The sequence below is a fragment of the Pseudomonas sp. 10(2024) genome (assembly GCF_045164175.1).
GTDB lineage: Bacteria > Pseudomonadota > Gammaproteobacteria > Pseudomonadales > Pseudomonadaceae > Aquipseudomonas > Aquipseudomonas alloputida.
Genome location: NZ_CP174006.1, coordinates 3171934 through 4084835 on the forward strand (window position 1 = coordinate 3171934; position 912902 = coordinate 4084835).

Sequence of the window (912902 nt, forward strand, 5' to 3'; positions counted from 1 at the left end):
AGCTCGCGCGCCTTCGCTTCGCTCATCTTGTGCTCGCGGGCGATCCGCAGTGCCGGCCACTTAGCACCGAAGTACAGCCAGACGAAGCCGCCCATCTGCGGGTTGCGCTTGTTCAGTCTGGCTACGGCTCCGTCCACCGCAAGTGCCAGATCGTCCGTGATCACGTACTGCTTGAGCCCGCCTTCCGCTGGGGCGTGTTCCTTCATAAGCGCATACAGCGGGCAGACATACTGAGGCACGCCCATGCCATCCATGCGCCACCAGCCCCATTGCTCCAGCATGTATGCGGTGTCACCAAGGGCCTTGTCTACATAGGTTCGTTTTTTCATGTCCTTCCCCCTCAATCCCCGGTGTAGTTGGTGCCGCCGGCGCCGCGCCGGTTGCTTCCCTGATATGTAGCCTCAGGCCCGGATGCCTGAGGGTTCTTCAATTGCTCGATCTGCCGTGTCGCGGCCTGCAGCTTCAGGCTGAGCTGGGTCACCAGCTCATCCAGAGGCAAGGCCTCGCCAGTTGCAGCCTCTACCCAGCCCGAGGCATTGCAGTGGATGCATGGCTTATCGAAGAACAAATCCCTAGTGACCGCTCTCCCACGGCATAAAGGGCACTTGTCCAGCTCAATCACCGCCTTCTTGAAAGCCGGGCCGTGGCTATTTCTCATTGGCGGGAACGCCCCTTCTTGGCTCGAAGCCAAGGCTTGGTCGCACGGCTGCGTGGCACGACAACACTGCCAGCCACAATCGGCTTGTCGAACTGCTCCAGGCCAAACAAGCCTGCTTCCCGCGGCGACACGGCCACTTCCTCGCCCAGATCCACGCCGAACCACTCATCAATGATGACCTGCCCAATGGCGCGACCTCCCAAGCCGTAGAGGAAGGCGACGGCACCGTGCTCGGAAATATTCATTTCGAATCCTCGCTAATTACAAATGCGGTAAGGTCGTTCGGCGCCCCGGCTGCTGTGGCCTCTGGCGAATTCTGCGAAATTTCAAATAAGGCCTTGGTAAGGCCGTGAATGGCTGCAAAACCGATCCGATCAAGCCAGGCGTGCCACTTCTCCAACGCGGCGCAGCGCTGCTGCATGGCCTGGGTGTGGATGTAGGTGCTGGCGATCTTGCCCAGCTTGTGGTTCAGCAGCATCTCGCCGATGTGACTGTCGATGCCGAGGTCGGTCCAGGTACTGCGGGATACCTTGCGCAGGTCGTGACTGGTCCACTCGCCCTGCCCCAGACGCTTGAACACGTTGCTGGCTTGCGTCTCGCTCAGGCACAGGCCCCGACGATTCGGGAACAGGTACACACCCTCGTAGCCCTCGGCCTGCTGGATAGCCCGGTACCGAGTCAGCAGCGCCTGCACCTGGGCGGTCAGCGGCAGGCGGTGCTCGGTACGGGTCTTGGCGTTGGCGGCGGGAATGAACCACTCGGCCGCCGCCAGGGAGATCTCGTTCCAGCGCGCCATGCGGGTCTCACCGATCCGGGTGCCGTGGGCCAGCATCATCAGGGCTAGCATGGCGTCACCCGGCTCCCGCTCGAATGCCTGGGCCAGCTGCCACATCAGCTCCGGCAACTGCACGTCACGCAGGCGGGCTGCCTTGGGCAGGATCTTGGCCTTGGTGAAATCGTTGAAACGCATCCCGGCCATGGGGTTACTGTCGATCAGGCCCAGTAGCAGGGCTTGGCGGAAGGCGGTCAGCAGCAGCGCGAACATCTGCCGCAGGTAGGACAGCGACACCTCGGCCTGGCACGGCCACATCAGGTGCTTGTCCAGCGCATCGGCAGACACGTCAGCCAGGGCCAGGTCAGCAAGGCGCGGCTTGAGGTGCTGGGCAATCGCGGACTTGGCGCCGGCCTTGCGCTTAGCCGACAGCGAGCGGTCACGGGCCATGCGGTCACCGTACCAGTCCAGCAGCTGACCCACGGTAGCCATGCCAGAGACCACCGGGGCAGTGGCCGGGTCGCGCAGCAGGCGCTGACGCAGCGCAGGCAGCTCGGCAATCACCGCCGCCACGTTCAGGTCAGGCCAACGGGCGACCGGCACCCACTTCTTGCCGCGCACCAGGTGCCAGGTGCCGCGCTTACGGTTGCTCCAGAAACGCAGGTACAGGCCAGGGTGACGCGGGTCGCGCAGGTCGCGCACCGACTTGTCGGCGGCCTGCCGGCGCACTTCGGCCTCGCTCAGTTTCACTTCCCGGGTCGCGCTCATGCAGCCACCGTGGCAGGCAGCAGCAGATAGGCGCGGATGGCCTCGACGGCGTCGATATTGCCCCGACATACGATGGCCAGGTAGCCCTGATCGGCAAGCGCCTGCAGGTAGGCGTCCTGGCTCGGGGATACCGGCGCGTCATAGGGCGGCATGGCCTTGAACTCGATGTACAGGCCGAAATACCCACCGCGCGCCATGGGCAGCACCAAGTCAGGCACACCGGCCTTCACGCCCTGCCCCTTCAGCTTGGCGGCCACAGCCTTGACCCGGTGCCCGCCGTTCGGGACGTGGTAGATCAGCTTGTAGGCCTGCGGGTAGCGCAGTTGGAGCTCCTGCATCAGCGCGGCCTGCTCCTGCCCCTCCCGGTCAACGGGCTTGGCGCGGGCCGGCTTGGCCCTGAACAGACGGATGTCGGGGGAATTCATGCGACAAAGCCTCCCTCGTTGAGCAGCAGCGCTTGGGTGCGCATGACGCCCTCGGCGTGGTACTGCCGTGCGGTGTCGCGGTCCACTGCCCGACTGCGCCCGTCGCACGCGTCGTGACAAGAGCTGCAGCACCAGGCGCCTTGCAGGTCGTGTGGCTTCTTGCCGACGCCGCAGGTACCCGCCAGGCGATAGTGCGCAAGGACAGTGGTCTCGGGGTTGCCGTTGCATACGCCCGGAATGCGCACCTGGCACTCACGCCCGCGCGCGGCTTTGGTCAGTTTGGTTTGGCGCATGTGACGCCTCCTTGCAGGTTGATTGATCAGCGCCCCGCCAAGCGGGCGCGCATGGCTGCCAGGGCAGAGTTTCCGACTTGCGGAGTGCGGCGCGCGGCAACCTCTGCAGGAAGTGCCAGCGGCATCTTCTGCAGCGGCTCACCGGCCATAAGCCGACGAACAGCGATGGTGTAATTGCGCTCGAAGAGCTTCGAGCTCGCGTCAGATGGCAGCTTGTTGAGGTTCTCGAAGCCGCACTCCTTGGCCGCGTGCCACACCGCGTCGTGACTCCACTTGCCCCGGCCAGCCATCGCAGGATGGGCATTCCGGGTTGCTTCGCGGAAAGCGGCCGCCAAGGCTGGAAGACCAAGCATCTCTGGTGACGGCTGGCACCACTGAATGAACTCACCGGGAGGCGGGATGAAAGGCGCCCCCGACTGGCGGCAGCGCATCAGCCCAAACTGCAACTGCTCGGGCTTGCAGATTCCAGCCTCCAGAAACGCGGTCAGCCATTGCTGCTTCGACGCGTTGTAGGTGGCCCGGTCTGGCCAAGCCTGCTTCCAGGCGGTGCAGATCGAGCGCAGGTCACGGAACAGATCGTTGATAACCTCTGCCGTCTTCCGATTGAGTTCGGCCTTCACGTCATCGGGCAGCTCGTATCCAGCAGGGACGTGCTGACCGGACTGGACCTTGGCCCACAGGCCGTGCGTGGCAACTGCGACTGGGTTCATTGGGCACTTCCTTGCTCGATCCACGATGTATCACTGTCATCGAACTGCTGGCCACCAGGCCCTGCCCGCAGAGGAACGACCTTCGCTGCATTCGCAAGGTCGCGCTTTCTCCAGCCGACTAGGTCGGCGATCCACTGGCTCTCGGTCTTGGCCAGCCCCTTTGCATCGTGATGGACGACAAAGCCCGAAATGGCCTTTTCCGAGAATTCCTCGATGGCCACCCCAGAACGCTTGGCATAGGCCTCAAGCTGAGCCTGGTCAGGAATCCAATCGAGGAACATCGCGAACGGCTCGCGCGGAGAGTGTGTATTACTTCCCTTCCCTTCCATTCCGGGGGTGAGGCCTCGTTCACCGCTAGACGAGCCTTCGCCGACTTCTCGGCGAGCAGTCGGCGAAGGCTCAACGAATTCAGGGTGTTTTACCGTTGGTCTGTCGATTTTCTGGTGGTGCCATCCGTTGACGTGCAGGTACTGCTTCGATGACGCCTCGTAGAGGGTAATCAGTCGGTTCGTTACCAGCTCAGTAAGCAGCCCTTCCACTGCAAGCGCAGTGATGTCGTCGCCAGGGAAAACGAGAGCTTTGATGGTCTTGGGGGACATCGGGTGATTACCTGCGTCGTCGCAGAAGTTCCAAATCCCGATGAAGAGGAGTCGAGCCATCGCCGAGCACTCCATGACCTGTTCGCTGGTCCAGAACTCCGGCTTGATGGTGCGGATACGAGCCATTACGAACGCCCTCCATGACTAACTGCCTGACGCGTCAGATTTGGCGAGACACCGAAACCTGACGTGGAATGCGTGGTATTGCCTGCATCGTCCATGCGGTGCATAATCGACCTCGATGTTGTTTCAAGAAGACCGCCCTGCCAGGCGGTTTTTTTTCGCCTGCGATTCCGGTACTGGATGGATTCGCAGGTGTTTCGGTCATCTACGGGCGCAACCCTAGGTCACGCATAATCCTTCTCGTCAGGGTTCAGCGCGCAGAGAGTCTGGCGGCTCGGAAACGGACGTAGCTCCTCCCCGCTCATCGTTCCGTCTTCGTTCTCGATGACGAAAATCACCCGGCCGGCCTTCATCGCCTTGGCGATGGCAGGGGCGCTCACATCAAGCCCCTTGGCGACAGCGGTCTGGCCGATTCGCTCAACAAGCTCAGGCAGCAGTGTTCGGTTCATGGCATTGCCTCAGTGGTGAATGCACATGATATTAACCGCCGGTTATCACTTCTTCAATACCGGCGGTTGAGGCAGATAAATTAACCTCCGGTTAAATTCCGCGCATGACGAAAAAGAAAGATCTCTCCCCCGAACTGAAGGCCGAGTGCGACGCAGCCAAAAGGCTGTTCACTCAGAAGAAAAATGCGCTTGGCCTGACGCAGGCAAAGATCGCTGAGGCTGCGGATATCTCGCCGGCCGGCGTTGCCATGTACCTGAACGGCACCAACCCCCTTAATGCGAAGTTTGCAGTGGTGCTGTCCAGGCTCCTGCAAGAGCCGGTGGACCGGTTTAGCCCACGGCTGGCCGCTGAGCTCGCACAAATGCAACGCGCACAGGTAAAAACCGGAGACAGCTCCAGCAGTAGTGCAGCGGAAAAGGTATTGGAAATGCTGCGCAAGCATGGGGGCAAGTCATTAGACGCCACTGCCCAGGACAAAATCGCCAAGGCAGTTGCTGATAGTCTAGCGGAAGCGCCACCTTTAGCGGCTCAGCCCGTCCATGCCCCTACCATGGTCACCCCAGACCATGGCGATATTTCCATACCTCAGTACGACGTCCGCGCCGCGATGGGTCATGGCCAAGTTCCAGCCGAATACAGCGAAGTCATCCGGAATGTGGTCATCCGTGAAGAGGTGCTGCGCGAGAAAGGTGTGACGTACACCTCAGCTCAGGCTCTGTCGATGATCACAGGATGGGGGCAGAGCATGGAGGGAACGATCAACGACAAAGATCCAGTTATCGTCGACCGCGGCATTAACGATTACCAGGGTGAAGGCGTATATGTACTCACGTGGCACGGCGACTTATTAATCAAACGAATTCAGCGAAAGGATGAAGATTACGTTTGGCTGATTTCAGACAACAAAAACTATGAAAAACAGTCTGCACGTATTGATGATATAACAATCCATGCAAAAGTGCTTCTTGTGTGGAATTCCAAAAAATTATAAAACACTAATCAGCCAACATTATCGCTCCAAAGGGTCTACAAAGTGCATCGGAACGCAACCTTTTATGATCTCAAAATCAGCGCATTCGGAGTATCGCGTGCAGAAGGAAATGAAGCTCATTTTGTAACAACTCCAAAATCATTGCTTGCTATTGCCTTACAAGCAAAGCAACTTTTTGACACCGGCGACAGATTATTACAAAAAGGCCGCATCGCAACGTCTCCTAAATATTTTCTCTCAGACATTAAAATCACCGAGACGCGCTTAATTCTATTAGTAAACATTAGTGACCCTTCAGCCCCTGATGCTGTCTCATCTGATCCAGAAAGCAAAAGCCGAGTAGTGCACTCCAAACCTCCTGGGCATGGCGGAGAACACTCAGCCCATGTTGTAATCAATCTGACCCCGGAAAAAGGCGACAACTACTACCTTTGCGTAGTAGAGGCGGTCTTTGGGTCCGGCCTGCATTTAACCAGCATCTTGAAGTTTTTGAAGCATCTTGTCCGAAAGTGTAAAGCTGAGTTCCCTTCGGAGTACCTTATCCCGAACAACAATGGCGCCCGGGACAAAAAAGGCAATCCGCTGATGGTCCACCTGCTTCACGAACTGGAACTGCAGGGACATCCTTCTGAAGATTTTCAGAAAGACTTGGAGGGCGGAACGCTATCAGCTATCCAGCTTTTAAACTTTTCAAAGGAGGGCGCCGTCTGGGACGAGCAAGGAGGGATCATTGAAAGGCAACGCACTGTCGACCTCCGACCTAAACCAGACATGATCGGATCATTGGGCTCAGCAATTCGTAAATTGCGGGCGAACGTAACTCGAGCCGATCAAGAGTATAAGCATATTAGAATCAAGTTCAAGACCGAGGCAGGCATTGACAAGGATGCGACGATCTCGACAAGTACGGGAAACCTTGTCGCTAGCGAAAAATATGTAAAGCGCCACCCAATTGAAGCACCGCTGGTCAATACAAGTAGCTTTGACACAATAAACTCATTTATAATCAAGGAAGTCTTCAAGCTTATGGAGTAAGCAATGTTGCTAGGACAACTGCTAAGACCATTTGGCTACCTTGCCATTCAACACCCCTACAAATGGGTTGTGGACTGGCTGTATCCTGCAATTTTGGCATTCGCTCTGACTACCACCCTATGCCTTGTGGACCATAAGGCTACCTATTACGAATCCGGCAATCTCATATCGCTGGTGCTCTCATTCGTCCAGTCTCTCCCTGGCTTTTATATTGCAGCCTTAGCTGCTATAGCCACCTTTGGGCGCTCAGATATTGACAACATCATTCCTGAACCGACTCCCAAAGTAGTTGTAAAATTCAGAGGATCGACAAACATTGTCGACCTAACCCGACGTAAATTTTTGGCGATGCTTTTTGCCTTCCTCACTGCACAAAGCATTTTGGTGGTTATTTTTTCACTAAGCTTATTGTCTTTTGGGAAGCTTATTTTCCTAACCACAATTGCTGGCCCGGATTCAGGATTCGTATTCAGCTATGTAACACTTACGATTTACTTCCTCCTGTTCTTTCAGATGATTATCGCTACCTTCTGGGGTCTTTACTATCTTGGCTACAAACTGATGGAGTAAACCGTAGAGGGCCTTCTTCAGGCCCTTCTTTAAAACGGTGCCTCCGCTTCTCCGTGCCACACTAACTCAACATCCTTTCCCGAATCGATTACCCGATCATAATCCGTCGGCGCATCCCATTGCAGGATCACCGATCCGTCATCACAGAACGTCATGTCCAGGCCGTCTGTCTCTGACAGCAGCTCCATGATCGCCCCCCAATCCTGATCGCTGTCCGTGTCCAACTGATGGATCAGAACCTTCCTGCCGAACTGGGCAAGCGGGGAATTGATCATCGCAGAAACCCTCAACCCCAGTTTCTCCAAGCCTGTCAGCTCCTCGCGAGGCGCCGACATAGCGAATCCTTGTGCAGCTCTCATTCCCTACGCCTCCAATACTGTATGTACGTACAGCACGTGACGATCTTAGCGCGCATCTTCAAAAAAATAATTAACCGGCGGTATTGACGTAATATTTACCGCCGGTTAACTTTATTTTCATCGCCGGATTCACACCGGCCTGGCAGCTTCGGCAGCCATCGCTCTTTACACAACGAGACGTGACCACCTCGACGCACCCAGGCCATCACCTGGGTCGGGACAAGCTAAGTCGTCGACCACGCAGCCTCTGGATAGCTGCCGGACTCCCTCATGGGAGGACGCCAATCCATGCGAGCCACCTGATGCGTAGCCAGTAGCTGCAGCAGGCAGTGGTGGGGAAACCCGGCGACGAGCATGGCGCGGACCAAACAACCATAGGAGGAACGCCATCATGAAGTAGTAAGCGAAACGCCTAACCCAGCCATGGGAAATGGCAGCCTAACCGGACGCTAAAGAGCCGGTCGCTGGCAGGCCGAGAGAATAGCCGCCCGGAGCGCGCTGGTTGCCACCAGCCCCGATAGCCAGCCATGAGTGCTGCACAGCGACGGTCGATGGCAACGACGCCGGACACGTAACCGGCCCGATCTACCTGGTTCCCCATCACCAGGCTGCTTCGGTGTGTGATCTGAATGCGCAGGCTGATGCGCAGGGAAAGACCCAACGGGCTTTGCACGACTTTCCTTACCCGACTCTCGTGCACCGACGCTCCGTAGGGCTACTCATCTAACCACCGCCCTTTGATGCGGCAAGCCGGAAAGAACGCAGCCCCGGCCAGATCACACACCAATGCAGCCCACCGAGGACACTTCATGGAAACGATCACTTGCGGCTCATGGATTGGCCAGCTCGGCAAGGCGCTGGCTCCCCGTGAGCTCGAAGCTCTGCTGTGGGTGGCTCAAGGCCTCACCACCAAAGAAATCGCCCGCCAGATGGCGGTCAGCCCGGGCACCGTTGCCAACCGCATCGAAGCCGCTCTGTTCAAGCTCGAAGCCGGTCGCCGCATTGAGGCGGTCACCAAGGCCATGCGCCAACAGATCATCAGCCCGCTCTGCATCATGCTCGCCAGCCTCATCGCCATGCATGCGGTGATTGACGACAGCGACCCGATGCGCCGTGACCGCCGCGCCCCTGAGCGCCGCACCGCCCAAGTTCGAATCGTTCGCAAGGCCGAGGCCTTCGAGCTCCACGCCTGACCCATCCGAGGATCACCCATGCAGACAGCAATGCACCCTGCTTTCGAGCAGAAGCTTGCCGTACTCGCGGCCCTGCTCGAGCGCAGCAAGTCAGTCAGGGCTGAGGCCCATGCCAAGGTCAGCCAGACCGCACCTCGCTACCAAGCGTGCGGTAAAGGCGCGACGTGGGATGTCGTTGAAATCGCCACCGGCGCTGTGCAGGGCTTCGCCTTCAGCTACCGCACAGCAATGCGATTTGTAGATGTGATGGAAGCAGGCGCAGCGAGCAAAAGAGGTGGCCTGCAATGATCGGGCACTCGAACAGCCGGGACCAGATTCTGGCCCAGCTCAACGCCAGCATCGACAACTTCTTTAGTAGCGGTGGCTCCGTCGAAACCCTGCCTGGGTTCGAGTACGTGCCACACCGGCCTCATCGCGACCTCGAGCCAAAGCGTTCATCCATAGCCACCCCACCCAACAAACGGTTGGCTGCGCGCCTAAAACAACTAGATGAGATCCGCGAGCTGGCAAAGACCATGACCTACAAGGAGGCCATGGCTCACACCGGGCTCGCCCAGGCAACTCTCGTTCGCGCAGCCTCGCAAGGCAACTTCAAGTTCCAGCGCGACCCGAACTACGGGAAAAGCAACCTGGGCAAGAAGCTCAGCGATCCCGTTGAAGACAGGTCGAAAGCAGAAAAGATCATCGCCTATCGAAACGTCGGGATGTCCAGAGCCGATGTGGTTCGCGAGCTGCAAATTTCCTTCAAGCAGCTTGGCCGGCTGTGCCGGGAGTTCGACATCGAGTTCCCGACCATCGTCGAGAAGCGAGCAAAGAGAAAAGCATGAAACGCATCACCGCGCGCGTCCGGCATGGCCGGCGCCAGCAGCACATAACTCTGCCGCCCAGCGGCATCGCCCATCAGGAGACGCAGCAATGTCCAAGCCCACTGACACCACAGAGTTCCTGCAGGAGCTCAACGGCGGCGCCTTCGCTAGCCAAATCGGTCATGCCCTTTCGGAAGTAGCCGCAGGCGTTGTCGATCACGGTAAGGCAGGAAAGATCACCATCACCCTGGACTTCAGCCAGATCGGCGACTCCCATCAGGTAAAGATCAAGCACAAGCTTGACTACAAGGTGCCGACCAAGCGCGGAACGCGCAGCGAGAACACAAGCCTCGATACGCCTATGTACGTCGGCACCGGCGGCAACATATCCCTCTTCCCCGAAAAGCATGACCAGCTCTTCACCCGTGACGAAGCACCAGTACACCCACGCTCCTAACTCACAGAATCTACAAGGAATAGCGCATGTCCCTCAGTAAAGAAGCTCTCGAACTGATCCAGGAAAACACCATTGCCGCAGTTGGCCGCGATCTGCCGGCCTTGGGCCCGGTGGTCGTAGTTCCGCAAAACTTCAACGTTGTTGATCTGGAGCGTTACCAGGAAGGCCGCAACCGCTTCCGTGGCACCTACTCCACCCACTCGCTGGCTGACTACAGCGCCTACGTTGTCGAGCGCGCCGCACCAGCAGCCCGCGGCTTCATCGACCAGGACAACATGAGCTGCATCGTGCTGTTCAACATCGGTACCGCCGAAGAGCCGGGCCACGCTGATGATCGCGCCGTGCTGCGCCTGAAGGCGTCCGCCGCATTTGCAGCCGTCCAGGCGGTGTGCGGCCAGAGTCTGGTTCAGAAGGCCATGAGCGACTGGATCGAAGACTGGAACCAGCACTTGTCGGCCACCGATGAGAATGGCCAGACCATGACCATCGCCAAAGCAATCGCCGCGGTTCGCACCATCACCGTAAAGGCCTCGTCGGAGAGCGATCACGCCGTCGGTGAAACCCGCGCCAGCCGCAGCACCATGGACCAGATCGAAGCCAGCAGCAAAGAAACCCTGCCGGCCTGGCTGGACTTCAAGGTCATTCCGTTCGAGGGCTTGGCCGAGCAAGTGATTCGCCTGCGCGTGTCCGTCATCACCGGCGGCGCGCAACCGGTGCTGAAGCTGCGCTGGATCGGCGAAGAAGCCCAGCGCGAGGCCATCGCTCAGGAATTCAAGGCCGTTCTCGACGACAAGGTCGGTACCGCCGCGAAGCTGTCCCTGGGAACCTTCGACGCCAAGTAACTCACCAAGCGGCCCCGACTCAGGGGCCGTACCTCTGGCATGGAGAAAGCCATGATCGAAGCCACCCAGAAGCAACTCGAACTGCTCTGGCACACGCTGGGCCTAAATCCAGGCTGCCGAACTGGCGGCAGAAACCACTTCCTCACCAGCCCAGGCTATGACGACGCCAACAACCTTGATGTTCTGGTAGAGGCAGGCCTGATGACGCGAGGCAAGGCGCCAGCGTTCTGTGATGCTAATGACGTGGTGTACCGGGCAACGCCTGAAGGGAAGCAGTTTGCGCTGGCCAAGCTTCCCCCGCCGCCGCCTCCGCGAAAGTACACCAAGTTCGATGCCTATCTCGACGAGTGCGAATGCTATGACGGCTTCGCCCACTTCCTCGGGATCAACCAGCCGCAGATACAGCAGCGCGGCTCCTGGGGCAACTACGAATACCGGATGGTCCGCTACCCACGCGGAAGTGCCTACTGCGAGCATCGCCGGCCTACCCGCTTCGCGCACTGGTCGCCCTACGAGACTGTTGAGGTCGCAGGCGATTGGGCTCGTACCATGAAAGCGGCCAAGGCCAGCTACAAGGAAGCGCTTCGACTCAAGCTGGCTGAGCGCCGCGCCGAAAAGATTCGACGCGCGGCCTGACCCTCCGGCGCTGCCCGTCAGCGACTAATCTGCTCCGGCATTGGCCTATCTGATCTCAGTTCCGTTTATCGTCATCCGTTGGAGGGCTGTACATCCCTCTATCCTGGCTGAGTCGGTGAAAAGGCGACCGCTTCAGCCGAGGGATTGCGAAATGGTAAACAATCAACAGCGTTGCCCATCCAGCAAGGCAGAAAATCGAACGCTCGCTTGTGCTCAATGACAGGGCGAAAGAGATTGCCACTATCGCAAACATGATGCTGACAAAGAAGAATCCAGTCGCCAGGGCATTGACGAGGAAATTAAGCCTGTGCCAACGATCTGGGATCAGTTCGAGGGGGCCTGTGGCGATCAGAGCAATTCCAAACGGCACAGAATAGCTGATCAACGACGCAGATGGCTTTCCCAGCCAAAGAAACGCTATCCAAATCGCGAGCCCTATGAATGATGCCGTTCGGGTCTTCATCGCGGCAGCTCCTGATCTTGGCGATCTTCCTCGATCTCGCAACCCCATTACCACCATCCTTGTTTGGTGAGCGGCGAAGCATATCACTCGGCGCTGCCCGCCAGCGCCTTCCCCTACTCAAAGATAACGCTTCCCCGGAGGTGGCACGCTAGCAGATCAATCGCGACATCCTGAGCCTGCACGCTCACCTCAGCATTCCAGCCTTTGGTCGCGTTCCAGTAGGTACATGATCCCTCCAAACCATCAGACCAGCACATCACGTCGCCCTGTTCAATGTGCGCAGGTGACCGCAGTCTGATGATCTTGTAGCTGCCCTGCTCCTCCACCCAGATTGCAACGCGATCGACATTGATCTTTTCCACTACCCCGACGATCAGCACCTTGGTTCTCCCTTAGAACGCCGGTGCAGATCAAACACGATATGACATCAAATTGCCACCTCTTGTAACGATTACAGAAGGCGGCGCACGCATGGAGAAAGCCATGAGCCACTTCTTCTACAAAACCGAATCACCCAAGGTCCTGGCCGCGGTTCGCGCCTGGGACGAAAAGCGGGCGGCATGGAATGCGCAGCGCGACGAACTCGGCAAAGTGTTCGGCGGCCACGCATCACCGATGTACAGCGGCACACGCAACTTCGTTGGCGGTATCAAGCTCAGCGCCAGCGCCGACCTGGATGTGCATTGGCGGAGACCTGATGAACATGGCTACCGCGCGCTGCGTAGCTCGGCCAAGCATGCCAAGGGCATCACCAAAGAAGCGCGTGCACTCGAAAAGGCCAATCACGAGCGGCTGCTGGAGCAGTGGAAGGAACACTGCCCGGCCGATATCGACAGCGACGAAATGTGGGCAGGCGTAGGTGTCGAGCGAGGGAACGTGTGGTTCTTCGGCGGGGTGTGCTTCGAGCACGACGGCGCCGTGTACCTGCAACTCGGCTCAGCTTCTTCCGCAGATCATGTCGAAGGCCTGGTCGAGGTGCTTGGTAGCGAATACCAGGCTGCTCGCCAAGGCGTCATGAGCGCGCGCAAAGCCGCCTGATCCTCCAGCGCTGCCCGCCAGCGCCTTCCCCTATTCAACGATAACGATCACGCCCCACCGGCGAGGACCGCCCATGTCTGCATTCCAGAAAAAGAACCCGCTCGACTTCAAAACCCAGTACGGCCTTGGCTTCGACCCGCAGGACGATGAGATCGTGGTGGACTTCTTCTGCGGCGGCGGCGGTGCCGGTACCGGGCTTGAGATGGGCCTGGGCCGGCCAGTCACCGTGGCCAAGAACCACAGCCCTGCAGCCATCAGCATGCACACCGCCAACCATCCGGCGGCGCGGCACTTCACCACCGACGTCTTCGACGGTGACCCGGATGAGGAATGCCAGGGCCGGCCAGTTGGCTGGTTCCACATGAGCCCGGACTGCACCCACCACAGCCAGGCCGCCGGCGGGCAGCCGCGCAAGCGCGAGATCCGCAACCTGTCTTGGATTGGACTGAAGTGGGCCGGCAAGAAGCGACCGCGGGTCATAAGCCTGGAGAACGTGAAGCAGATCCTGCAGTGGGGCCCGCTGATCGCCAAACGAGACAAGGCCACCGGCAGGGTGATGAAGCTTGATGGCACCGTGGCCGCCGTTGGCGAGCGCGTACCGGTGCAACAGCAATTCCTAGTGCCCGACCCGAAACGTCGCGGCATCACCTGGCGCCGGTTCGTGCACTTGCTCGAAGGCATGGAGTACAAGGTGGAATGGCGCGTTATCAAGGCCTGCGACTTCGGCGCGCCGACCAGCCGCGAGCGCCTGTTCATGATCGCCCGCTGCGATGGCCAGCCAATCGTGTGGCCGGAGCCTACACACGCCAAGAACCCAGCCAAGGGCCAGAAGAAATGGCGCACCGCCGCCGACTGCATTGACTGGACCGTGCAGAGCAAGAGCATCTTCGGCCGGAAGAAGCCGCTGGCCGACGCAACGTTGCGCCGGGTCGCCAAGGGCATGAAGAAGTTCGTGCTGGACAACCCGCAGCCTTTCATCGTGCCGATTGCGAACTGGTCGGGTGAATTGGCCCAGTCGGCGCATGAGCCACTTCGCACGGTGACCTCTTGGCCGCGCGGTGGATCCTTCGCCATGGCAAGCCCGGTGATTCTTCCAGCAACACACCAGGGCGCCGACCGAGTGAACAACCCGGGCGATCCACTACCAACAGTTACTGCGGCCAACCGTGGCGAGCTGATGATGGCCAGCCCCGTGATGGTCGGGGCCGGCGGCCCGATGTATGCCGGTAAGCCAGTAGCAGCTGACCAGCCCATGGGAACGCTGATGACCCAAAGCCACCGGGCGCTGGCATCGGCGCATCTGGTCAAATTCAGGTTCAACAGTGAAGGAGCAGCCATCACCGACCCGGTGCCGACCATCACGAGCGGCGGCAACTACAAGAGGCCTGCGGGTGCTGCCCATGCCATGGGCGTGTGCACAGCCTTCATCGAGCAGGCCAACGGCGGATTCAACAACACGCCAGCGAAAGGTGCGGACGAGCCGCTGACCACGGTCACCAACACCGGCAGCCAGCAGCGCCTGGTAACGGCCAGCCTGGCCACGCTCCGGCGCAACTGCGTAGGCCGTCCCGTAGATGACCTGGTGCCGACAATGACCGCCGGCGCCGAGCATCATGCCTTGGTCGAGTACAAGCTATCGCCGGAGCACGAAGAAGGCGCCCTACGCGTCGCCGCATTCCTCATCAGCTACTACGGCACAGAGAACATAAGCGCCTGCGACGCTCCAGCGCCAACGGTGACCACCAAGGACCGCCTGGGCTTGGTCACCGTCTTCGTTAAGGGCACGCCCTATGTGATCGTCGACATCTGCCTGCGCATGCTGCAGCCCCACGAGCTGTACCGCGCTCAGGGCTTCCCGGCCAGCTACATAATCGACAAGGGTGCCGACGGCAAGCCGTTCACCAAAACGGAGCAGGTGCACATGTGCGGCAATAGCGTCAGCCCGCCGCCTATGGCTGCCCTCGCAAGAGCAAACGACCCATGGAAATCCAGCCAGCACCAGGCAGCCGCTGCGTGAGTTAGAAAAAGCTCAATCGCCTCGATGAGCCTGACCGCAAGTTCAACTCTTTCAATAAATCTCAGCATGAGGCCTCCAGTTAAGGTTTCGCCTCATGCTATCCACACTGACCAGCTTGTCTTGCAGCTTCGGCAGGATCACTGGCCTACGAGGTATCCCCATGCCCACAGAAAACCGATCCAGCAACACAGAGATGGTCAGCGTGCCCGAAGGGTTCATGCTGGTAGAACGCAGCATCTGGACAGAGCAGCAGGTCGAGGCCGCCACAGCGTGCATCACTCGACTGAAGGGTGTGCCAGGCATGCGCGACTGCGACCTGGCGATGGCTGCCATAGATGCCGCCCAATGCAAAGCGCCCGATATCACTCTGGCCGATCTGCTTCCTGCCCCGTACCCCCACCCCGACCCTATCGCCTGGATGGTTGGTACTGCCATCTGGTGGACCAAAGAAGAGGCAGAGCGGGATGCGGCGGAGACGGGGCTGCCGATTGTTGGCCTGGGCCCGATGATCGATGCCGCAGAGGTCGAGCGGCTGCGAGAGGCCCTGAAGTTCTACGCTGACCGGGACCACTTCGCGGAGGACATTGGCAGCGACTGGGACAGCGTGAGCGGAGAACCCGCCAATGTCCTGTGGCACGAGAATGAGGCCTGGTTCGTCGAAGACGGCTCTATCGCTCGCGCCGCCCTGGAGCGCAGGCCTGAAACAAAGTCGTTTTAACCCGCCTCCTCTGGCTCTCGCTCCAGCAGCCAGAGAGCACTTTCGATCTCCGCAATTGCGCCAGGCACCCGCTCGGCATTTACCCATTGCCAGGACGTGTTGCCTATGAGCCCGCCAATGGCCTGGCGGCGCAGTTCACCGATGTCGATGCCCTGCTGCTCCGCTGCTGCAAAGACCGCCGCCAGCGCGTGCTCCAAATGCATAACCCTTTCTGTGGTCATGGCTGCTCTCCAGTTGGGGAGCTGAGTTTAGCCCTCTACCGATGACCCGTATGTGAAAAACGCACAAGAGCACACTTGTACTCTATTGATGTAGCCCATCACTCCTCTACTTCGAGCAGGCGGAGAGCTTTTCCGTTACAGCTCCCCCCTCAGTGGCGATCTGACGAGCACGCCCAACGCCCCAGGCCAAAGCTCTGGTCATCGACTCACCTGGTCTTGAGTCAAACGCCTCTTCATGAAGAGCACTTCCAGCCGGCGCGTAGACGCCGATGAACATCTGGGTAGTGCCTGTGCGGGACAATCTGACCTGAACATCAACCATGGTGCCGTCGTCGAGAATTTCGTCATGGGTACGATGGTGAAGCGTTGGGTCGGCCCAGTCCCAATATGCCGGTCCTCGAATTCTCATAATTCCTCCGTTCCAGCTGTTCTGCTTTAGGTCGTGAAAAACAACATAGCGAACCTAACCATAGAGACAACTAAAACGACCGAAACTGAGAACTCGTTCCGACAATTGGCCAAAAACTATACATATTTACGATTTTGTATAATTTTTCGCCGAAGTTCTTACACGTCATCCCGGATAGTCACGGCAAAAACGATCCACTCTTGAAACGCCTTACGCTGAGCTTCGAGATCCTCCTCCCAGCAAATTTTACCCCCGTGGCTGTAGGCCACTCGATTCATCAATGCAGCAGTCGATTTATCGAGCTCCTTCAGCAATTGATAAGCACGATATCTCTGGTCGGCGTTCAGCATCTTGTTTTCTCTCGCGGCGCTCGCAGCCCACTCTCTGTTGAGCAGGGCTTGCTGGCCGTCTGCTATCTAGACCCCTCAGTAACCAATTTTATTCCCAGCACACGCTGAAATCAGCAGCGTAAGGAGAAGTCATGCCTGAAGAAATCAAGCTAATCCAACGTGTGGCCGTCGACCGAGGCAAAGACAGCCAGGCGGCGCAGCCATGACCCGCCTCGCCCTCTGCCTCCTGCTGCTGGCCACCGGCGCCAGCGCAGCGCCTTTACCGTATGGGGTTCGCGTCTTCCATGACGATGAGCGCGGTGCCACCTGCTGGATCTATCAGGCCGGAAGTGGCGCAGGCATAAGCTGCATCCCCGACAGCCAGCTGCAGGCCGGCAACCAGCGCCAGCTCTCCCCGCACGAAACACAACCCGAACCTACACCCGCACTGGCGCCTGGGCGCTGGATTGATGAGAGGTATCAGCTGTGAGTCAGCTATCGAAAACAGTCGAGCTCCAGATCAGTTGTGAGGTTGGCGGCCGTACCTGGAAGCTATTCACCTTCGACTATGAAACCCCTGACGGTACGTTCAGCGGCTATTTGCACGCCATCTCGGCAGAACATGCCGCCGCGATGCTGCTGGACATGAAGGCCACAGCAACCCTGAAAGGGGAAATGATTGGGGTGATGCCATGAGCCTGTTCCAGTGTTACGCCTGTGGCTGCCGAGAGAACACGGCCACCAGCAATTTCTGGGTCCGCATGGAAGGGCAGTGGCGCGGTCTGCCAAGCCAGCCTTGGATGCTGTGCTCCGCATGCGATCCAAGCATCCAGGAATGGCACGGCGAGTTCGATCGCCTGTACCTGCCGAAAGGCGAGTTCTGCACCAACGGCCAGGGAAACCTTGAGCACATCGCAACCGGCAAACTTTGCCATGAATATCTGGCTGAGGTGAAGCCATGACCGATCTGATCGCGGTGAGGGTATCCAACCTGGTCGGCGCTCCGCTGGACTGGGCCGTGGCAAGGGCCGAGGGTTTCGAGGCAGATCCTGTGTGCCGAACGACGGTATGGCGCACCCGAACTGACCCCATCAGCATCAGCATCCGCGGCGCAACCGAAGGTTTCGGCTATCGCCCTTCTTCTCACTGGGACCACGGAGGCCGGCTGATCGACAAGCACAAAGGCACCGCTCAACACATACCCGGCCTTCCCGAAGACACCTGCTATGCAGGCGGCCCCGCCGGCGCAGGAGTTTGGTGCTACGGCCCCACTGCGCTGGTTGCGTTCTGCCGGGGCCTGGTCCACTACAAGCTCGGCGATACCATTCAAGTGCCGAAGGAGCTGATACCGTGAATCGAGAAGCATTGAAAGCGCTGGCTGAGCGGGTGATGAACGACCGACGGTTCTGCTGCGACGAACAACACAGGTACTTGGCCGAAGGTGCCCTTGAGCTTTTCGCCGAGAACGAAGCGCTGCGCAAGGACGCCGAGCGCAGCAAGCGCATGCTGTTGGATGCCTGTGTCTCCATCGGCAGCATTGGTGAAGCCCTCGGCCTGAATATGGACGCCGACGCCGACATGATGATCGGCACGGCCCGCGACCTGGTCGATGGACTAAACCGCATCATCAAGGAATGCCCGCTCGGTAGCCCCGGCTTTGCCATTGCCACCGAGGTACTTGGAGAGCTTGGCGTGCAACAGGAGGGCCAGCCATGATCCTGCCCCTGATTTACATGGCCTACCTGATCTACAGGGGGCCGCGATGAGCAAGCCGCACGCACGAACCAGCACCGGCGCAAAAGTCACTATCACCAGCGAGATGACGAATCTCGGCTCATGGGGCCCGGACTGCACCCTGGACCAGGTCTACCGCCAAGCACGCGAAGCGGCAATTGGGCGATTGAATAACGTCTTCAAGGATCACGTCGCTACAACCCGCATCCTGGGCCCGGTGATCGTCGAAGCCGTCACCACCGACCTCGAGAAGCGTTAACCCCTTCCCCTACCACTCAAGCCCGCCGACGGGTCGTCCAGAAGTGCGTCGCGGCTAGCAACACCCCAGGTATAGCCATGCCCAGGCCGCTGTAGAGGAATGCCGGCTGGTCAGACAGCAGCCCGCCCATAACGAACCCGATGCCCGTGGGTATGAGCGTGACCGCTACATAGCCAAACGGCTTCCTGACTTCCTTTGCCATTTCAATGCTCCTTGTTTTGGGGGCACTATTTAAACATGCGTGCCCGCCGCTGTGCGCGGGCGAGGAACCTCTATGTCTGAACGCAAAACGATGTGCATCTACCATGGCAACTGCGCTGACGGCTTCGGCGGCGCCTGGGTCGTCCGCAAGGCCTTAGGCGAGCAGGTTGAGTTCGTTGCCGGCGTGCATGGTCAGGAGCCTCCTGATGTAACCGACAAAGACGTGATCATCGTCGACTTCAGTTACAAGTACGAAGTCATGGCCAGGCTGAGCTGGAAGGCCAACAGCATCATCATCCTGGACCACCACAAATCGGCGGCCGAGGACCTTGGCAAGTTCCCGCCCTTCCACGCCGGCGTTCGGGTGGATGGTCGGCACCCCGACGGGTCGGTCGCACTGGGCTGGGAAAGCGCCCACATCTCCATGAATTCGCAGAACTCCCCCGCTATCGCCTGCTGCTTCGACATGAACCGCAGCGGCGCCATGCTCGCCTGGGACCACTTCTTCCCCGGGCAGGAGCCGCCAATGCTACTGCGCCATATCGAGGACCGGGACCTGTGGCTGTTCCAGCTGGATGGCACCCGCGAGATTCAGGCCAACCTCTTCAGCTACCCCTACGACTTCGAAGTCTGGGACATGCTCATGGCGACTGATGTGCAGTCCCTCCGCTCGGACGGCGCCGCGATTGAGCGAAAGCACCAGAAGGACGTTGCCGAGCTGGTGGCCGTGACCAAGCGCCGCCTGGTCATCGGCGGTCACAATGTGCCGGTGGCCAGCCTGCCATACACGCTCACCAGCGATGCGGGTCACCTCATGGCCCAGGGTGAACCTTTCGCCGCCTGCTACTGGGATACCCCTGATGGCCGCGTATTCAGCCTGCGCAGCACAGACGATGGCATGGATGTGTCGGAGATCGCCAAGCAATACGGCGGTGGTGGCCACCGCAACGCTTCCGGCTTCCGCGTGCCGTTCGGCCACGAACTGACCAAGTAACTCCCCTCTTCCACTCAAGGCCGGCGGCAATGGCTGTCGGTCGAGGATCACCTATGTCCGCAATAAACCGTTTCCACGAAGTAGCCAACGATGCCCTGGTGCAGATCAGCGACCATCTGGTGCCAGGAGCCAAGCTCACCTTAGTGATCTACGTACCAGGCGAACCTGAGCAAGACATCGTCCTGATGGGCCGCGGTGTCGCTACTGATGAGGTCGTGAATACCCTACGCCGGCGTGCTGCGCTGAGCCTTGATGGCGACAACGCCTACAAGTCCGGGGTATGCGATGTAGCCGTAGGGGCAATGGCGGCCGGGAAACAGAACAATAACCAGCCGCCCGAGGGGCACTGGGGCCAGCGGTTTTGGGATATCGGCCGGGCCGAGGGAGAGCTGCAGGAAGAACTGGTTCAAGCACTCCGCCTGGCTCGCAAAGAGCTGGACGCCTGCCAGCGGGTGATCCACTACGCCGGAGGCTTCGATCCAGCTTACGTCGATGATGCCCAGGCCGCGATCAAGATCACCGACGCAGTGTTGGCCAAGACCCCAGCCTGACCACCAACCTGCCGCCACCGGCGGCGTGGAGACCATCCCATGGAAACCGAAAGTACCGGTGACGTCGACAAGGTCACAGAACAGAAAATGGCTGACCTGCTCGGCTGCACCAAGCGCGCCCTGGAAGGCCGGCGCCTCCGCGGAGCGATACCTGAAGGCGTCTGGATGAAGCACGGCGGACGCATCATCTACAGCAAAAAGAGGTATGACGAATGGCTGGAAAGCCAATGGATTTACCCCCTGGAATCGACGTCCACTATGGCTCGCTCCGGCTCAGGTTCATGTGGGAAGGTACTCGCCGAAGTGAGACCCTTCCCTACCCCCCGACACAAAAAGGCATCAAGGCTGCATCCCAGCTTCGCGATAAAGTAAACAGCCTGATCAAGCTTAACCTCCTCGACCACGACAAGTACGCGGAGTTGTTCCCCAGTTCCGCCGCGGTTGTGGGCGGCGTTCCAACATTCGGTGAGTACGCCCAGTTGTGGCTGGACAGTCGTGAGATCGCCGCTGGCACCAGACTGAACTACAAAGGCACCCTGAATCTGTACTGGGTGCCACACCTTGCTCTGGTGCGCATTGACCTGATCACTTCGACCTTACTGAGGCGGATTGTCGCCGCAATCACCTGGACATCACCGTCGGTCAAGCGCAACGCAATGGTGAAGCTCTCGACCATCCTGCGCTCAGCTGTGATGGACGGGCTGATCACGAGAAATCCCGCAGAAGCAATTCAGTTGCCTGCACGCTCCAGAAAGGAGGTCGATCCCTTTACGCTAGACGAGGCAAATACGATCATCGCTGAGCTGTACAAGCACCCTCATTGGCCTAGCCAGATCTATGCGGCTTTCTTCGAATTCATGTTTTTCACTGGCCTACGTTTGTCCGAAGGCCTGGCATTGAGATGGGATGCGGTCGATACGACCAAGAAGACAGTCCACGTGCGGCGAACGATCGCGCTCGGGGTAGTTGAGGAAAGGACGAAGACAGGGAAGGATAGGTTTGTGCTGCTCAACGACAGGGCCTTGCACGCCCTGGAGTTCGCCAAGCAGTACGCAGAACGCCGCAGGCTGGGCAAAGGCCAATTCACCGAATCGCCGTTCGTCTTCCCGCCTGGGAAGAATGGGGAGCACGTCAAGCAGACGTCGGACCTGCACCACCAGTGGCGCCCGATCCTCAAGGGTTTGGGGATCAGATACCGCCCCCCGTATAACTGCCGCCACACCTATGCGACAATATGCTTAATGTCTGGTCTTAACCCCGCATTTATCGCCCAACAGCTCGGGCATAGCGTGCAGATGCTCTTATCGACTTATGCGCGCTGGATTAACTCGTCCAACGACTGGCAGGAGCTGGAAAAGCTCCAAATTGGTCCGAAATTGGTCCGTAGCTGCGAAGAAGCCACGTAAGTTATTGATAGGTAAGCTCCTTGATCTCCACCGCTAACATCACCATGCAGTTCGGCTCCAAGCCGCTGTTCGAAAACGTTTCCGTCAAATTCAACAACGGCAACCGCTACGGCCTGATCGGCGCCAACGGTTGCGGCAAGTCGACCTTCATGAAAATCCTCGGCGGTGACCTGGAGCCGTCCGCAGGCCAGGTCATGCTCGAGCCGAATACCCGCCTGGGCAAGCTGCGCCAGGACCAGTTCGCCTACGAGGAATTCACCGTGATCGACACGGTGATCATGGGCCACGGCCAGCTGTGGAAAGTCAAAGCCGAGCGTGACCGTATCTACTCGCTGCCGGAAATGACCGAAGAAGACGGCATGGCCGTCGCCGAGCTGGAAACCGAATTCGCCGAAATGGACGGCTACACCGCCGAGTCCCGCGCCGGTGAACTGCTGCTGGGCCTGGGTATTCCGCTGGACCAGCACTTCGGTCCGATGAGCGAAGTGGCTCCGGGCTGGAAGCTGCGTGTCCTGCTGGCCCAGGCGCTGTTCTCGGACCCGGACGTGCTGCTGCTCGACGAACCGACCAACCACCTGGACATCAACACCATCCGCTGGCTGGAAACGATCCTCACGGCGCGTAACAGCACCATGATCATCATTTCCCACGACCGGCACTTCCTCAACAGCGTCTGCACCCACATGGCTGACCTGGATTACGGTGAGCTGCGCCTGTTCCCGGGCAACTATGACGAGTACATGACCGCGGCCACCCAGTCGCGTGAGCAGCTGCTGTCGGACAACGCCAAGAAGAAAGCCCAGATCGCCGAGCTGCAGACCTTCGTCAGCCGCTTCTCGGCCAACGCCTCCAAAGCCAAGCAGGCCACTTCTCGTGCCAAGCAGATCGACAAGATCCAGCTGGCCGAGGTCAAGCCGTCCAGCCGCGTCAGCCCGTTCATTCGTTTCGAACAGGCGAAGAAACTGCACCGCCAGGCGGTGGTCGTCGAGAAAATGGCCAAAGCCTTCGACGACAAGGTGCTGTTCAAGAACTTCGACATCACCGTCGAAGCGGGCGAGCGCGTTGCGATCATCGGCCCCAACGGTATTGGCAAGACCACCCTGCTGCGCACCCTGGTCGGCGAGATGACCCCGGATGCGGGCTCGGTGAAGTGGACCGACAGCGCCGAAGTGGGCTACTACGCCCAGGACCACGCCCACGACTTCGAAGACGACATGAGCCTGTTCGACTGGATGGGCCAGTGGACCTCTGGTGAGCAGGTTATCCGCGGCACCCTGGGGCGCATGCTGTTCTCCAACGACGAAATCCTCAAGTCGGTGAAGGTGATTTCCGGTGGTGAACAAGGTCGCATGCTGTTCGGCAAGCTGATTTTGCAGAAACCGAACGTGCTGGTGATGGACGAGCCGACCAACCACCTGGACATGGAATCGATCGAAGCGCTGAACCTGGCGCTGGAAAACTACCCGGGCACCCTGCTGTTCGTCAGCCACGACCGCGAGTTCGTGTCGTCGCTGGCCACGCGCATCATCGAGCTGTCGGCCGATGGTGTGGTGGACTTCAGCGGTACCTACGACGACTACCTGCGTAGCCAGGGTGTGCTGGTCTGATTGATGGTACGGCCTGGCCATCTCGGATGGCCGGGCCTCTTCGCGGGCTTGCCCGCTCTCCCAAGGCCCCACAAGCGTCCAATACCTGTGCGGTCCCTGTGGGAGCGGGCTAGCCCGCGAAGAGGCCACCATCCATCCCACCGACCGGCACGGCCCGACGAATAATTCGTTAGCCTGCTGTCTTTTCCTTCGCGCAACGGCCATGATGGGACCACGCCCAACCGCCCGCCCGCGAAAGAGCCCATGACCGCGCAACAACCTGCCCCCGCCAGTAACACGCTGCACATCACCCTGCAGATCCTGTCGATCGTTTTCTATACCTTCATTGCGTTCCTCTGCATCGGCCTGCCGATCGCGGTGCTGCCCAGCTATGTGCACGACCAACTCGGCTTTGGCGCAGTGATCGCCGGTGTAACGATTGGCCTGCAGTACCTGGCCACGCTGCTGAGCCGCCCGTTTGCAGGGAGGGTGGCGGACACCTTGGGAGGGAAACAGGCCATCCGCTTTGGCCTGCTGGGGATTGCCGGTTGCGGGGTGTTGACGTTGCTGTCAGCCTGGACCCTCACCTTACCGCTGCTGAGCCTGACACTGCTACTCGGTGGCCGTTTGCTGCTGGGCATCGCCCAAGGGCTGATCGGCGTGGCCACCTTGAGCTGGGGTATCAGCCAGGTCGGCCCCGAACACACTGCCAGGGTGATCTCGTGGAACGGTATCGCCTCCTATGGCGCGATCGCCATCGGTGCGCCAATGGGCGTGCTGGCCGTGGACGGGCTGGACTTCAGCGTGCTGGGGCCGGCTTTGCTGGTGCTGGCAACCCTTGCCCTGCTGGTGCTTCGCAAGCGCCCCGACGTGGTCGTGGTACGCGGCGAGCGCCTGCCCTTCTGGTCGGCGTTCGGCCGGGTTGCCCCGTGCGGCCTGGGTTTGACCCTGGCCTCGATCGGTTACGGCACCCTGACCACCTTCGTCACCTTGTATTACCTCGAGCGCGGCTGGGCCGGCGCGGCCTGGTGCCTGAGTGCATTTGGCGTGTGCTTCATCATCTCGCGGCTGCTGTTCGTCAACGCGGTCAACCGCTTTGGCGGCTACAACGTGGCGGTCGCCTGCATGGCCACCGAAGTGCTGGGCCTGAGCCTTCTGTGGCTGGCGCCCTCGCCGCCCTGGGCGCTGGTTGGCGCCGGGCTGACCGGTTTCGGGCTGTCGCTGGTTTACCCGGCATTGGGCGTGGAAGCGATCAAGCAAGTCCCCAGCAGCAGCCGCGGCGCAGGGCTGGGCGCCTATGCTGTGTTCTTCGACATGGCCTTGGCCATTGCCGGCCCGGTGATGGGCGCCGTGGCGGTACACCTGGGGTATGCCTCGATCTTCTGCGTGGCTGCCCTGCTCGCCCTAGCCGGGGTCGGCCTAACGTTGTGGCTGGCGCGGCGCGCCCGTCGCAGCTGAACGCTGAGCCGGCGCTGGCGCCCCCAGCGCCTGGCTGAAGAACGCTGCCGTTTCTCGCTGCAGCGAATGATGGATATGCCGGCGGTCGACGCCGTCGGCGTCCTTGCACAGCGCCGGCATTCGCGCGTACTGCTCGGCATCGCAGTGGGCCATGAACACGAAATGCCCGGCACCCGCCAACAGGCGGTAGTCCGGTGTGACCGGCAGTTTGCGGGCCAGGGCCTCGGCATTACGGTCTACCGCGACAAGCTGATCGCTGTCGCCACTGTAGATCAGTGCGGGAACCTGTACCCCGGCCAGCGCATGGCGCCCGAACAACAGGCTCAGCGGCGCCATCAACATGACCGCCCCCACTCGCGGGTCGGTCTCGGGCGCCAGTTCGCTGCGGTCGGCAATCAGTATGCCGTGGGTCTTGCAGGCGTCTGCGTCATGCGGGCGCTCCAGGCAGTACTGACGCAGACGCTCCAGGTCGGGGCGTGCGCCAGACAGGATCAACGCGGTTTCTCCGCCGGCCGAGTAGCCGATCACACCCACCTTGCCGTCATTCAGATAAGGCCCGACCACTGCATCACCGCGCGCTGCGGTGATCGCCGCGCTGACTTGCAGCGGCCGCCCATAAAGATTGCTCAGGGTGCCAAGGCGACTGTGGTCGCGCACGTTGTCCCCCGGGTGCACCACCGCCACCACCACGAACCCTTGGCGCGCCAACGACGTTGCCAGGTAATGCAAGGCCAGTGGGCTGCCCGTATTGCCGTGAGACAGCACCAGCAACGGGAATCGGCCCATGGCCACGGGCGCCTCTTCGGCCACGTCGACGGGATACCCGTCTATACGGCTGATACGGGTTTTGCCAAAGGCCGGGTAGAACACCAGTGCTTGCATCGGGCGGCTATCGACCGGGTCGGTCAAGGTCATAAGGTGCAGGCCGGCAACCCACGGCGCGGCCTCGGCGCGGGCCAACAGGCCGCCGAGCAGGACCAGCGCCAACACGCAGCGTGCAAGGGTCATCGGCCAGCGGTTCCTTGCAAGACGAAGTGATAACCCAGCATAAAACCGGCCGGCGTTGTGCCGGATGAAAACTGGATGAAACCGCCGTCATGCAAGCTGCGCCTGCACCCTGCGCATTTGCGCATTGTGTCGAACCCATGGCATAGATGCAGGTCAACGTTTTCACGTGACCGTTTTCGCGCCTTTGAAGGAGATTCATGCATGAGCAAGCCTGCCTACGTGCCACCCAAAGTCTGGCGCAACGACGCAGCCTCCGGCGGCCAGTTCGCCAGCATCAACCGCCCGGTAGCCGGCCCGACTCACGACAAGGACCTGCCGCTGGGCAAGCACCCGCTGCAGCTGTATTCCCTGGCCACGCCCAATGGCGTCAAGGTCACCATTGCCCTTGAAGAGCTGCTTGCCCTGGGCCACGCCGGTGCCGAATACGATGCCTGGCTGATCCGCATCGGCGAGGGTGATCAGTTTTCCAGTGGCTTCGTCCAGGTCAACCCCAACTCGAAGATCCCTGCCCTGCTCGACCGCAGCGTGGAGCCGCCGGTGCGGGTGTTCGAATCAGGCTCGATCCTGCTGTACCTGGCAGAGAAGTTCGGTGCTTTGCTGCCAAAATCGCCGGCTGCGCGCACCGAATGCCTGAACTGGTTGTTCTGGCAGATGGGTGCGGCGCCTTACCTGGGCGGTGGTTTTGGCCACTTCTACGTGTATGCACCGGAAAAGTTCGAGTACGCCATCAACCGCTTCACCATGGAGGCCAAGCGTCAACTGGACGTACTTGATCGCCGCTTGGCCGAAAGCCGTTATCTGGGCGGCGAGGCATACAGTATCGCTGATATTGCCGTGTGGCCGTGGTATGGCCAGCTGGTGCGCGGCAACCTGTATGACGCCGCGCAGTTCTTGGCGGTTGACGAGTACCCGAACGTACAGCGCTGGGCCGAGGACATCGCCCTGCGCCCTGCTGTGCAGCGCGGTACACGCGTGAACCGTACCTGGGGAGATGAACACAGCCAGGTGCCGGAGCGCCATAGCGCCGCAGACCTGGAAGGTTGACGCAAACCGTGTGGGAGCGGCCCTTTGGTGACTGAAAGGCCGCCCCCACAATGGGCCGGGCAATACCTGTGAATGCCCCCGACAATGCCCCCTTGCATAAAACCATTTGCCCCTGCGCAAACCTGCGTCGGCCAAGCCCTTCTTGTACACTCCTCGCATTAGCCCCCACCTGCACATTTTTTGGTGAACGCATGATCGAGGTAACCGAGGTTTCCATTGCCGAGCTGCGCGACGCGCTCGAGTCGGGCCGCACGACAGCGGTCGAGCTGGTCAAGGCCTACCTGGCGCGCATCGACGCCTACGATGGCGCCGACACAGCCACAGCCCTTAACGCCGTAGTGGTGCGCAACCCGGAGGCGCTGAAAGAAGCCGAGGCCTCCGACGCCCGCCGCGCCAAGGGCCAGGTGCTTAGCCCGCTGGACGGCATCCCCTACACCGCCAAGGACAGCTACCTGGTCAAAGGCTTGACTGCCGCCTCCGGCAGCCCTGCCTTCAAGGACCTGGTCGCCCAGCGCGACGCCTTCACCATCGAGCGCCTGCGCGCCGCCGGTGCCGTGTGCCTGGGCAAGACCAACATGCCGCCCATGGCTAACGGTGGCATGCAGCGTGGCGTCTATGGCCGCGCCGAAAGCCCGTACAACGCCGACTACCTGACCGCGCCCTTCGCCTCGGGCTCGTCCAACGGTGCCGGTACCGCCACCGCCGCCAGCTTCAGCGCCTTTGGCCTGGCCGAAGAAACCTGGTCCAGCGGCCGTGGCCCGGCGTCCAACAACGGCCTGTGCGCCTACACCCCGTCGCGCGGGGTGATTTCGGTGCGTGGCAACTGGCCGCTGACGCCGACCATGGACGTGGTGGTGCCCTATGCCCGCACCATGGCCGACCTGCTGGAAATCCTCGACGTGGTGGTAGCCGATGACGCCGACAAGCGCGGCGACCTCTGGCGCCTGCAGCCATGGGTGCCGATCCCCGCTGCCTCGACGGTACGTCCGGCGTCGTACCTTGAACTGGCGGTAGATGCCAGCGCGCTCAAGGGCAAGCGCTTTGGCGTACCACGCATGTATATAAATGCCGATCCCGAAGCAGGCACCTCCGAGAAGCCAGGCATCGGCGGGCCGACCGGCCAACGCATCAACACCCGCGCCACTGTGATCGACCTGTGGCAACAAGCACGCCAGGCCCTGGAAGCGGCAGGTGCCGAAGTACTGGAAGTGGACTTCCCGCTGGTGTCCAACTGCGAAGGCGACCGCCCAGGTGCGCCGACCGTGTACAACCGCGGCATCGTCAGCAAGGCATTCCTGCATGACGAACTGTGGGAACTGTCGGGCTGGGCCTTTGACGACTTCCTGCGCGCCAACGATGACCCCAAGCTTAACCGCCTGGCCGATGTCGACGGGCTGAAGATCTTCCCCCACGACCCGGGCACCTTGCCCAACCGTGAAGATGACCTGGCTGCCGGCATGGACGAGTACGTCAACATGGCCAAACGTGGCCTGAAGACCTGGGACCAGATCGAGACCCTGCCCGACGGCCTGCGCGGCCTGGAGCAGACCCGCAAGCTGGACCTGGAAGACTGGATGGACAAGCTGGGCCTGGACGCGGTGCTGTTCCCCACCGTAGCCGACGTTGGCCCGGCCGATGCCGATATCAACCCGGTATCGGCGGACATCGCCTGGAGCAACGGTATCTGGGTAGCCAACGGCAACCTGGCAATCCGTCATCTGGGCGTGCCGACCGTCACCGTGCCGATGGGCGTGATGGCCGATATCGGTATGCCGGTGGGGCTGACCTTTGCCGGGAAGGCCTATAGCGACAACGCGCTGCTGAGTTTTGCTGCCGCGTTCGAAGCCACCGGCTCGCGCCGGATGATTCCGCCGCGCACGCCGGCGCTCGGCTGAGTCTTACAGGGCCCCTAAAAGCAGATCGCGAATTTCAACCATATGTGTAAAAATACACAAACAGTTGATTTTGCGATCTGCCATGCCTATCACCCCCAGCGAAGAACGCCAACTCACCCTCACCGTGCTCAAGGCCGCCATCCAGGCCCTGGGCAGCGTTGCCGCGCGCAACATGGAAATACTCCTGCACGACCTTGACCACCCCGAACACTCGGTGGTGGCGATCGTCAACGGTCATCTGTCCGGCCGCAGCGTAGGCAGCCCGATCCTCGCCGCACCGGAGCAGGACCAGGGCTTCAAGGCACTGATGCAGGCCTCGGCCGACCAGCACGGCCGTGAGCCGGTGGTGCTGCCCGATTACCCCACTACGCTCAAAGGCCGCACGCTACGAAGTGCCACGGCTATCTTCCGTGACAGCAGCGGCCACCCGTTCGCCAGCCTGTGCGTCAACACCGACGTCACCGGCCTGGATGCAGCCATGAGCTTTCTCCAGCAGTTGCAGCCGCTGGGGGCCATACCTGCGGTCAACGAACCTGCCGACATGGAGCTGCTGATGAGCGAGATCATCCAGGCCGCCCTGCAGCGCAGCGGCCAGGGGCGGATGAACAAACAGGCCAAGGTCGAGGCCGTGCGCGTCATGCAGGAGCGCGGCCTGTTCATCGTCAAGGGCGGCGTCGAGAAGGCTGCCAGCGCCCTCGGCGTGACGCGCTACACCATTTACAACTACCTCGAGCAACTACGCGGAGCCAGCCAATGACCTTGCACATTCATACCCCCCTGATCGAGTCGCGCCCGCTGTCGTTGGCGGCCGGTCGTAATATCTGGCTCAAGCTCGACGCCCTGCAACCCTGCGGTTCGTTCAAACTGCGCGGTGTAGGCTACGCCTGCGAGGTTCACCACGCGCGTGGCGCCCGGCACTTTGTGTCCTCGTCAGGTGGCAATGCCGGTTTGGCAGTTGCCTATGCCGGACGCAAGCTGGGGGTACCGGTGACCGTGGTGGTACCCGAAACCACCACCGAACGGGCCAAGCAGCTGCTGCACCTGGAAGACGCCAAGGTGGTGGTGCACGGCAGTTCCTGGCAAGAGGCCAACGCCCTGGCACAGACACTGGTAGGCCCGAACGATGCCTTCATCCACCCGTTCGACGACCCACTGCTGTGGGCCGGGCATGCCAGCCTGGTGGATGAAGTGGCCGAGGCCGGCCTGAAGCCGGACGCGGTGGTGTTGTCAGTCGGCGGGGGCGGCTTGCTCAGTGGCGTGGTGGAGGGGCTCAAGCGCAATGGCTGGGGCGATGTGCCGGTGCTGGCAGTAGAAACCGAGGGCGCGGCGTCGCTGCATGCGGCCATGCAGGCCGGGCATTCGGTGGAGCTGGAGCGCATCGCCTCGGTGGCGACGTCGCTGGGGGCCAAGCGTGTGGCTGATCAGGCGCTGATGTGCGTGCAGCAGCATCCGGTGCACAGCCATCTGGTCAGCGATCGCGCAGCGCTGGAGGCCTGTGAGCGGTTCTTGCTGGACCACCGTGTGCTGGTCGAGCCCGCGTGCGGGGCGGCGTTGGCAGTGGCCTATGATGCCAAGGCACTGGGCGCCTTGCGCAATGTCCTGGTGGTGGTCTGTGGCGGCGCTACCGCAACACTGGAGCAGATTCAGGCCTGGCTGCAGCAGGCAGACTGAAGCTGCCATCTGTCGGGGGTGATTACGACAGTCACATCCACCTGATCTACTAGGCTCGCCGCAACCGAAAAGCCCACGCAATGGCGTCAACCCTGACGAAATGCGTATCCCGCCCTTTCGGTCTGCGGCAAGTGAAGGCACAATGCGTGTCCTTTTTTTGGCCGGCCTGGCCGGGGGCCTTTAAATGATCAAGACGCCGTATTACCTCATCGATAAAACCAAGCTGCTCAGCAACATGGAGAAGATCGCCTACGTGCGCGAACACTCCGGTGCCAAGGCGCTGCTCGCCCTCAAGTGCTTCGCCACCTGGTCGGTGTTCGACCTGATGCAGCAGTACATGGACGGTACCACCTCGTCCTCCCTGTTCGAGCTCAAGCTCGGCCGCCAGAAGTTCGCCGGCGAAACCCATGCCTATAGCGTGGCCTGGGCCGACGACGAGGTCGAGGAGATGCTTGAGAACTGCGACAAGATCATCTTCAACTCGATCGGCCAGCTGCAACGCTTTGCCGAACAATCCGAAGGCAAGGTGCGTGGTCTGCGCGTCAACCCGCAGGTCAGCAGCTCCGACTACCTGCTGGCCGACCCGGCCCGCCCGTTCAGCCGGCTGGGCGAATGGGACCCGGCGAAGATCGAGCAGGTGATCGAACAGATCTCCGGCTTCATGTTCCACAACAACTGCGAGAACGGTGACTTCGGCCTGTTCGACAAGATGCTCACGCACATCGAAGAGCGTTTCGGCCACCTGCTGCACAAGGTCGAGTGGGTCAGCCTTGGTGGCGGCATTCACTTCACCGGTGAAGACTATGCAGTAGACGCCTTCTGCGCGCGCCTGAAGGCGTTCTCGGAAAAATACGGCGTGCAGGTTTACCTGGAGCCCGGCGAAGCCGCCATCACCAACAGCGCCTCGCTGGAAGTGACCGTGCTCGATACCCTGTACAACGGCAAGCACCTGGCCGTGGTCGACAGCTCGATCGAAGCGCACCTGCTCGACCTGCTGATCTACCGCCTCAACGCCAAGATGGCCCCCAATGACGGCGAGCATACCTACATGGTCTGCGGCAAGTCATGCCTGGCCGGTGACATCTTCGGCGAGTACCAATTCGACCGTCCGCTGGCCATTGGCGATCGCCTGTCGTTCATCGACACGGCGGGTTACACCATGGTCAAGAAAAACTGGTTCAACGGGCTGAAGATGCCTTCCATCGTGGTCAAGCAGCTCGACGGCAGCGTCGAAGTCGTCCGCGAGTTCGGTTTCGAAGACTACGTTTCCAGCCTGTCGTAAGACCGGCTTTCAAGTAAGGAGCAAAGGGTAAATTGAAGAAGAACGTTCTTATCATTGGTGCAGGAGGTGTCGCCAAGGTGGTGGCCCACAAGTGCGCGCAGCATAACGACGAACTGGGTCGTATCGCCATCGCGTCACGGAACATCTCCAAATGCCAGGCCATCATCGACAGCGTCAAGGCCAAGGGTAGCCTCAAGGTACCCGCCGACATCCAGGCCTTCTCGCTCAATGCCCTCGATGTCGAGGCAACCAAGGCGCTGATCCGCGAAACCGAATCGCAGATCGTGATCAATGTGGGTTCCGCCTTCCTCAACATGTCGGTGCTGCGTGCTTGCATCGATACGGGTGTCGCCTATCTGGACACCGCCATCCACGAAGAGCCGGGCAAGATCTGCGAGACCCCACCGTGGTACGGCAACTACGAGTGGAAACACCTCGAAGAGTGCCAGGCAAAGAACATTACCGCCATTCTCGGCGTCGGTTTCGACCCGGGTGTGGTGAACAGCTACGCCAAGCTGGCGCAGCAGCAGTATTTCGACAGCATTGATTCGATCGATATTCTCGACGTCAATGCCGGTTCGCATGGCAAGTACTTTGCCACCAACTTCGACCCGGAAATCAACTTCCGCGAGTTCACCGGACAAGTGTGGAGCTGGCAGAACAGCCAGTGGACCAGCAACACCATGTTCGAGGTCAAGCGTACCGACGACCTGCCAGTGGTAGGCTCGCAAAACCTGTACCTGACCGGCCACGATGAAGTTCACTCGATTTCGAAGAACCTCAACGTCCCGAACGTGCGCTTCTGGATGAGCTTCGGCGAGCACTACATCAACGTGTTCACTGTTCTGAAAAACCTGGGCCTGCTCAGCGAGCAACCGGTGAAAACCGCCGAAGGCCTGGAAGTGGTACCGCTGAAAGTGGTCAAGGCCGTACTGCCAGACCCGGCCTCGCTGGCCCCTGGCTACACCGGCAAGACCTGCATCGGCGACCTGGTCAAAGGCACCAAGGATGGCCAGCCGCGCGAAGTGTTCATCTACAACGTGGCCGACCACGAAGAAGCCTATGCCGAGACCGACAGCCAGGGCATTTCCTACACCGCCGGTGTACCGCCAGTGGCCGCTGCCCTGCTGGTCGCTCGTGGCGAGTGGGATGCCAAGCGCATGGTCAACGTCGAGGAGCTGCCAGCCGAGCCGTTCCTCAAGGCGCTGGACGTGATGGGCCTGCCGACCCGCGTCAAAGATGAAAAAGGCGATCGTCCTTGGGACGCTGAAGCCTAAGCAACAAACAGAAGGGGCGCCACATGGCGCCCCTTCTGCTTTCCAGGTCCAGTCTCTTCGCGGGCAGTCCAGGATAGCCACAGGCCTGAAATAAGCACGTAACCTGTGGGAGCGGGCAAGCCCGCGAAGAGGCCGGTGCAGGATCACGCTCTACTTGCGGGCCTCCGGAATCAGGTTGAACGGCGTCTGCGTCGCCCGCCGGAACCTGCTGAACCCTGCCTCCTCGAAGACCGCCCGCAATCGCGCCTCCCCGGCCTGCGCCCCCAACCCCAGCCCCACTTCCTGCGACAACGAATTGGGCGTGCAGATAAACGTCGACGCCGCATAGAACAAGCGCCCGACCGGTGTCAGGTTACCCTCCAGCGAGTCCTCGGCATACGGCTCAACCAGCATGACCGTGCCATCAGCCTTCAAAGCACGGTAGGCATGCCGGGCTGCCCCGACCGGGTCACCCATGTCGTGCAGGCAATCGAAGAAGCACACCAGGTCATGGTCATGCCCCGGGTACTCCTTGGCGCTGGCCTGCTGGAAGCTCACCCGCCCCTCCAACCCCGCTTCCCGCGCACGCGCGGTGGCGGTGACGATCGAAGGCTGATGATAGTCGTACCCCACGAAGGTCGACGCCGGAAACGCCTGCGCCATCACCAGCGTCGAGGCACCATGACCGCAGCCCACGTCCGCCACCTTGGCGCCCGCCTGCAGCTTGGCCACCACACCCTCCAGTGCCGGCAGCCAATCCGCTACCAGGAAGGTGCGATACCCCGGCCGGAAAAACCGCTCGGTACCGCTGAACATGCACGGGTGGTGATCGCCCCAGGCCAACCCGCCATCGCCGCGCATGGCGGCTACCAGCTTGTCCTTGTCATGGAACAGCGCCGCCACCACCGCCGCGCCGCCGGCCATGTAGGCCGGGGAGTCCTCCAGCGCCAGGGCCATGGCCTGTTCTTCAGGCAGCACAAAACTACCCTTGTCATGGACCATGTAGCCCGATGCCGCCTGGGCATTCAACCATTCGCGCACCAGCCGCGGGTGGCAGCCGGTCTTTTCCGCCAGTTGCTCAGGGGTGACCGCCTGGCTGTCGGCCATGGCCCGGTACAGCCCCAGTTCATCGCCGAGAATGACATTGGCCAGCGTCGCCGCTGCGCCCATGTCGCCCACCAGCTTGCCCATGAAATCGTGAAGCCTTGCCTCGTCCATGACCTGCCCTCCTCTGCAAGAAGGCCATCGCCAACGAGGGACGTCCGCTCCGGGAAGGCGGTGGTCGGTTCAAGGGTTTTCGTTCGCGGTACAACACGCTACCGCGAGCTGTCAGTAAGTTTAGATGCTCTGCCTGGGCGACGTGGAATAACGGCCATATGGCCCACGAGCATTTCCCTCAGGTCACAATTCCTAAACAACGATGTGACATTTTTTTTCAGCTTTCCTATCAAGGAGCTGTCAAATGAAGGTCACGGTTTTCGGAACCGGCTATGTCGGCCTGACCCAGGCGGTGTGCCTGGCCCAGGTAGGCCATTCGGTGTTGTGCATGGATGTCGATGCCGATCGGGTGGCCAGCCTGAGTGAAGGCCATTGCCCGATCTTCGAGCCCGGCCTTGCGCCGCTGCTGGAGAAGAACCTCGCCTGCGGTCGGCTACGCTTCACCACGGATGCCGCAGCCGCTGCCAACTATGCCCGGTTGCAGTTCATTGCCGTCGGTACCCCACCGCAAGCCGACGGCAGCGCCGACCTGAAGCACGTTTTCGCCGTGGTCGACAGCATCCTCGAACACGCTGACGGGCCCAAAGTAATCGTCAACAAGTCCACCGTGCCGGTGGGTACGGTACACCGCATCAAGGCACGCATCGCCCAGGCCGTGGCCGATACCAGCCGCTTCCAGGTGATCAGCAACCCGGAGTTTCTCAAGGAAGGGTCTGCGGTGGACGACTGCATGCGCCCCCAGCGCATCATCATCGGTGGCGCAGAAGCGGCCGAAGTGGAGTTGCTACGCGAGCTTTACCTGCCGTTCAACCGCAACCGCGAAAAGTTCATGGTCATGGACGCGCGCAGTGCCGAGCTGACCAAGTACGCAGCCAATTGCATGCTGGCCACCAAGATTTCCTTCATCAACGAAATCGCCAACCTGGCCGAGCACCTGGGGGCCGACATCGAAATGGTGCGCCGTGGCATCGGCTCGGACCCGCGCATCGGTTACGACTTCATCTACGCCGGCTGCGGTTTTGGCGGCTCGTGCTTCCCCAAAGACCTGCAAGCCCTGCGCCACAGTGCCGAGGCGGAAGGCTTCGAGACACAGTTGCTGCGCGCAGTAGAGTCGGTCAACGAGCAGCAGAAGGGCCGGCTGTTCAGCAAGATCCAGCGCCACTACCCCGGCGGCCTGCGGGGCAAGGTGTTTGCCCTGTGGGGGTTGTCGTTCAAGCCCAATACCAATGATATCCGCGAAGCCTCCAGCCGGGTCCTGCTGGAAGCGTTGTGGGCCGCGGGCGCGCGGGTGCAGGCTCACGACCCTCAGGCCATGGAAGAAATCCGGCGCCACTACGGCCCGCGTGCCGACCTGCAGCTGGTGCCCTGCAAGGACGATGCGTTGCGGGGCGCCGATGCCCTGGTGATCGTCACCGAATGGCAGGACTACCGTGTGCTCAACCTGGACGAGGTGCCGCAGCAGCTGGCCGACCGGGTGGTGTTCGATGGCCGCAACCTGTACGAACCCGAGCACATGGCCTCGGCAGGGCTGACTTACTACGGCATCGGACGTGGCAAGATTGCGCCAGCTTGACTGCAATGATTACCGGCTGGCCACTCCCTGGCTGTCAGCCGGTCTTATCGACTCAGGGCGCTGCGGACTGACAGGCGGCTCAAGCTGCAGCACCTCGTTGGTATATGCCCACTCCTTCTCTAGCTGATCCGGGTGGTCGTTCAGGCGGATGCCATAGGACGGGATGATCTGTTTGATCTTGGCCTGCCACTCGGGCGACGCCACCTTGTTCTTGAACACCTTGTTCAACACATCGAGCATGATAGGCGCAGCGGTCGACGCACCGGGAGAGGCCCCCAGCAAGCCGGCGATACTGCCGTCCCTGGACGTCACCACCTCGGTACCGAGCTTGAGCACGCCGCCCAACGCTTCGTCTTTCTTGATGATTTGCACCCGCTGGCCCGCCTGCCACAGCCGCCAGTCTTCTTTCTTCGCCTCGGGGAAATAGGTGCGCAGCGCTTCGAAGCGGTCATCGTCCGATTGCAGCACCTGCCCGATCAGGTACTGCACCAGGTCGAACTCGCGTACCCCTACCCGCACCATCGGCCAGGCATTGTGCACGCTGGTACTGGCGAGCAGGTCAAGCAATGAGCCCTGCTTGAGGAACTTGGTCGAGAAGGTGGCGAACGGCCCAAACAGGATCAGGCGCTTGCCATCAAGTACCCGGGTGTCCAGGTGCGGCACCGACATGGGCGGCGCACCGGTTGCGGCAATGCCATAGGCCTTGGCCATGTGGCGCTGGGCGATAGCCGGGTTGTCAGTGACCAGGAACGAGCCACCGACCGGGAAGCCGCCATAGTCCTTGGCCTCGTCGATACCCGACTTCTGCAGCAGCGGCAGTGCCGCCCCGCCAGCGCCGATGAACAGGAACCGGGCATCGGTGGCTGCCTTGCTGCCATTCTTCAGATTCTTGTACTCGACGTGCCAGGAGCCGTCGTCGTTACGGGTGATGTCCTGCACTTCGCTCGACAGCTTGAGATCGAAGTTCGGCCGCGTCTGCAGGTAACCCACATACTGCCGGGTGATCTCGCCAAAGTTGACGTCGGTGCCGATCGGCGTCCAGGTCACGGCCAGCTTCTGGTTGGGATCGCGGCCTTCCATCATCAGCGGGACCCATTTGCGGATCTGCTCGTGGTCTTCGGAGTACTGCATGGGTTTGAACAACGGGCTGGCTTGCAGGGCCTCGTAGCGTTTTTTAAGGAAACGAATGTTGTCATCGCCCCAGACAAAGCTCATGTGCGGGGTGGTGTTGATGAACGAATGCGGGTTTTTCAGCACGCCCTGTTTCACTTGCCAGGCAAGAAACTGCCGGGTCACCTGGAAGGATTCGTTGATTTCCACCGCTTTGCTGATGTCGATCTTGCCGTCTTTTTCCGGCGTGTAGTTCAGCTCAGCCAGGGCTGAGTGGCCGGTACCTGCATTGTTCCAGCCGTTGGAGCTTTCTTCGGCCACCTTGTCCAGGCGCTCGACCATTTCCATCGACCAGCCGGGTTCCAGTTCGTTGAGCCACACAGCCAAGGTGGAACTCATGATGCCGCCGCCTACCAGCAGCACATCGACCTTTCGGGTTTCTGCAGCCTGGGCATTGAGCATAGCGATTGCCCACGCCAGACCGGCCAGCGCCAATGTTGGCTTGATGGTGATCTTCATAACCTCTCCCATGCCTCGTTGCCCTGCAAGACTCAGCCAAAGCTTAGCTGACGGTTAGGGTCGGGCATGGCTGGCGCAAACTGCTTGCAATCCATCAAATCTCAAAATACTGTATGAATATTCAGTATAGCCAGACAGCGCCATGCAACTCATCGCCAAACTCGGCATCCTGGCCGACGCCGCCAAGTACGACGCGTCCTGCGCCAGCAGCGGCGCGCCCAAGCGTAACTCGCGGGGCGCTGACGGCCTGGGTGCCACCAACGGCATGGGTATCTGTCACAGCTACACCCCCGACGGCCGCTGCGTATCACTGCTCAAGGTACTGCTGACCAACTTCTGCCTGTACGACTGCCAGTACTGCGTCAACCGCCGCTCCAGCAACGTGCCGCGCGCACGCTTCAGCCCCGAGGAAGTGGTGCGCCTGACCCTGGACTTCTACCGGCGCAACTGCATCAGCGGCCTGTTCCTCAGCTCTGGCATCATCCGCTCGGCGGACTACACCATGGAGCAGCTGATCCGTGTGGCCCGGCTGTTGCGCGAAGAACACAGCTTCCGCGGCTACATCCACCTCAAGGCCATCCCCGATGCCGACCCGCTGCTGATCGAAGAAGCCGGGCGCCTGGCCGACCGCCTCAGCGTCAACATCGAACTGCCCACCGACGCCAGCCTCAAGCGCCTGGCGCCGGAAAAGCAAGGGCGCACCATTCGCCAGGCCATGGGCGTGATTCATCAGGGCCAGCAGGCCGTGGCCAACGAGCCCAGGGCGCCGCGCTTTACCCCGGCCGGGCAGAGCACCCAAGTCATCGTCGGCGCCGACAGCACCGACGACAGTACCTTGCTGCGCAATGCCGAGTCGCTGTACCAGGGCTACGGCCTCAAGCGCGTGTACTACTCTGCCTTCAGCCCGATCCCCGACAGCCCCGGCAGCGTGCCCCTCGCCGCACCACCGCTGCTGCGCGAACACCGCCTGTATCAAGCCGACTTCCTGCTGCGTGGCTATGGCTACAAGGCTGGCGAGCTGCTGGGCCACAGCGGTAACCTGGCACTGGACATCGACCCCAAGCTGGCCTGGGCGCTGGCCAACCGCGACGTGTTCCCGCTGGACGTGAACCGCGCGGAACCTGCGCTACTGGCGCGTATCCCCGGCATCGGCCTGCGCAGCGTACAGCGCCTGGTCGCCCTGCGCCGGGAGCGGCGCATCCGTTATGACGACCTGATCCAGCTGCGCTGCGTGCTGGACAAGGCACGGCCGTTCATCGTTACCAGCGACTACCGACCCGCCCAGGCCGAGCTGCGCAGCGGCTTGCTGCGAGCGCGCTTGAGTGAGCCGCCAGCGCCCGTGCAGATGGGGTTATGGGGGTGATCGCACTCGACTGCGACGACCTGTTCGCCACCTGGCGCGAGCAGGCCCGCGTATTGTTGAGCCATGGCATCGACCCGTCAGAAGTCACCTGGTCGCAAGGCCCGATGGCTGACCTGCTGGCCGTGCCGGCTGCGCCGCCTGAAGGGCCTGGCCCTTTCCGGGCCAAAGTCCCGGCCGCACTGCTGAGCCAGTTGGAGCAGGCCTCTCGCTACCGTGGCGAGCAGCGCTGGAACCTGCTGTATGAAGTGCTGTGGCGCGTCGCCCATGGCGACCGCACGGCAATGCTGGCCGGTGACCGGCTGGGCAGTGAGCTGCAACGGCGCATCAAGCAGGTAACCCGCGAGGCGCATCACTTGCACGCGTTTGTACGCTTCGTGCCGTTGCCTGAGGAACTGGCTGAGCACTTGCAGCTGGATCTGGTGGCCTATCACGAGCCGGCACACGACATTCTGCACAGTGCCAGCGCGCATTTTGCCGACCGCCTGGGGCGTTTGCGCTGGTTGATTGCCACGCCACAGGATGGCATTCGCTTCGACGGCCAGTCGTTCGACTACCAGCGACAGTGCCCCGAGCCCTGGCGCCAGTGGGCCCGCAACGCCGAAGACCCCGGCGCCGAACTCTGGCGTACCTACTACCGCCACACCTTCAACCCGGCCCGCCTCAACCCGGACGCCTTGCGCCTGCACATGCCAGGGCGGTTCTGGCGGCATTTGCCGGAAGGCATGCTGATACCGCAGCTTGAAGGCCTGGCGCGCCAAGGCAAACAGCGAGACGGCCAAGCCCTTGAGGTGGCCTCGCAAACCGGCAAGACCATCAGCAAGCCTGCTCGCTCGGTGTAGCCGCGGAGCCTGTTGCGGCCCCGTCGAGACACAAGGCCGCAGCTACAGCGAAAACATCATGCTCAGCTGAAGAGCCTGGCCAGGCAGGCCAGTTTCTTCTTGTACGAACGGCGCGCCTCCAGTGCCTGCTCCAGGCTCACCGGCAGAAACCGCGCCTGCTGGTTGGGCTGCATCTGCCCGATCAGATCAAGGTCGGCGCTAATCACCGTGCCGATCATGGCGTAGCCGCCCCCCGACACTGCATCGCGATGCAGGATGATCGGTTCCAACCCTGCCGGCACCTGGATCGATCCGATTGGGTAGCAGCTGTCGACGATATTGGAGGGGTCCGACCCCGCACCGAACGGCTGCTCGCGCGGTTGGAAACTCAAGGCGCTGCCGCCTTTGTAGCGATAGCCGATACGGTCCGCTTCGGAGCCAACCGTCCAGGCGTCGGTGAAGAAACGTTGCGCTGCAGCTTCGGTCAGGCGGTGGAAGTACAGCCCAGGCACCACCCGCAGCACCACCTCGCCCCCCAGGGCCTGACGCAGGGCCATGGGCAAGCTTGCACCGGCACGGGTCTTGCCGCTGGGCACGCCGACCGGCAGCAGGTCGCCCGCCATCAGTTTGCGCCCATGAAAGCCACCCAACGCGCCCAGCGCGTAGGTGGACCGGCTACCCAGTACCTCGGGCACATCGATGCCTCCGGCCACTGCCAGGTAGGCCCGGGCGCCCGCTGTTGGAAAGCCGAAACGCAACACTTGCCCCGCCCGCACGGCAAACGCAGTGTCCGGGCGCTGCTCGCGGCCATCGAGCAACGCTGGCATCTGCGCACCGCACACAGCGACCAGTGCGTCCTGCTGGAACTCCAGCTCCGGCCCCACCAGCGCACACTCCAGGCCCGCAGCGCCGGCCGGGTTGCCCACCAGGTGATTGGCTGCGCTCAAGGAGTACTGGTCGAGTGCGCCGGACGGTGGGATACCCAGGTGGTAGTAACCTTCGCGGCCCAGGTCCTGTACAGAAGTGGCCAGCCCCGGTTTGAGTACCTTGATCATGCCAGCACCTCCTGCAACGATTTGGGGTAGCCGACCGGGTCGGCGAGGAAGGCGTCCAGGGAAAACGCCACCGGGCGAATGCGCAGGTCGAAGCAGCCATCCTCCACTTCCGCCACCGCCTGGTCGTAGGTGCGGCGGTCGATAGGCTTGAACTGCACGATGTCACCTGGGCGGAAGAACACCATGTGCTCTTTCAGGTAATTCAAGGTCTGCTGCGGGTCGTAGATCGGTGCCGGGGTGACGCCGAACATCTGGTAGCCCCCGGCCCCGCGCACCGAGTAGATGCAACCAAAGCAGCCGCCATGGCCCAGGGTGAGCTTGGGCGTGTCGGTACGGGGTCGCAGGTACTTGGGCACCTGCAGCTGCCGCTCGCGCTCGACCATCTGGAACATGAACGGCAGGCCGGCGACAAAGCCGACCATCGACACGAACCATGGCGCGCCACTGTGGGCGGCGATGAATGCCTCGACATCGGCCAGGCCGTTGATGCGCGCGGCGTACTCCAGGTCAGTGCTGGTCGGGTCCTGGTGGCGATCCCGAAAACGCATCAGGGTTTCATGGGTCCAGGGGTCGTTGTACAGCACCGGGATCTCGATGATCCGCGTCTGCAACGAACGCTCGGCCACCGCCTGCGCTTCGGCGCCGCGCACGGCTTCGAGCAGTGCCTCGGGGGCGATACGGTCCGGGTCGAAGCGGACCTGGAACGACGCATTGGCCAGGCACACATCAAGTACGCCATCCAGGGCCATGCGCTCCACTGCACGGGTGACGGCCATACCCTTGAAAAAGGCCTCCAGCGACATGCTTTCGCTGACTTCGGCAAACAGGTGCTCGTCGGCGCCGAAGCTGTAACGGATCGGGGTTGTAGCAAGCGGTTCGGCCATGACAGTTCCTTTTCTTGAAATCTTTATAGAAAGGCAGGCGAAAACAAGATGCACGGGCTCCGGCGTGTCGGTTTGCCGGATGCCTGACGGGTTCAGCGCGGTGCACGCACCACGATGCCGGCCGCATCCAGTGCCTTGCGCGTGGCCTCGACCAGGTCCAGCGCGCCCGGGGTGTCACTGTGCAGGCAAATGGAATCGAATTCGATCGCCAGGTCCTGGCCTTCGACCGTGCGCACCACGCCTTGGCGGCAAGCACGCAGCACCCGCTCGGCGACGGCTTGGGGCTCGTAGCCACGCACATTGCGGGTAAACACGATCGACCCGCTCAGGTCGTACTCGCGGTCGGCATAGAACTCGCGAATCACCGGCTGCCCCAGTTCCTGGGCAATGCGACAGATCACCGAACCTGGCATGCAGAACAGCAGCAGTTCCGGCTCGATCACCCGCAGGTTTTCCACCAGCAAACGCGCGGCTTTTTCGTCACGCGCCAGGTGCATGTACAACGCCCCGTGCGGTTTGATGTGCTGCAGACGCACGCCCTGGGCACGGGCGATTTCACGCAGCGCGCCCAATTGATAGAGCATGTCGTCCACCAGTTCCTGCGCCGAGGCATTGATATGCCGGCGGCCAAAGCCGACCAGGTCACGGAACCCCGGGTGTGCCCCCACAGCAACGCCCAGTGCCTTGGCGCGCTCGACGGTGCGGCGCATGGTGCCGGGGTCACCGGCATGGAAACCGGTGGCGATGTTGGCGCTGCTGATGTAGCCCATCAGTTCGTGATCGACGCCGTCGCCAATAGTCCACGGGCCAAAGCCCTCACCCATGTCCGAGTTGAAATCCACTGCTTGCATGACCGCGTCTCCTGGCACTTGTGACTGCATGCAAGCCACGTTAGATTCTCCGCACCCCCTTGGGAAGATCTATAAACAGATGGGGTACCTTCTGAAAAACAGATACCCCGGGAGCCTACCGTGTCACTCACCCTGCGCCAGGTCCGCTACTTCGTTGCCACCGCTGAAATCGGCCAGATCTCGCAAGCGGCGATCCACCTGAACATCTCCCAGTCGGCAGTCACCACGGCCATCAAGGAGCTGGAAGCGATGCTCGGCGTGCTGTTGTTCCAGCGCTCGGCCCAAGGCATGAGCCTGACCGAAGCCGGCCGCCACTTCTTGAACCGTGCCTACGTCATCCTGCGCAGTGTCGACGATGCGTTGAACAGCCCACTACCGGACGTGCGTGCCAGTGGCCTGTTGCGCCTGGCGGCGAGTTACACGGTGATCGGCTACTTCCTGCCGCACCACTTGCAGCGCCTGGAGCACTGGCATCCGGGCGTGACCCTGGAGCTTTACGAGCAGGAGCGCAGCGCCATCGAGCAAGGCCTGCTGGAGGGGCGTTTCGACATGGCGGTGGTGCTCACCGCCAACCTCACTCATCCCGACATCGTCTCGGAAACCCTGTTCAACTCCGAGCGCCGGCTGTGGTTGACCGGGCATCATCCGCTGTGCGAGCGCTCGGCCGTGAGCCTGGCCGAGGTGGCCTGTGAGCCGTTCATTCTGTTGACCGTCGACGAGGCCGAGCAAAGTGCCATGCGCTACTGGGAGCAGGCCGGGCAACGGCCAAGCGTAAGGGTGCGGACCAGCTCGGTGGAGGCGGTGCGCAGCATGGTCGCCAATGGCAGCGGAGTGGCGATCCTGTCGGACCTGGTGCACCGGCCGTGGTCGCTGGAGGGCAAGCGCATCGAGACGGTGACCATCAGCGACCCGGTCACGCCGATGAGCGTGGGGTTGGCCTGGCACCGGGAACGGGCATTCAGCCCGGCGATGCAGGCGGTGCGCAATTACTTCCATGATGCGTTTCTGGCGCCGCAGCAGTTGTCGGCAAGGCGCTGATCCTGCCTTTGCAGGCCCGGCCTCTTCGCGGGCGCGCCCGCTCCCACAGGTGCAGCGCAAATCTTCAGCGGTATGGCAGCCTGTGGGAGCGGGCAAGCCCGCGAAGAAACCAACACCCATCTCGAGCCGAACGTTCACGCCGCAATGCCGTCATAATCTGAGCCGGTGCCGACACGCAAAGAGGACGCGAAATGACCCAGCCCGACCCGTCATACGTCAAATGGCTCGAAGACCGCGCCATGCTCAAGGCCTCCCAGGCGCGTGCCAGCCTGTACTCAGGCCAGTCGCGACTGTGGCAACACCCCTATGCCGAGGCCCAGCCCCGCCGCGCCACCGAAATCGCCTCGGTGTGGCTGACCGTCTACCCCGACGCCATCATCGCGCCCGAGGGTTGCTCGGTGCTCGGTGCCCTGGCCCACGAAGCGTTGTGGAAGCGCCTGTCGGAGATCGGCGTACAGGGCCTGCACACCGGCCCGATCAAACTGTCCGGTGGCATCCGCGGCCGCGAACTCACCCCCAGCGTGGACGGCAACTTCGACCGCATCAGCTTCGACATCGACCCACTGTACGGCAGCGAGCAGGAACTGATCCAGATGAGCCGCATGGCCGCTGCGCACAATGCCGTGACCATCGACGACCTGATCCCCTCGCACACCGGCAAGGGCGCCGACTTCCGCCTGGCCGAGATCGCCCATGGCCCCTACCCGGGGCTGTACCACATGGTCGAGATCCGTGAAGAAGACTGGACGCTGCTGCCCGAGGTGCCCGCCGGGCGCGATGCGGTCAATCTGCTGCCAGCTCAGTGTGACGAGCTGAAGGCGCGCCATTACATCGTTGGCCAGCTGCAACGGGTAATCTTCTTCGAGCCGGGCGTGAAGGAAACCGACTGGAGCGCCACGCCGCCGATCACAGGCGTCGACGGCAAGACCCGCCGCTGGGTGTACCTGCATTACTTCAAGGAAGGCCAGCCCTCATTGAACTGGCTGGACCCTACCTTCGCCGCCCAACAAATGATCATTGGTGACGCGCTGCACGCGCTGGACTGCCTGGGTGCACGCGGCCTGCGCCTGGACGCCAACGGCTTTCTCGGCGTGGAAACCCGCGCCAGCGGCACCGCCTGGTCAGAAAGCCACCCGCTGTCGCTCGTCGGCAACCAGCTGATCGGTGGCATGATCCGCAAGGCCGGCGGTTTCAGCTTCCAGGAGCTGAACCTGACCCTCGATGACATTGCGCAGATGTCCAAGGGTGGTGCCGACCTGTCCTACGATTTCATTACCCGGCCGGCCTACCAGCATGCGCTGCTGACGGGCGACACCGAGTTCCTGCGCCTGATGCTCAAGGAGATGCACGCCTTCGGCATCGACCCGGCCTCGCTGATCCATGCCCTGCAAAACCATGACGAGCTGACCGTGGAGCTGGTGCACTTCTGGACACTGCACGCGCACGACATGTACCTGTACAAGGGCCAGACCCTGCCTGGCAGCATCCTGCGTGAGCATATCCGCGAAGAGATCTACGAACGGCTGTCGGGGGAACATGCGCCGTACAACCTGCGCTTCGTGACCAACGGCATTGCCTGCACCACCGCCAGCCTGATCGCTGCTGCACTGGGTATTCGCGACCTCGAACAGATTGGCGTAGCGGATATCGAACTGATCAAGAAGGTGCACCTGCTGCTGGTCATGTACAACGCCATGCAGCCGGGGGTGGTCGCCTTGTCCGGCTGGGACCTGGTCGGTGCCCTGCCCTTGCCCGCCGAAGCGGTTGCCGAACGCATGCTCGATGGCGATACCCGCTGGATTCACCGGGGCGGCTATGACCTGGCCGGGCTTGACCCACAGGCAGAGGCTTCTGTGCGGGGCATGCCGCGTGCCCGGGCGCTGTACGGCAGCCTGGACAGGCAGCTGGACGAGAGTGATTCATTTGCCTGCAAGGTGAAGAAACTGCTGGCTGTGCGCCAGGCCTACGGCATCGCCACCAGCCGTCAGGTGCTGGTACCTGAGGTGAGCAGCCCGGGGCTGCTGGTGATGGTGCACGAGCTGCCAGCCGGGCGCGGTATCCAGATCACTGCGCTGAACTTCGGCCAGGACGCGATTGCCGAGGAACTGCTGTTGACCGGGTTCACACCTGGGCCGGTGGTCGACATGATCAACGAGACGGTCGAAGGCGATTTGACCGAGGACGGGCGCCTGATGGTGAACCTGGATCCGTACGAGGCGCTGTGCCTGCGGATCGTCAACAGCAGCGGGCATGTTTGAATCTGCAGTGGCCCTGCCGTCGGCAAACCGGTTTCGCCCACAAGCACGCCGCCTGCCCCGCGCAGGCGCCAGACTCGCAAGCCGGCTTGCCAGCCAGGAAGCCGGTCTTGCATTTACTGCGCTACGGGCATAGCGTTCGGAAGTTTTCTTTTCCGTGCCCAGGAGCAACTCCATGTACACCGGCATCGTCCAGGCCGTCCGCCCTCTGCTTGATGTGACCACCTACCCGGGCCACAACCAGTTCACCATCGACCTCACCCCGGAACTGCTCGACGAGCTGAAAATCGGTGCCAGCGTCAGTGTCGAAGGTACCTGCCTGTCCGTGACCGAAATCAACGGCAGCCAAGTCAGGTTCGACGCCATGACCGCTACCCTCGAACGCACCAATCTGAGCAGCTTCAAGCCTGGCCGGAGCGTGAACATCGAACGTTCGGCGAAGATGAACGCCGAAGTCGGCGGCCACCTGATGGCTGGCCACATCGCCACCACCGCCGAGATCGTCGAGCTGTCGATCAAGGAAACCGGCGCCTTCATCAAGTTCCGCATGCCGCCGCAATGGGGCAAGTACGTGTTCCCGCGTGGTTTCATCGGGGTCAATGGCTGCAGCCTGACGGTCGCTGACGTGGAGGACAACGTGATCACCATCAACCTGATCCCGGAAACCCTGCGGCAGACCACCTTCGCCAGCTACCACCCAGGTGAGCTGCTCAACATCGAGGTCGACCATCAGACCATGGTGCTGGTCGATGTGGTAGAGCGCACCATCAAAGGTACCCTGGCCCGCGAAAACCTGCTGCCCTGAGGCCTGCACATGCTCCCTAACGCCCTCCCCGCGCGCACAGCCAGGCGTTTGCGCCTGCAGGTAATGCGTGGTCGCGTCGGCCTCGGCCTGGTCGCCGCCCTGTCGGTGCTGGCCGGCATGACCGATGCCATCGGCTTGCTGGCACTGGGCGATTTCGTGTCGTTCATGAGTGGCAACACCACACGCCTGGCGGTGGCCATCAGTGAAGCTGACCTGGCCCTTGTGCTACGCCTCAGTGGCGCCGTACTGGGTTTCGTCGCGGGCAATGCGCTGGGTGTGCTCCTGGCTCACGGATTGCGCCGTCGAGCCTGGCCGGTGTTGTTGGTGGTTGCCGCACTGCTGGCTTTCGCGGCAGCGTGGCCGCTGCCGGCCACCTTCCCTGCGCTGTTGGCGGCCACGCTGGCCATGGGCATGATCAATGCGGTAGTCGAGCAGGTGAATGGCCTGCCCATCGGCCTGACTTACGTAACGGGCGCCCTGTCGCGTTTCGGCCGCGGCCTGGGGCGTTGGCTGCTGGGCGAGCGGCGCAACGGCTGGCGGGTGCAATTGGTACCTTGGGCCGGCATGTTGCTGGGCGCCGCGCTCGGCGCCTGGTTGCAGCAACACCTGGGCCTGCAGGCGCTGGCCGGCAGCTGTGCGCTGGCCTGCGTGCTGGCGCTGATATCGCGGTTCATTCCGCGGTCCTGGCAGCGTGGCTACATGCCGCGCTGATCATTCGATGCGCGGGTGCTGCAGTGCCAGTTTCTCGCGCTTGGCTTCCAGCTCGGCGATCTGCGCATCGATGTCCTCGATCTTCTGCTCGATGTTGTCGTGGTGCTCCTGCAGCAGTTCACGCGCCTCTTCGATGTCCGATGCCGCGGGTGCTGCGCCGCGCAGGGGCTTGTTGGCGGTTTCCTTCATGGTCAGGCCGGTGACCAGGCCGACAGCGGCGATCACCATCAGGTAATAGGCCGGCATGTACAGGTCGTTTGTGGTCTCCACCAGCCACGCAGCGAGGGTTGGGGTAAGGCCGGCGATCAGCACCGAGATGTTGAAGGCGCTGGCCAGGGCGCTGTAACGGATGTGCGTGGGGAACATGGCCGGCAGCGTCGAGGCCATCACGCCGATGAAGAAGTTCAGCAGCACGGCAATGATCAGCAGGCCGGCGAAAATAAGCCCAAGCACCCCACTGTTGATCAGCATGAATGCCGGAATGGCCAAGGCCAGCAGGCCGACACTGCCGACAATGATGAACGGCCGTCGGCCAAACTTGTCGCTGAGCAGGCCGATGATCGGCTGCACGAACAGCATGCCGACCATGATCGCGATGATGATCAGCACGCCATGGTCTTCGCTGTAGTGCAGGTTGTGCGACAGGTAGCTGGGCATGTAGGTAAGCAGCATGTAGTAGGTGACGTTGGTGGCAATTACCACGCCGATGCAGGTCACCAGGCTGCGCCAGTGCTGGGTGGCCACCTCCTTGAACGACACCTTGGGCCCGGACGCCAGGCCTTCACGATCGCCCTGCTCCAGCTTGTCGACGTGCTGCTGGAACGCAGGTGTTTCTTCCAGCGCATGGCGCAGGTAAAGGCCGATGATGCCCAGCGGCAGGGCCAGGAAGAACGGCAGGCGCCAGCCCCAGTCGAGGAATTTTTCTTCACCCAGCACCGTGGAAATGAGCACCACCACCCCTGCGCCCAGGACAAAGCCGGCAATCGAACCGAAATCCAGCCAGCTGCCGAGAAAGCCGCGCTTGCGGTCAGGCGCGTACTCGGCAACGAAGATCGAGGCACCGGTGTATTCGCCACCCACCGAAAAGCCCTGGGCCATCTTGGCCAGCAGCAACAGGATCGGCGCCCAGATACCAATGCTTGCATAGGACGGTATCAGGCCGATGGCGAAGGTGCTCAGGGACATGATCACGATGGTTGCGGCAAGGATCTTCTGCCGCCCGAACCTGTCGCCCAAGGCGCCGAAGAACAACCCGCCAAGAGGCCGGATCAGGAACGGTACCGAGAAGGTGGCCAAGGCCGCGATCATTTGCACGCTGGGGTCGGCGTTGGGGAAAAACACCTTGCCCAAGGCATAAGCGACGAAGCCATATACCCCAAAGTCGAACCACTCCATGGCGTTGCCCAGCGCGGCGGCTGTGATCGCCTTCTTCATCTTGGCGTCGTCGACGATGGTGATGTCCTTCAGGCCGATTGGCTGGACGCTTTTCTTGCGAGGTTTCATACCCGTATCCCTGTCGATGAATGCTCTAAGGGATCAGATACAACAGGACACTAAATAATTCAGCGCTTACTGTTTTTTTGTGCGTTTGCGGCACCACCCAACGGCGCACAAAGAAAAGCCGCTGCAATGGCAGCGGCTTTCATGACCAAGGCCTGGCTTCAGATACCTTCGCGCGCCAGGTCCATGGCGAAGTAGGTCAGGATCAGGTCGGCACCGGCACGCTTGATTGCGCCAATGCTTTCGCGCACCACCCGGCCTTCGTCGATGGCACCGGCCAGCCCGCCGAACTTGATCATCGCATACTCGCCACTCACCTGGTACGCCGCCAGTGGCAGGCGCGAAGCGGCGCGGATGTCGGCGATCACATCAAGGTAGGCACCGGCCGGCTTGACCATCAGCACGTCCGCCCCTTCCTGCTCGTCGAGCAGCGACTCGCGCACCGCTTCGCGGCGGTTCATCGGGTTCATCTGGTAGCTTTTGCGGTCGCCCTTCAGTGCGGTGCCGCCGGCCTCACGGAACGGGCCATACAACGACGAGGCGAACTTGGTCGAGTAGGCCATGATCGCGGTGTCGTGGAAGCCGGCACCGTCCAAGGCACTGCGGATAGCCTGCACCTGGCCGTCCATCGCCGCCGAGGGGGCAATGAAGTCGGCACCGGCAGCAGCGGCGATGACTGCCTGCCTGCCCAGGTTGGCCAGGGTGGCATCGTTGTCCACGCCATGGTCATGCAGCACGCCGCAGTGGCCGTGGCTGGTGTATTCGCAGAAGCAGGTGTCGGACATCACCACCATTTCCGGCACGGTGTCCTTGCAGATACGCGACATGCGCGCAACCAGGCCGTTTTCGTTCCAGGTGTCGCTGCCATCGGCATCCAGGTGGTGCGATACGCCAAAGGTCATCACCGACTTGATGCCGGCGCGGGCATAGCGCTCGATTTCCTGGGCCAACAGCTTCTCGGGGATACGGTTGACACCGGGCATGCTGGTGATCGGCACGAAATCATCGATGCCCTCTTCGACGAAGATCGGCAGGATCAGGTCTTCAAGGCGGAACTCGGTTTCCTGGAAGATCGTGCGCAGGGACTCGTTCTGCCGCAGGCGGCGGGGACGAACGGACGGGAATTGGTTGGACATGACAGCTCCAGGGAATTTGAACGGCGTATACCTTATGCCTGTCGCGCGCCAGTGAAAAGGCTAAATGACGAGATTGTGTCTTGCGTCAATGGCAACGGCCGGGGTTTGCCTGTGTTGGCCTCTTCGCGGGTAAACCCGCGAAGAGGCGGTACAGGAATAAACTACTGCAGCCAGGGCGGCGTTACCTCCTCTGCCTTGGCCGGCCCATGCTCGGCCTCGGCGCGTGCTGCACGGCGGCGAGCGTCGTCCATCCGGGCGGCGTCGATCTCACGCATCACCCCGGTTACATCAGCTTCATGTTCGTCATCCTCGAACACCCCGGTCAACGGGCTGTCGGGCAGCAACTCGCCGGCCTCGTACAACGCCCACATCTCCTGCGCATAGCGGGTGCTTTTCAGCTCCGGGGCAAAGCGCCCGAAATAATGGGCCATGTTGTCCACATCGCGCTGCAGCATGCTGAAGGCGTGGTTGTTGGCGGCTGCATCCACTGCCTGCGGCAGGTCGATGATCACCGGCCCGTCCGGGCCGAGCAGCACGTTGAACTCGGACAGGTCGCCATGCACCATTCCGGCGCACAGCATCAGCACGACCTGGCGAATGACGAAGGCGTGGAACGCGCGGGCATCCTCCGCTTCGAGGTGTACGTCGTTCAGCCGTGGGGCCGCATCGCCATCGGCATCGGTGACCAGCTCCATCAGGAGCACGCCGTCCTGGAAGTCGTAAGGCTTGGGCACCCTCACACCTGCGGCGGCCAAACGGAACAGCGCTGCCACTTCGGCGTTCTGCCAGGCATCTTCGGCTTCTTTGCGGCCGTACTTGCTGCCCTTGGCCATGGCCCGGGCCTGACGGCTGTTGCGTACCTTGCGGCCCTCCTGGTATTCGGCGGCCTGGCGGAAACTGCGCTTGTTGGCTTCTTTATAGACCTTGGCGCAGCGTACCTCGCTGCCACAGCGCACCACGTACACAGCGGCTTCCTTGCCACTCATCAACGGCCGTAGTACTTCGTCGACAAGGCCGTCTTCGATCAACGGTTCGATTCTTTTAGGTGTCTTCATCAGGCTGCGTTCAGGGTCCTGGCTTTGTTGGCGGACATCCTCTCACAGCCTGATGCGACTTGCTCGTCTGTCTTCAGGCCGGACGAATCAGGCGCCCTGCCCTACGCCAGCCACGGCCCCGCCGCGCGCCCGGCGCCGGGTCACCAGCACCCCCGAGCACACCACCAACACCGCCAGCACCATCGTCGAGACCACTTCCAGGCGATGATCCGGGCGGAACAGCATCAATACCAGTACGCCGCTGATGAACAGGATCACGCCCCAGGTCAGCCACGGGAACAGCCACATGCGGTAACCCAGTGTCTTGCCCTGTGCCGTCAGGCGCTGGCGCAGGCGCAGCTGGGAAATGGCAATGACCAGATACACCAGCAAGGCAATGGCGCCGGAGCTTGCCATGAGGAAGCCAAACACCTTGGCCGGCACCAGGTAGTTGGCGATCACCGCCAGGAATGCAGCCCCCGTCGACAACAAGACTGCCACCACGGGTGTACCACTGCGGCTGGTTATCTGGGCACAGGCCGGGGCATCACCCCGGCGGCTAAGCGAATAGACCATGCGCGAGGCGGTGTACAGCGACGAGTTGAGGCAGCTGGTCACCGACGTCAGCACCACGAAGTCGATGATGGCCTTGGCATTTGGCACGCCGAGGGTGTCCAGCACCGTGACATAAGAGCCTTCGGTCGCCAGGCGTGGGTCGGTCCACGGTACCAGTGCGATGACGATGAAGATCGACAGGATGTAGAACAGCGTTATCCGCCAGATCACCGAATTGGTGGCCTTGGAAATATGCTTGCCCGCCTCGTCGGATTCAGCCGCAGCAATGGTCACCACCTCGGCCCCGAGGAACGAGAACATGGTGATCAGCATCGCGCTCAGCACCGCACCAAAGCCGTTGGGCATGAAGCCCCCCGTATCCCACAAACGCGAGACGCCGCTGACGCCGGACCCCGGCAACAGGCCGAAAATGGCGCAAACACCCAGGGCGATGAAGCTGACGATGGCCACCACCTTGACCAGTGCCAGCCAAAACTCGAACTCACCGTAATTCTTCACGCTGAACAGGTTGGTGGCCGTCAGCAGCAACGTGATCACCAACGACAACACCCAGATCTCCAGCTGCGGGACCCAGGAGTTGATGATGGTAGCGGCGATATTGGCCTCGATCGGAATGATCAGCACCCAGAACCACCAGTACAGCCAACCGATGGTGTAACCGGCCCATTTGCCGATGGCGAGGTCAGCGTAGGTTGAGAACGAGCCGGTGTCCGGGGAGGCAACCGCCATTTCGGCCAGCATGCGCATCACCAGCACCACCAGGCCGCCCGCCAGGATATAGGCCAGGATGGTGGCAGGCCCCGCTTCGGCGATGGCGCGGCCAGAGCCGACAAACAGCCCGGCGCCGATCACGCCGGCAATGGACAGCATGGTGACATGCCGTGATTTCAATCCATGACTCAAATTGTTCTTGTGGGTTTGCATGGCGCTACCTTGTTGTTTTTGTCATGCCCACGCAGGGGCCGCCGGCTGCACGTCACCGACGCAGGCGCGAAAAAGCCCGCCCTGCCCTGAATGGTGAGCAGGGCAGTACGGGTTGAGTAAAACGAAACCGCAGAAGGTGTTACCGGGCTGTCAGCTGGCAGCCCTCTGGCTGGCCGACAGGTCGGCCTTGGGGAAGTTGCCGCCCTGCAGGCCGACCTGCTCGCACACTTTCTCGACGATGTAGGCACCGATCGGTATGGCCGAGGTCGCGGCTGGCGACGGTGCGTTGCACACGTTGACGCTGCGCGCGGTGTTGACGAACAGGAAATCGTCGATCAGCTTGCCGTCGCGCGACACCGCCTGGGCACGCACGCCGGCCGGGTAAGGCGTGAGGTCGGCTTTGGTTATGCTCGGGCAGTACTTCTGCACCTGCTTGAGGTACCCACCCTTGAACAGCGAGTTCTTCATCTCGATCAGGCCCGGGCGGAAGTTCTTCGCCAGCACCTTGAGGATGCCGGGCGTGGTCAGGGTCTGGAACAGGTCGCTGGGGCTGACATCGGTCTTGCGGTAGCCCTCGCGCTTCATCGCCAGCACAGCGTTGGGGCCTACGGTGACGGTGCCATCGATCATGCGGGTCAGGTGCACCCCCAGGAAGGGCATCGACGGGTCGGGAATCGGGTAGATCAGGTGGTTGACGATCTGATTGTGCTGCTTGGGCAGCAAGTAGTATTCGCCACGGAACGGGCAGATCACGAACTCGGTACGCAGCCCGAGCATGCCCACCACGCGGTCAGCCATCAGCCCCGAGCAGGTCACCAGGAAACGGCTGTGCAGTTCATCACGCTGGGTGCGCACGATCACTTCATTTGCCTGCTCCTGCAGGCCGACCACTTCTGCGCCATAGCGGATTTCGCCACCGGCACGCTGGAACTCTGCGGCCATCGCAGCCGTCACCTGCGCGTAATTGACGATACCGCTGGACGGCACGAAGATGCCCCCCATACCGACGATGTTGGGCTCACGCTCGCGCAACTCATCAGCCGACAGCCAGTAGCGTTCCAGGCCATTGGCCGCCGTCCGCTCCCACAGCGCCTTCATGCGCTGCATTTCCAGATCGTTGGTGGCTACCAGCAGCTTGCCGCACTCATCGAAGCGAATGCCGTGCTGGGTGCAGAAGGCTTTGGTCGCCTTGTTGCCTTCCAGGCAGAAGCGCGCCTTGAGGCTGCCGGGGGTGTAATACACACCGGCGTGGATCACGCCGCTGTTATGGCCGGTCTGATGGCGGGCCGGGCCAGACTCTTTCTCCAGCAGGAGCATCTTCGCGTCCGGATAGACCTTGATCAGGTGCATGGCCGTGGACATGCCCACAATCCCGCCGCCAATAATGATGAAATCGTACACAGCCTTACCTCACACGCAGGCATTGCCTGGCAGGCTCACCAAAGCCCGCACGGGGCCTGGTGGCATAGTTTTGTGCAAAAACGCGCGGGCGGGCGCCCGCCCCGCGCCCTGTCATTATTGCCCGCGCTGGTACAGCGGCTTGGGGAAGGCGACGTAACCACGCTGGCGCATCAGTTCGCGGCGCAGGCCCTCGTGCGGGGTGAAGCGATCGCGGCCATGCAGCCAGAACAGGTTGTTGATCAGCAGGAAACTGCCTACGCCTACCGGTACCGAGACCTTCTTGCCGCTGCCTTCCAGCGACTCGGACAAGGCGTTCAGCCAGATACCTTCCTCGTAGTTTTCCGGCTGCACGAACTGGTCAATGTAGCGCATGGTCGGCCGGCCTTCGGCATCAGTGTCGAATACCGAATGGAACACATCTTCGGCAACCTTTTTGCTCGGCGGCGCGGTCCAGCGCATTTCGCGGCGGGCCAGAGGGTGACGGAAGAACGCCTCGCACTGCTCCCAGTCGTCCAGGTGCAGCAGCAGCGAGTTGCCGCCTTCCATGTTCTTTTCGTCGATCTTCAACATCAGCACGTAGTCAGTGATCTGGTTCACGAACGTGCCGTCGTTGTGCAGCTCCATGACCCGGTGCGGCTGGCGCAGGTAGCTGTCGGAGTTGTCGCTGTTGACCACCACGAAGCGCGCATAGAACTGGCCACTCATGGCGTCATAGTTGGAACGGCCGATCAGGTGAGCACAGGCGGTGGTGAACTTGACCATGTCTTCGGCCTGGCTCACGTCATCCAGGCCGATCGGGGTGATCAGCATGCCGCCTGTGGCGCGGTCGAGGATGGTGTTGAGCAGCACCGGGCGCAGCGTGCCCTGGCACAGCTCGTCAAGGATTTCGCCTACACGAAAACGCAGGAACGACTTGTACTCCAATGCCTGCACCGGCCATTGGGCAACGGCCTGCACGAACGCTTCGACGGTTTCCCGGGCAAAGGTCAGTTCCAGCAGGCGCGGCGACTGTTTCGAGGGGGCGATGGTATAGCCCTGCGGTTCGAGTGGCAGCGGCATGACAAGTTCGTCGATCTGCGTAAAGGCGTTCATGGCAATGTCCTGGCTAAAAAAGTAGGTGGCGCCGTCCGGTCATGACCTGGATCAGTGCGGGCGAGGTAAAAATATCGCCACTAGATCAAAATGTCTACATTTTTATGTTTCAGCGACACTGCTTGAGTTTGTCCATTGTTTTTCGTCGACAGTGGGTTTCGGTATGATCGGCAAAACGTTTTGAGGAACAGGATCTTGGAAGCGCTCGCCCCCCGACAAAACTCAGCATTCAGCGGGTATGAGAGGCTCAAGAAGGACATCATCCGCGGGGTGTTCAAGCCCGGTGAAAAGCTGTTGATGAGCACCCTCAAGGAACGCTACGACCTGGGTGTGGGCCCGCTGCGCGAAGCACTGTCGCAACTGGTGGCCGAGCACCTGGTCAACGCGATCAGCCAGAAAGGCTACCGGGTAGCGCCCATGTCGCTGGATGAGATGAACGACATCTACGACGCCCGCGCCAACCTGGAAGCGATGATCATTGCCTTGGCCATCGAGCGCGGCGATGACGCCTGGGAGGCATCGGTGCTAGCCCACTCGCATACCTTGGCCAAGGTGGTGGAAGTAAAAACCCGCGAGCAGCGGCTGGATGTGTGGGACGAGCGGCACAAGGCGTTCCATACTGCCATTGCCTCGGGCTGCGGCTCCAAGCACCTGCTGCAGGCACGCACCTACCTGTTCGACCAGGCCGAGCGCTACCGCCACCTGTGGCTGACGCAGACGGTGTTTTCCGAAGAGGCGCTGGCGCTCAAGCGCCAGGAGCATGCGGCACTGGTCGAGGTGATCCTCGCCCGGGATGCCAAAACCGCCAGCGCCATGATGCGCTCGCACCTGATGACACCGGTACCGATCATTGCGCAGATCATGCACGCCGAAGGCATCGGTGCCCGCTAGATGAATTTTTCTTAAATCGCCGGTTGTCTATTCTTTGGCACAATCAGATCTCCATTAGATGCCCAGGAACCAGCATGCCTCGCGTACTGACCATCGAAGACGACGCCGTCACCGGCCAGGAAATCGTCGCCGAACTGACCAGCCACGGTCTGGAAGTGGATTGGGCCGACAATGGCCGGGAAGGCCTGGCCAAAGCCATTGCGGGCGGCTACGACCTGATCACCCTGGACCGCATGCTGCCCGAGGTCGACGGCCTGACCATCGTCACCACCCTGCGCAACCTCAAGATCGCTACGCCGATCCTGATGATCAGCGCCCTCTCCGACGTCGATGAGCGGGTGCGCGGCCTGCGTGCCGGCGGAGACGACTACCTGACCAAGCCGTTCGCCTCCGACGAAATGGCCGCGCGAGTCGAGGTATTGCTGCGCCGTAACAGCGTACCCACGACCCAGACCCGCTTGCAGGTTGCCGATCTGCAGCTGGACCTGATCAGCCACGAGGCGCGCCGCGGTGACAACACCCTCAACCTGTTGCCCACCGAGTACAAGCTGCTGGAGTACCTGATGCGCCACAGCGGCCAGGTGATCACGCGGATGATGATTTTCGAGGAAGTCTGGGGCTATCACTTCGACCCGGGCACCAACCTGATCGACGTGCACATCGGCCGCCTGCGCAAGAAGATCGACTCACCCGGCCAGTCGCCGCTGATCCGTACGGTACGGGGCTCCGGCTATGCCATTGCTGAACCCGTCTAAAGGCTGGAGTTCTTCTACCAGCCGCCTGCTGGCGCTGTACAGCTTTCTGTTTGTGGCCTGGAGCAGCATCCTCATGGGGGTGCTGTACTTCGAGGTCTCCAGCTACCTGAACAAACTCACCCGTCATTCCATGCTGCAGCGCCAGCACCTGTTCGCCCACATGAGCGGCAAGCAACTGGACGACGCCCTGATCGCCAGCCAGGCCTTCGAGGAGCGCAGCTTTGACGCCTACGGCCTGTTCGATAACCAGCTCAACCCGATTGGCGGCACCGTGCGAGCCCTGCCCCCAGAGCTCAAACTGGATGGCAAGATCCATGAGCTGGAACGCTGCCTGGATGCCGACGACCCACGTATGCCCCGCGACAGCTGCGACGCGGTGGCAATCAAGGTACAGGATGGCCGGTGGCTGGTGCTGGTGCGTGACAATGGCTCGCTGTTCGTGGTTACCCGTATCATCCTGCACGCCCTGCTCTGGGGCATCTCGCTGACCCTGATCCCGGGTTTTGCCGGTTGGTACCTGCTACGGCGCAGGCCGCTCAAGCGGATACGGGCGATCCAGGCCCAGGCCGAACTGATTGTCGCCGGCGACCTGACCCACCGCCTGCCACTGTCGGCCCGCCGCGACGAGCTGGACATGCTTGCGGCGATCGTCAATGCCATGCTCGACCGTATCGAACGGCTGATGCACGAGGTCAAGGGTGTGTGCGACAACATTGCCCATGACCTGCGCACACCGCTGACCCGCCTGCGCGCCCAGCTGTACCGTATTCGCCAGCAAAGCGACGTGGACTCTGCGCAAGCCGAAGCGCTGGACCAGGCCATTGGCGAAACCGACACCCTGATGGCGCGCTTTCGCGGGTTGTTGCGCATCAGTGAGCTGGAAGACCGCCAGCGCCGCGCCGGCTTCATCCAGCTTGACCCGCATGAGCTGCTGGTAGAACTGCATGATTTTTACCTGCCATTGGCCGAGGATGGCGGCATTCAACTGCAATTGCACCAACCTGCGCAGCTACCGGCGTTGCACGGCGACCGCGAACTGCTGTTCGAGGCCTTGGCGAATCTGGTGGGCAACGCGATCAAGTTCACGCCCGAGGGTGGTCGGGTGCGCATCACCGCCACGCAGGATGACAGCGGCGTGCACATGGCGATCGAGGATAGCGGGCCTGGTATTCCCGAAGCCGAGCGCACGGCTGTACTGAAACGGTTCTATCGCAGCGATGAGGGCCACCGCCATGCCGGCTTCGGGCTGGGGTTGTCGATCGTGGCAGCGATCGTCGACCTGCATGGCTTCGGGCTGGAGATCGGCGAAAGCGAATTGGGTGGGGCCAGGCTGGTATTGCACTGCCCGCTTGCGGGTCTAGGCAAATAAAAGCTGGGGCCGCGTTGCGGCCCTTCGCGGGCACGCCCGCTCCCACAGGTTGGCGCGACATTTCAAGTGTGCGCTATCCCTGTGGGCCAGGCTGGTATTGCACTGCCCGCTTGCGGGTCTAGGCAAATAAAAGCTGGGGCCGCTTTGCGGCCCTTCGCGGGCACGCCCGCTCCCACAGGATTGGCGCGACATTTCAAGTGTGCGCTATCCCTGTGGGCCAGGCTGGTATTGCACTGCCCGCTTGCGGGTCTAGGTAAACAAAAGCTGGGGCCGCTTTGCGGCCCCAGTTACTTCAGTCAGCCAGACGCCAGGTAGTCGTGCCCTTGCTGTCTTCCAGCACTACACCCATGGCGGTCAGCTGATCGCGAATGCGGTCAGACTCAGCCCAGTTCTTGTCCGCACGCGCCTTCAGGCGCGCCTGGATCAAGCCCTCGACTTCAGCCGCATCGACCTTGCCTTCGGCACCAGCACGCAGGAAGTCATCGGCCTCCAGTTGCAGCACACCCAGCACATCACCCAGCTCGCGCAGTCGACCGGCCAGGCCAGCAGCAGCCTCCACGTCGCTGTCGCGCAGGCGGTTGATCTCGCGCACCAGGTCGAACAGGACCGCACAGGCTTCGGGGGTGCCGAAGTCGTCGTTCATCGCCACGCTGAAGCGCTCGACAAACGCTTCGCCACCCTTGGCCGCCACCCGTGGCAGGCCGCGCAGGGCGTGGTAGAAGCGCTCCAGCGCGCCCTTGGCGTCACGCAGGCTGTCTTCCGAGTAGTTGATCGCGCTGCGGTAGTGGCTGGCCACCAGCAGGTAGCGCACCACCTCCGGGTGGTACTTCTCGAGCACGTCGCGGATAGTAAAGAAGTTGTTCAACGACTTGGACATCTTCTCGCCGTTGATACGGATCATGCCGCAATGCATCCAGGCGTTGGCGTACTGCTTGCCAGTAGCCGCCTCGCTCTGGGCAATCTCGTTCTCGTGGTGCGGGAACTCCAGGTCGCTGCCGCCACCGTGAATGTCGAAGCTCTCGCCCAGGCAGCAGGTGGACATGACCGAGCACTCGATGTGCCAGCCCGGGCGACCCGGGCCCCATGGCGATTCCCAGCTTGGCTCGCCCGGCTTGACGCCCTTCCACAGGACGAAGTCGAGCGGGTCCTGCTTGGCTTCGTCGACCTCGATGCGTGCACCGATACGCAGGTCTTCGATCTTCTTGCGCGACAGCTTGCCGTAGCCGACAAACTTGCCGACCCGGTAGTACACGTCGCCATTGCCTGGCGCGTAGGCGTACCCCTTGTCGATCAACGTCTGGATCATCGCGTGCATGCCGGCGATATGGTCGGTGGCACGCGGCTCCTGGTCTGGCGGCAGAATGTTCAGGCGGCGCTCGTCTTCGTGCATCGCGTCGATCATGCGGGCAGTCAGGGCGTCGAAACTTTCGCCGTTCTCGTTGGCCCGGTTGATGATCTTGTCATCGATGTCGGTAATGTTGCGCACGTAGGTCAGCTCATAGCCACTCTTGCGCAGCCAGCGGGTGACCAGGTCGAAGGCCACCATGCTGCGGCCATGGCCCAGGTGGCAGTAGTCGTACACGGTCATGCCGCACACGTACATGCGCACCTTGTTGCCATCCAGCGGCTTGAAGGTTTCCTTCGCTTTGCTCAGGGTGTTGTAGATGGTAAGCACGGCGGTTCCTCAGCTGCCCCAGGAGTCACGCAGGGTGACAGTGCGGTTGAACACCGGGCGGCCCGGCTGGCTGTCTTTCAGGTCGGCGCAGAAGTAGCCTTCGCGCTCGAACTGGAAGCGGTCCTCGGGCTGCGCCTGGGCCAGCGACGGCTCGGCACGGCAACCGCTGAGCACTTGCAGCGAAGCAGGGTTGATGTTGTCCAGGAAGCTGCCGCCCTCCTCGGTCTTTTCCGGGTTCGGCGAGCGGAACAGGCGGTCGTACAGGCGCACTTCGCACTCGACGCTGCCCTCGGCCGGCACCCAGTGGATCACGCCCTTGACCTTGCGGCCTTCAGGGTTCTTGCCCAGGGTGTCGGGGTCGTACGAGCAACGCAGTTCGACGATGTTGCCGTCGGCGTCCTTGATCGCTTCGTCAGCACGAATCACGTAGCTGCCGCGCAGGCGCACTTCACCGGCCGGTTCCAGGCGCTTGTAGCCCTTCGGCGGTTCTTCCATGAAGTCGTCGCGGTCGATGTACAGCTCGCGGGAGAACGGCAGCACACGCACGCCCATGTCTTCCTTCGGGTGACGTGGCAGCTCAAGCTGCTCGACCTGGCCTTCCGGGTAGTTGGTGATGACCACTTTCAGCGGGCGCAGCACGCACATCGCGCGTGGCGCGGTGCGGTCCAGGTCGTCACGGATGCTGAACTCGAGCATCGACATGTCGACCACACCGTCGGAACGGTTGGTGCCGATCATTTCGCAGAAGTTGCGGATCGAAGCCGGCGTGTAGCCACGGCGACGGAAGCCGGACAGGGTCGACATGCGTGGGTCGTCCCAGGCGTCGACGTGCTTCTCGTCCACAAGCTGCTTGAGCTTGCGCTTGGAGGTAATGGTGTAGTTCAGGTTCAGGCGGCTGAACTCGTACTGGCGCGGGTGTGCCGGCACCGGCAGGTTGTCGAGGAACCAGTCGTACAGCGGACGATGCCCTTCGAACTCAAGGGTGCAGATCGAGTGGGTAATGCCCTCGATGGCGTCCGACTGGCCGTGGGTGAAGTCGTAGTTGGGGTAGATGCACCACTTGTCGCCGGTCTGGTGGTGGTGAGCATGGCGAATGCGGTACAGGATAGGGTCGCGCAGGTTCATGTTTGGCGAGGCCATGTCGATCTTGGCCCGCAGCACACGCTCGCCGTCCTTGAACTCGCCGGCCTTCATGCGGGCGAACAGGTCGAGGTTTTCTTCCACGCTGCGCTCGCGGAACGGGCTGTTCTTGCCCGGCTCCTTGAGGTTGCCGCGGTATTCCTTGGCTTGCTCGGGAGTAAGGTCGCAGACGTAGGCCTTGCCGCGCTTGATCAGCTCGACCGCCCAGTCGTGCAGCTGGTCGAAGTAGTCGGAGGCGTAACGCACGTCGCCGCCCCACTCGAAGCCCAGCCATTTGACATCGCTCTGGATGGCGTCGATGTACTCCTGGTCTTCCTTGGCCGGGTTGGTATCGTCGAAACGCAGGTGGCAGACGCCGCCGAATTCCTTGGCCAGGCCGAAGTTGACGCAGATCGACTTGGCGTGGCCGATGTGCAGGTAACCATTGGGCTCCGGCGGGAAACGGGTGACGATGCTGCTGTGCTTGCCCGAGTCCAGGTCGGCCTGGATGATCGGCCGCAGGAAGTTCGCAGGGACAGCGGGGGCGCCTTTGGCAGCGGCGTTGGGCGCGTTGTCGGCAGTGGGCTTGCTCATAGGATCCTTGAATGCGTGTGTCCAGCCTGGGTAGGCCGATTGAATCAAAGGGCCTATCATAGCCGAAGCAGTCAAGCTGCTGACAGCCGCGCCCGGACAAACTGATGTGATTTATCACGGCTTTTTGCCGCAGCCTGGCAAAATGGCCAGTGCGCGCCATGTGTCGCGATCGCCTGATCCTGCGTCTGGTGATAACCCGCGCCCTGCGCACCCTAATTTCTGATTGCCTTGAAAGAGCGAGTTTCAGCATGTCCAAAGTCAAACTGAGCACCAACCACGGCGACATCGTCCTGCAACTGGACGCCGAGAAAGCGCCGCTGACTACCGAAAACTTCGTTCAGTACGTCAAGGACGGCCACTACAATGGCACCGTATTCCACCGTGTGATCAAAGGCTTCATGATCCAGGGCGGCGGCTTCGAGGCCGGCATGAGCCAGAAGAAAACCCGCGCCAGCATCCAGAACGAAGCCGACAACGGCCTGAAGAACAAGAAGTACAGCATTGCCATGGCCCGTACCATGGAGCCGCACTCCGCCTCGGCGCAGTTCTTCATCAACGCCTCCGACAACGACTTCCTCAACCACAGCGGCAAGAACGTGCAAGGCTGGGGTTATGCCGTATTCGGTGAAGTGATCGAAGGCCGTGAAGTGGTCGACGCCATCGAAAAAGTGGCCACCGGTTCCAAAGCTGGCCACCAGGACGTACCAAAGGACGACGTGATCATCGAGAAAGCCGAGATCATTGAGTGATTCTGCTGATCTCTGATCTGCACCTGCAAGAAGAACGCCCGGATATTTCCCGGGCGTTTCTTGATCTGCTAGACGGCCGCGCCCGCCATGCCAAGGCCCTGTACATCCTTGGTGACTTCTTCGAAGCGTGGATTGGCGACGATGCCATGACGCCCTTCCAGCAGTCGATCTGCCAGGCCATGCGCCGGCTGAGCGACAGTGGCACGGCCATCTACCTGATGCATGGCAACCGTGACTTCCTGATTGGCCAGGCCTTCTGCGATGCTGCAGGCTGCACCTTGCTGAGCGACCCCAGCGTGATCGAGCTGGGCGGTGAACAGGTGCTGCTGATGCACGGCGACACCCTGTGCACCCGCGACCTGGGCTACATGAAGATGCGCCGCCTGCTGCGCAATCCGCTGAGCTTGTGGATCCTGCGCCACCTGCCGCTGTCGGCCCGCTACAGGCTGGCGCGCAAGCTGCGCAATGAAAGCCGTACACAAACGCGGATGAAGTCCACCGAGATTGTCGACGTCACGCCGGAAGAAGTACCCAAGGTGATGGCGGCGCATGGCGTGCGCACTCTGGTGCATGGCCATACCCATCGGCCGGCGATTCACAAGCTGGTGGTCGACGGCCAACCGGCACGGCGTATCGTGCTGGGCGACTGGGATCGCCGCGGTTGGGCCTTGCAGGTTGACGAGCAGGGCTTTCAGCTGGCGCCGTTCGAGTTTTCCTGACATTACAGGGTCTCGCGGGCAAGCCCGCAGCCCCCTGTAGGAGCGGGTTTACCCGCGAATGGGCCGGCGCAGGCTGACGCCTCAGGGCTGGCTGACTACCGCCCCCTTGTCCCGCTCACTGATCACCACTTCCCGGTACTCAGGGTCTGCCTTGATCTGCGCCTCGGTAAACGGGATCAGCGCCAGCTGTTTGGCCGCAAAGGCCTTGGTCTGGTCACTGGCATGCGCCGAAGCCTTCTCACTCGACTGGGAAAACGCAAGCAGGCCACGGGCTTCTGGCCCCTTGTCGGTGAAGCTGACCAGTTGCAGGTAGCTGGTCCCGCTCACCACCAGCCGCTTGCCCTGCCCGTGCGGCACGCTGTAGATCGCGTTGTACACCCCTAGCGCCTGCGGGCCGCCCGGTACCGGCGTGCCATCAAGGGCCTGTTGCACCTGCCCCCAGCGCGCCGCCCCGGCAACGCCGCTTTCACTGACCTGCTTGAGCGACGCCAGTGCTGCCTGATGTACCAGCCTGCTCACCGCCGCCTGCTCGACAGCCAGGCCGCGCGGGGTGTGCTGCGGGTCGGCCGGGTTGAATGCCACTCGCCAGCTTTCCGGGTGCTCGGCCAGCGCATTGAACAGGTTCTGGAAGTGCACCAGGCCCATACCACTGTCGAGGTCGGCCTTGCCGTTCCAGGCGGCCAGGCTGCTGCACACGGCCTGCACATCTGCGCTGGCGCCCTTGCACCATTGCAGCAGGTCTGGCAACACCAGGCTGGCCAGGTACACCTCGTCATCGGTGACCATGCGCTGCAATTCATCTACACCTAACCGGGCTTTGCCCTGTAGGCGTTGCAAGGCAAAGCGGCCACGCATGCCCAGTGGTTGGTCATTGCGGCTGACCAGTGGAGAGTATCCGGTCAGCGGCTGCGCCGGGTTGGCCATCCAGGCCGGGTCGTTGGAGTTCTGTACGAAGTCTTCGCGCTCCAGGCTTGGCAGCAGCCGCGCCGGGAAGATGCCCGGTTGCGCCGCCTGCGCGTCAACCTTCCACTGGCATGCGCTACGCGAGCCATCCAGCACCACCAGGCGCCCTTGCGCCTGCGGGTTGCTGCAGGTATCCAACAGTTGCTGGTCGACATAGGGCACTACCGACTGATTCAGGTACAAGGCCCGCCCTCCCTGATCCACGGCCAGCGTGTTGACCCAAGGGATACCTTGCAACTGCTCGACCGATCCCTTCAATGCCGCCAGGCTGTCCGCTCGGTTGATCTGGTACCACTGCTGCAATACCCGCGAGTTCTCGAGGTTGGCGTCTCGCACGCTGTAGGCTGCCTGCGCGTCCCAGTCCAAGCGGCCTGGCCATTGCACCACCGGGCCGAACTGCGAACTGTAAACCTGCCGCTCAATCTGGCTCAGGCTGCCATCCGTGCCTTTGACCGCGACACGGATGGTTTGCCGGGCCATCGGCAGCGACTTGCCATCGAGCACATAGCGGGTCGGGTCTTTGGGGTCGAGTTGCAGGCGGTAGAGCGTGAAGTGCTTGGAGGTGTCGACGGTGTGCGTCCAGGCCAGGTGCTGGTTGAAACCAATGTTGACCACCGGCAGGCCTGGTAACGCCGCGCCCATCACATCGAGCTGACCGGGAATGGTCAGTTGCATCTGGTAGAAGCGCATGCCGCCCATCCACGGGAAGTGCGGGTTGGCCAGCAACAGGCCGCGGCCATTGGCTGAGCGCTGCGCGCCTACTGCCACTGCATTGCTGCCACGCTCCGCGGCGAACCGCTCCTGCCGGACCAGCGCGGTGGCAAAGCCCGCTGACGATTGCTGACGGGCCAGCGTTGGCGGTTGCGCCCCTGCCAACGCCTCGACGAACTGCCCGACACCGCCCTCGGCCAGTAAACGGCGGGTCAGTTTGACCAGATCCTGGCTGCTGATGGGGCGCACCCACTCACCATCGCCACACTCGGCGGGCAGCCCTTGACGACGGCGTTCGACCAACGCCCGGTTGTAGCCGCTGGCGTAACCCGCCAGCAATGCCTGCACCGGCGCGGGTTGCGCCTGCAGGAAGGCATCGACCGCCGCTGGGCTATTGAGCCAGGTGAAGAACAGGTCGCTGGTCAGGTTGTCACGCTGCTCCAGGGTCTGGCCCTTGGCGCCGAAATAACGTGAGCGCTCACCGCTCACGGTCAGCACTTCATTGGCGAGCAGGCATAGGTTGTCCTGGGCGTAGGCATAGCCGACGCCATAGCCCAGGCCACGCTCATCCTTGGCCACGATATGCGGTACGCCGTAACGGGTGTAACGGATCTGGGCACTGGCATCGGCTGGCGCGGGCTGCGCCTGCACACCGACGCTGAAGGCCACCAGGGCAGCGGCCAGGCCGGCGCAGGTCATGGGACGGCAAAGTGGAAACACGGGCACTCCTCGGGTTCGGGGGTCATCCCGATCAGACGAATGGCCAGATGAATATTTTACGTATTACAAGGCGATGGAACGTCTTGATGAGAAACAGGCATTTTTTTCACGAATGGGTTGCAGTTTTTGCGTGCTCATTCGTCCTAGTAAGTGAGCCACCCACATTTCGGGTTCGTCCACGAAAAGGAGCATTCGCATGTACAACCCGCAAACCTCGGTCCAGGCCGGGCGCGTCCCAGGCAAAACGTCCAAGGGACAGGACGTGTTTGCTGAAGAACGAATCGGCAACGAACAGATCCGCGAGCTGTTGCGCACCTTCGGCCTGCGCACCAGCCTGATCCGCCTCAAGGTTATCGACGCCTTGCACGCCGCCGACCGCAATGGCCGCAGTATTGGCGTGCGCGGGGTGCACGCACAACTGGAACAACTGGATATCCCGCTGTCGTTCCTCAGTGTGCGTGAAGTGCTCAAGCGCCTGTGCACCGAAGGCGTCATACAACTGGGTAGTGACAAGTGCTACAGGCTCAACCCCCAGGCGCGCGCCGTACTGGAGCAAACACCCTCGCGTTGAGCGCATGGCCGGCCATACCTGGCCGGCCCGCGCAGATCAGGGCTTGACCTTGCGCCGCAGAATGCCGTTGATCACCACGACCACCACGGCAATGGCGATGGCCAGCATCTGGAAGGTCTGCTCACTGATCGTGCCCTGCTTCTGCAGGTGGGACAGGCCCAGCATCAGGCCCAGTACCACCAGGATGATCAGAAGTGAATATTTGAGGCGCTGCACGTGTGTCATCGAATGTTCCTTGCAACATCAGGGGCAAATGGCTCGCAACGAGCCGCGGCAATGATACAACGGTCACCGCCCCCGGCGCTGGATTTCCTGCTGGGTGGGGTGACGTCAGCCTGAAAGCATGGGGCTTCCTAGCACCCACGCCGGAGGCACCATGTACAAACCCCTGCTGTTCGCATCGCTGTTACTGACCCCGCTCTCCCTTCATGCACTGGACACCCAGCAGACGCCGACCGAACACCTGCTCGAACTGGGCCGCGAGTTGGCCACCCATGCCGGTGCCAGCCAATGGCAACAACTGTGGCAACGCGTACGCCAGGCCGGCTACCTGCAGACCGACGCCGCACCGGTACATTTCAGCGTGCCCACAGCCCGCTTGCCCGACCTGGCCCGACAAACGCTGGCGCAGGCCGACCAGGCACAGCCACTGAATCAGACCCAGGTACTGTACCGCCGCCATTTTGCCGACCAGGTCATCGGCCAGCGCAACGGCCAGCCGTTGCACGCGCTGTGCCTGCTGGTCGATTGGCGCACGTTGCCGCCGGGCATGCGCGCCACCCCTCAAGCCTATCTGGGTAGCGCCAGCTTGCTGAGCAGTTACCCGTGCGATTGAGGGGTGCTGTACCCACTGCGCATCATCGCCAGCGCCCCGACAGGAAACCAAGAGGCGCAGCCAGATGTCCACGCCATTTCCTACAGCGCCAGATATCGCTGCCTGCAAATCCTGTTCACCGAAGCTACAACCCCCAACCCATATGCCGCCTAGCGACGCGCCTCGGCTGTCGCACAGAATTTGCTCACACCTTCGACACAACGCCGCGGGTGATCGGGTCGCACATCCCATCCACCCCGAAGGAGCGCCATATGCAAATGCCAGATTTGAGCCAGATCGATATCAGCCAACTGCCCCACTCGCTGCAGGCCCTGATCGACTGTATCGGCATCGAAAACGCCTACCAGCTGACCTGCGCCTACGGCGGCAGGCCCTGATCGACTGTATCGGCATCGAAAACGCCTACCAGCTGACCTGCGCCTACGGCGGCAGGCCCAAGTACATCCCCAAGCACCGCGAGCGCACCAAGCTCGCTGACGTGCTGCCGGCCGAAGCGCTTGACGCACTGATCAAGCGCTTTGCCGGGGTCGCCCTGGAGATCCCCAAGGCTGACCACTTTCTGCGTCAGCTGCGCAACCAGCAGATCCAGAAGGAAAGCGCCAACGGTTTGTCCCGCAGCCTGCTGGCCAACAAGTACGGCCTGAGCCTGCGGCAGATCGGCAACATCCGGCGCCAGGAGCTTTGCGAGCGCTGACGCCCGAACACCTTGGCAGCTATTCGCGGCTGCCTTAACTCACTACACAGAGCGAGCTTCCCGATATGTCGATAGATAACAGCCTTATAGGCTCCGTGATCAATGCCCTGCCGATGGACCGCATGATCGCCGGTCCCTTGCAGGCCATGGTCCAGGCGCAGGTCACCGCCAGCAAATCGTACGCCGACTTCCTGATGCAGGTATGCGTCCAGGATGGCAAGGCAGTGGCCATCCAGTTCGACTACGACGAAACCATCGTCGACGAACAGGGCGAATACAAAGGCGTGGTCAGCAAGACCATGAAAGTGCCGCTGATGGCGGCCATTACCCACCCGAACATTTCCATCGAAGAGGGCACTGTAGAGTTCGAGCTGGTTATCAACCAGATGTCGGAAGATGTTTCCAGTAAGGACATGAATGCAGAAGTTACCGGCTCACTCGGATGGGGGCCGTTCAGGCTGAACGTGAAAGGCAGCGTGAGCCACAAATCCACGCAAACCCGCAAAACAGATACCCGCGCCCGCTATGCCTTCAACACGACCCTGAAGCGTCAGGAACCGCCCGAAGCGATGATGAGGGTAATCGAGTTCCTCACTGATGCCGCGACCAAGCCAACCGTTGTCCGAACCGCCGAACTGGAAAGCCCGGACGAAATATCCCAGGCGGATACCTTGAAACGGCCCGCGCCTGCGAACCTGGCGACCCCGTAAGACACTGGCACTTGACCCGACAGCCCCTCCTGCCGGTAGTGGGAGGGGCACACCCTGGCCTGAGGAGTCGAATCATTGCAAAAGCCCCCCGCCCCCATGACCTCCATTGACCTGCGTGAAATTACCCGTGGCCTGCAAGAAGCCGCCAGTGCCACCAACAGCCTGATTGCCCAGCAGTACATCAACCTGTTCGACCAGTTTTTCGAGTGCGACACCGAGGCGCTGGGCGCCCCCATGAAAGCCAAGATGGTCGAGGTGGCCATGGATGGGCAGCACATCATGCGCGTCCCCCTGTTTGCGCTGGTGTCACCGAAAGGCCTGGCCCTTGAGCGCATGCAGGTCGACCTGTCGGTAAGGGTCAAAGGCACCGAGGCGCAGCAGGCACTGCTGACCGCAAGCGAGAGCAAGGCCGCGAGCTTCAAGGTCACCATTGGTGGCCAAGGCCGCCAGGGCGAAAACCGCGACCCCGACGAAGTGCAGATCCGCATGCAGTTCCAGGCGAGCGAACCGCCAGAGGCCCTGAACCGGTTGATCGAGGAATACACCAACCTGATCGTCCCGGTACGCGCCACCCCCCCACCGCCCTCACCCGACACCAACGAGTTCATCGAGGCGGCCACCGTCCGTTGATGGCCGCCACGCTGCGGGCCTAGAAGTCGCGCTTGTAGAAGATGTCCAGTGAGCTTGCCAGCCCACTGGCGGCCTCGAGGTAGACCTTCTTGCTCAGCTTGTAACGCAACGCGATCGTGTTGGCCGGTTCGAACACGCCCACCCCGTAACGAAGGCTGAGCTTCTCGGTGATGTTACCGCTGGCGACCACGCTGGTGCTGTTGCCAGAACCTTCGGTATCCAGTTGAAAGTCATCGATCCCCAGGCTCGACGCCAGGCTGCCGGTAATGCCGGCGCTCCCGGCAAGGCCCAGGCCCAGCGCCGCCTCGGCGAGCATGTTGTTATCTTCGCCGGTATTGCCCAATGGCCGGCCCAAGACCAGGTACGAAAGCGCCTGCTCCTGGCTCATGGCCGGCTCCGAGAACACTTTGGTCGTCGGCTGCTCGGCGCTGCCGCTCAGGCGGATACCGGCTATTACATCGTCAACCTTGCGGATCGCTTCGATGTCCAGATACGGCTGGTCGATCGGGCCGGCGAACAGCAGACGCGCCCGGCGGATGGTGAGGCGCTGGCCGTAGGCACGGTAGCGGCCGTCTGCCAGGCTCAGTTCGCCACGGGTATCGAGGTTATCACCGATGTGCACATGACCCAGCAGGTTGGCAGTCAGCCCGAAGCCGCTGAACGACAGCTTGTCGCGGCCGACTTCAACATCGATGTCCATGGCCATGGCCATGGGGGGTTTGCCTTCCTCGGTCTGATGACCGACGATTACCGTGTCATCCGACACCTTGACCGTGGACGGCGGCAGCTCACGTACAGTGATCTTGCCCTTGGGTACCTGCACCTTGCCGGTCACCGCCAGCTTGTCATCGATCAGGCGCAAGGTCAGGTCCGGGGCAACTTCCAGTGTGGCGTAGGGCTCGATCGCGACCGGCAGTTGCTGGCCTTGCAGACGCACGTCCATGCCCAGTGCCTGCCCCCAGGTGAGGTTACCGCTCAACTGGCCACGTCCCGCCTCGCCACTGCGCCAATTGCCGTTGAGCTGCACCTGCTCGCCGGCAATCAGCGCCTGCAATGACAGGTCCTGAAGGCTGGCCGGCAGCTCGGCGCCACTGACTTCGCCACCGCTGAGCATCAGGTTGCCGTTGACCTGAGGTGCCAGCAAGGTGCCTGAAAGCCGACCACTGCCATTGAGCTGCCCGGCCAGGCGTTCGACCATGGGCACGAATGGGCGGGCCACCGACAGGTCCAACCCGGCCAGCCGGAAGTCACCCGACAACGGTTTGTTCTTGCCCAGCGGATCGAGCCGGGCGTTGACGTTCAGCTCACCCAGGCGCTCACCGCGAAACGCCAGGCGCGTATCGATACGCCGCGGTGCCAGCGTGCTGTCCAGCCGCAGGGTCTGATAAGGGAAATCGATCCAGCGGCCTTTGTCGCGCACGCGCAGGGTGCCGCCACTGGCATCGACAACGACAGTGCCCTTGGGGCCGCTGGCCGGGATGTCCAGGTTGATGTCGGCATTGAGCAGGCCTTGCCAGGCAAAGTCCTTCGGCAGCCACTGGGCCAGGCTGCCCAGCGGGAACTGCTTGAGGTGGTAGCGCAGGCGCGGTTCGGGGACCAGTCGCTGGTCGTCGCCACACAGGCTTGCCTGGCCGGAGCGCCAGCAGTGGGCCCCGAAGTCGAGCTGGCCGCTGGCCAGCCGCTGCAGGCGTGCAGGCGCCTGCAACTGCCAGTCCTGGCCACCGGCCTGGATTCGGCCCGTGGCCAGGCGCCCGCGCCAGTCACCTTTGTTCAACTGGCCATCCAGGCCAAGGTCGAGCTTGAGCTGCGGGCCGCCCAGCGCCAGGGTCAAGGCCTGTTGGCGAATGTCGCCCTTGCCGTTGGCCTGCAACGTGCCCAAGGCTGTGTCACCCAGGTGGATACCGGTTGCCTTGAGCTCGACTACACCGCGTTGGGTGTTGTCCAGGCGGGCATCCAGGTCCAACTGCTGCAGGCGGTTTTCGGCCTGGGCCAAGCGCTGGCCCTGCAGGGTGAGCGTACCTTGCGGGGCCTGCAAGGTGCCGGCGACATCCAGCCGGCCCTTGACCCGGCCTTGTAGCCTCGGCCACAGCTGGCCCAGGCGCGGCAAGTCAAGGTCGATTCGCCCAGCCAGGCGCTGTTGCAAGCTGCCACTGCCGTTGATGCGGTTGTCACCCAGCTGGATGGCCAGTGTGCCCAGGGTCCAGTTTTGCCCCGCCCCCTGGGCCTCGGCCTTGAGCATGGCTGGCTGGCCACGCAGGCGGCCCTTGAGGTCAAGCTGGGCATCCAGGGTAAGCGTATCGCCTTTCAGTTCGCCTTTGCTGCGCAGTGGCCCCGCCAGGGTACCCGGCAGTTCGGCCAGCCAATAGGCCGGGTCGAGCGCGGAGAGCTGCAGGTCGACATCCCAGGCCAGGGTGTCGGCAAAACGTACGGCGACACTGCCGGCTGCCTTGCCTTGGCCGGCGGTCAGCGCCAACTGCGGCAGTTTCACCTGGGTGAGGTCACCTTCGAACGGGCTGGCGATGCTGAACGCTCCCGCCGGGCCGTCCAGGTCCCCCGTGAAAGTCCCCTGGTAATTGCCATCGCGATAATGCACCTGGGTATTGAAGCGCTTGAGGGTGACTTCGGGCGGGGTCTCCAGTGGGTACAGGCGCAACCACGGGAAGTCCTGCCAGTCCAGCTGCGCATCGGCGCTCAGGCCTTGCTGCCAGTCAGCCGTGGCTTGCAGCTTGACCCGTTGGCTGTCGCTGGCGGTCAGGTCCAGGGCATCGAGCCTGGCGCCTTTGCTGTCGACCAGACCGGACAGGAGCAAGGCGATCGGTGACTGCTCGGCCGGCAGGCTGGCCTTGCCGAACAGTTTATAGCCATCGAGCAGATCGCCCTTGGCATCGAGCTCGAGCGCGTTCAATTGCAGGGTGTCAGGCAACGCACCAGCCGGCTTGAATGCCTCGGAGCGGATGTGCAAGGTCGCCGGCAGGTGCTCGGACAGTGCCTGCAACTGCCCGCTCAATGTGGCATCGAGGTAACCACTGCTGGTGCCGGCGAGTTCCAACGTCTTCTGCAATTGGCCATTGGCCGTCAGTGCCAGTTGCCAGGGTTTTTCGTCTACCGCAGGCAACTGCAATTGCGCCTGTAGTGTTACCGGCCAGTCGCCTTCGGGTTGCAGGTCGCCCTGTAGGCTCAGTTGCAGGTCGTCGCGCAGCAGCCGCAGGCTGTCGATGCGTATCCCGCTGTTGGTCCAGTGCGCAGCCAGTTGCAAATCGCCAAGCAGATCGCTGCCATCCAGGCGCAGCTGCCCGACCTTGACCTCGCCCAGTTCGATGGCCAGCGGCAAGCGCAGGGTCGGCAATTGCAGCGGGGCGCTCTCAGTGGGTTCGGTGCTTGGCGCAAAGGCCATGTCAATGCGGTCTGCCTGCAACCGGTCAATGCACAAGGTCGCGCGCAGCAAGCAAGCAGGTGACCAGGCCAGCAACGGCGCCTGCATCTCTACCGTGCTGCCGCCGTCGGCCCAAGTCAGCCGGCTGGCCTGCCAACTGCCCGCCAGGCGACCCTGGAAGTCGGCCACTTCAAGCCCGGGCACCTTGCCCAGTACCCAGCGGCTGCCGGCCTGGGTACCCAGCAGCAAGCCGAGCACCAGGCCCACGCTCGCGACGCCCCCCAACAGGCCCAGTGAAGTAAATTTGATTACGCGTTTCACAGCTCGGGCCCCATGGAAAAGTGCAGGCGAATGCCCCCTTCGTCATCCAGCGCCTTGGCCAGGTCCAGGCGCAGCGGCCCGACCGGCGATACCCAGCGCACACCAAAGCCGACACCGGTCTTGAGGCTGGGCAGCTCCAGGTCGTTGAACGAGTTGCCTTGGTCGACGAACGTCGCGACCCGCCATTTTTCGGTCAGCGAATACTGGTACTCGACACTGCCTGCCACCAGGTAGCGCCCGCCAATACGGTCACCGTCGCTGTTCTTCGGCGACAGGGTCTGGTAGTCGTAACCGCGCACACTCTGGTCGCCACCCGCGAAGAAACGCAGCGACGGCGGAATGTTGTTCTTGAAGCCATTGGTCGCACTGCCACCAAACTGTACGCGCCCGAGAAAGCGGTGGTTGTGGCCGAGCGTGGTAAGGCCTTTGAGCAATACGTTGCCGTGCAGCAGGTTGGTGTCGGACACCAGCCCTTCCTTGGCACCTTGAACATCGAACTGCAGGCGATAGCCGTTGTGCGGATCGATACGGTTGTCACTGCGCAGGAAGGAATAGCTGACGCCTGGCATCAGCAGGTTGCTCAAACCGGAGTCGTCACCCAGGCGATATTCTTCGCGTTGGTACTTGAGCGAAATCACCCGCTGCCAGCCACTGGGCAGCTTGCTGTGCCACTCGGGGCCGACCGTCAACAGCTTGCTGAGCGTGTCGGTGCCGGCAAGCTCCTCGTTCTGGTAGCCACCGGCAAAGCGCAGCTTGTCGGTCAGCGGCGGATCAAGCGGAATGTCATACCACAGGCCGACGTTCTGGCGCGGGGCCGACAGTTCGGTTTCCCAGCCATAGCTGTGGCCTTGTGGGTTGACCCAGTGGCGGGTCCAGTTGGCCTTGCCGCGCGGCCCGACGTCGGTCGAGAAGCCCAGGCCAAGGCCCATGGTGCGTGGTTTACGGGTTTCCAGGTGAACATCCACCGGGACTTCTTCGCCCACAGCAGCAGTGGGCGCCGCATCCACGCGCACGCCTTCGAAATAGCCGCTCGATTGCAGGTCGTTGTTCAGCTCTGCGACCAGTTCCGAGTCGTAAGGGGTACCCGGCTTGAACGACACCATGCGCTGCAGCAGGTCCTCGTCCAGCGGTGTGTCGCCCCCGAAGGTGACGGCGCCCAGGCGATAACGCGGGCCACTCTGGTAGACCAGTTCGATATCCGCCACACCGGCTTGCGGGTCGACGGCCAGGCGCTGGCTACTGAAGCGCCCACTGAAGAAGCCATAGCGCGACGCCTGGTTCTGGATCAACCGCTTGGCATCCTCGTAATGGCCGTGATTGAGTTGTTCACCCGCCCGCAGCGCCTTGCTGTCAGGCACGCGGAAGGCCTTCATCTCGCTGGCTGGGCCCTCGATGCGCACGGTCACGTTGCGCAGGCGAATCGGTTCGCCCGGGTTGATGCTGATGATCAGTTGTGGGGGATGGTCTGCGTCGCTGGCGGGCTTGACCTCAGTATCGATCTGCGCCTGATAGTAGCCAAGTGCCTGCGCCGCTTTGCGCGCCTGCTCCTCTGCCCCGCGACTGAAGCGCAAAAGTGCTTCTTCGTCGCGGTCACCCAATGTGCCTATATAGCCTTCGACATTGGCCTTGAGCGCCTTGTTGGCCGGCTTCACCTTCACCAACAACTCGCTCTGGCCCCATGCTGCGAAACTGGCGACCCAGAAAACCAGGCCCCAGGTCAATCTTCCTGAATACGTCATGCGGCGCATGCTACCAGAGCCGGGCGCTCAAGGGAGCCGCCTGGCGGCCTGTTCAGGCAAAAGCGGGTTTTGAAGAGACTGGATTAGGATGAAAGAACACCCTCTCTCGGATCGGTCCTACAGCTACTTCGCCAATTTCCTCATAACCCTGACGCTGGTAAAAAGCCAGGTAGTGCTCGTTACCGGTGTCCAGCACCACCCCTTGGGTGCCTGGGTCTTCCGCGCACCAGTCGTGCACGGCTTGTAACAATTGCTCGCCGTAGTGCTTGCCCTGAAATTGCGGATGCACCCCCAGCAAAGGCAGCACATGCACCTGGTCAGTGGGCAGACAGCTGGCCAACGCAGCCTGGTAGTCCATGTAGCGCCGCGTACAGCGCAGGCCGGTACCCAGCATCATGCGCAGGCGCCAGGCCCAGCTGTCGGCCACGCCCAGCCGGCGCTGCGGCGGCACGATCAGGGCCAGGGCAATCAGGCGGTCCTCGACCAGCAGGCCAATGGCGGGCAGTTGCAGGTAGAAGTGCTGGCGCACCCATTCGCGCACCATCACCCGCAGGCGCCGCTCATACCCCGGGCGCTGAGCTTCGAAGATATAGGCGAAGGTGGGCTCGTGGCGGTAGGCGTTGTACAGCAGCGAACGTGCCTCGCGGCTGTAACCATCGTCGAGCAGGCAGACACGGGCCGGGGCGGCTGTGGTTTCGGGCATTGCGGAAAGACCTCCTGGAATGGGCGTTCAGTGCCTTGGAGGTGCCCCAGCGCGCTTCGTTCACCCCCAACAGCACGTTAGCAGCAGGCTCGCCTGGCCGCCATGCTGGTGATGCAGGTCGATGTCGGCTAGCATCGCGCCTTTTACCGGGATTGTCTTTCCATGAAGATCGTCTGTTTCAACATCAACGGCCTGCGGGCCCGCCCGCATCAGCTGGCGGCGCTGATCGAAAAGCACCAGCCGGACGTGATCGGCCTGCAGGAAACCAAGGTCAGCGACGATCAGTTCCCGCTGGCCGACGTGCAGGCACTGGGTTACCACGTGCACTACCATGGCCAGAAAGGCCACTACGGCGTGGCCCTGCTGTCGCGCCAGGCGCCGCTGAGCCTGCACAAGGGCTTTGCCACCGACGAAGAAGATGCCCAGCGCCGCTTCATCTGGGGTACCTTCGCCGATGCTGACGGCAGCCCGATCACCATCATGAACGGCTATTTCCCCCAGGGTGAAAGCCGCGACCACCCCACCAAGTTCCCAGCCAAGCAGCGCTTCTACAGTGACCTGCAGGCACTGCTGGAAAGCCAGTTCCGCAACGACCAGCCAGTGCTGGTGATGGGCGACATGAACATCTCGCCGCAAGACTGTGATATCGGCATTGGCCCGGACAACGCCAAACGCTGGCTGAAGACCGGCAAGTGCAGCTTCCTGCCGGAAGAGCATGAGTGGATGGAACGTTTGAAAGGCTGGGGGTTGGTAGACAGCTTCCGCCACCTGTACCCGGACGTGACAGACCGTTTCAGCTGGTTCGACTACCGAAGCCGCGGCTTCGAGGACGAGCCCAAGCGCGGCCTGCGCATCGACCTGATCATGGCCTCACAGCCGCTGGTGCCGCGCATCAAGGCAGCGGGCGTGGACTATGAGCTGCGCGGGATGGAAAAACCGTCGGACCATGCGCCGATCTGGCTGGAGTTGAGCTGACTCTGGTGACGGGCCCAAGGTGCACGCCTTGGGCCCACACTCACAACCCCAGCCTCAACGCCTCCCCCACCCCTGCCCCACGCACATCGTCCGCCGCGCTGACCAGGGCAAAGTTATAAGCCCCATGCGACCAGTACCGCGCCTCCAGCTGGCCATCGACCCGCTGCCCGTCCGGCATGCGCCGATAAAGGTTGCCCGGCGAGCGCAGGAACAGGCTGATGCGCTGGCCCTTGCCATCTTCGAACACCAGTAATGCAGCCGGCCCCTGCTCGTTGCTGAGCAAGCGCGCGCCCACCGGTTTGAAGCCATATCCTGCCAGGTCCGGTAACTGGCCCACCCGGCTGAAATGGCGGCCCAGCCAGTCACGTAACTGCCCAGGATCACTGGCCTGGATATCCAGTGCTTCACTGCCGGCGAACAGACGGTGCGCCTGAACAGCATCAGCCATGGGCAGGTCGACCCGCGCCAGGGTTGCATCGCGCACTTGCCAGCCGCCCAAGCCCCCCACACCCAACGCCAGCATCACTACCGCCGCCGCAGCCCAGCGCCGCTGCCGACGCTGGCGCAATTGCCGACGCAACTGGCCAAGGTCCAGCTGCGCCGCACCGGGCAGCTCGCCCAACCCGGCCAGCGCTGTGCGCAGCCTTCGGGCATCGGCGCGCCAGCCTTCCACACGTGCCGCAGCTTGCGGGTTGGCCGCCAGCCAGGCCTGCACCTCGGCCCGGCGCACAGGTTCCAGGCGCTCATCGACGTAAGCGTGCAATTCATCATCGCTGGGGATCAGGCGCGTCATTTCAGTCTCCGCAAGGCCGGGGGTTGGGGGTTGCCCTCGGTCAGTTCGCGCAAGGCATTGCGCGCGCGCGACAGGCGCGACATCACAGTGCCGATGGGGATGCCCAAGGCCTGGGCGGCCTCCTTGTAACTCAAGCCTTCGATGCTGACCAGCAACAACAAGGCACGCTGCTCCGCCGTCAGCCGGGCAAACGCCTGCAGGTCGGCCTGTGCCAGGACGATGGTTTCGAGGTTGTCACCAGCCGGCTCATCGTCGTGCTCGTTACGGCCGAACCAGGACAACCAGCGCGCATGCAGTCGCTCGCGGCGCTTACCGTCGAGGAATTGTCGATAAAGTATGGTGAACAGCCAGGCACGCAGGGCATCGGCGTCCCGTTGCTGGTCGCGACGGCTCAGGGCCCGCTCGACCGTAGCCTGCACCAGGTCGTCGGCGCTGCCCGGCTCGCGGGTCAGCCACACGGCAAAGCGGCGCAGGCGGGCCAGCAGCTCGCGCCACTGGTGGTCGTCCAAATCATGCATGGCTAGGTCCCGGCCTCTGGGGTTGTCAGTGTAAAGGGCAGACGCCTGTGAACAAATTCTATTCCCGATGAGGGAATAACTTTTTCTCTGACACGTCGTACTGGCACCTTCACTGAACCGGACGATGACCATGAACACACCCTTGCACGGCCCGGCCAAAGCCTTGCGCCTGGCCGCCATTGGCGGCGTGCTGCTGGCCGCAGGTGCCGGCTTTGCCTATGCCGCTGGCTGGCTCGGCGCCCCCCGACTTACGCCACAGCGCATCATCGACACCTTCGAAGCCCAGGCCGGGCATTACCCAGGCTACCGCAAGAACCACGCCAAGGGCTTGTGCGTGAGCGGCTACTTCCAGGCCAGCGGGCAGGCCGCCAACCTGTCCACGGCGCGCGCCTTCAGCCAGCAACGGGTGCCGGTGGTTGGCCGCTTTGCCATTGGCGGTGCCAACCCGTTCGCCCCGGATACGGGTATACCGGTACGCAGCCTGGCGATTGAGCTGAGCACCGACGACGGCCAGATCTGGCGGACGGGCATGAACAACCCTCCGGTGCTGGCAGTCAGCACGCCGCAAGCGTTCTACCAGCAAGTACTGGCGAGTGCACCAGACCCGGCGACCGGCAAACCGGACCCTGGCAAGCTGCAGGCGTTCTTCGCCGCCCACCCGGAAAGCGCGGCGTTTCGCCAATGGGCGGCAGGTTACAAACCCAGCGACAGCTTCGCCAACACGCAATACCACAGTATCAATGCCTTCCGCCTGATCGACGCAGCTGGCGCGGCCCACCCGGTGCGTTGGCAGCTCGAGCCACAAACTGCATTTGCAGCATTACCCGCGCAAGTTGATGACAAGCAATTCCTGCAACACGACTTGCAGCAGCGCCTTGCCCAAGGCCCGTTGCGCTGGACGCTGCGCCTGGTACTGGCCGAACCAGGCGATGCCGTGGACGACCCTGCCCGGCCGTGGCCCGCCGAGCGGCGCAGCGTGGACGCCGGCACCCTGGTGCTGGAACAGGTCGACGCCCCCGAGCAAGGGGCCTGCCGCGACCTCAACTTCGACCCGCTGATCCTGCCGCGCGGTATAGAGGCGTCGGCCGACCCGATCCTCGCCGCCCGCTCGGCCGCCTATTCGGAATCGTTCAACCGCCGTAGCCGCGAATCGCTCAGCACCGGAGCCAAGCCATGAAACCTCAAGCCTTCCACCCTTTCGCCCGCTTGTTGCACTGGCTGATGGCCGTGCTGATTCTGGCCATGCTGTTCATCGGCGTGAGCATGGTCGCCGACCTGTCGCTACGCCACCCGGTGCTGATCAGCCTGCACAAGGCCACCGGGCTGGCCCTGCTGGTGCTGGTGGTACTGCGTATCGCTGTGCGCCTGACCCTACCTCACCCGCCCCTGCCGAACGACCTGCCAAAACTGCAGCGCTGGGCCGCCGGAGCCTCGCATCTGCTGCTCTATGGCCTGATGCTGGCCATGCCGCTGCTGGGCTGGGCCATGCTGTCGGCAGGCGATTACCCGCGCCCGCTCGGCTTGCCCGCCATCGCCCCCCACAACCTGCAGCTATATGCCGTGCTGCGCCAGGCCCATGGCTGGGCCGGCTACCTGCTGTTCGCCACGGTGCTGGTGCATGTGGGGGCCGCCTTGATGCATGCGTGGGTGCGCCGTGACGGTGTGTTGCGTAGCATGTGGCCTGGCCCCTTGCGCCGCAGCGAATGAACGGCAGCGGCCCAGGGGTTCGACAATCGATAATGATTCCTAATAATATCGGTTTGTTTACCACTCTGCCTTGGACTGCCCATGAACGTCGCAAAGGATCCTGCAACCCTGCTGCCTGCCAGCACCCTGAACTTGCGCCCGCTGTTGCTGGCCAACATGGCCTGCACCATGTCGATGATGGCCTTCGTCGCCCTGATCGGCCCGATAGCCCGCCAGCTTGGCATGGCCACCTGGCAAGCCGGCGCCGCCGTGACCGTGGCTGGCGTGGTCTGGGTGCTGCTGGCCCGGCCCTGGGGCCGCGCGGCAGACCGCCTGGGCCGCCGGCGCATCCTGCTGCTGGGCAGCGCCGGCTTCACCCTGGCCTACTGGCTGCTGTGCCTGTTCGTCGAAGGCGCACTGCGCTGGATGCCGGGGGCAACCTTGGCGTTCATCGGCCTGATGATCGCGCGTGGTTGCATCGGCGCCTTTTATGCCGCCATCCCGGTAGGCTGCAATGCGCTGATCGCCGACCATGTGGAGCCGCAACGCCGGGCGCGGGCCATGGCCTCACTGGGGGCAGCCAACGCCGTCGGTCTGGTGGTCGGGCCGGCGCTGGCCGCACTGCTGGCGCGGCACAGCCTGAGCCTGCCGTTCCATATCATGTCGCTGCTGCCGGCCACTGCCTTCCTCGTGCTGTTTTTCACCCTCAAACCACAGGCGCTGCCGCACAGCCACGCCCCCAGCCCGGTGCGGCTGAACGACCCGCGCCTGCGCCGGCCGCTGCTGGTGGCATTCAGCGCCATGCTCAGCGTGACCGTGTCGCAGATCATCGTCGGTTTCTTTGCCCTTGACCGCTTGCATCTGGGCCCTGCCGAAGCGGCCCAGGCGGCTGGCATCGCCCTGACCACCGTGGGTGTGGCACTGATGCTGGCCCAGGTGATACTGCGCCAACTGGAGTGGCCACCGCTGAAGATGATCCGGGTGGGTGCCACGGTATCGGCACTGGGCTTTGCCTGTGGCTCGCTGGCCACCACGGCGCCGTGGCTGTGGGCTTGCTATTTTGTTGCGGCGGCCGGCATGGGCTTCGTCTTCCCGGCGTTTTCGGCACTGGCGGCCAATGCCATGCAGGCCTCCGAACAAGGCGCCACGGCCGGTTCCATTGGCGCCGCCCAAGGCATGGGCGCGGTGATCGGGCCGCTCGCCGGTACCTTGGTGTATGCCCTTGATCCGCGCTTGCCATTCCTGGCCGTGGCCGTGCTGTTGCTGCTGGTCGGGCTGTGGCCAATGCCGCGTGAGCAGCGGGTTTGAGAAGCACAGCGCGCAAGGGCGCAGAGTGTGTTTTAATGCGCATCGCTCATTATTATTGACACCTCTGATTACAAGGCGGCTATGGACACGGGGACGCGACTCAAACTGGTGCGTGAACGCAACAACCTCTCCCAACGGGAACTGGCCCGTCGCAGCGGGCTGACCAACTCGACGATCTCGCAGATCGAGCAGAATCGCGTCAGCCCTTCGGTCAGCTCCCTGAAAAAACTGCTCGAAGGCATTCCCATGAGCCTGGCGGAGTTTTTCAGCTTCGACGAGCCGGTGCGTGAGGAACGCTACGTATTCCGTGGTGGCGAACAACCCGACCTGGGCCGCAATGGCCTGCGCATGCTGCTGGTCGGCGCCAGCGTCGAAGGCCGCCAAATGCGCATGCTGCGTGAGCTGTACGCACCCGGCGCCGACTCTGGCGAGCCGATCGTGCACGCTGAAGGCGAAGAATGCGGGTTGGTCACCCGTGGCACCGTCGAGCTGTGGGTCGACGGCCAGGTCAGCGTGCTCAATTCGGGCGACGGCTACTACATCCCCACGACCCTGCCGCACAGTTTCAAGAACATCGGCCCGGATGAGGCCGAGATCATCAGCGCCAACACGCCGGCGAATTTCTGATCTTGACCCACAGACGTTCACCGAGCGCCCGGGATGTCTACCAGTGCCTGCGCAATGTGGCCCTTGGCGTGCATCACCTTGAGGTGGCTGCACGCCGCGATGGCGGCCTGGTCGATGTCGGCATCCAGGGCTGGCAACTGACGTTGGCCCTGGATACCGAAGGCCTGGCGCATTGCGTTCATTGCCAAGCCCCCGACGGCGAACAGGCCGGCCTCGAACACTGGCAGCGCTATGGCACCAACCCCACCGACCTGCTCAGCCTGTGGGAGCGCACTCAGCTGGAGAGGCTGCTGGCCCACTGACGTAGCGCCTCCTCGACAAAGTCCAGGCGGTCCTGGCCGAAGAACATCCCATCACCGACAAAACAGGTGGGCGCGCCAAACACCCCGCGCGCCACAGCGGCCTCGGTCGCGTGCTTTAGCGCTGCTTTTACTTCGCTGTCAGCGGCCAGGGCATGAAAAACCTGTGGGTCGAAGCCTGCCTGCGCGAGTGTTTCATTCAGCACAGCGCTGTCGCTCAGGTTGCGCCGCTGTACCCACAGCCCAGTGAACAGCACCGATAGCAATGCCTCGAACCGATCCGGTGAACGCAACTGGGTCCCTGTCACGCCGCGCATCAACGTCAGGGTATTGACCGGGAAGCCCGGCGGCATCCCGAACGGCACACCGTAGCGTTCGGCAAAGCGGGCCAGGTCGGTGAACATGTAGCGCCCTTTGGCCGGGATCATGGCCGGCGAAGCATTGCCGGTAGCCTGGAAAACCCCGCCAAGAAGCATTGGCCGGTAGCGCAGCGTAGCGCCGTGGCGGGCACACAGGTTCGGCAGTTGGGTCCAGGCCAGGTAGCTGGCCGGGCTACCCAGGTCAAAAAAGAAATCGACAGACGTTTGCATGGTGACGGTCCTTGCATGTTAACGGGGGTTACCAGCGTTCCATCCAGGGGCGCAGGTCCAGCTCGAAGGTCCAGGCGTCGCGGGGCTGGGCGTGCAGGAACCAGTAACTGTCGGCAATGTGCGCCGGGTCAAGGATGCCATCCTGGTCCTTGAGGGCATAGCGCTCGGGGAAGCTGTCGCGGATGAAGGCCGTGTCGATGGCACCGTCCACCACCACATGGGCGACATGGATGTTGCGTGGCCCCAACTCGCGCGCCATGCTCTGTGCCAAGGCACGCAAGCCATGCTTGGCCCCGGCGAAGGCGGCAAAACCGGCTGCGCCGCGGGTACCGGCTGTAGCGCCGGTAAACAGGAGGGTGCCGCGCTCACGCTGAACCATGCGCCGGGCCACCGCCTGCGCGGTGAGGAAACCGGCAAAGCAGGCCATTTCCCAGATCTTGAAGTACTTGCGTGGGGTTTCCTCGAGAATGCTGCACGGCACATTCGCACCGATATTGAAGACAAATGCCTCAATCGGACCTATATCACGCTCGATAGTCTCCACCAGCTCGGCCACCTCCTCTTCCTTGCGCGCATCAGAGCCAAAACCGTAGGCCTGGCCGCCAGCGGCGTGTATTTCCTCCAGCAGCGGCTGCAGTTTGTCGGCCTGGCGACGGGTTACGCAGGCAATATAGCCCTCACGCGCAAAACGCTTGGCGATCTCGCCGCCAGTGGCGTCGCCCGCCCCGATCACCAGCACGACTTTTTGTTGTTCTGACATGCCTGCCTCCATTGGTAAATGATCGTTTAGTAAACGAACGCTATGTTATGATCGCGGTCATCGTCAAGCCTGTTTGCCGAGGCATGTGAATGCGCTATTCCAACGAACACAAACAGCAAACCCGCGAACGGTTGCTGGCCAGCAGCGGCGCGCTGGCCAAGCGCGGGGGGTTTGCCAGCACCGGCGTGGCCGGGTTGATGAAAGCGATCGGCCTGACCGGCGGTGCCTTCTACAACCACTTCCCGTCCAAGGACGACCTGTTTACCGAGGTGGTACGCCAGGAGCTGAGCAACAGCCCCCTGGCACGCCTGGCCAGCAAGGGAGCCAACCGTGAACGCCTGGGCCGCTGCCTGCAGCAGTACCTGAGCCTGGTCCACCTGCGCAATGCCGAAGGTGGATGCCCGTTGCCGCCGCTGGGAGTGGAAATCGCCCGGGCCGACACGCCAGTGCGTGAAGTGGCTGAGCACTGGCTGGTAGAACTGCACCGGGCCTGGAGCACAACCCTGGAGGATGAGCAGCTGGCCTGGGTGCTGATCAGCCAGTGCGTAGGGGCATTGCTGGTCGGGCGCATGCTGGCCAGTGAAAGCGTGCAAGTGCAGGTACTGGACGCCAGCCGCCAGTTTGTCGAACAGGCCCTGCATGAGGCGGATTAGTGCCCTGCTGGGTTTGCTATTGGCCCTCCCTGCGCTTGCCGAACAGGCCTGCCCGCCTGGGCAGTATCAAGTGTGCCTGATGGGCTGCTTTTGCGCCCCGATCGACCCAGGCCAGGCCGGGCAGATCCTCAAGGATGTGGAGGTCATGGCCTCGTCCAGCCTGGCATACGCCTTGCGCCAGGCCCGCGACGAGGCCACGGCCAGCGGTGTGCAGCCGATTCCGTTGCATATTCGGGCGCAGCTGGAACCCTGGTATGACTTTGCCGTGCTCGACGCGGCGCGCTTCCGGGTGGGGGATGAGCAACAGATCAGCGCAGCCAATGCGCTATTGCAGAACCCCGATGTGAACGCCGTTACACTGATCGACACGATCATCTTCCGCCGGGCCGCCGATGCCGAGGACAACGTGGCCTTGTGGGCGCACGAGCTCAAGCATGTGCAGCAGTATCAGGAGCTGGGCGTGGAGGAGTTTGCCCGACGCTATACGCGCAACTTCGACGACCTGGAGGGGCCGGCCTACAAGATCGAGGCCGAAGTCGACAAGGCGCTGCGCGAGCGTCGTTCAGGCCTGGCCCGCTGATCGCTGCCATTGCGCTCCACATCGACAGTGCAGGTCTTGCCCAGCGCAAAATTCAGCCGTTCGCGCGAACCGTGGTAGGAGCGGGTTTACCCGCGAATACGGTAGCGGCGGCAACAGAGTACGACTGGTGGAGATTGGCCAGCAGGCCCGGCCCTTTCGCGGGTAAACCCGCTCCTACACGACGGCATGCGCCCAACCCCCGATGTGTGTCCACCCCGATCTGTGTAGGAGCGGGTTTACCCGCGAATACGGTGGCGGCGGCAACGATGAACGACGGGTGGAGATTGGCCAGAAGGCCCGGCCTCTTCGCGGCTATCAACCCTTTGATACGACCAAGCTTTTCAGCTCTCAGCACCGCAGAAAAGCTTGACCGCCAACAAAGCATCTACATGGGAACGTAAAGGCGCTCAAGACACCGCCGAAGCCTCCACCGCCTGCTCACGGCTGGCATAACGCTGCGCCAGCACAGCACACACCATCAGCTGTATCTGGTGGAACAGCATCAGCGGCAGGATCATCGCGCCAATGCCACTGCCCACGAACAACACCTGGGCCATGGGCACACCCGTAGCCAGGCTTTTCTTGGAGCCGGCAAACAGGATGGTGATGCGATCCTCAAGGTCAAAGCCCAGCGCCTTGCCAAGCAAGCGGGTGCCAAACAGCACCACTGCCAGCAGAATTGCGCACACCACGAACAACCCCGCCAAGTGCTGCGGCGATACGGTGTGCCACAAACCGGTAACCACGGCCTCACTGAAGGCGGTGTACACCACCAGCAGGATCGACCCCTGGTCCACCACCTTGAGCCAGCGCGCATTGCGCTTGACCCAGGCGCCGATCCAGCGCCGCGCGACCTGCCCGGCAACGAACGGCACCAGCAGCTGCAAAGTGATCTTCAACACCGCATCCAGGCCGGAACCTGTATCACCACCGGCGCCCAGCAGCAGCATCACCAGCAACGGGGTGAGGAAGATACCCAGCAGGCTGGAGGCCGCCGCGCTGCAGATAGCCGCTGGCACGTTACCGCGGGCCAGCGAGGTAAAGGCAATGGCCGACTGCACGGTTGCAGGCAAGGCACACAGGTACAGGATGCCAAGGTAAAGCTCGTTACCCACCAGCGGTACGAACAGAGGTTTGAACGCCAGGCCCAGCAGCGGGAACAATACGAAAGTACAGGAGAACACCAGTAGGTGCAGGCGCCAGTGCCCGGCACCGGCAATGATGGCTTCACGGGACAGTTTGGCGCCATGCAAGAAGAACAACAGGCCAATGGCCAGGTTGGTCAGCCAGCCGAAATACACCGCGCCATCGCCCGAGCAAGGCAGCACGGTGGCGATGAGTACCACACCGAGCAAGGCCAGGGTGAAATTGTCAAATAACATGCGCAAATACTTCATCACTGTATCCATCTTGTCATGGTGGGTGGGCAGACGATAAGGTCTTTGGCTACCCGTCGCTAACGCCGGAACCCCGAGTGGTATCGCTCAACGGACACGCTCCACAAAAGGACTCACCATGCTCCGCCCACGCCTGGCTGCACTTGCAGCCGCCATTACCCTTGCCTTAGGCCCTGCCAGCGCCCAGGCCGACGACCAGTTACAGGCCAAGGTCGACCAGATCATCCGCCCGCTCATGCAGGAACAAGGCATCACCGGCATGGCTGTGGCCATCTATGCACGCGACCACGCGCATTACTTCAGCTACGGTGTGGCCAGCAAGGCCGACAACGTACCGGTCAGCCGCGATACGCTGTTCGAGATCGGTTCGCTGAGCAAGACCTACACGGCCACCCTGGCCGCGCTTGCCAGCGCCGAGGGCAAGCTTGACCTCGAGGCCCCGGCCAAGCGCTATCACCCGGCATTGGCCGGCGTCCCCATCGGCGACGCGACGGTGCTGGAACTGGGCGCCTATAGCGCCGACTGCCTGCCACTGCAGTTCCCCGACACCGTACAAACACCGCAACAGGTAGTCGATTTCTTCCGCCACTGGCAACCTCGTGCCAAACCTGGCACCCAGCGCTGCTACTCCAACCCCAGCCTGGGTTTGTTCGGTGACCTGGCCGCCCGTGCGCAGCACCAACCGTTCTCCACGCTGATGAGTGAGGGCCTGCTGGCGAAGATGGGCCTGAAAAACACCTACCTTCAGGTTCCGGCCAGCGCCCAGGGGCTTTATGCCCAAGGGTATGACGCCGACGACAAGCCGGTGCGTGTAGGGCCCGGCCCTTACGCCGATGAGGCCTACGGCATCAAAACCAGCGCCAGCGACCTGCTGCGCTATGTGCGGTTGCACATGCAACCGCAGGGCCTGCCACCGGCCCTGGCGAAAGCCACCGCCCTTACCCAGCAGGGCTACTTCCAGGTTGGCGCCATGACGCAAGGCCTGGGCTGGGAACGCTACCCCTACCCGGTCACGCTGAGCACACTGATCGATGGCAACAGCCCACGGCTGATCCGCGAACCGCAGGCCACCACTCGCTTGCAGCCGGCCCTGCCCGCGCTACCGGCAGCCTGGTACAACAAGACCGGCGCCACCAACGGCTTCGGCGCGTACGCCGCGTTCGTGCCGGCAGAACAGCTGGCAGTCGTGCTGCTGGCCAATCGGAATTACCCCAACCAGGCGCGGGTGCAAGCCGCCTTCGACATCCTTTCCGGCTTATAACGCTCGCGTTGATTGTCGGACAAAACGACAGAATGTAGTGAGCAAAAATATTCACTACAAAATGGTTGACGCCGTTCATCGCGCTTGGGCATGATGAAGCCGTCTCCCCGATCGGGAGCGGTGGCAAGGGTGTTCCAGACGGCCTGCGCGGTAACGCAGGCCGTCCGTGGAGAGGGAAACTGTCCAAAAGGCAGCGTGAGAAAGCCCCTGTTGCGATGCTGCTGTAGCAGCCTTGGTAGTGCGCTACACCGTGATAGCGCCAACTGTGAAAATCACCTATGAATGGGTAATGGGGGCTTTATGATGAACTTGAACAACAATCCGACTATCGACCAATTGGCCCAGCTGTTCGCCGTGCGCAAGGACAGCCTTGACGACCATTTGCTGTGGGTTAGCCAAACCGGTGAAGTGCGCCTCGACCGCCTGCCACCGAACACCGTCGAAGATGAATTTGAAGAGCACCTGCCCAGCATGCGTGCCCGCTTCAAGGTCTACCGCCGTGGCCAAGGCTACGTCGGCAAGAAAGCCGCCGCCGACACTGAATTCGTTGGCCGCGTGCTGCAGACCCTGCAACAAGAATGGCCCGCTGCCCGTGAGCAGCAGGCAGTCAAGGTGATCGAACCGCTGAATTGAGGGTTCGCACCCTTACCAGAGCCCGGCCTGGATAGGCCGGGCTTTTTCATGCCTGGCGCCGCTGCAGACGGGTTTCCGGCAGAGGCAAGGCGCCTGTTGCCATCGCCCGGGCGCGGTCGACACCCCACACCAGCGCACGGGTCATGGTCTCGCCCGGCAGCGCGGGGTAATACTCTTCCAGCAACGCCCGCCCATCCCCGGCGTACAACCCCAGAAACAGCTGCGTCGCCCCCAGGCGCGACAAGCGCACCTGCACGTCCAGTGTGGTGCCGTCGCTGAGTGCTTCGTCGTGGCAGCGGCTGTGGAGCTGTGCGTCGGCCCACTGCCAATAGGTTTCTTCCCTGACTCGCATGAGCATTCAATCCTCCGTTGCTGGAATGCCGCGTCAGAAAACCACAGGCCGGGCCATCCGGCGAGCGCTACCGGGCAATACCATGAGGCGGATCAACGAATGGCAATAAAAACCCCGCCGTTGGGCGGGGGGCGTGTGCAGGCGCGGGATCACTTCTTGAGCGGTACCCGCGGCATGAAGCGGCCTTTTTTGCTGCGCTGCAAATGTGCAGGCTGGAGCTGTTCGGAATCATCCAGCGTCATGTGGGCGAAACCCAGGCGAAATGCCGCCTGGCCGCAACGCACCTGGCTGTTGATCGGGAACGCATCGTTCAGGTCTTCGAAAAAGGATTCGCTCATGCCCAGTCTCCCTCCAGTGGCGGTCGCGTCGGCAACCAGACAAGTTGCCCAGGAAACGCGGCCTGTGAAAGTGAGACTAGCTGGTCATTTGCGGACCGACCGGACAAGAACCTTGCAGCCGACCAATGGCAAAAGGCTTTACTTCAGTCGTACTGCCGTACCGGTGGCAAATACCACGACCATGCCGCCCTGTACCGACGGCATGCTGATCTCAAAATCCACCCCCACTACCGCATCGGCTTGCAACTGTCGTGCCCGGGCCTTGAGTTCTTCAGTGGCCTGCTCCCGGGCCTCGCGCAGCGCGCTTTCCAAGGTTTGCGAACGGCCACCGAAGAAGTCGCGAAACCGTGCAAAGAAATCGCGCACGAAGTTGATACCTTGCACCGATTCGGAACTGACCACGCCCAGGTATTCGGCAATCGGGCGGCCTTCGAGCTGGCTGGTGGTGGAAATGATCATGGATGCGCTCCGTTGGCCTGGCAGAAAGAGGCCGATTCTAACAGAGCGAAGGTCAGCAGATTTAAGCGCTTTACGCGTTGGCAGCCCGCAAACGCTGACCGATGCGTGCACCGAATACATTCACCAGCAGGCCGGCCATCACCAGCAATGCGCCCCAGCCCTGCGTAGCGGTCAGGCGCTCTCCCAGCAGCAACGCCGACGAACTCAGGCCAATCACCGGTACCAGCAGCGAGAATGGCGCCACTTTGCCTGCCGGGTGACGCGACAGCAACTTGCTCCACAGGCTGTAGCCGAGCATGGTGGCCACAAAGGCCAAATACGCCAGGGCCAGCACCGAACTCCAACTGATATTGGCCAAGGCATGGCCAATGCGCTCGGGGCCTTCCAGCCACCAGGACAGTGCCAGGAATGGAAGTGGTGGTATCAGCCCCCCCCAGATCACCAACGCGACCAGGTCGACCGAGCCGAACCGCCGGGTAATGATGTTGCCCAGGCCCCACATCGCACCACCACACAGGGTCAGCACCAACGCCAGCATGGGCACATGGCCGCCGTCTTCGCTGCCGATCAGTGCCAGGCCGCTGGCCGCCACCAGCAGCCCCAGCACGCTGGCCAGGCGCAGCCGCTCACCGAGAAACAACGCAGCAAAACCGAGGGTGAAGAAGGCTTGCGACTGCAGGATCAACGAAGCCAACCCTGGCGGCATGCCGCTGTACATGGCCTGAAACAGGAACGCGAACTGGCCCAGTGAAATGGTCGCACCGTAAGCGATCAGCCAGCGCCACGGCAGTTTGGGCCGCCTGACCAGCAAGATCGCCGGGAACGCCACCAGCAAGAAACGCAATGCCCCCAGCAACATCGGTGGCAGCCCGTCGAGACCAACCTTGATGACCACAAAGTTGACGCCCCAGGCGACAATCACCACCAGGGCGATAAGCAGATCCTTGAGTGGCATTGCGACTTCCTTCTGCAGGCTTTTTAGACATATTTCGTTACAGCATAACGGTATTCCTTGAGAAGGGACCAGCACAGTTGAAACCAATGGTTGCACTACAGTGACTGTTCCGTCTGCCCGCTATCGGCTGGACGACTAACTGCCAAATCAGCAAGCACAGGTTCAATCCTGATAACCAGGCGCCACCTTTTCCAACATTCGCAACAACGCCGCCCACGCCAATTGCAGCGCATCCGGGTCGGTCAGTTCCCCCTGCTTCAACCCTCTCCCCGGCGCGTTGAACTGCCGTTCGGTACGCACGCACACGTCGGTCGACGGCAATATCAGTTGCCCAGCACTTTGCGCCGCCAACTGGATCTCGCAAGCCTTCTCCAGGTAGTACATGCGCAAGAAGGCTTCAGCCACACTGCGCCCCGTGGTCAACAGCCCATGGTTGCGCAGCATCATCACCGGCTTGTTGCCCAGGTCGGCCACCAGCCGTTGCTGTTCATCCATGTCCAGCGCGACGCCCTCGTAGGCGTGGTAAGCCACATTGCCGTAAAACTCCATGGACATCTGGTTGACCGGCAGCAGGCCACATTCCAGTGCGGCCACCGCGCAGCCTGCGCGGGTGTGGGTGTGTAGCACGCACCGGGCATCCTCGCGGGCAGCGTGAATGGCACTGTGAATGACGAACCCCGCCGGGTTGACCGGGTGACGGGCAGCCCCCACCGGCCGCCCCTGCAGGTCGATCTTCACCAGGCTGGACGCTGTGATCTCCTCGAAGAGCAGGCCATACGGGTTGATCAGGAAATGGTGCTCCGGCCCAGGCAGGCGCAGGGAGATATGCGTGAAGATGAGATCGCTCATGCGAAAGTGCGCGATCAGCCGGTAGCAGGCAGCCAGCTCCCGACGCAGGCTTAGTTCCGTTTCAGTCATCTTGTTGCCCCTTTACTGAACGCTATTTGCTGGCCCAGGCGTTGAAGCGTTGCTCCAGCTCTTCACCATGATCGACCCAGAATTCCACGTTCATGGCCAGCGCCCCTTGCAGGTTCTGTGGCGAGGTGGGTACCCAGTTGGCCAGCGCCGGGTCAAGCCTGGCCGCGGCTTGGGTATTGGTGGGCCCATAGGGGATCTGTTGTACATACCGCACCTGGGTATCCGGCTGATTGGCATAGGCAATCAGCCGCTTGGCCTGGTCGACATGCCGCGAGCCTTTGATGATCGCCCAATAGTCCATACCGTACAGGCTGCCAGGCCATACCACGGCCAACGGGCTGCCCTGCTGCGCCGCCACCGCAATTCGTCCGCTGTAGGTGGAGGTCATGACCACGTCACCGGCTGCCAGCCATTGCGCGGGTTGAGCGCCGGCGTCCCACCACTGGATATGGGGTTTGAGTTCGCTGAGTTTGGCGAAGGCCCGTTCGACACCTGCCGGGGTGGACAATACCCGGTAAACGTCCTCGACCTTGACCCCGTCAGCCAACAGCGCGAATTCCAGGTTGTACACCGCACGCTTGCGCAGGCCGCGCTTGCCAGGGTACTTGCCGATGTCCCAGAAGTCGGCCCACGACGCCGGCGCCTGGGCCAGTTTGCTGCGGTCGTAGGCAATAGCCACGCTCCAGACCAGCGCGGCCGACCCACAATCCTGTGCGGCTGCCGGGATCAGTTCGGCTGCATGGCCCAGGCGCTGCCAATCCAGGCGCTCGTAAATCCCCTCGTCGCAGCCGCGCATCAAGTCAGGGCCTTCGATCTGCACCACATCCCAATCGACATTGCCGGTGTCGGCCATGACCTGGATCCGTGCCATTTCGCCGTTGTATTCACTCTGGATCAGCTGGCTGCCGTCCTGGGCAATGAAGGGCTTGAAGATCGCCTCATCCTGGGCCTTCTGGCCTGCACCGCCATAACCGACCACGACCATCTGCTGCGCAGCTTGCGCATTGCTCAGGCCAAGGGCCAACAAGGCTACACAAAGGCCGGTCACACGTGGATATAGCTGCATCGTAGTTTCCTCCTGGCGGTGCCCGACGGGCCCGTTTTCTTGTTGTTCTGAGGTCACACCCTCGCCATGCGAGTGAGGAAAACCTAGACAGACGCAAGTAAAAAAACAAGTTGATTTTTTACTATCGCTACACTTTTATAAGTAAAAATAACAACACCGCACCGGAGCCGCCTGATGCAGACCGCCTTCCCACACCTGTTCGAGCCCTTGCAGATCCGCGGCAAACGCTTGAAAAACCGCATCATGTCCACCGGTCACGACACCTGCCTGCCCACCGACAACCTGGTCAACGACAAGCTGATCGCCTACCAGCGCGACCGCGCTGCCGGCGGCGTCGGCCTGATCGTGCTGCAGGTCGCCGGGGTGCACGACAGTGCCCGCTACACCTCGCATGTGCTAATGGCCACTGACGATGCCTGCATCGATGGCTACCGACAGCTTGCCGAGGCCTGCCATGCGCACGGCACCGTGGTGCTGTCGCAACTGTTTCACCCCGGGCGGGAGATCATGGAGTCGGCAGACGGCCTGTTGGCGGTAGCCTACTCGGCGTCTGCGGTGCCCAATGAGCGCTTCCGGGTGATGCCACGGGCGCTGGACCAGGCAATGATCGACGAAATCGTCCAGGGCTACGCCAGCGCCGCCCGCCGCCTGCACCAGGCCGGCCTGGATGGCGTCGAGGTGGTGGCCAGCCATGGCTACCTGCCCGCGCAGTTTCTCAACCCGCGGGTGAACGTACGCAGTGATGGCTACAACGGTGACCTGGATCAGCGCCTGAGGTTCTTGCGCGAAGTACTGGCCGCAGTGCGCGCTGCCACCGATGAGCAGTTCATCATCGGCCTGCGCATCAGCGCTGACGAGCGCGACAGCCAGGGCCTGAGTGAGGACGAGTCACTGGCTGCTGCCGTGGCCTTGCAGGGCCAGCTCGACTACCTGCATATCGTCGCCGGTACCTCGGCCTCGCTGGGTGGTGCGGTCCATATCGTGCCACCGATGGCCATCGAACCGGCGTACCTGGCCCGCGAGGCTGGCACCTTCAAGCAACAGCTGGCTATACCCCTGTTCGTCACCGGGCGCATCAACCAGCCCCAGGAAGCCGAACTGATCCTGGCCCGCGGCCAGGCTGATGTGTGCGGCATGACCCGGGCGCTGATCTGCGATCCGTCGATGCCAGACAAGACCGAACGCGGCCAGGTCGAAGACGTGCGCGCCTGCATCGCCTGCAACCAGGCATGCATCGGCCATTTCCATCGTGGCTTGCCCATTTCCTGCATCCAGCGCCCGGAAACCGGGCGTGAGTTGCAGTACGGGCACCTCACGCCCACTTCCTCGCCCAAACGCATAATGATCGCCGGCGGCGGGCCGGCTGGCATGAAGGCCGCCGCCGTGGCCGCCGCGCGCGGGCACCAGGTCACGCTGTACGAGGCGGGCCCGCAACTCGGTGGGCAGGTGCTGCTGGCCCAGCTGCTGCCACGGCGTAGCGAGTTCGGAGGTGCCAGCACCAATCTGCAACGGGAAATGGCCCTGGCAGGTGTAGAAGTGGTGCGCAACACCCGGGTCGACCGCGCACTGGTCGAACGTGAGCGCCCTGATCTGGTCATTGCTGCTACCGGCGCCATCCCCTACTGGCCGGCGTTCGAGCGTACCGGCGAGCTTCAGGTAGTGGACGCCTGGCAAGTGCTGCGCAATGAGGTGAAACCGGGGCGTTCGGTGCTGGTGATCGACTGGCGCTGTGACTGGATCGGCCCCGGTATCGCCGAACGCCTGGTGCGCGAAGGCCATCAGGTCCAGTTGGCGGTCAACGGTACTCATTGCGGCGAGAGCCTGCCGCTTTACGTACGTGACCAACTGGCCGGCGAGCTGCATCGCCTGGGTATCCCTGTCACCCCATACGCACGCCTGTATGGCAGCGACGACAACACGGTGTACCTGCAGCACACCGCCAGCGGCGATCCGATGATCTTCGAGGGCATCGACACCTTGGTGCTGTGCATGGGGCATCAACCGCAAGACCGCCTGGCCACTGAACTGGCAGGTGTGGTGGACGTACGGCGGATTGGCGACTGCCTGGCGCCGCGCACGGCCGAAGAAGCAATTCACGATGGCCTGACGGTTGCCTGGGCACTCTGAGGCTGTACATACTGCGGCTTTTGCGATGGACCGACGCGCATGAGCCAACCCCCCCAGCCCCCTGCCAGCGAACCCGGGGGTGCCGCGCCGCAGTTCCTCGGCACCCGCATCCGCGGCCTGCGCAAGCGCCGCGGCATGACCCTGGCGGAGCTGGCCGCACACAGTGAACTGACTGCAGGCTACATCAGCCAGCTGGAGCGCAACCTCTCCTACCCGTCGATCCCGGCGCTGTTCAACATCGCCCGCAGCCTGGGCGTGACCATCCAGTGGTTCTTCGCCAGCGAGGCCACCACCGCGCCCGAAGACCAAGGCTATGTGGTGCGGCGCAACAGCCGCCTGAGCGTGCATTACGAAGATGGCATCGTCGATCAACTGCTCACCCCCCAGCCCAACCGCCAGCTGGAGATGCTGCACTCACGTTTCCCGCCAGGTACCTACAGCCAGCAAAGCTACAGCCACGACGGCGAAGAAGCCGGTTACCTGCTCAGCGGCACGTTTGAGCTGTGGGTAGGCGAGCGGCATTTCCAGCTGAGTGAAGGCGACAGCTTCAGCTTCTCGAGCCAGGAACCTCACCGCTACGGCAACCCCGGTGAAGTGGATGCCGTGGTGATCTGGGTGATCACGCCGCCAACATTCTGAAGCACTCCAGCAAGCACTGGTAACACCGTTGACCGGCAATACGGTCTACCTTGTCCACCGAACTTCAAAGGAGCACAACCATGAAGCAGATCCTGATCATTGGTGCGGGCTTTGCCGGCCTGTGGAGCGCACTCAGCGCCATCCGCCAGCTTGACCTGAACGGCAGCAAAGGCGTCGAGGTCACCTTGCTCGCGCCCCAGGCTGAACTGCATGTGCGTCCGCGCTTCTACGAGCCAGACGTGCATACCATGGCCGCACCACTGCAGGCGCTGTTCGACGCTGTCAATGTCCGTTTCGTGCAGGGTACGGCCTACCACATCGATGAAGCGGCCCGCCGCGTTGGTTATCGCACTCGCAGCGGCACTCGCTGCACCCTGCCCTACGACCGTCTGATCATGGCCTGCGGCAGTGAGCTCGAGCGCCCTGACATGGTCGGCATCGAGCATGCCTTCGACGTCGACAAGCTCGACAGCGCCGCACGCCTGGAAACCCACCTGAAGTCACTGGCCAGCCTGCCGAACACGCCGGCACGCAATACCGTAGTGGTAGCCGGGGGCGGCTTTACCGGCATCGAGACGGCCACCGAATTGCCGGCCCGCTTGCGCGCGATACTGGGTGAAGACGCCGCGTTGCGCGTAGTGGTAATCGACCGCGGCGCCAGGATTGGCGCAGCCCTGGGTGACGGCATTCGCCCAGCCATCGAGCAGGCATGCGAGGCCCTGGGCGTGGAGTGGGTTTGCGGTGCCACAGTAGTTTCGGTAGACCCTGCCGGTGTGCAGCTGGACAACGGCCAGCGTATCGACGCCAGCACGGTGGTCTGGACGGTTGGCTTCAAGGCCAACCCGCTCACCGAACAGATCAGCGGCGAGCGCGACAACCGCGGCCGCTTGCATGTCGATGGCAACCTGAAGGTCAAGGGCAATGATGCCGTGTATGCAGCTGGAGACGTGGCCTACGCCACCTGTGACGAGCTTGGCAATCATGCCGTGATGTCGTGCCAACATGCGATTGCGCTGGGGCGCCATGCGGGCAACAATGCCGCTGCCGAGTTGCTTGGCGTAGCACCAATGGCTTACAGCCAGCCCAAGTACGTGACGTGCCTGGACCTGGGGGCCTGGGGCGCGGTGTACACCGAAGGATGGGACCGTGAGGTTTCCCCACCGGAGGACAAGGCCGAAGCCAAGGCGCTGAAGCGCCAGATCAATTCAGTGTGGATTTATCCGCCAGCGGCTGACCGGGCATCGGCCCTGGCGGCAGCTGATCCGCTTATCCCCGTGGCCTGAGAGCTTCTACAGGTTGGAGTGGCCTTGTGCTTCGACAGGGCCACGCTTGCAACCAACCGCTCCCTTGATCAGGCAGCAGCAAACAGCTCGTTGGCAATCTGCGCCTGTGCAGCATCGATCGCCTGGCTGCGCTGCTCCGGGCCATAGGCCAAGCCGTGGGCCCGGACGATTTCCAGGTCGGTAATCCCGATGAAGCCCAGGAACACTTTCAAGAAGTCTTCATGCCCGGCGCCAGTCGGCTGGCCAGCGTGCAGGCCACCCGCGGTGGAAACCAGCACCACTTTCTTGTTGCCGCACAGGCCTTGCGGGCCGGCTTCGGTGTAGCGGAAGGTCTTGCCGGCGACGGCCACACGGTCAATCCAGGCTTTTAGCTGGGTCGGCACGGTGAAGTTGTACATTGGCGCGCCAATCACCACGGCATCGGCAGCCAGGAACTCTTCGAGCGTCTCGGCGCTCAGCTTGGCTTCGAAAGCCTGGGCCGCGTCGCGTACGTCTTCAGGGGTGCCTGCAGCGACCAGGGTGGCAGCGGAGAAGTGGGCGATGGCATCGGCAGCCAGGTCGCGATAAACCACTTCAACGCTTGGGTCTGCAGCCTTCCAGGCTTCGACCACTTCACGGCTCAGCTGACGCGAGGCGGAATTGTCGCCCAGGATGCTCGAATCGATGTGCAACAGTTTCATGGGACTCTCCTGTGAGTGAAGACCGCAGCTGTGGGCGATCACGATGGGGAGAATCCTATCGAAGTGATCAATAGCTGAAAAGTAAGCAAAAATGCGTTAGTTTGTCCCACAGATGGAACAGTGAGACTGGGCCTGCCCCGTGACAACGGACGCCAAGAAGCGATACTTACATCGCTATCTTGGAGGTTGTCATGTACCCAACCACTCGCCGCAATTACACCGATGAGTTCAAGATTCAGGCCGTTGCGCTGGCTGAAACGCTTGGCAGGACGGAAGCTGCTCGCCAGCTGGAGATGTCTGTGAAGACGTTGGACAACTGGGTCAACGCTTCCCGCAACGGCCAGCCGTTGAGCTCTCCTGACCGTCGCGCATTCACCAGAGAGGACAGCGAGTTAGCACGATTGCGAGCCGAGAACGCCGAGCTGAAACTGGAGCGTGAAATCCTAAAAAAGGCGGCGGTATTCTTTGCCAAAGAGTCCAGGTGAGATACGCCTTCGTCGCTGAAGAACGGGCTCAGTTCCCGGTGCGTCTGTTGTGCCGGGTAATGGGTGTCTCGGTTTCAGGGTTTTACGACTATCAGCATCGCCAAGGCCGTCCAGATCCGGATGCACAGATTCGCATCGATCTCCACAAGGTTTACGCGGCTAGCCGCAAGACCTATGGCCGACCACGGCTAGTCGAGGCACTACGGCAGCAAGCCTATGCGGTAAGTCACAAGCGCATTGACCGGCTAATGCATGAAGAACACATACAGGGCCGATCCAAGGGCGGTTTCAGACCGTGCACCACCGACAGTCACCATGCGCTGCCAGTGGCGAGCAATTTATTGGGTCGTCAGTTCTCCGTTCAAAGCTCCACCCCAGCCTGGGTCAGTGATATCACTTACATCGCTACGAAAGAGGGCTGGCTTTATCTGGCAGTGGTACTGAGCATCCAAACCCGCCAGGTGCTGGGGTATAGTCTGGCGGACAGGATGCCTGACGACTTGGTTGAGCGCGCTTTCATGAACGCCTGGAACGCATGTTTGGGCGTCTACGGAGTGATTTTCCATTCCGACCAAGGGCGCCAGTACGCGAGCAGCAGGTTTCGTCTCGCTTTGGCCAAGAAGGGCTTCGCGCAAAGCATGAGTCGGAGAGGAAACTGCTGGGATAACGCCGTAGCTGAAAGTTTCTTCGCTACATTGAAGAGAGAGGAAGCTTGCGCGGTCTACCCCACAAAGAAACAGGCTCACCTGGCAATTGCCAGCTACATCCATGGGTTTTACAACAGCTGTCGACTGCATTCAGCGCTGGGTTACCGTTCACCGAACGAGTACGCAAAAGGCTTAAGGCAGTTGGCTCAGTAACCAGCTTCTTGGCGTCCGCTGCCACAGGACAGGCCCAGTTTCATCCGTGAGCCACCTTCTCAGCGATACATTCACCTTGTCGGGACAAATCTGTACTCTCTTGCCCTCTCCCATTCGAACTTCATTCGACGGGATAAGGTGCAACGGACGGTAACGTGGACACGCAACGATCGGAGTACTTACAGGGAAATGGATCGTGAAGCAAAAATCCCCTGCTCAAAACTGACAGGGCTCCCCCCTTTTTCTGAAGGTTTCGACGGGACGTTTTCTTTCGGATCCCGGTTTGGCTGTGGCCTTATCTTAGGCTGAAGCGCCGGCTCTCGCTGCGGGGTAATTTCGGGCTGAGAGGCAGGGGCTGGCTGAGACTTGATTTGAGGCTTAGTCGCCGGGTCGCTGGTTGACGGCTGCGGAGCTGCTGGAGCTGCTGGAGCTTGGGACGGGGGAACTAAAGACGTCGACGATAAGGGTGCAAGGGCGCTGTAGTTAAAGGCATAAATGGATATACCCATGGCAGCGACCCCAAGCATCGCAATACCCCGGCAACTCACCTTGTAGAAGAGCCCTTCGGCTTGCTCAATCGGATCCCCTACCATCTTCTTGAATTCGGCTTCAGACAGAAAGCGATACAGCTTTGGCTGCCAGTCCTTACGAAGCTTTCGCTGGATATTGATGAACTTACGGCCCGACATCACGTTCAGTACCGTGTAGCCAACTGCGACCGCCATGACGATCGAGATCAGGTACGGGTTGATCTGCAACGTGAGCCTCGCGGCGATGAGGCCCAAGCCAACGGTCAGCGCCGTGGAGATCGCTGCGATTGCTTGCCGGGTCGCGTCTGTGGCCTTCGACGTTTCCTCCGTCACAGCCTTACGAAGATCTGTCAGGGATTTCAGGGTGTCCTTGGTGATTTCCGAGACCGCCATCTGATAAGCGATTCTCGCGCAATCCAAGGCAGCGGCCAGGTTCTCCCTGAAGTACTCCTGTACCTCCCCGTCCGCCCGACCGGAACGCGCGATTTCGGCGGACAACAGGATGTGCTTCACCTCTGCTTCCCGCGCGTTATCGAACACCCATGCCGCTGCTTCCTGGACAACCTCGAAGTCTTTAAGCGAGATGAGAGCATGACCCTCTACCGCCTCTGGGATCGCAAGGTTGAGCTTGGGCGGCCCCTTGAAGGTGAGCTTGCTACCACTGGTGTCGATTTCATTCGCAAAACAACGGCTCAGGGCACCGAATGCCTGACCTGCCCAGAGCATGTGTAAAGGATCAGCCTCATCGAGATGATGTCCTTCTGCGAGCAACCAAAGGCGCACATCCTCCGGTACTTTGCGGAGAGTCGCTGATTCTTTCACCAGGAGGCGGGGTGACTTGGTCGCCTGTGATTCGGTGTAGTCGCCCTCTTCACCCCAACCACAATATGCCCTCGCTCTGGTAACGAAAGGCTGAGTGAGGCCAAGCAGGTGCCAACGTGCAGCAGCGTGTCCATTGACCAGGAACGCCTTGAAGCCTACTTCCGTCGCCACATAGAGGGCCTGTTCCTGGACATGGTCTTCCGGAAGTGGCTTCTCCAGCTCAACGCGAAACGGCCCAAAATCTTCATCCTCATCATCGACGTCAGTTTCGCTGCTCGCGCAGTCGTAGATCGTGAATGACCAGGCAGCAGTGACAGCGGCTTTCTTTATCGACCGAGCAGTTTCCGCAGATAGGTCGGAAACGATGAGCGTCAGGTTGCCCTCTGTGATTAGCGCCTGACGCTTGCGCGATAGCTCGTTAAGCAGGCTGGCCAGGCTTTGGTGTGACAACGCTGTCCTCCTTGACTCGGTCTGTGTCGACGATGATTTGTTTCTTATCTCCGTCGAGCTGTATCACCTGGACGTTGGGGTTTTCCTTCCGATCGGGGAAGAGAATCGTGACGCCCTCAGCCGTGACGATCTTGCGCATGTAGGGCTGTCGGAGGATCCGGCGATCAGGCTTGAAGCTCAGCTCGTGCAGCTTGCTTTTCCTGACACGACTACGCGTCTCACGCTCCAGGCGGTTGGCGATTTTCTCATCCTCAGGATGCCCCGCTGCCAGCATCACTGCCTCAACGATCGCCTCTTCATCAATGCGCCGGCGAGTGCCCAGGTTGGCTTGGGCCCGCTGCAGCGCCTTGGCTATATCCTGACCGGGCAGGTGCTCAATGCAGGTCTGCAGTGCCGCCTTGAGGACTTTGCGGGTGATCTCGCTCAGCTCGGTGTCCGAAACTGCCCTGCTCACAGCCAAGAAATCGGCGAAGTAGTCGGCAAGATCAACCCCTTGCTTGGTGCGGTCGGTGGCCGAAATGTTCTGGTCGGCAACCCCGCTGATCACCCGAATCAGCGCCGTTTTTTGAATGGCCTTCTTCTCGTCCACCAAGGCATTCACGATACGCCGCAGCTTCTTTCCTGGAGCACCATCATTCTGCTCCAACGCAAGCTTGTAGTCGTACTTGATCAGGCTATAGATCTTCACATCCGGGTCTGCGACCGACAGCTCGAACATCAACAGAACGCCATCAGCACTGCCACCCACGTGCGCACGGTTGAAACTGGCGGCTAGGGCCTGAGCGCCGGCCACGAAGGACGTGTCCTCACTTGCGATCGCCTCGACCTCGTTACGGGTCACCGATACCGCTTTGAACATGAACACCGGCGCGGTGGCCATGTCCACGATCTTGCCGATGAAGAACGCTTCCTCCTCCAGAGCCCGCTCTGGCATGGCCGCGAAGTCTTTGGTACCCACGACATGCAAGATCATACGTGTGATCTTGAGTGAATCAATCTCTTCGTCCGAAAAAAAGCTCATGCCATCTCCATGGAATCTGCCCCCTCCTGACCAGGAAGAGGAACCACCCGCCTCGACATGCGCCCAGGCGACAATTACGCATCAATTGCAGCCTGCAGGGCCGATGGCCACCTCCGCGTAGGGCTGGATGTGATGCTGTGGCCGGAGCATATCCGGAAAGGATGGCCAGCAGCCAGCACGCCACGCTGCATGACGCATTTGCCGGATTAGGAGTACCTGAGCATCCCGTAGAAGCGACGCCGGCCTGCATTTCAGTTTGACACCCTCTCTAGGCGTCAGACCTTACACAGAAGAGTACATTTGTACTCTAGCTGGTTTTCAGCGGCTGAATCTGAGTCCGTGCCCTTCATCCGGCATTTCACAAAATGCTTAGCCCTTTAGGTGGAACCAGTTCCACCCGTGATACTGGCACGGTAGAATCACTCGCGGAGGGGTGGGCTCTTCCTCTCGCGCAAGCGAGGGCGGTTCTGATAATAAACAGTTTCGGCTGTTGGGCTTCGGCCCGCTGATCCCATTAGGGATGTTCAACGGTACTCAAATCCTCCCACCCCTTCTCCCCTTTTCTATGGAGAGATGTGCGTGAAAAAGGACAACGTCTGGTTCACTTACAAGGCGCGAATTCAGGCTCATAAACGCCTAGAGTGGCTGGACTTTCACTCACAGCTCTTGCTGGTTTGGTATGCGATTCTAAGCACGGCCCTGGGGGTGCTAACCATACGACACAGCACAGTGCTGGGCCCCGACACTGATGTCATGGCGACCATTCTATCCGTCGCGCTGCTGGGCATCTCACTCGCGGTAGCGAATCGGGATTTCCGAGGTCGTGCGATGCTGATGCGTACGAATTATCTGGAGCTGCAGAAGCTTCATCGTGATTTGCCCAACGACTCATCTGAACCTGACGCCCCGAAGCCCACACCTGCGCAGGTAAACCGCTACGACGAATTGCTCGCTGAGTCCGAAAATCATCGAGAGATCGACGATCGCATAGCGCGGGTGTTCGCAACTGGGCTTACCAGTCGAGTTCCAACGGGTTTCGAGTACTTCAATGCAGTGTTCTGGCTGACGATGCGCTTTTTGATCACGACGATGCTTTATGCACTGCCTGTGGTAGTCGGGCTTTACTCGTTTTGGAACAAGCCATGAGCGCGGCCCTGAGTTTCAAAAAGCGCTTCAGCCGTGAGCACCTTTTGGAAATCTACACCGAGAAAATCAAGCAATCTGGTGCAATCGGGCTCGACCGTATGCGCCCGGCTAACCTCAACAAGATTCTGAGTGCGGAAATCGACCACATTCACGAAAAGGTTCACCAGGGTGAGTACCGCTTCACCGCCTACAAGGAAAAACTGATACTCAAAGGGGCATCATCTCTTCCCAGGCAGATATCCATCCCCACAGCCCGAGACCGTATCGTCCTGCGCGCGCTCTGCAATTGCCTCTCTGACGTGTTCCCCCTTGCGAAACTCACACTCCCTCAGACCGTCATCGACTCGCTGAAAAAAGCCCTCGACTCAGGCGCTTACGCTGAATACGCCAAAATCGATCTGAAAACGTTCTATCCATCCATTCCCCATGACCTTGTAGCCTCGGCAACAAAGAAAAAGATCAGAAAACCAGAGCTTCGCAAGCTGATCAGCAGCGCCCTCACCACGCCCACTGTGCCTGAATCCAGGGGAGGTAAAGGTGCTGATCGACCTACTATTGGCGTACCGCAGGGCCTGGCAATCTCCAACGTACTTGCAGAGATTGCCTTGCAAAGCATTGATGCCACCTTTGGATCAAGGCCGGGCATTTGGTACAAGCGCTACGTGGATGACATCCTGATCCTCGCGCCCGCAGGCTTGGCACGCTCAACAGCGAATGAGCTGATTACCCAGCTAAAGGGGTTGAAGCTCAACCCTCATGACTTTGGGCCTGAGTCGAAATCCAAAGTCGCGCCACTGACTGAGCCCTTCAGTTTCTTGGGTTATCAGATTGAGAGCGGCAACGTACTGATACGTCACGAGAGCATCCTGAGATTCGAAGCATCGGTGGCCAAGATCTTCACTGCTTACCGTCACAAGTTGCTGACCGCCCGTAGCATGGCAGATAAAGAGCGTGCGCTTGCCTATTGCCAATGGAAGCTCAACCTCAGGATCACCGGTTGCATTTTCAAGGGCAAGCGGCTCGGCTGGGCAGCCTACTTCTCGCAGATCACCACGACTGCACAACTACGCTCCGTGAATCACACCATCAGGAAGCTTACCGATCGATTCTGTCCTGGCGGCGAGATTCACCCAAAGTCGCTGATCAAGACCTATTACGAGCTTCAACGAGGCATGAAGGCAGGCGATGGGTACATTCCAAACCTTGACGCTCTCACGGTGCCCCAGAAGCGCGAGAAGCTCGCTATGTGGCTTGGCGCAGAAGCGGCAAAATTGAGCGATTCAGAGGTCGAACGCCGCTTTGAGATCAAAGCCAGTAAAGCGGTGCGGGAGCTGGAGGAAGATATCGCACAAACCTCCTGAAGCTGGCGTTTGGGCCCAGATCAATTCCTACTCTGAATTTGCCGTGGCTAGCAGTCACCCGCGCAGTGGCTTGATGCTCCACGGCAAATAATTCAGGTTACGGGCTTAGTGAACAAACTGGTGCAAGGCGGTCAAACTATCGACTGCATAATTTGATATATGGATATCATCGATGACAGTATTTAAAGCAGCGAACGTAGAAGACGCAGTTGCGCTTGCTGAGAGTTTCAAAGCCGAAGGACGCTACGATTGGTTTCGAGGACAGCTCCGCGAGTGGATGCCAAGTTCGTCGCTGGAGCGCAAAGTACTTCACGACCCGGTCGCTAAATCTCAGCTTGATGAGAAGCTGCTGAGGTTCACGAACTGGGTGATCGAGCAGCCAGCTCTCGCTTATCTTGCAGAGGAAGAGCACGTCGATTCTCTATTCGCTGTGCTTCAGCATTATGGATTCCCTACGAACTATATTGACTTTAGCACCGAACCTACAATTGCAGGCTTCTTTGCATCTGACACTCAATCTCCACCCGAGGAGCCTGGCAATTGCGTTATCTACTGCCTAGATACTTCAGACCTTAAAGAATTTTATAGTCATCTGCCCCCTTCGGTTGAAGGAATAGCATTTATTGCAGAGCCAGTGACGGTTAACGTCCCTAATCTTTGGAGGCTGGAATCACAGCACGGTCACTTCTTGTTCGCGAATCATCCATGGTATCAGATTTACGACATGGATAGAATCGTATTCCCTTGGAGTGGTGCTCCAGCCTTCCCATCGCGCGAACAGATATACCCTTCACACAAGAGCGCCTTGGAGCAAACACTCGACACGTATTTCTTCAATGAGCGACGCATAGAGAACCATGCCATGCTCCGTGCCATAGCAGAAGAGCAAGGAAAGCAAAGCCTGTTCCGCAATATCTATGTCGAGACGCCCGAAACCTACGACTCAGATTCATTCGTCGCTCCGCTGAGCCCCACCGCGCAATGGAGCGACGAGGCACTCGAACCATGGCGAGTAAATCCAAACGAACAATTTTATTCGACCGTTGGCCGCCATATGCCTTTGCCCCTTCGTAACGGGGCCACAGCCCCCAGTCTTGCCGATCAGGTGAAACATTCGATAAGAGGGGCACTGAACACTCAACGAGGGCTTCGAGCCCAAGCAGTAGAGTGGATCTTTACCGGGCTTCCCGAGGAAGTCGACGAGGCGTTGCTGAGATCTACGGCTCGTCAAGCATGGAACGGTATGCGAAATCTCCCCTATACGAATGAAGACATCGCCTGTGCCATTTCTGCTTTGATTAACTTTTGCTCAATTCCAGATTGTTATTCGCCTGAAGGCTATAAGGTTGACAGGGCATTCCAGGAGTGGATCCCGGACGCCATATACATCGAATTTGGTTACCAGGGCGATTCGTACTCCAAAGCATACTGCTCAGCTAGCCAAATGTTTAACGCATTAGATCCGGCATGGATTTCAAGTCTTAAAGACCCGGGATCGGTGCTCTCGATAGTAGGAGCGTTTCGTAAAACTCACGACCCTCGCCTAATGTTCGACTTCAGTCAGCTATCGAGCATTTTTGCTCGCGAGATCATTCCATCGCAGTTAGCCATGAAACGGTCTTTGGTGCCGTATAACCCAGCTGACCTAGTTGTCCTTAATATTTCATAGCACATTCACTAACGACAGTCGACAGTCGACAGTCATCGGCTTCGGCTTCGGCAGTTGGTGAGATGCTGGCTCTCGATTAAGCAACAGTCAGAGAGACGGCGTTTTGAGCGTTCAAAATGGGAGGCGAGGATGGCGCTTGCAATGAGTCAGCAAGCGCCTTCCGAGCGGCAAGTTGGCACAAAATATTTTCACCGCCGCAACTCCTGCCAACATAATCTCTCCTTTGGAATTCGACCCGCCTGCTGGAAAACTTGAGTTACGCCCCAAAGCTGTTAACGGCAATTTTATAGCCTACTAAGCTCGCCAAACTTACTGGCACCTTGCCATTCTCCACGCAGGCATCTACCCCCACAAATAACCTTGCTTATACAGCTATATCTTTGCTCAACACCACACAGAAATATCCAACGAGCAAAAGTTACGATCGACGATTTACTGATATATTGAAAACCGCACCTCCCACCTTAACTTTCGCGCAGGAAGCACAATCAAAAACCCATGCTACCCTGAGTTCATCCACGGACATCTAGCCCGCCTCACCGTGAACACGAGGTATCAGTCAGAATGATCACTCTCACGCAAATCAAGCTTCATGACAGGAGCACTCTTCGTCGCTTAGGCGTGCTGAATGAAGAGACCGTCAAGCATAAGGTCGATGCCACCTGTGCCCAGGTGGGTATATGGGGAAGCCTGTATGCCTTCAATGCCTTCCTCTCGATCACCAAAGAGCCCATCACAGCCTTCACGAGCTGGAAAGATCTGAAGGCTTTCCGGGGGTTCTTGAGCGTCGAGATGAATGTGGATGACAACGAGGCCTGGCATATCATGCGACCGATCACTGCGGCTCTTTTCCCATCCGTTGACGAGGCGAGTAAGGGCGCCGATCAGCTCTGTGATGAGCCGGTAGCACATTGCAAAGAATCATACGTTGCGCTGTCACCCTGCAAGCGGACGATTGAAGAATACCAGTCAATGTTTGAGTGCCAAGATCCAAACATTGGCATCCACGTTGATTTTGGTCAGCTTCGCGCCTTGCTTGGTGAGGATGACATTAGCTACTTTAGCGAACTGCTAGCGAAGCATCTGAGAACCACATCCCACGTTTACGCCCAAGGATTTGGCAGTTGCATTTGCGGCATTATGCAAGGACTCGTGTACGAGAATCCTGGGAAACCACTACCGGAGCTGCGTCTTGACAAGGAAAGAACTAAGGCCTTCGTAAGGCAGGTGGAAAATCAGGCAGTAAATCAGGTACTGAAGGCGGGGTACTCGATCGAGCAGGCGTTTGAGAATCGCGAGGTCATCAGGGATTTGATTTCAAAATTCTTTATAACTAATGGATTTCTTTCCGCCTCGAAGTGAGGGAGGCTGGTTGGGCCTCATATTGATGAGCTCCAACCAGTGGATTGCAATGCACATGCAAGACTGGACAATGATTCACTTCCACTACATGTAACACCAAGAAGGAGCCTCCAGATACTATGGCGCTATGGCTTTTCGATGAGCTTGAGCATGTCGTCATACGCCTCGTCTTGTGCATCTTCCTCACTGTCCATGTTATAAATTTCACTTAGAGAAGGTCGAGGGTCTTCTTGACCCTCTTCATCGGCCTCTGCATCGCAATTTTCAAAATCGTAATCGTCGGTGTCCATCTCTTCGCTGGAAATCTGAGACTGATTACCCGCTGACGCATCTACAGCCGCCAGCTCAGAACTGAAAAGGCCTTGCACCACGGCATCAGCCTTAGCGCTACCCTGAGCAACCTCCTGGGCGAGGTCTACCGGCTTAGTAACGATCGCATTGTTGATGGCCGCCCACGCTTTAACCCCCTCCCCGCTCTGCTGCAGCCCCTGACGCTCCAAAGCCTTCTTCATCAGGCCTGCTGCGACATCAGGGTCATACTCTTTCTCAAGATCGCTGTACTGGGTGTAATGGGTCACCAGATTAGCCGTACCGCTAGGTTTGTTTGAGCTGGAATCATCTGCCATGGCTTATCCTCTCGTATGGAGTGTTGGGGGGAGGTGGGTTGCTGCTTGCTGATTGCTGGTAATGCCCTCTGGCCTACAAGCAGAAGCGGGTGACTCCACGTGGGCTAAACATCCTGAAAGATGGCCTCGGACGTATCCCTAAGCTAAGGGTAGTTGACACCCGGCTGGGTGATGCCATATCACGTCGAACGGTACGAGAATCTCCGGGCTTGCGGGAAATCCCTGCGCAGGCCAGCAGCCCGACAGCGGCGATAACTGATACTTGAAGCTCTTGAATCGGGATTGGCGACATCAGCCCCCTAGACCGGCGCTAATCTGCACCGGGGGACGTATTAGCTTAGAAAGGCTCAGCCGCAGGGGGTATGGCGCCTTACTTCTCACAACTGCTCATAGGCTCTTTCGAGGCTTCATGGGCCTCTACTGGCACTCCTCGGAAACAGGGCGCTCCGGGCATTAGCGTCACGCAAATGCCCTGTGGACGTTATTAGTGCTACACGTTGATGTGTTGGTACTCTCGAGAGATTTTCTTTCCACTCCCCGTCAGAATCGCACCTTTAGGTTTTTCTTATGGGAACAGCCCAAAGGCCATAGGGTCAGCTCTTCAGATCAAGGGACGGAGGAAGTCAAAGGTCATCTGATCTAGACATCAGAGGTGGACTGTCCGGAAAACTTTGCCGCAGCCTTGCAATTGCTTCGTACCCGCCGCGAGTAATCGCAGCAGGATTTGGCAGAGGCCATCGACCCTAGCTACATTAGTCGTCTCGAAGCGGGTGCTCGATCTGTGACGCTAGACGTTAGCCAAGAGCTGGCGAAAGCACTGGGAGTGGATCCTTTGACCTTGCTGACGGTCGCTTACGCTGCAGAGCGCGGACAGACGCCGCAACAGGTTTTGGATCACCTTGTAAAAGACCCTGAGTCCACGGGTTTGCTCTGCAGCGAGATACCGGCGCTGCCGTCGAAGACGCCACACCCAAATGTCGCGGCATCCCGGGAGTTGAGAGAGCAAATCAAAGAGCTCGTCGATCAAGGCTATAGCCAGGCCGAGGTGGCTAGGAGGCTGGGGATTTCACGGCAAACCGTCAGCAATCGCCTGAAGAAGTCGTGAAGCTCAGCGTACAAGTGTCATGACTCAGAGCCCAGCGGCGTGGCTGACCTTCATACCCCGATTGTGAACGGATACAGGCCTAGGACGACTCAGGCATAATGCATGCCCTGCATGCCTAGCTCCCTATGTCCTAAGGTCGTCCGAAAGTGGCTATTGGTGAACCCCGAAATTTGAATGACCTCTTCTATTTCGCGAAGGTCGTGGAGGCTGGTGGTTTCGCTGCGGCAGGCCGCCTGCTTGGCATCCCAAAGTCAAGGTTATCCCGCCGTATCGCGGAATTGGAGGAGCGGCTCAACGCTCGCCTCCTTCAACGCACAACACGCAAGTTGCAGCTCACTGCTTTAGGTGAACGGTACCTGCGCCACTGCCAGGCAATGCTCTTGGAAGCTGAGCAAGCCGATGAAGTGGTTGCCAGCGCAACCAGTGAGCCACGGGGTCCACTACGGGTGAGTAGCCCGGTCGGTTTGGCGAATCAATTCTTAAATCCACTGGTTCGTGATTTCCTCACCCGGTACCCACAAGTCCAGCTCGATCTGCTATTGGTCAATCGCCGAGTCGACTTGATCAATGAAGGTATCGATGTCGCGCTGCGCGTTCGCGAAGCCGAAGATGAAGAGCCAAATCTCGTCACCAAGCGCTTGCGTGAGGCTCGTACGGAGGTTGTGGCTTCTCCAGATTTCCTTGCCGCCCACCCTGTTTGTCACCCCAAAGAACTCATGGCTCTGCCCTTCCTGGGGGCTTTAGACTCTGACCGGCTGGCCAGAATGCGCTTGTTCAACCAGGCCGGCGAGCGGTACGAGATCGCTATGCCTGCCCGTTTGGGTGTCGAAGACTTCATCATGCGTAAGGAAGCGGCGCTGGGTGGTCTGGGCTTCACGGTTTTGCCGTTAATGCACTGTGAGAGCGAACTGGCCAGCGGAGAGCTTGTTCGCATGCTTCCTGATTGGCATTGCGCCCCTGCGTGGCTCCAGGCGGTCTACCCGCACAGGCGTGGAGTGTTGCCGGCTGTCAGGGCTTGGTTGGATCACCTGGCACATGCGTTCGATCGCTGTGGTGACCGGCCTCTGTAAAAGGTGATGTTGCGTCCTTAGCCAATGCGTTGCTTTCAGCATTTGGAGAGCTCCACCAGCCTCTCCTCCTCGGCTATCCTAATCTCAATCAATGAGCCTGCTCAAAGTCCTGATTTTGATCATTCGTCAAAAGCAAAATCCTTCTATCCCGTTGATCTATAAAGGAAATATCAGTTTTGATCAATGGTTTCTCTAGGAAAACAGGTCACCTCTTCTACTTCGCGCGCGTCGTCGAAGCCAGCGGATTCGCCGCCGCCGGGCGCCAGCTGGGCATCCCCAAGTCGCGCCTGTCGCGGCGTATCGCCGAGCTTGAAGAGCGCCTGGGCACACGCCTGTTGCAGCGCACCACCCGGCAACTCAAGCTCACCGCAGTAGGTGAACGTTATTTGCATCATTGCCAGGCCATGTTGCTGGAGGCCGAAGCCGCCGACGAAACCGTGGCCAGCATGAGCAGTGAGCCGCGCGGGCGTTTACGGGTATCGTGCCCAGTGGCACTGGCACACGCCTTCCTGCCGGATGTGATCAGCCGCTTTCTCGAGCAGTACCCGCTGGTGCAACTGGACATGGTATTGCTCAACCGCCGGGTCGACCTGATTTCCGAAGGCATTGATGTGGCGTTGCGCGTACGCGACCTGGGCGACGAAGACCCGGCCCTGGTGACCCGCCGCCTGCGCCAGGCGCAAATGCAACTGGTGGCCGCACCCGGTTTTGCCGACCACATTCGCGAACCAGGCGAGTTGGCATCATTGCCCGTACTGGGCGCAGCCGAAGCAGACCGGTTGGTACACTTCCGCCTGTTCGGCCCCCATGGCAAACAGCAGGAAATAGCGCTGGAGCCACGCTTGGCGATCGATGATTTCGTAGTACGTAACGCTGCTGTACGTGCCGGCCTGGGGTTCACTGCGCTGCCCAGCATGTTCTGTGAAGAGGAACTGGAACGCGGCGAACTGGTGCGCCTGCTGCCAGACTGGTCGCTGCCGGGTGGCTACCTGCAGGCGGTTTACCCACACCGGCGTGGCCTGCTGCCTGCGGTCCGGGTGTGGATCGATCACCTGGCGGCGTCATTCGAGGCTTGTGGAGAGCGGTATGTCTGAACGGAAGATGAGCGAAGCCCAGGTAGCGGCATTTTGCCTAAGCCTGCCGGGTGCGCGGGAAGACTACAAATGGGGCGGCATCCGAGTGTTTTCGGTGGCAGAAAACAAGATGTTCGCGGTGCTCGACCTGGCGGGTGCCGGGTTGTCGTTCAAGGTAGCCGACGAGCTGTTTCTGGGTTATTGCGATCGACCCGGGATACGGCCGGCGCCGTACCTGGCGCGGGCGCGGTGGGTCAGCATGGCGCCGCCCTACCCCATGGGGCGTGATGAACTGTGTGAGGTGTTGCAGCGGTCGCACCAGTTGGTAGTGCGTCGGTTGCCAAAGCGGTTGCAGGTGGGGTTGGTCATGTGATCCAGCTGAGCCGGCCCTTTCACGGCACTAGCCGTGAAGAGGCCGGTACAACTGCACATCAGCCAAGGGGCAGATAACGCCCGTCAAGAAACAGCCAGTCTGCCCAGAACACCTGGTGCAGCAGCACAATCCCCCAGCACACCACCTGGAACGACACCTTGCGGGTCTTGTGCCGAAACAGCTGCTGCGCCAACAGCGCCCCCGGCCAACCACCGAGCAGCTCACTGGCATGCAGCACTTTCTCGGGGGTACGCCAGGCCTGGTTACGTGCCTGCTGCTTGTCCTGCCAATACAGCAACAGGCTGATCAGGCTCATGGCCGGGTACAACGCCAACGGCCACCAGGCCTGATCGTTCCAGGCCATGCGCGCCGCCCCCAGGCCGGGCAACAGGCAAAGCACGCCCAACAGCAGCAGCTTCAGGCGCACGTTGCGCACGCCTTCAGCCCGTTGCCCACGCAGCGCCTCAGCCATGTGCCGTGGACCAGTCGACCCAACCGAACTGCCAGGTCGCCAGAATGAACAGGCCGAACACAATGCGATACCAGGCAAATGCCGCGTAGCTATGGTTGGCAATGAACTTGAGCAACGCCCGTACGGCAATCATGGCGAAGATGAACGAGGTCACGAAGCCGAGCGCGAACACCGGCAGATCGCCGGGCTGGAACAAGTCACGGTATTTGTAGCCCGAATATACCGCCGCACCGACCATGGTCGGCATTGCCAGGAAGAACGAGAACTCGGTCGCTGCCTTGCGCGACAGGCCGAACAGCAGGCCACCGATAATGGTCGAACCGGAGCGCGACGTGCCCGGGATCATCGCCAGGCACTGGATGAAGCCTATTTTCAGCGCATGGCTCCAGCGCATGTCGTCCACATGGTCCACCTCCACGCGGTGCTCACGGCGCTCGGCCCAGAGCATGATGACGCCACCCACCACCAAAGCCGCCGCCACGGTGACGGGGTTGAACAGGTATTCGTGAATAAGGTCGGCGAACAGCACACCCAGGACCACCGCCGGCATGAACGCCAGCAGCAGGTTGCCCGTGAAGCGGCGCGCCTTGGGCTGGTGGGTCAGGCCGAAGACCACTTCGAAAATCTTGCTGCGAAACTCCCACACCACCGCCAGGATCGCCGCCAGCTGAATGATGATGTTGAAAGCCATGGCCCGTTCGCCGCCAAAACCGATCAGGTCGGCGACGATAATCTGGTGACCGGTACTGGAGATCGGCAAAAACTCCGTCAGCCCTTCGACCACGCCTAAGATGATTGCCTGGAAGGCAGTCCAAAAATCCATCATTCCCCCGGATGGAGCGCTGCTTGTCGCAGGCCCCTTGTTCTTGATTTGCTTGAAATTGCCTTACACGGCCCGGCTGTTTTACAGCGACTGTTGGGCGCAACGCCAGTAGAAAAGTTCACGCCTGTTAAAGGTTTCATCTTGCGCGGCCGAAATCCTGACAGAGCCCCTTGGCAATCGCTTTACCTGACCCGTTGCAGACTATCACCAACATAGCACTTAGCCATTAGTCGAGTGGGGGCTCGCTGCAAAGCATGCTTCGATGCACCTCAATAAAAAGAACAATGCGGGAGCTGATGGATGAACACTCTTAGATCGATGTCAATCAGTCGGCGCCTGTGGCTGATCCTTGTGGTGGCGGTGGCCATGCTGGTGGTACTGGGCCTGCTGATGCTGCGGCAGATCCATGGTGACCTGTACCAGGCCAAGGCGGAGAAAACCCGCCACGTGGTGCAGACCGCCGCGGGTGTGTTGGCCTATTACCAAGGCCTGGAAGCTGCCGGCACGCTCAGCCGCGAAGCCGCCCAGCAACAGGCGCTGAAGGTAGTGCGCGCGCTGCGCTACGACCATGACGACTATTTCTGGATCAACGACCTGGGGCCAAAGATGATCATGCATCCGGCCAACCCCAAGCTCGACGGCCAGGACCTTTCCGCCATCCGCGACCCCGATGGTTTCGCCGTGTTCAACGAAATGGTCGCCCTCGCCCGCCAGCAGGACGCCGGCCCGGTCAACTATCGCTGGCCCAAGCCCGGCGCCAGTGAGCCGGTAGCCAAGACCTCGTATATTCAGCTGTTCAAGCCGTGGGGCTGGATCATCGGTTCGGGCGTGTACGTCGATGACGTGCAGGCCGAATTCGCTCGCCAGTTACGCGACGCTTCGCTGGTTGGCGTGGGCATTGCCCTGCTGATGGCGCTGGTGGTCATGCTGATTGCCCGCAGCATCGCCCGCCCGCTGCAGGAAGCGGTGCAGGCAATGGGTAACATCGCCAGCGGCGAAAGCGACCTGACCCGGCGCCTGGACACCCATGGCCGCGACGAGATCACCCACCTTGGCGAGCACTTCAACCGTTTCAACGGCAAACTGCAAGGTGTCGTCGGCCAACTGCAAGGCGCGGCCCACGCATTGGCCCAGTCCGCCGGGCACGTCGGTGACAATGCAGGTGCCGCACAACAGCGTAGTGCCCAGCAATCGTTACAGATGGACCAGGTGGCCACTGCAGTCAATGAGGTGACCTACGCCGTGCAGGACGTGGCCAAGACCGCTGAACAGGCCGCGGGAGAAATGCGTACGGCACAACAACAGGTGACGCACGGCCAGCAGGCCATCCACGGCAGCCTGGCGCAGATCGATCGCCTGTCGCTGACCATCGATGAGGCCGTACAGGTAATCCGCGACCTGGCCGGCCACAGCACGCGCATCGGCGGCGTGCTGGACGTGATTCGTTCCATTGCCGAACAGACCAACCTGCTGGCGCTGAATGCCGCCATCGAGGCGGCACGGGCTGGCGAGCAAGGCCGGGGCTTTGCCGTGGTCGCCGACGAGGTGCGACTGTTGGCCCAGCGTACAGCACAATCGACGGCCGAGATTCATACCATGATCGAGCACCTGCAGAGTCAGTCGGACGCTGCGGTCAAGGCCATAGACACCAGCAGCGAGGCATCGCGCCAGACTGTCGAACAAGCCCGCGAGGCCGGCGCCAGCCTGGACGCCATCAACCAGGTGCTGAACAACCTCACCGCATTGAACGCCTCCATTGCCAGCGCCACCTTGCAGCAGTCGCATGTGGTCGAAGAGATCAACCGCAATGTGCTGGATACTGCCGGGTTGTCGCAGCAGACCGCCGATGCGGCGCGTCAGTCCAGCGATGCCGGGGTGGCATTGGGGCGGTTGAGCGAAGAGTTGGAGCAGTTGTTGCGGCAGTTCCGGGTCTGAGAACAAGCCCTTGGTGGGAGCGGGCAGGCCTGCTCCAGCAGGTATCGAGTGACCTTGAAGCTTGCGCTGCACCTGTGGGAGCGGGCATGCCCGCGAAGGAAGCAACGCGGTGGATGGCACCGGCGCTGCCGGTGTTCGCGGGTAAACCCGCTCCTACAACCGGGTATCCCACCGCTGCGCCCTACACCTTCACCGGCCGACCCGCTACAATCTCGCCCCTTCCCCGTAGCCTCCAAGGATCGCCGATGTCCGGCCTTGAACTCATTGCCGCCCTCCTCGGCGTTACCGCTGTCTGGCTCACGGTCAAGCAGAACGCCTGGTGCTGGCCGATCGGCCTGGTCATGGTGCTGATCTATGGCTGGCTGTTCTACGAAGTAAAGCTGTACTCGGGCATGTTGCTGCAAGTGGCCTACGCCATCCTGCAACTGTACGGCTGGTGGCAATGGAAGCGCCCCGACCACGCTGAAGACGCCCGTCAGGTCTCCCGTCTGCCACGCCCGGCACTGCTCACCGGCCTGGCCGCCGGCGTGCTGCTGAGCGCCGCCCTGGGCGCGGCCATGGCCAACTGGACCGATGCCGCCCTGCCCTGGCTGGACGCCACCCTGACCGGATTCAGCCTGGTCGCGCAACTGTGGATGGCGCAGAAACGCCTGCAGTGCTGGCCACTGTGGGTCGTGGTCGACATCATCTATGTGGGCCAATACCTGCATCAGCAGTTGTATTTCACCGCCGGCTTCTTCGCCGTGCTCACCCTGATTGCTGTACGCGGCTGGCTGGAATGGCGGCGCGACCCGGCGTTGGTACAGCCATGAGTGCGCCGCAAGCAATGAAAGTACTGGTACTGTGCGGCCCAGAATCCAGTGGCAAAAGCTGGCTCAGCGGGGTGATCCAGGCACATTTTGGTGGCGTGGTGGTGGGCGAATACGTGCGCCATTTCATCGACCAGCAATGCCGTGACACCTGCTACGCCGATATTCCCGCCATCGCCCGCGGACAACTGGCATGGGAGGACCGTGCACGTGAGCAGGCGCCCCCGCTGCTAATTCTGGACACCCACCTGCTAAGCAACATGCTCTGGAGCCACGCACTGTTCGACGACTGCCCAACCTGGCTGGAAGAGGCACTGCTGGCACGGCGTTACGACCTGCACCTGTTGCTCAGCCCGCAAGGGGTGGACTGGATTGCCGATGGGCAGCGTTGCCAACCCGACCTCAGTGATCGTCAGCGCTTTTTCGACGACAGCCAGGCGTGGCTGAGGCGACACAACCAACCGCACCAAATACTTGATGGCAATTGGCCGCAACGCCAATTGCTGGCCCTGCAATCGGTTGCTATGCTGCTTGGTAGCGATGCGCCATCATGCCCAACCGAGTGTTAAACCACTGACACACCCCGGTGGGGCAAAGCCCCCGAAATTGCGGGGCTTCCCCCTGTCCTGGGGGCAGTGTCAAGCCCGTGAAACACACTTGCAAAAACCCTTCCCATCAAGGCCACAGCTGACTTTGCCGGCAACGCGCAGGGCAAGCTGTTTCAAGCCTGAGACAGCATGCGCCGCATTTTGTCAGCCTCTTGCCCTAACTATCTGATCTGAAACGTATTCTAAAAAGCGGCACACCTTCTGCTCTGTCGTTCGCATCGCTGAACAGGCCCAGCGCTCAAAGAAGGAGTTGCCGTCGTGAGGAAACGTGACAAACGCCTCTATCACCTATTACTGGTGGGTTGTGTACTGGGGTCACTCAGCCTGACGGCTCAGGCGGACAAGGGGATCATCATCATCAAGCGCGATGTGCAGGTGCGCAACGCGACCATCCCGCCGCTGATTCCAGACCCGAGCCCTACCACCGTCAATGCCAACCCTTCTGCCCACGTGCTCAAGCAAACCAACGAGCTGAGCGATGGCGATTTCGCCAGCATCAGCAGTGGCGCAGGCATCAGCAACCTGGTCACCCAGCAGACCAACAACCTGGGTGGCAACCTCGGCAACCAGAACCAACTTCCCAACTTGGCGGGCGGACGCGGCACGGGGTCGGGTAACGGTATCTCGAACATGGTCAACTCAAGCGTGCAGCGAGGCCTCGCGCCACTGCAGATTCTGACCGGCGGGGGCAAGTGAGATGAAGCGCACACTGCTGATGCTGGCCGCCCTTTGCACTGCACCGGCCTTTGCGCAATCCCTGGTTCCGGTCATCAACAACGCCGATATCGACAGCTCCGGCAGCCGCTATCAGGGCAACCTCTCTGTCAACCAGGCCGCTGGTGACAAACAGCAGCAGGTCAATGCGCGCGCCATCGCCGTCGGCCCCGAAGCCAATGCAAGCACCCAGATCCGACAACGGCTCGACACGCCCGCCGACCCCGCGATGGACGCCCGCTCGACCATCCAGGGCAACGCTTTCAGCAACGGCAGCGGCGCCCTGGGCGTCAACCAGAGCGCAGGTGCCAACACCCAGCAAGCCAACGCACTGAGCATCAGCATTGGTGCACAACCGCAAAGCATCGACGACAGCGTCCTCATGCAACAGAACGTGGCGCTGATCAACAACTCAGGAGCAACTGACATTCCAGCAGGCTATCGCCAGGTCACTACCAGTGACCAGGCCTTCACCGGTAGCCGAGGGGTGATCCAGTTGAACCAGAGTGCCGGGGTGGGAAACCGAATGGCCAACACCTTGAGCATCCGGGTCGCGGATTGACCCTGCAGTTAAGAACGACACTTAACCTAATAGCGTACGGAGAATCACCATGAAACCCTCGATGGCAATCAAGCCTCTGGTTTTCGCAATTGCTGCGGTCATGGCTGTTGCTGTACAAGCTGGGCAAAATGATCGGCGTAATGACCACCATAACGGCCACCATAACAATGGTCATCACAAGCCTCCACCCACCAAGATCCCTGTGTATGCAACGGCCAATGCCTGGGATACCCAAACCAGCACTCGCAATCGCATCTCCAATCAAGGCACCATCAACGAAGCCGAGATGAGTGACTCTGGCACCGGCTCCAGCGGCAACGTTGGGATAAACGTGGCGGCCGGTAACGGCAACCAGCAAGACAACGCCGCTGCCATTGCCAACGCAGGCTCCGACTCGAGCCTGGACAACAGCTTCGTGTTCGGCATGGCGAGTGCCACGGCTGACGTCGTGCAAACCAGCAGAAACAACCGGGTCGACAACTATTCGACCCAGTCTTCGGCGGTGATGAGCGGCTCAGCCAGCGGGGCTGAGGGCAACATCGGCATCAACGTTGCCGGTGGCGACCTCAACCAGCAGAAAAACACCATGGCCATCGCCAACACCGGTGCGCCGCTGGGCAACGCCACTGCCACGGCTTCGGCCAATCAGGACGGCCCAGGCCTGGTTGTAAACAACAGCGCCGACCGCACCTACCGGGTGGATACGATTACCATCACCAAGTCGGCCAGCGGTTCAAGCTCGAAGGAAGGCAGCTTCAACTCGACCGACGACCGCAGCTCGTCTTCGAGCTTCAGCCTCGCCGGTGCGCATAGCGCCAGCTCCAGCGGCTCCAGTGGCTGGGACTCCAGCGGCTCGCAATCCAGCAGTGCCAGCGGCTCCCACAACTCGAGCGCAAGTGGCTCGTTCGGCTGGGGTGCCAGTGGCTCTGCCAGCGGCAGCCACAGCGCGTCGAGCAGCGCCAGCCTGGCAGCTTCGCTGGACGCTGACGTTAGCGCCTCGCGTACCCGTACCACCGACTATGGCCGTTACGAGCGTACCGACTCCAGCTCCTTCGATGGCTCGCTGAGTGCGTCGCTGGATGCGTCGATCGACAAGTCGCACGAAAGTGCATACGACTCGTCGTTCGAGAAAGCATTCGACTCCAACTACGACAAGTCGCATCAGTCGTCGTACGACAAGTCCAAAGAGTCTTCGTACAACAAGTCTCACGACTCTTCGTACGAGAATGCTTCGGCGTCTGAGTTCTCGAAGTCTGGCGAGCATTCGAAAGAATCCTCGAACGACATTTCGAAGAGCTACAGCGAAAGCAGCGCTTACGACTTGAGCAATACTGTGTCCTTCCAAGTGCTGACCCCGACCGGCTGGGCCAACCCAGTCACCAACACTGCAACCCTTAGCGGTTCGGTGAACGGTGGCAGCGGCAACCTGGGCGTGAACGTAGCAGCCGGTGTGGGCAACCAGCAAAGCAACTCGCTGGCCATCTCCAACACCTCGTTCTGACCGCTGTGCTTGAGGCCCCCTTCGGGGGGCCTTTCTTCAACACACCGTAAGGCACCCGATCATGCGTATTTTCGCCTTGGCGTTTTTGCTGTGCCTGGCCAGCGTGAGCGAAGCTGCACAAATGCCGCTGTCCGTCCTGCCGGGCGGCGCCGTGGTGTTCAAACCGATCCAGAGCTTGCGCGAACGCAAGTTCGCCGACCTGGTGCAACAAAAGACCGACTTCAGCTGCGGCGCCGCCGCGCTGGCGACCATCCTGCGCCAGGCCTACTGGCTGGATGTGGACGAACATCAGATCATCGAAGGCATGCTGGCCCACGCCGACCAGGACCTTGTGCGCACGCAAGGCTTCTCGATGCTCGACATGAAGCGCTACGTCGAAAGCCTCGGGATGCGTGCCCGCGGTTACCGGGTGGCGCCCGAAACCCTGAACAGCGTACGCATTCCTGTCGTGGTGCTGATGGATGTGCGCGGCTACAAGCACTTCGTGGTCATGCAGAAAGTCGACAAAGGTTGGGTGTACATCGGTGATCCGGTGCTGGGCCACAAACGATACAAGGTCGACGATTTCCTCAAGGGCTGGAACGGCATCATCTTCGCGGTGATCGGCCAGGGTTACGACAAGAACAACATCCTGCTCGACCCGCCCCTGCCACTGACCGCCAAGGGCCGGGTGAACAACTTCACCCCCGTGCAGGACGCAGAGCTGCTGGACTTCGGCTTCATCAGAAGCGACTTCTTCTAACGACTGTTCTAATGACAAGGAGCATGAGGCTCCAGGGAGCATTTCATGAAGACTTCATTGTGGTTGGCCATGGCCTGTCTGGCAGCCAGCTTGCCCAGTCACGCAGAGGCATTCAAACCCATCGAACTGAAGGATCAGGAGCTGGCCAACCTGCGGGGCCGCTATGTGATGCCCGGACGAATCGTGAGCTTCGGCATTGTCATGTCCAGCACCTGGCAAAATGCAAAAGGGGATGTGATCGGGGCAACGTCCACGCTGCAAGTTCAGCAATCGACCATCAAACCCCAGTTCTATGTCTCGATGATTGACAAAAAAGGCGCAGGTACGGCACCGAGCAGCGCGTCTGCTGCCGGGACTGGCGTGGTAACGGGCGGCAACGGCCTGACCACCACCGAAGGTGTGACCCAGGTGGTCCGTGCAGCCGGTGATAACAACGCCGCTTACAACAACGTCGATATCAACGTGACCAAAGCCAACCAGGCCCCCGCTGCACAACAGCAAGGCCAGGTACTGGCCGCCGGCCAGACCCTGGTCGGGGAAAATGGCGCCGGCGCGCTCAGTGTGTCCTCAAGCGGTGTGGGCGTGCAGCTCAACATCAATGCCAGCAACAACCAGGGCAGCAGTGTGCAACGCCTGGCCCAGGGTGGCCTGCTGCAGAACTCGACGCTGCTCGGCAACGGTAACCTGGTCAACAACGTCACCACCTTGAACGTTGTCATGCGCGAGAGCGTGCCGACAGCGGCTTCCCTCAACGGTAGCCTCGACCAGCTCAAAGGTCTTCGCACCTTCGGATACTGATCTACGCTCAGTCTCATCAAAAGTAGTTGGAAGGGACGGCAACTCCATGTACCGATCTTTTACGCTCAGAGCTTTTGTGTGCTTGACTGCCTTGGCCCCAGCCACAGCACTTTACGCAGCCGCCGACCCACAGGTCGAAGCGCTGAAACAGGAACTGATTGAACTCAAACGCCGCTATGAGGCACAGCAACAGGCACTGATGGTGCTGGAGCAACGTGTGCGCCAGGTCGAGGAGGCCCCTGCTGCCGCGCAACCCAGACGCTTGGTCAAGTCTCCGGCCGAGGGGGTGAAAGGTGCTCAGACCGTCGCCTCTGGCGCACCGGGCACTACAGGGAGCTCCTACGGCCAGGCGCTGACAGCCGATTCCGAGCCGGCGCAAAGCGTTTCCAACCTGTATGACGAAGCCAGCGGATTCTTTGGCGGGGGCAAGTTCAGCTTCGAAACCGGCCTCACCTATACCCATTACGATACCCGTGCGCTGACCCTCAATGGCTTTCTGGCACTGGACTCGATCTTCCTCGGCAGCATCAACCTCGACCGGATCAAGGCTGACAACTGGACCTTGGACATGACTGCCCGCTATAACCTGGCGCAGCGCTGGCAGTTCGATATCAACGTCCCCGTGGTTTACCGCGAGTCCACCTACTCGTCCGGTGGTGCGGGGGGGGCCGGGGCAACCACTTCCGATGCCAGCGTGACCCGCGACCCGGAAATCGGCGATATCAACGTCGGGGTGGCCTACAAATTCCTCGACGAGGACGAAACCTGGCCTGACGCAGTGGCCACCCTGCGCATCAAGGCACCGACCGGCAAAGACCCCTACGGCATCAAGCTGCGCGAGGTGGACGGCAACAACAACCTCGCGGTACCGGAAAGCCTACCGACCGGCAACGGTGTATGGTCGATCACACCGGGCATCTCGCTGGTCAAGACCTTCGACCCGGCCGTGCTGTTCGGCAGCCTGTCCTACACCTACAACATGCAAGACTCGTTCAGCGACATCAGTCCGCAGGTGAACAGCAAGGTGCCGGGTGACGTCAAGCTTGGCGACTCGTGGCAGATCGGCGGGGGCATCGCCTTTGCCCTTAACGAAAAGATGAGTATGTCGTTCTCGGTATCCGACCAGTTCGCCCGCAAGAGCAAGATCAAACCTGATGGCGGCGACTGGCAATCGATCTCCAACAGTGACTACAACGCCGCCAACTTCAATATTGGCCTGACCTTCGCCGCCACCGACAACCTGACCATCGTGCCCAACCTGTCCATTGGTCTGACCGATGACGCACCTGACTTTTCTTTCAGCCTGAAATTCCCTTATTACTTCTGATAGTTGCCATCGGCCGGGCCTGTGCGAACGGGCCCGGCTTTGGTTACAAGCCTTGTAACCGGCCGCCTTCCCTGCCCTGGCCTGATATCATCAAGCACAGATGCATGACGATTTAATGGCAAAAGGGAAGTTTTTGTGAAGAACCTGTCCGACCACCCAAGCACCCGGCTTGCCACTTTGGCTGCCCTGGTACTGGTGATCCCACTGGGTACACGCGCCATGCTGGGTTGGTCCAACCCGTTCGGCTACCTGTCCGACCTCGCCCTTGGCAGCCTGTTGATCGTGCTGCTACACCGCAGGCCGTGGTGGCTGGCGCTGCCGGTGCTGCTAGCCTGGGCGGCGCTTTGGGTGGCCTCGGCCGAACTGGTGAGCGCGGTGGGTCGACTGCCCACCAGCGCCGACCTTAACTACCTGACCGACCCGCAATTCATGGAGAATTCAACCGGTGGCGGCCTGGCCCATGCCTGGCTGCCCTGGGCCCTGGGTGGCGGCCTGCTGGCCTGGCTGGCCTGTGCGTGGCGCAGCCGTGCACGGTGTAGCCAGCCACTGCCGCGCAAAGCCTGGGCCATACCCGTACTGCTGTTCGGCGCGCATTGGGGCAGCCAGCAGTTGCTACCATCCGATGCCGACCAGTGGCGGCAATACAACCTCCCCCACCAGTTGATGTCTGCCGGGGTCGGTAACCTGCAACGCCAGGTCGAAGGCTGGATGGGCCGCACACAAACCTTCACACCGCTCGCCAGCAGCGGCCTGACTCAATCCGACCTGCATGGGCAAAGGCTGCTTGCCGGCCCGGGAAGCGCCCGCAACTTGCTGGTGATCACAATGGAAGGCATCCCGGGCGCCTACCTGCGACCTAACCGCCAGGCGCTAAACAGCCGCTTCAATGAGGACTTGATGCCCAAGCTCAGCAAGTGGGCCGAGCGCGGCATGAACACCCCAGACTACGTGCTGCACACCCACCAGACCATCCGTGGCCTGTATGCGATGCTGTGCGGCGATTACGACAAACTGGCCAACGGCACGCCCAAGGGCGTGGAACTGCTGACCCAGAACCAACGCAACCAGGCCTGTCTGCCGGCACAATTGCGCCAGGCCGGTTTCACCACCCACTACCTGCAAGGCGCAGGCCTGCGCTTCATGGCCAAGGACCGCATCATGCCGCACATCGGTTTCGATGCGGTGCATGGCCAGGAGTGGTTCAGCAACAAGAACTACCTGCACTTCCCATGGGGCAAGGATGACCGCGCTTTCTTCGAAGGCGCCCTGGGCTATGTGGGCCAGTTGCAGAAGCAGGACAAGCCATGGATGCTGACGCTGCTCACCGTGGGTACCCACCAGCCCTATTCGGCGCCAGCCGAGTACCTCGAGCGCTACGCCACACCGAAACAGGCAGCGGTCGCCTACCTGGATGACGCAGTCGGGGCATTTCTTGACAATCTTGAGCGCCAGGGCGTCCTCAAGGACACACTGGTGGTGCTGACTTCCGACGAGTCCCACGGCATCGATGGCGTGCGCCTGGCCTCCTCCTGGGGCTTCAACCTTACCCTGGCGCCGGAGCAGGCCCAGCTGCCAACCATCAAGCGCGGCACTTACGGCCATATCGACCTGGCCACCTCGCTGCTCGACTACTTCGCACTGCCCATTCCCGTCGCGCTTGGCGGTCGCTCGCTGTACCGCGACTACGACAGCGGCCGCGAGATGATCTCCTACACCAACGGCATGCTGCGCTACCACAACGGCCAGGGCCTGTTCACCGAATGTGACTTCCAGCAGCGCTGCCGGCGTTATGCCAGTGAAGGCTTCATCGCCGACCAGGCCCGCTACCTCGGTCCGGCCGACAGCCTGCTGGGCCAACAGATCGGCGCCTTGGCCGTAGTGCTCGACCAGTCCTTGCTGCAAACCCCGCTCAACCTGCGTTACCAGTTCGGCGGCCCTTCGCCGATCAAGTTGCGCAAGCGCATTGACGATGACTGGGCCGACAACCTCATTGGCGCCCAGTATCTGGAAATGCCCGGAGGCTCGCACACCCGCGTGCGGGTCAAGGTCCGCTCGCTGGACCCCAAACGCGCGGCCTACATCCGGCTCAAGGCCAAGCAGTTGGAACAGGACGTGCCGCTGGGCCTGCCCGAAGAGGTAAAGGTCACCGCCGACGCGCCACTGGAGATGGAGTTCAGCTTCGACAACCCGACCGAGCGCAAGGCGTTTTCCTTCCACTTGCTGGGCTATGGCGGCGGCAAGGTAGAAGTCAGCGACTTCAGCGTGATCACCGCCCTGCCTGGTGAGGATGACGGCGCCGATGAACGGGCCGAGGGGCATATTGCCCAATCGGGCTGAGCAGATACCGCTCATCGCCCGGCCACCGGTGCTTGTCGAATCGACCTGGTCGTACTCGACCAAGGTGTGAATCCCCCAGCGAGGAGACAGCACCATGAGCACACGCGAAAGCAGGCACCCGGTGGTTTCCCGCAGCCAGTGGCTGGCGGCTCGCCAGCAACTGTGGCTGCACGAAAAAGCATTTACCCACCACCGCGACGCGCTAGCTGCAGCCCGTCGCGCCCTGCCTTGGGTAAAGGTCGAGCAGGATTACCGCTTCTTCGGGCCAAACGGCGCGTTGAACCTGGCCGACCTGTTCGCAGGCCGCAGCCAGTTGTTGCTTTACCACTTCATGTTCGCCGAAGGCTGGAGCGAGGGCTGCCCCGGCTGCTCTTTTCTGGCCGACCACTTTGACGGCGCCAATCTGCACCTGGCCCACCACGATGTGTCGCTGGTGGCGGTGTCACGGGCGCCGTATGCCGAATTCCAGGCATTTCGCCGGCGCATGGGCTGGCAGTTCCCGTGGTATTCGTCGCATGGCAGCGACTTCAACGAGGACTTTGGCGTCAGTGTCGGCAGCGAAGGCCAGCGGCAGTACAACTATGAGCCGTATGAGGGCAATGAAAGCGAGCTGCCCGGCTTGAGTGCGTTTTTCCGCGAAGGCGACGGCAGCGTGTACCACACCTACTCAACCTACGCCCGCGGGCTGGACATTCTGGTCAACACCTACAACTTCCTCGACATTGCGCCACTGGGGCGCAACGAAGGTGGGACCATGGACTGGGTGCGGCACCATGACCGCTATGAAGGTCAACCGGACAAGCCTCACTGCTGTCACAGATGATGCTGGCAACACGCACACCTGTGGGGGGGGCAACTGTCCTGCTCAACATTGACGGCCTGCGCGGTCGCCCCGTAGGAGCGGGTTTACCCGCGAAGAGGCCGGCCCTGCTGGCCAATTTCCACCCGCCGTTCACTGTTGCGGCCGCTACCGTATTCGCGGGTAAACCCGCTCCTACACCGGTGTGGACCCACACGGGGGGGTGGACACAGCCCGTCGTAGGAGCGGGTTCACCCGCGAAAGGGCCGGCCCTGCTGGCCAATTTCCACCCGCCGTTCACTGTTGCGGCCGCTACCGTATTCGCGGGTAAACCCGCTCCTACACCGATCGGTGGTGGACACAAACGGGGGGGTGGACACAGCCCGTCGTAGGAGCGGGTTCACCCGCGAACACCGGCAGAGCCGGTGCCATCCACCGCGTTGGTTTCTTCACGGACATGCCCGCACAGAGACCTCGATCCGTCAGCCTCGCACCCCCAGCATCCCGCGCTCGACGATAAAGTCGATCACCGCCTGCAACCCCTCGCCCTTCTTCAGGTTGCTGAAGGTCCAGGGCCGCTGCGGCCGCATGCGCTGGGTGTCGCGCTCCATCACCTCCAGTGACGCCCCTACATAAGGCGCCAGGTCGGTCTTGTTGATCACCAGGAAGTCGGACTTGGTAATGCCTGGGCCGCCCTTGCGCGGGATCTTCTCGCCCTCAGCCACGTCGATCACGTAAATGGTCAAGTCAGCCAGCTCCGGGCTGAAGGTGGCGCTGAGGTTGTCACCGCCGCTTTCCACGAAAATGACTTCAAGATTACCGAACTTGCGCGCCAGCGCTTCGACCGCCGCCAGGTTCATCGAGGCGTCTTCACGAATGGCCGTGTGCGGGCAGCCGCCGGTCTCCACGCCAACGATGCGCTCCGGCTCGAGGGCGCCGGCCTCGGTGAGGATGCGCTGGTCTTCCTTGGTGTAGATGTCGTTGGTAACCACGGCGATCTGGTAGTGATCGCGCATGGCCTTGCACAGCGCTTCCAGCAGTGCGGTCTTGCCAGAGCCGACCGGGCCGCCGACACCGACGCGCAGGGGTTGTTGATAGCTTTGCATGCAGGCAGTCCTCAGGAACGGAACAAACGGGTGTATTGGGTTTCGTGACGCGATGAAGCGATGGCCAGCAGCGGCAGGCCGCCGCCGAGCTGGTCATCGCCCAGGACCAGCGCCTGGTCCAATGCAGCGGGCAAGTCGGCGCCAAGGTCGCGCAGCAAGGTCTGGGCAGCCTGCTGGCCGAACGGCACCAGTTTGACCCCGGCCATGACCGCGCCCTCCAGCCAGGCAAAGCCATGGCCCAATGCCAGCTGGCGCAGCGGGATGGCCCAGTGTGCAGCCAGCCAGGCCATACCGCCCAACTGGGTCAGCTCAAGGCTGGAGCGCCAGGCCGGTGCCTGGCCCAGTTGCCAGCCGTCGAGCAACCGCGCCAGCGCTGCGCCGCGCTGCTGTTCTTCCAGGCGCAGCTCGGCGGTTTCGCGGTTGGCCAGCAAGAACCGGCTCCAGTGACCGAACGCTTCGGCGTCCTCAGCCTGGCAGGCGTGGTACAGACGCGCCAGCACCGGCCAGTCGAGGCAGGCCAGGGTGTCGTGAACCTGCTCACGCTGCCAGCCGGCAAAACTGTCCACGCCCCGAACCCAGCCGGCCTCGACCGCCCACTCCAGGCCTTGCGAATAGGTAAAACCACCCACCGGCAAGCCGGGGCTGGCCAACTGCAGCAGGCGCAGCAGCGCCAGGTCGCTGTTCATCAACCGGCCAGTACCAGCGCGGCGCCGGCCAACAGGCCACCGCCAAAGGCCTTCTGCAGGCCGCTGTGACGGCGCAGCAGGCAACCGACTGCAAAGCCCGCCGCCAGCAGCAAGCCGCTGACCGCGACAAACCCTGCGCTGAATTGCCAGAAAGCGCTCGGGGTGGCTTCTACGCCATGGGCCCAGCCATGGAACAGGGCGAACACCGGCATGGCCATGGCCAGCAGCAACTGGCGGCTCGGCAGCAGCACCGCCCCGGCAGCCACCAGCAGCGACACGGCAATCAGGGTCTCCATGCCCAGCACATCGCCGAACAGGTGACCGCACACGGCCCCTCCGAACATGGCCGCCAGGGTCGCCAGAGGCAACGTCAGGTTGCGCCGGGTCAACGCGGCGAGCACGCCGGTGCCCAGCAGCATCAGCAGGTGATCGAGCCCGGTCAGCGGGTGCAGCAGGCCGTCCTGCAGCGGGTTGCTGTCATGGCCTGGATGGGCGAAGGCTGGCAGTGCCAGCATCAACAGAAACAGGGCGAAAGTCTTTTTCATCGGTTGCTCCAGGGCAGTTCAGGAATGGGCAGGCAGGCGTACGAACGGGTGATCGTGGCCATGGGCATGACTGTGGCTGTGGCCATGCGGTGCACTTTGGTAAGCGCCCGCTTCAGGCTCGAACGGGGCCTGTTCGGCCTCTACCGTCAGGCCCAGCCCCCGCAGCATGTCGTCCAGCACATGGTCGTGCTGGAAGCGCAACAGCCCGGGTTCGATCTGCAGCGGCACATGGCGGTTACCCAGGTGGTAGGCGGCGCGGGCCAACAGGTGTGGATCGGCACAGCGCACCGTCGACACCGCCTCGGGCGCCGCCAGCACGCGGATCAGCTGGGTGCCCTCGGCATCGGCCAGCAGTTCACCTCCGCGCAGCAGGTGGCCGCGCTCCAGCATCAGCCCGGCTTCGCGGCCATCATCCAGGGTTACTCGCAGGCGGCTCTTGATACGGCTGTCCACGTCAAGGGTGACAGTGCCACTGACAACCCGCGTACCGGGTTCGGAGATACGGCGGCTCAAGACAATCATTTGTGCTCCTCAGAACAGGAAATAGCGCTGGGCCAGCGGCAATTCGCTGGCCGGTTCGCAGACCAGCAGTTCGCCATCGGCACGCACCTGATAGGTCTGCGCATCGACTTCGATCAGCGGCTGCAGGGTGTTGTGGACCATGTCCGGCTTGCGTACCCGCCGGCAACCGTTGACCACGCCAATCAGGCTGCGCAGGTTCAGCTCCTCGGCCAGCCCGCGGTCCATTGCCGCCTGGGGCAGGAATGTCATGCGTGTGGCATGCCGCGCCGCGCCCAGCGCGCCAAACATCGGCCGATAGTGCACCGGCTGGGGGGTGGGTATGGAGCCGTTGATGTCGCCCATGGGCGCGGTGACGATCATCCCGCCCTTGAGCACCAGGGCCGGCTTGACCGCAAAGAACGCTGGCGACCACAGCACCAGGTCGGCCAGCTTGCCGACCTCCACCGAGCCCACTTCGTGACCGATGCCATGGGTGAGTGCCGGGTTGATGGTGTACTTGGCGATGTAGCGCTTGACCCGAAAGTTATCGCTGTACGGGGTGTCCGGTGCCAGCGGCCCGCGACGCAGCTTCATCTGGTGCGCCACCTGCCAGGTGCGCAACACCACCTCGCCAACCCGGCCCATGGCCTGGGAGTCGGACGAGGTCATGGCAAAGGCGCCCATGTCGTGGAGGATGTCCTCGGCAGCGATGGTTTCGCGGCGAATGCGCGACTCGGCGAAGGCCACGTCCTCGGCGATGCTCGGGTCCAGGTGGTGGCAGACCATGAGCATGTCCAGGTGCTCGTCCACGGTGTTGATCGTGTAAGGCAGGGTCGGGTTGGTCGAGGATGGCAGCACGTTGGCCTGCCCCGCCGCACGGATGATGTCCGGGGCATGGCCGCCACCGGCACCTTCGGTATGGAAGGTGTGGATGGTGCGGTCGCCGATGGCCGCCAACGTGTCTTCGATACAGCCCGACTCGTTGAGGGTGTCGGTGTGAATCGCCACCTGGATATCCATTTCCTCGGCCACGTCCAGGCAACAATCGATGGCTGCTGGCGTAGAGCCCCAGTCTTCATGCAGCTTGAGCCCGACAGCACCTGCGGCAATCTGCTCGCGCAGCGCGTCCGGCCGCGAGGCATTGCCCTTGCCCAGCAGCCCGATGTTGATCGGCAAGCTGTCGGCAGCCTGCAACATGCGCGCAAGGTACCAGGGGCCGGGCGTGCAGGTGGTGGCATTGGTGCCAGTGGCCGGCCCGGTTCCACCGCCGATGAACGTGGTGACACCGCTGTTCAATGCCTCGTCCACCTGCTGTGGGCAAATGAAGTGGATATGCGAATCGACACCACCGGCGGTGACGATCTTGCCCTCGGCCGCGATCACCTCGGTCCCTGGCCCGACCGGCACGTTCACGCCCGGCTGCACATCGGGGTTGCCGGCCTTGCCGATCACCGCGATGCGTCCATGCTTGATGCCGATGTCGGCCTTGACGATGCCCCAGTGGTCGATGATCAGCGCATTGGTCAACACCAGGTCCATGGCCTCGGCCGCCAGCATCTGGCCCTGCCCCATGCCATCGCGAATGACCTTGCCGCCGCCGAACTTCACCTCTTCGCCGTAGATCGTGAAGTCTTTCTCGACCTCCACCCACAGCGCAGTGTCGGCCAGGCGCACGCGGTCGCCAACAGTGGGCCCGAACATGTCGGCATAGGCCTGACGGGAAATACGGCTCATGCCCTGCCCTCCAGCGCGCCCATCACCTTGCCCTGAAAACCATAGACCTCACGCTTGCCGGCGTAAGCCACCAGTTGCACGGTACGCGCCTGACCCGGCTCGAAGCGCACGGCAGTGCCGGCCGGGATGTCCAGGCGAAAGCCCAGGGTGGGCGCCCGGTCGAACACCAGCGCGTCGTTGACTTCATAGAAGTGGTAGTGCGAGCCGACCTGCACCGGCCGGTCGCCATGGTTGGCCACACTGACGCTGACCGTTTCTCGGCCACTGTTCAACTCGATGTCGCCCGCGGCGACCTGGATTTCACCTGGGATCATGCGACGCTCCTTGGCGGTTTCAGACGATGGGGTCATGCACGGTCACCAACTTGGTGCCATCCGGGAAGGTCGCCTCGACCTGCACGTCGTGAAGCATTTCAGCGATACCGGGCATCACCTGCTCACGGGTCAGCACTTCACGCCCCAGGCTCATCAGTTCGGCGACTGTGCGGCCATCGCGGGCGCCTTCGAGCACCGCGGCACTGATCAGCGCCACGGCCTCCGGGTAGTTGAGCTTCAGGCCACGGGCCAGCCGCCGCTCCGCCAGCAGCGCGGCAGTGAACAGCAGCAGTTTGTCTTTCTCTCTCGGGGTAAGCTCCATGGTGCTCTCTCAGGTAGCCCAGATACGCGGTGGGCAGGCTGGCAGGCCGAGGATGGCCGGGCGCAGCACATGCCATAGGCGTTGCAGGGTGCGTTGCAGGTGTTGGTTGTCATGGTCGAGCACCCGGATCACCAGCAACGACCCGAGCAGGGTCGCACCGGCCGGGTTGCCCAATTCATCGAGTAGCGGGCGAACCTGCTCCAGCACGGCCTGATCGGCAGGTGCGGCGCAGAAGGTGGCGAGTAGCGGGTGCCCACCCAGCTTGTCCAGATGCCCGCCTTCGAGACGCAGGCGCTCATGCAGGCCAACCTCGTCAGACACTTCGATGTGCAAAAGGCTGTCGAGGGCGCCGTGGTCGAAACGCTCGTGCATGACCGGACGGCCCAGGCACAGGGTTTCCCAGGCCAGCAGGCGGGCGCCCGGTTCAAGGGTAAAACGGCTGGCGAGGCTGGCCCGGGCGCCGGAGAAGAAGATGCTGTCCTGCGGCAGCCACTCCAGGGTGCTGCCCGCGGCCAGATGGAAGCGTTGGGCCAACCGCGCGGTCGGGCCGATGCTGCGGTAGAACTTGCTGGCGCCGGGCATGGTCAGCAGCGCGTGGCTACCCGGTTCCAGGTGTATGTCCAGTTCCAGGCGGTCGCCGGCGACGATGCCGCCTGGCGGGTGCAGGACATAGACATGGCACGGCGCACCTTCAGGATAGAAAGGCCGCTGCACCAAAAGAGGTCCGAAATGCTTCCACGCACCAAGGCGGGTCACGCCGTCACGCTGGACAAAGCGCAACTGCAGGTGAGCACTCCAGCCCGCATCGTCTTGCTGTTGTTCGATCTGCTCCGCGAGCGACATCCTGCGGCCCCTGAAATCCGTGGCCTGCTGGCCGTTTAGAGGGTCCGGCGCGGGCGCCTGCTAGCGCGCACGGCCTGACCACTCGATCAAATTCGCAGGCTGGATATAGCAGGTTGCGGGCCAACTTCGCAGGTGAACGATGATGAAACCTGTGCAGTGCCCGCTCTGGCATCGGGCATGCGGGGCAATGGCGCACAAAGCAGGGGCGTGTGTCGGCCCTGTTTCGGTGCCGGCATACGTGAAAATGGGGCTGCGTTGAGCCCTACAATATCAAGCCTCAGTAATCGAAGCGGTCCACGGCACGCCGACGCTCGTTGTCATCACGCCGGTCATAGATGGCCGTGGTCTGGATATTGGCATGGTGCGCCAGCTTCTGCGCAATCGACAGGTCGTGCTCTTCGATCACCCGGGTAATGAATGCCCGGCGAAAATCGTGCGGCATGATCTTCACCCCCACCTGCGCGCCGCGCTGGCGGGCAATGTAGTAGATCGCATGCTTGGTAATGCGTGCCCGGGTAATGTGGTTGCCGCGACGGATGCGGTTGAACAGGAACGGATCATCTTCCGCCCCGGCAGGCAGGTCCTGGCGGCGCAGCTCAAGCCAGGCCTGCAGCTTCTCGAACGCCCACGGCGGTGCGTACTTGACCAGCTGATGATTGCCCTTGCCCACCACCTGCAGGCTGCGCGCCTCGAAGTCGACCTGGTCGAGGTCGATGTCGACCGACTCCGACTTGCGCATGCCGGTGCCGTACAGCAAGGCAATGATCGCCGCATCACGTACCCCCTGTGGCCGCGGGTCGGCAGCGCACACATCCATCAGTTCGCGGATCAGGCTGCGGCGCAGGTTGCGCCCTGGCGGCAGGCGGGAGCCTGTGGCTGGCTTGACCTCGCGAATACGCAACAGCTGCTCGTGGTCGATCAGGCCCTGACGCCAGGCCTCGTTCATCACCCCGCGAATCGCGTTGACGTACAGCGACGAGCTGTTGGGCGCGTAGCCATCGGCACGCAGGGCAGCCACCAGTGCAATCACATGGCCCGGCTCGAGCCGATGCCAAGGCACATCGACAATGTTGCAGTCGACAAAACCTAGCCGGTCGGCGGCGTCCTGAAGAATGTAGCGCATGGTTTGCTGGCTGGATGGGGCCAGACGGGCCATGTACTGCAGCAGCGGATTTTTCGAGAGGTCGGACAAAACGTGAATCCTGTAGCGAAGCGTCAGCCGGCACTGAACCAGGCAAACCCTGAAGCAAGTCAAAACGACATACAAGCCAGTCTGAATGACCGCAATACGCGCGTGTCATTCGGACCCTGAGAAGTGCCATCACCTTGATATTCAAGGGCTTTGCAACTGGCACGGATCGTGATCTTACCCCAATTGAAGCCTACTGAACGAACCAAGGACTGCCCATGCTCTTGCAACCCACTGCTTCACGCCCACGCCAAGCCGTCTGGGGCCTGGGTTTTCGCCCGTTCTTCCTGGGTGGCAGTTTGTTTGCGCTGATCGCCCTGCTGTTGTGGGCCGGCGTACTGGCTGGGGCACTGGCCCCTGCACCGCCCGGGGGTATGCTCGCCTGGCACCGCCACGAGATGCTTTACGGCTTCGCCGCCGCCATTATCGCGGGTTTTCTGCTGACCGCCGTGCAGAACTGGAGCGGCATCCCAGGCTTGAGCGGGCGGGCGCTGCAGGGTGTGTTCCTGCTTTGGTTGCTGGGGCGGGTAAGCTGGTTTATGCCACTACCGGGTAGCTTGCTGGTACTGGTCGAGGGCAGCTTCCTGCCATTGGTGGCATTGAACCTGGCACGACCGGTCCTGCAACGGCGCCTGCGCAACAACTACCCGATCGTCGTACTGGTGCTGTTGATTGCCGCCTGCCAGTGGCTGACCTTGGCCGGCTGGTTGCACCAGGACGAACTGTGGCAGCGTCGTGGAATATTTGCCGGGCTGTGGCTGGTGACGGCGATGATGACCGTACTCGGCGGCCGGGTCATACCATTCTTTACCCGCCGTGGCCTGGGTTACCTTGACGCGGCCCCTGCCCGCCCATGGCTGGACCGAGCCTGCCTGTTGCTCGGCGTCGCAGTACCGCTGGCGTTTGCCACCGGCCTGGCCGATACGCCGCAAGCAAGCCTGGCGGTGCTGTTTTTTGCCTTGTTCGCGCTGCATGCGACCCGACTGGTGCTGTGGCACGACCGTGGCCTGTGGCGCGTACCGTTGCTGTGGTCGCTACACCTGGCCTACGCCTGGCTCGCCCTGGCCTGCCTGGGCATGGCGCTGTGGCATAGCGGGGTGGCCCTGAGCCCGAGCCTGGTGACCCACGCGCTGACCGTTGGCGCCATGACCGGGCTGATCCTGGCCATGATGGCGCGGGTCAGCCTGGGCCACACCGGCAGGCCATTGCAGGTGCCGACCAGCATTGCCTGGGCCTTTGCCCTGATGCAACTGGCGACCTTGGCCCGGGTGATTCTGCCGCTGTTCACATCGCTGGGGGTAAGCGTTTCGGCACTGTGCTGGAGCCTGGCGCTGTTGCTGTTCCTGCGCCATTACCTGCCCATCCTGCTCCGGCCCCGGGCAGACGGAATGCCCGGTTGACGTGCTTGGGCCGCCTTGCGGCGGTGTGCCATGAGGGGAACTTGGTGGATGGTTTGATCCCCCCTGATTGCGACTGATCGTCAAAGGCGAAAGACCGCTAGACAATAGCCGCCGCCCACCACCCTGGAAACATCTGCTGCACCCGGGGCTCGGCGAAGCGTTCGTCAATCAGCACCAGTACGCCACGGTCCTGGTCACCCCGAATAACCCGGCCCGCCGCCTGGATCACCTTGCGCACGCCCGGGTAGAGGTACGCGTAATCGAAACCCGCTCCAAATTGCCGCCCCAGGCGCTGTTTGAACTGCTCGTTGACCGGGTTGACCTGAGGCAGCCCCAGGGTGGCGACAAACGCGCCAATCAGCCGCGTGCCGGGCAAATCCACCCCTTCGCCGAAAGCACCGCCCAATACAGCAAAGCCCACACCTCGGCCATCGGCGACAAAGCGATCGAGAAATGCCTGGCGAGCCGCCTCGTCCATGCCCGGCTCCTGTGACCACAGCGGAATCTGCCCATGCTGCTCAGCCAACAGCCCTGCCACCTGTTGCAGGTATTCGAAGCTGCTGAAGAACGCCAGGTAGTTACCCGGCATGCGCTCATACTGCCGGGCAATCAGGTCAACGATCGGCGCCAGGGAGGCTTGGCGCTGCTGGTAACGGGTGGACACCTGGCTGGCAATGCGCACTTCCAGCTGTTCGGCACGGAACGGCGCGGCCACGTCCAGCCAGGCGGTATCGGCTGGCATGCCCAGCAGGTCGCTGTAGAAATGCCGTGGGCTCAACGTGGCGGAAAACAGCGTCACACTGCGCGCCGCCTGCATGCGCGGTGCCAGCAGCCGTGCCGGGGTGACATTGCGCAGGCACAGCGTGGCCAGCCGCCGCTTGCGCGGGCCCTGGCGCTGGCTGATGTCGAACAGAAAGTGCTCGTCAAACAGCTCGGCAACCCGGCAGAACTGCAAGGCCTGATAGTAGAACTGCAACACCTGGGGGTCGATGTGCGTGGGCACCTGGTTCATCTGCTCCTGAATCAGCCCGACGCACTGCTGCAGGGCGCGCAGTAGCCCTTCAGGCAGCGCCTCGCTGGCCTGGTACGGCGCACGCTGCTCTTTATACAGCGCGTTCCACTGCCTGTTCAGGCGGTCCAGCGCACTGACCAGCCCAGGCGGTTTGCTCTGGCGCAACGCCAGCAGCTGGCCCTGGTCAAGGCTGGCGCTGTACATGCCGCGCCCACGCTCGACCAGGTTATGCGCTTCGTCCACCAGTACTGCCACTCGCCACTGGTTGAGCTGGGTCAGGCCGAACAGCAAAGCATGCGCATCGAAGTAGTAGTTGTAGTCGGCGACCAGCACGTCGGCCCAGCGCGCCATCTCCTGGCCCAGGTAGTACGGGCACACCTGGTGCGCCAAAGCCACTTCACGCAGGTTGGCGCGGTCGAGCAACGGCAGTGCTGCCGCAGCCTCGCGCGCAGCCGGCAAACGGTCGTAGAAGCCTGCGGCCAATGGGCAGGACTCACCATGACAGGCCTTGTCCGGGTATTCACAGGCTTTGTCGCGAGCGATCAGCTCCAGTGTGCGCAGGGCAGGTTGCGGCGTGGCATCGGTGATCTGGCGCATGGCATCCAGGGCGAGTGCCCGGCCTGGTGTCTTGGCGGTGAGAAAAAACAGCTTGTCCAGCTGCTGCGGCACCATGGCCTTGAGCAGCGGGAACAAGGTACCAAGGGTTTTGCCAATGCCGGTGCTGGCCTGGGCCATCAGGCAACGGCCGGTGCTCACCGCCTTGTACAAGGTTTCAGCCAACTGCCGCTGGCCTTTTCGGAACTGTGGGTAGGGGAAACTCAGCGCCAGCAGGCCTTGGTCACGTTCGGCCAAGCGTCGTTGCTGCCATCGAGCCCAGCCCAGAAAGCGCTGGCACTGGGTTTCGAAGAAGGCCTGCAACTCGGCAGCCGAACAGTGCTCAGTGAACAGCGTCTGGCCGTCGCTGTCCACGTCGAGGTACACCAGCGCCACCTCGATGGCCGGCAGTTGTCGTGCCTGGCACATCAACCAGCCATAGACCTTGGCCTGTGCCCAGTGCAGCTGACGGTGATTGGCCGGTTGACGCGCCAGATCGCCACGGTGCGTCTTGATCTCTTCCAGACGATTGCTGGCAGGGTCATATCCGTCGGCACGGCCCCGCACCCTGAGGGTTTCGAACTGGCCTTCAAGGGCGATTTCCGACTCGTAGCCAGCAGCCCGCCGTGCCACCACCCGCTGATGCCCTTCGATACCCTCCTGGGCGGTGGGCGATGGCGTGAAGCGCAGGTCCAGGTCGCCGACCTTGGCGCTGAACTCACACAAGGCGCGCACCGCTACGCTGTAGCTCAAGGTGTTTCGCTCCAGCGCACGTGGCACACCGCGACCGGCAGGCCGTGTTGCCTGCAGAACTCCAGCCAGCGCAGCTGATTGTCCTGCAGGCGGTCACCGGGCCCCTTGACCTCGACCATGCGATAACGGCCCTGCTCGGGCCAGAACTGAATCAGGTCGGGCATGCCGGCACGATTGCTGCGAATGTCCTGCAACAGGCGCAGGAAACATTGCTTGAGCGCTGCGGCCGGCAGGCACGCCAAGGCCTGCTCCAGCAGTTCCTCGCTGAGCATGGACCAGGACACGAACGGCGACTGCAATCCCTGTTTGGCCACGTAGCAGTCGAGAATCGCCTGGCGATGGCTACCCTCGTCGAGCCGCCCGAGGCAGCGTTCGAACAGCGCACTGCGCCGCTGCTGGAAGTCGCTGTCGTGCAGGTCCTGTGGCGCGGCCTGGAACGGGTTGAAGAATGCGCCGGGCACTGGAGCGAAGATGGCCTCCCAGCACAACAGGCCAAACAGGCTGTTGAACAGCGTGTTCTCCACGTAATGCGCCTGCCCCCCCTCTTGCATCAGGTGCTGACGCACGGCTTCTTCAACACCCAGCGCAGCGTGCCCACGGGGCAGTTTGAGCTCGATCAGTTCCAGCGGCGTGGTGCGCTGGCGCCGCTGTGGCGGGCCGCCGAGTTTGCGCGCCAGGCGTGGCAGCATGCGTTGCAGCGCCTGCTCCTCCAGCGCATTGGCAGGTGCCGCTGCCAGTTGCAACGCCCGTGCATGGGCCTGGTGCCACTGTTCGCTGCGCTCCAGCACCCTCACCTGGCGAATGCGCGCCTGGGGATGGTTGCACTGCGCATACACAGCCGTGGCCAGGTCCCATTCACCCAGGCGTTCGCATTGTTGGCCCACGGCGAATTGCAGCCGCGCATGGCGCCGGGCCAGCCAGGGGTTGTCGCTGTGCAGGCCCTGCAAGGTGGCAAGGATCGGCAGGGGGTCGCCGCCCTGCTCCAGGCGCTCGGCGCACTGGTGCAGCGCCATGGCCAGGTCGACATCGACACGTTGCTGCAAGGCACGAGAATCCGGGCTGAACGGCACCTGCTCGTAACGCAGCACGCCCAGGTCGGCGAGGACGAAGTCTGACCAGTCCTGGTACAGGTTGCCGAAGAACAGCAGGCGCATGCGGTCGCACAGAGGTTGCAGGCACCACTGCAGGATGCGCACCTCGCTTTCGGGAAACCATTCGACCAGTGACCGGGCCGCCAGCGCCAGGGGTTGCAGCTGTGCCAACAACTCATGCTTGGCCGCGCGCGGGCGGCTCAGTTGCCGGGCGAAGCAGCGGGCCAGTTCTTCCTTGCGCAGCAAGGCGAACAGCTGTTCAAGGTCCAGTTGCTCGGGCTCCCGTACCCAGCCGAGGGCCAGCAACGGCTGCAGCGCCAGCGCAGTATCGCCAATTTCGGCGTAGTCGAGCCGATCACTGCGAAACAACTCGCCTTTGCGCATCACCATGCGCACCATCAAGGCCTGGGCTGGCGCTTGCAGTTGACTGAAGGTACGGATGAAGGCCAGTTCCTGGTCATCGAGCAGGTCCTGGTAGCGCTGTTCGACCCACAGCACGACCTGCCGGAAGTTATGCAGATAGTAGAACGGGTCGTCGACGGAATGGGCGATCACGGGCGGAAGTCAGATGGCGGCAACAGGCACTGTTTATACATACAGATACCCCTCCATGACAAGCGCCGCGGGTCGCCTCACGATCAACCAAGGGTTCAGGGGCTGCACTGCAGCCCCCGTAGCGTTCACGCCTGTTCAGTTGCGCCAGCCATCCCGCCCGCCTCGACCCTGGCACTGCCAATGGGTGCCTGTAGCAGCAGGAAGTACGCCACCGCCGAGCACAGCGCCACCACCGCGCTGATCATGAACGCTGTGGTGAACGAGCCCGAGTACTGGATGCTGAAGCCCGTCACGATCGGTGCCACCGAGCCTGCGATGTAACCGCCGAAGTTCTGGATCGAGCCAAACGAGGCCACGCGCTGGCTGTCGACAATGGTGTTGACGATCATCCAGGCGGTGGCACTGGCCATATTGATGCTGAACAGCGCCAGGCAAAGCAGCATGATGCACCCCGTCAGGCCGGTGACGAACGACAGTGGCAAGGTGAACAGCGCTGCCAGCACCAGGCCAGTGATGACACTGAACTTGCGGCTGCCCAGCACGCTCATGCCACGCCTTACCAGCCAGTCACAGAAGCGCCCGGCAACGATGGTCCCCGCCGCACCGAAGCCATACGCCAGCGACACCACCCAGGCGGTCTTGTACAGGTCCAGGCCATGCTCGCGCTCGAAGTAGCCCGGCAGCCAGGTCAGGTGCAGCCAGAGCATGTAGATCACCCCCATGAAACCCAACACCGCGCCCCAGGTACTGCGGTGCTTGAACAGATCAAGCCAGCCGGCAAAGTACGAAGCCTTCGGCGCGGTTGCAGCGGCGGCCGCAGCCGGGCGCTCACTCGGCAGCGGTTTGCCCTCGGCGGCAAGCTCTGCCAGAAAACGGGCCTTGCTCTTGTAGAAGGTCAGCCAGCACAGCGCCAGTACCACGCCGATCACGCCGGTAATGATGAACATGCCGCGCCAGCCAAAGTTGACCATGAACAGCGTCAGCAACGGCGGCGCCAGGCAGGGGCCAAGACAGGTCGACGACCAGACCACACCGGTCGGGGTGCCGCGCTCGTTGGCGTCGAACCACTCCGACAATGCCTTGGCCGCCGATGGGAACATCGGCGCCTCGCCAATCCCCAGCAACACCCGCAGGCCCATGAAACCGGCAAAACTGTTGACCATGCCAAACGCCGCCTGGGCAACCGACCAGCCCAGCAACGAGGCGCCGAGGGCGATCTTGCTGCCCAGGCGGTCAATGATCATGCCCATTGGCAACTGGGCAAAGGCATAGGCAATGGAAAACGCCGACAACAGGATGCCCATCTGCGACGGGCTGATCATCATGTCTTTCTGGATGGAGGTGTTGGCGATCGACAGCGCACTACGGTCCAGGTAGTTGACGATGCCGATCAGCAGCAGGAACACGACGGTAATGCGCTGGTACTTCTTCATTGGGTTCATGTGATGACCTTTATTATTATTGTTGCCGCGCTGTCAGCGCCTTGACGATCCCTCGATGATGCTGCGCCCCTCCCTGACGCAGCGAGCCGTTCAAAGCGGGCGGGCGGTGGCCGCGACCTCCAGCAGGCCACGCCGGCCGAGGTTGTCGATCAACGCGCGCAGGCCGAAGTCCCACTGCGGTGCCAGATCGCTGGTGGTCACGCGGTTGCACAGGGTACCCAGTTGCGGGTTGCTGATGCTCACCACGTCACCCGGTTTGTGGGTAAAGCCGTTACCCGGCTGATCGCGGTCCTGCTTGGGGGCGAACAGGGTACCGAGGAACAGCACCAGGCCGTCAGGGTACTGGTGGTTTTCGTTGAGGGTTTGCTGCACCAGGTCTTGCGGGTCACGGCTGATCTGGCGCATGGAACTGCGCCCGGAGAGGATAAAGCCGTCCTCGCCTTCCACCCGCAGGTCCACCTCGGCAGCACGCACATCGTCCAGGCCGAAGCTTTCGTCGAACAACCGCAGCAGCGGGCCCAGTGCAGTGGAAGCGTTGTTGTCCTTGGCCTTGGACAGCAGCAACGCACTACGCCCTTCGAAGTCGCGCAGGTTGACGTCGTTGCCGAGCATGGCGCCCTTGATGCTGCCATTGCTCGACACGGCCAGCACCACTTCCGGCTCTGGGTTGTTCCAGCTGGACTTGGGGTGGATGCCGATGTCGGCACCGTGGCCAACCGCAGACAGCGGTTGGGCCTTGGTGAACACTTCGGCATCCGGGCCAATACCCACCTCCAGGTACTGCGACCACAGGCCCTGCTCTACCAGCACCTTGCGCAGCGCTTCGGCCTGAGCCGAGCCGGGCACAATCTGCGACAGGTCGGCGCCAATGCGGCTGGCCAGGGTGTCACGGATGGCGTCGGCCTTGGCCGGGTCGCCCTTGGCTTGTTCTTCTACCACACGCTCCAGCAGGCTGGTGGCGAAGGTCACACCTGCGGCCTTCACCGCTTGCAGGTCGATCGGCGCCAGCAGCCACGGCTGGTGCGGGGTGCGCCGTGCAGGATCGCTGTTGTCCAGCAATGCCGGCAGCGCAATCAAGGGTTCGGCCAGCGGCAAGGCACGCAGGTAGGCCACCGGATCGTCCACTTCCAGCAGCGCCGAGACGGTCGCCACGTGGGTGCTGATGTCGTAGACGGCGCCGGCTTTCACCAGCACCACCGCCGGCCCCTGCTCCGGCAACCAGACGCGCCCTACCCAGCTGCCGCTGTCGAAAACGCTGGCATCATGGTTCACTGGCAGCGGTTGATTGGCGTTCGTTCGATCAGTCATCTGTGTTCCCTTGCTGTGCATCATTGGAAAAGTCCCGGCAGTTGCAACTGCCCAGCCACGCGCTCAAGGTCGGCTATCAGCTGCGGCGAAAGGTTCACGCCCTGCTCCAAGGCCTGTCGACGCAGGGCAAGGCCTGCTTGCCCCGGCAGGCGTACCGGGCGTTCGGGGTCGAGCGGGCGGCTTGCCAGAACCAATCCCCCCAGGAAGCTGGTTTCGTCGAGGAACGCCTCCAGGCCGCCGAACATGCGCGGGTCAATCACCAGCGCAGTGGCCGAGGCGCCCCACTGATCCGGTGCATCCTTGCGCCCATGGCCGGCCAGCCCCGAGGTGAGGGCTTCGACCAACAGCGCAAGGGCAAACCCTTTGTGGCCAAAGGCCTGGCCGCCGAGCGGCAGGATGCTGCCTTGCGGGCGGGTAAAGAAATCGCCCGGGTCATCGCTGAGCTGCCCGTCATTGCTCACCAGCACAGGGTGCGGCAGACGCCGGCCGGCATCGCGGCATTGGCCGACCAGGCCGAGGGTGACGGTGGACATGCTGACATCCAGCAGGATCGGCTCACCCTGGGTCGGGATACCGGCAGCAATCGGGTTGGGGGTGTACACCGGGTCGATGCCACCATGAGCACAGACCAACCCCACCGACGGATCCGACGAGTAGACCATGGCCAGCAACCCTTGGTCGGTGTATGGCTTGAGGTAGGCGGCCAGGCAGCCGATATGGGCAGCGCGGCGTACTACCGCAATACCGATGCCCTGCTTGGTCGCGCCCGCGGCCGCGCAATCCAGTGCCCGGCTGACGCAATAGGGCCCCAACACGTAGTGGCCGTCGAACAGGCTGGAAACACCACTGTCGGCGACCTGTTCCAGCGCTTGCGCGCGGGCCTTTACCTGCCCGCTGAGCATGCCGTCGATGTAGCGGCTGACCAGGTTGAGGCCATGGGTACGGTGGCCGAGCAGTTCGCCTTCGAGCAGCACCCGGGTCACCACCTGGGCGACGTCCACGTCGGCTCCGGCTTTCATGAACAGTTGCTCGACAAACGTGGTAAGCGCTTGCACGTTGTACAGCGTGGTTTGAATCATTGCAGTTGCCTCGCAAATGGGACGGGAGCGGTCGATCAGGTCACGGCGCCGATCTGCCACGGGACGAACTCGTTTTGCCCGTAGCCGTGCTGTTCGCTCTTGCTGCGTTCCCCGGAGGCAATGCGCAGCATCTGCTCGAAGATGAATGCGCCGCGCTCCTCGATGCTGGTGGAGCCATCGGCGATGCCGCCGCAATTGACGTCCATGTCCTCTTGCTGGTGCTCGAACACCCGGTTGTTGGTTGCCAGCTTGATCGATGGCGCCGGGGCACAGCCGTAGGCCGAGCCGCGGCCGGTGGTGAAGGCGATCAGGTTGGCCCCGCCGGCCACCTGACCGGTGGCCGAGACCGGGTCGTAGCCGGGGGTGTCCATGAACACCAGGCCCTGGGCTCGCACGGCTTGCGCGTACTGATACACATCGACCAGGTTGCTGGAGCCTGCCTTGGCCACTGCGCCCAGGGATTTCTCGAGGATAGTGGTCAGCCCCCCTGCCTTGTTGCCGGCCGAGGGGTTGTTGTTCAATTCGGCGTTCATACGCTGGCAGTAGTCTTCCCACCAGCGAATGCGCGCCACCAGCTTCTCCCCCACCTCACGGCTTACCGCGCGCCGCGTGAGCAAGTGCTCGGCACCATAGATTTCCGGGGTTTCGGAGAGAATGGCGGTACCACCGGCGGCCACCAGGCGGTCAACGGCATTGCCCAGTGCCGGGTTGGCGGTGATCCCCGAATAGCCATCTGAGCCGCCGCACTGCAGGCCGACCACCAGGTGGCGGGCACTGACCGGCTGGCGCCGTACCTGATTGGCCTCGGCCAACAGCGCCTTGACCTGGGCGATACCGGCAGCGATGGTTTTCGAAGTGCCCCCGATCCCTTGGATGGTAAAGGCGCGCAGTTGCGCACTCGCCTGCAGGCCCTGGGTTTCCAGCAGGGTTTCGATCTGGTTGGTTTCGCAGCCCAGGCCGATGATCAGCACGGCAGCGAAGTTGGGGTGGACGGCGTAACCGGCCAGGGTGCGGCGCAACAGGCCCAGGGCTTCACCGCTCGGGTCCACTGCGCAGCCGGCACCGTGGGTCAGGGCGACCACTCCGTCGACATTCGGGTAGTCGGCCAGCACCTCGGGGTGAATGTCACGGCGGAAATGGTCGGCCACGGCCCGGGCCACGGTCGCCGAACAATTCACTGAGGTGAGAATGCCGATGTAGTTGCGGGTGGCGACACGGCCATCGGCGCGCACGATGCCCTGGAACTGCGCGGCGCTGCCTGGCAGGCTGCGGGTATCGACACCAAACGCATAGTCGCGGGCAAAATCGCCCATCTGCACGTTGTGCACATGCACATGGTCGCCAGCGTCGATCGCCTGGGACGCAAACCCGATGATCTGCCCGTAACGGCGCAACGGCTGGCCCTGCGCCACAGGCTCGGTGGCGAGCTTGTGGCCTGAAGGGATGGGTTGGCGCACGGTAATCGCCTCGGCATCCAGGCGCACGCCTGGCAGCAGGGCCTGGCGGGCGATGACGACGTTGTCCAAAGGGTTGAGGCGGATGACGGCGGGGTCACCGGATTTGGCAATCAGTTGCATGGGACCTCTCAGGGCGGAGCGGCTGACTTCTTGTTATGGCTGTAGCCACTGTAAGAAGCCTGGTGCCGCATTCCCAATGAGATGATCCGATCGAGCGATAACCTGAAGTTATCGCAAGGGTATTCCGGTGCGTTATCTTCAATCGGCTAGGGGCAGAACGCAGTATCTTCCGGAGATTGCCGCCGGCGTTGCGCGCCCTCCAGCAGAATCTCGACAAACGCCCTGGCGGAGGCGCTCAGCGGTTCATCCTTGCGGGTGACCACTCCATACTCCAGCGCGGGCACCTGCAAAGGGCTGCGCAGCTCCTTGAACTGCCCGCTGGCCAACTGCGCGGCCACCATCGAGCGCGGTAGCATGGCAATCATCGGTGCCGATTGCAGCAACTGCAGGAACATGGGCATGGAGATGGTCTCCACGCAGTCGGCAGGCGTGGCGATTCCGGCCACCCGGAACGCCTGCTCCAGGCGGTTGCGGATCGGCGTACCCACCGGGTACAGCACCCACGGCCAATCGCCTAGCGCCTCAAGCGGTGTGTTGTCGAGCTGATTGAGCGGGTGCTCGCTGTTCACCACCAGGCTGAAGGGTTCAGGCTCCAGCGGCTGGAAGTCGAACAGCTGACCGAAGCGTTCCTCGGTGAAGCGGCCAATCATGATGTCCAGCTTGTTCTGCTCGAGCATGGTCAGCAGGTGATCGCTGGAATGCTCCACCACTTCAATCGACAGTAACGGGCTTCGCGCCTTGATGGCGGCGATGGCCTGCGGCAATACCAATGCGGTCGCGGCAAAGATCCCGCCAACGCGGATGAAACCGTGCCCGCCGTTGCGCAGGCGGTTGACCTGGTCGACGAACTGTTGCGACTCGGCCAGGGCACCCTGGGCGTACCGCACCACGTATTCACCCAGTTCGGTGGGCGGCATGCTGCGAGGCAGGCGCTCGAACAGGGCAAAGCCGAACTGCTCCTCAAGGTCACGCAGCATTTTGCTGAGCGCCGGCTGGCTGAGGTTCATGCGCGTGGCCGTGGCGTGCATGTTGCGCGTGCGCGCCAGGGTGTCGATCAACACCAGGTGCTTGTAGCGGATCCAGTTGCAAAAACTGGAATGGGTCATGTCCGGCGGCATAGACGCAGGGCCTCATGCAGGTGAAAGTTATTGTGCCCGCAGGTAGCGCAGCAAGGTATCAAGGGCAACCGAGTTGGGCCGCGAACGCAGGGTGAGCACACCAAGGTTTGCCATCGCCAGTGGCAACTCCACCGGCAGGATGGCGACCATGCCATAGCGGGCATAATGCTGGGCCACGTCATTGGGCACCACCGCAATCATTTCGGACGCTTCGAGCATGGCAGTGGTCGCCAGAATCGAGGCGGTTTCGACGATATCCAGCGACTGCACCATGCCGCCGGCCTGCAATGCGCTTTCGACGCGACGGCGCATCGGGCTGCCGATGGGGTGCAAGATCCACGTCAAGCTCACCAGGTCGGCCAGTTGCAGCCCTGTGGCTGTCGCCAAGGGATGACCTGCGCGAGCAATCACGCGCATCTGCTCACCGCCGTCGAACAGCTCGATATTCAGTTCCTGGCTGTCACTCTGGTCCGGCAGGCGCCCCACCACCATATCGAAATCACCGCGTAGCAAGGCCGGCAGCAAGGTATCGCTGGTGCCCACCTCCAGCGAGATACGCACCTTGGGCTGGTCGCGCTTGTAGGCCAGCACCGCCCTGGTCAGCACGCCCGGTACCGGGCCCATGACGCTGCCCACCCGCACCAGGCCCAACGCTCCGCGCGCCAGTTCGGCGATTTGCGCCTGGGCATGATCGAACTCATGCAATGCGTTTTGCGCATAGCGAATCATCACCTCGCCATACAGCGTCGCTTGCATCCCCCGGGGCAGGCGCTCGAACAGACGTACCCCCAGGCGCTCCTCGAGCTGCTGTAGCAACAGGCTGGCGGCCGGTTGCGTGGTGTGCATCGCGGCGGCGGCGCGGCGCAGGCTGCCGAATTCACCCAGGGCATTGAGCAACGTGATCTGACGGCTGGAAATCTTCAAGGCACCGAGGCTGGCAGGCGCCTGAGCCTTGTCAGGTGGCAAGCGAGACATATCGAATCCGGTATCACTGATTAAGATTTGGCGATTATGCCTGTATCGCTCGACAACCTACAGTCAGGTCTCCCTGTGCCTGAACAGAACAAGAGTCGACCATGAGCATACGCATTACCCACCTGAGCGTTCGCGATATCCGTTTCCCCACTTCGCTGTCGCTGGATGGCTCCGACGCAATGAACAGTGCCCCCGACTATTCGGCGGCCTACGTGGTGCTGCACACCGACGCTGCCGCCCTCGAGGGCCACGGCCTGACCTTCACCATCGGCCGTGGCAACGAAATATGCGCAGCAGCGGTGCAGTCGCTGGCCCCCTTGATCGTCGGCCTTACGCTCGAAGAAATAAGCGCCGACATGGGCGCTTTCTGGCATCGCTTTACCGTCAGCGACAGCCAGTTGCGCTGGCTGGGCCCGGAAAAGGGCGTGATCCACCTGGCCACCGCCGCCATCATCAACGCGGTGTGGGACCTGTGGGCCAAGCACGAGGGCAAGCCCGTGTGGAAACTGCTGGCCGACATGACGCCAGAGCAGCTGGTGCGCTGCCTGGACTTCAGCTACGTCACTGACGTGCTCACCCCCGAAGAGGCCATCGCCCTGCTGCGCCGCCAGGCGCCGGGCAAAGCCGAGCGCGAGGCACACATGCTGCGTGAAGGCTACCCCGGGTACACCACTGCCCCGGGCTGGCTGGGCTACAGCGAAGAGAAAATGCGCAAACTGGCCCGCGAGGCCGTGGCAGACGGCTGGACCCACATCAAACAGAAGATCGGGGCCGACCTGGAAGAAGACATCCGCCGCGCCAGCATCCTGCGCGACGAAATCGGCTGGGAACGCACCCTGATGATGGATGCCAACCAAGTGTGGGGCGTCGAAGAGTCGGTGGCCAACATGCGCCGCCTGGCCGCATTCGAACCGCTTTGGATCGAAGAACCGACCAGCCCCGATGACATTCTCGGCCACGCCACCATTCGCCAGCGCATTGCGCCAATCGGTGTCGCCACCGGTGAGCATTGCCACAACCGGGTGATGTTCAAGCAGATGTTCCAGGCCGGTGCACTGGACTTCTGCCAGCTGGACGCAGCCCGCCTGGGTGGCCTTAACGAGGTCCTGATCGTGCTGCTGATGGCCGCCAAGTACGACGTGCCGGTCTGCCCGCACGGCGGTGGCGTCGGGCTGTGCGAATATGTGCAGAACATCGCGCTTTTCGACTACATCGCGGTTTCTGCCTCGCTGCACAACCGGGTGCTGGAGTACGTCGACCACCTGCACGAGCACTTCATCGACCCGGTGGTGATCCATCGCGGGCGCTACATGCCGCCACAACGCCCTGGCTACAGCATCGAGATGCACGCTGAGACCCTGGAACGTTACCAGTACCCCAACGGCGCCGTGTGGCTCGACATCAACCGTTCCTGACCCACAGACCTGAGTGTGCCGCTGCTGCGCGGCACACCACCAGCACTTTTCACGGGGAAAAAAACAATGACAACCCTCACCCGCGCAGCGGCTTGCGCCCCTGCCACCCCCCATGAGCAGCGCTTGAACGGCCTGCTGCTACGCAAATTGATGCCACTGCTCATCGTCGTCTATGTGATGAGCTTTCTTGACCGCACCAACATCGCCCTGGCGAAAGCCAGCATGGGCATCGACCTGGGCCTTTCGGCAGCAGCCTATGGCCTGGGCGCGGGCTTGTTCTTCCTCACCTACGCCTTGGCCGAAGTGCCCAGCAACCTGATCATGCACCGGGTGGGCGCGCGCTTCTGGATCACCCGTATCATGATTACCTGGGGTTTGCTCTCGGCGGGCATGGCCTTCGTTCAGGGTGAAACCTCGTTCTACATCATGCGCCTGTTGCTGGGGGTAGCCGAAGCTGGCCTGTTCCCCGGGGTAATGCTGTACCTGACCTACTGGTTCGACCGCGAACAACGCGCCCGTGCCACGGGGTACTTCCTGCTGGGTGTGTGCCTGGCCAACATCCTTAGCGGCCCGCTGGGCGGTGCCCTGCTGGAGCTGGACGGTGTACTGGGCTGGCATGGCTGGCAATGGTTGTTCGTGCTCGAAGGCCTGCCCGCCGTAGCCTTGGCCTATGTCGTGTGGAAGAAGCTGCCGGACGGTCCGGCCTCGGCGCCTTGGCTGACGGCTGCCGACGCCCAGGACATCGAGCGCCGCCTGGCCGCAGAGCAGGCGGCCGCACCGCAGCAGAGCAAGCTGGGGCAGATGTTCCGCGACCGGCAGATCTGGCTGGCAATCGCGGTCTACTTCGTGCACCAGATCACCATCTACACGGTGATTTTCTTCCTGCCGGGCATTATCGGCACCTACGCTGCGCTTTCGCCCTTCCAGGTCGGCCTGCTGACAGCGGTGCCGTGGATTGCAGCAGCCATTGGCGCAGCTACCTTCCCACGCCTGGCCACCTCGCCGCGCCGCTGCCGCACGCTGCTGTTCTTTGGCCTGCTGACCATGGCGGCCGGATTGCTGCTGGCATCGCTGGCCAACTCGTTCATCGGCCTGATCGGGTTTTCCCTGACCGCGCTGATGCTGTTCGTGGTGCAGTCGATCATCTTCGTCTTCCCCTCCAGCCGACTGAGCGGCAGTGCGTTGGCGGCGGGCCTGGCCTTCGTCACCACTTGCGGTCTGTTTGGCGGTTTCGTCGGGCCGTCGGTGATGGGCTTGATCGAGCAGACCACCGGCAGCACCCGCAACGGGTTGTGGATCATTGCCGCGTTGCTGGTATGTGCGGCGCTGATCAGTACCCGTTTGCGTCAGGGGCAAGAGCAACCCTGAGGAGAACTCAATTTACGCCCCCTGCAGGTGGCTCTTTGTGCTGCGAATGAACCTTGAGGTTTTCAGGCCGTCATTTCACTTGTCGGCCCTCTCGCAGTACTTGGCAGCACCTGCAAGCGTCTTGATTTCAACTTGTGAAGCGGGTGTTTCGCCCGCAGCGCACCTCAAGCGCCTGCGCCAGTCGCCTTACCGCCAGTTGCAGTTCATCCGGGCGCCCACCCAGCCAGATCAGCGCAAGGTGTTGAGGGTAATGCCCCGGCAGGCCGAACTGCTCACCCGGTAGTGCGTGCAGTGCAGAACCTGCCAACGCTGCGGCAATACCGTCCCACGCCAGCGGCTGGCAAAAGCTCACCCACAGCATTTGCCCACCTTGCGGCATGTCGAAGACCACCCGTTGGCCGAATTGCGATTGCAGTACATGCGCCAGGTATTGCGTACGCCTTTGCAAGTCTGTGCGTTGCTGTACCAGCTGTGTTTCGATTTCCCCCTTGCCGAGCATGTGAGCAAGCGCCTGCAAACGTAGCGGCGCAAGCCGAAACGCCCGTTCGGCGAATGCCTTGGCCAGCACGGTGTCACGGCTCAGTAAATAGGCATACGGCGCCTCTGCCCCCACTGCGGCCTCGAACGTGCCCATCACCAGAAGCCAGCGCGGGTCGATCCAGTCACGCAGGCGTGTGCTCGGCGGCCCGTCGTAACAGAGCTCGCTGTCCAGGTCGTTTTCCAGCAGCCATACAGGGTGCTGGCCAAGCAAAAGACCAAGCTGCTGCTGGTAATACGGGGAAACCAGCCGCCCTTGTGGCATGCCCAGGCAAGACGGCATGACCAGCAGGCTTACCGGCTCGCTACCCAGCAGCTTGGCCAACGCGTGCAGCTCGGGGTTGCCACGGGCATCCAGTGGTGCCTCCAGCACGCGCATGCCGGCACGCGCCAGGGCGCGCAACACTTGCCAGCAACAGGGCGAATGCACCAATGCGGTACCACCTTGAAGGGCCAGCGCCGCAAGCAGCGTCTCCAGCAACGCGAGCACATCGGGGGCCAGATGGACGTCATCGGCATGCCAGTACTGGTTGGAGCAGCGGGTGTATCGCTCAGCCACGGCACTGCGCAAACGGGCGCTACCCAGCGCTTCCCAGGACGCAACGCTGCGATCACGCTGACGGGCCAAACGCCGTTCGTGACCAAGCAGCATGCGCTCCAACAGTGGCTGCGTCGGCAAGGGAGGCTGCCGGGCCACGGCCACAGCCTGATCTTTGCCATCGTTCTGTACGTAATAGCCCGACCTCGGCAGGCAGTGTACACGGCCCTCCTCTTCCAGCAGGCTGTAGGCACTTTGTACCGTCGCCAACGACACCCGCAGCCGCCGGGACAACTCACGCAATGACGGCAACCGGCATGTGCCAACGCCTGCAGCTTGTTCGATCAACGCTTCCAGGTAGCGATACACCTTGCGATACGCGAACTCGCCTGGGGCCGCTCGCCCCATCAAGGCAGCCCCGCAACACCACGCCGCCGCCCCAACGCCAGCTGTGGCAGCAGCCTCAGGTGTACATCGCGGCGGGCCAGGTTGTTAAGCAGGCGCCATCCCGCCAACGGCAACTGCCCATCATAAATTTGCCGCAGTTGCCCCAACGGCAAGCCACTGGTATTCACCAGCCAGGCTTTGACTGCATCGGGGCAGGGTTTGCCTTGCAAGGCCCTGTGCAGGTACGGCAACGCCACCACCATGTCGGCGTGCCGACACTGCAAGAACCGCTCGAGGTTTTTCCCCTGCCTGGCAAACGGGCTGAACAGCAGGCACACCAGTTGGGCCTGGTTGATGCCGTAGGCTTTGCCAAATAGCAACGGCACGGCGTCACGCTGCTTGCTGCCACCCGCCTGCCCTGCCAGCCTCAGCGCTGGGCGCCCGGCCAGCGGCTCCAGACTGCGGGCGCGCAGTTCATGCAGCTGTGCCGTGGCTAGCGAGTCGACGAACTCGGACAGCGGCAAAGCATCCGCAGCCGTCTCGAAGTGACAACCCAGCATCGCGTCAAGCTGCTGCTCTTCAAGCAAGTGCGGCAACAGGTCATCAATAGCGATCAGCCGCACCGGCGCACGCTCCGGTACGGCGCCTGGAACCGGCTCGTGCTGACCACCCGGTGCGCCCCCAACAGCACCGTGCAATCGGCTCAGCCCTTGGGCCAGCGCCGCCAGGCACTGGTGCACTGCATGCGGGGCATGCACGCCGGCCAGGCGCAGGCTACGCCGGGCCCACGCCAGGTATCGGCGCCGCTGGAGCCCGGGCATGGCGGTGACCAACGCATCGGGAGGCACCGCTGCCTGCAGCGCCTGAACCACGGCGCCCGCCAGCTCCAGGTACAGGCGGCAACCCAGCAGGGCTTCCGGCCTGGCATCGATCATGTGGCCGAACATCAACATCGCGTCCCTCGCCAGCAGCCAGCGCTCAGGCATTACCGAGAGCCGACAACTGAACGGCACCACTGCTCGCCCCTCGATCATCTGCAATTGCACGCGCGGGTCATCCTGCATGAACAACGCGCTAAAACTGCGCTCGTGAGCTTCCAGCGTGGCGCTATCGGCAACCGGCAGGCTGACCACCAATACCCGCAGCTGGAAGGTTACCGGCGAACGCAGGGCAATGCTCAGCTGCGCGGCACGCAACATGGCCAGCAGCCGGCTGCTGCGGCGGTCGCTCCCTTGCAATACCTGCAAGCTGAAAGTACCGATGTACTCCGGCCCGCCTGCAGCGACCAACAGGCGTTGTATCAGCAACTGCAAGGAAGCGCGCTGCGCCTGGGACATGTGATTCAACAAGCGCTCGAGTACTTGCTGGTAGATATAATGCATCGCCTGGTCGTGAATAGCAGTCACGCAATCACCTCATCAACTTCATGCAGCCAGCGCATGCACCCAACATTTGAGCGTGAACATGCACCAAACTTACCTAGAAGAAATTTCCTACAACAAAATGAAAGTAATGACGTAACCCTTCACTGTCGCCAAGCCATCGAGAAAAAACCGCCCCTGCGATGGCCTGTCGCTGTCACATACTGCTCCATATCAGGCATAGCCATGCTCATCCCACGTTCCTTGCACAAACTATCATTGGGCCATTATCGAGAGGGAGGCAGCGCGAATTGAAGATACAGTTCAGGGTAAAAAAACCATTCAGCATCCGTGTCAGTTCACAGTGACTCGCAAGGCAAAAGCGTTCAAGGCTGATTATTTGCCGGGATATTTCTGACATCCCGAAAGCTACTGACTTATATGTAGTCCATATCGTGATTTATTGTAGGAACAGTCCTACTTTAAGTGTTGAATCACTTTATCCCGCGCACAAAAAACCCGGGACCTTGCCCGGGTTCGTCGCTTGCGCCATCCACCGTCAGTGATGCGCCATGTCCAGCACGACGCGCCCGCCGCACGGGCATTGGTCCATGTAGCGATGCGCCTCGACCACCTGCTCGAACGGGTACACCTTGATGATCTGCGGTGTCAGCAGCTGGTCGGCCGTGAACTGGTTGATATCGCGCAAGGCACGCTGCAGCGCCACCTGGTCCTGGCTGATGCCAAGCTCTGGCTTGCCGGTGAAATTACCGATGCAGTGCACATAGAACTGAATGTTCTTCTGGAATGCCGCGCAGGCCGGGAACGGCGTCTGGTTGCCGCCTTGCAGACCGTACAGCACCAGGCTGCCACGCGGCGCCAGCACATCACCCAACAGCGACATCTGCGGGCCGCCCATGCCGTCGAGCACCATGTCCACACCACGGCCATCGGTGTACTTGCCAATCTGCAGCAGCAGGTCTTGCTCTTCGGTGACGATCACTTTGTCTGCGCCCAAGCCCAGCAGGTAGTCACGCTGCGCCGCTTCCTTGGTGGCGGCGAACACTTTCAGCCCCAGGGCCCTGCCCAGTTGCACGAAGGCAGGCCCGGCGCAATGGCTGGCATCGGTGACCAGTGCTGTCTGCCCGGCCTTGGCCCGTGCCAGGTCGACGTAGGCGAAATAGGCGATCAGCAGCGGGGTGTAGTGCACGCTGGCCTCGATCGGAGTGAGCACATTCGGGTAGCGCGTGATGGCTGTACGGGGCAGTACGATGACATCGCCGTACACCGGGTGGTCGTTGGCACTGGTGGCCGGGAAGCTGGCGACCCGGTCACCGACGGCAATGTCATCGACCCCTTCACCAACCGCAGTCACCACCCCGGCCATTTCGTGACCGATCCCCGCTGGCAGACGCGCCTGGGACGGTGCCAGATTCTGGCGCCAAAGCACGTCATACCAGCTGACGCCAACCGCCTCGACGCGGATCTGCACCTCGTCGGCAGCGGGTGACGGTTCGGCCTGCTCTTCGCAACGGAGCACGTCGGCAGCACCGAACTTGTGGAAACGGATCATGCGGGACATCGCATACCTCGCCTTTGTGAACCTCTAATTACCACTGACTCTATCCGGGCTTTGCCCGTTAGACCATCAGTGGCCATTAATAGTCGACATGCTTGTCATCGATTGGGCACCTGACTTTCCCTGCGATTGGTCCCCCTAAACCCGTGCAGGGTAACAGCCTTTGGCCTTAAGATTCACCTCTGCCCCACATTAGGCGAAGCGCACCGATGAATCGAAACGACCTGCGTCGTGTAGACCTCAACCTGCTGATCGTGTTCGAAACGCTGATGCACGAGCGCAGCGTGACCCGTGCCGCAGAAAAACTGTTTCTCGGCCAACCGGCCATCAGCGCGGCGCTGTCGCGCCTGCGCAACCTGTTCGATGACCCGCTGTTCGTGCGCACAGGGCGCAGCATGGAGCCGTCGGCACGGGCCCACGAGATCTTCGCCCTGCTGTCACCGGCACTGGATTCGATTTCCACGGCAGTCAGCCGCGCCGCCGAATTCGACCCGGCCACCAGCAATGCGGTGTTCCGCATCGGCCTGTCGGACGACGCCGAGTTCGCCTTGCTGCCGCAACTGCTCAAGCGCATTCGCGCCGAGGCGCCCGGTATCGTGCTGGTGGTGCGACGGGTCAACTACTTGCTGATGCCAACCCTGCTGGCCTCGGGCGAGATTTCGGTGGGGGTCAGCTACACCAGCGAACTGCCGGCCAACGCCAAGCGCAAGGTGTTGCGCCGCAGCATGCCGAAACTGCTGCGCGCCGACAGCGTACCCGGCAGCATCACCCTGGATGACTTCTGCGCCCGGCCCCATGCGCTGGTGTCGTTTGCCGGGGACTTGTCCGGGTTCATCGACGAAGCCCTGGAAGAAATCGGCCGCAAGCGCCACGTGGTGCTGGCGGTACCGCAGTTCAACGGGCTGGGGAGCTTGCTGGCAGGCACCGATATCGTGGCTACGGTACCGGACTACACGGCGGATGCACTGACGGCCGCCGGCGGCTTGCGGGCCGAGGACCTGCCGATACCCGTGCGCAGTTTCGAACTGCACATGGCCTGGCGCGGGGCACAGGACAATGACCCGGCGGAGCGGTGGCTGCGGTCGCGGATACAGATGTTCTTCGGGGATCCGGATAGCCTTTGAATTCCCGCCCTTTAGGCGAATATCTGGATCGGGCCCGATTGCTACCCTCAACCAAGGGCAGCGACCGTCCATACGCCGGCGCTACAGCATGAGTCGCATCAGCTTGACCCACTCCTGCACGGTCGGGCGTTGCCATTGTCGCTGAGCATAATCCTCCAGTTGGGCTGGAAGCCTGTCACCATTATGTATCAATCGATTGAGCATCAATGCCAGATCAACATCGACGATTGACCATCGACCAAACAGGTAATCGGGATTATCAGCAAGCAACAGTTGCGCGGCATTCACCAACTTTTGTTTTGCAGACTCCGCCAGTGCTGACAAGGGGCCGGACTTGAGGCCATAGAATACAACGAGCGTAGAGCGCTCTTGACGAATGGGGAGCAAGTCGCTGCGTAGCCACGCCTGAACTTGCCGCGCCCTGGCACGTTGCAGTGAGTGTTCTGGGTAAATCGGCGTGTGCGGGTACAGCTTCTCCAGATACTCAGTGATTGCCGATGACTCGGACAGCGCGAAATCGCCATGCACCAGAGTGGGCACTCGCTGCGTCAGCGAGAGATGGGAATAACCATCCGCCTGATGCTACAGACTGTCCAGGTCAAGAGGGCTCCATTCGAACTCGATTCCCTTTTCGCGAAGAGCCGTAAAGCACGACATTGCATAAGGACTTGTGAATTGAGCGTCAACATGCAAGCACAGCCCTGAATTGTTCATAGCGTCATCTCCATATGCGGGAGCAATTACGCTAAGAGATCCGGCTCTAGAAATAAGCTGTGGAGCACCTATCGTCTGCCAGGCGAGCTGAATCGCCTGACCCTCGGGGGCGGTATGAACTGGCAGAGCGGCCAGGGACACTGGCCAGCAGGCCCGGCCCTTTCGCGGGTAAACCCGCTCCTACGACGGTCTGCGCATCGGTGTAGGAGCGGGTTTACCCGCGAATACGGTGGCGGCGACAACGGTGAACGGCCAGGGATATCGGCCAGCAGGCCCGCCCCTTTCGCGGGTGAACCCGTTCCACGACGGCCTGCGCCTCGGTGTAATCGATGGACTCGCCCCCGCCGAGGCATCACAGTGCCACGGTGGTGTTCGAAGAAGCCAACGGCAGCGAGGGCGAGACCATGAAAAAGCATAGTTCGAAACACGATTCCCTGTCTTCCACTGATGTGGAGCTTTGCACAACCATCTGCGTAGACCTGGCCAAACAGGTCTTCCAATTAGCAGGCGAGGACGCTACTGGGCGGGTGATCTACGAAGATCGCATCAAATCCCGCCAAGCGTTCCATGATTTCCTGCTCAGGCTGCCAACGACCGTGGCCGTCTTGATGGAGTGCGGTCCAGGTGCGCAAGCCTGGGCCAGGCTGCTGCAGGCCAAAGGTAATCCGGTTCGCATCCTGCCGGCGCAACGTGTCGCCGAACATCGCAGCGGTGCAAAGAACGATCGTAACGACTGCTATGCCATTTTGCGTGCCGGTCGCGATACGAGCATCGCTTCGATACCGATCAAGAGCACCACAGCACTGGCTATTCAAGCGCTGCACCGTATCCGGCGCGGTAACATCAAGCGACATACCGCGCTGGGCAATCAGATCCGTGGTTTGCTACTTGAGCATGGCGTATCCATGCCCCAGGGCGATGCCGCGATCAATAAGCATGTGCCTCAGGCGCTTGAGGATGCTTCCTTGCCTCTACCCGACCTGTTGCGCGAGTTGCTCGATGAGTTGCTGATGGACTGGTTGTCTCTAGGTGAACGCATAGCGGCGCTGAGCCGCCGGCTCGAAGCGACTGCCCAAGAGGATAAAGTCGCTCAGCGACTGATCACCATTCGCGGCGTCGGCCCTATCATTGCCACGGCGATCGTGGCGAAACAGACCGACCCCAGCCGCTTCGCCAGTGGCCGAATGTATTCCGCCTTCTTCGGTATCGTGCCCGATCAGCACAGCAGCGGAAACAAAATCAGATTGGGCAAGATGAGCAAGCGCGGTGACGGCTACATACGCAGCCTGATGATCCAGGGCGCGCATTCCGTCTTGAGCCAGCTAAGGCCTGATTCCGATCAGCCAGATGATCGCCGCCTCTTGCGTTGGCTATCCCGCCTTGGGCGCAAGGAGGCGGCGATCAGGCTGGCTAATCGAAATCTGCGGATTATCTGGGCCCTGTTACAGAGCGATCAGGTTTACCAACGCAAACCGAACGAAAAACCGGAGGCGGCTATGAGCCTCTGACCCACCGGGTAATGCCACCGGGGCGCTAGGCGCTCCAACCCCTGCTAGTGAACATTGACCCTAGGTAAGACCGTCGCAGACCGATGCCTCCGCTCCTACAGGCCTGATAGTGGCCTCAATGTAAACGGCACACTGCGAGCTCACCACGATGTTGGCCAGAAGCAAAAAGCTTCCTCGAACAGGCCTGATACATAGATGCAACCGGGTTCCTATGTTCAAAAAAGCAGCTAGACAGTGTGGGCGAGTCCATACATAGGAGCGGGTTTACCCGCGAATACGGTGGCGACGACAACGGTGAGCGGCCAGGGATATCGGCCAGCAGGCCCGCCCCTTTCGCGGGTGAACCCGTTCCACGACGGTTTGCGCCTCGGTGTAGGAGCGGGTTTACCCGCGAATACGGTGGCGACGGCAACGGTGAGCGGCCAGGGACATTGGCCAGCAGGCCCAGCCCTTTCGCGGGTGAACCCGTTCCACGACGGCCTGCGCATCGGTGTAGGAGCGGCCTTCCGCCCACCGCATGAGTCTAGCGGCATTTGAAACAGCGACAGTTTCTTGCAGCCGCAAAAGTGCAGCGACTTCCAACCTTCCTTGATACTCCAACCGGATCGGGTGAGATGGCGTTTGACAAGTAACGACGGGATGCCTAGACACACTTAATGGTCACCCACTTCTTTGGCCAACGACCTCAAGATTCTTGGGTGGTTGGGTGAAGCCGCTGATGTCTTTACCAGGTTCAATCCCTTCAACAAATAGGAACAGCCGTGAACGACCTAGCGCTTTCTCCCCCCTTCGGTGCATCACACTTGCTCGTGCAAACCGAGGTTTCATCACGAGACGATTGGGCGGACACCAAGGTCATCCTGGAGCAGGGCACGCGATATTTCTTCAGGGCAACTGGTAAGTGGTGGGATGCCTACATCCGTTGTGATGCTAATGGCTACAGTCGCTGGTACACGAATTTTGCCAAGGACCACCTGCGTTGCCGGAAGGACGGAGCCACCTGGTTCACCCTGATCGGGGCCATCGAAGAGTCGAACGACTCATTGTTTGTCATTGGCGATGGCTCGCGTTGGCGCGATGGATGGGTTGCCACCATGAAAGGAAGGCTCACTGTCTTCGCCAACGACATGCCTGGCATGTACTGGAACAACATCTCATCCATCTCGTTGGAGGTGTGGCGATGACCGAGCCCCTGACCCAAACGGGTTGTGCCTGCACCAATAGAACCTTCCCGCAGATGAACAGGCAAAAGCTCCTTGGGTTTGCTGGGTTGATGCTTGTCAGTATCTTCGCCCACGGCTCGGACACTGAGAACCTTGATATCTCCCGTGGCCACGATTTACTCGAGCCAAAAATTCAGTATCTGGGCGTAGGCGGTTGGCTGGTGCACTGGCGTGGAGAAGGCCTGCTATTAGCGCCATCCTTCAGCAACCCTGAAAGTTTCATGGGCCTTCCACCGTTGCGGGTTGTAGCCAACAAGGGGCGGATCGACAAGTACATGCCTGAAGCTAAGGACGTCACGATGCTTCTTGTTGGACACGGCCACTATGACCACCTGTTAGACGTGCCCTGGGTGATGAAAATGCACACCCCGAAAGCTACGCTCTACGGCTCAGACACGGTTGTAAACATTTTGCGTTCGATGCGCTTCGAAAACAAAACGGTGGATGACACTTGGACACACGTGGACCCCAATCGACTCCGGACAGTTAACACGAAAATTGTGGTGAACGGAGAAACCTGGACATCCGGGTATATGGCAACCGTTCAGAGCTGCGAAGGCAGACAGGATGCGTCAACACCTGGACATTGGATTCGCTCAACCGGTGGCCACATCCGAGCAATGCCCATCCAAAGCATGCACGCAAGCCACTTTCTGGGTATTACCATCGCTGACGGATCCTACCCGACGGAACTGAACGAGGTGCCGACAAGCGTGTTCAAATGGAAGCAAGGCCAGTCGATGGCCTGGTTGATTGATTTGCTGGATGACACTCAACCAGATGACAGCAAGGCAAAGGTCAAACACCGCATCCACTTCCAGGACAGTGCTGCCAACCCTCCTTGCGGATTCCCCTCACCGTTGCCCGAGAATCATCCCGTTGACGTGGAGATCCTCGGCGTAGGGTCATGGGATAACGTGAAAAACTATCCGGATGAGATACTGAAGCTGACAAGGCCCAAGCTTGTGCTGCTCGGCCACTGGGAAAATTTCTTCGGGAATGACCCCGGTGACGAAAATCCAAAACCACTACCTCACCAAGACGTCATTGGTATGCGCAAGGCAGTGGATAGGGTCGTCAAGGAAGCCGGAATCAATGCAACCGTAAGCATGCCAGCCCCCCTAAAGGAAGTTAAGCTGCCATAACCTAAGTGCCGGCGAGCACTCCTGACCGATGGGCTGAAAATCTGGCGCCAAATTGCTTCATCTCGAAGGAAGGTGGTCTGAGCCACCCCTTGTCACATAAAGCTGACCGGCCTGAAATGACACCCTCAGAAGAATCTTCTAGTCAGCCCGTCGACCTCTATGAGTAGGGTTAGCTTTATAGTGGCCGAGTACCACGGCATGCTGGGAAGTTGAGGCAGCTCAGGAAAACATTCTGGGCGATCCCGTTATTCATGGCCCGAGCATACCGAGCGGTCATTGCACCACCACACCGCGGACATTCCTGCCCATCATTAGTACTGGGTGACAGAACGCGCTCGTTGAACTCGAGGTCCCCCTCTGGCGCTTCTACGATCCTAACCGAATCAGCAGCCGGTACTGAACTCATCACTGGCTGATGCAGCATTCTCCTGTTGGGGGCCTTGAACCACTCAATGAGACGGCTCCAGTCGACCAGCTGCACGCTGGGCAACTCGTCGTGGTGAGCCTCAAAGCCATCAGTCTCTTCAAGATCCCAGCACGGATCTGCAAACCATCCGCGCTTGATCTAGGCTCTTTGGTGCCGTTTGGACAGTGGCGATGCCTTCATCCTGGACCCGGGTGGTAGTAAGCCGAGGCCGGCTTTGCAGTCAGATGGACATGCCATGACCAATGGACCCCACGTCAGGCATTTCCATGGAGCAACAGACATGCCCAAGGCACCCAGCGCGTCCGCCAAAGCGCCACGAAAAACTGCAGCACCCCAAAGCAATGCTATCGCCACCCAGGCACTGAAGCCGCCGGTCCATCGCACCCCCATCGCCGGCCGGGTGTTTGACGCCCGCCCCGACCGCCTTGATTTTCGCGACCTGCCCTACACGCCCCCGCTACGTTCCCTGTCACCCTGCTGGCCATTGCAAACGGACCTGGCACGATACCTCAAGAGCTATGTGGCCGCAGGCCTGGTCCTCGATCAGGGCAGTGATGGCGCGTGTACCGGCTTCGGGCTGGCCTGCGTGGTCAATTACCTGTTGTGGTTGCAGCATCTGTCCCTCGGTGACGGGCACGTCTTCACCGCGGTCAGCCCACGCATGCTCTACGAACTGGCCCGGCGCTACGATGAGTGGCCGGGGGATGACTACGAGGGCTCAAGCTGCCGGGGTGCGCTCAAAGGCTGGCACAAGCACGGAGTCTGCAGCGAAACACTCTGGCCCTTTTCGCAGAAGGGCTTTGTCCGGCCGCTACCCGGATGGGACAGCGACGCTCCGTCGCGGCCACTGGGTGTCTACTACCGCATCGATCGCACCTCGGTGGTCGACCTGCAGGCGGCGATTCTCAACATTGGTGCCATCTATGTTTCGGCAAAGGTCCATGACGGTTGGGACACACTGATGCGCAGCCGCGCAACCGCCGTACCGAAGAACCATGCCAGCCTTTCGGTGATCCCCGCGGCGAAAGACCCAGGCACCCTGGGCGGTCATGCCTTTGCACTGGTTGGCTACAACCAGCGCGGCTTTATCGTGCAGAACTCCTGGGGCACCCGCTGGGGCAACGCAGGGTTTGCCATTCTGCCTTACGAGGAATGGGTACTGTACGGCACCGACGCCTGGGCCTGTGCCTTGGGCGTTCCACAGCTGCTGCCGGCGGCGCAGCAGAAAGCCGGGGCTGTGGCCATGCGTACGCAGATAGCCTCGGCCTTTCGCCTGGGCTCGGGCCGTTCACTGACCAGCCTCGGCCGTAGCGCACGGCAGCCGGCCAACCCGGTGGATGATCCCTGGCCCTTCGATCACCCCTTCCTACAACCTCTGTATCATCCCTTGACCACTCCCCGTGCCTACGAGCTGACCCTGGTTACCGGCAACGACGGCGAAATCGTCCCCACTGATTTTACCCACGATCCGCTGAACCGAGTCGGCCTGGTCCAGGAAACCGTGCACGAGCGGCCACTCGCCTGGCTTGCTACCCAGAACCCGAAGACGACACTACGCTTGGCGATCTATGCCCACGGAGGGCTGAACGCCGAGGATGAGTCGATCCAGCGCAACCGCGTGCTGGCGCCCTACTTCCTGGCCAACGGCATCTACCCGCTGTTCCTGACCTGGAAAACCGGCCCCGGCGAAACCTTGGCGAATATGGCCGCTGACTGGTTCCATTCGTTATTCGGTGACCGCGATGCCCTGGCCACCGGAGTCTTCGAGGATCTCAAGGATGCCAAGGACCGCATGGTCGAGGCATTGGGCAATGTGCTGGGCACCGGCATCTGGTCGCAAATGCGCAACAATGCCCGTGATAGCAGCAAGCCGGGGCACGGCATTGACCTGCTGGCCGAGGCGCTGCGCGACCTGTCCAACACCCTGCAGCAACAAGGGGCGACACTTGAACTGCACCTGATCGGGCACTCCGCCGGTTCCATTCTCCTAGGCCACCTGCTTGACCGCCTCGGCCCTGCGGGTGGCAGTGTGGTGAAGGTGCGCAGCTGCGAGCTGTTCGCAGCAGCCTGCTCGTCGCGCTTTGCCCTGGATCACTACCTCAAGGCCCACGCCAACGGCGTATTGCCGCTGGATCAACTGTGGCTGGATGTGCTGCGCGATGAAGATGAGAAAGCCGATGGTCTGCCCACGCCGGGCTTCGCTGCCTATGGCAAATCTCTGCTGTACCTGGTATCCCGGGCCCTAGAGGATGTGCGCAAGCAACCCCTGCTGGGCATGGCCCGCGCCCTGGACGAGAAGTTTGCCACCAACCAGGATCAATGGGATGCCGGTTCCCTGGCCGATGTGCAGCAATGGCTGGCGAACTGGCCGAGCAAACCGGATCGCTTGCGAGTCTGGCCATCACCCTGGGTCCAGCACACCCGTGATGGCCAGCAAATCCAGGCGACCCATGGTTCTTTTGATAACAATATCGAGGTTATGACCTTCGTGCTCCGGCGCATCCTCGCCGGCAAGAAACTTGTAGGCGATCTGGAGTGGCTTGACTACTGAACCACTCTACACCCGGTGAAAGATGCAAGCCCGCCGTGAGCTGGCGGGCTTGTCCCTATAGGTCTGGATGACCTTTGCCTGCCTTGAGCAGTCCGCGCTCGACGATAAAGTCGATCAGCGCCTGCAATCCTTGCCCGGTCTTTAGATTGGTAAAGCCCCACGGCCGCTGTGGTCGCATGTGCTGGGTATCTTTTTCCATGACCTCCAGCGAAGCACCGACATAAGGTGCCAGGTTGATCTTGCTGATCACCAGGAAGTCCGACTTGGTAATGCCCGGCCCGCCCTTGCGCGGAATCTTCTCGCCCTCGGCGACATCGATCACATTGACCGTCAGGTCGGCCAGTTCCGGGCTGAAGGTGGCGCTGAGGTTGTCAATGGTGAAGCGAGCGTAGGTCTCATGAGCGTGCGCATACTCATCCATCAGCTTCAGGACGTAATCGCTGACCAGAGCATTGCTGCCTAGGCCGACCTTTCTGTCGGCTTTTTCCAGCTATTGGCGCGCGCCTTCAACTTGGACCATCACCATTCTGAGCGGTGCAGCCTCAATCATCAGCGACATAGCGACGGGCTCAATCATCAGTAGATGGGCCTTCAGTTTAGCGCGCCCGTGCTGCCTGGAAACTGGATGCGCGAACGTCACGGAACATCAGATGCGCCCACAGGCCCGCGTGTGCGGTTTTTTTGTCGTCTTTGTAGTCGCAGCTATTTCCAAAATTTCGCATTTATTTCGGAATCCGACACACGCGGCCCCGTATGCGGCCAGCAGGCGGCGATTTTGGGGAGTATCCGGCCACTGCTGATCCCGCTCGAAGTCTGATCTGTTGACTGCATGGGTGCATCGTGCCAAGGATAAGGTCGACATCGCTTTACTCCTTCCATCATGGAGTGTGTATTGGGACGGCTCTCAATGCCGCCCCGCATAGCCAAGTACACTATCCCAGGATGTCTAGCGTCAGCCGTCTCTGATTTAGTCGGTTGGGTAGTCATTTGCCTGCCTGGCTACGAGGAGTACTGAGGGAGCCGCGCAAAGAGAAAGCCGGCAGGGCCTATGTAAAAAACCATTGGGGCAAACAGAAGCTTTCTACGGAGGCGCCTAGAAAACGCTACGTGGAGGCTGCCGGAGAGGCAATCCGCTAGGGCGAGGAACAAGAGGTTGAATGTTTGAATCCAAAACCGCTGGGGTGGAGAGGCTGCTTACGACCCAAAGCGGCCTCTCGCGAATGCCCAGGCTGTGTGAAAACCCCAATAGCTCTTTAGAGAGCGCGGTCCTACGTGAAATCTGAAAAGGCTTGGCTACTCAGCTGACCCAGAATTCACGTAGAAGCGCGAATTCTGAGTTGTTTTGACCAATAAAATCGCGCCGAAGGTTTTTCACACAGCCTGGGCCAGAAGCAGCCGCTCGGATGTGTCTACGAAACTAGGGCCGATTCAAGCTAACCGGTCGCGGAGAGTAGCGCGGCTGTTGGGCTGTCCTTGTTGAGCATGGGGTTAGGCACCTTTCGGCTTCTTCACGAACTCAGGCGGATTCCCATTTTTCATGCGTTCAAGCCTTCTTCTAGGCGCTTGGTCGTACTCCCCACCTACATGTGCGATAGAAAAGGCTTCAATCGACTGCTCATAATAGCTCTTGGCTTCATTCTCTTTCCCTTGAACCCACATGATGTCACCAAGGTTGAAGTACGCTGCGCCGAGACCGAGATGATTTTGCACTATCAAGAAGATTGATACTGCCTCGACCAAGTAGGGTTTTGCTTCTTCATATCTTTTCTCTTTGAGCAGGAGATCGGCCATATTTACCAGTGTGTCCGCCAGACTTCGGTTTGCGTTGACTCTCCGCTTAATAGAAATTGCATCTTCCATGGCGCGTTTTGCATCAGCGAAGCGGTTTGTATCTTTGTAGCAGTTAGCGAGATTTGCCAAAGTAGATGCGACCAAATTTTGGTTCTTGATGGCACCGCGATATTCAAGTGCAGGGAGAAAATATTCATTGATGGCTTTCTCACACTGCTTCGACCTATCGCCGGGGATATTTGTCTTTCTTCCGATTTCATAAAGTACGTTACCTGCATTTGCCGTCGCCATAAACCAAGTATCGTCCCCAGGGGTTGACAAGCTGCGTGCCTTTTCTAAATGAGTGAGCGCAAGCTCATATCGGCCGGCGTCTTTGTAAAGATACCCAAGTGCGTTGTGGATATCGCTGACTGACGGATTCATCTCGTTAGCTTTTTTGTAAGCGACTATCGCTGCATCTGTATTTGATAGCTCATCGTAGATATATCCGAGGCTAATATAGCCAACAGCTGTGGGATATGCTTGCAATGCCGCCTCTAAGTTCCCTGCTGCTACAGCGTACTGATTATTGTCAGCAGATATTTTGCCAAGCTTCGTTACCTCCAGTGCAATAGACATTGAGCGAAGTGCAGATGATAGTTTTTCCCCTTCTATAGCTCTATAGGTAGCCAGGCAGGAGATGAGTACAGCTGCAAGCACAAATGCGAGAACGATGGCAAGTTTGTACTGTTGTGCTCTCATGGCTAAGAACGACTTTGAGTCTAATCCTTCCTTGGGAATCAGCTTGTATTCGAGCTGAAGCGCCTTTAGACGGTCTTTTTCTGGTAAATCCTTAAGACGCTCACCAATTATTTGTAGCTTTCGTGTGTTCCATAGCGATATACCCCAGACAATCACGACAAGGGCGTAACCAACCAAAGCATAAGGACTCGACGCAATTACAGAAAGTGCATCTAAGAATGTTTTTATGTCCATATGCACTCCGCGTGGTGAAGAAATACCTAACGTCCGCTCGATGGAGGGGTTAAGGGCAAATGCCTTTTATTTCTTTCTAGGCTTTCCTGCATCGTCACGCTTCTCGCGGATCTGGCCATTTTTATTTCTGGAACGAGGCAGCTCGCCATCGCCAAGCTTGGGAACGTTAACGTTTGGATTTATGGGGCTACGGCCAGTCATTTTTTCTTCCTTAAGAATTTGACAATATTCAAATTCCAGCCGCCACCATGTCTAGAAAGTGAGGTAGCAGCTGGCGGACGCCAGTCTTGAGCATAGCCCCTGGTCACCACCTTAACCATCGACTGCATCTAGCCGATAGCTACCCTTCGCAAAGGACAGCTATGGGTCGGACAGCGTGATGCTGGTGGATGACCAGCAGGACGCAGAGCGGGCCTACCTGGACGAACTGGCCAGCGCACTGCAAAACGATCCGACGTTGCAGGTGCACCTGGAGCAGCAAGCCAAGGGCGGTGCCTCACCGGGCTCAGATGCCTGCGCTCTTCGTCAAGCTGAAGCCAGCGCAGGCAAGGCACGACAAGTCGTCGGGGGTGTACCGCCTTTAGGTGGTAGATACATTAGGTGGCTACCCACAATATTAAGATTGTATTTCTGAAATCAAGCTTTTCGCCGGCGGAATCAAAATTGTGATATTTCCAGTGGATGCCGCCAGATAAATCGCTCCGCCAAATGCAATCGCTTTTGTTGCTACGGCAATGGCTTTCTTGATGCTCTGGATATTTTGAGTGACTGTCTGCATTTCTTGCGTGCAGGTTTTAATTGTTTGTAGCTCTTCATCAAGCATCTGTATTTTAAGTAAAGCGGATTTTGCATTCAGGTCGCTGGAGGTATTGAATAATGTCCATTCCATTGCTTCTAGGTCATTTCGTTGTGCTGAGGTTAGTGAGTTCCAGTTGGAGAATCTATAATTGCCAATTTCATTTGAGAGGCTGTGAAATGCTTTTGCAAGCTCAAACAGATCTTGCTCCGGTAGTTTGGTTGTCATTTACTCACCTCCTCATTGTTTGGAGAAAGCGGATTGAACATCTTTTATTGCGGGCCTTGCTTCATTGATGAAGGATCTCACGGCCGCATGGACCTCTGCTCCAGTTAAATTTTCCGCATCTGTTTTCAGCTTGTGATGAGTTGCGCCAATCGATCTTATGCTATTGGATAGAACTTTGGATGAAGAGAGCTTGGATTGTAAGTTTGATCTATATTGCCACTGTGACTCAGAGTAGGTTTCCCAGGTCAAAGGGTTCTTGTCTCTTTCGCTTTTTTCGATGCGTTTGAAAGATTTTTCCCAAGCATCAAGTTCAAGGGTTATCGCTTCTTGGTAGTTTTGCTCTATAAGGTCGGCCAGTGCATCGGCTACCTCACCAACAGAGCTGTCACTCATCTTTATTAACTCTGCGGTGTTTTTTTGACGGTAGGCGTCCGTCGCTGCTTTCGCAATGACTGCTGATAATTTTCCAGTGCTGTCAATTTTATTTGGGTCGACTTTGTTTAAAGATTTCAATTCGCGCGTAAGCTTTTGAGTATCGGCATTGTAGTCGACAAGCTCATCAGATGATATTGCGCCCAAGGCTGTGCTGTACGCATCTAAAACGGCAGAGACTTTTATTATTGACTCGGAGGCTTTTCTTTCTTCATCACAATGGCTTCGACTCATAAAAGGTTTGTAGCTGTTCGAGCGAGTGCAAGAGTTGTAAAAGTCTTTTGCTAGTAAATTTGTGCTTGCGAGGGTGTCTTTTGAGTTGGTTGTGTATTCATGCACTGCATCCATGGAAACGCAGCCAGTAGCCATGCAAGTCATGCTGAAGAGAATGTAAGGAAGCTTCATGATTGCTACCTGTTTAAAAAATAGATGCACTCGTTATTCTATTTTTCCGGGATGTCGAGCATATGGGTGTGTAACCATTAGCGCGCCAGGTTCAGCTCCCCGGTTTGGATGGCTGTACGGGTGAAGAGCCAAATGCGGGCCATTCGGACTCCAACTTCTCACTTTCTTCGCTGAAGCGCATACTTAACTCACTAACGCCTTGGCCAGTGTCTCGCACCTGCCTGTAGTAACGTTCGGCGAGGCGTACCTTTCTCCACTGCCACTTTGCTCGTTCTTCGAAGCGAAGTGTGTTGTTTAAGAGGAGCATTAGGCCGGGCAGCGCAGCGAGGAACGCGGTTGTCACCTGGTTCCACTGTTCCCCGAGAAACTCTTTTCCCAGTTCACCGGACGCCAAAATAGATGCGGTGAAACTGCCAAACACGGAGATGATAAAAATTGAGTGGGCCAGGAAGTAGTTTCTGCGCGCCCACCTCTGGCCGTCCTTGATGATGCGCTTGAGATCCTTTTCAAATGAGCCAATCATGGTGTCCTCCTCGCTGTCCGATGAACGCAGTTAGCAGCCGTTGCGCATGAAGTTTTGCTAGCTCATTTTTCTTGCTTGCTTGACTGAGCCAAGGCGCCTTTGCGGTAACCTTCGATCGGGGACCCGCTTTACTACCCGCTTAGCGCCGAACTCAACTAACTATAGTGCACCTTGCTGGCACTTCCAGTGTGCGCTATTAAACGTGATCGTATTAGGACGCTGTTTTTGTAATAAGGTAGGCGCCCACCCCACTCATCACTAAGGCGCCTTACGCACCCGAGTAACCGTCACACGCAAGCTCCCGGAATTGTTGCCATACAAGCCCCACACATCGTTCGGAAAGCAGTAGAGATAGCCCGGATGCTTCAACACTAGCGGTTTCCTTCGATGCTGGTACAACTCGACATACTGGTGCGGAAGGGGACTCCCATCGTTGTTGACAGCTGCAACGCTTCCGTTGTCGTTGGTGATCGCTCCGATCAAGGTGAACCAGTTCTTGTCTTCGATGCGTTTGGTGAACATAAAGTCCGCACCATTGTTGCCGGTAACTTTGCTGTAGATCGGCTCCGCGGCGCCCATGAATCCGGAGAAGCTGCGGATTATGTCGCCCATGGTCAATTTAGTGTCTTCAGTGCCTTTCCAGTCGCAAGCGTCCTCGCTGTCTCGCCATTCACCGGTTGCGTTGAAGGTATATTCGATCCCTGCCTCCAGATACAGGCCGGAGCGATTCCAGTGCTGATTCGCATAGACGTTGAACGAGGCGCTGTCACCGTCATCGCCGAGGATGGTTGTCGGGTGGTACGCAGAATACTCAAGGGGCGAGTTCTTCTGCCGCGCCAGTGCGCTCTCATGAAATTCCTGGGATGTAGGGTGCATCGCCGGCAGGTTTCTCGGTCTTGAACGGAGCTTGGCGAAAGCACCTTTGTATGAATTATGCAAAACACCCAAAGGGTTGGGAGAAATGGCCGTTTGAACGAAGGAATGGAAGGGCAGTTCGGCCCGCTCGCTTTCCTTGATCATCCACAACAAGGCGCCATCGGAAAGGCCACTGCTGGCATAACCGCCGCCTACATCCGAGTGCACACCTGGGAACCACAGTTCCGACACGTCGTTATGGGTATGGCGATTGGTCCAACGGGTGACACAGAAGCTTGAACGCATTTCATCGATCGCCATGGCGTGTCGGCCGGTCTGTACATGATCGCCCAGGTCGGTATTGTGAAAACGCCAGGCAGCGGGGTTATCGAAAAAATTGAGCAATTCGAAGTCATCCGGCACGCCAAGCGCACCCACGGTGTCCCACACCCCGATAAAGCGCACTGGCGTAGAGCCGCCGGCATGGAACGCCTTCCAGTTTTTATTGACCTGTTTCACCGAGCGCTCGGTTCGATAACCTTCCTCGTAGGCCCTGTAAACGCGCAGCCAGGCTTCAGCTGGTTTGACACCCGCCAGGTTCAACAAACCACGACCGAGAAAGGCGCCAAGGCTGCGAGCGGTGAATGCGCCGCGACTGAAACCGTAAAGGTAAATGTCGGCCCCCTCTTCATAGTTGTTCGCCAGCCAATAGTAAGCACTGCAAATATGCCTGGAGATGCCGGCGCCGACGGCGCCACCGGCGATAGACCGGATGATACCTCCCTCGCCGCCGACACCAGGGTGGTAGTATTTGTCGTTATCGGGGAGGGCAATTGCGTTGTGAATCTTGAAGACGTTTGAAGGGGCGGGCAGCCCGTTGTCTTCTTGTTGTGGATTGTTCCAGGTCCCATCGCAGCAAACGACAAGGCGTTTGGTCATGGCTAACTCCATGTTGCTGGTGGTGTCAGTTGGCCGGAATGGGTCAGTTCATGGGCCGGGTAACAACCAACCTGGAACCGAGAACATTCCAAGTCGATGGCGAAGTCTCATCTACTCAAGTTGTAGACGATAATGGTGATTTCCGCAGCCGATTTCTGCCTGCCACGTCGACCCGTGGATACCTGCTTGATGTCGCAATCTTGGATAATCCAAAGTTGACCCGGTTGCCGATATCACGTATCGGGTCAATCCTACGCTGGCGACAACAGGCGGATTTCAGCCAGAAGCCGATCGGCAGCTTCGGGTCGATAGCTGCCGGTCGCGAATGACCGTTTTCGACCCATTGCGGCCGGTCGAGGCGTTTAAGAAACTAGGGGCGATTCAGGTCGCAAGCTGCCAGTTAAGGGGCGCTCAATTAGTCTAAGAAAAATAAAAATGCAACATGGAGCCAGAATATTTAATTCGGCACCATGTTGCATATTTTGCTACTCGCGCTCTTGATGGCCAAGAACTTTCGCCACGATCCAGGCAGTATATGCCAATACAAAAATAGCAATGGTCGAAAACGCGAAAATTACAACAGGCTGTGCATCAGTGATCTGAGACATGAAGTAGAACATACTCAGAGGCATCAGCACCGCCGCCAGAACAATCAAATAGCGCGGGTTGTGTTTGAAAGCACTCAATACGTATTCCACAATGGAAGCGATCGCTTTCATTGAGATACCTTTCGACCTACTCAGCGCTCATAATTCACCGCATGACGTGTACGGTTACGAGCTAACTGACCCGTCATCTATTGACTTTCGTCATAAGCTTTTCCTCAGCTGGAATGATTAACGGAGACTAGCGTAGCAATTCATCTCCCGCCAATCCGTTTGTCGGGAAGAACGTCCGCTTTGCCGCCAGTGATTATGCGGATCCACGCTGCGGGCCTCCGCTCGTTCTTCCAACTAGACATCAGTAGTACGAATAAGCCTACGGTTCCGAGTTCGGAGGGGCCGGGTGTAAGAGCTGCTTTTGCGATCATCGCCTGAATTGTAGTAGGGGCGCTCAGACCAAGAGAAAATGCCAACAATGGCTGTAGTGAATTGCCCTTGGTTTCGTAGACGCCTCGAACGGCTGCAATGGGTCGAAAGCTGCCATTCGTGACATACGACCCATGTAGATACAGCCCCGCCCTGCTTACGTCGATCCGGCCATGGAGATACAGTCCAGAGTGCGCCACCCCGACAGCTATCAGAAATCGCCATTCGCGATCGCGCATCCTGCTGGGGGTATCAGAGGGTATTTCTGGGAGGTGGAAGAAGCACAGCTTTGATTAATTCCCCATCTTGAAGCCGTTTTCAGTATCGATGCCTCGGCTGAAACCGAAGAGGATCTGATCGATTGGCGTGACGAATTTCCTCACCTCGATGTAGAAGGCCATGCCGTCAATGCGATCCTGCTGATCAACTCCGTCCAGCTCACTCTCCCTGCCAAGCTGGTGTGATAGCGGGAGCGTGGAGGTGTGGCATGAAGCGGACCCTAGCCCAGCCACTCAACTGAAATACTGCACATCCAAACGCTCAATCAAAAAATCGATGAACACCCTCACCCGCTGCGGCAACTGTCGACCAGGCCCAATGAATACCGCATGCAAGATGTCTTGCTCACCACTGTCAAAATCCTCCAGCAGTGGCACCAGCCGCTGTGCGCTAGCAGCTCGGCAATCTGACTTGCCCGCTGTATCGGCAAGCGTGTCAGTGCATCCTTGAGATACGCATTCGGACCATGCCCATTCATGCGCGCCGACTGGATCAGGCTCACGATCGCCGAAGCTCATGTGCCATTGCTCTTAGCCCCAGCGAAGAGCCAGTTCGAAAATTTCGCCGGAGCAATCCGCAGCTGCGCTTACACACTGCTGTGCACGTCTACACAGGCTGGCATCCAGAGGTTCAGTACATTGGCGTTTACGGTGGACCGCACAAGATCTGGCGGCCTGTCGTAGCACATTTCGCTCAACACGCCAGCCATCCCCTGCTCGAGAGCTGTCAGGAAGCGCTATTCGCGATCGCGCATCCTGCTGGGGGTATCGAGGGTATTTTTGGGGGACATTTCTGCTTTTGCACGCCAGAAATGCCGCGCTAGAGGCCCTTCCAAATGTTCTTCGGCGACCTGACAGTCTTGACTGAGTTCCACTAAGCGCCACAAAACCTTTAAATACATAGCGTTATAAAGACTTTCCGTCCATTGCGTCCGTAGGAATCCACTAAATTCCAGCTTGACTGGGGGTATCTTGGGGGTACATCGAGCCCAGATCAAAAAAGCTACCCCCACACCATGTCCCCCGAAAAACCACCTCCATTCCGCTCAAAGCTCAGCGATGCCTTCATACGTTCGCTGACCCCATCAGGTAAGTACGCCGATAGCGACGTGCCGGGTCTGTATCTACAGGTACGTGCCTCGCTCAAGCCTGGCAAATCACCCTCCCGGCACTGGCGACTGAAGTACCGTCTTCGCGGCAAGGAAAACGTGTTCGTGATTGGCAGGTATCCGGATGTAGACTTGAAAGAAGCCCGTGAGCTCGCTCGGACAGCGCGCAATAGCGTGACCAATCACATCGACCCACTCAAAGCCAAAAAAGCCAAGATCAAAGCACAATGGCGCAACGAAGCTGGCGAAGTCATCACCCTGCATGGTGTGCACGATCCGGCGCAGAAACCCACTGACGCACCGCTGGGCGCCCCCCTACCTGAGATAGTTCGCAGCTAGCCGAAATGCCCCCGTTTGGCCAGAGTTTGCGGGCGAACGGCGTGAGTCTGCCCTGTATGAGATGGGCTGAGTATGCACCGTTCGTTTACTTCCATCAGCGAACGACTCCCGGGAACACACATGAAAGTACACATCGTCCATGCCCACCCTGAAGCCAAGAGCTTCAACGCTGCACTCACAGCCCAAGCCCGCAGTCACCTCACTCAGCAAGGTCATGAAGTCACGGTTTCAGACCTCTACGCGATGAACTGGCAGGCACTGTCCGGGCGTGGCAACTTCACAACCTGTGCCGACCCTGACTATTTCAAGCAACAGGTCGAGGAGGCGCACGCTACCGAAAACTCAGGCTTTGCCCCGGACATTCAAGCAGAGATCGACAAGCTCTTTGCTTGCGACGCGCTGATTCTGCAGTTCCCACTTTGGTGGTTCTCGATGCCTGCGATTCTGAAGGGCTGGGTAGATCGAGTGCTGGCTTACGGTGCGGTCTATGGCGCCGGGGCCTGGTATGACAACGGCAAGTTCGCCGGCAAGAAAGCCATGGTTTCGCTTACCACCGGGGGTGGCGCCTCGATGTACGGCCATGACGGCATCAACGGCAACATCAATACGCTGCTGTTTCCCATTCAGCACGGTGTACTGCGTCTGACCGGCTTCGATGTGCTCGAACCCTTCATCTGCTGGCAACCAGCAAGTGTCTCCGCCGAGGTTCGTGCGGACTACCTACAAGCCTACCGTGATCGCCTGGACCATTTGTTCACAGCCGAAGCGCTGCCTTTCGCCAGCCTCCACGACTATGACCCCAGCACGTTCCGCCTTCGCCAAGCCGCGACGCAAAACACCTAATCCCCCGCGTTGAGAAGCAGCCCGCGCTGCTTCTCGTCGGCTATGCGCCCATTTGAGATGGAATCCAGAATGAACAAGCTCGAAAAAATTCGCCATTTCGCGATAGACACCAATGGTGTATTGCTGAGCGATGTCTATAGCACTCCAATTCGTACCTTCGTCGAACGCCATGGCGGCCACTACACGGCCGATCTAGAACGCCAGATACTAGGCTCGCCGCATATGGCCGGGGGGCACATCATGGCGCTGGCCTGCAACCTGCCCTGGACAGCCATGGAAACCATAGATGCCTTCCTCGCAGAGCAAGCCCAGTACGCCGCACGCCACCCTGTACAGCTGGCACCGGGAGCCGTTGCCTTGCTCGCCCGGCTCAAAGAAACAGGCGCTCGTATCACCGCATATGGGGGAAGCCCCAAGGCAGCGATCTTCGACCGCTACCTGGCGCCGGTAAGTGAGTACTTCGATGCCGACCTGCCTTACATCGACATGGGCCACGCACGCCCGGGCATGGCTGAAATCCACCGTCAAACAGCTACCGGTGCCGGCGAGCTGGTGTTCATCGATGACCTGAACCGGGTCGCCCAAGTGAGCAAAACGCTCGGTTGTGGCTTTATCGGCAAACCCGCAACCCTGTACCAGAAACAGCAGATGCAGGCATCGGGTGTGCGGTTCATCTGCAAGGATCTGGACGAGATCGACCAGACACTCTTGCAAGCGCTGGACCAATCCATGCGACTAGAGCACCACTAGCCCGCATCGCACTCACGCTCAATTCACTGCCAAGCCAAGCACCGCCTGCATGGAATATACCCCGGCAGGCTGATGCCAAGCCCAGCGTGCCGCCCGCAGCGCCCCTCGGGTGAATACCTGCCGATCTAGTGCCTGGTGGCTAAGGGTAAATACTTCTCCTTCGCCCGCAAAGATGAGTGAGTGATCCCCCACCACTGAGCCCCCCCGAAGGGTGGCGAAACCAATGGTGCCCACTTCACGCGGGCCGGTCAGCCCATCCCGCACGCGCACCGCCTGGCTGCCTAGGTCCACCTGCCGGCCCTTGGCGACCGCTTCCCCCATCATCAACGCCGTGCCGGACGGTGCGTCTACCTTATGGCGGTGATGCATTTCCAGCACCTCAGCATCCCAATCCTCCGCAGGTAGCACTCGACCGGCAATTTCAGCGAGGACACTGAGCAACTGCACCCCTACGCTCATGTTGCCAGACTTGACAATGCGCGCCCCTTGGCTGCCAGCAATCGCCGCTTCCTGCTCGGGGTTGAAACCAGTCGTACCAATAATGTGAACCAACCCTCGGGCCGTGGTGTACTCCAAGCATTGCAACGTGACTTCGGGCTGGGTGAAATCAAGCACGCCATCAGCCCCGTCGAGCGATCGCAACATATCGTCAGTGAAATGCACCCCAGTCGGGCCACTCCCCACCACTTCAGCGCAGTCCTTGCCAACCAAGCTGGAACCAGGCCGTACCACCGCAGCATGCAGGCACGCACCCTGGGCATGAACCAAGCTTCGCACCAGTCTCTGACCCATGCGCCCCGACGCGCCCAATACCACCAGTCTTATTGGTCTATCCATAGGTATCAAAACGTCTCCTTTAAAAAAAGCGGCCGCCGTCATGCTTATGGCAACCGCGATAACTCGCTCAACGACTGCAAACGTATCAAGCCTGGAACGGAGCGCCTTTGAACAGAGGGTTGAATGCGCTCACCTTGTATTCAACGATACCTTCGCTGACATAGGAGTCCTCCTTCAAGATGGCCTGCAAGCGCTCGTCGTTCACGGCATGGGCAACGATGACGCCACCGCCAGCTTCCAGCTTGGGGCCGGCCAGGATGAATAACCCCTCAGCGATATACTTGCGGACCCACTCGACATGTGACTGCTTGTGGGGTTCGGCTAGTGCAGGATCAACGATATAACGCGTTTCGATTATGAGCATCTGTAATTCCCTTTTTGGATGTTCAACAGCAAGAAATATGACCCGTTCAGGCAGCCACATACCCACGCTTGATCAGCTTGCCCATGGCTGTTTCCTGATCCTCGGACAACGCTTCAAAATACCAGCGGACCTGGCCGTCCAGTGCAATGAACGAACGAACATGGGCCTCGAAGCGCAAACCCTCGGCATTGGCAATGCTGATGCCTGTCACCCGTTTGGGATCGGCTAGAGCCAGCGCGGTGACGCAGTGGCCGCGTTCGAGGAACGCCAGTTGCGTTGTCTCTTGACTGCCCTCGTCCAGTGTCAGCCAACATTCATGGCGCACGCCCGCAAGCGGGCGGAAGCGATCATTACTTAAGGCAAATACGTTGCGCAAGCGTTCGAAACGTCCTAACTCGATCACGCTCGCCACTGTATCAATGGTGCCCAGCAGATAGCCACGCTGATAGAACGCCACTCGGTAGTGGATCTTGCGCGGCTTTGGTGACGGCTCTGCCTGCAGGTCGTCGACCACCAGCTCGATGGGATACATCAGCTCGGCATGAGAGAAAAAGCTCGCATTGACTTGATTCCAGCTGACGGTCACTTCCCCACGTACGTGCGCGGTCGTGTGATAAAGGTGGTGATAAACCGCCTGGCGCTGCGCCTCTATCAGCATGACACCGGGTACATGCTCGTGGGATTTTCGATAGAAGTAGTAGTGATCGGCGTAATTGATAAGCTCGTAACTGCTGGAGGGTTGCCTTGGACTGGTTGCTGGCATCTCCGAGGCCTCCAGCAACGGTGCGGCCAGTTGATAGGGAACGCCCCGCCGAGCTTGCCAGGCATCGTCACGAGCAATGGGCTGCGGCAGGCTGCCATTGGCCAGGTACTCATCCAGCGAAGTCGTTGGGAGGGAGAAGCGCCTGCGGCCATCCGCCTCCTGCCGATACGGCAGGTGCGCCTCATCAGCGGTGGTTGCCGGCTGGTACAACGGCCATGCCGGCCTGTAGTGGCGGATCAAGACATCTTCGCCGTTATCCTTATGCAGCCATCTTGGCTGAATTGACGCCTGTTCCATTGCATCGGTCCTTTTGCTGATATCCCTGAGCCAGGCCAGCCCCTTTGCAGGCCTGCCACCCTTTGGGTCGACTCAGGTTATCAAGCGTGGCCTCACAGACAACCTGCGAACTTTCACAGAATGCCAACCCTCGCAGCCTTAACCACAGCATGCAGTTTGTTGGACGCGGACAACTTCAAGACGCAGTTGTCGACATGAAAATTAACCGTCCGAACCTTGATATCCATGATCTGGGCGATTTCGGCAGAGGTCTTGCCTTCGGCGCTCCATTTCAACACTTCAAGCTCCCGGGATGTCAATGACGCCACATCCGGGCATTGGCTCTGGCGCACCAACTGGGCGTGGGTCAACTGGCCGAACATCGCCAGCATACCTTGCAGCTCCAGCAGCTCCATGGCCCTGCACGGCTCCTCCTGGCGTGCAAACGTGACCAGGCTTTGGTAACCCCGACCGTCCCTGATACACAGCGACACCCCATACCGGATGCCATGCGCCTGAGCCTGCTCGGCGAACGGACGCTCAGCGAACTCGCTGCAATTCCAGATCTGCGGTGAAACAGCATCGGTGCAGCGGCGTACCACGGGGTCGATGCCCACATAGTCATTGTTCTGATAGGCCATTTGCCACTCAATCGGATAATTGCTGAAAATACCGATGGACGGATTGAAAATGGGCAAGGGGTTGCGGGTGCCGCACGCAAAAAAGTCGAATCCCAGTTGTGTTACCCAACGCTGACAGACCGAGAACACCTCTGCATCGCCCGCCATTTTGATGATGTCTTCCATGAACATGCGTCCGGATAGCATGCCTAAATACTCCCAAATGAATACGGGGTGCCGAGGCTACCGAGCCATGAGCGCCTGACGGGTGATTTCATTGAGCTCAATTTTCAGGGCCACAGCCTTTTCGACACCGATCTGCTGAGCTGGCCCCAAACGCGACAGGTCGACGCCAAGGCGCCGCAGCAAACGCTCGACACCCGTGGTCGTCACGGTCACATAGCGGCTGAGGTTGCGTGCGAGGCCAAAAGCCACGACTGCTCGGATAGCATGGGTCGTACCGTGGGAAAAGCGGCCTGCTGATCGCGCCGGGCTATCGATGGCGAACCGGCTCAGTTCCCAAACGTCAGTGCAACACGGTGCAGGTTGACCATCCAGCAATTGCGGAAAACTGTGGGCAAGCATGTTAGGGCCTGTGGTTGGCATCAGGCGCCAGCAACCGATCGGCACCTGCGGATCGGTCGGATCGCGAACCACCATGTAGTACGGGTTCAACGCATCGTAACCATCGATTTCCATGTCATCGATAATGCTCACATCCCATTGCTTTCGGTCCTTGAAAACCCTCGCGCGCAAGGCATGCATTGCCTTCAGGTGCGCGCTGTCCATTTCACTGCGTTGCTTTATCGAGATGAGCATTGCCACATTCCATTGCATCAAATATCGCGTTGAAATTTATAGTTACAAACACGATTGTGTCACCTCTCAGATATGAGAGGTGACACAAACGTATTTGTGCTTATGGGTTGATCAATTTGGTCTGCAGGGCCTTGACGACAGCTAGCTGGCGAGAGCTGACGTTGAACTTGCGACGGATGTTCTTGAAGTGGAACTCGATGGTCGAGGACGAGCAGGAGAGGATCATGGATATTTCCCACGTGGTCTTGCCTGCCGCGCTCCAAAGCAGCACCTCGAGCTCCCGCTTGGTTAGAGGGTCATGCGACCATTGACTGCGCGACAGCAGAGAGATTGCGCTTTCCAAGGCAAAATCACGTAGCAGGGTAGCGCGGCCCAGTGTGTTATCCAGATGTCGCTGGTACGCCTTGGCGCAACCCCCCTGCCACACTAGGCTGAGCATGCCACTGTGCCCCATTCCTCCGTGCAGGGGCAACGCTACACCGTGCTGCAGGCCATAGGCGGCGGCTTCTTCGAAGAATGTTTGGGCCGACGCGGAATGGCAGCTGTAACCGCTCCACGAAAACGGCAATGGCGAGCGCAGGCAATGTGATACCACCGGGTCCACCAGGGCGAACTGCTCCTCGTCATAGCGCTGCCGCCAGGCCTGGGGATAATTGCTTCTGATGAAAGCGCTTCGGTGATCCACCTGTGACCTGGACTTCAGGCCCAGCAGAATCTGACCATACCCCATGTTGCCTGCGAGCCCTCTCAAGGTGTCGAACCATTCGTCCAGAGTTGCTGTTACAGTCAATGCTCTAAATCGTTCGATGTCAGTCAAGATTTCCCCTCATTCCATGCATCTGATCATGCGTCAGACCTGTAGGGACTCCTCCGCAGGCCTGTAAAGTGCCAATGCAGGCAAGACGTTGCTCAGGTACGCCAAGAACACGTTCGGGTCATCAACCATCGCTTGGAGTGCAACCACGCCATCAGGCCTGACCAGCAAGGCTTCCCCTTTACGCAGCGCCATGGCTTGGTTACGTCCAGCCGACACCTCAATGACAGACACGACATCAACCTGCCCACTGGCCTGCAGTTGCTGACTCAACTGGGTAGGGCACGCCCCGCGAACCAGCAACACGAATCGCCCTGCTCGCATCAGTGCATGGCTGCTCTGCACACCCACGTCGGTGTGCATCTGGACAGAGGGCAACAAGCGGCCCACCCACCGCCCACCGCCGGCGACAAGGGCCTGCTCCCCGTACCGTTGACCCAGGCCCGAAAATGTCATTGGGAAGCCAACAGCGATGTGATGGCGGTTGTCCATTGTCGGCAGCCACCGGCGCAATGCGCCTGCCGGATCGCAATCCTGGCGCAGGATCAAACGGGTGTTGGCGTCGGTGGTCGCAATCATCTGAGCCGCCACCGGCTGGCGCTCATGCTCATAGCTCTCCAACACCGACGGGTACAGGTTACCGTTCAGTACACCTGCCAGTTTCCAGGCGAGGTTGAAAGCATCCTGAAACCCCGTGTTCATGCCCAAGCCTCCTACCGGACTGAACAGGTGGCAGGCGTCTCCGCACAGGAACACCCGGCCTTGCGAGTAGCGACGCGCCAGCCGGTTGTAGAAGCGAGAATTGGACTCCCAGATGATGCGCTCCAGCTTGACCCCACAACGACCGTAGCGGTCGGTGAGTTCCTGGTAGAACGCCAGAGGATCGCCCTGCACCTGGGCAACCTTGCCGTCGCTGGCCTTGATGATGACCCGGTGGGTACCGCCGGCCTGGGGGATGATCAGGAAAAAACTGTCCTCACGGACGTAGTAGTGGACCTTGCCAACCTCCCCTGCCCAACTGACCTGCGCATCGAACATGAAGAACTCAACACCGAAATCGCTACCTTCGAATTCGATGCCCATTAATGTTCTGACGGTACTTAGACTACCATCGCACCCCACGACGTAATCAGAGCTAAGAATACGGCCATCGTCCAGCTCCACCTCGACCCCCTGCTCGGTGGGCGTCAATGCCGTCACACTGCTGCCTCGTTGCAGGCTCCCCCCCAGGTCTCGATAGGCATGCTCAAGCACAGCTTCGGTCTCGGGCTGGGAAATGCCGAGAATGTAGTCATGAACCGATGGCAAGTGGCGATAGTTCACATGCATCGTGCGCCGATTGTTCCAGTAGACCAACAGGTCGTGAATCGGCATTCCCTGTTCGATGAAGGCGTCCGCCAACCCGACCATGTCCATGATTGCCAGCGAGTAAGCGTTCATCGAGGACGCCTTGGACTGTGTGGAGCGCGAGTGACGCCGTTCTAACAGCGTCACATCGACCTGCATACGCCGTAACAAGTAGGCGGTCAGTAACCCGACTGGCCCGGCGCCGACCACTACCACGTGATGCTTGCCTTGTTCAGTTTTCATATGAAGCTCCTTTGCCCGTTAAGCCATGGGCGGGAAATTTCGGCGCCCACGACAAGCCCTGCCGTAGGTTCAGCGCGACGCCCCTGACAACGCCATCCCGTCCTTGCCAGCCTTACCCGAGGTACACAGCAGACACCCGCCCTGAGCCTGGAAGACCCCAGCCAGCGCCAGCGCACCACGACCACTCAGGTGATTGGTGTCGGCATAGGCAGGCAGGCCGTCATGCAGGAAACTGCTGTCCTGAAGCACTTGGTAAGCCGCAGCCAAGTCGACCCAGTGAGCGTTCGCTATCCGAGCCACCATCGCCTTTACCTGGAGGTTGCCTTGCGCGCCATGCTCCACAGGGGCAGCGCCCAAGCGCAGACCGAGACGACTGAGCAGAGGCGAATGTTGCATCGAGCGGTCGAGCACTGGCGCATCGTGGAAGAAGTACAACGGTGTCTTCGCCGCAAACCTATGCAGGCGCTCCTCATTCAAGTCCACCGGTACGCCATCGACCTTTTTAAGTACATCGTATGCACCGGCAAACAGGTTGAAAGCGTTAACCACGAAAATGGCTTTGTAGCGGGCATGATTCTGCTCAATGAAATCAAGCATCGCTGCACATTTGGCGCGGCGTTCATCCGTCAACACGATAGCCGGTACGCGCTTGGCCATACCCCACTCGGCCACTTGGCAGCCACCCACTTCATATGCCGTAACGGAAAAGCCTTCCGCTTTCGCGAGAGTGTCGATGAAACCGCCCAATGCCGCACCGTGGGAGTCACCTACCATCAAGACCTGCTCGGAGGAATGCGCGCCGATGTGGCAGCGTTCATCCACGGCGGCCTTGCTGGGATTCAGGTCATTCACTTCCCAGCAGGGCGCTACCCAGCCTTCAGTCATATGGATGTTCTGGCCATTGACCGTCAGGTTGGCATACCGCTCACCCATTATCGGGGGCAAGTTCAATGCCTCCAGGCCGGTCATAGCCACGATCAGTGCAAAAGACCCCATGGAAAGCCCGGCAAAACCCGTGAAGGCGGCCTTGAACCCAAGCCTGGAACGAATCAAAGGGCGCTCTACACCCAAGTAGGTCAGTACTGAAAGCGCCACGATCAGCACCAGCAAGCAGGCCATCATGCCCATCGACAAGTCGTTGTCGCCCTCAACAAAGCGTGCGATTGCCAGCACAGGCCAATGCCACAGGTACAATGAGTATGAGATCAGGCCGATGCCCACCAGCGGGCGCCAGGCCAAGACCTGGGCAATCGTCGAAAGCTCGCCGTCGGTGGTTCGCCCATATCGGATCAGCAGCAGCGTACCTAAGCACGGAGCCAGTGCGTGCAAGCCGGGGTATGGCTGCTCTGCCAACCACAGGAAACTGCAAGCCAGCAACAGCCCGCCGAGCAAGGACAAAACCTCAAGGCGTGAACGCGCCTGGACCTTAGATGTCGGCGCCAAGGCGATGAATGCGCCCAACGCCATTTCACCGAAGCGTGGGATCGAGAAAAAGTACACGCCCGCTTGCTGCCCAGCGTCACGCACCCAGTATTCACCCAGGGCAAAACACAGTACGCCGATCATCATGCACCCGACCATCAACGCCCGCTTGCGCTGAGCCGGCGCCAGCCAGCGGCCGGCCACCCAGCTGCCAGCCACCAGCAAAGCTGGCCAAATGAAGTAGAACTGCTCCTCAATCGACAGCGACCAATAGTGCAAGAAGAAATTCTGCTGAGTATCCTGGGTGAAATAATCACTCGTGAAATGGTTGAACAGCGACAAGAGCACGAACTTCGCCGCAGGCAGCAACATGCTGTTCAATTGGCTGGCAGCCAGTACGCTGACCAGAAATACCAGAAAAGCCGCCGGGAAAATCCGCTTGACGCGGCGGGCATAGAAACCTGTGAATGTGAAGGTGCCGTCGTTGATCGCCGATGTGATGATGCGGGTGATCAGATAGGCAGATATGACGAAAAACACATCCACTCCAGCAAAACCGCCCGGCAACCAGGCCGCGTTGAAGTGAAATGCCATGACCGAGAGAATTGCCAGCGCGCGCAGCCCATCGATGTCTGCGCGCCGTTGAAATCCATTCATTACCCTGATTCCCAGCCCCCTCTCCGGGGGCATAAGGTCTGTGAAATACCGCTGTCAGATGCGACTCAGGCAGCGACCTGAGGCACCTCGACCGGTTCGTAGAAGTGTGTACTGCTGAGGTCGACCCGAGCGGCGCCCAGCGACAAGCCGACGCCAAAGCCACATAACACTACGTGCTCGCGCTGCGGCCAGTCAGCCGCTGGTAAGGATGCGAGCAACAGCGGGATCGACGACGGGCCGGTGTTACCTACCTCGCGCATATTGATCGGCACTTTGGCGCGTTCGACGCCCAGCAACTTGCGCAGATAATTGAGCATGAAGCCGTTGGCCTGATGCAGCGCCAGTATGGGCACGTCTTCCAACGTCAGGCCGCAGTGAAGCAAGAGCTCCTCGATTGCCGGCGGGACACCGTTCAATGCAAAGTTCATGATTGCCGTGCCGTTCATGTGCAGGTAACCAGCTTGTCGACTGCCCCCTTCTGGCGGTGGAGAGCGCCAAGGCGTATAGAGATGCTCCCTGCCCCCTTGGGAACGTATCAGCAGGTCGATCCCGCCCTCACCCGCCTCCAGTAAGGTCGCACTTGCCGCATCACCGAACACCATCCTGACTTGCCGATCCGCCGGGTCAAGTAATGTACTGGTGACATCACCGGTACAGAGCAAGACCTGTCGACACCCCCCTGCACGAATCAGCATGGCTGCCTGATAGAGACCATAGATGTAGCCCGAGCAGCCATAGTTGATATCGAACGCCACACAGTGCTCACTCAACCCCAAGCGCTGCTGCAACTGCACAGCCACGCCTGGCATGAGGTCATCCGGTGTTTGCGTCACGACCACGACGGCATCGATATCAGCTGCAGCCTTGCCGCTGCACGCCAGCAAGTGCCGTGCTGCCGCCTCGCAAAGCGCGCCGGTAGTCAGGCTGCCTGCAATCCTGACTGTTTCGATACCCGTGCTATGGATGATGCGTTTGACTTCCTGGGCGCCGAACTCACCCGCCAGCTCCGTCAACGCCAATCGTTGCTCCGGTAGAGCCGCGGTCAACGCGGCGATGCGCACCCCCGCCAATCCCACCTTCATTTTCGCTTACCCTCACTGCCAGCCTCATTGATGGAGGCCAGCAACTCACCGTACGTGGCAATTTTGTCGAAGACATCATTGCTCAGCGTGCGCTGATACTGATCACGCACGAGTGCCAACACGGAAATCTGCGTCAGTGAGTCCCAGTTATCGAAGTGTCCAAGCGCTGCGTCGACGTGAAGTTGATCGACAGTGACCTCCAGCAGCTTGGCCAGCTCATTGGCGAAAGCTTGTTCGTTCATCTCATATCCTTGAGTGGGTTGCGATTCTTCTTGAAACGCGCGGTATGCAAGCTGTCCTGGGTGAGGATCACTTTGCGGGGTAGTTGGAAAGCCGGGAGTCGATCTTTGCAAAATGCGTAGAGCCGGGCCTTGAAGTCGGCAAGAGACTCATCTTCAGGAAGCGAAAAGGTCGCCGTGATCAAGCTGCCTGCAATGGCATGCCGCTCATGGCTAACCATCACATCCAAGATCCTGGGCAAGCCCTTGAGCACGTTCTCAATTTCACTGGGGAACACCTTCTCACCGCCCACGTTGATCATCTCTGTGGCACGGCCCAGCACTTTCATCCAGTCGCCCCGCTGCACCACCGCGTCGCCAGTACGGTAGAAGCCATCTTCGGTAAAGGGACTTGGCGCATTCAGGTAGCCCAGCATCGTGCTGTTGTTGCGAATTTCCAGCAGCCCGTCGACGACCCGTACTTGGCATGCCTCATCGCCCAGTTTCATCCAACCTGAACGGGATGATTCAGAGCGCGCCGGTACCACACCGGTCTCGGTCAACCCATAGCTTTGCGACAGGCGCGCATGCGGCAGAAGCTTGTGCAATCGGTGCAAGACCTGCTCAGGCATCGGCTCGGCACTGTAATTGATGACTTCCAGCGAACCGAGATCGTGATCTTCGAAAGCACCACTGAGCAGCAATAGGTTGAGGAAGGTTGGCGATGTGGTCAGTGCCTGTACCCGATGCTGCTCGATGGCCTTTGCCACCGGCGCAGGCTGGCGAGACGCCGGGATAACCAAGCAGCCACCGTTGAACAGCGTATAGAAAAGCGCATTAAGCCCACCGATGTGATCGAACAACAAGAACGCAATACTGGTGAGCCGCCGCTTGCGCTGCTGATGCCGCTCAAGCAACGCCAGTGCCTTGTGTACGCTGGCCTTGGGCGTACCTGAGGAGCCCGAGGTAAAAATGATCACACCTGGGGAATCTTGATCGCGCAGTTGCCTGATCAAGGCCGGCTCGATGCTGCGGGTATGTGGCGTCACGCACAACTGCCCCCGCTCATCGAAGTTAGCGACCCACTGCGCCTGGCAGATGTCATGCAGGACCTGCAGCTGCGCGCTGGGACGAGGCGTGATCAGGGCGACGGTACAACGGTTGAGCCAAAGCGCAATGAGAACGGCGATGGCATCGGGACAAAAATCTGTCACCAGGGATACCGTACTCCCCGGTTCAACCCGATCAAGCAACACTGACTTGGCGTGGTGCACGCTCTCAAGCAACTGGTCATAGCAGGTTGGACGGTTATGATAGATTACCGCTGGGGCATGTGGATGCTCGGCAAACCGCTTCAACAGCGTCTGGAGTGCGTTCATACGCCACCCAGGTAAATGTTCTGCCCCGTGACGAACCCACTGTGCTCGCTGATGAAGAAGTCGACCACATTGGCCACATCAGCCATTTCACCGAAACGGGCAATGGCCTGGCGCGCCAGCAGACGCTGCATCTTGTCCTGCGGAACTGATCGAATCAAATCAGTCTCGATCGGTGTCGGGCCAACAGCATTGACGGTGATACCAAAAGCAGCCAACTCCCGGGCCATCACTTCGGTCAGTGACTTCACGGCAGCCTTTGACGCGGCATAGATCGCTTCACCCTCCAGCTTTAGTGGCGTGGCCACCGTGGTGAAATTGACGATGCGACCATATTTGCGGGTAGACATCAGCTTGGCCGCTTCACGCGCGAATAGAAAGCTGCCGACCACGTTGGTATCGAGAATCTGTTCCACGGTTGCCAGCGGTGTCAGCATCGTGTGGTTCATACTGGCGATACCGGCATTGTTGATCAGGTTATCTAGCCGTCCATAGTCCCGACGTATATGCGAAAAGATCGTTTTGGCCGTCGCCTCGTCAATGACGTCAGCGACGAAGTGCCGGTAGCCAGGCAGTTCCCAGTCGATGTCACTTCGACTGCAGCCAACTACCTGATGGCCGCGGGCGACATAATGCTCGACCAAAAACTTGCCGATGCCTTTGCGTGTACCCGTGATCAAGGTCACTGGAGCTTCATGCATGAGCGTGCTCTCCAATCAGAGTCACGACATGTTCAGTCAGTGATGCCACGCTGGCAAACGGGCTGCGCCGGGCTGACATCGCTTTCTCGCTGGCAAGCACGATCGCCACTCCAAACGCCTCTTCGACCGCTTCCTCCACCGAAACGATCAGTGACACCAACGACATGGAGTCCAATTGCCCTTCTGCGCCGAACAGCGCAGTTTCAGACCCTGCAGTACAGTCGACCGGTTGCGCCAGTACATGGCTCAGCCCATCTACCGCAGCAAAAATGATGCCCTCGACTTTATCCTTCACACGCAAATCCCTCTTGGTTATATCCAGGTCCGTTGAGCCAGAGATCAAGACTGCTGGCTGCACGTGGCCTGGGTATACTCTCCAAGCGGTACTGACTTTCCTAGCTGGGAAGATTCACACTGCGAGTTTTGACAGGTGCCGGCTATAACTTTGAAAACACTGTTCACGCGGCAAGATCGAGCGGTGACAACGTAGAGGGTTGTGCGCAAACACCTGGCAAATGCCAGAGTTTTGCGCCCTGGGCAGTGACGTGCAGAGTCAGCCCTTCATTGTCGGCGGGCGGGTAGTCCTGACCGGTGATTCGAGTATGCCCATCGCCATTTCCGAAAGAGCCATGGTGACCTCCTGAACCTGCCAGAAGCCAAATGCTCATCTCGTCCACGATCCCGCTCCATCGAAAAAACCGAACTGGGGTCTATCCCATTCTGGCCTCAAATCTGGCCTTGAATGACTTTCCCGGCAATCCGTGAAGAACCAATAAAAACGGTCTGCACGACCGGTATGAGGTACGAGACCTCTAAAAGCACACCCTCACCGAAACCTGTGCGGCCGGCTCATCTCGCGCCGGTAAGGCTTCATAGACGCTTTGGCTGTAGGTCGGCATGCCCCCTGGGCGATCGCGACCCGTTAATGTTGGTGATGCCGGTCGATAATGCCTTGACAGGGCTCGCCCCCCCTGACGTTCAACGACACCCTCAGCCACGCCTATGTCGCCCTCAACGCCAACAGTGCCCTCGCCGTCTATCTGGAGGCGCAAGCCCTTAAAGCCAGTTGGCGCTTGCAGGTGCGAGTGCGGGCTCAACGCACATTGCGTTTCTGCGCCCGCTCATTAGACGGTTTACCGGGCTCCACCCGAGCGCTGCTGGACTGTTTGTCTCTACCGCTAACCGGCAAGGCTTGACTCTACCGTAAGGGGCAGACTTTACCCTTGGCACTTCATTACCTGGAGTTTGTCATGAAGCGCAAACGCATGCTCGTAATCCTCGGCCACCCTTCGAACGACAGCTTTTGCGGCGCTGTGTCCGAACGTTATGTCGAGGCTGCCACGCAAGCAGGCCATGAGGTGCGCCTGCTGCGCCTGGATACCCTGGATTTCGATCCGGTCTTGCACGATGGCTATAACCAGATCCAGTTGCTTGAGCCCGATTTGATCAACGCACAGAACGACATTACCTGGGCCGAACACCTGACATTGGTGTACCCGATCTGGTGGGGCGGCATTCCGGCGTTGCTCAAGGGGTTCTTCGACCGCGTGTTTCTGCCCGGTTTTGCCTTCAAGTACCGCAAGGGCTCGCCTTTCCCGGATAAGCTGCTCAAGGGCCGCACGGCTCACCTTCTGGTGACCATGGACACGCCGCCGTGGTACTACCGATGGGTGTATCGCATGCCGGGCCTGCACCAAATGCGCAAGACCACCCTGGAGTTCTGCGGCATAAAACCTCTGAAAACCCTGACCTTCGGTCCGGTATTGGGCTCCAAGCCGGAACAGCGTGAAGCCTGGCTCAAACAAGTCCAGGCCGTCGCCAGCCGCTGATCGGCCCCGGTCGGGCCGTGCCCCTGCGCTGCCCAGCCGAGCCACCCTGCTGTGACGCCTTGTTCAGCTTGGCTTCCCACCCCCTGACGCTTGTGCAAAAATGTCGCGCGCCTGTACGAGGACGCGACATCTTTTCGCTTCTGATGCGTCAAAAAGGGATTTTCATGTACATCGGCAAAGCCGCCCAGCTGTCGGGCACCACCGTCAAAAGCATCCGCCATTACGAAGAAATCGGCCTGTTGCCACCCCCGCAACGCGAAGGCAAGTACCGCATCTACAGCCAGCAAAGCGTAGAGCTGCTGACCTTCATCAAATGCGCTCAGCAACTCGGTTTCAAGCTCAAGGAAATGCAGGCCATTCTGCAGGATCATCGCGGCCAGGAGCTGCCCTGGGATCTGGCCATGCAGGCCATCGATAACAAAAAGCAGGAATTGATGGGGCAGATCCAGGCCTTGCAGCAAGTGCATGACGGCTTGGTTGAGTTTGAGCTGAGCCTCAAGGATGCTCAGATGCAATGCCAGTTCGAACACCTGGAAAAAGCCCGCTGAATCCGCTCCGCCGCCCCTGAACGGCCATGGCGCCCGGTGCCGTTTTCAGCACGCAGGCGCCCCGGCGATTTAGCCTGGCACAGCCCCACCCCCCGGCTGCTCGCCCTCTTGCACTGCTGGCTGCGGCACAATCGAGGCAAAGAACCACGGCGAAATCAGCGTGACCAACAAAATGGTCATGAAGCCGCTGGATGACAGCGCCAGTATCACCAATACCCCCAGGTCAATGACGGGTTTGTAGGCGGAGAACAGCAGCGCGACAAAGCCCATCGAGAAGATCACGACGTTGACCACCGTCGAGCGCCCGACGCCCTGCATGGCCATCAGGATGGCCTCGTCGATCTCGATGCCCTTCTGCACCAGCATCTTGATCCGTGACAGCAGGTGAACGGCGTAATCCACCACGCCCACCACCAGGAACGTCACCAGTGTGGTACCGATGTTCAACTCGATATCCAACAGGTACATGCTGCCGTACACCGTCACCGACGTGGTCAGCAACGTCAGCATGCCGAGGATGCCCAGGCGTACTGACTTGAGCCAGAACATCATCATCAAGGTCACGGCCAGCAACGCCAGCGAGAAGCTCAGCACCTGACCCTGGGTGATTTCCTGCAACACCCCGGTCCATATGTACGGCGTACCGGCATGGGTGACTTGCAGGTTGGCCGGTTTGTTGATGGCCAGCCAGGCGTCCAGTTTATCGAGCATCGCCTGGTAATCGCCCGCCACAGAGGAGGTCATGGTGAACAGCGTCACCGCCTTCGAGTAATCGGCATTGAGCACGTTCTGCAAGTCAGTGCCGCCACCGTTCTCGAACATCATGATGTGTTGTTCGATGAGCGAGTTGCCATCGACATCGAAGGTCTCCGGTTTGCCGTCATCATCGACCACCGTCACCTGCTCCACCGCCTGCGGTACCCGCAGGAAAGCAGGGTTCATGTCGTTGAGCACGAGGTTCATGCGCTTGATGTAGGTCGCCACCGAATAGGTGTAACTCACGTTCGGCTGGGCCTTGATGAACTGGTCCAGACGGTCGAGGAACTGCACGGTTTCAGTGGTCAGCGCGCCACGCGGAGTCTTGGTGTCGAAAGCGATCCAGCCCGGCGATGTACCCGCGACTCCGGCCCGGTTGATGAATTCGTCGGACATCCGCACCGGGCTGTCCTTCTTGAAGTAGGCAATGCCCGAGTCTTCGATATCCACCTTGAACGTGAACACCGTCATCATCGCCAACAACGGCAGGGTCACCAGCAATACCGGCTTGCGCCAGCGAATCAGCCAGGCACAGAACACCACCAGATAGTGGGAGATCAGCGACGCTTTGAGTTGCACTTTGCGCGGGACGGCATCTTTGCCCCAGATCGAAATCCACGCCGGAATCAGTAGCAACGAGATGATCAGCGCCGCCGTCAGGCCGATGGACATGAACACGCCAAAGTTGCGGATGCTGACAATGTTGTTGGTGGTGGAAATCAGGAACGTCGCAATCGTCGTGACCGTTGTCAACACTACCGGCGTGACCATCAGGCGCTGGGTTTCACGGTTGGCTTCGCGGAAAGACTTACCCGAATTGAGCTGTTCGTAATACTCGGCCATGACGTGAATCGCGTCGGCACAACAGATGGTGAACAGGAACACCGGCAAGACACTGGTGAGCAAGTCCATCGGCACCCGCAGCAGCGCCATCAGGCCAAGGGTCCAGATGGTGCAGAACAGGATATTGAACAGCGGCAGCACCACGCCAAGTGGTTTGCGAAAGAAGAAAACCAGCAGAGAGGTCACCAACAGGAACACGATCGGGAACAGCATCGCCAGGTCGTGATCGATGATTTCCTGCTGGGCCGCAATGAAGATCGGCATGCCGGCGATGAACACCTCATCGGTGAACTCCGGGTGGGCGGCCTGGTACTTCGCGATGATCTCGCGGACCTGGTGATAAGCACGCAACTGGGCCTGAGCGTCGTCCTGTTTGGTGCCCAGTTCGGCGACGACCATGGCGACTTTCTTGTCCGCCGAGACGACGCCACCGACCATCTGCTCGTTGCCCATGATCTGCGCTTCGACCTTGATCGGGTCCATATCCAGGGCGTGCAGGGTCTTGTGGATCCACAACTCGCCATCGGCACTCAGGCTGATGTTTTCCAGGTCAGCCATCGAGGCCATTTCCTGGATCGGGTTGAGCCGCTCGGCAAGAAAGCTCAAAAACTGCAGGTCATGGCTGTCCCAGTGCCGGGCAATCCCATGGTCACGCAGCGCTTTGGCGGCAGCGTAATCGTTCTGCGAAAAACCCTCGGCGAGGATCTGCACCAGCAAAGCCTGAGCATCAGGGTCGCCACTGTGGAGGCCGACGATGCGCTGCAGTTCGACACGGTCCTCATCGTTCGCCAGCATCAACCGGCGTATGGCCTGGGACAGCTCGAACTGGGCGTTCAACGACGTAGTGTTGAAGACACTCTCGGGGTTGTTCAGCGCCACCATGACCGAGTCATAGGTGCCGGTGAACTCGCGCTGCAAATCAATGATCGTCTTGCGCGCCGGGTGAGTGTCCTTGAGCAGATACGGATTGGTGTCCGACATCAGCGAGCCGAGGGTGTAGGTGAAGTAGGCGGTGATCGCCACCAGCACGAACACAATTGCCCGCGCATAGCGCTCGACGAAGTTCAGGTATCTTTCCATGAATGAGGGTTCCAGATGAATCGGGAGCGGCGCTTAGCGGGCAGACACGGCGTATTCCGGCAAGTCGCCGGCTTTCAGCCCGCGCTTGATCGCGGTCTGCGTGAACAGGCGGTCGTCCAGCGCGACGTTGTACTGCAACTGGTTGAAGCGCAGCTGAGAGCGCGTACCGGCGATGAAGTCCTCGGTTTCGCTGAGGGTAATGCTGTCGATCTGGTCGATGGTTTCAGTCTTCAGGGTGCGCATCTGCTTGAACATCACACCTTTTACATCGAAGAAGTCCTGGCGCAGTACCAGTGAGTTCTTCTTGTCAACCCAGACCTTGAGCTTGTTGTAGCCGGTCTTGGCCAGCACGGCAGGCGTGGCCGGCTCACGCTCGATCACGTAGCAATCGCGGCCCTGCAACTGCTCTTCGCCAACCAGCGTTTGGCGATAGTCTTCGGCGCGAATCTTGTCGAGGTCGGCATAGGAGTAGTCGCTCCCCATGAACGCCCCGCGTTTGTCGGTGGTGGAAATCCTTCGGGTCTGTCGGCTGACCGGCAAATACATCCATTGGCTGTCTTCGAGGCCCAGGACCTCGCGCGGGTTTTCGATGTGGAAGGCGACGTCACGCACATCACTCGGCGCGGAGAAATACATGGTGAACTTGTCGCTGTCCGGGTAATCCTTTTGCAGGTAGCTGAACTCGCGGATGCGGCTGTTACCTTGCTTGTCGATCAGGATCAGGGACACCTGGGACATGAAGCTCTTGCCGTCATCGCGGTCCCGGGCCTGGCGAATGATGTCGTCGGCCGTGCGTGTTTCAGCTGCCATGGCGGCAGCGGCGCTCAGCAGCAGTGCGCTTACAGTCAGGGTCTTGAAGATGGGCAACATGGCGATTTCCTTTTCATTGTTTGAGTGGTTCGCACACCGCACCGGTGTGGTCAGAACAGATAACCGGCGGACAAGCGCACCTGGTCGCGGTTGTCGTACGCACCGAACTGGCGGTCGGGCTTGCCGAAGAACACATCGACTTCGAGCCCCAACTTGAGCCAGTCCACCGGTTTGTAGGTGAAGATCCCCTGAACGAAACTGTCGTCCTGCGCTGGCGGCGACATGCCGAAAACCAGACGGGTCTTGAGGCGATCCTGGAACTGCGAGCCTTCGGCAGACACGGTGAACAGGTCGTCGCGCTTGTCCTGAACCATGCCGGGCTGCCAGTCGAGCAGCCGCTGATGTTGCCACTGCGTCGAGATCAGCCAGTCCCGCAATAGGTAATCGACGCCCAGCAGCGACTTGGTCATCGCCGTCTGGTCGCTGCCGTAAGCGCGGTAAGGATTGGTGACGCGCCAATTGTCGAAGTAGGCGACTTCACTGCGCACCACGATGCTGTGGCCGGCATCGATGGCCACACTGGCGCCGCCCATGGAATAGCGCGGGAATTGCCGTTCGAGGCGAATCAGGCCCTCTTCGGTCTGGCCTTCGACGGCGTAAACCGGGTCCTGTTGGCGGGCGTTGAGGGCAACGAAGCTGACATCCACCGTGCCGACCCGGCCGTTGGCACTGGCGCCGTAACCGAAGCCACTGTGACCGTCATAACCGGGCCGCGAATCGACCACGAACATCTGCGGATCGGGGGTGGCAAAGATCGGTGCATCGAACTCGCTGCCGACGGCCGGCGCCTGGTTTTTCACAAAATCAGTGATCACCAGCGCTTCCAGCTCCCACTCGGCGACCGGCTGCACCAGGCGAATCATCGGCACGGCGATGCGGCTGTCTTCCAACAGACCGATCACACCCTCGCGATAATCCAGCGGGTTGATCTGATCGAGCACCCGTAATTCATCTGCACGCCCCCACACCACCTGCTGCCAGCCCACCGTCAGCTCGCCGTCACCGACGTAGAGCCCCCAGTAAAGGTGCCGCCAATCGGCAGTGGCCCGGTAATCATCCCGGGCTTGCGCGCTGTATGGGTTGTTGCCGTCATAACGGAAGTCGTAACGGGCTCGGCCCTTGGCCTTGTAGTAGCCGCTGTCCCAGGCATCCTCCAGGCTGAACTTGAGGTACACGGCCTTTTGCGTGACCCGGTCGTCACCGTGCAGACGCACGGCCGTGGCAACGCCGATCTCCGCTTCATGATGCTCCGGCAACCACTCGGCGATCGCCACTGGCGGGCCGAGGCTGACCAGCGCGGCCAAAAGGCCGCGGTTCAATCCCAGTCGAGCCATGGCTACATTCCCAACCCGGCACCGCCGTCGATCATCAGGCTTTGCGCCGTGACACCACCAGCCTGCGGGCTCGCCAGATAACGAACCATGGCCGCCACTTCGTCGCCCTGAATGAAGCGCCGCAGGGGCAACTTCTTCTTTGCATTGCGCAGGATCTGCTCGTGGGTGATCCCGGCGATGCGCGCTTGAGCCGCCAATTCGCCTTGCAGCATCGGTGTGTCGATCCAGGCGGGCAGGATGGCATTGACGGTGATTCGCCGTGGCGCCAGGTCCAGCGCCAAGGCTTTGGTCATGCCGATGATGCCGTGCTTGGAGGCGCAGTAAGCGGTGTTGCGGACCTTGCCCGCTCGGCCGAGGATCGACGACATGTTGACGATCCGCCCACCATCGGCCATCAGTGGCAGGCACAACGAGGTGACGTAAAAGGTGCCGTTGAGGTTGATCGAAATGACCTTGTGCCAGTTGTCGAGGTCTTCGGGTTCGTTCTCGTCGCAGACCCCGGCGCTGTTGACCAGCACATCGACAAAGCCGACCCGGTTGGCCAGGCCCTTGAACAGAAGTTGCAGGCTGGCGAGATCGGCGATGTCCGCTTGATGGGTTTCGATGCGAGCGGCAAATTCGCCCTCGGTGACCCAGCTCTGCAAGGTTGCCAGATCCCGATCAAGCAAGATCAAAAGGTGCTCGGCCTGGGCTGCAAAATTTTCCGCGACGGCGCGGCCAATACCATTGGCCGCGCCGGTAATCACAATCGTGCGTACCTGGCTCATGGCATTTTCAATCCGCCGTTGACGGACAAGACTTCGCCCGTGACGTACAGGCCGCGCTCGGCCAGATACAGCACCGCGTCGGCAATTTCTTCAGGCCGGGCGAAGCGTTTGATCAACAGCCGCGACTGGATTTCCTGCTCATGGGCGCCGACCAGGGCTTGGCTCATGTCGGTGCTGACGATGCCGGGCGCCACCGCGTTGACCCGGATGTTGCGGGGCGCCAACTCCACCGCCAGTGCGCGTGTCAATGCTTCTACACCGCCTTTGGCGGCGGCGTAGTTGCTCTGGCCCTTGCCGGGCTTTTGCGCGGCCACCGAACTGAGGTTGACGATGCACCCGCTGCGTTGGCGCATCATGCAGGGCAGCACCTGCTGACAGCACAACAACGTGCCGACCAGGTTGGTCTGGATGACCTCGGTGATGTCGCTCAACGATTGCGTGGCGAGCAAACCGTCACGGGTAATACCGGCGTTGTTGACCAACAAGTCGATACGCTCGAAACGTTGCTCGACCCGTTCAAAAAACGCCTGAATGCTCGGCGCTTCCTTGACATCACACTGCACGGCCAGGCACTCCCGGCCGAGCCCTTCGACCTGCGCCTGCAAGGCAGCGGCTGACGCCTCGTCACGGACATAACTGAAGGCAACCTGATAACCCGCGCCGGCCAGGGCCAGCACGATGGACTTGCCAATGCCGCGACTGCCGCCGGTCACAACAGCTATTTTCTGAGTCATGACCGCTCCTTAAAGTGAGTTTTGAGTTTTGAATTGCGCGAGGGTGAAGCCGTGGGTCGCGGCCAGTGCGCGGACCTGCTGAACTTGCTCACGGCTGATATCGCCGTAGGAGCCGTGCTGGCTCATGCCAGACAAGCCCATCAACACCGACTCGGCCATGCACGCATACAGCTGACCTTTTTTCAGATAGGCCCGCACGTTGGGCGCCAGGCCGTCGTCGAACGGCGTCTGGACGATGCCGCCGTGCATGTAGAGCACGTCTTCGCGTTGGCTCGGCAGGTCTTGATGGACGTTCAGCGGCACGGCGATATCGCAAATCACGCTGCGCTCGGCAAAATGTTCGGCACCGAGGAACGGCTGAGGCGCATTGGCAGCGCACAGGACAATCCGTGCGCCCTTGATGGCGTCGAGATCGTTGGTGACCGTGATGAAGGCGTTCGCGCCAAGGCGCTCATCCACCAGGCGGGCGATGTGCAGACCGAGGTCGGCTTTTTGGCCATGTGAGTGCAACAAGCCACGAAAACCATCAAGGGTCAGCAGTCGCTGGGCCAACCGGTCGTGTTCGGCCGTGCCTTTGAGGATCGAACGGGCCGCGTCGGCGTAAATCTGTTGCGCGGTTTTCTCCAGGCGCCGAACCGAGCCGTCACGACCGCTGCCAATCAGAATCAGGTGATCGACGGTGGCGGACAGCACCGAGGCATAGGTCGACGCAACGTTACCGGCGGCACCGACAACGGCAGCGGTTTGCTCGCAAAGTGCCAAACCTTGCTGTACACAGCCTTGCTCGATGGCTTCGAGCCCCATGCCGATGGTCAGGGCGTTGCCGGACGTCAGCGCCATGTCGGCAATCTTCAGCGCCTGACAATTGTTGGTGACGATCGAGGTGTACATCCCGAGGCCGGCGATGCTGCAGCCATCGGCGCGGGCATCGGTGACACGCCTGCCGACTTCTTCGCGAATGCTGTCCAGGTCACCGCTGCGGATGTACTCGGCCATGGCATCCGAGTCCATGCACAGCGGGTATAACGTGAACTCCACCGCCATGCCGAGGCGCGACCGAATGATCACCGGGCCGACTGGCACAGCGCGGCGTTCAGGCTTGGTGCGATTGATGAACGTGCGTTTTTGTTCCGGGCTCAGGGCTGCCAGCGAGGGATCGACGTCACCGAGGATATCGGCATCGATCAGGTGGTTGATGAACGCTACCCGAGCGACGACTTCGACCTTGGCATCCCTGTTCTCAACGGGCTCGGTCACCCGAAAATCGTCCTGACGGGCTGGCACGGCGGGCATCGAGTCCGCGCAGATACCCGCCGCCAACGGCAAGGCATCGCCACGGCGCAGCATGTCGCAGACCCGTTGCAGGGCAGCGATCAGCTTGTCGATTTCGCCCAGGGTGATACAGGCTGGCGGCTCCAGGCGAATCACGTTGGAGTTGCTGCCCGACGGTGCCACCCGCAACGCTTCGAATTGCAACAGGTAACCGGCGATCAAGTAACCCAAGGCATCGTTGTACTGGGCCGACGCCTGTACCAGCGAGCTGCTGACACTCAAATCGTGCAATTCCAGCCCCACCAGCAAGCCACGCCCGCGCACATCGGCGATCACATCCGGATAGGCCATCTTCAGTTCATTGAGCGAGGCTTTGAGGTAGGCGCCCTTGGTGCGTATGTCTTTGAGCATCGCGTCGTCATCGGCGAACAACCGGCGCAATGCCGACAGCGCGATATGGCAGGACGGATCGTCCTCGGCGAAGGTCGAGCTGTGGATGTAGCTGAACTCGCCTTCGTAGTGGCTGCTGCGGATCACCGTCGCGGCGATTTTCATCAAGCCGCCGCCGAGGGCCTTGGACAGGCAGTAGTAGTCGCCTTGCAGGTTGAACTGGCTGCTGGCAAGAAACGTCCCGGCGCGACCAAAACCCGACTGCACTTCATCGACCACCAGCGGGCATTGTTGCTCGTTACACAGCTTGCGCAGCCCCAGATAGAACTCGGCCGCGAACTCGTTGATACCGCCTTCGCCCTGAATCGGTTCCATCAACACGGCGGTAATCGCACTGAACGGCAGTTGCAGGACGTGCAGGTGTTCGCCGTCCCATTGCAGGCTCAACCAATGGTGCGTGTGCCGGGCCGGCAATTCCTGCAACTGATGGGGCTGCTGTGGGTCGATGAACTCGACGTTCAGCCCAAAACGGGCAAACGGCGCGCGGTACTGACGGCCATAGGTCAGTTGCACGGTATTGACCAATTTGCCGTGGAAGCTGCCGCGCAGGGCGACGAATACTGGTTCGATGTGCAACTGCGCCAGGTTGTGTTGGCGAACGGCTTCAACCACCTGACGCAAGGTCACGCTGTTCAGGTTGGCCGGCAGGACACCTGCAGGCAGGTCGAGGTCGGCCACATCCAGTTCGCGGTAAGCGTGTTCGCTGGCGGTCAGGCTGGCCAGGGTGAAATCGATGTCGTCGAACTGCTTTTGCAGGCTCTTCTGGCGACGGAACTCCGCGTGCTTGACGGCGATCTCCACCGCCTCCGCGCCGCTGTTGGAGAAAGTCGAAATATAACGTTCGGTGTTCTTCAGTTCGCGATTGAAGGCGTCGCTGAGCGCTCGCCCCAATTGCCCGGCCGCACCGCGGATCGACATTTGTGCGTTGAACGGCACGTCGCTGCGCAGCAGCGCACATAGCTGATCGACAAACTGTGGGTCGTTGTGGCCGAACAGTGCCGCACCGTAACCGCCGAGAAAGTCGGTGACCGTGACCATATCGCCCTTGGGGTTGCGGTAGAACAACTGGCTACCGAGGGCGCGCTCAAATTCACACTCCAGGCCCAGTGCCTGGAGCAGGCCGACGAATTTGGGCCGAACGAAATCGCGATAATCCATGACAGTCATATCCCTTGAAAGTAAAAAAGAGGCGGTAGTCAGCGGCAGTCCTGAGTGACCTTTGCGCTGTAGAGCACTTGATAGGCGGCGCTGAATCCGTTGTCGTCGCGGTTCAGCACCAGGCAATGCGCAAGGCTCGCGGCGTGGGGCGCGCCCTGAATGAACGGCAGGTTCGCCACTGGCTGCTGCAAACCGGCAATCGGCGGCACGCTTTGGGCCTGCAATGCGCAACGGGCAAGTATCAGATCCACCAGGCTCGGCGCCGCGCTGAGAATGCCGTTGATCGCCAACCCGCTGGTGATGTGCGAGGCGCGCGCAAGGGCCAGTGTCTGGCACAACACGCGGTCTTTGTGCGCATCGCCGGTGCCGCTGCACACCAACACATCGGTTGGGCTGTCGGGCAGGCTCAAGCGACCGAGGGAGGCATGGGCCGTCATGTCGGCGAGGCACGCCTGAGGACCGGCCGGCAGGTCTTCGCGCCGGCGCAGCACCAGCGCTGCCGCGCCCTCCCCGGCAATGCCGCCAGTGCCCCGAAGGTCAAACGGCAGCAGCGTGTTCGAGCCGTTGGCGCTGATGACACCCGCCTGGACCAACCCGGACAGCGCCAGGGCATCCAGCTCGCTGCCCGCGCCGACAACGATTGCCGCGTCAATTCGGCCATCCTGCAAAGCGGCCGTAGCCTCTCGCAAGGCTGCCAGGTTGCCGGCGACACCTTGCATATAGGCGTTGCACTCGCCCACCAGTTTCAGCGCCAGGCTGGTGACACCCAGCAAGCAGTTGCTCAAGCCTTTGAGCACCAGAAAAGGGTCCTGGGCACGGTCTTGCAGGATGCGTTTGGCGAACGCCGCCATGTCGGCGACGCCGTCCTGCCGACAGCCGTGCAACAACTCGGCATAGGATTCCAGAGACGGATGGGTGTAGCCGCCCTGACAGCAATACAAACCGAAACGGACATCCGGCTGCTCACCAGCCAGGCCGGCTTCATCCAACGCCTGACGTACCGCGCTGACACCCCAGATCACTGCCGGCGTGCAGTAACGCTGAAGGTTTTGCGCAAGGTCTTGTCGGCTGCGTTGGTGGTCCTGATCCTGAATTTGCCCGAACGCCACCACGCGTTCGCTGCTGAACCGTCGGGCGTTCAGCGCCGTAATTGCACTGCGCCCTTCGGTTGCGGCCGCCCAGAAAGACTCGACACCCCAGCCGCTGGGCAACACGCAACCCGCACCGGCAATCGCGACCGCCTGTTTCATCGCGGCGCCTCCCGGTACTTGCCCAGCGCCAGCGAAGTGTTGAGGCCGCCGAAACCGAAGGAGTTGCTCAGGGCAACGTCGACCTTGCGCTTGACCGCTTGGTGGGCGCAGTAGTCGAGGTCGCATTGTTCGTCGGCATCCTGCAGGTTCAGGGTCGGCGTGACCCGATCATCCCGGCAGGCCAGGGCCGTGAGCATGAACTCCGGTGCTCCGGCGGCCGCAATCAGGTGGCCGAACTGGGATTTGTTGGCCGTCACCAGCAACCGCCGATAATGTTCGCGCTCGGCGAACAGGGTTTTGATCGCCAGGGTTTCGGCGGCATCGTTGAGGGGTGTCGACGTACCGTGGGCATTGATCAGATCGACCTGTTGCGGCGCCAGCCCGGCATCCGTCAGGGCCGCCTGCATCGCCAGCACCGCGCCCCGGCCCTGCGGGTCGGGTGCGGTGATTTTGTAGGCATCCAGGCTGCTGCCGAAACCCAGCACTTCGGCGTACGGCGTTGCCCCTCGGGCGAGCGCCCGTTCAAGGGTTTCGAGCACTACAAAACCGCCGCCTTCACCCGCAATCAAGCCACTGCGATGGCGGTCGAACGGCCGACACAGTTCGGTGCCCCAACGCTGTTCGCTGCTGGCGGCACCGAGCAGATACAGCGCGGTCATGGTGTCCAGGCTCAGCACCGAATCGGCGCCCCCGGCAATGGCCAGCTCGACCTCGCCGCGACGGATCATCTGGAATGCATTGCCGATGGCCTGGGACGCTCCCGCGCAGGCGCTGCTGACATTGATCACCGGGCCTTCACTGCCGATGCCATCGGCAATCACCCGCGCAAGGCGGTCGTTGCTCTGACACAGTGAACTGTCAGGATCGACCTGCGCCTGTCGCGCCATCAATTGAGCCCAGGACGGCGCCTGCGCCGGGTTATCCGCCAGGCTGAGCAGCATGTCCTGCAAACGATGAGCAGGTGCGCCGGACGCTGACAATACCGCCGCGCCACGCAACTGTTCGGGGCTCAGACCACTATCGGCAATGGCTTGGGTGGCCGCGACCCAGCCAAAGCGGGTGCGTTTTTCCAGCGACAATCCCCAGGCCGGATGGTCTTTCAAGTGCGCCGGCATCAAGCCCATATCCACGGGCGCTGCGTAACGCACGGGGAACGCACCCGCCTCGACGCCTTCCGGTTGCCATGGCCGAATGCAATGCTCGCCGGCCAACATTCTTTGCCACATGGACTGCCACTCGAAACCGAAGCCGGTGACGGCGCCCATGCCCGTGATCACGATCCGTGTGGGGCTCATGGGTAACTCTCCATTGTCTCTGTGTCCGACGACGTTCTGGCCAGCAGTACCGCGCCCCAATGCCCGCCTCGGCTATGTTCGAGCAACAGCGTGTAACGGCTGCAATCCAGTGCCCAGGTCACAGCGATTTCGCTGAGCAAGGCGCTGGCGCCCAAGTCACCTAGCAACGCCTTGGAGTGTTCGAGGGTGTGCCCCGATAGGCTAAACAACGCGGCAATCTGCGGATCCTGTGCATCGGCGACGACTTGCCCGACATCGCTGAGGCACAGTTTTTCGTTGCTCAAAGCACGCTCAATGACGTCGCGACCAACCGCCAGTCCACGCTCGGGTTGCGCGCTGTAACCACGGGCAAACCCGGCAATACGCAACGCAGATTGAGCACCGCTGCCTGGGTTGGTCGTCAGCAACAGTGCCGCAGCACCTTCGCCGAAAACCCACGGGCCGGGGTTTACAGGTGGGTGAGTAGCGTCACGCAGGTACAACGCCGGGGTGATGTTCGGACTGCTGCTGACGACCACGGCAGCATCGGCACGGCCTTCGCTCAGATGGGCAGCGGCCTCCATCAAAGCATCCAGCCCCGCATTGCCCTGGGAGCAAAAACCGCCCATGGGCCCCTTGCAACGCAAGGCCTCAGCCGCGTGGGCCATGACGCTGCTGTTGAGCATCATCAGCGCATGCAGCGGCGGTGTGTGGGCAAAGAATTGCGCCAACAGATCTGCCGGTTGTGCGCCAATGGCCTGCACTGCATCCCAGCACGAACTGGGGCCATCCACTTCCGGAATGGCAGCGATCAATGCGATCCGCTCGTCGGGCAGTTCCAGCCCACGCAAGGTCTCGGCGAGACGGCCGGCGCAATACAGCAGGCGCGCGCCCTGAGGCTCGAGGCTGCGGGACAGTCTGCGGTCGTACACACCCGCCGGCAAGGCGGGTGCTGCGACACAATGGGCCAGACGTGCCGGGTCGAAATCCAGGGGTTGCGCGGCCTGAGGTTGACTGTCACGAGGCGCACATTCAGTACCGGCGGCGTTGAGTACCGACGCCGCAGTGATATAAACAGCGGTTGAATTGGATCTGGTCATGTCATGCCCTGCCCAGCACTAACGAACTGTTCACGCCACCAAACCCAAAGGAGTTGGAGAGCACGACATTGATCGGTTGCTGCAACGGTTCGCAAAGGAATTTCAACGCCGGAAACTCGGATTTTTCCGGCTGAAAATTGAGGGTCGGCAAGGCCACGCCCGACTGAATGCTCATCAACGACAGCACCGCCTCAATGGCACCACTGCCGGCCAACGAATGCCCTACGGCAGATTTGTTGGCGGTGAACGTCATCTGCTCCAGGGTTTCGCCGAAGACCTGCACCAGGCCCAGGGCCTCGCAACGGTCATTGGCCTGTGTCGACGTACCGTGAACATTCACATGGTCCACAGCCGCACTGGTCAGTTCGGCATCGGCCAGGGCCGCCGTCATGCAGGCGGCATACTTGCTGCCGTCGCGGCTGCTGGAGGTGATTTTCTCTGCCTCGCACAGATTCGCGTACCCCAGCACCCGGCCCAGCGAACAGGCCTGACGACGCTCGGCATGCTCGCGGGATTCCAGCACCAACAGCGCCGCCCCTTCACTCAGCACAAAACCGCAGCGGTCCGGCATGAACGGCCGGCTCTGTTCTTGTGGGGAAAAGTCCACGCGCTGGCAGAGTGCGCCCAGCCCATCAAAGCTGTAGTAGGACAATTCATGGGCCATCAACTCCACAGCGCCACACAACGCCAGGTCGATCTCGCCACGGGCGATCGCTCGATAGGCGCTGCCGATGGCCATGGTGCCGGCGGCACAGGCATCGGAATGCGTGGAGATATGGTCACGGACACCCAGCCATTCGGCGAGATGGCGGGTTTGCTGATCAACCCGCCGGGCGAACGCCCCACCGCTGAGGGTGTGGTTATCCAGGAACTGGTCGAGATCGACCCGCCCCTGATCGTCCATGTAACGGCTGGCGTCCCGCAAATCACCGCTCACGCAATATTTGTTGGCCCCGACGAAAATACCGCTGGCGACTCGGGCAAATGCGCCGTCGGCCAACCCGGCATGGGCCAGCGCCTGACGGGCCACGTAATGCGCCAGCCATTCCTGGCGGGAGGTGGTCTGCAAATCGCCCGGAAAGGCCGCCGCGATGACCTGCCATTGTTGATCATCGATAAATCCGGCCGCCGGGTTCGCAAACCCCAGTTCGACAAACGCCGGGTGCTGGCCAATGCAGGAACGGTTTTCGCTGATCGTCGTGAACAGCGAGGCCGCATCCAGTGCCGTGGGAGCCACCAGTCCATAGCCGGTGACCAGAACCTCTCGGGCCTGCATCAAGGCACCCCCTACGCCGAAGCCTTCAACTGGGCGGCCGCGTACTGCTCAACCAACAGACGCGAGATCGAGTCACCGTCCAGAGGGGTCAGGCGAGCACTGCAACCGCCACACACCACTTGTTGGCGTTCATTGAGTTGGGCATGAACCGCGCCACACTCAGGGCAGGTCTCGGGGAGGTAGTTGAAAACGTTATGGCATTGCTGCGCCCAGTTACGCACGGTGGTGGCCGAGAAGACATCGCCCGGCTGCATGCCCACGTGCAACTGGCCCGGCGCATAAGCACTGAGGCTCTGCTCCAGCAAGGCCACGCCGTCCTGCGTGATTCGGCCATTTTCGACAAACCGGGTGGCGTCGCCGAACACCGCTACCGCGTGATCCAGCACGCTGGTTTTCGGCAAGGTGCAACCGTACTGACGGCCCAGCTGGAAGCTTAGGTCGACGATGTCCAGCGAGTCGGCGCTGAGGTCGTCAACAATACTGCTGTGCTCTGTCACGTCGCCCCTATCCAGCACCAGCAACTGCGCAAGAATATCCTGTGTACTGCTGATAACGCTGTCCAATTCCAACGGATTATTCATTGAGTGTTTCCCTACAAAAGCCGCATTGAATGAATAAAGTCATCGGGCCAAAAAAAGCTGTTTTGAGGCCAGATCTATCGGGGGCCGGGAGTCTAAAGTCTCCCCCTAAGGGGAGAGTCAACGTGCCATCAGTGCTTTTTGCGAGAAATCCCGACGCGCCCTGAAACCTTTGATTTATGCAGCTCAATGGGGCTTGGAGAGGGGTCGTAAAATGACAAAATCGATTGCTTGAAACAGCACGATAGTTCCAGAAGTGGGTTATCACCGTACCCGCAAGCGGCGCCCTGAGTGCTTCAAACCATGAAGGACAAGGCGCCGGTCAGCAGTGCCAGCGCAGTGATCACCAGAGAGGTGAGCACGGCCCATTTCACGGTGGCTTTCTGGAAGTCACCGATATCGCGGTCGACCATGCCCACCAGCAGCAGGGTCGAGGCCACCAGCGGGCTCATGAGGTGAACCGGCTGGCCAAGCACCGAGGCGCGGGCGATTTCCACCGGGTCGATGCCGTACGCGGCCGCGGCATTGGCCAGGATCGGCACAACGCCGAAGTAGTACGCGTCGTTGGACAGCACGAAGGTCAGCGGCATGCTGGTCAGCGCCACCACCAGCGGGAACCAGTGGCTCCACGCTTCCGGAATCCAGTCCACCAGCGTCTGGGCCAATGCATCGACCATCTTGGTACCCGAGAAAATACCGGCAAAGATGCCCGCGGCGAACACCAGCAGCACCACGGTCATGGCGTTGCCCGAATGGGCGAGAATGCGCTCTTTCTGCAGGTCCAGCTGCGGGTAGTTGATCATCAGTGCGGCGACGAAACCGATCATGAACAGGATGGCCGCATGCATCAGCCCCAGCACCAGCGCGGTCATCACCGCGATCACCAGCACCAGGTTCACATAGGCAAGGCGCGGGCGCTTGTGCGGGTTGTCGCCGAGGATTTCCTTGATGTAGCAGTTGCCGCCACCGGACTCCAGGGCAATATTGCCGATACGCCGGCGCTCGGCACGGCCCAGCAGGTAGGCGGTGAACACGACCCAGGCCGCCCCACCGATGACGGTGGGCAACATCGGAATGAAGTATTCGGTCGCATCCAGGCCGAGCGCGGCAATGGCACGGGTGGCGGGACCACCCCACGGGCTCATGCCGCTCATGATGCTCAATGACAGCATCGATACGGTCGCCAGGATCATCGGGTTCATGCCGATGCGCTTGTACAGCGGCAGCATGGCGGCGCAGGTAATCATGTAGGTCGTGGTGCCGTCACCGTCCAGCGCCACCAGCAGCGACAGCAAGGCCGTGCCGATGGCGATCTTGATCGGGTCGCCATTCACCCGCTTGAGAATCTTGCGGATCAGCGGGTCGAACAGGCCGGCGTCGATCATCAGGCCGAAGAACAGGATGGCGAACAGCAGCAGCGCGGCAGACGGTGCGACCATCTTCAGCCCATCGAGCATCATCTTGCCCAGGTCTGGCGCGAAACCGCCAACAAGGGCGAAAACAATCGGCACGATGGTCAGCGCGACGATCGGGGACAGGCGTTTACTCATGATCAGGTAGGTGAAGGTCACCACCATGATCAGGCCCAGAAGTGCGAGCATGGTTTGTTCTCTTGTTCTTATTGTCTATGCGGCCGCCCGACGGGTAGACGGCCCCCTTCCCCACCCGGCATCGCTTGATGCCAGGTAGGCGTTTGTGTCAATGCGGGGTGTACGGTTCGGTCGGCCGTGGCGATGAGGTTAGGCGGACCCTTCAGGCGGCGCAGCCGGGTTTCGCGTTCTCAGGCACCCTCGGACAGCGAGATCAGCACGGTGGCCACTGCGTTGCTCGCCAGGCCGAACACACGGTGTCGCATCGCATCCCCGGCAGGGTTCAGTCCCCGCCCAAGCTGTGAGGGTCGGGCCGGCGCTTTTCGATCGCAAACTTCAGCAGCGCGGCACTGCGGAACAGGCCATGGGCGAACTTGCCATAGGGCAAGGTCACGAACAGTGCCATGACGGTGCCCAGGTGCACGGCCAGCAGGATCGCCATCACCTCGGTGTCACGCAGGGCCAGCAACGCCATACCGGTCGTGCTGACCAACAGCAGAAGCAGGATGAACGCACGGTCCATGGGGCGCTGCGCGGCGTCGCCATGCTCTGGCGCGCGGCGCAGGTTCAACGCCAGCAGGCCCGCTGGCCCGACGATCAGGCCGATACCGCCGAGGGTGCCGAGGACTACCGGCAGGCTCAGCAGCGGGTATGGCGCATGCAGGCCCAGCAGGTAGTGATATCCGGTGGCGACCACGGTGGCGGCAAAGCACAGCATGAAGCCGTAGAAGGTCAAGTGATGGTAGCGTCGACGCCACAGCGTGTAGCGATCGTCGGCGTTGTTGCAGCCTTGGCCATGGCCGCCATCCAGATACTTGAGCGTCAGCACTGCGCTCGCCGCCTCCGGCAGCGCACCGTTGGCCGGTTGCCGCGCTTGGGCGGGCGACACCGTGCGCCAGAAGCGCCTCAACGCCACGGCCAGCGCCACCCCGGCAGCGCTGAACACGCCACCGAACAAGAGCGCCAAGGTGTTGTGCGGGAACACAGCGTAGAAATCTCCGGCGAGCCGCCCAGGCAGCAAAGTGCCGTTGACCTGCAAGGCCAGCAGCAAGAACAGCGACAGCGCCAGTGCCAACGCCACGGCGACGAAGGTGCCATTGCGCCGGTAGAGCTGCCCGAAACGGGCCGGCCAGGCGTACTCAGCGTAGGTCTGCCCGCGCACCTTGGCCATGGCCTGCGGCACGTTCACCGCGAACGCATGCGGTGCAGCGTACTGACAAGCGTGCAAGCAGGCGCCACAGTTGTGGCAGAGGTTGGCCAGGTAGTGGATGTCGGCCTTGCCGAAGTCGAGTCGACGGGTCATCGCCGGGAACACGGCACAGAACCCCTCGCAATAACGGCAGGCGTTGCAGATGCGCATCTGCCGGTCCACCTCCTGCTCGTCCAGGTTCAGCAGCGGGATCAGCTCGGCCTGTGGCGGGGCGGGTTCGAACACGTGGGGATCAGGCATTTGCACAGTCATGCTGGGCCTCCAGGGGGGAAATACAATGGCCGGCGGCAGCCGCCGCCTGCGTGCCGGCGATGCGGCCAAACGCGGTACCGATGGACATGCCGACACCGGCGGTGTAGCCCTTGCCCAGCACGTTGCCGGCCATCATCTCGCCGGCGACGAACAGGTTGGGACTGGGCCGCCCAGCGAAATGCACGGCGGCCGTGGCATCGGTGCGCAGGCCGAGGTAGGTGAACGTCACCCCCGGACGTAGCGGGTAACCGAAGAACGGCGGCTTATCGATCGGCAAGGCCCAATGGCTCTTGACCGGTTGCACGCCGTCGGTACGGCAATCGTCCAGCCGGGTGTGGTCGAACGTGCCGGGGCGGCATGCCTGGTTGTAGGCGCGCAGGGTCTCGAGAAACGCAGGCACCGGCAGTCCGAGGGCTACAGCCAAGGCCTCGAGGCTGTCGGCGCGGCTGCCAGGGAAGACCGGTGGCATGAAGCGGCCCAGGGCCTTCTGGTCGATGATCGAGAACCCCACCTGGCCAGGCTGCTGGGCCACCAGGCGCCCCCAGATGGCATAGCGCTTGGGCCAGAAATCCTCGCCTTCGTCGTAGAATCGCTGGCCGTCGCGGTTCACCACCACGCCAAGCGACACGCAGTCGATGCGCGTGCAGATACCGCCGTCGTACAGCGGTGCGCGGGCATCGATGGCGACCATGTGGGCCTGGGTCGGGTCGCCAATGGTGTCGGCACCTAGGTCGATCATGCGCCGCAGCAGCGCGCCGTCGTTGAAGCGCGTGCCCCGCACAAGGAAGTTGTCCGCCGGCCACTCGCCGCGATCATTCTGCCCCCAGGCCTCGCGCAGCCATTGGCGATTGGACTCGAAGCCGCCGGCCGCCAGCACGCAACTGCGCGCCTCGATGCGCTCGGCGGGCAGGCGCCGCCCGTCGACGTCGCGGGCCGCCAGGTGGGCAGCGATGAAGCGTCCATCGCGCAACTCCAGATCGCACACCGGGCTGTCGTAGCGCACCTGCACACCAAGCCGCTGGGCGCTGCGGTAATAAGCATTGACCAGGGCCTTGCCCCCGCCCATGAAGAACGCGTTGGTCCGCGCAGTGTGCAGCGCACCCGACAACGAGGGCTGGAAGTGCACGCCGTGGCGGCGCATCCAGCCGCGGCAGTCGGACGAGGCACGAATCACCAGACGCGCCAGGGCCTCGTTGGTCTGGCCATCAGTAACCTTCAGCAGATCCTGCCAGAACTCTTCTTCGGGGTAAGCCTCCACCAGCACGTCCTGCGGGGCATCGTGCATGCATCGAAGGTTACGGGCGTGTTGGGAATTGCCGCCTCGCCAGGCGCGGGGCGCGGCTTCCACCAGCATCACGCTGGCGCCGGCCTCGCGCGCCATCAGCGCGGCGCAGAGGGCAGCATTGCCGCCGCCAATGACAAGTACATCGATCATGTCGCCTCCAGGGAGCGAGAAGCCAGGGTTGGGCAGCTCCTCGCGGACCCCGGACTCTAGAGGGTCGCGTACCTTGGGCGAAACACGATTGCAGGGGGGAGGTCTTCAGTTTTTCTAAAGGGACGGTCGTTCGCAGGCGCTCACAGCAAACGCGCCCCTGGCCAGCGATCCTGCTGCACCAATTCGCGGGACACTTCATGCAGCACGATTCGCGTGGCAAGTGCAGCAGGCGAGAGTTCATCATCGACCAGGCTCACCACCAAGTTGCGACGCTGAGCTTGCGGATCGTCGATTGAAAACACCCGCAGGCCTGCCTGCATGGCCCGGGCCACAGTGGCGCCGGGTTGAATCGTCGCGGCGTGACCTGCGCGGACGCAATCCATGAGAAGCGACAGGCCATCAACCTCCATGACGATATTCGCGTCCAATCCGACGCGCTCAAGGATGACGCGTAACGTGGCGCGAAGACCATGCTGGGCGCTGGGCATCACCAAGGGCAGCGAGGCGATCTGCTGCAACGTCAGCGACGTCCCCCAGTCAGCCTTGACCAAGGCTACCGGAACCAATGCGAACAGCCGCTCCTCCAGCAGCGGCCGCGCATCCAGCCGCATGCCAGCCTCCAGCTGGAACAACACCGCCAAGTCCAGGTGCCGAGTATTGAGCTGGTTCACCAGGTAGCCCGACAGCATTTCCACCAAATGAAGACGTATATCAGGGTAGCGCTCGCGCATCCTGGCGATCAGCGCCAGCCCCAACACCGAAGCCGTGGTGGGTGCCATACCGACGCTGGCGTACCCACTCATACGCCCACTGCGTGCAGCCAGCATGGCGTAATCGGCCTGGCGCAGCGTCAGGCGCGCATGGTATTCAAATGCCAAACCTGCCGCGGTAGGCGTGACGCCAACGCTAGAGCGTGTCAGCAGGCGGGTACTCAACTCACTTTCGAGCTTCGTGAGTTGCTGGCTCAACGCAGATACCCCAACGCCCGTTTCGAGCGCGGCTCTGCCGAGGCTGCCACACTCCAGCACACTCAGAAAGTAACGAAGCTGGCGTAACTCCATCAAAGGCATCTCCCATTCAGCAAGGTCGGCGGCTCATTGAGTATCAAGCTTTGGCGCAGATAAATGTTAGCGACCGGTGAACACACCTTTAGAATTTCAGAATCAAGGGCGATGGTGTCTGCCTGATTTGTCACCTGCGCGGAACGCGGCGATAAACGCCGCACCGCAACCATTATTGAAGCTGACATTCAGCCAATCTTGATAAATATCAAGGTCATCGAGCCCCACTGCGTCACGCTTGGCCTGAACCGGTGGGCCTTCATCGAGGCTGCCACCGCGGTGGAGGCCATCATGAATACTTACTCAAGACTGCTGCTGATCTGCCATCCAGACCTGCACCCTTCGCCTGCCCTGACGCGTGCTCAAGCGCTGAGCAGTGCGACAGGTGCTACCTTGCACCTGGTGGCGCTTAGTCAATTGCCCTCGCGCCTGGCAACCCTGGACCAGGTGCTACGCAAAAACGCCCGCAAGCAGGACGCCGAGCATCGTAAGGCTTGGCTCGCTGACCAGGTGAAGGCGATGGGCGAACTGGGCATTACCGCCTACGCCGAGACACTGGACGATCAAGACCCGCTCAAGGACTTGATCCGGCTGGCCCAACTGCACCGGATAGGGATGGTGATCAAGGACATCCAGCACGAAACCGCCTTGAGCCGTGCCCTGCTCACGCCATTGGACTGGCAATTGCTACGCCGCTGCCCGATCCCGCTGCACCTGGTAGCCCAGGCTGAAACGACGCTGCCAGCGCGCGTACTTGTCGCCGTGGACCTGGTCGAGCACGACCCGCTGATCGAGAAGCTCAACGACCACATCCTGCAATCGGCACAGGCACTGGCACAACGCTGCAAGGCGCAACTGCATCTGCTGCAGGCCTACGAACCCAGCGCCAGCTTCGTTGCCTATGCCGCCGCACCCGTGGCCTGGACAGACAAACTGGCCGAGGAAATGTCCGGTCGTGCGCGCGAGCGCATGGCGACGTTCGGCGGCCGTTATGGCATCAAGCCAGATCACCTGCACCTGGTGCGGGGTGCTGCCCGTAACGTGGTCAGCGAATACGCGAACCAGCAAGGCTTCGATGTGGTGGTGATGGGCACGCTCTACCACGAGGGGGTGAGCAAGGTCGTCGGCAGTACTACCGAGCAAACCCTGTACAAGATTCACTCCAGTATTCTGGCGATTCACGGTTGAACGATCGCCCGCTGGCTATGCTCGACTAGATACTCATCAAACCGCACAGTGCCATGCAGCTCATGTTGCTGTGAACGACCTCTGGAGCGCAGGGCATGAATGACACACCGCCGTTACTGTTCGCCTTGCAAGGCAGCCAGGACTATGGGAATGCCGTGGCGCAACGCTTGGGCAGGGAACTGTCTGCACATGAAGAGCGCGACTACGAGGACGGTGAGCACAAGTGCTGGCCTGGCGAATCGGTGGACGGTCGATCGGTCATCGTCTTCCACTCGCTGTATGGTGACGCGCACCACAGCGCGCATGACAAGCTATGCCGGTTGTTGTTCTTCTGTGGTGCGCTCAAGGACGCTGCTGCCCGCCAGGTGACGGCAGTCACGCCTTACCTCTGTTATGGTCGCAAGGACCGCAAGGTGGAGTTTCAGGACGCTATCATCACCCGCCATGTGGCTCGGCTGATGGAAAGCTGCGGCGTGGACCGCATTGTGGCGCTGGACGTGCACAACCCCAGCGCCTTCGACAACGCCTACCGAATCCCGAGCTGGAACCTGCAATGCACCCAGTTATTCGCCCAACGCCTGGCCCCACTACTCGGTGAGCAGGCGGTCACGGTGGTGTCACCGGATATCGGTGGCATCAAACGCGCGGAGCAGTTTCGCCAGGTCCTGGCGCACCTGCTGGCGCGCCCGGTCTCGGTGGCGATGATGGAAAAACACCGCCAGCAGGCAGGCCTGAGCGGCGAACACCTGGTCGGTAACGTGGCAGGCAGCACCGTCATCGTATTCGACGACCTGATCAGCACGGGGCAGACGCTGCTACGCGCTGCCCAGGCCTGCCGGCAGGCCGGAGCCAGCCGCATGCTGGCCGCGGCCACCCACGGCCTGTTCACCACCGGTGGCGAGCTGTTCGACAGCGGCGCGTTCGAACGGGTATTGGTGGCCGACAGCATTGCCCCCTTTCGCCTGCCTGTGCGATGCCTGGAGCAACTGGATATCGTCGATACCAGCGCCCTGGTCGCCGAGTTGCTTGCCAACCGCCCGGGCCCTGGCGCATGACTCCGGCGCAGGCGGCGCCGACGGAGTATCCCTGCTCCTGAAATCGGTCGGGCCATGTGGCCATGAGGAGTGTCGCACGCCATGCCGATGGTGTTCGCGCAGAGCATCATGGGAACCGCTACAACCGTCTACCCTGCCCCCAGCCAAAGGCGTAACCCTTGAAAACTGACCCCGGCACCATGGGAGCACTGTACATGCCTATCGACTTCAGACCCGCTCGAGTCTCGGACGCGCATGATATTGCGCGCTTCTTTCAACTGACATCGGAGGGCATGGCCGATTACATATGGAGCAAGCTCGCCGCACCTGGAGAAGCATTGCTGAGTGTCGGTGCGTCTCGCTATGCCAGAGAACAGGGCGACTTTTCATACAAGAACTGCCTGATGGCCACTTTCGAAGAGCGCGTCATCGGCATGATGCATAGCTATGCCTTGCGCGCGACCCCTGACAGGCCAGTCGAGACCGACCCCGTCCTCGCGCCTTATTCCGACATGGAAATACCCGATACCTTGTACATATCCAGCCTGGCACTGGATGAGGCCTGGCGGAGCCAGGGGCTGGGTGCCGAGTTTCTTCGCCACGCCCAGCAGCGCGCTGACGACGCAGGCCTCGATGGACTGTGCCTGATCGATTACGCAGAAAACCACGGTGCACGCCGCTTCTACGAACGTCATGGTTTTCAAATTGTTAAAACCTGCCAGATCGTTCCGCACCCGATGCTGGGCGTCACCGGTGAAGCCTATTTAATGTATCGCCCTACTCACAACGTGCTCGAGAAACAGCCATGAACCAGAAACTGACCGTGTTCCGCGAACTGGATATCCAACCGCTGCGCGACCTGCCCTTCTTTGAAGAAGTATTGGAAGGCACCCCTCACACGCTGACGTCCAAGTACTATCACGATGAACAGCAAGGTCGCATTTCCGGAGAATGGGAAGCCAGCACCGGGGCGTGGCGCATTGACTACAAAGTCTGGGAGTTCTGCCATGTCCTGAGTGGGTGCTGCGTCATCGAGCTTGAGGGTTGCGCCCCGGTCACACTGGCCGCTGGCGACACGTTCATTATCGAACCGGGCGCCAAGGGCAAATGGACCGTAGTGGAAGACATGAAGAAGAATTTCGTGATCCTCGTGCCCGCGAACTAAGCCACTGAATGCTTGCTGAAGCCGACTATGCTGGTAGCAATCCACTCGTCGGCACAGGGGCTGTTAAATGGGCATGAAGCGCAGGTTGGGACGGGCTGCTTGGCTGATGCTACTGATCCACCTGCTGTTCTCGCCCCTGCTACACGCAGACACCCCTCAGGCCGGGCCAGAGATAGAGGGTGTGATTGCCGAACCCGCCCCGCTGACCGTCATCAACCGCACGGTGCTGGTCTTTCGTGCGACGCTGCTGGGCGAAACACCCAAGGTGCGCGCCCAGCGCGCCAAGAAGGTCATCGAGGAAACGCTCCAGGAAACGAACGACCTGGAGGTTCGCGTCGACCCTATCCTGCGCAGCTACCTGGTGCTGCTGGGCGGGCGCCGTGCATTCATCGTGACGCCACTGGATGCTGCGGCCGACAACATTACAACAGGCGAAGCCGCCGAGCAGGCCGCCGAGAACCTGCGCCTTGTCGTCGAGGAAACCCGTCAGGCGCGTAGCCTGCGGTTCTTGCTCACCGCGATAGGCTACAGCGCTGCGGCAACCGTGGTTTTTTTCATGCTGGTAAAGGCCGCAGGCTACTGTCGACGCAAGCTCCTGGGGCTGCTGCCCAAACTGATGGGCAAACACTCCGAGCGCCTCAAGGTCGGCCACACGCAACTGTTCGACCTGCAAAACCTGTACTACCTGATCGACCGCTCACTCTGGCTGCTGTACTGGTTGGTCGTGCTGTTGTTCTGCTACCAGTGGCTGGGCTTCGTGCTGTCTCAGTTCCCCTACACGAGGTCTTGGGGGGAAAGCCTCAATATCCACCTGATGGAGCTGCTCAACTACCTGATCAGCGGTATTTTGCGTGCCATGCCCGGCCTGGCCGTTGCACTGTCGATCTTCTTCATCGCCCGTGGCATCAGCGCCTTCTCCAAGCGTGTGCTAAGGCGCATGGCACGCCCGGGCACGTTGAAATGGCTGACCGCCGAAACCTTGCAACCGACCATGCGCCTGACGTCGCTGGCGATCTGGCTCTTCGCCCTGGTGATGGCCTACCCCTATCTACCCGGCTCGGGTACCGATGCCTTCAAGGGGTTGTCAGTGTTGCTCGGTCTGATGATTTCACTGGGGGCGACCAGTGTCATCGGCCAAGGCGCCGCCGGACTGATCCTCACCTACACGCGCACGCTGCGCGCCGGTGAATTTGTACGTGTGGGTGATTACGAGGGCACGGTGACCGAGGTGGGCATGTTCACCACGACCATTCGCACCGGGCTTGGCGAAGTGCTGACACTCCCCAACTCAATGATTACCGGCTCGGTGACCAAGAACTACTCACGTATCGTGCAAGGGCCAGGCTATGTGGTCGATACCGTGGTGACCATCGGCTATGACACCCCGTGGCGTCAGGTCGAGGCGATGTTGCTGGAAGCGGCTCGGCGCACCGACGGCGTGCTGCAAACGCCCACGCCCCAGGTATTCCAGACGGCGCTGTCGGACTTCTACCCCGAGTACCGATTAGTGGCCCAGGCCATCCCGTCAGAGCCCAGGCCACGCGCGCAGCTATTGAGCCTGTTGCACGCCAATATCCAGGACGTGTTCAACGAGTATGGGGTGCAAATCATGTCGCCTCACTACCTGGGCGACCCCGAGCAACCCAAATGGGTGCCCAAGGAGCAGTGGCACGCGGCCCCGTCCAAACCTGAAAACACCGCGTGAGCGATGAGGCCTCCGGTGCTGGTCAGGCTCTAGCCAAGGCCCCGTGCAGGCGCAACATGTAGTAATAGCCGGGCCTGACGCAGTTTCTAACCGTGGGTTCAGTTCAGCGCTTGCCGCCGGTAAACCAGCGCATGTAAGGATTCTCTGCGCTGATCGGCGCCAAGGCCCGTGCCTCACGCATCCAGGCCTCGCGATTGCCGTTGTAAGCCAGTAGCGACAGCCCATAAAAACGACGCAGCAACGCCCACTCATCATTCACCGCGGCGAGCACCGAGGGGTTGGCGTTTTCCAATGGTGGCGCTACACGCAGCGCCAGCAAGGCCGGCAGCACTCGGGTGATTTCGCGCGGCCGTACCCACGGCGCGTACTCGATACGGGGCCGATCGTCGGTAACCGGCTGTGCATCGCCGGCATAACGCTCAAGCCCTTGCCGGTCGGTCACCCAGGTGGCCAGTAATGCCTCGACTGAACTCACGCCGACCTGGTCCAGGGCAGCCGAAACCTGGGGTTGCTCGAAGCGTTGGCGAATGCGCGGTACATCCAGCACCATCGGCGTTGCCGAGCCGATCAATAGCATCTCGTGAAACTCGGTGGTCCACAGCGAGGCATGCGGGAACACGTCAAGAAAGCTGCGTACCAGCGAGCGGCTGTCCTCGTCGTTCTGGGTGGGGAGCGGTAGCCATTGAGCGACCAGTCCATGCTCCTGCAGGCGAGAGGCTGCCAACTGATAGAAGTCGCGCGAGTAAAGGTTGACCACACCTGCTGCCGAGGGCGGTGGCGGCTCCAGGGTGATCACGTCGTATCGTTGCTCATTACGCAAAAGCTCCCGGCGCCCATCACGCAGGCGGATGTCAAGGCGCGGATCGTTCACAGCGTCGTAGTTACCGGAGAACAGCGGTGCCGCTGCCAGTACCTGCGGCAGCAGCTCGGCAACCACCGGATGCTCCAGCCCTGAATAGCGCAGCATTGCCCCGGCGGTGATCCCGGTGCCGAAGCCGATCACCAAGGCCGAGCGCGGCTCGCCGCGATGTATCAGCAAAGGCAGCAACGCCTGTAGGCGCATGTAGCGCAGTGACGGCATGGCATCCCCAGTGTTGGACACACCCTGGATGTACAGGCGGTTGAACGCTTGTCCCTGACGCTGCTGGTTGACCACCGCTACCGTGCCGCCGCGGCCTTCCTGGTAGAACACCAGTTCGCCGCTTCGCGCGCCTGGTAACAACTGTGCCAAGCGTTCTGGTGGGGTTAGCGCGCCGGTAACCAGGGTCGCGCCGCCAACCAGCAGGACCGCTGCCCGCATGCCCTTGTGCACGGCCTGGCCGCGCCATGTCGCTACTGCCCCAATGGCCGCTGCCACGCAAGCGAGCACCACCAAGGTTCGCACCAGCCCTATTCCAGGCACCAGGACAAACCCCGTGAGCATGACACCGACGATGCCACCCAAGGTATTGAGGGCAATCACCGCCCCCACGTCCCGCCCCACCTGGCCACTGTCCACGGCCAGGCGCAGGGCCAGCGGAAATGCCGCCCCAAGCAACGTGGTCGGGATGAATACCACGCACACTGCAGCAGCCGCAAAGCGCGCGCACATCCCTGCCAACTGGCTGCCGGTCAGTTGCAGGACATGGCTTTCCAGCAGGGTCTGCCAGGTCACCAGCCACCGCCCGAGCCCGGCAATCTGCAACAACGCCAGCAGCCCGGCCGACGCGATCAACAGGCCGAACAGCCCCCAAGGGTCGCGGATGCGGTCTGCGCGCCTCGCGTACAGTGCACTGCCCAGGACCAGCCCCATCAGATAGGTGGCCAACACCACGGAAAAGGCAAACGCGCGCGTACTCATGAACTGCACGATCGATTGCGTCCACACCACTTCATAACCGAGCGCCACGCCACCTGCCAGGCAATACAGGGCGATGGCCAAGCGAGCCTGCGGCGTGCGCGGCAGCGAGGCAGTGGCAGAGGTAGGCAAGGCCCGCTCATGCCTACCGCGCCCGCACCAGGCACCCAGCGCGGCCAGCAGATTCAACGCCCCCGCTACGCAGGCGGCCCCGGTGACGCCAAGCAGGGGCAGCAAGACAAATGCCGCCAGCAAGGTGCCGCAGATTGCTCCAGCGGTATTGGCGGCGTATAGCCGACCACCCGCCTCCCCCGTCTGCGCGTCACTGGGGGTCAGCGCTCGAACCAGTACAGGCAAGGTTCCGCCCATCAAAAAGGCGGGTAGCCCGACCAGGCTCAATGGCAGCAGCCAGGCCAGCAAGCCGACACTCGCCTCCAGGCGGGCAAACAGTGCCGCACTCTGCGCCAGCCCCAAGGTCGCCGCCACCGCCAGTAAAGCGACCGCCAACTCCAGCCCCGCATAGAGCTTGATCGGGTGGCGCAACCGGTCAGCCCAGCGACCGAACAGCAGGCCCCCCATGGCCAGCCCTGCAAAAAACGCGCTGATGCCAGCGGTGATGGCATACACCTCCACCCCGACCACCAGAGACAGCTGCTTGACCCAAAGCACCTGATAGATCAGCGCTGCACCGCCGGAGATGAACAGCAGCGCCGCAGGCATCAGCCATTGCAACGGTGCTTGCGTTTCGGTGGAGGCGGAACTGTCGGCGCGGGGAAGGTTCACGACTGCTGGCATCATCAAGCCTTAGCGGACCCACACGTCTGTCCGCACTGGGTATGAAAGAATGCGCCCGCCGAGGGCGGGCGCGGGGCATTGCCGTTATTGCTTCATCTTCTCTTCGATTTTCTTGTCCACGTCAGCACGGATCTGGTCGATGCTGAAACTTGCCGGACGCTGGCTCGGCGGATATTCCACGAACGTCTGCAGGAATGCGGCAGCCTTGCGGGTTCCCTGGAAGATCAGATAGTCGTTCTTGGTCACCCAATCGTAGTACTGGTTGGAGACGACATCGGCGCGTTCATACGGGTCCATACGCAAATTGAAGACCTTGGGTACCCGCAGGCAAGTGAACGGCTCGCTCCAAACCGCGAACCCCCCAGGGGCGCGCTGTTCGCAGAACACCAGCTTCCAGTTGCCGAAGCGCATCGACACCAGTTCACCGTCGTCGTTGAAGTAATAGAACTCGTCACGTGCGCTCTTGTCCGTTTTGCCGGTCAGGTAATCCAGTTGGTTGTAACCGTCCAGATGCACCTTGAAGTTCTTGCCACCCACATCGGCGCCCTTGAGCAAGCGGTCCTTGATGCCAGTGTCACCGGCTGCGGCCAACAGTGTCGGGAACCAGTCCAGCCCCGAGAACATCTGGGTGGACACCGTGCCCGGCTTGACCTTGCCCGGCCAACGGATCATCGCCGGCACGCGGTAGGCGCCTTCCCAGTTGGAGTTCTTCTCGTTGCGGAACGGCGTCGTCGCGGCATCAGGCCAGGAGAACTGGTTAGGGCCGTTGTCCGTGGTGTAGACCACGATGGTGTTGTCGGCAATCTTCAGGTCATCGAGTGTCTTGAGCAGCTTGCCCACATCACCGTCGTGTTCGACCATGCCATCTGCATACTCATTGCCTGGCATGCCGCTCTGCCCACGCATCGACTCACGCACATGGGTATAAAGGTGCATACGGGTGGTGTTCATCCAGACGAAGAACGGCTTGTCAGCCTTGACTTGCTTGTCGATGAAGTTGATTGCCGCCTGGGTGGTCTCGTCGTCGATGGTCTCCATGCGCGACTTGGTCAACGCACCGGTATCCTCGATCTTGCCATCGGCGCTCGACTTGATCACACCGCGCGGCGAGGTAGCCTTGACGAATGCCTCGTCATCCTTGGGCCACAGTTCACGCTCCGGCTCTTCTTCGGCGTTGAGGTGATACAGGTTGCCGAAGAATTCGTCGAACCCATGATTGGTCGGCAGGTATTCATCCCGGTCGCCCAAATGGTTCTTGCCGAACTGGCCAGTGGCATAGCCCTGCGCCTTGAGGGCCTGGGCAATGGTGACATCGCGCGCCTGCAAGCCCACGGGCACGCCAGGCATGCCGACCTTGGACAAGCCGGTTCGCAGCGGTGTCTGCCCGGTGATGAAGGAGGAACGACCGGCGGTACAGCTGTTCTCGGCGTAATAATCGGTGAACAGCATCCCTTCCTGGCCGATGCGGTCGATGTTCGGCGTCTGATAGCCGACCACGCCCTTGCCGTAGGCGCTGATATTGGTCTGGCCAATGTCATCGCCGAATATCACCAGGATATTGGGTTTTTCCGCGGCACTTGCCGTGCACACACTCACCGCCGCAGTAGCGGCTAGCGCGAATGTGGTTATCCATCTTCTACTGGACTTCATAAGGCGGTTTCTCCGTATCACGTTTACTGGCATTTGCCACGACTACGTGCACGATCGACCTACTGCTTGGCTGGTTCCCTGTGCCCTGCGGTTCTCTTTCATTGAGCCTGGTTGCTTTCGAATGGGTAGATGCGCTGCCACTCACGGGCCATATCGACCACGGTCCAGTTCGCACCCATGGCGGCATCCAGCGCCTTGTCCAGGCGCCCGACCTTGCTGTTGCGGTCATAGGCCCATTCGCGTGTCGCGTCGGTGTGGTGGACCAGCCCGGCGAAGCGCTTGCCGTCGCCAGCCATGGTCCACTGAAGCATTTGCAGGTCGCCGTCGGAGTTGCCGAAGGCGAAGATAGGGCGACGGCCAATATGGGCATCGATGCTCACCGGCTTGCCTGGGCCATCATCGTTGTGCAGCAATTTGGGCAGCCGTTCGATCGACAGTTTGCCGTTGTCATCGATGAAGCGCGCATCCAGTGTGGTGCCGATCACCTGCTCTGGCGGCACGCCGTAGACTTCCTCTGCGAATGCACGCATGAAGGCCACCTCGCCGCCTGAAACGATGTAAGTCCTGAAACCGTTGGCCCGCAGGTACTGCAAGAGCTCGAGCATGGGCTGGAAGACCATCTCGGTGTACGGTTTGTGGCTGCGAGGGTGCACGGCCTTCGCCAGCCAGCGCTGGGTATTGGCGATAAAAGCCTCGGTGCTGACCCCGGCATGGGTGGCGGCCACGATCTTCAGCATGCCGTCCATGCCGCTGTCACTGAGTGCTTGCTGGTCGCCCTCAAGGACGGCCTTGAACGGCTGTTGGGTGACCCATTCCGGGTGTTGGGGTGCGAGCCTTTTGACCTCATCGAGGGCAAACAGCACTTCGAAATACAACGGCTGTTCGCTCCATAGTGTGCCGTCATTGTCGAAGACGGCAATGCGCTCGGCCTCGGGCACATAATCTTTGCTGCCCTCGGTGGTCACGGCGCCCACGAAAGCTTCGATGGCTTGCCGTGAGGGGCCATCGCGCCAGGACGGCAGCGGGTTCGCGGCCTGCACCGCCAAGGGCAATACAATCAACAAGGTCAACCACCAGCGCGTGCGGTGCAGGTCGAGCATGAAGTATCCCTCCTCTGTGCTGCCCATCCACTTCAGGCAAAAGGCTCACGGGTTGAGCGGTTTCAAGCCTTCAGGGTGGCTGACCTGCCGCCCAGTCACTGCCGCTCGCCGCAGCGCGGGTAGCATCGGTCTCAATGACGGCGGGGCGTGGTGCATTTTGTTGACGTTGCCGTAGCGACTCTGGAGCCAGTCTAGTAGACGTATTCGCAATGGGGACGGTAAAGCTGAGGAAAATTCCGACACCGTGCGCTTTCCGGTAGCCCGCCGGATCCACAGGTACAACCCATCGAGCCGAGGTGGGTCTTGCGCAAGTTGTGCACGCGCCTGCCGCCAGGCATGCTCGGCAGACTGCAAGCGTACCCTACGCCGCGCTGCATGCCAGCCTTTCAAATGCCGCCACACCGCGTGCATCCACGGCCGTGCAAAGTAAATCAGCCCTCCGCCAAGCACCAGCAAGCCCGCTGCCCACAGCCAATGACCGGGCAGGCGCAACTGTGCCTGACGGCCGAGCGCGCGCAGGTCCTGGTCGATGGCAAAGGGTGCCTTGTAACCACCCTCGATGGCGTTGACGTCGATGGGGGGCAACGTTGCTTGCCTGGCCTCACCGGTAGCCGCGTCCCACCACTGCAGTTCAATCGCGGGTAATTGGTAACGTCCGGCAGCCGATACCACATAGCTCACACTGTCCTCGCGCTGGCCGCCGATCGAGCCACCGCGGCCATCACTAAGCGGCGCAATACGAGGGGTTTGTACATAGCGTTTAAGGCCTTTGATGTCGACCAGCGGTGGCGGCGGTATCAGCATCGCCTGCGCACCTTCGGCTTGCGTCATCACACGGCGGGTAATGCTGTCCCCTGCACGCAACGGCGAATGCGACAGTTGTGTTTGTTGCTCAAGGCTGACGTTTCGCGCCACCAGGCGGTGCACAGTCGCGTCGCCGGCCAGGGCCTTGGCTGTGAACGACAGCGGTTCGCTGGTGAGCGTGACCGGCGCATCCGCCTGGCCGGGGAACACCTGAAAGGTTTGCGCAGGGAGCGTGAAAGCCTGGGCCGTCTGCGGGGTGATCTGATAGGTGTAACGCAGGCCGAAGAAGGGTTTGCCGTCGAGTCGTTCGTTCAGATGCTGCGCTTCACCGCTCGGCGCGCTCACCGTAGCACCCGGAAGTTCGATCACCGGCAGCACGGCCGGCTGGGTGAACCAGGTGTCCACCAGCAAGTCGACCTGCAGCTCGAGCGTCGCGCCTACCACCGTGTCACCGGCCGGCAGCAGGCGCGCCTGCACGCGTGCCTCGGGTGCCGCGACCGCGAGCAATGGCAGGTAGAGCCCTAGCAGCAACAGCAAGCGTTTCATCGGGTGCCCTCCGGGGTTTTCCGTGAGGCGTCCTGAAGCAGGAACTTGCGCCTGAGGAACTGCGCCGGCGACGTCGTCAGGTTATTCAGCCAGACCTGGTCCGAAGCGGCCTGCGGAGTTTGCTGCTTCTGCCGGGCGCCTTTGGAGGGCGTCTGGTCTTCGACCACCTTGTCGGCCTTCTCGTCTGGTGTGCCGGCCTGTTGCTGGTCTTCGTAGTCTTTGAGCAGCGCCTGTGCCAGTGCCAGGTTGGCGCTGGCCTCGGGAAACACCGGCTGCCGCTTCAAAGCCTGTTGGTAGGCCTGGACCGCCTGGGGAAACTTGAACTGGCGCACGTAGATATTGCCCCGGTAGAAAAAAGCCTGGGCGGTATCGAGCTTGCCCAGGCTGGCCAAGGCAACGTCATAGTCGGCGGCGGTGTAGGCAGCCAGGCCTTTCCAGTAAGGGTCGTTGAAATGCGCTGCGGCCTGCGGGTAATGGCCATGCTCAAAGGCCCAGCGGCCCTGCTGGTCAGGCGTGAAGAAGGCATCTGCGACGGGCCCGGCCCGCGCCGTTTGCGGCTGCGTGCCCAACAATACCGCCACCAGCACACTGGCCATCCAGTGCACCTTCCAGCCACGGCGCAGACACAACAGGGCAATCAGCGCCAGCGGCCAGCACAGCCAGTAGCCGGCGTCCTTCCAGTGCACCTGCTGCGGGTCGCCTTGGGCTGCCTGAAAATGCTGTTGCGCATGCAGTTCGATCCAGTCCAGGTCGTCGTCACTCAGGGTCAGGCTGCCCAGCGGGCCGTTGACGGCTTTGGCCAACTGCCTCAAGCCCTGCTGATCGAAGTCCGCCTGCAGCGGGCGCCCTTCGGCATCGATACGGGTACGGCCCTGGGCGTCATGCAAAACACCGCTGTCGTGGCTGCCAACGGCCAGTACCATCACCTGCAGGTCGCTGCCTTTTAGCGCGCCCGCGAGTGCCGACAGTTGCCCGGCATCGGCGCCATCGGTCAGCAGCACCAACGTGCCGGGTACCTGTTCGGCAGCAAGCAAGCGTTTAGCCACTTCGATCACGCCCACCACGTCCTTGCCGGGTTTGGCGATCAAATCGGTGGTCAGCGCTTGCAAAAACGTATCAAGCAACTGCGGGTCTTCCGTGGCGGGCAGCACCAGGTGCGCGCTGCCGGCATACACGATGAGCGCCGTGCGCGCCCCCGCGCGGTGCATCACCAAGTCGTGCAGGGTATGTTTGGCGGCTTGCAGGCGGGACGGGGGGACGTCGTCGGCATCCATCGAGGGCGACAGGTCCAGTGCCAGGATCAACGGCGCACGGTTGTCGACGAACGCCGGGATGTCGCGCTGCCAGGTCGGCCCGGCGGCGGCCAGGGCACCCAGGCCGAGCAGTACTGCCAGCAGGTGAACGGGCCGTACCCGCTGTTGCTCCTCGGGAGTGATGAGCAAATGCTCGACCAAGTGTGGAGCGATCACGCCTTGTAACTGCCGCTTCAGATCATGGCGCCGCTGCCAGGCCCACGGCAGCAGTGCAGCGGGTAGCCACAGCCACAACCAGTAAGGGCGTAGCAGGTGCAAGGCGCTGAGGTCGATGTCCATTCACGGCCTCCCCTGCGCAGGCCGTGCCCGCAATGGGCCAGCCATGGCTGCCAGGCTATGCCCCAAGGCGAGCAACAGCAGAGCCGCCCCCAGTGGCCACCAGAACAGGTCACGCTTGGGCTGGTGGCTGAAGGTCTTGACGCGGTGCGGGGTAATCCGGTCGAGCGTGGCATACACCTGCGCCAGCGCGCCCCGGTCATCGGCGCGGAAGAACCGGCCACCGGTGGTACGCGCGATGCCCTCCAGCGCCTGCAAGTCCACCTTGTCTTCACCGCTGGCCTGGGGGTCGCCGATACCAATGGTATGTACCACGATATTCCGATCGCTGGCCAAGGCTGCCGCGTGTTCAGGCGTTATGGCGCTGCCGGTGTCGTTGCCGTCGCTCAGCAGCACCATCACCTTTTCCTGCTCATTGGCCTGGTCCAGCAGCTTGATGGCAAGGCCAATGGCATCGCCTATGGCGGTATTCGGCCCGGCCATCCCCACACCGACTTCATCGAGCAGCAGCGAGAGGCTGGCATGATCGAGGGTCAGGGGCGCCTGTGGATAGGCACCCGTGCCGAATACGATCAAGCCAATACGGTCTTGCTTGCGCTGCGCGATGAAGTCGCGGACCACCCCTTTCACCGCGCTCAACCGATCCACTTGCCGGCCATTGGCGTCAGTAAAGTCCTTGGCCTGCATGGACTGCGAAATATCGATCGCCAGCAGCATGTCGCGGATCGGTTGCTCACGCTCGATGGCCTTTTCCACCAGCACGGGCCGCGCGCAGGCCGCCACCAGAAGGCCCCATACCAGCAGGTTCACGAGCACTTGCCAGCGCCCGCCCGAGGGTGGCGAGGTGCCCGGCAACTGGTTCACTGCACGGCTCATGGCAAAGAAAAACGGCACCCGCAATGCGCTGCGCGCCTCGTGATAAGGGCGCATGAAACGGTAGACGACCCAGGGCAAGGGCAGCAACAAGAACACCCACAGGTAATCAAACTGCCACATGATGAGCCTCGATCCAGCGCCTGCAGGTGTTCACCAGGCTCCGCAGCTCAGGTTCGCCGATCGCCTGCACCTGCAGGTCTGGCGCATAAGCCAGCGTGTGCAGTTGCGCGGCGAACTGCCCAGGCAAGGCAAAGCGTGCCCGCTGCTGCAGAAAAACCTGCCATTGCGCGCCCGACAAGCTATGCACCGCGGGTGCATCGGGCATGGAAAGCGCTACCCGCTTGAGCAGCTCCGGCACTTCACGCAGGGCCGCCAGACGCTGCTCGGGCTTGGCCAGCGCCCCCGCCAGCGCGTCGAGCCGCAACAGCGCCTCACGCCGATAGCGATTGCGCTGCCAGCGCCGCCAGGCAAACACGGCATAAGCGAGCCCTGCCAGCACCACTAAGGCCAGCAATACCGCCCAGCCCCAGGTGTGCGGGGCGTAACTGAACGGCGGTACCGGCAACGGCAGCTCCTTGAGCTGGTCGATGGCGGCAGGCGACGGCCGGGCACTCATCGGGCACTCCCCCCAAGCCGCCCCAGTTCACGCTGGACCTGGCCCAGCACCTCGTCGCCGGTGCTGATCATCATCAGGGGTATCTGGCTGCGGCGCAGCAACTGGGCCACTTCCTGCAGGCGCCCGGAGAGAAAATCGCCCAACGGCCGGTGCACCTGGCGCCGCCCGACCTCAAGGTCGACCTGCACCTCACCCTGCGTCACGCTCAAACGCCCCTTGTCAGGCACCTCCAGCGCGATAGGGTCATACACCTGCATGGCGATCACATCATTGTGCGCACTCAGTTGGCGCAACAGCTTCAAGGTCTGCTCCGACACACCGGCAAAGTCACTGATGATGCAAACCAGCGCATCATGCCCGGCCAGGCCGATGACAGTACGCAGCGCACTGTCGAGTTGCCCCGCTTGTTCGCTGTCCGGCCCTGACGCACTGAGGCGGTTGTTGCTGCGCACCACTGCCGCGCAAAGTGCCTGTACCCGTGCGCGGCTGCGCAGCGGCTTGATGTGCACCACCTGCTGATCGTCGAACACCAACCCGCCCACCCGATCACCGGCCTGCAGGGCGATCCATGCCGACAACGCGGCAAGCTCGGCAGCGGTGACCGACTTGAAACTGCGCCTGGAGCCGAAGTACATGTTCATGCGCTGATCGACCAGCAGTAGCGTCGGCCGGTCGCGCTCTTCGGTGAAGGTGCGCACGAACGGCTTGCCATAGCGTAACGAGGCGCGCCAGTCGAGGTGTCGCAGGTCATCGCCTGGTATGTAACGGCGTAGCTCGTCGAAGCTCAACCCCCGGCCACGCAGGCGTGAGGCATGGTTGCCCGCCAGAATGCTCGCCAAGGGCTGACGCGCCAGAAAGCTCAAACCGCGCACGCGGTATTCGAACGCCATCAGCTGGCTCAGCGAAGCGTAGACGAAACCATCCTGGGTCGGTTGCATGGGCTCGCTCCGTTCAGGCCGGGATGGCGACCTTGTCCAGCAGCCGGTCGATCACCTGGTCGGCCCCAATGCCATCGGCGACGGCGTCGTAAGAGAGCTGCAAGCGGTGGCGCAACACCGGATGGATGACCGCACGCACATCGTCCGGGGTGACGTACTCCTGCCCGGCCAGCCACGCGTGGGCGCGCGCCACCCTATCCAGGCTGATACCGCCACGCGGGCTGGCGCCGATCTTGACCCAGCGCCCAAGGTCCGGGTCATGCTCTGCCGGGTGGCGGGTGGCGTTGATCAGATCGATCAGGTAGCGGTCGATCGCAGGCGATACTTCGATGCCGGCGATCGCGCTGCGGGCGGCGAACACCACCTCCTGGGGCAGACGCCCAGGCGCCTGGTGCGGGTGGCCTGCCTGCTGTTCCTCGTTGCGCACCAGGCGCAGCACCAGGGTTTCATCCTCCACCTTGGGATAGTCCAGTTGCAGCTTCATCAGGAACCGGTCCATCTGCGCCTCGGGCAATGGGTAGGTACCTTCTTGCTCGATGGGGTTCTGGGTCGCCAGCACCATGAACAGGCCCGACATCGGGTAGCTCTGACCGGCCACGGTAATCTGGCGTTCTTCCATGGCTTCAAGCAGCGCCGCCTGAACCTTGGCCGGGGCGCGGTTGATCTCATCGGCGAGAATCACGTTGCCGAACAGCGGCCCGGGTTGAAACTTGATCTCGTTGCCCTGCGCGGTCTGCTGGAGGATTTCGCCACCGGTGATGTCCGACGGTAACAAGTCGGGGGTGAACTGGATGCGCCGCATGCTGGCTTCCAGATGCGTGGCCAACGCCTTGACCGTACGCGTTTTTGCCAGCCCCGGCAGGCTTTCCAGCAAGACGTGACCATTGGCCAGCAAGCCAAGGATCACATGACGAATGGTGTCGGCCTGGCCCAGCACGCTCTGCGCCACATGGGCTTCGAGTTCAGCAATCTGCTCGCGTATATCCACTGTCCGGTCCTAGTCAGTCGGGGCATCGACAGGATGCCCCACGGATGTTCGCAACGGCTTGAAGGCGACGAGGTAAATCTAGCCGCTCACAGCACCCTCGCCAGCTCAATTTGTGCTTTCGTACTTTTGCCAATAAGGCTCGATGCCTTGCAGGCGTGAATCGTCAGGGGCCGCTTTGCGCATCCTTTGTACATAGGCATAGGCTTCACGGCGTTCACCGGCCAAGGCATGCAGGTAGATCAACGAGTAAAGCAGGTCGGCGTTGTCAGGCGCCTGCTCAAGGCCGCGCCGCAGCGCCACCAAGGCCTCATCCCGACGGTTCATGCGCGACAACAGCAAGCCCTGGTTGTAACGAATGCGCGCATTGCCTGGCAGCGCGACCGCTGCCGTTTCCATCAAGCCCACGGCCTCTTCGGGCTGGCGTCGTTCCACCAGCAGCAGGGCCAGCATGTACGCCAGGTTGCCGTGGTCGGGGGCCGACATCTTGTCCAGCGCCAGGCCTGCGCGCAGTACCTTTTCCGCTTCATCGAGCTGGTGTTCGGCCGTTGCAAGATTGGCCAGGTTGACCCGCGCCGGCACAAAGTAAGGGTCAAGGTGCAATGCCTGACGGTACTGTTCCATGGCTTCTTGCTGACGCCCCTGGCGGCTCAACAGGACGGCCAGGTTCAAACGCCCGCCAGGCAGGTCGGCATTGCCACGCAGCCGCGCCTCATAGTCCGCCAGCGCGGTGCTGAACGCCTCCATCGACTGGGCTGGCAATTGCGCCGTGGGCACATCCGCGAGCGCCCGCACTGCCTCATCGCGCACCGCCAGGGACGGGTCTTCGAGCAGGGGCAACAGCGGCTTGAGACGCTGCTCTGGTGGCACGCTCGAGAAACCAGAGGTGGCGTAGGCTCGCACCAAGGGGCTCGGATCTTTCAACGCCCAGCCCAGACTGATGAGGGCCTGGGGGCCCAGGTCGGCCATCTGTTCGGCAGCCGTGGCACGGACGATGGTCGGCTTGGTCTTGTCTGCCAGCACCGTATTCAAAAGGCTCAACGGGATACCTTGGCCATCGCGCACCGCCTGGAACGCCTCGCCAAACAACACCGGCCGCTGCGGTTTGCCAAACCACTGCTCGATTGCCTTGGCCGCCCAGGCCGGTTGCTGATCCTTGTGACAGGCGGTGCAGGCATCGGGGCTGTCGACCTTGCTGGCGAGGTCCGGACGTGGGATCCGCAAGCTGTGGTCACGACGAGGGTCGACGACCATGTAGGTCTTGGTCGGCATGTGGCAACTGACACACTGGGCGCCAGGGCTGCCAGCGACATGGTGATGGTGGGCGGGCGTATCGTAGTCCTTGGCCTGCAGGGTAGCGAAGCGGGCTACCGGTGGATTGCCGTTGTGGCATTGCAGGCACAGCCCGTTGCCTTCGATCTTGACCTTGGTGGTGTGGGGGTTGTGGCAGTCGGTGCAGCCTACCCCTGCGTTGTACATTTTGCTTTGCGTGAACGAGCCATACTCGTACACCTCACCGTCGATCTGGCCATCGGCGTGGTAAAGGCCGCGGCGCAACGTTGCCGGGAGGCTCTGGTCAAGCTGCGGATGACCAGGTAACTGACCCACGCCAAGGGTCTGCCGCCGGCTGTGGCAGAACGCACACTGTTCGACCATGCCCTGGCTGCCCAACGCCTTGTAATCGACTGCCAACCCTATGTCCTTGACCGACGCATAGGTTTGCTCGGCGGGTTTGGCTTTGTTCGCCCAATCGACATGCGCCTTGCCAGGCCCGTGACAGCTCTGGCAGCCAACGTTCTGCTCTTTCCAGGTGGAGGCAAAGCTGTCCTGGCGATCGTCGTAATGCTTCATCAAGCGAGTGGAATGGCAATCGGCGCACATGCCGTTCCAGTTCTGGTAGCGACCGGTCCAGTGCAAGGGGTCATCGGGCGCGAAGCGTTGGCCTGGGTAGAGCGAGAACCAGCGTTGCCCGCCCTCATCCTTGGCTCTGCTGTCCCAGGCGATGGTCAAAGCCTGCAGGCGTCCCCTGGGCAGGGCAACCAGGTACTGCTGCAGCGGATAGTGGCCAAAGGTGTAGAGAATTTGAAAGTCTGCCGGCTGGCCATCCTCACCTTCGGTATTGATGAAGAAGCCACCCTGCCTACGGAAGAAACGCGCCGTTACCCCGGCCTCATCGAAGCGAGCATTCTTGAAGTTGCCGAGCACGTTGGCCTCGGTAGCATCACGCATGGCCCAACCGTGATCAGAGTCCTTCCAGGCTTTGGCCTGGGTAACGTGACAGCCAAGGCAAGTAGCGGTTGCCACATAGCCCTCGGACGCGATCGAGGGGGTGGGTACAGCTCCCGCCTCCTCAGCGGAGAACGCGATGCCCATTGGACCAAACAGCCAAATGATCAAAACAGCCAAACAGCACAAGGCCTTCAACGACAAACCCAGCATATTGCCTTCGTTGCGACGCGCCATCCTTTAGCTCCGTGGTCAAACGAATCAGCGCCCCTTGGAAGAGGCTTCTGGCATGCCGAGTAGCGACGCCTGCGTAATTAGGCTGTTGCCTAAGGTCTGGATGAAAAGCCTTGAGAAGAGGGTCAGGCTGTTTTCACCGCAGCATCACCGAGTATCAAGGCTCTTCATACAGAGCCTAAACCCACTGCTCGCAAATGACCGCTCGGACAGACCTGCAGGCCACTGGTTACTGATCATAGCCGCAAACTGAAAATCCGCTTTGTTATTATTGGCTTAACTTCCCGGCTCAGCGTGGGAACAACAGCGTCACAGCAAAGCGAAAGCCCCAGCCGTCCGGGCCATTATCCGGTGAGTCGAGCCAGTAACGCGGGCCGGCCTGGACGGTAATGGGGTGGCCGCCAACCTTCAGTAATTGGGTAATGGTCAGGTTGAGTGGAATCGTCCACTCTTGGGATTGCCAGTCGTATGTGGACTCACTGTTGATACCAAAGGTGGTCAACGTACTGTTGGTGTAAGAAAGAAACGGCTGCAAGAAGGTCTGGTTGACCTTCTCCTTTCCATCCGCAGGGCTGCCCTCCAGCCCCCAGATATGATTGGCCAATATGCCGTGCGTCCAACCGTTGGATTGCTTCAAAGCTACCGCGGTCGGCCCGAGCCCCCATTGTTCACTGCTCAGTACGTCGTTGCTGCCTGTTGGTATCAGCAGCGCCGGCCCTGCGCCAAGTATCCAGCCACTGGCAGTGGGTTGTTTCGGTGAGAAGAAAAAGCTCTGGGTCACATCGCCCACACCGGAGGTGTCCGCTGCACCACCCAGGCCGTGTTGGTCGATGACCGGGAGAATTGTGCGGGAAATCAGGTTCCACTCTTCATTCAGGCTGAAAGGCAGAACGGGCTGGATGTTTGTCAGGCTGCGCTTGCCATTGCCGCCCGGGCCTATTTTCTGGTCCCAGTTATATTGCACCGGCAAGCTGTACATGGCCGCAACCGGGTTAAGCGCTTTCTTGGCAAGCTCTGCGGAGTCTTCCGCTTGCCCTTGTCCGGTATGTGCCAGCAAGGCAAGTAGATAAAGCGGGTAGTCATTTCTTTTCGACATAGTAATACCCGTCAACTGTAAAGCCACTGCGTTGCGATCGGCCGAGCTATTCGGCTATCCGGTGTGATTCGACATCTCGGACTGCTTTGACGGTAGCGGGCCGATGAACATGCGTTTAAGGCGTTCGCGGCCAATGACGCGCGCCAACTCTGCGATGACGCAATACATGAATATCAATGTCATCAGCAAGATCTGAACAGCCCAGAAGCGAGGCCAGTTTATGGATGCCCACAACATCGCGTTTGCATCGAGCAAGCCCTCAGCCTCTTTCCAGTACTCATACAGACGTTCCAGGTAATGAACGATCAGCGCGACCATTGCATACATGAGTGTTTTCCAGACAACGTTCCAGATTAGCGGCTTGTCGGGAAACCGGTTGATGAAAGGCAGCATATCGGCAACCAGCACAGACTTGCCCAATATCAGAGCGGCGATCAGCACCGAGGCAGAGACAGGCAGCTCCACCCCCGAGCCCTTGATCATAAGTGCGCGAATCAGCGCAACGATGTGCAGAATCACGAAAAAAAACACGGTGGGCGGAAGCACTTTCAGGAATTCATGTTTGATTTTGAGCATGACCGTTTTCATCGGGGCATCCTTGAAACAGTACATTCATGCATCACATTTCGCTCCCCTGGCACACATGCGCGACAGGGGAACATGCGGACTATTTTTTCAGGGCCTGGAATGAACTGACCATGTCCTTTGCCCAGCCATCGAGCACGGCACGAGCGTCCTTGGCCTGCATGATCTGCGACGAGTTGTCCAGTTCAGCGCCTGCACCTTTACGTACCACTTCGGCCACCAACTCATTGGTACTTCCATCAATGAATGCGGCCTCCGTGGCCACGCTGGTGTCCTGGTCGCGAATACCTGTAGCCGTACTGATGCCGGCGGCCACCAACGCGATCGGAATAACCTCATAGGGGCGCAGCCCTTTGGTTTTTGCGCTCACCCCAGTGATCGCCGGGCGCACCACCAATACACCAGGCCCAGGGCTCGTCGCCAGCGGCAGGACTGTGGAAAATCGGTTCTTCAACGCCTGATCGTAATATTGGGTTATGCCTTGCAAGGTTTGCTGCGGAATTTTCGCAGTGGGTTGCGGTTTAGGGTAAAACTGGCTGGGTTCGACATAGACGCTGGAAAATTGATTGGCATTGATGCCAGGCTTGATCCAGCGCATAACCTCGGCACCCGAAGGTGATTTGTCTTCCTTGAGCTTGCTGTAGTCCTTCAGAAATCCGGAATATTCATCAGGCTCCACGTATTTGCTCGCACAACCATGCAGTAACAGCGATGCGAGACAAACGGTTGCAATAAGCGACTTACTTTTCATGCAACTTCTCCTTCCGCGTTGGAGCGGTTATCCAAGGATGAGCGTCTTCAGAATCGCCACGTTGCGCCGCCGCCGATGATGTGCAAGGCGGCGTTATCGAAACGGCCTGACAGCGTGTCACCGGAGCGCGCCTTGGTCTGCTGCACGTCCATGTCGCCCAGCCAGACCAGCGTGTACGCCAGATGCAGGTCCAATCCTTCTTCAATCTGATAGTTCACCCCGGTTGCTAAGCGCCATACCTCGCCCATAGGGTTGTCCACGGTCCGGTCCTTGTCATCCACGGCCGAACTGTCATAGCCCACCCCAAAGCTCCAGCGCAATTGGCGGGTCGACTGGTACTGGGCGCCCACCGAGGCGTGCCAGGTGTCCTTGTACTTGCGATCGACCGTGCGGCTGACCCCGGCAGCATTGGCGTCCACCTCGACTCCGATGTCACCGAACTCGCTCCAGTCCTGCCAACCCAGGCTGCCCAGCAATGTCCACTGCTCGTCCAACTGGTGCACCACGCTGAGCGTCGCGGTCTGCGGCACGTTCATCTCCAGTTCCAGCGTGTCTACCGCCAGGCGGCTCAGGGCGGCATTGATGAGCGGATTGTTGATGTTGCTGACGTGCGGATTGTCTTCAAACTCCAGTTTCACCTTGCTGGTGTAGGCCAGGCCAATTCGCGTGCGAGGGGCGAGTTGGTAGAGCAGGCCCAGGTTCACCCCAATGCCGAAATCGGTGTCCTTGTATTCGAGTTGGCCATCGGGGCGCTCGACCAATCCCAGCAGGCTGTTATTGATGGCCACCTCGGTGCGGTAATAGCCGAGCATCATGCGCGGGCCGACGCCGACGGTGAGGTCATCGGTGAACTTGTAAGCAAAGGTGGGTTGGAAAGACACACCAATCACTGCTGCTTCCTGGGTGAAGTATCGCCCTGCCCAGTCATCGTCGTAGTTCAGTGCCAGGCCGAAATTACCGTACATGCCGAACCCGATGGCCGAGCGGTCATCGAGCTGGTGGCTGATGAACAGGCTGGCGCCCGGCAGGTATTGCAGGGCATTGCCGCCCTCGTTGCCGTCGAACTGGTTGTTGCTGTCGCGTGAGTAACGCAGGTCGCCAAGGATTACCTGCGCGTTGGCGCTGATCTGCGTGCCAGGCAGCAGGGCGATACCTGCGGGGTTGCTCATCAGCACGCTGGGGTCGGTGGCCAGCGCCGCCGAGCCAGCATTGGCCAAGCCGTTGCTTTCCTGGCCGGCCTCATAGATGAAGATGCCTCCGGCTAACAGGTCGCTACTATGGAGAGCCAACAGGATAACCGGTGCAAGCATCCACCCTTTCGCATGTTCCGCACGATGCGTACTGAAGCTTTTTACGAACACAGTCATTGCCAGCTCCTTTGAACAATGCGCCGTATCGATTCAGCATAGGTTTAATGACGCTCAGAGAGCGTAGACGCCGTTACGGAACTGTGCACCTCACTACCTGGACAGGGGGAAGGGCCAGGTTCAGAGGTCCAGCGCCCCCCTGAGCAAGGCGTCAAGCACGTGCGCGACGTCAGCACCCTGCTCGTCCAGCAGGCATACCGGCAGCCCGTGCAAGGCCGCTTGCACACCGGCCAGCCCCTCGCCCGTCAAGGCCAGCGGACAATCAATTTCCATCTGCAGCGAGCGCAGGCGCTTGGCCAAGGCAGGGCTAACCGGTGGCTGCAGCGCGATCACCAGTGCCGCAGGCTGCACCGCTGCACACAGCAGCGGGAGCTCTTCCAGCGGCTGCCCGCAGCCGAGCACTTCGATGCGTTGTCGCTCGCTGCTCAACAGCAGCCCGGCGCACAACACCTGGCATTCGGCTTGGCTCTCGGTACCCGCCAGCAGCACCCGCGGCGCATCGACCTGGTTCATCTGCAAGCGCAGCAGCAGCCGGGCGCGCAAGAACGTATCGAGAAACAGCCATTGGCTACGCTGGCCTGGCGCAGTGCCTGAAGCCAGCTCATGCCAAACCGGCATCAGCACGTCTCGCAGCACCGTGGCCTTTGGCAAAAGTGTGAACAGCTGTCCATGGATCGCTTCCAGCGCCTGCGCATCGAATGCCCTGGAAGCGCGCGCAACGGCGGCGCGCCAGTCGTCAAAGGCCGAGGGCTGCTGCACAGGCGCCTCAGGCTGGCCGGCGAGCCTGTCGCCAACCTTGCTGATGGGCAGGCCATTGGCGGTCCAGCGCAAGATGTCACGTATGCGCTGCACATCCTGGGCTGTGTACAAGCGATGGCCGCCCTCGGTGCGCTGCGGGCGAATCAACCCATGACGCCGCTCCCAGGCACGCAAGGTCACCGGATTTATGCCGGTCAGGCTGACCACATCGCGCATGGGTAGCAATTCGGGTGGGGTGGCGTCGGTCATAACGAGGTGTCATCCAGGGGGTGATACATTCTAAACCCAGATGCACCTTCTGCGGCGAGCCTCCTTGGTTCATCATGCAACAAACGGCGCCAAAAGCTTCTGCACCGGAAGCCTTTGGCGCATATCGCATACGAAATATCTGTAGGTGAGCCCCATGATCAACGCAAAACTCCTGCAACTGATGGTCGAACATTCCAACGATGGCATCGTTGTCGCCGAGCAGGAAGGCAATGAGAGCATCCTTATCTACGTCAACCCGGCCTTCGAGCGCCTGACCGGCTACTGCGCCGACGATATTCTCTATCAGGACTGCCGTTTTCTTCAGGGCGAGGATCACGACCAGCCGGGCATCGCAATTATCCGCGAGGCGATCCGCGAAGGCCGCCCCTGCTGCCAGGTGCTGCGCAACTACCGCAAAGACGGCAGCCTGTTCTGGAACGAGTTGTCCATCACACCGGTGCACAACGAGGCGGACCAGCTGACCTACTACATCGGCATCCAGCGCGATGTCACAGCGCAAGTATTCGCCGAGGAAAGGGTTCGCGAGCTGGAGGCTGAAGTGGCGGAACTGCGCCGGCAGCAGGGCCAGGCCAAGCACTGACAAAAAACCTATACAAGACCGTTGACTTGTATAGATAAAGGCTTAGGCTTCAGTTATACCTGTACAACAATTCAATTTTGTACAGGATTGCCTGGAGCCCAGTATGTCAGCGTACCTACAGCAATTCGCCGAGCGCTTCGCCCGCCTTGATGGGGCTAGCCTCGACACGCTGGATAAACTGTACAGCGACGATGTCACCTTTCGTGATCCCCTGCACCAGATACAGGGGCTGCAGGCCCTGCATGCCTACTTCGAGCAGTTGTACGCCAACGCCACCGATATCCGCTACGCCTTCACCAGCGCCGACGAGGTAAAGCCCGGGCAGGGCTACCTGCGTTGGACACTGCAGTTTTGCCACCCGCGCCTGGCCGGCGGCCAGCCGATCACGTTGCAAGGCTGCAGCTGCCTGCATTGGCGCGACCGTGTGCATTTTCACCAGGACTATTTCGACGCCGGCGCCCTGCTTTATGAGCACCTTCCCGTCATGGGCACAGCAATCCGCTGGCTCAAAGGCAGGCTGGCATGAGCCGCTGTTGGCTGACCGGCGCCAGCAGCGGTATCGGTGCCGCGCTCGCGCAAGTCCTCCTGGAGCAAGGCCACCAAGTCGCCTTGGGCGGGCGCAACGCCGACCGTCTTGCCCCGCTGGCCGAACGGTTTCCCGGGCAAGCACTGCTGGCCATTGGCGATCTTGACAACCCGGAGCAGGTCGCCGGCATCGCTGCGCAAATCGAGCAGGCCTGGGGAGGCCTGGACATGGCCATTCTCAATGCCGGCACCTGCGAATACCTGGAGCCTGGGCATTTCGATCCGGCGTTGGTCGAGCGCGTCATGCGCACCAACCTGCTGGGCGTCAGCTACTGCCTGGCGGCAGCATTGCCCTTGCTTCGCGCCGGCCAGCGCCCCCACCTGGTGGTGATGGGCAGTTCGGTAACCTGGCTGGCCTTGCCCCGCGCCGGCGCCTATGGCGCGTCCAAGGCCGCGGTGCGCTATCTGGTGGAGTCACAGCGAATCGACCTGGCCCGCGAAGGCATCGCGGTCACCCTGGTGAGCCCAGGCTTCGTGGACACGCCACTGACCCGTCGCAACGATTTCCCCATGCCACAGCTGTGGTCTGCGCAGCGTGCCGCCCGGCATATCGCCAGACGCCTGCCCGGCCGCCCCCTGGAAATCAACTTCCCCGGTCTTTTCACCTTGGTGTTGCGCCTGCTCGGGGCGCTGCCCGCGCGCCTGCGCCTGGCGCTGGGCCAACGCCTCGCCCGTCATGAACAGGAATGATGATCCATGCGTATAGCAATCATCGGCAGTGGCATCGCGGGGCTGACCTGCGCCCATTTGCTGTCACGCAAACACGAAGTCACGGTTTTCGAGGCCGAGCAATGGGTCGGGGGCCACACGCACACCCTTGATGTGGTCTGGAAAGGCCAGCGCCATGCAATAGATACCGGTTTCATCGTCTTCAACGACTGGACGTACCCGAACTTCATCCGCTTGCTCGACCAGCTTCAGGTGCCATCGCAGCCGACCGAGATGAGCTTTTCCGTGCATGACCCGATGACGGGCCTGGAATATAACGGCCACGACCTGAACACCCTGTTCGCCCAACGCAGCAACCTGGTGTCCCCAGGGTTCTGGGGGATGATCCGGGACATTCTGCGTTTCAACCGTCAGGCACTGGCCGACCTGGACAACCGGCGTATCGATGCCAGCACCACGCTGGGCGACTACCTTCAAGCGAACCGCTATGGGCAACGCTTCATCGATCATTACATCGTGCCGATGGGGTCGGCGATCTGGTCGATGTCTCGCGCAGACATGCTCCACTTCCCGCTTGAGTTCTTTGTGCGCTTCTGCCGCAACCACGGCTTGCTGTCGGTCAACCAACGTCCACAGTGGCGGGTGATCAAAGGCGGCTCGCGCAGCTATGTCGCACCGCTGTGCCGACCGTTCGCTGAGCGCATCCGCCTCAACTGCAAGGTTTACCGCGTCAGCCGCGACGAAGGTGGCGTGACCCTCGTGAGCGCGGCCGGCACCGAACGCTTCGACAATGTGGTGTTCGCTTGTCACAGTGATCAGGCCCTGGCACTGCTGGAAAGCCCCAGCAATCAGGAGCGCGCCGTACTCAGCGCCATCGATTACGCCAGCAACGACGTGGTGCTGCACACCGATACCCGTCTGCTGCCACGCCGCCAGCGCGCCTGGGCCAGCTGGAACTACCGCCTGGGCGGCCCCGAGCAGGCTCCCGCCGCGCTGACCTACAACATGAACATTCTGCAAGGTATCCAGGCACCGACAACCTTCTGCGTGAGCCTCAACCAGACCGCACTGATAGACCCGGCGCAGGTGATCGCCCGCTTCCAGTACGCCCATCCCCAGTACAGCGTTGCAGCGTCCGCCGCGCAAGCGTGCCAGGAGCAACTGCAAGGGCAACAGCACAGTTACTTCTGCGGCGCCTACTGGGGCAATGGCTTTCATGAAGACGGGGTGGTCAGCGCACTTAAGGTGGCCGCGCACTTCGGAGAGCAACTGTGAACAGCAGCCTCTGCGTGGGCTGGATCAGCCACCGTCGGCTGACGCCGCGGGTCCACGCGTTCCGCTACCGGATCGGCATGTTCTACCTGGACCTGGACGAACAATCCTGGCTGATGGGCCTGTCACGCTGGCTGGGACGCTGGCGCCTGGCGCCGTTGTGCTGGCGCGAGACCGACTACCTGCCCGCCCTGACCCGCCAAGGCGAATCGCTGGCCCAGGCTGCACGCTTGCTGGTCGGGCAGGCGACGGGGCACCTGCCCGAAGGCCGGGTACAGCTGCTCACGCAACTGCGGTGCTGGGGGCTGTCGTTCAACCCGGTGAGTTTCTATTTCTGCCATGACCGCGACGGGTGCCTGACCGCGATCCTGATGGAAGTGCGCAACACGCCCTGGCGTGAACGCTTTCATTACGTGCTCCCGGTGCAAGGCAACCTTGCCAGGCCCTTCAGCGTCGGCAAGGCCTTCCATGTGTCGCCGTTCATGCCGTTGGACATGGACTATCGCCTGCGCTTTTTCCTGGACACGGACCATGTACGCATTCAGATGCAGAACTGGCAAGGCGGCACAAAGGTGTTCGAGGCCGACCTCGCCCTGCGCCGCAAGCCACTGGATGGAGCAGCGCTACGTCGGTATGTCCTGAACTTCCCATGGATGAGCCTGCGCACTGTCTCGGCCATCTACTGGCAAGCGCTGCGCCTGTTACTCAAACGCACCCCCGTGCATGACCACACCACCTGCCAGGGTGACCTGGCACTCGGCCAACCTTGCGAGGACCTTGATGATGTCAAATCCCACCCTGAGCGTTAGCAAGTTCGCAGGCCTTGCGCCCCTGCTCGGCGGGCTGGCACGAAGCACCGTGCTCGCCCAGTTGGGCAAGCTGCGTCACGGCCACCTGCGCCTGCTCAGCCACGGGCAGCAGTGGAGTTTCGGTGATGCCGACAGCCCGTTGCAGGCCGAGGTGGAGATCCTCGATGACGCCACCTGGAGCCTGATCGCCGGCAATGGCTCGATCGGTGCTGGCGAAGCCTACATTCACGGCTATTGGCGCAGCCCCGACCTGGCGCTGGTGACCCGCCTGTTCGTCGCCAACCTTGAAGTGCTCGACGCGCTCGAGGGTGGCCTGGCCCGCTTGGGCCGCCCTGCCCTGCGCCTGCTGCACCGGCTCAACCGCAACGACAAGCGCGGTGCCCGGCGCAACATTCTGGCCCACTACGACCTGGGCAATGCCCTGTTCGAGCGGCTGCTGGACCCCACCATGATGTATTCGGCTGCGCAATTCGAATACCCTGGGCAAACATTGGAGCAGGCCCAGCTGCACAAGCTGGAGCGCATCTGCCAGAAGCTCGAGCTGAGCCCTGACGATCACCTGCTGGAAATTGGCAGCGGCTGGGGCAGCCTCGCTATCCACGCAGCCACCCGCTATGGCTGCAGGGTCACCACCACAACGCTCTCCGAGGCCCAGTACAGCCATACCCTGCAGCGCGTCAAGGCCTTGGGGCTGGGGCAGCGCGTGCAAGTGCTCCGCGAAGACTACCGCGACCTTCAAGGCACGTTCGATAAACTGGTATCGATCGAGATGATCGAAGCGGTCGGCCATCGCTACCTGCCGGTGTATTTCCGCCAATGTGCTTCGCTGCTCAAGCCTGAAGGCCTGATGCTATTGCAGGCGATCACCATCCGCGACCAGCGCTATGCCCAGGCGCAGCGCTCGGTCGACTTTATCCAGCGCTACATCTTCCCCGGTGGCGCCCTGCCTTCGCTGAGCGTGTTGCTCGACACCGCCAGCCGGCACACTGGCCTGAACCTTGTGCACATGGAAGATTTTGGCCTGGATTACGCCCACACCCTGCGACACTGGCGCGAAAACCTGCGTCAGGCACGCACTGCGCTGACGGACCTTGGCTACGACGACATGTTCCAGCGCCTGTGGGAGTTTTACCTCTGCTACTGCCAGGGCGGTTTCGAGGAACGCGCGATCGGTGTTGCGCACCTGCTCTGGGCAGCCCCCCAGGCACGCCGCGCGCCCTTGCCTGGCGGTGCCTGATGCACAACCGCTGGCTGATCGGCAATGCCCTCTGGCTGCAAGCCGGCTGGTGGGTCTGCGTGCTGGGCGCCGAGCGGCCCTTGCTGTTGCTGCTGGTGATTCCGGGCGTGGCAGTGCACCTGCGCCTGTGCCCGGACATCAATGCCGAGCTCAAGGCGCTTTTGCGCGTCACCTTTGTCGGCTGCGTGCTCGACAGCGTGCTGGGAGCACTGGGGGTGTTCGGTTTTGACGCCTGGCCCCTGCCGCTGTGGCTAGCGCTGCTGTGGTTGGTGCTGGCCAGCGGGATGCGTCACAGCCTGGCATGGGCCGGCAGGCACTGGCGAATCGGCGCACTGCTGGGGGCGATTGGCGGCCCTCTGGCCTATGTAGGCGGCGCCAGGCTGGCAGGTGTCGCCTTGCCATTGGGCGCGCTGGAAACCGGCCTGCTACTGATGCCGATATGGGCTTTGGCCCTGCCCCTGCTGGCGCGCATCGCGGCGCGGCGCTGACCGGCGACATCGCTCGGAGCAGTAGCGCACCTGCTCCCAACAGCGTGCCCAGCGCTTGCGCCAGGTGAACGGCCGGCCACACACCACGCAAACCTTGCTGGGCAGAAGGCTCTTTTTCATAACGCCTGCCCCGCATCGAGCCGCGCCAGCAATGACTGGCCACGTTGCCACACCGCATCGCGACGGCCAGCGGGCATGCCATCAAGGCTGCGATAGACCAGGGCCAGGCGCGGGTTAGCCGAGAGCTGGGGGCGATGGCGAATAAGAAAATGCCAATACAAGGCATTGAACGGGCAGGCATCGTCTTCGGTCACCTGGTCGACCCTGTAACTGCAAGCCTTGCAATGGTCTGACATGCGCTGGATATAACGACCACTGGCGCAGTACGGCTTGGACCCCAGGTAGCCGCCGTCGGCGTGCATCACCATGCCAAGCGTGTTGGGCAGTTCGACCCACTCGAAGGCATCCATGTAGACCGCCAGGTACCACTCACAAATCTCGGTTGGCACGATACCGGCCAACAAGGCGAAGTTGCCGGTAACCATCAACCGCTGAATATGGTGAGCGTAGCCCAACCGCAGGGTCTGCCCGATGGCTTGCGCCATGCAGCGCATGCGGGTGCGCCCGGTCCAGTAGAATTCTGGCAGCGCCCGGTGGTTGTTCAGGTGATTGAGCCCGGCATACGCCGGCATGCGCTGCCAATAGATGCCACGCACATACTCACGCCAGCCGATCAGCTGGCGAATGAAACCTTCGGCTGCATTGAGCGGCACCCGCCCCTCACGCCAGGCTGTGTCGACGTCGTCGCACAGACGACGCACATCCAGAAGGCCGATGTTGAGCGCCGCACTGATGCGCGCATGAAACAGGTACGGCTCGCCTTCGGCCATCGCATCCTGGTAGTCACCGAAAGCCGCCAGGCCGAAATCCAGGAAATGCTGCCACAGCTGTTGTGCCTCGGCATGGGTCACGGGGTAGTCGAAACCGTCGACGCCCCCGTAGTGATCGCTGAAGCGCTGACGCACCAAGGCCACCACCGCTGCCGTGATGTCGTCTTGCGCAAAATGCGCAGCGAATGGGCCACGCAGCTGCCGTGGCAATGGCTTGCGATTGTCGCCATCGAAATTCCAGGCTCCCCCTGCCGGGCTGCCGTCAGGCTCCATGAGCAGGCCGGTTCGCTTGCGCATGCCACGGTAGAAGTGCTCCATACGCAGCTGGCGACGTTCCGTGGCCCAGCGCCCGAAGGCTTCACGGGAGCACAGAAAACGCGTGTCGCGAAACCACACAAGCGGCAGTGCGGCATCACGCAAGGCCTGCTCCAGGCGCCACTCACCGCACTCGGTCAAGTGAATGTGGGTGGCGCCCAAGGCTTGTTGCCATCGACGCAACTCACCCACGATGCTGCCGCTGTTACCCTCGACGTCCAGCTCGACATAGTGCACCTGCCAACCCCGTTCACGCAGGGCCTGGGCAAAATGCCGCATGGCGCTGAAGATGAGAACGATCTTCAGCGGATGATGAGGTACGTATCGGGCCTCCCCCTCCACTTCCGCCATCAGGACCGCATCGCGAGCAGGGTCAAGGGACGTCAGACTTGCCAGGTCGAACGACAGTTGGTCACCCAGCACCAGGCCCAGGCGCATCGTCCGGGCTACCACTGGCTGGTGAGCGTTACCGGTACGCGCAACGGCGCGATGGGGCCGTCACGTTGCCCGCACATCTCATCATGCACCACCTGCTGCACCAGCATGCACGGCACCGGCGGCAGGTCGGCCAGCAACTGCCGCAGTTCGGTCGTGGAGCGCACGCGCACGGGCTGCCCCTGGGCATCGCTCAATGTCACAGGGCCGGCGTCGGTCAGGGCGCGCAGGAGGTAGAAGCCACCCTCCAGCGACAGCAGTTCAAGTTCCTTGGCTTCGCCGGTCGAAACCAGCTGGGTCAGCGCGATCAGGTTCATGGTGTGCCCTCTGGCAGGCGGCGGAAGAACAAGGTGATCTGGCCAATCTCCACGCCCAGCTTGCTCATGCTCGAGCGGTTGATCAGGGTGTCGTCATCCATGAGGTACATCCAGTCGTCCAGGTCTACCTGCCAGTGCCGCCCGTCGACCGGCAGATCCAGTTGGTAACGCCATCGCAGCGCGTTGCCCGCCACTTCGCCACGCGCCTCGCCGATCACGTCCCCCGCTGTTCCCCGCCAGCGCCCGGGGCCGTCCGGCACCAGCGTCCAGGTACGCTGCTGGCGTGTGCCATCGCTATAGAGAAAATGCTCGTCGAGGATCAGCCGTTCACCTTCGCGGCGGCTGTCGATGCGCACATGGAAGCGCTTGACCACCTCCCCGGAACGCTTCTGGAACATCCCCCACGCCTGAACCGGGCGCGAGAAGAACGCCGCCAGGTCCAGCTTCGGCTGCTCCTGGGCATAGTGCTCGATACCGACATTGCCACAACTGCCCAGAAGCAGGCAGGCAGCCAGCAACAGCGCTTTGTACATGTTCAGGCTCCTCGGTCATCGCCAGCCAGCCCAAGCAGCCGCTGACGCAATTGGGGGTCTCTGGCCCGCGGGTCAAGCCAGATGGCGAAGAAGGCCCGGGCGAACACCGGATCGTCGATCGCGTGGCTCAATTTGCCGTCGACGTAAAAGCGGCAACCCTGCCCCGGCAGGTACAAGCCCGTGATGCGCATGCCAGGGCTCACGTCCACGAATGCCTGCTCAATCGCCCTGGTCCATGCCGCGCGTTGCTGTGCCGTCATGCTGCCGCCACCCAGGCGTTGCATTTCCTCGAGGCTGGCCTTGACCAGCGTGTCCCGGGACAATGAACGGTGATACAGCAGCTCAAGGGCGAACGGCTGGTTCCAGTCCTGAACCGGGCCAACTGCCCATAACCGGGCGGTATACAGCCGCAGGCCAAACCAGGTGAAATCACCGGCGCCCAGCCGTTGCGCCGCAGGCAGCTCCGCTCGCCAGTCTGCCGCCGACGACATGGCGGCTAGCAGCAGGCACAGACAGGTCCAACGTGCAGGGTGCGCCATTCTGACCTCGAGCACTTCGGAAAATATTATACAATAGTAGACGCTTGTACACATATTCGCCGGGACATGTACAGATTTCAATGCCAAGCATGCACATTTCTGCAAGCCTCGCGCCCCCGTTATCGAACACCCATGAAAGTCGAGATAGAAGGAATTGCTCATGCTGTACGTCGTCATGCTCGGTGGACGCCACCCACGGGCCAATATCGAGGTCCACGACGTGTTGTTCGCGCAGGCGGACTCACTTGAACAGGCCTACCCCCATCTGCGCCAAGCCTGGTTCGGGAGCCGAACGGGCCTGCACATCGACGCATGGATGGAAGTCGACGGTATTGACCGCTACCGCGTCGCGTTCAGTCAGGTAGCGCCTGGCCCACACGATCCCAGGTTGTTCTTCATCAACCTTGGCGGCTACGAGCCCGGGGTGTTTGGCGAGGCACACCGCTACCTGCTGGTGGTGGCCAGGGACAAGGCCGAGGCCAGGCAACTGGGCAAACAGCGCCTGCAGGCAGACTGGCTCAAGCCGCATACCGACGCGGTACTGGACGTCGACGATTGCCTGCCGATCGACTGGGTGAACGACCGTTACGTGCACTTGATCGAAGGGCCACATGACGGCTTACGGCAGTACAGCGACTATATCCTGCTGTGAGCTCACCCCTGCCAACTGCACGAACGTTGGCAGGCATCACAGGACGAGGCGCCAGCGCCCAGCCAAGAGGACACTCCGATGAGCCTGATCAACGACCTTCAGACACCCGCCAACGTGCTGGTCTGCGGGGCCAGCCAAGGGATTGGCCTGGCATTGTGCACGCAGTTGCTGGCGCGCGATGACATCGGGCTGGTGTTCGCCGTTTCGCGACGAGCCACCACCAGCCCTGCGCTGGATACCTTGTTCACAGAGCACGGGCGACGGTTGGTTCGCCTCGACTGCGACGCCCGGTCCGAGCAGGCACTGCACACTCTGGCAGCACAGGTGGGCGCCTGCTGCGACCAGCTGAACCTGGTCTTCAGCACGCTTGGCGTCCTGCAAGAAGGCCCGGCACGGGCTGAAAAGGCGCTGACCCAGCTTGATATGGCCGGGTTGCTGAGCAGTTTCACAACCAACTGTTTCGCCCCTGTTCTGCTGCTCAAGCATTTGCTGCCGCTGCTGCGTCGGCAACCGATGGCCTTCGTCGCCTTGTCGGCGCGGGTCGGGTCGATCGGCGACAATCACCTGGGGGGCTGGTACAGCTACCGTGCCAGCAAAGCCGCGCTCAACCAGCTTCTGCGCACTGCAAGCATCGAGCTGAAGCGACTGAACCCCGCGTCAACGGTACTTGCATTGCATCCCGGCACCACCGACACCCAGCTTTCCCGCCCCTTTCAGGGCAATGTGCCGCCGGGCAAACTGTTCTCGCCCGCGTTTGCCGCCACCTGCATCCTGGCACTTGTGAGCCGTCACGGCCCGGCGCAGAGCGGAACGTTCTGGGCGTGGGATGGCACGCCGATTCCCTGGTGACGCGCGCGGAGAGTTGCAGGCCAAGTCGATGAACCAGCCTTGAGCGAGAACGGTCAACCCTTTATCTGACAACGGCAGAAGGAAGGGTGGAACGAATGGTTTCGTTTGATCTGCAACGGATGCTGATAGGCGACTTCCCTTTTACCTTTCTGCTGGAAGTTGCTGTGCGTGTTTCAGCGGCCTTCCTGGCCGTGTTCTTCTTTCTGAAGTTCAGTGGCCGGCGCGGGATCAGACAGCTGTCCCGGTTCGAACTCGTGGTCATTCTTACCCTGGGCTCAGCTGCCGGCGATGTGACCTTTTACGAGGACGTACCGCTGCTTCCGGTGGCCTTGGTTTTCCTCACGCTGTTCATGCTTTACCGAGGAACGGTCTACCTCATGAGGCGAAACAGAACCTGCGAGGCCTGGATCGACGGGCTGCCGGTCACGGTAGTGAAAGATGGCATGTACGAAATCCATTCGCTGCGGCACATGAACATTTCACCGAATGAGCTGTTCATGGAGCTACGCCAGCAAGGTGTCGAGCACCTGGGCCAGGTTCGACTGGGCCTTCTGGAAACCGATGGCGATCTCAGTTTGTACTTCTACGATCAGCAAGACACACGCCCAGGCCTGTCAGTGCTGCCGGTCGAGCATCGCCCGGAGTACACATCGCCGCCCGGCGCCGGGTTGCATTGCTGCGTGAGCTGTGGCTTCCCGGCCTACCATGAGCCTCATGACACCCTGGCGTGTTCACGTTGCGGTCATACGGTGTGGTCGCCTGCATTGGAGACTGTACGCAACCGTTAGCCTGTTCTCCCTCTACCGCCAAGCATCGAGCAGGAACTCTGCTTGCTGTTTGCAGGCCCTTATGAGAGGCCTGTCAGTACGAGGAGCACAATGATGAGTGCACAATTGAACGGCAATCGCGTGCCTTTCTGGTCACCAATGGCTTTGAACAGGTGGAACTGACCGGCCCGCGTGATGCCTTGGAAAACAGCGGCGCGGTGGTCGATATCCTGAGCGAGGCACTGGCAGGCTGAGCCTGCTTCTTTTCAACGCGTGCTGGTCGCCCTTGGTGCCGACCGGCACGCGCTGATCACGCCAGCTGGATGAAAACCGAATAGCTGCCCAGCAACACCCAGAAGCACAGGAAAATCCAGGGTGTGCGCAAGGAAAACAGCAGCGATTTGCGGTGCCCCGCCTGAGAGGTTTCGGCCTCGCAGAACAGCGGCGACTCGTCATAGGCCAGCCCCATCAGCGGCTCGCTGCGCAGCAAGTGGCTCTGCTTCATCTGCCAGTGCTCGATAATCCGGAAGGCCGCGCGGATGCCAGGCCAGGCATTCAGTGTACTGAGCACGCCGAGCAGTGCGAGAAAAGCCGGGACCATCAGGGTGAACATTTCGCCCCAGCTTTGGTTCAGGTTACCCATCGATGACACGTAGGCGATCACCAGGAACGACTGGGCCGCAAGATAAGCGTCGGTACGGTTGGCCAGGATGGTGGTCTCATACTGAATTTCGCGTCGATAGAAATCCAGCCGCTCCTTGGGCGTACCGAACATCCTCTCGTTCGTCTGATCGATCTCATGTTCCGGCGTGGAAGGCGTGATGATTCGAGGCACTGCAGACTCCTTGATGACGTGGGCCTCACCCATGCCAGCAAGCCCCGTCAGCGGTAGAGCTAGGCGGAGGGTAAAAATTCACTGGAAATGGGTGCATCAACCGCTCGTCGCTCAGCACGAAGATCCACTTCAACACTGGCCTGGCGCGCCTTTCGAACGGGAATGAGCGTTCCAACCCTGCAGGAGCTTCCAGCATGAGCAACTACCCTACCCCTCCATTCCCATCCCAACCGCAAAGCGTTCCCGGTTCCCAGCGCAAGATGGATCCGTATCCGGACTGCGGTGAGCAGAGCTACACCGGCAACAATCGCCTCGCAGGCAAGATCGCCTTGATAACCGGTGCTGACAGCGGCATCGGGCGTGCGGTGGCGATTGCCTATGCCCGAGAAGGCGCTGACGTTGCCATTGCCTATCTGAATGAACACGACGATGCGCAGGAAACCGCGCGCTGGGTCAAAGCGGCTGGCCGTCAGTGCCTGCTGCTGCCGGGCGACCTGGCACAGAAACAGCACTGCCATGACATCGTCGACAAGACCGTGGCGCAGTTTGGTCGCATCGATATCCTGGTCAACAACGCCGCGTTCCAGATGGCCCATGAAAGCCTGAACGACATTGACGACGATGAATGGGTAAAGACCTTCGATACCAACATCACCGCCATTTTCCGCATTTGCCAGCGCGCTTTGCCCTCGATGCCAAAGGGCGGTTCGATCATCAACACCAGTTCGGTCAACTCTGACGACCCGTCACCCAGCCTGTTGGCCTATGCCGCGACCAAAGGGGCTATTGCCAATTTCACTGCAGGCCTCGCGCAACTGCTGGGCAAGCAGGGCATTCGCGTCAACAGCGTCGCACCCGGCCCGATCTGGACCCCGCTGATCCCGGCCACCATGCCTGATGAGGCGGTGAGAAACTTCGGTTCCGGTTACCCGATGGGACGGCCGGGTCAACCTGTGGAGGTGGCGCCAATCTATGTCTTGCTGGGGTCCGATGAAGCCAGCTACATCTCGGGTTCGCGTTACGCCGTGACAGGGGGCAAACCTATTCTGTGATCGTGCTGCCGGCGCCTGCTGACGCGGGCCTCGGCGCCTCTGGCAGAGCGGTATCGAGCCTGAGCTTGACGCGTGCCCTACCAGACGTCATCAGCGTTGAACCCTGCCGCCCACTGCCACTCAACTTCATGCAAGCCATTTTTCATTCGCCCGCAACGAGGTGACACCATGAATGCTATCGACCTGCTGGTTCAAGACCATAAATTAGTCAAGAAGCTGCTGGAAGAGCTCTGTGCGACCACAGAGCGTGCCGTGAAGAAACGCGCCGAACTGCTGCAACGCATTGAGCAGGAACTGCAAATCCACACCGCTCTGGAGGAGGACATCCTCTACCCGGCGATCAAGCAAGCCGGTGGTAAAGAGGAAGCCAAGATGTATTACGAAGCCAAGGAAGAACACCGGACGGTCGACGCCCTGGTGCTGCCTGATCTGCTTCATACGCAACCAGGCACCCTTGAGTTCGCCGGTCGGGTGAAGGTGATGAAGGAGCTGCTTGAGCATCACATCGAGGAAGAGGAGGAAGAACTCTTCCCCACCGCGAAAAAGCTCCTCGGCAAAGACCAACTGGACGAGCTGGGGCTCGCCATGCAAGCCCAGAAAAAACTGCTCAAGGGTGAGCAACGGGCCGCTTGAATCAAAGGCGCCAGGCCGGGTCGGGCACGACCGGCCCGGCCTGACGCCAGGGATTAATGTTTGGGACACGCTTCGATGGAGAGCTGGATCGAATTGCTGGAGTGGCCGGCCATGGTGGTCACAGTTGTGGCAGCCTGGTGCATCGGGTCGCACCGCCCAGGACGGCGCATGGTCGGCTTCTGCTGTTTCATCGCCAGCAACATACTGTGGTCAGTCTGGGGGTGGCATGCCCAGGCCTGGGCTTTGATTGTGCTGCAGCTTGTGTTGTGCCTGATGAACCTGAGGGGGTGGCGCAAGAATAAACGCGCTTCAAGGAAAGCGCCTTCAGAGAAGGTTCAGGGTGGCGCTGATGCTACGCCTTATCACCTGCTGACGAGCACTTCCCGAGGTCAACCCGAGAACCCCTCCTGAGCGTTATCCATGATGGAACCACCGAATACACGGGTGAACTGCCGCGGGCTCAGGTGCGCCACCTTGGCCAGCTCTTCGATGATGGGGTGCTCAAGACCACCCCGGCCTCCGCTTCGCGAATGCACAAGCCATGAACCACCACCTGAAAGGAACGTTTCCCGGCGGCGGCTGGCCTCCTCAAGGCTTTGCAGTGCGCCCTTTTTTCCACTGCGCCCTGGAGACACCTTCAGCGTAGCCGGTGACACCGATCGCTACCTGCTGAATGCGGCCGCCATGCTGAAGGAAGGCCTCGACCTGCTCGCAGATGCGCACATGGGCTTTTTGGGCCGCGCTGGGGTACGTCTGGGACATGTTGGCATCTCGGTTATGAGCCACTGAACGACAGTCACCCGAGCAAGCACTATACACCCTGCATTGCCATCAGCGTCTGAAGCCTGCCAAAACCCTGCTTTTGTCGACCGAAGGGCGTGGCGATGGTGAGCTGCCAAGCGCACAAGCCCAGGAAGGCTTGCTAGCACATATGGAAATACGTATATTCGGTTTTCCGCATGTACAGGCCCCCCCCATGATCACACCGCCCGATGTCTTCAAGAGCCTCTCTGACGAAACCCGCGCTCGCGCCACTCTGCTTATCGCCAGCCTGGGCGAACTGTGCGTCTGCGAGCTGATGTGCGCGCTCAACGACAGCCAGCCCAAGATCAGTCGCCATCTGGCACAACTGCGCAGCAATGGCATGCTGCTGGACCGCCGTCAGGGCCAGTGGGTGTATTACCGCCTGAATCCGGAGCTGCCTTCCTGGGTTCACGAAATGCTTCAGGTCACCTTGCAAGCCAATTCGCAATGGCTGGCTGACAATGCCCTTCGGCTGAAGAACATGGACGGTCGCCCCGTGCGTGATTCCGTCTGCTGCTGATCATCACCAAGCGAGATTTTCATGCTGCCCGCCATTGCTGTCTTCGTGTTCACCCTCATACTGGTCATCTGGCAGCCCAAGGGGCTCGGTGTTGGCTGGAGCGCCGCGCTAGGCGCCATCATCGCCCTGGCTACAGGCGTAGTTTCCCTGCATGACATCCCTGCCGTATGGGCCATTGTCTGGAACGCCACCGCCACGTTCATCGCGGTCATCATCATCAGCTTGCTGCTGGATGAGGCGGGTTTCTTCGAATGGGCCGCTTTGCATGTGGCGCGCTGGGCTAACGGCGGCGGCTACCGCCTGTTCGCCTTCTGCGTACTGCTCGGCGCCGCTGTATCGGCGCTGTTCGCCAACGACGGTGCGGCGCTGATCCTCACCCCCATCGTCATGTCGATGCTGCTCGCGCTGCGCTTTTCGCCCGCTGCGACACTGGCCTTTGTCATGGCCGCGGGCTTCATTGCCGACACGGCAAGCCTGCCGCTGGTGGTCTCCAACCTGGTCAACATCGTCTCGGCCGACTACTTCGGCCTTGGCTTCGCCGAATACGCATCGGTGATGGTGCCAGTGAATATCGCCAGCGTGGCGGCCACCCTGCTGGTGTTATTCCTGTACTTCCGTCGTGATATCCCCAAGCAGTACGCGCTCGATGCGCTGAAGGTGCCGAGCGAGGCAATTCATGACCACGCCACCTTCAAAGTCGGTGGGTGGGTGCTGCTGGTGCTGCTTGCAGGCCTGTTCGCACTGGAACCTCTGGGCATCCCGATCAGTGCGGTGGCCGCCGTCTGTGCCGCAATCCTCTTTGCCGTGGCCGCTCGCGGTCACCGCATCTCAACCCGTCGCGTGCTGCGGGAAGCGCCGTGGCAGGTGGTGATATTTTCGCTGGGCATGTATCTGGTGGTGTACGGCCTGAAGAACGCCGGCCTTACCGACATGCTCACCCACCTGCTGGACACGCTTGCCGAGCAGGGCCTGTGGAGCGCGGCCATTGGCACCGGGTTGATTTCCGCCCTGCTGTCCTCAGTCATGAACAACATGCCCAGCGTGCTGATCGGCGCATTGTCGATCCAGGCCAGCGGTGCAGAGGGCCTGGTACGTGAGGCGATGATCTACGCCAACGTCATCGGTTGCGACCTCGGCCCGAAGATCACCCCGATCGGCAGCCTCGCCACGCTGCTTTGGCTGCATGTGCTGGCGCGTAAAGGCGTGCGCATCACCTGGGGTTACTACTTCAAGGTCGGCCTGCTGCTCACGGTACCGGTTTTGCTGATCACCCTTTCTGCTCTGGCACTGCGCCTGAGCCTCTGACGTTCGCCCCCAGCGGAGGAGCCCTCCATGCGAGTCCTGTTCATGTGCACGGCCAACAGTTGCCGCAGCATCCTTTCCGAAGCAATGTTCAACCACCTGGCACCGCCCGGTTTCGAGGCAGTCAGCGCTGGCAGTTTCCCCAAGGGCCAGGTGTTGCCACGCAGCCTGAGCACGTTGCAGCAGGCCAATATCTCGACCGAGGGCTTGAGCAGCAAAGGCAACGATGCGTTCGAGGGCAACCCACCCGACATCGTCATCACCGTCTGCGACAAGGCAGCGGGCGAAGCCTGCCCGGTGTATTTCGGCCCTGCGCTGAAGTCGCATTGGGGGCTGGAAGACCCCTCCGATGTCGTGGGTGACGAAGCATCGGTCGATGCGGCTTTCCGGGCCACACTGGCCCGCATCGAGTCTCGCTGCCAGGCCTTCTTCGCGCTGCCGTTCGATCACCTCGACCGCGAGCAGCTCAAGCACGCGCTGGATCGCATCGGCTCGCTTTGAACAGGAAGAAAACATGTCCGAGCAACTGCCTAACCTCGACCTCACGCTGTTCGACCTGCCGCCTTCGGCAACCCCGACCTGCGAACACAAACCTCGCATCCTGCTGCTGTACGGGTCTACCCGAGAACGCTCCTTCAGTCGCTTGCTGGTAGAAGAAGCCGCGCGTCTGCTGGAGCACTTCGGTGCCGAAACCCGCACCTTCGACCCGTCGGGCCTGCCGCTGCCTGACGATGTACCCGTAGAGCATCCCAAGGTGCAGGAGCTGCGTGAACTGGTGCAATGGTCAGAAGGCCAGGTGTGGTGCTCGCCAGAGCGCCATGGGGCGATGTCGGCGGTGTTCAAGGCACAGATCGACTGGATTCCCTTGGCGCTGGGGGCATTGCGCCCCACCCAAGGCAAGACCCTGGCCGTGATGCAGGTGTGCGGCGGCTCGCAGTCGTTCAACGTGGTCAACCAGTTGCGCGTGCTGGGCCGCTGGATGCGGATGTTCACCATCCCGAACCAGTCTTCGGTACCCAAGGCTTATCTGGAGTTCGACGACGCCGGGCGGATGAAGCCATCGCCGTACTACGATCGCGTGGTTGATGTCATGGAGGAGCTGGTGAAGTTTACCGTGCTGCTGCGCGACCGCCAGGCATTCCTGGTCGATCGCTATTCGGAGCGCAAGGAAAGCGCCGAGCAGCTATCTGAGCGGGTCAATCAGCGATCCATCTGAAGCAAAGGTGATTCAAGACAGTGGAAACGACAAGGTAGCGGCCAGCCCGCTACCCGCTCTGTTTTCAAGGCGTACCTGCCCCCCCATACGGTCGATGATGGTCGCGACGATGGACAGCCCAAGGCCAGCACCATTTGGGCTATTTCGGCTGTAAAAGCGCTCGAATACACGGGACAGGCTCTCCTCATCGATACCCGTCCCTTCATCCTCGACGACCAGTTCGACGCTGCTGTCCAGGCGCCGCAGTAACACGGCGATGCGCCCACCAGGCGGTGAGTGTTCTACCGCGTTGGACACCAGGTTCTGTAGCGCAATGCCCAGCGCGCCGGCGTCGATCTGCAGGTGGTGGTCCCCTTCGTCGATGTCCAGCGAGGGTTCCAGGCCTCGGTCCAGTATCCATGGGGTCAGTTCAGCCAGGGTTTCGGTGACGACCTCGGCCAGGTCGATCCGGGTGCTGGCTCGCTGCCCCAGTCTTGGCTCGACGCGGGCCAAGGTCAGCAACTGGTTGACCACCCGTGTCAGCCGATCGACCCCGCCCACAAGAAAGCCCAGGGCTTTCTGGCGCTCGGCATCATTGCTGGCGGCCAGCGCGTTCTGCGCGTGCAGGCGCAATACGGCCAGAGGCGTACGCATTTCGTGGGCAGCATCGGCAATGAAGCGATGTTCACGCCGCAGCAGATCGTCGATCTGCGCCAGCAAGCGATTGATCGCGGCCTGCATGGGCTCCAGTTCAGTGGGAAGCGGTACCAGTTGCAGCGGCTCCAGCGAATCGGCATGGCGTCTTCGGATGACATTGGCCATGTTCTGCAGTGGCCGCAGCCCCCAGCCGATCGCAGCCCAGACCAGCAGTGCCAACGCCAGGCTGCCAAGCAGGAACGGGAACAGCGTGTGGCGAACGATGCGGTCAATCAGGTCGTAGCGCACATCATCACGCTCACCCACCCAGATAAGCCAGTGTTTTTCCGGCACCGGCAAAACGAAACCGCGCCATTGTTCACCGCCACTGGAAAAGTCGTAGAACCCTGGAGCAGTGGGTGGTGGGTCGATGGGTGGCGCACTGGGTGTATGCACCAGCAACGCCATGCCTTCACCCCAGACCTGGAATGCCAGCTTGCTTTCGTAAGGGTGCCCCACCTGATGTCGCCCCGCTTTGCCCAAGGCATCGTTGAAGGCCTGATACAGCGCCTCACGCGAGCCCTCTTGTACCGGCATGCTCATGACGCCTTGCAGCAAACGCGCGTTCTGGGCCAGGTGCGCGTCATACACCTCGTTAATTTCGTGGCTGCTGTCGTGGTAGTTATAGAGCGCGAGCAAGCCGGTACCGAGTAGCAGCAAGAGCATCACGCGCCACAGCGTGCGCTGGCGAAGCGAGGTCATGCCTTGACCTCGACCAGATAGCCAATGCCGCGCACCGTGCGAATCAGGCCGTTGAACAGCTTCTTGCGCAAATGGTAGATGTTCACCTCCAGCGTGTTGCTCTCCGGCTCTTCATCCCAGCCATACAGCAGTTGAGTCAGGCGCTCACGTGTGAATACCTTGCCGGGCTGTGCCAGCAACTCATGCAACAGCACATACTCTTTGGGGGTGAGCACAACCTCGACGCCGTTGTATTGCACTTGCTGGGTGGTCGGGTCCAGGCTGACCCCGGCATGCTCGATCAGCACCTTGGCGCGCCCGACGCTGCGCCGCAGCAAGGCGCGCAGGCGTGCCTTGAGCTCATTGAGGTCGAAAGGCTTGACCAGGTAATCATCGGCGCCGGCATCCAGGCCGGCAATGCGATCATCGAGGGCATCCCGGGCGGTGAGGATCAGCACCGGCAAGCTGTCGCCGCCGGCGCGTAATCGCCTGAGTAGCTCGAGGCCATCCATGCGGGGCAATCCAAGATCCAGGATCACCAGGTCGAAGGTCTCGTGCTGCAACGCATGCAAGCCACTGACACCGTCGCGCAACCAGTCGAGGGTGTAACCCTCCTGGCGCAAGCCGTCGCAGATCCCTTCCCCCAGTGCGATGTCATCCTCAACCAGCAACAGCCGCATGTTCAGTCCTGTTTGTCCTTGATGGCCTTGAGTAAAGCATCGATATCGGCACGCCGGCCCTGGTCAGCCAACTCACGCCCCGGCCGGGGCGGTGCCTGCAAGGCTTTCTGCAGGGCGGCGGTAGCTTCAGGGTAGCGCTTCTGCCGATACAGATGATCGGCCCAGAAATAGTTGCTGTCGATACCGTTGGGGTTGATCTGCAAGGCTTTGCGCAGCATCTTGTCGGCCATCTCGGCATCACCGAAACCGATAGGCCAGCCGGGCACCTGGTCATACAGCGTGCCCAGGCTGGTGTAGGCCGAACCTTGCAGGGCGTTTGGGTCCAGCGTCATGGCCTGCTCCAGGCTGGCTTTCGCCGCCTTGACCTTGCCCAGTGCACCGAGGCCGCCCGTCGCCCCCGCCCAACTGCTGTTGATGATGCCCTCCCAGATCAACGGTTCAGGTGTGCCCGGATACTGATGAACAAACGTTGCTGCATCGCCTGCCAGCTTTTCGAAGGCGTCGGCACGCTTATCCTTGGGCATTTGGTACTGAATCTGCGCCCAGCGCTGCTGCAGATCACTCAGGCGCTGGCTACCTGCCTGGTCCAATGCCCAGGTGAAGGGTGCAAATGCCAGCAAGCTGGCAATGAACAGACGCTTCATTTGTTCGACTCCTTGGAGTGGCTGCCGATATAGCGGCGAATGACTGGCAGTTGCTTGCGCAGAGCGCGATCGACCATGCCCGGCAACATGCCGTTGATACGCACGAAGAGCTTTTCCGGCCACCCCAGGTAAAGCTCGGTGCGCTCGGATTGCACCGCCTGGAGCACAGCACGGGCGACGTCCGCCGGGTCGTCCATACCAACTTTCAGCGCTTGATTGAGCGCAGTCGCAGCGCTGCTGTTCATCGTTGTGCGGGTCGCCCGGGGGGCGGCATACAGCACGTTCACCGTGGTGTCGGCCAACTCGCGGCGCAGCGCTTCCGAAAAACCACGCAACGCAAACTTGCTGGCGCAGTAGGTGGCGTAGCCGGGGTAGCCGATCGAGCCATAGGTCGACCCGACATTGACCACCAACGCCTTGGGCTGAGCGCGCAGCAACGGCAGGCAGGCCCGGGTCAGTTGCAGGGGAGCCTTCAGGTTGATGTCCAATAGCTCGTCCAGCGCATACTCATCCAGCTGGTCGAGCAGAGCGAAGCGATTCACGCCAGCAGCGTTGATCAGCACATTCACAGCCCCCATCTCGCGTGCCCGCTCGATGACATGTTCGCGCCCTGACGGGCTGCGCAGGTCGGCTTCCTGCCAGCGCAGACGATCAGGGTACCGATTCATCAGGCCAGCCAGCTTGCCCATATGCCGACTGACGGCCAACACCTGGGCACCGGCAGCGCAGAGCTGTTCAGCCAATTCCAGGCCTATGCCCCCACTGGCGCCGGTGAGGATCACCACGGACTCAGCCAAACGCATGGTGCACCTCTTGCTGCCCGGCACGCGGGAGGCCCTGGAACATCTCGGTGTACAAGCGGTAGACGACCTTGGCCGCGTGGAGAACGGCCTGCTGGTCACCGGCATCGTCGAGGCGATCCATCAACTGTTTGTAGGTCACCATGTGCTCCTGGTCGAGCGCACCGTGCGAGCTGAGGTAGCTGAACGCCTGATCAGGCAGTGCCAATGTGTTCTGGATAACGCCTGCCGCCTGGGTGGCCAGGGCGATGCTGGTGCCTTCGAGCACGTTGACCATGCCGAACAACCCGACCGGGTTGCCACGGGCGATCAGGTCGTACAGGTAGGCGACCATCAGCTCGATGGATTGCACCGGCTGGCCATCGCGCACGGCCTCCCAGTCACCGCCGCACGCTCTGATGTCGTTGAGGATCCACTGCTCGTGGCCATATTCCTCTTCAATGTATTCGCAGACCGCGCCGCGCAGCCACTCCAGCCGCAGCGGCAATCGAGCCCCACAGGCCATCATCAGCGGCACGGTATGGCGCACGTGGTAATAGGCCTGGGTCAGGAAGGCGACGTAGCTGTCCAGGCTGACCTGGCCGGCCAGCGCTTCGCGGATCACCGGTACGGCGAACAGCGCCTGACGCTCTTGGGCGGTTTGTACTTGCAGGGTGTCGAAAAAGGACATTGTGAACCTCACAACGAGATGTCGGACAACAGGGTGTGGTAACGCTGCAAGATCGCCTCACGTCGCGGGCGGCCATTGGCAGTCAGGGTTTCGTCAAGCGTGCTAAGAGGCACTGGTAAGCGGCGCCAGGTGTGCACCCTGGCGTAATCGGGCAATCGCGCGTTGCATTGCTGTACGGCCTGTTCGATGGCCTCGTCGCTGATGCCGGGATCCAGCGGCCAGAGCAAGGCAAGGTTGCGTGGCAAGGCTTCGCCATGCACGAAAGCCTGGGCGATCACACCACTTTGGCTCAGCTCGGCCTCCACCCACTCCGGGTTGACGTTGCGCCCGAAACTGGTGATGAACTGATGCTTCTTGCGGCCATCCAGGTAGAGGTAGCCGTCCTCATCGAGGTGGCCTACATCGCCTGTTGCCCACCACTGCCCGGTTACAGGCGGCTCTCCCAGATAGCCCAGCAATGTCGAGCCGGCCACCAGGACTTCGCCATCCTCGGCGATGCGCACCTGCACATGCGGCAATGGCTTGCCGACGCTCCCAGGGCGCACAGCCCCTGTGCGGTTGAGCGCCACTACCGAGGCGCACTCGGACAAGCCGTAACCCTCGAACACCGGCAAACCGACCGCCTCGGCCCGCGCAAGCAGGCTTGGCGATACCCGAGCCCCGCCTACCGCCACCAAACGCAGAGGGCCGACCCGCATCAGCCCGCGTTCGATCGCTGTCACCAGCCCCATCAGCAGTTGCGGCACAAGGATCAGGCTCTGCGCCCCACTGAGGGCGATTGCGCCCAGCAGGCGCTTGAAATCGACCTGGCTTGCCCCTCCCATCCCCAACTGCTGCTGCGGATAGAGCTGCACACAAGCGCCAGCCATGAGCGCGGCGTAGACGCCCAGGTTTTCCAGCAAAACGCCCAGTGGCAGTACCGCCAGGTATCGCTGCGGCGCGGTTGGGCGGCTGGCGGCCTCCAGCTCATGCGCCACACGCAGCAGGGTTTCAGCGCTCAGGCACACGCCTTTGGGCGTGCCGGTGCTACCGGAGGTGTAAGTGATCTTGGCAGTGCCCTCAGGCAGCGCCGGGGCGACAAAACTGTCACGCAGCCAGACGCCAGCTGGCGCCTGCCGGGCAAAGCCAAGCGCAACAAGCTGATCAGCCCACTGCGCCTCGCACACGACCGCCGTCACTCCGCTTTGCTGCAAGCAGTGCTGGAACTGGGTCGCGCTGAAAAACGGCGGCACTGTCACACTGGCGCGTTCGGCGAACAGCGCCGCCAAATCCCAGAATAGCGCTTCGGGCCCGTTATCCAGCACCACGGCGAAGGTTCCCGGTGGTTGGCTGCGCAGGCAGCCCGCACGGGATTCGACTTCGTCGAGCAGTTGCCGGTAGGTGTAACGCTGCGCATCGCCCTGAACGGCCACGGCGTCAGGATGCTCCACGGCGTGCTGGCGCAACAGTGCCTGAAAGGCTGTCAGTTCATGCCGCATGGCCGGTCTCCAGGGCTAACATGGGAAACCCAAGCCGCTCGAACATCCCCGCCTGCTTCAGGGCATCGAAGCCAACGCCTATGTTGCCGGCAAATACCTGGGGTCGCTGGTCGTAATAGGTCCCCCACTGGTCCACTTGGCCCTGCAAGCGCGCAGGATCCGCTGAGGCCAGAACAGTGGGCACCAGCCCCAGTCGCCGGAAACTGTTGAACAGTGTCGCGGCGCCCGTGAATGCGACCCACTCCAGACCGCGCATGGCCAGCAACCACGTCACGGCGATGATCATTATTCGAGCGCTACCGGCGCTGAGCGAGGCCAGGTTGCCTACTTCTACCATGCAGTTGCGATCCGGTGAGGCACCGGTTACCCGTGAAACAGCGGATTCCAGAGGCTCGTCCAGGTACCGCTCAAGAAAGAGCGGCCCTTCGCTGGCCGGTCGCATGCCCGCCGCCGCAATCAGCCGACCGTGGCTACCCTGCAAGGCAAGTAGCTCCGGCAGGTAATGCTGCACATCCGCCTGGTGCACACTGGCAAAGCGCTCGTGTATGAAGTGCTCCAGCTCGCCTCGCCCATGATCGTCGCTGAGGTGAAGAGAAAGATGCGCCTGATGATCGGCATGGCTACCGATGGGTAACGGAAGCAAACTGTGCCATTGATGAGACTGAGTCATGAAGTTTCCCCCGCCTAGGTGCGACTGAGGGAATTATCGGGGCCGAATCTGAATGCAATCTGAAGTCGGTTACTGTCGCAACGCCTCAGCCCGGCGCTCATTCATGTGCTGAACTGACTATGACCGAGCACGACGCGCACCCAGCTCGATCCAGACGGGCGCATGGTCGCTGGCCTTGGCCTCGTTGCGCACCCATGCATCGACACCCGCCCGTTTCAGATAAGGCGCAAGCTCGCGATTGAGCAACAGGTGATCGATTCGCAACCCGGCATTGCGGGCCCAGTGGTTACGGAAATAGTCCCAGAAGGTGTAGACACGCTCGTCCGGGTACAGATGGCGTATGGCATCGAGCCAGCCCTGGTCAAGCAGTCGTTGGTAACACGCTCGCGACTCAGGCTGCAGCAGTGCGTCCTTCAGCCAGGAACGCGGGTTATAGATGTCCATGTCGGTGGGCACGACATTGAAATCCCCTGCCAGCAGCGTGGGGTGGCCACTTTCATAGAGGCTGCGCGCATGCTGGATCAGGCATTCGAACCAGTGCAGCTTGTAATCGAACTTTGGCCCGGGCTGCGGGTTGCCGTTCGGCAGGTAGAGACAAGCGACCAACACCCCGTGTGCCGCAGCTTCCAGATAGCGGCTCTGGCTGTCCTCTTCCAGGCCGGGCAAGCCGCGGCGAACTTCGAGCGGATCGCTGCCCCGCACCAGAATGGCCACGCCGTTCCATGACGGTTGCCCATGATGAAGGCTGCCATAGCCTGCTGCCTCCAGCTCCGCGCGAGGGAATTGCTGATCGGCCGCCTTCAGCTCCTGCAGGCAGGCAATGTCGGGCTGCTCCCGCTCCAGCCAGGCCAGCAGCGCCGGCAAACGGCTGCGGATGCCATTGATGTTGAAGGTGGCAATCTTCAGCGCTTTCATGCGTCCGGGTCGCTCACATGGGCCTGCACGGCATCTTCCAGCGCGCGGATATGCGCCTCATCGGCCAGCGCCTTGAGCGCCAACCAGTCGTCCCAGTCGATGGCACCGTCGTCGCGCAGGGCCTCGGCTGTGCGAAGCAGTTCATGGTGGTAGGCATCCGGTGACGCGCGCCGGTAACTGATGTCGTCGTACTGGGCGTACCAGGCTTCAAGCTCGGCAATGGTGCGTTCGATGCTCATGAAAGCGTCCTCGCTGTCCCCTTTGCTTGTCAGAACCCGGGCACAGCGCGACGTTCAATCAGGCGTCACTGAAAGTAATGGGGATACCGTGCCATGTCGCTCTCCAGCTTGTCCGCATCCGCTGCCCTCTTGCGCACTTCGGCATAAAACAGCTGGCACTGGTTCTGAAACCTGGTGAAATCGCGGTTGGCGGTTTCAATGGCACTGCTCCGGTCGCTGCCCGCGAGGCCTTCGACAAGCCGCTGTGACGAGGTATACGCCTGCCAGCAGGCTTCAACCTGCTGCAGCCCCTTTGCAAGGTTCTCGGTGTCGATAGTCGCCATTGCAGCACCCTCTTTGGACCGAGCCTGGTCCGTCGGTGTGAATCGCCAGAGCGACGATAACGGGATGAAGCCTGTCACGACGCGCTTCGGCTGAGAGCGTAGACTATTTCGGCGCAGATGACGCAGGGTCAACGCAGATAGTCCTGAACCCACTTCACCCAACAATCAGCGCCAATTTTCACCAACGCATCATTGAAATCGTAGTGGGGGTTATGCACCGAGCACCCATGGAACTCGCCCGTGCCATTGCCCAGCATGAAGTAACAGCCAGGCCGCGCCTGCAACATGTAGGCAAAGTCTTCGGTGCCCATGACCTTCTTCGGCATCTTGTCCAGCAGCGCGCCGTCGGCGAACAACGGCCTCAGGCTGTCACGCAGCAACGTGCTTTCGTGATCGCTGTTGCACAAGGCGGGCGCCAGTTGGGTGAATTGCACATCAATCTCCACGCCATAGCTTTCTGCGTGCCCCTTGGCCAGGGCGTCAATGCGGCTGTTGATCTTCTGCTGGGTCTGGGCCGTGTCAGTGCGCACGCTCAGCAACATGCAGGCCTCGTCAGGGATGATGTTGTATACGGTGCCGGCCTGGATCATGCCGATGCTGATCACGGCGTAGTCCTCGACGCTCAGGTTGCGCGACTTGATGGTCTGGATGCCACTGATCAGGCTGTTCAACGCCATCACCGGGTCTACCGACAGTTCCGGCATCGCACCATGCCCGCCTTTACCGGTAATCCGAATGCTGACACGTTCGGAAGACGCCATGGTGGGCCCCGCCTGCACCACGCACGTGCCCACCGGCAGGCCGGGCATGTTATGCAGCGCATACACCGAGTCGCACGGAAAGCGCTCGAACAGGCCGTCGTCGATCATCGCCTTGGCCCCCGCCAGGCCTTCCTCGTCGGGCTGGAATATCACGTTCAACGTCCCGTTGAACTGGCGTGTAGCCGCCAGTTGCGCAGCGGCTGCCAGCAGGATCGCGGTATGCCCGTCATGGCCACAGGCATGCATGCGGCCAGGGATCTTGCTGGCATGCGCAAACGCATTCTTTTCGCCCATGGGCAGTGCGTCCATGTCTGCACGCAACCCGATGCTGCGCGAGCTGTCCCCCACTTTCAGCACGCCGACCACACCATGCCCGCCCACATTGCGATGCACTTCATAGCCCAAAGCTTGCAGCTTGTCGGCTACCAGGGCCGCCGTATCAGGGGTGTCGCCGCCAATTTCCGGCGCAGCGTGGATCTGCCGGCGCAGCATGACGAACTCATCCAGCTCGGCGGCTGAGCCCGGTGTTTGATTGCTCTGCAAAATACCCATATCACTCGCATCCTTTGTTTTCAGGGAAGTATCTGAGGCAGGCCAGGCTGACGACGCCGCCGGCCAGCAGGAAGTAGGCTGGCGCCAACGGCGTGCCCAGCGCTGCAATCAGCCAGGTGGCCACCAATGGCGAGAAACCACCGAACAGGGTCACCCCCAGGCTGTAGCTGACCGAGGTGCCGAACGAGCGCCTGGCCTTCGGGAAGCCCTCCATGATCAGCGCGAAGAACGCACCGGCACCGATACAGGTCGGCAAGATCAGGATCGCCACGCCCATCATGGCCAGGCCCATGTGCTGCACTTGCCCGAGCAGATAGAACACGGGCAGGGTCAACACCACCGGCGCGGCGACGGTCCACACCAGCAGGCGTTTTCTGAGCTGATACTTGTCGGCGAATTTGCCGGCCAACGGGCAGATGACGGCCATGCAACCGCTACTGATGCAGGCAATCGCCATCGCGCTGCCGGGTGGATAATGCAAGGCGGTGGTCAGGTAGGTCGGCATGTAGAACACGAACAGGTACATGCCAATGGTCGAGCTGGCCATCAGGCCGATGCCTTGGGCGATGCGTTTGAGCAGTTCGGCATCCAGCCCCCGCTCTGCCTTCTGCGCCGGTGCGGCCTCATGGGTTTCCGGCAACCGCGTGCGTATGTACCAACCGACTGGCCCGATCAGCAGGCCGAAGATGAACGGTATGCGCCATCCCCAGCTTTCCAGCGCGGAAGGGTCGAGCAACTGGCTGAGGGCCAGGCCAAAGCCGGCCCCCACCAAGGCGGCATAGCCCTGGCTGGCGGCCTGCCAGCTGACGCTCTGGCAGCGATTGCCGACCGCACTGGATTCCATCAGGAATACCGACGCGGTACCGACCTCCCCGCCTGCCGACATGCCCTGGATGAGCCGGCCGGTCACCAGCAGCAACGTGGCGAAAATCCCGATCTGTGAATACGTGGGCGCAAAGGCAATCATTGCGGTGCCCAGGGTCATCAGCCCGATGGTCAGGCTCAAAGCGGCCTTGCGTCCATGCCGGTCAGCATAGCGACCGATGACCATCGCCCCGACCGGGCGCATCAGGAAACCGACGCCAAAGGTGGCCAGCGACATCAACAACGACGCCATGGCCGAGTCGGAGGGGAAGAAGTGCTTGCCGATCAGTACAGCGAAGAAGCTGTAGATCGTGAAGTCGTACATTTCCAGCGCATTGCCCAACGAGCAGGCGACCAAGGTTTTACGGGAGGACGATACCTGCGCGGCTGAATGCCCACCTTTTTGCAGGCTCGGCGATGTGGGTAGCGGTCTGATCATTGTTGTCTCCGTTGGCAAATCGCGGCGTGCAGCGAATATCAGCCAATCGGGCACCCAATACACTTGCAGTTTCGGCATAGGGATAACCAATGAGCAATTTGCCGGCGCGATCGTTGGCCAAATTGCCCTGAGCTGGCGCACAGTCCGCCCTCGCTTCGCGCGCGGCCCCAATAACGCCCACAGATCAGCATCCGTAGCGCAGCGTTGGCGCGGGTACGAAGCCTGTCTAACGCGGATGCGCTCGCCAATCCACACGCCGCGCCAGCCCCTGATTAACCAAACGGCATGACCTGACCGAATAAGCAATCACGCTGCAACGTTCTGTTCACCGACGCTAAAGCCACCACATCACCGTGCTGGCCTGGAGTCGTGAATGAACACTCGCATTACGTCGTTGCTGTTGATGATCCAAGGGGCTTGCCTTGCTGCGCAGGCAGAGGCAGAGGGTTTTCCGACGCTCGCGCGGATTGCGCCGGGTTTTGGTTATTACGGGCTGGATTACGGCTTCGATGACACGCTCAAGGTGTACGGCACCGTGGATGCATTCGCCAGCTATCACGACTCACAGCACCACTCGGGTTTCAGGCTGGCCGGTGGCGGCGCCTGGACCAACAAGCTCGGGCTGTACGCACGCAAGGCGCTTGACCCCGATACCGTCGTGGAGCTTGACGTCGAGGAGGGTTTCAACCTCAATGGCGAGGCCCTGGAGGGCACCTGGGACACTGTCGGTACCCTGCGCCTGGCGACAGTCGCCCTGCGCTCGCGCACCCTGGGCAAGCTCGAGTTCGGCAAGACCTACGGCATGGCCACGCCCACCTACGCCGACCCGTTCCTGGCCACCTATGGCTCGCCCTACACCTACCTGGCCCTGCCTGCCGCCGGCAAGGGCGCCTTTTACCTTGACCTGCGCCCCAAGCACACCCTGGCTTACACCAGCCCGACCTTCAGCGGCTTCAGCCTCGGTACCGCGCTGAGCTTCGGCTTCGACGATGCCGCCAGCGCTGGGCGCACCGTGCGTGGCGGTGGCGCCCGGCTGCAATACCGCAACAGCCGGGTGATGTTGCTGGCCTCCTACAACCGTTACTACAGCGACCCATGGGACGACGGCGGCGTTTCACGCCAGACCGCCAACGATTTCAAGAGCCTGTCGGCGTTCTACGATTTCGGCCCGCTGGCCACCAGCCTCACCTGGCAACGTCAGGACGTGGACCAGGCCGGCACGCCCAGCACCACGCTCTACACCTTCGGCATGATGGCGCCGGTGGGCGAGCTGGACGTGCTGCGCCTGGCAGTGATGCAACGCCAGGTCAGCGCCCGCGACAAGGACGCGTGGGGAGTGATGATCGGCTATGACCACTTCATCAACCCCCGCTGGGCCCTTTATGGACGCCTTGGCATGATCGCCAACCAGCGCGCCTCGTCGGTCACCTACGCCGGCACCCCGGTGGATCAGGCGGGCGATAACCCAAGCAACGTCTCGCTAGGCATGTACTACCACTTCTGACCCCACGGGGCGGGTCTGCTTGAGCACCTGCCCGCGCAAGCTGTGGAACAGCTCCTGGGCAGGCGCCGTGAGGCTGTGGCGGTCAATGCAGACCAGGTTGATGGGGTAATCCGGAATCAACTCCTGCACCGCCATGGCGACGAACTCGCAATCGATACCGTAGGTAAATCCTTGGTCCACTGCCAGTTCGCTGATGGTCATCAACGATTCCGTGTTCTTCAACAGCTTCAGCGCCATCATCACTGAAGTGCATTCAACGGTGTTCTGTGGCACCCGAAGGCCGTTGGCCTCGAACAGTTGGTGAAACTGCGAAGCCTGGTCGGACAACTCGTCCAGGCTGATCCAGGGGGCGTATTGCAAGGTGCGCAGTGACTGGCTGAACTTCTGCCGATTCGAGGCGTGGCAAATCACCCTGCCCTTGATACTGCCCAGTGCCTCCCAGTCCAGGCTCAGCCGACTCAGCGGTTGCTGCGAAGTAATGGCAAAGTCCAGGCTGCCATCGCGCAAGCGCTGCAGGATCTGGCTGGGGCGCAAGTCGGTGATGGTGATCTTCACCCGCGGGTACTTGCGCCGAAAGGCCAGGATACTTTCATCGACGCCATCGAGCATCGCCGTCAACGACGTCACCCCGATCGACACGGCGCCCAGCGCCGCATCCTGAATGCTCGCCGCTTCGATCTGCAGGCGGCGTATGCTCTCTACCACGAGGTTGGCATGGCGGATGACACGCTTGCCTTCCTCGGTAAGGGCCATGCCTTTGTGCGACCGCTGCAACAGGGTAAACCCCACCTCCCGCTCCAGCTCCTTGATCGAACGGCTCAGCGCGGGCTGAGTAATGTGCATGAGCTTGGAGGCTTCGAGGATGCTGCCTGCGTTATGAATGGCGACCAGCGCCCTGAGTTGGTGAAGTTTCAACCGTCTGTACCTTGTTGTTAGCGGCCGGTTCGAAAGGTGTTCTGGCAGCCCTGACAGCCGTTGTCGGCAAGGCCTGAAAGGTATGGCTAGCGCAACACAGCCAGCAGGCTGGCCGCATCGCTGACCTCGAACTTGCCGGGGCTTTCAACCGCAATGTACTGGACTACCTGGTCGTCGACCAACATCGCATACCGCTGCGAGCGCCGCCCCAAACCGCGTGCCGAAAGGTCCTGGGTCAGGCCCAGCGCCTCGCTGAATTCGCCATTGCCATCGCCGATCATCTTGACCGCATCCCCGACCTGCAAGCTGTTGCCCCAGGCGTTCATGACAAAGGCATCGTTCACCGAGACGCACAGGATCTCGTCAATGCCAGCTGCGAACAACGCAGGGGCCGCCGCGACATAACCGGGAACATGACGTTCAGAGCAAGTCGGGGTGAACGCGCCCGGCAACGCGAAGATCAGCACCTTCTTGTGCTTGCAACGCTCGCGAATGGAAAAGGCCTTGGGGCCGATCGCGCAGGCGCCTGCGTCGTTGTTGTATTGATAAAGGGTAACGTCGGGCAATTGATCGCCGGTTTTGATCATCGCTGTCTCCTGGGTGAAGTGAAGGCCAGGCAGCCATGATGCCGCAGTCAACCAGGCAACGCATCATGAGCAGAGCTAAAAAACCTGTGAAATAACTTCAATATCATTCATGCAGCGCCCCACCTAGGATACGCCTCAATCAAGCACATCAAGATTACGCTGTGAACGACTCAGCTACGCAACTGACCAGCACTGGATCGCTCACACTCAGGCACCTGGAAGCCGTTACCATGGATAAAGCGCCAACATTCACCGTCAAGCGCATTGCGTTCGACGAACATTATCACCCTGCCGAAAACACCCGCATCACGACCAACTTCGCCAATTTGGCACGGGGTGCAAACCGCCAGCAAAACCTGCGCAATACCTTGGCGATGATCAACAACCGTTTCAATGCGCTGGCGCACTGGGACAACCCCGAACATGATCGCTACCGCGTAGAGCTGGACATCATATCGGTGGAAATGAACATTGAAAACGCGCAGCACGGCAATGCCCTGCCGCTGATCGAAATATTGAAAACCTATATTGTCGACCGCAAGAACAATACTCGCCTCGAAGGCATGGTAGGCAACAACTTCTCCTCGTACGTGCGCGATTACGACTTCAGCGTACTGTTACTGGAGCATAACAAGCATCGGTCGACCTTCAGCATTCCCGATCATTTCGGCGAGCTGCACGGCAACCTGTTCAAGTGTTTCGTCAACTCGCCAACCTACCAGGAGCACTTCAGCAAACCCCCGGTTATCTGCCTGAGCGTATCGAGCAGCAGGACTTACCTGCGCACCGAAAATCAGCACCCTGTGCTAGGTGTTGAGTACCTGCAGGATGCGTACTCGCTGACGGATGAATACTTCAAGAAGATGGGCTTGAAGGTGCGCTATTTCATGCCGCCGAACAGCGTCGCCCCGTTGGCATTTTATTTTGCCGGCGACTTGCTGGCTGACTACACCGACCTTGAACTGATCAGCACCATCAGCACCATGGACACCTTTCAGAAAATCTACCGACCCGAGATCTACAACGCCAATTCTCCCGCAGGCAAGGCCTACCAGCCCAGCCTGAACAACCAGGATTACTCGCTCACGCGCATTGTCTATGACCGGGAAGAGCGCAGCCGCCTGGCGATCGAGCAGGGCAAATTTGCCGAGGAGCAATTTGTCAAACCCTACCAGGCCACGCTGGCGCAATGGTCCGCTCAATACGCACGTTGAACATTCAAAGCACAAGGTCACTGTTCATGAACAAATTGCTACCCACCTCCACTGCCGGCAGCCTGCCGAAACCCGCCTGGCTTGCTCAACCCGAAACACTCTGGTCACCGTGGAAGTTGCAAGACGAGCAACTGGTCGAAGGCAAACAGGATGCCTTGCGCCTGGCCTTGCAAGAACAACAACACGCCGGTATCGACATCGTCAGTGACGGCGAACAAACCCGCCAGCACTTTGTCACCACGTTTATCGAGCACCTCAGCGGCGTTGATTTCGAACAACGGAAAACCGTCAGAATCCGTGATCGCTACGATGCGAGCGTACCGACGGTTGTGGGTGCTGTCGCTCGACAAAAACCGGTGTTTGTCGAAGATGCCAAATTCTTGCGCCAGCACACCACACAGCCGATAAAGTGGGCGCTGCCCGGTCCCATGACCATGATCGACACACTGTATGACAACCACTACAAAAGCCGCGAAAAACTGGCCTGGGAATTCGCCAAGATTCTCAACCAGGAAGCCAGAGAACTGGAAGCCGCGGGCGTGGACATCATTCAGTTCGACGAACCGGCATTCAATGTTTTCTTTGACGACGTGAATGACTGGGGCGTGGCTACCCTGGAAAGGGCCATCGAGGGCCTCAAGTGCGAAACGGCCGTCCATATTTGCTATGGCTATGGCATCAAGGCCAATACCGACTGGAAAAAGACCCTCGGTTCAGAATGGCGGCAATATGAACAGGCCTTCCCCAAACTGCAGCAGTCCAGCATCGATATCATTTCGCTGGAATGCCATAACTCCCATGTTCCGATGGACCTGCTCGAGCTGATTCGCGGCAAGAAAGTCATGGTCGGCGCCATCGATGTGGCCACCCATGTCATTGAAACACCCGAACAGGTCGCCGCCACCCTGCGCAAGGCTCTGCAATTCGTCGATGCCGACAAGCTCTACCCTTGCACCAACTGCGGCATGGCGCCCCTGCCCCGCCAGGTAGCCAGCGGCAAGCTCAAGGCCTTGAGTGCAGGCGCAGCCATCGTCCGTCAGGAACTCGCTAACGCACGCTGAAATGAATGCAGCCACAGGATCTACCATGTTGCTTTCCGGTACGGCGATCGAGCCGTCGACTTTTCGCCAGGCACTCGGGCACTACGCATCCGGCATCACGGTGATTACATCGCACCATGAAGGTGAGCCGATCGGCTTCACCTGCCAGTCGTTCTACAGCGTATCGATGAACCCGCCGCTGGTGTCATTCAGTGTGATGTCCAGTTCGGCCAGCTACCCGAAAATCCGCCAGGCTGGCCGCTTCACGGTCAACATCCTGTCAGGTGAGCAGGTCGGCATTTCCAACCAGTTTGCCCGGCGCGGCGCCAACAAGTGGCACGGCGTCGAATGGCAAGCGTCGCCGTTGGGCAACCCGATCATTGCCGGCAGCCTGCACTGGCTTGATTGCGAAATTCACGCCGAACATGCCGCCGGGGACCACCTGATCGTGATTGGCGAAGTCAAAGCGTTGAACCTGCAGGCAACTGCTGCCACGCAGCCACTGCTGTATTTCAAGGGGCAGTACTGCAACCTCGCCGCGCCTCACGCGGCTTGAGCCTCACCCTACTCACGGAAAACCCATCAAAGGAATTGTCAGGATCACGCAGCAGTGAAGAAAACCCGCCATTACTGCGTTGATCCGCCATTTTACTCATGATCGATTTACGCCACCTGCGAACCCTCCACGCGCTGCGTGAAACCGACAGCCTGCACGAGGCCGCCGAGCGCCTGCACCTGACACAATCAGCCCTGTCGCACCAGTTCCGCGATATGGAAGAGCGCATCGGCATGCCACTGTTCGTGCGCAAATCCAGGCCGGTGCGCTTCACCAGCGCCGGGCTGAAGCTGCTGCAGCTGGCCGATCAGGTGCTGCCTCAGATCCGCAATACCGAACGGGACCTGGGCAAACTGGCCGGCGGCTGCGCCGGACGGTTGCACATCGCCATCGAGTGCCACAGCTGCTACCAGTGGCTGATGCCTTCAGTGGATGAGTTCCGCGGCGCCTGGCCTGAGGTGGAACTGGACCTCGCCTCCGGTTTTTCCTTCGCGCCACTGCCAGCCCTGGAGCGCGGCGACCTGGACCTGGTGGTGACCTCCGACCCGGTGACACTGCCGGGTATCAGCTACGTGCCGTTGTTCAGTTACGAGGCGCTGCTGGCCATCGACAACCACCACGCCATGCGCCACAAGCCGTACCTGGAGCCCGCCGATATCGCCAGCCAGACACTGATCACCTACCCGATCGAACGCACCCGTCTGGACATCTTCACCCGCTTCCTCGACCCCGCCAACGTCGAGCCCGCACAGATACGTACTTCGGAACTTACCGTGATGATGATGCAACTGGTTGCGTCCGGGCGCGGCGTCTGCTGCCTGCCCAACTGGGCCGTGCACGAATACAGTTCGCGCGGCTATGTAACCGCCAAGCGCCTTGGCGAGCACGGCCTGCAGGCAAACCTCTATGCTGCGCTGCGCAGTGACATGCTGGAGGTGCCGTACGTGCGTGATTTTCTGCTCACGGCCAAGGACATCTCGTTCACCACGCTGGCAGGTGTCAGCGTGGCGTCAGGCCCGGTTCTCTGAAAGCCGGGCGTGCGTTTGCGAACCTCAGTGCCGGCGATGGCGCGCCATGCCCCTACCGCCAACGAATCAGCCAGCCTTCGCCAACTGCACTTGCAGAAACGCCATCAGTGCCCCCGCCACAGGTGACAAGCTGCGCCCTTTGCGGGTGAGCATGCCGATATGCCGTTCTACCCTGGGCTCCTCAAGAGGTACGAACGCCAGTTTGTCGTTCTCCTGCGGAAAAGCGAGGTACGGCAAGGTACTGATCCCTACCCCCTCCTCCAGCATGGCGATCAACGAAATCATGTTGGAAATGAACAGCCGGCTATCGGCCAGCAAACCCTCGGCCTCGGTACCCGCCAGCAATTGCGAGGTACCGTTGCGGATCATCGGCACGCCCAGCAACTGCGCCCAATGCAGCCGCCCCCCCGCCTGCGCCAGCGGGTGGTCGCTGCGGCACACCACGCCAACCTGATCATTCACGATGGGGGCGAATTCGAGCTGGTCATCGTCCACCCACAGGCTGCTGATGCCGAAATCCACCTGCCCTTGAGCGAGCAACTGCTGCACACGTTCGGCCGTGCCGTCCTGAATGCTGACCTGCACGTTGGGGTGCGCAGCCACAAAGCGGGCCAGCGGCCCTGGCAGCATTCGGCTGGCCACAGAAGGCACGGTGGCGATGCTGACCTGGCCGATTTCATGCCGGGCAAACAGCATGGCTTCACGCGCAATACGGTCATGGTGCTCGATCAAGCCACGAAACAACGGGAGGCAATGCTCGCCATATGGCGTCAGCTCTACCCGGCCACCGCCCTTTTCGACCAGTGCCTGCCCCAGCTTCTGCTCCAGTTCACGCAGGGCCAGGGATATCGCAGGCTGGGTGCGAAAGGCCTGGCGGGCGGCCGCGTGGAAACTCTTGTGTTCGGCGACCAGTACGAAGTAACGCAACTGGGCGATTTTCAGCTCGGGCAACATGGTTAGCATTCCTTATCAAAGCATTTTTTTTATTAATTTTTATTTGCTGCATATTGCTCGCATGATGAATGCCATGCAAACGGAGGCGTTCATCCATGTCACACAAGACCTACAACAACTACATCGATGGCCAGTGGTGTGAAGGCCACGCCACTTTGGGCAACTACAGCCCCTCGGACACTGGCGACCTGATCGGCCAGTACCATCAGGCCAGCGCCGAACAGGCCCGCCAGGCCATCCAGGCCGCCCGCGCCGCTCAACCCCTGTGGGCCGCCAGTGGTCTGGAAAGCCGCCAGCAAGTGCTGATGGCCATCGGCGACGAGCTGATCGCCCGCAAGGAAGAGCTCGGCGAACTGCTGTCGCGAGAAGAAGGCAAACCCTTGGCCGAAGGCATCGGCGAGGTCAATCGCAGCGGCCAGTTCTTCCATTACTACGCCGCCGAAGTGCTGCGCCAGATGGGCGAGACTGCCGCCTCGGTGCGCCCTGGGGTCGACATCGAAGTGCATCGCGAACCGGTGGGTGTAGTGGGCATCATTACCCCATGGAACTTCCCCATGGCCACCGCCGCCTGGAAAATCGCCCCGGCCCTGGCCTTCGGCAACGCCGTGGTGTTCAAGCCGGCCAACCTGGTGCCGGCCAGTGCCTGGGCGCTCACCGAGATCATCAGCCGTCAGGGCCTGCCCAGCGGCACCTTCAACCTGGTGATGGGCAGCGGTGCCGACGTCGGCGAGGCCCTGATCCAGTCCGCCGAGATCGATGCCCTGACGTTCACCGGTTCTCTGCAGACGGGCCGACGCGTAGCGGTGGCCACCGCCGGTAACCTGGTGCGCTGCCAGCTGGAAATGGGTAGCAAGAATGCCCTGGTGGTCATGGACGACGCCGACCTCGAACTGGCCGTGGAATGCGCGCTCAACGGGGCCTTCTTCGGCACCGGGCAGAAATGCACCGCTTCGTCACGGCTGATCGTCTGCGACGGCATCCACGACCGCTTCGTCGAGGCGCTGCGCCTGCGCATGCGCCAGCTCAAGGTCGGCCATGCACTGGAGGCTGGCGTCCAGATCGGCCCGGTCGCTGACGCGCGCCAGCTGGAACAGAACCTGGCCTACCTGCAATTGGCCCAGGCCGAAGGCGCCACCCTGATCGAAGGTGGCGAGCGCCTGCAACTGGCCTGCGATGGCTACTACATGCGCCCTGCCTTGTTCATCAACAGCCGCAACGACATGCGCATCAACCGCGAGGAAGTGTTCGGCCCCATCGCCTGCGTGATCCGCGTGCGCGATTTTGAAGAGGCGCTGGCCACGCTCAATGATACCGAGTACGGCCTCACCGCCGGGATCATCACCCAGTCGCTACGCCACGCCAGCCACTTCAAACGCCGCGCCCAGACCGGCTGCGTGATGGTCAACCTGCCCACCGCCGGCACCGACTACCACGTGCCATTCGGGGGCCGTAAAGCCTCGAGTTTCGGCCCTCGGGAACAGGGGCAATACGCTCGCGACTTCTACACCGTGGTCAAGACCACCTACCTGCGGCCCTGAAGGAATACATGCCATGCACGACCTCTTGATGATCGACGGCCTGCAGTACTCCAACTGGAGCCAGGAAATATTCCAGCAGATGCAGGCCGGTGGCCTGAGCGCGGTGCACGCCACCATCGCCTACCACGAAAACGCCCGCGAAACCCTGTCGCGCCTGGGCGAGTGGAACCGCCGCTTCGAGACATGGCCCGAGCTGATCCGCCCGGTACGCACGGCCAGCGACATCCGCCTGGCCCACGAGGAGGGCCGGGTGGGCATCTTCTTCGGCTTCCAGAACTGCTCGCCGATCGAGGACGACATTGCCCTGGTGGAGGTTTTCCGCCAGCTCGGGGTGTTCGTCATGCAGCTGACCTACAACAACCAAAGCCTGCTGGCCAGCGGCTGCTATGAGCGCGAGGACAACGGCATCAGCCGCTTCGGCCGCCAGGTGATCGCCGAAATGAACCGCGTCGGCATGCTCATCGACATGTCTCACAGCGCCGAGCGAAGCACGCTTGAGGCCATCGAACTGTCGAGCCGACCGGTGATCATCTCCCACGCCAACCCTGCCAGCTTCCACGCCGCCAAGCGCAACAAGTCCGATGCGGTGCTACGCGGGATCGCAGAGTCCGGCGGGCTGCTGGGGTTCAGCACCTACCCGTTCCATCTCAAGGGTGCCTCGGACTGTAGCCTGGAAAGTTTCTGCGACATGGTCGCGCGCACCGCCGACCTGATGGGTGTGGAGCACATCGGCATCGGCACCGACCTGTGCCAGGCGCAACCCTTGTCTGTGCTGGAATGGATGCGCAACGGCCGCTGGAGCAAGGACAAGGACTACGGCGAAGGCTCCAGGGACAACGCCAACTGGCCGGCGCCCTTGCAGTGGTTCCGCGACAGCCGCGACTTCCGCAACATTGCCCAGGGCCTGCGCGCCCGCGGCTTTGCCGAGCACGACGTGGGCAACATCATGGGGCTGAACTGGTTGCGCTTGCTGGAGACCGCCACCACGGCACAGGCCTGAACCCCTTGCACGGACAGCATCAACAATAAAAAAAATCGCAGGTTCCGGAGGTTTCATGAAAAACCCAACCACCTTGCAGGCCGACGGCCAGGCCATGGGCCTGCCTATGGCACGCGATATCGACTGGCCGTTGTTCCTGATCAGCGGCGGATTCCTCGGCGCCTTCCTGCTGGCGGCGCTGATCGACATCGACACCGTGTCGGCGCTGGTCAATACCCTGTTCGCCTGGTCGACAAAGGCCTTTGGCCTCTATTGGCAAGTGCTGATGCTGGTAACCTTCGCCGTCAGCCTGTTCATCGGGTTTTCCAGATGCGGGCGTGTACGCCTGGGCGGGGTCACCCAGCGCCCGGACGTCAGCACCTTCAACTGGATCGCAGTGATCATGTGCGCCTTGCTGGCAGGTGGTGGCGCCTTCTGGGCCGCTGCCGAACCCTTGATGCACTTTGCCAGCCCACCGCCCTTCTTCGCCGGCATGCAACCGCACAGCGAAGCAGCGGCCACCGCGGCACTGGCGCAATCGTTCGTGCACTGGGGCTTCCTGGCCTGGGCCGTTCTGGGTAGCCTGCTGGCGATCGTGCTGATGCACCTGCATTACGATAAAGGCCTTCCGCTGGCGCCGCGTACCCTGCTCTACCCCCTGTTCGGCAAGCGAGCGCTCAAGGGCCCGATCGGCACCTTGGCCGACGCTGCCTCGATCATCGCGGTAGTGGCCGGCACCATCGGTCCGATCGGTTTCCTTGGCCTGCAGATCAGCAGCGCCATGCACGCCGTGTGGGGGTTGCCCAACACTATCGTCACCCAGTCGCTGACCATTGTCCTGGTCACCGCGATGTACACTGTCTCGTGCCTGGTGGGCCTCAAAGGCATCCGCTTTGTCAGCGAGATCAACGTCTGGTTGATGATCGGCCTGGCACTGTTCATGGTGGTATTCGGACCGACGCTGTTCATCCTCGGCGGTTTCCCGGCGGCCTTTGCCCTGCACGTGGAGCACTTCATCCCCCTGACGATGTTCCGCGCCGACCCCAAATGGCTGGACTGGTGGACGGTGTTCTACTGGGGTTGGTTCATCGGCTACGCGCCCATGGTGGCACTGTACGTCGCGCGGATCTCGCGGGGCCGCACCATCCGCGAGATCATCATGACGCTGTCGATCATCGCACCGCTGGTGACCATGTTCTGGTTCACCGTGGTAGGCGGTACCGGGATCGGCCTGGAGCTGCAAACGCCAGGCAGCGTCACCGCCCATGGCGCCAAGCCTGAAGACCTGTTGCTGGGAGTGACGCAGAACCTGCCACTGGGTGGCCTTGTCAGCGCGCTGTTCCTGTTCCTGAGTTTCATCTCGGTGGCCACCAATGGCGACGCCATGGCCTTCACCGTGGCGCTGGCGATGTCCAGCGACGATAAACCGAAGAAGTGGTTGCGCGGTTTCTGGGCAATCGGCATGGGCCTGGCGGCGGTGGTGCTGATCACCATTGGCGCAGGCGGTGTGACGGCCCTGCAATCCTTCATTGTCATCACCGCGGTGCCGGTGTCGCTGGTGATCCTGCCAGCCCTGTGGGATGCCGTGCGCATCGCTCGACACATGGCCCGTGAACAAGGCGTCTGAACATGATCCATCCAGGTACAACAACAATGCCCAACAGCGTGCCTGCAATACCCGCGTTGCGCCCTGCCAGCCAAGTCATGGACCTGGCCCGGCTGGGTAGCCACTTCCAGAGCCCGCTAAGCTTCGTGCGCAGCAGCATGCGGCGGATGATGCAACAGCGCTGGCAAATCCGGCGCAGCTGTTTCGACCTCGATGGCCAAGGCTTCGGCACTGCGATCTACCGCATCGAAACGCCGAACGGCCATTACCACTGCGTGATCTTCTCGGCCTACCTGCCGCCGGAAAAGCGCAGCGATCGGGTCATCGCCGACCAGTGGGACGTCAGCTTCGTGCTGGTGGCCGGCGATGTCGACTCGGCACAGCTGGCCGACCTGCAACGCAACGTGCCGCTGCAGGAAGCAGGCCGCTTCGATGCACGCGTGCTGGTGTTGTCGCGGGCCAACCGTAGCTTGCGCAATTTCGACCGGTTTCTGGCGGCGCTGGCAGAAGGTCGCCAGCCCGATCCACAGCAACTGGCTGAAGTCGGCTACCTGTATCGCACTACAGCTGTTTACGGTAACGGCAAGTTCGGCATCGCCGATTTTGGTTGCCTGCAAGATAACCCGGACTTCAACCAGCCGTTCAGCGCGCAGATGTTCACCGTCTACCTGCTGCGTCACTTCAGCATCGAGCAGATCAACCACATGGCCCAGGCACTCGCCCCGCAGCGGGCAGTGCAACTGGCCCCGGCCCTTCAACGCTACCTGGGGGTCGGCAACGCGACCGGGCTGGGAATGGCCCCTTTTCTGATCAACCACCCTCAACTGGTGGAGCACTGGATCAGTACGCGGGAAGCGGCCCTGGCCCTGGTGCTGGCGCAGTCGGCGGAGCCCGCCCCGTTGGCGCGCCTGCAGCAATTGCTGGCGCGCGCCCAGTTGCACCTGAGCCAGTCCCGGACCGAAGACCAGCGCCAGCATGAGCAGAACCTGCAAACCTTGGCCGAGCTTGCTTTACTGGCCACCTGGCTTGGCACGCAAGCCGACGGCGCGGGCCTTTGGCCGCGCCTGCTGGCCTGGGCGCAATTACACACGGGGGTGGGCTGCCAGGAGCTTCTGGTCAGCCTGCTGCTGGAGCTGTACCCCGAGCAGGTCACGCCCCTGGCCGAGCACATGGGGGTCAACGAAAGCTGGCAGCTGGACGCCCAGATGCCCCTTGGGCAACTGCGCCAGCTCATCGAGCAGCAGTATGGCTGGGCGTTGCGCTACGACTTCAGTGCTGCCGATGCGGAGCACTTCTTCTGGTACCGCTCAGCTGAAAAAGAAGAGCCGCGCCTGGGCATTCGCGCAGAGGAGCCAGGGGCCGAAAAAGAAATGCAGCTGGGTATCGCCCGCAATATCCAGCAGTGCCATAGCGCGCTGCTGGAGCACCTGCAACTGCAGCCTCAGGCGCTGACCGCTCACTTCCTGATCGCCCAACCGATGTTCAAGGGCGCGGTACGCCGCCTGCAAGGCATGGCAAAAACGAACTACGGTGAAATCCGTGCCAATCTGCTGGCCCGGGACATGCTGCCGATTCACCTGCTGCGCTGCAAACTGGCATTTTTCGGCGCGGGGAAATTCGACCCCAAGTCAAGCCGCTGGGTGCGTATCACGCTGTTCCAGGGCGCGCCGCTGGTCAGCGACATCGGTCAGCCGTTCGCAGACGACTGGAATTTCGCAGTCATGCCGCAAAGGGAGTTTTGACCATGCGCGTATCGCTTAACGAAATACAGGTGATGTGCCGCAAGGCATTCGAAGGCATGGGCTTCGCCCCGGGCGACTGCGAGGATGCCGCCGAACTCGTGGGCTGGTTGCAACTGCAGGGGCTCGATGGCGTCGGTGCACTGGAAAAGGCGTTGCGTTATCTGCAAGCCGAAGCTGCACGGCCATACGCCTTGTGCCATGAGGATAACGCCCTGCTGGTGATCGACGCCAAGGGCCAGAGCGTGTTGCGCTGCGCCGCCACGGTGGTGGAACTGGCGGCAGCCAAGGCCATGCGCTGTGGTCAGGCCGAACTGCGCATACGCCACTGCCACAACCGTTTGCTGTTGCTGGGCTACCTGAGCCGGGCAGCGGTGCAGGGGCTGCACGTGCAAGCCCGCTGGGAGGACGCCCGCCAATGCCACTGGGCCGACTTCACCGCTGGCATGCCGCGCCCGGAACTGAGCAGTGAAGCCCGGCCCCGGGGCATTGAAGCGGCCGCGCAAGACGTAACGGTGCTGTTCACCCGAGCAGGCCAGACCGCCCAGGCAATAAGCGACCCGCAGCGCACACTGCAGCAAGGTTTTACAGTCAACGAACATACCTGGCAAAGGCTCAGGCAGCTGGCCGAACACATCCTTGTCGAGAGCACCGATGCCTCACGCCGCCACGGTGCAGGCGGCGGCAGCGACGCCGACTGAACACCCTTGCCACTGAGGAAACAACCCATGAAGCATGCGATAAAGACCGAGCTGTTCGCCTCCAGGGCGCCACTGGAATGGGCGGTCGTCGGCAACGGTACGTTGTACACGGCTCAGATCCCAATCGATACGCAGGGCCAGGTGGTTGCCGGCGGCATCGAGGCCCAGGCCCGCCAGACACTGGACAACCTGCGCCACACCCTGGAAGCCGCTGGCAGCTCGCTGGATGCCGTGACCCAGGTGCTGATCTACGTGACCGACCGCCGTTATCTGGCGACTGTGAATGCCGTGTACGCCGAGTATTTCCAGGCACCCTACCCCAACCGCGCGGCCGTAGTGGTGGCGGGCCTCGCCCGGGAAGAAATGCTGGTGGAGCTGGTGGTCTACGCCTGCCTCTGACGCCCTGAAGGCGCCCGTCTCACGATATTCAGCGTTCGCGCAATCGAGTGCCGCCCGCGCGGCGCTCGATACATGCCCCCTCCGCCCCACGTCATGCACCCGGAATATTCCCTTTTTCGCCCGCCAGGCACCGGCCTGCGCCCCATTTCGGTTCAAAAGCCGCGCCCGGATCAATAGCGCCCTTTTTTGATGCGCCGGCCCTTGCGGCCAGACAGCTCACATCGGTTGTGCCCCTCACATTTCCCGCCCCCCAGAGCCGCCAGGCGTGTTCGGCACTTTTATTGCACAGACTGATTGTGCTCAACGCACAGGCAATCTACCGAGACCGAGGTTAACGCGAGACACAGCTCCCACTTACCCCAGCAAGGCAGCACCCTGAAAGACGCAGATGAACCGCAATGAAGCTGCCGGCAACGGCGGCAAGGAGTGGGTATGTCCCGGGCTTTTTTCAATGAAATGTACGAAGCGGACGGCAACTGCCGCCCGCATTACCAGGAGTTCGCCCGCTGGCTGGCCAACACCCCGCTGGAGTTGCTGGAACAGCGCCGGCGCGAGGCCGACCTGCTGTTTCACCGCGCAGGCATCACCTTCACCTTGTATGGCGACAAGCAGGATACCGAGCGCCTGATCCCCTTCGATATCATCCCGCGCAGCATCCGCGCCAGCGAGTGGCGCACGGTCGAGCGTGGCTGCATTCAACGGGTACAGGCGCTGAACCTGTTCCTGCAGGACATCTACCACGACCAGCGCATTCTCAAGGCCGGCATCATCCCGCCAGAGCAAGTGCTGGCCAACGAGGGCTACCAGATCGCCATGCAGGGCCTGGACCTTCACCGTGGGCTGTATGCGCATATTGCCGGTGTCGACCTGGTACGTGACGGCGATGGCAGCTATTTCGTGCTGGAAGACAACCTGCGCACCCCCAGCGGCGTCAGCTACATGCTCGAAGACCGCAAGATGATGATGCGCCTGTTCCCCGAACTGTTTGCCGCCCAGCGTATCGCGCCCATCGACCACTACCCCAACCTGCTGCTGGACACGCTCAAGAGCGCCAGCCCATTGGACAACCCCACCGCGGTGCTGCTCACGCCCGGCCGTTTCAACAGCGCCTATTTCGAGCATGCCTTCCTGGCCCGGGAAATGGGCATCGAGCTGGTCGAAGGCGCCGACCTGTTCGTGCGTGATGAGCATGTGTACATGCGCACCACGGCCGGCCCCCAGCAGGTGGACGTGATCTATCGCCGCCTGGACGACGACTACCTCGACCCGCTGTCCTTCAACCCTGATTCGATGCTGGGCGTGCCGGGGCTGATCTCCGTTTACCGCGCCGGCAATGTGGTACTGGCCAACGCCGTCGGCACTGGCGTGGCCGATGACAAATCCATCTACCCCTTCGTCGACGACATGATCCGCTTTTACCTGAGCGAAGAACCGATCCTGAACAACGTGCCGACCTGGCAGTGCCGCAAGCCGGCGGACCTGTCCCATGTACTGGCCCACCTGCCCGAACTGGTGGTCAAGGAAACCCAGGGCTCCGGCGGCTATGGCATGTTGGTCGGGCCCGCCTCGACCAAAGCCCAGATCGAGGACTTCCGCGCGCGCATCAAAGCCCGCCCGCACGCCTATATCGCTCAACCGACGCTGTGCCTGTCAACCTGCCCGACCTTCGTCGACAGCGGCATCGCACCGCGTCACATCGACCTGCGCCCGTTCGTGTTGTCGGGCAGTGAAACCCGCCTGGTGCCCGGTGGCCTGACGCGCGTGGCGCTCAAGGAAGGCTCGCTGGTGGTCAACTCGTCGCAAGGCGGCGGTACCAAGGACACCTGGGTGGTGGAGGACTGAGCCATGCTTTCGCGAACTGCTTCCGACCTGTACTGGATGTCCCGCTACCTGGAGCGTGCAGAAAACCTCGCACGCATGCTCGAGGTCAGCTACTCGCTATCGCTGATGCCCCAGGCCGGGCGCAGCGACGGCCATGCCGAACTGGCAATGTCGCTGATGGCCTCGGGCATGCTGGATGACTACCTGCGTCGGCACAAGGAACTCGACACCGAGCGCATGCTGCACTTCTTCGCCCTCGACGCCACCACCCCCAGCAGCATCTACTGCTGCCTGCAGGCCGCCAGGACCAATGCCCATGCAGTGCGCGGCCGTATCACCGCCGACATGTGGGAGAACATCAACGCCACCTGGATCGAAATGCGCAACATTGCCAGCAACGGCCTGGGTCGCTATGGCATCAGCCAGTTCTGCGACTGGGTCAAGGAACGATCGCACCTGTTCCGCGGTGCGACCTCCGGCACCATCATGCGCAACGATGCCTACAGCTTCATTCGCCTTGGGACCTTCCTGGAGCGGGCGGACAATACCCTGCGCCTGCTCGATTCGCGCTATGAAATGTTCGGCGAGGCCTCCGAAGAGGTCAGCGACGACTCCGCCCGAGGTTATTACCAATGGAGCGCCCTGCTGCGCGCGCTGACCTCGTACGAGGCCTTCAACGAGCTCTATCGCGCCGCGCCCAGCGCCCGGCCGGTGTCCGAGCTGTTGCTGTTGCGGGTGGACGTGCCGCGCTCGCTGCATGCCTGCATCGAGGAACTCGACCTGATCCTGGCGGGCCTGCCCGGCAGTACCGGGCGTGCCGCCCAGCGCATGGCCGCCGAACTGAACGCGCGCCTGCGCTACACCGCAATCGACGAAATCCTCGATGCCGGGTTGCACCCCTGGCTGAGCGACTTCATCGGCCGCATCAACCAACTGGGCCAGGCCGTCCATCACTCCTACCTGGAGGTTGTATGAAACTGTCCATTCGCCACGACACGACCTATAGCTATGCCAGCGACGTGTGCAACAGTATCCAGTTCCTGCGCCTGACGCCGCGCAGCAGCGAACGCCAGCGTATCAATCAATGGCAACTGGACCTGCCCTGCAAGGTAAAGGGCCAGATCGACCCTTATGGCAACATCCTGCACGTGCTGACACTGGACAAACCCCATGGCCACCTGGCGCTTACCGCACACGGCCAGGTCGAGATCGACCCGGATTGCGAACACGAAACCGAGAGCCAGTCGCCCCTGCCGTTCCTGCGCGGCAGCCACCTGACGCAGGCCGACGACACCCTGATTGCTTTCGCCGCCCGGCAATGTGGCAGTCACCGCGACCGGGCAGCACTGATCGGGCTGATGCAAGGCCTGGCCGAGCACATGCCCTACAGCCCTGGCGCCACGTCGGTGGGTACCACGGCCATCGAAGCCTTCAGCGGTGGCGCGGGCGTGTGTCAGGACCACACCCACGCCTTCCTGGCCTGCGCACGCAGCCTGGGGGTGCCGGCACGCTATGTGTCCGGCTACCTGTGCACCGAGGATGAACAACACCTGGCCAGCCACGCCTGGGCCGAAGCCTGGGTCGACGATGCCTGGTACAGCTTCGACATTACCAACCGCCTGACCCGGCCAGAGCGTCACCTGAAGCTGGCGGTGGGCCTGGACTACCTTGATGCCTGCCCGGTCAGGGGCGTACGCCGCGGCGGCGGCGCCGAATCGATGCAGGCCAGCGTTCACGTGCATCGCCAGTGACAGACTGGCTTCAGACCGGTCTTGCCGCGCGAGTGCGGCAAGACCCTTCCACACGCAACACAAGGGAAACCGCATGACTTACTGTGTCGCCATGCACCTGGAGGACGGGCTTGTCTTCATCAGCGACTCACGCACCAATGCCGGCATCGACCAGATCTCCACGTTCACCAAGTTGTTCGTCTTCAGCGTCCCGGGCGAGCGGCTGATCGTGCTGCAGACCGCCGGCAATCTGGCGACCTCGCAGTCGGTGGTAAACCTGCTGCAGCAACGCACCCAGGGCAACGGCCCCCACCTGCTGAACGTTGCCACGCTCTACGATGCAACGGTGCTGGTCGCCGACACCCTGCGCGAGGTGGTCAAAAGAGACCGCAGCAAGCTCACGGCCGATATCGACCTTAGCAGTTCATTCATCGTCGGCGGCCAGATAGCCGGCGGCCCCATGGCCATCTACAACGTGTATGCACAAGGCAATTTCTTCCAGGCCACACCGGACACCCCGTTTCTGCAGCTGGGTGAAAGCAAGTACGGCAGGCCAATACTCGACCGCAACCTGGATTACCGCACGCCGCTCGATGAAGCGCTGCGCTGCGGCCTGATTTCGTTCGACTCCACCATCCGCAGCAACCTGTCGGTGGGCATGCCGCTGGACTTGCTGGTGTACCGCAATAACAGCCTGGAAAGCATGACGCGCAAGCGCATTACCAGCGACGATGCCTATTACCAGCAGATTCGCAGGCAGTGGAGCGACGGTTTGAAAACCCTGCTGGCCGAACTGCCAGCGCCGCCTTATGGCTGAGTAAGCAAACGGATCAGATCCTTTGCCTGTACCGGCCCCTTCTCGGGCTTGCCCGCTCCCACAGGTACTGTGCAAGCCTTGAAGGCTGTGATGTCCTGTGGGAACGGGCGAGCCCGCGAAGGGGCCGGTACAGGCAACACCTCAGTAAAGCCAATGTGTAATGTTCGAGACTCCGTGGGTTATCCTGCCCCTTCCCCCTGTCACGAGACTGCTGCTGGCGGCCCACAGACTGCACTGCAGGTGAAATCATGATTCACGGAAAAACCCTGGAAGCCTGGCAACAAAGCCACCCGATCATCGCCGAGCTGGTTGCCCTGAAGCAGACCAGCTGGTTCAACCCTGGTATCGCCAAGGCTGCAGAAGCCCTGCACGATGTGGGCCTGACGGCTGCCGACGTGCAAGCGGCCAGCGCGCGGCTGCAGCGGTTCGCGCCTTACCTGGCCACCGTGTTCCCCGAAACAGCCGCTGCCGGCGGGGTCATCGAGTCGCCTGTCATCCCGCTGCCACTGCTGCGCCGGGTGCTTGTCGAAGAAGGATCACTGCAGAACGCAGGCAGCCTGTGGCTCAAGGCGGACAGTGACCTGCCCATCTCCGGTTCGATCAAGGCCCGGGGCGGTATCCATGAAGTGCTCAAGCACGCCGAAGACCTGGCCCTGGCGGCCGGATTGATCACGCCAACGGATGACTACACCAAACTGGCGAGCGACCAGGCCCGCGCATTCTTCAGCCAGTACACGATCGCCGTGGGTTCGACCGGCAACCTGGGGCTGTCGATTGGCATCATGAGCGCCAAGCTGGGTTTTAAGGTGAGCGTGCACATGTCGTCAGACGCCCGGCAATGGAAGAAGGACAAGCTGCGGGCCAACGGCGTGACCGTGGTAGAACACGCGTGCGACTACAGCGTAGCGGTCGAGCAGGGTCGCCAGCAGGCAGCCTCAGACCCCAGTTGTTATTTTGTCGACGACGAAAACTCCCCACAGCTGTTTCTCGGCTATGCCGTCGCCGCCGAACGGTTGGCACGGCAATTCGACCAGGCTGGCATCCAGGTGAACGCAGATCACCCGTTGTTCGTGTACCTGCCGTGCGGCGTAGGGGGCGGCCCGGGCGGTGTCGCATTCGGGCTGAAGCTGGTGTTCGGCGATGCGGTGCACTGCATCTTTGCCGAGCCCACCCACTCCCCCTGCATGCTGCTGGGTGTCTACACCGGCCTGCATGATGAAACCTGCGTGCAGGACTTCGGCATCGACAACGTCACCGCCGCAGACGGCCTGGCGGTCGGGCGCCCATCAGGGTTTGTCGGCAAAGCCATGCAGCGGCTGATCGATGGTTACTACACCGTGACCGACGAAGAACTGTACCGTTTGATGGTCATCGCCCATGAGCAGGACAAGGTCAAACTGGAACCTTCTGCCCTGGCCGGCGTACCCGGTATGCTACGGGTGCTGCAAGCCGGCGAGTACCTGGCTCGCCAAGGCTTCACCCCAGCCCGGCTGCAGCAGGCCACCCATCTTGTCTGGGGAACGGGGGGCAGCATGGTGCCGGAAGATGAGTTCAATGCCTATCTGGCGAAAGGGCGCAGCGTGCAGGCAAACGCGTGACCGCGAGCGCCGCTTTGCGGCGCCGTTGCAGTGCCTCAGGCCATCAGCAAGGAATGCCCGCCCGCGGCCACACAGGTGCTGGCGTCGCTTTGGCCATATTGCGTTTTCGCGCCCACTGGGTCAGTGCGGCCATCAGGGCAAAGCCAAGCAGGATCAGCACCGGATAGGCCAACAGCAACTCGGTCAGCGAATACTTCCAGGCCAGTGGCCGACCGACGCCCAGCATCGCTGCATATAACCAGGAAACACCTGACAGTGCGCCAGAAAACAGGGCAAACATCCGCACGCCTATATTCAGGTCAAGCAAAGAACCGGCCTTGAGCAAGGCAGGTAATACATAACGATGCAACAACATGCCATTGAAGGTCAGGAGCAAGACAATAATGACCTTGGCGTGAAGTTTGGGATTGGCAAAATAACTCATGCCTTTTTCAAGGTAATCGATACCAATGACCGCGGCACCGGTAAGCCACAAGAATATCAAGGCATTGGCAACGGACGCTTGCAATCGCGCCATGTGCTTACCGTCATGGCTGGCCTGTTGATACCCCTTCAACAAGTCCCTGACCATCTCGGCATCACTGGTAAATACCAGGCCGATGGCGATACAACAGGCCAGTAAATGAACATAAATGACCGACAACCGCACCAGCTCCATGGATTCTTTCTGCCCGAACAGGCTAATAATTGTATTAAACTCCACGTCGAATTCTCCACGTAATGCATCAGCGCTAGATGGCCTTGCAACAAGCATGCGTACGACTTGATCGCACCGGGAAGACCAAATTCATATCGTTAATTGAAACAGCGAATGGTTACTCAATTGCACACAGTGGCTCAACCGTTGAGCCTCGGTTGGGCATGGCGTTACTCCATCGTCAGAGGTAAAAAAGCCCCGTGTGCATCCCTGCGATTCAGATCAAGTTGAACGTCCATTACGTTCTGGGGAGAGGTGCGAAGTGCGCTGCTTTAAGAACACACTTGCTGGCAAATATGAGCGACCCACTGGCAAATCGTTCATTTCTTGAGCAAAAGCACCGACCAGCGGTATTTAAAGCCGTATTAGTTAGTTTACTAACTTCTTGCAAGCTGACCGAATGGTAAGTTTTAAAGACCCGTGGATCCAAACTCCACGACAGGCCATTTAAGTGCTCTATTTCGCTGAATGGTGAACGACTACCCAGTCAATGCACCAGGAGCAACTGGCTCAATACCGCCCGCAGTTTTCCGGGTTTCACAGGTTTGTTCAGTAGCGGCGCCCCTAGCTTCTGCAATCCACGCCGGCACTGATCGCTGCGGTCTGCGGTAATGATCACTGCCGGTATGGCAGTCGCAAAATGCTCACGCAGGTACCTCACCACCTCGCACCCCACTACGCCATGGTCCAGGTGGTAGTCGGCCAGGATCAGTTCCGGGGCCTGCCCCTGCAAGGCCAGCAAGGCACCTGCCTGGTCGGTCGCGGTCACCACCTCGCAGCCCCACTGCCCAAGCAGCGCGCCCATGCTCTCGAGGATGCTCACTTCGTTGTCCAGTACCAGCAGGCGGCGGCCCGGCAGCGGATCACCGACGCTGGGCAGCGGCACAGCCTGGTGAACAGCCAGCGGCATTTCTTTGCCAAGAGGTACCTCGATGCTGAACATCGAGCCACGCCCCAGCCACGACCGCACTTCGATCCGGTAACCGAGTATCTTGGCGATCCGCTCGACGATGGCCAGCCCGAGGCCAACGCCCTTGCGATCCGCTGCACGCCCCACATCCAGCTGATTGAACTCGAGGAATATGTCCTGCAGCCGGTCCTGCGCAATGCCCCGTCCGGTATCCCACACCTCCAGCCGCAAATGGCCGCCGCGGCGCCTTGCCCCGAGCAGGATCCGCCCCTCCTCGGTATACCGGCACGCGTTGCTGAGGAAGTTACGCAGGATGCGTGTGAGCAACCGCAGGTCAGTGCTGATGGCGTAGTCGGCTATGCGTGCGTGCAGCTTCAGGCCCGCCGCCTCGGCCACCGGGCTGAACTCCGAGACCAGCGGCGCGAACAGCTCGTCCAGGCGGTACACGGCCACATCCGGCTTTACCGCCGCCTGGTCGAGCCGGGAAATGTCCAGCAGGTCGGTCAGCAGGTCTTCCGCGCCCTCCAGGGCCTGGTGGGTACGCTCCACCAGCACATGCTCGGCCTCTGGCAACGGCCGCTCGCGCAAGGTCGAAATCAGCAAGCGGGCAGCGTTCAACGGTTGCAGCAGGTCATGGCTTGCGGCGGCGAGGTATTTGTCCTTGCTGCGGTTGGCGGCTTCGGCGGCATCACGCGCCTCCAGCAATTCATCGGTACGCGCAGCAACCCGTTGCTCCAGTTCGTCATTGAGTTGTTGCAGGCGCTGCTGGGCCAGCTTGCGTTCGGTAATGTCGGCGACGAACCCCTCCACCAGCCCTTCATGGCCGGGTTTGAGCAGCAGGTTCATCAGTACATCGAGATGGCTGCCGTCCTTGCGCCGCAGACGGGTTTCGTAGCCGTGCAGGCTGTGCTCACGGGCGAGCACCGCGGTAATGGCCTGCAACTCCTCGGCACCGCCATCAAACAGGTTGGCGGCCAGGTCAGTCAGGGAAAAAAGCACCGCTTGCGGGTCGTCATAGCCGAGCATGCGCGCCAGCGCCGGGTTTGCGGCGCGCATGCCGTCCTGAAGGCTGGCCTGGAAAATACCGTGCACGGCGTTTTCGAACAGCCATTTGTAACGGTTGCGTTCGGCTTCCAGCTCGTCCAGGCGGGCGGACAGCTCCGGGTAATGGCTTTTGCGCGCCGAGTGGTCACCCAGCCCCAGCAGCCCGGCCAACGCCCGCTGCTGCTCGTCAGAGGGCCTCGCCATAGACCACCTCGACATCACGCTGGCTGGACGCACGGGGGTTGGTGAGGATGCACGGGTCGTCCATCGCGTGTTGCGACAGGAACGGGATATCGGACGTGCGCACCCCGTGCAGGCCCAGGGTTTCATGGAAGCCGATGGCACGCTTCAGGGCAATCAGGTGCTCCACCAGCCGCCCGCAGATCTGCCGGTGATTGAGACCGCGGCAGTCGATACCGAACACCTCGGCGATCACCTTGAAACGCTCCGGCGCCGAGCTGTAGTTGAACGCCACCACGTGCTCCACCAGCACCGCATTGCACAAGCCATGGGGCAAGTCGAGGAAGCCGCCCAGGCTGTGCGACATGGCGTGCACTGCGCCCAGGATCGCATTGGAGAACGCCAGGCCCGCCTGCATGCTGCCGAGCATGATCTTCTCGCGCAGCGCAATATCAGTAGGGTTGGCGATCATCTCCACCAGGTTGCCATTGATCAGGCGCATGGCTTCCAGCGCATGGGGATCGGTCAGCGGTCCGTGGCCGGTAGACACGAAGGCCTCGATGGCATGCACCAACGCATCGATGCCGGTGCAGGCCGACAGGAACGGGTCCATGCTCAGGGTGGTCTGCGGGTCGATCAGCGACACGTCCGGCACCACCGCCTTGCTGACGATGGAGAACTTCATGCGTTCCTGCTGGTTGGAGATGATCACGAACTGCGACACGTCCGCCGAGGTGCCGGCGGTGGTCGGGATCAGGATCAGCGGCGGGCTGGGCACGCGGATCATGTCCACGCCTTCGAATTCGAGGATGCTGCGCCCATGGGCCACCACGATACCGATGGCCTTGCCGCAATCCATCGGGCTGCCGCCACCGACGGCGACGATCACGTCACAGTGGTTCTGCCGATAGATCTCGGCGCCGAGCATCACCTCCTCGACCCGCGGGTTGGGTGACACCGCTGTGTACAGGCAGTAGTCGATACCCTGGGCCTGCAGGCTGGCCTCCACATCCGCCACCCAGCCGGCGGCGATCACGCCAGGGTCGCTGACCACCAGTACCTTGCGCGCACCGAAGGTTTTGGCGTAATTGGCCACATTGTGCCGGCAGCCGGCACCAAAGATGATTTCAGGCGATACGAACTTGCGAAGGGGGCTGAAACTCTGGCTCATCGGTAAGCCTGTTCTTATTGTTCTGGAAGATAACCGCCAGCGTAAAGCATCCCACCACGAAAGCAACCAGACCAAAGCGGGGCTACCGGTCATTCTATCCAGGATTTGGCGCGGGCCACCTCCAGAAACGCCAGTACGTCCTCTTCGAGCCCTGGTACATCGGGGAAGCGTTGTGCCAGGCGGTCGATGACCGTTGCCACGGTACTGTGGCCGTCCAGCAGCTCCAGGACCCAGCCGGCACTGGCATTGAGCTCGATGATGCCCCCGGCGTACAACAGCACGTGGCAAGCCTTCTGCGGCTCCCAGCCCAGGCGCAAGCCTCGCCCCAAGGCAAGGGCCTGCTGGCGATCAATCAGGTTCACAGGCACATGCTCCAGGAGGATCCGGCCACCGTGGCGATGGCCGGGCCGTCATCAACGGTTGGCGAAATACATCGTCACTTCGAAGCCAATGCGCAGGTCGGTATAGGCGGGTTTAGTCCACATAGGGCAAGTCCTCTTCTTGTGCCGGAGGATTCCGGTAGAAGCATTAATGCACGGGGGCGGACTGGACCGAATGCTACTTTGGAACGAGCTTGCGGGGTGCGTTGGTACGGGTAGGCCATGCATGTGCCGGCCCTTTTGCGGGCTCGCCCGCACCCACAGGTTCTTCACCGGTTCTGGAACCAACGGTGAACCTGTGGGAGATTCTATGGTTTTCAGCAAGCCAATTTTCGGCTTTTGGTGACGTATTCGCCCTGATCTCGCATCAGGGCGAATGCGACGCGAGCGAGCTTGCGAGCCAAGATCACTAATGCCTGAGTCGTTGCTTTACCGTTGCTCCGATACTGCTCATACACGTCTTTCCAGGTAGCTGACCTACTGGCCGACATCGCTGCGTTATGCAACAAACGACGGATCTCCGAACAGCCTCGCTTTGTAAGGCGGCGGCGTCCATTCTTTTGCCCGGAGTCATTCACTCGCAGATCCATCCCCAAGAAGGCGATGTAAGCGTCACTGCTTTTGAATTCGCCTCTGATAAATGCCATTACCAGTGCTGACGCTGTGAGAAAACCAATACCTTCCACGGCTTGGCAGCGAATAACCTGTTCAAGCAGCCCTGCCTCTCGCAATACTTCTTTGATCTTCTTTTGTATCAGCAAGTCCAGCCGTTCTATCGACTTGACGAAGGTTTCGAAGGCCGCTTTCAACAGGCCCTCGTTAGCCCAGCTCTGCGTCATTGCAGTACGTGCCGATACCAGCGCAGCCCTGCGCCGCAGAAGGCTCTGCAGCTTGCCGTAGACGGCGGGAGGCGGGGTCCAAGGGCGAAGATCCTCACCCTCGTTTTTCAGAAAACGGGACAGTAACCGCGCATCGGACGGGTCAGTTTTGACTCGGCCGCCAACACTCTTGCGATAGTTACTCAGTTGAAATCCATCAATGACATAAACATCGAAGCCCATGCCATGGGCTAGCTCGACCAGATCCAAGTGATAGATGTTGGTCGCTTCAACGGCGATAGCCGTGTTCAGTGGCTGCTGCCTGAGCCACTTATTGATTTCAGATTTAGAGTTTTTCAGCTTGATGATCTCATCACGCTCCTCGTGATGGATCACCAATTCAGCTTTTGCAACGTCCGCTCCGATGATCGACTTCACTACCTGCATTGCCATCGGCGGCTCTCCACGTTATGGTTTTTCGGCTTGAGGGGCTTTCACCAAGAGGCGCTGGCTTGCTTCTATCGTCGCTTGCAAACGATGCATTCTTTATCGGCGCTTTGGTGGAAGGGGTGGGGCGATGTCTCCCACGGTCTGTACTGCTCGTAACAGTCAGAATCGGGCATTTAGTCCCACCACCCCTTCAAGTCTAACCATACAAGCGGGCGAGCCCGCGAAGGCCGCGACGCGGTCTAGAAGAAACCCAGCGGATTGATGTCGTAGCTCACCAGCAGGTTCTTGGTCTGCTGATAATGGTCAAGCATCATCTTGTGGGTCTCACGGCCAACACCGGACTTCTTGTACCCCCCGAACGCCGCATGCGCCGGGTACAGGTGGTAGCAGTTGGTCCACACTCGCCCGGCCTTGATCCCGCGGCCCATGCGGTAGGCACGGTTGATGTCGCGGGTCCACAGGCCGGCGCCCAGGCCGAATTCACTGTCGTTGGCGATCGCCAGCGCTTCGGCTTCGTCCTTGAAGGTGGTCACGCCCACCACCGGCCCGAAGATTTCTTCCTGGAACACGCGCATCTTGTTGTTGCCCTTGAGCAGGGTTGGCTGAATGTAGTAACCGCTGGCCAGGTCACCCTGCAGCCGCTCGGCACCACCGCCGGTGAGCAGCTGCGCGCCCTCCTCTCGGGCAATTTCCAGGTACGAAAGGATCTTGTCGTACTGTTGCTCGGACGCCTGGGCACCCACCATGGTTTCGGTATCCAGCGGGTTGCCGCGGGTGATCTTGGCGATCTTCTTCATCACCTCGGCCATGAACGGTTCGTAGATCGACTCCTGGATCAGCGCCCGTGACGGGCAGGTGCACACCTCGCCCTGGTTGAAGAACGCCAGCACCAGGCCTTCGGCAGCCTTCTCGATGAACGCCGGCTCGGCCTGCATGATGTCTTCGAAGAAAATGTTCGGCGACTTGCCACCCAGTTCGACGGTGGACGGGATGATGTTCTCGGCCGCGCACTTCATGATGTGCGAGCCCACCGGGGTGGACCCGGTGAAAGCGATCTTGGCAATGCGCTTGCTGGTGGCCAGCGCCTCGCCGGCCTCACGGCCAAAGCCCTGGACGATGTTCAGTACGCCTGCCGGCAACAGGTCGGCGATCAGTTCGGCAAAGACGGTAATCGACAGCGGCGTCTGTTCCGCGGGCTTGAGCACCACGCAGTTGCCAGCGGCCAAGGCCGGGGCGAGCTTCCAGGCGGCCATCAGCAGCGGGAAGTTCCATGGGATGATCTGCCCCACCACACCCAGCGGCTCGTGGATGTGATAAGCCACGGTGCCTTCGTTGATCTCGCCTACGCCACCCTCCTGGGCGCGGATGCAACCGGCAAAATAGCGGAAGTGGTCCGCTGCCAGCGGCACGTCGGCATTCAAGGTTTCGCGTATGGCCTTGCCGTTGTCCCAGCTTTCGGTAACCGCCAGCACTTCCAGGTTCTGTTCGATGCGGTCGGCAATTTTCAGCAGTACCCGCGCACGGTCTTGCACCGAGGTCTTGCCCCAGGCTTCGGCGGCGGCATGCGCGGCGTCCAGGGCGCGCTCGACGTCCTGGGCCGTGGAGCGCGGGAATTCGGCAATCGGCTGGCCATTGACCGGCGAGCTGTTGGTGAAGTACTGGCCAGCCAACGGCTGCACGAACTCGCCACCGATGAAGTTGCCATAACGGGGTTTGAAGGATACGACGGCGCCTGGAGTTCCGGGTTGTGCGTAGATCATGCTGAGCCTCTGCGGGTCGGTGCCTGTCCCACGACAGGCGATGCACCGATGGTAAGAAGCCCCGCGTGCCGGGCGAATGCATCGTTGGCAGCGGGGCTCTCGTCATTTGGTAGTAGGGCCGCTTGCCAGCAGATCAGCGGCAGCAAGCGGCAGTAGGCAGGCGTTATGGCTTGGCGCTTGCCGTTTGCTGCAACTGCTTGGGCAACTTGAAGGTCCAGAGCATGCCGCCCTGGTTGAAGTCCTTGACCCGTTTGGCCACTTCGCCGCCCCACAGCGGCACCGCGCCGCCCCAGCCGGAGACCACCGAAACGTATTGCTCGCCGTCCATTTCCCAGGTGACGGGCGAGCCAAGCACGCCTGAGCCGGTCTGGAATTCCCAGACCTTGTCGCCGGTCTTGGCGTTGAATGCCTGCAGGAAGCCCTCTGGCGTGCCCGTGAACACCAGGTTGCCCTTGGTGGTCAGCACACCGCCCCACAGCGGCGCGTAGTTCTTGTGGCGCCACACTTCCTTGCCGCTGACCGGGTCGATGGCGCGCAGCACGCCGATGTAGTCTTCATTGAGCGGCTTGATGGTGAAGCCGGCACCGAGGAACGCCGCACCTTTCTTGTAGGCGATGCCTTCGTTCCAGATGTCCATGCCCCACTCGTTGGACGGCACGTAGAACAGCCCTGTGTCCTTGTTGTAGGCCATCGGCATCCAGTTCTTGGCGCCGAGGAAGGCCGGCGCGACGAACACCGAGCTGCCCTTGGCCTCGCTGCCGGGTGCGCCCGGGCGGCTGGCGTCGTTGTAGATCGGCCGGCCGTCCTTGTCCAGGCCAGTGGCCCAGGTGATCTTGTCCACGAAGGGGAAGCCGCGGATGAACTTGCCGTTGGTGCGGTCGAGCACGTAGAAGAAACCGTTGCGGTCGGCCGTAGCGGCAGCCTTGACCTCCTTGCCGCCGTCCTTGTAGTTGAACGAGATCAGCTCGTTGACGCCGTCGAAGTCCCAGCCGTCATGCGGCGTGCTCTGGAAGTGCCACTTGATGGTGCCGTCGTCCGGGTTCAGTGCCAGGCGTGAGGAGGAGTACAGGTTGTCACCGGGGCGCAGGTGCGAGTTCCACGGCGCCGGGTTACCGGTACCAAACAGGATCAGGTTGGTTTCCGGGTCGTAGTAACCGCCCAGCCACGGCGCGGCGCCGCCGGTCTTCCACAGGTCGCCAGGCCAGGTCTTGCCCGCCTCACCGCCGGAAATACCGTTCTCGATCGCCTTGCCATCCTTGTACACATAGCCCATGTGCCCTTCCACGGTGGGGCGCATCCACAGCAGCTCGCCGTTTTCCGGGTTGTAGGCCTGGATCTTGCCCACCACACCGAACTCGCCGCCGGCAACGCCTGTGATCAGCTTGCCATTGACGATCATCGGCGCGGCGCTGATGGAGTAGCCTTCTTTGTGGTCGGCGACCTTCTTGCTCCAGACCACCTTGCCGGTGTCCTTGTTCAGGGCCACCAGCTTGGCGTCCAGCGTGCCGAAGAACACCAGGTTGCCGTACAGCGCGACGCCGCGGTTGATCACGTCGCAGCAGGGGCGGATGTCATCCGGCAGACGTGCATCGTATTGCCACAGTTTCTTGCCGGTGCGGGCATCCACGGCGAACACCCGCGAGTAGGAGCCGGTCAGGTACATCACCCCGTCCTTGATCAGCGGCTGGGCCTGCTGGCCGCGCTGCTTCTCTCCGCCAAAGGAGAATGCCCAGACCGGGCGCAGTTCCTTGACGTTATTGACGTTGAGCAGGTCCAGCGGGCTGTAGCGCTGGCCCTGCACGCCCAGGCCATTGGTCACGATCTGCTGCGGGTTCTTCGGGTCCTGGAGGATTTCTTCATTGCTGACAGCGGCGTGAGCCGCGCCGGCAAGCAGCATGGCGCTGAGCACCAGGCTCACGGCGAACAAGGGGCGACGTGGGGATCGGGTCATGACGGCTACCTTTGGTTTTTTTGTTGTGCCCGGGAAAATTTCCCGGTGTGTCGGGAATTCTTGGTCCCGACCCGATTGCCAACAATTGCTCGCAGTGCGGAGTTTTCTAGTTCCTTGGTAGGGGCCTGAGCGATGGGTGGGTGCAGACATAGAGCGCTGCGTGGGCGGCGCGGGGGCTCACAGGCACCGTAAATGTCAGGGCAAGCGCTGTAACTGCTGGCGCTCGTAACGCGGGTACAGGTGGCTGACACTGCGGATCAGCTCATAGCGCGTCAGGCTGATCCCGGCAAACCGTTCGGGAATGGGGCTGCGGATCATCTCGGCCATGTCGTCACCGCGCGCCGCGCCATCACGCATCAGGCCATCGAGCCAGCCCAGGTAGTCACGCATTTGCACGAACGGCTGCGCATCACTGGCCAAGGGGCCATGCCCGGGTACAAGCTGTTTCCAGGGCAGTGCCTGCAGGGTATCCAGGTCCTTGAGCCACACGTCCAGCCCCGGGCTGTTGGGCGTGGTCAGGGCGCGGTCGTAGAACACCAGGTCGCCGGCAAACAGCACGCCGGTCTTTTCATCGAAAATCGCCAGGTCGGCCCCCGTATGCCCGCCCAGCCCCAGCAACCTCAGGCGGTGCCCGCCCACCTCATGCACCCCCGGCTGCAGCACCCGGGTCGGCAGCACCACCTCGGTACCGCGCATCCAGTCGCCGACCAGGCGATACATGTTCTCGGCCATGGCATCGCCTTGCTGGCGCAGCAGGTCGCGGGTGCCGGCCAGGGCACCGATCGGCACATCGGCAAAGGCCTGGTTGCCCAGCACATGGTCCGGATGATGATGGGTCAGCAGCACCTCCACTACCGGCTTGTCGGTGAGGGTGGCAATTGCCTTGCGCAATGCCTCGCCATAGCCTTTCGACGGCCCGCTGTCGATCACCACCACACCGCTGTCGGTGACGATGAACGCGGTGTTGACCACATTGCCGCCATTGGCCTTGGCGAAATTGTCGGTGCTGCCTTCCAGCAACCAGGTGCCCTCGGCGATCTGCCGGGGTGTGAGCCAGTACGCCAGATCAGCCTGGGCCGGCAGCCCCAGGCACAGCAGCAACAACAGGATCCAACGCATGATGGTGCCTCGGGTCAGGGTGAAATCAGACAACGCGCTCAGGGCAGCGCCGCCTCGAACTGGTTGCCGCTGTTGTCCCGCAACAGCAGCCGTGTTGGCCCGGGGCCCTGAATGTCAAAGCCCAGGTTGGGGTTTTCGCTGACCGCCGGGTACAGCTCCAGGCTGGCCAGGCGCTGGCCATCTGCACCTTGCAACTCGGCATGGTTGAGAAAGAACTCAGGAATGCCGCTGACCAGGCCGTTATCCATGGGGTGGGCCACCTGCAGGCGCAGGCGGCTGCTGTCGCCACGCGGGTAGCGCCCGCCCAGCACCTCCCCGAGGTGCTCCTCCCAGCCGGGCTGGGTGCGCACCACGCTGGGTGCAGTACAACCGCCGCCGGCAGCATCGATCAGGGTCGAACCAACGTGCCACAGGCCATCGCGTGTCAGTACGGCGGCGCGCAACGGTGTGGCCTGTTCGATGCGGATGCGGATCGACAACCAGGGCAACACGCGCTCGCCGGGCTGAAAGTCGACGATGCGCGGCAGAGGGTTCAGTTCTGCCCAGGCGATAATCCGCACCACATCGCCCGTGAACGCCCGGGCGTCGATCTCCAGCGGTACCTGCCGTGCATCCTCGGCAAAGGGCGGCGCCAGAAGCTTCACACGGTCATCGAACACGAACGCCGCCTGCCCCAGCAACTGCTTGTGGTAGAAGTCCCACATCACGGAAGGCACCGGGTCTGTGTGGGTGCCTTGTGTCGCAGCCTGGGCGGCCCAGGGCATCCAGCAGGCCAGCAGGAAAGTTGCTCGCCAGTTCATGGCCACTCCTATTGATACATCTCCGGGACCTCGTAACGCAGGCCGTATGCGGCATACATCGCCTTGAGCCGGCCATCGCGAATCATCGCTTCCATGGCCTCCTCCACGGCATAGGCCAGCTGCCGGTTGCTTTCATGTACGGCCATGCCGATTTCCCAGGCCTGTTTGCCAAGGTTCGGGTAGGCGTTTTCTGCCAAGGCCAGTTGCGGGTCGGCGGCCTGGTGCAGCTGCCAGTCAACTTCGCCGCGCATCGCCATCACTGCGTCTACCTGGCCGGCCTGCATCGCAGCAAAAGCCTGCTGCACGCTGGGGTAATGATGGGTCCTGGCGCTGAGCATGCCGTTGAACACCGACGTCAGGTAAAACGACGGCACGCTGTCCACCTCGACCCCGATAGGATGCTGCTGGAATACCGCGACACTGGCCACTGAGGCCAGGCGACGGCGATCGTAGGCCACCTGCCAACGCTCCTGCTGATAGGGGCCGAACATCACCACCTGGGCGTTTTCCAGCTCCCCCAGCTCGTTGCGCCGCTGCGCGTAGGCGCGATCGTAAGGCACCCGCATCATCAGGTCGGCCAATTGCTGATGACGCAGCGGGCTGCCACGCCAGATGTAGTCGCGCAGGTCATCGTCGAGCTTTTCTCCGGGTGGCGCCCAGATCAGTTGCAGGCGTACCCCCAAGGCCGTGGCCAGGGCCTGCGCCAGCTCCACATCGACACCACGCGGCTGGCCGTGGTCCTGAAAACTGTAGGGGGCGAAATCCTTGTACACCGCCACCTTGAGCTCGCCGGCGGCGATGATCGCGTCATAGTTGCGCACCTGCGCCTGGGCCGCCGCGCAACACAGCAGCAGGCCACTCAACAGCACCGCCCACAGACGCATGGCCGTCACTCCTCGACGTGCACGCTGTCCAGGTAGGTGCGCACCGCCCACAGGGCTTCCTGGCTGAGGTAATCGGCCATCTTCGGCATGTACACGCGGCCGTCGCGAACCGCGCCGTGGCGTACCCGCTCGACGAACCATTCATCGCCGGCATCACCCGCGTCGAGCATGCGCAAGTCAGGCGCGATACCACCAGACTTGGCCTCCAGGCCATGACAGGCAGCGCAGTTCTGGTTGTAGGCCGAGGCGCCGATTTCCACGGCCTTGTCGTGCTCGGGCGAGCTGCGGTACGGGTTGACCGCGGCCCAGCCGTCGCCGTCCAGGCTCACGCCAGTGTCCTTGATCGGGGTCAGGCCCTTGGTCTCCACTGCCTGGGGCACCACGTTGCCATGGGCCCAGGCTGTACCGGTCAGCACGGCTGCGGCCAGCAACCCAGCAGCAAGCAACACATTGCATTTTGTTGTCATTGTTATGCCCTCACCATTGCACACAAAGCCTCAACCACAGAGGCCGTGCCGCCATCTTAGAAACAGCCCGCGGGCGGCCGAATGCTGCTTTGGTGGCCGGGCCTTAATCCCTTGGTAGTAGGGCTTGTGGCGAAGGGCCAATTGAGGTGCCGCGCGGGAACTATTCCCGGCAAGGGCGGGACTTTTTCCGTATCCCGCGATAGCCGCTGCGCCCCACCCTGTGCAGGCCAAAACCTCCACTGGGAACTGCAACCATGACAATAAGATCGCTACCCGCCCTTTCCCCGCTGGCCCTGAGCGTGCGCGTCCTGCTAATGGCCGGTAGCCTGGCCCTGGGCAATGTGGCAACAGCGGCCAGCACACCCGCTGCACCTGCCGGCAAGAACGTCACCTGGGAAGACATCGCCAATGACCACCTGACCACCCAGGACGTGCTGCAGTACGGCATGGGCACCAATGCCCAGCGCTGGAGCCCGCTGGCCCAGGTCAATGACAAGAACGTGTTCAAGCTGACCCCGGCCTGGTCCTACTCCTTCGGCGACGAGAAGCAGCGCGGCCAGGAATCCCAGGCCATCGTCAGCGATGGCGTGGTCTACGTCACCGGCTCGTACTCACGGGTATTCGCCCTCGATGCCAAGACCGGCAAACGCCTGTGGACCTACAACCACCGCCTGCCCGACAACATTCGTCCCTGCTGTGACGTGGTCAACCGCGGGGCGGCGATCTACGGCGACAAGATCTACTTTGGCACCCTCGATGCGCGTGTCATCGCCCTCGACAAGCGCACCGGCAAAGTGGTGTGGAACAAGAAGTTCGGCGACCACGGCGCCGGCTACACCATGACCGGTGCGCCAGTGCTGATCAAGGACAAGACCAGCGGCAAGGTGCTGCTGATCCACGGCAGCTCCGGCGATGAATTCGGCGTGGTCGGCCAGCTGTTCGCACGCGACCCGGACACCGGCGAAGAAGTGTGGATGCGGCCCTTCGTCGAGGGCCACATGGGCCGCCTGAACGGCAAGGACAGCACCCCGACCGGTGACGTCAAGGCGCCGTCCTGGCCAGACGACCCTACCACCGAAACCGGCAAGGTCGAAGCCTGGAGCCACGGCGGCGGAGCCCCTTGGCAAAGCGCGAGCTTCGACCCCGAAACCAACACCATCATTGTCGGCGCTGGCAACCCCGGCCCTTGGAATACCTGGGCGCGCACGTCGAAAGACGGCAACCCGCATGACTTCGACAGCCTGTACACCTCCGGCCAGGTCGGCGTCGACCCGAGTACCGGCGAGGTCAAGTGGTTCTACCAGCACACCCCCAACGATGCCTGGGACTTCTCCGGCAACAACGAGCTGGTGCTGTTCGACTACAAGGACAAGAACGGCAACGTGGTCAAGGCCACCGCCCACGCCGACCGCAACGGCTTCTTCTATGTGGTCGACCGCAACAACGGCAAGCTGCAGAACGCCTTCCCCTTCGTCGACAACATCACCTGGGCCAGCCATATCGACCTGAAGACCGGGCGCCCGGTGGAAAACCCTGGCCAACGCCCGGCCAAGCCGCTGCCGGGTGAAACCAAGGGCAAGCCGGTGGAAGTCTCGCCACCGTTCCTGGGCGGCAAGAACTGGAACCCCATGGCCTACAGCCAGGACACCGGGCTGTTCTACATCCCCGGCAACCAGTGGAAAGAGGAATACTGGACCGAGGAAGTGAACTACAAGAAGGGCTCGGCTTATCTGGGCATGGGCTTCCGTATCAAGCGCATGTACGACGACCATGTCGGCACGTTGCGCGCCATGGACCCGACCACCGGCAAGCTGGTGTGGGAACACAAGGAACACCTGCCGCTGTGGGCCGGGGTGTTGGCGACCAAGGGCAACCTGGTGTTCACCGGCACGGGCGACGGCTTCTTCAAGGCCTTCGACGCCAAGACGGGCAAAGAGCTGTGGAAGTTCCAGACCGGCAGCGGCATCGTCTCGCCGCCCATCACCTGGGAACAGGACGGCGAGCAGTACATCGGCGTAACCGTGGGCTACGGCGGTGCGGTACCGCTGTGGGGTGGCGACATGGCCGAGCTGACCAAACCGGTGGCTCAGGGTGGCTCGTTCTGGGTGTTCAAGATCCCGAGCTGGGACAACAAGACTGCACAGCGTTGACCTGCAGCGGGGAGCGGCCTGCGCCCCTCCCCGTTTCTGCCCTTCTCCTGACCGGAGGCTTTTGCCATGAATTACCTGCCCTTGACCTTGCTGCTGGCGCTATCCCCTGCCCTGGCAGTGAACGCCGACGACGCCGGCAACGATACCCCCTTGACCATCAACGGCTGCGTGATTGCCGAAGCCAGCCAGTGCCCGGGCGCCAACCTGCGCGGCGCCAACCTGGCCAACCAGGACCTGCGCAAGATGAACCTGGCCGGTGCCGACCTGCGCGATGCCGACCTGCGTCACGCCCAGCTGGACCTGGCAAATCTGGAAAAAGCCCGCCTGCAAGGTGCCAACCTGACCCGCGCCAGCCTGCAACAAAGCAATCTGCGCCTGGCCGACCTGAGCAACAGCAAGCTGGTGGCCATTCAAGGCTGGGGCTTGTTCGCCCAGGGCGCACAGTTTGAAAAGGCGGACCTGCGCGCAGCCTACCTGCAATTCGCCAGGCTGTCCGGGGCAAAGCTGCAGCAGGCCAACTTGCAGGCGGCGGACCTGGAGATGGCCTGGTTGAGCAAGGCCGACCTGCAAGAGGCCAACCTGGGCGATGCCAACCTACAGGAAGCCAAGTTTGGCCAGAGCAACCTGGCACGCGCCGATTTGCGCGGGGCGCGGCAGCATTACGGGAATTTTCAGGAGGCCAACATGGAGGGGTGCAAGGGGTGCCCTGAAACCTGGGACAAATGAGGCCTGTAGGAGCGGGTTTACCCGCGAAAGGGCCGGGCCTGCTGGCCAATTTCCACCAGCCATTCACCGTTGCCGCCGCTACCGTATTCGCGGGTAAACCCGCTCCTACACACACAGATCGGTGGTAGACACATGTCGGGGGGGACACATTCCGTGGTGCGCGGTGGGCTGTGACGCTGCCCCAACAGGTGCAGTGAAATACCTCACCCCGCCACCCGCACCACCCCCAGGTCAATCCCCAGATGCACCAGTTCGGCATGCGAGCTGACCTGCAACTTGCTCTTGAGCAAGGTCAGGTGGTTGGACACAGTCTTGGCACTGATACACAACTGCTCGGCAATCACCCGCGCCGGGGTACCCTTTGCCAGCATCGTGAATATCTCCAGTTCGCGCTGGGTCATGCGCTGCAACCGGGGGTCACTGGTGCTTTGCTGTGACAGGCAAGCCAGCTGGGTGGCCAGGGGCTGCTCGATGTAGGCATGCCCGGCCAATACCCGCTGCACCGCCTCGATCAGCACCTCGGGCGCAGAGTTCTTGGTCAGGTAGCCCGAAGCCCCCGCATCCAGCGCCTGGCGCACCAGCGGCAGCTCGTCGTGCATGCTGAAAAACAGCACCCGCAACTGCGGCAGGCGCTGGCGCAGACGGCGGGTGGTTTCCAGGCCACTGATACCGGGCAGGCCAAAGTCCATGATCACCAGGTTGGGCACCTGCTCCTGTACCCTGGCCAGCGCCTCTTCACCACTGGCGGCCTCACGCACCTGCACCAATGGCAGCACCGCCCGCAGCAAGCTGGCGTAGCCCTGGCGGACCACGGCGTGGTCATCGACCAACACGATATTCATCACACCTCCTGGGGAATGTTAAGGGCCAGCGCCCAGCCACCGCCCGGGCGGCTGAAAATGCGTAACTCCCCCCCAAGGCTGCGGGCGCGCTCGGCCATCGAGTGCAGGCCTACCCCTGGGCGCTGGGGCTGGTGGGCGCCGCAGCCGTTGTCGCGAATGAACAGGCGCAAGCCCTTGCGACTGCGCTGCAGGCGTACCCGCACCTGGCTGGCACCGGCATGCCGGGCGACGTTGGTCAACGCCTCCTGCAGCAAGCGGTACAAATGCGTTCTGCTCGGCCCAGTCAGCGTCGGCAAGTGCTCGCCAACCCGCAGCCGGCATTCGATACCCTGGCTGGCCTGCCACTGGCCCACCAACAGCCCGAAGGCCTCGGCCAGCGGCATGTAGTGCAGCGCCACCGGATACAAGTTGTGCACCAGCGCGCGAAAACCTTGCTGCAGGCGCTCGCAATTGAATTCAAGGGCCTGCGCCGTCTGCGTCACCACTTCAGGCTGTTCGGCCACCATACGCAGCAGGCATAGCTGGGCACGCATGCCTGCCAGGTATTGCCCCAGATCATCGTGCAGGGTCTGCGCCAGCTGGGTACGCTCCTGCTCCTGCACCGCCAGCAGGGCCTGGGTCAGCTGGGCATTGTCGGCCTGGGCCTGCTCCAAGGCTGCGGCCATGCGGTTGAAATGTTTGGCCAACTGGCGCGCTTCCGGCAGGCCGGCTTCGCGCAGGCGTGCCGTCAATTGCCCGCCCGAGACCTGGTGCAAGGCACCCAGCAGTTCATCCAGCAGGCCCATGGCCCGCCGCACCGCCCAGCGGATGGTCAACAAGCTCAGCAACAACGCCAGGCCACAAACGCCAAGCAGTTGTTGCAGGGAGTCCCAGACTTCATCGATTTCATCCCGCGCATCCACGGCAATCAACACGCGGCGGCCATCACTCAAGTCCAGCAGCCGGCTGCTGTGGTAGCGCTCGCCGAACAACTGGCGGCCGAGCCAGGCATCCATACCGGCCTCTTGCGGCAGCCTTGGCACCTCACCCGCTGCCAGCCAGTGCACCCGCACATGGCGCAGGCTCTTGGTCAAGCCGGGCTGCAGGTTTGCCGGGTCGCGTTCGGCGGTGTCGCCCAGGTACGCCACCACGGCTTCGGCTGACTGCAACTCACGCTCGACGTCGGCCACCGCCTGGTGCAACAGCACCCCGGCACAAGCCAGCGTCACCAAGGCGAAGCACAACGTGACCCAGAGGTTGACTCGCCACAGGGCCGACAAGTTGACAAGGCGCACAAGCGGTTCTCCTCAGGCTGTTGTGGACCATCGTAAAACTGCAGCCTGCGCACTGAATTACTACCTTGGTACCGGCCGAGCGCTACTTTCTGCATATTCCCCCCTCCCGGCGGGCTTCCTATGCTGGCGCCATCTGCCGTGGAGTGTGTTATGCGCCAGCCTGCCCACCTTGCCTTGACCTGCCTGCTGGCCTTGGCCGCAACGCTGGCTACGCCCCTGGCGCCCGCTGCTCAGGGCCAGGCCGCAGCCCCGTTGCAGATACGCATCGGCTACCTGGGCTATCGCCCCGCCGCTGGCCCGCTGCTGTCCAACGTCATCCCCGAACCCGGCGATGCCGGGCTCCAAGGTGCCGAACTGGCCATTGTCGACAGCAACAGCACCGGGCGCTTCCTGAAGCAGCAATTTCAGCTGACCAGCGCCAATGTCGACAGCCCCGAGGCCCTGCTGCAAGCCGCCAGGGCCCAGCATGAACAAGGCCTGCGCCTGTTCGTGGTGAATGCCCCGGCCGCCAGCCTGCGCGCGCTGTCTGCCGCCCTGCCCGACAGCCTGTTGTTCAACGCCGGCAGCCCCGACGACAGCCTGCGCAGCAGCCAGTGCCTGGGCAATGTCCTGCACAGCCTGCCGAGCCGGGCCATGCTGGCCGATGCCTTGGCGCAGTTTCTGGTGCTGCGCAAATGGCAACGGGCATTGCTGGTGGTCGGCCAGACCCCGGACGACCAGGCTTACGCCGCTGCCCTGCGGCGGTCGGTGAAGCGCTTTGGCGTGCAACTGGTCGCGGAGAAAACCTGGACCTTCGACAACGACCAGCGCCGCAGCGCCCAGGCCGACATGCCGCTGTTCACCCAGACTGCCGAATACGACGTGGTACTGGTGGCAGACGAGCGCGGTGACTTCGGCGAGTACCTGCCCTACCAGACGTGGTATCCACGCCCGGTGGCCGGTACCCAGGGCCTGACCCCCACGGGCTGGCACAAGACGGTGGAAACCTTCGGGGCGGCACAGTTGCAAAAACGCTTCGAGGCCCAAGCCGGGCGCTGGATGAATGACCGTGACTTCGCCGCCTGGATGGCTGTACGCAGTGTCGCCAGTGCGGCCAGCAAGCTGCGCCTGGCCGAACCTCGCGCGGTTCAGCAACTGCTGCTCAGCGAGCAGTTGCCGCTGGACGGCTTCAAGGGGCGCAAGCTCAGTTACCGCCCGTGGAACGGCGAACTGCGCCAGCCGATCCCGTTGGTTCAGCCCCGCGCCCTGGTCAGCACCTCGCCGCAGGAGGGCTTCCTGCATCCCTTCAACGAAATGGACAGCCTGGGCTATGACAAGCCCGAAGTGACGTGTAGCTACCCCTGACCCGACAACCACAACAATAAGGAATCCGCCATGCGCCGCCCCCTCTTCCACCGGGCCCTGATTTACCCCAGCCTGCTGTCGGGCGCCCTGGCGCTGGCCAGCAGTCACGCCATGGCTGCCACCGCCTGGGTCTCCAACGAGAAGGACAACAGCCTCAGCCTGATCGACCTGCAAACGCTGGAAGTCACCGAAACCCTGCCGGTGGGCCAGCGCCCGCGTGGCTTGCTGCTGTCACACGACAGCAAGCTGCTGTACATCTGCGCCAGCGACTCGGACCGGGTGCAGGTGATGGACGTGGCCACCCGCAAGATCATCAAGGAGCTGCCTTCCGGCAAGGACCCCGAGCAGTTCGCCCTGCACCCCAACGACCGCTGGCTGTATGTATCAAACGAGGACGATGCGCTGGTGACGGTGATCGACACCGTCACCGACAAGGTGCTCGGGCAGATCGAAGTCGGCATCGAACCCGAAGGCATGGCGGTCAGCCCCGACGGCAAGTGGGCGGTCAACACCAGCGAAACCACCAACATGCTGCACTGGATCGACACCAGCACCCAGACCCTGGCCGACAGCACGCTGGTCGACCAGCGCCCGCGCTTCGTCGAGTTCAGCAAAGACGGTTCGCGCCTGTGGGCCTCGGCAGAAATCGGCGGCACGGTGACCATACTCGACGTGGCCACGCGCCAGGTGCTGAAAACCCTGAACTTCCAGATCAAGGGCGTGCACCCGGACAAAGTCCAGCCAGTGGGCATCAAGCTCAGCGCCGATGGCAAGTACGCCTTCGTCGCCTTGGGCCCGGCCAATCACGTGGCGGTGATCGATGCCAAGACCTTTGATGTGCTCGACTACCTGCTGGTCGGGCGGCGGGTCTGGCAGCTGGCATTCACCCCGGATCAGCGCCAGTTGCTGGCCACCAACGGTGTCAGCGGTGACGTTTCGGTCATCGATGCGAAGCAGCTCAAAGTGCTCAAGTCGGTGAAGGTCGGGCGCTACCCCTGGGGCGTGGTGGTGACACCATGAACGCCCTCGACGTCAGTGACGTGAGCTTTGCCTATGGCCAGCGCGAGGCACTCCGGCAGGTCGGTTTCAGCCTGGCACCCGGGCGCTTCGCCGCATTGCTGGGCCCCAATGGTGCCGGCAAGTCGACCTTGATCGCCCTGCTCACGCGCCTGTACGACCTGCAGCATGGCGACATCCGCGTGTGCGGCTGCTCGCTACGCAACGCTGCACGCCCGGCCTTGCGCCAGCTGGGTGTGGTGTTTCAGCAAAGCACCCTGGACCTGGACCTGAGCGTTGAGCAGAACCTGCGCTACCACGCCGCCTTGCATGGCCTGTCGCGGCGCCAGAGCAACCTGCGGGTCGAGGCCGAACTGGCCCGCCAAGGCCTTGGTGAACGCCGGCGCGATCGTGTGCGTGAGCTGAACATCGGCCATCGGCGGCGGGTGGAAATTGCCCGCGCGCTGCTGCATGAACCGCGCCTGCTGCTACTGGACGAAGCCAGCGTCGGCCTCGACCCGGCCAGCCGCCTGGCGCTTAACCAGCACCTGCGCCGGTTGTGCCGCGAGCAGCAGCTCAGTGTGTTGTGGGCCACTCACCTGCTGGACGAAGTGCAGCCCAGCGATGACCTGTTGATTCTGCATCAGGGGCGCCTGGTGGCCAGTGGCACCGCCGATGCGCTGAGCCTTGAGCACGGCGGTGACCTCGATCACGCCTTTGCCCGCCTGACCAACGCCCCCTCAGGAGCCAACGCCCGATGAACGCTTACTGGCAATGTTTCAACGGCATCATGCTGCGCGAATGGCTGCGCTTCGTGCTGCAGCGTACACGCCTGCTCAGCGCGCTGGTGCGCCCGCTGCTGTGGTTGCTGGTATTCGCTGCCGGGTTTCGCGCAGCGCTGGGCATTGCCATCATCGAACCCTACGACACCTACATCCCCTACGAGGTGTACATCATCCCCGGCCTGGCCTGCATGATTCTGCTGTTCAACGGCATGCAGGGCTCATTGTCGATGGTCTACGACCGCGAGATGGGCAGTATGCGCGTGTTGCTGACCAGCCCGCTGCCGCGCCCGTTCCTGCTGGGCAGCAAACTGCTGGCAACTTCATTGATTTCCCTGCTGCAAGTCTATGCCTTCCTCGCCATCGCCTGGTTATACGGGGTACAGCCACCGGATGCGGGCTTGCTGATGGCCCTGCCGGCATTGCTACTGGTGGCCTTCATGCTCAGCGCCTTGGGCTTGTTGCTGTCGAACGCAATCCGCCAGCTGGAGAACTTTGCCGGGGTGATGAACTTCGTGATCTTCCCGCTGTTCTTCCTGTCGTCGGCGCTGTACCCGTTGTGGAAAATGCGCGAGGCCAGCCAGTGGTTGTACTGGCTGTGTGCTGTGAACCCGTTCACCCATGCCGTAGAGCTGGTGCGGTTTGCACTTTATGAGCGGTTGAACCTGCTGGCGCTGGCAGTGTGCCTGGGCTTGACCGGGCTGTTCACCCTGCTGGCGATCCTCACCTTCAACCCCCAGCATGCAGCGCTGCGCAAGCCGCGCTGAAACCTGGCGTGTAACGCGGATAGTGTGTGGGAGCGGCCTTGTGTCGCGATTGGGCTGCGCAGCAGCCCCGGCCATGTGTGCGGTGCAGCTGAAATCGGGGGCCGCTTTGCGGCCCTTTCGCGACGCAAGGCCGCTCCCACACGGATCGCGCCAGCTTTCAGAAATTGAGCAAGACAGTTGCCCCCGCACCTTGGGCGTCTCCATGCCTTCAGGCGCCCGGCCATCTACTACTTTAGTACTGCATTTACTGTCTATCGTCGCATTCACAAAGCACCGCCACTGGCATGTAATGAGTCCATAACAAAAAGGAAAAACCGCCATGCCACGTGCCCTGCCCCGGCTGCCACGCCCTTTGCTGGCGGTACTTTCGCTGAGCCTGACGCTAGGTATCGCCCAGGCTGACACGGCGCCGCTGTTCTCCGCCGACGGCTATCGCACCACGCACTATCGCAGCCCGACCCCGCAACAGGTCGAAGGCGGCCAGGTCGTCGACACCGCCACATTGCAAGGCCTGCTGGGCCAGACGCCCCGGCCGGTGCTGATCGACGTCTATCGCCGTCAATGGCTGCAAGGTCGCTTCATCGAAGACGAACCGCACAGCAACCTCCCCGGCAGCCTGTGGCTGGCCAACACCGGCGACGGCGAACTGAACCCGGCCTGGCAGGACTACTTCGTGCGCAACCTGCAAAAAGCCACGGCCGGGCACCCGGACCAACCTTTGGTCTTTTACTGCCGCTCCGATTGCTGGTTAAGCTGGAACGCGGTAAAACGCGCGAAAGCCTTGGGCTATAACAACCTGTATTGGTACCGCGACGGCCTGGATGCCTGGCAGCAAGCCAACCTGCCATTGCAGCCGGCACAACCGGTGCCGTTCCCCTGAAATGCCTGCGTATGCGTGCCCCGCTCCATCCAATAAAAACAAGGTGAAAAGGCCATGTACAAAATTCTGATTGCCGACGATCACCCCCTGTTTCGCGAAGCCATCCACAATGTCATCAGCGATGGTTTCCAGGGCAGCGAGGTCATGGAGACCGCCGACCTTGAAAGCGCCCTGGCCCTGACCCAGGCGCATGACGACCTCGACCTGATCCTGCTCGACCTGAACATGCCCGGCATGCACGGCCTCAACGGCCTGATCACCCTGCGCAACGAGGCGCCGACCACGCCGGTGGTCATCGTTTCGGCCGAGCAGGAAAAGCAGATCGTGCTGCAGGCCATTACCTACGGTGCCGTGGGCTTCATCACCAAGTCGTCGCCACGCTCACAGATGATCGAAGCGATCGAGCAGATCCTCAATGGCAACGTCTACCTGCCGCCAGACATCATCCGCGCGCAAAAAAGCAGTACCAGCCGGCGCCATAACGATGCCCCGAGCTTCCCGCCGGAAATGCTCCAGGCCCTGACCCGCAAGCAACTGCTGGTGCTCGAGCGCATGACCAAAGGCGAATCGAACAAGCAGATCGCCTACACGCTGGACATCGCCGAAACCACAGTCAAGGCCCACGTTTCGGCGATCTTGCGCAAGCTCAATGTGCACAATCGGGTACAAGCTATCCTCAGTGCTGGCGATATCGATTTTGCTGATTATCTGCGCCGTTGACCTGTTCCGGGCGCTTCGCGGGTAAACCCGCGAAGCGGCCAACCGCTATGCCACGCCACTCGCCAGTAGATGGCTCATCGCCGTCTTGAGCTTCATCGGCCGTACGGGCTTGTGCATCAGTGTGTGACCCAGCTCGCGGATCTGCTGCTTGAGATCGTTGCTGTAGTTGGCAGTGATCATCAGCGCCGGTAGCGGCTGGGCGCGGCGGGCATTGATCCGGGCTACGGCGTCGACACCATTGCAGTCATTGTCCAGGTGGTAGTCGGCAATCAGCAGGTCGGCCTCGGCGTGGTAGTTGTCCACCTGGCGCGCCAGGTCTTCCTCCGACAGCGCAGTGACCACCCGGCAGCCCCAACCTTCCAGCAAGGTGCGCATGCCCGCGCAAATCGCCGCATCGTTATCCAGCACCCACACCCGCGCCCCGCGCAGGCGTTCGAGCATCGGCTCGCAGATCGCCTGGCTCGGCTGGGCCTTGGGTGCAGTGGCGCTCAGCGGCACCTCGACAGCGAACACCGAGCCCTTGCCCAGCCATGAACGCACACGGATCCGGTGGCCGAGGATGCCGGCGATCTTCTCCACGATTGCCAGGCCCAGGCCCAGGCCACGGTCCTGGTCCGGGCGCTGCACATCACCCCGCTTGAACTCCAGGAACATGTCTTCCAGGTGTTCTTCGGCAATGCCGATGCCGCTGTCCCAAACTTCAATCCGCACGCCACCGCGCAGGCGCCGACACCCCAGCACCACGCGCCCGCTGCGGGTGTAGCGGATGGCATTGCTGAGCAGGTTGCGCAAGATGCGCGCCAGCAGCTGGATGTCACTGCGCACGACGGCAGAACACCCCACAAAATGCAGCTCTAACCCTTCGCTACGCGCCACCTGGGCGTATTCGGCAGCCAGGTTGTCCATCAGTTCGTGGAGGGCGAACGGGGCGACATCGGCCTTGATCACGCCAGCATCGAGCTTGGAAATATCCACCAGCGTGCCTAACAGGTTTTCTACATCCTCCAGCGAATTGCTGACATTACGCACCAGGTGGGCAGCGTTTTGCGGCTCGTCGCGCTCGAGCAACGCACTGGTGAACAGCCGCGCCGCGTTCAGCGGTTGCAGCAGGTCATGGCTGACCGCAGCAAGGAACTTGGTTTTCGACAGGTTGGCCTGCTCGGCCTCGCGCTTGGCCTCGCGCAGACGCGACTCGGCCTGGCTGCGCTCTTCGATTTCGCGCAACAACTGGTCGTTGAGGCTGGTCAGTTCGGCAGTGCGCTCGCGCACCCGTTGCTCCAGGTGCTGATACGCCTGGTGCAACGCCTGTGCGGTATTGCGGCGCTCGGTGATGTCGCGGATCAGCACGAAGATGCCCACCACTTCGCCACTGGCCAGGCGGTTCGGTACGTAAGAACGCAGCATGTAGCGTTCCTGCCCGTTGATATTGGTCTCGGCGAACTCGAACGTCACGCTCTCCCCCGCCAGCGCCCGCGCCACATAGCCTTCCAGGCGCTGGTAGTGCTGCTCGCTGTGGGCCTCGCGCAGGCTCTGGCCCAGCATCACGCCATGCGGCCAGCAATACCACTCTTCGTAAACCTTGTTGGTGAATTCGTAGACCAGATCGGCGTTCAGGTAGGCGATCAGTGCCGGTACGTTGTCGGTAATCAGGCGAATCTGGTGCTGGTGGGCCGTCTCGGCCCGCTGCCGGGCCTCGCTGAGCAGGCGGTTGACGGCCTTGAGCTCGGCCATGGCCTGGTTCAACGCATCGGTGCGTTCGCGCACCTGCTCGGCCAGCACCACCGAATGCTGGAACGCGGCGTATGGGTCGTTGCCCCGGGTCACGCCCGACTCGATGCGCTCGATCAGTGCGTCATTGATGCGCTGCAGCTTGTGGTTCTGATGCTGCAGCCGGGTCAGCTCGGCCTGCAGTTCAGCGACCGACAGGAGGCCGGTTGCGGGCAATGGCGACCCCGGTGAAGGTCTGGTTGATGTGCATGCCATTGAACTGTTCTCCGTAGGTGTTGAAGCCAATCACCCGTTGCTCGCGCAGGAACGCGCCGACCGGCTCCAGGCCGTGGTGGGCCTCCAGTTCCAGCCGCCGCAGGAAACAATCACAACCGATGGTCAGCAACAATGGTCCGAGACGCTGGTGCAGGCCATCGAACAGCTGGTGCAGGTTCGGCAACAGCGGGCCCGGGGTCATGGCCGTGAGCACGATGCCGTTCTCCACCGCGCAGTAGAAGCTCAAGCTGAGGTCAGGGTGCATTTGCTGAATCGCCCGCACGTAGTACTGATCATGAATGCGCACGGCCAGCGGGTGGGCGGCGAACACCCGGTGATCGAGCGCAGCCACGGGCACACCGATGTGGCGGGCATATTCCTCGGCCGCCGGCTCGGCATTCAGTTCGAAAACCCGGCGCTGGGCGCTGTCGGCACCGGTTACCACCAGCTTTTCCTGGCGCGGCAGGATGTGATGCGTGGTGAACACTTCGAAGTCGAGCCAGGTGTTGACCAGCACCACCACGGCTGCGCCGTTGTGGAATGCACCGCCGTAATACACATGGGTGCGGTTCAGGTAGTTGTCGTCACCGGCCGAGCCGCCGAAGTGCGGGATATCCCCCAGTGCTGCGCTGAGTGCGGCAAGCACCATCTCCTCGCGGCTGGACAAGCCATCGAGCAGCGTGAGTGCAAAGCTGTGGCCCTTGATTGGCGCCAGGGTATTGCTGCGGCAGGTGCCGACCAGCCGCTCGACCATCTGCTGCGCGTCGATCAAGCTGAAGCGCTCCATTTCATCGATCAACGCGGTGGCGATCGAAAAGTGCCGGTGATCGAAGCCCACCGCCGTCACGCAATTGCGGCCGTAGCCCAGCGGGGTGATTTCACCGGCGCTGGTGCAGCCGACCAGGCGTATGCCGCCAAAGTCCTGTTCCAATGCTTCGCCCAAAGCCTGCAAGTCGTATTCGGCGGAGCAGAAGAACAACACGAAACCCAGGTGCGGGTGCAGCAACTGCCGCGCCAGGTCCTGAGCGGCCAGCCGTGCGTCGGTAGCCTGAGACATGGCACTGACCACACCGTCGTTATGAGCCTGCTGCATCGTGGTCTCCGGCACGGGGTGGCTGAGTGATCAGTTTAAGGAGCGGGTGGTGGGTGACGAATGCTACTTGGGTAGCGGGTGGGCGGTTCCATGGGCGTAAAAGACCGTGTCATTCGGGGCCGCCTTGCGGCCCCGGCCGCTTACCAGGTCAACACCGCGCCCACCGCAAAGGTATCGGTGTCTTCGTTCTGCGCACTGGTGTCATGCCCGTCGATGGAAAACTGGTTGTACTCGGCAACCAGTTTCAGGTTGTCGTTGATGTCATGGAACAGCGCCACACCCCGTGTCTCGTAGTCCGCGCCGCTGCCAACCGCACCGTTGCCATCGTCCTTGGTCTTGCCATAGGACAGCGCCACGCGGTTCTTGCCGAACTTGTACGAGCCCTGCAGCAGGTAGCCATCACTGTCGACGTTGCGCAAAACCGGTTCGCCGGCATTGTTGGTGAAGAACGGGTTGATGCCTTTGGCCTGGAACCCCGAGCCGGTCAGCGACCAGCCGCCCATCTTTGCCTGCACCCCGTAACCCACCCCCTTGGAAGTGATCGTTTCTACCGTGGAGTCAGTATTGTCCGAGGTCTGGTAACTGCCGTTGACCCAGCTGTAGATCTGCGCCCCACCCAGGTCGAACTGGTAGGTGATCTCGCTCTCGGTGCGTGGGTTTTCCTGGTAGGCCTTTCCGGTCGGGCTGCTGTCGTTGGTGTCCACCGGGTCCATGATGCCCACCGCCACCCGCAAGCCCTCCATCACTGGCGTACGGTAGGTGATCTGCGAGGTAGGGAACGGGTATGGGTAACCACTGCCAATGTTGCCGAACGACACCCCGCCGCCGTCCACCAGCCCCAGGGTGTCGCTGACCTGGCCATAGCCGGCCAGCAGTTCGTCGAGCAGGATGTTGGAACGGGCGAACAGCCCGAAGTCCTTGCCGATCAGCACCTCGCCCCACTCGGGGTTGGCCACCGTGCCATAGAACTGGCGCACGTCGATGGCGGTGTCGGTGCCGTTGGTTTCACTGTCGTTGATGGTTACCCAGAACGAGGCACGGGCGCCGAGCTTCAGGTCATCCACCTGCTTGCCCATGTTGAAGCCGAGGTAGTTGGGCAAGAAGCCCATCTTCACCCGCGACTGGCGGCGGTCAAACTGCTCGCCCTCACGGTCGACCTCGCTGTTGACGTAGAAGGCGTTGATATAGCCATCGGTGGAAAACGTCGTCTGGTCCTTGTCGTACAGCATGATCTCGGCTTCGGCGACGCTGCTCAGGCCAAGCGCAGAAAAGCTGGCGATGGCGGCTGCGAGAAAACGAGGCGGCAGGTGCTTATTGTTGTTGTGCATGGCGCGCTCCAAACGGGGACGGGATGTCGGAGGCGATTATCAGAAGGCGGCAAATTGCCAGGAACGCTGCTTTGGCGTGGGGTGGCGAGTGCTTTGGGGCGGGAGGGTGCGGCCCGGTGATTTGGTCCCGGTACCTGCTTGGGTCCTGGTTCGAGACTTATGGCTCAGGTAGGGGTGGTAGGCGGGTATCAATACGATTGAATGAACCGGGGCCGCCTTGCGGCCCTTCGCGGGCTCGCCCGCTCCCAATTTCAGGATATCCACGACCCCTGTGGGAGCGGGCGAGCCCGCGAAGGGCTGCAAAGCAGCCCCCATTACATTGTCTGAGCGGAATCTCCTGGCTTCAGGAAGCCAGTGCCTGCGGACGCTGGCAAGCGGGCATCTCATAGCGGTGCGGTTGCTGCCAGGCCAGCCGTGCCTGCACATCCACCACCGCATCCTTCACCTTCTGCGCCCAGTGCTCATCCTTCGGGCACACCACCACCACGCGGAAACCGTGGTCGACACCTTCCAGGCGCACACCTTCGGAATCATCCACGTGCAGGTCGATATCAAAAGCCGAAGGCAGCTTGGAGGGTGAGTTTTCCAGCCCGCGCTGGGCCAGGATGTGCTGGTGCCGACCGCTGTTGACCACGCCATCGACATGAATGCCGTAAAGCATCAGCCACCGGCGGATGTAAGCCGGGGTACGCCCCGAGGAGGTGTAGATCCAGATGCTGCAGCCCTGGCGGCGCAGGTCGCGGATCAGTTCGCGGGTGCCGCTGCGCAGGGGCTCACCCAGCCAGCGATGGACGAAACCCGGCAGCTTGCTGTCCTCGACGGCGGCGTGTTCGGGCAGGCAGGCCAGCGTGTCGTCGATATCGAACGAAATGCGTACCTGGCCACGCTTGAGCTTGCGTTCGATGGCTTGCCGCCCTCGTGCGAACAGGGATGAACCTTGCATCAGCGGCTCCCCTCGCAGGCAGGCACGGGCGCGCCGTTCAGGAAGAACTTGCCGGGCTCAGGTGCTTTCGCTTCCAGGAAAGCGGCGTACTTTTTCTTGATCTTGGGGAGTTCGTACAAAGCCTTGACACCGTGTTTGGCGGAGTTGCGTATGACCGAGGACGGGTTGAAGTAACCCTCGGCGTTGTCCAGCGACAGCACGAATGGCGGCAGCCCGGCACGCATCAGCAAATAGCTGACAATAAGCGAACCCGTGCGGTTGTTGCCTTCGATGAACAGCTGCGGCTTGCTGAGGATCCGTACATACACACCCGCTGCCCGCTTCCAGATGGAATCGCTGCGGTACGCGCAGTACCAGTTGTACAAATCCTTGATGCCACCTTCCACGTTGTTGAAAAAGTGCGCTTCGGTTGCCGCAAGGTGCGGGGCGAATTCCAGGCGACGGGCCGGATCGCTGCCGCATAGCACGGTGGCATTGATTTCCAGCATCAGGTTCAGCTGTTGCAGGTCGAACAGGTCGATACCGCGAGCGACATAGTCGTCAATCAGCGCATAGCCTTCAACCACATTCAGCAGCACCTCGTCGGTAAACGGGTCCCGCGGTTCGGTGAAATGCTGGCTGAGTTCGGCAAAACGGCCCTGCACCTCGCGCAGTGCGCGCTCTACCGCTGACAGATCAAGACGACGCGTCGCTCGCATTGGTAATCCCGGGTAACACTTTAACGGAAGGTAACGCGGCCGGGTGTTGCAACCTTCCTGGCTGCAACACCCGCCCACCTTGAGCTTGCAGGGTTTAGCTGAACTTGCCGCTGATGTAGTCGCTGGTCAGCTGCTCGCGCGGGTTCTGGAAAATCTGCGCGGTCGGGCCCATCTCGACCAGGTAGCCGGTGCGGGTGCCCTGGGAAATATCCACCGAGAAGAAAGCGGTGGTGTCGGCCACACGAATCGCCTGCTGCATGTTATGGGTCACCAGGGCGATGGTGTAGTCCTTTTTCAGCTCGACCATCAGCTCCTCCACGCGGCGGGTGGCAATCGGGTCGAGTGCCGAGCAGGGCTCGTCCAGCAACAGCACTTCCGGCTCGGTGGCGATGGCACGGGCGATACACAGGCGCTGCTGCTGGCCACCGGACAGCGACAGCCCGCTGACCTTGAGCTTGTCCTTCACTTCGTCCCACAGCGCGGCGCCTTGCAAGGCGTGCTTCACGCGATCGCCCAAGTCGCCTTTGTAGCGGTTCAGGCGCAGGCCGAAGGCCACATTGTCGAAGATGCTCATCGAGAACGGGTTGGGCTGCTGGAACACCATGCCGATATAGCGGCGCACTACAACAGGGTCGACGCCCTTGCCGTAGACATCCTGCCCAAGAAAGTGCACATGGCCTTCGAAACGGAAGCCCTTCACCAGGTCATTCATACGGTTCAAGCTACGCAGCACGGTACTCTTGCCGCAGCCCGAAGGGCCGATGAAACCGGTGATCTCGTTTTTCCTGATCGGTACATGGCTGTCACGCACGGCCATGAAGTTACCGTAGAAAATCTTGTCGAGCTTGCAGTCCATGACGATGGGGGCTTCGCTGACCATGGGAGCGGCTCTTTGCGCAGTGGATACGTTCAAGTTGGATGCTCCCTTTCTCAATACTTGGGCTTGCCGAAGACTCGGCTCAAAATGTTGATGACCAGCACGATCATTACCAGCACCAGCGAGGCCGCCCAGGCGAGCTCCAGCTGGTTGTCGAACGGCATGCCGGAGAAGTTGTAGATCAGTACCGCAAGCGAGGCTGTGGGGTTCATCACCGCCAGGTCGCCGTCGTGGTAGATCCAGTAGTTGCTGAACAATGCGGTGAACAGCAGTGGCGCGGTTTCGCCAGCGGCGCGGGCCACGGCCAGCATGACGCCGGTGAGGATGGCCGGCAGGCCGGTAGGCAGCACGATCTTCCAGACGACCTGGGCGCGGGTGCAACCCATGCCGTAGGCGGCGTCCTTCATGATCTTGGGCACCATCTTCATCGACTCTTCGGCGGTCAGCACCACGATCGGCAGCATCAGCACCGCCAGCGCCACGCCGCCTGCCGGTGCCGAGTAGGTACCGGTGGTCATCACCACCAGGGCGTAGGCAAACACCCCGGCCAGGATCGATGGCAGGCCAGTGAGCATCTTGGCGGCAAAGCGCGCGGCATTGGCCAGCTTGCTGTCCGGGCCGAGCTCGGCGAGGAACACGGCGGCCAAAATACCGACCGGAACGGCGATGGCGGCGGCAATGCCGACCATGACGAAGGTACCGGCCATGGCGTTGCCGAAGCCGCCGCCCATTTCGAAACCGGTAGGTGGCAGTTCGGTGAACACTTCCAGGTTGAGCCGTGCGCCACCGCGGGTGATCAGCATGTACAGCACGGAAATCAGCGGCACGCTGGCCACCAGTGCCGCGAACCATGCCAGGGTGGTCAATACCAGGCTGCGCAGGGCGCGGCCTTCCAGCTTGCGCTGCAGGCTGGGCAACGCGGCTACAGGGGTCGTCAGGTCAGTCATTGTTTGTTACCACGCTGGGCGTAGAGCATGATCATCGAGCCGAGGACGTTCACCAGCAGGGTGATGAACATCAGTACCAGTGCCGCGTACATCAGCACTTCGACCTCGTTCGGCCCGGCTTCCGGGAAGTTCAGCGCCAGCAGCGCCGCCAGGGTGTTGGCCGGTGCGAACAAGGACAGGGAAATGGTGTTGGCGTTGCCGACCAGCATGGCCAGCGCCATGGTTTCACCGAGTGCACGGCCCAGGCCCAGTACCAGCGAGCCGAAGATGCCGGTAGCCGCCGAGGGCACCATCACCTTGAGGATGGCTTCCCAGTGGGTGGTACCCATGCCGTAGGCAGCCTGCTTGGTTTTCATCGGTACGCTGGTCAGCGCATCCTGGGAAACCGCCGCGATGGTCGGCAGGATCATGATCGCCAGTACCAGCGCCGCAGGCAGCAGGCCTGGGCCACTGAGGGAGGTGCCGAAAAACGGGATCCAGCCCAGCTCGCTGTTCAGCCAGGCGGTCAGCGGGCGAATCGCCGGGATGACCACATAGATGCCCCACAGGCCGTACACCACGCTGGGGATGGCGGCGAGCAACTCGACGATGGTGCGAAACACCGCGGCAAGCTTGGCCGGAAGGAAATCCTGGGTCAGGAAAATGGCCATGCTGACGCCGAAGAAACCGGCGATCAACAGGGCGATCAAGGCGCTGTAAAGCGTACCCCAGATCGCTGGCAGAATACCGTACTTGCCTTGGTTAACGTCCCAGACGCTGCCGAACAACACGTCAAAACCGTGCTTTTCAATCCCAGGCAGTGCCTTGCGGCCGACTTCGTAGACCAGCGCGAAGACCAGCGCCAGCACCAGCACCACGCCAATGCGCGCAAGCGCACGGAAGGTGCGATCGACCAGAAAGTCTTTCGCAGACGGTGGCTGGCACGCGGAGTCGGGGTTATCCGGTATGGCAAAAGGAGTGTTCATTGGCGAGTTCCGGGACAAGGGACAAACACCCCCGGCATGGCTTCATGCCAATACCGGGAGCGCCTGGGTATTACTGGATGTTGGCGGACGCTTTACGCACCTGGTCGACTACCGACGGCGGCAGCGGGATGTAACCCATCGAGTCGGCGATGGTCTGGCCTTTGGTCAGGCTGTACTCGACCATTTCACGCATGGCCTTGGCTTTTTCCGGGTTGCCGTTGTCCTTGCGGAAAATCATCCAGGTATAGGAAGTGATCGGGTAGGACTTGGCACCGTCCGGGTCAGGCAGCCAGGCCACCAGGTTTTCCGGCATGTTCACCGCAGCCAGTGCTTCGGCACCGCTCTCGGCATTCGGCACGACGTATTGGCCAGCCTTGTTCTGCAACATGGCGAAGTCGACCTTGGCCAGCTTGGCGAAGCCGTATTCGATGTAGCCGATGGCGCCCGGGGTCTGGCGGACGGTGGCGGTTACGCCGTCGTTCTTCGGCGACTTGATGAACTTGTCGGTGGCCGGCCAGTTGACGGTGTTGCCTTCGCCCAGCCCTTGCTTGAAGTCAGCGTTGATGGCCGACAGGTGCTTGGTGAAGACGGCAGTGGTGCCGCTGGAGTCGGCACGCACGACCACGGTGATCGGGGTGGCAGGCAGCTTCAGGTCAGGGTTGGCCGCCGCGATTTGCGGGTCGTTCCACTGGGTGATCTTGCCGAGGAAGATATTGGAGTAGACGTCGCGCGGCAGCTTCAGACCTTTAGGGTTGCCCGGCAGGTTGTAAGCCAGGACGATTTCACCGGCGGTCATTGGCAGCAACTGCACGCCTTCGCCAACCTTGGCAATGTCTGCTTCGCTCATGGCCGAGTCGCTGGCGGCGAAGTCGACGGTCTTGTTCAGGAAGTCCTGAACGCCCGCGCCGCTGCCCTTGGACTGGTAATCGACGGTGACGCCAGCCGTGTTCTTGCTGAAGTCCTTGAACCAGGTCAGGTAGATCGGTGCAGGGAAGCTGGCGCCCGAACCGGTCAACCGAACGTTTTCTGCAGCAAAGGCTGCCGAGGTGGCGCAAAGGGAAACGGCAACGGCGAGTGCAGCAGACTTCATCAGGCGTTTCATCAAAATGTGCTCCATGTGATGGCCGGCACACTTTGCATCAGCTGCGTTACAACTTTGTGACTATTGAATGGCAGGCCGCGCGGTAGAGCTTATTGACTGTGCCATCACGCGCCCAGCCGGAACCCTGAAACGGCTCCAGCCTCGACGCAAACGCTTGAAGGTGTCGATAGACCATGCAACGCAGCATCAGGAACCTGGCCACTGCAGGCGATCAACCGATACCGGCGAGACCTGTATCACCGCCATCCCCACAGCGGTTGCGGCATGCACATTCGAACTCAGCCTGGGCACGGGTGGAAAAGTTCAGGCTCAGACGCATCTTGTCCTGGGTGTCGTAGAGGTCGTAACCCTCCCCCAGTGCGGCAGGAAAGCCAAGCCGCCGAGGATAAGCCTCTTTCTTGAGTGGCACTGCGGGAACCACAACGAAGCGTGTCTGCATGATCATCCCCTTCGGCAGTGCTTAAGTATTAGTACTGCTATGTGAAAGCATCAAGATGACTCATGCAATATTTTGGTTCAGCCGCCTATTCTCGCGGTGATGAGTAAGCAGAATCCCATCAGGCAAATGACCCCGATGCCATAGAACAACGTTCTCCAGGGCTGCAAACCCCGCAGGTAGGCCAGCGTGTGCAGGACCCTGGCAACCGTGAACACCACACTCAGCCACAGCACCGGTAGCGTGGCGGCTTCCAGCGCAACAGCCAGCCCGCCGAGGGCAAAGAACATGGGAATGTTCTCCAGGTCGTTGGCCCAAACCTTGGCAGCACGTATCACCTGCGGGCGTTCTGCGGCCAGGGCGATGCGCCTGAACACGGCAGCGTCCTCCGGGTTGGTGAACGCGACGAAGCGCAAGCGGTGATAGCCCTGATAGCAGGAAACCAGGAACATCTTGAGGAACAGCACCACCACACACAGCGCATAAACCTGCAAGGCACTGCTCATGGCTGGCGCCCCTCGGCAACGCCTCTGATCACCAGGTACAGCAACGGCCCCAGCGAAACGAACACGACGGTCAGCAGCAGGTAAGGCAGCACCGCGATGCCGGCTCTGCCGCGCATGCGGTTGTCTCTCACCATCCAGCAACCGGCCAGCCCGGCCATCAGGTACAGGTCGATGACCACCTGGGCCGTGTCCGCCTGCGCCAGCAGTGCCAGCCCGAATGCCAGCAGCGATTGCTCGGCAATCAGCATCGTCCAGCCGGTATACAGCGAAAACAGCACCAGTATTGCCAGCGCGCAGATACGCAAGCCCATATAGCTCTCCTTGATAGGGTTTGCCGGCACAGTAGTGATAGGGTTGCTTGCACTCAATGACCCGTGAGGTCATGGACATTGCACTCAAGGACGATCAGGGCAACGCATGAATCAGCATCTGTTCCATCGCAGCACCCCTGCCCCGCATATCTCAGCGGGCCAGCATCTTCGCGAACTGCGCCGTCAGGCCAACCTCAGCCAGCTGGAACTGGCGCTGCTGACGGGGCTGTCGCAGCGTCATCTGAGCTGCGTGGAAACAGGACGCGCCAAAGCCAGCCCAGGCACGTTGCATGCCCTCCTCTCGGCCCTGGATGCGCCGCTGGAGCGGTGCAACGAAGTGTTCGTTGCTGCAGGATACGCACCCCGCTACGCCGCCACGCCGCTCGATGCGCCTGAACTGGCCTTGGTGAATACTGCCATCGAGCATATTCTGCAGGTGAACAACCCCGCTCCGGCGATCGTCATCGACAGCCACTGGGACGTCATCGCCGCCAACGCCAGTACCGGGCTGCTGCTGGCGATGGCCGGTGTCAGCGCACAGCCGGCAACCGGCCTCAACCTGCTGCAGACACTGCTGTGCCCCGGTGGTCTGGGTGATCACCTGGCCAACGCGCCGGAAATCCGCGCTGCTGCCTGGCAACGTGCCTCCAGGGAGGCCGCAGGCAATCCGGCACTGGCAGCGCGCTTGCGCGACTTGCCGGCCCCGGCAAGCCCGTGCCAGATGACGACAGCCACCCCTCTGCTGCTGACCCGCGTGAACACCCCGTATGGTGAGCTGCGGTTCCTGTCCACGTTCACCACCTTTGGCATGCCGCAGGATGTCACCGTGCAGTCACTGCGCATCGAACACCTGATCCCCGCCGACCCACAGACCCGGCAAAGAATGCAGGCAGCGTTCGAGCAATGGTCGGCCGTTACAGCGTGAACGTCAGGGCCTGGCCAAGGAACCTGGCGCTGACCTGGTGGCCTGTTTCATGCAAGTCGAACGGCTGGCACATGGCCCCGGTGGTCACGACATCCCCGGCCTTCAGGGTCTGGCCACGCTCGGCAGCGTGCGCGTACAGGTGAGCCAGCGACACCAGCGGGTCGGTGGCCGCATCGCCAGACAAGCCACCGGCGCGCCATTGACCATCCACATGCACCTCGGTGGTTTCGGCCAGGTCGGCGAGCAACGGCACATTGATACCGGCGCCCAGGCTATTGCCGACCACCAATGCTTCAAACCCCACGTTGTCAGCCACAAAACTTGGCCAGCCGACAGCCTTGCGGTCGACAAAGCGCGAACGCACCACTTCAAAGGTGATGCACGTGGCGCGAATATCCTCACTCACCGGTACGCGCCCGGCTTGCGGAGGAATATCCCGGTCCAGCACGAAGGCAATTTCGCATTCGATGGTCACCGGCGTAACCGCTGGCAGCTGGATATGTGCGCCATCGGCATGGCAACGCCCCGCTTCCAGTTGGCCAATCAAGGGCCGCGACAACTTACCGGCACGCATGCCTGCCGGGCTGCCGACGCCCAGCTTCCACCCGGCGCGCTGGCCTGCGGCAGCGGCAAACAACTGGTCCTGGCTGTCATAGCCTTGTTTCAATGTCTCGGGCTTGAGGCTGGCGGGCAGTTCCGTCAGCAGGTCACCGCTGCGCCAGTGTTGCAGTAGCAAGGCTGCAGTGCGTTGGTGTACGAAAAGCGAACGGTTCATCAAGACCTCATTGAGATAGGCGATGGCAGGCAACAGATGCTATGACCTGAAATTGATAATGATAAATATATTGTCATGATGCCAATCATCACAAATTGTTATTGAACTGCCTGATGAAACCCGCCTGCAGGTGCATGCTCAGCGATCAGTGGAAACCGGCTGCTTCAACAACAACACATAAGCCATCGCAGCAACCGCGGCCACGGCGGCACTGATCAGGAATGCCGAAGCAAAGGACCCGGTCTGCTGAATGCTGAACCCGGTCACGATGGGCGCCACAGAGCCTGCCAGGTAGCCGCCGAAGTTCTGGATCGAGCCAAACGAGGCCACGCGCTGGCTATCGACCACGGTGTTGGCGATCATCCATGCGGTAGAGCTGGCCATGTTCACGCTGAACAGTGCGCAACACAGCAGCGCCACGCTGAGCAGGAAGCCGCTACCGAACGACAGGGGAACGGTGAATGCAGCTGCCGCGAGCAACGCAGTCACGACAACCCGCTTGCGGCTACCCAGCACACTGGCACCGTTCTTCACCAGGCGGTCACAGATGCGGCCCGCGACAATGGTGCCCAACGCGCCGAACACATAGGCCAGCGAAACCACCCAGGCTGTCTGGTACAGGCTCAAGCCATGCTCGCGCTCGAAGTAGCCCGGCAGCCAGGTCAGGTGCAGCCACAGCATGTAGATCACCCCCATGAAGCCCAACACTGCGCCCCAGGTGCTCTTGTGGCGGAACAGCTCGGCCCACGCCGCCAGTTGTGCCTGCACACTGGGCCTGGCGTTTGGCACCGCCTGTTTATGCGCCTGGGCCGCCAGCAGTTGCTCACGCTCCTCGGCAGGCAGTTCGGCCAGGTACCGCGCCTTGCTTTTGTAGAAGGCGAACCAGCAGGCGGCAAGCAGACTGCCGAACACTCCGGTGACGATGAACATGCCGCGCCAGCCCCAGGTGACCATCAGCAGCGTCAGCAACGGCGGCGCCAGACACGGCCCGATGCAGGTCGATGACAGCACGATGCCGGTCGGCGTCCCCCGCTTCTCGGCCTCGAACCACTCTGCCAGCGCCTTGGCCGCCGACGGGAACATCGGCGCCTCGCCAATTCCCAGCACCACCCTGAGCCCGATGAATGCAGAAAAACTGTTGATCAGGCCAGAAGCCGTCTGTGCCACCGACCAGCCCAACAGGGCCGCCCCCAGCGAAATCTTGCTGCCCAGGCGGTCGATGATCATGCCCAAGGGCAGTTGCGAAAAGGCATACGCCAGGGAAAACGCCGACAGCAGAATGCCCATCTGTGACGGCGTGATGCCCATGTCGCGCTGGATGGAGGTATTGGCAATCGACAGCGCACTGCGGTCGACGTAGTTGATGATGCCGATCACCAGCAACAGGCTGACGGTGATGACCTGGTACTTTCTGAACGGGTTCGAGCTGGCGACCGCTTCAGGTTCGCGGGCAAGCCCGGGTTGCGCATATTTGGTATTCATGGGCGTTCACTTTTGTTGTTATTGGTTGAACAGCAGGTAACGGCTTACATGGACGCTTCAAGCAGCCACTGGTAGTCCTCGGCAGATGCCTCACGTGGGTTGGTGCGGTGGCTGTGATCGGCCAACGCGCCCTGGACGATGCGCGGGAACAGGTCCGGGTTGACATCCAGTTCGCCAAGGCCGGTCGGCAGGCCCAGCGTACGGGTCATGTGGCGAATGGCATCTTCGATCTGGCTGTCATCGGCCAGCCCCATCGCCTGAGCGATGCGTTGCATCTTGTGTTCATTCACCACCGTTTCGGCCGTGCGGTTGAAGCGGATGACGGCAGGCAGGAAGATCGCATTGAGGGTGCCGTGGTGCAGGCGCGGGTTGATCCCGCCCAACGCATGGCTAAGGCTGTGCACGCAGCCCAGGCCTTTCTGGAAGGCCAGCGCACCTTGCAGCGATGCGCTCATCATGTTGATGCGCCCGTCCAGGTTGCCCGGCTCGCGGGTGGCTCGTTCGATGAAGCGCCAGGCCCGCCACAGGCCGTCCAGGGCAATGCCGTCGGCAGGCGGGTTGAACGCAGGTGCCATGAAGGTTTCCAGGCAGTGGGCAATCGCATCCATGCCGGTGGCAGCCGTGAGTTGTGCTGGCAGCCCGAGCGTCAGTGCCGGGTCACAGATGGCCACCTTGGGCACCACATGGGGCGAGATCACCCCCACCTTGCGCCCGTCCTCGAGTATCAGGATGGCTCCGCGCCCGACCTCGCTTCCCGTGCCGGCCGTGGTCGGCACCGCAATCACCGGCGCGGTTGCCGGGGTGATCCGGGCCAGGCCGCCCTCGATCACCGCAAAGCCCTTCAACGGGCCGTCGTGCCGGGCACACACGGCCACCCCCTTGGCCAGGTCGATCGCCGAGCCACCGCCAATGGCGATGATGCCATCACAGCCATATGCCTTGAACATAGCCACGGCCTCACGCACGGCATGCTCGTTGGGGTTGGGTGGCGTACCGTCGTAGATCGGCAGTTGTGCGGTGTCGCTGGCGAAGGTGTTCAACGCCGTATCGACGATACCGGCGGCACGCACGCCACGGTCGGTCACGATCAAAGGCCTGGTTATACCAATGCGCTCACATTCGGCAGGCAGGCAGGCAATGGCACCGATATCGAATTGGATCTGGGTGATGTAGTTGATCAGGGACATAAGGCTTGGCAGGCTCCTGGCTTTATTGTTCTGGGCGTTTCAGCCGCACTGGATGCGACACTGTGCAGCGCCAGTATAGGAATGCGCGGCTGGCCATGGTATTGAGAACAATCCATATCGGTATAACCAGGACGAATACCAGATGACCCCATCGCTCAATTCGATCATGTCCCGCCTGCACGCCCGCCACCTGCGCTTGTTGATCGAGCTGGACGAGCACCGCTCGCTGCTCGGTGCAGCAAGCAGCGTCGGGCTTACCCAGCCTGGTGCCAGCAAGGCCTTGCAGGAAATCGAAACCACCTTCGGCACTGTGCTGTTCAACCGCACCAACCGAGGCCTGGAGCCCACGGCCGCCGGGCACTGCGCCATCCGCTACGCACGCCTGTTGCAGACCGATATCGCCAACCTGCGGCACGATCTGGATGCAATCCTGCGTGGTGTCGGCGGCCGGCTGGCTGTGGGGGCGATCATGGGGGCGGTGCCGTTGCTGATGAAGGCGGTGTCACAGCTGGCCAGCATCCAGCCGCAGATGTCGTTCGAAATCATCGAAGACACCAGCCAGTCGCTGCTGACGCAGATCGAGAGCGGCCGCCTGGACATCGCCCTGTGCCGCACCAGTGTCAGCAATACGCCGCAGCTGTTCGCCAGCACCTTTGTCCAGGATGAGACACTGGCGGTCATCGCCAACATCGACCACCCGCTGAAGCATGCGCCAAGCCTGAGCCTTGCCGACCTGGCCGAGAGCCGCTGGATCGTCTACCGGGCCAACATGCCCATGCGCGTGCAACTGGAGCGCGAATTTCACGATGCCGGGCTGCGCTTCCCGCTGCACCTGGTTGAAACCACTTCGATCCTGGCGACCTTGTCGCTGTTGCAAAACCGTCCTGACTTCGTTGCGCTGGTGTCGATCGACGTGGCCCGGCAATGTGCGATGAATCAGCAGGTCAGCATACTGCCCTTGAGCATGGGCTCGGTCAGCGACCCCTACGAGCTGGTGACCCGAAAAGGCAGCCAGGCAACACCGGCCATGGACACGCTCACCGAACTGCTGCTGTTGCAGGGCCGACAGCGCTGCGACAGTTGATGCGGTTTCATGGCAGGCCACTGGGAAATCCGGGCTGAAAGGCTGAGGGTCAAGACGGTAATGAGGCAGCCCGCCAGCCCTGGGTAAGCAGCGTTGCAGCTGCACCGGCAGTGCTGTTGGCAGCATGAACCGCCGCTACACCTGCACGCCATTGACCCAAATCAAGCCCTCGCGCCGGGTTCGCGCGACGATGGCTGCACGCAAGGAATGACTCAAGTACCGCCAGGTGCACAGTGCGCAAGGTTTACCGCTTGATCGCTGTGCGCGCCTTGACCAAGGAGCCCCACATGAACCCGCTGAAACACATACTGGTTGCCACCGACCTTTCCCCACATGCTCGCAACGCCGCTGAGCGCGCGGCCTACCTGAGCGATGCGCAACAGGCCTCGCTGGACCTGCTCTACGTTGCCAACCCGGCACCCTTCGAGCGCCTCAAACAGTTGGTGACGCCTGATGACGATCTGTTGAAACGCGTACTGGATAGCGCAGGCGAGAAAACCCACGCACTGGCAGCACTGCTGTTCCAGCGTTACGGTATCTCCGCTGGCGTGCAGGTCGCCAGCGGCTCGGTGATCACGGAGATCAACCGGGTGGTGCAGGACAAGCACAGCGACCTGCTGGTGTGTGGGGCCAGGGGCCAGAACGTAGCGCGGCGCCTGCTGCTGGGTTCAACTGTGCAGAAACTGCTCAACCGCATGCCCTGCCCTTTGCTGGTGGTCAAGCCGGCACCTCGTGATGCCTACCGCACCGTGCTGGTGCCAGTCGATTTTTCGTCCGTTTCACTGCGCACGATCGAATTGGCCAAGGCCATTGCCCCGCAAGCAGAGATCATTCTGCTGCATGCGTACGAAGCCCCGTTCGAAGCCAGCGTGCGCTTCGCCCATCTCGACCACGACACCCTCACCCACTACCGCAATGTCATCCGCAAGGATGCACAAGTACAGCTCGCGGCGCTGAGTGAGGCTGCCGGCCTGGCCGATGCACGGCAGATCCTGGTGCACGGTGACCCTGGCTGGCGCATTGCCGAGCAGGAACAGGAGCTGGAGTGCGACCTGATCGTGGTCGGCAAGCAGGGGGCAAGCGCGCTGGAGGAACTGCTGGTGGGCAGCGTCACCAAGCATGTACTGAACGAATCGCAGTGTGATGTGCTGGTCTCGCCATAGCGTACCGTGCCTGCCGAGCACGCTGATAAGCGCCCTCGGCAGGCGCCGCTGTGCAAGCGTCAGCCCTGCCCTTGCACGTTCTGCGCTTGCCTGCGGTAGCTGGAAAGCGAAAAACCGGTCTGACGCTTGAAATAGCGGCACAGGTAAGACGCGTCGGCAAAATTGAGCGCATCGGCAATTTGCCCGACAGCGTGATTACTGTAAGAAAGCAGTGCCTTGATTTCCAGGGTCACCTGCCGATCGATCAAACCTTTCGGGCTGGAATTGAAATACACCTTTGTCAGTTGCGACAGATAGAACGGGGTGATGTTAAGCGCGTCGGCATAGAACTTAACCTCGCGCTGCCGGGTGCTGTGTTTGCCTACCAGCTCCCAGAATCGCCAACTCAGCGCTTCCTTGCGGCTGAACGCCCTGCCTGCTGTCGGTAACACGGGAAGCTGCTCGGCAATCTTCAGGAAAAGGTTCTGTAACTGGTTGCGCAGCATGATGTGCTGATAAGTGGCACAGCACCGCACAATATCGCGCATCTGCATCAGCCACCCTTCCAGCAGCGGCCTCTCGCTTTCGGCAAGTACACAGTGCGGATGGTCGTGCAGAAAGACGAATAATGAATTGGGCAGTGGGTAGGCGACCTCGGCAGCAAGTGCTTGTGGTATCAGGCAGAAAAACACCTTGAAGCATCGTGAGCGACATTTGAGCAAGGCTATGGTGTCTTCGGCCAGCACCAGCACATCTGCGCGCCTGACAGCATGTTCTTTGAAGTTCAGCGTGAAACGGGCAGCCCCGGACAGGCACACAAGCAGTGTCAGATAGGCATGACCGAACGACAGTGGCGCCCCCTGCCCATCGGCAAGCGTGCTTTCACCTGTCTGGATCGGATCACCAGCCGCGTAAAGTTTCGGAATGTGATGCATCGCACTCGGTACCACCGCCAGATAGAGCCAACAGCCTAGCATCAAGCACCCGCCCAGTTTCGAAAAGTACCGATAATGCCAAGGTAGTGACGTTTACCGCGTGGCCAGTCGGCCATACGCTGGCCCAACGGACCAGACACGAGTACAGGACATGAAATTGGAAACCGAACGTTTGCTGCTTCGCCCTTGGCTGGAGAGCGACGCTGCTGATTTGTACGAATATGCCAAGGACGAGCGCGTCGGCCCCGTTGCGGGCTGGCCTGTGCACACCAGTGTGGAGCACAGCCGCGAGGTCATTCGCGAAGTGTTCAACCACCCCGAAGTGTACGCCCTTGAGCTCAAGCAGAATCAACGTGCCGTAGGCTGTGTCGGCCTGCTGACTGGCAGTAACAGCAACTTCGAGATCAGTGAACAGGAAGGTGAAATTTCCTACTGGATCGGGGTTCCCTACTGGGGCAAAGGCCTGGTTCCGGAGGCTGTGCGGGAAGTCATGCGCCACGCCTTCGAAACCCTGAAACTGCAGGCACTGTGGTGTGGCTACTACACTGACAACAGCCAGTCACAGGCTGCCCAGGCGAAGTGTGGCTTCCGTCATCATCACACCGAAGAAAACAAGCACAACCGCTTCCTCGACGACTATCGTACTGAGCACATCAGCCGCATCACCTACCAGCAGTGGGTGGAGGGTGAGCAACAGCATACCTAGCCGACGGCGAAGCCCGTACGGTGCGTTCGATCACTCGCTGGCCCCCCGGTATACGACGCAGGAAAGAGAAGCTGACGCTGCAGGCTGCAAATCGCCATGGCCTGCACCGGTGCGGCACCGGTAGGGCGTAATCGCTGCCAGGGCGCTCTACACAAGGCGTTTCATCGATTGCGCTGATGATTACTATCGAGCGGCCTGCCTGTCGGTCGGGCACGGCCGCCCCTACAATCCCCTGCAAATCCCCCCGCTCCTGCGCCTGCTACAGGCGAGATCCCTCATGGAACCTAACCCATGCCAAGCAACAGCCAGGCCCCTCGCGGCCTTCCCGAACACAGCCAACAAAGCGTGACCCAGCAATGGCTGGCAATCCTCTCGGTAGCCGTGGGCGCTTTCGCCCTGGTCACCAGTGAATTCCTCCCGGTGGGGGTGCTCAACGATGTGGCCAGCGACCTGGGCATCAGTGCAGGCCTTGCCGGCCTGATGGTGACCCTGCCCGGCATCATGGCTGCGTTAGCCGCCCCGTTGATTTCCGTAGGCGTCGGCGCGCTGGACCGGCGCTACCTGCTGATCGGCCTGACGCTGATCATGATCATCGCCAACGCCATCGTGGCCTATGCCGGTGACTTCAACCTGCTGTTGGTCGGCCGTGTGCTACTGGGTATCAGTATTGGCGGCTTCTGGGCGACAGCCATCGCACTCAGCGGCCGCCTGGCACCTGACGGAATGGGCGTAGCCAAAGCCAACTCCATCATCATGGCTGGCGTAACCCTGGCGACGGTAGTGGGCGTGCCTGTCGGCACCTGGCTGAGTGGCCTGATGGGCTGGCGCATGACGTTCCTGGTCACTGCACTGGTAGGCGTACCGGTGCTGCTGGCACAGGTGTTCCTGCTGCCGCGGCTGATGCCGGAAAAGGCCATCCGCATCCGCGACCTGCCGGCGTTGTTCATCAACCCGCAAGCACGGGTCGGTTTGATCGCCGTGTTGCTGATCGGCCTGGCGCACTTTGCTGCGTACACCTATGTCGCACCGTTCTTCAAACAGAATGCCGGCTTTGACGGGCCTACGATCGGTTCATTGTTGCTGCTGTATGGCGTGGCCGGCTTCATGGGCAACATCTTCGCCGGCTTTGCTGCCAACCGCAGCGTGCGGCATACCCTGATGCTGGTCGCGCTCATGATCGCAGTCAGCACCGCCCTGTTCCCGCACTTCGCCACCGGCATGACGGGTGCCGCGATTCTGACCGCACTGTGGGGCTTTGCCTTCGGTGCGTTCCCGGCCTGTGCCAATATCTGGATGTTTGTCGTGGCGCCCAAGGATGTCGAACGTGGCATGCCGCTGTTCGTGGCCATGTTCCAGGTGATCATTGCCGTGGGCTCGTTCTTCGGCGGGCAAGTCGTGGACCATATGGGCACGGCGGTACTGCTGAGCCTGGCCACGGCGCTGGTGGGCTGTGGCTTTGTCACCGTGCTGGTGCTGGGGCGCAACGTCAGCAACGATCTGGCGGCGCAGCCAGGCTGAGCAGCCGCCCAGGACGGCTGCACAAAGCTTGAGGCCTTGAAACCGAGGCGCCTACTTCGCGGGCAAGCCCGCTCCTACAGGTACCGTACGGCTCCAGGCGCTTGTATTAGCTGCAATCGTCCCGCTCGGGCTGGCGTGGTTGCCTGGCGTACACCACCTGAAGTTCGGCGCCACGGGCCCTGGCCAGCAGCTCCTCGGTGTCATCGCCACCGGGCAAGGCAAGCAACAGGTCAGGGCGGCTGTCATTGAGCATGAACAGGTTGCGCAAGCGTTCGGCCTGCTTGCCGTGCAGCTGCCAGTTTGGCGGGTAACGCACCAGATCGGCGCCATGCTCGCGCGCCCAGCTTTCGATTTCCCCACCAAGAAACTGGCTGCCACCGTGGATCAATACCCGGATCGGCCGCTGGCGCTGGACGTCGTCCAGGGCCTGGCGGCAGCGTCGGGTGTCGGCGTAGTTGCGCCCTGCACAAATCAGTACTCGCATGGTCTGCTCTCCTTGCATCGCTCAGAACCACTGGCCGAAACGGCGGATATAGAGGGTCTTCATAGCCTGGGCGACCACGCAGTAGCCCAGCAGGGTGGCGGCCAGCCAAGGGAAGTACTCCCACGGCAGCGGCACCAGGCCGACCATCGCGCCCACCGGGGAGAACGGGATGTAGATACCCAATGCCATGACCAGCCCCGTTGCCAATACCACCGGCAATGCAGCGGTGCTCTGGAAGAACGGTACCTTGCGAGTGCGCAGCATGTGCACTACCAGCGTCTGTGACAGCAAGCCCTCGATGAACCAGCCAGACTGGAACAGCGCCTGCATTTCGACGCTGTTGGCGGCGAACACGTACCACATCAGGGCGAACGTGGTGATGTCGAAGATCGACGACGTAGGACCTATCCACAACATGAAGCGGCCGATGTTGCGGGCATCCCATTTGCGTGGCTTGCTGAGGAACGCCTTGTCCATGCGGTCCCAGGGCAGCGACAGCTGGGAAAAGTCATACATCAGGTTTTGCAGCAACAAGTGGATCGCCAGCATCGGCAGGAACGGGATAAACGCACTGGCCACCAGGACCGAGAACACGTTGCCGAAATTGGAACTGGCAGTCATGCACAGGTACTTCATGATGTTGCCGAAGGTTTCGCGGCCTTTGAGCACGCCCTCCTCGAGCACCATCAGGCTCTTTTCCAGCAAAATGATGTCGGCCGATTCCTTGGCGATGTCGGTGCCGCTGTCCACCGAGATACCGACGTCAGCATCGCGCAGGGCGGCGGCATCGTTGATGCCGTCGCCAAGAAAGCCCACGGTGTGACCATTGGCTTGCAGGGCCTTGAGCACGCGCGATTTCTGCAACGGGGTGAGCTTGGCGAAGACGGTGCGCTTTTCCACCTGAAGCTTCAGGGTGGTGTCGTCCATGCCCTCGATGTCCTGGCCGAGCAACGGCTGGCCTGGCGCCAGGCCTACTTCCCGGCACACCTTGGACGTGACCACCGGGTTGTCGCCGGTCAGTACCTTTACCTGCACGCCCATGTCGCGCAAGGCGGCGATGGCCGGGCCGGCCGTTTCCTTGGGCGGGTCGAGGAAGGTCAGCAAGCCCTGGATGACCAGATCGCGCTCATCTTCGGTGTGATACTGCGCCTTGCCTTCGGCCGCCGGGATCTGCCGGGTGGCAACCACCAGCACGCGGAAGCCGTCCTGGTTGAAGGCATCGACCCTGGCCATCAGCTGCTGGCGACGGCACGGATCAAGGGCAACGACCTTGTCGCCTTCCTGCACATGGGTGGCGATGGCGAGCATCTCCTCGACCGCCCCTTTGCTTACCAGCAGGTGATCGCCCAAGGCATTCTTCACCACCACTGACAGGCGGCGGCGGATGAAGTCGAACGGCAGTTCGTCGACCTTTGCGTAGGCGTAAGGCGCCTGGAACTGGTGGTCCTGGCCGGCGAAATGCAGCACGGCCTGGTCCATCAGGTTGCGGATGCCGCTTTGGTGATGGCTGTTGAGCCAGGCCAGCTCAAGGATGTGCTTGTCGGTTTGGCCGTCGAAGCGCACATGGTGCTCGAGGATGATCCGATCCTGGGTGAGCGTACCGGTCTTGTCGGTGCACAGCACGTCCATGGAGCCCAGGTTCTGGATAGCGTTCAGGCGTTTGACCACCACCTTGCGCCGGGCCATGGCCACCGCGCCCTTGGCCAGGTTGGCGCTGACGATCATCGGCAGCATTTCCGGGGTCAGGCCCACTGCCACGGCAAGCGCGAAGAGGAAGGCATCACCCCAGTCGCCTTTCACCACACCGTTGATCATGAACACCACCGGCACCATCACCAGCATGAAGCGGATCAGCAGGCTGCTGACGCTGTTCACGCCGCGGTCAAAAGCGGTCTGGCTGCGCGAACCGGCAATGGCCTTGGCCAGCGAGCCAAAATAGGTGCGTCGGCCGGTGGCGACCACCACGGCGCGGGCGCGGCCACTGACCACATTGGTCCCCATGAAGCAGATGTTCGGCAACTCGAGCAGGTTGTCCTGATGTGCGCCATGCTCGGCGGCGGACTTCTGCGCGACATTACCCAAGGTGTCGTACTTTTCGACCGGCAACGCTTCGCCGGTGAGCACGGCCTGGCTGATGAACAGGTCTCGCGCTTCGAGCAGGCGGATATCGGCGGGAATCATGTCACCTGCAGAAAGCTGCACGATGTCGCCGGCCACCAGTTCGTCCATGGGCACTTCGCGCAGGCGCGGGGCTTGCCCGGTCTGCTCACGGCGCAACACGGTGGCCGTAGTGCGCACCATTGCCTTGAGCGCGTCGGCAGCCTTGTTCGAGCGGTACTCCTGCCAGAAGCGCAGCAGGCTGCTGAGGCTGACCATGGTCATGATGATGATGACCTTGGTCAGGTCGGCGTCGTCTGCTTCGCCTGCACTGACCGGCAGCCAGTAGTCGGTGACGAAGCTGATCCCGGCCAGGGTCAGCAGTACATAGATGAACGGGTTGTGCAGGGCCTTGAACAGCTGCACCAGGGCGTGGGGTTGCGGGTCGTGGGCAACCTGGTTGGCCCCATCGCGCACCAGGCGCTTGGCGGCTTCGTGCTCGGTCAAGCCCTGTTCGCTGGCATCGAGGTTGGCGAGGGTGACCGCCAGGCCATTGCGCGCTTCACGGGCGGCGCGGGTGGACAGGCGGGTTTCGCGCTCGGCCTTGGCCGATGAGGTGTTACGGTGTTTGACAGTCATGTTGCTGTGCTCCTGCCGCTGCGGCGGCACGACACACAGACGTTTCACTCACGCGGTGAACGAAGGCATGTCGGGTCGCTGAATAATGCTGGTTCTTTCCGACAGTTGTCTGTCCGCTGCCGAGAGTCGGAAGTTGTTTCGGCAGCGAACTTTCTACTCGCGCAATCCATGGTTTGATTCCTTTTAATAAACACAGGGCAATAGTTACCCCGCGAACTTTTAACGTGAAAAGTTCGAGCACAAAGATACCGTTCAATATCTTTTATTCAGTGAGAAGTGCGGGGCTCAAGCGTGCATGAAGACGCGCCAGCACCCCGCATCTACTTGGGGGTTCCTGGTGGTGGTCAAGGTAGCCGTGCAGACGCCGCGGCCAGGCGCCGGCCTGCTGCGGCGCAGGGCACGCAGGCTGGCGAGGTGAAACGAATGAAGTGAGGTTCATGAGCTTGCCTCCAACCGGCCAACACCGGCGGCGGCAAGTCACGGCGGAGCATCAGGCTCTGGCGCGGCTTGCCCGACCAGGGTGTCGGGACCGGTGTTCCGGTTCAAGTGCCTGACCCGGCCATTCGGCAAGGGTCAGACAGCGACGAGATACTGTGTCCATTGAATTCTTCAGTGAAGGGAAAAAAGGCCCCGCGCTCGGGGCGGTCGAACTTTATTCAAGCGTAGTTTCGAAGTCAACCCGCAAGGGGAACTTTAAATAAGTTTAACCTTATCTTAATGTTCCACGCAGGCGCAGCGCCTCAAACCTTGAACCGCCCCACCAACGCCGTCATCTCCCCCACCAGCCCCGACAACGCCTTGCTCGCCTCGCTGGTCTGCTGCGCACCCGCCGCGGAATGGTTGGACAGTTCGCGGATGTTCAGCAAGTTGCGGTCTACTTCCCGCGCCACCTGAGCCTGCTCTTCGGCCGCACTGGCAATGACCAGATTGCGCTCGTTGATTTCGCCGATCGCACTGTAGATGCCCTCCAGCACTTGCCCCGAGGCCAGGGTCACGTCCAGTGTCGACTGGGCGCGGTTGGTGCTGGCCTGCATGGAAGCCACCGCAGCTTCGGTCCCCGCCTGCACGCTGCCGATCATCTGCTCGATTTCCTGGGTCGATTGTTGCGTGCGGTAAGCCAGTGTGCGCACCTCATCCGCCACCACCGCAAAGCCGCGCCCGGCCTCACCGGCACGGGCCGCCTCGATGGCAGCATTGAGCGCCAGCAGGTTGGTCTGCTCGGACACCGAGCGGATCACCTCCAGCACCTTGCCGATGTCCCGCACCTGCCCCACCAACTGCTGCAGGTGCGCACTGCTGGTCTGGATTTCGCGGGTCATGGCTTCGGTGCCGTCGATATTTTCGCTGACTTGCCGGCGGCTTTGCGCGGCCAGCTGGTTGGATTCACTGGTGGTTTGCGAGGTGGTGATCGCGTTGCGCGCAACCTCCTCCACTGCCGTGGTCATTTCGGTCACGGCAGTCGCGGCCTGCTCCAGCTCCTGCCCCTGCTGACGCAGGTTATTGGCGCTTTCCTCGGTGACCGCGTTCAACGCCGTGGCGGCGGCGTCCAGCTGCCGGGCACAGTTGTTGATCTGCCCAAGGGTGTCGCGCTGGCTCTGCTGCATGCGCTGCAGCTCATGGAACAGTTGGCCGATCTCGTTGTTGCCCTGCCCTTGCACCGGCACACTCAGGTCGCCACTGGCAATGCGCTGGAAATGCCCACCGGCTTCACGCAGGGGGTGCAACACACGCTGGGCAATGAACGCCCAGCACAGCACCGCCAGCACCACGGTCACGCCCAGCAGGCACAGGCTCAGCAATTGTGCCCGGGCCAGACGCCGGTCGGACTCGAGCATGATTTGCTGGCCACGTTCGCTCAGTGTGGTCACCAGCTGCTGGCGCAGGGTTTGCAACCGCCCCATGGCATTACCGGCATCGCTGTTGACCTTGAAATACTGCTCCAGCGAACGCTGGCGGGTCGCTTCACGCTGCCCAGCCACCGCCTTGGCGTATTCGGCAAAGGTAGCCTGCAGCTCGGATGCCAGCACGCGAAGGGCGGGTTCGCGGGCGTTTTCGACAAATTCTTCGACCAGCGCCTGGCTCTTGTTGTTCAGCTCCACCGACAGCGCCATGCGCTTGCCTGCACTCTCGTCATGGCCACCCAACTGCTCGATAAAGCCCGAAGACACGTTGGCGCTGGAGCGAATCGCCATCAGCAACGCATTGTTCAACCGGTCCGACTGGTGCGCAGTCTGGTCCAGTTCAGTGATCTGCTGGTCGCTACCCACGGCAGCCCACCAGGCACTGGCAGTCGAAAACAGCAGGGTCAGGCTGAACAGCGACAACACCCAGAACATTCCGGTGCGAATTTTCAGGTTGGCAAGCATGCGGGCAGTACTCCTTGTTGGCACCACTTCTGATGGATGATTCGAGGGTGGGTGTGCTGCTATCGGAGGTACTGGCGCAGGCTTGAGGCGCCGCGATGCGATTATGTGCGGTAACCGAACGGAATGCGTTGAGACCCAGAGGCCTCGAAACCCTTGAGGGCATAACCCTTTTGCATAAATCCTGAGGCCAGCGCGATCACTGTGGGAGCGGGCTTGCCCGCGAACACGGGCGAAGCCCGTGCCATCCGCTACCGCGCCTTGCCAATCGCTTTCGCTGCGTCTGCCAGGCGTTGGGTCGCCTGCCGGATCTCATCCGCATCCAGCGAAGCAAACCCCAGGCGCAAGGCGTTCTCGGCATGGCCAAACGGTGAAAACTGTCGCCCACTGCGCACCACCAGGCCCAGCTCCAGTGCTTTGTCGACCAACTGATCCACGTTGATCCCATCGGCAAACCTCACCCACAGCGCCAGACCACCTTCTGGCGCCTGCACGCTGATCTGCTCACCGAACGCATCGCGCAAACACCCCAACAAGGTCTCACGCCGGCGCCGGTACTCGCGGTTGACCCGGCGCAGGTGCTTCTTCAGTTCGCCATCATTGATCAGGTCCGCCAACATCTGCTGCATGACTGCATCGCCCTGCCCCAGGGTCAGCATCGCCCTGCGTTCCAGCACGGTTGTCACTTCCACCGGTGCCACGATATAGCTGCAACGGAACGTGCTGCCCAAAGGCTTGGACAGTGAGCCAATGTAAATCACGTGCCGCTGCTGGCGGTCGCTGGCCAACGGCAGATAGGGCCGCCCGGCAAAGTGGTATTCGTAGTCGTAATCTTCTTCGACCACGCAAAAGGCATGCTGGCGCGCCAGCTCCAGCAGCTGTTGCCTGCGCCCGGCTGGCAGGCTGACCGTGGTCGGGAACTGGTGATGGGGCGTTATGTACATCATCCGCACCTTGTGCTGCCGGCACAGGGCATCGAGCTGGTCGACCCGGCAACCCTCATGGTCCAGCTCCACGGTCACCAAGCGGGCACCCAGCTGACGGAAGATCTCCCAGGCAGGGGGGTAACTCAGGCGCTCGACCAGCACAACGTCACCCGGCTTGAGCAACACACTGGCCACCAGGGATAGTGACATCTGCACCCCCTGGGTCAGGCAGATATGCTCGGCACCAACGTTCAGGCTGCGGTTGTGTCGCACCATGTCGGCCAGGGCGCTGCGCAGATTGCGGCTGCTGCACTCACTGCCGTGGCGCACGCTGTTGCTGGTGAAGCTGCTGCGCAAGGCATTGCGGTAATAGCGATGCAGTACAGCCTGTGGCAGCAGGCGGTGGTCACAGGCGCCGTTGTCGAAGAACAAGGCCCCCGGCCGCCCTTGCTGCGCTACAGCCTGTTCGTTCGCCTTGAAGTAGGCAACGGCAGGTTCCTCTGGCAGCGCCAGGGCAAAAGGCCGCACGGCACCGGAAACGGCCGCGGTGCCAGGCGCCAGCTGCTGGCTGACAAAGGTGCCCCGGCGTTGCACGCTTTGCAGCCAGCCTTTGGTTTCGGCTTCCTCATAAGCAAGGATCACGGTCTTGCGATTGACGTTCAGCAATTGCGCCATCTCCCGCGTGCCCGGCAACGGCGTGCCAGGGCGCAGGCGACCCTCGCTGATTGCGGCCACCAGCCCTTCGACGATCTGCCGGTACGAAGCCTGTGCCCCATCGAGTTTGAGCAGTGGCTGCCATTTACGAAGCTGGACCATATGAAATATCCAAAACTGGAGGTTCTGCTGGTCCTGGACTATAGCAACAATCGAACCTCCATTTGCCCCGAGGTGCTCATGCAAAGCCGCCACATCATTGAATTGTCGCCCTCGGGCAAAACGTTCGAAGCCAGCCAGGAGCTGCTGCTCGATGCCATGCTCGCCAGCGGCCTGCCGGTACCCTTCTCCTGCCGCCGCGGCGCCTGCGGCTCGTGCAAGGTCAAGGTGGTGTCGGGGCAGCATCAGGACAAGCAGCGGGATGTGGACACACCGCCGCCTTCCTACCCCTTGGCCGCCGACGAGATGTTGCTGTGCCAGAGCCACGCCTGCAGCGACATGCGCCTGGAAATACCCGGCTGGTCACTGGACGCCCCGGCACTGGAAACCCAGGCACAGGTGGTTGGCAAGCGCGCGCTGAGCGCAGATATCGTCGAGCTGGTGTTGCAGCCTGCTCAGCCGCTGGAGGTGCGGGCGGGCCAGTACATGCGGTTCCAGCTGGACAACGGCGACAGCCGCTGTTTCTCCATTGCCAACCTGCCTGCCCAGGCACAAGGGCAACTGGTGTTTCACATCCGCAAGGTCAGCGGTGGGCTGTTCACCGAAGGTTTGCTGCCCACCCTGCAAGCAGGTGCAACGGTAAAGCTCGAAGGACCGCTGGGCGCCTGTACCTGGCAGCACGATGACCAACGCCCGCTGATCCTTTTCGCCACCGGCACAGGTTACGCCGGCATCAAGCCGCTGCTGCTGACGGCCTTGGCCGGCGATGCCGACGTCACGCTGTACTGGGGCGGCTCTTCGCCGGCGGATTTTTATGATCGCGAATTTCTCGATGTGTCCAGCAGCGTGCACCCGCACTTCCGCTGGCAACCGGTACTCTCGGCCCAGGCCCGTATACAGCAGGTGGCGCTCAGCCAGACGCATCGCTGGGGCGAAGCCCAGGTCTACGCCTGTGGCAATGCCAATATGATCAGCCAGACTCGCGAGCAATGCCTTGCGGCAGGGGTACAGCCCCATCGTTTTGTGGCCGAGGCCTTTGTCGCCAGTGGTGCACTGACAACGCAGGCTTCAGCAGCCAGCACACTGCACCCTGAGCTGGAAAAGGTCGGCCCACGTTATTCGCTGGACGGCATGCTCGCGGCCCGCGAACAGTCGGTGCGGGCCGTGGCTGCCATTGCCAGCCAACTGCAGGTCGGCATGACCACTGCCCAGGCCCTGGAGATGGCCGCGCATACCCTGCAGGCGATGGGCGCCTCACACACTTGGCACCCCACCTACATCCGATTTGGCGACGATACCGTGCGTACGCCACGGCAAGGCATTGACCTTCAACGTGCGCTACGCGCCACGGACATCGTCGTGGTCGACGTTGGCCCGGTATGGGATGGCTATGAAGGTGACTATGGCGATACGTTCGTGTTTGGCCAGCACGCCCTGCACCACGCCTGCGTGAAGGCACTGCATGAAGTGTTCGACGAGACCCGTCAGGCCTGGGGCCGCGGGTTGACCGGGCGTGAACTGTACGACTTCGCCGAGCGCAGTGCCCAGGCCAAAGGTTGGCAGCTGGAGCGCAACCTGGCCGGGCATCGCATCGCCGACTTCCCGCATGTGTTGTATGGCCAGGACAAGCTGGCCGAGGTGGAGATTGTCCCGAGCGAGGTGGTGTGGGTGCTGGAGATACAGCTGTGCCACCCTACCGAACCTGTCGGGGCATTCTTCGAAGACATCCTGATTGGCGAGCGCAAGCCGGGCGCTGCCAGGGCTGCTTGATACCGCATCGGCCCTTGAACCCGTAACAGGTTAAAGTGGGCAACAGAAGGACACCCGACAAGGACGATTACCATGCAAGTACGCACGCTCACCCCTGACGACCTCCCCCAAGCCTGCGCCTTGTGCATGGATGCCTTCATGCAGGCAGTCGCGCCCACGCTATCGGCGCAAGGTATCGAGACCTTTACCCAGGTGTCAGCACCCCAGGCGTTTGCCGAGCGCATGCAGGGTGACAACCTCATGCTGGCCTGTTTTTTCGAAGGCGCTATCGCGGGGCTGATCGAGCTCAAGGAAGGCCGTCACGTTGCGATGTTGTTCATTGCACCAAGCCTGCAACGCCGGGGTATAGGCAAGCGCCTGATGAACGCAGCACTGGAGCATGCCAGAACTGAGGTGGTGACGGTAAAGGCATCATTGTCTTCTGTACCCGCCTACCAACGCTACGGCTTCACCCCGGCAGGCGACGTGGGTGAGTTTGCCGGGCTGGTGTATCAGCCGATGGAAAAGCGCCTGCCGACCCAGCCAGCGTAGGAGCAACCTGGGGTCGCGACAGGGCCGCAAAGCGGCCCTGGCAATACTCTGTCTCAGCGCGTTGCTGGCAGAAATCCGCTCGCGAGGCACCCGCCGACCCCGAACCGACCAAGGGTGTGGCGGCTTGTCAACCCGCCATCAACCATTGCCGCTTCAGGCGCCGAGTGAACACAGCACGCTTTGCAGCTTGTCTCGGGTGGTATTCGTGCACGCCTGCATGGGCTCGCGCAGCTCGTCTGCAATCAGGCTTTGCAGCTGCAATGCCGCCTTGACCACGGCCGGGTTGGGCTCGGCAAAGGCCACCTTGATCCAGGGCAGCAACTGGTAGAACGTACCACGCGCGGCGGCCCAGTCGCCGCTGTCGACCTGCTGCACCATGCGTACGTACAGGTCGGCGCGCACATGCGCGGAGGCCGAAATGGCGCCAGCCCCACCCAGGCACAGGTTATTGAAGATCTGCAGGTCTTCACCGGCCAGCACCTGAGCGTGGCCGTCCTCGATCAGGGCCATGGTCGTCTCGTTGTCACCGCCACAGTCTTTCACCGCCGCAATACGTGGATGGCGCACGATACGGCGCAGGGTTTCACGTTCGATGCGTACGCCAGTGCGGTAGGGAATATCGTAGACGATCACTGGCACGCGGGCCGCATCGGCCACGGTAGCGAAGAAGGCTTCGATGCCAGCCTGCGAAGGGCGGATATAGCAAGGTGCGGGAACCAGCAGCCCGCCAATGTCACGCTGCTGGATTTCAGCCTGGAAGGCCAGCAACTCACGCAGGTTGTAACCTGACAGGCCCATCACCACCCTGCCCGGCTCCACCCAGGCCAGCACGGCATCCAGCAGCGCCAGTTGCTCGGCCTTGGACAACGCCGCCGCCTCACCCGTGGTACCGCACACCACAAAACCGGCCACACCGTCTTCGAGCAGCTTGTTCACCAGCTTTTCCAGGCCTGGGAAGTCGATTTCATTGGCGCGCATTGGCGTGACGAGGGCGATCCAGATACCACGGAAATTTGACATGCAAAAACTCCTGATGTTGACCGAAAGTCAGCGTCAGCAGGGCGAAGAGTGGAAGTGGTGGCAGGGATACCTGGCGCCTTCTGTCTCGTCAGCCCACCTGACGAGACAGCGCGCCTCGGTCAGATGAGCGGCTGTTTCTTGGATTTCTTGGCAACGGCAACGCACGCGCCTGCCTGGGCAATGAAGCCCGAAGCGGAAATGGCGTGGTTGGATGTGGACATGCTGGCAAGCCCGTTGCGTAGGTATGGCTGGATAATGGTGGGGCGCCGTGCCTGGTGTCAACCCTTGGCCCGCATCGCCCCGTGCAGGCGCGCCCCTTGCAACGCAGCAATTGCCGTCACCGCCACTCGCTGTAAGGCTCCAGCGGTGTCACCGGCAGGGCCAGGTTGCCTCGCCACGGTTCGAACAGGTAGCGCAGGTAGAGCATGCCATGGCTAGGTGCATAGTCATCGCTGTGCTGCCAGTCGAAGCCGCCGCCCAGTACCCACTGGTCACTCAGGCGCCGTTCGAACAGACCGCGCAGGCGGTAGCCCAACCCACTGCTGTCGCTGGCTTCAGTCATCGCATCGATGTTGGAATCGACGCCATAGTGCGCCAGTACCTTGCGGTTGATGTGTGCGTCCGGGTACAAGCGGCTACTGCCACTATGAGCCTGAGACCAACTGACGGAACCTTCCAGCAGCAGCGACCAGTCGTAGTTGCGCCAGGCATAACTGACCGGCACGCCCACCGAACTGTAGCGCTGCGGGCTGTAGTAACCGCCCTGCCCCAGGCTGTAGCCGCCCAGGTCCTTGTCATGGCGCCAGTGCATCAGCGTCACGCCAACACGTACACGCTCGTCGGCCTTTTCCACCACGCGGTGGTAAAAGCCGGCCATGGCCCGGGTCCGCTGGTTGTCGGCCACGTTTTCGCCGTACAGCCAATGGTGCCCCAGGCTGGCCCACACCCCGTTGTCGCCACCTTGGTCCCAACTCAGGCCGAGCGTGGCGCCATTGGCAGTGACCCCGCCCCAGCGCACGCCCGTCGGGCGGTCGCGTGCGCCGGCGAACGACAGCAATGAATTGCTCATCGGCCGGCGCGAGGCGGTCAGCGACCAGCCAACTTGCCCGAGGTCACCGTTGACCGTTGCGCCGCCCAGCCAGTTGTTGATTGCATAGCCCTGGGTGGTGCCCAGGTCGAACGCCCAGCGGCTGCCCTGCCAACCCAACGCCAACAGGCTGCCGTTTGCAGACTGCGATCCCCCCGTGCACGCGGGCAGTGTTTTGCCATCAGCGGTCTGGCCAACAAACTGGCAGCTGCCGAAGTCGGGGGTGTAGCGTCCCTGATCGTTCGGCTCGAACGACCCTGCATCCATGCCAATGCGCTCTACTCGCGCAAACGCGGTGCCCTCCTGCCAAGGGGTGTCGACATGCAACAAGGTCGACTGGGTACTCAGTTCCGAAGTACCGGGCGTACCGTCATCCTCGCGCCAGCCGTAGTCATGCATCAGCGTCACATGGGTATTGCGCTGGCGATACAGGGCATCCACATCACTGCGCAGGCTGCGGGCCAGCCAGTCGTCGCCATCCTGCTCGCGGCTGGCCAGGGTCAATGCACGGTCATCCCGTGGCGCTACGGCAGCACGGTCCAGCAACTGCGCATCGGCCATCGCTGCCGCGTAAAGGTCCAGTGCTCGTTGAGGATCATCCTGCGCTACCAGGCGGGCTGCGTCGCGCCGCAACAACGGATCGGGTCGCGTCTGCTGCGCGGCAATCCGGTCAAGCAGCCTGGCCGCCTGATCGTGTTCACCCAGCGCGGTCCACACCGCCGCCAGGCGCCGCTGGGCGTTGCCGTCATCAGCGGCAAATTGTGGCACCTTCACGCCCAGCATGTGCCGGGCCTGCTGCAGGTTGCCTTCGGCCACGGCGCTTTCCATCACCCCAAGGCGTGCATCAGGGCGCCCAGGCTGCACGACCAGTACACGCTGGTAATAGCTGCGCGCCTTGCCATGTTCACCACGCGCTGCTGCCCAGTCAGCCAACAGCATCAAGTCGTCCGGGCTACCTTCACCACGCGCCAGGCCGGCTTCAAGCAAGGCTGTCGCCTCGGCACTGCGGCCTTGTGCCTGCAACTGCTGCGCAGAGGCCAGGGTCATACGCCGTTGAACACGTTGCTCCAGCGCGTGCATATCCGCGCTCCAGGTCGCCTGAGGTACCGCCCTCAGACTGTCCAGAGCCAAGGCATCACGGTCGCTGGACTCCAGGAACAGGCCGTGGGCATAGCGCGTTGCCGGATCACGTGGCTGGTGCTGCACCAGCCTGGCAAATGCCGCGTCGGCCTCGCCAGTGCGCCCTTGGTGACGCAGACTGTTGGCCAGCTGATACACCAGCCAAGGCTCATCCGGGGCCAGGGCCGAAGCCTGGCCCAGCATGTGGCTGGCCGTCGACCAGTCCTCGCGCTGCAGGGCTTCGTCCCCTTGCTGGCGCAGCCGCGCAAGTTCCAGGCTGCGTCGCAGGCTGGCGAACTGCGCCTGCTGCCGTGGTGGCAGGCTGTCCAGGTATGCCTGCGCCTTGTCTGGCGATTGCGCCTGGTAAACGCGCATCAAGCCACGCACGGCACTTTCGTTATCCGGCGCCATACGCCGTACCTGCAGGTACTGCCGCTCGGCAGCCGCCACATCGCCCTCGGCCAGCGAGACATCTGCCAGGCCCAGCAACGCGTATTCATCCTTTGGCCGTTGCTGGCGAGCCTGCTGGTAAAGTGCGCGCGCACCGCGCACGTCTTTCACCTCCAGGGCCCGCTCGGCTTTTTTCAGCAGGGCCCAATACTGGCTGGACGACTCCAGGTCCTTCCATTGGCTGATCCAGTAGGTGTCCTGCTCCTTGGCGCTCGCCGCGCGGAACGCCGCATGGGCGTCTTCATGGCGGCCCTGGCGCATCAAGGCATAACCCAGGGCCCCATGCAGGCTGGCATCGCCCGGGTACTGGCGCAGGGCGCGGCGCAGCTGCGTTTCGGCCTCGACATTACGGCCCTTGTCGAGCAATGCCTTACCCCGTTGACCGGCCTGCCATGCCGGGTCGGCCAGCAGCTTGCGCTGCTGTTGCAAGGTCTCGCTGGCCTGTGCCAACAACGGTGAAGCCGGGTAACGCTGAAGAAAGGCTTGCCAGGCTGCCGCGGTGGTGGCACTCACGGCTTGCCCGGACAGGTAGTCGAACTCGCGCTGGGCAGCGGCATCCCGTGCACCGGGATCTCGCGCCAGCTGATCGAGCAGGGCCAAGGCCTCACGGTCACGCTTTTCGGCGAACAACCAACCAGCCAGGGTCTGGCGCAGCCCGGCGCTGCCTGGGTACTGCTGATCCAACCGCTGCAACTGGCGGATCGCCTCAGGGCGTTGGCCTGGCAGATTGCCGCGCACGCGCCAGTAGTCCAGGGCCAATTCAAGGCTGGGTGGTTCGCCGGCAAACAACTGTTCGTACACCGCCAGCGCCTCTTCGTTACGGCCGGTAACTGCCAGCAGACGCGCCTGCTGCAAGCGCCGTGCAGGCGCCGGTTGTTGAAGCTCAAGCAGGCGTGCGGCCTGACGTGCTTGCAGGCTGCCAGGCGCAACAGCACTGATCCGCGCACTCAACTGCTCGGCTTCACTGCTGTTCTTCTCGCGCAATGCCAGGCTCAAGGCCGCCAGCAACACGTCCGGGTTGCGCGGTTCAAGCAACTGCAAACGGCCCAGCGCATCGCGCACCAGGTCGTCACGGTGCAGCGCTTCGCCGCGGCGTACCTGGTCCAGCAGCCATTGGCGCTGTTCATCGATATCCTTGGGTTGCGCATCTGCCTGGCAGGTTATTGCCGCCAGCATCAACACGCCGATCATTCGCTGCATGGCGCGCTCCAGGCCGGCAACAGCCGGCCGTGCGGGTCAAAACGGTAACGGGCCTCGTCGAAGCCCTGGCCGAACAGCGCCAGCACCTGGCTGTAATACGCCTTGGCCTCGACCGGCTGTTCGCGCAAGCGCTGGCGCTGGGTCGCCAAGCCGGCCACGTGCTCTGGCGAGGCAGCAAGCAATGGCAGCAAGGCCGCAGAGAAACCCGCCGGGCCATGGCCGCGGGCTTCACCGCTGCGTGCATCCAGGTGCTCAGGAGGTAGCCCCTGGCGCTGGGTCAATGCCGCCATCGGCGCATAATGGGCCACCAGTTCGCGGCGTTGCGCCGCCCCCTCGGCCAACATGCCGACCCACAGGTACACACGAATGGCGTCATAATCACCGGCATTGCCATGTTTCGTGTCTGCCGCTGGCTTTCCGGCCGGCGTCCACAGCAACCAGTCCGGGGCAAAACCCTTTGGCGACGATGCCAACCACAAACGCCGCGTGTTGGCCGCCAGCTCACCCCACAAGGGGTCCACATCGCTGAAGCGGTCGAGCAGCTGCAGCGGCAGGTAGCTGGGGTTCAGGCGGGTACCCTGGGCGTCTTCGAAGCCGTAGTCACCTGGCAGCAACATCACGCCAAGGCCTGGAAGCTTGCGCACGGTCTGCGCGGCGATACGCCACAGCAGGTGCTGGCCCAGTTGCGTGTAGGCCGGCTGGTCCCACAACCGCCCTGCTTCCAGCAGGCTGTAGGCGATCCACAGATCGGCATCGCTGGCGTTGTTGGCGTCCAGCACCTGCCACTGCTGATGCCCGTCACGGCCCCACAGCCAGGCAGGCAGATGCCGGGCCAGGTCACCCTCGGCGAGATTGTTGCTGGTCCAACGCAGCAACTGCGCGAAGGTTTGCCGGTCGTTGCCTACCAGGGCGAAGAACAGCGCGTAACTCTGCCCTTCCGAGGTGGTGATCAGGCGCTCGTCACCCGGGTCGATGACCCGGCCATCCACACTCACCAGCTCGGCCTTGAACCGCTCCCAGGCAGGCCATGGGCAAACCGACCCGGCATTGGCGAAAACGGGCAGGCCTAAGGCGACCAGCCCTACCAGCATCTGGCGCATCATCACCCCGCCTCACCCAAGCGGCGCTTGCCTGCCCAGCGCAGTGCCCGCCACAACAAGAAGGCGAACAGCACCACACAAACAGCCGCAATCACCGCCAGCAACACAGGGTGCTCGGACAAGTGGAACCACAGCAGCAGCCACCACGGCAGCGCGCCCACGAAGTAGTGCTCGCCGACGAACTGGCTGCTCACGCCACTGCTGCGTACCAGCGTTACCGAACCCGCCACCGCATCGAGCTTGCCCACATCGCCAAGCACGTCGCGCAGCAATGCGTAATCGCTGTCGCTGTTGGCCAGCAAGGCCACAACACTGCGCTGCTCGTGGAACGGCGACTTCAGCCCGGTGATGGCCGCAATCGGCGCCTGGGCGCTGACCTCCACGCGGCTGCTTGCAGCCACCGGCTCAGTATCGAAACGCTGGCCACCGGGCAACGATGCGCTGCGGCCCTGCAGTAACCAGTCACGCTGGGCGCTGAGCAACAGACCAAGGTTGGGCGCATCGCGCAGGGCCTCGGGCAGGCTGCCGATCAGCAGCAAGTCGGCGTCTGCCGCTGCGACCTGTTGCCAGTCGTCGATCAATTGCAGGCCAAGCGCCGGGTAACCGATCTGTCCGGCCAACCCGCCAACTGTGTCGAGCAAAGTGCCGACCTGCATCGCCGTAGGTTTGGCCGGCATGATGACCAGCGTCTCGGACAGGTCGGCCATGCGGCTGAACGGGAAGCCACTGCGGGCGAATGCACGCAGGTCGGGCATGGCGATGTAATGGTGGTAACCGGAAAGGTCGATGGTGGAGTTGTCGTCGATCGCTGCACGCACGTCCACCGGCAGCGAGGTCTGGCAGCGATCGCGCTGGGCGCTGCCCAAGGTGCTGGCAAAGCTGAAGTCGAAGCGCAGGCGGTTGCGGTCGCCAATCTTCAGCGCCGGCACCAGCGAGTTCTCGCTCAATGCAGTGTTGTCACCGGACAGCACTGCCAGGCGCATTTCCTCAAGGGTACCGCCGCGCCGGTCATTGCCCACCAGCGGCATGCTGGTGATGTACTGATCGTTGACGCTGATGCTCAGGCGCGATTCGTCGGTCACCGCTGGCGCCGTATAACGGTACAGGGTGCGCAGCGGAATACCCTGGTTGCGCCAGACGAACAAGTCGGGCGGCAGGTTCAGTTCCAGTGTCACCGGCCGCGGTTGCAGGCCGCTGACTTGCAGTTGCTCGGGGTAATCCAGCAGTTCGGCAAATCGTACCGGCCGGTCGGTGCGCGTCCAGTTCGGCGCATCGTAGGGCTGACGCGGTTGCAGCGCAGTCATCTGCTCCACTTTGACGCGCGCGCCACGGAACAGATTGTTGCCGACCGCCAGCGCCGAGGCGGCCTTGATCAGGTCGTCGTCGTTACGGCCCAGCACCAGCAGCACTTTGCTGAAGCGGTCGTGCGGATGATCGATCACCTGCAGCACGGGCCCGTCGACTGGCGGGAACTGCTGCAGATCGGCGAGGAACTGCGGGCGACGGTCGTTGCTGGCAAACACGATGCTCGGTGCAGGTTTTTCGCCACGGGCCGGCAGGTTGTTGTACAACACAGGGAAGCTGGCCTTGCGCCAACCGGCCTGGCTGCCGAAGTAGGATGCCAGGATTGCCGCCGCACGCTGCTCGCCCAGGCTCGGCACGCCGCTGAACACCACCGGCAGCACTACCTTGCCGGTGTCGCGGGTATCGAAGAACGGCAACGGGAAATACGCCAGGTCGTTTTCCAGCACCAGCGCCTGCTCGTGCAACTGTACCTGGCTCTTGCGGTTGAGGTTAAGCCACAGGCCGCTGTGGGCCGGGTCTTCGCAGACATCGGTATAGTGCCCGACAAACTCCAGACGTACCCGGTTGAAGTCGCCAAGCAGTTTCGGGTCCAACGGCAGCTGGCGACGTACACGCTGGCCCAACTGCTCCTTTTCCACCGGAACTACGCCCATCAGCTCGTCGTTGAGGTAGACGCGCAAGTGCGACAGGTTCGGCAGCAAGGCTGGCGAAGGCGTGTAGTCCAGTTGCAAGCTGGCATCGGTGGCCAGGCGATCGCGACGCAGGCCAAACTCGATATGCTCACTGTTGCGTACCCCCAGCAGCAGGCTGTCGGACGCATGCCCAAGCTGCTCGAAGGTTTTCGCAACCTGCCAGTTTGGTACCGAGGGTGTGGGTACCGCAGGCTCGGCAAGCGGAGCTACGGAAGCAGCAGCGGCGCTCTGCGACAAGGCGGTAAACAGCGCCATCGCCAGGCCCCAGGTACGCGCGGGATAACCAGTCATCATGCGTCTCGATCAACAGGGTTCATGGAAGGGATTGCCCGCGGTGTGCGGGGCCAGTAGCTGGCCAGCCACAGCGCCAGCGAACGCAACGGGCGCAACCACGCCCGCAGCCATGGCGGCATGTGCTCGACCAGGCGCACGTAACCGACGCCACCCAGCTTCAACACATCGATCAGGCTGCGCAGCGGGCGCTCGACCTCGTGCTGCTCGTTCCAGCCAAGCCAGGCATCGGCGCGGGCAAAGGTGCAGTGGACCAGGTCGATACGCTGCTGCAGGGCGAGGTCGCGGAAAACCAGGCCGACGTGTTGCCCGACGGTACGGGTGACGCACGCCTGGAAGGCGAACTCGCGCTGGCCGCGGTTGAGCAGCAGGCGTACCTGCTCCCCCGGTTTCAGCTCCAGACCGGGCTGTACCTGCAGGCCGATACCGCCGTCGGAGTAGTCGACCAGGGTGCAGGGGTAGGCATGACCGCTGGCCAGCATCAGCCCCGCCGGCAAGCGCATCTGCACCCGATGGGCGCGGCGCACCTGGCGCACTTCGGCGGCCACCGCAACTGCGGCACCGATAATCAGCAGGTTGTAGATCACCCACAGCGAGCTGACGATCACCGTGCCGATTTCTGCCGTCGGGCCGGTGACCAGGCGCCACACCGCAAAGCCCAGACCCACCACGTTGAGCGCCGCCAGCCACAGGTAAGGTTGGGCGATGCGCCAGTCGAACTGTTCCTGCTCCATCAAGCCGCCCTTGGCGGTGACATTGAACGTGCCTTTTTTTGGCGCGAACAGCGCCACCGTGGTCGGGCGGGCGATGTACCAGGCCAGTACGGTCTCGTAGACCTCACCCCAGAAGGTTTGTCGGTACTTGCCCTGCATCCGCGAGTTGGTCAGGCTGGCGTGGATCATGTGTGGCAGCACGTACAGCAGAATCATCAATGCCGGTGCGTAAATGATGTAGGCATGCAGCAACAGGAACGCCAGTGGCGCCGTCAGGAACACCAGCCGCGGCAGGCCGGCCAGGAAGTGCAGCATCGCGTTGGCGTAGCACACCCGCTGGAACAGGCTAAGGCCACGCCCGAACAGCGGGTTGTCGGTGCGGAAGATCTGCACCATGCCACGGGCCCAGCGAATGCGCTGGCCGATGTGCGCCGACAGGCTTTCGGTGGCGAGGCCCGCGGCCTGCGGAATGCTCAGGTAGGCTGATGTCCACCCTTGGCGATGCAGGCGCAGGGCGGTGTGGGCATCCTCGGTCACGGTCTCGACGGCAAAACCACCGATGCTCTCCAGCGCGGTGCGGCGCAGCACGGCACACGAGCCGCAGAAAAACGCCGCGTTCCACATATCGTTGCCGTCCTGGATCAGGCCGTAGAACAGCTCCCCTTCGTTGGGGCGGCGGCGGAACGAACCGAGGTTGCGCTCGAACGGGTCAGGCGAGAAGAAATGGTGCGGTGTCTGCACCAGCGCCAGTTTAGCGTCCTTGAGGAACCAGCCCACGGTCAGTTGCAGGAAGGAGCGCACCGGCACATGGTCGCAGTCGAAGATGGCGATCAACTCGCTGTCGGTGACGCCCAGCGCATGATTGAGGTTGCCGGCCTTGGCATGCTTGCTGTCGGGCCGCACGATATACCCTACCCCGACTTCGTCGGCAAAGGCACGAAACGCGTCGCGGCGGCCATCATCGAGAATGTAGATGCGCAGGCACTCGCGTGGCCAGTCCAGGCCCAGCGCGGCCATTAACGTGGTGCGCACCACTGAAAGGTCTTCGTTGTAGGTGGGGATCAGCAAATCGACGGTTGGCCAGTGCCTGGTGTTGGCCGGGAGGTTTGCCGGCTTGCGCTGCAATGGCCAGCTGGTCTGGATGTAACCCAGGATCAGCACGAACCACGAATAGGTTTCTGCCGCCAACAGGATCACCCCGAATACCAAGTCGGTGGTGTCGTTCCAGTTCAGGGTCGAGGTGTAGCGCCACCACAGATAGCGGCACGAGATGATGGTCGACAGCACGATCAGCATCAAAGTCGGGAAACGCCCCGGCATGTGTCGCACCAGCAAGGCGATGACCAGCAGCAGGCAGATGAACATCAGCTGCGCCAGGTAGCCGAACGGTTCGGTCACGCACAGCAGGGCGAGGCTGAGGGCGAACACCGTCAGCACGCTGTAGAACGCCCGCCGGGCAAACACGCTCAGGCCGCGCAGGCGTGCCGAGGCCTGGTGCCTGAAAGCACTGGCGCGGTAGCGCGCGGGTAGCTGTTGCAGTGCATCGATCAGCAGGCCGCGGTAGTGGCGCGCCACCCTGCCTGCCCCCCGCAGGTGCATGCGCACCGCGCCCAACGCGCGGCGGCCAGGCCCTGCTGTACGCACCTGCGGTTGGCGCCGCAGCAACAACCACAGGCTCTGGATCAACAGACGCAGCGGGTCACCCAGGGTCGGGGGCTTGCCCGCCAGCTGCGGGTACAGGCGTTGGCGCTCGGCCAGCAGCGCCTGCCAGGCGGGTGATTCCAGGCGCAGGAACAGGAAGGCCAGCCACACGCCGAGGGTGAACAGCCACGCGACCGGCAGACGCGCACCACGGACAGTGAACCAGGTATAGGCCGACAGAGGGTTCAGGGTCACGGCTGGCGCCTCGTCAGACAGCGCACCGCCAGGCTTTGCACATCCCGGCAGGCCAGGCTCTGCGGTGCGTAAAGACCCAGGGGAGCCTTGTACGCCAGCGCTTCGAGGAAGGCTTCGTCGCGATGGACCACCTGGATCGGCAAGCGATCACGAAACAGGTCACGCCACACCATCAACAGGTCGCTCTGCAAGCGGCTGGCCGGGTCATAGCGGTTGACCAGCAGCATGTCGAAGTGCTCGAGCGGACGTCGCCCGAGCAGCAGGTGGCTGGCCATTTCCGCTTCTGCCACCAGTACCCGTACATCAGTCTCGATGCCATTGCCGGTGGTTTCGCCCGGCAATTGCGGCAGGTCGTACAACAGCCAGTCGAAATGCTCGGCCAGCTCGACCTGGCGAGCGCGCCATGACTGCGCATCGGGCACACGGTGCTGCGCACCGCCAGGCAGGTTGCCGTACGGCAGCAGGCACAGGCCATCGAGCACCTCGTACACGGCATCGCTGAACGGCCGCCCTTCCCGCTCGGCCAGCGCCCAGCCCTCGGACGTATCCAGCGGCAGGTTGAAGTGCAGCCCGAGCAAGTTGCTGGGGCACAGGTCAATCAGCAGCACCCGTTCGCCCACGCCCTGCAGCGCGTAGCCCAATGCAGCCAGCAAGGCGCTGCGCCCCAGGCCTCCGCGTACCCCATGCAATGCCAGGCTGGTCATGGCGCGACCCTCTCGCGCCGGGTGACAGCCGCGTACAGCGCATCGTCGCTGCTGGCCCTGCAGCTTTCACCCAGCAATGGCCAGCGCTGCAGGGCCTGCTGAACGCCCACCAGCATCGAGATGTCCTGATAGTTCAGCTCTGGCATGTCCAGGTGCTGGCGCAACTGGGCAATATCGTCGCTACGGTCGGACGGGTCTGACTTGCCAGTGATCATGGGCGCTCCTTGGGGATCGGCTGCCAGTCAGGCTGGCCTTGCAGGCGCATGTAGGCACGCCCCTGGTAATTCAGCACCTGTGCGCCAGAGGTTTCGGCAACCTGCTCGGTGGTTGGCAGGTCGGTCAGCAGGCCGGGCACATCCAGCACCTGCTGCTGGCCGAGGCCCGCATACACACGCGAGATCAGCTCGGACAGCGCCAGGTAGCTGGTGGCAGCTGTGACCCGCAGCGGCTCGTTGCGGGCAGGCTGGCCCATGCCGATGAACTTCAGGCCGACCGGCACATGGGTAATCGACGGCGTGGGAATTTCGCGCATGCCAGACAACTGCATGCGGTCACCATGCAACGCGGCCCCATGCTCAGGGACAATGGCCACCACTACCCGGCGGCCACTGCCCTCCAGTTCGTCAAGGAAGGTGCCAAGTTCGCCAAACAGGCGATTGGCGCGGGTGGCATAGTCGGCCACGCGGGTACCGCCGTCGGCAGTGACGATACGGTTGCCGTCATGCAGGCTGATGCTGTTGTAGAACAGTGACACATGTTCGTCCGGGGTGCCTTTGCGTTGCCCCCACCAACGGCGCAAGACATCCAGGTCACTGGCAATCGGCGAGCCGTCGAAGCCCACCAGTGCCCGTGGGAAGTCGGTATTGCGCATGCCCGGTTGCGGCATGCGCTGCTGGGTAATGTCGCCGATGAAGTTGTCGAACCGGCCGCTGTGGTTGAGCAAGGTGTTGCTCTGGAAACCCAGCCGGGCCAGGTTCTGGAACAACAGGCACTGCTCCGGGGCCGGTTGGTACAGCCCAGCGTGCGACGACTGCCCACAGCTGGCACGCAGCACACGGATGGCGGCCGGGCCGCTGTAGGAGGTCGCCGAGTTGAACTGGTCGAAGATCACGTCCATGCGCGACAACAGTGGGTTGTCCCGCAGCCCCACGGCGGACAGGTCATCCCAGGCCAGCGAGCAGATGTTGATTACCAGCAGGTCGAACGGTTGCTCATCGGCATTCACGGCAGGGAACGCCGTCACCCGCTCGCGCTCACTGGCGAAGAAGCGCTCAAGCCAGCTGTCGAGCGTGGCATTGTCGGCTGCTGCAGTGGCAGGCGCGGGTTCGGCTGCGGTACGCGCCGCCACGCCGGGCGCCTGGCCTGCAACCAGCGACGGCAAGCCGCCGACCGACAGCCATGCCAACCCCAGCAGGCTCAGGGTGCTCAGGCGCAGCCAATGGCGTAGGTACAGGTAACCCACCAGCAACATTGCCAGCGCCCCCAGCAGGTTCCAGTTGATGAAGCGGCCCAGCAGCTCGAGCAGATAGTCCCACGAGAAGTCCAGCACCCCCGGTTGCGCCAGCAGGCGGCTGAAGGGTGGCAGCCAGGTGTCCTGGTAGAAAAGCGCGATACCGATTGGCACCGCCAGCAGTTGCCGGGCAATACGCAGCCACTTGCCCGGCAAAGGGACAAGCAGAAACGCAGCGAACAACAGGTTCGGCAGCGCCTGGAAGTCGAGCATGCCCAGCGCGACCAGCAGAAACTTTGCAAAAAAATAGAGGTTCCACCCTCCCAGTCCAGGCCAGCGGGCCAGTACCGGGAGGGTGATGGTGGTATTAGTCATTCTGGGGTTCCTGGCGTGCAGCGCGGCGGCGTACGCCCAGCGGTTTCAGGTAACGGGGGGGAAGGCGACGGCGCAACACGCCACGTAATGCCGAACACAGGCGCACTAGCAACAAGGCCAGGCCCAGCGTGACGAGTGCGGTAATGCCGACCACCTGCAGCAGTTGCACGAAGTTCATGCGCCACCCCGCTTGGCCAGGCCGACCTTGCGCGGTGCCAGCGCCGACCATGCCTGTGCAGGCAGTTGCGTCGCCGTGTCGCTTCGGGGTGGCTGCGGTAGGTTGCTGTCGAGGAAGGCCGGAGTGGCCAGGCTGTCGACGCCGGCAAGTACCTCCTGGCTGATGAACAGCTCTTTCCATGACAGCTGGAAGATGTGGTCAAGCGCTTGCTCGACCCCTTCGGAGCGGCAGGCGAACAGGAACAGGAACAGCACCTCGCCAACCACGCAGGCGATGTCGCCATCACGGCGGAATACCGTACGCGAGCAAGCCTGCAGCGGGGTCAGGCCAGGCGCCGGACGCAACACCAGCAACTGGTGGACGATTTCGCCGTTGCGCACCCCGTGCCACATGCTTTGCACGGCATCGGCGAACGCCCGTGGTGCTACCAACCCGCAGATGGCCAGCGGCCGCAGGCGTGCCAGCAAGGCATCGAAGTCGGTTGGCAGGTGTCGACGCCAGACGTAACCCTGGATGCTCTCTACCATGGTCAGGAAGCGTGACAAGCTGGCACCGAACGGCACGATCTGGCTGGCACCACAAGCCAGCAGCAACTGTTCGTCTTGATAACGCAGGGTCGGCGCCATTTCGCGCACGACCAGCTTCAAGGCGTTGCCACGCGACTGCCGCAGGTGGTGCAGCTGGCGCGCCAGGCTATCCAGACGCTGCCCACCGTCCATGGCAAAGATCACCGTGGCAGACACCGCCCGGCTGGCTTTGCCCCCCAGTTCCTCAAAGCTTTCGCAGACCTGCCAGTGTTCGGAGAAGGCTGGCGCGCCTTCCAGTACCGGGCGCTGGGCCAGACACAGCAACTCGTCACCACCGGTGTCGCTGGGTGCCTGAGGCGCGGCAGCAACGACAAAGCCCGCGCTCAGCCGAGTCAGCTCCATGTCCCGGGTGGCGGCTTTGCCAAGCGGGTTGCTCCAGAAATGCTGCAGGTAGCGTACCCCACCTTTGCCGCGGTACACCTGTCCCAGGCCGTCGAGGCACTGGTTGAAAACGCGCAGGCGCTCGACCAAGGCAGTGCTCTGCCCTCCACTGACGACCAGCAGCAACGCCGCTTCAGCCAACAATGCCTGGCGCAGCGCATTGCACCAGTGCTCGACTTCGGTATCCACCCAGGCGTGTGCCGGTGCCAGCAGCACCAGCACACGCCCACGGGCATCAAGACGAGGCAGGTCTTCAACCAGATAACGGGTGGCTTGCGAGTTGGCCTCATACAGTGCCAGCTCGGCCGGACCGCGCGTCGCGTCGAGCGCACCCAGCACGTCATCCATGGCTTGCGCATCGGCGATCAGGGCTGCCCTGGCATTATCGGGCATGCCTTCGACTACCTGGCGGCATAGCAAGGAGGCGTCTTCGGCGGCGTCACAGGCTAACCAGTACAGTCCTTGTTGATGAAGCTGGCTGCTCTCGACGCTCAGGCCGGAAATCGCCAACAACTGCATTCCATTAGTCAAAACACTGGCTCTGCAAAAGGTAAATTGAAACGGTTTGAAGGCGGAATGTGTCACATCCTCTGCTGACGCTTTATGACTCATGTCAAAAAAACGACAAAAATGATGCTGAACACGAAGTTGCGTCAATTATACAGCATCAAGGCAGAATGAAATCAATCTGAAATGTAATGAGTTGCAAAGGTTTGTTAACAAACACCCCAAGGCCGACCTTTTCCGGGTTAAAAACAACAGTCGCCAAAGGCAAGCCGGCAGGGCATTGGCCAAGCAAGAACCGTTTTCCGGAGACAAGCATGCTGCGTATTTTTGAACGTCGGCTCGACCCCTTCCCACCCGACGAGGTACCACCGCCGCCCGTTGGCCTGTTGCGCTTCATGTGGGCTTGTACCCGCGGCGCCCGTGGCTACATCCTGGCGCTGGCGCTGCTCAGTGCCGGGGTGTCGATATACGAAGCCTGGCTATTCGCGTTCCTGGGCCAGGTGGTCGACCTGCTCGCGTCCTGGCAGGCAGGCGGTACTGTTGGCCCCGAGGAAAGCCGTGTGCTGTGGGGGATCGGCATCGTCCTGGTGGTCAGCATCGGGCTGGTGGCGCTGCGCACCATGGTTCAGCACCAGGTGCTGGCGATCAACCTGCCGCTGCGGCTGCGTTGGGATTTTCACCGCCTGATGTTGCGCCAGAGCTTATCGTTCTTTTCTGACGAGTTTTCTGGCCGGGTCACTACCAAGGTGATGCAGACGGCGCTGGCAGTACGCGATGTGCTGTTTACACTCATTGAAATCCTGCCTGGGATTGGCGTGTATTTCATCGCGATCATTGCCCTGGCCGGCGGCTTTGCCCTGAAACTGATGCTGCCCTTCATTGCTTGGGTCGTGCTGTTCGGCTTGGCCATGCTGTATTTCGTCCCCCGGCTGGGCAAGGTCGGGCAGGAGCAGGCCAATGCCCGGTCGTCGATGACCGGGCGGGTTTCTGACGCTTACACCAACATCACCACGGTAAAACTGTTTTCGCACTCCAACCGCGAAGCGCACTTTGCGCGCGCAGCCATGGAAGATTTCAAGCAGACCGGTTTTCGCCAGATGCGCCTGGTGAGCCAGTTCGAAATCGTCAACCAGGCGTTGGTGGTGGGCTTGATCTTTGGTGCCGGTGGCTACGCACTGTGGCTGTGGCACCAGGGCCAGGTTGGCACCGGGGCCGTGGCGGCAATCACCGCCATGGCCTTGCGCGTCAACGGTATGTCGCACTGGATCATGTGGGAAATTACCTCGCTGTTCGAAAACATCGGCACCGTGCAGGACGGTATGGCCACCCTCACCCGCGGCCCCAAGGTGCAGGATGTGCCGGGTGCTGCAGAGCTGGTAACCACGGGTGGCGCGGTGAGTTTCGACAAGGTCAGCTTCAACTACAACGGCGAGCGCCAGGTGCTCAATGAGCTGACGCTGCACATCCGTCCGGGCGAAAAAGTCGGCCTGGTCGGCCGCTCCGGCGCCGGCAAGTCCACCTTGATCAACCTGCTGCTGCGCTTCTACGACGTGGACAAGGGGGAAATACGCATCGACGGCCAGAACGTCGCCAAGGTCACGCAGGATAGCCTGCGCAGCGCCATCGGCATGGTCACTCAGGACACCTCGCTGTTGCACCGTTCGATTCGCGACAACATTGCCTATGGCCGCCCCGATGCTACCGAAGCACAGATCCGTGCCGCTGCGGCCAGTGCCCAGGCCGATGGTTTCATCAGCCAGCTCAGCGACCGCCAGGGCAACAGCGGTTACGACACCCTGGTGGGTGAACGCGGCATCAAGCTGTCTGGCGGCCAACGCCAGCGCATTGCAATTGCCCGGGTGATGCTGAAGAACGCACCGATCCTCCTGCTTGACGAAGCCACCAGCGCGCTGGACTCGGAGGTGGAGGTGGCCATTCAGGAGAGCCTGGATGAAATGATGCAAGGCAAGACCGTTATTGCCATCGCCCACCGGTTGTCGACGATCGCCGCCATGGACCGGCTGATCGTGATGGATGAAGGGCGCATCATCGAGCAAGGCACCCATGCCGAACTGTTGGCGAAAAAGGGTACCTATGCACGGTTGTGGCAGCATCAGAGTGGCGGGTTCCTGGGTGAGGATCAGGGCGTGGCCGAAGCTGTGGAGTAAGCAGAGGCCGGGGCAGCCAGCGCATACCCAGGCTTCGAAAGCCTGCCCAGTCAATGAACTGCGCCCCTGACGATGCTCATGGTCGCTGCCCATCCGGTAGCACCGCCTGCACCACACTGGCTGGCTGTTGCAACAAGCCTCGGGGCAAGCGGAAACCTTTGAAAGGTTGCTGGGTAATGGGATTGAAGGCTTTTTCAGCGTTAAGCCGATAGCGCATCACGCCATCTCCGGTCCTGAAGCTCAGGTCCACGCTGGTCGCCGTCCGGCCATTGAGCGCGCCGCGGCTGAGCAAGCGAAACATCGACCACGGGCCACGGTACTCCAGGCTGCTGCTGTTGCCATTTTGCCTTAGCAAGGTGAGATTGCTGCGGACCTGCTGCCCCAAGGTATTGGGCCAGACAATACCCGTGATATGGCTTGGCCCATGGGTGTAGGCAATCAACTGGCCATCCAGGTCCAGCAGGCTGGTACGCTGGTTCGCACTGAGCCCCAAGGGCTCGATGCTGAACTGCACACTCAGCTTGCCACGCTGATCGAAGAAGGTTTCGCGGATGCGCTCCGCCAGCTCGAGCTGCTCGATCACGTCGGCACGAATCAGGGATTGCCCGTGCTGAGCGGACTGCAAGGCCTCAAGGTTGTCCTTCAGGAAAACCTTGAGATACCGATCATTAAACTGCTGCAGGCGCCCTTTCGGCCCGAAGAACGCCTCGAAGTCATCCAAAGAAGCATCGGGTGCCTTCACCACAAAGGGGTAGCGGCCTGCCAGGCGTTGCTGGAAAAAACTGTACACGTCAGCATCCCAACGTCGCTCCAGTTCGCGCAGTGCTTCAACGTTCAGCACCTGGGCAGTCTGGTCGGCGAGCTTTCTGACCTGGTGGCTGATAGGCTCCGGTAAACCTGTGGCAATACGTTGCAGGGTGCCGATCGGGTCCTGCCCTGTCATCGCAAAGCGCTGATGCACGGCTTGCAACGCGGCCTTGCCGCGGTCCGGGCTGTCTTGTACGGCCTTGGCATAGTCCAGCACGGCCGCAACAGCGCCAAGGGTTTCATCGTAGTAGCTCGGCTTTTCTCCTGTCGCCTGCAGCATGGCGCCCAAGCCTGCAAACGCCCGCTGGATGGCCAACGCTTGCTGTTGCTCGGGTTTTCCGGTTGCTACGCGCAGCGTACTCAGCTCACCCGATGCTTCAACAGCTGCTGGAGGCGCAAGCGAGGTGTTATCTCTGACCGTATCCAGCAGCCGTTGCAACGGTGCTGCGGGGCCGGTCAACTGCTCCAGGATCGCGACACCATGGTCCAGATCACGGAAGTCAGCCACCGTAAAAGCGTTCAGGGCGCGCCGCCAGCTGTCAATGTAATCGGCGCTGTAGAGGTTATACAGCCGCTCGGTCAGCGCATCGCGGTCGACGTCCGAATAGTCGAGTTGACTGCGCTCCCCCAATGCCCATTGATCAACCATCGCCATTTCAGCGAAGCGTTGGCTGTGCGGCTCGAAGTATTCCCTGAAGCCTTTGGCGGTGAGCATGGCGGCCAGCCGTACATCCTCATCCCCTTGCCTGGCCCCGGAAGACGGCTGGTACACCACATCGAACGCAGGCCCTACCTGGTGGCGCAGGTCCAGCCCGGCGTGCAACTGCTGGTACGATTGTTGTTTCAGCCCTGCATAGACCCGCTGTGGCAACGGCAATTTGCGCAGCGCCTGCTGCACTTCGCTGACCCGCTGGCGGTACTGCGGCAAATCGGTATCGGCATAGGCCAAGGCGTATTTCAGGTGCTGCATGAGGTCACGCTGCAACTGCCCCTGGCCAGGAAAGGCCCGCTGCCACTGACGGGCCATCCAGTCCTCGACCCATTCGGGCCGGCGGCTGTTACGGTCCTCGATCATCCGGTAAACCCTGAGCGCGGCCATTTGTTGCTCGCTGCCAGGTGGTGCTGCGTTCATGGCATCGATCACACCACTGGCCAAGGCCGGCAAGAAACGTTTAGACAACAAGCTGAGGTACGCCTCATCAACCAAGGGACCAATGTTGCGCCCTTGATACAAGCCAAAATCGGCAACCACCGGCCAGGCCGCACGATAGTCGCCAAACACCGCCACCGCATCGCGAATCTGGTCCAGTGGCGCCAGCAGGTTGCGCCCGGTCGGATCAAGACGCATATCGACTTCGTGACCGCTGTACTCCTGGCTTTTGGCGAGCACACTGGCAGCCTTGGCGCCATTGATGTCGGCGTAACGCTGCCAGCTGGCAACGGCGATACTGAACGCCAGGATGCCTACACCAGAGCCCACCCACAGCAAGTGGCGCTTGCTGCGCGCAACCCGAACATTGTCACCCGCCAGCCCGGCTTCCTGATAGATAACCCGCCTGAATGCTTGCTGGATGAAATAGACCAACGCCTTCCCCTGTGCCTTACCTTCACGCAGGGGCAGCTTCGTCGTGTAGGGCTGAGCCGCTTCTCGGACAAAGGCATTGCGCATGTCGCCTTGCTGTACCACTGACGACCAGTACACACCACGTACCAAGGGTGGCGTGGTGAACCGGTCACTCGCCAAGGTTTCGCGCAGGAATGCCTGCAGTATGGGGCGCAACCCGATCAACTGTGCATGCAGTGAGAACAGGCGCCCGCACGGCGCTGTCTTGCCCAGTACATCCAGCCGGTCGATGACCTGCTCCTGCAATTGGGTGAGAAGCCGCCCGTAGTGCTCGTCATACTCATCCAGCCAGGCGTCGAACGCGTCAACCGCATCCAGCTTGAAGGTGAACCCCAACAGGCTTTCACGCTTGGCGGCCGGAAGCTGGCTGTAGAACTGGTCGAAGCCGTCCAGCAGATCGAATTTGGTCAGTACCACGTACAGCGGCAGGCGCGCCCCCAACTGACTGCTCACTTCGTAAAGGCGTGTGCGCAACCCATGGGCCAGCGCGACGCGCTGCTCGGGCTTGCCATGCAGCAGCGCCGGCAGGTCGACCACCAGCAACACACCATTGAGCGCCCGCTGGCTTCGCTTACGCTGCAGCCAGCCCAACAGGTGCTCCCACAACCGGGCCTGGATGCCGGGCGGCGCGAAGGCTTCGGAGGGGGCGTTGGCCGCCGAGCCCGCCGGCGGTTTTTGACTGATGAAAACACCGGGCGGGTCGATGATCACGGCATCGTCGCTGACCCACCAGCCTACCGGGTAGGCCAGTGCTTCAGCCTGTCGGCCCCGTGCCTGGGCCTGGTCGATACGCGTCAGGGTAAAGCGCTGATCGGTGCGGTCGATGAAGCTGCTTTTACCGGACTGTTCGTCGCCCAACACCAGGTACCAGGGCAGCCGGTACAACGCGCGTCGCCCACCGGCATTGTCGAGGTACCGCTCAAGCCCCTGGCTCAAGGCCCGCTCTTGCGCCTGCACGAACGGTAGCGCGACATCCTGTTCGGCGGCCAGTGCCTGGCGGCGCTCCGCTTGCAGGCGGCGAAAGCGCGTGCGCAGCACCCCAAGCCAGCACAGAAGCGGCACCAGCACCAGCACCAGGCTTGCCACGCTGCGATGAGCCACATTTGCCAGCGGCTGCTGCTCCCGCCACGTCCATTGCGGGCCAAGCCACCAGATAGCGACCAACATCAGCATGGCGCCAAGCCCGAGCAGCAGCGGCAGTGCCAGGCCAATGCGCGTTACCCACGGCAAGCCCCAACGTTTGAGTTGCGTCCATATTTGATTCATCGAGGCTCCTGATCCTTGTCTTGAACTGCCAGCGCTGGGGATGCGGCGTACTGCTGAAGCCGCTGAAATACCTCGGGCTCCCACGCACTGGCGGTGGTTTGCTGCATGGTTCGGGCAACGCTGGCGCACAGGTCCTGGGCCAGCCAGGACACGCCCCGCGCGGCCAGCAGATCGGCTGCAATCACCGTGGTGTGGCAACGCTCACGGGGAGCACGAAAGCCCGCTTGCAGCCCTTGCAGCCGAAGGAGCAGCGGTTCTACGCCACCCGTTTCCAGCTGGCTGACCAGCTCCTCGCGCAGGCCGCTGAACTCCTGGGGGGTTGCACCTTGGCCTGACGGCCCTTGCGTGCCCTTGAGCCAGGCCAGACACTGGTCGTCGACAAAAACCAGTCCGTCGCTGAAGCACAACTGCTGCAGCGAAGGCATACGCTGTACAAACCGGGCGGTGGCACAACGGATGGCCTCGGCCACCTCGCACATCGCCAGCTGTGTGGCGACGGTCGCAGCCAGAAAGCTGCCGCGAATCCAGAAGGGGCAAGCCGTCAGGCTCTTTTCAATGCGCTGCAGCAAGGCGGGGTCAACCACCTGACTGGCTATGGCCTCTTCATAGACCCGCGTGATATCCAGCGGAACCGCCATCAATTCCGTACGGTTGCCCTGCCTGACTTGGGGAGCAACCTGAATGTGCGCCCACAAACCGAAACGCCGTAACTGGTAGCCGGTAGCGTCGTAAGGGTCCTGCTGGTTGATGAGCTCGGCCATGAACAGCACGGCCCGGCGTGTCTCACGCTCATTGCCCATCGACATGCGTGACACGGGTGTGGCGATGACATCGGCCAACGGTGCAGGCTTCTCGGTTGCAGCCGGCGCTTTGGGCACAGCAGCCTCGCCGCCACCGCTGGCAAGTTCCGAGTATTTGCCTAGCAGGCGCTCAAGTTCGCCCAGTGCTGCCGTGTCCAGCTGCACCGTTTCCTGTTGTTGCAAGCGTTTCAAGGCAGCCTGCGCTGCCGCTGCGTGGGTCGGGGTGTAGGTAAAACGATCAAGACGCGGGAGCGCCTCGGCCAAGCGATCGATCACCAGGGCAACCAGCTTGCGCTTGCCCAGGAAGCCTTTCGGTCCCGGCTTGGGATGAGCGGCCTCCCAATAGCACTCGAGCATGCCGGCCAGCAACGCCAAGGTGCATCCCCACTGCTCCCAGCAGCCGCTACGCAACCATGCGGCACTCAGGTGCGCAACGATTCGCAAGTGCTTGCATTGCTGGCTCAGGTACTGACGGGACGCGTCTTCGATGTAGACCCAGTCGATCGAGGCTTCCTGCAGCCCACCCAGCTTGACCATCTCCTGATCAATGGCCTGATAGGTTTCGTCCTCGACATCGAACAGGCCAGCCGGAACTGCCGGATCAATCGGCGCAAGCAACCGAGCGACCTCTTCCCCGGATACCTGCGCTACCACCGACATGTGCTTCGCGCCCGGCTGATCAAGGGGTCCAGGCCTTGCGCATCGAAGGTCAGCCCGTCGACCTCGCCGTGATCACTCACAACCTCGATACGCTGGGCACCGATCAGCTTCCTGATCTGCTCGATGGCGGGCAGGCCCCGCCCGGCATCGAGCACTTGGCCGTTCTCCATCACTTGCCAGGACGTCTCACGGGTAGACCAGCCCTCCCCGCTCAGCCGTACCTTGACCCAGCTTGCTTCGATCGGGCGCCTGGCAATCAGCTGTAGCCGGGAGATGGCCTGGATGCAACTGATTGCCATGTAAGCACGTTCATCACCCGATGCGATGGCGGGCGCCGAAATCACAAGCGCTGGTGCGCCTGCCCCGTCCTGGGGCTGGCTCCCGATGCGAAACGTCAGGTCATCCAGTGCCCGTTCAACTTCATTTGCCATCACCCGTAACACAGTGGGGGCCTGCTGCTCCGGTGCAGACCACTGCCGTTTTGGCGTGTACGCCGGGGTACCAGCAGCCTGATCGAAACAGGCCAGTCGCTCGACGTTGGACACGATCCGGGGACAGTCCCGCGTGGAGCCTGCCAGCACCGGCTGCAGACAAAACAGCAACGAGAGACCGGCGCCATATGCACAGCGGTTAATCATCCTGAATTTACTCTCCGAAAAGTACAAATGGCCTATATGGAGCAAAGAACTTTCCTACAAATAGAAAGCAATGCCCACGCACCCGCGCGACCAATTAAAACAACTCCAGCAGAAGCCTATTACACAGTACCGAACGCACACAAACAAATATTTCCTTACATCTTAATGCTCGACCGAAGATCATTCTTGCGTGCATGGTTTTTATAGAAATTGGACAAACAACCCAACCCACTAAACATATGTGGGAATCTTCCTACAAGACCGAGACAACAATAAACACAACTAGCACCTGAACATCCCACAACCCAACAGGGAGTTGCGTACCGATGTCTAAAAATACGGGATCCGTTGCGCCGAAAGAGCGCGTCAATATCAAGTATGTCCCCGCTACCAGCGATGAGCAGGCTGAGGTGGAGCTGCCGCACAAGATGCTGGTGCTGGGCGACTTCGGCCTGGATGACAGCCGTGCGCTTGAGGACCGTCAGGTCATGCGCATCGATAAACATACATTCAACAGCGTGCTGAACGACGCCAACGTGAGCCTGGACGTGACGGTACCGTCCAGGCTCGGCACCGCCCCGGATACCGAGCTGGCCGTCCACCTGCAGTTCAGGTCCATCAACGATTTCGGGCCGGACCGGATCGCGCGCCAGGTGCCTGAGCTGAACAAGCTGCTGGCGCTGCGCGAAGCACTGGTCGCCCTGAAAGGCCCGCTGGGCAACGTCCCGGCCTTCCGCAAGCAATTGCAGCACCTGCTTAACAACGAGCAGGCGCGTAAGCAGCTCGCCCAAGAACTGGACCTGGTGCTCGAGGCGCCAGAAAAAAAATGAGACAACGGAGCGTCCCCATGCCCAAGCCAAGCAGCACCGCCATCACCACAGACGCAACGGCCGACACATTGAGCAATGCCACCTTGCTCGACCAGATCATGGCAGAAACCAAGCTGGTGCCTGCTCAGGAGGGCTACCAGATTGCCAGGCAGGGCGTATCTGCCTTCATCGCCGAAATCCTCAAGAGCAATGACCCGGATCAACTGATCAACAAACACCGAGCCGACCAGATGATTGCCGAGATCGACCGAATGCTCGGCAAACAGATGGATGCCATTCTGCATCAGCCTGAGTTCCAGCAGCTTGAATCATCATGGCGCAGCCTGAAACTTCTGGTCGACCGCACGGACTTCAGGGAGAACATCAAGCTTGAAGTCTTGCATGTCACTAAAGAGGACCTGCTCGACGACTTCGAAAATGCTGCTGACATTACCTGCAGCGGCATCTACAAGCATGTTTACACCGCGGGTTATGGCCAATTCGGGGGAGAGCCGGTTGCGGCCATGGTAGGCAACTACAACTTCGGCCCCTCTTCCCCTGACATCAAGTTGCTAAGTTACATGGCCTCCGTTGGCGCCATGTCCCATGCCCCTTTTCTTGCTGCACCTGCCCCCGAATTCTTCAATTTGAACAGCTTCGAGGAGCTGCCTAACCTCAAGGAAATAAAAGACCTCTTCGCCGGCCCTCGGCATGCCAAGTGGCGCGCTTTTCGTGAAAGCGAAGACGCCCGCCACGTCGCCCTGACCGGGCCGCGCTTCATGCTTCGCTCCGCTTACCACCCGCAGGAACAACCGATCGAGAGCTTCAACTACAACGAAGACATCGCCGGGCAGCACGACAACTACCTGTGGGGCAATTCTGCTTTTCTGTTAGCCAGTTGCATCAACGACAGCTTCGCCCGCTACCGCTGGTGCCCGAACATCATCGGCCCCCAATCGGGTGGTGCCGTCGAAGACTTGCCGGTCCACCTGTACGAATCCCTGGGCCAGTTGCAGGCCAAGATTCCTACCGAGGTGCTGATATCCGACCGCAAGGAATTCGAACTGGCCGAAGAGGGCTTCATCGCCCTGACCATGCGCAAAGACAGCGACAACGCCGCGTTCTTCTCCGCCAACTCGGTACAAAAGCCCAAGCACTTCCCGAAAACCCCTGAGGGGCTTCAGGCACAGACCAACTACAAGCTGGGTACACAGTTGCCCTACCTGTTCATCGTCAACCGGCTCGCCCACTACATCAAGGTGCTGCAGCGCGAGCAGATCGGCAGTTGGAAAGAGCGCCGTGACCTTGAGTCCGAGCTGAACAAATGGATCAAGCAGTACGTCGCCGACCAGGAGAACCCGTCTGCCGACGTTCGCAGCCGCCGGCCGCTGCGTGCCGCCCGTATTGAGGTCTCGGATGTTGCGGGTGACCCGGGCTGGTACCAGGTTTCGCTCGCCGTACGCCCGCACTTCAAGTACATGGGCGCGAACTTCGAGATTTCCCTTGTCGGGCGGCTCGATACGCAATGAGTGGTCTTTTTGATCGCCTGATGGTGGACCAGTGCACCCGCCGGGAGGCCTCCCGACGCGAGAGCGCTTCCCACAAGTTCGCCGCCATCAAGCGCCACCTCGAAACGCTGCTGAATGCCCGCCAGGGGTGCTCCCAGAGCAGCCCTGAGCTGGGCCTGCGCGACTTCAATGGGCATGACGTGAGCAACGGCGACTTGCTTGTGCAGGTGAGCGCGGATATCCGCCGCACCCTCCAGCGCTTCGAGCCGCGCATACAGGTACGCACGCTCAACGCAGTGCCCGATACCCATGCCCCGCTGGAGCTGCATTTCAGGCTGGATTGCCTGGTACAGGTCAACAACCACGCAGAGCAGCTGCAACTCGAGCTGCTGGTCGATGGCCACAACCGCTACACGCGCGTGAGGTGACCGATGTCACTGAGAGACAGTTTCAGCGAAGAACTGCGTTACCTGCACGAACTGGGGAACGACTTTGCCAAGGACAACCCACAACTCGCGCGGTTGCTTGGCAAAGGTGCCAGCGACCCCGATGTCGAACGCCTGATGGAAGCCTTTGCGTTCCTGACCGCCAAGCTACGGCTGAAGCTGGAAGACGACTTGCCAGAGTTGACCCATCCCATGCTGCAGTTGCTGTGGCCGAACTACCTGCGGCCGCTGCCCAGCGCGACGATCATCAAGTTCAGCCCGGTGAGGCAATCCCTCAGCCAGTCACAGCGCATCCCAAAGGGGTCGCGGCTGTTCTCGAAACCGGTAGACGGCGTGGCCTGCGAGTTCCGCACCTGTACAGCGGTCAACATTCATCCGTTCGAGATCGACACGGTGGCAGCCACCCTGATATCCGACAGTTCTGTGATCTGCATCGGCCTGCAATCACTGGTCGAGCGGCCGTTGAACAGCCTGGGCTGTACCAGCCTCGACTTTTACCTCAGCGGCGATGCCCGAACCGCTCGCACGCTTTACCTGTGGGTTTCTCAATACCTCAAGCATGTCAGCGTGACCATCAACGGTGAGGTTCGTCGGCTGCCGGCAAACAGCATCGCATTCCCAGGGTTCAGCCCCAACGACGCCTTGCTGCCTTACCCACAGAACGTCTTTGATGGCTATCGCATCCTGCAGGAGTACTTCGCGTTCCCTCAACGCTTCCACTTTTTCAGCGTTACCGGCCTGGAAAAGATCTGGCCAGCTCATGACAGCCAGCAGGTAAACCTCGAATTTCACTTCACGCGCCAGCTACCCGACTCGCTGCGTGTCGGCAAAGCAGATTTCAACCTGTTCTGCGCACCTGCGGTCAACCTGTTCCAGCACAGCGCCGAGCCCATCGACCTGTCCGGCAAGGACGCCATGGTTCCACTGAAGCCCAAGGGCACAGCGCCGCACGGCTACGAAATCTTCAGTGTCGACCAGGTGATCAGCACCCGAACGACGACTGACGGTAACACCGGTGAGCACCTTCGGACCTTCCGTCCCTTCGAGTCCTTCGCCCATGAAATCGAGCACGTCCAGGGGCGCACGGCGCTGTATTACCGCTGCCAGCTGGAAGAGTGCCTGCACGGCAATGGCGTCATGCATCGAATCGCCTTCGTCCGCGCCGACGCCAACAGCTACATAGGCGAGCTGGAAACTGCGTCCATCGACCTCACCTGCACCAATCGGGACCTACCGCTGGCGCTAGGCGTGGATGACATCAACGTCCTGAGCGAACTTACGCCGCCGCTGGCCACCTACACCAATCTCTGTACCCCCACCCGCCCCTGTCGCCCGGTGCTGGACGGCCAGTTGCAGTGGGCGTTGATCTCCAACATGTCGCTCAACTACCTGTCCATGCTCTCGGTAGAGCCGCTGAAAGCGGTGATCCGCGCCTATGACTTCATGGCCCTGCACGACATCCAGCAGGCCCGCACCACCCGTAAACGCCTGGAGGGTATGCGCGACATTCATACCCAGCCCATGGATTGGCTGATCAAGGGGCAACCCATTCGCGGCCTGCACACCCTGCTGAAACTGGACCAGACCGCCTTCCTCTGCGAAGGCGACTTGTACCTGTTCAGCTGTGTGCTCGCTCATTTCTTCGCCCTGTACGCCAGCATCAATTCCTTCCACCAGCTGGAAGTGATCAACACCACCAATAACGAGCACTACACATGGCCAATACAGACCGGCAAGCAACCGCTGATCTAGCCGACAAGCTGCTCTGCGAAGCGCACCAGTACAACTTCTTCCAGTTGCTGGAGTGGTTGCACGGGCTGCATGGCGATGACCTGGAACCGCGTTGGCCGGACAAGGCCACCCGGCTGCGCGTGCGCCTGGCCTGCGACACACGGCTGACCTTCCCTGTATCGGACGTGTACAAAGCCCAGCGAATGCCCGCTGAGGAAGAGCGCTACCGCATCGTTGCCACGTTCCTGGGGTTGCACGGCACCGATTCGCCATTGCCCACCTATTACCTGGAACAGGTGGCGTACGAACATGCGCATGGCATCGGTGTACGACCGGCCTTCTTCGACTTCTTCAACCACTACCTGCTCAGCCTGTTGCACCGTATCTGGCGCAAGTACCGCTATTACATCCGCTTCCAGCCAGGTGCCAGGGACGGGTTCTCGCAGTACGTGTTTGCCCTGCTGGGGCTTAACGACAAGCAGTTGCGAGGGGACACGGCGCTGCCCTGGAGCCGCCTGCTCAGTTTTGCCGGCGTAATCGCCAGCCGCAGCCGTGCGCCGGGCACTGTGGCCGGCATCATTGCGCACTGCTTCGACCTCAAGCAGGTGCACATCCGCGAGTTCGAGACGCGATCAGTCGTCACGCCGTCCAGGCAGCTTGCAAGCCTGGGGCGGACCAACGGCCAGCTGGGCAGCACGTTCATGATTGGCAGCCGCACGCGCACCCGCAGCAGCAAGTTCACCATCGTGATCAGCGAACTCGACCAGACGCAGCTGCGGGACTTGCTGCCCAGCGGCATAAACTTCGGCCGTTTGCGTGCACTGATCGACTTTCTGCTGCGTGACGGGCTGGCCTATGACCTGGAGCTGCGCCTCAAGCAGAGCGCGTTGTCACCCTTCTGCTTGTACCGCAGCCAGGGCGCATACCTGGGCTGGACCAGCTTCGTCGACGACCGGCATGGCCAGATCAGCCCGGTTGTACGCTTCCGGGGGCGCTCATGAGCACAGTCACCTTGAGCATCACCAACCTCGACCAACTGCAGCACGGCGTTACTGCTCGGCACCTGTTCGATTGCAAGGGCGGCACCATCGGCAGCGGGCGAGCAAACTGGCGGATCAATGACCGCGATCAGGCCGTTGCGCCCATCCACTGCGAAATCCGCTGGATCGAAGGCAGCTTCTGTGTGATCGACCACTGCCACCGCACCTACGTCAATGGCAGTGCCAACAGCCTGGGGCCGCTTCCACCCAGGCGCCTGGTTGAGGGTGACCAGCTTCTCATTGGTGCCTATCGCCTACAGGTTCAGTACTCCCAGGATCAGGCCTGCACACGCTCGCTGGAGGACCTGTTCAACCCGGACCCGAGGGTGCTCGACCGCCTGATAGCCGAAGCGCCTGCACCCGCTTGGCCGGCACAGCCTTCTGCCCCCCAACCAGCCGTCGAGATCTGCTCGGTCTTCAAAGCAGCCATGGGGAACGACCCTCTGGCAGCGCTGGACGCAGCAGACGGTGAAGGGGCACTCCGAGAAAGCCCGCTGCAGCGCCTGATTGCCGGAGCATACCCATGAAGCCTCATCCACTTCTCCTCGCCCCCCTGCTGCTTGCGCTGGTCGGCCCCGCCGGCTGCACCTCTTTGAGCAGAATGAGCCAGGTGGCCATGGACCACTCGTTGCCCATCGGGCCGCCCAAGGATCACCCGACCGAGGTCGCATTCAGCATCAATGCCAGCCCTACCCTCAACGGCAATCCGGACAGCCTTGACGTCGCAGCCGATCAGGATCGCGCCCTGGAGCCCAGCCCCTACGCTGTGACCCTGAGTGCTGGCGACCCCTATGCGTTGACCGAAAAAATCGGGGTTCTGTTCGAATACCTGCAAGCGCAATTCCCGGCCATGTCCCCCGTCGAGCTGGACGAAGGAGACGAAAGCGACCCGGCTCGCTCGCCCCTGGAAGAAAGCGGCCCCGGCAGCTACGACGACCCTCAGGTGGCGTTGACCTTGCCGCGCACCACAAGCGTTGCCTCAGCGCTGGTCGCCACGCCCATTGCCATCACGATCCTGCAACTGCGCGACGACTCACTGCTGCGCAACACCGTGTACCAGCTACTGGAGCAGGACCCGGCCAAGGCGCTGCGCAGTACCTATATCCGTAGTGACGACTACCTGCTGCGCCCTGGCCAGTTCAAGTACATCCCGTTCGAACCCATCCACGCCGAAACCCGCTTCGTCGCGGTGATTGCCGACTACCGAGGCCATGAAAACGCCAGTTGGCGGCAAGTACTGCGCATTCCGCCGCGTGGCCGCCAGATCATGCTGTCGGTGTTGGTCAACGACACGCACATCGTGCTCAAGGAAGAAGACTGATGGCGCCTCAACACCCTTTGCCCTTCCTGCTTACTCACGCTGACACGGAGCGCCCATGAGTTCACGCAATCCCGTTCTCTGGCCCGAAGGCCTGTTCGTCAAACCACAGCATTTCCAGCAGGCGACAAGGGCCAGCGAAGCAGCCCTGCACCAGCGCCTCGCCAGCCTCAATGCAGCCTTCTACGGCTTCAGCGAACTTCAGTTGAACGACGAATACCTGAGCCTGGGCAAAGTCGCCATCACCCGGGCGCGAGGTGTGATGCCGGACGGCACGGTGTTCGACATTCCCGCCGACCTGCCGCCACCGCCGCCGCTGGAAATCGGCGACGACGCGTGCCAAGACAGTGAGGTGTATCTGTGCCTGCCGCTGCGTACCGATGGCGGCCGCGAAGTGAGCTGGCCCGACAATGCAGCCAATTTCCGCTATACCGCCCAGGCACAGGAAATCAAGGATACCCACACCGCTGACGGTGACCTGGTGCAGGTAGACCTTGCGGTGCCCAACCTGCAGCTCAAACGCAAGACCGAAGACAGCAGCGCCTACACCCGCCTGGCCCTGGCACGTATTCTGGAACGGCGCCCCGACGGCAGCCTGCAACTGGACGAAGCGTTCTACCCCACCAGCGTTTCGGTGCGTGCGGTGCCAGCGCTGCAGCGGTTTCTTGAAGAAATCACCCATACCTTGCGCGAGCGGGCGCGCGGCCTTGCCACGCGGATTGGTGCCTCGGGCCAGTCCGGGATCGCCGACATTCGCGACTTCAACCTGCTGCAGGCCATGAACCGTTGGTGGCCATGCTTCCAGCATCTGGCCAGGCAAGCGCAAACGCACCCCGAGCAGCTGTACCTGTGCATGAGCCAGGCCTGCGGCGAATTCGTCACCTTCACCGACCAGAACCGGCTGCCGCAGGAGTACCCCGCCTATCACCACACCGCACTGCGCACCTCCTTCAAACCGCTGGAAGACACCTTGCGCCGGTCTCTGAGCACCGTCTTGCGGCCGCGCGCTGTTTCACTGGCGCTGGAGAGCGAACAATTCGGCGTGATGACGACCACGCTGGAAGACCGCCGGCTGATCGACGAAGCCGACTTCATCCTCGCCGTGCGCGCCAGCATGCCACCACAGGCGTTGCGCCAGATGTTCATCCAGAAAGCCAAGATCACCTCACTTGAGTCACTGAATGACCTGGTGCCGCTGCAATTGCCGGGCATCCCTTTGTTGCCATTACCCGTGGCGCCCCGCGACCTGCCCTTCCATGCGGGCTTCAGCTACTTCGAGCTGGACCGACGTGACCCGGCCTGGGCGTGCATGAGCAAGGCGAATGGCTTCGGCATCCACATTGCGGGCGACTTCCCAGGGCTTGAACTGCAGTTCTGGGCGATCAGGAGTGAGTGACATGGGAAAAGACAACAATACGCCCACCGATGAAAACAACGCTGCAGTCAACGCGCTTGATTCAACCCTTGAACAGCCAGTACCCGCCCCCCGGGCTGCGGCAACCAATGCGCAAATATCCACGGACAAACCTGAGCCAGAGCCCGTTTCCGAAGGCTACCCCGCTGACCCGGAATTTCAGCTGCGGGGCGGCTTCGCCAACCTGATGCTGGATGCCGCATCACCGTTGTTCGGCTTGGTTATACGCCTGCGTACGCTGGACGAGCTGCCGAACATCCAGGACGTGCACCAGCAAGTACGCAGCCAGATCGACAACATTCAGGAAGAAATGCGCCAGCACGGTTACGAGCCGGCTCAGTTGCTGGCGTACTCCTACGGTCTGTGCCTGTTCATAGACGAGGCCGTTATGGAGCGGCCCTGGGGCAAGAGCAGTTGCTGGAGCCAGGAGCCGCTGCTCAGCATCTTCCACGACGAGACCTGGGGTGGGGAAAAAATCTTCACGGTGATCACCCGCCTGATGCAGGAGCCCAAGCGTTATCAGGACGTACTTGAGTTCATGTACTACGCCCTGTGCCTTGGGCTGAAGGGCAAGTACGCGCTCGCGCCGAAAGGCGAAGAAACACTCAACGCACTGATTCACCAACTGCACGGGATCATCCGCGAACTGCGCGGCCCCACCCCCGAAGAAGTCTGCGACCCCTACACCAATGTGGCCCCACGCAACTTCCGCATGAGCCGGCAATGGCCCTGGTGGAGCCCCTTGGTGATTTCCGCCATCGCCATGGCGGTGGCTTACAGCATTTACAGCTATCGCCTGCACCTGATTACCACCGAGGTGCTGGAGTCGCTCAACGGCATTTTGCAGCAGTAGCGCGTCGATCCACGGCGCAGCTGATTCATTGAATTGACGAGGTACCTGCCTCGTTGACAAGCCCATCGTTCCTGATGGCCACGCCGCCCGTGGTGGCGTGATTTATCCATATGGATGTAGGAGAAACTGCCATGCCAACACCTGCTTATATCAAGATCATAGGCCAGACCCAAGGCAACATCACCGCTGGCGCCTTCACCGCTGACTCCGTCGGCAACGTGTTCCAACAAGGCCATGAAGATCAGATTCTGGTTCAGGAAATCAAGCATGAGGTGACTACGCCCACTGACCCCCAGAGCGGTCAGCCGAGTGGCCAGCGCGTGCATAAGCCTTTCATATTCACCAGTTCACTGAACAAAGCTACCCCCCTGATGTATCAGGCACTTGCCACCGGCGAAATGCTGCCAACGGTCGAGGTCAGCTGGTATCGCACCTCGTCGGAAGGCAAACAAGAGCATTTTTTCACCACCACGCTCGAAGACGCCACCATCGTCAGCATCAATACCGTGCTTCCCCACGCACTCGACAAAGACAATGAAAACTACACCCAACTGGTTGAAGTATCGCTGGCTTATCGAAAGATCACGTGGGCTCACGATGTAGCCAATACCGAAGGCTCTGACGACTGGCGCGCACCTGCCGCCTGACCTGTGCAAATGCCCCGGGCAGGCCATGCCCGCCCGGGCTTTGTGTTGATTCAGACGGCGGACAAGGATCTTTTATGCCTAGCCAATCTGATTTGCGCTACAGCTTTGAGGCACTCGTTGGCAAAGCTGAATTCGAGGTGGTGTCGTTCGAACTCCGAGAGGGCATCAGCGCCCCCTTTGAACTGGAGCTGAAACTGATCAGCTTCGAAAACGACATCGACTTCGGCCATTTGCTCGACAAGCCCGTGCTCTTCACCATCCTGGAGGGCGAACGCCCGGTACGGTACGTGCACGGCCTTGTCAGCCGTTTCAGCCAGGCTGAAAGCGGCTTCTACCGCACCTACTACCACGCGCTGGTCGAGCCCCAACTGGCACGGGCCAACCTGCGCTCGAACTGGCGCATCTTCCAGCACAAGACCGTTCCGCAAATTCTCGAGCTGATGCTCAAGCGCCAGGGCATTGACCAGTACGAACTACGCGCCAGCCTGGACCACCAGGTGCGCGAATTCTGCGTACAAGCCGGCGAAACCGACCTCGACTTCATCGCCCGCCTCGCGGCCGAAGAAGGCTTTGTCTACCGCTTCGAGCACAACGAAAAACGCCATAAGCTGATCATCACCGACAGACTGCAGTCACTCGGTCTGATAAGTCACGGTGTCATCAAACACGAGGACGACGCCGAAGGCTTCTACCGTGAGCGTGAACCGTCAGCCCCGGACACCGTGCTGTACCATTCCAACCACGGCGGCGACCAGCCTCAAGCGTGCCTACGGCGCTTGCGCTACAGCGAACAAGTGCGTACTGCACGGCAGGTTCAACGCGACTACACCTTCACCCACCCGGCCTATCGTCAGGAACACAGGGCCTCGGGCCCCTATCTTGAGCACCAGTCCACGGACTATGAGTGCTTCGACTACCCCGGCCGTTACAAACGCGATGCCGTTGGCAAGCCGTTCACCGAAAACCGCATCACCGGCTTGCGCCATGACGTGCGTATTGCCCAAGTGCAAGGCGACGATGTGCGCCTGCAACCAGGCCTGAGCTTCACCCTGACCGGCCACCCGCGCAACGACCTGAATGTGCATTGGCGGGTCAGCACGGTTCGCCACGAAGGCAGCCAGTTCACCAGCCTGCAGGAAGAAGCTGCCGGGGCCGACCAGGGCACACGTTACGAGCAAAAGGCGGTACTGGTGCCAGGCAGAACCGAATGGCGCCCAGCTCCGTTGCCCAAACCACGCGTTGACGGCCCGCATATGGCCACCGTGGTGGGGCCGCCCGGTGAAGAGATCTACTGCGACGAATGGGGCCGGGTCAAGGTCAGCTTCCCCTGGGACAGAGAAAGCCAGGACAACGCGTTCAGCTCCTGCTGGGTACGCGTATCCCAAGGCTGGGCCGGCGGCAGCTGGGGCTCGATGGCCATCCCACGGATTGGCCAGGACGTGATCATCCACTACGTCAACGGCGACCCCGATCAGCCGATGATCACCGGCCGTACTTACTGCGGTAACCAGTTGCCACCCTACGACCTTCCCCGCCACAAGACCCGCATGACCATCAAGAGCCAGACCCACAAGGGCGATGGCTTCAACGAGCTGCGCTTCGAGGACGAACTGGGCCAGGAGGAAGTGTTCATTCATGCCCAGAGGGACCAGAACAATGTGGTCAAGCACGATGAGACTACGCAGGTCGGCAATGACCGCAAAGAGCAGGTCGATCACGACGAATCGATCCTGATCGGCCACGACCGTACTGAAACGGTTGGCAATGACGAGCGCATCACCATTGGGCAGGACGCCGCGCTCGACATCGGTAGAAACCACACGATCAGGATCGCCAAGGACCGTGTCGAAAACATCGGCAATCACCGTCACGACCAGATCGCCGCCAATCACCACACCCGTATCGGTGGCAACTTCGAGCAACGGGTCGAAGGGCATGCCGAGCTGGAAGCCCGTGGGGATATCCGCAGACGTACTCGCCGTTATGAACTTCGAGCATCGGAAGCCGTGGTCATCCAAGGCCCTGGGGGCTCCATTCGAATCGACGAAACAGGCATCACCCTGGACAGCCCGACGATTCGCATCACCGGCCAGATGCTCAAGTCGGCAAATGGGACGACAAGCCCCTTTTCCATCAGCAGTGCCCCGAACACCGGCAAGCCTCTGGAGCGCTTGTGTGGGCGCCGCCCTGATGGTACCTGCCCCCTGCCCGATTGCCGCTGTATCCGAGGGCCAGTCCAATGACTACACCGTCATCAGCTGCTCCGCGCAGCGAAGACTTCGCTCACAGCTGCCGCTTTCTGCTGCTCATGACCAGGGCAATCGAGTACTGGGCCTATCGGCCCATCCCGCAGGAAGGTGAACTGGTTCCTGCTTATGCCCCATCGGTACTCGACCTTATAAACGCTGTCAGCCGAAATACTCAAAAGGCATGGTTATGGAAGAACAGCGCCCTGGATGACCGTCATGAGTTTGGGCCTTTGCTGGTGGACGTTGCAGACGCTCACGAGCTGCTTGCCCATGCAATCACGACCTGGATGCCTATCGGTGGAGCCATCGCGCTGGATGCCGAGGTTGGCCTGGCAGCGCTGGCAGACCACTTCACCAGCCTGGTGCAGGTCGTGCTCCCTGACCACAGCGTTGCCACTCACCATGTCACACCGGACCATCTTGCAGCCTGGCTGAATGCGCTGGACGACGATCATCGCAAGGCCTGGCTTGGCCCGGTGTCTCGGTTGGCATGGCGAGTCAACTGGGGGCCGGCTCATGAGTGGAAAACACACGAAAACAAGCCGATTGCTGCCCGCTCAAAATCAGAACTGCCTTTGACCCTCCAGCAGCTTGAACTTGATCGGCTGCAAGCAGGCATGCACGAGCACTTTGTCCTCTCATTGGCGCATGAGGTCTTGGCCATGCCGCCCCATGCCAACCATACCTTGGCGGACATACGCCTATGGATAGAAACACTCCTGCCGCAACTGACAGCCCTCAATTTCCGGAGCGAGGAAGTTGCGGGCCAATTCATTCGGCTGATAGCCGGGCACATGTGGCTGATGAGCAATGACAAGGCGGGAAAAATCTACACCAACCTCGAAGAGTCGCCCCAGGCCCGCCTTCGCGAGCTCCAGGCACTGGTCGAAAGCAAGGAGCCTGCCCATGACTAACGCCTCCGTCAGTAGCGCCACCTCCGGCCCTGCCTGCAGCGCACGCGTACCCATCCTGCCAGTGCGCTACGCCATCGTGCCCCGCACCGCCGACGCCCCCGCCTGCCGCTATGCCGATGCAGGCTTCAACCTGGAACAAGGCTTCCCCACGCTGCAGCACTCGGCCTACACCCTCCGCGCTTTGCGCCCGGGCTATGTCTACGTGTTCATGAAAGGCCTTCAGGGCGAAAAGCTGGTCATTCACGAGTACGTCGGCGCGGGCCTCTACAAGGAGCTGCGCTACCAAGGGCTGGAGGACTACCACCGCCGTGAGCGCTACCTGTCCGGCCAGAGCACCGGCTGGGTGTGGGCCGATACCTGCCAGGACACCGCCAAGGAAGTGTGGATCGGCTACAGCCCGCACCTGTGGACCAACGCCATCACCGCCCGTATCACCGGTTCGGCAGCCCTGCGCAAACGGCACATGCGCCAGCTGGACATGGCCGAGCTGGTGAGCGGCAACCCGGCGCCGTCCACCCAGCCCCATGTGTTGCCAGTCAGTGCCCTGCAAACCTGGGTCGAAGACTTCAAGCCAACCGAGCGGCGCATGCCGCTGACCTGGAGCAGCGACCCGATCACCGAAACCTTGCCCATCGGCAACCTCACTGCCATCGCCCGGCACTACCCCTGGACCCAACCGAAAGTGCCGGTGGTGGTGGCGCTCGCCGATGCCGAAGGCATGGCCCTGGACCTGAGCCTGTCGGTCTCGGCCTACCAGCATCAACTGCGTGACCTGATGCCGGCCGAGCAACTGGAGCACACGAAACCCGCCCAACCTCCCGAGCAGGAGCGCGTGCCGGCATGCTACCGGCTGGATGCCGAACAGCTCAGCCCGCAGAGCCGCGACTTTCACCATCGCAACCTGGTCGCCATGCTGCTGAACAAGACGCTGGAAAGCCTGTACCCGGCGGATGCCCCTTCACCGGAACTGGCCGCGTTCAGGCTGGGCACGTCACGCCGGGGGCCTGCCCTGTCGCCGGCCGAGTCCCATTTCCAGGCCCTCACCCATGAAGACTACTCCCCCAATGGCGCACGCCTGGCACAGCGCCTCGATGTCGACAAATACCGGCGCTTCCTCGCCGAACGCGACGCGCTGGAACGGCGCATTGCCGCCCTGCGCAACCTGGCCTTGCAAGCCAGCAACGATCATGACGCGTGGCTGGCGACGGCCGAATCCCAACACATCGATAACCCCTACAGCCTGGCAGCCGCCTTGGCCTGTTACGACCGCAACGAACGCACCTCCGCCCGCGGTCTGGAAATCTCACTGGCGTTGCTGATTCACCCAATGGGCCAACCGACACCCGGCACCGAAGATCATGACCGGCGTTTCAAACGCCTGGAGCAATGGCTGGACCAGCACGACAGCCCGCTTTACACCGCCTTGGCGCCGTTCAACCCGTTCAAGGACAAAGCCGATTCGATCGGCACCTTGTTCGGCGCCAGCGACAACGTGATCGAGGGGCTGGCCGGTCGCTTCCCGGCCATGGCGGACATCACCGACCTCACCGCCCAGTCGGTCAATACCGTGGTGCTCAAGCGCCTGCGTGGCCAGACCCGTTGGGATGCCAGCCATGGCCTGCGCCAGCAAGTGTTGCTGGCAGCGCGTGAGGCCAATGCCGAGAAAGCACTGGGGTTGTTGGCGGCGCGCTATCGAATCACCGAGCAGGCCATTACGGAAAATCCATTTAGCCAGGAGGTGCAGCGGTATTTGAAGAGCGGCATGGCGCAGGTTGAAGAGATGAAAGCGTTGCGCATCTCGGGTAGCCGCACGGTGTCGATCGAGCTGACCACCACTGCACGGGTGAAACCTAACTTTCTCGGGCTGCTCACCTCCGGCGGTGGTGGTGGTTTAAACGCGGGGATGCTGTGGTTCAACATCTTATCGCTCAAGACGGCTTACAACAGCCTGCAAAAGAGCGACGCACCGGAATACACCCTGGGGTTCGCTTCATCTGTTTTCGGGGTGATCGGTGCAGCGGCAGCGACATTGGTCAGCGTGCGGGCAACGCAAAAGGCCGTCATGCTGAGATTAAGTGCCACAGCGCCGGGTATGGCCTTTGGCAATGGGGTTATCAAGTTTGTGAGTAGCAATCTGTTTGCGCGTTTAGCCGGATATCCGGCAATTGCATTTTCTCTGATCTCAGATTGGTCAAAGGGATTACGCCAATTCGATAACGGTAACTCTACGGCTGGCAGATACACAATTGCTGGTGGATTAACCATGGCCATTGGCTCTGCTGTCACTCTTGAAGCAGGACTTGCCATTGCGGGAGCTACAACGCTAGTACCTTTTGCCGGATGGGCCGCCGCTGCCCTTGTCCTAGTAGGCGTAGCCATCATCGCAGGAGGCCTCTACCTACACGCCAAGGCACATGAACGCCTTCACAGCCCAATAGAACTGTGGGCAGCACGTAGCATATTCGGCAATCGCATCAATGATGGAGAGTCGCACGCCGACATCAACTTGGACTTTGACAAGAAACTTCCTGCTTTCACCTCACTGCAAACAGAAATTAAGGCTTGGCACAATGAACATTACGGGCCCAAGTTACTATCAGCCGAGCAGGCCCTATCCCTCGGCATAACTAAAGCCGACACCCGATGGCATCAGAATAACCACTGGTCGCCGCCAAATTGGACAGCTATCACACATAACGAAGTAGCCACGCCCCAACCAACCGTAGAGTTCACAGTGCTGCTGCCTGCATTCAGGCTAGGCGTAAGTAAATGGTCAGGAAGTTTGAGTTCCCTCCGTGACGACCAAGGAATTGACGTATTCCCAATCACTCCAACCGGACACATCGTAGACGCTGGCTTAATCCTGCATTTCGAGAACACGGTTGCCAACCAAAATCATGTCTCACTGCATCTAGCTTACAGCGCTAATCAAGGCCTGGACGAAGACAATGAGATCCTGTCAATTTTTCGTCTGGAGCGCTGATCATGGCAACCATCTGGATATTCAACTCAATGTCAGACTCTGGACACAAGCCCTCTATCACAGGGCAACTATTAAGCTTATCTGACACCATTTTATGCTTAAGGAATCCATGGGTCACAGACTCTGTCTTCATGGGAAAGCTGTATTGCGCGATAACTGTTCTGTCAATTGCCAGCTTTTACCCATATTTACTATCCAGGGATATATGGCGCATGTACGAAACCGCTCCATTATTAGCGACTGGATTCTTGCTTATGCCTTTCACTTTCCTACCTTTCCTCATTTATCGAATATATTTCATAAAACGCTTATCAAGCTTCTGCTTCAATCGGGCGACCCAAAAAATCTACTATCAACGTTTAAGCAAGGTACTGGTCTTTGAGTGGAGCAATACCGGCGGTGGTATTTTTAAGCGTACGGAATACGGCGGCTCATCATTCAGCACCAGCTATGCCCTCGCCTTCGCCCCCCGCCGGGAAGACGGCAGCCTGCATCAAAAAGACTGCCTCTGGGTCGACAGTAACGAACCCACCGAACCCGGCGTCAAGCATGTCGCCGAGGTATGGGAATACCTCCGCCACTTCATGGACCACGGCCCGGACAAACTCCCCCCGCCCGGTGAACCCAACTGGTGGCACAAGCCACTGCACGCCATCTGCCTGACCCCGGCAGAAGCCTGGCGCCACTATGCCCCCTGGCGAACCGGCGAGCCCGGTGAAATGCAGGGCAAAAAGAACTGGCAATTGCCGTTCTGGGCCGTGCTGTTTCCCTACAACCTCTCCGTCGCCCTCTGCTGGTATGGCATCTGCCGCCTGTTCAACGTCCGAGCAGCGCCACCGCCACCCGAAGCATTTGAGGAGGCCCCAGCGCATTCAACCAAAAAAGGGAAGCGTACATGAGCGACACCTCCGTCAGCAGCGCTACCTCCAGGCCCTGTCTGCAGTTCACGCGTCCCCATCCTGACGGTGCACTACACCAACGTGCCAGGCACCCGCGACTTCCCGGCCATGGCTGAGACCCTGTCATTTTTTCGTCTGGAGCACTGATCATGGCAACCATCTGGATATTCAATTCAACGTCATACTCCGGACACGCCCCTGCAATTGGAGGGCAGTTGGCAAACGTATCCAAGAATACCTTGTGCCTGAGAAACCCATGGATAACAGATTCCGTGTTTATGGGGAAACTATACTGCGCAATGACGATCACACTGCTGATAGGCACTTACCCTTATCTACCCCCTAACATCTCGAAACTTTACAACGAAGACATTTTATTGATGCTTTTATTATTAATAACCCCCTTCGTTTTCACACCTTTCCTAGCTTATCGAATTTTCTTTATAAAGGGCTTATCAACCATTTGCCTCAACCGATCAACCCAGAAAATCTACTACCAACGTTTGAGCAAGGTATTTGTGTTTGAATGGGCTAACACCGGAGGTGGCATCTTCAAACGCACCGAATACGGCGGCTCATCATTCAGCACCAGCTATGCCCTCGCCTTCGCCCCCCGCCGGGAAGACGGCAGCCTGCATCAAAAAGACTGCCTCTGGGTCGACAGCAACGAACCCACCGAGCCCGGCGTCAAGCATGTGGCCGAAGTGTGGGAATACCTGCGCCACTTCATGGACCACGGCCCGGACAAACTCCCCCCGCCCGGTGAACCCAACTGGTGGCACAAGCCACTGCACGCCATCTGCCTGACCCCGGCCGAAGCCTGGCGCCACTATGCCCCCTGGCGAACCGGCGAGCCCGGTGAAATGCAGGGCAAAAAGAACTGGCAATTGCCGTTCTGGGCCGTGCTGTTTCCCTACAACCTCTCCGTCGCCCTCTGCTGGTATGGCATCTGCCGCCTGTTCAACGTCCGAGCAGCGCCACCGCCTCCCGAAGCTTTTGAGGAAGCCCCCATTCAACCCGGCAAAAGGAAGCGCAAATGAAACCTATCGTACTGGTAGGCCATCGTCACAGCTGCCCGCTCCATGGCGAAGGCACTGTGGAAACCGGCGCAAATGCAACATTCGTGGATGGCAAGGCCGTCGCTCGTGTGGGCGATCGCATTAGTTGTGGCGCCGTTATCGAAACCGGCGCTGCCTGCACGATCATCGAGGGCCACCCCGCAGCAAGGGAGGGTGACACTACCAGTCATGGAGGGACGTTGATCGAGGGGGACCAGGGTTGGCTCATTGATTGAAAGCCACTACCGGCCACCAAGCCGGATGCTGAGGTTTGGGCCGTCCAGCGGCCCAAAAGGCGAGCGAAGCCACCTTTCCGGGTGACCCGTTCTCACATCCATGGCGCCAGCCCGCAAACTGCGCCATGTCTGCGTCAATCCAGCACTGGCCGAAGCAACGCCTGTGCCTCATACAGGGTCGGTAAATACCGCAACCGTATCTCATCAATACTCAACCGCGATGCATGAGTAGTGATGGTCAGCGTGGCTTTCAACTGACCGGCCCGCCCCAGCAATGGCACCCCCAGCACCCGCATACCGATTTCATATTCCTGATCAACGATACAGAACCCCTGCCCCTTCACGCGCTGTAGCTCAGCGTCCAGCTGCGTCCGGTCTGTCAGTGTGTAGGGCGTCAACGCCCGCAGCGGGTGACGGGCAAAGTATTCGTCCCGCTCCCCCTCATCCAGCCAGGCCAGCCAGACCCGCCCGCTGGCCGTGCAATACATGGGTACCCGCGAGCCCGGCCTGATCGACAAAGACGCCACATGGCTATACCGGCTACGCACCAGATGGATGATCTCATCGCCATCGCGGGTACCCACCGATACGTGCTCCTGGGTCTGGCGCGCCACCTGTTCAACAATCGGCCGCAGCATGCGCGGCAGTTGCGCCGAGTCCACGTATGCCTGGCCGATACGCAAGGCCTTGGGGGTCAGCCAGTACTCACGGCTGTCAGTTTCGGCAAAGCCCTCATGCACCAAGGTCAGTAGAAACCGGCGCGCGGCACTGGGCGTAAGGCCAGATAACCTGGCCGCCTGCGGCACACTCAGACGCGGCTGCTCGGCGCTGAACAGTTGCATCAGCGCCAGGCCTTTCTGCAAGCCCGCGATCAGGTCACGGGGATGGATGACGGGTGTGTTCATGCATTCGACTCGCTACCAGAGGCACAAAAACAGCCGATTACTGCGATAACCGGATCATGACTGCGATTATCGCATTAAGTGGCCGCTTGGCGCATTGTTGCCCACGCCCCTCTGCCTCACCCTTGCCTCCATAACAACGCCAATAAGGAGGTCAGCATGATTCGAGGTTCCACTGAACTGGTCGCCATCGTCGGTTCGCCCATCGCCCAGGTGAAGTCCCCGCAAAACTTCAATACCTGGTTCAACCACAACAACTGCAACCTCGCCATGCTGCCCATCGACCTGCACGAGGCGGCGCTGGACAGCTTTGCGGATACCCTGCGTGGCTGGCAGAACCTGCGCGGTTGCGTGGTCACCGTGCCTTACAAGCAGGCGCTGGCCAACCGCGTGGACGGCCTGAGCGTGCGCGCAGCTGCCCTGGGTTCGGTCAATGTGATACGCCGCGAGCGCGACGGACGCCTGCTGGGCGACAATGTGGACGGCGCCGGCTTCCTCGGCGCTGCGCACAAGCATGGCTTCAAGCCGGCGGGCAAACGGGCACTGGTGATCGGTTGCGGCGGTGTTGGCAGTGCCATTGCCTATGCACTGGCTGAGGCAGGGACCGCCAGCATTACCCTCAGCGACCCCAGCACAGCACGCATGGGTGCTGTATGCGAACTGCTCGGCAACGCCTTCCCCGGGCTTACGGTCAGCACACAGTTCAGTGGGCTGGAAGACTTCGACCTGGTGGCCAACGCGTCCCCAGTCGGCATGGGCACCCGCGCAGAGCTGCCGTTGTCCGCCGCCCTGCTGGCTACCCTGCTGCCAGACACCCTGGTCGCCGACGTGGTCACCTCACCCGAGATAACCCCGCTGCTGAACCGCGCGCGGCAAGTAGGTTGCAGGATCCAGACTGGCCCGGAAATGGCCTTCGCCCAACTGGGCCACCTTGGCGCCTTCATGGGCGTCACACCGTTGGAGATCTGAAGCCATGACGACTCTGGAGCACACACACAACAGCTTCGACCTGGTTGTGCTGGGCAGCGGTGCCGGTGGTTTTGCCGCTGCCGCCACCGCGGCCCGCCGTGGGCTGAAGGTGCTGGTGGTGGAAAAGGCCGAACGCTTTGGCGGCACCTCGGCGATTTCTGGCGGCGCGGTGTGGCTGTACGGCACCGACCAAGCCCGTGACGCCGGGGCCAAGGACTCCCCCGAGGCAATGCGCACCTACCTCAAGCAGGTCATCGGCGACGGCTACGACCCCGCCTTGGGCGACGCCTTCATCGAGCATGGCCACCAGGCGCTGCGCTGGCTGGAGCAGAACACCGAACTGCGTTATGCCCTGCGCCCACTCTCGCCCGACTATTACCCGGATGCACCCGGCGCCACTCAGTTCGGCCGGGCGCTGGAAATGGTCGAGTACGACGGCAAGCGCCTGGGCACACGCTTCAAGGACCTGCAGATGCCACCGCCCGGCATGCTGCTGTTCGGCGGCATGATGGTCAACCGGGTGGATATCCAGCATTTCCTCAGCATTCGCCGCTCACCCAGGTCGCTGTGGCATTGCCTGAAGCTGATGGCGCGTTACGCGCGCGACCGCCTGCAGCACCCACGCGGCACCCGGCTTACCACCGGCAACGCATTGATCGCCCGCTTGGCCACCAGCGCCTTCGCCCACGGCACGCAGTTGTGGTTGCGCAGCGAAGCCGTGGAGCTGATCGCCGAGCGCGGCGTGATCACGGGCGTGGTCATACAGCGCGAAGGCCGACGTGAGCGGGTAATGGCCCGTGGTGGCGTGGTGTGCGCCATGGGCGGATTCGCAGCAGGCGCAATGGCCGCCGACTACCGCCCGGCTCAAAAGGCGCCGCACCTGACCCTGTCACCACCGGCCAACGACGGAGCCGCCCTGCGCCTTGCCCAGGCCGTGGCAGCAGCCGAGGGCGAGGGCCTGGCGGCCAACTTCTTCTGGGCACCGGTTTCCGAACTACGTCATGCCGATGGTGAACGTGAGCGCTTCCCGCACCTGGTCACCGACCGCGCCAAGCCGGGCGTGATTGCGGTAGACCAAGCCGGGCGGCGCTTCGTCAACGAGTCCGACTCCTACCACCACTTCGTGCACACCATGTTCGCCAAAGGCATTGCCAGCTGCTGGCTGGTCTGCGATGCCGAGGCAATGAACCGCTACGGGCTTGGCCTGGCGCGGCCCAAGCCCGTCAACAACCAGGCGTTGATCGACGCAGGCTACCTGTATCGGGGCACCACATCGCAGGCACTGGCCCTGGCCATCGGCGTCGATCCACAGGTGTTTGCGCGAACACTTGCACAGTTCAACAGCGATGCCAGCAATGGCATCGACCGCGCATTTGGCAAAGGCGGCAACAGTTACAACCGCTACATGGGTGACCCGCAACATTCGCCCAACCCATGCTTGGCACCCCTGACCAAGGGGCCGTTCTACGCCATCCGCATTCACACCGGCGACCTCGGTTCAGCCCGTGGCCTGGTGACCAACGCCGATGCCAACGTGCTGAACCTCAGCGGTTTGCCGATTCCCGGGCTGTATGCGGTCGGCAACGACATGAACTCACTGATGAAGGGCACCTACCCCGGCCCTGGCATCACCCTGGGCCCTGCCCTCACCTTCGGCTGGCTTGCTGCCAACCACGTCACCGCGCGCCTGCAGGCGCCGGCTACCCCTACGGAGAACCCGGCATGTACTACGAACTGAGAACCTACACCCTCGACCCATTGAAAATGGCCGACTGGCTGGCCCTGTACCAAAGCCAAGCACTCGAGGTGCAGAGCGAACACCTGGGCAACCTGGTGGGCTTTTTCACCAGCGAGTTCGGCGACGTCAACCAAGTGGTGCACATCTGGGGCTATGCCAGCCTCGACGACCGCATGGCACGCCGCGCAGCCATGGCGGCAGACTCGCGCTGGGCGGAATTCTCGCGACGCAACCGCGAGCTGGGCGCGGTACTGCGCCTGCAATCGCGGCTGCTGCGCCCGACCGGTTTCTCGCCGCTGCAGTAAGCCACACGCCACTTCTTCCAACATCCGAGCGGACCCCTTCCATGCCCCCCCTTGAATGTGACGTACTCGTCATCGGCTCCGGCGCCTCTGGCCTGGCTGCCGCCGTAACCGCCGCGCATCATGGCCTGACAGTGGTCGTCGCGGAAAAAGCCAGCCAGCTGGGCGGCACCAGCGCCTGGTCGGGGGGGTGGTTGTGGATACCGCGCAACCCTCTGGCCATCGCCGAAGGCATCGTCGAAGCCGACGATGCCCCGGAGCGCTATCTGCGTGCGCAAACCCACACCCGCGAGCTGGACCCGCGTCAACGCGCCTTCCTGCGCCATGGTCCGGAAATGGTGGCGTTCTTCGAGCAGCACACAGCCGTGCAGTTCCAGTGCGGTAGCCGTATGCCCGACATGCGTGAAGGCGATGGCAGTGCACGCGGCGGTCGCTCGCTGTGTGCATTACCTTACGACGGGCGACGGCTAGGACCTTGGCTGCACAAGTTACGCCCACCGCTGGACATCGTCAGCCTGGCCGGCATGGGCATTGCCGGGGGCGCCGACATGGCTGCCTTCTTCAACGCCACACGCTCGCCCAAGGCAGCGCTGCATGTTGGCAAGCGCCTGTTGCGCCATGGCCGAGACTTGCTGCTGCACCGTCGCGGCTTGCATCTGGTCAATGGCAACGCGCTGGTGGCGCGCCTGCTGCGCAGCGCCCTTGATCGTGGCGTGACATTGCTGACCGAGAAAGCGGCCAGCCGTCTGTTGTTGTGCGAAGAACGGGTCAACGGCGCGCTGTTTGCCGATGGCCAAGCGATCTACGCACGGCGTGGTGTGGTGCTGGCCTGCGGTGGCTTCCCACATGATCGCCAGCGTATCTCGCAGCTGATGCCGCACGCGCCGGACGGTGACCAGCATTACTCCGCTGCGCCCAGGGAGAATAGCGGTGATGGTTTGCGCCTGGGCGAACAGGCGGGTGGCCGGGTGTCTGCGGCAGGCGCCCACGGGGGCGCCTGGGCGCCGGTATCGCAGGTACCGCGCCGCAATGGCCATTTCGGCCATTTCCCACACCTGCTCGACCGCGCCAAGCCCGGTTTCATCGCCGTGCGCCGCGATGGTCGGCGCTTCGTCAACGAAGCCGATTGCTACCACGACTTCATGAACGCGCTGTTCGCCGCCACGCCGCAGGCTGAGCAGCCGGAGGCCTGGCTGATCTGCGACCATGCTGCGCAACGGCGCTATGGCATCGGTTGGGCCAAGCCCTTTCCCTTCCCTACCCGCTTCTATCAGCGCAGTGGCTATTTGCACAGCGGCGCTACCCTGGCGCAACTGGCGCAGCGCTGCGGGATCGACGCCGAGCAGTTGCAGCGCACGGTGGAGGGCTTCAACCATCATGCGGCACAAGGTGAAGACCCTACCTTTCTGCGTGGTGCGTCGGCCTACAACCGGGCCCAAGGCGACCCGCAGCAGGCACCTAACCCGTCGCTTCGGCCGTTGCTGAAGGGGCCGTTCCATGCGGTGAAACTGCTGCCAGGCAGCCTTGGCACCTTCGCCGGCCTGGACACAGACGCCTCGGCCCGCGTACTGGACCACGCAGGGCAGCCGATACCCGGGTTGTTTGCAGTGGGTAACGATATGCACAGCGTGATGGGTGGGTACTACCCGAGCGGCGGCATTACCCTTGGCCCAGGGATGACCTTCGGGTATCTGGCCGGTAGAGCGTTGAGCGGGGGCTGTGCAGATCATTGATGTCGGTTTTGCGCCCATCAGGCAACCAGGGCCAAAGCCTTCTACCCTTCAGTGAGGTGAATACCTGCCGCGCCCGCCGGCCAACGCAACCGTTCGATAACCGAACAGTAGCCCGTCTCTTGAATTGACGCTGCCGTCTTCACTGCTCACCATGCACCGGCCTTGCGTGCCCCCCTGCCTGGGAAACGGTCACGCACCCGTAGCACCGCAGCTGAATACAATTTCAAGAAACGAGCAGTCTATGAACCACTCCAAGATCCCCCCCGCCGCGCCCCGGATGTCCCAGGGCTCGATCGGCGACAAGCTCCGCGGCGCCTTCGGCGTCGGCAAGACCCGTTGGGGCATGCTGGCCCTGGTGTTCTTCGCCACCACCCTGAACTACATCGACCGCGCCGCCCTTGGCATCATGCAGCCCGTGCTGGCCAAGGAAATGAGCTGGACGGCGATGGACTACGCCAACATCAATTTCTGGTTCCAGGTCGGCTACGCCATCGGTTTTCTGCTGCAAGGCCGGCTGATCGACAAGGTCGGGGTCAAACGGGCGTTCTTCTTCGCGGTACTGCTGTGGAGCCTGGCCACGGGTGCCCACGGCCTGGCCACCTCGGCGGCAGGTTTCATGGTCTGCCGCTTCATCCTCGGCCTGACCGAGGCCGCCAACTACCCGGCCTGCGTCAAGACCGTGCGCCTGTGGTTCCCGGCGGGTGAGCGGGCGATTGCAACGGGGCTGTTCAACGCCGGCACCAACGTTGGCGCCATGGTCACCCCCGCGCTGTTGCCGCTGATCCTGGCTGTGTGGGGCTGGCAGGCTGCGTTCATCGCCATGGGCAGCCTGGGCCTGGTGTGGGTCGTGTTTTGGATGCTGAAATACTACAACCCTGAAGACCACCCCCGCGTGCGTCAGAGCGAGGTGCAGTACATCCAGCAGGATGATGAGCCAGAGCCGACCCGCGTTCCGTTCAGCCGTATCCTGCGCCTGCGTGGCACCTGGGCTTTTGCAGTGGCCTATGCGATTACCGCGCCGGTGTTCTGGTTCTACCTGTACTGGCTGCCGCCGTTCCTGAACCAGCAATACAGCCTGGGCATCAACGTGACCCAGATGGGCATCCCGCTGATCATCATCTGGCTGACGGCAGACTTCGGCAGTATCGGGGGAGGCATCCTGTCGTCGTGGCTGATCGGCCGTGGCGTGCGTGCCACGACAGCGCGCTTGGTGTCCATGCTGATCTTTGCCTGCACCATGCTCAGCGTCATCTTTGCCGCCAACGCCAGTGGACTGTGGGTCGCGGTGGCGGCCATCTCGATCGCGGTAGGCGCGCACCAGGCGTGGACGGCGAATATCTGGAGCCTGGTGATGGACTACACACCCAAGCATCTGGTGAGCACCGTATTCGGCTTCGGCAGCATGTGTGCGGCAATTGGCGGGATGTTTATGACGCAGATTGTCGGCAGCGTGCTGACCGCTACCAACAACAACTATGCCGTGCTGTTTACCATGATCCCCGCCATGTACTTCCTGGCGCTGGTGTGGATGTATTTCATGGCACCGCGCAAGGTCGAGAGCGCCTGAGAGCGCTAGCCACTTACCTCTACGGGGCCCTTGCGGGCCCTTTTTTTGGCTTGGAGTTTCTTGAGAAGCGGACAACGACAATGCAGCGTTCGGTGTGGGTTCACTCGCGAACGTGGCGTAGCCGGTGCCATGCGCCACGTTCGCTCGATCAGACCGCGGCCAACACCGCCTGGGCTTTCTCCAGCGCCATGCGCGCGCGCTGTTCGCCGCTGATGCCCTGCTCCAGCAATTGCCGCGTGGGGATTTCCAGGCTCAGCGGCACGCTCGGCGGCAAGGCGCGTAACAGGCCAACCAGGTCGGCATCGCCATCACCCGGGAAGCGTCGCTCGTTACGCGCCTGGCGCAGGATCTCGTCCATGTCGGCCGGTACCGGGCCAGCAACGTCACACAGTTGGGCATAGCGCATGCGCTGCGGCTTCAGTTGCGCCAGGTCGTCCAGCGAAGAGCCAGAGCGGTTGAAGTGGAAGGCATCCACCAGTACGCAGCCATTGGCGCGGTCGGCGTTGGCCACCACCCGCATGGCCTGGCGCAGGTCACGTACGTCGGTCCAGGGCATGAACTCCAGGTGAGGGTGAATGCCGTATTGCGCCGCCAGCTCGCACAATGCGGCAAAGCGTTCGGTCAGGCGCGCTTCGTCGGGGTCGTTGCCCGCTACCAGCAATTCAGTGCCACCCAACTCGGCGCCCACCGCCAGGATCGCTTCGAAATCGGCCACACAGGTTGCCGGCTCAAGACGCAGGATCTCCAAGTCGAGCACCTTGATGCCCGTGTCGCGCAAGCGCACCTGGGTTTGCCGGCGCAGTTCGGCATCGGCAACCAACGGGAAATGCCGCTCCTGTTCGGTGGCTGGCACCAGCCGTAGGCCGACATGGCTGTAACCCGCTCGGGCGGCGGCCTCGACCATGTCCGGTGGAGACAGCTCGAGCACCGTCAGGGCCGCGAGGGAAAAAATTCGATCAGTCATTAATCATCACCAGCAATAGTAAGGTTGCATCAGCCAATGTGCGCGGGCGCGCAAGCCCGACCGCTCTGGGCTGCCTGCCTTATCGCTTCGATCAGCGCCAGTGTGCGCCCCCCGTCGGCAGCGTCGATCAGCGGCGCCTGTTCACCCCGGGCAACCCGCACAAAATGCTGCAATTGCAGGGTCAATGCCTCGCCGGCAGGGATGCTTTCCGAACTTTGCAACAGGGGCGTATGCCAGCCCGAGCCTGCCTCGGCGTAATGCCAGCGCTTGAGCTGGGGAATGCTCAGTGCACCTTGGGTACCGGCCAGCAGATAGCACGGCTGGCCATCCTGGCGCGGGTACACGGGGCTTTCGCCAGCGTCCAGCTCCCAGCTCCACGGTGCAGCCACCGCGTCGGACCCGGTCAGGCTGCCCAGGGCACCGTTGGCAAACTGCAGCAGCACCGCGGCGCTGTCTTCGTTGGCAAAACCGCGGACATCGTTGCGGGTGAAGGCCTGCACCTGCACCACCTCGCCGCACAGGTAACGCAACAGGTCAAGGTCGTGGATCAGGTTGGTCAGCAAGAAACCGGCCCCTGGCTCGCGGCGCCAGGGCGTTTCGAAATAGCTGTCGGGCTTTTGCAGTTGCCACAGCGCGGTGACGTTGATCAGACGGCCAAGCTTGCCTTCGTTGATCACCTGGTGCGCCTTGGCGATCAGCGGATTGTGTCGGCGATGGTGCCCTACAAGCACCGGCACACATCGGCGGCGTGAGGCTTCCACCAGTGCACGCACTTCATCCAGGTTCACGCCCACCGGTTTTTCCAGCAGCACCGGCACCCCGGCCTCGACACAATCCAGGGCGGTGGCGACATGCAGGTTGTTGGGGTTGGCGACGATCACTGCCTCGGGGCGCACCTGCCCCAGCATTTGCCGGTGGTCGGCAAAGCAGGGCACACCGCACTCGGCAGCGAAGGCCTCGGCCTGCGGGCCGGGGTCGGCCACGGCACACAGTTGGGCTTGCGGTACATTGCGCAAGTGCTGGTAATGCTGCCGGCCCATGATGCCGGCGCCAATCAAGGCAATACGAAGGGGTGCGTTCAACAGCCTGTCCTCTTGTCATTGTTGTCATGAAATTCTGAAACCTGGTTCCACAATTCACACTCGACAATTTAGAACCAAGTTCAGCTTTTCAGAAGAACAGGCGCAACAGATTGTGCGGTAATCGACCGGAATATCCCCTCAGGCAAACAGCTCGCTGGCGGGACTGGCCGCCGACAGCTCTTCTGCCGCCGCCAGCAATAGCGGTGCCAGCGCTGTAAGGCGGCTCTGTGCCAGCCGCGCGCTGGGACCGGCGATGCTCAGCACGCCGATCACCTCGTCACTTTGAGGGCGGCGCACCACTGCGGCCAGGGCTGAGGTGCCGATGGCGGAGGTTTCCTCGACCCAGGCATAACCGCGCTCGCGCGCGCGGTGCAGGTAGGCGAGCAGCTCGTCGGTGGAGCGTGGCGCGTTCGGGCCGAACTGGTCGGGGTCGGCAATACCTTGGCGCAACACCATCTGCAGCGCCTGCTCATCGTCCAGGCTGGCCAGCCAGGCATGCCCGGAGGCGGTATAGAACAGCGGCGCGTCGCGCCCCATATCCGGGTCATAGCGCAGCCCGGAGCGGGCCCCCTGGGACTTGGCGATCCAGGTTTGCCGGGCACCGTCGATCACCCCAAGGCGCACCAGTTCGCCGCTGTCCTGGGCCAGGCGGTCCAGAATCGGCTGGATGATGTCGGCACCGCTGCTGGCGAGATAACGAAAGCCCAGCGCTACCAGCTTGGCCGACAGCTGATAGCGGCTGCTTTCCCGGTTCTGGCGCACGTAGCCCAGCCGCACCAGCTCAGTGAGCATGCGGTGGGCAGCGCTTTTGGGAATGTCCAGGCGCTCGGCCAGGGTTTGTAACGGCAGCCCTTGGGGTTCACCGGTAAGGCTTTCTACAAGACTGAAGGCGCGTTCGATCTGACTACCAGCCATGTCACAGGTCCCTGATTTTTTTGCGGATTCTAGAAGATGATTCCACATCGTCGCTACCCAGCGCAGCTCGGGCCAACTCGAATGTCCGATGATCGCCCAGTTCTTGCCGGACTTGGCCATTCCGCCCTTGCAGCCCCCTACCTGCTGATAAGAATATGGAACTTAGTTCCAATAAAAACACAGGAAACCCGCAATGCCTTCCGCTCCTCTCGAAACCGAATGCGATGTACTGGTCATAGGTTCTGGCGCCGCCGGGCTGGCGGCGGCCGTCACGGCTGCCTGGCATGGGCAGAAGGTGATCGTGGCGGAGAAAGAACCGGTGTTTGGTGGTGCCACCGCCTGGTCCGGCGGCTGGGCCTGGGTGCCACGCAACCCGCTGGCGCGCAGGGCCGGCATCGAGGAAGACATCGAACAGCCGCGGACTTATCTGCGCCATGAGCTGGGGGCAAACTACAATGCCGAGCGCGTCGATGCCTTCCTTGAGGCGTGCCCGCACATGGTGGCGTTTTTCGAGAAGTACACGGCGTTGCAGTTTGCCGACGGCAACGGCATCCCGGACATGCATGGCGATACGCCAGGGGCAGCCCTTGGCGGCCACCAGGTGATCGCCGCGCCCTACGATGCCCGCGAGGTTGGCGCCCTGCTGCCACGCTTGCGCAAGACCATGCGCGAAACCTCGTTCATGGGCATGCCGATCATGGCCGGTGCCGACCTTGCCGCCTTCCTCAACATGACCCGCTCGCCCAAAGCCCTGCTGCACGTGTGCAAGCGCTTTGGCCGCCACCTGTACCACCTGGCCCGCCATGGTCGGGCCATGCACCTGGTCAACGGTGTGGCACTGGTGGCGCGCCTGGCTAAATCGGCACAGGACCTGGGTGTGCACCTGCAAGCGTCGGCGCCGGCCAAACGCCTGCTGATCGAGGATGGCCAGGTGCGCGGGGCGTGGGTCGCGACGCCACAAGGCGAGCAACTGATCCGCGCCAAGGCCGTGGTGCTGGCGGCAGGTGGTTTCCCCAATGACAACGCCCGGCGCCAGCAACTGTTCCCGCGCGATGCCAGCGGCCACGACAACCTGGCGCTGCCGCCCAAGGGGTGTTCTGGCGATGGCCTGCGGCTGGGCGAATCCGCCGGCGGTGTGGTTGCTACCGACCTGAGGTCGCCAGTGGCTTGGGCACCGGTTTCACAGGTGCCGTATCGCGACGGCAGCATCGGCCACTTCCCGCACATTATCGAGCGTGGCAAACCGGGCGTTATCGGCGTGCTGGCCAACGGCAAGCGTTTCGTCAACGAAGCGCATGGCTATTACGACTATGTGTCGGCCATGGTCGCTGCAGTGCCGCAGGGTCAGGAGGTGTGCTCGTGGCTGGTTTGCGATCATAGCTTCTTGCGCCGCTATGGCCTGGGGCATGCCCGCCCGGCACCGCTGCCGGTAGGGCCGCATGTGCGCAACGGCTACCTGAAGCGCGGCGCCACGCTCGAGCAACTCGCCCAGGCCTGCGGCATTGACCCGTCCGGGCTGCGGGCCACGGTCACTGACTTCAATAGCCATGCCCGTAACGGCCAGGACCCGGCGTTTGGCCGTGGTTCCACGCCGTTCAACCGCAAGCAGGGTGACCCTCAGCACAAGGGCCCTAACCCTTGCGTGGCGCCCATCGAGCACGGGCCGTTCTATGCGGTGAAAGTAAAGCCCGGCTGTTTTGGCACCTTTGCCGGGTTGCGCACCGACGGCAATGCCCGCGTACTGGATGAGGCCGGGCAACCGATTGCAGGCCTGTACGCAGCAGGTACCGACATGGCCAGCGTGTTTGGTGGCTGGTACCCGTCGGGCGGTATCAACCTGGGGCCGGCGCTGACCTTTGGCTATGTCGCCGGGCGGCACATTGCCGGGGTGCAGGGGTACGAGTGAGCTGACCCACAATACCCGGGTGGTCGGCGCTCTGCTGGGGGACACCGGGAAAGGCCGTGGCGCTTGAATCGGGCGCCACGCGGTCTGATTGTTCAGCGCTGTCGCCTCTCAGCTCACAGGTCTCGCTGCGCTGCGCTCCTGAATTTGCGCCAGCCAGTAGGCCACATCCACCTCGTCGATCTGCTCGGTGCGCAGGAAGCGCTCGGCATATTGGCGGTATACCCCGCTGCTGAGGAACAGCTGTAGCAGTTGCCCGTCGACGTGCCCCTCGCGGGCCATGGACACCAGGATCTTCACCGATTCGGACAGCGTTTTCGGGGGTTTGTATGGCCGGTCTGCTGCCGTCAGTGCTTCGAAGATGTCGGCAATCGCCATCACTCGCTCGGCAATGCCCAGGTCCTGCCCGTCCAACCGGCGCGGATAGCCGCTGCCGTTCATCTTTTCGTGGTGGTTGCCGGCGATGTCGGGCACCCGCTTGAGGTGGCGCGGGAGCGGCAGTGAACTGAGCATGATGATGGTCTGCACGATGTGTTCGTTGATCTTGAAGCGTTCTTCGTCAGTCAGCGTGCCACGGCGGATCGACAGGTTGTACAGCTCGCCGTAGTTGCTGGCGTGGCCTGGCAGGTGCATGTCGAACCCCCAGATATTACGCGGGTCGCCCTTCACCACCGGCGGCGTGCGGGTACCCCAGGGCACGCAGTGCTCGGGGCGGTCGGCCAGCAATGGCTCCTCTGTCGGTAGTTCAGGCTGCGGCACGCCAACAAGGCGTTCCGCCTCATCACGGGAGATGCCCAGGCGGTTATCGAAATGGCGCAGCCAGCGTCGCTTGCCGATCACCTGCAAGCGCTGGATATCGGTGTCCTGCATGAACTCGCCGCCGATGTTGGCCTGGGCGACGAAAGCGAAGTCGTCCTGCAGCTCGGCCTGGCTTCGGCTCAGTGCGGCTTTCAGTACCTGCTGGTCGACGCCGCTGGCCAGGCCTTGCCAATAAGCCAGCTCCGCATCGCGCCACAGCACTTCGAAACGCATGCGTACTTCGTGGATACGGTTGTACAGGGTCTCCAGCTTGGTCGCCTTGTCCACCACGTACTCGGGGCTGGTGACCTTGCCACAATCGTGCAGCCACGCTGCCACACGGAACTCGTACCGCTCTGCCTCGGTCATGCTGAAGCTGGCGAACGGACCGCTGTCGGCTGCCACTGCCTGATCCAGCAGCATCTGCGCCAGCTGAGGCACCCGCTCGCAGTGGCCACCGGTGTAGGGGCTCTTGGCATCGATGGCGTCTGCCAGCAGCTTGATCATGGCGTCCAGCAGGCGTTGCTGGGCTTCCACCAACTGGCGGGTTTCGATAGCCACCGCAGCTACTCCGGACAATTCCTCGACAAAGCGCCGGAATGCCTCGCCCACCCGCTCCTGCGCCTGCTCTTCGCCCATTTGCAGGACCAGGATGCCCAACAGTGCCCGGCTACGGTCATTAAGCACCACGGCCAGGCTGCGCTCGTGCAGGCCGAGGGCCTGGGTCACTGTTGCAGCCAAGTGCTGCCGGGCGCCTTCATCCACTGCCAGCTCGCTTGGGTAGTGTTCACCGCGGCACGAGGCGGCCAGGCGCAGCAAAGCCTGTTCAGCGTCGTACAGGTAAACCCCGCCGGCGTCGCCCCCGGCAGCTTCTACCAGATGGCTCAGCACGCCATCGAGCATGCGCTCCAGGTCTCGCTCGCGGCTGAGCGCAAGGGTAATCGCCTGAAAGTGGCGAATAGTACCGGACATGCGGCTCAGCACGCGGCTCAACTCGCGCACCTCGGAAACCCGCGAGTGCACGCCCACTTCACGGCTGAAATCAAAACTGGCCAAACCTTGAACCTGCTCGCGCAACAGCCGCAGCGGGCGACCAATGCGCCGGCCGAGCACACCGCCGAGCACCAGCAACACGGCCATCAGTGCCACGGTCCAGAGCAACTGCTCGAACAAGACTTTGCGTGCCCCCACCAGCAGCTCGTGGCCTGGTACGGCAATCAGCACGTGCAAGTCGTGCCCGGCCAGGGTGGTCAGCTGCACACGAATGCCATACCAGGTCTGGCCGTCCACCTGATAAGGCTGAGGCTGGTTGCCCTTCGGCAGGTCAGCGTATAGCTGCGCCAGGCTGGGAGCGCCCAGCTCAGCGACCCGCGACAGGCGCACGCCTTGCCCTTCGTGCACGATTGCCCGCTGCGGGTCCGGATAGGCCACAACGTTGCCCTGGTCATCGACCACCACGATCTCGGTACCCGGGGTCATGCGCAGGTCCTGAGTCTCGCTGGCCAGGTCGTTGACCGAAACGTCCAGGCCAATCACGGCCCCACCGTCGACGCTACGTTGGGCCATGGTCAAGCCGACCTCGCGGGTGGTGAAGAACACATAGGGGCGCGTCAGCACAGTAGAGGGTTGTACCGTGGCTTCAGCGAACCAGGGGCGCAGGCGTGGATCGTAGCGATAGTCAGGTTTGGCCTGGGCCTGCAACAAGTTCAGCGCCCGATCATAAAAGCGCCACTCGCCCTGCACCTTGGCGCCGTCGCCATGGCTGACGCTCTGCACCAGAAAAGCCGTGCCCGGTGGAGCGGCGAAACGCTGCATCAGCTGTGGGTCACGCAGGCGCCGCACCAACAGGAACTCGCCGCTGGGGTAACCCAGATAGGCGGCGCTGAGCATGCGGTTGGCGTCCAGCATTTCCACCAGCTGTGGCAGCCGATCCAGACGCTGTGCCTGGGTGTGCACCGTCGTGTTGTGAGCCAGCAGGCGAATGCTGCTTTGCGCCGGCTCGATCAGGCGCCTGGCGCGCTCGTCGATCGTCTTGGCAACTTGCTGGGCGGCATCGCCAGCGGCGGCCACGAGGGTTTGGCGAATTCCGCGGTAACCCTGCCAGGCCAGGGCGGCGCCGAGCAGCAGCATGCCCAGCACGACGGCCAGCGCCACCAGCCATTGCAGCGAGATGCCACGCCCGGCTTTACCGGCAACACGGCCATTCGACACGCAGCCCATTCCAGGTACTCCATGTGTGGCAGTTTGAAGGAGCAGCCAGAACGATCATGCAGGCCAGGGCCATTCGCAGGCAGCGTGACGGGCCAAATGTTGGCAAGCTGCCCTGGTCCATCTTGGCAGCAGTGTAGAGCGTACGTGGGCTTTCTGCCGGGATGGCAAAAAAGTTAACCTGGGCAGTAAAAGGCGCACAGCCGTTACATGAGGCTCAACCCCGCTGCTCCAGCATGACCAACGCCCCGACAATCAGCGCCTGCATGCCCTCAAGCAACTCCACTTCCATCTCCGATTCTTCGCCAGCCCGGTCGGCCTCCAGCAGCGGCTCGCGCCCCGACACCGTGTACACCGTATCGGCCACGGCAAAGCCATGGAACGCCACCGTCGACAACAACCAGCGCGCCTGTTCCAGGCTCAGGCCGTAGGCCTGGGCGATGTGCGCCTGGTGGTCATTGATCTTGTCGATCATCGCTTCTGTCGCTGCCAGCCTGCGGATCACATAGGGCGTCAGACCCGGGTGGGCCTTGACGAATGCCTGTACCGACGTGGCAAAGCGCGTCAGGTAGGACTGCAACCCTTCTACACAATTCCCGTCTGCCCTAGGGATCTGCCAGCGCTGAAAGATCTCCTCGGCCACCAGGCACTTGAGTGCTTCGATGTTCGGCACATGCTTGTACAGCGCCATGTGGCTTACGCCCAACGCAGCGGCCACGCCAACGAACGTGAGGTTGGGCAAGCCGATGGCGATGCTCACGTCGGCAATCCGTTCACGGGTGATGGTGCGAGGGCGACCGCGTCCGGGGGTGCGTTGTGGTGGTTGCATCGGTTCCTCCAGGCTTTGTGAAGACAGTCTTGTAGCTGCCTTGTCGGGTTTTCGCAAATTAGTTTATAGTCATGCAACTAATTAATTTGCAGCTTTCCAGGCCCGCTTCATGTCCGATTCATCAACGCCCCTTGACGATGCCGCCCCTTCAACAAACAAAGCCCGCAGCCCGCTCAGCCGTGTGCTTTCCCCCATTCGCGGGCGGCTGGCGCTGTCGGCGGTGCTGGCTGCTGCGGGCTCGATGCTGGCTTTGGTACCGCTGGCAGGCATTGCGCACATCGCACACCTGGCGTTGAGCGAAACCGCCACATCGGGCGCCATTGGCCGGGCCATCGCAGCCAGCATCGCCAGCCTGTTCACTGGCATGACCCTGATCACCGCAGCCGAAATGCTGGCGCACCAGGCCGACAACCACATCACCCATCACCTGCGCGTGGCGATCGGCCAGCGCCTGATGCAAGTGCCGCTCGGCTGGTTCAGCGAGCGGGCATCAAGCGAAGTGAAACGGGCCATGCAGGACGACATCGGCACACTGCACAGCCTGACCGCGCACTTTTTCACCACACTGGGCCGCACCGTGGGCGCCGTGCTGATTTCCGTGGCCTACCTGTTCGCCATGGACTGGCGCCTTGCCGTGGTCGTGCTGCTGCCCTTCCCGGCGTTCTTCCTGTTTCTGCACCGTGCCATCAAGGCCAGCGCAGCGCATATGGGTGATGTGGTTGCCGGCATGGCGCGCATCGATAACGCGGTGGTCGAGTTCGTCAATGGCATGCCGCTGGTCAAAGCATTCGGCGGGCGCGGCAACGCGCAGGACCGCTACCGTGCCGCGGTCGATGCCTTTGCCAACACCTTCATCGGTTTCACCCGCCCACTGGTTGCGGCGATGGCACGGGCCAATGCCTTGATCGCGCCGGTGACCGTAGTGGGTGTGGTGCTTCTGGCAGGCATGGCGTTCGTGGCCCTGGGCTGGATAGAGCCGCTACAGATACTGCCCTTTGCCTTGGTCACACCTGGGTTGTGCGCGCCGCTACAGTTGTTGCACTACATCACCCACGACCTCAACAACGCGGTAGGGGCGGCCCAGCGGGTGCAGGCCCTGCTGGACACCCCGGTGCTGCCGGCCCCTGCGGTTGGCAGCCTGCCCAACGGCAGCGAACTGCGCGTGGAGCAACTGAGCCATGCCTACGCCCCCGGCAACAACGTGCTCGATGACGTCAGCTTCACCTTGGCCCCCGGCACCACGACCGCCATCGTCGGCCCCTCTGGTGCCGGCAAGTCGACCCTGGCGCGCCTGCTGCTACGGTTTTTCGACCCAGACGCCGGGCGCATCACCCTGGGTGGCGTCGACCTGCGGCAGATCGAGAGCCGCGAACTGTACCGACGCATAGGTTTCGTGCTGCAGGAGGTGCGGCTGATCCATGCAAGCGTGGCCGACAACATCGCCCTGGGCAAACCGGCTGCAACCCGCGAACAAGTCGAAGCGGCTGCGCGCCTGGCCAACATTCACACACGCATCCTGCAACTGCCGCGTGGCTATGACTCAGTGGTGGGCGAAGACGCGCAATTGTCCGGGGGCGAACAGCAGCGCCTGAGCATTGCTCGCGCCGTGCTGCTCGACCCGCCCGTGCTGGTACTGGACGAGGCCACCGCAGCCGCCGACGCCGAGAGCGAGGCGGCGATCCAGGATGCCTTGTCGCGTTTCGCCCGGGGTCGCACCCTACTGGTCATCGCCCACCGGCTGGACACGGTGATGCATGCCGACCAGATCCTGGTGCTGGACCAAGGCGCCCTGTGTGAACAAGGGCGCCACAGCGAATTGCTCACCCGCCAAGGCCTTTATGCACGGCTGTGGGCGCAGGGTGGTTATCAGGACACCGTGAAAAAGGCGCTGCCAGCATGCTGAAAACCTTCGTTCGACTGCTGGGCGAATGCGCCCCGGCCTGGCGCCGTTACCTGCTGATGACCGTGCTGTACGGGGTATTCAGTGGCCTGACCATCAGTACCCTGGCGCCGCTCATGCTGCACCTGCTGAACAGCGAAATACACGCTGCCAGTGCCTGGTTGGTCGTGCTGGCCGCCGGCATGACGCTGTGCTGGGCCTGGCGACGCCAGGTGGAAAAGGCCGGCATAAGCTTGGCGGTAGCGGTGCTGCAAGGCGGCCGCCAGCACATTGGCGCCCAGGTAGCACAGCTGCCACTGGGTTGGTTCACCCCTGACAACACCGCGCGGCTCGGGCATGTGATCACCCAGGGCACGATGGCTGTGGCCCAACTGCCGGCCCATGTGCTCACGCCCTTGATCAGTGGCAGCGTCACGCCGCTGGTGCTGTTGGTAGCGCTGTTCATCCTGCACCCGCCGCTGGGGCTTGTCGCCCTGCTAGCGCTGCCGGCGCTGGCTGCAGTGCTGCTGTTCAGCGCACGCCTGGGGCGCAGGGCCGATCACGCCTTTCACCAGCACTTCGCCGCCGCCAGCCAGCGTATGGTGGAGTTCGCCCAGGCACAGTCGGTGCTGCGGGCCTTCAATGGGGAGGGTGGGGGCACACGGTTGCTGGCGCAAAGCCTGGAGCGCCAGCGCAGCAGCGGCATGGGCCTGATCATTCGTGCTTCGCTGTCAGCACTGCTCAACAGTTGGGCCGTGCAGGCAACATTTGCCGCGCTGTTGGTGGCCGCCGGCCTGTGGTTCGGCGATCAGGCGGGTGGCCAAGCGCAGGACGCAGTTGCGGTGATCGTGGCACTGGTGCTGGTGTGCCGCTTCATCGACCCGCTGCAGGACGTGGCCAGCCATGTCGAGATCCTGCGCGGGGCCCATGGCCAGCTGCAGGAAATCGAACGGATCCTGGCAGCCAAGCCGTTGCCAGAACCCGCCTCGCCCCACCGGCCGGTGGGCGGCGCAATCAACCTGCAAGGGGTGAGCTTGCGCTACAACCCCACCGGGCCCGACGTGCTGCAAAACGTGAACCTGCACATCCCGGCAGGCAGCATGACCGCCGTCATCGGCGCCTCGGGCTCAGGCAAGACATCACTGATGCGCCTGATTGCACGGTTCTTCGATACCACCGAAGGCAGTGTGCGCATTGGCGGCGTCGACGTGCGGCAAATGGCCCGCGCCAGCCTGACCGACACAGTCAGCCAAGTACTGCAGGACACCTGGCTGTTCCAGGGCAGCATCGCCGACAACATCCGTATCGGCAAACCCGATGCCAGCGACGCCGAGGTACTGCAAGCGGCGCACATGGCCGGCTTGGGACACACCCTCGAACGGCTGCGCGGGGGCCTCGATACGTCCGTGGGCGAAGGTGGTGCGCAGCTTTCCGGTGGCGAACGCCAGCGTGTGACCATTGCCCGTGCGCTGATCAGGCAAGCACCAGTACTGCTGGTGGACGAAGCCACCGCCGCCCTTGATGCCGAGAACCAGGCCGTGATTGCCCAGACGCTGCACAGCCTGCATGGGCGTTGCACCTTGGTGGTCATCGCACACCAGCTCAGCACCGTGGCCATGGCCGACCATATCGTGGTGCTGGACGCCGGGCAGGTTGTCGAGCAAGGCACACCGGCCACACTGCGCGCCAATGGCGGGCACTATGCACGCATGCTCGAACAGCGCCACGCCGCCAACGGCTGGCGCATCGGGGCACCGAGGGTGGAACACGACTGATGCGTGTTGCATGCCTCATCCTGTTCCTGGTGTTGTGCGCGGCCTCACTGGCTGTCGGCGTTCGTGAGCTGGCCTGGTCTCAGCTGCTTACCCTGCAAGGCGACGCCTGGCTGACCCTGACCGCAAGCCGCCTGCCACGGCTGGCCGCATTGATACTGGTGGGTGTCGGGCTGGCGGTATGCGGTGTGATCCTGCAGCAGATCGTGCGCAACCGTTTCGTTGAACCCGGCACCACCGGCGGGCTCGATGCCGCGCGCCTGGGCATCCTGCTGTCGCTGGGCCTGGCGCCCGCGGCCGGGGCACTGCTGCGCATGCTGTTCGCACTGGCCGTGTGCTTTGCCGCCAGCCTGCTGTTTGTCGCCCTCATCCGCCGCATACGCGCCCGCAACGCGGTGCTTGTGCCGGTCATCGGCCTGATGTACGGCGGCGTGCTGAGTGCGCTGGCCGAGTTCTACGCCTACCGCTTCAACCTGCTGCAAAGCATGCAGGGCTGGTTACTGGGTGATTTTTCCAAGGTGGTGCAGGGCCGCTACGAAATTCTCTACCTGATTGTACCGATCGTGTTGCTCACCTACCTGTACGCACAGCGCTTCACCGTGCTGGGCATGGGCGAAGGCATGGCCACCAGCCTGGGCCTGAACTACACCACCAACGTGACGGTGGGCCTGCTGCTGGTAGCAGTGACGGTGTCGGCTAGCGTGATCATCATCGGCGCCATCCCCTTCGTCGGCCTGGTGGTGCCCAACCTGGTCGCCCTGCGCCATGGCGACAACCTGCGCCGCACCCTGCCACTGGTGGCGCTGGGCGGTGCGGCCTTGCTGCTGGTCTGCGACCTGCTCGGGCGGTTGCTGATCTACCCGTTCGAAGTGCCCATCGGCCTGACTGCAGGCGGCCTGGGCGGGCTGATCTTCCTCGGGCTGATCATCTGGAGGCAGCGATGAAAGGCCGACACTGCTTGTGACTGGCCGTGGTCGCTCTGGCCACGCTGTTCGTGTTCGTCAACGCTGGGGCGGATTTCGCCTACCTCATCCCCAAGCGCCTTGTGCGCCTGGCGGCCATGGTGATCGGTGGCGTGTGCGTGGCTTGCTCCGCCATCGCCTTCCAGACCCTTTCCGGCAATCGCATCCTCACCCCGGCGATCATGGGCTACGAAGCCGTGTACCTGCTGCTGCAGGCGCTGCTGGTGCTGGGCATGGGCGTGCAGGGGCTGATCGTGCTCGGCAGTGACGGCAATTTCCTGCTCTCGATGCTACTGATGCTCGGCTACTCCTGGGCCCTGCACCGCTGGCTGTTTCGTGACGGCAAAAACAACGTGTACTTCCTGCTGCTGGTCGGCCTGGTGCTGACCATGGTCATGGCCACGTTCACCCAGTTCGTCCAGCTGAAAGTCAGCCCCGGCGAGTTCTCGATGCTGCTGGGCTACACCCAGGCTTCGTTCAACCGGGCATCGCCGCAGTTGCTGCTGTATTCGGCCGTGCTGGTGGCGGGCGTGTGTGTGCTGCTGGCCCGGGCCGTACCGGTGCTGGACGTGCTGGCACTCGGACGCGACCAGGCCATTTCACTGGGCGTGGACTACCGGCGCAACGTGCGCCTGCTGCTGGCGCTGATCGCAGCGTTGGTCGCGGTGTCGACCAGCCTGTTGGGGCCCACGGCATTCATGGGCGTGTTCGTCGCCAACATCACCTATGCGATGGCCGGTACCTTCCGCCACCGGGTCACCCTGGCCCTCGGCAGCGCCGTGGCCATTGCCGTGTTCATTGCCGCCCAGTTGCTGGTCGAGCATGTCTTCAACTACAGGACCACCGTCGGCATCCTCGTGAACCTGGTGTGTGGCACCTACTTCCTCGCCCTGATGGTGCGCAACCGGGGAGCCGCATGATTACTGTCCACGACCTGCACAAAACCTATGGCAGCAAAGAGGTGTTGAGCGGGGTAAGCGCCAGCTTCCCGCGCGGGCAGCTGACCTCGCTGATCGGCCCCAATGGCGCCGGCAAGTCCACCTTGCTGATGATGCTGGCCCGGCTGCTGGCGCCTGCCAGCGGTGACATACGCCTGGACGGGCAAAGCATCGACAGCATCGCCATCGGCGACTATGCCCGGCGCGTGGCCACCCTGCGCCAGTCGGTCGACTTCAACCTGCGCCTGACCGTCGACGAACTGGTCGCGTTCGGCCGCTTCCCCTACAGCCGTGGTGCGCTCACCGCTGCAGACCGTCGGGCCATCGACCAGGCCATTGCCTTTCTGTCCCTGGAGCCGCTGCGCCAGGCCTACCTCGATGAACTCAGCGGCGGCCAGCGGCAAATGGCCTTTCTGGCCATGACCATCGCCCAACAGACCGACTATCTGCTGCTGGACGAGCCGTTGAACAACCTCGACATGCGCCACGCCGTGCAGATCATGCGCGCCCTGCGTCGGCTGTGCGACGAGTTCGGCCGCACGGTGATTTTGGTGGTGCACGACATCAACTTTGCAGCCGCCTACTCCGACTGCATCGTCGCCATGCAGGGTGGCCGTGTGCATTGCAGCGGCAGCGTCGAGCAGGTTGTGACCGAGCGACAGCTGCACGCGCTGTACGGGCTGGATTTCGACATCACCCACAGCGCGCGCGGCCGCCTGTGCAACTACTTCAACCCACCCGGAGAACAGCAATGAACCGCAACCACCCCGCCAACGGCTGGCCATTGGCGCTACTGCTAGCCGCCACCCTCGCCCTGCACGGCTGCAACGAGCCCACGGCAACCACAGCGGCACCGGCGAACACCACGCGCCATGGCGACTACACGCCGTTAACCGTACAGCACAAACTGGGCACCACAGTGATCAGTCAACTGCCACAGCGCACGGTGGCTCTGGACATGAACGAAGTGGACTTCCTCGACCAGTTGGGCGTACCCGTGGCGGGCATGCCCAAGGACTTCGTGCCGGACTTTCTTGCACGCTATAAGGATGCCGGGCAAACGGCAGATGTCGGCTCGATCGTGCAGCCCAACCTGGAGCGGGTGCATGCGGCGCGGCCTGACCTGATCCTGATCACCTCGCTGCAGGCCAACCACTATGACGAACTGAGCGAAATGGCGCCGACCCTGCACTTCGATGTGGACTATCGCGACAGCGAAACCGGGCATGTCGCCATGGTCAGGCAGCACCTGCTCAGCCTTGGGCAGGTGTTCGGCAAGCAAGGCTTGGCCCAGCGCAAGGCTGACGCACTGGAGGCCAAGCTGGCCCAGGCGCGCAGCGTCACCCGCGACCGCCCGGAGCGGGCCCTGGTGGTGCTGCACAACAACGGCGCCTTCAGCGCCTTCGGCGTGCAGTCGCGCTACGGCTTCATCTTCAATGACCTGGGCGTCAAGCCGGCCACCACTACCCTGGATACCGGCCTGCATGGCCAGCCGATTTCCAGTGAGTTCATCCAGCAGGCCAACCCCGACATCCTCTATGTGGTGGATCGCACCGCCGTCATGGAGCACCGCCCAATGATGACGGCAGACACCTTGGACAACCCCCTGCTGCGCCAGACCAACGCCTGGAAGCACGGCCGCGTGGTGTTCGTCGACCCGCAGGCCTGGTACGTCACAGCCGCCAGCCCGACCTCACTGGCTTTGATCGCGGATGACGTGATCAGGGGCTATCAGGACTAGGCACTGCCTTTTTGCAAATGCCTGCCACTGCGTTAGCACGTGATTCTCATTTGCCTTACGTCTTCGCTTTTTAAATGCAAAAACACAACCCGCCATCTGTCCCTCTGGAGCCATCGCGTGTCCATCCGTACCTTGCACACACTCTCGTCCCCTGCCCTGGCATTGCCTGCGCTGCCGCGCACCCCGCTGGCACATGCCGTATTCATTGGCCTGGCCCTTGGTAGCTGCACACTGGCGCCAATCGCCGCACACGCCGACGCAGCCAACCCCCACGAGGCCGCTGAAGAAAAAACCGCCGCCCCGGAATTGCCCGCCACCCTGATCGACGCCCAAGCCAGCGCTGCCGATCCACTGCCACCGGTGTATGCCGGCGGCCAGGTGGCCACCGGCGGGCGGGTGGGCCTGCTGGGCAACAAAGACTTCATGGAAACGCCGTTCAGCACCGTCAGCTACACCGACACCTACATTCAGGATCTGCAGGCCCGGGACATCACCGACGTTATCGCCGCCACCGACCCGTCAGTGTTCAGCAACGGCCTGACCGGCACCTACAGCGAGAACTACTCGATCCGCGGCTTCCAGACCAGCGTCAGTGACATGACTATCGATGGCCTGTTCGGCATGGCCCCCTACTACCGCGCCTCACCCGAAATGTACGAACGCATCGAAGTACTCAAAGGCCCGTCGGCGCTGCTTAACGGCATGCCGCCCGGCGGTTCGGTGGGCGGTATTGTCAACCTGATTCCCAAGCGCGCTGGCGACACGCCGCTGACCCGGCTGACCGCCACCTACGCTTCCGATGCCCAGCTTGGCGGCCATGTCGACGTTGGCCGGCGCTTCGGTGAGGGCAACCAGTTTGGCGTGCGCTTCAACGGCATGTACCGCGACGGCGACACTGCCATCGACGATCAACGCCAGCGCAATGTGCTGTCTTCTCTGGCCCTGGACTGGCGTGGCGAACGTGGCAAGCTGTCGCTCGACTTGTTCGATACCGACGACCACATCAGCGGCCAGAACCGCGGCATGGGCCTGGCCGCTGGGGTACCAGTCCCCAAACCGCCAAAAAACGACACACTGCTCAACCCCGACTGGGCTTATGTGGAAACCAAGGACAAGGGCGTCATCCTGCGCGGTGAGTACGAGCTGAACGACCAGTTGCTGGCCTATGGCGCGGTCGGCACCAGCAAGACGGACTATCGCTACAGCGGCGCACTCACAGCAACGGTGAACAACAGCGCCGGTGATTTCACCACCGCGATGGGCCAGTTGCAGATGGAGATCCACAAGACTTCTGCCGAGGTGGGGCTGCGTGGCCATTTCGACACCTTCGGCATCAACCACCAATGGTCGGTCAACGCCACCCAGTACAGCGACACGCAAAAGGACTTCGGCCGCCGCGCCGCCGGCTCGAACTGGACGACCAATATCTACAACCCTGTCTGGGGCCCGAAGGTATCGGAGGCCTGGCCACTGATTGCCCACACGGAAAACGACCTGAAAAGTTATGGCATCGCCGACACCCTGTCGGTGCTGGATGACCGGGTGCAACTGACCCTCGGCGTACGTCGCCAGGAAGTGGTCACCGACACTTACAACACCAATACCGGTGCCCGCAACAAACCAGGCTATGACACCCACGCCACCACCCCTGCCGGGGCCATCCTGTTCAAGCTGACCGATGAGCTGTCGCTGTACGCCAACTACATCGAAGGCCTGAGCAAAGGCGCGGCCGCACCGATCACCGCTGCCAACTATGGCGACGTGTTCGCGCCGTACAAATCAAAACAGAAGGAAATCGGCCTCAAGCTCGACCTGGGCACCTTCAGCCACACCTTGGCGCTGTATGAAATCAAGCGCCCGGGCAGCTACACCGACCCGGTCACCAACATCTTTTCGTTCGGTGGCGAGCAGCGTAACCGGGGCGTGGAATGGAGCTTCTTCGGTGCCCCTCTGCCCGACGTGCGCCTGATGGGGGGCGTGGCTTATGTCGACCCCAAGCTGACCAAGACCGCAGGTGGTGCCAACGATGGCAAGACCGCCACGGCCTACCCCAAGGTGCAGGGTAAGCTGGGCATGGAGTGGGACATCCCCGGCCTGGATGGGCTGACCCTGACCGGCAACGTGACCTCACAGTCCAAGCAATACATCAATGCCGAGAACAGCCTGTCGATTCCGGGTTACACGATCTTCGACGTTGGCGCCCGCTTTGTGACCCAGGTCGCCAACAAGCCGGTCACCTTGCGAGCGAACATCGCCAACCTGGGGGACAAGGACTACTGGGGTGTGCCACTGACCCAGACCCTGGGGTTGGGGGCGCCGCGGACCTATCAGCTTTCGGCTAGCGTGGACTTCTAACCGGGTCCCGCTGCTGCGCCAGATACGGCCTCTTCGCGGGCGCGCCCGCTCCCACAGGTCCAGCACAACCCTCAGACTTGTGCTGAACCTGTGGGAGCGGGCATGCCCGCGAAGCAGACGACGCGGTCAATGATCAATACATCAGCCGCGCAACTGGTACCAGGTGGTCTTGAGTTGCGAGTACTTGTCGAACGAATGCAGTGACAGATCGCGGCCAAACCCCGACTGCTTGCCCCCACCGAACGGCACCGTCACATCCAGCGCATCGACTGTGTTCACCGATACGGTACCGGCTTTCAACGCCCGCGCTACCCGGTGCACCTGGTTGAAGTCGTCGCTCCACACCGAGGCTGCCAGGCCATAGATGCTGTCGTTGGCCAGGCGCACGGCTTCTTCTTCCGTGTCGAAGGCGCTGACCGCCAGTACCGGGCCGAACACCTCCTCGCGCGCCAGGCTCATGCGGCCCTCGACACCGGCAAAAATGGTCGGCTCGATGTAGTTGTCCGAACCTTCGATGGTCAGGCGTCGGCCGCCACACACCAATCGCGCGCCCTCTTGCCCGGCACGCACGATGGCGGCCTCGATGCGGCCGGTCTGCTCGGCATCGACAATGGCCCCGGCGCGGCTCGCCGGATCCAGCGGGTTACCGGGCAGCCACTGGCGAGCCTTGGCCTGCAGGCGCTCGATGAACTCATCGTGGATGGCACGCTGCACGTACAGCCGCGAGTTGGCCGAACACACCTCGCCCTGGTTGAAGAAAATGCCGAAGGCGGCCTTTTCCGCAGCCAGGTCCAGGTCCTGGCAGTTGTCGAACACCAGGTTTGGGCTCTTGCCGCCGCACTCCAGCCACACCTGCTTGAGGTTGGACTGCGCCGAGTACTGCATGAAGTACTTGCCCACCTGGGTGGAGCCGGTGAATACCAGGCAGTCCACATCCGGGTGCAGGCCCAGCGCCTGCCCGGCCTGCTCGCCCAGGCCCGGCACCACGTTCAGTACGCCTTCCGGCAACCCCGCTTCCAGCGCCAGTTGGGCCAGGCGCAGGGCCGAAAACGGTGATTGCTCGGCGGGCTTGAGTACCACGCTGTTACCGGCAGCCAGCGCCGGGGCCAGCTTCCACGCGGCCATGTCGAGGGGGAAGTTCCACGGCACCACGGCCGCGACCACACCGAGTGCTTCGCGGGTGATGGTGGCCAGCGCATTGGCAGCAGTGGGCGCCACCTGGTCATACAGCTTGTCCAGCGCCTCGCCGTACCAGGCGAACACATGGGCAGAGCCCGGCACGTCGATGGTGTAGGCATCCATCACCGGCTTGCCCATGTTCAGCGAGTCCAGCAGGGCCAGCTCCTCGCGATGGGCCATGATCAGCTCGGCCAGGCGCAGCAGCACTTTCTTGCGCTCGCCAGGCGCCATGCGCGGCCAGGGGCCTTGCTCGAAGGCTCGACGGGCGCTGGCGACGGCCAGGTCGACCTCGGCATGGCCGCAGGCGGTAACCTGTGCCATTACGTTGTTGGTGGCGGGGTTGATGGCAGCGAAGGTGGCGCCATCCTGTGCGTTGACGGGTTTGCCGTCGATCAGTGCATGGGCCGGAAGGTAGAGGTCCGAGGCGCGTTGTTGCCAGAATTCGAGAGTGTACATTTGTACTCCAGACGACCGTCGTGGCGGTCCTTCTTGCGCAAGTAACAGGTACCACACAGTCCGCAAGCACGCCGCACTCCCTCTGTGGGAGCGGGCATGCCCGCGAATCAGGCGACACGGTGGATGGCACCGGCTTCGCCGGTGTTCGCGGGCGTGCCCGCTCCCACAGGGAAGTGCGTTGCCCTTGTCAGCGGCTTAGAGCTTGCCGACCAGCCGCGCCGTGCGGTCTACGGCTATCCGGGTCTTCTCCACCAGCTCATCCAGCTCGCTGTGGTTGGCAATCAAGGCCGGGGCCATGATCATCCGGCCCAGGGTCGAGCGAATGATCACCCCTTCCTCGAAACCAAAGGTGCGGCACTGCCAGGCCAGGTCGTTCTCGTTGGCAAAGCGCTTGCGCGTCGGCTTGTGCTCGGCGAACTGCAGCGCCGCCACCAGTCCGGCCCCTTGCACCTGGCCGATCAATGGGTGGTCGGCAAACACTTCCCGCAGGATGCGCTGCAGGTACGGCCCCGTGTCGTCCTTCACCTGGCGCACGATGCCTTCGTCACGCAGCGCCTTCAGGTTGGCGATGGCCACTGCCGCCGCCACCGGGTGGCCGGAATAGGTCAGGCCGTGGGCAAACACCCCGCCGCGTTCCACCAACGCCTCGGCAATGCGCTTGCTCAGCACCAGGCCGCCCATGGGCACATAGCCGCTGGTCAGGCCCTTGGCAATCGACAGGGTGTCGGGCTCGAAGCCGAAGTATTCATGGGCGAACCATTCGCCGGTGCGGCCAAAGCCACCGATCACCTCGTCGGCGCACAGCAGCACGTCGTACTGGCGGCAGATACGCTGGATTTCCGGCCAGTAGCTTTCCGGCGGGAAGATCATGCCGCCGGCCCCCTGGAAGGGTTCGGCAATGAAGCCGGCAACGTTTTCGGCACCCAGTTCGAGGATCTTTTCCTCCAGCTGCAGGGCGCAGCGGCGGCCGAACTCGGCCGGGGTCAGTTCACCGCCCTCGGCGTACCAGTAGGGTTCGTCGATGTGTGCCACATCCGGAATCAACCCGCCCATGTCGTGCATGAACTTCATCCCGCCCAGCGCCGTGGCCGCCAGGGTCGAGCCGTGGTAGCCGTTCCAGCGGCCGATCATGATTTTCTTGCCTGGCTGGCCAACCACCTGCCAGTAGCGGCGCACGGTGCGGATCAGTACCTCGTTGGCCTCGGAGCCGGAGTTGGTGTAGATCGCGTGGCTGTAGTGCCCCGGCAGCAGGCTGAACAGCAGTTCGGACAGTTCGATCACCGCCGGGTGGGTGGTGTGGAAGAACATGTTGTAATAGGCCAACTGATCCATTTGCGTGGCCGCGGCGGCCGTCAGGTCACGACGGCCATAACCGAGCTGGGTGCACCACAGGCCGGACATGCCATCCAGGTAACGCTTGCCCTCGCTGTCCCACAGGTGCAGCCGTTCGCCCCCGACGATCACCCGCGGCCCTTCGGCGTTCAGCGCCTTCTGGTCGAGGAAGGCATGAATGTGGTGGGCGGCATCGGCTGCCTGGTAGTCACGGGTCTGGCGTTGCGGGGCGAAAGGCGCGTTCATTGTTGGTTTTCCTTTGCGGTGGGGTTGCAGGGCAGCTGGCGTTCAGCGCAGCTTGCCCATGTAGCTTTCCAGCGGGTCCTTGCCCAGCACGCCCTGGGCATTGGCCAGTGCATCGATGAACAGGGAGAACAGTTCGGACTGGGTGCCGATGTCGAGCTTGGCGTAGACGTTCTTGCGGTGCGACTTGATGGTGTCTTCCGACACCCCCAGCCGCTCGGCCAGTGACTTGGTCGAGTGGCCACGCAGGATCAGCTGGGCGATACGGCATTCACGCTCGGTCAGCAGCGAGCTGCCGAAATTGTTCAGCGCGGCATGAATACGTTGCTCGAGGATGTTCTCGAAGCGCCCTGCGCGGCTGTCCAGCCCGGCAAAATGCTTGCCGAGTACCGCCAGTACCCAAGGCGTGATGAGCCCGAACCGCGTGCGGCTTTGCCCATCCAGCTTGTCGGTGAAGGCCAGCGACACCGCCAGGCTTTGCCCGGGCGCCACCTGCAGGATGTAGTTGAGTTCATCCTCCAGGTGCGAGTGGCGGTAGAACGATTGGTAGTATTCGCTGACCTCGAAGTGGTCGGGTGCCACTTCGAACAGCCCGTAACAGCCGGATTCGACCTGTTCCACACAAGCACCGTAGAACGGGTCAAGCAGGTAGAAGCCCGACAGGTAGCGGCTGACATTGCCCTCGGGCTGCCAGGGCGCCTTGTCATCCTGCTCGAACAGCGCACAGGGCATGCCGTCGTGCGGGTACAGGTACACCGTGGTCGCCTGGATCGGCCGGATCACACCCAGTGCAGCAAACAGGCTGGCGGCAAAGCCCGGCCGGCCGATCGCCTCGGTGACCTTGGCCTGGTGCTCGAACCATTGTTCTGAAAGCAATTGATTGGTCACTGTAAGCCTGCCGTTTCTTCTCAGTGGCACCGCCGCCAGTGCGGTGCGTCGTTGAGCAGATACTCCCACGGCGCTGCAGGCACCGGAATCACCCTTTGGGGTGAGCCGGGCAAGGGCTGTGTCCGCTCACCCCAAAGGGTGATTCCGGGTGCCTGCAGGGTGTGGGAGCATCAACCCGCCCCAGCGCTGCGAGCTTTCCGCTCGACCTCCTTGCACAACACCTGACGGTCGCGAGCCTGCTCGCCTGCCGCGGTGTCCTGCATCCCTTTTCAGGAGTTAGCAATGCATACAACAACAAGTACAGCCCATAGCCCCGCCCCGCATGCACCCTCGCAACCCGGCACCAGCACCGGCCGCTTCCGCAAGTCCATGAGCATGACCGCCCTGGTGCTGTTTGGCCTGGCCTACATGGTGCCCCTGGCCGTATTCACCACCTACGGGCTGGTCACCCAGATGACCAAAGGGCACCTGCCCACCGCCTACCTGCTAACGCTCGCCGCCATGCTGCTGACCGCCTACAGTTACGGCCGCATGGTCCAGGCCCACCCCTACTCCGGCTCGGTCTACACCTACACGCGCAAGGCCTTCGGCAGCCATATCGGCTTCATCACCGGTTGGACACTGCTGCTCGACTACATCTTTCTGCCGCTGCTCAGCTACCTGCTGATCGGCATCTACATGTCGGAATACTTCCCGACCATCCATGCCTGGGTGTGGGTAGCGGGTTCCATTGCCCTGGTCACCTTCCTCAACCTGATCGGCATCGAGTCGATCACCCGGGTCAACTGGATCCTGGTGGTGGTGCAACTGGTGTTCATCATCGTCTTCGTCGCCCTGTCCATTCTCAAGCTCAGCGGACAGGCGGAGCCGGTGTCGCTGCTGGCCCCCTTGCACCACGATGGCTTCAGCGTGCCGTTGATCATGACCGGCGCCGCCGTGCTGTGCCTGTCGTTCCTCGGCTTCGATGCGGTGTCGACCATGGCTGAGGAAACCAGTAACCCGACCTACCGCATTCCCGTGGCGATTCTGGCGGTGTCGTTGATCGGCGGCCTGCTGTTTCTGGTGGTGTCTTATTGCGCGCAGATGGTGTTCCCCGACTGGGGCAGCTTCGCCGACCCGGATTCGGCGTCGGTGGACGTGATGCGCCGGGTGGGCGGCGAGCTGCTGGTAACCGCCTTCACCGCTACCTACGTGGCGGGCTGCTTCGCCTCGGCCATGGTGTCCCAGGCCAGCGTGTCGCGCGTACTGTTCGCCATGGGTCGCGACGGCGCATTGCCGCGGGCATTCGGCCAGCTGGTGACGAAAAAGCGCGTGCCGGCCACTGCCATCCTGGTGGTCAGCCTGCTGTCGCTGATCGCCCTGGTAATCACCCTGGATACCGTGGCGAACATGATCAGCTTTGGCGCACTGTTCGCCTTTTCGGCGGTGAACCTGGCGGTGGTCAAGCACTACCTGGTTGACCAGAAACTGCGCGGTTGCCGCAACTACCTGCTGTACGGCGCCATTCCCGGCCTGGGCTTTCTCAGCACGTTGTGGCTATGGAGCAGCCTGACCAGCCTGTCGTTCACCATCGGCCTGTGCTGGATGGGCCTGGGCCTGTTGGTGCTACTGGGGCTGACCCGGGCGTTGCGCGTGAAGCTGCCAGAGTTGCAGATGGCCGAGTGAGCCCTGACGCCTTGCATGACCGCTCCTGCAGGGCATCGCGAGAACCCGGGTGATAACTGCTCGTTATCGCCCGATCCGTATTAATCATTATTCAGCCCCCCGTTCGCCCCCTACAGTCCTGACCAACGATTGTCATTGCCAACGGGAAACGAAATGTCCATCGAACACCGCCTGAACCACATCGCCGGCCAGCTCAGTGGCCACGGTGACGTGCTGCTGCACAGCCTCGACGCCCACACCGGTGAAGCACTGCCCTACGCCTTCCACCAGGCGACCGGCGACGAGGTGGAGGCCGCCGCCCAGGCCGCCGAGGTGGCCTACCCGAGCTACCGCAGCACCCGCCCGGACCAGCGCGCCGCTTTTCTCGACGCTATCGCCAGCGAACTGGACGCGTTGGGTGATGACTTCATCCAGGACGTGATGCGCGAAACCGCACTGCCTGAAGCACGCATCCGCGGCGAACGCAGCCGCACCAGCAACCAGCTGCGCCTGTTTGCCGAAGTGGTACGGCGTGGCGACTTTTACGCTGCACGCATCGACCGCGCCCTGCCCCAGCGCACCCCGCTGCCGCGCCCGGACCTGCGCCAGTACCGCATCGGCGTGGGCCCGGTGGCCGTGTTCGGCGCCAGCAACTTCCCTCTGGCCTTCTCCACCGCTGGCGGTGACACCGCTTCGGCGCTGGCCGCCGGCTGCCCGGTGGTGTTCAAGGCACACAGCGGGCACATGCTCACTGCGGCCCATGTGGCCGCGGCCATCGACCGTGCAGTGACCGGCAGCGGCATGCCGGCAGGCGTTTTCAACATGATCTACGGTGCCGGTGTGGGCGAAGCACTGGTCAAGCACCCAGCCATTCAGGCGGTCGGCTTTACCGGCTCGCTGCGCGGTGGCCGCGCCCTGTGCGACATGGCCGCAGCGCGCCCGCAGCCGATCCCTGTGTTCGCCGAAATGAGCAGTATCAACCCGGTGATCGTGCTGCCGCAGGCTCTGCAGGCTCGCGGTGAACAGGTGGCGACCGAGCTGGCCGCCTCGGTGGTGCTGGGCTGCGGGCAGTTCTGCACCAACCCGGGCCTGGTGGTGGGTATCCGGTCGCCACACTTCGAGCATTTCCTGCAAACGCTGGTGGCACGCATGGCCGACCAGAGCCCGCAGACCATGCTCAACGCTGGCACCCTGCGCAGCTACCAGAACGCTGTGCAGCACCTGCTGGCGCACCCGGGTATCCAGCATCTGGCCGGCCAACCGCAAACCGGTAACCAGGCTCAGCCGCAGTTGTTCAAGGCCGACGTGAGCCTGCTGCTCAATGGCGACCCGCTGTTGCAGGAAGAAGTGTTCGGCCCTAGCACCGTGGTGGTTGAAGTGGCCGATGCCCAGCAATTGGCCGAAGCATTGCGTCACCTGCAAGGTCAGCTGACTGCCACCCTGATTGCCGAACCTGACGACCTGCGCACCTTTGCCTCACTGGTGCCGTTGCTGGAACGCAAGGCCGGGCGCTTGCTGCTCAATGGCTACCCGACCGGTGTGGAGGTTTCCGATGCCATGGTGCATGGCGGCCCCTACCCGGCCACCTCCGACGCCCGCGGCACTTCGGTCGGCACCTTGGCCATCGACCGCTTCCTGCGCCCGGTGTGCTTCCAGAACTACCCGGACGCACTGCTGCCGGATGCGTTGAAAAACGCTAACCCGCTGGGGATTGCCCGGTTGCTGGAGGGTGTGAGCAGCCGCGAGGCGGTGTGATCTTTCATGGCTGCAACCCGTTCCGGCCTCTTCGCGGCTCTAGCCGCCAAGAGGCCGGCACTGGCGCTTCGAGCTGTATACAATCAGTAAAAAGCTTGCTTACAATACCGAGCGCCTATGACATCGGTAATCGCCGATGCGTATTGCGCAGGCTTGCACCATGTCATCTACAAACCCTGCAAAAACGCTCCTCGTCAAAAACGCCGCACTGCTGGTCACCATGGACGGCGAACGCCGCGAAATCAAGAACGGCGGCCTGTTCATCGAAGACAACCTGATCAAGCAAGTCGGCCCCAGCGAAACCCTCCCGCAGCACGCCGACGTGATTCTGGACATGGCCGGCAAGGTGGTCATCCCAGGCCTGGTCAACACCCACCATCACATGTACCAGAGCCTCACCCGCGTGGTACCGGCAGCTCAGGACGGCGAGCTGTTCAACTGGTTGACCAACCTGTACCCGATCTGGGCGCGCCTGACCCCCGAGATGATCGCGGTGTCGACCCAGACCGCCATGGCCGAGCTGATCCTGTCCGGCTGCACCACCTCCAGCGACCACCTGTACATCTACCCCAACGGCTGCAAGCTCGACGACAGCATCCACGCGGCGGCCGAGATCGGCATGCGCTTCCATGCCGCGCGCGGCAGCATGAGCGTGGGCCAGAGCCAAGGCGGCCTGCCACCTGACTCGGTGGTGGAAAAGGAAGCCGACATCCTCAAGGAATCGCAACGCCTGATCGAGGACTACCACGATGCCAGCCACGGCTCGATGCGCCGCATCGTGGTCGCGCCATGCTCGCCGTTCTCGGTCAGCCGCGACCTGATGCGCGAGGCTGCCGTGCTGGCGCGCCAGTATGGGGTGTCGCTGCACACCCACCTGGCCGAGAACGTCAACGACATCGCCTACAGCCGCGAGAAGTTCGGCATGACCCCTGCCGAGTACGCCGAAGACCTTGGCTGGGTCGGCCATGATGTATGGCATGCCCACTGCGTGCAGCTCGACCAGCACGGCATCGAGCTGTTCGCCCGCACCGGCACCGGCGTCGCCCACTGCCCATGCTCGAACATGCGGCTGGCCTCAGGCATCGCCCCGGTACGCAAGATGCGCGACCACGGCGTACCGGTGGGGCTGGGGGTCGATGGCTCTGCCTCCAACGACGGCGCCAGCATGATCGGTGAAGTGCGTCAGGCCCTGCTGCTGCAACGGGTGGGCTTTGGCCCTGACGCGATGACTGCACGCGAAGCACTGGAGATTGCCACCCTGGGTGGCGCGAAAGTGCTCAACCGCAATGATATCGGTGCCCTGGCCCCGGGCATGGTCGCCGATTTCGTCGCCTTCGACCTGGGCCATGTGGCGTATGCCGGCGGCCACCATGACCCATTGGCGGCACTGGTGTTCTGCACCCCGACCCAGGTGCATACCAGCGTGATCAACGGCCGCGTCGTGGTGAAAGACGGCCAGCTGGCCACCGTCGACCTGCCGCGCGTACTGGAACGCCACAACCAGCTGGCCCATCAGCTGGTCAGTGGCACTTGAGGCCAGGCATCAGCTCGGCATCGCCGGGTTGAATGAAGGGCATGCGCAGCCCTTTGGGCTGCGCTGTCACCTAGGCAAGCTGCGGGTAGCGCACACTACGATGTCATGTCCACTCAAAGGTCCATGACCATCTCATGCCAGGCCATGCCGCCGTGGTCCGACGGCGACGGTTTCACGTATCGGTAGCCAAGCTTCTGGTACAGGGCCACATGCTGCTCCTTGCACATCAGGTGAATGGTCTGCTTGCCCGCCGCGTGCATGCGCCCGATGAATTCGTTCATCAACAGTTTGGCGTAGCCTTTGCCCTGGTGGGCCGGGTCTACAACCACCGACATGATCACCACGTTCGCGGCCGCCGGGTCATGGCCAACCAGCTCTTTGAAGGCCTCGTCGGACATCACGACCTCGTGGGCGCAGCCACTGTTGATGAAACCAACAATCTCGCCGTCGCTTTCCAGCACCAGGAAGCCTTGTGGGTACTGCGTGATACGCGTGCGGATTTTCTCCAGCGTGGCCGCCTCATCCCCTTCATAGGCGCCAATTTCGATGGCGTAGCAACGCTCGGCATCGGCGGGAACGGGGGTGCGGAACTGAAGGGCGCTCATGGCAGGTATCCTTGGCAATGGTAAAAGCAGCCGCCATGATAAATGAGCATCGACCTTGCACTCCATCATTGCGAACTCGGTCAGGTCGAGTGAGTGACGCTTGCTGCCTGCCAAGGAGGGCAAGCATCATGGGGACCTTGCTCTATTGCCACGGATACGCCGATGACCGCTGTAACTTTCCCCTTCACCGAACCCAGCCGCTGCAAACGCCTGAAAGCGGCCAGCAGCAGGGATCATGACAGCGTCGATCAACTGGTAATGGCAGCGCGGCCTTTCGAGAACCGCGAGCGTTATGGGCGCTTCCTGCAGGTGCAGCACCGCTTTCATGGCAGCCTGTTGGCGTTGTATCAGGATGAACAGCTCAACCAGCAACTGCCGGGGCTGGAGGCGCTGTCACGGTTCGCGGCAGTCGAGGCAGACCTGCGCGACCTCGGCCTGCCGCTGCCAACGCCCACCCAACCGGTCCGTGTCAGCTCGGCCCAGGCCCTGGGATGGCTGTATTGCAGTGAAGGTTCGAACCTGGGGGCGGCGTTTCTCTACAAGCACACGCAACGTCTTGGGCTGGAGGGTGACAAGGGGGCCCGCCACCTGGCCCCTCACCCGGATGGCCGAGCGCTGCATTGGCGCGCATTTGTTGCCAGGCTGGACAGCCTGGTGCTGGGGGAGCAAGAGGAAGCAGAGGTGGTAGCGGGGGCGATTGCAGCGTTCGACAGTTATCGGGTGCATCTGCGTGAGGTATTTGCAGGCAGTTGACCGAGCGCAATGGCACCTTTAGCGGGTGCTGCACAGCACCCACCGCCACGGCGATTTTCTACAAGTTGTTGCTGTAGCGAACTTTTTCTTGATTCCCTGTCTATGTGTGAGGCACAGAAAGGTAGCGGAACGCGAGACAAGGTTCGCCCCACACCTGCTGGCCAGATGGCTCATTCGTTATCAGAGGTTGGCTACGCTCATGAAAATACATGTCGCAAGGTTGGTGCTGCTCGGCCTGTTCTCGCTCGCGGCGATGGGCACGGCATCGGCAACGCAGATGAAAGCCGCCGAACCCGTTTTACCGGCTGTCCAGTCACCGTTGAAGCCAGCCGGCAACCCTTGGTCGAGCGTGGCCAGCGTGGCCGTTGAACAGCCGGCCACGCTCCTGGCGCATGATGACGATCGCTGGCACGACCACCGAAGCGACTGGCGCCGCGAACAGTGGCGGCGTGAACAAGCCCGCCGGGACTGGGAGCGGCGGCGCGACTGGGAACGGCGCCGTGATTGGGAGCGCCGCCATGAGCGCGCCATGCGCCAGCGTCATCATGACGCGCATTATTACTACCGCCGTTGAAGCCCATGCGATCGGTGTAGGGGGCGGTGTCAGTCAGCCAGCTGGGAACTCTCGCTCACCGCCTCTGCCTCCATCTTCAAGCGGTCCGCCTTGCAAATGTACTTGGGCTTGCGTGGCGCCAGTTTGGCACTGGCCTTTTTGGCATGCGCCTGCAATAGCTGCTTGATCTTCTTACGACGGTTCATGGTCTAGGGGCCTGTCAGTACGTTTTCGCTGCCGCCATCATACCCCGGCGGCGAGGGGAAAACGCGGTGAACGGCCCAGCGTATGCCTGCTACGGCCATGCAGGTCGCAGGATTAAACGCGTTTACGTTATTTTCACAGTCCGCAGATTAGCGTCACGCCCTTTCCGGCCACGCGCACAACCGCTGGCCGCCAAGGTACGACGAGGCATACGTGTCACACACTACATCCCCCGCCGCGCACAAGCGCGTGGACTGGGCCGGCCTCGGCTGGCTCTTGCTGTTCTTCTGGTATTTCTCCGGTGTAACCCAAGCGTTGCTGCTGTTCAGCGGGACGACCGGCTTCGCCGGTTTTCGCGATGCGTTGTTCCTCAGCAGCCTGTGGCTGGCGCCCGTCCTGTTGCTGCCGCGCTTCACTCGCGCCACCGCGGCAATCATCGGTCTGGTGCTGTGGGCGGCTTCGCTGGTGGGCCTGAGCTACTTCGGCATCTATCGCCAGGAATTTTCACAAAGCGTCATCTTTGTGATGTTCGAGTCCAACACCGCCGAGGCTGGTGAGTACTTCAGCCAATACTTCAGCGTGGGGCTGGGCCTGGCACTGGTGCTGTACACGCTGGTTGCGGTCCTGCTGTGGCGGCGCGTGCGCCCGGTCAGCCTGCCACTGCGCAGTCGCCTGCCGGTGGTCGTGCTATTGCTGGTGGCCAACCTGGTCGTGCCGTTCTACAAGCAGATGGTCACCCAGGAGCGCAACTTCGCCGATGCGCTCGAAAAAGTGCAGCAGCGAATGGAACCGGCCGTCCCTTGGCAGTTGCTGGTCGGTTACCGACAGTACCGCCAGCAACTGGACAACATGCAGAAACTGCTGGCCCAGAATGCCGCACTGCCACCGCTGCAAAACCTGCGCGACAGCAGTGGTACAGCGCCACGCACCCTGGTATTGGTGCTCGGCGAGTCGACCACCCGCGAGCACATGCACCTGTATGGCTATGACCGCGACACCACGCCCAACCTCGACGCGCTGACCGCCAGCGATACGGGCCTGACCGTGTTCCGCGACGTGGTATCGCCGCGCCCGTACACCATCGAAGTGATGCAGCAGATCCTCACGTTCGGCGACGAGCAGAACCCGGACCGTTTCCTCAGCGCCCCGTCGCTGATCAACCTGCTGAAACAGGCAGGTTACAAGACCTTCTGGATCACCAACCAGCAGACCTTGACCAAGCGCAACACCATGCTCACCACCTTCTCGCAGCAAACAGACGCGCCGGTGTACCTGAACAACCAGCGCAACCAGAATGCCCGCCAGTACGATGACGTGGTGCTGGCGCCGTTCGAGAAAGCCCTGCAAGACCCTGCGCCCAACAAGTTCATCATCGTGCACCTGCTGGGCACGCACATGGACTACCGCTACCGCTACCCGGATGACTATGCGCACTTCAACGACAAGCAAGGTGTGCCAGCCAAGCTGACGGCGGACCAGGTAGAAACCTACAACTTCTATGACAACGCGGTGCGCTACAACGACTATGTGGTGTCGACCCTGATCAAGCGTTATGCGGCAGGCAACCCCAACGGGTTCCTGATGTACCTGTCCGATCATGGTGAAGACGTGTACAGCTCCGGTGACCACGACCGCCTGGGGCGCAATGAAGGCGCACCGACCCGGCCGATGTACACCATCCCGTTCCTGCTGTGGACCTCGCCTAGCTGGCAGGCCGAACACCCGCGTGACTTGCAGGCAATGGCCAACCGCCCCTACAGCAGTTCGCATCTGATCCATACCCTGTCAGACCTGGCCGGATTGAGCTACGACCGCTATGAACCGGCCAAGAGCCTGGTGAGTCCACAGTTCGTGGCAGCACCACGCTGGATCGGCGATCCGTACCGCAAGGATGGCTTGCGCGAGTTCGATCAGCTGCCGCAGGACAAGGCCGACGGGGCACAGGAAACAGCCAGCACCCGGCAGTAATAAGGCCGGTTCATGCCCGGCAGCTACCCTGCCGGGCACTCCCCCGCACCGCCTCGGCCAACTTGCGCAGGTTGGCCTGGTGCGCATTCACCAGGCTGGTGATGCTGTTGTCCGCAGCAGTCTGCACGGACGTACGGCAGGTCAGCTCGGCCTGCCCTTGCTGCTTCAGGCGCCACACGGCCTCCAGCGACGCGTAGCGCCCTGGTACCGTGTCGAAGCGTTGCACATCCACCCGCAGCGACGCCTTGCCACCGCCCGCCGGGCCGCCCAACAGGTCCTGCAGGGCGCTGCGGAATTCATCCACCAGGTTGGCGCCCCACCACTCCGTCTCCAGAATGGCCAGGCCGCTCTGCCCTTGCCGCACCACCAACTGTGGGCGATCGACCTGGGGCGGCACAGCCACCCTGACCACCTGGATGCGTTGGCCGCTGTCACGTACCGGGTCGCTCGGTACCAACGTGTGGTAGTTGTTCGGCGTACTGCTGCAGCCCCCGAGCCACACCAGCAGGCTGGCCACACATGCATTGCGCAGTCGTTGCATCGGCTGTCTCCTCAGGGTTCAAGGTCTGCGGACCCGGCCGCTTTCGGTCGGCCACGAATCAGCGACTCGGGGTGGCGGCCCAGGTAATCGGCAAGATCACGTAGCGAACGCGACATGCGCTCCAGCTCGTCCAGCGTTTCACCCATTCGCTCGCGCTGCGGCGAATCTTCGGAAATGGCCGAGTTGGCCGTGCGCAGGGTCTTGTGCACCTCGTCCAGCGCCACTTTCACCTCCGGCAGCGTCTGGCCATTGAACTGCTTGAGGCTGGCGCGCAGTTCACGCAGGCTGCCGTCCAGGTTACCGGCGATGCTTTCCAGCGGCAGCTTGGCAATGCGCTCCACCACCCGCTGCAGCTGTTCCTGCAACTGCTCGAGGCTGCCGGGCAGCGTCGGGATCATGATGGGGTCGGCAGCCATGTCGAAGGCCACCTTGGGGGCATCGGGGTAAAAGTCCAGCGAAATGAACATCTGCCCGGTGATCAGGTTGCCGCTACGCGCCTGGGCCCGCAGCCCATGTTCGACAAAGGTGCCAATCAGTTTCCGCGCCCCTTGCATATCGCCCTCGGTGTGCTTGAACACCGCCAGCATCTTGCGGTGCACCGGCCCTAGCCGCTGCGGGTAGATCACCGCATCGACCACTACCGGGAAGCTCTGCCGCGTAGCATCGTAATCGAGCTGGATCGAGGTGACCCGGCCAAACTCCACACCCTTGAACTCCACTGGCGCGCCCACCGACAGGCCGCGCATGGCCTGGTCGAAGCGCAACTGCAGGTACTGCGCCTGGCCATGCGGAGGCGACAGCGCCATGTCGCGGTCGGCGAATAGCTGGAAGCGGGCCTGGTCGGCAGCAGGCTCGGCTTGCGCCGCAAAATCGGGCGAGCCGAAGGCCAGCCCGCCCACCAGAATCGACGACAGCGATTCGGTATCGACCTTCAGGCCATTGGCACCGATCTGCATGTCGATGCCACTGGCATTCCAGAAGCGCGTGTCAGCAGTGACGAACGTGTCGTAGGGCGCCTGCACGAACACGCCAATCTCTACCCCCTTGCCATCGTCCTGGAGGGCAAAGGACACCACCTCACCCACCGGGATCTTGCGGTAGTAGATCGAAGAGCCGATATCCAGCGAGCCGAGGTCGCTGGCGACAAGAACAAAGCGCTTGCCCTTTTCGTCATAGGTGATCGGCGGTGGCAGCTCCAGCCCGACAAAAGACTTTTCCGGCACCTTCGACTCGCCGGAATCAGCCCCGATGAAACTGCCCGAAAGCAGCGTGTCCACCCCGGAAACCCCGCCCACGCCGATGCGCGGTCGCACCACCCAGAAGCGCGCCCCCCGGGTAGCGAATGAACGGGCATCGTTGGAGAGCTGAACCTTGGCCACCACGCTCTTCTTGTCGTCGGCCAAGTCCACCGTGGTCACTTCGCCAATCACCACACTGCGGTATTTTACCTGGGTCTTGTGCGCCACCAATCCCTCCCCGCTGTGGAAAGAAATGGTAATCACCGGCCCTTGCTGCATCCAGTTGCGCACCACCAGCGAAGCGCCGATGAGGATCGCCAGGATCGGCACGATCCATACCAGCGACACACTCCAACGTCGGGTGCGCACTTCAACCTGCCCAGGGCCCTCGCGCTTGTCAGTCTGTTGCCCCATCAATGCGGCCTCCCCTCGTTGGCATGGCTATCCCAGATCAGGCGTGGATCAAAGCTCATCGCAGAGAACATGGTCAGCACTACCACCATGCCAAAGAACAGAATGCCCACACGCGGTTCGATGGTGCCCAGCCCGCGCAGTTGCACCAGCGCAGCCACCAGCGCCACTACCATCACATCGAGCATGGACCAGTAGCCGATCAGCTCGACGAAGCGGTACAACTGCGAACGCTGCCGGCAGGCCCAGGAAGAACCACGCTGGGCAGTGAACAGCAGCAGGCCAAGGGAGAAGAACTTGATGGCGGGCACACCCACGCTGGCAATGAAGATGATCAGCGCGATGTCCCAGGCCCCGGCTTCCCAGAACTCCAGCACGCCACCGCCAATGGTGCTTTCTGTACCACTGCCGAGCATTTCGGTGTGCATCACCGGCAGCAGGTTGGCGGGGATGTAGAAAACCAGGGCTGCCAGCAGAAACGCCCAGCCACGGCTGATGGCATTGGACTTGCGTCGGTGAATGACGGCGCCGCAACGGTTGCAGGTGTGCGCGCCACTGCGCGTGTCGCATGCCTGGCCACAGCCATGGCACAGACACAAGCCAAGGTCGTGCGCCTTGACCGGGGCAGTCATACCTGTTCCCACAAGTCGCGGATGTCCTTGCCGGCAATGTGGATGATCAACATGCTCAATGCGGCCAGGGCCAGCAGGCCGATACCGGGGATCACATCGAGCAGCCCCGCCAGTTTGATCACTGCCACCATTGCCCCCAGCAGACACACCTCCAGCATGCTCCAGGGCCGCAGGCTTTCCAGGCCACGCATGCACAGGGCAAAGCCGGGGGCACGCTGGCCGGCAAGGGCAAAACCCAACACCCAGCACAACAGGGCAATTTGCAGCAGCGGCGCAAAAATGATCGACAGCGCCATGACCAGAGCGATGAAGGTGATACTGCCGTGACTGAGAATCTGCACGGCGTCCCACAATGTGGCCGAGTGGGTCAGCCCCTGCATGCCGATGGTCATCACCGGGTAATAGTTGGCGAACACCAGCAGGACACCGCCAGTCACACTCAGTGCCAGCCGCTGCTCGATAGTCAGTGACCTGTGCCGGTACAGCACGCCGCCACAGCACGGGCAAAGGGCACGTTGATGTTTGAGCAGCGGTGCACGGTGGTACACCGTGTCGCAATACTCGCAGATGATCACATCTTGCGTCTGGCTCATGGTTTGCCCACAGGTAGCCTTGGATCAGGCCAAGAGGCTAATCGGAACGGCGTCTGATATCCGGTGTAGACCATCTGGGCAAAACTTCCATCACGACATCAAAGGCGAACTATCCTGTGAGGCGGGCTTTCCGCCCGGTGGAGGTGTGCCATGCGTACGTTCACGTGGAGTTACCTGTTGATGCTGCTGTGCGCAGCATCGGCCGCCCAGGCGCAGTCGGTGGTGCCGCTCAAGGGCCAGAGCAGCCAGCAGATGCAACTGGATATCAACGATTGCAATACCGTAGCCACCAATGCCGCAAACGGCACAGCGACGTCCAGCGACCCACATGTCGGTGGCCGGGTTCGCGGTGCAGCTGCGGGTGCCGCCGCCGGTGCTGTAGGCGCGCAGGTGCGCGGCAACCAGCATGACGAGTTGTATGACCGGGTGGGTGACGATGCCAAGCAGCAATACCGGCAGAACCGTGCCGGCGAAGTGGCCGCCGCCGGGGCCGCGGTCGGTGGCATGCGCCAGCGTCAGGACCGGCGCCAGGACCGGCGCGGCCAGGACGAGGCCAAAACCCAGGCCCATGCCAGTGCCTACAGCGGTTGCCTGCAAGGGCGCGGCTATCAGGTCAACCCCTGAGCAATCGCCACGCCATGCTCCTCCTGCCGGGGTGGCATGGCGTGCTCAGTTCAGGAACTTCGCCAGCTCTTCCCGACAAAACTCCACGAACAACTGCGCCGGCTTGGTCAGCTGGACTCGCTTCAACCACGCCGCAGCCAGCCCCGACAGCGCCACCGGCTCGGCAATGTCGAGCATCACCAGGCGCTGGCCGTCATAGGTGTATTCCGAGTGCGGACGGGTTACCAGCAACGAAAAACCGAAACCCTGACCGACCATGCCGCGCACCATCTCTATCGACGGCGAACTGAAGACGATGTTCGGTGCCAAGCCCATCTCATTGAACAAGCTGACGAAGTAGGTGCGGCTAGGGGCCACGTCCAGCAGGATCATCGGCTCGGGGCACAGGTCGCGCAGCGAGACCTGGGCCTGGCCGGCAAAGCGGTGGTTCTCGGGTAGCAGCACATAGGGCTTCTGCGGCGGCATCAGCGGCTCGGCCTCGATGGTGCCATCCAGGTCGTGGTCATAGAGAAATGCCAGGTCGAATGTTCCGGCGGTCAGGCCCTGGATCAGGTCCTGCTGCTCACCGTCGCGCAGGCGAATGTCCACACCCGGGTAGCGCTGGCGAAAGCCGGCGATCAGGCGCGGCAGGTACAGTGGCGCCACGGTTTCGAAACAGCCAATGTCGATTTGCCCGGCGACGGTATCGTTGTCGGCCAGGGCGTTCTGTTCGAACTCATGGGCCATCTGCAGCAGCGACTTGGTCTTGGCGTAGAAGCGTTTGCCGCTGGGCGTCAATGACACACCCTGGGCGTGGTGGCGGATGAACAGCTGCACACCGAAACTTTCCTCCAGGCTCTTGATGGCCGTGGAGATGGACGGCTGGGCGATGTACAGCTGGCGTGACGCTTCGGCCACACTGCCCGCTTCCACGGTGGTGACGAAGTACTTCAGTTGTCGCAAGGTATAGGCAGCCACAGGGTACCTCTCTGACGCGAGTCTGGGCAGGCTGGGATCATGCCTCACACTTTACCCTTGGCTGCCGCTCTGCGGGCGCTGAGCGCTGAAGGATTTACCTATGCCTTGAGCAGGTTTTTTGTAGGGTCTGCCAGTACATCGGCTCACAGGCCTGCGCAAACCGGCGCCGCACCACGCTTGCGCCTGTAACGGGCCCCCGTGGCACTGCAGCCACTGGTCAAAAACGCCCGAACGTCTTTACTGATAGTCATCGGCCCCAGGTAAACGGTGTGTGCTTATGAAGATCGTGGTCACCAGCATCCTCGTCGACGACCAGGCCAAGGCCCTGGCTTTCTACCACTACGTACTCGGTTTCGAGCCCAGGCACGACATCCCCATGGGCAGGCACCGCTGGTTGACCCTGACTTCGCCCAACGACCCCAATGGCGTCGAACTGCTGCTGGAACCCGACGCGCACCCGGCGGCCAAGGTGTACAAGGCCGCGCTCAAGCAGGATGGCATCCCCGCCACCTCGTTCGGCGTGCGTGACATCCAGGCCGAATACACCCGGCTATGTGCGGCCGGTGTGCAGTTCATCCGGCCACCAACCCCAATGGGGCCGGTTACCGTGGCGGTGTTCGATGACACGTGCGGCAACCTGATCCAGATTGCCCAGAAGCACTAGCCGCTTGCCCTTAACCCAATGCGCACCCACAAGGAAAACAGATGCGCCACGAATTCAGCGAAGTGCTCAACGACCTGGTCGACTACTTTCTGCTTGGCGATATCCAGTTGCTCGAACGCTTCAAGCAAGACCAGCAACTGCCCGACGACCTGGCCCATGCGTTCACCCACGGTGACAGCGGCGACCAGGCTGTGCGCGAAGGCATCGTACTGCCGCTGGCCGGTGTCGACAACCTGCCCTACCGCATCCTCTTCACCCTCGATAACCACACACCGGCCCTGCGCGAGGCCGGCAGCCGCCTGAAGCACCGGCGCAATGGCTATGTACTGCGGGTCGAGCACGGTGCGCTGATGCTGTACACCTGGCGCATCCTGCAGCACTTCACGCCCAAGACCCTGGGTGACCTGATGGCGCGTTACCGGCTGCCTGGGCGGCCGATCATCGAGCTGGACAATGGCTGGTACGACGTGGAGGTGCTGGCGGGGGCACTGGTGCGCGACGGGTTGTACGAGCCAGCGTTCGAGTTCGTGCTGAAGAAGCGCTGGAGCCGGGGTGAGGCGACAGCTGTGGATACCGGGTATGCATTCGGGCTTCGTGGCTACTTCGACTGATTGATCGCCTGTGCCGGCCTCTTCGCGGGTGAACCCGCTCCTACGGGGGCCGCAGGGGGGCAGAGATTGTTGGGGCTGCTTTGCAGCCCTTCGCGGGTGAACCCGCTCCTACACGGTACCTGTAGGAGCGGGTTCACCCGCGAAGAGGCCGGCACAGGCAAACTCGACCTTCAGGTGTGAGTGATATCCCGATCCTTGGTCTCCGGCAGGAAGAAGATCCCCAGCACCGCCGTCATCACGGCAATCACGATCGGGTACCACAAGCCGTAATAGATATCCCCGGTCGCTGCCACCATGGCAAACGCCACGGTCGGCAGGAAGCCGCCGAACCAGCCATTCCCGATGTGGTAAGGCAGCGACATCGAGGTGTAGCGGATGCGCGCCGGGAACAGCTCCACCAGCCAGGCGGCAATCGGCCCGTAGACCATGGTCACGTAGATCACCAGAATGGTCAGCAGCAACAGCACCATCGGGTAGTGGATTTTCGCCGGGTCGGCCTTTTCCGGGTAGCCCGCCTCTTTCAATGCACCACTCAGGGTTGCGGTAAACGCTTCGCTTTGCACCTTGAAGTCCGCCGCCGCCAGGCTGCTGCCATCAAAGCTCGGCAATACCCGTTCGCCAATGCGGATCTGTGCCACGCTGCCGGGCTCCGCCGCTTCGTTGGTATACGGGATGGCGCGCTTGGCCAGCAGGCTCTTGGCAATGTCGCAGGAGCTGGTGAATTTGGCCTTGCCCACCGGGTCGAACTGGAATGCACATTGGCCCGGGTCGGCCACCACCACCACCGGGTTCTGCTCCTGGGCAACGAATACATCCGGGTTGCCATACTCGGTCAGTGCCTTGAAGATCGGGAAGTAGGTCAGCGCAGCGATGATGCAGCCGGCCATGATGATCTTCTTGCGGCCAATCCGGTCGGACAGGCTGCCGAAGAAAATGAAGAATGGTGTGCCGATCAACAATGAACCGGCAATCAGCAGGTTGGCGGTCTGCGGCTCGACCTTGAGCGTCTGCAACAGGAAGAACAACGCGTAGAACTGCCCGGTGTACCACACCACGGCCTGGCCGGCGGTGCCGCCGAGCAGCGACATGATCACCACCTTGAGGTTGTCCCAGCGGGCGAACGATTCGGTCAGGGGCGCCTTGGATGCCTTGCCCTCGGCCTTCATCTTCATGAACACTGGCGACTCGTTCAGCTGCAGGCGGATGTACACCGAAATCGCCAGCAGCAGAATCGACAGCAGGAACGGTATCCGCCAGCCCCAGGCCTCGAACGCCTCCGTCCCCATGGCGGTGCGACAGGCCATGATCACCAGCAGCGACAGGAACAGCCCCAGGGTGGCAGTCGTCTGGATCCAGGCAGTGAAAAAGCCGCGGCGGCCCTTGGGCGCATGCTCGGCCACGTAGGTGGCCGCGCCGCCGTACTCACCGCCCAGCGCCAGCCCCTGCAGCAAGCGCAGGGTGATCAGGATGATCGGCGCGGCCACGCCGATCGTGGCGTAGCCCGGTAGCAGGCCCACCACTGCGGTGGACAGGCCCATGATGACAATGGTGATGAGGAAGGTGTACTTGCGCCCGATCATGTCGCCCAGGCGACCGAACACGATGGCGCCGAACGGTCGGACGGCAAATCCGGCGGCAAAGGCCAGCAAGGCAAAGATGAACGAGGTGGTTTCATTGACGCCAGCGAAGAAGTGCCTGGCGATAATAGCGGCGAGTGAGCCGTACAGGTAGAAGTCGTACCACTCGAATACCGTGCCCAGGGACGAGGCGAAGATGACCTTGCGCTCCTCCTTGGTGATACCGCGTTGGGGCGCGCTGCCCGTGGATGTGCTGTCGAGAACCGCCATGGGTTGCCTCCGTCATGTTGTCATGCAGGCCGGAGCACCTCACAACCACTTCACCGTCGCACCCAGGCCCTGGCGCTTGCTTTGGTTGCGCGAAGCACGACGAGGCTGGCCGCCTCGGATCGCAGCAAGGTTCATGAAGCATAATCGGGATTGGCTGGATATCCACCCGCCGGGCCCTGCACGAGAGGGCGGCCTGGACGACACGCAGCACCGGGGTGCCGGGCGATAGCGGGTTGGCTGACGATTTTGGCGGGGGCGGTTTCACCCGCCAGGCACTACCGGCCCCTTCAACTCGACCTGATTACCATCCGGGTCGTAGCAGTACAGCGAAAGCCCCTCGCCTTCGGCACCATACCGCTTCTCGGCAGGCTCCACCTTTACCCCGGCGGCTTCCAGATAGGCCGTCAACGCGGCCTCGTCGAACGGCTCGATGCGCAGGCAGAAATGGTGCAGGTTACGCCCTTCCACGCCCGGTGCCGCTCCGCCTGGCTGCCCCAGTGGGCCATCCAGGGTCACCAGGTCGATCATCGCCGTGCCCGTGGCCAAGTGCACCATGCCCAGGTCCTCGCGCACGCGGCTGACGGTGCAGCCAAGCAGTTCGGTGTAAAAGGCAACACTGCGCGGCAGGTCGCTGACCCGCAACACCAGGTGGTCGATGTGCTTGATGGTGAAAGGCCGCATGCCGGGCTCCCTGTGGCGTGTTTGCGAATAGGTTCGCCACCATAGCGCAGGTTCACGCGGCGTGACCAGAATCAGCTACTCGTTCACCAAGCGTTGCAGTACGCCCCCTTCATGGCGCGTCAGGATACGCAGCAATTGGTCGACCAGCGCCCGGTCCGGCGCATCCAGGTGGAAGTGGTGCCCGCCTGGGTGCCAGGAGACTTTCGCCTGGCTGGGCAAGGCGGCCTGACGCCGGGTAAAGGCCTCGCCGGTGAAGGCCCCCTGGCGGCCGAACAGCAGGTACAACGGGCAGCGGATCTGGCTGAGCAGGTCGCAGGCTTCGCGCTCGGTCAGTGGCATGGGTTCGGGCAATACCAGCCGCGGGTCGTGGCGCCAGCAATAGCCATCGTCCAGCTGTAGCAGGTCGCGCAGCGCCAGCAGCCGAGCGGCACCTTCCGACAGTTCGGTGTCCAGCCGCTCGCGGCGTTGCGCCAGGGCGTTGTCCAGGTCGTCGAAGCGACCAACATCCGGCTCGGCAAAACCCGGCAACTGGCTGCGCTGTACCATGCGCTTGAGCCGGTAGGCCCGCGCCAGGTGCTGCACGCGATCATCTTCGGCCACCGTGAACGGTGCGCCCATGCCGTCGAGGAAGGTCATGCTGGCAATGCCACTGGTCATCGCCGCCAGCAGCGACGCTATACCGGTGCCCATCCCATGGGCCAGCACATGAAATTGCGCCAGGCCCAGGCTGTCGGTCACCGCCAGCATGTCTTCGGCATGCTCCCACAGGTAATAGCCGCTGTCGTGGCGACGATGGCCAGAACGGCCATGGCCGATCAGGTCGGGGGCCACCACGAAGCAGCCGTCCAGCATCGGTGCCAGGCGCTCGAACGAGGCAGCGTTATCCAGCCAGCCATGCAAGGCCAATATGGGGATACCGTCTTCTGCCCCCCAGGTGCGAACCGCTATTTCAACGCCATCGAGGTCTAGCAGGTGGTCTTTCGGACTGCACAGCGAACGCATTGCAATTCTCCTTGGCTGAAGCCTGCACCATGACCTGCCTCACCCTCTCGCAGATCCTCCCTCGCTGCCAGCCCGCCACCGACCCGCGCATGCGCAGGACCGACCGCAGCCAACAACTATCTACCGCACCCCGGCGCCTTGATCAGCGTGGACTATCTCCCCCCACAAAAGAGATGGTGACCATGACAACCCCGACACCGTTGCATCAAAGCCAGATAACCCGATCGTTACCGAAATGGAGCAAGGCGCTCCAACCCACGCATACACGCAAAGTGGTGCAGAGCCTGTACAAGGAATATCTCGATGAAGATGGCAGCCCTTACGCGTGGTATGCCACTGCCGATGAGCCAACGCGTGAGCAGTTGCACAACGCATTGCAAACCCGTAACAAACGGCTGGCGCAAGTCAAACAGGCGCTGGGCGAGTTCAAGGACATCATCGCGTTCTGCGGCCCGCTGTTGACCGAGCGGTTGAAGCTGAATGTGCCTGTAGACAGGGCGCAGTATGTCTTCCAGCCCTTTGAGTCAGAGGCCAACATCTGGGTCGGCGTTCCCGATGTGGAAACGCCTTTGGTCCCGGACGTGGAAGCGGATGTGCTGGCTACTCGCCCGGTCGGCCAGCCGCAAACACGCAGCTTGCTGGAGGCTGCCCTGCACAACTTCGAGGGGCTGGACGAAGTCGGCCCCTACAGCAGGCTCACCAACGCCCTAGGCAGCGACACGCCCCCGGCAGGCCTGACGATGGCGGACTTCGTCAGGCATTGTCGGGCGCTGGACCTTGGCAAACGTTATCAAGACCATCTGCTTGCAACCCATGAAGGCGCCAATCGCGCTGAAATCCAGCGCCTGTCGATTGCAGCGAACCGTGAGGCCTTGAGGGTGCAGGCATTGATCGCCAAGCTCAAAGGCCTGCTGAGCGAGGCCGGGCTCGATGCGCTTGGGCAACTGTGCGACGGCAAGTCTCACCCCACCTATGAAAACGAGGCGTTGCATTGCTGGCACTTCAACTTGTTCGATATCCCCGTCCACGAAATACTGTTCATCGGGCCAGACAACCCTTACCGCACGAACCCCTGCATTGTGTATGTCCCTGGCGACAGCGAGCACCCGGTAAGGGAGTTCGCTTCTCGTCAGGAGGCGGGCAAGCACCTGCGCAGCCGGCTATTGCAAAGCGAGTTTCGCCGCGCCTTGGTGCATTTCGCCTACAAGGACAGGCAAAAAGAACTTGCCGTAAAGCTGGAAATTGCGCTGTTCGAAGAGGATGAAGCGGGCGTACGCAAACCCCGAATCATGCCAGTGATCCCTTTCACGCTCTCGCCAATCCGAACCGACCCTTGGACGAACCTATACAACGCACACCTTGCGCGCATGAAGGCCGACGCAAAAACCATTGCTGTGCCTACCGCCGAAGTCGACGCCAACGCCCGCAATGAGCGTCTGAAGTACTGGTTCGACCTGGGGATGAACGTGCTGAATGTCGCCGCGTTCTTCGTGCCGGGGTTGAACACGGTCATGCTAGGCGTTTTTGCTTACGACCTGATGAGCTCTGTTTTCACCGGGTTCGAGGCCTGGGAAGAAGGTGATACCCGGCAGGCACTGGCGCAGCTGGAATCATTGGCCATCAACGCGGGCGTGATTGCCGGCTTTGCAGTGGGCACAAGGATCGTCCAGGCGTCTGGCTTTGTCGATGCACTGAAAAGTGTATGGCATGAAGACAAGGAAGTGCTTTGGCATCCCGACATGAAACCCTATGCGAGCACGGCGGCTATTCCTGAGGGGGCTCAACCCGATTTGCTCGGCCATGTGCACGTCGACGGGAAGACCTACCTGAAGTTGGATGGGACCCTGTACGAGGTGTTTCAGGGCGCTGATCAGCAATGGCGCGTGCGCCACCCCGAGGATGCGCAGGCCTATGCCCCACGCTTGCTGCATCATGGTAACGCCCGCTGGCAACTGGCCCATGAACAGCCTCTGGAATGGGACCGTGAACAGCTTGCGCGCCGCCTCGGCAGCCATAGCGCAGGCCTGGACGACAGCGAACTGGACCATGCCATGCGCACTACCGGTACCGATCCAGACGTGCTGCGCCGTGCCCAGGCAGCGGGCCTGCGTCCACCCGCTTTGTTGATCGACACGCTGCAGCGGTTGCAACTGGACAATCAGACACAACAGATCATCAACTGCGTACGCCATGGGTTGCCGCTGGCTGCGTACAAGAACTTTGCCTTGCCTGAGTTGCTGCGCCTGCCGGGGTGGCCCGAGGGACGCGTGCTGAAGGTTTACCAAGGGCCAGAACCCTGGGGCGAATCGGTGCGCTACGGCCCCCCTCACACGCTGGGCCAGACAGAAATCGAAATTACCCGTACCGACCTGGACAATGGCCAGTTGAGCCAGACCGTGCTGGATCAGATGGATGAAGAAGCCATTGAGCAGTTGCTCGGTGACACACCCACTGAGCACCGATCGTCCGCACTGAACAACAAGCTCGCGCAACACCTGGAACAGCATCGCGAGGCGCTGTTCGAGAGCCTGCAACAACGACGCCGTCCCACACACCCACCCACTGCACAAACCCTCGCCCGGCAGTTTCCCGGGCTGCCGGACAGTGCGCTTGAAGAATTGCTTGCCAACCTTAGCAACGCCGAACGGGAACGCCTGGCAAACGGACGGGTGCCGCTTCGCGTTGCCGAGGAAGCACGTCTTCTGCAAGCTCGAGCGCGGCTTGACCGCGCCCTCCTCGGCCTGTTCAGGCCCAGCCTGGCCAACGACGACAGTCTACGCATCAAGCAGGCGCTGCAAGCCGCGCACCCGCAGGCTGAACCGGCCCGGTTGCTGCAACTTGCCCTTGGTGATCGCCAGCACTGCGCCTCACTGCTTGGCCAACAGCCCATCAACCCCAGGTTCCGCTCCCCTTTGCGATTGGCCAACGGCCAGCTGGGCTATCCCCTGAGCGGCCGAGGCCTGCAGGGACGCGCCTTGCCGGCTGCGCGTCGACTCCGGGCGCTCTACCCCGAACTCAGCAGCGAGCAAATCACCGGGCTACAAGCCGAACTGGCTCGAGGAGGCGACCTGGGTAGCGCGATCAACCAGCTGGAGGTCGAGCAGCGTACTCTCAACCGAGATCTCAACCGTTGGGTAAGCACCGCCCGCACCCTTGAAGAGCGCTTTGATCGCCAGCAATGCACCGAGCGACTGATGAGCGCTTCCCGCCGTGAAGGTGGCGCGCAAGCCGAAACACTGGTACTGGACCGTATGCAGCTCGAAGCGCTACCCGCTTTCACTGCACGCATGCCGCATATCCGCAATCTCAGGCTCGAGGGGCTGCAGATGCGGCGCCTGGAAGGCAGCTTCCTGGCAAACTTTCCTAACCTGGAAACCCTGGAAATCGTCGGCAACCCGGACATCGATGCCGAGACATTGTTCGAGGCGCTCAGGTCGGCACCGCGGCTACGCGAGCTGGGCCTGACCGACAATGGCCTGACCACCCTTTCACCCACCGCCCAACAGGCCATCGGAGCAATGCCCGGCTTGCGACTCCTGTGGCTCAGCCGCAACCGGCTGCAACTCGACACCACCAGTTTGGGCTTCCTGACGCGCTTGCCCCTGGATGCCCTCGGCCTGGCTCACAATCAAATCACCCTCAACGAAAGCCTTGCCGCCCAGTTTCAGGACATGATCCACCCCGCACTACTGCATTTGTCAGGCAACCCACTGCAACTGGCACCCGACCTGCGCTTCATGGCCCGTCTTGTCCACCTGGAGCTTGAGCGTTGCGAACTGCAGCAGTGGCCCGACAGCCTGACCATTCTGATGAGCCAGCCCCAGTACCAACTGCGCTATCTGAACCTTTCGTCCAACCGCATTCGTACCCTGCCAGACTTGCCTGGTGTGCTGCGTACCCCGTTTGCCCGCGATGTCGCCGCGCACTTGCCGGAGCGCCGTTGGCTGTTCAACTACAACACCCTGGAAGCCCAGACACGTGCACGCCTGGGCAGCAGCGGCGTCAACGTCTTCGAGCACGCAGAAGACGTGCCACTGTGGCAAGGCGTTTTCCGTGGCGAGGCGAGCAATGCCGAGGAGCAGCTGTGGAGCGACCTGTTCGACCAAGGTGAGAACGCAGCGCTGCTGGGCGTACTCGAACGTCTTGCCCAGTCGGCAGAAGCGCAGCGTGATGGCGAGGCCCTGAGGGCGCGCGTCTGGAAGCTGCTGGATGACGCTGCCCACGACACCGTGCTGCGTGAGCGCCTTGCCACCGTGGCCGGCGACTTCCCGCCAACCTGTGGCGACGCGGGTGCCGACGCGTTCAGTGCCTTGGAGATAGAAGTGCTGGCCCACGAAGCCGCAGCCGTCGCCGGCAGTCGACCAGCTGATCTACTGAGCCTGTATGGCAAGTTGTATCGACGCAGTCAGGTCAATCAACTGGCCGATCGCATCAGCTGGAGAAGGTCCTTGCGCAAACAGGCGCTGCTCGACGGGGCCTTCGATGAAAACCTCCCCCCCTACGATGAGCTGGACGACCCCTCAGCCTTTCCGGACAGCGAACTTCAAACGGGGCTGGTGGACGATGTGGAGGTACGTTTGGCCTTGCGCCAGTCGTTGGCCAGCGCGCTGGACTACCCCGAGCCGAGCCGAGGCATGCTGTACCGCAATACGGCCAGAATCAACGACACAATCATCGAAATGGTGAAAGCTGCGGTCCTTTCCCTGGACAGGGATGCCATCGCTCGGGAGCAATGGTTGACCCAGCAGCCGGGCTGGGTCGAGTACTTGAAACGAGAGCATGCGGCCCAGTTCAGCCTGATCACCGACTTTTGGCGGCCAGGCCTTGATTACCTCTATTACTGCCTGGATGAAACCGCCGAGCCGGTGACATCCCTGGACAGCTCGGTGCGACGAGCCTTGGCCAGGGTCATGCCTGAAAGCCCGGTGGATGCTGACGGCAGGCTACGTCGCGTGGTGCTCAACGAGCAGCAGTATCGCCAGGGCGTTGACGCGCTGACTGCCGAGCAGCAGCAGGTTGAAACCGGTCTGCTGACCAGCCTCACCCGCCAGACGCAAACAATCGGCCGCTGACCCCACTCACTGCCCGCGCAGGTCTTCGAAGAAGGCCTGCTTGCCGTCCACCTGGCTGGACGCCCGTGGGGCCGCTGCGGCGTCACCATTGGCGGCCTCCACGTGCCAATAGCAGTGCTGTACTGCACGGGTCACCGCCACGTAGGCCAAGCGCTGCACTTCTTCCTTCTGTGCCGTATCGAATGGTTGGGCATCACCTGCCTTGCCCAGCCCGGCCTGGCGGTATACCTGGTTCTTGTAGGGTGAGCTGGTCAGGTACTGGCAGTCACCCAGCATGAATACCGCATCGGCCTGCAAACCCTTGGCACTGTGATAGGTCAGCTGGCGCAGCCGGCGCTGTTCGGCCGGTAGCGCCGCCTCGACGTGCAGCACGCTTTGCAGGTGCTCGTTCATCAACGCCCGGTCACTGCCCTTGCGGTACAGCATCATGACCGTCTCACCCCGCTGGTAGTGCTCGACAAGCGTTTCGCCCAACGCAGCCTCGTCACGGTCGAACACCTTGACCGGCGAGCCGGGCAACTCGGCCGCCGGGCCACTGGCGCGGGCTTTCTTGCCGGAAATCGCCGGGGTGCCCTTGACCAGGTGCTCGGCCGCATCGATCACCTGTTGCTGGCAGCGGTAGTTGTCGACCAGCATCACCCGCGTGTTGGCCGGCGACGGGAACGCCTTGGTGAACTCCATGAAATACTTGGGCGAACTGCCACGCCAGCCGTAGATCGATTGCCAGTCGTCACCCACGCACAGCAACGACGAATGCTGGGCATGGCGCCCGGTGTGCATGGCCGGGCCGCGGCGCCGTATTTCAGCGAGGCTGGCACGCAACCAGCTGACGATCTGCGGCGACACGTCCTGGAACTCGTCGATCATCAGGTGCGCCAGCGGCCGCAGCAACGGATCGGGCAGCAGGCGCAGGTTTTCCGGGTTGTTCTCGCCAAACAGGGCGAACATGCGGTTGTAGCTCATCACCGGCGGCGACTGGTCCAGCAGGTGCGCTTCCAGGGCCTTCCAGTACAGCGCCAGGGCCTCGAAGAACAGTGCATCGCTATCGCCGGACGGGAAGCTCATCGCCGCCACCGCATTGTTCACCTCCAACCCAAGGTTTTCGATGAAATTGGCGGCACTGACGAACGCATCCAGCAGCGGCGCCGGGGCCAGTTCGCCCTTGACCTTGTACTCGAAGCCAGGACCGGCCACGGCATCGCCCGCCAACGATGCCGCCAGGCGCCTGGCCATGGCGTAGTTGTCGAGCCAGATCAGCGGCCTGTCGCAGAACGCCTGCAACAGTGTGCGCTTGACCGCCCACTCGGCACGCACGGTCAGCTTGGCGCCGGGGCGCTGGTATTGCGCGCTTTGTGCGGGGTCGAAGCCCAGCACCACCAAAGGCCCCTGGCCTTCCAGGCGGCCGTGCACATGGAAGCGGCTGCCACGGATGTCGACCGTTTCGCGGCAGGGCTCGATACCCTTGATCGGCCAGACGCCGGCGGCAAACCACAGGTCCTCGATCACGTCGCACAGTTCTTCGTCGCGCTGGGCGGCCAATTGGGTCACCTGTGCGCGCTTCTGCACATCGGGGTTGTTCGGGTCCAGCGGTTTCAGTTGCAAGGCTTCGCTGCGCAACTGGCCGACCAGCTCGGCAAAACGCGGGCTCTCGCCCAGCAAGCTGCTGTAGCACTGGTTCAGCTGCTGGCGCTGGGCATCGTTCAGGCGCAGGTCGAACGGGTTGCTGTCGGCCTCGGCCTCACGCCCCGCAGGCATCTCGTGGCCCAGTGTTTCAAATGCACGCACCTGGCCGAAGCCCGGCAGGCTGCGCACCAGCGGCAGGATGCGCGAATGGAACGTGCGCACCAGCTCGCGGGCCTGCACAGGCTGCAGGTTGATCTGCCACAGGGCGAACACCTGCAGCAGGCGCTTGATGAAGTCCTTGCGCGATTCGCGGGTGAAGGTGACCACGGTCATCGCATCCAGCTCGTAACCCAGGTAATGACGCAGCAGCAGGATGCGCAGCACCAGCGACGTGGACTTGCCTGCCCCGGCGCCTGCCACCACGCAGGTAGACGGGGTGTCACTGAAGATCAGCTTCCATTGCGCGGCGCTGGGCTGGGCTTCGGCGGGCAGACGCTGGGCGACATCGGCCTTGAAGCGCTTCTTCAACTCGGCCGTCAACGGCAGGCGCCAGTCGTCGAACAAGTTGTCATCCTGGCCTGGCACGGCGGCGCTGTCGGGGCGCGTATCGCGTATCACCAGCACCTGGCGCCCCGCTTCATAGCCCTCCACCCGACCACGCTCGAACCCTTCACGCACGCCATCGGCATGGCCAGTGCGCTGGCCTGTGGCGTGGCCGAGGAACCACGAGTCGCGGTGCTGGGCTTGCAGGCGGGTCAGGCCACGCCCCAGCAGGCGGGCGGCCAGGCGGCGAAACCAGGGCAACTGGGCAGGAGGGGTAAGGTCGGCGGGGGCCAGGGGTTGCTCGTGGGCCACGGTCACTCCGTTGAAATTCAAAACAGCAGGCATGTTCGCCGCATCGACGAAAAATCGCCAGCGAATGCTTGCAGATCAGTGGATTAGGCGATGAAGCGAATAAAACGCCGCAGAAAAAGCATCTATAAATCAGATTGTTTTAAGCCGATATTTACGCTTATTTTCGATGTTTCGATAGCGCATCATGGCGTCATTCCACTGATTCAAGGAGCACGACCATGCTGCAACTGCGACCCTTCGAAAGCCTCGGCCACGCCAACCATGGCTGGCTCGATGCCCACCACCATTTCTCGTTTGCCGAGTACTACGACCCGGCACGCATGCACTGGGGTAACCTGCGGGTTTGGAACGACGACCTGATCGCAGCCGGCAGCGGCTTCCCGCCGCACCCGCACCGCGACATGGAAATCATCACTTATGTGCGTGAAGGCGCGATCAGCCACCAGGACAGCCTGGGCAACAAGGGCCGTACCGAAGCCGGTGATGTTCAGGTCATGAGCGCCGGTACCGGCATCGTGCACAGCGAGTACAACCTGGAAGATATCGATACACGTATTTTCCAGATCTGGATCGTGCCGGAGCGCACCGGTGAAGCACCGCAGTGGGGTAGCCGGCCGTTCCCCAAAGGCGAGCGCGGTGAGGGCTTCGTGACCTTGGCCAGCGGCCGCGCGGGTGACGAGGACAGCCTGCAGATCCGTACCGATGCCCGCCTGGTGGCTGCCACCCTGCGAGCCGGTGAAACCGCCGAGTACCGCTTCGATGCCGAACGCCGGGGTTACCTGGTGCCGGCCAAGGGGCTGGTGGAGATCAACGGATTGCGGGCCAAGGCGCGCGATGGCGTGGCGATCGAGCAGGAAGCGGTGCTGCGGGTGACCGCCATCGAGGACAGCGAGATCGTGCTCGTGGATGTGGCCTGAAAACCAGGCCTGTGACAACCCATGTCGCAGCGCAAGGCGGCTCCCCTGGAACAACCGCTAACCCGTCGGTTTAGCAGTGTTTTGTGGGGGCTGGCTTGCTGCGCTGGAGCTCCCGGCTATCGCAAGCAGCGATCATGCATTGGCGCCATCAGCCAGCCTGCACTAGCGTTGTGCTACCAGCCAGCCCAACGTTCCTGCGGAGCACTCGATCATCATGCCGGACCTGCGCCCGAACCCGACGCTGTGCCTGGCGTACCGTGCCGAACAGCCCATCCACCACGCGTTCATCAAGCAGGCCAGCCGCTGCCCGGCGGCCATTGCCATCATTGGCCAGCACACAACCTGCAGCTACTCCCAACTGGAGCAGATCAGCGCGGGCATTGCCGCGTTTCTGGTTAAAAACGCCGCCAGCGGCACCGATCGTGTGGTCATCGTCACCCATCGCAGCGCCGCCCTGGTATACGCCATGCTCGGCTGCCTGCGTGCCGGCCTGGCCTTCACCGTGGCTGACGCCGCTTACCCGGCCGCGCGTATCGAGCAAATCGTCAGCACCCTGAAGCCTGCGGTGATACTGCGCTGCGCCGAGGCTACCGTCGACGTCGGCCAGCCCATGGTCGTCACGGTGCCTGAAGCCCCCGCTGAAGCGCTGCAGGCCTTCCCTCGCCAACCTGTCGCGCTGCCCACTGTCAGCCCTGAGCAGCCGGCCTACATCACCTTCACCTCGGGCAGCACCGGTGAGCCCAAGGGCATCGTTACCCACCACGCACCGCTGGTGCACTTCATCGACTGGCATGTGCGCCAGCACGGTTTTACCCAGGCCGACACCTTCTCGCTGCTTTCTGGCCTGGGCCACGACCCGGTATACCGCGACGTGTTCACACCACTGTCGCTGGGCGCGACCATTGCCTGCCCGGCCCAGTCGACCCTGACCGACCCCTCACGGCTGGCCGGCTGGCTTCACCAGCACGGTGTGAACGTGATCCACCTCACCCCGCCGCTGGGCAAGCTGATCGAAACTGGCGTACACCTGAACGGCCAGGTTCTCGACCACCTGCGCTACCTGTTCTGGGGTGGCGATGCACTCAGCCCGACGCAGTACCAGCAGGTCCGCGCCATCGCACCGAATGCCGTCAATGTGAACTTCTACGGCACCACCGAAACCCCACAGGCCATGGCTTTCCACACCCTCGACCCGGAAATGGACAATGCCCGGGTGCCCTTGGGAAAAGGCATTGCCGATGCACAGTTGCTGGTGGTCAACCCGGCCAACCAGCTGGTCAGCGAGGGCGAGACAGGCGAGATCCTGATCCGCAGCCCCTACCTGTCGCGGGGATACTGGGACGACCCGGGGCTGACCGAAGCCAAATTCATCGCCAACCCGTTCACCGCTGACACGGCCGACCGCTGTTACCGCACGGGTGACCTGGGCACCTATCTGGCCGATGGCAGCGCCCGTTTTCTGGGGCGCGCTGACAGCCAGGTGAAAATCCGGGGGCATCGCATCGAGCTGGCGGAAATCGAGAACGCCATCTGCCGTCTCCCGCAAATAGGGCAATGCGTGGTCCTGGCCAACCACGAGGGTGCATCGACCCGGCTGGTGGCTTATTGCGTCGCGCAGCAGGCCATCCGTGCTGACGAACTGCGCCAGGCCCTTAGCGGCCAGCTGCCTGACTACATGGTTCCGGCGCTGTTCGTGTTCCTTGATGCCCTGCCGCTCACCCCCAACGGCAAGGTCGACAAACGCGCGCTGCCTGCGGCATTTGACGACAGTATCAACCCACCGTTGTCACCCTTGGCCGAAAAGCTGAGTACAGCCTGGGCCCGCATCCTCCAGGTACCGCGCCTGGACGCCAGATTGAGCTTTGTCGAACTGGGCGGCGACTCGCTGTCGTTCGTGCAGGCCTCGCGTGTGCTGGAGGCGCTTATCGGTCACCTGCCTGAACGTTGGGAAACCCTGCCGGTGTGCCAGCTGGCCGAGCTGAGTGCGCCGCCCAAAGGCGCGTGGCGGGTAATGGAAATGCCGGTGTTCATCCGCATGCTCGCCATCATCCTGATTGTGGTCGGCCACCTGGGTGATTTCGACCACTGGCCGATACTCGGCGAAACCTCGGTGCTGTTCCTGGTCTCCGGCATCGCCCTGGCGCGCTTTCAGCTCAAGGCCATCGAAGCGCGTGGCGATGCACGCACGCTGCTCAGGCCACTGGCAGCCATCGTGGTACCAACACTGTTGTACAGCGCATTGATCCAGCTGGTATTCGCCCGGCTGCACTGGCAATCGCTGCTGCTGGTTTCCAACTGGTTCCCCGCCAGCGAGGTCAGCCTGTTCAACTATTGGTACATCGAAGTGTTGGTGCAGATGATCGTGATCATTGGCCTGGTGCTGTCGATCAGGCGCGTGCGCCAGGTGCTGATTGCCGACCCGTTTCGCTGGCTGATCATCGCTGCCTGTGCACTGGTGGCGCTGGATGTGCTCCTCAACCAGTTCGTATTCGACGCCAGCGCCCTGCTCAACCGGGTGCCCCAGCACTTCCTGGCGGTGATGGTACTGGGCATGGCCGTGCACCATGCCGACACGACCTCACGCAAATGGGTGGCCAGTGCAGTAGCCGTGCTGGTGGTTGGCGAGTTGGACCTGATGGCGCTTGCCGGTGTTGGCTGGCAAGCGTTTACACACTATGTCGACATCGCCCTGCCAGCGATGCTGGCACTTGTCTGGTTCCGCTCGGTGCCAGTACCCGCCCTGGTTGCACGGGCAGGTGCGGTGATCGCTTCGTCAACCTTGTATATCTACCTGACGCATTTCCAGTTCGAGTCGGTAGCGGAGCATGTTTTCAGGCACCCGCTGTTCGAGATAGCCCTGGCACTCGCTGGAGGGGTACTGGTGAGCTATTGCTGGAACACCCTGTTGCGTCTGCTGTTTACCCGCAGGCGCAAGCAGCATCAGGCGCGTGGGGCCGATCCAGCTGAACGCGCCACCTCTGCCTGAACGAAGATGACCCGCCAGCGCATGCACTACTCGCGTCCGGCCAGTTCAGCCAGCACCTCGGCCGAGGTGGTGACCTGGCGGAAGTGGTGCTTCCACAGGTCGGTACCCAGCTTGCCCGAGCGGTCCAGCGACGACCCTATTGTCATGTCTGTCACCAGCGTGGGCATCAGCCCTGCATCGAACAGGGCAAAGCCGGCGGCCAGCACGCAGGTTTCGGTCTGCAGCCCACACACCAGCACCCGCTCTACACCCAGTTGCCGGATGTACTCGATAGCTTCGGCACTTTGCCCATAGCCATGCTTGACGAACACCTGGTCGGCCTCGACCAGGCTCTCGTCCTCGGCCGCCGGGTGCCAGCCGAGCTGGCGTTCGAACGGCGTGACCTGTTCATCGTGCAACTCGACCGAGGCTATGGTGGGAATGTTCGCTGACAACCGCCGCAAACCATCGACCAGCCACTCGGGCGGGCTGAAGGTGGACTGAACATCGACGATGAGCAAAACCTGGCGCATGGGCGGATTCCGGCACGGGCAAAAGGCGCGGAGTATAACGCGAAGCAACTGCCGTGGTCGCTGGACAAGCCCGGGGCAACATTCGGCGACCCCTTGCGCGGGAAAAGGGGGCTGCTGATGGCGCCGGCGCTGATGCCCCAACCGATATGCAAAATGGCGCGGAGTGTGACGCGTGGCGCCAGGGCTTGATCATCGGTCGTAGGGCATTTTCCATCGACGCTACCCGCACCAGCCCGTAATGGCAGCCAAACCGGTAGCAATGCCACACCAGGGCCTGGTCAACGCTCATGGCGCAGTGGTGGTTGATATCATCTACCCATGGTTCAATCTGCCTGAACGGTTGTGATGTTTCGGTGTTCGGCAAGTGGCAGGACTAGCAGGACATACCCTTCGAAAACACCGTAATCACCGCTATCGAAGGTTGCGCTTATCAATGCGAAGCGGGCTGTCTCGTCTATACCCGGTGTATAAACTCCTGCCGAAACACTACCCGGTCCGTAGCGCACCTCCCAGTTGAAGCCCTCCGGCGGGAACGGGGTTTGACTGACATCCAACACCGCTTTCGTACCCGCAGGGTCAACAGTGGCGCTCAGCGTCATGGGCGTCAAATGCCCCATCTCGGTGATCAGTACACAGGTACTGGTTTGTTGGCTTTCAGGGTCTGTCACCTGGATTTCTTCAACGACATAAGCAACTGTGCCCGTGTCGGCTGGGCTGGTGACCGTCACTGCCTGCCCCGTGCCCACAGGTTCGTCCTGATAACGCCATTGCAAGGTCGCAGGATTGCCGAGCGTCCAGGCATTGAAATCGACGTTTCTGCCTGCCTGGGCAATCACAACCGCAGGGTTGGCTTGCAGCGTTTCGCGAACCACGGTGATCAAGGCCTTGCTTTGAATTGCCGGAATCAAAATATTGGTGGTTGTTACCAGCAGGTGTGCGCATGACTTTGTCATGTCGCTGGCACTGGGTGCGGTAAAGAAGCCTCCGTTGATAGAAAGAGGAACACCTTCTGCAATGCCGGAAACGGCCTCAACGGACCAACGTACCCGCGCCCAGGCAGGCTCGGCCTCGAATTTCGTGGTTTTACCTGCGAGCAGGGTAGTTTCCATCGGACTGACGTTGAAATAACCAGCAGCGGGATTTACCTTGCCGAAAAAAGCTATATCGTGCGGGGCCAAGAGTTTTGTCCCCGTAAAAATGCTCTGAAAATTTAACCTCAGCACATCGCTCGCTATTTTACTTGTGCGAGACTCGAAAATCAGATTGGTTTTCAGGTTTTCCACCAAACCATCCTGAAGCGAGACAAACCCCGAAGTACCAAAGCTGGTAAGACGTTTCCTGAGCGACAAACTTAACCAGAACATCGCCGGCCCTACCAAATACGCGAGAAACTCGCTCGCAGAGCCGGAAGAATCACGTGCAGGCGGAGGCTTTATGTTGCCAAAAACCGGTTGAAAGCCAACCTGTTCGGCAAATTCATAGGATTCGCACACCAGTTGTGTCACGCCTTCGGGATCAAAGCTGTATGCCAGCTCTGCGTCATAGTGAAAATCTGCTTGCACAGGCGCCAGGAAATCATCCAGGTCAAAGTCTTCAAAGATCAGTCTGTTGCGTAGTTCGCCCGTGGCATCATCGATATTATTATACTGGACCTTCAGGTTGCCACGCATAGACAAATTCATCTTCCACTGGTCACCTTCATTGCTGATGGTCAACGCATCGGCCATGTCTATGTTGGCTTCGAAAAACTGAAAAGTCCCCGTCACTTCCCACAGAGTGTCAAACGCAATAGTCAGTATCGTCTCGTCAACCCACTGGTGCGGCAGTGTAATATATCCCGCCTTGCAGGTAACTGTCGGTAAATCGCCATCATGCCGGAGCAACTCAAACTCAGCATCCTTGATCACACGGCTCGCGGCGGCCACTAACTGCGCAAGCAACAAACGCTCCTTATTGAACAGCACAGTTGCCGAATAGTCACCATCATTGGGTATTGCGTACTTGTAATCCGCGCCAGGAAAATTCCCCCCCGCTCCATCCTTCATATCGACAAACAGCACGACTGCACCCTCCACATCGGTGGGCCCCCTTCCCCTGGCCTGGGTACGCAGGCTAAACGAGACGGGGCGATGCAAATCGACATTGAGCTTTGACAAATGGCCAATCGGAAACTGACGCTGTTCACCAGGCAGCGCCGAAAATTTCTGCCTGAAAAACTCGGTCAACAAGCGCGTCTCGCCGGTGTAGCACGGCATGGAAAAATTTTCCGTTTCACTGAGATCCAGACTGATCGTGTCAGTTTCATCCACGTGGCCACCAGACGCCTCCAGATCAATGTCCAGACTCAGATCAGCGTGTTGCACACCCCCTAGCACATCCAACTGGCGCACTTGCCACTGTTGACTCTTGTACATCAGCGAGTACACATTGGCTTCAGCAATTGTCATCAGCAGGTGCGCCTTGTTACCGGCAAGGTTCACATCGAAAATCAACCTAGGCAAAGTGAGATTACAATTGGACAAGGCAAAACGATAGTCAGGCCCGTTGCTGATGAATCCGGAAATGGGCGGTAAACGATCCGCTGTATTGAAGCGCCGGATGGATGTTTGCTTCAATAGCGCATTAATCTTTCCTCCATCAAAGAAGAAGACCATGTCCCAGCCCAACAGACGTGATTCTTCACCTAACCACTTGACCAGTTCTTCGGTTGAATAGTCCATGGCACTCTCCATTTGTACATTGCGGGAGCCAAACACTCGAACGACTGTTCAGAACACTCGCGCTTCATTTGATGTGCAGACGGATTTCGCTACAACTGGCAGTTTTGTCAGGTGCCATGCCTTTTACGTGGCTCATTTTTCCCCTGCCTAGGCCCGAACCACCGCTGTAGAGGCCGCCCCTTTCGATGCGGTCGCTGCCAGTTTCAAGGAAGGGGGCACCAGCCCTGCAGGCTGCCGTAGCTGCGACGTATTCCTTCAGGCTATGATCGGTCACCCTGCCGCGGACACCCTGAGCCATGCCCGTAGACCTGCAAGCGTTGTACCCCAGGCTGATCCACCTGATGCTGGATACGGTATTCGTGGTCGACAGGGACAACCAGATCGTGTTCGTCAGTGATGCCTGCAAGACACTGCTGGGCTACGAGGCCTGCGAACTGATCGGCACGCCGATCACCCGCTACATGCACCCTGACGACCTCGCGGCCACGCGCGCCTCGATCATGCGGGTGATGAACGGCCAGCCGCACTACGACTTTTGCAACCGTTACCTTCGCAAGGACGGCAGCGTGGTGCACATTCTGTGGTCGGCCTGCTGGTCTGATGAGGCCCAGGCGCGTATCGGCGTGGCACGGGACGTTACCGCCCAGCGCAAGGCCGAAGACGAACTGCGCTTCCTCGCCCATCATGACCCGCTGACCCGGCTGGCCAACCGCGCCATGTTCAATGAACGGCTGGACACCGCCCTGGCCGCGGCCCGGCGTCACAACCGCAGGCTGGCCTTGCTGTTCCTCGATATCAATGACTTCAAGCAGATCAACGACAACCACGGCCACAGCGTGGGTGACCGGGTACTGTGCACGCTGGCCCGCCGCCTGGAACGCTGCGTAGGGGCGGCTGGCACGGTAGCGCGGATGGGCGGCGACGAATTCACCGTGCTGTTGCCCGACTGCCCGTCGCCAGAGGCCATTGCCACGCACGTACAGCACATTCTCGCGGTCATGGCCGAACCGCTCGACGCCGAGTTTGCCGGCATCGATGCACCGTCCTGCAGTATTGGCGTGGCCCGCTTTCCCGAAGACGGCAACGATGCCGACATGTTACTGCGCCATGCTGACGGGCACATGTACCGAATCAAGCGCCAACGCGCTGCGACTGGCTGAAAGCAAGGGCACACCGCATGGCTGAACACCTGCAAGAAACTGCCGGGCAAACACCCGCCTCTGTCGGCCTGGGCCAGGCATTGCTGTTCTGGCTGAAGCTGGGTTTCGTCAGTTTCGGCGGCCCGGCCGGGCAGATTGCGATCATGCACCAGGAGCTGGTGGAGCGGCGCCGCTGGATCAGTGAACGGCGTTTCCTGCATGCCCTCAACTACTGCATGTTGCTGCCCGGGCCCGAAGCCCAGCAACTGGCCACCTACATCGGCTGGCTGATGCACCGCACCTGGGGCGGGGTGATTGCCGGCGCTCTGTTCGTGCTCCCGTCGCTGTTCATCCTGATCGGCCTGTCGTGGGTGTACCTGACCTGGCGCGAAGTTCCGGTGGTCGCCGGGCTTTTCGAAGGGATCAAGCCGGCCGTGACCGCCATCGTCGTGCATGCCGCCCACCGCATTGGCACGCGGGCGTTGAAGAACGGCTGGCTATGGGCGATTGCCGCGGCCTCGTTCGTGGCCATTTTCGCGCTTGACGTCCCCTTCCCGCTGATCGTGCTGGCGGCCGCACTGCTGGGTTATGTCGGCGGCCGGCTGCGGCCAGCACAGTTCGCGCCCGGTGGGGGCCACAGCGCAGTCAGGGCCCGCCAGTGCCCGGCGCTGATAGACGACGATACCCCGATACCCGCGCACGCCTGCTTCAGCTGGGGCCGCCTGGTGACCTTGCTGCTGACGGTTGCGGCGCTTTGGCTTCTGCCCATGGGCCTGCTGATGGCGACCTTTGGCTGGCACGGCACACTGACGCAAATGGGCTGGTTCTTCACCAAGGCGGCGCTGCTGACTTTCGGCGGTGCCTATGCGGTGCTGCCCTATGTCTATCAAGGGGCTGTCGGCCACTATGGCTGGCTGTCGCCCACGCAGATGATCGATGGCCTGGCGCTGGGCGAGACCACGCCCGGGCCGCTGATCATGGTGGTGGCCTTCGTCGGTTTCGTCGGTGGCTACCTGCAGCCAATGTTCGGCGCCCAGCAGGCGTTCCTCGCGGGCGCAGTGGCAGCGAGCCTGGTGACCTGGTTCACCTTCCTGCCCTCGTTCCTGTTCATCCTCGCCGGAGGCCCGCTGGTGGAGTCGACCCATAACGAACTGAAGTTCACCGCCCCACTGACCGGGATCACTGCGGCGGTGGTGGGGGTAATCCTCAACCTTGCGCTGTTCTTCGGCTACCACGTGCTGTGGCCGGACGGGTTCGATGGCGCGTTCCACTGGTCCTCGGCGGTGATAGCGCTCGCCGCGGCTGTGGCGCTGTTCCGCTACAAGCGCGGGGTGATACACGTGTTGATCGGCTGCGCCGTTGCCGGGCTCGCCCTTCACCTTTTCCGCTGATGGAGCCGATCATGCGCAACCCTGAAGACGCCTTGCTCGACAGTTGGCACCAGAACGCCCAGGCCTGGATCGACGCCGTACGCCATGGCGCCATCGAAAGCCGTCGCCAGGTCACTGACCAGGCCATCCTGCTGGCCATCCTTGGCCGCCAGCCCGAACGGGTGCTCGACCTGGGCTGCGGTGAGGGCTGGCTGCTGCGCGCGCTGGCCGACCGGGGTATCGAGGCCGTGGGCGTCGACGGCGACAGAACGCTGGTGGATGCAGCGCGAGCTGCGGGCGCGGGTGAGGTGCACCTGGCCAGCTATGCGCAGTTGGCTGAGGCGAAGGTGCATGTTGGCAAGGACTATGACCTGATCTGCGCCAACTTCGCGCTGTTGCACCAGGACATCATTGAACTGTTGTCGGCCATGCGTACTTTGCTGGTACCAGGCGGTGCGCTGGTGATCCAGACCCTGCACCCGTGGAGCGTGGCTGGCGGGGATTACCAGGATGGCTGGCGAGAGGAGTCTTTTGCCGGGTTCGCCGGGGATTGGCAACCGATGCCTTGGTATTTCCGCACCCTGGCCAGCTGGCTGAATGCGCTGGACATGGCGGGGTTGAGGCTGGTCAGCCTGCAGGAACCGCAGCATCCGCAGAGCGCGGTGCCGCAGTCGTTGTTGATGGTGGCTGAGCATCACTGAATCGGGCCGTAATAATCCTGTGGAAGCAGGGTTCACCCCGCTCCCACAAGACAGGCCGGTGCAGGCGACTACAGCACCGGCTTGCGCGCCGCCCCGCTACGGGCCTTGGCCATGGCTGCCAGGCGCACCGCAACGTTGGCAGCGCCGTAACCGGCGTACCCCGCCTTGCGCTGGATGATCTCGAAGAAGAAACGCTCCTCGAACGGCTCGGTATAGACGTGGAACAGCTCGCCACCTTGAGCATCGCGGTCATACAGCACGTTGTAGTACGCCAACTCACTGAGGAACTCGTCGTCGAAATCGAAACGCGCCGCCAGGTCGTCGTAGTAGTTCAGCGGGATTTCCAGCAGCGGTACCCCTGCCAGCTTGGCCCGCGCCACTTCGCGGAAGATGTCGTCACAATCGAAAGCGATGTGATGCACGCCCGAACCACGGTAGCTTGACAGCGCATGGGCGATGGCGGTGTTGCGGTTTTCCGAGATGTTCAGCGGCAGGCGCAAGGTGCCGCACTGGCTGCGCAGGGCGCGGCTCTTGACCAGGCCATACGGGTCGGGCAGCACCACTTCGTCGTCGGCGGCGAAGTCGAACAAGCTCTTGTAGAACAGCACCCAGCTGTCCAGCGACTCGGCCGGCAGGGCCAGGGCCATGTGGTCGATGCGGCGCAGGCCGCCGGTAGCGGTTGCGTTGTTGTCCAGGCTGAAGTCGGTGTCGTACAGGGTGTGGCCGGCAGTGCCCTGCTCCACCAGGTACAGCAGGCTGCCATCGGGCGCACGCACCGCCGGCACTTCGCATTCGTTGGGGCCGACCAGGCCGCGGAACGGCTGGCCACGGAAGGCGGTGGCCCGCTTCAGGGCCGCTTGCTGGTCCTTGACCCGCAGCGCAGTGGCGCACAGCGACGGGCCATGGGCCTCGAAGAAGTTGTGGCCGAAGGAATACGGTTCAGCGTTCAGCACAATGTTGATATCACCCTGGCGCAGCAGCTGCACTTCTTTGCTGCGGTGCTTGCCGGCTTCGGCAAAGCCCAGGCGCTTCAGCCAGTTGCCCAGGCGCGCGCCGACGGCTTCGTCGACCGCGAACTCCAGGAACTCCACGCCGTCATAAGCGCTGGCCGGCGGCGGGGAGAACAGCACGCCAGGTTCGATCGGCGTGTTTTCCTGCTCCAGGCGCAAGCGGGTCTGCTCTTCGAGGTACAGCAGCGAACGCAAGCCGTCGGCGGCATTCTGCCGGGTCGGTGCGGCGCGGAAGCCGTCGTTGAAGATTTCCAGCGACAGCGGGCCACGGTAACCCGTGGCGAGGATCGGCGCCAGGAAACCGGCCATGTCCATTTCGCCCTGCCCCGGGAAGCAGCGAAAGTGGCGGCTCCACTCCAGCACATCCATGGCCAGGATCGGCGCATCGGCCATTTGCACGAAGAAGATCTTGTCGCCGGGGATGTCGCGGATCGCGCTGGGGTCACCTTTGAGCGACAAGGTGTGGAAGCTGTCGAGGATCACCCCGAGTGCCGGGTGGTCGGCCTGGCGCACCAGGTTCCACACTTGCTGGTAAGTGTTGACGTGGCGGCCCCAGGCCAGCGCTTCGTAACCAATGCGCAGGCCACGCTTGCCGGCATGTTCGCCCAGCAGGCGCAGGTCGTCGACCAACAGTTGCTCGTCACCCAGGGCATCGGCCTGGACGTTGCTGCACACCAGCACCAGGTCGGTACCCAGCTCCTGCATCAGGTCGAACTTGCGTTCGGCGCGGTCGAGGTTTTTCTGCAGGCGGTCACGGCGGCAACCTTCAAAGTCGCGGAAAGGCTGGAACAAGGTGATGGCAATGCCCAGGTCGGCGCACATCTGGCGCACCTGGCGCGGGCTGCCAGCGTAATAGAGCAGATCGTTCTCGAAGATCTCGACGCCGTCAAAACCGGCGGCGGCGATGGCTTCGAGCTTTTCCGGCAGAGTGCCGCTCAAGGACACGGTAGCGATCGAACGCTGCATGGCGGGAGTTCCTTGTTGTTGGAGGAATACGGTGCCATTCGGGCAAACAACCCCTGTAACAGTTTATGGCACGATCGATTATTCGCAGGTAAAGTCGTCGCTTCAATCTCTTTGTACGGAATGGTTAGTTTTGCGTTCGATTATCGCACAAAACCCGTTCTAGCGAATTGCTAGACCGCGGGCCCGTGGTCAACATGGACCACAGACGCAGGCACACCGACCGTTGCCTCCTGCCTTGGCATAACCTCTGGCGGAACCTGCGCAAACAACAATAACAACGGAGACAACGATGGCTCACTCCAGCTCGCAAGCAAAGAAAGCGACCGCCAGTGGATGGATAGGCTCGGCACTCGAGTACTACGACTTCTTCATCTACGCCCAGGCCGCTGCGCTGATTTTCCCGCAGATTTTCTTCCCTAACACCGACCCGAAAATGGCCATCATTGCCTCGTTGGCCACCTATGGCGTGGGCTACCTGGCACGCCCGATCGGCGCCTTCGTACTGGGCCACTGGGGTGACACCCGCGGTCGCAAGAACGTCCTGCTGCTGTGCATGTTCCTGATGGGCCTGTCGACCATGGCTGTCGGCCTGCTACCCACCTACCACGACATCGGCTACCTCGCACCGGCTTTGCTGGTGGTGCTGCGCCTGATCCAGGGCTTTGCCGTGGCCGGGGAAATTTCCGGTGCCAGCTCGATGATCATGGAGCACGCGCCGTTTGGCCGAAGAGGCTACTACGCCAGTTTCACCCTGCAAGGTGTGCAAGCGGGCCAGGTCCTGGCGGCGGCGGTATTCCTGCCACTGGCTTACTTCATGCCCAGCGAAGCCTTTACCGAATGGGGCTGGCGCATTCCGTTCCTGATGAGCGCCATCGTGCTGATTGCCGGCTTCATCATCCGTAAGGAAGTGCACGAAACCCCGGCGTTCGTTCAAGAAGAGAAACAGGACAAGGTTGCCAAGTCGCCCATCAGCGAGGCCTTCCGCCACAGCTGGAAGCACATGGTGCTGGTGATGTTCATGGCCCTGATGAACGTGATCCCGGTCGTGGCCACCATCTTCGGTGCGGCCTACGCGGTGCAGCCGGCGTATGGCATCGGCTTCGACAAGAGCGTGTACCTGTGGATTCCGGTGGTCGGCAACATCGTCGCGGTGCTGGTGATCCCGTTCGTGGGCAACCTGTCGGACAAGATCGGCCGTCGCCCGACCATGATCGCCGGCTGCCTGGGCTCTGGCCTGCTGGCCTTCGTCTACCTGTATGCGATCAGCATCCAGAACGTGCCAATGGCGTTCGCCGCCTCGATCGTCATGTGGGGCATGGTCTACCAGGGTTACAACGCGGTGTTCCCAAGCTTCTACCCAGAGCTGTTCCACACCCGCTACCGCGTTACGGCCATGGCCATCGCGCAGAACATCGGCACCATGCTGACCGCCATGCTGCCCGCGCTGTTCGCAATGGTTGCCCCACCCGGCTCGGACAACATTCCGCTGGTAGTCGGTGGGCTGGCCTTCTTCATCACCGGCGTGTGCGCCCTGGCGGCCTACATTGCCCCGGAAACCCACCGCCTGGCGATGGACGACCTGGGCAACCCAGACGCCAAGCCGATGGAAAAGGCTGCCTATGAAGCCAGCCGTAAAGGTAGCTTTCAGGCGGTGAGTCACTGATAGATTGCAGGGGCTGCCTTGCAGCCCCTTCGCGGGCAAGCCCGCTCACACAGGTACCGTACAGGCTTCAGCCCTGATGCGATGCTGTGAGAGCGGGCTTGCCCGCGAAGGCTTCAGCCTTTGATCACGTCCTGCAGACGTGCCCACAGCCGCTGCACATCCTCCCGCTCGGTCGGCAGCGCACCGATCGAAACCCGCACCATCCACCGCCCGTCCAGTGTAGCCGGCGTCACATAAGCATCGCCGGATGCATTCAGCCGCTCGGCCCAGCCCTTGGTATGCGCATCCAGCGCCTCCCCTTCAAGCCCCGCCGGTCGATGGCGAATGCACAAGGTCTGCAGCGGTACTGGCGCCAGCACTTCCCACTCCGCCGCCGCCTCGACCTGCCCCGCCAGCCACTGGGCATTATCCAGGTCACGCCGCAGCCGCGCCTGCAATGCGTCGACACCCTCGCTGCGCAACATGAACCACAGCTTCAACGCACGGAACCGACGGCCCAGCGGAATGCCCCAGTCGCGCAGGTTCTTCACCTCGCCATCCACCGCCGACTGCAGGTAGCTGGGATTGGTGCTCATCACCCGGATCAGGTGCTGCGGATCGCGCACGTAGTAGATCGAGCAATCGAAGGCCACACCCAGCCATTTGTGCGCGTTGACCACCACCGAATCGGCCAGCTCGATGCCGTCCCACATCCAGCGGCACTCGGGCAGGATCATCGCCGAACCGGCCATGGCCGAGTCAACGTGCAACCAAAGCCCATTGGCCTGGGTGATTTCGCCCACCGCGCGCAGCGGGTCGAGGGCAGTGGTCGTCGTGGTGCCGGTGGTGGCAACCACGGCGCACGGCTGGTTGCCGGCAGCCAGGTCCTGTTCGATCGCCGCCTGCAGTGCCTCTGGGCGCAGGGCATAGCGTTCGTCGGTGGGAATCAGGCGGATATTGTCGCGGCCAAAACCTGCCAGCAGTGCAGCCTTGTCCACCGAGCTGTGGGCGTGGGCGCTGACATACACGATCAAAGGCTTGGGCTCGGCCTGCAGGCCACCACGTACCAGGGCGTAGTCAGTGGCGCGTTCACGGGCACTGATCAGCGCCACCAGGGTGCTGGTCGAGGCGGTGTCCTGGATCACCCCACTCCACCGGCCAGACAGGCCAAGCAACTGGCGCAGCCAGTCGAGGGTAGTTTCTTCCAGTTCGCTCAGGGCCGGGCTGGATTGCCATGACAGGCCCAGCACGCCCAGACCGGTACTGAGGAAGTCCCCCAGCACCGAGGACAGGGTGCCATTGGAAGGGAAATAGCCATAGAAGTCCGGGTGCTGCCAATGGGACAGGCCGGGCATGACCAGGTTATTGACGTCGTCGAGAATGGCCGCGAAAGGTTCGCCTTGTTGAGGGGCAGTTGCGGGCAAGGCAGCCTTGAGGTAGCCAGGTTCGACCTGGGCCATGACCGGGCGTTCGCCCACGGTCTGGCGGTAGTCGGCAATCAGGTCGATCAGTTGGTGGCCGTACTGGCGAAATTGTTCGGGGGTCACGCTAGCTCTCCTGGGGGTTATCCATTGCCTGTGCTGGCCCTTTCGCGGGTAAACCCGCTCCTACAGCCGCGAAGAAGCAGCACAATCAACACAATGCCCCAGTCTAGGCACCTATCCCCAGCCGAATAACCCCGCTTCCCGCATAGCTGCTATGGCGAACCCGCATGCCCGCCCTGCACCCCGAACTGCGACTGGCGCCACAACTCGAATACCCGGTTACGCAACCAGCGGTGCTCGGCCGAGGCCTGCAGGCGCTGGTGCCACACGACCCAGTACCGCTGGCTGTGGTCGATGAAGCCCAGTGGTCGCCAGGCCAGGTCATGCAAACGGCTCAGCTGTCGGGCAATGTGCTCGGGGACCGTGGCCACGGCCTGACTGTTGGCAATCACTTGTACCGTGGCGCAGAAGAACGGCACTTCCAGGCTGACCCGCCGCTGCAGGCCTTGTGCACGCAAGTGCCGATCGATGAAGCTGTCCTTGTCGCCACCGCCCGAAATGCGCACATGCTTGTACGCCAGGTAGTCGGCCTGGCTGAGCGCGGCCTGCGCGGCCAGCGGGTGATCCTGGCGCATCAGGCATACCGCGCGGTCCTCACCCAACAGCCGTCCATGCAGGTTGGGCGGCGACTCGTCGAACAAGGTGGTCGCCAGGTCGATTTCTCCGCTGGCCAGCAAGGCGTACTGGCCGGCCTGCCAGGTGCGGTACTCCAGCGACACACCTGGCGCTTCGCGCTCCAGCGCCGCCACCAGCAGCGGCAGCATGTGCTCGGCCACATAGTCCGAAGCGGCCAGGCAGAACCGCCGCTCGCAGCGCGCCGGGTCGAAGATGGCGGGCTGGCGCAGCGCGTGCAGTTCTTCGAGCACCTGGCGCAAAGGCTCGACCAGGGCTTCGGCGTGTTCGCTAAGCACGTAACCACGCCCTTGGCGCACCAGCAACGGATCATCGAAGGCTTCACGCAGGTGGGCCAGCTGGCGGCTCAGGGCCGATTGGCTGACACCCAGGCGCTCGGCCGCGTGGCTGAGGTTTTTAAGCTGCAACAGGTGGTCGAGGGTGCGCAGGTGGGCGAGGCTTAGGGAGGCGAAGGTGGGGTTCATGCAGGCTCCCTGCGGTGGAATTCAAGGGCCCTCTCGCGGGCAAGCCCGCTCCCACAGGGTTCTCACACGGTTCAGCATCGTGAAAAACCTGCGGGAGCGGGCTTGCCCGCGAACAGGCCGCAACGCGGCCCCGACGATTACTCGGTCAGGCCAACATAGACGTTCTGCACGTCATCGTGCTCGTCGATCGCCTCGAGGAACGCTTCGACCTCGGCCAACGCTTCAGCACTCAGGCTGGCCGCGCTTACCGGGTTTTTAGGGGTGTAACCGATTTTCGCCGCGGTCACGGTGAAACCATGCTCCGGCAGGGCCTTCTGCACCGCGTCCAGGTCGGTGGTGTCGGTAATGAACAGGGTCGAGCCCTCTTCTTCACCTTCCTCGAAGTCCTGGGCACCGGCTTCGATCGCAGCCATTTCCGGATCAGCGTCAGCGCTCGCAGGCGTGGCTTCGATCAGGCCTACATGGTTGAAGTCCCACGCTACCGAACCGCTGGCACCCAGCTGGCCCTTGCGGAACAGCACGCGGATCTGCGCGACGGTGCGGTTGATGTTGTCGGTCAGGCACTCGACGATCAACGGCACCTGGTGCGGAGCGAAACCTTCATAGCTCACCGCATGGTATTGCACGGCATCACCGTCCAGGCCTGCACCCTTGCGGATTGCCCGATCCAGGGTCTCGCGGGTCATCGAAGCCTTCTTGGCTTGCACGATGGCCAGGCGCAGGCGCGGGTTCATATCGGGATCGGCACCCGACTTGGCCGCGATCTGGATTTCCTTGGACAGCTTGCCCATGATCTTGCCTTTGGCATTGGCCGCTGTTTCTCTATGTTTGGCTTTCCACTGTGCGCCCATGTCGACTCTCTTGTTTCAGCGGCCGGTTCAGGAAGCGACCGGCCAAAAGTGGGTGCATTTTATACGCCCTCGAGCATGGGATCGACAAGAAATCTCATCAGCCTTTATCGGCCTTGCCCGCCGCTGCGGCAAACCGCGCCAACCGCACGTCCAGCCTTCGCGGGCGCACACCACGATCTTCGGCCTGCTCCTTGCGGCGGATGGCATTGCGCACCATCAGCGAGCCCAGGTAGCGGATCGGCTCGGGCGGGAACAGCCCCAGCGGCCCTTTGACCAGCGGCGACCGGGTCCACGGGTTGTCCAGCCCCAGCGCCAGCGAGGAAAGAATCTGCCCGCCCATGTGGCACGGGCCAACACCGCTGCCGGAGTAACCAAAGCCATAGAACACGTTGCCCTGCCCATCCAACCGACCAAAGAACGGCAGGCCGGTTACTGATCGATCAGACGGCCCGTTCCAGCTGGCCGCCAGTGGCACCTCGGCCAAGGCCGGGAAAAAGCCGCCAAGGCTTTCGCGCAGCAACCGCCGATACGGCGACGGCTGGTCGAACACCGGCAACATGCGCCCGCCATAGGCAAACGTGTTGCCGCCCTTGCCGAGCATCAGCCGGCCATCGGAGGTGTTGTGGTAGTAGTGCACGAAAATACGCGAGTCGAGCACGCTGATCCCGCTGTCCAGGCCGATCTGGCGCAGCAGTTCGGGGCACGGTTCGGTAATGACCATGTCGCTGGAAACGATCGCCACACTGCGCTCGAACTGCGGGAAGACGCGCGCCATCCAGGCATTGAGGCCCAGCACTACACGGTCGGCGCGCAGCGTGCCGTGGGCCGTGCGTACCTGCACCGGGGCGCCGTGTTCCAGGCCGGTCATGGCGGTGCCTTCGTAGAGGCGCACGCCGCGCTGCAAGGCCACGCGGCGCAGGCCGCGCACCAGTTTGCCCGGCTGCACGGTGGCGGCGGCCGGCGAGAACCAGCCCTCCAGGTGCCGTGCCGAACCGGCCAGGCGCTGCACCTGCTCCAGCGGCAAGCGGCGGAACGAGTTGATGCCCTTGTGCTCCAGCGCGGCGATCACCGCGTCGGTGGCACCGACCTGGGCTGCGTTGGTGGCCGTGTACAGCGTGCCATCCAGGCGGAAGTCGCAGTCGATGCCATTGGCCGCGCAGAACACCCCGATGTCTGTGATGCTGCGCTCCGACTCGCGCACCAGCCGCACCGCCTCCGCCCCCCCAAACAGGCGTTCGAGGGTGAAGTACTTGGCCGACCAGGACAACGCACAGCCCCCATTGCGGCCGCTGGCACCGGCACCACAGATGTCGGCCTCGATCAGCACCACATCCAGGGCCGGTACCGCTTCCTTGAGCATCAGCGCCGTCCACAGGCCGGTGTACCCACCGCCGACAATGCACACATCGCAACGGGTATCGCCTTGCAGCGGCGGGCATACCGCCTCCTGCGCCGAATCCAGGGCCTGTTGCAGCCAGAAGGGTCTCATTCGCTCGCTTTCCTTTAAGTACGCAGTGGCTTGATTGCCATGCTGGTGTTCGGTGCCACGTCGGTGCCTTGCGCACTGCTGGCCGGGCGGCTGTTCCAGTGCGGCAGCAACACCAGCGCCGAGAACAGCGCGCAGCCCGCGAACACGATGAACACCGTGACGCCGTCGAAGTAACCCGGCAGCAGCCCACCCAGCACCGCGCCCACCGAGCCACAGCCGTTGACGAAACCTGCTGCGGTGGCGCCGGCCTTGGCGGTGCCGAAGTCGATGGCTGCAGCGCCGCTGATCATCGAGTCCGGCCCGTACAGGGTCAGGCCCATGACGAACAGCAAGGCCACCACCAGCAGCACGCTGCCGGTGTTCATGGCCGCCATGAACAACGCCAGTGTCACGGTCAGCAGCACCAGGCTGATCACGCAGGCCGGCATGCGCCGGGCGCCAAACAGTTTGTCCGAGGCCAGGCCGATCATGATCGGGCCAAGCAGCCCGGCCAGTTCGAAAGCAGTCGGGATGATTGCCGCGCCCACTTTGCCCACCGAGGGCATCTGCTCGAAGACGATCACAGGGCCCCACAGCAAGATGGCGTAGCGCGCCGGCTTCAGCAGGAAGTACGCCAGGCCCAGGGTCAACACCGTGCGGTTGCGCAGGATCTCCCTCAGGGGTGCCCACACGCTGCACAGGTTGCCGGCCGGGGCCATGCTTTGCGGCTCGGGCTCAACCGCCGGCAAGCCGACGTCCTCGGGTTTGTTGCGCTGCAGGAAGAAGAACAGCACCGCCACCAGCGCCACCACTGCCGCGCTGGAGAAGAACGCCGCGTGCCAGGTGCCCACCAGGGTGTAGGCCCACCAGCCCGCGAACGGCGAGGCCACCAGGCCGCCGAAGGCATAGCAGGAACTCCACAGGCCCAGCACCCGCCCGCGCTGCGAAGCCGGGAAGAAGCTGCCGATGTTCTTGCACAAGCCGGCCCAGCCGGTGGATTGCGCCAGGCCCTGTACCAGCATGCAGGTAGCGAAGATCGGGAAAGTTGCGTAACTGCCCATCACCACTGCCGCCGCCGCAGAAATCAGCAACCCGCCCAACACGACCACGCGCGGGCCAAAGCGGTCGGCAAGCATGCCCCAGGTGAATTGGCCCACGGCATAGGCGGCCAGGTAGATGGCATCCAGGTTGGCCATGGCGGCCTTGTCGAGCATGAAGCCTGGGTCTTCGGCGATGCCCAGCTTGGCCACCGAGAAGGCTTTGCGGGTGAAGTAGAAGGCGGCGTAAGCCAGCCAGGTGATGGCGAAAATCTGGATGCGCCAGCGTTTGAACGCGGCTAGGGATTGATTCATGTAAGTCTGACCTCTTGCTCAAGTGTGCCGGCAGAATGTGAAGAAACGCCTGTCTTGTTCTTGTGTTACGCACAGCGATGACGAGGCTGTCATCGGGTCAGGTGGCGCCGTGTGAGCGCCATGGCCCTGGCGGCATTCGTGGTGCCAGCGTCGGGCTGAAATCCATGGAAACAGTTGCTGTAAGATAAATAAAATCGATTTATCGTATTACACACATAAGCCCAGCTTGTTACTGAGGTCGTCATGTCGGTGTCCCACGCTCAACTCAAGGCTTTCCACGCGGTGGCCGTGCACGGCAGCTTTACCCGCGCCGCCGAAAAGCTGTTTCTTACCCAGCCTGCGGTGTCCGACCAGGTGCGCAAACTGGAGGAGCGCTTCGGCGTATTGCTGTTCCACCGCAACAAACGCTCGGTGCAGCTCACCGACCTTGGCGAGCGGCTGCTGGGCATCAGCCAGCGCCTGTTCGCCTGCGAGGCCGAAGCCCAGGAACTGCTGCACGACTCGCGTGCGCTGCAGACCGGCAGCCTGGTGCTGGCAGTGGATGCGCCGGTGCACGTGCTGCCGCAGATCGCCCGCTTCTGCCAGCGTTATCCGGGTATCCAGGTGAAGATCGAAACGGGCAATACCGACGAATCGCTGGCGCGGCTGTTCAGCTATCAGGCCGACCTGGCCCTGCTGGGGCGGGATGTCGACGATGAGCGCCTGCATTGCCTGCCGCTGCGTCGTGACCCGATGGTGGCGTTCGTTTCCCACCACCACCCATGGGCCAGCCGTGGCTCGATCAGCCTGGCCGACCTGGACGACACGCCACTGGTGCTGCGCGAGCCCGGCTCGGTGACGCGGCAAACGCTGGAAGAAGAGATGCAACGTGCCGGCCTGCGGATACGCGCAGCGATCCAGGTGGAAGGCCGGGAAGCAGCGCGTGAAGCGGTGGTGGTAGGCATTGGCGTGGGCGTGGTGTCGGCGGCGGAGTTCGGTGCCGATGCGCGGGTGTGTGCATTGCCGATCGTCGATTGTCAGCGGCATTTGACCGAGACCCTGGTGTGCCTGAGCGAGCAGCGTACGCGCCGGGTGGTGGCGACTTTCCTGCAGATGGTCGAGGAAGGAGTCTAGGCCTGTGCTGGCCTTTTCGCGGGCTCGCCCGCTCCCACAGGTCCTGCGCGGCATCCGGAATCTGTGGGGATGCCGTGGGAGCGGACGACCCTGCGAAGGAGCCAGATCAGGCAACCCGACTATGCTGGGATAACCCCAATCCCTGGGCACCCAACCCATGCTCTACCGCCTTGCCGCCGACACCCTGGTGCTGCTGCACCTGGCCTTCATCCTGCTGGTGCTGTTCGGCGGGCTGCTGGTGCTGCGCTGGCGCCCTGCCCTGTTGCTGCACTTGCCGGCCCTGGCCTGGGGCCTGGCGGTGGAGTGCCTGCACCTGGGTTGCCCGCTCACCACCTGGGAAAACCGCATGCGCAATGCCGCCGGTGACGCAGGTTACCAGGGCAGCTTCGTCGAGCACTACGTCTGGCCACTGATCTACCCCGCCGGCCTGACCCCGCAGATCCAGCTGCTGCTGGGCACCCTCGTGCTGGCGCTGAACCTCGGCATCTACAGCTACGTGGCCTGGCGCTGGCGTCGCCCTAGCGGGTAGCGATCACGAACAACCGCGGGAAGGGCAACAGGACCTTGCCATCAGAGGCCGGCGGATAGTAGCGCTGCATGGCCTGCAGGTACATCTGCAGGAAGTCGGCCTGCTCCTGCTCATCAAGCCTGGCCAGATAAGGCCGCAACGCCGAGCCCTTGAACCATTCCACTACCGCTTCGGCGCCCCCCACCAACGGGTGATGATAGGTGGTGCGCCACACGTCCACCCGCGCGCACAGCGGGCTGAGCAAGTCGTAGTAGAACGCCGCGTTGTGCCGTGGCGGCAGCTGCAAGTCGGCGAACTTCGCCGCCCAGGGGCCTTGGCTTGCGATCTCGCGCAACTGCCGGTGGGCCGGCTCGTCGAGGTTGTCCGGGGTCTGCACAGCCAGGCTGGCGCCTTCGCTGAGCTGGCGCACCAGGTGCGGATACAGCAAGGCGTGGTCAGGTACCCATTGCAGCGAGGCATTGGCCAGGATCAGGTCCTGCGGCTCGGGGGCAGTCCAGCCGGCAATGTCGGCAATGACCGTGCGCACACGCGGGATGCACAGCCGCTTGCGCTCACGGGCTTTGTCGATCATGTCCGGGTCGCTGTCCAGCGCCGTCACCTGGGCATCGGGGTAACGTTGCAGCAGCACTTCGGTCGAGTTACCGGGGCCGCACCCCAGGTCGGTGGCGTGGCGCACCGGCCGTGGCGGGATGGCGGCAATCAGGTCGCGTACGGCGCGTGTGCGTTCGTCTTCGAACAGGGAATACTGGTTGGCGGACCAGGCCATGTGCGGCTCCTTTGGGCGGACTATGTGCCTAGCATATGCCATCTGTCGCCCGGCGGGACGGTTGCGAACGGATTACGCCGGAACTGATCACCTGTGCTTGAAGTCAGTCCTTGCATGCGCACGCCCGTGAAGACCTACATCGCCCTCGCCATCCTGGCCCTGATCGCTGCGGCCGCCCTGCTCGGTTCACCGTGGATGAACCAGCGTTTCCACATGCCCGCAGAAAAAGCCCAGGCCCAACAACGCGAAACGGCCGGGTCCCCAAGGGAGCCGGCCGTTTCCAGACGCGAGTGACGCTTAGTGCTGCTTGCTACCAGAGCGGATCTGGTGCACCACACCCATCGCCACCACGACCGCCGCAGCGATACCGGTGGAAATGACCAGAATCTGGTAGTCAGGCATGAAGGCCATGGTGACCAGGGCAGCCACGATGAACGCGATCACCAGGTAGGTCAGCCACGGGAACAGCCACATCTTCAGGCGTACTTCCTTGCCCTCGGCAATCAGCTTGCGGCGCATGCGCAGCTGCGAGAAGGCGATGACCAAGTACACCAGCAGGGCGATCATGCCGGTGGTGTTCATCAGGGTGTCCAGCACGTCTTTCGGGCGCAGGGTCTCGCTGAAGTTGATCAATGCACACACCACGGCCACGGCGCACGAACCCATGATCGCGTACACCGGTACACCGGTACCGGCGCGGGTGATCTTGAAGAACGACGGCGCGTCGCCACGCTGGGCCAGGGAGAACAGCATGCGCGATGCGGTGTAGTGGCCCGAGATCAGGCAGCTGCTCACCGAAGTCAGCACCACGAAGTTCATCAGCAGCTCGGCATACGGCACGCCCAGCAGTTCCAGGGTACGGCGGTAAGCGCCATAGCCAGAAACACCCAGGTGCGGGTCGTTCCACGGTACCAGGCAGACGATCAGGAAGATCGAGCCGACGTAGAACAGGCACACACGCCAGACCACCGAGTTGGTGGCCTTGACGATCTGCGCAGCCGGGTCTTTGGCTTCGGAAGCGGCGATGGTGACGATTTCGGCGCCGAGGAAGGCGAACATCACCCCGAGCAAGGCACCGATCACAGTGGTGATGCCATTGGGCATGAAGCCTTCGGCGGTGAGGTGGCTGATGCCACGCACTTCACCGAACTGCCAGATGTTCATCACGGCAGCCGTACACACGATCAGGAAGCAGACGATCGCAATCACCTTGATCAAGGCGAACCAGAACTCGAACTCACCGTAGTGCTTGACGTTGAAGAAGTTGACGGTGATCAGCAACAAGGTCGTGGCCAGCACGAACACGTTGACGCTGACGTCGGGGAAGAAGCCATGCAGGATCTTGCCCGCCACATAGGCTTCCCAGGCCATGAGGATGACCCAGTACCACCAGTACAGCCAGCCAATGGTGAAACCGGCCCAACGGCCAATGGCGCGGTCGGCGTAGGTTGAGAACGAGCCGGTGTCAGGCGAGGAAGTCGCCATTTCACCCAGCATGCGCATGATCAGCACCACCAGGATGCCGCCTGCCAGGTAGGCCAGGACAGCGGCTGGGCCGGCACTGTGGATCACGCTGCCGGAACCGACGAACAAGGCGCCGCCGATAACCCCGGCGATCGACATCATCGTCAGGTGGCGCGACTTCAGCGAGGCACTGAGCTTGCTCTCGTGCCCGCTTTTCGCGGTGGTGGTTGTGGATGTTGCGTCCATCAGTTGTGTACCCCGTGCTTCTTCTTATCCAAGGAAAACTGTGAAATCCCGATGGCTGGCGATTTCACCTGTACATCAGTGCTAATGCGGGCAGGATGGTGTGAATTACACACGCAGGCCTTCCATGGCGGCCTGCTGACGCGCCCCAGGGCGACTGCCTGAGGCGAACTGAACATGCTTTATGTGGCGATATCCGACACCTAATGTAAAAATGTCCGACGCAGAGAGCCATGCACAGTGGCATGAATCTCGCACTGCACTGTATAGGTCGCCCATGCAGTACACCCTGCAGACGCCAGGCGATACGCACCCTGAAGGCCCCGAATGTTCGAATTACATCCAGACTCCTCAACCCCGCTGGTCAACCAGATCATCGATGGGCTGCGCGAGCTGATCGACAACCAAACCCTCAAGCCAGGCGCCAAGGTCCCGTCGATTCGCGCCTTTGCCGCAAGCTATTCGGTGAGTACCTTCACCGTGGTCGAGGCCTACGACCGCCTGGTCGCCCAAGGGCTGCTGGTGAGCCGTGGCAATGCGGGGTTCTTCGTCAACCGTGCGGCGGGCGAACTGCTGGAGCAGCACAACACCGAGGCCGACACCAGTCGACCAACGTTCAACTCCGAGTGGTACCTGCAGCAGATTTTTGAAATCCGCCAGTTGCCGTACAAACCGGGGTGCGGCTGGCTGCCCAACGACTGGATGTACGAAGACGGCCTGCGCCGCGGCCTGCGCCAGGTGGCCGGCAGCCCGCTGGAGTTGTCGGGGTACGGCGACCCCATGGGCCTGATGGAGCTGCGTGCGCTGACCGCACAGAACCTGCAACAAGAGCTGTCGATCGTCGCCAACCCGGCACAGCTGATGCTCACCCACGGCGCCAGCCAGGCGCTGGACCTGGCCGCACGCACACTGGTGCGCCCAGGCGATGTGGTGCTGGTGGACGACCCCGGCTACCCGAACCTCATGAGCATCCTGCGCACCCAAGGCGCAACCCTGGTGGGCGTGCCACGTACACCGGCCGGCTACGACCTGAACCAGCTGGAGCAACTGCTCACCCACCACCGCCCGACGGCGTTCTTCACCCAGCCGCACCTGCACAGCCCGACGTGCTCGCGCACCCCGCTGCCGCAGTTGCACCGCCTGCTGCAGCTTGCCAGCCAGCATGGCTTCCGCCTGGTGGAAAACAACCTGTACGCCGACATGGTCGCCGAGCCGCAGCCATGCCTGGCCAGCCTCGACCATCTGCAGCAGGTGGTGTACGTGGGCAGCTACTCCAAGAGCATTTCGCCCAACGTGCGGGTCGGCTACATGCTGGCCAACCCCGAGCTGATGCAAAAACTGCTGCACCTGAAGATGCGCTCAGGCCTGACCACCTCACAGGTGATGGAGCGCGTGGTGTATGCGGCGATCATCGACGGGCGCTGGCGCAAGCACCTCAAGCGCCTGCGCCAGCGCCTGGCCGAGGCGCATCAGGAAGTTGGCCGGCATCTGCATCGATTGGGCTTCGAACTGTTCACCGAATCGGATGAAGGTATGTACATCTGGACCCGCCACCCGGCGATTCCCGACAGTGCCGCGTTGCTGGACGATGCGCTGGAGAAAGGCATCATGCTAGGCCCTGGGCAGTTGTTCATGGTCGACGCCAAGGCGACCGGGTGGATGCGGTTCAACGTGGCGTTCAGTACGGACCCGGCGATGTGGGAGTTGTTGGAGAAGGTGTTGGTGAAGCACGTGCGGCGGGGTGGGATGTAGGGGGGGTCGACCCCGATCGATGGCGGGCAAAAACTCGAAAGCTGCAAAGCGCCCATGGGAACGGGTTCAGACGCGAAAAGGCCGGCAGCCAAACCACCGATGCCGGCCTCTGGCACTTATCGCCAGTTCGCCTGTTCAGCAAAGAACGCCTGCGCATTCACCTCCAGGCTCTCCAGGTGATAGCCCCCCTCCTGGACAATCAGGCAAGGCAAGCGCAACGCCCGAATTCGCTCACCCAACGCAGCGAACCCTGCAGTGGTCACAGCCACCTTGCTCTGCGGGTCCAGTTCGTAGATATCGAACCCCAGCGACAGCACCAGTACCTCGGCACCAAAGTCCGTCACTGCAGCCAGCGCAACCTCCAGCTGCCCCATGAAGTCCGCCTCGCTCGCCCCATGCGCCATCGGCAGGTTGAGGTTGTACCCCTCCCCCTCACCCCTGCCACGCTCGTCCGCGAACCCGGCCACGCCCGGGTAGAAGTTGGTCGGGTCGCCATGGGTCGACACATACAGCACATCACGGCGATCGTAGAAGATCTCCTGAATCCCTTGTCCATGGTGCATGTCGGTATCGAGGATCGCTACACGGTTGTAGCGGCTGCGCAGGGCCTGGGCGGCCACGGCGGCGTTGTTGATGTAGCAGAAGCCGCCAGCGGCATCGAACCGCGCATGGTGCCCCGGTGGTCGGCACAAGGCATAGGCGGCGGGCTGCCCGTCGAGGATGGCCTTGGCCGCTGCAACCGCGCTTTGCGCCGACCAATAGGCCGAGTGCCAGGTGTGTTCGCCCACCGGGCAGCTACCGTCTGCCAGGTAGCGGCCGGCCTGGGCGAGGATGCCGCGCAGAGCGTTGGGCTCACGCACGAAAATGTTGGACATGACCTCGTCACCCCAGTCTTCGGGCACTTCTTTCCAACGTGCATGGGCCTCATCGAGAAAGGCCAGGTAGGCCTCACCATGCACGGCCTTTAGCGGTTCAAGGCCGGCATCGTCGGGCTGGCGGATGTCGAAACCCAGGTCTTTGGCCGCCTTCAGCAGGCGCTGGGCGCGCTCGGGGACTTCCTGCGGGGTGCGCATGGCGCCGCGCGAGTAGTAACTGCGTGGGTGGTGCAGCAGTTGTTCGGGGTGGAAGTAGCAACGCATCAGCCTTCTCCTTGTTCGACACGGCCCGCACGGGCCAACACGGCGTTCAGCAGCACATCGGCCCCCTGTCGGGCATCGTCGGGTAATACGTCTTCGGCTTCGTTGTGGCTCAGGCCGCCGACGCAGGGGATGAACACCATGGCCGTCGGGCAGTATCGGGCCAGCAGGATGGCATCGTGACCGGCACCGCTGACGATTGATTGCTGGGCGTAGCCCAGTTCGTCCACCGCCTGCTGCACGGCAGCCACACATGCAGGGTCGAACGGCGTGGCCGGGCTGACCCAGTGGCGTTCGATGCGTACCTGCAGGCCGCGCTGGCTGGCAATGGTTTGCAGCTTCAGGCTCAGGTCGCGCTCCATGGCTTCGATGGCTTCATCGCAGTGGTGGCGCAAGTCGACCGTAAAGCGCAGCAGGCCAGGAATGGTGTTGCGCGAGGACTTGGCAATCGACAACTCGCCCACAGTGGTCAGCCCTTCGGGTGCGAAGTCCGCTGCCAACTGCTCGACCGCCTGGATCATCCGCGCCGCGCCATACAGGGCATCCTTGCGCAGGGGCATCGGTGTCGTACCCGCGTGGGCCGCCATGCCTTCGACCGTGACGTCCAACCAGCGAATCGCTTGCCCGCCGCTGACGACACCAATGGCCTTGGCGTTGTCTTCAAGGATCGGACCTTGCTCAATATGCGCTTCGAAATAGGCATCCACCGGGCCACCTAAAGGGCGCTGGCCGGCGAAGCCCGTTCGCTGCAGTTCGTCGGCGACGCTGAGGCCATCGGCATCGCGGATAGCCAGCGCTTCGGCCAGCGCGAGGCTGCCGGTGAACACTGCCGAGCCAAACATGGCCGGCGTGAAGCGCGCGCCCTCCTCGTTCGTCCACACGGCAATTTCCAGCGGCTTGCGAGTGTGGATGTTCAGCTCGTTGAGGCGGCGCACCACTTCAAGCCCGGCCAGCACGCCATAGACACCGTCGAAACGACCGCCTTCGGGCTGAGTGTCGAGATGGCTGCCCATCATTACCGGTGCGGCATTCGGGTCACTACCTGGACGACGGGCGAACAGGTTGCCTATGGCATCCACCGTCAGCGTCAGGCCGGCTTCGCGGCACCAGTGGCTGAACAGTTCACGGCCCGCCTTGTCCTCGTCGCTGAGCGCCAGGCGGCAGCTACCGCCGCGGGCGGTGGCGCCGATTTCGGCCATGGCTATCAGGCTCGCCCACAGGCGTTCGCCATTGCTTTTCAACATGTGCGGGTACTCCAGAGTCAATCGGATCAGGCCAGTTCCAGGTGCTGGCTACGGGCGTACTGGCGCGCCAGGGCAAGCACGCAGACCAGCGAAAGGGAGGCGATGAAGGTGTAGAACACTGCCATCGGCCACCACTGGCCACTAAAGGTGTGGGCCAACCAGGTGCCGATCAGCGGGGTCAGGCCGCCGGCAAGGGCGCCGCAGATCTGGTAAGCCAGGGAAATGGCGGTGTAGCGCACGCGGGTTTCGAACATGCCGCTGACGTAGCCGGCGATCACCGCGTAGAAAGAGGCCATGCAGGCAGCGGCCAGGGCGATCCCTAGCACAATCAGGGGCCCGTGGCCCGAGCTCACCAGCACAAACATCGGGTAGGGCGAGGCCATCGCCAGCAGGGCGACCAGGGCCAGGAAGCGAGTTGCACCGATCTTCTCCGACAGCCAGGCCGCCAGGGGCTGCACACAGAACTGGATGATCGCCACAAAGAACAGGCATTCCAGAATCAACGAGCGCTCCAGGTGCAATTGCTGGGTGGTGTAACTGATCATGAAGGTATTGGTGAAGTAGACCCCGGCAATGCCCAGGGTATTGGCGCCGATACACAGCAACAGCGGGCGCCAGGCGGTGCGCAGCACCTCGAGGGCCGGAGCCTGCTCCTTGCACCTGGCCTTTTCTGCCTGCTCGCGGCTGGCCACGAATTCGGGCGACTCATTCACGCCCAGGCGAATAGCCAGCCCCACCAGTAGCAGCAGTGCGCTGGCCAGGAACGGCACGCGCCAGCCCCAGCTCATCAGCGCCTCTTCAGGCAGACGAGTGACCGCACCAAACGCCAGCAGCGACAGGATAAGGCCCGCCGGGCTACCCAACTGGGCGAACGACGCGAAGAAGTTGCGCCGGCCCCTGGGCGCATGCTCGCCGGCCATCAGTACCGCCCCGCCCCACTCGCCGCCCACGGCAATCCCCTGGACGATGCGCAGCAGGATCAACAGCACCGGCGCGGCCGCGCCGATTTGTGCGTAAGTCGGCAGCAGGCCGATGCAGACAGTGACGATGCCCATCATCAGCAGGGTGATGACCAACGACTTCTTGCGACCGATACGGTCGCCCACGTGACCGAAGATGATGCCGCCAAGCGGCCGGGCGAAGAAGCCCACGGCGAAGGTACCGAACGCGGCCATGGTGCTGAACAGGCTGTCGTCGGAGGGGAAGAACAAGGCACCGAAGACGAGCGCGGCGGCGGTGGCGTAGATGTAGAAATCGTACCACTCGATCATGGTGCCGATGAATGCGGCGGCGGCGGCACGACGCGGTTGAGCGGAAGCGGTCGGCTTCATGGGGGCTCCTTTGCTTGTTGTTCTGGCAGGAGTTGCAAGGGTCACGGGGCGCTCTGCTGGCGCTTGGCCTGTTGACTCGATGGTGCCTTTTCAGCGGGACAATCCGCTTCCACAGGGTCTGCGCGATCACTGCAGGCGGGGATTCACCCGCGAAGAGGGGCAACGTCGATCCAACAGGTTTCGATGACTGCGATTTATCGGCCGGAGGCTATGATTAGTCAATTTTCTATTTATTATGCGCACTATTAGCCATGCTTATCATCGAGCCCTGCCATGCCTGACCGCTTGCTCAACGACCGCCTCGACTGGAACCTGCTGCGCACCTTCCGGGTCATCGGCCAGGAGCTGTCCATCAGCCGTGCCGCCGCCCGCCTGCACCTCACCCAGCCGGCAGTGAGTCAGGCGCTCAAACGCCTTGAAGAGCAGCTTGGCCGCCAGCTCATTGCCCGTCGCGGACCGCGCTTCGTATTGACAGAAATGGGCGAGCAGCTGTTCCAGCTGGCTGGCGAGGTGTACGGGCAGATGTCGCAGATCGGCGGCTTGCTGGAGCAACCGGCGGACGAGCTGGTGGGCAAAGTGCGCCTGCTGATGATCAGTCGCATCGTCAGCGAACGTTTCGATGACTTCCTGGCCAACTTCCATCGCCAGCACCCAAGGGTCGAGCTGGAAATCGACGTGATGCGCAGCTCCGATATCGTCGCCGCCCTGCAGGAGAAAACCGCTACAGCGGGCCTCAGCCTCAACCGGCGTGCACAGCCACGGCTGGAGCAGCGGCTGTTTCTGCGCCAACGATATGCATTCTTCTGTGGCAAGCACCATGCCTTGTTCGGTCAGGCCGAAGGCGATTTACAGCGGGAGAACTTTGTCAGTTTCACCAGCGACCAAATTGGCGGCATGTTGTCGCCGCTGACCATTTTCCGCGACCAACAAGGGTTTGCCGGGCGTATCGTGGCGTCATCGCCAAGCCTTGAGGAAGTGCGCCGACTGGTGATTGCCGGGTTTGGCATCGGCTGCCTGCCCGAACATGTGGTGGCACCGGATGTTGACGCGGGCTTGCTTTGGAAGCTGTCGCCGCACGAAGGGATTGCCGATGTGGACATTCACCTGCTGTGGAACAGAGAGCAGCGATTCAGCCGGGCGGAGGAGATGTTTATCGAGGCGTTGCAGCGGGTCATCACCTGACGCGCTGGGCCGCTCGATAGACCGCTCAGCATTCGCGCTTGCCAACTGATTACCACTACCACAACGACACGCTCGTCGTTGACTTGGCGGCGCACCACTTGACCGAGGCCTTACGCCACAACTTGGATCCCATCTTGTGACGGGGTATGCTAGGCAATAGCTAAACGCCACTACCCAGGCAGGCTCGGTGCCTGCCTTCAAGGACGAGCCTTTGCCCAGCCACCCGACCCGCCACACCATCGCCCGCCAGTGGCAACTGCTCAAGTTGCTGCCCGGCCGCCACCCGGGAATGAGCTCCACCCAGTTGCAGGCTGCCCTGACAACCGTGGGCCATACCACCAGCAAACGCACCGTCGAGCGCGACCTGGTCGAGCTCGCCGCACTGTTCCCCCTACAGTGCAACAGTAAAGGCATGCCTTATGGCTGGTACTGGCAACCGGGCTTGAGCCTGGGCGAAGCGCAGCAGCTGCAACCCGACGCACTTGCCCCACCGACACACGTCGTACTGTATGCCTGGGTCGATGACGCGCTGGCCCGCCGCCTGGAGCAATCCCCCCTGTCCGTCGATATGCAACTGACGCCGCAGGCTGGCGGCGGCGCCGCGCTGGTGGCCACCGTCGACGACAACCGCGCGCTGATGGGCTGGCTGCTGTCCCAGGCGGGGTCGATCCGCATCCAGGCGCCGCAGGCGCTACGTGCGGCCATGATTGAACAATTGCGCCAGAGCCTGGCGCTGCATGAGGGCGAAGGCGGCTGCAAGCAATAGCGCCAACGGCGTCAGTAGGTTCCCGGATACGCCCCGCCATCGATCAGCAGGTTCTGCCCGGTGATGTACCCGGCATGCGCGCTGCACAGAAATGCGCAATACGCGCCAAACTCCGCGGCATCGCCAAAACGCGACGCCGGAATGGCCTTGCGCCGCGCCTGGGCAGTGACTTCCACATCACCACCCGCAGCCTTCAAGGTCTTTTGCAGGCGCGCCGTGTCGAACGCCCCAGGCAACAGGTTGTTGAGTGTCACATTGCGGCCCGCCAGGCGCTGCTGCCGGGCCAGGCCGGCAATGAATCCGGTCAGGCCACTGCGGGCACCGTTGGATAAACCCAGCATGTCGATCGGTGCCTTCACCGCGCCGGAGGTGATATTCACCACCCGGCCAAAACCACGCTCGGCCATGCCATCTACCACCGCCTTGATCAGCTCGATGGGCGTGAGCATGTTGGCGTCCAGCGCCTTCAGCCAGTCATCACGCCCCCAATCACGGAAGTCCCCCGGTGGCGGGCCACCGGCGTTGTTGACCAGAATGTCGACCTGCGGGCAGGCCGCCAACAGCGCCTGGCGCACCTTGGGATCGGCAACATCGCCTGCCACGGTATGGACCTCGATGCCCGGGCAGGCCCTGCGCAACTCGCTGGCGGTCTGCTCCAGAGTGGCTTGGGTACGGGCATTGATGACCAGGTTGACGCCTTCTTTGCCCAACGCTTCGGCGCAGCCTTTGCCAAGGCCTTGGCTGGCCGCGCAGACGATGGCCCAGCGGCCGGTGATGCCTAGATCCATTGGTTTGCTCCTTGATGCAATCAGGGTGACAGGGTGACTGACAGGCGCTGCCGGGGCAATTTAGAGGACGGGACAGGGCCACCGATAATGAAAAGAACTGATCCACCGATAACCGCCGCTTATCCCTGCCAGCGCTTCGGCAACGGACTGGAAATCAATGGGGACCGTCACACTTCACCCGCCGTCAGTTCCTCCACCAGCAATCGTGCCGCAGGCGATAACGGCGCCGCGACCCGGTGCACGATGCCGAACGGCTCGCTCAGCGCCCGTAGCGGCACCGCCAGCGACACCAGCAACCCGCGCTGCTCGGCAAAGGCCGCCACCGCACGGGGAATGACTGCCACCAACGTCGGGTCATCTTCAAGCAGCATGAAGGTGGCGAAGGTGGAAAAGGTCTCCAGTGGATACCGTGACACCTCCACCCCCGCCTCGCTCAACTCGCGTTCCAGCGCTTGGCGCATGGGCATGTTGGCCGGATAAACCACCCAGCGATAATGGCTAAGGTCGCTGATCTTGAGTGCCGCCGCCCCGGCCAGCGGATGCTGCGGATGCGCGACCACCGCCAACGGCTCCTGGGCCAGTTCGACAAAGCCATATTCCGCCGCGTTACGGCCCAGCCCTGGCCGGCAGATGGCCAGGTCCAGGCGCCCTTCGTCCAGCTGGGCGAGCAGGTTGGCGCTGGTATTCTCGGCGATTTCCACTGCCAGCTGCGGCTGTTTGCGGCGCAAGCGCCCGAGGGCGCTGACCAGTGTGGGCATAGCCCCCATGATACTGCCCACCGCCAGCCGCCCGCCCTGGCCTTGGACGATGCCCAACACCTCTTCGCGCAGATGCCCCAGGTCGCTGTGGATCAGCCGCGCGTAGCGCACCACGCAGCGGCCCACGTCGTTGGCAACCAGGCCGCTGGGCATTCGCTGGAACAACGGTACGCCCAGCACCTCCTCGACCTCGCGCAGGGCCTTGGTGGCACCGGGCTGGGAAATGGCCATGGCTTCAGCTGCCTTGTGCAGCGAGCCACAGCGGTCCAGCTCGATCAGCAAGCGCAACTGGCGAAGGCGCAGGCGAGAAAAAATGGCGTCCAGAGAAGGGATCATCAGGCAGGCTCGGTAGGGGTTTCGTCATGCCGAGCACTATAGAGCGTCGTCTGCGGGGGCGTGTTGAGTTTTGCGCAAATGACCCTTGATTGCAGAACGAATGCACGCACCTTTCTGCAGGCTGTTTTACCGCGGCGCACGACGTGCCAGGCAGGCATAGGCCAAGGCCAGTACACTGGCCGCCAGTATGCCAAGCAGTATCATCAGCTCACGGCTGTAACGGGCTACCATGGCCGGAAAACCGATGACCTCGCGGTACACCTGCACATGGGCCTCACCGTCGGCGTGGCTGATACTGACCCCGCCATGGCGGATCTGCGAGTAGTCGGCATCGAAATACACCCACACCTTGCAGGTGCCACCTGGCTCGATGGCCGGGATATCAACCTGGGCGATGGCGGTTTCCAGCAGCGTGTCGTTGCCGGCAGCATCGCGCACCTGCACCAGGCCCTTGGCTGGCAGGCGGATTTTCACCTGCCGGACCTGCGCATCACCACTGTTGTGCAGTTCGATCAGCAGGCCGGTACGGTGGTCCACCAGCCCGGCCTCGAAAGGCTTGGCGAACAGCTGGGCATAAGGGGCCTGCGCCATTTCGATGAGCCGCTCGACCTGATCATGGGCCAGCTGGCCTTGAACGATACCGTTGATTCGCCCCTGCAACTGCTCGTACTTGAGCTGCTCGCTGGCCTTGCTGATCCGCTCGCTGAACTGGCTGGGGTAAGTGAGGTAGGCATAGGTCAGTGACGCCTCAAGGCGCGGATTGCCCCTGAGCAACGCGTAGGCGGCCAACAGGACCATCAGGCCGATCAGCACGGCGACGAGAAGCTTCCCCACCTTGTCCCAGCTCAATGCATGCTTCCTTCTGTCGTGTTACAGACGATAAAAACCGCCCAAGGGTGCCAAGTTCGCGCCCCCCAGGCAAGCCTGGCTAGGCTTCGCCCCCGCCTTCGCGCGCCTGACGTAACTGCAGCAGCTGGCCGTCGATCAGTGACTTGGCCATCCCGGCCAGGTAGTACGTGGCCTTCATCATCACCTGGCGGTCTTCAGGCCTGTCGATGGCCTTGCGGGTGATCTCGGTGATGCAGCCCATGATGCCCGAAGCTTCCATCAGTGCGGTGCGTATTGGCAGTTGCGGTTTCATTTGCACCAGTTCGGCATCGCTGTTGCCAAAGCGGCTCGCGGCTTGCACGACATAGGGCTTGCTGCTGTTTTTCGGCGTTTCGCTGTCCATGTCCATTCCTCAAGGTTAGGCGCTTGCCGAGGCTAGGCCGCTGCCTACCCCATTACAATGACAAAGGGGTGGAAAGGGTGACTTTAGGAAATGGACTACAAGAACCCTGTACAGGGAGCGCCAAGCCACCGCTCAGCCCCCTTGACCCGCCCCCCGCAGTGGCGGACGATCAACCTCCCCCACACAAGGACGAACACCATGCTGCGGATACTGGGAAGAGCCTCTTCCATCAATGTGCGAAAAGTCCTGTGGGCCTGCGCCGAATTCGAGATCGCGTTCGAGCGCGAAGACTGGGGTTCTGGCTTCAAGGCCACTGACAGCACCGAGTTCCTCGCGCTGAACCCCAACGCCATGATTCCGGTGATCCAGGACGGCGACTTCACCCTGTGGGAATCCAATAGCATCATCCGTTACCTGGCCAGCCGCTACGGCGCCACCGCGTTCTATCCCGGCGAGGCCCAGGCGCGGGCGCGGATCGACCAGTGGATCGACTGGCAGGCCTCGGACCTGAACCGCTCATGGAGCTACGCGTTCATGTCGCTGGTCAGGCATTCGCCCGCTCACCAGGACCCGCAAGCACTGGCTGCCGGTTGTGCCGAGTGGTCACGCTACATGCGCATCCTCGACCGCCAGTTGGCCAGCACCGGTGCCTATGTGGCCGGCAGCCAGTTCACCCTGGCCGACATCCCGATCGGCCTGTCGGTCAACCGCTGGTTTGAAACGCCGTTCGAGCACCCACACCTGCCCGCGGTGCGCGATTACTACGAGCGCCTGAGCGAGCGCCCTGCCTATCACTTGCATGGCCGAAACGGTACCCCGTAGTACCCGCAAGGAAGTGTATCGAGGGGCGCAAGGCGCCCCAAGGTTCCGACCTGTTACACCGCAACCTGCCGCCCGGCTAGCCCCCCTCGCCCACGCCAGGCAAACAGCAGCACCAGTACCAGCCCCAGCGCCGCCATCGCAGCCCCCGCCAGGGAAATCGCCGGGTAGCCCAGCCCCGCATTGATCACTGCGCCGCCCAGCGCCGCACCGATCGCATTGCCCAGGTTGAACGCGCCAATGTTCACCGCCGAGGCCAGGTTGGGTGCATCCTTGGCCGCCTCCATGACCCGCATTTGCAGCGGCGGCACCAGGGCAAAGCTGGCCGCACCCCAGACCAGGATCGCCAGGGCGGTCGGCAGCGGCCAGTCCAGTACCAGCGGAAACACCAGCAGCACGGCAATCAGCCCAGCCAGTGACAGGATCAGGGTGCGATCGATCGAGCGGTCCGCCGCCTTGCCGCCCCATACGTTGCCCAAGGTCAGGCCGACACCGAACAGCACCAGCATCGCCGTCACGAAGGGGGTGGACGCCGCCGCTTCATGCTGCAGGATCGGCGCAATGTAGGTGAACACGGTGAACATTGCGCTGGAGCCCACCACGGTCAGCAACAAGGCCGCCAGTACCGGCCTGCGGCCCAGCACACGGATCTCGGCCATGGCACCCTCGCCCTTGGGCGACGCAACATTGGGCAGTGCGTACCAGAGTGTGGTCATCGCCACCAGGCCAAGCCCGGCAATACCCCAGAACGCCGTGCGCCAACCCAGCATTTCACCCAACCAGGTCGCCAACGGCACGCCGCCGATGGTGGCCAGGGTCAAACCCATGAACATTGCAGCCACGGCCCCGGCGCGCTTCGCCGGCGGCACCACACTGGCCGCGACGATCGAGCCGATGCCAAAAAAGGCGCCGTGGTTGAGTGAAGTGACCACGCGGGCGACCAGCAGGCTGGCGTAGTCGCTGGCCAGGGCCGACATCAGGTTGCCCAAGGTGAAAATGGCCATCAGCCCGATCAACAGGTAACGGCGCGGGATCTTCACCGTGGCCAGGGTCATCAGCGGCGCGCCGATCAGCACGCCGAGGGCATAGGCACTGACCAGCAGCCCGGCAGCAGGAATGGAAACGCCAAGGTCGGTAGCGATACTGGGCAACATGCCCATGGGGGCGAACTCTGTAACGCCGATGCCGAAGGCACCGATGGCGAGTGCGACAAGCGGTGGATTGATACGCATGGCAAGCTCCTTATCTATGCCGAAAATGCTACGATCCGTTTAAAACCTGCACTAGACTGCATTTTTGCGAACCACCTTTGCTTGAGAGGCACAAATGGACTTCAGCGGCAGATCCGGCGAGATGGAGATTTTTGTCAAGGTGGCGCAAGCGGGCAGCCTGTCTGCTGCCGCCCGAGCGCTAGGCCTGACGCCCTCGGCGGTCAGCCGCATTCTCGCCCGCACCGAACAGCGCCTGGGTACCCGCCTGCTGCTGCGCACGACCCGGGCGCTCACTCTCACCCCCGAGGGAGAGGCCTACCTGCGCGGCGCACGGCGGGTGCTGGCGGACATGCTCGAAGTGGAAGAAGCCATCACTGACCAAGGCGTGCCACGCGGGCGCTTGCGGGTCAGCGCTGCGCTGGGCCATGCCCGGTTGACCGTAGTGCCGCTGCTGGCGGCCTTCAGCGCACGCTACCCGCAAGTGCTGGTTGACCTGACCCTCAGCGACGAGGTGGCCGACATACTCGGCGGCCAGGCCGACGTGGCGCTGCGCTTCGGTCACCTGCCGGACAGCTCGTTGAGCGCTCGCGCCATTGGCGAGACCGGCCAGGTAGTGGTGGCCTCGCCAGAATACCTGCAACGCTACGGTACCCCGCTTGAACCTGAAGACCTTGCCAGGCACAACTGCCTGCGCTTCAACTTCCGCCGCGCGATGCCTGACTGGCCGTTTCACCGCGACGGGCATACGTTCTCACTGAAGGTGAAAGGGAATATCGAATGCAGCAGCGGCGAGGCGCTGGCGCAGCTGGCCAGGCTGGGCGCCGGCGTGGCGCGTATCGGCACCTTTACCGTGGCCGATGACCTGGCCAACGGGCAACTGGTGCCGTTGCTGGAGGCTTACAACCCGGGTGATCGGGAACCGATTCATGCGGTGTTCGTCGGCGGCCCGGCGATGCCGGCACGGGTGCGGGTGTTTGTGGATTTTCTGGTGGAGCAGCTATCTGGTGGCCAGTAGAGCCGGCCTCGTGTCGCGACAGGGCCGCCAACGCATGGCGGTTGCATCACTGGGCGGCAGAGGCCGGTGCTGATGTGCAGCGACTGCAGCCTGATCTGACACCGATTCCCCCCGTTAGGTTATCTTCGACGCTTCCCTGTACCGCCCGGGCCAGACCACCATGCGCATTGTCATTCCCGACGACTACCAAGATGTAATCCGTACGCTCGATTGCTTCGGCAAGCTGAGCGGGCATCATGTCAGCGTCCTTCATGAGCACCCGCCTGCCACGCTGGAACAACTTGCGGCACGTTTTGCCGATGCCGACGCCCTGGTACTCACCCGCGAACGCACACGCATCGACGCCGCCTTGCTCGACCGCCTGCCCAACCTCAAGCTGATCAGCCAGACCGGCAAGGTGTCCAGCCACCTCGACCTGGCTGCCTGCACCGCGCGCGGCATTGCCGTGACCGAGGGGCGCGGATCGCCGGTAGCGCCTGCCGAACTGGCCTGGGCGCTGATCCTCAATGCCCGCCGACAACTGCTGCCGGCCATTGATGCCTTCCGCCAAGGCCAATGGCAGGTCAACCTGGGCCAGGCGCTGGCCGGGCAGACGCTGGGCATCTGGGGCTATGGCAAGATCGGCCAGCGCCTGGCGCGTTATGCGCAGGCCTTCGACATGCCCGTGCTGGTGTGGGGCAGCGACAACAGCCGCGCCGCAGCCAAAGCCGATGGCCACGCTGCTGCCGCCTCGCGTGAGGCGTTTTTTGCCGAGGTGGATATTGTCAGCCTGAACCTGCGCCTTTCGGATCAGACACGCCATGGGGTGACCTTCGACGACCTGTCCCACATGAAGCCCGACGCCTTGCTGGTGAACGTCAGCCGCGCGGAACTGATTGCACCAGGCGCATTACTGCAGGCATTGGATGCCGGGCGGCCGGGCTACGCGGCGGTGGATGTTTATGAGGACGAGCCGTTACTCGACCCGGCCCATCCACTGCTGCGCCACCCACGGGTACTCAGCACGCCCCACCTGGGGTATGTGGAGAAGAACGGCTACGAGCTGTACTTCGGTGACGCCTTCGACAATGTGCTGGCGTTTTTCGACGGGGTGCCGAAGAACGTCGCCAACCCTCAAGCTTTGGCAATTCAACGCTTGAACCCGGCGCAGCCTTGAAGTTGCACTACCCGAGCAAATGCAGCCCCAGCGTAAACACAGCCACGGCCAAGGCAACCAACGACACGGCATGACGCTCCAGATACGCGGGCCAACCGGCTGCTGACTGCGACGTGCATTCACATTGGCGCTCAGCCAGGCGGGTCAAGCGCGCCTCCACACTGTCCACGCGGTCTGCCTGGGTGCTCGCTGCCAGCGCGAGCTTCTTCAGCGCCGTGGTCACCGTGATGGACAGCCCTTCCCGAGCCTGATTGCTGGCGGCCAGTTGCTGCTGGCACTGCTCAAGACGCTTGTGGATCGCACCTTCCTTCTGCACACGGGCCAGGGTAGTTGCCACGAGCTTTTTGTTCAGCGCCTCGATACTGGCCAGCAGTGCTTCGTGCTCGGTGGCCTGCTGGGCCGACGCGTCTGCCTCAAGGTGGCTTTCGTGCATCGTGTTCCCATTCGCCTCGGCAAGCGGAGTCAGGGTGCCGTGTTCATGTAGCTGGTTCATCAATCACTGTCCGGATACTGCGGTAAGGGGCGAGAAGCTATCAAAATGACACTACCGGATCCACTGATCAGTCGCGCAATTGACGGCTTTCGTCACAACGTGCGCGTACACTTGCCTTCATGCCACTCGCAGGAGCCGCTGCATGCCTTACCCCATTGAAGAAAAACTGGTCATCGGCGTTGCCTCGAGTGCGCTGTTCGACCTCTCCGTTTCCGATGACATCTACCAGACACAAGGTGTCGAGGCTTACCGCCAGCACCAGGAACAGAACCTGGACGAGCCGTTCCCCAGGGGGGTGGCGCTCCCGTTCATTCGCCGCTTCCTGAGCATCAACAAGGCGTTCCCCGACCAGTTGCCGGTGGAAGTGGTGCTGCTCTCGCGCAACTCGCCGGAAACCGGCCTGCGGGTGTTCCGCTCCATCAGCCACTATCAGCTGGACATCACCCGCGCGGCATTCATGTCGGGCCGCTCGCCCTACGAATACATCCCGGCGTTCAATGCCTCGCTGTTTCTCAGCGCCAACGAGGAAGATGTGCAAAAGGCCATCGACGCCAACTACCCTGCCGGGCGTGTACTGCCTACGCGCATCTACGATGATGAAATCGACACCGAGCTGCGGGTGGCCTTCGACTTCGATGGCGTGATTGCCGACGACGAGGCAGAGAGTGTTTACAAGCGCAACGACAACCTGGACGACTTCCAGGAACACGAGCGCATGCACAAGGGCACCCCGCATTCGCCGGGGCCACTGGCAGACCTTTACCGCAAGCTTTCGCGGATACGCATGCTGGAGGACCGCAAGCTGGCCGAGGACCCGACGTACCAGCGGATTCTACGCATTGCCATCGTCACGGCGCGCAACGCGCCTTCGCATGAGCGGGTGGTGACGACCTTGAAGGATTGGGGCGTGTCCCCGGATGAGTGCTTTTTCCTAGGCGGCATGGATAAGCCCAGGGTGTTGTCGATATTGAAGCCGCATGTGTTTTTCGACGACCAGCGCACGCACCTGCAGTCGCCAGCGGGAAACCTGCCGATGGTGCATGTACCGTTTGGGGTGGCGAACAGAGTGCGCTCGCCTCAGGCACCCGACGTGAAGCAGGATCAACTGCCGATCAGCGAATTGTCACGCGAACCATAAACCGCCAGAGCGACACCCTTGACCCATGCTCGCTCGCCGCCGCATGCTCGAACGCTTCCACCCACGTTCAAGGAATGATTGCATGAAGCTGGAAACGCTTGCCATCCATGCGGGCTTCAGCCCCGACCCGACCACCAAGGCGGTGGCCGTACCGATCTACCAGACCACCTCCTTCGCCTTCGACGACACCCAGCACGGCGCCGATCTGTTTGACCTGAAGGTTGCCGGCAACATCTATTCGCGCATCATGAACCCCACCAACGACGTGCTCGAGCAGCGCATGGCCGCCCTGGAAGGCGGGGTTGGCGCGCTGGCCGTAGCCTCGGGCATGGCGGCTATCACCTACGCCATCCAGACCGTCGCCGAAGCCGGCGACAATATCGTCTCGGTGGCCAAGCTGTACGGCGGCACCTACAACCTGCTGGCGCACACGCTGCCACGCATGGGTATCCACACCCGCTTCGCGGCCCATGACGATATCGCCGCCCTCGAAGCGCTGATCGATGCGCGTACCAAAGCGGTATTCTGCGAGTCCATCGGCAACCCCGCCGGCAATATCGTCGATATCGCTGCGCTGGCCGAGGCCGCCCACCGCCACGGGGTGCCGCTGATCGTCGACAATACCGTGGCCACCCCGGTGCTGTGCCGGCCGTTCGAGCACGGCGCCGATATCGTCGTGCACTCGCTGACCAAGTACATCGGCGGTCATGGCACCAGCATCGGCGGCATCGTCATCGACTCCGGCAAATTCCCCTGGGCCGAAAACAAGGAACGCTTCGCCCTGCTCAACACCCCCGACCCGTCCTACCACGGCGTCACCTACACCGAAGCCTTCGGGCCTGCCGCCTTCATCGGCCGCTGCCGTGTGGTGCCCTTGCGCAACACCGGCGCTGCGCTGTCGCCGTTCAACGCCTTCCTGATCCTGCAGGGCTTGGAAACCCTGGCCCTGCGCATGGAGCGCCATACGGAGAACGCGCTAAAGGTCGCCCATTACCTGCAAGCCCACGAGCAAGTGGCCTGGGTGAAGTTCGCCGGGCTGCCCGATCACCCCGAACATGAACTGGCCAAGCGCTACACCGGCGGCAAGCCGGCGTCGATCCTGTCGTTCGGTATCAAGGGTGGCCAGGCGGCTGGCGCGCGTTTCATCGACGCGTTGCAGTTGGTGGTACGCCTGGTGAACATCGGCGACGCCAAGTCACTGGCCTGCCACCCCGCTTCCACTACCCACCGTCAGCTCAACGACGAGGAACTGGAGAAGGCCGGCGTGCCACGGGACATGGTGCGCCTGTCGATCGGCATCGAACACAGTGACGACATCATCGCCGACCTGGCCCAGGCCTTGGAGGCCAGCCGCGGCTGATTCACCCGCGCCCTACCCAATGTCGAAGGCGGGCGCACCTTCATCAAGCCTGGATGCACCCGCAATGACCCTGTTTTACCTGAAACTCACCATCACACCCCTGCTGATGTGGGCCATCTCCCTCGCCTCCCGGCGCTGGGGCGGCCTGTTAGGCGGATTGCTGTCCGGCCTGCCGATCACCTCGGCGCTGGTGATGACCTTCCTGTGCCTGGAACAGGGCACGGCCTTTGCCCTGGGCGCATTGCCCGGCGCACTGGGCGGCCTGGCGGCGGTGCAGGCCACCTACACCGTCTACCTGCTGGCCACGCGCACACTCGGCATCGCCGTGGCCGTACTGCTGGCGTTGCTGTTCTATGGCCTGGCCGCCTATGCCTTTACCCACTGGGGCAGCCTGTACCTGTCGATTGCAGTGGCGTTGGTGCTGATCGGCGTGCTGATCCGCGCCAGCGGCCGCGAGCCCAAACCTGATACCCTGGCCCGCCCCCGGCACCGGCACTGGGAAATCCCGTTGCGCATGGTATCTGCCACTTCCCTGCTGATGATCACCACCAGCCTGGCCAGTTGGCTGGGCCCGGCGACCAGCGGGATGCTGGCGCCGATTCCGGTGATTGCCTGGCCGCTGGTAGTGTTCGCCCATGTGCAGGGCGGGCGAGCCGGGATGGCGGCGATGGTGCGGGGGAATGCGATCGGCGCGGTGGGGGTGATTGCGTTCTATCTGGTATTGGCGGGGCTGCTGGAAACGTGGGGCGTTGGCGTGACCATCGGGCTGGCCATGCTGTGCGCTGTGGTGCTGACCCTTGGGCTGGCCGCGGTGTTGCGGCGGCGTTGATAGGCGGTTGGGGCTGCTGCGCAGCCCATCGCAGGCACGCCAGCGCCTGCAGGGACCGAGCGGACTGCTCGCACCTGCGGCCTTAGTCGAACGCCCCGTTCAACACCTCATAGATGATCCCGGTCGCCACGGCGACCAGAATCAGGTCTGCGCCCGCTTGCATCCACTCATACCCATCGTAGTGAGGCAGCTGCCCCAACAGACGGCCATCCAGTTTCTTGGCGATACCAGGTGGCAGGGGCTTGCCGCGGGCCAGGTTCTTCTGAATACCTGGAGGCAATGCCGGGCCCGGGCTCCAATAGTTGCGGTGGCCACCGAGGATGCCCAGTACATCGCCACGGTCGATGGACGGGCCGCCGTGCCAGTCATTGCCGCCGGCGCTCTGCTTGTGGCCGCCCGAATTACCCTGGCCCTGACCCTGACCCTGGGCGTGCGGCGCCTGACCCTTGCCGTGCCCCTGACCTTGGCCCTGGCCTTTGCCATTACCCGGGTCGGCGAGCACCGGGCCAGAGGCCAAGGCCACCGCCAATGAGGTGACAATGGCTGTCATGATTGTTGATCTGGCCATGTGAGCATCCTTTGCGCGAGAGGTTGCCCCACACTATAGACGGTGCGCACGCCTGCTTCACTTGCAACAGCCTCAGCAGGGGTGGCTGACAAGGCAGGCACGCTTCGGCCACAATCGGTCGCCTGGTCCACGCTGGGAAGCACTGCATGCTCACTACCCTCGCCATCGGCAACTACCGCTCGATCAACCACCTGGTGCTGCCGCTGGGCCAACTCAACCTGGTGACCGGTGCCAACGGCAGCGGCAAATCCAACCTGTACAAGGCGCTGCGCCTGCTTGCCGAAACCGCACAGGGCGGTGTGGTCGAAGCCCTCGCCCGTGAAGGCGGGCTAGACTCGACCTGGTGGGCCGGCCCAGAAACCAGCGCACGAATGCGGCGCGGCGAAGTGCCCATCCAAGGCCAGCATCCGAGCGAAGCCAGGCGCCTGCGCCTGGGCTTTGCCACCGAGGACCTCGGGTTTGCCATCACCCTCGGCCTGCCAATTCCCCTGCCGTATCCGAGCGCGTTCATGCTCGACCCTGAAATAAAGTGCGAGGCCATCTGGGGCGCTGGCGCCTATCGGCCCTCTTCCTTGCTGGTCGAGCGCAAGAATGCCCTGGTGCGGGCCCGCGAGGGCAACCGCTGGGCAGTGCTCGATCAGCATGCTGACAGCGGCGAGAGCTTTTTCAACATCGTCGGCCGGCCACGCCAGGCACCGGAAATCGGTGACCTGCGCGCGTTCATCAACAGCTGGCGGTTTTACGATCACTTCCGGATTGACCGTGACGCGCCTTGCCGTCAACCCCAACTGGGCACTCGCTCGCCGGTGCTGCATCACGACGGGCGCAACCTGGCCTCGGCGTTGCAGACCATTATCGAAATTGGCGATGTGGAGGATCTGGTGGAAGCGCTGAATGACGCGTTTCCCGGCAGCCGTCTGGAGATCAATGCGCCACCTGGCGGGCTGTTCAGTGTACGGCTGCACCAGCACGGGCTTTTGCGCCCGCTCGACGGTGCTGAATTGTCGGACGGTACCCTGCGTTATCTGCTGCTGATGGCTGCCTTGCTCACACCACGGCCGCCATCGCTGATGGTCTTGAACGAACCGGAAACCAGTCTGCACGCGGACCTGCTCCCGGCCTTGGCGCGGCTGATCATTCGTGCATCACGCCGTAGCCAGGTTTGGGTGGTATCGCACAGTGCCCCATTAATCAACGCGCTGGCAGCCTGTGACGGGTGCAATGTGCTGGAGCTGGAAAAAATACAAGGGCAAACCCAGCTGCGGGGGGTTGGGTTGCTGGATGAGCCGCTGTGGCGATGGGCTGACTGAATTCAAGGACGGCACAAGCCCGGCATGACTAACCTGCCCCGGTAATCTCGTCCATGAACTGGGTAAGAAAGGTTTCAAGCCGGGTATGACGCTCGGCAGCAAGGCGAGCCCCTTCTTGGGTTTTAAAGCCCGAGGCGAGCTTGAGCAGTTTGGTCTGGAAGTGCTCGATGGCATACGCCCCGTCTTGGTACGCCCTCTGCTGCGCGAAAGGATTCTCGAAGTCATAGAGCGCCGACCCCATTCGCCCGGAGACGTAAAAACACCGGGCAATACCCACCGCGCCTATGGCGTCAAGCCGGTCACTGTCCTGAAGGATGCAGGCCTCACGTGTCAGCGGTTCCAACCCCGCCGAGTAACTGTGCGTTTTGATCGCATGCACTACCTGCTCAACACGCCCACTCGGCCAGCCCATCTCAGCAAGGACTGATGCAGCCTTGTTCGCCGACAACGTCGAGGCCTGCCCACGTAACGGCGAATGCTTTTCCACCGCCACACAGTCGTGCAGCACCGTCGCCGCAAGCAAGATTTCAAGGTCGCCACCCTCCACCCGCTGGATCCGGTGCGCATTGACCCACACGCGATGAATATGGGCCAAGTCGTGGGAGCCATCATTCTGGTCAGACGGCAGATACTTCAGCAAGTCAGTGGCAAGGCACTGATAAGGAGCAAACGCTTCGCGGGTCATCTTCGGTAGGTTCCATTTCCGGTGTGCCCCGCCAAGGCGACGCCTGATTGCCCCCTGAGTTCGCAGATCAGAACACCGACCATCCGATCCGCGAACTGAGCAGCTCAAGCGCCGCCATCCCGGCCAGGGAGTTGCCCGCCGCATTCAGCTCTGGCGACCACACGCATACGGTAAATTGCCCCGGTACGATCGCCACGATCCCGCCACCCACGCCACTCTTGCCAGGCAAACCCACCCTGAAGGCGAAATTCCCCGCCTCATCATACAGCCCGCTGGTGGCCATGATCGAGTTCACTTGTTGGGTCTGGCGCCGCGTCAGGATCTGCTCACCGCTGTGCTTGCAGAACCCATCATTGGCCAGGAAGCAGAATGCCCGCGCCAGGTCCAGGCAGTTCATTTGCAGTGCACAGTAACTGAAGTAACTGCGCAGCACCGTCTCGACCTCGTTATGGAAGTTGCCAAAGGACTGCATCAGGTACGCCATGGCAGCGTTGCGCGCGCGAAACTGATATTCCGAATCAGCCACCCGGGTATTGATCGAGATGTGAGGGTTGCCTGAAAGCCGTCGGACAAAATCGCGCATCGACAACGTGGGGGCCGCGAAGCGCGACTGATTGATATCGCAGATCACCAATGCCCCGGCATTGATGAACGGGTTACGCGGCCGCCCGCGCTCGAACTCCAGCTGCACCAACGAGTTGAACGGCTGCCCCGAAGGCTCATGCCCCAGCCGCTCCCAAATGGCTTCCCCCGAATGGCCAATGGCCTGAACCAGGCTGAACACCTTGGAAATGCTCTGCACCGAGAATGGCACCTGCGCGTCGCCTGCGCAGTGGTAGCTGCCATCGTTGCCATAGACAGCGATGCCCAGCTGGTTCGCCGGCACGTCAGCCAGCGCGGGAATGTAGTCAGCGACTTTGCCCTTGCCGATCAAGGGACGTACTTCTTCGAGAATCTCGTTCAACAGCGTTTGCATGGAAGGCCCTGTATCAATCCCCAGACGACGGCGAGGGGCATTCCTCTTGACGAAGACTGAGCGGGAGAGATCACACATTCAGAAACAAATCACCGTCAGCGCCATCATCTTCAGGAAGATCGCCGCGCGTTACGGCCTTAAAAAAGCACAGCGCTCACGCCCAAACTGAAGGAAAGATACATGCGGGCAGCGGGATAAAGGCCTGCTATCTCCGGGAACGGATGCATAGTGTTGAGTGGGAGAGCGTCTGTTCATGGAACGAAAAGCAAACCGCGCAGCGCCCCGACTGGGTTATCCGTAGCGCTCACCCTGGCAGGGTAGAACGGATCGAAGCGTGGATTGGGGTTTCAAAAATCAATGAATACGGCGAGTGCACTGAGCAGCAAACAGAGGCTCGCGACAGCCGTTAAATGCACGCGCATCGGCAGATACCACCCAGGCACCGCTTGCGCCAGTTTGCGATCCTGCCAAAGATGGCCGATAAAACCAAAGGTCAACACCAGACACCCCACCGGCACAGGCAGCAACGCGCCAACCCAACCGATCAGGGCGGGTATAACGCTCCACACCAGTCGCTCTTGACGCTGCTTCACGGGCAAACCCTGCAACGTCATGGCAAACCCCCAGTGCAGGGCACCGACGAAGCTCAATATCACCGCGCCATAGCCGACCAGCATCATCGAGAAAAACGCTCGATATTCAGCCCAAAAAAGGATGAGCAGCGTCAAACCAATAAACGGCAGCAGGCCGCCGTAACCCAGGACAGTGAAGCGGCTTGGAGATAAAGCAGTAGCAACGGAACTCATCTGGGCGCCCCTTCGCAACGGTTCAGGATCGGATGTCAATTGTGTCGCCCAATGAGGTTCAGGAATTCGTGCCGCGTCGAGGGGGCGTCGCGAAATGCACCTAACATCACGGATGAAATCATCACCGAGTTCTGCTTCTCTACACCGCGCATCATCATGCACATATGCTTGGCTTCGATCACGACCGCTACCCCTGCGGCATCCGTGACTTCCTGCACGGCATACGCAATTTGCCGCGTGAGGTTTTCCTGTATCTGTAAACGACGGGCGAACATGTCCACCACGCGTGCAACCTTGGAAAGGCCTAACACGCGCCCTGTTGGCAGGTACGCGACATGAGCCTTGCCAATAAACGGCAGCATGTGGTGTTCGCACAATGAGTAGAGCTCAATGTCACGCACCACAATCATTTCATCGTTTTCACTCTCGAACAGAGCCCCGTTTACCACCTCGTGAAGATCCAGGGCATACCCGTTGCACAAGTACTGCATCGCTTTGGCCGCACGCTGGGGTGTGTCCAGGAGCCCTTCGCGCTGCGGGTTTTCACCAATACCGACGAGGATTTCATGAAAGTGCTCGACTAACGAATGTGACATTTGGACTCCTCACCGCTACAACGGTGCCCGCCATCGGGATGTGGTAGCCAGGCCAAGTGTGGCCTCAATCGACAGAACAGCCTGTAAAGAACCGAATAAAGGGGACGTAGCGGACGCCAAGCCAGTGGCGCGACCCACAGGCCCACATCCGCAGCACGCCAACTCCACAAGGTGGCGTCCAAGCCTGTAACCCAGTGCCCGCTCGCGAACCTTCCATGCAGGCACGACCTCAGTTGCGCAACCGTGAAGCCCAACGCCCCTGCATCGAAATCATCAGCACTGATGTCAATCAGGATGAGCTTTCCCCCAGTCGATTTCCTGCGCAGGAAGGCTATCTCCCGAGCGCACAATGGGCAGGCGCCGTCGAAGTACAGCGTGAAGGGCCAGTCGCAATACATGTACAACGCCTCACTCTTGTACAGGTTTTTTGTACAAGTTAGCTGAAACCCGGAAATTCGCAATGGGCGCGACAGCTTTCAGCGACGGCAGCCAGGCGGACCGGCATTTTGATACAAACAGTTCCTGCCGCGAGTACTGCTCGCCGGGGGGCTGCACATGCAGTGCCTTACCACAAAGCCGGAACCGGATTTGCTAAGATCGCGGCATTTCCGCTGGGTGAACTGCGTATTCACTCAAGCCCCTTGCAGCCTGCTGGAAGACCTGATGAACAAACTGATTCTGCCTTTCGCCATCTTCGTTAGCGTCATCATCACGGGGAAGATCGCCGAGCATTACGGCCTGGAGGGCAGCTGGAAAGTCGGCCTGCTGTGCCTCGTGGCAGCTGCCGTCCAGATCGCGGTTACCCGCTTTCAGCGCCACCAGCGGCACAAAGCCGAGCTTTAAAGGGCGCGGGGCCCTCTGGATGATCACGTTATGGGGACCTTTCTTTCACCCAATTTTCACAGTGGCTTGGGCAGGATGAAGCTATCCCTACGTGATAGTACTTAGCCCGCCTCGGCGGGCTTTCTTTTGCCCGCATGTTTCCTATCGACGTTTTGGAGAACGGGAGCGGGTCGAAAAATCAGAAATAACCCCTTCCTTGTAGGCCATTTCCCAAAGATACTCCTCGCGCCTGATTTTCGTTGCACATGGAAATAGTCAGCCCTAGTCTCGGCCTGTCGCCACCCATTGGCGGCACGGTTTTGACAGACCGTGGTTCACTGAGAGCATGTGCAATGCCAGTTATGGCAGCTGTGCGTGGGGCACCTTCGTGTGCGCCGGGATTCTCAGTGCCCCCGGTCTGTCAACCCACAAACAGCTGCCACCCTTCCGTTTGACAGCGGTACTGCGGCAGCCCTGTAAGGCACTGAGAGGGTTTATGCTGAAAATAGTACCTGATCCACCCCACAACGTTCTTTCCCTGGAAGACACCCTGATTCAGGCTACGGACTACGCGTTATGCGCGGCGACCGTCGTGCATCAGGCAATGCTGCTGCAGCCCAAGTCACCCGCGTCGATTCTGATGATGACCACGATGCATGAACTGGAGACCTTGAGAGCTTTGCTCGAGTCCGCAATAGCCCAAGTGCAGATGCCCAGTGAACCTCGGACTATGCATTGACGTGTCGCTGATGTACTGCCTGGGCCGGCCTCTTCGCGGATACCCTCCCAGGCACTCCCTCAGCCTTGAAGACTGCCGTGCTCCCGTAGGAGCGGGTTCACCCGCGAATAGGCCCGTACAGGCTGAAGCAATCTTGGGGAAACTGAACAATGTCCACAGAAGAAACCAAATTCACCGTCGGCAAAACCACCTTCTACCAAGGTGAAAACCAGACCCATCCGCTGTTCCGCATCGAAGCCGGCATCCCTTGCCAAAGCGCCCGTGAACAGGCGTCCGAGCTGATGGGCTATGCACGGGACATGACTCTGGATGGATTGATGGAAGATAAACCTCAGTTGATCTGGGCTTCGCACTACCTGTGCGCGTTGGCCAAGGCGCTGATGGATGATGCTGAACTGGGCATGATGCGCTGAATGACTCATCATTGACTGGGTGCCTTCAAGACCTTCTGCGACTCCAGGTTTTGAAGGCGACTCAGCGACCTACCCCCTGCTCCCTTCTTGCTAGACGCGGTCCAAGATTCAGTTCCATCGACTGAGACATCAAAGCCGAACCCTCACGCAAAGGCTCCGGTGCTTTGGCCTCAGAAGCGCTCATCACCGATAGCCGGCAAGATCAGCTCCCGTACGAACGAAGCCCCGGACAAGCGCAACAGCGCGTCGACCATGGTGACCACATCATGCACCGGTACCTGGCGCCGCTCGCCACGTGCTGCGGCTTGTGCCAATGGCGTGTTCAGGGAGTCGTCGGTATTCAGATACCCCAGGTGAAGCACGGTCACCGCCAGGTTGTCATCCCTGAAACCTTCGCGCAGCGCATCAGCCATGCCGTTGAGGGCGAACTTTGAGGCGCCGAACGCTACCTCCGGGCGCCCACTCTGGCGAAGAGCTGAGGTCGAACCGGTGAGGATCAACTGCGGCCGTGGCGCACCAAGCAACTTGGGCACCAGGCGCTTGAGCAGAAGCAGCGTGGCCGTGATGTTCACCTCGACCAGCCTGGTGATCGATTCGTCGCTGTCGTCAAGGAATGCATAGTGCTCGCTGAAGGCGTGTTTTTCCCAGATGCCAACGTTGTAGATCAGGACATCCAGATCGGCAGGTGCCCGATCCGCGATCTGTGCTACAGCCGCCGCTGGCTTGGCAAGGTCGGCATCGACCCACTGCAGGTCGATGCCCGGGGCAAGGGCCAAGTCTGACGGCTGTTTGCGTGATACGCCGATCAGCGTGTCCCCTGGCTTGCCGAGCCCTTCGAGCAAAGCCCGGCCCAACCCTCTTCCGGCGCCTACGATCATCATCTTCATCTGTTGCTCCTTTTAACTGAAATGCTCCAAGCTTCCCTGGGCCGTTCAACTCCAGCGGACATTCAGTACGACGAAGTGCAGCAGGATCCAGACCATCAACAGCAGATGGGTCAGTTGCAACCCTTCCTGGCGGATCCAGTAGCCGAACCATATCCCGCCCAGCAGCATCGCAAGCAGGAACCCGAGCGCTGCGCTCAAGGCCAGGTTCAACCAGGGCCGCGCCACCTCCAAGCCGGCGCCAAGCAGCAGTTCATAGCACCCGACCCAGGCCGCGAGAGCGGCGGCTGCCTGTGTCAGCACTATGATCGACAAGGCCCAGCGATGGATGGCGTGAGAGGCCATCGCTCTCACCAGCAGAGGGAGGCTGATTGCGGGAGGTTGGGCCAGCGGCGCCATCGACATGGTCTCCCCGATCGCCCCGGCTGAGCTGGCAAAGGCATGCAGGTTGTTGATCAGGCTGATACTCAGCCACAGGCTCAAGCCAATGCAGCAGGTGATCTGGAAAATCAGCAGTGAAGTCGGAGTGTCCATTCCGGGTCCTTTGTGAGTTCGTTTCCGAAAGCAGCGAGAGCGTCCGGACGCCACTCTAAAACCTTGACTTAACTCGAGGTCAATACCGGTTTTCCAATAAGGCTGCCTGGTGCGACAGCCTCAACCGTTCGTTCAGCCGTCTGTAGGTCTGAGAAGCTTGTCGAGGTCTTGGGCGACCGACCGAGCCGCGCCGATCAACGCCGCAGGTATACCCACTGGAGGATCCGGGATAGAGCCAACCGGTTTGCTATGCTCTCTATTCCGGCTGGTCTGGCCTGAAGGCGCCGAGCGTGTGCGGCATTGGTCAAGGTGCTTGAGAGTTTTCTATCCGCATTTGTGAAAAAACGAACCAAGGAGTGGAGTAACAGATATGCCAGCTTGTCCCCTACCCTCTGATGAAGCACTTCGTCAGCGCACACTTGATGACATGGACTTGGTCGATACGCCGGCCGAGCATTATCTTGATACCTTGGTACGACTCACCCAAGAACTAGCCCAGGTGGAGACCGTTCTGATCAGCCTAATCGATCAGGATCGGCAGTGGTTCAAGGCTCGGATCGGCATCGAGGTAAGCGAGACGAAGCGCAATGTGTCCTTTTGCGGCTACGCGATTCTCGGTGAAGATACCTTGATGGTTTCCGACGCCAGGTGCGATTCACGCTTCGAGGACAATCCCCTCGTGCTGAACCCACCCTATATCCGGTTCTATGCGGGCCACCCGTTACGTGCCTCAAATGGCAAAGCCATTGGCACCCTGTGCATGTTCGATCCTCGGCCGCGGAAGCTCAGCGAGGCGCAACAGGCTAATTTTCGGGACTTAGCCACGCTCACCGAGGGTTATTTGCAACTGCGGAGCCTAGCTCAGGTCAATCGCGCCTTGCGTGTTGAAATGGATCGCGGGCAGCGCAGGGCTTTGCTTGATCCTTTGACACAACTATGGAACCGCGGGGCGTTGGCAGCATTTCAGAACCGAGAGCTTCGTTTGGCTGAAGAGCGAGGTTTACAGCTAGGTGCCGTATACGCAGACCTCGACCGTTTCAAATCCGTCAATGACGAGCATGGCCACGATGCCGGCGATAAAGTGCTCTGCGAGTGCGCCCGCCGACTGCGGGCTACGCTTCGGCCAGATGACCTGCTGGTACGCCAAGGAGGAGAGGAATTCGTGGCCTTGCTACGGGTTAAAGATAGCCAAGAATTAACGCAGATTGCGGAGCGCTTGCGTCAGTCAATCGGCAGCGCGCCGTTTCTGTTACCCGACGGCCCTCGGAAGATGACCATGAGCATCGGATGCGCCCTGCTCACCCAGGGTGAGCAGATTGATGATGCAATAAAGCGCGCTGACGGCGGTCTCTATGCGGCCAAACACGGGGGGCGTGACCAAGTTGTCTATGTACCAGCGTTATCCTGAGGAAGTTGAGACTCGGTAACATGGGGCGAGACTCCCTATACGAGAGCGCCTCATCTGGACAGGCGCTCGCTAAGCGAACGTTCGATGGTCGGCCTGACTTTCTTCGAGCGGATTGTGGCGATTACAGTAGACTAATCACCCAAACTTATGGAAAAGGTCGGATTTGAATGGAAGCGCTAGCAATCTTTTCGCCAAAAAATTTTAAACCTACAGGCATTAACCCTCCTGTCGAGATCACAACGGCCTTGCCAGTGACTGTCAGCACCATGGAAAAAACCTACGTCGGGGATATACAGGGTGAATCCTTAACGTTCTTCACCGCAGCATTTGACCACGCCACCAAGATAGGCACCTACATCGCGATGGAGAGCTTCAAAGGTACGGTGAATGGGCGAACGGGCACTTTCAATTTTGTCCACTCCGCATCAACAATGGGCTCGGAGCGTAACGACGAGTTTTTTTGCATCGTCGCAGGTAGTGGTACAAATGAATTGAAAGGAATCTCTGGATCCGGGGAGATCTCAATTGATAGTGAGGGTACGCATCGCATTCGGCTGAATTACCAGTTGACCTGATGAGCTCGCTTTCTACTGATCACCGCCCCTTGTTGCACTCAGGGGCGGGAATGGCGTCCACATCGCTGGACCAGCAAACCGCGACCGCCACCAGTGGCGAGCGCCCGCCTCGCGCAGGGTTTACTGTCGCAGATAGGCGAACATGTGCTGCACGTAATCGGCCTTCCCGAGCGGAACGCCGTTGTGACGCAGAATGTTATAGGCCGTGACTAGATGAAAGTAGAACTGTGGTATAACCCAATTGACTGCGTACTCACTGCCAGTCATATCAAACGTGATGTTATTGGGTAGTTCGATTGCGATCTTGAGGTCTGCTGCGGCATCTATCGCTGCGGCATCAGCAGTTTCCAGTAGTCGTAACGTCCGCTCAATCAGAGCCTTCGCCGATGCAATGTCCTCTGGCGGCGAGAGCGTCTCAAGCGGCTGATGTGTAAGCCGCTGAACCGCCTCCTGTGCTTGGACGCACGCGTATTGGACCTGCCGAGAAAGATTGTGCATGTCAGGTGCTAGCCGAGACTCAAGCAAGATTATCGGATCGTAGCCCCCTTCAAGCGCGCAGGACTCTCCCTTGGACAACAGTGCCGATAGGGTCCGTAACATTTGGGCGAAACAGGGGATGGTGATTGCATGGATGGACATATCTCTTCCCTAAGCAGTTATTCGACATGGATACAAGCGATCAACATTCATTACTCTGGCCAGTGTGCTAAATCCTAGCAGACAACTGCATCTCCCCCGCCAACAGCATATTTTCTGGACCCAGTTCTTTGACATAGCGATCTGAGCCAGCGACCGACGCCAGTAGCCTTGTGCTTGGGTAATATCTTCCAGTCCGTCGGGCTGCAACACACCAGCATCACCAATACCGCCTTCGTCACGGGCCTGGATGTATTGCTCACCCCGGTTTCCAAGTGGGTTCTCCTTCACAAGCGTGTCGAGCCAAGGCCGCCCTGGAGGCGCTGATTCGCGCCGCCGGGGCAGTTCGGAACTCATCCCTGAGTTTCTTTGCTGCGGTACTCGGTGGTGGTCATGCCGGCGTAGCCCCAGTTATCGGTGTCGACCTCCTCGATCACGATATGGGTGAGCTCAGGTTTCTTTCCGAGCACTCGCTGCAAGGTCTCGGTGATTTCCTTGATGACCTGGGCTTTCTGATCACGAGTGACGCCGTCGCGAGTGATGCGGACGCTGACGAAGGGCATGGTATTACTCCTATGGGGTGGGGAAATCAGGGCAAGGAGGCGGGATGCCTCCCCGTTACGTTCAGCCTATTACCATTTGCCGACACTCATACCGCCGTCGACCGGCAACACCACGCCCGTGGTGAACCCGGCGTTGGCCAGGTAAAGCACGGCGTCGGCAATGTCGCTGACGCGGCCGATGTGTCCGGCCGGTTGCAGGCCGTTTAGGAAGTCGAAGCTGGCCGGATCGTGCATCGGCGTCTCGATGATGCCGGGAGCCACCGCGTTAACCTGGATGTTGTGCGACGACAGCTCCAGCGCCAGGGCGCGGGTGACCTGGTTGAGGCCCCCCTTGATCAGCACCGGCAGGGCGGCGGGCACGGCGATGTTGGGTTGCAGCGCCACGGCAGCGGTGATGTTGATGATGTGACCCTGGCGCCGCTCGATCATGTGCGCGGCGGCGGCCTGGGAGGCGTAGACCACGCCCTTGAGGTTGGTCTCCAGCATGCCTTGGATGTCTTCCGGGCTGTATTCGATGAAGGGTTTGGGCAGGAAGAAGCCAGCGTTGTTGACCAACACGTCGACCTGGCCGAAGGCGTCGATGCTGGCCTGAATCAGGCGGCGGGCGGTCTCAGGCTTGGCGATGTCGCCGGCCACGCCGATGAAGGCGGGGCTGTCCAGTTGTGCCCTAGCCTCGGCGAGGCGTCCGGCGGAGCGGGCATTGCCGACCACATTGAAGCCACTGGCGAGGAAAGCCTTGGCCAGGCCGAAGCCGATGCCGCTGGAGGCGCCGGTGATCACTACCGTTTTGCTGTTGCTCATGTCATTTCTCCCAATCAGGTGGCGCCGAAGTGCGCCGTTGGGAGGACTATATTTTTGCTTCAGATAAGGATAAATATGGCAGCGAGAACTTCAGTTGATACATGGTGTAATCAATGCAGCGGCATTTCGACGACGTCCTACTCGGCAGCATCGAGCTGTTCTGTCTGGCGGCGGAGCTGGGCAGCTTCACCGCGGCCGGTCTCGCGGCGGGCGTGACGCCGGCAGCGGTCAGTCGCTCGATCAGCCGCCTGGAAGAGCGCTTGGGCTCCAGACTGTTCGTCCGTACCACCCGCAGCATCCGCCTGACCGAGGGCGGGCGAGGCTACTACGAACAGTGTCGTCAGGCGCTGACCCAGCTGGTGGAGGCCGAACGGGTGGTGACCGGGCAGCAGCAGGAGCCTTCGGGCACACTGCGCATCAGCCTGCCCACGACCTACGGGCACCACCGCATCCTGCCGCTGCTGCCCGAGTTTCGACGGCGCTACCCGAAGGTGCAGGTCGACATCCACCTGGGCAACCGCAACATCGACTTTGTCGGCGAGGGCTACGACCTGGCCATCCGCGTGCGTGCACAGCCGGATTCGACCCTGATCGCCCGGCCGCTGGAAGACGCCCGGCTGGTGGTGGTGGCCACTCCAGATTACTTGGAACACGCAGGCGAGCCGAAGAGCCTTGAAGAACTGGCGCGGCATGACTGCATCCAGTTCGAACTGCCCAGCAGCGGTCGGCGCATCGCCTGGCTGTTCGACGAGGAGGGCCGCGAGCGGGAAGTCCTCACCGAAGGCGGCTACGTCTGCTCGGACGACGTGCTCGGTGGCGTGACCTTGGCCAAGCACGGCGCGGGACTGTTCCAGACCTACCGCTTCATCGTCGAGCGCGAGCTTGCCGAGGGCTCGCTGGTCGAGGTGCTGCGGCCCTTCGCGGGCCGCTCGCGGCCGTTCACCCTGCTGTATCCCCAAGGCCGACACATGCCGTTGCGCCTGCGAGCCTTCGTCGACTTCATCATGGACAAGCGGCGCCACTGGGCCGCTGGCAGCTGAGGGGACGTATCACTCTGTATCAGTGCCATGGTGGATGCGGCGCCGATGGGCCAGCCTGTAGTTGGCCTTGGACCGATGTGCGGTTTAGCACATGTCGGCCCAGCACCGGGCCGAGCTGGTGGCATGGATGGACTCACGCTGCTACGCGTAAGGGCTAGGTCGCCCAGGTACGGGGCGAGCTGTTGCAAGCACAGTGCCGGCAGGGGTAAAACCCTGAGAAGTGACGCAAAAGTCACGCACATGAAAAAGGCCACTCCTTTCGGAAATGGCCTAAGTCATTGAAATATATGGTCGGGACGGAGTGATTCGAACACTCGACCCCTTGCACCCCATGCAAGTGCGCTACCGGGCTGCGCTACGCCCCGACTGGGCTTTGAAGCATGTTCTCAATCTTGCCAAGAACGTTGAAGAATGTACCCTAACCCTCTGATAAATGAAAGCTTTTTCTCAAAAAATTTTCCACTCATCAGAAACCCAGCTTACTTCTTCAAAACCACCAACACATCCTCCAACTCAACAATCATCTGCCGAATCAGCTGCTTGTACTGGCTGGATTCATCTTTAGCCTCATCACTGGAGAGCCGCAACCGCGCCCCGCCAATGGTGAACCCCTGGTCATACAGCAGCGCACGAATCTGGCGGATCATCAGCACATCCTGGCGCTGGTAATACCGCCGGTTCCCCCGCCGCTTCACAGGGTTCAGCTGGTCGAACTCCTGCTCCCAATACCGCAGCACGTGTGGCTTTACGGCACACAACTCGCTCACTTCACCAATGGTGAAGTAGCGTTTGCCCGGTATGGGGGGCAGTTCGTCGTTATGGCTTGGTTCCAGCATAGGCCTCAACCCGGGCCTTCAACTTCTGCCCTGGACGAAAGGTGACGACGCGCCGCGCGGTGATCGGGATCTCTTCCCCTGTCTTGGGGTTACGGCCCGGCCGCTGGCGTTTGTCGCGAAGGTCGAAGTTGCCGAAACCGGACAGCTTGACCTGCTCGTTCTCTTCAAGTGCGTGCCGAATTTCTTCGAAAAACAGCTCGACCAGCTCCTTGGCCTCACGCTTGTTAAGCCCCAGCTCCTCGTACAGCCTTTCGGCCATCTCAGCTTTCGTCAGAGCACCCATGCCGTTATTTCCTTAACGTGGTGTTCAACCTTTGTTCGAGCGAGGTGAGGATGTTTTGCAGGGTAGTGTTCACCTCATCGTCGTTAAGAGTGCGCGATGGATGCTGCCAGGTCAAGCCGACGGCAAGGCTTTTTCTATCAGGATCAATGCCTTTACCTTGGTACACATCAAACAGCCTGAGGTCTGTGAGCCATTCGCCTGCATTGTCACGAATTAATTCAAGCACCGCGCTAGAAGCTACATCACGTCCTGCGATCAAAGCCAGGTCACGACGGGTTTCCGGGAACTTGGACAGTTCGCTGAATTTCGGCAGGCGGCCTTCGACCACGTCGCCCAGCACCAGCTCGAACAGGAACACCGGGCGGTCCAGGCCCAGGGCTTTGGCCAGCTCCGGGTGGATGGCGCCGAGGTAGCCGACCAGCTTGCCGTCGCGCTCAATGACGGCGGTCTGGCCCGGGTGCAGGGCTGGGTGTTTGCCGGCGCTGAAGGTGAAGTCGCTCAGGGCGCCGGAGTAACCCAGCAGGGCTTCCACGTCGGCTTTCACGTCGAAGAAGTCGACGCCGTCGCGGCCGTTGGCCCAGCCTTCTGGCAGGCGGCTGCCGGTGATGACGCCGGCAATCATTGGCTGCTGCTGCAGGTCACCCAGCTGGCCGACAAAGCGCAGGCCGCTTTCGAACAGGCGCACGCGGTCTTGCTGGCGGTTCAGGTTGTGCTGCAGTGCCTTGACCAGGCCCGGCCACAGCGAGGCGCGCATGGCGGCCATGTCGCTGGAGATGGGGTTGGCCAGCAGCAGCGGCTCTACGCCCGGGCTGAACAGTTCGAACAGTTTCGGGTCGATGAAGCTGTAGGTGATGGCTTCCTGATAGCCGCGGGCAACCAGCAGGCGGCGCAGGGTTGGCAGGTCACCGCGGGTTTCCGGCTTGCCCTGTGGGGCCAGGCGGGCTTGCGGGTAACGAACCGGCAGGTTGTTGTAGCCGTACAGGCGGGCCAGCTCTTCGATCAGGTCCACTTCCAGGCTGATGTCGAAGCGGTGGCTTGGTACGCTGACGGTCCACTGCCCTTCCCCGCTCTTGGTCGTGGTCAGCTCGAGGGCGTTGAGCAACTGCTCGACCTGGGCTGGGTCCATTTCCATGCCAAGCATCTGGGTGATGCGTTCGGCGCGCAGGGTGACCGGGGCTACTTGTGGCAGGTGCTGTTCGCTGACCGCTTCGACCACAGGGCCGGCTTCGCCGCCAACGATGTCCAGCAGCAACTGGGTGGCGCGCTCCATGGCTTCGCGGGCCAGTTGCGAGTCGACGCCGCGCTCGTAGCGGTGCGATGCATCGGTGTGCAGGCCGTAGGAACGGGCTTTACCGGCGACGGAAATCGGCTCGAAGAAGGCGCTTTCCAGGAACAGGTCGCGGGTTTTTTCGGTGTTCACACCGCTGTGCTCGCCACCCATGACGCCGGCGATGGCCAAGGCGCGGGTGTGGTCGGCGATGACCAGGGTGTCGGCGCGCAGGGCCACTTCCTGGCCGTCGAGCAGGACGAGCTTTTCGCCCTCTTCGGCCATGCGCACGCGGATGCCGCCGTTGATTTCTGCCAGGTCGAAGGCGTGCATCGGCTGGCCGAGTTCGAGCATCACGTAGTTGGTGATGTCGACGGCGGCATCGATGCTGCGAACGTCGCTGCGGCGCAGGCGTTCGACCATCCACAGTGGGGTTGGCTTGCTCAGGTCGACGTTACGGATAACGCGGCCCAGGTAGCGCGGGCAGGCAGCCGGGGCGCTGACTTCGACCGGGCGCACTTCGTCATGGGCGGCCGCTACGGCTGGCACCACCGGGCGGGTGACCGGGGTGTCGTACAGGGCGCTGACGTCGCGGGCCAGGCCGGCGATGGACAGGCAGTCGCCGCGGTTCGGGGTCAGGCCGATTTCGATGCTGGCATCATCCAGGCTCAGGTACTTGCGAATGTCTTCGCCCACCGGAGCGTCGGCAGCCAGCTCCAGCAGGCCGTCGTTTTCTTCACTGATCTGCAGTTCGGCAGCCGAGCACAGCATGCCGAAGGACTCGACGCCGCGCAGCTTGGCCTTCTTGATCTTGAAGTCGCCTGGCAGTTCGGCACCGATCATGGCGAACGGGATCTTGATGCCTGGGCGGGCGTTAGGGGCGCCGCACACAACCTGGAAGGTTTCCTGGCCGCTGCTTACCTGGCACACGCGCAGCTTGTCGGCGTCCGGGTGTTGTTCGGTGGCGAGAATTTCGCCCACGACGATGCCGCTGAACTGGCCGGCAGCGGGGGTAACGCTGTCAACTTCGAGGCCGGCCATGGACAGGCGGGCGACCAGTTCGTCACGGGAGACTTGCGGGTTGACCCAACCGCGCAGCCACTGTTCACTGAATTTCATGCTGTTCTCCTGAAAGTTGCGTCGATTGGGCCTAGCGGAATTGGGCTAGGAACCGCAGGTCGTTGTCGAAGAACAGACGCAAATCGTTGACGCCATAGCGCAGCATGGCCAGGCGCTCGGCACCCATGCCGAAGGCGAAGCCCTGGAACTCTTCTGGGTCGATGCCGGACATGCGCAACACATTCGGGTGCACCATGCCGCAGCCCATCACTTCCAGCCAGCCGGTTTGCTTGCACACGCGGCAGCCGTTGCCGGAACACATCACGCACTGGATGTCGACTTCTGCAGACGGCTCGGTGAAGGGGAAGAACGATGGGCGGAAACGGACCGCCAGTTCTTTCTCGAAGAATACGCGCAGGAATTCTTCGATGGTGCCCTTGAGGTCGGCGAAGTTGATATCGCGATCGATCAGCAGGCCTTCGACCTGGTGGAACATCGGCGAGTGGGTGATATCCGAGTCGCAGCGGTATACGCGGCCCGGGCACACAATGCGGATGGGCGGCTGGGTGGACTCCATGGTCCGCACCTGCACCGGCGAGGTGTGGGTACGCAGCAGCATGTTGGCATTGAAGTAGAAGGTATCGTGCATCGCCCGCGCCGGGTGGTGGCCGGGGATGTTGAGCGCTTCGAAGTTGTGGTAGTCGTCTTCCACTTCTGGGCCTTCGGCAATGCCGTAGCCAATGTGGGTGAAGAACTGCTCGATGCGCTCGAGTGTACGGGTGATCGGGTGCAGGCCACCGGTGGCCTGGCCGCGGCCTGGCAGGGTGACGTCAATGCATTCGGCAGCCAGGCGAGCGCTGAGCTCGGCTTCTTCAAAGGCAGCCTTGCGGGCATTGAGCACAACGGTGACGCGCTCTTTGGCGTCGTTGATCAGCGCGCCGACTTTCGGCCGCTCTTCGGCTGGCAGGTTGCCCAGGGTCTTCATCACCTGGGTCAGCTCGCCCTTCTTGCCGAGATAATTAACCCGGATCTGTTCCAGGGCGTTGATGTCTTCAGCGCGTTCCACGGCCTCTAGGGCTTGGGAGACCAGCGCATCCAGGTTTTCCATGTACAGACTCCAGATACGAAAATAGGGGAAGAGCTTTGAAGGCTCTTCCCCTATCGATGACGTTCAATGCCCGGCAGCGCTAGCACCGCCGGGTGATTGTCGCGGGTACTTAAGCCAGAACGGCTTTAGCTTTCTCGACAATCGCAGCAAACGCCGCTTTTTCGTTCACTGCCAGATCAGCCAGAACCTTACGGTCGATTTCGATCGAAGCCTTTTTCAGGCCAGCAATCAGACGGCTGTAGGACAGACCGTTGGTGCGGGCACCGGCGTTGATACGAGCGATCCACAGTGCGCGGAACTGACGCTTCTTCTGGCGACGGTCGCGGTAGGCGTATTGGCCTGCCTTGATGACCGCTTGCTTGGCTACACGGAATACGCGCGAACGTGCACCGTAGTAACCTTTAGCCAGTTTCAGAATTTTTTTGTGACGCTTACGAGCGATAACGCCGCGCTTAACACGAGCCATGAGTAACTTCCTCTATCTTAACCAGAATTAACGAACGCGCAGCATGCGCTCGACTTTTGCGACGTCGGACGGGTGCAGCAAGCTGGCACCGCGCAGTTGACGCTTACGCTTGGTCGACATTTTGGTCAGGATGTGGCTCTTGAAAGCGTGCTTGTGCTTGAAGCCCGAAGCTGTCTTCAGGAAGCGCTTCGCAGCACCGCTCTTGGTTTTCATTTTTGGCATGTTGGAACTCCGCATTCGATAAAATTACACATAATCATCAGGCCTGCCGTGCCCGGGAGATTACTTCTTTTTCTTGGGGGCGATGACCATCATAAGCTGGCGTCCTTCCATCTTCGGATGCTGCTCAACGGTGCCGTATTCGGCGAGGTCGGCTTCGACCCGCTTCAACAGCTCCATGCCCAGCTCCTGGTGGGCCATCTCACGACCACGGAATCTCAGAGAGATCTTGGCCTTGTCCCCATCGGTAAGGAAACGTACCAGGTTGCGTAGTTTTACCTGGTAATCCCCATCCTCCGTCCCTGGACGAAACTTGATTTCTTTGATCTGGATCTGCTTCTGGTTTTTCTTGGCTTCGTTAGCCTGCTTCTTCTTCTCGAAGAGGTGCTTGCCGTAGTCCATGACCTTGCAGACGGGTGGTACCGCGTCTGCAGAGATTTCTACCAGGTCCAGCTTCGCTTCATCAGCGATACGCAGCGCTTCATCAATCGAGACGATGCCAACCTGCTCGCCGTCTGCGCCAATTAACCGAACCTCGCGGGCCGAGATATTCTCGTTGATCGGGGCCTTCGGTACAGCACGCTTATCGTTTCTCATTTCACGCTTAATAGTCATTACTCCGATTCTTGGCGACCACGCCGGGAAACCGCTTGTGTCAGCAGCTCAACGAATTGGGCGACGGGCATGGAGCCCAGGTCTGCGCCTTCGCGAGTACGCACAGCGACGGTTTGCGTTTCGACTTCGCGGTCCCCTATAACCAAAAGGTACGGGACCTTGAGCAAAGTATGCTCGCGGATTTTAAAGCCGATCTTCTCATTTCTCAAGTCCGACTTGGCACGGAAACCGCTTCCGTTCAGAGATTTCTCAACCTCGAGGGCGAAATCGGCCTGCTTGTCGGTGATATTCATGATCACCGCCTGGGTTGGGGCCAGCCACGCCGGGAACACGCCCGCGTAGTGCTCGATCAGCATGCCGATGAAGCGCTCGAACGAACCGAGGATGGCGCGGTGCAGCATGACCGGGCGAACTCGGCTGTTATCTTCGGCGATATAGCTGGCATCCAGACGCTCTGGCAGATTCGGGTCGTACTGCAGGGTACCGCACTGCCAGTTACGGCCGAGGCAGTCGCGCAGGGTAAACTCGATTTTCGGGCCGTAGAAGGCACCCTCGCCCGGCTGGTATTCCCACTCAAGGCCGGATTCGTTCAGGGCGTCGGCCAGTGCTGTTTCAGCACGGTCCCACAACTCTTCGGAACCGACACGCTTGGCCGGACGAGTGGACAGTTTCATGGCGATGTCGCTGAAACCGAAGTCCTTGTACACGTCCAGGGTCAGCTTGATGAAGTCGGCGGCCTCTTTCTTCACCTGATCTTCGGTGCAGAAAATGTGCGCATCGTCCTGTACGAAGCCACGCACGCGCATGATGCCGTGCAGGGCGCCGGACGGCTCGTTACGGTGGCAGGCACCGAACTCGGCCAGACGCAGCGGTAGGTCGCGGTAGCTTTTCAGGCCCTGGTTGAACACCTGCACGTGGCACGGGCAGTTCATCGGTTTTACCGCGTAGTCACGGCTTTCCGACGAAGTGGTGAACATGTTTTCGGCATAGTTGGACCAGTGACCGGAACGCTCCCACAGGATGCGGTCGACAACCTGCGGGGTCTTGATTTCCTGGTAGCCGTTTTCGCGCTGCACGCCACGCATGTACTGCTCGAGTACCTGGTAGACGGTCCAGCCGTTGGCGTGCCAGAACACCATGCCCGGGGCTTCTTCCTGCAGGTGGAACAGGTCGAGCTGCTTGCCGATCTTGCGGTGGTCGCGTTTTTCGGCTTCTTCGATGCGCTGGATGTACGCAGCCAGCTGCTTCTTGTCAGCCCAGGCCGTGCCGTACACGCGCTGCAGCTGCTCGTTCTTGGCATCGCCACGCCAGTAGGCGCCGGACAGCTTGGTCAGCTTGAATGCCTTGAGGAAGCGGGTGTTCGGCACGTGCGGGCCACGGCACATGTCGACGTATTCTTCGTGGTAGTACAGGCCCATGGCCTGTTCATCCGGCATGTCTTCGACCAGACGCAGCTTGTAGTCTTCGCCACGGGCCGTGAACACATCGATGACTTCGGCGCGCGGGGTCATTTTCTTGACCACGTCGTAGTCTTTTTCGATCAGCTCCATCATGCGCTTTTCGATGGCGGCCATGTCTTCTGGGGTGAAGGGGCGCTCGTAGGCGATGTCGTAATAGAAGCCTTCGTCAATGACGGGGCCGATCACCATCTTGGCGGTCGGGTACAGCTGCTTCACGGCGTGGCCAACCAAGTGGGCGCACGAGTGACGAATGATCTCCAGTCCCTCTTCATCTTTAGGGGTGATGATCTGCAGGGTGGCGTCGTTGCTGATCAGGTCACACGCATCGACCAGCTTGCCGTCGACCTTGCCGGCCACAGTGGCCTTGGCCAGGCCAGCGCCGATGGAAGCGGCTACTTCGGCTACGGATACGGCGTGATCGAACGAACGTTGACTGCCATCGGGAAGAGTAATAACGGGCATGGCGCCTCCTCTCCTAGTGGTGACCCCTACCAAAGGTCACGTGGGTTGGGATGAGCCAGTACAAGATCCGACCTGCCTTCCGGTAAAAGGAAGCCTGCCCCACAGTGGCAGAAGCCTTTCGGCTTGTCAGGGACGAACCAGAGTGACTGGAAAGAAAAAAGATAGCTGCAGCCGGCAACAGCGCGACTGCAAGCCGAGCATGCTAGCACGCGGGTTGCACCCCAGGCAGAAATATTTGGAAATTGCACCGCAGCGGTGAACTAACGCGGAAAAATACCGCTCAGACTTTGGGAAGCAACCTACTCTTGATGAGACCTTAACCCAAGGAGTAACTGGTGATGCGAGTTCCGTCTCTTCTGGCCCTGGCGGCCGCTGGCGCCCTGCTGCTGCCCGTGGCTGCGAACGCCGGCAACTTCCCAGCCGGGAAGGAGGCCGCCTACATGACCCAGTGCACGCAAGTGGCCAGCGGCCAGGGCGTTGACGCTGCCACCGCGAAAAAACACTGCGACTGTGGCGCGCAAGCCATCAAAAAGAATTTCACCGACGCCGAGATTGCCGACCTCGACAGCAAGGACGGCGTTGACGCCAAGCTGATGCAGAAGGCGCAGTCGGTGGTGAAACAGGCCTGCGCACCGAAGAGCTGAAACCTTAAAGCCGGTGATGGCCAGCCATTCTTTGAGCTGGATCAATATCCTGCGAAGGTAAAAGGCGCTAGATGCGCAGAATTAGACTATGATGTATCCCGTGCTCCGTAGCCTCGGCCGCATTGCACCACTGAAAAAACTAAATGTTCTGGAGATTCACCCATGTCCAATCGCCAACAAGGCACCGTCAAATGGTTCAATGATGAGAAAGGCTACGGCTTCATCACCCCAGCAGGCGGCGGCGACGACCTGTTCGTACACTTCAAAGCCATCGAATCTGACGGCTTCAAGAGCCTGAAAGAAGGCCAGACTGTTTCCTTCGTCGCCGAGCGCGGCCAGAAGGGCATGCAGGCTGCACAGGTTCGTCCGGAGTAATTCGGATAGCTGTAAAAAAACCCGCCCTTGTGGCGGGTTTTTTTATGGGTGATGCATCATCTGAAGGGGCGGGATTGCCTGCGAAACAGACTTTAGGGTGAATGGCACGGGCTTCGCCCGTGTTCGCGGGTGAACCCGCTCCTACAGGCGACCGCGCAGGCTTTTCACATTTTGCGCAAGGCAGTTGCCCCCGCGTGCATCAACCGCAGTTGACGCGGGTTACCCTGCCCTGCTCGTCCACGTTCAGGTTCAGGCGCTCGGAGCGGTACTCCAGGGTGACCACGTCGTGCGGCTTGAGAATGCGCGCCATCTGCGAGCCGCTGGCCTTGCGTGCCTGCTCCAGCAATTCGGCGCTGGCCTGCTTGCCCATGGCAAAGTCGGCACCACTGGCTTCGCAGCGGCCATCGTTGCCCGCTGACGCGGCCGGCGCACCACCGCCATCAGCATTGCCACCAGTGCTGCAACCCGCCAGGACAGCAGCCACAGCCAGAGTTGCCAGGTAAGCACGGGTACGAAACATGAAGCCTCCTAAATCGGTCCGGGAACTGCCTGATCCGACAGCTCCGCTCATCATTTGTTGCAAAACCGGTCAAGTCTGCCTGAACTGCAGCAGCGAGGCGAAAAGCAATCGTGACCGGATTTTGCACAACGTGCTGTGTTTGCCATATGCTTAGCCCGCACGGTCACCGGCGCAAAGCCATGATTTGCTGCAAGAAGTGGAGCGCATCCCGCCTCCATCGAACACCAGGGTCAGGTGTTCCTCCTTCGTTCCGGGCCCCTAGCGAGAGCTTTTCATGAGCACCCACAGCATCGATGCCGATATCAAGGTCAAATGGGCCGAGGGCCAGAGCGCGTACAGCCCTGGCACACCGGAAGAGTTGCTGCTGATCGCCATCGACCTGTTGGTGCGCGACAACGGTGCCGAGGCGGCACGCAGCTTCATCGACCAGGTGTTCGAGCGCTACGCGCCGCACGCGGCTATTCCAATCGCGCCAGACGGGCACTGAGCAGGTCGAACAGCCCCTGGGCATCACCCTGCTCCACCCACAGCACATTCGCCGGCCGCTTGAGCACACCGTACCAGTCTGCAATTGTCTGGCCGAAAGTGGGCCCTTCGCGGCTGTCGATGCTCATGTGGATACGCCGGCCGCTGAACAGCTCGGGCTTTAACAGGTAAGCGATGACGCTGGCGTCGTGCACAGGGCCGCCAGGTATGCCATACACGTCCATGTCGTGGGTGATGTAGGCATTGAGGATATCCACCACGCGCTTGCTGGCCTGGTTGTTCACGGCTGCCAGTTGCTTGAGGCGGGCGTTACTGGTCAGCAGCTTGTGCGTGACATCCAACGGCAGGTAGGTCAGCTGCACGCCGCTGGCCAGCACCACTTCGGCGGCGTGCGGGTCGGCGTAGAGGTTGAACTCCGCCACCGGGGTGATGTTGCCGCCGTTGAAATGCGCTCCCCCCATGACCACCACCTCCTTGATGCCTTTGACGATGCTCGGGCGCTGGATCAGCGCCAGGGCCAGGTTGGTCTGCGGGCCGAGCATGGCGACAGTGATGCTGTGCGGTTTGGCTGCGCCGAGGGTATCGACCAGGTATTGCACGGCATTGCCCTGGGCCAGGGGCGCTTTCGGCTCGTGCACCTGTACGCCGGTGAGGCCTTCTTCGCCATGAACGTCGGCGGCGTAGATCGGCGTGCGCACCAATGGGCGGCCGGCACCAGCGTACACCGGGATGTCTTCACGCCCCGCCCATTCGCGGGCCAGGCGGGCATTGCGCGAGGTCTTGTCCAGGCGAACGTTGCCGGCCACGGTGGTGATGGCGCGGATACTGAGTTCGTTGGGCGAAGCCATGGCCAGAAACAGCGCGACCACGTCGTCCGCGCCGGGATCGGTGTCGATGATCAGGTCGATGGGCGCGGCCTGGAGGGTGGAGGCTGTGGCCATGAAGACGACTCCTTGTAGCAGGGACTTGAGCATGGATGGCACTCCTGTTGCCTATGAATCATGCGTTTACACAGCCCGGCGTCCTCTGTGGAAGCGGCTAGAAGGTGACGCCGGAGATGAGGGCAATGTTGCTGTAGGGCTGGCACTCGCCTGTACGCACCACCGCACGGGCACTGCGCGACAGCACTTTGAAATCCTCATGGGTCAACCATTCGCGCTTGCCCAGCTTGCCCTTCAGTCGCTCGATTTCGACCAGCGCAGGTGGCACCACTTTCTGCATTTCTTCAGCCAGCACGTGCCGCTCAACCTGCAATTCGCTCAGCACCACCCGCAGCACGCTGGCGAAGTCCGGCAGGCCAGGCGTAATGGCCAGGTCGATCAGCTCGACACCCGGCGGCACCGGCAGCCCGGCATCGCCGATCACCAGGATATCGCCATGCCCCATGCCGGCAATGACTCGCGACAGGGCAACGTTCAACAGCGGGGTTTTCTTCATGGCGTCAGCTCCGCCAGGTAGGGAATCGACGGTTGGGCACCGGCACGGGTAACCGACAATGCTGCAGCACGCTGGCCAAAGGCGATCGCCTTTCCCTCCTCCAGCCCACGCACCAGGCCGGCAGCAAAGCCACCGATGAAGGTATCGCCGGCAGCGGTGGTGTCCAGCGGTTGCACGTGCGGCGCCGGATAGTGCTGATGGCCTTGGGCAGTAACCAGCAAGGCACCTTGCGCACCCAAGGTGATGATCACTTTGCCTGCCCCCAGCTGCAGCAAGCGCTCGCCTGCGCGCCGGGCACTGTCCTGGTCGGTCACCGCCACACCGGTCAAGGCTTCGGCCTCACTTTCGTTAGGGGTAAGGTAATCGATATGCGCAAACCAGTCCGCTGGCAAGGGGCCGGTAGCGGGTGCTGGGTTCAGGATCACCTGCTTGCCCAGCTCGTGCCCTCTGGCCAGTGTCCAGGCCACGGTGCTGGCTGGCACTTCCAACTGGCAGATGATTACCTCGGCAGCCTGCAGCAACGCATCGAAGCGCCGCACCGACTGCGGCGTCAGCAGGCCGTTGGCGCCGGGAATGATGACAATACAGTTCTGGCTGGCAGCATCCACCGTGATCAGCGCCACACCGCTGGACGTGCCCGGGCAGGTGCTGACGCCCTGACAGTCGATCCCCTCGACATACAAGGCCCGGTGCAGCTGCCGACCGTAGTCGTCATCCCCTACATTGCCGATCATCGCCACGCTGCCGCCCAGCCGCGCCACTGCGACCGCCTGGTTGGCACCCTTGCCGCCCGGCACCGTGAAAAAGCTATCGCCGGGGAGTGTCTCGCCGGCCCGTGGCAGGCGCTGGGCGCGGACCACCAGGTCCATGTTGAGGCTGCCAACCACCACAACCTTGGCATTCATGACGTTTCCTTAGCGTTAGCGGTAATCATTGAACAGGTCCGGACGCGGCCCGGTGGACTCACGCAAGACGATACGCGGGGCGACAATGCGCTGCTCCGCCGCGCCTTGCCGGGGCGTAGCGATACGCGTCAGCAGCAACGAGGCAGCGCTCTCGCCCAGCTCGCGGATCGACTGGCCCACGGTGGTCAGTGGTGGGTACACGTAGCGGCTGAGCTCGATGTCATCGAAGCCGATCACCGACAGCTCGCCGGGTACGCTGATATTGCGTTCGGCTGCAGCGCGCAGCACACCAAAGCCGATCATGTCGTTGCCGGCAAAAATCGCCGAGGGCCGCTTGCCTTCCAGCACCTGCGCCGCCGCTGCATGGCCACCCGGGCTGGTGAAGTCGCAGTGCAGTACACGGCTGCCCGGCACGGGCGCACCGGCTTCGGCCATGGCACGGCGGAAGCCGCTCAGGCGCAGCTGGGTAACCCCGGTTTCGGCGGGGCCGCCGATATAGGCGACGTCGCGATGGCCAAGCTCCAGCAGATGCCGGGTGGCCAGATACGCCCCCTGCTCGTGGTCAATGCGCACCAGGTCGGCATCGACGCCTTCCAGCTCACGGTCGACGATGACCATTGGCGTGCGCACACTGGCCAGGCTTTGCAGCAGGTCGTCGTCCTGGCCCACCGAGGCCACTACCAGGCCGTCGATGCGCTTTTCCAGCAGCACGCGCAGGTAGCTGCGCTGCTTCTGCGGGTTGTCGTCGGAGTTGCACAGGATCACGCAATAGCCGTTGCGCTCGCAGGCGTCTTCGATACCCCGCGCCAGCTCGGCGAAGTACGGGTTGACGCTGTTGGGCACCAACAGGCCGATGGTGGCCGTGCTGCGCGCTTTCAGCGAGCGCGCCACCGCACTGGGCACGTAATCCAGTTCGATGATGGCGGCTTCCACTTTCAGCCGCACCTGCTCGCTGACCGGACGGGTCTTGTTGAGTACATGGGACACGGTGGTGTAGGAAATACCCGCCAGTGCCGCGACGTCTTTGATGGTTGCCATGTTGTCAGTTCCGCCGGCCTGCGCGCCGGCTACGGTAAGTGTCGAGCACCACGGCGATGACGATCACCGCCCCGGTGATGATGCGTTTGGTCGGCTCGCTGGCACCGATCTGCGCCAGCCCGGCGGCCAATACGGAAATGATCAGTACGCCAAAGAAGGTGCTGATGACCGAGCCACGCCCACCCATCAGGCTGGTGCCGCCGATCACGACGGCGGCAATGACCTGCAGCTCCAGGCCAGAGCCGGCATTGGGGTCGGCCGCTTCCAGCCGCGAGATCTGGAACAGCGCGGCCAGGCCGGCGAGCAGGCCCATCAGGGCGAACACCAGCACTTTGTAGGGGCGCGGATCGATACCGGCCAGGCGCACGGCCTCTTCGTTGGTGCCGATACCGATCAGGTAACGACCGAACACCGTGCGCGTCAGGACCAACTGGGCGAGCACGATCACCAGCAAGGCGATGATGAACGCTGGCGAAACACCAAAGTCGACCGGGTTGGAGAACCAGGCATAGGCGTCGCCGATATAGGCGGTGCGCGAGTCGGTGAACTGGTAGGCCAGGCCACGGGCCATCTCCAGCACACCAAGCGAAACGATGAACGACGGGATACGCCAGGCCACGGTGACGCCACCGGTAATGCTGCCGGCCAATGCGGCCACAGCCATGCCCAGCAGCGCCGAGGGCAGCACGCCCCAGCCCCAGCCGAGTATCGCCACGCTCACCGTCGAGGCGGCCAGCGCCAGCACCGAGCCCACCGACAGATCGATGCCGCCGATGATCAGCACGAAGGTCATGCCCACCGCCAGCACCATCAGGTCCGGGATCTGGTTGGCCAGCGTGCTGAAGGTGCCATACGACCAGAAGTGGCTGCTGAGGAACGAGAACAGCACGATCATCGCCAGCAAGGCGCCAGCCAGGCCCAGGTAGGTGCCCAGGCCAAAGTACGTACCGCTGCGGCGCACAGGGGCGGCGTCCTGGTTGTTGAGCGGGGTGGTTTTCATGCATCCATCCTGGGGGCTGCATCATGCAGCAGTGCGTCACGTTTCTGGTAACCGGCGAAGGCGGCGGCAAGCAACTGGTCCTGGCTCCAATGATCACGCGCGAAGGTGTCGATCAGGCGGCCGGCGGACAGCACGGCGATGCGGTCGCAAATCAGCATCAGTTCGCGCAGGTCACTGGATACCACCACCAAGGCCTTGCCTTGGCGCGCCAGCTCGGCCAGCAGGCCATAAATGTCGAACTTGGCGCCCACATCGATGCCACGCGTGGGTTCGTCGAACAGCAGCACCTGGCAATCGCGCTCCAGCCAGCGGCCGATCACCACCTTCTGCTGGTTACCGCCAGACAGCTCGCCCACCACTTGCTGCGCGCCAGCACTGCGAATGCGCATGGCCTGGATCTGGCGTTCGGCCAAGGCCTTTTCCGCTTCGCCATCGAGCACACCGGCGCGCGATACCGCGCCCAGGTTGCCCAACGCAATGTTGGCGCTGATCGATTGCGTCAACAGCAGGCCCTCGCCTTTGCGGTCTTCGGTTATCAGCGCGATACCGGCACGCACTGCAGCCTTGGGCGAGTCGATGTTTACCGCCTGCGGCGGCTGGCCCAGCGCGATACCGCCGCTGTCGGCGCGATCGGCACCGTAGATCAGGCGCAGCAGCTCGGTACGGCCGGCGCCGATCAGGCCGGAGATGCCAAAAATCTCCCCTGCCCTGACTTCGAACGACACCTCGCGCACCTTGTCGCCGCGGCACAGCTTGTCGACCTTGAGCAGCGGTGCCCCCATCTGCCGTCGGCCCAGGTCAATATGCTCGCCCAGCTCGCGGCCGACCATCAGGTTGACCAGCTCGGCGCTGCTGTAGCGCTGGATCGGCTCGTCGCACACCAGCTTGCCATCGCGCAGTACAACGATGCGCTGGGCCACACGCTGCAACTCTTCCAGGCGATGCGAGATATAGACGATGGCCACGCCGCGGGCGCGCAGGCGCTCGATCTGGGTGAACAGCAAGGCCACCTCGCGCGCAGTGAGCATGGCAGTGGGCTCGTCCAGGATCAGCACATGGCAGTCACCGATCAGGTTGCGGGCAATCTCGACCATTTGCTGATGGCCGATGCCCAGTTCGCCGACAGGGGTGTCCGGGTCGATGGCGTCGAGCCCGACCCGAGCCATCGCAGCCGTTGCCAGCTGGCGCAAGCGCTTGTGGCTGATCCAGCCGAAGCGGCTGGGCAGGTTGTCGAGAAACAGGTTTTCCGCCACGGTCAGCGTCGGCAGCAGGTTCAGCTCCTGCATGACCATGCGCACCCCAAGGCGTTCGGCCTCGCCGCGACTGCCGGGCGCGTAGGCCTGGCCGCGGTAGGTCATGTGCCCGGTGGTGGGCACCTCCAGGCCGCTGATGAGCTTGGACAACGTACTCTTGCCCGCGCCGTTCTCGCCGGTCAGGGCCAGCACTTCGCCGGCGCGCAGGCTCAAGCTGACCTCGCCAAGTACGGGCTGGGCGTAGGTCTTGCCCAGGCCGCTGGCGGCAAGCACCACTTCATTGGCCGATGCAGGCATGGCCGATTCTCCTGGCAGCATCAGGGCTTCTTGGTGATGAGTTCGACCGGGGTCTGGATGACGTTGTCGGCATCCACATCAGGCTTTTCGCCCTTGACCATTTTCAGCGCCGCCTGAATGCCATACACCGCCTGCTGGCTGGCCGCCTGGTCGAGGGTGGCAAGCACCCGACCGTCTTCAAGCATTGGCTTGATGGCATTGATGTTGTCATAGCCCACCACTTGCACCTGGCCGGTCTTGCCAGCGGCACGCACGGCGGACACAGCGCCCAGGGCCATGCTGTCGTTGCCGGCCAGCAAGGCCTTCAGGTCGGGGTACTCGTTGAGCATGGAGGCGGCGACGGCGTTGCCTTTGTCGATCTCCCAATTGCCGCTTTGCACCGAGACGATTTTCATCTGCGCGGCGTCCATGGCGTCCTTGAAGCCGGCGGTGCGCTGCTGGGCATTGGTGGTGGTCGACACGCCTTCGATAATGCCCACCTGGTCGCCGGCCTTGAGCTTCTGGCTGGCCAGGTAATCGCCAACCAGGCGCGCGCCCTTGCGGTTGTCGGGGCCGACGAAGGGAACGCTGATGCCTTTGCTCTTTAGCAGATCAGGGTCCAGACGGTTGTCGATGTTGATCACCACCACGCCCTGGTCCATGGCCTTCTTCACCGCCGACACAAGCGCCTTGGAATCAGCCGGGGCAATCACCAGCGCTTTGGCGCCGGCATTGACCATCTGCTCGACGATGCGGATCTGCTCGCCAGTGTCGGTCTCGTTCTTGATGCCGTTGGCGATCAGCTCGAACTCGTCGGCGTGGGTTTTCTGGTAGTCCTTGGCGCCGTCTTCCATGGTGCGGAAGAACTCGTTGGCCAGCGACTTCATGACAAGGGCGACCTTAGGCTTGTCTTCAGCGTGGGCGGCAGACAATGGCAAGGTGAGGCTAAGCGAGGAAATGACAGCGAGGGCCAGCAGACGGCCGGGGAACGGCAGCTTCATGAACGATGACTCCGAATCTTGTGTTTTTTGTCGGATCGCAAACGTTTGCGTTGACCAACTATGGTAACAGGACCGTTGTTTGTCAAATCCGTTTGGCTTTCGGAGGTCAAAGTGCTGCTGGGGCCGATTATGCAGTCTTTTCCGAAAAACCGAACACCTTTTCCTTTATTTGTTCGGAATTACGAATGCAATGCCGCCTTTGGCAGGCGCGGCTCGGTGCAACATCACACATTGTCGGGGCTGCTACACAGCCCATTGCAACGCAAGGCCGCTCCAACCCGGGCAACGCGTGGTGCCTTGGTACGAAAAATGCCTATAGCCCTGCGCGACTCAATAACTAACTCACTAGGAAGAGAGAACAATAACGATGAATGCCGCACTGAAAACCTTCGCCCCCAGCGCACTCGCCCTGCTGCTGATCCTGCCATCCAGCGCCTCGGCCAAAGAAGCCGAAACCCAACAGAAGCTGGCCAATGTGGTCATCCTCGCCACCGGCGGCACCATTGCCGGCGCCGGTGCCAGCGCTGCCAACAGCGCCACTTACCAGGCTGCCAAGTTGGGCGTCGACAAGCTCATCGCCGGCGTACCGGAACTGGCCGACATCGCCAACGTACGCGGCGAGCAAGTGATGCAGATCGCCTCCGAGAGCATCAGCAATGACGACCTGCTGAAGCTGGGCAAGCGCGTCGCCGAGCTGGCCGAAAGCAAGGACGTGGACGGCATCGTCATCACCCACGGCACCGATACCCTCGAAGAAACCGCCTTCTTCCTCAACCTGGTAGAGAAGACCGACAAGCCAATCGTGGTGGTCGGCTCGATGCGTCCGGGTACCGCCATGTCCGCCGACGGCATGCTCAACCTGTACAACGCCGTGGCCGTAGCCAGCGACAAGCAGTCGCGTGGCAAGGGCGTGCTGGTGACCATGAACGACGAGATCCAGTCCGGCCGCGATGTAAGCAAGGCGGTCAACATCAAGACCGAAGCCTTCAAGAGCGCCTGGGGCCCGATGGGCATGGTGGTGGAAGGCAAATCGTACTGGTTCCGCCTGCCGGCCAAGCGCCATACGGTCAATTCCGAGTTCGATATCAAGCAGATCAGCAGCCTGCCGCAGGTGGACATTGCCTATGGCTATGGCAACGTCACCGACACCGCCTACAAGGCGCTGGCACAGAACGGCGCCAAGGCGCTGATCCATGCCGGTACCGGCAACGGTTCGGTATCGTCGCGGGTAGTCCCGGCGCTGCAAGAACTGCGCAAGAACGGCGTGCAGATCATCCGCTCGTCGCATGTCAACCAGGGTGGTTTCGTACTGCGTAATGCCGAACAGCCGGATGACAAGAACGACTGGGTCGTGGCTCACGACCTGAACCCGCAAAAAGCGCGGATCCTGGCGATGGTGGCAATGACCAAGACCCAGGACAGCAAAGAGCTGCAGCGGATCTTCTGGGAGTACTGAGTGCTTCCCCCTCAGGGCCGGTGCGCCGGCTCTGAGGGCCTCGTTGCCAATTCCTCAACCGCATAGACACAGAGGTTACAAACCGGCGACATCGTTTACCTTTCTGACCGGCCTCATGGTTTACAGGCCAACGCTGGATTTCTCCTGACAAGCTGTTGCGAATTTACTTACAGTGAAATACTGTATGTGCATACAGCAAAAACAAGGGAATTCCTGTGTCCAGCACCGCCTCCGCCACCCCGAGCAGCTATGAACAGCTGGGTGTACGCATCCAGAAGATCATCAACAGCCCCACCGCCCAGCACAGCCGTGCGGCGCTGATCTTCCGCCTGGAACAGGAAAGCCCGGATGACTGGGAAACCCTGCTTCAGGAGATCGCAGAAAACGATAACGTCACCCTCGCCCATCGCGACGATGGCGGTGTGCAGATTTTCTGGACGGTACCGAAGGAAGATTGACTGCGCATGAGAGTTTCGCTTTTCGCAGCAGCCTGCCTGTTACTGACCACTCCGCTTGCTCAAGCCGACGCCCCGCGCACCTTCCAGGAGGCCAAGAAGGTCGCCTGGAAGCTCTACGCACCACAATCGACCGAGTTTTATTGCGGCTGTAAATACAAGGGCAACAAGGTCAACCTGGCGTCTTGCGGCTATACCCCACGCAAGAATGCCCAGCGCGCGTCACGCATCGAGTGGGAGCACATCGTACCCGCCTGGCAGATCGGCCATCAGCGCCAGTGCTGGCAGAGTGGCGGGCGCAAGCAGTGCTCGCAGCATGACGAAGTGTACCAACGTGCCGAAGCCGACCTGCACAACCTGGTGCCCAGCATCGGTGAGGTCAACGGCGACCGCAGCAACTTCAGTTTCGGCTGGCTACCAGAACAACGCGGCCAGTATGGCCGCTGCCTGACCCAGGTCGACTTCAAGGCCAGGAAGGTGATGCCGCGCCCGTCGATCCGCGGCATGATCGCCCGCACCTACTTCTACATGAGCAAGCAGTACAACCTGCGCCTGTCCAAACAGGACCGCCAGCTTTTCGAGGCCTGGAACAAGACCTACCCGCCGCAAGCCTGGGAGCGGCAACGCAACCAACAGGTCGCCTGCGTGATGGGGCGGGGAAACGCGTTCGTGGGGCCGGTCAACCTCAAGGCGTGCGGTTGATCCTCAGGCCAGCGTTTGTAAGTAGGCGCTGGCTTCCCGGTAACGGGCCAGCCGCGCCAGGTCAGCGGGGCCCGGACAGGGGATGCGCGAGAGATCACTGTTGTCGGCCAGATCGGCCAGCTTGACGGTGCGCGCCAGCGGGTCGTCGCCCAGGCGCATCACGAAATCCTGGTAAGGCTCACCCTCGCGGCGACTAAGCGCCAGCAACGCAGCCAGGATTTTCAGCGCGAAACCCTCACGCGCCAGGTCGGACAGGGTCAGCGGGGTGTCTTCGATCACATCGTGAAGCACCGCCACAATCCGCTGTTCAGGTGTGGAAACCCGCATCATCACGCGTAACGGGTGGAGGATATAAGCCGCCCCACCCTTATCGTATTGCCCTTCATGCGCCCTGGCGGCCACGGCAATGGCCCGCTCCAGTGTAGACATGAGGCCCTCCCCGTTTGGCAGCTACCACCCCAAGCATAGCCAAACTTGTGTGAACAGCGCCTGACACAAGCCTTGACTGCGGCGCCACTTTTACTGGCTTAGCGTGCTGCGCCGTGCTGGATGACCACCGAATCGGTACCCAGCTTGGCCATCACTTCGTCCCTGCGCGCCTGCGCTTCTTCACGGGTGGGGAACGGCCCCAGCAGCACCACCGGCTTGCCGTCACGGTACTCCACCGAAGACGGGATGCCCTTTTCGATCAGGCGCGCCGTCATGTCGCTGAGCGCGCCCATGTTGGCGCCCTGCACCACTTCCACGTCCCAACCCTGTGGCGCCGGCTGGTCTGCCAGCGCCTCGGCACGGCGCTGCAGGTCGGCTCCGCCGCAGAGCTCACGGATACGCAGGTTGTTGCCGGTATCGTCGACGATGATGTCGTATTGGCCATCGCGCTTGATCGCCACGTAGCTGCGGTAGGCTTCGTACTGCCCTGCATCGTCCTTGCCGCGGACCTGACCGCAGATGGTGCCCTGGGTGTCGATCCGCACGTTGCCGAACTTGGCGGTCTTGGGGTTGTGCAGGTGTTCGGCCACCTGCTTGTGCACGCCTTCGACCTCGTTCTCACAGCCCGCCAGGGCGAGCACTGCCATTACCACAGCCAGTTTGCGCACGCGTGTACCTCCAGATTCGAAGGGGCGGATTCTAGCACGCCGGGGTATGCCCGGACCGCGACCAAACGTTACACGCTGCTTCGGGCGCAAATGCAAAAAGGGCGATCATTTCTGATCGCCCTTTTTCGATTTGGTAGGCACAATTGGACTCGAACCAACGACCCCCACCATGTCAAGGTGGTGCTCTAACCAACTGAGCTATGTGCCTGTCGTGTGGTGCGCATATTAGTGGCCCGATGCGTACCTGTAAAGCTTTTTTTTGAGAAAAATCAAAAACTTTCGAATGCAGGCGCTTCGCGTCCAGACCGCGGTTTTCCGGCACACGCGCAATGGACAATGAAAAAAGGGGTGAGCCTTTCGGATCACCCCTTTTTCGATTTGGTAGGCACAATTGGACTCGAACCAACGACCCCCACCATGTCAAGGTGGTGCTCTAACCAACTGAGCTATGTGCCTGTCGTGTGGTGCGCATTCTACGCATTACAAAAACCCTGTCAACACTTTTTTTCGCGCTAACCTACTGAATCTTAAACTCTTTATAGAGAGGCTGGCTAAGGGGGGACCCGTAAAGGATTTTCACCAGACGACTAGCGGGTGTTTATTATTATTGATAGCATCGGTACATTCGTTAAAAATATAAAACACGAGGTTCCTGCAGCATGGCTAACACCCCCTACCCCCAGTCCTACTACGCCGCCTCGGCCAACCCGGTGCCGCCACGTCCGGCGCTGCAGGGTGAGGTGGAAACCGATGTGTGCATCATCGGTGCCGGCTACACCGGCCTGTCCAGCGCCCTGTTCCTTCTGGAGAACGGCTTCAAGGTGAGCATCGTCGAAGCGGCCAAGGTCGGCTTCGGCGCATCGGGCCGCAACGGCGGACAGATCGTCAACAGCTACAGCCGCGACATTGATGTCATCGAACGCACCGTCGGCCCCAAGCAGGCGCAACTGCTGGGCCACATGGCCTTCGAGGGCGGGCGCATCATTCGTGAACGCGTGGCCAAGTACAACATTCAGTGCGACCTGAAAGATGGTGGCGTATTCGCCGCCCTTACCAGCAAGCAGATGGGCCACCTGGAATCGCAAAAGCGCCTGTGGGAACGCTTTGGCCATAATCAGCTGGAGCTGATGGACCAGAAGCGCATCCGCGAAGTGGTTGCCTGTGACAGCTACATCGGCGGCATGCTCGACATGAGCGGCGGCCACATCCACCCGCTGAACCTGGCCTTGGGCGAAGCTGCCGCGGTCGAGTCGCTGGGTGGCATCATCTATGAGCAAACCCCGGCCGTGCGCATCGAACGCGGTGCCAACCCGGTCGTGCATACCCCGCAGGGCAAGGTCCGCGCCAAGTTCATCATCGTCGCCGGCAACGCCTACCTGGGCAACCTGGTACCCGAGCTGGCCGCCAAGTCCATGCCATGCGGCACGCAGGTGATCACCACCGAGCCACTGGGCGAAGAACTGGCACGCACTCTGCTGCCGCAGGACTACTGCGTCGAGGACTGCAACTACCTGCTCGACTACTACCGCCTGACCAGCGACAAGCGCCTGATTTTCGGTGGCGGCGTGGTGTACGGCGCACGTGACCCGGCCAACATCGAGGCGATCATCCGCCCGAAAATGCTCAAGGCCTTCCCGCAGCTGAAGAACGTGAAGATCGACTACGCCTGGACCGGTAACTTCCTGCTGACCCTGTCGCGACTGCCACAGGTTGGCCGGATCGGCGACAACATCTACTACTCGCAGGGTTGCTCGGGCCACGGCGTGACCTATACCCACCTGGCGGGCAAGGTGCTGGCCGAGGCCCTGCGTGGCCAGGCAGAGCGTTTCGACGCCTTTGCCGGCCTGCCGCACTACCCGTTCCCGGGTGGCCAGATGCTGCGCGTACCCTTCAGCGCCATCGGTGCCTGGTACTACAGCCTGCGCGATCGCCTGGGCTTCTGATTCAGGCGGCCCGCGCCCACAGGATTTGTGCTGCTTGCACAGTCCGTGTGGGCGCGGGCTTACCTGCGAAGGGCCGGCACTGGCAACGCTATTTGTTCAGGCTATTGACCGCCTGCTTCGCCGCACTCTCTTGCCCCGCCTTGGCCAGTTCATCCGCAGCGTGCAACCACCGCTGGCGATCAACCTGGGCCGGCAGTTGCCGAGGTGGCTGCACCAGCACCGCCCAACTCCCCTGCTTCTCCCACGCCGATGCAAAGTCATCGAATGCCATCACCTGCCGCCGGTGCATGCCCGAACGCAGCAGCACCCGCTGCTTGTACCGGTCATACCCCATCAACACCGCATAGCGCGGCTCGCTCCACCAGGCCGAACCTTCCTCGTAACGCAGCAGCACCGGGTTGCCCGCCGCCACCTGGGCCAGCAGCGCGTCCAGTTGCTTGTCCAGCGGGTACACCACCCTGCCGTAGTCCCGCGCCACACGGGGAATAGCGGTATCCAGCGTTTCGGCACCCTGAGGCAGGTTCAGCGGCTTATCCAGCAAGCCTGGCGTAATAGGTGCCCCCTGCTGCGACAGCACTGCCGCCAGCGCCATGGCCCCGCTGTGGTTGGCGTTGCCACGGTAGAACGGCACGCTGCTGATCTCGACCCGCTGCGGCAGGCCCTTGAGGTTGCCGGGCGGTGCGCTGGCGCAGCCGGCCAGGGTGGCAGCCAGCAGGCAGGCCGCCAGTAGCCGCCGGGGGGCAGCCTTGAAGGAATGTTGCTCCATGGACACTCGCTTGTTCCAACGCCAGGCAGGCAGCGCCCGGCTCTGGCCACCGATCATAGGTCCGACAGCGGCGCGGGTATAGTCCGACAGCGCCTTGGAGCGAATCGGCCCTAGAGATAGACCATTGTTCGATGGAACGTCACGGACGAAGGGCTAGACTAAAGCAGTGTCTGGAAGGTAAACGCGGGCCAATCAAGCGCTTGCCGCAGAGATGGAGGCACAGATGAGCCTGACCATGGCAATTCTCATGCTGGTAGGCATGTGGCTGAGCGTCGCAGCCGCCATGCTGTGGGGTGTACTGCGTATCGTGCGGCGTCACGCACACCATCACCACCTGCCCCCGCAGGCAACACCCAAGCCACAGCCAGCAAGGCGGGCGCGGCGGCATGTCGGGGTGAGCTAACCTCAGGATTTCCCGAAGCTTGATCACTGGCAAGCCCGCTCCACAGGTATTTCGCGATGCCAGTATGGCTCGTGGTACCTGTGAAAGCGGGCTTGTTCACGAGGGGGGCGCAGAACGCCCCTTTTTTACATCAGCCTTCAGCCGCCTCACGCTTCAAACGCGCTCGACGGGCAAGGATGTTGAGGACCTCGATAGCCGTCGAGAACGCCATGGCCGCATACACATAGCCCTTGGGTACATGGGCGCCAAAACCTTCGGCGATCAGCGTCATGCCGATCATGATGAGGAAGCCCAGCGCCAGCATGACCACGGTCGGGTTGTCGTTGATGAAGTTGGCCAGCGGATCGGCGGCCACCATCATCACGATCACAGCCGTGATAACGGCGATAATCATGATCGGCAGGTGCTCGGTCATGCCCACGGCGGTGATGATGCTGTCGACCGAGAAGACGATGTCCAGCAGCAGGATCTGGAAAATCGCCGCAGCAAAGCCCAGGGTAACCGTGGAGGAGACCTTGGCTTCCTCCTTGGCGCCATGCGGGTCGACGTTTTCGTGAATTTCCTTGGTCGCCTTCCACAGCAGGAACAGACCACCGGCAATCAGGATCACATCTTTCCACGAGAAGGCGTTGCCGAACACTTCGAACACCGGGTCGGTCAACTGGACGATCCAGGCCACGGTGCTGAGCAAGGCCAGTCGCATGACCAAGGCCATGCTGATACCGATACGCCGCGCCTTGGAGCGGTACTCCACCGGCAATTTGTTGGTCAGGATCGAGATGAAGATCAGGTTGTCGATGCCCAGTACAACTTCCATGGCCACCAGCGTAGCCAGGGCAACCCAGGCGGTAGGGCTAGCGGCGAGTTCCAGCAAATATTCCATTGTTCAAATCCTGCAGCAGCGGTTGGGGTCAGATTTCCTGGGTTTCTTCTTTCTTCTCGGCATCCTTGGGCTTCTGCCCTTCGCTGCCGATGGCTTCGCTTAGCGCCTGCTGGGCAGCCTTGTTGGTGTCGTCGATGGCCTGCTTGGCCGACTGCGCGGCCTGGTCGAGCATCTGCTGGGCGGATTTCTCGGCCTGGTCGCAGCCTGCCAGGGTGAACAGGGCCAAAGCCAGCACCAACGGGGTGCCAATGGATTTGAGTTGCAGCATGGTGTCCTCGCTTGAAATAACCCGGCGGCGCATGGCGCCTGATAGCCGTGCATTCTAGAGACGGCAATAGTTCAGGAAAATTCGTATTTTCATGGCATATACTTCGGTTTTTACGAATCGGAACGACCGACGGTGCTTAACTATCGCCAGTTGCATTACTTCTGGGCCGTGGCCAAGACGGGCAGCATTACCCGCGCCAGCCAACAGCTGAACCTCACACCACAAACCATTAGCGGGCAGATCACCCTGTTCGAGCAAACCTACGGCCTGGAACTGTTCCAGCGCGCCGGCCGGCAGCTGGAACTGACAGAAACCGGCCGTCAGGCCCTGGTGTATGCAGAGCAGATGTTTCAGATCGGCAGCGAGCTTGAAGCCATGCTGCGTGCCGGCCCTCAAGAGCAGATCCTGTTTCGTGTGGGGGTGGCTGACGTAGTGCCCAAATCCATTGTCTACCGCCTGCTGGCACCGACCATGGACCTGGAAGAGGTGCTGCGCATCAACTGCCGCGAGGACAAACTTGAGCGGTTACTGGCAGACCTGGCTATCCAGCGCCTGGACCTGGTGATTTCCGACAGCCCCATGCCTAACCACCTGGACATCAAGTGCTACAGCCAAAAGCTGGGCGAGTGCGGGCTGAGCTTCTTCGCCACCCCGGCGCTGGCACAACGGCTTGAAGGTCCTTTTCCAGCTTGCCTGCAGGATGCTCCGCTGCTGGTTCCCGGCCAGGAGACCGTGGTAAGCAGCCGCTTGCTGCGGTGGCTGGGCGAGCAGCAGGTGCAGCCACGGATCGTGGGGGAGTTCGATGACAGCGCCTTGATGCAAGCGTTCGGGCAGTCGGGCAGCGGCATTTTCGTTGCGCCCAGCGTAATCGCCGAGGAGGTGTGCCGTCAGTATGGCGTGCAACTGATCGGGCAAACCGAGGCCGTGCACGAATCGTTCTATGCCATTTCGGTGGAGCGCAAGGTCAAGCACCCAGGGATCGTGGCGATTACCGAGGGGGCGCGGCGGGAGTTGTTTCACTGGTAGCCGCAAAAGCCTGATTGACAAAGAACACGGCCCGACATGCGCTATAGGTGCTCTATGGTAAAGTCCGCCCTTTCCAGATTCCGAGATACCGCTGCACATGACCCCTTTCCTCCGCATCCTCAACCGCACCAGCCTGGTGACTCAGATCGTCATTGGCCTGCTCGCCGGCATCGCCCTCGCCCTACTGGCACCTGCCATCGCCCGCGACCTGGCCTTTCTTGGCAAAGTGTTTGTCAGCGCCCTGAAGGCGGTTGCGCCCGTGCTGGTGTTCATCCTGGTCATGGCTTCGGTCGCCAACCATCGTCACGGCCAGGAAACCCACATTCGCCCGATCCTCTGGCTGTACCTGCTGGGCACCTTTGCCGCTGCAGTGGTGGCCGTGGTTGCCAGCATGCTGTTCCCCTCGCACCTGGCGCTAAGCACCAGCGAGGCCACGCTGAGCGCGCCAGGCGGCATCGCCGAAGTGCTGCAGAACCTATTGCTGAACGCGGTAGACAACCCGGTCAATGCCCTGCTCAACGCCAACTTCATCGGCGTGCTGACATGGGCCATCGGCTTGGGCGTGGCCCTGCGCCATGCCGGCGAAACGACCCGTACCGTGGTCGAAGACCTGTCCAATGGTGTAACCCTGATCGTGCGCGTGGTCATCCGCTTCGCCCCGCTGGGCATTTTTGGCCTGGTCAGCTCCACCCTGGCACAGTCTGGCCTGGACGCCCTGCTCGGCTACCTGCACCTGCTGGCGGTACTGATCGGCTGCATGCTGTTCGTGGCGCTGGTGATGAACCCGCTGATCGTGTTCTGGAAGATCCGCCGCAACCCCTACCCGCTGACGCTGCTGTGCCTGCGTGAAAGCGGCATTACCGCGTTCTTCACCCGCAGCTCGGCCGCCAACATCCCGGTGAACCTGGCGTTGTCGGAACGCCTTGGCCTGCATGAAGACACTTACTCGGTGTCGATCCCGTTGGGCGCAACCATCAACATGGCCGGTGCTGCAACCACCATTACCGTGCTGACCCTGGCCGCAGTGCATACCCTGGGTATCCAGGTGGACCTGCCAACTGCCGTGCTGCTCAGCGTAGTAGCGGCAGTGTGCGCCTGCGGCGCCTCGGGCGTGGCCGGGGGTTCGCTGCTGCTGATTCCGCTGGCGTGCAGCCTGTTTGGCATCCCAAGCGAAATTGCCATGCAGGTGGTTGCGGTGGGCTTCATCATCGGCGTGTTGCAGGACTCGGCCGAAACGGCGCTGAATTCTTCGACCGATGTGCTGTTCACTGCCGCGGCATGCCAGGCTCAAGAGCAGCGCAACGGCTAAGCGGGCCGGGGCCGCTTTGCGGCCCCAATTGCCTTACGCGATGGCATTACCTACCCTAGTGGCCTTTCCCCAGCCACGAGACAGGGCCATGTCAGAACACGAAACCGCAGGTGAAGGCCGCTTCAACAGCATCGAGATCCGCGTTCTCGGCTCGCTGATCGAAAAGCAGGCCACCAGCCCGGAAAGCTACCCGCTGACCCTCAATGCCCTGGTCCTGGCCTGCAACCAGAAGACCAGCCGCGAGCCGGTGATGAACCTCACCCAAGGCCAGGTCGGCCAGGCGCTGCGCGCCCTCGAAGGTCAGGGCATGACCCGCCTGCAGATGGGCAGCCGTGCCGACCGCTGGGAACATCGGGTAGACAAGGCACTGGAGCTGGTGCCCGCGCAGTTGGTGCTGATGGGCCTGATGTTCCTGCGGGGCCCGCAAACCCTCAACGAACTGCTGACCCGTAGCAACCGCCTGCACGACTTTGACGACACCGAGCAGATCCAGCATCAGCTGGAGCGCCTGATCTCGCGGGACCTGGCCTTGCACCTGCCACGCCAGGCCGGCCAGCGTGAAGACCGCTACACCCATGCCTTGGGCGACCCGGCGGAAATCGAGGCGATTCTCGCTGCACGGCAGCAGGAAGGCGGCGCGCGCACCACTGGCGGCAGTGTGTCAGAAGACCGCATCGAAGCCCTCGAAGCCCGCATTGCGGCGCTGGAAGCGCGCTTGGCTGAGCTGGAAGGCTGAGCCGTCACGGCTCGGGGTCGGGGAAATTGCGGCAGCTCTTGCGCTCGGCCAGCTCCCGGTCAGTGGGGCGCTGGTCGACGAACACAGCGCGACCGTCGGCGTAGATTTCCAGGTAGCCCCAGTGCAGGTCCTGCTCTTGCTGCCCGGGCTTTGGGGGCACTAGCCACCAGGGTTCGCGGCTGATCAGGGTCATGCGGGTGATTCCTGAGGGGTTTACGTGTAAGCATAGACACCCTCGGGTTGATGCTTTGCTTGTACCGGCCCTTTCGCGGCTAAAGCCGCTCCTACACGACGGCCTGTGTCCAACCCCCGAGGTATGTCCACCACCAATCTGCGTAGGAGCGGGTTTACCCGCGAATACGGTAGCGGCGGCAACGGTGAACGACGGGTGGAGACTGGCCAGCAGGGCCGGCCTCTTCGCGGGTAAACCCGCTCCTACGGGGATCTTCACAGTTTCAACAACTGCGCAGTCCTGTGAGAGCGGCTTCAACCGCGAAAGGGCCGTACAGGCTTACGCCGGTGCCGAAGTCCGAATCAGGTGGTCAAAGGCCGCCAGCGATGCCTTGGCCCCCTCACCCACCGCAATGACGATCTGCTTGTACGGCACGGTAGTCACGTCACCTGCGGCAAACACACCCGGGATGCTGGTCTGGCCCTTGGCGTCGACAATGATTTCGCCACGCGGCGACAGCTCGACGGTGCCCTTCAGCCAGTCAGTGTTGGGCAGCAGGCCAATCTGCACGAAGATGCCTTCCAGTGCCACTTCGTGCTGTTCATCCGTGGTGCGGTCCTTGTAGCGCAGGCCAGTCACCTTCTCGCCATTGCCCAGCACCTCGGTGGTCAGCGCGCTGGTGATCACGTTGACATTCGTCAGGCTATGCAGCTTGCGTTGCAACACCGCATCGGCACGCAACTGGCTGTCGAACTCGATCAGCGTCACCTGGGCGACGATACCAGCCAGGTCGATGGCCGCTTCCACACCCGAGTTGCCGCCGCCAATCACTGCCACACGTTTGCCCTTGAACAGCGGGCCGTCACAGTGCGGGCAGTAGGCCACGCCGCGGCCGCGGTACTCCTGCTCACCCGGCACGTTCATTTCGCGCCAGCGGGCGCCGGTGGCCAGGATCACGGTCTTGGCCTTCAGCGAAGCGCCCCCCGCCAGGCGCACTTCGTGCAGACCGCCCTCGGCGGCCGGAATCAGCGCTTCACCGCGCTGCAGGTTCATGATGTCGACGTCGTACTGTTTGACGTGCTCTTCCAGCGCCGTGGCCAGCTTCGGCCCTTCGGTTTCCTGCACCGAGATGAAGTTCTCGATGGCCAGAGTGTCCAGCACCTGGCCGCCGAAGCGCTCGGCGGCAACACCGGTGCGGATGCCCTTGCGGGCAGCGTAGATGGCAGCAGCGGCGCCAGCGGGGCCACCGCCGACGACCAGCACGTCAAAGGCTTCCTTGGCGTTGATCTTCTCGGCCTGGCGGGCGCCGGCGTTGGTGTCGATATTGCCAAGGATTTCTTCCAGGCCCATACGGCCCTGACCAAACACTTCACCGTTGAGGTAGATACTCGGTACCGCCATGATCTTGCGCGATTCCACTTCGTCCTGGAACAGCGCACCGTCGATGGCAACATGGCGCACGTTGGGGTTGAGTACCGCCATCAGGTTCAGTGCCTGGACGACGTCCGGGCAGTTCTGGCACGACAGCGAGAAGTAGGTTTCGAAGTTGAATTCACCTTCCAGGGCCTGGATCTGCTCGATCACTTCGGCACTGGCCTTTGACGGGTGGCCACCAACTTGCAGCAGTGCCAGCACCAGCGAGGTGAATTCGTGTCCCATGGGTATGCCGGCGAAGCGCAGGCTGATATCGGCACCCGGGCGGTTCAGCGAGAACGAAGGGCGACGGGCATCGGTACCGTCCGCGCTGAAGGTAATGAGGTTCGACAGGCCGGCAATCTCCACCAGCAGGTCGTGCAATTCGCGGGACTTCGCGCCGTCGTCGAGGGAGGCAACGATCTCGATCGGCTGGGTGACCCGCTCCAGGTAGGTTTTCAGTTGCGATTTAAGCGTGGCGTCCAACATACGGGCGATTCCTTTTTCAAAACTCGGATACAAAAACGCCCAGGCGAGGTCGCCCGGGCGCTTGACGGGGCGGTAGGTATTTCAGCTTTGGCGGCTGCTTACCGCCCGCGTTCTGGGCATGACCTTAGATCTTGCCTACGAGGTCCAGCGACGGCGCCAGAGTGGCTTCGCCTTCTTTCCACTTGGCCGGGCACACTTCGCCCGGGTGAGCGGCAACGTACTGGGCAGCCTTGACCTTACGCAGCAGTTCAGCAGCATCACGGCCTACGCCACCGTCGTTCAGCTCGACAATCTTGATCTGGCCTTCCGGGTTGATCACGAAGGTACCGCGGTCGGCCAGGCCGGCTTCTTCGATCAGCACGTCGAAGTTGCGCGAAATGACGTGAGTCGGGTCACCGATCAGCGGGTATTCGATCTTGCCGATGGTGTCCGAAGTGTCGTGCCAGGCTTTGTGAGTGAAGTGGGTGTCGGTGGAAACACCGTAGATTTCCACGCCCAGCTTCTGGAACTCGGCGTAGTTGTCAGCAAGGTCACCCAGCTCGGTCGGGCAAACGAAGGTGAAGTCGGCCGGGTAGAAGAACACGACAGACCACTTGCCTTTCAGATCGGCTTCGCTGACCTGAACGAACTCGCCTTTGTGGTAGGCGGTGGCGTTGAAGGGTTTGACCTGGCTGTTGATGATTGGCATGAGAGACGCTCCTTCATGGGGTTGGAATCAGTTGATGGATAGAATCCTAACTAATCATCCCGCTGAAGGCTCATTGGCAAAGCTCATGCTTTCGATTGGTTTTGGCTATAACCGGGGCTATTTAATAGAAGGGAAAGGGCTGAGCAAAGGATTGCGGACCTGAGCTCTGCACTGGCAAAGAAATGTAACAGCTCCCCATTCGGCATCACGGGTAAACGGGTCTAGGCTCAAGCCCATGTGATACCGGGCCCCTCTGACGGCTGCCAAGCCGCCATGTCGGATCACTGTTGCCTTGCAACGTCGACACTCAAGGAGGGGCTCATGACAGCTCTGCAAGCATTCCTCACAACACCTGTCCTCGGTACCAGCGCCTGGTTGTGGCTGGTGTTCATGGCCATCGTCATCGGTTTGCTGGTGCTCGACCTGGGCGTGCTGCACCGCCACGACCGGGAAATTGAAATGCGCGAGAGCCTGCTGCTTTATTCAGGCTATTTCAGTGTCGGTGTGCTGTTCGGCGCGGGGGTCTGGTACCAGTTGGGCGCGCAGTCGGCACTGGAGTTCTACACCGGTTTTTTGGTCGAGCAATCGCTGTCCATGGACAACGTGTTCGTCATGGCGATGATCTTCAGCTACTTCGCCATCCCCCGCCGCTACCAGCACCGCGTACTGTTCTGGGGCATCCTGGGCGTGGTGTTCCTGCGGGCCATCATGATCGGCGTGGGCGCGGCGCTGGTACAGAACTTTGCCTGGGTGCTTTACATCTTCGGTGCCTTCCTGCTGTTTACCGGGGTGAAAATGGCGCTGTCGAAGGAAGACAGTCGCCCCGACCTGGCCAACAACCCGATCCTCAAGTTCGTGCGGCGCCACATGCGGGTTACCGACCAGATCCATGGCTCGCACTTCTTCGTACGCCACACCCCGGCCGGGCACAGCAAGGCGCTGCGTTATGCCACACCGCTGTTTCTGGCACTGGTACTGATCGAACTGGCCGACCTGGTATTTGCCGTCGACAGCGTGCCGGCGATCTTCGCCATCACCCAGGACCCGTTCATCGTCTACACCTCCAACATCTTCGCCATCCTCGGCTTACGCTCGCTGTATTTCGCGCTGGCGGCGCTGATGCACCGGTTCGTTTACCTCAAGTACGCACTGGCGCTGGTGTTGATCTTCATTGGCTGCAAGATTTTCTACCACGGCATGGTGGGCAAGGTGCCGGCGCTGCTGTCGTTGGGCGTGACATTCGGGTTGTTGCTGGGTGGGGTGGTGATTTCGTTGATCAAGACGCGGGGGCAGACGTTGAATAAAGACGACAAGACGATAGAAAAAGCAGCTAACGATAAGAAAACAACGGGACAAAAAAAGAATGACCCACAGTTACGGGTCTGAGTTGCAATCATTGCTTGATGATGAAGTAACCAACCGCTCCCCAAAGTGAGGCAATCAAGATCAACCAAAGGGCTGCTCCCATATCTCGCCTCAACTTTGGGGGAAAATTGTCAAGCTCCGCTTCGTTCAACCATCCGAGGCGTGAATGTAACCTTGGGAATGTGACCAAAGCGCTTACTGTACTCATCAGTAGGCATCGATGCCTTAGGTTTCGTCCGCCCCATACGGGTTTCATCTGCTCAAGATAGGGGTTGCTCGTGATCGCTGAAAGGGCGACATCAAAATCACTCGACAAAGCAATTTTCACATTGATAGCGATCCCCGCAAGGCCTAGGACGAAAGGCGCAATCAGGAATCCTATCTGCAACAATGGGGACCAATTGTCAAAGTCAATCATCAGTCACCTCATGAAGGAGTTCACCGGTCCGCTCTCCGAGGGCGCCAATACCAATAGCGCCTGCAGAAGAGGCTGCGCCAACGATCGCAATCCCGCACACTGCACCAAACCCACCGGTACCCACCGCAAAAATACCGCATAACGCAGCTGCTGCAGCACCTCCACCAGAGGCACCTACCAACCCTCCCGTTAGACCCCCTACAAAATTTCCCGCTTCAGTAAACCGAACCTTTCGACAAGCACGAGTCTCCCCGGCCCGACAGACTTCTTTTACTTTCAGATAAGACGAGGTCCCGCCCAGCCCAATCGCTGCATACCCTCCGTATTGCAGGTACTTACTTAACCGCGCCACCTCCTCAAGATGTGTCGCATACCCCGGAATCTGCCCCGGTCCGCCCGCTTTCGACCAATGGTGCACCAGGCTCTTGGTAGAGATATTCAAGCTCTTCTTCAGCCGCTCATAGCTCCCCAGATTCAGTTGCTTATTAAGCAACGCCGCTTTCAACTGGCCATCCAGTTGCTGCAACAACCGCCTGCGCTCGGCGAAGAAACCCGGACTATTCAAATGGCCATGGTGCATGAACTCACGCTGGTGCAATTGCTCGATGCTGGTCAAGGTATTGCTTACTTGTTTCAAGCCTTGATCCAGCATGTCCTTGCCCACGCCCATGGACAGACTGGCGTTGCTGAGCAAGCCGGCGATTTCGGCCTGGTGCTGCATCATGAAATCCGCTTCGACGTAGTCGAGTGCCTCCAGCGCACGCCGCGCATGCTGCGCAGCCGCCATAAGCTCTCCCTCTTCGCGCGTGCAGGCATTTCCATTGTCAGGATCACCGATAACGAAGATTTCCCCAGCTTTGAACCCTTGCGCATACGTGGGATTGAGCCGCTGTAACCGTGAGACCGGCAACGTGGAATCGTGACCGGCCAGTTGAAGCAGTATCTGGGGAAACGACATGCGTCGTGGAACCACGTAGAAGCCAGGCTCCAGCGAACCAGGCAGTGCACCTATTACCGGTTGGGAGAAGCGCTCGGGGTTGAAGGTGGGTGACAGCTCGGCAGCGTGGGTATTGGCACGCCCTGCAATGGAGTGCATGGAGGGCGGAGCCTCATACAAGGGCGCGACTACCCGGTTGGTGCCCGGCGAACAGCCACAGACAACCAACGCACCATCCATAGCCACCCGCTGGCCATCTGAAATAAAGTGATCCACACCTTCGGCGACAGTTCCCGCCTGCCCACAAAGAGGGCATGGCGTGGTGTGGTCGCCTTCACGGAGCACCATTCGGCCTTCGTCTAGATAGCCGGCCCCCGTCGCAATACAGACAGCACCCGTTGTGGTGACATCGCCATCTACCGCCTGACCTTTCCCCTCTAGATTGACGCGCATATATGAACTCCCTGTACTTGATTCAGGTTGGAAACCTATCACCAGCAAGGGAGATTCAAGTGGCCTCAGCCAAAATTCAGATACGTCCTACAAGTTGCAGGACTTTGCGCAATCACTGCAGGCGCGGGTTTGATCGCGAATGGGCCGGCGCAGGCTGACGCGTTCACCGCCCGCTACGCAACATCTCCACCGGCACATACTTGCCAATTTCGTACTTGCCAATCGCGGCCCGGTGCACTTCATCCGGCCCGTCAGCCAGACGAAGGGTGCGCTGCATGGCATACATGTAGGCCAGCGGGAAATCGCCGCTTACCCCTGCCCCACCATGTATCTGGATAGCCCGGTCGATCACTTTCAAGGCCACGTTCGGCGCCACCACCTTGATCTGGGCGATCTCGCTACGGGCCACCTTGTTGCCGACGGTGTCCATCATGTAGGCCGCTTTGAGCGTCAGCAGCCGGGCCATGTCGATTTCCATGCGCGAGTCGGCGATCTTGTCGACGTTGCCGCCCAAGCGTGCCAGTGGCCGACCAAAAGCAGTACGCTCCACCGAACGCTTGCACATCAACTCCAGTGCGCGCTCGGCCATGCCGATCGAGCGCATGCAGTGGTGAATACGGCCTGGGCCCAGGCGGCCCTGGGCAATTTCGAAGCCGCGTCCTTCGCCAAGGATCACGTTTTCGTACGGCACCCGCACATTCTCGAAAAGGACTTCGGCATGACCATGGGGCGCATCGTCATATCCGAACACCGGCAGCGGGCGGACGATCTTCACGCCTGGCGTGTCGGTCGGCACCAGCACCATGGAATGCTGCTGGTGGCGTGGCCCTTCAGGGTCAGACAGGCCCATGAAGATCATGACCTTGCAGCGCGGGTCGCAGGCGCCGGACGTCCACCACTTGCGGCCGTTGATCACCCACTGGTCACCGTCCCGTATGGCGGTAGCAGCCATGTTGGTGGCGTCCGAGGAGGCCACGTCCGGTTCGGTCATGGCAAACGCCGAGCGGATCTCGCCACGCAGCAGCGGCTCCAGCCACTGGCGTTTCTGCACCTCGCTGCCATAGCGCACCAGTACTTCCATGTTGCCGGTGTCCGGCGCGGAGCAGTTGAACGGTTCCGGCCCGAGCAACGAGCGGCCCATGATTTCTGCCAGCGGTGCGTACTCTAGGTTGCTCAGGCCAGCGCCGTATTCCGACTCTGGCAGGAACAGGTTCCACAACCCTTCGGCCCGGGCCTTGGCCTTGAGCTCCTCCATGATTGCAGTGGGCTGCCAGCGGTCACCCTCGGCGACCTGGCGCTCGAACACGGCCTCGGCAGGGTAGACATGAGCGTCCATGAACGCAGTGACACGCTCGCGCAGTGCCTGGACCTTGGGCGAATAGGCGAAATCCATCTGGGCTACCTTCACAGTTCGGAGTACGTGGGGCAGAGCCTAGAGCAGCATTGCTCCATCCACCTAGTCTATTTTCCGCGTGTATAAACATTCATAACCGATATATGATCGGCCGATAATTCCAACAAAGAGCGGCGCCCATGAACCTTAGCAAGGTCGACCTCAACCTGTTCATCGTGTTCGATGCGATCTACACCGAAGCCAACCTGACCCGCGCCGGACAGATCGTCGGCATTACCCAGCCGGCAGTGTCCAATGCCCTGTCGCGCCTGCGCGAAACCTTCAATGACCCGCTGTTCGTGCGCACCGCGCAAGGCATGGTGCCCACACCCATGGCGCAGAACATCATCGGCCCGGTGCGCAACGCGCTGGCGCTGCTGCGGACCTCGGTGCAGGAAAGCCGCACGTTCAATCCGCAGCAGGCCAACAAGACCTTCCGCATCAGCATGACCGACCTGACCGAAGCGGTCATCTTGCCGCCGCTGTTCCAGCGCCTGCGCCGTCTGGCGCCGGCCGTAATGATCGAGAGTTTCCTGTGCAAGCGCCGCGAGACCACCAAGGAACTCGCGGCCGGCCGCCTGGACTTTGCCATCGACGCGCCACTGAACACCGACCCGCAGGTGCGCCACATCAAACTGATGCAGGACCGCTATGTCTGCGCCCTGCGCCAGGGCCACCCGCTGGCCGACAGCAAGCTGACCCTCGACAGCTACCTGGGCATGACCCATATCCATATTTCCAGCCGACGCAACGGCCTGGGTTACGTCGACCTGGCGCTGGGCAAGATGGGTGTGCAACGCAAGGTCGCCCTGCGTTCGCAACACTACCTGATGGCGTCGCAGGTGTTGCAGCAGACCGACATGGCGATGACGGTTCCCGAGCGCTTCGCCCGTCGCCATCAGCTGCGTTATCAGGCGCTGCCGGTGGAGGTCCCTGCACTGGAAACGCACCTGTACTGGCATGAAAGCACCGACCAGGACCCGGCCAACCGCTGGATGCGCGAACAGATCACCGAATTGTGCGAGCGCGTGGTGGCCGAGGAAGAGAAGGCGCTGGAGCCCGCCTGAAAAAGCTGGCGAGGGGCCATTCATGGCACCTCACCCAAAAAAGTAGAAAATCCCATGCAATGTCTTAGAAAGAGAATTTTTTTCTATAAGCATCGAGAACCGAACCAAAAGAAGTGAAAAATATCGCGCTGCTGGCGGGTACGCTTACGTCAATGATTGCCGATTTCACGGCCACTGACACGGACCCGCCTCAATGCCTAGCGCCCCACTCTACTTCGATTACGCCGCCACAACCCCGGTTGACGACCGGGTTATCGAAACCATGCTCGCCTGCCTGGGTAACCAGGCCAACTTCGGCAACCCGGCGTCCAGCGGCCACGCCTTCGGCCAGGCTGCACGGCACGCCGTGGAGCAGGCGCGCCAGCAAGTCGCCGAGTGCGTCGGCGCGCACGCCGAGCAGCTGGTATGGACCTCGGGCGCGACCGAGTCCAACAACCTGGCGCTCAAGGGTATTGCCCAAGGCATCGGCCAGCCCGGGCACCTGATCACCAGCCAGCTGGAACACAAGGCCGTGCTCGACACCGTGGCCGAGCTGGAACGCCAGGGCTGGGCCGTTACGCGCCTGGCAGCGGATGCCGAAGGCCTGATCCAGCCTGCAAGCGTGCAGGCAGCGTTGCGCGCTGACACCCGCCTGGTATCGCTGATGGCGGTCAACAACGAACTGGGCACGGTCACCGATTTTGCCGCGATCGGCGAGCAGGTGCGTGCCCACGGTGCGCTGCTGCACGTGGATGCCGCGCAGGCCGTGGGCAAGCTGGCTATCGACCTGCATACGATGGCCGTGGACCTGATGTCTTTTTCGGCGCACAAGGTCTACGGGCCAAAAGGCATCGGCGCGCTGTATGTCGGGCCGCGCGCCCGCGTGCTGATGCGTGCGCAGATGCACGGCGGCGGCCATGAGCAGGGCCTGCGTTCCGGCACCCTGGCGACCCACCAGATAGCGGGCATGGGCAGTGCCTTTGCCTTGGCCGGCCAACCTGGCGACAGCGAGCACCAGCGCCTTGAGCAACTGGCAAGACGCCTGCGCACAGGCCTGCTGGCCATGCCCGGCGTTACCCTGAACGGCTGCGCCAAGCAACGCATTCCCCATACCTTGAACCTGTGCATCGACAGCAAGGGCTTCAACAGCACGGCGCTGGCCGGCGAGCTGGCCTTGTCGACCACCTCGGCCTGCAACTCGGCGAGCAACGCTGCCTCGCATGTGCTGCTGGCACTGGGGCTGGATGAGCGTCAGGCTCGCAACAGTGTGCGTTTGAGCATCGGCCGTTTCAGCACCGAGGCTGACGTGGACAAGGCGCTCGAAGTGTTTGGCCGGGTGCTGGCGTCAGCATCGGCAGCACTGTGGTGACCACCTCGGCTGTTTTCGCCTTGCCTGACCTGCGTCTCAAGACTATTCGTACAGAGCCTAGAACAGGCGGCTGTCCGGCGTGAAATCCTCAACCTGGATTTTCGCGCTCTGCGCCTGCGGGTGCCGTGGGTTGAACAGGTAATTGGTGGTGCTGGGCATGATCGCGCTTGGCACCGGCAGCAGCAATGCCGAACAGTCATCCAGAAAGCGATTGCCCAGCGTACGGGTCAACTCAGGCTGAGCAGACCAGCCGGGCTGCAAAGCGGGCAACTGCGCCTGGGAAACCGTGTCGGGCAGTTCGATGCGCAGCAAGCGCATGGTGGTAGGGAAATCCTCGGGGTCGATCTCCAGGTGCACCAACACTTCCAGCATCGCCCCGGGAGGGCTGGTGGCGGCATACACCACCGGTCGACCCGCCTGATGCCAGCGGCCACTTACACGCAAGCCCCCCGTACCGCTCAAGTCTGCATAGGCGCTGATTCGCCACAAAATCACAGGCCATAGCCCTCGGCAATCTGCAGCAGCATTTCTTCGACCTGAGTGGTGCCTTGCTGGGTGGTGAGCATCTGCATCGGCGTCAGCCCCGAGAAGCGTTCCTTGGGCTTGGAAAGCCAGCGTTTGGCCTTGCCCGCTTCACCGAACACGGCCTCGGCCATGGCGGTGATGTGGGCCGAGCGGAACAGCCGATCGCTCTCATCCACGGTCAGCGGTTGGTCACGCTCGATACGGGATTTGAGGGTGCGCAGCGGAATGATCTGGTCGCGCTCCACCGGGGTGAGCACACCGCGTTCAGTCAGCTTTACCAACCAGATGGCGGCAAAACCATCGGTGATGCGGGTGTGAATTTCGAAGTCGCTGGCAAGCTCGGGAATGTCCAGCAGCGCCTGCAGGCGCGCCCGGTACTCGTGGTAACCGTTGTCGCGAAGCACTTCGGCAAGCATGGCATGCTCCTTTTCGGCATTTGCCGACAAGTATGCGGTATATGCCGGGTCATTGCCAGTTTGCCTGGTCGGGCGGTCGACGTCAGGGCTTTGCCAGATTGACCGCCAGCATTGCCAGGGCCGCACAGCGGCCCCGGAAACCTCACAGAAAGGTGAACACCTGCGATGCCGGCAACCGCGACTTGTTCAGCCCGGCGTTGAAATCCGCCTCGCTGCGGTAACCCAGGCTCAGGATCACCACACTGGTGAACCCACGCTCACGCAAACCCAGTTCGGCATCGAGGACCTTACTGTCGAAGCCCTCGATCGGCGTGGCATCCAGCCCATGCGCCGCCGCACCCAGCAAGGCAGTACCCAGCGCCAGGTAGGTCTGCTTTTCCATCCAGTGCTGCACATCCTTCTGGTCGAAGCGGTGCAGGTTGACGTAGTGGCGGCGGCTCTGGTTTTGCCCGGCGCGCGCTTGCTCATCACGGAAACGGCCATCGGCGGCCTCTTGATCGAGCACGGCGTTCAGGTGTTCTTCAGTCATCTCGGTACGGGTGCAGAACACAATCACGTGCGAGGCATCGAGAAGCTTCTGCGTGTTGTAGGCATAACCCTCAGCAGTGCTCTTGGCCAGGCGGGCCTTGCCTTCGGCCGTGTCGGCGACGATGAAATGCCAGGGCTGGGAATTGACCGACGACGGGCTGTGGCGCAGTTGTTCGAGCAGGGCATCGACAGTGGCCTGGGGAATGCGGCGTGAGGCATCGTAAGCTTTGGTGGTGTAACGGCGCTTGGCCAGCGATACGGTATCCATGCGACAACTCCGGAGTGAACAGTGGGTTTGCCGGGCATCTTATCTTTCCAGCAAAAAAGAAAAAGCGGCACAATGTAACAACACTTTCATCCCTGGAATGAAAATGCTGCGCATCACCGACCTCGAACTGTTTGCCCGCAGCAGCGTGCTGGGTAGCTTCACTGCCGCTGCCCACGAAGCAGGCCTGCTGCCAGGCCAGGTGGCGGCCGCGATCAAACGCCTGGAGCGCGACCTGGATGTACGCCTGTTCGCCCGCACTACCCGCAGCCTGCGCCTGACCGCCGAGGGCGAGCGCTACCTGCCAACCGCGCTGAATGTGCTGGAAAGCCTGCGCCAGGGCCATGAAGATCTGCATGGCAACCCCAACAGCTTGCGCGGCACCCTGCAGGTATCGGCCCCTTCCGACATGGGCCGCAACATGCTGCTGCCCTGGCTCAGCGCCTTCCGCCGCGACCACCCGGCATTGCAACTGCGCTTCTTCCTCTCCGACCAGATGGCCGACCTCAACCGCGACCCTGTGGATGTGGCCATCCGCTATGGCCTCAACCAGGATGCCAACTACATCGCCCTGCCACTGGCCGAATGGAACCGCCGCGTGCTGGTGGCCTCGCCCGACTACCTGGCCCGCCACGGCCGCCCGCTTACCCCCGACGCGCTGCAGCAGCATGCCTGTCTGCTGTACATGCAGCACAGCCGGGTGTACGACAAGTGGCAGCTGGGTAACCGCACCGTGCAGGTGCGTGGGCCGCTGGTCAGTGACGATGCCGACGTCATCCGCCGCCTGGCCATCCAGGGGGAAGGTATCGTCTACAAGTCGTGGCTGGATGTCAGCGCCAACATCGCGGCAGGTGAACTGGAAATCGTCCTGCCCGAATTGATCGGCGAGCCTACCCCGCTGGCCTTGGTCTGCCCTCATCGCAAGCAGCTCACGCCTGCCGTGACGCAATTGCACCTGTGGCTACGCGAACGCTTCGAGGCCCTGCGCGCCCGGGCACTGACCAACGGCTGCACAATCGTTCCAGACTGAGCCGGGGGCGTTGCGCTAAGGTAGCCATTTACCCCACGGTACACGTCCATGAGCAACTGGATCGACTTCAAACAAGACGCCGACACCGGCATCGAGTCGGTCCGTGCGCATTTTGTCGGCCATGCCTATGACCCCCACTGGCACGACAGCTTCCTGGTCGGCGTGACCGAGCAGGGCGTGCAGCAGTTCAACTGCCGCCGGGTGCGCCACCGCAGCACTCCGGGCCAGGTATTTTTACTTGAGCCTGGCGACATCCACGATGGCCTGGCGCCCACAGAAGAAGGCTTCACCTATTCGACGCTGTACCTGGAGCCCGCCTGGCTCGACCAACAGTTGCGCGCGCTGTACGAGCACGCGCCGGGCGACAGCCTGCCCAGCTTTGCCGACACCCTGTGCCACGACGAACGCCTGGCGCGGGCCACCGCCCTGGCCTTCCGGGCCGTGCATGACCAGGACTTGCGCATCGTCAGGCAAACGGCCATGGACGATCTGCTGGCCTGCCTGACCCGCCACCTGCACTGGCGCCGCCGCATCAACCCCGACCCGCGCCTGCCGCTGACCGCACAGCGCGCCCGGGACTTCCTGCATGCCAATCTGGAGCGCGACATCGGCCTGGAGGACCTGGCCCAGGCCTGCGGCATCGACCGCTTTCGCCTGACGCGTGCGTTCAAGGCGGCGTTCGGCATTGCACCCCATGCCTACCTGATCCAGCTGCGCCTGGCCCGCGCGCGGCGCCTGCTTGCCCAAGGCCAGACACCTGCCGAAGTGGCCGTGGCGTTGGGCTTTGCCGACCAGAGTCACCTGGGGCGCTGGTTCCGCCGCGCCTACCAGTTGACCCCGGCCGACTACCGCAGGCGCTGCTCAAACCTTCCAGACTGAGTGCCGGCGGGCAGCGAGCATGGTGCTTCGATGTTACGGAGCCCATGAACCATGTCTGAGTCGTTGTTGCCCTTCATTCTGTTTGCCCTGGTATCCAGTATCAGCCCGGGGCCGACCAACCTGTTGATCCTGGCCCATGGCGCCCACCGGGGCCTGCGCGCAAGCCTGGCGCCGATCGTGGCGGCGTGTGGCGCGGCTGCAGCCATTGTGCTGCTCGTCGGGCTGGGGCTGGGCGAACTGCTGCTGCGCTACCCCCTGGCGCAACAGCTGATGAGCTGGGCCGGGGTGCTGTGGCTGAGCAGCCTGGCGTGGAAGATGCTGCGCAGTGCCGCCGCCCCGCTCCACGCGGCCACGGCACAAGGCTTCAGTGCGCTCAGTGCGGCCTCGTTGCAGGTGGTGAACCCCAAGGTGTGGTTGATGGCCGTGGCGGTGGTCGGGGTATTTGCCGCGCCGTCGTTGCCAGTGTGGCAGTTGGCGCTGGTGTTTTGGCTGATCGCTCTGCCGAGCATGGCCGCGTGGGCGGTGTTGGGGGTGGGGAGCGCCCGGTGGCTGCAGGCACCGGGGCGGTTGCGGGTGTTCAACCAGGTATTGGCGGGGGTTTTGTTGATATCGGCATGGGCTGCCGTATTGGCCTGAGCCTCTACTTGACCGACAAGGGGCCTGAGCGGCCTCGGCTCAACGTGTCAACGCCTCGCGAAAACGCCGGGTACTGGCAACGGCCAGTACCAGCCCGACCACTGCCACGCTGCCGCCCACCAGGCCGATATCCGCCACGTTCATCTGGCTGCTGACGATACTGCCCAGCAGCGCACCACCGCCAATGCCGATGTTGTAGATACCCGAGAACAGCGCCATGGCCACATCGGTGGCGTCGGACGCCAGCTTCAGGGTCTTGGACTGCAACGCCAGGCTGAAACTGAGAATGGCCACGCCCCAGAACATGCTCAGCACTGCGAACACATAGAAGTTGCCCGACAGCGGCAACATCAGCAACAGGCACGCGGCGAGTACCCCGATCGAACCCACCAGGAAGCCATGCGGGAAGCGGTCGCTGTAACGGCTGAACAACAACGAACCAAAAACCCCGGCACCGCCGAACAACAGCAGCAACAGTGTGGTGCGGTCGCCGCCGATCTGCGCTACGTGCAGGGCGAACGGCTCGATATAGCTGTAGGCCGTGAACTGCGCGGTAATGACCAGTGTCACCAACAAGTAGGTAATGACCAGTGCCGGGCGCTTGAACAGGACCGGCAGGCTGCGCAACGAACCGGAGTTCTGGCTGGGCAGCAGCGGCAGCGATTTCATCAGGCACAGCATGGTGGCTAGCGCTACCCCGCCAATGCTCAGGAACGTGATGCGCCAGCCCAGTGCCTCGCCCACCACACGGCCCAGCGGGATGCCCAGGACCATGGCCAGGGTAGTACCGGTGGCCAGCAGGCCCAGCGCCTTGGCCTGCTGGCCCGGCGGCGCCACACGCACCGCCAGCGAAGCGGTGATGGACCAGAACACCGCATGCGCCAGGGCAATGCCGATGCGGCTGACCAGCAGCATGGCGAAGCTTTGCGAAAGCCAGGACAGCAAGTGGCTGACAATGAACACCAGGAACACGAACAGCAGCAGACGCCGCCGTTCGATGTTGCGGGTCAGCAACATCATGGGCAACGAGGCCAGTGCCACGATCCAGGCATAGATGGTCAGCATCAGGCCGACCTGGGCAGTGCTCATGTCGAAGCTGCGGCCAATGTCACTGAGCAGCGCCACCGGGACGAACTCGGTGGTGTTGAAAATGAAGGCCGCCAAGGCCAGGGCGATGACGCTCAGCCAGCTGCCGCTGCCCGTTGTGGGCGGCAGGTGCGTGGGTATGGGTCCGTTCATGGGTGGAAACCGCTTCTCCGCAGACAAGGCAACAGGTCGCACGCCAGCCACCCGCTTGCAGGGCTGCCAACGTACGTTTTTGTTATGGATAGGAATGCCCGGCATGGTACGCGCCAAGCTGGGGCCTCACAACCGCAGGGCAGGAAGAAGGAGTACCATGCGCGCTTTGTGTGAAACGCGTGTGCAACAAGGAGCCCGATCCGCTCATGGACAAGCAACACCCCCAGCAGCAGTGGCAGCAGGCAGTCATCGCCTATGCCCAGGCCGTCAACGACTACGTCGCGCAGGGCCGTGTGCACGGCTGGGACAACCTCGAAGAGCCGCAGGCACCTGCCACCGAACACCTGCTCGACGCCTGGCTGGCAGCCCTGCGGGCAGCCAACCGCCCTGGCGTCGACGAACCGCAGCGCCAGGCATTCCGCAAGGCCTGGCCACCCGCACACCACCCCTTGATACCGTTGCTCGAAGACCACGGCCAAGGCATCAGCCATGTCCTGCTGCTGGAAGATGGCAGCCTGCTGGCCCGCATCGGCATGCCTTACGACAAGGGCCAGGTGTTGCGTATCGACCACCATGGGGTAACCCCGGTCATCGGCATCGAACACTTTGGCCGCTGCCCCGCGCGGCGCTACTTCGCCCTGGCCAATGCCGAGGGAGTGCGTGTGACCGATGGCTGGGGCGGCCCGCAAGTGCAACGCCTGGCCTGGCCCACCGGGCTGGAGGGGTTGCCGCCAGGTTACCCGTTCGAGCCGTTCGACCTGCCGCCCACACCGACCGCGTTGATCCCCTTCCCCGATGGCCAGCGAGTGCTGCTGGTGAGCGCCGAAGGTATCTTCGTGCTGGCCACTCAAGGTGCGACTCGCCTGCTGCCACAGCAGGCACGCGTGCTCGAAGAGCTGGCCGAGGGCACCGACCCGGACGACATCAGCCTGGGGCTGAGCATGGAGCATGGTGCGGTGTCGGCGGATGGCCGGCTGATCGTCGTGGGTGAGCAATGCAGCCGACACCTTGTTCTGGACGAACGACTCAAGCCGCTGGCGCACATCGGCCCGGGCAGTGAATACCCGCACTTTGCCTTGTTCAACCGCGCGGGGGACCAGTTGATCGTCAATGCCTGCCATTTCTACAGCGGTGCCACGCTGGCCGTGAGGGTGGCAGACCTGCACGGGCTGGATACCGATTACTACAGCCAGGACCCGCGTACCCCGCTGGTGCAGGATGGCGCAAGGGTGTATGCGGGGGTTGCGCGCGATGGCGAGTACATTGTGGGTGATGCCTATGGCTACCTGCGGGCGTTTGGCGAAGAGGGTACGGAGCATTGGCAGCATTACCTGGGCTCGACCATCAGTGCGATGGATATCAGCGCCGACGGGCAAACGCTGGTGGCGGCGAGCCATGCGGGGGTTATTTCGGTGATTGCGCTGGATAGCGGGCGGCCCGAGTGGCAGATCGGTACCGGGGCGCACGGCGAGGTGCGGCGATGGTTGTTCTGGAGGGGCTGGGACAAGCCAATGGCCTGGTAAAACGGCTGCATCGTTGCTGCCTGTACGGGCCCCACCGTGCGCAAGCCCTACATCACCCCTGTGTAGGAGCGGGCTTGCCCGCGAAGAGGCCCGTACAGGCAACCGATCAATCAGCCCTGTAGCGTGGCCATGTCGATCACGAACCGGTACTTCACATCACCGGCAATCATCCGCTCATAGGCCTGGTTGATGTTGCGGATATCCAGCATCTCGATATCGCAACGGATGTCGTGCTCGGCGCAGAAGTTCAGTACTTCCTGAGTCTCGGCAATCCCCCCGATCAACGACCCCGCCAGCACTCGGCGCTTCATCACCAGATTGGCCGCATGCAATGCCGGGTCGATCGGTTCGATCAGGCCGACCAGGATGTGCACACCGTCGAACTTCAGCGTTTCCAGGTACGGGTTGAGGTCGTGCTGCACCGGAATGGTGTCGAGCAGGAAATCGAAACGACCGGCAGCGGCGCGCATCTGCTCGGCATCGGTGGAGACGATCACATGGTCGGCCCCCTGGCGGCGCGCTTCCTCGGCCTTGGCTTGGGAGCGCGTAAACAGGGTCACTTCCGCACCCAGGGCCTTGGCCAGTTTGATGCCCATGTGGCCCAGGCCGCCCATGCCGAGGATGCCGATCTTGTGGCCCGGGCCAACGCCGTGGTGCTTGAGCGGCGAATAGGTGGTGATGCCGGCACACAGGATAGGTGCAGCGCTGGGCAGGTCCATGCCGGCCGGTATGCGCACCACGAAGTGCTCGCTGACCACGATGCTGCTGGAGTACCCGCCCATGGTGTTGCTGCCGTCGACCCGGTCCGGGGTGGCGTAGGTCATGGTCGGGCCTTCGAGGCAATATTGCTCCAGGTCCTTGGCGCAGGCTTCACAGGTACGGCACGAGTCGACCATGCAGCCGACGCCCACCAGGTCACCGACCTTGTGCGCGGTGACCTTGTCGCCCACCGCCGTGACCCGGCCGATGATCTCGTGGCCCGGCATCAGCGGGTACACGGCAATGCCCCATTCGTTGCGCGCCTGGTGGATGTCGGAGTGGCACACGCCGCAGTACAGGATGTCGATGGCGACATCATCCGGGCGCGGGCTGCGGCGTTGGAACGTCATGGGGGCCAGGGGGCTGGTGGGGGTTTGAGCGGCATAACCGATGGCGGTATACATGCAGGGCCTCGCAGTGAAGTGAAACGATTCAGGCGACGCATTTTGCGCGTCGTTCGCCGCCTCGCCCACGGCTGATTCTCCGGCATGCATGCCTGATTCTACGAAGATGCCAAGCTATAGCTGGCGCCACGCCCTCAATCTGCGATGATCAAGCTGTCTGATTCTCTGCCCTTGGTCCACCATGCAACTGACCCGTCACGTCGATGCCAATGCGCCGCTCTGCTCACTGATCCGCAGCCTCACCACGCGCCCGGGCTTCGTGCCCACCCTCCTGCCCCAGGTGCAGGTGCTGAGCTGGGACCACTATGTGGCCAGCAGCCCACAGATCTACGAACCCAGCCTCATGATCCTGGCCCAGGGCAGCAAACTGGCGCGCCTGGGGCCGCGTACCCTGGAGTACGGTGCAGGGCATTACCTGGTGCAGGCGTTGTCGGTGCCGTTCATGTGTGAAACCTTTGCCACCCACGAGGCGCCGCTGTTGGGCGTGGCGGTGGGCATCGACCGTGGCGTGCTGGGCGAGTTGGTGCAGAGCATGGGCCTGGCACCGGACGCTGAAGTGCAGGCGCAAACCCCGCAATCGATGACGTCGGCGGCACTGGATGCGCCCATGCGCGAAAGCGTGGAGCGGCTGCTGCGCTGCCTGCACGACCCGCTGGACGCCAAGGTGCTGGGCCCGGCGCGTGTGCGCGAAGTGCTGTACACCGCCCTGCGTGGCCCGCAGGCTGGTGTGCTGCGGGCACTGGTGGAGCAACAGGGGCACTTCGCCCGCATCGGTGCCGCCCTCGCCCACCTGCGCGAGCACTACGCCGAGCCGCTGAGCGTGGAGGCACTGGCCGCGCGGGCCAACATGAGCGTTTCGACCTTCCATGAACACTTCAAGCGCTGCACCGACATGGCACCGATGCAGTACCTCAAGCGCTTGCGGCTACTCAAGGCGCAGCAGATGCTGATTGGCGAAGGCCTGGGCGTGGCACAGGCTGCGCACCGGGTGGGCTATCAGAGCACCTCGCAGTTCAGCCGCGAGTACAAGCGCCAGTTCGAACGCAGCCCGGGGGATGAACAGCCCTATCAGAGCTTGCCTGTGTAGCGAAGCCAGTTTATCAAGCCTGCCCACACACAGTGGTCGGCGCTTCATGTTTGCCGTTCGACCATGGCGATAATTGCGGCCTTGAGCTCAGCCTTGGCCTGCCCGGCCTCCAGTTCCCCTGCTGCAGCCGCCTGGGACAGTGCATCCGCTGCCCCCACCAGCAGGCGCATGCCGGCAACCCCTACATTGCCGCTGGGCGAAAACCCGGCCAAGGCTTCGCGGCACTTGTCCAGGAACGGCTGCTCGTACGCCCGCTTCAGCGCCTCCATTTCCGGCGACCCGGCCAGCGCTGCCGACACCCCAGGTATCTCCCGGCCCTGGCTCATTACGCAGTCCACGTAGGCCTCGGCGATCACCCGGGCGCGGCTGGCCAGGCTGGCTTCACAGCTGGCCAAGGCTCGCGCCAGCATCTGCGACTGACGCGCATCGTATTCCTGGTACAGCGCCACCAGCAGCCCGTTGCGGGTCTCGAAATGGTCGTAGACCACCGGCTTGGTCACCCCCGCCTGTTCGGCCAGGCGGCCCAGGCTCAAGGCATCGGTACCCTCCTCCCGCACCAATTGCCAGGCCATATCCAGCAACTGTCTGCGTCGGTCGTCGCGGCTCAGGCGCTTGCGGGAACGTGCTTGATCATCGCTTGACATCGATTACCTACCAAAAGTAACTTACTAAGCGTAACTTACCTGGAGTATATAACGCTTCAGGCTACCCTGCATCCTTGAATGGAGAGCCACCATGCACGCTCTGATCGTCGTCGGTCACCATGACCCGCAATCCCTCACCCACGCGCTGGCCCGGCAGGTTGCCGACGGCCTGGCCAGCGTCGGCCACAGCAGCGAAATCGCCGACCTGGCCAGCGAAGGCTTCGACCCCCGCTTCAGCCTGGCAGACCATGCCGTGCACCGCCGGCTGGCAGCACCGCCGGCCGATGTACTCAACGAGCAGGCACGCATCGAGCGCGCCGATGCCCTGGTGCTGGTCTATCCGATCTACTGGTGGTCGCTGCCGGCCTTGCTCAAGGGCTGGGTCGAGCGGGTATTCAGCAACGGCTGGGCGTTCGACTATGAAGGGGGCACCACGGTCAAGAAATTGCGCGGCATGAAGGTTCATCTGGTCGGCATTGCAGGTGCCGATACAGGCACCTTCGAGCGGCATGGCTATGGCGAGGCAATGCGCGTGCAGATCGAGCACGGCATCTTCGACTATTGCGGCGCAAAGGTACTCAGTTCCACATTGCTGGATGACAGCGAAGGGGCTGACCAACTTCCCCACTTGCACCACGCACACGCTTTGGGCAAAAAACTGTTTGCAGATTGCCAGGCCGCAGCCTGAACCGGCACAGTACCCCTGGTACGCTAGCTACACCGACGTGTTCGTACCGCAAACCGAACGCGCCGTGGGCAATGCGCCGCTCAAACCGGTGATCGGCAGCAACTACGAAACGGGCCTGAAGGGCGAACTGCTCGACGGCCGGGTCAACGCCTCGATCGCATTGTTCCGATACGACCAGGAAAACCGCGCCGTCACCGACGTAGCCTCGGGCTTCGCCTGCGATGGCTGGTACTGCTCCACCGCAGCGGGCAAGGTGCGCAGCCCAGGCGTTGAAGCCGAAATCAGCGGCGAAGTGCTGAGTGGCCTGCAGCTGTTCGCAGGCTACACCTACAACACCACCAAGTACCTCGATGACCCTGACGAGAAAGGCCGCACCTTCAGCCAGTGGACACCCAAGCACATGCTGCGTGCATGGGCCGATTACACCCTGCCACTGGACGGCCAGCGCTGGAGCACCGGCCTGGGCTTCACCACCCAGAGCCACACCCTCGGCTACGAGCGTACCTACACCGTGCCTGGCTATACCGTGTGGAGCGCACGCCTGGCGTACCAGCTAACCCCCGAAGTGAACCTTGCCGTCAACGCCAACAACCTGTTCGACAAGAAGTACTGGGTTGCAGGCTTCAACCAGCTCAATGGCAGCAACAACTATGGCGAGCCACGCAACTTCATGCTGACAGTGAAATACACCCCGCAGCTCTGACCCCGGGTCAGCCTGCCAGCGGCCACTGCGCCAAGGGCCAGTAAGCGCCCTTGCGTGACTCGTAAAGCGTGAAGTGGCGCGCGCTGAGGTAGAACTCCGGCGCGCTGCTGGCCTCGGGTGGTTGCCCGCGGTAATCCCTAGACAGGGTCAAGTGTGGCCGATACTCACGGTTGGCCGCCTCCACCCCCAACGGCAGCAGGGCCTGCTGCAAGCCGTACACCAGTTGCAACAGGGCTGGCGGTGTCTGCTGTGGCTCCAGCACCAGCGCGCCGGCCCGCTGCCACACCTGCAAGCGGTCAAGCAGAAGCCGCGGTGCCCTGGCCGGCAGCGCCAGTTGATCGACTGCCGCACAGATCGCAGGCACCTGGGCGGTATCTACATCACCGAGGAACAGCAGCGTGACGTGGAAGTTGGCCGCCGGCACCGGCTTGCCGCTGCGCAGGTTCAGCCCGCGCCGCCACTGGGCCAGGTCACGGCGCTGGGCGTCGCTGACCGGCAAGGCGAAGAACAGCCGCTTGAACGGGCTACCGCTGGGACGTATATCCTGAACCATACAAACTCCCTGACATGAAACGTTTGCGCAAGACGGTAGGGTATTACACCAATGTCGCCCCGCAGTTTCATAACAATAAGTACAAACTGCCCCCATGATTGTTTATGCTGGCGGGCTCATGCCATGGCGCATGACCATTTTTCGACAAGTAAACGTCCATGAAAATTGCACTCGTACTTATCTTCGCCCTCTCGATCGCCTATGTTCACCTGCGCGGTCGGGTTCGCCACAAGCTGACTCGCCAGCTGGGCGACCACTCCAGCTTCCTGGCCCCGATCAACAGCTTCCTGTACCTGTTCTCCAAACACCCGGCCAAGCCCTACCTGCCGGTCGAGGCCTTTCCAGAACTGAAACCGCTGCAGGACCACTGGCAGGAGATCCGTGAGGAAGGCCGCCAGTTGCTGCACGTAGGCGAAATCAAGAAATCCGACAATTACGATGACGTCGGTTTCAACTCGTTCTTCAAGACCGGCTGGAAGCGCTTTTACCTGAAGTGGTATGGCGAAAGCCACCCGTCGGCAATGGCTCTTTGCCCACGCACGACCGAGCTGCTGCAAGGCATCGGCACGGTCAAGGCCGCCATGTTCGCCACCCTGCCCCCGGGAGCCAAGCTGGTGCGCCACCGTGACCCGTATGCCGGTTCGTACCGCTACCACCTAGGCCTGGACACGCCGAATGACGACGGCTGCTACATCGACGTGGACGGCGAGAAATACGCCTGGCGCGATGGCGAGGGGGTGATCTTCGACGAAACCTACATCCACTATGCAGCCAACACCACCGAGCACAACCGCATCATCCTGTTCTGCGACGTCGAACGCCCGCTCAAGTACCGCTGGGCAACCGCGTTCAACCGCTGGTTCAGCCGCAACGTGATGGCCGCTGCCGCTGCGCCCAACGACGCCAGCGACAAGACCGGTGGCATCAACCGCCTGTTCACCCGCATCTACAAGATCCGCGAGCGTGGCAAGGCGCTGAAGAAGCGCAACCGCATGCGCTACTACCTGGAAAAATGGGCAGTGGTCGCGGCGTTGGTGCTGGTGTTCATCTACATCTGAAGGCTGAAAGCAGGCCCCTGTACGAGTGGCCTGCGTTTACCCACCAAAGTACCGCCTCGCACGTGCCGCGCTTCGACTAGCCTGAAAGCTCCACTCGCAACCACCCCAAGGTGAAGACGATGAGCATGATGGACTGGGACGCCTACCGTAAGCAGTTGATGGCCGGCATCGGCGATCTCAAGCAACTCTCCCCCGACACCGTAGCCGGCTACATGACCGCCAGCGGTGCAGGTGCCAAGACCAACCACCTGGATGCCAAGACCCGCGAGCTGATTTCCTTGGCCGTGGCTGTGACCACCCGCTGCGACGGCTGTATCGCCGTGCATTCGCAGCAGGCCGTCAAAGCGGGTGCCAGCCGCGAGGAAATTGCCGAGGCCCTCGGCGTGGCCGTGGCCATGAACGCCGGTGCCGCGCTGGTGTACTCCGCCCGTGCAATGGACGCGGTGGGCAAGGCCAACGGTTGAGCACAAACGGCGTCGTCGCCCTTGCGCGACGGCGCCGCGCCACCCAGACTGAGCGGCTAACCCCGCGCAGGAACCCGCATGATCCACATTCGCCCCATGACGCCGGACGATTTCGATCGTTTCTGGCCCACCTTCCAGGCCATTGTCCAAGCCCGTGAAACCTACGCTTTCGATCCGGCCCTGAGCTTCGAACAGGCGCGCCAGCTGTGGCTGGAGCTGCCCTTGCACACGCTGCTGGCCGAAGAAGATGGCGAGCTACTGGGTTCGTATTACCTCAAGCCCAATGCTGCCGGGCCTGGTGCGCATGTGGGCAATTGCGGCTACATGGTCTGCGAACAGGCGCGCGGCCGGGGCGTAGCGCGCTTGATGTGCGAACACTCGCAAAAGCTGGCGCGCCAGGAAGGCTTTCTGGCATTGCAGTTCAACTCGGTGGTAGCCAGCAACGAAGTGGCCGTGGCGCTATGGCACAAGCTGGGCTTTGAAACAGTCGGACGTTTGCCCAAGGCCTACCGTCATGCCCGCCTGGGGCTGGTGGACTGCCTGGTGATGTACAAGTGGCTGGCGGATGAGCCGGTGGTGGAAAAGCCACCCCTGCTGATCGGGCGCAAGAACATCGAGGCACGGGTATCGCGGCGCCGCGGGCGCTAGCCATTTCAGGCAAGCCTGCCTTCCCGGCAAGCTCATCACGCTGGGGCCTGATGTTCTTGCCAAAGGGGTATCGGCACCGCAAGAACGCACAACCTGTTGTTTTTTCTCAGCATTCACAGCACGCCAACATTTGACGCCCCAGCATTTCAGTGGTCAGATGCGCGCCAGTTTCAGGTGCCCTGCGCCGCCGCGCGCAGGGTGAAACGGGAAACCGGTGCGTCGTGTTGCCCACGACAAGTCCGGTGCTGCCCCCGCAACGGTAAGCGAGCGAACCCTTCGAGATACCACTGTGCTCAAGCATGGGAAGGTGAAGGTTTCATGCCCCTCGCAAGCCCGGAGACCGGCCTGGAGCTTCACTTGGCAACCCGCGGTGGGCGGGCGCAGGCCGGAATCCGTGCGCGCGCCTGCCTGCATGGTTCGCCTTTGCGTGTTTTCCACCGGGATCCATTCATTCCTGCAGCAGTGGAACGACATGTCCCGTATGTTCAAGCTTCACCCCCTGGCGGCCTGCCTGGCCGTCGCCCTGCCGGCGCTGGCTGATGACCACGACCCGCAGCCTCTGGCCCTGCCTTCCACGGCCATCACCGACACCCAGGACAACCGCGCCATCGACCTGGCCACGCCGACCCAGGCCGGCTCGCGCCTTGGCCTCAGCGCCCTGGAAACACCGGCCAGCACCAGCAGCATCAGCGAACGGCAGATTCAGCAGCGCAACAACATCACGGTGCAGGATTCAGTGACCCGCTCGCCGGGCATCACCTTCGTCGGCTCCCCGGGGGACGGCGGTACTGGCCTGTCTGCCCGCGGCTTTGCCGGCCACAGCTCGGTGATGACCCTGTTCGACGGCGCGCGCCTGTACACCGGTGCCGGCACCCAGACCTTCCCGGTCGACCCGTGGATGGTCGAACGCATCGAGGTGATTCGCGGCCCGGCCTCGGTCCTCCATGGCGAAGGCGCCACCGGCGCAGTGATCAACGTGATCCCGAAAAAACCTTTTGCCGGCGAGGTGCGCAACCACCTGCGCCTGGGTTACGGCTCGTGGGACCGACAGCAGCTCGGCCTGGACAGCGGCGGCAGCCTCAGCGAGCGCCTGAGCTACCGCCTGACGCTGAACCAGCAGGACGGCAATGGCTGGGTCGACCGCACCGCTTCACGTAGCCTGGCCCTGAGCGCCGCGCTGCGTTTCGACGCCAGTGATGACCTCAGCTTCACGCTGGCCCATGACCGCGGCGATGCACAACCTGCCAACTACTACGGTACCCCGCTGATCGACGGCCACTACCGCAGCAGCCTGCGCAAGAAGAACTACAACGTGCAGAACGACGTGCAGCAGTACGTTGATGAATGGACCCGGCTCACGACCGACTGGGCGCTGAACGACCAGCTCAGCGCCAGCAACCAGCTGTACTACATCAAAAGCCGCCGCCACTGGCGCAACGCCGAGGACTACAGCTGGGACACCGGGCGTGAGCAGCTGCTGCGCGGCAGCTACCTGGAGATCAAGCACAACCAGGAACAGTTCGGTGACCGCCAGACCTTCACCTTCGACCACAGCCTGTTCGGCCTGGCCAGCAGGACCGTACTCGGTGCCGAGTACAACAAGGTGCGATTCAACGTCGACAGCAATTCACCCTACAACGATGTCGGCGGCGACTACATCGACCCGTGGCAGCCACAGCCAGGCTGGTTTCACAGCGCCTCGCCGTTGCGGCCGCAAACGCTCTCGACCACCCATACCTTTGCCCTGTTTGCCGAAAACCGCCTGCAATTGAGCGACCGCCTGTCTTTGGTTACCGGTGTACGTCGCGACCAGAACCACATCGACCGCAACAACCTGACCAACGACAGCCGCAGCGATCGCAGCCTGCAAGGGGGCAACTGGCGCGTCGGGCTGGTGTACGCACTCAACGACGACCTGTCGTTGTACGGCCAATACTCGACCAGCGAGGACGGGGTCAACAACCTCATCAGCCTCAGCCCCGCGCAGATGAACTATGACCTGACCGAGGCGAAGCAGACCGAGGTCGGCCTCAAGCAGCGCTTTTGGCAGGGACGTGGCGAATGGACGCTTGCCGCCTACCACATCGTCAAGAAAAAGCTGCTGGTGGACGACCCGATCACGCACGAGAAGCAACAAGCCGGGCAGCAGACCTCCGATGGCCTGGAAGCGACGCTGGAGCTGGCCCTGGCCCATCAGTGGCAGGTGTCGGCCAACGCATCGCTGGTACGTGCCAAGTACGACGACTTCGACGAAATGGTCGGCGGCATGCCGCAGGACCGGGCAGGCAACCGGCCGGCCAACGTGCCACGGCGTACCGCCAACCTTTGGTTGAGCAAAGGCTTCGGCCAGCAGGTGGAGGCCGGCATTGGGGCGCGCTATGTGGATGAGCGTTATGCCGATACCGCCAATACCCAGAGCGCCCCCGGGTACACCGTGGTCGATGCCAACATCGCCTGGCAGGTGTTGCCGGATGTGAAGTTGGGGTTGCAGTTGAACAACCTGTTCGATCGCGAGTATGTGCAGTCGGCGTTCAGCGGGCAGCAGTGGTTGATGGGGATGCCGCGGTCGTACTTCGCGACGGTGGATTACAGCTTCTGACCTGAATACCCCTTCACAGCACGGATGCACAAAAACCGCTACCAACCCTTCACCTGCTGGTTATAAGATAACGTTTTATATGACATTCATTACTATTAGCGTCTACCCATGACAAGCGCCATCGCCACGCCCACTCTGATCACCCAGCGCCTGCAGAGCATCGATGCCCTGCGCGGCCTGGTGATCCTGTTCATGCTCCTGGACCATGTCCGCGAGACTTTCCTCCTGCACCGCCAGGTCAGCGACCCCATGGCCATCGACACCACGGAACCGGCGCTTTTCTTCAGCCGCACCCTCGCCCACCTGTGTGCGCCTGTGTTCGTCCTGCTGACCGGCCTGTCGGCCTGGCTGTATGGCGAGAAGCATCAGGGCCGTGGCGACGTCTCGGCGTTCCTGTTCAAACGCGGGCTGTTCCTGGTGATGCTGGAGTTCACCCTGGTCAACTTCGCCTGGACCTTCCAGTTGCCCCCCAGCGTGATCTACCTGCAAGTGATCTGGGCCATCGGCGTCAGCATGATCGCCCTGTCGCTGCTGGTGTGGCTGCCGCGCGCCGCGCTGCTCGCCCTGGGCGCCAGCATCGTCGCCGGCCACAACCTGCTCGACGGCCTGCACTTTGGCGTGGATTCAGCCCTGCATGTGCCGTGGGCAATCCTGCATGATCGCGGCTGGCTGGCGTTTTCCGAAAACCTGCACCTGCGCACGTCTTACCCGGTGCTGCCGTGGATCGGCGTCATCGCCTTGGGCTACGGCCTGGGCCCCTGGTTCGCCCGCGGCAGCGATGCCGGCCAACGCCAGCAACACCTGCTGGTGGCGGGTTTGCTCGCGCTGCTTGGCTTTGTCCTGCTGCGCATGTTCAACGGTTACGGTGAGGCACCGTGGAGCGGTTACCCAACCTTCACGCAAACCCTGATGAGCTTCTTCAACATCACCAAATACCCACCGTCGCTGCTGTTCCTGACCCTGACCCTGGGCTGCGGCCTGTTGTTGTTGCGCGCGTTCGAACGGGCCGGCCAGGCGCGCTGGATCACTGCCCTGGCGGTGTTCGGTGCGGCACCGATGTTCTTCTATCTGCTGCACCTGTATGTGCTGAAGCTGCTGTACCTGGCCTGCGTGGCGCTGTTCGGGCTCAACCATGGCGACTACTTCGGTTTCGACGGTATTGCAGCGGTGTGGCTGGGCGCGGTGCTGCTGGCGGTTGCGCTGTACCTGCCGGTGCGCGGGTTCGCCCGCCTGAAGCAGCGTCGCCGCGACATCCGTTGGCTGAAGTACTTCTGAAAAGCGTTTTCACCTGGCGGCGCGATGGTCTACCATGCGGGCCGCCGGTTTCCACCACGGAACTAACAGGGAATCCCAGGCCTGCCAATACAGGCCAATCGGAACTGCCCCCGCAACTGTAGGTGCCGAGCCTGCTCCATCGATGCCACTGGGCCTGCCGCCCGGGAAGGCCGGAGCCGGGCCGTGACGCACCAGTCAGGAGACCTGCCGGCCTACATTCACCAACCGGCGGGGTGTCCGGGATTGGCCATCCGTGTTGCCCCAGCCACCCGCTGGGGCTCGGCGATGCCTGTCCGTGCGTTCCTCACCAGAACTGTCCGATAGGAGATCGCCCAGCATGCTGCCCCGTTTCGCCACCCTGCTCGCGGGCCTAAGCCTCACTGGCCTGGCCCAGGCCGCTGCCACCCACTACCCGCTGACGGTCGACAACTGCGGCAAGCCGCAGGTTTTTGCCCAGGCGCCGCAGCGCGCCGTCACCATCGGCCAGGCCGGTACCGAGCTGCTCTATGCCTTGGGGCTGGGTGACAAGCTGGCGGGCACCTCGCTGTGGTTCAACAACGTATTGCCGGAATACCAGGCGGTGAACGCCAAGGTGCCGCGCCTGGCCGACAACGACCCCAGCTTCGAGGCGGTGGTCGGCAAGCGCCCGCAGCTGGTCGCGGCGCAGTTCGAATGGATGGTCGGTGCCCAGGGCGTGGTCGCCACCCGCGAGCAGTTCGATGAGCTGAAGATCCCCACCTACGTGCTGCCATCGGACTGCGAGGGCAAGGACAACCTGGTCGGTGCAGACGGCACCCGCCTGCAAGCGTTCCAGGTAGACAGCATCTACAAGAGCGTCAGCGAACTGGCCGAGATCTTCGACGTTCAGGACCGCGGCGCGGCACTGAACGCCGAATTGCAAGGGCGCCTCGACAGCGCCAGGGCACAACTGGCCGGCAAGGACCTGTCGGCAACTTCGGCGCTGTTCTGGTTCTCAAGCGCTGATCTTGACATCGACCCCTATGTGGCCGGCCGCCAGGGTGTCGCCGACTTCATGCTGCGCACCCTCGGTGTGCGCAACGTGGTCGAGTCCAGCGAAGAATGGCCAAGCGTAGGCTGGGAAACCTTGGCCAAGGCCAATCCGACCTGGCTGATCATCGCGCGCATGGACCGCCGCCGTTTCCCCGCCGACGACTACCAGAAAAAGCTCGAATTCCTGCGCAGTGACCCGGTAACCCGCAACATGGACGCGGTGAAGCACGACCGCATCATTATCCTCGACGCCGACGCCATGCAGGCCGGCATCCGCCTGTTCCGCGGCGTGCAGACGCTGTCCACGGCCTTCGCCAGCGGTAAAGCAGCCCCGTGATGATCCGCCTGTTACCCTGCATCGCGGTTGCCCTGGCCGCCCTGTTGGCCGCCCTGCTGGCCGGGACCGCCATCGGCGAAACCAACCTGTCCCCCAGCGTGGTCGGCCAGGTGCTGGCCAACCACCTGTGGCAAGCCGCCTACCCGGTGGACCCGATCGACGCCGGCATCGTCTGGAACTACCGCCTGACCCGCACCCTGGTCGCGGCCGCTTGCGGCGCCGGGCTGGCCACCTGTGGTGTCATCCTGCAGGCGATGTTGCGCAACCCACTGGCAGAGCCCTACCTGCTGGGGCTGTCTGCCGGCGCCTCGACCGGCGCGGTACTGGTCGGCCTGTTGGGCCTGGGTAGCCTGGCATTAAGCATGTCCGCAGGGGCTTTCATCGGTGCCGGGGCCGCATTCGCCCTGGTGCTGGTGCTGGCCCGCGCGGCCGGCCCGAGCAGCAACAATGCACAAGTCATCCTTGCCGGTATCGCCGGCTCGCAGCTGTTCAATGCACTGACCGCCTTCCTGATCACCAAGTCGGCCACCGCCGAACAGGCGCGCGGCATCCTGTTCTGGCTGCTGGGCAACCTGAGCGGCGTGCGCTGGCCTTCGGTGTGGCTGGCCGTACCGGTGGCGGTTTTCGGCTTGCTGGTGTGCCTGTGGCATCGCCGTGCGCTGGATGCCTTCACCTTCGGTGCCGATTCGGCCGCCTCGCTGGGCATCCCGGTGCGGCGCACCCAGTTGCTGCTGATCAGTTGTGCAGCGTTGGTGACGGCGGTGATGGTGTCCATTGTCGGCGCCATCGGTTTTGTCGGGCTGGTTATCCCCCATGCCCTGCGCCTTCTGCTCGGCCCCGGGCACAGCCGTCTGTTGCCCGCCAGCGCACTGGGCGGTGCGCTGTTCCTGATTGCGGCAGACATTCTTTCGCGCACGCTGATCACCGACCAGGTGATCCCGGTGGGCGTGGTTACGGCGCTGATCGGTGCCCCCGTATTCGCGCTGATTCTGGTCAGCCGTCGGGGGCGCCCATGACCGCCATGGCAGCTGTTCGCATCCCTCCGCTGGCCTGCCATGGGCTGGGGCTGCAACTGGCCGGCAATACCGTGCTCAGCGATATCGACCTTCGCGTTGTCGCCGGTGAAACCCTGGGCATCGTCGGCCCCAACGGCTCGGGTAAATCCTCGCTGTTGAAGTTGCTGGCAGGGCTGCGCAAACCCGCCTGCGGCAGTGTGCAGCTCCTGGGTGAGCCACTGGCACAGATGCCCCGCCGCCGTGTTGCCCAGGCGCTGGCGCTGGTCGAGCAGCAGGCCGACACCCTCGATGCGATCAGTGTGTTCGACGCGGTTGCCTTGGGCCGCACGCCGTGGCTCTCGGCCCTGGCACCGTTCTCCCGGCAAGACTGCGCCATCGTCGAGCAAGCCCTGGCCGACCTCGACGCCCTGCACCTGCGCACGCGCCTGTGGGGGTCGCTGTCCGGTGGCGAGCGCCAGCGTGTGCACATCGCCCGCGCGCTGGCCCAACGGCCACAGGTGCTGCTGCTGGACGAACCGACCAACCACCTGGACATTCAGCATCAGCTGAGCCTGCTGCAACAAGTGCAGGCGCTGCCGGTTACCACCCTGGTGGCGCTGCATGACCTCAACCAGGCGCTGACCTGCGACCGTGTCGCGGTTCTCGACAAGGGCCGTCTCGTCGCCCTCGGCAAACCCTTCGAAGTGCTTACCCCAGAGCGCCTGCTAAGCACCTTCGGCGTCCACGCCCACTACCTCACCGACCCTTTCGACGGCGTGCGCATCCTGCGCTTTCGCGCCCCCTGAACCTGGTAGGCCTGCCCATGCTGTTGCGCCCTGTCGCCCTGCTGCTCGCCAGCACCCTGCTTGCCCCGACTGCACTGGCCGAAGTGCATGAAGTGAAAATGCTCAACCGTGGCAGCGACGGCGCCATGGTCTACGAGCCTGACCACTTGCGCATTGCCCCCGGCGACAGCGTGCGCTTCCTGCCGAGCCACAGCGGGCATAATGCCGCCAGCGTGGCGGGCCTGCTACCCACCGGTGCCGAACCGTTCAAGAGCAAGCTGAACCAGCCGTTCGAGCACACCTTCAGCGTGCCGGGCGTTTACGGTATCCAGTGCATTCCACACATGGCCATGGGCATGGTCATGGTGATCCAGGTCGGTGACGCGCCTGCAGCCGAATTGCCGGCCAGCTTGCCGGCGCGGGCCAAAGCCCGCTTTGCCGCACAGTTGCAAAAGCTCGAGGCCGGGCAGTGAGGCGGCTATTCGGGCCGCTCACACCCTGGCCGACTCCGCCCAGTTGCGAAGCATTGGCTATGCCGAGGATGGCAACTGGAACCTCCTCAACCGCAGTGCGTTCGACCCAGTGACTCAGGGCGCGATCTTCATAGCCAATAGGAACGTTCCCACAGGTCAGCGTAATCGCAACTGCATGTGCGTGGTCTGCCACACCGGGTCTTGCTCCACATCCACCACCGTGAAGCCTTGCCGCTCCCAGAACGCAATGGCACCCGGCAGAAACGGATGAGTATGCAAGTAAAGGCAGTCCAAGCCCGCTTGCATCGCCCGTTCGCGCAAGGCACCAAACAAGGCAGCAGCCAGGCCATGCCTGCGGTAGGCCGGCAACACGAACAGCCGCACCACCTCGACTACCCGCTCTGCGCGGTAATCAAGCTGGGCAAAGCGATGGTCATAGGGCAAGTAACCGATCACCGCAACCAGCCGCCCACCCTCACGGGCTTCCAGAAAGCAGCCGGCGCCGTCCAGGTAAGTGTCGGCGAAATGCGCCAGGTCACGCGGCAAGGGTGCGTTGGCGAGCATCGGAAAAAGCGCGCGGCGAGCGCTGTCGACAAACGCCAGCACTTCGGCAATGGCGTCACGCGCCACGGGTCGCAGGGTCCAGTTCGGCATCGGGCTGTTGCCAGTGTGGTTGGGAGCGTAGGGTTCTACCGCAGCGTGCCGCTCAAGGCAAATCACGGGGCTCGTCGCGGCAAGGCGGACATCGGTATAATCAGCAGTCTTCACTGCCCGACCAGGCCACACCATGCCTCGCCTCCCGAAGTTGCTGTTACCCCTGTTGCTGGCTGCTGCACTCACCGCCTGCGACCAGAAACCCTCCCGTGAAGAACAGATCCTCAGCCAGCTGCCGCTGCAGGACGCCTACACGCACAACATCGAGCGCATGTCCGCGCTGCTGGGCCGCAGTCATCCGCAGTTGTCGCAAGCGACCATCCAGGACGTACTGCGCAAGCACCTCACCGTCGAGGACCAGCGCCGGGACCTGTTCCGCCTGTACAGCGAAAAGAACTTCAGCGACGCCGAATTCGCCACCATCGTCGCCGCCACCCAGGACCCAGCCAAAGCTCGCGCCCTGGAAGACACCGAAGCCGGCAAACGCTTGAGCGAAAAACTCACCGCCCTGATGCGCGAAACCGCCCGCGATGTGAACGTGCAGGCCTTGGTCGAGCAGCGCATGCAACGGGTGGAAGACGAACTTGAGGCGCTGGACAATGCAGGCTCTTGAGCGCTGCTGGCCAAGGTAACTTCCGTTCAGCCGCCCTTTACGATCACCCGAGGTCAGGATTGACACACACCAAGCATGGATTGCGCCTGGATCTACGTACACTCATTCTGGTGCTCTGCGCCCTCACCGCGGTGGTCATGCTGTGCGCCAGCTATTTCGCCAGCTACCGGGTGCAGCGCCAGCTATTGATCGACAATGCCCTGGAAGCCAACCGGGTGTATGCGACAAAGCTGGCCAGCATCACCGAAACCTTCATAGGCAATGCCTTGCAGCAACTGATGTTCAGCGCCAGCGTACAAAGCCGGCAGTTGAGCGATGCCGCTGCGCTGCAGGTGGAAAGCGACCGCCTACTGGGCCAAAGCATGGCCTTCAACTCCACCTTCGTGATCGATGCCAACGGTGTACTGCTGGCAGTATCCCCCGCCCCGCTACGCCACCTGGTCGGCACCCACGTGCAGTCACCCGGCGCTCTGGAAGCCCTGCACGAACGCCGTCCACTGGTTTCCACGCCCTACCTGTCGGCGGCCGACAACCTGGTTGTGGCGCTGTCGCAACCCATTTTCGATCGCAACGGCCGCTACCTGGGGTATGTGGGTGGCAGCCTGTACCTGCGTGAACGCAACATCCTCAACAGCCTGCTGGGCGAGCATTTCTACAAGGACGGTTCGTACCTGTATGTGGTCGACCGCAACCGACGCCTGCTGTACCACCCCCGTAGCGAGCGGGTAGGCACGGTGGTGGAGGGCAATGCGCTGGTCGACCAGATGGAGACACTGGACAGTGGTACCCGGCAACTGACCAATAGCCTGGGCGTGGAAATGCTCGCTGGCTTCGCCACTGTGCCCAGCGCCGGCTGGGGCGTGGTAGCGCAGCAGCCCTTGGCGCAGACGGTGGCGCCGTTGCACCATCTGGTGCTGAACGTGATCGCCAGTTCGGCGCCCTTGGCGCTGGTTGGCAGCCTGCTGCTGTGGTGGCTGGCCCGTACCATCGCCCGCCCGCTGTGGAAACTCGCCGCCGGTGCCCGCACGATGGACCGCGCCGGTACCGCCGAGCATTTGCATCAGGTGCGGGCCTGGTACTTCGAGGCGGCCGAGCTCAAGCGCGCGTTGCTGTTCAGCCTGAACTTGCTGCAAGAGCGTATCGGCCGGCTCAATCGGGACGCCCAGACCGATCCGCTGACCGGCCTGGGCAACCGCCGCAGCCTGGAAATCAGCCTGTCGTTGCTGGAGGCTGAAAACCGGGAGTTTGCAGCCATTGCGCTGGATATCGACCACTTCAAGCGGATAAATGATAGCCATGGACACGACGTGGGCGACCAGGTACTGCGCCAACTGGCGGAGATCATGCGCCGTTGTTGCCGCGAGGGCGATCTGTTGTGTCGCACCGGCGGCGAGGAGTTCCTGATATTGCTGCCTGGGGCCACCCTGAACGTGGCGGCCGCGGTGGCCGAACGGTTGCGGGTGACCGTACAGGAGATGCCGGTGGAATCGGTGGGCGCCGTGACGATTTCGCTGGGGGTGACGCACTGGGATGGCGAGACTCATGGCGAGCCCATGAACGCACTGGGCGAGGCTGACCGGGCGCTTTACCGGGCCAAGCAAGAGGGGCGCAACCGGGTCGCTTTTGCCTGAACGTCTTATGTTGTACCCATCGGGCGGGCTTGCCCGTGAAAATGCCGGGACAGGCAACGATGATTCGGTGGTTTGTAACAATTCCTGTCATAAAACTGCAGCGTTTCAGTCATAGGATTGACCCCGACCTGACATTTTTACTTCATGGATGAGCGTCTCATGCGTCGTGTGGTTTTCAATCAGAAAGGTGGCGTCGGCAAATCCAGCATCGCCTGCAACCTCGCCGCTGCCAGCGCCGCCGAGGGCTACCGTACCTTGCTGGTCGACCTCGACCCGCAGGCCAATGCCACCTTCTACCTCACCGGGCTGGTCAACGACACCATTCCACCCGGCATCGCCGACTTCTTCCGCCAGACCTTGTCGCCGGTTACCGCCGCCGGCAAGAAGCACCGCGTGGCAATCACCGAAACCCGCTACGACAACCTGCACCTGGTCACCGCCAGCCCAGACCTCAGCGACCTGCAAAGCAAGCTGGAGAGCAAGTTCAAGATCAACAAGCTGCGCAAGTTGCTTGTGGCACTGGAAGAGGACTATGAGCGGATCTACATCGACACCCCACCCGCACTGAATTTCTACACCTTCAGCGCGCTGGTGGCGGCCGAGCGCCTGTTGATTCCGTTCGACTGCGACAGTTTCTCGCGCCAGGCCCTGCACAGTGTCATGGCCGAGGTCGAAGAACTGCGCCAGGACCACAACCCCGCGCTGCAGGTGGAAGGTGTGGTGGTCAATCAGTTCGCCGGCCGCACCGCGCTGCACCAGACCCTGGTCGAGCAGCTGCGCAACGAAGGCATGCCGGTGCTGCCGGTGTACCTGAGCAGTTCGATCAAGATGCGTGAATCGCACCATGCCTCGGTGCCATTAGTGCATTTGGCGCCGCGGCATAAACTTGCCCTGGAGTTCATCGACTTGCTGGATGTGCTTGAGCGTGCGGCCTGACAGGCCGTTGGGGGCACTCCGGCTATAACCTGCTGCACCGGTCGAATCAGGTATACCGAGGTCGCCCTCGACAAAGCGCCTTGCAGCGCTCGGCTATCTACTGGCAAGCACAATAACGATGGCGCGGCCCTACTGCGCCACTTTCAACATGGCTGCCAAAGGAAACCGGAGAGCACCCGCATGTCCGCACATCATGAGGTATCCCCCGCCACCCTGCGCAGGGTGATTGCCGCTTCGGCCATCGGCAATTTCGTCGAATGGTTCGACTTCGCCGTGTACGGCTTTCTCGCCACGCTGATCGCCAGCCAGTTCTTCGCCAGCGAAGACGCCAGCGTGGCCTTGCTCAAAACCTTCGCGGTGTTCGCCGTGGCCTTTGCGCTGCGCCCTTTGGGCGGCATCGTCTTTGGCGCCTTGGGCGACCGCCTGGGACGCAAGCGCATCCTGTCGCTGACCATCTTGCTGATGGCCGGCTCCACCACGTTGATCGGCCTGCTGCCGACCTACGCCAGTATCGGCCTGGCAGCCCCGGCGCTGCTGACCCTGGCCCGCTGCCTGCAGGGTTTTTCTGCCGGCGGCGAATATGCCGGGGCCTGCGCCTACCTGATGGAGCACGCGCCTGACGACAAGCGTGCCTTTTATGGCAGCTTCGTGCCTGTGTCGACCTTTTCCGCCTTTGCCTGTGCGGCAGTGATCGCTTATGGCCTGGAAGCCAGCCTGTCGACCGAGGCGATGAATGCCTGGGGTTGGCGCATTCCGTTCCTGATTGCCGCACCGCTGGGGCTGGTCGGCCTGTACCTGCGCTGGCGCATGGAAGAAACCCCGGCGTTCCGCGAAGCCGTCGCCCAGGGCAAGGAGCACGAGCATTCACCGCTGAAAGAAACCCTGCGCCACCATGGCCGGGTCATTCGCAACCTGGGGGCGTTCATTTCGCTGACCGCGTTGTCGTTCTACATGTTCACCACCTACTTCGCCACCTACCTGCAACTGGTCGGCAACCTGACCCGTGCGCAGTCACTGCTGGTGACCACGGTGGCCCTGCTGTTCGCCGCCGTGGGCTGCCCGCTGGCCGGGGCATTCTCGGACCGGGTGGGGCGACGCAAGACCATCGGCTTTACCTGCCTGTGGGTGATGCTTTGCGTGTTCCCGGCGTACTGGCTGGCCAGCTCTGGCTCGATGTCGGGTGCGCTGCTGGGGGTGATCCTGCTCGCGGTGGGGGCGTTGTGCAGCGGCGTGGTTACCGCAGCATTGCTGTCGGAAAGCTTCCCTACCCGTACCCGCTACACCGCTTCGGCGATTACCTACAACGTGGCCTACACGCTGTTTGGCGGCACAGCACCGCTGGTGGCAACCTGGCTCATCGGACAGACCGGCAGTAGCCTGGCACCGGCGTTCTACCTGGTGGTGATTGCGCTGGTGGCGTTGGTGGGCGGGTTGGCGTTGCCGGAAACGTCGCGGATTTCTTTGCATGAGGACGTAGGCGTGGACGGTGTGCGGGCTGGAGCCCGAAGGACCGTTTAAGCGTTCTGGGGCTGCCTTGCAGCCCCACATTCACAAATGTCTTCCTGCTGCCTTTCACGCCAATCCCCCTGAAGAAGTTCGATAATCGCCCACTTTCCCGGTGCGACGACCTTGTCCAATTGACGGAACTAACCAGTCAGTACAAAACTATGGGCATTCAACAACAACAAAGCGATGCCCGTCATGAAGCCCCTTATTCTCGTGCTCAACGGCCCCAACCTGAACATGCTGGGCACCCGCGAGCCTGCCCAGTACGGCCACGAAACCCTCGCTGATCTGGCTCAGGGATGCGCCGATACTGCCCAGGCCCACGGCCTGGAAATCGAATTCCGCCAGACCAACCACGAAGGCGAACTGATCGACTGGATCCACGCCGCCCGTGGCCGCTGCGCCGGCATCGTGATCAACCCTGGCGCCTGGACGCACACCTCGGTCGCCATCCGCGATGCCCTGGTGGCCAGCGAACTGCCGGTGATCGAGGTGCACCTGTCCAACGTGCACAAACGCGAGCCGTTCCGTCACTTGTCGTTCGTATCGTCCATCGCCGTCGGTGTCATCTGCGGCCTGGGCAGCCACGGCTACCGCATGGCGCTGAGCCACTTCGCCGAGCTGTTGCAGGAGCGTGCGGCATGAGCCAGCAAGCCATCCTCGCCGGCCTGATCGGCCGCGGCATCCAACTGTCACGTACCCCGGCCCTGCACGAACACGAAGGCGACGCCCAGGCCCTGCGCTACCTGTACCGGCTGATCGACGCCGACCAGCTGCAACTGGACGACAGCGCCCTGCCCGGCCTGCTCGAAGCCGCGCAACATACCGGTTTCACCGGGCTGAACATTACCTACCCGTTCAAGCAGGCAATCCTGCCGTTGCTCGACGAGCTGTCTGACGAGGCCCGTGGTATCGGCGCGGTAAACACCGTGGTGCTCAAGGACGGCAAGCGCGTCGGCCACAACACCGATTGCCTGGGCTTTGCCGAAGGCTTGCGCCGTGGCCTGCCCGACGTTGCACGGCGCCAGGTGGTGCAGATGGGTGCCGGTGGCGCTGGCTCGGCCGTGGCCCATGCCCTGCTGGGTGAAGGGGTAGAACGGCTGGTGCTGTTCGAAGTGGATGCGACCCGTGCGCAGGCGTTGGTGGACAACCTGAACGCCCATTTCGGCGCGGAGCGCGCCGTGCTTGGCACCGACCTGGCCACAGCCTTGGCCGAAGCGGACGGGCTGGTCAACACCACGCCGGTGGGCATGGCCAAGCTACCGGGCACGCCACTGCCGGTGGAGTTGCTGCATCCCCGCCTGTGGGTGGCAGAGATCATCTACTTCCCGCTGGAGACCGAACTGCTGCGCGCGGCCCGGGCACTGGGCTGCCGCACGCTGGATGGCAGCAACATGGCGGTGTTCCAGGCGGTGAAGGCATTCGAGCTGTTCAGCGGGCGGCAGGCGGATGCGGCGCGAATGCAGGCGCACTTTGCCAGTTTCACCTGATAGAAAAGTGTTGGCTTCTTCGCGGGCACGCCCGCTCCTACAGGTACTGCGCAAACGTTACTGATTGCACTCTCCCTGTGGGGCATGCCCGCGAAGAGGCCGGTAGAGGAGAATCACCCTTTTTCATCCAGCAAAGCCTGTATCACCTGTTCCTGCCCACCATAATCCCCCTCGCCAAAGTGCACATGGCGCACCTGCCCCTTGCGGTCGACAAAGTAATGCGCCGGCCAGAACTGGTTGCCCCAGGCATTCCACACCTTGTAGTCATTGTCTACCGCCACCGGATACCCGATACCCAACCGGGCTACCTTGTCCCGCAAAGTCGCCACATCATGCTCGTAGTCGAACTCGGGCGTGTGCACCCCCACCACCACCAGCCCTTGATCGGCATAGCGCCGCGCCCAATCATTCACATGCGGCAGGCTGCGCCGGCAGTTGATGCAGTCCCAGGTCCAGAAGTCCACCAGCACCACCTTGCCCTTGAGCCCCGGGGCATCCAGGGGCGGCGAATTCAACCACTGGCTGGCGCCCGCCAGCGATGGCATGGCGCCGTAGCTGTCGCGTGCCTTCAGGTGCCCCGCCAATCCAAGCCCCGTCAGCGCCAGCGCAAAACCACCTGCCTTGAGCATCCGGCGCCGATCAGTTTTCATGGCAACCGTCCGTGGCATAGGTGAGGTACTGCACGCTTTGTCGCTGGCCATGGGAGTCAAGGTAGTCCATTCGGGTATTCACCAGGCCGCAGGCATTGTGCTGATCATCCTGCACCGACAGCACTTTCTTCACATCCAGAGGCTGACCGTAGCGGTACTGCATGACCCCGCCATCCTGCATCGGGGCAGTGGCGGCCTGGGCGACGATGGCACCGAAGCTGAGCACGGCGAACAGGCTGGCGCTGGCGATAGTCTTGAGGTTCATGGCTTCTCTCCTGGGTAACACTTGGGCGTGAGGAGTGTTGCTCCCCGGTCGAGAGCCATTTCACGTCAGCCAGGTATCCCGCATGTGTCGCCCAACGTTGTGATGTGCCTCCTGCTGTATCCCTACCCGTGCCAGATACACTGCAATACAAACTCCCGCAGGCAAGGGCGAACGCGCTCGGTACACTGCGCCCAACCCACTTTGCACAGGAACCCAGCGCATGGAACACGTCGATCACATCCTGATCGTCGACGACGACCGCGAGATCCGCGAACTGGTCGGCAATTACCTGAAGAAGAACGGCCTGCGCACCAGCATCGTTGCCGACGGCCGGCAGATGCGCGCCTTTCTCGAAGCCAACAGCGTCGACCTGATCGTGCTCGACATCATGATGCCTGGCGACGACGGCCTGCTGTTGTGCCGCGAGCTGCGCGCCGGCAAGCACCGCAATACGCCGGTGCTGATGCTGACCGCCCGCAATGACGAAACCGACCGCATCATCGGCCTGGAAATGGGCGCCGACGATTACCTGACCAAACCGTTCTCGGCCCGCGAACTGCTCGCCCGCATCAACGCCGTGCTGCGCCGCACACGCATGCTGCCCCCCAACCTGACCATCAGTGAAAGCAGCCGCCTGCTGGGTTTCGGTCAATGGCGCCTGGACACCACCGCGCGCCACCTGCTCGACAGCGAAGGAACCCTGGTGGCCCTGAGCGGCGCCGAGTACCGCCTGCTGCGGGTGTTCCTCGACCACCCGCAGCGGGTGCTCAGCCGCGAACAACTGCTTAACCTGACCCAGGGCCGCGAAGCCGACATCTTCGACCGCTCCATCGACTTGCTGGTCAGCCGCCTGCGCCAGCGCCTGGGTGACGATGCCCGCGAGCCCAGCTGCATCAAGACCGTGCGCAGCGAGGGCTACGTGTTTTCGCTGCCGGTGCAATTGCTCGAGACCCCCTCATGAAATGGCCGCGCACCCTGGCCTCGCGTCTGGCGCTGATCTTCTTCACCGGCCTGGTGTTGGCTTATGGTCTGTCGTTCGGCCTGCAGGCCTACGAGCGCTATATCAGCAGCCGCTCGATGATGCTCAGTAACCTCGAACAGGACGTGGCGACCTCGGTTGCCATCCTTGACCGCCTGCCCGCAGCCGAGCGTGCCGCCTGGCTGCCACGCCTGGAACGGCGCACCTACCGCTATCGCCTCGACCAGGGCCTGGCAGGCGAAGCGATGCCCAGCAGTGACCCACCGATGGCCGCCGCGTCGATCGTCAAGGCCATTGGCAGCGACTACCGCCTGACCTTCCTGGAAATCCCGGGGCCCAATGCGCACTTCCAGGCGCACCTTAAGCTGGCCGACGGCGCGCCACTGACCATCGACGTGACGCCAGCACCGGTCCCGGTAGCCCGTTGGTTGCCCGTGGTACTGCTGATTCAGCTGGCTGTGCTGTTGCTGTGTACCTGGCTGGCGGTACGCCTGGCCATCGGCCCGCTAACCCGTCTGGCCCAGGCAGTGGACAACCTCGACCCGGACCAGCCCGGCGTGCAACTGGATGAAAGCGGGCCACGCGAGGTGCGTTACGCTGCCGTGGCCTTCAACGCCCTGCAGGCGCGCATTGCTGCCCACCTCAAGGAACGCATGCAGTTGCTGGCGGCCATTTCCCACGACCTGCAAACCCCGATCACTCGCATGAAGTTGCGGGTCGAAGTGATGGATGAGGGGGTCGAAAGGGACAAGTTCTGGAGCGACCTGGATGAAATGGAACACCTGGTGCGCGAAGGCGTGGCGTATGCCCGCAGCATGGACAGCAGCACCGAAGCGACCTGCCGGGTCAACCTTGATGCCTTTCTCGACAGCCTGGTATTCGACTACCAGGACAGCGGCGCCCAGGTCGAACGCCACGGCAGCAGCGATACCCTGCTGGAAACCCGCCCGCATGCGCTGCGCCGGGTACTGGTGAACCTGGTCGACAACGCCCTGAAGTTTGCAGGTGCTGCCGAGCTGCAAGTGTCTCGCGAGGGCAGTACCACCATCATCCGCGTGCTCGACAACGGGCCAGGGATACCCGTTGACGAGCTGGATGAAGTGCTCAAGCCGTTCTACCGGGTGGAAGGTTCACGCAATCGCAGCACGGGTGGCACCGGCTTGGGCCTGGCCATTGCCCACCAGCTGATCCGGGCCATGGGGGGCCGGCTGACCCTGAGCAACCGCGAACAGGGCGGATTGTGCGCGCAGATCGAACTCACCTGAACGGCTTCTGCGATCGTTGGCAGGAACGGCCTTGTGTCTCGATCGGGCCGTTCCTGTAAAAAGCGAGGTCGCCTCTACAAACAGATACACAACTGCATCCCCCTGACACACTGCAGATACCCCGCCTCGAGACACTCCCGGTCACACAAACACACCCCGGGAGTCCCTGATGAAAGCCTTCACCTTGCCCACCGGCTGGACGCTGTTCGCCGCCCTCGCCGGCCTGACCTTGGCGATGACCGCCGTAGTCCTGGCCAGCCAACCTGACCCGGACGGCTTGCGCAGTGCCATCCGTGCCACCGCACGCAGCTCGTTCGCACTGTTCCTGCTGGCGTTCCTGGCCTCGTCGCTGGTGACCTTGCTGCCTGGCACAGCAAGCCGTCGCATCCTCCAGGAGCGACGCTACCTGGGGTTGGCATTCGCGTTCTCCCACACCGTGCATGGCGTGCTGATCTATCGCTACGCCCTGCAATTCCCCGAGCTGTTCTGGGCCGGCCGCACGCTCACTTCCAGCCTGCCCGGCACGGTCGGCTACCTGTTCTTGCTGCTGCTCACCGCCACCTCGTTCAAAGCCCCCATGCGGCTGTTGGGCGGCCGTGCCTGGCAAGCGCTGCACAGCAGCGGCATGTGGGTGCTGGCTGCCGTGTTCTGCCTGTCGTTCTACAAGCGCATACCCATGGGGGGCTGGTACCCGCTGGCGTTCGCCCTGATGTTCAGCGCCATCGCCGTCAAGCTCACCGCCAAAGTGGCCCGTAAACAACGCCGCAGCACCCGCGCCCTTGCCTGAAGAGAGAACCGCAAATGACGACCTTGACCCGTACCCTGACCACCGTTGATCGCCTCGGCAGCTGGAGCGCCGACGTGCCATTACGGGTATTTTTGGCCTGGGAGTTTTTCGAATCCGGCCTGGAGAAATTCAACGGCAGCAACTGGTTCGCCGACCTGCAGTCCAGCTTCCCGTTCCCCTTCAACCTGCTGCCCGCGGAGCTGAACTGGCAGCTGTCGATGTGGGCCGAGTTGGTACTGCCGTTGCTGCTGCTGTTGGGCCTGGGTACCCGGCTGGCATCGTTGGGTTTGATGGTGGTGACCGTTGTAGCGATAGCGGCAGTGCACTGGCCGGCGCACTGGTCGGGCCTGGCGGAGCTGGCCCAAGGCTATGCCATTACCGACCAGGGCTTCGGCAATTACAAATTGCCATTGATCTACCTGGTGGCGTTACTACCCCTGCTGTTCAAGGGCGCCGGGCGCCTTAGCCTCGATCATTGGCTTGGCATGCGGTTCGGCAGATGAGGATCGGGGCTGCTGCGCAGCCCCCAGTGCCTTCAAACTGTTCCGACAATGACGCCCTGCTCACGCAATGCCTCCAACAATGCCAACCCTTGCTGCACATCGCCGCCCAATGCCTGCAGCCGCTCTCTTCCAGTCCCCTGCTCCACCAGCAACCGATACGCCATAGGTGCCAACCGGGCAAAGCGCACCTGCAACCGGGCATCGCGATAAACCAGCAGCAAGCTCGGCGATGCTGGGGCAGCCGTTGGCTGGTAGTCCACGCCAATGCGTTCCACCGGCCAACGATAGGCCAGGACCCGCGCTACACAAGACAACAACGGCTCTCCAGCCAACAGGTCACCACCCGGGTCATGCGCCGGGTCCTCGGCATCGCTCAGGTACAGTTGCGCCTCGACCCACTCATAGTGCGCCAGCTCCAGCTGCCAAGGGGTGTCCAGCGCCACATGTTGCAAGTAGTCGACGAACGTCTCGGCAATTTCGGTAAACAACGGCGTCTGGCAACGGTAACTGGCGTAGAAATCACGTACTCGGGCATGCCAGCGCTGCTCGCCCAACGCCTGGCGCATCACCGGGAAGCTGCCAGCCAGCAAGCCTTCGATGGCGCCATAGAACAACTCACGGTAAACCGTCAGGCGCCGGGCCTCGACGCCGGGCGGCGGGGCATGGCGCTGTGGGTCGCGCAGGTGACGGGCCAAGGCATACTGCTGCGCACGCAGGGTCTCATTCATCTGCTTGCCCTCCGGCAGCGCATTGCACAGCACGCATACGCGCCGTCTCGGCCAACAGTTCGGCCAAGGGCGGGTAGTTGAAATCACGTTCAAGCACTGTCGGCTGTACGCCAAAGCGCGCACAAGCGCTGGCGTACAGCGCCCAGACATCCTCCTTCACGGCTGCCCCGTGGGTATCCACTTTGAGGTCCGGCGCTTCATCGTAATGCCCGGCAACGTGCATCCCGGTCACCCGCGCCTGGGGCAAGCCTGCAAGGAATTGCTGGGCGTCGTAACCATGGTTGCAGGCGTTGACATAGACGTTGTTGACGTCCAGCAGCAGGTCACAATCAGCTTCATCAAGCACCGCCCGAATGAAGTCGAGCTCGCTCATCGCCTGATACGGCGCGGCATAGTAGCTGATGTTCTCCACGGCAATTCGCCGCTCCAGCTGCTCCTGAGCCTGGCGTATGCGCGCGGCCACATGGCGTACGGCTTCATCGGTGAACGGGATGGGCATCAGGTCGTACAGGTGCCCGTCATCACTGCAGTAGCTCAGGTGCTCGCTGTACAGTCGCACCTGGTATCGGTCGAGAAACTGCCGGGTCTGCTCGAGGAAATGGCGGTCCAGCGGCGCACTGCCACCCAGCGATAAAGACAACCCATGACAGGTGACAGCAAAGCGCTCCGCCAACTGGGCCAAGCCCTTGCCGTAGGCGCCGCCCACGGCAATCCAGTTTTCCGGCGCACACTCCAGAAAGTCCACTGCACCGGCCTCCATGGCCAGCAGTTCCGGCAACAGGCCGCGACGCAAGCCTAGCCCGACGTTCAACATCGCAGGAAACATAAAATTCTCCAACAGGCACAACGCCCCACCTGGCCAGCAGGAGGAGCGTTGTGGCGTTTCATGGGGTAGAACGTCAGGGTTTGCCGGTCAGGTGGCTGAACAAGCCATCCGGCATGGCTTTGCCATTGGCCTGGTAAATCGCCTTGAGGTGATCGGCCGCTTCCTGCTCGGAGATGAAACCGTCATGGTTGCGGTCGATCGTGTCGAAATCACCGGCACGGTCCTTGGCCACCGCCAGAAACTCATCGCGCGAGACCTTGCCATCGTGATTGGTGTCGGTTTTGGCGAACGAGGCGTCACCACACTTGCCTTCACCACACTTGCCCTCAGCCCCGGCCTTGGCGCCGGCGCCGCATTTACCCTCACCGCACTTGCCTTCGCTTTGGGAAGCCTTGCCGCTCCCCCCGCACTTGCCCTCACCACACTTGCCCTCGCCGGCCACTTTGGCCGAGGCCAGTTGGTAACCTTGAGCCAGCGGCTCGACGGCGAACGCACTGTTGCTCAATGCCATGCTGCCGATCAGGGCGGCGCCGAGCAGGCCGAGGGTGTTTTTTGCTTGAGTCATGATGCAGCTCCACTGGGGTTGGAAAGTGGAGCCATTAGGCCGTTGCGGTTTGTCGGGGATGTATCGTGCCGGGCGCGCTTTTGTATGGCAGTAGGTCTGCAGCACAGGCAGATACAGTGCGATACACACCACCCGGCAACGGGCCCCAAGGTGCCTTGGGGCCATGAGGCGTGATCAGTCTTCCAGCGGTTTGGGCGGGGCCGCTGGCTTGGCGGGCTTGGCCGGCTTGCTGTCCTTGTCCTTGGCTTGCGGGGCAGCCGCTACGGGCTCGGGTGCCGCCATCGCCTTTTCGCTGGCAGGCAGATCATCGACCGCCTTGAGGATCACCTGCGGGTCGATGGCCTCGCCGGTGTCGTCGTCCTTGAGCATGTGCCGCTCACCGTCCTTGCCCACCAGAATCACCTTGGTACCCTTGCTCGCCCCCAGCTTCAGTTCCCGAATCAGGGCCATTGTGGTCTGCTGCTCCAGGTTCTTGTCCTCTCGCTTGCCCATCATGTTGGCGACGCTGTACAGGACAAGGTTGCGCTCCTTGAACGCGGCCTGGGTGGCCGGGTCCTCAAGCGCCTTGTTCAGCCCTCGCAACGTCGGGTCGGCACTGCTGGGAGCGATAACCACCAATGGTCTGGCCTTGCCCAGTTCCTTGGCTAGAGGCGCATCACTGTCTGCGGCAAACAGGGGGCCGGCAACAGCAAGCAAGGTTGCGAGGGTCAGTGACCGGACAAGCATGCGTATCTCCTTATTGTCTCGATAAACCAATGACTACAGATCATGGAGAAAAATCCGACAGGGAGCCTAAACCACTTCATTCCAGAACGGGGTGTGCAAAAGTAACTGTCGATTTCCGAGCCACCTGAAGCCAAGACTACGGCGCTGGTACAAACCACTGTCAGCTTGATTGAGCATAGCCCAAAGCCGCTTTGGCAGGGCCAGGCGAGCCCTTGCCCTGAGCGTATGTCAACGCACATCGATCGATGGCCCTTTGGGTCCCACTTCCATCGCTTGAATCGTCATATCCAGCATCAGCCCTCTGCGTGCAGCGCGCTGAGCATCACGAATGGCATCCGCCTGGTCGATCATGGCCCCTTCGCTCAGCGCTTCGTCGTCAAGCACCCTTTCAAGCTGCCTTCTGAACGGCAGGTCGACCGCAGCGAATCGCTCAGGATGGGAACGCTCCAGGTGCGCCTGCCAAAATTCACGGTCAACCATGGAGCGGGCAACCTCTTCCGGGGTTTCTGCATCCCGCACCGCAGCCTCTGCTTGTGCAAGGTCCGCATCCAGGACGCCTGAGATCGCAAGAAAGCTCATTTCTCCCACCTGCAATGGCAGGTCGAGACGCTCCCTCAGCCCGATCCTGAAAGCCAACCCCACCTCGCTTCCTTCCAGCGCCCTGCCATGCTGTAACGCCCATCGGGTAGCGAACAGGTCGACTGCATCCTGGCGCCATAAACGTCTGCCCAGGTCTAGCAAAGCGCGTTCGCTTTCTCCCTGAGCCGCGTGCTCAACCTGCCAAACCAGCAAGTTCAGTTCAAGGTTACTCAAGCACCAGGTTGCACCGTCCTGGCACCCCCACTCATCATTGGCCACCGACAGCAAGTTCTGCCGCAGCTCTGGCGTAATGGCCATCGCTTGCAGTACCGCCATGACCCGATTGCCCAGTGCACGCGCATTGACACGAAAGTCTTCGGACAGCAACAACTGGCGAAGCACCCGGAAAAAACGCTCGGCATCCTGCCCTGAATCCAGCGAGTCCCAGGCAGCAAGCATCAAGCCGCGATGCTCTGGGGCCACGGCATCCCCCCATACTTCACGCGCGTGCTGCAGCCGCAGAAGCACTTGCTCCTCGTCGAGGGCAGGATCGTCGCTGCTCAACGAAGCCTGCAAGCGTGACGTCTGGGCCTCGCCCAAGGGGTTCGCATTCAAGCGGAACCGCCGCCGCTGCCACACGGGCAACTGATAGAAACCCTCTGGAATGTGCCTGATCCGGTTATCCCGCAAGTCAATGGATACCAACTGAGCGTTGTCGAACACGCCCAGTGGAAACTGCGAGATCTGTGTGTCGCGCAAGTTCAGCCAACGCAATTCAGCCAAACCCGCCAACGTGAACCTGCTCCCCAGGGGGTTGTGGGACAGGTCGAGAGACTGCAGGCTCGTGCAACTGGCCAGTGTGGCGGTTTGTGCAATGTTCAGGACGATCCGGTTGTTGGTCAGGCTCAGATGCCGCAACTGCGCTATCTGCAGCAACGGCTGCGGAAGGCGCGTCAACAGGTTCCCTCCCAGATCGAGGGTTTGCAGGTTAGGGAAAGCCAGCAATAGGCTGCTGGGCACCTCCAGAAGGTCAAGGTGCAGCAGCGACAGGCTGGTCACACCTCTGAAGCTGACCTGTGGGGGTATGTTGGGCAAGCCGCTCGATCTGAAATTGCAGAACATGACGTGGAGGTTTTCCTGTGCATGGATTTGCAGTTCCCCCACGCCCACCGACCGCCGCCAGCAATTGAACAACGTCTGGCGTAGAGCCTCTCGATCTTCCCTGACATCGCCCTGCCCTCGTGCCACCCAGGTATTCAGTGTCATGCGCAAGATGGCGAACTCATTGCGAAGGTCAGCCAGTACGTGTTCAATCTGATGCCCTGAACGCCTGGCGTCATCGGCGAAGGTCTCGACCTGCTCATCACTCAACCACGGAAAGAGATCGCGCAGCGTTGCCCTCAGGGCACTCCCCCTTGATGCGAAACCACCTACTCCGCCACCCCCCAGCGGGTAGCCGATACGTCCATCGGCCAAGCGCATGGGCCCTCGGACAGCACCTGGCCGTACCGCGCCAAGCAAACGACTGATCTCATCACGATGGCGTGCCGCTTCGCGCGCCAGCATCACCCTGAGGTTGTGCGCGAATGGATCACCGATCCCCATCGCCTGCCGTTGCGCTTCGGTATAGGCTGGGGCCATGACGTCGAACAACTCCCCTGCCTCACCCAGCGCCGTGCCCTGGCTGCCATGCAGTTGAAACCTACCGTTGACGTGCACCAGATCGAACGCCCGCGGCCCTTGCTCGGTCTTCGCCAGTATCGGCCCGCCCAGGGAGCCTTCGTACAGGCGCCAGCGCACACCTTGTTCGCTTCCGGGTAGATACCGCAACAAGCCCAAGGCCACCCGTGCCAGGTCTGCATGCTGCGGCGTATCAAGGTACAACGCTTCAAATACCCGAGCCTGACGGGTAGCCAGCACACTGCCCCTTGCCGCCTCGGCCAGCCCCAGAGCAACCCTTCCGCTGGACAGCAGCCGCATGCGATCCACGCTGCTGGCGGCCTGTACCAGTGCTTGCGCAGTGCGCGCGCTCAGGCCCGGGAACACCCGGCGCAGCGCCGCGCTGCCAGGGGTATCGCTGGGCTGCAAGGCTTCGAAAAGGTGCTGCAGCAGTGTTCGCCGTTGCGTCCAGGCCAACGCGGCCAGTGCCTGATCTGCCAGGCCACTCGCGCCTGGCAAGTGCCGAGCGTGATCGAGCACTGTTGTATCGTCTACCGGCTCGCCGCTGCGCAAACGGCCAATCACGCTGCGGATGCGTTGATCAAGCCTGACCCGCGCCACGCTGTCGATCATCCCGGGGCTCGGTGCCTGGGCGTGTACATGCAGGCCACGCAGGTCGTCGCCATCAAGGCCGTGGAACAGCAGAACCTGATCGATCTGTTCGTCATTCAGCCCACTGAAGGGTTCGCCCAAACGCCGGAACATGCGGTATTTGTCGGTCCACCGAGCCGGTTGCTCGCACCACAACCGCCAGGCACCTGAGCCGTTGTGACGCAGCAACGGCCCGTGGCCGTCGACCGGATACAACTGCCATTGATCATCACCCGCCTCTGTCACGCGATAGTGATGCCCGTCCATTTCGATCCAGGCCAGCCCGTCCTGACGCCGAATACCCAAGGCGTCCGGGCTTGAGGCTGCAACGGGTGCCTGGCTTTGAAACGGGGTCACGTCTTGTTGCCAGAGTTTCTCAGTGCCGTCCTCCAGCCGAGCCGGCACCAGGGCATCGACCTTCGCAGAGCGTGCCCAAACTCGTCGAGCCACACCCACCCCGGCTACCGTGGTCGCCAGCACAGCAAGGTCTGTCGCCACATGAGTCAAATGGTCGAGCGCCTCCTGGCGATCGCCTTCCTGCCAGGCCTCGACGCCATGGTAGACCTCACCCAGCAGTTCGCAGGCCGTCACGGCCAGCAGCGCCAGGCCAAGCCCTGGCAGAAAGAAACTGGCCAGGTTGAGCAGCGCCCATCCTTCGGCTTCAAGGCGCAGGTCATGCTGGCGCTGAACCTCACGATCCAGCCTGGCCACGGGGACCGCGATCATCGCCGCATCGTCCTTGATCTGGTGGATATGTGCCTGTGCCAGGCTGATGAACAACGGCTGCGGGTAAGCCTGCAAGCGCGGTTCGAGATCGCGAAAAGCCCAGCTCGGCAGGTCATCGAAGCGCTCCGCGACCTGGGCGAAAAAAGCCTGGCTGTCTCGCCGCAGAACGAAGCGGCTGAAAAAACGCTGGTAGGCCTTGTTTCGCAAGCAACGGCCCAGTTCGCGGTTCAGTTTGTCGATGCTCTCGAACGCGCGCCAAGGCGAAAAAGGGTCCCCAGGCACGTAAAGCAAAACCCGCCGCGTCGTGTTGAACAGGACGCCCTGCTCAATGACAACGAACACGGTGACCTGCTCGATCTGGCAACCCAGCAATTTCAGTTGCCGGGCCTGCACAAGGTCGCCCGCCAGGCGCGGCAGCTCCCCCTTCTCGCACACAGCCACCATCACATTGAGTTCGCTGGCATCCAGCGTTCCCTCCTGCCTGGCTTTGTAGGCGTCCACAAGCATGGTGTAGCGCCTGGCATCTACAAGCTGAGACACCAGGCGCTCGGCATTGCCAGCGGGTGTGAGGATGGCATCCAGATGACGTTGATAGCGCTCACCCAGGTCCAGCTCACGACACAGTCCGGCAAATTCGATGCTCGTAGGGGGTTTGACCGTGCCGTGGCGTGGAAGCAGCAGGCGGTTACCGCGCGGCTGGCCGCCTTCCTGCGCCTGGGCGGCCGTGAAGTTGCGCAATGCCACTTCGAGCAGCGGCTTTTCTTCATAGACCACGGCCGTCAGGTGCGCGCCCACCGGCTGACTGTTGATCACAGCTTCCCGGCGGCCCTCCAGAAACCTGAGTGAGTAAGGGTTACGGCCAAGCCCGTAACGCTCTTTGAGAGCCTTCCCCAGGGCTGATGCGACGAAACTGTCGATGCCCTCGATACCTCGCAGCACCGTGTTCACTTGCTCACAGCAGCGAAGGCTGTTTGACAATGCCCTGCCGATCTCAGGCAGTTGCTCAGCAGGTGCATGACGCAACCAGGGTGGCAGGCGCCTGCCGATGATGCCGTCCTGGAAAGCATCGATGGCGGCCTGCGCATCTGACGGCAAAGTGGTGTCCATAGCGGGGGCCTCTTCATGAAAAGAGGCCAGACTAAGTTGCCTGCTCCCCGCCAGGCGCTATATAGCTAATGCCTGCGTTCAGACAACCGCCAACCCGCTAGCTGAGCGGAGGCTGCACCGTATTCCGGTCCAGCGCCTCCAGCGTCAACTGCAGCAACACCGCATGCTCGCGTTGCTGGTTGCTGGTCTGCAGCCGTGCGATATCCTCTTCCCGATTTCCCAACGCCATCAGCCGTTCCAGTTCAGCGTGCATGGAGGGTGGTACTTGCAAGCGAACCGGGAAAGTCTTGTGCAGGTAATCCTGCCAGAACCACTGCCGTGACAGATAATGAGCGATATCTTCCCGGGTTTGTTTCATCAGGACCCGTTCACGGACCAGGAGAAGGTCCTGATGACTCAGCGCCGGGATGCCTGCATAAAGCATTTCACCGGGTTGGGCAGGCAAGTCCAGGACATTGCGCAAGGCGATTCGATAGGCCAAGGCAAATTCGATCGACTCAGCGCCCGCCCCCACCCGATAGGCATGTTCAGCGGCAAGCTGATCGAGCAACGCCAACCGCCACATCCCGGCACCGAGCCTTAGCAAGGCCAGCTCAGGCCGCCGGGCAGATTCACCGTGCCGCGTGCGCCATATCATCAGTCGCAGTTCAAGGTCAGCGAAACGAGCGGTGGCGTTATCCTGGCAACCGGTCGCCGCTGCGTGCTCGAACAGCTCATGCCTGAGGGCATCATGCTCAGACATCGCCTGGAGCATGTCGAACACACGGGCCGCGAGCGCGGACGCGGTCGATGAGCGATTGAAGGCACCCGACTCTGTCAGCATCGACAGGGTATTGAAGAATTCCTCCGACTGCTCCTCGGACTCCACATGGGCCCACAGTGCGGCCATTTCATCTCGACGTTCGCCAGGTAACGCATCCAGAAAGCGCAACCGGTAAGGCACGCGACTGGCCTCAAGCAAATGCCAGGTTGAAACCCCGTCATATGCTGCCTCCAGCGGATTGCCGGAAAGCTCGACCCTGCCCGAACGCCACAACTGCGACTGATGAAAACCCTCGGGCAGTTCAGAAATATGGTTGTCGCTGAGGTTCAGGGTGTGCAGTTCTGGCGCGTCCATCAGCCCGTAGGGAAACCCGGGCATCTGGGTGTTTGACAGGTAGAGGGCATTCAGCTCGGTCATTGCCTGGACGGAAAATGCCCTGCGCAACGGGTTGTCCGAAAGGTTCAGGTACACCAGGGACCGGCAATCTGCCAAGACCAACGCCTGGCCTTGGTCGAGCGTGATCTGGTTACCGGACAAGTCGAGTACCTCCAGCTTCTGGGCAAGCATCAGAGGCAGTGGCAAACGCGTGAGTCGGCAATGGGTGATTTCCAGGTTACGCAAGTTGGGAAACGCCCGCAGAAACTCATCCGGAACGTGCTCCACGCGCATGGCGCGCAAGGCCAGGATCGAGACGTGGGGAAAGCCCACTTGCGCGGGCAGGGCCGGCAGATGGCGCAAGCGGCTGATGGTCTGGGTCAGCATGAAGCGCCCGTCATCCAGTGCCGCTTGCCCTTGCAGTTCCGGCACAAGACAGCGCCAGCAGTTGATCAGCCCCTTTCTGAACTCACGCCGGGCGGCCAGCTCTGGTGACAGCAAGGCACTGCGTGCCCACTGGGTCAAGTGCCTCTTGAGCACCCCATATTGCTGCTCCAGCACAGATAACCGGGCCTGCGCGTCACTTGAGGCCAACCAGCGCCCGATCTGTTCGTCGGTAAAGGCCGGGTACAGGTCTCGCAACCGGGCCTGAAGCGCCCTTGGCCTGTTTCGCCCTAACGCCCCCCAGAGCCTGCCGCCCGCCATGGGGTAACCAATCCGGCCATCAGCAAGACGTTGCGGCGCGAGAAACGAACCGCTCGGCTGTTCCAGCCTGAGCAGGTTCACCACGGTCTGGCGTTGGTCGAAAGCAACGTTGGTCAGCGCCTGGCGCAACGCAGGCACGAAGGGCTGGCCTTGGCCGATGGCCGCTTGCGATGCGTCGTCATAGGCTGCGGCCAAGGTCTCGAACAACTCGCCCCTCTCACCGGCAACCGTGTGCGTTGGGGCACGCAGGCGGAACAGCCCATGACGATGAAGCAGGTCAAACGTCTGCGCCGATCCCTCGACCGTCAGTAACGGCTCGCTGGCATCACCGTCGTACAATCGCCACCCCGGCCCGCCAGCCCCCGGCACATGCACCAGCAGGTTCAGGACCACACGCGCCAGGTCGAGGTTTTGCGGCGTATCGATGCACAGCGCCTCGTACACCCGCGCCATTCGAATCCGCGCAACCTGCAACCTTGCTGCCTCGGCCATCAGCAACGGCACACGCCCCGTCTCACGCAAAAGCTTCAGGTCATCCTCGCTGGCATCGCGCAGCACCTCATCCGCGGCCAAGCGGTGCAGGCTGGCAAAGTTCTGTCGTAAGAGGCGGCCAGTTTCAGTGTCGGGATTCTGCTCTTCGTACAACGCCTGAAGCAGTTCTCGTCGCCCGGCCCAAGCCACATCGGCCAACGCTGCTCCGTCCTTGCCAGCGGCCTGTGGAAGGCGCATGACCTGCTCCAGCAGTAGCGGGTCTGCGGTTACCCCTCCCTCGCGCAACTGGTTGACCAACGTACCAATCCTGCCAGCGAGCCGCACGCGCGCGACGGTGTCGAGCAGCGCGGCCTCCGGCGGTCGGCCATATACATGCCATGCCCGCAGATGCTGATCATCCAGGCCATGAATCGCCAGCGACCGGTCGATCTGCGCGTCGTCGAGGTCGCTGAATGGCCCGCCCAGGCGGCGGAACAACTGGCGTGAGTCGCCCCACTCGGCGGGCTGCTCGTACCACAGCCGCCATGCACCGGCCCCATTGTGACGCAGCGGCGGCGCATAGCCCTGGTAAGGGAGCAGTTGCCACTGTTCATCGTCGTTGTGCCAGGTCATCTCATACCAGTGCCCGTCCATGCTGATCCAGCGGCGCTCGCCAACACGGTGCACACCCTCCATGTCCGGCACCGCCGTGTCTGGCGGGCTTTCGCAGCGATAGGGGCCGAGGTCTGCGTTCCACAGTTTTTCCTCACCGTTTTCCAGCTGCGCCGGTACCAGGTTGTCCACCACACTCCAGGCGCGTCGGGCCGTGGCGACTACGGCAACGGTTGCCCCGACAGCCAGCAGCCCTTTGCCTACATTCAGCAGGTGCGCCAGCGCTGCATTGCGTTCGTTTTCCTGCCAGTCCCCTACAGCCTGGAACGTCTGCTCAAGCAGTTCCCAGGCCATCACCCCCAACAACACTGCACCGATGCCCGGAACGAAGAACCCTGCAACACCCAACAGGGTCCAGCCTTCAGCACGCAAACGGCGGGCGTGTTCGGCCTGGATCTCGCGATCAAGCAAGGCCACGGGCGGGGCGATGATCGCAGCATCGTCCTTGATCCGCGCGACCCAGTCGTCAGCAAGGTGCTCGAACAATGGCAGGCGATAGGCAAAGGTCTGCTCATCGAGGTCCCGGGTTGCCCAGCCGGGCACGTCATCGAGCCGCTCACTGACGGCCGAGAAGAATCGCTGGCTATCGCGTCGGCGCACGAAGCGGTTGAAGAAACGCCGGTAGTCATCTTTGCGCAGGCGTTTGCCAAGCACCCGGCGGGCATAATCTTCCAGGTCGCTGCGCACGCTCCAGGGGCCGTGCGGGTCACCCGGTACATAGACCAGCACGCGCTTACTGGTGTTGAACAGCAAGCCTGCGTCGATCACGTCCAGCACGACGATTTGCTGCAAGCGGCAACCGAACACCGCCAACTGGCGCACGCGAACCGATGCGCCTTCGAGCTTGCCGAGCGTGTCCTTCATGCACAGCGCCACCACCCACTGCAGTTCGTCTGCGCTCAATATGCCCTGCGCCCTGGCCTGCAGGGCATCCACCAGCATGCTGTAGCGTTGCCGTCGCGTCAGCAATCCCCTGACTTCGGGCTGAAGTACCGAATCCAGATGCTCCTGGTATTTCTGCCCAAGATCCAGCGCTCGACACAGCCTGGCGAAGCCCGGTGCAGACAGCTCACTGCGCCTTGCGCCGCGCACATCGACCAGGCAATTGCCCTGTGCCTGGTCGCGCTGCTGGTCTGCAGTGAAATTGCACAAAGCGGCCTCGAGCAGAGGAATGTCGTAGTAGTCGCTGCCGACAACCGGAAACCGACTGGTTACATAATGGATCGTGTGTGAGGGAAAGGTGTACCACTGGCGAAAGTACAGGCGATCGACATCAAGGTCGCCGTGGGCACCGAGCGCTTGCTGCAGCAAGGGCCGGGCAAATGCATTCAGGTTGCTTAGCCGCGCCAGCGCTGACGCCAAGCCTGCACGGCAGGCCAGCAGTTCAGGCAGCGCCTCGCTCAGCAGGGTGAATTCGGCCATGCTCAGCCGCTTCATCCAGGCCGGCAACCGCTGTGCGATGTAGTGGTCCTGGCATGCTTGTGCCATGGCAAGGGTATCGACCGCAGCCGATGGTTGACTGCTATTGTTCTGCATCTCTGCCTCCGCGACGACATGGAAGGCCGAGTCTGAAGACTGTTGCGTCATGCTGACGCCTAGCTATCTACCACCCGCTCAGAACAGCAGTAACTGATGGTCGGTAAGGCGCGCGAAATCATCGCCGACAAAGGGCAGGATGGCGTCGGCCACCGGCAGTAGCTGACGGCTGATGTAGTGATCGTAGTCGATCGGTGCCTGCAGGTTTTCCAGCGGCTCAGGCCCGGCGGTGGTGATCACGTAGCTGATCCAGCCACCACGCTGATACTGCAGAGGGCGCTGCAGGCGCTTGTTGTAGTCGTCGGCAAGGCGTGCGGCACGCACATGCGGCGGCACGTTGCGCTGGTAATCGGCCAGCGGGCGACGCAGGCGCTTGCGATAAACCAGCAGTTCGTCCTGCTCCCCCGCCAACGTTCGCCGTACATACTCGCGTACATAATCACGGTAGGGCTCGCTGCGGAACACACGGCCGTAGAGTTCCTGCTGGAACTGCCGGGCCAGCGGTGACCAGTCGGTGCGCACCGACTCCAGGCCCTTGTAAACCATTTCTTCAGCACCGTCGGCCCGCTGCACCAGGCCGGCATAGCGCTTCTTGCTGCCCTCGTCGGTGCCGCGGATGGTGGGCATCAGGAAGCGCCGGTAGTGCACCTCGAACTGCAGTTCGAGGGCGCTGTGCAGGTTCACGGTCTCGTGCAGATGGGCTTGCCACCATTGGTTGACCTTTGCCACCAGCTCGCGGCCGATGCGCGCCGCGTCTTCCTCGGCGTGGGCACCCTTGAGCCAGACAAAGGTGGAGTCGGTGTCACCGTAGATCACATCGTAGCCACACGCCTCGATCAGGGACCTGGTCTGGCGCATGATCTGGTGGCCGCGCATGGTGATCGACGACGCCAGGCGCGGGTCGAAGAAACGGCAACCGCTGGAGCCAAGCACGCCATAAAAGGCATTCATGATGATTTTCAAGGCCTGCGACAGCGGCGCATTGCCCTCGCGCTTGGCCGCTTCCCTGCCCTGCCACACCCGTTCGACGATGGCTGGCAGGCAGTGCTGTGTGCGTGAAAACCGCCCACCGCGAAAGCCCTCGACCGAATGTGCGTCGTCAGGCTGACGCAGGCCTTCGATCAGCCCGACCGGGTCGATGAGAAAGGTCCGGATGATCGACGGGTACAGGCTCTTGTAGTCCAGCACCAGCACCGAGTCGTAAAGCCCTGGCCGCGAATCCATGACAAACCCGCCGGGGCTGGCTTCGTCCGGCCGGCTGCCAAGGCTGGGCGCGACAAAGCCAAGGCGGTGCATCTGTGGAATGTACAGGTGACAGAAAGCGGCTACCGACCCACCGCTGCGGTCCACGGCCAATCCCGTCACCGAGGCACGTTCGAGCAGGAAGTCGAGCAGCCGGGTATGGGCGAAAATGCGCGTGACCAGTTCGCAGTCCTTCAGGTTGTAGCGTGCCAGGGCCGGTTTGTCTTCGGCGAAGCGGCGATTGATTTCGTCCATGCGTTGGTACGGCGTGTCGATGGCCTTGCCTTCACCCAGCAGGGTCTGTGCAACGTTCTCCAGGCTGAACGAGGCAAAGCTCCAGGTGGCCGAACGCAACGCCTCGATGCCATCGATCAGCAGCCGCCCCGGCGCATCGGCGAAGACGTGGCCACCACCGGCATGGCTGCGCAGGGTCATGACCGCACCGTTGCGCCCCAGGGCCAGTGGCACCTGCAACGACTTGGCGTGCTCATGCAGCAGGCGCAGGTCGAACTGCACCAGGTTCCAGCCAATGATCGCGTCCGGGTCATGCCTGGCCATCCACTGGTTGAGCCGGGTGATCAAGGCGGCGCGATCGGCGCAATACTCCAGGTCGAAGTCAAGCCCGCTGGCATCGCCGTTGGCCGGGCCGAGCATGTACACCTGGCGCTGGCCACAGCCCTCCAGCGCGATGCTGTACAGCTCGCCACGCTCGCTGGTCTCGATATCCAGCGACACCAGGCGCAGCGCCGGGCGATAGCCTGGCAGAGGCCTGAGCTGGGCTTCCCGGTAAACGCCCTGCGCATCCGGCTGGCCAGTGAACTGCACCGGCGCCGTGATGAAGCGCTCCATGAGGTAACGCTCCGGCGGCCGGATATCGGCCTCGAACACGTCGATACCGGCCGTGCGCAGACGCTGCTCCAGTTGCATCAACTGGCGATGCTGGCGGGTATAGAGGCCGAGCATCGGGCGATGCTCGAAGTCCTTCAGGCGCAGTGGCTTGAGCTTCGTCCCGGTTTCGTTGGCCAGCAGCACACGGGCGTGCTCGGCCTGCGCCTGAGGAATGAAAGCCACCGACTCCTGCGCCGCCAGCCGCAACAGCCGCGGCCCGGCATCGGTGGCCAGCCAGAACTCCACGCAGGTGCCTTCCGGCGTATCGTGCCAGTGCCGGGTCAGGACAAAACCCTGCTGCAACTCCACTGCGTCGACCTCTGGATTGTCTGTAGATGGCGTTATTCTACCTGTGTCGTGCCTGGCATGAGTGTTTTAGCGCTTCCCCGCCACAAAACCGCTCCTCCGCCCGGCCACGGCCAGCAGCCAGGCCAAGGCGATCAACACCAGCACCACCCCGCCAAACCACTCCACACCGGCCCCAGCCAGCAGCAATCCGCCAATGATCCCACCCAGGGCAATGGCGCAGTTCCACACCGTCACCAGCATCGACTGCGCCACGTCACCACCCGGGCCTGCGGCGTCGGCGCACGCTGTCTGCAGCAGGGTCGGGGCGCCGCCATAGGTCATTCCCCACAAGGCGATGCTCAGGTACACAAGCCACGACGATGCCTGCCCCAATGCCAGCGTGGCCAAGGCAAAACCGGCCAGGCTCAGCAACACCAGCTTGCGCAGGTGCCGGTCGACCAGCAGCCCTACCAGGCCGATCCCGGCCAGCGCCGACAGACCAAACACCATCAGCACAGGGCCAATGTCCGCAGCCATGCCAGCCGCCGCCAGCAACGGCACGATATAGGTGTAGAGGATGTTATGGCCAAGGATCCAGGTGAGGATCACCAGCAATACGATCAACACCCCCGGCGTGCGCAATACCTGCATGGCCGCTGGGCGCTTGCCGGCAGCCTGCCCCGGGTAGTCCGGCACGGATCGCAACACCCACACCACCAGCAGCGACGCCACCAGCGTGACGACCACGAACGTCGCGCGCCAGCCCAGCCCCGCTCCCAGCCAGGTCGCAATCGGCAAGCCGAGCGACAAGGCAATCGGCTGCCCGAGCATGGCCAGGGCCATGGCCCGGCCCTGCAACGGCACCGGCACCATGCGCCGGGCATGGCCAGCGATCAGGCCCCATGCCAGGCCAGCCGCAGCCCCCGTGAAAAAGCGCAGCACCAGGGTCAGCGTGTTGGAGTTCGACAAGGCCGTCAGCCCGTTGAACAGCACGAAGCCGATGATCGCCAGCAACAGCGCCCGGCGCCGATACCAGCCTTGGGTCAACGTCACCAACGGGATGGCGGTCAGTAACGAGCCCAAGGCATACGCCGTGACCCATTGCCCAGCCATGGCCTGGCTAATGTGCATGCCATCGGCGATCTGGTCGAGCAGACCCGCCGGCAGGGTTTCGCTGAGAATGGCGATGAAACCGGTCATGGCCAGCGCCAGCAGACCGCCAACGGGCAGACGTTCGTTGCTGGCGGCCAGCAACGGTGCGGAAGATGTCTGGGACATTGCAAATGCCTTGAGTGAGAAACGAGGCGAACAGTCTGCTAGACAAGGCCATTACGGAAAAAGACGGTTACAATGCCGCTCACCCAGGACATCAGCGTCCGCAATCAGGAGTGCGACATGGACAGCCTCAGCGGCTTCGTGGTCTTCAACCGGGTGGCCGAAACCCGCAGCTTCGTTGCCGCCAGCCAGTCACTGGGGATCAGTGCCTCGGCAGTGGGCAAGCGCGTGGCGCGCCTGGAAAGCCGCTTGGGCGTGCGCCTGTTCCACCGCAGCACACGCAGCATCACCCTCACCGCCGAGGGCACGATGTTCCTCGAACGCAGCCGGCGCATCCTTGCCGAAATCGAAGCCACCGAGCAGGAGCTGTCGCAGGCCAGCGAAACGCCGCGCGGGCGGCTACGGGTGAGCATGCCGCAGGTGACCAGACTGGTAATGCCGGCACTGGCCGAGTTCATGGCACTGTACCCACAGGTTGAACTGGACCTGGACTTCTCCGACCGCATGGTGGATATCGTCGGCGAAGGCTTCGATGTGGTGATGCGCGGCGGGCAGCCGGTGGATTCCCGGCTCAGCGCCAAATTCCTCGGGCACTTTCAGCACCGCCTGGTAGCCTCGCCCGAGTACCTGCGCGAACGCGGCACACCCTTGCACCCACGCGACCTGGCGGTGCATACCTGCCTGCATTATCGCTTCCCCAGCAACGGCAAGCTGGAAACCTGGCCGCTGCGCCAGGAGCATCCCGAGCAAGCCTATGACATCCCCATCTCGATGGTCTGCAACCACGTCGAAACGCGCGTTTGCTTTGCCTTGAACCACCGCGGCATTACCTGTCTGCCGGACTTCAACGTGGGTCGCGAACTGGCCAATGGCTCACTGGTCAGTGTCCTCGACGACTTCATGGAACGGCGCGGCAGCTTCTATCTGCTGTGGCCGTCCGGGCGGCAGATGCCGCCAAAGTTGCGGGTATTCATCGACTTCATGCTCGCTCGGGTATTCAACCGTACAGGTAGTTGATGTCCTTGTAGGCCAGCGGCGGTACCTGGCCGAGCAGGAAGTCACGCAGCTTGTGCATCTGCCGCGCTTTTGGGCTGGCCTTGAGCCAGGTCATGTAGTAACCGTCGCCGGTGGCCACGGCATGCTTGAAAGGCGTGACCAGGCGCCCGGCGGCCAGGTCGGTGCTGGCCAGTACCAGATCGACCACTGAAATGCCCAGGCCTTGCTGGGCGGCCGATATGCCCTGGTCGAGGGTATCGAACACCTGCCCCTGGTCGATGCTGATGTCCAGCGCATCCATTCGCGCCAGCCAACGCCGCCAGTCACGCCGGTCGGGTGACGGGTGCAGGAACTCGCATCGGGGCAGGTCGGACAGTTGCGGTTGTGCCTGCGTCATGTAATCCGGATGACATACCGGGATCAGCCATTCATCGAACAGCTTGAAACTCTCGATATCGGCGGGAAATCGCCCGCTGGCCAGGAGAATGGCGCAGTCGTAGGGCTCGGAATAGAAATCCACGCTGTCGATATCCATCCACACACTGGACAGCTGCACGCTGCAGTTGTCCTCGACCTTCTTGAACGCATCCAGCGCCCGCAGCAGCCAGCGCACCGTAAGCGTGGACGGCGCCTTCAGGCGCAGGCCATAGCGATCCTGACGCAGCAGTGCGCAGGCATTCTCGATGATCTTGAAACCGACCTTCAGCTCTTGCGCCAGCAGGCGGCCGTGCTCGGTCAGGCTCAGTTTCGGGCCCCGACGTTCGAACAGGTCGCAGCCGAACAGGGCTTCGAGGGTCTTGATGTGGTGGCTGACGGCGCCCTGGGTCAGGGCCAGCTCTTCAGCCGCACGGGTGAAAGAGCCATAGCGAGAGGCCACCTCGAAGGCACGTAACGCGTGCAAGGCCTGAATCCGTTCCGACATGGCGGCGTCCCGAGCATGAGTAGGACTAATAGTAGGTCATAACTCCACGCGTTTTACAACGACAAGAGCGTCTCGGAAAATGCAGGTAAATAACAAACATAACCAAGATCCTGCCTGCATGTGACTGGAACGTTCACTTAAATCAACGCCTGGGGAAATCATGTTTACGGGATATGGAAATTGCTATCGCCTGGATGCGCTGGAGCTCGCCGCTGAACATGGTCACACCATGCAACACTGGACGTTCAAAACCATAGAACACTTTCGCAGTATTCTCGCCAACCCCGAATTCCCCTGCCTGTTCGGCCGCAAGGCGGTAAACGGCGAAACCTGCCACATTCTCTTCGCCCGCGCCGAGCAACTGGCCGATGATATCGCACAGGGCCTGGCCAATTATGTGCGCACCGTCGCACCGATCGCACCCAAGCAGCGCATCGGCAGCCCATTGGTGGTGTTTCTCGAAACCGCCGCCGGCAGCAGCCTGGCCGAGCAGCAGGCCTTGGCCTGGAAGGTACTGCGCGGCGTGCATGCGCGCGACCCGCACCCTTGGCCTCAGGGCATCCCGACCGATCCCGACGATACCGGCTGGTCGTTCTGCTATGCCGGCATGCCGCTGTTCATCAACATGAACTTCCCCGGCCATCAGCAGATGAAAAGCCGCAACCTGGGCCAGCACATCACCTTCGTCATCAACCCGCGGGAGAACTTCGACGAAGTGGCCAACGCCAACACCGAGAGTGGCAAGCGCATCCGCGAGCGCATTCGCGAGCGCGTGCACCACTACAACGACGGCGTTGTGCCCGACACCCTTGGCTTTTTCGGCGATACCGACAACTACGAGTGGAAGCAGTATCAACTGCAGGAGGCAGGCTCGCTCAACCCGTCACGCTGCCCGTTCCACGCCCATGCCGCACACCAGCCGACACCCGACATACTGATCGAGAACTGACCGTGAATACCGCACTCACCGCCACCTACGCCCTCACCGTGCTGCTACTGATCGCCACTCCCGGCCCGGTGGTTGCACTGATCGTCAACACTGCGGCCGCCTCCGGCTCGCGCAAGGCCATGTTCACCGCCGTCGGCACCAACTGGGCCTCACTGGTGCTGATTGGCGCGGCAGCGTGGATCATCCTCACCAGTGCCGCCATTGACAAAACATGGCTCAGCACCATGAGCCTGCTGGGCTGCCTGTTCATCGGCTACATTGCCGTGGGCACGCTGAGGGACGCCCTGCAGGCACCCGCGTCAGACGCGGCGAGCGAGGCCCCCAAGGCTGGGCGCGGCGGGCTGATGCAAGGCTTCATGGTGGGCATTTCCAACCCGAAAGACATCATTTTCTTCATCGCCTTCTTCCCGCAGTTCATTCAGATCACCGAATCGTTCGGCAAGAGCATGGTGGTGCTGTCGCTACTGTGGGTGGCCATCGATTTCGCCGTGCTCAGCCTGTACATCTTCGCCATCGGCAAGATCGCCTCGCAGCGCAGCAACCGCATCATCAGCCTGGCGTCGGGCGTCGCCCTGCTGCTGATCGCCGCCGGCGGACTGATGTACAACCTCAAGGAACTGGCGGCCTGAACCTGCTGCAAAGCACCCGGCATCAGCGAAGGAGAGACCATGACCACGACTGACACGCACCCGTCTCCTTCGCCGCTGCAGCAGGACTACCAGCGCTTTCTCCTGTTGGGCAGTCGCCGTGCCCCCTATACCCTGCATGTGCACGAAACCGGCTACCGGTCCGGCACCATCAACACCGATGCCCTTGGCCTGCGCTACAGCCATTGCGCCGGCAAGCGCTTTTCGGCGGCCGAGCACGGTGGTGCGTCGCGCATCAACCTGCTGGTCGGCGGCTCCACAGCTTTGGGCATCGGCGCCAGCTCCGACGAACATACGGTGGCCTCGCACCTGTCGATGCTCACGGGCGAAGTCTGGCTGAGCCTGGCCGGCTGCGGGCTGAACGCCACCCAGGAATTGATGATGTTCCTGACCCACCAGCACCGCCTTGGCCAGCTCGGCCATGTGGTGGTGCTCAGTGGCCTCAACAGCTTGGCCCACGAAGCCCTGCACGAAGTCCTCGCGGGTACCAACGACCCGCAGCACGCCAAGGCCTACCAGGCCTTTCTCAACAGTTTCAGCGAAGGCCTGCAGCCCTGCGCACCACCTCGTCGGCAGTCGCTGTGGCGGCGCATCGGACAAGCGCTGGCCCCTCCTGTGGCCGCGCCCCCGGTCAGCTGGCCACTGTCGCCCCCGGAAAAACGGCTGGCCCGTGCCGCCGACAACATTGGCCGCACCTTGCGCCAATGGGATCGCCTGCTGGCAGACAGCCACGCCACGCTCACCTTCATCCTGCAACCCTTGCTGCCTTGGTGCCGGGATACTCTGCCCGCCGGTGAGCAAGCCATGCTGACCGCGCTGCAGCAACAACCGGCGAACTTCGACCGGCTGCTGGAGGGCGCATTCGACAGACAGTTGCATTCGGCATTTTTCCGCCGCATCAAAAGCCAGGCCGACCCGGTGCCCTGCTACGACATGAACTGCATGCTCGACAGCTCGCCCGTGTTCGGCGCCGACCTGTTCATCGACCGCCTGCACCTGAACGATCTGGGCAACAATGCCTTGGCCAAGGTGATCACCGCCAAGCTTGGGCTGGCCCAGGAAAAACATGCCCAGCGCAAGGTCACGCCGATCAAGCTCGTCTGACAGTTGTCGGGTGGTCTTTCGGCCACCCCCTTTGGGTGGCTAGAATACGTCGTCGTTACGATTTGCCCGAGGCGCACGCTTGACCGCCATGAACACCGAAGCCGTCCTTCCGTACCTGGCCATCCATGGGGTTTGCCTGTGAACCTTGTGCGGCGCCTGCCCCCGCTATTGGCTGCGCTGATGCCATTGGTCGCGCAAGCGCTGGAGGTACGCATCGACCCTCATGCCGACCTGCTCTACCGTCAGGCCTTGCCGCTGCTGGAGCAGGCCGATGACCAGGGCGACGCTAACAGCACGCTGCGCACCGCAGTAGGCGGTGACCCTGAGCTTAGCCGCCAGGGCCAGGCCATGGCTCACACCTTGCCGACAGCGGTTGCCCTGCTGAAAAAATCGGTAGAGCTTGGCCACCCGGTCGCACAGTACCGCCTGGCCCTGTACTACATGACGTACCTGCCCGCCGCGCAAATCCCGGAGGCCGCCTGCCCGTTGCTCGAAGCCAGCCTCCAGCAGGGGTTTGCCGCACCGGCGCCAGCCATTGCCACCTGGTGCCAGCCGTACAACGTCAGCAGCGAGTACCGTACAGCGCTGGAGGCCATCCCCAGCATGGCCACCGTGTACGCCCCCTACTACCCGCAACCGGCCACACGCCTGGCTTGCAACCGCAGCCGGCCACAAGGCCTGGAGATGCTGTGGGGGCGTCAGCGCGATTACCAGGCCGAGGTGTACCGCCTGCTTGGCGACCTCGACCCACAGCAGCGCACGAGCCTGCTGCAGAAAGCCGTAGACATCAATGGCTGCGCAACGGCGCAACAGCTGCTGACCAGCCGCCCATAACCCAAGGTCATTCGGGGCCGCCTTGCGGCCCTGTTGTCAATTGGCCACTGAGGTTGAGGCGCGCGCCTCGACCAGCAAGATCGTTCAAGCCATCCCCTGCCCCGTCTGTCATGCTGGCCTGCCACGTAGCCGCCATGCAGCCATCATGCCCCACATCGCCCGCCAAGCCTTTCTTCACGGCGCCATTGCCATTCTCCCGTTGTCCCTGGCCGTTGCCCCTTGGGGCCTGCTGGCCGGTTCCATGGCCATCGAGGCCAACCTCAGCGCCTGGCAGGGGCAAGGGCTGTCGGCCATCGTCTTCGCCGGCGCCGCGCAGCTGGTGGCCATTGGCATGCTCAAGGGGGGTGCCAACCTGGCGTCGATCCTGCTCACCACCCTGCTGTTGACCTCGCAGCACCTGCTGTATGGCCTGTCGATGCGCCCGCTACTGTCCAGCCAGCCGCTGCGCTGGCGCCTGGGCCTGGGCTTTCTGCTGACCGACGAATTCTTCGCCCTGACCAGCCAGTACGACCAGCAGCAATTCAACCGCTGGTATGCCTTGGGGGTGGGCCTGACTTTCTACATTGCCTGGAACCTGTTCACCCTGGCCGGCATACTGCTGGGCCAGAATATTCCACACCTGGACCAGTTCGGCCTGGATTTCTCCATTGTCGCCACTTTTGTCGCCCTGATCGCCCCGCTGGTGCGCAACCTGGCCACCGTGGTGTGCGTAGCCGTGTCGCTGTTCTGTTCAGTGCTGTTCAGTTACTGGCACTGGGAAACCGCCCTGGTGGTCGCAGGCCTGCTGGGCATGAGCGCCGGGTTCATTTGCCAGAAATTCGCCGGAGCCCGCGCATGACCTGGATCCTGATTTTCGCCATGGGCGCCATCGTGTTCCTCAACCGCTACGCATTCCTGGAGCCGCGCCTGCCCTTGCGCCTGAGCTCGAATGCCCGGCAGTTTCTCGGCTTTGCCGTGCCGGGCATGCTCACCGCCATCTGCGGCCCGATCATCTTCATGGCTGACCACCAGCTCAACCTGAGCCTGCTCAACCCCTACCTGCTGGGCTCCCTTGTGGCCATCGCCCTGGTGCTGTTGACCCGCAGCGTATTGCTGAGCATGCTGGTGAGCATGTTGATCTTCTTCCTTCTGCGCAGCTGGCTGGCATGAGCCCCCCCTTGCGCGAGCAGACACACCTCTGGCAGGCGCCAGCCCTGGGCGACGTCGAGATGCTGCACGCTCGCTACTATCAGCAGCGCTTTGCCCCGCATGTGCACGAAGGCTATGTATTCACCGTGATCGAGTCGGGCGCCCAGCGCTTCTGGCACCGCGGCAGCGAGCACCTGGCACCGGTCGGCAGCATGGTGCTCATCAACCCCGACGAACTGCATACCGGCGCTACGGCCCATGAAGCCGGCTGGCGTTATCGCGGCTTCTATCCCGAGCACGAGCGGGTGACCGGTGTGCTCGACGAACTGGAACTGGGCCGCCACGGCATGCCCAGCTTCAAGGACAGCGTGATCCATGACCCGGCCCTGGCCATCGCTTTCAGCCAGCTGCATCAGTTGTCCGAAGCCAGCGCCAGCGCCTTGCAGCAGCAGACGGCCTGGCGCCAGGCGGTGCTGGCCCTGGTGCAGCGGCACGGGCAGTGCGCCGAGCCTTCGGCCCCTGGCCACGAACCCCTGGCCGTAGCCCGCGCCCGCGAACTGCTGGAAAGCCAACTGGCCGACCCGCCCTCACTGGAAGCGCTGGCGGCAGCAGTCAACCTGTCGCCGTTCCACTTCGCCCGGGTGTTCCGCCAGGCCACCGGACTGCCCCCCCATGCCTGGCTGAAGCAACGCCGCCTGGCCCGCGCCCGCGAAATGCTGAAGCACGGCCTGGCCGCTTCGCAAGTGGCGTTCGACCTCGGCTTTGCCGACCAGAGCCATTTGAGCCGGCAGTTCAAGCAAGCCTATGGGGTGACCCCGGGGGCGTATCGACAAGCCTGCGTTCACTCTGCTCTACGCGCGTGAGAGGGCGGCAGCGCCCTCTCGAGAATGCAGACCCGCCAGCAGCTACCAGACTGTGCAGTTGAGCACTTCAACAGGTCACTTTCAGATCCCGAGCCTTGGATCCCACGCACGAGACGAGCATCAACTTTAAACATGCAGACGCGGCAGTAGCCCTTTGCAGCTGCCGCAGCGCGCCTTGCAAAGGCCACAAGAGCCTGGCCAACCCTCTGCTACACTGACAAGGCTGAATGGAGGATCCTGTCATGTCCGAAAGAGAGCTCACCACCCTTCTGTCGTTGATGAACCAGCGCCAGGCCTGTCTGAGCAGTGCCTGCAAGGAGATTGCCGACTGGATCGACCGGCAGGGCGATGTGCCCGCCGCCGGCAAGATCCGCGCTAGCCTGAAGGCACTGGAGGCCGATGAGGCCCAGGTTCGCAAGACCCTGACGTCGCTGACCCTCGACAGACCGCTGCCGCGCTTTCGTAGCTGAAAGGCGCAGTTGAAAAGAAAAGGGCCGCTGAACGCGGCCCTTTGATCTGTCAGTGGTTCATGTGCATGTGATCATGCCCACCACCCGCGTCGGCGTTGAGTGCACGCACTTGTGCCTGAACTTCCAGGGTTTCCTTGGCGCCCTTGGCATCCTCGATGGTCAGGGTCAGAGGCACTTTGTCACCCTCCTTCACCTGATTGTGCAGGCCCATCAGCATGACATGCAGGCCATTCGGGTCCAGGGTCACTGCCTTGCCGGCTGGCAATTCGATAGCCTTGACCTCACGCATGCCCATCACGTCACCGTTCATGGTCATCTCGTGCACCTGCACGGTCTTGGCCACGGGCGAAGCCACACCCACCAGCTTGCTGTCGCTGCTGGCAGTCAGGACCATGAAAGCACCGGTAGACTGCTGGTGCGGCACGCTGGCACGCACCCAGACATCACTCACGGTGGTCTGGGCCAGGGCCGGCAGGGCCAGCCCCATCAGTACCAGGGCAGCCAGACCGCGTTTGATCGGTTGCATCGACATTCAGCAGATCTCCATCAGGGTGACCAGATCTTCGGCGCATTCCTTGGCGTTCAGGGAATGGCCCAGGCTCAGGCGCAGGGTGCCACGTGTATCGTAGACGTAGCTGGTGGACGAGTGAGAAATGGTGTAGGTGTCTCCGGCCGGAACCTTCTCGTAGAACACCTTGAATTCCTTGGCCACGGCGGCAATTTCCTCGGGGGTGCCGGTCAGCGCGGTGAACGTCGGGTCGAAGGCCTTGACGTAGGCATCGAGCACCTCGGGCGTGTCGCGCTCCGGGTCAAGGGTGATGAACACCACCTGGAACAGGTCGCGGTCGCGGCCCCTCAGCAGCTTGCGAATCTGCGCCGCACGCGCCAGCGTGGTCGGGCAGACGGCTGGGCACTGGGTGAAGCCGAAGAAGACCATCGGCATGCTGCCGTAGAAGCTCGACAGGGTGCGCACGTTACCTTGCGGGTCTTTGAGGCTGAACTTGCGCCCGAGGATTTCGTTGCTCATGTTCTTGCCGTACTTGAACTCGAGCCCCCGGGCCGGGCTACAGCCTGCCAGCAGGCCAAGCCCGAGAACGCCCATGCCGGCGACAACCGCACGCCGGGTCAAAAGATCATTCATGAAACCATCCTTTAAAGGGAAGGTGCCGGCCCTCGGGACGGGCCGGTCGAAAAACCGGGGCATTCTGGCATGACGCCCAGAGGGGTTCTACCCGACAAAGGCGAGGATGGCCTGCAGCCCTTTGAATATGGGCTGCGGCCTATTGTCGCGGGGGTTGAAACCGTAACACTTTGTTGCTAAGGGAACCGCCTTCAACTCAGTAGTAGGCGTTTTCTTTCTGGCTGTGGTCAGTCACGTCACGCACGCCCTTCAGCTCCGGAATACGCTCGAGCAGGGTGCGCTCGATGCCTTCCTTCAGGGTGACATCGGCCTGGCCGCAACCCTGGCAGCCACCACCGAACTGCAGCACGGCAATGCCGTCGTCGACCACGTCCACCAGGCTCACCTGGCCGCCATGGCTGGCCAGGCCGGGGTTGATCTCGGTCTGCAGGTAGTAGTTGATACGTTCGTTGATCGGGCTGTCTTCGTTGACCATCGGCACCTTGGCGTTTGGCGCCTTGATGGTCAGCTGGCCGCCCATGCGGTCGGTGGCGTAGTCGACCAGTGCGTCTTCCAGGAACGGTACGCTGACGGCGTCCAGGTAAGCAGTGAAGCTTTTCAGACCCACGGCGGTGTCGTCAGGCTTCTCTTCGCCCGGCTTGCAGTAGGCGATGCACGTCTCGGCGTACTGGGTGCCCGGCTGGGTGATGAAAATGCGAATGCCGATGCCGGGCGTATTCTGCTTGGAGAGCAGATCGGCCAGGTAGTCATGGGCGGCGTCGGTAATGGTTATAGCGCTCATGTAGGTTCCTCACAGACTTGCGGCCAAGTGTACGCCAACCCAGCCTTCGAACAAAGTCCTAGCAATTGACTCGGGAAAGCGCATATTCAGGGGCCGGCCCCCGTTGCGCCGCCAGCCAGGCCTGCATTCGCCGGTACAGGCCGCGCTCCAGCCACTGGTAGCTGAACCACGACATTAGTCCAATGGACGGCACGCACAGGGCGAACGTCAGGAACGGGTTCAGCTGCAGCCGCTGGCTGGCGAACCAACCGGCATACAGCACCAGCACATGAATCAGGTACACCGAGTAGGAACAGTCGCCAAGGGCCTTGAGCAGTCGATTGCCCTGGAACAGCGGCTCCATGGCCACGAAGGCCAGGACGACCATCGCACTCGGTAACCCCCAGTGCAGCAAGCGCTGGGAAGCGTCCAGATAGTAGATCGCCATGCCCGCCACACCCAGCAACGCCAGCGGCAACCACCGCCCCTGGCGGATCAGCCCGCGGCGGTACAGTACGCCGACACCAATGCCCAACAGAAACTCGTAGATGATGTCGTTGTTGTAGAAGCGGCTGACCACGCCCATGCGCCCCAGTACCTCACTGACCAGCAACAGAGCGGCAGTCACCAGCAGCAGGTGATGCCGTTGGCGTACCAGGAACGCCAGGCCGAACAGCAGGTAGAAGAACATCTCGAAGTTCAGCGTCCAGCCCACGTTCAGAGTCGGGTAAAGGCCATAACCACCTGGGTTTTCCGCCGGGATGAACAGCAGCGACAGGAACAGGTGCCGCCAGTCAAACGCCTGATGTGGCATCCATTGGCTGAATGCCAGTAGCAATATGGCCATCAGGGCTGTGTAGAACCAGTAGGCAGGGACGATGCGCAGCGCCCGATTGAGCAGGAACTGGCGCGGCTCGATGGTTTTGTCGCGGGTCGACAGGTAGATGACCAGCCCACTGATGACGAAGAAGATGTCGACGCCTACGGCGCCACGGTCGGTGAGCAGTTGGCCGATGGGGCCGGTGGCGTGGAAGTCGAAGAAGATCTGCATGAAATGGTGGCAGACCACCACCCAGGCGGCGAACGCCCGCAATGCCTGAAGCGAATACAGCATGGAATACCCTGCGCTTGGCGGTGCATTGAGGCCCGTATCGAGTGCAGAGGCCAGCGCCAGCCTTGAGCGCAGCGCCGTACCTGTCGTAGGAGCGGGTTCACCCGCGAAGGGCTGCAAAGCAGCCCCCAGCAATCGATCCAGACCACCTACTCTGTCCGACCGCAAGCAAATCGGAAAGGTCAGCCAACCCGATCAGAGGTTCTCGTAGCGGTTCATGTCCAGCACGCCCGCCTCGACCGGTTCGGTCTCCTTGATATAGCTGTTCAGGTCATGGAAATAGCGCCAGAAGGCCGGGTGACTGCGGCGCACACCCCAGCGCATGACAATGCGCTCGAACTTCGCCGCGTCATCTTTGGCATACTCCATGTCCTCGACGAACTCCGGCACATCCGTGGTCGGGATGTTGAAGATGAAGTTCGGGTAGCTGCTGAGCACCCCCGGGTACAGGGTCAGGGTATCCAGCCCCGGCTGGTAGCGGTACGCCTCACCCAGCAGGAACGCCACGTTGCTGTGCGCGCGGTTGCGCAGCAGGCTGTACACCTGACGCTGGCCGTCCTGTCCTTCGATACGCAGCATGGTCGCCTCGGGCAACTGGTTGATCACCTTCAGCCCGGCCGCCGGGCGCGACACCAGACGGCTGAGCGACTGCTCGGCATTGCGGAACTCTTCGCTGATCTGCGGCCGTGAGCAGAACGCGCCCTGGCAGCGATTGATCGGGTCCGGCGCGGCATTCAGGCTGCCGGTGCGCTGCAGCAGCTTCAGGCCAAAGTCGCGTTTGGGGTTGCGCGAGTCGAGCTTGATGCCACTCGGGGTGTCGGTGTCGATGTCTTCATAATCCATCCACATCTTCACCTTGCCGCTGTTCTGGTACCAGTCGCCAAGGATCGCCTTACGCTGGTCGGCCGGCATCAGGCGCAGGAAGTTGACCTCGGCGCCGTTGCGGATCAGGTCGAAGTACAGGCGCGTCTGCAACTGGTGTGAAACGTTGCCATACACATCGAAGTTGACCGCCAACTGGTAATACGTGCGCTCGAACAACGGGTAGTCGAACAGCCACACGGTCAGCGGCACATCACCCACCAGGCCCTTGGTCACCGATGCGCTGTCGAAGTGGCGGAAGATGCTCAGCAGCGCATTGTCGTTACCGGCCCACAGTGTCGACCATCTCGGTGCCGGCATTTCGGCATAGGCTTCACGGCGCAGTTTTTCGTAGTCGTTGCGCTTGTCACGATAGGCGTGCCACAGGCTCAGCACACTGCCCACGTCATCGATCTGACCAGGCATGGCCAGCAGCGGGGTAGCCTCGCCCCGGTACTCGGCATCGGTGACATAGCGATCGAAGGCCGGCTCCTGGAACAGCGCCCAGAAGTTGTCGCGGATCACGTCAGTGGCAATCTGCCCGCGGCACACCGGGCCACGGATGAAGGTGCGCACGAAGTACTCGGCGTTATCCAGCATGAACTGGTAGCGCGCCACTGCCGGGATCGCCTCGAAGGTTTCAAACGGGTTGGCCCGGTGGCGCGGGCCGTAGCCCGGAAGCGCGGCGGCATGCCAGTCGCCGGCATAGAACAGCTGCTTCACGCGCTTGAGCTTCTGCGGCCCCATCGGGTAGGTGATGTGCGTCTTGTGCACGATCACGCCCTGCACCGGGATCAACCGGTAGTAGAAGTCCGTGCCCGGCGGGTCGTTGGGGCGGCGGGTGGCAATGATATCGACCGGCTTGCCACTTGGCGTGCGCGAGCGCACCCACTGGAAGAAGTGGCCCTGCTCGCCGCCAGCGAAATAGATGTGCGCCAAAAACAGGTGCTCGTACAGCCAGCGTCCCACCAGCGCCTCGGTAGAACCCGGGCGGTTGAGGAGTTCTTCCCACTCTGCGATCTGCCTGGCTTCGGCCGCGCTCGGCTGGATCGGCTGGTACTCCACCGGCGCACCAGCGGCCAGCCAGCGGCGCATGGTGGCATATTCCTTGTCGGTCAGCCCGGTCACCGCCAGCGGCATGCCCTCCTTGGGGTGTGCGCCGGCATAGGCGTCGAATTCATGGGGCAACGGGCACATGTTGTTGCGGCTCAGGCCCAGGACGATCTCTTCGGGCAGCTTGGCGTTGGGCGTAAGCGGGGTCTTGTGGCCCAACTCCAGCATGCGCGCCATCAACGCGGCCTGACCGCCCTGGTTGTCGAGCACCGAGTAGAAGCCCTTCTTGCGCCATTGCTCTTCGCTGTGGGCGTCGTAGAACAGCCGCGTGGTGGGCACCGCCTTGCTCCGCTCGCCCTGGTACACCGGGACCTTGCTGGCCCCGCGTACCGCGCCTTCAGGGCTTTCCAGCTTGAGCTGGCAGGCGGCGTCGTTGCAGGCGTGGCAGGCCACGCACTTCTCGGTGAAGATCGGTTGAATGTCCCGGGTGTAGGAAATAGCCGGGCTCGACTGGGGGGCCTGCCCGAATACCGCGCCGCTGATGAGCAGGGCGAAGGCGCCGGCAAGGATACGATGCACCATGTGCGGAAAGTCCTGGTTCTTGAAAGCCATCACGATTTGTTGCCTGGTCGTCCTGGGTGCTTCGCGCTGCCTCCACCCGCCCAACATGAGCAGTTTTCATGCAAATGGGCGACATGCCTAAAAACCGCGCAGCTTTGTTATGATTCGGCACCTTCTGATATTCGCCCGACCAGGTAGTTCCTATGTCCGACCGCAGCGCTCGTCTCCAAGCACTCCAGAACGCACTCAAAGAGCGCATCCTGATCCTCGACGGCGGCATGGGTACTATGATCCAAAGCTACCGCCTGGAGGAACACGACTATCGTGGCACGCGTTTTGCCGATTGGCCAAGCGATGTGAAGGGTAACAACGACCTTTTGCTGCTCAGCCGCCCGGACGTGATCGCCGCCATCGAGAAGGCCTACCTGGATGCCGGTGCCGATATTCTCGAAACCAACACCTTCAACGCCACGCAGATTTCCCAGGCCGACTACGGCATGGAGTCGCTGGTTTACGAGTTGAACGTCGAAGGCGCGCGCATCGCTCGCCAGGTTGCCGATGCCAAGACCCTGGAGACGCCGGACAAGCCGCGCTTCGTTGCCGGCGTGCTCGGCCCTACCAGCCGAACCTGCTCGATTTCCCCGGACGTCAACGACCCAGGGTTTCGCAACGTCACCTTCGACGAGTTGGTAGAAAACTACATCGAGGCCACCCGTGGCCTGATCGAAGGCGGCGCCGACCTGATCCTGATCGAAACCATCTTCGACACCCTCAACGCGAAGGCGGCGATCTTCGCCGTGCAGCAAGTGTTCGAGGACGACAACGTCGAACTGCCGATCATGATCTCCGGCACTATCACCGACGCCTCCGGCCGTACCCTGTCGGGCCAGACCACCGAAGCGTTCTGGAACTCGGTGCGTCACGCCAAGCCGATTTCCGTGGGCCTGAACTGCGCCCTCGGCGCCAAGGACCTGCGCCCGTACCTGGAAGAACTGGCGACCAAGGCCGATACCCACGTGTCCGCCCACCCCAACGCCGGCCTGCCGAACGCCTTCGGCGAGTACGACGAAACCCCGGCCGAGATGGCCGCGGTGGTCGAAGAATTCGCGGCCAGCGGCTTCCTCAACATCATTGGCGGCTGCTGCGGCACCACGCCGGGGCACATCCAGGCCATTGCCGAAGCCGTGGCCAAGTACAAGCCGCGCGAGATCCCGGAAATCGCCAAGGCCTGCCGCCTGTCGGGCCTGGAGCCGTTCACCATCGACCGCCAGTCGCTGTTCGTCAACGTCGGTGAGCGCACCAACATCACCGGTTCCGCCAAGTTCGCCCGGCTGATCCGCGAAGAGAATTATACCGAAGCCCTGGAAGTCGCCCTGCAGCAGGTCGAGGCCGGCGCCCAGGTAATCGACATCAACATGGACGAAGGGATGCTCGACTCCCAGGCGGCCATGGTCCGGTTCCTCAACCTGATCGCGGGTGAGCCGGACATTTCGCGCGTACCGATCATGATCGACTCGTCCAAGTGGGAAGTGATCGAAGCCGGCCTCAAGTGCATCCAGGGCAAGGGCATCGTCAACTCCATTTCCATGAAGGAAGGCGTCGAGCAGTTCAAGCACCACGCCCGCCTGTGCAAGCGCTATGGCGCTGCCGTGGTGGTCATGGCCTTCGACGAAGTCGGCCAGGCCGACACAGCCGCGCGCAAGAAGGAAATCTGCCAGCGCAGCTATGACATCCTGGTCAACGAAGTGGGCTTCCCGCCAGAAGACATCATCTTCGACCCGAACATCTTTGCCGTCGCCACCGGTATCGAAGAACACAACAACTACGCCGTCGACTTCATCGAAGCCTGTGCTTATATCCGCGACCACCTGCCCCACGCCCTGAGCTCGGGTGGCGTGTCCAACGTGTCGTTCTCGTTCCGTGGCAACAACCCGGTGCGTGAAGCGATCCACTCGGTGTTCCTGTACCACGCGATCCAGAACGGCCTGACCATGGGTATCGTCAACGCCGGCCAGCTGGAGATCTACGACGAGATCCCGGCCCAGCTGCGTGAAAAGGTCGAGGATGTGGTGCTCAACCGCACCCCGCATGGCACCGATGCACTGCTGGCCATCGCCGACGACTACAAGGGTGGCGGCGCAACCAAGGAAGTGGAAAACGAAGAGTGGCGCTCGCTGCCGGTGGAAAAACGCCTGGAGCACGCGCTGGTCAAGGGCATCACCGCGTTCATCGTCGAAGACACCGAAGAATGCCGCCAGCAGTGCGCGCGCCCCATCGAAGTGATCGAAGGCCCGCTGATGAACGGCATGAACGTGGTCGGCGACCTGTTCGGCGCGGGCAAGATGTTCCTGCCGCAGGTGGTCAAGTCGGCCCGCGTCATGAAACAGGCCGTTGCTCACCTGATCCCCTTCATCGAAGCCGAAAAAGGCGACAAGCCAGAAGCCAAGGGCAAGATCCTGATGGCCACGGTGAAAGGCGACGTGCACGACATCGGCAAGAACATTGTCGGCGTGGTGCTGGGCTGTAACGGTTACGACATCGTCGACCTTGGCGTGATGGTGCCGGCGGAGAAGATCCTGCAAACTGCCCGCGAGCAGAAGTGCGACATCATCGGCCTGTCCGGCCTGATTACCCCGTCGCTGGACGAAATGGTCCACGTTGCCCGCGAAATGCAGCGCCAGGGCTTCGAACTGCCGCTGATGATCGGTGGCGCCACCACCTCCAAGGCGCACACTGCAGTCAAGATCGAGCCCAAGTACAGCAACGACGCGGTCATCTACGTCACCGACGCTTCGCGCGCGGTCGGCGTGGCCACCCAGTTGCTGTCCAAAGAACTCAAGCCGGGCTTCGTCGAGAAGACCCGCCTGGAATACGTGGATGTGCGCGAGCGCACCGCCAACCGCAGCGCCCGCACCGAGCGCCTCAGCTACGCCCAGGCGATCGCCGCCAAGCCGCAGTACGACTGGGCCGGCTACCAGCCAACGGCGCCCTCCTTCACCGGCGTCAAGGTGCTGGAGGACATCGATTTGCGCACCCTGGCCGAGTACATCGACTGGACGCCGTTCTTCATCTCCTGGGACCTGGCCGGCAAGTTCCCGCGCATCCTCACCGACGAGGTGGTTGGCGAGGCCGCTACGGCGCTGTACAAGGATGCCCGCGAGATGCTCGACAAGCTGATCGACGAGAAGCTGATCAGCGCCCGCGCGGTATTCGGCTTCTGGCCGGCCAACCAGGTGGACGATGACGACATCGAAGTCTACGGCGAAGACGGCCAGGCACTGGCCACCCTGCACCACCTGCGCCAGCAGACCATCAAGCCGGACGGCAAGCCCAACTGGTCGCTGGCCGACTTCGTCGCACCGAAAGACAGTGGCGTTACCGACTACGTAGGTGGTTTCATCACCACCGCCGGCATCGGTGCCGAGGAAGTGGCCAAGGCTTACCAGGACAAGGGCGACGACTACAGCTCGATCATGGTCAAGGCCCTGGCCGACCGCCTGGCCGAAGCCTGTGCCGAATGGCTGCACGAGCAGGTGCGTAAAGAGCACTGGGGCTATGCCCGCGACGAGCACCTGGACAACGAGGCGCTGATCAAGGAACAGTACAGCGGCATCCGCCCTGCGCCGGGTTATCCGGCCTGCCCCGACCACACTGAAAAGGAAACCCTGTTCCGCCTGCTCGATGGCACCGCCATCGGTGAAACCGGGCCAAGCGGAGTGTACCTCACCGAGCACTTCGCGATGTTCCCGGCGGCGGCGGTCAGCGGCTGGTACTTCGCCCACCCGCAGGCGAAGTATTTTGCCGTAGGCAAGGTCGACAAGGACCAGATCGAGCGTTACAGCGCACGCAAAGGCCAGGATATCAGCGTGAGCGAGCGCTGGCTGGCGCCTAACCTGGGGTATGACAGCTAAACGACTGCGCTGGCTTCTTCGCGGGCTTGCCCACACAGGTATGAAACAGCCCTCAAGGGCAGTCATTTACCTGTTGGAACGGGTTTCCTCGCGAAGAGGCCGGCACGGGCAACCTCACAACCATTGCCTACACTGTCCCTGATTGCCTCTGATTTCCCCAGGAGCCACCATGGACGATTCCAGCCAGGGCAAACCCCCGACCTTCTGGCAGATGCTGCACAGCATCCTCGCCGCCGCCTTCGGCGTGCAAAGCGGCAAAAACCGCGCACGCGACTTCACCCACGGCAAGGCCAGCCATTTCATTGCGCTGGGGGCGCTGTTCACCCTGGTGTTCATTGCGGTATTGATCGGCCTGGTGCAGTTGGCGCTGCACCTGACCCGCTAACCTGTGCCGGCCTCTTCGCGGGTGAACCCGCTCCTACAGGGCCTATGCCCAACCCCCGACCTGTGTCCACCCTCGTTCAGGCGTAGGAGCGGGTTTACCCGCGAATACGGTCGCGACGGCAACGGTGAACGGCGGGTGGAAATTGGCCAGCAGGCCCGGCCCTTTCGCGGGTGAACCCGCTCCTACGACGGCCTGTGTCCAACCACCGACCTGTGTCCACCACCGATCCGGTGTAGGAGCGGGTTTACCCGCGAATACGGTAGCGGCGGCAACGGTGAACGGCGGGTGGAAATTGGCCAGCAGTCCCGGCCCTTTCGCGGGTGAACCCGCTCCTACGAGGGCCTGTGTCCAACCACCGACCTGTGTCCACCCTCGATCTGTGTAGGAGCGGGTTTACCCGCGAATACGGTCGCGGCCGCAACGGTGAACGGCGGGTGGAGATTGGCCAGCAGGGCCGGCCCTTTCGCGGGTAAACCCGCCCCTACGACGGTCCTGCGCCATTCTCAAGGGATATGTTTTCACCGCGAAGAGGCGGCCACAGGCAATAAGAAAGCGCCTGCGAGATTCCCTCCCGCAGACGCCCCTGCTACATCACGGTCTTGAGTTGCAAGTCACTGGTGGCTGACCCAATACACGGCAGTGACCACCACCAGAACGATCAGGCAGAGGATCGCCCAGGCATCGACGCTGCTGTCAGCTTTGCGGACCTTGGTTGAGTTTCCCATTGCATTGCCTCTTGTAGTGGTTATGGGAATGCACTTCACCACCAGCAGTTAAGACGAGCAATGCCCTTCCCTCAAGCAGGGTCATTCAATATTCGACCGGTGACGCCAGAAACGGGTAACGGTACCCGGGCGGCCGCCCTTCGGCACTGTAACGCCGAAAATCGACGCCGTAGTCGTCCCTTTCCAACAGCTTCAGCCAGCGCCTGGCCTTGGCCTGATCGATTTCCTGCAATACCGGAACACGGCGCTCGCGCACGCCGTCGCGGTTCAACGCCAGCCCGTGGGCATCATCGTGCAGCATCACCATGGCCCAACCGCCAAGGGTGAAATGCCCACCCATCAGTACGCTCAGGCGCCCATCGATACGCGCGCGCAAGGCTTCGGGCGAGCTGTTGACGGCAGCGAACAGCACGTCACGCCCCGGCGTGTGCCCGGCCTCCTCGAACGCCTGCATGGCACCAAAGGCCATCTGGTCATTGGCCGACCACACCAGCCGGGTGGCCGGGTAACGTTCCAGCAACTGCTTCGCTTGCTCATAGGCGCGCTGGCGGTTCCAGCCGCCGTATACCACTTGCCGCAAGCGCACCTGAGGGAAATCGGCCAGGGCGCGGCGCATGCCCTCAACGCGCAACTGCGAGGCCGGGGTGGTCTTGACCCCGGCAAAAGCCACCAGGTCCACCGGCCCTGCGTCGCGAGGCAGCTGTGCGAGCAACAGGTGCAACATTTGAAAGCCTGCCTGCTCGTCGTTGCTCACCAAGGTACCCAGTGGCTCGGCGTACTTGTCAGGCTGGCCCTCGATGCTGAGGCGCTGGCTGGCGGTCAGGCCATTGTTGACCAGCAGCAGCTTCACCCCGGTGCCACGCGACAGGCGCAGGATTTCCGGCGCCACGTACTGCTCGTTGACCAGCACCAGGTAATCCGGCCGCTGCGGCGCGCTCAGGATCGCCCGGGCCTGGGTCAGTGCCAGGTCGGCGCGGCGCTCGCTGTATTGCACCTGCAGGGTCATGCCCAGCTCGTCCGCGGCGGCCTGCATGAAGCGGGTATAGCTGGTCCAGAATGTCTCGTTGGACAGCCCCGGGTTGAGGAACACCACCGAAGCCGATTGCGCATTTGCCACCAATGGCAAGACAAGGCACAAGCTTTGGCACAGGGCCTTGAGCATGGGGTCACATCTCTGCGAAGCAAACGCCGGATTATAAACGCCTGGCGATGCTCCGCGCACAAATGGCAGTCAATCTCACATAGTCCATTTGGTTCTTTTCATATGCAAAAACATCACTTTAGCGCATAACCGCAACCTGATATCGTTTCCCGGCTCCGTACCGGAGTGCGCGGCCGTGCGCGCGAATAGCTGCATGCCTGAGACAGGACTTTTATGTACGTATACGACGAGTACGATCAGCGGATCATCGAGGACCGCGTCAAGCAGTTCCGTGATCAGACCCGCCGCTACCTGGCCGGTGAGCTGAGCGAAGAAGAATTCCGCCCTCTGCGCCTGCAGAACGGCCTTTACATCCAACGTTTCGCGCCGATGCTGCGTGTCGCGGTGCCGTACGGCCAGCTGAACGCCAAACAGGTCCGCACCCTGGCCAAGATCGCTCGCGACTATGACAAGGGCTACGCCCACATTTCCACCCGCCAGAACGTGCAGTTCAACTGGCCGGCGCTGGAAGACATCCCCGACATCCTCGCCGAACTGGCCACCGTGCAGATGCACGCGATCCAGACCAGCGGCAACTGCCTGCGCAACACCACCACCGACCAGTTCGCCGGTGTGGCCGCAGACGAAATCGTCGACCCGCGCCCGTGGTGTGAAATCGTCCGTCAGTGGACCACCTTCCACCCGGAATTCGCCTACCTGCCACGCAAGTTCAAGATCGCCATCAACGGCTCGCAGGAAGACCGCGCCGCCATCGAAGTGCACGACATTGGCCTTGAGCCGGTGCGCAACGCTGCCGGCGAACTGGGCTTCCGTGTGCTGGTCGGTGGCGGCCTGGGCCGTACCCCGGTGGTGGGCTCGTTCATCAACGAGTTCCTGCCATGGCAGGACCTGATCAGCTACCTCGACGCCATCCTGCGCGTGTACAACCGTTACGGTCGCCGTGACAACAAGTACAAGGCGCGGATCAAGATCCTGGTCAAGGCGCTGACCCCGGAAGTGTTCGCCGAAAAGGTTGAGGCCGAAATGGTCCACCTGCGTGGCGGCACCACCACCCTGACCGAAGCCGAAGTGCAGCGCGTATCGCGCCACTTCGTCGACCCCGAGTACCTCGCACTCGACAACGTCGACTACACCGCACTGGATGCCGAGCACCCAGGGTTCGCCCGCTGGCGCTCGCGCAACACCCGCGCCCACAAGCGCCCGGGCTACGTGGCTGTGACCCTGTCACTCAAGCCTACCGGTGTTGCCCCGGGCGACGTGACCGACAAGCAGCTGGACGCCGTGGCCGACCTGGCCGAACGCTACAGCTTCGGTTTCCTGCGCACCTCGCACGAGCAGAACATCATCCTCGCCGACGTCGAGCAGCGCCAGTTGCACGCGCTGTGGCTTGAACTGCGCGAGGGCGGCTTCGCCACCCCGAACATCGGCCTGCTGACCGACATCATCTGCTGCCCGGGTGGCGACTACTGCTCGCTGGCCAACGCCAAGTCGATCCCGATTGCCGAGTCCATCCAGCGCCGCTTCGACGACCTGGACTACCTGTTCGACATCGGCGAAATCGACCTGAACATCTCCGGCTGCATGAACGCCTGCGGCCACCACCACGTGGGCCACATCGGCATCCTCGGCGTGGACAAGAAGGGTGAGGAGTTCTACCAGGTGTCGCTGGGCGGCAACGCCGCACGCGGCGCAAGCCTGGGCAAGATCCTTGGCCCGTCCTTCGCGCAGGATGACATGGCCGATGTGATCGAGAAGCTGATCGCCGTGTACGTCGAGCAACGTACCGAGGAAGAGCGTTTCATCGACACCTACCAGCGTATCGGCATCGACCCCTTCAAGGAACGCGTCTATGCAGCGAATCATTAAGAACAACCAGATCGTCGACGAAACCTGGCACCTGCTGCCCAAGGAAACCTCGTTCGACGAGCTGACCAACTGCGACGACTACATCGTGCCGCTGCAAATGTGGCGCGACCATGCCCACGTGCTCAAGGCCCGCGATGGCGGCCTGGGCGTATGGCTGGACAGCGACCAGGAAGCGGAGGAAATCGGTGAAGACGTGCACCACTTCCAGGTCATCGCCCTGAACTTCCCGGCATTCACCGACGGCCGCAGCTACTCCAATGCGCGTCTGCTGCGTGACCGCTACAAGTTCAAGGGCGAACTGCGCGCCATCGGCGATGTGCTGCGCGACCAGCTGTTCTTCATGGCCCGCTGCGGCTTCGACGCATTCGCCATCCGTGCCGACAAGGACCCGGAAGACGCGCTGCAAAGCCTGAAGGACTTCTCGGTGACCTACCAGGCCGCTACCGACGAACCGCTGCCGCTGTTCCGCCGCCGCTGATCGTCCCGCCCCAGCGAACAGCCCGCCTCTCGGCGGGCTGTTTCGTTCACAGGCCGTGGCGCTGGATTGCCTCACGGCTCAATTCAAGCAGAAGCTGCCGTTTCGCGACCTCACGCGCTGCGCAGATATGCTCGACCTGGGCAAAATAGTCGCCATCACTCAGCGTTTTCGATTGTTCGAGCAACGTATCCAGGCGCTGCTGAAAAGGCTCGTCCAGGCGGCTGAAGCGCGCCGCCTGCTGCTCCTGCAGGTAGTCCTGCCAGAAGGTTCGATCTGCCAGCGCCTGCGCCAAGGCTTGTGGCGTTTCCTGCCGCAGCACCTCGCTGCGCGCGGCGTCCAGGTCTTCACGGCCAACTCCACTGAAACTCTCGTACGAAAGATGGCTGGGCTGCACGGGAAGGTCGAGACTATCTGCCAGCCTGACGCGATAGGTCAGGTAAACCTCAACGGGATCGTTCGAAAAATAATCCGCAATATGCCGCGCGGCAATTGCGTTGACTTTGTCCAGGCGGAACAACGAACGCCCCAGCCTGACCAGCGCCCGCTCCTTCTGTAAACCGGTACCGGCTGTACCGGCCTTGGCGACCAGCGCGCCAACCTCCAGCTCGCTGAGCGTCAGCAGCAACTCGTCACTGCAACTGCGCGGCCGGGCAACTTGCTCGAACAGGCTCGCGCGTACTTCAGCGTGCTGCTCGCAGGCCTCGAGGATATGCCACACCCGGGCCTGCAGGTCGCGCGGTTGTGCGTCGTATTCACGCAGGGCGCGTAAATCAGAGAAAAAGCGGAACAGATCCTGCGCCCCGGCTTCCTGGCTCAAGCGGTTCCAGCTCGCCAATCGCACCTCGCGCTGGGCTGGCGTGAATCCTGAAAACCAAGGGGCTGCAGCGTTCGGGATCGAAGTGGCATGAGCTGCACGTCGACGCTCAACGGCCCCGGCCGACGCCCTGGCCAACTGCAAGCGCTGCAAGGTTTCGTCCGAGAGTGGATTGTCGTGCAGCTCCAGGCCCCGCAACAAGCGAAGCGGCACTAAAGACAGCGCTTCAGGCAGTGTCTGAATCTGGTTGTCACGCATGTCCAGCAACTCCAGATTACCGTGCCTGGCCAGATCAGCGGGCAGATCGCCCAGCCCGGTGTTGCGCAAGGACAGCCGGCGCAGCAGGGGGAAAGACGCCAAGGGTGGCAGCAAGCCGACCGGGTTACCGTTGAGCTCCAAACGGCGCAGCTCCACAAGCTGGCTCAAACGCAGGTTATCCTCGCTGGAAAGCACGATCTGGTTGCCGCCAAGGCGCAGGGTCCTCAGTTCGGTCAGTTGCTCGATACCTGCGGGAAGGCGCGTCAGCTGGTTGTTCCGCAAGTCCAGGTTGCGCACCTTGCTGAAGCGACCAAGAAAGCCCGCATCAAGGCTCGTCACCTGCATATCGCGCAGGGTCAGGTGCGTGATGTGGTCGAAACTCACATTATCAGGCAACGCTGGCAGGTCACCCACCCGCTCACCCACGAGGGTCAGGTGGTAGTCACCCGCCACCTCCCCAGGGGTAAAGCGCTGCCAGCTTGCCGTAATACGCCTGGCAACCTTGATACGACGCAGGCGGCGAACAATGTTCAGTCCTGCGTCATTTCGCCAGGCTTGCAATGCCTGCTTGAGGCTGACCTTGGCCTGTAACAGTTGGCTCACATGGTTCCAGGGGTCCACTCCCCGCCAAGCCAGGTCTTGCAGGTAGACCTCCAGCTGCTCACTGCTCATCACCGGATACACGTGGTTCAACGTGCGCCGCAGTGCCTGGCGAGTCCCTGTCAGGTGGCCACTGAGCGGGTAGCCCAACCGCCCATCGAACAACCGTACAGGAGGGCGAATCCCCTGCCCCACACGGGCCAGCCCAATCATTCGGGCCGCCGCTTCACGGTCAGCGAGCGCCTCACGCCCAAGCCGCTCACCCAGTGCGTCATCCGTCATCTGGCTAATACCAAGCAACTGTCGCTGGCGGCTGTCCAGCTGCCGTCTCAACGTCTGCAGCAACCCACCCCTGCCCGCGGCAGGCAGCTCAACGTTGACCCCAGCCGACCAAGGGGCGATGGCATCGATCAGGCCCAGCGCGAGCTTACCGGTATCGTCATTTTCTGCGGCGGCCTGGCGCAACCCTGCGCAGGCACGGTCTATCCGGCTGTCGCGTATTGCCCAGCGGGCACGCTCCGCCAAGGCCAGGGGTACCCGGCCTGCACCCGTCAGGCTCTCCATCTCGACGCTGCTGGCCCCCTCGACGATTTCCCGTGCGCAGCGGTGGGAAAGGCCTGGGAAGTCCCGCATCAATACGCGGTCCGCTGCTTGCGGATTGATCTGTCGCTCGTTGAAGACCTCCTCGAAAGCGTCACCCCGCAACATCGGGAAATCACGGTGCAATTGCTGGCGTTCGATGGCATCGAGCAAGCGTGCCGGCGCGGGCGCATTTTCCAACAGCAAACGGCGCAGGCAGTCAGCCTCGAAACCGGTGGTCTGCAGCGCTACAGATACCGCCTCATCGGGCACCTGCGCCGTGCGGCTGGCAAGGCGGCGCACCATGTAGGCGGGGTCATGCCAGCGCTGCGGTTGCTCGAACTCATGCACCCATCCCCCGGCACCATTGTGCTCAAGTGCCGGTGAATACGCCCCTGGCCTTGATGGGTGATGAATACGCCATGCGCCATCGTCCCCCTCGCTCACCTCATAGACAGCATCGTGCAGGCGCCTCAGCGAACGGCCAGTTTCATTCACGGCCTGGCCTACCATCAGATCGACGCCCTCACGCTGATAGCCCGACAAGGATGGATCACACAGCCGCAACTGGCCATCGCCCAGGCTTACCGGCACCAAGGCATCCACCTGCGCCACTCGCTGGGCCAGCTTGCCAAGTGCCGTCGCCCCGGCCATCGTCACCGCCGTCATCACAACCGTGTCGGCCACGTTGAACAAGTGACCCAATGCGGCGTCGCGATCACCCAACTGCCAATCCTGGTAGCCTTCGTACACCTCACCCGCCAGTTGCACCACCGTAAGCCCCAGCAGGGCCTGCCCCAACACAGGCACAAACAGCGCTGCCAGGCCTGCCACGCTCAACCCCAAATCCAGATAGCCCTGCAAACGTGCGCGGCGGTCGGCGACATCCTCATCCTCTGTCGATACCGCCAATACCCGCGCGTCATCCAGCATTTTTTTGATCCGGGCTTGGCGCAGCGCGACGAACACGTCGCCCTCGATCGCAAAACAGCGGCCATCCAGCTCAAGCGGAAGAACAGTATTACCGTGGCTGAGCAGTGCGTTCAGGGCCGCGCAGAAGGTGACGCGATCACGCTCTGCGACGAAGCGCTGGAAGTACCGCCGATAGGCCTCATTACGCAAGCGTATGCCAAGCGTCATGTACAGCAGCTCCCAGCTGGTGTGCCAACTCACCGGGGCATACGGGTCCTCAGGCAACCACGCGATAACACCAAGCAGGCGGGCGTTCTGACGCACTTCGATCACCAGTGCACCAATGACCTCCTTGCCCAACAGCCGCAGGGTGTGACACTTCAACACGGTGTTGTCGGCTGGCAGGAAAGACGCGGTGCCCACAACCTGGTTGATCCACTGACAGGTCTGCTCATCGATTTCACCCTTGATCCTTGCGGCGATTGCAGCAAGCGCCAGGTTGGCGCTCAACGCCTCCTCCAGGGTGCTCTCGACGGCCACCCCCTCGCCTTCAAGCTTCGATTGCAAATGGCTTTGATAACGCCTGCCGATATCAAGGTCTCTGCAAAGGCGGACAAAGGCTTGCGCACTTAGCGGCAGCAGGTGCCCGCTGGCAGTGACCAACTGCGACCCGGTCGCGAACCAGCCAGGCTGCATTTCCTTTTGGTGGAAGTTGTGCAGTGCCGCCGAGAGCAGCGTCTGGGTGCTGACGATGCGTGTCGAAGTACTTGGCAAGGCAGGTGATATCGACGGTTTTGGCTGCAGGGTCACCAGCCTGAGCTGAGCCTGGCGCAGGTCTACCTGCCTGATCGAATGGGCCTCAAGTGCTCTTTTGAGCAACGACTCGGCGAACTCATCCAAGGGGGTTATGGCCCCTAACCAGGCGTCTACTTGGTCCTGCGCCCGCTGTTGGCGCAAAGCAGCGGCGCGCAGCTCTGTCAGCTCTTGGGCAGACGCGCGCTTGAGCCAGCCTGGCAACTGACGGGCAATCAGCGCATCGATGGAATCGGCAGGTATTACGGAAGGGGTCATGGGCAGCCTCGACGCTTGATAAAAAAGCGCTAGCTGAACAAGGTTCCAATCCCCTCTGGCCCTATTTATGTAGTGAATGCACAGCTTGAAAATGTATTTGTGCCTACAGGTCAAATGACTTTGGCGCCGTAGCGGCTTATTCGCTGCCGTTCAAACCTGCACACTGGGCACCACATGATCCTCCCCCATTCAGGAGCAACCCCATGAGCGTTCCTTCCTTCGGCCTTGGCACCTTCCGCCTCACCGGCCAAACTGTCATCGACTCGGTCAAGTCTGCCCTGGCAGTCGGCTACCGTGTCATCGATACCGCACAGATCTACAAGAACGAAGCCGAAGTCGGCCAGGCCATCGCCGAAAGCGGCGTGCCGCGCAGCGAGCTGTTCATCACCACCAAGATCTGGGTCGACAACTACGCCGCCGACAAGCTGATCCCCAGCCTGCGTGACAGCTTGCAGAAACTGCGCACCGACTACGTCGACCTGCTGCTGATCCACTGGCCAGCGCCGGGCAACGGCGTAGAACTGCCCGAGTACATGAAGGCCCTGGCCGACGCCAAGCAGCAAGGCCTGGCTCGCCAGATCGGCGTTTCCAACTTCAACATCGAGCTGACCAGGCAAGCCATTGCCGTGGTCGGCAAAGGGGAAATCGCCACCAACCAGATCGAGCTCAGCCCCTACCTGCAGAACAGCAAGCTGACCGCGTTCCTCAAGGAACAAGGGATCACCGTGACCTCGTACATGACCCTGGCCTACGGCAAAGTGCTGAAAGACCCGGTACTGGCCCAGATCGCCGCCAAGCACAAGGCTACCGTCGCCCAGGTTGCCCTGGCCTGGGCCCTGCAACTGGGCTATGCCGTGATCCCGTCGTCGACCAAGCGTGAAAACCTGGCCAGCAACCTGCTTGCCCGTGGCCTGAAGCTGGACAGCGACGACATGGCACGCATCGCCAAGCTGGAGCGCAACGGCCGCGAGGTCAGCCCTGACGGCCTGGCGCCAACCTGGGACTGACACCGATGACTGCTCAAACAATGAGACCCGGCCGCGTGCTTTTCGCGTTGGCCATTGGCGCCTTTGGCATCGGTACTACCGAGTTCACCCCGATGGGGCTGCTGCCGGTCATCGCCCAGGGCGTGGAGGTGAGCATCCCCAGCGCCGGCATGCTGATCACCGCCTATGCCATTGGCGTGATGGTCGGCGCGCCGATCATGACCCTGCTGTTCAGCCGCTTTGGGAAGCGCGCTGCGCTGATGGCGCTGATGGCCATCTTCACCCTTGGCAACCTGCTGTCGTCACTGTCGCCGGACTACTACACCCTGCTCGCCTCGCGACTGGTCACCAGCCTCAACCATGGTGCGTTCTTCGGCCTGGGAGCCGTGGTGGCAGCCAGCGTGGTGCCCAAGGAGAAACAGGCCAGCGCCGTGGCCACCATGTTCATGGGCCTGACCATCGCCAACATCGGCGGCGTGCCGGCCGCCACCTGGATCGGCCAGCAGATTGGCTGGCGCATGGCATTTGCCGGTACCGCCGTACTCGGCCTGCTGGCCATGGCCGCGCTGTGGTACGCCCTGCCCAAGGGTGAACGCGGCAGCGTGCCGCACGTGCGCAAGGAACTGGCGGTCATTGCCCGCCCCAGCGTGCTGCTGGCAATGGCCACCACCGTGCTCGGTGCCGGCGCCATGTTCACCTTGTACACCTACGTGGCGCCGGTGCTGGCCGAACTGACCGGTGCCTCGGACGGCTTCGTAACCTTGGGACTGGTACTGATCGGGGTTGGCTTCACCCTTGGCAACAGCCTGGGTGGCCGCCTGGCCGACTGGTCGCTGGATGGCGCGGCGATAATCTTCCTCGCCGTGCTGGCGCTGATCATGCTGGCGATGCCCCTGGTACTGAGTAGCCACATAGGCGCTGCCATCGCCCTGCTGGTCTGGGGCATGTTCACCTTCGCCGTGGTACCGCCGCTGCAAATGCGCGTAATGACTGCCGCCATCGAGGCGCCAGGCCTGGCATCGTCGATCAACGTGGGTGCGTTCAACCTGGGTAACGCCGTGGGCGCGGCGCTGGGTGGTGCGGTTATCAGCCTGAACCTGGGCTACGCCGCCGTGCCAATGGCCGGAGGTGTGCTGGCGGCTGCGGGGCTGTTGCTGGTATGGCTGGGCGGGCGCAACAAGGTCGCCGGCAAGACCGCAGCCGATATGGCCTGAAGGCAATCACCTGCAGGAGCGCCTCCGCTCTCCTGCCAGGCTGTGGGCACGGATGCCCGAAACGCGACATTGGCTGCCTGTTCGGCGTGAGACAGGCAACCTCGGCACTGGATAACCTGCTGCGGCAACGCCTTGCTCCCTTGCCATAGAAGAACCTTGCCCATGACAACCTCCGCCGCCTCCGTAGCCGCCGCCACGCCTGCCGACCAGCCTCAGGGCTTTGTCGTGCGCATCGTCGGTGCTGCTGCATTCGCCCACCTGCTCAATGACCTGATTCAAGCCGTACTGCCGTCGATCTACCCCATGCTGAAAAGCGATTTCGCGCTGAGCTTCGCCCAGATCGGCTGGATCGCCTTGGTGTATCAGGTGACCGCTTCCCTGCTGCAACCCTGGGTCGGCATGTTCACCGACAAGCACCCACAACCCTACCTGCTGCCTGCCGGCATGTTGGTGACGCTGGTGGGCATCGCCCTGCTCGCCTTTGCCGGCAGCTATGAAATGCTGCTGGTGGCCGCCGCCGTGGTCGGCGTGGGTTCGGCCACCTTTCACCCAGAGGCCTCGCGGGTCGCCAGGATGGCTTCCGGCGGGCGCTTCGGGACCGCGCAATCAACCTTCCAGGTCGGCGGCAATACCGGCTCGGCCCTCGGCCCACTACTCACCGCTGCCATCATCATTCCGCACGGCCAACCGGCCATTGCCTGGTTCATGCTGGCCGCTGCGCTGGCTGTTCTGGTGCTGCTGCGGGTGACGGGCTGGAGCGTGCGCCACGGCCAGGCCCGGCTCAAGAGCTTCGCGGGCCAACAGGCCCCCGGCCTGTCGCGGGGTGCCATGTGGCGCGCTGTGGCGGTGATCGCCGTGCTGATGTTCGCCAAGTTCGTCTACATCGCTTCGTTCACCAACTTCTTCACCTTCTACCTGATCGAGCATTTCGGCCTGAGTGTGCAGCACAGCCAGCTGTACCTGTTCGTGTTCCTCGCAGCCGTTGCGCTGGGCACCTTTGCCGGTGGCCCGGTGGGTGATCGCATCGGGCGCAAGGCCGTGATCTGGGTCTCGTTCCTCGGCGTGGCACCGTTCGCCCTGGCCCTGCCCCATGCCAACCTCGCCTGGACAGCCGTACTGGCGGTGGCCATCGGCCTGGTGATGTCCTCGGCATTCGCTGCCCTGGTGGTGTATGCCCAAGAGGCGGTGCCAGGCCGGGTCGGCATGGTTTCGGGGGTGATGTTCGGGCTGATGTTCGGCATCAGCGGTGTGGGTGCAGCCGGCCTGGGCACACTGGCCGACCGGCATGGCATCGAATGGGTGTACCAGGCCATCGCGTTCCTGCCGCTGCTCGGGTTGGCCACCGCCTTGCTGCCGGCCACCCGCTCGCGGGCCCGCCCAGGTCGTTGCTGCTAAAGTGGCGCTGCCAGGCTGCTCCGATATGAGGTCACGATGGTAAAGCCGCAGCGTGAATTGTTGGTGGAGGTCGATGAGTGGACCTGGGAAGTGGGTAGCCGTGCGACAGACTACCCAAGCGACTGGTTCATCGAGCCCCATAGCCATACCAAGCATCAACTGATCTATGCCATCAAAGGCCTGATGATCGTCGAGTCCGGAAACGAATGCTGGACGGTGCCACCCAGCCGAGGTGTGTGGATGCCTTGCGGCCAGGTGCACGCCATTCGCTGTGTCGGCGACGTGAAGATGCGCAGTGTGTTCGTGCGCAGCGACGCGGCAACCGGCCTGCCCCTGCAGAGCAAGGCCATCAGCATCTCGCCCTTGCTCAGCGAACTGATCAAGGCCTCGGTGGGGTTCACCGCACCGTTTGCCGAGGACTCGCGCGAAGCCCGGGTCATGCGCCTGATCCTCGACGAAATCTGCGTACTGCCGACCTTGCCGCTGAAGCTGTCGCAACCCAGCGACCAGCGCCTGCGGGTGATCTGCACGGCGTTGCATGAACGGCCCGACGATAATGCCACCGTTGCCGACTGGGGCCTGCGACTGGGGGTGGACGAAAAGACCATCCAGCGGTTGTTCCGCAAGGAAACCGGCATGACCTTCGGCCAGTGGCGCCAACAGGCGCGGCTGATGCAGGCACTGGAGCGGATTGCCCTGGGCGAGCGAATCATCGATGTGGCGGGGGCCTTGGGCTATGACAGCCCAAGTGCCTTCGCCAGCATGTTCAAGCGCCAGTTCGGTACCACGCCCAGTCAGTTCTTCAGATAACCTGAAGTCCACGCATTTGCCGGCACTGGCCCGCCGCATACGGGCTGTCCGCTGACGGCTCGCCCTGCCTGTTCTTGCACAGCATCCCCGCCAAGCCGTATACAGTACCCCTACAACAATGCCCGCAAAGGAGCCCGGCACATGACCGTGACGCTGTCCCCCCTGCAGATCGACTGCGATTTCGACTCCGGCAACATACAGGTACTGGATGCCAGCAACCCGGCCCAGGTACACCTGGCCATTCGCCCGGACACCCACAGCGGCCACTACCAGTGGTTCCACTTCAAGGTCAGCGGGCTCACACCGGGGCAGGTCCATCGCTTCAGCCTGGACAACGCTTCTGGCTCCTCGTACAAGAATGCGTGGAGCGGCTACAACGCTGTGGCCAGCTACGACCAGCAGCGCTGGTTCCGTGTGCCAAGCCAGTTCGACGGTACGGCGCTATCGTTCGAGGTGAAGGCTGAACAGGACCAGATCTGGTTCGCCTACTTCGAGCCCTACCCGCGTGCCCGCCACAACCAGCTGATCGAACGTGCCTGCCAACTCCCGGGGGTCGAGTTGCTGGCCAGCGGCCGCAGTGTCCAGGGCCGCGATATCCCCCTGCTGCGGGCAGGCGACGGTGCCGAAGGCAAGCGCAAGCTGTGGCTGATTGCCCAGCAGCATCCGGGCGAGCACATGGCCGAATGGTTCATGGAAGGCGTGATCGACCGCCTGCAGGCCAACGATACGGTGGTCCAGCAATTGCTGGCCAAGGCCGACCTTTACCTGATCCCCAACATGAACCCCGACGGCGCCTTCCTCGGCCACCTGCGCACCAACTTCAAGGGCAAGGACCTCAACCGCGCCTGGCAGGACGCCAGCGTCGAATTCAGCCCGGAAGTGTTCTTTGCACAAGCGCAGATGAAGCAGTACGGTGTGGATGCCTTCATCGACGTGCACGGTGACGAAGAGATCCCCCACGTGTTCACGGCCGCATGCGAGGGCAACCCGGGTTACACCCCTCGGCTGGCCAAACTCGAAGAGCAGTTCCGTAGCACCTTGTGCAGCCTGACCCGCGACTTCCAGACAGTGCATGGCTATACCCGTGACGAACCCGGACAGGCGAATACGACGCTGGCCTGCAATGCGGTGGGCATGGCCCATGACTGCCTGTCACTGACGCTGGAAATGCCGTTCAAGGACCATGACGACGCGCCCGATGCCGTCACCGGGTGGTCGGGGGCGCGCTCCAAGGCACTGGCCGGGGCGGTGCTGGAGACCCTGGCAAGCATGGTTGGCGATTTGCGCTGAACCTCGTCTTGCGCAGCCCCTGCAGGAGCAGCCCGTCGCGACACGCGGCGGCTGCTTCGGGGGTATTGACCGCCGTTCAGAACTGCACATCCAGTATCACACTGTCGGTATAGGTCGCAGCCGGCGGTGTCGCCTGATCGGTATAGACCTTGGCGTTGTAGTTGAACACCTGGCTACCCGTGCCGGTACCCACGCCGGGGTTGATGTCGGCATCCGTACTGGAACGCCTGGCAGCCCCTGACGCCCCCCAGCGCACGGTGCCGGCACTTTTGAAAATGTCATAGGCCAGGTAGTTGTTGGCCGATGACTTCATCCGCCGCCGCCCACCGGACACGTTCTGCCCGTCACCCAGCCCTACCGTGTAGCTGCTGCCCTTGGTGCATGACACGTTTATGCCCTGGCTCACCGTGCCGAACCCCGCCACCACCGGCGCACTGGCGAAGCTGATGTCAGGCGTGGTGATCTGGCAATCGTTGGTCACCGTCAGGCTCACGTTCAAGAGCTGGCTACCCGAGCCGATGTCGCGCCCAAGGCATATCCCCAACGCGCCAATCCCCGAGCAATAATCCCAGCTCCAGGCCACGGTCAGGGCCTCTTGATACAACCCGGCCGCGACATTGCTGCCAATTTGGGTGCGCATGTAGATCGGCACCGCCTTGGGCGTGGTACCGCCGAGCAGCCCCAGCAAGTCGAGGATACCGTTGCGGGCGAAGTCGTAGGCCACACCCCGGGTAATCGGGTAGCGGGTGGTGTTGTCGGCATACAGCGTGTAGGGAATGACATCGCCTGTCGGGCCGACCAGCCCACCCGAGGCGGGCGTGATCGTGGCGTAGAAATGATCACCGCTGCTGAGCAAGGTCAGTAGCGAACCGGTGCACTGCAACCCCGAGTTGAGGCTGGAAGCCGTCTGTACCGTGTTGCGAACCTGCGTTGAATTAAGGCTGCCAAACGCTGCCGGCAACGTGGCCACCGATGAGCAAAGCGCCAAGGCCGTGCCGCTCGGCAACAGCAGCACGCTCGCCACCAGGCCCCGCCGCCAGGCATTCATCGGCACACCAACGGACCAATCAAAGGGACCGAGCCTTGCGCTTCGGGCAGGTCGAACGCCACTTCGCAATGCCCACCCCCTTCAAGCGCCACCTGAAGGCGGTTATGCGACGACAGGTTCTCCAGATACACCAACCCGTCCCACCCCACCACCGCCTGGGTGCCACTCTCTGCGTGGGTAACACGGCTACCCAGTTTGAGCACCTGCTGATTGCCATCCACCAATTCGACACTGGCCGCCATGACGCGCTTGAGGGGGAACTCCAGCAAGTAGCCACTGCCCCGTCGTACCGCCACACGCTGCTCAACGTCCGGCGCGAGGACATCCGGTGGCAGGTTCATCGGATCGATCTCGTACTTGCCCCGGTAGTAACCGCTGCTGTAAGGCACCAGCAAGTGCCCCTTGGCATCGGTACGGCCGATTTCCTGGTTTTCATAACGCACCGGCACATCGGCGTAACCTGCGGTGCTGACCACCACGAAGGCATCATCGATACGGTTGGCGGCGAACACGCCGGCATCCATCCACACCAGCGAACCACTGGCGTCGGCCCAGCGGGTCATCTCGCCGCTGCTGCCATACACACCGGCCTGCAATTGCACCGATTGCAGGCGCCAGGTGACGTCGGCCTGGCGATAGGCATCACGGTCGCTGCCTGCGGCATAGCCCAGGTTGTAACCGACGCCGACACCGGCTGGCACCGCACGGCTGTAGTTGACCCGTTGCAGGGTCTCGCCTTCATTGCTGCGTTCCATGCTCAGCGCCAGGGTGCCGTGCAGGTCGAACGGGATCACCAGCTGCGCCTGCACCGCCCACTGGCTGTCACCCACTTCACGGTTGGCCGACAGGTACACACTGCTGCTGCCCCACAGCGGCTTGCTGTAGCTCAGGTTGATCAACCGGGTACGCGTACCGTCACCGGCGCGCACGTCGAAGTAGCCAGCGCCAATGCTGCCGTACGCGTTCAGGTTGACACTGAGGGTGACCTGTTCGCTGCTTTTGCTCAGTTGCATGTCCGGGGAGCCCACCCGGCTCAGGTCGGCATAATCGCCATGGCGTTGCAGGCGCTGGTAACCGAAGCCGATGCGCTGGCTGTTGTATTGGTAGCCAAGGGCGACCTGGTGGCCCTTGTCGCCCTCGAACCGGCTTTGCGCCAAGGCAGCGTTGAGTACGCCGAAGTTGCCCACGCGCATGTTGCCGCCCAGCCCACCCAGCATCAGCGACTCCGCCGTTTCGGCGTGGGTTTCCAGGGTGAAGATGTCACTGAGCCCATAGCGCAGGCTGCCCGAGGCAATACCCGGCCCATAGCTGAAATCGCGTACACCGTAATCACGGCGCAGGCTGCCGGCGGCCACCGAGTAGTCCGACAGGCCCTTCTGCAGCAGGCTGCTGGTGACGTAGAACGGCAAGGTGGTCGACACCTGCCGGCCAAGAGCATCAGTGGTGACCACCACCGCCTCCCCGGCACCGTTGATGAACGGCACGTTGGTCAGGGTGTACGGGCCTGGCTGCAGTTCGGTGGTACTGGACTTGAAACCGTTGATGAACAGGTCGAGCGACGTCGGCACCGCCGCTTCGCCGGCGAACGCAGGCAACGGGTAAGTGACAAGATCCGGACGCGCCGCGAAGTCGCGTGACAGCTGCACTCCGCCCACCCGCACCGAACTGCTCCAGGGCAAGGCGCCCGTCACGAAGTCACCGGCTTCGTAGGTCAGCAGGCGCTGCTCGTCGGTGAAGCGCCAGGTGGTGTCGTAACGCATGAAGCCACGGCGGGTATCGTCCGCCTGTGCGCCATTGAAAGACTGACGCCACTGCCCGGTACTGGAAAAGGTACCCCAGCTGTCGAACAGGCGCAGCTCGTTCCAGGCGGCCAGGTAGGTACCGCCTTCATCGGTGTCGTTGAGGTACAGGTCGTAGTTGAACAAGGCGCCAAAACTGCTGCGCGCATCGCTGGCCGGGTAAAGGTTGCGATCACCCACTTGCTGTTCTGGCAACCAGGCTGGCGGCACCTGCAGCAGCAGGCGCTGGTTCTGACTGTCGTAGTCGGTGTGCAGCCCCGCGATGCTGTCCAGGGCCACCTCCCCCTGGGGGTTGCCCGGCAGCGAGACGCCGGCTGCACGCAATACGTCGCTGTCCAGGTACAACCGCCCGGCCCGCTGCTGCACCGGTATCAGGTCAACCCTGGGCATCTGGTTCACCACCAGGTCGAGGTAAAGGGTGGCCTCGGCGATGGCGGACATCTCCGTGGGCGGTGGGGGCAAGTCGTCGGCCAGTACCAGCGCGGGGCTGACCATGGCCAGCCCCAGGCACCAGCGGCACGTCGTCGCCGAGAGCCATTTCACACACGGTTTCCAACCATTGCCGGGTCCTCCCTGGCCCCTGCACTTCATTCAGCCGTTGGCTCATTGGCCTTGGCGGATGGCGTCCGCCGAGCGCTGACCGTTGACCCTGCCCATGAGCACGCTGCCGTTGCCGGATGCCACGGGAGCCGGCCAGCGCATGCTTGCCCCCGGCAGCACATAACCCAGCAGGCCTTCAGCCAGTGGCTTGCTCTGGCTGCCTTGCTGCACGACCACATCGGTCAACCGCGCATGTACCGGGCCCGTGTTACGCAGTTCAATATAGGGCTTGCCCTGCACCGTCACCGGGCGCCAACTGAGCTGCGGCTTGCCCACGCCCTCGGCATTGCGTTTGCCTTCAGGGTCGGCCTTGCCCCACAGCCCTTCGCCATAGACGAACAGCGGCACCGAATAGCGCATCTGCAATCGAATGGCCGCCGTCGCGCCGGGCTCGGCCTTGTCGACCGGGATGGCGGGCGGAATCTCGTCGATGATGATGCGGTAGGCCTGCTCCTGGCCGGCGGGTGAAGGGCCGGTACGGGTGAGGCGGATCAGCTGCTTCTGCCCGGGTGCAATGTTGGCGACCGGTGGGCTGCCGATAATTTCGCGCTGCGCCTGGAACTGCTCCTGGTAATCACCCTGGCGCCAGGCGAATACCCGCACCTGCAGGTTTGCCGGCGCAGTGCCACGGTTTTCCAGCCACAACGCACCTGCCTTCTGGTCGGCCTCCAGCACCGGGTCGATCGGCCAGATCAGCACCGAAGTGGCCGCCCAGGCCGGCAGGCTTGCCAGCGACAATAATCCAGTCAATCCACGCGTCCACTTCGCGCCTGCCCGCATGCAGCTCTCCTTAGACACTTGTCATGGGTGGCGCTGGCCGTTACCAGGTCACCGTCACTTGCACCACATCGGTGTAGGTCCCTGCCGGCTGCGTGCCGGTCAGCTGAACCCGCCCGTACACCGGTAGCTTGATCGCCGTCGGGTCGGAATAGCTCACCGCCACGCTCTGACCGATCCCCAAGGCCTGGCTATAGGCGGCGTCCCGGTACAACTGGTAGGCCAGCACTTGCGTGCCACTGGTGCGCTTCAGGTTGCGTGTGCCACTGGCACTGTTCTGCCCGCCGTCCAGGCTCATGCTCATGGCCACGCCAGGCGTGCACTGGAACGTCACGGTAGAACCACCCAGCGATGTGCTGAGCAGCCCCGTGGACAGCGCCGACTGCGAGCCATAATCGAGCGTGCCGTAGCTGGTGACACCCCCCACCACCAGGCACCCGGCGACAACCTGCGCCGTCACCGTGAAGGTACTGGTGGTTACTGCCCCCAACGGAGCGGCCAACAACATGCTGACGCCAGTCAGGCCTCCTGCCAGCCAGCCGCGCATGGGTCAGAACGACAGCTCGACCGAGATCGTGTCGCTGTAGACCCCTGCGGGCAGGCCTGCCTTGCCGACGGCCTTGCCGTAAAGGTTGACCGTCTGAGCGGCGCCGGTACTGGTCGGCAGGGTGATGGTGTCGTCGACCGCCAGCAACGCCGTACGCCCAGCGTCGGTATAGAGGTCATACGGCACAAAGTTGCCAGAACCATCGGCGAGCGCACGGGTGCCACCGCTCGACTGGCCGTCATGCAGGCCTGCACTCACTTTGATCACAGGCACCGTACCTGCAGAGCACAGGATGCTCATGGCGCCTCCCCCGCCTCCCAGCACCTGGGCATCGGCGGTGACGAACAAGGCATCCTCGGTACCGAAGTCCAGGGCACCGAAGTCAAGCCCCGACGTGCCCGACGTGCCATTGACCTGGCAGGCCGCAGTCAGCGTCAGGGTCGAGCTGATACTTCCCGTTACCGTGGCCGCCTGGGCCTGGGAAGCCAACGCCAGGCCCAGGCCTGCGAGGACGCAAAATGAAAGGTTCGTTCGCATCGGAGTCTCCTTGCGTGGTTACCAGTCCAGGGTCACTCTGAGGGTGTCGCGGTAAAGCCCGGCCGGCAGCGCACGCGGTTGCGCCACGACCACACCGTAGATGGGAATCGGTACTTGCTGGCTGCTGCTGATAGTAAAGGCCCGTGCCTGGCCGACGCCGTAGCGGCTGTTGCCGCCTGGGTCGACCGCCAGCTGATAAGGAATCAGCTCACGGCCGTTGCTCAGGCGGCGAATGCCATCGTCGCCATTGAGGCCACCATTGATACGCACGTTGAAGGCCCGAACCTCAGGCGTGCAACTGATCTGCAGGCTACCCTGACCGCCCACTTCGTCCACCTGGCTGCGCAACGGCTGGTCCCAGTTCGGACCGCGCTCGCCAAAGTCCAGTACGCCTGGGTCACCCAGCACGGCCGGTTGCGTCTCGTTGCTGCTGATCTGGCAAGACGCGCTGATCACCAGCCGCGCCTGGATGAAACCGGTGGTGCTGCCATGCACCGCACCGCCGGGGACCAGCAGCGGGCCGAGGGTGAGCAACAGGATCGAAGTGCGGCTCATGGCATGGCGTCCTTGTGCATGACGGCGTCCTTACCAGGTGACGGTGACTTTCAGCAGATCGGCATAAACCCCTGCATCCGGCACCCAGGCCAGTTTGTCGATACGTGCATACAGCGGCAATTCAACCGAACCGCTGCCCGGTACACGCGCCGATTGGGCTACCCCCACTGCCAGCGGCTCACGCCAGGCAGCGTCACGGTACAAGCGGTAAGGAATGGGCCGCGCCAGGCGATCGTCGCTGGCCAGGTAGCGCAGTTCGCCGATGCCACCATGCAGGCCACCATCGACGCGTACCTGATAGGGCGTATCCGGGTTGCACTTCAGGCGCGGCGGACGCTGGCTCAGCAGCACACCACTCAAGGGCGCGCCAGGGCCATCCAGGCGCGCCGTAGCACCCAGGTCAATCCGCCCCAGGGCCTGGGCTCCCGCATCGCGGGTCTGGTTGACCAGCATGCAGCCACGCTGCACCAGTACCCGCACCTCCACGAGAAAATCCGCAGCCACGGTAGTGCCGCTGAACAACAGGCCGAACAGCGCGGCCAGCATGCGCTCCGTCACCTTGTTATCCTTATCGAAACGTCTTGAACTGAGCGTAGCAGTGAGGCGGCACAGCCGATGTGGCATAAAGCCATTTTTTTTGTATTAGCGACAAAGCGATACCGTGGCATCAAAAAAAGCCTGTACCGCACAGAACCCGTGGCCACCCCGTGCCTCCAATGGCCAGGAGCCGGTAAATTCGCCGGGATTCTGTTAGGGTGAATCGTATTCGTCCCGCGCCAGACACCTGTGCCGTACACGGACGGACATGACAGGAGCTTTTTCAATCATGACTGCAGACAACTCACTGGCAGACGCCATGGAGCGCTGTGCCCAAGAACCGATCCAGGTTCCGGGCAGCATCCAGCCTCACGGCTTTCTGCTGGTGCTGGATGCCACCGACCTGTGCGTGCTGCAGGCCAGTGAAAATGTCGAGCACTGGTTGGGCTTGCCAGCCCGCGAACTGATCGGTTGCCACTTCGCCGACCTGGTTCACGAGGGCTTTGACCTGCACGCGCACCTCACACGGCTTCCCGAAGACGAAGTCTTCCCCTTCCACATTGGCGACGTGCGCTTGCGCCAGGGCGCACCCATCAGTGCCCTGCTGCACATGCTGGTCCATTGCCACGATCAGGTACTGATTGCCGAGTTCGAACCGCCCCGCCTGCCAGCAGACCTGGTCGGGCAAGGCGACTACTACCCGTTGGTGCGCAGCTTTGTCGCCAGTCTGCAACTGGCCGGCAGTATCGAAGACCTGCTGCAACAAGCGGTGCTGCAGCTCAAGCGCATCACCGGCTTTGGGCGGGTCAAGGCCTACCGGTTCGATGCCGAAGGCAATGGCCAGGTGCTGGCCGAGGTGGCCGACCCGGGCTACCCCAGCTACGCAGGCCTGTGCTTCCCGGCTGCAGACATCCCGCGCCAGGCGCGCGAGCTGTACCGGGTCAACCGTATCCGCGTGATCGAGGATGCCAACTATCAGCCCTCGCCACTGCTGCCCGCCACCAACCCGCGCACCGGCAAGGCGCTGGACATGAGTTTCGCTGTACTGCGCAGCGTGTCACCTGTGCACCTGCAGTACATGCGCAACATGGGCACGCTGGCCTCGATGTCGCTGTCGATCGTGGTCGACGGCGAGCTGTGGGGGCTGATTTCCTGCCACCATCAGCAGCCACGCCCGGTGGACCTGCGCACCCGCACGGCCTGCGAGCTGTTGGCCAGCGTGCTGTCGTTGCAGATAGAGTCCCGCGAGTCCCATGCCAGCACGCGCAAGCTGTTGGCGCTGCGCCAGCACATCGTACGCATGATCTCGTCCATGGCCGACCACGACAGCGTCAGTGACGGCTTGCGCGACCTGCCCCACGTGCTGCTGGCCTTCGCCGACGCCCAGGGCGCGGCAGTGATCTCGGCCGAGCGCTGTGACCTGATCGGCCACACCCCGCCTGAGGCCCAGGTTACGGCGCTGGTGCACTGGCTAGGCCAACGTGACGAAGACAGCGTGTTCCATAGCGACAACCTGCGCCGCGACATCACTGAGCTGCCCGAGCTGGCAAACCATGCTGGCGGGGTGCTGGCAGTGGCCATCTCGCAGATCCACTCGCACTACCTGCTGTGGTTCCGCCCCGAGCAGATACGCACGGTCAACTGGGCCGGGCAGCCGACCAAGCAGGTCGGGCCACAGGGCAACCTCGACCCACGGCACAGTTTTGAACGCTGGCAGGAAGAACTGCGCGGCTATTGTCAGGCGTGGGACCCACTGGTGATCGAGGGCGTGATGGAGCTGCGCAGCGCTGTGCTGGGCATTGTCCTGCGCAAGGCGGAAGAGCTGGCACAACTGGCTGGCGAATTGCGCCGTTCCAACAAGGAGCTCGAAGCGTTTTCCTACAGTGTTTCCCACGACCTGCGCGCACCGCTGCGGCACATCGCCGGCTATACCGAACTGCTTGGCGAAATCGAAGGCCAGGGCCTGAGCGAACGCGGCAAGCGCTTCCTCCAGCATATCGGTGAAGCGGCGCACTTTGCCGGCAGCCTGGTCGACAACCTGCTCAACTTCTCGCAGATGGGCCGCTCGGCCTTGCGCCTGTCCGACGTCGACCTCAACGCCCTGGTCGAGGCCATTCGCAGCGAGCTGGCCCCCGATTACGAAGGCCGCGCAATCGTTTGGGACATCGCCCCACTGCCCAAGGTGATCGGCGACCCGGCATTCATCAACATGGCCTTGCACAACCTGATAGCCAATGCCATCAAGTACACTCGCGGCCGCAATCCTGCTCGCATCGGCATCAGTGCCGTACAGCACCCTGAAGAAACCGAGGTCTGCATCCGCGACAATGGCGTGGGCTTCGACATGGCCTACGCCAACAAGCTGTTCGGCGTCTTCCAGCGCCTGCACCGCATGGAAGATTTCGAAGGCACCGGCATTGGCCTGGCGAGCGTACGCCGCATCATCGAGCGCCATGACGGTCGAGTCTGGGCCACTGGCCAGGTCGACCAAGGCGCCAGCTTCCACTTCACCCTACCCCGAAACACTGCTACCTGAGGCATCGCTACCATCATGCTCAAGCCCATTCTGCTGGTCGAAGACAACCCCCGAGACCTGGAGCTGACCCTGCTGGCCCTGGAGCGCAGCCAGTTGGCCAACGAGGTCATCGTGCTGCGTGACGGCGCCGATGCCCTCGACTACTTGCTGCGCCGCAACGCCTACGCCGAGCGCGATGACGGCAACCCTGCCGTGCTGTTACTCGACCTGAAACTGCCTAAGGTCGACGGCCTGGAAGTGCTCAAGGAAGTGCGCGCCACTGCCGAACTGCGCAGCATCCCCACCGTGATGCTGACCTCTTCGCGCGAAGAGCCCGACCTGCTGCGCGCCTACGAGCTGGGGGTAAACGCTTATGTGGTCAAACCCGTGGAGTTCAAGGAATTCGTCACCGCCATCTCCGACCTCGGGGTATTCTGGGCAGTGCTAAACGAACCGCCACCCGGCTCACTGCGACTGAACCGTCGCGGTAGCAACTGAGGCCGCCGCGACGATGCAGCAAACGCCGTTGAAAATACTGATGGTCGAAGACAGCTCGATGGACGCCGAGCTGACCCTGATGCGCCTGGAGCGCAGCGGGCTGCATGTTCAGTCACAGCTGGTGTTCGACCATGCGGGTGTCGAACATGCCCTGCGCCAGGCCCGCTACGACCTGATCTTGTGTGACTGCGTGCTACCAGGCTCGTCCGGCACAGAAGTGCTGGCCATCGCCCAACGCCTGGCACCCGACATCCCGTTCATATTCCTGTCCGGCATTTATGGCGAAGAGCACGCGGTGGAAATGATCCGTCTGGGCGCGACCGACTATGTGCTGAAGAAGAACCTGCCACTGCTGCCCAAAGCCGTGCGCCGAGCCCTGAGCGAAGTACAGGAACGCCAGCGCCGTCGCCGCGCCGAAGAGGCCCTGGCGGACGTCGAAGCACGTGCTCGCATCGCCATCGACGCCGCCGGCATGGGCACCTGGGACCTGCGCCCGCAAGAGGGCCTGTTGCTGTGGGATGACCGCTGCAAGACCTTGTTCGGGCTGCCCACCAGCACCGAAATGAGCCTTGAAGTGTTCTACGCCGGCATCTACCCCGACGACCTGCCACTGGTGCGCGAGGCGGTGGAACATGCCATGCGCCCGGAAAGTGACGGTCATTACCGCGTGGAGTTTCGGATCGCGCAACCCAATGGCCTGGAGCCTCGCTGGTTGCTGAGCAGCGGCCAAAGCCAGTTCGTCGATGATCAGTGCGTTCGCTTCTCCGGCGTACTGCAGGACATCCACGCACAACGCCAGGCCACCCAGGCGCTGCGTCAGCTGAACGAGATGCTTGGCGAGCGGGTCGAACGCCGTACCCGCGAACGCGATCGTGCCTGGGAGCTGTCGCAAGACTTGCTGGCCGTGCTGAACAAAGACCTGACCCCGGTCGCACTGAACCCCGCCTGGGAAGCCAGCCTGGGCTTCTCACGCGAACGCCTGAGCCAGTCCTCCTTGCTGCACCTGCTGCCTGAGCACGACCAGGAACAGTTACTCACCGAACTGGCCGCCCTCGCCCACGGCCGCACCAGCGCACGCTTTGTCGGCCGCATCCTGCATGCCGGCGGCCAACAGCGCTGGCTGTCGTGGGTGGTGGTGCCGGAGGACACCCTGCTGTACGTGGTGGCACGCGACATCACCAGTGAGCGCGAAGCCGCCCTGGGCCTGGCAGACGCCAACGCCCGGCTGCGCGAGCAGATAAACGAGCGCGAGCGCATCGAGGCCGCTCTTCAGCAGATGCAGCGGCTGGAAGCGGTCGGGCAACTGACGGCTGGCGTGGCGCATGACTTCAATAACCTGCTCACGGTGATACTCACCGGTGCCAGCTTTCTGGAGCGCGATCTGGCCAAGGCCGACCTGGACAAGGCCCGCACTCGCCTAACCCATATCCGCGAAGCGGGCGAGCGGGGTGCCAAGCTGACCTCGCAGTTGCTGGCCTTCTCCCGCCGCCAGCGTCTGGAGCCGGTGCCGCTGAACCTCAACCGTACCCTGGCCGGCCTGGAGGAGCTGCTGCGCCGCACGCTGGGTGGCAACGTCTCGGTGCGTCTGGACCTTGACCCGGCCCTGTGGCAGGCACTGACCGACCCCACCCAGACCGAGATGATCATCCTCAACCTGGCGATCAATGCCCGCGATGCCATGCCCGACGGCGGCCAGCTGACCCTGACCACGCGCAACACCCATATCGACCAGCGCCCGCAACGCCCGGAAGACCCGGACCCGGGCGAGTACGTGATGCTAAGCATCCGCGATACGGGTTGCGGCATGAGCGAAGAGGTGCTGGCCAAGGTATTCGAGCCTTTCTTTACCACCAAGGACATCGGCAAAGGTTCGGGCCTGGGCCTGGCCCAGGTGTTCGGCTTCGCCAAGCAGTCCGGTGGCGGCGTGCGCATCGACACCACTCTCGGTCGCGGTACCGAAGTGGCGGTATACCTGCCGGCGGTAAAAGAGGAGATGGTGAACGAACCCGTGCCAGCAGTGCTCAGTCAGTCGATCAGCGAAAGCGGCCATAACCGCACGGTGCTACTGGTGGACGACGACCACCTGGTGCGCGACATGCTAGGCGATGTGTTACGCCAATACGGCTACCAGGTGCGCCAGGCGCACAGCGGCGAGCAGGCATTGGCCTTGCTGGATGACGACATTGACCTGCTGCTGACTGATTTCGCCATGCCCGAGTTCAATGGTGCACAACTGGCGCTGGCTGCCCGCGAACGGTACCCCCGCCTGCCGGTGGTGTTTCTTACCGGTTATGCGGAGTTGCAGGGGCTGGAACTGCCGGGCAGCCTGGTGATCCAGAAGCCGGTGCAGGCTGATGAACTGGCCAGGGCGCTGAACGAAATGCTGGGGATTTCCGGGTAACCCGGTACGGCACGACCCGCGCTCAGGAGGCGCGGATGCGCGCAAAATCACAAAAACGCGAAAACCCAGTGCTCATCTTTCCTGGCACCGGGTTGAATACGTTTGAATCTTGAAAAATGGCAGGGGCGGCTGGATTCGAACCAACGCATGGCAGGATCAAAACCTGCTGCCTTACCGCTTGGCGACGCCCCTGTATCGGATGCAGCATTTGCTGCTCTGACAATTCCAACTGAGTGACAACTGGGTTGTTGTCTTGGAATGCGCGGCACTTTAACAACAAACTTTCGGTCTGTGAACCCCCCTGATAAAAAAAATTGCCAAAAAACAGCGAGTTAGTCATTTCGCTGCTGGTGCAGCGACCGTCCGTCGGTTTCCGCCCGCCTCGCTTCAACACAATCGCATTCCGCACTTCCAATCAGATAAGCCCATTGCATTGACCAAGGAGGACCCCATGCCTGTCTCTCACGACCTCTACCAGGACCTGCACTACCCGCGCGAAATCGTCCAGCAGCGCCGCCAGCAGGACAAGGCGCTGGATCGCCTGCTGGACGAGTACGTGGACATCGACAACCAGGTGCTGGCTGCCGAATCGATATCGGCCGGTAACTTCGTCGATGAAGACCTGCGCCACCTCAAGGAGCGTCGCCTGGCGGTGAAGTACATGATCGAGCGCCAGCTGGAGCGAAAGGCATAGTCCGTACAGGCACAAGAGACGGCCAGACCTATCGCAAGAAGTGATGATTGCCCGGCACTTTCTCTATTAGTCAAAATGGCCGCTCTCGGGCAAGCTGCAGGCTGCCCCGCCATCGCCCAAGGAGCGTTGCTTTTGTCTGCCTGGATCCCTACCCCGCTGCGCCAGCTTGGCCAACGCTTGCGCGGCACCGCCAATCAACAGAGCGAGCTGCTCGGCTGGTTCGAGGACAAGGCGCACAGCCGCGGATATCAGCTGAGTGACGGTCAGCGGCGGGTAATCCACTGCATGGCCGAACAACTGACGCAGCTTGAACAAGGTCAACCGCGCAGTCTGTACCTGTACGGCTCGGTCGGCCGGGGTAAAAGCTGGCTGCTCGATGGCTTTTTCCAGGCCGTGCCGATAGCCGCCAAGCTGCGCCTGCATTTTCATGATTTCTTTGCACGCCTGCACCAGGGCATGCACCGCCACCGGGCGCTGGACGACGCGCTGGGCGCAACGCTGGACGAGCTGGTGGGTGGTTGCCGGGTGCTGTGCTTCGACGAATTCCACGTGCATGACATAGGCGATGCCATGCTGCTCACCCGGCTGTTCAACGCCTTGTTCGCCCGTGGCGTGTACCTGCTGGTGACCTCTAACTACGCGCCCGAAGGGCTGCTGCCCAACCCGCTGTATCACGAACGTTTTCTGCCGGTCATTCGCCTGATCAACAGCTCGATGCACGTGCTCGAAGTCGGTGGCGACACGGATTTTCGCAGTTTGCCGGCCAACCGCGAGCATCAGCGTTTTACCCAGGGCCATTATGTCTGGCCGGGTGATGCGGCGCAGCGCCAGGCGCTGAATGTGCCGAGCGAACAACCGGTGATACTGGACGTGAACAAGCGCCCGCTGCGAGCGCTGGCCATCGATGGCCGGCGGGTGGTGCTTGGCTTTGACGATCTGTGCGAGAAGGCCACCGCGGTCATCGACTACCTGGTGCTGGCCAGGGAGTATGACGAGTGGGTGATCGATGGGCTGGATGACCTCTCGGCGTGTTCGCTGGCGGCTCAGCAGCGCTTCGTCAACCTGGTGGATGTGCTGTATGACCAGGATCGGCGGGTGATTGTCATAGGTAAACGTCCGCTGGAAGAGAGCCTGGGCGGCCCGCTGGCCGACCTGATGCGTACCCGCAGCCGGTTGGGGCAACTGCACCAGATTGCCCCCTGAGCCTGCAGTGCCTGAGACGGCCCTTTCGCGGGTGAACCCGCTCCTACACGGCGGCCTGTGCCCAACCACCGACCTGTGTCCACCCTCGATCAGCTGTAGGAGCGGGTTTACCCGCGAATACGGTGGCAGCAGCAACGGTGAACGGCGGGTGAAATTGGCCAGCAGGCCCGGCCCTTTCGCGGGTGAACCCGCTCCTACGCGACGGCCTCTGCCGAACCACCGACGCGCGTCCCGCCCGCGAAAGGGCCATCGAGGTCAAACCATCAACCCGCCCTGGGCAAATCCGCCAGCACCGTTTCGATCTCCCCCAGCACTGCCGGGTCATCCAGGGTCGAAGGCGGCACATAATCCTGCCCATCGGCAATCTTGCGCAGCACCGCCCGCAGAATCTTGCCGGAACGGGTCTTGGGCAGGCGCTTCACCAGCCGTACCCGGTTGAAACAGGCCAGGGGGCCAATTTCCTCGCGCACGCTGCCCACCAGCTCCACCAGCAACTGCGCCTCGGCAATGCCCTCGCCATCCTTGAGTACCACCAGCGCCAACGGTACCTGGCCCTTGATCTCGTCATGCACACCGATCACAGCACACTCCGCTACCGCCGGGTGGCGGGCGACCAGGTCTTCCATTTCACCGGTGGACAAACGATGACCGGAAACGTTGATCACATCATCGGTGCGCCCCATGATGTAGACGAAACCATCATCGTCCAGATAGCCGCCGTCACCCGTGTGGTAGTACCCCGGATACGTGCGCAGATAGGCCTGCAGGTAGCGCTCGTGATCCCCCCACAGCGTCTGACTGCAACCGGGTGGCAATGGCAGGGCAATCACGATCGAACCCTGATGGTTGGCCCCGAGCAAGTGGCCTTCGTCATCCAGTACGCGAACGTTGTAACCCGGCACCGCCCGGTTGCTCGACCCTGGCTTCGCCGCGCTGCCCTCCAGCCCGACGCAAGGCGCGGTGACCGGCCAGCCGGTCTCGGTCTGCCACCAGTGGTCGTGCACCGGCTTGCCACTCACCCGTTCCAGCCATTCATGGGTGCTGGAATCCAGCTTTTCCCCCGCCAGGAACAGTTGCCGCAGCGAGCTGAGGTCATGTTTGCGAATCAGGTCGCCCTCCGGGTCTTCCTTGCGGATGGCGCGCATGGCCGTAGGTGCACAGAACAGCGCATTGACCCGGTACTGCTCCACCACCCGCCAATAGGCCGAAGCATCCGGGGTGCGGATTGGCTTGCCTTCGTAGAACACGGTGGTACAGCCGCTCATCAACGGCCCGTAGACGATCAGTGAGTGGCCGACCACCCAACCGACGTCGGAAATGCCCCACCACACATCACCGGCCTGCATGCCATAGATATGGCGCATGGCGTAACACAGCGCCACGGCATTGCCGCCGTTTTCCCGGACGATACCCTTGGGCTTACCGGTGGTGCCTGAGGTATACATGATGTACAGCGGGTCGCCGGCATCCAGCTCGACGGGCGCCACCGGCTCGGCGTCGGCCAAGGCCGCCTGCCAGTCCAGGTCGCGGCCTGGCAGCAGTTCAGCGTGCGCCTGTGGCCGCTGCAGCACCAGCACATTGCGCGGCTGGTGCCGGGCCAGTTGCAGGGCACGGTCAACCAGCGGTTTGTATGCAATGACCCGGTCGAACTCCAGCCCGCACGATGCCGTCAGCAACAAGGTGGGCCGGGCGTCATCGATGCGCAGGGCCAACTCGTTGGCGGCAAAGCCACCGAACACGACCGAATGCACCGCGCCGATCCGCGCGCAGGCCAGCATCGCCATGGCCGCTTGCGGCACCATGGGCATGTAGATGATCACGCCATCGCCCTTGCTCACCCCCAGCTGGCGCAACAAACCAGCCAGGCGTGCCACCTCGTCGCGCAACTGGTTGTAGGTGTAGGTCTGCTGCACGCCGGTCACGGGCGAATCGTAGATCAGCGCCAACTGCTCACCCCGGCCCTGCTCGATCTGGTAATCGAGGGCCAGGTAACAGCTGTTGAGGCGGCCATCCGCGAACCAGCGGTGAGTACCGTCGGCGTTATCTTGCAGGGTCAGGGCAGGCTTGCGGTGCCAGGCCAGGAGTGCGGCCTGTTCCGCCCAGAAAGCGGCAGGGTCGGAAATGGAATGGGCGTAGCTGTGCTGATAGCTCATGTCGTTAGAAACCCGGTACTTGTTGTTATTGAAGGGCGAAACTTGAGTATGGACCGCTATACCCACGCCGCCATGGGACTAAAGTCACAACCGACCTGCAAATTTGCAGACAATGCAATTACGCCCCATAACGGTGCAAAGCCTCTAGAATAGGCCTCCCCTTCAACCACCGAGCAGCCCATGGACATCGAGCAGGCCCGTACCTTCCTGGAAATTGTGCGTTGCGGCAGCCTGGTCGCCGCGGCCGAACGCCTGTTCGTGTCACAAACCGCGATCACCGCGCGCGTGCAGCGCCTGGAACAGCAACTGGGTTGCCAGCTGTTCGTGCGTAGCCGCAGCGGCGCCAGCCTGACCAGCGATGGCGAAGCGTTCGTCAGTTATGCCAACCAGTTGGTGCAAACCTGGGAAGCCGCGCGCCGCGACCTGCCGTTGCCTGAAGGTTGCCAGCAGGTGCTGCATGTGGGCGGCGAGGTGAGCCTGGGCAACCCGATGATGCTCGACTGGGTAAGTGCCCTGCACCGTGAACTGCCCAGCCATGCCATCCGCAGCGAAGTCAGCGATGGAGAGTCGCTGCTGCGCAAGGTCGAGATGGGCTTGCTGGACGCCGCGCTGGTCTACCAGCCGACCTACGGTCCAGGCCTGCAGGTGGAGCAGTTGATGGAAGAGAAGCTGATTCGCGTGCGCCGGGTCGAGCGGCCCGAGCCGTACATCTACATCGACTGGGGCGAGGCCTTCCGCCGCCAGCATGATGCGGCCCTGCCCGACTGCGCGCGCCCGGCGCTAAGCTTCAACCTTGGCCCGTTGGCCCTGCAGTTCATACTCGACCAAGGTGGCAGTGGCTACTTCCGCACGCGGGTGGTGCAGGCCTATCTGGACAGCGGCGTGTTCGAGCGGGTACCGCAGGCACCGGAGTTCACCTACCCGACCTTCCTGGTGTACCCACGCAAACGCGACAGCGAAGCCCTGCAACAGGCCTTCGCGATCCTGCGCCGGCTGATAGCTGCCGGCGCCAGCGACTGGTCACAACGCTGGGACCCGGTTATCTGAAGCCTCGATCTTGCTGAGCAACTGACGTTTGAGGCCGGCGATCAGGTCGGTCTGGGTGATCACCCCCACCAGCTTGTCGCCATCAAGCACCGGCAAGCAGTGCAGGCCTTGTTCGCACAACAAGGGCAGCAGGCGTTCCAACGGGTGCTGGCTGCTGACACTGACAACCCGCCTGCTCATCACTTGTGCCATGCGCACCGCCTGGCGGCCGAACAAACCGCGCCAGCTGAAACGCCCACGCTGCATCGCCGGGCCAACCAGGTCGCTGAGGCTGACGATGCCCACAAGCTTGCCGTGCTGCAGGACAGGCAGGGTTTTCAGGTGATGGCTGGCGAGCATTTTCCAGGCCTGCTCCAGCGTGGTATCAGGCGTGACGAACTGCACATCGCGGGACATCACCGAGGCCGCGGTGATACCGCCAAGGCTGCGCTGCAGGGCGTGCTGCTCGGTGGCGCGGATGATGCGCTCCAGTTCGTCACGGGTGACATCGACAAACTCGCCCAGCTCTTCCAGGGCCTGGTCCAGGTCTTCACTGCGGATGCCGACCCGCTCGCCGGGCAGCGGGTCATGGGTGTGGTGCAGGTCTTTGCGTGGCACCGCGCCTTTCGGGTAGCGCACCCCCGTCAAACGGTTGTAGGCGATTGCCACTGTCACCAGGATCAACGCATTGAGCAGCACCGGCTCCAGCAGGTGATCGCCCAGGGCGGTCAACCCCGGGTCGGCCAGCACCGCGCTCACTGCCACACCGCCACCCGGCGGGTGCAGGCAGCGCAACAGGCACATGACCAGGATCGAGATGCCGAGCGCCGCAGCAGCCACCCACAGCTCGGGGCCGAAGCCTTCGCGCATGGCCAGCCCCACTGCACCCGCCAGGGCGTAGCTGCCCAACACCGGCCAAGGTTGGGCCAAGGGGCCGGAATGCACAGCAAACACCAGTACCGCCGAGGCAGCCAGCGGGCCGAGCAAGTGCAGGGCGATGCTGGGGCCATAGGCCATGCTGGTCAGCCAGCCCGCGAGGAACAGGCCAAGCAGCGCACCGATACCGGCACGCAACCATTCTTTTGGGGGGATGTTGAGAGGGGCCGGCAACAGCCGCTGCAGACGACTTTCGGAACGCGAGGCAGACATTTGGGCAATCGGGATCTTTGGTTTTTCTGTTTAAAAAGAAAGCCCAGCCGAGTTGGCCTGGGCCTCGTATTGCGCATGCAATACCACAAGGGGCTCCGTCCGTGGAGAGATGGAAACCGCAGAGTTTCGTGGGGGGATTTTGCCGGGAGGGGGGAATTTGGGCTAATTCAAAAAACTGCGGCTGTACTGCAATTTTTTTGCAGTACTGATAGGGCCAAAGGGTATTGCGTACACCTGTGGGAGCGGCCTTGTGTCGCGATGGGCCGCACAGCGGCCCCGGCATCAACGAGCCTTGCGCGGCAGGTCGATACTCACCCGCAACCCGCCCAGCGGGCTCTCCAGCAAGGCCAGTCGCCCACCCCATGCGTCGACGATATCGCGCACGATGCCCAACCCCAGCCCATGCCCAGCCACCTGCTCGTCCAGCCGTGAACCTCGCTCCAGCACCTGCTGCCGCTGGTCTTGCGCAATACCCGGGCCATCGTCATCGACCCACAGCCGGTAGCCCTCGGCGTTCGACGCGATACCCACGCGCACCTCGCTGTCAGCCCATTTGCAGGCGTTATCCAGCAGATTACCCAACAGTTCCAGCACGTCCTCGCGGTCCCATGGCAACAACAGCCCGGGTGACACGTCACTTGCCAGCAGCAGGCCCTCGCCATGAATCATGCCCAAGGTCCCGAGCAACCCCGGCAGTTCGGCATCACAATCGAACTGCGCGCCCGGCAGCGCATCCCCTGCCAGGCGCGCACGGTTCAGCTCGCGCGCCAGGCGTTCCTGAATCTGCTGCAACTGCTCGCGCATTTGCGCGCGCACCTCCGGCAGACCCTGCAGGCGTTCACTGGAAGCCAGGCTCAGCAGCACCGCCAGCGGCGTCTTCAGCGCATGGCCGAGGTTACCGAGGGCATTGCGTGAACGGCGCAGGCTGTCTTCGGTATGGCTAAGCAAGTGGTTGATCTGCCCCACCAGCGGTACCAACTCGCTGGGCACCTCGGCATCCAGCTGCGAGCGCTGCCCCTGCTGCAGCTGGGCGATCTGCTGGCGCGCCCGCTCCAGCGGCCGCAGCGAGCGGGTAACCGTGATGCGCTGCAGCACCAGAATCAGGATCAGCGCCACCAGGCCCATGCCCAGGCCGATCTGCTGCAAGCGTCGGAAACCTTCGCGCACCGGCGAATAGTCCTGAGCCACACTGATCGAAATGTCCTGGCCCAGGCGCCGGTAGTCGGCACGCAGGGCCAGCAGCTGCTGGCCTTCGGGGCCGAGTTCATGGCTATCGGAAAGCCCGGGCGCTGCGGGCTTGGGCATGTCCAGGTCCCACAGCGAACGAGACCTCCAGGTACCCTGGTCGAAATCGATGCGGAAGTAGTAACCGGAAAACGGCCGCTGATAGGCAGCCGAGATGCGCCGCTCATCCAGCTGTAGGCCCGAAGGCCCGCGCACCAATGCCACCAGAAGGTTCTCGCTTTCGTTGCGCAGGCCGTTTTCCAGATAACGTTGCAGGCCGGCCTCGAACAGCCACAAGGTCAGTTGCGCCAGCACCACGCCGACCACCACCAGTACCGCCACCAGGCCCAGGCTCAGGCGCGCCTGGATCGACTTCACTCGCCGCTCCCGGCATAGATGTAGCCTTGCCCGCGACGGGTTTCGATCACACTGCGGCCCAGCTTGCGGCGCAAATGGTTGACGTGGACCTCCAGCACGTTCGAGTCGCGCTCGGTTTCACCGTCGTAGAGGTGCTCGGCCAGGTGGCTTTTGGAAAGGATCTGCTGCGGGTGCAGCATGAAGTAGCGCAGCAGGCGGAACTCGGCGGCGGTCAGTTGCACATCCACCCCGTCGCGGCTCACGCACTGACGGCTTTCGTCAAGGTGCAGGCCGGCCGCTTCCAGCTTCGGCTGATTGGCCAGGCCCCGGGCGCGGCGCAGCAACGCCTGGATGCGCAGTTGCAGCTCTTCGGGGTGGAAGGGTTTGCTCAGGTAATCGTCAGCCCCGGCCTTCAGCCCTTCGATGCGCTCGGCCCAGGAGCCGCGGGCGGTGAGGATCAATACCGGTGTGGCCAGGCCAGCGGCACGCCACTGGGCCAGCACGTCCAGGCCGGGCAAGCCAGGCAGGCCGAGGTCCAGGATGATCAGGTCGTAAGGCTCGCTTTGCCCCTGGTAAACCGCGTCACGGCCATCAGCCAGCCAGTCCACGGCATAGCCCTGGCGCTGCAGGCCGGCGGTCAGTTCATCGGCCAACGGTACGTTGTCCTCGACAAGCAACAGGCGCATTCAGTCATCTTCCTCGTCTTTGAGCAGGGCGCCGGTGCTGGCATCGAGCTTGATCTCGCGCACCACACCTTCAGTCGTCAGCAACTCGACTTCATATTCGTAGCGATCATCGTCTTCTTCCAGCTCGGCTTCCAGCAGACGCGCCCCGGGGTGACGCCCCAGGGCGGTCTCGAGCAGCTGTTCGAGCGGCAGTATGATGCCCTTCTGACGGAGCTTCAGGGCTTCATCCTGGTCCAGGTCGCGGGCAACAGCCAGGGAGCAGACGGCAAGCAGCGAGAGCGCCAGGTAACGTGCCGTCCGGGATACATGGATCATCAGCTGTCTCGTTCGTCCTTGAGCACCTCACCGGTCTTGGCATCCATGTCGACGTCCCATTCGACGTTCTGCGTATCACGCAGCTCGACCTTGTAGATGTAGCGGCCGTACTCGTCTTCAAGTTCCGAGTCAGTGACGGTGGCGCCTGGGTGCTTGGCCACGGCAGCGGCCTTGAGCTCGTCCAGCGACTTGATGGTCTTGGCGTTGACCAGTTTGACCACTTCGTCAGGCTGAACGTCCTTGGCGAAGGCGGCATTGGCACCCAGGGCGAGGGCAGCGGCGGTGATCAGGGCAGTCATGGTTTTCATCGTTCTTCTCTCCTGAGAACTGTGCAAGTTGTCTACGGGGTTAAGATTAACCAGCGGTCCTTAATTCAACCTGAAAACAGCTGGCGGCATGATAGCGCAGTTACGCCGCCAACCCGACTCGGCCCAGTGCAAGGTGCGGCCTTGTGCTGCGAAAGGGCCAATACAGGCACCTACAGGTGTGTTATCTGTAATGGCCCCCTCGCAGCACAAGGCTGCTCCTATGCCCAAGAGACCCGCCATGAGCGCCATCCACATCAAATACCCCGCCCTCACCTTCAAGGCCGGCCAGCGTGCCTTGCGACACATCCGCGAGCGCGGCCTGCAGGCGGCCGATGTCGGGGTATTGCCGGGCGCGGCGGGTGGGCCGAAGCCGCTGGGCATCCAGGGCCTGGACCTGGCGCTGTTCGGCGAGTGGCTACCCTCGGCACCCCGTCAGCGTGCCCTGATCGGCGCATCGATCGGTGCCTGGCGCTTCGCCAGCGCCTGCCTCGACGACCCGGTCGCCGGCATCCGTCGCCTGGGCGAGCTATACACCGAGCAGGATTTCGCCAAGGGCGTCACCCCGGCCGAAATCAGCCGCAGCTGCCAACGCATACTCGATGACCTGCTGGAGGGCCGCGATGGCCAGCTGCTGGCCAACCCGCACTACCGCCTGAACATTCTGGTGGTGAAAAGCCATGGCCAGCTCGCTCACGACCATCGCGGCCGCCTGGGGCTGGGCCTGGGCTCGGTGGTTGCCAGTAACCTCCTGGGCCGTTCGCGCCTGGCCCGCCACTTCGAGCGCATCATTCTGCACGATGGGCGCGCCGCGCCTCCGCTCGACACGCTGACCGACTTCCCCTCACGCTACCTGCCGCTGGACTTGACCAACCTGCGCCACGCCCTGCTCGCTTCCGGGTCGATACCGATGGTCATGCAGGGCGTGAAAGACATCCCCGGTGCCGGCGCCGGCACCTACCGCGACGGCGGCCTGCTCGACTATCACCTCGACCTGCCCTATCGCGGCGACGACCTGGTGCTGTACCCGCACTTCACCGACAAGGTGGTACCCGGCTGGTTCGACAAGGCCCTGCCTTGGCGCAAGGGCGATGCCACCCGCCTGCAAAACGTGCTGCTGATGACGCCTTCGCCGCAATACCTGGCCGCCCTGCCCTACGGCAAGCTGCCCGACCGCAACGACTTCAAGCGCTTCATGGGCGATGCACCAGGGCGCAAGCGCTATTGGTACAAGGCCATTGCCGAAAGCCAGCGCCTGGGCGATGAACTTCTGGAACTGACCGCCACCGGGCGGCTGCATGAACGCCTGCAAGCCTTGTAGCGGCCATGCTGGTAGACTGCGCGCATTATTGATTCACACAGAGTTATGACAGCGTGGAAATTTTCAAAGAATTCACATTCGAATCGGCCCACCGCCTGCCCCACGTCCCTGAAGGGCACAAATGCGGCCGTTTGCATGGCCACTCGTTCAAGGTCGGCCTGCACCTGACCGGCCCGCTCGACCCGCACACAGGCTGGATCCGCGACTTCGCCGAGGTCAAGGCGATCTTCAAGCCGATCTATGATCAGCTGGACCACAACTACCTGAACGACATCCCCGGTCTGGAAAACCCCACCAGCGAAGTGATCGCCAAGTGGATCTGGGACCAGGTCAAGCCGCTTATGCCGGAGCTGTCCAAGGTTCGCATCCACGAAACCTGCACCAGCGGTTGCGAATACACCGGCGACTGATTCGCCCGGCTCACTGGCCCTGCGCGCTGCCCATGGCATCGCGCAGGAAGCTGGGGGCGATGTAGCGCTGGTAGTGCGCCTCTGAAAGCAGGAAGAACTCGCGATCGATCGCATCGCGCAATTGGGGCAGTTCCCAGTCACGGAACTCCGGCAGCAACACCATGCCATAGGCCTCCAGGTCACGGATCATCCGCGCCCCGCGGGCAATCAGCTGGTAAGCCCAGCAATACACCGACTGCTGCTCGACAAAGCGGATGGAGCGCTGCTCCAGTTGCTGGCGCAGCAGGCCTTTGTCGAACACCTCAAGCTTGGCCATCATCACCTGCACCAGCAGCTGCTCAAGGCGCAACCACACGGCGCGCTTCTGCGTGTCGTCGTAGCCGTTCCAGTTGATCACTTCGTGGTGAAAACGCTTGCAGCCACGGCACACCGTGTCTCCGTACACCGTGGAGCACAGGCCGACGCAAGGGGTTTTGATGGACTTGTTGGACATGAAAAACAACAGCTTGGCGATGGAACACAGGCCCATGTTAGCCCTTTGTCTAACCAGGGTCACTCGTTAAAGTCATGAACACCGCCTTACCTTCAGGCTTTTTTTACCGTAGAATCACCCGGCCTTTTCAAAGGCAACAATGTCCGTTGGAAGCTGTTTTCAAAGCGTCACGAGCACAGTTGATCCGGTAGAACGGCGTTGGCCCGGGCCATGCATCCCTCGCATGCCCGCGCCAGCCCTCATCAGTCCCCGTTCTGCAGGCGTAAAACTTTGAAAGCAGCTTCTGTAAGGATTCCTTGCGACCCTGGTTGGGCGGCCCACAAAGCCGCGGCAGCGCATGGGTGCATTGAATGCTGGATAAGCGTCCCGGACCCCCTTTAGGGACCACTGATGAGGGAAATAACTGTGCTTGAAGCCTACCGCAAACACATCGAAGAGCGCGCCGCCCTGGGTATCGTTCCCCAGCCGCTGAACGCCGAACAAACTGCAGGCCTGGTCGAGCTGCTGAAAAACCCGCCGGCCGGCGAAGAAGCCTTCCTCGTAGACCTGATCACCAACCGCGTACCGCCAGGGGTCGACGAAGCTGCCTACGTCAAGGCCGCTTTCCTCTCCGCCGTCGCCAAGGGCGAAGCCAAGTCGCCACTGATCGACCGCAAGCACGCCACCGAACTGCTGGGCACCATGCAGGGCGGCTACAACATCGAAACGCTGGTCGCACTGCTGGATGACGCCGAACTGGGCGCCGTCGCGGCCGAACAGCTCAAGCACACCCTGCTGATGTTCGATGCCTTCCACGACGTGGCCGAAAAAGCCAAGGCCGGCAACACGCACGCCAAGGCCGTCCTGGAATCCTGGGCTGCCGGCGAGTGGTTCACCTCGCGCCCGGCCATCGCCGACAAGTACACCCTGACCGTGTTCAAGGTGCCTGGCGAAACCAACACCGACGACCTGTCGCCTGCCCCGGACGCCTGGTCGCGCCCTGACATTCCGCTGCACGCCCTGGCCATGCTGAAAATGGCCCGCGACGGCATCGAGCCGCAGCAGCCTGGTTCGGTCGGCCCGCTGGCCCAGATCGAAGCCGTCAAGGCCAAGGGCTTCCCGGTTGCCTATGTCGGCGACGTGGTCGGTACCGGTTCCTCGCGTAAATCCGCTACCAACTCGGTACTGTGGTTCTTCGGCGACGACATCCCTTACGTGCCGAACAAGCGCGCCGGTGGTTTCTGCTTCGGCACCAAGATCGCCCCGATCTTCTACAACACCATGGAAGACGCCGGCGCCCTGCCGATCGAATTCGACTGCACCAACCTGGGCATGGGCGACGTCATCGACGTTTACCCATACAAAGGTGAAGTACGCCGTCACGACAGCGACGAGCTGGTCACCAACTTCGAGCTGAAAACCGAAGTGCTGCTGGATGAAGTCCGCGCTGGCGGCCGTATCCCGCTGATCGTCGGCCGTGGCCTGACCGAAAAAGCCCGTGCCGAGCTGGGCCTGGGTGCTTCCGACCTGTTCAAGAAACCAGAGCAGCCTGCCGATTCCGGCAAGGGCTTCACCCTGGCGCAGAAAATGGTCGGCCGTGCCTGTGGCCTGCCAGAAGGCCAGGGCGTGCGCCCAGGCGCCTACTGCGAGCCAAAAATGACCACCGTCGGCTCCCAGGACACCACAGGCCCGATGACGCGCGACGAGCTGAAAGACCTGGCATGCCTGGGCTTCTCTGCTGACCTGGTCATGCAGTCGTTCTGCCACACCGCGGCCTATCCGAAGCCGATCGACGTCACCACCCACCACACCCTGCCAGACTTCATCCGCACCCGTGGCGGCGTGTCGCTGCGCCCGGGTGACGGCATCATCCACAGCTGGCTGAACCGCATGCTGATGCCTGACACCGTAGGTACCGGTGGCGACTCGCACACCCGCTTCCCGATCGGCATCTCGTTCCCGGCCGGTTCCGGCCTGGTGGCCTTCGCTGCCGCCACCGGCGTCATGCCGCTGGACATGCCAGAATCGATCCTGGTGCGCTTCAAGGGCAAACTGCAACCAGGCATCACCCTGCGTGACCTGGTTCATGCCATCCCTTACTACGCCATCCAGAAGGGCCTGCTGACCGTCGAGAAGAAAGGCAAGAAAAACGCCTTCTCCGGCCGCATCCTGGAAATCGAAGGCCTGGACGAACTGACCGTCGAGCAAGCCTTCGAGCTGTCCGACGCCTCGGCAGAGCGTTCCGCTGCCGGTTGCACCATCAAGCTGCCGGAAAAGGCCATCGCCGAGTACCTGCAGTCCAACATCACCCTGCTGCGCTGGATGATCGGCGAAGGCTACGGCGATGCCCGCACCCTGGAGCGCCGTGCCCAGGCCATGGAAGCCTGGCTGGCCAAGCCTGAGCTGCTGTCGGCCGACGCCGATGCCGAATACGCCGAAATCATCGAAATCGACCTGGCCGACGTCAAGGAGCCTGTGCTCTGCGCGCCGAACGACCCGGACGATGCCCGCCTGCTGTCCTCGGTACAAGGCGAGAAGATCGACGAAGTGTTCATCGGTTCGTGCATGACCAACATCGGTCACTTCCGCGCTGCCGGCAAGCTGCTGGAGAAGGTCAAGGGTGGCATTCCGACCCGTCTGTGGCTGGCTCCGCCAACCAAGATGGACGCTCACCAGCTGACCGAAGAAGGCTACTACGGCATCTACGGCAAGGCTGGTGCACGCATGGAAATGCCAGGCTGCTCGCTGTGCATGGGCAACCAGGCACGTGTGCAGACCGGTTCGACCGTGGTCTCCACCTCGACCCGTAACTTCCCGAACCGTCTGGGCGACGCGACCAACGTGTACCTGGCATCGGCCGAGCTGGCCGCTGTCGCTTCGATCATCGGCAAACTGCCGACCGTCGAAGAGTACATGCAGTACGCGAAAGACATCGACAGCATGGCTGCCGACGTTTACCGCTACCTGAGCTTCGACCAGATCGCCGAGTTCCGCGAAGCGGCAGCCAACGCCAAGATCCCGGTGGTTCAGGCGTAAGCTGAGTTACACGTTGTAAACAAAGCCCCGGCAGCGATGCCGGGGCTTTGTTGTTTGGGCCTGTGCCGGCCATTTCGCGGCTAAAGCCGCTCCTACAGGGCTCCCACGGTGTTCGAGACCTGCGCATGCCCCTGTAGGAGCGGCTTTAGCCGCGAAGCAACCGGCACAGGCCATCTCATATCACAAACAAGTCCACGAACCTGTGCACAGCCGTGCCTTCCAGCTTCTGCTGGTCCTTGCACAGTTCGAAAACCTGCTGACACCGCTGCCGGGCAAAGCGGGTCGCCAGGTTGGCCTTGAACTTGGCCTCCAGCAACGGTATCCCCTCCCCGCGCCGCCGACGATGCCCGATCGGGTACTCCACCACCACTTGCTCGGTGCTGCTGCCATCCTTGAAGAACACCTGCAGCGCGTTGGCGATCGAACGCTTGTCCGGCTCCAGGTACTCGCGACTGAAGCGCGGGTCTTCCACCACCTCCATCTTCTCGCGCAGGCGGTCGATACTGGGGTGGTTGGCATGGAAAGCGTCCTCATAATGCTCCGCCACCAGATGACCAAAGATCAGTGGCACAGCCACCATGTACTGCAGGCAGTGGTCACGGTCGGCGGCATTGGCCAGTGGGCCGCTCTTGGAGATGATGCGGATCGCTGATTCCTGGGTGGTGATGACGATGCGGTCGACTTCATGCAGACGATTACGCACAAGTGGATGCAGGGTGACTGCTGCCTCACACGCGGTCTGCGCATGGAACTCAGCAGGGAAACTGACCTTGAACAGCACGTTCTCCATCACATAGCTGCCCAACGCCTGGGGCAGGCGCAGCTCGTACTGCCCGGCGGGCTTGAGCGCCAGGTCTTTGTTGGTATGGCTGAACGAAACATCGTAGAACCCCCACTGCGACGCCGTGAGCACGCCCGGCACGCCCATTTCCCCACGCAAGGCGATGTCGGCCAGGCGCACACCTCGGCTGGAGGCGTCACCCGCAGCCCAGGACTTGCGCGAACCGGCGTTGGGCGCATGGCGATAGGTACGAAGGGCCTGGCCGTCGACGAAGGCGTGGGACAAGGCCGAGAGCATCTGCTCACGATTGGCCCCCATCAGCCTGGCGCACACGGCGGTCGAGGCGACCTTCACCAGGATCACGTGATCGAGGCCGACACGGTTGAAGGCGTTTTCCAGCGCCAGCACGCCCTGGATCTCATGCGCCATGACCATGGCCTCCAGCACATCACGCATCAGCAGTGGCTTTTCACCCGCGGCAACCCGTTTCTGTGACAGGTGGTCAGCCACTGCCAGGATGCCGCCAAGGTTGTCCGAGGGATGAGCCCATTCGGCGGCCAGCCAGGTGTCGTTGTAGTCCAGCCAGCGCACCGTGCAGCCAATGTCCCAGGCGGCCTTGACCGGGTCGAGGCGATAGGAGGTGCCGGGGACGCGAGCACCATTCGGGACCAGCGTGCCTTCCACCTGGGGGCCAAGGAGCTTGGTGCACTCAGGGAAACGCAAGGCGAGAAGGCCGCAACCGAGGGTGTCCATCAGGCAGTTGCGCGCGGTGTCCAGGGCCTCGCGGGATTCGACCCGGTAGCCGAGGGCGTAATCGGCCAGGGTTTGTAGCACCCGGTCGTAATCCGGGCGGTCGTTGAGGTCTACGTTGGCGCTCATATCCAGCTCCCTTCAGAATTGCCGGGGCTGCTGCGCAGCCCTTCGCGGGCTTGCCCGCTCCCACAGGTTGACCACGGCATTCAGAACCTGTGGTTACCCTGTGGGAGCGGGCAAGCCCGCGAAGGGCCGCTTGGCAGCCCCAACGAACTAAAGCCGAGCGCCAGTGGTGCGTTAGAAGCTGTCGCCAGGCACGCGAACCCAGCCCTCCATCAGCACGCGAGCACTACGGCTCATGATTGCCTTGGTTACCGTCCACTCACCATTCACCTGGCGTGCCTCGGCCCCGACCCGCAGGGTGCCCGAAGGATGACCGAAACGCACAGCGCTGCGCTCGCCTCCGCCAGCGGCGAGGTTGACCAGCGTGCCCGGAATGGCCGCCGCAGTGCCAATTGCCACCGCAGCCGTACCCATCATGGCATGGTGCAGCTTGCCCATCGACAAGGCCCGCACCAGCAGGTCGATCTCACCGGCCTGCACCGCCTTGCCACTGGAGGCAGTGTAGGTGCTCGGCGGCGCGACGAACGCCACTTTCGGCGTGTGCTGACGCCCGGCAGCCTGGTCGACGTTGTCGATAAGCCCCATGCGCACGGCGCCATAGGCGCGAATGGTCTCGAAGCGCAGCAGCGCCTGCGGATCGCCGTTGATGGCGTCCTGCAGTTCGGTACCGGTGTAGCCGATATCGGCAGCATTGACAAAAATGGTCGGGATGCCGGCATTGATCAAGGTCGCCTTGAACGTACCGACCCCCGGCACTTCCAGGTCATCAACCAGATTGCCGGTGGGGAACATGGCACCGCCACCGCCGTCTTCATCGGCTGCAGGGTCAAGAAACTCCAGCTGCACCTCGGCCGCCGGGAAGGTGACCCCGTCCAGCTCGAAGTCGCCGGTTTCCTGCACTTCACCTCCAGTGATCGGGACGTGGGCGATGATGGTCTTGCCGATATTCGCCTGCCAGATACGCACGGTGGCGATACCGTTGCGCGGAATACGCGCCGGGTCGACCAGGCCACTGCTGATGGCAAACGAACCGACCGCAGCGGACAGGTTGCCGCAGTTGCCGCTCCAGTCGACGAAGGCCTTGTCGATGCTGACCTGGCCGAACAGGTAGTCGACATCGTGTTCGGGCTTGATGCTTTGCGACAGGATGACGGTCTTGCTGGTGCTCGACGTGGCGCCGCCCATGCCGTCGATCTGCTTGCCGTAAGGGTCGGGGCTGCCGATTACCCGCAGCAGCAGCGCATCGCGAGCGGGACCTGGAATTTGCGCCTGCTCGGGCAGGTCCTGCAGGCGGAAGAACACACCTTTGCTGGTGCCGCCGCGGATGTAGGTGGCGGGGATTTTGATCTGGGGTACATGTGCCATTTTATTGGGCATCCTGATAGTCCGGTGAAATACCCTGGGGCTGCCTTGCAGCCCTGTCGCGACACAAGGTCGCTCCCACAGGTACTGCGCCGCCCTTTGTGGGAGCGGCCTTGTGTCGCGAAAGGGCCGCAAAGCGGCCCCCGATTCATGCTCAGGCGGTCGCTTCGAGGAAGTCCTGGGCAAAGCGCTGCAGCACCCCGCCCGCTTCGTAGATCGACACTTCCTCGGCGGTGTCCAGACGGCAGGTCACCGGTACTTCCAGGCACTCGCCATTGGCACGGGTAACCACCAGGGTCAGGGTCGCCCGTGGCGTACGCGCACCCAGCACGTCATAGGTTTCGCTGCCATCCAGGCCCAGGGTCTTGCGGTCGGTGCCCGGCTTGAACTCCAGCGGCAGCACGCCCATGCCTACCAGGTTGGTGCGGTGAATACGCTCGAAGCCTTCGGCCACGATCGCCTCGACACCGGCCAGACGCACGCCCTTGGCCGCCCAGTCACGGGACGAACCCTGGCCGTAGTCGGCACCGGCGACAATGATCAGCGGCTGCTTGCGCTGCATGTAGGTCTCGATCGCCTCCCACATGCGGGTAACCTTGCCTTCCGGCTCGATACGCGCCAGCGAGCCCTGTTTCACACTGCCATCGTCATTGCGCACCATTTCGTTGAACAGCTTGGGGTTGGCGAAGGTGGCGCGCTGGGCGGTCAGGTGGTCGCCACGGTGGGTAGCGTAGGAGTTGAAGTCTTCTTCCGGCAGGCCCATTTTCGCCAGGTATTCACCGGCGGCGCTGTCGAGCATGATGGCGTTGGACGGCGACAGGTGGTCGGTGGTGATGTTGTCCGGCAGCACCGCCAGCGGGCGCATGCCACGCAACGTGCGCTCGCCGGCCAGGGCACCTTCCCAGTAGGGAGGGCGGCGGATGTAGGTGCTCATCGGGCGCCAATCATACAGCGGCGCAACTTTCGGCCCGCGGTCTTCCTCGATGGCGAACATCGGGATGTAGACCTTGCGGAACTGCTCCGGCTTGACCGCTGCACGCACCACCGCATCGATTTCTTCGTCGCTGGGCCAGATGTCCTTGAGGCGGATTTCCTTGCCATCGACCACGCCCAGCACATCCTTCTCGATGTCGAAACGAATGGTACCGGCAATGGCATACGCCACCACCAGCGGTGGCGAGGCCAGGAAGGCCTGCTTGGCGTACGGGTGGATACGCCCGTCGAAGTTGCGGTTACCCGACAACACGGCAGTGGCGTACAGGTCGCGGTCGATGATTTCTTGCTGGATCACCGGGTCCAGGGCGCCGGACATACCGTTGCAGGTGGTGCAGGCGAAAGCGACGATGCCAAAGCCAAGTTGCTCCAGCTCCTTCTCCAGCCCTGCTTCCTCCAGGTACAGCTGCACGGCCTTGGAGCCGGGAGCCAGCGACGACTTGACCCACGGCTTGCGGGTCAGGCCCAGCTTGTTGGCATTGCGCGCAATCAGGCCTGCGGCAATCACGTTGCGCGGGTTGCTGGTGTTGGTGCAACTGGTGATGGCAGCGATGATCACCGCGCCGTCCGGCATCTGCCCCGGCACTTCTTCCCAGCTGCCGGCGATGCCTTTGGCCGCCAGGTCGCTGGTGGCGACGCGGGCATGCGGGTTGGACGGGCCGGCCATGTTGCGTACCACGCTCGACAGGTCGAAGCTCAGGGTACGCTCGTAGACCGCGCCGCCCAGGCTGTCAGCCCACAGGCCGGTGGCCTTGGCGTAGGTTTCCACCAGTTTGACCTGCTGCTCTTCACGGCCGGTCAGGCGCAGGTAGTCGATGGTCTGCTGGTCGATGGCGAACATCGCCGCCGTGGCGCCGTATTCCGGGGCCATGTTGGAAATGGTGGCGCGGTCGCCCAAGGTCAGGGCACGGGCACCCTCACCATGGAACTCCAGGTAAGCGCCGACCACTTTCTGCTTGCGCAGGAATTCGGTCAAGGCCAGTACCAGGTCGGTGGCAGTGATGTTCGGGGCCAGTTTGCCAGTCAGCTCGACGCCGACGATCTCCGGCAGACGCATCCAGGAGGCGCGGCCGAGCATCACGTTTTCGGCTTCCAGGCCGCCTACGCCGATGGCGATCACACCCAGTGCATCGACATGCGGCGTGTGGCTGTCGGTGCCGACGCAGGTGTCCGGGTAGGCTACGCCGCGGTCGCTGTGGACCACCGGTGACATCTTCTCCAGGTTGATCTGGTGCATGATGCCGTTGCCCGGCTGGATCACGTCGACGTTCTTGAACGCCTTCTTGGTCCAGTTGATGAAGTGGAAGCGGTCTTCGTTGCGGCGATCTTCGATGGCGCGGTTCTTTTCGAAGGCCTGCGGGTCGAAACCACCACACTCGACGGCCAGCGAGTGGTCGACGATCAATTGCACCGGCACCACCGGGTTGACCTGGGCCGGGTCGCCGCCTTTATCGGCAATGGCGTCACGCAGGCCGGCAAGGTCGACCAGCGCAGTCTGGCCGAGGATGTCATGGCACACCACGCGGGCCGGGAACCACGGGAAGTCGAGGTCGCGCTTGCGTTCGATCAGCTGGCTCAGCGAGGCATCGAGCGTAGCAGGGTCGCAGCGGCGCACCAGGTTCTCGGCGAGCACGCGGGACGTGTATGGCAAGCCGTCGTAGGCGCCGGGCTTGATCGCCTCGACCGCCGCGCGGGCATCGAAGTAGTCCAGGTCGGTGCCTGGCAGGTGCTTGCGGTATGCAGTGTTCATCATGGAATCAGGCTCGGTCACAGGATTCGGAAGGTTTCACCGTACCTGTGGGAGCGGGCGTGCCCGCGAATGCGTCAGCAGGTGCACAGTGGTTGCAAGGCCGGGTGCATTCGCGGGCACGCCCGCTCCCTCAAGGGAAACGGGTTGCCTCTCTATAGCTATTCAGCGCTGCTCGATCGGCACGAACTGGCGCTGTTCGACGCCGACATACTCGGCGCTCGGGCGGATGATGCGGTTGTTGGCGCGCTGCTCGAAGACGTGCGCCGCCCAGCCGGTCAGCCGCGAGCAGACGAAGATCGGGGTGAACAGCTTGGTCGGAATGCCCATGAAGTGGTACGCCGAGGCATGGTAGAAGTCGGCGTTGGGGAACAGGCGCTTCTGCTCCCACATGGTCTTGTCGATGGCTTCGGAAACCGGGTACAGCACCTTGTCACCCACTTCGTCAGCCAGCTGCTTCGACCAGCCTTTGATCACCTCGTTGCGCGGGTCGGACTCTTTGTAGATGGCATGGCCAAAGCCCATGATCTTGTCTTTGCGCTCGAGCATGCGCAGCAGCTCGGCGGTGGCTTCCTGCGGGCTCTGGAAGCGTTCGATCAGCTCCATCGCAGCCTCGTTGGCACCGCCGTGCAGCGGGCCACGCAGCGAGCCGATGGCTGCGGTAACGCAGGAGTACAAGTCAGACAGGGTCGAGGCACAGACGCGGGCAGTGAAGGTCGAGGCGTTGAATTCGTGCTCAGCGTAGAGAATCAGCGACACGTTCATGACCTTGACGTGCAGCTCGCTCGGCTTCTTGCCGTGCAGCAGGTGCAGGAAGTGGCCACCCAAGGTGTCTTCATCAGTGGTGCAGTCGATGCGTACGCCATGGTGGGTGAAGCGGTACCAGTAGCACATCACGGCCGGGAACAGCGCCAGCAGGCGGTCGGTCTTGTCGCGCTGGGCTTCAAAGGTCAGTTCTGGTTCGAGGGTGCCCAGTACCGAGCAACCGGTGCGCATGACGTCCATCGGGTGGGCATCGCGCGGGATGCGCTCAAGCACTTCCTTCAAGGCTTGCGGCAGGTCACGCAGGCCCTTGAGCTTGCGCTTGTAGTCGGCCAGTTCGGCCTGGGTTGGCAGCTCGCCATACAGCAGCAGGTAGGCGACTTCTTCGAACTCGGCACCGGCGGCCAGGTCACGCACATCATAACCACGGTAGGTCAGCCCGGCACCGGCCTGGCCCACGGTCGACAGTGCAGTCTGGCCGGCCACCTGGCCACGCAGGCCTGCGCCACTGAGTACTTTTGCTTCGGCCATGGTGTTTCTCCTTTCTTGAATTTGTTATGGATGCTTTCTGGCTAATTCGGGCGCTAGCGCTTAGCCCTTCTTCTGGGCAAACAGTGCATCGAGGCTCTGCTCGAAGGCGTGATAACCAATGGCATCGTAAAGCTCCATGCGAGTCTGCATGGTGTCGATCACATTCTTTTGCGTGCCGTCACGGCGCAGCGCGGTATACACGTTCTCGGCCGCCTTGTTCATGGCGCGGAACGCCGACAGCGGGTACAGCACCAACGACACGTCGACCGAGGCCAGCTCTTCGGTTGTGTACAGCGGCGTGGCACCGAACTCGGTGATGTTGGCCAGGATCGGTGCCTTCACCCGATCAGCGAAAGTCTTGTACATCTGCAGTTCGGTGATGGCTTCCGGGAAAATCATGTCGGCGCCAGCTTCGACACACGCTTCGGCACGGTCCAGGGCGGCGTTCAGGCCTTCGACGGCCAGCGCATCGGTACGCGCCATGATCACGAAGCTGTCATCGCTGCGGGCGTCGACGGCAGCTTTGATACGGTCGACCATTTCCTGCTGGCTGACAATTTCCTTGTTGGGACGGTGGCCACAACGCTTGGCGCCAACCTGGTCCTCGATATGGATGGCGGCAGCGCCGAACTTGCTCATCGAGCGCACGGTACGGGCAACGTTGAAAGCCGAAGCGCCGAAGCCGGTGTCGACATCCACCAGCAGCGGCAGGTCGCACACGTCGGTGATGCGACGCACGTCTGTGAGCACGTCGTCCAGGCCAGTGATGCCCAGGTCTGGCAGGCCCAGGGAGCCGGCAGCCACGCCGCCACCTGACAGGTAGATGGCCTTGAAGCCGGCGCGCTTGGCCAGCAGGGCATGGTTGGCGTTGATGGCGCCAACCACCTGCAGCGGATGCTCAGCGGCAACGGCGTCACGGAAACGCTGACCGGGGGTGCTCTTGACTGTCATTTCTCACCTCGTGTGCTGTTGTTGTGGGCGTCCAGGTAGTGACGCTCGATATTGCGCTTGGACGCGCCGATGTGGCGGCGCATCAGGAGTTCGGCCAGTTCGCCGTCACGGTCGGCGATGGCATCAAGAATGCGATGGTGTTCGGCAAAGGCCTGGCGTGGCCGGTTAGGCGTGGCAGAGAACTGGATACGGTACATGCGCACCAGCTGGTACAGCTCGCCGCAGAGCATCTTGACCAGGGTCTGGTTGCCGCTACCCTGAATAATCCGGTAATGGAAGTCGTAGTCGCCTTCCTGCTGGTAGTAGCCCAGGCCGGCCTGGAACGCGGCATCGCGCTCATGGGTGTCGAGCACCCGGCGCAGTTCGTCGATGTCGGCCTGGCTCATGCGCTCGGCGGCCAGGCGACAGGCCATGCCTTCCAGCGACTCGCGGATTTCGTACAGCTCGATCAGCTCGGCGTGGTTGAGCGATACCACTCGCGCGCCCACATGCGGCACGCGCACCAGCAGGCGCTGGCCTTCAAGGCGGTGGATAGCCTCGCGTAGCGGCCCGCGGCTGATGCCATAGGTGCGCGCCAACTCCGGCTCGGAAATCTTGCTGCCGGGGGCGATATCACCCTTGACAATGGCCGCCTGGATGCGTCGGAAGACGTTTTCGGAGAGGGTTTCCGTTTCGTCTGTCAGCACCGGGCCGGGGGTGGAAAGGTCCTGCATATTGTCGACACCTTTTAAAACTCTTGGTCAGAAACTAGCGAAACAAGACCTGCAAGTCAAAGACAAAATGAACATTGTCGACAATCGTCTAATCGCGAACTATCACCACTTCAACGCTGTCAGATCGCGCACCGCTGGCGTCAAGACGTCGGCGTGATAGAATGCCGCGCCTCCGATGGGGTATGGATAGCCTGTCTGTCATGCATTCGTGCCTGTTGACAGATAAACGAGGAAGCTTGCGCAGTAATTGCCAGTCACCTTGACCTGAACCTTGCCTAGAACCTTGCAATGCACCGCGCCAGGAATATGAGACTTACACCCGTTTTATTGCTGCTATGCCTCACCCTGCTGCCGGCCCTTGGCCAGGCTGCGGGCAAGACCGTGTATGGTCTCAACGAATACGCACATCTGGGCGACCTGGACCTGGAAGTGGCCGCCAAGCTCGACACCGGTGCCAAGACCGCGTCGCTCAGTGCCCGCGACATCAAGCGGTTCAAGCGCAATGGCGAAAGCTGGGTACGCTTCTACCTCGCCATCGATGCGGCCCATTCGCACCCGATCGAACGCCCACTGGCACGTGTCAGCAAGATCAAGCGCCGGGCTGGCGACTATGATGCCGAATCGGGCAAGGCCTACACGGCCCGCCCGGTCATCGAACTCGAAATCTGCATGGGCCAGACCAGGCGCACCATCGAAGTCAACCTCACCGACCGCAGCGCGTTCCAGTTCCCGCTGCTGATCGGTTCCGAGGCACTCAAGCACTTCGACGCACTGGTTGACCCAAGCCTTAAATATGCGGCCGGCAAACCTGCCTGTGCCACCGACGCTCCCAAAGCAGAGTAATCCCGATGCGCTCTCTTACCCTCCATCTGAAAGTCCTGATCACCGTGCTGGTGCTATTGGGCGTGGCGGTCACGGCTTATCAGATCTTCGTGCTCGGCATCCCGGTGACCGAGGATGAAACCGACGACCTGTGGAACATCGACGCCAAGGTCGAGTTCGTGGCCAGCAGCAAGGACCCGGTCAAGGTGCAGATGTTCGTGCCACCGCTGAACCGCGACTACGTCAGCCTCAACGAGAGCTTCATCTCCAACAACTACGGGGTCAGCATCAACCGTGCCGACGGCAACCGCAAGGTTACCTGGTCGGCACGTCGCGCCAGTGGCAACCAGACCCTCTACTACCGCCTGGTACTGACCAAGCGCTACAGCAACGAGAAGACCAAGGTCAAAGGCCCGACCTTCCGTGACAGCCTGGCCGTCGAAGGCCCCGAGAAGATCGCCGCTGAAGCGCTGATGGCGCCTATACGCCAGCACTCGGCCGACGTCGAGACCTTCGTCAGCGAGACCATCAAGCGGGTCAACAACCTCAACGACGACAACGTCAAGCTGCTGCTGGCCGGCGACACTTCGGCAATGAAGAAGGCCCAGGTCATCGACCTGCTGCTGTCCATCGCCCACGTGCCGATGGAAAAGGTGCACACCATCCGCCTGCTGGCCGACACCCCGCAAACCCCGGAGCTGTGGCTGCGCAGCTTCAACGGCGACGACTGGCTGTACTTCAACCCGGACACCGGTGAGCAAGGCCTGCCGAGCGACCGCCTGCTGTGGTGGACCGGTGACGACAACCTGATCACCGTCGATGGCGGCAAGAAGGCCACCGTCACCTTCAGCATGAACAACAGCGAGATGAACGCCATCCGCCTGGCCAAGCTGACCGACGAGAACACCGACGCCGACTTCCTCGAATACTCGCTGTACGGCCTGCCGCTGCAAACCCAGCAAACCTTCATGATCATGGTCATGATCCCGATCGGCGTGCTGGTGATCCTGGTGCTGCGCAACCTGATCGGCATCCAGACCCTGGGCACATTCACCCCGGTGCTGATCGCCCTGGCGTTCCGCGAAACCCAGCTGGGCTTCGGTATCATGCTGTTCACGGTGATCACAGCACTGGGCCTGTCGCTGCGCTCGTACCTGGAACACCTCAAGCTGCAGATGCTGCCACGCCTGTCGGTGGTATTGACCTTCGTCGTGGTACTGATTGCCGCCATCAGCCTGTTCAGCCACAAGCTGGGCCTTGAACGCGGGCTGTCGGTAGCGCTGTTCCCGATGGTGATCCTGACCATGACCATCGAACGCCTGTCGATCACCTGGGAGGAGCGTGGTGGCGGCCATGCCATGAAAGTGGCCATCGGCACCCTGTTCGCCGCCTCCCTGGCACACCTGCTGATGATGGTGCCGGAGCTGGTGTACTTCGTGTTCACCTTCCCGGCGGTGCTGCTGATCCTGGTGGGCTTCATGCTGGCGATGGGCCGTTATCGCGGCTACCGCCTGACCGAGCTCGTGCGCTTCAAGGCCTTTCTGAACAAGGCAGACACCTGATGTTTGGCCTCATCAAGACGTGGAAAGCCCTGGAGGCCCGGGGCATCATGGGTATCAACCGGCGTAACGCGGACTATGTGCTGAAGTACAACAAGCGCAACCTGTACCCGATCGTCGACGACAAGATCATCACCAAGGAGCGCGCACTGGCGGCCGGCATCCATGTGCCGGAAATGTACGGCATCATCGAGACCGAAAAAGAGATCGAGAAGCTCGACCAGATCATCGGCGGTCGCAGCGATTTCGTCATCAAGCCGGCGCAAGGCGCCGGCGGTGACGGCATCCTGGTAATCGCCGACCGCTTCGAGGACCGCTACCGCACAGTGTCGGGCAAGATCATCAGCCATGAGGAAATCGAGCACCAGATTTCCAGCATCCTCACTGGGCTGTACTCCCTCGGCGGGCACCGTGACCGCGCGCTGATCGAGTACCGCGTGACCCCGGACCAGATATTCAAGAGCATCAGCTACGAAGGTGTACCGGACATCCGCATCATCGTGCTGATGGGCTACCCGGTGATGGCCATGCTGCGCCTGCCGACCCGCCAGTCTGGCGGCAAGGCCAACCTGCACCAGGGCGCCATCGGTGTGGGTGTCGACCTGGCCACCGGCGTGACCCTGCGCGGCACCTGGCTGAACAACATCATCAGCAAGCACCCGGACACCACCAACGCGGTGGACGGCGTGCAACTGCCGAACTGGGACGGTTTCATGAAGCTGGCCGCTGGCTGCTACGAACTGTGCGGCCTGGGCTATATCGGCGTGGACATGGTGCTTGACCAGGAAAAGGGCCCGCTGATTCTGGAGCTCAACGCCCGCCCGGGGCTGAACATCCAGATTGCCAACGACTGCGGCCTGACTCAGCGCACCCATGCCATCGAGGCGCACATCGAAGCACTGGCCAAGGAGGGTGTGACCGAAGACGCCGAGCAGCGGGTACGGGTAGCACAGGGCCTGTTCGGGCATGTGCCCAACCGCTGAAATACAGGGGCTGCCTTGCAGCCCATTCGCAGCACAAGGTTGCTCTTGCAAGCACTGCAGTTGATTCAAGCGCTTCGCTCGACCTGCAGGAACTGCCTTGTGCTGCGTATGGGCCAAACACAATGTTGAATGTCGTACCCAGCGCTAGGCGCTTTTCCTGCACAGGTCTACAATCGCCCTCCTCGCTTTTACATCGCCGTCCATACTGATGCCGACCTGCACGCTACACCCCCTGCCCTACCAGCCCGACCCTGCCGCCTATTTCGCCCACCTGCGCCAGGCCCCCGGTGCGATCCTGCTCGACAGCGCGCGCCCCGGTGCCGAACGCGGGCGTTTCGACCTGCTCAGCGCCTGGCCGCTGCAACAACTGCAGGCGCAGCCCGATGAAGATGGCCGCGTCTTCCTCCAGCGCCTGCGCGCTGGCCTGGCACAACTGGGCCACGCCGACTTGCCCAACGGTGTAGAGCTGCCCTTCGCCGGGGGCCTGATCGGCTACCTGAGCTACGACTTCGGCCGCCGCCTGGAACACCTGCCAAGTCTGGCCGTGGACGACCTGGGCTTGCCAGACGCACAACTGGGCCTGTATGCCTGGGCACTGGTCAGCGATCATCTGCTCGGCACCAGCCAGCTGGTGTTCCACCCGAGCCTGGCCGGCGACGAGCGCGAACGCCTGATCAGCCTGTTCCAGGACACCAGCGCCACCACCGGCGACTTCCGGCTGCTCGCGCCGATGGCCGGTGACCTGGAGCCGGAGCAATACAAAACCGCTTTCGACCAGGTACAACGCTACATCCAGGCCGGTGACTGCTACCAGATCAACCTCACCCAACGCTTTCGCGCACCCTGCCAAGGCGATCCATGGCGGGCCTACCAGGCCCTGCGCCAGGCCTGCCCGACCCCCTTCTCCGGCTACCAGCAACTGGAAGACGGCAGTACCCTGCTGAGCTTTTCGCCCGAGCGCTTCATCCGCGTCAGCCAGGGCCAGGTGGAAACCCGGCCGATCAAGGGCACCCGCCCACGCGCCAGCGACCCGGCGGAAGACCAGCGTAATGCACAGGAGCTGCTGCACAGCCCGAAGGACCGCTCGGAAAACCTGATGATCGTCGACCTGCTGCGCAACGACCTGGGGCGCACGTGCGAGATTGGCTCAGTGAAGGTACCGGAACTGTTCAGCCTGGAGAGTTACCCCAACGTGCACCATCTGGTCAGCAGCATCACCGGCCAGCTGGCCAGCGACAAGGATGCGCTGGACCTGATCGGCGACAGCTTCCCTGGCGGCTCGATCACCGGCGCACCGAAGATCCGCGCCATGCAGATCATCGACGAACTGGAACCCGCGCGCCGCGCGCTGTACTGCGGCTCGCTGCTGTATGTGGATGTGCGCGGCGAAATGGACAGTTCGATCGCCATTCGCAGCTTGCTGATCAAAGATGGCCAGGTCAGTTGCTGGGGCGGCGGCGCGGTGGTAGCCGACTCGCAGTGGCAGGCCGAGTATGAAGAGTCGATCGCCAAAGTGCGGGTGCTGATGCAGACCCTGCAGGGCTTGTGAGCCCATCTAGACCACGATTTTTTTGTTACCATCCCCCTACTACGAGCGCACAGCGCCACAGCCAAGATGGAAACCGCCTGATGAGCCAACCCTTCGACGTCGCCGCCCTGGCCGCGACCTATGCCAACAAGTCCCCGCAGGACATCCTCAAGCTTGCCTTCGAGCACTTCGGTGATGACCTGTGGATCTCCTTCAGCGGCGCCGAGGATGTGGTGCTGGTCGACATGGCCTGGAAGCTGAACAAGCAGGTAAAGGTATTCAGCCTCGACACTGGGCGCCTGCACCCGGAGACCTACCGGTTCATCGACCAGGTACGCGAACAGTACAACCTGCCCATCGAGATCCTCAGCCCCGACCGCGCCAAGCTCGACCCGTTCGTCAAGGAAAAGGGCCTGTTCAGCTTCTACAAGGACGGCCATGGCGAGTGCTGCGGCATTCGCAAGATCGAGCCGCTGCGACGCAAGCTGGCCACCGTCAGCGCCTGGGCCACCGGCCAGCGCCGCGACCAAAGCCCGGGCACCCGCAGCCAGGTGGCGGCACTGGAAATCGACAGCGCCTTTTCCACGCCTGAGCGCACGCTGTACAAGTTCAACCCACTGGCGCAGATGAGCAGTGAAGAGGTATGGGGTTATATCCGCATGCTCGAGCTGCCGTACAACAGCCTGCACGAGCGTGGCTTCATCAGCATTGGCTGCGAGCCATGCACCCGCCCGGTGCTGCCAAACCAGCATGAGCGTGAAGGGCGCTGGTGGTGGGAAGAGTCGACGCAGAAGGAATGTGGGTTGCATGCGGGCAACCTGATCAGCAAGGCTTGAGATAGCTAGGGCGGCCTGTAGGAGCGGGTTTACCCGCGAAGAAGACACCGCGGTGGCTGGCACGGGCTTCGCCCGTGTTCGCGGGCAAGCCTGCTCCCACAGGGATCGCGCCAGCTTTCAGACATTGAGCAAGGGCCGTTACTCCCACAGCGACCCCATCACCCCCCCGAATCAGTGCACCGGCAGTTCGACGCCTTCGAACAATTCTTCCAGCTCTTGCTTGTTATGGCACTGAATGGCCTTGGCCATCACTTCACGGGTCAGGTGCGGGGCAAACTTCTCGATGAAGTCGCACATGAAGCCGCGCAGGAAGGTGCCACGACGGAAGCCGATCTTGGTGATGCTGGCTTCGAACAGCTCACTGGCATCCAGCGCCACCAAGTCACTGTCGAGCTTGGCGTCCACAGCCATGCCGGCAACGATACCCACGCCCAGCCCCAGGCGCACATACGTCTTGATCACGTCGGCGTCAGCCGCGGTGAAGACCACTTTTGGCGTGAGGCCGCGGTGATTGAAAGCCTCATCCAACTTCGAGCGCCCGGTGAAACCGAACACGTAGGTGACGATCGGGTATTCGGCGACGGCTTCCAGGGTCAGTTTCGGCAGCTTGGCCAGTGGGTGCCCCTGTGGCACCACAACGCAACGGTTCCACTTGTAGCACGGCATCATGATCAGGTCGCCGAACAGCTCCAGCGCCTCGGTGGCGATGGCGAAATCGACCGTACCGTCCGCAGCCATCTCGGCAATCTGCATGGGCGACCCCTGATGCATGTGCAGGGACACCTCCGGATACTGCTTGATGAAGCTGCTGATAACCGGCGGCAACGCATAGCGCGCCTGGGTGTGGGTGGTGGCGATGGACAGCGTGCCCTTCTTCTCGTTGGAGAACTCCTGGGCAATCTGCTTGATGCTCTCGACCTTGCGCAGGATTTCGCCTGCGGTATTGATGATGCGCTCACCGGCCGGGGTAACGCGGGTCAGATGCTTGCCGCTGCGGGCAAAGACTTCAACACCCAATTCGTCTTCGAGCAGGCGGATCTGCTTGCTGATACCTGGCTGGGAGGTATACAGGCTCTGCGCCGTCGCGGAGACGTTGAGGTCATGGTGCGCCACTTCCCAGATGTAGCGCAGTTGTTGAAGCTTCATAGGTTTCCCTCGGTTCAGCGGTGAGTCCGCGGCAGCAGGCAGCGACGATATATAACTATATTAGTGGTTCTGGAAATAAATCTAGAACTATTTTGTTACATGCCCGCGGAAATGGACTGCACCTATCTTCACGTTTTCCTACGCCCCAGATGCTGCGCCAAGGGCACCATGTACACCGGCACCGGCGACAGCTGCAGCAGCCGCACCGCCGTGCGCCCCAGCGGTACATCCACCCCGGCACCGGCACTGTGGCTACCGAATATCAACAGGTCGACGCTTAGCCGCTGGGCCTGGTCGAGAATCACCTGCGCCGGGTCGCCCTGTCGCACACGCACGGCCTTGATCACCGCCAGGTCAGCCTCTTCGCCCAGCTCGTCGCGAAAGTTTTCCAGTACACGCTGCTCTATGTTCGCCATCACCGTGTTCACCCCCTGGCTGTGCAATTGATCGAGCGTCTGCTCATCGAGGTAGCTTTGCAGGAGGGATTCGGCGAACTGGCCCATCGGCTCGACCGCGTGGATCACATACAACTCGGCACCGAACGTGCGCGCCAGGGCCAGCGCATGTTGCATCACGAAAGGGGCGTAGACACCGAGGTCGGTGGCGTACAGCATGGAGCGGATCATTCGACCTCCTCGACTGCCGCAGCGGCAGAGCAAGCTTCAGCTTAGCAGCGCGCCGGACGCTCGCTTTGCCGTCCGGCGCGCTGCTGCCGTGGGCTGGAGGGCCCCGCCGAAGCCTCGGCCACCCTCAGGCCGGCCGGTCGCTGCTGTCGATGAAACTCAGCGCTTGGTACAGCATTTCAGTGCGCGGCATGCTGCAGCCTGCCGCCCGTGCGCGTGCCAGCGGCTCGGCGTAAATGGCCTCCAGCTCCAGCGGGCGTTTGTGGACATGGTCGTGATACATGCTCGGCCAGTAGTCGGGCATGCGCTCGGTCACCTGGAACAAGTGCTCGGCATAGCCCGCGGGCAGTACATGGCCACAGGCTGCCGCCCCCTGCACCACCTCGGCCATCAAGGCCTGTATCAGCTCGCGGCTATTGCTGTCGACCATCAGTGGCGAAGTGCTGGCCCCCAGCAGCACCGACAGGCCGTTGTAAGGTACATTCCATACCAGCTTCTGCCAGCGCGCCAAGGCCAGGTTCGGCATGGCCTGCGAGTCGATCCCCGCAGCCTGGAACAACCCGGCGCCTTCATTCACCAGCGCGACACCGCAATCGGTGGCCGGCCCACTGTGATACCCCAGGTTGACCGCCCCCAGCGCCTGGTGGCGGATTACACCTGGAGCCTGGCGGTTGACACAGATGAAGCACAGGCCGCCGAGCAGGTGCATGTCGCTGCGCAAGGCAGGACGCAACTGCTCCTCGACACCCAGGCCGTTCTGCAACAGCACCACCTTGGCGCCGGGCGCAGCAGCCTGGACGATCAACGGTGCCAACTGCTCGTTGCTGGTGGCCTTGGCCCCGATCAGGAGCCAGTCACAGGGCGGCATGTCAGCGGCACTGACGTAAGCCTGCACATTCATGTGCAGTGCGCCATGCACGGCACTGTCCAGGCTCAGCCCGCGCTCACAAACGGCCTGGTACTCGCTGCGCAACAGAAAATGCACATCGAAACCGGCCCGGGCCAGCATCAACCCATAAAAGCCGCCGATGGCGCCACTGCCGATGATGCCGATGCGAGGGGGGTGCGAATGCATGCCAATCTCCAGGTAAAGGGTCAGCACTCTTTTTACACAGGTTACGTAGCGCTGGGCAGTCCATTCGCGCGCAACACCCTCGCTCAGGTAAAAACCCCACAATGACTGGGTTCAGCCCATTGTCGTGCCATCTGTAACGCGCTAAGGTTCGGCTCCCCGCTGCGATTATTCTTGCTGCTGGGCCGCACGGGGATAGTTGGCGGCCGGCACCCGTGACCTGACGAGTAACACGATGGCTGATTTACCGATCGATGACTTGAACGTTGCCTCCAACGAGACCCTGATCACCCCTGATCAGCTCAAGAAGGAAATCCCCCTCAGCGCCAAGGCCCTGCAGACCGTGACTGCCGGCCGTGAAGTGGTGCGCAATATTCTCGACGGCAAGGACCATCGCCTGTTCGTCGTGGTCGGCCCTTGCTCCATCCACGACATCAAGGCAGCCCACGAATACGCCGAGCGCCTGAAAGTGCTGGCCGAAGAAGTGTCCGATACGCTGTACCTGGTCATGCGCGTGTACTTCGAAAAGCCGCGCACCACCGTCGGCTGGAAAGGCCTGATCAACGATCCGTACCTGGATGACTCGTTCAAGATCCAGGACGGCCTGCACATCGGCCGCAAGCTGCTGCTGGACCTGGCCGAAATGGGCCTGCCGACCGCCACCGAAGCGCTCGACCCGATTTCGCCGCAGTACCTGCAAGACCTGATCAGCTGGTCGGCCATCGGTGCCCGCACCACCGAATCGCAAACACACCGCGAGATGGCCTCGGGCCTGTCCTCGGCGGTGGGTTTCAAGAACGGCACCGACGGCGGCCTGACCGTTGCCATCAATGCCCTGCAGTCGGTGTCCAAGCCGCACCGCTTCCTGGGCATCAACCAGGAGGGCGGCGTGTCGATCGTCACCACCAAGGGCAACCCATACGGCCACGTGGTACTGCGCGGCGGCAATGGCAAGCCGAACTACGACTCGGTCAGCGTCGCCCTGTGCGAACAGGACCTGGCCAAGGCCAAGATCAAGGCCAACATCATGGTCGACTGCAGCCATGCCAACTCCAACAAGGACCCGGCCCTGCAACCGCTGGTGATGGAGAACGTCGCCAACCAGATTCTCGAGGGCAACCAGTCGATCATCGGCCTGATGGTCGAAAGCCACCTGAACTGGGGCTGTCAGTCCATTCCGAAAAACCTGGACGATTTGCAGTATGGCGTGTCGATCACGGACGCCTGCATCGACTGGTCGGCTACCGAGAAAACCCTGCGCAGCATGCATGCCAAGCTCAAGGATGTGCTGCCGCAGCGTAAGCGCGGCTGAACATTGCGGGAATGAAAAACGCCGGGCACTGCCCGGCGTTTTTTGTTGTGTCTGGCGCCTGTCGTCAGCTCAGGCCTTGCTCGAATGCCGCTGCTGGCGCTCCATGTAACGCTCCACATACGAGCAAGACGGGATCACCGTGTAGCCCATCTGCTCGGCGTACTCCAGAGCCCGCTCGGTCAGGGCGGCAGCGATCCCACGGCCGCGCAGGGCGTTGGGCACGAAGGTGCGATAGATGTCCAGCGTCTGCTTGCCCAGATCCATGTACGTCAAGTAGGCACGATGACCGTCCACGTTGGTCTCGAACTGATGACCGGCCTGGTCATGGTGGATGGTCAGCGCTTCGCTCATCACTACTCCTCGCAGGTCTTCTCGGCAGACCCTTACCTTAACCGATGGTGGTTTATCCGGCACAGAATCCTCTACGCCACCTGTTGCCGCTTCGACCATTGGACGATTGTAATCGTTCGGATCGTCTGGCACTGACAAGATAGTAGGCACCGCAAGCGGGATTGCTCAAGGTGCTGGCGGTTAAAAAAGGCTAAACCGCCGCCTAGGCGACTTTCCCAAGCCCGCCCAACAGCCACCGGATGTACTAGGGCTTAAGACGCTGATCGACAGTTAAAGTCACCCTTAGTTCAACAAAAAAGTTCCTGTACCACAACCGCTTGCGAACCCTGCAGTTTTTTTTCACAGACACGTCGCAAATCTTGTCGGCGCGGAGTCAAGCAACATTTTTTTTGCAGTTCTTGCGCTCTGTCAGTTTACTTACTACAAGTAATGGGTACTATGTACGCCGGCCAGTTTCTCTTTCCTGAGAGATGGCTATTTAATAGAAAGTCCTTGAAGGGGAACACGATGAACAACGTTCTGAAATTCTCTGCTCTGGCTCTGGCCGCAGTTCTGGCTACCGGTTGCAGCAGCGTATCCAAAGAAACCGAAGCTCGTCTGACTGCGACTGAAGACGCAGCAGCTCGCGCTCAAGCTCGTGCTGACGAAGCCTACCGTAAGGCTGACGACGCAATGGCAGCCGCTCAGAAGGCTCAGCAGACCGCTGACGAAGCCAACGAGCGCGCCCTGCGTATGCTGGACAAAGCCAGCCGCAAGTAATAATCCTCACGGATTGTTAAGAAGCCGACCCACTTGTGGGTCGGCTTTTTTATTGCCTTTGAAACCGACAAACGCGGTCAGCAGGTACGAAAAGGCCTGCACTAAGGGCAGGCCTGGGTACGCCGAAATTACCTTACTGCAGTTCGGGCGGAATGCTCGTCACCATCGGTGCGGCCCCTTGGTTTTCCACCGGCACGGCAATTTCTACCGGCATACCATCTTCTGCAGCCACCACGTCACGCACCATGTCCCAGTTCATGCGTAGGTTATTGGCCAGGTCTTCGCGCTTGAGCAAGGCATTGATAACTGCGGTGTGTTTGTCGACAACCGACGGGTTACCCTGATCATCCAGCGGCGTGTGTGCCTCAAGATAGACCTTGCCGGCGCTGATACCGAACTTGTAAGGCTCGTTGATGATGCGCACTGGCGTCCCCACCGGCACCATCTTCGACAGTTCAAGCACGTTGTTGTTGAACATGCGGAAGCAACCGTGACTGGTGCGCATGCCAATGCCGAACTTCTTGTTCGAACCATGGATCAGGTAGCCCGGTACGCCCAAGGTGAACTTGAACGGCCCCAGCGGGTTGTCCGGGCCAGCCGGCACCACAGTCGGCAGGATGTCACCGTCCTCGGCGTGCTCTTTGCGAATCGAAGCGGGCGGCGTCCAGGTCGGGTTGGGTGTCTTGGCGGTGATCCTGGTGTTGGCGATCGGCGACCCCCACCCCTCGCGACCAATGCCCAGCGGGAAGGTGTACACCACGCTCTCCCCCTTGGGGAAGTAGTACATGCGGTACTCAGCCAGGTTGATGACGATGCCTTCGCGCGGGCCCGGCGGCAGGACGAAACGGGTCGGCAGGATGATCTCGGTGCCAGCGCCCGGCAGCCAAGGGTCCACGCCGGGGTTGGCGGCAATCATTTCCAGGTAGCCGAGGTCGTTTGCGGTGCCGATATCGGCGAACGTGTCCTCGTACTTTGCCTTGATCACATGCACTTGGCCGACGATGTCTTCACCGGGCGGTGGCAGTGGCAGCTCCAGCGCAGCAGCGGGGCCCGCTACCAACAGGGCGGCCAGGGACAGGCTACGGGTGACGGCAGGAAAGCGCGGCAACATCCGGTAAATCCTTCGAAAGGTGGGTCAAGAGGATCGATTGTACACCCGCGTCGATGCAAGCGGGAGGCATTGGCACGTTGCAAGCGTTTCAGATGATGAAAGGTGCTTTTCGTTCAGCTGCCGTGCAGCTCTGGCCACACCGGACGCATGCCACGTCGCTGGGCATCGAGGATGGCACGGCACAGCTCACACAGGCGACCATCGCGGTAGATCGATCGCGGCACCCCCGACCAACGCGGCTGGGCTGGCAGCAGGCCGCCACACAAGGTACGGTCGACCGGCACGCCCAGCTCGAGCTGGCGGGCCACGAGGTGGACGCGGCTTTCCTGGCAGGCGAACAGGTCGAGCTGCTCGTCGGGCTCGATCAGTTGATAGGCATACAGGGACCAGGCAGGGCGCGGCATTTGGAGCACTCGAAACGGGGGGCGCAACATTAGCCCAAAGGCGGCCCCGTTTAAAGCTTCACAGCAAGGGTTTTATCGCTGGCCAGGCATTTTCCAGCAGGCGCTGCTGAGCCCCCTGGGCCGGATGGATGCCATCAGCCTGCATCAGTTCAGGTACGCCCCCTACCCCTTCGAGGAAAAACGGCACCAAAGGAACCTGTTTGTCCGCTGCCAGCTGTTCATACACCTTGGCAAAGGCGGTAGTGTAACGCACACCATAATTGGGCGGCAGGCGCATGCCCAATAGCAGCACCTTGGCCCCTGCCTGACGCGAATGCTCGATCATCGAGGCAAGATTTTGTTGCAATTGTGCAGGCGACTGCCCGCGCAGGCCATCGTTGCCGCCCAGCTCCAGCACCACCAGGCTCGGTTTATGTGCTGCAAGCAGCGCCGGCAGCCGCGCCTGGCCACCTGCGCTGGTGTCGCCACTGATCGAAGCATTGACCACTTTGTCGTCAAAACCTTCGTCCCTGAGGCGGGCCTGCAAGAGAGACACCCAGCCCTGACGGCTATCCAGGCCAAAACCGGCGCTGATACTATCGCCAACAACCAGCAGTGTTCCTGCCGCTGCGCTCTGGGCCAGGCAATACAGGGCCAGACCGGCACTCAACCACCACACTCGCATCGGATTCTCCATGAGCCCCAGCATTCTCGTTGCGCAGAACCTTAGCAAAGTGGTCCCCAGCGCGGAAGGTGACCTTACCATCCTCCACGCACTGTCTCTCGACCTGGCCCAAGGCGACAGCCTGGCCATCGTCGGCGCCTCGGGCTCCGGCAAGTCGACCCTGCTCGGTTTGCTCGCCGGCCTCGACCGGCCCAGCGCTGGCAGCGTCATGCTCGCCGGCCACGACCTGGGGCCACTGGATGAAGACCAGCGCGCCCGTGTGCGCGCCGAGCATGTGGGATTCGTGTTCCAGTCGTTCCAGTTGCTCGACAGCCTCAATGCACTGGAAAACGTCATGCTGCCACTGGAACTGGACGGCCGCCGCGATGCCCGCGAACAGGCTCGCACTTTGCTGGAGCGGGTCGGCCTGGGCAAGCGCCTGAGCCACACACCTCGGCAGCTCTCGGGCGGCGAGCAGCAGCGCGTCGCCATCGCCCGCGCCTTCGCCGCGCAGCCTGCGGTGCTGTTCGCCGATGAGCCCACCGGTAACCTCGACAGCCACACCGGCGAGCGCATCAGCGATCTGTTGTTCGAGCTGAACAAGGAGCGCGGCACTACCCTGGTGCTGGTCACCCATGACGAACGCCTGGCACGCCGCTGCCGGCGCCAGATCCGCCTGGACGCGGGCCGCCTTGTGGCGCCGATGGAGGTCTGGTGAGCCATATGCCGCTGTCCCGCCTGTGTGGCCTGGCACTGCGCCAGTTGCTGCGCGATGTTCGCGCCAGCGAAGTGCGCGTGCTGTTCTTTGCCCTGTTGGTGGCGGTAGCCACCAGCACCGCCATCGGCTATTTCGGCGCCCGCCTCAACGGCGCCATGCAGCTGCGCGCCAGCGAGTTCCTGGGCGCCGATCTGGTACTGCAGGGCAGCGCCCCGGCCCGCGAGCAACAACTCGATGCCGGCAAGGCACTGGGCTTGCGCCACGCACACGTGGTCGAGTTCACCAGCGTGGTCGGCGGCGACAAGGGCATCCAGCTGTCCAGCGTCAAGGCCGCCGACGGCGCCTACCCGTTGCGCGGGCAAGTACGCAGCGCTCCGGCACCCTATGCCGAAGAAACACCCGGCGGCGGCCCTGCCCCTGGCGAAGTGTGGGTCGAACCGCGCCTGTTGGCGGCACTGGGGCTGGCGATCGGCGACAGCATCGACGTGGGCATGAAAACCCTGCGCATGAGCCGCGTGCTTACCTACGAACCGGACCGCGCCAACAACTTCTACAGCCTTACCCCACGCGTGATGATGAACCTGGCCGACCTGGAAGCCACCGGCGTGATCCAGCCGGGCAGCCGGGTCACCTACCGTGACCTGTGGCGCGGCGATGCCGAGGCGGTGGCGCAGTACCGTCAGGCCGTGGAAAAAGACCTGGCCGCCAACCAGCGCCTGCGTGACACCCGCGATGGCAACCAACAGATCGGCGGCGCGCTGGGCAAAGCCGAACGCTACCTGAACATGGCCAGCCTGGTGGCTGTGCTGCTGGCAGGCGTGGCCGTGGCACTGTCGGCCAGTCGCTATGCTGCACGCCGACTGGACGCCAGCGCCCTGCTGCGCTGCCTGGGCCTGTCGCGCCACCAGGCATTGGGCTTGTATTGCTTGCAACTGGCCATGCTCGGCCTGGTCGCTGCCCTGGCCGGCGCCTTGCTTGGCTGGCTGGCTCAGCTGGGCCTGTTCCGCCTGCTGCACGGCTTGCTGCCGAGCGTAGTGCCCGCTGGCGGCATCGTTCCTGCGCTGGCAGGTATCGGTACCGGGCTGGTGGCACTGGCTGGCTTTGCCCTGCCGCCGATTGCGGCGCTGGGCCAGGTGCCGCCACTGCGCGTGCTGCGCCGTGACCTGTTGCCGATACCTGCGAGCAGTTGGCTGGTGTACGGCGCCGCCCTGCTCGCCCTGGGCCTGATCATGTGGCGCCTGAGCCTCGACCTGCTGCTCACCTTCGCCCTGCTCGGTGGCGGCCTGGTCGCCGCACTTCTGCTCGGCGGCCTGCTGTTGCTCGGTTTACGCAGCCTGCGCCAGCTGCTGGCCGGTGCGCCACTCACCTGGCGTCTGGGGCTGGGCCAGCTATTGCGCCACCCCATGGCGGCAGCAGGCCAAGCCCTGGCATTCGGCCTGATACTGCTGGCCATGGCCTTGGTCGCCCTGCTGCGCGCAGAGCTGCTCGATACCTGGCAAGCACAGCTACCCAAGGATGCGCCTAACCACTTCGCCCTGAACATCCTGCCAGATGACCGTGAGCCGTTCATTCAACACCTGCACCAGGTCAATGCCGCTTCAGCGCCGCTGTACCCGGTAACGCCCGGGCGCCTGGTGCAAATCAATGAAAAACCGGTACAGCAGGTGGTCAGCAAGGACTCGGCAGGCGAGCGCGCCGTGCAGCGCGACCTCAGCCTGACCTGGGCCGCCGAGTTGCCCGAAGGCAACGTGCTGACCGCCGGCAACTGGTGGCAAGCCTTGCCAGCCGACAACGACATCCCCGGGGTTTCAGTGGAGGCGGAGCTGGCCAGCAGCCTGAAACTGCAGATGGGCGACCTGCTGACGTTCGATATTGGCGGCCAGCAGCGCCAGGCCCGCGTGAGCAGCCTGCGCAACGTGCATTGGGACAGCTTCCAGCCGAACTTCTACATGATCTTCCAGCCTGGCACGCTGCAGGGGCTGCCGACCACTTACCTGACCAGCTTCTACCTGGCACCGGGGCATGACCTGGATGTCGTCGCGCTGTCACGGGCGTTTCCGGCGGTGACCATCCTGCAGGTGGATGCCTTGCTCGACCAGCTGCGCAGCATTCTCGCCCAGGTAACCCTGGCGGTGGAGTATGTGTTGCTGTTCGTGCTGGCCGCCGGGCTGGCAGTGCTGTTCGCCGGCTTGCAGGCCACGCTGGACGAGCGTATTCGCCAAGGCGCACTGTTGCGCGCACTGGGCGCGGCGCGGCCGTTGCTGGTCAAGGCCCGGCGAATCGAGTTCGGCCTGCTGGGTGCGGCCAGCGGGCTATTGGCGGCCGTGGGCTGCGAACTGATTACCTGGGTGCTGTACCGCTATGCCTTCGATTTGCAGTGGAGCCCGCACCCGTGGCTGCTGGTGTTGCCGCTGACGGGGGCACTGCTGGTGGGTGGTGCTGGGGTGCTGGGAACACGGCGGGCGTTGAATGCCAGCCCGCTGGCGGTGTTGCGCGAGGCTTGAGGCCTGGCTGTCAGCGCTTCTGCCGGGACAGCACATGCCTCAGGCTGACGCAAGACGGGCCAGTCAGTCCATCGAGACTGACTGGCCGTAACGGATGCTGCTCACATACCAGGTCGCTTCACCGGTAGGTGTATGCACCACCACCTCATCACCCTCCTCCTTCTTCAGCAAGGCACGGGCCATGGGCGAATCGATCGAGATGTAATCGTTGCGCCCGTAGATCTCGTCGTAGCCGACAATGCGAAACTTCATGGTCTCGCCCTCGTCGTTCTCGATCTCAACCCAGGCACCGAAAAACACTTTGCCTTCCTGCTCGGGCGAGTACGCCACCACTTTCACATCTTCAAGCCGCTTGCGCAGGTATCGCACCCTGCGGTCGATTTCGCGCAGCAGCTTCTTGTTGTACTGGTAGTCCGCGTTCTCGCTGCGGTCACCCAACGAAGCCGCCCAGGCAACCTTTTGGGTGATTTCCGGACGATACACCCGCCACAGGTGGTCCAGCTCTTTCTTCAGCGCCTCATGGCCTTCTGTGGTGATGATGTTGGTGCTCAATAGCGCATTCCTCAGCGGCGGGTAATCAGGCCTTGACGCGCGATGCGGGTGAGATGGCCGATGACTTCGGCGGCTTCGTCCGGTGCCGGCGCCTGGATCACAGCCAGGTCGAAGCGGTCATTGCCATACTGCGCGAGGTGGCAGCCACTATCAGCGAACTGGATCAGAAAGGCACGCGCCTGTCCCTTGCGCCGTGACAGGCCTTCAAGATGACGCAAAAGGGTGGGCTGATGCCGGCCGCCGAGCAGGATGCGCGGTGTGCGGGACGCCTGGTTGGCAGGCAAAGGGCTCAAACAGACACTGGTACGTGGGCAACTCATGGAGCTTCTCTCCGCCTCGCGAATCCCGCTGGGCAGCGGTGGGAGGCGTCACCGAACCAGCGCTTTAGCGGTATTTCGGACGGCCCGGAGGTGGGGCTTTCCTGCGCCCCGCAAGTAGCTGTTTAAATCGGCGCAGGCGGTATGCTAGAGCGATGAGCCCCAAGTTGCAAGCGACAAGCCCCAAGCAAGAACAAGCCGAGTACTGGCCCGCGCTTGCCTGCGGCTCGTAGCTCACAGCGTGCAGCTGATTACCGGGCGATCAGGCGGTCGAGCGAGAAGCGGCCAGCGCCTTCGATCATGACTGCAACGGTGCCGGCCAACAGCGCCAGGGCGAACTCATAGCCGTTGTTGGACATGAACAGGCCGTTGCCGATGTGCACCGAAACGATCGCCACTATCAAGGTCACCGTCAGCGCCAGGGCCGCCGGGCGAGCCAGCAGGCCGACCACCAAGGCCAGGCCGCCGAAGAATTCGGCACTACCGGACAATAGGGCCATCAGGTAACCCGGCGCCAGGCCGATGCTTTCCATCCATTGGCCGGTGCCTTCCAGGCCGTAGCCACCGAACAGGCCGAAGAGTTTTTGCGCACCATGAGCCATGAAGATGATGCCGACCAGGATGCGGATAACGCTCAAGCCAGCGCCAGCACGTGTAGAGAACAGAGCGTTGAGGGTAGTGTTGTTCATGTCGAAGCGTCCTTGAAGTGAAGCAGTTGTGTGGGTATGGGCGCCATCATAATCAATTCTCTTGATATGAAAATCGCAAAAAACCCAACATTACAATCGATAAAATCGATGCTTAACGCTTCGCTACACGCTCCAGTGCCGCGCGTTCGCGGTTGAACGCCAGGTAGTACTTGTTGATGCTGTTGACGAAATTGACCGGTCCCATCCCCACTTGCTCCATGGCGATGCGTTCGGTCTGGAAAAACCACTGGTTGCCGTTGAGCCCCCGCCGTCGAGCCTCTGCACGCATGGCCTGAACCCGCTCGGGGCCGAGGTTGTAGGCTGCCAGCACAAAGGCCATGCGCTCACGCTCGTTGATCTTGGCACTGGCAAAAAACTTGCGCCGGATAAGCGCCAGGTAACGGGCACTGGCCAGGACATTGCCATCTACCGTCGCAGTATTGCTCACCCCCACCCGCTGGGCCGCCGAAGGGGTAATCTGCATCAGGCCATGGGCACCGCCAGTACCGCGTGCAGCCGGGTTGAGCGTCGACTCCTTGAAGGCCAATGCAGCCAGGTTGAGCCAGTCGATCTGTTGCGCCTGGCCATGCTTCTGCAACACCGCCCGCACCGATGCCAGACGCTGGCGGTCCTTGCTGGCCAACGGGTTGTGTACCCGGTACTGGCGGCGGTAGATGCGCTCGAATGCGGCATCCTGGTTATCTGGCGCGCGGTAACCTTGCAGAAAGTGATCGACTGCGGCCAGCAATTGCGGCGCTTCACCCCCTACATACCAGCGCATGGCTTGCGGCGCCCCCAGGCGCACCCGGCTATCCAGGCGCAGGCGCGGCATAACCCGGGCCCAACGCCGGGCAATGGGCTGCTCGACCACGGTCAGGTGGTAGATGCCTGCCTGTACCATCTCCAGCACATCCTCCACCGCCAGCGTTGAATCGACCCACTCCACTTTGATCGGCGGCCGCTTGCGCAGTGCCAGTTGCTGGTTGACCTGCTGGATCAGCGGCCCGGCGGCGCTGGCACTGGTCAAGGCCACGGTACGCCCTGACAGCTGTTCGACCTTGCTGAAACTCCGCTCGCCTTTGCGCCCGACCAGCATCAGCGGCACTTGGTCGAGTATCGGCGCACTGCCGCGGACACCGCTCACCGTAGTGGGGTCAAGCAGCTCGCCTGGCGCGGCCAGGTCACCCTCACCGCGGGCCAGGGCGCCCAGCAACTGTTCCTTGGCCCGCGGGATGAGCTTTAGCTGGATCTGCTGGTCGTCGGCGATACGAGCATTGAGGAAATGCTCCAGGGCACGCAGACGATAATACTCGATGCCGACTGGCTCGCCCTTGACCTCACCAGAGCTGTTGCGGCTCTGGTTGACCAGCACTCGCAGTACTTTGCTGGTGCGAATCTGCGCCAGGTCACGCACCTTGGCAGGCGGTATGTTTTGCTGCGGCCCCGGCGAGCGCGCCTGGGCGGGACCGGCAAAGGCCAACCCCAGCGTCAGCAGAAAAATGAGCCAGCATCGCTGCATGCGAAAACGTGTCCGTGGTCGGTGAGCGGCATCCATGGGTTGCACCGCCAAGTGATAAACGACGGTAAAAGACCACGGCAACAGCATGAAGTTCTTGGTTTTTTCAGAAAAACGCGGTTTTTGCTATGCTGGCCGCCCCGCGGCACGAGATAGCACCATGCAACTGATCGATATCGGCGTCAACCTGACCAACAGCAGTTTCCACGACCAACAGGCCGCAATCGTCGAGCGCGCACTGGAGGCCGGCGTTACGCAAATGCTGCTGACAGGCACCAGCCTGGCGGTCAGCGAACAAGCGCTGGAGCTGTGCCAACAACTGGATGCCAGCGGCGCGCACCTGTTCGCCACGGCCGGCGTGCACCCTCATGATGCCAAGGCCTGGGATGCCGACAGCGAGCGCCAGCTGCGACTGTTGCTGAGCGAACCGCGCGTACGCGCAGTAGGCGAATGCGGCCTGGATTTCAACCGCGACTTTTCCCCTCGCCCGCTGCAGGAAAAAGCCCTGGAAGCCCAGCTGACACTGGCTGCGCAGCTGCGCCTGCCGGTGTTCCTGCACGAGCGCGATGCCAGCGAGCGCTTGCTGGCGATTCTCAAGGACTACCGCGACCACCTGACCGGCGCGGTGGTGCACTGCTTCACCGGTGAGCGCGAGGCGCTGTTCGCCTACCTGGACCTGGACCTGCACATCGGCATTACCGGCTGGATCTGCGACGAACGCCGCGGCACTCACCTGCACCCGCTGGTGGGCAACATCCCTGAAGGCCGGCTGATGCTGGAAAGCGACGCGCCCTACCTGCTGCCGCGCAGCTTGCGGCCCAAGCCCAAGAGCGGGCGCAACGAGCCGGCGTTCTTGCCGGAGGTACTGCGCGAGGTGGCCTTGCATCGCGGTGAATCAGCCGAGCACACGGCAGCGCATACCACGGCAACGGCGCGCGATTTTTTCCAGCTCCCCTGAATCTCGCGTGTTTCCGCGGGGCGGGTGAACACAGTTGATATGCATCAACACATGTCCAGGTGGATGTGGGCACAATGATGGCACCTTGCCAATATTGTTTCCGCTCAACTCAGAGAAGACCTGCCCATGGGTGCCTGGCTTAGCAATGTTTCCCTGAAGTACAAATTCTGGGCCGTCAACGCAGTGGCCTTTGTCACCACCTTGCTGCTGGTGCTGTACGCAGTGCACCTGGAGCAACGCGCACGTGCCGAGGCGGCTCAGGGCCTGGCGGTCGCACAAGCCCAGTTGCTGGCCGCCTGGCCAGCCGGGCAAGCACTGCCACGCCCGGCCAACGTCATCAGTTGGTCAACCGGGCAAACGCCAACCTACGCCGGAGAGGCGCTCGATGCCCTGCGCAACGCCCAAGGCTGGGTAGCATTGCCGAGCGCCTGGATCCTCGGTGAAAACCCGCTGCGTGGCGCACAGGTATTGCGCAATGGCGACCAGCAGTTGGCTGTGCTGGCCCAGTCACCCAGCCTGCGCCAGGTTTTCTTCGATCGCTTCAGCAATTACGCGGTGTGTGTGCTGATCCTGATGCTGGCCATGCTCGGCGCCTCGCAACTGCTGATCCGCTTCCTGCTCAGCCAACTCAACACCCTCAAGGACGTGATGCTGCACGTGGAAAAAACCGGCGACCTGTCGGCCCGCGTACCGCTAGCCAGTGGCGACGAGGTCGGCCAGATGGCCGGGGCCTTCAACGCCATGCAGTCCACCTATCACCGCGTGGTCAGCACCGTCGCCCACAGCGCAGCACAGCTTGACTCGGGCGCTGCACGCCTGGCCGCCAGCATGAGCGACGTACGCCATGGCATGCTCGGCCAGCAGAGTGAAACCGACCAGGCCGCCACTGCCATCAACGAAATGTCGGCGACCGTGCACCACATTGCCCAGCACGCCGGTGCCACCCGCGATTTGTCACAAACCGCCGACACCTTGGCCGGCAGCGGCCAAGCGGTGGTCAGCCGAGTGCAGGATTCGATTTCCGGGCTTTCCAGCGGCGTGCAACAAACTGCCGAGATGATTCGACAGCTAGCCGAGGACAGCCAGAAGATCAACGGTGTAGTCAGTGTGATCCACAGTATTGCCGAACAGACCAACTTGCTGGCGCTTAATGCTGCCATCGAAGCCGCGCGCGCCGGCGACCTGGGCCGCGGCTTTGCCGTGGTGGCCGATGAAGTGCGCAACCTGGCCAAACGCGTGCAAACCTCCACGGATGAAATCACCACCATGGTTTCGGCCCTGCAGTCGGGCACCCGCGATGCGGTGGAGTTCATGCAGGAAAGTTCGTACAAGGCCGACGACTGTGTACGTCAGGCACAGGAAGCCGGTGAGGCGCTGGCGGAAATTACCGGTGCCGTGGCGCAGATGCGCGAAAGCAATACCCAGATCGCTGTAGCGGCCGAGCAGCAAAGCCAGGTAGCCGAGGAAATGAACCGCGCGGTGGTCAGCATCCGCGATGTCACCGAGCGGACCGTGCAGCAGACGGTCGGTTCGGCGACCACCAGCAGCGAACTGGCGACCCTGGCCGGCGAACTGAACAAGGCCATTGGCCAGCTCAAGCTATAGTCACCATAGCCAGGTTCGATTGGCCCCCGCTTGGGGGCCGCACTAAGCTTTGGGCATGACCGAGAGGAAATCCCCATGAGCAAACGCCTGCCCAATCTTCCCGCCTGGCAATGGCGCGGCTACCACCACAATCACCGCCACCCGGCCAACCTGGTGTTGCACCTGATCGCTGTGCCGTTGTTCATTCTGGGGACACTGCTGGTGCTGTCCGGTCTGTTTGGTTTCGACCTCGGCCAGATCGCGGTGGGTGTGATTGCCTTGATCGCAGCGTTGGGCCTGCAGCGCCAAGGCCACCGCCTTGAAGCCCAGCAGCCCGAACCGTTCGCCAACCGCCAGGATGCCGTGCAGCGCTTACTGACCGAGCAGTTCATCACCTTTCCGCGCTTTGTGGTGAGCGGGGCCTGGTGGAGGGCCTGGCGGGAGCGGCACAAGCACCGGCACTGAGCCAGCTGCCGGAGCGCTGCTTGTGAGCAGCCTTGCAAGGGTCAGGCGAAAACGGTGACGGTCTGCCGGCTCAACGCCAACAACTCGCCCTGCGCCGTCCACAACGCCGCAGCAGCATGCCCATAGCCATCCCGCGCATGCTCGGTCTCCACACAGTACCGGCACCAATCCAGGGTCGACAGCTTCGCCGTTGGCTGGATGAACTCGATGGTCCAGGTCAACGTACTACCCGCAGCGGGCTGCTTGAGAAACGGCATGAGGCTGGGCGGCCAGGCATCGACCAACGCCAACAGGTGCGCCTCGTTCACCTGTTCTTCCACCACATCCCGCAAGCGCACCCAGCCGCCCATCTTGCGCGACTGATTGCCACTGAACGGCAGCCCACCTACTGCCCAGCGCAGGGCCACGTGCCGCATGAACTCAGGGGTAACGCCTTTGATATAGGGCAACTCCGGGGCCGCCTCATCGAGCGCAGGCATTTCGATAGCCGGTAACGCCGGCACTTCGACCACCGAAGGGCGGCCCGCACCGAAATTGCCCTGCACCAAAGTCACCACCTGGCTATCCTGAACAGCGCGGCCCAGCAACGTGCTAACCGCCTTGCCTTCGCGCAAAACCTCCACCTCGAAGCGGATGGGCACATCCGCCGCCGCGGGTGCCACGAAGCTGATGGCCAATGAGCGTACCGGGCGGTTGTCGCTGATCTTGAGGCGCATGGTTTCATAGACCATGGCCGCCATCAGCCCGCCAAAGGCAGCGCGCCCCTGGGCCCAGCTGGGCGGAATGCTGACGGAATCCGGGTTGGCCCGCACGGCGTCGAGCAGTTGGTTGAAAGTCATTGGCCGGCTCCTGCCTGCAAAGAAAAAGGTCCGCTCATCCTAGCCAGCAAACGCCAAGCATTCAGCCCGCATATCGGTCATTTTCCGTGATAACGCCGCGCCAGCGCCTCTTGCAGGGCATCCAGCGTCACATCCGACTGGCGCTCCGCCTCATGCAGCTCCTGCTCCCAATCGGCTTTGCAGGGGAGCAAGTCGGCATGGTCGCGCGCTTGCAGCAGCCATTGCAGGCGGTCGTGCCAATCACCCAGGTTGCCCTGTGCCTTTTTCAGCAGACGTTGCAGTTTCTTCCCTGCGTGATCGAGTTGCGGGTAGGCCTCATCGCCATAGCGTGCACGCTTGATCAGCAAACGCAGGCGGTGTCGATCGTGAGCAGGGTCCTGCAACGCTTTGTGCAACTTGCGCCACTGCTTGACCAAGCGCTTGTCGATACGTTTGCTTAGCGACTTGACCAGCCCCTCCCGGCCCGCCGCCCGCAGGAACAATGGAAAGGCGTCGAGAATCGCCAATACCCTGGCCAGCTGTGGGCTGGCAGCGACACTGGCGAAAGTCCTGTCACGCCCCTCCAGACGCCGCTGCCCGGCTGCTGTGTGACCGCGCCCGATCAGCTCGGCCGCCAGCACCTCGCGATCACGCAGCGGCGTGGTAAGGGTCCCCAGCGAACGTGCAGCATCCTCCAACTGCTCCACGCCAGGCAGCCCACGCAGCGGCCTCAGCAGACTGCGCAGGCGCCGCAAGGTGGTACGCAAGTCGTGCAAGGCCTCGCTGTCGGTATTGGCAGCCAGGCGTTCACGACAGGCCAGCAAGCGCACCTGCAAGGTCAGTATCTGGGCAACGACATGGTCGAGCATGGCAGACATACGATGCTCCCTGTTCAGCGCCCGGCGCGAGATTCACGAATGTAGAACCGCGCCTTTTCGGCTTTGCGGGTACAGCTTTCGTAGCCTTCGAACTGCTGCTGGGTCTTGGCCCCGGTCAGCAATGACAAGGCCTTGGAATAACTTACGGCACCGGCGAAGCCTTCGGCCTTGGCCAGGTCCAGCTCCTTCCAGGCGGCATCCAGCTGGGTCGCGCAGCTGTCACGGTAGGCCGTCTTGCCCGCGCAGCCAGCAAGGGCCAGGGCAATCAGTGGAAGGCAAATCCAGGCTTTCATCAGTAATACCTCTATGGAAAAACGGTGGCTGTTCGACGCTCCGACAGCTGGAAAGTGCCATGCCCAGCCGGCTTTGCCTGGCCAGTTTTATTACAGTAGCTCAGCACGATCTACATTGAAGCACAGGCAGCGATGGGTGCATTGTAGGACCATGATGGCACTGGCCGGGGAATGTTCATGAGTAAACGTGTGGCACTGGTACTGGGATCGGGCGGCGCCCGAGGGTATGCGCACATCGGCGTGATCGAGGAAATCGAGCGCCGCGGCTACGACATAGCCTGCGTCGCGGGGTGTTCCATGGGCGCGGTGATTGGCGGTATCTATGCCGCCGGCAAGCTCGACGACTATCGCAACTGGATCGAAAGCCTCGACTACCTCGATGTGCTGCGCCTGGTCGACGTCAGCTTTCGCCTCGGTGCGATTCGCGGCGACAAGGTGTTCGGGCAGATCCGCAAGATCGTCGGCGAGATAAACATCGAGCAACTGCGCATACCCTACACCGCAGTGGCCGCCGACCTTACCAACCAGCAGGAAATCTGGTTCCAGGAAGGTTGCCTGCATCAGGCCATGCGCGCCTCGGCGGCCATTCCCAGCCTGTTCACGCCGGTGATGCAAGGCAACCGCATGCTTGTCGACGGTGGCATCCTCAACCCGCTGCCAATCGTGCCGGTGGTGTCCAGCCATTGCGACCTGATCATCGCGGTAAACCTAAACGCCACCAACCAGAAGCAGTACCAGTTGCCGGTGATCGAGCGCCCGGCGGCGTTCAAGATGCGCTTTGACGCCTTGTTGAGCTCGCTGGGTTCACGCTTGCCATTCCGGCGCAAACCGGCGGAAGAGCTGATCCGCATCGAAAAGGAGATCGTCGCCGAGGGGTTGGCACCGCCAAGCCCGTGGCTTGCCGACAGCGCCGACCCGGAAAGCCAGCAACCGGCAGCGGCCCCGGAGCGCGAGGGCGCGCCGAAGTCTGCCACCGGTTCTTTCATCATCGACAACGTGGGGCCGGCCTCACTCCTGGACTTGATCAACCAGAGCTTCGAGGTCATGCAGACTTCGCTGGCACAGTACAAGATTGCCGGCTATCCACCGGATGTGCTGATCAACGTACCCAAGCGGGTGTGCCGGTTTTTCGAGTTCTACAAGGCGCCGGAGCTCATCGCCCTGGGGCGAGAGATTGCACGCGATACGCTGGACAGTTATGAAGGGGTGAAGCGGTAGCACCTGGTTGGCGCCACCCCTGAAGGCGCTGTGACCTTCGACAATGACCGTGCTCGCGGCTGGCGAAAACGAAACAGGCCGCACGAGGCGGCCTGTTTCTTCATGCAACGAACACCTTAGTAACGGGTAATGTCTGCATTGGCTTCCAGCTGCTTGCGGTAAGCGGCAAAGTCCTGCTGGCCAGCACGTGACGCGAGGTAGCGGCGAATTTGCTGCTTCTCTTCGTCGGTGGCGGCAGCGCCTTCGTTCACGCCCTTGAGCTGCAACACCACCAGGCTACCGTCACGCAGCACGACGCTGCCATACACTGGCTTGTCCTTGGCTTGCGGCTTGCCCAGACGGAACAGTGCCTGCAGTTCGGCCGGGTCAATACCGTCCTCACCACGGGTGACGGCTTCATAGGCTTTCCAGCCTTGGCCTTCGTGCACGCTGCCTGCTGCGATGGAACCGTCACGCAGGCCGGCAATCAGCTTGTCTGCCTTGGCCTTGAGTTCGGCAGTCGCCTTCTCTTTGGCCAGGTGCTCCCTGATATTCTTGGCCACAGCGTCCAGCGGCAGTTGCTCTGGCTTGCGGTGTTCCTTGACGCGCAGCACCACGGTGGTCTCAGGGTCGAGCTCGATGGCGGTGCTGTTGGCACCCTCATCCAGCACTTCTTCAGAGAACGCAGCCTGCACCACCGCACGGTTGGCGGTAATGCCTTCACCGCCCTCGCGGCCGAAGGCGGCGGAGGTGTGCACCTTGAGGTTCAGGTCCTGGGCCGGCTGGGTCAGGTCGGAAGCCTCGTAGGCAGCATCCTGCAGTTGCTTGCTGGCGTCGACATAACGCTGCTCGACCAGCGGCATCTTCAGATCGCGGGTCAGTTTGTCCTTCAGGCTGGCGAAGCTCGGTACCTCTGGCGCCTGGACGCCCAGCAGCTTGATCAGATGGTAGCCAAACTCGGTGCGCACCGGTGCAGATACCTGCCCATCCTGCAGCTTGTACAGCGCCTCTTCGAAGGCCGGGTCGTATACGCCCGGGCCGGCAAAGCCAAGGTCACCACCGGTGTTGGCGGAGCCTGGGTCCTGAGAGAACTCCTTGGCCAAAGCGGCAAAGTCCTCACCCTTGGCCAGACGCTGCTCGATCTCTTCGGCGCGGGCCTTGGCCTGGGCGTCGGTGACCTTGTCGTTGACCTCGATGAGGATGTGCGCGGCATGGCGCTGCTCGGCCAGGTTGGCGATTTCCTTCTCGTACTGGGCCTTGAGCTCTTCGTCAGTCACTTTGACCTGATCGAAGAAAGCCGACTTCTTCAGCTCGATGTAGTCGATCACGACCTGGTCAGGCGACATGAACTCCTTGGCGTGCTGGTCGTAGTGCGCCTTGACCTCTTCGTCGCTGACCTTGACTGCGGCCGGGTCGGCCTTGAAGGTCAGGGAGGCGAAGTCGCGGGTCTGCTTCTCCAGGCGAGCGAAGGCATCGACCTGTTGATCGGTGACGAAGCTGCTGCCGGCCAGGCCGGTGCGCAGTTGGCCGATGAGCATTTCCTCGCCGAGCATCTCGCGGAACTGCATGCGACCGTAGCCCATCTGGCGGATCACCTGGTCGAAACGCTCAGCGCTGAACTTGCCGTCCACCTGGAACTCAGGGGTCTGCAGGATCACCTGATCCAGCGCGGCCTCGGAGAATGCGAACTTGGCATCCTCAGCACCTTGCAGCAGCAGCTTGCGGCTGATCAGCCCCTTGAGTGCCTCCTCACGCAGCAACTTGTCATCCAGCAGCGCCGGGTCGAAATCCTTGCCCAACTGTTGCATCAGTTGACGGCGCTGCATGTCGGCCGCCTGGCTCAGTTCGTTCTGGCTGATGGTCTGGCCGTTCACCTTGGCGGCGTCCTGGCTATGAGTGGCGGCCTGGAAAATGGCTTCGAAACCGGTCAATGCCATCAACACGACGATAAGGCCGATGATGGTCTTGGCAATCCAACCTTGTGAATTGTCCCTGATATTTTGCAGCATGCGTCCCCCAGAAACGGCTGTACCACTGCGTCGACAACCGCGGAGCGTGGGTAGAATCCTGATAAAAGAAAGGCGCATCCGAGGATGCGCCTTTTCTTAGCAAACGTGTCAGGCGGGAACGTTTGCGCCCCGCCATCACCGTGCTCGGACCAGGCCAGGCCGGGTCCGGCTGAAAGACGACTTAGTTGACGGCGTCTTTCAGGCCTTTGCCGGCCTTGAAACCTGGAACCTTGGCGGCTTCGATCTTGATTGCCTTGCCGGTTTGCGGGTTGCGGCCAGTACGCTCGGCGCGCTCCTTGACCGAGAAGGTACCAAAGCCAACCAGTACCACATCGTCACCTTGCTTCAGGGCGCCGGTGACGGATTCGATGACTGCGTCCAGCGCACGGCCGGCTACAGCTTTCGGGATGTCTGCAGATGCGGCGATAGCGTCAATCAGTTCCGACTTGTTCACTCTAAGTCCCCTTATTTCTCTATTGAGTTTGTTTCTAAGTATGTAATGAAAAGCTTATGAAACGTGTGCTGGGAGGCATGGCGACAATAACGTGCCGCTTTATAGCAAGGCGCCGAAAATACTGTCAAGGAAAGCCCCCCAGCCAAAAACTACTAATGCGTGCTGATTCTTTCCTTAGCATCGCCGTCGCGCTTCTCGTCTTTCGCGACAATCTCCGGAGCCACATCTGGCAAGGGCTCCGGGGCGTATTGCAGCGCAATTTGCAGGACTTCGTCAATCCATTTGACCGGTTTGATCTGAAGATCCTGTTTGATATTTTCAGGAATCTCCTTGAGATCGCGAACATTTTCCTCGGGAATGATCACCGTCTTGATCCCGCCACGGTGTGCCGCAAGCAGTTTTTCCTTCAGCCCGCCAATGGCCAATACCTGGCCACGCAAGGTGATTTCGCCGGTCATGGCCACATCGGCACGTACCGGAATCTGCGTCAGCGCCGACACCAGTGCGGTGCACATTCCGATACCGGCACTTGGGCCGTCCTTCGGCGTGGCACCTTCAGGCATGTGGATGTGCACGTCATGCTTCTCGTGGAAGTCGGCGGCAATCCCCAGGCTGCGGGCGCGGCTGCGCACCACGGTCTGCGCGGCGGTAATCGACTCGACCATGACATCGCCCAGCGAGCCGGTCTTGATCAACTGACCCTTGCCGGGGATGACCACGGCCTCGATGGTCAGCAACTCGCCGCCCACCTGGGTCCAGGCCAGGCCGGTTACCTGGCCGATCTGGTCCTGCTGCTCGGCCAGGCCATAGCGGAACTTGCGCACGCCCAGCAGGTGCTCCAGCTGCTCGCTGGCCACCTTGACCTTGACCTGCTTCTGCCCGGTATGTTCCTTGACCACCTTGCGGCAGACCTTGGCAATTTGCCGTTCCAGACCCCGCACACCGGCTTCACGGGTGTAGTAGCGGATGATGTCGCGAATCGCCGAGACGTCGACTTCCAGCTCTTCTTTCTTCAAGCCGTTGGCCTTGACCTGCTTGGGCACCAGGTACTTGACCGCGATGTTGATCTTTTCGTCCTCGGTGTAGCCAGGCAGACGGATGACTTCCATCCGGTCCAGCAGCGCCGGCGGGATGTTCATCGAGTTCGAGGTGCACAGGAACATCACGTCCGAGAGGTCGTAGTCGACCTCCAGGTAGTGGTCGTTGAAGTTGTGGTTCTGCTCAGGGTCGAGCACTTCCAGCAGTGCCGAGGCTGGGTCGCCGCGCATGTCGCTGCCCATCTTGTCGATCTCGTCGAGCAGGAACAACGGGTTGCGCACACCCACCTTGGTCATCTTCTGGATCAGGCGACCCGGCATGGAGCCAATGTAGGTACGGCGGTGGCCACGGATCTCGGCCTCGTCACGCACGCCACCCAGGGCCATGCGCACGAACTTGCGGTTGGTGGCGGCAGCGATCGACTCGGCCAGCGAAGTCTTGCCGACGCCGGGTGGCCCGACCAGGCACAGCACCGGACCGCGGATCTTCTTGACGCGCTTCTGCACGGCAAGGTACTCGAGGATGCGTTCCTTGACCTCTTCCAGGCCATAGTGGTCGGCATCGAGGATTTCCTCGGCCTTGGCCAGGTCCAGACGCACCTTGCTCTGAGCCTTCCACGGCACCTGCACCAACCAGTCGAGGTACGAGCGCACCACGGTAGCTTCGGCCGACATCGGAGACATTTGCTTGAGCTTGTTCAGCTCCGCCTGAGCCTTGGCCAAGGCATCCTTAGGGAGACCTGCGGCTTCGATGCGCTTTTTCAGCTCTTCGACTTCATTGTGGCCTTCGTCACCATCGCCAAGTTCTTTCTGAATGGCCTTCATCTGCTCATTCAGGTAGTACTCGCGCTGGCTGCGCTCCATCTGCTTCTTGACCCGGCCGCGAATGCGCTTTTCGACCTGCAGGAGGTCGATTTCGGCATCCAGCAGTGCCAGCACGTGCTCGACACGGGTAGTCAAGTCGACGATTTCAAGAATTTCCTGCTTCTGCTCGATCTTCAGGGCCATGTGCGCGGCCATGGTGTCGACCAGGCGCCCTGGCTCGTCGATGCTGTTCAGCGAAGACAGCACTTCGGCAGGCACCTTCTTGCCCAGCTGAACGTACTGTTCGAACTGCGACAGCAGCGTGCGCACGAACACTTCCGACTCGCGCTCGGCAGTGTCGGTTTCGTCGATCAGGGAGACTTCAGCACGGATGTGCCCTTCAACTTCGGAGAAGCGCTCGACCGCACCACGCTGCTCGCCCTCGACCAGCACCTTGACGGTGCCATCAGGCAGCTTCAGCAGTTGCAGCACGGTGGCAACGGTACCGACACGGTACAGGGCGTCCTCGCCCGGATCGTCGTCGGCTGGATTCTTCTGGGCCAGCAGAAGGATCTGCTTTTCGCCCGTCATCGCCGCCTCGAGGGCTTCGATGGACTTTTCGCGCCCCACGAACAGCGGGATAACCATGTGCGGGTAAACAACGACATCGCGCAATGGCAAAAGAGGCAAGTCGAGGGTGGTCTTCATGATTTCGCCTCTACAGCGGCCTTATGGCCGGAAACCGGTGGAAATGATGCTTGGACCTAATGTGGGGGCACGCTTGGGAAATTACAAGCGCTTGCACAGGAAAAGCAGAAAGGGGCCCGTAGGCCCCCTCTTGCTTGCAACCGAGAACCGGCCATTGCCTGAATCAGGCGTCTGGCGCGGCCTTGGCTTGCGGTTCGCTGTTTTCGTAGATCATCAGCGGCTGCGAGGTGCCCTCGATGACGCTCTCGTCGATAACCACCTTGCTGACATCCTTTTTCGAAGGGATCTCATACATGGTATCGAGCAACACGCCTTCGAGGATCGAACGCAGGCCACGAGCGCCAGTCTTGCGCTCCAGGGCCTTGCGTGCAACGGCCTTGAGCGCATCGCTGCGGAACTCGAGGTCGACGCTTTCCATCTCGAACAGCTTGGCATACTGCTTGGTCAGGGCATTCTTCGGCTCGGTGAGGATCTGCATCAACGCAGCCTCATCCAGCTCGTCAAGGGTAGCCAGTACCGGCAGACGGCCGACGAATTCCGGAATCAGGCCAAACTTGACCAGATCGTCCGGCTCGACCTCACGCAGGGACTCGCCAACCTTCTTGCCCTCTTCCTTGCTGCGCACTTCGGCACCAAAACCGATGCCACCTTTGGTGGAACGGTTCTGGATGACCTTTTCCAGGCCCGAGAACGCACCACCGCAGATGAACAGGATGTTGCGGGTATCAACCTGCAGGAATTCCTGTTGCGGGTGCTTGCGGCCGCCCTGCGGCGGAACCGAGGCCACGGTGCCCTCGATCAGTTTCAGCAGCGCCTGCTGCACGCCCTCACCGGACACATCGCGGGTAATGGACGGGTTGTCCGACTTGCGCGAGATCTTGTCGATTTCGTCGATGTAGACAATGCCCATCTGGGCCTTTTCCACGTCGTAGTCGCACTTCTGCAACAGCTTCTGGATGATGTTCTCGACGTCCTCACCCACATAACCGGCTTCGGTCAGGGTGGTGGCGTCAGCAATGGTGAACGGTACGTTCAACAGGCGTGCCAGGGTTTCGGCGAGCAGGGTCTTGCCCGAGCCAGTTGGCCCGATGAGCAGGATGTTGCTCTTGCCCAGTTCGACTTCGTCACCCTTCTTGTCACGCTGGTTCAGGCGCTTGTAGTGGTTGTACACCGCTACGGCCAGCACCTTCTTTGCGCGTTCCTGACCAATGACGTACTGGTCAAGGATGCCGCTGATTTCTTTCGGCGAAGGCAATTTGTGCGCGCTGCTCTCGGCCTGGGCTTCCTGCACCTCCTCTCGGATGATGTCGTTGCACAGGTCGACGCACTCGTCGCAGATAAATACCGAGGGCCCGGCAATCAGTTTGCGCACTTCGTGCTGGCTTTTGCCGCAGAAGGAGCAATAAAGCAATTTGCCGCTGTCCTCGCCGTTACGGGTGTCAGTCATTCGATCGATCCAATCCGGTAGGCTTGCAACACAAGATGAAGGCAATTGCGGGCTTTTTCAAGTCCGCAGGTAGGCGCTTTCGACGCCCACCTGCTCTGACCCCCCGGTTCAGGAGGCCAGTTGCCGCTTGTCGTAGACCGAGTCGATCAGGCCGTACTCGGCTGCGCGCGAGGCGCTCATGAAGTTGTCACGCTCGGTGTCACGTTTGATGGTCTCGAGGTCCTGGCCGGTGTGATAGGCCAGCAGCTCGTTCAGACGGGCCTTGATATTGAGGATTTCCTGGGCGTGGATCTCGATATCGGTGGCCTGACCCTGGAAGCCGCCCAGCGGCTGGTGGATCATCACGCGCGAGTTAGGCAGGCAATGACGCTTGCCCTTGGCACCTGCCGCCAGCAGGAAGGCGCCCATGCTGCAGGCCTGGCCGATGCAGATGGTCGAAACGTCCGGCTTGATGAACTGCATGGTGTCGTAGATCGACATGCCGGCGGTGACGGAACCGCCCGGCGAGTTGATGTACAGATGGATATCCTTGTCCGGGTTTTCCGCCTCAAGGAACAGCAGTTGCGCAACGACGAGGTTGGCCATGTAGTCCTCTACCGGGCCAACCAGGAAGATCACACGCTCCTTCAACAGGCGCGAGTAGATGTCGTAAGCGCGTTCGCCACGGGCGGACTGCTCGATAACCATCGGGACCAGGCCGCCTGCGGCCTGGATGTCAGAGCTCTGCTGAATATAAGAATTGCGGGACATGTCCTGCGCTCACTCCCAAATAGTCATGGCTTGAATACGCACAAGCCAGCTCGAAGGCTGGCTTGTGGAGGTTTCCTACGAGAGAAGCCCGTTACTCAGCAGCGGCAGGAGCCTCGGCTGGTTTAACGGCTTCTTCGTACGAGACCGACTTGTCGGTCACAGTCGCTTTCTGCAGAACAGTATCTACAACTTGTTCTTCCAGCACAACCGAACGCACTTCGTTCAGTTGCTGGTCGTTCTTGTAGTACCAGGCGATGACCTGCTCAGGCTCCTGGTAAGCCGACGCCATTTCTTCGATCATCTCGCGAACCTTGGCGTCGTCCGGCTTCAGCTCGAACTGCTTGACCACTTCGGCCACGATCAGGCCCAGCACGACGCGGCGCTTGGCTTGCTCTTCGAACAGCTCGACTGGCAGCTGCTCAGGCTTGATGTTGCCACCAAACTGCTGAACAGCCTGCACGCGCAGACGGTTGACTTCGTTTTCCAGCAGGGCTTTTGGCACTTCGATCGGGTTGGCGGCCAGCAGACCGTCCATGACCTGGTTCTTGACCTTGGTCTTGATCGCCTGACGCAGCTCACGCTCCATGTTCTTGCGAACTTCGGCGCGGAAGCCTTCCAGCGTCGATTCCTTGATGCCGAACTGGGCGAAGAACTCTTCGTTCAGTTCTGGCAGTACAGGTGCCGAAACGCTGTTGACGGTGATGGTGAACTCAGCGGCTTTGCCAGCCAGGTCCAGGTTCTGGTAGTCCTCTGGGAAGGTCACGTTGACAACGCGCTCTTCGCCAGCCTTGGCGCCCACCAGACCTTCTTCGAAGCCTGGGATCATGCGGCCGGAACCCAGCACCAGCAGGGTGCCCTTGGCCGAACCACCGGCAAACGCTTCACCGTCGACCTTGCCGACGAAGTCGATGTTGACCTGGTCGTCGTTCTGCGCAGCGCGCTCGACGGCCTCAAAGCGGGTGTTCTGCTTGCGCAGCACTTCCAGCATGTTGTCCAGGTCACTGTCAGCCACTTCGGCGCTCAGGCGCTCGACCTTGATCGACTCGAGGCCCGCAACAGTGAACTCAGGGAACACTTCGAAGATGGCGACGAACTCCAGATCCTTGCCCTTTTCGAAGGACTTGGGCTCTACAGCCGGGGCGCCAGCCGGGTTCAGCTTCTGCTCGACGATGGCTTCGTAGAAGGAGGCCTGGACCAGGTCACCGAAAGCCTCTTGACGGGCGTCCGCCTCGAAACGCTGACGGATCACGGTCATCGGTACTTTACCAGGACGGAAGCCCGCAATCTTGGCGCGCTTGGCAGTCTGCTGCAGACGCTTGTTGACTTCGTTCTCGACGCGCTCGGCCGGAACGGCGATGGTCATGCGGCGCTCGAGAGCGGAAGTGTTTTCAACAGAAACTTGCATGGATATTCCTCGTTGCACAGACGTTAGCCGGCGTTAGCCCGACTCCAGAATCAAGGGCAAACATTCTAGTGAGTCACGCAGCAGAAGTCACCCCGCACGGGACGACTGAAAACAACGCCGGTCGATTAACTTTCAAGGCCCGCACGGCACAGCGCCAGGCCTGCTTCCAACAGGGGCTGCGCGGCGCCGGGGGCGGCCTGCAGCCGAAATACTTTGTCAAACAACTACCCGCAACGCATTCGCTTCCTTTATTCAGGATCAATGTCGTTGAACTGGCAGTACTCCTCCCATTCCAGCCCCAGCGCCTCGGCCACTTCACGGTGCGTTTCCAGGCGCATGGCCTGCAGCTGCTCCGGGGACTCGGCAATCAATTGCAGCGCCAGCTCCCAAGGCTCAATACCCTGCTCCTCGGCGGCATCCTCGAACGCCCACTCGATTTGCTGGGCCTGCTCACGCGCATCCAGCTCGCGGATCTCCTCGATCAACTGCGGATTGGCTTCGGCAAAGCGCTGCAGCGCCAAGGCCTGACGGGCTTCTTTTGCAATCATCGTGGTGTCCTTTGCCGGCCAAACGGGCCGGTGTTTCAACCGGCTGAAATCTAACAGCTTTTATTGGGGTGCCACCAGTGGATTACAAGGGGCAGGAAGTGTTTTGGCTGGGGCGCGGCTCATCACCGCTACGCAGACCCAAAACAAAAAGGCGCCCGATCTCACGATCAAGGCGCCTTTCAGGAATATGGGGTGGACGATGGGAATCGAACCCACGACAACTGGAATCACAATCCAGCGCTCTACCAACTGAGCTACGCCCACCATATTGCGGTCTTGCTGTACAACCTTACAGAAGCATGGTGCGGACGAAGAGACTCGAACTCTTACAGCTTGCGCCGCTGGAACCTAAATCCAGTGTGTCTACCAATTTCACCACGTCCGCGTAACGCTTAAAACAAAGGCGCCAGATGCTATCGAGGCGCCCTTGAAAAATATGGGGTGGACGATGGGAATCGAACCCACGACAACTGGAATCACAATCCAGCGCTCTACCAACTGAGCTACGCCCACCATATTGCATTACAGCCTACTTGCTTGCCAAAGCTGCCTAATGGCGCACCCGGCAGGACTCGAACCTGCGACCATCCGCTTAGAAGGCGGATGCTCTATCCAGCTGAGCTACGGGCGCTTAAGCTTGAAGCCTAACCGAACGAGACGCTAACAAGGAACTGTTAAACCACTCATTCTGCCCGACTTAGCCAACCAGTGCTAGGCTGTGCCCGACAAGTGCGGCGAATCTTATAGTCGACCCCGAAAGTCGTCAACACCTTTTTCGAAAAAATTTAAATTATTTAAGGGGTTAGAGGATTTGCCCGACCACCCGCCTTTGCCCTTGGCCCATGTCGTGCGAGAATGCACGTTCTTTATTGTTCCTTCTCGATGGTTAATCACGCGTCTATGACTGCACACCTAATCGATGGCAAGGCTATCGCCGCCAGCCTGCGCCAGCAGATCGCTCAACGTGTCGTGGAGCGTCGCCAGCAAGGCCTGCGTACGCCGGGCCTGGCAGTGATCCTGGTCGGCACCGACCCCGCCTCCCAAGTCTATGTCTCGCACAAGCGCAAGGACTGCGAAGAGGTCGGCTTCATTTCGCAGGCTTTCGACCTGCCCAGCGAGACCACGCAACAAGCCCTGACCGAGCTGATCGACCGTCTCAATGACGACCCGGCCGTCGACGGCATCCTGTTGCAACTGCCGCTGCCGGCACACCTGGACGCCTCGTTGCTGCTCGAGCGCATTCGCCCGGACAAGGATGTGGACGGCTTCCATCCGTACAACATCGGCCGCCTGGCCCAGCGTATTCCACTGCTGCGCCCGTGCACACCGAAAGGCATCATGACCCTGCTGGAAAGCACCGGCCAGGACCTGTACGGCATGAACGCGGTGATCGTCGGCGCGTCCAACATCGTTGGCCGCCCGATGGCCATGGAACTGCTGCTGGCCGGCTGCACCGTGACCGTCTGCCACCGCTTCACCAAGGACCTGGCCGGCCATGTCGGGCGTGCCGACCTGGTGGTCGTGGCTGCCGGCAAGCCGGGCCTGGTCAAGGGTGAGTGGGTCAAGGAAGGCGCCATCGTCATCGACGTGGGCATCAACCGCCAGGAAGACGGCAAGCTGGTCGGCGACGTGGTCTACGAGACTGCCCTGCCCCGCGCCGGCTGGATCACACCGGTGCCGGGCGGCGTCGGGCCGATGACCCGGGCGTGCCTGCTGGAGAACACGCTGTATGCGGCAGAAGAGCTGCACAAGTAATACCGCGTGATGCGAAAACGGCACCTTTGCAGGTGCCGTTTTTTTTGCCCGTGACTAATGGCCTCTTCGCGAGCGAGCGGTTGCACGGCCCCCGCGGTCGGTGAAACCACCACGGTGTTCAGCCGATCACTTCCTGGCCGCCTCCCAGGACTTCAGCAGTTCGTTGTAGCTGACGGTCTCGCCCATGGGCTTTTCGTTGGCCAGCTTGGCTTTCGGCGCACCCGGCTGGTCGAACCAGTACTGGGCATCCTTCTCCGGATTCAGCTTGGGTGCACACGTCGCCTGGGCGTTGGAGCGTTGCAGACGCTCCATCATGCGGTCCTGGTCGCGGGCCAGCCCATCCAGGGCTTCCTGCGGGGTCTTTTCGCCACTGGCGACTTCGGCGATATGGCTCCACCACAGCTGTGCCAGCCGCGGGTAGTCCGGCACGTTGGTGCCGGTCGGCGTCCACTGCACCCGCGCGGGGCTGCGATAGAACTCCACCAGCCCACCGAGCTTGGGCGCCAACTCGGTCATGGCCTGGGAGTTGATGTCCGACTCACGAATAGGCGTCAGGCCGACGATGGTCTTTTTCAGCGATACGGTCTTTGAGGTGACGAACTGGGCGTACAGCCACGCCGCCAAGCGTTGCTTCTCGGGGGTGGACTTGAAGAAGGTCCACGAGCCAGTGTCCTGGTAGCCGAGTTTCATACCCTCTTCCCAGTAAGGCCCCTTCGGTGAAGGCGCCATGCGCCACTTCGGCGTGCCGTCGGCATTCACGACCGGCAAGCCGGGCTTTGTCATGTCGGCGGTGAATGCGGTGTACCAGAATATCTGCTGGGCAATGTTGCCTTGCGCCGGCACAGGGCCGGCTTCGGAGAATGTCATGCCCTGCGCTTCCTTGGGCGCGTAAGCACGCATCCAGTCCACGTACTTCTGCGTGGCATAGACGGCGGCCGGCCCATTGGTATCGCCGCCGCGGGTCACGCTGGAACCCACCGGATGGCAGTCCTCCACGCGAATGCCCCATTCATCGACCGGCAAACCATTGGGCAGGCCCTTGTCGCCGCCGCCGGCCATCGAGAACCAGGCATCGGTGAAGCGCCAGCCCAGTGACGGGTCTTTCTTTCCGTAGTCCATGTGCCCGTAGACGCGCTTGCCGTCGATCTCCTTGACGTCTTCGGTGAAGAACTTGGCAATGTCCTCGTACGCCGACCAGTTCACTGGCACCCCCAGTTCATAGCCGTACTTCTCTTTGAACCTGGCCTTCAACTCCGGCCGTTCGAACCAGTCGGCGCGGAACCAGTACAGGTTGGCGAACTGCTGGTCGGGCAGTTGGTAGACCTTGCCATCGGGCGCGGTGGTGAAGGAAATACCGATGAAGTCCTTCAGGTCGAGGGTCGGCGAAGTATAGGCTTTGCCCTCGTTGGCCATCAGGTCGGTGATCGATTCCACTTTGCCGTAGCGAAAGTGCGTACCGATCAGGTCGGAGTCGTTGACCCAGCCGTCATAGATGTTCTTGTCCGACTGCATCTGCGTCTGCAGTTTTTCCACCACGTCGCCTTCCTGCAGCAGGTCGTGGGTCAGCTGGATGCCGGTGATTTCACTGAAAGCCTTGGCCAGCACCTTGGATTCGTATTCATGGGTGGTGATGGTTTCCGACACAACGTTGATCTTCATCCCGCGAAACGGCTCGGCTGCCTTGATGAACCACTGCAATTCGGCCAACTGCTGTTCGGGGGTAAGGGTCGAAGGCTTGAACTCACTGCCGATCCATTTCTTTGCCGCCTCTTCGTACTGGTCGGCCCAGGCTGTGCCTTGCACGCTGGCCAGTACCAGCAACGCGGCCAGGGTCAAATGTCGCCTGTTGTGTTTGTTGTCGAACATTGTGATCTCCCGTTTCAGTTATCCCACAGGGCCGCTCGCTCAGCCCCAGCGCAACACCACCGCCAGCCACGCCAGCGACAGCAGCGAGGCCACCCACAATGGCCAGTCGCTGACACCGACCACCAGCAGGTGCAGGTAGGCGCTGGCCAGCAGGCCGATGAACAAACGGTCACCTCGGCTGGTGACCAGCGGCAAAAAGCCCCGTCGCTCTACGCAGGGGCGACGCAGTTCAAGCAGGGTCATGCCCAGCAGCAACAGGCCCACAGCGACGAAGAACAGCGCTGTCGGCAGGGTCCAGGCCATCCACTCCATGCGTTGCCCTCCTCACACCCGGCCCAGGGCGAAGCCCTTGGCCACATGATTGCGCACGAACCAGATCACCAGCATGCCCGGCAAGATGGTCAGCACCCCCGCCGCCGCCAGCACACCCCAGTCGATGCCCGATGCCGACACCGTGCGGGTCATCACCGCGGCAATCGGCTTGGCATTCACCGAGGTCAGGGTGCGCGCCAGCAGCAGTTCGACCCAGGAGAACATGAAACAGAAAAACGCCGTGACGCCGATGCCGGAGCCAATCAGCGGAATGAAGATCTTCACGAAGAAGCGCGGAAAACTGTAGCCGTCGATGTAGGCGGTTTCGTCGATTTCCCTTGGCACACCCGACATGAAGCCCTCCAGGATCCACACCGCCAGCGGTACGTTGAACAGGCAATGGGCCAGCGCCACGGCAATGTGGGTATCGAACAGCCCGATCGACGAGTACAACTGGAAGAACGGCAGCAGGAACACCGCCGGTGGCGCCATGCGGTTGGTCAGCAGCCAGAAGAACAGGTGGCGGTCGCCGAGAAAGCGGTAGCGCGAGAAGGCATAGGCCGCGGGCAACGCCACGAGCAGTGAAATCAGCGTGTTCAGGCACACGTAGTACAGCGAGTTGATGTAGCCGCTGTACCAGCTGGCGTCGGTGAAGATCACTCGGTAGTTGTCGAGCGTGAACGCCTGCGGCCACAGGGTCAGGCCGCCAAGGATCTCGGCGTTGCTCTTGAACGACATGTTCAGCAACCAGTAGATCGGCACCAGCAGGAAGAAGAAGTACAGCAGCAGGGCCATTGATTTGCGTGTGCTCATGGCCTAGTCCTTGTCGGCATGGGTCATGGCTGTGTAGAACAGCCACGACACCAGCAGGATGATCAGGAAGTACACCAGTGAAAACGCTGCCGCCGGCCCCAGGTCGAACTGCCCTACAGCCATACGCGTGAGGGTTTGGCTGAGGAACGTGGTCGCGTTGCCTGGCCCGCCGCCAGTCAGCACGAACGGCTCGGTGTAGATCATGAAACTGTCCATGAAGCGCAGCATCAACGCGATCACCAGCACGTTCTTGAGCTTGGGCAGCTGGATATGGCGAAACACCGCCCAACCCGAGGCCCGATCGATGCGCGCGGCCTGGTAGTACACGTCGGGGATCGCACGCAGCCCCGAATAGCACAGCAAAGCCACCAACGAAGTCCAGTGCCACACATCCATCACCAGCACGGTGAGCCAGGCGTCGAACGGGTCACCGGCGTAGTTGTAGCTGACCCCGAGCTTGGCCAGGGAAGCGCCGAGCAGGCCAATGTCGGCCCGGCCGAAAATCTGCCAGATAGTGCCGACCACGTTCCACGGGATCAGCAACGGGATAGCCATGACGATCAGGCACACCGAGGCCATACGGCCTTTGGTTGGCATGGCCAGGGCGATGCCTATACCCAACGGAATTTCGATCAGCAGTACACAGGCCGAGTAAATGAACTGGCGCAGCAATGCGTCGTGCAGCGCCGGGTCGCGCAGTACCTGGCGGTACCAGTCGGCACCGACGAAGTAGCGGCTGGACTGGTCGAAGATGTCTTGCACCGAGTAGTTGACCACCGTCATCATCGGCACCACCGCGCTGAACGCGACCAGCAGGAACACCGGCAGCACCAGCCACCAGGCCTTGTTGTTCGGCACCTTGTTGTTCATGGCCCGGCCTCCAGCAGCACATCGTCGACATACAGCATCAGCCACTGCGCCGGCAGGCTGACCCAAGCCTTGTCCACAGGCAACGGGCGGTCCTCGCCCAGCCTCGCCTTGAGCGCGACACCGCCCAGTTCGAGGGTGACGATGCGATAGGTACCCAGGTCTTCGACGTCCAGCACCCGTGCCGGGTAGGCACCCTCGAACGGGCTGTCCCACAGCTGCACGAACTCCGGGCGAATGCCCACCTGCAGCCGCCCGCCCGCCAATGCAGCCAGGCGCTCGCACAAGCCATCGGGCAGTACCAACTGGACATCGCCGAACACCACCGCGCCCGCCTCGGCACGCACGTCGATCAAGTTCATGCCCGGGCTACCGATGAAATAACCAACGAATGTATGCCGCGGTCGCTCGAACAGCTCGCGCGGGGTGCCGAACTGGACGATGCGTCCGCCGTGCATCACCGCGATCTTGTCGGCGAAGGTGGAGGCCTCCAACTGGTCGTGGGTGACGTAGATCATGGTGATGTTGAACTGCTCATGAATCTGCTTCAGCTTGCGCCGCAGCTTCCACTTCAGATGCGGGTCGATCACCGTCAGCGGCTCGTCGAACAGGATCGCCGACACGTCATCGCGCACCAGGCCACGCCCCATGGAGACTTTCTGCTTTTCATCGGCGGTGAGGTTGCGTGCTTTCTTGCGCAACACGGCAGTCAGCTCGAGCACTTCGGCAATTTCTTCCACCCGGGCACGCACCCGGGCTTCATCGAGCCCCTGGTTGCGCAAGGGGAAGGCCAGGTTGTCGAACACTGTCATGGTGTCGTACACCACCGGGAACTGGAACACCTGGGCGATATTGCGCGCCTGCGGGGACAGCTGGTTGACCGGCTTGCCGTCGAACAGCACCTCGCCATGAGACGGCGTCAGCAGCCCGGAAATGATATTGAGCAAGGTCGACTTGCCGCAGCCCGACGGCCCGAGCAACGCATAGGCACCGCCCTGCTCCCACACATGTTCGAGTGCGTGCAGGGCATAGTCTGCCTCGCTGGCGGGCTGGCGGCTGTAACTGTGCGCCAGCTGGCGCAGGCGGATTTCGGCCATCACCCTCTCCTTGTCTGGCGCAGCCCCGGAGCCTGCACCAACACCCCGGCGCTGTCGAAAACGAACAGCTTGTGCGTGGGGATGAACACGCGTATCGGCGTGTCCACCTGGTACTCGTGCACCCCGGGAAGGTGCAGCACCATGCGCCAGTATTCGTTGCGCACATGCAGAAATGTTTCTGACCCACTGATCTCGGCCAACTCCACCAGTACCGCCAGCTCCAGGTCATCGTCGTGGGCCGGCACCAGCGCGATATGACTGGGGCGCACGCCGAAGCGGTAGTCACCCTCGGCCAGCGGCTCCAGGTCGGCATTGCGGGCAAAGTGCACGGTCTGGGCCAGGCTCACCTCGTTACCCGTGATACGGCCAGACACCAGGTTGATCGGCGGCTCGGAAAACAGCTCGGCAGCCAGCACGCTGCTGGGGCGCTGATAGACCTCGGCGGTGGGCCCGCTCTGCACGATACGGCCTTCGTGCACAAGGGTGGTGGTGCCGCCCAGCGCCAGCGCCTCGTTGGGCTCGGTGGTGGCGTACACAGCAATGCAATGGCGCGCCGCGAACAGCTCGCGCAGCTCCTGGCGCAGGCCTTCGCGCAACTTGTAGTCGAGGTTGACCAATGGCTCGTCGAAGAGGATCAACGAGGCATCCTTGACCAATGCCCTGGCCATCGCCGTGCGTTGCTGCTGGCCGCCGGAGAGCTCCAGTGGCAGGCGTTGCAGGTAGGTTTCGATGCGCAGCATCTCGGCAGTTTCCTGCACCCGCCGCCGGATCTGGTCCTCGGCCATGCGCGCCTGGCGCAGCGGCGAGGCGATGTTTTCGTACACGCTCAAGGTCGGGTAATTGATGAATTGCTGATACACCATCGACACATTGCGCTGACGCACCGGCACACCGGTGACGTCCTGGCCATCCATCAGCACCCGCCCCCGGTCAGGACGGTCCAGCCCGGCCATCAGGCGCATCAGGCTGGTCTTGCCGGCCAGGGTGCGACCCAGCAGCACATTGAACGAGCCGGGCTCGAAACGCAGTGACGCATCGACGATCCACGGCTGGTTGTCGACGCTACGGCTGACCTGCTCCAGCACCAGGGACATGGCGTGGCCTTTTTGTGATTGTTGTCTGCCGGGTACAGCCAGTTCCGTGCCAGTCCTTGCCCGATGCTCTGGTTCGGGGCCTGGGTGGCAGCGCTGGCAAATCGCGGGTTCGCACGTGAACACAATCACTGCACAACTGGACACTGGCCAGTTTGACAATGAACAGCCGTGAACAACACTGAACGGCGGTCGACCCATGACAACAATCACACAGGACAGGCCCGTGGCCGCATCCACTTCGACCCACACCCAACTGATCCAGGCGTCCTGGGACCGCTGCCGCGCCCACGGCCTGCAGCCGCAGCATGCGCCAGACTTTGACTGCCTGTCCCGCGCCGAGCTCAGTGCCCTGCTGGAGCGGCGCCAAAACCTGCTGCGCCTGACCCGCGAGGAAGTGCTACCGCACTATGCGCACCTCTTGGGTAACGCCAGCTACCTGGTGATGCTGGCCGATGCCAGTGGCTGCCTGCTCGACAGCTGGGGCTCGCGGCGTTTCATCGAACCGCGCCAGCACCATGGTTTCAGCGCCGGCGCCCATTGGCACGAACGTGGCGTCGGTACCAACGCCCTGGGCACCACACTGATTTGCGCCGAAGCGGTTCACGTCGGCCAGGACGAACACTTCCTGCGCCAGAACCGCTACATGTCCAGCGCCGCCGCCCCCCTGTTCGACGCCGCACGGCAGCTGGTCGGGGCGCTCGACGTAGCCAGCGACGGCTACCTGCCGGCCAGCCAGACGCTTGGGCTGGTGCGCATGATGGGCCAGAGCCTGGAGAACCGCCTGATCCTCGCCGAACATGCTGACCAGCATGCACAACTGATCTTCAACAGCGCCTCCGACAACCTCGACAGCCCTTGGGCCGGCTTGCTGGTGTTCGATGAACGCGGGCAGGTTTTGGCCGCCAATCACCGGGCCGATAGCCTGCTCGGTGTAAACCCGCTGGAGCAAAACATCGAGCAACTGTTCCAGTTACCCCTGCAACAGCTGCTCAGCCATCCCCGACAACAGCCCTTCGCTCTGCAGGCCACCGGGCGCAACCGCTTTCACTGCCAGTGGCACCCCCCACGCGAAACCACTCGCCGCCCCGAAGCCGGCAGTGCCGAGCCGCGCCTGGAAAAAGCCTTGATACAAGCCGGCCTGCTATTGGAAAAGGACATCCCGGTGTTGGTCGAGGGCGAAACAGGCGTAGGCAAAGAAGTGTTCGTCGACACCCTGCACCGGGCCAGCAGCCGCGCCAGGCAGCCGCTGGTCGCCGTAAACTGTGCGGCGATCCCGGCCGAACTGGTGGAGTCGGAACTGTTCGGCTATGACAAAGGCGCGTTCACCGGCGCCCACCACAAGGGCAACCCGGGGCTGATCCGCAAGGCCGACCACGGCATCCTGTTTCTGGATGAGATTGGCGACATGCCACTGCCCACCCAGGCCCGTCTGCTGCGCGTACTGCAGTCACGCAGCATCCAGCCGCTGGGCAGTGGCGAACCGGTGCCGGTGGATATCCGCGTGGTGTCGGCGAGCAATCGCAACCTGGCCGAAGAAGTGCGCGCCGGGCGCTTTCGCCAGGACCTGTACTACCGCATCGCCGGCCTGACGCTGGTGCTGCCCCCCCTGCGCGAACGCGCTGACCGGCGCCAGCTGATTGAGCAGGTGCATGCCCGCTACCGCGAGCCCGGGCAACCTGCGCGGCTGCCGCCGGCCATTATCGACCTGTTCGATCAACACCCCTGGCCGGGCAACCTGCGCGAACTGGTGAGCGTGCTACAGGTCGCGTTGGCCCTGGCGGCCAACGGGCCGGTAGGCGTCGAACACCTTCCTGCGGGTTTTCTGGCCGAGTCGAAAACACCGGTGCCGATAGCGACTGAAGAGACGGACCTGCAGAGCCTGGTCGAGCAAGCCAATGGCAACCTGTCGGCGGTGGCCCGCCGACTTGGTATCAGCCGCACCACACTGTACAAGCGGTTGCGTGGGCGATGAATCGATTGGCCCGGAAGCGCGCCGCACAGCAGGTTTTCGAAGCCACCCCTGATCGACAAGCAGGTGGCGCCCCCCGTGCAGGTCAAGACCACGGCCCGCTGATGACCTTCAAGGGTCACGCCACTGCACTGGCTGCCGGTAGGCCTGTGCCCAGGCTTGCACGTCACTGGCGGGCATCGGCCGGGCAATGCAGTAACCCTGCGCCAGCTCGCAGCCCAGGCCCATCAGTACCCGGCCGTGCTCGACACTCTCCAGCCCCTCGGCAATCACCTCGCGGCCAAACGCCCGGGCCAGGCCGATCACTGCCTCCGTCAGCGCCAGGTCGTCCTGGTCATGAAGGATGTCACGCACGAACGACTGGTCGATCTTGATCGTCTGGGTCGGCAAGCGTTTCAGGTAACTCAAGGACGAATAACCGGTGCCGAAATCGTCCAGCGAGAAACGCACACCCAGCGCACGGCAGGCATCCAGGCAACGGCTGACATGCTGCAGGTTGTCGATGGCCACCGACTCGACGATTTCCAGGTCCAGCAGCGCCGGGTCCACCGCCGGGTACGCTGCCAGCAGTTGCTGCAGGCGCTCGGCAAAGTCACTGCGCTGCAAATGCCGCGCGGCGATATTCACGCTCAGCGACCAGGGTTGCCCTTGGCGCTGCCAGGCCTGCAACTGGCTCAACGCCTGCCCGATCACCCACTCGCCGATTTCGACGATCAGGTCGGTCTGCTCTACCCAGGGCAGGAAATCACCAGGCGGCACCACGCCACGGCCTGGCCGCTGCCAGCGCAATAAACCCTCGAAGCCCAGTACCTTGCCACTGCGCAGGTTGACCTTGGGCTGGTAGTAAAGGCACAGCTCACCGTTGCGCAGCGCCCGGCGCACGCGCGCCACGGTCTGGTGGGTGGCCTTGAGTTCCTGTTCCTGCGACACGTCGAACAGGTGGTAACGGTTGCGCCCGCGCTGCTTGGCCACATACATGGCCTGGTCGGCATGGCGCACCAACGTGTCGGCATCTTCGTCATCCTGCGGGTACAGGGTCACGCCGATACTGGCGCTGAGCGACAGCGTATGCTCACGCACCACACAAGGCGCCGCCAATGCACGCAATACCCGCTGCAGGGCTGCATGCAGCTGGTGCTCATCGTCGACGTCGCGCAGGATCAGCACGAATTCGTCGCCCGACAGCCGGGCCACGGCATCACCACCGCGCAGGATGCTCTTCAAGCGCTGCGCCACTTCCACCAGCAGCAGGTCACCCACGGCATGCCCGTAGCCGTCGTTGACCGCCTTGAAACCATCCAGGTCGAGCATGCACACCGCCAGCGAGATGCCTTCGCGGCGCGAGTAGGCCAGGGCCTGGTTCAGCAGGTCGGACAGGTAGGCACGGTTGGGCAGGCCGGTGAGCACATCGTGCCCCACCCGCCACTGCAAGGTATGCAGCAACTGGCGCTTCTCGGTGACGTCAAAGCGGATCGACACATACTTGCGCACCTGGCCTGTCAGCGGATCGACCAGTGGCACCATGGTGCTGTCGACCCAATACAACGAACCGTCCTTGGACCGGTTGCAGATTTCGCCCTTCCACACCCGCCCGGCGACCAACGCCCGCCACATGCCGACAAAGAACGTCGGTTCATGCAGCCCGGAATTGAGGATGCGGTGGTTGGCCCCCAACAGTTCCTCACGGCTGTAGCCCGAGATGCTGCAGAATTGCTGATTGACGTAGGTGATGTTCCCACGCAGGTCGGTTTCCGAAAAGATCGCGGCCGCGTCCACGGCCGCGCGATAGTTATCATCCATAAAGCATCCTGCCTTAGCGGTTGAAGCGCTCCACCAGGGCGCGCAATCCGGCGCACACGTGTTCCAGTTCGGTACCGCGCGAGGCGGCGGCGTTGGCGCTATGGGCGCTGTGCTGGGCAATACCGGCTACGCCGTTGATCTGCCGCGAAACGTCTTCTGCCACCGCCGACTGCTGCTGCGAGGCGGTGGCCATCTGCTGGCTCATATCGCTGATGCGCTGTACCGCGTCACGAATGCCATGCAGCGCCTGCCGGGCTTCCTGCACCTGGGCAACGCCCTGCTCGGCACCGTCGATGCCTCGGCTGGCGATCGCCACGGCTTCCTCGGCGCCACTGCGCAGGGCATCGATGATGGCCTGGATGTGCAGGGTGGACTGGCGGGTCTTGTCGGCCAGTGCCCGCACCTCGTCGGCGACCACGGCAAAGCCCCGGCCCTGCTCGCCCGCACGGGCAGCCTCGATGGCGGCGTTAAGGGCCAGCAGGTTGGTTTGCTCGGCAATGCCGCGGATCATCCCGGCGGCCTCGGCGATGGCGCCGGTCTGACCCGCCAGGTGGCTGACCGCCTGGTTGATCTGCGTCACGGTGCTGGCCAGGTTACGAATGGCCGCACCGCTGGCATCGGCCACCTGGCTACCTTGCTCGGCCAGCAGGTGCGCCGTGTGTGCCTCGGCGGCGGTCAACTGCACGTGGTTGGCCACTTCGCCAATGGAGGCGGCCATCTGGTTCATTGCAGTGGCGCTCAGGTCGGTTTCGGCACGCTGCTCCAGCAATGCCGCCTCGGTGCTGCGCGACAACTGCCCGGCATCGCGAGCGGCCACGGCCATTTGCCCGGCCAGATCGCTTAGCCGGGTCAAGGCGGTTTTCAGGCGTGCCTCTTCGCTGATCAGCATCAGTTGCAACTGCCCGGCAGCACCCGACAGGTCGCTGTAGGTCAAGGCTGCAATCGGGTCGGCGAAGGCACCGTCGGCACCCTGCACAATCTGCTGCAGCTGCCGCCCGAGGGCATTGCGCGCCCACAGGCCGCAGGCCACGAACAGCCCCAGGGTCAGCCCCTGCCCCACCAGGCCAGGCCACAGCTGGTTGGCCCCCACTGCCAGCAGCCCACCGGCCAGTGGCAAGGCCAAGGCCTGCGTCAGCAAGCTCAGCCGGCGCGGCGCCGACAATGCCGCCTGGCCGTTGCGCAGCCGCGCATACAGGGCTTCGGCACGGGCTACTTGCTCGCGCGTAGGGCATACGCGCACCGACTCGTAACCCACTACCCGCCCACCTTCGAGGATGGGCGTGACGTAGGCATTGACCCAGTAGTAGTCGCCGTTACGGCAGCGGTTCTTGACGATACCCATCCAGCTCTTGCCGGCTTTCAGGTAGCGCCACATCAACTCGTACACCGCCGGCGGCATATCCGGGTGGCGCACCAGGTTGTGCGGGCTGCCGATCAGTTCGGCCTCGCTGTAGCCACTGATGGCGGCAAACTCTGGGTTGCAGTAGGTGATCAGGCTGGCGGTATCGGTAGCAGAAATCAGCCGCTGATGGGGGGGGAAACGTTGCTCGACCGGGGTTACCGGCAAGTTGAGGCGCACGATGAGACTCCATTCAATGACAAGCCGGCACCCAGTTCATCGACGGCCATCGGAACCGAATCATGAGGATCCGTTCCAATGGGCAAAAGCGCTTCCTGCCGTTACGGCACGAGGCCGAACGGTACAAGGAAGGTGACGATGACTGACCGGTCAAGCCATGAATTCTACGAAATTCATCACATAAATAAAACAAAGGTGATCGATCATGGCGTTGCGCCACATTGATAGATATCGTTAAGTTCTTGATTCTAAATGGGAATTAAGCGATGACGAGATCAGCTTTGGGTATCGCCCTGCGCCGCTACCGCAAGCTGGCGGGCCTGACCCAGGCACAACTGGCCGAACGGACCGGCTTCGACCCCAAGACCATCAGCCGTTTCGAAACCAGCACCTACACCCCCAGCATCGATGCAATCATGGCGTTTGCCCAGGTGCTGGGCGTCAAGACCAAGGACTTCTTCGCTGAACCGGACGACGAAGAGGAGCAGCGCGCCTACCTGTTCGGCGTCATCCACAACGCCCCACCCAAAGATCTTGGCAAGCTGATTGCAGCAGTGGACCAGGCACTGGCCAAGCCCTGAGCTATTTCACGCGCCCGCTTTCACGGCACGCACCGAACTAGAGCATGGCAGGCCGGATTGCCCCACAACTGGTCAGACCGGTAAGGCCAAAAATCCTTGCAATCAGGGATTTTTCGCGCTTTTATGGCCTCGCGCTGAACAAACCGGTAAGACCACAATAATTAAGTCCTGCGCTCTTTCGCCCCGTGCGGCTACCGAAGCAAGGACACCGATCAGAGACTCCTCCCATGCTCAAATGGTGCTCGCGTTCGATTTTCCTGCAAGTCGTACTCGGCCTTGCCCTCGGCATCGCCTGCGGTCTGAGCTTCCCCGACCTCTCCCTGCAACTCAAACCCCTCGGCGACGGCTTCATCAAGCTGATCAAGATGCTCATCGGCCTGATCGTGTTCTGCGTGGTGGTCAGCGGCATTTCGGGTGCGGGTGACCTGAAAAAGGTCGGGCGCATCGGCCTGAAGTCGGTGATCTACTTCGAAGTGCTGACTACCCTGGCGCTGGTGATCGGCCTGGTGTTCGCCTTCACCAGTGGCATTGGCAGCGGTGCCAACATTCACCTGGATCAACTGTCGGCCGCCGATGCCAACGGCTTGGCCGAGCGCGGCCAGCACATCCATGGCGCCACGGCATTCTTCATGGACCTGATCCCCACCTCGGTGATCGGTGCCTTCGCCGACAACAACATTCTTCAGGTGCTGCTGTTCTCGGTGCTGTTCGGCAGCGCCCTGAACCTGGTGGGTGACTCGGCCGCCGGCATTTCGCGACTGATCAACGAACTGAGCCATGTGATCTTCCGCATCATGGGCATGATCGTGCGCCTGGCGCCGATCGGCGTGTTCGGTGCCATCGCCTTCACCACCAGCAAGTACGGCCTGGCGTCGCTGCAGCACCTGGGCGGGCTGGTGGCGCTGTTCTACCTCACCTGTGCCGGCTTCGTGCTGATCGTGCTGGGCACCGTCATGCGCCTGTCGGGCCTGAAACTGCTGCCGTTGATCAAGTACCTGCGCGAAGAGCTGACCATCGTCCTGGGCACCGCCTCTTCCGACGCCGTGCTGCCACAGATCATGCGCAAGCTTGAGCACCTGGGCATCGGCAGTTCCACGGTCGGCCTGGTGATCCCTACCGGCTACTCGTTCAACCTCGATGGTTTTTCCATCTACCTCACCCTGGCAATCGTGTTCATCGCCAACGCCACCGGCACGCCACTGGAAATGACCGACCTGCTGACCATCCTGCTGGTGTCGTTGGTGACTTCCAAGGGGGCTCACGGCATCCCAGGCTCGGCACTGGTGATTCTTGCCGCCACCCTGACTGCGGTACCGGCGATTCCCGTGGTAGGCCTGGTACTGGTGCTGGCGGTGGACTGGTTCATGGGTATCGGCCGGGCGTTGACCAACCTGATCGGCAACTGCGTGGCCACCGTGGCCATCGCCCGTTGGGAGAAGGACATTGACCTGGAACGTGCGCAGAACGTGCTCGACGGCAAGCCTGGCTTTGCCCCCACGCCACGCAAGCAACCCAGCGCCCATCAACAGGAATTCTGAGCGAACGTGGCCGGCATGACGCCGGCCCTTCCAGGAGCGAACCGTGATCAGCTCATCAACCGTCGTCAACTCAGTGGTGGAAAAACTCCGCCAGGCCCTGGCCCGCGGCCAATGGCGCACCGGCGACATGCTGCCAGGCCAGCGCGAACTGGCCGAACAACTGGGCATCAGCCGCCCCAGCCTGCGCGAAGCGGTAACCGTGCTGGAAACACTGGGCCTGGTGCGCTCGTTACCCGGCAAGGGCGTGTTGGTGCTCGATGCCGATGCCCAGCCGTCGGGCGTGGAAACCAGTGCTGCGGCCAGCCTGGCCGACGTGCTGGAACTGCGCTACACACTCGAACCGTTCATCGTCGGCCTGGTGGCGCAGTCGGCCAACAGCCAGGACATCGGCCAGTTGCGCCTGACCCTGATGGACATGCGCGAAGCGCTGGAGGCCGATGACAGCGAGGCCGGGGTCAAAGCCTACATTGCCTTCCATGAGGCGCTGTTCGCCCTGACCACCAACCCGATTTTCCAGAGCGTGGTGCAGCAGACCGGCAATGCCCTGAAGCAAAGCGCCGACATGCTGCGCAACTCGCCCGAGCACCTGGCCGCGCGGCTGAAGGAAAACGAAGCGGTGGTGCGCGCCATTCGCGAACGCAGCAGCGCCCAGGCCAGTGCCCAGATGCGTCAGCACATCGTGGCCGAAGGGCTGCGCATGGGCATCGCGCTGAATATCCCGGACGAACATCCGCATCCATGACCTCAGGAGAGTGCCCATGAACGCCGTCCCCCACTTGCCTACCCTGCTCGCGGCCGGCGAAACCCGCCTGTCGGCCGAGCAGATTTATCCGCGGCTGTTCGACGCCATTCTCGAACAGCGCCTGCCACCGGGCAGTCTGTTGCCCGAACAGGCGCTGGGCCATGCCTTTGGTGTCAGCCGCACGGTGATCCGCCGTGTGCTCGGGCGCCTGTCCGACCAGCAGGTGGTAGTCCAGCGCCCCAGCCACACCGCGCATCTGGCTGCGCCTGACCCGGACCAGGCACGTCAGGTGCTCAGTGCCCGGCGTCTGGCCGAAACCACGCTGATCACCCTGGCCGCGCAACGCGCCCGGCCGGCGCAGGTACGCCAGTTACGGCAACTGGTAGAGCGCGAGCGCCAGCACCATGAGCGTGGCGAACGCTGCGCGGCGATCCGCCTGGGCGGCGAGTTCCATCTGAAACTGGCGCAGGTGGCGGCCAATGCGCCACTGGCGCGATTTCTCAATGGACTGGTGCCGATGACCTCGCTGATCATCGCTCGCTACGAATCGCCTTGCTGCGATCACTGCGCGTGGGAAGAGCATGCGGCAATCATCGATGCCGTGGAGCAAGGTGATGCCGAAGCGGCCCTGGAGTTGATGCACAGGCACCTTGACCGCCTGGAAGAAAAGCTGGACCTGGAATAACCCGACCAGGCTGACGCGATCGCTCTGACGCAGGCCGCGCTCACGCAACCATTTGCAGCGCTGCTGAGCGGGCGATGGGCTGCACAGCAGCCCCAACAGCCCCACCCTATACTTCGAGAACCCCCCCAGCCTCTACCAGGGAGGCGGTCGCGTGAGTTCTCGAGTCCTCCTGTTGCTCTGCCTTCTGCTGGCCCTCGGCGGTTGTGCGAGCAAGCGCCCCCCTGCCCCGCCGCCGCCCACAATACTCACCCCCGCGGCCTGGCAACGCATCGACCAGGAACTGATCGATGCCTCGGTCGGTGCCGCCGGCTCCGCCAACGACTATGCCCGGCGCTCCATGCGGGTGTGGAAGGAGCAGGTGCAACAACGCACCGAGCGCGACTTCATCCCCTGGTTCACGGGTTACTGGACCCAGCAGTGGCTGACCCTCAAGGTGGCCTGGTACAAGCTCGACAGCGGCGAGGGTCGGGAACCGGCAGAAAAACGCCTGGCCCTGTACCTGCAGGAGCAGTATCGCGCGCGGGTGATCGAGCCGGTAGCCGAGCAGATCAACCCCGAGGACATCCGCGACCGCGCCTGCGAACTGTACCTGCAACTGCTCGGCCAGCAACTGCCGGCGATCATTAGCCGGTACAACGCGCCGCCCGAGCAGTTCAGCCAGCGCCTCAACCGTATCCCCGCCATCGCCCTGGGGCCACCGGATGCGCGCAATGCCAGCCTGTATCAGCTGCTGCGGGCCAAGTCACTGGACCAGCAGCCGGCCTGGCAAGCCATGCGCCAGCACTTGCATCAGCAGGCCAGCAAAGGCCCTGGCCGGACCGATGTCGGGCTCAACTCGGTGGCCACCCAGGCCAGCGAAAAGCTTGGCGCCACCCTGGCCCCACGCGGTATCGCCAGTGCCGTGGCATCGGCAGTGGGCAAGGTGGCAGGGGCGATGATTTCGATTGCTGCAGCCGGTTACGGGGTGATGACCCATGACCGTGACCACCCGCAGATGGTCGAACAACTGCGGGTGATCCTGAACGTGGCGTTGAACCAGGAATGGCAGGAGTTGATGGAGAACCGCCAGAGCGGGGCCATGGCGGGGGTCTATTACCTGTCGGGGCAGGTTGAGGACAGCTTGCTGGCCAGTGCGCCGCGGCCGGTGGAGCAGCAGGTCGAGCAGCAGCAGGCGCCTTTGATCATTCGCCTGCCACCTTAGAGGCGGCCTGTGCCGGCGTTTTCGCCGCGCAAGGCCGTATCAAGCTGTGGCCAGGGCAGAACGTGGCAGGCCAAACACACGATCAAACGCCCAGTTGTAGGCAAAGGTGTAGCACGGCACCAGGATGATGAAGGCCATATCCACCAGCAGCGCCTCCAGCAATGTCATGTCCAGCCACCAGGCAATCAGCGGAATCAGGTACACCACCAGGGTCAACTGGAAGCCGATGGCATGCACCACCCGCCGCGCCACGCTGCGTCCCCGCTTTGCCTGGCGGCTCTCCCAGTACTCGAACAGGGTGTTGTAGATCAGGTTCCAGAGCATGGCGATGGTGGTGATCATCACCGCCAGCGGCCCGGTATGCGACGCCTGCGTATCTGACAGGTAGGCCAGCCCGAGGGTCGACATGCATAGCCCGATCAGTTCATAGAAAGTCACGTAGACCAACTTGCGTTTCAATCCCTGCACCCGGGGTTACCTCCAAAGACAAAAAGCGATGGGGGCGATCATGCTTCAACGCACTTGACAGCAAAAGTCAGCAGCTGTCAGATCAACTGACAGGAGGCTGCCATGAACTTTTCCAGCGACAACATCCAGCTGTTTCTGGCCGTGCTCGACCACGGCTCGTTTTCTGCCGCAGCGCGCGCCCTCAAGCGGGTGCCTTCAGCCGTGAGCATGGCCATTGGCAACCTTGAAGCAGAACTTGGCTACAGCCTGTTCGAACGTGGCCCGCGTGAAGTTCGCCCAACCGCACAGGCCTTGGCCCTGGAGCCACACGCCAGGCTGATTGCCGAACAACTGGGGCTGCTGCAGGTTCATGCCCTGGAGCTGTCCCAAGGGCTGGAGAGCAGCCTGACCCTGGCAGTGGTACCCGACATCGATCACCGCCCGCTGCTGGCGGCCATCGCCAACCTAGGTAAGCGCCACCCGTTGCTGGACATTGCCCTGCTCAGCGCTCCACAGGAAGAAGCCCTGCACTTGCTGGACAGCGGCCGTGCCGACCTCTGCGTAGCCTTTGCCGGCCTGCAGGTCGATGCCCGCCGCGGCTTCCAGCACATCGGCATGGAGACTCTGGTAGCCACCCTGTCGCCGGCCCACCCGGCCTTGCGTGAGGGGCGTATCCACGACCTTGAGGACCTGACCCAGGTGCGTCAGATTCTGGTGCGCAGCCGCGACCTGCCACTGGCGGACCCTCGCCCACTGATCGGTGCAACACACTGGTCCACCGACAGTTTCGATCTGGCTTTGCAAATGGTTGAAGCTGGCTTGGGCTGGGGCGATCTGCCGTTGTCGCGGGTCGCCCCGCTGCTGGCCAGCGGGCGTCTGGTGCGCCTGGCATTCCGCAATACACGCAACGAATTGCAACTGCCCGTGCATATCCTGTGGCGCAAACAACACCCGCTGCAGCAGGCTGCACGCCTGCTGATCGAGCAGCTGGCTGACCCGTGACTGCCGTCCGTCGAAACGTCTGTAAGAATTTTCCCTAAGCACTTCAATCTTTTACCACTCAAGCCGATATCTCGGTCGATAGGCCCCGCATCGCGTCATGAGCGCGCTGCGCCCTCCCCTCATTGGCTCAAGGTCTCGAAACATGAACCTGAAATTTCGCCACAAGATCCTGCTCAGCGCCTGCGGCGTCGTGGTTTTGGCATTTGCCCTGTTCACGCTCTACAACGACTACCTGCAACGCAATACCATCCGCCAGAATATCGAAGCCTCGGTGCAGCAGTCCGGTGCACTGACCGCCAGCAGTGTGCAGAACTGGATGAGCGGGCGCATTCTGGTTCTGGAGAACCTGGCCCAGGACATCGGCCAGCAAGGCGCCGGCGACACCCTGGCAGGGCTGATCGAGCAGCCGTCCTACACGCGTAATTTCCTGTTCACCTACTTGGGCCAGGCCAACGGCGAATTCACCCAGCGCCCGGATGCCCAGATGCCCGCCGGTTACGACCCGCGCCAGCGCCCTTGGTATGGCGCCGCCGCCAACGCCGGGCAGACCGTGCTGACCGCCCCGTACCAGGGTGCAGTCGGTGGCCTGATGGTGACCATCGCCACGCCGGTGAAGAGCAAGCGCAATGGCGAACTGATCGGTGTGGTCGGCGGTGACGTGACCCTCGACACCCTCGTCGAGATCATCAACTCGGTCGACTTCGGCGGCATCGGTCACGCCTTCCTGGCCGACGCCAATGGCCAGGTGATCGTCAGTCCCAATAAAGACCAGGTGATGAAGAACCTCAAGGACATCTACCCAGGCAGCAACCTGCGGGTTGCCGCCGGCATGCAGGATGTCACCCTCGACGGCCAGGACCGCATCATCTCGTTCGCCCCGGTGGCCGGCCTGCCTTCGGCGCAGTGGTACATCGGGCTGTCGATCGACAGGGACAAGGCCTATGCCGCGCTCAGCCAGTTCCGCACCTCGGCGATCATTGCCATGCTGATTGCCGTGGCAGCCATCGCCGGCCTGCTCGGCCTGCTGATTCCGGTGCTGATGAGCCCGCTGACCACCATGGGCCGCGCCATGCGCGACATCGCCGAGGGTGAAGGTGACCTTACCCGCCGCCTGGCCGTGCAGAACAAGGACGAGTTCGGCGAACTGGCTACCTCGTTCAACCGCTTTGTCGAACGTATCCATGCCTCGATCAGCGAAGTGTCCTCGGCCACCCGCCTGGTGCATGACCTTTCGGAGAAAGTGGTCAGCGCGTCCAATGCGTCGATCATCGGGTCTGAAGAACAGAGCATGCGCACCAACAGCGTCGCTGCGGCCATCAACGAACTGGGCGCCGCCACCCAGGAAATCGCCCGCAACGCCGCAGATGCTTCGCAACATGCCAGCGGTGCCAGCGAACAGGCGCACGGTGGCCGTGAAGTGGTTGAAGAAGCCATCAGCGCCATGACTGCCCTGTCGCAACGGATCAGCGAGTCGTGCGCGCAGATCGAAACGCTCAACGCCAGCACCGACGAAATCGGCAAGATCCTCGACGTGATCAAGGGCATTTCTCAGCAGACCAACCTGCTGGCACTGAACGCCGCCATCGAAGCGGCCCGTGCCGGTGAAGCCGGCCGTGGCTTTGCCGTGGTGGCCGACGAGGTGCGCAACCTGGCGCACCGTACCCAGGAGTCGGCGGAAGAAATCCACCGCATGATCACCAGCCTGCAGGTGGGCTCGCGCGAAGCGGTGCACACCATGAACACCAGCCAGGTTTCCAGCGAGCAGACCGTGCAGGTGGCCAACCAGGCCGGCGAACGCCTGGCCAGCGTGACCCAGCGCATTGGCGAAATCGATGGCATGAACCAGTCGGTGGCGACAGCGACCGAAGAACAGACCGCCGTGGTCGAGAGCCTCAACCTGGACATCACCCAGATCAACGCCCTGAACCAGCAGGGGGTGGAGAACCTCAACGAGACACTGCGTCATTGCGACCAGCTGGCCCAGCAGGCTGGGCGTTTGAAGCAGTTGGTGGGCAGCTTCCGGATTTAAACGCCGGGTACAGGCGGCAACAGCCTATGCCTGTTGTCGCCTGTACCAGCCCCTTATGCAGCCACCGCCTTCGCAGCCCTGCCCCGCCGTACCCAGGCCAGCAATACCGCCGTCATCAGCACAAAGCCCAGGTAACCGAAGAACGGGTACACCTCACCCACCAGGCTGATGAACCCCACCAGGCTACAGCCGAGCGCCACCACCCCGGTCACCACCGAGCCCCAGCGGAACTTCGTCGTGCCCGCCGGCAACAGCCGCGAGAGGAAGGAAAACAGCGTGCCCACCGCGGTGTTGACGATCATGCCGAAGATGATCAGGCACATCACCAGCCCCAGCAGTGGTGACACTTCGTTGGCAATCGACAGCATCGGCATCGGCTGGTCGGCCACACTGTCCAGGCGCGACAGCAGCCCGGCACTCATCACCAGCATCAGGCCGCCTAGCGCCGCGCCACCGAGCAGGCCTCCCCACACCGCGGCTTTCTCACCCTTGGCCGAACCGCCCAGAATAGCCAGGATCGGCGCACCCGCGACGATGTTATACGACACATACAAGAACGCCCCCAGCAGCCAATGGCGGGGGCCGGCCTGTTGCTGGCTGGCCACCTGATCGAGCGCAGCAAAGCTCTGCTCGCGGGTGATCACGGCATACAGCGCTATCGCCGAAGCCACCAGGATCAGCAAGGGTGTGATGGCGCCAATTGCAAGCATCATCTTGCGCACGTCCAGGCACACGATACCGACCACCACCAGCGTCACCAGCACGCTGCCGGTCAGGGCCGGGATGCCGAACTGCTGCTCCAGCAAGGCACCACCGCCGGCCAGCATGACCACGGTGACGGCGAACATGAAAAAGGTGATCAACCAGTCGACGAACATGCCCAGGTGACGGCCGCAGATGGCCAAAATCACATCCTTGTGCGAGGTGGCCTGCTGACGATTGCCCAGCCCCGCCAGCGCCATGCCGAGGAAGGTGAACAAGGCGGCGCTGACCAACGCGCCAGCCATGCCCCACACGCCGAAATCGACAAAGAACAACAACAGTTCCCGCCCTGAAGCGAACCCCGCCCCCACGATCACGCCGACAAATGCGCCGGCGATCTTCAGCTGCTCTTGCATGTGAACCTCTGGATTTATTGTTGTTTTGTCATCGCCGTCGCATACCGGTCGTAGGGGCGGCCTTGCAGCCCATCGCGACACAAGGTCGCCACTACACGGGCTCTTTGCCCGGTCAGGCGTCGCCGACGAACGCCTGCACTTCGATCTCCACATCCACGCCCAGGGCCAACGCCGAAGCCACGGTGGAACGCACCGGTAGCGCCGCGCCGAAGAACGCCTTGTACACCTCGTTGAAGCCGGCGAAATGGCGCATGTCCGACAGCCAGACCGTGACCTTCACCACCTGGTCGAAACGCGCGCCACAGGCCGCCAGGCTTTCGGCAATACGCTCGCAGGCAGCACGGGTCTGGGTCTGGATATCACCGCGCACCACTTCGCCGCCGGCGCTCATCGGCACCTGCCCGGAGAGGAACAGAAAGCCACCGGCCTTTACCGCGCGGGAAAACGGGAACGGCAGGCTGCTGGGGAAACGCTGAATGTCATTGCTCATGGGATGCTCCTTTCAGGGTTGCTGGAAACGGGCCGGGGACAGGCGCTCGGGCGCCACGCCCTGGCTGACAAGGCTGGCACACAACGGCTGGCCCAGCAGCAGGTCGGCGGCCAGGCGCGAAGCGCCCGCTGCCGACTGGATGCCATAGCCCCCCTGGGCCGCCAGCCAGAAAAACGCGGGGGCATGCGCATCGAAACCGATCACCAGGTCGCCGTCGGAAACGAACGAACGCAACCCGGCCCAGGTGTGGCTCGGGCGGCGGATCGCCAGGGTGGTCATGGCTTCAATGTTGTAAATACCCAAGGCCACGTCGAACTCCTCGGGCGCGGCATCCTGTGGCTCAACCGGGTCGGCATTGGCTGGCGACCCCAACAGTTGGCCGGCATCAGGCTTGAAGTAGAAGCTTTCATCGACGCCAATCACCGCAGGCCAGCGGGTAAAGTCCTGCTCTGCCGGACCAGGGAAGGTGAAGGCGCTACGACGGCACGGTTGCAAACCGATGCGCGCCACCCCGCACTGCTCGGCCACACGGTCCGCCCAGGCACCTGCAGCATTGACCAGACATCGGGCCTGCAGGCGGCTGCCATCAGCCAACTCCACCTGCCACACGTCGTCCAGGTACCAGGCCTGGATCAGCTCGGCGTTGCAGCGCAGTTCACCGCCGGCAGTGCGATAACCACGCAAGAAGCCTTGATGCAAGGCATGTACGTCAAGGTCCATCGCACCTGGCTCAAGCACCGCGCCGGCCAGGGTTTCGCCACGCAGGCTGGGTATCAGTGCCAAGGCCGCGTCCCGGTCCAGCAGGGTGACTTCTGTGCCATTGGCCAGGTTCTGCGCGTAAGTTTGCTCAAGCAGTTCCCGCTGCTCCAGGCTGGCCACATACAGACAGCCTCGCGGCTCCAGCAGCGGGTGCTCGCAGAAGCCCTGCGGTGGCGCTTCGTAGAAGGCCCGGCTGGCGCGGGTCAGTGCCTGGATCTGTGGGGTGCCGTAAGCCTCCATGAACATGGCCGCCGAACGCCCGGTGGAATGGTAGCCAGGCTGCGATTCACGCTCGACCAGCAGCACACGCTGCTGGCCGGCCAGGCGGTAGCCCAGCGAGGCGCCGGCAATGCCAGCACCGATGATCAGGGTGTCGTAGGTCGGGGTCATGCACGCTCCTGCCAGGCTAATTATCATTTATGAGAATTCTAATATATGAGAATTTAGAAATGCGCAAGGGTCCAAGGTAAGATGCCCGACCACCGCCGCATGCCGAGATCCCTGAATGCCCGCAGCTCTACCCCAGCTTGACCGTGCCGTCGTCGGCCAGCGCCTGCGCCAGGTGCGCAAGGCGCGCCAGATGACCCTCAAGCAACTGTCCGAAGCCAGTGGCGTGCCGCTGTCCACGTTGTCGAAGATGGAACTGGCGCAGGTGTCGGTCAGCTATGAAAAACTGGCCGCTGCCGCGCGGGCGCTGAATGTCGATATTGCCCAGTTGTTCCGCGCCAGCGGCACGGTCAGCGCCCCGGTGCCGGTGACCGTGGTGGTCGACTCACTGCCCGCAGCGGCGGGTTATTCGACCGGCACCTACGACTATTATCCGATTGCCGGGGATTTCCCCGCACGACGCATGACACCGGCCTATGCCCGCATCATTGCCCGGGAACGCGGCCAGTTCGACGATTTTATCCGCCACCCCGGGCAAGAGTTCGCGCTGGTGCTGAGCGGGCGCGTGCGCATCGAGTTCGAGACCGGAGAAGCGGTCAGCATCGGGCCGCAGGAGACTGCGTATTTCGACAGCCAGGTGGGGCACATCTATCTGTCGGAAAGCGATGACGGTGGTGATGCCCATGTCATGGTAGTGATGACCGATCGTTGATCCGCTGCGCCTGCCAAGGCAAGCCTGGTTATAACCTAATAACGAACAAGTCTATTTGGCTATAAAAAAATCTATATGCTGACTGGCATCCGATAACGGGCAAAGTTGGGCAGTCGAGTAGCGTATGGATGTAGGTTCTTTCGGTTTCACCATTGCTGGCCTGGTCGTGGGCTTCATCGTCGGTATGACCGGCGTCGGTGGCGGCTCGCTGATGACCCCGATCCTGTTGTGGTTTGGCATCCACCCGGCGACCGCTGTCGGCACCGACCTGCTGTATGCAGCGATCACCAAGGCCAGTGGCGTCTGGGTGCATGCGCGCAACAAGAACATCGACTGGAAGATCACCGGCCTGCTCAGCCTGGGCAGCGTGCCCGCAGCGGCGCTGACCCTGTGGTTCCTCAGCACCCTGCACACCGATACCTCGGCGCTCAACGCCATCATCAAGCAAGGCCTGGCGGTGGTGCTGATCCTGACCGCCCTGGCCATCCTGTTCAAATCGCGCCTGCAGGCCTTCGCCAGCCGCCATGCCGGTGATCACTACCACCTCAGCGACCGCAGCCTGAACATCCTCACGGTGCTGACCGGCGTGGTGCTTGGAATAATGGTCACCCTCACCTCCATCGGTGCTGGCGCCCTGGGTACGGTGGCGCTGTTCCTGCTGTACCCGTTCCTGGTCACCCGTCGCCTGGTCGGTACCGAAATTGCCCACGCCGTGCCACTGACCTTGGTAGCGGGCCTGGGCCACGCGGGCATGGGCAACATGGATTGGTCGCTGCTGGGCTACCTGCTGCTGGGCTCGCTGCCAGGCATCTACCTGGGTAGCCACCTCACCGGGCGGATCTCCGACCGCGTGCTGCGCCCTTGCCTGGCAACGATGCTGCTGCTGATCGGTTACAAGCTGGCGTTCTGAGCCTTAGCCCAGGCGCAACCGCCACTGCCCGGTAAAGCTCAATTGCAGACGTGACAGCGGCAGCACGTCGATTCTCTGCCCGGCACTCATCGGGCACCCAAGCACCTGTACCAGCATGGCGCGTATGACCATCGGGTGGGTCACCGCCAGCCAGTCACCCGGCCTGTCGAAGGCCGCCAGCCAGGCGGCCAGGCGCTGGCATAGCGCAGCGAACGACTCGCCACCATGCACGGCACTGGCCGGATCCTGCAGCCATTCGGCCAACGCCTGCGGTTGCTCGGCTTGTAGCTGCTTCAACGACACACCTTGCCAGCGCCCAAGGTCGCAGTCGGCCAAACCTGGCTCGATCTGTACTGCCCCCGTTAACCACGCTGCCGTCTCGCAAGCCCGCCGCTCTGGCGCACTCAGCAGTTGCACGCCTGAACGGTCGGCGTCTGACTGACGGGCTAGCGGCAGGATGCCGTCATCCGTATGGTGCAGGCGCCCGTTCTTCTGGGCCTGGGTCAGGGCATGGCAGATCAGGGTCAGGCGGATGGCTTTCACCAGGCATTTCTCGCAGCGGGCTGGGGTGCATGGTTTAGCACGCTGCGAGACGTTTGGCTGCAACAATGTCGTCGGCCATGCGCGACCCGATTGAACCGCGATTGGGCCGCAGGGCGGCCCTTGGGATCAGAAGTTGATATTCAGCGCAGCAAACACCGCCCTGCCCGGCTGGTTATACGTGTTTGCCCCCGAGCTGCTGGCGTTACCGCCGCGCAGGATCTGCTTGTCGAAGACGTTGTTCACGCCTACCCGCACGTCGTAGTTGGCATTGAACTTGTACCCGGCACTCACGTCCACCAGGCCATAGGCCTCGACGTCCTGCTGGGCGGTCTTGTCGTAGTCCTGCTGGGTGCGGTAATCGTAGGTCGGCGATTTCTGCTTGCCGAAGTATGTACCCGCCAGCTGGAATGACAGTTGCTCGGTGGCGCGCCAGTCGAGGCTGGTGTTGACGGTGTATTCCGGGATCACCGACAGCGGCTCGCCCGTTTCGCGATTATCGTTATCGAGCATCCAGGTCAGGTTGGTGTTCCAGTCCAGGGTCGGGGCCAACTCGATGAAGAAGTTGCCTTCGACACCTTCCACCCGCGCCTTGCCAGCGTTGTCCCACTGCGTCACGCGGCTGCCGGTACCTATGGTGTAAAGCACATCGGTATCACCGATGATCTTGTTCTTGTAGTCGTTGCGGAAGTAGGTGGCACTGGTGCGCCAGGTACCACGGTCGTACAGCAGGCCGATTTCCTTGTTGACGCTGATCTCGGGCTTGAGGTCGGCGTTGCCCTGCAGGTAACAGCCACCATTGTTGGTCTGTTGCACGCTGCAGCCATTACCGCGGCTGTACAGCAGGTAGTTGGGGTTGGACTGGTACAGGTTCGGAACCTTGTAGGCACGGGCGATGCCGCCTTTTACCGACAGCGCTTCGGTGAGCTTGTGCGACAGGTTCAGGCTGGGGCTGAAGTTGTCACCGAAGGTTTCGTGGTGGTCGAAACGCAGGCCCGGCGTAAGGGTGGTGTCGCCAACGATGATGTTGTCTTCGACAAACAGCGCATAGCTGCGTGCGGTCATCTTCGAGCTGCTGCGATCGAAGCCGACAAGGCCGTCATTGTTGGTGGGGTCGGAGCTTTGCGGGCGCAACGAACCTTGGTCGTTTAGGGTTTCGTACAGGTACTCGCCGCCCAAGGTAAGCACATGTTCTGTGCTGCCCATGGCGAACGGCAGGTTCACCTCACTGCTCAGGCGTGTGTTGCGCAAACGTGACATGGCCCCACCTTCGTTGCTTGGGGCACCTTCGGTGCGGCCAGCCAAGCCCTCGTTAAGCCGCCAGTTGCGTACGTATTCGTAGGCCAGCGTGGTCTTGCTGGTACCCCAGGTGAAATCACCGAGGTGGGTCAGGTCATAAGTACTGCGCTGCATCACGTTGGTTTCGTGGCCGTAGAGGCTGGAGACGAAGTCGACATCTCCGCCGCCGTTGCTGTTCATGGTGTCGCCGGCAAAAATGTTGCCTTGACGGCTGTAGCCGGCACTGGCTTCGAGGCGGTGCTCGTCGTTCAGTTTCCAGCTCAGCAGGCCGTTGATGTCCTTGTTGCGAACGCCTTCCCGCCCCGCTACCAGGGCGCTGGTGGCATGCCCGGCGTTGATGTCCAGATCGTCGGCGTCAGTCTTGGCCAGGCCGCCGTACAGGCGGAAACCCAGGTTATCGGTCAGGCCGCCACCGAGGTTGAAGTTGGCTCGGCGGCTGGCGCCCTCTGCGCTGTCTTCCGGCAGCTGCGTGTACAGGCTGACGCTGCCTTTCAGCTCTTCGGAAGGGCGCTTGGTGATGATGTTGACCACCCCGCCCATGGCGCCGGAGCCATAGCGTGCGGCGGCCGGGCCACGCAAGATCTCGATGCGCTCGACCGCTTCGGCCGGCACCCAGTTGGTTTCACCCCGAGTATCACGGTCACCGTTCCAGCCATAGCGTACGGCGTTGCGCGCGCTGGATGGCTTGCCGTCGATGAGGATCAAGGTGTTTTCCGGGCCCATGCCGCGCAGGTCGATCTGCCGGTTGTTTCCGCGTGCCCCACTGGCACTGTTGCCGGTCAGGTTAACCCCGGGCTCGCGGCGGATGATGTCGGACAGGTCATTGGCCGGCGGGTGGCGCTTGATGTCTTCGGCCGTGATGATCGACGTGCCCAGGGCCTGTCGCGCCTCGCGCTCGGCAGTGATCAGGGTGTCCTGGATCACCAGAGCGTTGTCGGCGACGGGCACTTCCAGTACCTCACCCGCACGCCGCTCCTCGGACTCTGCTGCGGTCGCCAGCATGGACGGCGATGCCAGCGCAACGAACGCCAGGGCCAGGCTGTTGGGTGAAGTTCTGCACTGCATGGGTACATCTCCTGCGATTCATGAGCGAAAAGGCACATCCCTGTCGGAAACCGGGAGCCCTCGCCCACCGGCCCCACACTCAGTTTGGCGGCCAACAGGGGTGGTAAATATAGAGAATCGCAAATGCGAGTAAATCTTATTTACGAAGTTTACATGTTTGTTACTGAACTTTGCTGAAGCCTGACTTTTGCATCGCGAGGCTTACCCGCCCCACTGTGAGAGCAACTGTCTTGCTCAAAATTTGAAAGGCGTGCGCGGTCGCCTGCAGGAGCAGGTTTACCCGCAAATAGGGTGGCGGCGGTAATAGTGAACGGCTGGTGGAAATTGCCGGCAGACCTGGCCCTTTCGCGGGTGAACCCGCTCCTACAAAGGCCTGTGCCGAATCACCGTAGTGTCAGACGTACCACTCTATGGCGAAGACGTCGTTCCTCTCGTTAAGCGAGGGATCTCACGCAGTCTTCTCCTGTAACAGTGCAGCTACCTGCTCGGCAGTTGCTTTGGCAGATTGTGGGTTCTCGCGCGAGAAAAATCGGAGCGCCAGCGCTGCGTGCCTTGTCCATCAAGGTATTCACTGTTTCCAACAACGCTTCGCAGCGCCATGGTTTTTCCGGGCCGTGAACAAGCCCGACTTGGATATCGAGTATCAACAGGGCGTACATGGGTGCATCTCCTTGCGTTTGAACCAGCGACACAAGGGAGCCATAAAAAGGGTTCTTCACGGAATCCCGGGAAAGACAGAAACAAGAACGCCGGTTTGATGGATGATGTTCGTGCGAGCAAACACATCAACAAACCGGCGTTCTTGTGCACGATATTAATACGTTTCTGCCCTTTTGGGAGGGCTTTTCTGTCATTGCCATCAGGCCTGACGGCGACGATCTGCTGATCGACCTGATTCCGCAGCCCACTAGGTTCCCCACCTGCAGCGGCTGCCATCAGCCCAGCACCGCCATCCACGAATACTGCCAGCGTTCGATCCGTGATCTCCCCATTCTTGGCCATGCGGTACGGTTGAATGTGGAACTGCGGCGCGTTGGGTGTCGCGCATGCGGCAAGCGGATGGAGTCAGTCAGCTGGCTTGATCGCTATTCGCGTATGACCCAGCGCTTGGCCGAGGCCGTGATCCAGGCTTGCCAGCGGCTGCCTACCCTGCACGTCGCTGAGCTGTTTGACTTGCATTGGGACAGTGTGCGCTTGCTGGAGCGACGAGCTCTACAAGCCGCTCTAGAGAAGCTACCAAAGGCCCAGCCCAGGCGCCTGGTGATGGACGAGTTCGCCCTGTTCAAAGGCCATCGCTACGCCAGCGTGGTGCTGGACGCCGATACCCGCCGGGTTCTGTGGATTGGCGAAGGACGTAGCAGAGCGGCTGTCAGGCCCTTCTTTGAGGAGTTGGGGCCAGAAGGCTGTGCGCGGATCGAAGCAGTGGCGATGGACATGAACACCGCATTTGACCTGGAGGTACGCCAACACTGCCCTCAGGCACGCGTGGTCTACGACCTGTTTCATGTAGTCGCCAAGTATGGGCGCGAGGTGATTGACCGGGTACGGGTCGACGAAGCCAACCGTCTGCGCCATGACAAACCCGCGCGCAGGGTGATCAAGCAAGCACGCTGGCTACTGCTGCGTAATCCGGAAAATCTCAAGCGAAAAGATCAACAGGTGCACCTGAGGGATCTGCTGTCGGCTAACCAATCGCTGATGACGGTTTATCTGATGAAAGCAGAGTTAAAAGCGCTGTGGTCGCCCACCACCGCCTGGGGTTGGCGATCAGCCTGGAAGCAGTGGCTGCGTCTGGCTGATGAAAGCGCGATACCGGCACTGAAGCAGTTTGCTAAACGCCTGAAGGGATACTGGCGCGGCATCTTGAGCAGGGTGCGATGGCCGATGCATACGGGCCAGCTGGAAGGCATCAACAACCGGATCAAGGTGATCAAGCGGATGGCTTACGGTTACCGGGACAGCGAATTCTTTTTCATGAAGATCAAGAATGACTTTCCCGGCAATCCGTGAAGAACCATAAAAAGGCCCTGTCCATCGCTGGCGGGCCTTTGAAGTTCGTTTGCTATTGGCTCACGACACCTCGCACGCTCCGCTTTCAGCGGTCGTGGTGGTGGTAGTCGAGGTGAGGCAATAGTCAGTCATAGATCGACACTAGCAATAGCGCAGCGAGCCGACAAGCCAGGATCCTGGAGTGAGCAATGGCCGGCTCGGTCAACTGAACGCGCACCACGATCTCTTATTTGACCAAGGTGATGGGTAAATCCGAGAGCTGAATCACCTTTGCCGCGACAGACCCCAGAAAAATCCCTGCCAAAAAACCATTGCCATGCGAACCCAGGATGATGCTGTCACATCCAAGGAAATGCGCACACGCCACAATTTGACTGGCTGCATCGCCTTGCAAGCTATGGAGTGTGAATGCAATCCCTTCTTGCTTCAGAAGCACCTCAGCCTTTCGTAAATCCTCGGCACTTCTATCCCCATAGTAGCGATCACGCTCATCCTCGCTCATGCCATTTGCGATTCGAGTGGGTAAAAGTGGCTGTACATTCAACAGATGTACCTCAACATTACCGCCCAGCAACCCACCCTCTTGGATAAGCCCAATAAGGTAACGCACGGCGCGTTCCGAATGCTCGGAACCATCAACCGCAACCAGTATTTTGTGCATGTTCCAAATCCTCTTTCAGGTCATGAAGGTACTTGTCGTTCCGGGTGCCGCCAGCATTCAACCCGTTCTACTCGGACAAGCGGATTCGAATCTGTTTTTCTATCTCGATAACCGCAAATAGCGCAACGCCAACCCCGATGATCAGCAGGCCATCAAGGAAGGGGATTGCCTCCGTTGCAAATACCTTTTGCAGCGGTGGCGCATACGTGATGGCGAACTGAGCGAAGGTAATCACCATGACGGTGATCCACACGACCTTGGTGCCGCGAATACCCTTCCAGGTAAGCGATGTGCTGTAGAGGTTACGAATGAAGAACAGGTGGAATATTTCCATCACGACTAACGAGTTCACCGCGAGGGTTCGGGCCAACTCAACGGAGTAGCCACGGTCGAGTGCATAAGAAAAAATGCCATAAACACCGCAGAGGAAAAGAATGGAAACAAGCACCATATGCCAGACCAGAGCTCCGCTTATGAGTGGTTCCTTACGTGAACGGGGCGGTCTGCACATGGTGTTTTCTTCGGTGGGCTCGAACGCGAGCGCGATGCCGAGGGTCACTGCGGTTATCAGGTTGATCCACAGAATCTGTATCGGCGTCACCGGCAGCGTAATGCCGAGGAGCAGCGCGACAATGATGGTCATGGTCTCGCCTGCGTTGGTAGGCAGCGTCCAGCTCAACACTTTCTTGATGTTGTCATAGACTGTTCGGCCTTCGCGTACTGCAGCGACGATGGAGGCGAAGTTGTCATCGGCCAACACCAGGTCTGCGGCCTCCTTGGCGGCCTCACTGCCTTTTCCACCCATGGCTATACCGGCGTCTGCACGCTTTAGCGCCGGTGCGTCGTTAACGCCATCGCCGGTCATGGCCACTGTCATACCATTCGATTGCAGCAACATTACCAACCTGAGCTTATGTTCGGGACTGGTGCGAGCAAAAATGTTGATGCCCTTTACCGCCTCCTTGAGGGCTGCATCGTTCATGGCGTCCAGGTCCACGCCAGTCAACACCTTGTCGGCATTTTGCAGGCCTATCTGGCGACCGATAGCCGCGGCGGTACCGTCATGATCGCCAGTGATCATTTTTACGGAAATGCCTGCTTCTTGGCATTGCTGAACCGCCTTTAACGTCTCGGGTCTAGGTGGATCAATCAGACCGACCATGCCCAGCAACGTCAACTTTCCTTGCACGTCCCCGAACGCCAACACGGTGTGCTCGGGCCGAACCGGCCTTACTGCAAACGCCAATACACGCTGCCCCTTGGCAGCAATGGCGTTCGCCTTTGCGTGCCAGTAGTCCACATTGAGCGGTTCAGTCTCGCGAGTGCTTGCAAGCTGATGCGTGCACATGGCCAGTAGCTGCTCTGGCGCGCCTTTCACGTAGATGGAGGCATGTCCATCATGATTGTGATGCAGTGTCGCCATGAAGCGGTGTTTAGCGTCAAACGGTATGGCATCAGTGCGGGGCCAAGCCCGACGATCTTCATCTCGATCAATTCCGGTTTTCCCGGAGAATGCCAGCAAGGCCCCCTCCATCGGATCACCTTCTACCGTCCATACATCGTCATGCAGGCGCAGTACGGCATCGTTGCAAAGACCTGCTGCTCGTCCCAGTTCCGACAGCGCGGGGTGAGACGATAGGTCAATTAACTGTTCGGCAAGACTGATGCTTCCTGCGGGCTGATAACCCGCGCCATCGACCGTGAAGACCAGATCGTTCGTGACGACCGTTGCCACCATCATTTCGTTGCGGGTCAATGTGCCGGTTTTGTCAGTGCAGATGACGGACACCGAGCCTAGTGTTTCGATGGTAGGCAGACGGCGCACGATAGCGTTGCGTCGAGCCATTGCCCGAACTCCGACGGCCAGCGTAATGGTAAGGACGGCAGGCAGCCCTTCAGGTATAGCCGCTACCGACATCCCCACCACGACCATGAAGATCTCGGTGAAGGCGTAGTGCCCGACATAATGGCCGAATACGAGCAATAAGCCGCCGACTAACAAAATCAGGATCGTCAGCCAGCGGGCAAACACGTTCATTTGCTGCACCAGCGGAGTGGTCAGCGTTTCTACATCTGCTAGTAGAGTGCTGATGCGTCCGATCTCGGCTGCTGCTGCGGTAGCCACTACAACGCCTGTTGCTTGTCCGCAAGTCACGAGCGTACCGCTGAACGCCATGCAAGTACGGTTACCCAAGGCTGCGTCAAGGGGCACTGATTGGGTATGTTTTTCTACGGGTACGGATTCACCGGTAAGAATGGCTTCCTGAATGTGAAGCCTGTTGGCGTGCAGCAAGCGTAAATCAGCAGGGACTTTGTCTCCCGCCTCCAGCAATACGATATCGCCCGGTACCAACTCCTCACCCGCAATACTCAAGCGTTCGCCTGCGCGAATCACGGCGGCGCGCGGTGCCAGCATCTGCCGGATAGCATCCATCGCCTTTTCTGCTTTGCCTTCCTGAACGTAGCCAATGATTGCGTTTGCAATTACCACCGCCAGGATCACTACCGTATCCCACAGATGTTGCAGCATCGCGGTAATCGCAGCGGATCCTAAAAGCACGTAAATCAGGATGTTGTGAAATTGCAGCAAGAATCGAAACCAGGCCGGGCGCCGTGCTGCCTCTGGCAGGCGATTGAAACCAGCGCGGTCAAGACGGGCTTGAACCTCGGCAACCTCCAGTCCGACATGCGCATTGACCTCAAGCAGGTTTGTCACCTGCTCGGCTGGCAGGGTGTGCCAGGCCACGGTATGCGTAGGGATTGGTGTTTGCTCAACGACTGCGTCGACCACCGGCGTTTTCAATGAGACTCCCCTGTGCGCACAGCTCGACTGTAACGGGCTTAGGTGGACATGAGCGGTCGTCGCTGTATCAGCATGCTGATAAATCGCTCGTCACGCTTAGGTTCTCTTTGCCATCTAGCTGATACGAACTAAAAGAAACATGCAACCGACAGCTTGATGACTATTGACCTGAATCAACCAGAAGCGCTGGCAAGGTGAACTGCACTTGGGCGCCAGGACTTTGCTTGGGGCTGGCCCAGAAGCGGCCGCCGTGGCTATCGATGATCGAGCGGCAGATCGACAGCCCCATGCCCAGGCCGGTCGCCTTGGTGGTGTAAAAAGGCTCGAAAACCTGTTCTACGTTTTCCACTGCAAATCCGGGCCCGCTGTCCGCCACCGTTACCCGCACCCCCTCCTGGTCGAGGGCCGTGCTTATTTGCAGCTTACGAACGCCTTCAACCTCCAGCATCGCTTCCAGCGCGTTGAGGATCAGGTTCAGCAGCACCTGCTGCAACTCCACACGGTCGGCCAGCACCTGCGGCAAGCCCTCGGCGAGCGCGGCATGCACCTGTGCCCTTGCCCTCACGGCCTCGCCACGAGTGAAGTCGACCATCTCCAGCACCACGGCGTTGACGCCCACCGCCTGCTTCTGCGGCGGGGCTTTGCGGATCAGCTCACGAATACGGCCCAGCACCTGCGCCGCTCGGTTGGCAAGGGTTCCGCTGGGTCGCGGGATTCTGGAATTATTGAAAAACATCGTGGTGCTCGACAGCCCCCACACATAGCAGTGCGTTGCACGAGATGCGCTGCGCTGGTGAGGGGCTCCGGGAACTCAAGCCGAACTAGGCCAGCGCAGCCTCCTGCTCCAGCAACGACCAACCGCCATGTCCATCCACCTCAAGCCGGTGAGTATGGAACGCTGCCAGTGTGCTGCGGTGGCCGACACTGACCAGCAATGCACTCGGCATCTCCGAACGCAACAACGCATACAGGGCATGCTCGAGCCCTTCATCCATCGCCGAGGTGGACTCGTCGAGGAACACCACCTGTGGCCTGTTGAACAGTACCCGGGCGAACGCCAGGCGCTGCTGCTCGCCCACCGAGAGGATGTGTGACCAGTCACAGCTGACGTCCAGACGCTCGGCGAGATGGGCCAGGTTGACCTGGCGCAATGCCTGCTGCATGAGCAGTTCATCCTTGGGGTTGCTGGCTGCCGGGTAGGCAATGACGGTACGCAAGTCACCCAGCGGCAGGTACGGGCGTTGCGACAGGAACAGTGCCTGATGGCCCGTTGGCCGCCTGACCTTGCCTTCGGCATACGGCCAAAGGCCCGCCAGGGCACGCAGCAGCGTGGTTTTACCACTGCCCGATGGCCCTTTGATCAACAACGCCTGACCGGCGTGCAGGCTCAGGTCCAGGTCGGCGATAAGGGCATGTCCGTCCGGGCGTAGCACCTGCAACCCCGCGATCTGCAGCGCATGCGCCTGGTCTTCGGTCGTGACGCGCGGCAACGCACTTGCCTGCTGGTTGGCATCGAGAAAGCCGGTGAGACGATCAAGGGTCGCGCGGTACTGCGCGAACGCATCGTACGACTCACGGAAGAACGACAGAGAATCCTGCACCTGCCCAAAGGCCTGGGAAGTTTGCATGACGTCGCCCAGCTTGATCGCCCCACTGAAGAAGCGCGGCGCCTGAAGAATGAACGGAAACACAACAGCAACCTGACTGACACCCAAGTTGAAGCCACTGAACTTCAGGTTCCGATACACCAATGCCCAGACATTCACGATCAAGGCAGCAAAACGGCCGAGCAACGTGCCCCGCTCGACTTGCGCACCTTGGTAGAAGGCAATGTTCTCGGCGTTCTCACGCAGGCGCATCAACGCGTAACGGAAGTTGGCGGTGAGTTTCTCGTTGAGGAAGTTAAGCCGGATCAGTGGGCGCCCGAGGCGGAAGGCGACCCAGGTGGCGATGATGACATACAGGTAAACGGCAAATACCATCGCCCGAGGGATCTCCACGCCGGCCACCGTCAACGGTGCTGACAGCCCCCAGAGGATGCCGGTGAACGCCACCAGTGAAACCAGTGCACTGACTGCGCCCAAGGCAAGGCTGACTGAGTTGGTGACGAAAGCGTTAACGTCCAGTTCGATACGCTGGTCAGGGTTGTCCACTGGCTCGGCAAGGAACTGGCCACGGTAATAGGCATCGCCCTGCATCCAGTCGTGGGTCAGGCGCTCGGTCAGCCAGACCCGCCACTTGATACTGAATGCCTGGCTGACATAGAAGGTGAACAGCGAGCGCAGCACATGGATGGTGGCCAGCACCGCGAAGACGCCGAGCAGGTACCAGAACGCCGCCTGGTCAAGGCCCTGCAAGGCGCTGTAGAAGCCGTTGTACCAAAACGAAAACAGCACGTTCAGGCGAACCGAAAACAGCGTCAGGACCAGCAGCAGGGCAAACACCAGCAACGGCCGCCAACTGCGCCTGAAACTGAAATAGGGCCCGGCAAGCTGCCAGAACTGGCTGCCCCAGCGTGTAAAACGCACGGCCAGAGTTGCGGCTGCAGTGAAGCTGACAAGGGTGATGAACGAGGCGATTGCCAGCCAGCTTAGGCTCTCTTGCAGGGCCTGATGCCAGTTCATTTCCATGGTAAGTATCCGTGGTGAGTATTTCCGCGAGCGTAGCATTACGCTGTCATTCGTCAGGTATAAATGACGCACATTTCATGATTTGTAGGAGCGGGTTTACCCGCGAATGGGCCGCGCCTGCGGGCCAATTTCCACCCGCCGTTCAGCGTTGCCGCCGCCACCGTATTCGCGGGTAAACCCGCTCCTACACAGATCGGTGGTAAACACACATCGGGGGGTGGACACAGGCCGCTGTAGGAGCGGGTTTACCCGCGAACACCGGCAACGCCGGTGCCATCTCCGCTCCCACAGGGACTCAAGCAAGCCCAGGCTTTTTTGCCCACAAAGACAAAACCCCTACCTGCATGCGCAGATAGGGGTTTTGCGAAGTGAATCTTGACGATGACCTACTCTCACATGGGGAAACCCCACACTACCATCGGCGATGCATCGTTTCACTACTGAGTTCGGGATGGGATCAGGTGGTTCCAATGCTCTATGGTCGTCAAGAAATTCTGTTGCCAGAATGTCCAGATGGACAGCCCAGCGAATCCGGATATGCGATATTTGTGGTCTTACGAATTTTCGGGTCTTTCGTCTTCACCACCGCAATCTGCGTCAGCAAATTGCTTGGGTGTTATATGGTCAAGCCTCACGGGCAATTAGTATTGGTTAGCTCAACGCCTCACAGCGCTTACACACCCAACCTATCAACGTCGTAGTCTTCGACGGCCCTTTAGGGGATTCAAGATCCCAGTGAGATCTCATCTTGAGGCAAGTTTCCCGCTTAGATGCTTTCAGCGGTTATCTCTTCCGAACATAGCTACCCGGCAATGCCACTGGCGTGACAACCGGAACACCAGAGGTTCGTCCACTCCGGTCCTCTCGTACTAGGAGCAGCCCCTCTCAAATCTCAAACGTCCACGGCAGATAGGGACCGAACTGTCTCACGACGTTCTAAACCCAGCTCGCGTACCACTTTAAATGGCGAACAGCCATACCCTTGGGACCGGCTTCAGCCCCAGGATGTGATGAGCCGACATCGAGGTGCCAAACACCGCCGTCGATATGAACTCTTGGGCGGTATCAGCCTGTTATCCCCGGAGTACCTTTTATCCGTTGAGCGATGGCCCTTCCATACAGAACCACCGGATCACTAAGACCTACTTTCGTACCTGCTCGACGTGTTTGTCTCGCAGTCAAGCGCGCTTTTGCCTTTATACTCTACGACCGATTTCCGACCGGTCTGAGCGCACCTTCGTACTCCTCCGTTACTCTTTGGGAGGAGACCGCCCCAGTCAAACTACCCACCATACACTGTCCTCGATCCGGATAACGGACCTGAGTTAGAACCTCAAAGTTGCCAGGGTGGTATTTCAAGGATGGCTCCATGAGAACTGGCGTCCCCACTTCAAAGCCTCCCACCTATCCTACACAAGCAAATTCAAAGTCCAGTGCAAAGCTATAGTAAAGGTTCACGGGGTCTTTCCGTCTAGCCGCGGATACACTGCATCTTCACAGCGATTTCAATTTCACTGAGTCTCGGGTGGAGACAGCGCCGCCATCGTTACGCCATTCGTGCAGGTCGGAACTTACCCGACAAGGAATTTCGCTACCTTAGGACCGTTATAGTTACGGCCGCCGTTTACCGGGGCTTCGATCAAGAGCTTCGCTTGCGCTAACCCCATCAATTAACCTTCCGGCACCGGGCAGGCGTCACACCCTATACGTCCACTTTCGTGTTTGCAGAGTGCTGTGTTTTTAATAAACAGTCGCAGCGGCCTGGTATCTTCGACCGGCATGGGCTTACGGAGCAAGTCCTTCACCCTCGCCGGCGCACCTTCTCCCGAAGTTACGGTGCCATTTTGCCTAGTTCCTTCACCCGAGTTCTCTCAAGCGCCTTGGTATTCTCTACCTAACCACCTGTGTCGGTTTGGGGTACGGTTCCCAGTTATCTGAAGCTTAGGAGCTTTTCTTGGAAGCATGGTATCAACCACTTCGTCGCCTAAAGGCAACTCGTCATCAGCTCTCGGCCTTGAAATCCCGGATTTGCCTAAGATTTCAGCCTACCACCTTAAACCTGGACAACCAACGCCAGGCTGGCCTAACCTTCTCCGTCCCTCCATCGCAATAACTGGAAGTACAGGAATATTAACCTGTTTTCCATCGACTACGCTTTTCAGCCTCGCCTTAGGGACCGACTAACCCTGCGTCGATTAACGTTGCGCAGGAAACCTTGGTCTTTCGGCGTGCGAGTTTTTCACTCGCATTGTCGTTACTCATGTCAGCATTCGCACTTCTGATACCTCCAGCAAGCTTCTCAACTCACCTTCACAGGCTTACAGAACGCTCCTCTACCGCATCATCATAAGATGATACCCGTAGCTTCGGTGCATGGTTTGAGCCCCGTTACATCTTCCGCGCAGGCCGACTCGACTAGTGAGCTATTACGCTTTCTTTAAAGGGTGGCTGCTTCTAAGCCAACCTCCTAGCTGTCTAAGCCTTCCCACATCGTTTCCCACTTAACCATGACTTTGGGACCTTAGCTGACGGTCTGGGTTGTTTCCCTTTTCACGACGGACGTTAGCACCCGCCGTGTGTCTCCCATGCTCGGCACTTGTAGGTATTCGGAGTTTGCATCGGTTTGGTAAGTCGGGATGACCCCCTAGCCGAAACAGTGCTCTACCCCCTACAGTGATACATGAGGCGCTACCTAAATAGCTTTCGAGGAGAACCAGCTATCTCCGAGCTTGATTAGCCTTTCACTCCGATCCACAGGTCATCCGCTAACTTTTCAACGGTAGTCGGTTCGGTCCTCCAGTCAGTGTTACCTAACCTTCAACCTGCCCATGGATAGATCGCCCGGTTTCGGGTCTATACCCAGCGACTAAACGCCCTATTAAGACTCGCTTTCGCTACGCCTCCCCTATTCGGTTAAGCTCGCCACTGAATATAAGTCGCTGACCCATTATACAAAAGGTACGCAGTCACCTAACAAAGTAGGCTCCCACTGCTTGTACGCATACGGTTTCAGGTTCTATTTCACTCCCCTCTCCGGGGTTCTTTTCGCCTTTCCCTCACGGTACTGGTTCACTATCGGTCAGTCAGTAGTATTTAGCCTTGGAGGATGGTCCCCCCATATTCAGACAAAGTTTCTCGTGCTCCGTCCTACTCGATTTCATTGACAAGAGATTTTCGTGTACGGGGCTATCACCCACTATGGCCGCACTTTCCAGAGCGTTCCACTAATCTCAAATCAACTTAAGGGCTGGTCCCCGTTCGCTCGCCACTACTAAGGGAATCTCGGTTGATTTCTTTTCCTCAGGGTACTTAGATGTTTCAGTTCCCCTGGTTCGCCTCTTGCACCTATGTATTCAGTACAAGATAACCAGCTTGTGCTGGCTGGGTTCCCCCATTCAGAGATCTCTGGATCACAGTCTGTTTGCCGACTCCCCAAAGCTTATCGCAGGCTACCACGTCTTTCATCGCCTCTGACTGCCAAGGCATCCACCGTATGCGCTTCTTCACTTGACCATATAACCCCAAGCAATCTGGTTATACTGTGAAGACGACATTCGCCGAAAATTCGTACGTTGCTCTTTCGAGCAGAACTCACAAATTTTACCTTAGCCTGATCCACCAGCAGTGAAACTGGTGTTCAGTCTATATCTATCACATATCCGAATTTTTAAAGAACGATCTGACAAAAGTCAGAAATCAACATTCGATCTGAATGTTCATTTCTAAGTTCTGACAAGTGACTGCGTACGGCGAAAGTGGTGGAGCCAAGCGGGATCGAACCGCTGACCTCCTGCGTGCAAGGCAGGCGCTCTCCCAGCTGAGCTATGGCCCCGTATTCTACGGCTGAACCATGTAATGGTAGGTCTGGGCAGATTTGAACTGCCGACCTCACCCTTATCAGGGGTGCGCTCTAACCAACTGAGCTACAGACCTATAACAGGGTCGCGTTACAGCATCGTCTTTTACAATGAATCAAGCAATTCGTGTGGGAGCTCATCAGCAGGCTGATGTCGTCGATTAAGGAGGTGATCCAGCCGCAGGTTCCCCTACGGCTACCTTGTTACGACTTCACCCCAGTCATGAATCACACCGTGGTAACCGTCCCCCCGAAGGTTAGACTAGCTACTTCTGGTGCAACCCACTCCCATGGTGTGACGGGCGGTGTGTACAAGGCCCGGGAACGTATTCACCGCGACATTCTGATTCGCGATTACTAGCGATTCCGACTTCACGCAGTCGAGTTGCAGACTGCGATCCGGACTACGATCGGTTTTGTGAGATTAGCTCCACCTCGCGGCTTGGCAACCCTCTGTACCGACCATTGTAGCACGTGTGTAGCCCAGGCCGTAAGGGCCATGATGACTTGACGTCATCCCCACCTTCCTCCGGTTTGTCACCGGCAGTCTCCTTAGAGTGCCCACCATAACGTGCTGGTAACTAAGGACAAGGGTTGCGCTCGTTACGGGACTTAACCCAACATCTCACGACACGAGCTGACGACAGCCATGCAGCACCTGTGTCAGAGTTCCCGAAGGCACCAATCCATCTCTGGAAAGTTCTCTGCATGTCAAGGCCTGGTAAGGTTCTTCGCGTTGCTTCGAATTAAACCACATGCTCCACCGCTTGTGCGGGCCCCCGTCAATTCATTTGAGTTTTAACCTTGCGGCCGTACTCCCCAGGCGGTCAACTTAATGCGTTAGCTGCGCCACTAAAATCTCAAGGATTCCAACGGCTAGTTGACATCGTTTACGGCGTGGACTACCAGGGTATCTAATCCTGTTTGCTCCCCACGCTTTCGCACCTCAGTGTCAGTATCAGTCCAGGTGGTCGCCTTCGCCACTGGTGTTCCTTCCTATATCTACGCATTTCACCGCTACACAGGAAATTCCACCACCCTCTACCGTACTCTAGCTTGCCAGTTTTGGATGCAGTTCCCAGGTTGAGCCCGGGGCTTTCACATCCAACTTAACAAACCACCTACGCGCGCTTTACGCCCAGTAATTCCGATTAACGCTTGCACCCTCTGTATTACCGCGGCTGCTGGCACAGAGTTAGCCGGTGCTTATTCTGTCGGTAACGTCAAAACAGCAAGGTATTAGCTTACTGCCCTTCCTCCCAACTTAAAGTGCTTTACAATCCGAAGACCTTCTTCACACACGCGGCATGGCTGGATCAGGCTTTCGCCCATTGTCCAATATTCCCCACTGCTGCCTCCCGTAGGAGTCTGGACCGTGTCTCAGTTCCAGTGTGACTGATCATCCTCTCAGACCAGTTACGGATCGTCGCCTTGGTGAGCCATTACCCCACCAACTAGCTAATCCGACCTAGGCTCATCTGATAGCGCAAGGCCCGAAGGTCCCCTGCTTTCTCCCGTAGGACGTATGCGGTATTAGCGTTCCTTTCGAAACGTTGTCCCCCACTACCAGGCAGATTCCTAGGCATTACTCACCCGTCCGCCGCTGAATCAAGGAGCAAGCTCCCGTCATCCGCTCGACTTGCATGTGTTAGGCCTGCCGCCAGCGTTCAATCTGAGCCATGATCAAACTCTTCAGTTCAATACTGCTTGGGTTTTTAAGAAACCCTAAACTTGGCTCAGCAATCTCAAATGACTATGTGATTTCTCGCATGGCCACTTGTGATGCTGATAATCTTTTTGACTATCAGTCCGTACTCACAAGCACCCACACGAATTGCTTGATTCGATTTGTTAAAGAGCGTTTGGTTAAGAGCTTTTCGTCTCAACCGAGGCGCGCATTCTACGCTTTCCTCAGGGCCTGTCAAGCGTTTATTTTGAAGTTTTTTGCGAGAAACTCGTTTAGCTTCAAACACTTGACTCAACACAGTGGCTAGCTTTGCTTCGCTACCGCGCTGGAGTGGTGCGCATTATAGGGAGGCCATCGAGAAGGTCAACCTTTAATTTCAATGATTTGAAATATTTCTGGCAAAGCCGCTTGAGGGCTACCACCTCCCCCACCAATTGCGCACTATATTGCTCACCATCTCCCCCGCCCAAGGATTGCCGCACTTAAATGAACACCCAACCCCGCAGCCTGGCCGCCACTCTCTTCCCGATCGGCCTACTGCTTATCGCCATGGCATCGATTCAGTCCGGCGCCTCCCTGGCCAAAAGCATGTTCCCGATCGTCGGCGCACAAGGCACTACCACCCTGCGCCTGATCTTCGCCAGCATCATCATGCTCCTTATATTGCGCCCGTGGCGGGTACGCATGACCGCCAACACGTTGCGCAATGTGGTCATCTACGGCATGGCACTGGGCGGCATGAACTTCCTCTTCTATATGGCCCTGCAAACGGTACCAATCGGTATCGCCGTCGCCCTGGAATTCACCGGCCCGTTGGCCGTGGCGATCTTCTCCTCGCGCCGAGCGATCGATTTCCTGTGGATTGCCCTGGCCATCGCAGGCCTGCTGCTGTTGCTGCCGGCAGGTCACAGCGGCCAGGCACTCGACCCAGTGGGCGCCGCCTATGCGCTGGGGGCGGGTGTGTGCTGGGCGCTGTACATCCTGTTCGGGCAACGTGCAGGGGCCGAGCACGGCATCCAGAGCGCGGCCCTGGGGGTGGTGGTCGCGGCCCTGTTCGTCGCCCCCATCGGTATCGCCCACGCCGGTAGCGCTCTGCTCACACCTGCCGTGATCCCCATGGCGTTTGCCGTTGCAATACTGTCCACCGCCCTGCCATACAGCCTGGAAATGGTTGCCCTTACGCGGATTCCGGCGCGCACGTTCGGCACCCTGATGAGCATCGAACCGGCATTTGGCGCATTGTCCGGCCTGCTTTTCCTCGGCGAGGTGCTGACGCTCACTCAATGGCTGGCGATTCTGGCAATCATTACCGCTTCGGTCGGCACCACCCTGTCCATGCGCAAGGCGCCCAGCCCGGCCATCGCAGCAGACTGATATGAGAAATATTTTCATTTGAGAAAGGATTAATGATTGTAGCAGCCTGTCTCGCTGATTAAGCTGTCACAGAATCATCATCTTTACGCTATCTACTGGGCCGAACACGGACGCTGGGGGAAGGTTCAGGAAGAACCGAAGCGACAACGACAGGGTCGTGACAACTGATTTGCCCTGCATTTAAGGACAGGAATGAAACGAATTTTTCTCATCCTGGCCATCTTGGCCATTGCTGGATGTGCCGCCACAGCCAAGACCGAGGTGAAAAGGGGCAAGAAGGGCCTGCATATCAATTGCTCCGGTCTTTCTTCCTCGTGGGACAATTGCTACAGCAAGGCCGCAAGCGCCTGCAGCACGCGCGGCTACCGGGTCATTGCGCGCTCGGGCGATAGCGATGAAGAGGCCGGTGACTATTTGTTCGGCATCAACCCGGCGGGTTACACCAGCCGGAGCATGATCATCATCTGTAAATAGAGAAAAGGGCAGTTCGCAAACTGCCCTTTTTCCGCTGCGTTACAGCGGTGCAGTACGCATCTCCAGCCAGGCTAGCGCATCCCCTTGGAGCAAGGGCGCCAGGCGCTCATGTACGCAGGCGTGGTAGCCGTTCAGCCACTCCACCTCCTCCTTGGTCAGCAACTCGGGCAACAGACAGCGGGTGTCGATAGGGCACAGCGTCAAGGTTTCGAACTGCAGGAAGTCACCAAAGGCACTCTTCCCCGCTTCTCGGTTGACCACCAGGTTCTCGATGCGAACGCCCCACAGCCCCGGGCGGTACGTACCCGGCTCGATCGAGCTGATCATGCCCACTTGCATCGCCGTCTGCGGTGCAGGTGCCGCCTGGTAGGCGATCACTTGAGGTCCCTCATGCACGTTCATGAAGTAGCCCACGCCGTGGCCGGTACCATGGCCATAGTCGACCTGGTCAGCCCAGATCGGCGCCCGGGCAATGGCGTCGAGCAACGGCGACAGTACCCCTCGCGGGAACGTGGCACGCGACAAGGCAATCATGCCCTTGAGTACACGGGTGCAGTCCTGCTTCTGAGCCTGGCTGGGGTTACCGACCGGCACCATGCGGGTGATGTCGGTAGTGCCGCCCAGGTACTGACCGCCCGAGTCGATCAGCAGCAAGCCATTACCCTCGATGAGCGCATGCGACTGCTCGGTGGCCCGGTAGTGTGGCATCGCGCCATTGCCATTGAAGGCGGCAATGGTAGAAAAACTCAGTGACACGAAATTCGGCCGTCGAGCTCGCGCGGCACTCAATTGCTCGTCAACCGTCAGCTCGGTAATGACCTCCCGGCCGAGGTTCGCCTCGAACCAGGCGAAAAACTCGCACAAGGCTGCGCCGTCCTGCTCCATGACCTGGCGAATATGCACCAGGTCGTCGTCACCCTTGCAGGACTTGCTCAGCGTGGTGGGGTTTAGCCCCTCGACAAGAATCACCTCTGCCGCCAGGTTGTCCAGCAGGCCGCAGGTGACCCGGGCCGGGTCCACCAGCAACCGCGCCCCCGCAGGAACGGTGCCTAGCGCCTTGCCTGCTTCGCTGTAGTCGCGCACCTCGATGCCGTCGACCTCCAGCACATGACGCAGGTGCTCGTCCACCTTGTCCTGGCCCACGAACAGGATGGCCTGCTGCTGATTGATCAGGGCAAAGGCCAGGAAAACCGGATTGTAGGAGACATCGCTGCCGCGCAGGTTGAACAGCCAGGCAATGTCATCCAGGGTAGCGATGAAATGCCAGTCGGCACCCTTGGCCTGGATGCCCTGGCGCAATTGCGCGAGCTTTTCCGCCCGGCTCACCGTGGCGTGGGGCGGCAGGTGCTGGTACACCGGGTTACCGGGCAGCGCCGGGCGCCCGTCCCAGACCTGACCCAGCAGGTCCATGTCTGTCACCAGCTGCGCTCCACGCGCCTTCAGCCGCTCAGCCAGCTGGCGCGCCGAAGCCAGGGCCATGACCGCACCATCCACTGCCACGCGACCGTTGGGCTCGACATTTTCGCCCAACCATTCCAACGCCCCGGGTTTGCCCGGCAACAGTTTCATCAGTTCGATGCCGCTGCCCTTAAGCTCCTGAGCTGCCTGCTCCCAGTAGCGGCTGTCGACCCACAGCCCGGCAAAGCCGGGGGTGACCACCAGCGTACCAACCGAGCCATGGAACCCCGAAAGCCACTGGCGCCCCTGCCAGTAACCGGGCAGGTATTCGGAAAGGTGGGGGTCGGCCGAGGGGACCAGCAAGGCATCGATGCCCCCTGCCGCCATGGCTTGGCGCACGTGCACCAGTCGCTGCGGCACGCTTTGCTCAAGGGTGGTCTGGACGTTCATGCGCTCTCCTGCGGCTTCATAACGGTTGATCCAATAGGCCGATAATGGAACAGCCGCCAGGGCGCTGCAATCGCGACGACCAAGATACGGCATGCCTTGCCCACGACGCCCTGTGCCAATAGGACACTTCCTACAACAGGACCAGGACCACCGATCAAGTTTCCCTGAACTTCCCCAGGACACCGGCTTCACACACAGTACATTCATTGCACACAGGCAAATGACCATGCCCAGTGCCATCGAACCGAAAGCCGGCGTGGTGTTGCTTGACACCCGCGACCACACGCCCGAACACGAGCACGGCGTTCATCTCAAGCTTGCCGAAGGCCTGGCACGTTTGCTGGGCTGCCCACTTATACAGCCCATGCGGCCGCCAGATGCAGCCGATGCCTACTATTATCTGCCAACCGAGACCCTGATCGACCCCAGACGATATGCCGCCTTGGGTATTTGCAGCGAACAGGACCTGTTTGGCGGCATGGTGCCGTACCCCTACATGGCGACCAAGGCGATCTCTCACCCGTTACCCGCCGGAGCCAGCTTCCCGCCAGGCTGGACCGACGACTTCGCCCGACAGGCCAGCGATGCCCTGCTGCGCGGCTACACCGTGTTCAGCAAAGGCGACGCTCGCACTGCCGCACAGTTGCTGCTGCTCGACGGCCCGCTGAGGGTCAAACCGGTACTGGCTTGTGCGGGACGCGGGCAACAGGTCATCACCACTGCAGATGCCCTGGAGCCTCTGCTGGCCGATATGGATGACCACACGTTGGCGCAGTGGGGCCTGGTGCTCGAAGAAGACCTGAGCGAGGTGCAAACCTTCAGCGTCGGCCAGGTGCGCGTCGCCGGCTTGACCTGCAGCTACCACGGCACCCAGCAACTGACACGTGACCATCAGGGTACCGAGGTCTACGGCGGTTCTGACCTGGTGGTGGTACGCGGCGACTATCAGGCGTTGCTACAGCTCCCACTGGACGACCACCTGCGCCTTGCCATCAACCAGGCCATGGTTTACGAACAAGCCGCCGAGCAGCACTTCCCGGGCTTTGTCGCCTCACGTCGCAACTATGACATCGCCCGCGGCATCAGCCCTTCGGGCCATCTGTGCAGCGGGGTGCTCGAACAATCCTGGCGCCTGGGTGGTGCCAGCAGTGCCGAACTGTTGGCCCTGCAGGCGTTTGCCGATGACCCCGCATTGCAACGGGTGCGTGCTTCCACCCACGAAGTATTCGGCAACCCCGACCTGCCCGCTGACGCCACCTTCTTTTACCAAGGAAACGACAGTGAACTCGGACAACTCAGCAAATTTGCGCGGATTCGCGACCATGGCCATTCAGAGTGAAACCGTTGAACTGCAGGTCGAGAATGACCGCATCGCCGGCACTTTGGTCAGCCCGGGCACCAAAATGCCGGGCATTCTCTTCGTACACGGCTGGGGCGGCAGCCAGCAACGTGACCTGGCCCGCGCCCGGCATATCACCGGACTGGGATGCGTGTGCATGACCTTTGACCTGCGCGGTCACGAAAAAACTGAAAGCCAGCGCCTCACGGTCACCCGTGAACAAAACCTGCAGGACTTGCTGGTGGCTTACGATCGACTGGTCAGCCACCCGGCGGTCGACAGCAGCGCCATCGCCGTTATCGGCAGCAGCTATGGCGGTTACCTGGCGACTCTGCTGACCCGCGAACGGCCGGTCAGATGGCTGGCCCTGCGGGTACCTGCCATGTACTGGGATGACGAATGGGGCAGCCCGAAGCAAACCCTTGACCGTCAACGCCTGAATGCCTATCGCCAGCGTCCCTTGGGCCCGGCCGACAACCGCGCGCTGGCCGCGTGCGCCGAATTCGGCGGGGATGTGTTGCTGGTGGAGTCCGAGCAGGATGACTACGTGCCGCACAGTACCTTGATGAATTACCGCTCGGCGTTCGTCAACGCCCACTCGCTCACCCATCGCATCGTCGACGGCGCCGACCACGCGCTGTCCAGCGAACAGAGCCAGAAAGCGTATAGCTCGCTCCTGGCGGCATGGATCAGCGAAATGGTCATCGGTGCCCGCCTGGATCGCTACCCGCACTACGCACCTTGGTATGCCTGAGGACCGCCCATCTGGCAATGCAGGACGCCATCGTCCCCGCGCACCAGGCTGCGCAGGGCCTGGTAGGCGGCGAAGTTGACACCGCGTGCCTGATGCTGGCCCAGCAGGTCAAGAAACGATTCCTCGACGAAGTGCACGGCCGCCGCAGCCCAGGCCTGGCGTGACTGCCATTGCAGGTACTGCAACACCCGGCAGCCATCGTCGCTGGCCTGGATGCTCACACCCTGCAGCCCTTCGCAACGCGCAGCCAATGCTTCACTACGCTCCACCAGGGCCTGAGCCAATGCTTGCTGGTACATACTGGGTACTTCGTATTCGATCATCTGGGTGAACCACAAGGCATGAGGTGTTGCCAACATCGACAGTCTCCTGGCTACGTACGCATGCAGCGCGATGCCGAGCAGGGTAAGACCTCAAGTAAAGTCAAGGTCAAGTGGTTTCTACAGACCCTGGCCGGATACCGCAAACCGCCGCCGATAGTCACTCGGGGTAAGGCCGATGACACGCTGGAACACCTTGCGAAACGCGCCCGGATCCTGGTAACCGACACCCCACGCGATCTGTTCGACGGTGCGCCGGGTAAACTCCAGCAAGCGGCACGCCCGCCCCACCCTCACCTGCTGGCAATACTCGGTCGGGCGCAGCCCGGTAGCGGCACGAAAGCGCCGCAAGAAAGTGCGCGCCTCCAGCCCCGCGCAGGCCGCCATCGTGGCCAGGTCGGCATCCTGCCCGCCATTGCCCTGCAACCAGTGCTGCACCTTCAACACGGCCTCGTCGCCGTGGTCCAGGCGCGGGTTGAACACAGCGCCGGGCAGCGGCGCCGCGACCGGATCGACGGCCAGATAGCGGGCAGTCTCCTGAGCCACCGTCGCCCCCAAAAAGCGCTCCAGCAAGCGCAAGCCGAGGTCCGTCCAGGCCATCAACCCTGCCGAGGTCACGATGTCGCCGTCATCCAGCAACGGCTGCTGGGCCTCTACCCGCACCCTGGGGAAGCGCTGGGCAAGCGCCTGCACATAGTTCCAGTGCGTGCAGGCCGGGCGCCCGTCGAGCAAACCGCTGGCGGCAATGAAAAATACACCGATGCATACCGACGCCAGCACCGTACCACGCCCGTGCAGCAGGCAAAGCGGCGCGCGGTGGCGTTCGAGCAATTCGGTTTGCGGGGCCGACTCCAGGCTTGGCGGAATGATCAGGACGCGCAGGTCCAGTACGGTGACAGCAGAGTTATCCGACGCAGGCAACAACTGCCCCGTCTCATCTGCCTGCCAGCAACTGACGCGAATGTGTGGCAACTCGACGGCCCCCAGTTCGGCCGCAACCCGGTTGGCCACCAGGAACAGGTCGGCCAGGCCATGCACAGCGGCGCGCTGCACGCCGGGGTACAACAGCAAGCCGATATCCAGGTTAGCGCTGGTGTCAGTTTTTGCCCGCATAGTGTCGTTCGCGCCAATCCTCAGGTGGGTGAACACAGCCTATAACTAACGTCTCTCGACGACTACTGCCACAGGAGGCAGCATGAGCAAGCAGGCACTGATCATCATCGACATCCAGAACGACTACTTCCCAGGCGGCAAGTGGCCCCTCGATGGCGTCGACCAGGCAGCCGACAACGCCGCCCGCCTGCTGGCAGCAGCACGCCAGCGCGGCGACCTGGTGGTGCATGTGCGGCATGAGTTCGACACTGCCGATGCCCCCTTCTTTGCCCCCGGTTCGCAGGGTGCGGCCATCCACGCCAAGGTCGAGCCATTGCCGGGCGAGCCGGTGGTGCTCAAGCACAAGGTCAACGCCTTTCTCGGTACCGATCTTGAGCACACGCTGGACCGGCATGGCGTCGAGGCGCTGACCATCGTCGGCAGCATGAGCCACATGTGCATTGATGCTGCCACCCGGGCTGCGGCCGATATGGGCTATCAAGTGACCGTGGCGCACGATGCCTGCGCAACCCTGCCACTGACCTTCGACGGCAAGCAGGTGCCGGCGGCTCATGTGCACGATTCGGCGATGGCGGCGCTGGCGTTTGCCTATGCCGATGTGGTGAAGACCGAGGAGCTTCTGAAAAACTGATCGGCTTGAGACCTTTGGGGCCGCACAGCAGCCTCAAAGCCTGCAGCCTCAAATCACCACATTGCGCACAAACCGAACAGCCACCACGCCATCGTTACGGTAGGCATACCGGCAATTGCTGGGGAACACATGGAACTGCCCCACCCGCAAGCGATGCTCGACCTCTTCGATGATCAGCGTCAGTTGCCCATCGACCACGTAGATCTGCTCGCTCCAGCCTTCGGCATCGGCCTCACTGCAATAGCACTCCCCCGGTGCCAGGGTCCATTCCCAAAGTTCCACCTCGCGCCTTGCCGGGCTGGTGCCCAGCAACACCGCTCGGCTGTGCGGGTGTTCGCCAGCCCACGCCAGCTCTTCAATGCGCCCGGGGTCGCGCAGCTCAGGCGCCTGGATCAGGGTACTGAAAGCCACGCCCAAGGCTTCGGCAATCAGGTCCAATGTGGTCAGGCTGACATTCTTCTCGCCCGCCTCGATCGCGACCAGCATGCGCCGGCTGACCCCTGAACGCTCGGCCAGTGCCGCCTGACTCATGCCGGCGGCGTTGCGCAGGCGGCGCACATTGAGGCTGACATGTTGCAGCACCGATGCCCGGTGCGAAGAATCCTTGTGCACTATATTGCTCACTGGTCAAGATTGCGCAGTATACTGCCCACTTTTGCGGCGATTGTGCGCCGCCCTTTCCGAGTGTGCAAGACCATGAACCAGCCCAGCAACAAGCCCACCCCTGCCGTCACCTTCCGCCTGAGCAAGGCCGAACTGGTGCTGGTATTCATCACCATGTTGTGGGGCGGCACGTTCCTGTTGGTGCATAACGTGATGGCCGTCAGCGGCCCGATGTTCTTCGTCGGCCTGCGCTTTGCGGCAGCCGCGCTGTTCGTTGGTGTGGTCTCGGCGCGAGCGCTGCCCGGTCTGACCTTCACCGAACTGAAGGCCGGCATGCTGATCGGCGTGTCGATCATGCTCGGCTATGGCCTGCAGACCATGGGCCTGCAGACCATCAGCAGCAGCCAGTCAGCGTTCATCACTGCGCTGTACGTCCCGTTCGTGCCGCTGCTGCAGTGGCTGGTGCTGGGGCGTCGCCCTGGCCTGATGCCCAGCATGGGTATCTGCCTGGCATTCATCGGCCTGATGCTGCTGGCCGGGCCGGAAGGCGGCAGCCTGCGTTTCAGCGAGGGCGAACTGGTCACCCTGATCAGCGCCGTGGCCATCGCCGGTGAAATCATTCTGATCAGCCGCTACGCCGGTCAGGTCGATGTGCGCCGGGTTACTGTGGTGCAACTGGCGACTGCATCGCTGCTGGCGTTCCTGATGATCGTGCCGACCCAGGAGCGCATCCCCGACTTCTCCTGGCTGTTGCTGGCCAGTGCAGTGGGCCTGGGCGCAATGAGTGCAGTGATCCAAGTGGCGATGAACTGGGCACAGAAGTCGGTCTCGCCCACCCGCGCCACACTCATTTATGCCGGTGAACCGGTGTGGGCCGGCATCGTCGGGCGTCTGGCGGGCGAGCGCCTGCCTGGCGTGGCGCTGCTCGGCGGCCTGCTGATCGTGGTCGCCGTGGTGGTCAGTGAACTCAAGGTGCGGCGCCCTCGCGAAACCGTCGAAACACGCGATGTGCAGAACCCGGGCGAACGCCAGGCGGGGCTGTAGAACGGTCACCAGCGGCTATTCTTTGTAAAAAACTGTTATAAAAAAACCGCTTGTCACAGCCGGTTTGTAGGATCCTGCGACAGCTTGCGTGTTGGTGATAAACACCTCGGCACGTATGATTCTTTGCAAACTTCTCCAGAATAGGCCGCTATGTCCTTGATAGTGCTATTGCTTCTGCCGTTCGTGGGCAGTTGCCTGGCAGCTGTGCTGCCGCACAACGCACGTAACGCCGAGTCCATTCTTGCCGGGCTCGTAGCCCTGGTCGGCACCGTCCAGGTAGCACTTCTATACCCTCAGGTTGCCCATGGTGGCGTCATTCGCGAAGAGTTCCTGTGGCTGCCCAGCCTGGGAATGAACCTGGTGTTGCGCATGGACGGCTTTGCCTGGCTGTTCTCGTTGCTGGTACTGGGCATTGGCGCACTGGTATCGCTGTATGCCCGCTACTACATGTCACCGCAAGATCCGGTACCACGCTTCTTCGCGTTCTTCCTGGCCTTCATGGGCGCCATGCTCGGCCTGGTCATCTCCGGCAACCTGATCCAACTGGTGTTCTTCTGGGAACTGACCAGCCTGTTCTCCTTCCTGCTGATCGGCTACTGGCACCACCGCGCCGACGCCCGTCGCGGCGCCTACATGGCGCTGATGGTAACCGGTGCAGGCGGCTTGTGCCTGCTGGTAGGGGCCCTGCTGCTCGGCCATGTGGTCGGCAGCTATGACCTGGACAAGGTCCTGGCTGCCGGGCATGTCATCCGCCAGCATGCGCTTTACCCGGTGCTGCTGCCCCTGATACTCATCGGCGCCCTGACCAAGAGCGCACAGTTTCCCTTCCAGTTCTGGCTGCCCCACGCCATGGCAGCGCCCACACCGGTGTCGGCCTATTTGCACTCTGCAACCATGGTCAAGGCCGGGGTGTTCCTGCTGGCACGCCTGTGGCCGGTACTTTCCGGTAGCGAGGAGTGGTTCTGGATCGTTGGCGGTGCCGGCGCCCTCACCCTGCTGCTCGGCGCTTTCGCCGCCATGTTCCAGAACGACCTCAAGGGCCTGCTGGCCTATTCGACCATCAGCCACCTGGGCCTGATTACCCTGCTGCTGGGCCTTAACAGCCCGCTGGCTGCCGTCGCCGCGGTATTCCACATTCTCAACCATGCCACCTTCAAGGCCTCGCTGTTCATGGCCGCCGGCATCATCGACCACGAGAGCGGCACCCGTGACATTCGCCGCCTCAGCGGCCTGATCCGCCTGGTGCCCTACACCGCGACACTGGCCATGGTCGCCAGCGCGTCGATGGCCGGCGTGCCGCTGATGAACGGCTTCCTGTCGAAGGAAATGTTCTTCGCCGAAACGGTATTCATCAGTTCCACCGCCTGGGTCGAGGCCACGCTGCCGGTAATCGCCACCCTGGCCGGCACCTTCAGCGTGGCGTATGCCCTGCGTTTTACCGTCGATGTGTTCTTCGGGCCGACAGCCCAGGACCTGCCCCATACCCCGCACGAGCCGCCACGCTGGATGCGTGCTCCGGTGGAGCTGCTGGTGCTCACGTGCCTGGTAGTGGGCATCTTCCCCACCCAGTCGGTCGGCCCCCTGTTGGCCGCTGCGGCCCTGCCGGTGGTTGGCGGTACCCTGCCGGAATACAGCCTGGCCATCTGGCATGGCTGGAACGCGCCGATGATCATGAGCCTGGTCGCCATGAGCGGCGGCATCGTCCTGTACCTGTTGCTGCGCAAGCAATTGCGCCTGGGCCGCTTCCCCTACCCGCCCGTGATCGAGCGCTTCAATGGCAAGCGACTGTTCGAGCACGGCCAGGTTCACCTGATGCTGCTGGCGCGTCGCATCGAGCGCGTGCTCACCACCCGCCGACTGCAGTCGCAGCTGTTCATGCTGGTATTCGCCGCGTTCCTCGCGGGCCTCACGCCTATGCTGTATAGCGGCCTGAGCTGGGGTGATCGCCCGAAGATTCCCGGTTCGGGCGTGTTCGTCGCCCTGTGGCTGATCGCCATTGCCTGCGCCATCGGCGCCGCCTATCAGGCCAAGTACCACCGCCTGGCGGCACTGATCATGGTCAGCGTCTGCGGCCTGATGACCTGCATCACTTTCGTCTGGTTCTCTGCGCCCGACCTGGCACTGACCCAGTTGGTGGTGGAAGTGGTCACCACCGTCCTGATCCTGCTCGGCCTGCGCTGGCTGCCACGGCGTATCGAAGGCGTGTCGCCGCTGCCTGGTAGCCTGGAGCGCGCGCGCCTGCGCCGCCTGCGCGACTTGCTGCTGGCCGTGCTGGTGGGTGGCGGCATGGCGGTGCTGTCGTACGCCATGCTGACCCGGCCGACGCCCAACGACATTTCCTCGTTCTATTTGAGCCGTGCATTGCCTCAGGGCGGCGGCACCAATGTGGTCAATGTCATGCTGGTCGACTTCCGCGGCTTCGATACCCTCGGTGAAATCACCGTATTGGTGGCTGTGGCATTGACCGTGTTCGCCCTGCTACGGCGCTTCCGTCCTCCGAAAGAGAGCATGCAGCTGCCGGCGCAACAACGCCAGTTGGCGCCGGACGTGGTCACCGACCTGATCAACCCGCGGCATGCCACCGATACCGCGCTGGGCTTCATGATGGTGCCTGCAGCGCTGGTGCGCCTGCTGCTGCCGATCGCCTTGCTGGTGTCGATGTACCTGTTCATGCGCGGGCACAACCAGCCCGGTGGCGGGTTTGTCGCTGGCTTGGTCATGTCGGTGGCGTTCATCCTCCAGTACATGGTGGCCGGCACCCAGTGGGTCGAGGCGCAGATGAGCCTGCGGCCGCTGCGCTGGATGGGTACCGGGCTGCTGTGCGCGACCCTGACCGGGGTCGGTGCCATGCTGCTGGGTTACCCGTTCCTCACCACCCATACCGCCCACTTGCACCTGCCGTTGCTGGGTGATGTGCACGTGGCCAGCGCGCTGTTCTTCGATATCGGCGTATACACCGTCGTGGTCGGCTCGACGTTGCTGATCCTCACGGCCTTGGCGCACCAGTCGGTGCGCGCCTATCGCCCGGGCAACCCGGCAAAAACCAGCCAAGCAGGAGCCGCCTGATGGAAGAAGTGATTGCAGTCGCCATCGGCGTGCTGGCTGCCTCTGGGGTGTGGCTGATCCTGCGCCCGCGTACCTACCAGGTGATCATGGGCCTGTGTCTGCTTTCTTACGGGGTCAACCTGTTCATCTTCAGCATGGGCAGCCTGTTCATCGGCAAGGAGCCAATCATCAAGGATGGCGTTACCCAGGACCTGTTGCATTACACCGACCCGCTGCCACAGGCACTGGTGCTCACCGCCATCGTCATCAGTTTCGCCATGACCGCGCTGTTCCTGGTGGTGCTGCTGGCCTCGCGCGGCCTGACCGGTACCGACCACGTGGATGGCCGGGAGCGTGACGAATGAGTGATCTGAGTCAACTGATTGTCGCCCCCATCCTGCTGCCGCTGATTACGGCGGCGATAATGTTGCTGCTGGGTGAAAAGCACAGGCACATCAAGGCCAGGCTGAACCTGCTGTCTACCTTCTCCGGCCTGGCAATCGCGGTCTGTCTGCTGCTGTGGGTGCGCACCCAGGGCCAGGCAGCGTCGATTGGCGTGTACCTGCCGGGCAACTGGCCGGCGCCATTCGGCATCGTGCTGGTGGTGGACCACCTGTCCGCGCTCTTGCTGACCCTGACCGGGGTCATCGGTTTCAGCGCGCTGCTATTTGCCCGTGCCCGCTGGGACGGTGCAGGGGCCAGCTTCCATGCGCTGTTCCAGATCCAGCTAATGGGGCTGTACGGCGCCTTCCTCACCGCCGACCTGTTCAACCTGTTCGTCTTCTTCGAAGTGCTGCTGGCCGCCTCCTATGGCCTGCTGCTGCATGGTTCGGGGCGTGCGCGGGTGCGCGCAGGCCTGCACTACATCGCTATCAACCTGTTTGCCTCGTCGCTGTTCCTGATCGGCGCAGCGATGCTGTATGGCGTGACCGGCACCCTGAACATGGCCGACCTGGCGCTGAAGGTTCCACTGGTACCGGAGGCCGACCGTGGCCTGCTGCATGCCGGCGCAGCAATCCTGGCCGTGGCCTTCCTGGTCAAGGCCGGTATCTGGCCGCTGAACTTCTGGCTGGTGCCAGCTTACGCGTCAGCCAGCGCGCCGGTGGCTGCACTGTTCGCCATCATGACCAAAGTCGGCCTGTACGCCGTGCTGCGCCTGTGGACGCTGCTGTTCTCCGGGCAGGCCGGGGCCTCGGCTTACTTCGGCGGCGAATGGCTGGTTTACGGCGGCCTGGTCACCCTTGCGGTGGCAGCGGTATCGATCCTGGCAGCACAGCGCCTGGAGCGTATGGCGGCACTCAGCATCCTGGTTTCGGCCGGCACGCTGCTGGGTGCGGTGGGTTTTGCCCAGGCGGCCCTGACCGGCGCTGCGCTGTTCTACCTGGTCAACTCGACCCTTGCGCTGTGCGCACTGTTCCTGCTCGCCGAACTGGTCGAACGCTCACGCTCGGCCAATGAAGCGCCGCTGGACGAAGAAGAAGACGCCATGCCACCGCCACTGGAATCGCTGCACCCGCCCAAGGGCATCAACCTCGACGATGAACAGCAGGTGGTAATCGGCCAGATCATCCCGTGGACCATGGCCTTCCTCGGCCTCAGCTTCATTGCCTGCGCACTACTGATCATCGGCATGCCGCCGCTGTCGGGCTTTGTCGGCAAGCTCAACCTGATCAGCGCGCTGTTCAATCCACTGGGCCTCGGCGTACCGGCCGAGCAGCCGCTGAGTGCCGCCGGCTGGGGCCTGGTAGCGTTGCTGATCCTGTCCGGCATGGCCTCGCTGATCGCCTTCGGCCGCGTCGGCATCCAGCGTTTCTGGAAGCCCGAAGAGCGCCCGTCACCGGTGCTGCGGCGCTATGAATGCCTGCCCATCGTCATCCTGCTCGGCTTGTGCCTCATCCTCAGCTTCAAGGCCGAGCCGTTGCTGCGCTACACCCAGGACACTGCCGCCAGCCTGCAGGCCCCCGATGCCTATATCAAAGCCGTGATGGCCGCCCAGCCGATTCCTGGCCCCACCTCGCGCGACGTACAGGTGCAGCCATGAACCGACTGTTCCCCGCTCCACTGTTATCGGTCTCGCTGTTTGGCCTGTGGCTGCTGCTGAACCTCTCGGTCAGCCCCGGCAACCTGCTGCTGGGAGCCGCACTTGGCATACTGGCGCCACTGTTGATGGCGCCCCTGCGCCCGCAGCATGCACACGTACGGCGCCCCCTTGCCATCGCCCGCCTCATCTGCCGGGTCGGCATCGATGTGATCACCTCCAACCTGCTGGTGGCCCGTGGTGTGCTGCGGGCCGGCAAGCAGCCGCCACGCTCTGCGTTTGTTCACATACCATTGGCATTGCGTGACCCCCACGGCCTGGCAGCGCTGTCGATGATCACCACCGTGGTGCCTGGTACAGTCTGGTCCGAACTGGCACTGGACCGCAGTGTGCTGTTGCTGCATGTGTTTGAGCTGGACGATGAGGCGGCCTTCATACAGCACTTCAAGGACACTTACGAACGCCCGCTTATGGAGATTTTCCAATGACAGGCCTGCTCGCCAATGCCGTCCTCGCCAGCCTGTTCATCTTCGCCCTGGCCATGGGCCTGGCGCTGATCCGGCTGTTCCGTGGCCCGTCCGCCCAAGACCGCGTGCTGGCCCTGGACTACCTGTACATCCTGGCCATGCTCACCATGCTGGTGCTGGGTATCCGTTATGCCAGTGACACCTACTTCGAAGGTGCCCTGCTGATTGCACTGTTTGGTTTCGTCGGCTCGTTTGCCTTGGCCAAGTTTCTGCTACGCGGTGAGGTGATCGAATGACTGAAGCCCTGGTACTGCCGTTCTGGCTGGAGCTGGTCACTGCCGCGCTACTGCTCACCGGCAGCCTGTTCGCCCTGGTCGGTGCTATAGGCCTGGTACGCCTGAAAGACTACTTCCAGCGCATGCACCCGCCAGCGCTGGCCTCGACCCTTGGTGCCTGGTGCGTGGCACTGGCCTCGATCATCTACTTTTCGTGGCTCAAGGGCACCCCGGTGCTCCACGCGTGGCTGATTCCGATCCTGCTGTCGATCACCGTGCCGATAACCACGCTGTTGCTGGCGCGGGCGGCGCTATTCCGCAAGCGCATGTCGAAAGAGCCGGTGCCTGAAGAGGTCAGCAGCGGCCGGGACCGTGGCAATTGAAGGTTTGCCGTCTCAACCTTGGCTGAGACGCTGCAACTCGCGCCGGACCATGGCAGCATACGGTGGCGGGCTGAGGCGATAGAGCTCAGCCGCCACCCAAGTCAACCAGGCGCCTTGCAGCTTCTCACGCCCGGCCAGCAAACGTTCTGCCTCAGCTACGGCATCTGCCTGGTGCTGCCGATGAAACTCGGCCCGCGAGGCTGGTGAGTCGTGACTGTCGGTCATTCACTGGCCTTGAAGGTGGTCAGTTCACCCTTGCGCCATTTGGCGACTTTGCCAGTCACTGCTTTAAGCAACTTGCCCAGGCCTTCCTGCACTTGCTGCTGCGCGGCGAATACCAGCATCACGCCATGACCTTCACGAAATACGATGCCCTCGCCTTCCGGCACAGAAACGAAGGCGTAATCACCCACGCCATACACATTCAACTTGATGTCGCGAAAGCGCATTTCCAGCTTGCCACCTTCGCGGCTGGGCAAAACGGCAGCACGAAAGTGGTCACCGACTTTCAGTTCAAGGCGCTGCTTGTCATCGACCACCAGTGCACTCTCGGTGTCGATTTCGGCCATGTACAGGCCTTCGGGACTCTGTTCGGTGACATAGATGAAGCGGCCCTGAAACAGTTGGGCCAATTTACCGCGCAAGTCGCCCAGGGCGAACAACGCATGTGTATCAAGTGTGCTGACTGCCAATGAAGTAATCCTCAACCGGTTACAACCCGCCCTCACCCAAGCTCGGGGAGGCACGGCCATTTCTTATCGATAGGCAAAAAGAGTAATAAAGCGATATGCGAAATGTCTGTGCTCGCTGACGATGCAGCGCGCAGGAATCTTTACTCTGGTTTGCCAGAATCGCCTTCAACCGAAGGCGTTTGGCTCATTCCCGGCTTGGGAAGCGTGATGCCTGAAATCACTCGCCAGAAAACGCAACCAATGGCGTGAGCCTGCTAGAAGACAAGCCCTGGCATCCATGTGCGCATTACTGTAGGACAAATATGCCCGAAAACACCGAAACCCGTCGAGAGGCAATAAACATTTTCAGGCAGCCAGCCCTTTCTTCAGCTGCTGCTGCCAGGCAGCCTGGCACTCAAGCGCTTCTTCGCGCGTGGCGAAGGCGGTGCCGCGACGCTCGCCATTGACCAGCACTACCCAGCAAATACGCTTGCCCAGCGCCTGCAAGGTGGCCGGCACACCCGACCCTATCATCACAGCCACATCGACTCGGCTATTCATCATCCCCTCCGGAATTTAATTAGCACCCTAACGATAAAGCCATGATACGCCTGACAGCGACGCGGAAACAGCGCATCGCGGTACAGCAGTGTTTCGTAAGGCGCAACAAAAACGGTCTCGTCGAGAAACGCAAAAAGCCCCAGGGATAGCTCCGAGGGGCTTGGCACCACGCGCGGTTTTATACCTGGCGCTGGTGGCGGTCGAGCTGCTCGTGGCGCTCCTGGGCTTCGATGCAGTACTTGGTGGTCGGGCTGATCAGCAAGCGCTTCAGGCCGATGGGCTCACCACTGTCATCGCACCAGCCGAAGCTTTCGTCGGCAATACGGTCCAGGGCCATTTCAAGCTGTGGCAGCAGGCGCTGGTCGCGGTCGATGGCATTTACCAGCCAGCTACGTTCTTCTTCGACCGAAGCCACGTCGGCAGGGTCTGACGGAGTGTCCAGGCCTTCGATGGTGGTGCGGCTGAGTTCGATGCGTTCATGGGTTTCGACTTTCATCGCCTGCAGCAGCTCAGTAAAGAAGGCAAGCTGGTCGGCGTTCATGTAGTCATCGGCCGACATGGCCAGCAACTGTTCCTTGGTCATCGATTTCTCTATGAAAAAATGTGCATTTGGGCGATTCATGTGCCGTCGATGCCTATGCATCGCCAGCGGAATTCTTCAAGCGCCAACCGGCACTCTTTTACAGGGGGCGGCAGTCTAAGGCGCCACGCCGCGTGGAGCAACTGCAAATGGGTGCGAATTTGCTTCCACTGCTCACAATCCGCCGGTCGGCACCCCAGCTCAGCTGAAGGGCCAGTAGTAAACTGTGATTCTGGCAGTGCCCATCCGCCTGCTGTTGCTGTTGCCGTTGCCGTTGATCTTGATCTTGATCTTGATCTTGATCTTGATCTTGATCTTCGCGACTTCAGGAGGCCGAACGCAGGCCTTGCGGAGGCAGGTGACGGGCATGGATGCCCGTCAAGCGCTGAGGCCCCAGGATGGGGCCTTCGGCGCGGTCCTGCCGGGAGCAAGGCCGGAGTGAGGGGACCCCGGAGCGCAGCGCAGGGGCCGGATGATGGGAGCGCAGTGTACGGGTCACCCACATGGGTTACACAAAAGTTCACTCACATAGGTGACAACACCTTAAGTGTTACATAACCATCAGTGGCATCCCGCACATCGACTCTACCAAGGATGATGGGACCGAAAATAACATCCCAAATGCCATCTCCGACTTGCTCCAGCCCAATGGTCTGGTGCTTGAGCACGTAACCTACGTAGATCCTCAGGCCACGGCGGTTAATGATGCCGCAGCTATCCGCCGGTAAACTCTCGACATGGCTGGGGTAGGTCATCTCAGGAAGTTTTTCAGGGAATGGGCGTGGTGAGGGCTGGTAGCAAGACGCCGGTGTTTTCTGTTTCAGTGCTTCATGCAAGCGCTCGTAATTGTAGTGTTGTCGAAAGCGATCAAAATGCCGCTGTTGAGCTTCCCAGGCCACTGCCGGCGGTGATGGCAGCGTGCTTTTGAGTGTCCGATGCATGCGTTCGTGGCGGCCATTTTGCTCAGGCCTTCCAGGTGCAATGCGCTCAGGAATGATGCCTAGACGCAGCCACCAGATGGACAGCTGAGAAAGTCCTGCACGTCCTTTACTGGCAAACGGCACACCGTTATCGGTACGAATACGCTCAGGCAGGCCATTTTCCCGAAACACCTGGGTGAAAACGGCCTGCGTTTCCAGAAGGTTGGTATTAGGCATGCTGTGGCAGGCGAGCAGGAAGCGGCTGGCGTGATCCATGATCGTTAGTGGATAGCACCAGACGCCTGCGCCTGTCAGAAATTGGCCCTTGTAGTCAGCACTGAACAGCTGGTTAGGCGACTCTGCCTTCTCCAGTGGCTTGGGGTAGACCGCTACACGCTGACGTAAACGGCGTGGGTTGACCAACTCGGCCTTCTTGAGGATGTTGTAAATCGCTGTCTTAGAAGGTGGCGCCTGATCAGGGAAGCGCTCCTGCAGCGCAGCCTGGATCTTTTTCGGACCAGGTTCCGTTTCGCCTCGACTGCGCAGTTCGATGATGGCTTCGCGAACTGCAGCGGGGACGACCCAGTTCTGCGTCAACCGGCGGCGGCTGCGTTCTTCCAGCCCCGAAGGCCCCTCTTTCTCATATCGCTCGACCCATTTGTAGCCGGTCTTACGGCTGATCTCGTAGGCCTGGCACAGGGCGCTGAAGCTGGGCGGCCCTTGCAGGTAATCCGCGATGAAAAGCATTTTCAGGTCCATAGGTTTCAGCTCTCGCCAAGGCATGGTCAGATCCTCGAAAACCGACCTTGCCAGTTAAAGACTGTTACCTATGTGCGTGAACTGATTTGTAACCTATGTGGGTGAGTCATACCCGCAGCGTTTTTTGGTTACTTTTTGTCGCGTTTGACAAAAAGTGACTCGCCGTAAGGGCCATCCCTTTCAAGGTCTTTTGGTTTTGGCGGCCTTGATGACCCGATCCGTCGAAACATGAGCATGTACAGCCGTCCCTTGCACCCAGGCCTTCGCTTTGAGCACCTTGGGGCCTCGTGGGCTTTTCGCAACCTGTCTGGGCTGGATGTTTCTGGCCAGCTCCAGCAGGCGCTGAGCCAGGTTTTCCATCGGAACAACGGGCATGTACTCGGATGGCAGGGCAATCTGCATGCCTTCGTAACCCCCTCTGATCTGCACCGCCAAGTGATAGATCGAGGCTTCCCAATTCTCGGGCAAGGCATCGCGGTGAGCCTGTTCAACACTTCGCTTGAGCAAGGCCAGAACGTTGTATGCCAGCACGGCAGTGGTGAATCCAAGCAAGGCGGCTCGCGGACTGCCGAGGGTTTCAATTTCACTTTCCAGAATTGCTTCCAACCGCTGGAACATCCCTTCAATACTCCAGCGGCGCCGATAGAAGTCTGCGATCTGTTGCGCACTGATGCTCTCGGGCAGGTTGCTCCAGAACATCAAGCTGTTATCACCTGAGTCGTTTGGTGAATGAAGCGTTAACTCGACACGTCGCCAACGGTGCCCGCCTTTTACTTCGATGGATTGCTCGCGCACAGTGCCTGTGGCGACGGGCATCGGTGCTTGCCACTCACCTTCCTGGATCAAGCGTGGATGCTTGGCCTGCTGGCGAATGACAAATGATGTCTTCACCTGTTCGCACGCCTCCATTACAGGCAGCGTGCAGTAGAGACGGTCAGCGATCCAAACCTGATTGGTCTTTGCTTCAGCCAGCAACGGCAAAACACAAACTCGTTCGCTTGCGTAGGCGTCCTCGCACGGCTGGAGGTCAATTACCTGATCCAGGTCGGGGTCGTAAACCACCACCGAAAACCCGGGGCGAGCCGCTCCGCGCTCTTGGCGCAGCGCGCCAAGACGCTTTTCGGTAGAGGCCAAGTGGCTGCCATCGACCACCCGAACTTGCCAATCAGGAAGCATGGCTGAGCAGCCCAACTCATGGATTGTCGGCGCCAAGCGCTGCGCGCAGCCTGTCACCAGAGCACGCAACAGGGCAGGTTCGGTTCGACTGATCTTGTCGTACAGAGCTGCCAGGCTGACGGGAAGGTCGTCCAGTTGTCTTGCCGCAGCATGCAGCGATGGCTTCAAGCCCAATGAAACAAGCGACATCAACTTGATAATGGTCGAGAACAGCAGCTCGCGAGAATACTGCCGTTGGCGGTGCTCCTCGAAAACCTGATCGACCCACTCCGGCGCAATGGCCTGCTCCAAGGCAAGTTTGGCCATTACGCTGGCGGGTGCTTTTTTCTCGAATCGCGCTAGTACATCAGCCCACATCGCTCGGGTCTTCCTGACTGGATTTCAGCGAATTCTACCGAAGACCTTGAAAGGGATGGCCCTTACGGCGAGTCACTTTTTGTCAAACGCGACAAAAAGTAACCAAAAAACGCTGCGGGTATGACTCACCCACATAGGTTACAAATCAGTTCACGCACATAGGTAACAGTCTTTAACTGGCAAGGTCGGTTTTCGAGGATCTGACCATGCCTTGGCGAGAGCTGAAACCTATGGACCTGAAAATGCTTTTCATCGCGGATTACCTGCAAGGGCCGCCCAGCTTCAGCGCCCTGTGCCAGGCCTACGAGATCAGCCGTAAGACCGGCTACAAATGGGTCGAGCGATATGAGAAAGAGGGGCCTTCGGGGCTGGAAGAACGCAGCCGCCGCCGGTTGACGCAGAACTGGGTCGTCCCCGCTGCAGTTCGCGAAGCCATCATCGAACTGCGCAGTCGAGGCGAAACGGAACCTGGTCCGAAAAAGATCCAGGCTGCGCTGCAGGAGCGCTTCCCTGATCAGGCGCCACCTTCTAAGACAGCGATTTACAACATCCTCAAGAAGGCCGAGTTGGTCAACCCACGCCGTTTACGTCAGCGTGTAGCGGTCTACCCCAAGCCACTGGAGAAGGCAGAGTCGCCTAACCAGCTGTTCAGTGCTGACTACAAGGGCCAATTTCTGACAGGCGCAGGCGTCTGGTGCTATCCACTAACGATCATGGATCACGCCAGCCGCTTCCTGCTCGCCTGCCACAGCATGCCTAATACCAACCTTCTGGAAACGCAGGCCGTTTTCACCCAGGTGTTTCGGGAAAATGGCCTGCCTGAGCGTATTCGTACCGATAACGGTGTGCCGTTTGCCAGTAAAGGACGTGCAGGACTTTCTCAGCTGTCCATCTGGTGGCTGCGTCTAGGCATCATTCCTGAGCGCATTGCACCTGGAAGGCCTGAGCAAAATGGCCGCCACGAACGCATGCATCGGACACTCAAAAGCACGCTGCCATCACCGCCGGCAGTGGCCTGGGAAGCTCAACAGCGGCATTTTGATCGCTTTCGACAACACTACAATTACGAGCGCTTGCATGAAGCACTGAAACAGAAAACACCGGCGTCTTGCTACCAGCCCTCACCACGCCCATTCCCTGAAAAACTTCCTGAGATGACCTACCCCAGCCATGTCGAGAGTTTACCGGCGGATAGCTGCGGCATCATTAACCGCCGTGGCCTGAGGATCTACGTAGGTTACGTGCTCAAGCACCAGACCATTGGGCTGGAGCAAGTCGGAGATGGCATTTGGGATGTTATTTTCGGTCCCATCATCCTTGGTAGAGTCGATGTGCGGGATGCCACTGATGGTTATGTAACACTTAAGGTGTTGTCACCTATGTGAGTGAACTTTTGTGTAACCCATGTGGGTGACCCGTACACTGCGCTCCCATCATCCGGCCCCTGCGCTACGCTCCGGGGTTCCCTCGCTACGGTCTTGCTCCCGGGAGTACGCGCTGCAGGCCCCATCCATGGGGCCTCAGCGCTTGACGGGCATCCATGCCCGTCACCTCCCTCCGCAAGCCCTACGCTCGGCCTCCTGAAGTCGCAATCTGCGTCGCCTGAACTATCGCGCACTTAGAAGCAAAAGCCACAGCAACGGCAACGGCAACGGCAACGGCAACGGCAACGGCAACGAACCGAGTCTGATCAACGGTCCTTGAACTGTGCCTCGCGCTTGGCGATGAATGCGGCCATGCCTTCTTTCTGGTCTTCGGTGGAGAAAGCCGCATGGAAGACCCGACGCTCAAAGCGAACCCCCTCGCTGAGGGTGACTTCAAATGCCCGGTTGACGCTCTCCTTGACCATCATGCTCACCGGAATCGACTTGCTGGCAATGGTCGCCGCCACCTTCAGCGCCTCTTCCACCAGCTCTGCCTGCGGCACGATCCGCGCCACCAGGCCTGCACGCTCGGCTTCCTCCGCGCCCATCAGGCGGCCGGTCAGGCAAAGCTCCATGGCCTTCGCCTTGCCCACCGCACGCGTCAGGCGCTGGGTACCGCCCATGCCCGGCAGCACGCCCAGGTTGATTTCCGGTTGACCAAATTTGGCATTGTCCGCAGCGAGGATAAAGTCGCACATCATCGCCAGCTCACAGCCGCCGCCCAAGGCAAATCCAGACACAGCAGCAATGATCGGCTTACGGCGATTGGCAATGCGGTCGGCGTCGCTGAACAGGTCGTCGACGTAGATCTGCGGGTATTGCAGCTCGGCCATTTCCTTGATGTCCGCGCCAGCGGCAAAGGCTTTAGCCGAGCCTGTCAGCACCACGCAGCCGATGTTCGGGTCGCGCTCGAGCTGGTCCAGAGCCTGGTTGATCTCGCCGACAATCTGCGCGTTCAGCGCATTGAGCGCCTGCGGCCGGTTGAGGGTGATCAGGCCAACCTTGCCGTGGATGTCCAACAGGATGGTTTCGAATGCCATGCAGTCTGCTCCTTCAAAGATTGCGCGCAATGACCATGCGCTGAATGTCGCTGGTGCCTTCGTAGATCTGGCAAACCCGAACGTCGCGGTAGATCCGCTCCAGCGGGAAGTCACTCAGATAGCCATAACCGCCCAGGGTCTGCAAGGCGTCCGAACAGACCTTTTCGGCCATTTCCGAGGCAAACAGCTTGGCCATCGACGCTTCCACCAGCGCCGGGCGCCCCGCATCACGAAGGGCAGCGGCGTGCAATACCATCTGCCGGGCAACGGAAATTTTCGTTGCCATGTCGGCCAGGCGAAACGCCACGGCCTGGTGCTCGATCAGCGGTTTGCCAAAGCTCTGGCGCTCGTTGGCGTAGTCGCGCGCCACTTCGAACGCCGCGCGGGCCATACCCACCGCTTGCGAGGCGATGCCGATACGGCCGCCTTCAAGGTTGGCCAGGGCGATCTTGTAGCCTTCACCCTCCGCGCCCAGCCGGTTGGCCACTGGCACGCGCACATTGTCGAAAACGATCTGGCAGGTGTCGGAGGCGTGCTGGCCGAGTTTGTCCTCCACCCGCGCTACCTGGTAGCCCGGCGAATCGGTCGGCACGATGAAGGCGCTGATGCCACGCTTGCCGGCCTCCGGGTCGGTGACTGCAAACACGATCACGACGCCGGCGTTCTGCCCCGAGGTAATGAACTGCTTGCTGCCATTGAGCACGTAATGGTCGCCTTCCAGGCGGGCGCGGGTCTTCAGGCTGCTGGCATCGGAGCCAGCCTGCGGCTCGGTCAGGGCGAAAGCACCGAGCATCGCACCTGTCGCCAGCGGGGTGAGGAACTGTTCTTTCTGCTGCTCGTTGCCGAAGCGCAGGATCGGCACGCAACCCACCGAGTTGTGCACGCTCATGATGGTCGAGCAGGCGCCATCGCCCGCAGCGATTTCCTCCAAGGCCATGGCATAGGCCACATAACCGGTGTCGCTACCGCCCCACTGCTCCGGCACCAGCATGCCGAACAGGCCCAGTTCGGCCATCTCGTCGATGGCCTCTTTCGGGAAGCGATGTTCCTTGTCCCATTGCTCGGCAAACGGTCTCAGGCGCTCCTGGGCGAAGGCGCGTACCGCGTCGGCGATCTGTTGTTGCTCGTCATTTACCAGCATGGTTCACCTCAGTACAGGCATTCAACAGCCATGGCCGTGGCCTCGCCACCGCCGATGCAGATGGCCGCCACACCCCGACGCAGATTGTTCTGGCGCAAGGCCGACAACAGGGTGACCAGAATACGTGCGCCAGAAGCGCCGATCGGGTGGCCGAGGGCGCAGGCGCCGCCGTGGATATTGACCTTGTCGTGTGGCAGATCGAGGTGTTTCATGGCCGCCAGGGTGACCACGGCGAAGGCCTCGTTGATCTCGAACAGGTCGACTTCGGCCAGGTTCCAGCCGGTGCGTTTCATCAGTTTGTCGATAGCGCCGATCGGGGCGGTCGGGAACAGCGCCGGGGTGTCGGCAAAGGCGGCGTGGCCGTGGATGACGGCCAATGGCTTGAGGCCACGTTTGTCGGCCTCGGAGCGGCGCATCAGTACCAGCGCCGCAGCGCCGTCGGAAATCGAACTGGCGTTGGCCGCCGTCACGGTGCCGCCTTCACGAAACGCCGGTTTGAGCTGCGCAATCTTGTCCAGACGCGCCTTGGGCGGCTGCTCGTCATCCTTGATGACGCGCTTTTCCTTGCCCTCGGTGACTTCCACCGGCACGATCTCGGCGGCAAAACGGCCGCTGCTGATCGCTTCCTGCGCTCGGGTCAGCGAGGCGATGGCGAACTGGTCCTGGGCCTCGCGGCTGAAGGCATTGGCCTGGGCACAGTCCTCGGCAAAGGTACCCATCAGGCGGCCTTTGTCGTAGGCGTCTTCGAGGCCGTCCATGAACATGTGGTCGATGATCTTGCCGTGGCCCATGCGGTAGCCGCCACGGGCTTTGTCCAGCAGGTACGGCGCGTTGGTCATGCTTTCCATGCCACCCGCCACTACCACGTCTGCGGTGCCGGCCAGCAGCAGGTCATGGGCCATGATCGCGGCTTGCATACCCGAGCCACACATCTTGTTCAGGGTGGTGCAGGTGGTGTGCTTGTCCAGCCCGGCGCCCAGCGCGGCCTGGCGTGCCGGTGCCTGGCCCTGGCCGGCCGGCAGCACGCAGCCAAACAGTACCTGCTCGACACCGGCGGCATCGATGCCGGCACGTTCCACGGCAGCACGAATGGCGGCGCTGCCCAGTTGCGGCGCAGTCAGGCTCTTGAGGTCGCCCTGCAACCCGCCCATGGGCGTGCGTACGGCGCTGACGATAACGATGGGGTCATTGGCGAGGGTCATGTTCGCTCTCCTTACTTGGCAGCCATGCGCAGCGCACCGTCGAGGCGGATGACCTCACCGTTGAGCATGCTGTTCTCGATGATGTGACGGGCCAGCGCGGCGTATTCCTGCGGGCGGCCCAAGCGGGGCGGGAACGGTACGCCGGCAGCCAGTGAAGCACGTACCTCATCGCTCATGCCGGCCATCATAGGGGTTTCAAAGATGCCCGGAGCGATGGTCATCACACGGATGCCGAAGCGTGCCAGTTCGCGCGCGGCCGGCAAGGTCAGGCTGGCAATGGCCCCCTTGGAGGCAGCGTAGGCGGCCTGGCCAATCTGGCCGTCATAGGCGGCAATGGAGGCCGTGTTGATGATGACCCCACGCTCGCCGCTCTCATCGGCAGCCCCTTCGGCCATGGCCGCCGCAGCCAGACGCAACAGGTTGAAGCTGCCGATCAGGTTGACGTTGATGACCTTGGCGAAGCTGGCCAGGCCATGCGGGCCCTGCTTGCCCAGTACCTTCTCGGCACCGACGATGCCGGCACAATTGACCAACCCATGCAAGCTGCCAAAGGCGCTGACAGCTGCATCGACAGCCGACTGGGCCGCCTGCTCGTCACTGATATCAGCCACGGCGAAACGGGCGTTGTCGCCCAGCTCGCGGGCCTTGGCTTCGACAGCCTGGGCATTGAGGTCGACCAGCATGACCTTGGCGCCAGCCTCGACCAGCATCTGTGCAGTCGCAGCACCCAGCCCGGAAGCGGCGCCGCTGACGATGAAATGTTTATTGGCTATGTGCATGAGTACTTTCCTTTCAGACGCTGGCAGGGGTGGCCTGTTGCGCTTGTTGTTTGGCGACTTCCTGGTTGCGCAGGATGAAGCGTTGCAGCTTGCCGCTCGGGGTCTTGGGCAGCTCGCTGACGAATTCGATTTCCCTGGGGTAGGCATGCGCGTAGAGGCGCTGGCGCACGTGCTGGCGCAAGGTTTCTTCCAGCTCGACGCTGCCGGCGTAGCCGCTGGCCAATACCACGAACGCCTTGATCAGCTCGGTGCGCTCCGGGTCGGGCTTGCCGATCACCGCTGCCTCGATCACCGCCGGGTGCTCGATCAACGCGCTTTCCACATCGAACGGCCCCACCCGGTAACCGGAGGTGGTGATCACGTCGTCGCTACGGCCAACGAAGCTGATGCTGCCATCCGGGTTCAGCTCGACAGTGTCGCCGCTGAGGTAGTACTTGCCGACGAAGGCTTTGGTCGGCAGGCCGTGGTAACCGCCGAACCAGCACAGCGGCGACAGCTCACGGTCAACGGCGAGGATGCCTGGCTGGCCGGCTGGCAGTTCGTTGCCCTGCTCGTCCACCACCACGATGCGGTGGCCGGGGATGGCATAGCCGGCAGAACCCAGGTGCACCGGATGCTGCAGGCCATGGTGGTTGCACAGCACCATGCCCAGTTCGGTCTGGCCGTAGTGATCGTGAATGGTCACGCCCAGCTCGTCGGCGAACCAGCGGATCACCTCGGGGTTAAGCGGTTCGCCGGCACTGCTGACCACCCGCAGGCGGCCCTTGATCGGTGCCGAGAAATCTTTGCCCGCCGCAATCAGCAAGCGATACGCGGTCGGCGAGCCGGCCAGGTTGGTGATACCCAGCTTGTCGATCACCCGGGCGCAGCTCTCGACGCTGAACGGGCCATCGTAGAACGTGGTGGCGTGCCCCAGCGACAACGGACCGGTAACGGCGTAATACAAGCCGTAAGCCCAACCCGGGTCGGCCAGGTTCCAGAAGTTGTCCTCGGGCAGCAGCTCGATGGCATCACGCATGTAGCCCTGAAACGCGACGATCGCACGCAACGGCACTTCCAGGGGTTTTGCCGGGCCTGTGGTTCCGGAAGTGAACATCAGCAGGAATGGATCGTTGCCTGAGCGCATCACCGGCTCACATACGTCCGCTGCGCGTTCCAGGCATTGCTGGAAGTCCAGCTCACCACTGCGGGCCCTGACAGTGATGATGGTCGGGCAGGCGTGCACATCGTCCAGCTTGGCGCGGTTGTGGCTATCGGTGACCACCACTCGGGCATGGGATTGCTCAAGCCGGTGCTCGATGGCCTTGGGGCCGAACGCGGTGAACAAGGGCTGGTAAACCGCCCCGAGGCGCCAGGTAGCGAGGATGGTCACCAGCAGTTCAGGGGTACGCGGCATCAAGCCGGCAACCCGGTCTCCGGCGCCTACCCCCTGCGCCTTTAACACATTGGCGAACCGAGCAGCCTGCACCTGAAGCTGATCGAAGCTATAGCGCGCGCTGTTACCATCGCGGTCCTCATGAATCAGTGCCAGCTTGCCGTCACCGGCATGCCGGTCACAGCATTCGACACAGGCATTAAGGGCTTCAAGGTTGCCGTGCAATGCCGTCACAACGGCCTGGTCATGGTCGAACGTACGAGCGGCCTCGGCGTAATCGCGCATCATCGGACTCCTGGTTTCTTGTTTTTGGAGTTGAAGCATCGGTCCGACGATGTTCGCGCCGCTCATGCGCGGCGGCAATGGCCAAAGCTGTCAATCTGGATGACTGGTTTGGCCGCCGCTGATCACCCCTCTGCGCGCTCGGCTGCACGCAGGTAGGACTGGGTGAGCCCTGCGACCAGGCGCTCGATATCGAGGACCTGCTGTTCCTGCAGCCGGCGTAGTTGCTGCTCGAAGGCCGCCGGCGCCAAGACAGGACGTTGAGCCTGCAGCTCAAGCGTGCGCCGAGTGTAATCCGCACTGAGGGCATCGAACATTTGGTCATGTTGCTGGCGCAGGTAACGGCGCCAGAACGCGCGCTGGCTCAGGCTATCGGTCAGGCCCTCGATGGTCTGCGCGCGCGTAACCCGCAGGAACGCATCCTCTACCTGGGCCTGTGTCAGCGCGACAGCATCGGGATAGCGCATGGCATATGGCTGGTTGGGCAGCCGCAACCGGCTACGAAGTTGCACCCTGTAAGCCAGCCCCAATGCCAACTGGTCAATATGTTCACTGGCAGCCAGACGCTGCCGGCCATCCTGGTAGGCAATCCCTTCCAGTTGCTCCAGCCGGAACAGTTGCCTGCCCAGTTCAAGCAACTCGCCCCTGCGTTCAGGGTTGACTGCGGCGGCTTCGGCCTGCGCCTGCCTCACCAATACCTGCAATGCACTGAAATGGCTGGCAACGGCGTCCGAACATGACAGCGGCAGGCCGGCCCGCTCAAAAATCCGCCGGCACAGCACCGGGTCGCCGTCCAGCGTAGCCAGCAGTGTCCATACCCCGTCAACCAGCGCATCCCGCCCTTCACCCGCTTGGCTGTAGTCCGCAGTCATCTCCAGGCGAGCCAACAACCTGAACAACCCGCTGCTACCCGGTTGCTCCAGCAACCGCAGCCACACGGCCTCACGCTCGGCCTGAACCGTCACATCCGTATGGCCTACCCAACGCATACGGGCCCTGGCCAGGTCAACTGACCCCAACTGCTCAGGTGAGTGCCGGTGTTCTTCGATCACATCGAGGGCATACAACCTTCGTTGCTGCATGACCGACAAGGGGTTGTCCTCCATCAGAATGGCCTGTCGAAATGCATAAGGCATCAGCTGGATCTCGGTGGGCACTTCGCGGAGTTGGTTGTTGCGCAAGTCAGCACGTTCAAGTAGACCACAGAGCTCCAGGCGACGCGGCCAGCTGCCCAGCCGACAATGACGCAGGTTCAGGCTTGTCAGCCGAGAAAGTTGGTGGAAACTCATGTCCAGCGCTTCCAGCCGGTTATGACTGAGATCAAGATGCACAAGGTTGGACAAACCATGCAGAACGCTGATCGCCTGGGCGTCGAGGCGTATCTCGTTATGCGCCAACCGAAGCGATTGAAGAGTCGGCAAATGGGCAATGCCTGTTGGTAGACGCATCAACGCGTTGTTGTTGAGGTTCAGGTGCGTCAAGGCAGTGAACGGGCGAAGGAAGTCGGCCGGAATGTCAGTAATCAGGGTGTCGTTCACGCTCAGCAGGGTAATGCGATGGAAATCGATGTGCGGCGGTAGTGCCGGCAGTGTGCGCAAACTCAAACCGCTCATCGACAAGCGCTGCCCCTGTGTTTGCCCCTCGCCGGCCGAAACAGGCTCGCCCTGCAGTCGCCAGGCTCGCAGGATGCTGTCGGCCGTCAACCTGCGGGCGGCGCGTCGACCCTCCTGCAACTCGGCACCCACCCAGCGATTCAGGTACAGCACCAGCTGGTCATGTGCTTCCTGCAGTTCTACCAGGCGCTCGAAGACTGGCTGCGGGCCTTGTTGCACGCGCGCCAGCTCCACATCGAGCGCGGCCTCGTCCAGGCCAGGATAAAGCGATCGTAGCTGATCGCGAATGATCGCTCGCTCATCCCTGGGAGCAGCGCCAGGGCGGCCACTGAGCGGGTATCCCACGCGCCCATCGTCCATGCGACGCCCTGGATTGAGCCAGGCCTGCTCCTCTGGCCAGCCGAGCATGCGCGCGATATCCCAATGGGTAGCGGGTAACCGCGCCAGAAGCTTCTCACGCAGTTGGCTCGCCGCCGCACTGCCCACCAGTTGCATCGCTGCCCGCTGCTCTGATGTCAGTGCGGCAAAAAGCGCCTCGAAGATACATCCCGGCTCGTCAGCGATAAGCACGTGTGGCACACCTGACCCGTTGTAGATCAGAAACCTGCCTTCATGCCGGACCACTATCCTTCTTGCCTCGGTTCGCCCGCCGCTACCGAGGCGCCTGATAGACCGCCCATCCAGCCCGCGATCGCGCAAGTCGAGGTCAAGTTGCTCAAGTTCGAAGCTATCCAGCAACGCAAGGGCCAACTCGCCGGTGACATCACTGTACGCCGTGCTCAGATACAATCCCGCCAGCCCCCGGCTCAGGCGAGCCAGACGCAAGAGCGAACGGGCGTTCTTCGCGCACGGCAATGGCAGCCGCCGCTCGACCCGCGCCATTTGGTGCTCAAGCTCATGCGCCTGGCCGGTTACTTCATTTATGTAGGCCGAAGGCAAACCCGGGAAGTCCCGTTTTACCAACATGCTCAGCGGGTCTGCTGCCAGTGACTGTTCTGTCAGGTGAGCAAACAATTGCGGCCGCAACCCGGCCTCATGCACCTGCATCTGCTCCAGTCCGGCGCCCACGCCTGGCCTTGCTTCACACCAGGCCAGCAGCTCACTGTCCGATGGCATCAACGCCTTCAGCCGAACACGCTGGAAAAACCTTTGAATGCGTGCATGCGCCTGGAAGGCGCGCAAGGTTTGGCCAAGGCTCACCGGCGCCGGGCGATTCTCCACGAGAACGCCGCGCAACAAGTCTGCATCGATACCTGCCACCCGCATTATCTGCTCGGCCTGATGCGCGTCGACTGGGGAAAGCTGTGGCCATAATGCATCCAGCATGCGGGCAGGCGCCTGCCAGCTTAAGGGTTGTTCACGCATCAGCTGCCAGCCACGCTCACCGTTGTGCAACACGACCGGCCCGTAGCCACCCTCACTCGCTGCATGGCGCAGGCGATAGGGGCCATCGGCGACGGGCTGATGCACTTCCAGGTAACGTCCATCGATACGGACCCAGCGGCGGCCCGCCTCGCCACCGCGCTCCTCCTCGAGCAGATCGACAGGGCCCGGCAATGATCGATAATTCCTGGCGTTGAACTGCCACAGCCGACCGCGCCCATTCCCAAGGCTTACCGGCTCCAGGCCCGCGACAAACGCACTGCGCACAAAACTGACACCCGCCACCGTCGCCGCGGTAGCCGCCAAGGTTTCGGCGACCCCCAGCAGATGCTGCAGCGCTTCGTGTTGGTGCCCCTTCGACCAATCCCTCATCCCTTCGAACACTTCAGCGCACGTCTGGGCAACCACCTGCCCCAGCAGCACGCCCCCCACAGCCGGGATGAAAAGGCCGGCGAGGTTTACCAGGTCCAGACCTGCCGCCTTCCACTCAGCGTGTCTGGCGCTAATCGCCCGGCTATCAGCGTCAGCGGTCGGTACCAGCAACAACCGGGCATCTTCCTTGACCCGTTGCACTTGCCGAGTCGCCAGTTGCGTGAAAACCCCTCCTTCAGGTGTTTCACCCTCAAGCTCCAGGTCCGGCAGCTTGTCTTTCAGGCGCTTGCCGAGGGTACTGACAAAAGCTGCACGGTGCTCAAGGCTGATGAGCTGCGTGAAGAACTGCCAGTAACCCGGATCTTGCAACAACATCGCCACGGTACTGTTCATGGAGGCGGCATTGTCGAAGAACCGCAATGCCTGCCGGGGATCACCAGGCAGGTAAAGTACGATGCCCCGTTCATTTCCCGCCTTGTCATGCAGGTGGATCAGCAAGCCATCGACCACAGGTTTCCCTATTGCCCTCAACAGCATGGGTTTGCCTTCGAGCCCTTGTTGTCGCCCCTCCTGAGCGGGGTCCACCACCTCACGCAAGGCAAGCTGCACATCGACGCTTATGTTTCCCTGCAATGCCGCAAGCTCGGTCGCCAGCTTCAACCCCGAACGTTTGTCTTCAGCCAGCACCGCCTGGGTAGCTGGCGGGAAGATCCTTTGCAACGCGTCCTGATAACGCTGACCAACGTCCAGATTGCGACAGGCCGTAATCAATGCTTCCAGCGATGCATTCAATGGTTTATCGCTGCCTGGCAAAACCAGCCCCGTGCCCTCGTAGTAGCGGGTATTCGCAGCAAAGTTGCGCATCAGCCGCAGTAACCCGTTCTCACGCGTCTGGCTGTACCCGTATGTCTGTTGCAAGGTACCTGGCAGTGTGCCGAAGCGTGGCGCCACCCGCAGCCACTCGAGCTGGGTAAATACCTGCCCGTCCGGCAACGGTGCATCCAGCAACGCCGCCAGGTGCTTCTCGGCAAACTGCTGGAGCGGCAGTAACTCAAGCATCAGGCCACTCAAGCGTGCCTGGCTGGCCTGGTGCGCGTTCAGGCTGGTGCGCAGGGTGTTGATCTGGCCCCTTGACGCGCGTTTGAGCCACTCAGGTAATCGGGCACCGATGAATCGGTCATGGTCAGTCGCATTGATAATCATGGTGGGTTCCACAGCTATTTGACGAAGCCAACCATGTTGTTCAAATGCCGGACCAGGATGCAGAGGGAACGGGTTCGATCGGCGCCTGCTCGGTAAGCCTTCTGGGCCCGCGCGGTAATGCACTACGGCGGGAAGTGTTCGCCCTTCAGTGCCCTGCCCCTCGCGCCTGGATCAATGCCCGATAATGCCCCGGGTTGCAGCCGAACCACTTGCGAAATGCCTTATAGAACGAGCTGCTGTCGGCGAACCCCAAACGCTCGGCAAGCTCGCCCATGGCCACGTCTTCCTGGCTTAGCCAGGCGATCGCCAGCTCCCGTCGTACGCTGTCCTTCAAGCCCTGGTAGTTCTGCCCCTCTTCTGCCAGACGCCGCCGCAGGGTCGATGGCGACAGGCACAGCTGCCGGGCCAGGCGGTCAGCATCGGGCCATTGCTCAGGGGCCAGGCGCAACAGGTCGGTGCGGATACGCCGCCCGAGGCTGGCCGGGTCACGGTACTTGACCAGGATATTGCCCGGCGCTTCGGCCAGAAAACGCTGCAGCTCCTCCTCGCTGCGCCGCAGGGGCAAGTCGAGGTATTGCGAAGCAATGATCATGCGTGTGCGTGGACGCTCAAAATGCAGGTTCTCCGAAAACATGACCCGGTAGTCGTCGCAAAAGGGTGGTTCGGCACAACGCAGATCAATGCTCAGAATCGGGATGCGCCGCCCGGCCAGCCAGCAGGCCACCCCATGCACGATCATCCAGAAGGTGAAATAGGTGAACGCGCGGCGCGGTTCGTCACGCGGCTCATTGATGACAATTTCGGCCAGGCCTTGCTGGCGCACCAGGCTGGGCTGCATGTCTTGAAGCATCAGCGACAGAAATGCCAGCGAGGTTTCCAGGCCTGCGCCCAGGGTCGGCTGGCCCATGCTGGCACGGCACATGAACGCCAGGCTGCCACTGCACAGACCGCGCGGGTCCATCGCGAAAAACTCGTCGTTGCAGCGCCGGGCCAGCAAGCGCCACAGGCGGGCATAGGACTCGGCACTGACCCTTGCCTCTGGCAGGTGCAGTTGTTCAACGGCGATGCCCGCCCTGGCCAGCAAGCCACTGTCAGGCTCACCGGCAGGGCAGGTCTGCAACAGCGCTTCGCGCACCAGCTGCATGGAAATGGTGTCTTTGTCGCTCATCGACGGTCCTGTCGGCTGATTGCCGGCCATATTAGGGTCTGTATGAAAAGCCTTGAGACGAAGGTCAGGCAAGGCGAAAACAGCCGAGGAAGCGGAGTTTACGGGTTGTGAATGAGCATTCCGAGGCTGTTTTCAACGCAGCATCACCGAGTATCAAGGCTTTTCATACAGAGCCTAGGGTGCCCCGCAGCAAACAGCCATCATAGCCCCGCTGCCAGGCTCAGGAATGCCTGAATCAGGCGCAGTTCGCGACGACGCTCCAGGCAGCCGATCACGTGTTGGTTGACAAGGCCCTCGCCGGCCAACGGTCGTGCCACCACACGGGGATCATTGGCCACTTCAGTGGAAGAAACAACGCCAATCCCCAGCTGCGAGGCCACTGCCTCGGTTACCGCCTCCCGGCTGTCCAGCTCCAGCAATACACGCGGTTGCACGCCCGCCTTGATGCAGGCCTTGTCGAAGGTGCGCCGGGTGGTGGAGCTGGGTTCGCGCAGCACCATGATCTGCTGGTGCAGCGCGGCCAACGGCAAGTCCTCCCGCGCGCTGGCCCAGGCGTGCCCCACCGGTAACAGCGCACACAGGCGCGACTCACAGAGATTTTGCAGATGCAGCCCCTTGCGCGGCTCTATTTCGGTCAGCACCGCCACGTCGGCATGCTCGCCGAGCAGCGCAGCCAAGGTCTCCTGAGCATTGCCCAGGCGCAAGTTGACGGTGACGCCTGGGTACCGTTCACGCAGCAGCGCCAGCATCGGCATGACCCGGTGCGGGCCGTCGGCAGCTACCTCCAGGCGCCCGGTCAGCAACTGGCGGTTGGCCTCGAGCATGGCCTGCGCTTCTTCGGCCAGGCCGAACATGGCGCGGGTGATGGCCGCCAGGCGCGTGCCCTCTTCGGTCAGTTCCACGCGCCGTGCAGTACGCCGCAACAAGGTGATCTGGTAGTGCTCCTCCAGGGCCTTGACGTGCCCGGTCACCGCCGGCTGGCTGATGAACAGGCGCTCGGCAGCACGGGTAAAGCTGCCCTCACGGGCCACGGCGTCGAAGGCGCGTAGCTGGAACAGGTTCATATTCATCGGCCTGACTTATAGCTGGGATAACAACAAACAATTTGATTGATGGCAGCGCGAATTGCAACCTAGGCCCCGTAGTTTCAGCCCACCGCTTGTGAGGAATAACGGAATGAGCAACGCCCCGATTCTGCTGACCCCAGGTCCCCTGACCACATCAATCCGCACCCGCCAAGCCATGCTGGTGGACTGGGGCTCCTGGGACCGTGACTTCAACCAATTGACTGCCAGCGTCTGCGAACAACTGCTGGCCATCATCGACGGCGCCAGCAGCCACCACTGCGTGCCCCTGCAAGGCAGCGGTACCTTCGCCGTGGAAGCGGCCATCGGCACTTTGGTGCCACGCGATGGCAAGGTTCTGGTACTGATCAACGGCGCGTACGGCCAGCGCCTGGCGAAGATCTGCAAAGTGCTGGGTCGCACCTACAGCACCTTCGAAACGGCCGAAGACCAGCCGACCACCGCCGCCGACGTCGACCGGCTGCTGGCCGAAGACCCGGCCATCACCCATGTGGCGCTGATCCACTGCGAAACCAGCACCGGCATCCTCAACCCGCTGCCCGAGATCGCCCAGGTGATCAAACGCCATGGCAAGCGCCTGATCATCGATGCCATGAGCTCGTTCGGTGCACTGCCGATCGATGCCCGCGAAATCCCCTTCGAAGCACTGATCGCGGCCTCCGGAAAGTGCCTGGAAGGCGTACCCGGCATGGGCTTCGTCTTCGCCGAAAAAAACGCCCTGGCGGCCGCCGAAGGCAATGCCCACTCGCTGGCCATGGACCTGCACGACCAGCACGCATACTTGGCCAAGACCGGGCAATGGCGCTTCACCCCGCCTACCCACGTGGTCGCTGCACTGCACGAAGCACTGCAGCAATACAACGAGGAAGGTGGCCTTCCGGCCCGCCACCAGCGCTACGCAGACAACTGCAAGACGCTGCTCGATGGCATGGCAGCCATCGGCCTGCGCAGTTTCCTGCCTGCCGAGATCCAGGCGCCGATCATCGTCACCTTCCACGCCCCCACCGATGCCCGCTACCAGTTCAAGGACTTCTACGAGCGGGTCAAGGCCAAGGGTTTCATTCTCTACCCGGGCAAGTTGACCCAGGTCGAAACCTTCCGCGTCGGCTGTATCGGTGTGGTCGGGGCGGACGGCATGCAGGCCGCCGTGAATGCTGTGGCCGACGTGCTGCGGGAAATGGAAGTGCTGGACATCTGACGCTTTGCCCACCCGAACTCAGGAATTTGCGCACATGAACTACAACAACCCCACCCAATTGCAAGCCGCCATCCTCGACTGGGCTGGCACCGTGGTCGATTTCGGCTCATTCGCTCCCACCCAGATCTTTGTCGAGGCCTTTGCCGAGTTCGACGTGCAGGTGTCGATCGAGGAAGCCCGAGGCCCGATGGGCATGGGCAAATGGGACCATATCCGCACCCTGTGCGACGTACCGGAAATTGCCGAGCGCTACCGCAAGGTGTTCGGCCGTACCCCGACCGATGATGACGTCACCGCCATCTACAACCGCTTCATGCCGCTGCAGATCGAGAAGATCGCCGTGCACTCGGCACTGATCCCCGGTGCGCTGGACACCCTCACCGGTCTACGCCAGGACGGCCTGAAGATCGGCTCGTGCTCGGGCTACCCGAAAGTGGTGATGGACAAGGTGGTGGAACTGGCTGCGCAGAACGGCTACGTAGCCGACCATGTAGTGGCCACCGATGAAACCCCGAACGGCCGCCCATGGCCGGCCCAGGCCTTGGCCAACGTGATTGCGCTGGGGATTGACGATGTAGCGGCCTGCGTGAAGGTGGACGACACCGTGCCTGGCATTCTTGAAGGCCGCCGTGCCGGCATGTGGACCGTGGCGCTGGTCTGCTCGGGTAATGCTCTGGGCCTGACCTGGGAAGGCTTCCGGGCGTTGAGTGCCGAGAAACTGGAAAGCGAGCGCCAGCGCATCCATGCACTGTTTGCCGGCTCCCGCCCGCACTACCTGATCGACACCATCAACGACCTGCCCGAAGTGATTGCCGACATCAACCGGCGCCTGGCCAAGGGCGAGATGCCGCAAGCCTTCTGACCCCTGCGGTTTCGCTGTATGTGTGTCCGCCACCAATCTGTGTAGGAGCGGGTTTACCCGCGAATACGGTGGCGGCAGCAACGGTGAACGGCGGGTGGAAATTGGCCAGCAGGGCCGGCCCCTTCGCGGGTAAACCCGCTCCTACACGACGGTGCCTGCGCCCAACCATCGATGCGTGTCCACCCTCGATCCGGCGTAGGAGCGGGTTTACCCGCGAATACGGTAGCGGCGTCAACGGTGAACGCCTGGTGGAAATTGGCCAACAGGGCCGGCCTCTTCGCGGGTAAACCCGCTCCTACACGACGGTGCCTGTGCCCAGCCACCGATGCGTGTCCACCCCCGATCCGGCGTAGGAGCGGGTTTACCCGCGAATACGGTAGCGGCGGCAACGGTGAATGGCGGGTGGTAATTGGCCAGCAGGCCCGGCCCTTTCGCGGGTAAACCCGCTCCTACGGCCGACAAACCTGAGCTAGAACGCTATTGTGGCAATTGCACCCGCGGTTTGGTCGCGGCAAAGATCGCCCAGCTGGAAACGAACAGCGCCGCGATCAATGGGCCGATCACGAAGCCGTTGAGGCCGAACACCGCCAGCCCGCCAAGGGTCGACACCAGGATCAGGTAGTCCGGCATGCGCGTATCCTTGCCCACCAGGATTGGCCGCAACACATTATCCACCAGGCCGATCACCAGCACCCCGAACGCGGTAAGCACCACCCCTTGCAGTATCGCCCCGGTCAGCAGGAAATACGCCGCCACCGGCGCCCAGATGATGCCCGCGCCCACCGCCGGCAGCAGCGACAGAAACGCCATCAGCACCGCCCACACCAACGCACTCGGGATATCCAGCACCCAGAAAATAAAGCCTCCCAACGCACCTTGGGTCATAGCCACCAGCACGTTGCCCTTCACCGTCGCCCTCACCACACGATTGAACTTCAACTGCAAACGACGCTTCTGGTGCTCGGGCAGCGGGACCGCCATCCGCACCCGGCGCGCAACTTCCGGGCCATCACGCAGGAAAAAGAACAGCAGGTACATCATGATGCCGAAACTGATCAGAAACTCGAATGTGCCCTGGCCAAAGCTGAACGCCTGGCTGGCCAATACCTGGCTACCCTGGGTTGCCCACTTGGTGATCTTGTCACGCAACCCGTCAAGGTTACCCATGCCCATGTTGTCCAGCCCACGCTGGGCGAATGCCGGGAGCATGTCCTTGCCGCGCTCGACGTAACCGGCAATGTCCAGCTGCCCGCTTTCGATGCGCTGGTACAGCGTGGCGCCCTCTTGCACCAGCAGGGCGCTGATGATGATCACCGGCAGGATCGCCACAAGCAGGCACACCAGCGTGGACGTGGCCGCGGCAAGGTTACGCCGCCGCCCGCAGCGGATCAGCAAGTGACGCTGCAGCGGGGCGAACAGGATGCCGAGGATCACCGCCCAGAAGATTGCGCCGTAGTACGGCAGAAGAATCCAGAAGAAGGCAATGGTCACCAACGCCAAGAGTACTGCCAGGGCCTTGTTCTGTAGCGCTGTTTCGTTCATCGCAGTTCCTCAAATGGCTTATGAGTGATTAGTGCACCGCGCCTGGACAAAAGTGCCGTGCTCACTTGACGCAAATCAATACGCACCTTGTCCATCGACCCTAGCATCCCCGCCTTTTGCCCCGGTGCGCACATGAACCCTACTGCCAAGCCCGAACTGCTGGCCCCCGCCGGCACCCTCAAGACCATGCGCTACGCGTTTACCTACGGCGCCGATGCGGTCTACGCCGGCCAGCCGCGTTACAGCTTGCGGGTGCGCAACAACGAGTTCGATCACGCCAACCTGGCACTGGGGATCGAGGAGGCGCACGCCTTGGGCAAGCGCTTCTACGTGGTGGTCAACATCGCCCCGCACAATGCCAAGCTCAAGACCTTCCTCAAGGACCTGGCACCCGTGATCGAGATGGCGCCGGACGCGCTGATCATGTCCGACCCCGGCCTGATCATGCTGGTGCGCCAGCACTTCCCACAGATGCCGGTGCACCTGTCGGTGCAGGCCAACACCGTCAACTGGGCCAGCGTGCAGTTCTGGCAGCAACTTGGCCTGAGCCGGGTGATCCTGTCGCGGGAGCTGTCGCTGGACGAAATCGAGGAAATCCGCCAGCAGGTGCCGGGCATGGAACTGGAAGTGTTCGTGCACGGCGCCCTGTGCATGGCCTATTCCGGCCGTTGCCTGCTGTCGGGCTACCTCAACAAGCGTGACGCCAACCAGGGCACCTGCACCAATGCCTGCCGCTGGAAGTACGACGCCACGCCGGCCACCGAGAACGCCACCGGTGACATCGTGCGCCAAGTGCAGCCCACCCTGGGCCTGGGTGCACCCACCGACCAAGTGTTCCTGCTGCAGGAAAGCAACCGCCCCGGCACTGAAATGCCGGCGTTCGAGGACGAACACGGCACCTACATCATGAACGCCAAGGACCTGCGCGCCATCCAGCACGTCGAGCGCCTGGCCTTGATGGGCGTGCATTCGCTGAAGATCGAGGGCCGCACCAAATCGCACTTCTACTGTGCCCGCGCGGTACAGTCGTATCGCCAGGCGATCGACGACGCTGTGGCCGGGCGACCATTCGACCGCGCCCTGATGGGCAACCTCGAATCCCTGGCGCAACGCGGTTACACCGAAGGTTTCCTGCGCCGCCACGTGCACGACGAGTACCAGAACTACCAGCGCGGCAACTCGGTGTCCGAGCGCCAGCAATTCGTAGGCGAACTGACTGGCGTGCGCGTCGACGGCCTGGCCGAGGTCAAGGTGAAGAACCGCTTCGCCGTGGGCGACCATCTGGAGCTGATGACCCCGCGCGGTAACTACCACTTCGACCTGCACCGCCTGTGCAACCGCCAGCAGCACGCCATCGAGGTCGCACCGGGCGATGGCCATGTGGTGTATCTGCCGATCCCGGAACAGGTTGCCCTCGACTACGGCCTGCTGATGCGCGACCTGCGCATCGACGAAGCAGCAAGCTGACAACACTGTAATGTGCACCTCAGCTACCTGACAGCAGGCGGCAGCGAACATCGTGGCTCTTCCGCATGAGGCCACGCCATGTTGCGCAACCCCTCCCGCCGTATGTTTGTCAAAGGCCTGGGCGCCGCCAGCACGCTGGCGGGCCTGGGTCTGTGGCGCCCGCTGGCCCAGGCCGCCGAAGGCCGAGATCTGGCCGGCCAGCATTTCGAGCTGTTCATTGGCCAGACCCCGGTCAACATCACAGGCCGGCCGCGTACCGCACTGACCGTCAACAACAGCCTGCCCGGCCCACTGCTGCGCTGGCGCGAAGGTGACACTGTGACGTTGCGCGTGCGCAACCGACTGGCGCAGGACACCTCGATCCACTGGCACGGCATCATCCTGCCGGCCAACATGGACGGCGTGCCTGGCCTGAGCTTCGCTGGCATCGAGCCCGGCGGCGACTACCTGTACCAGTTCACACTGCGCCAGAGCGGCACCTACTGGTACCACAGCCATTCGGGGCTGCAGGAGCAAGCCGGGGTATACGGGGCAATCGTGATCGAGCCACGCGAGCCCGAAACGCACCGCTACCAGCGTGATCATGTGCTGCTATTGAGCGACTGGTCAGACCAGGCGCCGGAACAACTGATGGCGACGCTGAAGACGCAGTCCGACGCGTACAACTTCCACAAGCGCACGGTTGGCGACTTCATCGATGACGTGGCCGAAAACGGCTGGAGCCCCACCGTCGCCGAACGCACGGCCTGGGCGCGCATGCGCATGAGCCCAACCGACCTCGCCGATGTCAGCGCCGCCACCTACACTTACCTGCTCAACGGCCAACCACCACAAGGCAACTTCACCTGCCTGTTCCAGCCAGGCGAAACCGTGCGCCTGCGGCTGATCAATGCCTCAGCCATGACTTACTTCGACTTCCGCATCCCCGGGCTGAAGCTGACGGTGATCGCCGCCGACGGCTTGCCGGTGACCCCTGTGAGCGTGGATGAACTGCGCATTGCCGTAGCAGAGACCTACGACGTGCTGGTGACCGTGGGTGACCAACCCGCCTACACCCTGTACGCCCAGAGCATGGACCGCACCGGCTTCGCCCGCGGCACCCTGGCCCGTGCGGCCGGGCTGCAGGCACCGGTGCCTGCCCCCGACCCGCGCCCGGTGCTGAGCATGGAGGACATGGGCCACGGCGGTATGGATGCCATGCCGGGCATGAACCACGGCAGCATGGCCGGCATGGGCCACGCCGCGATGTCGGCCATGCAGCAACACCCGGTCAGTGAAACCGACAACCCGCTGGTGGACATGCAGACCATGGCACCGCGCCCCAACCTGGCCGATCCTGGCATAGGCCTGCGTGACAATGGTCGCCGCGTGCTGACCTACGCCGACCTGCGCAGCCCCTACCCCGACCCGGATGGCCGCCCGCCATCGCGTGACATTGAGCTGCACCTGACCGGCCATATGGAGCGCTTCGCCTGGTCGTTCGACGGCATCAAGTTCAGCGACGCCGAACCGCTGCGGCTGACCTACGGTGAGCGCGTGCGCATCACCCTGGTCAACGACACCATGATGACCCACCCCATCCACCTGCATGGCATGTGGAGCGACCTGGAAGACGAGCATGGCCAGTTCCTGGTGCGCAAGCACACCGTCGATATCCCGCCCGGCAGCCGACGTTCCTACCGGGTGACTGCCGACGCGCTGGGCCGCTGGGCCTACCACTGCCACTTGCTCTACCACATGGAGACCGGCATGCTCCGCGAGGTACGCGTCGATGAATGACACCCGCAACCGCAGCATCGTGACAGGCGTGGCGCTGCTGACCTTGCTGGCCAGTGAACGGGCGATGGCCGCGGGTTCCGAACACACGAACCACGGCCAGATGAGCCATCAGGCCATGCCCATGGACCATGAAAGCATGGGCCATGACCAGCCTTCCCTCAGCCAGCCTCGCACGCCCCTGCCTGTCATCACCGACGCCGACCGCCGCGCCGCCTTCCCGCCATTGCCAGGGCACCAGGCGCATGACCGGGCGCTGAACTGGGCAGTGATCGTGGACAAGCTCGAATACCAGAACTTCGAGAGCAGCAGTGCCCTGAACTGGAACGCCACCGCTTGGGTCGGTGGCGATATCGACCGCTTGTGGCTGCGCACCGAAGGCGAACGCGAACAGGGCAAGACCCACAAGGCCGAGCTACAGGCGCTGTGGGGCCATGCCGTGAGCCCGTGGTGGGAACTGGTGGCCGGTGCACGCCAGGACTTCAAGCCTGCCAGTGGCCAAACCTGGGCCGCCTTCGGCATCCAGGGCACACCGTTGTACGGCCTGGAGCTGCAAGCCACCGCCTATGCAGGCGAGCGGCAACAGACGGCGCTGCGCCTGGAAGCCGCTTACGCTATGCTGCTGACCAACCGCTGGATACTGGAGCCGACCCTGGAGGCCAACCTCTACGGGCGCAACGACGCCGGGCGCGAACAAGGTGCGGGGCTGGCCGACAGCGAGGTGGGCCTGCGCCTGCGCTACGAAATCACGCGCGGCTTCGCCCCCTACGTCGGGCTCAGTTTCAACCGCCTGCACGGCTCGCGTGCCAACCAGGCCCGAGAAGACGGCGAAGATCTGGGCCAGACCCGCCTGGTCGCCGGTATCCGCCTGCGTTTTTAAAGGAGTGCTTCACCATGCTGCGCAAACACCTGCTGACCCTGAGCCTGCTGGCCGTCACCGGCCTGGCCCAGGCCGCCGAGACCATCGACGTCTACCGCGACCCCAACTGCGGCTGCTGCAAGGCCTGGATCAGCCACCTGCGTGACAACGGTTTTACCGTCAACGACCACGTCGAGCCAAACATGAGCGCCGTCAAGCAACGCCTCGGCGTGGCGCCACGCCTTGCGTCGTGCCACACCGGGGTGATCGGCGGCAAGTTCGTCGAAGGCCACGTGCCGGCCGAGCAGGTGCGCCTGCTGGCCAAGCGCAACGACCTCAAGGGCCTGGCGGTGCCGGGCATGCCCATGGGCTCGCCCGGCATGGAGATGGGTGACCACAAGGATGCCTACCAGGTCATCGGGGTGACCCAGGATGGCCAGGACACTGTGGTCGCCAACTACTGATGCTCAGCCTGGGGGCGCTGTTTCTCAGCGCCTTTGGTGCCGCCACCCTGCTACCGCTGCAATCAGAGGCCGTGCTGGTCGGTCTGTTGCTGCGCCAGCCCGAGGCATGGGCCACCCTGCTGCTGGTAGCTACCCTGGGCAACGTGCTCGGCTCGGTGGTCAACTGGCTGCTGGGCCGGGCCATCGAGCACCTGCGCGAGAAACGCTGGTTCCCTTTCAGCGCAGCCCAACTGGCGCGTGCGCAGCAGCGCTACCAACGCTGGGGGCAATGGTCGCTGCTGCTCAGCTGGATGCCGGTGATCGGCGACCCGCTTACGCTGATCGCCGGGATAATGCGTGAGCCATTCTGGCGCTTCCTGTTGCTGGTGACCCTGGCCAAGGCTGGCCGCTATGCGGTGCTTGCGATGATTACCCTGGGCTGGTTTCACGCCTGGTAACACCTTTCAGGTTTCGCGTGGTCCACTGCCTGTTACAGTCGCCCCATTCAACCTGGCCCTACACGGAGTGCCCCCATGCTGCGCGCAACCGCCCTTGCCCTGGCCTGCCTTGCCAGCAGTTCGGCCATCGCTGCCGAGTCGCCTACCTACGGCCCCCAGCTCGAAGGCTTCAGCTACCCGCACCCCCTAAAGCATTTCGACTTCAAGTCCCAGGGCCAGGCCCTGCAGATGGGCTACATGGACGTGCCCGCCCAGGGCCAGGCCAACGGCCACAACGTGGTGCTGATGCACGGCAAGAACTTCTGCGCCGCCACCTGGGAAACCACCATCGACGCCCTGAGCAAGGCCGGTTACCGGGTCATCGCGCCCGACCAGGTCGGCTTCTGTACGTCGAGCAAACCGGCGCATTACCAGTACAGCTTTCAACAACTGGCCGACAACACCCATGCCCTGCTCGAACAGCTGGGTGTGAAGCAGACCATTGTGCTAGGCCACTCCACCGGCGGCATGCTCGCCACCCGCTATGCGCTGATGTACCCCCAGCAGGTGGAACGCCTGGCAATGGTCAACCCGATCGGTCTGGAAGACTGGAAAGCCCTGGGGGTGCCCTACCGCACCGTGGACCAGTGGTATGCCCGCGAACTCAAACTGGATGCCGAAGGCGTACGTGCATATGAACGCAAAACCTATTACGCCGGGCGCTGGAAGCCTGAGTACGAACGCTGGGTGCAGATGCTGGTGGGCTTGAACAAAGGGCCGGGGCATGAAGCGGTGGCGTGGAACTCGGCGCTGATCTACGACATGATCTTCACCCAGCCGGTGTACCACGAATTCAAGCACCTGCAGATGCCGACCCTGCTGCTGATCGGCGACAAGGACACCACGGCCATCGGCAGCGATATCGCGCCGCCGGAGGTAAAGGCCAGGTTGGGCAACTATGCAGAGTTGGGGCCGCAGGTGGCCAGGCTGATACCCAAAGGTGAGCTGATCACATTCGAAGGCATGGGGCACGCGCCGCAAATCGAGGAACCGGTGCGGTTCAATCGCACCCTGGTCGAATGGCTGGGCAAGTGAGCCAATGATTGGCCCCTGTGGCAGCGTACGCTTTTGTACTTTGCACAAGACCGCTGCTGCCACAGGGTGCCATTACACTTTCCAGACCTGCTCTTCTGTCCAGCCCAGCTCGGCAAAGTCGCCCGCCCGCAACTCGGCCTCTTCCTCGCAGAAAAACTCATCCAGCTGTGGTGGCCTGACCGCTGTATCACTGAGCATCGCGTGCACCTGCCCACGGTGATGCACCTGATGTTCGAACAGATGCGCCAGCAAACGCAGCCGCTGCTCGCGCTGCACCCGATCAGGCCGCACGACGCTCACATAGCGGCCCAGGTCGCCATCACTCAGCCCACGGCAGTAGGCGATCAAACGGTGATCAGCCTGGGCCTGCTCGGCATGCAGGTCGGTGCAGGTGGCAAACGGCTGTTCCGGGTCGAAAAAGCGTTCGCCGTCGGCATCGGGCTGCTCGCCGCGCTGCTCGCACTCGAGCATATGCAGGTAGAACCAATCCACCGTGAGCAAATGGTTGAGGGTGGCCTTGATCGACGGGAAGAAGCTGCAACGCGGGGCGACGAACTCGTCCTGGGTCAGTTGCAGGCAGGCCTTGTACAGGCGGTGATTGGCCCAGCCATTGTTATAGGCCTGGGTCAGCAGATAATGCGATAACGGCTGCATGGTCGGCTCCTTTTCAGGCGAAGCGTTGCAGTTGCATCTCCCGTAGCCGGCTCAGGGTGCGCTGGTACGGGAACGCCAGATACCCTTGAGTGTAGAGGGCATCGAGCGGCACCTGTGCCTCCAGGTACAACGCCACCCGGCGGTCATAGCATTCGTCGACCAGGGCAATGAAGCGGCGAACCGCATCGTCCTTGGGCGACAGCGCAGGCAGTTCACGGTCGCCCGCCACTACCCTCGCCGCGCCATCTTCGGTGCCACGGGCAATACGCCCCGCCCGCTGCTCCCCGCCCAGCGCCGGAATGCCGGATACCAGAATCGAGGGAAAACGGTCGCACAAGGCCATGAACTCCATGGCCGCCAAGGGTTGATCGCACAGATCGGTGAAACGACACCAGATAGCCTGCTCACTGCGCCGCACGACGTGAATGTGCCTTGAGCCAATACCCAAGGGCTGATCAGTGCCGGCATCTTCCGGGCTGAGCTGGCGAAACACCTCGCCCAACTGGCTGGCCTGCCCCGCCTCGGCTACCCAATAGCGCTGCCGCGCTTCACCGGGGTGCAGACGGTGATCCTGCTCGCCCGCTACCGGCAGGACCTGCATGTGACGACCGATGGCGGCGATGGCAGGCAGGAACCGCTCGCGGTTGAAACCATCGCGGTAGAGCTGCTCGGGTGGCTGGTTGGAGGTGGCGACGATCACCACACCCTGATCGAACAATACCTGGAACAAGCGGCCGAGGATGATCGCATCACCGATGTCGCTGACGAACAATTCATCGAAGCACAGCACGCGGATCTGCCGCGCCAGCTCCGCCGCCAGGGCGAGCAGCGGGTCGGCGGTGCCGTTGAGCTGAAACAGGCGTTGATGCACCCAGGCCATGAAGTGATGAAAGTGCTGGCGCCGGCTCGGTATGCGCAGACACTGGTGGAACTGGTCCATCAGCCAGGTCTTGCCGCGCCCGACCGGGCCCCAGAGGTAGAGGCCCTGGGTGGGGCGACCCTGCTCGAGGGACTGGAAGCAGGCTTGCAAGGCCTCGACGACGCGGGCCTGGGCGGGGTCAGCGACGTAGCCCCGAGTGCTCAGGGCTTGCTGGTAGAGGGTTTGGGGGTCGAGGGCCATGCCGCATTCTACCCGACTGTCACCCTCGGTGCAGGCGCGCGTCAGTCGGCCAGGCCGACCTTGAGTAGCGCACCGTCCTTGTCATCGGTCAGTACATACAGGTAACCATCCGGCCCCACCCGCACATCACGGATACGCGCCTTCAGGTCACCGAGCAACCGTTCTTCGTGCACCACCTTGTCGCCCTCCAGTTGCAAGCGGATCAATTCCTGAGTGGCCAGCGCCCCCATGAACAGATTGTGGTCCCAGGCCTTGAACGTTGGGCTGTCGTAGAACGCCATACCGCTGATACCCGGTGACTTTTCCCAGACATGGTGCGGGTCGACCATGCCGTCCACATGCTCGCCCTTGGCCTCGGGGATTGGCAGCAGCGAGTAGTTGATGCCGTGGGTCGCAATCGGCCAACCATAGTTCTTGCCAGGCTTTGGGATGTTGATTTCATCACCACCGCGCGGGCCGTGTTCGTGGGTCCACAGTTGACCGGTCCAGGGGTTGAGCGCGGCGCCTTGCTGATTACGGTGGCCGTACGACCAGATCTCCAGACGCACGTTGTCCTTGCCGACGAAGGGGTTGTCTTTGGGCACTTCGCCGTCCGGCAGAATACGCACGACCTTGCCTTGCAACTTGTCCAGGTCCTGGGCAGTGGGACGTTGGTTGTTCTCGCCCAGGGCGATGAACAGGTAGCCGTCGCGGTCGAACACCAGCCGCGAGCCGAAGTGGTTACCCACCGACAGCTTGGGCTGCTGGCGGAAGATCACGGTGAAATTTTCCAGCCGGGCGCGGTCTTCGGACAGCTGCCCGCGGCCGACTGCAGTACCGGCCTTGCCGTCACTGCCCTCCTCGGCGTAGGACAGGTAGACGGTGCGGTCCTTGCCGAACTCCGGTGACAGCGCCACATCCAGCAAGCCGCCCTGGCCTTCGGCCCAGACCTTGGGTACACCGCTGATCGACGGGCCAACCTTGCCTTCGGCATTGACCAGCCGCAGGTTGCCGGCGCGCTCGGTCACCAGCATGTCCTTGCCACCGGGCAGGAAGGCCAGGGCCCAGGGGTTGCGCAGGCCATCGGCAAGCGTGTCGACGATCAAGGTACCTTCTTCGCTGGGGAACCGCTGTTCGGCCGCCGCATGCGCCCACAGTGGCAGTAGCGCGGCGGCGGTCAGGGTGGCTAGCCAGGGTGCTCGAAGCATGCCGGATTCCTTTCAAGTGGGCTTAAGGCGCACGTGGGTTGTCGCGCGGTGGCCGGGTGGGTTCCAGGTTCGGGGTTTGCTGCTGACGACGCAGGTTGTCGCCGTTACCGATGCCGCGGTTGTCCAGGGTGGGTGGGCGCTGGTACGGGTCGGTGGACGGGCCACGTACCGGTGGCGCAGCCAGCATGCTGCCTTGACGGCTGTTGGGGTTGGCCCGCTGGATCGGGCTGTTGTAAGGGTTGTTGTTGCCGGCAGCACGTTGCACGGGCTGCTGCGCAGCCGCGTGCGCGGGCAGGCACAAGGCCAGGCCGAGGGCCAGGATAGGCAATGTCGGGGTCATGCTTCACCTCCTGTACGAAAATGCCGCGCCTGGTGGGTTTGATAGCCTAAGGCGCGAGGGGTTCGCGGCAAAAGTGTGAATGCGGGTGGAGATGATTCCTGATGTTTCAGTATGGGCCGCGGAGGGCTGCTTTGCAGCCATTCGCGGGCGCGCCCGCTCCCACGGTCACCCACAGATTTCTGGCCCTGTGAGACACGTGTGGGAGCGGGCTTGCCCGCGAATGGCCACAAAAATCTACTGGCCGTTGTCCACCTTGTGCCGCGCCGCATACAGGCACAGCATCTCCATGGCCAGGGTTGCCCCGGCCAAGGCGGTGATATCGGCATGGTCATAGGCTGGCGCCACTTCCACCAAGTCCATGCCTACCAGGTTGATGCCACGCAGCCCACCCAGAATCTCCAGCGCCTGCACCGTGCTCAGCCCGCCACACACCGGCGTTCCGGTACCGGGCGCGTAGGCCGGGTCGAGGCAGTCGATGTCGAAGGTCAGGTACACCGGCCGCTCGCCCACCCGCTGGCGAATCGCTGCAATCACCGCCTCTGTGCCCTGGCGGTGCACTTGCCTGGCGTCGAGAATGGCAAAGCCCTGGCTGTCGTCATTGGTCGTGCGCAGGCCAATCTGCACCGAGTGGGCGGGGTCAACCAGGCCTTCGCGGGCGGCATGCCAGAACATGGTGCCGTGGTCGATGCGCTTGCCCGCCTCGTCCGGCCAGGTGTCACTGTGCGCATCGAAATGGATCAGCGCCAGCGGGCCATGGCGGCGGGCGTGAGCCTTGAGCAGCGGGTAGCTGATGAAGTGGTCGCCACCGAGGGTGAGCATGGCGCAACCCGCCTGCAGAATGTGCTCGGCATGGGCCTCGATGCTGTCCGGTACCGACTGCGGCGTGCCGCTGTCGAAGGGGCAGTCGCCATAGTCGATCACCGCCAGGTGGTCGAACGGGTCGAACGCCCACGGCCAATGGCGGGCCCAGGCCTGCTGGACCGAGGCCGCACGGATCGCCCGCGGGCCGAAGCGCGCGCCGGGGCGGTTACTGGTGGCCGTGTCGAACGGCACACCGCTGACCACCACATCCACACCGCGCAAGTCGCGGCTGTAGCGGCGGCGGGAGAAACTGACAACACCGGCGTAGGTGCTTTCTGCGGCGGTACCATACAGGCTATCGCGGGTCATGGCCTGGTCATTGCTTGCGGCTTGGTCCACGGTCGGGCTCCTTGATTGTCATGGGCTACTGCCGGCTGCGGAAGGCGGTCCACAGACGGTTGCGTTGGCGCAGGTCGGCCAAGGCCATGCTGCGGTCGGCATACAGGCGCTGACGCACCTCGGCCGACGGATAGATATCCGGGTCGTTGCGCACCGCTTCGTCCACCAGCGGCGTGGCAGCCTGATTGGCATTGGCGAAGAACAGCGTGTTGGTCAGCGCTGCCACCGACTCTGGCTTGAGCATGAAGGCGATGAACGCCCGTGCGGCCTCGGGGTGCGGGGCGTCCTTGGGGATGACCAGGTTGTCCTGCCATACCAGCGTGCCTTCACGGGGGATGCGGTAGATCACCTCGAACGGCTTGCCGGCACGACGGGCCTGGTCGGCGGCCATCGCGGCATCACCGTTGTAGGTCAACGCCAGGCACACGCTGCCATTGGCCAGGTCGTTGATCTGCCGGCCGTTGGCAACGTAGCTGATCGACGGCTGCAACTGGCTGAGCAGGTTCTGCGCGGCAGCCAGGTCATCCTTGTTCTGGCTGTAAGGGTCCTTGCCCAGGTAATTCAGGGCTACGCCGATCACCTCCTGGGGCGAGTCAGGCAAAGCGATGCCGCAACCCTTCAGGCGGGTGGCGTACTCGGGCTTGAACAACAGGTCGAGGCTGTCCAGCGGTACATCGCCAAGGCGCTGGCGTACTGCCTCCACATTTACCCCAAGGCCCAGCGTGCCCCAGGTGTACGGCACAGCATGGCGGTTGCCGGGGTCAACCTCGGCCAGTTTGCCCAGTAGGTCCTTGTCGAGGTTGCCATAACCAGGCATGGCCTGAGCGTCCAGCGGTTGCAGGGCATTGGCCTTGAGCGCCCGGGCCAGCACGGTGGATGACGGCACCACCACGTCGTAGCCGCTACCACCGGTCAACAGCTTGGTTTCCAGCACTTCGGGGGTGTCAAAGGTGTCGTACCGCACCTTGTAGCCCGTTTCCTGTTCGAAGCGCTGCAGGGTTTGCGGGGCGACGTAATCGGCCCAGCTGTAGAGGTTGACGACCTTCTCTTCGGCCTGCAGCGGCAGGGCCAGAACCAGAGACAAAAGGCACAACGATCGACGCATGGCGGACACCTCGGTAAATGGGTGGATGCCGCGAGCATGCCAGCCGGGTTACATTGCACCAATGACAAGTTTGCAAAGCTGACATTCATCAGGAGCAATGTAATGCTCGGACAAGTGCACGATCCCGACCTGCACCTGCTGCGGCTGTTCGTCACTGTAGTCGAGGCAGGTGGCTTCAGCGCCGCTCAAGGCGTGCTGGGCCTGAGCCAGCCCACCATCAGCCAGCGCATGGCGCAACTGGAGGCACGCGTGGGTTACCGCCTGTGCAGCCGCGGCAAGGGTGGTTTTCGCCTGACGGAAAAAGGTGAATTGCTATTGGAGGCGGCGCGTGGGCTGCTGCTGAACATCGAGCAGTTTCGCCAGCAGGCCAACGGCGTTGCCGGGCGATTGCTGGGGACTGTGCGCATAGGCATGGCGGAAAATCAGGACAAGGCGGTGAGCCTGAAACTGGCGGCGGCCATTGCGGCATTTCGCAGGCGAGAGGAATCGGTGCAACTGGAGCTTGTCAGTGCACCGCCGGCGGAGCTGGAACGGCTGTTGCTGGAGCAGCGGCTGGACTATGCCATCAGCTATTTTTCCGGCAACCAGGCGGCCTTTGATTACCAGCCCTTGTTCGCAGAACGACAGCGGCTGTATTGCGGCAGGGGGCATGTGCTGTATGGCAAAACGGATGTTGGGCTTGAGCGGTTGCTGGACATGGACCAGGTGCGCCATCCGTACCGTTTTCTCAAAGGGGGCGAACCGTTCCAGAGCAGACGCAGCACGGCAGTGGCGGAGCAGATCGAAAGCGTGCTGACGTTCATTCTGTCTGGTCGGCATATTGGCTACTTGCCATGCCATTGTGCACAGGCCTGGGAGGCCGAGGGGCTGTTATGGGCGCTGGACCCTGAGCTTGATTTTGGGGTGCCGTTCACCCTGGCCCGGCACCGGGCACAGGGGGTTGGCGAGGCAGCCCATGTATTTGCGCAGGATTTGCTGGCGGCGTTTGCCTGAACCGGCCCCTTCGCGGGTTTACCCGCGAAAGGGCCGGCCCTGCTGGCCAATCTCCACCAGGCGTTCACCGTTGACGCCGCTACCGCATTCGCGGGTAAACCCGCTCCTACGCCGGATCGAGGGTGGACACGCATCGGTGGTTGGGCGCAGGCACCGTCGTGTAGGAGCGGGTTTACCCGCGAAGAGGCCGGCCCTGCTGGCCAATTTCCACCCGCCGTTCACCGTTGCCGCCGCTACCGTATTCGCGGGTAAACCCGCTCCTACGCCTGATCGGTGGTGGACACGCATCGGTGGCTGGGCACAGGCACCGTCGTGTAGGAGCGGGTTTACCCGCGAAGGGGCCGGCCCTGCTGGCCAATTTCCACCAGGCGTTCACCGTTGCCGCCGCTACCGTATTCGCGGGTAAACCCGCTCCTACGCCTGATCGGTGGTGGACACGCATCGGTGGCTGGGCACAGGCACCGTCGTGTAGGAGCGGGTTTACCCGCGAAGAGGCCGGCCCTGCTGGCCAATTTCCACCAGGCGTTCACCGTTGACGCCGCTACAGTATTCGCGGGTAAACCCGCTCCTACGCCGGATCGGTGGTGGACACGCATCGGTGGCTGGGCACAGGCACCGTCGTGTAGGAGCGGGTTTACCCGCGAAGAGGCCGGCCCTGCTGGCCAACTTCCACCAGGCGTTCACCGTTGACGCCGCTACCGTATTCGCGGGTAAACCCGCTCCTACGCCGGATCGAGGGTGGACACGCATCGGTGGCTGGGCACAGGCACCGTCGTGTAGGAGCGGGTTTACCCGCGAAGGGGCCGGCCCTGCTGGCCAATTTCCACCAGGCGTTCACCGTTGCCTCCGCGAACAGGCCCGTTCAAGCCACCACAATCAGTAAGCCATGCTCCAGCTCAGCGTGTAGGTCCGCCCACGCCCCTGGTAGTCATACAGATACGCCGGCCCGTAGGTCGGCGAATAGAACAACGTCGCACGCTGTCCCCATACCGTGCTGTACTGCTTGTCCAGCAGGTTCTGGATACCGGCACTGAAGGTGCCGAAACCGGTGTCCTGGCTGCCCAGCAGGTCGAAGGTGGTGTAGCCGTCAATCTCGTGATCGGCATCGTCCTTCAGGCTGAAGGCATGGTTGGCCTGCAAGCGTGCACTGCGCCCATCGCCCTTCCAGCCGACAAACGCGGTGGCCTTGGACAACGAGGCATAACGGGCATCGCGCTTGATCCAGCCGCCGTCTTCGGCCTCTTCCTCGGAGCGTGTCATGTGCAATGTGCCGCCAGCTTCCCAGCCGGTCTGGAAGTGCCGGGTCAGTGCACCTTCAAAGCCGAAGTCGCGGCTTTTCTGCTCTTCCACGTCGATGGTCAGCGTTTGCGAATCGACGTTGATGATCTTGTCCGACCAGATGTAGTACAGCGCTGCCTGCGCATCCCAATCCAGGTCGGCATAGCGCCAGCCCAATTCCACCTGGCGGCTCTTGATACCGGCCAACGGGTTATCGGCCACGCTCAGGCCCGGCTTGCCGTAGTACTTGGCCGGGTCAGGCAGGTCGAAGCCTTCGCCATAGTTGCTCCACACCTGGTGGCCGTTCTTGAAGTCGTAGATGGCACCGACGTTGAACAGGTTGACCTGATAGTCGTTACTGCCACCTGGCACACCCTTGAAGTCGCTGACATCCACGTCCATCTGCTGCCGCCGGGCACCACCGGACAATGTCAGGTTGTCGGTGGCATGCCAGTCCAGCTGGGCATACACCGACACACCATCCACCCGGTAGCTGGGGTAGCGGTCGGCCTTGCTGTCTTTTTCCAGCTCCAGGCCACCCGACTCGGACGAGGTCTGGGCGTTGAAGGTGGTCTGCTCGGCGTTGAAGCGCTCGCGGTCCAGGTCAACGCCGTAGGTCAGCTTCAGCGTATCCCACTGCTTGGCAAACAGGCCCTTGAGGCTGGTGACTTCGAAGTTCTGCTGCGAGGCGGCAAAGTACACCCCGCGCGAGCCGGTGGGTGTGGCACGGTTGTAGTACGGGAACGGGTAGAAGTTGTCGTCTTCCTTCCGGTACGAAGCCTGCAGGTAGAAGTCCTGGCCCAACACGTCGGTGTGGTGGTAATTGGCGTTGAGCAGCAAGCGCCGCGTACGCGGCTCCAGGTCCGATGAATAACCGCTGCGCAGCTCGGCGTCTTCCAGGTCGGATGGCGCGTTGTAGTTCAGGTTGGGGAAGTAGATACCCGTGCTGCCGTGGTTGCCCGAGTCGTAGTACTGGGCCAACAGGTCGAGGCTCTGCTGGTCGTTCAGTTGCAGGCCCAAGGTACCGAGTACGTCGATGGTGCGATTGTACTGCAGGTCGGTCTGGGTGTTGTCGATGAAGATCTGGTCGCCAGCACCATCGTAGAAGGCTTCGTTCTGCTCACCGGAAATACCCAACCGGGCATTGACCCGCTCGTTACCACCGCTGACGGACTGGGCGAAGCGGGTGGCCAGGTCGTCGCTGTTGTTGAAACCACTGCTGGCCCCCAACTGGGTTTCGAAGCGCGCCGGGCCAGGTTCGCCCTTCTTGGTCACGATGTTGATGATGCCGCCGGTGGCGCCACCGCCGTAGATGGCGCTGGCGCCAGACAGCACTTCGACGCGCTCGACGTTGAACGGCGAAATGCTGTCGAACTGGCGCGACAGGCCGCGGGAGCTGTTCTGGCTGACCCCGTCGATCATCACCAGCACGTTGCGCCCACGCATGTTCTGGCCGTAATTGGTGCGCCCTTCCGGCGCCAGGTCAAGGCCCGGCACCAGCTTGCCGATGGCTTCCTTCAGGCTGACGCCGCTGTCGATCTGCTCGCGCAATTGCTGCTGGTCGACCACCCAGACGGTCCCGGGGATTTCGCTGATGGCGGTGCTGGTGCGCGAGGCTACGCTGACTTCGATCGGCTTGAGGTTGACCGCCTGCGGCGCGGCCTCGGCCTTGCGCAGGGTGACGGTGCGAGCCTCGCTGAACTGCCAGCTCATGCCGCTGCCGGCCAGCAACTGCTGCAAGGCCTGCTCGACACTGTAGTTGCCCTGCAACGCCGGGCTGACCTGGCCGGCGACATCGCCTGTGGTGTACAGCAGGAGCAGGCCGGCCTGGTCGGCGAAGGTGGTCAGCGCCTGGTCCAGCGGTTGGGCTGGCAGGTCGAGCTGGACCTGGCGAGCCTGCATCTGGGTCTGTTCGGCAGTCGTCGCGGCCCCTGCGTGCAGGGGGCCGAGCAACAGGGCCACGGCACTGCAAGACATCAAGGCATGGTGAAAAGAACCGCGACGGCGGTGCAAGGGCTTGAGCATCAGAGGCACGAATGAGCTTCCTGACAAGTCGTAAATGAGAATGGGTTGCTGATCAGTCTCACTACGACGATCTGGCTTGCAGGAACTTGCAGTGGCAAATGGAAAATATTTTTATTTCTGTCCGGCCTCTTCGCGGGCAAGCCCGCTCCTACAACGACTGCGCCCGCCTGAAGATTGTGCGATCTGTGCAGGAACGGGCTTGCCGCTAAGAGGCCGGCACAGGCTGATCAATGCACCACGGCCAACCACGGCAGGTAAGTCACCTTCAGGCCATACCGTTGCTCCAACGTCCGCAACAGGGCCTCAGGTTCATCCAGGTCAAACACCCCGCTCACTTCCATCGCAGCCAGCTTGCTGTCGGACAACACAATGCGCCCATGCCGGTATCGCTCAAGCTCGGTCAGCACCTGCCCCAGCGGCTTGCCGTTGAAGATCAGCTTGCCACGCTGCCAGGCCATCTGCGTGCCGGCATCGGCCGCCACTGCCAGTTCATGTTCACCCACCTTGGCTTCACCGCGAGCCAACACGACGTGGCCATCGCGCTGCACGCTGAAGGTGGCAGCATTGCCCTGCACCTGCGCACCGGCCGTTTCGACCACAAACGGACGTGAATCATCGGCGGTCTCGAACAACGCCTCACCCGCATCGAGTACCACCCGCCGCTCATGCTCGCTGAACGCCACGCTCAAGGCACTGGCGCTGTTCAGCGTCACCCGTGTGCCATCTGTCAGGGTAATGACCTGCCGCTCGCCCACGGCGGTGTGGTAATCGGCCAGCAGCATCGGGGCTTGCTGCCAACCCGCCACGGCGGCGACCAGCAACACCACCGAAGCCGCCACACCCGCCTGCTTCAGCCGGCCGCGGCAATGGCGCAAGGCCTGGCCGATATACTTTGCCACCATGCTCTCGGAAACCCCCAGGCGTTGAGCGACCTGCTTCTGGGTCAGGCCCTCGACACGGTTGAGCAACAGCGCCTGGCGGGCATTGTCGGGCAACTGCAACAGCGCCTGGTCAAGAATCTGCAAACGCTCGCGGGCCAGCAACGCCGCCTCAGGGGCGGGCGCCGGGCAGGCCACCTCACAGGCTCCGTCGCTGTCGTCGTGGCTGGCGGCGATGCGTTGCTCACGGCGCAAGGCGTCAATCGCCAGGTTGCCGGCGACGCGGAAGATGAAACTGCGTGCGTGCAACACCGGCACCGCCTGCTCGTCGATGTTCACCAGCTTCAGGTAGGTTTCCTGCGCCACATCGGCCGCGCGCTGGCGGTCGCTCATGCGCCGTGTCAGAAACTGCAGCAGGTCGTCGTAGTGCTCCTGGAAACTTGCCAGCAGGCCCGACATGGGTGAAGTCAGCATGATTGGGAACAGCCAGTAAGAGAGGTTATCGGGCGTTAATGAGAAACAGTATCTTTCATATGAACCGATACTTTCAACGCCGACGCGCATTTGCCACACTGCCAGCTCCATTCCGGCAAGGTCACAGCCCATGACTGCCCGTCTTTACCGCTACACCCGCCTGTTCCTGGTCCTGCTGCTGGCCTGTGGCCTGGGGGCCTGTGCGCTGTTCCAGCCACGCGACCCGGTAAACATCAGCGTAATCGGCATCGAACCACTGCCCGGTCAGGAGCTGGAACTGCGCATGGCGGTGAAAATGCGGGTGCAAAACCCCAATGAGGCGCCGATCGATTACAACGGCATCGCCTTGAACCTGGAAGTGAACGGCCAGCCGCTGGCCGCTGGGGTCAGTGACCAGCAGGGGCATATTGGCCGCTACGACGAAGCGGTGATCGTGGTGCCGGTAAGCATCACGGCGTTTTCCTTCCTGCGCCAGGCCTATGGGCTGGGCAAGCTGGATTCGCTGCAGGGTCTACCCTACAAGCTGCGCGGCAAACTGGCCGGCGGGCCGCTGGGGACCGTGCGCTTTACCGATGAAGGCAAGCTGGACCTGCCCAAGGGCACCTACTGACAAGCGCCGGGCGGGTGTGCTCAGCGGTTGGCGCTGGCTGCGGCCATCAGCTTGTTGACTTCGCTGCGCACCATGCTGGCGTATTCAGGCGGCGTCATGCCGTCCAGTTCGGCGCGCACCCACTCGGCCCATTTGCCCTTGCGCCGTGGCTTTTCGGCAATCAGCCGGGCGGCTTCGCCCTTGGCTTTGCCCAGGTTGTTCTGCCACATCTCGAACAGCCGGGCCTTCTCTGCCTCGATCTGCGCCCGTTCCTCGAAGCTCATGTTGGCCAGATTGAAACTCATGAAGTTACCTGCAGGTTTGAAAATGGCCGCTATCTTACACCCAGGCAACCCATCATCGGAAAGCCGCCGCAACTTTCCCGACGTGGCGGCATCCATTGTTCACACCCCCATTGACGAGGACGAGTTCATGGCCCGGAAAAACGCCACGCTGGCTGACAGCGATCAGATCAAGGACCAGGTATTCAGCGAACTGCAATCGCTGATAGAAGAATCGGAAAAACTGCTGAACGACAGTGCCGCCCTGGTGGGCGAAGAAGCCGAGACGCTGCGCGCCCAGGTAAGCCTGAAACTTCGTCAGGCTCGCCAGGCGGCCAGCAACGTGCGCAGCAAGGCGCAACCGGTGGTGGACGCCACCCAGGACTACATCGGCGGCCACCCCTGGCAGACCGTTGCCATTTCTGCCGGCCTCGGGCTGGCGGTAGGCCTGCTACTGGGCCGGCGCAATTAAGGCCTGCGCCGCCTGGTGACCATCAGGCGGCCAAAGCCTGCGGGATGCCGCTGTGGAAGCGCAGCTCCTGGTCTGGTGACTGGATCAGCTCCATTTCCGCCGCGCGTACCAGCTCGACGCGGCGGGCGATGTCCGCCTCATCACCGTAGTTGTGCGCCAGTTTCAGATAGCCCTGGTAGTGGCGCGCTTCGCTTTTCAGCAGCCCGTGGTAGAAGCGGCCCAGCTCTTCATCCAGATGCGGCACCAGCGCGGCAAAACGTTCGCAACTGCGCGCCTCGATGAACGCCCCCACCACCAGCGTATCCACCAGCTTGACCGGCTCGTGGGCGCGCACCAGCCGGCGCAACCCCGACGCATAACGCCCTGCCGACACCGGACGCAACGGCACACCGCGGCGTTTCATGAGGCGTAACACCTGTTCGTGGTGCACCAGCTCCTCGCGGGCCAGGCGCGACATCATGTTGATCAGATCCAGGTGAGTGTTGTACTTGGCGATCAGGCTCAAGGCCGTGCTGGCGGCCTTGAACTCGCAGTTCTTGTGGTCGATCAGCAGGGTTTCCTGGTCGGCGAGCGCCGCTTCGATCCAGGCGTCTGGCGTCGGGCAGCCAAGAAAGGCGTCGATTTCGGGGATCAGGGACATAAGCGTGCAACCACACAGAACAGGCAGGGTCGGCGATTATACCGGCGGCGGCTGGCGACGCCAGTGACTATGCTTGATGTACATCAAGCGCTGGAGGGGAAAGCGCCGACTATAGTCAGGCACTGGTCGCCATCATCGAAGGGAGTTTACGCCCATGCAAGCCGTCCGCAGCATCCTCGTCGTCCTCGACCCCGCGCACGCCCACAGCCGGGCGCTTACACGGGCCAAGCTGATTGCCGGCATCACCGGCGCGCGCCTGCACTTGCTGATGTGCGACAAACGGCATGATCACAGTGCGCTGCTGAGCCTGCTGAGCAGCCAGTTGCATGATGACGGCTTCGACAATGTCACCCATGAAGAGGGCTGGCGCGACAACCTGCACGACACCATCATCCATGTACAGCAGGCCGAAGGCTGCGAACTGGTGATCAAGGACCACCGCCCGGACAACCCGCTGAAAAAGGCCCTGCTCACCCCCAGCGACTGGAAGCTGCTGCGCCAATGCCCGTGTGCGGTGCTGATGGTCAAGAGCGAGCGGCCATGGACCGGGGGCAAGATCCTGGCGGCGGTGGACGTGGGCAACCAGGACGAAGACCACCGCCGCCTGCATGCCAGCATCATCGACCACGGCTTCGAGATTGCCAAACTGGCCAAGGGAGAACTGCACGTCATCAGTGCCCACCCGTCGCCGATGCTGTCAGCGTCGGACCCGGCGTTCCAGCTGAGCGATACGATCGAAAAGCGCTACCGTGAAGCGTGCAGCGCGTTCCAGGCTGAATACGGCATCAGGGAAGAATGCCTGCATGTTGCCGAAGGGCCAGCGGATGTGTTGATTCCACATACCGAACAGAAGCTCGATGCCGTGGTGACGGTGATGGGCACGGTGTGCCGCACGGGCATTTCCGGGGCGTTGATTGGTAATACCTCGGAAGTGGTGCTGGATGCGCTGCAGGGTGATGTGCTGGTGCTCAAGAGCGAGGAAGCCATCGCCCACCTGGCGGAGCTGGCCCGCGGCTGAGTAGGCAATATGCAGGCCCCTTGTAGGAGCGGGTTCACCCGCGAATGCGTCATTGATTTCAACGCCACATTCGCCGGCAAACCCGCCCCAAGGTTCCGTTGCCGCCCGGGAGTCTAGACCAACGCCTCCCGCACCTTCGGGTCAAGCCCCTCCCCCGCATGGGCCTCGCTCCATTCCGCCAGCTGCCGGCGCATCGCCGGCGTCCAGAAGCTCTGCAAATGCTGCCGCACCCCTTGCACTGCCAGCGCCCGGTCGGGCTCGCTGTCGAAGTAATGGGCAATCTGGTTGGCCATCTTGACCAGGTTTTCGCTGCTCATCGGCGAACCTCGGCTTTCTCCGCAGTGCGGCGCTCTTTCAGCAGCCGCTGCTGTTCATCACTGAAGTCCTGATAGCGCTTCTGCCATTGCGATGGCTGGAACACTTTCACCACTTCCACTGCCGTCACCTTGTACTCGGGGCAGTTGGTGGCCCAGTCGGAGTTGTCGGTGGTGATCACGTTGGCCCCCGACTCGGGGAAGTGGAAGGTGGTGTACACCACTCCCGGCGCCACCCGCGTACTGACCTTGGCATGCAGCACAGTCTGCCCGGCGCGGCTGCCGATGCCGACCCAGTCACCGTCTTGGATGCCACGGCTTTCAGCGTCGGTCGGGTGGATCTCCAGGCGGTCGGCGTCATGCCAGGCGACGTTACCGGTACGCCGGGTCTGGGCGCCTACGTTGTACTGGCTGAGAATGCGCCCGGTGGTCAGCAGCAACGGGTAGCGGTTGTTGACCTTTTCGTCGGTGGGCACGTAGCCGGTGAGCATGAAGCGCCCCTTGCCACGCACGAACTGGTCGATGTGCATGGTCGGCGTGCCGTCTGGGGCAGCGTCGTTGCACGGCCACTGCAGGCTGCCATGGCGGTCGAGTTCAGCGTAGCTGACACGACGGAAGGTCGGCGTCAGGCGGGCGATCTCGTCCATGATCTCGGAAGGATGGCGGTAGTTCATCGGGTAGCCCAGGGCGTTGGCCAGGGCCACGGTAGCTTCCCAGTCGGCCTTGCCGGCCAGCGGCTCCATGACCTTGCGCACCCGCGAAATTCGCCGCTCGGCGTTGGTGAAGGTGCCATCCTTTTCCAGGAAGGAACTGCCCGGCAGGAACACATGGGCGAACTTGGCAGTTTCGTTGAGGAAGATGTCCTGCACCACCACGCACTCCATGGCCAGCAAGGCCGCGGTGACGTGCTGGGTGTTGGGGTCGCTCTGGGCGATGTCCTCACCCTGGCAGTACAGCGCCTTGAAGCTGCCATCCAGCGCCGCCTCGAACATGTTGGGAATGCGCAGACCCGGGTCGGGCTGCAAGGTCACGCCCCACGCCTGTTCGAACTCGGCGCGCACGCCCTCGTTGGAGACATGCCGGTAGCCGGGCAGCTCGTGGGGGAACGAGCCCATGTCGCACGAGCCCTGCACGTTGTTCTGCCCGCGCAGCGGGTTCACCCCTACCCCTTCACGGCCGATGTTGCCAGTGGCCATGGCCAGGTTGGCGATGCCCATCACTGCGGTACTGCCTTGGCTGTGCTCGGTCACCCCCAGGCCGTAGTAGATGGCCGCGTTGCCGCCGGTGGCATACAGCCGGGCCGCAGCGCGGATCTGCTCGGCGGGCACGCCACAAACCGGGCCGAGCACCTCGGGGGCGTTGTCTGGCAGGCTGACGAAGTCGCGCCAACGGGCGAAGTCTTCGGTTTCGCAGCGGGCATCGATGAAGCTTTGGGCCAGCAGGCCCTCGGTAACGATCACGTGGGCCAGGGCGTTGAGCATGGCCACGTTGGTGCCCGGGCGCAGTTGCAGGTGCAGGTCGGCGCGGGCGTGCGGCGAGTCGACCAGGTCGATGCGCCGTGGGTCGATCACGATCAGCCGCGCCCCTTGGCGCAGGCGGCGCTTGAGTTGCGAGCCGAACACCGGGTGCGCATCGGTGGGGTTGGCGCCAATCACCAGCACAACGTCGGCCTGCATCACCGAGTCGAAGCTTTGCGTGCCGGCTGACTCACCCAGGGTCTGCTTCAGGCCATAACCGGTGGGCGAATGGCATACCCGTGCGCAGGTGTCGACGTTGTTGTTACCGAAGGCCGTGCGCACCAGCTTCTGCACCAGGTAGGCTTCTTCGTTGGTACAGCGGCTGGAGGTGATACCGCCGATGGAGTCGCGCCCGTATTTGAGCTGGATGCGGCGGAACTCGCTGGCAGCATAGGTCACGGCCTCGTCCCAGCTGACTTCCTGCCACGGGTCTTCCAGGCGCTTGCGGATCATCGGTTTGGTGATGCGGTCCGGGTGGGTGGCGTAGCCCCAGGCAAAGCGGCCCTTGACGCAGGCGTGGCCGTGGTTGGCGCCACCGTTCTTGTCCGGGACCATGCGCACCAGCTGGTCACCCTTGATTTCGGCGCGGAACGAGCAGCCAACGCCGCAGTAGGCGCAGGTGGTAATGACCGAACGCTCAGGCTGGCCAAGCTGCACCATGCTCTTTTCCGTCAGGGTCGCGGTCGGACAGGCCTGCACGCAGGCGCCGCACGACACGCATTCGGACGCAAGGAAGTTTTCGCCACCCGCTGCCGCCACCCGCGATTCGAAACCACGCCCGGTAATGGTCAGGGCGAACGTACCCTGGATGTCCTCGCAGGCGCGCACACAGCGGCTGCAGACGATGCACTTGCTCGGCTCGTAGTCGAAATACGGGTTGGAAACGTCTTTTTTCTCGTCCAGGTGGTTGGCGCCGTCATAGCCGTAGCGCACCTCACGCAGGCCCACCTGGCCGGCGACGGTCTGCAGCTCGCAATTACCGTTGGCCGAACAGGTCAGGCAGTCCAGCGGGTGGTCGGAAATGTACAGCTCCATCACGTTGCGGCGCAGGCCCGCCAGGCGCGGGGTTTCGGTGCGCACCACCATGCCTTCGCTGACTGGCGTGGTGCAGGATGCCGGGTAGCCGCGCATGCCTTCGATTTCCACCATGCACATGCGGCAGGAGCCGAAGGCTTCGAGGCTGTCGGTGGCGCACAGTTTGGGGATGCTGGTGCCCAGCATGGCGGCGGCGCGCATGACCGAGGTGCCAGCAGGCACGCTGATGGCGCGGCCGTCGATGCTCAGGCTGACCTGCACGTCGCTTTCGCGGGCCGGGGTGCCGAGGTCGCTGCTTTTATCAGAAGCGGGGTCGAAGAAATTGATCACTGTGCGGCCTCCGTGGTGGTCAGCCCAAAATCGGCGGGGAAGTACTTGAGCGCGCTGGCCACCGGATAGGCAGTCATACCGCCCATGGCGCACAGCGAACCGTACTGCAGGGTGTCGCACAGGTCGCGCAGCAACAGCGCCTGGTCATGGCGCTCGGTGATGTCGCTGCTGGCGATCAGCCGGTCGACCACTTCCATGCCCCGGGTGGAACCGATACGGCACGGGGTGCACTTGCCGCAGGACTCCTCGGCACAGAACTGCAGGGCGAAACGCGCCATGCTGGCCATGTTCAACGTATCGTCGGCCACCACCACACCGCCGTGGCCGAGCATCGCGCCCACGGCAGCAAACGCTTCATAGTCCAGTGGGGTGTCGAAATGGCTGGGGGGTACCCAGGCACCAAGCGGGCCACCGACCTGCGCGGCCTTCAGCGGCCGGCCACTGGCCGTGCCACCGCCATAGCCTTCCACCAGCTCGCGCAGGGTCAGGCCGAACGCGCGCTCGACCAGGCCACCCTGGCGAATGTTGCCGGCCAGTTGGAACGGCATGGTGCCCAGCGAGCGGCCCATGCCGAAATCGCGATAGAACGCTGCACCCTTGGCCAGAATGATGGGCACCGAAGCCAGGGTAAGCACGTTGTGCACCAGCGTCGGCAGGCCGAACAGCCCTTGCAGCGCAGGCAGCGGTGGCTTGGCGCGGACGATGCCACGCTTGCCTTCGATGGATTCGAGCAGCGCGGTTTCTTCGCCGCAAATATAGGCGCCGGCGCCCACCCGCACCTCCAGGTCGAACGCCTGGCCGCTGCCGGCTACGTCAGCACCCAGGTAGCCAGCGTCACGTGCGATGGCGAAGGCCTGGTCGAGTACCCGGATGGCATCGGGATACTCCGAGCGCACATAGATATAGCCCTTGTCGGCACCCACGGCGAGGCCGGCAATGATCATGCCCTCGATCAGCAGGAAGGGGTCGCCTTCCATCAGCATGCGATCAGCGAACGTGCCCGAGTCACCCTCGTCGGCGTTGCACACCACGTACTTCTGCCCGGCGCCAGCATCACGCACGGTGCGCCACTTGATGCCGGCCGGGAACGCCGCACCACCACGGCCACGCAGGCCGGAGTCGAGTACTGCGGCAACCACTTCGGCACCGTCCAGCGCCACGGCGGCCTCCAGGCCTGCGAAGCCGCCGTTGGCACGATAGTCGTCCAGCGACAATGGGCGGGTGATGCCAGCGCGAGCGAACAGCAAGCGTTGCTGGGTCTTGAGATAGGGTATTTCTTCGACCGGCCCCAATGCCAGCGAGTGGCCACCGGGTTCCCCCGCCAGGGCATCAAGCAGTGACGGCACATCCTGTGGCGTAATCGGGCCGAAACCCAGGCGCCCTTGCGCACTGTCGCACTCGATCAGCGGCTCCAGCCAGTAAAGCCCGCGCGAGCTGGTGCGCTGGATGTCCAGCGGTAACTGGCGGCGCTCGGCCTCGCGCAGCAGGGCCTCGGCAACCTGGTCGGCACCCACGGCTCGGGCTACCGAATCACAGGGAATATACAGTTTCAGCATGCTGAGTCCTCCCGGCAACCGTTGACCAAGTCCCGCAGGCGCTCAGGGGTGAGTCGCGCGTGCACCTGGCCGTCCAGCTCCAGCGCTGGCGAGCAGGCACAGGCCCCCAGGCAGTAAACAGGGCGCAGGCTGATGGACCCGTCGGCGCTGGTGCCGTGGTCGTCCAGTGCCAACTGTTCACGCAATTGCGCGGCCAGGGCTTCGGCGCCACGGCTCTGGCACGACTCGGCACGGCACAGGCGCAGGGTGTGGCGCGCGGGCGGCGTGGTGCGGAAGTCGTGATAAAAGCTGATTACCCCACGCACTTCAGCCAGGCTGAGGTTCAGGGCATGGGCGATTTCGGGGACCGAGGCATCGGGGATGTAACCTATCTCGTGCTGGACGGCATGCAGGATCGGCAACAGGGCACCGGGGGTGTCCTTGTCGCGGGCCAGAATGCGCTGGATTACAGGCAGGTGGAGCAATTCATCAGGCATACAGCGGACCTCGGCATCACGGACCCTGCCTGATTGTTTTAAGGGGCAGGTTTCCGGCGTGTTCTGCTGCGGCGCACCGTCCACGTCACAGTAGCGTGGTACGGGTGGCCTCCTCGCCCACGGCCGCACGTCTGCGCGCACTGACCCTTGGGCATCCTGCTAGCATGGCACTTGTAGCGCCGAGGGGTTGTATGCGAGCGACCAGGCGCATTCTGAAACCGACGCACGTGATTACGCCCCGGCATCATCTGCCACGGCTTGCCGATCAGGTGGGTCTTGAAACCATCGTTGCATGCACCAGGCCCTCGAAACCGAACCTGGTCCATTGCCAGACGGCAGCCCCGGCAATGGGCTGCCATCCAGCATGGCTACGGGGCAGAACGCGACTGAGTTCAGTCGGTAGACTGCACCGTTGCGGTGTCGGCGGCGGGGGCCGGAGCCTGGGCCTGGGCCTTTGACTTCGCACGATTGCGTCGGTCCTGGCTGCGTTGCCGCGCAGCTTGCTGCTTGGCATGCAGCGCCTGAGCGGCGGTCACAGTACCTGCGGCCTGACCATTCAGGTCAAGGCGCGGTGCATTCTCCACCATGCTCGCCCAGTATCGAGCGCCCCGGCACCACGTGGAAATGCCCAGCTTGAGCTGTTCGCGGGTCAATCCAAGCAGCTCCAGGTGTTGCTCGGCATCCTTGAAAATGCCCTCCTTGAGCGGCACCTTGGGGGCCGGGTTGACCGGGAAAGCCAAGGGAAAATGCTTCTGCAGTGGCCAGATCGCTGCCACCGCCGGGTCCATCTCACGCGGCTTCGCCTGCGGGGGCGACTTGCGCTTGGGCGGTTTCGCGCTATCGGCCTTTACCTGCCCTTTTTCCGCCCGCAGGCGGTCTCGTAGCTCAGCTAGTTGTTCAAAACCCATTGTTCATTCACTGCTTCGAAGTTGATTGCGTGGTGCAAGGATACCCCATGCAGCCTGCACATTGCTTGCAGGCCAACTTTCCCGGCTAGCCGAAGCACAACGCGCATGCCCGTGCGACGGCCCTCAGCTGAACACCCATAGCACACGTGTGGGCTTGTCGGTCAGGTTGGCGTAACGGAAACGGGCGTGGGGTTGCAACTGAAAACTGTCATTGGCGTGCAGCGTGACCGGCTCAGCATCGCCCAACCACACCGTCAGTTCGCCTTCGAGCACGAAGCAACCCTGCTCCGAGCTGTCGTCCAGGTACTCCTCGCCACTGCTGGCTCCCGGCTGCAAATGGCTGTCGAGCATGGAAAACGCGCCCGTTATCGAGGGCGATGCCAGCACATCGGTGATACCACCCGCCAGGTGCAGCGTGCGACGCTCGTGCGGGCGGGTCACCCAGTCGAGCTCACGGGGTTTTTCCAGCTTGTAGAAGTAGGCTGTGGATACACCGAGCTCTTCACTGATGGCTGTGAGATCGGCCACGGTCGGGCGTGATACGCCGCGTTCGACCTGGGACAGAAAACCCACCGAACGGCCAATGCGCTGTGCCAGCTCGCCCAGAGTCAGGCCCTTGAACTTGCGCAGGTCGCGAATCAGTACTGCCAGGCCTTCGATTTCTTCGTGCACTTTCATGGTTGAATCGCGACTTTCAGACGGGAAATGGATGCCCAGAAAAGTACAGGATTCATTTCACAAAGCAAAATGCTTTGCGGAAGGTGCCTGACGTGAAATGTACGATTGCGGCACCGATCGAGCACCGCGCAAGCGGTGCTCGATCTCACAGGTGCTGAGAACAGCTTCTGCCGCTACCGAACAGCCTCATAAGTCAGGTCCAGGCACTTGCGGGCTTTCTCCACCAGTTCGTCGATCTCTTCGATACTGATCACCAGCGGTGGCGCGATGATCATGGTGTCGCCTACAGCGCGCATGATCAGGCCGTTGTCGAAGCAGTACTGGCGACAGATCATGCCGACACCTTTGCCTTCATGACGGGCACGGGTGGCCTTGTCTTTCACCAACTCGATCGCACCGAGCATGCCCAGGCCGCGCACTTCGCCTACCAGCGGGTGGTCGGCCAGTTCGCGCAGGCGTTGTTGCAGATACGGCGCGGTTTTATCGTGCACCTGCTGGATGATCTGCTCGTCACGCAGGATCCGCAGGTTCTCCAGGCCCACCGCCGCCGCTACAGGGTGGCCGGAATAGGTGAAGCCGTGGTTGAAGTCGCCGCCTTCGCTGATGACCTTGGCCACCTCGTCACGCACAATCACCCCGCCCATGGGGATGTAACCGGAGGTCAGGCCCTTGGCAATGGTCATCAGGTCAGGCTTGAGGTCGTAGTAATCGGTGCCGAACCACTCACCGGTACGGCCGAACCCACAGATCACTTCGTCGGCGACGAAGAGGATGTCGTACCTGGCCAGGATTTCCTTGATCTTCGGCCAATAGGTCTGCGGTGGAATGATCACGCCACCGGCGCCCTGGATCGGCTCGGCGATGAAGGCAGCAACGTTGTCCACGCCAACTTCGAGGATCTTCTTCTCCAGTTGCTCGGCCGCCCACACGCCGAAGTCGGCCTCGGTCATGTCGCCGCCTTCGCCGAACCAGTATGGCTGCGGGATGTGCACGACATCCGGGATCACCCCGCCCTGCTGGTGCATGCCACTCATGCCGCCCAAGGCCGCGCCCGCCACGGTAGAGCCGTGGTAGCCGTTGATGCGGCCAATGATGACCTTCTTGTTCTTCTGGCCCTTCAGTGCCCAGTAATGGCGGACCATGCGCAGCACGGTGTCGTTGCCTTCGGAGCCGGAGCCGGTGAAGAACACGTGGTTCATGCCTTGCGGGGCCACCTCGGCGATCGCCTTGGCCAGCTCCAGCGCGGGCGGGTGCGCGGTCTGGAAGAACAGGTTGTAGTAAGGCAACTGCTTCATCTGCTGGCTGGCGACCTCGGCCAGCTCATCGCGACCATAGCCGACCGCCACGCACCACAGGCCGGCCATGCCATCGAGAATCTTGTTGCCCTCGCTGTCCCACAGGTGCACGCCCTTGGCCGAGGTGATGATGCGTGGGCCTTTCTCGGCCAGTTGCCTGACATCGCTGAACGGGGCCAGGTGATGGTCGCGGCTCATGGTTTGCCAGGCAAGGGTCTGCGAATTCTGTTCACTCATTGACTTCACTCCATCAAGTTGCGCAGCCGCGCTGCGAGGGTATTTTCTACAGGTGGTAAAGGTGGCTGCTCAGGCAGACAGCAACAGCCTCTGGCGCAATACCGAGCGGTGCCGGCAGGCCTTGCCAAAGGACTGGAAGATGGCCAGGTAATGGGGGTTATCCATGACCTGGAACTCGGGGTGCCATTGCACACCCAGGGCAAAACCCTTGCTGTTCTCGACCGAAATCGCTTCCACCAGGCCATCGGGCGCCAGCGCTTCCACCCTCAGCCCGGGGGCCAGTACGTCGATGCCTTGGCCGTGGATGGAATTGACGTCGAATATTGCCGGCAAGCCCATACGGTCGAGCATGCCGCCAGGCTCTACATGCAGGGTGTGGCGCGGCCCATATTGCTTGTCGAGGGGCTCATCCTTGCCTTCGCGGTGGTCCATGAACATGCCGGTCTCGTGGACCTTCTGGTGCAGGGTGCCACCCAGCGCCACGTTCATTTCCTGGAAGCCACGGCAAATGCCGAGTACCGGTACACCGGCGGCGATGGCGGCGCGCATCAGCGGCAACGTGGTGGCATCGCGCAGAGGGTCGTGATGGGTGCCCGCAGCACTGGCCGGGCCGTTGTAGTGGTACGGCTCGATGTTGGACGGCGAACCGGTGAAGATCAGCCCATCCACCACGTCAAGAATATCGGCGCTGTTCATCAACTCACCGAGGCTGGGAATGACGATGGGCAGCCCACACGCCGCCTTGGCTGCCGCGCGCGCGTATTTTTCGCTGATGGTCTGGGTTGCATGCAGCCCAATCATGCTGGTGCATGCGGTAATGCCGATCACGGGCACACGTGGCATATCTTCCTCCGGCAAATCCATATTGCGCGTTGTATTGAAACGGTAGAAAGGGAGGGTGCAGCGTCGCTGCACCTAGAGGAACCAGCGGTATTCGCGGGCATCGATGTGGTGCATGAAGTCCAGTTGCTCCTGGTATTTGTTTTCGCAATAGACCATCACGAACTCGCTGCCCAGGCCTTGGTTGACCACCGGGTGATGACGCATCGCGGCCAAGGCGCTGAGGGCATCCTTGGGGAAGTCGATGCCGCTCTGGCGGTTGTCGTTCAGCGGGGCGATGGGCTCCACACCGCGATCCAGACCATGCTCCATCCCGGTCAAAATGGCCGCCAGTACCAGATACGGGTTGGCGTCGGCGCCAGCGAGGCGGTGCTCGATGCGCAGGTTGCGCGGGTCGGACTCGGGGATGCGGATGCACGCGTCACGGTCTTCGAAACCCCAGCTGGCCTTGCTCGCCGCGTTGACCATGGCGCCATAACGTCGGTAGGCATTGTGGTTGGGGGCAAAGATCGGCATGCAGTGCGGCAGCAGCTCCAGGCAGCCTGCCACCGCATGGCGCAGCTTGCGCTGTTCACTTCCCGCCAGGATGTTATTGCCGGCGGCGTCGTACAGGCTGACGTGCACATGCATGCCGCTGCCTGGCGCGTCCAGGTAGGGCTTGCTCATGAAGCTGGCACGGTAGCCGTGCTTCATCGCGATACCGCGGGTACTGCGGCAGAACAGTGCCGACCAGTCCGCCGCACTGAGGGCATCGTCGCTGTGCGAGAAGTTGATCTCGAACTGGCCTGGGCCCAACTCTGCGGTGATGACGTTCGCCGGCACGCCCTGCTCGTTGGCGCCATCGACCATCTCGTGCAGGACCGACGAAAAGCGCGACAACCGCTCGATGTGCATGTTCGGCTGATCGTCTTCATCCTCGGTTGCCGTGTCACGTGGGTACTGTGGCAGGCCGTTATCAAGCTTGCGGTCGAACAGGTAGAACTCCAGTTCAAACGCCACCACCGGGCGGATGCCACGCTTGGCCAGACGCTGAAGCACACGCGCCAGCACTTCACGAGGCTCGAATTCGATCGGCTTTGCAGTGCCGTCGGACGTGATCAGCATCTGGGCGATCACTTCCTTTTCCCAGCGCACCGGCTTCAGCGTACCCGGCACCAGGCGCCGGGCAGCATCCGGGTCGCCGTCGGCGAAGCAATAGTCACCAATCGGGTAAAGGCCGCCCTGGGTACCCAGCAGCACGCAGTTCTGCGGCAGCTTCAGAGGCGCACCGGCTGCGACTTTTTCCAGCATGTCCATGGGGTAGCGCTTGCCGTAGAAGTGCCCGGGGATGTCCAGCGCAATCAGGTCGACATAGCGAACTGCCGGGTGTTCTGCTCGGAACGAGCGCACTTCAGCCAGCAGATCCGGAAAGATGACACTCATCTTCTTATCCTTGTGAGGTGAACGAATTCAATTGAAGACCCAGAGCACGCGGGTGGTTTTATCCGTCAGGTTGGCGTAACGGAACGGCGCATGGGGTTGCAGCTGGAAGCAGTCGTTGGCTTGCAGGGTCACGGCATCGCCCTGGTCCAGCCACACCGTGAGTTCGCCCTCGAGCACGAAACAGCCCTGCTCGGAACGGTCGCTCAAGTACGCCTCCCCACTGGTGGCGCCCGGCTCGAGGAGGCTGTCGAGCATGGCGAAGGCGCCTGCGATGGTCGGCGAAGCCAGTACATCGGTGATGCCCGACTCCAGGTACAACGTGCGCCGCTCGTGGGGGCGCGTGACCCAGCCAATGCTGCGGGGCTTGCTCAGGTTGTAGAAGTACGCGGTCGATACGCCGAGCGCTTCGCTGATAGCGGTGAGGTCTGCCACGGTCGGGCGCGAAACGCCGCGTTCGACCTGGGAGAGGAAACCCACCGAGCGGTTGATGCGCTCGGCCAGTTCACCCAAGGTCAGGTTCTTGAATTTGCGCAGGTCGTGAATAAGGATCGCGAGGGCTTCAACCTCTTCGTGCATCTTCATCGTTTCGGACTGCCGTGAAATTTTTAGACTTATTTTTCATGAAAATTTACATGAAAAATTTCACGCGTCAAGCCAAACGATGGAAATGTGCAGCCGCCAACAGAGGGCTTGCTGCGCAGCGTGGCGGATTGGCTGCGGTGGCGCGGGTTTCTTTACTGGCGCTCGGCGAGTAGCCTCGTGGCTGAATCCTCCAGCCCGACCCTGTCCATCGCCATGCCAAACGGTTTCCCTGATTTGCCCTCGCTCAATGCGCTACGTGTGTTCGAAGTGGTTGCCCGCCACCTGAACTTCCGCCTGGCCGCCGAAGAGCTGGGGGTGACCCAGGCGGCAGTGGCACAACAGATACGCGGGCTGGAAGCGAGCCTGAACCTTCGTTTGTTCGAGCGCCTGCCCCGGGGCCTGGCACTGACCGATGCGGGGCTGGGCTACAGCGGCAGCATTCGCAACGCCTTGGCGATGATCGATGAGGCAACCCGCCTGCTGCGGCCACAGGCGTCTCACCTGACGGTCAGCGTGACACCAACCTTTGCCTCCAAATGGCTCATTCCCCGGCTGGGCAGCTTTGCGCACAGCCATCCGGACATCGATTTACGTGTACTGGCCACAGATCGGCTGTCCCACTTCAATACCGACGGCGTGGATCTCGCAGTCCGCTATGGCAAGCCCGACATCGGCGCGGGCTTGAACAGCGAACTGTTGATGGAACAGCGTATCGTCGCCGTGGCCAGCCCAACGTTGTTCGAAGCCAGCAAAACCCCCACCAGCTTCGAGCAGCTTCAAGCGTTCACCCTGCTCCACGATGCCCATGATTTCTGGCCTCGGTTCCTTGCACAACTGTTCCCGCAACACGGGCAAGCGACTGCCAGAAACCTGCGGTTCAACCAGACTTCATTGGCCATTGATGCCGCCATCAGTGGTCAGGGTATTGCGTTGGCAAGCCTGGCGTTCGTCAGTGATGACATCGTCGCGGGCAGGCTGACCCAGGTCTTCGCTCAGCAACTCAGGCTCGATAAGTCGTTCTACCTGGTGTGGCCACGAAAGTTGCAGCAGCCGGAGTCGCTAGGCATTGTCCAGCGCTGGTTCAAGCAACAGGCAGGAAATAGTTAATCTACTGCCTTGGTGAAGTTTAGCTGTCTCCCTCGCTGCCACAACTGCTGCTAATTTTAGTGCGCCTAAGCATTCAGCGATTAACGTTCCGGAGGCAGCATGTCAGTAGAAAAAGTTGCGATCATCACAGCAGGTGGCAGTGGAATGGGCGCAGCAGCGGCACGGCGCCTGGCCGCTGACGGGTTCAAGGTTGCCATCCTGTCCTCCTCGGGCAAGGGCGAAGCCCTGGCTGCCGAGCTTGGTGGTATTGGCGTAACGGGTAGCAACCAGTCGGTTGAGGACCTGAAACGCCTGGTCGATGCCGTGGTGGAAAAGTGGGGGCGCATCGACGTGCTGGTCAATAGCGCCGGCCATGGTCCGCGCGCGCCAATCCTGGAAATCAGCGACGAAGACTGGCACAAGGGCATGGACACCTATCTGCTCAATGTCATCCGCCCGACTCGCCTGGTGACGCCCTACATGCAGCGCCAGAAAGGGGGCGTGATCATCAACATTTCCACCGCCTGGGCGTTCGAGCCGAGCGAGTTGTTCCCGACGTCTGCAGTGTTCCGCTCGGGCCTGGCCGCATTCACCAAAATCTTCGCCGACCAATTCGCCGGGGACAACGTGAGGATCAACAACGTCCTCCCCGGCTGGATCGACAGCCTGCCAGCCACCGAACAGCGCCGCGACAGCGTGCCGCTCAAACGCTATGGCACCTGCGGGGAAATCGCCGCCACCATCGCGTTTCTTGCCAGCGAAGGCGCTGCCTACATCACCGGGCAGAACATCAAGGTCGATGGCGGCTTGACACGTAGCGTTTGATTGTCTGTCGGCCCGCAGGCCAGTCGACTGATCGGGCCAAGGCGTTTACGCTGGCGCTTTCCCACCTGCACGGAAGCGCCAATGACAGAGGCATACCAAGGAAGCTGCTTGTGCGCAGCCGTCTCTTACCTGCTACTCACCCCACCCAAGGCAGTGAGCCACTGCCACTGCAGCCAGTGCCGCAAAAGTCACGGCGCCGCATTCGCTTCGTACGGCAGCATTCCGCGCAGCATGCTGCGCATATTGCGCGGCGCGTCCAGCATCAAGGCCTTTTCTTCATCACCGACGGTTACGCGCGAGTTCTGCACGGAGTGCGGCTCGACCTTGTTCTGGTCACGCGCCCAAGGTGAGTTTGCCGACTGGATTTCGATAGCGCTGGGAACGCTTGATACTCCGTTCCTGCCCAGGAAGCAGAAACATGTCCACGTCGACGCTGCTGCCCCTTGGTACTCACCCTGTAACCCTGACTCATAACGCTTGGCAGCACATCAAGCCACCCGATAGAGCAATCACGGCTAGGCACCTCGGTGCCTGAACAACGGATGCTAGCGCTTACCGCACCTTCCAGAGATTCCGTTCGTTGACTGACTCACAGCACAACCCTAGCTACATGAAACGGTTCGAAACCGTGCTTGCCTACATCGACAGCCACCTCGAAGGTGACCTGTCGGTGAATGCCTTGAGCCGCATCGCCAACTTCTCGGCGTTTCATTTCCATCGGCAGTTCACGGCCTACATGGGCGTTCCGGTTTCACGGTATGTGCAACTGATGAGGCTTCGACGCGCAGCGCATCAACTGGTCGCCTCGCCCGCGACGCCCATACTGGAGGCCGCATTCGGCGCCGGTTTCGAAAGCCCCGAAGCCTTTGCCAGAGCGTTCAAGCGCGCCTTCGGCATGGCGCCGAGCGCGTTCGCCAAGGCACCGAACTGGCAGGCCTGGAGTGCGGTATTCAATGTTCCTCAGCGATCCAGGAGTATCACCATGCAGATCCGTATCGTGAATTTCGCCGAAACCCGCGTGGCCGCGCTCGAACACCAAGGGCCGCCCGGCCTGGTCAGCGAAAGCGTCGCGCGTTTTCGCCAATGGCGCATGCAAAGCGGTCAGTCGCCTGTGGCCAGCAGCCGTACCTTCGGTATCCCCTACGACAACCCCGACACCACCCCGGCCCACGCCTTTCGCTTTGCCGTGTGCGGCGAGATAGACGAGACAGTGCAGCCCAACGATTTCGGCGTGCATGAACGGGTTATACCGGCGGGTCGCTGTGCCGTGATTCGACATACCGGTTCGCCTGACTACATTGGCGAAACCATCTACCCGCTTTATCGTGACTGGCTGCCATCGAGCAACGAAGAACTGCGTGATCATCCGTTGTTCTTTCATTACCTGAGCGTGTACCCGGAAACGCCACTGGAGCAATGGCAGACGGACATCTACGTGCCGCTGAAATAGGCTGAGCCATGCACAGCGGGCGTAGCCAACTTGGCCGGCCCAGACGCATGGCCGGGCAACCGAGCCGGGGATCAGATACGTACCCTGGATGCCTCGCCATGCGTCTGGAGGCGTGTTTGCTTGCGATAAAAGGCGTGAATAGCCCACACCACCCCTACGAACAACAAGGCTGTACCAAGCGCTTCCATAGGAGACGGCCAGCGCTGGTTGATGAGCAGGCCCATCGTAGTTGCATAAATGGTCCCGCTGGCAATCAATTGCCCGCTCAGCGCCAGCGGAAGACGCCGCGTTGCGATTGACCATGCCCAGGCACCTGCAAGGGTGGCCCCTAACCCCTGAATCAGCCCACAGACGATCAGCGCCTGAGTACCTGCCAATCCGCTCGGATAGCTAGCGAAATGAGACAGTTTCAAGTACAGCCCAACCGGGATGAACGCCAGCATTTCGACGCTGCACATGAAGATCAACATGGCTGACCACAACATGGGAGACATGCTTGGGCGTCGAGCCAAAGCACTTTCATTCAACAGACCAAAACCGGTCCAGAATGCGACTGCCAACAACGATGCAAGCAACCCAAGCAGTAACGACGCGGTCGGGAGCACTACCGCCGCACGGCTAGCATCAAACACGCTCAGATTGACCAGGCTGATGCCCAGGGCCGCCACCATCAGTGGCCCGGCAATGGCGCGCCAAGGCACGCTGGCGCTGCGCATGTTGCCGGCAATCGCGAGCACGATCGGTACTGACCCCATCATCACAGGGGGGATCACCGGCCCGGCTGCTAAAACCGCAGTGGTGATCAGGAAGAAGTAGCCAATGTATCCCAAGAAGCCCAGCAGTGCGGCGCAGGCCCAGTCACTCAGTCGCAATTGCCGCACTTCGCTGCGGTAAACGAACAGCACCAGCAGGCTACCTAACCCGGCAAAGGCATAGCTCACCACCGCCAGGTCAAAAAGGCTGTAGTCACCGACCAGCCCCGGAAAAATGTAGAGCAGTGACCAGGAAAAGGTGGCGGCAATGGCCGCTAACAGGCCCAGGGTCATACGCTCTGCTCCTGCCTCTGAATCCAGCAATGAGCTATTTGCCGGGCAGTGTCGAATACCCGCATGTCCTGGCCCATCGCGCCGCTGACAAAACTGCCTTCCAACAAGATAAACAACCCTTGGGCAACTGCGTCGGGGTCGTTTATACCGGCGCTTATGGCCAAGGCAGCAAGGTTTTCGCGTATCCCTTGCTTATGCCTGCTCACTGCTAAATGCACGGGGTGGCTAAACTGGGGGAACTCAGCCGCACTGTTAACGAACAGGCACCCGCGCTCGCTATCTTTCAAAAGAAAGCGTTCATACAGATCGAAAAAAGCGAGCATGCCACTGACTGGCTCAGGATGCCTGGCCAGGGTGCGCGCTACCTCTTCACGCCAGCGTCGGTCACGCTCCTCAAGGCAAGCCACTATCAGCGCATCCTTGGAGGGGAAATGGCTGTAGAGCGTCATTTTGGTAACACCCGCCATCGCGGCAATGGCCGTTACCCCCGTCACGTACAAACCTTGCGACAGAAACAGCTTCAGCGCGGCATCAATCAAACGCTCACGGGTATTGTCCAATTCAAGGCACTCCGGCAAAGGGACGGAGCTGACTATACTGACCGGTAAGATTCAGGCCGCATCCAGATACGACCTGAAGCATGGCCGCTACGACACAGAGCGCAGCAGCAAAACGCAGGCCTGGCCAATCAGAAACTTGCTACGCCAGCTAAGCGCCCCCTGTACTTGGGATGCGAATCTGGGCTGTGTGGCTGATCGTGCCGTCTACCCTCTTGCGAAACACCGCTTGGCCCAACGTGTCTTGGCCATGCCGGTGGCAACAGTGTTTACCGAGATCGATCCCGACCCGTGCTGACTCGCTCGTGATGATGGCCTCCAAAACAAAACACCCTGCGAAAGCTTAGCCCTCGCAGGGTGTGGGGGTGACCCGTTCATTTAGCCCGGCCTACGCTGGGCTTTCGTGCACGCTAAAGCCGGTACTGCATGGATGCGGTCAAATCATCGATCATTTTTTGAAGAAGACCCGACAGCGTTGCTGAGGCCTTTCGAATTATGATCGCCTGGCGTCGTTCGAGAGATGGCCGTGGACTTGGCCAAACCGCGAGTGTCCTTGGAGTGAGCGACACCCGAGGTGGTGGTGCCATGACCGTTGTCGCTGTTGCGCGAGCTTCCGTAATGACTGCCGCTTACCCCATGATCGCGTGTCGCCTTTCCAGCGTGATCACTTCCAAGGCCCTTCCCGCTTCCACTATGCCCTCCCATGCCACCGCCATGTCCGCCGCCACCGCCATGACCACCGCCGCCACCACCGCCGCCCTTGGCATAAGCGGAACTGATAGGGGAGATATCGGCGGGCAAGAATGCCGTCATTCCGAGTGCCAATGCACAAGCAAAGACAGCAACCAAAGGTTTTCTCATTTTTGTTCGGCTCCGGAGACGCGAGTGGATAGCTAAAGTGCAGGTTGGACCTGACACAGACACCAAAGTTCTCGCATTCCGACAGGCTGCCAGGGAAACGCCGATCACGTTTCCCGAGCGCGTAGTAAGCAACATCTCGACCCCGCCAGCCCATTTTTCGGCCGATAGCGCAGCGTTCAATAAACTATCGGCGCCCAATCAAAAGGTTCGACAGCGCAAACATCGTGGTCAGTTGTGCAGTGTTCTTGGCCAAGGGGTTTGCCTTGATGGGCATTTTCGCCACGGGACTGTCTCGCTACCTGTACCGGCGGCCACGGCTGGTGAATGGGCTGAACGTGGGCGCAGGCCTCACCTTCGTCGCGTCTGGCGTCTCGATTGCGGCGTTGAGCCAGAGATAGCAAGCAGGAGAAAGCGGCGGGGCTGCGTATGAGCCCCGCGTTTCATCACGATGCTGAAGCCTCGACGGCCAGCTTCGCATGGGTGTTCAGTTCCTCAGCGATGAAGGCCGAAATCATCGCCCGATAGACCTGCTCCACCACCTCAGCCGAGGCACCGGTTTCGTCAGCCATCTCACGAACCTTCTTGATCACTTGCTCGACCCGGGCAGGCGCACGCACATCATCGGTGGTTTTCTTGAAGCCTGCTGCTTGCGTTACGAGCCTTCCACGTTTGGCGAGAAGCGAAACGAGGCTGCGGTCGATTTCATCGATCCGTTGACGGACTTCGTCCAGAGAGGTGCAAGGTACATCCATTTGCATGACTTCCTTTTCATGAGCCTGCGCTGGATTGAAGCAGGCTGTCGTGGGTGATCGAGTCGTGCAGTGTAGCTGCTATGCCAGGTCTGCTTAACGCGCCTCAGAGCGTGTAACGCCGCAGGGATATCCCAATCCATTTCGAATAACCAGCTCACGCCTGCGTGGCGCAGATCGCGAAAATGCAGATCCTCCACACGAACCATCTTTCGCCCAGGCTCAAGCAGCCTGCTGGCGGGCGAAGGTTTGGGGCTCTTGGTAGACCAGGACATCCTTTTTCTTGAGGTGGATCTGGACGGGATAGATAAACGTCCAATCGGCCTTTTTCCTTGCTCTGATCGTTGCCATGATTCCCGGTGGTACGAGCATGATTGGCGGAGGCCATTCCGGCTATTTGTCCGGTCTGGGCTATTTCAGGGAGACTCTTGTTGCATCATCCCGGGAGCGTCGCTGTTGACCTTGCCCCCTTGGCATAGGCGGTCAGCACTTCTTCACGGGCCGCCATTCGCTTCAGGTAGCCGGCCACATTGGGCAATGTCTGGATATCCACCTGCAATTGAGCGTGGATGCGCAGCCAGGGATAGATGGCCATGTCGGCAATCGAGTAAATCCGAGCAATGAAATCGCGTCCGGCCAAAGCCTTTTCCACTGTGTTGAACAAATGGACGGTTTGTTCCTGATAGCGCGATCTTGCGTACTGGTTGCCTTCGGCCTCTTGATGAATGAAGTGATAGCTCTGCCCGGCCATCGGCCCCAGGCTACTGATTTGCCAGGCCAGCCAGTGGAGCACCGCATAGCGCTCGGGCCCTACGCACGGTAGGAATCGCAAGTGCTTTTCCGCCAGATATTGAAGGATAGCTCCGGACTCGGGCAGGATCAGCGCCTGATCGTGATCGACCAACAACGGGATCTTTCGGTGGATTGTCAGGCGGGCGAAGTCCGGCTGGTGTTGTTCACCCTGCGCCAGGTTTATCCGACGGATCCGGTAAGGCACGCCAAGCGCCTCTAGCATGATCAGGATCTTGTGACCATTGGCCGTCGGCGCGAAATAAAGTGTGTACATGGATACGGCTCGCAAAAACCAATCAGTGGCGGGAGGGGCAATCGGCGCGGTTGAGCCCGGCCCGTTCCGCCAGGGCTCAGGCAATCGGATAACGCTTGAACAGATCGGTCTGTTCCAGGCGGGCCGCATGGGCATTGATGGCCGGGAAATCGCTGGCCTTGACTACGTCGGGCAGCATCAACTGCATGAACGACCAGGCCACCGCACAAGTGACCTCAACCTGGTCTGGGCGCACGCCGTGCGACGCTTGTGCCGCCAATTGTTTGTCCAACTCCGCGCACGCCGCCAGCAACTGCCGGGTGACGCGTTCCACCCAGGGCTGATGAAGCTTTTCCGCCGGGCGAAGATTGTGTTCATAGACGATCTGGACGGTCTTCTCGCATGCCGTCAGCGCCAGCCCCAATGTACTCAAAGCTCTGGCCAACGCCTGCGGTTGGCTTGGCAATAGCTTGCTCCCGGGTGGGCTGAGGGTCTCGAAATAATCGATGATCAGCGTCGAGTCCATCAGTACGGAGCCGTCATCGAGCAGCAGAGTGGGCGCTTTGACCACCGGATTGATCCTCGAAAACTCTTCGAATGTGCTGAACACCGACAGTGGGGCATGTTCGAACTCGATGCCTAGAAGGTCCAGGGATATAGCTACCCGGCGAACGTAAGGTGAATCCAGCATCCCAATGAGTTTCATCGATAGTTTCCTTGATTGATGTTGATCTCTAATGCCGTTGTCTGGCGTTTGAACAGCAGGGGCAGCGGCCATGGGAACGGATACGCCGGGTGCTGCTTCTGTGCCCTGACTGGCTCCAGCTGCAGAAGACCTTCCCCATCAATCAGCGCTAGCCCGGCAGACAATTTCACACGCTCGCCGGGGCCAATTGCGAAGTCGACACCGTCCGCGCTGATCCAATGCTTGCCGCTCACCGCACGCGTGTAGATGTCGTGAGTAAACCGCACCGAAACCAATTGCGCGCTGGTCAATGAAATCTGCAACCACTGGTGGTCTTCACAGTCAGGATTACCCGTTGTCATTTGCCGTGCTCCCCACGCACCGTCTATGGCTCCAGTCCTCTTGCCAGTCGAAGACTTTACCGTCACTTACATTAATGAGAGCCTTGCCACTTATAAATCAGTTTTTTTTCCACTATTTGTAAGAAATACTTACATGTCGAATATTCCTCCAATCACCTGCCTACGCTGCTTCGAATCGGTTGCAAGGCTGGGGAGCGTCACCGCAGCCGCCAAGGAGCTGCATGTCACCCATTCGGCCATCAGCCAGCAGATCAAGGTGCTGGAAGAGATGATCGGCGTCACCCTGTTCGTCCGTGAGGGACGGGGTCTGCGGGTCAGTGAGGACGGACGACTGTATGCCTTGCAGATCCGCGAATGCTTGGGCGGAATCGCCGAAGCCACGCGACTGATCAAGACGCAACCCAAGTCAACGGAGCTGGTGATCGCCGTTCTCCCTTCGTTCGGATTCAGTTGGTTGTTGCCCCGCTTGCCACGTTTCCAGCAATCACAGCCGCATATCAGCGTCCGGCTGCAGGCCAATCTGGCGCTATCGGACCTGACGCGGGAATCTGTCGACGTAGGGATCCGCATGGGCAAGGGCGACTGGGACGGGGTGGAGCAGCATCTGCTCTTTCATGACGAGACGCTGGTGGTTGCCGCTCCGCACTTCAACGGCGGGGCGCTACCACAGACCCCTGAAGAGATCATCGGCAGCAACATTATTTTCAACATGGAATCATGGCAACCGTGGTGTCAAGCGGCCGGGCTGGATAGGGAAGTCCCACGCATCGGCCTGTGCAGCAACGACTCCAACCTGGTACTTCAAGCCGTGCGCTTGGGCCAGGGGATCGCCCTGGAGCGCCGCAGCCTTGTGCACGACGCGATCCAACGAGGGGAGTTGGTGCAACTCTCCCCCGTGATCGCTCCCTATCCCTACCCGTATTGGCTGGTATTACCCAACCGCGAGCGTTCGGAAACAAAGCAGCAGGTGTTCTCAAGTTGGCTGACACATGAGGTCGCTGTATATCTGAACGAACTGGATCATGGCAGCAAGACGGTCCGATGATGGCCGATTGTTACCCTTGCCAAGGGGCTGCTAACCGACCCAGAGCGGACGGTCATGGCATTGGGTTCGGGTCCAGGCTGTTTGAAAACGTTCGGTGCGATCCGGCTAGTTAGAAAATGACCAGGGTCGCGATCCTACGCGATACCTCGGTTAGCTGAATAACCAAGCCATTACAGATTTCACTTACGCTCGCGCTCTTAAGAGATGCGTTTGGGTTTTCACACAGCCTAGACCCTTTGCAACCGTTCTAGGTGTCTATGAAACCAATGTCGATTGAGTGCGACACCAACCGCTCAGCAACTGGACGGTTAGTCAAACTATCCCAAGTGCGAGCCAGGTTTATCGCCTTCAATCACGAGGACTTGCGAGATTTCACATCTCCGGATAGATCCACTTGCCCCAGACAGCAAAACCAGGCGGGTCTGCCGCTTCGTCTTACCCAGCGGCCGGGCTTTCTCGGCTTCCACCAGGTAGCGATCAATCATGTCCTTGATTGCGTGCCCTCCACGGTTGGCCCTCTCGATGGCACCATGCTCTGCCAACTCTGTCTCTCGTCGCTTCGCCCAAGCCTGCGCTGCCTGCTTACGGGCGAACGTCTGGGCTTCTTGGTAGACTAGGACACCTTTTTCTTGAGGCGGATCTGGACGGTATAGCTGACCGTTCCATCGGCCTTTTTCCTTGCTCTGATTGTTACCATGATTTCCGGGGGTACAAGCGTGAATGGCGGTGCTACATCGCACCACTGTCTCACCAAAAAACCCGAAAAGTGGTACATAAATGCGTAGACCAGAATGCCCCTAGAATTAGCATCAAAGCCACAAACCACGCGCCCTGAGCCGTCACGCCGCTTCAGCGTTGCCCCCATGATGGACTGGACCGACAGGCATTGCCGGTTCTTCCTGCGCCTGCTCTCCCGGCAAACCCTGCTCTACACCGAAATGGTCACCACCGGTGCCCTGCTGCACAACGACGCCCACCGTTTCCTGCGCCACGATGCTTCTGAGCACCCGCTGGCCCTGCAACTGGGTGGCAGTGTGCCGGCCGACCTGGCCGCTTGTGCGCGCCTGGCTGAAGAAGCGGGCTACGATGAGGTCAACCTCAACGTTGGCTGCCCGAGTGATCGGGTGCAGAACAACATGATCGGAGCGTGCCTGATGGCTCACCCGGCGCTGGTGGCCGACTGCGTGAAGGCCATGCGAGATGCCGTATCGACGCCTGTCACGGTGAAGCACCGCATTGGTATCAACGGCCGTGACAGCTACGCCGAACTGAGCGACTTCGTCGGCCAGGTGCGTGAGGCCGGCTGCCGAAGTTTTACCGTGCATGCACGCATCGCGATTCTGGAAGGGCTGTCGCCGAAAGAGAACCGCGAGATTCCGCCGCTGCGCTATGACATCGCAGCGCAGTTGAAGAGGGACTTCCCGGACCTGGAGATCGTGCTCAACGGCGGGATCAAGACCCTGGACGAATGCCAGGCACACCTTGAAACCTTCGATGGCGTGATGCTGGGGCGCGAGGCGTATCACAACCCTTATCTCCTGGCCGAGGTGGACCAGCAACTGTTTGGCAGCGATGCGCCGGTGGTCAGCCGTAGCGAGGCATTGGCGCAACTGCGGCCTTACATCGTGACGCATATGGAAAGTGGCGGTGCGATGCACCACGTTACCCGGCATATTCTGGGGCTGGCCCAAGGATTCAAAGGGGCGCGGCGCTTCCGCCAGTTGCTGTCGGCAGACATTCACAAGGCGGCCCAACCCTTGGCGGTGTTTGACCAGGCCGTGGAGTTGTTGCAAGGGCGGTGACCTCAGAGGGAGGGAACCTCGGGCTTGCTTGCGACTCGAACCTTCACCTTTCGTACAGCCCCGTGCGGGCCAGCGGGTCCGCAGGGTTTCGGCGGCCCTTGAGCGGCTGCCGGGGCTCGGGTAATGTCGAGTAAATGCACAGGACAGAGCACGCCCATGACCTCCAAGCTGGAACAACTCAAGCAGTTCACCACCGTGGTCGCCGACACCGGGGACCTGGACGCCATCACCCGCCTGAAGCCGGTCGATGCCACCACCAACCCGTCGCTGCTGCTCAAGGCTGCTGCCATCCCGGGCTACGCCGACCTGCTCAAGCAGGTGAAGGCCGACGCCAAGGGTAATGTCGACCTGGCCTGCGACAAGTTTGCGGTGGCGGTAGGCTCGGGCATTCTCAAGGTCATCCCGGGGCGTATCTCCACCGAGGTGGATGCACGCCTGTCGTTCGATGAGCCAGCCCTGCTGAACAAGGCTCGCCAGCTGATCGCCCTGTACGAGGCGGCCGGAGTGGCAAAAGAGCGTGTACTGATCAAGCTGGCCTCCACCTGGGAAGGCATTCGTGCCGCCGAGCAGCTGGAGAAGGAAGGTATCCAGACCAACCTGACCCTGTTGTTCTCCTTCGCCCAGGCCCAGGCTTGCGCCGATGCCGGGGTGTTTTTGATTTCGCCGTTCGTGGGCCGTATCTACGACTGGTACAAGAAGAGCACCGGCCAGGAATACGTGGGCGCCGAGGACCCAGGCGTGCAGTCGGTCACGCGCATCTACAACTACTACAAGGCCAATGGTTACAACACTGTGGTCATGGGCGCCAGCTTCCGCAATATCGGCCAGATCGAACAACTGGCCGGCTGTGACCGCCTCACCATCAGCCCCGAGCTGCTGCAGCAGCTGAGTGATGACCAGGGTGAATTGCCGCAGGTGCTGAAACCGGGCAACGCCGGTGAAGCCAAGCAGCACCTGAACGAAAGCCAGTTCCGCTGGGCGATGAACGAAGACGCCATGGGCACCGAGAAACTGGCCGAAGGCATCCGCCAGTTTGCGCGGGACCAGGAAAAGCTGGAGAAGTTGATGGCTGAAAAGGCCTGATACAGTTCGTGTTTGCCCGACGGGCGGGAAGTGTTCAGTATTTTCCGCCCGTTTTGTTTGCCACGCCTTAGTTGTGTATTGAATTCTCGGGCCTGTTCGCGGGCCAGCCCGCTCCTACACCGATCGATGTAAGGGCGGGCTTGCCCGCGAACAGGCCGCCATAGCCACCCGAGCTGTCGATGACCTCCCCTAACCCGTTGCCCCTCGTTCTCGCCGGCCCGGTACTGCGCCGCCTGGAACCCCAGCGTCTGGCCGTCTGGCTGGTCACTACCCAACCACTGCAGCCCGAGTTCGTCTGCCTGGCAAGCAAGGCCCATGTCGATTGCCAAGTGGTGCCGATTGGCCGGCATGCCTACGTTCACCTGCTGGACATCCAATTCGCCAGCCCCCTGCCCTGCAACCAGCTGCTCGACTACGACCTACTGATCAACGGCCAGGGTATCGCCGACTGGGCCCCACACCTGCTCTACCCCGGCAACCCACGCCCGAGCCTGGTGCTGCGTGAGCGCCTCGACCATTTGCTGCACGGCTCCTGCCGCAAGCCGCACCACCCTGCTGCCGACGGCCTGTTGTGCGCCGACCGGCTGCTGCAGGGGTGCAAGAAGCCCGAAGACCGCCCCGCCGTGCTGGTGATGACGGGCGACCAGGTTTACGCCGACGATGTCGCGGGTCCCATGCTGCGCGCCATCCATAGCCTGATCTCGCGCCTGGGCTTGTTCGACGAGCAACTGGAAGGTGCGGTGGTAGCCGACAGCCAGGCGCTGTACCAGCACCCGGCCAGCTACTACCACCGCGCCGACCTGCTGCCGGCGCTGGAACGCAACGATACCCTGCGCGAGCGTTTTTTCGGCGGCAAGCGCAAGCCGATCTTCTCGTCCAGCAACGCCGACAACCACCTGGTGACCTTCGCCGAAGTCATGGCCATGTACCTGTTGGTGTGGTCGCCGGTGCCCTGGCAGCTGGTGGACCTGGGCATCCCCAGCGGGCTCAGCGACGAGCATCAAGCCCGATACCGGCAAGAGCTGCCGCTGATCCAGGGGTTTGCCGACAATCTCGGTCAGGTGGCGCGGGTGATGGCCCACCTGCCCTGCCTGATGATCTTCGACGACCACGACATCACCGACGACTGGAACCTCTCGGCGCAGTGGGAGGAAACGGCCTACGGCCACCCATTCTCGCGAAGGATCATCGGCAACGCCTTGCTCGGCTACCTGCTCTGCCAGGCCTGGGGCAACAGCCCGGACGATTGCAATCCGCTGATCAAGCAGTGCCAGGTGCTGACCCGCCAGAACCAGGATGAGTTGATAGGCGAGCTGCTGCGCTTCCAGGGCTGGCAGTTCAGCCTGCCTACAGAACCACCGCTGCTGGTATTGGACACCCGCACCCGCCGCTGGCGCAGCGAAAGCAACCTGGCCAAGCCGTCCGGCCTGCTGGACTGGGAAGCGCTGAGTGAATTGCAGCAAGCACTGCTCGATCATCCTTCGGCGGTCATCGTGTCACCTGCGCCGATTTTCGGGGTGAAGCTGATCGAGACGGTGCAGAAGGTGTTCAGCTGGCTGGGCTACCCCCTGCTGGTGGATGCCGAAAACTGGATGGCCCACCGCGGTGCAGCACAGGTCATCCTCAATATCTTCCGCCACTCGCGCACGCCGGGGCACTACGTGGTGCTGTCGGGGGATGTGCATTATTCGTTCGTGTATGAGGTGCTGATTCGCCACCGCCAGCGCAGCCCGCACTTGTGGCAGGTGACCAGCAGCGGAATCAAGAACGAGTTTCCCCGGCGCTTGCTGGATGTGCTCGACCGGCTCAACCGCTGGTTGTATGCGCCACGCTCGCCGCTCAACTGGTTTACCAAGCGCCGAGAAATGGAGGTGGTGCCGCGTACGCCCAGCCACAGCAAGGCCGGGGAACGGCTGTGGAATGGTGCCGGGCTGGGACAGGTGTTTTTTGATGAACAGGGGCGGCCGGCGCGGGTGTATCAGCTGGATGCGAGCGGGGGTGAGGCTACAGAGTTTAAAAACCGGGAGCAGTGAGATTCAGAATTTTTACAGCCTGTGCCGGCCTCTTCGCGGGTAAACCCGCTCCTACACCTGATTGGGGGTGGACACACATTGGTGTTTGGGCGCAGGCCGTCGTAGGAGCGGGTTTACCCGCGAAGAGGCCCGCACAGGCTATAGATCAGCCCCGCTCCAGCGCATTGACCAGATCATGGAAGGCTTCGCGGTTGGAGTCATTCAGGCCCATGAGGATCTTGTGCGCCTCCAGCACCTTGGAGCGCACCACATCTTCATTCTGGTCCTGCGACGGCAAGTCGGTCAGGCAATCGGTGCAGGGTATCGGCCGATCGACGATGTTGAACACCTGATCGAAGCCCATCGACTGCAATAACCGTGAAATGTCCGGATTGGTAGTCACCACCGTCGGAAGCAGGCCCACCTTCTGCCGCGACAGGATCGACAGCTTCGCCAGCAGGCCCAGCGTGGTGCTGTCGATACTCTCGGTTTCAGTCAGGTCGATGACAATCGCCGAGAAGTTCAGCGCAGTGAAAATCTTCTCGATCGTCGCATCCAGCGCCGAACACAGGGTCAGGCGCACTTCACCAACGAATTTCAGTACGAAGGTACCGCTCTGCTCGGCGAACTGAATTCTACCGGTACTCATTGAAGGTTCCTGCTCAACACCAATAGGGCGATATCATCCGGCATCTCCCCAAGCGTAGCCAATCCAAATCGTTGACGCAGCCCATCCAGACTGCCACCTGCTGCCTTGACGATCTCCGGCAAGGCGGCTTCTTTATCTTTGAGCGTATCACCCGGCAAAAGGTCCAGAATGCCATCGGACATCAGGCTGAGGCTGAACTGCGGGGGTAGCTCCACCACCAGGTCCTGGTAGGTGGCCTCATCGAACAACCCCACCGGCAGGCCGCGGCCTTCCAGGTAGCGGCAATGCTCGGGGGTGTACAGTACCGGCAACGGCAAATGGCCGCCGACAGCGTAGGTCAGCAGGCCGGACTCTTCGTCGATCACCCCGCCGACCATGGTGACGTGCTTGCCCAGCTTGCTGTTGATCAGGCCGCGGTTGATGTGGCTGAGCACTTCAGACGGCTTGAACTCACGCATTCTGCTGCGCTTCAGCTCGAACATGAGGCGCGTGGTCATGAATTTCAACAGCACGGTGACAAAGGCCGACGACGCCCCATGCCCAGATACATCGGCGAGGTAGAAAGCAATGCGCCGCTCGTCCACGCGGAAATAATCGACAAAATCACCCGAAAGGTACAACGACGGGATGATCTGGTGCTCGAAGGCGAACTCGCCGGCCACCCAGGGGCTTTCCGGCAACATGTTCATCTGCACCTGGCGACCGGCGGTCTGGTCCTCCTGCAACAGGTGCAGGCTAGCCTCCAGTTCGCGGTTGGCGGCTTCGAGCTTGTCGCGGTAGCGCTGGTTTTCCAGCACAAGGCGCGAGCGGTCGAGGGCGCGGCGCACCGAATGCTCGAGTACGGCCAGGTCTTCCAGCGGCTTGATGAGGTAGTCGGCGGCGCCCAGGCGCAACGCTTCCACCGCATCACTCATGACGCCGGCACCGGACACCACGATCACCGGCAACTGCGGCGCACGCTCGCTGACCTGACGGATCAGTTCGAGGCCGCCCATCTGCGGCATGCGCAGATCGCAGATCACGAGGTCGGGCTGGTGTTCTTCGAAGACCTGAAGCCCCTGCTGGCCATTACCGGCCTGGAGGACGCTGAAACCACTGTCTTCAAGGTAGGCGGCGAGGCTAGCACGGACCACGTCGTCGTCATCGATGATCAGCAGCGTTGCACTGGTTTTCTGCATGTGGGCGAACGGCGCCGATTTAGGTTGGTGCAGCGGTGTCGGCAAGGCAGACGGCCAGCTACGGGAATTCTTTATGGTCACACTCTACTTGAGTTGTAGGACAAGAACACCTGCCCGGCAACTGTTCAGAGGTACCTTGTAAGGCGCAGACGGTACTCCCATCCGGCAGGGGTTTCAAGCATGCTGGGGTCGACCTCGCCGCTCTTTACAGGGCAAATCACCGGGAGTTATAAGAAAGTCGACCAGCGCAACCCGACGGGAAGGATGCAGCATGCCCCACACGCACTCCAGCCATAGCGAGAAACGCGACTTCATTCGCATGCGCATCGACACCGAGGTCAGCCTTTTGCACGAAGGCCAGGTGATTGCGGCGGTGTGCCTGGACCTGTCCAGCGGCGGCATGCAGGTGCAGGCGCCACAGCGCTTTCTGGTGGGTGATCAGATCGAGGTACGGATCGACTCCGACCATCCGGCGCTGAAGGGGCTGCATGCCAGCACCGAAGTGGTATGGATTGCCGACCAGCCGGGCGGGCAGCAGAAGTTCGGGCTGCGGATTCTGGCCATGCATTGAACTAGGGGCCGCTTTGCGGCCCCAGGTTCACAGATCAGAAGTCGTCTTCGACCTCGCCATCCTTCACCTTGAACTCGCGGTTTTGCAGGTAGGCATTGCGAATGAAGATGTACTTGTCACCCTGAATCAGCTTTTCGGCCGAGAGCAGGCTGGCGCGGGTGTCGATCAGGTCCAGCGCGAAGATCGAATTGCGCGTAGGCACGTGGTCGATGTAGCGATAGGGTTTGGTGTAGGTGTCCGGGTACTTGGCCACACCGTCACGCACGGTGCTTGGGCCCAGCAGCGGGATGACCACATACGGCCCGCTCGGCACACCCCAGTAACCCAGGGTCTGGCCAAAGTCCTCGTCGTTGCGCTGCAGGCCCATCTTGGTACCCACATCGAAGAAGCCACCCAGGCCGAAGGTGGTGTTGACGATCAACCGCGCCGTATCCACGCCCGCCGCATGCGGCTTGAGCTGCAACACGTTGTTGGCCAGGTTGGTCACGTCCCCCAGGTTGCGAAAGATGTTGTGGATGCCATCTTCGAGGAACTGTGGAGTGACCGCCTGGTAGCCCTTGGCCAATGGTTTGAGGGCATAGGTGTCGAGGGTGTCGTTGAAGCGGAAGATCGGGCGGTTGACCGCTTCCCAGGGATCTTCCTCGGTGGCGGCCTGGGTGGCTGCCGCGGGCGCCAGCAGCATGCTGGCGCAGACACAGGCCTGGGTGACTCGTTCGATCACACTGGCACCGATCCTACGCATAGATGTTTCTCCATCGAATTTCTTGGCCGCAAGCGCAACACGTCGCGCTGCTATCAAGGCGGCAGTATAGAGACTTGCGGGCTGATAAACAGCCTTACACATTTTTGCTCAATATTTTGTGAACAACTGTTGCGCAGCGGGCGATGTCACAGGACGGTAACAATCAACGCATAGCCTTCGAACCATTTGGGGGAAGTTGCCATGGACACTGCGCCCGCCTTCACTGCTGTACTGTTCGGTTTGCGCGGCTGCCTGGTGCAGGCTACCCATGGCGCGCCATCACCCGCCCCCGGCGCCCTGGCCACCCTTGCCAGCCTGCGTCAGCGCCAAGTGCCGTGCATATGGCTGGATGACCTCAATACCGCGCAAAGCGAGCGCCTGGCCCATGTACTGCCCGACTGGCTGCCAGGGCATGCGGTCAATGACGTGCGCTGGCCGGCGCCGAACGCTTGCTGGCAGGCACTGATGGCGCTGGACAGCGAGCGCCTGGATGGCTGCGTATTGGTCAGCGGCGACCCGCGCCTGCTGCAGTCTGGCCTTAACGCCGGCTTGTGGACAGTAGGCCTGGCCGCCTGCAGCCCCTTATGCGACCGCACTTCTGCGCAATGGCAAGCCATGAGCCCGCAAGAGCAGGATCTGGCGCGCAGCAAGGCGACGCTGGCGCTGTTCAGCCTGGGCGTGCACTCGGTGATCGACCATCTGGAAGCGCTGGACACCTGCCTGGTGGACATCGCCCAGCGCCGGCGCAAGGGTGAAAAACCCTGATACAGCCGTCTTGACGCGGATCATGCAAATCGGCAGCAGGTAGATTACCCTGAAGACAGGCCAGAACCTTTGCCACGTCGCCGAGGTCCATGGCTTGCCAAGCCATTGATGGAGAATAGCCAATGCCTGCCCGCGAATTGCAAGAGCGCCTGAACAGCTTGCGCGAGCAACTGGACCGCAACGTACCGCTTTCGGAAGAAGAGCTGGCCGCTCTGCACGAAGAGGCGCGCCAGATCGAGGCGCAACTGAAACTTGAGGAAGCCACGCCAGACAACAACCTGGTGGACGGCGTGAATCTGGCGATCGAACGCTTCGAGGCCGACCACCCCGACCTCACAGCCACCCTGCGCAGCATTGCCAACTCGCTGCACAGCATGGGGATCTGAAATAGCGGGGGCCGCAAAGCGGCCCCCTGTATTACTGCCGTACCAGCCGTTTGTTATCCGGGCTGATCGCCCCGGTGCTGCGATACGGGTTGATATCCAGCCCACCGCGGCGCACATAGCGGGCATAGACCGTCAGGTGCTCCGGCTGCAGCAGATTCTTCAAGTCCAGGTAAATCCGTTCCACACACTGCTCATGGAAGTCGGCATGCTGGCGGAAGCTGATCAGATAGGTCAGCAGGCTGGCGTGGTCCAGCGCCCTGCCCTTGTACTCGACCACCACGCTGCCCCAATCCGGCTGGCCGGTGACTGGGCAGTTGGACTTCAGCAGATGGCTGTGCAGGGTTTCTTCCACCACCCGCTCCGGGTTGCAGCGCAACAGCTCTGGCTGCGGCTGCTCGTAGTTGCTGATGGCCACGTCCAGTGCATCGATGCACTGCCCCGGCAAAGCCACCACACCCTGGGCTTCAACCTCGGCCAGGGTGCGCACCGTCACCCCCACCGGCTTGCCGGCAGCGGCGGACAGGTCTTTTTCCAGGCAAGCCTGCAACTCGCCCAGCGAGGCGAACACCGTCTGGTTCAGCGAGTTGAGGTACAGCTTGAATGACTTGGACTCGATGATGTTTGGCGAATCAGCCGGGATGGCGAACTCGCCGATCGCTACCACCGGCTTGCCCGAAGGCAGCAGCCAGCTCAGCTCGAAGCAATTCCAGTAATCCACCCCCTGCCAAGGCAAGGTCTGTGCAGTGACGCCCAGCTCGGCCCACTTGGCAGTGCGCGGGATCGGAAACAGCTGCTCCGGGGAGTAGGTGGCGATGTATTCGCTGGACTTGCCCAGCGGGGAATGTTCGGCAGCGGGATGCATGGAAACTGACCTAGAGGTTCGAAATTGCCCCTAGTCTACCGGTTTTGCACCCCGCCTTGCAGGGCCAGTCACTCAATGGTCAATGCCCCGACCATACCCGCCTGGTAATGCCCCGGCACGTTGCAGGCAAACTCGATGGGCGCCGACTGGCGGAAGGTCCAGGTCAGCTCGGCGCGCTGGCCGGGCATGACCAACACGGTGTTGCCACCCACGTGGCCATGGCCGTCACCATGGCTCATCATCTTGCCGTGGTCCATGCCTTCGTGGTTCATGGCCTCGGTGAACATCTTGCCTTGCATGGCAATCATCTCCTTCTGGTGTTCGGCATGCATGGCCTTGTCGCCCAGGTTGAATTCGTGCGGCAGCTTGCCCTCGTTGACCAGCACGAAGCGCACCGTCTCGCCGGCTTTTACCTGCAGGCTTTTTGGCTCGAAGGCGATGTCCTTGAGCACCACGTTGACCGTACGGGTGGCCTTGGCCGCCGGGGCAGGCTCGCCAAAGGCGAAGGTCTGCGCCTGGCCAGCGAAAGCCGGCAGGCTGCCCAGGGCAAGGGTGGCGGCAATGAACAGGTGTTTCATGATGACTCCGGGAATACACAGCAGGATGAAGCCACATTAGCCGGGGGCGACTGGTAGCTACCTGACAGGCACATTACAACTTTGTCAGCTTGGGCGAGCGGGCACATCGTCACGTATCATTTCAGCCATCACATTGCCCCCTGTGCTAGCAGGGTGAAGCCCCCATAGGCTACGCGCAAACTTTCAGAATATGGACAGTGCATGAAACTGCTGATCGTCGAAGACCAGGCCCGCACCGGCCAGTACCTGAGCCAAGGCCTGAGCGAGGCCGGCTTTGCCACCGAGCTGGCCACCGATGGCGAGACCGGCCAGTTCCTCGCCCTGACCGGCGACCACGACCTGCTGATCCTCGACGTGATGCTGCCCGGCCGCGACGGCTGGCAGATTCTTCAGGCCGTGCGCCAGGCAGGCCTGGATACGCCAGTGCTGTTCCTGACCGCCCGCGACGCCGTCGAGGATCGCGTGCATGGCCTGGAACTGGGCGCCGACGACTACCTGGTCAAGCCGTTCGCCTTTTCCGAACTGCTGGCCCGGGTACGCAGCCTGCTGCGCCGTGGCACCAGCCCGAGCCAGGACACTATCCTGAGCCTGGCCGACCTGCGCCTGGACCTGATCCGCCGCCGCGCCGAGCGCGCCGGGCTGCGCATCGACCTGACCGCCAAGGAGTTCTCACTCCTTGAGCTGCTGCTGCGCCGCCAGGGTGAGGTACTGCCAAAATCGCTGATCGCCTCGCAGGTGTGGGACATGAACTTCGACAGCGACACCAATGTGATCGAAGTGGCCATCCGCCGCCTGCGCCTGAAGATCGACGACCCGCACCCCAACAAGCTGATCCACACTGTCCGCGGCATGGGTTACGTACTCGAAGAGCGCACCGAGTGATGCGCCGGGTTTCCCTCGGCAGCCGCCTGGCCCTGCTGTTCGCCGCCTGCACCGCCACCGTCTCGCTGGGCGCCGGTCTGCTGTTCAGCCGGGCCAGCGAGCAGCACTTCGTCGAACTCGACCAACAACTGCTGGACTCGCGCCTGTCATTGTTTCGTACGCAACTGGCTGGCGTCAGCACGGCTGATGAGCTCCAGGCCCGCCTGCCTGCCCTGCGCGATGAACTGAGTCACCAGGCCGACCTGGCCCTGCGTATCAGTGCCAGCAATGGCGCCACCTGGTTCGAAAGCCGCAGCGGGCTGCCGCATGCAGCGCAGGCCACCGGGCTGGCCACCCTGCATGCGCCAGGCATCGACTACCGCAGCCTGTCCGTGCCCCTGACACAGGGCGCCATGCAGTCGCCGCGACTGACCCTGTACCTCGACATCACCCACCACCAGCACTTCCTGCAGGGCATGCAACGGCTGATCTGGCTGACGGTCGGCCTGTCGGCGCTAATCACCGCACTATTGGGTGCCTGGGCCGCCCGCAGCGGCCTGCGCCCATTGCGGCAGATGGGCCAGGTGGCCGCCAGCGTGTCAGCGCGCTCCCTCACCACCCGTCTGCCGGTGGCGCAGATGCCCGAAGAGTTGGCCGAGCTGGCCAGCAGCATGAACGCGATGCTGCAGCGCCTGGACGATGCCTTCCAGCGCCTGTCAGCGTTTTCCGCCGATATTGCCCACGAGTTACGTACGCCGCTGTCCAACCTGCTGACGCACACCCAGGTCACCCTCACCCGCCCACGCAGCCTCGAAGAATACCGAGAGGCGCTGCATGGCAACCTGGAAGAACTGCAATGGATGGCGCAGATGATCAACGACATGCTGTTTCTGGCCAAGGCCGACCACGGCCTGCTGGTACCAGGGGACGCGCCTTTGGCGCTGCATGACGAGGTGGATGCGCTGCTGGAGTACTACGCGCCCCTGGCAGAAGACAGCGACGTGCAGATGCTGCGCGAGGGTGAAGCCGTACTGCACGGTGACCGGCATATGCTGCGTCGGGCACTGTCCAACTTGCTGGACAACGCCATGCGCTTTACCCCGGCTGGAGGACAGATCAAGGTGACCCTGGGGCCGGGGCCGACGATCAACGTGGCCAATACCGGGCTGGCTATCGACCCGGCCGCGCTACCGCGGCTTTTCGACCGCTTCTACCGGGTGGACCCGGCTCGACGGGAAGGCAGCAGCGAGCATGCGGGGCTGGGCCTGGCGATTACCCGGTCGATCGTGCAGGCCCATGGCGGATGCATACGGGCGGAGTGCGAGGGTGGGTGGACCCGATTCGTGATCGAGTTCACTCAAGACCGGTAACCCTGGGGCGCTTTACGCCCCCAGGATCTCAGGCAGACATCAAACCGCCAGGCCAATCGCCGGCTGCACCTGCGACGCCCGGTAGGCCGGGTAAATGGTCGCCAGGAAACTCATCACCAGGCCGGCGGTGCAGATGATCGCCACATCCCCCCACTGCAACTGCGACGGCAAGCTGCTGACGAAGTACACATCCGAGGTAAAGATGTGCTGCCCGCTCACCCGCTCCAGCCAGCCGACGATCTGGCTGACATTGAACGCCGCAATCACGCCCAGTACGCCACCAATCAGCGTGCCGACAATGCCGATCAGGCTGCCCTGGACCATGAACGTGCCCATGATCTGCGCCGGCGTGGCGCCCAAGGTACGCAGGATGGCAATGTCCGGCCCCTTGTCGTTCACCACCATCACCAGGGTGGCGATGATATTGAACGCCGCGACCGCGATGATCATCATCAGCAACAGGCCGATCATGGTCTTTTCCATCTTCATGGCGCTGAACAGGCTGCCCTGGGTATGCGACCAGTCATCGGCCCGGTAGGCGTCACCAAGCCCGGCAGCAATCGCCTTGGACACCTGCGGAGCGGCATACAGGCCGTGCAGCTTCAGGCGCACACCTTGCACCTGGCCTGGCGCCCAGCGTTGCATCTCGGCAGCATCAGCGACATGGATATAGGCCTGCGAGCCATCCAGCTCGGCGCCGACCTTGAAGATGCCGACCACGGTGAGGCGCTGCATGCGCGGGGTGATGCCACCCGGTTCCTTGCTGATTTCCGGCACGATCAAGGTCAGCTTGTCGCCGGTGTTCAGGCGAAAGCGCCGTGCGGTCAGCTCGCCGATGACCACGCCAAACTCACCTGGCTGCAAGTCCTGCAGGCGGCCCTGGACAATGTGCTGGCCAACGATGGAAACCTTGCCCTCCTCGGCCGGGTCGATACCCCCCACCTGGATCGGCTGCATGGCGCCCTTGTACGACAGCATGCCTTCCATCTCGGTAATCGGCGCCACCGCCATCACCGCCGGATTTTTCATGGCGGCGTCGGCCACCTTGTGCCAGTCGTCCAGCGGCTGCACGCCCAGGATGGCGGCATGCGGCACCAGGCCGAGAATGCGCGAGCTCATTTCGCGCTGGAAGCCGTTCATTACCGACAGCACCACGATCATCGCCAGCACGCCCAGCGACAGGCCGATCATCGAAGTCATCGAAATGAACGAGATGAAGTGGTTGCGACGCTTGGCTCGGGTGTAGCGCGCGCCGATAAAGATGGGCAAGGGTCTGAACATGTACGAAATCACCCAATGGAAACAGGAAAACGGGGCAGCACCTGCCACCCCGGCAGTCGATCAGATAGCCACAAGGTGGCCATCGTCGAGCTTCAGCACACGGTCCATCTGCCGCGCCAGGTTGAGGTCGTGGGTGACCACCAGGAATGCCGTTCGCGAAGCGCTGGACAGCTCCTGCATCAGCTCCTGGATGCCTTGGGCGGTATGGTGGTCGAGGTTACCGGTTGGCTCGTCGAGCATCACCAGGCCGGGGCGGTTGACCAGCGCCCGGGCAATCGCCACGCGCTGGCGTTCGCCGCCGGAAAGCTCGGCCGGCTTGTGGTTCAAGCGGTGGCCCAGGCCTACCCGCTTGAGCAGCGCCTCGGCACGCTCCCGTGCCTCGGGGATGGGCGTCCGGCCGATCAGCAGCGGCATGCACACGTTCTCGATGGCGGTGAATTCCGGCAGCAGGTGGTGGAACTGGTAGACAAAGCCCAACTCGCGGTTGCGTAGCAGGCCACGGGCACGCTCGCCCAGTGCCGACAGCTCTTCGCCCGCCAGCCACACGCTGCCCTGGGTCGGCCGGTCGAGGCCGCCCAGCAGGTTGAGCAAGGTACTCTTGCCCGAGCCGGAACTGCCAACGATGGCCACCCGCTCACCGGCCCGCAGTTCCAGGTTGAGCCCGGACAGCACCTGCACCGACTCCGGGCCCTCGTCGTAGGACTTGCCCAGGTTGCGGCAACTCAGAACGGCTTTATCACTCATGCGCGACTCACTCATAACGTAACGCCTCTGCAGGCTGGGTGCGGGCCGCACGCCAGGCCGGATACAGGGTGGCGAAGAAACTCAGGACCAGTGCCGCTCCACAGACCATGTACACGTCCTGGGCCAGGATCTGCGACGGCAGGTAATCGATGAAGTACACGTCGGCGTTGAGGAACTTGTGGCCGATCAGTGTCTCGATGCCGGCGATCGCCGCGCTCACGTTCAGTGCCGCGAAGATCCCGACCACGGCGCCGATCAGCGTACCAATCACCCCGATCACCGTGCCCTGGACCATGAAGATGAGCATGATCTGCCCGGGCGTGGCGCCCAGGGTGCGCAGGATGGCGATGTCGCCGCGCTTGTCGTTGACCACCATCACCAGGGTGGAAATGATGTTGAACGCCGCCACCGCCACGATCAGCAGCAACAGCAGGCCGATCATGGCCTTTTCCATACGGATCGCCTGGTACAGGTTGCCGTGGGTACGGGTCCAGTCACGGCTATAGAATTCCTGGTCGCCCAGCTGCTGGGCGATGCTCCAGGCTACGCGCGGCGCCTGGAACAGGTCGTCGAACTTCAGGCGCAGGCCCTGGACCTGGTCGGGCTTCCAGCGGTGCAGGCGGGACAGGTCGCTGATGTTGGTCAGGCCCAGGTAGCCGTCGATCTCGCCCGCACCAACGTGGAAGGTGCCAACCACGGTGAAGCGCTTCATGCGCGGGAACATGCCGGCGGGGGTCACGCTGACCTCGGGGGCGACGAAGGTGAGCTTGTCGCCGATGGCAACGCCCAGCTTGGCCGCCGCCTTGTCGCCGATCATGATGCCCCACTCGCCCGGCGCCAACTGGTCCAGGCGGCCTTGCAGGACGAAGTTGTCGATGATCGACACCTCGCGCTCGCGAGCGGGGTCGATGCCATTGAGCAGCACCTTCTGCACCTTGCCATCATGGGTCAGCAGGCCCTGCATCTGGGTGAACGGCGCAACCGCTACCACCTGCGGATTCTGCTTTACTTGTTGGGCAAGGGCCTGCCAGTCGGCAATGGGCTGGCCGCTCTCCAGCGTGGCATGGGGAATCATCCCCAACACGCGGGTGCGCATCTCATGGTCGAAACCGTTCATCACCGACAGCACCACGATCATTACCACCACGCCCAGGGCGAGGCCGATCATCGAGGTCAGGGAAATGAACGAGACGAAGTGATTGCGACGTTTGGCACGGGTATAACGCGTGCCGATGAATGCGAAAAGAGGTCTGAACATGTCGGGGCTTGTTCGGATGAAAGGGAACGTCCTTGTGGCGAGGCGCCTACGGCGGCTTTACACTCGGACCACCGCCGCTACCTTGGGTTCGCCATGACGACATTAGACGAAGAAGATCGCCGCGAATACTACCGCATCGAAGATCGGATCGCACTTCAAATAAGCCCCCTTAGCGCGGCCGAAGCCCTTGAACCAGATGTGTTGCAAGATGATTCGCCGCTGTTCAACCTGCTCAGCGAGCTGCACCTGGCCGACTTCGAGTCGCAACACCTGTTGCGCCAGTTAAGCGACAAGGACCGCACCCTCGCCGCGTTCCTGCGGGCACAGAACAAGCGCCTCGACTTGCTCAGCGCGGTGGTTGGGCAAACCCTGCTTGGCGAGGTCGGCGAACCACTGCCGGTGGTCATTTCCGAAGGCGGCGTCGAATCCGCCCAAGCCACACAGATTGCCCCCGGTACCCGGGTGAAAGTGAAAATGGTGCTGATGCCGCGCGCCCACGGCCTGCTGCTGCGCGGCAAGGTTACCCATTGCGACCCTCGCCCGGAGGGCGGCTTCGAGGTCGGTACCGAGTTCATCGACATGACCGACGCCCAACGACAACTGCTGGCCCGATACATCCTGCAGCGCCAGCAACAACAACGGCGCCAGCAGCTGGAACTGAACGACCCCGCCTCCTGAGCCAATTTTCCCTGATTTGAAGGAACGAACGTGACCCTGATCTACGGCCATCGCGGCGCCAAGGGCGAAGCACCCGAGAACACCCTGAAGAGCTTTCAGCAATGCCTGTCCCATGGCGTGACCCGCTGCGAGCTGGACCTGCACTTGTCATCCGACAACGAACTGATGGTCATCCACGACCCCACCCTCAAGCGCACCACGGGCCGGCGCGGCAAAGTGGTCGAGCACCCGGCCGCCGAACTGGTCAAGATCGATGCCCGCAAAGGCGGCCCGGGCCATGTGCAGCCCTGCCCGATCCCGAAACTGGAAGAGCTGTTCGAAAAATGCCCGTTCGAACACTGGCAACTGGAGGTGAAAAGCGCCTCGCGCACCCGCGCGGCCACCACCGTCCTGGCGATCCGTGAACTGGCCCAGCAATATGGCCTGCTGGACAAGGTGACCATCACCTCCAGTTCACGCGAAGTACTGGGCGCCGCCCTGGAACTGGTGCCAGACGTGAAGCGCGGGCTGGTGGCCGAATACGCCTGGCTCGACCCGCTGAAGGTGGCACAGAACTACGGCTGCGAACTGCTGGCATTGAACTGGACGCTATGCACCCCCGAGCGCCTGCTCAAAGCACAGGGCCAGGGTTTGCATGTGTCGGTGTGGACGGTCAACGAGCCGGCACTGATGCGCCGGCTGGCTGACTTTGGTGTGGACAGCCTGATTACAGACTTTCCCGGTTTGGCCAAGACCACCCTCGGGTAGGGTTGAAATCGGTCTCTCCGACCGGCTCAGGCCACCGGTCGGAGCCGCTCAAAAAAGCCGGTTCAGGCCGTCATAGGCAGCTACCCGATAGGCTTCGGCCATGGTCGGGTAGTTGAACGTGGTGTTGACGAAGTACTTCAGGTTGTTCTGCTCACCTGGCTGGTTCATGATCGCCTGGCCAATGTGGACGATTTCCGAAGCCTGGTAGCCGAAGCAATGCACGCCGAGGATTTCCAGGGTTTCGCGGTGGAACAGGATCTTCAGCATGCCCTGCGGCTCGCCGGCGATCTGCGCACGCGCCATGCTCTTGAAGAAGGCCTTGCCCACTTCGTACGGCACCTTGGCCTGGGTCAGCTCCTGCTCGTTCTTGCCGATCGAGCTGATCTCGGGAATGGTGTAGATACCGGTCGGCACGTCGTTGACGAAGCGCCAGCTGCCGTTATCGACAATGCTGCCAGCGGCCGACCGGCCCTGGTCATGGGCGGCACTGGCCAGGCTTGGCCAGCCGATCACGTCGCCGGCACCGTAGATGTTCGCCACGGTAGTGCGGTAGGCCTCGTCGACCTCGATCTGGCCACGGCTGTTCACCTTGATGCCGATGTTTTCCAGGCCCAGCTTGTCAGTGTTGCCGGTACGGCCGTTGCACCACAGCAAGGCGTCGGCCTTGATCTTCTTGCCCGACTTGAGGTGCAGGATCACCCCGTTGTCCAGGCCTTCGACGCGCTCGTACTCTTCGTTGTGGCGCACGGTGATGTTGTTGTTGCTGAAGTGGTAGCTCAGCGCCTGGGAAATTTCCGAATCGAGGAAGCTCAGCAGCTGGCCACGGTTGTCGACCAGCTCGACCAATACGCCCAGGCCACTGAAGATCGAAGCGTATTCGCAACCGATCACGCCGGCGCCGTACACGATCAGCTTGCGCGGGGTATGGCTGAGGCTGAGGATGGTGTCGCTGTCGTACACGCGCGGGTGGTGGAAGTCGATGTCGGCCGGGCGGTAGGGGCGCGAGCCGGTCGCGATGATGATGTGCTTGGCGTTGAGCTTCTCGACCACGCCATTCGGGCACACCACTTCCACGGTTTGCTCGTCGGCAAAGCTGCCGGTGCCGACGAACACGTCGACGCGGTTACGGGCATAGTAGCCGGTGCGCGATGCGACCTGCTTGGCGATGACCTTCTCGGCGCTTTTCAGTACGTCCGGGAACGAGAACCAGCGCGGCTCGCCGATGGCACGAAACATCGGGTTGGTGTTGAACTGCATGATCTGCCGCACCGAGTGACGCAGTGCCTTGGACGGAATGGTACCCAAGTGGGTGCAGTTGCCACCGACCTGGCGACGGTCATCGACCATCGCTACCTTGCGCCCTGCTTTGGCGGCGTTCATTGCCGCGCCTTCACCGGCCGGGCCGGAACCCAGCACCACTACGTCGTAGTTGTAGACAGCCATGCGTACTCCTTCAGAACTGGCCCGCAAGCCACGGTCGCTCGCGGGGCACGATCATGCCGCCGGGGCGCCATGAGAAAATTCGGGTGCAGTCTAATCAACCCTGAACGCCGCGCACATTAACCCTTGGTCGCGTCGTAGGCCAATTTTGCCCGCACTACATATGCTTCACCCATTCCCTGGCGGCAATCATCCCTGCTTGTGCTTTCACTGGCCTTTCACTGCCCGTTCGAACGCGGGCGTAGCTCGGGAGACGAAGCCTCCCTCTGCTCGAGTCACCAAAACCGCAGCCAGATCATGCGCCACGGCAAAATCCCAGCCTCGCTGTGGGCCCAGGATGAGCAGCAGCGTCGAATAGCCATCGGCCAGCAGTGCTGAGGCGTCCAGCACCGTAACGGCAGCCAGGTCATGTTCGACCGGGCGCCCGAGGCGGGCATCGAAGGTGTGCGAATAGCGCCGGCCATTCTGCTCGAAATAGTGCCGATAGTCACCCGAGGTTGATACTGAAAGGCTATTGACCGGGATGATCTGGCGGGCGATCTGACGGTCTTCGCGGGGCAGTTCCAGGGCAATACGCCAAGGGCTGCCGTCAGGCTTGCGGCCAACCGCCTTCAGCTCGCCAGTGGCCTCGGCGACAAAACTACTGATACCCATGGCCTGCAGGCGCGCAGCGATCAAGTCGACAGCATGGCCGGCGACGATGCTGTTGAAGTCGAGCTGCACCGGGGCATCCTTGCACAGGGCTCGACCTTTGACGCGCAAGTGCTGGTAACCCACGCGCTGGCGCACCTGGGCCAGTGCCTGTGGTTCGGGTACATGCTCGTGACGGGCCTGAGGGCCGAAGCCCCATAAATCGAGCAAAGGCTCTACCGTGAGATCGAAAGCGCCATCGCTCTGCTCGGCAAGGTGCTGACCCAGGCTGACCAACGCGAGCATGTCAGGCGGCAGGGCCAGGCACTGGCCCGCAGGCAAGCGGTTGAACTGGCTTACGATGGAATCGCCGCGGTAGGTCGAGTAGTGGTGGTCGATGTCATGCAGGATGGTTTCCACCGCCATCTGCACCTGGGCAGGCAGCGGGCCACCAGGCTCGCGGACGTACTGAATGCTGTAGCTGCTGCCCATGGTCGGGCCACCCAGGCGCTCCAGGGTGGGGCCTTGGTTGCAGGCGGTGAGTAGCAGCAGAATGAACAGTAGGGCTGTGCGCACAGTAGGGTTTCTCGGTTGCCGGTGCTGGCCTCTTCGCGGGCAAACCAGCCCCTACAGGGGCAGCGATAATCCTGTAGGAGCGGGTTTACCCGCGAAAGGGCCGGCACTGACAACACACATTCAGAATAAAAAAAACGGGAACCCGAAGGTTCCCGTTTTTTCATTGCCTTACAAGCGAATCAGCGTGGAAACGCTGGCGGGTTCACACCAGCCATGTCTTCCATCACACGAACCACCTGGCAGCTATAACCGAATTCGTTGTCGTACCAGACGTACAGAACAACGCGGTTGTCGTTGGCGATGGTCGCCTCTGCGTCAACCACACCGGCGTGGCGCGAGCCGACGAAGTCGGTCGAAACCACTTCCTGGGAAGCCACGTAGTCGATCTGCTTGTGCAGCTCCGAGTGCATGGCGGTCTGGCGCAGGTACTCGTTGATCTCGTCGCGGGTGGTGGCCTTTTCCAGGTTCAGGTTCAGGATGGCCATCGAAACGTTCGGCGTCGGGACACGAATGGCGTTGCCGGTCAGCTTGCCCTTCAGCACTGGCAGCGCCTTGGCAGCAGCGGTGGCGGCGCCGGTTTCGGTGATTACCATGTTCAGCGGCGCGGCACGGCCACGGCGGCTGCCCTTGTGGAAGTTGTCGATCAGGTTCTGGTCGTTGGTGAACGAGTGAACGGTTTCGACGTGGCCGTTGACGATGCCGTACTGGTCGTTGATGGCCTTGAGCACCGGCACGATGGCGTTGGTGGTGCAGGAGGCCGCCGAGATGATCTTGTCATCGGCAGTGATATCACCGTGGTTGATACCGTGCACGATGTTCTTCAGCGCGCCCTTGCCAGGTGCGGTGAGGATCACGCGGGCAGCACCCGGGCAGGCCAGGTGCTGGCCCAGGCCGTCGGCGTCACGCCATACGCCGGTGTTGTCGACGATGAGCGCATTGTCGATGCCGTACTGGGTGTAGTCGACTTCGCTCGGGCTCTTGGCGTAGATAACCTGGATCAGGTTGCCGTTGGCAGTGATGGTGTTGTTGGCTTCGTCGATGGTGATGGTGCCATCGAACGGACCATGCACCGAGTCACGGCGCAGCAGGCTGGCACGCTTGACCAGGTCGTTTTCGGCGCCTTTGCGCACGACGATGGCACGCAGACGCAGGCCGTCACCACCACCGGTCTTCTCGATCAGGATGCGCGCCAGCAGGCGGCCGATGCGACCGAAGCCGTACAGGACAACGTCGGTGCCTTTGCGCGCCGAAGCGTTCTGCTGACCGACCACGTCGGCCAGCTCTTCACGGACGAACTGCTCGGCAGTGCGGCCATTGCCTTCCTGCTTGAACTTGTTGGCCAGCTTGCCCAGGTCGACCGATGCGGCGCCCAGTTTCAGCTCGCTCATGGCCTTGAGCAGGGGGAATGTCTCGTGGACGGACAGTTCGGTTTCGTCGGTTTGGCGGTGGCGCGCAAAGCGGTGCGCCTTGAGAATCGAGATAACCGAACGGTTGATCAGGCTGCGGCCATAAATCGAGCTCACCACATTGTTATTGCGGTAGAGCTGACCGATAAGCGGGATCATCGCTTCAGCCAGGGCTTCACGATCAATCCACTCACCAAGACACTGGTCGGGCTTCTGAGTCACGGGAACCTTCCACATGTAGGGACAGAAAAAAGGGGCTACATTATGACGCCCCAACGCGGAACCGGCAATGAGTGCCTGTCGCAGTGACGCAAGCCAGTGTTCATGCCCTTTCGAGCCTGACAGCCGGCACTGTCACCGGTACAATCGGTCTCTTTGCCGCAACGCTTGGAGTGCAATCTCCCGTGTCAGTTCTGCGCCTACCGCAAATGTCGGCCACGGCCGGCAAACAAACCTGGGGCAACCTGCCCGGTGCCGCCCTCAGCCTTGCCATCGCCGAAGCCGCCAGCAGCGCCGGCCGCTTCACCCTGCTGCTGACGGCCGACAGCCAGGCCGCCGACCGTCTGGAGCAGGAGCTGCGCTTCTTTGCCCCGGACCTGCCCGTGCTGCCGTTCCCCGATTGGGAAACCCTGCCCTACGACCTGTTCTCGCCGCACCAGGACATCATCTCCCAGCGCATCGCCAGCCTGTACCGCCTGCCGGAGCTGAGCCACGGCATCCTCGTGGTGCCGATCACCACCGCCCTGCACCGCCTGGCGCCCACGCGTTTTCTGCTGGGCAGCAGCCTGGTGCTGGATGTGGGCCAGACCATCGACGTGGAACAGATGCGCCTGCGCCTGGAGGCCAGCGGTTACCGTTGTGTCGACACCGTCTACGAGCATGGCGAGTTCGCCGTGCGCGGCGCGCTGATCGACCTGTTCCCGATGGGCAGCAAACTGCCCTACCGCATCGACCTGTTCGATAACGAGATCGAGACGCTGCGCACCTTCGACCCCGAGACCCAGCGCTCGATCGACAAGGTGGATTCGGTGCGCCTGCTGCCTGCACGCGAATTCCCGATGCAGAAGGAAGAAGTGACCCGCTTCAAGGCACGCTTTCGCGAGCGCTTCGACGTCGACTTCCGCCGCAGTGCAATCTTCCAGGACCTGGCCAGCGGCATCATCCCCGCCGGTATCGAGTACTACCTGCCACTGTTCTTCGAAGAAACCTCGACCCTGTTCGACTACCTGCCGACCGACACCCAGGTGTTCTCGCTACCCGGTGTGGAACAGGCCGCCGAGCACTTCTGGAACGACGTGCGCGGGCGTTATGAAGACCGCCGCGGCGACCTCAGCCGGCCGCTGTTGCCGCCGGCCGAGCTGTTCCTGCCGGTGGAAGATTGCTTCGCCCGGCTCAAGCAGTGGCCCCGGGTGGTGGTCAGCAGCGAAGAGCTGGAGCCTGGCGTGGGCCGCGAGCGCTTCCCGGCGCGCGCCCTGCCCAACCTGGCCATCGAGGCCAAGGCCAACCAGCCGCTGGCCGAGCTGGCCAACTTCCTCGACCAGTTCCCCGGCCGCGTACTGTTCACTGCCGAATCAGCGGGCCGCCGTGAAGTGCTGCTGGAGCTGCTCGAACGGCTGAAGCTGCGCCCGCATACCGTCGAAGGCTGGGACGACTTCATTACCGGTGCCGAACGCCTGGCGATCACCATCGCCCCGCTGGACGACGGCCTGCTGCTGGACGATCCAGGGCTGGCGCTGATTGCCGAAAGCCCACTGTTCGGCCAGCGGGTGATGCAGCGCCGGCGCCGTGACAAGCGCGGCGAAACCGCCAACGACGCGGTCATCAAGAACCTCACCGAGCTGCGCGAAGGTGCGCCGGTGGTGCACATCGACCATGGCGTCGGCCGCTACCTGGGCCTGGCCACCCTGGAAATCGACGGCCAGGCTGCCGAATTCCTGACGCTGGAATACGCCGAGAACGCCAAGCTGTATGTGCCGGTGGCCAACCTGCACCTGATCGCCCGCTACACCGGCAGCGATGACGCCCTGGCACCGCTGCACCGGCTGGGTTCGGAGGCCTGGCAGAAGGCCAAGCGCAAGGCCGCCGAACAGGTCCGCGACGTGGCCGCCGAACTGCTCGACATCTATGCTCGCCGCGCCGCGCGCAAGGGCTACGCGTTTGCCGACCCGTCGGCTGACTATGCCACCTTCAGCGCCGGCTTCCCGTTCGAGGAAACCCCGGACCAGCAGGCCGCCATCGAGGCCGTGCGCGCCGACATGCTGGCCCCCAAGCCAATGGACCGCCTGGTCTGTGGCGACGTGGGCTTCGGCAAGACCGAAGTGGCCATGCGCGCGGCGTTCATCGCCGTGCACAGTGGCCGCCAGGTGGCCGTGCTGGTGCCCACCACCCTGCTTGCCCAGCAGCATTACAACAGCTTCCGCGACCGCTTTGCCGACTGGCCCGTGACCGTGGAAGTGATGAGCCGCTTCAAGTCGGCCAAGGAAGTGGCCGCCGCCGCCGCGGACCTTGCCGAAGGCAAGATCGACATCCTCATCGGCACCCACAAGCTGCTGCAGGACGACGTGCGCTTCAAGGACCTGGGCCTGGCCATCATCGATGAAGAGCACCGCTTTGGCGTGCGCCAGAAAGAACAGCTGAAGGCGCTGCGCAGCGAGGTCGATATCCTCACCCTGACCGCCACGCCGATTCCGCGCACGCTGAACATGGCGGTGGCGGGCATGCGCGACCTGTCGATCATCGCCACGCCGCCAGCACGCCGCCTGTCTGTGCGCACCTTCGTCATGGAACAGAACAAGAGCACGGTCAAGGAGGCGCTGCTGCGCGAACTGTTGCGCGGTGGCCAGGTGTACTACCTGCACAACGATGTGAAAACCATCGAAAAATGCGCCGCCGACCTTGCCGAGCTGGTGCCCGAGGCACGCATCGGCATCGGCCACGGGCAAATGCGCGAACGCGAGCTGGAACAGGTGATGAGCGATTTCTACCACAAGCGCTTCAACGTGCTGGTGGCCTCGACCATTATCGAAACCGGTATCGACGTGCCCAGCGCCAACACCATTGTCATCGAGCGCGCCGACAAGTTCGGCCTGGCCCAGCTGCATCAACTGCGTGGCCGGGTTGGCCGTAGCCACCACCAGGCCTACGCCTACCTGCTCACACCTACCCGTCAGAAGGTGAGCGCCGATGCCGAAAAACGCCTGGAGGCGATCGCCAACACGCAAGACCTTGGCGCAGGCTTTGTGCTGGCCACCAACGACCTGGAAATCCGCGGTGCCGGCGAGCTGCTGGGCGAAGGCCAGAGCGGGCAGATCCAGGCGGTGGGCTTCACCCTGTACATGGAAATGCTCGAACGTGCGGTCAAGGCAATCCGTAAAGGTACCCAGCCGAACCTTGAGCAACCACTGGGCGGCGGCCCGGAGATCAACCTGCGCCTGCCGGCACTGATCCCCGAGGACTACCTGCCTGACGTGCATGCGCGCCTGATCCTGTACAAACGCATCGCCTCGGCTGCCGACGAAGAAGGCCTCAAGGACTTGCAGGTAGAGATGATCGACCGCTTCGGCTTGTTGCCAGAGCCGACCAAGAACCTGATGCGCCTGACGTCACTCAAGCTGCACGCGGAAAAGCTCGGCATCAAGAAAGTCGATGCAGGGCCCAACGGTGGCAAGCTCGAGTTCGAAGCCGAAACACCGGTCGACCCACTGACCCTGATCAAGCTGATCCAGGGTCAGCCCAAACGTTACAAGTTCGAAGGGGCCACCCAGTTCCGCTTCCTGGTACCGATGGAACGCCCCGACGAACGTTTCAATACCCTGGAGGCGCTGTTCGAGCGCCTGACCCCACAGCCTGCCTAAGGAAGACTCATGCGTGCCATCCGTTGCCTGACCCTGCTGCTGGCGCTGTTCGCCCCAGCTGCCTTCGCCGAAGGCCTGTATCAGGTAGAAATGATTCTGGTGCGGCAGAACAGCGTGCCCGCCTTCACCAGCCCGTTCGCCCCCGAAGACTGGAGCGCTGGCGCCCCACGCCTGGCGAAAGATGCCGAGCGCCCCCCAGCACTGGAAGATGAAGCCACCCGCCTGGAAGCCACCGCCGACTACACGGTGCTGATGCACAAGGCCTGGCAACAGCAGGTGGGCAGCGAACCCAGCCGCATCGCCCTGGGCGAAGGCACCGAACAGTTCGGGCACTTCCCTATCGAAGGCAACCTGAGCATCGCTGAAGGCCGCTTCATCACCGTCGAGGCCAACTTCTGGGTCAACCAGCTGGATGGCAACGGCAACGTGCTGCAAAGCGAGCAGTTCAGGCAAAGCAACAGCAACGTCAAGGGCGGCCAGCTGACCTTTCTCGACGGCGGGCACCTGGCGGTGCTGCTGAAGGTGACCCCACCAGGCACGCCGAAAATGCCGGTGATGGACCCGGAGATGATGGAGCAGTAAGCCCATGAAGGACGATGCCGCCGAAATGGTGAACGCCTATCCGAACTGGATTCAATCGTTCAGCAAAGCTGCCCTGCAGCGCGGTGAGCGCTATGCCGAGGAAGGCAGGGCCGAACTGGAAGGCATTCATGGGCCAACCATAACGGCCAGTTGCCAAGGGAGCGGCAGCAACCACTACCGGCAACACATCAAATTGCACGTAGCGGGCGGCCGCTGCCATGTGCGCGGTGACTGCGATTGCCCTGTACGGCAAAACTGCAAGCATTGCGCCGCTGTCCTTTTCTGCGTCAGCGAGCGATTTTCCAGCAGTAAGGACACGCAAGCCAACCCGGGCGCCTTGTCTGCCGAATTGCAGCACTGGTTGAGCGGCCTGGAGCAGGCCCCGCCCAAAGCCGACGCTACCGAGGACAAGCGTGGGCGCATGGTGTGCTATCAGCTGCAGCTTACCGACGATGCCGGCTGCGCCCTGCTCGTGCGCAAGGGCACGCGGACGGAGGACGGCATCCGCTTCAGCCGCGTCCAGTCCCTTTACGATTTTCTCTACGAGCCACCGCGCTTCGTAACAGACGAAGACATCCGCATTCTGCGCCTGCTCTCGGCCTTGAATCAGGGCGGCGGCCAGGATCGCGGCTACCGACTGAAGGGCCATGAAGGTGGCGAGCTATTCCAGCGCGCCCTCGAAACCGGGCGGATGTTCTTCGGTACCGACCTCCCCCTGCTTCATGAAGGCCCGGTGCGCCACGCCGAGTTTCGCTGGGTACGCCTGGACAACGGCAATTACCGGGGACGGTGGTACAGCGGCGAAGCGATGCTGCGCTGCGTTATCCCGCTGCTGCCGCTTTACTACCTGGACCTGCCGACCCGTGAAGTGGGCAAGGTCGAGCACAGCCTGGATCCGCACGTCGCCGTGCAGCTGACTATTGCACCCGATGTACCGGAACACCTGGTCGTACCCCTGAGCCACAAGCTTAATGCCCTCAGCCACAAGGTGCCGACCCCGACGCAAGTGCAGGAGCAGTTGCTCGATAACATCCAGCCCAAGCCCCTTCTTGCTCTCGGCAGCCTTGAATACACCGCCTACATGCCAAAAACCGGTCGCATGCAACGGCAGATGCAACATCGCGCCGCATTGGCGTTCGATTATGACGGCTTGCAGGCCAGCGGTACCGACGAAAAGCCGCTGACCCGCCTGGCAGGCAGCACCAGCCAGCGCATTCGCCGCCAGCCTCAAGCCGAGCAGACGCTGCGCCAGATGCTGCGCGATTTCGGCTTCAAACCCGCTACACGGCAGAGCAAGGCCCTACCCGACAGCGCCGGCGAAATGTACCAGTTGCCTGACGACGAAGCCTGGCTGCGCTTTGCCCGCGAGGGCCTGCCGCGCCTGCGCGAAGCCGGCTGGGACATCGACATTCACCGCGACTTCGCCTTCAACCTGCAGGAGGTGGACGACTGGTATGCAACCATCGACGAAGCGCCCGGCCATGAATGGTTCGACCTGGAATTAGGCATCGTGGTCGATGGCCAGCGCCACAGCCTGCTGCCGATCGTGTTGCACCTGCTGCGCAGCAGCCCGGAGCTGCTACGCCCCAGCGAACTGGCCCGGCGCAGTGACGATGAACACCTGTTGATCGACCTCAACCGCGGCCGTCTCGATGCCCCGGCTTTGCGCGTCGCCCTGCCCTACGGGCGCATCAAGGCAGTCATGGGCACCCTGGGCGAGCTGTACCTGCACGAGGACACGGCAGGCCCGTCCCTGCGCATGGAGCGTGCCGACGCCGCGCGCCTGAACGAAATCGAAGGCCTGCCACTGCACTGGGAAGGTGGCGAGCACGTACGCGACCTGGGCCGCCGCCTGCGCGATGCCCGCGACCTGCAGGTAGAACCGCCCACTGGGCTGCAGGCCAGCTTGCGTCCCTATCAGCAGCAAGGCCTGAACTGGCTGCAGGCCCTGCGCGAGATGGGTACCGGCGGCATCCTCGGCGACGACATGGGCCTGGGAAAGACCCTGCAGGCCTTGGCCCATCTGCTGCTGGAGAAACAGTCCGGGCGCCTGAGCGCACCGGCCCTGGCAGTCATGCCGACCAGCCTTATACCCAACTGGCTGGACGAAGCCCAGCGCTTCGCCCCCGACCTGCGCGTCCTGGCACTGCATGGACCGGGGCGCAGCAAGCACTTCACCAAGCTGCATGAGTACGATCTGGTCCTGACCACTTACGCCCTGATGCCGCGCGACCTAGAACAGCTGCGCCCCCATGCCTGGCACGTGCTGATACTGGACGAGGCGCAAAACATCAAGAGCAGCAGCAGCAAGGCTGCCCTCGCCGTCTGCGAGCTACAGGCCGGGCAGCGTTTGTGCCTGACCGGCACGCCGATGGAAAACAACCTGGGCGAACTGTGGTCGATCTTCCACTTCCTGATGCCCGGCTGGCTGGGCGACCTGAAGCGCTTCAACCAGGATTACCGCAACCCGATCGAACGCCACGGTGACAGCGAGCGCATGGCCCACCTGGCCAGCCGCATCCGGCCGTTCCTGCTGCGCCGCACCAAGGAGCAGGTGGCCACAGAACTGCCGGCCAAGACCGAAATGGTGCACTGGGTCGAGCTCAGTGATGCCCAGCGCGATACGTATGAAGCCGTGCGAGTGGCCATGGACCAGAAGGTCCGCGACGAAATCGCCCGCAATGGCGCCGCACGCAGCCAGATCGTGATCCTCGATGCGTTGCTCAAGCTGCGCCAGGTGTGCTGTGACCTGCGCCTGGTCAAGGGGGTAGAAAGCAAAGGCAACCAGGCCGACAAGGGCAAGCTGGGTGCGCTGCTGGAAATGCTCGAAGAACTGCTCAGCGAAGGGCGCCGGGTGTTGTTGTTCTCACAGTTCACCTCGATGCTGGCACTGATCGAGCAGGAGCTTGAGAAGCGCAAAATCCGCTACAGCCTGCTGACCGGCGACACTCGCGACCGTCGCACACCAGTGCAGCAGTTCCAGCAAGGTGAAAGCGAAGTGTTCCTGATCAGCCTCAAGGCTGGGGGCGTAGGCTTGAACCTGACGGCGGCGGACACCGTGATCCACTTCGACCCCTGGTGGAACCCGGCCAGCGAAAACCAGGCTACCGACCGTGCCTACCGCATCGGCCAGGACAAGCCGGTGTTCGTGTTCAAGCTGATTACCCGGGGTACGGTGGAAGAGAAGATCCAGTTGTTGCAGCAGGAAAAGGCAGCATTGGCCGCCAGCCTGCTGGACGGCGGGCAGGCTGGGCAATGGCGGCTTGGCGATGAAGAAATCGAGGCCCTGTTTGCGCCATTGCCTGGAAAACGCGGGCGGTAGGCCAAAGGGGGATAGAGCGTAGGAGCGGGTTCACCCGCGAATGGGCCGGCCCTGCTGGCCAATCTCCACCTGCCGCTCACCGTTGCCGCCGCTACCGTATTCGCGGGTAAACCCGCTCCTACAACGGATCAGGGGTGGACACAGGTCGGTGGTTGGGCACAGGCCGCGTGTAGGAGCGGGTTTACCCGCGAATGGGCCGGGCCTGCTGGCCAATTTCCACCTGCCGCTCACCGTTGCCGCCGCTATCGTATTCGCGGGTAAACCCGCTCCTACAACGGATCAGGGGTGGACACAGGTCGGGGGTTGGGCACAGGCCGCGTGTAGGAGCGGGTTTACCCGCGAAAGGGCCGGTCCTGCTGGCCAATCTCCACCCGCCGTTCACCGTTGCCGCCGCTACCGTATTCGCAGGTAAACCCGACTTGTGGGAACGAACAGGCCCGCGCAGTCAATCGACCAGCTGAGCTTCCTTCAACGCCCCCAACGCCTCCAGCCAGCGCGGCTGCTGGCGATAATCGGTTCGCGCAAACCCTTGCCCACGCATCCGCGCAATCCGCGGCGACGGCTTGACCTTCATGCGCTGCGCTGCACTCAGCGCCAGCTCCGCCGCCGCCCGGTCATTGCACACTAGGCCCATATCACAACCGGCGCTCAGCGCCGCTTCGATACGGCTGGCTGCATCGCCCACCACATGCGCACCGGCCATCGACAGGTCATCACTGAAGATCACCCCGTCAAAGCCCAGCTCGCCACGCAGGATGTCCTGCAACCAACGCCGCGAGAAGCCAGCGGGCTGGTTGTCAACCTGCGGGTAGATGACATGCGCTGGCATCACTGCCGCCAGCTGCCCACTCAGGCGGGTAAACGGCACCAGGTCGGCCTGGCGCAGTTGTTCCAGGCTGCGTTCATCAGTGGGGATGGCCACGTGCGAATCGGCTTCGGCCCAGCCATGCCCCGGGAAATGCTTGCCACAGGCAGCCATACCCGCCGCATTCATGCCACGGATGAACGCGCCGGCCAGGCGCGTTGCAAGCAGCGGGTCACCCTCGAACGCGCGGCTGCCCACCACGGCGCTACGCTGGTGGTCCAGGTCGAGCACCGGAGCGAAGCTGAGGTCCAGGCCAACCGCCAGCACCTCGGTCGCCATCAGCCAGCCGCACTGCTCAGCCAGGTACTCGGCATTGTCGTTATCGGCCAGCGCACGCATGGCTGGCAGGCGCACAAAGCCCTGGCGCAGACGCTGTACGCGCCCGCCTTCCTGGTCCACTGCCAGGATCAGATCAGGGCGAATGGCGCGGATGGACGCGCACAGTTCGCGCACCTGGCGCGGGTTGTCGATATTGCGGGCGAAGATGATCAGGCCAGCCACTTCCGGCTGGCGAAGCAGTTGACGGTCTTCGGCGGTCAGCCATTTACCGGCGATATCCACCATCAGGGAGCCTTGCAGGCTGACAGTCATGGGTAATCCTTCATTGAAGACAGAGAGAGGCCCACCGGGGGGCAGCAGACACCGGCAGACACGCGCCGTTGGCCACAGGCGAAGCCATACAGGCACTGGTCAGCAAGGGAGATGCGAAGTAGATCGAAATCGGGCATGGGCGCTAGCTTAGCGGAAGCGCCCCGCCGCGCCCAGCCTTCAGGCCTTGGCGGTAGCCGAACCGGTCTTTGTGCGCGGGCGCAGCTGCGCAGTGGCCATCGCCTCGTCGGTCACACCGCTGTCAGCGCGCATGCCTGCCGCCAGGAACGGCACCATCAGGCGCATCACTTGCTCGATCGAGGTGTTGATGCCGAAGTCGGTCTCGGCAATCGCCCGCAGGGCCTTGATACCGGACATGCTGAAGGCCGCGGCACCCAGCATGAAGTGCACACGCCAGAACAGTTCCAGTGGCGGAATGCGTGGCGCAGCCTCGTTCACCAGCAGCATGTAGCGGCGGAACACCTTGCCGTACATGTCTTCCAGATAGCGCCGCAGGTGACCCTGGCTCTGGCTGAACGCCAGGCCCAGCAGGCGCATGAAGATCGACAGGTCGTTGTTGCTGCGCGGCTGCACGGCCAGCGCCTGCTCTACGAGCATTTCCAGCAGTTCTTCGAGGCTGGGCTTGTGCTCCGGCTTGGCCTGGCGGCGCTCCAGCTCACGCTCCAGACTGGCGCAGAATGGGCCGAGGAAACGCGAGAAAACGGCCTGGATCAGCGCCTTCTTGGAGCCGAAATGATAGTTGACTGCCGCCAGGTTGACCCCGGCCTTGCTGGTAATCAGCCGCAACGAGGTTTCGGCGAACCCCCTTTCCGCGAACAGCTGCTCGGCAGCGTCGAGAATGCGTTCAACGGTTTCCGATTGGGCCATGACTACTCCGACTACTCCGCCAGACAAACAGGTGTTTGAAACATACGTTTCAGCCCTGCTTCTGTCAAGGCTCGGTGACTGGGCGGTCGCCATTTAAAAGCGCCAGCCGGCCCACTGCAAGCGCCACCTCTTCTGTTTATTGCGCCTTTTGGCTTGCAGCGCACCCAGTACTGTATATAATTCCAGTCACTGTACAAAAAGACAGAGCGCTTACCATGTTGAAACTGACGCCACGCCAAGCCGAAATTCTCGCGTTCATCAAGCGCTGCCTGGAAGACAACGGCTTCCCGCCTACACGCGCCGAGATTGCTCAGGAGCTGGGCTTCAAGTCGCCCAATGCCGCCGAGGAGCACCTCAAGGCCCTTGCCCGCAAGGGCGCGATCGAAATGACGCCGGGCGCATCCCGCGGCATCCGCATCCCTGGCCTGGAAGCCAAGGCCGAAGAAGCCGGCCTACCCATCATCGGCCGGGTCGCTGCCGGTGCGCCGATTCTTGCCGAACAGCACATCGAGCAATCCTGCAACATCAACCCTGCCTTCTTCCACCCCCAAGCCGACTATTTGCTGCGCGTACACGGCATGAGCATGAAGGACGTCGGCATCTTCGACGGTGACCTGCTGGCTGTGCACACCTGCCGTGAAGCCCGCAACGGCCAGATCGTTGTGGCGCGCATCGGTGACGAAGTCACCGTCAAGCGCTTCAAGCGCGAAGGCAGCAAAGTCTGGCTGCTTGCCGAAAACCCCGAATTCGCCCCCATCGAAGTCGACCTGAAAGAACAGGAACTGGTGATCGAGGGCTTGAGCGTCGGCGTCATTCGCCGCTGATCCAGGAGGCGTCATGCAGCAGTTCATTCACGCACCCGAGCAAGCCCAGTTGCCCCTGTTCGAAGCATTCCTCGCCCAGCCCGTGCTGCCAGGCCTGAAAGCCAGGGAACCGGCGCGCAAGAGCAGCCAGCCCGAGCTGTTCAGCGAACTGTCGCTGCGCGGCGCCCCTGGCCACTGCCAAAGCCTGCTGGCACCCGTGCTGCGCGAACTGAGCGAAGAGGACGAGGCCCGCTGGCTGACCCTGATCGCCCCACCGCCAAGCCTGACCCAGGCCTGGCTGCGCGATGCCGGGCTCAACCGTGAACGTATTCTGCTGCTGCAACCCCGCAGCAATCAAAGCGCGCTGCAACTGGCCTGTGAGGCTTTGCGCCTGGGCCTCAGCCACACCGTGGTGAGCTGGCTGGGCAACGTCAATGCCACTGCACGCCAGCAACTGCTACGTGCAGCCAGTGCCGGAAACGCACAAAGCCTGAACATCCGCCTCGGCTGATGTTCAGGCTTTGCCTGTCACTTCAAATAGCCTGATACGCTGCTGCACACTCAGTGCAGCACACGCGGCCCTTCATCACGCTCGAGCTCGCCATCCATCAGGCGACCGGCCATCTGCACGCCCACACTGAGCATGGCCTTGGCCACTTCCACATGCTGACCCTGCAGGAACACCTTGGCGTCTTCCGAGAAATCCAGGGTTACCAGAGAGCCCTCATCCTCGGCGCGACGAAGTTCGATGCGGCCGTCAGGCAACTCGACAATTTCCAGAAAAGACGTAGACATAAATGGCAGTTCTCCGCGAAAGGCGATTAGTGTACCAGCCGTTGCGGCTATCAGCACTCACTCAACGCGTCACGGAAACGTCTCACCAAACTTTTAAGGTCATTGCGCCAGCTTTCCAGCTCGGCACGCGACAGCGCTGGATGCTCAGGCTCATCAAGATTGACAGCTTGAATCAGGGGCTGGGTAACGTCGGTTTTCGGCGCTTTTCTGGCGACCGGTGGTCGGAACAAATCGGCATAAGCACCGAGCATTTGCGCCAGCCAGGTTTCCCGCTGGCGGGCCAGCTCCAGCAACTCGGCCACTTCCGGGATGGCGATACCGTTCAGGGCATCGTCGGCCAGGGCTTGCTCCACCGTTGCGACGACCGGCAGGCGGTAAAAGCCCCCGATCTCATGGCACAGGCCCAACAGAGCGCCATACAGGTGGAACAGCGCCGACTCGCGCTCAGCCTGGACCAGACCTTGGGCATTCATGGCCTGGCTTTGTTCAGCCTTGGCCATGGACTCGAGGGCGAGGCCGGCGAAGAACAGTTTCTGGTTGGTACGGGTGTAGAGTTCCTGGGCCATTTCAGTGCCCTCCCATAAGGCTACAAGGCGGATATCTGCATCATAAATGATTGGGGCCGCTTTGCGCCCCTTCGCGGGCTTGCCCGCCCCCACCAGTACAGCGCCACATTCAAGGGCGGCGCGATACCTGTGGGAGCGGGCAAACCTGCGAAGGGGCGCAAAGCGGCCCCAGATCACAGCACCGATGGATCAGCGCTTGTCTTCAACCTTCCAGGCATTGCCGTCGTAGAACGCCTTCCAGCCGGTCGGCTTGCCATCGACCTCGGACTGCACATACTGCTCCTTGGTCTTGCGGCTGTAGCGGATCACCGCCGGGCGGCCATCCGGGTCTTTCTGCGGCGCATCGCACAGGAAGTGGTACTTCGGGTCGATCTCATGCTTGTGCGGCACAATCTCCAGCACCAGCGGCGCACGGGTTTCGCGGTTCTTGGGGAACTGGCTGGCAGCCAGGAACAACCCGGAAGCACCGTCGCGCAGCACGTAGGTATCGTCGACCTTCTCGCACTTGAGCTCCGGCATGTCCACCTTGTCCATCTTCGGTGGCGCCGCCTCGCCGCTCTTGAGCAGCTTGCGGGTGTTCTTGCACGCCGGGTTGGTGCAGCCGAAGAACTTGCCGAAACGGCCGGTCTTCAATTGCATCTCGCTACCGCACTTGTCGCACTCCAGGCTCGGCCCTTCGTAACCCTTGATGCGGTAGTTGCCTTCTTCGATCTCGTAACCGGCGCAATCCGGGTTGTTACCGCAGATGTGCAGCTTGTGTTTCTCGTCCAGCAGGTAGGCGTCCATCGCCGTGGCGCAGATCGGGCAACGGTGCTTGCCCAGCAACACGCGCGATTCCGACTCGCCCTCGTCGTCAGCGGCAATCTCGTCGCCCGGCACCAGGTTGACGGTAGCCTTGCAGCGCTCTTTCGGCGGCAGGCTGTAGCCAGAGCAACCCAGGAACACACCCGTAGAAGCGGTGCGAATCATCATCGGCCGACCACATTCCTTGCACGGAATGTTGGTCATGGTCGGCTGGTTGGCGCGCATGCCGTCTTCGCTGGACTCGGCAGTCTGCAGCTTTTTGCTGAAATCGCCGTAGAACTCGTCGAGCACGTTCTTCCAGTCACGCTCGCCCTGGGCCACGTCGTCGAGGTTCTCTTCCATGTCGGCGGTAAAGCCGTAGTCCATCAGGTTGGAGAAGCTCTCCGACAAACGCTCGGTGACGATGTCGCCCATCTTCTCGGAGTAGAAGCGGCGGTTGTGCAGCGTCACATAGCCACGGTCCTGGATGGTGGAAATGATCGCCGCGTAGGTCGATGGGCGGCCAATGCCGCGCTTTTCCATTTCCTTGACCAGGCTGGCTTCGGTAAAGCGTGCAGGTGGCTTGGTGAAGTGCTGGCTCGGGTCGATCTGGATCAGCTTGAGTGCTTCACCCTGCACCATCTCTGGCAGCACGTCGTCTTCGCCGGGCTTGCTCTGCTGTGGCAGCACACGGGTGTAACCGTCGAACTTGAGGATGCGGCCCTTGGCACGCAGCTCGAAATCGCCGGCCGCGACGGTAACGCTGGTGGACAGGTACTGCGCTGGCGGCATCTGGCACGCCAGGAACTGGCGCCAGATCAGCTCGTACAGGCGCTCGGCGTCACGCTCCATGCCGCTGAGCTTGGTCGGGTGGGTATTCACGTCAGAAGGCCGAATCGCTTCGTGCGCCTCCTGGGCGCCCTCCTTGCTGCCGTAAACCAGTGGCGCCTCCGGCAGGTACTGCTTGCCGAACTCCCGCTCGATGTAGCTGCGTGCCATATCCAGGGCGTCAGCCGACAGGTTGGTCGAGTCGGTACGCATGTAGGTGATGTAACCAGCTTCGTACAAGCGCTGGGCCATCATCATGGTTTTCTTCACACCGAAGCCCAGGCGGTTACTGGCCGCTTGCTGCAAGGTGGACGTAATGAACGGTGCCGATGGCTTGCTGCTGGTCGGGCGGTCTTCGCGCTTGACCACGCTGTAGCTGGAAGCCTTGAGCTTTTCCAGCGCAGCCATGGCCTGAGCTTCGTTCAGCGGCTTGAAGGCCTCGCCCTTCTCGCGCGCCACCTCGAAACGCACCTTGGCGTTCTTGGCAGTGCCGAGGTCGGCGTGGATCTCCCAGTACTCTTCCGGGATGAACGCGCGGATCTCACGCTCGCGCTCTACCACAAGCTTTACCGCTACCGACTGCACACGGCCAGCGGACAGACCGCGGGCAATCTTGGCCCACAGCAGCGGCGAAACCATGTAACCGACCACGCGGTCGAGGAAACGCCGCGCCTGCTGGGCGTTGACCCGGTCGATGTCCAGCTCGCCTGGCTGCGAGAACGCTTCCTGAATGGCCTTCTTGGTAATTTCGTTGAACACCACGCGCTTGTAGCGGGTGTCGTCACCCCCGATGGCCTCGCGCAGGTGCCAGGCAATGGCTTCCCCTTCGCGGTCCAAGTCGGTTGCGAGATAGATGGTGTCGGCATCCTTGGCCAGGCGGCGCAGCTCTTCGATCACCTTTTCCTTGCCAGGCAGGATCTCGTACTTGGCCTTCCAGCCATGGTCGGGGTCGACGCCCATGCGCGCCACCAGCTGGCGGCGGGCCTTCTCTTTCGGCGAAAGCGCCGGCGCCTCACCCGCAGCCTTGCCACGCTTGGCGGCCGGCTCTTTGCTCGCGCTGGCCGAACCGCTGGTGGGGAGGTCTCGGATATGGCCGATACTCGACTTCACCACGTACTGGTTGCCCAGGTACTTGTTGATGGTCTTGGCCTTGGCCGGGGATTCCACAATGACCAGCGATTTGCCCATGGATCGGAGTATTCCTGAATCTGAAGATAAAAAACGCGCCAAGTGCCAGACGCGGCACCGCTATATATAGTGGCAAAAGTGTGAGGTCAAGCTCGGACGATCACGCGTGCGACTTGCCCAGCAACCCGGGCAGCCCCTCTTCGGCCTTGACCAAAGCAAAGCGTGGCACCTGCTCGCCGTCAAATTCGACGGACTCCTGGAACATCGACAGGGGACGTACCCAGAAGCTGTAATCACCATACAGGCATTGGTAGAACACCATCCACTCTTCGGTTTCGGTGTGCCGCGCAACACTGAAGACACGGTACTCAGGCCCTTTGTAATGCCGGTATACGCCTGGTTGTATCTGCATGTTGCACACCTCCTGAATAAAACCTGAAAAAAACAAAACCGGGGCACAAGGCCCCGGCTGCTGTCCCGCTACGCGATCAGACGCGTTCGAAGACAGTGGTGATACCTTGGCCCAGGCCGACGCACATGGTCGCAACACCCAGCGTACCGCCATTTTGCTTCATGACGTTGAGCAGGGTGCCGGAAATCCGCGCCCCGGAGCAACCGAACGGGTGGCCCAAAGCAATGGCGCCGCCGTGCAGGTTAACCTTCTCATCCATCTTGTCGAGCACTTTCAAGTCTTTCAGCACGGGCAGGGCCTGTGCAGCGAAGGCTTCATTGAGCTCGATGAAGTCGATATCGGCCATGGTCAAGCCCGCACGCTTGAGGGCTTTCTGGGTCGATGGCACCGGGCCGTAGCCCATGATTGCCGGGTCGACACCGGCCACTGCCATCGAACGGATCACCGCCAATGGCTGGATACCCAGGTCCATGGCACGCTGACCGGACATGACGATCATGCACGAGGCGCCGTCGGTGATCTGCGACGAGGTACCGGCCGTGACTGTGCCGCCTTTCGGGTTGAACGCAGGCTTGAGCGACGCCAGGCCTTCGAGGGTGGTTTCCGGGCGAATGGTTTCGTCGAAATCGAACACCTTCAGGAAGCCGTTCTCGTCGTAGCCCTGCATCGGGATGATCTCATCCTTGAACTTGCCTTCGACCGTGGCCTTGTGGGCCAGCTGGTGCGAGCGCAAGCCGAACAGGTCCTGCTGCTCACGGGTGATGCCGTGCATCTTGCCGAGCATTTCTGCAGTCAGGCCCATCATCCCGGAAGCCTTGGCGGCATGCAAGGACAGGTGCGGGTTGGGGTCGACGCCGTGCATCATGCTGACGTGGCCCATGTGCTCCACGCCACCCACCACGAACACATCACCGTTACCGGTCATGATCGCCTGGGCAGCCGTGTGCAGGGCGCTCATGGACGAGCCGCACAGGCGGCTGACGGTCTGCGCCGCCGAGGTGTGCGGGATCGGGGTCATCAGCGAAGCCATGCGGGCGATGTTCCAGCCCTGCTCCAGGGTCTGGTTGACGCAGCCCCAGATCACGTCCTCGACTTCTTTCGGGTCGACCTTGCCGTTGCGCTCCAGCAGTTTGCTGATCAGGTGCGCCGACATGTCTTCAGCGCGGGTATTGCGGTGCATGCCACCCTTGGAGCGGCCCATTGGCGTGCGACCGAAGTCGACAATCACCACGTCTCTTGGATTCAGGCTCATATCAAATCTCTCGCTCTAGCTCGTTGACCGCTCAGTTGAAGAAGCGCTGGCCGTTCTTGGCCATTTCACGCAGCTTGGCGGTCGGGTGGTACAGCGGCCCCAGGTCGGCGTACTGATCGGCCAGGGCAACGAATTCGGCCACACCGATCGAGTCGATGTAACGCAGCGCACCACCGCGGAAGGGAGGGAAACCAATGCCGTAGACCAAGCCCATGTCAGCTTCGGCGGCGGTTTCGACGATGCCGTCTTCCAGGCAACGCACGGTCTCAAGGCACAGCGGGACCATCATCCAGTTGATGATGTCTTCGTCGGTCACTTCACGCTGCTCGAACACGATAGGCTTGAGCACGTCAAGCACGGTGGCATCGAAGACCTTCTTCGGCTTGCCACGCTTGTCGGTTTCGTAGGCGTAGAAGCCCTTGCCGTTCTTCTGGCCCAGGCGGTTGGCCTCGTACAGCGCATCAACGGCCGAGCGACGCTCGTCCTTCATGCGGTCCGGGAAACCTTCGGCCATCACATCGCGGCCATGGTGACCGGTGTCGATGCCGACCACGTCCATCAGGTAGGCCGGGCCCATCGGCCAGCCGAACTTTTCCATGACCTTGTCGATGCGCACAAAATCGACACCGGCGCTGACCAGCCTGGCGAAACCGCCGAAGTAAGGGAACAGCACGCGGTTGACCAAAAAGCCCGGGCAGTCGTTGACCACGATCGGGTTCTTGCCCATTTTCTTGGCGTAGGCCACGGTGGTGGCGACCGCCACTTCACTGGACTTCTCGCCACGGATCACTTCAACCAGCGGCATCATGTGCACCGGGTTGAAGAAGTGCATGCCGACGAAGTTTTCCGGGCGCTTGAGCGCCTTGGCCAGCAGGTTGATGGAGATGGTCGAGGTGTTGGAAGCGAGGATCGCATCGTCCTTCACCTGACCTTCCACTTCCGCCAGTACCGCTTGCTTGACCTTCGGGTTCTCGACCACAGCCTCGACGACGATGTCGACATTGGCGAAATCGCCATAGGACAGGGTCGGGCGAATGGCGTTGAGGGCCTCGGCCATCTTGGCCGGGGTCAGGCGGCCCTTCTCGACGCGGTTGCCAAGCAGCTTGGAGGCCTCGTTCAGACCCAGCTGAATGGCTTCCTCGCGGATGTCCTTCATCAGGATCGGCGTACCTTTGACCGCCGACTGGTAGGCGATACCGCCGCCCATGATGCCGGCGCCGAGCACGGCGGCCTGCTTCACGTCGTGGGCGATCTCGTCATGCGCCTTGGCCTTGCGCTTGAGTTCCTGATCGTTGAGGAACAAGCCGATCAGGCTCTCGGCGACCGAGGTCTTGGCCAGCTTGGCAAAGCCTGCTGCTTCGACTTCCAGGGCCTTGTCGCGACCGAAGTTGGCGGCTTTCTGGATGCTCTTGATCGCTTCGACCGGGGCCGGGTAGTTCGGGCCGGCCTGGCCAGCGACGAAGCCCTTGGCAGTCTCGAAGGCCATCATCTGCTCGATGGCATTGAGCTTGAGCTTTTCCAGCTTCGGCTGGCGCTTGGCCTTGTAGTCCAGCTCGCCACTGATGGCACGCTTGATCAGGTCGAGGGCACCGGCCAGCAGCAGCTCAGGGGCGACCACGGCGTCGACGGCCCCCACTTTCAGGGCATCTTCGGCACGGTTTTCCTTGCCGGCGGCGATCCACTCGATGGCGTTGTCCGAGCCGATCAGGCGCGGCAGGCGCACGGTACCGCCGAAGCCCGGGTAGATACCCAGCTTGACTTCCGGCAGGCCGATCCTGGCGCTGGTAGACATGACCCGGTAGTCGGCCGCCAGGCACATTTCCAGGCCGCCGCCCAGCGCGATGCCGTTGATGGCGGCAACGGTCGGCACTTCGAGGTCTTCGAAGGCGTTGAAGATGCGATTGGCTTCCAGGTTGCCAGCGACCAGTTCGGCCTCAGGCAGCTTGAAGTTGTCGACGAACTCGGTGATGTCGGCGCCGACGATGAACACGTCCTTGCCACTGCTGACGATCACGCCCTTGACCGAAGCATCGGCCCGGATGGCATCGACGGCCTGGCGCAGCTCGTTCAGGGTAAGGCGGTTGAACTTGTTGACGGACTCACCCTTGAGGTCGAACTTGAGCTCGACGATGCCACTTTCAAGAGCCTTAACCGTGATGGCTTTACCTTCGTAAATCATCAACTGATCTCCACGATATGGAAGCTGAACTGTACACGCCGATCGCTGCAGCAGAAGCAGGCCTAAGCTGCCTTGCCCCAGGCACACCCGTCAGCGCGCTAGTCGGAAGTATGGCTTGGCGTCATGACATACAAACGCTCAATTCATACGCCCGTTTGATTTGGGTGTGCACACATTCTCCGAAAAGATGGGCGTTGTCAAATGCTCACGAGCACGGCGAAAACGCGACTTTCCAGTCATTTTCTATCGTCCGGGTACAAAACATGATGACAGTGATCGCCGGTCATTCATGTCAGCGATTGACCACAAGCATCGGCTGATTGCTTTGCGCTTGCGCGAAGAGCCAAGGCGACTACACTGGCACTTGCTTGAATGAATAACCCGGCCTGCCTGGCCTTTTCTGCGCAGCAGAACGCAAAGCGGCGACTTGGCACCCCACCCCTTCAGGGTTATGCCGAGCCGCCGCTTTGTCGTTACAGCACAGATTGACCAGCCTGGATGCCCCGGTAGGAGCGGGTTTACCCGCGAAGCAGGCACCGCGCAGTTTGGCACCGACTCTGCCGGTGTTCGCAAGTGTCTCCTCGCCTACAGAGGCCGCGTATGGGCGGCGCTCAAGCCAAGGTTTCGAGTGCGTAGGCAACATCCTGCAACACAGCAGTATCGCCGCGCTCGGTCCAGTACAGGGCAATCATCCGCGCATCGGCCTCGACCTTGTACACACTCGCCGGCAAACGCGACAAGGCGCCCATGAAGCGTGGGTCTTCGCAGGGTTCGCGCCACTGGTTCCACCACACCCCGGGGCTGACCTGCCAGAAGCTGAAGCTGTCCTCATGCCCACGGCGCCGGGCTCGGTGATACTGCGGGCAAGGGCTTGGCGGCTCCTTTTCCAGCCAGTGCGGCCACTGCTGCGGCGCCAGCTGCATGGCCAAACCCATGCGCCGCGCCTCCAGGCGCAACTTCATCTGCTCGCTCTGCTTGCGCGAGCTGCGCAGCCAGGAAAGCGGACTGAGAATCAGCGCAAGGATTGACACCACCAGCAATACCGTCATATCAGTAGTTCCCATAAAGCGTTGCAAATGAGCTGGTTAGCCATTTTTCACGGTAGACCCGCCCTAAAGCGACCATACTTCTTCTATCGCGATTGTCAGGAGTACCGCTCATGCAATACGAACATTTGTTGGTCGCCGTCGACCTGACCGAAGAATGCGACCCGGTGATCAAGCGCGCCATGGCGCTGGCAGAGCCTTCGAAAGCCAAGGTATCCCTGGTGCACATCGTCGAGCCGATGGCCATGGCCTTCGGCGGTGACGTACCGATGGACCTGTCGCAGCTGCAACAGCAGCAGTTCGACCAGGCCAAGGAGCGCATGGACCGGCTGTTCAACAAATACCCGGAAATCAACCGCGGCGACTCGCACCTGACCTACGGCCAGCCTCGCCAGGAAATCCACCAGTTGGCCAAGGACCAGAAGTGCGACTTGATCGTGGTCGGCAGCCATGGCCGTCACGGCCTGGCATTGCTGCTGGGCTCCACGGCCAACGATGTGCTGCACGGTGCGCCGTGTGACGTGCTGGCGGTACGCTTGCTGAAGAAGGATTGACTGGACCTGAACCGGCCTCTTCGCGGGCAAGCCCGCACATACAAGGGTATGGCACCCCCTGTAGGTGCGGCTTTACCCGCGAAGAGGCCGGAACAGGCTAACGCCCATCAGCCTTCCAGCTCAGCCCAGCGCTCTACCAAGACATCCAGCTCGCCCTGCAGCTTCTCGATCCGCGCCAGCACCGCCGAAGTTTCTGCAATCGGCCGCTGATAGAAGCCCGCCGCATTCACTTCTTCCTGGGCTTCAGCCATACGCTGCTCCAGCTCATCGATCTGCCCCGGCAGCATCTCCAGCTCACGCTGCAGCTTGTAGCTGAGCTTCTTCTTCGAAGCTTCTTCCACCACCGGCGCCGCAACAGGCTCAGGCTTGGCCTCGACCTTCTCCACCACCGCGCTGTTGAGCGCAGACTTACCGCCCTTGCTCTCGGTCACGCCCAGCAGCTTCGGCGAGCCGCCCTGGCGAATCCAGTCCTCGTAGCCGCCCACATACTCACGCACCTTGCCCTCGCCTTCGAACACCAGGGTGCTGGTCACGACGTTGTCGAGGAAGGCCCGGTCGTGGCTGACCATCAGCACGGTGCCCTTGTAGTTGGACAGCACCTCTTCCAGAAGCTCGAGGGTTTCCACGTCCAGGTCGTTGGTCGGTTCGTCGAGCACCAGCAGGTTGGCCGGCTTGCTGAACAGCTTGGCCAGCAGCAGCCGCGCACGCTCACCACCTGACAGCGCCTTGACCGGCGTGCGCGCACGCTGGGGACTGAACAGGAAATCGCCCAGGTAGCTCAGCACGTGGCGGTTCTGGCCATCGATCTCGATGAAATCACGGCCTTCGGCCAGGTTGTCGATCACGGTCTTTTCCAGGTCGAGCTGGTGGCGCATCTGGTCGAAATAGGCCACCTCAAGCTTGGTGCCGCGCTCCACTTTGCCCGCAGTGGGCTCAAGGTCGCCCAGCATCATCTTGAGCAACGTGGTCTTGCCAGTGCCGTTTGCGCCCAGCAGACCGATGCGATCCTGCCGCTGCAGGACCATGGAAAAGTCCTTGACCAGCAGGGGGCCGTCCGCGTGATGGAAGCTGACATTCTCCAACACCATCACCTGCTTGCCGGATTTGTCCGCGGCTTCGATCTGGATGTTGGCCTTGCCCTGTCGTTCACGGCGCTCGCCACGCTCCACACGCAGGGCCTTCAGTGCACGCACGCGGCCTTCGTTGCGGGTACGGCGGGCCTTGATGCCCTGGCGGATCCACACTTCTTCCTGGGCCAGGCGCTTGTCGAACAGCGCGTTGGCGGTTTCTTCGGCGGCCAGTGCGGCCTCCTTGTGCACCAGGAAGCTGGCATAGTCACCGTTCCAGTCGATCAGGCCGCCGCGGTCCAGTTCGAGGATACGGGTGGCCAGGTTCTGCAGGAACGAACGGTCGTGGGTAATGAACAATACCGCGCCGTTGAAGCCACGCAGGGCCTCTTCAAGCCAGGCGATGGCACCGATGTCCAGGTGGTTGGTCGGTTCGTCGAGCAGCAGCAGGTCAGGCTCGGACACCAGCGCCTGGGCCAGCAGTACGCGGCGGCGCCAGCCACCGGACAGCTCGGCCAGGGTCTTGTCGGCCGGCAGCTGCAGGCGGCTGAGTGTGCTTTCCACCACCTGCTGCAGGCGCCAGCCGTCGCGGGCTTCCAGCTCGTGCTGGACGTGCATGAGTTTTTCCAGGTCTTCATCGCCCTGGATGTTCATGCTCAGGTGGTGGAACTGCGCCAGCAACTCGCCCACGCCGTCCAGACCAGCGGCTACCACGTCGAACACCGTGCGCTCGTCGGCCACCGGCAGCTCCTGTGGCAACTCACCGATCTTCAGGCCAGGGGCACGCCAGATTTCGCCGTCGTCGCCCTTCTGCTCGCCCTTGACCAGGCGCAGCATGCTCGACTTGCCGGTGCCGTTGCGGCCGATGATGCACACCCGCTCGCCACGAGCGATCTGCCAGGACACTTTGTCCAGCAGCGGCATGGCGCCGAATGCGAGGGACACATCGCTGAATTTGAGCAGGGTCATGTTCGTCTCCATAAATCGGGCGCGCATTCTACCTGACTTGGCCCCCGACGGCATCCGCCAGGCCAACCGGTGGGCACCTGGCGACATCTGGTCGAACTTAATATCCCGATACAAGCACAGTGCTTTCACCCACTGCCGGCAAACAGCTAAGCTAAGGCAATAGCTTTCAACAGTGCTGGCTCCGCCGACACTTCCCATGGTTCAACTGCCCGGACGTATCATGCGCAGCCGCCTGTTACATATCGCATCCTGCCTGCTGCTTACCGCTGCCACCAGCGCGGCGCAGGCCACCGACCTGACCCTGCAACGCCAGTACTATGACGAGGCCAAGCGAGCGCTGGCCAAAGGCGACAAAGGCCCGTACCTGCGCTATGCCCAGGCCTTGAGCGACTACCCGTTGACGCCCTACCTGGCCTACGACGAACTCACCGCCCGCCTGAAAAGCGCCAGCAACCAGGAAATCGAAGGTTTCCTGGCCAAGCATGGCGACCTGCCCCAGGCCAACTGGATGAAACTGCGCTGGTTGCGCTGGCTGGCCGAACGCGGCGAGTGGGATACCTTCGTCAAGTACTACGACCCCAAGCTCAACTTCACCGAACTGGACTGCCTCAACGGCCAATACCAGCTCAGCCACGGCCTGCGCGCCGAAGGTTACGCCACCGCCGACAAACTGTGGAACGTCGGCAAATCGCAACCTGCCGCCTGCGACACGCTGTTCGCCATGTGGGCAGCCGAAGGCCAGCTGACCGAGGCCAAGCGCTGGGAACGCACCAAGCTGGCAGCCCAGGCGCGCAACTACGGCTTGGCCAACACCCTGGTCAAGACCCTGACCACCCTCGGCCCGCAGGGGCGCCTGCTGATCGACGTCGCGCAGAAGCCCGAGCTGCTCAACCAGCCGTCGCGCTTTACCCCGGTCAACGAGGCCATGTCCGACGTGGTCAGCCTCGGCCTTCGTCGCCTGGCCCGGCAGAACCCCGAGCGGGCCATGGCACTGCTCGACGATTACGCCCAGCGCATGCACTTCTCGGGTGACGAAAAGGTGGCCATCGCCCGCGAAATCGGCCTGACCCTCGCACGCCGCTACGACCCACGCGCGCTCGACCTGATGACCCGCTATGACCCCCAGCTGCGTGACAACACCGTCAGCGAATGGCGCCTTCGCCTGCTGCTGCGCCTGGGCCGTTGGGAGGACGCCTACGAGCTGACCAAGCGCCTTCCCCAGGACCTGGCCAGCACCAGCCGCTGGAAGTACTGGCAGGCTCGCAGCCTGGAGCTGGCACAGCCAAACAATCCGCAGGTCCCGCTGCTTTACAAGGCCGCAGCGCGTGAGCGTGACTTCTATGGCTTCCTCGCCGCCGACCGGGCACAGACACCGTACCAGCTGAACAACAAGCCGCTGCTGCTGAGCCCACAACTGGTCAAGAAGGTCCGCAACACGCCCGGCATCCAGCGCGCACTGGAATTTCACGCCCGCGGTCAGATCGTCGACGGCCGCCGTGAGTGGTACCACGTCAGCCGCCACTTCACCCGTGACGAGATGGTTGCGCAGGCACGCCTGGGCTATGAGCTGCGCTGGTACTTCCCGGCCATCCGCACCATCAGCCAGGCCCGGTACTGGGACGACCTGGACATCCGCTTCCCCATGGCCCACCGCGACACGCTGGTGCGTGAAGCCAAGGTTCGCGGCCTGCATTCGAGCTGGGTATTCGCCATCACTCGCCAGGAAAGCGCCTTCATGGAGGACGCACGCTCACCCGTGGGCGCCAGCGGCCTGATGCAGCTGATGCCGGCCACCGCCAAGGAAACCGCACGCAAGTTCAGCATCCCGCTGGCCTCACCGGCGCAAGTGCTGAACCCGGACAAGAACATCCAGCTGGGTGCGGCCTACCTGAGCCAGGTACACAGCCAGTTCAACGGCAACCGGGTGCTGGCTTCGGCAGCCTACAACGCCGGGCCCGGGCGCGTGCGACAGTGGCTCAAAGGGGCCAAGCACCTGAGCTTCGATGTATGGGTGGAGTCGATCCCGTTCGACGAAACGCGCCAGTATGTACAGAACGTGCTGTCGTATTCGGTGATCTACGGGCAGAAGCTGAATTCACCGCAGCCATTGGTGGATTGGCATGAACGGTATTTCGATGACATGTGATTGCTGTTGAGCCTGTACCGGCCTCTTCGCGGGTGAACCCGCTCCTACAAGGGTTACGCGGTCGTTGTAGGAGCGGGTTCACCCGCGAAGAGGCCGGCACAGGCAACACACCTATTCCAGGATTTCTACTTCCATCCCAACCTCCAGCCACCCACTGCCATCCACAGCCAGGTTCTGGCCGAACAGCACGTCGCCTTCTTTTTCGCGGAAAGTCTTCAGCGTAGCCATCGGCTCACGGTCAGCGCTACGCTCCCCGGTGGCTGGATCGATGGTCGTGAAGATGCACCGCACACTGGGCTTGAGCACGCGAAACGCCAAGCTGCCGATGCGAATCCGCTTCCAGCCATCCTCGGCAAACGGCTCCGCGCCCTGCACCACCAGGTTGGGCCGAAAGCGCCGCATCGACATGGGCCGGCCAATACGCCGGTTAAGCTCGTCCAGCGAACCCTGCCCAATCAGCAGCAAGGGGAAACCATCCGGAAACGCCGCACGGTCACTGTTGAAGCCGTAACCATTGGGCAGGTAACGCGCACGCTGCTCCGGGCAATGCACCAGGCGTACGGCTTTGCCCAGCAACTCACTCAACCAGGCCGCCGCGGCATCGCCAGCGTCCGGCACACGCAGGGTATCGCGCCAGATCGTCACACCGCGCAGGGCGTCATCGGCAGGCGGTACAGGCACCCGCAACGGCGCCTGTCCAGGGGCTTGCAGCAGCAACTGGCCGCTGTCGTCATCGCTCGCGTCGATCTGGCCAAGTTGTGGCCAGGCACGCTGGGTCAGGAAGCGTCCGTTTTCTTCCTCGACCACCATCCAGCGCCGGTCGCCTTGCAACCCCAGCAACCCCACCGGTGATGCCTTCAGGCTTTGCGCCTGCGCAGATTTCACCGGGTATCGATACAACTCACTGAGAAACATCCCTGCTGCCTCGCTTCATGCCAAAAGCCAAGCTTATACCTGGCCGGCACAACGTTCACGCAGCGGTGGTATCCAGCAGCAGGCGCTGCTTGACCACATCGACCAGGCGATCAGGCTGGAACTTGGAAAGGAAGTTGTCACAGCCCACCTTCTTCACCATGGATTCGTTGAAACTGCCCGACAGCGAGGTGTGCAGCACCACATAGAGCTGGCGCAGACGGGCATCGCTGCGGATCTCGGTGGTCAGCCGATAGCCGTCCATTTCCGGCATTTCTGCATCGGTGAACACCATCAGCAGCTTTTCGCACACGTCTTCACCGGCGTCGGCCCAGCCCTTGAGCATGCGCAGCGCCTTCAGGCCATCACTGGCCACATGCAGCTTCATGCCCAGCTGGGACAAGGTATCGCGCAATTGCGCCAAGGCCACACTGGAGTCGTCCACCAGCAGCACTTCGCGGCCGCGGGCCCGGGCCAGCACTGGGTCGGCGAGCTTGTCGCCAGAAACCCGGGCGTTGTAGGGCACGATTTCGGCCAGCACCTTTTCCACGTCGATCACCTCCACCAGCTTCTCATCGACCTTGGTGATGGCAGTCAGGTAGTGCTGGCGACCGGCACTGGAAGGCGGCGGCATGATCGACTCCCAATTCATGTTGACGATGCGGTCGACACCGCCTACCAGGAAGGCCTGCACCGAGCGGTTGTATTCGGTGACGATGATGGTGCTGTCCGGCCCCGGCTGTAGCGGGCGCATACCGATCGCCTGGGACAGGTCGATCACCGGCAGGGTCTGCCCGCGCAGGTTGACCACACCGCAGACATAGGCGTGGCGCTGGGGCATCAGGGTCAGCTTGGGCAGTTGCAGTACTTCCTGCACCTTGAACACGTTGATCGCGAACAGCTGGCGACCGGCCAGGCGAAACATCAGAATTTCCAGGCGGTTCTCACCCACCAGTTGCGTGCGTTGGTCTACCGTGTCGAGAATGCCAGCCATTGGAAAGCCCCCAGGCTTGAGTCGTAAAAGGTGAAATCATCTACCCTGTATCGGCGGCTTCACGCACACCTTGACCCTTGCGGGAAAATGCCGCGCGGATAATTGATATCACTTTACCATCATGCTTTACTGCCGACACGCCGAGGCAAATCAGGGCACGGCAAAAGTTCCCTACCCTAGCCTTTGATCAGGGAAACCCTTAGCGGCAATCGGGTGCAACCTGATGTTCGCGATATCCTTTAGCCATTAATGTGACGCCATTCTCATTGCATGAATGGAGTCAGGCTTTTGCTAGCTATCGTTTCGGCGTGCCCGCCCCCTGCGCCTACCCCACGCGCGGGGACTTGATGATGGACACTGCCTTATCGTTCGATGACGCCCTGCAGGGCTTTCTGCTGGATGCCCAGGTACTGCTGACCCAGGCCCAGGAATGCCTGCAGCATCTGGAGCTTATAGACAATGACCCGGATGCCTGCAGTTGCCTGAACAACACCCTCGACACTATCGCCCGTCAAGCTACGCGCCTGGGCCTGCGTGAAGTTGCCCACTACACCACCTCCCTGCAACAGTTGCTCGCCCCGGCCTGTCACGGTGGTTGCCTGCAGCGTGAAGCCCTGCCCGCGATAGGGGCGTGCCTGACCTTGCTGGCCTGGCAGTTGGAGCTGGTCGATAGCCGTACAGGGCGACTGAACCTGGACATCGGTGAGCAACTGGTGCTGCTGGGTGAACTGGCCAAGGTCGTACAACCCCCCTTTGCGCCAGCCTGTGCGTCCTGCGATGAAGAAGGCAACGCGTGCATTCACCCGCACAGTGACGCGGCAACCAGCCCCCTCCCCAACCGCTCTAACCGCATGCATTAACCTGACGCAAAGTGCAACTAAGCAACTTTATTGAAACCCGACCATGGTCGAACTTTGAAAGTTCACCAGGCTTTCGGTGCATGCCGTTGAATCATTGTCGCGCTAGTTACAGCACAAGTGGGTACAGCGCGATTAAAGGGTGGCACTTTGCTACCCGAAAGCGCCCGACCAGTAGGCGTTTCAACGCGTTACCCGGCCGCGACCGATGCAATGCAAAGTGGTAATATGCGCCCCCACAAACGCTTGCGACCGGAACAACGGTGGCAGGAATACGTGTTCAAAAAAACAACGAAAGTACTGCGCCAAAGCCTCTGAGCAGCATTGTGCAAGGCCTCCATCAGCAATACTTCAGTGGCCTCCCTACCTATGTTTCCACGCTTGAAGACTTCTTTGCATTGCTGCTCCCGCGCCGCCGTGCTGCGCTGGGCAACGGTCGGGCTGTGCGTGGCCTCACTGATTGCCAACATGGCGCTGTACCTGGCCAACCAGGCAATCCCGGCCAGCCTGCTAGTGCTGCAGTTGGTCGCCACGCTGGGTGCTGTTGTACAACTGGGCCTGGGCGCCAGGTCGATCCACCTGCGCCCGGCCGAGCTGGCCGAGCGCATGCTCAAGGTACAAGAAGACGAGCGCCAGCATCTGGGCCGGGAACTGCACGACGACATCGGTCAACTGCTCACCGCTGCCAAGCTGCAACTGCAGTGGCTGCAACGGCGCATGCCCGACGAGTTGCAGGGGCACTGCGACGCCCTGCGCAGCACGCTGGATGACACCCTCGGTAACGTGCGCGATGTTTCCGCGCTGCTCAACCCCCGGCAGTTGGCCAGCCTTGGCCTGGAAGCCAGCCTGCGCGCGCACCTGGTACGCACCCTGGCCACCAGCGGCGTGCACTGGAGCCTGGCGTGCAACCAGCGCCTGGGCGGCATCGACGAAGCCGTGGCCATGGCAGTGTTCCGTATTACCCAGGAGGCAGTGACCAACATGCTGCGCCACGCCCAGGCACACAACCTGGTCATCCGCCTGCAACGCACCCCTGAAGGGCTGTCGTTGTCGATCCAGGACGATGGTCGTGGTTTCGCCCCTGCCCGGCACCCGGCCGAGGCCGGTCAGCGCGGCCTGGCCGGCATGCAGGAGCGGGTAATCGCGCTGCAGGGCAGCCTCGACATCACCAGTCAGCCTGGCCGAGGCACGCAGATCGAAGCGATGTTCCCGTGGTCCCCGCGCACCCAGCAACGCGCCAGGAGTATTACCAACCATGACCTGTAGACTACTGCTGGTAGATGACCACTCGCTGATCCGCGCCGGGGTGCGTGCACTGGTCTGCGATATCCCCGACTATGACGTGGTCGGCGAAGCCGACGACGGCAACCAGCTACTCGACCAGGTACGCACACTGGCGCCCGACATCATCTTGCTGGACATTTCCATGCGTTCGACCAGCGGCCTGGACGCCCTCACCCAACTGCGGGCCAGCGGCAGTACCTGCAAGGTGCTGATCCTGTCCATGCACACCGACCCGGACCTGATCATGCGGGCCCTGGAAAGCGGCGCCCACGGCTACCTGCTCAAGGACACCAGCGCCACCGAGCTGGAACAGGCGCTGGGTGCCGTACGCCACGGTGAGCGCTACCTCAGCCCGGCCATCGCCCACACCGTCATCAACCAGGCGCTGCGGCACACCAAACAAGGCAAGCCGAGCGCTGGCGAACGGCATAATCTGACGTCACGGCAACTTGAGATCCTGCGCCTGATCGTGCGCGGCAAGTCCACCCGGGAAATCGCTGCGGGCCTGGGCCTGTCGATCAAGACCGTGGAAACTCACCGCTCGCAAATCATGAAGCGCCTGCAGATTCACGACGTGGCCGGCCTGGTGCTGTTCGCCGTACGCGAAAAAATCATCAGCCTGGATGACTGAGCAACGGCGACCCGGCCGGCAGGTGCAGGTGCAACGCCGCCGGCCTTGCCTGAAAGCGCAGGTTGGCAGCCTGCAACGGCTCGCCATCGAGGTTGATGTCCAACCCTTGCGAACTCTTGATCTCGACCCATGGCAGCCTGGCCCGAACGAACAGGCCGTCACCGCCCAAAAGGTCCCGCAGAGCCCCCACCACTTCCTGTGGTGCAGGCAGAATAGCGACGTCAAGCAAACCGTCGTTGACCATGGCTTCGGGGCACAGCACCTGCCCGCCCCCAGCCTGTCGGCCATTGCCGATACCCAGCGCCAGCAAATCCCCTTGCCAATGGAAGCCTGGCCCCTGTAGCTCCACCGAAGCCGCCTGTAGCTCACTGAAGCGGGACAACCCGGTGAACAGGTAAGCCGCAGCGCCCAGCACTTTCTTGAGGTCTTCGGAGGTATTGGCGGTGACCTGGCTGCCAAAGCCACCCGTGGCCATGTTGAGGAACAGCTGATCGCCAGCCTGCCCCAGGTCTATCGGTTGTGGCGCGACATTCAGCAAGGCCAGCGCCGATGCCGGCTCCAAGGGGATGCCAGCGGCTTTGGCAAAATCGTTGGCCGTACCCAAGGGCAACAAGGCCAGGCTGGCCTGGGTAGCGGCCAGGCCCATGGCCTCGGCCACATCACGCAACGTGCCGTCCCCGCCACCGGCGACGATATGGCTGTAGCCCGCTGCCAGTGCCTCGGCGACCAGCCGTTGGGCGTCGCCCGCCTCCCAGGTAACCCGTACATCCAGCACCCAGCCGCTATCGCGCAGGTCGCCCACGGCGCTGCGCACGTCTTCGTTCATCGCCTGCTTGCCGTGCAGCACCAGCATTGCCTTGCGCCCTTGCATGTGCGCGTCTCCGTAAAATGGACCACCCCCTATCTCGACCACTGGCCTGCGCGGATCGTTGCATGGCCTGGAAAAAACATTGGGCCGGCGCCACGCCTGCAACTGATCGCGTCGCCGGTCATTTTTTCCACACTTGGCAATCCCGGCTATGCTCAGCAAATACCCCTATTGCCATGGACGCGCCCGGCAGTGGCTCCCCCACTGCTGTCAACGGGCGCGTTTTGCTATCTGCAGCCTTTTGCGAGGACTTTGGGTCATGCGCATTCTCTGGACACTGCCCTACCTGCCTTGGCCGACCACCAGCGGCCACAAGACCCGGCAATACCATCTGCTGCGTGCACTGGCCCAGCGCGGTCACCGGATCACCCTGCTGGTGCAGTCGAAAATCCCTCTCAGCGACGCAGCACGCGAGGCCCTCGAGCCACTCCTCGAACGCCTGATCGTGCTACCCCGCAGGCCGCTGCACAGCCCACTCAACCTGCTGGCTTCCCCCATCATCGACTACCCCATGCGGGCAATCATCAATGGCCTGGCACCTTGCTTGCGGCACCGGTTCGAGCAACTGCTGGACGAACCCTGGGACGTGATCCAGATCGAGCACAGCTACAGCTTCCAGCCGTTCGAAAAAGCCCTGCAGGCTCGCAGGCTGCCCTTCATGCTTAGCGAGCACACCCTGGAGTCGGTAATGGGCGGTGCCTGCCACGATCGCCTGCCGCTGTGGCTGCGCCCGCTCAACGCCTTCGACCGCTGGCGCTACCGGCGCTGGGAGCACCGTGTGCTGCGCCAGCCCACCGAACTGGTGGCTGTCAGCGCCCACGATGCCGAGCTAATCGCGCAGATCAGCGGGCGCCCGGTGAATGTGGTGGTCAACGGCGTGGACTGTGATTTCTACCAGCAGGTGCAACCTGCGCTGCACAGCCAGCGTCTGTTGTTCGTCGGCAATTTTGAATATGGCGCCAATCTGGAGGCCATCGAATGGGCACTGGACGACATCATGCCGAAGGTTTGGATGAGCAACCCGGCAGTGCGTCTGGCGATCGCCGGGCATGCCATGCCGGCCAACTGGAAGCTTCACTGGAACGACCCACGCATTGAATGGTTCGGCTACCGCCCCGACCTGCGTGAACTGCAACGACGTTCCGCGCTGTTCTTTGCCCCCCTGCGTTATGCCGGTGGCTCGAAGGTGAAAATCCTCGAAGCGATGGCCGCCGGCTTACCCGTGATCACCACCGACAAGGGCGTTTCAGGCCTGACCGTGAATAACGGCGAGCACTACGTGGGCAGTGACGACGGTGACCAACTGGCATTGCTGATCACCCAGTTGCTCAATCAACCCTGGCGCATGAGCCAGTTGAGCGATGCCGGGCGCCAGTTTGCCCGCCAGCGCCACGACTGGAGCGTGGCTGCCCAACAACTGGAGAATGTGCACATACGCCTGACCCAGGCGGCACCGGCCGAGGCCGCGCCGCTGGCCAGTGCCTGGCTGGGCCGCTCAGCCAAGTAGCTCGCTGAAGGGGATGAATGGCACGTTGTCGCCCTGCTTCGGCGTGCTGCCTTCACGCACTTCCACCAGCCCCTGCGCCCAAGCGGCGCTGCGCAGCACACCCGAGCTCTGGTTCTTGTAGATGCGCACGCGGCCCTGTTCGATGCGCGCGCGCAGGTATTCGCGGCGCGTACCCGGCTTGGGCCAGTCAAACCCGGCCGGCATGTCGAACCGCAACGGCGTGACGTCAATCACCCCCTGACGACGCAGCAGGTAGGGCCTGGTCAGCAGACCGAAGGTGACCAAGGTCGAGGCCGGGTTACCCGGCAAGCCAATCACCGGCACGCCCTGGAAGTGGCCGAAGGTCAGCGGCTTGCCCGGTTTGATCGCCAGCTTCCACAACGCCAGTTCGCCAGCCTCGCGCAGGGCAGCACCGAGGTAGTCGGCCTCGCCCACCGAGACACCTCCGGTGGACAGAATCAGGTCTACGCCACCCAGTTCAGCCAGGCAGGTGCGAGTGCGCGCCAGGTCATCCGGCAGGATGCCGGCATCGACCACTTCGCAACCCAGCCGCTGCAACCAGCTGACCAGCAGCCTGCGGTTGCTGTTGTAGATCTGCCCGGGCCCGAGCGGCAGGCCTGGCTCGACCAGTTCGTCGCCGGTCGACAGCACTGCCACTTTCACCTTGCGCACCACGTCCAGACGGCCATGCCCCAAGGTCGCCGCCAGGCCGAGTTCGATCGGCCCAAGGCGGGTGCCGGCGCTCATCACCTGCTCGCCTTTACGGGTTTCCTGGCCTTGAGGGCGTATGTTCTGCTCGGTGCGCAACACTTCGAGAAAGCGCACCCGGCCATCTTCGAGCACTTCGGTGTTTTCCTGCATTTCGACGCAGTCGGCCCCCTCCGGCACAGGCGCACCGGTGAAGATCCGCGCGCAGGTACCCGGTTGCAGCGGCTGGGGCGCATGACCGGCGAAAATACGCTGGCTGACCGGCAGCGGCTGGCCCTGCCAGTCAGCCAGGTGCAAGGCATAACCGTCCATGGCGCTGTTCGGCCAGGGCGGCAGATCGAGCGAGGCCACCAGGTCGGTGGCCAGCACGCGGCCCTCGGCTTCGGCCAGCGGCAGGTTTTCGGTCTCGCGGATCGGTGCAGCTTCGGCCAGCGCCAGCAGTTGCTCCAGCGCCTGTTCCACCGGCATCAGCGGCCGGGCCTGGCTGACCTCAGCCACGGCTGTCACAGGCCGCTGCCTGCTTCAGGTGCGCCACGAAGTTGCACGGGCGATGACGGGCATCGAGCTGCTCGGCCAGGATGCCATCCCAACCGGTGCGCACAGCGTTGGTCGAGCCCGGCAGGCAGCACACCAGCGTACCGTTGGCCAGCCCGGCCAAGGCTCGCGATTGCACGGTGGAGGTGCCAATGTCGGCCACGGAAATCTGCCGGAACAACTCACCAAAGCCGTCTACTTGCTTGTCCAGCAGGCAGGCCACCGCCTCGGGGGTGCTGTCGCGGCCAGTAAACCCGGTACCGCCCGTAATCAGCACCACTTGCACGTTGTCATCGGCGATCCATGTGGCGACCTGGGCCCGGATCTTGTACAGGTCATCCTTGAGCAGCACGCGCTCGGCAAGGCGGTGACCGGCGGCGCTCAGGCGGTCGACGAACATCTGGCCAGAGGTGTCGGTGTCGAAGGTACGGGTGTCGCTGACCGTGAGCACGGCGATGTTCAGCGCCACGAAGGGGGTATCTGCCTTGGCTTTCATGGGTGTCCGTCACAACAGGATGAGATGGACGCAGTTATATCACAGCGCACCTTTTCCAGCGTTGCCCCCCTCAGCCTTGCCTTGGGTCAAGAGAACGAATTAATCGCTATGCTGCACTTGGAGTGAACTTGCACTAACGTCCTGCGTCATAAATGTCATCTAGCACCATCGCACTTGGAGAAACACGATGATCAAACGGACCCTACCCGCCTTCCTGCTTGCCTTGGGTTTGGGCGCCCTTGCTGGCTGCTCGACCCCAACCGTCATTACCCTGAACGATGGCCGGGAGATCCAGGCGACCGACAAACCGTCCTACGATGAAGACTCTGGCTTCTATGAATTCGAGCAACTCGACGGCAAGCGCACACGCCTGAACAAGGACCAGATCCGCAGCGTCAAAGAGCTCTGATCAAGGCCCCGTTCAGGCTATGGCCCTTTAAACAACAAGGGCTTGCGAGCAAAAACGGGATGCAGTAGGATTTTGTTCATCGGAGTGTAGCGCAGCCAGGTAGCGCGTCTCGTTCGGGACGAGAAGGCCGCAGGTTCGAATCCTGTCTCTCCGACCAAATCCTTGTCAGAAAGCCCGCCATGTGCGGGCTTTTTGTTGTGTGCGAAAAATACGTCAGTGCGCGGCTTCAGCCTCGATGGGCACCTGCAACTCCTGCAAACCGAGTCAGGCGCTCAGGCGGGAGGTGACTTCGCCCAACTGCCCTGACAAACCATGCAGGCGCTGCCCCGCCTGCTCGGTATGCTGCACCGCTTCCTGGTTGGCCGTGGCAATCCGGGTAATTTCGATCAGGTTGCGCGAGATATCTTCGGCCACGCTGGTCTGCTCCTCGGCCGCTGTGGCGATCTGCCGGTTCATGTCGCGGATCGCCTCCACCGCCTGGGTGATACGTTGCAGCATCTGCCCGGCCTGCTCGACCTGCTCAGCCCCTTCCTGGCTACGTTGCTGGCCACTTTCGATGGCCTTGACCGCCTCCACAGCCCCCGACTGTACCGCCTCGATGATCTGGTGAATTTCTGCAATCGACGCTGCCGTGCGCTGGGCCAGGCTGCGCACTTCATCGGCGACCACCGCAAAACCACGCCCGGCTTCGCCAGCACGGGCCGCTTCGATGGCCGCGTTAAGCGCCAGCAGGTTGGTCTGTTCAGCAATGCCGCGGATCACTTCCAGCACTTTGCCTATCCGTGTGCTGTCATGCTCGAGATCGCGAATTACCGTTGCCGTGCCGGCGATTTCGCGGTTGACCAGCCCGATGATGTCGATGGTCTGCTGCATCACCTGCTCGCCGGCCTGGGCGCTGTGGTCGGCGTCATCGGCCGCGCGGGCCGCCTCGGCGGCGTGGCGAGCGACCTCTTGGGCAGTGGCGGACATTTCGTGCATGGCCGTGGCTACCTGGTCGGTACGCTGGAACTGGTCATGAGTACCGCGGGCCATGTCACCGGCAATACTGCGCAACTGGCCGCTGGCACCTTCCAGCTCCTGAGCGTTGTCCTGCAGCCGGCCGACGGTATCGGCAAGGAAGTCACGCAGGGTGTTGGCCGCCCGCGCCAGACGCCCCAGCTCATCCTCCCGACGGCTGTCGACCCGGGCAGCAAAGCTGCCTTGGCTGAGCTGCGCGACGTACTCGATCAACTGGCGGATCGGCTCGATCAGGCTACGGTTGACCAGCCACAGGCTGAGCAGCCCCACCAGCACCGCAGAAGCCAGCATCACCAGCAGGCCCAACCATACCGTGCGCTCGGCACTGGCATTGATGCTGGCTGCACGCTGGCGAGCATCGGCGCGCAGTTGCTCGACCAGTTCGCTCATTTGCTCACTGGCGGCACGGTCCACGCCTTTGACCGCCCGGTCGCCCGCTACCGGGTCGCCGCCTGCCGCCAGGAACGCCTGGCGGCCTTGTGCATAGGCCTGGCCCAACTGGCGGTGGCTGTCGCGCAATTGCTGCAGCGACGCCTTGAGCCTGGCATCACTGTTGTCGATCAATTGCCCGAGCAGTTGTTGTACTTGCTCTTCGCGGGCCTGGAACTGCTGCCAGTACTTGTCCATTTCCGCAGGCTGGCGCCCTCGCAACAGCACGTTCTTCCATTCCTGCACCTGGATCTTGAACTGCAGGTTGGCTTCGTCAATCAATTGCGAGGCCCGCAGCGGCCCGTCGACCAGCTCGGCGTAGCCACGCACGCTGGACGACAGGAACTGGAAACACACCAGGGCGATCAGCAGCATCGCCAGCACACTGCCGCCGAGCAGCGAGAGAATTTGCACTCTGAGGGATTTACGCAACATCGAGGGTCTCGGAACCAGAGGGAGTAGGCAGAGGCCGCTGTACAGCCTCATTACTGGCAGGCCAAAAAAAAGCTGCCATCACGCAATGGCAGCCAGGTCGAGCACTTACGCAACAGTTGAGGCAAATCTTCTCAGGCAATTACTACAGAAATGTTACAAAGCCACGACACGCTAGCCCGTGGTGAACTGCAGCGCTGCCAGCCGCGCATACAACGGGCTGTCCTCGATCAACTGACGGTGGGTGCCCACCGCCACCAGCCGGCCTTGGTCGATGACCGCGATGCGCTCGGCATGCTGTACCGTGGCCAGGCGATGGGCGATTACCAGCGTGGTACGGCCGGCCATCAGGCTGGGCAGCGCTTGCTGGATCAAGTATTCGCTTTGTGCATCAAGGGCACTGGTGGCTTCGTCCAGCAACAGGATCGGCGCATCGACCAGCAAGGCCCGGGCAATCGCCAGGCGCTGGCGTTGCCCGCCGGAAAGGCCGATGCCGCCCTCCCCCAGCTGGGTCTGGTAGCCTTGGGGCAGTTGCCGGATGAATTCGTCGGCATGGGCGCCACGGGCCGCTGCTTCGACTTCAGCCAAGGTCGCCTCGGGCCGGCCATAACGAATGTTGGCCTCCACCGTGCCACGGAACAGCGAGGGGTTTTGTGCCACCAAAGCGAACTGCCGGCGTAGCTGGTCGGGATCAAATTCGATAACCGGCTGGCCATCGAGCAGGATGCGCCCTTGCTGTGGGTCGTAAAAGCGCAGCAACAAATCGAACAGGGTCGACTTGCCTGCCCCGGAAGGGCCAACCAGGGCGACGGTCTGCCCGGGTTCGATGGTCAGGCTCAGGCCGTCGACAGCTGCCACCGTGGGCCGTGAAGGGTAAGCGAACACGACCTGCTGCAGCTCGATACGCCCACTGGCCCGCGGCTGTGGCAGCACCTGCGCCTCGGCGGGCGGCAGGATGGCACTTCGCGCGGCCAACAGTTCGGCAATGCGCTCGGCGGCACCCGCGGCCCGTTGCAACTCGCCGATCACTTCACTGAGGGTACCGAAGGCGCTGCCGACGATCAGGCTGTAGAACACGAATGCAGCCAGTTCGCCTGCGGATATACGCCCGGCGATCACATCCATGCCGCCGACCCACAGCATCACCCCCACCGCCCCCAACACCAGCACGATCACCAGGGTTATCAGCCAGGCACGCTGTGTAATCCGCTTGCGGGCAACAGTAAACGCTGCCTCGACCGTATCGGCGAACAGTTCACGGTCGTGCGCCTGGTGGTTGTAGGCCTGCACGGTCTTGATCTGCCCGAGCGTTTCAGCCACGTAGCTGCCCACATCGGCGACCCTGTCCTGGCTCTGCCGCGACAGGCTGCGCACACGACGGCCGAACAACAGGATCGGTGCCAACACCAGCGGCAGCGTTACCACCACGATGCTGGTGAGCTTGGGGTTGGTGATGAACAGCAATACCACACCGCCAATGACCATCAGCGCGTTGCGCAGGAACATCGACAGCGATGAACCGATCACTGATTGCAGCAAGGTGGTGTCCGCAGTCAGCCGAGACTGGATCTCGGAGCTGCGGTTGTCCTCGAAAAAACCTGGGTGCAGGCCGATCAGGTGATCAAAGACGGCACGACGGATATCGGCCACACAACGCTCGCCAATCCACGACACCAGATAGAAACGGCTGAAGGTACCCACCGCCAGCGCCAGCACCAGCAGCAGGAACAGCCCGATGGTCTGATTGAGCTGGTGCGCGGAGCGGGTCATGAAGCCTTGATCCACCAGCAGGCGGATGCCTTGGCCCATCGACAGGGTGATGGCAGCGGTGACCACCAGCGCCAGCAATGCCAGCAGCACTTGGCGGCGATAAGGGCGAACGAACTGCCAAGCCAGGCGCAAGGCGCGGCGTTGGCGCGGGGAAACCGATTCGGGCATGGCGACGACCACAAAGGGTGGGGAAGCGGCAGCCTACCATTCATCCCGGTCGGGAGACTGCATGAAGGTTGCTATAACGCATCGATCTAAACAGCTTATGGAGCTTTCACAGGGTTTCTGCTGGACTGTTGCTGCCGTGACCCGGAAGCTGTCACAGGCCAGTCACGGCGCAGGGCTACCCTGAGCTTGAACCTGAAGAGGAGACAGTGCATGAGCTTGCAGCATGGCAGTGATAACCAGAAGCCCCAGACCTCCCCGCAACCGCAAGTATGCGGTTCGATCATCGACGCCAAGGGGCGCGAAGTGCCGATCACCGAGCAGATGATCCAGCAGGCCTGCAAGGCCCTGGAAGAAAGCCGTGTCGAGCGCGTACGCAAAGGTTGATCGGCGAATTCTTTGCAACCCGGCGCTTGCGCCGGGTTTTTATCTGCCCAGTCAGTGGGCTTGGCCGCCCCAACAGGCAACCGCACCTACCTGCAAGATCAACACAAGGCTTGCTTAGACCAACACCCCACCCAAGGCACTGACCAACTGCGCCAACTGCGGCGCCTCCCCGTGCAAGCGCACGGCCAGCCCCTCGATCTCGCGCCTTGGCGGGTATTGCTTGCGCAACTGGTCGAACGCCGCCCGCTGTTGCTGCGGATCATCGCTCAGGCTACGGCGGAAATCGGCATCATCACGGCGCGGGTCATACACGGCGCGACACAGGGTGGCCATGGCCCATGACAGGTCGGTGCTGGCATCCAGCTCGATCTGCGCCAGCGGTGGCTTGGGCAGCAGCTCGGCCAGTCGCACCTGCTCGTTCACACCCTGGTAGCGGCAAAGCGCCTGGTAGATCTGCGCCGTGCCACGCTGGCGGCCATCGAGGCTATAGCCGGCAATGTGCGGCGTAGCGAGGGTGCACAGGTCGGCCAACGTCAGGTCGACCTGCGGCTCCCCTTCCCACACATCCAGCACCGCGTGCACGTCTTCACGGTCCAGCAGCAGCTCGCGCAGGGCCACGTTGTCCACCACCGGGCCACGGCTGGCGTTCAACAGCCAGGTGCCCGGGCGCAACTGTGCCAGCTGCGCCTGCCCCAGCAGGTGCCAGGTCGGGTGCTGGCCGCCGCGTTGCAACGGGGTATGCAAGCTGATCACATCGCACTGCTGCAGGATGGTTTCGAGGCTGACGTAGTCGCCGCCCTCGGCGGCCTGACGCAACGGGTCGCACACCAGCACCTTCCAGCCCAGGCCATGCAGCACCCGCACGAGGCGGCCACCCACTTCACCCGCGCCCACTACGCCATACACGCGCTCAGGCAATGCCACGCCATCCAGTTCGGCCAGGGTCAGCAGGCTGCCCAGCACGTAATCGACCACGCCGCGGGCATTGCAGCCAGGTGCGCTGCTCCAGCGGATGCCAGCTTCTGCAAAGTATTCCAGGTCCAGGTGATCGGTGCCGATGGTGCAGGTGCCGACAAAGCGTACACGGCTGCCTTCGAGCAGCTTACGGTCGACCTTGGTCACCGAGCGCACCAGCAGGATATCGGCGTCCTTGACGCTGGCAGCATCGAGGCTTCGGCCGGGGTAGCGGCGAATTTCACCGAAACCCTGGAAGAAGGCATCGAGCAGCGGGATGTTCTCGTCGGCAACTATCAGCATGGCGCTCTCCTGTCTGGGGAGCGCAGTGTAGGCGCAACGCCGGGCGTGTTCCAGAGCGACTCAGTCGGCTTTCTTGCGGATCCAGTACAGGAAAGTGCCAGCGTCCTCTTGCTGCTGCAGCAGCTCATGGCCGAGGAAGTTGCAGAACTTGGGGATGTCGCGGCGGGTCGACGGGTCGGTGGCGATGACCTTGAGCAGGCCGCCGGCGGCCAGGTTGCGTACGTGCTGGTGCAGCATCATCACGGGTTCCGGGCAGTTCAGGCCGGTGGCATCGAGGATGGCGTCGGGGGTGAAATCGGTCATGGGGGGCTCCGAAAATGATCGCTATTGTCGCGCATAGCGCGACGCGGTCCAAGCACGGCTTTCAAACCCAGCGCTCTTGATCTTGATCTTGATCTTGATCTTGATCTTGATCTTCGCGACTTCAGGAGGCTGAACGCAGGCCTTGCGGAGGGAGGTGACGGGCATGGATGCCCGTCAAGCGCTGAGGCCCCAGGATGGGGCCTTCGGCGCGGTCCTGCCGGGAGCAAGGCCGGAGTGAGGGGACCCCGGAGCGCAGCGCAGGGGCAGGCCCATGGTTACTTTTTGTCGCGTTTGACAAAAAGTGACTCGCCGTAAGGGCCATCCCTTTCAAGGTCTTTTGGTTTTGGCGGCCTTGATGACCCGATCCGTCGAAACATGAGCATGTACAGCCGTCCCTTGCACCCAGGCCTTCGCTTTGAGCACCTTGGGGCCTCGTGGGCTTTTCGCAACCTGTCTGGGCTGGATGTTTCTGGCCAGCTCCAGCAGGCGCTGAGCCAGGTTTTCCATCGGAACAACGGGCATGTACTCGGATGGCAGGGCAATCTGCATGCCTTCGTAACCCCCTCTGATCTGCACCGCCAAGTGATAGATCGAGGCTTCCCAATTCTCGGGCAAGGCATCGCGGTGAGCCTGTTCAACACTTCGCTTGAGCAAGGCCAGAACGTTGTATGCCAGCACGGCAGTGGTGAATCCAAGCAAGGCGGCTCGCGGACTGCCGAGGGTTTCAATTTCACTTTCCAGAATTGCTTCCAACCGCTGGAACATCCCTTCAATACTCCAGCGGCGCCGATAGAAGTCTGCGATCTGTTGCGCACTGATGCTCTCGGGCAGGTTGCTCCAGAACATCAAGCTGTTATCACCTGAGTCGTTTGGTGAATGAAGCGTTAACTCGACACGTCGCCAACGGTGCCCGCCTTTTACTTCGATGGATTGCTCGCGCACAGTGCCTGTGGCGACGGGCATCGGTGCTTGCCACTCACCTTCCTGGATCAAGCGTGGATGCTTGGCCTGCTGGCGAATGACAAATGATGTCTTCACCTGTTCGCACGCCTCCATTACAGGCAGCGTGCAGTAGAGACGGTCAGCGATCCAAACCTGATTGGTCTTTGCTTCAGCCAGCAACGGCAAAACACAAACTCGTTCGCTTGCGTAGGCGTCCTCGCACGGCTGGAGGTCAATTACCTGATCCAGGTCGGGGTCGTAAACCACCACCGAAAACCCGGGGCGAGCCGCTCCGCGCTCTTGGCGCAGCGCGCCAAGACGCTTTTCGGTAGAGGCCAAGTGGCTGCCATCGACCACCCGAACTTGCCAATCAGGAAGCATGGCTGAGCAGCCCAACTCATGGATTGTCGGCGCCAAGCGCTGCGCGCAGCCTGTCACCAGAGCACGCAACAGGGCAGGTTCGGTTCGACTGATCTTGTCGTACAGAGCTGCCAGGCTGACGGGAAGGTCGTCCAGTTGTCTTGCCGCAGCATGCAGCGATGGCTTCAAGCCCAATGAAACAAGCGACATCAACTTGATAATGGTCGAGAACAGCAGCTCGCGAGAATACTGCCGTTGGCGGTGCTCCTCGAAAACCTGATCGACCCACTCCGGCGCAATGGCCTGCTCCAAGGCAAGTTTGGCCATTACGCTGGCGGGTGCTTTTTTCTCGAATCGCGCTAGTACATCAGCCCACATCGCTCGGGTCTTCCTGACTGGATTTCAGCGAATTCTACCGAAGACCTTGAAAGGGATGGCCGTAAGGGCGAAAAGGTGAGCCAGCGTCGCCATCGCAAACGGACGGTTCGCTGAGTCAAAACAGACGAATTTGCTTCTTGCTTCTTGCTTCTTGGATGTGAGCATCCACATCGAGTAGGTATTCATTTGCGAAGGTGGCGCATAGTCACCTTTCCGCCCTTACGGCGGGTCCCTTTTTGTCGTGGCAAAAAGGAACCAAAAACCGTCGGCTCCCATCATCCGGCCCCTGCGCTGCGCTCCGGGGTCCCCTCGCTCCGGGCTTGCTCCCGGGAGGACCGCGCTGCAGGCCCCATCCTGGGGCCCAGCGCTTGACGGGCATCCATGCCCGTCACCTCCCTTCGCAAGCCCTACACTCGGCCTCCTGAAGTCGCAATCTGCGTCGCCTGAACTATCGCGCGCTTAGAAGCAACAGCAAAAGCAGACGCAGACGCAGACGCAGACGCAGAACGACGCGCTGGCCTCAGCGTGGCTTCAAATCGAGCCGCCGCAGGTGGCACGTCACTTCCTCGCGGTCGTGGTACAGCTGCTTGCAGGCAATCGACACCCTGATCTTGCGTGCCTTGAATGTTGCATCCATACGGTCGAGCAGGCGCCGTACTTCGGCATAACGCTGCTTCATCGGCAACTTCAGGTTGACCACCGCCTCGCGGCACAGCCCCTCACCCAGCCAGGTTTCAATCAGCGAGGTGGTACGCGCCGGCTTCTCGACGATATCGCACACCATCCAGTCTACCGGCTGCTTCGGCTGCCAGGTAAAACCATCGGCCATCAAGTGCTGGACCAGGCCTGTGTCCATCAGGCTTTCGGCCATCGGCCCGTTGTCGATGGCTGTCACCAGCATACCGCGGCGCACCAGCTGGTAGGTCCAGCCACCCGGCGAGGCTCCCAGGTCGACGCCGGTCATGTCATCACCCAGGCGCTGCTCCCACTGCTCACGAGGGATGAACTGGTGCCAGGCCTCTTCCAGCTTGAGTGTCGAGCGGCTAGGCGCCTCGCGAGGGAACTTCAGGCGCGGGATGCCCATGGGCCACAAGGCGCTGTTGCTGGCCGATGCAACGCCGACAAATACCCGCCGGCCGCTGATGAAGGTCAGCAGCAAGCGTGGGCGGCCAGGGTCGTCGACCAGGCGGCCGGCCTTCTCCAGGGCCTTGCGCAACGGCACTTCGAACTTTCGGCAGAAGGTAGACAATTCCTTGCCTTCGTTGCTGTCCAGCACCTCCAGCCAAAGGCTACCGAACACCGGGAAGTCAGCCAACTGCGCCAGCAGTACGCTGATGCGGTCACTTTCCGGCAGTTCGACGTAACCGCCACGTGCCCACTGCCGCGGGAAAATCAGCTGGTTGAAACGCAGCTCCCCCATCAAGCGCTCGGCACCGCCCTCCTCGCTACAGACAAACTCGGCACTGGCACTTTGCGGCTTGCCTTTGGCATAGCCAGCAACACCCAGGCGGGCGGCATGTTCGCTGATTTCGGCGCAAACCTCGCCCTCGAAACCGGGCCGGCAATGCATGAACAGGGTATTCATCTCTCACTCCACTACGGCTGGCGCACCACAGGCGCCGGCAGGGCGGCGATGATAAAGGAAGTTCGGAACCTGCGACACGCCCCGCCGGTCCAGAAAAAGGTCAGGTAGCGTAAACCGGTCTAACCTGACCATTCAGCCAGGTCCGTGCCGTGCGGACCGATACAGAGCGGTGCTGCCGGCAAACCGTGAATATTTGCCGGGCACCGGTGCAGAAGGAGTTGGCAATGCCCTCGCTCGATAGCCTGAACACCCTCAAGCCCCTCAAGGTCGGCGACAAGACCTACCACTACTTCAGCCTCACCGAGGCCGCCCGCCAGCTGGGTGACCTGCAGCGCCTGCCCATGTCGCTGAAAGTGCTGCTGGAAAATCTGCTGCGCTGGGAGGATGGCGCGACCGTCACCGGCGACGACTTGCGCGCCATTGCCCAATGGCTTGGCGAACGGCGCTCCGACCGCGAGATCCAGTACCGCCCGGCGCGGGTGTTGATGCAGGACTTCACCGGCGTGCCCGCCGTGGTCGACCTGGCGGCCATGCGCGCCGCCATGGCCAAGGCTGGCGGCGACCCGCAACGGATCAACCCGCTGTCACCGGTCGACCTGGTGATCGACCACTCGGTAATGGTCGACCGCTACGGCACGCCACAGGCTTTCGCCGAAAACGTCGACATCGAAATGCAACGCAATGGCGAGCGCTATGCCTTTCTGCGATGGGGCCAGAGCGCCTTCGACAATTTCCGCGTGGTCCCCCCGGGCACCGGCATTTGCCACCAGGTCAACCTGGAATACCTGGGCCGCACGGTGTGGACCCGTGAGGCCGACGGCCGCACCTATGCCTTCCCCGATACCTTGGTGGGCACAGACTCGCACACCACCATGATCAACGGCCTGGGCGTACTCGGCTGGGGTGTCGGCGGCATCGAAGCGGAAGCGGCCATGCTAGGCCAGCCGGTATCGATGCTGATCCCCGAAGTGATCGGCTTCAAGCTGACCGGCAAGCTGCGGGAGGGCATCACTGCCACTGACCTGGTGCTGACCGTGACGCAGATGCTGCGCAAGAAAGGCGTGGTGGGCAAGTTCGTCGAATTCTACGGCGACGGCCTGGCCGAGTTGCCCCTGGCCGACCGCGCAACCATCGCCAACATGGCACCGGAATACGGCGCCACCTGTGGTTTCTTCCCGGTCGACCAAGTCACCCTGGACTATCTGCGCCTCTCGGGCCGCCCCGAAGCGACCGTGCAACTGGTCGAGCAGTACTGCAAGGCACAGGGCATGTGGCGCCTGCCCGGCCAGGAGCCGTCATTCAGCGACACGCTGGCCCTGGACATGGACGACGTCGAAGCCAGCCTGGCCGGGCCCAAACGGCCGCAGGACCGCGTAGCGCTGGGCCAGGTCAGCCAAGCCTTCGACCACTTCATCGAGCTGCAGCCCAAACCGCTGGCCAAAGAAGTTGGCCGCCTGGAAAGCGAAGGTGGCGGCGGTGTGGCAGTGGGCAACGCCGACCAGACCGGCGCAGTCGACTACAGCCATCAGGGCCAGACCCACACCCTGCGCGATGGGGCCGTGGTGATTGCCGCGATCACCTCCTGCACCAACACGTCCAACCCCAGTGTGATGATGGCTGCCGGGCTGGTGGCGAAAAAAGCACTGGAAAAGGGCCTGCAACGCAAACCTTGGGTCAAGAGTTCGCTGGCGCCGGGCTCCAAAGTCGTCACCGACTACTTCAAGGCAGCCGGGCTCACGCCTTACCTCGACCAACTGGGTTTTGATCTGGTCGGCTATGGCTGCACCACCTGCATCGGCAACTCCGGCCCGCTGGACGAGGCGATCGAAAAAGCCATTGGCAGCGCCGACCTCACCGTGGCCTCGGTGCTATCGGGCAACCGCAACTTCGAGGGCCGCGTGCACCCACTGGTCAAGACCAACTGGCTGGCCTCGCCCCCGCTGGTGGTGGCCTACGCCCTGGCCGGCAGCGTGCGCCTGGACCTGACGCGCGACCCGCTGGGGTCAGGCAAGGACGGCCAACCGGTCTACCTGCGGGATATCTGGCCGAGCCAGCAGGAAATTGCCGAGGCCGTGGCCAAGGTCGATACGGCGATGTTCCACAAGGAGTACGCCGAAGTGTTTGCCGGTGATGCGCAATGGCAGGCCATCGAGGTGCCACAGGCCGCCACTTACGTGTGGCAGGCTGACTCCACCTACATCCAGCACCCACCGTTCTTCGACGGCATCGGCGGGCCGCCGCCACAAATTGCCAATATTCACGGCGCACGGGTGCTGGCGCTGCTGGGCGATTCAGTGACCACCGACCACATTTCCCCCGCCGGCAACATCAAGACCGACAGCCCGGCCGGGCGCTACCTGCGGGAACAGGGTGTGGAGCCACGCGACTTCAACTCCTACGGTTCGCGGCGTGGCAACCACGAAGTGATGATGCGCGGCACCTTCGCCAACATCCGTATCCGCAACGAAATGCTGGCAGGCGAAGAAGGCGGCAACACGTTGCATGTGCCCACTGGCGAGAAGCTGTCGATCTACGACGCGGCCATGCGTTACCAGCAGGAAGGCACCCCGCTGCTGGTGATTGCCGGCCAGGAGTACGGCACCGGTTCGAGCCGCGACTGGGCAGCCAAGGGTACCAACCTGCTGGGGGTCAAGGCCGTGCTGGCAGAAAGCTTCGAGCGTATTCACCGCTCCAACCTGGTGGGCATGGGCGTGTTGCCGCTGCAGTTCAAGGCCGGGCACAACCGCAAACAGCTGGGGCTGACCGGCAAGGAGCAGATCGATGTACTGGGGCTGGACGGCGCACATATCCACCCCGGCATGAGCCTGCCCTTGCGCATTACCCGCGAGGATGGCCAACAGGAACAGATCGAGGTGCTATGCCGGATTGATACCCTGAACGAGGTGGAATACTTCAAGGCGGGGGGGATTCTGCATTATGTGTTGCGCCAGATGATCGCCAGTTGAGTCTGGCCGAAGATTCGTTCCGTTCTTGAAACCGAGCGCCGCGGGGGCGGCGCTCGATCTCTCTAATCAATGAATCAAATATCCATTCAATAAAACCAGCCGCTTGCCGATACCTGTCGAAAGCCCTGCGGACTATCACCCATGCGTAACAACCAGCCGATTACCCAGAGAGAACGGACTTTCCCAGCCCAGCAGCGGTTGATCTCCACTACCAACGCCAAGGGTGTGATCACCTACTGCAACGATGCCTTTATCGAAATCAGTGGTTTCACCCGCGAGGAGCTGACGGGCGCACCGCACAACCTGGTGCGCCACCCCGACGTACCGCCTGCCGTGTTTGCCCATATGTGGCAAACCCTCAAGCAGGGCCAGCCGTGGATGGGTATCGTCAAGAACCGCTGCAAGTCCGGCGACCATTACTGGGTCAACGCCTATGTCACCCCCATTTTCGATAACAACCAGGTTGTCGGCTTCGAGTCGGTGCGGGTCAAGCCCACCGCCGAGCAGATCCGCCGCGCCGAGGCCCTGTACCAGCGCATCAACCAGGGCAAGCCGCCGGTACCGCGTCGCGACAAGTGGCTGCCAGTGCTGCAGGACTGGCTACCGTTCATCCTGATCAGCCAGGTGGGCTTCCTGATCGGCAACTGGCTGGGTCATTCCTGGGGCTTTGCCTTGGCCGCAGGGCTTTCGGTACCGCTGGGCCTGCTTGGCCTGAGCTGGCAGCAACGCGGTCTCAAGCGCCTGCTGCGCCTGGCCGAGCAAACCACTTCCGACCCACTGATCGCGCAGATGTTCACCGACAGCCGTGGCGTGCAGGCGCGCCTGGAAATGGCCATGCTCAGCCAGGACGCACGCATGAAAACCTGCCTGACGCGCCTACAAGACAGTGCCGAACACCTGAGCGACCAGGCACGCCAGTCCGATGCCTTGGCGCACAAGAGCTCTTCGGGGCTGGAGCGCCAGCGGGTGGAGACCGAGCAAGTCGCCGCCGCGGTAAACCAGATGGCCGCCACCACTCAGGAAGTGGCCAACCATGTACAGCGCACCGCCGATGCCACCCAGGAAGCCAACCGCCTGACCAGCCAGGGCCGGCAGATTGCCGGAGAAACCCGCGAGGCCATCGAGCGCCTGTCGGCGGCAGTGGGCGAGACCGGCCAGACGGTTACACAACTGGCCAAAGACAGCGACGAGATTGGGGGCGTGGTCGACGTGATCAAGGGCATCGCCGACCAGACCAACCTGCTGGCGCTTAACGCAGCCATTGAAGCGGCGCGCGCCGGTGAAATGGGCCGTGGCTTTGCCGTGGTGGCTGATGAAGTGCGTCAGTTGGCCCAGCGCACCGCCGAATCCACCGGGCAGATCCACGGCCTGATCGCCAAGCTGCAACAGACCGCCAGCAACGCAGTGCTGACCATGGAAACCGGCCACCGCCAGGCACAGGAAGGCGTCGATCGGGTTATGCAGGCCGACGAGGCGCTGGTAGGCATCAGCGAAGCGGTGGCCAATATCACCGACATGGCCACCCAGATTGCTGCTGCAACCGAGGAGCAGACCGCAGTGGCTGACGAGATCAGCCGCAACATCAGCACCATTGCCGAACTGGCCGACCAGACCGCCGAACAGGCGCAGCACTCGGCACTGCTGAGCGAGGAACTGACCAGCACGGCGGGTAGCCAGTATTCGCTGGTGGAGCGCTTCAACCGCTGAAGCTCGAGACTTCCGCTGGGGATGGCACCGGCTCTGCCGGTGTTCGCGGGTAAACCCGCTCCTACAACGGCAGTGCCGAACCACCGATGCTGTGCCGGGCCGTCGATGCCTGTGTCGAACCACTGATGCGCGTCCACCCCGGTCCATGTAGGAGCGGGTTTACCCGCGAATACGGTAGCAGCAGCAACGGTGAACGGCGGGTGAAAATTGGCCAGCAGGCCCGGCCCATTCGCGGGTGAACCCGCTCCTACAACGGCTGTGCCGAACCACCGATGCTGTGCCGGGCCGTCGATGCCTGTGTCGAACCACTGATGCGCGTCCACCCCCGGTCCATGTAGGAGCGGGTTTACCCGCGAATACGGTAGCAGCAGCAACGGTGAACGGCGGGTGAAAATTGGCCAGCAGGCCCGCCCCTTTAGCAGGCAAGTCCGCTTGCTGTGTTACCAGTCCAACCGCAAGCGGCTCTCGAAGTAGCGCTCTTCGCCACTCAGCGGGTCCTCGAAACGCAGGCTCTGCGCCAGCAATTTCAGCGGCCGCTGGTAGTCATCCTCTTCGTTGAGCAATTGCGGATAGAACGGGTCATTGCTGATCCCTGCCCCCAAAGCCGCCATGTGCACACGCAACTGATGGGTCTTGCCGGTCACGGGCGACAGCCCATAGCGCCATCGCTCACCGTTCTTCTCCAGCACCTCGGCCAGGGTTTCACTGTTGGCCTCACCCTCCACCTCATGCATGCGGAAAAATGGCTCGCCATGCACCAGGCGGCTTTTGTGCACCAGCGGAAAGGCATGCTGTGGCATGGCAGCGGCAATGGCTTGGTAACGCTTGTCGATACGCCGCTCGGGGAACAGCCGCTGGTAGGCGCTGCGGCTGTGCGGGTTGGCGGAAAACAGCACAAGCCCGGCGGTGTGCCGGTCAATGCGGTGCAACGGCACCAGGTGCGGGTTGTCCAGGCGCCGGATCAGGCGGCGCAACAAGGTCTGCTCGACGTATTCACCGGTCGGCGTCACCGGCAGGAAATGCGGTTTATCGGCCACCACCAGGTGCTCGTCCACATGCAGCACCACCTCCTGCACCGGGATCGGCCGTTCGTTCGGCACTTCGCGGAAATAATGCAAACGCATGCCACGCTTGTAAGGCAGGTCGGCGGCAACTGCCTGCCCCTCGGCATCCAGCACCCGGCCACGGGCAAAGCGGTCAAGCCACTGGGCGCGGTCGATGGCCTTGAAATGATCACACAAGCAATCGAGCACCGTGACCCAGTTACCAGGTGGCAGGCACACCGTACTGGCTTGCTGGCGGGCGGGGTCGAAAGGCGTGGTCATGGCTGGGCTCGAGACGTTCATGGCCGCGCATTATCGCCCAAGCCCGCCCCCTCAACCAGCCTGGGCCATCGCCTCGCAGCGATCCTTCAGCCAGCGCAGTACCTGCACCGGCTCCCAGCGGCCAGGGTCGTAGAGTGCATAGAGCAACCCCTCATAACCCACCACATCCAGCCCTCGGTGGTAACCGGCCCGCTGGAACAAGGCCTCGATCTCGGCGAAGCAGGTATTGAAGTGGACTTTGCCGAACGGCGTGCAGTCGCCCGTCACCAGGCCTTCGAGGCGCAGTTCCAGAACGGCGTCAGCCACCCGATCCACGGGCATGCGGTTGACGCTGTACTTGAGTTGCTCGACATTGAGCATGGCTTCACCTCGACACTGTATTTATATACAGCATACGAACATCCCCTTGCTGCCGTCAATGCGCTTCATTGCAGCCCCGCCAGGTAGCCGCTGCCTTTGCGCAGGGTCAGCACCTGCCTGCGTGGCGTGCCGCGCGTCACCGACAGATGCACCCATCTGTCGAATTCCAGGATCAGCTGATCGAAGGGCACCGCACTTTCGCTGATTCGCCGGACGGTCTCGCGCGGGCTGACCTCGATCACCGTGAAGTCCGCCGCCAGCCCTTGCACGTGCTGGCTATCGGAGGCGCCACCGATCAACCGATTGACCCTTTCACTGCGATACCCGCTGCTGATGATGATGGGCGCGTCGAACAACGCACGTACCTGTTCCAGCGCACCACACAGTAATTGCAGGTTGGCCCTGGCTTCGAGGGGCGGTGCATTATCGAACCCGTCGCGGGCGGCGAGCTGGGAAACGGTCATTTCATCGAGGGTGAAATGTGGAGTGATCAACATGGCGAGCTATTCCGATGATGGAGAAGGTTACCGGCGACGGTGCGCCTCCACCGGATCATCAGCTCGCTTCACAGATCATGGAGCAGGGTTGCAACTCCTCTGCAGCCATCATTGCCCAAGAAAGGCCACCACTTGTTCGGTATCGAACGGCCAGTGCAACTCGGCGCCGTTGTCACAGCGCCGCAGCACCGGAATGATCAGGCCATAACGCTCGAACAAAGGCTCGCTCTCAGCGATGTCGACCAGCTCTACCAGCAGGCCATGATCGACGAGAGGCATCAACACAGCCTCGGCCACTTCGCAGAGGTGGCAGCCGAGGGTGCCGAACAGTTGACATTCAGGCAGCATGTGGCAGGTCCCGGGTTGGCATACACAGAAGCCTATTCTAGGCGCGCCACGCCCACCCTGCACCTGACCTGGCTCAATCCTGGCTGGTAGCACCGATCCGGTGCAGCGACAGGTCCGCGCCCTGGAACTCCTGCTCATGGCTCAAGCGCAGGCCATGCAGCGCACGAATGGCTCCGTACACGGCAAATCCACCGGCCAAGGCCACCAGCACGCCCATCAGGCTGCCCAGCAACTGGCTGACCAGGCTGACACCGCCCATGCCACCCAACGCCACCTGGCCGAACACGCCACAGGCGATGCCACCCCACACGCCACACAGACCATGCAACGGCCATACGCCCAGGACGTCGTCGATTTTCCAGCGATTTTGCGCGGCGGTGAAGGTCCAGACAAACAGCGCCCCCGCCACCAGGCCGGTGGCGAGCGCACCCACCGGGTGCATCAGATCGGAACCTGCGCAAATCGCCACCAACCCGGCCAGCGGGCCGTTATGCAGAAAGCCCGGGTCGTTGCGCCCGGCCAGCAACGCTGACAGGGTGCCACCCACCATGGCCATCAACGAGTTGATCGCCACCAGGCCGCTGACGCCCTGCAAGGTCTGGGCACTCATGACGTTGAAGCCGAACCAGCCGATGATGAGGATCCACGAGCCCAGCGCCAGAAAGGGAATGCTCGATGGCGCAAAAGCCACCAAACGCCCATCGCGGTAACGCCCACGGCGCGCGCCCAGCAGCAGCACCGCCGCCAGCGCCAGCCAGCCCCCCATGGCGTGTACCACCACAGACCCGGCAAAGTCGTGGAACGGTGCGCCGAAGCGTTCCTGCAGCCAAGCCTGTAGGCCCAGATTACCGTTCCACACCACACCCTCGAAGAACGGATAGACGAACGCCACGATCAACGCCGTAGCGCACAACTGCGGCACGAACCGCGCCCGCTCGGCAATGCCCCCGGAGATGATCGCCGGAATCGCCGCCGCGAAGGTCAGCAGGAAGAAACACTTGACCAGCGCATAGCCATGGTCGACAGCCAGCGTTGCCGCCGGCTGGAAGAAGTTGACCCCATAGGCGATCCAGTAGCCTATAAAGAAGTAGACCAGCGCCGAGATGGCGAAGTCGCTGAGGATCTTCGACAAGGCGTTGACCTGGTTCTTGTGGCGCACCGTGCCCACTTCAAGGAACGCGAAGCCGGCATGCATGGCCAGCACCAGAATGGCGCCCATGAGAATGAACAGGGTGTTGGAACCGTGGACCAGAGAGTCCATAGCGCTGTGCATGTTTTCCATGAAATAGGCAGACCTGCTGAAAAAGGCACCAGGACAGTTCAAGAACCTGCATCCCTGCACCGAATCGGTGCCAGCCCCTACCCTGTTCAGGTGAGCGGGGTGAAGCCTGCGTGGTTTTTTCTTGGGTTTGTCGTGGATTGGGTTAAGGTTTATCGGTATCCGCTGCGCGGGCGCCCTGAATCGGCGCATAACCGGTCACAGGCGCTCCGCAACGTGGCAAAAACATAGCAAGGCCCATACCAGCAGCCGCACTTGAACCTTCCATGCGTGCTGTCACTCGAAGTACCAACACTCATCGACAGGGAGAGACCCATGGCCAGCAAATCGGCAAAGAATGCACAAGAGATATTGATGGCTGACTTTCAGGCCTTGGTGCGCGACACCGAGAAGCTGCTGGCCGACACCGCCAACCTGGCAGGCGACCAGGCCGACGAGTTGCGCGAGCAGATTCACGAGCGCCTGGCCCAAGCCCGCGAAACCCTGCAACTGACCCAGGACTCGGTACGTGAACGCGGTCAGGCAGCGCTTGGCAGCGCCGAGCAGTACGTGCAGGAAAATCCATGGCGGGCAATCGGCATCGCCGCCGGCGTCGGCCTGTTGATCGGTCTGCTGGCCAACCGGCGCTAAGGGGAACCCATGGAGAATGACGCCAACGGCGCCGGCGCTTCGGGCAAGCGCCTGGGCGCGGCCATGCTGGGGCTGCTGCACAGTCACATCGAGCTGTTCGGTATCGAGTTGCAGGAGCAGAAGGGCCGTACCTTGAGCCTGCTGCTGTTCGCCGGCCTGGCGCTGGTGTTCGCCTTGCTGCTGCTGACCGCGCTGTCCGGGCTGCTGCTGGTGCTGCTGTGGGACAGCTATCGACTGGCCGGTATCATTGGTCTGTGCGTGTTCTATGGCATTGCTGCACTGTACTGCGGCGTGCGCCTGAAGGCGGCGGTGTTCGACGAATCATCGCCCTTCGGCGCCACCCTCGACGAACTTGCCAAGGACAGGGAGCGCCTGTTGCCATGAGCCTGCCAGAACTGCCAAACACGCGTAACCCGCGCGAACTGCGCAAGGCGCTGCTGCGCCTGCGCATGGAAATGCACCGCCAGGAAATCCGTCATGAGTCCGGTCAGTTGCTTGAACCGCTGCGCCGCGTGCGCGGTATGGGCAGCTCGCTACATGAAGGCCTGGGTATCAAGCATGCGCCACTGTGGGGCATCGGTGCCGTGGTGGCGCTGGGCTTTCTCACCGGCAAGGGCGTACGCAGCGGCAACCTGACACGCCTGATACGGTTGGGCAGCACCCTGTTGCCACTGGTACGCCTCTACCTGCAAGGCAGCCGCCGCCCCTGACCAGGGTTCGCCCCGGCAGAAGCAGCCTTGTGCTGCGAAGAGGCCCGTTCCATCGATACGAATGCATCAACGGGCCGGCCTCTTCTTCGCAGCACAATGCGCTTCCTGCAGGGTATGCTGCTGCCTTCGAACGACAGGAGACCGCGCCTTGGACTGGCACACCTTGCTTACCCGCGAACGGCTGGGCAAAGCCCTGTACAGCGCCGATGAACTCGGGCGCAGCCCCTTCCACAAAGACCACGACCGCATCATTTTCTCCGGTGCCTTCCGCCGCCTCGGCCGCAAGACCCAGGTGCACCCGGTGTCGAGCAACGACCATATCCATACGCGCCTGACTCATTCGCTGGAAGTCAGCTGCGTCGGCCGCTCGCTGGGGATGCGCGTCGGCGAGACCCTGCGCGACAACCTGCCGGACTGGTGCGCCCCCAGTGACCTGGGAATGATCGTGCAGTCAGCCTGCCTGGCCCACGACATCGGCAACCCGCCATTCGGCCACTCCGGCGAAGACGCCATTCGCCACTGGTTCCAGCAGGCGGCCGGGCGTGGCTGGCTGGACGACATGAGCGATGACGAACGGGCCGACTTTCTCAACTTCGAAGGCAATGCCCAGGGCTTTCGCGTGCTCACCCAACTGGAATACCACCAGTTCGATGGGGGGACCCGGCTGACCTATGCCACCCTCGGCACCTACCTCAAGTACCCGTGGAGCGCCCGCCACGCCGACGCCCTGGGCTACAAGAAGCACAAGTTCGGCAGCTATCAGAGCGAACTGCCCCTGCTCGAACAGATTGCCCGCAAGCTCGGCCTGCCGCAGCTGGAACACCAGCGCTGGGCGCGCCACCCGCTGGTGTATCTGATGGAGGCTGCCGATGACATCTGCTACGCGCTGATCGACCTGGAAGACGGCCTGGAAATGGAGCTGCTGCAATACGCAGAAGTCGAGGCGCTGTTGCTCGACCTGGTCGGCGAAGACCTGCCAGAAACCTACCGCCAGCTCGGCCCACGCGATTCTCGTCGGCGCAAACTGGCCATCCTGCGCGGCAAGGCCATCGAACACCTGACCAACGCCGCCGCCCACGCATTCGTCGAGCAGCAGCAGGCGTTGCTGGCCGGGCAACTGCCGGGCGACCTGGTGGAACACATGCACGGCACAGCCAAACGCTGCGTACTGCAAGCCAAGGACATGGCGCGCAACAAGATCTTCCAGGACAAACGCAAGACCCTGCACGAAATCGGCGCCTACACCACCCTGGAGATTCTGCTGAACACGTTCTGCGGTGCGGCCCTCGAGCAGCACGGTGGACGTACGCCATCGTTCAAGAGTCGCAGGGTGCTGGACCTGATCGGCAACAATGCGCCAGACCCGCATGCCTCGTTGCACAGCGCCTTCCTGCGCATGATCGACTTCATCGCCGGCATGACCGACAGCTATGCCAGCGAAATGGCCCGGGAGATGACCGGGCGCTCCAGCCCGACCTGAAACGCGTCGGTGCAGCGCAGGCTCGGCCAGGCGCTGCACCACGCTTGCAGGAAACTTCCTACACCAACGGGGCCACACTAAACGGCACGAATAAAAACTAATGAAAAGTTACCAAAATCGCTTTGACAGCGAGTTAAGCACACCTAATCCGTAGCCCATTTTGTTTTATCTTGTAAGCCGTTTCCCATATAGGCCTAACAGCCATTCCTCGCACGCCTGAGGACTTCCAACTGCGATAAGGTGCCCACTGTCACCCTCAATCGACCGCAGGGAAGTTGAACATGCACTCCATATTTATCGTTGACGACCATCCGGTGATTCGCCTGGCCGTCCGTATGCTGCTGGAAAACCAGAATTACAAGATTGTCGGCGAGTCGGACAACGGCGTAGACGCCATGCAGATGATCCGCGAGAGCAACCCCGACCTGGTCATTCTCGACATCAGCATCCCCAAGCTAGACGGCCTGGAGGTGCTGGCCCGCTTTCAGAGCATGGCCCTGCCCTTGAAGGTTCTGGTATTGACCGCACAGTCCCCGGCATTGTTTGCCGTACGTTGCATGCACTCGGGCGCAGCAGGCTATGTCTGCAAGCAGGAAGACTTGAGTGAACTGCTCAGTGCAATCAAGGCCGTATTGGCCGGTTATAACTACTTCCCCAGCCAGGCAATAAAAAACAACCAGACGACCGACAGCGACCTGCAACTTTTCCGCCAGGTAAATGACCGCGAACTGATGGTGCTTCAACTTTTCGCCCAAGGCCGCAGCAACAAGGAAATTGCCAAGGGCATGTTCCTCAGCAGCAAGACTGTCAGTACCTACAAGAAGCGCCTCATGCACAAACTGCAAGTCAATACGCTGGTCGATCTTATTGAGATGGCCAAGCGCAACGCGCTGGTCTGAACGTGGTCATGGCCCGAGTTATCAATCGCCTGCTGCTCGTCTTGCTGCTGCTCAGCGGCGCGACACAGGCTGGCCATCGCGAAGCCGCGTCCTTTACGTTGCTGGCGCGCTCATCGGCCCGCCCCGTCCAGCCCGTGCTCACGCCCGAACAACGGCAATGGCGCGAAGGCCGGCAGGAACTGGTGCTGGGCACGTCGGCACCCGACTATCCACCGTTCGATATCACCGGTGGCGGCAACGACTACCAGGGCCTGACCGCCGAGTATGCAAACCTGATCGGCAAGGCCTTGCAGTTGCCAGTGAGGGTGCTGCGTTTCTCCAGCCGGCAGGCGGCGGTGGAGGCGCTCAGGCACGGTGATATCGACCTGCTGGGCAGCGCCAATGGCTACGAAGCGGCCAGTGACGGCCTGGCACTGTCGCGCCCCTATGCCGTCGACCAACCTGTACTGGTAACGCGTGAAGACGAAAACCGGGCACTGGACACGGACCTTGCCGGCATGCGCCTGGGCATGCTCTACCACTATTTGCCCAGACAGGAAGTACTCACCGCCTACCCCAAGGCCGAGCTGCTGGCCTTCGGTTCTTCCAGCCAGGCACTGAATGCTGTCGCGTTCGGGCAGGCCGACGTGTTCATCGGCGATACCATCTCCACGCACTACCAGCTCAACCGTGGTCATCTGCCCCGCCTGCGCATGGCCAACTTCGGCAAACACGAGGCCATCGGCTTCGGTTTTGCCTTGCGTCAGCAAGATACCGTGCTGCTGGACCTGGTGAACACCATCCTGGACAGGCAAAGCCCGGCCATTCGCTCCAGTATCTTCAAGCGCTGGAGCGCCGGCAGCGACCTGTTGCTGAGCGATCGCCAACTGCAATTGAGCGCGGCCGAGCAGCAGTGGCTGCAGGAGCACCCCGTGATGCGCGTGGCAGCCGATGACGCGGCTGCACCACTGTCCTACTTCGATGATTCGGGGCATTTCCGAGGCATCACCGCCGACCTGCTGGACCTCATTCGCCTGCGCACCGGGTTGCGTTTCGAAGTGCAGCGCGCCAGTGGCATTGCCGACATGGTCGCCCGCCTCAAGGATGGCCGGGCCGATGTCATCGCCGCACTGGCCAGCGCCGGCAAAGCAGGGGACGACCTGCAAATCAGCCGCCCCTATCTCGAAAGCGCCTATGTGCTGGTCAACCACAAGGACAACAATGCATTGAGTTCACTGGAGCAGTTGCAGGGGCATCGTATCGCCATTACCCGCTACAGCACCATGAACGCCATGCTGTCCCGGGACTACCCAAAGATAAGCTGGGTCGAGACCGAAAGCGCGTTCTACTCCATGGCGTTGCTCAACAGCGGGGCTGTCGATGCGGTGATCACCACCCTGATCGACGCCAATCACGCCCTGGCCAGCAACCCCGAACTGGTCATCCGCACCTCGGTCGGCAGCGAACCCGCCAATTTCGCCATGGCCACCATTGCCCCGTCACCGGCGCTGTTGTCGATCCTCGACAAGGCTTTGCTGAGCATCTCACCGGAGGAGCTGGGGGTAATCAACAACCGCTGGCGTGGCTTTGGCAGGCATGAGGATGACAACACCAAAGGCTACAGCCGCCTTGCCCTGCAGGTGGTGCTGGCCACGGCCGTGCTTTTGTTGCTTGCCCTGCTCTGGAATGCCCGCCTGCGCCTGCAGATTCGCCAGCGCCAGCGCGCCGAACGCGCGCTGAACGACCAGTTGGCATTCATGCGTGCCCTGCTCAACGGTACGCCCCACCCCATGTATGTGCGCGACCGCGAGGGTTGCCTGAAAAGTTGCAACTACAGCTACCTTGAAGCCGTGCAGGCCCGCTCCGATCAGGTGATCGGAAAAAAACTCAAGGACAGCCTGTTTGCCGATTCCGAGCAGGCTCGGCAGATCCAGGCGGATTACCAGAAAGTCATGGCGGCGGGTTCACCACTGATCAAGGACCGTCCATTACGGATCAAGGGCCGGGACCTGACCATCTACCACTGGATCCTGCCGTACCGCGACTCCCTGGGTGAGGTGCAGGGGATCATCGGCGGCTGGATCGACATCAGCGAACGCCGCCAACTGGTCCTGGAGCTGCGCCAGGCCAAGCAGCAGGCCGACGATGCCAATCGGGCCAAGAGCACGTTCCTGGCGACCATCAGCCACGAAATCCGCACCCCGATGAATGCCGTCATCGGCATGCTGGAACTGGCGGTCAAGCGCGCCGACCAGGGCCGGGTGGACCGCAGCGCGCTGGAACTGGCACACCATTCGGCCAAAGACCTGCTAGGCCTGATCGGTGACATTCTCGACATCGTGCGCATCGAGTCCGGGCACTTGTCCCTGGCCCCGGAGGTGGTCGACCTGGCGGCGCTGGTCGAATCGGTGGCGCGCATTTTCGATGGCCAGGCGCGGCAGAAAGGCCTGGCCCTGGAGGTGCAGATCGCCCCGGCCGCACGCTGCCATGTCCTGCTTGACCCGCTGCGCTTCAAGCAGGTGCTGTCCAACCTGGTGAGCAATGCCATCAAGTTCACCGAGCACGGTCAGGTGCGTATCTGCGTCAGGCTGCTGGATGACGGAACCAGCACACCAGCCGTACTGGAGCTGGAGGTGCGCGACAGTGGCATCGGCATCCACCCCGACGACCTGCAGCGCCTGTTCAACCCGTTCATCCAGGCCAACCCGCACAGCCAGGGCGCCCGCGCAGGTACCGGGCTGGGCCTGGCCATCTGCCGCAACCTGTGCGAAATGATGGGCGGCAGCCTGTCCATGAAGAGCCTGGAGGATGTCGGTACCCAGGTGCGCCTGAAGATGCCGCTGCAACGGGTGGATGGCGCAGAGCAGCCCAAACCGCTGCCCGAGCAGCTCGACGTGCCCGACCCACGGCTGAACGTGCTGGTCATCGATGATCACCCGGCCAACCTGCAGCTGATGGCGCAACAACTTGGCTACCTGGGCCTGGAGCACGCCAGCGCCCGCGATGGGCAGGAAGGCCTGGCGACCTGGCGGGAAGGCGACTTCGATGTGCTGGTACTCGACTGCAACATGCCGCACATGAACGGTTACCAGCTGGCGACTGCCGTGCGCGCCGAAGAACGCCATGGCAAGCGACCACCCTGCACCATCCTCGGCTATACCGCCAACGCGCAGCCGGAAGTACGCCGCAAGTGCCTGACCGCCGGCATGGACGACTGCCTGCTCAAGCCCATCAGCCTGAGCACCCTCAGCCAGCGCCTGGCTGGCATTCGCCCGCGCCGCCAGCAACGCCCCCGACGCAAGCTGTACCAGCTGGACGGCCTGGCCGCCGTGGTCGGGCCTGACCCGGTTGACCGTCAGCGCTTCCTGGAAACCTTGCATCAGAGCCTTCAGGCCGACCTGGCCAGCCTGATGGCGCTTCACCCGCAACACGACAGCGGCGCCATTGCCGAGCAGGCCCACAAGGTGCTCAGCGCCGCACGCATGCTGGAAGCCCCTGACCTGATGGCGGCGTGTGAAGCCCTCGAGGCCAGCGACTTGCCCACTGCCCAGGTGCGCCTGCGGCGCCAGGCACTGGCACGGCATATGTGCCGAGTGGAACGTGCCCTGGCCAAGGAATTGGCCACAAGCACGGATACTCAGGCAGGCAACCACACGTGTTAACTGGTAGACTGCGCGGCGTTATTACCTAAGAGGATTGTTTCATGGCCACAAACCGCTCCCGTCGTCTGCGCAAGAAGCTGTGTGTCGACGAGTTTCAGGAATTGGGCTTCGAGCTGAACCTGGAATTCAAGGAAGATCTGGATGACCAGGCAATCGATGCTTTCCTCGACGCGTTCCTGGAAGAAGCCATGGACGCCAACGGCCTGGATTATGTAGGCGGTGACGATTTCGGCCTGGTGTGCTCGGTCAAACGCGGCTCGGTCAGCGAAGAACAGCGCGCTGCCGTTGAAGCCTGGCTCAAAGGCCGCAGCGAACTGACCAAGATCGAAGTCAGCCCGCTGCTGGATGCCTGGTACCCGGAAAAGCCTATCAACAAGGCTGAGTGATACTTGTCAGCTTCGGGCTGAAAGGTTGATTGCTGAAAAGGCCACCCCATTCGGGTGGCCTTTTTATTGGCGATGCTTTTCCGTCGAACGTGACGCATCGCGGCTGCGCTTGGGGCATAATGCGTACTGTTTACGTCGTGGGGCCATCATCTCTTACAGCCCCAAAGCCCTTTTCCCTCGCCGCAGGGTATTCACTCGCTATGATCAAAACGCTTCGTCCCCTCATACTTGCCGGCCTGCTGTTGCCACTTGCCTTGCCCAGCCACGCCGCCGTCAATACCACCCTGCCTGCCAAAGTGCAGCAGGCGCTCAAGGCCAACAAGCTGCAGGACACCGCACTGTCGCTGGTGATGCTGCCGCTGGACGGCCCCGGCACCCCGACCGTGTTCAATGCCGATGTGTCGGTGAACCCGGCGTCGACCATGAAACTGGTCACCACCTACGCCGCCCTCGAACTGCTTGGCCCGACCTTCCAGTGGAAAACCGAGTTCTACACCGACGGCACCCTGAGCAACGGCGTGCTTAACGGTAACCTCTACCTTAAAGGTGGCGGTGACCCCAAACTGAACATGGAAAAGCTGTGGCTGCTGATGCGTGACCTGCGCGCCAATGGCGTGCGCACCGTCACCGGTGACCTGGTGCTGGACCGCAGCCACTTCGTGCAACCCAACCTGCCGCAGTTCAACGACGACGGCGGTGATGAAAACAAGCCGTTCCTGGTCAAGCCCGACTCGCTGCTGGTCAACCTCAAGGCCCTGCGCTTCGTGGCGCGCAATGATGGTGGCAAGGTCACCGTTGCAGTCGAGCCGCCGATTGCCCGCATCCGCATCGACAACCAGGTCAAGCCGGTAGCCTCGAAGAAATGCACGGGTGATGTGCGCTACAACCCAGTGCCCCAGGCCGACGGCATCAGTGTAACGGTCAGCGGCCAACTGGGTGACGGCTGCAACTCGCAAACCTACCTGTCACTGCTCGACCATTCCACCTACGCCGCCGGTGCCGTGCGCGCAATCTGGAACGAACTGGGTGGCAACATCCAGGGTGGCGACCGCATCGAGAATGTGCCCAAGAGTGCTCGCCTGCTGGCCCGCGCCTTCTCGCCAGACCTGGTGGAAGTGATCCGCGACATCAACAAGTACAGCAACAACACCATGGCCCAGCAGCTGTTCCTGAGCCTTGGCGCGCAGTTCCGCACCGATGCCGATGGCGACGACGCCCGTGCTGCACAGCGCGTGGTACGCCAATGGCTGGCGAAAAAGGGCATCACCGCGCCGCATCTGGTGATGGAAAACGGCTCTGGCCTGTCGCGTGCCGAACGGGTCAGTACCCGGGAAATGGCCGAGATGCTGAAAGCCGCCTGGAAGAGCCCTTACGCTGCCGAGTTCATGAGCTCGATGCCGCTGGTGGGCATGGACGGCACAATGCGCAAGCGTCTCAAGCGCACTGCGATGACCGGCGAAGGGCACATCAAGACCGGCACACTGAACACTGTGCGGGCGATTGCCGGCTTCAGCCGCGACAGCAACGGCCATACCTGGGCGGTAGCGGCGATTCTCAACGACCCGAAACCGTGGGGTGCCTCGCAGGTGCTGGATCAGGTGTTGCTTGACCTGTATCGCCAGCCGAAGCTGGCTGGCAGTACAGCAGCTAATTGATTGGTTAGCCTGTATTGGCCTTTTCGCGGGTGAACCCGCTCCTACAGGGGTGAGCACGGCTTACCAAACCTGTGCAACCTGTAGGAGCGGTTTTCGCCGCGAAAGGCTCGGTACCGGCAACCGACAGCGCTTAGGCCGACTCCCCCTCCACCCGGTCCCGCCCGGCCTGTTTGGCCGCATACACGCCGGCGTCGGCGCGCAACAGCAAGGCATCGGCGCCTTCGCCCGACCGCCAGCCCGCCACACCGAAGCTTGCAGTCACCTGGCCCACGCCTTCCACCGGCACATTGCGCACCCCTTGCCATAACTCCAGTGCCAGCAGCCTGGCCTGATCGGCATCGCTGCCCGGGCAAAGTACCATGAACTCTTCCCCGCCCAAGCGGCAGAACACATCGGTACGCCGCAAACGCTGAGCGATGCGCTGGCACAGGCTACGTAGCACCCGGTCGCCCACGGCATGGCCGAAGCGGTCGTTGATGCGCTTGAAGTGATCGATGTCGAGCATGATCACCGCCAGCGGCAAGCCATCGCGCTGGGCCCTTTCCAGTTCGATCTTGAGCCGCTCCTGGAAATAGCGACGGTTATGGATACCGGTCAGCGAGTCGGTGACCGACAGCGCCCGCAACTCTTCCTCCACACCCTTCAGGTCGGAGATGTCAGTCAGGTAGCCATGCCACAGGGTGCAGCCCTGCTCGCCCACTTCCGGGGTCGCCTCGCCACGCACCCAGCGCAGTCCGGCCCGTGGCAGGCACACCCGATACTCCTCGCGCCAGGGTGACAAGTGTTCGGCCGAATAGCGCACCGAGCGGCGCACGCGTTCCAGGTCATCGGGGTGGATACGCTCGAACACCGCCGAGGCATCCTCACGCAACTGCATCAGGTCGATCTCATAAATGTCATACAGGCCCATGCTGGCGTATGGAAAACACGAATGGCCGTTGGCATCCAGGCGATATTGGTAGATGCCGCCCGGCACCTCGGCACTGAGCTTTTCCAGCAACCGGTCACGCGCTGCCAACGCCTCATGCACCCGGCGCCGCTCGGTCACGTCAATGCAGATGGCCAGGTAGCCAACCCACAACCCCTGTTCGTCGAGCATGGCAGTCACCAGCATGTTGGCGACCAGCTGGCTGCCATCGGCCCGTAGCAAGGTCCACTCGCCAGGCTCGGCCCCGTGCTCCTGCACCGTTTCAGCGAACATCGCCTGGCCGCCAGCAATGGCGCGGCCAAAACGCAAGCTCAAGGCCTGGGCACGCAGGTTCAGCTCCTCCGGCAGTACCAGGTCTTCAAGGCGCAAGCGGCCGATCGCTTCGCTGGCCGCGTAACCGAGCATGCGTTCGGCACCGGCGTTGAACGTGCTGACCACCCCCTTGAGGTTGGTGGCGATGATCGCCACCTGGGTCGCGGCATCCAGCACACTGCGCAGTTGGTTGTGGGTGCCACGCAACGACTGCTCGCTGACCTGCAACTCGGCAGTACGCTGAGCGACCAGGGCCAGGGCGCGCTGACGCTGGCTGAACAGGCTGTAGAACAGCACGCTGAGCAACAGGCTCAACAGTCCGCCCAACAAACCGACCGCCATCACCGCCGAGGAGCGGTTCGCCTGCGCGAACGCCTGGCTTGGCTGAATGCTCAGCTGGAAATGGTGATCGGCCAGGCGCAACAACTGATTGCTGGCAAGGGCCAAGGGCGCGACCGGATTTTGCGAGTCGAACATCACGACGGGGCCTTGTAACCCGGACGGGTCCGTGATGCGCACGACCAGGTTGTCATCAACCGCTACCGGTCGACCGTCGCTGACCAGCTCGCGCATGCTCAGCAACGCCATCACATAGCCCACTGCCGCACCGCGGGGGTCGGCATCGGAAAATACCGGCGCCACCATCAGCAGGCCGCGCTCTGCCGACTGGGTATCGAACAGGGCCAATGGCTCGGACACCGCCATGCTGCCCGGCGCCAGCGCCCGCGCCAGGGCCGCCTGGGGCTCGCTTTGACCAGCGAGGTCCAGGCCGTAAGGCAACCCGGGCCGCTCGCTCGATTGGGTATAGAGCACCGGGAAGTAATGGTCGCGCTGCGAAGCCGGGCGCCATTGGCCTTGCGCGTCCTGGTCACGGATCACATAACCTGGGCCGGTATGGGCACTGGCCAGGCGCTCGAATTCGGCGCGTTGCGCAGCCTCGACGCGCGGCGCCCAGGCATAGGCCAAGGTGCGTTGCAGCAGTGGTTGGGCATAGCCGTCGAATTCGCGCGGGGTGATCTCGCTGGAAAAACTGAAGAACCGCCGCAGCCCGTCCAGGCGCTGCTGCTGTTCGTCAAAGCGCTCGGCAATACGGCTGGCACGCTCGCTCGCCAGCAGCTCGAAGCGCTGGCGCAGCTGCTGTTTGTAGAAGGTGTGCGCGGCAAATGCCAAGGCAGCGGTCAACAAGCCGCCCGCCACCAGTGCAATCAGCGCCATCGTCCACGCGGACGCCCTCTCTGTGCACAAGCCAAGCAACCACGCACGCACGCCACACTTTGACATACACCCATCTCGTCACGTCAGCGTCCTGCGGATTATCTTGCCCTGCCCTCAGTTATAGCTATTGGCCATTAGCCGTGCAATGTACCTCGTCGCCTCAACGAAGCTGCAAACGCCAGGCGCGATGGATACGGTTGTTACGGGCGAAGTCCGGGTCCAGGGTCTGGGCGCTGATTTCTTCCACCACGTAACGCGCCATCAGGTGCTCGTCCAGCTGGAACTTGCGGAAGTTGTTGGAGAAATACAGCACGCCCCCCGGCGCCAGACGGGCCATGGCCAGGTCCAACAGCTGCACATGGTCACGCTGCACGTCGAATACGCCTTCCATACGCTTGGAGTTGGAGAAGGTTGGCGGGTCGATGAAGATCAGGTCGTAGCTGTCACGGTTGCCTTCCAGCCAGGCCATTACATCGCTCTGCTCCAGACGGTTGCGCTCGGAATAGCCATTGAGCGCCAGGTTACGCCGTGCCCAATCCAGGTAGGTTTTCGACAGGTCGACGCTGGTAGTGCTGCGCGCACCACCCTTGGCCGCATGCACAGTGGCCGTGGCGGTGTAGCAGAACAGGTTGAGGAAGCGCTTGCCGGCAGCCTCACGCTGGATGCGCATACGCATCGGGCGGTGGTCGAGGAACAGCCCGGTATCCAGGTAGTCGGTGAGGTTGACCAGCAGCTTGACGCCACCTTCGTTCACCTCCTGGAAGCGGCCCTCGGTAGCCTGACGTTCGTACTGGCGCGTGCCGCTTTGCCGCTCGCGACGCTTGAGCACTACACGCTGCGGCGAAATGCCCAGCGCCTGCGGGATGGCAGCCAGTGCGTCGAGCAGACGCGCCTGAGCCTTGTCCGGGTCGACCGAACGTGGCGCGGCGTATTCCTGCACGTGTACCCAGTCCTGGTACAGGTCGACCGCCAGGGCATATTCGGGCATGTCGGCATCGTACAGGCGGTAGCAGTCGATCTGCTCGCGACGGGCCCACTTGCCCAGTTGCTTGAGGTTCTTCTGCAGGCGGTTGGCAAACATCTGCGCCCCTTCCGACAGCCGCGCGGGCTCGCTGGCCTGCGGCACCTGCTGTCGGGCTTCGGTGCCTTCAGGCTGCGCTTCGCGGCGTTCACCGGTGACGAACTGGTCCGGCTGCACCTTGAACAGCAGCAGCTTGCACGGCAATGCGCCGTTCCAGAACGCGTACTGCTTGTGGCTACGAATGCCCATGCGCTTGCCCAGTTGCGGCGCACCGGTGAATACCGCTGCTTCCCAGCCCATGCAGGCCTGGCGCAGGCGCTCACCCAGATTCTGATAGAGGTACAGCAGGCTGGCTTCGTCACCCAGACGCTCACCGTAGGGCGGGTTGCTGATGACCAGGCCTTTCTGGTTCTGGTCCGGGCGTGGCTCGAAGGTGCTCACTTCGCCCTGGTAGATCTTCACCCAGTCGCCCAGGCCGGCACGCTCGACGTTGTTGCGGCCCGGCTGGATCAGCCGCGGGTCAGCCTCATAGCCACGGATCCACAGCGGTGGCTTGGCCAGGCCGGCCTGCGCGCGCGCCTGCGCTTCGTCATGCACCTTGCGCCACAGCGCCGGCACATGGCCGAGCCAGGCACTGAAGCCCCAGCGTTCGCGCTTGAGGTTGGGGGCGATATCGGCGGCGATCATCGCGGCCTCGACCAGGAAGGTACCCACACCGCACATCGGGTCGGCCAGTGCACCACCTTCGGCAGCAATACGCGGCCAGCCAGCACGGATCAGCACCGCTGCCGCCAGGTTTTCCTTCAGCGGCGCGGCGCCTTGCTGCAGGCGGTAGCCACGCTGGTGCAGGCTGTGCCCGGACAGGTCGAGGGACAGAATGGCCTCGCCGCGGTCCAGGCGCAGATGCACACGCACGTCAGGGTCGATCTTTTCCACGGACGGGCGCAGGCCTTCGCGGTTACGCAGCTTGTCGACGATCGCATCCTTGACCTTCAGCGCACCGAAGTGGGTATTGTCGATGCCAGAGCCATGGCCGCTGAACTCCACAGCCAGGGTACCGTCGGCTGCCAGGTGGTCGGCCCAGTCGACCGCGTGCACACCGTCGTAAAGGTCGTCGGCGTTCTTCATCGAGAAGCGCTTGAGCACCAGCAATACGCGGTTGGCCAGACGTGACCAGACACACAGGCGGTAAGCAGTTTCCATGTCGGCGGCGCCGCGAATGGCCGAGGTGTGCTCGCGCACCTCGTCAAGGCCGAGGCCCTTGGCCTCTTCGGCGAGCAGGCTTTCAAGGCCTTTGGGACAGGTGAGGTAAAGTTCGAAACGGTCCGACATGAGTATTCCAGCGCCTTGGGCTATTTGACTGACGGGGCGACGCATCGCCCCGCGATGTTTGCCCGTACACCTTTCCAGCAGGCGTGCGGGTGGCCTTCTGCGACACACAACGTGCTGCAGAAAAGCCGGGCCGCCTGACCGATCCGTGCCTGGCCCAGTGGCAAGGACAGCTTAGATCATCAGGCAGTACGCGTAATTCTGGCGATCTGCGGGCCAATGTGACCCTTCGTCGCATTTCAAATTATTTCTGTCATCCGCAAACAACGCTGGCGAAATGACGTCAAAGATCGGCAAACCCCGATCATTGCAGGGCTAAACACCAAACAAGGTTGAGTCGCATTTATTTACTTATCCCCTCACCCTTGGAAAGGTTACGTGCTTATGACAAATCGGTCATTCACACCGTGACTCGCATTCGATAGAACTGGTCTTAGGCCGCTTCGCAACGAGGCGGCACTTTCAGCTCGCCACGCCGGCAGCGAGCGCAAACCGGCAGAACGACTCTGCCCGGCCTCGGAGAGGCCGACGGGACATTACAGTCAACAAGTGAGGGCAACACCCTATGAGAAGACTTAAGCGTGATCCGTTGGAAAGAGCATATTCACGTGGCTACCAATACGGGGTCACCGGCAAATCCCGCGAACTTTGCCCCTTCAATCTTCCTTCTGTTCGCCAAGCCTGGATCAACGGCTGGCGTGAAGGTCGCGGTGATAACTGGGACGGAATGACTGGCACCGCTGGCATCCATAGACTCAACGAAAATCACGCCGTTGGCTGAACGAGGACACTGAATTCGATTTACCATGCACGCCCCATCCGGGCGGCGGGCGAAGGCCCAGGGGCCCCTTGAAGGGGCCCTTTTTTATGCCTTGGCAAACCCCATCAGCTGCACCCACCCGCCCCCTGCAGGGGCGGGCTGGTCACCGCGGCATTGCCGCGATAGCATCCACCGCTTCGCGAATCAGCGCCGGCCCTTTGTAGATGAAGCCCGAGTAGATCTGCACCAGGCTCGCCCCGGCCGCGATCTTCTCGGCAGCATGGCGGCCTTCGGTAATGCCCCCGGCGGCAATGATCGGCAACTTGCCGCCCAGCTCACCTGCCAGCACCTTGACGATATGGGTGCTCTTCTCCAGCACCGGTGCGCCCGACAGGCCGCCCGCCTCGCCACCGTACGGCAATGCTTCGACACCTTCACGGCCCAGCGTGGTGTTGGTGGCGATCACCGCATCCATGCCCGACTCCATCAGTGCGGCGGCCACCAGCGCCGTTTCTTCGTCGCTCATGTCCGGCGCGATCTTGATTGCCAGGGGCACGCGCTTGCCATGTGCACCGGCCAGTTGTTCGCGGCGCTCGGCCAGGGCGTCGAGCAACTGCTTGAGCGAGTCGCCGAACTGCAGGCTGCGCAGGCCCGGGGTATTGGGCGAGCTGACGTTGACCGTGATGTAGCTGGCGGCGGTGTAGACCTTGTCCAGGCAGATCAGGTAGTCATCGACGGCACGTTCGACCGGGGTATCGAAGTTCTTGCCGATGTTGATGCCCAGCACCCCCTTGTAGCGCGAGGCGCGTACGCGCTCGAGCAGGTGATCAACGCCCAGGTTGTTGAAGCCCATGCGGTTGATGATGGCCGTGGCTTCCGGCAGGCGGAACAACCGTGGCTTGGGGTTGCCAGCCTGCGGACGCGGGGTGACAGTGCCGATTTCGACAAAACCGAAGCCCAGCTGGGCGAAGCCGTCGATGGCCGCGCCGTTCTTGTCCAGGCCAGCTGCCAGCCCCACCGGGTTGGCGAAGTTCAAGCCCATGACCGAAACCGGCAATGACGCCGGTTGCTTGCACAGCATGCCGTTGAGGCCCAAACGGCCACCGGCGCCGATCAGGTCCAGGGACAGGTCGTGGGAAGTTTCCGGGGAAAGCTTGAACAGCAGCTGGCGGGCCAGGGTATACATGGGCGGGCAAGGCTCAGGGTGAGTGAGGGGGCGATTATAGCCAGCGCGGGGCTGACAGGACAGCAAATCGTGGAGCGCTTGGCACATCGGTTGCACCCGTTCAGCCCACAGCCTTATCAGTAAGGGCGAGGACTCTTGTGAACACTGTACCCCGAGCAACGCCCCTGGCCTGGGTCAACGGCAGCGACGCGCCGGAAAAAACCAGCCTGAACATCGGCTACATGGCCCTGACCGACTGCGCCTCGGTCGTGGTCGCCGCCACCCAGGGCTTCGCCCAGCAGCACGGCCTTACCCTCAACCTCCAGCGCCAGGGCTCGTGGGCCGGGCTGCGCGACAAGCTGGTCAGCGGCGAACTGGACGCCGCCCATTGCCTGTATGGCCTGGTCTACGCCGTGCACCTGGGCATTGGCGGTGTACCTGCCAGCGACATGGCCGTGCTCATGGGGCTGAACCAGAACGCCCAGGCTATCAACCTGTCCCCTGCCTTGCAGCGCAAGGGCGTGACCAACCCTGAGGCACTGGCGCGTCTGGTGCACCAGCATGGCGCACGCCTGACGTTCGCCCAGACCTTCCCCACCGGCACCCACGCCATGTGGCTGTATTACTGGCTGGCCAGCCAGGGCATTCACCCGCTGCGCGACGTCGACAGCGTAGTGGTGCCACCGGCGCAGATGGCTGCACACCTCCAGGCCGGGCGCATTGACGGCTTCTGCGTCGGCGAGCCCTGGGCCGCCGACGCCGTGAACAAAGGCCAAGGCTTCACCCTGGCCACCAGCCAGTCGATCTGGCCGGATCACCCGGAAAAGGTCCTGGCCTGCGCCCGCGTCTTTGCCGAGCAATACCCCAACAGCGCCCGTGCGCTGATCAAGGCGATCCTCACCGCCAGCCGGTTCATCGAGCAAAGCCCGGAAAACCGCCGCAGCACCGCGCAACTGCTCAGCGCAAGCGCCTACCTGGACACCCCACTGGACAGCATAGCCCCCCGCCTGCTCGGCCATTATGAGGATGGCCTGGGCAACCAGTGGCAAGACCCACACGCCCTGCGCCTGTTCGACCAAGGCCGGGCCAACCTGCCCTATCTGTCCGACGGCATGTGGTTCATGACCCAGTTCCGCCGCTGGGGCCTGCTGCGCGAAGATCCCGACTACCTCGGCGTGGCCCGGCAGGTCCAGCAACTGCAGTTGTACAGCGAGGCCGCACACAGCCTGGGCATCGCTTGCCCAGGCCAACCGATGCGCAGCAGCCTGCTGATCGATGGCTCCCGCTGGGACGGCAGCGACCCCTTCGGCTATGCCCGCAGTTTCAGCTTGCATGCCTTGGGCGAGTTGCCCGATGCCCGTGTCGGCGCGTGAGGGGGACGAACATGTTGCGCATCCTGCTGATCGACGACACCCAGAGCAAGCTCGGTCGCCTGAGGGCTGCGTTGAGTGAGGCCGGCTTCGAGATCATCGAAGCCCCAGACCTGACCATCGACCTGCCCGCCTGCGTCGAAACGGTGCGCCCCGACGTGGTGCTGATCGATACCGACTCGCCAGACCGCGATGTGATGGAGCAGGTAGTGCTGGTCAGCCGTGACCAGCCGCGGCCCATCGTGTTGTTCACCGACGAGCACGACCCCGGGATGATGCGTCAGGCGATCCAGGCAGGGGTCAGTGCCTATATCGTTGAAGGTATCCATGCTGCGCGGCTGCAGCCGATCCTGGACGTGGCCATGGCCCGCTTCGAAAGCGACCAGGCACTAAAGGCGCAGCTGCTGGCGCGCGACCAGCAATTGGCCGAACGCAAGCGCATCGAGCAGGCCAAAGGCTTGCTGATGAAAATGAAGGACTGCAACGAGGAGCAGGCCTACACCCTGATGCGTCGCCAGGCCATGAGCCGGCAGCAGAAGCTGATCCAGGTGGCCGAACAGATCATTGCCATGCATGAGATGCTCGGCTGATGTGCTGAAAAATCCGAGCAAGCCGCCCCGGAAGTTGGCCCATCTCTTGCTGAACAAATCTCACCGGTAGCCAACGGCGGTTACCCCACTTGAATCCCGACAAAGACGTCGCTCTCCCCTCCACACCCATGGAGCGGGTAGCGGCGTCTTTTTCGTTCCGTTGTACTACCGAGTGAGGTGTTCGATGAGTGCCAGCTTCTGGAAATCCGGGCATGTGCCCACGCTGTTCGCCGCGTTTCTGTACTTCGACCTCAGCTTCATGGTCTGGTACCTGCTGGGCCCGTTGGCGGTGCAGATTGCTGCCGACCTGCAACTGAGCGCACAACAACGGGGCCTGATGGTGGCCACGCCGATCCTGGCCGGGGCGATCCTGCGCTTCGCCATGGGCGTTCTGGTCGACCGCCTGTCGCCCAAGACGGCTGGCCTGATCGGCCAGGTGGTGGTCATCGTCGCCCTGGCCGCAGCCTGGTACCTTGGCGTACACAGCTATGAACAGGCCCTGCTGCTAGGCGTGTTCCTGGGCTTTGCCGGTGCGTCCTTCGCCGTCTCGCTGCCGCTGGCCTCGCAGTGGTACCCGCCACAGCACCAAGGCAAGGCCATGGGCATCGCTGGCGCCGGCAACTCCGGCACGGTGTTCGCGGCCTTGCTGGCACCGGCACTGGCAGCGGGCTTTGGCTGGAACAATGTGTTCGGCTTTGCGCTGATCCCGCTGTCACTGGCGCTGGTGGTGTTCGCCCTGTTGGCGCGCAATGCCCCGCAACGGCCCAAGCCGAAAGCCATGGCTGACTACCTCAAGGCACTGGGCGACCGTGACAGCTGGTGGTTCATGTTTTTCTACAGCGTGACCTTCGGCGGCTTCATCGGCCTGGCCAGCGCCCTGCCCGGCTACTTCAGCGACCAATACGGCCTGAGCCCGGTCACCGCCGGCTACTACACCGCCGCTTGTGTGTTCGCCGGCAGCCTGATGCGCCCGCTCGGCGGCGCCCTGGCTGACCGTTTTGGCGGCATCCGCACCCTGCTGGGCATGTACGGCGTGGCCGCCATCTGCATTGCCGCAGTCGGTTTCAACCTGCCCTCTGCCGCGGCCGCACTGGCGCTGTTCGTCAGCGCCATGCTCGGCCTGGGGGCGGGCAATGGCGCGGTATTCCAACTGGTACCGCAACGCTTCCGCCAAGAGATCGGGGTAATGACCGGCCTGATCGGCATGGCCGGGGGCATCGGCGGCTTCCTGCTGGCGGCCGGGCTTGGCACCATCAAGCAGCACACTGGCGATTACCAACTGGGGCTGTGGCTGTTCGCCAGCCTGGGCCTGCTGGCCTGGTTCGGCCTGCACGGTGTGAAACAGCGCTGGCGCACCACCTGGGGCTCGGCTGCAGTCACCGCAGCACGGGTCTGAGGCACGCCGATGAGCCTGCAACTGAGCTTTGCCCAGGCCAGCGCCACCGGGCCGCGCGCGGAAAACCAGGACGCCCTGCGCCTGGTGACGCCGGCACCAGAACTGGCCGCCAGCAAAGGCTACCTGTTCGCCCTGGCCGACGGCGTCAGCCAATGTGCCGACGGCGGCCTGGCGGCGCGCGCCAGCCTGCAGGCACTGGCCCTGGATTACTACGCCACGCCAGCCACCTGGAGCGTGGCCCAGGCCCTCGACCGCCTGCTGCTGGCGCAGAACCGCTGGTTGCGCGCCCAGGGCAGCGGCCAGCCGTTGCTGACCACGCTTAGCGCGCTGGTGTTGCGCGGCAGGCGCTTTACCCTGGCCCATGTCGGCGACTGCCGGGTGTACCGCTGGCACGAGGGGCACCTGCAATGCCTGAGCGAAGACCATGTATGGGACCAACCGGGCATGCAGCATGTACTGAAACGGGCGCTGGGCCTGGACCAGCACCTGCTGGTGGATTACCTGGAAGGCGAGCTGCAACCGGGCGAATGTTTTCTGCTGCTCAGCGACGGGGTCTGGGCCAGCCTGGGCGAACAGCACATCCAGGCCGTGCTGCGCGAGCAAACTGACCTGCAACTGGCCGCCGACACTCTGGTGGCCAGTGCCCACCTCAACGGCAGCAAGGACAACGCCAGCGCCTTGCTGGTGCAAGTCGAGCAACTGGGCACGGCCAACCTGGGCGATACCCTGGCGCAACTGCAACAATGGCCCGTGCCCGGCGCGCTGCGCGAAGGCCAGGTGATCGACGGCTGGCAGGTCGAAACACTGCACGCGCACAGCCGCCAGTCCTTGCTGTACAAAGTACGCGATAGCCAGAACCAGCCTTGGCTGCTCAAGACCCTCCCCACTGCACGCGAACAGGAGCCGGGGGCGGCCCAAGGGCTGTTGCTGGAAGAGTGGTTTCTGCGCCGCATCGCCGGCCGGCACTTCCCCGAGCTACACGCCGCCAGTCAGCGCCAGCACCTGTACTACGTGATGCGCGAATATCCCGGCCAGAACCTGGCGGCGTTGCTGGCCGAACAGGGCCCGCTGCCCCTGCCGCAATGGCTGGAAGTCGCACGGCAACTGCTGCAGGCAGTCGGTGTGCTGCATCGGCGCAACTTGCTGCACCGCGATATCAAGCCAGACAACCTGCACCTGGGCCGTGATGGCCAGCTGCGCCTGCTGGACTTCGGCCTGGCTTATTGCCCGGGCCTGTCCGAAGACCCGCTGCACGAGCTGCCCGGCACGCCCTCGTATATCGCCCCGGAAGCATTCGATGGCCACCCGCCCAGCCCGCGTCAGGACTTGTATGCAGTGGGCGTGACCCTGTACCACCTGCTGACCGGACACTACCCGTACGGCGAGGTAGAGGCCTTCCAGCGCCCGCGCTTCGGCCAGCCGGTCAACGCCGCGCGCTACCGACCCGACCTGCCGGAATGGCTGCAGCACAACCTGCTGCAGGCCGTGGCGAGCGACCCGGCGCAGCGCTTCGAAACCGCCGAACACTGGTTGCTGCTACTCGAGCGCGGCGACCGCCAGGAACTGCCCAGCCGACCCCGGCCGCTGCTCGAGCGCGAGCCGCTGAAGGTGTGGCGCACCCTGGCCCTGTTGTCGTTGCTGATCAATCTGATACTGCTGTTCACCCTGCTCAAGGGCTGAACGCACCTTGCCGATGAGGAAACGTTGATGAATGCAAAAGTATGGCTGGTCGGTGCCGGCCCTGGTGACCCTGAACTGCTCACCCTCAAGGCAGTGCGTGCGTTGCAGCAAGCCGCCGTGGTAATGGTCGACGATCTCGTCAACCCGGCAGTGCTCGAGCATTGCCCGCAGGCCCGGGTAATGACCGTGGGCAAGCGCGGCGGCTGCCGCTCTACACCGCAAGCGTTCATTCAGCGCCTGATGCTGCGCCACGCGCGACAGGGCCGTTGCGTGGTGCGGCTCAAGGGCGGCGACCCTTGCATCTTCGGCCGTGGCGGTGAGGAGGCACTGTGGCTGCAGGGCCATGGCATCGAAGTGGAGGTGATCAATGGCATCACCGCCGGCCTGGCCGGGGCCACCCAATGCGGGATTCCCCTGACTTCACGGGGCGTGAGCCGAGGGGTGACGCTGGTGACGGCGCACACCCAGGACGATAGCGAGCTGAACTGGGCGGCCTTGGCTCAGGGCGGGACAACGCTGGTGGTCTACATGGGGGTGGCGCGGCTGGAACAGGTGCGCCAGGGATTGCTGGCGGGGGGTATGGCGCCGGGAATGCCGGTGGCGATGATCGAAAACGCCTCGCTGCCGCAGCAGCGGGAGTGCAGAAGCGATGTGCAGGGAATGGTGGAAGCTGCGCGGGCGTTTGGCTTGCGTAGCCCGGCAATCCTGGTGATTGGAGAGGTGGTGGGAGAGCAACAGGCTGTGGGGCGGATCGCAATCGCAGGCTAACAGCAGGAACAGCCTTCGAGGCCGGTTAAACCCCAGGCAAAGAAAAACCCGGCCGAGGCCGGGTTTTTCATGAAGCTTCAAACCAATTACTTGGCCTGGGCTTCTACCTGAGCTTCAACGCGACGGTTGACAGCACGGCCTTCTTCGGTGGCGTTGTCAGCAACCGGACGGGTTTCGCCGTAGCCAACCGAGTCAACACGGCTGGATTCTACGCCGTACTGCTGGGTCAGCACTTGCTTGACAGCGTTGGCACGACGCTCGGACAGCTTCTGGTTGTAAGCGTCTGGACCCACGGAGTCAGTGTGACCTTCAACCACGGTGGTGGTTTGTGGGTACTGCTTCATGAAGTCAGCCAGGTTTTTGATGTCGCCGTAGCTGTTAGGCTTGACGACCGACTTGTCGAAGTCGAACTTGACGTCCAGCTCAACGCGAACGACTTCGGCAACAGCCGGGCAGCCGTCGGCGTCAACGGTAACGTTGGCCGGGGTGTCTGGGCACTTGTCGACGTTGTCGCACACGCCGTCGTTGTCGGAGTCGGAGCAGACTTCAGCAACTGGAGCAGGAGCAGCTTCAGCTTGCTTCGGGCTACCGCCGAAGTTCAGGCCAACACCAACGCTCGGGGCCCACTCGGTGTCGCCCTGGTCGATGTTGTACTGAGCTTCTACGCCGGCACGGGCGTAGAACATGTCGGTGATGTACCACTTGGCGCCAGCGCCAACGTTGGCGAAGGTGGAGTGGTCACGACCGCCACGGCCGGTCTGGCCCAGCGACTGGTGCGAGAAACCAGCGGAAACGTATGGACGGATAGCGTCGTACGGGTTGTTGAAGTGGTAAACGGCGTCCAGGGCAGTGTTCGAGCCCTTGATGTTCTTGCCGTCTTCGCCACGAGCGTTGTGTACTTCGTCGTAGCCCAGACGCAGCTCAACGTCGTCGGTCAGGAAGTAACCGATCGAGCCGCCGAACAGGTTGCCGTCGTTCTTGAAGTCGCGCTGGCTGTCGAAGAATTCTTTCTTGTAGAAGATTTCAGTCTCGACGGCGCCTTGACCTTGTGCCATAGCGCCAATCGAAGTGGCGGCTACAAGCGAACCAATGGCCAAGCCCAAGGTGTTTTTCAATTTCATCCGTTAAATCCCCATCTGGTGATAGTTAAGCAGTCCCACCACAAACAAGAGGGACAACTCGACGGCGAGTCTAGCAGAACTCGCCGGTTCGTTAGAGATATTTGCACGCCACTAAGTTTCATCAAGGCCGGCAAATTTCTCCCGAAGCTTGTCTAGCGCGCGCTTGTAACGCATTTTCGTCGCGCTCAAGCCCATGTGCATGATGTCGGCAATTTCCTGGAACTCCAGCTCTGCGACAAAACGCAGCACCAGAATTTCCCGGTCAATCGGGTTCACATGCACCAGCCACTTGTCCAGCCCGCCTTTTTCTTCCGGCTTTGGAGCCTTGTCTTCGGACGCCTCTTCAACAGGGTCCAGACTCAAGGCATCCATCAACCGACGTTTGCGGCGCTCCTTGCGGTACTGGGTAATGCACTCGTTGTAGGTGATGCTGTAGAGCCAGGTCTTGAACTTCGACTTACCCTCGAAGTTTTTCAGCCCGTACAGCACTTTCAGCATCACTTCCTGACAGACATCGTCCGCGTCACGGTCGTTCCCCAGATAACGCGCACAGACGTTGAACAGGGTCCGTTGGTAGCGCCGCATGAGCTCTTCATAGGCGCGGGTAACGTGGTACAGCTCCTCATGCGAACGCGCCACCAACTCTTCGTCTGTGAGCTCGCGGGGGTCATAGCGCATGGGCGGCGAATGAACTTTATTCAAAACGGATCTGGCCGACAGTCAGGTCAATGTCGCCGCGCGACCCCGTGGGTCGAATTTCGCGGCGGCATACATTAACAGCTTTTGTGCGGTTAGCGGCTATTGACGCGCTGTTCAAGCAGCTCGCGGTTAGACAGCGACACCAGTTCGCCATCATCGGTCAGCAGCGTCGTCTTCACCGTACCGATCTCCTCGATATGCCCTTCGACCTCTCCAATCCGCACCTGCTGGCCGACTTGGTACAGCTCGCGCACGTAGATGCCGGCCAGGATCTGCCCGGCAATTTCGCGACTGCCAAGGCCCATGGCCAAGGCAACGGCCAGACCAACGGTAATCAGCCCGATAACGATGACGTGGTTCAGCAGGTCGGTTTTCACTTCAAGCTGGCTGATGGCCACCGAGATGCTGATGATGATCACAAGGCCTTGGGTGATACGCCCCAGACCCGCCGAGTATTCCAGGCCGATACCTTCGGCAGCGCCACGCACCAGGCCGTTGGCCACCTGCGCCAGCAGTACGCCGGCCAGCAGCACCAGGGCCGCGCCGAACACCTTGGGCAAGTACAGGGCGAGCATGTCGAGGGTTGCCGAAACCCGCTCAAGGCCCAGCGATTCGGCAGCCGAGACCAGGAAGATGAGCAGCACGAACCAATAGACGATCTTGCCGATCAGGGTCGAGATCGGCACCTGGATACCGCCGCGACCGAGCATTTTGGTGAGGCCGGTGCCGGCCATCAGGCGGTCCAGGCCAAATTTGGCCAACAGTTTGGACAGCAGCGTGTCGAGCAGCTTGGCCACCACGAAACCGAGCAGCACCACGACCAGCGCGCCGAACAGGTTGGGGATGAAGTTCGCTACCTTGGTCCAAAGGGCTGTCATCGCGGTGACCAGGCTCTGGGTCCAGAGATCGAGTTCCATATTCAATCGGCCTTATCTGCTTTGCTGCCGGGGGCAGCGTTGCGGGAAGAGTGTCGACGCACCGGCGCAACATGCGCCGAGCCATTGTTCACGGCAATCAGCAGCGCCTGGCTCCAGCGGCCAAGCAGGCTGAACAGATCACCCGCGCCAACCTGGCGGTTGGCGGTTTTCAGCACGCGACCCAGGCAAGCGGCGTCGTCCCGGTCGTCCCGGTCATTGCCGGAGGGTGACGCCTTGAGCAGGTCGCGCAGGGATTCTTCAAACGGATCGTGCATGGGCACCTCGCGCAGTGTCAGCAAGAGACGAGATGGCCGGGCGACGGGTCACACATCCTGTTGGCACGAAGGTTTCAAATTGCACAGCTATACCCACCGCAACCGCCGGAACAGCCACCACTGCCCCACGGCCAACCCCAGCACGACGATGCAGGCGAACAGGAAGCCCAAAGGGTTTTCCGCCCCGGGGATGCCGCCGACATTGATGCCCAGTAGCCCGGTGACAAAGCTCATGGGCAGGAAGATGCAGGTGATGATGCCAAAGCGGTACATGGTGCGGTTCATCCGCTCGCTACGCCGCCGGTCCTCGCTTTCCAGCACCAGCGCAGCGCGTTCGCGGGCCAGTTCCAGCTCTTCGAGGTAGCGGATCAGGCTGTTGTTGAGTTCATTCCAGTAATCGGCGTCGGCATTGGCGAACCAGCTCCATTTGCTGCGCGACAACTGCGCGTAGATTTCCCGTTGCGGGGCGAGAAAGCGGCGCAGGCCAGCGGCACGGCGGCGGATCTGCTGCAGGCTGCCCTGCTCCGGGGCATACCGCTCGTCGGATTCGACCTTTTCTTCCTCCAGGTCGACGAGCTCGGCCAGGTCGCTGACCAGGCCCTGGACCTTTTCGGTCAGCAACTCGCCCATCAACAGCAACAGTTCCGAGGCCGATTTCGGCCCCCTGCCCTGTTCCAGCAGCTGGAGAATTTCATCGCTGGCGCGCAACGGCCGCAGGCGCAGCGAAATAACCCGCTGCGCCTCGGCGAAGATGCGTACCGAAACCATGTCTTCGGGCTCGGCACCCGGGTTGAGGTTGACCCCCCGCAGGAACAGCAACAGCTGTTCGTCCGCCATGGGCAGCAGGCGCGGCCGGGTGTTTTCTTCCAGCAGCAGCTCGCAGGCGAACTCGCTCAGGCCGCTGTCGTGCAGCAGCCAGGAACGGGTTTGCGGATGGCTGCGATCCCAGTGCAGCCACAGGCTCTGCTCCGGTTGCAACTGCAGGTCGTCCAGTTCGGTACGGGCAATCGAGCGCGCGCCACCTTTGCCATCGAGCACCAGGGCATGCACCAGCCCCCACTGCGCGTTGTCTTCCTCGAACATCAAAGCTCCATCAGCGCGTGCGGCGCATTACTCCGGCATTTTCAGCGGGCTCGGCGAGACCAGCACGCCATTGTTGTCGGCATACACATACTCACCCGGGCGGAAGGTTACCCCGGCGAAGGTCACCACCACGTTGAGATCGCCAATACCCCGCTTGTCGGTCTTCATCGGGTGGCTGGCCAGGGCCTGCACGCCAACGTCGGTCTGGATCAGCACGTCGACATCACGCACACAGCCGTAGATCACCAAGCCTTCCCAACCGTTTTTTGCGGCTTTTTCGGCGAGCATGTCGCCCAGCAGCGCACGGCGCAGCGACCCCCCGCCATCGACCACCAGCACTTTGCCCTTGCCGTCGAGTTCGACCTGCTCCTTGACCAGCGAATTGTCCTCGAAACACTTGATGGTAACGATCTGGCCACCGAACGAATCGCGGCCACCGAAATTGCTGAACATCGGTTCCAGCACTTGTACCAGGTCCGGGTAGGCGTCACACAGGTCGGGCGTTACGTAATGCTGCATGGGAAGCTCCTGTCAGTCACAACGAAAGCGGGTATCGGCCAAGGCTACACCTTGGAGGCTGTCGTAGTCATCCGGGACCGGGCAGTCATTTGTATTCATCCTGTCTCGGCCCTTCCACGCGTGACCCGTTCCTGCACAGGAACGCGCCGTTATCCAGGTGTAGGAGCGGGTTTACCCGCGAATACGGTGGCGGCGTCAAACGGTGAACGGCCGGTGGAGATTGGCCAGCAGGGCCGGCCTCTTCGCGGGTAAACCCGCTCCTACACGACGGCCTGTGTCCAACCCCCGATGTGTGTCCACCACCAATCCGGTGTAGGAGCGGGTTTACCCGCGAATACGGTGGCGGCGTCAAAGGTGAACGGCCGGTGGAGATTGGCCAGCAGGCCCGGCCCTTTCGCGGGTAAACCCGCTCCTACACGACGGCCTGTGCCCCCCCCGATGTGCGTCCACCACCAATCCGGTGTAGGAGCGGGTTTACCCGCGAATACGGTGGTGGCGGCAACGGTGAACGGCCGGTGGAAATTGGCCAGCAGGCCCGGCCCTTTCGCGGGTAAACCCGCCCCTACGACGGCCTGTGTCCAACCCCCGATGTGCGTCCACCACCAATCCGGTGTAGGAGCGGGTTCACCCGCGAATACGGTGGTGGCGGCAACGGTGAGCGGCCGGTGGAAATTGGCCAGAAGGCCCGACCTTTTCGCGGGTAAACCCGCCCCTACGACGGCCTGTGTCCAACCCCCGATGTGGGTCCACCACCAATCCGGTGTAGGAGCGGGTTTACCCGCGAATACGGTGGTGGCGGCAACGGTGAGCGGCCGGTGGAAATTGGCCAGCAGGCCCGGCCCTTTCGCGGGTAAACCCGCCCCTACGACGGCCTGTGTCCAACCCCCGATGTGCGTCCACCACCAATCCGGTGTAGGAGCGGGTTTACCCGCGAAGCGGCCATGACAGGTACAGCAAACTCAGCTGGCAGGCACAGGTTCCGCAACGACAGTGGACGCATGCACCGGCAGCAGCGGGTTGCGCAGCCAGCGCTCCACCAGCGGCCACACCTGCACCTGCGCGGCCTTGCTCACCAGCATGTCGACATGCCCAAAGGCCTCGAAACCTTCTTCACGCCCCAGCCGCAGGAACTGTTTGCGCTCGCCGCCCAACTGCTCGAACAGCTTGCGACAGGCCCACACCGGGTCCTGGAAGTCCCCGGCACCGGCCACCGCCAGCAGCGGTACATCCACTTCAGCCAGCCCTGCCCACCAATCGTGCTTCTTGTCGCCAAAGCGCCCGAACAGGCCGTGCCAGCGCATGCTCTCCAGGGCGAGGCCTATCGGCTCGTCTTCAGGCCCACGCTTGAAACGTGGACCGGATATCTGCCCCCAACGCTTGAGCACCAGCTTCGCGCCCCAAGCCAGCGGCGGCACTTTCAACGGCCAATAGACACGGCTGATCTGGGTACCGAACAGCGCCACGCTGGCCAACTGCTCGGCAGCCAGAAAACCACCGCCCAGCGCAGCTACCAGGGTGGTGCCACCCAGGGAATGGCCAACCCAGTGCGGCGCCTGGCCCGATTGCTCGCGCACGAATGCGTTGATCAACGGCAGGTCATCACGGGCGTAGGCGGCAACGCTGTTGTGTTTCCAGTCATGGTTACGCGGCGACAGGCCGTGGCCTCGCATTTCCGGGATCCAGACATCGAAACCGGCGCGCGCAAGGTAGGCACCCAGGCCAACCCCTTTGGGCGAATACCAGAAGCGCCGATTGGAAAAACTGCCGTGCAGGAGAATGACCGGCACGCCTTGGGCCTGAACCTGGTCGGCCAGCCCCAGACGGGTGATGGCGAGCTCGACGCTGGGGTCCGGGCCATTACCGGCCTTGATCCGATACACGTCTTCGCTGAGATCGCCGCGGCGCTCGGCACTGAGCAGGGCCACGGGGAATAAAGTGCTGCTGCTTTGCATAAGGTTGCTTGGTGCACAAAAAAGGGCGGGGTCCATTGCTGGAGCTCGCCCTGGAAAAAACCAGGCAAGAGGGCGCCAGACGCCCCCCCGCGTTTACTGCATCAGGCCGCGCCTTGGCCTTCGGCCAGGAAGAACCAGGTCTCGAGTACCGAGTCCGGGTTCAGCGACACGCTTTCGATGCCCTGCTCCATCAGCCACTTGGCCAGGTCCGGGTGGTCCGATGGGCCTTGGCCGCAGATGCCAATGTACTTGCCAGCCTTGTTGCAGGCGGCAATGGCGTTAGCCAGCAGCTTCTTCACCGCAGGGTTACGCTCATCGAACAGGTGGGCAATGATGCCCGAGTCACGGTCCAGGCCCAGGGTCAACTGGGTCAGGTCGTTGGAGCCGATCGAGAAGCCGTCGAAGTATTCCAGGAACTCTTCGGCGAGGATGGCGTTGGACGGCAGTTCGCACATCATGATCACGCGCAGACCGTTGTCGCCGCGGGCCAGGCCGTTTTCGGCGAGCAGGTCGACGACCTGGCTGGCTTCGCCCAAGGTGCGCACGAACGGCACCATGATCTCGACGTTGGTCAGGCCCATCTCGTTGCGCACACGCTTCAGTGCACGGCACTCGAGCTCGAAGCAGTCACGGAACGATTCGCTGATGTAACGCGAAGCACCGCGGAAGCCCAGCATCGGGTTTTCTTCTTCCGGCTCGTACAGCTTGCCACCGATCAGGTTGGCGTACTCGTTGGACTTGAAGTCCGACAGGCGCACGATGACCTTTTTCGGATAGAAGGCCGCCGCCAGGGTGCTGATGCCTTCTACCAGCTTCTCGACGTAGAAGCCGACCGGGTCGTTGTAGCCGGCGATGCGCTTGTCGACGCTTTCTTTCAGGTCGGCAGGCAGGCCCGCATAGTTCAGCAGCGCCTTGGGGTGCACGCCGATCATGCGGTTGATGATGAACTCCAGGCGTGCCAGACCGACACCGGCGTTGGGCAGTTGAGCGAAGTCGAAGGCGCGATCCGGGTTGCCAACGTTCATCATGATCTTGAACGGCAGTTCCGGCATGGCATCGACCGAGTTCTGCTTGATGTCGAAGCCCAGTTCGCCTTCGAAGATGAAGCCAGTATCGCCTTCGGCACAGGAAACGGTCACGCCCTGGCCATCTTTCAGTACCTGAGTAGCGTTGCCGCAACCGACTACCGCCGGGATACCCAGCTCACGCGCGATGATCGCCGCGTGGCAGGTACGGCCACCGCGGTTGGTGACGATGGCGCTGGCGCGCTTCATCACCGGTTCCCAGTCAGGGTCGGTCATGTCGGAGACCAGCACGTCACCCGGCTGGACCTTGTCCATTTCCGATACGTCGTTGATGACGCGAACCTTGCCGGCGCCGATACGCTGGCCAATGGCACGGCCTTCGACCAGCACGGTGCCTTTCTCTTTGAGCAGGTAGCGTTCCATGACGTTGGCGCTGGAACGGCTCTTCACCGTTTCCGGGCGGGCCTGGACGATGTACAGCTTGCCGTCGTCACCGTCCTTGGCCCACTCGATGTCCATCGGGCGCTGGTAGTGCTGCTCGATGATCATGGCCTGCTTGGCCAGCTCGCTGACCTCGGCATCGGTCAGGCAGAAGCGTGCGCGCTCGGCGCGGTCGACTTCGACGGTCTTTACCGAACGGCCGGCCTTGGCTTCGTCGCCATAGACCATCTTGATCGCCTTGCTGCCCAGGTTGCGGCGCAGGATGGCCGGGCGGCCAGCCTGCAGGGTGTTCTTGTGCACGTAGAATTCGTCAGGGTTGACCGCACCCTGCACCACGGTTTCGCCCAGGCCATAGGCGCCAGTGATGAATACCACGTCGCGGAAGCCCGACTCGGTGTCGAGGGTGAACATGACGCCGGCGGTGCCGGTTTCGGAGCGGACCATGCGCTGCACACCGGCAGACAAGGCAACCAGCTTGTGATCGAAGCCCTGGTGCACGCGGTAGGCGATGGCGCGGTCGTTGAACAGCGAAGCGAACACTTCCTTGGCCGCGCGGATCACGTTATCGACGCCGCGGATGTTGAGGAAGGTTTCCTGCTGACCGGCGAACGAGGCGTCCGGCAGGTCTTCAGCGGTAGCCGAGGAACGCACGGCAACGGCCATGTTGTCGTTGCCGGCGGCCATTTCGGCGAAGGCCGTACGGATTTCCGAATCCAGACGTGGCGGGAATTCGGCTTCCATGACCCACTGGCGGATCTGCGCGCCGGTCTTGGTCAGGGCATTGATGTCGTCAACGTCCAGCGCGTCGAGCGCGGCGTGAATGCGGTCGTTCAGCCCACTCTGCTCGAGAAAGTCACGGTACGCCTGAGCCGTAGTGGCAAAGCCGCCCGGCACCGACACGCCGGCACCGGCGAGGTTACTGATCATCTCGCCCAGGGATGCGTTCTTGCCCCCCACATGCTCCACATCATGGACGCCGAGCTTATCGAGGGAAACTACGTACTCTACCAAGGTGATCTCTCCACTAACTGTGTTGGAAAAGCTCAAAAGGCGCCCGCCTGTCTTCTATGACTTGGCCGGGCGTTTGTGGCCTGTACCTGGAAAATAGGCGCTGCAAATGTGGCAGAATGTCGACAGCCGCATTCGGCAAACCGAACTTATCATATCCAAGAATCGCCATCAGCTTAAGGCCCAGATCGCAAATGAAACGAACCGCGTTCTTCATCTCCGACGGCACCGGTATCACTGCCGAAACCTTGGGCCAGAGTTTGCTCGCGCAATTCGAGAGCATTCCCTTCAACAAATTCACCCGTCCTTACATCGATTCGCCGGACAAAGCGCGGGCCATGGTCCAGCAAATCAACGCTGCGGCCGAGCGGGATGGGGTCCGCCCGATCATCTTCGACACCATTGTCAACCAGGACATCCGCGAGATCCTGGCGACGTCGAATGGCTTCATGATCGACATCTTTTCTTCGTTTTTATCCCCACTTGAGCAGGAATTGATCGCCCATTCGTCGTATTCCGTGGGCAAATCCCACTCGATCGGCGGCAATTCCAACTACATGGAACGCATCGAGGCGGTGAATTTCGCCCTGGATAACGACGATGGTGCACGCACCCACTACTACGACAAAGCCGACCTGATTCTGGTTGGCGTGTCGCGTTGCGGCAAAACCCCAACCTGCCTGTACATGGCCATGCAGTTCGGCATCCGTGCCGCCAATTACCCGCTGACCGAGGACGACATGGAGCGCCTGCAGCTGCCGGCGGTGCTGAAAAAGCACCACAGCAAGCTGTTCGGCCTGACCATCGACCCCGACCGCCTCACCGCCATCCGCCACGAACGCAAGCCCAACAGCCGCTATTCCAGCTTTGCCCAGTGCGAATTCGAAGTGCGTGAAGTGGAAAGCCTGTTCCGCAGGGAGAACATTCCCAATATCAATTCCACGCATTTTTCGGTGGAAGAGATTTCCGCCAAGATCCTGGTTGAAAAAGGCGTGGAGAGGCGGTTCAAGTAACGCCCCCCTGTAGGAGCGGGTTCACCCGCGAAAGGGCCACCCCAGGAATACAAAAAAGCCCCGGCATCACTACCGGGGCTTTGTTTTACCTCACCACAAGGCTCAGGACGGCACCACCGCCGCCTGCCCGCTCATGGCCAGGTCGACCAGCTCGCGGTTGGCCACCGCGTACATCGCATAGTCAGTGCCCGTGGCATTGCGCAGGTCGTCGAGCATGGCGCGCCAGCGCTCCACCATTCCCCGGTGCTGCTCTGACCACAGCGCCACGCGGGCATCCATGTCTTCCGGTGCATCGACCATCTGCAGGACCGAAATGGTGATCGCCCGCTGCTGCAAGTCGATATCGTCGCGGAATGCCTCGCGGGCCAGCGCCTGCCAGTTGTTTTCCACCGGCAGGTTGCTGATTTCCTGCAAGTACCAGGTCAGGTCCAGCGCGCTGCCCACGGCGAAGAATGCCTTGGCCACCTGCGCGGGCTCATGGCCGGTCACGTCGGCCGCTTCAATGATCGGCAGCAGGGTGTACAGGTGGCTGGTACCCGCCACCATACGCGCCAGCAACTCCGGCACACCGGCGTCGACAAAGCCCTGGTAGCGGACCATCCAGCGTTCGCGGGTAGGGCCTTCGAGCAGCTCATCCAGCTTCAGACCCAGCTGCGCGATCTTCGGCCCGAAGTGCGCGGTATCGCGACCGGCGTCCTGTTCGTTACGGCGGCTTCGCAGGAACCAGCGGGTGGCACGGCGGCCCAGGCGCATCAGCTCGTCCATCAGGGTGAGCTGGATTTCCGCCGGCACCTGATAGTCCAGTGCCTCGATCTGGCGGAACCAGTGCGGCAGGTGGAAGATGTCGCGCACGATCACATAAGCGCCGGCCACGTTGGCCGGGCTCATGCCGGTCGACTCCTTCAGGCGCTGGACGAAGGTGATACCCATGTTGTTGACCAGGTCGTTGGCGATCTGGGTGCTGACGATTTCGCGCTTCAGGCGGTGGCGGCGCATGGCCTCGGCGAACTTGCTGACCAGGGACGGCGGGAAAGCGGTGTCCATGTCACGGGTCAGGTAGTCGTCGTCCGGTACCAGCGACTTGAGCAGTTGCTCCTTGAGGTCGATCTTGCTGTACGAGATCAGCACGGACAGCTCGGCGCGGGTCAGGCCCTGGCCGGCAGCCAGGCGTTCGGCCAACTGCTCTTCGGACGGCAGGAATTCGATGGCACGGTCCAGCTTGCCCCGCGCCTCGAGATCGGCCATCAGGCGCTTGTATTCGGCAATCCGCTCGCGGGCGCGGCGGGCGGCCAGGGACAGCGCCTGGGTCTGCTTGTAGTTGTTGCCCAGCACCAGCCCGGCCACTTCGTCGGTCATGCTGCCCAGCAGCTGGTTGCGCTGCTTCTCGGTCATGTCGCCACCCTGCACCACTTCGTTGAGCAGGATCTTGATGTTGACCTCGTGGTCGGAGCAGTCCACGCCGCCGGCGTTGTCGATGAAGTCGGTGTTGGTGGCGCCGCCGTTCAGGCCGAACTCGACGCGGCCGAGCTGGGTCATGCCCAGGTTGCCGCCCTCGCCCACCACCTTGCAGCGCAGTTCGTTACCGTTGACCCGCAGCGCATCGTTGGCCTTGTCGCCGACATCGGCATGGCTTTCAGTGCTGGCCTTCACGTAGGTACCGATACCGCCGTTCCACAGCAAGTCCACCGGGGCCTTGAGCAGCGCGTTAAGCAGCTCGGTCGGGGTCAGGCGGTCGGCTTCGATGGCGAAGCGCTCTTTCATCTGCGGGCTGATTGCGATGCTCTTGGCACTGCGCGGGAAGATCCCGCCGCCTTCGGACATGATGCTGGTGTCGTAGTCGCTCCAGGCCGAACGCGGCAGGTCGAACAGGCGCTTGCGCTCGGCAAAGCTGGTGGCAGGGTCGGGATTGGGGTCGATGAAGATATGCAGGTGGTTGAACGCGGCCACCAGTTGCAGCTTGTCGGACATCAGCAGGCCATTGCCGAACACGTCACCGGCCATATCGCCCACACCAATGACGGTGATCGGGTCTTCCTGCACGTTGATGCCACGCTCGCGGAAGTGACGCTGCACGCCCACCCAGGCGCCGCGCGCGGTAATGCCCATCTTCTTGTGGTCGTAACCGGCCGAGCCGCCCGAGGCAAAGGCATCGCCAAGCCAGAAGCCGTAGTCGATGGCAATGCCGTTGGCAATGTCGGAGAAGGTCGCGGTGCCTTTGTCGGCCGCTACCACCAGGTACGGGTCGTCATCGTCATGACGCACCACGTTGGCCGGCGGCACCACGCCACCGTCCTTGAGGTTGTCGGTGATGTCGAGCAGGCCGGAAATGAAGATGCGGTAGCACGCCACGCCTTCGGCGGCGATCTCGTCACGGCTGCCGCCCAGCGGCAGGCGACGCGGCAGGAAACCACCCTTGGCGCCGACCGGCACGATGACCGAGTTCTTCACCTGCTGGGCTTTCACCAGCCCCAGCACTTCGGTACGGAAGTCCTCTTCGCGGTCGGACCAGCGCAGGCCACCACGGGCAACGTTGCCAAAGCGCAGGTGCACGCCCTCGACCCGAGGCGAATAGACGAATATCTCGAACTTTGGCACCGGCTTGGGCAATTCGGGGATCAGCTTGGGGTTGAACTTGAAGCTGAAGTACGACTTGTTCTGGCCGTTTGCGTCAGGCTGGTAGAAGTTGGTACGCAGGGTGGCCTTGATCAGGTCCAGGTAGCGCCGCAGGATGCGGTCTTCGTTGAGCACTTGCACGTCGTCCAGCGCAGTCAGAATGGCCTGTTCCAGGCGCTGCTGCTTGTCGTCAAGGTCGTCCTGGGTGAGCTTGCGCGCCAGGTAGAAGCGGGTCTTGAACAACCGGGTCAGCTCGCGAGCGATGTCGGTGTGGTTGTTCAGGGTGCTGGCGATGTAGCCCAGATCGAAGCCCAGACGGATCTGTTTCAGGTAACGGGCGTAGGCACGCAGCAAGGCCACGTCGCGCCACGGCAGGCCGGCGGTGAGCACCAGGCGGTTGAAGGCGTCGTTCTCGGCGTCACCCCGGACGATGTGGATGAAAGCGTCCTGCAGGGTATCGTTGAGCTGCTGGATATCCAGGCTCAGGCCTTCGCTGTAGGTGAAGGCGAAGTCGTGGATCCAGTATTCGCGGCCATTGGCATGGCGCAGGCGATACGGGAACTCGCCGAGCACGCGCAGGCCGAGGTTTTCCAGAATCGGCAGCACGTCGGACAGCGCCAGCGGGGTGTCGGCGTGGTACAGCTTGCAGTGCAGGATGCGCTCGCCCACCTGAGTCAACGGCTGGTAGAAGCTCATGGCCAGCGGCTTGCTTTCCGACAGGTTCAGCACATGCTGCAGGTCGACCACCGCCGAGTGCGCGGCGAAGCGCTCGCGGTAACCGGCCGGGAAGCCTTTGGGGAAATCGGCGAGGATGTTGGTGCCCTGGGCTTCGCCGAAGTTCTCCACCACCAGTGCCGAGTAGTCGTCATGCCACGAGCGGCAGGCCTGGATGACTTCGCGTTCCAGCTGCTGCGGGTCGATGTCGATACGGTTCTTGGGGTCGACCCGCAGGATCAGTTGCACACGGGCCAGTACCGATTCGGAGAAGAAGGTCCAGAACTCGCAGTCGCTGGCCTTCAGGCGCTCCATCAGCACCTGCTGGATCTTCTGCCGCACTTCGGTGGAATAGATTTCCCGCGGGACGTAGGCCAGGCAGTAGCAGAAGCGACCGTACGGGTCTTTACGCAGGAACACGCGGATCTTGTTGCGCTCCTGGATCTGCACGATTGCCATGACCGTGCTGAACAGCTCGTCGATCGGCGTCTGGAACAGGTCGTCGCGCGGCAGCACTTCCAGCACCTGGGCCAGTTCCTTGCCCAGGTGGGCCTTGGGATCAAAGCCCGAACGGCGCTCGACTTCGGCCACCTTCACGCGGATGTACGGAATGGCATGCACGCTTTCGCCATACACCGACGAGGTGTACAGCCCCATGAAGCGGTGCTCCTTGATGACCTTGCCGTCGGCGTCCAGCTGGCGGATCGACACGTAGTCCGGGTAGGCCGGGCGGTGCACGCGGCTGGGCAGCGCGGCCTTGGCGAACGACAGCAGCAGCGGCTCGTTGAGGTAGGCCACAGCGTAGTCTTCGATGCGCAGCTCTTCTGCCGTCAAGCCCACACGCAGGCGGCGCGGCAGGCCGAGGAACGACTGCTCGTCGTAGACCATCTGGCCGCCATCGGCGCCGCCCTTGACGGTGAATTCTTCATAGCCCAGGAAGGTGAAGTGGTTATCCAGCAGCCATTCGAGGAAGGCCTTGACTTCGTCCTTCTCGTTTTGGGCGGGGCCAAAGGCGGTTTGCTCCACCTGCGCTACCACTTCACGCAGCTTGGCCTTCATCGGGTCGAAGTCGGCCACCACCACCCGTACCTCGGCCAGCACCTGCTCGATCTCGCGGGTCAGCACCGTCAGCTCGGCGGCATTGGCGCAGCGATCAATCTCCAGGTACATCAATGACTCGTAGCGCACGCCCTCGCCCTGGGTTCCCTTGGGCAGCAGCTCCAACAGCTCGCCCTTGGCGCCACGGCGCACACTGAGCACGGTGGTTTGCAGGGTGTGGATGCTGTAGCCACGGCGGTTGAGCTCGGTGCGCACCGAGTCGACCAGGAACGGCAAGTCATGGTGCAACACTTCGACCACGGTATGGGTCGACTGCCAGCCATTGCGTTCGTAATCAGGGTTGTACACCCGCACTTGCGGGTATTCGGGGTCGAAACGCTCGATGATGCGCCAGGCTGACAGGGTGCAGCCGGCCAGGTCGGAAAGCCTGCGCTGGGTGAGTTCGTCCAGAGAGATGATGCCGAAGAACTGCTCGGCGAACAGCGCCACTTGTGGCAGGGACTGCTCGCTGATGTGCTGCGCCAGGGCCGCTTGCAGTTGGTGCTGGAAGTCGGCTTTGCTGGCTGCGGTGAAGAACGCCATCTGAGGTACTCCGCTTGGGCTTTGTAATAATTGAAGCGTCGCTGCGTGCGCCGTGTACGGATCAACGATAGCCAACCCGTGGCATGGCGGACGGTAAAAAACCAGACGTTGAACGTGCGCAGGCACGCCCAGGGCTCGCCGAAGCTTAACGACTGATCGGTCATCTACGCTTGCAGCGCTGCGACAATTTCGGTCAAGGGGCGGTAACTTTACGTTTATGCCTGTACGCAAGACTGTCAGAATTCCCTTCCGTTTCCTTTGACCCGAGCCTGCTCATGCAAATCAACACCGCCCTGCTGTTCGCCACCCCTTGCGATGACGAGGAAGACAACATGGCGACCCTGTGCTGCCACAGCGACAAGGGTCAGATGTTCCTGCTTACCCGTTACCCGGACGAGGACACCGTCGACCTGACGCTGGATGACGAGCCGTCGACGCTGGATGGCCTTAAAGTGACCCTGAGCGCCAAGCGCCTGCTGATCGAAGTGGCGGCCGGCGACCGGGACGCGCTGAAGGGGGATGAAGTACTGGAAATCAACCTGACCAGCGATTTGAGTGACATGGATGAAGTGAAGGAAACCCTGGAGAACATCCTGGCCGGTACTGGAACCTTGGTCTGCGAGCTTTGAACCCTGCCCCTGCCTAGTGGGAGCGCGGTCCCTGTGGGAGCAACTGTCTTGCTCAATTTCTAAAAGCTGGCGCGATCCCTGTGGGAGCGGCCTTGCGTCGCGATAGGGCCGCGCAGCGGCCCCAGGATCTCGACATCATGCATAGATTGCTGTGGCCGCTTCGCGCCCCTATCGCGACGCAAGGCCGCCCCACAATGATCAGGCCAGCGCCTGCTGCATCTCTTTGGCCTGCACCCGCAACGCCTCGCAAAACGGCTCCACCGCCGCCGATGCTGGCCGATGGTCCGGGCGTATCAGCATCACCTGATAGGGCACCGATACCCGTAACCTGCGGATCGGCAACCCGCCTTGCGCCGCCTCCAGCCCGCTCAGCGGGTTGATGATCGCCACCCCCAGGCCTTGCCTGACCATGGCGCACACCGAAGCGGCACTGGTGGTCTCGATGACCGTGCGGCGGTTAACCCCGGCCGCACGAAAGTGCTGATCCAGACGCTGGCGGTAGGTATCCAGGCTGGCCAGGTTGATGAAATCGACCTCATGGAAATCACTCAGCTCCAGTTCAGCCTTCACCTGCAGCGGGTGATGCTCGGGCAACACGCACACCATGTTGGCACTGAACAGCAATTCACCATACGCGCCGCGCGGTATCTGTTCGACTTCAGTCAGGCCAAGGTCATGCTGCTGGGCAACCAGTGACTCCTCCAGCAACGGCGACTCCTGCGCCAGAATGCTCACGCTCACGCCACTGTGCTGCTGGTGAAAGCGCTGGCAAGCCTTGGGCAACAAGGTTTGCGAGAACAGCGGCAGGCAGGTGATGGCCAGCCGGCCCTGCTCGAAGTTGCGGATGGCCTGCGCAAAGCGATCGATCCGCTCCAGCCCGACGTAGGCGCGCTCGACCTCTTCGATCAACAGCAGCGCCTGGGCCGTCGCCACCAGGCGCCCGCCCTCGCGCTCGAAAAGGTTCAGGCCAGTCACCTGCTCCAGCCGCGCCAGTTCGCGGCTGACGGTCGGCTGCGAGGTGAACAGCAGGCGCGCCGCACCCGTGACACTACCAGCGGCCATGATGGCGCGGAACACTTCGATGTGGCGGACGGACAGTTTCACGGCAGCACCCAGTGAGTCGACAATGAGTATATCAGATATGAATGACTGGCAGAAAAATAGCTATTTTTCTGAATTCCCGCTTTGATTCATCCTCGTGGCCTTCCTTATACGAGTAACGCCACCATGACCGCACCCTTCACCCTTCTGGCCGAGGCGGTTCGCCAGCACGGCTCGCCGCTTTGGGCGTACGACGCCAGCACCATCGCCGAGCGTGTCGAGCAGTTGAACGTATTCGACACCGTGCGCTTCGCCCAGAAAGCCAACCCCAACCTGCATGTGCTACGCCTGATGCGCGCCCATGGCCTGGTGCTGGACGCCGTGTCGCTGGGTGAGATGGAACGGGCCTTCGCCGCCGGCGCGAGCGTTGACGGTGACCCTGCCGGCGTGGTGCTGACCTGCGACGCGCTGGACCGCCCCACCCTGGAACGCGTGGTGGCGTCGAAGATCGAAGTCAACGCCGGCTCCATCGACATGCTGCGCCAACTGGGCGAACGCTCGCCCGGCCACCGCGTGTGGATCCGCATCAACCCGGGCTTCGGCCATGGCCACAGCCGCAAGACCAATACCGGCGGCGAAAACAGCAAGCATGGCATCTGGCACGAAGAGCTGGACGAGGCGCTGGCGTGCATCAAGGCCCATGGCCTGCACTTGGTGGGCGTGCACATGCACATTGGTTCCGGGGTGGACTACCAGCACCTGGAACAGGTGGCCCGCTCGATGATCGAGCTGATCGGCCGTCTGGGCGTGGACATCGAGGCGTTCTCCATCGGCGGCGGGCTTTCCACCCCTTACCGCAGCACCGACAAACCGGTCGACCTGCAGCGTTATGCGCAGACCTGGGCGGTGGCGCGCAAGGAGATCGAAGCGATGCTCGGCCACCCGGTGCGCATGGAGATCGAACCCGGGCGCTTCCTGGTGGCGGAGTCGGGCTACCTGGTGGCCGAAGTCCGTGCCGTGAAACAGGTGGGGCGCAATACCTTCGTCATGATCGACGCTGGCTTCAACGACCTGATGCGCCCGGCGATGTACGGCGCCTACCACGGCATGACCCTGCTCGATGCCGATGGCCAAGCAGTAGATCGCCCGCGCCAGCCGACCGTGGTGGCCGGGCCATTGTGTGAATCGGGTGACGTGTTCACCCAGGATGACCAGGCACTGACCCCGCAGGACCTGCCTCAGGCACAGGTGGGCGACCTGCTGGTGATCCACGATGCCGGGGCCTATGGCGCGTCGATGTCGTCGAACTACAACAGCCGGCCGCTGCTGCCGGAGTTCCTGATCGAGAACGGTGCCCTGCGGATGATCCGCCGGCGGCAGACGGTGCAGGACCTGCTGAGCCTGGAGGCGGATTTCTAAAGATCCCCCCCGGGCGTGCACACTCTTTTGCGGGCACGCCCGCTTCCAACTGGCCTTCACCTCCAGCTTCATCCTCCGGCACGCTCAAGCCGGGTGCGATCGGGCCGCTTTGCGGCCCTGTCTCGATGCGGCACCGTATTAAAAAAAGCGACCAGGGTGGCTCTCCACCCGATAGCCCTGGCGCAACGAGAGGCAGGTGGGTTGACGTGAAAGGCGACGAAAAGCCTGCCAACGTCAACGATACCGCTTAATCAGAAATTTCCTACGCACCTATCGGAAGCGCAATGCTCCTTTGAGAAGTGATTCCTCGCTAGTGTCCAGCCTCGGGTCGAATGCAACGCTTGCATGCATTTGATGATCATCCCTGCTCGCTGGAGCTATACATGGATTCGTTGAAAGAAACCCTCGAACTGTGCAGGCGCATCACCTCCGGCTACCGCCCGGCCCTGCGCAACAGCCCCGTCGCCGACTGCACCCGCCGCTTCGAACTGCTGCCCCTGCGCTACGCCGCCGTCGGCGGCAACCCGGCACAACGTGCCCGCCTGCCCAAATTGCCGGGCTATCTCAGCCCGTTCCAGGAGGTCGGCGAGCTGACCCATTCCAGCTACGCCATCCGCCCTTTGCGCGAGGGCTTTCTCTACCTGCTGATCAAGCGCCATAGCGCGCCGGCCTACGAATGGCACAGCCAGTACCGCGTGGCACCCAATGGGTCGCTGCTGTACATCAGCAGCGACGCCCCCTGGGAGCCTGCCCCCAGCGCCGGCAATCTGGATGAGATCCTTCGCGGTTTCGGCTGGACCATCACCCTCTACGACCTGGATGACATCCAGGAGCTGCGCCCATTGTTCAGCCCTTCCCCGCTGACCCCGCGCATGCTCGACAACTACCGCCTGCTCGACGAGGAATACCGCAGCAGCCTGCCCTCGATCGATATCGCCCGCTTCATCCAGCCTTCCGACGCCCCGCCACAGCCCCACGTCCTCAAGCATGACCAACTGAACTGGGTAGCCGACTTCAAGGCCCAGGACGATGCAGACCTGCAGGCGCTACTGGACCTGCAGCCGTTCAACAACGACCAGATCGTCTCGCCGCACGCATCACGCCACGCGCTGGCACCGCTGGTGAACCACAGCAAACCCCGTGGCGCCGCCATCGTCATCGAAGACGCCATCGGCATCACCCAGGAGCTCAACGCCTGGCGCAACGCCGCTGTCGAGGATGTGAAGACCCAGTGGCTGGCGCGCACCGTGGAACCCGGGGTCGACAACGAACGCAAGCTGCTGGTCGCGCAGTCGTTCCTGGAAATCGAAAAACTCTACCCGCAGATGGTGGCCGAGCAGATCGTCAAGCGCGAAGTCATGGCCGAAAAAGTCCGCAACCAGCTCCACCTGCATCCCGAGATCTACTTGTTCTCCGAACGGGCCAGGCAACAGGCCGATGCACATGATGAACGCATGAAGCCCCACCTGGCACAGTTCGAGCGCGACGCCCGCAGCAAAGTCCAGGCCCGCCAGGATGCCGGCGAGTTCCGCAAGCGGTTCGACCAGAAATACGGCCACCTGGTCGACCGCCAGGCCATGCACGATCAGCTCGACGGTTTCGAGCAGGCCATGCAACACGCCCAGCAAGCCGCCGAAGACCGCGCCAAGGATCATGCCCGCTGGGTGGTCAGCGAACGCTTGTTGCAGGCACTGGACCGCTACGACAACGCCGACCTCATCAACGGCCTGGCCTTTGCCGAACAGACCGGCCAGTGCGTGATCGGCATGGAGTTGAGTGAAGGGGGTACAAAGGTGCTGGACCACTGGTGGCGCAGCGACGTAGCAGACCGGGGCAACCTGGCAATACGCGGCATCACCTACAATCAGGAGGACCTGCGGGAAGAACTGGCGGCGCTGCTGGAAGCCGCCAAGGCCGAACCGTCGTCAGCGTCATCCTTCGCCCTGCCGGAAGCGCTTGCCAGGCAAGCCCATGTCGCTGCCAATGCCTTTGGGCGCATCAACACCCTGTACGAACAGATGCAGGCACAGAGCAGCACGGCCAGCATCGGCCTGTATGCCTGGTACGTCGCGCTGGGGCGGCAAGTGCTGCGCACCGCGACCCCCAACAGCATGGACCGCGCACTGCACCAGGGTTTGCGGCTGACCTTGTTCGCTTCGGTGCATGAAACGGCTGTCGATATTCGCCTGAGTGAAGCTGCACGTAGCGGGCAGCCCATCAACCCACAACGCAGCGCAGGCCAGGTTTCAAGGTACCTCGACCAGGCCTGGGCTGAAGGGTTGATGCAGGCCCGGAACAGTGACTTCTACAAAGTGCGTGTTTCCGGGCTGGTGTGCCTGCTGGAGGGGATGCTGATGGCCTTCAAAGCGCGCGAACTGCCTGACAGTGATGCGCGCATCAAGACCGAACTCATGGCGGCCGCGATGACTACGGCTGCGGCGGGCTTCGAAGTTGGAGCCAGTTATGTGGACCAGGTGGTCGCGCGGTACGGCGCAAACAGTGTGACCGGAAAAGGGGCGGCCGTAACATTGGGGAGGTTGAAGCTGTGGGGCGCTAGCCTGGCGGGGATCGGGGGCGGAATGCTGGCATGGTGGGACTTTACTGACTGGCTTCAACATCTCCGAAGCGATCCAACCACGAAGCAGGGCAAGAGGAAATCGAGAATTTTGGCTACTGCTTACGCGCTCCGAGGAGTAGCTACCATAACGTTATCATTGGGTGAACTTGGAACCGCCATCGCCATCGCAAAGCCTTTATTCGATCACCTTGCAAACTCCAGCGCTAACAAAATAGTAAGACTTCTTAGTCAATCAATGTCAGGACTCGCAAAAAGACTGGGTACACAGGCAGCGAGGCTACTGCTCGTTCGTTTAGTTCTCGGCGCGTTCTGGATAGGGCTCGTTTTGACGGTGATCATTTACATCTTTGAAGATGACGCTTTGGAAAAGTGGTGCAAACGCAGCAGCTTCCGCGTGGGGAAAAATTCGGAGCCTTACAAAGAGCAAGAAGAATTGGTGGCACTACATGCCGCATTCAGCGAGGTTCTGTAATGTATTTGATTGAATGGGGATTCTGGCAAATGGCAACCGAGTCAGAGACCGAACGAAAAGCGTACGAAGCTGAGTTAACACCTGCTGAGAAGCGTGCCGCCCAGGAATTTTACGAAGGGGATTTGGAAGAGGACATACACTTCCAAACTGTTAGCGAAAAACCCCACACGCGCGGACCGATTTTCGCTTTCAACGAAACATTTATTGAAATGCGATGTGGTGGCTCAGAGGAAAAGCGCGGACTCATAACCATTGCAACGCTATGCGGAATCATGCCCATTATAGGTGTTACGACAATCTCCACATTGTATTTTCTCTGGGAAGACATAACAGACCGTGAGGCTCGATCACTTCTGATGGTGGCACTGACATTCATGATGGCACTCGTATCAGGTGCTACGATATTTTTTTACACAAAGTATGGAGTAAGCTTGACCCGACTGGAAATGCTGACCAGTCGGCATCTGCTCATTCGCTTCAATCGAATAACTCAACAGGTCCACCTCCACCGCCCCAGCTACTGTGGTGGCATCGTCACCTTCCCATGGAAAACGACCGGCAGCACGGGCATTCGCCCAGAAGATGATTCGCTAAGCGTTGGAGTACGACTTGGTCTAATCTGGCACCCCAGCCGCACCGGCCTGCCCCACATGGAAATGGCCCTGCTCGGCAAACAAGGCCAAGGCGGCAGCGAACTGCGTGATGAGTGGGAATTCATCCGCCGTTACATGGAAGAAGGCCCACACGCCGTCCCCCGCCCCCGCCTGAGCACCCAGCTACCCTCACCCATCCAGGCATTCAGCGCCCAGTTCGAAGGCCTTGGGCGTTTCTTCCGCAAAAGCAGCTGGCTGTTCAAAGTTGTCCTGCTGTTTGTCTGGCCCGCTTTCGTCATCATCGGCACCGGCCACTGGCTCAGCCTGCTGCTGTGCTGGCGACCGCGCTGGCCGAAGGTCATCCGCGAGGCCGGCCTGCCCGGCAAGCCAGTCCCACCCGTGACAACCCTGAGCGACTACCCACCCGCAATCCAGGCACGCCTGCTCGCCAACGCCGACCGCTGGCAGCTCAAGCCCGGCAAACGGCCGACGAAAAAACCACGCAAGCGCTCTACACCTCAACAGGCCAACGAAAGTGACTGATCAAACTGCACCCGGCGCGCTGGTACATCTGCGACACTTTCACTTCATCGGCAGCCAGTTGCAGCACGATGCAAAGCCATCATCCCATGACCGCTTCCCGTAGTCCGCCCATGTAGTGCTCCAGGCGACTACGCAGCCAACGCTCGGCCGGGTCGCTGTCGGTAGTGCTCAACCAGACCATGGCCAGCTCCAGTGCAGCAGTCTCGAACGGCAGCGTCTCGGCCTGCAGGTTGCCCCAGCGTTCCATACCCTGTGCGGCATAGTCCGGGCAACAGGCCAGCAGGTCGGTACCGGCCAGAATCGCCGGCAGCGAACTGAACTGCGGCACCGACAACACCACCTTGCGTTCACGGCCGATGTCTTTCAACCAGTCATCGACCACACCCTGGGTGTTGGCGGTTGGGGAAACCTGGACATGCGGACGTTGGCAAAACTCATCCAGTGAAAGCGGCGTGCTGGACTTGTCGGCCCGCACTACCCTGGCTTGCAGGGTGCGTAGCACCTTGCGTTTGGCATTGGCAGGCAGGCCCTTGGTCTGGCTGATACCCACCGTCACGTCGCCCGCCGCCAGCAGGTCCGGAATGCGCCAGTAGTCCACATGCTGCACGACCACCACCACGTTTGGCGCCTCCACCCGCAGCGCCCGCAACAGCGGCGGCAGCAGGCCCGACTCGACATCATCGGACAAGCCGATGCGGAAGGTCATCTTGCTGGTCAGCGGGTCGAAATCATGGGTCATGCTGAGGGCGACAGACATCGCATCCAAGGCTGGCGTGAGGTACTTGATCACCTCTTCGGCCCTGGCCGAGGGCTCCATGCGGTTGCCCACTCGAACCAGCAATGGGTCGTTGAACATCGCACGCAACCTGGCCAGCGCGGCGCTGACCGTGGGCTGGGCGACGAACAGCTTCTCCGCGGCACGGGTGAGGTTGCGTTCCTGCATCAGCGCTTCGAACACCACCATCAGGTTGATATCGGCTTTGCGCAGTTCGTTGCGGTTCATGGGCGCTCCCGGGCCGTGCTTGTTGTTAGGGTTCAATACCAGCATCGACATGCATCCTAGCCGAGTCGAAACCTGCACTGCACCCTATGCAATCGCCATTGCCCCCTACTGCGCGACCGGGGTAATCTTCCGCTCTCTTCCCTTCCGGCCTCCCCTGCCGTGCACCGCCCAGGCGTTGACTCGCGAAGCGGGCATTCATGATGCCGACACTTGCATGGCCGCCGCTCACTGGCGCGCCCATCCGCCATCAATACACTCAGGATGACACCATGATCATTCGCCAAGGCATCGCTGCAGACTACCCGCAGCTGCTCGACATCTGGCTGCGCGCTGTTCGCGCGACGCACCACTTCCTGCAACCCTCCGACATCGACGCACTATTGCCACAGCTGCGCGACGTGTACTTCCCGGCCGTCGAGCTGTGGGTTGCGGTAGACACCGATGACCAGCCACTGGGCTTTATCGGCTTCAATGAAAACCATGTGGAAATGCTCTTCGTCGACCCAGCGCGCCACCGCCAGGGCATTGGCCGTGCATTGCTGGATTTCGGCCGCCAGTCACGCAGTGCGATGAGTGTCGATGTCAACGAGCAGAACCCACAGGCAACAGCGTTCTACCAGCACTATGGCTTCGTCCAGACTGGCCGTTCACCACTGGATGGCGAAGGTCGCCCGTTCCCCTTGCTGCACATGAGCCTGCCCACCCGGGCGTGAGCAGGAGGCACTGACCGCGATGGCCCGCAAAGCGAAGCCCCTACCGCCGTCCGACTGGGTCATCCGTAGTGCCCA

Annotated in this window: 827 protein-coding genes, 11 tRNA genes, 3 rRNA genes, 19 pseudogenes and 2 riboswitches (2 of these 862 only partly in view); of the genes and pseudogenes, 385 read left to right on the top strand and 475 right to left on the bottom strand. The window is 62.0% G+C overall.

Annotated elements, in window-relative coordinates:
- The 9 genes from ACI7M0_RS14225 to ACI7M0_RS14265 form a co-directional block, all read right to left on the bottom strand.
- Window positions 1–329, bottom strand: partial view of an antiterminator Q family protein gene (locus ACI7M0_RS14225; RefSeq protein WP_027609633.1) — the 5' portion only. Its footprint begins 61 nt before the window's first position; 329 of the gene's 390 nt are visible here — the first part of the coding sequence; the start codon lies at window positions 327–329; its stop codon lies off the left edge, out of view.
- A gap of 11 nt (window positions 330–340) precedes the next feature.
- Window positions 341–658, bottom strand: coding sequence for a hypothetical protein (locus tag ACI7M0_RS14230; protein ID WP_129932779.1), 318 nt, complete (start codon window positions 656–658; stop codon window positions 341–343).
- Entirely contained in the window at window positions 655–903 is a 249-nt protein-coding gene (locus ACI7M0_RS14235; protein ID WP_129932778.1) for a hypothetical protein, read from the bottom strand. Before ACI7M0_RS14235 ends, ACI7M0_RS14230 begins: the two co-directional genes overlap by 4 nt.
- The gene (locus tag ACI7M0_RS14240; RefSeq protein ID WP_129932777.1) at window positions 900–2198 is read right to left on the bottom strand and encodes a site-specific integrase; all 1299 of its coding nucleotides are present in this window, start codon (window positions 2196–2198) and stop codon (window positions 900–902) included. The genes ACI7M0_RS14235 and ACI7M0_RS14240 overlap by 4 nt, the downstream gene beginning before the upstream one ends.
- On the bottom strand, window positions 2195–2623 hold the full coding sequence (locus ACI7M0_RS14245; RefSeq protein ID WP_129932776.1) for a VRR-NUC domain-containing protein: 429 nt from the start codon (window positions 2621–2623) through the stop codon (window positions 2195–2197). The genes ACI7M0_RS14240 and ACI7M0_RS14245 overlap by 4 nt, the downstream gene beginning before the upstream one ends.
- Window positions 2620–2916 (bottom strand): DUF1364 domain-containing protein, encoded by a 297-nt coding sequence (locus tag ACI7M0_RS14250; protein ID WP_129932775.1) that lies wholly within the window; start codon window positions 2914–2916, stop codon window positions 2620–2622. Before ACI7M0_RS14250 ends, ACI7M0_RS14245 begins: the two co-directional genes overlap by 4 nt.
- A gap of 26 nt (window positions 2917–2942) precedes the next feature.
- The gene (locus tag ACI7M0_RS14255; protein ID WP_129932774.1) at window positions 2943–3626 is read right to left on the bottom strand and encodes a replication protein P; all 684 of its coding nucleotides are present in this window, start codon (window positions 3624–3626) and stop codon (window positions 2943–2945) included.
- The gene (locus ACI7M0_RS14260) at window positions 3623–4351 is read right to left on the bottom strand and encodes a DnaT-like ssDNA-binding domain-containing protein (RefSeq protein ID WP_129932773.1); all 729 of its coding nucleotides are present in this window, start codon (window positions 4349–4351) and stop codon (window positions 3623–3625) included. Before ACI7M0_RS14260 ends, ACI7M0_RS14255 begins: the two co-directional genes overlap by 4 nt.
- Window positions 4352–4572: 221 nt before the next feature.
- On the bottom strand, window positions 4573–4797 hold the full coding sequence (locus ACI7M0_RS14265; RefSeq protein WP_129932772.1) for a Cro/CI family transcriptional regulator: 225 nt from the start codon (window positions 4795–4797) through the stop codon (window positions 4573–4575).
- Between the two features lie 104 nt (window positions 4798–4901).
- Here ACI7M0_RS14265 and ACI7M0_RS14270 point away from each other — a divergent pair, with 104 nt between their 5' ends.
- Genes ACI7M0_RS14270 through ACI7M0_RS14280 form a run of 3 tightly spaced genes read left to right on the top strand, consistent with a single transcriptional unit; the run spans window position 4902 to window position 7394 of the window.
- Window positions 4902–5789, top strand: coding sequence for a LexA family transcriptional regulator (locus tag ACI7M0_RS14270; RefSeq protein ID WP_129932771.1), 888 nt, complete (start codon window positions 4902–4904; stop codon window positions 5787–5789).
- Between the two features lie 42 nt (window positions 5790–5831).
- The gene (locus ACI7M0_RS14275; protein ID WP_129932770.1) at window positions 5832–6824 is read left to right on the top strand and encodes a hypothetical protein; all 993 of its coding nucleotides are present in this window, start codon (window positions 5832–5834) and stop codon (window positions 6822–6824) included.
- A 3-nt stretch (window positions 6825–6827) separates the two neighbouring features.
- Window positions 6828–7394, top strand: coding sequence for a hypothetical protein (locus tag ACI7M0_RS14280; RefSeq protein WP_129932769.1), 567 nt, complete (start codon window positions 6828–6830; stop codon window positions 7392–7394).
- A gap of 29 nt (window positions 7395–7423) precedes the next feature.
- On the opposite strand, the gene ACI7M0_RS14285 is transcribed toward ACI7M0_RS14280, so the two are convergent.
- Window positions 7424–7753, bottom strand: a complete 330-nt coding sequence (locus ACI7M0_RS14285) for a DUF1654 domain-containing protein (RefSeq protein ID WP_237617272.1) — start codon at window positions 7751–7753, stop codon at window positions 7424–7426.
- 809 nt (window positions 7754–8562) lie between these two features.
- Here ACI7M0_RS14285 and ACI7M0_RS14290 point away from each other — a divergent pair.
- The 6 genes from ACI7M0_RS14290 (at window position 8563) to ACI7M0_RS14315 (ending at window position 11687) form a co-directional block, all read left to right on the top strand.
- Window positions 8563–8946, top strand: coding sequence for a response regulator transcription factor (locus tag ACI7M0_RS14290; RefSeq protein WP_129932767.1), 384 nt, complete (start codon window positions 8563–8565; stop codon window positions 8944–8946).
- A gap of 18 nt (window positions 8947–8964) precedes the next feature.
- Window positions 8965–9234: a hypothetical protein gene (locus ACI7M0_RS14295; RefSeq protein ID WP_060501469.1), complete on the top strand. Its 270-nt coding sequence runs from the start codon at window positions 8965–8967 to the stop codon at window positions 9232–9234.
- A complete protein-coding gene (locus ACI7M0_RS14300) occupies window positions 9231–9773 on the top strand; it encodes a hypothetical protein (RefSeq protein ID WP_129932766.1) in 543 nt (180 codons plus the stop codon). The genes ACI7M0_RS14295 and ACI7M0_RS14300 overlap by 4 nt, the downstream gene beginning before the upstream one ends.
- 88 nt (window positions 9774–9861) lie before the next feature.
- Window positions 9862–10209 carry a hypothetical protein gene (locus ACI7M0_RS14305; protein WP_014756073.1) on the top strand — a complete coding sequence of 116 codons (348 nt, stop codon included), beginning with the start codon at window positions 9862–9864 and terminating at the stop codon, window positions 10207–10209.
- 26 nt (window positions 10210–10235) lie between these two features.
- Window positions 10236–11051 (top strand): DUF2303 family protein, encoded by an 816-nt coding sequence (locus ACI7M0_RS14310; RefSeq protein WP_129932765.1) that lies wholly within the window; start codon window positions 10236–10238, stop codon window positions 11049–11051.
- Between the two features lie 51 nt (window positions 11052–11102).
- On the top strand, window positions 11103–11687 hold the full coding sequence (locus tag ACI7M0_RS14315; RefSeq protein ID WP_129932764.1) for a hypothetical protein: 585 nt from the start codon (window positions 11103–11105) through the stop codon (window positions 11685–11687).
- A gap of 55 nt (window positions 11688–11742) precedes the next feature.
- Here ACI7M0_RS14315 and ACI7M0_RS14320 read toward each other — a convergent pair whose 3' ends face one another.
- The gene (locus ACI7M0_RS14320; protein ID WP_020193013.1) at window positions 11743–12150 is read right to left on the bottom strand and encodes a hypothetical protein; all 408 of its coding nucleotides are present in this window, start codon (window positions 12148–12150) and stop codon (window positions 11743–11745) included.
- Between the two features lie 113 nt (window positions 12151–12263).
- Window positions 12264–12530, bottom strand: coding sequence for a hypothetical protein (locus ACI7M0_RS14325; protein WP_129932763.1), 267 nt, complete (start codon window positions 12528–12530; stop codon window positions 12264–12266).
- A gap of 103 nt (window positions 12531–12633) precedes the next feature.
- On the opposite strand from ACI7M0_RS14325, the gene ACI7M0_RS14330 reads away from it, so the two are divergent.
- From ACI7M0_RS14330 to ACI7M0_RS14340, 3 genes are all read left to right on the top strand, one after another.
- Window positions 12634–13188, top strand: a complete 555-nt coding sequence (locus ACI7M0_RS14330) for a hypothetical protein (protein WP_165366970.1) — start codon at window positions 12634–12636, stop codon at window positions 13186–13188.
- Window positions 13189–13261: 73 nt separating this feature from the next.
- On the top strand, window positions 13262–15205 hold the full coding sequence (locus ACI7M0_RS14335) for a DNA cytosine methyltransferase (protein WP_129932761.1): 1944 nt from the start codon (window positions 13262–13264) through the stop codon (window positions 15203–15205).
- 160 nt (window positions 15206–15365) lie between these two features.
- Window positions 15366–15923 carry a hypothetical protein gene (locus tag ACI7M0_RS14340; protein ID WP_129932760.1) on the top strand — a complete coding sequence of 186 codons (558 nt, stop codon included), beginning with the start codon at window positions 15366–15368 and terminating at the stop codon, window positions 15921–15923.
- Here the strand turns inward: ACI7M0_RS14340 and ACI7M0_RS14345 are convergent.
- The 3 genes from ACI7M0_RS14345 to ACI7M0_RS14355 all read right to left on the bottom strand — a co-directional run bounded on the left by ACI7M0_RS14345 (window position 15920) and on the right by ACI7M0_RS14355 (window position 16903).
- Window positions 15920–16144: a hypothetical protein gene (locus ACI7M0_RS14345; RefSeq protein WP_129932759.1), complete on the bottom strand. Its 225-nt coding sequence runs from the start codon at window positions 16142–16144 to the stop codon at window positions 15920–15922. The two genes, ACI7M0_RS14340 and ACI7M0_RS14345, sit on opposite strands and share 4 nt — an antisense overlap.
- Before the next feature lie 106 nt (window positions 16145–16250).
- Window positions 16251–16553, bottom strand: coding sequence for a hypothetical protein (locus ACI7M0_RS14350; protein WP_129932758.1), 303 nt, complete (start codon window positions 16551–16553; stop codon window positions 16251–16253).
- A 158-nt stretch (window positions 16554–16711) separates the two neighbouring features.
- Entirely contained in the window at window positions 16712–16903 is a 192-nt protein-coding gene (locus ACI7M0_RS14355; protein WP_129932757.1) for a hypothetical protein, read from the bottom strand.
- Between the two features lie 202 nt (window positions 16904–17105).
- On the opposite strand from ACI7M0_RS14355, the gene ACI7M0_RS14360 reads away from it, so the two are divergent.
- The 6 genes from ACI7M0_RS14360 to ACI7M0_RS14385 are packed head-to-tail and all read left to right on the top strand — an operon-like array spanning window position 17106 to window position 18875.
- The gene (locus ACI7M0_RS14360; RefSeq protein WP_129932756.1) at window positions 17106–17372 is read left to right on the top strand and encodes a hypothetical protein; all 267 of its coding nucleotides are present in this window, start codon (window positions 17106–17108) and stop codon (window positions 17370–17372) included.
- Complete coding sequence (locus tag ACI7M0_RS14365; protein WP_129932755.1) at window positions 17369–17578, top strand: hypothetical protein; 210 nt, start codon at window positions 17369–17371, stop codon at window positions 17576–17578. Before ACI7M0_RS14360 ends, ACI7M0_RS14365 begins: the two co-directional genes overlap by 4 nt.
- The gene (locus ACI7M0_RS14370) at window positions 17575–17844 is read left to right on the top strand and encodes a hypothetical protein (RefSeq protein WP_129932754.1); all 270 of its coding nucleotides are present in this window, start codon (window positions 17575–17577) and stop codon (window positions 17842–17844) included. Before ACI7M0_RS14365 ends, ACI7M0_RS14370 begins: the two co-directional genes overlap by 4 nt.
- The gene (locus tag ACI7M0_RS14375) at window positions 17841–18236 is read left to right on the top strand and encodes a phage protein NinX family protein (RefSeq protein ID WP_129932753.1); all 396 of its coding nucleotides are present in this window, start codon (window positions 17841–17843) and stop codon (window positions 18234–18236) included. Before ACI7M0_RS14370 ends, ACI7M0_RS14375 begins: the two co-directional genes overlap by 4 nt.
- The gene (locus ACI7M0_RS14380; protein ID WP_256658241.1) at window positions 18233–18598 is read left to right on the top strand and encodes a hypothetical protein; all 366 of its coding nucleotides are present in this window, start codon (window positions 18233–18235) and stop codon (window positions 18596–18598) included. Before ACI7M0_RS14375 ends, ACI7M0_RS14380 begins: the two co-directional genes overlap by 4 nt.
- A 46-nt stretch (window positions 18599–18644) precedes the next feature.
- Entirely contained in the window at window positions 18645–18875 is a 231-nt protein-coding gene (locus tag ACI7M0_RS14385) for a hypothetical protein (RefSeq protein ID WP_129932752.1), read from the top strand.
- Between the two features lie 16 nt (window positions 18876–18891).
- Here the strand turns inward: ACI7M0_RS14385 and ACI7M0_RS14390 are convergent, their stop codons facing one another.
- Entirely contained in the window at window positions 18892–19077 is a 186-nt protein-coding gene (locus ACI7M0_RS14390) for a hypothetical protein (RefSeq protein ID WP_064490681.1), read from the bottom strand.
- Between the two features lie 72 nt (window positions 19078–19149).
- Between ACI7M0_RS14390 and ACI7M0_RS14395 the strand changes: the two genes are divergently transcribed.
- The 5 genes from ACI7M0_RS14395 to ACI7M0_RS14415 all read left to right on the top strand — a co-directional run bounded on the left by ACI7M0_RS14395 (window position 19150) and on the right by ACI7M0_RS14415 (window position 25071).
- Complete coding sequence (locus tag ACI7M0_RS14395; protein WP_256658240.1) at window positions 19150–20070, top strand: phosphohydrolase; 921 nt, start codon at window positions 19150–19152, stop codon at window positions 20068–20070.
- A 53-nt stretch (window positions 20071–20123) separates the two neighbouring features.
- Entirely contained in the window at window positions 20124–20621 is a 498-nt protein-coding gene (locus ACI7M0_RS14400) for a hypothetical protein (RefSeq protein WP_064490682.1), read from the top strand.
- Between the two features lie 212 nt (window positions 20622–20833).
- Entirely contained in the window at window positions 20834–22027 is a 1194-nt protein-coding gene (locus tag ACI7M0_RS14405) for a site-specific integrase (protein ID WP_129932751.1), read from the top strand.
- A gap of 20 nt (window positions 22028–22047) precedes the next feature.
- The gene (locus ACI7M0_RS14410) at window positions 22048–23634 is read left to right on the top strand and encodes an ABC-F family ATPase (RefSeq protein WP_076402996.1); all 1587 of its coding nucleotides are present in this window, start codon (window positions 22048–22050) and stop codon (window positions 23632–23634) included.
- Between the two features lie 243 nt (window positions 23635–23877).
- Complete coding sequence (locus tag ACI7M0_RS14415) at window positions 23878–25071, top strand: MFS transporter (protein WP_129932750.1); 1194 nt, start codon at window positions 23878–23880, stop codon at window positions 25069–25071.
- Here the strand turns inward: ACI7M0_RS14415 and ACI7M0_RS14420 are convergent.
- Window positions 25033–26079, bottom strand: a complete 1047-nt coding sequence (locus ACI7M0_RS14420; protein WP_129932749.1) for a dienelactone hydrolase — start codon at window positions 26077–26079, stop codon at window positions 25033–25035. The genes ACI7M0_RS14415 and ACI7M0_RS14420 overlap by 39 nt on opposite strands.
- Before the next feature lie 201 nt (window positions 26080–26280).
- Between ACI7M0_RS14420 and yghU the strand changes: the two genes are divergently transcribed.
- From yghU to ACI7M0_RS14450, 6 genes are all read left to right on the top strand, one after another.
- Window positions 26281–27123 carry a glutathione-dependent disulfide-bond oxidoreductase gene (yghU, locus tag ACI7M0_RS14425; RefSeq protein WP_104887530.1) on the top strand — a complete coding sequence of 281 codons (843 nt, stop codon included), beginning with the start codon at window positions 26281–26283 and terminating at the stop codon, window positions 27121–27123.
- Window positions 27124–27314: 191 nt separating this feature from the next.
- Window positions 27315–29018 (top strand): amidase, encoded by a 1704-nt coding sequence (locus ACI7M0_RS14430; RefSeq protein WP_121783603.1) that lies wholly within the window; start codon window positions 27315–27317, stop codon window positions 29016–29018.
- 82 nt (window positions 29019–29100) lie between these two features.
- Window positions 29101–29775, top strand: a complete 675-nt coding sequence (locus ACI7M0_RS14435; RefSeq protein WP_104961827.1) for a transcriptional regulator — start codon at window positions 29101–29103, stop codon at window positions 29773–29775.
- Entirely contained in the window at window positions 29772–30689 is a 918-nt protein-coding gene (locus tag ACI7M0_RS14440; RefSeq protein WP_129932748.1) for a pyridoxal-phosphate dependent enzyme, read from the top strand. The genes ACI7M0_RS14435 and ACI7M0_RS14440 overlap by 4 nt, the downstream gene beginning before the upstream one ends.
- A 184-nt stretch (window positions 30690–30873) precedes the next feature.
- Window positions 30874–31971: a carboxynorspermidine decarboxylase gene (gene nspC, locus ACI7M0_RS14445; protein WP_003248125.1), complete on the top strand. Its 1098-nt coding sequence runs from the start codon at window positions 30874–30876 to the stop codon at window positions 31969–31971.
- Between the two features lie 32 nt (window positions 31972–32003).
- Window positions 32004–33248, top strand: coding sequence for a saccharopine dehydrogenase family protein (locus ACI7M0_RS14450; RefSeq protein WP_003248123.1), 1245 nt, complete (start codon window positions 32004–32006; stop codon window positions 33246–33248).
- 150 nt (window positions 33249–33398) lie between these two features.
- Here ACI7M0_RS14450 and ACI7M0_RS14455 read toward each other — a convergent pair whose 3' ends face one another.
- Window positions 33399–34445 (bottom strand): class I SAM-dependent methyltransferase, encoded by a 1047-nt coding sequence (locus ACI7M0_RS14455; RefSeq protein WP_405314326.1) that lies wholly within the window; start codon window positions 34443–34445, stop codon window positions 33399–33401.
- 244 nt (window positions 34446–34689) lie between these two features.
- Between ACI7M0_RS14455 and ACI7M0_RS14460 the strand changes: the two genes are divergently transcribed.
- Complete coding sequence (locus tag ACI7M0_RS14460; protein WP_020191326.1) at window positions 34690–36018, top strand: UDP-glucose/GDP-mannose dehydrogenase family protein; 1329 nt, start codon at window positions 34690–34692, stop codon at window positions 36016–36018.
- 9 nt (window positions 36019–36027) lie between these two features.
- On the opposite strand, the gene mqo is transcribed toward ACI7M0_RS14460, so the two are convergent.
- Entirely contained in the window at window positions 36028–37647 is a 1620-nt protein-coding gene (mqo, locus tag ACI7M0_RS14465) for a malate dehydrogenase (quinone) (RefSeq protein WP_012052522.1), read from the bottom strand.
- Window positions 37648–37789: 142 nt separating this feature from the next.
- Here mqo and ACI7M0_RS14470 point away from each other — a divergent pair, with 142 nt between their 5' ends.
- Together ACI7M0_RS14470 and ACI7M0_RS14475 are read left to right on the top strand one after the other, a co-directional pair.
- A complete protein-coding gene (locus ACI7M0_RS14470; RefSeq protein ID WP_014591219.1) occupies window positions 37790–39010 on the top strand; it encodes a putative DNA modification/repair radical SAM protein in 1221 nt (406 codons plus the stop codon).
- The gene (locus ACI7M0_RS14475) at window positions 39001–39849 is read left to right on the top strand and encodes a TIGR03915 family putative DNA repair protein (protein ID WP_020191324.1); all 849 of its coding nucleotides are present in this window, start codon (window positions 39001–39003) and stop codon (window positions 39847–39849) included. The genes ACI7M0_RS14470 and ACI7M0_RS14475 overlap by 10 nt, the downstream gene beginning before the upstream one ends.
- Before the next feature lie 62 nt (window positions 39850–39911).
- Here ACI7M0_RS14475 and ACI7M0_RS14480 read toward each other — a convergent pair whose 3' ends face one another.
- From ACI7M0_RS14480 to ACI7M0_RS14490, 3 genes are all read right to left on the bottom strand, one after another.
- A complete protein-coding gene (locus ACI7M0_RS14480) occupies window positions 39912–40883 on the bottom strand; it encodes a biotin-dependent carboxyltransferase family protein (protein ID WP_129932495.1) in 972 nt (323 codons plus the stop codon).
- On the bottom strand, window positions 40880–41767 hold the full coding sequence (locus tag ACI7M0_RS14485) for an allophanate hydrolase subunit 1 (protein WP_049586156.1): 888 nt from the start codon (window positions 41765–41767) through the stop codon (window positions 40880–40882). Before ACI7M0_RS14485 ends, ACI7M0_RS14480 begins: the two co-directional genes overlap by 4 nt.
- 92 nt (window positions 41768–41859) lie before the next feature.
- Entirely contained in the window at window positions 41860–42618 is a 759-nt protein-coding gene (locus ACI7M0_RS14490; protein ID WP_129932496.1) for a 5-oxoprolinase subunit PxpA, read from the bottom strand.
- Window positions 42619–42738: 120 nt separating this feature from the next.
- Here ACI7M0_RS14490 and ACI7M0_RS14495 point away from each other — a divergent pair, with 120 nt between their 5' ends.
- The 4 genes from ACI7M0_RS14495 to ACI7M0_RS14510 all read left to right on the top strand — a co-directional run bounded on the left by ACI7M0_RS14495 (window position 42739) and on the right by ACI7M0_RS14510 (window position 47427).
- A complete protein-coding gene (locus ACI7M0_RS14495) occupies window positions 42739–43656 on the top strand; it encodes a LysR family transcriptional regulator (RefSeq protein WP_129932497.1) in 918 nt (305 codons plus the stop codon).
- A 191-nt stretch (window positions 43657–43847) separates the two neighbouring features.
- Complete coding sequence (treS, locus tag ACI7M0_RS14500) at window positions 43848–45914, top strand: maltose alpha-D-glucosyltransferase (protein WP_129932498.1); 2067 nt, start codon at window positions 43848–43850, stop codon at window positions 45912–45914.
- Window positions 45915–46086: 172 nt separating this feature from the next.
- Window positions 46087–46716, top strand: a complete 630-nt coding sequence (locus ACI7M0_RS14505; protein ID WP_020192987.1) for a riboflavin synthase — start codon at window positions 46087–46089, stop codon at window positions 46714–46716.
- A 9-nt stretch (window positions 46717–46725) separates the two neighbouring features.
- On the top strand, window positions 46726–47427 hold the full coding sequence (locus ACI7M0_RS14510; RefSeq protein ID WP_104961834.1) for a YoaK family protein: 702 nt from the start codon (window positions 46726–46728) through the stop codon (window positions 47425–47427).
- On the opposite strand, the gene proP is transcribed toward ACI7M0_RS14510, so the two are convergent.
- From proP to glaH, 6 genes are all read right to left on the bottom strand, one after another.
- Window positions 47428–48930, bottom strand: a complete 1503-nt coding sequence (gene proP / locus ACI7M0_RS14515) for a glycine betaine/L-proline transporter ProP (RefSeq protein ID WP_010953816.1) — start codon at window positions 48928–48930, stop codon at window positions 47428–47430.
- Window positions 48931–49088: 158 nt separating this feature from the next.
- Window positions 49089–50063 (bottom strand): porphobilinogen synthase, encoded by a 975-nt coding sequence (gene hemB, locus ACI7M0_RS14520; protein ID WP_020192985.1) that lies wholly within the window; start codon window positions 50061–50063, stop codon window positions 49089–49091.
- Window positions 50064–50224: 161 nt separating this feature from the next.
- Entirely contained in the window at window positions 50225–51118 is an 894-nt protein-coding gene (locus ACI7M0_RS14525) for a PA4780 family RIO1-like protein kinase (protein ID WP_019437052.1), read from the bottom strand.
- A gap of 87 nt (window positions 51119–51205) precedes the next feature.
- Window positions 51206–52597, bottom strand: a complete 1392-nt coding sequence (gene gabP / locus ACI7M0_RS14530) for a GABA permease (protein ID WP_019437051.1) — start codon at window positions 52595–52597, stop codon at window positions 51206–51208.
- A 150-nt stretch (window positions 52598–52747) separates the two neighbouring features.
- Window positions 52748–53998: an L-2-hydroxyglutarate oxidase gene (lhgO, locus tag ACI7M0_RS14535; protein WP_129932499.1), complete on the bottom strand. Its 1251-nt coding sequence runs from the start codon at window positions 53996–53998 to the stop codon at window positions 52748–52750.
- Window positions 53999–54112: 114 nt separating this feature from the next.
- Entirely contained in the window at window positions 54113–55090 is a 978-nt protein-coding gene (gene glaH / locus ACI7M0_RS14540) for a glutarate dioxygenase GlaH (RefSeq protein WP_010953811.1), read from the bottom strand.
- 195 nt (window positions 55091–55285) lie between these two features.
- Here glaH and csiR point away from each other — a divergent pair, with 195 nt between their 5' ends.
- From csiR to ACI7M0_RS14555, 3 genes are all read left to right on the top strand, one after another.
- Window positions 55286–55981, top strand: a complete 696-nt coding sequence (gene csiR, locus ACI7M0_RS14545; RefSeq protein ID WP_010953810.1) for a DNA-binding transcriptional regulator CsiR — start codon at window positions 55286–55288, stop codon at window positions 55979–55981.
- A gap of 74 nt (window positions 55982–56055) precedes the next feature.
- On the top strand, window positions 56056–56736 hold the full coding sequence (locus tag ACI7M0_RS14550) for a response regulator transcription factor (protein ID WP_010953809.1): 681 nt from the start codon (window positions 56056–56058) through the stop codon (window positions 56734–56736).
- The gene (locus ACI7M0_RS14555) at window positions 56714–58105 is read left to right on the top strand and encodes a HAMP domain-containing sensor histidine kinase (RefSeq protein WP_129932500.1); all 1392 of its coding nucleotides are present in this window, start codon (window positions 56714–56716) and stop codon (window positions 58103–58105) included. The genes ACI7M0_RS14550 and ACI7M0_RS14555 overlap by 23 nt, the downstream gene beginning before the upstream one ends.
- A gap of 292 nt (window positions 58106–58397) precedes the next feature.
- Here ACI7M0_RS14555 and cysS read toward each other — a convergent pair whose 3' ends face one another.
- Together cysS and ACI7M0_RS14565 are read right to left on the bottom strand one after the other, a co-directional pair.
- A complete protein-coding gene (cysS, locus tag ACI7M0_RS14560) occupies window positions 58398–59780 on the bottom strand; it encodes a cysteine--tRNA ligase (RefSeq protein ID WP_104887522.1) in 1383 nt (460 codons plus the stop codon).
- A gap of 9 nt (window positions 59781–59789) precedes the next feature.
- Window positions 59790–61493 (bottom strand): glutamine--tRNA ligase/YqeY domain fusion protein, encoded by a 1704-nt coding sequence (locus ACI7M0_RS14565; RefSeq protein WP_010953806.1) that lies wholly within the window; start codon window positions 61491–61493, stop codon window positions 59790–59792.
- 248 nt (window positions 61494–61741) lie between these two features.
- Between ACI7M0_RS14565 and ACI7M0_RS14570 the strand changes: the two genes are divergently transcribed.
- Window positions 61742–62242: a peptidylprolyl isomerase gene (locus ACI7M0_RS14570; protein ID WP_010953805.1), complete on the top strand. Its 501-nt coding sequence runs from the start codon at window positions 61742–61744 to the stop codon at window positions 62240–62242.
- Entirely contained in the window at window positions 62239–62961 is a 723-nt protein-coding gene (locus ACI7M0_RS14575; RefSeq protein WP_020193813.1) for a UDP-2,3-diacylglucosamine diphosphatase, read from the top strand. Before ACI7M0_RS14570 ends, ACI7M0_RS14575 begins: the two co-directional genes overlap by 4 nt.
- Before the next feature lie 81 nt (window positions 62962–63042).
- Here ACI7M0_RS14575 and ACI7M0_RS14580 read toward each other — a convergent pair whose 3' ends face one another.
- Window positions 63043–65355, bottom strand: a complete 2313-nt coding sequence (locus ACI7M0_RS14580; protein ID WP_129932501.1) for an acylase — start codon at window positions 65353–65355, stop codon at window positions 63043–63045.
- 196 nt (window positions 65356–65551) lie between these two features.
- Between ACI7M0_RS14580 and ACI7M0_RS14585 the strand changes: the two genes are divergently transcribed.
- Window positions 65552–65926, top strand: coding sequence for a hypothetical protein (locus tag ACI7M0_RS14585; protein ID WP_010953802.1), 375 nt, complete (start codon window positions 65552–65554; stop codon window positions 65924–65926).
- 36 nt (window positions 65927–65962) lie between these two features.
- Here ACI7M0_RS14585 and ACI7M0_RS14590 read toward each other — a convergent pair whose 3' ends face one another.
- Window positions 65963–66151, bottom strand: coding sequence for a hypothetical protein (locus tag ACI7M0_RS14590; RefSeq protein WP_003248064.1), 189 nt, complete (start codon window positions 66149–66151; stop codon window positions 65963–65965).
- A gap of 151 nt (window positions 66152–66302) precedes the next feature.
- On the opposite strand from ACI7M0_RS14590, the gene ACI7M0_RS14595 reads away from it, so the two are divergent.
- From ACI7M0_RS14595 to ACI7M0_RS14610, 4 genes and pseudogenes are all read left to right on the top strand, one after another.
- Window positions 66303–66761 carry a hypothetical protein gene (locus ACI7M0_RS14595; RefSeq protein WP_012052540.1) on the top strand — a complete coding sequence of 153 codons (459 nt, stop codon included), beginning with the start codon at window positions 66303–66305 and terminating at the stop codon, window positions 66759–66761.
- Window positions 66762–67012: 251 nt separating this feature from the next.
- A pseudogene (locus tag ACI7M0_RS14600) lies at window positions 67013–67455 on the top strand (Mor transcription activator family protein).
- Between the two features lie 65 nt (window positions 67456–67520).
- Window positions 67521–68165: a DUF2589 domain-containing protein gene (locus ACI7M0_RS14605; protein WP_064490732.1), complete on the top strand. Its 645-nt coding sequence runs from the start codon at window positions 67521–67523 to the stop codon at window positions 68163–68165.
- Between the two features lie 75 nt (window positions 68166–68240).
- The gene (locus ACI7M0_RS14610) at window positions 68241–68795 is read left to right on the top strand and encodes a DUF2589 domain-containing protein (protein WP_019437142.1); all 555 of its coding nucleotides are present in this window, start codon (window positions 68241–68243) and stop codon (window positions 68793–68795) included.
- Between the two features lie 19 nt (window positions 68796–68814).
- Here the strand turns inward: ACI7M0_RS14610 and ACI7M0_RS14615 are convergent, their stop codons facing one another.
- Genes ACI7M0_RS14615 through ACI7M0_RS14625 form a run of 3 tightly spaced genes read right to left on the bottom strand, consistent with a single transcriptional unit; the run spans window position 68815 to window position 74931 of the window.
- Window positions 68815–72489 carry a translocation/assembly module TamB domain-containing protein gene (locus ACI7M0_RS14615; RefSeq protein WP_129932502.1) on the bottom strand — a complete coding sequence of 1225 codons (3675 nt, stop codon included), beginning with the start codon at window positions 72487–72489 and terminating at the stop codon, window positions 68815–68817.
- On the bottom strand, window positions 72486–74228 hold the full coding sequence (locus tag ACI7M0_RS14620; RefSeq protein WP_104962883.1) for an autotransporter assembly complex family protein: 1743 nt from the start codon (window positions 74226–74228) through the stop codon (window positions 72486–72488). Before ACI7M0_RS14620 ends, ACI7M0_RS14615 begins: the two co-directional genes overlap by 4 nt.
- 52 nt (window positions 74229–74280) lie before the next feature.
- Window positions 74281–74931: an N-acetyltransferase gene (locus ACI7M0_RS14625; RefSeq protein ID WP_004576713.1), complete on the bottom strand. Its 651-nt coding sequence runs from the start codon at window positions 74929–74931 to the stop codon at window positions 74281–74283.
- Window positions 74932–75093: 162 nt separating this feature from the next.
- On the opposite strand from ACI7M0_RS14625, the gene xthA reads away from it, so the two are divergent.
- Window positions 75094–75906: an exodeoxyribonuclease III gene (gene xthA, locus ACI7M0_RS14630; RefSeq protein WP_129932503.1), complete on the top strand. Its 813-nt coding sequence runs from the start codon at window positions 75094–75096 to the stop codon at window positions 75904–75906.
- Window positions 75907–75946: 40 nt separating this feature from the next.
- Here the strand turns inward: xthA and ACI7M0_RS14635 are convergent, their stop codons facing one another.
- Together ACI7M0_RS14635 and ACI7M0_RS14640 are read right to left on the bottom strand one after the other, a co-directional pair.
- Window positions 75947–76699 carry an anti-sigma factor gene (locus ACI7M0_RS14635; RefSeq protein ID WP_104961844.1) on the bottom strand — a complete coding sequence of 251 codons (753 nt, stop codon included), beginning with the start codon at window positions 76697–76699 and terminating at the stop codon, window positions 75947–75949.
- Window positions 76696–77217 (bottom strand): sigma-70 family RNA polymerase sigma factor, encoded by a 522-nt coding sequence (locus ACI7M0_RS14640; RefSeq protein WP_019437145.1) that lies wholly within the window; start codon window positions 77215–77217, stop codon window positions 76696–76698. The genes ACI7M0_RS14635 and ACI7M0_RS14640 overlap by 4 nt, the downstream gene beginning before the upstream one ends.
- A 124-nt stretch (window positions 77218–77341) precedes the next feature.
- Here ACI7M0_RS14640 and ACI7M0_RS14645 point away from each other — a divergent pair, with 124 nt between their 5' ends.
- The 5 genes from ACI7M0_RS14645 (at window position 77342) to ACI7M0_RS14665 (ending at window position 81140) form a co-directional block, all read left to right on the top strand.
- Complete coding sequence (locus ACI7M0_RS14645; protein WP_129932504.1) at window positions 77342–78394, top strand: catalase family peroxidase; 1053 nt, start codon at window positions 77342–77344, stop codon at window positions 78392–78394.
- Window positions 78391–78924, top strand: coding sequence for a cytochrome b (locus ACI7M0_RS14650; RefSeq protein ID WP_104961845.1), 534 nt, complete (start codon window positions 78391–78393; stop codon window positions 78922–78924). Before ACI7M0_RS14645 ends, ACI7M0_RS14650 begins: the two co-directional genes overlap by 4 nt.
- Window positions 78925–79005: 81 nt before the next feature.
- Window positions 79006–80211, top strand: coding sequence for an MFS transporter (locus ACI7M0_RS14655; protein ID WP_003248036.1), 1206 nt, complete (start codon window positions 79006–79008; stop codon window positions 80209–80211).
- Between the two features lie 81 nt (window positions 80212–80292).
- Complete coding sequence (locus tag ACI7M0_RS14660; RefSeq protein ID WP_003248033.1) at window positions 80293–80838, top strand: cupin domain-containing protein; 546 nt, start codon at window positions 80293–80295, stop codon at window positions 80836–80838.
- A gap of 2 nt (window positions 80839–80840) precedes the next feature.
- Complete coding sequence (locus ACI7M0_RS14665) at window positions 80841–81140, top strand: hypothetical protein (RefSeq protein WP_256658203.1); 300 nt, start codon at window positions 80841–80843, stop codon at window positions 81138–81140.
- Here the strand turns inward: ACI7M0_RS14665 and ACI7M0_RS14670 are convergent.
- Together ACI7M0_RS14670 and ACI7M0_RS14675 are read right to left on the bottom strand one after the other, a co-directional pair.
- Window positions 81113–81727: a 2-hydroxychromene-2-carboxylate isomerase gene (locus tag ACI7M0_RS14670; protein ID WP_129932505.1), complete on the bottom strand. Its 615-nt coding sequence runs from the start codon at window positions 81725–81727 to the stop codon at window positions 81113–81115. The two genes, ACI7M0_RS14665 and ACI7M0_RS14670, sit on opposite strands and share 28 nt — an antisense overlap.
- A 28-nt stretch (window positions 81728–81755) precedes the next feature.
- A complete protein-coding gene (locus ACI7M0_RS14675; protein ID WP_064491066.1) occupies window positions 81756–82487 on the bottom strand; it encodes an SDR family oxidoreductase in 732 nt (243 codons plus the stop codon).
- A gap of 89 nt (window positions 82488–82576) precedes the next feature.
- Between ACI7M0_RS14675 and ACI7M0_RS14680 the strand changes: the two genes are divergently transcribed.
- Together ACI7M0_RS14680 and ACI7M0_RS14685 are read left to right on the top strand one after the other, a co-directional pair.
- The gene (locus ACI7M0_RS14680) at window positions 82577–83140 is read left to right on the top strand and encodes a TetR/AcrR family transcriptional regulator (protein WP_104961849.1); all 564 of its coding nucleotides are present in this window, start codon (window positions 82577–82579) and stop codon (window positions 83138–83140) included.
- Window positions 83127–83720 carry a DUF4157 domain-containing protein gene (locus tag ACI7M0_RS14685; protein ID WP_020193791.1) on the top strand — a complete coding sequence of 198 codons (594 nt, stop codon included), beginning with the start codon at window positions 83127–83129 and terminating at the stop codon, window positions 83718–83720. Before ACI7M0_RS14680 ends, ACI7M0_RS14685 begins: the two co-directional genes overlap by 14 nt.
- Window positions 83721–84127: 407 nt before the next feature.
- On the opposite strand, the gene ACI7M0_RS14690 is transcribed toward ACI7M0_RS14685, so the two are convergent.
- Window positions 84128–85129: a bile acid:sodium symporter family protein gene (locus ACI7M0_RS14690; protein WP_010953782.1), complete on the bottom strand. Its 1002-nt coding sequence runs from the start codon at window positions 85127–85129 to the stop codon at window positions 84128–84130.
- Window positions 85130–85235: 106 nt separating this feature from the next.
- Between ACI7M0_RS14690 and ampC the strand changes: the two genes are divergently transcribed.
- The gene (gene ampC / locus ACI7M0_RS14695) at window positions 85236–86378 is read left to right on the top strand and encodes a class C beta-lactamase (protein ID WP_129932507.1); all 1143 of its coding nucleotides are present in this window, start codon (window positions 85236–85238) and stop codon (window positions 86376–86378) included.
- A 300-nt stretch (window positions 86379–86678) separates the two neighbouring features.
- Complete coding sequence (locus tag ACI7M0_RS14700) at window positions 86679–87011, top strand: hypothetical protein (protein WP_003253895.1); 333 nt, start codon at window positions 86679–86681, stop codon at window positions 87009–87011.
- Window positions 87012–87057: 46 nt separating this feature from the next.
- On the opposite strand, the gene ACI7M0_RS14705 is transcribed toward ACI7M0_RS14700, so the two are convergent.
- From ACI7M0_RS14705 to ACI7M0_RS14730, 6 genes are all read right to left on the bottom strand, one after another.
- A complete protein-coding gene (locus ACI7M0_RS14705; RefSeq protein ID WP_010953779.1) occupies window positions 87058–87369 on the bottom strand; it encodes a hypothetical protein in 312 nt (103 codons plus the stop codon).
- Between the two features lie 143 nt (window positions 87370–87512).
- A complete protein-coding gene (locus tag ACI7M0_RS14710; protein WP_003253897.1) occupies window positions 87513–87701 on the bottom strand; it encodes a hypothetical protein in 189 nt (62 codons plus the stop codon).
- Between the two features lie 138 nt (window positions 87702–87839).
- On the bottom strand, window positions 87840–88160 hold the full coding sequence (locus ACI7M0_RS14715; RefSeq protein ID WP_003258990.1) for a YbjQ family protein: 321 nt from the start codon (window positions 88158–88160) through the stop codon (window positions 87840–87842).
- A 70-nt stretch (window positions 88161–88230) separates the two neighbouring features.
- Complete coding sequence (locus ACI7M0_RS14720; protein WP_129932508.1) at window positions 88231–89115, bottom strand: EamA family transporter; 885 nt, start codon at window positions 89113–89115, stop codon at window positions 88231–88233.
- Window positions 89116–89277: 162 nt separating this feature from the next.
- Window positions 89278–90033, bottom strand: coding sequence for a class II aldolase/adducin family protein (locus ACI7M0_RS14725; RefSeq protein WP_129932509.1), 756 nt, complete (start codon window positions 90031–90033; stop codon window positions 89278–89280).
- Window positions 90034–90055: 22 nt separating this feature from the next.
- The gene (locus tag ACI7M0_RS14730) at window positions 90056–91099 is read right to left on the bottom strand and encodes an ABC transporter substrate-binding protein (protein WP_129932510.1); all 1044 of its coding nucleotides are present in this window, start codon (window positions 91097–91099) and stop codon (window positions 90056–90058) included.
- Window positions 91100–91273: 174 nt separating this feature from the next.
- On the opposite strand from ACI7M0_RS14730, the gene ACI7M0_RS14735 reads away from it, so the two are divergent.
- The 3 genes from ACI7M0_RS14735 (at window position 91274) to ACI7M0_RS14745 (ending at window position 95148) form a co-directional block, all read left to right on the top strand.
- On the top strand, window positions 91274–93226 hold the full coding sequence (locus ACI7M0_RS14735) for an FAD-dependent oxidoreductase (RefSeq protein ID WP_129932511.1): 1953 nt from the start codon (window positions 91274–91276) through the stop codon (window positions 93224–93226).
- 39 nt (window positions 93227–93265) lie between these two features.
- On the top strand, window positions 93266–93865 hold the full coding sequence (locus ACI7M0_RS14740) for a helix-turn-helix domain-containing protein (protein WP_014591264.1): 600 nt from the start codon (window positions 93266–93268) through the stop codon (window positions 93863–93865).
- An 80-nt stretch (window positions 93866–93945) separates the two neighbouring features.
- The gene (locus tag ACI7M0_RS14745; RefSeq protein WP_129932512.1) at window positions 93946–95148 is read left to right on the top strand and encodes an NAD(P)/FAD-dependent oxidoreductase; all 1203 of its coding nucleotides are present in this window, start codon (window positions 93946–93948) and stop codon (window positions 95146–95148) included.
- A 68-nt stretch (window positions 95149–95216) separates the two neighbouring features.
- Here ACI7M0_RS14745 and ACI7M0_RS14750 read toward each other — a convergent pair whose 3' ends face one another.
- Window positions 95217–95828 carry an FMN-dependent NADH-azoreductase gene (locus tag ACI7M0_RS14750; protein WP_020191409.1) on the bottom strand — a complete coding sequence of 204 codons (612 nt, stop codon included), beginning with the start codon at window positions 95826–95828 and terminating at the stop codon, window positions 95217–95219.
- Window positions 95829–96019: 191 nt separating this feature from the next.
- On the opposite strand from ACI7M0_RS14750, the gene ACI7M0_RS14755 reads away from it, so the two are divergent.
- Together ACI7M0_RS14755 and ACI7M0_RS14760 are read left to right on the top strand one after the other, a co-directional pair.
- The gene (locus ACI7M0_RS14755; RefSeq protein ID WP_405314338.1) at window positions 96020–96313 is read left to right on the top strand and encodes a transposase; all 294 of its coding nucleotides are present in this window, start codon (window positions 96020–96022) and stop codon (window positions 96311–96313) included.
- Window positions 96310–97173 carry an IS3 family transposase gene (locus ACI7M0_RS14760; RefSeq protein WP_405314340.1) on the top strand — a complete coding sequence of 288 codons (864 nt, stop codon included), beginning with the start codon at window positions 96310–96312 and terminating at the stop codon, window positions 97171–97173. The genes ACI7M0_RS14755 and ACI7M0_RS14760 overlap by 4 nt, the downstream gene beginning before the upstream one ends.
- 179 nt (window positions 97174–97352) lie before the next feature.
- Here ACI7M0_RS14760 and ACI7M0_RS14765 read toward each other — a convergent pair whose 3' ends face one another.
- Entirely contained in the window at window positions 97353–98975 is a 1623-nt protein-coding gene (locus tag ACI7M0_RS14765) for a hypothetical protein (RefSeq protein ID WP_129932656.1), read from the bottom strand.
- The gene (locus tag ACI7M0_RS14770; protein ID WP_088512242.1) at window positions 98944–99996 is read right to left on the bottom strand and encodes a nucleoid-associated protein; all 1053 of its coding nucleotides are present in this window, start codon (window positions 99994–99996) and stop codon (window positions 98944–98946) included. The genes ACI7M0_RS14765 and ACI7M0_RS14770 overlap by 32 nt, the downstream gene beginning before the upstream one ends.
- A 579-nt stretch (window positions 99997–100575) precedes the next feature.
- On the opposite strand from ACI7M0_RS14770, the gene ACI7M0_RS14775 reads away from it, so the two are divergent.
- From ACI7M0_RS14775 to ACI7M0_RS14790, 4 genes are all read left to right on the top strand, one after another.
- Window positions 100576–101142: an SLATT domain-containing protein gene (locus ACI7M0_RS14775; RefSeq protein ID WP_129932657.1), complete on the top strand. Its 567-nt coding sequence runs from the start codon at window positions 100576–100578 to the stop codon at window positions 101140–101142.
- Window positions 101139–102503 carry a reverse transcriptase domain-containing protein gene (locus tag ACI7M0_RS14780; RefSeq protein WP_085706262.1) on the top strand — a complete coding sequence of 455 codons (1365 nt, stop codon included), beginning with the start codon at window positions 101139–101141 and terminating at the stop codon, window positions 102501–102503. The genes ACI7M0_RS14775 and ACI7M0_RS14780 overlap by 4 nt, the downstream gene beginning before the upstream one ends.
- Before the next feature lie 172 nt (window positions 102504–102675).
- Window positions 102676–104172: an FRG domain-containing protein gene (locus tag ACI7M0_RS14785; protein ID WP_129932658.1), complete on the top strand. Its 1497-nt coding sequence runs from the start codon at window positions 102676–102678 to the stop codon at window positions 104170–104172.
- A gap of 564 nt (window positions 104173–104736) precedes the next feature.
- Entirely contained in the window at window positions 104737–105534 is a 798-nt protein-coding gene (locus ACI7M0_RS14790) for a hypothetical protein (protein WP_129932659.1), read from the top strand.
- Between the two features lie 125 nt (window positions 105535–105659).
- Here ACI7M0_RS14790 and ACI7M0_RS14795 read toward each other — a convergent pair whose 3' ends face one another.
- Complete coding sequence (locus ACI7M0_RS14795) at window positions 105660–106160, bottom strand: hypothetical protein (protein ID WP_129932660.1); 501 nt, start codon at window positions 106158–106160, stop codon at window positions 105660–105662.
- A gap of 724 nt (window positions 106161–106884) precedes the next feature.
- Here ACI7M0_RS14795 and ACI7M0_RS14800 point away from each other — a divergent pair.
- The 5 genes and pseudogenes from ACI7M0_RS14800 to ACI7M0_RS14820 form a co-directional block, all read left to right on the top strand.
- Window positions 106885–106983 (top strand): annotated as a pseudogene (locus ACI7M0_RS14800) (helix-turn-helix domain-containing protein); the annotation flags it as partial.
- Window positions 106984–106992: 9 nt separating this feature from the next.
- Window positions 106993–107265, top strand: a complete 273-nt coding sequence (locus ACI7M0_RS14805) for a helix-turn-helix domain-containing protein (protein ID WP_227697309.1) — start codon at window positions 106993–106995, stop codon at window positions 107263–107265.
- A gap of 146 nt (window positions 107266–107411) precedes the next feature.
- Entirely contained in the window at window positions 107412–108335 is a 924-nt protein-coding gene (locus tag ACI7M0_RS14810) for a LysR substrate-binding domain-containing protein (protein ID WP_129932661.1), read from the top strand.
- Window positions 108336–108511: 176 nt separating this feature from the next.
- On the top strand, window positions 108512–109429 hold the full coding sequence (locus ACI7M0_RS14815) for a LysR substrate-binding domain-containing protein (RefSeq protein ID WP_129932662.1): 918 nt from the start codon (window positions 108512–108514) through the stop codon (window positions 109427–109429).
- The gene (locus tag ACI7M0_RS14820) at window positions 109422–109781 is read left to right on the top strand and encodes an MmcQ/YjbR family DNA-binding protein (RefSeq protein WP_047605158.1); all 360 of its coding nucleotides are present in this window, start codon (window positions 109422–109424) and stop codon (window positions 109779–109781) included. The genes ACI7M0_RS14815 and ACI7M0_RS14820 overlap by 8 nt, the downstream gene beginning before the upstream one ends.
- Window positions 109782–109839: 58 nt before the next feature.
- Here ACI7M0_RS14820 and ACI7M0_RS14825 read toward each other — a convergent pair whose 3' ends face one another.
- Both ACI7M0_RS14825 and ACI7M0_RS14830 read right to left on the bottom strand, forming a co-directional pair.
- The gene (locus tag ACI7M0_RS14825) at window positions 109840–110253 is read right to left on the bottom strand and encodes a DUF1294 domain-containing protein (RefSeq protein WP_064491057.1); all 414 of its coding nucleotides are present in this window, start codon (window positions 110251–110253) and stop codon (window positions 109840–109842) included.
- A complete protein-coding gene (locus ACI7M0_RS14830; protein WP_003253910.1) occupies window positions 110246–111076 on the bottom strand; it encodes an undecaprenyl-diphosphate phosphatase in 831 nt (276 codons plus the stop codon). The genes ACI7M0_RS14825 and ACI7M0_RS14830 overlap by 8 nt, the downstream gene beginning before the upstream one ends.
- Window positions 111077–111466: 390 nt before the next feature.
- Between ACI7M0_RS14830 and mcpP (ACI7M0_RS14835) the strand changes: the two are divergent.
- From mcpP (ACI7M0_RS14835) to ACI7M0_RS14890, 12 genes and pseudogenes are all read left to right on the top strand, one after another.
- Window positions 111467–112090: pseudogene (gene mcpP, locus ACI7M0_RS14835) on the top strand (methyl-accepting chemotaxis protein McpP); the annotation flags it as partial.
- Window positions 112091–112501: 411 nt separating this feature from the next.
- A pseudogene (mcpP, locus tag ACI7M0_RS14840) lies at window positions 112502–113011 on the top strand (methyl-accepting chemotaxis protein McpP); the annotation flags it as partial.
- 245 nt (window positions 113012–113256) lie between these two features.
- Window positions 113257–113823 carry a nicotinamide riboside transporter PnuC gene (gene pnuC / locus ACI7M0_RS14845; protein ID WP_129932664.1) on the top strand — a complete coding sequence of 189 codons (567 nt, stop codon included), beginning with the start codon at window positions 113257–113259 and terminating at the stop codon, window positions 113821–113823.
- Window positions 113820–114389 carry an AAA family ATPase gene (locus ACI7M0_RS14850; RefSeq protein WP_064491055.1) on the top strand — a complete coding sequence of 190 codons (570 nt, stop codon included), beginning with the start codon at window positions 113820–113822 and terminating at the stop codon, window positions 114387–114389. Before pnuC ends, ACI7M0_RS14850 begins: the two co-directional genes overlap by 4 nt.
- 297 nt (window positions 114390–114686) lie before the next feature.
- Window positions 114687–115124 carry a hypothetical protein gene (locus ACI7M0_RS14855; protein WP_014591274.1) on the top strand — a complete coding sequence of 146 codons (438 nt, stop codon included), beginning with the start codon at window positions 114687–114689 and terminating at the stop codon, window positions 115122–115124.
- Window position 115125: 1 nt separating this feature from the next.
- Window positions 115126–115704: a hypothetical protein gene (locus ACI7M0_RS14860; RefSeq protein ID WP_010953763.1), complete on the top strand. Its 579-nt coding sequence runs from the start codon at window positions 115126–115128 to the stop codon at window positions 115702–115704.
- A gap of 49 nt (window positions 115705–115753) precedes the next feature.
- Window positions 115754–117205, top strand: coding sequence for a heme utilization protein (locus ACI7M0_RS14865; protein WP_129932665.1), 1452 nt, complete (start codon window positions 115754–115756; stop codon window positions 117203–117205).
- A 61-nt stretch (window positions 117206–117266) separates the two neighbouring features.
- Window positions 117267–117947, top strand: coding sequence for a C39 family peptidase (locus ACI7M0_RS14870; protein WP_104961861.1), 681 nt, complete (start codon window positions 117267–117269; stop codon window positions 117945–117947).
- A gap of 45 nt (window positions 117948–117992) precedes the next feature.
- A complete protein-coding gene (locus tag ACI7M0_RS14875; protein WP_104961862.1) occupies window positions 117993–118745 on the top strand; it encodes a hypothetical protein in 753 nt (250 codons plus the stop codon).
- A 46-nt stretch (window positions 118746–118791) separates the two neighbouring features.
- Entirely contained in the window at window positions 118792–120072 is a 1281-nt protein-coding gene (locus ACI7M0_RS14880) for a hypothetical protein (RefSeq protein ID WP_129932666.1), read from the top strand.
- 135 nt (window positions 120073–120207) lie between these two features.
- Window positions 120208–122409 carry an LTA synthase family protein gene (locus tag ACI7M0_RS14885; protein WP_129932667.1) on the top strand — a complete coding sequence of 734 codons (2202 nt, stop codon included), beginning with the start codon at window positions 120208–120210 and terminating at the stop codon, window positions 122407–122409.
- A 94-nt stretch (window positions 122410–122503) separates the two neighbouring features.
- The gene (locus tag ACI7M0_RS14890; RefSeq protein WP_129932668.1) at window positions 122504–123232 is read left to right on the top strand and encodes a thioredoxin family protein; all 729 of its coding nucleotides are present in this window, start codon (window positions 122504–122506) and stop codon (window positions 123230–123232) included.
- Window positions 123233–123690: 458 nt separating this feature from the next.
- Here ACI7M0_RS14890 and ureG read toward each other — a convergent pair whose 3' ends face one another.
- From ureG to xerC, 9 genes are all read right to left on the bottom strand, one after another.
- On the bottom strand, window positions 123691–124314 hold the full coding sequence (gene ureG, locus ACI7M0_RS14895; RefSeq protein WP_010953755.1) for an urease accessory protein UreG: 624 nt from the start codon (window positions 124312–124314) through the stop codon (window positions 123691–123693).
- Window positions 124315–124325: 11 nt separating this feature from the next.
- Window positions 124326–125000: an urease accessory protein UreF gene (locus ACI7M0_RS14900; protein WP_129932669.1), complete on the bottom strand. Its 675-nt coding sequence runs from the start codon at window positions 124998–125000 to the stop codon at window positions 124326–124328.
- Complete coding sequence (locus ACI7M0_RS14905) at window positions 125000–125545, bottom strand: HupE/UreJ family protein (RefSeq protein WP_064493089.1); 546 nt, start codon at window positions 125543–125545, stop codon at window positions 125000–125002. The genes ACI7M0_RS14900 and ACI7M0_RS14905 overlap by 1 nt, the downstream gene beginning before the upstream one ends.
- A gap of 18 nt (window positions 125546–125563) precedes the next feature.
- Entirely contained in the window at window positions 125564–126067 is a 504-nt protein-coding gene (gene ureE / locus ACI7M0_RS14910; RefSeq protein ID WP_003253926.1) for an urease accessory protein UreE, read from the bottom strand.
- A gap of 9 nt (window positions 126068–126076) precedes the next feature.
- The gene (gene ureC, locus ACI7M0_RS14915; protein WP_129932670.1) at window positions 126077–127780 is read right to left on the bottom strand and encodes an urease subunit alpha; all 1704 of its coding nucleotides are present in this window, start codon (window positions 127778–127780) and stop codon (window positions 126077–126079) included.
- A complete protein-coding gene (locus ACI7M0_RS14920) occupies window positions 127777–128094 on the bottom strand; it encodes an urease subunit beta (RefSeq protein ID WP_010953752.1) in 318 nt (105 codons plus the stop codon). Before ACI7M0_RS14920 ends, ureC begins: the two co-directional genes overlap by 4 nt.
- A gap of 19 nt (window positions 128095–128113) precedes the next feature.
- Window positions 128114–128416, bottom strand: a complete 303-nt coding sequence (locus ACI7M0_RS14925) for an urease subunit gamma (RefSeq protein ID WP_003253929.1) — start codon at window positions 128414–128416, stop codon at window positions 128114–128116.
- 9 nt (window positions 128417–128425) lie between these two features.
- Entirely contained in the window at window positions 128426–129259 is an 834-nt protein-coding gene (locus ACI7M0_RS14930) for an urease accessory protein UreD (protein WP_129932671.1), read from the bottom strand.
- Window positions 129260–129536: 277 nt separating this feature from the next.
- Window positions 129537–130451, bottom strand: coding sequence for a tyrosine recombinase XerC (gene xerC / locus ACI7M0_RS14935; protein WP_004576552.1), 915 nt, complete (start codon window positions 130449–130451; stop codon window positions 129537–129539).
- A gap of 215 nt (window positions 130452–130666) precedes the next feature.
- On the opposite strand from xerC, the gene ACI7M0_RS14940 reads away from it, so the two are divergent.
- On the top strand, window positions 130667–131848 hold the full coding sequence (locus ACI7M0_RS14940) for an NnrS family protein (protein WP_129932672.1): 1182 nt from the start codon (window positions 130667–130669) through the stop codon (window positions 131846–131848).
- Between the two features lie 97 nt (window positions 131849–131945).
- Here the strand turns inward: ACI7M0_RS14940 and ACI7M0_RS14945 are convergent, their stop codons facing one another.
- The 8 genes from ACI7M0_RS14945 to ACI7M0_RS14980 all read right to left on the bottom strand — a co-directional run bounded on the left by ACI7M0_RS14945 (window position 131946) and on the right by ACI7M0_RS14980 (window position 143352).
- The gene (locus ACI7M0_RS14945) at window positions 131946–134207 is read right to left on the bottom strand and encodes an ATP-dependent DNA helicase (protein ID WP_129932673.1); all 2262 of its coding nucleotides are present in this window, start codon (window positions 134205–134207) and stop codon (window positions 131946–131948) included.
- On the bottom strand, window positions 134204–135853 hold the full coding sequence (locus ACI7M0_RS14950; protein ID WP_129932674.1) for a VRR-NUC domain-containing protein: 1650 nt from the start codon (window positions 135851–135853) through the stop codon (window positions 134204–134206). Before ACI7M0_RS14950 ends, ACI7M0_RS14945 begins: the two co-directional genes overlap by 4 nt.
- A gap of 125 nt (window positions 135854–135978) precedes the next feature.
- A complete protein-coding gene (locus ACI7M0_RS14955; RefSeq protein ID WP_177429911.1) occupies window positions 135979–137286 on the bottom strand; it encodes an MFS transporter in 1308 nt (435 codons plus the stop codon).
- Window positions 137287–137385: 99 nt separating this feature from the next.
- The gene (locus ACI7M0_RS14960) at window positions 137386–138603 is read right to left on the bottom strand and encodes a fumarylacetoacetate hydrolase family protein (protein ID WP_129932676.1); all 1218 of its coding nucleotides are present in this window, start codon (window positions 138601–138603) and stop codon (window positions 137386–137388) included.
- A 20-nt stretch (window positions 138604–138623) separates the two neighbouring features.
- A complete protein-coding gene (locus tag ACI7M0_RS14965) occupies window positions 138624–139682 on the bottom strand; it encodes an Ldh family oxidoreductase (protein ID WP_104961872.1) in 1059 nt (352 codons plus the stop codon).
- 35 nt (window positions 139683–139717) lie between these two features.
- The gene (locus ACI7M0_RS14970; protein WP_064493097.1) at window positions 139718–141259 is read right to left on the bottom strand and encodes a UxaA family hydrolase; all 1542 of its coding nucleotides are present in this window, start codon (window positions 141257–141259) and stop codon (window positions 139718–139720) included.
- A gap of 146 nt (window positions 141260–141405) precedes the next feature.
- Window positions 141406–142377, bottom strand: a complete 972-nt coding sequence (locus tag ACI7M0_RS14975; RefSeq protein WP_129932677.1) for a LysR family transcriptional regulator — start codon at window positions 142375–142377, stop codon at window positions 141406–141408.
- A gap of 27 nt (window positions 142378–142404) precedes the next feature.
- Entirely contained in the window at window positions 142405–143352 is a 948-nt protein-coding gene (locus tag ACI7M0_RS14980) for a LysR family transcriptional regulator (protein WP_129932678.1), read from the bottom strand.
- 101 nt (window positions 143353–143453) lie between these two features.
- Between ACI7M0_RS14980 and ACI7M0_RS14985 the strand changes: the two genes are divergently transcribed.
- Together ACI7M0_RS14985 and ACI7M0_RS14990 are read left to right on the top strand one after the other, a co-directional pair.
- Complete coding sequence (locus ACI7M0_RS14985; RefSeq protein ID WP_049586184.1) at window positions 143454–144767, top strand: L-fuconate dehydratase; 1314 nt, start codon at window positions 143454–143456, stop codon at window positions 144765–144767.
- 66 nt (window positions 144768–144833) lie between these two features.
- Window positions 144834–146135: an MFS transporter gene (locus tag ACI7M0_RS14990; protein WP_129932679.1), complete on the top strand. Its 1302-nt coding sequence runs from the start codon at window positions 144834–144836 to the stop codon at window positions 146133–146135.
- Between the two features lie 127 nt (window positions 146136–146262).
- Here ACI7M0_RS14990 and ACI7M0_RS14995 read toward each other — a convergent pair whose 3' ends face one another.
- From ACI7M0_RS14995 to ACI7M0_RS15005, 3 genes are all read right to left on the bottom strand, one after another.
- Window positions 146263–147618 carry a GntR family transcriptional regulator gene (locus tag ACI7M0_RS14995; RefSeq protein WP_129932680.1) on the bottom strand — a complete coding sequence of 452 codons (1356 nt, stop codon included), beginning with the start codon at window positions 147616–147618 and terminating at the stop codon, window positions 146263–146265.
- Window positions 147618–149003 (bottom strand): hypothetical protein, encoded by a 1386-nt coding sequence (locus ACI7M0_RS15000; RefSeq protein WP_129932681.1) that lies wholly within the window; start codon window positions 149001–149003, stop codon window positions 147618–147620. Before ACI7M0_RS15000 ends, ACI7M0_RS14995 begins: the two co-directional genes overlap by 1 nt.
- Before the next feature lie 514 nt (window positions 149004–149517).
- A complete protein-coding gene (locus ACI7M0_RS15005) occupies window positions 149518–150540 on the bottom strand; it encodes a zinc-dependent alcohol dehydrogenase family protein (protein ID WP_014591301.1) in 1023 nt (340 codons plus the stop codon).
- 206 nt (window positions 150541–150746) lie between these two features.
- On the opposite strand from ACI7M0_RS15005, the gene ACI7M0_RS15010 reads away from it, so the two are divergent.
- Window positions 150747–151661 carry a LysR family transcriptional regulator gene (locus ACI7M0_RS15010; RefSeq protein ID WP_003253946.1) on the top strand — a complete coding sequence of 305 codons (915 nt, stop codon included), beginning with the start codon at window positions 150747–150749 and terminating at the stop codon, window positions 151659–151661.
- 81 nt (window positions 151662–151742) lie between these two features.
- On the opposite strand, the pseudogene yfcF reads toward ACI7M0_RS15010, so the two are convergent.
- A pseudogene (gene yfcF / locus ACI7M0_RS15015) lies at window positions 151743–152375 on the bottom strand (glutathione transferase).
- A 449-nt stretch (window positions 152376–152824) separates the two neighbouring features.
- Between yfcF and ACI7M0_RS15020 the strand changes: the two are divergent.
- The 4 genes from ACI7M0_RS15020 (at window position 152825) to ACI7M0_RS15035 (ending at window position 159229) form a co-directional block, all read left to right on the top strand.
- Window positions 152825–153883: an IS110-like element ISPpu11 family transposase gene (locus ACI7M0_RS15020; RefSeq protein WP_405314606.1), complete on the top strand. Its 1059-nt coding sequence runs from the start codon at window positions 152825–152827 to the stop codon at window positions 153881–153883.
- A 761-nt stretch (window positions 153884–154644) separates the two neighbouring features.
- Window positions 154645–155067 (top strand): hypothetical protein, encoded by a 423-nt coding sequence (locus ACI7M0_RS15025; protein ID WP_047603561.1) that lies wholly within the window; start codon window positions 154645–154647, stop codon window positions 155065–155067.
- Window positions 155064–156251: an MBL fold metallo-hydrolase gene (locus ACI7M0_RS15030; RefSeq protein WP_129932952.1), complete on the top strand. Its 1188-nt coding sequence runs from the start codon at window positions 155064–155066 to the stop codon at window positions 156249–156251. Before ACI7M0_RS15025 ends, ACI7M0_RS15030 begins: the two co-directional genes overlap by 4 nt.
- Before the next feature lie 707 nt (window positions 156252–156958).
- Window positions 156959–159229, top strand: a complete 2271-nt coding sequence (locus ACI7M0_RS15035) for a C1 family peptidase (protein ID WP_129932950.1) — start codon at window positions 156959–156961, stop codon at window positions 159227–159229.
- 55 nt (window positions 159230–159284) lie between these two features.
- Here ACI7M0_RS15035 and ACI7M0_RS15040 read toward each other — a convergent pair.
- The 3 genes and pseudogenes from ACI7M0_RS15040 to ACI7M0_RS15050 form a co-directional block, all read right to left on the bottom strand.
- Window positions 159285–159602, bottom strand: a pseudogene (locus ACI7M0_RS15040) (GTP-binding protein); the annotation flags it as partial.
- A 1115-nt stretch (window positions 159603–160717) separates the two neighbouring features.
- Complete coding sequence (locus ACI7M0_RS15045) at window positions 160718–161995, bottom strand: tetratricopeptide repeat protein (protein WP_129932948.1); 1278 nt, start codon at window positions 161993–161995, stop codon at window positions 160718–160720.
- A gap of 66 nt (window positions 161996–162061) precedes the next feature.
- On the bottom strand, window positions 162062–162196 hold the full coding sequence (locus tag ACI7M0_RS15050) for a hypothetical protein (RefSeq protein WP_256658255.1): 135 nt from the start codon (window positions 162194–162196) through the stop codon (window positions 162062–162064).
- A gap of 172 nt (window positions 162197–162368) precedes the next feature.
- On the opposite strand from ACI7M0_RS15050, the pseudogene ACI7M0_RS15055 reads away from it, so the two are divergent.
- Window positions 162369–162491 (top strand): annotated as a pseudogene (locus ACI7M0_RS15055) (DUF533 domain-containing protein); the annotation flags it as partial.
- A gap of 120 nt (window positions 162492–162611) precedes the next feature.
- On the opposite strand, the gene ACI7M0_RS15060 reads toward ACI7M0_RS15055, so the two are convergent.
- The 6 genes and pseudogenes from ACI7M0_RS15060 to ACI7M0_RS15085 form a co-directional block, all read right to left on the bottom strand.
- On the bottom strand, window positions 162612–163019 hold the full coding sequence (locus tag ACI7M0_RS15060; RefSeq protein WP_129932947.1) for a hypothetical protein: 408 nt from the start codon (window positions 163017–163019) through the stop codon (window positions 162612–162614).
- A gap of 12 nt (window positions 163020–163031) precedes the next feature.
- A complete protein-coding gene (locus tag ACI7M0_RS15065; protein ID WP_129932946.1) occupies window positions 163032–163856 on the bottom strand; it encodes a hypothetical protein in 825 nt (274 codons plus the stop codon).
- A 91-nt stretch (window positions 163857–163947) separates the two neighbouring features.
- Window positions 163948–164379: a hypothetical protein gene (locus tag ACI7M0_RS15070; protein WP_129932945.1), complete on the bottom strand. Its 432-nt coding sequence runs from the start codon at window positions 164377–164379 to the stop codon at window positions 163948–163950.
- Window positions 164380–164637: 258 nt separating this feature from the next.
- Window positions 164638–166173, bottom strand: a complete 1536-nt coding sequence (locus tag ACI7M0_RS15075) for a DUF2235 domain-containing protein (RefSeq protein ID WP_129932944.1) — start codon at window positions 166171–166173, stop codon at window positions 164638–164640.
- Window positions 166174–166658: 485 nt separating this feature from the next.
- A complete protein-coding gene (locus tag ACI7M0_RS15080) occupies window positions 166659–166892 on the bottom strand; it encodes a hypothetical protein (RefSeq protein ID WP_129932943.1) in 234 nt (77 codons plus the stop codon).
- A 973-nt stretch (window positions 166893–167865) separates the two neighbouring features.
- Window positions 167866–168036: pseudogene (locus tag ACI7M0_RS15085) on the bottom strand (transposase domain-containing protein); the annotation flags it as partial.
- Window positions 168037–168495: 459 nt separating this feature from the next.
- Here ACI7M0_RS15085 and ACI7M0_RS15090 point away from each other — a divergent pair.
- From ACI7M0_RS15090 to ACI7M0_RS15100, 3 genes are all read left to right on the top strand, one after another.
- Window positions 168496–168927 carry an Arm DNA-binding domain-containing protein gene (locus ACI7M0_RS15090; RefSeq protein ID WP_256658253.1) on the top strand — a complete coding sequence of 144 codons (432 nt, stop codon included), beginning with the start codon at window positions 168496–168498 and terminating at the stop codon, window positions 168925–168927.
- A gap of 72 nt (window positions 168928–168999) precedes the next feature.
- A complete protein-coding gene (locus tag ACI7M0_RS15095) occupies window positions 169000–169770 on the top strand; it encodes an NAD(P)H-dependent oxidoreductase (RefSeq protein ID WP_219912739.1) in 771 nt (256 codons plus the stop codon).
- Between the two features lie 69 nt (window positions 169771–169839).
- A complete protein-coding gene (locus tag ACI7M0_RS15100; protein ID WP_245355118.1) occupies window positions 169840–170520 on the top strand; it encodes a hypothetical protein in 681 nt (226 codons plus the stop codon).
- Window positions 170521–170538: 18 nt separating this feature from the next.
- On the opposite strand, the gene dapB is transcribed toward ACI7M0_RS15100, so the two are convergent.
- The 14 genes from dapB to ACI7M0_RS15170 all read right to left on the bottom strand — a co-directional run bounded on the left by dapB (window position 170539) and on the right by ACI7M0_RS15170 (window position 182736).
- The gene (gene dapB, locus ACI7M0_RS15105) at window positions 170539–171399 is read right to left on the bottom strand and encodes a 4-hydroxy-tetrahydrodipicolinate reductase (protein WP_405314345.1); all 861 of its coding nucleotides are present in this window, start codon (window positions 171397–171399) and stop codon (window positions 170539–170541) included.
- Between the two features lie 43 nt (window positions 171400–171442).
- Window positions 171443–171721, bottom strand: a complete 279-nt coding sequence (locus tag ACI7M0_RS15110) for a YciI family protein (RefSeq protein ID WP_052196214.1) — start codon at window positions 171719–171721, stop codon at window positions 171443–171445.
- A gap of 46 nt (window positions 171722–171767) precedes the next feature.
- A complete protein-coding gene (locus ACI7M0_RS15115; protein ID WP_129932941.1) occupies window positions 171768–172781 on the bottom strand; it encodes an AfsA-related hotdog domain-containing protein in 1014 nt (337 codons plus the stop codon).
- 113 nt (window positions 172782–172894) lie between these two features.
- Window positions 172895–173566 (bottom strand): autoinducer binding domain-containing protein, encoded by a 672-nt coding sequence (locus tag ACI7M0_RS15120; protein WP_218567983.1) that lies wholly within the window; start codon window positions 173564–173566, stop codon window positions 172895–172897.
- Between the two features lie 57 nt (window positions 173567–173623).
- The gene (locus ACI7M0_RS15125; protein ID WP_256658252.1) at window positions 173624–174217 is read right to left on the bottom strand and encodes an acyl-homoserine-lactone synthase; all 594 of its coding nucleotides are present in this window, start codon (window positions 174215–174217) and stop codon (window positions 173624–173626) included.
- 82 nt (window positions 174218–174299) lie between these two features.
- Entirely contained in the window at window positions 174300–175016 is a 717-nt protein-coding gene (locus ACI7M0_RS15130; protein WP_129932939.1) for an autoinducer binding domain-containing protein, read from the bottom strand.
- Between the two features lie 33 nt (window positions 175017–175049).
- A complete protein-coding gene (locus tag ACI7M0_RS15135; protein WP_047602928.1) occupies window positions 175050–176603 on the bottom strand; it encodes an FAD-dependent oxidoreductase in 1554 nt (517 codons plus the stop codon).
- 69 nt (window positions 176604–176672) lie between these two features.
- Window positions 176673–178682, bottom strand: coding sequence for an acyltransferase family protein (locus ACI7M0_RS15140; RefSeq protein ID WP_165366983.1), 2010 nt, complete (start codon window positions 178680–178682; stop codon window positions 176673–176675).
- A gap of 65 nt (window positions 178683–178747) precedes the next feature.
- Window positions 178748–179764 (bottom strand): ketoacyl-ACP synthase III, encoded by a 1017-nt coding sequence (locus ACI7M0_RS15145; RefSeq protein WP_047602930.1) that lies wholly within the window; start codon window positions 179762–179764, stop codon window positions 178748–178750.
- On the bottom strand, window positions 179761–180006 hold the full coding sequence (locus ACI7M0_RS15150) for an acyl carrier protein (protein WP_129932937.1): 246 nt from the start codon (window positions 180004–180006) through the stop codon (window positions 179761–179763). Before ACI7M0_RS15150 ends, ACI7M0_RS15145 begins: the two co-directional genes overlap by 4 nt.
- The gene (locus ACI7M0_RS15155) at window positions 180003–181361 is read right to left on the bottom strand and encodes a fatty acid--CoA ligase family protein (RefSeq protein WP_129932936.1); all 1359 of its coding nucleotides are present in this window, start codon (window positions 181359–181361) and stop codon (window positions 180003–180005) included. Before ACI7M0_RS15155 ends, ACI7M0_RS15150 begins: the two co-directional genes overlap by 4 nt.
- Window positions 181358–182059, bottom strand: a complete 702-nt coding sequence (locus ACI7M0_RS15160) for an SDR family NAD(P)-dependent oxidoreductase (RefSeq protein WP_047602933.1) — start codon at window positions 182057–182059, stop codon at window positions 181358–181360. The genes ACI7M0_RS15155 and ACI7M0_RS15160 overlap by 4 nt, the downstream gene beginning before the upstream one ends.
- Entirely contained in the window at window positions 182052–182354 is a 303-nt protein-coding gene (locus ACI7M0_RS15165; RefSeq protein ID WP_108078388.1) for an acyl carrier protein, read from the bottom strand. Before ACI7M0_RS15165 ends, ACI7M0_RS15160 begins: the two co-directional genes overlap by 8 nt.
- Window positions 182355–182517: 163 nt before the next feature.
- On the bottom strand, window positions 182518–182736 hold the full coding sequence (locus tag ACI7M0_RS15170) for a hypothetical protein (protein ID WP_129932935.1): 219 nt from the start codon (window positions 182734–182736) through the stop codon (window positions 182518–182520).
- 573 nt (window positions 182737–183309) lie between these two features.
- Between ACI7M0_RS15170 and ACI7M0_RS15175 the strand changes: the two genes are divergently transcribed.
- Together ACI7M0_RS15175 and ACI7M0_RS15180 are read left to right on the top strand one after the other, a co-directional pair.
- The gene (locus ACI7M0_RS15175) at window positions 183310–183888 is read left to right on the top strand and encodes an NAD(P)H-dependent oxidoreductase (protein ID WP_003253953.1); all 579 of its coding nucleotides are present in this window, start codon (window positions 183310–183312) and stop codon (window positions 183886–183888) included.
- 164 nt (window positions 183889–184052) lie between these two features.
- Entirely contained in the window at window positions 184053–184436 is a 384-nt protein-coding gene (locus ACI7M0_RS15180; protein ID WP_003253954.1) for a MerR family transcriptional regulator, read from the top strand.
- A 69-nt stretch (window positions 184437–184505) separates the two neighbouring features.
- Here the strand turns inward: ACI7M0_RS15180 and ACI7M0_RS15185 are convergent, their stop codons facing one another.
- The 15 genes from ACI7M0_RS15185 to ACI7M0_RS15255 all read right to left on the bottom strand — a co-directional run bounded on the left by ACI7M0_RS15185 (window position 184506) and on the right by ACI7M0_RS15255 (window position 204725).
- A complete protein-coding gene (locus ACI7M0_RS15185; RefSeq protein WP_129932933.1) occupies window positions 184506–187115 on the bottom strand; it encodes an RND family transporter in 2610 nt (869 codons plus the stop codon).
- Between the two features lie 33 nt (window positions 187116–187148).
- A complete protein-coding gene (locus ACI7M0_RS15190; RefSeq protein ID WP_104961896.1) occupies window positions 187149–187985 on the bottom strand; it encodes an outer membrane lipoprotein-sorting protein in 837 nt (278 codons plus the stop codon).
- A 50-nt stretch (window positions 187986–188035) separates the two neighbouring features.
- Window positions 188036–189319, bottom strand: coding sequence for a DUF1302 family protein (locus ACI7M0_RS15195; RefSeq protein ID WP_129932932.1), 1284 nt, complete (start codon window positions 189317–189319; stop codon window positions 188036–188038).
- A gap of 2 nt (window positions 189320–189321) precedes the next feature.
- On the bottom strand, window positions 189322–190086 hold the full coding sequence (locus ACI7M0_RS15200) for an SDR family NAD(P)-dependent oxidoreductase (protein WP_129932931.1): 765 nt from the start codon (window positions 190084–190086) through the stop codon (window positions 189322–189324).
- The gene (locus tag ACI7M0_RS15205) at window positions 190083–190820 is read right to left on the bottom strand and encodes a 3-oxoacyl-ACP reductase family protein (protein WP_020190178.1); all 738 of its coding nucleotides are present in this window, start codon (window positions 190818–190820) and stop codon (window positions 190083–190085) included. Before ACI7M0_RS15205 ends, ACI7M0_RS15200 begins: the two co-directional genes overlap by 4 nt.
- Window positions 190821–190829: 9 nt before the next feature.
- Window positions 190830–193700: an aminotransferase class III-fold pyridoxal phosphate-dependent enzyme gene (locus tag ACI7M0_RS15210; RefSeq protein WP_129932930.1), complete on the bottom strand. Its 2871-nt coding sequence runs from the start codon at window positions 193698–193700 to the stop codon at window positions 190830–190832.
- Between the two features lie 38 nt (window positions 193701–193738).
- Window positions 193739–194950, bottom strand: coding sequence for a beta-ketoacyl synthase N-terminal-like domain-containing protein (locus ACI7M0_RS15215; RefSeq protein WP_129932929.1), 1212 nt, complete (start codon window positions 194948–194950; stop codon window positions 193739–193741).
- The gene (locus tag ACI7M0_RS15220) at window positions 194947–196245 is read right to left on the bottom strand and encodes a beta-ketoacyl-[acyl-carrier-protein] synthase family protein (RefSeq protein WP_104961900.1); all 1299 of its coding nucleotides are present in this window, start codon (window positions 196243–196245) and stop codon (window positions 194947–194949) included. The genes ACI7M0_RS15215 and ACI7M0_RS15220 overlap by 4 nt, the downstream gene beginning before the upstream one ends.
- Window positions 196242–197156, bottom strand: coding sequence for a beta-ketoacyl synthase (locus ACI7M0_RS15225; RefSeq protein ID WP_104887487.1), 915 nt, complete (start codon window positions 197154–197156; stop codon window positions 196242–196244). The genes ACI7M0_RS15220 and ACI7M0_RS15225 overlap by 4 nt, the downstream gene beginning before the upstream one ends.
- A 169-nt stretch (window positions 197157–197325) precedes the next feature.
- Window positions 197326–198600, bottom strand: coding sequence for a beta-ketoacyl-[acyl-carrier-protein] synthase family protein (locus ACI7M0_RS15230; RefSeq protein WP_129932928.1), 1275 nt, complete (start codon window positions 198598–198600; stop codon window positions 197326–197328).
- An 11-nt stretch (window positions 198601–198611) separates the two neighbouring features.
- Window positions 198612–199181, bottom strand: a complete 570-nt coding sequence (locus ACI7M0_RS15235; protein WP_010953688.1) for an acyl carrier protein — start codon at window positions 199179–199181, stop codon at window positions 198612–198614.
- Window positions 199182–199474: 293 nt separating this feature from the next.
- Window positions 199475–200779, bottom strand: a complete 1305-nt coding sequence (locus tag ACI7M0_RS15240; RefSeq protein ID WP_010953061.1) for a CitMHS family transporter — start codon at window positions 200777–200779, stop codon at window positions 199475–199477.
- 271 nt (window positions 200780–201050) lie between these two features.
- Window positions 201051–202229 (bottom strand): tricarballylate utilization 4Fe-4S protein TcuB, encoded by a 1179-nt coding sequence (gene tcuB / locus ACI7M0_RS15245; RefSeq protein WP_129932182.1) that lies wholly within the window; start codon window positions 202227–202229, stop codon window positions 201051–201053.
- Window positions 202210–203664, bottom strand: coding sequence for an FAD-dependent tricarballylate dehydrogenase TcuA (gene tcuA / locus ACI7M0_RS15250; RefSeq protein ID WP_129932181.1), 1455 nt, complete (start codon window positions 203662–203664; stop codon window positions 202210–202212). Before tcuA ends, tcuB begins: the two co-directional genes overlap by 20 nt.
- Window positions 203665–203804: 140 nt before the next feature.
- Entirely contained in the window at window positions 203805–204725 is a 921-nt protein-coding gene (locus tag ACI7M0_RS15255) for a LysR substrate-binding domain-containing protein (protein WP_129932180.1), read from the bottom strand.
- Between the two features lie 198 nt (window positions 204726–204923).
- Here ACI7M0_RS15255 and ACI7M0_RS15260 point away from each other — a divergent pair, with 198 nt between their 5' ends.
- The 5 genes from ACI7M0_RS15260 (at window position 204924) to ACI7M0_RS15280 (ending at window position 209817) form a co-directional block, all read left to right on the top strand.
- A complete protein-coding gene (locus tag ACI7M0_RS15260; RefSeq protein WP_064493314.1) occupies window positions 204924–205913 on the top strand; it encodes a universal stress protein in 990 nt (329 codons plus the stop codon).
- Between the two features lie 95 nt (window positions 205914–206008).
- Window positions 206009–206968, top strand: a complete 960-nt coding sequence (locus ACI7M0_RS15265) for a ribose-phosphate pyrophosphokinase (protein WP_129932179.1) — start codon at window positions 206009–206011, stop codon at window positions 206966–206968.
- A gap of 194 nt (window positions 206969–207162) precedes the next feature.
- On the top strand, window positions 207163–207756 hold the full coding sequence (locus ACI7M0_RS15270) for a GNAT family N-acetyltransferase (RefSeq protein ID WP_231114314.1): 594 nt from the start codon (window positions 207163–207165) through the stop codon (window positions 207754–207756).
- Complete coding sequence (locus ACI7M0_RS15275; protein ID WP_003253997.1) at window positions 207753–208112, top strand: cupin domain-containing protein; 360 nt, start codon at window positions 207753–207755, stop codon at window positions 208110–208112. Before ACI7M0_RS15270 ends, ACI7M0_RS15275 begins: the two co-directional genes overlap by 4 nt.
- A gap of 67 nt (window positions 208113–208179) precedes the next feature.
- Complete coding sequence (locus tag ACI7M0_RS15280) at window positions 208180–209817, top strand: mechanosensitive ion channel family protein (RefSeq protein WP_129932178.1); 1638 nt, start codon at window positions 208180–208182, stop codon at window positions 209815–209817.
- 103 nt (window positions 209818–209920) lie between these two features.
- On the opposite strand, the gene ACI7M0_RS15285 is transcribed toward ACI7M0_RS15280, so the two are convergent.
- From ACI7M0_RS15285 to ACI7M0_RS15355, 15 genes are all read right to left on the bottom strand, one after another.
- Window positions 209921–212374, bottom strand: coding sequence for a spermidine synthase (locus ACI7M0_RS15285; protein WP_256658184.1), 2454 nt, complete (start codon window positions 212372–212374; stop codon window positions 209921–209923).
- 159 nt (window positions 212375–212533) lie between these two features.
- Window positions 212534–214099: an arylsulfatase gene (locus tag ACI7M0_RS15290; protein ID WP_129932176.1), complete on the bottom strand. Its 1566-nt coding sequence runs from the start codon at window positions 214097–214099 to the stop codon at window positions 212534–212536.
- Window positions 214100–214197: 98 nt separating this feature from the next.
- On the bottom strand, window positions 214198–215199 hold the full coding sequence (locus ACI7M0_RS15295) for an HAD family phosphatase (protein WP_129932175.1): 1002 nt from the start codon (window positions 215197–215199) through the stop codon (window positions 214198–214200).
- Between the two features lie 45 nt (window positions 215200–215244).
- On the bottom strand, window positions 215245–216549 hold the full coding sequence (locus ACI7M0_RS15300; RefSeq protein ID WP_129932174.1) for a BatD family protein: 1305 nt from the start codon (window positions 216547–216549) through the stop codon (window positions 215245–215247).
- Window positions 216546–218141 (bottom strand): VWA domain-containing protein, encoded by a 1596-nt coding sequence (locus ACI7M0_RS15305; protein WP_129932173.1) that lies wholly within the window; start codon window positions 218139–218141, stop codon window positions 216546–216548. Before ACI7M0_RS15305 ends, ACI7M0_RS15300 begins: the two co-directional genes overlap by 4 nt.
- A complete protein-coding gene (locus ACI7M0_RS15310; protein WP_129932172.1) occupies window positions 218142–219134 on the bottom strand; it encodes a VWA domain-containing protein in 993 nt (330 codons plus the stop codon).
- Window positions 219121–219630 carry a DUF4381 domain-containing protein gene (locus ACI7M0_RS15315; RefSeq protein ID WP_129932171.1) on the bottom strand — a complete coding sequence of 170 codons (510 nt, stop codon included), beginning with the start codon at window positions 219628–219630 and terminating at the stop codon, window positions 219121–219123. The genes ACI7M0_RS15310 and ACI7M0_RS15315 overlap by 14 nt, the downstream gene beginning before the upstream one ends.
- Entirely contained in the window at window positions 219627–220568 is a 942-nt protein-coding gene (locus ACI7M0_RS15320; RefSeq protein ID WP_129932170.1) for a DUF58 domain-containing protein, read from the bottom strand. The genes ACI7M0_RS15315 and ACI7M0_RS15320 overlap by 4 nt, the downstream gene beginning before the upstream one ends.
- Before the next feature lie 13 nt (window positions 220569–220581).
- Window positions 220582–221556 carry a MoxR family ATPase gene (locus ACI7M0_RS15325; protein WP_104961927.1) on the bottom strand — a complete coding sequence of 325 codons (975 nt, stop codon included), beginning with the start codon at window positions 221554–221556 and terminating at the stop codon, window positions 220582–220584.
- 105 nt (window positions 221557–221661) lie between these two features.
- Window positions 221662–224016, bottom strand: a complete 2355-nt coding sequence (locus ACI7M0_RS15330; protein ID WP_129932169.1) for a tetratricopeptide repeat protein — start codon at window positions 224014–224016, stop codon at window positions 221662–221664.
- Between the two features lie 286 nt (window positions 224017–224302).
- Window positions 224303–225109: a transporter gene (locus ACI7M0_RS15335; RefSeq protein WP_129932168.1), complete on the bottom strand. Its 807-nt coding sequence runs from the start codon at window positions 225107–225109 to the stop codon at window positions 224303–224305.
- Window positions 225110–225163: 54 nt separating this feature from the next.
- Window positions 225164–225697 (bottom strand): hypothetical protein, encoded by a 534-nt coding sequence (locus ACI7M0_RS15340; protein WP_129932167.1) that lies wholly within the window; start codon window positions 225695–225697, stop codon window positions 225164–225166.
- A gap of 79 nt (window positions 225698–225776) precedes the next feature.
- Complete coding sequence (locus ACI7M0_RS15345) at window positions 225777–226445, bottom strand: DUF3313 domain-containing protein (protein ID WP_129932166.1); 669 nt, start codon at window positions 226443–226445, stop codon at window positions 225777–225779.
- A gap of 47 nt (window positions 226446–226492) precedes the next feature.
- Window positions 226493–227755 carry an OmpP1/FadL family transporter gene (locus tag ACI7M0_RS15350; protein ID WP_129932183.1) on the bottom strand — a complete coding sequence of 421 codons (1263 nt, stop codon included), beginning with the start codon at window positions 227753–227755 and terminating at the stop codon, window positions 226493–226495.
- Between the two features lie 177 nt (window positions 227756–227932).
- The gene (locus ACI7M0_RS15355) at window positions 227933–228820 is read right to left on the bottom strand and encodes a MerR family transcriptional regulator (RefSeq protein WP_129932165.1); all 888 of its coding nucleotides are present in this window, start codon (window positions 228818–228820) and stop codon (window positions 227933–227935) included.
- Between the two features lie 154 nt (window positions 228821–228974).
- Here ACI7M0_RS15355 and ACI7M0_RS15360 point away from each other — a divergent pair, with 154 nt between their 5' ends.
- The 7 genes from ACI7M0_RS15360 (at window position 228975) to ACI7M0_RS15390 (ending at window position 234481) form a co-directional block, all read left to right on the top strand.
- Window positions 228975–229421, top strand: coding sequence for a PAS domain S-box protein (locus tag ACI7M0_RS15360; protein WP_029615462.1), 447 nt, complete (start codon window positions 228975–228977; stop codon window positions 229419–229421).
- Window positions 229422–229524: 103 nt separating this feature from the next.
- Complete coding sequence (locus tag ACI7M0_RS15365; protein ID WP_064493319.1) at window positions 229525–229947, top strand: nuclear transport factor 2 family protein; 423 nt, start codon at window positions 229525–229527, stop codon at window positions 229945–229947.
- Complete coding sequence (locus ACI7M0_RS15370) at window positions 229944–230696, top strand: SDR family oxidoreductase (protein ID WP_064493320.1); 753 nt, start codon at window positions 229944–229946, stop codon at window positions 230694–230696. Before ACI7M0_RS15365 ends, ACI7M0_RS15370 begins: the two co-directional genes overlap by 4 nt.
- Before the next feature lie 6 nt (window positions 230697–230702).
- A complete protein-coding gene (locus ACI7M0_RS15375) occupies window positions 230703–231950 on the top strand; it encodes an NAD(P)/FAD-dependent oxidoreductase (RefSeq protein WP_129932164.1) in 1248 nt (415 codons plus the stop codon).
- Window positions 231947–232756: a DUF1365 domain-containing protein gene (locus ACI7M0_RS15380; RefSeq protein WP_010953649.1), complete on the top strand. Its 810-nt coding sequence runs from the start codon at window positions 231947–231949 to the stop codon at window positions 232754–232756. Before ACI7M0_RS15375 ends, ACI7M0_RS15380 begins: the two co-directional genes overlap by 4 nt.
- Window positions 232731–233993, top strand: coding sequence for a cyclopropane-fatty-acyl-phospholipid synthase family protein (locus tag ACI7M0_RS15385; RefSeq protein ID WP_104887469.1), 1263 nt, complete (start codon window positions 232731–232733; stop codon window positions 233991–233993). The genes ACI7M0_RS15380 and ACI7M0_RS15385 overlap by 26 nt, the downstream gene beginning before the upstream one ends.
- The gene (locus ACI7M0_RS15390) at window positions 233993–234481 is read left to right on the top strand and encodes a DUF2878 domain-containing protein (RefSeq protein WP_129932163.1); all 489 of its coding nucleotides are present in this window, start codon (window positions 233993–233995) and stop codon (window positions 234479–234481) included. Before ACI7M0_RS15385 ends, ACI7M0_RS15390 begins: the two co-directional genes overlap by 1 nt.
- Here ACI7M0_RS15390 and ACI7M0_RS15395 read toward each other — a convergent pair.
- From ACI7M0_RS15395 to ACI7M0_RS15415, 5 genes are read right to left on the bottom strand one after another with little or no spacing between them, the layout of a single operon-like run.
- Window positions 234419–234601: a DUF2256 domain-containing protein gene (locus ACI7M0_RS15395; RefSeq protein ID WP_080574912.1), complete on the bottom strand. Its 183-nt coding sequence runs from the start codon at window positions 234599–234601 to the stop codon at window positions 234419–234421. The genes ACI7M0_RS15390 and ACI7M0_RS15395 overlap by 63 nt on opposite strands.
- Window positions 234598–236124, bottom strand: a complete 1527-nt coding sequence (locus ACI7M0_RS15400) for a cryptochrome/photolyase family protein (RefSeq protein ID WP_129932162.1) — start codon at window positions 236122–236124, stop codon at window positions 234598–234600. Before ACI7M0_RS15400 ends, ACI7M0_RS15395 begins: the two co-directional genes overlap by 4 nt.
- Before the next feature lie 8 nt (window positions 236125–236132).
- A complete protein-coding gene (locus tag ACI7M0_RS15405) occupies window positions 236133–236438 on the bottom strand; it encodes a DUF6482 family protein (protein WP_003254009.1) in 306 nt (101 codons plus the stop codon).
- On the bottom strand, window positions 236435–236971 hold the full coding sequence (locus ACI7M0_RS15410) for a DUF3833 domain-containing protein (protein WP_003254010.1): 537 nt from the start codon (window positions 236969–236971) through the stop codon (window positions 236435–236437). Before ACI7M0_RS15410 ends, ACI7M0_RS15405 begins: the two co-directional genes overlap by 4 nt.
- A 2-nt stretch (window positions 236972–236973) precedes the next feature.
- Window positions 236974–237510, bottom strand: coding sequence for a chalcone isomerase family protein (locus tag ACI7M0_RS15415; protein WP_003254011.1), 537 nt, complete (start codon window positions 237508–237510; stop codon window positions 236974–236976).
- A gap of 160 nt (window positions 237511–237670) precedes the next feature.
- On the opposite strand from ACI7M0_RS15415, the gene ACI7M0_RS15420 reads away from it, so the two are divergent.
- The 4 genes and pseudogenes from ACI7M0_RS15420 to ACI7M0_RS15435 all read left to right on the top strand — a co-directional run.
- A complete protein-coding gene (locus ACI7M0_RS15420; RefSeq protein ID WP_014591337.1) occupies window positions 237671–238162 on the top strand; it encodes a DUF1543 domain-containing protein in 492 nt (163 codons plus the stop codon).
- A gap of 78 nt (window positions 238163–238240) precedes the next feature.
- The gene (locus tag ACI7M0_RS15425; protein WP_129932161.1) at window positions 238241–239011 is read left to right on the top strand and encodes an SDR family NAD(P)-dependent oxidoreductase; all 771 of its coding nucleotides are present in this window, start codon (window positions 238241–238243) and stop codon (window positions 239009–239011) included.
- A 95-nt stretch (window positions 239012–239106) separates the two neighbouring features.
- Complete coding sequence (locus tag ACI7M0_RS15430; protein WP_104961942.1) at window positions 239107–239799, top strand: DUF421 domain-containing protein; 693 nt, start codon at window positions 239107–239109, stop codon at window positions 239797–239799.
- 93 nt (window positions 239800–239892) lie between these two features.
- Window positions 239893–240017, top strand: a pseudogene (locus ACI7M0_RS15435) (protease); the annotation flags it as partial.
- 71 nt (window positions 240018–240088) lie between these two features.
- Here ACI7M0_RS15435 and ACI7M0_RS15440 read toward each other — a convergent pair.
- Window positions 240089–240613, bottom strand: coding sequence for a hypothetical protein (locus ACI7M0_RS15440; protein ID WP_010953640.1), 525 nt, complete (start codon window positions 240611–240613; stop codon window positions 240089–240091).
- Between the two features lie 194 nt (window positions 240614–240807).
- On the opposite strand from ACI7M0_RS15440, the gene ACI7M0_RS15445 reads away from it, so the two are divergent.
- The 3 genes and pseudogenes from ACI7M0_RS15445 to ACI7M0_RS15455 form a co-directional block, all read left to right on the top strand.
- Complete coding sequence (locus tag ACI7M0_RS15445) at window positions 240808–241665, top strand: glucose 1-dehydrogenase (protein ID WP_129932160.1); 858 nt, start codon at window positions 240808–240810, stop codon at window positions 241663–241665.
- A gap of 168 nt (window positions 241666–241833) precedes the next feature.
- Complete coding sequence (locus ACI7M0_RS15450) at window positions 241834–242298, top strand: hemerythrin domain-containing protein (protein ID WP_010953638.1); 465 nt, start codon at window positions 241834–241836, stop codon at window positions 242296–242298.
- Between the two features lie 75 nt (window positions 242299–242373).
- Window positions 242374–242598: pseudogene (locus ACI7M0_RS15455) on the top strand (hypothetical protein); the annotation flags it as partial.
- Between the two features lie 89 nt (window positions 242599–242687).
- On the opposite strand, the gene ACI7M0_RS15460 reads toward ACI7M0_RS15455, so the two are convergent.
- Both ACI7M0_RS15460 and ACI7M0_RS15465 read right to left on the bottom strand, forming a co-directional pair.
- Window positions 242688–242834, bottom strand: coding sequence for a hypothetical protein (locus ACI7M0_RS15460; protein ID WP_165366973.1), 147 nt, complete (start codon window positions 242832–242834; stop codon window positions 242688–242690).
- Between the two features lie 52 nt (window positions 242835–242886).
- Window positions 242887–243060, bottom strand: a complete 174-nt coding sequence (locus ACI7M0_RS15465) for a hypothetical protein (protein ID WP_017147688.1) — start codon at window positions 243058–243060, stop codon at window positions 242887–242889.
- A 214-nt stretch (window positions 243061–243274) separates the two neighbouring features.
- Here ACI7M0_RS15465 and ACI7M0_RS15470 point away from each other — a divergent pair, with 214 nt between their 5' ends.
- From ACI7M0_RS15470 to arsH, 4 genes are read left to right on the top strand one after another with little or no spacing between them, the layout of a single operon-like run.
- Window positions 243275–243622 carry a metalloregulator ArsR/SmtB family transcription factor gene (locus ACI7M0_RS15470; RefSeq protein WP_010953634.1) on the top strand — a complete coding sequence of 116 codons (348 nt, stop codon included), beginning with the start codon at window positions 243275–243277 and terminating at the stop codon, window positions 243620–243622.
- Window positions 243623–243643: 21 nt separating this feature from the next.
- Entirely contained in the window at window positions 243644–244927 is a 1284-nt protein-coding gene (locus tag ACI7M0_RS15475) for an arsenic transporter (RefSeq protein WP_129932159.1), read from the top strand.
- A 27-nt stretch (window positions 244928–244954) separates the two neighbouring features.
- Window positions 244955–245425 carry an arsenate reductase ArsC gene (locus ACI7M0_RS15480; protein WP_020192315.1) on the top strand — a complete coding sequence of 157 codons (471 nt, stop codon included), beginning with the start codon at window positions 244955–244957 and terminating at the stop codon, window positions 245423–245425.
- A 13-nt stretch (window positions 245426–245438) separates the two neighbouring features.
- Complete coding sequence (gene arsH, locus ACI7M0_RS15485) at window positions 245439–246140, top strand: arsenical resistance protein ArsH (protein ID WP_010953631.1); 702 nt, start codon at window positions 245439–245441, stop codon at window positions 246138–246140.
- Between the two features lie 12 nt (window positions 246141–246152).
- Here the strand turns inward: arsH and ACI7M0_RS15490 are convergent, their stop codons facing one another.
- The 12 genes from ACI7M0_RS15490 to ACI7M0_RS15545 form a co-directional block, all read right to left on the bottom strand.
- Entirely contained in the window at window positions 246153–247517 is a 1365-nt protein-coding gene (locus tag ACI7M0_RS15490; protein ID WP_064493332.1) for a HAMP domain-containing sensor histidine kinase, read from the bottom strand.
- Window positions 247514–248176 carry a response regulator gene (locus ACI7M0_RS15495; protein WP_010953629.1) on the bottom strand — a complete coding sequence of 221 codons (663 nt, stop codon included), beginning with the start codon at window positions 248174–248176 and terminating at the stop codon, window positions 247514–247516. The genes ACI7M0_RS15490 and ACI7M0_RS15495 overlap by 4 nt, the downstream gene beginning before the upstream one ends.
- A gap of 2 nt (window positions 248177–248178) precedes the next feature.
- Window positions 248179–248820, bottom strand: a complete 642-nt coding sequence (locus tag ACI7M0_RS15500) for a hypothetical protein (protein ID WP_104961945.1) — start codon at window positions 248818–248820, stop codon at window positions 248179–248181.
- Window positions 248817–249623, bottom strand: coding sequence for an SDR family oxidoreductase (locus tag ACI7M0_RS15505; protein WP_129932158.1), 807 nt, complete (start codon window positions 249621–249623; stop codon window positions 248817–248819). The genes ACI7M0_RS15500 and ACI7M0_RS15505 overlap by 4 nt, the downstream gene beginning before the upstream one ends.
- Window positions 249610–250290, bottom strand: coding sequence for a TenA family transcriptional regulator (locus ACI7M0_RS15510; protein WP_129932157.1), 681 nt, complete (start codon window positions 250288–250290; stop codon window positions 249610–249612). Before ACI7M0_RS15510 ends, ACI7M0_RS15505 begins: the two co-directional genes overlap by 14 nt.
- An 8-nt stretch (window positions 250291–250298) precedes the next feature.
- On the bottom strand, window positions 250299–251768 hold the full coding sequence (locus tag ACI7M0_RS15515) for an AMP-binding protein (RefSeq protein ID WP_129932156.1): 1470 nt from the start codon (window positions 251766–251768) through the stop codon (window positions 250299–250301).
- Entirely contained in the window at window positions 251758–252438 is a 681-nt protein-coding gene (locus ACI7M0_RS15520) for a thermostable hemolysin (RefSeq protein WP_129932155.1), read from the bottom strand. Before ACI7M0_RS15520 ends, ACI7M0_RS15515 begins: the two co-directional genes overlap by 11 nt.
- A 117-nt stretch (window positions 252439–252555) precedes the next feature.
- A complete protein-coding gene (gene xth / locus ACI7M0_RS15525; protein WP_104961949.1) occupies window positions 252556–253353 on the bottom strand; it encodes an exodeoxyribonuclease III in 798 nt (265 codons plus the stop codon).
- A complete protein-coding gene (locus ACI7M0_RS15530; protein ID WP_010953622.1) occupies window positions 253350–253592 on the bottom strand; it encodes a hypothetical protein in 243 nt (80 codons plus the stop codon). Before ACI7M0_RS15530 ends, xth begins: the two co-directional genes overlap by 4 nt.
- Before the next feature lie 65 nt (window positions 253593–253657).
- Entirely contained in the window at window positions 253658–253915 is a 258-nt protein-coding gene (locus ACI7M0_RS15535) for a hypothetical protein (protein ID WP_003254043.1), read from the bottom strand.
- A gap of 128 nt (window positions 253916–254043) precedes the next feature.
- Entirely contained in the window at window positions 254044–255228 is a 1185-nt protein-coding gene (locus tag ACI7M0_RS15540) for a M20 aminoacylase family protein (protein WP_129932154.1), read from the bottom strand.
- 1 nt (window position 255229) lies between these two features.
- Complete coding sequence (locus tag ACI7M0_RS15545; protein ID WP_104961951.1) at window positions 255230–256531, bottom strand: MFS transporter; 1302 nt, start codon at window positions 256529–256531, stop codon at window positions 255230–255232.
- Window positions 256532–256904: 373 nt separating this feature from the next.
- On the opposite strand from ACI7M0_RS15545, the gene ACI7M0_RS15550 reads away from it, so the two are divergent.
- Entirely contained in the window at window positions 256905–258035 is a 1131-nt protein-coding gene (locus tag ACI7M0_RS15550; protein WP_129932153.1) for a porin, read from the top strand.
- On the opposite strand, the gene ACI7M0_RS15555 is transcribed toward ACI7M0_RS15550, so the two are convergent.
- Entirely contained in the window at window positions 258012–258950 is a 939-nt protein-coding gene (locus tag ACI7M0_RS15555; RefSeq protein ID WP_010953617.1) for a LysR family transcriptional regulator, read from the bottom strand. The two genes, ACI7M0_RS15550 and ACI7M0_RS15555, sit on opposite strands and share 24 nt — an antisense overlap.
- An 86-nt stretch (window positions 258951–259036) precedes the next feature.
- Entirely contained in the window at window positions 259037–259537 is a 501-nt protein-coding gene (locus tag ACI7M0_RS15560; RefSeq protein ID WP_010953616.1) for a peroxiredoxin, read from the bottom strand.
- Between the two features lie 230 nt (window positions 259538–259767).
- Here ACI7M0_RS15560 and ACI7M0_RS15565 point away from each other — a divergent pair, with 230 nt between their 5' ends.
- The 4 genes from ACI7M0_RS15565 to ACI7M0_RS15580 all read left to right on the top strand — a co-directional run bounded on the left by ACI7M0_RS15565 (window position 259768) and on the right by ACI7M0_RS15580 (window position 263375).
- Window positions 259768–260751: a DUF1852 domain-containing protein gene (locus ACI7M0_RS15565; RefSeq protein ID WP_129932152.1), complete on the top strand. Its 984-nt coding sequence runs from the start codon at window positions 259768–259770 to the stop codon at window positions 260749–260751.
- Window positions 260752–260777: 26 nt separating this feature from the next.
- Window positions 260778–261812 carry a methionine synthase gene (locus ACI7M0_RS15570; protein WP_064490951.1) on the top strand — a complete coding sequence of 345 codons (1035 nt, stop codon included), beginning with the start codon at window positions 260778–260780 and terminating at the stop codon, window positions 261810–261812.
- Between the two features lie 25 nt (window positions 261813–261837).
- The gene (locus ACI7M0_RS15575) at window positions 261838–262347 is read left to right on the top strand and encodes a flavin reductase family protein (RefSeq protein WP_129932151.1); all 510 of its coding nucleotides are present in this window, start codon (window positions 261838–261840) and stop codon (window positions 262345–262347) included.
- 98 nt (window positions 262348–262445) lie between these two features.
- Window positions 262446–263375 carry a LysR family transcriptional regulator gene (locus ACI7M0_RS15580; protein WP_129932150.1) on the top strand — a complete coding sequence of 310 codons (930 nt, stop codon included), beginning with the start codon at window positions 262446–262448 and terminating at the stop codon, window positions 263373–263375.
- Between the two features lie 66 nt (window positions 263376–263441).
- Here ACI7M0_RS15580 and ACI7M0_RS15585 read toward each other — a convergent pair whose 3' ends face one another.
- Window positions 263442–264329 (bottom strand): LysR family transcriptional regulator, encoded by an 888-nt coding sequence (locus ACI7M0_RS15585; RefSeq protein ID WP_129932149.1) that lies wholly within the window; start codon window positions 264327–264329, stop codon window positions 263442–263444.
- A 95-nt stretch (window positions 264330–264424) separates the two neighbouring features.
- Between ACI7M0_RS15585 and ACI7M0_RS15590 the strand changes: the two genes are divergently transcribed.
- The 11 genes from ACI7M0_RS15590 to ACI7M0_RS15640 all read left to right on the top strand — a co-directional run bounded on the left by ACI7M0_RS15590 (window position 264425) and on the right by ACI7M0_RS15640 (window position 277257).
- Window positions 264425–265867: an aldehyde dehydrogenase family protein gene (locus ACI7M0_RS15590; RefSeq protein WP_010953610.1), complete on the top strand. Its 1443-nt coding sequence runs from the start codon at window positions 264425–264427 to the stop codon at window positions 265865–265867.
- Between the two features lie 13 nt (window positions 265868–265880).
- On the top strand, window positions 265881–266867 hold the full coding sequence (locus ACI7M0_RS15595; protein ID WP_003254063.1) for a dipeptidase: 987 nt from the start codon (window positions 265881–265883) through the stop codon (window positions 266865–266867).
- 55 nt (window positions 266868–266922) lie between these two features.
- Complete coding sequence (locus tag ACI7M0_RS15600) at window positions 266923–268473, top strand: BCCT family transporter (RefSeq protein WP_129932148.1); 1551 nt, start codon at window positions 266923–266925, stop codon at window positions 268471–268473.
- Window positions 268474–268499: 26 nt separating this feature from the next.
- Window positions 268500–270194: a hypothetical protein gene (locus ACI7M0_RS15605; RefSeq protein WP_129932147.1), complete on the top strand. Its 1695-nt coding sequence runs from the start codon at window positions 268500–268502 to the stop codon at window positions 270192–270194.
- Window positions 270195–270196: 2 nt separating this feature from the next.
- On the top strand, window positions 270197–270892 hold the full coding sequence (locus ACI7M0_RS15610) for a DUF3726 domain-containing protein (protein WP_129932146.1): 696 nt from the start codon (window positions 270197–270199) through the stop codon (window positions 270890–270892).
- 27 nt (window positions 270893–270919) lie between these two features.
- Complete coding sequence (locus ACI7M0_RS15615) at window positions 270920–271291, top strand: RidA family protein (RefSeq protein WP_003254071.1); 372 nt, start codon at window positions 270920–270922, stop codon at window positions 271289–271291.
- Between the two features lie 432 nt (window positions 271292–271723).
- Window positions 271724–273133: a circularly permuted type 2 ATP-grasp protein gene (locus ACI7M0_RS15620; protein WP_070383834.1), complete on the top strand. Its 1410-nt coding sequence runs from the start codon at window positions 271724–271726 to the stop codon at window positions 273131–273133.
- Window positions 273134–273136: 3 nt separating this feature from the next.
- Window positions 273137–274087: an alpha-E domain-containing protein gene (locus ACI7M0_RS15625; RefSeq protein WP_129932145.1), complete on the top strand. Its 951-nt coding sequence runs from the start codon at window positions 273137–273139 to the stop codon at window positions 274085–274087.
- Complete coding sequence (locus ACI7M0_RS15630) at window positions 274084–274863, top strand: transglutaminase family protein (protein WP_021783994.1); 780 nt, start codon at window positions 274084–274086, stop codon at window positions 274861–274863. The genes ACI7M0_RS15625 and ACI7M0_RS15630 overlap by 4 nt, the downstream gene beginning before the upstream one ends.
- Before the next feature lie 73 nt (window positions 274864–274936).
- Entirely contained in the window at window positions 274937–275659 is a 723-nt protein-coding gene (locus ACI7M0_RS15635; protein ID WP_014756324.1) for a proteasome-type protease, read from the top strand.
- A gap of 248 nt (window positions 275660–275907) precedes the next feature.
- Window positions 275908–277257 (top strand): D-serine ammonia-lyase, encoded by a 1350-nt coding sequence (locus ACI7M0_RS15640; RefSeq protein WP_129932144.1) that lies wholly within the window; start codon window positions 275908–275910, stop codon window positions 277255–277257.
- 43 nt (window positions 277258–277300) lie between these two features.
- On the opposite strand, the gene ACI7M0_RS15645 is transcribed toward ACI7M0_RS15640, so the two are convergent.
- The 12 genes from ACI7M0_RS15645 to pedF form a co-directional block, all read right to left on the bottom strand.
- Complete coding sequence (locus tag ACI7M0_RS15645) at window positions 277301–277915, bottom strand: hypothetical protein (protein WP_121161837.1); 615 nt, start codon at window positions 277913–277915, stop codon at window positions 277301–277303.
- A 526-nt stretch (window positions 277916–278441) separates the two neighbouring features.
- Window positions 278442–280112 (bottom strand): NahK/ErcS family hybrid sensor histidine kinase/response regulator, encoded by a 1671-nt coding sequence (locus tag ACI7M0_RS15650; protein ID WP_121161839.1) that lies wholly within the window; start codon window positions 280110–280112, stop codon window positions 278442–278444.
- The gene (gene ercA / locus ACI7M0_RS15655) at window positions 280096–281259 is read right to left on the bottom strand and encodes an alcohol dehydrogenase-like regulatory protein ErcA (protein ID WP_004576476.1); all 1164 of its coding nucleotides are present in this window, start codon (window positions 281257–281259) and stop codon (window positions 280096–280098) included. The genes ACI7M0_RS15650 and ercA overlap by 17 nt, the downstream gene beginning before the upstream one ends.
- Window positions 281260–281348: 89 nt before the next feature.
- Entirely contained in the window at window positions 281349–281621 is a 273-nt protein-coding gene (gene pqqD, locus ACI7M0_RS15660; protein WP_064490943.1) for a pyrroloquinoline quinone biosynthesis peptide chaperone PqqD, read from the bottom strand.
- Window positions 281622–281672: 51 nt separating this feature from the next.
- Window positions 281673–281744 (bottom strand): pyrroloquinoline quinone precursor peptide PqqA, encoded by a 72-nt coding sequence (pqqA, locus tag ACI7M0_RS15665; RefSeq protein WP_003243383.1) that lies wholly within the window; start codon window positions 281742–281744, stop codon window positions 281673–281675.
- Between the two features lie 212 nt (window positions 281745–281956).
- Entirely contained in the window at window positions 281957–282910 is a 954-nt protein-coding gene (locus ACI7M0_RS15670; RefSeq protein ID WP_392523497.1) for an IS110 family transposase, read from the bottom strand.
- Between the two features lie 236 nt (window positions 282911–283146).
- Window positions 283147–284667 (bottom strand): aldehyde dehydrogenase family protein, encoded by a 1521-nt coding sequence (locus ACI7M0_RS15675; RefSeq protein WP_003254088.1) that lies wholly within the window; start codon window positions 284665–284667, stop codon window positions 283147–283149.
- Window positions 284668–284830: 163 nt separating this feature from the next.
- Complete coding sequence (pedH, locus tag ACI7M0_RS15680; protein WP_019436699.1) at window positions 284831–286618, bottom strand: PQQ-dependent alcohol dehydrogenase PedH; 1788 nt, start codon at window positions 286616–286618, stop codon at window positions 284831–284833.
- 195 nt (window positions 286619–286813) lie between these two features.
- Window positions 286814–287737 (bottom strand): quinoprotein relay system zinc metallohydrolase 1, encoded by a 924-nt coding sequence (locus ACI7M0_RS15685; protein ID WP_405314358.1) that lies wholly within the window; start codon window positions 287735–287737, stop codon window positions 286814–286816.
- Window positions 287738–287775: 38 nt separating this feature from the next.
- On the bottom strand, window positions 287776–288537 hold the full coding sequence (locus ACI7M0_RS15690; protein ID WP_019436701.1) for a quinoprotein dehydrogenase-associated SoxYZ-like carrier: 762 nt from the start codon (window positions 288535–288537) through the stop codon (window positions 287776–287778).
- Window positions 288538–288545: 8 nt separating this feature from the next.
- Entirely contained in the window at window positions 288546–289421 is an 876-nt protein-coding gene (locus ACI7M0_RS15695; protein WP_012052781.1) for an ABC transporter substrate-binding protein, read from the bottom strand.
- Window positions 289422–289426: 5 nt separating this feature from the next.
- A complete protein-coding gene (gene pedF, locus ACI7M0_RS15700) occupies window positions 289427–289888 on the bottom strand; it encodes a cytochrome c-550 PedF (protein WP_010953594.1) in 462 nt (153 codons plus the stop codon).
- 254 nt (window positions 289889–290142) lie between these two features.
- Between pedF and exaA the strand changes: the two genes are divergently transcribed.
- Window positions 290143–292038, top strand: a complete 1896-nt coding sequence (exaA, locus tag ACI7M0_RS15705) for a quinoprotein ethanol dehydrogenase (protein WP_043195564.1) — start codon at window positions 290143–290145, stop codon at window positions 292036–292038.
- A gap of 66 nt (window positions 292039–292104) precedes the next feature.
- A complete protein-coding gene (locus tag ACI7M0_RS15710; RefSeq protein WP_020193825.1) occupies window positions 292105–292764 on the top strand; it encodes a pentapeptide repeat-containing protein in 660 nt (219 codons plus the stop codon).
- Window positions 292765–292967: 203 nt separating this feature from the next.
- On the opposite strand, the gene ACI7M0_RS15715 is transcribed toward ACI7M0_RS15710, so the two are convergent.
- Together ACI7M0_RS15715 and ACI7M0_RS15720 are read right to left on the bottom strand one after the other, a co-directional pair.
- Window positions 292968–293606, bottom strand: coding sequence for a response regulator transcription factor (locus ACI7M0_RS15715; RefSeq protein ID WP_003254098.1), 639 nt, complete (start codon window positions 293604–293606; stop codon window positions 292968–292970).
- Complete coding sequence (locus ACI7M0_RS15720) at window positions 293606–294880, bottom strand: histidine kinase (protein WP_129932252.1); 1275 nt, start codon at window positions 294878–294880, stop codon at window positions 293606–293608. The genes ACI7M0_RS15715 and ACI7M0_RS15720 overlap by 1 nt, the downstream gene beginning before the upstream one ends.
- Window positions 294881–295030: 150 nt before the next feature.
- Between ACI7M0_RS15720 and ACI7M0_RS15725 the strand changes: the two genes are divergently transcribed.
- The 6 genes from ACI7M0_RS15725 (at window position 295031) to ACI7M0_RS15750 (ending at window position 300369) form a co-directional block, all read left to right on the top strand.
- Window positions 295031–296224 carry an ABC transporter substrate-binding protein gene (locus tag ACI7M0_RS15725; protein WP_129932253.1) on the top strand — a complete coding sequence of 398 codons (1194 nt, stop codon included), beginning with the start codon at window positions 295031–295033 and terminating at the stop codon, window positions 296222–296224.
- A 30-nt stretch (window positions 296225–296254) separates the two neighbouring features.
- The gene (locus tag ACI7M0_RS15730; protein WP_129932254.1) at window positions 296255–297244 is read left to right on the top strand and encodes a YVTN family beta-propeller repeat protein; all 990 of its coding nucleotides are present in this window, start codon (window positions 296255–296257) and stop codon (window positions 297242–297244) included.
- Complete coding sequence (locus ACI7M0_RS15735) at window positions 297241–297981, top strand: ABC transporter ATP-binding protein (protein ID WP_129932255.1); 741 nt, start codon at window positions 297241–297243, stop codon at window positions 297979–297981. The genes ACI7M0_RS15730 and ACI7M0_RS15735 overlap by 4 nt, the downstream gene beginning before the upstream one ends.
- On the top strand, window positions 297978–298769 hold the full coding sequence (locus ACI7M0_RS15740) for an ABC transporter permease (protein ID WP_129932256.1): 792 nt from the start codon (window positions 297978–297980) through the stop codon (window positions 298767–298769). Before ACI7M0_RS15735 ends, ACI7M0_RS15740 begins: the two co-directional genes overlap by 4 nt.
- Before the next feature lie 319 nt (window positions 298770–299088).
- Window positions 299089–299649 carry a PQQ-dependent catabolism-associated CXXCW motif protein gene (locus ACI7M0_RS15745; protein WP_064490934.1) on the top strand — a complete coding sequence of 187 codons (561 nt, stop codon included), beginning with the start codon at window positions 299089–299091 and terminating at the stop codon, window positions 299647–299649.
- A 54-nt stretch (window positions 299650–299703) separates the two neighbouring features.
- Window positions 299704–300369, top strand: a complete 666-nt coding sequence (locus ACI7M0_RS15750; protein WP_003254108.1) for a response regulator transcription factor — start codon at window positions 299704–299706, stop codon at window positions 300367–300369.
- A 45-nt stretch (window positions 300370–300414) separates the two neighbouring features.
- Here ACI7M0_RS15750 and ACI7M0_RS15755 read toward each other — a convergent pair whose 3' ends face one another.
- The 12 genes from ACI7M0_RS15755 to ACI7M0_RS15810 form a co-directional block, all read right to left on the bottom strand.
- Window positions 300415–302313, bottom strand: a complete 1899-nt coding sequence (locus ACI7M0_RS15755; protein ID WP_129932257.1) for a NahK/ErcS family hybrid sensor histidine kinase/response regulator — start codon at window positions 302311–302313, stop codon at window positions 300415–300417.
- Window positions 302282–303445 carry a nitric oxide-sensing protein NosP gene (nosP, locus tag ACI7M0_RS15760; protein ID WP_014591394.1) on the bottom strand — a complete coding sequence of 388 codons (1164 nt, stop codon included), beginning with the start codon at window positions 303443–303445 and terminating at the stop codon, window positions 302282–302284. The genes ACI7M0_RS15755 and nosP overlap by 32 nt, the downstream gene beginning before the upstream one ends.
- A gap of 140 nt (window positions 303446–303585) precedes the next feature.
- Window positions 303586–304773 carry a porin gene (locus ACI7M0_RS15765; RefSeq protein WP_010953581.1) on the bottom strand — a complete coding sequence of 396 codons (1188 nt, stop codon included), beginning with the start codon at window positions 304771–304773 and terminating at the stop codon, window positions 303586–303588.
- A gap of 343 nt (window positions 304774–305116) precedes the next feature.
- A complete protein-coding gene (locus tag ACI7M0_RS15770) occupies window positions 305117–305716 on the bottom strand; it encodes a hypothetical protein (RefSeq protein WP_104961971.1) in 600 nt (199 codons plus the stop codon).
- A complete protein-coding gene (locus tag ACI7M0_RS15775; protein ID WP_060546581.1) occupies window positions 305716–306414 on the bottom strand; it encodes a hypothetical protein in 699 nt (232 codons plus the stop codon). Before ACI7M0_RS15775 ends, ACI7M0_RS15770 begins: the two co-directional genes overlap by 1 nt.
- A 94-nt stretch (window positions 306415–306508) precedes the next feature.
- On the bottom strand, window positions 306509–307294 hold the full coding sequence (gene pstB, locus ACI7M0_RS15780) for a phosphate ABC transporter ATP-binding protein PstB (RefSeq protein ID WP_003254117.1): 786 nt from the start codon (window positions 307292–307294) through the stop codon (window positions 306509–306511).
- Between the two features lie 50 nt (window positions 307295–307344).
- On the bottom strand, window positions 307345–308238 hold the full coding sequence (gene pstA / locus ACI7M0_RS15785; RefSeq protein WP_129932258.1) for a phosphate ABC transporter permease PstA: 894 nt from the start codon (window positions 308236–308238) through the stop codon (window positions 307345–307347).
- Entirely contained in the window at window positions 308235–309203 is a 969-nt protein-coding gene (pstC, locus tag ACI7M0_RS15790; RefSeq protein ID WP_004574212.1) for a phosphate ABC transporter permease subunit PstC, read from the bottom strand. Before pstC ends, pstA begins: the two co-directional genes overlap by 4 nt.
- Window positions 309204–309273: 70 nt before the next feature.
- Window positions 309274–310305, bottom strand: coding sequence for a phosphate ABC transporter substrate-binding protein PstS (gene pstS, locus ACI7M0_RS15795; protein WP_003254123.1), 1032 nt, complete (start codon window positions 310303–310305; stop codon window positions 309274–309276).
- Window positions 310306–310516: 211 nt separating this feature from the next.
- The gene (locus tag ACI7M0_RS15800; protein ID WP_054889537.1) at window positions 310517–310750 is read right to left on the bottom strand and encodes a hypothetical protein; all 234 of its coding nucleotides are present in this window, start codon (window positions 310748–310750) and stop codon (window positions 310517–310519) included.
- 71 nt (window positions 310751–310821) lie between these two features.
- On the bottom strand, window positions 310822–311247 hold the full coding sequence (locus tag ACI7M0_RS15805; protein WP_104961973.1) for an MAPEG family protein: 426 nt from the start codon (window positions 311245–311247) through the stop codon (window positions 310822–310824).
- On the bottom strand, window positions 311244–311558 hold the full coding sequence (locus ACI7M0_RS15810; protein ID WP_104961974.1) for a DUF2834 domain-containing protein: 315 nt from the start codon (window positions 311556–311558) through the stop codon (window positions 311244–311246). Before ACI7M0_RS15810 ends, ACI7M0_RS15805 begins: the two co-directional genes overlap by 4 nt.
- Before the next feature lie 106 nt (window positions 311559–311664).
- Between ACI7M0_RS15810 and ACI7M0_RS15815 the strand changes: the two genes are divergently transcribed.
- Window positions 311665–312483, top strand: coding sequence for a helix-turn-helix domain-containing protein (locus ACI7M0_RS15815; RefSeq protein WP_010953573.1), 819 nt, complete (start codon window positions 311665–311667; stop codon window positions 312481–312483).
- Here the strand turns inward: ACI7M0_RS15815 and ACI7M0_RS15820 are convergent.
- The 3 genes from ACI7M0_RS15820 to ACI7M0_RS15830 form a co-directional block, all read right to left on the bottom strand.
- A complete protein-coding gene (locus tag ACI7M0_RS15820; RefSeq protein ID WP_129932259.1) occupies window positions 312473–313258 on the bottom strand; it encodes a 2-keto-4-pentenoate hydratase in 786 nt (261 codons plus the stop codon). The genes ACI7M0_RS15815 and ACI7M0_RS15820 overlap by 11 nt on opposite strands.
- Before the next feature lie 138 nt (window positions 313259–313396).
- Window positions 313397–314740: an MFS transporter gene (locus ACI7M0_RS15825; protein ID WP_129932260.1), complete on the bottom strand. Its 1344-nt coding sequence runs from the start codon at window positions 314738–314740 to the stop codon at window positions 313397–313399.
- Between the two features lie 44 nt (window positions 314741–314784).
- The gene (locus ACI7M0_RS15830) at window positions 314785–315927 is read right to left on the bottom strand and encodes an iron-containing alcohol dehydrogenase (protein WP_104961976.1); all 1143 of its coding nucleotides are present in this window, start codon (window positions 315925–315927) and stop codon (window positions 314785–314787) included.
- Window positions 315928–316069: 142 nt separating this feature from the next.
- Between ACI7M0_RS15830 and ACI7M0_RS15835 the strand changes: the two genes are divergently transcribed.
- Both ACI7M0_RS15835 and ACI7M0_RS15840 read left to right on the top strand, forming a co-directional pair.
- Window positions 316070–317011, top strand: coding sequence for a LysR family transcriptional regulator (locus tag ACI7M0_RS15835; protein WP_010953569.1), 942 nt, complete (start codon window positions 316070–316072; stop codon window positions 317009–317011).
- 287 nt (window positions 317012–317298) lie between these two features.
- Complete coding sequence (locus ACI7M0_RS15840) at window positions 317299–318174, top strand: universal stress protein (protein WP_129932261.1); 876 nt, start codon at window positions 317299–317301, stop codon at window positions 318172–318174.
- A 59-nt stretch (window positions 318175–318233) separates the two neighbouring features.
- Here ACI7M0_RS15840 and ACI7M0_RS15845 read toward each other — a convergent pair whose 3' ends face one another.
- Window positions 318234–319088: an AraC family transcriptional regulator gene (locus ACI7M0_RS15845; protein ID WP_104962890.1), complete on the bottom strand. Its 855-nt coding sequence runs from the start codon at window positions 319086–319088 to the stop codon at window positions 318234–318236.
- A gap of 151 nt (window positions 319089–319239) precedes the next feature.
- Here ACI7M0_RS15845 and ACI7M0_RS15850 point away from each other — a divergent pair, with 151 nt between their 5' ends.
- Both ACI7M0_RS15850 and ACI7M0_RS15855 read left to right on the top strand, forming a co-directional pair.
- The gene (locus ACI7M0_RS15850) at window positions 319240–319794 is read left to right on the top strand and encodes a GNAT family N-acetyltransferase (RefSeq protein ID WP_064491583.1); all 555 of its coding nucleotides are present in this window, start codon (window positions 319240–319242) and stop codon (window positions 319792–319794) included.
- A 291-nt stretch (window positions 319795–320085) separates the two neighbouring features.
- Window positions 320086–321312, top strand: coding sequence for an MFS transporter (locus tag ACI7M0_RS15855; protein ID WP_129932262.1), 1227 nt, complete (start codon window positions 320086–320088; stop codon window positions 321310–321312).
- A 106-nt stretch (window positions 321313–321418) separates the two neighbouring features.
- On the opposite strand, the gene ACI7M0_RS15860 is transcribed toward ACI7M0_RS15855, so the two are convergent.
- The 4 genes from ACI7M0_RS15860 to ACI7M0_RS15875 form a co-directional block, all read right to left on the bottom strand.
- Window positions 321419–321796, bottom strand: a complete 378-nt coding sequence (locus ACI7M0_RS15860; RefSeq protein ID WP_020192194.1) for a DUF2493 domain-containing protein — start codon at window positions 321794–321796, stop codon at window positions 321419–321421.
- A 21-nt stretch (window positions 321797–321817) separates the two neighbouring features.
- Entirely contained in the window at window positions 321818–324532 is a 2715-nt protein-coding gene (gene mgtA, locus ACI7M0_RS15865) for a magnesium-translocating P-type ATPase (protein WP_129932263.1), read from the bottom strand.
- 740 nt (window positions 324533–325272) lie between these two features.
- Window positions 325273–326898, bottom strand: a complete 1626-nt coding sequence (locus ACI7M0_RS15870; protein ID WP_129932264.1) for a methyl-accepting chemotaxis protein — start codon at window positions 326896–326898, stop codon at window positions 325273–325275.
- 248 nt (window positions 326899–327146) lie between these two features.
- Window positions 327147–328637 (bottom strand): PLP-dependent aminotransferase family protein, encoded by a 1491-nt coding sequence (locus tag ACI7M0_RS15875; protein WP_129932265.1) that lies wholly within the window; start codon window positions 328635–328637, stop codon window positions 327147–327149.
- On the opposite strand from ACI7M0_RS15875, the gene ACI7M0_RS15880 reads away from it, so the two are divergent.
- Window positions 328638–330404, top strand: coding sequence for an NAD(P)H dependent flavin oxidoreductase family protein (locus ACI7M0_RS15880; RefSeq protein ID WP_129932266.1), 1767 nt, complete (start codon window positions 328638–328640; stop codon window positions 330402–330404).
- A 72-nt stretch (window positions 330405–330476) separates the two neighbouring features.
- Window positions 330477–330935, top strand: coding sequence for a GNAT family N-acetyltransferase (locus tag ACI7M0_RS15885; protein WP_129932267.1), 459 nt, complete (start codon window positions 330477–330479; stop codon window positions 330933–330935).
- 153 nt (window positions 330936–331088) lie between these two features.
- Here ACI7M0_RS15885 and dapA read toward each other — a convergent pair whose 3' ends face one another.
- The 10 genes from dapA to ACI7M0_RS15935 all read right to left on the bottom strand — a co-directional run bounded on the left by dapA (window position 331089) and on the right by ACI7M0_RS15935 (window position 346002).
- Window positions 331089–331955, bottom strand: a complete 867-nt coding sequence (gene dapA / locus ACI7M0_RS15890) for a 4-hydroxy-tetrahydrodipicolinate synthase (protein ID WP_129932268.1) — start codon at window positions 331953–331955, stop codon at window positions 331089–331091.
- A 337-nt stretch (window positions 331956–332292) separates the two neighbouring features.
- Entirely contained in the window at window positions 332293–335811 is a 3519-nt protein-coding gene (gene bcsC, locus ACI7M0_RS15895; protein ID WP_129932269.1) for a cellulose synthase complex outer membrane protein BcsC, read from the bottom strand.
- Complete coding sequence (gene bcsZ / locus ACI7M0_RS15900; protein ID WP_129932270.1) at window positions 335799–336914, bottom strand: cellulose synthase complex periplasmic endoglucanase BcsZ; 1116 nt, start codon at window positions 336912–336914, stop codon at window positions 335799–335801. Before bcsZ ends, bcsC begins: the two co-directional genes overlap by 13 nt.
- Window positions 336914–339202, bottom strand: a complete 2289-nt coding sequence (gene bcsB, locus ACI7M0_RS15905; RefSeq protein ID WP_129932271.1) for a cellulose biosynthesis cyclic di-GMP-binding regulatory protein BcsB — start codon at window positions 339200–339202, stop codon at window positions 336914–336916. Before bcsB ends, bcsZ begins: the two co-directional genes overlap by 1 nt.
- Window positions 339199–341808 (bottom strand): UDP-forming cellulose synthase catalytic subunit, encoded by a 2610-nt coding sequence (gene bcsA / locus ACI7M0_RS15910; protein WP_129932272.1) that lies wholly within the window; start codon window positions 341806–341808, stop codon window positions 339199–339201. The genes bcsB and bcsA overlap by 4 nt, the downstream gene beginning before the upstream one ends.
- Entirely contained in the window at window positions 341805–342512 is a 708-nt protein-coding gene (gene bcsQ, locus ACI7M0_RS15915; RefSeq protein ID WP_064491569.1) for a cellulose biosynthesis protein BcsQ, read from the bottom strand. Before bcsQ ends, bcsA begins: the two co-directional genes overlap by 4 nt.
- The gene (gene bcsR, locus ACI7M0_RS15920) at window positions 342509–342727 is read right to left on the bottom strand and encodes a cellulose biosynthesis protein BcsR (protein WP_020192942.1); all 219 of its coding nucleotides are present in this window, start codon (window positions 342725–342727) and stop codon (window positions 342509–342511) included. The genes bcsQ and bcsR overlap by 4 nt, the downstream gene beginning before the upstream one ends.
- A complete protein-coding gene (bcsG, locus tag ACI7M0_RS15925; protein ID WP_129932273.1) occupies window positions 342724–344337 on the bottom strand; it encodes a cellulose biosynthesis protein BcsG in 1614 nt (537 codons plus the stop codon). The genes bcsR and bcsG overlap by 4 nt, the downstream gene beginning before the upstream one ends.
- Window positions 344330–344515 (bottom strand): cellulose biosynthesis protein BcsF, encoded by a 186-nt coding sequence (gene bcsF, locus ACI7M0_RS15930; protein ID WP_010953551.1) that lies wholly within the window; start codon window positions 344513–344515, stop codon window positions 344330–344332. The genes bcsG and bcsF overlap by 8 nt, the downstream gene beginning before the upstream one ends.
- Window positions 344512–346002 carry a BcsE family c-di-GMP-binding protein gene (locus ACI7M0_RS15935; RefSeq protein ID WP_129932281.1) on the bottom strand — a complete coding sequence of 497 codons (1491 nt, stop codon included), beginning with the start codon at window positions 346000–346002 and terminating at the stop codon, window positions 344512–344514. Before ACI7M0_RS15935 ends, bcsF begins: the two co-directional genes overlap by 4 nt.
- Window positions 346003–346304: 302 nt before the next feature.
- Here ACI7M0_RS15935 and ACI7M0_RS15940 point away from each other — a divergent pair, with 302 nt between their 5' ends.
- A complete protein-coding gene (locus tag ACI7M0_RS15940) occupies window positions 346305–348158 on the top strand; it encodes an ABC transporter ATP-binding protein (RefSeq protein WP_028697022.1) in 1854 nt (617 codons plus the stop codon).
- Between the two features lie 76 nt (window positions 348159–348234).
- Here the strand turns inward: ACI7M0_RS15940 and tssM are convergent, their stop codons facing one another.
- The 3 genes from tssM to vasI are packed head-to-tail and all read right to left on the bottom strand — an operon-like array spanning window position 348235 to window position 353953.
- Window positions 348235–351855 (bottom strand): type VI secretion system membrane subunit TssM, encoded by a 3621-nt coding sequence (tssM, locus tag ACI7M0_RS15945; protein ID WP_129932274.1) that lies wholly within the window; start codon window positions 351853–351855, stop codon window positions 348235–348237.
- The gene (tssA, locus tag ACI7M0_RS15950) at window positions 351852–353315 is read right to left on the bottom strand and encodes a type VI secretion system protein TssA (protein ID WP_129932275.1); all 1464 of its coding nucleotides are present in this window, start codon (window positions 353313–353315) and stop codon (window positions 351852–351854) included. Before tssA ends, tssM begins: the two co-directional genes overlap by 4 nt.
- Entirely contained in the window at window positions 353303–353953 is a 651-nt protein-coding gene (gene vasI / locus ACI7M0_RS15955; protein WP_177413598.1) for a type VI secretion system-associated protein VasI, read from the bottom strand. Before vasI ends, tssA begins: the two co-directional genes overlap by 13 nt.
- Before the next feature lie 326 nt (window positions 353954–354279).
- On the opposite strand from vasI, the gene tssB reads away from it, so the two are divergent.
- From tssB to ACI7M0_RS16035, 16 genes are all read left to right on the top strand, one after another.
- The gene (gene tssB, locus ACI7M0_RS15960; RefSeq protein ID WP_129932276.1) at window positions 354280–354783 is read left to right on the top strand and encodes a type VI secretion system contractile sheath small subunit; all 504 of its coding nucleotides are present in this window, start codon (window positions 354280–354282) and stop codon (window positions 354781–354783) included.
- A 17-nt stretch (window positions 354784–354800) separates the two neighbouring features.
- Window positions 354801–356291: a type VI secretion system contractile sheath large subunit gene (gene tssC, locus ACI7M0_RS15965; RefSeq protein ID WP_064491562.1), complete on the top strand. Its 1491-nt coding sequence runs from the start codon at window positions 354801–354803 to the stop codon at window positions 356289–356291.
- Window positions 356288–356698: a type VI secretion system baseplate subunit TssE gene (tssE, locus tag ACI7M0_RS15970; RefSeq protein ID WP_010953542.1), complete on the top strand. Its 411-nt coding sequence runs from the start codon at window positions 356288–356290 to the stop codon at window positions 356696–356698. Before tssC ends, tssE begins: the two co-directional genes overlap by 4 nt.
- Before the next feature lie 3 nt (window positions 356699–356701).
- Entirely contained in the window at window positions 356702–358468 is a 1767-nt protein-coding gene (gene tssF / locus ACI7M0_RS15975; RefSeq protein ID WP_129932277.1) for a type VI secretion system baseplate subunit TssF, read from the top strand.
- A complete protein-coding gene (gene tssG, locus ACI7M0_RS15980) occupies window positions 358432–359448 on the top strand; it encodes a type VI secretion system baseplate subunit TssG (protein WP_129932278.1) in 1017 nt (338 codons plus the stop codon). The genes tssF and tssG overlap by 37 nt, the downstream gene beginning before the upstream one ends.
- Window positions 359445–360014 carry an FHA domain-containing protein gene (locus ACI7M0_RS15985; RefSeq protein ID WP_129932279.1) on the top strand — a complete coding sequence of 190 codons (570 nt, stop codon included), beginning with the start codon at window positions 359445–359447 and terminating at the stop codon, window positions 360012–360014. The genes tssG and ACI7M0_RS15985 overlap by 4 nt, the downstream gene beginning before the upstream one ends.
- Window positions 360011–360808 carry a type VI secretion system lipoprotein TssJ gene (tssJ, locus tag ACI7M0_RS15990; RefSeq protein ID WP_064491557.1) on the top strand — a complete coding sequence of 266 codons (798 nt, stop codon included), beginning with the start codon at window positions 360011–360013 and terminating at the stop codon, window positions 360806–360808. The genes ACI7M0_RS15985 and tssJ overlap by 4 nt, the downstream gene beginning before the upstream one ends.
- Before the next feature lie 55 nt (window positions 360809–360863).
- On the top strand, window positions 360864–362201 hold the full coding sequence (gene tssK / locus ACI7M0_RS15995) for a type VI secretion system baseplate subunit TssK (protein WP_129932280.1): 1338 nt from the start codon (window positions 360864–360866) through the stop codon (window positions 362199–362201).
- 1 nt (window position 362202) lies between these two features.
- The gene (icmH, locus tag ACI7M0_RS16000; protein ID WP_064491556.1) at window positions 362203–363072 is read left to right on the top strand and encodes a type IVB secretion system protein IcmH/DotU; all 870 of its coding nucleotides are present in this window, start codon (window positions 362203–362205) and stop codon (window positions 363070–363072) included.
- A gap of 131 nt (window positions 363073–363203) precedes the next feature.
- Window positions 363204–363719: an Hcp family type VI secretion system effector gene (locus ACI7M0_RS16005; RefSeq protein ID WP_003251355.1), complete on the top strand. Its 516-nt coding sequence runs from the start codon at window positions 363204–363206 to the stop codon at window positions 363717–363719.
- Window positions 363720–363793: 74 nt separating this feature from the next.
- Window positions 363794–365962: a type VI secretion system Vgr family protein gene (locus ACI7M0_RS16010; RefSeq protein WP_405314370.1), complete on the top strand. Its 2169-nt coding sequence runs from the start codon at window positions 363794–363796 to the stop codon at window positions 365960–365962.
- Window positions 365959–366882 (top strand): DUF4123 domain-containing protein, encoded by a 924-nt coding sequence (locus ACI7M0_RS16015; RefSeq protein ID WP_129934041.1) that lies wholly within the window; start codon window positions 365959–365961, stop codon window positions 366880–366882. Before ACI7M0_RS16010 ends, ACI7M0_RS16015 begins: the two co-directional genes overlap by 4 nt.
- Window positions 366875–369865: a T6SS effector BTH_I2691 family protein gene (locus ACI7M0_RS16020; RefSeq protein ID WP_405314613.1), complete on the top strand. Its 2991-nt coding sequence runs from the start codon at window positions 366875–366877 to the stop codon at window positions 369863–369865. Before ACI7M0_RS16015 ends, ACI7M0_RS16020 begins: the two co-directional genes overlap by 8 nt.
- A 2-nt stretch (window positions 369866–369867) precedes the next feature.
- Window positions 369868–370764: a DUF6708 domain-containing protein gene (locus ACI7M0_RS16025; protein WP_405314372.1), complete on the top strand. Its 897-nt coding sequence runs from the start codon at window positions 369868–369870 to the stop codon at window positions 370762–370764.
- 149 nt (window positions 370765–370913) lie between these two features.
- Window positions 370914–371804: a DUF6708 domain-containing protein gene (locus ACI7M0_RS16030; protein ID WP_405314374.1), complete on the top strand. Its 891-nt coding sequence runs from the start codon at window positions 370914–370916 to the stop codon at window positions 371802–371804.
- Window positions 371801–372058 carry a PAAR domain-containing protein gene (locus tag ACI7M0_RS16035; RefSeq protein ID WP_003250871.1) on the top strand — a complete coding sequence of 86 codons (258 nt, stop codon included), beginning with the start codon at window positions 371801–371803 and terminating at the stop codon, window positions 372056–372058. The genes ACI7M0_RS16030 and ACI7M0_RS16035 overlap by 4 nt, the downstream gene beginning before the upstream one ends.
- A 134-nt stretch (window positions 372059–372192) precedes the next feature.
- Here ACI7M0_RS16035 and ACI7M0_RS16040 read toward each other — a convergent pair whose 3' ends face one another.
- Window positions 372193–372963 carry an IclR family transcriptional regulator gene (locus tag ACI7M0_RS16040; protein ID WP_129931969.1) on the bottom strand — a complete coding sequence of 257 codons (771 nt, stop codon included), beginning with the start codon at window positions 372961–372963 and terminating at the stop codon, window positions 372193–372195.
- A 156-nt stretch (window positions 372964–373119) separates the two neighbouring features.
- On the opposite strand from ACI7M0_RS16040, the gene ACI7M0_RS16045 reads away from it, so the two are divergent.
- From ACI7M0_RS16045 to ACI7M0_RS16065, 5 genes are all read left to right on the top strand, one after another.
- On the top strand, window positions 373120–373929 hold the full coding sequence (locus ACI7M0_RS16045) for a shikimate dehydrogenase (protein WP_129931968.1): 810 nt from the start codon (window positions 373120–373122) through the stop codon (window positions 373927–373929).
- A 4-nt stretch (window positions 373930–373933) separates the two neighbouring features.
- A complete protein-coding gene (locus tag ACI7M0_RS16050; RefSeq protein WP_129931967.1) occupies window positions 373934–375667 on the top strand; it encodes an FAD-dependent oxidoreductase in 1734 nt (577 codons plus the stop codon).
- On the top strand, window positions 375652–375972 hold the full coding sequence (locus ACI7M0_RS16055; RefSeq protein ID WP_129931966.1) for an NIPSNAP family protein: 321 nt from the start codon (window positions 375652–375654) through the stop codon (window positions 375970–375972). Before ACI7M0_RS16050 ends, ACI7M0_RS16055 begins: the two co-directional genes overlap by 16 nt.
- 41 nt (window positions 375973–376013) lie before the next feature.
- Complete coding sequence (locus ACI7M0_RS16060; RefSeq protein WP_129931965.1) at window positions 376014–377702, top strand: FAD-dependent oxidoreductase; 1689 nt, start codon at window positions 376014–376016, stop codon at window positions 377700–377702.
- Between the two features lie 241 nt (window positions 377703–377943).
- Window positions 377944–379269 carry an MFS transporter gene (locus ACI7M0_RS16065; RefSeq protein WP_129931964.1) on the top strand — a complete coding sequence of 442 codons (1326 nt, stop codon included), beginning with the start codon at window positions 377944–377946 and terminating at the stop codon, window positions 379267–379269.
- Between the two features lie 148 nt (window positions 379270–379417).
- Here the strand turns inward: ACI7M0_RS16065 and ACI7M0_RS16070 are convergent, their stop codons facing one another.
- The 3 genes from ACI7M0_RS16070 to ACI7M0_RS16080 all read right to left on the bottom strand — a co-directional run bounded on the left by ACI7M0_RS16070 (window position 379418) and on the right by ACI7M0_RS16080 (window position 382230).
- Window positions 379418–380233 (bottom strand): sugar phosphate isomerase/epimerase, encoded by an 816-nt coding sequence (locus tag ACI7M0_RS16070; protein WP_129931963.1) that lies wholly within the window; start codon window positions 380231–380233, stop codon window positions 379418–379420.
- A 29-nt stretch (window positions 380234–380262) separates the two neighbouring features.
- Window positions 380263–381315, bottom strand: a complete 1053-nt coding sequence (locus ACI7M0_RS16075; RefSeq protein WP_129931962.1) for a Gfo/Idh/MocA family protein — start codon at window positions 381313–381315, stop codon at window positions 380263–380265.
- A 138-nt stretch (window positions 381316–381453) separates the two neighbouring features.
- Window positions 381454–382230, bottom strand: a complete 777-nt coding sequence (locus tag ACI7M0_RS16080) for an IclR family transcriptional regulator (RefSeq protein ID WP_020190769.1) — start codon at window positions 382228–382230, stop codon at window positions 381454–381456.
- A 193-nt stretch (window positions 382231–382423) separates the two neighbouring features.
- Here ACI7M0_RS16080 and ACI7M0_RS16085 point away from each other — a divergent pair, with 193 nt between their 5' ends.
- Window positions 382424–384136 carry an FAD-dependent oxidoreductase gene (locus ACI7M0_RS16085; protein WP_129931961.1) on the top strand — a complete coding sequence of 571 codons (1713 nt, stop codon included), beginning with the start codon at window positions 382424–382426 and terminating at the stop codon, window positions 384134–384136.
- A 108-nt stretch (window positions 384137–384244) separates the two neighbouring features.
- Here the strand turns inward: ACI7M0_RS16085 and ACI7M0_RS16090 are convergent, their stop codons facing one another.
- Both ACI7M0_RS16090 and ACI7M0_RS16095 read right to left on the bottom strand, forming a co-directional pair.
- The gene (locus ACI7M0_RS16090; protein ID WP_129931960.1) at window positions 384245–387151 is read right to left on the bottom strand and encodes an HD domain-containing phosphohydrolase; all 2907 of its coding nucleotides are present in this window, start codon (window positions 387149–387151) and stop codon (window positions 384245–384247) included.
- 205 nt (window positions 387152–387356) lie between these two features.
- On the bottom strand, window positions 387357–387968 hold the full coding sequence (locus ACI7M0_RS16095; protein ID WP_064491497.1) for a TetR/AcrR family transcriptional regulator: 612 nt from the start codon (window positions 387966–387968) through the stop codon (window positions 387357–387359).
- 109 nt (window positions 387969–388077) lie between these two features.
- On the opposite strand from ACI7M0_RS16095, the gene ACI7M0_RS16100 reads away from it, so the two are divergent.
- From ACI7M0_RS16100 to ACI7M0_RS16130, 7 genes are all read left to right on the top strand, one after another.
- Window positions 388078–389871 carry an ABC transporter ATP-binding protein gene (locus tag ACI7M0_RS16100; RefSeq protein ID WP_129931959.1) on the top strand — a complete coding sequence of 598 codons (1794 nt, stop codon included), beginning with the start codon at window positions 388078–388080 and terminating at the stop codon, window positions 389869–389871.
- Window positions 389865–391622, top strand: coding sequence for an ABC transporter ATP-binding protein (locus ACI7M0_RS16105; protein WP_129931958.1), 1758 nt, complete (start codon window positions 389865–389867; stop codon window positions 391620–391622). The genes ACI7M0_RS16100 and ACI7M0_RS16105 overlap by 7 nt, the downstream gene beginning before the upstream one ends.
- On the top strand, window positions 391622–392563 hold the full coding sequence (locus ACI7M0_RS16110; protein WP_129931957.1) for an ABC transporter permease: 942 nt from the start codon (window positions 391622–391624) through the stop codon (window positions 392561–392563). Before ACI7M0_RS16105 ends, ACI7M0_RS16110 begins: the two co-directional genes overlap by 1 nt.
- 20 nt (window positions 392564–392583) lie before the next feature.
- On the top strand, window positions 392584–393501 hold the full coding sequence (locus ACI7M0_RS16115) for an iron chelate uptake ABC transporter family permease subunit (RefSeq protein ID WP_129931956.1): 918 nt from the start codon (window positions 392584–392586) through the stop codon (window positions 393499–393501).
- Complete coding sequence (locus ACI7M0_RS16120) at window positions 393498–394274, top strand: ABC transporter ATP-binding protein (RefSeq protein ID WP_064491494.1); 777 nt, start codon at window positions 393498–393500, stop codon at window positions 394272–394274. Before ACI7M0_RS16115 ends, ACI7M0_RS16120 begins: the two co-directional genes overlap by 4 nt.
- Window positions 394271–395260, top strand: a complete 990-nt coding sequence (locus tag ACI7M0_RS16125) for a siderophore ABC transporter substrate-binding protein (protein ID WP_129931955.1) — start codon at window positions 394271–394273, stop codon at window positions 395258–395260. The genes ACI7M0_RS16120 and ACI7M0_RS16125 overlap by 4 nt, the downstream gene beginning before the upstream one ends.
- 117 nt (window positions 395261–395377) lie before the next feature.
- Window positions 395378–397615: a TonB-dependent siderophore receptor gene (locus ACI7M0_RS16130; RefSeq protein WP_104887422.1), complete on the top strand. Its 2238-nt coding sequence runs from the start codon at window positions 395378–395380 to the stop codon at window positions 397613–397615.
- A gap of 141 nt (window positions 397616–397756) precedes the next feature.
- On the opposite strand, the gene ACI7M0_RS16135 is transcribed toward ACI7M0_RS16130, so the two are convergent.
- The 3 genes from ACI7M0_RS16135 to ACI7M0_RS16145 form a co-directional block, all read right to left on the bottom strand.
- Complete coding sequence (locus ACI7M0_RS16135) at window positions 397757–399250, bottom strand: aldehyde dehydrogenase (protein WP_129931954.1); 1494 nt, start codon at window positions 399248–399250, stop codon at window positions 397757–397759.
- Window positions 399251–399445: 195 nt separating this feature from the next.
- Window positions 399446–400828, bottom strand: coding sequence for an aspartate aminotransferase family protein (locus tag ACI7M0_RS16140; protein ID WP_003250846.1), 1383 nt, complete (start codon window positions 400826–400828; stop codon window positions 399446–399448).
- Between the two features lie 42 nt (window positions 400829–400870).
- Window positions 400871–401713 carry a helix-turn-helix transcriptional regulator gene (locus ACI7M0_RS16145; protein WP_010953510.1) on the bottom strand — a complete coding sequence of 281 codons (843 nt, stop codon included), beginning with the start codon at window positions 401711–401713 and terminating at the stop codon, window positions 400871–400873.
- A 282-nt stretch (window positions 401714–401995) separates the two neighbouring features.
- Here ACI7M0_RS16145 and ACI7M0_RS16150 point away from each other — a divergent pair, with 282 nt between their 5' ends.
- The 3 genes from ACI7M0_RS16150 to ACI7M0_RS16160 all read left to right on the top strand — a co-directional run bounded on the left by ACI7M0_RS16150 (window position 401996) and on the right by ACI7M0_RS16160 (window position 406646).
- Window positions 401996–403378: an APC family permease gene (locus ACI7M0_RS16150; RefSeq protein WP_104887420.1), complete on the top strand. Its 1383-nt coding sequence runs from the start codon at window positions 401996–401998 to the stop codon at window positions 403376–403378.
- 153 nt (window positions 403379–403531) lie between these two features.
- On the top strand, window positions 403532–405112 hold the full coding sequence (locus ACI7M0_RS16155) for an aldehyde dehydrogenase (NADP(+)) (RefSeq protein WP_129931953.1): 1581 nt from the start codon (window positions 403532–403534) through the stop codon (window positions 405110–405112).
- Window positions 405113–405272: 160 nt separating this feature from the next.
- Window positions 405273–406646 carry an 8-oxoguanine deaminase gene (locus tag ACI7M0_RS16160; protein ID WP_029615658.1) on the top strand — a complete coding sequence of 458 codons (1374 nt, stop codon included), beginning with the start codon at window positions 405273–405275 and terminating at the stop codon, window positions 406644–406646.
- Between the two features lie 113 nt (window positions 406647–406759).
- On the opposite strand, the gene ACI7M0_RS16165 is transcribed toward ACI7M0_RS16160, so the two are convergent.
- Window positions 406760–407251: a GNAT family N-acetyltransferase gene (locus ACI7M0_RS16165; RefSeq protein WP_047603929.1), complete on the bottom strand. Its 492-nt coding sequence runs from the start codon at window positions 407249–407251 to the stop codon at window positions 406760–406762.
- 162 nt (window positions 407252–407413) lie between these two features.
- Here ACI7M0_RS16165 and ACI7M0_RS16170 point away from each other — a divergent pair, with 162 nt between their 5' ends.
- Window positions 407414–408004 carry a biliverdin-producing heme oxygenase gene (locus ACI7M0_RS16170; protein ID WP_129931952.1) on the top strand — a complete coding sequence of 197 codons (591 nt, stop codon included), beginning with the start codon at window positions 407414–407416 and terminating at the stop codon, window positions 408002–408004.
- A 199-nt stretch (window positions 408005–408203) separates the two neighbouring features.
- Entirely contained in the window at window positions 408204–408578 is a 375-nt protein-coding gene (locus ACI7M0_RS16175) for a hypothetical protein (protein WP_104887417.1), read from the top strand.
- Window positions 408579–408607: 29 nt separating this feature from the next.
- Here ACI7M0_RS16175 and ACI7M0_RS16180 read toward each other — a convergent pair whose 3' ends face one another.
- The gene (locus tag ACI7M0_RS16180) at window positions 408608–408763 is read right to left on the bottom strand and encodes a DUF2986 domain-containing protein (RefSeq protein ID WP_064493526.1); all 156 of its coding nucleotides are present in this window, start codon (window positions 408761–408763) and stop codon (window positions 408608–408610) included.
- Window positions 408764–408974: 211 nt separating this feature from the next.
- Between ACI7M0_RS16180 and ACI7M0_RS16185 the strand changes: the two genes are divergently transcribed.
- On the top strand, window positions 408975–410729 hold the full coding sequence (locus ACI7M0_RS16185) for a phosphoethanolamine transferase CptA (RefSeq protein ID WP_129931951.1): 1755 nt from the start codon (window positions 408975–408977) through the stop codon (window positions 410727–410729).
- Window positions 410730–410739: 10 nt separating this feature from the next.
- Here the strand turns inward: ACI7M0_RS16185 and ACI7M0_RS16190 are convergent, their stop codons facing one another.
- Genes ACI7M0_RS16190 through ACI7M0_RS16205 form a run of 4 tightly spaced genes read right to left on the bottom strand, consistent with a single transcriptional unit; the run spans window position 410740 to window position 414144 of the window.
- Window positions 410740–411270 (bottom strand): membrane integrity-associated transporter subunit PqiC, encoded by a 531-nt coding sequence (locus ACI7M0_RS16190; RefSeq protein ID WP_129931950.1) that lies wholly within the window; start codon window positions 411268–411270, stop codon window positions 410740–410742.
- An 11-nt stretch (window positions 411271–411281) separates the two neighbouring features.
- A complete protein-coding gene (locus ACI7M0_RS16195) occupies window positions 411282–412922 on the bottom strand; it encodes an intermembrane transport protein PqiB (protein ID WP_020190922.1) in 1641 nt (546 codons plus the stop codon).
- Window positions 412922–413551: a paraquat-inducible protein A gene (locus ACI7M0_RS16200; protein ID WP_129931949.1), complete on the bottom strand. Its 630-nt coding sequence runs from the start codon at window positions 413549–413551 to the stop codon at window positions 412922–412924. The genes ACI7M0_RS16195 and ACI7M0_RS16200 overlap by 1 nt, the downstream gene beginning before the upstream one ends.
- Window positions 413548–414144 carry a paraquat-inducible protein A gene (locus ACI7M0_RS16205; protein ID WP_104962018.1) on the bottom strand — a complete coding sequence of 199 codons (597 nt, stop codon included), beginning with the start codon at window positions 414142–414144 and terminating at the stop codon, window positions 413548–413550. Before ACI7M0_RS16205 ends, ACI7M0_RS16200 begins: the two co-directional genes overlap by 4 nt.
- 150 nt (window positions 414145–414294) lie before the next feature.
- Between ACI7M0_RS16205 and ACI7M0_RS16210 the strand changes: the two genes are divergently transcribed.
- Window positions 414295–414768 (top strand): YMGG-like glycine zipper-containing protein, encoded by a 474-nt coding sequence (locus ACI7M0_RS16210; protein WP_014591473.1) that lies wholly within the window; start codon window positions 414295–414297, stop codon window positions 414766–414768.
- Window positions 414769–414813: 45 nt separating this feature from the next.
- Here the strand turns inward: ACI7M0_RS16210 and ACI7M0_RS16215 are convergent, their stop codons facing one another.
- A complete protein-coding gene (locus ACI7M0_RS16215; protein ID WP_064493533.1) occupies window positions 414814–415725 on the bottom strand; it encodes a LysR family transcriptional regulator in 912 nt (303 codons plus the stop codon).
- Window positions 415726–416002: 277 nt separating this feature from the next.
- Here ACI7M0_RS16215 and ACI7M0_RS16220 point away from each other — a divergent pair, with 277 nt between their 5' ends.
- Window positions 416003–416389, top strand: coding sequence for a VOC family protein (locus ACI7M0_RS16220; protein ID WP_003250815.1), 387 nt, complete (start codon window positions 416003–416005; stop codon window positions 416387–416389).
- 41 nt (window positions 416390–416430) lie between these two features.
- Window positions 416431–417000, top strand: a complete 570-nt coding sequence (locus ACI7M0_RS16225) for a hypothetical protein (RefSeq protein WP_129931948.1) — start codon at window positions 416431–416433, stop codon at window positions 416998–417000.
- 170 nt (window positions 417001–417170) lie between these two features.
- Here ACI7M0_RS16225 and ACI7M0_RS16230 read toward each other — a convergent pair whose 3' ends face one another.
- From ACI7M0_RS16230 to ACI7M0_RS16240, 3 genes are all read right to left on the bottom strand, one after another.
- Entirely contained in the window at window positions 417171–418847 is a 1677-nt protein-coding gene (locus ACI7M0_RS16230; protein ID WP_129931947.1) for an MFS transporter, read from the bottom strand.
- A 261-nt stretch (window positions 418848–419108) separates the two neighbouring features.
- Complete coding sequence (locus ACI7M0_RS16235) at window positions 419109–419528, bottom strand: VOC family protein (protein ID WP_003250810.1); 420 nt, start codon at window positions 419526–419528, stop codon at window positions 419109–419111.
- A 75-nt stretch (window positions 419529–419603) separates the two neighbouring features.
- Window positions 419604–420530, bottom strand: coding sequence for an alpha/beta fold hydrolase (locus ACI7M0_RS16240; protein ID WP_010953494.1), 927 nt, complete (start codon window positions 420528–420530; stop codon window positions 419604–419606).
- Between the two features lie 182 nt (window positions 420531–420712).
- Here ACI7M0_RS16240 and ACI7M0_RS16245 point away from each other — a divergent pair, with 182 nt between their 5' ends.
- Complete coding sequence (locus tag ACI7M0_RS16245; RefSeq protein WP_371920354.1) at window positions 420713–425602, top strand: NEL-type E3 ubiquitin ligase domain-containing protein; 4890 nt, start codon at window positions 420713–420715, stop codon at window positions 425600–425602.
- A gap of 6 nt (window positions 425603–425608) precedes the next feature.
- On the opposite strand, the gene ACI7M0_RS16250 is transcribed toward ACI7M0_RS16245, so the two are convergent.
- Window positions 425609–428113, bottom strand: coding sequence for a UvrD-helicase domain-containing protein (locus tag ACI7M0_RS16250; RefSeq protein WP_129931946.1), 2505 nt, complete (start codon window positions 428111–428113; stop codon window positions 425609–425611).
- Between the two features lie 185 nt (window positions 428114–428298).
- Here ACI7M0_RS16250 and ACI7M0_RS16255 point away from each other — a divergent pair, with 185 nt between their 5' ends.
- Together ACI7M0_RS16255 and ACI7M0_RS16260 are read left to right on the top strand one after the other, a co-directional pair.
- On the top strand, window positions 428299–428997 hold the full coding sequence (locus ACI7M0_RS16255) for a pirin family protein (RefSeq protein ID WP_010953491.1): 699 nt from the start codon (window positions 428299–428301) through the stop codon (window positions 428995–428997).
- A gap of 214 nt (window positions 428998–429211) precedes the next feature.
- Entirely contained in the window at window positions 429212–431983 is a 2772-nt protein-coding gene (locus tag ACI7M0_RS16260) for an amino acid adenylation domain-containing protein (RefSeq protein ID WP_129931945.1), read from the top strand.
- A gap of 26 nt (window positions 431984–432009) precedes the next feature.
- Here ACI7M0_RS16260 and ACI7M0_RS16265 read toward each other — a convergent pair whose 3' ends face one another.
- Entirely contained in the window at window positions 432010–432495 is a 486-nt protein-coding gene (locus tag ACI7M0_RS16265) for an isochorismatase family protein (RefSeq protein WP_020190308.1), read from the bottom strand.
- Window positions 432496–432818: 323 nt separating this feature from the next.
- Window positions 432819–435215, bottom strand: coding sequence for a hypothetical protein (locus ACI7M0_RS16270; protein WP_129931944.1), 2397 nt, complete (start codon window positions 435213–435215; stop codon window positions 432819–432821).
- Window positions 435216–435511: 296 nt separating this feature from the next.
- Here ACI7M0_RS16270 and ACI7M0_RS16275 point away from each other — a divergent pair, with 296 nt between their 5' ends.
- From ACI7M0_RS16275 to ACI7M0_RS16285, 3 genes are read left to right on the top strand one after another with little or no spacing between them, the layout of a single operon-like run.
- The gene (locus ACI7M0_RS16275) at window positions 435512–436375 is read left to right on the top strand and encodes a sensor domain-containing diguanylate cyclase (RefSeq protein WP_104887408.1); all 864 of its coding nucleotides are present in this window, start codon (window positions 435512–435514) and stop codon (window positions 436373–436375) included.
- A 17-nt stretch (window positions 436376–436392) separates the two neighbouring features.
- Complete coding sequence (chrA, locus tag ACI7M0_RS16280) at window positions 436393–437745, top strand: chromate efflux transporter (RefSeq protein WP_129931943.1); 1353 nt, start codon at window positions 436393–436395, stop codon at window positions 437743–437745.
- An 11-nt stretch (window positions 437746–437756) separates the two neighbouring features.
- Window positions 437757–438425 carry a bifunctional 2-polyprenyl-6-hydroxyphenol methylase/3-demethylubiquinol 3-O-methyltransferase UbiG gene (locus ACI7M0_RS16285; protein ID WP_020190314.1) on the top strand — a complete coding sequence of 223 codons (669 nt, stop codon included), beginning with the start codon at window positions 437757–437759 and terminating at the stop codon, window positions 438423–438425.
- Window positions 438426–438493: 68 nt separating this feature from the next.
- On the opposite strand, the gene quiC is transcribed toward ACI7M0_RS16285, so the two are convergent.
- Window positions 438494–440401 (bottom strand): 3-dehydroshikimate dehydratase QuiC, encoded by a 1908-nt coding sequence (gene quiC / locus ACI7M0_RS16290; RefSeq protein ID WP_003250790.1) that lies wholly within the window; start codon window positions 440399–440401, stop codon window positions 438494–438496.
- 289 nt (window positions 440402–440690) lie between these two features.
- Here quiC and ACI7M0_RS16295 point away from each other — a divergent pair, with 289 nt between their 5' ends.
- Window positions 440691–442064, top strand: a complete 1374-nt coding sequence (locus tag ACI7M0_RS16295) for an MFS transporter (RefSeq protein WP_014860854.1) — start codon at window positions 440691–440693, stop codon at window positions 442062–442064.
- A 113-nt stretch (window positions 442065–442177) separates the two neighbouring features.
- Here ACI7M0_RS16295 and ACI7M0_RS16300 read toward each other — a convergent pair whose 3' ends face one another.
- From ACI7M0_RS16300 to ACI7M0_RS16320, 5 genes are all read right to left on the bottom strand, one after another.
- A complete protein-coding gene (locus ACI7M0_RS16300) occupies window positions 442178–443590 on the bottom strand; it encodes a DOPA decarboxylase (protein WP_129931942.1) in 1413 nt (470 codons plus the stop codon).
- A 149-nt stretch (window positions 443591–443739) separates the two neighbouring features.
- Complete coding sequence (locus ACI7M0_RS16305; RefSeq protein ID WP_129931941.1) at window positions 443740–444684, bottom strand: LysR family transcriptional regulator; 945 nt, start codon at window positions 444682–444684, stop codon at window positions 443740–443742.
- 137 nt (window positions 444685–444821) lie between these two features.
- Window positions 444822–445535, bottom strand: a complete 714-nt coding sequence (locus ACI7M0_RS16310) for a YebC/PmpR family DNA-binding transcriptional regulator (RefSeq protein WP_004575404.1) — start codon at window positions 445533–445535, stop codon at window positions 444822–444824.
- Window positions 445536–445632: 97 nt separating this feature from the next.
- Window positions 445633–447024: an FAD-dependent oxidoreductase gene (locus ACI7M0_RS16315; RefSeq protein WP_064490790.1), complete on the bottom strand. Its 1392-nt coding sequence runs from the start codon at window positions 447022–447024 to the stop codon at window positions 445633–445635.
- Between the two features lie 14 nt (window positions 447025–447038).
- Entirely contained in the window at window positions 447039–448355 is a 1317-nt protein-coding gene (locus tag ACI7M0_RS16320) for an MFS transporter (RefSeq protein WP_129931940.1), read from the bottom strand.
- A gap of 243 nt (window positions 448356–448598) precedes the next feature.
- Between ACI7M0_RS16320 and ACI7M0_RS16325 the strand changes: the two genes are divergently transcribed.
- On the top strand, window positions 448599–449468 hold the full coding sequence (locus tag ACI7M0_RS16325) for a LysR substrate-binding domain-containing protein (protein ID WP_020193277.1): 870 nt from the start codon (window positions 448599–448601) through the stop codon (window positions 449466–449468).
- 157 nt (window positions 449469–449625) lie between these two features.
- Window positions 449626–449997: a DUF2784 domain-containing protein gene (locus ACI7M0_RS16330; RefSeq protein ID WP_003250774.1), complete on the top strand. Its 372-nt coding sequence runs from the start codon at window positions 449626–449628 to the stop codon at window positions 449995–449997.
- Here ACI7M0_RS16330 and tam read toward each other — a convergent pair.
- Window positions 449987–450763 carry a trans-aconitate 2-methyltransferase gene (gene tam, locus ACI7M0_RS16335; protein WP_129931939.1) on the bottom strand — a complete coding sequence of 259 codons (777 nt, stop codon included), beginning with the start codon at window positions 450761–450763 and terminating at the stop codon, window positions 449987–449989. The genes ACI7M0_RS16330 and tam overlap by 11 nt on opposite strands.
- A gap of 114 nt (window positions 450764–450877) precedes the next feature.
- On the opposite strand from tam, the gene ACI7M0_RS16340 reads away from it, so the two are divergent.
- Window positions 450878–451057, top strand: coding sequence for a hypothetical protein (locus ACI7M0_RS16340; protein ID WP_004575401.1), 180 nt, complete (start codon window positions 450878–450880; stop codon window positions 451055–451057).
- A 3-nt stretch (window positions 451058–451060) separates the two neighbouring features.
- On the opposite strand, the gene ACI7M0_RS16345 is transcribed toward ACI7M0_RS16340, so the two are convergent.
- Window positions 451061–452473 (bottom strand): amino acid permease, encoded by a 1413-nt coding sequence (locus tag ACI7M0_RS16345; protein ID WP_004575400.1) that lies wholly within the window; start codon window positions 452471–452473, stop codon window positions 451061–451063.
- A gap of 324 nt (window positions 452474–452797) precedes the next feature.
- On the opposite strand from ACI7M0_RS16345, the gene ACI7M0_RS16350 reads away from it, so the two are divergent.
- On the top strand, window positions 452798–454222 hold the full coding sequence (locus ACI7M0_RS16350; protein ID WP_014591496.1) for a PLP-dependent aminotransferase family protein: 1425 nt from the start codon (window positions 452798–452800) through the stop codon (window positions 454220–454222).
- A 116-nt stretch (window positions 454223–454338) separates the two neighbouring features.
- On the opposite strand, the gene ACI7M0_RS16355 is transcribed toward ACI7M0_RS16350, so the two are convergent.
- From ACI7M0_RS16355 to ACI7M0_RS16365, 3 genes are read right to left on the bottom strand one after another with little or no spacing between them, the layout of a single operon-like run.
- Window positions 454339–455361: a histone deacetylase family protein gene (locus tag ACI7M0_RS16355; protein WP_129931938.1), complete on the bottom strand. Its 1023-nt coding sequence runs from the start codon at window positions 455359–455361 to the stop codon at window positions 454339–454341.
- Window positions 455361–456602, bottom strand: coding sequence for a Zn-dependent hydrolase (locus tag ACI7M0_RS16360; protein WP_064490796.1), 1242 nt, complete (start codon window positions 456600–456602; stop codon window positions 455361–455363). Before ACI7M0_RS16360 ends, ACI7M0_RS16355 begins: the two co-directional genes overlap by 1 nt.
- A 26-nt stretch (window positions 456603–456628) precedes the next feature.
- Entirely contained in the window at window positions 456629–457933 is a 1305-nt protein-coding gene (locus ACI7M0_RS16365; protein WP_129931937.1) for an MFS transporter, read from the bottom strand.
- A gap of 273 nt (window positions 457934–458206) precedes the next feature.
- Here ACI7M0_RS16365 and ACI7M0_RS16370 point away from each other — a divergent pair, with 273 nt between their 5' ends.
- On the top strand, window positions 458207–459115 hold the full coding sequence (locus ACI7M0_RS16370) for a LysR family transcriptional regulator (protein WP_014591500.1): 909 nt from the start codon (window positions 458207–458209) through the stop codon (window positions 459113–459115).
- A gap of 211 nt (window positions 459116–459326) precedes the next feature.
- The gene (locus tag ACI7M0_RS16375) at window positions 459327–459881 is read left to right on the top strand and encodes a WYL domain-containing protein (protein ID WP_041167176.1); all 555 of its coding nucleotides are present in this window, start codon (window positions 459327–459329) and stop codon (window positions 459879–459881) included.
- Window positions 459882–459892: 11 nt separating this feature from the next.
- Here the strand turns inward: ACI7M0_RS16375 and ACI7M0_RS16380 are convergent, their stop codons facing one another.
- From ACI7M0_RS16380 to ACI7M0_RS16395, 4 genes are all read right to left on the bottom strand, one after another.
- On the bottom strand, window positions 459893–460669 hold the full coding sequence (locus tag ACI7M0_RS16380; protein ID WP_129931936.1) for an SDR family oxidoreductase: 777 nt from the start codon (window positions 460667–460669) through the stop codon (window positions 459893–459895).
- 167 nt (window positions 460670–460836) lie between these two features.
- Window positions 460837–461763: a LysR family transcriptional regulator gene (locus tag ACI7M0_RS16385; protein WP_020189917.1), complete on the bottom strand. Its 927-nt coding sequence runs from the start codon at window positions 461761–461763 to the stop codon at window positions 460837–460839.
- A gap of 126 nt (window positions 461764–461889) precedes the next feature.
- Window positions 461890–462612: a hypothetical protein gene (locus ACI7M0_RS16390; RefSeq protein ID WP_010953468.1), complete on the bottom strand. Its 723-nt coding sequence runs from the start codon at window positions 462610–462612 to the stop codon at window positions 461890–461892.
- 79 nt (window positions 462613–462691) lie between these two features.
- Window positions 462692–462994, bottom strand: coding sequence for a DUF3077 domain-containing protein (locus tag ACI7M0_RS16395; protein WP_129931935.1), 303 nt, complete (start codon window positions 462992–462994; stop codon window positions 462692–462694).
- A 198-nt stretch (window positions 462995–463192) separates the two neighbouring features.
- On the opposite strand from ACI7M0_RS16395, the gene ACI7M0_RS16400 reads away from it, so the two are divergent.
- Entirely contained in the window at window positions 463193–463816 is a 624-nt protein-coding gene (locus tag ACI7M0_RS16400; protein ID WP_010953466.1) for a glutathione S-transferase family protein, read from the top strand.
- Window positions 463817–463869: 53 nt separating this feature from the next.
- Here the strand turns inward: ACI7M0_RS16400 and ACI7M0_RS16405 are convergent, their stop codons facing one another.
- On the bottom strand, window positions 463870–465045 hold the full coding sequence (locus tag ACI7M0_RS16405; RefSeq protein WP_129931934.1) for an MFS transporter: 1176 nt from the start codon (window positions 465043–465045) through the stop codon (window positions 463870–463872).
- A 94-nt stretch (window positions 465046–465139) separates the two neighbouring features.
- On the opposite strand from ACI7M0_RS16405, the gene ACI7M0_RS16410 reads away from it, so the two are divergent.
- The gene (locus ACI7M0_RS16410; RefSeq protein ID WP_020189921.1) at window positions 465140–466039 is read left to right on the top strand and encodes a LysR substrate-binding domain-containing protein; all 900 of its coding nucleotides are present in this window, start codon (window positions 465140–465142) and stop codon (window positions 466037–466039) included.
- 160 nt (window positions 466040–466199) lie between these two features.
- Complete coding sequence (locus ACI7M0_RS16415; RefSeq protein ID WP_129931933.1) at window positions 466200–467195, top strand: D-2-hydroxyacid dehydrogenase family protein; 996 nt, start codon at window positions 466200–466202, stop codon at window positions 467193–467195.
- A gap of 7 nt (window positions 467196–467202) precedes the next feature.
- Here ACI7M0_RS16415 and ACI7M0_RS16420 read toward each other — a convergent pair whose 3' ends face one another.
- Window positions 467203–467688, bottom strand: coding sequence for a hypothetical protein (locus tag ACI7M0_RS16420; RefSeq protein ID WP_104962042.1), 486 nt, complete (start codon window positions 467686–467688; stop codon window positions 467203–467205).
- 142 nt (window positions 467689–467830) lie between these two features.
- Here ACI7M0_RS16420 and ACI7M0_RS16425 point away from each other — a divergent pair, with 142 nt between their 5' ends.
- From ACI7M0_RS16425 to ACI7M0_RS16435, 3 genes are all read left to right on the top strand, one after another.
- Window positions 467831–468826: a 5'-nucleotidase gene (locus ACI7M0_RS16425; RefSeq protein WP_104962043.1), complete on the top strand. Its 996-nt coding sequence runs from the start codon at window positions 467831–467833 to the stop codon at window positions 468824–468826.
- Window positions 468827–468908: 82 nt separating this feature from the next.
- A complete protein-coding gene (locus tag ACI7M0_RS16430; protein ID WP_064490805.1) occupies window positions 468909–470186 on the top strand; it encodes a bifunctional O-acetylhomoserine aminocarboxypropyltransferase/cysteine synthase in 1278 nt (425 codons plus the stop codon).
- Between the two features lie 64 nt (window positions 470187–470250).
- Entirely contained in the window at window positions 470251–471015 is a 765-nt protein-coding gene (locus tag ACI7M0_RS16435; RefSeq protein WP_003250736.1) for a hypothetical protein, read from the top strand.
- An 82-nt stretch (window positions 471016–471097) separates the two neighbouring features.
- Here the strand turns inward: ACI7M0_RS16435 and ACI7M0_RS16440 are convergent, their stop codons facing one another.
- Window positions 471098–471583 carry an anti-virulence regulator CigR family protein gene (locus tag ACI7M0_RS16440; protein WP_004575387.1) on the bottom strand — a complete coding sequence of 162 codons (486 nt, stop codon included), beginning with the start codon at window positions 471581–471583 and terminating at the stop codon, window positions 471098–471100.
- 146 nt (window positions 471584–471729) lie between these two features.
- Here ACI7M0_RS16440 and ACI7M0_RS16445 point away from each other — a divergent pair, with 146 nt between their 5' ends.
- On the top strand, window positions 471730–472893 hold the full coding sequence (locus tag ACI7M0_RS16445) for an AAA family ATPase (protein WP_129931932.1): 1164 nt from the start codon (window positions 471730–471732) through the stop codon (window positions 472891–472893).
- A gap of 28 nt (window positions 472894–472921) precedes the next feature.
- Here the strand turns inward: ACI7M0_RS16445 and ACI7M0_RS16450 are convergent, their stop codons facing one another.
- From ACI7M0_RS16450 to ACI7M0_RS16470, 5 genes are all read right to left on the bottom strand, one after another.
- Window positions 472922–473578 (bottom strand): HD domain-containing protein, encoded by a 657-nt coding sequence (locus ACI7M0_RS16450; protein WP_129931931.1) that lies wholly within the window; start codon window positions 473576–473578, stop codon window positions 472922–472924.
- Window positions 473579–473645: 67 nt separating this feature from the next.
- Complete coding sequence (glsB, locus tag ACI7M0_RS16455; protein ID WP_014591518.1) at window positions 473646–474554, bottom strand: glutaminase B; 909 nt, start codon at window positions 474552–474554, stop codon at window positions 473646–473648.
- 347 nt (window positions 474555–474901) lie between these two features.
- Window positions 474902–475360 (bottom strand): DUF3429 domain-containing protein, encoded by a 459-nt coding sequence (locus tag ACI7M0_RS16460; RefSeq protein ID WP_129931930.1) that lies wholly within the window; start codon window positions 475358–475360, stop codon window positions 474902–474904.
- A 35-nt stretch (window positions 475361–475395) separates the two neighbouring features.
- A complete protein-coding gene (gene folE / locus ACI7M0_RS16465) occupies window positions 475396–475956 on the bottom strand; it encodes a GTP cyclohydrolase I FolE (RefSeq protein WP_129931929.1) in 561 nt (186 codons plus the stop codon).
- Complete coding sequence (locus ACI7M0_RS16470; RefSeq protein WP_129931928.1) at window positions 475941–476354, bottom strand: thiol-disulfide oxidoreductase DCC family protein; 414 nt, start codon at window positions 476352–476354, stop codon at window positions 475941–475943. The genes folE and ACI7M0_RS16470 overlap by 16 nt, the downstream gene beginning before the upstream one ends.
- Window positions 476355–476619: 265 nt before the next feature.
- On the opposite strand from ACI7M0_RS16470, the gene ACI7M0_RS16475 reads away from it, so the two are divergent.
- From ACI7M0_RS16475 to ACI7M0_RS16485, 3 genes are all read left to right on the top strand, one after another.
- The gene (locus ACI7M0_RS16475; RefSeq protein ID WP_103444605.1) at window positions 476620–476799 is read left to right on the top strand and encodes a hypothetical protein; all 180 of its coding nucleotides are present in this window, start codon (window positions 476620–476622) and stop codon (window positions 476797–476799) included.
- 475 nt (window positions 476800–477274) lie between these two features.
- Window positions 477275–477517 (top strand): hypothetical protein, encoded by a 243-nt coding sequence (locus ACI7M0_RS16480; RefSeq protein ID WP_129931927.1) that lies wholly within the window; start codon window positions 477275–477277, stop codon window positions 477515–477517.
- Between the two features lie 149 nt (window positions 477518–477666).
- Entirely contained in the window at window positions 477667–477930 is a 264-nt protein-coding gene (locus ACI7M0_RS16485) for a DUF3077 domain-containing protein (RefSeq protein WP_003250694.1), read from the top strand.
- Window positions 477931–478100: 170 nt separating this feature from the next.
- Here ACI7M0_RS16485 and ACI7M0_RS16490 read toward each other — a convergent pair whose 3' ends face one another.
- Both ACI7M0_RS16490 and ACI7M0_RS16495 read right to left on the bottom strand, forming a co-directional pair.
- Complete coding sequence (locus ACI7M0_RS16490) at window positions 478101–478817, bottom strand: SDR family oxidoreductase (protein WP_129931926.1); 717 nt, start codon at window positions 478815–478817, stop codon at window positions 478101–478103.
- 45 nt (window positions 478818–478862) lie between these two features.
- Entirely contained in the window at window positions 478863–479348 is a 486-nt protein-coding gene (locus tag ACI7M0_RS16495) for a DUF2165 family protein (RefSeq protein ID WP_129931925.1), read from the bottom strand.
- Between the two features lie 370 nt (window positions 479349–479718).
- On the opposite strand from ACI7M0_RS16495, the gene ACI7M0_RS16500 reads away from it, so the two are divergent.
- Both ACI7M0_RS16500 and ACI7M0_RS16505 read left to right on the top strand, forming a co-directional pair.
- On the top strand, window positions 479719–480756 hold the full coding sequence (locus tag ACI7M0_RS16500) for a sensor domain-containing diguanylate cyclase (protein WP_129931924.1): 1038 nt from the start codon (window positions 479719–479721) through the stop codon (window positions 480754–480756).
- Window positions 480757–480923: 167 nt separating this feature from the next.
- A complete protein-coding gene (locus tag ACI7M0_RS16505) occupies window positions 480924–481331 on the top strand; it encodes a DUF3224 domain-containing protein (RefSeq protein WP_129931923.1) in 408 nt (135 codons plus the stop codon).
- Window positions 481332–481451: 120 nt separating this feature from the next.
- Here ACI7M0_RS16505 and ACI7M0_RS16510 read toward each other — a convergent pair whose 3' ends face one another.
- The 3 genes from ACI7M0_RS16510 to ACI7M0_RS16520 all read right to left on the bottom strand — a co-directional run bounded on the left by ACI7M0_RS16510 (window position 481452) and on the right by ACI7M0_RS16520 (window position 483331).
- Entirely contained in the window at window positions 481452–481970 is a 519-nt protein-coding gene (locus ACI7M0_RS16510; protein ID WP_020193595.1) for a DUF1993 family protein, read from the bottom strand.
- Window positions 481971–482320: 350 nt separating this feature from the next.
- A complete protein-coding gene (locus ACI7M0_RS16515) occupies window positions 482321–482530 on the bottom strand; it encodes a 4-oxalocrotonate tautomerase family protein (protein WP_010953438.1) in 210 nt (69 codons plus the stop codon).
- 69 nt (window positions 482531–482599) lie between these two features.
- Window positions 482600–483331 (bottom strand): SDR family NAD(P)-dependent oxidoreductase, encoded by a 732-nt coding sequence (locus tag ACI7M0_RS16520; RefSeq protein WP_129931922.1) that lies wholly within the window; start codon window positions 483329–483331, stop codon window positions 482600–482602.
- Window positions 483332–483444: 113 nt separating this feature from the next.
- Between ACI7M0_RS16520 and ACI7M0_RS16525 the strand changes: the two genes are divergently transcribed.
- On the top strand, window positions 483445–484371 hold the full coding sequence (locus ACI7M0_RS16525) for a LysR family transcriptional regulator (RefSeq protein WP_129931921.1): 927 nt from the start codon (window positions 483445–483447) through the stop codon (window positions 484369–484371).
- A 288-nt stretch (window positions 484372–484659) separates the two neighbouring features.
- On the opposite strand, the gene ACI7M0_RS16530 is transcribed toward ACI7M0_RS16525, so the two are convergent.
- The 9 genes from ACI7M0_RS16530 to thrS form a co-directional block, all read right to left on the bottom strand.
- A tRNA-Pro gene (locus ACI7M0_RS16530) sits at window positions 484660–484736 on the bottom strand.
- 114 nt (window positions 484737–484850) lie between these two features.
- Window positions 484851–485207, bottom strand: a complete 357-nt coding sequence (locus ACI7M0_RS16535; RefSeq protein ID WP_003250681.1) for a MerR family transcriptional regulator — start codon at window positions 485205–485207, stop codon at window positions 484851–484853.
- Window positions 485188–485490 (bottom strand): integration host factor subunit alpha, encoded by a 303-nt coding sequence (gene ihfA / locus ACI7M0_RS16540; protein ID WP_003250679.1) that lies wholly within the window; start codon window positions 485488–485490, stop codon window positions 485188–485190. The genes ACI7M0_RS16535 and ihfA overlap by 20 nt, the downstream gene beginning before the upstream one ends.
- 4 nt (window positions 485491–485494) lie before the next feature.
- Entirely contained in the window at window positions 485495–487876 is a 2382-nt protein-coding gene (pheT, locus tag ACI7M0_RS16545) for a phenylalanine--tRNA ligase subunit beta (protein ID WP_129931920.1), read from the bottom strand.
- A 31-nt stretch (window positions 487877–487907) separates the two neighbouring features.
- Window positions 487908–488924, bottom strand: coding sequence for a phenylalanine--tRNA ligase subunit alpha (gene pheS, locus ACI7M0_RS16550; RefSeq protein WP_003250674.1), 1017 nt, complete (start codon window positions 488922–488924; stop codon window positions 487908–487910).
- Window positions 488925–489033: 109 nt separating this feature from the next.
- Window positions 489034–489390, bottom strand: a complete 357-nt coding sequence (gene rplT / locus ACI7M0_RS16555) for a 50S ribosomal protein L20 (RefSeq protein WP_003250671.1) — start codon at window positions 489388–489390, stop codon at window positions 489034–489036.
- A 27-nt stretch (window positions 489391–489417) separates the two neighbouring features.
- Complete coding sequence (rpmI, locus tag ACI7M0_RS16560) at window positions 489418–489612, bottom strand: 50S ribosomal protein L35 (protein WP_003250667.1); 195 nt, start codon at window positions 489610–489612, stop codon at window positions 489418–489420.
- A 60-nt stretch (window positions 489613–489672) separates the two neighbouring features.
- A complete protein-coding gene (infC, locus tag ACI7M0_RS16565) occupies window positions 489673–490224 on the bottom strand; it encodes a translation initiation factor IF-3 (protein ID WP_012052879.1) in 552 nt (183 codons plus the stop codon).
- Window positions 490224–492146 carry a threonine--tRNA ligase gene (thrS, locus tag ACI7M0_RS16570; protein ID WP_019751949.1) on the bottom strand — a complete coding sequence of 641 codons (1923 nt, stop codon included), beginning with the start codon at window positions 492144–492146 and terminating at the stop codon, window positions 490224–490226. Before thrS ends, infC begins: the two co-directional genes overlap by 1 nt.
- A 338-nt stretch (window positions 492147–492484) precedes the next feature.
- Here thrS and ACI7M0_RS16575 point away from each other — a divergent pair, with 338 nt between their 5' ends.
- Complete coding sequence (locus tag ACI7M0_RS16575; RefSeq protein WP_012052881.1) at window positions 492485–492790, top strand: hypothetical protein; 306 nt, start codon at window positions 492485–492487, stop codon at window positions 492788–492790.
- A gap of 162 nt (window positions 492791–492952) precedes the next feature.
- A complete protein-coding gene (locus tag ACI7M0_RS16580; protein ID WP_003250656.1) occupies window positions 492953–493165 on the top strand; it encodes a cold-shock protein in 213 nt (70 codons plus the stop codon).
- A 199-nt stretch (window positions 493166–493364) separates the two neighbouring features.
- On the opposite strand, the gene ACI7M0_RS16585 is transcribed toward ACI7M0_RS16580, so the two are convergent.
- Complete coding sequence (locus ACI7M0_RS16585; RefSeq protein ID WP_049587634.1) at window positions 493365–493685, bottom strand: I78 family peptidase inhibitor; 321 nt, start codon at window positions 493683–493685, stop codon at window positions 493365–493367.
- A gap of 274 nt (window positions 493686–493959) precedes the next feature.
- On the opposite strand from ACI7M0_RS16585, the gene ACI7M0_RS16590 reads away from it, so the two are divergent.
- The gene (locus ACI7M0_RS16590; RefSeq protein WP_003250649.1) at window positions 493960–494172 is read left to right on the top strand and encodes a hypothetical protein; all 213 of its coding nucleotides are present in this window, start codon (window positions 493960–493962) and stop codon (window positions 494170–494172) included.
- Here the strand turns inward: ACI7M0_RS16590 and ACI7M0_RS16595 are convergent.
- From ACI7M0_RS16595 to ACI7M0_RS16625, 7 genes are all read right to left on the bottom strand, one after another.
- Window positions 494144–495145 (bottom strand): nucleoside hydrolase, encoded by a 1002-nt coding sequence (locus ACI7M0_RS16595; protein ID WP_129931919.1) that lies wholly within the window; start codon window positions 495143–495145, stop codon window positions 494144–494146. The two genes, ACI7M0_RS16590 and ACI7M0_RS16595, sit on opposite strands and share 29 nt — an antisense overlap.
- A gap of 64 nt (window positions 495146–495209) precedes the next feature.
- Window positions 495210–495608 carry a D-ribose pyranase gene (gene rbsD / locus ACI7M0_RS16600; RefSeq protein ID WP_003250646.1) on the bottom strand — a complete coding sequence of 133 codons (399 nt, stop codon included), beginning with the start codon at window positions 495606–495608 and terminating at the stop codon, window positions 495210–495212.
- Window positions 495605–496513 (bottom strand): ribokinase, encoded by a 909-nt coding sequence (gene rbsK, locus ACI7M0_RS16605; protein WP_129931918.1) that lies wholly within the window; start codon window positions 496511–496513, stop codon window positions 495605–495607. The genes rbsD and rbsK overlap by 4 nt, the downstream gene beginning before the upstream one ends.
- Window positions 496514–496528: 15 nt before the next feature.
- The gene (locus ACI7M0_RS16610; RefSeq protein ID WP_104962064.1) at window positions 496529–497551 is read right to left on the bottom strand and encodes a LacI family DNA-binding transcriptional regulator; all 1023 of its coding nucleotides are present in this window, start codon (window positions 497549–497551) and stop codon (window positions 496529–496531) included.
- A 4-nt stretch (window positions 497552–497555) separates the two neighbouring features.
- Window positions 497556–498551 (bottom strand): ABC transporter permease, encoded by a 996-nt coding sequence (locus ACI7M0_RS16615; RefSeq protein ID WP_129931917.1) that lies wholly within the window; start codon window positions 498549–498551, stop codon window positions 497556–497558.
- On the bottom strand, window positions 498548–500101 hold the full coding sequence (locus ACI7M0_RS16620; RefSeq protein WP_104962066.1) for a sugar ABC transporter ATP-binding protein: 1554 nt from the start codon (window positions 500099–500101) through the stop codon (window positions 498548–498550). The genes ACI7M0_RS16615 and ACI7M0_RS16620 overlap by 4 nt, the downstream gene beginning before the upstream one ends.
- Window positions 500102–500121: 20 nt before the next feature.
- Window positions 500122–501081 carry a sugar ABC transporter substrate-binding protein gene (locus ACI7M0_RS16625; protein WP_129931916.1) on the bottom strand — a complete coding sequence of 320 codons (960 nt, stop codon included), beginning with the start codon at window positions 501079–501081 and terminating at the stop codon, window positions 500122–500124.
- Between the two features lie 367 nt (window positions 501082–501448).
- Here ACI7M0_RS16625 and ACI7M0_RS16630 point away from each other — a divergent pair, with 367 nt between their 5' ends.
- The 3 genes from ACI7M0_RS16630 (at window position 501449) to ACI7M0_RS16640 (ending at window position 503694) form a co-directional block, all read left to right on the top strand.
- Window positions 501449–502537 (top strand): asparaginase, encoded by a 1089-nt coding sequence (locus ACI7M0_RS16630; protein WP_010953400.1) that lies wholly within the window; start codon window positions 501449–501451, stop codon window positions 502535–502537.
- 215 nt (window positions 502538–502752) lie between these two features.
- Window positions 502753–502995 carry a DUF1654 domain-containing protein gene (locus ACI7M0_RS16635; protein WP_129931915.1) on the top strand — a complete coding sequence of 81 codons (243 nt, stop codon included), beginning with the start codon at window positions 502753–502755 and terminating at the stop codon, window positions 502993–502995.
- Between the two features lie 6 nt (window positions 502996–503001).
- Entirely contained in the window at window positions 503002–503694 is a 693-nt protein-coding gene (locus ACI7M0_RS16640; RefSeq protein WP_129931914.1) for an endonuclease, read from the top strand.
- A 3-nt stretch (window positions 503695–503697) separates the two neighbouring features.
- Here ACI7M0_RS16640 and ACI7M0_RS16645 read toward each other — a convergent pair whose 3' ends face one another.
- From ACI7M0_RS16645 to ACI7M0_RS16660, 4 genes are all read right to left on the bottom strand, one after another.
- Complete coding sequence (locus ACI7M0_RS16645) at window positions 503698–504123, bottom strand: hypothetical protein (protein WP_010953397.1); 426 nt, start codon at window positions 504121–504123, stop codon at window positions 503698–503700.
- A gap of 98 nt (window positions 504124–504221) precedes the next feature.
- Window positions 504222–504791: an SPOR domain-containing protein gene (locus tag ACI7M0_RS16650; protein ID WP_014591568.1), complete on the bottom strand. Its 570-nt coding sequence runs from the start codon at window positions 504789–504791 to the stop codon at window positions 504222–504224.
- Between the two features lie 131 nt (window positions 504792–504922).
- Window positions 504923–504999 (bottom strand) — tRNA-Val (locus ACI7M0_RS16655).
- 171 nt (window positions 505000–505170) lie between these two features.
- Window positions 505171–505247: transfer RNA gene (locus tag ACI7M0_RS16660), tRNA-Val, on the bottom strand.
- A gap of 203 nt (window positions 505248–505450) precedes the next feature.
- Between ACI7M0_RS16660 and ACI7M0_RS16665 the strand changes: the two genes are divergently transcribed.
- A complete protein-coding gene (locus ACI7M0_RS16665; protein WP_003250557.1) occupies window positions 505451–506734 on the top strand; it encodes an FAD-binding oxidoreductase in 1284 nt (427 codons plus the stop codon).
- Between the two features lie 88 nt (window positions 506735–506822).
- Here the strand turns inward: ACI7M0_RS16665 and ACI7M0_RS16670 are convergent, their stop codons facing one another.
- Window positions 506823–507557, bottom strand: a complete 735-nt coding sequence (locus tag ACI7M0_RS16670; RefSeq protein ID WP_104962072.1) for a peptidase C39 family protein — start codon at window positions 507555–507557, stop codon at window positions 506823–506825.
- A gap of 166 nt (window positions 507558–507723) precedes the next feature.
- On the opposite strand from ACI7M0_RS16670, the gene ACI7M0_RS16675 reads away from it, so the two are divergent.
- A complete protein-coding gene (locus ACI7M0_RS16675) occupies window positions 507724–507903 on the top strand; it encodes a hypothetical protein (protein ID WP_104887384.1) in 180 nt (59 codons plus the stop codon).
- 130 nt (window positions 507904–508033) lie between these two features.
- On the opposite strand, the gene ACI7M0_RS16680 is transcribed toward ACI7M0_RS16675, so the two are convergent.
- Window positions 508034–508786: a TerC family protein gene (locus ACI7M0_RS16680; RefSeq protein WP_003250551.1), complete on the bottom strand. Its 753-nt coding sequence runs from the start codon at window positions 508784–508786 to the stop codon at window positions 508034–508036.
- A gap of 28 nt (window positions 508787–508814) precedes the next feature.
- Window positions 508815–509054, bottom strand: coding sequence for a hypothetical protein (locus tag ACI7M0_RS16685; protein WP_020191237.1), 240 nt, complete (start codon window positions 509052–509054; stop codon window positions 508815–508817).
- Between the two features lie 132 nt (window positions 509055–509186).
- Between ACI7M0_RS16685 and nhaR the strand changes: the two genes are divergently transcribed.
- From nhaR to ACI7M0_RS16700, 3 genes are all read left to right on the top strand, one after another.
- Window positions 509187–510080, top strand: coding sequence for a transcriptional activator NhaR (gene nhaR / locus ACI7M0_RS16690; RefSeq protein WP_004573709.1), 894 nt, complete (start codon window positions 509187–509189; stop codon window positions 510078–510080).
- Between the two features lie 97 nt (window positions 510081–510177).
- Complete coding sequence (sstT, locus tag ACI7M0_RS16695; RefSeq protein ID WP_104962073.1) at window positions 510178–511389, top strand: serine/threonine transporter SstT; 1212 nt, start codon at window positions 510178–510180, stop codon at window positions 511387–511389.
- Between the two features lie 88 nt (window positions 511390–511477).
- Window positions 511478–512125, top strand: coding sequence for a YceH family protein (locus ACI7M0_RS16700; RefSeq protein ID WP_104887383.1), 648 nt, complete (start codon window positions 511478–511480; stop codon window positions 512123–512125).
- A gap of 4 nt (window positions 512126–512129) precedes the next feature.
- Here ACI7M0_RS16700 and ACI7M0_RS16705 read toward each other — a convergent pair whose 3' ends face one another.
- The 3 genes from ACI7M0_RS16705 to ahpC form a co-directional block, all read right to left on the bottom strand.
- Window positions 512130–512318 carry a hypothetical protein gene (locus ACI7M0_RS16705; protein WP_003250541.1) on the bottom strand — a complete coding sequence of 63 codons (189 nt, stop codon included), beginning with the start codon at window positions 512316–512318 and terminating at the stop codon, window positions 512130–512132.
- 318 nt (window positions 512319–512636) lie between these two features.
- Window positions 512637–514199 (bottom strand): alkyl hydroperoxide reductase subunit F, encoded by a 1563-nt coding sequence (gene ahpF / locus ACI7M0_RS16710; RefSeq protein ID WP_129933872.1) that lies wholly within the window; start codon window positions 514197–514199, stop codon window positions 512637–512639.
- Window positions 514200–514323: 124 nt separating this feature from the next.
- On the bottom strand, window positions 514324–514887 hold the full coding sequence (gene ahpC, locus ACI7M0_RS16715; RefSeq protein WP_003250537.1) for an alkyl hydroperoxide reductase subunit C: 564 nt from the start codon (window positions 514885–514887) through the stop codon (window positions 514324–514326).
- 321 nt (window positions 514888–515208) lie between these two features.
- On the opposite strand from ahpC, the gene ACI7M0_RS16720 reads away from it, so the two are divergent.
- Entirely contained in the window at window positions 515209–516273 is a 1065-nt protein-coding gene (locus ACI7M0_RS16720) for a TerC family protein (RefSeq protein ID WP_064492460.1), read from the top strand.
- A gap of 7 nt (window positions 516274–516280) precedes the next feature.
- Here the strand turns inward: ACI7M0_RS16720 and ACI7M0_RS16725 are convergent, their stop codons facing one another.
- The 3 genes from ACI7M0_RS16725 to ACI7M0_RS16735 all read right to left on the bottom strand — a co-directional run bounded on the left by ACI7M0_RS16725 (window position 516281) and on the right by ACI7M0_RS16735 (window position 519453).
- Window positions 516281–516670, bottom strand: coding sequence for a hypothetical protein (locus tag ACI7M0_RS16725; protein ID WP_064492459.1), 390 nt, complete (start codon window positions 516668–516670; stop codon window positions 516281–516283).
- A complete protein-coding gene (locus tag ACI7M0_RS16730; RefSeq protein WP_129933871.1) occupies window positions 516663–518060 on the bottom strand; it encodes a PAAR domain-containing protein in 1398 nt (465 codons plus the stop codon). The genes ACI7M0_RS16725 and ACI7M0_RS16730 overlap by 8 nt, the downstream gene beginning before the upstream one ends.
- 163 nt (window positions 518061–518223) lie before the next feature.
- A complete protein-coding gene (locus tag ACI7M0_RS16735) occupies window positions 518224–519453 on the bottom strand; it encodes an acyl-CoA dehydrogenase (RefSeq protein ID WP_129933870.1) in 1230 nt (409 codons plus the stop codon).
- Between the two features lie 140 nt (window positions 519454–519593).
- Here ACI7M0_RS16735 and ACI7M0_RS16740 point away from each other — a divergent pair, with 140 nt between their 5' ends.
- Complete coding sequence (locus ACI7M0_RS16740) at window positions 519594–520520, top strand: LysR family transcriptional regulator (RefSeq protein WP_021782796.1); 927 nt, start codon at window positions 519594–519596, stop codon at window positions 520518–520520.
- Window positions 520521–520713: 193 nt separating this feature from the next.
- On the top strand, window positions 520714–521868 hold the full coding sequence (locus ACI7M0_RS16745; RefSeq protein ID WP_129934025.1) for a cysteine desulfurase family protein: 1155 nt from the start codon (window positions 520714–520716) through the stop codon (window positions 521866–521868).
- A gap of 57 nt (window positions 521869–521925) precedes the next feature.
- On the opposite strand, the gene ACI7M0_RS16750 is transcribed toward ACI7M0_RS16745, so the two are convergent.
- From ACI7M0_RS16750 to ACI7M0_RS16760, 3 genes are all read right to left on the bottom strand, one after another.
- Window positions 521926–522363 (bottom strand): RES family NAD+ phosphorylase, encoded by a 438-nt coding sequence (locus tag ACI7M0_RS16750; RefSeq protein WP_003250527.1) that lies wholly within the window; start codon window positions 522361–522363, stop codon window positions 521926–521928.
- Window positions 522360–522809 carry an antitoxin Xre/MbcA/ParS toxin-binding domain-containing protein gene (locus tag ACI7M0_RS16755; RefSeq protein ID WP_129934024.1) on the bottom strand — a complete coding sequence of 150 codons (450 nt, stop codon included), beginning with the start codon at window positions 522807–522809 and terminating at the stop codon, window positions 522360–522362. The genes ACI7M0_RS16750 and ACI7M0_RS16755 overlap by 4 nt, the downstream gene beginning before the upstream one ends.
- Before the next feature lie 142 nt (window positions 522810–522951).
- The gene (locus ACI7M0_RS16760; protein ID WP_014591578.1) at window positions 522952–523605 is read right to left on the bottom strand and encodes an oxygen-insensitive NAD(P)H-dependent nitroreductase NfsB; all 654 of its coding nucleotides are present in this window, start codon (window positions 523603–523605) and stop codon (window positions 522952–522954) included.
- A 103-nt stretch (window positions 523606–523708) separates the two neighbouring features.
- Here ACI7M0_RS16760 and ACI7M0_RS16765 point away from each other — a divergent pair, with 103 nt between their 5' ends.
- From ACI7M0_RS16765 to ACI7M0_RS16775, 3 genes are read left to right on the top strand one after another with little or no spacing between them, the layout of a single operon-like run.
- Window positions 523709–524632 carry a LysR family transcriptional regulator gene (locus ACI7M0_RS16765; protein ID WP_010953383.1) on the top strand — a complete coding sequence of 308 codons (924 nt, stop codon included), beginning with the start codon at window positions 523709–523711 and terminating at the stop codon, window positions 524630–524632.
- A 48-nt stretch (window positions 524633–524680) separates the two neighbouring features.
- Window positions 524681–525511, top strand: coding sequence for an AraC family transcriptional regulator (locus ACI7M0_RS16770; RefSeq protein ID WP_003250518.1), 831 nt, complete (start codon window positions 524681–524683; stop codon window positions 525509–525511).
- Window positions 525512–525562: 51 nt separating this feature from the next.
- A complete protein-coding gene (locus tag ACI7M0_RS16775; protein ID WP_104962080.1) occupies window positions 525563–526147 on the top strand; it encodes a LysE family translocator in 585 nt (194 codons plus the stop codon).
- 39 nt (window positions 526148–526186) lie between these two features.
- Here the strand turns inward: ACI7M0_RS16775 and ACI7M0_RS16780 are convergent, their stop codons facing one another.
- The gene (locus ACI7M0_RS16780) at window positions 526187–527386 is read right to left on the bottom strand and encodes a sugar transporter (protein ID WP_104962081.1); all 1200 of its coding nucleotides are present in this window, start codon (window positions 527384–527386) and stop codon (window positions 526187–526189) included.
- Between the two features lie 206 nt (window positions 527387–527592).
- Between ACI7M0_RS16780 and ACI7M0_RS16785 the strand changes: the two genes are divergently transcribed.
- A complete protein-coding gene (locus ACI7M0_RS16785) occupies window positions 527593–528909 on the top strand; it encodes a hypothetical protein (protein WP_129932514.1) in 1317 nt (438 codons plus the stop codon).
- 110 nt (window positions 528910–529019) lie between these two features.
- Here the strand turns inward: ACI7M0_RS16785 and calA are convergent, their stop codons facing one another.
- Complete coding sequence (gene calA / locus ACI7M0_RS16790; RefSeq protein ID WP_014591583.1) at window positions 529020–530072, bottom strand: vanillin reductase; 1053 nt, start codon at window positions 530070–530072, stop codon at window positions 529020–529022.
- Between the two features lie 181 nt (window positions 530073–530253).
- Between calA and ACI7M0_RS16795 the strand changes: the two genes are divergently transcribed.
- Window positions 530254–531159: an AraC family transcriptional regulator gene (locus tag ACI7M0_RS16795; RefSeq protein ID WP_129932515.1), complete on the top strand. Its 906-nt coding sequence runs from the start codon at window positions 530254–530256 to the stop codon at window positions 531157–531159.
- Window positions 531160–531203: 44 nt separating this feature from the next.
- On the opposite strand, the gene ACI7M0_RS16800 is transcribed toward ACI7M0_RS16795, so the two are convergent.
- Window positions 531204–531803, bottom strand: coding sequence for a TetR/AcrR family transcriptional regulator (locus ACI7M0_RS16800; RefSeq protein ID WP_076403271.1), 600 nt, complete (start codon window positions 531801–531803; stop codon window positions 531204–531206).
- A gap of 91 nt (window positions 531804–531894) precedes the next feature.
- On the opposite strand from ACI7M0_RS16800, the gene ACI7M0_RS16805 reads away from it, so the two are divergent.
- The gene (locus ACI7M0_RS16805) at window positions 531895–532491 is read left to right on the top strand and encodes an NAD(P)H-dependent oxidoreductase (protein ID WP_129932516.1); all 597 of its coding nucleotides are present in this window, start codon (window positions 531895–531897) and stop codon (window positions 532489–532491) included.
- 7 nt (window positions 532492–532498) lie between these two features.
- Window positions 532499–533194: pseudogene (locus ACI7M0_RS16810) on the top strand (TonB-dependent siderophore receptor); the annotation flags it as partial.
- A gap of 7 nt (window positions 533195–533201) precedes the next feature.
- On the opposite strand, the gene thpR reads toward ACI7M0_RS16810, so the two are convergent.
- Window positions 533202–533747: an RNA 2',3'-cyclic phosphodiesterase gene (gene thpR / locus ACI7M0_RS16815; RefSeq protein WP_104962084.1), complete on the bottom strand. Its 546-nt coding sequence runs from the start codon at window positions 533745–533747 to the stop codon at window positions 533202–533204.
- A gap of 158 nt (window positions 533748–533905) precedes the next feature.
- Here thpR and lpxO point away from each other — a divergent pair, with 158 nt between their 5' ends.
- From lpxO to ACI7M0_RS16860, 9 genes are all read left to right on the top strand, one after another.
- The gene (gene lpxO, locus ACI7M0_RS16820; RefSeq protein WP_020193192.1) at window positions 533906–534805 is read left to right on the top strand and encodes a lipid A hydroxylase LpxO; all 900 of its coding nucleotides are present in this window, start codon (window positions 533906–533908) and stop codon (window positions 534803–534805) included.
- A 119-nt stretch (window positions 534806–534924) separates the two neighbouring features.
- Entirely contained in the window at window positions 534925–535269 is a 345-nt protein-coding gene (locus ACI7M0_RS16825) for a carboxymuconolactone decarboxylase family protein (protein ID WP_014591592.1), read from the top strand.
- Between the two features lie 78 nt (window positions 535270–535347).
- A complete protein-coding gene (locus ACI7M0_RS16830; protein ID WP_049587612.1) occupies window positions 535348–535917 on the top strand; it encodes a GNAT family N-acetyltransferase in 570 nt (189 codons plus the stop codon).
- 155 nt (window positions 535918–536072) lie between these two features.
- A riboswitch (cobalamin riboswitch) is annotated at window positions 536073–536281 on the top strand.
- 108 nt (window positions 536282–536389) lie between these two features.
- Window positions 536390–538516 carry a TonB-dependent siderophore receptor gene (locus ACI7M0_RS16835; RefSeq protein ID WP_129932517.1) on the top strand — a complete coding sequence of 709 codons (2127 nt, stop codon included), beginning with the start codon at window positions 536390–536392 and terminating at the stop codon, window positions 538514–538516.
- Window positions 538517–538624: 108 nt separating this feature from the next.
- Entirely contained in the window at window positions 538625–539791 is a 1167-nt protein-coding gene (locus ACI7M0_RS16840; RefSeq protein WP_129932518.1) for a DUF1624 domain-containing protein, read from the top strand.
- Window positions 539792–539819: 28 nt separating this feature from the next.
- Window positions 539820–540018: riboswitch (cobalamin riboswitch) on the top strand.
- Window positions 540019–540128: 110 nt separating this feature from the next.
- Window positions 540129–541139, top strand: a complete 1011-nt coding sequence (locus tag ACI7M0_RS16845; RefSeq protein ID WP_064492444.1) for an ABC transporter substrate-binding protein — start codon at window positions 540129–540131, stop codon at window positions 541137–541139.
- Window positions 541139–542155 carry an iron ABC transporter permease gene (locus tag ACI7M0_RS16850; RefSeq protein ID WP_129932519.1) on the top strand — a complete coding sequence of 339 codons (1017 nt, stop codon included), beginning with the start codon at window positions 541139–541141 and terminating at the stop codon, window positions 542153–542155. Before ACI7M0_RS16845 ends, ACI7M0_RS16850 begins: the two co-directional genes overlap by 1 nt.
- Complete coding sequence (locus tag ACI7M0_RS16855; RefSeq protein ID WP_129932520.1) at window positions 542152–542940, top strand: ABC transporter ATP-binding protein; 789 nt, start codon at window positions 542152–542154, stop codon at window positions 542938–542940. The genes ACI7M0_RS16850 and ACI7M0_RS16855 overlap by 4 nt, the downstream gene beginning before the upstream one ends.
- 17 nt (window positions 542941–542957) lie before the next feature.
- Window positions 542958–543392, top strand: a complete 435-nt coding sequence (locus tag ACI7M0_RS16860) for a pseudoazurin (RefSeq protein ID WP_129932521.1) — start codon at window positions 542958–542960, stop codon at window positions 543390–543392.
- 156 nt (window positions 543393–543548) lie between these two features.
- Here the strand turns inward: ACI7M0_RS16860 and ACI7M0_RS16865 are convergent, their stop codons facing one another.
- Window positions 543549–544046: a GNAT family N-acetyltransferase gene (locus ACI7M0_RS16865; RefSeq protein ID WP_129932522.1), complete on the bottom strand. Its 498-nt coding sequence runs from the start codon at window positions 544044–544046 to the stop codon at window positions 543549–543551.
- A gap of 133 nt (window positions 544047–544179) precedes the next feature.
- Here ACI7M0_RS16865 and ACI7M0_RS16870 point away from each other — a divergent pair, with 133 nt between their 5' ends.
- The 6 genes from ACI7M0_RS16870 (at window position 544180) to ACI7M0_RS16895 (ending at window position 550222) form a co-directional block, all read left to right on the top strand.
- Window positions 544180–544659: a hypothetical protein gene (locus ACI7M0_RS16870; RefSeq protein ID WP_010953367.1), complete on the top strand. Its 480-nt coding sequence runs from the start codon at window positions 544180–544182 to the stop codon at window positions 544657–544659.
- Window positions 544660–544718: 59 nt separating this feature from the next.
- On the top strand, window positions 544719–546290 hold the full coding sequence (locus tag ACI7M0_RS16875) for a sensor domain-containing diguanylate cyclase (protein WP_104962089.1): 1572 nt from the start codon (window positions 544719–544721) through the stop codon (window positions 546288–546290).
- Window positions 546291–546449: 159 nt separating this feature from the next.
- The gene (locus ACI7M0_RS16880) at window positions 546450–547226 is read left to right on the top strand and encodes a ParA family protein (protein WP_129932523.1); all 777 of its coding nucleotides are present in this window, start codon (window positions 546450–546452) and stop codon (window positions 547224–547226) included.
- Window positions 547227–547406: 180 nt separating this feature from the next.
- Window positions 547407–548744: an MFS transporter gene (locus tag ACI7M0_RS16885; RefSeq protein ID WP_064492437.1), complete on the top strand. Its 1338-nt coding sequence runs from the start codon at window positions 547407–547409 to the stop codon at window positions 548742–548744.
- A gap of 183 nt (window positions 548745–548927) precedes the next feature.
- Window positions 548928–549377 carry a type II 3-dehydroquinate dehydratase gene (gene aroQ / locus ACI7M0_RS16890; protein ID WP_014591603.1) on the top strand — a complete coding sequence of 150 codons (450 nt, stop codon included), beginning with the start codon at window positions 548928–548930 and terminating at the stop codon, window positions 549375–549377.
- Window positions 549374–550222: a shikimate dehydrogenase gene (locus ACI7M0_RS16895; protein ID WP_129932524.1), complete on the top strand. Its 849-nt coding sequence runs from the start codon at window positions 549374–549376 to the stop codon at window positions 550220–550222. Before aroQ ends, ACI7M0_RS16895 begins: the two co-directional genes overlap by 4 nt.
- Before the next feature lie 113 nt (window positions 550223–550335).
- Here the strand turns inward: ACI7M0_RS16895 and ACI7M0_RS16900 are convergent, their stop codons facing one another.
- Entirely contained in the window at window positions 550336–550851 is a 516-nt protein-coding gene (locus ACI7M0_RS16900) for a thioredoxin family protein (protein ID WP_049587599.1), read from the bottom strand.
- 10 nt (window positions 550852–550861) lie between these two features.
- Window positions 550862–551137, bottom strand: a complete 276-nt coding sequence (locus ACI7M0_RS16905; protein WP_129932525.1) for a DUF2790 domain-containing protein — start codon at window positions 551135–551137, stop codon at window positions 550862–550864.
- Between the two features lie 220 nt (window positions 551138–551357).
- Here ACI7M0_RS16905 and ACI7M0_RS16910 point away from each other — a divergent pair, with 220 nt between their 5' ends.
- From ACI7M0_RS16910 to ACI7M0_RS16925, 4 genes are all read left to right on the top strand, one after another.
- On the top strand, window positions 551358–552098 hold the full coding sequence (locus ACI7M0_RS16910) for a response regulator (RefSeq protein ID WP_014591607.1): 741 nt from the start codon (window positions 551358–551360) through the stop codon (window positions 552096–552098).
- Window positions 552095–553381 carry a HAMP domain-containing sensor histidine kinase gene (locus tag ACI7M0_RS16915; RefSeq protein WP_129932526.1) on the top strand — a complete coding sequence of 429 codons (1287 nt, stop codon included), beginning with the start codon at window positions 552095–552097 and terminating at the stop codon, window positions 553379–553381. The genes ACI7M0_RS16910 and ACI7M0_RS16915 overlap by 4 nt, the downstream gene beginning before the upstream one ends.
- A gap of 169 nt (window positions 553382–553550) precedes the next feature.
- Window positions 553551–554168: a ferric reductase-like transmembrane domain-containing protein gene (locus ACI7M0_RS16920; RefSeq protein ID WP_129932527.1), complete on the top strand. Its 618-nt coding sequence runs from the start codon at window positions 553551–553553 to the stop codon at window positions 554166–554168.
- Between the two features lie 14 nt (window positions 554169–554182).
- The gene (locus ACI7M0_RS16925; protein WP_129932528.1) at window positions 554183–554671 is read left to right on the top strand and encodes a DoxX family protein; all 489 of its coding nucleotides are present in this window, start codon (window positions 554183–554185) and stop codon (window positions 554669–554671) included.
- Between the two features lie 32 nt (window positions 554672–554703).
- Here ACI7M0_RS16925 and ACI7M0_RS16930 read toward each other — a convergent pair whose 3' ends face one another.
- From ACI7M0_RS16930 to ACI7M0_RS16965, 8 genes are all read right to left on the bottom strand, one after another.
- Entirely contained in the window at window positions 554704–555399 is a 696-nt protein-coding gene (locus tag ACI7M0_RS16930; protein WP_129932529.1) for a DUF2063 domain-containing protein, read from the bottom strand.
- Window positions 555392–556225, bottom strand: coding sequence for a DUF692 domain-containing protein (locus tag ACI7M0_RS16935; RefSeq protein ID WP_129932530.1), 834 nt, complete (start codon window positions 556223–556225; stop codon window positions 555392–555394). Before ACI7M0_RS16935 ends, ACI7M0_RS16930 begins: the two co-directional genes overlap by 8 nt.
- Window positions 556226–556298: 73 nt before the next feature.
- On the bottom strand, window positions 556299–556790 hold the full coding sequence (locus tag ACI7M0_RS16940; RefSeq protein WP_129932531.1) for an EF-hand domain-containing protein: 492 nt from the start codon (window positions 556788–556790) through the stop codon (window positions 556299–556301).
- Window positions 556791–556964: 174 nt separating this feature from the next.
- Entirely contained in the window at window positions 556965–557516 is a 552-nt protein-coding gene (locus ACI7M0_RS16945) for a DUF4174 domain-containing protein (RefSeq protein WP_020192801.1), read from the bottom strand.
- Between the two features lie 228 nt (window positions 557517–557744).
- The gene (locus ACI7M0_RS16950) at window positions 557745–562238 is read right to left on the bottom strand and encodes an NEL-type E3 ubiquitin ligase domain-containing protein (RefSeq protein WP_129932532.1); all 4494 of its coding nucleotides are present in this window, start codon (window positions 562236–562238) and stop codon (window positions 557745–557747) included.
- A 97-nt stretch (window positions 562239–562335) separates the two neighbouring features.
- Window positions 562336–566760, bottom strand: coding sequence for an NEL-type E3 ubiquitin ligase domain-containing protein (locus tag ACI7M0_RS16955; protein WP_129932533.1), 4425 nt, complete (start codon window positions 566758–566760; stop codon window positions 562336–562338).
- A gap of 78 nt (window positions 566761–566838) precedes the next feature.
- Entirely contained in the window at window positions 566839–569199 is a 2361-nt protein-coding gene (locus tag ACI7M0_RS16960; RefSeq protein ID WP_129932534.1) for a DNA polymerase II, read from the bottom strand.
- Window positions 569200–569265: 66 nt separating this feature from the next.
- Window positions 569266–570456, bottom strand: coding sequence for an MFS transporter (locus ACI7M0_RS16965; protein WP_129932535.1), 1191 nt, complete (start codon window positions 570454–570456; stop codon window positions 569266–569268).
- A gap of 117 nt (window positions 570457–570573) precedes the next feature.
- Between ACI7M0_RS16965 and ACI7M0_RS16970 the strand changes: the two genes are divergently transcribed.
- A complete protein-coding gene (locus tag ACI7M0_RS16970; RefSeq protein ID WP_129932536.1) occupies window positions 570574–571470 on the top strand; it encodes a LysR family transcriptional regulator in 897 nt (298 codons plus the stop codon).
- On the opposite strand, the gene ACI7M0_RS16975 is transcribed toward ACI7M0_RS16970, so the two are convergent.
- Complete coding sequence (locus ACI7M0_RS16975; protein ID WP_003250438.1) at window positions 571451–572371, bottom strand: LysR substrate-binding domain-containing protein; 921 nt, start codon at window positions 572369–572371, stop codon at window positions 571451–571453. The genes ACI7M0_RS16970 and ACI7M0_RS16975 overlap by 20 nt on opposite strands.
- A gap of 160 nt (window positions 572372–572531) precedes the next feature.
- On the opposite strand from ACI7M0_RS16975, the gene ACI7M0_RS16980 reads away from it, so the two are divergent.
- The 8 genes from ACI7M0_RS16980 (at window position 572532) to ACI7M0_RS17015 (ending at window position 578366) form a co-directional block, all read left to right on the top strand.
- The gene (locus ACI7M0_RS16980; protein WP_010953345.1) at window positions 572532–573320 is read left to right on the top strand and encodes a YqcI/YcgG family protein; all 789 of its coding nucleotides are present in this window, start codon (window positions 572532–572534) and stop codon (window positions 573318–573320) included.
- A 2-nt stretch (window positions 573321–573322) separates the two neighbouring features.
- Window positions 573323–573949, top strand: a complete 627-nt coding sequence (locus ACI7M0_RS16985; protein ID WP_129932537.1) for a LysE family translocator — start codon at window positions 573323–573325, stop codon at window positions 573947–573949.
- 39 nt (window positions 573950–573988) lie between these two features.
- Window positions 573989–575071, top strand: a complete 1083-nt coding sequence (locus ACI7M0_RS16990; RefSeq protein ID WP_129932538.1) for a hypothetical protein — start codon at window positions 573989–573991, stop codon at window positions 575069–575071.
- Window positions 575072–575209: 138 nt separating this feature from the next.
- Complete coding sequence (locus ACI7M0_RS16995) at window positions 575210–575905, top strand: sel1 repeat family protein (protein ID WP_020193372.1); 696 nt, start codon at window positions 575210–575212, stop codon at window positions 575903–575905.
- A gap of 145 nt (window positions 575906–576050) precedes the next feature.
- A complete protein-coding gene (locus tag ACI7M0_RS17000; RefSeq protein WP_003250429.1) occupies window positions 576051–576743 on the top strand; it encodes an AzlC family ABC transporter permease in 693 nt (230 codons plus the stop codon).
- Window positions 576740–577054 (top strand): AzlD domain-containing protein, encoded by a 315-nt coding sequence (locus tag ACI7M0_RS17005; RefSeq protein ID WP_020193370.1) that lies wholly within the window; start codon window positions 576740–576742, stop codon window positions 577052–577054. The genes ACI7M0_RS17000 and ACI7M0_RS17005 overlap by 4 nt, the downstream gene beginning before the upstream one ends.
- Window positions 577051–577896: an AraC family transcriptional regulator gene (locus tag ACI7M0_RS17010; RefSeq protein ID WP_129932539.1), complete on the top strand. Its 846-nt coding sequence runs from the start codon at window positions 577051–577053 to the stop codon at window positions 577894–577896. Before ACI7M0_RS17005 ends, ACI7M0_RS17010 begins: the two co-directional genes overlap by 4 nt.
- A gap of 242 nt (window positions 577897–578138) precedes the next feature.
- Window positions 578139–578366, top strand: a complete 228-nt coding sequence (locus ACI7M0_RS17015) for a hypothetical protein (RefSeq protein ID WP_003250422.1) — start codon at window positions 578139–578141, stop codon at window positions 578364–578366.
- A gap of 49 nt (window positions 578367–578415) precedes the next feature.
- Here the strand turns inward: ACI7M0_RS17015 and ACI7M0_RS17020 are convergent, their stop codons facing one another.
- From ACI7M0_RS17020 to ACI7M0_RS17040, 5 genes are all read right to left on the bottom strand, one after another.
- Window positions 578416–578898, bottom strand: coding sequence for a copper chaperone PCu(A)C (locus tag ACI7M0_RS17020; protein ID WP_129932540.1), 483 nt, complete (start codon window positions 578896–578898; stop codon window positions 578416–578418).
- Window positions 578899–579507, bottom strand: coding sequence for an SCO family protein (locus ACI7M0_RS17025; RefSeq protein WP_003250418.1), 609 nt, complete (start codon window positions 579505–579507; stop codon window positions 578899–578901).
- Between the two features lie 196 nt (window positions 579508–579703).
- Window positions 579704–580288 (bottom strand): Fe-S biogenesis protein NfuA, encoded by a 585-nt coding sequence (gene nfuA, locus ACI7M0_RS17030; protein WP_003250416.1) that lies wholly within the window; start codon window positions 580286–580288, stop codon window positions 579704–579706.
- 58 nt (window positions 580289–580346) lie between these two features.
- On the bottom strand, window positions 580347–581381 hold the full coding sequence (locus ACI7M0_RS17035) for an acyltransferase (protein WP_129932541.1): 1035 nt from the start codon (window positions 581379–581381) through the stop codon (window positions 580347–580349).
- Window positions 581382–581573: 192 nt separating this feature from the next.
- Window positions 581574–583874 (bottom strand): fatty acid cis/trans isomerase, encoded by a 2301-nt coding sequence (locus tag ACI7M0_RS17040; protein WP_129932542.1) that lies wholly within the window; start codon window positions 583872–583874, stop codon window positions 581574–581576.
- Between the two features lie 182 nt (window positions 583875–584056).
- Between ACI7M0_RS17040 and metH the strand changes: the two genes are divergently transcribed.
- Window positions 584057–587764, top strand: coding sequence for a methionine synthase (gene metH / locus ACI7M0_RS17045; RefSeq protein WP_129932543.1), 3708 nt, complete (start codon window positions 584057–584059; stop codon window positions 587762–587764).
- 169 nt (window positions 587765–587933) lie between these two features.
- Entirely contained in the window at window positions 587934–588149 is a 216-nt protein-coding gene (locus tag ACI7M0_RS17050) for a DUF2970 domain-containing protein (RefSeq protein WP_004573790.1), read from the top strand.
- Between the two features lie 810 nt (window positions 588150–588959).
- Here ACI7M0_RS17050 and ACI7M0_RS17055 read toward each other — a convergent pair.
- Complete coding sequence (locus tag ACI7M0_RS17055) at window positions 588960–590036, bottom strand: ABC transporter substrate-binding protein (RefSeq protein ID WP_129932141.1); 1077 nt, start codon at window positions 590034–590036, stop codon at window positions 588960–588962.
- A 213-nt stretch (window positions 590037–590249) separates the two neighbouring features.
- Here ACI7M0_RS17055 and ACI7M0_RS17060 point away from each other — a divergent pair, with 213 nt between their 5' ends.
- Both ACI7M0_RS17060 and ACI7M0_RS17065 read left to right on the top strand, forming a co-directional pair.
- Window positions 590250–591902, top strand: a complete 1653-nt coding sequence (locus tag ACI7M0_RS17060; RefSeq protein WP_129932140.1) for a nitrite/sulfite reductase — start codon at window positions 590250–590252, stop codon at window positions 591900–591902.
- Entirely contained in the window at window positions 591886–592380 is a 495-nt protein-coding gene (locus tag ACI7M0_RS17065; RefSeq protein WP_003250391.1) for a DUF934 domain-containing protein, read from the top strand. The genes ACI7M0_RS17060 and ACI7M0_RS17065 overlap by 17 nt, the downstream gene beginning before the upstream one ends.
- A gap of 46 nt (window positions 592381–592426) precedes the next feature.
- On the opposite strand, the gene ACI7M0_RS17070 is transcribed toward ACI7M0_RS17065, so the two are convergent.
- Entirely contained in the window at window positions 592427–596614 is a 4188-nt protein-coding gene (locus tag ACI7M0_RS17070) for an NEL-type E3 ubiquitin ligase domain-containing protein (protein WP_129932139.1), read from the bottom strand.
- Window positions 596615–596817: 203 nt separating this feature from the next.
- On the opposite strand from ACI7M0_RS17070, the gene dkgB reads away from it, so the two are divergent.
- The 5 genes from dkgB to ACI7M0_RS17095 all read left to right on the top strand — a co-directional run bounded on the left by dkgB (window position 596818) and on the right by ACI7M0_RS17095 (window position 602309).
- Window positions 596818–597621, top strand: a complete 804-nt coding sequence (dkgB, locus tag ACI7M0_RS17075) for a 2,5-didehydrogluconate reductase DkgB (protein WP_064493404.1) — start codon at window positions 596818–596820, stop codon at window positions 597619–597621.
- A gap of 20 nt (window positions 597622–597641) precedes the next feature.
- On the top strand, window positions 597642–598814 hold the full coding sequence (locus ACI7M0_RS17080) for an MFS transporter (protein WP_129932143.1): 1173 nt from the start codon (window positions 597642–597644) through the stop codon (window positions 598812–598814).
- A 162-nt stretch (window positions 598815–598976) separates the two neighbouring features.
- Window positions 598977–600209, top strand: coding sequence for an MFS transporter (locus tag ACI7M0_RS17085; RefSeq protein ID WP_129932138.1), 1233 nt, complete (start codon window positions 598977–598979; stop codon window positions 600207–600209).
- A gap of 36 nt (window positions 600210–600245) precedes the next feature.
- Window positions 600246–601019 carry a helix-turn-helix domain-containing protein gene (locus ACI7M0_RS17090; RefSeq protein ID WP_064493407.1) on the top strand — a complete coding sequence of 258 codons (774 nt, stop codon included), beginning with the start codon at window positions 600246–600248 and terminating at the stop codon, window positions 601017–601019.
- 141 nt (window positions 601020–601160) lie between these two features.
- Window positions 601161–602309 carry a M14-type cytosolic carboxypeptidase gene (locus ACI7M0_RS17095; protein WP_020192454.1) on the top strand — a complete coding sequence of 383 codons (1149 nt, stop codon included), beginning with the start codon at window positions 601161–601163 and terminating at the stop codon, window positions 602307–602309.
- 76 nt (window positions 602310–602385) lie between these two features.
- Here ACI7M0_RS17095 and ACI7M0_RS17100 read toward each other — a convergent pair whose 3' ends face one another.
- The 7 genes from ACI7M0_RS17100 to ACI7M0_RS17130 form a co-directional block, all read right to left on the bottom strand.
- Window positions 602386–603357: a spore coat U domain-containing protein gene (locus ACI7M0_RS17100; RefSeq protein ID WP_104962122.1), complete on the bottom strand. Its 972-nt coding sequence runs from the start codon at window positions 603355–603357 to the stop codon at window positions 602386–602388.
- Window positions 603354–605651 carry a fimbria/pilus outer membrane usher protein gene (locus ACI7M0_RS17105; RefSeq protein ID WP_129932142.1) on the bottom strand — a complete coding sequence of 766 codons (2298 nt, stop codon included), beginning with the start codon at window positions 605649–605651 and terminating at the stop codon, window positions 603354–603356. The genes ACI7M0_RS17100 and ACI7M0_RS17105 overlap by 4 nt, the downstream gene beginning before the upstream one ends.
- Before the next feature lie 108 nt (window positions 605652–605759).
- The gene (locus ACI7M0_RS17110; RefSeq protein WP_104962123.1) at window positions 605760–606536 is read right to left on the bottom strand and encodes a molecular chaperone; all 777 of its coding nucleotides are present in this window, start codon (window positions 606534–606536) and stop codon (window positions 605760–605762) included.
- A 40-nt stretch (window positions 606537–606576) separates the two neighbouring features.
- Window positions 606577–607080 (bottom strand): spore coat U domain-containing protein, encoded by a 504-nt coding sequence (locus tag ACI7M0_RS17115; RefSeq protein ID WP_020192458.1) that lies wholly within the window; start codon window positions 607078–607080, stop codon window positions 606577–606579.
- Window positions 607081–607083: 3 nt separating this feature from the next.
- A complete protein-coding gene (locus ACI7M0_RS17120) occupies window positions 607084–607617 on the bottom strand; it encodes a spore coat U domain-containing protein (RefSeq protein WP_121161865.1) in 534 nt (177 codons plus the stop codon).
- Window positions 607618–607635: 18 nt separating this feature from the next.
- Window positions 607636–608172, bottom strand: a complete 537-nt coding sequence (locus ACI7M0_RS17125) for a spore coat U domain-containing protein (RefSeq protein WP_010953317.1) — start codon at window positions 608170–608172, stop codon at window positions 607636–607638.
- Between the two features lie 30 nt (window positions 608173–608202).
- Window positions 608203–608730, bottom strand: coding sequence for a spore coat U domain-containing protein (locus ACI7M0_RS17130; RefSeq protein ID WP_129932137.1), 528 nt, complete (start codon window positions 608728–608730; stop codon window positions 608203–608205).
- 268 nt (window positions 608731–608998) lie between these two features.
- On the opposite strand from ACI7M0_RS17130, the gene ACI7M0_RS17135 reads away from it, so the two are divergent.
- Genes ACI7M0_RS17135 through ACI7M0_RS17145 form a run of 3 tightly spaced genes read left to right on the top strand, consistent with a single transcriptional unit; the run spans window position 608999 to window position 614123 of the window.
- Complete coding sequence (locus ACI7M0_RS17135; RefSeq protein ID WP_129932136.1) at window positions 608999–611245, top strand: ATP-binding protein; 2247 nt, start codon at window positions 608999–609001, stop codon at window positions 611243–611245.
- Between the two features lie 15 nt (window positions 611246–611260).
- Complete coding sequence (locus ACI7M0_RS17140) at window positions 611261–611722, top strand: response regulator (protein ID WP_003250360.1); 462 nt, start codon at window positions 611261–611263, stop codon at window positions 611720–611722.
- Between the two features lie 13 nt (window positions 611723–611735).
- A complete protein-coding gene (locus tag ACI7M0_RS17145; RefSeq protein ID WP_129932135.1) occupies window positions 611736–614123 on the top strand; it encodes a response regulator in 2388 nt (795 codons plus the stop codon).
- A gap of 117 nt (window positions 614124–614240) precedes the next feature.
- On the opposite strand, the gene ACI7M0_RS17150 is transcribed toward ACI7M0_RS17145, so the two are convergent.
- Window positions 614241–614315, bottom strand: a tRNA-Gln gene (locus ACI7M0_RS17150).
- A gap of 259 nt (window positions 614316–614574) precedes the next feature.
- On the opposite strand from ACI7M0_RS17150, the gene ACI7M0_RS17155 reads away from it, so the two are divergent.
- Together ACI7M0_RS17155 and zapE (ACI7M0_RS17160) are read left to right on the top strand one after the other, a co-directional pair.
- Window positions 614575–614817: a hypothetical protein gene (locus ACI7M0_RS17155; RefSeq protein ID WP_020193386.1), complete on the top strand. Its 243-nt coding sequence runs from the start codon at window positions 614575–614577 to the stop codon at window positions 614815–614817.
- Between the two features lie 132 nt (window positions 614818–614949).
- Window positions 614950–616020 (top strand): cell division protein ZapE, encoded by a 1071-nt coding sequence (gene zapE, locus ACI7M0_RS17160; RefSeq protein WP_129932134.1) that lies wholly within the window; start codon window positions 614950–614952, stop codon window positions 616018–616020.
- Window positions 616021–616283: 263 nt separating this feature from the next.
- Here the strand turns inward: zapE (ACI7M0_RS17160) and ACI7M0_RS17165 are convergent, their stop codons facing one another.
- Window positions 616284–618173 (bottom strand): propionyl-CoA synthetase, encoded by a 1890-nt coding sequence (locus tag ACI7M0_RS17165; protein WP_129932133.1) that lies wholly within the window; start codon window positions 618171–618173, stop codon window positions 616284–616286.
- A 180-nt stretch (window positions 618174–618353) separates the two neighbouring features.
- On the opposite strand from ACI7M0_RS17165, the gene ACI7M0_RS17170 reads away from it, so the two are divergent.
- Window positions 618354–619220 carry a LysR family transcriptional regulator gene (locus ACI7M0_RS17170; RefSeq protein WP_020191989.1) on the top strand — a complete coding sequence of 289 codons (867 nt, stop codon included), beginning with the start codon at window positions 618354–618356 and terminating at the stop codon, window positions 619218–619220.
- Here the strand turns inward: ACI7M0_RS17170 and ACI7M0_RS17175 are convergent.
- From ACI7M0_RS17175 to ACI7M0_RS17195, 5 genes are all read right to left on the bottom strand, one after another.
- Window positions 619194–620348 (bottom strand): HPP family protein, encoded by a 1155-nt coding sequence (locus ACI7M0_RS17175; protein ID WP_129932132.1) that lies wholly within the window; start codon window positions 620346–620348, stop codon window positions 619194–619196. The genes ACI7M0_RS17170 and ACI7M0_RS17175 overlap by 27 nt on opposite strands.
- Window positions 620349–620630: 282 nt before the next feature.
- Window positions 620631–621950, bottom strand: a complete 1320-nt coding sequence (locus ACI7M0_RS17180; protein ID WP_129932131.1) for a sensor histidine kinase — start codon at window positions 621948–621950, stop codon at window positions 620631–620633.
- On the bottom strand, window positions 621947–622615 hold the full coding sequence (locus ACI7M0_RS17185; RefSeq protein WP_010953307.1) for a response regulator transcription factor: 669 nt from the start codon (window positions 622613–622615) through the stop codon (window positions 621947–621949). The genes ACI7M0_RS17180 and ACI7M0_RS17185 overlap by 4 nt, the downstream gene beginning before the upstream one ends.
- Entirely contained in the window at window positions 622616–622930 is a 315-nt protein-coding gene (locus ACI7M0_RS17190) for a PepSY domain-containing protein (protein ID WP_003250344.1), read from the bottom strand. It abuts the gene before it with no gap.
- On the bottom strand, window positions 622930–623238 hold the full coding sequence (locus tag ACI7M0_RS17195; RefSeq protein WP_010953306.1) for a PepSY domain-containing protein: 309 nt from the start codon (window positions 623236–623238) through the stop codon (window positions 622930–622932). Before ACI7M0_RS17195 ends, ACI7M0_RS17190 begins: the two co-directional genes overlap by 1 nt.
- A 238-nt stretch (window positions 623239–623476) precedes the next feature.
- On the opposite strand from ACI7M0_RS17195, the gene ACI7M0_RS17200 reads away from it, so the two are divergent.
- Both ACI7M0_RS17200 and queD read left to right on the top strand, forming a co-directional pair.
- Complete coding sequence (locus tag ACI7M0_RS17200) at window positions 623477–624556, top strand: patatin-like phospholipase family protein (protein ID WP_129932130.1); 1080 nt, start codon at window positions 623477–623479, stop codon at window positions 624554–624556.
- A 53-nt stretch (window positions 624557–624609) separates the two neighbouring features.
- Window positions 624610–624966: a 6-carboxytetrahydropterin synthase QueD gene (queD, locus tag ACI7M0_RS17205; protein WP_003250327.1), complete on the top strand. Its 357-nt coding sequence runs from the start codon at window positions 624610–624612 to the stop codon at window positions 624964–624966.
- Window positions 624967–624976: 10 nt separating this feature from the next.
- Here the strand turns inward: queD and ACI7M0_RS17210 are convergent, their stop codons facing one another.
- Window positions 624977–625459, bottom strand: coding sequence for a DUF1289 domain-containing protein (locus ACI7M0_RS17210; protein WP_003250325.1), 483 nt, complete (start codon window positions 625457–625459; stop codon window positions 624977–624979).
- Window positions 625460–625864: 405 nt separating this feature from the next.
- Between ACI7M0_RS17210 and acnB the strand changes: the two genes are divergently transcribed.
- Window positions 625865–628474, top strand: coding sequence for a bifunctional aconitate hydratase 2/2-methylisocitrate dehydratase (acnB, locus tag ACI7M0_RS17215; protein ID WP_004576788.1), 2610 nt, complete (start codon window positions 625865–625867; stop codon window positions 628472–628474).
- A 175-nt stretch (window positions 628475–628649) separates the two neighbouring features.
- Here acnB and prpD read toward each other — a convergent pair whose 3' ends face one another.
- The 6 genes from prpD to ACI7M0_RS17245 all read right to left on the bottom strand — a co-directional run bounded on the left by prpD (window position 628650) and on the right by ACI7M0_RS17245 (window position 637190).
- Entirely contained in the window at window positions 628650–630134 is a 1485-nt protein-coding gene (prpD, locus tag ACI7M0_RS17220; protein ID WP_129932129.1) for a 2-methylcitrate dehydratase, read from the bottom strand.
- Between the two features lie 171 nt (window positions 630135–630305).
- Entirely contained in the window at window positions 630306–631496 is a 1191-nt protein-coding gene (prpF, locus tag ACI7M0_RS17225) for a 2-methylaconitate cis-trans isomerase PrpF (protein ID WP_129932128.1), read from the bottom strand.
- Between the two features lie 151 nt (window positions 631497–631647).
- Window positions 631648–634236 carry a Fe/S-dependent 2-methylisocitrate dehydratase AcnD gene (acnD, locus tag ACI7M0_RS17230; RefSeq protein WP_010953299.1) on the bottom strand — a complete coding sequence of 863 codons (2589 nt, stop codon included), beginning with the start codon at window positions 634234–634236 and terminating at the stop codon, window positions 631648–631650.
- 162 nt (window positions 634237–634398) lie between these two features.
- Window positions 634399–635526, bottom strand: coding sequence for a 2-methylcitrate synthase (prpC, locus tag ACI7M0_RS17235; RefSeq protein ID WP_003250313.1), 1128 nt, complete (start codon window positions 635524–635526; stop codon window positions 634399–634401).
- Window positions 635527–635586: 60 nt separating this feature from the next.
- Window positions 635587–636477 (bottom strand): methylisocitrate lyase, encoded by an 891-nt coding sequence (prpB, locus tag ACI7M0_RS17240; protein WP_012053054.1) that lies wholly within the window; start codon window positions 636475–636477, stop codon window positions 635587–635589.
- Entirely contained in the window at window positions 636474–637190 is a 717-nt protein-coding gene (locus tag ACI7M0_RS17245; RefSeq protein WP_003250308.1) for a GntR family transcriptional regulator, read from the bottom strand. The genes prpB and ACI7M0_RS17245 overlap by 4 nt, the downstream gene beginning before the upstream one ends.
- 306 nt (window positions 637191–637496) lie before the next feature.
- Between ACI7M0_RS17245 and ACI7M0_RS17250 the strand changes: the two genes are divergently transcribed.
- The 5 genes from ACI7M0_RS17250 to ACI7M0_RS17270 all read left to right on the top strand — a co-directional run bounded on the left by ACI7M0_RS17250 (window position 637497) and on the right by ACI7M0_RS17270 (window position 642918).
- Window positions 637497–638033, top strand: a complete 537-nt coding sequence (locus ACI7M0_RS17250; protein WP_010953297.1) for an ATP-dependent zinc protease — start codon at window positions 637497–637499, stop codon at window positions 638031–638033.
- Between the two features lie 5 nt (window positions 638034–638038).
- Window positions 638039–639574 carry an inactive transglutaminase family protein gene (locus ACI7M0_RS17255; protein WP_014591660.1) on the top strand — a complete coding sequence of 512 codons (1536 nt, stop codon included), beginning with the start codon at window positions 638039–638041 and terminating at the stop codon, window positions 639572–639574.
- Entirely contained in the window at window positions 639574–640554 is a 981-nt protein-coding gene (locus ACI7M0_RS17260; protein ID WP_104962137.1) for an alpha-L-glutamate ligase-like protein, read from the top strand. Before ACI7M0_RS17255 ends, ACI7M0_RS17260 begins: the two co-directional genes overlap by 1 nt.
- 208 nt (window positions 640555–640762) lie before the next feature.
- Window positions 640763–642103, top strand: a complete 1341-nt coding sequence (pabB, locus tag ACI7M0_RS17265; protein WP_129932127.1) for an aminodeoxychorismate synthase component I — start codon at window positions 640763–640765, stop codon at window positions 642101–642103.
- An 80-nt stretch (window positions 642104–642183) separates the two neighbouring features.
- Window positions 642184–642918, top strand: a complete 735-nt coding sequence (locus ACI7M0_RS17270; protein ID WP_003250299.1) for a phosphoadenylyl-sulfate reductase — start codon at window positions 642184–642186, stop codon at window positions 642916–642918.
- A 171-nt stretch (window positions 642919–643089) separates the two neighbouring features.
- On the opposite strand, the gene cysB is transcribed toward ACI7M0_RS17270, so the two are convergent.
- The 3 genes from cysB to ACI7M0_RS17285 form a co-directional block, all read right to left on the bottom strand.
- A complete protein-coding gene (cysB, locus tag ACI7M0_RS17275) occupies window positions 643090–644064 on the bottom strand; it encodes an HTH-type transcriptional regulator CysB (protein WP_010953293.1) in 975 nt (324 codons plus the stop codon).
- A 128-nt stretch (window positions 644065–644192) separates the two neighbouring features.
- Complete coding sequence (locus tag ACI7M0_RS17280) at window positions 644193–644690, bottom strand: universal stress protein (protein ID WP_003250295.1); 498 nt, start codon at window positions 644688–644690, stop codon at window positions 644193–644195.
- Window positions 644691–644814: 124 nt separating this feature from the next.
- Window positions 644815–645762: a putative 2-dehydropantoate 2-reductase gene (locus tag ACI7M0_RS17285; RefSeq protein WP_129932126.1), complete on the bottom strand. Its 948-nt coding sequence runs from the start codon at window positions 645760–645762 to the stop codon at window positions 644815–644817.
- Window positions 645763–645994: 232 nt separating this feature from the next.
- Between ACI7M0_RS17285 and ACI7M0_RS17290 the strand changes: the two genes are divergently transcribed.
- The gene (locus ACI7M0_RS17290) at window positions 645995–647071 is read left to right on the top strand and encodes a 3-deoxy-7-phosphoheptulonate synthase (RefSeq protein WP_014591663.1); all 1077 of its coding nucleotides are present in this window, start codon (window positions 645995–645997) and stop codon (window positions 647069–647071) included.
- 69 nt (window positions 647072–647140) lie between these two features.
- On the opposite strand, the gene ACI7M0_RS17295 is transcribed toward ACI7M0_RS17290, so the two are convergent.
- Window positions 647141–647422 (bottom strand): GNAT family N-acetyltransferase, encoded by a 282-nt coding sequence (locus ACI7M0_RS17295; RefSeq protein WP_003250290.1) that lies wholly within the window; start codon window positions 647420–647422, stop codon window positions 647141–647143.
- 507 nt (window positions 647423–647929) lie between these two features.
- On the opposite strand from ACI7M0_RS17295, the gene ACI7M0_RS17300 reads away from it, so the two are divergent.
- On the top strand, window positions 647930–648181 hold the full coding sequence (locus tag ACI7M0_RS17300; RefSeq protein WP_003250288.1) for an Lpp/OprI family alanine-zipper lipoprotein: 252 nt from the start codon (window positions 647930–647932) through the stop codon (window positions 648179–648181).
- A 133-nt stretch (window positions 648182–648314) separates the two neighbouring features.
- Here ACI7M0_RS17300 and ACI7M0_RS17305 read toward each other — a convergent pair whose 3' ends face one another.
- The 3 genes from ACI7M0_RS17305 to ACI7M0_RS17315 all read right to left on the bottom strand — a co-directional run bounded on the left by ACI7M0_RS17305 (window position 648315) and on the right by ACI7M0_RS17315 (window position 650360).
- Window positions 648315–649292, bottom strand: coding sequence for a L,D-transpeptidase family protein (locus ACI7M0_RS17305; RefSeq protein ID WP_020192894.1), 978 nt, complete (start codon window positions 649290–649292; stop codon window positions 648315–648317).
- 113 nt (window positions 649293–649405) lie between these two features.
- Window positions 649406–649696 carry a hypothetical protein gene (locus ACI7M0_RS17310; RefSeq protein WP_014591666.1) on the bottom strand — a complete coding sequence of 97 codons (291 nt, stop codon included), beginning with the start codon at window positions 649694–649696 and terminating at the stop codon, window positions 649406–649408.
- A gap of 58 nt (window positions 649697–649754) precedes the next feature.
- On the bottom strand, window positions 649755–650360 hold the full coding sequence (locus ACI7M0_RS17315; protein ID WP_020192893.1) for an arylesterase: 606 nt from the start codon (window positions 650358–650360) through the stop codon (window positions 649755–649757).
- A gap of 10 nt (window positions 650361–650370) precedes the next feature.
- Here ACI7M0_RS17315 and ACI7M0_RS17320 point away from each other — a divergent pair, with 10 nt between their 5' ends.
- Together ACI7M0_RS17320 and ACI7M0_RS17325 are read left to right on the top strand one after the other, a co-directional pair.
- Window positions 650371–651057, top strand: coding sequence for an ABC transporter ATP-binding protein (locus ACI7M0_RS17320; protein WP_020192892.1), 687 nt, complete (start codon window positions 650371–650373; stop codon window positions 651055–651057).
- Entirely contained in the window at window positions 651054–653561 is a 2508-nt protein-coding gene (locus tag ACI7M0_RS17325; protein WP_129932125.1) for an ABC transporter permease, read from the top strand. Before ACI7M0_RS17320 ends, ACI7M0_RS17325 begins: the two co-directional genes overlap by 4 nt.
- Window positions 653562–653624: 63 nt before the next feature.
- Here ACI7M0_RS17325 and greB read toward each other — a convergent pair whose 3' ends face one another.
- The 4 genes from greB to ACI7M0_RS17345 all read right to left on the bottom strand — a co-directional run bounded on the left by greB (window position 653625) and on the right by ACI7M0_RS17345 (window position 656638).
- Window positions 653625–654113 carry a transcription elongation factor GreB gene (gene greB, locus ACI7M0_RS17330; protein WP_129932124.1) on the bottom strand — a complete coding sequence of 163 codons (489 nt, stop codon included), beginning with the start codon at window positions 654111–654113 and terminating at the stop codon, window positions 653625–653627.
- A gap of 11 nt (window positions 654114–654124) precedes the next feature.
- Window positions 654125–654433 (bottom strand): hypothetical protein, encoded by a 309-nt coding sequence (locus tag ACI7M0_RS17335; RefSeq protein WP_014591670.1) that lies wholly within the window; start codon window positions 654431–654433, stop codon window positions 654125–654127.
- 248 nt (window positions 654434–654681) lie between these two features.
- On the bottom strand, window positions 654682–655119 hold the full coding sequence (locus ACI7M0_RS17340; RefSeq protein ID WP_010953281.1) for a DoxX family protein: 438 nt from the start codon (window positions 655117–655119) through the stop codon (window positions 654682–654684).
- A gap of 112 nt (window positions 655120–655231) precedes the next feature.
- Window positions 655232–656638 (bottom strand): transglycosylase SLT domain-containing protein, encoded by a 1407-nt coding sequence (locus ACI7M0_RS17345; protein WP_129932123.1) that lies wholly within the window; start codon window positions 656636–656638, stop codon window positions 655232–655234.
- 157 nt (window positions 656639–656795) lie between these two features.
- On the opposite strand from ACI7M0_RS17345, the gene ACI7M0_RS17350 reads away from it, so the two are divergent.
- From ACI7M0_RS17350 to ACI7M0_RS17360, 3 genes are all read left to right on the top strand, one after another.
- Window positions 656796–657593 (top strand): TatD family hydrolase, encoded by a 798-nt coding sequence (locus ACI7M0_RS17350; RefSeq protein WP_064493427.1) that lies wholly within the window; start codon window positions 656796–656798, stop codon window positions 657591–657593.
- Window positions 657594–657719: 126 nt separating this feature from the next.
- Window positions 657720–659198: a methyl-accepting chemotaxis protein gene (locus tag ACI7M0_RS17355; RefSeq protein WP_064493428.1), complete on the top strand. Its 1479-nt coding sequence runs from the start codon at window positions 657720–657722 to the stop codon at window positions 659196–659198.
- Between the two features lie 75 nt (window positions 659199–659273).
- A complete protein-coding gene (locus ACI7M0_RS17360; RefSeq protein WP_010953277.1) occupies window positions 659274–659642 on the top strand; it encodes an Mpo1-like protein in 369 nt (122 codons plus the stop codon).
- A 41-nt stretch (window positions 659643–659683) separates the two neighbouring features.
- On the opposite strand, the gene ACI7M0_RS17365 is transcribed toward ACI7M0_RS17360, so the two are convergent.
- The 3 genes from ACI7M0_RS17365 to ACI7M0_RS17375 all read right to left on the bottom strand — a co-directional run bounded on the left by ACI7M0_RS17365 (window position 659684) and on the right by ACI7M0_RS17375 (window position 661631).
- On the bottom strand, window positions 659684–660481 hold the full coding sequence (locus ACI7M0_RS17365) for an acyl-CoA thioesterase II (protein WP_129932122.1): 798 nt from the start codon (window positions 660479–660481) through the stop codon (window positions 659684–659686).
- 77 nt (window positions 660482–660558) lie between these two features.
- The gene (locus ACI7M0_RS17370) at window positions 660559–661338 is read right to left on the bottom strand and encodes a CHAD domain-containing protein (protein WP_104962144.1); all 780 of its coding nucleotides are present in this window, start codon (window positions 661336–661338) and stop codon (window positions 660559–660561) included.
- A 14-nt stretch (window positions 661339–661352) separates the two neighbouring features.
- Window positions 661353–661631 (bottom strand): lipoprotein, encoded by a 279-nt coding sequence (locus ACI7M0_RS17375; RefSeq protein WP_003250254.1) that lies wholly within the window; start codon window positions 661629–661631, stop codon window positions 661353–661355.
- A gap of 177 nt (window positions 661632–661808) precedes the next feature.
- Here ACI7M0_RS17375 and ACI7M0_RS17380 point away from each other — a divergent pair, with 177 nt between their 5' ends.
- On the top strand, window positions 661809–662849 hold the full coding sequence (locus tag ACI7M0_RS17380; protein WP_026031953.1) for a patatin-like phospholipase family protein: 1041 nt from the start codon (window positions 661809–661811) through the stop codon (window positions 662847–662849).
- 116 nt (window positions 662850–662965) lie between these two features.
- Here ACI7M0_RS17380 and ACI7M0_RS17385 read toward each other — a convergent pair whose 3' ends face one another.
- The 11 genes from ACI7M0_RS17385 to ACI7M0_RS17435 form a co-directional block, all read right to left on the bottom strand.
- Window positions 662966–664837, bottom strand: a complete 1872-nt coding sequence (locus ACI7M0_RS17385; protein WP_129932121.1) for a SurA N-terminal domain-containing protein — start codon at window positions 664835–664837, stop codon at window positions 662966–662968.
- A gap of 181 nt (window positions 664838–665018) precedes the next feature.
- Window positions 665019–665291, bottom strand: a complete 273-nt coding sequence (hupB, locus tag ACI7M0_RS17390) for a nucleoid-associated protein HU-beta (protein WP_003250246.1) — start codon at window positions 665289–665291, stop codon at window positions 665019–665021.
- A gap of 152 nt (window positions 665292–665443) precedes the next feature.
- Window positions 665444–667840, bottom strand: coding sequence for an endopeptidase La (lon, locus tag ACI7M0_RS17395; RefSeq protein WP_010953272.1), 2397 nt, complete (start codon window positions 667838–667840; stop codon window positions 665444–665446).
- A 163-nt stretch (window positions 667841–668003) separates the two neighbouring features.
- On the bottom strand, window positions 668004–669287 hold the full coding sequence (gene clpX, locus ACI7M0_RS17400) for an ATP-dependent Clp protease ATP-binding subunit ClpX (RefSeq protein WP_003250242.1): 1284 nt from the start codon (window positions 669285–669287) through the stop codon (window positions 668004–668006).
- A gap of 108 nt (window positions 669288–669395) precedes the next feature.
- Complete coding sequence (gene clpP / locus ACI7M0_RS17405; protein ID WP_003259400.1) at window positions 669396–670037, bottom strand: ATP-dependent Clp endopeptidase proteolytic subunit ClpP; 642 nt, start codon at window positions 670035–670037, stop codon at window positions 669396–669398.
- A 91-nt stretch (window positions 670038–670128) separates the two neighbouring features.
- Window positions 670129–671442, bottom strand: coding sequence for a trigger factor (gene tig, locus ACI7M0_RS17410; RefSeq protein ID WP_014753846.1), 1314 nt, complete (start codon window positions 671440–671442; stop codon window positions 670129–670131).
- Between the two features lie 248 nt (window positions 671443–671690).
- Entirely contained in the window at window positions 671691–671990 is a 300-nt protein-coding gene (locus ACI7M0_RS17415; protein ID WP_104962145.1) for a DUF6388 family protein, read from the bottom strand.
- A gap of 188 nt (window positions 671991–672178) precedes the next feature.
- Window positions 672179–672254, bottom strand: a tRNA-His gene (locus tag ACI7M0_RS17420).
- A 36-nt stretch (window positions 672255–672290) separates the two neighbouring features.
- Window positions 672291–672375 (bottom strand) — tRNA-Leu (locus ACI7M0_RS17425).
- A gap of 52 nt (window positions 672376–672427) precedes the next feature.
- Window positions 672428–672503, bottom strand: a tRNA-His gene (locus tag ACI7M0_RS17430).
- 41 nt (window positions 672504–672544) lie between these two features.
- A tRNA-Arg gene (locus tag ACI7M0_RS17435) sits at window positions 672545–672621 on the bottom strand.
- A 269-nt stretch (window positions 672622–672890) separates the two neighbouring features.
- Between ACI7M0_RS17435 and folD the strand changes: the two genes are divergently transcribed.
- Window positions 672891–673745, top strand: coding sequence for a bifunctional methylenetetrahydrofolate dehydrogenase/methenyltetrahydrofolate cyclohydrolase FolD (gene folD / locus ACI7M0_RS17440; protein ID WP_003250234.1), 855 nt, complete (start codon window positions 672891–672893; stop codon window positions 673743–673745).
- A gap of 126 nt (window positions 673746–673871) precedes the next feature.
- On the opposite strand, the gene ACI7M0_RS17445 is transcribed toward folD, so the two are convergent.
- The 6 genes from ACI7M0_RS17445 to ACI7M0_RS17470 are packed head-to-tail and all read right to left on the bottom strand — an operon-like array spanning window position 673872 to window position 679794.
- Window positions 673872–675611: an ABC transporter substrate-binding protein gene (locus tag ACI7M0_RS17445; RefSeq protein WP_003250232.1), complete on the bottom strand. Its 1740-nt coding sequence runs from the start codon at window positions 675609–675611 to the stop codon at window positions 673872–673874.
- Between the two features lie 39 nt (window positions 675612–675650).
- On the bottom strand, window positions 675651–675923 hold the full coding sequence (locus tag ACI7M0_RS17450; protein ID WP_129933833.1) for a DUF2160 domain-containing protein: 273 nt from the start codon (window positions 675921–675923) through the stop codon (window positions 675651–675653).
- A 12-nt stretch (window positions 675924–675935) separates the two neighbouring features.
- A complete protein-coding gene (locus ACI7M0_RS17455) occupies window positions 675936–676736 on the bottom strand; it encodes a carbohydrate ABC transporter permease (RefSeq protein WP_003250228.1) in 801 nt (266 codons plus the stop codon).
- A gap of 3 nt (window positions 676737–676739) precedes the next feature.
- A complete protein-coding gene (locus tag ACI7M0_RS17460; RefSeq protein ID WP_003250226.1) occupies window positions 676740–677606 on the bottom strand; it encodes a carbohydrate ABC transporter permease in 867 nt (288 codons plus the stop codon).
- Window positions 677603–678700 (bottom strand): ABC transporter ATP-binding protein, encoded by a 1098-nt coding sequence (locus ACI7M0_RS17465; RefSeq protein ID WP_129933831.1) that lies wholly within the window; start codon window positions 678698–678700, stop codon window positions 677603–677605. The genes ACI7M0_RS17460 and ACI7M0_RS17465 overlap by 4 nt, the downstream gene beginning before the upstream one ends.
- Window positions 678700–679794, bottom strand: coding sequence for an ABC transporter ATP-binding protein (locus tag ACI7M0_RS17470; protein WP_129933830.1), 1095 nt, complete (start codon window positions 679792–679794; stop codon window positions 678700–678702). Before ACI7M0_RS17470 ends, ACI7M0_RS17465 begins: the two co-directional genes overlap by 1 nt.
- A 223-nt stretch (window positions 679795–680017) precedes the next feature.
- Here ACI7M0_RS17470 and ACI7M0_RS17475 point away from each other — a divergent pair, with 223 nt between their 5' ends.
- Window positions 680018–681766 carry a sigma-54-dependent Fis family transcriptional regulator gene (locus ACI7M0_RS17475; protein WP_129933828.1) on the top strand — a complete coding sequence of 583 codons (1749 nt, stop codon included), beginning with the start codon at window positions 680018–680020 and terminating at the stop codon, window positions 681764–681766.
- A 108-nt stretch (window positions 681767–681874) separates the two neighbouring features.
- On the opposite strand, the gene ACI7M0_RS17480 is transcribed toward ACI7M0_RS17475, so the two are convergent.
- From ACI7M0_RS17480 to ACI7M0_RS17490, 3 genes and pseudogenes are all read right to left on the bottom strand, one after another.
- Window positions 681875–683563 (bottom strand): bifunctional diguanylate cyclase/phosphodiesterase, encoded by a 1689-nt coding sequence (locus tag ACI7M0_RS17480; RefSeq protein ID WP_020191755.1) that lies wholly within the window; start codon window positions 683561–683563, stop codon window positions 681875–681877.
- A gap of 13 nt (window positions 683564–683576) precedes the next feature.
- Window positions 683577–684452, bottom strand: coding sequence for a methyl-accepting chemotaxis protein (locus ACI7M0_RS17485; RefSeq protein WP_371264237.1), 876 nt, complete (start codon window positions 684450–684452; stop codon window positions 683577–683579).
- Between the two features lie 408 nt (window positions 684453–684860).
- Window positions 684861–685142: pseudogene (locus ACI7M0_RS17490) on the bottom strand (PAS domain-containing protein); the annotation flags it as partial.
- Window positions 685143–685408: 266 nt separating this feature from the next.
- Between ACI7M0_RS17490 and ACI7M0_RS17495 the strand changes: the two are divergent.
- The 5 genes from ACI7M0_RS17495 (at window position 685409) to ACI7M0_RS17515 (ending at window position 689889) form a co-directional block, all read left to right on the top strand.
- Complete coding sequence (locus ACI7M0_RS17495; protein ID WP_010953232.1) at window positions 685409–685723, top strand: helix-turn-helix domain-containing protein; 315 nt, start codon at window positions 685409–685411, stop codon at window positions 685721–685723.
- A gap of 227 nt (window positions 685724–685950) precedes the next feature.
- Window positions 685951–687261 (top strand): C4-dicarboxylate transporter DctA, encoded by a 1311-nt coding sequence (locus ACI7M0_RS17500; RefSeq protein WP_010953231.1) that lies wholly within the window; start codon window positions 685951–685953, stop codon window positions 687259–687261.
- Window positions 687262–687304: 43 nt separating this feature from the next.
- Window positions 687305–688003, top strand: coding sequence for a FadR/GntR family transcriptional regulator (locus tag ACI7M0_RS17505; protein ID WP_010953230.1), 699 nt, complete (start codon window positions 687305–687307; stop codon window positions 688001–688003).
- A gap of 16 nt (window positions 688004–688019) precedes the next feature.
- The gene (locus ACI7M0_RS17510; RefSeq protein WP_010953229.1) at window positions 688020–688688 is read left to right on the top strand and encodes a GntR family transcriptional regulator; all 669 of its coding nucleotides are present in this window, start codon (window positions 688020–688022) and stop codon (window positions 688686–688688) included.
- Window positions 688689–688839: 151 nt separating this feature from the next.
- Window positions 688840–689889 (top strand): hypothetical protein, encoded by a 1050-nt coding sequence (locus tag ACI7M0_RS17515; protein WP_104962152.1) that lies wholly within the window; start codon window positions 688840–688842, stop codon window positions 689887–689889.
- Between the two features lie 39 nt (window positions 689890–689928).
- On the opposite strand, the gene ACI7M0_RS17520 is transcribed toward ACI7M0_RS17515, so the two are convergent.
- Complete coding sequence (locus tag ACI7M0_RS17520; RefSeq protein WP_014591695.1) at window positions 689929–690357, bottom strand: PACE efflux transporter; 429 nt, start codon at window positions 690355–690357, stop codon at window positions 689929–689931.
- Window positions 690358–690459: 102 nt separating this feature from the next.
- Between ACI7M0_RS17520 and ACI7M0_RS17525 the strand changes: the two genes are divergently transcribed.
- From ACI7M0_RS17525 to mcpA (ACI7M0_RS17535), 3 genes and pseudogenes are all read left to right on the top strand, one after another.
- Window positions 690460–691338 (top strand): LysR family transcriptional regulator, encoded by an 879-nt coding sequence (locus ACI7M0_RS17525; RefSeq protein ID WP_129933929.1) that lies wholly within the window; start codon window positions 690460–690462, stop codon window positions 691336–691338.
- A 142-nt stretch (window positions 691339–691480) separates the two neighbouring features.
- Window positions 691481–692464: pseudogene (mcpA, locus tag ACI7M0_RS17530) on the top strand (methyl-accepting chemotaxis protein McpA); the annotation flags it as partial.
- A gap of 306 nt (window positions 692465–692770) precedes the next feature.
- A pseudogene (mcpA, locus tag ACI7M0_RS17535) lies at window positions 692771–693367 on the top strand (methyl-accepting chemotaxis protein McpA); the annotation flags it as partial.
- A gap of 53 nt (window positions 693368–693420) precedes the next feature.
- Here the strand turns inward: mcpA (ACI7M0_RS17535) and ACI7M0_RS17540 are convergent.
- From ACI7M0_RS17540 to ACI7M0_RS17550, 3 genes are all read right to left on the bottom strand, one after another.
- Window positions 693421–694485, bottom strand: coding sequence for a hypothetical protein (locus ACI7M0_RS17540; RefSeq protein ID WP_129933928.1), 1065 nt, complete (start codon window positions 694483–694485; stop codon window positions 693421–693423).
- Between the two features lie 112 nt (window positions 694486–694597).
- Window positions 694598–694975 carry a RidA family protein gene (locus tag ACI7M0_RS17545; RefSeq protein ID WP_010953223.1) on the bottom strand — a complete coding sequence of 126 codons (378 nt, stop codon included), beginning with the start codon at window positions 694973–694975 and terminating at the stop codon, window positions 694598–694600.
- Between the two features lie 12 nt (window positions 694976–694987).
- Window positions 694988–696124, bottom strand: coding sequence for an FAD-binding oxidoreductase (locus ACI7M0_RS17550; protein WP_129933927.1), 1137 nt, complete (start codon window positions 696122–696124; stop codon window positions 694988–694990).
- A gap of 115 nt (window positions 696125–696239) precedes the next feature.
- Here ACI7M0_RS17550 and ACI7M0_RS17555 point away from each other — a divergent pair, with 115 nt between their 5' ends.
- A complete protein-coding gene (locus ACI7M0_RS17555; RefSeq protein WP_010953221.1) occupies window positions 696240–696833 on the top strand; it encodes a helix-turn-helix domain-containing protein in 594 nt (197 codons plus the stop codon).
- Window positions 696834–696957: 124 nt separating this feature from the next.
- Window positions 696958–697743 (top strand): sulfite exporter TauE/SafE family protein, encoded by a 786-nt coding sequence (locus tag ACI7M0_RS17560; protein ID WP_010953220.1) that lies wholly within the window; start codon window positions 696958–696960, stop codon window positions 697741–697743.
- Window positions 697744–697746: 3 nt separating this feature from the next.
- Here ACI7M0_RS17560 and ACI7M0_RS17565 read toward each other — a convergent pair whose 3' ends face one another.
- From ACI7M0_RS17565 to ACI7M0_RS17575, 3 genes and pseudogenes are all read right to left on the bottom strand, one after another.
- Window positions 697747–698286, bottom strand: coding sequence for a histidine phosphatase family protein (locus ACI7M0_RS17565; RefSeq protein WP_129933926.1), 540 nt, complete (start codon window positions 698284–698286; stop codon window positions 697747–697749).
- 126 nt (window positions 698287–698412) lie between these two features.
- Window positions 698413–700647, bottom strand: coding sequence for a TonB-dependent siderophore receptor (locus tag ACI7M0_RS17570; RefSeq protein WP_129933925.1), 2235 nt, complete (start codon window positions 700645–700647; stop codon window positions 698413–698415).
- A gap of 515 nt (window positions 700648–701162) precedes the next feature.
- Window positions 701163–701306: pseudogene (locus ACI7M0_RS17575) on the bottom strand (isochorismatase family protein); the annotation flags it as partial.
- Between the two features lie 145 nt (window positions 701307–701451).
- On the opposite strand from ACI7M0_RS17575, the gene ACI7M0_RS17580 reads away from it, so the two are divergent.
- On the top strand, window positions 701452–702657 hold the full coding sequence (locus tag ACI7M0_RS17580) for an ISL3 family transposase (RefSeq protein ID WP_104960601.1): 1206 nt from the start codon (window positions 701452–701454) through the stop codon (window positions 702655–702657).
- Window positions 702658–702883: 226 nt separating this feature from the next.
- On the opposite strand, the gene ACI7M0_RS17585 is transcribed toward ACI7M0_RS17580, so the two are convergent.
- The 9 genes and pseudogenes from ACI7M0_RS17585 to ACI7M0_RS17625 form a co-directional block, all read right to left on the bottom strand.
- Window positions 702884–703318, bottom strand: a complete 435-nt coding sequence (locus tag ACI7M0_RS17585; protein WP_129934011.1) for a universal stress protein — start codon at window positions 703316–703318, stop codon at window positions 702884–702886.
- Between the two features lie 67 nt (window positions 703319–703385).
- Complete coding sequence (locus tag ACI7M0_RS17590) at window positions 703386–706121, bottom strand: cation-transporting P-type ATPase (protein ID WP_256658299.1); 2736 nt, start codon at window positions 706119–706121, stop codon at window positions 703386–703388.
- A gap of 160 nt (window positions 706122–706281) precedes the next feature.
- Window positions 706282–706812: pseudogene (locus tag ACI7M0_RS17595) on the bottom strand (sensor histidine kinase); the annotation flags it as partial.
- Between the two features lie 130 nt (window positions 706813–706942).
- Window positions 706943–708751 carry an ABC transporter ATP-binding protein/permease gene (locus ACI7M0_RS17600; protein WP_019438694.1) on the bottom strand — a complete coding sequence of 603 codons (1809 nt, stop codon included), beginning with the start codon at window positions 708749–708751 and terminating at the stop codon, window positions 706943–706945.
- Between the two features lie 373 nt (window positions 708752–709124).
- Window positions 709125–709240: ribosomal RNA gene (gene rrf / locus ACI7M0_RS17605) — 5S ribosomal RNA — on the bottom strand.
- A gap of 131 nt (window positions 709241–709371) precedes the next feature.
- A 23S ribosomal RNA gene (locus ACI7M0_RS17610) occupies window positions 709372–712264 on the bottom strand.
- Window positions 712265–712507: 243 nt separating this feature from the next.
- A tRNA-Ala gene (locus tag ACI7M0_RS17615) sits at window positions 712508–712583 on the bottom strand.
- A 24-nt stretch (window positions 712584–712607) separates the two neighbouring features.
- A tRNA-Ile gene (locus ACI7M0_RS17620) sits at window positions 712608–712684 on the bottom strand.
- A gap of 85 nt (window positions 712685–712769) precedes the next feature.
- A 16S ribosomal RNA gene (locus tag ACI7M0_RS17625) occupies window positions 712770–714306 on the bottom strand.
- The 16S, 23S and 5S rRNA genes sit together here with 2 tRNA genes alongside, the layout of an rRNA operon.
- A gap of 474 nt (window positions 714307–714780) precedes the next feature.
- Between ACI7M0_RS17625 and rhtA the strand changes: the two genes are divergently transcribed.
- Both rhtA and ACI7M0_RS17635 read left to right on the top strand, forming a co-directional pair.
- Window positions 714781–715668: a threonine/homoserine exporter RhtA gene (gene rhtA / locus ACI7M0_RS17630; protein WP_010953215.1), complete on the top strand. Its 888-nt coding sequence runs from the start codon at window positions 714781–714783 to the stop codon at window positions 715666–715668.
- A 192-nt stretch (window positions 715669–715860) separates the two neighbouring features.
- The gene (locus ACI7M0_RS17635) at window positions 715861–716142 is read left to right on the top strand and encodes a hypothetical protein (protein ID WP_014591706.1); all 282 of its coding nucleotides are present in this window, start codon (window positions 715861–715863) and stop codon (window positions 716140–716142) included.
- A 39-nt stretch (window positions 716143–716181) separates the two neighbouring features.
- Here the strand turns inward: ACI7M0_RS17635 and ACI7M0_RS17640 are convergent, their stop codons facing one another.
- The gene (locus tag ACI7M0_RS17640; RefSeq protein WP_104962161.1) at window positions 716182–717990 is read right to left on the bottom strand and encodes an aminopeptidase P family protein; all 1809 of its coding nucleotides are present in this window, start codon (window positions 717988–717990) and stop codon (window positions 716182–716184) included.
- 220 nt (window positions 717991–718210) lie between these two features.
- Here ACI7M0_RS17640 and ACI7M0_RS17645 point away from each other — a divergent pair, with 220 nt between their 5' ends.
- Window positions 718211–719329 carry a DUF3182 family protein gene (locus ACI7M0_RS17645; RefSeq protein WP_129933749.1) on the top strand — a complete coding sequence of 373 codons (1119 nt, stop codon included), beginning with the start codon at window positions 718211–718213 and terminating at the stop codon, window positions 719327–719329.
- Entirely contained in the window at window positions 719313–720083 is a 771-nt protein-coding gene (locus ACI7M0_RS17650; RefSeq protein ID WP_104962163.1) for a S9 family peptidase, read from the top strand. The genes ACI7M0_RS17645 and ACI7M0_RS17650 overlap by 17 nt, the downstream gene beginning before the upstream one ends.
- Here the strand turns inward: ACI7M0_RS17650 and ACI7M0_RS17655 are convergent.
- A complete protein-coding gene (locus ACI7M0_RS17655) occupies window positions 720062–720442 on the bottom strand; it encodes an antibiotic biosynthesis monooxygenase (protein WP_010953211.1) in 381 nt (126 codons plus the stop codon). The genes ACI7M0_RS17650 and ACI7M0_RS17655 overlap by 22 nt on opposite strands.
- An 81-nt stretch (window positions 720443–720523) precedes the next feature.
- Window positions 720524–721516: a GlxA family transcriptional regulator gene (locus ACI7M0_RS17660; protein ID WP_129933748.1), complete on the bottom strand. Its 993-nt coding sequence runs from the start codon at window positions 721514–721516 to the stop codon at window positions 720524–720526.
- 82 nt (window positions 721517–721598) lie between these two features.
- Here ACI7M0_RS17660 and ACI7M0_RS17665 point away from each other — a divergent pair, with 82 nt between their 5' ends.
- Window positions 721599–722147 (top strand): cysteine hydrolase family protein, encoded by a 549-nt coding sequence (locus ACI7M0_RS17665; RefSeq protein ID WP_020191578.1) that lies wholly within the window; start codon window positions 721599–721601, stop codon window positions 722145–722147.
- A 48-nt stretch (window positions 722148–722195) separates the two neighbouring features.
- Here ACI7M0_RS17665 and ACI7M0_RS17670 read toward each other — a convergent pair whose 3' ends face one another.
- Window positions 722196–722759 (bottom strand): helix-turn-helix domain-containing protein, encoded by a 564-nt coding sequence (locus tag ACI7M0_RS17670; protein ID WP_177413618.1) that lies wholly within the window; start codon window positions 722757–722759, stop codon window positions 722196–722198.
- Between the two features lie 84 nt (window positions 722760–722843).
- On the opposite strand from ACI7M0_RS17670, the gene ACI7M0_RS17675 reads away from it, so the two are divergent.
- The 7 genes from ACI7M0_RS17675 to ACI7M0_RS17705 all read left to right on the top strand — a co-directional run bounded on the left by ACI7M0_RS17675 (window position 722844) and on the right by ACI7M0_RS17705 (window position 730002).
- On the top strand, window positions 722844–723794 hold the full coding sequence (locus ACI7M0_RS17675) for a DMT family transporter (RefSeq protein ID WP_020191580.1): 951 nt from the start codon (window positions 722844–722846) through the stop codon (window positions 723792–723794).
- A 150-nt stretch (window positions 723795–723944) separates the two neighbouring features.
- Window positions 723945–726860 carry a monovalent cation/H+ antiporter subunit A gene (locus tag ACI7M0_RS17680; protein ID WP_129933747.1) on the top strand — a complete coding sequence of 972 codons (2916 nt, stop codon included), beginning with the start codon at window positions 723945–723947 and terminating at the stop codon, window positions 726858–726860.
- Window positions 726860–727204 carry a Na+/H+ antiporter subunit C gene (locus tag ACI7M0_RS17685; protein WP_003250128.1) on the top strand — a complete coding sequence of 115 codons (345 nt, stop codon included), beginning with the start codon at window positions 726860–726862 and terminating at the stop codon, window positions 727202–727204. The genes ACI7M0_RS17680 and ACI7M0_RS17685 overlap by 1 nt, the downstream gene beginning before the upstream one ends.
- Entirely contained in the window at window positions 727201–728880 is a 1680-nt protein-coding gene (locus tag ACI7M0_RS17690) for a monovalent cation/H+ antiporter subunit D (protein WP_104962167.1), read from the top strand. Before ACI7M0_RS17685 ends, ACI7M0_RS17690 begins: the two co-directional genes overlap by 4 nt.
- Window positions 728877–729365, top strand: coding sequence for a Na+/H+ antiporter subunit E (locus tag ACI7M0_RS17695; RefSeq protein ID WP_014591717.1), 489 nt, complete (start codon window positions 728877–728879; stop codon window positions 729363–729365). The genes ACI7M0_RS17690 and ACI7M0_RS17695 overlap by 4 nt, the downstream gene beginning before the upstream one ends.
- On the top strand, window positions 729362–729640 hold the full coding sequence (locus ACI7M0_RS17700; RefSeq protein WP_003250109.1) for a K+/H+ antiporter subunit F: 279 nt from the start codon (window positions 729362–729364) through the stop codon (window positions 729638–729640). The genes ACI7M0_RS17695 and ACI7M0_RS17700 overlap by 4 nt, the downstream gene beginning before the upstream one ends.
- Entirely contained in the window at window positions 729637–730002 is a 366-nt protein-coding gene (locus ACI7M0_RS17705) for a Na+/H+ antiporter subunit G (RefSeq protein ID WP_003250107.1), read from the top strand. The genes ACI7M0_RS17700 and ACI7M0_RS17705 overlap by 4 nt, the downstream gene beginning before the upstream one ends.
- Before the next feature lie 12 nt (window positions 730003–730014).
- On the opposite strand, the gene ACI7M0_RS17710 is transcribed toward ACI7M0_RS17705, so the two are convergent.
- The 7 genes from ACI7M0_RS17710 to ACI7M0_RS17740 all read right to left on the bottom strand — a co-directional run bounded on the left by ACI7M0_RS17710 (window position 730015) and on the right by ACI7M0_RS17740 (window position 734975).
- Entirely contained in the window at window positions 730015–730227 is a 213-nt protein-coding gene (locus ACI7M0_RS17710) for a hypothetical protein (RefSeq protein WP_010953202.1), read from the bottom strand.
- The gene (locus tag ACI7M0_RS17715) at window positions 730224–730694 is read right to left on the bottom strand and encodes a hypothetical protein (RefSeq protein WP_014591718.1); all 471 of its coding nucleotides are present in this window, start codon (window positions 730692–730694) and stop codon (window positions 730224–730226) included. Before ACI7M0_RS17715 ends, ACI7M0_RS17710 begins: the two co-directional genes overlap by 4 nt.
- Window positions 730695–731039: 345 nt before the next feature.
- A complete protein-coding gene (locus ACI7M0_RS17720) occupies window positions 731040–731234 on the bottom strand; it encodes a hypothetical protein (RefSeq protein WP_012271507.1) in 195 nt (64 codons plus the stop codon).
- 178 nt (window positions 731235–731412) lie between these two features.
- Window positions 731413–731817, bottom strand: a complete 405-nt coding sequence (locus ACI7M0_RS17725; protein WP_003250099.1) for a TraR/DksA family transcriptional regulator — start codon at window positions 731815–731817, stop codon at window positions 731413–731415.
- A 198-nt stretch (window positions 731818–732015) separates the two neighbouring features.
- Complete coding sequence (locus tag ACI7M0_RS17730) at window positions 732016–732183, bottom strand: hypothetical protein (protein WP_405314435.1); 168 nt, start codon at window positions 732181–732183, stop codon at window positions 732016–732018.
- Window positions 732184–732338: 155 nt separating this feature from the next.
- Complete coding sequence (locus ACI7M0_RS17735; protein WP_012053106.1) at window positions 732339–733517, bottom strand: integrase core domain-containing protein; 1179 nt, start codon at window positions 733515–733517, stop codon at window positions 732339–732341.
- Between the two features lie 156 nt (window positions 733518–733673).
- Window positions 733674–734975, bottom strand: coding sequence for an IS4-like element ISPpu8 family transposase (locus ACI7M0_RS17740; protein ID WP_010952894.1), 1302 nt, complete (start codon window positions 734973–734975; stop codon window positions 733674–733676).
- A gap of 257 nt (window positions 734976–735232) precedes the next feature.
- Here ACI7M0_RS17740 and ACI7M0_RS17745 point away from each other — a divergent pair, with 257 nt between their 5' ends.
- Window positions 735233–736411, top strand: coding sequence for an integrase core domain-containing protein (locus ACI7M0_RS17745; protein ID WP_012053106.1), 1179 nt, complete (start codon window positions 735233–735235; stop codon window positions 736409–736411).
- Between the two features lie 305 nt (window positions 736412–736716).
- Here the strand turns inward: ACI7M0_RS17745 and ACI7M0_RS17750 are convergent, their stop codons facing one another.
- The 8 genes from ACI7M0_RS17750 to ACI7M0_RS17785 all read right to left on the bottom strand — a co-directional run bounded on the left by ACI7M0_RS17750 (window position 736717) and on the right by ACI7M0_RS17785 (window position 749072).
- The gene (locus tag ACI7M0_RS17750; RefSeq protein WP_003250095.1) at window positions 736717–737490 is read right to left on the bottom strand and encodes an enoyl-CoA hydratase; all 774 of its coding nucleotides are present in this window, start codon (window positions 737488–737490) and stop codon (window positions 736717–736719) included.
- A 13-nt stretch (window positions 737491–737503) separates the two neighbouring features.
- Window positions 737504–738631, bottom strand: coding sequence for an acyl-CoA dehydrogenase (locus tag ACI7M0_RS17755; RefSeq protein WP_064492896.1), 1128 nt, complete (start codon window positions 738629–738631; stop codon window positions 737504–737506).
- Window positions 738632–738639: 8 nt separating this feature from the next.
- On the bottom strand, window positions 738640–739833 hold the full coding sequence (locus tag ACI7M0_RS17760) for an acetyl-CoA C-acyltransferase (RefSeq protein WP_010953196.1): 1194 nt from the start codon (window positions 739831–739833) through the stop codon (window positions 738640–738642).
- 11 nt (window positions 739834–739844) lie between these two features.
- Window positions 739845–740612, bottom strand: a complete 768-nt coding sequence (locus ACI7M0_RS17765) for an SDR family NAD(P)-dependent oxidoreductase (protein ID WP_003250091.1) — start codon at window positions 740610–740612, stop codon at window positions 739845–739847.
- 13 nt (window positions 740613–740625) lie between these two features.
- Window positions 740626–742272: an AMP-binding protein gene (locus tag ACI7M0_RS17770; protein WP_129933883.1), complete on the bottom strand. Its 1647-nt coding sequence runs from the start codon at window positions 742270–742272 to the stop codon at window positions 740626–740628.
- 122 nt (window positions 742273–742394) lie between these two features.
- Window positions 742395–746840, bottom strand: a complete 4446-nt coding sequence (locus ACI7M0_RS17775) for an NEL-type E3 ubiquitin ligase domain-containing protein (protein ID WP_129933882.1) — start codon at window positions 746838–746840, stop codon at window positions 742395–742397.
- 145 nt (window positions 746841–746985) lie between these two features.
- Entirely contained in the window at window positions 746986–748008 is a 1023-nt protein-coding gene (locus tag ACI7M0_RS17780) for an AraC family transcriptional regulator (protein WP_104962171.1), read from the bottom strand.
- A 200-nt stretch (window positions 748009–748208) separates the two neighbouring features.
- Window positions 748209–749072 (bottom strand): LysR substrate-binding domain-containing protein, encoded by an 864-nt coding sequence (locus tag ACI7M0_RS17785; protein WP_010953192.1) that lies wholly within the window; start codon window positions 749070–749072, stop codon window positions 748209–748211.
- Window positions 749073–749184: 112 nt separating this feature from the next.
- Between ACI7M0_RS17785 and ACI7M0_RS17790 the strand changes: the two genes are divergently transcribed.
- Both ACI7M0_RS17790 and phnX read left to right on the top strand, forming a co-directional pair.
- Window positions 749185–750291 (top strand): 2-aminoethylphosphonate--pyruvate transaminase, encoded by a 1107-nt coding sequence (locus ACI7M0_RS17790; RefSeq protein WP_129933881.1) that lies wholly within the window; start codon window positions 749185–749187, stop codon window positions 750289–750291.
- A 34-nt stretch (window positions 750292–750325) separates the two neighbouring features.
- The gene (gene phnX / locus ACI7M0_RS17795) at window positions 750326–751153 is read left to right on the top strand and encodes a phosphonoacetaldehyde hydrolase (protein ID WP_003250077.1); all 828 of its coding nucleotides are present in this window, start codon (window positions 750326–750328) and stop codon (window positions 751151–751153) included.
- Between the two features lie 477 nt (window positions 751154–751630).
- Here the strand turns inward: phnX and ACI7M0_RS17800 are convergent, their stop codons facing one another.
- Window positions 751631–752695 (bottom strand): AI-2E family transporter, encoded by a 1065-nt coding sequence (locus ACI7M0_RS17800; RefSeq protein ID WP_129933905.1) that lies wholly within the window; start codon window positions 752693–752695, stop codon window positions 751631–751633.
- A 132-nt stretch (window positions 752696–752827) separates the two neighbouring features.
- Between ACI7M0_RS17800 and yegQ the strand changes: the two genes are divergently transcribed.
- The 6 genes from yegQ (at window position 752828) to ACI7M0_RS17830 (ending at window position 758772) form a co-directional block, all read left to right on the top strand.
- A complete protein-coding gene (yegQ, locus tag ACI7M0_RS17805) occupies window positions 752828–754162 on the top strand; it encodes a tRNA 5-hydroxyuridine modification protein YegQ (protein ID WP_129933904.1) in 1335 nt (444 codons plus the stop codon).
- A gap of 81 nt (window positions 754163–754243) precedes the next feature.
- On the top strand, window positions 754244–755941 hold the full coding sequence (locus ACI7M0_RS17810) for a copper resistance system multicopper oxidase (protein WP_371920363.1): 1698 nt from the start codon (window positions 754244–754246) through the stop codon (window positions 755939–755941).
- On the top strand, window positions 755934–756818 hold the full coding sequence (locus tag ACI7M0_RS17815) for a copper resistance protein B (protein ID WP_104962176.1): 885 nt from the start codon (window positions 755934–755936) through the stop codon (window positions 756816–756818). The genes ACI7M0_RS17810 and ACI7M0_RS17815 overlap by 8 nt, the downstream gene beginning before the upstream one ends.
- Window positions 756819–756832: 14 nt before the next feature.
- A complete protein-coding gene (locus ACI7M0_RS17820; protein ID WP_010953186.1) occupies window positions 756833–757261 on the top strand; it encodes a DUF411 domain-containing protein in 429 nt (142 codons plus the stop codon).
- Window positions 757261–757698, top strand: a complete 438-nt coding sequence (locus ACI7M0_RS17825; protein ID WP_104962177.1) for a YqaA family protein — start codon at window positions 757261–757263, stop codon at window positions 757696–757698. Before ACI7M0_RS17820 ends, ACI7M0_RS17825 begins: the two co-directional genes overlap by 1 nt.
- 75 nt (window positions 757699–757773) lie before the next feature.
- Window positions 757774–758772, top strand: a complete 999-nt coding sequence (locus ACI7M0_RS17830) for an alpha/beta fold hydrolase (RefSeq protein WP_010953184.1) — start codon at window positions 757774–757776, stop codon at window positions 758770–758772.
- Between the two features lie 72 nt (window positions 758773–758844).
- Here ACI7M0_RS17830 and ACI7M0_RS17835 read toward each other — a convergent pair whose 3' ends face one another.
- From ACI7M0_RS17835 to ACI7M0_RS17860, 6 genes are all read right to left on the bottom strand, one after another.
- Window positions 758845–759426, bottom strand: a complete 582-nt coding sequence (locus tag ACI7M0_RS17835) for a DinB family protein (RefSeq protein ID WP_010953183.1) — start codon at window positions 759424–759426, stop codon at window positions 758845–758847.
- Between the two features lie 13 nt (window positions 759427–759439).
- A complete protein-coding gene (gene zapE / locus ACI7M0_RS17840) occupies window positions 759440–760546 on the bottom strand; it encodes a cell division protein ZapE (protein WP_014591736.1) in 1107 nt (368 codons plus the stop codon).
- 41 nt (window positions 760547–760587) lie between these two features.
- Window positions 760588–761733, bottom strand: a complete 1146-nt coding sequence (locus ACI7M0_RS17845; RefSeq protein WP_129933903.1) for a PQQ-dependent sugar dehydrogenase — start codon at window positions 761731–761733, stop codon at window positions 760588–760590.
- Between the two features lie 22 nt (window positions 761734–761755).
- Window positions 761756–762073, bottom strand: coding sequence for a hypothetical protein (locus ACI7M0_RS17850; RefSeq protein WP_129933902.1), 318 nt, complete (start codon window positions 762071–762073; stop codon window positions 761756–761758).
- A gap of 234 nt (window positions 762074–762307) precedes the next feature.
- On the bottom strand, window positions 762308–763273 hold the full coding sequence (gene speB, locus ACI7M0_RS17855; protein WP_004576768.1) for an agmatinase: 966 nt from the start codon (window positions 763271–763273) through the stop codon (window positions 762308–762310).
- A gap of 25 nt (window positions 763274–763298) precedes the next feature.
- Window positions 763299–764378 (bottom strand): extracellular solute-binding protein, encoded by a 1080-nt coding sequence (locus tag ACI7M0_RS17860; protein ID WP_064491662.1) that lies wholly within the window; start codon window positions 764376–764378, stop codon window positions 763299–763301.
- A gap of 102 nt (window positions 764379–764480) precedes the next feature.
- On the opposite strand from ACI7M0_RS17860, the gene ACI7M0_RS17865 reads away from it, so the two are divergent.
- Complete coding sequence (locus ACI7M0_RS17865) at window positions 764481–765371, top strand: LysR family transcriptional regulator (protein ID WP_129933901.1); 891 nt, start codon at window positions 764481–764483, stop codon at window positions 765369–765371.
- 876 nt (window positions 765372–766247) lie between these two features.
- Here the strand turns inward: ACI7M0_RS17865 and ACI7M0_RS17870 are convergent.
- Both ACI7M0_RS17870 and ACI7M0_RS17875 read right to left on the bottom strand, forming a co-directional pair.
- On the bottom strand, window positions 766248–768674 hold the full coding sequence (locus ACI7M0_RS17870; RefSeq protein WP_129933666.1) for a TonB-dependent receptor: 2427 nt from the start codon (window positions 768672–768674) through the stop codon (window positions 766248–766250).
- Window positions 768675–768901: 227 nt separating this feature from the next.
- Window positions 768902–770026 carry a sigma-70 family RNA polymerase sigma factor gene (locus ACI7M0_RS17875; RefSeq protein ID WP_104962183.1) on the bottom strand — a complete coding sequence of 375 codons (1125 nt, stop codon included), beginning with the start codon at window positions 770024–770026 and terminating at the stop codon, window positions 768902–768904.
- Between the two features lie 130 nt (window positions 770027–770156).
- Here ACI7M0_RS17875 and ACI7M0_RS17880 point away from each other — a divergent pair, with 130 nt between their 5' ends.
- Entirely contained in the window at window positions 770157–770636 is a 480-nt protein-coding gene (locus ACI7M0_RS17880; RefSeq protein WP_020192401.1) for an LEA type 2 family protein, read from the top strand.
- A gap of 20 nt (window positions 770637–770656) precedes the next feature.
- Here ACI7M0_RS17880 and ACI7M0_RS17885 read toward each other — a convergent pair whose 3' ends face one another.
- Window positions 770657–770920, bottom strand: a complete 264-nt coding sequence (locus ACI7M0_RS17885) for a hypothetical protein (RefSeq protein ID WP_003248880.1) — start codon at window positions 770918–770920, stop codon at window positions 770657–770659.
- Window positions 770921–771047: 127 nt separating this feature from the next.
- Between ACI7M0_RS17885 and ACI7M0_RS17890 the strand changes: the two genes are divergently transcribed.
- Window positions 771048–771368 (top strand): YqjD family protein, encoded by a 321-nt coding sequence (locus ACI7M0_RS17890; RefSeq protein ID WP_054889208.1) that lies wholly within the window; start codon window positions 771048–771050, stop codon window positions 771366–771368.
- 22 nt (window positions 771369–771390) lie between these two features.
- On the opposite strand, the gene ACI7M0_RS17895 is transcribed toward ACI7M0_RS17890, so the two are convergent.
- Complete coding sequence (locus ACI7M0_RS17895; protein ID WP_003248869.1) at window positions 771391–772008, bottom strand: tRNA-(ms[2]io[6]A)-hydroxylase; 618 nt, start codon at window positions 772006–772008, stop codon at window positions 771391–771393.
- A 154-nt stretch (window positions 772009–772162) separates the two neighbouring features.
- Here ACI7M0_RS17895 and ACI7M0_RS17900 point away from each other — a divergent pair, with 154 nt between their 5' ends.
- Window positions 772163–773026 carry a universal stress protein gene (locus ACI7M0_RS17900; protein WP_010953172.1) on the top strand — a complete coding sequence of 288 codons (864 nt, stop codon included), beginning with the start codon at window positions 772163–772165 and terminating at the stop codon, window positions 773024–773026.
- A gap of 113 nt (window positions 773027–773139) precedes the next feature.
- Here the strand turns inward: ACI7M0_RS17900 and ACI7M0_RS17905 are convergent, their stop codons facing one another.
- The 10 genes from ACI7M0_RS17905 to ACI7M0_RS17950 form a co-directional block, all read right to left on the bottom strand.
- Window positions 773140–773343: a formate dehydrogenase subunit delta gene (locus ACI7M0_RS17905; RefSeq protein WP_010953171.1), complete on the bottom strand. Its 204-nt coding sequence runs from the start codon at window positions 773341–773343 to the stop codon at window positions 773140–773142.
- The gene (fdhF, locus tag ACI7M0_RS17910; protein ID WP_129933656.1) at window positions 773340–776222 is read right to left on the bottom strand and encodes a formate dehydrogenase subunit alpha; all 2883 of its coding nucleotides are present in this window, start codon (window positions 776220–776222) and stop codon (window positions 773340–773342) included. The genes ACI7M0_RS17905 and fdhF overlap by 4 nt, the downstream gene beginning before the upstream one ends.
- Window positions 776219–777778 (bottom strand): NADH-quinone oxidoreductase subunit NuoF, encoded by a 1560-nt coding sequence (locus ACI7M0_RS17915; protein ID WP_014591748.1) that lies wholly within the window; start codon window positions 777776–777778, stop codon window positions 776219–776221. Before ACI7M0_RS17915 ends, fdhF begins: the two co-directional genes overlap by 4 nt.
- Entirely contained in the window at window positions 777772–778254 is a 483-nt protein-coding gene (locus ACI7M0_RS17920) for a formate dehydrogenase subunit gamma (protein ID WP_129933657.1), read from the bottom strand. Before ACI7M0_RS17920 ends, ACI7M0_RS17915 begins: the two co-directional genes overlap by 7 nt.
- 392 nt (window positions 778255–778646) lie before the next feature.
- Window positions 778647–779162 carry a ProQ/FinO family protein gene (locus ACI7M0_RS17925; RefSeq protein WP_064493514.1) on the bottom strand — a complete coding sequence of 172 codons (516 nt, stop codon included), beginning with the start codon at window positions 779160–779162 and terminating at the stop codon, window positions 778647–778649.
- 123 nt (window positions 779163–779285) lie between these two features.
- On the bottom strand, window positions 779286–779840 hold the full coding sequence (locus ACI7M0_RS17930; protein WP_064493513.1) for a helix-turn-helix domain-containing protein: 555 nt from the start codon (window positions 779838–779840) through the stop codon (window positions 779286–779288).
- Between the two features lie 173 nt (window positions 779841–780013).
- On the bottom strand, window positions 780014–781372 hold the full coding sequence (locus tag ACI7M0_RS17935) for an aspartate aminotransferase family protein (protein WP_129933658.1): 1359 nt from the start codon (window positions 781370–781372) through the stop codon (window positions 780014–780016).
- Window positions 781373–781441: 69 nt separating this feature from the next.
- The gene (locus tag ACI7M0_RS17940) at window positions 781442–782215 is read right to left on the bottom strand and encodes a gamma-glutamyl-gamma-aminobutyrate hydrolase family protein (RefSeq protein ID WP_129933659.1); all 774 of its coding nucleotides are present in this window, start codon (window positions 782213–782215) and stop codon (window positions 781442–781444) included.
- A gap of 72 nt (window positions 782216–782287) precedes the next feature.
- Window positions 782288–783634: a glutamine synthetase family protein gene (locus tag ACI7M0_RS17945; protein WP_129933660.1), complete on the bottom strand. Its 1347-nt coding sequence runs from the start codon at window positions 783632–783634 to the stop codon at window positions 782288–782290.
- A gap of 27 nt (window positions 783635–783661) precedes the next feature.
- The gene (locus tag ACI7M0_RS17950) at window positions 783662–784216 is read right to left on the bottom strand and encodes a helix-turn-helix domain-containing protein (protein WP_129933661.1); all 555 of its coding nucleotides are present in this window, start codon (window positions 784214–784216) and stop codon (window positions 783662–783664) included.
- A 213-nt stretch (window positions 784217–784429) separates the two neighbouring features.
- On the opposite strand from ACI7M0_RS17950, the gene ACI7M0_RS17955 reads away from it, so the two are divergent.
- The 4 genes from ACI7M0_RS17955 to ACI7M0_RS17970 all read left to right on the top strand — a co-directional run bounded on the left by ACI7M0_RS17955 (window position 784430) and on the right by ACI7M0_RS17970 (window position 787577).
- Window positions 784430–785323, top strand: coding sequence for a LysR substrate-binding domain-containing protein (locus ACI7M0_RS17955; protein ID WP_129933667.1), 894 nt, complete (start codon window positions 784430–784432; stop codon window positions 785321–785323).
- A 99-nt stretch (window positions 785324–785422) separates the two neighbouring features.
- Entirely contained in the window at window positions 785423–786127 is a 705-nt protein-coding gene (locus tag ACI7M0_RS17960; RefSeq protein WP_129933662.1) for an SDR family oxidoreductase, read from the top strand.
- Window positions 786128–786208: 81 nt separating this feature from the next.
- Window positions 786209–786601: a GFA family protein gene (locus tag ACI7M0_RS17965; protein WP_081273312.1), complete on the top strand. Its 393-nt coding sequence runs from the start codon at window positions 786209–786211 to the stop codon at window positions 786599–786601.
- A gap of 136 nt (window positions 786602–786737) precedes the next feature.
- Window positions 786738–787577, top strand: a complete 840-nt coding sequence (locus ACI7M0_RS17970) for a GyrI-like domain-containing protein (protein WP_129933663.1) — start codon at window positions 786738–786740, stop codon at window positions 787575–787577.
- A 71-nt stretch (window positions 787578–787648) separates the two neighbouring features.
- Here the strand turns inward: ACI7M0_RS17970 and ACI7M0_RS17975 are convergent, their stop codons facing one another.
- From ACI7M0_RS17975 to ACI7M0_RS18010, 8 genes and pseudogenes are all read right to left on the bottom strand, one after another.
- Window positions 787649–788623, bottom strand: coding sequence for a DMT family transporter (locus ACI7M0_RS17975; protein WP_129933664.1), 975 nt, complete (start codon window positions 788621–788623; stop codon window positions 787649–787651).
- Window positions 788620–789183, bottom strand: a complete 564-nt coding sequence (locus tag ACI7M0_RS17980; RefSeq protein WP_104962195.1) for a TetR/AcrR family transcriptional regulator — start codon at window positions 789181–789183, stop codon at window positions 788620–788622. The genes ACI7M0_RS17975 and ACI7M0_RS17980 overlap by 4 nt, the downstream gene beginning before the upstream one ends.
- Before the next feature lie 438 nt (window positions 789184–789621).
- Window positions 789622–790041, bottom strand: coding sequence for a hypothetical protein (locus ACI7M0_RS17985; protein ID WP_129971892.1), 420 nt, complete (start codon window positions 790039–790041; stop codon window positions 789622–789624).
- Between the two features lie 443 nt (window positions 790042–790484).
- Complete coding sequence (locus ACI7M0_RS17990; protein WP_014859670.1) at window positions 790485–790793, bottom strand: chorismate mutase; 309 nt, start codon at window positions 790791–790793, stop codon at window positions 790485–790487.
- A gap of 222 nt (window positions 790794–791015) precedes the next feature.
- Window positions 791016–791141: pseudogene (locus ACI7M0_RS17995) on the bottom strand (site-specific integrase); the annotation flags it as partial.
- An 85-nt stretch (window positions 791142–791226) separates the two neighbouring features.
- Window positions 791227–791856: a glutathione S-transferase family protein gene (locus ACI7M0_RS18000; protein ID WP_405314439.1), complete on the bottom strand. Its 630-nt coding sequence runs from the start codon at window positions 791854–791856 to the stop codon at window positions 791227–791229.
- 76 nt (window positions 791857–791932) lie between these two features.
- Window positions 791933–792541, bottom strand: coding sequence for a glutathione S-transferase (locus ACI7M0_RS18005; RefSeq protein WP_129934043.1), 609 nt, complete (start codon window positions 792539–792541; stop codon window positions 791933–791935).
- Window positions 792538–792882 carry a hypothetical protein gene (locus ACI7M0_RS18010; protein WP_129934044.1) on the bottom strand — a complete coding sequence of 115 codons (345 nt, stop codon included), beginning with the start codon at window positions 792880–792882 and terminating at the stop codon, window positions 792538–792540. The genes ACI7M0_RS18005 and ACI7M0_RS18010 overlap by 4 nt, the downstream gene beginning before the upstream one ends.
- A 133-nt stretch (window positions 792883–793015) precedes the next feature.
- Here ACI7M0_RS18010 and ACI7M0_RS18015 point away from each other — a divergent pair, with 133 nt between their 5' ends.
- Complete coding sequence (locus ACI7M0_RS18015; protein WP_405314443.1) at window positions 793016–793927, top strand: LysR substrate-binding domain-containing protein; 912 nt, start codon at window positions 793016–793018, stop codon at window positions 793925–793927.
- A gap of 418 nt (window positions 793928–794345) precedes the next feature.
- Here the strand turns inward: ACI7M0_RS18015 and ACI7M0_RS18020 are convergent.
- A pseudogene (locus ACI7M0_RS18020) lies at window positions 794346–794624 on the bottom strand (site-specific integrase); the annotation flags it as partial.
- A gap of 94 nt (window positions 794625–794718) precedes the next feature.
- Here ACI7M0_RS18020 and dusA point away from each other — a divergent pair.
- The 3 genes from dusA (at window position 794719) to ACI7M0_RS18035 (ending at window position 798845) form a co-directional block, all read left to right on the top strand.
- Entirely contained in the window at window positions 794719–795729 is a 1011-nt protein-coding gene (gene dusA / locus ACI7M0_RS18025; protein ID WP_129933482.1) for a tRNA dihydrouridine(20/20a) synthase DusA, read from the top strand.
- Between the two features lie 156 nt (window positions 795730–795885).
- Window positions 795886–796812 (top strand): transaldolase, encoded by a 927-nt coding sequence (gene tal / locus ACI7M0_RS18030; RefSeq protein WP_020190071.1) that lies wholly within the window; start codon window positions 795886–795888, stop codon window positions 796810–796812.
- A gap of 179 nt (window positions 796813–796991) precedes the next feature.
- Window positions 796992–798845 (top strand): alkaline phosphatase D family protein, encoded by a 1854-nt coding sequence (locus tag ACI7M0_RS18035; protein ID WP_129933480.1) that lies wholly within the window; start codon window positions 796992–796994, stop codon window positions 798843–798845.
- 145 nt (window positions 798846–798990) lie between these two features.
- Here ACI7M0_RS18035 and rssC read toward each other — a convergent pair whose 3' ends face one another.
- Complete coding sequence (gene rssC / locus ACI7M0_RS18040) at window positions 798991–799473, bottom strand: anti-sigma factor antagonist RssC (RefSeq protein WP_104962199.1); 483 nt, start codon at window positions 799471–799473, stop codon at window positions 798991–798993.
- Window positions 799470–800651, bottom strand: a complete 1182-nt coding sequence (gene rssB / locus ACI7M0_RS18045) for a two-component system response regulator RssB (protein ID WP_010953151.1) — start codon at window positions 800649–800651, stop codon at window positions 799470–799472. The genes rssC and rssB overlap by 4 nt, the downstream gene beginning before the upstream one ends.
- Before the next feature lie 271 nt (window positions 800652–800922).
- Between rssB and ACI7M0_RS18050 the strand changes: the two genes are divergently transcribed.
- Window positions 800923–801222, top strand: coding sequence for a PilZ domain-containing protein (locus ACI7M0_RS18050; protein ID WP_129933478.1), 300 nt, complete (start codon window positions 800923–800925; stop codon window positions 801220–801222).
- Window positions 801223–801256: 34 nt separating this feature from the next.
- Here ACI7M0_RS18050 and ACI7M0_RS18055 read toward each other — a convergent pair whose 3' ends face one another.
- Window positions 801257–801964 carry a VacJ family lipoprotein gene (locus ACI7M0_RS18055; protein ID WP_064491079.1) on the bottom strand — a complete coding sequence of 236 codons (708 nt, stop codon included), beginning with the start codon at window positions 801962–801964 and terminating at the stop codon, window positions 801257–801259.
- A 201-nt stretch (window positions 801965–802165) separates the two neighbouring features.
- Between ACI7M0_RS18055 and ACI7M0_RS18060 the strand changes: the two genes are divergently transcribed.
- Together ACI7M0_RS18060 and ACI7M0_RS18065 are read left to right on the top strand one after the other, a co-directional pair.
- Window positions 802166–802729, top strand: coding sequence for a hypothetical protein (locus ACI7M0_RS18060; protein WP_064491080.1), 564 nt, complete (start codon window positions 802166–802168; stop codon window positions 802727–802729).
- A gap of 122 nt (window positions 802730–802851) precedes the next feature.
- Window positions 802852–803115: a DUF4404 family protein gene (locus ACI7M0_RS18065; RefSeq protein ID WP_003248815.1), complete on the top strand. Its 264-nt coding sequence runs from the start codon at window positions 802852–802854 to the stop codon at window positions 803113–803115.
- A gap of 31 nt (window positions 803116–803146) precedes the next feature.
- On the opposite strand, the gene queF is transcribed toward ACI7M0_RS18065, so the two are convergent.
- Window positions 803147–803977 carry an NADPH-dependent 7-cyano-7-deazaguanine reductase QueF gene (gene queF / locus ACI7M0_RS18070; RefSeq protein ID WP_104962201.1) on the bottom strand — a complete coding sequence of 277 codons (831 nt, stop codon included), beginning with the start codon at window positions 803975–803977 and terminating at the stop codon, window positions 803147–803149.
- Window positions 803978–804045: 68 nt separating this feature from the next.
- Window positions 804046–804555, bottom strand: a complete 510-nt coding sequence (locus ACI7M0_RS18075; protein WP_129933476.1) for a plastocyanin/azurin family copper-binding protein — start codon at window positions 804553–804555, stop codon at window positions 804046–804048.
- A gap of 201 nt (window positions 804556–804756) precedes the next feature.
- Here ACI7M0_RS18075 and cinR point away from each other — a divergent pair, with 201 nt between their 5' ends.
- Window positions 804757–805437 (top strand): two-component system response regulator CinR, encoded by a 681-nt coding sequence (gene cinR, locus ACI7M0_RS18080; protein ID WP_010953145.1) that lies wholly within the window; start codon window positions 804757–804759, stop codon window positions 805435–805437.
- Window positions 805434–806786, top strand: a complete 1353-nt coding sequence (cinS, locus tag ACI7M0_RS18085; protein WP_129933474.1) for a two-component system sensor histidine kinase CinS — start codon at window positions 805434–805436, stop codon at window positions 806784–806786. The genes cinR and cinS overlap by 4 nt, the downstream gene beginning before the upstream one ends.
- A 39-nt stretch (window positions 806787–806825) precedes the next feature.
- On the opposite strand, the gene ACI7M0_RS18090 is transcribed toward cinS, so the two are convergent.
- The 3 genes from ACI7M0_RS18090 to ACI7M0_RS18100 are packed head-to-tail and all read right to left on the bottom strand — an operon-like array spanning window position 806826 to window position 810069.
- Entirely contained in the window at window positions 806826–808067 is a 1242-nt protein-coding gene (locus ACI7M0_RS18090) for a lipoprotein-releasing ABC transporter permease subunit (RefSeq protein WP_129933472.1), read from the bottom strand.
- A gap of 60 nt (window positions 808068–808127) precedes the next feature.
- Entirely contained in the window at window positions 808128–808811 is a 684-nt protein-coding gene (gene lolD, locus ACI7M0_RS18095; protein WP_172830932.1) for a lipoprotein-releasing ABC transporter ATP-binding protein LolD, read from the bottom strand.
- A gap of 7 nt (window positions 808812–808818) precedes the next feature.
- Window positions 808819–810069 carry a lipoprotein-releasing ABC transporter permease subunit gene (locus ACI7M0_RS18100; RefSeq protein ID WP_010953141.1) on the bottom strand — a complete coding sequence of 417 codons (1251 nt, stop codon included), beginning with the start codon at window positions 810067–810069 and terminating at the stop codon, window positions 808819–808821.
- 93 nt (window positions 810070–810162) lie between these two features.
- Between ACI7M0_RS18100 and ACI7M0_RS18105 the strand changes: the two genes are divergently transcribed.
- The gene (locus ACI7M0_RS18105) at window positions 810163–810747 is read left to right on the top strand and encodes a PilZ domain-containing protein (protein ID WP_129933470.1); all 585 of its coding nucleotides are present in this window, start codon (window positions 810163–810165) and stop codon (window positions 810745–810747) included.
- Window positions 810748–810777: 30 nt separating this feature from the next.
- Window positions 810778–811494 carry a glycerophosphodiester phosphodiesterase family protein gene (locus ACI7M0_RS18110; RefSeq protein WP_003248799.1) on the top strand — a complete coding sequence of 239 codons (717 nt, stop codon included), beginning with the start codon at window positions 810778–810780 and terminating at the stop codon, window positions 811492–811494.
- A gap of 48 nt (window positions 811495–811542) precedes the next feature.
- Here the strand turns inward: ACI7M0_RS18110 and sthA are convergent, their stop codons facing one another.
- The 3 genes from sthA to ACI7M0_RS18125 all read right to left on the bottom strand — a co-directional run bounded on the left by sthA (window position 811543) and on the right by ACI7M0_RS18125 (window position 815783).
- Window positions 811543–812937 carry a Si-specific NAD(P)(+) transhydrogenase gene (sthA, locus tag ACI7M0_RS18115; protein WP_129933468.1) on the bottom strand — a complete coding sequence of 465 codons (1395 nt, stop codon included), beginning with the start codon at window positions 812935–812937 and terminating at the stop codon, window positions 811543–811545.
- Between the two features lie 204 nt (window positions 812938–813141).
- Window positions 813142–814140 (bottom strand): FAD:protein FMN transferase, encoded by a 999-nt coding sequence (locus ACI7M0_RS18120; RefSeq protein ID WP_129933466.1) that lies wholly within the window; start codon window positions 814138–814140, stop codon window positions 813142–813144.
- A 179-nt stretch (window positions 814141–814319) separates the two neighbouring features.
- Window positions 814320–815783, bottom strand: a complete 1464-nt coding sequence (locus ACI7M0_RS18125) for a glyceraldehyde-3-phosphate dehydrogenase (RefSeq protein WP_010953137.1) — start codon at window positions 815781–815783, stop codon at window positions 814320–814322.
- Between the two features lie 167 nt (window positions 815784–815950).
- Between ACI7M0_RS18125 and mfd the strand changes: the two genes are divergently transcribed.
- Genes mfd through ACI7M0_RS18140 form a run of 3 tightly spaced genes read left to right on the top strand, consistent with a single transcriptional unit; the run spans window position 815951 to window position 823304 of the window.
- Window positions 815951–819400: a transcription-repair coupling factor gene (gene mfd / locus ACI7M0_RS18130; protein WP_010953136.1), complete on the top strand. Its 3450-nt coding sequence runs from the start codon at window positions 815951–815953 to the stop codon at window positions 819398–819400.
- 9 nt (window positions 819401–819409) lie between these two features.
- Entirely contained in the window at window positions 819410–819982 is a 573-nt protein-coding gene (locus ACI7M0_RS18135; RefSeq protein WP_014859658.1) for a CsiV family protein, read from the top strand.
- A 4-nt stretch (window positions 819983–819986) separates the two neighbouring features.
- A complete protein-coding gene (locus tag ACI7M0_RS18140; RefSeq protein ID WP_129933464.1) occupies window positions 819987–823304 on the top strand; it encodes a DEAD/DEAH box helicase in 3318 nt (1105 codons plus the stop codon).
- A 445-nt stretch (window positions 823305–823749) separates the two neighbouring features.
- On the opposite strand, the gene nagZ is transcribed toward ACI7M0_RS18140, so the two are convergent.
- Window positions 823750–824748 carry a beta-N-acetylhexosaminidase gene (gene nagZ, locus ACI7M0_RS18145; protein WP_177413613.1) on the bottom strand — a complete coding sequence of 333 codons (999 nt, stop codon included), beginning with the start codon at window positions 824746–824748 and terminating at the stop codon, window positions 823750–823752.
- A gap of 189 nt (window positions 824749–824937) precedes the next feature.
- The gene (locus tag ACI7M0_RS18150; protein WP_010953132.1) at window positions 824938–825645 is read right to left on the bottom strand and encodes a TetR/AcrR family transcriptional regulator; all 708 of its coding nucleotides are present in this window, start codon (window positions 825643–825645) and stop codon (window positions 824938–824940) included.
- 215 nt (window positions 825646–825860) lie between these two features.
- Between ACI7M0_RS18150 and lexA the strand changes: the two genes are divergently transcribed.
- On the top strand, window positions 825861–826469 hold the full coding sequence (lexA, locus tag ACI7M0_RS18155; protein WP_010953131.1) for a transcriptional repressor LexA: 609 nt from the start codon (window positions 825861–825863) through the stop codon (window positions 826467–826469).
- A gap of 13 nt (window positions 826470–826482) precedes the next feature.
- Window positions 826483–826959, top strand: coding sequence for an SOS-induced cell division inhibitor SulA (gene sulA, locus ACI7M0_RS18160; protein WP_104962209.1), 477 nt, complete (start codon window positions 826483–826485; stop codon window positions 826957–826959).
- 50 nt (window positions 826960–827009) lie between these two features.
- Here the strand turns inward: sulA and ACI7M0_RS18165 are convergent, their stop codons facing one another.
- The 7 genes from ACI7M0_RS18165 to ACI7M0_RS18195 form a co-directional block, all read right to left on the bottom strand.
- Window positions 827010–827243 carry a hypothetical protein gene (locus tag ACI7M0_RS18165; RefSeq protein ID WP_003248777.1) on the bottom strand — a complete coding sequence of 78 codons (234 nt, stop codon included), beginning with the start codon at window positions 827241–827243 and terminating at the stop codon, window positions 827010–827012.
- Window positions 827244–827293: 50 nt separating this feature from the next.
- A complete protein-coding gene (locus ACI7M0_RS18170) occupies window positions 827294–827809 on the bottom strand; it encodes a DUF6586 family protein (protein WP_003248773.1) in 516 nt (171 codons plus the stop codon).
- A 189-nt stretch (window positions 827810–827998) separates the two neighbouring features.
- Window positions 827999–830608: a type I DNA topoisomerase gene (gene topA, locus ACI7M0_RS18175; protein ID WP_129933324.1), complete on the bottom strand. Its 2610-nt coding sequence runs from the start codon at window positions 830606–830608 to the stop codon at window positions 827999–828001.
- A gap of 100 nt (window positions 830609–830708) precedes the next feature.
- Window positions 830709–830960 carry a DUF1653 domain-containing protein gene (locus ACI7M0_RS18180; RefSeq protein WP_129933323.1) on the bottom strand — a complete coding sequence of 84 codons (252 nt, stop codon included), beginning with the start codon at window positions 830958–830960 and terminating at the stop codon, window positions 830709–830711.
- Window positions 830961–831036: 76 nt separating this feature from the next.
- Window positions 831037–832212 carry an acetyl-CoA C-acyltransferase FadA gene (fadA, locus tag ACI7M0_RS18185; RefSeq protein ID WP_010953128.1) on the bottom strand — a complete coding sequence of 392 codons (1176 nt, stop codon included), beginning with the start codon at window positions 832210–832212 and terminating at the stop codon, window positions 831037–831039.
- 31 nt (window positions 832213–832243) lie between these two features.
- A complete protein-coding gene (gene fadB, locus ACI7M0_RS18190; protein WP_020192584.1) occupies window positions 832244–834391 on the bottom strand; it encodes a fatty acid oxidation complex subunit alpha FadB in 2148 nt (715 codons plus the stop codon).
- A gap of 611 nt (window positions 834392–835002) precedes the next feature.
- Entirely contained in the window at window positions 835003–835440 is a 438-nt protein-coding gene (locus ACI7M0_RS18195) for a hypothetical protein (RefSeq protein WP_003248762.1), read from the bottom strand.
- Window positions 835441–835550: 110 nt separating this feature from the next.
- Between ACI7M0_RS18195 and ACI7M0_RS18200 the strand changes: the two genes are divergently transcribed.
- On the top strand, window positions 835551–835991 hold the full coding sequence (locus tag ACI7M0_RS18200) for a universal stress protein (protein WP_014591782.1): 441 nt from the start codon (window positions 835551–835553) through the stop codon (window positions 835989–835991).
- A 107-nt stretch (window positions 835992–836098) separates the two neighbouring features.
- Here ACI7M0_RS18200 and ACI7M0_RS18205 read toward each other — a convergent pair whose 3' ends face one another.
- Entirely contained in the window at window positions 836099–838027 is a 1929-nt protein-coding gene (locus ACI7M0_RS18205) for an ATP-binding cassette domain-containing protein (RefSeq protein ID WP_014591783.1), read from the bottom strand.
- Window positions 838028–838247: 220 nt separating this feature from the next.
- Here ACI7M0_RS18205 and ACI7M0_RS18210 point away from each other — a divergent pair, with 220 nt between their 5' ends.
- The gene (locus ACI7M0_RS18210; protein WP_129933321.1) at window positions 838248–840173 is read left to right on the top strand and encodes a transglycosylase SLT domain-containing protein; all 1926 of its coding nucleotides are present in this window, start codon (window positions 838248–838250) and stop codon (window positions 840171–840173) included.
- 111 nt (window positions 840174–840284) lie between these two features.
- On the opposite strand, the gene ACI7M0_RS18215 is transcribed toward ACI7M0_RS18210, so the two are convergent.
- The gene (locus ACI7M0_RS18215) at window positions 840285–841088 is read right to left on the bottom strand and encodes an MOSC domain-containing protein (protein ID WP_129933320.1); all 804 of its coding nucleotides are present in this window, start codon (window positions 841086–841088) and stop codon (window positions 840285–840287) included.
- A gap of 55 nt (window positions 841089–841143) precedes the next feature.
- A complete protein-coding gene (locus tag ACI7M0_RS18220; protein ID WP_003248753.1) occupies window positions 841144–842079 on the bottom strand; it encodes a chemotaxis protein CheV in 936 nt (311 codons plus the stop codon).
- Between the two features lie 350 nt (window positions 842080–842429).
- Between ACI7M0_RS18220 and ACI7M0_RS18225 the strand changes: the two genes are divergently transcribed.
- From ACI7M0_RS18225 to ACI7M0_RS18235, 3 genes are all read left to right on the top strand, one after another.
- Entirely contained in the window at window positions 842430–842939 is a 510-nt protein-coding gene (locus tag ACI7M0_RS18225) for a histidine kinase (RefSeq protein ID WP_104962214.1), read from the top strand.
- Between the two features lie 366 nt (window positions 842940–843305).
- Window positions 843306–844202, top strand: a complete 897-nt coding sequence (locus tag ACI7M0_RS18230; protein WP_020192587.1) for a sensor histidine kinase — start codon at window positions 843306–843308, stop codon at window positions 844200–844202.
- Window positions 844192–844851 (top strand): response regulator transcription factor, encoded by a 660-nt coding sequence (locus tag ACI7M0_RS18235; RefSeq protein ID WP_129933319.1) that lies wholly within the window; start codon window positions 844192–844194, stop codon window positions 844849–844851. The genes ACI7M0_RS18230 and ACI7M0_RS18235 overlap by 11 nt, the downstream gene beginning before the upstream one ends.
- Here ACI7M0_RS18235 and yegS read toward each other — a convergent pair.
- The gene (gene yegS / locus ACI7M0_RS18240; RefSeq protein ID WP_010953119.1) at window positions 844835–845722 is read right to left on the bottom strand and encodes a lipid kinase YegS; all 888 of its coding nucleotides are present in this window, start codon (window positions 845720–845722) and stop codon (window positions 844835–844837) included. The two genes, ACI7M0_RS18235 and yegS, sit on opposite strands and share 17 nt — an antisense overlap.
- Window positions 845723–845978: 256 nt before the next feature.
- Between yegS and ACI7M0_RS18245 the strand changes: the two genes are divergently transcribed.
- The gene (locus ACI7M0_RS18245; protein WP_064492321.1) at window positions 845979–847226 is read left to right on the top strand and encodes a glycosyltransferase family 4 protein; all 1248 of its coding nucleotides are present in this window, start codon (window positions 845979–845981) and stop codon (window positions 847224–847226) included.
- Here ACI7M0_RS18245 and glp read toward each other — a convergent pair.
- Window positions 847215–848441, bottom strand: coding sequence for a gephyrin-like molybdotransferase Glp (gene glp, locus ACI7M0_RS18250; RefSeq protein WP_129933318.1), 1227 nt, complete (start codon window positions 848439–848441; stop codon window positions 847215–847217). The genes ACI7M0_RS18245 and glp overlap by 12 nt on opposite strands.
- A complete protein-coding gene (gene moaB, locus ACI7M0_RS18255; protein WP_010953117.1) occupies window positions 848425–848964 on the bottom strand; it encodes a molybdenum cofactor biosynthesis protein B in 540 nt (179 codons plus the stop codon). Before moaB ends, glp begins: the two co-directional genes overlap by 17 nt.
- Window positions 848965–849151: 187 nt before the next feature.
- On the opposite strand from moaB, the gene ACI7M0_RS18260 reads away from it, so the two are divergent.
- A complete protein-coding gene (locus ACI7M0_RS18260; RefSeq protein ID WP_129933317.1) occupies window positions 849152–849373 on the top strand; it encodes a YgdI/YgdR family lipoprotein in 222 nt (73 codons plus the stop codon).
- A gap of 80 nt (window positions 849374–849453) precedes the next feature.
- Window positions 849454–849530, top strand: a tRNA-Pro gene (locus ACI7M0_RS18265).
- A gap of 107 nt (window positions 849531–849637) precedes the next feature.
- Here the strand turns inward: ACI7M0_RS18265 and ACI7M0_RS18270 are convergent.
- The 3 genes and pseudogenes from ACI7M0_RS18270 to ACI7M0_RS18280 form a co-directional block, all read right to left on the bottom strand.
- On the bottom strand, window positions 849638–850405 hold the full coding sequence (locus ACI7M0_RS18270; protein WP_370688774.1) for a methyl-accepting chemotaxis protein: 768 nt from the start codon (window positions 850403–850405) through the stop codon (window positions 849638–849640).
- A gap of 165 nt (window positions 850406–850570) precedes the next feature.
- Window positions 850571–851305 (bottom strand): annotated as a pseudogene (locus ACI7M0_RS18275) (methyl-accepting chemotaxis protein); the annotation flags it as partial.
- 120 nt (window positions 851306–851425) lie between these two features.
- Window positions 851426–853189 (bottom strand): ABC transporter transmembrane domain-containing protein, encoded by a 1764-nt coding sequence (locus ACI7M0_RS18280; protein WP_129933316.1) that lies wholly within the window; start codon window positions 853187–853189, stop codon window positions 851426–851428.
- A 210-nt stretch (window positions 853190–853399) separates the two neighbouring features.
- Here ACI7M0_RS18280 and ACI7M0_RS18285 point away from each other — a divergent pair, with 210 nt between their 5' ends.
- Entirely contained in the window at window positions 853400–853573 is a 174-nt protein-coding gene (locus ACI7M0_RS18285) for a PA1571 family protein (RefSeq protein ID WP_003248731.1), read from the top strand.
- 114 nt (window positions 853574–853687) lie between these two features.
- Here ACI7M0_RS18285 and pdxB read toward each other — a convergent pair whose 3' ends face one another.
- From pdxB to rlmM, 5 genes are all read right to left on the bottom strand, one after another.
- Complete coding sequence (gene pdxB / locus ACI7M0_RS18290) at window positions 853688–854830, bottom strand: 4-phosphoerythronate dehydrogenase PdxB (RefSeq protein WP_129933315.1); 1143 nt, start codon at window positions 854828–854830, stop codon at window positions 853688–853690.
- A 60-nt stretch (window positions 854831–854890) separates the two neighbouring features.
- On the bottom strand, window positions 854891–855133 hold the full coding sequence (gene tusA, locus ACI7M0_RS18295) for a sulfurtransferase TusA (RefSeq protein ID WP_003248727.1): 243 nt from the start codon (window positions 855131–855133) through the stop codon (window positions 854891–854893).
- Between the two features lie 21 nt (window positions 855134–855154).
- Complete coding sequence (locus ACI7M0_RS18300; RefSeq protein WP_405314454.1) at window positions 855155–855298, bottom strand: hypothetical protein; 144 nt, start codon at window positions 855296–855298, stop codon at window positions 855155–855157.
- Window positions 855299–855460: 162 nt separating this feature from the next.
- Entirely contained in the window at window positions 855461–856762 is a 1302-nt protein-coding gene (locus tag ACI7M0_RS18305; protein ID WP_010952894.1) for an IS4-like element ISPpu8 family transposase, read from the bottom strand.
- Between the two features lie 571 nt (window positions 856763–857333).
- Entirely contained in the window at window positions 857334–858398 is a 1065-nt protein-coding gene (rlmM, locus tag ACI7M0_RS18310; protein ID WP_129934017.1) for a 23S rRNA (cytidine(2498)-2'-O)-methyltransferase RlmM, read from the bottom strand.
- 224 nt (window positions 858399–858622) lie between these two features.
- Between rlmM and acnA the strand changes: the two genes are divergently transcribed.
- A complete protein-coding gene (acnA, locus tag ACI7M0_RS18315; RefSeq protein WP_010953110.1) occupies window positions 858623–861364 on the top strand; it encodes an aconitate hydratase AcnA in 2742 nt (913 codons plus the stop codon).
- Window positions 861365–861505: 141 nt separating this feature from the next.
- The gene (locus ACI7M0_RS18320; RefSeq protein ID WP_104962217.1) at window positions 861506–863071 is read left to right on the top strand and encodes a PAS domain-containing methyl-accepting chemotaxis protein; all 1566 of its coding nucleotides are present in this window, start codon (window positions 861506–861508) and stop codon (window positions 863069–863071) included.
- Between the two features lie 440 nt (window positions 863072–863511).
- Here ACI7M0_RS18320 and ACI7M0_RS18325 read toward each other — a convergent pair whose 3' ends face one another.
- From ACI7M0_RS18325 to ACI7M0_RS18345, 5 genes are all read right to left on the bottom strand, one after another.
- Window positions 863512–864396, bottom strand: a complete 885-nt coding sequence (locus ACI7M0_RS18325; RefSeq protein WP_014591800.1) for a pseudouridine synthase — start codon at window positions 864394–864396, stop codon at window positions 863512–863514.
- Between the two features lie 51 nt (window positions 864397–864447).
- Window positions 864448–864756, bottom strand: a complete 309-nt coding sequence (locus ACI7M0_RS18330) for a hypothetical protein (protein ID WP_014591801.1) — start codon at window positions 864754–864756, stop codon at window positions 864448–864450.
- Window positions 864757–864821: 65 nt separating this feature from the next.
- On the bottom strand, window positions 864822–865253 hold the full coding sequence (locus ACI7M0_RS18335) for a D-Ala-D-Ala carboxypeptidase family metallohydrolase (RefSeq protein ID WP_064491094.1): 432 nt from the start codon (window positions 865251–865253) through the stop codon (window positions 864822–864824).
- 108 nt (window positions 865254–865361) lie between these two features.
- Complete coding sequence (locus ACI7M0_RS18340; protein ID WP_010953106.1) at window positions 865362–865601, bottom strand: glutaredoxin family protein; 240 nt, start codon at window positions 865599–865601, stop codon at window positions 865362–865364.
- 73 nt (window positions 865602–865674) lie between these two features.
- The gene (locus ACI7M0_RS18345) at window positions 865675–866883 is read right to left on the bottom strand and encodes an ammonium transporter (protein ID WP_129933381.1); all 1209 of its coding nucleotides are present in this window, start codon (window positions 866881–866883) and stop codon (window positions 865675–865677) included.
- A 312-nt stretch (window positions 866884–867195) separates the two neighbouring features.
- On the opposite strand from ACI7M0_RS18345, the gene ACI7M0_RS18350 reads away from it, so the two are divergent.
- The 8 genes from ACI7M0_RS18350 to dacB all read left to right on the top strand — a co-directional run bounded on the left by ACI7M0_RS18350 (window position 867196) and on the right by dacB (window position 876281).
- A complete protein-coding gene (locus ACI7M0_RS18350; protein WP_010953104.1) occupies window positions 867196–867510 on the top strand; it encodes a YqjD family protein in 315 nt (104 codons plus the stop codon).
- Between the two features lie 9 nt (window positions 867511–867519).
- Complete coding sequence (locus ACI7M0_RS18355) at window positions 867520–867894, top strand: phage holin family protein (RefSeq protein WP_003248706.1); 375 nt, start codon at window positions 867520–867522, stop codon at window positions 867892–867894.
- On the top strand, window positions 867891–868220 hold the full coding sequence (locus ACI7M0_RS18360; RefSeq protein ID WP_020192627.1) for a hypothetical protein: 330 nt from the start codon (window positions 867891–867893) through the stop codon (window positions 868218–868220). The genes ACI7M0_RS18355 and ACI7M0_RS18360 overlap by 4 nt, the downstream gene beginning before the upstream one ends.
- 148 nt (window positions 868221–868368) lie before the next feature.
- On the top strand, window positions 868369–869700 hold the full coding sequence (locus ACI7M0_RS18365; protein WP_129933383.1) for a deoxyguanosinetriphosphate triphosphohydrolase: 1332 nt from the start codon (window positions 868369–868371) through the stop codon (window positions 869698–869700).
- Window positions 869701–869981: 281 nt separating this feature from the next.
- Window positions 869982–870599: a response regulator transcription factor gene (locus ACI7M0_RS18370; protein ID WP_003248700.1), complete on the top strand. Its 618-nt coding sequence runs from the start codon at window positions 869982–869984 to the stop codon at window positions 870597–870599.
- 8 nt (window positions 870600–870607) lie between these two features.
- Window positions 870608–874240 carry an ATP-binding protein gene (locus tag ACI7M0_RS18375; protein ID WP_129933385.1) on the top strand — a complete coding sequence of 1211 codons (3633 nt, stop codon included), beginning with the start codon at window positions 870608–870610 and terminating at the stop codon, window positions 874238–874240.
- Between the two features lie 41 nt (window positions 874241–874281).
- Window positions 874282–874626, top strand: coding sequence for a YggL family protein (locus ACI7M0_RS18380; protein ID WP_003248695.1), 345 nt, complete (start codon window positions 874282–874284; stop codon window positions 874624–874626).
- Between the two features lie 200 nt (window positions 874627–874826).
- Window positions 874827–876281 carry a D-alanyl-D-alanine carboxypeptidase/D-alanyl-D-alanine-endopeptidase gene (gene dacB / locus ACI7M0_RS18385; RefSeq protein ID WP_129933387.1) on the top strand — a complete coding sequence of 485 codons (1455 nt, stop codon included), beginning with the start codon at window positions 874827–874829 and terminating at the stop codon, window positions 876279–876281.
- Window positions 876282–876411: 130 nt separating this feature from the next.
- Here the strand turns inward: dacB and ACI7M0_RS18390 are convergent, their stop codons facing one another.
- The gene (locus ACI7M0_RS18390; RefSeq protein ID WP_104962221.1) at window positions 876412–878802 is read right to left on the bottom strand and encodes a diguanylate cyclase; all 2391 of its coding nucleotides are present in this window, start codon (window positions 878800–878802) and stop codon (window positions 876412–876414) included.
- 94 nt (window positions 878803–878896) lie between these two features.
- On the bottom strand, window positions 878897–881089 hold the full coding sequence (gene rlmKL / locus ACI7M0_RS18395) for a bifunctional 23S rRNA (guanine(2069)-N(7))-methyltransferase RlmK/23S rRNA (guanine(2445)-N(2))-methyltransferase RlmL (RefSeq protein WP_012053184.1): 2193 nt from the start codon (window positions 881087–881089) through the stop codon (window positions 878897–878899).
- Between the two features lie 562 nt (window positions 881090–881651).
- Between rlmKL and rmf the strand changes: the two genes are divergently transcribed.
- A complete protein-coding gene (rmf, locus tag ACI7M0_RS18400) occupies window positions 881652–881867 on the top strand; it encodes a ribosome modulation factor (protein ID WP_003248687.1) in 216 nt (71 codons plus the stop codon).
- Window positions 881868–882009: 142 nt separating this feature from the next.
- On the opposite strand, the gene ACI7M0_RS18405 is transcribed toward rmf, so the two are convergent.
- Entirely contained in the window at window positions 882010–883032 is a 1023-nt protein-coding gene (locus tag ACI7M0_RS18405; RefSeq protein ID WP_129933389.1) for a quinone-dependent dihydroorotate dehydrogenase, read from the bottom strand.
- A 137-nt stretch (window positions 883033–883169) separates the two neighbouring features.
- On the opposite strand from ACI7M0_RS18405, the gene ACI7M0_RS18410 reads away from it, so the two are divergent.
- From ACI7M0_RS18410 to cobA, 5 genes are all read left to right on the top strand, one after another.
- Window positions 883170–884384 (top strand): CmpA/NrtA family ABC transporter substrate-binding protein, encoded by a 1215-nt coding sequence (locus ACI7M0_RS18410; protein WP_104962223.1) that lies wholly within the window; start codon window positions 883170–883172, stop codon window positions 884382–884384.
- Between the two features lie 11 nt (window positions 884385–884395).
- Window positions 884396–884971, top strand: a complete 576-nt coding sequence (locus ACI7M0_RS18415; protein ID WP_003248677.1) for an ANTAR domain-containing response regulator — start codon at window positions 884396–884398, stop codon at window positions 884969–884971.
- Window positions 884972–885155: 184 nt separating this feature from the next.
- Window positions 885156–886367, top strand: coding sequence for a NarK/NasA family nitrate transporter (locus tag ACI7M0_RS18420; protein WP_012053187.1), 1212 nt, complete (start codon window positions 885156–885158; stop codon window positions 886365–886367).
- 9 nt (window positions 886368–886376) lie between these two features.
- Window positions 886377–888047 (top strand): bifunctional protein-serine/threonine kinase/phosphatase, encoded by a 1671-nt coding sequence (locus ACI7M0_RS18425; protein WP_129933390.1) that lies wholly within the window; start codon window positions 886377–886379, stop codon window positions 888045–888047.
- Between the two features lie 27 nt (window positions 888048–888074).
- Entirely contained in the window at window positions 888075–888815 is a 741-nt protein-coding gene (gene cobA / locus ACI7M0_RS18430) for a uroporphyrinogen-III C-methyltransferase (RefSeq protein ID WP_003248669.1), read from the top strand.
- A gap of 86 nt (window positions 888816–888901) precedes the next feature.
- Here the strand turns inward: cobA and ACI7M0_RS18435 are convergent, their stop codons facing one another.
- The 8 genes from ACI7M0_RS18435 to ppsA form a co-directional block, all read right to left on the bottom strand.
- The gene (locus ACI7M0_RS18435) at window positions 888902–889936 is read right to left on the bottom strand and encodes an OmpA family protein (protein ID WP_010953090.1); all 1035 of its coding nucleotides are present in this window, start codon (window positions 889934–889936) and stop codon (window positions 888902–888904) included.
- 111 nt (window positions 889937–890047) lie between these two features.
- Window positions 890048–890614 carry an RNA polymerase sigma factor SigX gene (gene sigX / locus ACI7M0_RS18440; protein WP_003248665.1) on the bottom strand — a complete coding sequence of 189 codons (567 nt, stop codon included), beginning with the start codon at window positions 890612–890614 and terminating at the stop codon, window positions 890048–890050.
- A gap of 113 nt (window positions 890615–890727) precedes the next feature.
- Window positions 890728–891552, bottom strand: a complete 825-nt coding sequence (locus ACI7M0_RS18445; protein ID WP_003248659.1) for a mechanosensitive ion channel family protein — start codon at window positions 891550–891552, stop codon at window positions 890728–890730.
- 2 nt (window positions 891553–891554) lie between these two features.
- Entirely contained in the window at window positions 891555–891827 is a 273-nt protein-coding gene (locus ACI7M0_RS18450) for a hypothetical protein (RefSeq protein WP_003248657.1), read from the bottom strand.
- 87 nt (window positions 891828–891914) lie between these two features.
- Window positions 891915–892910, bottom strand: coding sequence for a zinc transporter ZntB (locus ACI7M0_RS18455; protein WP_003248655.1), 996 nt, complete (start codon window positions 892908–892910; stop codon window positions 891915–891917).
- Between the two features lie 27 nt (window positions 892911–892937).
- Window positions 892938–893429 (bottom strand): ribonuclease E activity regulator RraA, encoded by a 492-nt coding sequence (gene rraA / locus ACI7M0_RS18460; RefSeq protein ID WP_003248652.1) that lies wholly within the window; start codon window positions 893427–893429, stop codon window positions 892938–892940.
- A gap of 959 nt (window positions 893430–894388) precedes the next feature.
- The gene (locus tag ACI7M0_RS18465; protein WP_256658292.1) at window positions 894389–895381 is read right to left on the bottom strand and encodes an alpha/beta fold hydrolase; all 993 of its coding nucleotides are present in this window, start codon (window positions 895379–895381) and stop codon (window positions 894389–894391) included.
- Between the two features lie 101 nt (window positions 895382–895482).
- Window positions 895483–897858: a phosphoenolpyruvate synthase gene (gene ppsA, locus ACI7M0_RS18470; protein ID WP_020193548.1), complete on the bottom strand. Its 2376-nt coding sequence runs from the start codon at window positions 897856–897858 to the stop codon at window positions 895483–895485.
- Between the two features lie 191 nt (window positions 897859–898049).
- Here ppsA and ACI7M0_RS18475 point away from each other — a divergent pair, with 191 nt between their 5' ends.
- Window positions 898050–898868: a pyruvate, water dikinase regulatory protein gene (locus ACI7M0_RS18475; protein WP_003248634.1), complete on the top strand. Its 819-nt coding sequence runs from the start codon at window positions 898050–898052 to the stop codon at window positions 898866–898868.
- A 102-nt stretch (window positions 898869–898970) separates the two neighbouring features.
- On the opposite strand, the gene ACI7M0_RS18480 is transcribed toward ACI7M0_RS18475, so the two are convergent.
- Window positions 898971–903836 (bottom strand): NAD-glutamate dehydrogenase, encoded by a 4866-nt coding sequence (locus ACI7M0_RS18480; RefSeq protein WP_104962228.1) that lies wholly within the window; start codon window positions 903834–903836, stop codon window positions 898971–898973.
- Between the two features lie 275 nt (window positions 903837–904111).
- On the opposite strand from ACI7M0_RS18480, the gene ACI7M0_RS18485 reads away from it, so the two are divergent.
- Complete coding sequence (locus ACI7M0_RS18485) at window positions 904112–904465, top strand: hypothetical protein (RefSeq protein WP_020192899.1); 354 nt, start codon at window positions 904112–904114, stop codon at window positions 904463–904465.
- Between the two features lie 198 nt (window positions 904466–904663).
- Here the strand turns inward: ACI7M0_RS18485 and ACI7M0_RS18490 are convergent, their stop codons facing one another.
- Entirely contained in the window at window positions 904664–905569 is a 906-nt protein-coding gene (locus ACI7M0_RS18490; RefSeq protein ID WP_010953080.1) for a LysR family transcriptional regulator, read from the bottom strand.
- A gap of 123 nt (window positions 905570–905692) precedes the next feature.
- On the opposite strand from ACI7M0_RS18490, the gene lysA reads away from it, so the two are divergent.
- The 3 genes from lysA to ACI7M0_RS18505 all read left to right on the top strand — a co-directional run bounded on the left by lysA (window position 905693) and on the right by ACI7M0_RS18505 (window position 911111).
- Window positions 905693–906925, top strand: coding sequence for a diaminopimelate decarboxylase (gene lysA, locus ACI7M0_RS18495; RefSeq protein ID WP_064614082.1), 1233 nt, complete (start codon window positions 905693–905695; stop codon window positions 906923–906925).
- Between the two features lie 383 nt (window positions 906926–907308).
- On the top strand, window positions 907309–909975 hold the full coding sequence (locus ACI7M0_RS18500) for a T6SS effector BTH_I2691 family protein (protein ID WP_405314460.1): 2667 nt from the start codon (window positions 907309–907311) through the stop codon (window positions 909973–909975).
- A complete protein-coding gene (locus ACI7M0_RS18505) occupies window positions 909975–911111 on the top strand; it encodes a DUF6708 domain-containing protein (RefSeq protein ID WP_405314461.1) in 1137 nt (378 codons plus the stop codon). The genes ACI7M0_RS18500 and ACI7M0_RS18505 overlap by 1 nt, the downstream gene beginning before the upstream one ends.
- Window positions 911112–911190: 79 nt before the next feature.
- Here the strand turns inward: ACI7M0_RS18505 and ACI7M0_RS18510 are convergent, their stop codons facing one another.
- Window positions 911191–912114: a LysR family transcriptional regulator gene (locus tag ACI7M0_RS18510; RefSeq protein ID WP_064490993.1), complete on the bottom strand. Its 924-nt coding sequence runs from the start codon at window positions 912112–912114 to the stop codon at window positions 911191–911193.
- Between the two features lie 269 nt (window positions 912115–912383).
- Between ACI7M0_RS18510 and ACI7M0_RS18515 the strand changes: the two genes are divergently transcribed.
- Together ACI7M0_RS18515 and ACI7M0_RS18520 are read left to right on the top strand one after the other, a co-directional pair.
- A complete protein-coding gene (locus ACI7M0_RS18515) occupies window positions 912384–912827 on the top strand; it encodes an acetyltransferase (RefSeq protein ID WP_020191951.1) in 444 nt (147 codons plus the stop codon).
- 19 nt (window positions 912828–912846) lie between these two features.
- Window positions 912847–912902: the 5' end (the start) of an AraC family transcriptional regulator gene (locus ACI7M0_RS18520; RefSeq protein ID WP_129933853.1), read on the top strand. It continues 769 nt past the right edge of the window; 56 of the gene's 825 nt are visible here — the first part of the coding sequence; its start codon is at window positions 912847–912849; its stop codon lies beyond the right edge, outside the window.

Excerpts from the sequence above, each read along its gene's own strand:
- ACI7M0_RS14230 (WP_129932779.1), bottom strand. The coding sequence starts at position 658 with ATGAGAAATAGCCACGGCCCGGCTTTCAAGAAGGCGGTGATTGAGCTG.
- ACI7M0_RS14235 (WP_129932778.1), bottom strand. The coding sequence starts at position 903 with ATGAATATTTCCGAGCACGGTGCCGTCGCCTTCCTCTACGGCTTGGGA.
- ACI7M0_RS14240 (WP_129932777.1), bottom strand. The coding sequence starts at position 2,198 with ATGAGCGCGACCCGGGAAGTGAAACTGAGCGAGGCCGAAGTGCGCCGG.
- ACI7M0_RS14245 (WP_129932776.1), bottom strand. The coding sequence starts at position 2,623 with ATGAATTCCCCCGACATCCGTCTGTTCAGGGCCAAGCCGGCCCGCGCC.
- ACI7M0_RS14250 (WP_129932775.1), bottom strand. The coding sequence starts at position 2,916 with ATGCGCCAAACCAAACTGACCAAAGCCGCGCGCGGGCGTGAGTGCCAG.
- ACI7M0_RS14255 (WP_129932774.1), bottom strand. The coding sequence starts at position 3,626 with ATGAACCCAGTCGCAGTTGCCACGCACGGCCTGTGGGCCAAGGTCCAG.
- ACI7M0_RS14260 (WP_129932773.1), bottom strand. The coding sequence starts at position 4,351 with ATGGCTCGTATCCGCACCATCAAGCCGGAGTTCTGGACCAGCGAACAG.
- ACI7M0_RS14265 (WP_129932772.1), bottom strand. The coding sequence starts at position 4,797 with ATGAACCGAACACTGCTGCCTGAGCTTGTTGAGCGAATCGGCCAGACC.
- ACI7M0_RS14270 (WP_129932771.1), top strand. The coding sequence starts at position 4,902 with ATGACGAAAAAGAAAGATCTCTCCCCCGAACTGAAGGCCGAGTGCGAC.
- ACI7M0_RS14280 (WP_129932769.1), top strand. The coding sequence starts at position 6,828 with ATGTTGCTAGGACAACTGCTAAGACCATTTGGCTACCTTGCCATTCAA.
- ACI7M0_RS14285 (WP_237617272.1), bottom strand. The coding sequence starts at position 7,753 with ATGAGAGCTGCACAAGGATTCGCTATGTCGGCGCCTCGCGAGGAGCTG.
- ACI7M0_RS14290 (WP_129932767.1), top strand. The coding sequence starts at position 8,563 with ATGGAAACGATCACTTGCGGCTCATGGATTGGCCAGCTCGGCAAGGCG.
- ACI7M0_RS14295 (WP_060501469.1), top strand. The coding sequence starts at position 8,965 with ATGCAGACAGCAATGCACCCTGCTTTCGAGCAGAAGCTTGCCGTACTC.
- ACI7M0_RS14300 (WP_129932766.1), top strand. The coding sequence starts at position 9,231 with ATGATCGGGCACTCGAACAGCCGGGACCAGATTCTGGCCCAGCTCAAC.
- ACI7M0_RS14305 (WP_014756073.1), top strand. The coding sequence starts at position 9,862 with ATGTCCAAGCCCACTGACACCACAGAGTTCCTGCAGGAGCTCAACGGC.
- ACI7M0_RS14310 (WP_129932765.1), top strand. The coding sequence starts at position 10,236 with ATGTCCCTCAGTAAAGAAGCTCTCGAACTGATCCAGGAAAACACCATT.
- ACI7M0_RS14315 (WP_129932764.1), top strand. The coding sequence starts at position 11,103 with ATGATCGAAGCCACCCAGAAGCAACTCGAACTGCTCTGGCACACGCTG.
- ACI7M0_RS14320 (WP_020193013.1), bottom strand. The coding sequence starts at position 12,150 with ATGAAGACCCGAACGGCATCATTCATAGGGCTCGCGATTTGGATAGCG.
- ACI7M0_RS14330 (WP_165366970.1), top strand. The coding sequence starts at position 12,634 with ATGAGCCACTTCTTCTACAAAACCGAATCACCCAAGGTCCTGGCCGCG.
- ACI7M0_RS14335 (WP_129932761.1), top strand. The coding sequence starts at position 13,262 with ATGTCTGCATTCCAGAAAAAGAACCCGCTCGACTTCAAAACCCAGTAC.
- ACI7M0_RS14340 (WP_129932760.1), top strand. The coding sequence starts at position 15,366 with ATGCCCACAGAAAACCGATCCAGCAACACAGAGATGGTCAGCGTGCCC.
- ACI7M0_RS14345 (WP_129932759.1), bottom strand. The coding sequence starts at position 16,144 with ATGACCACAGAAAGGGTTATGCATTTGGAGCACGCGCTGGCGGCGGTC.
- ACI7M0_RS14350 (WP_129932758.1), bottom strand. The coding sequence starts at position 16,553 with ATGAGAATTCGAGGACCGGCATATTGGGACTGGGCCGACCCAACGCTT.
- ACI7M0_RS14355 (WP_129932757.1), bottom strand. The coding sequence starts at position 16,903 with ATGCTGAACGCCGACCAGAGATATCGTGCTTATCAATTGCTGAAGGAG.
- ACI7M0_RS14360 (WP_129932756.1), top strand. The coding sequence starts at position 17,106 with ATGACCCGCCTCGCCCTCTGCCTCCTGCTGCTGGCCACCGGCGCCAGC.
- ACI7M0_RS14370 (WP_129932754.1), top strand. The coding sequence starts at position 17,575 with ATGAGCCTGTTCCAGTGTTACGCCTGTGGCTGCCGAGAGAACACGGCC.
- ACI7M0_RS14375 (WP_129932753.1), top strand. The coding sequence starts at position 17,841 with ATGACCGATCTGATCGCGGTGAGGGTATCCAACCTGGTCGGCGCTCCG.
- ACI7M0_RS14385 (WP_129932752.1), top strand. The coding sequence starts at position 18,645 with ATGAGCAAGCCGCACGCACGAACCAGCACCGGCGCAAAAGTCACTATC.
- ACI7M0_RS14390 (WP_064490681.1), bottom strand. The coding sequence starts at position 19,077 with ATGGCAAAGGAAGTCAGGAAGCCGTTTGGCTATGTAGCGGTCACGCTC.
- ACI7M0_RS14395 (WP_256658240.1), top strand. The coding sequence starts at position 19,150 with ATGTCTGAACGCAAAACGATGTGCATCTACCATGGCAACTGCGCTGAC.
- ACI7M0_RS14400 (WP_064490682.1), top strand. The coding sequence starts at position 20,124 with ATGTCCGCAATAAACCGTTTCCACGAAGTAGCCAACGATGCCCTGGTG.
- ACI7M0_RS14405 (WP_129932751.1), top strand. The coding sequence starts at position 20,834 with ATGGCTGGAAAGCCAATGGATTTACCCCCTGGAATCGACGTCCACTAT.
- ACI7M0_RS14415 (WP_129932750.1), top strand. The coding sequence starts at position 23,878 with ATGACCGCGCAACAACCTGCCCCCGCCAGTAACACGCTGCACATCACC.
- ACI7M0_RS14420 (WP_129932749.1), bottom strand. The coding sequence starts at position 26,079 with ATGACCCTTGCACGCTGCGTGTTGGCGCTGGTCCTGCTCGGCGGCCTG.
- yghU (WP_104887530.1), top strand. The coding sequence starts at position 26,281 with ATGAGCAAGCCTGCCTACGTGCCACCCAAAGTCTGGCGCAACGACGCA.
- ACI7M0_RS14430 (WP_121783603.1), top strand. The coding sequence starts at position 27,315 with ATGATCGAGGTAACCGAGGTTTCCATTGCCGAGCTGCGCGACGCGCTC.
- ACI7M0_RS14435 (WP_104961827.1), top strand. The coding sequence starts at position 29,101 with ATGCCTATCACCCCCAGCGAAGAACGCCAACTCACCCTCACCGTGCTC.
- ACI7M0_RS14440 (WP_129932748.1), top strand. The coding sequence starts at position 29,772 with ATGACCTTGCACATTCATACCCCCCTGATCGAGTCGCGCCCGCTGTCG.
- nspC (WP_003248125.1), top strand. The coding sequence starts at position 30,874 with ATGATCAAGACGCCGTATTACCTCATCGATAAAACCAAGCTGCTCAGC.
- ACI7M0_RS14455 (WP_405314326.1), bottom strand. The coding sequence starts at position 34,445 with ATGGACGAGGCAAGGCTTCACGATTTCATGGGCAAGCTGGTGGGCGAC.
- ACI7M0_RS14460 (WP_020191326.1), top strand. The coding sequence starts at position 34,690 with ATGAAGGTCACGGTTTTCGGAACCGGCTATGTCGGCCTGACCCAGGCG.
- mqo (WP_012052522.1), bottom strand. The coding sequence starts at position 37,647 with ATGAAGATCACCATCAAGCCAACATTGGCGCTGGCCGGTCTGGCGTGG.
- ACI7M0_RS14470 (WP_014591219.1), top strand. The coding sequence starts at position 37,790 with ATGCAACTCATCGCCAAACTCGGCATCCTGGCCGACGCCGCCAAGTAC.
- ACI7M0_RS14475 (WP_020191324.1), top strand. The coding sequence starts at position 39,001 with ATGGGGGTGATCGCACTCGACTGCGACGACCTGTTCGCCACCTGGCGC.
- ACI7M0_RS14480 (WP_129932495.1), bottom strand. The coding sequence starts at position 40,883 with ATGATCAAGGTACTCAAACCGGGGCTGGCCACTTCTGTACAGGACCTG.
- ACI7M0_RS14485 (WP_049586156.1), bottom strand. The coding sequence starts at position 41,767 with ATGGCCGAACCGCTTGCTACAACCCCGATCCGTTACAGCTTCGGCGCC.
- ACI7M0_RS14490 (WP_129932496.1), bottom strand. The coding sequence starts at position 42,618 with ATGCAAGCAGTGGATTTCAACTCGGACATGGGTGAGGGCTTTGGCCCG.
- treS (WP_129932498.1), top strand. The coding sequence starts at position 43,848 with ATGACCCAGCCCGACCCGTCATACGTCAAATGGCTCGAAGACCGCGCC.
- ACI7M0_RS14505 (WP_020192987.1), top strand. The coding sequence starts at position 46,087 with ATGTACACCGGCATCGTCCAGGCCGTCCGCCCTCTGCTTGATGTGACC.
- ACI7M0_RS14510 (WP_104961834.1), top strand. The coding sequence starts at position 46,726 with ATGCTCCCTAACGCCCTCCCCGCGCGCACAGCCAGGCGTTTGCGCCTG.
- proP (WP_010953816.1), bottom strand. The coding sequence starts at position 48,930 with ATGAAACCTCGCAAGAAAAGCGTCCAGCCAATCGGCCTGAAGGACATC.
- hemB (WP_020192985.1), bottom strand. The coding sequence starts at position 50,063 with ATGTCCAACCAATTCCCGTCCGTTCGTCCCCGCCGCCTGCGGCAGAAC.
- ACI7M0_RS14525 (WP_019437052.1), bottom strand. The coding sequence starts at position 51,118 with ATGAAGACACCTAAAAGAATCGAACCGTTGATCGAAGACGGCCTTGTC.
- gabP (WP_019437051.1), bottom strand. The coding sequence starts at position 52,597 with ATGCAAACCCACAAGAACAATTTGAGTCATGGATTGAAATCACGGCAT.
- glaH (WP_010953811.1), bottom strand. The coding sequence starts at position 55,090 with ATGAACGCCTTTACGCAGATCGACGAACTTGTCATGCCGCTGCCACTC.
- ACI7M0_RS14550 (WP_010953809.1), top strand. The coding sequence starts at position 56,056 with ATGCCTCGCGTACTGACCATCGAAGACGACGCCGTCACCGGCCAGGAA.
- ACI7M0_RS14555 (WP_129932500.1), top strand. The coding sequence starts at position 56,714 with ATGCCATTGCTGAACCCGTCTAAAGGCTGGAGTTCTTCTACCAGCCGC.
- ACI7M0_RS14565 (WP_010953806.1), bottom strand. The coding sequence starts at position 61,493 with ATGAGCAAGCCCACTGCCGACAACGCGCCCAACGCCGCTGCCAAAGGC.
- ACI7M0_RS14570 (WP_010953805.1), top strand. The coding sequence starts at position 61,742 with ATGTCCAAAGTCAAACTGAGCACCAACCACGGCGACATCGTCCTGCAA.
- ACI7M0_RS14585 (WP_010953802.1), top strand. The coding sequence starts at position 65,552 with ATGTACAACCCGCAAACCTCGGTCCAGGCCGGGCGCGTCCCAGGCAAA.
- ACI7M0_RS14590 (WP_003248064.1), bottom strand. The coding sequence starts at position 66,151 with ATGACACACGTGCAGCGCCTCAAATATTCACTTCTGATCATCCTGGTG.
- ACI7M0_RS14595 (WP_012052540.1), top strand. The coding sequence starts at position 66,303 with ATGTACAAACCCCTGCTGTTCGCATCGCTGTTACTGACCCCGCTCTCC.
- ACI7M0_RS14605 (WP_064490732.1), top strand. The coding sequence starts at position 67,521 with ATGTCGATAGATAACAGCCTTATAGGCTCCGTGATCAATGCCCTGCCG.
- ACI7M0_RS14620 (WP_104962883.1), bottom strand. The coding sequence starts at position 74,228 with ATGACGTATTCAGGAAGATTGACCTGGGGCCTGGTTTTCTGGGTCGCC.
- ACI7M0_RS14625 (WP_004576713.1), bottom strand. The coding sequence starts at position 74,931 with ATGCCCGAAACCACAGCCGCCCCGGCCCGTGTCTGCCTGCTCGACGAT.
- xthA (WP_129932503.1), top strand. The coding sequence starts at position 75,094 with ATGAAGATCGTCTGTTTCAACATCAACGGCCTGCGGGCCCGCCCGCAT.
- ACI7M0_RS14635 (WP_104961844.1), bottom strand. The coding sequence starts at position 76,699 with ATGACGCGCCTGATCCCCAGCGATGATGAATTGCACGCTTACGTCGAT.
- ACI7M0_RS14640 (WP_019437145.1), bottom strand. The coding sequence starts at position 77,217 with ATGCATGATTTGGACGACCACCAGTGGCGCGAGCTGCTGGCCCGCCTG.
- ACI7M0_RS14645 (WP_129932504.1), top strand. The coding sequence starts at position 77,342 with ATGACCATGAACACACCCTTGCACGGCCCGGCCAAAGCCTTGCGCCTG.
- ACI7M0_RS14650 (WP_104961845.1), top strand. The coding sequence starts at position 78,391 with ATGAAACCTCAAGCCTTCCACCCTTTCGCCCGCTTGTTGCACTGGCTG.
- ACI7M0_RS14655 (WP_003248036.1), top strand. The coding sequence starts at position 79,006 with ATGAACGTCGCAAAGGATCCTGCAACCCTGCTGCCTGCCAGCACCCTG.
- ACI7M0_RS14660 (WP_003248033.1), top strand. The coding sequence starts at position 80,293 with ATGGACACGGGGACGCGACTCAAACTGGTGCGTGAACGCAACAACCTC.
- ACI7M0_RS14670 (WP_129932505.1), bottom strand. The coding sequence starts at position 81,727 with ATGCAAACGTCTGTCGATTTCTTTTTTGACCTGGGTAGCCCGGCCAGC.
- ACI7M0_RS14675 (WP_064491066.1), bottom strand. The coding sequence starts at position 82,487 with ATGTCAGAACAACAAAAAGTCGTGCTGGTGATCGGGGCGGGCGACGCC.
- ACI7M0_RS14680 (WP_104961849.1), top strand. The coding sequence starts at position 82,577 with ATGCGCTATTCCAACGAACACAAACAGCAAACCCGCGAACGGTTGCTG.
- ACI7M0_RS14685 (WP_020193791.1), top strand. The coding sequence starts at position 83,127 with ATGAGGCGGATTAGTGCCCTGCTGGGTTTGCTATTGGCCCTCCCTGCG.
- ACI7M0_RS14690 (WP_010953782.1), bottom strand. The coding sequence starts at position 85,129 with ATGGATACAGTGATGAAGTATTTGCGCATGTTATTTGACAATTTCACC.
- ampC (WP_129932507.1), top strand. The coding sequence starts at position 85,236 with ATGCTCCGCCCACGCCTGGCTGCACTTGCAGCCGCCATTACCCTTGCC.
- ACI7M0_RS14700 (WP_003253895.1), top strand. The coding sequence starts at position 86,679 with ATGATGAACTTGAACAACAATCCGACTATCGACCAATTGGCCCAGCTG.
- ACI7M0_RS14705 (WP_010953779.1), bottom strand. The coding sequence starts at position 87,369 with ATGCTCATGCGAGTCAGGGAAGAAACCTATTGGCAGTGGGCCGACGCA.
- ACI7M0_RS14710 (WP_003253897.1), bottom strand. The coding sequence starts at position 87,701 with ATGAGCGAATCCTTTTTCGAAGACCTGAACGATGCGTTCCCGATCAAC.
- ACI7M0_RS14715 (WP_003258990.1), bottom strand. The coding sequence starts at position 88,160 with ATGATCATTTCCACCACCAGCCAGCTCGAAGGCCGCCCGATTGCCGAA.
- ACI7M0_RS14720 (WP_129932508.1), bottom strand. The coding sequence starts at position 89,115 with ATGCCACTCAAGGATCTGCTTATCGCCCTGGTGGTGATTGTCGCCTGG.
- ACI7M0_RS14725 (WP_129932509.1), bottom strand. The coding sequence starts at position 90,033 with ATGACTGAAACGGAACTAAGCCTGCGTCGGGAGCTGGCTGCCTGCTAC.
- ACI7M0_RS14730 (WP_129932510.1), bottom strand. The coding sequence starts at position 91,099 with ATGCAGCTATATCCACGTGTGACCGGCCTTTGTGTAGCCTTGTTGGCC.
- ACI7M0_RS14735 (WP_129932511.1), top strand. The coding sequence starts at position 91,274 with ATGCAGACCGCCTTCCCACACCTGTTCGAGCCCTTGCAGATCCGCGGC.
- ACI7M0_RS14740 (WP_014591264.1), top strand. The coding sequence starts at position 93,266 with ATGAGCCAACCCCCCCAGCCCCCTGCCAGCGAACCCGGGGGTGCCGCG.
- ACI7M0_RS14745 (WP_129932512.1), top strand. The coding sequence starts at position 93,946 with ATGAAGCAGATCCTGATCATTGGTGCGGGCTTTGCCGGCCTGTGGAGC.
- ACI7M0_RS14750 (WP_020191409.1), bottom strand. The coding sequence starts at position 95,828 with ATGAAACTGTTGCACATCGATTCGAGCATCCTGGGCGACAATTCCGCC.
- ACI7M0_RS14755 (WP_405314338.1), top strand. The coding sequence starts at position 96,020 with ATGTACCCAACCACTCGCCGCAATTACACCGATGAGTTCAAGATTCAG.
- ACI7M0_RS14770 (WP_088512242.1), bottom strand. The coding sequence starts at position 99,996 with ATGAGCTTTTTTTCGGACGAAGAGATTGATTCACTCAAGATCACACGT.
- ACI7M0_RS14780 (WP_085706262.1), top strand. The coding sequence starts at position 101,139 with ATGAGCGCGGCCCTGAGTTTCAAAAAGCGCTTCAGCCGTGAGCACCTT.
- ACI7M0_RS14785 (WP_129932658.1), top strand. The coding sequence starts at position 102,676 with ATGACAGTATTTAAAGCAGCGAACGTAGAAGACGCAGTTGCGCTTGCT.
- ACI7M0_RS14790 (WP_129932659.1), top strand. The coding sequence starts at position 104,737 with ATGATCACTCTCACGCAAATCAAGCTTCATGACAGGAGCACTCTTCGT.
- ACI7M0_RS14795 (WP_129932660.1), bottom strand. The coding sequence starts at position 106,160 with ATGGCAGATGATTCCAGCTCAAACAAACCTAGCGGTACGGCTAATCTG.
- ACI7M0_RS14820 (WP_047605158.1), top strand. The coding sequence starts at position 109,422 with ATGTCTGAACGGAAGATGAGCGAAGCCCAGGTAGCGGCATTTTGCCTA.
- ACI7M0_RS14825 (WP_064491057.1), bottom strand. The coding sequence starts at position 110,253 with ATGGCTGAGGCGCTGCGTGGGCAACGGGCTGAAGGCGTGCGCAACGTG.
- ACI7M0_RS14830 (WP_003253910.1), bottom strand. The coding sequence starts at position 111,076 with ATGGATTTTTGGACTGCCTTCCAGGCAATCATCTTAGGCGTGGTCGAA.
- pnuC (WP_129932664.1), top strand. The coding sequence starts at position 113,257 with ATGTCCGGCCTTGAACTCATTGCCGCCCTCCTCGGCGTTACCGCTGTC.
- ACI7M0_RS14850 (WP_064491055.1), top strand. The coding sequence starts at position 113,820 with ATGAGTGCGCCGCAAGCAATGAAAGTACTGGTACTGTGCGGCCCAGAA.
- ACI7M0_RS14860 (WP_010953763.1), top strand. The coding sequence starts at position 115,126 with ATGAAGCGCACACTGCTGATGCTGGCCGCCCTTTGCACTGCACCGGCC.
- ACI7M0_RS14865 (WP_129932665.1), top strand. The coding sequence starts at position 115,754 with ATGAAACCCTCGATGGCAATCAAGCCTCTGGTTTTCGCAATTGCTGCG.
- ACI7M0_RS14870 (WP_104961861.1), top strand. The coding sequence starts at position 117,267 with ATGCGTATTTTCGCCTTGGCGTTTTTGCTGTGCCTGGCCAGCGTGAGC.
- ACI7M0_RS14875 (WP_104961862.1), top strand. The coding sequence starts at position 117,993 with ATGAAGACTTCATTGTGGTTGGCCATGGCCTGTCTGGCAGCCAGCTTG.
- ACI7M0_RS14880 (WP_129932666.1), top strand. The coding sequence starts at position 118,792 with ATGTACCGATCTTTTACGCTCAGAGCTTTTGTGTGCTTGACTGCCTTG.
- ACI7M0_RS14890 (WP_129932668.1), top strand. The coding sequence starts at position 122,504 with ATGAGCACACGCGAAAGCAGGCACCCGGTGGTTTCCCGCAGCCAGTGG.
- ureG (WP_010953755.1), bottom strand. The coding sequence starts at position 124,314 with ATGCAAAGCTATCAACAACCCCTGCGCGTCGGTGTCGGCGGCCCGGTC.
- ACI7M0_RS14900 (WP_129932669.1), bottom strand. The coding sequence starts at position 125,000 with ATGAACAGCGACCTGGCGCTGCTGCGCCTGCTGCAGTTGGCCAGCCCC.
- ACI7M0_RS14905 (WP_064493089.1), bottom strand. The coding sequence starts at position 125,545 with ATGAAAAAGACTTTCGCCCTGTTTCTGTTGATGCTGGCACTGCCAGCC.
- ureE (WP_003253926.1), bottom strand. The coding sequence starts at position 126,067 with ATGATTGTCTTGAGCCGCCGTATCTCCGAACCCGGTACGCGGGTTGTC.
- ureC (WP_129932670.1), bottom strand. The coding sequence starts at position 127,780 with ATGAGCCGTATTTCCCGTCAGGCCTATGCCGACATGTTCGGGCCCACT.
- ACI7M0_RS14920 (WP_010953752.1), bottom strand. The coding sequence starts at position 128,094 with ATGATCCCAGGTGAAATCCAGGTCGCCGCGGGCGACATCGAGTTGAAC.
- ACI7M0_RS14925 (WP_003253929.1), bottom strand. The coding sequence starts at position 128,416 with ATGGAGCTTACCCCGAGAGAGAAAGACAAACTGCTGCTGTTCACTGCC.
- ACI7M0_RS14930 (WP_129932671.1), bottom strand. The coding sequence starts at position 129,259 with ATGTCGCTCGCGGAGCAGATCGAACAACAGCAAGACGATGCGGGCTGG.
- ACI7M0_RS14940 (WP_129932672.1), top strand. The coding sequence starts at position 130,667 with ATGCTCTTGCAACCCACTGCTTCACGCCCACGCCAAGCCGTCTGGGGC.
- ACI7M0_RS14955 (WP_177429911.1), bottom strand. The coding sequence starts at position 137,286 with ATGAAGAAGTACCAGCGCATTACCGTCGTGTTCCTGCTGCTGATCGGC.
- ACI7M0_RS14960 (WP_129932676.1), bottom strand. The coding sequence starts at position 138,603 with ATGACTGATCGAACGAACGCCAATCAACCGCTGCCAGTGAACCATGAT.
- ACI7M0_RS14965 (WP_104961872.1), bottom strand. The coding sequence starts at position 139,682 with ATGATTCAAACCACGCTGTACAACGTGCAAGCGCTTACCACGTTTGTC.
- ACI7M0_RS14970 (WP_064493097.1), bottom strand. The coding sequence starts at position 141,259 with ATGCAACTGATTGCCAAATCCGGTGACCCCGCCGTCATCCGCCTCAAC.
- ACI7M0_RS14975 (WP_129932677.1), bottom strand. The coding sequence starts at position 142,377 with ATGCCGCCGGACATGACCCATTCCAGTTTTTGCAACTGGATCCGCTAC.
- ACI7M0_RS14980 (WP_129932678.1), bottom strand. The coding sequence starts at position 143,352 with ATGTCTCGCTTGCCACCTGACAAGGCTCAGGCGCCTGCCAGCCTCGGT.
- ACI7M0_RS14985 (WP_049586184.1), top strand. The coding sequence starts at position 143,454 with ATGAGCATACGCATTACCCACCTGAGCGTTCGCGATATCCGTTTCCCC.
- ACI7M0_RS14990 (WP_129932679.1), top strand. The coding sequence starts at position 144,834 with ATGACAACCCTCACCCGCGCAGCGGCTTGCGCCCCTGCCACCCCCCAT.
- ACI7M0_RS14995 (WP_129932680.1), bottom strand. The coding sequence starts at position 147,618 with ATGGGGCGAGCGGCCCCAGGCGAGTTCGCGTATCGCAAGGTGTATCGC.
- ACI7M0_RS15005 (WP_014591301.1), bottom strand. The coding sequence starts at position 150,540 with ATGTCCCGCATGATCCGTTTCCACAAGTTCGGTGCTGCCGACGTGCTC.
- ACI7M0_RS15010 (WP_003253946.1), top strand. The coding sequence starts at position 150,747 with ATGAATCGAAACGACCTGCGTCGTGTAGACCTCAACCTGCTGATCGTG.
- ACI7M0_RS15030 (WP_129932952.1), top strand. The coding sequence starts at position 155,064 with ATGACCGAGCCCCTGACCCAAACGGGTTGTGCCTGCACCAATAGAACC.
- ACI7M0_RS15035 (WP_129932950.1), top strand. The coding sequence starts at position 156,959 with ATGCCCAAGGCACCCAGCGCGTCCGCCAAAGCGCCACGAAAAACTGCA.
- ACI7M0_RS15045 (WP_129932948.1), bottom strand. The coding sequence starts at position 161,995 with ATGGACATAAAAACATTCTTAGATGCACTTTCTGTAATTGCGTCGAGT.
- ACI7M0_RS15050 (WP_256658255.1), bottom strand. The coding sequence starts at position 162,196 with ATGACTGGCCGTAGCCCCATAAATCCAAACGTTAACGTTCCCAAGCTT.
- ACI7M0_RS15060 (WP_129932947.1), bottom strand. The coding sequence starts at position 163,019 with ATGACAACCAAACTACCGGAGCAAGATCTGTTTGAGCTTGCAAAAGCA.
- ACI7M0_RS15065 (WP_129932946.1), bottom strand. The coding sequence starts at position 163,856 with ATGAAGCTTCCTTACATTCTCTTCAGCATGACTTGCATGGCTACTGGC.
- ACI7M0_RS15070 (WP_129932945.1), bottom strand. The coding sequence starts at position 164,379 with ATGATTGGCTCATTTGAAAAGGATCTCAAGCGCATCATCAAGGACGGC.
- ACI7M0_RS15075 (WP_129932944.1), bottom strand. The coding sequence starts at position 166,173 with ATGACCAAACGCCTTGTCGTTTGCTGCGATGGGACCTGGAACAATCCA.
- ACI7M0_RS15080 (WP_129932943.1), bottom strand. The coding sequence starts at position 166,892 with ATGAAAGCGATCGCTTCCATTGTGGAATACGTATTGAGTGCTTTCAAA.
- ACI7M0_RS15090 (WP_256658253.1), top strand. The coding sequence starts at position 168,496 with ATGTCCCCCGAAAAACCACCTCCATTCCGCTCAAAGCTCAGCGATGCC.
- ACI7M0_RS15095 (WP_219912739.1), top strand. The coding sequence starts at position 169,000 with ATGCACCGTTCGTTTACTTCCATCAGCGAACGACTCCCGGGAACACAC.
- ACI7M0_RS15100 (WP_245355118.1), top strand. The coding sequence starts at position 169,840 with ATGAACAAGCTCGAAAAAATTCGCCATTTCGCGATAGACACCAATGGT.
- dapB (WP_405314345.1), bottom strand. The coding sequence starts at position 171,399 with ATGACGGCGGCCGCTTTTTTTAAAGGAGACGTTTTGATACCTATGGAT.
- ACI7M0_RS15110 (WP_052196214.1), bottom strand. The coding sequence starts at position 171,721 with ATGCTCATAATCGAAACGCGTTATATCGTTGATCCTGCACTAGCCGAA.
- ACI7M0_RS15115 (WP_129932941.1), bottom strand. The coding sequence starts at position 172,781 with ATGGAACAGGCGTCAATTCAGCCAAGATGGCTGCATAAGGATAACGGC.
- ACI7M0_RS15120 (WP_218567983.1), bottom strand. The coding sequence starts at position 173,566 with ATGGAAGACATCATCAAAATGGCGGGCGATGCAGAGGTGTTCTCGGTC.
- ACI7M0_RS15125 (WP_256658252.1), bottom strand. The coding sequence starts at position 174,217 with ATGCAATGGAATGTGGCAATGCTCATCTCGATAAAGCAACGCAGTGAA.
- ACI7M0_RS15135 (WP_047602928.1), bottom strand. The coding sequence starts at position 176,603 with ATGAAAACTGAACAAGGCAAGCATCACGTGGTAGTGGTCGGCGCCGGG.
- ACI7M0_RS15140 (WP_165366983.1), bottom strand. The coding sequence starts at position 178,682 with ATGAATGGATTTCAACGGCGCGCAGACATCGATGGGCTGCGCGCGCTG.
- ACI7M0_RS15145 (WP_047602930.1), bottom strand. The coding sequence starts at position 179,764 with ATGAAGGTGGGATTGGCGGGGGTGCGCATCGCCGCGTTGACCGCGGCT.
- ACI7M0_RS15150 (WP_129932937.1), bottom strand. The coding sequence starts at position 180,006 with ATGAACGAACAAGCTTTCGCCAATGAGCTGGCCAAGCTGCTGGAGGTC.
- ACI7M0_RS15155 (WP_129932936.1), bottom strand. The coding sequence starts at position 181,361 with ATGAACGCACTCCAGACGCTGTTGAAGCGGTTTGCCGAGCATCCACAT.
- ACI7M0_RS15160 (WP_047602933.1), bottom strand. The coding sequence starts at position 182,059 with ATGCATGAAGCTCCAGTGACCTTGATCACGGGTACACGCAAAGGCATC.
- ACI7M0_RS15175 (WP_003253953.1), top strand. The coding sequence starts at position 183,310 with ATGAAGCGCAAACGCATGCTCGTAATCCTCGGCCACCCTTCGAACGAC.
- ACI7M0_RS15180 (WP_003253954.1), top strand. The coding sequence starts at position 184,053 with ATGTACATCGGCAAAGCCGCCCAGCTGTCGGGCACCACCGTCAAAAGC.
- ACI7M0_RS15185 (WP_129932933.1), bottom strand. The coding sequence starts at position 187,115 with ATGGAAAGATACCTGAACTTCGTCGAGCGCTATGCGCGGGCAATTGTG.
- ACI7M0_RS15190 (WP_104961896.1), bottom strand. The coding sequence starts at position 187,985 with ATGTTGCCCATCTTCAAGACCCTGACTGTAAGCGCACTGCTGCTGAGC.
- ACI7M0_RS15195 (WP_129932932.1), bottom strand. The coding sequence starts at position 189,319 with ATGGCTCGACTGGGATTGAACCGCGGCCTTTTGGCCGCGCTGGTCAGC.
- ACI7M0_RS15200 (WP_129932931.1), bottom strand. The coding sequence starts at position 190,086 with ATGAGCCAGGTACGCACGATTGTGATTACCGGCGCGGCCAATGGTATT.
- ACI7M0_RS15205 (WP_020190178.1), bottom strand. The coding sequence starts at position 190,820 with ATGACTCAGAAAATAGCTGTTGTGACCGGCGGCAGTCGCGGCATTGGC.
- ACI7M0_RS15210 (WP_129932930.1), bottom strand. The coding sequence starts at position 193,700 with ATGGATTATCGCGATTTCGTTCGGCCCAAATTCGTCGGCCTGCTCCAG.
- ACI7M0_RS15215 (WP_129932929.1), bottom strand. The coding sequence starts at position 194,950 with ATGAAACAGGCGGTCGCGATTGCCGGTGCGGGTTGCGTGTTGCCCAGC.
- ACI7M0_RS15220 (WP_104961900.1), bottom strand. The coding sequence starts at position 196,245 with ATGAGCCCCACACGGATCGTGATCACGGGCATGGGCGCCGTCACCGGC.
- ACI7M0_RS15230 (WP_129932928.1), bottom strand. The coding sequence starts at position 198,600 with ATGCAGGCCCGAGAGGTTCTGGTCACCGGCTATGGACTGGTGGCTCCC.
- ACI7M0_RS15235 (WP_010953688.1), bottom strand. The coding sequence starts at position 199,181 with ATGAATAATCCGTTGGAATTGGACAGCGTTATCAGCAGTACACAGGAT.
- ACI7M0_RS15240 (WP_010953061.1), bottom strand. The coding sequence starts at position 200,779 with ATGCTCGCACTTCTGGGCCTGATCATGGTGGTGACCTTCACCTACCTG.
- tcuB (WP_129932182.1), bottom strand. The coding sequence starts at position 202,229 with ATGACTGTGCAAATGCCTGATCCCCACGTGTTCGAACCCGCCCCGCCA.
- tcuA (WP_129932181.1), bottom strand. The coding sequence starts at position 203,664 with ATGATCGATGTACTTGTCATTGGCGGCGGCAATGCTGCCCTCTGCGCC.
- ACI7M0_RS15255 (WP_129932180.1), bottom strand. The coding sequence starts at position 204,725 with ATGGAGTTACGCCAGCTTCGTTACTTTCTGAGTGTGCTGGAGTGTGGC.
- ACI7M0_RS15265 (WP_129932179.1), top strand. The coding sequence starts at position 206,009 with ATGAATGACACACCGCCGTTACTGTTCGCCTTGCAAGGCAGCCAGGAC.
- ACI7M0_RS15270 (WP_231114314.1), top strand. The coding sequence starts at position 207,163 with ATGCCTATCGACTTCAGACCCGCTCGAGTCTCGGACGCGCATGATATT.
- ACI7M0_RS15275 (WP_003253997.1), top strand. The coding sequence starts at position 207,753 with ATGAACCAGAAACTGACCGTGTTCCGCGAACTGGATATCCAACCGCTG.
- ACI7M0_RS15280 (WP_129932178.1), top strand. The coding sequence starts at position 208,180 with ATGGGCATGAAGCGCAGGTTGGGACGGGCTGCTTGGCTGATGCTACTG.
- ACI7M0_RS15285 (WP_256658184.1), bottom strand. The coding sequence starts at position 212,374 with ATGCCTGCGGCGCTGCTGTTCATCTCCGGCGGTGCAGCGCTGATCTAT.
- ACI7M0_RS15290 (WP_129932176.1), bottom strand. The coding sequence starts at position 214,099 with ATGAAGTCCAGTAGAAGATGGATAACCACATTCGCGCTAGCCGCTACT.
- ACI7M0_RS15295 (WP_129932175.1), bottom strand. The coding sequence starts at position 215,199 with ATGCTCGACCTGCACCGCACGCGCTGGTGGTTGACCTTGTTGATTGTA.
- ACI7M0_RS15300 (WP_129932174.1), bottom strand. The coding sequence starts at position 216,549 with ATGAAACGCTTGCTGTTGCTGCTAGGGCTCTACCTGCCATTGCTCGCG.
- ACI7M0_RS15305 (WP_129932173.1), bottom strand. The coding sequence starts at position 218,141 with ATGGACATCGACCTCAGCGCCTTGCACCTGCTACGCCCTTACTGGTTG.
- ACI7M0_RS15310 (WP_129932172.1), bottom strand. The coding sequence starts at position 219,134 with ATGTGGCAGTTTGATTACCTGTGGGTGTTCTTGTTGCTGCCCTTGCCC.
- ACI7M0_RS15315 (WP_129932171.1), bottom strand. The coding sequence starts at position 219,630 with ATGAGTGCCCGGCCGTCGCCTGCCGCCATCGACCAGCTCAAGGAGCTG.
- ACI7M0_RS15320 (WP_129932170.1), bottom strand. The coding sequence starts at position 220,568 with ATGCAACCGACCCAGGATGGTTTCGTCTACGCTTCGCTGAGCCAGCTG.
- ACI7M0_RS15330 (WP_129932169.1), bottom strand. The coding sequence starts at position 224,016 with ATGGCGCGTCGCAACGAAGGCAATATGCTGGGTTTGTCGTTGAAGGCC.
- ACI7M0_RS15335 (WP_129932168.1), bottom strand. The coding sequence starts at position 225,109 with ATGTCGAAAAGAAATGACTACCCGCTTTATCTACTTGCCTTGCTGGCA.
- ACI7M0_RS15340 (WP_129932167.1), bottom strand. The coding sequence starts at position 225,697 with ATGAAAACGGTCATGCTCAAAATCAAACATGAATTCCTGAAAGTGCTT.
- ACI7M0_RS15345 (WP_129932166.1), bottom strand. The coding sequence starts at position 226,445 with ATGAAAAGTAAGTCGCTTATTGCAACCGTTTGTCTCGCATCGCTGTTA.
- ACI7M0_RS15350 (WP_129932183.1), bottom strand. The coding sequence starts at position 227,755 with ATGCTTGCACCGGTTATCCTGTTGGCTCTCCATAGTAGCGACCTGTTA.
- ACI7M0_RS15355 (WP_129932165.1), bottom strand. The coding sequence starts at position 228,820 with ATGACCGACGCCACCCCACCCGAATTGCTACCCATGCGCGATGTGGTC.
- ACI7M0_RS15360 (WP_029615462.1), top strand. The coding sequence starts at position 228,975 with ATGATCAACGCAAAACTCCTGCAACTGATGGTCGAACATTCCAACGAT.
- ACI7M0_RS15365 (WP_064493319.1), top strand. The coding sequence starts at position 229,525 with ATGTCAGCGTACCTACAGCAATTCGCCGAGCGCTTCGCCCGCCTTGAT.
- ACI7M0_RS15370 (WP_064493320.1), top strand. The coding sequence starts at position 229,944 with ATGAGCCGCTGTTGGCTGACCGGCGCCAGCAGCGGTATCGGTGCCGCG.
- ACI7M0_RS15375 (WP_129932164.1), top strand. The coding sequence starts at position 230,703 with ATGCGTATAGCAATCATCGGCAGTGGCATCGCGGGGCTGACCTGCGCC.
- ACI7M0_RS15385 (WP_104887469.1), top strand. The coding sequence starts at position 232,731 with ATGTCAAATCCCACCCTGAGCGTTAGCAAGTTCGCAGGCCTTGCGCCC.
- ACI7M0_RS15390 (WP_129932163.1), top strand. The coding sequence starts at position 233,993 with ATGCACAACCGCTGGCTGATCGGCAATGCCCTCTGGCTGCAAGCCGGC.
- ACI7M0_RS15395 (WP_080574912.1), bottom strand. The coding sequence starts at position 234,601 with ATGAAAAAGAGCCTTCTGCCCAGCAAGGTTTGCGTGGTGTGTGGCCGG.
- ACI7M0_RS15400 (WP_129932162.1), bottom strand. The coding sequence starts at position 236,124 with ATGCGCCTGGGCCTGGTGCTGGGTGACCAACTGTCGTTCGACCTGGCA.
- ACI7M0_RS15405 (WP_003254009.1), bottom strand. The coding sequence starts at position 236,438 with ATGAACCTGATCGCGCTGACCCAGCTGGTTTCGACCGGCGAAGCCAAG.
- ACI7M0_RS15410 (WP_003254010.1), bottom strand. The coding sequence starts at position 236,971 with ATGTACAAAGCGCTGTTGCTGGCTGCCTGCCTGCTTCTGGGCAGTTGT.
- ACI7M0_RS15415 (WP_003254011.1), bottom strand. The coding sequence starts at position 237,510 with ATGGCGCACCCTGCACGTTGGACCTGTCTGTGCCTGCTGCTAGCCGCC.
- ACI7M0_RS15420 (WP_014591337.1), top strand. The coding sequence starts at position 237,671 with ATGCTGTACGTCGTCATGCTCGGTGGACGCCACCCACGGGCCAATATC.
- ACI7M0_RS15425 (WP_129932161.1), top strand. The coding sequence starts at position 238,241 with ATGAGCCTGATCAACGACCTTCAGACACCCGCCAACGTGCTGGTCTGC.
- ACI7M0_RS15430 (WP_104961942.1), top strand. The coding sequence starts at position 239,107 with ATGGTTTCGTTTGATCTGCAACGGATGCTGATAGGCGACTTCCCTTTT.
- ACI7M0_RS15445 (WP_129932160.1), top strand. The coding sequence starts at position 240,808 with ATGAGCAACTACCCTACCCCTCCATTCCCATCCCAACCGCAAAGCGTT.
- ACI7M0_RS15450 (WP_010953638.1), top strand. The coding sequence starts at position 241,834 with ATGAATGCTATCGACCTGCTGGTTCAAGACCATAAATTAGTCAAGAAG.
- ACI7M0_RS15465 (WP_017147688.1), bottom strand. The coding sequence starts at position 243,060 with ATGTCCCAGACGTACCCCAGCGCGGCCCAAAAAGCCCATGTGCGCATC.
- ACI7M0_RS15470 (WP_010953634.1), top strand. The coding sequence starts at position 243,275 with ATGATCACACCGCCCGATGTCTTCAAGAGCCTCTCTGACGAAACCCGC.
- ACI7M0_RS15475 (WP_129932159.1), top strand. The coding sequence starts at position 243,644 with ATGCTGCCCGCCATTGCTGTCTTCGTGTTCACCCTCATACTGGTCATC.
- ACI7M0_RS15480 (WP_020192315.1), top strand. The coding sequence starts at position 244,955 with ATGCGAGTCCTGTTCATGTGCACGGCCAACAGTTGCCGCAGCATCCTT.
- arsH (WP_010953631.1), top strand. The coding sequence starts at position 245,439 with ATGTCCGAGCAACTGCCTAACCTCGACCTCACGCTGTTCGACCTGCCG.
- ACI7M0_RS15490 (WP_064493332.1), bottom strand. The coding sequence starts at position 247,517 with ATGACCTCGCTTCGCCAGCGCACGCTGTGGCGCGTGATGCTCTTGCTG.
- ACI7M0_RS15495 (WP_010953629.1), bottom strand. The coding sequence starts at position 248,176 with ATGCGGCTGTTGCTGGTTGAGGATGACATCGCACTGGGGGAAGGGATC.
- ACI7M0_RS15500 (WP_104961945.1), bottom strand. The coding sequence starts at position 248,820 with ATGAAGCGTCTGTTCATTGCCAGCTTGCTGGCATTTGCACCCTTCACC.
- ACI7M0_RS15505 (WP_129932158.1), bottom strand. The coding sequence starts at position 249,623 with ATGCGTTTGGCTGAGTCCGTGGTGATCCTCACCGGCGCCAGTGGGGGC.
- ACI7M0_RS15510 (WP_129932157.1), bottom strand. The coding sequence starts at position 250,290 with ATGTCCTTTTTCGACACCCTGCAAGTACAAACCGCCCAAGAGCGTCAG.
- ACI7M0_RS15515 (WP_129932156.1), bottom strand. The coding sequence starts at position 251,768 with ATGCGGCATGAACTGACAGCCTTTCAGGCACTGTTGCGCCAGCACGCC.
- ACI7M0_RS15520 (WP_129932155.1), bottom strand. The coding sequence starts at position 252,438 with ATGACTCAGTCTCATCAATGGCACAGTTTGCTTCCGTTACCCATCGGT.
- xth (WP_104961949.1), bottom strand. The coding sequence starts at position 253,353 with ATGAAAGCGCTGAAGATTGCCACCTTCAACATCAATGGCATCCGCAGC.
- ACI7M0_RS15530 (WP_010953622.1), bottom strand. The coding sequence starts at position 253,592 with ATGAGCATCGAACGCACCATTGCCGAGCTTGAAGCCTGGTACGCCCAG.
- ACI7M0_RS15535 (WP_003254043.1), bottom strand. The coding sequence starts at position 253,915 with ATGGCGACTATCGACACCGAGAACCTTGCAAAGGGGCTGCAGCAGGTT.
- ACI7M0_RS15540 (WP_129932154.1), bottom strand. The coding sequence starts at position 255,228 with ATGGGTATTTTGCAGAGCAATCAAACACCGGGCTCAGCCGCCGAGCTG.
- ACI7M0_RS15545 (WP_104961951.1), bottom strand. The coding sequence starts at position 256,531 with ATGATCAGACCGCTACCCACATCGCCGAGCCTGCAAAAAGGTGGGCAT.
- ACI7M0_RS15550 (WP_129932153.1), top strand. The coding sequence starts at position 256,905 with ATGAACACTCGCATTACGTCGTTGCTGTTGATGATCCAAGGGGCTTGC.
- ACI7M0_RS15560 (WP_010953616.1), bottom strand. The coding sequence starts at position 259,537 with ATGATCAAAACCGGCGATCAATTGCCCGACGTTACCCTTTATCAATAC.
- ACI7M0_RS15565 (WP_129932152.1), top strand. The coding sequence starts at position 259,768 with ATGGATAAAGCGCCAACATTCACCGTCAAGCGCATTGCGTTCGACGAA.
- ACI7M0_RS15570 (WP_064490951.1), top strand. The coding sequence starts at position 260,778 with ATGAACAAATTGCTACCCACCTCCACTGCCGGCAGCCTGCCGAAACCC.
- ACI7M0_RS15575 (WP_129932151.1), top strand. The coding sequence starts at position 261,838 with ATGTTGCTTTCCGGTACGGCGATCGAGCCGTCGACTTTTCGCCAGGCA.
- ACI7M0_RS15580 (WP_129932150.1), top strand. The coding sequence starts at position 262,446 with ATGATCGATTTACGCCACCTGCGAACCCTCCACGCGCTGCGTGAAACC.
- ACI7M0_RS15585 (WP_129932149.1), bottom strand. The coding sequence starts at position 264,329 with ATGTTGCCCGAGCTGAAAATCGCCCAGTTGCGTTACTTCGTACTGGTC.
- ACI7M0_RS15590 (WP_010953610.1), top strand. The coding sequence starts at position 264,425 with ATGTCACACAAGACCTACAACAACTACATCGATGGCCAGTGGTGTGAA.
- ACI7M0_RS15595 (WP_003254063.1), top strand. The coding sequence starts at position 265,881 with ATGCACGACCTCTTGATGATCGACGGCCTGCAGTACTCCAACTGGAGC.
- ACI7M0_RS15600 (WP_129932148.1), top strand. The coding sequence starts at position 266,923 with ATGAAAAACCCAACCACCTTGCAGGCCGACGGCCAGGCCATGGGCCTG.
- ACI7M0_RS15605 (WP_129932147.1), top strand. The coding sequence starts at position 268,500 with ATGCCCAACAGCGTGCCTGCAATACCCGCGTTGCGCCCTGCCAGCCAA.
- ACI7M0_RS15610 (WP_129932146.1), top strand. The coding sequence starts at position 270,197 with ATGCGCGTATCGCTTAACGAAATACAGGTGATGTGCCGCAAGGCATTC.
- ACI7M0_RS15615 (WP_003254071.1), top strand. The coding sequence starts at position 270,920 with ATGAAGCATGCGATAAAGACCGAGCTGTTCGCCTCCAGGGCGCCACTG.
- ACI7M0_RS15620 (WP_070383834.1), top strand. The coding sequence starts at position 271,724 with ATGTCCCGGGCTTTTTTCAATGAAATGTACGAAGCGGACGGCAACTGC.
- ACI7M0_RS15625 (WP_129932145.1), top strand. The coding sequence starts at position 273,137 with ATGCTTTCGCGAACTGCTTCCGACCTGTACTGGATGTCCCGCTACCTG.
- ACI7M0_RS15630 (WP_021783994.1), top strand. The coding sequence starts at position 274,084 with ATGAAACTGTCCATTCGCCACGACACGACCTATAGCTATGCCAGCGAC.
- ACI7M0_RS15635 (WP_014756324.1), top strand. The coding sequence starts at position 274,937 with ATGACTTACTGTGTCGCCATGCACCTGGAGGACGGGCTTGTCTTCATC.
- ACI7M0_RS15640 (WP_129932144.1), top strand. The coding sequence starts at position 275,908 with ATGATTCACGGAAAAACCCTGGAAGCCTGGCAACAAAGCCACCCGATC.
- ACI7M0_RS15645 (WP_121161837.1), bottom strand. The coding sequence starts at position 277,915 with ATGGAGCTGGTGCGGTTGTCGGTCATTTATGTTCATTTACTGGCCTGT.
- ACI7M0_RS15650 (WP_121161839.1), bottom strand. The coding sequence starts at position 280,112 with ATGGCGAGGCCCTCTGACGAGCAGCAGCGGGCGTTGGCCGGGCTGCTG.
- ercA (WP_004576476.1), bottom strand. The coding sequence starts at position 281,259 with ATGAGCCAGAGTTTCAGCCCCCTTCGCAAGTTCGTATCGCCTGAAATC.
- ACI7M0_RS15670 (WP_392523497.1), bottom strand. The coding sequence starts at position 282,910 with ATGGCAATGCAGGTAGTGAAGTCGATCATCGGAGCGGACGTTGCAAAA.
- ACI7M0_RS15675 (WP_003254088.1), bottom strand. The coding sequence starts at position 284,667 with ATGATCTACGCACAACCCGGAACTCCAGGCGCCGTCGTATCCTTCAAA.
- pedH (WP_019436699.1), bottom strand. The coding sequence starts at position 286,618 with ATGACCCGATCCCCACGTCGCCCCTTGTTCGCCGTGAGCCTGGTGCTC.
- ACI7M0_RS15685 (WP_405314358.1), bottom strand. The coding sequence starts at position 287,737 with ATGCGTTGGATCCTGTTGTTGCTGCTGTGCCTGGGGCTGCCGGCCCAG.
- ACI7M0_RS15690 (WP_019436701.1), bottom strand. The coding sequence starts at position 288,537 with ATGAACTGGCGAGCAACTTTCCTGCTGGCCTGCTGGATGCCCTGGGCC.
- ACI7M0_RS15695 (WP_012052781.1), bottom strand. The coding sequence starts at position 289,421 with ATGCGTCTGTGGGCGGTGCTGTTGAGTGGCCTGCTGCTGTGTTGCGCG.
- pedF (WP_010953594.1), bottom strand. The coding sequence starts at position 289,888 with ATGACAACAAAATGCAATGTGTTGCTTGCTGCTGGGTTGCTGGCCGCA.
- exaA (WP_043195564.1), top strand. The coding sequence starts at position 290,143 with ATGACAATAAGATCGCTACCCGCCCTTTCCCCGCTGGCCCTGAGCGTG.
- ACI7M0_RS15710 (WP_020193825.1), top strand. The coding sequence starts at position 292,105 with ATGAATTACCTGCCCTTGACCTTGCTGCTGGCGCTATCCCCTGCCCTG.
- ACI7M0_RS15715 (WP_003254098.1), bottom strand. The coding sequence starts at position 293,606 with ATGAATATCGTGTTGGTCGATGACCACGCCGTGGTCCGCCAGGGCTAC.
- ACI7M0_RS15725 (WP_129932253.1), top strand. The coding sequence starts at position 295,031 with ATGCGCCAGCCTGCCCACCTTGCCTTGACCTGCCTGCTGGCCTTGGCC.
- ACI7M0_RS15730 (WP_129932254.1), top strand. The coding sequence starts at position 296,255 with ATGCGCCGCCCCCTCTTCCACCGGGCCCTGATTTACCCCAGCCTGCTG.
- ACI7M0_RS15735 (WP_129932255.1), top strand. The coding sequence starts at position 297,241 with ATGAACGCCCTCGACGTCAGTGACGTGAGCTTTGCCTATGGCCAGCGC.
- ACI7M0_RS15740 (WP_129932256.1), top strand. The coding sequence starts at position 297,978 with ATGAACGCTTACTGGCAATGTTTCAACGGCATCATGCTGCGCGAATGG.
- ACI7M0_RS15745 (WP_064490934.1), top strand. The coding sequence starts at position 299,089 with ATGCCACGTGCCCTGCCCCGGCTGCCACGCCCTTTGCTGGCGGTACTT.
- ACI7M0_RS15750 (WP_003254108.1), top strand. The coding sequence starts at position 299,704 with ATGTACAAAATTCTGATTGCCGACGATCACCCCCTGTTTCGCGAAGCC.
- nosP (WP_014591394.1), bottom strand. The coding sequence starts at position 303,445 with ATGCAGCAGGCTCATAACGACGGTGTGGTCAGTGCCATGTCTCAGGCT.
- ACI7M0_RS15765 (WP_010953581.1), bottom strand. The coding sequence starts at position 304,773 with ATGCACAACAACAATAAGCACCTGCCGCCTCGTTTTCTCGCAGCCGCC.
- ACI7M0_RS15770 (WP_104961971.1), bottom strand. The coding sequence starts at position 305,716 with ATGCAAGGTTCATCCCTGTTCGCACGAGGGCGGCAAGCCATCGAACGC.
- ACI7M0_RS15775 (WP_060546581.1), bottom strand. The coding sequence starts at position 306,414 with ATGCGAGCGACGCGTCGTCTTGATCTGTCAGCGGTAGAGCGCGCACTG.
- pstB (WP_003254117.1), bottom strand. The coding sequence starts at position 307,294 with ATGGTCAGCGAAGCCCCCATCGTCATGGACTGCAAGCTCGACAAGATT.
- pstA (WP_129932258.1), bottom strand. The coding sequence starts at position 308,238 with ATGACTGACCTGACGACCCCTGTAGCCGCGTTGCCCAGCCTGCAGCGC.
- pstC (WP_004574212.1), bottom strand. The coding sequence starts at position 309,203 with ATGAACACTCCTTTTGCCATACCGGATAACCCCGACTCCGCGTGCCAG.
- pstS (WP_003254123.1), bottom strand. The coding sequence starts at position 310,305 with ATGAAACGCCTGATGAAGTCTGCTGCACTCGCCGTTGCCGTTTCCCTT.
- ACI7M0_RS15800 (WP_054889537.1), bottom strand. The coding sequence starts at position 310,750 with ATGATCATGCAGACACGCTTCGTTGTGGTTCCCGCAGTGCCACTCAAG.
- ACI7M0_RS15805 (WP_104961973.1), bottom strand. The coding sequence starts at position 311,247 with ATGAGCAGTGCCTTGCAGGTTTATGCGCTGTGTGTGGTGGTGCTGTTC.
- ACI7M0_RS15810 (WP_104961974.1), bottom strand. The coding sequence starts at position 311,558 with ATGGGCTTGCGTATCTGCGCGCTGGCAATACTGGTGCTGTTTTCGCTG.
- ACI7M0_RS15815 (WP_010953573.1), top strand. The coding sequence starts at position 311,665 with ATGAATCAGCATCTGTTCCATCGCAGCACCCCTGCCCCGCATATCTCA.
- ACI7M0_RS15820 (WP_129932259.1), bottom strand. The coding sequence starts at position 313,258 with ATGAACCGTTCGCTTTTCGTACACCAACGCACTGCAGCCTTGCTACTG.
- ACI7M0_RS15825 (WP_129932260.1), bottom strand. The coding sequence starts at position 314,740 with ATGAATACCAAATATGCGCAACCCGGGCTTGCCCGCGAACCTGAAGCG.
- ACI7M0_RS15830 (WP_104961976.1), bottom strand. The coding sequence starts at position 315,927 with ATGTCCCTGATCAACTACATCACCCAGATCCAATTCGATATCGGTGCC.
- ACI7M0_RS15835 (WP_010953569.1), top strand. The coding sequence starts at position 316,070 with ATGACCCCATCGCTCAATTCGATCATGTCCCGCCTGCACGCCCGCCAC.
- ACI7M0_RS15840 (WP_129932261.1), top strand. The coding sequence starts at position 317,299 with ATGAACCCGCTGAAACACATACTGGTTGCCACCGACCTTTCCCCACAT.
- ACI7M0_RS15845 (WP_104962890.1), bottom strand. The coding sequence starts at position 319,088 with ATGCATCACATTCCGAAACTTTACGCGGCTGGTGATCCGATCCAGACA.
- ACI7M0_RS15850 (WP_064491583.1), top strand. The coding sequence starts at position 319,240 with ATGAAATTGGAAACCGAACGTTTGCTGCTTCGCCCTTGGCTGGAGAGC.
- ACI7M0_RS15855 (WP_129932262.1), top strand. The coding sequence starts at position 320,086 with ATGCCAAGCAACAGCCAGGCCCCTCGCGGCCTTCCCGAACACAGCCAA.
- ACI7M0_RS15860 (WP_020192194.1), bottom strand. The coding sequence starts at position 321,796 with ATGCGAGTACTGATTTGTGCAGGGCGCAACTACGCCGACACCCGACGC.
- mgtA (WP_129932263.1), bottom strand. The coding sequence starts at position 324,532 with ATGACTGTCAAACACCGTAACACCTCATCGGCCAAGGCCGAGCGCGAA.
- ACI7M0_RS15870 (WP_129932264.1), bottom strand. The coding sequence starts at position 326,898 with ATGCTTGCCAACCTGAAAATTCGCACCGGAATGTTCTGGGTGTTGTCG.
- ACI7M0_RS15875 (WP_129932265.1), bottom strand. The coding sequence starts at position 328,637 with ATGGTCCAGCTTCGTAAATGGCAGCCACTGCTCAAACTCGATGGGGCA.
- ACI7M0_RS15880 (WP_129932266.1), top strand. The coding sequence starts at position 328,638 with ATGAAATATCCAAAACTGGAGGTTCTGCTGGTCCTGGACTATAGCAAC.
- ACI7M0_RS15885 (WP_129932267.1), top strand. The coding sequence starts at position 330,477 with ATGCAAGTACGCACGCTCACCCCTGACGACCTCCCCCAAGCCTGCGCC.
- dapA (WP_129932268.1), bottom strand. The coding sequence starts at position 331,955 with ATGTCAAATTTCCGTGGTATCTGGATCGCCCTCGTCACGCCAATGCGC.
- bcsC (WP_129932269.1), bottom strand. The coding sequence starts at position 335,811 with ATGCAGCGAATGATCGGCGTGTTGATGCTGGCGGCAATAACCTGCCAG.
- bcsZ (WP_129932270.1), bottom strand. The coding sequence starts at position 336,914 with ATGATGCGCCAGATGCTGGTAGGGCTGGTCGCCTTAGGCCTGCCCGTT.
- bcsB (WP_129932271.1), bottom strand. The coding sequence starts at position 339,202 with ATGATGACTGGTTATCCCGCGCGTACCTGGGGCCTGGCGATGGCGCTG.
- bcsQ (WP_064491569.1), bottom strand. The coding sequence starts at position 342,512 with ATGACCAGCCTGGCATTGCATGGGGTACGCGGAGGCCTGGGGCGCAGC.
- bcsR (WP_020192942.1), bottom strand. The coding sequence starts at position 342,727 with ATGATCACTGGCAAGTCAGACCCGTCCGACCGTAGCGACGATATTGCC.
- bcsG (WP_129932273.1), bottom strand. The coding sequence starts at position 344,337 with ATGACTAATACCACCATCACCCTCCCGGTACTGGCCCGCTGGCCTGGA.
- bcsF (WP_010953551.1), bottom strand. The coding sequence starts at position 344,515 with ATGAACTTCGTGCAACTGCTGCAGGTGGTCGGCATTACCGCACTCGTC.
- ACI7M0_RS15935 (WP_129932281.1), bottom strand. The coding sequence starts at position 346,002 with ATGCAGTTGTTGGCGATTTCCGGCCTGAGCGTCGAGAGCAGCCAGCTT.
- ACI7M0_RS15940 (WP_028697022.1), top strand. The coding sequence starts at position 346,305 with ATGCTGCGTATTTTTGAACGTCGGCTCGACCCCTTCCCACCCGACGAG.
- tssM (WP_129932274.1), bottom strand. The coding sequence starts at position 351,855 with ATGAATCAAATATGGACGCAACTCAAACGTTGGGGCTTGCCGTGGGTA.
- tssA (WP_129932275.1), bottom strand. The coding sequence starts at position 353,315 with ATGTCGGTGGTAGCGCAGGTATCCGGGGAAGAGGTCGCTCGGTTGCTT.
- vasI (WP_177413598.1), bottom strand. The coding sequence starts at position 353,953 with ATGATTAACCGCTGTGCATATGGCGCCGGTCTCTCGTTGCTGTTTTGT.
- tssB (WP_129932276.1), top strand. The coding sequence starts at position 354,280 with ATGTCTAAAAATACGGGATCCGTTGCGCCGAAAGAGCGCGTCAATATC.
- tssC (WP_064491562.1), top strand. The coding sequence starts at position 354,801 with ATGCCCAAGCCAAGCAGCACCGCCATCACCACAGACGCAACGGCCGAC.
- tssE (WP_010953542.1), top strand. The coding sequence starts at position 356,288 with ATGAGTGGTCTTTTTGATCGCCTGATGGTGGACCAGTGCACCCGCCGG.
- tssF (WP_129932277.1), top strand. The coding sequence starts at position 356,702 with ATGTCACTGAGAGACAGTTTCAGCGAAGAACTGCGTTACCTGCACGAA.
- tssG (WP_129932278.1), top strand. The coding sequence starts at position 358,432 with ATGGCCAATACAGACCGGCAAGCAACCGCTGATCTAGCCGACAAGCTG.
- ACI7M0_RS15985 (WP_129932279.1), top strand. The coding sequence starts at position 359,445 with ATGAGCACAGTCACCTTGAGCATCACCAACCTCGACCAACTGCAGCAC.
- tssJ (WP_064491557.1), top strand. The coding sequence starts at position 360,011 with ATGAAGCCTCATCCACTTCTCCTCGCCCCCCTGCTGCTTGCGCTGGTC.
- tssK (WP_129932280.1), top strand. The coding sequence starts at position 360,864 with ATGAGTTCACGCAATCCCGTTCTCTGGCCCGAAGGCCTGTTCGTCAAA.
- icmH (WP_064491556.1), top strand. The coding sequence starts at position 362,203 with ATGGGAAAAGACAACAATACGCCCACCGATGAAAACAACGCTGCAGTC.
- ACI7M0_RS16005 (WP_003251355.1), top strand. The coding sequence starts at position 363,204 with ATGCCAACACCTGCTTATATCAAGATCATAGGCCAGACCCAAGGCAAC.
- ACI7M0_RS16010 (WP_405314370.1), top strand. The coding sequence starts at position 363,794 with ATGCCTAGCCAATCTGATTTGCGCTACAGCTTTGAGGCACTCGTTGGC.
- ACI7M0_RS16015 (WP_129934041.1), top strand. The coding sequence starts at position 365,959 with ATGACTACACCGTCATCAGCTGCTCCGCGCAGCGAAGACTTCGCTCAC.
- ACI7M0_RS16020 (WP_405314613.1), top strand. The coding sequence starts at position 366,875 with ATGACTAACGCCTCCGTCAGTAGCGCCACCTCCGGCCCTGCCTGCAGC.
- ACI7M0_RS16025 (WP_405314372.1), top strand. The coding sequence starts at position 369,868 with ATGGCAACCATCTGGATATTCAACTCAATGTCAGACTCTGGACACAAG.
- ACI7M0_RS16030 (WP_405314374.1), top strand. The coding sequence starts at position 370,914 with ATGGCAACCATCTGGATATTCAATTCAACGTCATACTCCGGACACGCC.
- ACI7M0_RS16035 (WP_003250871.1), top strand. The coding sequence starts at position 371,801 with ATGAAACCTATCGTACTGGTAGGCCATCGTCACAGCTGCCCGCTCCAT.
- ACI7M0_RS16040 (WP_129931969.1), bottom strand. The coding sequence starts at position 372,963 with ATGAACACACCCGTCATCCATCCCCGTGACCTGATCGCGGGCTTGCAG.
- ACI7M0_RS16045 (WP_129931968.1), top strand. The coding sequence starts at position 373,120 with ATGATTCGAGGTTCCACTGAACTGGTCGCCATCGTCGGTTCGCCCATC.
- ACI7M0_RS16050 (WP_129931967.1), top strand. The coding sequence starts at position 373,934 with ATGACGACTCTGGAGCACACACACAACAGCTTCGACCTGGTTGTGCTG.
- ACI7M0_RS16055 (WP_129931966.1), top strand. The coding sequence starts at position 375,652 with ATGTACTACGAACTGAGAACCTACACCCTCGACCCATTGAAAATGGCC.
- ACI7M0_RS16060 (WP_129931965.1), top strand. The coding sequence starts at position 376,014 with ATGCCCCCCCTTGAATGTGACGTACTCGTCATCGGCTCCGGCGCCTCT.
- ACI7M0_RS16065 (WP_129931964.1), top strand. The coding sequence starts at position 377,944 with ATGAACCACTCCAAGATCCCCCCCGCCGCGCCCCGGATGTCCCAGGGC.
- ACI7M0_RS16070 (WP_129931963.1), bottom strand. The coding sequence starts at position 380,233 with ATGACTGATCGAATTTTTTCCCTCGCGGCCCTGACGGTGCTCGAGCTG.
- ACI7M0_RS16080 (WP_020190769.1), bottom strand. The coding sequence starts at position 382,230 with ATGGCTGGTAGTCAGATCGAACGCGCCTTCAGTCTTGTAGAAAGCCTT.
- ACI7M0_RS16085 (WP_129931961.1), top strand. The coding sequence starts at position 382,424 with ATGCCTTCCGCTCCTCTCGAAACCGAATGCGATGTACTGGTCATAGGT.
- ACI7M0_RS16090 (WP_129931960.1), bottom strand. The coding sequence starts at position 387,151 with ATGGGCTGCGTGTCGAATGGCCGTGTTGCCGGTAAAGCCGGGCGTGGC.
- ACI7M0_RS16095 (WP_064491497.1), bottom strand. The coding sequence starts at position 387,968 with ATGCAACCACCACAACGCACCCCCGGACGCGGTCGCCCTCGCACCATC.
- ACI7M0_RS16100 (WP_129931959.1), top strand. The coding sequence starts at position 388,078 with ATGTCCGATTCATCAACGCCCCTTGACGATGCCGCCCCTTCAACAAAC.
- ACI7M0_RS16105 (WP_129931958.1), top strand. The coding sequence starts at position 389,865 with ATGCTGAAAACCTTCGTTCGACTGCTGGGCGAATGCGCCCCGGCCTGG.
- ACI7M0_RS16110 (WP_129931957.1), top strand. The coding sequence starts at position 391,622 with ATGCGTGTTGCATGCCTCATCCTGTTCCTGGTGTTGTGCGCGGCCTCA.
- ACI7M0_RS16120 (WP_064491494.1), top strand. The coding sequence starts at position 393,498 with ATGATTACTGTCCACGACCTGCACAAAACCTATGGCAGCAAAGAGGTG.
- ACI7M0_RS16125 (WP_129931955.1), top strand. The coding sequence starts at position 394,271 with ATGAACCGCAACCACCCCGCCAACGGCTGGCCATTGGCGCTACTGCTA.
- ACI7M0_RS16135 (WP_129931954.1), bottom strand. The coding sequence starts at position 399,250 with ATGTACACTCTCGAATTCTGGCAACAACGCGCCTCGGACCTCTACCTT.
- ACI7M0_RS16140 (WP_003250846.1), bottom strand. The coding sequence starts at position 400,828 with ATGAACGCGCCTTTCGCCCCGCAACGCCAGACCCGTGACTACCAGGCA.
- ACI7M0_RS16150 (WP_104887420.1), top strand. The coding sequence starts at position 401,996 with ATGCATACAACAACAAGTACAGCCCATAGCCCCGCCCCGCATGCACCC.
- ACI7M0_RS16155 (WP_129931953.1), top strand. The coding sequence starts at position 403,532 with ATGTCCATCGAACACCGCCTGAACCACATCGCCGGCCAGCTCAGTGGC.
- ACI7M0_RS16160 (WP_029615658.1), top strand. The coding sequence starts at position 405,273 with ATGTCATCTACAAACCCTGCAAAAACGCTCCTCGTCAAAAACGCCGCA.
- ACI7M0_RS16165 (WP_047603929.1), bottom strand. The coding sequence starts at position 407,251 with ATGAGCGCCCTTCAGTTCCGCACCCCCGTTCCCGCCGATGCCGAGCGT.
- ACI7M0_RS16170 (WP_129931952.1), top strand. The coding sequence starts at position 407,414 with ATGACCGCTGTAACTTTCCCCTTCACCGAACCCAGCCGCTGCAAACGC.
- ACI7M0_RS16175 (WP_104887417.1), top strand. The coding sequence starts at position 408,204 with ATGAAAATACATGTCGCAAGGTTGGTGCTGCTCGGCCTGTTCTCGCTC.
- ACI7M0_RS16180 (WP_064493526.1), bottom strand. The coding sequence starts at position 408,763 with ATGAACCGTCGTAAGAAGATCAAGCAGCTATTGCAGGCGCATGCCAAA.
- ACI7M0_RS16190 (WP_129931950.1), bottom strand. The coding sequence starts at position 411,270 with ATGCAACGACTGCGCAATGCATGTGTGGCCAGCCTGCTGGTGTGGCTC.
- ACI7M0_RS16195 (WP_020190922.1), bottom strand. The coding sequence starts at position 412,922 with ATGGGGCAACAGACTGACAAGCGCGAGGGCCCTGGGCAGGTTGAAGTG.
- ACI7M0_RS16200 (WP_129931949.1), bottom strand. The coding sequence starts at position 413,551 with ATGACTGCCCCGGTCAAGGCGCACGACCTTGGCTTGTGTCTGTGCCAT.
- ACI7M0_RS16205 (WP_104962018.1), bottom strand. The coding sequence starts at position 414,144 with ATGAGCCAGACGCAAGATGTGATCATCTGCGAGTATTGCGACACGGTG.
- ACI7M0_RS16210 (WP_014591473.1), top strand. The coding sequence starts at position 414,295 with ATGCGTACGTTCACGTGGAGTTACCTGTTGATGCTGCTGTGCGCAGCA.
- ACI7M0_RS16220 (WP_003250815.1), top strand. The coding sequence starts at position 416,003 with ATGAAGATCGTGGTCACCAGCATCCTCGTCGACGACCAGGCCAAGGCC.
- ACI7M0_RS16225 (WP_129931948.1), top strand. The coding sequence starts at position 416,431 with ATGCGCCACGAATTCAGCGAAGTGCTCAACGACCTGGTCGACTACTTT.
- ACI7M0_RS16230 (WP_129931947.1), bottom strand. The coding sequence starts at position 418,847 with ATGGCGGTTCTCGACAGCACATCCACGGGCAGCGCGCCCCAACGCGGT.
- ACI7M0_RS16235 (WP_003250810.1), bottom strand. The coding sequence starts at position 419,528 with ATGCGGCCTTTCACCATCAAGCACATCGACCACCTGGTGTTGCGGGTC.
- ACI7M0_RS16240 (WP_010953494.1), bottom strand. The coding sequence starts at position 420,530 with ATGCGTTCGCTGTGCAGTCCGAAAGACCACCTGCTAGACCTCGATGGC.
- ACI7M0_RS16245 (WP_371920354.1), top strand. The coding sequence starts at position 420,713 with ATGACAACCCCGACACCGTTGCATCAAAGCCAGATAACCCGATCGTTA.
- ACI7M0_RS16250 (WP_129931946.1), bottom strand. The coding sequence starts at position 428,113 with ATGCCTGCTGTTTTGAATTTCAACGGAGTGACCGTGGCCCACGAGCAA.
- ACI7M0_RS16255 (WP_010953491.1), top strand. The coding sequence starts at position 428,299 with ATGCTGCAACTGCGACCCTTCGAAAGCCTCGGCCACGCCAACCATGGC.
- ACI7M0_RS16260 (WP_129931945.1), top strand. The coding sequence starts at position 429,212 with ATGCCGGACCTGCGCCCGAACCCGACGCTGTGCCTGGCGTACCGTGCC.
- ACI7M0_RS16265 (WP_020190308.1), bottom strand. The coding sequence starts at position 432,495 with ATGCGCCAGGTTTTGCTCATCGTCGATGTTCAGTCCACCTTCAGCCCG.
- ACI7M0_RS16270 (WP_129931944.1), bottom strand. The coding sequence starts at position 435,215 with ATGGACTATTCAACCGAAGAACTGGTCAAGTGGTTAGGTGAAGAATCA.
- ACI7M0_RS16275 (WP_104887408.1), top strand. The coding sequence starts at position 435,512 with ATGCCCGTAGACCTGCAAGCGTTGTACCCCAGGCTGATCCACCTGATG.
- chrA (WP_129931943.1), top strand. The coding sequence starts at position 436,393 with ATGGCTGAACACCTGCAAGAAACTGCCGGGCAAACACCCGCCTCTGTC.
- ACI7M0_RS16285 (WP_020190314.1), top strand. The coding sequence starts at position 437,757 with ATGCGCAACCCTGAAGACGCCTTGCTCGACAGTTGGCACCAGAACGCC.
- quiC (WP_003250790.1), bottom strand. The coding sequence starts at position 440,401 with ATGCAGCGTTCGATCGCTACCGTGTCCTTGAGCGGCACTCTGCCGGAA.
- ACI7M0_RS16295 (WP_014860854.1), top strand. The coding sequence starts at position 440,691 with ATGGCTCACTCCAGCTCGCAAGCAAAGAAAGCGACCGCCAGTGGATGG.
- ACI7M0_RS16305 (WP_129931941.1), bottom strand. The coding sequence starts at position 444,684 with ATGAACCCCACCTTCGCCTCCCTAAGCCTCGCCCACCTGCGCACCCTC.
- ACI7M0_RS16310 (WP_004575404.1), bottom strand. The coding sequence starts at position 445,535 with ATGGGCGCACAGTGGAAAGCCAAACATAGAGAAACAGCGGCCAATGCC.
- ACI7M0_RS16315 (WP_064490790.1), bottom strand. The coding sequence starts at position 447,024 with ATGAGACCCTTCTGGCTGCAACAGGCCCTGGATTCGGCGCAGGAGGCG.
- ACI7M0_RS16320 (WP_129931940.1), bottom strand. The coding sequence starts at position 448,355 with ATGAATCAATCCCTAGCCGCGTTCAAACGCTGGCGCATCCAGATTTTC.
- ACI7M0_RS16325 (WP_020193277.1), top strand. The coding sequence starts at position 448,599 with ATGTCGGTGTCCCACGCTCAACTCAAGGCTTTCCACGCGGTGGCCGTG.
- ACI7M0_RS16330 (WP_003250774.1), top strand. The coding sequence starts at position 449,626 with ATGCTCTACCGCCTTGCCGCCGACACCCTGGTGCTGCTGCACCTGGCC.
- tam (WP_129931939.1), bottom strand. The coding sequence starts at position 450,763 with ATGGCCTGGTCCGCCAACCAGTATTCCCTGTTCGAAGACGAACGCACA.
- ACI7M0_RS16340 (WP_004575401.1), top strand. The coding sequence starts at position 450,878 with ATGCGCACGCCCGTGAAGACCTACATCGCCCTCGCCATCCTGGCCCTG.
- ACI7M0_RS16345 (WP_004575400.1), bottom strand. The coding sequence starts at position 452,473 with ATGGACGCAACATCCACAACCACCACCGCGAAAAGCGGGCACGAGAGC.
- ACI7M0_RS16350 (WP_014591496.1), top strand. The coding sequence starts at position 452,798 with ATGTTCGAATTACATCCAGACTCCTCAACCCCGCTGGTCAACCAGATC.
- ACI7M0_RS16355 (WP_129931938.1), bottom strand. The coding sequence starts at position 455,361 with ATGCGTTGCTACTTCCACCCCGAACAACTGCTGCACCACCCACGCAGT.
- ACI7M0_RS16360 (WP_064490796.1), bottom strand. The coding sequence starts at position 456,602 with ATGTTGAAAAGCAATGGCGAACGCCTGTGGGCGAGCCTGATAGCCATG.
- ACI7M0_RS16365 (WP_129931937.1), bottom strand. The coding sequence starts at position 457,933 with ATGAAGCCGACCGCTTCCGCTCAACCGCGTCGTGCCGCCGCCGCCGCA.
- ACI7M0_RS16370 (WP_014591500.1), top strand. The coding sequence starts at position 458,207 with ATGCCTGACCGCTTGCTCAACGACCGCCTCGACTGGAACCTGCTGCGC.
- ACI7M0_RS16380 (WP_129931936.1), bottom strand. The coding sequence starts at position 460,669 with ATGGATCTAGGCATCACCGGCCGCTGGGCCATCGTCTGCGCGGCCAGC.
- ACI7M0_RS16385 (WP_020189917.1), bottom strand. The coding sequence starts at position 461,763 with ATGATCCCTTCTCTGGACGCCATTTTTTCTCGCCTGCGCCTTCGCCAG.
- ACI7M0_RS16395 (WP_129931935.1), bottom strand. The coding sequence starts at position 462,994 with ATGGACAGCGAAACGCCGAAAAACAGCAGCAAGCCCTATGTCGTGCAA.
- ACI7M0_RS16400 (WP_010953466.1), top strand. The coding sequence starts at position 463,193 with ATGCTGCGGATACTGGGAAGAGCCTCTTCCATCAATGTGCGAAAAGTC.
- ACI7M0_RS16405 (WP_129931934.1), bottom strand. The coding sequence starts at position 465,045 with ATGCGTATCAATCCACCGCTTGTCGCACTCGCCATCGGTGCCTTCGGC.
- ACI7M0_RS16410 (WP_020189921.1), top strand. The coding sequence starts at position 465,140 with ATGGACTTCAGCGGCAGATCCGGCGAGATGGAGATTTTTGTCAAGGTG.
- ACI7M0_RS16415 (WP_129931933.1), top strand. The coding sequence starts at position 466,200 with ATGCGCATTGTCATTCCCGACGACTACCAAGATGTAATCCGTACGCTC.
- ACI7M0_RS16420 (WP_104962042.1), bottom strand. The coding sequence starts at position 467,688 with ATGAACCAGCTACATGAACACGGCACCCTGACTCCGCTTGCCGAGGCG.
- ACI7M0_RS16425 (WP_104962043.1), top strand. The coding sequence starts at position 467,831 with ATGCCTTACCCCATTGAAGAAAAACTGGTCATCGGCGTTGCCTCGAGT.
- ACI7M0_RS16430 (WP_064490805.1), top strand. The coding sequence starts at position 468,909 with ATGAAGCTGGAAACGCTTGCCATCCATGCGGGCTTCAGCCCCGACCCG.
- ACI7M0_RS16435 (WP_003250736.1), top strand. The coding sequence starts at position 470,251 with ATGACCCTGTTTTACCTGAAACTCACCATCACACCCCTGCTGATGTGG.
- ACI7M0_RS16440 (WP_004575387.1), bottom strand. The coding sequence starts at position 471,583 with ATGGCCAGATCAACAATCATGACAGCCATTGTCACCTCATTGGCGGTG.
- ACI7M0_RS16445 (WP_129931932.1), top strand. The coding sequence starts at position 471,730 with ATGCTCACTACCCTCGCCATCGGCAACTACCGCTCGATCAACCACCTG.
- ACI7M0_RS16450 (WP_129931931.1), bottom strand. The coding sequence starts at position 473,578 with ATGACCCGCGAAGCGTTTGCTCCTTATCAGTGCCTTGCCACTGACTTG.
- glsB (WP_014591518.1), bottom strand. The coding sequence starts at position 474,554 with ATGCAAACGCTGTTGAACGAGATTCTCGAAGAAGTACGTCCCTTGATC.
- ACI7M0_RS16460 (WP_129931930.1), bottom strand. The coding sequence starts at position 475,360 with ATGAGTTCCGTTGCTACTGCTTTATCTCCAAGCCGCTTCACTGTCCTG.
- folE (WP_129931929.1), bottom strand. The coding sequence starts at position 475,956 with ATGTCACATTCGTTAGTCGAGCACTTTCATGAAATCCTCGTCGGTATT.
- ACI7M0_RS16470 (WP_129931928.1), bottom strand. The coding sequence starts at position 476,354 with ATGTATTGCGACTGGCCCTTCACGCTGTACTTCGACGGCGCCTGCCCA.
- ACI7M0_RS16475 (WP_103444605.1), top strand. The coding sequence starts at position 476,620 with ATGAACAAACTGATTCTGCCTTTCGCCATCTTCGTTAGCGTCATCATC.
- ACI7M0_RS16480 (WP_129931927.1), top strand. The coding sequence starts at position 477,275 with ATGCTGAAAATAGTACCTGATCCACCCCACAACGTTCTTTCCCTGGAA.
- ACI7M0_RS16485 (WP_003250694.1), top strand. The coding sequence starts at position 477,667 with ATGTCCACAGAAGAAACCAAATTCACCGTCGGCAAAACCACCTTCTAC.
- ACI7M0_RS16490 (WP_129931926.1), bottom strand. The coding sequence starts at position 478,817 with ATGAAGATGATGATCGTAGGCGCCGGAAGAGGGTTGGGCCGGGCTTTG.
- ACI7M0_RS16495 (WP_129931925.1), bottom strand. The coding sequence starts at position 479,348 with ATGGACACTCCGACTTCACTGCTGATTTTCCAGATCACCTGCTGCATT.
- ACI7M0_RS16500 (WP_129931924.1), top strand. The coding sequence starts at position 479,719 with ATGCCAGCTTGTCCCCTACCCTCTGATGAAGCACTTCGTCAGCGCACA.
- ACI7M0_RS16505 (WP_129931923.1), top strand. The coding sequence starts at position 480,924 with ATGGAAGCGCTAGCAATCTTTTCGCCAAAAAATTTTAAACCTACAGGC.
- ACI7M0_RS16510 (WP_020193595.1), bottom strand. The coding sequence starts at position 481,970 with ATGTCCATCCATGCAATCACCATCCCCTGTTTCGCCCAAATGTTACGG.
- ACI7M0_RS16515 (WP_010953438.1), bottom strand. The coding sequence starts at position 482,530 with ATGCCCTTCGTCAGCGTCCGCATCACTCGCGACGGCGTCACTCGTGAT.
- ACI7M0_RS16520 (WP_129931922.1), bottom strand. The coding sequence starts at position 483,331 with ATGAGCAACAGCAAAACGGTAGTGATCACCGGCGCCTCCAGCGGCATC.
- ACI7M0_RS16525 (WP_129931921.1), top strand. The coding sequence starts at position 483,445 with ATGCAGCGGCATTTCGACGACGTCCTACTCGGCAGCATCGAGCTGTTC.
- ACI7M0_RS16535 (WP_003250681.1), bottom strand. The coding sequence starts at position 485,207 with ATGCTGGAACCAAGCCATAACGACGAACTGCCCCCCATACCGGGCAAA.
- ihfA (WP_003250679.1), bottom strand. The coding sequence starts at position 485,490 with ATGGGTGCTCTGACGAAAGCTGAGATGGCCGAAAGGCTGTACGAGGAG.
- pheT (WP_129931920.1), bottom strand. The coding sequence starts at position 487,876 with ATGAAATTCAGTGAACAGTGGCTGCGCGGTTGGGTCAACCCGCAAGTC.
- pheS (WP_003250674.1), bottom strand. The coding sequence starts at position 488,924 with ATGGAAAACCTGGATGCGCTGGTCTCCCAAGCCCTAGAGGCCGTGGAA.
- rplT (WP_003250671.1), bottom strand. The coding sequence starts at position 489,390 with ATGGCTCGTGTTAAGCGCGGCGTTATCGCTCGTAAGCGTCACAAAAAA.
- rpmI (WP_003250667.1), bottom strand. The coding sequence starts at position 489,612 with ATGCCAAAAATGAAAACCAAGAGCGGTGCTGCGAAGCGCTTCCTGAAG.
- infC (WP_012052879.1), bottom strand. The coding sequence starts at position 490,224 with ATGACTATTAAGCGTGAAATGAGAAACGATAAGCGTGCTGTACCGAAG.
- thrS (WP_019751949.1), bottom strand. The coding sequence starts at position 492,146 with ATGCCCGTTATTACTCTTCCCGATGGCAGTCAACGTTCGTTCGATCAC.
- ACI7M0_RS16575 (WP_012052881.1), top strand. The coding sequence starts at position 492,485 with ATGCGAGTTCCGTCTCTTCTGGCCCTGGCGGCCGCTGGCGCCCTGCTG.
- ACI7M0_RS16580 (WP_003250656.1), top strand. The coding sequence starts at position 492,953 with ATGTCCAATCGCCAACAAGGCACCGTCAAATGGTTCAATGATGAGAAA.
- ACI7M0_RS16585 (WP_049587634.1), bottom strand. The coding sequence starts at position 493,685 with ATGTTTCGTACCCGTGCTTACCTGGCAACTCTGGCTGTGGCTGCTGTC.
- ACI7M0_RS16590 (WP_003250649.1), top strand. The coding sequence starts at position 493,960 with ATGAGCACCCACAGCATCGATGCCGATATCAAGGTCAAATGGGCCGAG.
- ACI7M0_RS16595 (WP_129931919.1), bottom strand. The coding sequence starts at position 495,145 with ATGCTCAAGTCCCTGCTACAAGGAGTCGTCTTCATGGCCACAGCCTCC.
- rbsD (WP_003250646.1), bottom strand. The coding sequence starts at position 495,608 with ATGAAGAAAACCCCGCTGTTGAACGTTGCCCTGTCGCGAGTCATTGCC.
- rbsK (WP_129931918.1), bottom strand. The coding sequence starts at position 496,513 with ATGAATGCCAAGGTTGTGGTGGTTGGCAGCCTCAACATGGACCTGGTG.
- ACI7M0_RS16610 (WP_104962064.1), bottom strand. The coding sequence starts at position 497,551 with ATGGCAACCATCAAAGACGTCGCGGCACTGGCGGGTATTTCCTACACC.
- ACI7M0_RS16615 (WP_129931917.1), bottom strand. The coding sequence starts at position 498,551 with ATGAAAACCACCCCGCTCAACAACCAGGACGCCGCCCCTGTGCGCCGC.
- ACI7M0_RS16620 (WP_104962066.1), bottom strand. The coding sequence starts at position 500,101 with ATGCCTGCATCGGCCAATGAAGTGGTGCTTGCCGCCAGCGGCCTGGGC.
- ACI7M0_RS16625 (WP_129931916.1), bottom strand. The coding sequence starts at position 501,081 with ATGAAGCTGCCGTTCCCCGGCCGTCTGCTGGCCCTCGCTGTCATTTCC.
- ACI7M0_RS16630 (WP_010953400.1), top strand. The coding sequence starts at position 501,449 with ATGAATGCCGCACTGAAAACCTTCGCCCCCAGCGCACTCGCCCTGCTG.
- ACI7M0_RS16640 (WP_129931914.1), top strand. The coding sequence starts at position 503,002 with ATGAGAGTTTCGCTTTTCGCAGCAGCCTGCCTGTTACTGACCACTCCG.
- ACI7M0_RS16645 (WP_010953397.1), bottom strand. The coding sequence starts at position 504,123 with ATGTCTACACTGGAGCGGGCCATTGCCGTGGCCGCCAGGGCGCATGAA.
- ACI7M0_RS16665 (WP_003250557.1), top strand. The coding sequence starts at position 505,451 with ATGGCTAACACCCCCTACCCCCAGTCCTACTACGCCGCCTCGGCCAAC.
- ACI7M0_RS16670 (WP_104962072.1), bottom strand. The coding sequence starts at position 507,557 with ATGATCGGTGGCCAGAGCCGGGCGCTGCCTGCCTGGCGTTGGAACAAG.
- ACI7M0_RS16675 (WP_104887384.1), top strand. The coding sequence starts at position 507,724 with ATGAGCCTGACCATGGCAATTCTCATGCTGGTAGGCATGTGGCTGAGC.
- ACI7M0_RS16680 (WP_003250551.1), bottom strand. The coding sequence starts at position 508,786 with ATGGAATATTTGCTGGAACTCGCCGCTAGCCCTACCGCCTGGGTTGCC.
- ACI7M0_RS16685 (WP_020191237.1), bottom strand. The coding sequence starts at position 509,054 with ATGCTGCAACTCAAATCCATTGGCACCCCGTTGGTGCTGGCTTTGGCC.
- sstT (WP_104962073.1), top strand. The coding sequence starts at position 510,178 with ATGACCCCTTTCCTCCGCATCCTCAACCGCACCAGCCTGGTGACTCAG.
- ACI7M0_RS16700 (WP_104887383.1), top strand. The coding sequence starts at position 511,478 with ATGTCAGAACACGAAACCGCAGGTGAAGGCCGCTTCAACAGCATCGAG.
- ACI7M0_RS16705 (WP_003250541.1), bottom strand. The coding sequence starts at position 512,318 with ATGACCCTGATCAGCCGCGAACCCTGGTGGCTAGTGCCCCCAAAGCCC.
- ahpF (WP_129933872.1), bottom strand. The coding sequence starts at position 514,199 with ATGTTGGACGCCACGCTTAAATCGCAACTGAAAACCTACCTGGAGCGG.
- ahpC (WP_003250537.1), bottom strand. The coding sequence starts at position 514,887 with ATGCCAATCATCAACAGCCAGGTCAAACCCTTCAACGCCACCGCCTAC.
- ACI7M0_RS16720 (WP_064492460.1), top strand. The coding sequence starts at position 515,209 with ATGACAGCTCTGCAAGCATTCCTCACAACACCTGTCCTCGGTACCAGC.
- ACI7M0_RS16725 (WP_064492459.1), bottom strand. The coding sequence starts at position 516,670 with ATGATTGACTTTGACAATTGGTCCCCATTGTTGCAGATAGGATTCCTG.
- ACI7M0_RS16730 (WP_129933871.1), bottom strand. The coding sequence starts at position 518,060 with ATGCGCGTCAATCTAGAGGGGAAAGGTCAGGCGGTAGATGGCGATGTC.
- ACI7M0_RS16735 (WP_129933870.1), bottom strand. The coding sequence starts at position 519,453 with ATGGATTTCGCCTATTCGCCCAAGGTCCAGGCACTGCGCGAGCGTGTC.
- ACI7M0_RS16740 (WP_021782796.1), top strand. The coding sequence starts at position 519,594 with ATGAACCTTAGCAAGGTCGACCTCAACCTGTTCATCGTGTTCGATGCG.
- ACI7M0_RS16745 (WP_129934025.1), top strand. The coding sequence starts at position 520,714 with ATGCCTAGCGCCCCACTCTACTTCGATTACGCCGCCACAACCCCGGTT.
- ACI7M0_RS16755 (WP_129934024.1), bottom strand. The coding sequence starts at position 522,809 with ATGCTTGCCGAAGTGCTTCGCGACAACGGTTACCACGAGTACCGGGCG.
- ACI7M0_RS16760 (WP_014591578.1), bottom strand. The coding sequence starts at position 523,605 with ATGGATACCGTATCGCTGGCCAAGCGCCGTTACACCACCAAAGCTTAC.
- ACI7M0_RS16765 (WP_010953383.1), top strand. The coding sequence starts at position 523,709 with ATGCTGCGCATCACCGACCTCGAACTGTTTGCCCGCAGCAGCGTGCTG.
- ACI7M0_RS16770 (WP_003250518.1), top strand. The coding sequence starts at position 524,681 with ATGAGCAACTGGATCGACTTCAAACAAGACGCCGACACCGGCATCGAG.
- ACI7M0_RS16775 (WP_104962080.1), top strand. The coding sequence starts at position 525,563 with ATGTCTGAGTCGTTGTTGCCCTTCATTCTGTTTGCCCTGGTATCCAGT.
- ACI7M0_RS16780 (WP_104962081.1), bottom strand. The coding sequence starts at position 527,386 with ATGAACGGACCCATACCCACGCACCTGCCGCCCACAACGGGCAGCGGC.
- ACI7M0_RS16785 (WP_129932514.1), top strand. The coding sequence starts at position 527,593 with ATGGACAAGCAACACCCCCAGCAGCAGTGGCAGCAGGCAGTCATCGCC.
- calA (WP_014591583.1), bottom strand. The coding sequence starts at position 530,072 with ATGTATACCGCCATCGGTTATGCCGCTCAAACCCCCACCAGCCCCCTG.
- ACI7M0_RS16795 (WP_129932515.1), top strand. The coding sequence starts at position 530,254 with ATGCAACTGACCCGTCACGTCGATGCCAATGCGCCGCTCTGCTCACTG.
- ACI7M0_RS16800 (WP_076403271.1), bottom strand. The coding sequence starts at position 531,803 with ATGTCAAGCGATGATCAAGCACGTTCCCGCAAGCGCCTGAGCCGCGAC.
- ACI7M0_RS16805 (WP_129932516.1), top strand. The coding sequence starts at position 531,895 with ATGCACGCTCTGATCGTCGTCGGTCACCATGACCCGCAATCCCTCACC.
- thpR (WP_104962084.1), bottom strand. The coding sequence starts at position 533,747 with ATGGTTCAGGATATACGTCCCAGCGGTAGCCCGTTCAAGCGGCTGTTC.
- lpxO (WP_020193192.1), top strand. The coding sequence starts at position 533,906 with ATGAAAATTGCACTCGTACTTATCTTCGCCCTCTCGATCGCCTATGTT.
- ACI7M0_RS16825 (WP_014591592.1), top strand. The coding sequence starts at position 534,925 with ATGAGCATGATGGACTGGGACGCCTACCGTAAGCAGTTGATGGCCGGC.
- ACI7M0_RS16830 (WP_049587612.1), top strand. The coding sequence starts at position 535,348 with ATGATCCACATTCGCCCCATGACGCCGGACGATTTCGATCGTTTCTGG.
- ACI7M0_RS16835 (WP_129932517.1), top strand. The coding sequence starts at position 536,390 with ATGTCCCGTATGTTCAAGCTTCACCCCCTGGCGGCCTGCCTGGCCGTC.
- ACI7M0_RS16840 (WP_129932518.1), top strand. The coding sequence starts at position 538,625 with ATGACAAGCGCCATCGCCACGCCCACTCTGATCACCCAGCGCCTGCAG.
- ACI7M0_RS16845 (WP_064492444.1), top strand. The coding sequence starts at position 540,129 with ATGCTGCCCCGTTTCGCCACCCTGCTCGCGGGCCTAAGCCTCACTGGC.
- ACI7M0_RS16850 (WP_129932519.1), top strand. The coding sequence starts at position 541,139 with ATGATCCGCCTGTTACCCTGCATCGCGGTTGCCCTGGCCGCCCTGTTG.
- ACI7M0_RS16855 (WP_129932520.1), top strand. The coding sequence starts at position 542,152 with ATGACCGCCATGGCAGCTGTTCGCATCCCTCCGCTGGCCTGCCATGGG.
- ACI7M0_RS16860 (WP_129932521.1), top strand. The coding sequence starts at position 542,958 with ATGCTGTTGCGCCCTGTCGCCCTGCTGCTCGCCAGCACCCTGCTTGCC.
- ACI7M0_RS16865 (WP_129932522.1), bottom strand. The coding sequence starts at position 544,046 with ATGCCGAACTGGACCCTGCGACCCGTGGCGCGTGACGCCATTGCCGAA.
- ACI7M0_RS16870 (WP_010953367.1), top strand. The coding sequence starts at position 544,180 with ATGCCTCGCCTCCCGAAGTTGCTGTTACCCCTGTTGCTGGCTGCTGCA.
- ACI7M0_RS16880 (WP_129932523.1), top strand. The coding sequence starts at position 546,450 with ATGCGTCGTGTGGTTTTCAATCAGAAAGGTGGCGTCGGCAAATCCAGC.
- ACI7M0_RS16885 (WP_064492437.1), top strand. The coding sequence starts at position 547,407 with ATGTCCGCACATCATGAGGTATCCCCCGCCACCCTGCGCAGGGTGATT.
- aroQ (WP_014591603.1), top strand. The coding sequence starts at position 548,928 with ATGAAGCCCCTTATTCTCGTGCTCAACGGCCCCAACCTGAACATGCTG.
- ACI7M0_RS16895 (WP_129932524.1), top strand. The coding sequence starts at position 549,374 with ATGAGCCAGCAAGCCATCCTCGCCGGCCTGATCGGCCGCGGCATCCAA.
- ACI7M0_RS16900 (WP_049587599.1), bottom strand. The coding sequence starts at position 550,851 with ATGCTCAAGGCAGGTGGTTTTGCGCTGGCGCTGACGGGGCTTGGATTG.
- ACI7M0_RS16905 (WP_129932525.1), bottom strand. The coding sequence starts at position 551,137 with ATGAACCTCAAGACTATCGCCAGCGCCAGCCTGTTCGCCGTGCTCAGC.
- ACI7M0_RS16910 (WP_014591607.1), top strand. The coding sequence starts at position 551,358 with ATGGAACACGTCGATCACATCCTGATCGTCGACGACGACCGCGAGATC.
- ACI7M0_RS16915 (WP_129932526.1), top strand. The coding sequence starts at position 552,095 with ATGAAATGGCCGCGCACCCTGGCCTCGCGTCTGGCGCTGATCTTCTTC.
- ACI7M0_RS16920 (WP_129932527.1), top strand. The coding sequence starts at position 553,551 with ATGAAAGCCTTCACCTTGCCCACCGGCTGGACGCTGTTCGCCGCCCTC.
- ACI7M0_RS16925 (WP_129932528.1), top strand. The coding sequence starts at position 554,183 with ATGACGACCTTGACCCGTACCCTGACCACCGTTGATCGCCTCGGCAGC.
- ACI7M0_RS16930 (WP_129932529.1), bottom strand. The coding sequence starts at position 555,399 with ATGAATGAGACCCTGCGTGCGCAGCAGTATGCCTTGGCCCGTCACCTG.
- ACI7M0_RS16935 (WP_129932530.1), bottom strand. The coding sequence starts at position 556,225 with ATGTTTCCTGCGATGTTGAACGTCGGGCTAGGCTTGCGTCGCGGCCTG.
- ACI7M0_RS16940 (WP_129932531.1), bottom strand. The coding sequence starts at position 556,790 with ATGACTCAAGCAAAAAACACCCTCGGCCTGCTCGGCGCCGCCCTGATC.
- ACI7M0_RS16945 (WP_020192801.1), bottom strand. The coding sequence starts at position 557,516 with ATGCTTGTCCGGTCACTGACCCTCGCAACCTTGCTTGCTGTTGCCGGC.
- ACI7M0_RS16950 (WP_129932532.1), bottom strand. The coding sequence starts at position 562,238 with ATGGACACCACTTTGCCGTCAGATGCGCAGGCCGCCATCGATGCTTTC.
- ACI7M0_RS16955 (WP_129932533.1), bottom strand. The coding sequence starts at position 566,760 with ATGCAGAACAATAGCAGTCAACCATCGGCTGCGGTCGATACCCTTGCC.
- ACI7M0_RS16965 (WP_129932535.1), bottom strand. The coding sequence starts at position 570,456 with ATGTCCCAGACATCTTCCGCACCGTTGCTGGCCGCCAGCAACGAACGT.
- ACI7M0_RS16970 (WP_129932536.1), top strand. The coding sequence starts at position 570,574 with ATGGACAGCCTCAGCGGCTTCGTGGTCTTCAACCGGGTGGCCGAAACC.
- ACI7M0_RS16975 (WP_003250438.1), bottom strand. The coding sequence starts at position 572,371 with ATGTCGGAACGGATTCAGGCCTTGCACGCGTTACGTGCCTTCGAGGTG.
- ACI7M0_RS16980 (WP_010953345.1), top strand. The coding sequence starts at position 572,532 with ATGTTTACGGGATATGGAAATTGCTATCGCCTGGATGCGCTGGAGCTC.
- ACI7M0_RS16990 (WP_129932538.1), top strand. The coding sequence starts at position 573,989 with ATGACCACGACTGACACGCACCCGTCTCCTTCGCCGCTGCAGCAGGAC.
- ACI7M0_RS17000 (WP_003250429.1), top strand. The coding sequence starts at position 576,051 with ATGCCCCACATCGCCCGCCAAGCCTTTCTTCACGGCGCCATTGCCATT.
- ACI7M0_RS17005 (WP_020193370.1), top strand. The coding sequence starts at position 576,740 with ATGACCTGGATCCTGATTTTCGCCATGGGCGCCATCGTGTTCCTCAAC.
- ACI7M0_RS17010 (WP_129932539.1), top strand. The coding sequence starts at position 577,051 with ATGAGCCCCCCCTTGCGCGAGCAGACACACCTCTGGCAGGCGCCAGCC.
- ACI7M0_RS17015 (WP_003250422.1), top strand. The coding sequence starts at position 578,139 with ATGTCCGAAAGAGAGCTCACCACCCTTCTGTCGTTGATGAACCAGCGC.
- ACI7M0_RS17020 (WP_129932540.1), bottom strand. The coding sequence starts at position 578,898 with ATGTCGATGCAACCGATCAAACGCGGTCTGGCTGCCCTGGTACTGATG.
- ACI7M0_RS17025 (WP_003250418.1), bottom strand. The coding sequence starts at position 579,507 with ATGAATGATCTTTTGACCCGGCGTGCGGTTGTCGCCGGCATGGGCGTT.
- nfuA (WP_003250416.1), bottom strand. The coding sequence starts at position 580,288 with ATGAGCGCTATAACCATTACCGACGCCGCCCATGACTACCTGGCCGAT.
- ACI7M0_RS17035 (WP_129932541.1), bottom strand. The coding sequence starts at position 581,381 with ATGCTGTATTCGCTTCAGGCATTGCGGGCGTTCGCCGCCTGGGTGGTG.
- ACI7M0_RS17040 (WP_129932542.1), bottom strand. The coding sequence starts at position 583,874 with ATGGTGCATCGTATCCTTGCCGGCGCCTTCGCCCTGCTCATCAGCGGC.
- metH (WP_129932543.1), top strand. The coding sequence starts at position 584,057 with ATGTCCGACCGCAGCGCTCGTCTCCAAGCACTCCAGAACGCACTCAAA.
- ACI7M0_RS17050 (WP_004573790.1), top strand. The coding sequence starts at position 587,934 with ATGGACGATTCCAGCCAGGGCAAACCCCCGACCTTCTGGCAGATGCTG.
- ACI7M0_RS17055 (WP_129932141.1), bottom strand. The coding sequence starts at position 590,036 with ATGCTCAAGGCCCTGTGCCAAAGCTTGTGCCTTGTCTTGCCATTGGTG.
- ACI7M0_RS17060 (WP_129932140.1), top strand. The coding sequence starts at position 590,250 with ATGTACGTATACGACGAGTACGATCAGCGGATCATCGAGGACCGCGTC.
- ACI7M0_RS17065 (WP_003250391.1), top strand. The coding sequence starts at position 591,886 with ATGCAGCGAATCATTAAGAACAACCAGATCGTCGACGAAACCTGGCAC.
- ACI7M0_RS17070 (WP_129932139.1), bottom strand. The coding sequence starts at position 596,614 with ATGACCCCTTCCGTAATACCTGCCGATTCCATCGATGCGCTGATTGCC.
- dkgB (WP_064493404.1), top strand. The coding sequence starts at position 596,818 with ATGAGCGTTCCTTCCTTCGGCCTTGGCACCTTCCGCCTCACCGGCCAA.
- ACI7M0_RS17080 (WP_129932143.1), top strand. The coding sequence starts at position 597,642 with ATGAGACCCGGCCGCGTGCTTTTCGCGTTGGCCATTGGCGCCTTTGGC.
- ACI7M0_RS17085 (WP_129932138.1), top strand. The coding sequence starts at position 598,977 with ATGACAACCTCCGCCGCCTCCGTAGCCGCCGCCACGCCTGCCGACCAG.
- ACI7M0_RS17090 (WP_064493407.1), top strand. The coding sequence starts at position 600,246 with ATGGTAAAGCCGCAGCGTGAATTGTTGGTGGAGGTCGATGAGTGGACC.
- ACI7M0_RS17095 (WP_020192454.1), top strand. The coding sequence starts at position 601,161 with ATGACCGTGACGCTGTCCCCCCTGCAGATCGACTGCGATTTCGACTCC.
- ACI7M0_RS17100 (WP_104962122.1), bottom strand. The coding sequence starts at position 603,357 with ATGAATGCCTGGCGGCGGGGCCTGGTGGCGAGCGTGCTGCTGTTGCCG.
- ACI7M0_RS17105 (WP_129932142.1), bottom strand. The coding sequence starts at position 605,651 with ATGGTCAGCCCCGCGCTGGTACTGGCCGACGACTTGCCCCCACCGCCC.
- ACI7M0_RS17110 (WP_104962123.1), bottom strand. The coding sequence starts at position 606,536 with ATGCGGGCAGGCGCGAAGTGGACGCGTGGATTGACTGGATTATTGTCG.
- ACI7M0_RS17115 (WP_020192458.1), bottom strand. The coding sequence starts at position 607,080 with ATGCGCGGCTGGCTGGCAGGAGGCCTGACTGGCGTCAGCATGTTGTTG.
- ACI7M0_RS17120 (WP_121161865.1), bottom strand. The coding sequence starts at position 607,617 with ATGCGAACGAACCTTTCATTTTGCGTCCTCGCAGGCCTGGGCCTGGCG.
- ACI7M0_RS17125 (WP_010953317.1), bottom strand. The coding sequence starts at position 608,172 with ATGAGCCGCACTTCGATCCTGTTGCTCACCCTCGGCCCGCTGCTGGTC.
- ACI7M0_RS17135 (WP_129932136.1), top strand. The coding sequence starts at position 608,999 with ATGACTGCAGACAACTCACTGGCAGACGCCATGGAGCGCTGTGCCCAA.
- ACI7M0_RS17140 (WP_003250360.1), top strand. The coding sequence starts at position 611,261 with ATGCTCAAGCCCATTCTGCTGGTCGAAGACAACCCCCGAGACCTGGAG.
- ACI7M0_RS17145 (WP_129932135.1), top strand. The coding sequence starts at position 611,736 with ATGCAGCAAACGCCGTTGAAAATACTGATGGTCGAAGACAGCTCGATG.
- ACI7M0_RS17155 (WP_020193386.1), top strand. The coding sequence starts at position 614,575 with ATGCCTGTCTCTCACGACCTCTACCAGGACCTGCACTACCCGCGCGAA.
- ACI7M0_RS17165 (WP_129932133.1), bottom strand. The coding sequence starts at position 618,173 with ATGAGCTATCAGCACAGCTACGCCCATTCCATTTCCGACCCTGCCGCT.
- ACI7M0_RS17170 (WP_020191989.1), top strand. The coding sequence starts at position 618,354 with ATGGACATCGAGCAGGCCCGTACCTTCCTGGAAATTGTGCGTTGCGGC.
- ACI7M0_RS17175 (WP_129932132.1), bottom strand. The coding sequence starts at position 620,348 with ATGTCTGCCTCGCGTTCCGAAAGTCGTCTGCAGCGGCTGTTGCCGGCC.
- ACI7M0_RS17185 (WP_010953307.1), bottom strand. The coding sequence starts at position 622,615 with ATGCGCCTGTTGCTTGTCGAGGACAACGTACCGTTGGCCGATGAACTG.
- ACI7M0_RS17190 (WP_003250344.1), bottom strand. The coding sequence starts at position 622,930 with ATGATCCATGTATCCCGGACGGCACGTTACCTGGCGCTCTCGCTGCTT.
- ACI7M0_RS17195 (WP_010953306.1), bottom strand. The coding sequence starts at position 623,238 with ATGAAAACCATGACTGCCCTGATCACCGCCGCTGCCCTCGCCCTGGGT.
- ACI7M0_RS17200 (WP_129932130.1), top strand. The coding sequence starts at position 623,477 with ATGAGCGCCATCCACATCAAATACCCCGCCCTCACCTTCAAGGCCGGC.
- ACI7M0_RS17210 (WP_003250325.1), bottom strand. The coding sequence starts at position 625,459 with ATGTCCAACAAGTCCATCAAAACCCCTTGCGTCGGCCTGTGCTCCACG.
- prpD (WP_129932129.1), bottom strand. The coding sequence starts at position 630,134 with ATGAGCGCCAACGTAGACCTCAACGACCGCCCGGATTACGACCGGGTG.
- prpF (WP_129932128.1), bottom strand. The coding sequence starts at position 631,496 with ATGGCACATGTACCCCAGATCAAAATCCCCGCCACCTACATCCGCGGC.
- acnD (WP_010953299.1), bottom strand. The coding sequence starts at position 634,236 with ATGAACACTGCATACCGCAAGCACCTGCCAGGCACCGACCTGGACTAC.
- prpC (WP_003250313.1), bottom strand. The coding sequence starts at position 635,526 with ATGGCCGAAGCAAAAGTACTCAGTGGCGCAGGCCTGCGTGGCCAGGTG.
- prpB (WP_012053054.1), bottom strand. The coding sequence starts at position 636,477 with ATGACAGTCAAGAGCACCCCCGGTCAGCGTTTCCGTGACGCCGTTGCC.
- ACI7M0_RS17245 (WP_003250308.1), bottom strand. The coding sequence starts at position 637,190 with ATGCAGGACCTTTCCACCCCCGGCCCGGTGCTGACAGACGAAACGGAA.
- ACI7M0_RS17250 (WP_010953297.1), top strand. The coding sequence starts at position 637,497 with ATGAGACTTACACCCGTTTTATTGCTGCTATGCCTCACCCTGCTGCCG.
- ACI7M0_RS17255 (WP_014591660.1), top strand. The coding sequence starts at position 638,039 with ATGCGCTCTCTTACCCTCCATCTGAAAGTCCTGATCACCGTGCTGGTG.
- ACI7M0_RS17260 (WP_104962137.1), top strand. The coding sequence starts at position 639,574 with ATGTTTGGCCTCATCAAGACGTGGAAAGCCCTGGAGGCCCGGGGCATC.
- pabB (WP_129932127.1), top strand. The coding sequence starts at position 640,763 with ATGCCGACCTGCACGCTACACCCCCTGCCCTACCAGCCCGACCCTGCC.
- ACI7M0_RS17270 (WP_003250299.1), top strand. The coding sequence starts at position 642,184 with ATGAGCCAACCCTTCGACGTCGCCGCCCTGGCCGCGACCTATGCCAAC.
- cysB (WP_010953293.1), bottom strand. The coding sequence starts at position 644,064 with ATGAAGCTTCAACAACTGCGCTACATCTGGGAAGTGGCGCACCATGAC.
- ACI7M0_RS17280 (WP_003250295.1), bottom strand. The coding sequence starts at position 644,690 with ATGATCCGCTCCATGCTGTACGCCACCGACCTCGGTGTCTACGCCCCT.
- ACI7M0_RS17285 (WP_129932126.1), bottom strand. The coding sequence starts at position 645,762 with ATGCATTCGCACCCCCCTCGCATCGGCATCATCGGCAGTGGCGCCATC.
- ACI7M0_RS17290 (WP_014591663.1), top strand. The coding sequence starts at position 645,995 with ATGGCTGATTTACCGATCGATGACTTGAACGTTGCCTCCAACGAGACC.
- ACI7M0_RS17295 (WP_003250290.1), bottom strand. The coding sequence starts at position 647,422 with ATGAGCGAAGCGCTGACCATCCACCATGACCAGGCCGGTCATCAGTTC.
- ACI7M0_RS17300 (WP_003250288.1), top strand. The coding sequence starts at position 647,930 with ATGAACAACGTTCTGAAATTCTCTGCTCTGGCTCTGGCCGCAGTTCTG.
- ACI7M0_RS17305 (WP_020192894.1), bottom strand. The coding sequence starts at position 649,292 with ATGTTGCCGCGCTTTCCTGCCGTCACCCGTAGCCTGTCCCTGGCCGCC.
- ACI7M0_RS17310 (WP_014591666.1), bottom strand. The coding sequence starts at position 649,696 with ATGCCGCGCCCTGCCTGGTCCCTGTATGCCTATCAACTGATCGAGCCC.
- ACI7M0_RS17315 (WP_020192893.1), bottom strand. The coding sequence starts at position 650,360 with ATGCGAGTGTGGTGGTTGAGTGCCGGTCTGGCCCTGTATTGCCTGGCC.
- ACI7M0_RS17320 (WP_020192892.1), top strand. The coding sequence starts at position 650,371 with ATGAGCCCCAGCATTCTCGTTGCGCAGAACCTTAGCAAAGTGGTCCCC.
- ACI7M0_RS17335 (WP_014591670.1), bottom strand. The coding sequence starts at position 654,433 with ATGAGTTGCCCACGTACCAGTGTCTGTTTGAGCCCTTTGCCTGCCAAC.
- ACI7M0_RS17340 (WP_010953281.1), bottom strand. The coding sequence starts at position 655,119 with ATGAACAACACTACCCTCAACGCTCTGTTCTCTACACGTGCTGGCGCT.
- ACI7M0_RS17345 (WP_129932123.1), bottom strand. The coding sequence starts at position 656,638 with ATGCAGCGATGCTGGCTCATTTTTCTGCTGACGCTGGGGTTGGCCTTT.
- ACI7M0_RS17350 (WP_064493427.1), top strand. The coding sequence starts at position 656,796 with ATGCAACTGATCGATATCGGCGTCAACCTGACCAACAGCAGTTTCCAC.
- ACI7M0_RS17355 (WP_064493428.1), top strand. The coding sequence starts at position 657,720 with ATGGGTGCCTGGCTTAGCAATGTTTCCCTGAAGTACAAATTCTGGGCC.
- ACI7M0_RS17360 (WP_010953277.1), top strand. The coding sequence starts at position 659,274 with ATGAGCAAACGCCTGCCCAATCTTCCCGCCTGGCAATGGCGCGGCTAC.
- ACI7M0_RS17365 (WP_129932122.1), bottom strand. The coding sequence starts at position 660,481 with ATGACTTTCAACCAACTGCTCGACGCCGTGCGGGCCAACCCGGATTCC.
- ACI7M0_RS17370 (WP_104962144.1), bottom strand. The coding sequence starts at position 661,338 with ATGTCTGCCATGCTCGACCATGTCGTTGCCCAGATACTGACCTTGCAG.
- ACI7M0_RS17375 (WP_003250254.1), bottom strand. The coding sequence starts at position 661,631 with ATGAAAGCCTGGATTTGCCTTCCACTGATTGCCCTGGCCCTTGCTGGC.
- ACI7M0_RS17380 (WP_026031953.1), top strand. The coding sequence starts at position 661,809 with ATGAGTAAACGTGTGGCACTGGTACTGGGATCGGGCGGCGCCCGAGGG.
- ACI7M0_RS17385 (WP_129932121.1), bottom strand. The coding sequence starts at position 664,837 with ATGCTGCAAAATATCAGGGACAATTCACAAGGTTGGATTGCCAAGACC.
- lon (WP_010953272.1), bottom strand. The coding sequence starts at position 667,840 with ATGAAGACCACCCTCGACTTGCCTCTTTTGCCATTGCGCGATGTCGTT.
- clpX (WP_003250242.1), bottom strand. The coding sequence starts at position 669,287 with ATGACTGACACCCGTAACGGCGAGGACAGCGGCAAATTGCTTTATTGC.
- clpP (WP_003259400.1), bottom strand. The coding sequence starts at position 670,037 with ATGTCCCGCAATTCTTATATTCAGCAGAGCTCTGACATCCAGGCCGCA.
- tig (WP_014753846.1), bottom strand. The coding sequence starts at position 671,442 with ATGCAAGTTTCTGTTGAAAACACTTCCGCTCTCGAGCGCCGCATGACC.
- ACI7M0_RS17415 (WP_104962145.1), bottom strand. The coding sequence starts at position 671,990 with ATGATTGCAAAAGAAGCCCGTCAGGCCTTGGCGCTGCAGCGCTTTGCC.
- folD (WP_003250234.1), top strand. The coding sequence starts at position 672,891 with ATGACTGCACACCTAATCGATGGCAAGGCTATCGCCGCCAGCCTGCGC.
- ACI7M0_RS17445 (WP_003250232.1), bottom strand. The coding sequence starts at position 675,611 with ATGTTCGACAACAAACACAACAGGCGACATTTGACCCTGGCCGCGTTG.
- ACI7M0_RS17450 (WP_129933833.1), bottom strand. The coding sequence starts at position 675,923 with ATGGAGTGGATGGCCTGGACCCTGCCGACAGCGCTGTTCTTCGTCGCT.
- ACI7M0_RS17455 (WP_003250228.1), bottom strand. The coding sequence starts at position 676,736 with ATGAGCACACGCAAATCAATGGCCCTGCTGCTGTACTTCTTCTTCCTG.
- ACI7M0_RS17460 (WP_003250226.1), bottom strand. The coding sequence starts at position 677,606 with ATGAACAACAAGGTGCCGAACAACAAGGCCTGGTGGCTGGTGCTGCCG.
- ACI7M0_RS17465 (WP_129933831.1), bottom strand. The coding sequence starts at position 678,700 with ATGGCCGAAATCCGCCTGCGCCAGCTGGCGCACAGTTACAGCCGCCAG.
- ACI7M0_RS17470 (WP_129933830.1), bottom strand. The coding sequence starts at position 679,794 with ATGTCCCTGGTGCTGGAGCAGGTCAGCCGTAGCGTCGACAACCAGCCG.
- ACI7M0_RS17480 (WP_020191755.1), bottom strand. The coding sequence starts at position 683,563 with ATGGATGATAACTATCGCGCGGCCGTGGACGCGGCCGCGATCTTTTCG.
- ACI7M0_RS17485 (WP_371264237.1), bottom strand. The coding sequence starts at position 684,452 with ATGCTGATCAGCGAAGAGGCACGCCTGAAAACCGCCTTGACCCGGCTA.
- ACI7M0_RS17495 (WP_010953232.1), top strand. The coding sequence starts at position 685,409 with ATGACGAGATCAGCTTTGGGTATCGCCCTGCGCCGCTACCGCAAGCTG.
- ACI7M0_RS17500 (WP_010953231.1), top strand. The coding sequence starts at position 685,951 with ATGCTCAAATGGTGCTCGCGTTCGATTTTCCTGCAAGTCGTACTCGGC.
- ACI7M0_RS17510 (WP_010953229.1), top strand. The coding sequence starts at position 688,020 with ATGAACGCCGTCCCCCACTTGCCTACCCTGCTCGCGGCCGGCGAAACC.
- ACI7M0_RS17525 (WP_129933929.1), top strand. The coding sequence starts at position 690,460 with ATGAACTTTTCCAGCGACAACATCCAGCTGTTTCTGGCCGTGCTCGAC.
- ACI7M0_RS17540 (WP_129933928.1), bottom strand. The coding sequence starts at position 694,485 with ATGCAAGAGCAGCTGAAGATCGCCGGCGCATTTGTCGGCGTGATCGTG.
- ACI7M0_RS17545 (WP_010953223.1), bottom strand. The coding sequence starts at position 694,975 with ATGAGCAATGACATTCAGCGTTTCCCCAGCAGCCTGCCGTTCCCGTTT.
- ACI7M0_RS17550 (WP_129933927.1), bottom strand. The coding sequence starts at position 696,124 with ATGACCCCGACCTACGACACCCTGATCATCGGTGCTGGCATTGCCGGC.
- ACI7M0_RS17555 (WP_010953221.1), top strand. The coding sequence starts at position 696,240 with ATGCCCGCAGCTCTACCCCAGCTTGACCGTGCCGTCGTCGGCCAGCGC.
- ACI7M0_RS17560 (WP_010953220.1), top strand. The coding sequence starts at position 696,958 with ATGGATGTAGGTTCTTTCGGTTTCACCATTGCTGGCCTGGTCGTGGGC.
- ACI7M0_RS17570 (WP_129933925.1), bottom strand. The coding sequence starts at position 700,647 with ATGCAGTGCAGAACTTCACCCAACAGCCTGGCCCTGGCGTTCGTTGCG.
- ACI7M0_RS17585 (WP_129934011.1), bottom strand. The coding sequence starts at position 703,318 with ATGCACAAAATACTGGTTGCGGTTGATGGTTCCGAGCATTCGGAACGC.
- ACI7M0_RS17600 (WP_019438694.1), bottom strand. The coding sequence starts at position 708,751 with ATGGAAATGAACTGGCATCAGGCCCTGCAAGAGAGCCTAAGCTGGCTG.
- rhtA (WP_010953215.1), top strand. The coding sequence starts at position 714,781 with ATGAACACCCAACCCCGCAGCCTGGCCGCCACTCTCTTCCCGATCGGC.
- ACI7M0_RS17635 (WP_014591706.1), top strand. The coding sequence starts at position 715,861 with ATGAAACGAATTTTTCTCATCCTGGCCATCTTGGCCATTGCTGGATGT.
- ACI7M0_RS17640 (WP_104962161.1), bottom strand. The coding sequence starts at position 717,990 with ATGAACGTCCAGACCACCCTTGAGCAAAGCGTGCCGCAGCGACTGGTG.
- ACI7M0_RS17645 (WP_129933749.1), top strand. The coding sequence starts at position 718,211 with ATGACCATGCCCAGTGCCATCGAACCGAAAGCCGGCGTGGTGTTGCTT.
- ACI7M0_RS17650 (WP_104962163.1), top strand. The coding sequence starts at position 719,313 with ATGGCCATTCAGAGTGAAACCGTTGAACTGCAGGTCGAGAATGACCGC.
- ACI7M0_RS17655 (WP_010953211.1), bottom strand. The coding sequence starts at position 720,442 with ATGTTGGCAACACCTCATGCCTTGTGGTTCACCCAGATGATCGAATAC.
- ACI7M0_RS17660 (WP_129933748.1), bottom strand. The coding sequence starts at position 721,516 with ATGCGGGCAAAAACTGACACCAGCGCTAACCTGGATATCGGCTTGCTG.
- ACI7M0_RS17665 (WP_020191578.1), top strand. The coding sequence starts at position 721,599 with ATGAGCAAGCAGGCACTGATCATCATCGACATCCAGAACGACTACTTC.
- ACI7M0_RS17675 (WP_020191580.1), top strand. The coding sequence starts at position 722,844 with ATGAACCAGCCCAGCAACAAGCCCACCCCTGCCGTCACCTTCCGCCTG.
- ACI7M0_RS17680 (WP_129933747.1), top strand. The coding sequence starts at position 723,945 with ATGTCCTTGATAGTGCTATTGCTTCTGCCGTTCGTGGGCAGTTGCCTG.
- ACI7M0_RS17685 (WP_003250128.1), top strand. The coding sequence starts at position 726,860 with ATGGAAGAAGTGATTGCAGTCGCCATCGGCGTGCTGGCTGCCTCTGGG.
- ACI7M0_RS17690 (WP_104962167.1), top strand. The coding sequence starts at position 727,201 with ATGAGTGATCTGAGTCAACTGATTGTCGCCCCCATCCTGCTGCCGCTG.
- ACI7M0_RS17695 (WP_014591717.1), top strand. The coding sequence starts at position 728,877 with ATGAACCGACTGTTCCCCGCTCCACTGTTATCGGTCTCGCTGTTTGGC.
- ACI7M0_RS17700 (WP_003250109.1), top strand. The coding sequence starts at position 729,362 with ATGACAGGCCTGCTCGCCAATGCCGTCCTCGCCAGCCTGTTCATCTTC.
- ACI7M0_RS17705 (WP_003250107.1), top strand. The coding sequence starts at position 729,637 with ATGACTGAAGCCCTGGTACTGCCGTTCTGGCTGGAGCTGGTCACTGCC.
- ACI7M0_RS17710 (WP_010953202.1), bottom strand. The coding sequence starts at position 730,227 with ATGACCGACAGTCACGACTCACCAGCCTCGCGGGCCGAGTTTCATCGG.
- ACI7M0_RS17720 (WP_012271507.1), bottom strand. The coding sequence starts at position 731,234 with ATGAATAGCCGAGTCGATGTGGCTGTGATGATAGGGTCGGGTGTGCCG.
- ACI7M0_RS17725 (WP_003250099.1), bottom strand. The coding sequence starts at position 731,817 with ATGACCAAGGAACAGTTGCTGGCCATGTCGGCCGATGACTACATGAAC.
- ACI7M0_RS17730 (WP_405314435.1), bottom strand. The coding sequence starts at position 732,183 with ATGCCCGTCACCTGCCTCCGCAAGGCCTGCGTTCGGCCTCCTGAAGTC.
- ACI7M0_RS17735 (WP_012053106.1), bottom strand. The coding sequence starts at position 733,517 with ATGCCTTGGCGAGAGCTGAAACCTATGGACCTGAAAATGCTTTTCATC.
- ACI7M0_RS17740 (WP_010952894.1), bottom strand. The coding sequence starts at position 734,975 with ATGGCCAAACTTGCCTTGGAGCAGGCCATTGCGCCGGAGTGGGTCGAT.
- ACI7M0_RS17745 (WP_012053106.1), top strand. The coding sequence starts at position 735,233 with ATGCCTTGGCGAGAGCTGAAACCTATGGACCTGAAAATGCTTTTCATC.
- ACI7M0_RS17750 (WP_003250095.1), bottom strand. The coding sequence starts at position 737,490 with ATGGCATTCGAAACCATCCTGTTGGACATCCACGGCAAGGTTGGCCTG.
- ACI7M0_RS17755 (WP_064492896.1), bottom strand. The coding sequence starts at position 738,631 with ATGCTGGTAAATGACGAGCAACAACAGATCGCCGACGCGGTACGCGCC.
- ACI7M0_RS17760 (WP_010953196.1), bottom strand. The coding sequence starts at position 739,833 with ATGACCCTCGCCAATGACCCCATCGTTATCGTCAGCGCCGTACGCACG.
- ACI7M0_RS17765 (WP_003250091.1), bottom strand. The coding sequence starts at position 740,612 with ATGCACATAGCCAATAAACATTTCATCGTCAGCGGCGCCGCTTCCGGG.
- ACI7M0_RS17770 (WP_129933883.1), bottom strand. The coding sequence starts at position 742,272 with ATGCGCGATTACGCCGAGGCCGCTCGTACGTTCGACCATGACCAGGCC.
- ACI7M0_RS17775 (WP_129933882.1), bottom strand. The coding sequence starts at position 746,840 with ATGATTATCAATGCGACTGACCATGACCGATTCATCGGTGCCCGATTA.
- ACI7M0_RS17780 (WP_104962171.1), bottom strand. The coding sequence starts at position 748,008 with ATGAGCGACAAAGACACCATTTCCATGCAGCTGGTGCGCGAAGCGCTG.
- ACI7M0_RS17785 (WP_010953192.1), bottom strand. The coding sequence starts at position 749,072 with ATGAACCTGTTCCAGCTACGCGCCTTCGACGCCGTGGCCCGTGAGGGC.
- ACI7M0_RS17790 (WP_129933881.1), top strand. The coding sequence starts at position 749,185 with ATGAGCAACGCCCCGATTCTGCTGACCCCAGGTCCCCTGACCACATCA.
- phnX (WP_003250077.1), top strand. The coding sequence starts at position 750,326 with ATGAACTACAACAACCCCACCCAATTGCAAGCCGCCATCCTCGACTGG.
- ACI7M0_RS17800 (WP_129933905.1), bottom strand. The coding sequence starts at position 752,695 with ATGAACGAAACAGCGCTACAGAACAAGGCCCTGGCAGTACTCTTGGCG.
- yegQ (WP_129933904.1), top strand. The coding sequence starts at position 752,828 with ATGAACCCTACTGCCAAGCCCGAACTGCTGGCCCCCGCCGGCACCCTC.
- ACI7M0_RS17815 (WP_104962176.1), top strand. The coding sequence starts at position 755,934 with ATGAATGACACCCGCAACCGCAGCATCGTGACAGGCGTGGCGCTGCTG.
- ACI7M0_RS17820 (WP_010953186.1), top strand. The coding sequence starts at position 756,833 with ATGCTGCGCAAACACCTGCTGACCCTGAGCCTGCTGGCCGTCACCGGC.
- ACI7M0_RS17825 (WP_104962177.1), top strand. The coding sequence starts at position 757,261 with ATGCTCAGCCTGGGGGCGCTGTTTCTCAGCGCCTTTGGTGCCGCCACC.
- ACI7M0_RS17830 (WP_010953184.1), top strand. The coding sequence starts at position 757,774 with ATGCTGCGCGCAACCGCCCTTGCCCTGGCCTGCCTTGCCAGCAGTTCG.
- ACI7M0_RS17835 (WP_010953183.1), bottom strand. The coding sequence starts at position 759,426 with ATGCAGCCGTTATCGCATTATCTGCTGACCCAGGCCTATAACAATGGC.
- zapE (WP_014591736.1), bottom strand. The coding sequence starts at position 760,546 with ATGGCCCTCGACCCCCAAACCCTCTACCAGCAAGCCCTGAGCACTCGG.
- ACI7M0_RS17845 (WP_129933903.1), bottom strand. The coding sequence starts at position 761,733 with ATGCTTCGAGCACCCTGGCTAGCCACCCTGACCGCCGCCGCGCTACTG.
- ACI7M0_RS17850 (WP_129933902.1), bottom strand. The coding sequence starts at position 762,073 with ATGACCCCGACATTGCCTATCCTGGCCCTCGGCCTGGCCTTGTGCCTG.
- ACI7M0_RS17860 (WP_064491662.1), bottom strand. The coding sequence starts at position 764,378 with ATGCGTCGATCGTTGTGCCTTTTGTCTCTGGTTCTGGCCCTGCCGCTG.
- ACI7M0_RS17865 (WP_129933901.1), top strand. The coding sequence starts at position 764,481 with ATGCTCGGACAAGTGCACGATCCCGACCTGCACCTGCTGCGGCTGTTC.
- ACI7M0_RS17870 (WP_129933666.1), bottom strand. The coding sequence starts at position 768,674 with ATGCTCAAGCCCTTGCACCGCCGTCGCGGTTCTTTTCACCATGCCTTG.
- ACI7M0_RS17875 (WP_104962183.1), bottom strand. The coding sequence starts at position 770,026 with ATGCTGACTTCACCCATGTCGGGCCTGCTGGCAAGTTTCCAGGAGCAC.
- ACI7M0_RS17880 (WP_020192401.1), top strand. The coding sequence starts at position 770,157 with ATGACTGCCCGTCTTTACCGCTACACCCGCCTGTTCCTGGTCCTGCTG.
- ACI7M0_RS17885 (WP_003248880.1), bottom strand. The coding sequence starts at position 770,920 with ATGAGTTTCAATCTGGCCAACATGAGCTTCGAGGAACGGGCGCAGATC.
- ACI7M0_RS17890 (WP_054889208.1), top strand. The coding sequence starts at position 771,048 with ATGGCCCGGAAAAACGCCACGCTGGCTGACAGCGATCAGATCAAGGAC.
- ACI7M0_RS17895 (WP_003248869.1), bottom strand. The coding sequence starts at position 772,008 with ATGTCCCTGATCCCCGAAATCGACGCCTTTCTTGGCTGCCCGACGCCA.
- ACI7M0_RS17900 (WP_010953172.1), top strand. The coding sequence starts at position 772,163 with ATGCAAGCCGTCCGCAGCATCCTCGTCGTCCTCGACCCCGCGCACGCC.
- ACI7M0_RS17905 (WP_010953171.1), bottom strand. The coding sequence starts at position 773,343 with ATGAGCAGCGAAAACCTGGTCAAGATGGCCAACCAGATTGCCCATTAC.
- ACI7M0_RS17915 (WP_014591748.1), bottom strand. The coding sequence starts at position 777,778 with ATGCTGAAACTGTATATTCCCTGTGATTCGGTAGCCCGAGCCGTGGGT.
- ACI7M0_RS17920 (WP_129933657.1), bottom strand. The coding sequence starts at position 778,254 with ATGCCTGATGAATTGCTCCACCTGCCTGTAATCCAGCGCATTCTGGCC.
- ACI7M0_RS17925 (WP_064493514.1), bottom strand. The coding sequence starts at position 779,162 with ATGGGTTTTGAACAACTAGCTGAGCTACGAGACCGCCTGCGGGCGGAA.
- ACI7M0_RS17930 (WP_064493513.1), bottom strand. The coding sequence starts at position 779,840 with ATGAAAGTGCACGAAGAAATCGAAGGCCTGGCAGTACTGATTCGCGAC.
- ACI7M0_RS17935 (WP_129933658.1), bottom strand. The coding sequence starts at position 781,372 with ATGAGTGAACAGAATTCGCAGACCCTTGCCTGGCAAACCATGAGCCGC.
- ACI7M0_RS17940 (WP_129933659.1), bottom strand. The coding sequence starts at position 782,215 with ATGCCACGTGTGCCCGTGATCGGCATTACCGCATGCACCAGCATGATT.
- ACI7M0_RS17945 (WP_129933660.1), bottom strand. The coding sequence starts at position 783,634 with ATGAGTGTCATCTTTCCGGATCTGCTGGCTGAAGTGCGCTCGTTCCGA.
- ACI7M0_RS17950 (WP_129933661.1), bottom strand. The coding sequence starts at position 784,216 with ATGAAGATGCACGAAGAGGTTGAAGCCCTCGCGATCCTTATTCACGAC.
- ACI7M0_RS17955 (WP_129933667.1), top strand. The coding sequence starts at position 784,430 with ATGCCAAACGGTTTCCCTGATTTGCCCTCGCTCAATGCGCTACGTGTG.
- ACI7M0_RS17960 (WP_129933662.1), top strand. The coding sequence starts at position 785,423 with ATGTCAGTAGAAAAAGTTGCGATCATCACAGCAGGTGGCAGTGGAATG.
- ACI7M0_RS17965 (WP_081273312.1), top strand. The coding sequence starts at position 786,209 with ATGACAGAGGCATACCAAGGAAGCTGCTTGTGCGCAGCCGTCTCTTAC.
- ACI7M0_RS17970 (WP_129933663.1), top strand. The coding sequence starts at position 786,738 with ATGAAACGGTTCGAAACCGTGCTTGCCTACATCGACAGCCACCTCGAA.
- ACI7M0_RS17975 (WP_129933664.1), bottom strand. The coding sequence starts at position 788,623 with ATGACCCTGGGCCTGTTAGCGGCCATTGCCGCCACCTTTTCCTGGTCA.
- ACI7M0_RS17985 (WP_129971892.1), bottom strand. The coding sequence starts at position 790,041 with ATGAGAAAACCTTTGGTTGCTGTCTTTGCTTGTGCATTGGCACTCGGA.
- ACI7M0_RS17990 (WP_014859670.1), bottom strand. The coding sequence starts at position 790,793 with ATGGATGTACCTTGCACCTCTCTGGACGAAGTCCGTCAACGGATCGAT.
- ACI7M0_RS18000 (WP_405314439.1), bottom strand. The coding sequence starts at position 791,856 with ATGTACACACTTTATTTCGCGCCGACGGCCAATGGTCACAAGATCCTG.
- ACI7M0_RS18005 (WP_129934043.1), bottom strand. The coding sequence starts at position 792,541 with ATGAAACTCATTGGGATGCTGGATTCACCTTACGTTCGCCGGGTAGCT.
- ACI7M0_RS18010 (WP_129934044.1), bottom strand. The coding sequence starts at position 792,882 with ATGACAACGGGTAATCCTGACTGTGAAGACCACCAGTGGTTGCAGATT.
- ACI7M0_RS18015 (WP_405314443.1), top strand. The coding sequence starts at position 793,016 with ATGTCGAATATTCCTCCAATCACCTGCCTACGCTGCTTCGAATCGGTT.
- dusA (WP_129933482.1), top strand. The coding sequence starts at position 794,719 with ATGCCCCTAGAATTAGCATCAAAGCCACAAACCACGCGCCCTGAGCCG.
- tal (WP_020190071.1), top strand. The coding sequence starts at position 795,886 with ATGACCTCCAAGCTGGAACAACTCAAGCAGTTCACCACCGTGGTCGCC.
- ACI7M0_RS18035 (WP_129933480.1), top strand. The coding sequence starts at position 796,992 with ATGACCTCCCCTAACCCGTTGCCCCTCGTTCTCGCCGGCCCGGTACTG.
- rssC (WP_104962199.1), bottom strand. The coding sequence starts at position 799,473 with ATGAGTACCGGTAGAATTCAGTTCGCCGAGCAGAGCGGTACCTTCGTA.
- rssB (WP_010953151.1), bottom strand. The coding sequence starts at position 800,651 with ATGCAGAAAACCAGTGCAACGCTGCTGATCATCGATGACGACGACGTG.
- ACI7M0_RS18050 (WP_129933478.1), top strand. The coding sequence starts at position 800,923 with ATGCCCCACACGCACTCCAGCCATAGCGAGAAACGCGACTTCATTCGC.
- ACI7M0_RS18055 (WP_064491079.1), bottom strand. The coding sequence starts at position 801,964 with ATGCGTAGGATCGGTGCCAGTGTGATCGAACGAGTCACCCAGGCCTGT.
- ACI7M0_RS18060 (WP_064491080.1), top strand. The coding sequence starts at position 802,166 with ATGGACACTGCGCCCGCCTTCACTGCTGTACTGTTCGGTTTGCGCGGC.
- ACI7M0_RS18065 (WP_003248815.1), top strand. The coding sequence starts at position 802,852 with ATGCCTGCCCGCGAATTGCAAGAGCGCCTGAACAGCTTGCGCGAGCAA.
- queF (WP_104962201.1), bottom strand. The coding sequence starts at position 803,977 with ATGCATCCCGCTGCCGAACATTCCCCGCTGGGCAAGTCCAGCGAATAC.
- ACI7M0_RS18075 (WP_129933476.1), bottom strand. The coding sequence starts at position 804,555 with ATGAAACACCTGTTCATTGCCGCCACCCTTGCCCTGGGCAGCCTGCCG.
- cinR (WP_010953145.1), top strand. The coding sequence starts at position 804,757 with ATGAAACTGCTGATCGTCGAAGACCAGGCCCGCACCGGCCAGTACCTG.
- ACI7M0_RS18090 (WP_129933472.1), bottom strand. The coding sequence starts at position 808,067 with ATGTTCAGACCCTTGCCCATCTTTATCGGCGCGCGCTACACCCGAGCC.
- lolD (WP_172830932.1), bottom strand. The coding sequence starts at position 808,811 with ATGAGTGATAAAGCCGTTCTGAGTTGCCGCAACCTGGGCAAGTCCTAC.
- ACI7M0_RS18100 (WP_010953141.1), bottom strand. The coding sequence starts at position 810,069 with ATGTTCAGACCTCTTTTCGCATTCATCGGCACGCGTTATACCCGTGCC.
- ACI7M0_RS18105 (WP_129933470.1), top strand. The coding sequence starts at position 810,163 with ATGACGACATTAGACGAAGAAGATCGCCGCGAATACTACCGCATCGAA.
- sthA (WP_129933468.1), bottom strand. The coding sequence starts at position 812,937 with ATGGCTGTCTACAACTACGACGTAGTGGTGCTGGGTTCCGGCCCGGCC.
- ACI7M0_RS18125 (WP_010953137.1), bottom strand. The coding sequence starts at position 815,783 with ATGTGGAAGGTTCCCGTGACTCAGAAGCCCGACCAGTGTCTTGGTGAG.
- ACI7M0_RS18135 (WP_014859658.1), top strand. The coding sequence starts at position 819,410 with ATGCGTGCCATCCGTTGCCTGACCCTGCTGCTGGCGCTGTTCGCCCCA.
- ACI7M0_RS18140 (WP_129933464.1), top strand. The coding sequence starts at position 819,987 with ATGAAGGACGATGCCGCCGAAATGGTGAACGCCTATCCGAACTGGATT.
- ACI7M0_RS18150 (WP_010953132.1), bottom strand. The coding sequence starts at position 825,645 with ATGGCCCAATCGGAAACCGTTGAACGCATTCTCGACGCTGCCGAGCAG.
- lexA (WP_010953131.1), top strand. The coding sequence starts at position 825,861 with ATGTTGAAACTGACGCCACGCCAAGCCGAAATTCTCGCGTTCATCAAG.
- sulA (WP_104962209.1), top strand. The coding sequence starts at position 826,483 with ATGCAGCAGTTCATTCACGCACCCGAGCAAGCCCAGTTGCCCCTGTTC.
- ACI7M0_RS18165 (WP_003248777.1), bottom strand. The coding sequence starts at position 827,243 with ATGTCTACGTCTTTTCTGGAAATTGTCGAGTTGCCTGACGGCCGCATC.
- ACI7M0_RS18170 (WP_003248773.1), bottom strand. The coding sequence starts at position 827,809 with ATGGCCCAGGAACTCTACACCCGTACCAACCAGAAACTGTTCTTCGCC.
- topA (WP_129933324.1), bottom strand. The coding sequence starts at position 830,608 with ATGGGCAAATCGCTGGTCATTGTGGAATCCCCGGCCAAGGCCAAGACC.
- ACI7M0_RS18180 (WP_129933323.1), bottom strand. The coding sequence starts at position 830,960 with ATGCAGATACAACCAGGCGTATACCGGCATTACAAAGGGCCTGAGTAC.
- fadA (WP_010953128.1), bottom strand. The coding sequence starts at position 832,212 with ATGAGCCTGAATCCAAGAGACGTGGTGATTGTCGACTTCGGTCGCACG.
- fadB (WP_020192584.1), bottom strand. The coding sequence starts at position 834,391 with ATGATTTACGAAGGTAAAGCCATCACGGTTAAGGCTCTTGAAAGTGGC.
- ACI7M0_RS18195 (WP_003248762.1), bottom strand. The coding sequence starts at position 835,440 with ATGACGGTATTGCTGGTGGTGTCAATCCTTGCGCTGATTCTCAGTCCG.
- ACI7M0_RS18200 (WP_014591782.1), top strand. The coding sequence starts at position 835,551 with ATGCAATACGAACATTTGTTGGTCGCCGTCGACCTGACCGAAGAATGC.
- ACI7M0_RS18205 (WP_014591783.1), bottom strand. The coding sequence starts at position 838,027 with ATGACCCTGCTCAAATTCAGCGATGTGTCCCTCGCATTCGGCGCCATG.
- ACI7M0_RS18210 (WP_129933321.1), top strand. The coding sequence starts at position 838,248 with ATGCGCAGCCGCCTGTTACATATCGCATCCTGCCTGCTGCTTACCGCT.
- ACI7M0_RS18215 (WP_129933320.1), bottom strand. The coding sequence starts at position 841,088 with ATGTTTCTCAGTGAGTTGTATCGATACCCGGTGAAATCTGCGCAGGCG.
- ACI7M0_RS18220 (WP_003248753.1), bottom strand. The coding sequence starts at position 842,079 with ATGGCTGGCATTCTCGACACGGTAGACCAACGCACGCAACTGGTGGGT.
- ACI7M0_RS18225 (WP_104962214.1), top strand. The coding sequence starts at position 842,430 with ATGGACACTGCCTTATCGTTCGATGACGCCCTGCAGGGCTTTCTGCTG.
- ACI7M0_RS18230 (WP_020192587.1), top strand. The coding sequence starts at position 843,306 with ATGTTTCCACGCTTGAAGACTTCTTTGCATTGCTGCTCCCGCGCCGCC.
- ACI7M0_RS18235 (WP_129933319.1), top strand. The coding sequence starts at position 844,192 with ATGACCTGTAGACTACTGCTGGTAGATGACCACTCGCTGATCCGCGCC.
- yegS (WP_010953119.1), bottom strand. The coding sequence starts at position 845,722 with ATGCAAGGGCGCAAGGCAATGCTGGTGCTGCACGGCAAGCAGGCGATG.
- ACI7M0_RS18245 (WP_064492321.1), top strand. The coding sequence starts at position 845,979 with ATGCGCATTCTCTGGACACTGCCCTACCTGCCTTGGCCGACCACCAGC.
- moaB (WP_010953117.1), bottom strand. The coding sequence starts at position 848,964 with ATGAAAGCCAAGGCAGATACCCCCTTCGTGGCGCTGAACATCGCCGTG.
- ACI7M0_RS18260 (WP_129933317.1), top strand. The coding sequence starts at position 849,152 with ATGATCAAACGGACCCTACCCGCCTTCCTGCTTGCCTTGGGTTTGGGC.
- ACI7M0_RS18270 (WP_370688774.1), bottom strand. The coding sequence starts at position 850,405 with ATGGCCCGCGGTACTCATGACCAGTTCCAGCGTACCGACCAGGTAGCC.
- ACI7M0_RS18280 (WP_129933316.1), bottom strand. The coding sequence starts at position 853,189 with ATGCCCGAATCGGTTTCCCCGCGCCAACGCCGCGCCTTGCGCCTGGCT.
- ACI7M0_RS18285 (WP_003248731.1), top strand. The coding sequence starts at position 853,400 with ATGAGCTTGCAGCATGGCAGTGATAACCAGAAGCCCCAGACCTCCCCG.
- pdxB (WP_129933315.1), bottom strand. The coding sequence starts at position 854,830 with ATGCTGATAGTTGCCGACGAGAACATCCCGCTGCTCGATGCCTTCTTC.
- tusA (WP_003248727.1), bottom strand. The coding sequence starts at position 855,133 with ATGACCGATTTCACCCCCGACGCCATCCTCGATGCCACCGGCCTGAAC.
- ACI7M0_RS18300 (WP_405314454.1), bottom strand. The coding sequence starts at position 855,298 with ATGCCCGTCACCTCCCTCCGCAAGGCCTGCGTTCAGCCTCCTGAAGTC.
- ACI7M0_RS18305 (WP_010952894.1), bottom strand. The coding sequence starts at position 856,762 with ATGGCCAAACTTGCCTTGGAGCAGGCCATTGCGCCGGAGTGGGTCGAT.
- rlmM (WP_129934017.1), bottom strand. The coding sequence starts at position 858,398 with ATGAATACCCTGTTCATGCATTGCCGGCCCGGTTTCGAGGGCGAGGTT.
- acnA (WP_010953110.1), top strand. The coding sequence starts at position 858,623 with ATGCCCTCGCTCGATAGCCTGAACACCCTCAAGCCCCTCAAGGTCGGC.
- ACI7M0_RS18320 (WP_104962217.1), top strand. The coding sequence starts at position 861,506 with ATGCGTAACAACCAGCCGATTACCCAGAGAGAACGGACTTTCCCAGCC.
- ACI7M0_RS18325 (WP_014591800.1), bottom strand. The coding sequence starts at position 864,396 with ATGACCACGCCTTTCGACCCCGCCCGCCAGCAAGCCAGTACGGTGTGC.
- ACI7M0_RS18330 (WP_014591801.1), bottom strand. The coding sequence starts at position 864,756 with ATGCTCAATGTCGAGCAACTCAAGTACAGCGTCAACCGCATGCCCGTG.
- ACI7M0_RS18335 (WP_064491094.1), bottom strand. The coding sequence starts at position 865,253 with ATGTTGATCACTCCACATTTCACCCTCGATGAAATGACCGTTTCCCAG.
- ACI7M0_RS18340 (WP_010953106.1), bottom strand. The coding sequence starts at position 865,601 with ATGCTGCCTGAATGTCAACTGTTCGGCACCCTCGGCTGCCACCTCTGC.
- ACI7M0_RS18345 (WP_129933381.1), bottom strand. The coding sequence starts at position 866,883 with ATGGAAAACATGCACAGCGCTATGGACTCTCTGGTCCACGGTTCCAAC.
- ACI7M0_RS18350 (WP_010953104.1), top strand. The coding sequence starts at position 867,196 with ATGGCCAGCAAATCGGCAAAGAATGCACAAGAGATATTGATGGCTGAC.
- ACI7M0_RS18355 (WP_003248706.1), top strand. The coding sequence starts at position 867,520 with ATGGAGAATGACGCCAACGGCGCCGGCGCTTCGGGCAAGCGCCTGGGC.
- ACI7M0_RS18360 (WP_020192627.1), top strand. The coding sequence starts at position 867,891 with ATGAGCCTGCCAGAACTGCCAAACACGCGTAACCCGCGCGAACTGCGC.
- ACI7M0_RS18370 (WP_003248700.1), top strand. The coding sequence starts at position 869,982 with ATGCACTCCATATTTATCGTTGACGACCATCCGGTGATTCGCCTGGCC.
- ACI7M0_RS18375 (WP_129933385.1), top strand. The coding sequence starts at position 870,608 with ATGGCCCGAGTTATCAATCGCCTGCTGCTCGTCTTGCTGCTGCTCAGC.
- ACI7M0_RS18380 (WP_003248695.1), top strand. The coding sequence starts at position 874,282 with ATGGCCACAAACCGCTCCCGTCGTCTGCGCAAGAAGCTGTGTGTCGAC.
- dacB (WP_129933387.1), top strand. The coding sequence starts at position 874,827 with ATGATCAAAACGCTTCGTCCCCTCATACTTGCCGGCCTGCTGTTGCCA.
- ACI7M0_RS18390 (WP_104962221.1), bottom strand. The coding sequence starts at position 878,802 with ATGTCAAAGTGTGGCGTGCGTGCGTGGTTGCTTGGCTTGTGCACAGAG.
- rlmKL (WP_012053184.1), bottom strand. The coding sequence starts at position 881,089 with ATGTCGGACCGTTTCGAACTTTACCTCACCTGTCCCAAAGGCCTTGAA.
- rmf (WP_003248687.1), top strand. The coding sequence starts at position 881,652 with ATGAGAAGACTTAAGCGTGATCCGTTGGAAAGAGCATATTCACGTGGC.
- ACI7M0_RS18405 (WP_129933389.1), bottom strand. The coding sequence starts at position 883,032 with ATGTATACCCTGGCCCGCCAGCTGCTGTTCAAGCTTTCCCCGGAAACT.
- ACI7M0_RS18415 (WP_003248677.1), top strand. The coding sequence starts at position 884,396 with ATGTTGCGCATCCTGCTGATCGACGACACCCAGAGCAAGCTCGGTCGC.
- ACI7M0_RS18420 (WP_012053187.1), top strand. The coding sequence starts at position 885,156 with ATGAGTGCCAGCTTCTGGAAATCCGGGCATGTGCCCACGCTGTTCGCC.
- ACI7M0_RS18425 (WP_129933390.1), top strand. The coding sequence starts at position 886,377 with ATGAGCCTGCAACTGAGCTTTGCCCAGGCCAGCGCCACCGGGCCGCGC.
- cobA (WP_003248669.1), top strand. The coding sequence starts at position 888,075 with ATGAATGCAAAAGTATGGCTGGTCGGTGCCGGCCCTGGTGACCCTGAA.
- ACI7M0_RS18435 (WP_010953090.1), bottom strand. The coding sequence starts at position 889,936 with ATGAAATTGAAAAACACCTTGGGCTTGGCCATTGGTTCGCTTGTAGCC.
- sigX (WP_003248665.1), bottom strand. The coding sequence starts at position 890,614 with ATGCGCTATGACCCCCGCGAGCTCACAGACGAAGAGTTGGTGGCGCGT.
- ACI7M0_RS18445 (WP_003248659.1), bottom strand. The coding sequence starts at position 891,552 with ATGGAACTCGATCTCTGGACCCAGAGCCTGGTCACCGCGATGACAGCC.
- ACI7M0_RS18450 (WP_003248657.1), bottom strand. The coding sequence starts at position 891,827 with ATGCACGATCCGTTTGAAGAATCCCTGCGCGACCTGCTCAAGGCGTCA.
- ACI7M0_RS18455 (WP_003248655.1), bottom strand. The coding sequence starts at position 892,910 with ATGTTCGAGGAAGACAACGCGCAGTGGGGGCTGGTGCATGCCCTGGTG.
- rraA (WP_003248652.1), bottom strand. The coding sequence starts at position 893,429 with ATGCAGCATTACGTAACGCCCGACCTGTGTGACGCCTACCCGGACCTG.
- ACI7M0_RS18465 (WP_256658292.1), bottom strand. The coding sequence starts at position 895,381 with ATGCAAAGCAGCAGCACTTTATTCCCCGTGGCCCTGCTCAGTGCCGAG.
- ACI7M0_RS18475 (WP_003248634.1), top strand. The coding sequence starts at position 898,050 with ATGAAACGAACCGCGTTCTTCATCTCCGACGGCACCGGTATCACTGCC.
- ACI7M0_RS18480 (WP_104962228.1), bottom strand. The coding sequence starts at position 903,836 with ATGGCGTTCTTCACCGCAGCCAGCAAAGCCGACTTCCAGCACCAACTG.
- ACI7M0_RS18485 (WP_020192899.1), top strand. The coding sequence starts at position 904,112 with ATGCAAATCAACACCGCCCTGCTGTTCGCCACCCCTTGCGATGACGAG.
- lysA (WP_064614082.1), top strand. The coding sequence starts at position 905,693 with ATGACCGCACCCTTCACCCTTCTGGCCGAGGCGGTTCGCCAGCACGGC.
- ACI7M0_RS18500 (WP_405314460.1), top strand. The coding sequence starts at position 907,309 with ATGGATTCGTTGAAAGAAACCCTCGAACTGTGCAGGCGCATCACCTCC.
- ACI7M0_RS18505 (WP_405314461.1), top strand. The coding sequence starts at position 909,975 with ATGTATTTGATTGAATGGGGATTCTGGCAAATGGCAACCGAGTCAGAG.
- ACI7M0_RS18510 (WP_064490993.1), bottom strand. The coding sequence starts at position 912,114 with ATGAACCGCAACGAACTGCGCAAAGCCGATATCAACCTGATGGTGGTG.
- ACI7M0_RS18515 (WP_020191951.1), top strand. The coding sequence starts at position 912,384 with ATGATCATTCGCCAAGGCATCGCTGCAGACTACCCGCAGCTGCTCGAC.